889 protein-coding genes, 16 tRNA genes, 1 other RNA gene and 3 pseudogenes (2 of these 909 cut by a window edge) are annotated in these 903,040 nt (G+C 71.7%); 353 read left to right on the forward strand and 556 right to left on the reverse strand.

The window, feature by feature from the left end:
* On the reverse strand, positions 1-83 hold the 5' end (the start) of the coding sequence (locus tag P2F65_RS04305) for an Hsp20/alpha crystallin family protein (RefSeq protein WP_275804509.1). 370 nt of this gene lie to the left of the window's left edge; only the first 83 of its 453 coding nucleotides appear in the window; the start codon lies at positions 81-83; the stop codon falls past the left edge of the window.
* A 138-nt stretch (positions 84-221) separates the two neighbouring features.
* Here P2F65_RS04305 and acsA point away from each other — a divergent pair, with 138 nt between their 5' ends.
* From acsA to P2F65_RS04330, 5 genes are read left to right on the forward strand one after another with little or no spacing between them, the layout of a single operon-like run.
* On the forward strand, positions 222-2,057 hold the full coding sequence (gene acsA / locus P2F65_RS04310) for an acetate--CoA ligase (RefSeq protein ID WP_275804511.1): 1,836 nt from the start codon (positions 222-224) through the stop codon (positions 2,055-2,057).
* Positions 2,054-3,052 (forward strand): pyruvate dehydrogenase (acetyl-transferring) E1 component subunit alpha, encoded by a 999-nt coding sequence (gene pdhA, locus P2F65_RS04315; RefSeq protein ID WP_275804512.1) that lies wholly within the window; start codon positions 2,054-2,056, stop codon positions 3,050-3,052. Before acsA ends, pdhA (P2F65_RS04315) begins: the two co-directional genes overlap by 4 nt.
* Positions 3,049-4,077, forward strand: coding sequence for an alpha-ketoacid dehydrogenase subunit beta (locus P2F65_RS04320; protein WP_275804514.1), 1,029 nt, complete (start codon positions 3,049-3,051; stop codon positions 4,075-4,077). Before pdhA (P2F65_RS04315) ends, P2F65_RS04320 begins: the two co-directional genes overlap by 4 nt.
* The gene (locus P2F65_RS04325) at positions 4,070-5,443 is read left to right on the forward strand and encodes a dihydrolipoamide acetyltransferase family protein (protein WP_275804516.1); all 1,374 of its coding nucleotides are present in this window, start codon (positions 4,070-4,072) and stop codon (positions 5,441-5,443) included. The genes P2F65_RS04320 and P2F65_RS04325 overlap by 8 nt, the downstream gene beginning before the upstream one ends.
* Positions 5,440-5,688: a phosphopantetheine-binding protein gene (locus tag P2F65_RS04330; protein ID WP_275804518.1), complete on the forward strand. Its 249-nt coding sequence runs from the start codon at positions 5,440-5,442 to the stop codon at positions 5,686-5,688. The genes P2F65_RS04325 and P2F65_RS04330 overlap by 4 nt, the downstream gene beginning before the upstream one ends.
* Here the strand turns inward: P2F65_RS04330 and P2F65_RS04335 are convergent.
* Positions 5,660-6,943 (reverse strand): MFS transporter, encoded by a 1,284-nt coding sequence (locus P2F65_RS04335; RefSeq protein WP_275804520.1) that lies wholly within the window; start codon positions 6,941-6,943, stop codon positions 5,660-5,662. The two genes, P2F65_RS04330 and P2F65_RS04335, sit on opposite strands and share 29 nt — an antisense overlap.
* 89 nt (positions 6,944-7,032) lie before the next feature.
* On the opposite strand from P2F65_RS04335, the gene P2F65_RS04340 reads away from it, so the two are divergent.
* The 7 genes from P2F65_RS04340 to P2F65_RS04370 all read left to right on the forward strand — a co-directional run bounded on the left by P2F65_RS04340 (position 7,033) and on the right by P2F65_RS04370 (position 12,680).
* Positions 7,033-9,066: an alkaline phosphatase family protein gene (locus tag P2F65_RS04340; RefSeq protein WP_275804521.1), complete on the forward strand. Its 2,034-nt coding sequence runs from the start codon at positions 7,033-7,035 to the stop codon at positions 9,064-9,066.
* Positions 9,063-9,836, forward strand: coding sequence for an MBL fold metallo-hydrolase (locus P2F65_RS04345; RefSeq protein ID WP_275804522.1), 774 nt, complete (start codon positions 9,063-9,065; stop codon positions 9,834-9,836). Before P2F65_RS04340 ends, P2F65_RS04345 begins: the two co-directional genes overlap by 4 nt.
* A 250-nt stretch (positions 9,837-10,086) precedes the next feature.
* Entirely contained in the window at positions 10,087-10,371 is a 285-nt protein-coding gene (locus P2F65_RS04350; RefSeq protein WP_275804523.1) for a hypothetical protein, read from the forward strand.
* An 11-nt stretch (positions 10,372-10,382) separates the two neighbouring features.
* Positions 10,383-10,817, forward strand: coding sequence for a hypothetical protein (locus P2F65_RS04355; protein ID WP_275804525.1), 435 nt, complete (start codon positions 10,383-10,385; stop codon positions 10,815-10,817).
* 18 nt (positions 10,818-10,835) lie between these two features.
* A complete protein-coding gene (locus P2F65_RS04360) occupies positions 10,836-11,951 on the forward strand; it encodes an acyltransferase (protein ID WP_275804527.1) in 1,116 nt (371 codons plus the stop codon).
* Positions 11,952-12,018: 67 nt separating this feature from the next.
* The gene (locus tag P2F65_RS04365) at positions 12,019-12,351 is read left to right on the forward strand and encodes a spore germination protein GerW family protein (RefSeq protein WP_275804529.1); all 333 of its coding nucleotides are present in this window, start codon (positions 12,019-12,021) and stop codon (positions 12,349-12,351) included.
* 59 nt (positions 12,352-12,410) lie between these two features.
* Positions 12,411-12,680, forward strand: coding sequence for a hypothetical protein (locus P2F65_RS04370; protein WP_275804531.1), 270 nt, complete (start codon positions 12,411-12,413; stop codon positions 12,678-12,680).
* Positions 12,681-12,697: 17 nt separating this feature from the next.
* On the opposite strand, the gene P2F65_RS04375 is transcribed toward P2F65_RS04370, so the two are convergent.
* The gene (locus tag P2F65_RS04375; protein ID WP_275804533.1) at positions 12,698-14,092 is read right to left on the reverse strand and encodes a DUF2252 domain-containing protein; all 1,395 of its coding nucleotides are present in this window, start codon (positions 14,090-14,092) and stop codon (positions 12,698-12,700) included.
* 394 nt (positions 14,093-14,486) lie between these two features.
* On the reverse strand, positions 14,487-16,628 hold the full coding sequence (locus tag P2F65_RS04380; RefSeq protein ID WP_275804535.1) for a DEAD/DEAH box helicase: 2,142 nt from the start codon (positions 16,626-16,628) through the stop codon (positions 14,487-14,489).
* 469 nt (positions 16,629-17,097) lie between these two features.
* On the opposite strand from P2F65_RS04380, the gene P2F65_RS04385 reads away from it, so the two are divergent.
* From P2F65_RS04385 to P2F65_RS04400, 4 genes are all read left to right on the forward strand, one after another.
* On the forward strand, positions 17,098-18,441 hold the full coding sequence (locus P2F65_RS04385) for a cation:proton antiporter (protein WP_275804537.1): 1,344 nt from the start codon (positions 17,098-17,100) through the stop codon (positions 18,439-18,441).
* Between the two features lie 221 nt (positions 18,442-18,662).
* Positions 18,663-19,598, forward strand: coding sequence for a sulfotransferase (locus P2F65_RS04390; protein ID WP_275804539.1), 936 nt, complete (start codon positions 18,663-18,665; stop codon positions 19,596-19,598).
* Positions 19,599-19,610: 12 nt separating this feature from the next.
* A complete protein-coding gene (locus P2F65_RS04395) occupies positions 19,611-20,276 on the forward strand; it encodes a histidine phosphatase family protein (protein ID WP_275804541.1) in 666 nt (221 codons plus the stop codon).
* 22 nt (positions 20,277-20,298) lie between these two features.
* The gene (locus tag P2F65_RS04400) at positions 20,299-21,288 is read left to right on the forward strand and encodes a metallophosphoesterase (RefSeq protein WP_275804543.1); all 990 of its coding nucleotides are present in this window, start codon (positions 20,299-20,301) and stop codon (positions 21,286-21,288) included.
* 142 nt (positions 21,289-21,430) lie between these two features.
* Here the strand turns inward: P2F65_RS04400 and P2F65_RS04405 are convergent, their stop codons facing one another.
* The 3 genes from P2F65_RS04405 to P2F65_RS04415 form a co-directional block, all read right to left on the reverse strand.
* On the reverse strand, positions 21,431-21,742 hold the full coding sequence (locus P2F65_RS04405) for a hypothetical protein (protein ID WP_275804545.1): 312 nt from the start codon (positions 21,740-21,742) through the stop codon (positions 21,431-21,433).
* A gap of 270 nt (positions 21,743-22,012) precedes the next feature.
* Positions 22,013-22,086 (reverse strand) — tRNA-Met (locus tag P2F65_RS04410).
* 85 nt (positions 22,087-22,171) lie between these two features.
* Positions 22,172-25,162: a UPF0182 family protein gene (locus P2F65_RS04415; protein WP_275804547.1), complete on the reverse strand. Its 2,991-nt coding sequence runs from the start codon at positions 25,160-25,162 to the stop codon at positions 22,172-22,174.
* 201 nt (positions 25,163-25,363) lie between these two features.
* Between P2F65_RS04415 and P2F65_RS04420 the strand changes: the two genes are divergently transcribed.
* Positions 25,364-25,918, forward strand: coding sequence for a PPA1309 family protein (locus P2F65_RS04420; RefSeq protein WP_275804549.1), 555 nt, complete (start codon positions 25,364-25,366; stop codon positions 25,916-25,918).
* A 33-nt stretch (positions 25,919-25,951) separates the two neighbouring features.
* Here the strand turns inward: P2F65_RS04420 and P2F65_RS04425 are convergent, their stop codons facing one another.
* From P2F65_RS04425 to P2F65_RS04435, 3 genes are all read right to left on the reverse strand, one after another.
* A complete protein-coding gene (locus tag P2F65_RS04425; RefSeq protein ID WP_275804552.1) occupies positions 25,952-27,064 on the reverse strand; it encodes a PDZ domain-containing protein in 1,113 nt (370 codons plus the stop codon).
* Between the two features lie 5 nt (positions 27,065-27,069).
* Positions 27,070-27,483: a molybdenum cofactor biosynthesis protein MoaE gene (locus tag P2F65_RS04430; RefSeq protein ID WP_275807276.1), complete on the reverse strand. Its 414-nt coding sequence runs from the start codon at positions 27,481-27,483 to the stop codon at positions 27,070-27,072.
* 65 nt (positions 27,484-27,548) lie between these two features.
* On the reverse strand, positions 27,549-28,682 hold the full coding sequence (locus P2F65_RS04435; protein WP_275804554.1) for an NAD(P)H-binding protein: 1,134 nt from the start codon (positions 28,680-28,682) through the stop codon (positions 27,549-27,551).
* Positions 28,683-28,743: 61 nt separating this feature from the next.
* Between P2F65_RS04435 and P2F65_RS04440 the strand changes: the two genes are divergently transcribed.
* Positions 28,744-30,393 (forward strand): zinc-dependent metalloprotease, encoded by a 1,650-nt coding sequence (locus P2F65_RS04440; RefSeq protein WP_275804556.1) that lies wholly within the window; start codon positions 28,744-28,746, stop codon positions 30,391-30,393.
* Complete coding sequence (locus tag P2F65_RS04445; protein ID WP_275804557.1) at positions 30,390-30,971, forward strand: NUDIX domain-containing protein; 582 nt, start codon at positions 30,390-30,392, stop codon at positions 30,969-30,971. The genes P2F65_RS04440 and P2F65_RS04445 overlap by 4 nt, the downstream gene beginning before the upstream one ends.
* Here P2F65_RS04445 and P2F65_RS04450 read toward each other — a convergent pair.
* Both P2F65_RS04450 and P2F65_RS04455 read right to left on the reverse strand, forming a co-directional pair.
* Positions 30,960-31,559: a M48 family metallopeptidase gene (locus P2F65_RS04450; protein ID WP_275804559.1), complete on the reverse strand. Its 600-nt coding sequence runs from the start codon at positions 31,557-31,559 to the stop codon at positions 30,960-30,962. The genes P2F65_RS04445 and P2F65_RS04450 overlap by 12 nt on opposite strands.
* 117 nt (positions 31,560-31,676) lie before the next feature.
* The gene (locus P2F65_RS04455; RefSeq protein ID WP_275804561.1) at positions 31,677-32,510 is read right to left on the reverse strand and encodes an enoyl-CoA hydratase/isomerase family protein; all 834 of its coding nucleotides are present in this window, start codon (positions 32,508-32,510) and stop codon (positions 31,677-31,679) included.
* A 134-nt stretch (positions 32,511-32,644) separates the two neighbouring features.
* Between P2F65_RS04455 and P2F65_RS04460 the strand changes: the two genes are divergently transcribed.
* From P2F65_RS04460 to P2F65_RS04470, 3 genes are all read left to right on the forward strand, one after another.
* The gene (locus tag P2F65_RS04460) at positions 32,645-32,803 is read left to right on the forward strand and encodes a DUF5679 domain-containing protein (protein WP_091756008.1); all 159 of its coding nucleotides are present in this window, start codon (positions 32,645-32,647) and stop codon (positions 32,801-32,803) included.
* Between the two features lie 199 nt (positions 32,804-33,002).
* Complete coding sequence (locus P2F65_RS04465; protein WP_275804564.1) at positions 33,003-34,022, forward strand: TOMM precursor leader peptide-binding protein; 1,020 nt, start codon at positions 33,003-33,005, stop codon at positions 34,020-34,022.
* Entirely contained in the window at positions 34,015-35,352 is a 1,338-nt protein-coding gene (locus P2F65_RS04470) for an AarF/ABC1/UbiB kinase family protein (protein WP_275804566.1), read from the forward strand. Before P2F65_RS04465 ends, P2F65_RS04470 begins: the two co-directional genes overlap by 8 nt.
* Here the strand turns inward: P2F65_RS04470 and P2F65_RS04475 are convergent, their stop codons facing one another.
* From P2F65_RS04475 to P2F65_RS04505, 7 genes are all read right to left on the reverse strand, one after another.
* On the reverse strand, positions 35,353-35,571 hold the full coding sequence (locus tag P2F65_RS04475; protein WP_275804568.1) for a hypothetical protein: 219 nt from the start codon (positions 35,569-35,571) through the stop codon (positions 35,353-35,355).
* Between the two features lie 5 nt (positions 35,572-35,576).
* Complete coding sequence (locus P2F65_RS04480) at positions 35,577-36,173, reverse strand: HhH-GPD-type base excision DNA repair protein (RefSeq protein ID WP_275804569.1); 597 nt, start codon at positions 36,171-36,173, stop codon at positions 35,577-35,579.
* Positions 36,174-36,221: 48 nt separating this feature from the next.
* Positions 36,222-37,715, reverse strand: a complete 1,494-nt coding sequence (locus P2F65_RS04485) for an alkaline phosphatase family protein (protein WP_275804571.1) — start codon at positions 37,713-37,715, stop codon at positions 36,222-36,224.
* A gap of 88 nt (positions 37,716-37,803) precedes the next feature.
* On the reverse strand, positions 37,804-38,058 hold the full coding sequence (locus tag P2F65_RS04490; protein ID WP_275804573.1) for a hypothetical protein: 255 nt from the start codon (positions 38,056-38,058) through the stop codon (positions 37,804-37,806).
* On the reverse strand, positions 38,058-38,345 hold the full coding sequence (locus P2F65_RS04495; RefSeq protein WP_275804574.1) for a WhiB family transcriptional regulator: 288 nt from the start codon (positions 38,343-38,345) through the stop codon (positions 38,058-38,060). The genes P2F65_RS04490 and P2F65_RS04495 overlap by 1 nt, the downstream gene beginning before the upstream one ends.
* A gap of 262 nt (positions 38,346-38,607) precedes the next feature.
* Positions 38,608-38,877: a hypothetical protein gene (locus tag P2F65_RS04500; protein ID WP_275804576.1), complete on the reverse strand. Its 270-nt coding sequence runs from the start codon at positions 38,875-38,877 to the stop codon at positions 38,608-38,610.
* Between the two features lie 144 nt (positions 38,878-39,021).
* Positions 39,022-41,193 (reverse strand): ATP-dependent DNA helicase UvrD2, encoded by a 2,172-nt coding sequence (locus P2F65_RS04505; protein WP_275804578.1) that lies wholly within the window; start codon positions 41,191-41,193, stop codon positions 39,022-39,024.
* A gap of 106 nt (positions 41,194-41,299) precedes the next feature.
* Here P2F65_RS04505 and P2F65_RS04510 point away from each other — a divergent pair, with 106 nt between their 5' ends.
* Entirely contained in the window at positions 41,300-41,557 is a 258-nt protein-coding gene (locus tag P2F65_RS04510; protein ID WP_275804579.1) for a mycoredoxin, read from the forward strand.
* A gap of 4 nt (positions 41,558-41,561) precedes the next feature.
* Here P2F65_RS04510 and nudC read toward each other — a convergent pair whose 3' ends face one another.
* The gene (gene nudC, locus P2F65_RS04515; RefSeq protein WP_275804581.1) at positions 41,562-42,455 is read right to left on the reverse strand and encodes an NAD(+) diphosphatase; all 894 of its coding nucleotides are present in this window, start codon (positions 42,453-42,455) and stop codon (positions 41,562-41,564) included.
* A gap of 65 nt (positions 42,456-42,520) precedes the next feature.
* Between nudC and P2F65_RS04520 the strand changes: the two genes are divergently transcribed.
* Positions 42,521-43,813 carry a macrolide 2'-phosphotransferase gene (locus tag P2F65_RS04520; protein ID WP_275804583.1) on the forward strand — a complete coding sequence of 431 codons (1,293 nt, stop codon included), beginning with the start codon at positions 42,521-42,523 and terminating at the stop codon, positions 43,811-43,813.
* Positions 43,814-43,819: 6 nt separating this feature from the next.
* Here the strand turns inward: P2F65_RS04520 and P2F65_RS04525 are convergent, their stop codons facing one another.
* From P2F65_RS04525 to moeB, 4 genes are read right to left on the reverse strand one after another with little or no spacing between them, the layout of a single operon-like run.
* Complete coding sequence (locus P2F65_RS04525) at positions 43,820-47,266, reverse strand: ATP-dependent DNA helicase (RefSeq protein WP_275804585.1); 3,447 nt, start codon at positions 47,264-47,266, stop codon at positions 43,820-43,822.
* Positions 47,263-50,412: an ATP-dependent DNA helicase gene (locus P2F65_RS04530; protein ID WP_275804587.1), complete on the reverse strand. Its 3,150-nt coding sequence runs from the start codon at positions 50,410-50,412 to the stop codon at positions 47,263-47,265. The genes P2F65_RS04525 and P2F65_RS04530 overlap by 4 nt, the downstream gene beginning before the upstream one ends.
* A gap of 58 nt (positions 50,413-50,470) precedes the next feature.
* Complete coding sequence (locus P2F65_RS04535) at positions 50,471-50,815, reverse strand: MGMT family protein (RefSeq protein WP_275804589.1); 345 nt, start codon at positions 50,813-50,815, stop codon at positions 50,471-50,473.
* 13 nt (positions 50,816-50,828) lie between these two features.
* Entirely contained in the window at positions 50,829-52,046 is a 1,218-nt protein-coding gene (gene moeB / locus P2F65_RS04540; protein ID WP_275804591.1) for a molybdopterin-synthase adenylyltransferase MoeB, read from the reverse strand.
* Between the two features lie 49 nt (positions 52,047-52,095).
* On the opposite strand from moeB, the gene P2F65_RS04545 reads away from it, so the two are divergent.
* The 3 genes from P2F65_RS04545 to P2F65_RS04555 all read left to right on the forward strand — a co-directional run bounded on the left by P2F65_RS04545 (position 52,096) and on the right by P2F65_RS04555 (position 53,531).
* The gene (locus tag P2F65_RS04545) at positions 52,096-52,767 is read left to right on the forward strand and encodes a TetR/AcrR family transcriptional regulator (RefSeq protein WP_275804593.1); all 672 of its coding nucleotides are present in this window, start codon (positions 52,096-52,098) and stop codon (positions 52,765-52,767) included.
* A 65-nt stretch (positions 52,768-52,832) separates the two neighbouring features.
* The gene (locus tag P2F65_RS04550; RefSeq protein WP_275804595.1) at positions 52,833-53,057 is read left to right on the forward strand and encodes a DUF3107 domain-containing protein; all 225 of its coding nucleotides are present in this window, start codon (positions 52,833-52,835) and stop codon (positions 53,055-53,057) included.
* Positions 53,058-53,261: 204 nt separating this feature from the next.
* The gene (locus tag P2F65_RS04555) at positions 53,262-53,531 is read left to right on the forward strand and encodes a GlsB/YeaQ/YmgE family stress response membrane protein (protein ID WP_275804597.1); all 270 of its coding nucleotides are present in this window, start codon (positions 53,262-53,264) and stop codon (positions 53,529-53,531) included.
* Positions 53,532-53,605: 74 nt separating this feature from the next.
* On the opposite strand, the gene P2F65_RS04560 is transcribed toward P2F65_RS04555, so the two are convergent.
* Positions 53,606-54,334: a ferritin-like fold-containing protein gene (locus P2F65_RS04560; RefSeq protein ID WP_275804599.1), complete on the reverse strand. Its 729-nt coding sequence runs from the start codon at positions 54,332-54,334 to the stop codon at positions 53,606-53,608.
* A gap of 193 nt (positions 54,335-54,527) precedes the next feature.
* Between P2F65_RS04560 and P2F65_RS04565 the strand changes: the two genes are divergently transcribed.
* Entirely contained in the window at positions 54,528-56,018 is a 1,491-nt protein-coding gene (locus P2F65_RS04565; RefSeq protein WP_275804601.1) for a DEAD/DEAH box helicase, read from the forward strand.
* A gap of 144 nt (positions 56,019-56,162) precedes the next feature.
* On the opposite strand, the gene P2F65_RS04570 is transcribed toward P2F65_RS04565, so the two are convergent.
* The 7 genes from P2F65_RS04570 to P2F65_RS04600 all read right to left on the reverse strand — a co-directional run bounded on the left by P2F65_RS04570 (position 56,163) and on the right by P2F65_RS04600 (position 61,511).
* Positions 56,163-56,726, reverse strand: a complete 564-nt coding sequence (locus tag P2F65_RS04570) for a GNAT family N-acetyltransferase (RefSeq protein WP_275804603.1) — start codon at positions 56,724-56,726, stop codon at positions 56,163-56,165.
* Positions 56,727-56,734: 8 nt separating this feature from the next.
* A complete protein-coding gene (locus P2F65_RS04575) occupies positions 56,735-57,787 on the reverse strand; it encodes an NAD(P)-dependent alcohol dehydrogenase (protein ID WP_275804605.1) in 1,053 nt (350 codons plus the stop codon).
* A 97-nt stretch (positions 57,788-57,884) separates the two neighbouring features.
* Positions 57,885-58,667: a ParA family protein gene (locus tag P2F65_RS04580; RefSeq protein WP_275804608.1), complete on the reverse strand. Its 783-nt coding sequence runs from the start codon at positions 58,665-58,667 to the stop codon at positions 57,885-57,887.
* A gap of 101 nt (positions 58,668-58,768) precedes the next feature.
* A complete protein-coding gene (locus P2F65_RS04585) occupies positions 58,769-59,338 on the reverse strand; it encodes a GNAT family N-acetyltransferase (RefSeq protein ID WP_275807279.1) in 570 nt (189 codons plus the stop codon).
* Positions 59,339-59,343: 5 nt separating this feature from the next.
* Positions 59,344-60,204 carry a PD-(D/E)XK nuclease family protein gene (locus P2F65_RS04590; RefSeq protein WP_275804609.1) on the reverse strand — a complete coding sequence of 287 codons (861 nt, stop codon included), beginning with the start codon at positions 60,202-60,204 and terminating at the stop codon, positions 59,344-59,346.
* Between the two features lie 9 nt (positions 60,205-60,213).
* Positions 60,214-60,663: a MarC family protein gene (locus tag P2F65_RS04595; protein ID WP_275804611.1), complete on the reverse strand. Its 450-nt coding sequence runs from the start codon at positions 60,661-60,663 to the stop codon at positions 60,214-60,216.
* Positions 60,660-61,511, reverse strand: coding sequence for a PHP domain-containing protein (locus P2F65_RS04600; RefSeq protein WP_275804613.1), 852 nt, complete (start codon positions 61,509-61,511; stop codon positions 60,660-60,662). The genes P2F65_RS04595 and P2F65_RS04600 overlap by 4 nt, the downstream gene beginning before the upstream one ends.
* A gap of 43 nt (positions 61,512-61,554) precedes the next feature.
* Between P2F65_RS04600 and P2F65_RS04605 the strand changes: the two genes are divergently transcribed.
* The gene (locus P2F65_RS04605; protein ID WP_275804614.1) at positions 61,555-62,592 is read left to right on the forward strand and encodes a hypothetical protein; all 1,038 of its coding nucleotides are present in this window, start codon (positions 61,555-61,557) and stop codon (positions 62,590-62,592) included.
* Between the two features lie 105 nt (positions 62,593-62,697).
* Here P2F65_RS04605 and P2F65_RS04610 read toward each other — a convergent pair whose 3' ends face one another.
* Together P2F65_RS04610 and P2F65_RS04615 are read right to left on the reverse strand one after the other, a co-directional pair.
* Positions 62,698-63,240, reverse strand: a complete 543-nt coding sequence (locus P2F65_RS04610; RefSeq protein WP_275804616.1) for a MaoC family dehydratase — start codon at positions 63,238-63,240, stop codon at positions 62,698-62,700.
* Positions 63,241-63,384: 144 nt separating this feature from the next.
* Positions 63,385-63,861 carry a MarR family transcriptional regulator gene (locus P2F65_RS04615; RefSeq protein ID WP_275804618.1) on the reverse strand — a complete coding sequence of 159 codons (477 nt, stop codon included), beginning with the start codon at positions 63,859-63,861 and terminating at the stop codon, positions 63,385-63,387.
* Between the two features lie 207 nt (positions 63,862-64,068).
* Here P2F65_RS04615 and P2F65_RS04620 point away from each other — a divergent pair, with 207 nt between their 5' ends.
* Positions 64,069-65,571: an aminopeptidase P family protein gene (locus tag P2F65_RS04620; RefSeq protein ID WP_275804620.1), complete on the forward strand. Its 1,503-nt coding sequence runs from the start codon at positions 64,069-64,071 to the stop codon at positions 65,569-65,571.
* A gap of 3 nt (positions 65,572-65,574) precedes the next feature.
* Here P2F65_RS04620 and P2F65_RS04625 read toward each other — a convergent pair whose 3' ends face one another.
* The 4 genes from P2F65_RS04625 to P2F65_RS04640 all read right to left on the reverse strand — a co-directional run bounded on the left by P2F65_RS04625 (position 65,575) and on the right by P2F65_RS04640 (position 69,370).
* Positions 65,575-66,309 carry a PIG-L deacetylase family protein gene (locus P2F65_RS04625; protein ID WP_275804622.1) on the reverse strand — a complete coding sequence of 245 codons (735 nt, stop codon included), beginning with the start codon at positions 66,307-66,309 and terminating at the stop codon, positions 65,575-65,577.
* A gap of 46 nt (positions 66,310-66,355) precedes the next feature.
* Complete coding sequence (locus tag P2F65_RS04630; RefSeq protein ID WP_275804624.1) at positions 66,356-67,000, reverse strand: general stress protein; 645 nt, start codon at positions 66,998-67,000, stop codon at positions 66,356-66,358.
* 72 nt (positions 67,001-67,072) lie between these two features.
* A complete protein-coding gene (locus tag P2F65_RS04635) occupies positions 67,073-68,275 on the reverse strand; it encodes an acyl-CoA dehydrogenase family protein (RefSeq protein WP_275804626.1) in 1,203 nt (400 codons plus the stop codon).
* A gap of 201 nt (positions 68,276-68,476) precedes the next feature.
* Entirely contained in the window at positions 68,477-69,370 is an 894-nt protein-coding gene (locus tag P2F65_RS04640; RefSeq protein ID WP_275804628.1) for a trypsin-like serine protease, read from the reverse strand.
* Positions 69,371-69,621: 251 nt separating this feature from the next.
* Here P2F65_RS04640 and P2F65_RS04645 point away from each other — a divergent pair, with 251 nt between their 5' ends.
* Both P2F65_RS04645 and P2F65_RS04650 read left to right on the forward strand, forming a co-directional pair.
* Entirely contained in the window at positions 69,622-70,461 is an 840-nt protein-coding gene (locus P2F65_RS04645) for an RIO1 family regulatory kinase/ATPase (RefSeq protein WP_275804630.1), read from the forward strand.
* A 44-nt stretch (positions 70,462-70,505) separates the two neighbouring features.
* The gene (locus tag P2F65_RS04650) at positions 70,506-71,294 is read left to right on the forward strand and encodes an alpha/beta hydrolase-fold protein (protein ID WP_275804632.1); all 789 of its coding nucleotides are present in this window, start codon (positions 70,506-70,508) and stop codon (positions 71,292-71,294) included.
* 7 nt (positions 71,295-71,301) lie between these two features.
* Here the strand turns inward: P2F65_RS04650 and P2F65_RS04655 are convergent, their stop codons facing one another.
* The 3 genes from P2F65_RS04655 to P2F65_RS04665 all read right to left on the reverse strand — a co-directional run bounded on the left by P2F65_RS04655 (position 71,302) and on the right by P2F65_RS04665 (position 74,464).
* Positions 71,302-72,222, reverse strand: coding sequence for a L,D-transpeptidase family protein (locus tag P2F65_RS04655; RefSeq protein WP_275804634.1), 921 nt, complete (start codon positions 72,220-72,222; stop codon positions 71,302-71,304).
* A gap of 251 nt (positions 72,223-72,473) precedes the next feature.
* Entirely contained in the window at positions 72,474-73,364 is an 891-nt protein-coding gene (locus P2F65_RS04660; RefSeq protein WP_275804636.1) for a CoA ester lyase, read from the reverse strand.
* Positions 73,361-74,464 (reverse strand): CoA ester lyase, encoded by a 1,104-nt coding sequence (locus P2F65_RS04665; RefSeq protein ID WP_275804638.1) that lies wholly within the window; start codon positions 74,462-74,464, stop codon positions 73,361-73,363. The genes P2F65_RS04660 and P2F65_RS04665 overlap by 4 nt, the downstream gene beginning before the upstream one ends.
* 52 nt (positions 74,465-74,516) lie before the next feature.
* Here P2F65_RS04665 and P2F65_RS04670 point away from each other — a divergent pair, with 52 nt between their 5' ends.
* The 4 genes from P2F65_RS04670 to P2F65_RS04685 are packed head-to-tail and all read left to right on the forward strand — an operon-like array spanning position 74,517 to position 78,085.
* The gene (locus P2F65_RS04670; RefSeq protein ID WP_275804640.1) at positions 74,517-75,083 is read left to right on the forward strand and encodes a hypothetical protein; all 567 of its coding nucleotides are present in this window, start codon (positions 74,517-74,519) and stop codon (positions 75,081-75,083) included.
* A gap of 10 nt (positions 75,084-75,093) precedes the next feature.
* Entirely contained in the window at positions 75,094-76,368 is a 1,275-nt protein-coding gene (locus P2F65_RS04675; RefSeq protein ID WP_275804642.1) for a CBS domain-containing protein, read from the forward strand.
* Complete coding sequence (locus P2F65_RS04680; protein WP_275804644.1) at positions 76,361-76,930, forward strand: DUF1003 domain-containing protein; 570 nt, start codon at positions 76,361-76,363, stop codon at positions 76,928-76,930. The genes P2F65_RS04675 and P2F65_RS04680 overlap by 8 nt, the downstream gene beginning before the upstream one ends.
* Positions 76,931-76,939: 9 nt before the next feature.
* Positions 76,940-78,085, forward strand: coding sequence for an Mrp/NBP35 family ATP-binding protein (locus P2F65_RS04685; protein WP_275804645.1), 1,146 nt, complete (start codon positions 76,940-76,942; stop codon positions 78,083-78,085).
* Positions 78,086-78,170: 85 nt separating this feature from the next.
* On the opposite strand, the gene P2F65_RS04690 is transcribed toward P2F65_RS04685, so the two are convergent.
* From P2F65_RS04690 to sigE, 4 genes are read right to left on the reverse strand one after another with little or no spacing between them, the layout of a single operon-like run.
* Positions 78,171-78,539 (reverse strand): twin-arginine translocase TatA/TatE family subunit, encoded by a 369-nt coding sequence (locus tag P2F65_RS04690; protein ID WP_275804647.1) that lies wholly within the window; start codon positions 78,537-78,539, stop codon positions 78,171-78,173.
* Positions 78,540-78,558: 19 nt separating this feature from the next.
* Positions 78,559-80,157, reverse strand: coding sequence for a trypsin-like peptidase domain-containing protein (locus P2F65_RS04695; protein WP_275804649.1), 1,599 nt, complete (start codon positions 80,155-80,157; stop codon positions 78,559-78,561).
* Positions 80,154-80,828 carry a hypothetical protein gene (locus tag P2F65_RS04700; RefSeq protein WP_275804651.1) on the reverse strand — a complete coding sequence of 225 codons (675 nt, stop codon included), beginning with the start codon at positions 80,826-80,828 and terminating at the stop codon, positions 80,154-80,156. Before P2F65_RS04700 ends, P2F65_RS04695 begins: the two co-directional genes overlap by 4 nt.
* On the reverse strand, positions 80,825-81,703 hold the full coding sequence (gene sigE / locus P2F65_RS04705; RefSeq protein ID WP_345803672.1) for an RNA polymerase sigma factor SigE: 879 nt from the start codon (positions 81,701-81,703) through the stop codon (positions 80,825-80,827). Before sigE ends, P2F65_RS04700 begins: the two co-directional genes overlap by 4 nt.
* Here sigE and P2F65_RS04710 point away from each other — a divergent pair.
* Positions 81,702-82,334, forward strand: coding sequence for an O-methyltransferase (locus P2F65_RS04710; RefSeq protein WP_275804654.1), 633 nt, complete (start codon positions 81,702-81,704; stop codon positions 82,332-82,334). The two genes, sigE and P2F65_RS04710, sit on opposite strands and share 2 nt — an antisense overlap.
* Before the next feature lie 23 nt (positions 82,335-82,357).
* Here P2F65_RS04710 and P2F65_RS04715 read toward each other — a convergent pair whose 3' ends face one another.
* The 3 genes from P2F65_RS04715 to P2F65_RS04725 all read right to left on the reverse strand — a co-directional run bounded on the left by P2F65_RS04715 (position 82,358) and on the right by P2F65_RS04725 (position 84,531).
* Positions 82,358-82,714 carry a hypothetical protein gene (locus tag P2F65_RS04715; protein ID WP_275804656.1) on the reverse strand — a complete coding sequence of 119 codons (357 nt, stop codon included), beginning with the start codon at positions 82,712-82,714 and terminating at the stop codon, positions 82,358-82,360.
* Positions 82,711-84,240: a leucyl aminopeptidase family protein gene (locus P2F65_RS04720; RefSeq protein WP_275804658.1), complete on the reverse strand. Its 1,530-nt coding sequence runs from the start codon at positions 84,238-84,240 to the stop codon at positions 82,711-82,713. The genes P2F65_RS04715 and P2F65_RS04720 overlap by 4 nt, the downstream gene beginning before the upstream one ends.
* Positions 84,241-84,357: 117 nt before the next feature.
* Positions 84,358-84,531 (reverse strand): DUF3117 domain-containing protein, encoded by a 174-nt coding sequence (locus P2F65_RS04725; protein WP_275804659.1) that lies wholly within the window; start codon positions 84,529-84,531, stop codon positions 84,358-84,360.
* A 151-nt stretch (positions 84,532-84,682) separates the two neighbouring features.
* Here P2F65_RS04725 and P2F65_RS04730 point away from each other — a divergent pair, with 151 nt between their 5' ends.
* Positions 84,683-85,483 carry a PaaX family transcriptional regulator C-terminal domain-containing protein gene (locus P2F65_RS04730; protein ID WP_275804660.1) on the forward strand — a complete coding sequence of 267 codons (801 nt, stop codon included), beginning with the start codon at positions 84,683-84,685 and terminating at the stop codon, positions 85,481-85,483.
* On the opposite strand, the gene P2F65_RS04735 is transcribed toward P2F65_RS04730, so the two are convergent.
* The gene (locus tag P2F65_RS04735; protein ID WP_275804661.1) at positions 85,472-87,199 is read right to left on the reverse strand and encodes an aminotransferase class V-fold PLP-dependent enzyme; all 1,728 of its coding nucleotides are present in this window, start codon (positions 87,197-87,199) and stop codon (positions 85,472-85,474) included. The two genes, P2F65_RS04730 and P2F65_RS04735, sit on opposite strands and share 12 nt — an antisense overlap.
* 27 nt (positions 87,200-87,226) lie before the next feature.
* Between P2F65_RS04735 and P2F65_RS04740 the strand changes: the two genes are divergently transcribed.
* A complete protein-coding gene (locus P2F65_RS04740) occupies positions 87,227-88,039 on the forward strand; it encodes an enoyl-CoA hydratase-related protein (protein WP_275804662.1) in 813 nt (270 codons plus the stop codon).
* Positions 88,040-88,051: 12 nt separating this feature from the next.
* Here the strand turns inward: P2F65_RS04740 and P2F65_RS04745 are convergent, their stop codons facing one another.
* From P2F65_RS04745 to dapE, 7 genes are all read right to left on the reverse strand, one after another.
* Positions 88,052-89,311 (reverse strand): mannosyltransferase family protein, encoded by a 1,260-nt coding sequence (locus P2F65_RS04745; protein ID WP_275807282.1) that lies wholly within the window; start codon positions 89,309-89,311, stop codon positions 88,052-88,054.
* Entirely contained in the window at positions 89,311-90,504 is a 1,194-nt protein-coding gene (locus P2F65_RS04750; RefSeq protein ID WP_275804663.1) for a hypothetical protein, read from the reverse strand. Before P2F65_RS04750 ends, P2F65_RS04745 begins: the two co-directional genes overlap by 1 nt.
* Complete coding sequence (locus P2F65_RS04755) at positions 90,501-91,079, reverse strand: DNA-3-methyladenine glycosylase I (protein WP_275804664.1); 579 nt, start codon at positions 91,077-91,079, stop codon at positions 90,501-90,503. The genes P2F65_RS04750 and P2F65_RS04755 overlap by 4 nt, the downstream gene beginning before the upstream one ends.
* Entirely contained in the window at positions 91,076-91,546 is a 471-nt protein-coding gene (locus P2F65_RS04760; RefSeq protein ID WP_275804665.1) for an SRPBCC family protein, read from the reverse strand. Before P2F65_RS04760 ends, P2F65_RS04755 begins: the two co-directional genes overlap by 4 nt.
* Entirely contained in the window at positions 91,543-91,977 is a 435-nt protein-coding gene (locus tag P2F65_RS04765) for a DivIVA domain-containing protein (RefSeq protein WP_275804667.1), read from the reverse strand. Before P2F65_RS04765 ends, P2F65_RS04760 begins: the two co-directional genes overlap by 4 nt.
* A 76-nt stretch (positions 91,978-92,053) precedes the next feature.
* Positions 92,054-92,842, reverse strand: a complete 789-nt coding sequence (locus P2F65_RS04770) for a TIGR00730 family Rossman fold protein (protein WP_275804669.1) — start codon at positions 92,840-92,842, stop codon at positions 92,054-92,056.
* Between the two features lie 9 nt (positions 92,843-92,851).
* Positions 92,852-93,940, reverse strand: coding sequence for a succinyl-diaminopimelate desuccinylase (gene dapE / locus P2F65_RS04775; protein ID WP_275804671.1), 1,089 nt, complete (start codon positions 93,938-93,940; stop codon positions 92,852-92,854).
* Positions 93,941-94,003: 63 nt separating this feature from the next.
* On the opposite strand from dapE, the gene dapD reads away from it, so the two are divergent.
* The gene (gene dapD / locus P2F65_RS04780) at positions 94,004-94,936 is read left to right on the forward strand and encodes a 2,3,4,5-tetrahydropyridine-2,6-dicarboxylate N-succinyltransferase (RefSeq protein WP_275804673.1); all 933 of its coding nucleotides are present in this window, start codon (positions 94,004-94,006) and stop codon (positions 94,934-94,936) included.
* Positions 94,923-95,837, forward strand: coding sequence for a hypothetical protein (locus P2F65_RS04785; RefSeq protein ID WP_275804674.1), 915 nt, complete (start codon positions 94,923-94,925; stop codon positions 95,835-95,837). Before dapD ends, P2F65_RS04785 begins: the two co-directional genes overlap by 14 nt.
* 118 nt (positions 95,838-95,955) lie before the next feature.
* Here the strand turns inward: P2F65_RS04785 and P2F65_RS04790 are convergent, their stop codons facing one another.
* From P2F65_RS04790 to fdxA, 3 genes are all read right to left on the reverse strand, one after another.
* On the reverse strand, positions 95,956-97,251 hold the full coding sequence (locus P2F65_RS04790; protein ID WP_275804676.1) for a citrate synthase: 1,296 nt from the start codon (positions 97,249-97,251) through the stop codon (positions 95,956-95,958).
* Between the two features lie 113 nt (positions 97,252-97,364).
* On the reverse strand, positions 97,365-98,498 hold the full coding sequence (dapC, locus tag P2F65_RS04795; RefSeq protein ID WP_275804678.1) for a succinyldiaminopimelate transaminase: 1,134 nt from the start codon (positions 98,496-98,498) through the stop codon (positions 97,365-97,367).
* A gap of 3 nt (positions 98,499-98,501) precedes the next feature.
* Positions 98,502-98,828 carry a ferredoxin gene (fdxA, locus tag P2F65_RS04800; protein ID WP_275804680.1) on the reverse strand — a complete coding sequence of 109 codons (327 nt, stop codon included), beginning with the start codon at positions 98,826-98,828 and terminating at the stop codon, positions 98,502-98,504.
* A gap of 20 nt (positions 98,829-98,848) precedes the next feature.
* On the opposite strand from fdxA, the gene P2F65_RS04805 reads away from it, so the two are divergent.
* On the forward strand, positions 98,849-99,928 hold the full coding sequence (locus P2F65_RS04805; RefSeq protein ID WP_275804681.1) for a GNAT family N-acetyltransferase: 1,080 nt from the start codon (positions 98,849-98,851) through the stop codon (positions 99,926-99,928).
* Positions 99,925-100,338, forward strand: a complete 414-nt coding sequence (locus tag P2F65_RS04810; RefSeq protein ID WP_275804683.1) for a VOC family protein — start codon at positions 99,925-99,927, stop codon at positions 100,336-100,338. The genes P2F65_RS04805 and P2F65_RS04810 overlap by 4 nt, the downstream gene beginning before the upstream one ends.
* Positions 100,339-100,354: 16 nt before the next feature.
* Here P2F65_RS04810 and P2F65_RS04815 read toward each other — a convergent pair whose 3' ends face one another.
* The 8 genes from P2F65_RS04815 to P2F65_RS04850 form a co-directional block, all read right to left on the reverse strand.
* Positions 100,355-102,040 (reverse strand): VanW family protein, encoded by a 1,686-nt coding sequence (locus tag P2F65_RS04815; protein WP_275804685.1) that lies wholly within the window; start codon positions 102,038-102,040, stop codon positions 100,355-100,357.
* A gap of 17 nt (positions 102,041-102,057) precedes the next feature.
* Entirely contained in the window at positions 102,058-102,549 is a 492-nt protein-coding gene (locus P2F65_RS04820) for a flavin reductase family protein (RefSeq protein ID WP_275804687.1), read from the reverse strand.
* The gene (gene mshB, locus P2F65_RS04825) at positions 102,546-103,439 is read right to left on the reverse strand and encodes an N-acetyl-1-D-myo-inositol-2-amino-2-deoxy-alpha-D-glucopyranoside deacetylase (RefSeq protein ID WP_275804689.1); all 894 of its coding nucleotides are present in this window, start codon (positions 103,437-103,439) and stop codon (positions 102,546-102,548) included. The genes P2F65_RS04820 and mshB overlap by 4 nt, the downstream gene beginning before the upstream one ends.
* Positions 103,436-105,160, reverse strand: a complete 1,725-nt coding sequence (locus P2F65_RS04830) for an ABC transporter substrate-binding protein (protein WP_275804691.1) — start codon at positions 105,158-105,160, stop codon at positions 103,436-103,438. The genes mshB and P2F65_RS04830 overlap by 4 nt, the downstream gene beginning before the upstream one ends.
* A 3-nt stretch (positions 105,161-105,163) precedes the next feature.
* On the reverse strand, positions 105,164-107,047 hold the full coding sequence (gene typA / locus P2F65_RS04835) for a translational GTPase TypA (protein WP_275804693.1): 1,884 nt from the start codon (positions 107,045-107,047) through the stop codon (positions 105,164-105,166).
* A gap of 111 nt (positions 107,048-107,158) precedes the next feature.
* Positions 107,159-107,479, reverse strand: coding sequence for a transcriptional regulator (locus P2F65_RS04840; protein ID WP_275804695.1), 321 nt, complete (start codon positions 107,477-107,479; stop codon positions 107,159-107,161).
* Positions 107,476-108,069: a hypothetical protein gene (locus tag P2F65_RS04845; protein ID WP_275804697.1), complete on the reverse strand. Its 594-nt coding sequence runs from the start codon at positions 108,067-108,069 to the stop codon at positions 107,476-107,478. The genes P2F65_RS04840 and P2F65_RS04845 overlap by 4 nt, the downstream gene beginning before the upstream one ends.
* 55 nt (positions 108,070-108,124) lie before the next feature.
* Complete coding sequence (locus P2F65_RS04850) at positions 108,125-108,565, reverse strand: NUDIX domain-containing protein (RefSeq protein WP_275804698.1); 441 nt, start codon at positions 108,563-108,565, stop codon at positions 108,125-108,127.
* A gap of 176 nt (positions 108,566-108,741) precedes the next feature.
* Between P2F65_RS04850 and P2F65_RS04855 the strand changes: the two genes are divergently transcribed.
* The 5 genes from P2F65_RS04855 (at position 108,742) to P2F65_RS04875 (ending at position 114,723) form a co-directional block, all read left to right on the forward strand.
* Positions 108,742-110,418 (forward strand): ABC transporter substrate-binding protein, encoded by a 1,677-nt coding sequence (locus tag P2F65_RS04855; RefSeq protein ID WP_275804700.1) that lies wholly within the window; start codon positions 108,742-108,744, stop codon positions 110,416-110,418.
* Between the two features lie 109 nt (positions 110,419-110,527).
* Positions 110,528-111,538, forward strand: a complete 1,011-nt coding sequence (locus tag P2F65_RS04860; RefSeq protein WP_275804702.1) for an ABC transporter permease — start codon at positions 110,528-110,530, stop codon at positions 111,536-111,538.
* Between the two features lie 5 nt (positions 111,539-111,543).
* Entirely contained in the window at positions 111,544-112,530 is a 987-nt protein-coding gene (locus P2F65_RS04865) for an ABC transporter permease (RefSeq protein ID WP_275804704.1), read from the forward strand.
* 4 nt (positions 112,531-112,534) lie between these two features.
* A complete protein-coding gene (locus P2F65_RS04870; protein WP_275804706.1) occupies positions 112,535-113,569 on the forward strand; it encodes an ABC transporter ATP-binding protein in 1,035 nt (344 codons plus the stop codon).
* A complete protein-coding gene (locus tag P2F65_RS04875) occupies positions 113,566-114,723 on the forward strand; it encodes an oligopeptide/dipeptide ABC transporter ATP-binding protein (RefSeq protein WP_275804707.1) in 1,158 nt (385 codons plus the stop codon). The genes P2F65_RS04870 and P2F65_RS04875 overlap by 4 nt, the downstream gene beginning before the upstream one ends.
* On the opposite strand, the gene P2F65_RS04880 is transcribed toward P2F65_RS04875, so the two are convergent.
* Genes P2F65_RS04880 through P2F65_RS04905 form a run of 6 tightly spaced genes read right to left on the reverse strand, consistent with a single transcriptional unit; the run spans position 114,707 to position 122,325 of the window.
* Positions 114,707-115,795, reverse strand: a complete 1,089-nt coding sequence (locus P2F65_RS04880) for a phosphotransferase (protein ID WP_275804709.1) — start codon at positions 115,793-115,795, stop codon at positions 114,707-114,709. The two genes, P2F65_RS04875 and P2F65_RS04880, sit on opposite strands and share 17 nt — an antisense overlap.
* Positions 115,792-117,015, reverse strand: a complete 1,224-nt coding sequence (locus tag P2F65_RS04885) for a phosphotransferase (protein WP_275804711.1) — start codon at positions 117,013-117,015, stop codon at positions 115,792-115,794. The genes P2F65_RS04880 and P2F65_RS04885 overlap by 4 nt, the downstream gene beginning before the upstream one ends.
* The gene (locus P2F65_RS04890; protein ID WP_275804713.1) at positions 117,002-118,810 is read right to left on the reverse strand and encodes an ABC transporter ATP-binding protein; all 1,809 of its coding nucleotides are present in this window, start codon (positions 118,808-118,810) and stop codon (positions 117,002-117,004) included. The genes P2F65_RS04885 and P2F65_RS04890 overlap by 14 nt, the downstream gene beginning before the upstream one ends.
* Complete coding sequence (locus tag P2F65_RS04895; protein ID WP_275804715.1) at positions 118,810-119,955, reverse strand: glycosyltransferase family 4 protein; 1,146 nt, start codon at positions 119,953-119,955, stop codon at positions 118,810-118,812. Before P2F65_RS04895 ends, P2F65_RS04890 begins: the two co-directional genes overlap by 1 nt.
* Complete coding sequence (locus P2F65_RS04900; RefSeq protein WP_275804717.1) at positions 119,955-121,178, reverse strand: glycosyltransferase family 4 protein; 1,224 nt, start codon at positions 121,176-121,178, stop codon at positions 119,955-119,957. The genes P2F65_RS04895 and P2F65_RS04900 overlap by 1 nt, the downstream gene beginning before the upstream one ends.
* Positions 121,165-122,325: a glycosyltransferase gene (locus tag P2F65_RS04905; protein ID WP_275804719.1), complete on the reverse strand. Its 1,161-nt coding sequence runs from the start codon at positions 122,323-122,325 to the stop codon at positions 121,165-121,167. The genes P2F65_RS04900 and P2F65_RS04905 overlap by 14 nt, the downstream gene beginning before the upstream one ends.
* 158 nt (positions 122,326-122,483) lie before the next feature.
* On the opposite strand from P2F65_RS04905, the gene P2F65_RS04910 reads away from it, so the two are divergent.
* Entirely contained in the window at positions 122,484-123,170 is a 687-nt protein-coding gene (locus tag P2F65_RS04910; protein ID WP_275804721.1) for a response regulator transcription factor, read from the forward strand.
* Between the two features lie 154 nt (positions 123,171-123,324).
* Here P2F65_RS04910 and P2F65_RS04915 read toward each other — a convergent pair whose 3' ends face one another.
* Entirely contained in the window at positions 123,325-124,512 is a 1,188-nt protein-coding gene (locus P2F65_RS04915) for a glycosyl transferase family 28 (RefSeq protein ID WP_275804723.1), read from the reverse strand.
* Between the two features lie 88 nt (positions 124,513-124,600).
* A complete protein-coding gene (locus P2F65_RS04920) occupies positions 124,601-125,083 on the reverse strand; it encodes a hypothetical protein (RefSeq protein WP_275804725.1) in 483 nt (160 codons plus the stop codon).
* 135 nt (positions 125,084-125,218) lie between these two features.
* Here P2F65_RS04920 and P2F65_RS04925 point away from each other — a divergent pair, with 135 nt between their 5' ends.
* Genes P2F65_RS04925 through P2F65_RS04945 form a run of 5 tightly spaced genes read left to right on the forward strand, consistent with a single transcriptional unit; the run spans position 125,219 to position 129,610 of the window.
* Complete coding sequence (locus P2F65_RS04925; protein ID WP_275804727.1) at positions 125,219-125,905, forward strand: response regulator transcription factor; 687 nt, start codon at positions 125,219-125,221, stop codon at positions 125,903-125,905.
* Between the two features lie 36 nt (positions 125,906-125,941).
* Complete coding sequence (locus P2F65_RS04930; RefSeq protein WP_275804729.1) at positions 125,942-127,219, forward strand: HAMP domain-containing sensor histidine kinase; 1,278 nt, start codon at positions 125,942-125,944, stop codon at positions 127,217-127,219.
* A 31-nt stretch (positions 127,220-127,250) separates the two neighbouring features.
* The gene (locus P2F65_RS04935; RefSeq protein WP_275804731.1) at positions 127,251-127,559 is read left to right on the forward strand and encodes a 4a-hydroxytetrahydrobiopterin dehydratase; all 309 of its coding nucleotides are present in this window, start codon (positions 127,251-127,253) and stop codon (positions 127,557-127,559) included.
* Positions 127,552-128,265 carry a VIT family protein gene (locus P2F65_RS04940; RefSeq protein WP_275804733.1) on the forward strand — a complete coding sequence of 238 codons (714 nt, stop codon included), beginning with the start codon at positions 127,552-127,554 and terminating at the stop codon, positions 128,263-128,265. Before P2F65_RS04935 ends, P2F65_RS04940 begins: the two co-directional genes overlap by 8 nt.
* A gap of 10 nt (positions 128,266-128,275) precedes the next feature.
* Positions 128,276-129,610: an acyltransferase gene (locus P2F65_RS04945; protein ID WP_275804735.1), complete on the forward strand. Its 1,335-nt coding sequence runs from the start codon at positions 128,276-128,278 to the stop codon at positions 129,608-129,610.
* Positions 129,611-129,616: 6 nt separating this feature from the next.
* Here the strand turns inward: P2F65_RS04945 and P2F65_RS04950 are convergent, their stop codons facing one another.
* Positions 129,617-130,693 (reverse strand): DUF1524 domain-containing protein, encoded by a 1,077-nt coding sequence (locus tag P2F65_RS04950; RefSeq protein WP_275804736.1) that lies wholly within the window; start codon positions 130,691-130,693, stop codon positions 129,617-129,619.
* 193 nt (positions 130,694-130,886) lie between these two features.
* Here P2F65_RS04950 and P2F65_RS04955 point away from each other — a divergent pair, with 193 nt between their 5' ends.
* The gene (locus tag P2F65_RS04955) at positions 130,887-132,173 is read left to right on the forward strand and encodes a hemolysin family protein (protein WP_275804738.1); all 1,287 of its coding nucleotides are present in this window, start codon (positions 130,887-130,889) and stop codon (positions 132,171-132,173) included.
* Positions 132,174-132,198: 25 nt separating this feature from the next.
* Here the strand turns inward: P2F65_RS04955 and P2F65_RS04960 are convergent, their stop codons facing one another.
* From P2F65_RS04960 to P2F65_RS04970, 3 genes are read right to left on the reverse strand one after another with little or no spacing between them, the layout of a single operon-like run.
* Complete coding sequence (locus tag P2F65_RS04960) at positions 132,199-132,999, reverse strand: ABC transporter permease subunit (RefSeq protein WP_275804740.1); 801 nt, start codon at positions 132,997-132,999, stop codon at positions 132,199-132,201.
* Positions 132,989-133,900 (reverse strand): ABC transporter ATP-binding protein, encoded by a 912-nt coding sequence (locus P2F65_RS04965; RefSeq protein WP_275804742.1) that lies wholly within the window; start codon positions 133,898-133,900, stop codon positions 132,989-132,991. The genes P2F65_RS04960 and P2F65_RS04965 overlap by 11 nt, the downstream gene beginning before the upstream one ends.
* A gap of 58 nt (positions 133,901-133,958) precedes the next feature.
* Positions 133,959-134,192: a PLDc N-terminal domain-containing protein gene (locus tag P2F65_RS04970; RefSeq protein WP_275804744.1), complete on the reverse strand. Its 234-nt coding sequence runs from the start codon at positions 134,190-134,192 to the stop codon at positions 133,959-133,961.
* A 261-nt stretch (positions 134,193-134,453) separates the two neighbouring features.
* Here P2F65_RS04970 and P2F65_RS04975 point away from each other — a divergent pair, with 261 nt between their 5' ends.
* The 6 genes from P2F65_RS04975 to P2F65_RS05000 all read left to right on the forward strand — a co-directional run bounded on the left by P2F65_RS04975 (position 134,454) and on the right by P2F65_RS05000 (position 139,904).
* Positions 134,454-135,287 carry a trypsin-like serine protease gene (locus tag P2F65_RS04975; RefSeq protein ID WP_275804746.1) on the forward strand — a complete coding sequence of 278 codons (834 nt, stop codon included), beginning with the start codon at positions 134,454-134,456 and terminating at the stop codon, positions 135,285-135,287.
* 87 nt (positions 135,288-135,374) lie between these two features.
* On the forward strand, positions 135,375-136,700 hold the full coding sequence (locus P2F65_RS04980; protein ID WP_275804748.1) for a cyclic 2,3-diphosphoglycerate synthase: 1,326 nt from the start codon (positions 135,375-135,377) through the stop codon (positions 136,698-136,700).
* A 61-nt stretch (positions 136,701-136,761) separates the two neighbouring features.
* Entirely contained in the window at positions 136,762-136,956 is a 195-nt protein-coding gene (locus P2F65_RS04985) for a hypothetical protein (protein ID WP_275804750.1), read from the forward strand.
* A gap of 143 nt (positions 136,957-137,099) precedes the next feature.
* Positions 137,100-137,984 (forward strand): alpha/beta fold hydrolase, encoded by an 885-nt coding sequence (locus P2F65_RS04990; protein WP_275804751.1) that lies wholly within the window; start codon positions 137,100-137,102, stop codon positions 137,982-137,984.
* Between the two features lie 15 nt (positions 137,985-137,999).
* The gene (locus tag P2F65_RS04995) at positions 138,000-139,142 is read left to right on the forward strand and encodes an MFS transporter (RefSeq protein WP_275804753.1); all 1,143 of its coding nucleotides are present in this window, start codon (positions 138,000-138,002) and stop codon (positions 139,140-139,142) included.
* Positions 139,143-139,508: 366 nt separating this feature from the next.
* Positions 139,509-139,904, forward strand: coding sequence for a DUF302 domain-containing protein (locus P2F65_RS05000; protein ID WP_275804755.1), 396 nt, complete (start codon positions 139,509-139,511; stop codon positions 139,902-139,904).
* A 3-nt stretch (positions 139,905-139,907) separates the two neighbouring features.
* On the opposite strand, the gene P2F65_RS05005 is transcribed toward P2F65_RS05000, so the two are convergent.
* Positions 139,908-140,810 carry a phosphotransferase gene (locus P2F65_RS05005; protein WP_275804756.1) on the reverse strand — a complete coding sequence of 301 codons (903 nt, stop codon included), beginning with the start codon at positions 140,808-140,810 and terminating at the stop codon, positions 139,908-139,910.
* Between the two features lie 319 nt (positions 140,811-141,129).
* Between P2F65_RS05005 and P2F65_RS05010 the strand changes: the two genes are divergently transcribed.
* The 9 genes from P2F65_RS05010 (at position 141,130) to P2F65_RS05050 (ending at position 154,622) form a co-directional block, all read left to right on the forward strand.
* On the forward strand, positions 141,130-142,131 hold the full coding sequence (locus P2F65_RS05010; RefSeq protein ID WP_275804758.1) for an NAD-dependent epimerase/dehydratase family protein: 1,002 nt from the start codon (positions 141,130-141,132) through the stop codon (positions 142,129-142,131).
* 2 nt (positions 142,132-142,133) lie between these two features.
* Positions 142,134-143,378: a glycosyltransferase gene (locus P2F65_RS05015; protein WP_275804760.1), complete on the forward strand. Its 1,245-nt coding sequence runs from the start codon at positions 142,134-142,136 to the stop codon at positions 143,376-143,378.
* A complete protein-coding gene (locus tag P2F65_RS05020; protein ID WP_275804762.1) occupies positions 143,375-144,673 on the forward strand; it encodes an aminoglycoside phosphotransferase family protein in 1,299 nt (432 codons plus the stop codon). Before P2F65_RS05015 ends, P2F65_RS05020 begins: the two co-directional genes overlap by 4 nt.
* Positions 144,670-146,823: an aminoglycoside phosphotransferase family protein gene (locus P2F65_RS05025; RefSeq protein WP_275804764.1), complete on the forward strand. Its 2,154-nt coding sequence runs from the start codon at positions 144,670-144,672 to the stop codon at positions 146,821-146,823. Before P2F65_RS05020 ends, P2F65_RS05025 begins: the two co-directional genes overlap by 4 nt.
* A complete protein-coding gene (locus tag P2F65_RS05030; RefSeq protein WP_275804766.1) occupies positions 146,808-148,085 on the forward strand; it encodes a glycosyltransferase in 1,278 nt (425 codons plus the stop codon). Before P2F65_RS05025 ends, P2F65_RS05030 begins: the two co-directional genes overlap by 16 nt.
* On the forward strand, positions 148,082-149,356 hold the full coding sequence (locus P2F65_RS05035; RefSeq protein WP_275804768.1) for a hypothetical protein: 1,275 nt from the start codon (positions 148,082-148,084) through the stop codon (positions 149,354-149,356). The genes P2F65_RS05030 and P2F65_RS05035 overlap by 4 nt, the downstream gene beginning before the upstream one ends.
* Positions 149,353-152,685, forward strand: a complete 3,333-nt coding sequence (locus tag P2F65_RS05040) for an ABC transporter transmembrane domain-containing protein (RefSeq protein WP_275804770.1) — start codon at positions 149,353-149,355, stop codon at positions 152,683-152,685. Before P2F65_RS05035 ends, P2F65_RS05040 begins: the two co-directional genes overlap by 4 nt.
* The gene (locus P2F65_RS05045) at positions 152,682-154,127 is read left to right on the forward strand and encodes a phosphotransferase (protein WP_275804772.1); all 1,446 of its coding nucleotides are present in this window, start codon (positions 152,682-152,684) and stop codon (positions 154,125-154,127) included. Before P2F65_RS05040 ends, P2F65_RS05045 begins: the two co-directional genes overlap by 4 nt.
* Positions 154,128-154,202: 75 nt before the next feature.
* Complete coding sequence (locus tag P2F65_RS05050; protein WP_275804774.1) at positions 154,203-154,622, forward strand: VOC family protein; 420 nt, start codon at positions 154,203-154,205, stop codon at positions 154,620-154,622.
* A gap of 9 nt (positions 154,623-154,631) precedes the next feature.
* Here P2F65_RS05050 and P2F65_RS05055 read toward each other — a convergent pair whose 3' ends face one another.
* The 6 genes from P2F65_RS05055 to P2F65_RS05080 form a co-directional block, all read right to left on the reverse strand.
* Positions 154,632-155,189 (reverse strand): TOPRIM nucleotidyl transferase/hydrolase domain-containing protein, encoded by a 558-nt coding sequence (locus tag P2F65_RS05055; protein ID WP_275804776.1) that lies wholly within the window; start codon positions 155,187-155,189, stop codon positions 154,632-154,634.
* Positions 155,190-155,281: 92 nt separating this feature from the next.
* Positions 155,282-156,367: a redox-regulated ATPase YchF gene (gene ychF, locus P2F65_RS05060; RefSeq protein WP_275804778.1), complete on the reverse strand. Its 1,086-nt coding sequence runs from the start codon at positions 156,365-156,367 to the stop codon at positions 155,282-155,284.
* 12 nt (positions 156,368-156,379) lie between these two features.
* Positions 156,380-157,258 (reverse strand): thioesterase family protein, encoded by an 879-nt coding sequence (locus P2F65_RS05065; protein ID WP_275804779.1) that lies wholly within the window; start codon positions 157,256-157,258, stop codon positions 156,380-156,382.
* Between the two features lie 82 nt (positions 157,259-157,340).
* Positions 157,341-159,758, reverse strand: a complete 2,418-nt coding sequence (locus P2F65_RS05070) for a hypothetical protein (protein WP_275804781.1) — start codon at positions 159,756-159,758, stop codon at positions 157,341-157,343.
* A 6-nt stretch (positions 159,759-159,764) separates the two neighbouring features.
* Positions 159,765-160,439 (reverse strand): peptidoglycan-binding protein, encoded by a 675-nt coding sequence (locus P2F65_RS05075; RefSeq protein WP_275804783.1) that lies wholly within the window; start codon positions 160,437-160,439, stop codon positions 159,765-159,767.
* A 177-nt stretch (positions 160,440-160,616) separates the two neighbouring features.
* Positions 160,617-161,639, reverse strand: coding sequence for an NUDIX hydrolase (locus P2F65_RS05080; protein WP_275804785.1), 1,023 nt, complete (start codon positions 161,637-161,639; stop codon positions 160,617-160,619).
* A 49-nt stretch (positions 161,640-161,688) separates the two neighbouring features.
* Between P2F65_RS05080 and P2F65_RS05085 the strand changes: the two genes are divergently transcribed.
* Entirely contained in the window at positions 161,689-162,885 is a 1,197-nt protein-coding gene (locus P2F65_RS05085; RefSeq protein WP_275804787.1) for a DNA recombination protein RmuC, read from the forward strand.
* 44 nt (positions 162,886-162,929) lie between these two features.
* On the opposite strand, the gene P2F65_RS05090 is transcribed toward P2F65_RS05085, so the two are convergent.
* On the reverse strand, positions 162,930-163,517 hold the full coding sequence (locus P2F65_RS05090) for a TetR/AcrR family transcriptional regulator (protein WP_275804789.1): 588 nt from the start codon (positions 163,515-163,517) through the stop codon (positions 162,930-162,932).
* Positions 163,518-163,594: 77 nt separating this feature from the next.
* On the opposite strand from P2F65_RS05090, the gene P2F65_RS05095 reads away from it, so the two are divergent.
* Positions 163,595-164,131 carry a hypothetical protein gene (locus P2F65_RS05095; protein WP_275804791.1) on the forward strand — a complete coding sequence of 179 codons (537 nt, stop codon included), beginning with the start codon at positions 163,595-163,597 and terminating at the stop codon, positions 164,129-164,131.
* A 17-nt stretch (positions 164,132-164,148) separates the two neighbouring features.
* Here P2F65_RS05095 and P2F65_RS05100 read toward each other — a convergent pair whose 3' ends face one another.
* The 3 genes from P2F65_RS05100 to P2F65_RS05110 form a co-directional block, all read right to left on the reverse strand.
* Positions 164,149-164,799 carry an urea carboxylase-associated family protein gene (locus tag P2F65_RS05100; RefSeq protein ID WP_275804793.1) on the reverse strand — a complete coding sequence of 217 codons (651 nt, stop codon included), beginning with the start codon at positions 164,797-164,799 and terminating at the stop codon, positions 164,149-164,151.
* The gene (gntA, locus tag P2F65_RS05105) at positions 164,796-165,494 is read right to left on the reverse strand and encodes a guanitoxin biosynthesis heme-dependent pre-guanitoxin N-hydroxylase GntA (protein WP_275804795.1); all 699 of its coding nucleotides are present in this window, start codon (positions 165,492-165,494) and stop codon (positions 164,796-164,798) included. Before gntA ends, P2F65_RS05100 begins: the two co-directional genes overlap by 4 nt.
* A gap of 78 nt (positions 165,495-165,572) precedes the next feature.
* On the reverse strand, positions 165,573-166,586 hold the full coding sequence (locus P2F65_RS05110) for a 4-hydroxy-3-methylbut-2-enyl diphosphate reductase (RefSeq protein ID WP_275804797.1): 1,014 nt from the start codon (positions 166,584-166,586) through the stop codon (positions 165,573-165,575).
* Positions 166,587-166,815: 229 nt separating this feature from the next.
* On the opposite strand from P2F65_RS05110, the gene xseA reads away from it, so the two are divergent.
* Both xseA and P2F65_RS05120 read left to right on the forward strand, forming a co-directional pair.
* The gene (gene xseA / locus P2F65_RS05115) at positions 166,816-168,054 is read left to right on the forward strand and encodes an exodeoxyribonuclease VII large subunit (RefSeq protein WP_275804799.1); all 1,239 of its coding nucleotides are present in this window, start codon (positions 166,816-166,818) and stop codon (positions 168,052-168,054) included.
* 10 nt (positions 168,055-168,064) lie between these two features.
* A complete protein-coding gene (locus P2F65_RS05120) occupies positions 168,065-168,304 on the forward strand; it encodes an exodeoxyribonuclease VII small subunit (protein ID WP_275804801.1) in 240 nt (79 codons plus the stop codon).
* Here P2F65_RS05120 and P2F65_RS05125 read toward each other — a convergent pair whose 3' ends face one another.
* The gene (locus P2F65_RS05125; RefSeq protein ID WP_275804802.1) at positions 168,305-168,865 is read right to left on the reverse strand and encodes a DUF4245 domain-containing protein; all 561 of its coding nucleotides are present in this window, start codon (positions 168,863-168,865) and stop codon (positions 168,305-168,307) included.
* 95 nt (positions 168,866-168,960) lie between these two features.
* On the opposite strand from P2F65_RS05125, the gene glpX reads away from it, so the two are divergent.
* The 6 genes from glpX (at position 168,961) to P2F65_RS05155 (ending at position 175,464) form a co-directional block, all read left to right on the forward strand.
* Entirely contained in the window at positions 168,961-170,007 is a 1,047-nt protein-coding gene (gene glpX / locus P2F65_RS05130; RefSeq protein ID WP_275804804.1) for a class II fructose-bisphosphatase, read from the forward strand.
* Positions 170,008-170,035: 28 nt separating this feature from the next.
* Positions 170,036-170,950, forward strand: coding sequence for a carbohydrate kinase (locus tag P2F65_RS05135; protein ID WP_275804805.1), 915 nt, complete (start codon positions 170,036-170,038; stop codon positions 170,948-170,950).
* Between the two features lie 91 nt (positions 170,951-171,041).
* The gene (locus P2F65_RS05140) at positions 171,042-172,739 is read left to right on the forward strand and encodes a fumarate hydratase (RefSeq protein ID WP_275804807.1); all 1,698 of its coding nucleotides are present in this window, start codon (positions 171,042-171,044) and stop codon (positions 172,737-172,739) included.
* An 11-nt stretch (positions 172,740-172,750) separates the two neighbouring features.
* On the forward strand, positions 172,751-173,251 hold the full coding sequence (locus P2F65_RS05145) for a carbonic anhydrase (RefSeq protein WP_275804809.1): 501 nt from the start codon (positions 172,751-172,753) through the stop codon (positions 173,249-173,251).
* Between the two features lie 41 nt (positions 173,252-173,292).
* Positions 173,293-174,660, forward strand: coding sequence for a GH1 family beta-glucosidase (locus tag P2F65_RS05150; protein ID WP_275804811.1), 1,368 nt, complete (start codon positions 173,293-173,295; stop codon positions 174,658-174,660).
* A gap of 9 nt (positions 174,661-174,669) precedes the next feature.
* Complete coding sequence (locus P2F65_RS05155) at positions 174,670-175,464, forward strand: LuxR C-terminal-related transcriptional regulator (protein WP_275804813.1); 795 nt, start codon at positions 174,670-174,672, stop codon at positions 175,462-175,464.
* 59 nt (positions 175,465-175,523) lie between these two features.
* Here P2F65_RS05155 and glmM read toward each other — a convergent pair whose 3' ends face one another.
* From glmM to rplM, 3 genes are all read right to left on the reverse strand, one after another.
* The gene (glmM, locus tag P2F65_RS05160) at positions 175,524-176,873 is read right to left on the reverse strand and encodes a phosphoglucosamine mutase (protein ID WP_275804815.1); all 1,350 of its coding nucleotides are present in this window, start codon (positions 176,871-176,873) and stop codon (positions 175,524-175,526) included.
* A 139-nt stretch (positions 176,874-177,012) separates the two neighbouring features.
* Positions 177,013-177,516 carry a 30S ribosomal protein S9 gene (gene rpsI, locus P2F65_RS05165; RefSeq protein WP_275804816.1) on the reverse strand — a complete coding sequence of 168 codons (504 nt, stop codon included), beginning with the start codon at positions 177,514-177,516 and terminating at the stop codon, positions 177,013-177,015.
* Positions 177,517-177,525: 9 nt separating this feature from the next.
* Positions 177,526-177,969, reverse strand: a complete 444-nt coding sequence (gene rplM / locus P2F65_RS05170; protein ID WP_275804818.1) for a 50S ribosomal protein L13 — start codon at positions 177,967-177,969, stop codon at positions 177,526-177,528.
* A 250-nt stretch (positions 177,970-178,219) separates the two neighbouring features.
* On the opposite strand from rplM, the gene P2F65_RS05175 reads away from it, so the two are divergent.
* From P2F65_RS05175 to P2F65_RS05190, 4 genes are all read left to right on the forward strand, one after another.
* Complete coding sequence (locus P2F65_RS05175) at positions 178,220-178,837, forward strand: helix-turn-helix domain-containing protein (protein WP_275804820.1); 618 nt, start codon at positions 178,220-178,222, stop codon at positions 178,835-178,837.
* Positions 178,834-180,126, forward strand: coding sequence for an MFS transporter (locus P2F65_RS05180; protein ID WP_275804822.1), 1,293 nt, complete (start codon positions 178,834-178,836; stop codon positions 180,124-180,126). Before P2F65_RS05175 ends, P2F65_RS05180 begins: the two co-directional genes overlap by 4 nt.
* An 85-nt stretch (positions 180,127-180,211) precedes the next feature.
* Positions 180,212-180,700: a cupin domain-containing protein gene (locus P2F65_RS05185; protein WP_275804824.1), complete on the forward strand. Its 489-nt coding sequence runs from the start codon at positions 180,212-180,214 to the stop codon at positions 180,698-180,700.
* The gene (locus P2F65_RS05190) at positions 180,697-181,368 is read left to right on the forward strand and encodes an LmeA family phospholipid-binding protein (protein WP_275804826.1); all 672 of its coding nucleotides are present in this window, start codon (positions 180,697-180,699) and stop codon (positions 181,366-181,368) included. The genes P2F65_RS05185 and P2F65_RS05190 overlap by 4 nt, the downstream gene beginning before the upstream one ends.
* Before the next feature lie 60 nt (positions 181,369-181,428).
* Here the strand turns inward: P2F65_RS05190 and pulA are convergent, their stop codons facing one another.
* Entirely contained in the window at positions 181,429-187,206 is a 5,778-nt protein-coding gene (gene pulA, locus P2F65_RS05195) for a pullulanase-type alpha-1,6-glucosidase (protein WP_275804828.1), read from the reverse strand.
* Positions 187,207-187,360: 154 nt separating this feature from the next.
* Entirely contained in the window at positions 187,361-189,043 is a 1,683-nt protein-coding gene (locus tag P2F65_RS05200) for an ATP-binding cassette domain-containing protein (protein ID WP_275804830.1), read from the reverse strand.
* A gap of 110 nt (positions 189,044-189,153) precedes the next feature.
* On the opposite strand from P2F65_RS05200, the gene P2F65_RS05205 reads away from it, so the two are divergent.
* Positions 189,154-189,945: a hypothetical protein gene (locus tag P2F65_RS05205; RefSeq protein ID WP_275804832.1), complete on the forward strand. Its 792-nt coding sequence runs from the start codon at positions 189,154-189,156 to the stop codon at positions 189,943-189,945.
* 3 nt (positions 189,946-189,948) lie between these two features.
* On the opposite strand, the gene truA is transcribed toward P2F65_RS05205, so the two are convergent.
* The 8 genes from truA to infA form a co-directional block, all read right to left on the reverse strand.
* Positions 189,949-190,785, reverse strand: a complete 837-nt coding sequence (truA, locus tag P2F65_RS05210; RefSeq protein WP_275807285.1) for a tRNA pseudouridine(38-40) synthase TruA — start codon at positions 190,783-190,785, stop codon at positions 189,949-189,951.
* Positions 190,786-191,081: 296 nt separating this feature from the next.
* A complete protein-coding gene (gene rplQ, locus P2F65_RS05215; RefSeq protein ID WP_275804834.1) occupies positions 191,082-191,771 on the reverse strand; it encodes a 50S ribosomal protein L17 in 690 nt (229 codons plus the stop codon).
* Between the two features lie 38 nt (positions 191,772-191,809).
* The gene (locus tag P2F65_RS05220) at positions 191,810-192,844 is read right to left on the reverse strand and encodes a DNA-directed RNA polymerase subunit alpha (protein ID WP_275804836.1); all 1,035 of its coding nucleotides are present in this window, start codon (positions 192,842-192,844) and stop codon (positions 191,810-191,812) included.
* Positions 192,845-192,997: 153 nt separating this feature from the next.
* Entirely contained in the window at positions 192,998-193,606 is a 609-nt protein-coding gene (gene rpsD / locus P2F65_RS05225; protein ID WP_275804837.1) for a 30S ribosomal protein S4, read from the reverse strand.
* Positions 193,607-193,632: 26 nt separating this feature from the next.
* Positions 193,633-194,040: a 30S ribosomal protein S11 gene (gene rpsK / locus P2F65_RS05230; protein WP_091756329.1), complete on the reverse strand. Its 408-nt coding sequence runs from the start codon at positions 194,038-194,040 to the stop codon at positions 193,633-193,635.
* The gene (gene rpsM, locus P2F65_RS05235; RefSeq protein WP_091756331.1) at positions 194,040-194,417 is read right to left on the reverse strand and encodes a 30S ribosomal protein S13; all 378 of its coding nucleotides are present in this window, start codon (positions 194,415-194,417) and stop codon (positions 194,040-194,042) included. The genes rpsK and rpsM overlap by 1 nt, the downstream gene beginning before the upstream one ends.
* Before the next feature lie 226 nt (positions 194,418-194,643).
* Positions 194,644-194,757: a 50S ribosomal protein L36 gene (gene rpmJ, locus P2F65_RS05240; protein WP_010148647.1), complete on the reverse strand. Its 114-nt coding sequence runs from the start codon at positions 194,755-194,757 to the stop codon at positions 194,644-194,646.
* Between the two features lie 62 nt (positions 194,758-194,819).
* A complete protein-coding gene (gene infA / locus P2F65_RS05245) occupies positions 194,820-195,041 on the reverse strand; it encodes a translation initiation factor IF-1 (protein WP_006946284.1) in 222 nt (73 codons plus the stop codon).
* A gap of 211 nt (positions 195,042-195,252) precedes the next feature.
* Here infA and P2F65_RS05250 point away from each other — a divergent pair, with 211 nt between their 5' ends.
* Positions 195,253-196,644, forward strand: a complete 1,392-nt coding sequence (locus P2F65_RS05250) for an FAD-binding oxidoreductase (protein WP_275804863.1) — start codon at positions 195,253-195,255, stop codon at positions 196,642-196,644.
* 18 nt (positions 196,645-196,662) lie between these two features.
* On the opposite strand, the gene map is transcribed toward P2F65_RS05250, so the two are convergent.
* The 25 genes and pseudogenes from map to P2F65_RS05375 form a co-directional block, all read right to left on the reverse strand.
* Positions 196,663-197,505, reverse strand: coding sequence for a type I methionyl aminopeptidase (gene map, locus P2F65_RS05255; protein WP_275804865.1), 843 nt, complete (start codon positions 197,503-197,505; stop codon positions 196,663-196,665).
* The gene (locus tag P2F65_RS05260) at positions 197,505-198,080 is read right to left on the reverse strand and encodes an adenylate kinase (protein WP_275804867.1); all 576 of its coding nucleotides are present in this window, start codon (positions 198,078-198,080) and stop codon (positions 197,505-197,507) included. The genes map and P2F65_RS05260 overlap by 1 nt, the downstream gene beginning before the upstream one ends.
* Positions 198,080-199,393: a preprotein translocase subunit SecY gene (gene secY / locus P2F65_RS05265; protein ID WP_275804869.1), complete on the reverse strand. Its 1,314-nt coding sequence runs from the start codon at positions 199,391-199,393 to the stop codon at positions 198,080-198,082. Before secY ends, P2F65_RS05260 begins: the two co-directional genes overlap by 1 nt.
* Before the next feature lie 222 nt (positions 199,394-199,615).
* A complete protein-coding gene (rplO, locus tag P2F65_RS05270) occupies positions 199,616-200,101 on the reverse strand; it encodes a 50S ribosomal protein L15 (protein ID WP_275804871.1) in 486 nt (161 codons plus the stop codon).
* A 2-nt stretch (positions 200,102-200,103) separates the two neighbouring features.
* Positions 200,104-200,286 carry a 50S ribosomal protein L30 gene (gene rpmD, locus P2F65_RS05275; RefSeq protein WP_141789341.1) on the reverse strand — a complete coding sequence of 61 codons (183 nt, stop codon included), beginning with the start codon at positions 200,284-200,286 and terminating at the stop codon, positions 200,104-200,106.
* Positions 200,286-200,945 (reverse strand): 30S ribosomal protein S5, encoded by a 660-nt coding sequence (gene rpsE / locus P2F65_RS05280; protein ID WP_275804874.1) that lies wholly within the window; start codon positions 200,943-200,945, stop codon positions 200,286-200,288. Before rpsE ends, rpmD begins: the two co-directional genes overlap by 1 nt.
* A 40-nt stretch (positions 200,946-200,985) precedes the next feature.
* Complete coding sequence (gene rplR / locus P2F65_RS05285) at positions 200,986-201,360, reverse strand: 50S ribosomal protein L18 (RefSeq protein ID WP_275804876.1); 375 nt, start codon at positions 201,358-201,360, stop codon at positions 200,986-200,988.
* A 3-nt stretch (positions 201,361-201,363) separates the two neighbouring features.
* On the reverse strand, positions 201,364-201,900 hold the full coding sequence (gene rplF, locus P2F65_RS05290; RefSeq protein ID WP_275804877.1) for a 50S ribosomal protein L6: 537 nt from the start codon (positions 201,898-201,900) through the stop codon (positions 201,364-201,366).
* 12 nt (positions 201,901-201,912) lie between these two features.
* Positions 201,913-202,311 (reverse strand): 30S ribosomal protein S8, encoded by a 399-nt coding sequence (gene rpsH, locus P2F65_RS05295; RefSeq protein ID WP_091756351.1) that lies wholly within the window; start codon positions 202,309-202,311, stop codon positions 201,913-201,915.
* Between the two features lie 80 nt (positions 202,312-202,391).
* Positions 202,392-202,577, reverse strand: a complete 186-nt coding sequence (locus P2F65_RS05300; protein ID WP_091756353.1) for a type Z 30S ribosomal protein S14 — start codon at positions 202,575-202,577, stop codon at positions 202,392-202,394.
* A 1-nt stretch (position 202,578) separates the two neighbouring features.
* Positions 202,579-203,154: a 50S ribosomal protein L5 gene (rplE, locus tag P2F65_RS05305; protein WP_275804880.1), complete on the reverse strand. Its 576-nt coding sequence runs from the start codon at positions 203,152-203,154 to the stop codon at positions 202,579-202,581.
* 8 nt (positions 203,155-203,162) lie between these two features.
* Positions 203,163-203,513: a 50S ribosomal protein L24 gene (rplX, locus tag P2F65_RS05310; protein ID WP_275804881.1), complete on the reverse strand. Its 351-nt coding sequence runs from the start codon at positions 203,511-203,513 to the stop codon at positions 203,163-203,165.
* Positions 203,514-203,515: 2 nt separating this feature from the next.
* The gene (rplN, locus tag P2F65_RS05315; protein ID WP_275804883.1) at positions 203,516-203,884 is read right to left on the reverse strand and encodes a 50S ribosomal protein L14; all 369 of its coding nucleotides are present in this window, start codon (positions 203,882-203,884) and stop codon (positions 203,516-203,518) included.
* Between the two features lie 139 nt (positions 203,885-204,023).
* On the reverse strand, positions 204,024-204,317 hold the full coding sequence (gene rpsQ / locus P2F65_RS05320; protein ID WP_275804885.1) for a 30S ribosomal protein S17: 294 nt from the start codon (positions 204,315-204,317) through the stop codon (positions 204,024-204,026).
* 23 nt (positions 204,318-204,340) lie between these two features.
* Positions 204,341-204,547, reverse strand: a pseudogene (rpmC, locus tag P2F65_RS05325) (50S ribosomal protein L29); the annotation flags it as partial.
* Positions 204,547-204,966, reverse strand: coding sequence for a 50S ribosomal protein L16 (rplP, locus tag P2F65_RS05330; protein ID WP_275804889.1), 420 nt, complete (start codon positions 204,964-204,966; stop codon positions 204,547-204,549). The gene rplP and the pseudogene rpmC, both read right to left, overlap by 1 nt.
* A 1-nt stretch (position 204,967) precedes the next feature.
* A complete protein-coding gene (rpsC, locus tag P2F65_RS05335) occupies positions 204,968-205,789 on the reverse strand; it encodes a 30S ribosomal protein S3 (protein ID WP_275804891.1) in 822 nt (273 codons plus the stop codon).
* A complete protein-coding gene (gene rplV / locus P2F65_RS05340; RefSeq protein ID WP_275807287.1) occupies positions 205,789-206,160 on the reverse strand; it encodes a 50S ribosomal protein L22 in 372 nt (123 codons plus the stop codon). The genes rpsC and rplV overlap by 1 nt, the downstream gene beginning before the upstream one ends.
* Positions 206,161-206,192: 32 nt before the next feature.
* On the reverse strand, positions 206,193-206,474 hold the full coding sequence (rpsS, locus tag P2F65_RS05345) for a 30S ribosomal protein S19 (RefSeq protein WP_091756369.1): 282 nt from the start codon (positions 206,472-206,474) through the stop codon (positions 206,193-206,195).
* An 18-nt stretch (positions 206,475-206,492) separates the two neighbouring features.
* Positions 206,493-207,329 carry a 50S ribosomal protein L2 gene (gene rplB / locus P2F65_RS05350; protein ID WP_275804894.1) on the reverse strand — a complete coding sequence of 279 codons (837 nt, stop codon included), beginning with the start codon at positions 207,327-207,329 and terminating at the stop codon, positions 206,493-206,495.
* A gap of 32 nt (positions 207,330-207,361) precedes the next feature.
* Positions 207,362-207,658: a 50S ribosomal protein L23 gene (gene rplW, locus P2F65_RS05355; protein ID WP_275804896.1), complete on the reverse strand. Its 297-nt coding sequence runs from the start codon at positions 207,656-207,658 to the stop codon at positions 207,362-207,364.
* Positions 207,655-208,272: a 50S ribosomal protein L4 gene (gene rplD / locus P2F65_RS05360; protein WP_275804898.1), complete on the reverse strand. Its 618-nt coding sequence runs from the start codon at positions 208,270-208,272 to the stop codon at positions 207,655-207,657. The genes rplW and rplD overlap by 4 nt, the downstream gene beginning before the upstream one ends.
* A gap of 5 nt (positions 208,273-208,277) precedes the next feature.
* A complete protein-coding gene (gene rplC, locus P2F65_RS05365) occupies positions 208,278-208,934 on the reverse strand; it encodes a 50S ribosomal protein L3 (RefSeq protein WP_275804900.1) in 657 nt (218 codons plus the stop codon).
* Between the two features lie 10 nt (positions 208,935-208,944).
* Positions 208,945-209,253, reverse strand: coding sequence for a 30S ribosomal protein S10 (gene rpsJ, locus P2F65_RS05370; RefSeq protein WP_009775966.1), 309 nt, complete (start codon positions 209,251-209,253; stop codon positions 208,945-208,947).
* A gap of 396 nt (positions 209,254-209,649) precedes the next feature.
* Positions 209,650-210,744: a YihY/virulence factor BrkB family protein gene (locus P2F65_RS05375; RefSeq protein WP_275804909.1), complete on the reverse strand. Its 1,095-nt coding sequence runs from the start codon at positions 210,742-210,744 to the stop codon at positions 209,650-209,652.
* Positions 210,745-210,883: 139 nt separating this feature from the next.
* Between P2F65_RS05375 and P2F65_RS05380 the strand changes: the two genes are divergently transcribed.
* The gene (locus P2F65_RS05380) at positions 210,884-212,185 is read left to right on the forward strand and encodes an alpha-hydroxy-acid oxidizing protein (protein WP_275804911.1); all 1,302 of its coding nucleotides are present in this window, start codon (positions 210,884-210,886) and stop codon (positions 212,183-212,185) included.
* Between the two features lie 84 nt (positions 212,186-212,269).
* Here the strand turns inward: P2F65_RS05380 and tuf are convergent, their stop codons facing one another.
* The 17 genes from tuf to P2F65_RS05465 all read right to left on the reverse strand — a co-directional run bounded on the left by tuf (position 212,270) and on the right by P2F65_RS05465 (position 235,848).
* Positions 212,270-213,466, reverse strand: coding sequence for an elongation factor Tu (gene tuf / locus P2F65_RS05385; RefSeq protein WP_275804913.1), 1,197 nt, complete (start codon positions 213,464-213,466; stop codon positions 212,270-212,272).
* A gap of 110 nt (positions 213,467-213,576) precedes the next feature.
* A complete protein-coding gene (fusA, locus tag P2F65_RS05390; RefSeq protein ID WP_275804915.1) occupies positions 213,577-215,694 on the reverse strand; it encodes an elongation factor G in 2,118 nt (705 codons plus the stop codon).
* 134 nt (positions 215,695-215,828) lie between these two features.
* On the reverse strand, positions 215,829-216,299 hold the full coding sequence (rpsG, locus tag P2F65_RS05395) for a 30S ribosomal protein S7 (RefSeq protein WP_275804916.1): 471 nt from the start codon (positions 216,297-216,299) through the stop codon (positions 215,829-215,831).
* The gene (rpsL, locus tag P2F65_RS05400) at positions 216,299-216,673 is read right to left on the reverse strand and encodes a 30S ribosomal protein S12 (RefSeq protein ID WP_056883290.1); all 375 of its coding nucleotides are present in this window, start codon (positions 216,671-216,673) and stop codon (positions 216,299-216,301) included. The genes rpsG and rpsL overlap by 1 nt, the downstream gene beginning before the upstream one ends.
* 393 nt (positions 216,674-217,066) lie before the next feature.
* The gene (locus tag P2F65_RS05405) at positions 217,067-220,945 is read right to left on the reverse strand and encodes a DNA-directed RNA polymerase subunit beta' (RefSeq protein ID WP_275804919.1); all 3,879 of its coding nucleotides are present in this window, start codon (positions 220,943-220,945) and stop codon (positions 217,067-217,069) included.
* A 134-nt stretch (positions 220,946-221,079) separates the two neighbouring features.
* Positions 221,080-224,553 (reverse strand): DNA-directed RNA polymerase subunit beta, encoded by a 3,474-nt coding sequence (rpoB, locus tag P2F65_RS05410; protein ID WP_275804921.1) that lies wholly within the window; start codon positions 224,551-224,553, stop codon positions 221,080-221,082.
* A gap of 370 nt (positions 224,554-224,923) precedes the next feature.
* Positions 224,924-225,628, reverse strand: coding sequence for a hypothetical protein (locus tag P2F65_RS05415; protein WP_275804923.1), 705 nt, complete (start codon positions 225,626-225,628; stop codon positions 224,924-224,926).
* Positions 225,612-226,247 carry a hypothetical protein gene (locus P2F65_RS05420; protein ID WP_275804925.1) on the reverse strand — a complete coding sequence of 212 codons (636 nt, stop codon included), beginning with the start codon at positions 226,245-226,247 and terminating at the stop codon, positions 225,612-225,614. The genes P2F65_RS05415 and P2F65_RS05420 overlap by 17 nt, the downstream gene beginning before the upstream one ends.
* Positions 226,244-227,524: an MlaD family protein gene (locus P2F65_RS05425; RefSeq protein ID WP_275804927.1), complete on the reverse strand. Its 1,281-nt coding sequence runs from the start codon at positions 227,522-227,524 to the stop codon at positions 226,244-226,246. The genes P2F65_RS05420 and P2F65_RS05425 overlap by 4 nt, the downstream gene beginning before the upstream one ends.
* Positions 227,521-228,771, reverse strand: coding sequence for an MCE family protein (locus P2F65_RS05430; protein WP_275804929.1), 1,251 nt, complete (start codon positions 228,769-228,771; stop codon positions 227,521-227,523). The genes P2F65_RS05425 and P2F65_RS05430 overlap by 4 nt, the downstream gene beginning before the upstream one ends.
* Entirely contained in the window at positions 228,771-229,883 is a 1,113-nt protein-coding gene (locus tag P2F65_RS05435) for an MCE family protein (RefSeq protein WP_275804931.1), read from the reverse strand. The genes P2F65_RS05430 and P2F65_RS05435 overlap by 1 nt, the downstream gene beginning before the upstream one ends.
* 1 nt (position 229,884) lies before the next feature.
* Positions 229,885-230,859, reverse strand: coding sequence for an MCE family protein (locus tag P2F65_RS05440; RefSeq protein WP_275804933.1), 975 nt, complete (start codon positions 230,857-230,859; stop codon positions 229,885-229,887).
* Entirely contained in the window at positions 230,856-231,875 is a 1,020-nt protein-coding gene (locus tag P2F65_RS05445) for an MlaD family protein (RefSeq protein WP_275804934.1), read from the reverse strand. The genes P2F65_RS05440 and P2F65_RS05445 overlap by 4 nt, the downstream gene beginning before the upstream one ends.
* Positions 231,872-233,218, reverse strand: coding sequence for an MCE family protein (locus P2F65_RS05450; protein ID WP_275804936.1), 1,347 nt, complete (start codon positions 233,216-233,218; stop codon positions 231,872-231,874). Before P2F65_RS05450 ends, P2F65_RS05445 begins: the two co-directional genes overlap by 4 nt.
* 2 nt (positions 233,219-233,220) lie before the next feature.
* Positions 233,221-234,048 (reverse strand): ABC transporter permease, encoded by an 828-nt coding sequence (locus P2F65_RS05455; RefSeq protein WP_275804938.1) that lies wholly within the window; start codon positions 234,046-234,048, stop codon positions 233,221-233,223.
* 31 nt (positions 234,049-234,079) lie between these two features.
* Positions 234,080-234,850, reverse strand: a complete 771-nt coding sequence (locus P2F65_RS05460) for an ABC transporter permease (protein ID WP_275804940.1) — start codon at positions 234,848-234,850, stop codon at positions 234,080-234,082.
* A complete protein-coding gene (locus P2F65_RS05465) occupies positions 234,847-235,848 on the reverse strand; it encodes an ABC transporter ATP-binding protein (RefSeq protein ID WP_275804942.1) in 1,002 nt (333 codons plus the stop codon). The genes P2F65_RS05460 and P2F65_RS05465 overlap by 4 nt, the downstream gene beginning before the upstream one ends.
* 106 nt (positions 235,849-235,954) lie before the next feature.
* Between P2F65_RS05465 and P2F65_RS05470 the strand changes: the two genes are divergently transcribed.
* Positions 235,955-236,494 carry an N-acetyltransferase gene (locus tag P2F65_RS05470; protein ID WP_275804944.1) on the forward strand — a complete coding sequence of 180 codons (540 nt, stop codon included), beginning with the start codon at positions 235,955-235,957 and terminating at the stop codon, positions 236,492-236,494.
* A gap of 99 nt (positions 236,495-236,593) precedes the next feature.
* Here P2F65_RS05470 and rplL read toward each other — a convergent pair whose 3' ends face one another.
* From rplL to P2F65_RS05510, 8 genes are all read right to left on the reverse strand, one after another.
* Positions 236,594-236,983 carry a 50S ribosomal protein L7/L12 gene (rplL, locus tag P2F65_RS05475; RefSeq protein ID WP_275804946.1) on the reverse strand — a complete coding sequence of 130 codons (390 nt, stop codon included), beginning with the start codon at positions 236,981-236,983 and terminating at the stop codon, positions 236,594-236,596.
* Between the two features lie 87 nt (positions 236,984-237,070).
* Complete coding sequence (gene rplJ, locus P2F65_RS05480; protein WP_275804948.1) at positions 237,071-237,694, reverse strand: 50S ribosomal protein L10; 624 nt, start codon at positions 237,692-237,694, stop codon at positions 237,071-237,073.
* Positions 237,695-237,966: 272 nt separating this feature from the next.
* The gene (locus P2F65_RS05485; RefSeq protein WP_275804950.1) at positions 237,967-238,548 is read right to left on the reverse strand and encodes a hypothetical protein; all 582 of its coding nucleotides are present in this window, start codon (positions 238,546-238,548) and stop codon (positions 237,967-237,969) included.
* A gap of 328 nt (positions 238,549-238,876) precedes the next feature.
* Positions 238,877-239,596, reverse strand: a complete 720-nt coding sequence (gene rplA, locus P2F65_RS05490) for a 50S ribosomal protein L1 (protein ID WP_275804952.1) — start codon at positions 239,594-239,596, stop codon at positions 238,877-238,879.
* A 175-nt stretch (positions 239,597-239,771) separates the two neighbouring features.
* A complete protein-coding gene (rplK, locus tag P2F65_RS05495; protein WP_275804954.1) occupies positions 239,772-240,203 on the reverse strand; it encodes a 50S ribosomal protein L11 in 432 nt (143 codons plus the stop codon).
* Positions 240,204-240,268: 65 nt separating this feature from the next.
* Positions 240,269-241,063 carry a transcription termination/antitermination protein NusG gene (nusG, locus tag P2F65_RS05500; protein WP_275804956.1) on the reverse strand — a complete coding sequence of 265 codons (795 nt, stop codon included), beginning with the start codon at positions 241,061-241,063 and terminating at the stop codon, positions 240,269-240,271.
* Between the two features lie 74 nt (positions 241,064-241,137).
* Positions 241,138-241,407: a preprotein translocase subunit SecE gene (gene secE / locus P2F65_RS05505; protein WP_275804958.1), complete on the reverse strand. Its 270-nt coding sequence runs from the start codon at positions 241,405-241,407 to the stop codon at positions 241,138-241,140.
* A gap of 42 nt (positions 241,408-241,449) precedes the next feature.
* A tRNA-Trp gene (locus tag P2F65_RS05510) sits at positions 241,450-241,522 on the reverse strand.
* A gap of 215 nt (positions 241,523-241,737) precedes the next feature.
* Here P2F65_RS05510 and P2F65_RS05515 point away from each other — a divergent pair.
* The 4 genes from P2F65_RS05515 to P2F65_RS05530 all read left to right on the forward strand — a co-directional run bounded on the left by P2F65_RS05515 (position 241,738) and on the right by P2F65_RS05530 (position 245,410).
* Positions 241,738-243,042 (forward strand): aminotransferase class I/II-fold pyridoxal phosphate-dependent enzyme, encoded by a 1,305-nt coding sequence (locus tag P2F65_RS05515; protein WP_275804960.1) that lies wholly within the window; start codon positions 241,738-241,740, stop codon positions 243,040-243,042.
* A gap of 91 nt (positions 243,043-243,133) precedes the next feature.
* Positions 243,134-243,637: a DUF5709 domain-containing protein gene (locus tag P2F65_RS05520; protein ID WP_275804962.1), complete on the forward strand. Its 504-nt coding sequence runs from the start codon at positions 243,134-243,136 to the stop codon at positions 243,635-243,637.
* A gap of 94 nt (positions 243,638-243,731) precedes the next feature.
* A complete protein-coding gene (locus tag P2F65_RS05525) occupies positions 243,732-244,778 on the forward strand; it encodes an adenosine deaminase (RefSeq protein WP_275804964.1) in 1,047 nt (348 codons plus the stop codon).
* A 71-nt stretch (positions 244,779-244,849) separates the two neighbouring features.
* The gene (locus P2F65_RS05530; protein WP_275804966.1) at positions 244,850-245,410 is read left to right on the forward strand and encodes a dihydrofolate reductase family protein; all 561 of its coding nucleotides are present in this window, start codon (positions 244,850-244,852) and stop codon (positions 245,408-245,410) included.
* Between the two features lie 38 nt (positions 245,411-245,448).
* On the opposite strand, the gene P2F65_RS05535 is transcribed toward P2F65_RS05530, so the two are convergent.
* The 6 genes from P2F65_RS05535 to P2F65_RS05560 all read right to left on the reverse strand — a co-directional run bounded on the left by P2F65_RS05535 (position 245,449) and on the right by P2F65_RS05560 (position 247,961).
* Positions 245,449-246,522, reverse strand: a complete 1,074-nt coding sequence (locus tag P2F65_RS05535) for a UDP-N-acetylmuramate dehydrogenase (protein WP_275804968.1) — start codon at positions 246,520-246,522, stop codon at positions 245,449-245,451.
* On the reverse strand, positions 246,522-246,944 hold the full coding sequence (locus P2F65_RS05540) for a MaoC family dehydratase (protein WP_275804970.1): 423 nt from the start codon (positions 246,942-246,944) through the stop codon (positions 246,522-246,524). Before P2F65_RS05540 ends, P2F65_RS05535 begins: the two co-directional genes overlap by 1 nt.
* A gap of 2 nt (positions 246,945-246,946) precedes the next feature.
* A complete protein-coding gene (locus tag P2F65_RS05545) occupies positions 246,947-247,393 on the reverse strand; it encodes a MaoC family dehydratase N-terminal domain-containing protein (protein WP_275804972.1) in 447 nt (148 codons plus the stop codon).
* An 89-nt stretch (positions 247,394-247,482) separates the two neighbouring features.
* Positions 247,483-247,653, reverse strand: coding sequence for a 50S ribosomal protein L33 (gene rpmG, locus P2F65_RS05550; protein WP_091763211.1), 171 nt, complete (start codon positions 247,651-247,653; stop codon positions 247,483-247,485).
* A gap of 128 nt (positions 247,654-247,781) precedes the next feature.
* A tRNA-Met gene (locus P2F65_RS05555) sits at positions 247,782-247,855 on the reverse strand.
* A 33-nt stretch (positions 247,856-247,888) separates the two neighbouring features.
* Positions 247,889-247,961: transfer RNA gene (locus P2F65_RS05560), tRNA-Thr, on the reverse strand.
* A 143-nt stretch (positions 247,962-248,104) separates the two neighbouring features.
* Here P2F65_RS05560 and P2F65_RS05565 point away from each other — a divergent pair.
* Positions 248,105-250,759 carry an AMP-binding protein gene (locus P2F65_RS05565; protein WP_275804975.1) on the forward strand — a complete coding sequence of 885 codons (2,655 nt, stop codon included), beginning with the start codon at positions 248,105-248,107 and terminating at the stop codon, positions 250,757-250,759.
* On the opposite strand, the gene P2F65_RS05570 is transcribed toward P2F65_RS05565, so the two are convergent.
* From P2F65_RS05570 to P2F65_RS05610, 10 genes and pseudogenes are all read right to left on the reverse strand, one after another.
* On the reverse strand, positions 250,726-251,913 hold the full coding sequence (locus tag P2F65_RS05570) for an acyl-CoA dehydrogenase family protein (RefSeq protein WP_275804977.1): 1,188 nt from the start codon (positions 251,911-251,913) through the stop codon (positions 250,726-250,728). The two genes, P2F65_RS05565 and P2F65_RS05570, sit on opposite strands and share 34 nt — an antisense overlap.
* A complete protein-coding gene (aroQ, locus tag P2F65_RS05575) occupies positions 251,913-252,353 on the reverse strand; it encodes a type II 3-dehydroquinate dehydratase (RefSeq protein ID WP_275804979.1) in 441 nt (146 codons plus the stop codon). Before aroQ ends, P2F65_RS05570 begins: the two co-directional genes overlap by 1 nt.
* Positions 252,354-252,457: 104 nt before the next feature.
* Positions 252,458-253,150 (reverse strand): SRPBCC family protein, encoded by a 693-nt coding sequence (locus tag P2F65_RS05580; protein ID WP_275804981.1) that lies wholly within the window; start codon positions 253,148-253,150, stop codon positions 252,458-252,460.
* Between the two features lie 4 nt (positions 253,151-253,154).
* Entirely contained in the window at positions 253,155-254,009 is an 855-nt protein-coding gene (locus P2F65_RS05585) for a xanthine dehydrogenase family protein subunit M (RefSeq protein ID WP_275804983.1), read from the reverse strand.
* The gene (locus P2F65_RS05590) at positions 254,006-256,177 is read right to left on the reverse strand and encodes a molybdopterin cofactor-binding domain-containing protein (protein WP_345803673.1); all 2,172 of its coding nucleotides are present in this window, start codon (positions 256,175-256,177) and stop codon (positions 254,006-254,008) included. Before P2F65_RS05590 ends, P2F65_RS05585 begins: the two co-directional genes overlap by 4 nt.
* A gap of 118 nt (positions 256,178-256,295) precedes the next feature.
* Positions 256,296-256,499: pseudogene (locus tag P2F65_RS18450) on the reverse strand (hypothetical protein); the annotation flags it as partial.
* Positions 256,496-256,975 (reverse strand): (2Fe-2S)-binding protein, encoded by a 480-nt coding sequence (locus tag P2F65_RS05595; RefSeq protein WP_275804985.1) that lies wholly within the window; start codon positions 256,973-256,975, stop codon positions 256,496-256,498. The gene P2F65_RS05595 and the pseudogene P2F65_RS18450, both read right to left, overlap by 4 nt.
* Positions 256,972-258,219 carry an XdhC/CoxI family protein gene (locus P2F65_RS05600; protein ID WP_275804987.1) on the reverse strand — a complete coding sequence of 416 codons (1,248 nt, stop codon included), beginning with the start codon at positions 258,217-258,219 and terminating at the stop codon, positions 256,972-256,974. The genes P2F65_RS05595 and P2F65_RS05600 overlap by 4 nt, the downstream gene beginning before the upstream one ends.
* Positions 258,212-259,321 carry a VWA domain-containing protein gene (locus P2F65_RS05605; RefSeq protein ID WP_275804989.1) on the reverse strand — a complete coding sequence of 370 codons (1,110 nt, stop codon included), beginning with the start codon at positions 259,319-259,321 and terminating at the stop codon, positions 258,212-258,214. Before P2F65_RS05605 ends, P2F65_RS05600 begins: the two co-directional genes overlap by 8 nt.
* A gap of 4 nt (positions 259,322-259,325) precedes the next feature.
* Entirely contained in the window at positions 259,326-260,219 is an 894-nt protein-coding gene (locus tag P2F65_RS05610; RefSeq protein WP_275804991.1) for a MoxR family ATPase, read from the reverse strand.
* A 40-nt stretch (positions 260,220-260,259) separates the two neighbouring features.
* On the opposite strand from P2F65_RS05610, the gene P2F65_RS05615 reads away from it, so the two are divergent.
* From P2F65_RS05615 to pcaD, 4 genes are read left to right on the forward strand one after another with little or no spacing between them, the layout of a single operon-like run.
* Positions 260,260-260,469, forward strand: a complete 210-nt coding sequence (locus P2F65_RS05615; RefSeq protein WP_345803674.1) for a hypothetical protein — start codon at positions 260,260-260,262, stop codon at positions 260,467-260,469.
* A 12-nt stretch (positions 260,470-260,481) separates the two neighbouring features.
* Complete coding sequence (locus P2F65_RS05620) at positions 260,482-260,772, forward strand: muconolactone Delta-isomerase family protein (protein WP_275804993.1); 291 nt, start codon at positions 260,482-260,484, stop codon at positions 260,770-260,772.
* On the forward strand, positions 260,769-262,001 hold the full coding sequence (locus P2F65_RS05625; protein ID WP_275804995.1) for an acetyl-CoA C-acetyltransferase: 1,233 nt from the start codon (positions 260,769-260,771) through the stop codon (positions 261,999-262,001). Before P2F65_RS05620 ends, P2F65_RS05625 begins: the two co-directional genes overlap by 4 nt.
* On the forward strand, positions 261,998-262,786 hold the full coding sequence (pcaD, locus tag P2F65_RS05630) for a 3-oxoadipate enol-lactonase (RefSeq protein WP_275804997.1): 789 nt from the start codon (positions 261,998-262,000) through the stop codon (positions 262,784-262,786). The genes P2F65_RS05625 and pcaD overlap by 4 nt, the downstream gene beginning before the upstream one ends.
* A gap of 77 nt (positions 262,787-262,863) precedes the next feature.
* Here the strand turns inward: pcaD and P2F65_RS05635 are convergent, their stop codons facing one another.
* From P2F65_RS05635 to P2F65_RS05655, 6 genes are all read right to left on the reverse strand, one after another.
* Positions 262,864-263,460, reverse strand: a complete 597-nt coding sequence (locus P2F65_RS05635; RefSeq protein WP_345803675.1) for a LysR substrate-binding domain-containing protein — start codon at positions 263,458-263,460, stop codon at positions 262,864-262,866.
* On the reverse strand, positions 263,421-263,591 hold the full coding sequence (locus tag P2F65_RS18455; RefSeq protein ID WP_345803676.1) for a LysR family transcriptional regulator: 171 nt from the start codon (positions 263,589-263,591) through the stop codon (positions 263,421-263,423). Before P2F65_RS18455 ends, P2F65_RS05635 begins: the two co-directional genes overlap by 40 nt.
* A 7-nt stretch (positions 263,592-263,598) precedes the next feature.
* Positions 263,599-263,886, reverse strand: coding sequence for a hypothetical protein (locus tag P2F65_RS05640; protein ID WP_275805001.1), 288 nt, complete (start codon positions 263,884-263,886; stop codon positions 263,599-263,601).
* Between the two features lie 14 nt (positions 263,887-263,900).
* Positions 263,901-269,411 carry a carboxyl transferase domain-containing protein gene (locus P2F65_RS05645; protein ID WP_275805003.1) on the reverse strand — a complete coding sequence of 1,837 codons (5,511 nt, stop codon included), beginning with the start codon at positions 269,409-269,411 and terminating at the stop codon, positions 263,901-263,903.
* A 139-nt stretch (positions 269,412-269,550) separates the two neighbouring features.
* On the reverse strand, positions 269,551-270,684 hold the full coding sequence (locus tag P2F65_RS05650) for an AI-2E family transporter (protein WP_275805005.1): 1,134 nt from the start codon (positions 270,682-270,684) through the stop codon (positions 269,551-269,553).
* A gap of 183 nt (positions 270,685-270,867) precedes the next feature.
* Positions 270,868-270,951, reverse strand: a tRNA-Tyr gene (locus tag P2F65_RS05655).
* A gap of 79 nt (positions 270,952-271,030) precedes the next feature.
* Between P2F65_RS05655 and P2F65_RS05660 the strand changes: the two genes are divergently transcribed.
* The 3 genes from P2F65_RS05660 to P2F65_RS05670 all read left to right on the forward strand — a co-directional run bounded on the left by P2F65_RS05660 (position 271,031) and on the right by P2F65_RS05670 (position 272,085).
* Positions 271,031-271,525, forward strand: a complete 495-nt coding sequence (locus P2F65_RS05660) for a YajQ family cyclic di-GMP-binding protein (protein WP_275805007.1) — start codon at positions 271,031-271,033, stop codon at positions 271,523-271,525.
* 92 nt (positions 271,526-271,617) lie between these two features.
* Positions 271,618-271,785 (forward strand): hypothetical protein, encoded by a 168-nt coding sequence (locus P2F65_RS05665; RefSeq protein ID WP_275805009.1) that lies wholly within the window; start codon positions 271,618-271,620, stop codon positions 271,783-271,785.
* A gap of 111 nt (positions 271,786-271,896) precedes the next feature.
* A complete protein-coding gene (locus tag P2F65_RS05670) occupies positions 271,897-272,085 on the forward strand; it encodes a hypothetical protein (RefSeq protein ID WP_275805011.1) in 189 nt (62 codons plus the stop codon).
* 3 nt (positions 272,086-272,088) lie between these two features.
* On the opposite strand, the gene P2F65_RS05675 is transcribed toward P2F65_RS05670, so the two are convergent.
* Genes P2F65_RS05675 through P2F65_RS05685 form a run of 3 tightly spaced genes read right to left on the reverse strand, consistent with a single transcriptional unit; the run spans position 272,089 to position 274,660 of the window.
* A complete protein-coding gene (locus P2F65_RS05675; protein WP_275805013.1) occupies positions 272,089-273,363 on the reverse strand; it encodes a nucleotide sugar dehydrogenase in 1,275 nt (424 codons plus the stop codon).
* Positions 273,360-274,022 (reverse strand): WbqC family protein, encoded by a 663-nt coding sequence (locus tag P2F65_RS05680; protein ID WP_275805015.1) that lies wholly within the window; start codon positions 274,020-274,022, stop codon positions 273,360-273,362. Before P2F65_RS05680 ends, P2F65_RS05675 begins: the two co-directional genes overlap by 4 nt.
* On the reverse strand, positions 274,019-274,660 hold the full coding sequence (locus P2F65_RS05685) for a PIG-L deacetylase family protein (protein WP_275805017.1): 642 nt from the start codon (positions 274,658-274,660) through the stop codon (positions 274,019-274,021). Before P2F65_RS05685 ends, P2F65_RS05680 begins: the two co-directional genes overlap by 4 nt.
* A gap of 345 nt (positions 274,661-275,005) precedes the next feature.
* Here P2F65_RS05685 and P2F65_RS05690 point away from each other — a divergent pair, with 345 nt between their 5' ends.
* On the forward strand, positions 275,006-276,061 hold the full coding sequence (locus tag P2F65_RS05690) for a glycosyltransferase (RefSeq protein WP_275805019.1): 1,056 nt from the start codon (positions 275,006-275,008) through the stop codon (positions 276,059-276,061).
* Here P2F65_RS05690 and P2F65_RS05695 read toward each other — a convergent pair.
* On the reverse strand, positions 276,000-277,145 hold the full coding sequence (locus P2F65_RS05695; RefSeq protein WP_275805020.1) for an O-antigen ligase family protein: 1,146 nt from the start codon (positions 277,143-277,145) through the stop codon (positions 276,000-276,002). The two genes, P2F65_RS05690 and P2F65_RS05695, sit on opposite strands and share 62 nt — an antisense overlap.
* Positions 277,146-277,307: 162 nt before the next feature.
* Between P2F65_RS05695 and P2F65_RS05700 the strand changes: the two genes are divergently transcribed.
* The 5 genes from P2F65_RS05700 to P2F65_RS05720 all read left to right on the forward strand — a co-directional run bounded on the left by P2F65_RS05700 (position 277,308) and on the right by P2F65_RS05720 (position 283,284).
* The gene (locus P2F65_RS05700) at positions 277,308-278,237 is read left to right on the forward strand and encodes a glycosyltransferase family 2 protein (RefSeq protein ID WP_275805022.1); all 930 of its coding nucleotides are present in this window, start codon (positions 277,308-277,310) and stop codon (positions 278,235-278,237) included.
* A 69-nt stretch (positions 278,238-278,306) separates the two neighbouring features.
* Positions 278,307-279,554: an oligosaccharide flippase family protein gene (locus P2F65_RS05705; protein WP_275805023.1), complete on the forward strand. Its 1,248-nt coding sequence runs from the start codon at positions 278,307-278,309 to the stop codon at positions 279,552-279,554.
* Between the two features lie 243 nt (positions 279,555-279,797).
* Positions 279,798-281,111: a polysaccharide deacetylase family protein gene (locus tag P2F65_RS05710; RefSeq protein WP_275805025.1), complete on the forward strand. Its 1,314-nt coding sequence runs from the start codon at positions 279,798-279,800 to the stop codon at positions 281,109-281,111.
* Positions 281,108-281,764 carry a sugar transferase gene (locus P2F65_RS05715; RefSeq protein WP_275805027.1) on the forward strand — a complete coding sequence of 219 codons (657 nt, stop codon included), beginning with the start codon at positions 281,108-281,110 and terminating at the stop codon, positions 281,762-281,764. Before P2F65_RS05710 ends, P2F65_RS05715 begins: the two co-directional genes overlap by 4 nt.
* A gap of 38 nt (positions 281,765-281,802) precedes the next feature.
* A complete protein-coding gene (locus tag P2F65_RS05720) occupies positions 281,803-283,284 on the forward strand; it encodes a polysaccharide biosynthesis tyrosine autokinase (protein WP_275807290.1) in 1,482 nt (493 codons plus the stop codon).
* Positions 283,285-283,290: 6 nt separating this feature from the next.
* On the opposite strand, the gene pepN is transcribed toward P2F65_RS05720, so the two are convergent.
* The 13 genes from pepN to P2F65_RS05785 all read right to left on the reverse strand — a co-directional run bounded on the left by pepN (position 283,291) and on the right by P2F65_RS05785 (position 295,925).
* Positions 283,291-285,762, reverse strand: a complete 2,472-nt coding sequence (gene pepN / locus P2F65_RS05725) for an aminopeptidase N (RefSeq protein WP_275805028.1) — start codon at positions 285,760-285,762, stop codon at positions 283,291-283,293.
* 79 nt (positions 285,763-285,841) lie between these two features.
* Positions 285,842-286,045, reverse strand: coding sequence for a cold-shock protein (locus P2F65_RS05730; protein WP_275805030.1), 204 nt, complete (start codon positions 286,043-286,045; stop codon positions 285,842-285,844).
* A 227-nt stretch (positions 286,046-286,272) separates the two neighbouring features.
* A complete protein-coding gene (gene htpX / locus P2F65_RS05735) occupies positions 286,273-287,145 on the reverse strand; it encodes a zinc metalloprotease HtpX (RefSeq protein WP_275805032.1) in 873 nt (290 codons plus the stop codon).
* A 60-nt stretch (positions 287,146-287,205) separates the two neighbouring features.
* Positions 287,206-288,684, reverse strand: coding sequence for a proton-conducting transporter membrane subunit (locus P2F65_RS05740; RefSeq protein ID WP_275805034.1), 1,479 nt, complete (start codon positions 288,682-288,684; stop codon positions 287,206-287,208).
* Complete coding sequence (locus P2F65_RS05745; RefSeq protein WP_275805036.1) at positions 288,681-290,153, reverse strand: NADH-quinone oxidoreductase subunit M; 1,473 nt, start codon at positions 290,151-290,153, stop codon at positions 288,681-288,683. The genes P2F65_RS05740 and P2F65_RS05745 overlap by 4 nt, the downstream gene beginning before the upstream one ends.
* Positions 290,147-291,994 carry an NADH-quinone oxidoreductase subunit L gene (locus P2F65_RS05750; protein ID WP_275805038.1) on the reverse strand — a complete coding sequence of 616 codons (1,848 nt, stop codon included), beginning with the start codon at positions 291,992-291,994 and terminating at the stop codon, positions 290,147-290,149. Before P2F65_RS05750 ends, P2F65_RS05745 begins: the two co-directional genes overlap by 7 nt.
* Positions 291,991-292,290: an NADH-quinone oxidoreductase subunit NuoK gene (gene nuoK, locus P2F65_RS05755; protein ID WP_275805040.1), complete on the reverse strand. Its 300-nt coding sequence runs from the start codon at positions 292,288-292,290 to the stop codon at positions 291,991-291,993. The genes P2F65_RS05750 and nuoK (P2F65_RS05755) overlap by 4 nt, the downstream gene beginning before the upstream one ends.
* Positions 292,287-292,841 (reverse strand): NADH-quinone oxidoreductase subunit J, encoded by a 555-nt coding sequence (locus P2F65_RS05760; protein ID WP_275805042.1) that lies wholly within the window; start codon positions 292,839-292,841, stop codon positions 292,287-292,289. The genes nuoK (P2F65_RS05755) and P2F65_RS05760 overlap by 4 nt, the downstream gene beginning before the upstream one ends.
* A complete protein-coding gene (locus P2F65_RS05765; RefSeq protein ID WP_275805044.1) occupies positions 292,838-293,488 on the reverse strand; it encodes a 4Fe-4S binding protein in 651 nt (216 codons plus the stop codon). Before P2F65_RS05765 ends, P2F65_RS05760 begins: the two co-directional genes overlap by 4 nt.
* Positions 293,485-294,444, reverse strand: a complete 960-nt coding sequence (gene nuoH / locus P2F65_RS05770) for an NADH-quinone oxidoreductase subunit NuoH (RefSeq protein WP_275805046.1) — start codon at positions 294,442-294,444, stop codon at positions 293,485-293,487. Before nuoH (P2F65_RS05770) ends, P2F65_RS05765 begins: the two co-directional genes overlap by 4 nt.
* Positions 294,441-294,974, reverse strand: coding sequence for an NADH-quinone oxidoreductase subunit C (locus P2F65_RS05775; protein WP_275805048.1), 534 nt, complete (start codon positions 294,972-294,974; stop codon positions 294,441-294,443). The genes nuoH (P2F65_RS05770) and P2F65_RS05775 overlap by 4 nt, the downstream gene beginning before the upstream one ends.
* Entirely contained in the window at positions 294,967-295,566 is a 600-nt protein-coding gene (locus P2F65_RS05780; protein WP_275805050.1) for an NADH-quinone oxidoreductase subunit B, read from the reverse strand. Before P2F65_RS05780 ends, P2F65_RS05775 begins: the two co-directional genes overlap by 8 nt.
* Positions 295,566-295,925, reverse strand: a complete 360-nt coding sequence (locus tag P2F65_RS05785; RefSeq protein WP_275805052.1) for an NADH-quinone oxidoreductase subunit A — start codon at positions 295,923-295,925, stop codon at positions 295,566-295,568. The genes P2F65_RS05780 and P2F65_RS05785 overlap by 1 nt, the downstream gene beginning before the upstream one ends.
* A 173-nt stretch (positions 295,926-296,098) precedes the next feature.
* On the opposite strand from P2F65_RS05785, the gene P2F65_RS05790 reads away from it, so the two are divergent.
* From P2F65_RS05790 to rarD, 3 genes are read left to right on the forward strand one after another with little or no spacing between them, the layout of a single operon-like run.
* Positions 296,099-297,982 (forward strand): 2-oxoacid:acceptor oxidoreductase subunit alpha, encoded by a 1,884-nt coding sequence (locus P2F65_RS05790; RefSeq protein WP_275805054.1) that lies wholly within the window; start codon positions 296,099-296,101, stop codon positions 297,980-297,982.
* Positions 297,979-299,076: a 2-oxoacid:ferredoxin oxidoreductase subunit beta gene (locus tag P2F65_RS05795; RefSeq protein WP_275805056.1), complete on the forward strand. Its 1,098-nt coding sequence runs from the start codon at positions 297,979-297,981 to the stop codon at positions 299,074-299,076. The genes P2F65_RS05790 and P2F65_RS05795 overlap by 4 nt, the downstream gene beginning before the upstream one ends.
* A 30-nt stretch (positions 299,077-299,106) precedes the next feature.
* Positions 299,107-300,045: an EamA family transporter RarD gene (gene rarD / locus P2F65_RS05800; protein WP_275805058.1), complete on the forward strand. Its 939-nt coding sequence runs from the start codon at positions 299,107-299,109 to the stop codon at positions 300,043-300,045.
* 78 nt (positions 300,046-300,123) lie between these two features.
* Here the strand turns inward: rarD and P2F65_RS05805 are convergent, their stop codons facing one another.
* Entirely contained in the window at positions 300,124-301,080 is a 957-nt protein-coding gene (locus P2F65_RS05805; RefSeq protein WP_275805059.1) for an HNH endonuclease signature motif containing protein, read from the reverse strand.
* A gap of 568 nt (positions 301,081-301,648) precedes the next feature.
* Between P2F65_RS05805 and P2F65_RS05810 the strand changes: the two genes are divergently transcribed.
* Positions 301,649-302,026 carry a VOC family protein gene (locus P2F65_RS05810; RefSeq protein ID WP_275805061.1) on the forward strand — a complete coding sequence of 126 codons (378 nt, stop codon included), beginning with the start codon at positions 301,649-301,651 and terminating at the stop codon, positions 302,024-302,026.
* 46 nt (positions 302,027-302,072) lie between these two features.
* On the opposite strand, the gene P2F65_RS05815 is transcribed toward P2F65_RS05810, so the two are convergent.
* Positions 302,073-303,407, reverse strand: coding sequence for a D-arabinono-1,4-lactone oxidase (locus tag P2F65_RS05815; RefSeq protein WP_275805063.1), 1,335 nt, complete (start codon positions 303,405-303,407; stop codon positions 302,073-302,075).
* 13 nt (positions 303,408-303,420) lie between these two features.
* Entirely contained in the window at positions 303,421-304,566 is a 1,146-nt protein-coding gene (locus tag P2F65_RS05820) for an amino acid deaminase/aldolase (protein WP_275805065.1), read from the reverse strand.
* A 148-nt stretch (positions 304,567-304,714) separates the two neighbouring features.
* Between P2F65_RS05820 and P2F65_RS05825 the strand changes: the two genes are divergently transcribed.
* Complete coding sequence (locus P2F65_RS05825) at positions 304,715-306,739, forward strand: PhoX family phosphatase (RefSeq protein WP_275805067.1); 2,025 nt, start codon at positions 304,715-304,717, stop codon at positions 306,737-306,739.
* 75 nt (positions 306,740-306,814) lie between these two features.
* On the opposite strand, the gene P2F65_RS05830 is transcribed toward P2F65_RS05825, so the two are convergent.
* From P2F65_RS05830 to P2F65_RS05910, 17 genes are all read right to left on the reverse strand, one after another.
* The gene (locus P2F65_RS05830; RefSeq protein ID WP_275805068.1) at positions 306,815-307,816 is read right to left on the reverse strand and encodes a polyprenyl synthetase family protein; all 1,002 of its coding nucleotides are present in this window, start codon (positions 307,814-307,816) and stop codon (positions 306,815-306,817) included.
* 10 nt (positions 307,817-307,826) lie between these two features.
* Positions 307,827-309,401, reverse strand: coding sequence for an NADH-quinone oxidoreductase subunit NuoN (nuoN, locus tag P2F65_RS05835; RefSeq protein ID WP_275805070.1), 1,575 nt, complete (start codon positions 309,399-309,401; stop codon positions 307,827-307,829).
* Positions 309,401-310,930 (reverse strand): NADH-quinone oxidoreductase subunit M, encoded by a 1,530-nt coding sequence (locus tag P2F65_RS05840; RefSeq protein WP_275805072.1) that lies wholly within the window; start codon positions 310,928-310,930, stop codon positions 309,401-309,403. The genes nuoN and P2F65_RS05840 overlap by 1 nt, the downstream gene beginning before the upstream one ends.
* A complete protein-coding gene (nuoL, locus tag P2F65_RS05845; protein ID WP_275807294.1) occupies positions 310,930-312,855 on the reverse strand; it encodes an NADH-quinone oxidoreductase subunit L in 1,926 nt (641 codons plus the stop codon). The genes P2F65_RS05840 and nuoL overlap by 1 nt, the downstream gene beginning before the upstream one ends.
* Positions 312,856-312,877: 22 nt before the next feature.
* The gene (gene nuoK, locus P2F65_RS05850) at positions 312,878-313,177 is read right to left on the reverse strand and encodes an NADH-quinone oxidoreductase subunit NuoK (RefSeq protein ID WP_275805074.1); all 300 of its coding nucleotides are present in this window, start codon (positions 313,175-313,177) and stop codon (positions 312,878-312,880) included.
* Positions 313,174-313,944, reverse strand: a complete 771-nt coding sequence (locus P2F65_RS05855; RefSeq protein ID WP_275805076.1) for an NADH-quinone oxidoreductase subunit J — start codon at positions 313,942-313,944, stop codon at positions 313,174-313,176. Before P2F65_RS05855 ends, nuoK (P2F65_RS05850) begins: the two co-directional genes overlap by 4 nt.
* Entirely contained in the window at positions 313,941-314,621 is a 681-nt protein-coding gene (gene nuoI / locus P2F65_RS05860; RefSeq protein ID WP_275805078.1) for an NADH-quinone oxidoreductase subunit NuoI, read from the reverse strand. Before nuoI ends, P2F65_RS05855 begins: the two co-directional genes overlap by 4 nt.
* On the reverse strand, positions 314,614-315,969 hold the full coding sequence (gene nuoH / locus P2F65_RS05865) for an NADH-quinone oxidoreductase subunit NuoH (protein ID WP_275805080.1): 1,356 nt from the start codon (positions 315,967-315,969) through the stop codon (positions 314,614-314,616). Before nuoH (P2F65_RS05865) ends, nuoI begins: the two co-directional genes overlap by 8 nt.
* Entirely contained in the window at positions 315,966-318,467 is a 2,502-nt protein-coding gene (locus P2F65_RS05870) for an NADH-quinone oxidoreductase subunit G (RefSeq protein ID WP_275805081.1), read from the reverse strand. Before P2F65_RS05870 ends, nuoH (P2F65_RS05865) begins: the two co-directional genes overlap by 4 nt.
* Complete coding sequence (nuoF, locus tag P2F65_RS05875) at positions 318,464-319,777, reverse strand: NADH-quinone oxidoreductase subunit NuoF (RefSeq protein WP_275805083.1); 1,314 nt, start codon at positions 319,775-319,777, stop codon at positions 318,464-318,466. The genes P2F65_RS05870 and nuoF overlap by 4 nt, the downstream gene beginning before the upstream one ends.
* On the reverse strand, positions 319,774-320,628 hold the full coding sequence (gene nuoE / locus P2F65_RS05880) for an NADH-quinone oxidoreductase subunit NuoE (protein ID WP_275805085.1): 855 nt from the start codon (positions 320,626-320,628) through the stop codon (positions 319,774-319,776). Before nuoE ends, nuoF begins: the two co-directional genes overlap by 4 nt.
* Positions 320,628-321,995, reverse strand: a complete 1,368-nt coding sequence (locus P2F65_RS05885) for an NADH-quinone oxidoreductase subunit D (RefSeq protein WP_275805087.1) — start codon at positions 321,993-321,995, stop codon at positions 320,628-320,630. The genes nuoE and P2F65_RS05885 overlap by 1 nt, the downstream gene beginning before the upstream one ends.
* A complete protein-coding gene (locus tag P2F65_RS05890; RefSeq protein ID WP_275805089.1) occupies positions 321,995-322,795 on the reverse strand; it encodes an NADH-quinone oxidoreductase subunit C in 801 nt (266 codons plus the stop codon). Before P2F65_RS05890 ends, P2F65_RS05885 begins: the two co-directional genes overlap by 1 nt.
* A complete protein-coding gene (locus P2F65_RS05895) occupies positions 322,792-323,436 on the reverse strand; it encodes an NADH-quinone oxidoreductase subunit B (protein ID WP_275805091.1) in 645 nt (214 codons plus the stop codon). Before P2F65_RS05895 ends, P2F65_RS05890 begins: the two co-directional genes overlap by 4 nt.
* Before the next feature lie 30 nt (positions 323,437-323,466).
* Positions 323,467-323,832, reverse strand: coding sequence for an NADH-quinone oxidoreductase subunit A (locus tag P2F65_RS05900; RefSeq protein WP_091763335.1), 366 nt, complete (start codon positions 323,830-323,832; stop codon positions 323,467-323,469).
* Between the two features lie 112 nt (positions 323,833-323,944).
* A complete protein-coding gene (locus P2F65_RS05905; protein ID WP_275805095.1) occupies positions 323,945-325,267 on the reverse strand; it encodes a geranylgeranyl reductase family protein in 1,323 nt (440 codons plus the stop codon).
* A 72-nt stretch (positions 325,268-325,339) separates the two neighbouring features.
* Positions 325,340-326,077, reverse strand: a complete 738-nt coding sequence (locus tag P2F65_RS05910; protein ID WP_275805097.1) for a demethylmenaquinone methyltransferase — start codon at positions 326,075-326,077, stop codon at positions 325,340-325,342.
* A gap of 70 nt (positions 326,078-326,147) precedes the next feature.
* Between P2F65_RS05910 and P2F65_RS05915 the strand changes: the two genes are divergently transcribed.
* Positions 326,148-327,443 carry an isochorismate synthase gene (locus P2F65_RS05915; RefSeq protein WP_275805099.1) on the forward strand — a complete coding sequence of 432 codons (1,296 nt, stop codon included), beginning with the start codon at positions 326,148-326,150 and terminating at the stop codon, positions 327,441-327,443.
* Between the two features lie 42 nt (positions 327,444-327,485).
* Positions 327,486-328,760: a GNAT family N-acetyltransferase gene (locus P2F65_RS05920; RefSeq protein WP_275805101.1), complete on the forward strand. Its 1,275-nt coding sequence runs from the start codon at positions 327,486-327,488 to the stop codon at positions 328,758-328,760.
* Here P2F65_RS05920 and menD read toward each other — a convergent pair.
* From menD to P2F65_RS05935, 3 genes are read right to left on the reverse strand one after another with little or no spacing between them, the layout of a single operon-like run.
* On the reverse strand, positions 328,757-330,472 hold the full coding sequence (gene menD / locus P2F65_RS05925) for a 2-succinyl-5-enolpyruvyl-6-hydroxy-3-cyclohexene-1-carboxylic-acid synthase (protein ID WP_275805103.1): 1,716 nt from the start codon (positions 330,470-330,472) through the stop codon (positions 328,757-328,759). The two genes, P2F65_RS05920 and menD, sit on opposite strands and share 4 nt — an antisense overlap.
* Before the next feature lie 16 nt (positions 330,473-330,488).
* Complete coding sequence (locus P2F65_RS05930) at positions 330,489-331,850, reverse strand: hypothetical protein (RefSeq protein WP_275805105.1); 1,362 nt, start codon at positions 331,848-331,850, stop codon at positions 330,489-330,491.
* Positions 331,850-332,101, reverse strand: a complete 252-nt coding sequence (locus P2F65_RS05935; protein ID WP_275805107.1) for a hypothetical protein — start codon at positions 332,099-332,101, stop codon at positions 331,850-331,852. The genes P2F65_RS05930 and P2F65_RS05935 overlap by 1 nt, the downstream gene beginning before the upstream one ends.
* 255 nt (positions 332,102-332,356) lie before the next feature.
* Here P2F65_RS05935 and P2F65_RS05940 point away from each other — a divergent pair, with 255 nt between their 5' ends.
* Positions 332,357-332,560 (forward strand): hypothetical protein, encoded by a 204-nt coding sequence (locus P2F65_RS05940; protein WP_275805109.1) that lies wholly within the window; start codon positions 332,357-332,359, stop codon positions 332,558-332,560.
* A 25-nt stretch (positions 332,561-332,585) separates the two neighbouring features.
* Here P2F65_RS05940 and P2F65_RS05945 read toward each other — a convergent pair whose 3' ends face one another.
* The 11 genes from P2F65_RS05945 to P2F65_RS05995 form a co-directional block, all read right to left on the reverse strand.
* Positions 332,586-333,335 carry a VOC family protein gene (locus tag P2F65_RS05945; protein WP_275805111.1) on the reverse strand — a complete coding sequence of 250 codons (750 nt, stop codon included), beginning with the start codon at positions 333,333-333,335 and terminating at the stop codon, positions 332,586-332,588.
* Complete coding sequence (locus tag P2F65_RS05950) at positions 333,332-333,811, reverse strand: amino acid transporter (RefSeq protein ID WP_275805112.1); 480 nt, start codon at positions 333,809-333,811, stop codon at positions 333,332-333,334. Before P2F65_RS05950 ends, P2F65_RS05945 begins: the two co-directional genes overlap by 4 nt.
* 3 nt (positions 333,812-333,814) lie before the next feature.
* Positions 333,815-335,209: a M20/M25/M40 family metallo-hydrolase gene (locus P2F65_RS05955; protein ID WP_275805113.1), complete on the reverse strand. Its 1,395-nt coding sequence runs from the start codon at positions 335,207-335,209 to the stop codon at positions 333,815-333,817.
* Positions 335,206-335,931 (reverse strand): alpha/beta hydrolase-fold protein, encoded by a 726-nt coding sequence (locus tag P2F65_RS05960; RefSeq protein ID WP_275805115.1) that lies wholly within the window; start codon positions 335,929-335,931, stop codon positions 335,206-335,208. Before P2F65_RS05960 ends, P2F65_RS05955 begins: the two co-directional genes overlap by 4 nt.
* Positions 335,932-335,958: 27 nt before the next feature.
* Complete coding sequence (locus tag P2F65_RS05965; RefSeq protein WP_275805117.1) at positions 335,959-337,107, reverse strand: alpha/beta hydrolase-fold protein; 1,149 nt, start codon at positions 337,105-337,107, stop codon at positions 335,959-335,961.
* Positions 337,104-338,066: a Type 1 glutamine amidotransferase-like domain-containing protein gene (locus tag P2F65_RS05970; RefSeq protein WP_275805119.1), complete on the reverse strand. Its 963-nt coding sequence runs from the start codon at positions 338,064-338,066 to the stop codon at positions 337,104-337,106. The genes P2F65_RS05965 and P2F65_RS05970 overlap by 4 nt, the downstream gene beginning before the upstream one ends.
* 3 nt (positions 338,067-338,069) lie before the next feature.
* Positions 338,070-339,293, reverse strand: coding sequence for an ATP-grasp domain-containing protein (locus P2F65_RS05975; protein WP_275805120.1), 1,224 nt, complete (start codon positions 339,291-339,293; stop codon positions 338,070-338,072).
* Positions 339,294-339,333: 40 nt separating this feature from the next.
* Entirely contained in the window at positions 339,334-340,362 is a 1,029-nt protein-coding gene (locus P2F65_RS05980; protein ID WP_275805122.1) for an o-succinylbenzoate synthase, read from the reverse strand.
* 18 nt (positions 340,363-340,380) lie between these two features.
* The gene (locus P2F65_RS05985) at positions 340,381-341,646 is read right to left on the reverse strand and encodes an Nramp family divalent metal transporter (protein WP_275805124.1); all 1,266 of its coding nucleotides are present in this window, start codon (positions 341,644-341,646) and stop codon (positions 340,381-340,383) included.
* Between the two features lie 127 nt (positions 341,647-341,773).
* A complete protein-coding gene (locus P2F65_RS05990) occupies positions 341,774-342,178 on the reverse strand; it encodes a VOC family protein (protein ID WP_275805126.1) in 405 nt (134 codons plus the stop codon).
* Positions 342,179-342,234: 56 nt separating this feature from the next.
* Positions 342,235-343,230 (reverse strand): hypothetical protein, encoded by a 996-nt coding sequence (locus tag P2F65_RS05995; RefSeq protein ID WP_275805128.1) that lies wholly within the window; start codon positions 343,228-343,230, stop codon positions 342,235-342,237.
* Positions 343,231-343,348: 118 nt separating this feature from the next.
* On the opposite strand from P2F65_RS05995, the gene P2F65_RS06000 reads away from it, so the two are divergent.
* The 3 genes from P2F65_RS06000 to P2F65_RS06010 are packed head-to-tail and all read left to right on the forward strand — an operon-like array spanning position 343,349 to position 345,290.
* On the forward strand, positions 343,349-344,287 hold the full coding sequence (locus tag P2F65_RS06000; RefSeq protein ID WP_275805131.1) for a 1,4-dihydroxy-2-naphthoyl-CoA synthase: 939 nt from the start codon (positions 343,349-343,351) through the stop codon (positions 344,285-344,287).
* 9 nt (positions 344,288-344,296) lie between these two features.
* Positions 344,297-344,461 carry a hypothetical protein gene (locus tag P2F65_RS06005; RefSeq protein WP_275805133.1) on the forward strand — a complete coding sequence of 55 codons (165 nt, stop codon included), beginning with the start codon at positions 344,297-344,299 and terminating at the stop codon, positions 344,459-344,461.
* Positions 344,462-344,495: 34 nt separating this feature from the next.
* Complete coding sequence (locus P2F65_RS06010) at positions 344,496-345,290, forward strand: YwiC-like family protein (protein WP_275805134.1); 795 nt, start codon at positions 344,496-344,498, stop codon at positions 345,288-345,290.
* 16 nt (positions 345,291-345,306) lie between these two features.
* Here P2F65_RS06010 and P2F65_RS06015 read toward each other — a convergent pair whose 3' ends face one another.
* The gene (locus tag P2F65_RS06015; RefSeq protein ID WP_275805137.1) at positions 345,307-345,759 is read right to left on the reverse strand and encodes a hemerythrin domain-containing protein; all 453 of its coding nucleotides are present in this window, start codon (positions 345,757-345,759) and stop codon (positions 345,307-345,309) included.
* A gap of 68 nt (positions 345,760-345,827) precedes the next feature.
* Here P2F65_RS06015 and menE point away from each other — a divergent pair, with 68 nt between their 5' ends.
* The 3 genes from menE (at position 345,828) to P2F65_RS06030 (ending at position 348,227) form a co-directional block, all read left to right on the forward strand.
* Complete coding sequence (gene menE, locus P2F65_RS06020) at positions 345,828-346,991, forward strand: o-succinylbenzoate--CoA ligase (protein WP_275805139.1); 1,164 nt, start codon at positions 345,828-345,830, stop codon at positions 346,989-346,991.
* Between the two features lie 12 nt (positions 346,992-347,003).
* A complete protein-coding gene (locus tag P2F65_RS06025) occupies positions 347,004-347,267 on the forward strand; it encodes a PLD nuclease N-terminal domain-containing protein (RefSeq protein WP_275805141.1) in 264 nt (87 codons plus the stop codon).
* A gap of 87 nt (positions 347,268-347,354) precedes the next feature.
* Positions 347,355-348,227, forward strand: coding sequence for a 1,4-dihydroxy-2-naphthoate polyprenyltransferase (locus tag P2F65_RS06030; protein WP_275805143.1), 873 nt, complete (start codon positions 347,355-347,357; stop codon positions 348,225-348,227).
* Here the strand turns inward: P2F65_RS06030 and P2F65_RS06035 are convergent.
* Genes P2F65_RS06035 through P2F65_RS06070 form a run of 8 tightly spaced genes read right to left on the reverse strand, consistent with a single transcriptional unit; the run spans position 348,224 to position 355,055 of the window.
* Positions 348,224-348,532 (reverse strand): DUF4229 domain-containing protein, encoded by a 309-nt coding sequence (locus P2F65_RS06035; RefSeq protein WP_275805145.1) that lies wholly within the window; start codon positions 348,530-348,532, stop codon positions 348,224-348,226. The two genes, P2F65_RS06030 and P2F65_RS06035, sit on opposite strands and share 4 nt — an antisense overlap.
* Before the next feature lie 4 nt (positions 348,533-348,536).
* Positions 348,537-349,529, reverse strand: coding sequence for a c-type cytochrome biogenesis protein CcsB (ccsB, locus tag P2F65_RS06040; RefSeq protein WP_275805147.1), 993 nt, complete (start codon positions 349,527-349,529; stop codon positions 348,537-348,539).
* Positions 349,526-351,127 carry a cytochrome c biogenesis protein ResB gene (locus tag P2F65_RS06045; protein WP_275805149.1) on the reverse strand — a complete coding sequence of 534 codons (1,602 nt, stop codon included), beginning with the start codon at positions 351,125-351,127 and terminating at the stop codon, positions 349,526-349,528. The genes ccsB and P2F65_RS06045 overlap by 4 nt, the downstream gene beginning before the upstream one ends.
* Complete coding sequence (locus tag P2F65_RS06050) at positions 351,127-351,888, reverse strand: cytochrome c biogenesis protein CcdA (RefSeq protein WP_275805151.1); 762 nt, start codon at positions 351,886-351,888, stop codon at positions 351,127-351,129. Before P2F65_RS06050 ends, P2F65_RS06045 begins: the two co-directional genes overlap by 1 nt.
* Positions 351,889-351,903: 15 nt before the next feature.
* Positions 351,904-352,488, reverse strand: coding sequence for a TlpA disulfide reductase family protein (locus tag P2F65_RS06055; RefSeq protein WP_275805153.1), 585 nt, complete (start codon positions 352,486-352,488; stop codon positions 351,904-351,906).
* Positions 352,485-353,132, reverse strand: a complete 648-nt coding sequence (locus tag P2F65_RS06060; protein ID WP_275805154.1) for a histidine phosphatase family protein — start codon at positions 353,130-353,132, stop codon at positions 352,485-352,487. Before P2F65_RS06060 ends, P2F65_RS06055 begins: the two co-directional genes overlap by 4 nt.
* Entirely contained in the window at positions 353,129-354,463 is a 1,335-nt protein-coding gene (hemL, locus tag P2F65_RS06065) for a glutamate-1-semialdehyde 2,1-aminomutase (RefSeq protein WP_275805156.1), read from the reverse strand. The genes P2F65_RS06060 and hemL overlap by 4 nt, the downstream gene beginning before the upstream one ends.
* Before the next feature lie 55 nt (positions 354,464-354,518).
* Positions 354,519-355,055 carry a MarR family transcriptional regulator gene (locus tag P2F65_RS06070; protein ID WP_275805158.1) on the reverse strand — a complete coding sequence of 179 codons (537 nt, stop codon included), beginning with the start codon at positions 355,053-355,055 and terminating at the stop codon, positions 354,519-354,521.
* 118 nt (positions 355,056-355,173) lie between these two features.
* Here P2F65_RS06070 and P2F65_RS06075 point away from each other — a divergent pair, with 118 nt between their 5' ends.
* Positions 355,174-355,716: a YceI family protein gene (locus P2F65_RS06075; RefSeq protein ID WP_275805160.1), complete on the forward strand. Its 543-nt coding sequence runs from the start codon at positions 355,174-355,176 to the stop codon at positions 355,714-355,716.
* 79 nt (positions 355,717-355,795) lie between these two features.
* Here the strand turns inward: P2F65_RS06075 and P2F65_RS06080 are convergent, their stop codons facing one another.
* From P2F65_RS06080 to P2F65_RS06100, 5 genes are all read right to left on the reverse strand, one after another.
* A complete protein-coding gene (locus P2F65_RS06080) occupies positions 355,796-358,531 on the reverse strand; it encodes a sugar-binding protein (RefSeq protein ID WP_275805161.1) in 2,736 nt (911 codons plus the stop codon).
* 86 nt (positions 358,532-358,617) lie between these two features.
* On the reverse strand, positions 358,618-359,445 hold the full coding sequence (locus P2F65_RS06085) for a carbohydrate ABC transporter permease (protein ID WP_275805163.1): 828 nt from the start codon (positions 359,443-359,445) through the stop codon (positions 358,618-358,620).
* Positions 359,445-360,290 (reverse strand): sugar ABC transporter permease, encoded by an 846-nt coding sequence (locus P2F65_RS06090; RefSeq protein WP_275807297.1) that lies wholly within the window; start codon positions 360,288-360,290, stop codon positions 359,445-359,447. Before P2F65_RS06090 ends, P2F65_RS06085 begins: the two co-directional genes overlap by 1 nt.
* Before the next feature lie 59 nt (positions 360,291-360,349).
* Positions 360,350-361,708 (reverse strand): extracellular solute-binding protein, encoded by a 1,359-nt coding sequence (locus P2F65_RS06095; RefSeq protein ID WP_275805165.1) that lies wholly within the window; start codon positions 361,706-361,708, stop codon positions 360,350-360,352.
* A 40-nt stretch (positions 361,709-361,748) separates the two neighbouring features.
* Complete coding sequence (locus tag P2F65_RS06100) at positions 361,749-362,867, reverse strand: PfkB family carbohydrate kinase (RefSeq protein ID WP_275805168.1); 1,119 nt, start codon at positions 362,865-362,867, stop codon at positions 361,749-361,751.
* A gap of 130 nt (positions 362,868-362,997) precedes the next feature.
* On the opposite strand from P2F65_RS06100, the gene P2F65_RS06105 reads away from it, so the two are divergent.
* Together P2F65_RS06105 and P2F65_RS06110 are read left to right on the forward strand one after the other, a co-directional pair.
* Positions 362,998-363,759, forward strand: coding sequence for a DeoR/GlpR family DNA-binding transcription regulator (locus P2F65_RS06105; protein WP_275805170.1), 762 nt, complete (start codon positions 362,998-363,000; stop codon positions 363,757-363,759).
* Complete coding sequence (locus P2F65_RS06110; protein ID WP_275805172.1) at positions 363,756-365,096, forward strand: 6-phospho-beta-glucosidase; 1,341 nt, start codon at positions 363,756-363,758, stop codon at positions 365,094-365,096. Before P2F65_RS06105 ends, P2F65_RS06110 begins: the two co-directional genes overlap by 4 nt.
* Positions 365,097-365,121: 25 nt before the next feature.
* Here the strand turns inward: P2F65_RS06110 and hemB are convergent, their stop codons facing one another.
* From hemB to P2F65_RS06140, 6 genes are all read right to left on the reverse strand, one after another.
* Positions 365,122-366,114 (reverse strand): porphobilinogen synthase, encoded by a 993-nt coding sequence (gene hemB / locus P2F65_RS06115; protein WP_275805174.1) that lies wholly within the window; start codon positions 366,112-366,114, stop codon positions 365,122-365,124.
* Positions 366,114-367,757, reverse strand: a complete 1,644-nt coding sequence (locus P2F65_RS06120; protein ID WP_275805176.1) for a uroporphyrinogen-III synthase — start codon at positions 367,755-367,757, stop codon at positions 366,114-366,116. The genes hemB and P2F65_RS06120 overlap by 1 nt, the downstream gene beginning before the upstream one ends.
* A complete protein-coding gene (gene hemC / locus P2F65_RS06125) occupies positions 367,754-368,815 on the reverse strand; it encodes a hydroxymethylbilane synthase (RefSeq protein WP_275805178.1) in 1,062 nt (353 codons plus the stop codon). The genes P2F65_RS06120 and hemC overlap by 4 nt, the downstream gene beginning before the upstream one ends.
* Positions 368,812-370,122: a glutamyl-tRNA reductase gene (locus P2F65_RS06130; protein WP_275805180.1), complete on the reverse strand. Its 1,311-nt coding sequence runs from the start codon at positions 370,120-370,122 to the stop codon at positions 368,812-368,814. Before P2F65_RS06130 ends, hemC begins: the two co-directional genes overlap by 4 nt.
* A complete protein-coding gene (locus P2F65_RS06135; RefSeq protein WP_275805182.1) occupies positions 370,119-370,802 on the reverse strand; it encodes a redox-sensing transcriptional repressor Rex in 684 nt (227 codons plus the stop codon). Before P2F65_RS06135 ends, P2F65_RS06130 begins: the two co-directional genes overlap by 4 nt.
* A gap of 132 nt (positions 370,803-370,934) precedes the next feature.
* A complete protein-coding gene (locus P2F65_RS06140) occupies positions 370,935-371,204 on the reverse strand; it encodes a glutaredoxin family protein (RefSeq protein ID WP_275805184.1) in 270 nt (89 codons plus the stop codon).
* A gap of 43 nt (positions 371,205-371,247) precedes the next feature.
* On the opposite strand from P2F65_RS06140, the gene P2F65_RS06145 reads away from it, so the two are divergent.
* The 3 genes from P2F65_RS06145 (at position 371,248) to P2F65_RS06155 (ending at position 374,284) form a co-directional block, all read left to right on the forward strand.
* The gene (locus tag P2F65_RS06145; RefSeq protein ID WP_275805186.1) at positions 371,248-372,093 is read left to right on the forward strand and encodes an HAD-IB family hydrolase; all 846 of its coding nucleotides are present in this window, start codon (positions 371,248-371,250) and stop codon (positions 372,091-372,093) included.
* Between the two features lie 235 nt (positions 372,094-372,328).
* Entirely contained in the window at positions 372,329-372,988 is a 660-nt protein-coding gene (locus P2F65_RS06150; protein WP_275805188.1) for a sigma-70 family RNA polymerase sigma factor, read from the forward strand.
* A gap of 120 nt (positions 372,989-373,108) precedes the next feature.
* Positions 373,109-374,284 (forward strand): DUF5667 domain-containing protein, encoded by a 1,176-nt coding sequence (locus tag P2F65_RS06155; RefSeq protein ID WP_275805190.1) that lies wholly within the window; start codon positions 373,109-373,111, stop codon positions 374,282-374,284.
* 50 nt (positions 374,285-374,334) lie between these two features.
* On the opposite strand, the gene P2F65_RS06160 is transcribed toward P2F65_RS06155, so the two are convergent.
* The 3 genes from P2F65_RS06160 to P2F65_RS06170 all read right to left on the reverse strand — a co-directional run bounded on the left by P2F65_RS06160 (position 374,335) and on the right by P2F65_RS06170 (position 377,130).
* Positions 374,335-375,783, reverse strand: a complete 1,449-nt coding sequence (locus tag P2F65_RS06160; protein WP_275805192.1) for a 1-acyl-sn-glycerol-3-phosphate acyltransferase — start codon at positions 375,781-375,783, stop codon at positions 374,335-374,337.
* Positions 375,783-376,844, reverse strand: coding sequence for an SDR family oxidoreductase (locus P2F65_RS06165; protein WP_275805194.1), 1,062 nt, complete (start codon positions 376,842-376,844; stop codon positions 375,783-375,785). The genes P2F65_RS06160 and P2F65_RS06165 overlap by 1 nt, the downstream gene beginning before the upstream one ends.
* Positions 376,845-377,031: 187 nt before the next feature.
* Positions 377,032-377,130 carry an AURKAIP1/COX24 domain-containing protein gene (locus P2F65_RS06170; protein ID WP_003792170.1) on the reverse strand — a complete coding sequence of 33 codons (99 nt, stop codon included), beginning with the start codon at positions 377,128-377,130 and terminating at the stop codon, positions 377,032-377,034.
* A 198-nt stretch (positions 377,131-377,328) separates the two neighbouring features.
* Between P2F65_RS06170 and P2F65_RS06175 the strand changes: the two genes are divergently transcribed.
* On the forward strand, positions 377,329-380,571 hold the full coding sequence (locus P2F65_RS06175) for a M36 family metallopeptidase (RefSeq protein WP_275805196.1): 3,243 nt from the start codon (positions 377,329-377,331) through the stop codon (positions 380,569-380,571).
* Positions 380,572-380,654: 83 nt separating this feature from the next.
* On the opposite strand, the gene P2F65_RS06180 is transcribed toward P2F65_RS06175, so the two are convergent.
* Both P2F65_RS06180 and P2F65_RS06185 read right to left on the reverse strand, forming a co-directional pair.
* Positions 380,655-380,855, reverse strand: a complete 201-nt coding sequence (locus P2F65_RS06180; protein WP_056915613.1) for a helix-turn-helix domain-containing protein — start codon at positions 380,853-380,855, stop codon at positions 380,655-380,657.
* Positions 380,856-381,043: 188 nt separating this feature from the next.
* The gene (locus tag P2F65_RS06185) at positions 381,044-382,240 is read right to left on the reverse strand and encodes an acetoin utilization protein AcuC (RefSeq protein ID WP_275805198.1); all 1,197 of its coding nucleotides are present in this window, start codon (positions 382,238-382,240) and stop codon (positions 381,044-381,046) included.
* A 74-nt stretch (positions 382,241-382,314) separates the two neighbouring features.
* Here P2F65_RS06185 and P2F65_RS06190 point away from each other — a divergent pair, with 74 nt between their 5' ends.
* Positions 382,315-382,983: a TrkA family potassium uptake protein gene (locus tag P2F65_RS06190; protein WP_275805200.1), complete on the forward strand. Its 669-nt coding sequence runs from the start codon at positions 382,315-382,317 to the stop codon at positions 382,981-382,983.
* Between the two features lie 3 nt (positions 382,984-382,986).
* Here P2F65_RS06190 and P2F65_RS06195 read toward each other — a convergent pair whose 3' ends face one another.
* The 9 genes from P2F65_RS06195 to P2F65_RS06235 form a co-directional block, all read right to left on the reverse strand.
* Positions 382,987-383,508 carry a GNAT family N-acetyltransferase gene (locus P2F65_RS06195; RefSeq protein WP_275805201.1) on the reverse strand — a complete coding sequence of 174 codons (522 nt, stop codon included), beginning with the start codon at positions 383,506-383,508 and terminating at the stop codon, positions 382,987-382,989.
* A 63-nt stretch (positions 383,509-383,571) separates the two neighbouring features.
* Complete coding sequence (locus P2F65_RS06200) at positions 383,572-384,069, reverse strand: GNAT family N-acetyltransferase (RefSeq protein ID WP_275805203.1); 498 nt, start codon at positions 384,067-384,069, stop codon at positions 383,572-383,574.
* On the reverse strand, positions 384,062-384,868 hold the full coding sequence (proC, locus tag P2F65_RS06205) for a pyrroline-5-carboxylate reductase (RefSeq protein ID WP_275805205.1): 807 nt from the start codon (positions 384,866-384,868) through the stop codon (positions 384,062-384,064). Before proC ends, P2F65_RS06200 begins: the two co-directional genes overlap by 8 nt.
* A 15-nt stretch (positions 384,869-384,883) precedes the next feature.
* Positions 384,884-385,834: a proline dehydrogenase family protein gene (locus tag P2F65_RS06210; RefSeq protein ID WP_275805207.1), complete on the reverse strand. Its 951-nt coding sequence runs from the start codon at positions 385,832-385,834 to the stop codon at positions 384,884-384,886.
* A gap of 62 nt (positions 385,835-385,896) precedes the next feature.
* On the reverse strand, positions 385,897-386,631 hold the full coding sequence (locus P2F65_RS06215) for an ABC transporter permease (RefSeq protein ID WP_275805209.1): 735 nt from the start codon (positions 386,629-386,631) through the stop codon (positions 385,897-385,899).
* A complete protein-coding gene (locus P2F65_RS06220) occupies positions 386,628-387,353 on the reverse strand; it encodes an ABC transporter ATP-binding protein (RefSeq protein ID WP_275805211.1) in 726 nt (241 codons plus the stop codon). The genes P2F65_RS06215 and P2F65_RS06220 overlap by 4 nt, the downstream gene beginning before the upstream one ends.
* A gap of 42 nt (positions 387,354-387,395) precedes the next feature.
* The gene (locus tag P2F65_RS06225; RefSeq protein ID WP_275805213.1) at positions 387,396-387,995 is read right to left on the reverse strand and encodes a TetR family transcriptional regulator; all 600 of its coding nucleotides are present in this window, start codon (positions 387,993-387,995) and stop codon (positions 387,396-387,398) included.
* A complete protein-coding gene (locus P2F65_RS06230; RefSeq protein ID WP_275805215.1) occupies positions 387,992-388,810 on the reverse strand; it encodes a sugar phosphate isomerase/epimerase in 819 nt (272 codons plus the stop codon). Before P2F65_RS06230 ends, P2F65_RS06225 begins: the two co-directional genes overlap by 4 nt.
* Before the next feature lie 29 nt (positions 388,811-388,839).
* Entirely contained in the window at positions 388,840-389,766 is a 927-nt protein-coding gene (locus P2F65_RS06235; RefSeq protein ID WP_275805217.1) for a Ppx/GppA phosphatase family protein, read from the reverse strand.
* Positions 389,767-389,811: 45 nt separating this feature from the next.
* Here P2F65_RS06235 and P2F65_RS06240 point away from each other — a divergent pair, with 45 nt between their 5' ends.
* The 7 genes from P2F65_RS06240 to P2F65_RS06270 all read left to right on the forward strand — a co-directional run bounded on the left by P2F65_RS06240 (position 389,812) and on the right by P2F65_RS06270 (position 396,728).
* The gene (locus tag P2F65_RS06240) at positions 389,812-390,621 is read left to right on the forward strand and encodes a hypothetical protein (protein WP_275805219.1); all 810 of its coding nucleotides are present in this window, start codon (positions 389,812-389,814) and stop codon (positions 390,619-390,621) included.
* A complete protein-coding gene (locus P2F65_RS06245) occupies positions 390,621-391,331 on the forward strand; it encodes a class I SAM-dependent methyltransferase (RefSeq protein WP_275805221.1) in 711 nt (236 codons plus the stop codon). Before P2F65_RS06240 ends, P2F65_RS06245 begins: the two co-directional genes overlap by 1 nt.
* A 41-nt stretch (positions 391,332-391,372) precedes the next feature.
* Positions 391,373-391,876, forward strand: a complete 504-nt coding sequence (locus P2F65_RS06250) for a GyrI-like domain-containing protein (RefSeq protein ID WP_275805223.1) — start codon at positions 391,373-391,375, stop codon at positions 391,874-391,876.
* A 60-nt stretch (positions 391,877-391,936) separates the two neighbouring features.
* A complete protein-coding gene (gene radA / locus P2F65_RS06255; protein WP_275805225.1) occupies positions 391,937-393,322 on the forward strand; it encodes a DNA repair protein RadA in 1,386 nt (461 codons plus the stop codon).
* A gap of 58 nt (positions 393,323-393,380) precedes the next feature.
* A complete protein-coding gene (disA, locus tag P2F65_RS06260) occupies positions 393,381-394,457 on the forward strand; it encodes a DNA integrity scanning diadenylate cyclase DisA (protein WP_275805227.1) in 1,077 nt (358 codons plus the stop codon).
* A complete protein-coding gene (locus tag P2F65_RS06265; protein WP_275805229.1) occupies positions 394,454-395,365 on the forward strand; it encodes an A/G-specific adenine glycosylase in 912 nt (303 codons plus the stop codon). Before disA ends, P2F65_RS06265 begins: the two co-directional genes overlap by 4 nt.
* Positions 395,366-395,426: 61 nt before the next feature.
* Entirely contained in the window at positions 395,427-396,728 is a 1,302-nt protein-coding gene (locus P2F65_RS06270; RefSeq protein WP_275805231.1) for an MFS transporter, read from the forward strand.
* Here P2F65_RS06270 and P2F65_RS06275 read toward each other — a convergent pair.
* From P2F65_RS06275 to P2F65_RS06285, 3 genes are all read right to left on the reverse strand, one after another.
* The gene (locus tag P2F65_RS06275) at positions 396,719-397,204 is read right to left on the reverse strand and encodes an amino-acid N-acetyltransferase (protein ID WP_275805233.1); all 486 of its coding nucleotides are present in this window, start codon (positions 397,202-397,204) and stop codon (positions 396,719-396,721) included. The two genes, P2F65_RS06270 and P2F65_RS06275, sit on opposite strands and share 10 nt — an antisense overlap.
* 25 nt (positions 397,205-397,229) lie before the next feature.
* A complete protein-coding gene (locus P2F65_RS06280; protein WP_275805235.1) occupies positions 397,230-398,408 on the reverse strand; it encodes an LCP family protein in 1,179 nt (392 codons plus the stop codon).
* A 72-nt stretch (positions 398,409-398,480) separates the two neighbouring features.
* Positions 398,481-399,848 (reverse strand): hypothetical protein, encoded by a 1,368-nt coding sequence (locus P2F65_RS06285; protein ID WP_275805237.1) that lies wholly within the window; start codon positions 399,846-399,848, stop codon positions 398,481-398,483.
* Between the two features lie 111 nt (positions 399,849-399,959).
* Here P2F65_RS06285 and P2F65_RS06290 point away from each other — a divergent pair, with 111 nt between their 5' ends.
* Positions 399,960-400,652 carry a DUF305 domain-containing protein gene (locus tag P2F65_RS06290; protein ID WP_275805239.1) on the forward strand — a complete coding sequence of 231 codons (693 nt, stop codon included), beginning with the start codon at positions 399,960-399,962 and terminating at the stop codon, positions 400,650-400,652.
* Between the two features lie 70 nt (positions 400,653-400,722).
* On the opposite strand, the gene P2F65_RS06295 is transcribed toward P2F65_RS06290, so the two are convergent.
* Both P2F65_RS06295 and P2F65_RS06300 read right to left on the reverse strand, forming a co-directional pair.
* Positions 400,723-403,239: an ATP-dependent Clp protease ATP-binding subunit gene (locus tag P2F65_RS06295; protein WP_275805241.1), complete on the reverse strand. Its 2,517-nt coding sequence runs from the start codon at positions 403,237-403,239 to the stop codon at positions 400,723-400,725.
* 211 nt (positions 403,240-403,450) lie between these two features.
* The gene (locus P2F65_RS06300; protein WP_275805243.1) at positions 403,451-403,966 is read right to left on the reverse strand and encodes a hypothetical protein; all 516 of its coding nucleotides are present in this window, start codon (positions 403,964-403,966) and stop codon (positions 403,451-403,453) included.
* A gap of 175 nt (positions 403,967-404,141) precedes the next feature.
* Here P2F65_RS06300 and P2F65_RS06305 point away from each other — a divergent pair, with 175 nt between their 5' ends.
* Entirely contained in the window at positions 404,142-404,975 is an 834-nt protein-coding gene (locus tag P2F65_RS06305; protein ID WP_275805245.1) for a DUF4397 domain-containing protein, read from the forward strand.
* Positions 404,976-405,028: 53 nt separating this feature from the next.
* Positions 405,029-405,682, forward strand: a complete 654-nt coding sequence (locus P2F65_RS06310; protein ID WP_275805247.1) for a class F sortase — start codon at positions 405,029-405,031, stop codon at positions 405,680-405,682.
* Between the two features lie 6 nt (positions 405,683-405,688).
* Here P2F65_RS06310 and paaK read toward each other — a convergent pair whose 3' ends face one another.
* Positions 405,689-407,014, reverse strand: a complete 1,326-nt coding sequence (paaK, locus tag P2F65_RS06315) for a phenylacetate--CoA ligase PaaK (protein ID WP_275805249.1) — start codon at positions 407,012-407,014, stop codon at positions 405,689-405,691.
* 23 nt (positions 407,015-407,037) lie between these two features.
* Between paaK and P2F65_RS06320 the strand changes: the two genes are divergently transcribed.
* Genes P2F65_RS06320 through P2F65_RS06340 form a run of 5 tightly spaced genes read left to right on the forward strand, consistent with a single transcriptional unit; the run spans position 407,038 to position 411,929 of the window.
* Positions 407,038-407,901 (forward strand): trypsin-like peptidase domain-containing protein, encoded by an 864-nt coding sequence (locus P2F65_RS06320; protein WP_275805251.1) that lies wholly within the window; start codon positions 407,038-407,040, stop codon positions 407,899-407,901.
* 35 nt (positions 407,902-407,936) lie between these two features.
* Positions 407,937-408,983 carry a MoxR family ATPase gene (locus tag P2F65_RS06325; RefSeq protein WP_275805253.1) on the forward strand — a complete coding sequence of 349 codons (1,047 nt, stop codon included), beginning with the start codon at positions 407,937-407,939 and terminating at the stop codon, positions 408,981-408,983.
* Positions 408,962-409,855, forward strand: coding sequence for a DUF58 domain-containing protein (locus P2F65_RS06330; RefSeq protein ID WP_275805255.1), 894 nt, complete (start codon positions 408,962-408,964; stop codon positions 409,853-409,855). Before P2F65_RS06325 ends, P2F65_RS06330 begins: the two co-directional genes overlap by 22 nt.
* Positions 409,852-410,844: a VWA domain-containing protein gene (locus P2F65_RS06335; protein ID WP_275805256.1), complete on the forward strand. Its 993-nt coding sequence runs from the start codon at positions 409,852-409,854 to the stop codon at positions 410,842-410,844. Before P2F65_RS06330 ends, P2F65_RS06335 begins: the two co-directional genes overlap by 4 nt.
* Before the next feature lie 2 nt (positions 410,845-410,846).
* Positions 410,847-411,929, forward strand: a complete 1,083-nt coding sequence (locus P2F65_RS06340; protein WP_275805258.1) for a VWA domain-containing protein — start codon at positions 410,847-410,849, stop codon at positions 411,927-411,929.
* Between the two features lie 9 nt (positions 411,930-411,938).
* Here P2F65_RS06340 and P2F65_RS06345 read toward each other — a convergent pair whose 3' ends face one another.
* The 3 genes from P2F65_RS06345 to P2F65_RS06355 are packed head-to-tail and all read right to left on the reverse strand — an operon-like array spanning position 411,939 to position 414,111.
* Entirely contained in the window at positions 411,939-412,766 is an 828-nt protein-coding gene (locus P2F65_RS06345) for a DNA-formamidopyrimidine glycosylase family protein (protein ID WP_275805260.1), read from the reverse strand.
* Positions 412,759-413,154 carry a nuclear transport factor 2 family protein gene (locus tag P2F65_RS06350; protein ID WP_275805262.1) on the reverse strand — a complete coding sequence of 132 codons (396 nt, stop codon included), beginning with the start codon at positions 413,152-413,154 and terminating at the stop codon, positions 412,759-412,761. The genes P2F65_RS06345 and P2F65_RS06350 overlap by 8 nt, the downstream gene beginning before the upstream one ends.
* Positions 413,155-414,111, reverse strand: coding sequence for a Ku protein (locus P2F65_RS06355; RefSeq protein WP_275805264.1), 957 nt, complete (start codon positions 414,109-414,111; stop codon positions 413,155-413,157).
* A 109-nt stretch (positions 414,112-414,220) separates the two neighbouring features.
* On the opposite strand from P2F65_RS06355, the gene ligD (P2F65_RS06360) reads away from it, so the two are divergent.
* Both ligD (P2F65_RS06360) and ligD (P2F65_RS06365) read left to right on the forward strand, forming a co-directional pair.
* Entirely contained in the window at positions 414,221-415,171 is a 951-nt protein-coding gene (gene ligD / locus P2F65_RS06360) for a non-homologous end-joining DNA ligase (RefSeq protein ID WP_275805266.1), read from the forward strand.
* Complete coding sequence (gene ligD / locus P2F65_RS06365; protein WP_275805268.1) at positions 415,168-416,043, forward strand: non-homologous end-joining DNA ligase; 876 nt, start codon at positions 415,168-415,170, stop codon at positions 416,041-416,043. Before ligD (P2F65_RS06360) ends, ligD (P2F65_RS06365) begins: the two co-directional genes overlap by 4 nt.
* Here ligD (P2F65_RS06365) and P2F65_RS06370 read toward each other — a convergent pair.
* The 9 genes from P2F65_RS06370 to P2F65_RS06410 form a co-directional block, all read right to left on the reverse strand.
* A complete protein-coding gene (locus tag P2F65_RS06370; RefSeq protein ID WP_275805270.1) occupies positions 416,033-416,560 on the reverse strand; it encodes a (2Fe-2S)-binding protein in 528 nt (175 codons plus the stop codon). The genes ligD (P2F65_RS06365) and P2F65_RS06370 overlap by 11 nt on opposite strands.
* Before the next feature lie 198 nt (positions 416,561-416,758).
* Positions 416,759-417,091, reverse strand: a complete 333-nt coding sequence (locus P2F65_RS06375; protein ID WP_275805272.1) for an Lsr2 family protein — start codon at positions 417,089-417,091, stop codon at positions 416,759-416,761.
* Positions 417,092-417,162: 71 nt separating this feature from the next.
* Positions 417,163-417,345, reverse strand: coding sequence for a lysyl-tRNA synthetase (locus tag P2F65_RS06380; RefSeq protein ID WP_275805274.1), 183 nt, complete (start codon positions 417,343-417,345; stop codon positions 417,163-417,165).
* Entirely contained in the window at positions 417,342-418,802 is a 1,461-nt protein-coding gene (gene lysS, locus P2F65_RS06385) for a lysine--tRNA ligase (protein ID WP_275807303.1), read from the reverse strand. The genes P2F65_RS06380 and lysS overlap by 4 nt, the downstream gene beginning before the upstream one ends.
* Positions 418,803-418,909: 107 nt before the next feature.
* On the reverse strand, positions 418,910-419,788 hold the full coding sequence (gene nadC, locus P2F65_RS06390) for a carboxylating nicotinate-nucleotide diphosphorylase (RefSeq protein WP_275805276.1): 879 nt from the start codon (positions 419,786-419,788) through the stop codon (positions 418,910-418,912).
* Complete coding sequence (locus P2F65_RS06395; RefSeq protein ID WP_275805279.1) at positions 419,785-421,512, reverse strand: L-aspartate oxidase; 1,728 nt, start codon at positions 421,510-421,512, stop codon at positions 419,785-419,787. The genes nadC and P2F65_RS06395 overlap by 4 nt, the downstream gene beginning before the upstream one ends.
* Positions 421,505-421,957, reverse strand: coding sequence for an aspartate 1-decarboxylase (panD, locus tag P2F65_RS06400; RefSeq protein ID WP_275805280.1), 453 nt, complete (start codon positions 421,955-421,957; stop codon positions 421,505-421,507). The genes P2F65_RS06395 and panD overlap by 8 nt, the downstream gene beginning before the upstream one ends.
* Positions 421,958-421,964: 7 nt before the next feature.
* A complete protein-coding gene (panC, locus tag P2F65_RS06405) occupies positions 421,965-422,879 on the reverse strand; it encodes a pantoate--beta-alanine ligase (RefSeq protein ID WP_275807306.1) in 915 nt (304 codons plus the stop codon).
* Positions 422,880-422,888: 9 nt separating this feature from the next.
* The gene (locus tag P2F65_RS06410; protein ID WP_275805281.1) at positions 422,889-423,785 is read right to left on the reverse strand and encodes a DUF2520 domain-containing protein; all 897 of its coding nucleotides are present in this window, start codon (positions 423,783-423,785) and stop codon (positions 422,889-422,891) included.
* A gap of 87 nt (positions 423,786-423,872) precedes the next feature.
* Here P2F65_RS06410 and P2F65_RS06415 point away from each other — a divergent pair, with 87 nt between their 5' ends.
* On the forward strand, positions 423,873-424,829 hold the full coding sequence (locus P2F65_RS06415; protein WP_275805284.1) for an SAM-dependent methyltransferase: 957 nt from the start codon (positions 423,873-423,875) through the stop codon (positions 424,827-424,829).
* On the opposite strand, the gene P2F65_RS06420 is transcribed toward P2F65_RS06415, so the two are convergent.
* Positions 424,813-426,024, reverse strand: coding sequence for a cytochrome P450 (locus P2F65_RS06420; protein ID WP_275805286.1), 1,212 nt, complete (start codon positions 426,022-426,024; stop codon positions 424,813-424,815). The genes P2F65_RS06415 and P2F65_RS06420 overlap by 17 nt on opposite strands.
* A gap of 93 nt (positions 426,025-426,117) precedes the next feature.
* Between P2F65_RS06420 and P2F65_RS06425 the strand changes: the two genes are divergently transcribed.
* Positions 426,118-426,693 (forward strand): hypothetical protein, encoded by a 576-nt coding sequence (locus tag P2F65_RS06425; protein ID WP_275805288.1) that lies wholly within the window; start codon positions 426,118-426,120, stop codon positions 426,691-426,693.
* Between the two features lie 55 nt (positions 426,694-426,748).
* Positions 426,749-427,921: an NADH-quinone oxidoreductase subunit D gene (locus P2F65_RS06430; RefSeq protein WP_275805290.1), complete on the forward strand. Its 1,173-nt coding sequence runs from the start codon at positions 426,749-426,751 to the stop codon at positions 427,919-427,921.
* Between the two features lie 25 nt (positions 427,922-427,946).
* On the opposite strand, the gene P2F65_RS06435 is transcribed toward P2F65_RS06430, so the two are convergent.
* From P2F65_RS06435 to P2F65_RS06475, 9 genes are all read right to left on the reverse strand, one after another.
* A complete protein-coding gene (locus P2F65_RS06435; RefSeq protein ID WP_275805292.1) occupies positions 427,947-428,456 on the reverse strand; it encodes a DUF3180 domain-containing protein in 510 nt (169 codons plus the stop codon).
* Positions 428,450-429,334: a 2-amino-4-hydroxy-6-hydroxymethyldihydropteridine diphosphokinase gene (gene folK / locus P2F65_RS06440; protein WP_275805294.1), complete on the reverse strand. Its 885-nt coding sequence runs from the start codon at positions 429,332-429,334 to the stop codon at positions 428,450-428,452. Before folK ends, P2F65_RS06435 begins: the two co-directional genes overlap by 7 nt.
* A complete protein-coding gene (folP, locus tag P2F65_RS06445; RefSeq protein ID WP_275805296.1) occupies positions 429,331-430,164 on the reverse strand; it encodes a dihydropteroate synthase in 834 nt (277 codons plus the stop codon). The genes folK and folP (P2F65_RS06445) overlap by 4 nt, the downstream gene beginning before the upstream one ends.
* 1 nt (position 430,165) lies before the next feature.
* Positions 430,166-430,789: a GTP cyclohydrolase I FolE gene (gene folE, locus P2F65_RS06450; protein WP_275805297.1), complete on the reverse strand. Its 624-nt coding sequence runs from the start codon at positions 430,787-430,789 to the stop codon at positions 430,166-430,168.
* Positions 430,767-432,866, reverse strand: coding sequence for an ATP-dependent zinc metalloprotease FtsH (ftsH, locus tag P2F65_RS06455; protein ID WP_275805299.1), 2,100 nt, complete (start codon positions 432,864-432,866; stop codon positions 430,767-430,769). The genes folE and ftsH overlap by 23 nt, the downstream gene beginning before the upstream one ends.
* A 184-nt stretch (positions 432,867-433,050) precedes the next feature.
* Positions 433,051-433,602, reverse strand: a complete 552-nt coding sequence (gene hpt, locus P2F65_RS06460) for a hypoxanthine phosphoribosyltransferase (RefSeq protein ID WP_275805301.1) — start codon at positions 433,600-433,602, stop codon at positions 433,051-433,053.
* Between the two features lie 36 nt (positions 433,603-433,638).
* Positions 433,639-434,619 (reverse strand): tRNA lysidine(34) synthetase TilS, encoded by a 981-nt coding sequence (gene tilS, locus P2F65_RS06465; RefSeq protein WP_275805303.1) that lies wholly within the window; start codon positions 434,617-434,619, stop codon positions 433,639-433,641.
* A gap of 15 nt (positions 434,620-434,634) precedes the next feature.
* Complete coding sequence (locus P2F65_RS06470) at positions 434,635-435,714, reverse strand: zinc-dependent metalloprotease (protein WP_275805305.1); 1,080 nt, start codon at positions 435,712-435,714, stop codon at positions 434,635-434,637.
* A 20-nt stretch (positions 435,715-435,734) separates the two neighbouring features.
* A complete protein-coding gene (locus tag P2F65_RS06475; RefSeq protein ID WP_275805307.1) occupies positions 435,735-437,180 on the reverse strand; it encodes a D-alanyl-D-alanine carboxypeptidase in 1,446 nt (481 codons plus the stop codon).
* A gap of 109 nt (positions 437,181-437,289) precedes the next feature.
* Here P2F65_RS06475 and P2F65_RS06480 point away from each other — a divergent pair, with 109 nt between their 5' ends.
* Positions 437,290-437,913 (forward strand): inorganic diphosphatase, encoded by a 624-nt coding sequence (locus P2F65_RS06480; protein ID WP_275805308.1) that lies wholly within the window; start codon positions 437,290-437,292, stop codon positions 437,911-437,913.
* Between the two features lie 303 nt (positions 437,914-438,216).
* On the opposite strand, the gene P2F65_RS06485 is transcribed toward P2F65_RS06480, so the two are convergent.
* Both P2F65_RS06485 and P2F65_RS06490 read right to left on the reverse strand, forming a co-directional pair.
* Positions 438,217-439,542, reverse strand: a complete 1,326-nt coding sequence (locus P2F65_RS06485) for an MFS transporter (RefSeq protein WP_275805309.1) — start codon at positions 439,540-439,542, stop codon at positions 438,217-438,219.
* Positions 439,543-439,605: 63 nt separating this feature from the next.
* A complete protein-coding gene (locus P2F65_RS06490; protein ID WP_275805310.1) occupies positions 439,606-440,961 on the reverse strand; it encodes a phosphoribosyltransferase family protein in 1,356 nt (451 codons plus the stop codon).
* A gap of 108 nt (positions 440,962-441,069) precedes the next feature.
* Between P2F65_RS06490 and P2F65_RS06495 the strand changes: the two genes are divergently transcribed.
* Positions 441,070-441,903, forward strand: coding sequence for an alpha/beta fold hydrolase (locus tag P2F65_RS06495; RefSeq protein WP_275805311.1), 834 nt, complete (start codon positions 441,070-441,072; stop codon positions 441,901-441,903).
* A 52-nt stretch (positions 441,904-441,955) separates the two neighbouring features.
* A complete protein-coding gene (locus P2F65_RS06500; RefSeq protein ID WP_275805312.1) occupies positions 441,956-442,441 on the forward strand; it encodes a hypothetical protein in 486 nt (161 codons plus the stop codon).
* A 15-nt stretch (positions 442,442-442,456) separates the two neighbouring features.
* Here the strand turns inward: P2F65_RS06500 and P2F65_RS06505 are convergent, their stop codons facing one another.
* On the reverse strand, positions 442,457-442,726 hold the full coding sequence (locus tag P2F65_RS06505) for a GlsB/YeaQ/YmgE family stress response membrane protein (RefSeq protein WP_275805313.1): 270 nt from the start codon (positions 442,724-442,726) through the stop codon (positions 442,457-442,459).
* A gap of 120 nt (positions 442,727-442,846) precedes the next feature.
* Positions 442,847-443,341: a hypothetical protein gene (locus P2F65_RS06510; protein WP_275805314.1), complete on the reverse strand. Its 495-nt coding sequence runs from the start codon at positions 443,339-443,341 to the stop codon at positions 442,847-442,849.
* 512 nt (positions 443,342-443,853) lie between these two features.
* On the opposite strand from P2F65_RS06510, the gene P2F65_RS06515 reads away from it, so the two are divergent.
* Together P2F65_RS06515 and P2F65_RS06520 are read left to right on the forward strand one after the other, a co-directional pair.
* The gene (locus P2F65_RS06515; protein ID WP_275805315.1) at positions 443,854-444,555 is read left to right on the forward strand and encodes an ATP-binding protein; all 702 of its coding nucleotides are present in this window, start codon (positions 443,854-443,856) and stop codon (positions 444,553-444,555) included.
* 286 nt (positions 444,556-444,841) lie between these two features.
* The gene (locus P2F65_RS06520) at positions 444,842-446,791 is read left to right on the forward strand and encodes an amino acid transporter (RefSeq protein ID WP_275805316.1); all 1,950 of its coding nucleotides are present in this window, start codon (positions 444,842-444,844) and stop codon (positions 446,789-446,791) included.
* A 3,045-nt stretch (positions 446,792-449,836) separates the two neighbouring features.
* Here P2F65_RS06520 and P2F65_RS06525 read toward each other — a convergent pair.
* On the reverse strand, positions 449,837-450,886 hold the full coding sequence (locus P2F65_RS06525; protein WP_275805317.1) for a Bpu10I family restriction endonuclease: 1,050 nt from the start codon (positions 450,884-450,886) through the stop codon (positions 449,837-449,839).
* Positions 450,876-452,081 carry a DNA cytosine methyltransferase gene (locus P2F65_RS06530; RefSeq protein ID WP_275805318.1) on the reverse strand — a complete coding sequence of 402 codons (1,206 nt, stop codon included), beginning with the start codon at positions 452,079-452,081 and terminating at the stop codon, positions 450,876-450,878. Before P2F65_RS06530 ends, P2F65_RS06525 begins: the two co-directional genes overlap by 11 nt.
* Positions 452,082-452,443: 362 nt before the next feature.
* On the opposite strand from P2F65_RS06530, the gene P2F65_RS06535 reads away from it, so the two are divergent.
* From P2F65_RS06535 to P2F65_RS06550, 4 genes are read left to right on the forward strand one after another with little or no spacing between them, the layout of a single operon-like run.
* Positions 452,444-452,698: a hypothetical protein gene (locus tag P2F65_RS06535; protein WP_275805319.1), complete on the forward strand. Its 255-nt coding sequence runs from the start codon at positions 452,444-452,446 to the stop codon at positions 452,696-452,698.
* Between the two features lie 5 nt (positions 452,699-452,703).
* Entirely contained in the window at positions 452,704-453,123 is a 420-nt protein-coding gene (locus P2F65_RS06540) for a hypothetical protein (RefSeq protein WP_275805320.1), read from the forward strand.
* Positions 453,120-455,678 carry an ATP-binding protein gene (locus tag P2F65_RS06545; protein ID WP_275805321.1) on the forward strand — a complete coding sequence of 853 codons (2,559 nt, stop codon included), beginning with the start codon at positions 453,120-453,122 and terminating at the stop codon, positions 455,676-455,678. Before P2F65_RS06540 ends, P2F65_RS06545 begins: the two co-directional genes overlap by 4 nt.
* Position 455,679: 1 nt before the next feature.
* Positions 455,680-457,686, forward strand: a complete 2,007-nt coding sequence (locus P2F65_RS06550) for a hypothetical protein (RefSeq protein ID WP_275805322.1) — start codon at positions 455,680-455,682, stop codon at positions 457,684-457,686.
* 112 nt (positions 457,687-457,798) lie between these two features.
* Here the strand turns inward: P2F65_RS06550 and P2F65_RS06555 are convergent, their stop codons facing one another.
* Positions 457,799-458,035 (reverse strand): hypothetical protein, encoded by a 237-nt coding sequence (locus P2F65_RS06555; protein WP_275805323.1) that lies wholly within the window; start codon positions 458,033-458,035, stop codon positions 457,799-457,801.
* On the opposite strand from P2F65_RS06555, the gene P2F65_RS06560 reads away from it, so the two are divergent.
* The 15 genes from P2F65_RS06560 to P2F65_RS06630 all read left to right on the forward strand — a co-directional run bounded on the left by P2F65_RS06560 (position 458,034) and on the right by P2F65_RS06630 (position 472,896).
* The gene (locus tag P2F65_RS06560) at positions 458,034-458,300 is read left to right on the forward strand and encodes a hypothetical protein (RefSeq protein WP_275805324.1); all 267 of its coding nucleotides are present in this window, start codon (positions 458,034-458,036) and stop codon (positions 458,298-458,300) included. The two genes, P2F65_RS06555 and P2F65_RS06560, sit on opposite strands and share 2 nt — an antisense overlap.
* 1 nt (position 458,301) lies before the next feature.
* A complete protein-coding gene (locus P2F65_RS06565) occupies positions 458,302-459,423 on the forward strand; it encodes a C40 family peptidase (RefSeq protein WP_275805325.1) in 1,122 nt (373 codons plus the stop codon).
* Positions 459,424-459,508: 85 nt separating this feature from the next.
* Positions 459,509-460,063, forward strand: coding sequence for a hypothetical protein (locus tag P2F65_RS06570; protein ID WP_275805326.1), 555 nt, complete (start codon positions 459,509-459,511; stop codon positions 460,061-460,063).
* A gap of 482 nt (positions 460,064-460,545) precedes the next feature.
* Positions 460,546-461,376: a helix-turn-helix transcriptional regulator gene (locus tag P2F65_RS06575; protein WP_275805327.1), complete on the forward strand. Its 831-nt coding sequence runs from the start codon at positions 460,546-460,548 to the stop codon at positions 461,374-461,376.
* 20 nt (positions 461,377-461,396) lie between these two features.
* Positions 461,397-461,615 (forward strand): DUF397 domain-containing protein, encoded by a 219-nt coding sequence (locus P2F65_RS06580; RefSeq protein ID WP_275805328.1) that lies wholly within the window; start codon positions 461,397-461,399, stop codon positions 461,613-461,615.
* Positions 461,612-462,847: an MFS transporter gene (locus P2F65_RS06585; RefSeq protein ID WP_275805329.1), complete on the forward strand. Its 1,236-nt coding sequence runs from the start codon at positions 461,612-461,614 to the stop codon at positions 462,845-462,847. Before P2F65_RS06580 ends, P2F65_RS06585 begins: the two co-directional genes overlap by 4 nt.
* 1,355 nt (positions 462,848-464,202) lie before the next feature.
* Complete coding sequence (locus P2F65_RS06590; RefSeq protein ID WP_275805330.1) at positions 464,203-467,193, forward strand: LuxR family transcriptional regulator; 2,991 nt, start codon at positions 464,203-464,205, stop codon at positions 467,191-467,193.
* A gap of 92 nt (positions 467,194-467,285) precedes the next feature.
* A complete protein-coding gene (locus P2F65_RS06595; RefSeq protein WP_275805331.1) occupies positions 467,286-467,714 on the forward strand; it encodes a plasmid replication, integration and excision activator in 429 nt (142 codons plus the stop codon).
* 2 nt (positions 467,715-467,716) lie between these two features.
* The gene (locus tag P2F65_RS06600) at positions 467,717-467,965 is read left to right on the forward strand and encodes a hypothetical protein (RefSeq protein ID WP_275805332.1); all 249 of its coding nucleotides are present in this window, start codon (positions 467,717-467,719) and stop codon (positions 467,963-467,965) included.
* A gap of 1 nt (position 467,966) precedes the next feature.
* Complete coding sequence (locus tag P2F65_RS06605) at positions 467,967-468,218, forward strand: hypothetical protein (protein ID WP_275805333.1); 252 nt, start codon at positions 467,967-467,969, stop codon at positions 468,216-468,218.
* 27 nt (positions 468,219-468,245) lie between these two features.
* Positions 468,246-469,670 carry an FtsK/SpoIIIE domain-containing protein gene (locus P2F65_RS06610; protein WP_275805334.1) on the forward strand — a complete coding sequence of 475 codons (1,425 nt, stop codon included), beginning with the start codon at positions 468,246-468,248 and terminating at the stop codon, positions 469,668-469,670.
* A gap of 44 nt (positions 469,671-469,714) precedes the next feature.
* Positions 469,715-470,050, forward strand: a complete 336-nt coding sequence (locus P2F65_RS06615) for a WhiB family transcriptional regulator (protein WP_275805336.1) — start codon at positions 469,715-469,717, stop codon at positions 470,048-470,050.
* The gene (locus P2F65_RS06620) at positions 470,047-471,585 is read left to right on the forward strand and encodes a replication initiator (RefSeq protein WP_275805338.1); all 1,539 of its coding nucleotides are present in this window, start codon (positions 470,047-470,049) and stop codon (positions 471,583-471,585) included. The genes P2F65_RS06615 and P2F65_RS06620 overlap by 4 nt, the downstream gene beginning before the upstream one ends.
* A 25-nt stretch (positions 471,586-471,610) precedes the next feature.
* Entirely contained in the window at positions 471,611-471,814 is a 204-nt protein-coding gene (locus P2F65_RS06625) for a helix-turn-helix domain-containing protein (protein WP_275805340.1), read from the forward strand.
* Complete coding sequence (locus P2F65_RS06630; protein ID WP_275805342.1) at positions 471,811-472,896, forward strand: site-specific integrase; 1,086 nt, start codon at positions 471,811-471,813, stop codon at positions 472,894-472,896. The genes P2F65_RS06625 and P2F65_RS06630 overlap by 4 nt, the downstream gene beginning before the upstream one ends.
* A gap of 162 nt (positions 472,897-473,058) precedes the next feature.
* Here P2F65_RS06630 and P2F65_RS06635 read toward each other — a convergent pair.
* The 5 genes from P2F65_RS06635 to P2F65_RS06655 form a co-directional block, all read right to left on the reverse strand.
* A tRNA-Thr gene (locus tag P2F65_RS06635) sits at positions 473,059-473,132 on the reverse strand.
* Positions 473,133-473,189: 57 nt separating this feature from the next.
* Positions 473,190-474,731 (reverse strand): alpha/beta hydrolase, encoded by a 1,542-nt coding sequence (locus tag P2F65_RS06640; protein WP_275805344.1) that lies wholly within the window; start codon positions 474,729-474,731, stop codon positions 473,190-473,192.
* Positions 474,732-474,783: 52 nt separating this feature from the next.
* Positions 474,784-475,923, reverse strand: coding sequence for a DNA polymerase III subunit delta' (locus P2F65_RS06645; protein WP_275805346.1), 1,140 nt, complete (start codon positions 475,921-475,923; stop codon positions 474,784-474,786).
* Positions 475,920-476,540, reverse strand: coding sequence for a dTMP kinase (tmk, locus tag P2F65_RS06650; RefSeq protein WP_275805348.1), 621 nt, complete (start codon positions 476,538-476,540; stop codon positions 475,920-475,922). Before tmk ends, P2F65_RS06645 begins: the two co-directional genes overlap by 4 nt.
* Before the next feature lie 33 nt (positions 476,541-476,573).
* The gene (locus P2F65_RS06655) at positions 476,574-478,313 is read right to left on the reverse strand and encodes an L-lactate permease (RefSeq protein WP_275805350.1); all 1,740 of its coding nucleotides are present in this window, start codon (positions 478,311-478,313) and stop codon (positions 476,574-476,576) included.
* Between the two features lie 80 nt (positions 478,314-478,393).
* Between P2F65_RS06655 and P2F65_RS06660 the strand changes: the two genes are divergently transcribed.
* Complete coding sequence (locus P2F65_RS06660; protein WP_275805351.1) at positions 478,394-479,083, forward strand: GntR family transcriptional regulator; 690 nt, start codon at positions 478,394-478,396, stop codon at positions 479,081-479,083.
* Between the two features lie 12 nt (positions 479,084-479,095).
* Here the strand turns inward: P2F65_RS06660 and P2F65_RS06665 are convergent, their stop codons facing one another.
* Genes P2F65_RS06665 through P2F65_RS06695 form a run of 7 tightly spaced genes read right to left on the reverse strand, consistent with a single transcriptional unit; the run spans position 479,096 to position 486,509 of the window.
* Positions 479,096-480,883, reverse strand: coding sequence for a gamma-glutamyltransferase family protein (locus tag P2F65_RS06665; protein WP_275805353.1), 1,788 nt, complete (start codon positions 480,881-480,883; stop codon positions 479,096-479,098).
* On the reverse strand, positions 480,880-481,920 hold the full coding sequence (locus P2F65_RS06670) for an oligopeptide/dipeptide ABC transporter ATP-binding protein (RefSeq protein ID WP_275805355.1): 1,041 nt from the start codon (positions 481,918-481,920) through the stop codon (positions 480,880-480,882). Before P2F65_RS06670 ends, P2F65_RS06665 begins: the two co-directional genes overlap by 4 nt.
* Positions 481,917-482,975, reverse strand: coding sequence for an ABC transporter ATP-binding protein (locus P2F65_RS06675; RefSeq protein WP_275805357.1), 1,059 nt, complete (start codon positions 482,973-482,975; stop codon positions 481,917-481,919). The genes P2F65_RS06670 and P2F65_RS06675 overlap by 4 nt, the downstream gene beginning before the upstream one ends.
* Positions 482,972-483,865 (reverse strand): ABC transporter permease, encoded by an 894-nt coding sequence (locus tag P2F65_RS06680; RefSeq protein ID WP_275805359.1) that lies wholly within the window; start codon positions 483,863-483,865, stop codon positions 482,972-482,974. Before P2F65_RS06680 ends, P2F65_RS06675 begins: the two co-directional genes overlap by 4 nt.
* Positions 483,862-484,317: an ABC transporter permease gene (locus tag P2F65_RS06685; RefSeq protein ID WP_275805361.1), complete on the reverse strand. Its 456-nt coding sequence runs from the start codon at positions 484,315-484,317 to the stop codon at positions 483,862-483,864. The genes P2F65_RS06680 and P2F65_RS06685 overlap by 4 nt, the downstream gene beginning before the upstream one ends.
* Before the next feature lie 39 nt (positions 484,318-484,356).
* A complete protein-coding gene (locus P2F65_RS06690; RefSeq protein WP_275805363.1) occupies positions 484,357-484,818 on the reverse strand; it encodes an ABC transporter permease in 462 nt (153 codons plus the stop codon).
* 5 nt (positions 484,819-484,823) lie between these two features.
* The gene (locus P2F65_RS06695) at positions 484,824-486,509 is read right to left on the reverse strand and encodes an ABC transporter substrate-binding protein (RefSeq protein WP_275805365.1); all 1,686 of its coding nucleotides are present in this window, start codon (positions 486,507-486,509) and stop codon (positions 484,824-484,826) included.
* Between the two features lie 259 nt (positions 486,510-486,768).
* On the opposite strand from P2F65_RS06695, the gene P2F65_RS06700 reads away from it, so the two are divergent.
* Both P2F65_RS06700 and P2F65_RS06705 read left to right on the forward strand, forming a co-directional pair.
* The gene (locus P2F65_RS06700; protein ID WP_275805367.1) at positions 486,769-488,031 is read left to right on the forward strand and encodes a YeeE/YedE family protein; all 1,263 of its coding nucleotides are present in this window, start codon (positions 486,769-486,771) and stop codon (positions 488,029-488,031) included.
* Between the two features lie 33 nt (positions 488,032-488,064).
* A complete protein-coding gene (locus tag P2F65_RS06705) occupies positions 488,065-488,457 on the forward strand; it encodes a DUF488 family protein (RefSeq protein ID WP_275805369.1) in 393 nt (130 codons plus the stop codon).
* 78 nt (positions 488,458-488,535) lie between these two features.
* Here P2F65_RS06705 and P2F65_RS06710 read toward each other — a convergent pair whose 3' ends face one another.
* The 9 genes from P2F65_RS06710 to topA all read right to left on the reverse strand — a co-directional run bounded on the left by P2F65_RS06710 (position 488,536) and on the right by topA (position 500,039).
* On the reverse strand, positions 488,536-489,315 hold the full coding sequence (locus P2F65_RS06710; RefSeq protein WP_275805371.1) for a MerR family transcriptional regulator: 780 nt from the start codon (positions 489,313-489,315) through the stop codon (positions 488,536-488,538).
* A 61-nt stretch (positions 489,316-489,376) separates the two neighbouring features.
* Positions 489,377-490,405, reverse strand: coding sequence for a branched-chain amino acid ABC transporter permease (locus P2F65_RS06715; RefSeq protein ID WP_275805373.1), 1,029 nt, complete (start codon positions 490,403-490,405; stop codon positions 489,377-489,379).
* Entirely contained in the window at positions 490,402-491,271 is an 870-nt protein-coding gene (locus P2F65_RS06720; protein WP_275805375.1) for a branched-chain amino acid ABC transporter permease, read from the reverse strand. Before P2F65_RS06720 ends, P2F65_RS06715 begins: the two co-directional genes overlap by 4 nt.
* An 89-nt stretch (positions 491,272-491,360) precedes the next feature.
* The gene (locus tag P2F65_RS06725; protein WP_275805376.1) at positions 491,361-492,599 is read right to left on the reverse strand and encodes an ABC transporter substrate-binding protein; all 1,239 of its coding nucleotides are present in this window, start codon (positions 492,597-492,599) and stop codon (positions 491,361-491,363) included.
* A 66-nt stretch (positions 492,600-492,665) separates the two neighbouring features.
* Entirely contained in the window at positions 492,666-493,382 is a 717-nt protein-coding gene (locus P2F65_RS06730; RefSeq protein ID WP_275805378.1) for an ABC transporter ATP-binding protein, read from the reverse strand.
* Positions 493,375-494,151 carry an ABC transporter ATP-binding protein gene (locus P2F65_RS06735; RefSeq protein WP_275805380.1) on the reverse strand — a complete coding sequence of 259 codons (777 nt, stop codon included), beginning with the start codon at positions 494,149-494,151 and terminating at the stop codon, positions 493,375-493,377. The genes P2F65_RS06730 and P2F65_RS06735 overlap by 8 nt, the downstream gene beginning before the upstream one ends.
* Positions 494,152-494,343: 192 nt before the next feature.
* Positions 494,344-496,569, reverse strand: a complete 2,226-nt coding sequence (locus tag P2F65_RS06740) for an FG-GAP-like repeat-containing protein (RefSeq protein WP_275805381.1) — start codon at positions 496,567-496,569, stop codon at positions 494,344-494,346.
* A gap of 519 nt (positions 496,570-497,088) precedes the next feature.
* On the reverse strand, positions 497,089-497,262 hold the full coding sequence (locus P2F65_RS06745) for a hypothetical protein (protein WP_275805382.1): 174 nt from the start codon (positions 497,260-497,262) through the stop codon (positions 497,089-497,091).
* A 20-nt stretch (positions 497,263-497,282) separates the two neighbouring features.
* Positions 497,283-500,039, reverse strand: coding sequence for a type I DNA topoisomerase (gene topA / locus P2F65_RS06750; RefSeq protein WP_275805384.1), 2,757 nt, complete (start codon positions 500,037-500,039; stop codon positions 497,283-497,285).
* Between the two features lie 197 nt (positions 500,040-500,236).
* On the opposite strand from topA, the gene P2F65_RS06755 reads away from it, so the two are divergent.
* On the forward strand, positions 500,237-501,034 hold the full coding sequence (locus tag P2F65_RS06755; RefSeq protein WP_275805386.1) for a class III extradiol ring-cleavage dioxygenase: 798 nt from the start codon (positions 500,237-500,239) through the stop codon (positions 501,032-501,034).
* A 220-nt stretch (positions 501,035-501,254) separates the two neighbouring features.
* The gene (locus P2F65_RS06760) at positions 501,255-501,656 is read left to right on the forward strand and encodes a VOC family protein (RefSeq protein ID WP_275805388.1); all 402 of its coding nucleotides are present in this window, start codon (positions 501,255-501,257) and stop codon (positions 501,654-501,656) included.
* A 38-nt stretch (positions 501,657-501,694) separates the two neighbouring features.
* On the opposite strand, the gene P2F65_RS06765 is transcribed toward P2F65_RS06760, so the two are convergent.
* The 3 genes from P2F65_RS06765 to P2F65_RS06775 all read right to left on the reverse strand — a co-directional run bounded on the left by P2F65_RS06765 (position 501,695) and on the right by P2F65_RS06775 (position 503,177).
* A complete protein-coding gene (locus P2F65_RS06765; RefSeq protein WP_275805389.1) occupies positions 501,695-502,552 on the reverse strand; it encodes a shikimate dehydrogenase in 858 nt (285 codons plus the stop codon).
* Positions 502,553-502,638: 86 nt separating this feature from the next.
* Positions 502,639-502,881: a VOC family protein gene (locus tag P2F65_RS18460; protein ID WP_345803692.1), complete on the reverse strand. Its 243-nt coding sequence runs from the start codon at positions 502,879-502,881 to the stop codon at positions 502,639-502,641.
* Positions 502,791-503,177: a VOC family protein gene (locus P2F65_RS06775; RefSeq protein WP_275805393.1), complete on the reverse strand. Its 387-nt coding sequence runs from the start codon at positions 503,175-503,177 to the stop codon at positions 502,791-502,793. The genes P2F65_RS18460 and P2F65_RS06775 overlap by 91 nt, the downstream gene beginning before the upstream one ends.
* Positions 503,178-503,204: 27 nt before the next feature.
* Between P2F65_RS06775 and P2F65_RS06780 the strand changes: the two genes are divergently transcribed.
* From P2F65_RS06780 to P2F65_RS06795, 4 genes are all read left to right on the forward strand, one after another.
* Entirely contained in the window at positions 503,205-503,546 is a 342-nt protein-coding gene (locus P2F65_RS06780; RefSeq protein ID WP_275805395.1) for a DUF6597 domain-containing transcriptional factor, read from the forward strand.
* Between the two features lie 112 nt (positions 503,547-503,658).
* The gene (locus tag P2F65_RS06785) at positions 503,659-503,859 is read left to right on the forward strand and encodes a hypothetical protein (RefSeq protein ID WP_275805397.1); all 201 of its coding nucleotides are present in this window, start codon (positions 503,659-503,661) and stop codon (positions 503,857-503,859) included.
* Positions 503,850-504,011, forward strand: a complete 162-nt coding sequence (locus P2F65_RS06790) for a hypothetical protein (protein WP_275805399.1) — start codon at positions 503,850-503,852, stop codon at positions 504,009-504,011. Before P2F65_RS06785 ends, P2F65_RS06790 begins: the two co-directional genes overlap by 10 nt.
* Before the next feature lie 16 nt (positions 504,012-504,027).
* Complete coding sequence (locus tag P2F65_RS06795; RefSeq protein ID WP_275805402.1) at positions 504,028-505,032, forward strand: hypothetical protein; 1,005 nt, start codon at positions 504,028-504,030, stop codon at positions 505,030-505,032.
* Between the two features lie 12 nt (positions 505,033-505,044).
* Here P2F65_RS06795 and P2F65_RS06800 read toward each other — a convergent pair whose 3' ends face one another.
* The 8 genes from P2F65_RS06800 to P2F65_RS06835 form a co-directional block, all read right to left on the reverse strand.
* Positions 505,045-506,376, reverse strand: a complete 1,332-nt coding sequence (locus P2F65_RS06800) for an SWIM zinc finger family protein (protein ID WP_275805404.1) — start codon at positions 506,374-506,376, stop codon at positions 505,045-505,047.
* Positions 506,373-509,039: a hypothetical protein gene (locus tag P2F65_RS06805; protein WP_275805406.1), complete on the reverse strand. Its 2,667-nt coding sequence runs from the start codon at positions 509,037-509,039 to the stop codon at positions 506,373-506,375. The genes P2F65_RS06800 and P2F65_RS06805 overlap by 4 nt, the downstream gene beginning before the upstream one ends.
* An 88-nt stretch (positions 509,040-509,127) precedes the next feature.
* A complete protein-coding gene (locus P2F65_RS06810; RefSeq protein WP_275807309.1) occupies positions 509,128-511,098 on the reverse strand; it encodes an ABC transporter ATP-binding protein in 1,971 nt (656 codons plus the stop codon).
* Between the two features lie 83 nt (positions 511,099-511,181).
* Positions 511,182-512,921: an ABC transporter ATP-binding protein gene (locus P2F65_RS06815; RefSeq protein WP_275805408.1), complete on the reverse strand. Its 1,740-nt coding sequence runs from the start codon at positions 512,919-512,921 to the stop codon at positions 511,182-511,184.
* Between the two features lie 39 nt (positions 512,922-512,960).
* Positions 512,961-514,493, reverse strand: coding sequence for a class I SAM-dependent methyltransferase (locus tag P2F65_RS06820; RefSeq protein ID WP_275805410.1), 1,533 nt, complete (start codon positions 514,491-514,493; stop codon positions 512,961-512,963).
* Between the two features lie 8 nt (positions 514,494-514,501).
* A complete protein-coding gene (locus P2F65_RS06825; RefSeq protein WP_275805412.1) occupies positions 514,502-515,212 on the reverse strand; it encodes an AIM24 family protein in 711 nt (236 codons plus the stop codon).
* A gap of 116 nt (positions 515,213-515,328) precedes the next feature.
* Positions 515,329-517,761, reverse strand: a complete 2,433-nt coding sequence (locus tag P2F65_RS06830) for a sodium-translocating pyrophosphatase (protein ID WP_275805414.1) — start codon at positions 517,759-517,761, stop codon at positions 515,329-515,331.
* Positions 517,762-517,950: 189 nt separating this feature from the next.
* Positions 517,951-518,295: an anti-sigma factor antagonist gene (locus P2F65_RS06835; protein ID WP_275805416.1), complete on the reverse strand. Its 345-nt coding sequence runs from the start codon at positions 518,293-518,295 to the stop codon at positions 517,951-517,953.
* A gap of 81 nt (positions 518,296-518,376) precedes the next feature.
* Between P2F65_RS06835 and P2F65_RS06840 the strand changes: the two genes are divergently transcribed.
* Both P2F65_RS06840 and P2F65_RS06845 read left to right on the forward strand, forming a co-directional pair.
* Positions 518,377-520,851, forward strand: a complete 2,475-nt coding sequence (locus tag P2F65_RS06840) for a DEAD/DEAH box helicase (protein WP_275805418.1) — start codon at positions 518,377-518,379, stop codon at positions 520,849-520,851.
* Positions 520,852-520,909: 58 nt separating this feature from the next.
* Positions 520,910-521,452, forward strand: a complete 543-nt coding sequence (locus tag P2F65_RS06845) for a hypothetical protein (protein ID WP_275805420.1) — start codon at positions 520,910-520,912, stop codon at positions 521,450-521,452.
* 6 nt (positions 521,453-521,458) lie between these two features.
* Here the strand turns inward: P2F65_RS06845 and P2F65_RS06850 are convergent, their stop codons facing one another.
* From P2F65_RS06850 to P2F65_RS06885, 8 genes are all read right to left on the reverse strand, one after another.
* On the reverse strand, positions 521,459-521,902 hold the full coding sequence (locus tag P2F65_RS06850; protein WP_275805422.1) for an Rv3654c family TadE-like protein: 444 nt from the start codon (positions 521,900-521,902) through the stop codon (positions 521,459-521,461).
* Entirely contained in the window at positions 521,899-522,261 is a 363-nt protein-coding gene (locus tag P2F65_RS06855) for a TadE family type IV pilus minor pilin (protein ID WP_275805424.1), read from the reverse strand. Before P2F65_RS06855 ends, P2F65_RS06850 begins: the two co-directional genes overlap by 4 nt.
* Before the next feature lie 14 nt (positions 522,262-522,275).
* A complete protein-coding gene (locus P2F65_RS06860) occupies positions 522,276-522,479 on the reverse strand; it encodes a DUF4244 domain-containing protein (protein WP_275805425.1) in 204 nt (67 codons plus the stop codon).
* Positions 522,480-522,524: 45 nt separating this feature from the next.
* The gene (locus P2F65_RS06865) at positions 522,525-523,085 is read right to left on the reverse strand and encodes a type II secretion system F family protein (RefSeq protein WP_275805427.1); all 561 of its coding nucleotides are present in this window, start codon (positions 523,083-523,085) and stop codon (positions 522,525-522,527) included.
* Positions 523,082-523,867: a hypothetical protein gene (locus P2F65_RS06870; protein ID WP_275805429.1), complete on the reverse strand. Its 786-nt coding sequence runs from the start codon at positions 523,865-523,867 to the stop codon at positions 523,082-523,084. Before P2F65_RS06870 ends, P2F65_RS06865 begins: the two co-directional genes overlap by 4 nt.
* A complete protein-coding gene (locus P2F65_RS06875) occupies positions 523,864-525,000 on the reverse strand; it encodes a TadA family conjugal transfer-associated ATPase (protein ID WP_275805432.1) in 1,137 nt (378 codons plus the stop codon). Before P2F65_RS06875 ends, P2F65_RS06870 begins: the two co-directional genes overlap by 4 nt.
* Complete coding sequence (locus P2F65_RS06880) at positions 525,000-525,767, reverse strand: pilus assembly protein FlpE (RefSeq protein ID WP_275805434.1); 768 nt, start codon at positions 525,765-525,767, stop codon at positions 525,000-525,002. Before P2F65_RS06880 ends, P2F65_RS06875 begins: the two co-directional genes overlap by 1 nt.
* A gap of 565 nt (positions 525,768-526,332) precedes the next feature.
* Positions 526,333-527,175, reverse strand: coding sequence for a Fic family protein (locus P2F65_RS06885; RefSeq protein ID WP_275805436.1), 843 nt, complete (start codon positions 527,173-527,175; stop codon positions 526,333-526,335).
* Positions 527,176-527,199: 24 nt separating this feature from the next.
* Here P2F65_RS06885 and P2F65_RS06890 point away from each other — a divergent pair, with 24 nt between their 5' ends.
* From P2F65_RS06890 to acs, 8 genes are all read left to right on the forward strand, one after another.
* The gene (locus P2F65_RS06890; protein WP_275805438.1) at positions 527,200-528,396 is read left to right on the forward strand and encodes a histidine kinase; all 1,197 of its coding nucleotides are present in this window, start codon (positions 527,200-527,202) and stop codon (positions 528,394-528,396) included.
* A gap of 113 nt (positions 528,397-528,509) precedes the next feature.
* The gene (locus P2F65_RS06895; RefSeq protein ID WP_275807312.1) at positions 528,510-529,253 is read left to right on the forward strand and encodes a LytTR family DNA-binding domain-containing protein; all 744 of its coding nucleotides are present in this window, start codon (positions 528,510-528,512) and stop codon (positions 529,251-529,253) included.
* Positions 529,250-529,666, forward strand: a complete 417-nt coding sequence (locus P2F65_RS06900) for a hypothetical protein (protein WP_275805440.1) — start codon at positions 529,250-529,252, stop codon at positions 529,664-529,666. The genes P2F65_RS06895 and P2F65_RS06900 overlap by 4 nt, the downstream gene beginning before the upstream one ends.
* A complete protein-coding gene (locus P2F65_RS06905) occupies positions 529,663-531,207 on the forward strand; it encodes a cation acetate symporter (RefSeq protein WP_275805442.1) in 1,545 nt (514 codons plus the stop codon). The genes P2F65_RS06900 and P2F65_RS06905 overlap by 4 nt, the downstream gene beginning before the upstream one ends.
* A gap of 185 nt (positions 531,208-531,392) precedes the next feature.
* On the forward strand, positions 531,393-531,728 hold the full coding sequence (locus P2F65_RS06910; protein ID WP_275805444.1) for a DUF485 domain-containing protein: 336 nt from the start codon (positions 531,393-531,395) through the stop codon (positions 531,726-531,728).
* Positions 531,725-533,350 carry a cation acetate symporter gene (locus P2F65_RS06915; RefSeq protein ID WP_275805446.1) on the forward strand — a complete coding sequence of 542 codons (1,626 nt, stop codon included), beginning with the start codon at positions 531,725-531,727 and terminating at the stop codon, positions 533,348-533,350. Before P2F65_RS06910 ends, P2F65_RS06915 begins: the two co-directional genes overlap by 4 nt.
* Positions 533,351-533,372: 22 nt before the next feature.
* Complete coding sequence (locus P2F65_RS06920; RefSeq protein WP_275807406.1) at positions 533,373-533,546, forward strand: hypothetical protein; 174 nt, start codon at positions 533,373-533,375, stop codon at positions 533,544-533,546.
* 150 nt (positions 533,547-533,696) lie between these two features.
* The gene (gene acs, locus P2F65_RS06925) at positions 533,697-535,682 is read left to right on the forward strand and encodes an acetate--CoA ligase (protein WP_275805448.1); all 1,986 of its coding nucleotides are present in this window, start codon (positions 533,697-533,699) and stop codon (positions 535,680-535,682) included.
* 90 nt (positions 535,683-535,772) lie between these two features.
* On the opposite strand, the gene P2F65_RS06930 is transcribed toward acs, so the two are convergent.
* Positions 535,773-536,513, reverse strand: a complete 741-nt coding sequence (locus P2F65_RS06930; protein WP_275807315.1) for an IclR family transcriptional regulator — start codon at positions 536,511-536,513, stop codon at positions 535,773-535,775.
* Between the two features lie 241 nt (positions 536,514-536,754).
* On the opposite strand from P2F65_RS06930, the gene aceB reads away from it, so the two are divergent.
* The gene (gene aceB / locus P2F65_RS06935) at positions 536,755-538,365 is read left to right on the forward strand and encodes a malate synthase A (protein ID WP_275805450.1); all 1,611 of its coding nucleotides are present in this window, start codon (positions 536,755-536,757) and stop codon (positions 538,363-538,365) included.
* Positions 538,366-538,382: 17 nt separating this feature from the next.
* On the opposite strand, the gene guaD is transcribed toward aceB, so the two are convergent.
* From guaD to P2F65_RS07000, 13 genes are all read right to left on the reverse strand, one after another.
* Entirely contained in the window at positions 538,383-539,687 is a 1,305-nt protein-coding gene (gene guaD / locus P2F65_RS06940; protein WP_275805452.1) for a guanine deaminase, read from the reverse strand.
* On the reverse strand, positions 539,684-540,529 hold the full coding sequence (gene xdhC, locus P2F65_RS06945; RefSeq protein ID WP_275805454.1) for a xanthine dehydrogenase accessory protein XdhC: 846 nt from the start codon (positions 540,527-540,529) through the stop codon (positions 539,684-539,686). Before xdhC ends, guaD begins: the two co-directional genes overlap by 4 nt.
* 1 nt (position 540,530) lies before the next feature.
* Complete coding sequence (gene xdhB, locus P2F65_RS06950) at positions 540,531-542,927, reverse strand: xanthine dehydrogenase molybdopterin binding subunit (RefSeq protein ID WP_275805456.1); 2,397 nt, start codon at positions 542,925-542,927, stop codon at positions 540,531-540,533.
* Positions 542,924-544,471: an FAD binding domain-containing protein gene (locus P2F65_RS06955; protein WP_275805458.1), complete on the reverse strand. Its 1,548-nt coding sequence runs from the start codon at positions 544,469-544,471 to the stop codon at positions 542,924-542,926. The genes xdhB and P2F65_RS06955 overlap by 4 nt, the downstream gene beginning before the upstream one ends.
* 120 nt (positions 544,472-544,591) lie before the next feature.
* On the reverse strand, positions 544,592-545,422 hold the full coding sequence (locus P2F65_RS06960; protein ID WP_275805460.1) for a bifunctional allantoicase/(S)-ureidoglycine aminohydrolase: 831 nt from the start codon (positions 545,420-545,422) through the stop codon (positions 544,592-544,594).
* A complete protein-coding gene (allB, locus tag P2F65_RS06965) occupies positions 545,419-546,756 on the reverse strand; it encodes an allantoinase AllB (protein ID WP_275805462.1) in 1,338 nt (445 codons plus the stop codon). The genes P2F65_RS06960 and allB overlap by 4 nt, the downstream gene beginning before the upstream one ends.
* 4 nt (positions 546,757-546,760) lie before the next feature.
* Positions 546,761-547,087: a hydroxyisourate hydrolase gene (uraH, locus tag P2F65_RS06970; protein WP_275805464.1), complete on the reverse strand. Its 327-nt coding sequence runs from the start codon at positions 547,085-547,087 to the stop codon at positions 546,761-546,763.
* A 2-nt stretch (positions 547,088-547,089) separates the two neighbouring features.
* Positions 547,090-547,587 carry a 2-oxo-4-hydroxy-4-carboxy-5-ureidoimidazoline decarboxylase gene (uraD, locus tag P2F65_RS06975; RefSeq protein ID WP_275805466.1) on the reverse strand — a complete coding sequence of 166 codons (498 nt, stop codon included), beginning with the start codon at positions 547,585-547,587 and terminating at the stop codon, positions 547,090-547,092.
* Positions 547,584-549,518: a 2-oxo-4-hydroxy-4-carboxy-5-ureidoimidazoline decarboxylase gene (gene uraD, locus P2F65_RS06980; protein ID WP_275805468.1), complete on the reverse strand. Its 1,935-nt coding sequence runs from the start codon at positions 549,516-549,518 to the stop codon at positions 547,584-547,586. Before uraD (P2F65_RS06980) ends, uraD (P2F65_RS06975) begins: the two co-directional genes overlap by 4 nt.
* 91 nt (positions 549,519-549,609) lie before the next feature.
* On the reverse strand, positions 549,610-550,515 hold the full coding sequence (gene pucL / locus P2F65_RS06985) for a factor-independent urate hydroxylase (RefSeq protein ID WP_275807318.1): 906 nt from the start codon (positions 550,513-550,515) through the stop codon (positions 549,610-549,612).
* A 267-nt stretch (positions 550,516-550,782) separates the two neighbouring features.
* Positions 550,783-551,250: a helix-turn-helix domain-containing protein gene (locus tag P2F65_RS06990; RefSeq protein WP_275805470.1), complete on the reverse strand. Its 468-nt coding sequence runs from the start codon at positions 551,248-551,250 to the stop codon at positions 550,783-550,785.
* Entirely contained in the window at positions 551,240-551,485 is a 246-nt protein-coding gene (locus P2F65_RS06995; RefSeq protein WP_275805472.1) for a thiamine-binding protein, read from the reverse strand. Before P2F65_RS06995 ends, P2F65_RS06990 begins: the two co-directional genes overlap by 11 nt.
* 21 nt (positions 551,486-551,506) lie before the next feature.
* A complete protein-coding gene (locus P2F65_RS07000) occupies positions 551,507-552,787 on the reverse strand; it encodes an aldolase (protein ID WP_275805474.1) in 1,281 nt (426 codons plus the stop codon).
* 105 nt (positions 552,788-552,892) lie between these two features.
* Here P2F65_RS07000 and P2F65_RS07005 point away from each other — a divergent pair, with 105 nt between their 5' ends.
* Complete coding sequence (locus tag P2F65_RS07005) at positions 552,893-553,441, forward strand: NAD(P)H-dependent oxidoreductase (RefSeq protein ID WP_275805476.1); 549 nt, start codon at positions 552,893-552,895, stop codon at positions 553,439-553,441.
* 329 nt (positions 553,442-553,770) lie between these two features.
* On the opposite strand, the gene P2F65_RS07010 is transcribed toward P2F65_RS07005, so the two are convergent.
* Entirely contained in the window at positions 553,771-554,670 is a 900-nt protein-coding gene (locus tag P2F65_RS07010) for a GNAT family protein (protein WP_275805478.1), read from the reverse strand.
* A gap of 162 nt (positions 554,671-554,832) precedes the next feature.
* Here P2F65_RS07010 and nhaA point away from each other — a divergent pair, with 162 nt between their 5' ends.
* Genes nhaA through P2F65_RS07025 form a run of 3 tightly spaced genes read left to right on the forward strand, consistent with a single transcriptional unit; the run spans position 554,833 to position 557,616 of the window.
* A complete protein-coding gene (gene nhaA / locus P2F65_RS07015) occupies positions 554,833-556,170 on the forward strand; it encodes a Na+/H+ antiporter NhaA (RefSeq protein WP_275805480.1) in 1,338 nt (445 codons plus the stop codon).
* Positions 556,171-556,219: 49 nt separating this feature from the next.
* Positions 556,220-556,636: a phage holin family protein gene (locus tag P2F65_RS07020; RefSeq protein ID WP_275805482.1), complete on the forward strand. Its 417-nt coding sequence runs from the start codon at positions 556,220-556,222 to the stop codon at positions 556,634-556,636.
* Positions 556,637-556,692: 56 nt separating this feature from the next.
* Positions 556,693-557,616 (forward strand): alpha/beta hydrolase, encoded by a 924-nt coding sequence (locus P2F65_RS07025; RefSeq protein ID WP_275805484.1) that lies wholly within the window; start codon positions 556,693-556,695, stop codon positions 557,614-557,616.
* Between the two features lie 29 nt (positions 557,617-557,645).
* Here the strand turns inward: P2F65_RS07025 and P2F65_RS07030 are convergent, their stop codons facing one another.
* Genes P2F65_RS07030 through nth form a run of 3 tightly spaced genes read right to left on the reverse strand, consistent with a single transcriptional unit; the run spans position 557,646 to position 560,220 of the window.
* Entirely contained in the window at positions 557,646-558,857 is a 1,212-nt protein-coding gene (locus P2F65_RS07030) for a MarP family serine protease (protein ID WP_275805486.1), read from the reverse strand.
* Positions 558,857-559,522 (reverse strand): CoA pyrophosphatase, encoded by a 666-nt coding sequence (locus P2F65_RS07035; RefSeq protein WP_275805488.1) that lies wholly within the window; start codon positions 559,520-559,522, stop codon positions 558,857-558,859. Before P2F65_RS07035 ends, P2F65_RS07030 begins: the two co-directional genes overlap by 1 nt.
* A complete protein-coding gene (nth, locus tag P2F65_RS07040) occupies positions 559,519-560,220 on the reverse strand; it encodes an endonuclease III (protein WP_275807321.1) in 702 nt (233 codons plus the stop codon). The genes P2F65_RS07035 and nth overlap by 4 nt, the downstream gene beginning before the upstream one ends.
* A 120-nt stretch (positions 560,221-560,340) precedes the next feature.
* On the opposite strand from nth, the gene P2F65_RS07045 reads away from it, so the two are divergent.
* The gene (locus P2F65_RS07045) at positions 560,341-561,018 is read left to right on the forward strand and encodes a Crp/Fnr family transcriptional regulator (protein WP_275805489.1); all 678 of its coding nucleotides are present in this window, start codon (positions 560,341-560,343) and stop codon (positions 561,016-561,018) included.
* On the opposite strand, the gene P2F65_RS07050 is transcribed toward P2F65_RS07045, so the two are convergent.
* From P2F65_RS07050 to P2F65_RS07065, 4 genes are read right to left on the reverse strand one after another with little or no spacing between them, the layout of a single operon-like run.
* Positions 560,999-561,793 (reverse strand): MBL fold metallo-hydrolase, encoded by a 795-nt coding sequence (locus P2F65_RS07050; RefSeq protein WP_275805491.1) that lies wholly within the window; start codon positions 561,791-561,793, stop codon positions 560,999-561,001. The two genes, P2F65_RS07045 and P2F65_RS07050, sit on opposite strands and share 20 nt — an antisense overlap.
* Positions 561,794-561,804: 11 nt before the next feature.
* Positions 561,805-562,635, reverse strand: coding sequence for an NUDIX domain-containing protein (locus P2F65_RS07055; protein ID WP_275805493.1), 831 nt, complete (start codon positions 562,633-562,635; stop codon positions 561,805-561,807).
* Between the two features lie 10 nt (positions 562,636-562,645).
* The gene (locus P2F65_RS07060) at positions 562,646-563,122 is read right to left on the reverse strand and encodes a RidA family protein (RefSeq protein WP_275805495.1); all 477 of its coding nucleotides are present in this window, start codon (positions 563,120-563,122) and stop codon (positions 562,646-562,648) included.
* 2 nt (positions 563,123-563,124) lie between these two features.
* Positions 563,125-563,280 (reverse strand): DUF4177 domain-containing protein, encoded by a 156-nt coding sequence (locus tag P2F65_RS07065; protein ID WP_275805497.1) that lies wholly within the window; start codon positions 563,278-563,280, stop codon positions 563,125-563,127.
* Between the two features lie 34 nt (positions 563,281-563,314).
* On the opposite strand from P2F65_RS07065, the gene P2F65_RS07070 reads away from it, so the two are divergent.
* From P2F65_RS07070 to P2F65_RS07080, 3 genes are read left to right on the forward strand one after another with little or no spacing between them, the layout of a single operon-like run.
* On the forward strand, positions 563,315-564,109 hold the full coding sequence (locus tag P2F65_RS07070; protein ID WP_275805499.1) for an alpha/beta hydrolase: 795 nt from the start codon (positions 563,315-563,317) through the stop codon (positions 564,107-564,109).
* A gap of 9 nt (positions 564,110-564,118) precedes the next feature.
* Complete coding sequence (locus P2F65_RS07075; protein WP_275805501.1) at positions 564,119-565,126, forward strand: ArsA-related P-loop ATPase; 1,008 nt, start codon at positions 564,119-564,121, stop codon at positions 565,124-565,126.
* Positions 565,126-566,313: an ArsA family ATPase gene (locus P2F65_RS07080; protein ID WP_275805503.1), complete on the forward strand. Its 1,188-nt coding sequence runs from the start codon at positions 565,126-565,128 to the stop codon at positions 566,311-566,313. The genes P2F65_RS07075 and P2F65_RS07080 overlap by 1 nt, the downstream gene beginning before the upstream one ends.
* A gap of 9 nt (positions 566,314-566,322) precedes the next feature.
* On the opposite strand, the gene P2F65_RS07085 is transcribed toward P2F65_RS07080, so the two are convergent.
* Positions 566,323-566,667, reverse strand: coding sequence for a WhiB family transcriptional regulator (locus tag P2F65_RS07085; RefSeq protein ID WP_275805505.1), 345 nt, complete (start codon positions 566,665-566,667; stop codon positions 566,323-566,325).
* A 321-nt stretch (positions 566,668-566,988) separates the two neighbouring features.
* On the opposite strand from P2F65_RS07085, the gene P2F65_RS07090 reads away from it, so the two are divergent.
* Entirely contained in the window at positions 566,989-569,397 is a 2,409-nt protein-coding gene (locus tag P2F65_RS07090; RefSeq protein ID WP_275805507.1) for a transglycosylase domain-containing protein, read from the forward strand.
* A gap of 78 nt (positions 569,398-569,475) precedes the next feature.
* On the opposite strand, the gene P2F65_RS07095 is transcribed toward P2F65_RS07090, so the two are convergent.
* On the reverse strand, positions 569,476-569,940 hold the full coding sequence (locus P2F65_RS07095) for a GatB/YqeY domain-containing protein (protein WP_275805509.1): 465 nt from the start codon (positions 569,938-569,940) through the stop codon (positions 569,476-569,478).
* 50 nt (positions 569,941-569,990) lie between these two features.
* Here P2F65_RS07095 and P2F65_RS07100 point away from each other — a divergent pair, with 50 nt between their 5' ends.
* The 3 genes from P2F65_RS07100 (at position 569,991) to P2F65_RS07110 (ending at position 571,551) form a co-directional block, all read left to right on the forward strand.
* On the forward strand, positions 569,991-570,920 hold the full coding sequence (locus P2F65_RS07100; protein ID WP_275805511.1) for a metallophosphoesterase: 930 nt from the start codon (positions 569,991-569,993) through the stop codon (positions 570,918-570,920).
* Positions 570,921-571,168: 248 nt separating this feature from the next.
* Positions 571,169-571,245, forward strand: a tRNA-Pro gene (locus tag P2F65_RS07105).
* A gap of 183 nt (positions 571,246-571,428) precedes the next feature.
* Positions 571,429-571,551, forward strand: coding sequence for a hypothetical protein (locus tag P2F65_RS07110; protein WP_275805513.1), 123 nt, complete (start codon positions 571,429-571,431; stop codon positions 571,549-571,551).
* Positions 571,552-571,616: 65 nt separating this feature from the next.
* On the opposite strand, the gene P2F65_RS07115 is transcribed toward P2F65_RS07110, so the two are convergent.
* Together P2F65_RS07115 and P2F65_RS07120 are read right to left on the reverse strand one after the other, a co-directional pair.
* The gene (locus tag P2F65_RS07115; RefSeq protein WP_275805515.1) at positions 571,617-572,039 is read right to left on the reverse strand and encodes a hypothetical protein; all 423 of its coding nucleotides are present in this window, start codon (positions 572,037-572,039) and stop codon (positions 571,617-571,619) included.
* A gap of 205 nt (positions 572,040-572,244) precedes the next feature.
* Positions 572,245-572,457 carry a hypothetical protein gene (locus tag P2F65_RS07120; protein WP_275805517.1) on the reverse strand — a complete coding sequence of 71 codons (213 nt, stop codon included), beginning with the start codon at positions 572,455-572,457 and terminating at the stop codon, positions 572,245-572,247.
* A 104-nt stretch (positions 572,458-572,561) separates the two neighbouring features.
* On the opposite strand from P2F65_RS07120, the gene P2F65_RS07125 reads away from it, so the two are divergent.
* Positions 572,562-573,110, forward strand: coding sequence for a hypothetical protein (locus P2F65_RS07125; protein WP_275805519.1), 549 nt, complete (start codon positions 572,562-572,564; stop codon positions 573,108-573,110).
* A 10-nt stretch (positions 573,111-573,120) separates the two neighbouring features.
* Positions 573,121-573,411 (forward strand): hypothetical protein, encoded by a 291-nt coding sequence (locus P2F65_RS07130; protein WP_275805521.1) that lies wholly within the window; start codon positions 573,121-573,123, stop codon positions 573,409-573,411.
* Between the two features lie 79 nt (positions 573,412-573,490).
* Here P2F65_RS07130 and P2F65_RS07135 read toward each other — a convergent pair whose 3' ends face one another.
* The 8 genes from P2F65_RS07135 to P2F65_RS07170 all read right to left on the reverse strand — a co-directional run bounded on the left by P2F65_RS07135 (position 573,491) and on the right by P2F65_RS07170 (position 582,142).
* Entirely contained in the window at positions 573,491-575,191 is a 1,701-nt protein-coding gene (locus tag P2F65_RS07135; RefSeq protein ID WP_275805523.1) for an AMP-binding protein, read from the reverse strand.
* Positions 575,192-575,218: 27 nt separating this feature from the next.
* A complete protein-coding gene (locus P2F65_RS07140) occupies positions 575,219-576,418 on the reverse strand; it encodes a pyrophosphate--fructose-6-phosphate 1-phosphotransferase (RefSeq protein ID WP_275805526.1) in 1,200 nt (399 codons plus the stop codon).
* 42 nt (positions 576,419-576,460) lie between these two features.
* Complete coding sequence (locus tag P2F65_RS07145; RefSeq protein ID WP_275805528.1) at positions 576,461-577,333, reverse strand: hypothetical protein; 873 nt, start codon at positions 577,331-577,333, stop codon at positions 576,461-576,463.
* Positions 577,330-578,277: a M15 family metallopeptidase gene (locus P2F65_RS07150; protein WP_275805530.1), complete on the reverse strand. Its 948-nt coding sequence runs from the start codon at positions 578,275-578,277 to the stop codon at positions 577,330-577,332. Before P2F65_RS07150 ends, P2F65_RS07145 begins: the two co-directional genes overlap by 4 nt.
* Positions 578,278-578,330: 53 nt before the next feature.
* Positions 578,331-579,206, reverse strand: coding sequence for a LytR C-terminal domain-containing protein (locus P2F65_RS07155; RefSeq protein ID WP_275805532.1), 876 nt, complete (start codon positions 579,204-579,206; stop codon positions 578,331-578,333).
* A 245-nt stretch (positions 579,207-579,451) separates the two neighbouring features.
* Complete coding sequence (locus P2F65_RS07160) at positions 579,452-579,781, reverse strand: MazG nucleotide pyrophosphohydrolase domain-containing protein (RefSeq protein WP_275805534.1); 330 nt, start codon at positions 579,779-579,781, stop codon at positions 579,452-579,454.
* A 1-nt stretch (position 579,782) separates the two neighbouring features.
* Positions 579,783-580,829 (reverse strand): aspartate-semialdehyde dehydrogenase, encoded by a 1,047-nt coding sequence (locus P2F65_RS07165; protein WP_345803677.1) that lies wholly within the window; start codon positions 580,827-580,829, stop codon positions 579,783-579,785.
* Positions 580,830-580,870: 41 nt separating this feature from the next.
* Positions 580,871-582,142 carry an aspartate kinase gene (locus P2F65_RS07170; protein WP_275805538.1) on the reverse strand — a complete coding sequence of 424 codons (1,272 nt, stop codon included), beginning with the start codon at positions 582,140-582,142 and terminating at the stop codon, positions 580,871-580,873.
* A gap of 225 nt (positions 582,143-582,367) precedes the next feature.
* On the opposite strand from P2F65_RS07170, the gene P2F65_RS07175 reads away from it, so the two are divergent.
* Both P2F65_RS07175 and P2F65_RS07180 read left to right on the forward strand, forming a co-directional pair.
* The gene (locus tag P2F65_RS07175; protein WP_275805540.1) at positions 582,368-583,306 is read left to right on the forward strand and encodes an ABC transporter ATP-binding protein; all 939 of its coding nucleotides are present in this window, start codon (positions 582,368-582,370) and stop codon (positions 583,304-583,306) included.
* The gene (locus tag P2F65_RS07180) at positions 583,303-584,412 is read left to right on the forward strand and encodes an ABC transporter permease subunit (protein WP_275805542.1); all 1,110 of its coding nucleotides are present in this window, start codon (positions 583,303-583,305) and stop codon (positions 584,410-584,412) included. Before P2F65_RS07175 ends, P2F65_RS07180 begins: the two co-directional genes overlap by 4 nt.
* Before the next feature lie 27 nt (positions 584,413-584,439).
* Here the strand turns inward: P2F65_RS07180 and P2F65_RS07185 are convergent, their stop codons facing one another.
* Together P2F65_RS07185 and recR are read right to left on the reverse strand one after the other, a co-directional pair.
* Positions 584,440-585,009, reverse strand: coding sequence for a DUF5063 domain-containing protein (locus P2F65_RS07185; RefSeq protein ID WP_275805544.1), 570 nt, complete (start codon positions 585,007-585,009; stop codon positions 584,440-584,442).
* Complete coding sequence (gene recR, locus P2F65_RS07190) at positions 585,002-585,601, reverse strand: recombination mediator RecR (protein WP_275805546.1); 600 nt, start codon at positions 585,599-585,601, stop codon at positions 585,002-585,004. Before recR ends, P2F65_RS07185 begins: the two co-directional genes overlap by 8 nt.
* A gap of 64 nt (positions 585,602-585,665) precedes the next feature.
* On the opposite strand from recR, the gene P2F65_RS07195 reads away from it, so the two are divergent.
* Positions 585,666-586,034, forward strand: coding sequence for a hypothetical protein (locus P2F65_RS07195; protein WP_275805548.1), 369 nt, complete (start codon positions 585,666-585,668; stop codon positions 586,032-586,034).
* A gap of 46 nt (positions 586,035-586,080) precedes the next feature.
* Here P2F65_RS07195 and P2F65_RS07200 read toward each other — a convergent pair whose 3' ends face one another.
* The 3 genes from P2F65_RS07200 to ffs form a co-directional block, all read right to left on the reverse strand.
* A complete protein-coding gene (locus tag P2F65_RS07200; RefSeq protein WP_275805550.1) occupies positions 586,081-588,351 on the reverse strand; it encodes a DNA polymerase III subunit gamma and tau in 2,271 nt (756 codons plus the stop codon).
* 65 nt (positions 588,352-588,416) lie between these two features.
* Positions 588,417-589,202, reverse strand: a complete 786-nt coding sequence (locus P2F65_RS07205) for a hypothetical protein (RefSeq protein WP_275805552.1) — start codon at positions 589,200-589,202, stop codon at positions 588,417-588,419.
* Positions 589,203-589,276: 74 nt separating this feature from the next.
* Positions 589,277-589,375: signal recognition particle sRNA small type (gene ffs, locus P2F65_RS07210), an RNA gene on the reverse strand.
* Between the two features lie 100 nt (positions 589,376-589,475).
* Here ffs and P2F65_RS07215 point away from each other — a divergent pair.
* Positions 589,476-589,563 (forward strand) — tRNA-Ser (locus tag P2F65_RS07215).
* A 153-nt stretch (positions 589,564-589,716) separates the two neighbouring features.
* On the opposite strand, the gene P2F65_RS07220 is transcribed toward P2F65_RS07215, so the two are convergent.
* The 10 genes from P2F65_RS07220 to P2F65_RS07265 all read right to left on the reverse strand — a co-directional run bounded on the left by P2F65_RS07220 (position 589,717) and on the right by P2F65_RS07265 (position 601,201).
* A complete protein-coding gene (locus P2F65_RS07220) occupies positions 589,717-590,640 on the reverse strand; it encodes a BadF/BadG/BcrA/BcrD ATPase family protein (protein ID WP_275805554.1) in 924 nt (307 codons plus the stop codon).
* A gap of 69 nt (positions 590,641-590,709) precedes the next feature.
* Entirely contained in the window at positions 590,710-591,597 is an 888-nt protein-coding gene (locus P2F65_RS07225) for a carbohydrate ABC transporter permease (protein WP_275805556.1), read from the reverse strand.
* Positions 591,594-592,493 (reverse strand): sugar ABC transporter permease, encoded by a 900-nt coding sequence (locus tag P2F65_RS07230; RefSeq protein WP_275805558.1) that lies wholly within the window; start codon positions 592,491-592,493, stop codon positions 591,594-591,596. Before P2F65_RS07230 ends, P2F65_RS07225 begins: the two co-directional genes overlap by 4 nt.
* Before the next feature lie 40 nt (positions 592,494-592,533).
* A complete protein-coding gene (locus tag P2F65_RS07235; RefSeq protein WP_275805560.1) occupies positions 592,534-593,826 on the reverse strand; it encodes an extracellular solute-binding protein in 1,293 nt (430 codons plus the stop codon).
* The gene (locus P2F65_RS07240) at positions 593,823-594,818 is read right to left on the reverse strand and encodes an N-acetylmuramic acid 6-phosphate etherase (RefSeq protein WP_275805562.1); all 996 of its coding nucleotides are present in this window, start codon (positions 594,816-594,818) and stop codon (positions 593,823-593,825) included. The genes P2F65_RS07235 and P2F65_RS07240 overlap by 4 nt, the downstream gene beginning before the upstream one ends.
* A gap of 100 nt (positions 594,819-594,918) precedes the next feature.
* Complete coding sequence (locus P2F65_RS07245; protein ID WP_275805564.1) at positions 594,919-595,812, reverse strand: MurR/RpiR family transcriptional regulator; 894 nt, start codon at positions 595,810-595,812, stop codon at positions 594,919-594,921.
* A 4-nt stretch (positions 595,813-595,816) separates the two neighbouring features.
* Positions 595,817-597,490 (reverse strand): serine hydrolase, encoded by a 1,674-nt coding sequence (locus P2F65_RS07250; RefSeq protein WP_275805566.1) that lies wholly within the window; start codon positions 597,488-597,490, stop codon positions 595,817-595,819.
* Positions 597,491-597,568: 78 nt separating this feature from the next.
* The gene (locus P2F65_RS07255) at positions 597,569-598,885 is read right to left on the reverse strand and encodes a DUF1343 domain-containing protein (protein ID WP_275805568.1); all 1,317 of its coding nucleotides are present in this window, start codon (positions 598,883-598,885) and stop codon (positions 597,569-597,571) included.
* A 96-nt stretch (positions 598,886-598,981) separates the two neighbouring features.
* A complete protein-coding gene (locus P2F65_RS07260) occupies positions 598,982-600,787 on the reverse strand; it encodes a glycoside hydrolase family 3 protein (protein WP_275805569.1) in 1,806 nt (601 codons plus the stop codon).
* 150 nt (positions 600,788-600,937) lie between these two features.
* A complete protein-coding gene (locus tag P2F65_RS07265) occupies positions 600,938-601,201 on the reverse strand; it encodes a hypothetical protein (protein WP_275805570.1) in 264 nt (87 codons plus the stop codon).
* A gap of 106 nt (positions 601,202-601,307) precedes the next feature.
* On the opposite strand from P2F65_RS07265, the gene P2F65_RS07270 reads away from it, so the two are divergent.
* Positions 601,308-603,215, forward strand: coding sequence for a propionyl-CoA synthetase (locus tag P2F65_RS07270; RefSeq protein ID WP_275805572.1), 1,908 nt, complete (start codon positions 601,308-601,310; stop codon positions 603,213-603,215).
* Here P2F65_RS07270 and P2F65_RS07275 read toward each other — a convergent pair.
* Complete coding sequence (locus tag P2F65_RS07275) at positions 603,206-603,610, reverse strand: VOC family protein (RefSeq protein WP_275805574.1); 405 nt, start codon at positions 603,608-603,610, stop codon at positions 603,206-603,208. The genes P2F65_RS07270 and P2F65_RS07275 overlap by 10 nt on opposite strands.
* A gap of 194 nt (positions 603,611-603,804) precedes the next feature.
* Here P2F65_RS07275 and P2F65_RS07280 point away from each other — a divergent pair, with 194 nt between their 5' ends.
* The 3 genes from P2F65_RS07280 to P2F65_RS07290 are packed head-to-tail and all read left to right on the forward strand — an operon-like array spanning position 603,805 to position 606,331.
* Positions 603,805-604,812: a sigma-70 family RNA polymerase sigma factor gene (locus tag P2F65_RS07280; protein ID WP_275805576.1), complete on the forward strand. Its 1,008-nt coding sequence runs from the start codon at positions 603,805-603,807 to the stop codon at positions 604,810-604,812.
* The gene (locus tag P2F65_RS07285; RefSeq protein WP_275805578.1) at positions 604,809-605,411 is read left to right on the forward strand and encodes a TIGR03086 family metal-binding protein; all 603 of its coding nucleotides are present in this window, start codon (positions 604,809-604,811) and stop codon (positions 605,409-605,411) included. The genes P2F65_RS07280 and P2F65_RS07285 overlap by 4 nt, the downstream gene beginning before the upstream one ends.
* The gene (locus P2F65_RS07290) at positions 605,408-606,331 is read left to right on the forward strand and encodes an AEC family transporter (RefSeq protein ID WP_275805580.1); all 924 of its coding nucleotides are present in this window, start codon (positions 605,408-605,410) and stop codon (positions 606,329-606,331) included. Before P2F65_RS07285 ends, P2F65_RS07290 begins: the two co-directional genes overlap by 4 nt.
* Before the next feature lie 88 nt (positions 606,332-606,419).
* Here P2F65_RS07290 and P2F65_RS07295 read toward each other — a convergent pair whose 3' ends face one another.
* Positions 606,420-608,024 (reverse strand): helicase HerA-like domain-containing protein, encoded by a 1,605-nt coding sequence (locus P2F65_RS07295; RefSeq protein ID WP_275805582.1) that lies wholly within the window; start codon positions 608,022-608,024, stop codon positions 606,420-606,422.
* 92 nt (positions 608,025-608,116) lie between these two features.
* Between P2F65_RS07295 and P2F65_RS07300 the strand changes: the two genes are divergently transcribed.
* The 4 genes from P2F65_RS07300 (at position 608,117) to P2F65_RS07315 (ending at position 609,662) form a co-directional block, all read left to right on the forward strand.
* Positions 608,117-608,413 (forward strand): type II toxin-antitoxin system VapB family antitoxin, encoded by a 297-nt coding sequence (locus P2F65_RS07300; RefSeq protein ID WP_275805584.1) that lies wholly within the window; start codon positions 608,117-608,119, stop codon positions 608,411-608,413.
* A 42-nt stretch (positions 608,414-608,455) separates the two neighbouring features.
* Positions 608,456-608,992 (forward strand): LytR C-terminal domain-containing protein, encoded by a 537-nt coding sequence (locus P2F65_RS07305; RefSeq protein ID WP_275805586.1) that lies wholly within the window; start codon positions 608,456-608,458, stop codon positions 608,990-608,992.
* 2 nt (positions 608,993-608,994) lie between these two features.
* Positions 608,995-609,198 (forward strand): hypothetical protein, encoded by a 204-nt coding sequence (locus tag P2F65_RS07310; protein WP_275805587.1) that lies wholly within the window; start codon positions 608,995-608,997, stop codon positions 609,196-609,198.
* 62 nt (positions 609,199-609,260) lie between these two features.
* Positions 609,261-609,662 (forward strand): hypothetical protein, encoded by a 402-nt coding sequence (locus P2F65_RS07315; RefSeq protein WP_275805589.1) that lies wholly within the window; start codon positions 609,261-609,263, stop codon positions 609,660-609,662.
* Positions 609,663-609,683: 21 nt separating this feature from the next.
* On the opposite strand, the gene P2F65_RS07320 is transcribed toward P2F65_RS07315, so the two are convergent.
* On the reverse strand, positions 609,684-610,040 hold the full coding sequence (locus tag P2F65_RS07320; protein WP_275805591.1) for an SPW repeat protein: 357 nt from the start codon (positions 610,038-610,040) through the stop codon (positions 609,684-609,686).
* A 251-nt stretch (positions 610,041-610,291) separates the two neighbouring features.
* Here P2F65_RS07320 and P2F65_RS07325 point away from each other — a divergent pair, with 251 nt between their 5' ends.
* On the forward strand, positions 610,292-611,527 hold the full coding sequence (locus tag P2F65_RS07325; protein ID WP_345803678.1) for an acetyl-CoA hydrolase/transferase C-terminal domain-containing protein: 1,236 nt from the start codon (positions 610,292-610,294) through the stop codon (positions 611,525-611,527).
* Positions 611,528-611,561: 34 nt separating this feature from the next.
* On the opposite strand, the gene P2F65_RS07330 is transcribed toward P2F65_RS07325, so the two are convergent.
* Entirely contained in the window at positions 611,562-612,488 is a 927-nt protein-coding gene (locus P2F65_RS07330) for a universal stress protein (RefSeq protein ID WP_275805593.1), read from the reverse strand.
* Between the two features lie 76 nt (positions 612,489-612,564).
* Positions 612,565-613,137, reverse strand: coding sequence for a hypothetical protein (locus tag P2F65_RS07335; protein WP_275805595.1), 573 nt, complete (start codon positions 613,135-613,137; stop codon positions 612,565-612,567).
* 247 nt (positions 613,138-613,384) lie between these two features.
* On the opposite strand from P2F65_RS07335, the gene P2F65_RS07340 reads away from it, so the two are divergent.
* On the forward strand, positions 613,385-613,834 hold the full coding sequence (locus P2F65_RS07340; protein WP_275805597.1) for a pyridoxamine 5'-phosphate oxidase family protein: 450 nt from the start codon (positions 613,385-613,387) through the stop codon (positions 613,832-613,834).
* Between the two features lie 3 nt (positions 613,835-613,837).
* On the opposite strand, the gene P2F65_RS07345 is transcribed toward P2F65_RS07340, so the two are convergent.
* On the reverse strand, positions 613,838-615,169 hold the full coding sequence (locus P2F65_RS07345; protein WP_275805599.1) for a glycogen debranching protein: 1,332 nt from the start codon (positions 615,167-615,169) through the stop codon (positions 613,838-613,840).
* A gap of 74 nt (positions 615,170-615,243) precedes the next feature.
* On the opposite strand from P2F65_RS07345, the gene P2F65_RS07350 reads away from it, so the two are divergent.
* On the forward strand, positions 615,244-616,506 hold the full coding sequence (locus P2F65_RS07350; RefSeq protein ID WP_275805601.1) for an AGE family epimerase/isomerase: 1,263 nt from the start codon (positions 615,244-615,246) through the stop codon (positions 616,504-616,506).
* Between the two features lie 42 nt (positions 616,507-616,548).
* Here P2F65_RS07350 and P2F65_RS07355 read toward each other — a convergent pair whose 3' ends face one another.
* Positions 616,549-617,688, reverse strand: coding sequence for a hypothetical protein (locus P2F65_RS07355; protein WP_275805603.1), 1,140 nt, complete (start codon positions 617,686-617,688; stop codon positions 616,549-616,551).
* 191 nt (positions 617,689-617,879) lie between these two features.
* On the opposite strand from P2F65_RS07355, the gene P2F65_RS07360 reads away from it, so the two are divergent.
* Positions 617,880-618,197 carry a hypothetical protein gene (locus tag P2F65_RS07360; protein ID WP_275805605.1) on the forward strand — a complete coding sequence of 106 codons (318 nt, stop codon included), beginning with the start codon at positions 617,880-617,882 and terminating at the stop codon, positions 618,195-618,197.
* A complete protein-coding gene (locus P2F65_RS07365) occupies positions 618,194-619,084 on the forward strand; it encodes an SDR family oxidoreductase (protein WP_275805607.1) in 891 nt (296 codons plus the stop codon). The genes P2F65_RS07360 and P2F65_RS07365 overlap by 4 nt, the downstream gene beginning before the upstream one ends.
* On the opposite strand, the gene P2F65_RS07370 is transcribed toward P2F65_RS07365, so the two are convergent.
* Genes P2F65_RS07370 through P2F65_RS07380 form a run of 3 tightly spaced genes read right to left on the reverse strand, consistent with a single transcriptional unit; the run spans position 619,060 to position 621,521 of the window.
* Entirely contained in the window at positions 619,060-619,458 is a 399-nt protein-coding gene (locus P2F65_RS07370; RefSeq protein WP_275805609.1) for a hypothetical protein, read from the reverse strand. The genes P2F65_RS07365 and P2F65_RS07370 overlap by 25 nt on opposite strands.
* A gap of 1 nt (position 619,459) precedes the next feature.
* Positions 619,460-620,494, reverse strand: a complete 1,035-nt coding sequence (locus P2F65_RS07375) for a transketolase C-terminal domain-containing protein (protein ID WP_275805611.1) — start codon at positions 620,492-620,494, stop codon at positions 619,460-619,462.
* Positions 620,487-621,521 carry a thiamine pyrophosphate-dependent dehydrogenase E1 component subunit alpha gene (locus tag P2F65_RS07380; protein ID WP_275805613.1) on the reverse strand — a complete coding sequence of 345 codons (1,035 nt, stop codon included), beginning with the start codon at positions 621,519-621,521 and terminating at the stop codon, positions 620,487-620,489. The genes P2F65_RS07375 and P2F65_RS07380 overlap by 8 nt, the downstream gene beginning before the upstream one ends.
* 138 nt (positions 621,522-621,659) lie before the next feature.
* Between P2F65_RS07380 and P2F65_RS07385 the strand changes: the two genes are divergently transcribed.
* The 3 genes from P2F65_RS07385 to P2F65_RS07395 are packed head-to-tail and all read left to right on the forward strand — an operon-like array spanning position 621,660 to position 625,191.
* Positions 621,660-623,036 carry a chloride channel protein gene (locus P2F65_RS07385; RefSeq protein WP_275805615.1) on the forward strand — a complete coding sequence of 459 codons (1,377 nt, stop codon included), beginning with the start codon at positions 621,660-621,662 and terminating at the stop codon, positions 623,034-623,036.
* 58 nt (positions 623,037-623,094) lie between these two features.
* Positions 623,095-623,805: a hypothetical protein gene (locus P2F65_RS07390; protein WP_275805617.1), complete on the forward strand. Its 711-nt coding sequence runs from the start codon at positions 623,095-623,097 to the stop codon at positions 623,803-623,805.
* Between the two features lie 9 nt (positions 623,806-623,814).
* Positions 623,815-625,191 (forward strand): glutamate decarboxylase, encoded by a 1,377-nt coding sequence (locus tag P2F65_RS07395; RefSeq protein ID WP_275805619.1) that lies wholly within the window; start codon positions 623,815-623,817, stop codon positions 625,189-625,191.
* 73 nt (positions 625,192-625,264) lie between these two features.
* Here P2F65_RS07395 and P2F65_RS07400 read toward each other — a convergent pair whose 3' ends face one another.
* The 6 genes from P2F65_RS07400 to P2F65_RS07425 all read right to left on the reverse strand — a co-directional run bounded on the left by P2F65_RS07400 (position 625,265) and on the right by P2F65_RS07425 (position 629,348).
* The gene (locus P2F65_RS07400) at positions 625,265-625,429 is read right to left on the reverse strand and encodes a hypothetical protein (RefSeq protein ID WP_275805621.1); all 165 of its coding nucleotides are present in this window, start codon (positions 625,427-625,429) and stop codon (positions 625,265-625,267) included.
* 52 nt (positions 625,430-625,481) lie between these two features.
* Positions 625,482-626,402: an ATP-binding cassette domain-containing protein gene (locus tag P2F65_RS07405; protein WP_275805623.1), complete on the reverse strand. Its 921-nt coding sequence runs from the start codon at positions 626,400-626,402 to the stop codon at positions 625,482-625,484.
* Positions 626,399-627,544, reverse strand: a complete 1,146-nt coding sequence (locus P2F65_RS07410) for an ABC transporter permease (protein WP_275805625.1) — start codon at positions 627,542-627,544, stop codon at positions 626,399-626,401. The genes P2F65_RS07405 and P2F65_RS07410 overlap by 4 nt, the downstream gene beginning before the upstream one ends.
* Positions 627,544-628,644, reverse strand: a complete 1,101-nt coding sequence (locus tag P2F65_RS07415) for an ABC transporter permease (RefSeq protein WP_275805627.1) — start codon at positions 628,642-628,644, stop codon at positions 627,544-627,546. Before P2F65_RS07415 ends, P2F65_RS07410 begins: the two co-directional genes overlap by 1 nt.
* Positions 628,645-628,723: 79 nt before the next feature.
* Positions 628,724-628,978 carry a hypothetical protein gene (locus P2F65_RS07420; protein WP_275805629.1) on the reverse strand — a complete coding sequence of 85 codons (255 nt, stop codon included), beginning with the start codon at positions 628,976-628,978 and terminating at the stop codon, positions 628,724-628,726.
* 280 nt (positions 628,979-629,258) lie between these two features.
* Positions 629,259-629,348 (reverse strand) — tRNA-Ser (locus tag P2F65_RS07425).
* A 209-nt stretch (positions 629,349-629,557) separates the two neighbouring features.
* Between P2F65_RS07425 and P2F65_RS07430 the strand changes: the two genes are divergently transcribed.
* On the forward strand, positions 629,558-631,045 hold the full coding sequence (locus tag P2F65_RS07430; protein WP_275805631.1) for an MFS transporter: 1,488 nt from the start codon (positions 629,558-629,560) through the stop codon (positions 631,043-631,045).
* 80 nt (positions 631,046-631,125) lie between these two features.
* Here the strand turns inward: P2F65_RS07430 and P2F65_RS07435 are convergent, their stop codons facing one another.
* Complete coding sequence (locus tag P2F65_RS07435; RefSeq protein WP_275805633.1) at positions 631,126-631,749, reverse strand: DedA family protein; 624 nt, start codon at positions 631,747-631,749, stop codon at positions 631,126-631,128.
* Positions 631,750-631,825: 76 nt separating this feature from the next.
* Positions 631,826-632,257, reverse strand: coding sequence for a nucleoside deaminase (locus P2F65_RS07440; protein WP_275807326.1), 432 nt, complete (start codon positions 632,255-632,257; stop codon positions 631,826-631,828).
* 64 nt (positions 632,258-632,321) lie between these two features.
* On the opposite strand from P2F65_RS07440, the gene upp reads away from it, so the two are divergent.
* From upp to P2F65_RS07470, 6 genes are all read left to right on the forward strand, one after another.
* Positions 632,322-632,960: a uracil phosphoribosyltransferase gene (upp, locus tag P2F65_RS07445; RefSeq protein ID WP_275805635.1), complete on the forward strand. Its 639-nt coding sequence runs from the start codon at positions 632,322-632,324 to the stop codon at positions 632,958-632,960.
* A gap of 128 nt (positions 632,961-633,088) precedes the next feature.
* Positions 633,089-633,253 carry a hypothetical protein gene (locus P2F65_RS07450; RefSeq protein WP_275805637.1) on the forward strand — a complete coding sequence of 55 codons (165 nt, stop codon included), beginning with the start codon at positions 633,089-633,091 and terminating at the stop codon, positions 633,251-633,253.
* A 10-nt stretch (positions 633,254-633,263) separates the two neighbouring features.
* Entirely contained in the window at positions 633,264-634,043 is a 780-nt protein-coding gene (locus tag P2F65_RS07455; RefSeq protein ID WP_275805639.1) for a PH domain-containing protein, read from the forward strand.
* A gap of 98 nt (positions 634,044-634,141) precedes the next feature.
* Positions 634,142-635,629 carry an amino acid permease gene (locus P2F65_RS07460; RefSeq protein WP_275805641.1) on the forward strand — a complete coding sequence of 496 codons (1,488 nt, stop codon included), beginning with the start codon at positions 634,142-634,144 and terminating at the stop codon, positions 635,627-635,629.
* Positions 635,630-635,769: 140 nt separating this feature from the next.
* Positions 635,770-636,192 carry an SRPBCC family protein gene (locus P2F65_RS07465; RefSeq protein ID WP_275805643.1) on the forward strand — a complete coding sequence of 141 codons (423 nt, stop codon included), beginning with the start codon at positions 635,770-635,772 and terminating at the stop codon, positions 636,190-636,192.
* Positions 636,193-636,308: 116 nt separating this feature from the next.
* A complete protein-coding gene (locus P2F65_RS07470; protein WP_275805645.1) occupies positions 636,309-636,695 on the forward strand; it encodes a VOC family protein in 387 nt (128 codons plus the stop codon).
* A gap of 106 nt (positions 636,696-636,801) precedes the next feature.
* Here the strand turns inward: P2F65_RS07470 and pntB are convergent, their stop codons facing one another.
* The 8 genes from pntB to P2F65_RS07510 form a co-directional block, all read right to left on the reverse strand.
* Positions 636,802-638,190: a Re/Si-specific NAD(P)(+) transhydrogenase subunit beta gene (gene pntB, locus P2F65_RS07475; RefSeq protein ID WP_275805647.1), complete on the reverse strand. Its 1,389-nt coding sequence runs from the start codon at positions 638,188-638,190 to the stop codon at positions 636,802-636,804.
* A gap of 7 nt (positions 638,191-638,197) precedes the next feature.
* Positions 638,198-639,733: a Re/Si-specific NAD(P)(+) transhydrogenase subunit alpha gene (locus P2F65_RS07480; protein ID WP_275807329.1), complete on the reverse strand. Its 1,536-nt coding sequence runs from the start codon at positions 639,731-639,733 to the stop codon at positions 638,198-638,200.
* Between the two features lie 209 nt (positions 639,734-639,942).
* Entirely contained in the window at positions 639,943-640,128 is a 186-nt protein-coding gene (locus P2F65_RS07485) for a hypothetical protein (RefSeq protein ID WP_275805649.1), read from the reverse strand.
* Positions 640,129-640,209: 81 nt separating this feature from the next.
* A complete protein-coding gene (locus P2F65_RS07490) occupies positions 640,210-641,199 on the reverse strand; it encodes a pirin family protein (RefSeq protein WP_275805651.1) in 990 nt (329 codons plus the stop codon).
* A 180-nt stretch (positions 641,200-641,379) separates the two neighbouring features.
* Positions 641,380-641,586, reverse strand: coding sequence for a hypothetical protein (locus P2F65_RS07495; RefSeq protein WP_275805653.1), 207 nt, complete (start codon positions 641,584-641,586; stop codon positions 641,380-641,382).
* Positions 641,586-642,044 carry a hypothetical protein gene (locus P2F65_RS07500; RefSeq protein ID WP_275805655.1) on the reverse strand — a complete coding sequence of 153 codons (459 nt, stop codon included), beginning with the start codon at positions 642,042-642,044 and terminating at the stop codon, positions 641,586-641,588. The genes P2F65_RS07495 and P2F65_RS07500 overlap by 1 nt, the downstream gene beginning before the upstream one ends.
* A gap of 130 nt (positions 642,045-642,174) precedes the next feature.
* Positions 642,175-643,818 carry an AMP-binding protein gene (locus P2F65_RS07505; RefSeq protein ID WP_275805656.1) on the reverse strand — a complete coding sequence of 548 codons (1,644 nt, stop codon included), beginning with the start codon at positions 643,816-643,818 and terminating at the stop codon, positions 642,175-642,177.
* 104 nt (positions 643,819-643,922) lie between these two features.
* Complete coding sequence (locus P2F65_RS07510; protein ID WP_275805658.1) at positions 643,923-644,750, reverse strand: NAD(P)-dependent oxidoreductase; 828 nt, start codon at positions 644,748-644,750, stop codon at positions 643,923-643,925.
* 241 nt (positions 644,751-644,991) lie between these two features.
* On the opposite strand from P2F65_RS07510, the gene P2F65_RS07515 reads away from it, so the two are divergent.
* Positions 644,992-645,192, forward strand: coding sequence for a hypothetical protein (locus tag P2F65_RS07515; protein ID WP_275805660.1), 201 nt, complete (start codon positions 644,992-644,994; stop codon positions 645,190-645,192).
* Here P2F65_RS07515 and P2F65_RS07520 read toward each other — a convergent pair.
* Genes P2F65_RS07520 through P2F65_RS07530 form a run of 3 tightly spaced genes read right to left on the reverse strand, consistent with a single transcriptional unit; the run spans position 645,182 to position 648,167 of the window.
* Positions 645,182-646,054, reverse strand: coding sequence for an ABC transporter permease (locus tag P2F65_RS07520; RefSeq protein WP_275805662.1), 873 nt, complete (start codon positions 646,052-646,054; stop codon positions 645,182-645,184). The genes P2F65_RS07515 and P2F65_RS07520 overlap by 11 nt on opposite strands.
* Positions 646,041-647,018: an ATP-binding cassette domain-containing protein gene (locus P2F65_RS07525; protein ID WP_275805664.1), complete on the reverse strand. Its 978-nt coding sequence runs from the start codon at positions 647,016-647,018 to the stop codon at positions 646,041-646,043. The genes P2F65_RS07520 and P2F65_RS07525 overlap by 14 nt, the downstream gene beginning before the upstream one ends.
* Positions 647,019-647,054: 36 nt before the next feature.
* Positions 647,055-648,167 (reverse strand): hypothetical protein, encoded by a 1,113-nt coding sequence (locus tag P2F65_RS07530; protein ID WP_275805667.1) that lies wholly within the window; start codon positions 648,165-648,167, stop codon positions 647,055-647,057.
* Positions 648,168-648,239: 72 nt separating this feature from the next.
* On the opposite strand from P2F65_RS07530, the gene P2F65_RS07535 reads away from it, so the two are divergent.
* The 7 genes from P2F65_RS07535 to P2F65_RS07565 all read left to right on the forward strand — a co-directional run bounded on the left by P2F65_RS07535 (position 648,240) and on the right by P2F65_RS07565 (position 653,503).
* Complete coding sequence (locus tag P2F65_RS07535) at positions 648,240-648,896, forward strand: response regulator transcription factor (RefSeq protein WP_275805669.1); 657 nt, start codon at positions 648,240-648,242, stop codon at positions 648,894-648,896.
* On the forward strand, positions 648,893-650,290 hold the full coding sequence (locus tag P2F65_RS07540; RefSeq protein WP_275805671.1) for a HAMP domain-containing sensor histidine kinase: 1,398 nt from the start codon (positions 648,893-648,895) through the stop codon (positions 650,288-650,290). The genes P2F65_RS07535 and P2F65_RS07540 overlap by 4 nt, the downstream gene beginning before the upstream one ends.
* Before the next feature lie 9 nt (positions 650,291-650,299).
* Positions 650,300-650,920, forward strand: a complete 621-nt coding sequence (locus P2F65_RS07545) for a hypothetical protein (protein WP_275805673.1) — start codon at positions 650,300-650,302, stop codon at positions 650,918-650,920.
* Between the two features lie 101 nt (positions 650,921-651,021).
* On the forward strand, positions 651,022-652,236 hold the full coding sequence (locus tag P2F65_RS07550; protein ID WP_275805675.1) for a pyridoxal phosphate-dependent aminotransferase: 1,215 nt from the start codon (positions 651,022-651,024) through the stop codon (positions 652,234-652,236).
* The gene (crcB, locus tag P2F65_RS07555; protein ID WP_275805677.1) at positions 652,236-652,640 is read left to right on the forward strand and encodes a fluoride efflux transporter CrcB; all 405 of its coding nucleotides are present in this window, start codon (positions 652,236-652,238) and stop codon (positions 652,638-652,640) included. The genes P2F65_RS07550 and crcB overlap by 1 nt, the downstream gene beginning before the upstream one ends.
* Entirely contained in the window at positions 652,637-652,999 is a 363-nt protein-coding gene (locus tag P2F65_RS07560; RefSeq protein ID WP_275805679.1) for a CrcB family protein, read from the forward strand. The genes crcB and P2F65_RS07560 overlap by 4 nt, the downstream gene beginning before the upstream one ends.
* A gap of 45 nt (positions 653,000-653,044) precedes the next feature.
* Complete coding sequence (locus tag P2F65_RS07565; protein WP_275805681.1) at positions 653,045-653,503, forward strand: VOC family protein; 459 nt, start codon at positions 653,045-653,047, stop codon at positions 653,501-653,503.
* A 224-nt stretch (positions 653,504-653,727) separates the two neighbouring features.
* On the opposite strand, the gene P2F65_RS07570 is transcribed toward P2F65_RS07565, so the two are convergent.
* The 3 genes from P2F65_RS07570 to P2F65_RS07580 form a co-directional block, all read right to left on the reverse strand.
* Complete coding sequence (locus tag P2F65_RS07570; RefSeq protein ID WP_275805683.1) at positions 653,728-654,246, reverse strand: GNAT family N-acetyltransferase; 519 nt, start codon at positions 654,244-654,246, stop codon at positions 653,728-653,730.
* Positions 654,247-654,305: 59 nt separating this feature from the next.
* Positions 654,306-654,464 carry a hypothetical protein gene (locus P2F65_RS07575; RefSeq protein WP_275805685.1) on the reverse strand — a complete coding sequence of 53 codons (159 nt, stop codon included), beginning with the start codon at positions 654,462-654,464 and terminating at the stop codon, positions 654,306-654,308.
* Between the two features lie 272 nt (positions 654,465-654,736).
* Positions 654,737-654,809: transfer RNA gene (locus P2F65_RS07580), tRNA-Arg, on the reverse strand.
* Positions 654,810-655,281: 472 nt separating this feature from the next.
* On the opposite strand from P2F65_RS07580, the gene P2F65_RS07585 reads away from it, so the two are divergent.
* Positions 655,282-657,138, forward strand: a complete 1,857-nt coding sequence (locus P2F65_RS07585) for a phosphoenolpyruvate carboxykinase (GTP) (RefSeq protein ID WP_275805687.1) — start codon at positions 655,282-655,284, stop codon at positions 657,136-657,138.
* A gap of 147 nt (positions 657,139-657,285) precedes the next feature.
* Positions 657,286-658,752: a hypothetical protein gene (locus P2F65_RS07590; protein WP_275805689.1), complete on the forward strand. Its 1,467-nt coding sequence runs from the start codon at positions 657,286-657,288 to the stop codon at positions 658,750-658,752.
* A 20-nt stretch (positions 658,753-658,772) separates the two neighbouring features.
* Here P2F65_RS07590 and P2F65_RS07595 read toward each other — a convergent pair whose 3' ends face one another.
* The 5 genes from P2F65_RS07595 to P2F65_RS07615 all read right to left on the reverse strand — a co-directional run bounded on the left by P2F65_RS07595 (position 658,773) and on the right by P2F65_RS07615 (position 662,772).
* Positions 658,773-659,246, reverse strand: a complete 474-nt coding sequence (locus tag P2F65_RS07595) for a DUF4333 domain-containing protein (protein WP_275805691.1) — start codon at positions 659,244-659,246, stop codon at positions 658,773-658,775.
* Between the two features lie 181 nt (positions 659,247-659,427).
* Positions 659,428-659,835 (reverse strand): universal stress protein, encoded by a 408-nt coding sequence (locus P2F65_RS07600; RefSeq protein WP_275805693.1) that lies wholly within the window; start codon positions 659,833-659,835, stop codon positions 659,428-659,430.
* Positions 659,832-660,671: an ATP-binding cassette domain-containing protein gene (locus P2F65_RS07605; protein WP_275805695.1), complete on the reverse strand. Its 840-nt coding sequence runs from the start codon at positions 660,669-660,671 to the stop codon at positions 659,832-659,834. Before P2F65_RS07605 ends, P2F65_RS07600 begins: the two co-directional genes overlap by 4 nt.
* Complete coding sequence (locus P2F65_RS07610) at positions 660,668-661,693, reverse strand: ABC transporter permease (RefSeq protein WP_275805697.1); 1,026 nt, start codon at positions 661,691-661,693, stop codon at positions 660,668-660,670. Before P2F65_RS07610 ends, P2F65_RS07605 begins: the two co-directional genes overlap by 4 nt.
* A gap of 5 nt (positions 661,694-661,698) precedes the next feature.
* On the reverse strand, positions 661,699-662,772 hold the full coding sequence (locus P2F65_RS07615) for a substrate-binding domain-containing protein (RefSeq protein ID WP_275807332.1): 1,074 nt from the start codon (positions 662,770-662,772) through the stop codon (positions 661,699-661,701).
* Between the two features lie 158 nt (positions 662,773-662,930).
* On the opposite strand from P2F65_RS07615, the gene P2F65_RS07620 reads away from it, so the two are divergent.
* From P2F65_RS07620 to P2F65_RS07630, 3 genes are all read left to right on the forward strand, one after another.
* Positions 662,931-663,974: a LacI family DNA-binding transcriptional regulator gene (locus tag P2F65_RS07620; protein WP_345803679.1), complete on the forward strand. Its 1,044-nt coding sequence runs from the start codon at positions 662,931-662,933 to the stop codon at positions 663,972-663,974.
* A gap of 135 nt (positions 663,975-664,109) precedes the next feature.
* Positions 664,110-664,850, forward strand: a complete 741-nt coding sequence (locus P2F65_RS07625; RefSeq protein WP_275805699.1) for a response regulator transcription factor — start codon at positions 664,110-664,112, stop codon at positions 664,848-664,850.
* A 59-nt stretch (positions 664,851-664,909) separates the two neighbouring features.
* On the forward strand, positions 664,910-666,298 hold the full coding sequence (locus P2F65_RS07630; RefSeq protein ID WP_275805701.1) for a HAMP domain-containing sensor histidine kinase: 1,389 nt from the start codon (positions 664,910-664,912) through the stop codon (positions 666,296-666,298).
* Here the strand turns inward: P2F65_RS07630 and P2F65_RS07635 are convergent.
* Positions 666,248-666,973 (reverse strand): hypothetical protein, encoded by a 726-nt coding sequence (locus tag P2F65_RS07635; protein ID WP_275805703.1) that lies wholly within the window; start codon positions 666,971-666,973, stop codon positions 666,248-666,250. The genes P2F65_RS07630 and P2F65_RS07635 overlap by 51 nt on opposite strands.
* A 294-nt stretch (positions 666,974-667,267) precedes the next feature.
* On the opposite strand from P2F65_RS07635, the gene P2F65_RS07640 reads away from it, so the two are divergent.
* The 4 genes from P2F65_RS07640 to P2F65_RS07655 all read left to right on the forward strand — a co-directional run bounded on the left by P2F65_RS07640 (position 667,268) and on the right by P2F65_RS07655 (position 673,651).
* On the forward strand, positions 667,268-669,655 hold the full coding sequence (locus tag P2F65_RS07640) for a glycosyltransferase family 2 protein (RefSeq protein WP_275805705.1): 2,388 nt from the start codon (positions 667,268-667,270) through the stop codon (positions 669,653-669,655).
* A gap of 95 nt (positions 669,656-669,750) precedes the next feature.
* Positions 669,751-671,448 (forward strand): ABC transporter ATP-binding protein, encoded by a 1,698-nt coding sequence (locus tag P2F65_RS07645; RefSeq protein WP_275805707.1) that lies wholly within the window; start codon positions 669,751-669,753, stop codon positions 671,446-671,448.
* Positions 671,445-672,509, forward strand: a complete 1,065-nt coding sequence (locus P2F65_RS07650) for an aminoglycoside phosphotransferase family protein (protein ID WP_275805709.1) — start codon at positions 671,445-671,447, stop codon at positions 672,507-672,509. Before P2F65_RS07645 ends, P2F65_RS07650 begins: the two co-directional genes overlap by 4 nt.
* Positions 672,506-673,651 carry a hypothetical protein gene (locus tag P2F65_RS07655; protein ID WP_275805711.1) on the forward strand — a complete coding sequence of 382 codons (1,146 nt, stop codon included), beginning with the start codon at positions 672,506-672,508 and terminating at the stop codon, positions 673,649-673,651. The genes P2F65_RS07650 and P2F65_RS07655 overlap by 4 nt, the downstream gene beginning before the upstream one ends.
* Here P2F65_RS07655 and P2F65_RS07660 read toward each other — a convergent pair.
* Entirely contained in the window at positions 673,629-674,654 is a 1,026-nt protein-coding gene (locus P2F65_RS07660; RefSeq protein ID WP_275805713.1) for a UDP-glucuronic acid decarboxylase family protein, read from the reverse strand. The two genes, P2F65_RS07655 and P2F65_RS07660, sit on opposite strands and share 23 nt — an antisense overlap.
* 137 nt (positions 674,655-674,791) lie before the next feature.
* Between P2F65_RS07660 and P2F65_RS07665 the strand changes: the two genes are divergently transcribed.
* Positions 674,792-675,709 carry an LLM class flavin-dependent oxidoreductase gene (locus tag P2F65_RS07665; protein WP_275805715.1) on the forward strand — a complete coding sequence of 306 codons (918 nt, stop codon included), beginning with the start codon at positions 674,792-674,794 and terminating at the stop codon, positions 675,707-675,709.
* A 231-nt stretch (positions 675,710-675,940) separates the two neighbouring features.
* On the opposite strand, the gene P2F65_RS07670 is transcribed toward P2F65_RS07665, so the two are convergent.
* Positions 675,941-676,033, reverse strand: a tRNA-Ser gene (locus P2F65_RS07670).
* Positions 676,034-676,167: 134 nt separating this feature from the next.
* Positions 676,168-677,739: an LCP family protein gene (locus P2F65_RS07675; RefSeq protein ID WP_275805718.1), complete on the reverse strand. Its 1,572-nt coding sequence runs from the start codon at positions 677,737-677,739 to the stop codon at positions 676,168-676,170.
* Positions 677,740-677,932: 193 nt separating this feature from the next.
* On the opposite strand from P2F65_RS07675, the gene P2F65_RS07680 reads away from it, so the two are divergent.
* Positions 677,933-679,849: a penicillin-binding transpeptidase domain-containing protein gene (locus tag P2F65_RS07680; RefSeq protein WP_275805720.1), complete on the forward strand. Its 1,917-nt coding sequence runs from the start codon at positions 677,933-677,935 to the stop codon at positions 679,847-679,849.
* Positions 679,850-680,075: 226 nt separating this feature from the next.
* Here P2F65_RS07680 and P2F65_RS07685 read toward each other — a convergent pair whose 3' ends face one another.
* The 5 genes from P2F65_RS07685 to P2F65_RS07705 all read right to left on the reverse strand — a co-directional run bounded on the left by P2F65_RS07685 (position 680,076) and on the right by P2F65_RS07705 (position 685,993).
* On the reverse strand, positions 680,076-680,279 hold the full coding sequence (locus P2F65_RS07685) for a cold-shock protein (protein WP_056915917.1): 204 nt from the start codon (positions 680,277-680,279) through the stop codon (positions 680,076-680,078).
* Positions 680,280-680,751: 472 nt separating this feature from the next.
* The gene (gene folP, locus P2F65_RS07690) at positions 680,752-681,669 is read right to left on the reverse strand and encodes a dihydropteroate synthase (protein ID WP_275805727.1); all 918 of its coding nucleotides are present in this window, start codon (positions 681,667-681,669) and stop codon (positions 680,752-680,754) included.
* 34 nt (positions 681,670-681,703) lie between these two features.
* The gene (locus P2F65_RS07695; RefSeq protein WP_275805729.1) at positions 681,704-683,098 is read right to left on the reverse strand and encodes an FAD-dependent oxidoreductase; all 1,395 of its coding nucleotides are present in this window, start codon (positions 683,096-683,098) and stop codon (positions 681,704-681,706) included.
* A 1-nt stretch (position 683,099) separates the two neighbouring features.
* Positions 683,100-684,470 (reverse strand): aspartate aminotransferase family protein, encoded by a 1,371-nt coding sequence (locus tag P2F65_RS07700; protein ID WP_275805730.1) that lies wholly within the window; start codon positions 684,468-684,470, stop codon positions 683,100-683,102.
* A 23-nt stretch (positions 684,471-684,493) separates the two neighbouring features.
* Positions 684,494-685,993 carry a CoA-acylating methylmalonate-semialdehyde dehydrogenase gene (locus P2F65_RS07705; RefSeq protein WP_275805732.1) on the reverse strand — a complete coding sequence of 500 codons (1,500 nt, stop codon included), beginning with the start codon at positions 685,991-685,993 and terminating at the stop codon, positions 684,494-684,496.
* A gap of 61 nt (positions 685,994-686,054) precedes the next feature.
* On the opposite strand from P2F65_RS07705, the gene P2F65_RS07710 reads away from it, so the two are divergent.
* The 3 genes from P2F65_RS07710 to P2F65_RS07725 all read left to right on the forward strand — a co-directional run bounded on the left by P2F65_RS07710 (position 686,055) and on the right by P2F65_RS07725 (position 689,600).
* A complete protein-coding gene (locus tag P2F65_RS07710; RefSeq protein ID WP_275805734.1) occupies positions 686,055-687,404 on the forward strand; it encodes an aminotransferase class I/II-fold pyridoxal phosphate-dependent enzyme in 1,350 nt (449 codons plus the stop codon).
* A 331-nt stretch (positions 687,405-687,735) separates the two neighbouring features.
* Positions 687,736-688,236 carry a DUF1918 domain-containing protein gene (locus P2F65_RS18465; protein WP_345803680.1) on the forward strand — a complete coding sequence of 167 codons (501 nt, stop codon included), beginning with the start codon at positions 687,736-687,738 and terminating at the stop codon, positions 688,234-688,236.
* A gap of 200 nt (positions 688,237-688,436) precedes the next feature.
* A complete protein-coding gene (locus P2F65_RS07725) occupies positions 688,437-689,600 on the forward strand; it encodes an alpha/beta fold hydrolase (protein ID WP_275805736.1) in 1,164 nt (387 codons plus the stop codon).
* 33 nt (positions 689,601-689,633) lie between these two features.
* Here the strand turns inward: P2F65_RS07725 and P2F65_RS07730 are convergent, their stop codons facing one another.
* Both P2F65_RS07730 and P2F65_RS07735 read right to left on the reverse strand, forming a co-directional pair.
* Positions 689,634-689,906: a hypothetical protein gene (locus tag P2F65_RS07730; protein ID WP_275805738.1), complete on the reverse strand. Its 273-nt coding sequence runs from the start codon at positions 689,904-689,906 to the stop codon at positions 689,634-689,636.
* Between the two features lie 224 nt (positions 689,907-690,130).
* Positions 690,131-690,217: transfer RNA gene (locus P2F65_RS07735), tRNA-Ser, on the reverse strand.
* A 164-nt stretch (positions 690,218-690,381) separates the two neighbouring features.
* On the opposite strand from P2F65_RS07735, the gene P2F65_RS07740 reads away from it, so the two are divergent.
* From P2F65_RS07740 to P2F65_RS07755, 4 genes are all read left to right on the forward strand, one after another.
* Positions 690,382-691,983, forward strand: coding sequence for an MFS transporter (locus P2F65_RS07740; protein ID WP_275805740.1), 1,602 nt, complete (start codon positions 690,382-690,384; stop codon positions 691,981-691,983).
* 202 nt (positions 691,984-692,185) lie between these two features.
* A complete protein-coding gene (locus P2F65_RS07745; protein WP_275805742.1) occupies positions 692,186-692,848 on the forward strand; it encodes a hypothetical protein in 663 nt (220 codons plus the stop codon).
* Between the two features lie 59 nt (positions 692,849-692,907).
* Positions 692,908-693,393 (forward strand): DUF6328 family protein, encoded by a 486-nt coding sequence (locus P2F65_RS07750; protein WP_275805743.1) that lies wholly within the window; start codon positions 692,908-692,910, stop codon positions 693,391-693,393.
* Positions 693,394-693,495: 102 nt separating this feature from the next.
* Positions 693,496-693,819 (forward strand): YtxH domain-containing protein, encoded by a 324-nt coding sequence (locus P2F65_RS07755; RefSeq protein WP_275805745.1) that lies wholly within the window; start codon positions 693,496-693,498, stop codon positions 693,817-693,819.
* Between the two features lie 68 nt (positions 693,820-693,887).
* Here the strand turns inward: P2F65_RS07755 and cysE are convergent, their stop codons facing one another.
* Positions 693,888-694,475: a serine O-acetyltransferase gene (gene cysE / locus P2F65_RS07760; protein ID WP_275805746.1), complete on the reverse strand. Its 588-nt coding sequence runs from the start codon at positions 694,473-694,475 to the stop codon at positions 693,888-693,890.
* A gap of 23 nt (positions 694,476-694,498) precedes the next feature.
* Positions 694,499-695,425 carry a cysteine synthase A gene (gene cysK, locus P2F65_RS07765; RefSeq protein ID WP_275805747.1) on the reverse strand — a complete coding sequence of 309 codons (927 nt, stop codon included), beginning with the start codon at positions 695,423-695,425 and terminating at the stop codon, positions 694,499-694,501.
* Positions 695,426-695,658: 233 nt separating this feature from the next.
* On the opposite strand from cysK, the gene P2F65_RS07770 reads away from it, so the two are divergent.
* On the forward strand, positions 695,659-697,977 hold the full coding sequence (locus P2F65_RS07770) for a (Fe-S)-binding protein (RefSeq protein ID WP_275805749.1): 2,319 nt from the start codon (positions 695,659-695,661) through the stop codon (positions 697,975-697,977).
* Positions 697,978-698,071: 94 nt separating this feature from the next.
* On the opposite strand, the gene P2F65_RS07775 is transcribed toward P2F65_RS07770, so the two are convergent.
* The 5 genes from P2F65_RS07775 to P2F65_RS07795 all read right to left on the reverse strand — a co-directional run bounded on the left by P2F65_RS07775 (position 698,072) and on the right by P2F65_RS07795 (position 704,267).
* Positions 698,072-700,510, reverse strand: a complete 2,439-nt coding sequence (locus tag P2F65_RS07775) for a LuxR C-terminal-related transcriptional regulator (RefSeq protein ID WP_275805750.1) — start codon at positions 700,508-700,510, stop codon at positions 698,072-698,074.
* Between the two features lie 239 nt (positions 700,511-700,749).
* Positions 700,750-701,688: an ABC transporter substrate-binding protein gene (locus P2F65_RS07780; protein WP_275805752.1), complete on the reverse strand. Its 939-nt coding sequence runs from the start codon at positions 701,686-701,688 to the stop codon at positions 700,750-700,752.
* A gap of 29 nt (positions 701,689-701,717) precedes the next feature.
* Complete coding sequence (locus P2F65_RS07785; RefSeq protein WP_275805754.1) at positions 701,718-702,494, reverse strand: ABC transporter permease; 777 nt, start codon at positions 702,492-702,494, stop codon at positions 701,718-701,720.
* Positions 702,491-703,138, reverse strand: coding sequence for an ABC transporter permease subunit (locus tag P2F65_RS07790; protein ID WP_275805756.1), 648 nt, complete (start codon positions 703,136-703,138; stop codon positions 702,491-702,493). The genes P2F65_RS07785 and P2F65_RS07790 overlap by 4 nt, the downstream gene beginning before the upstream one ends.
* A gap of 10 nt (positions 703,139-703,148) precedes the next feature.
* Complete coding sequence (locus P2F65_RS07795; RefSeq protein WP_275805757.1) at positions 703,149-704,267, reverse strand: ABC transporter ATP-binding protein; 1,119 nt, start codon at positions 704,265-704,267, stop codon at positions 703,149-703,151.
* A gap of 76 nt (positions 704,268-704,343) precedes the next feature.
* Between P2F65_RS07795 and P2F65_RS07800 the strand changes: the two genes are divergently transcribed.
* Positions 704,344-705,819 carry an MFS transporter gene (locus tag P2F65_RS07800; RefSeq protein ID WP_275805759.1) on the forward strand — a complete coding sequence of 492 codons (1,476 nt, stop codon included), beginning with the start codon at positions 704,344-704,346 and terminating at the stop codon, positions 705,817-705,819.
* Here the strand turns inward: P2F65_RS07800 and P2F65_RS07805 are convergent.
* From P2F65_RS07805 to P2F65_RS07820, 4 genes are read right to left on the reverse strand one after another with little or no spacing between them, the layout of a single operon-like run.
* Positions 705,816-706,448, reverse strand: a complete 633-nt coding sequence (locus P2F65_RS07805) for an alpha/beta fold hydrolase (RefSeq protein WP_275805761.1) — start codon at positions 706,446-706,448, stop codon at positions 705,816-705,818. The two genes, P2F65_RS07800 and P2F65_RS07805, sit on opposite strands and share 4 nt — an antisense overlap.
* Positions 706,449-706,465: 17 nt before the next feature.
* Positions 706,466-706,813: a divalent-cation tolerance protein CutA gene (gene cutA, locus P2F65_RS07810; protein ID WP_275805763.1), complete on the reverse strand. Its 348-nt coding sequence runs from the start codon at positions 706,811-706,813 to the stop codon at positions 706,466-706,468.
* 24 nt (positions 706,814-706,837) lie between these two features.
* Complete coding sequence (dcd, locus tag P2F65_RS07815) at positions 706,838-707,413, reverse strand: dCTP deaminase (protein WP_275805765.1); 576 nt, start codon at positions 707,411-707,413, stop codon at positions 706,838-706,840.
* Positions 707,414-707,422: 9 nt separating this feature from the next.
* Complete coding sequence (locus tag P2F65_RS07820) at positions 707,423-708,691, reverse strand: low temperature requirement protein A (RefSeq protein ID WP_275805767.1); 1,269 nt, start codon at positions 708,689-708,691, stop codon at positions 707,423-707,425.
* A gap of 134 nt (positions 708,692-708,825) precedes the next feature.
* Here P2F65_RS07820 and P2F65_RS07825 point away from each other — a divergent pair.
* Positions 708,826-708,899 (forward strand) — tRNA-Gly (locus P2F65_RS07825).
* Positions 708,900-709,612: 713 nt separating this feature from the next.
* Here P2F65_RS07825 and P2F65_RS07830 read toward each other — a convergent pair.
* Together P2F65_RS07830 and P2F65_RS07835 are read right to left on the reverse strand one after the other, a co-directional pair.
* On the reverse strand, positions 709,613-710,635 hold the full coding sequence (locus tag P2F65_RS07830) for a DJ-1/PfpI family protein (protein WP_275805769.1): 1,023 nt from the start codon (positions 710,633-710,635) through the stop codon (positions 709,613-709,615).
* 61 nt (positions 710,636-710,696) lie between these two features.
* Positions 710,697-710,960, reverse strand: a complete 264-nt coding sequence (locus P2F65_RS07835) for a hypothetical protein (RefSeq protein ID WP_275805771.1) — start codon at positions 710,958-710,960, stop codon at positions 710,697-710,699.
* 531 nt (positions 710,961-711,491) lie between these two features.
* Between P2F65_RS07835 and P2F65_RS07840 the strand changes: the two genes are divergently transcribed.
* Positions 711,492-712,202, forward strand: a complete 711-nt coding sequence (locus tag P2F65_RS07840; RefSeq protein ID WP_275805773.1) for a VOC family protein — start codon at positions 711,492-711,494, stop codon at positions 712,200-712,202.
* A 155-nt stretch (positions 712,203-712,357) separates the two neighbouring features.
* On the forward strand, positions 712,358-713,098 hold the full coding sequence (locus tag P2F65_RS07845) for a CPBP family intramembrane glutamic endopeptidase (protein WP_275805775.1): 741 nt from the start codon (positions 712,358-712,360) through the stop codon (positions 713,096-713,098).
* Positions 713,099-713,132: 34 nt separating this feature from the next.
* Here P2F65_RS07845 and P2F65_RS07850 read toward each other — a convergent pair whose 3' ends face one another.
* From P2F65_RS07850 to P2F65_RS07865, 4 genes are all read right to left on the reverse strand, one after another.
* Positions 713,133-714,716: an alpha/beta-hydrolase family protein gene (locus tag P2F65_RS07850; RefSeq protein ID WP_275805777.1), complete on the reverse strand. Its 1,584-nt coding sequence runs from the start codon at positions 714,714-714,716 to the stop codon at positions 713,133-713,135.
* Positions 714,717-715,071: 355 nt separating this feature from the next.
* The gene (locus P2F65_RS07855; protein ID WP_275805779.1) at positions 715,072-715,623 is read right to left on the reverse strand and encodes a phosphatase PAP2 family protein; all 552 of its coding nucleotides are present in this window, start codon (positions 715,621-715,623) and stop codon (positions 715,072-715,074) included.
* A gap of 34 nt (positions 715,624-715,657) precedes the next feature.
* Entirely contained in the window at positions 715,658-715,876 is a 219-nt protein-coding gene (locus P2F65_RS07860; protein WP_275805781.1) for an amphi-Trp domain-containing protein, read from the reverse strand.
* Positions 715,867-717,180: a diacylglycerol kinase family protein gene (locus tag P2F65_RS07865; RefSeq protein ID WP_275805783.1), complete on the reverse strand. Its 1,314-nt coding sequence runs from the start codon at positions 717,178-717,180 to the stop codon at positions 715,867-715,869. Before P2F65_RS07865 ends, P2F65_RS07860 begins: the two co-directional genes overlap by 10 nt.
* Positions 717,181-717,410: 230 nt before the next feature.
* On the opposite strand from P2F65_RS07865, the gene P2F65_RS07870 reads away from it, so the two are divergent.
* The gene (locus P2F65_RS07870) at positions 717,411-718,502 is read left to right on the forward strand and encodes a crosslink repair DNA glycosylase YcaQ family protein (protein ID WP_275805785.1); all 1,092 of its coding nucleotides are present in this window, start codon (positions 717,411-717,413) and stop codon (positions 718,500-718,502) included.
* Between the two features lie 85 nt (positions 718,503-718,587).
* Entirely contained in the window at positions 718,588-719,028 is a 441-nt protein-coding gene (locus tag P2F65_RS07875; protein ID WP_275805787.1) for an SRPBCC family protein, read from the forward strand.
* 6 nt (positions 719,029-719,034) lie between these two features.
* Here P2F65_RS07875 and P2F65_RS07880 read toward each other — a convergent pair whose 3' ends face one another.
* From P2F65_RS07880 to P2F65_RS07915, 8 genes are read right to left on the reverse strand one after another with little or no spacing between them, the layout of a single operon-like run.
* Positions 719,035-719,679 carry a class I SAM-dependent methyltransferase gene (locus tag P2F65_RS07880; protein ID WP_275805788.1) on the reverse strand — a complete coding sequence of 215 codons (645 nt, stop codon included), beginning with the start codon at positions 719,677-719,679 and terminating at the stop codon, positions 719,035-719,037.
* A 26-nt stretch (positions 719,680-719,705) separates the two neighbouring features.
* Positions 719,706-720,431: a type 1 glutamine amidotransferase gene (locus P2F65_RS07885; RefSeq protein WP_275805790.1), complete on the reverse strand. Its 726-nt coding sequence runs from the start codon at positions 720,429-720,431 to the stop codon at positions 719,706-719,708.
* 50 nt (positions 720,432-720,481) lie between these two features.
* Positions 720,482-722,134: an ABC transporter ATP-binding protein gene (locus tag P2F65_RS07890; protein WP_275805792.1), complete on the reverse strand. Its 1,653-nt coding sequence runs from the start codon at positions 722,132-722,134 to the stop codon at positions 720,482-720,484.
* Complete coding sequence (locus P2F65_RS07895) at positions 722,131-723,330, reverse strand: serine hydrolase domain-containing protein (protein ID WP_275805794.1); 1,200 nt, start codon at positions 723,328-723,330, stop codon at positions 722,131-722,133. The genes P2F65_RS07890 and P2F65_RS07895 overlap by 4 nt, the downstream gene beginning before the upstream one ends.
* Entirely contained in the window at positions 723,327-724,526 is a 1,200-nt protein-coding gene (locus tag P2F65_RS07900) for an anhydro-N-acetylmuramic acid kinase (RefSeq protein WP_275805796.1), read from the reverse strand. Before P2F65_RS07900 ends, P2F65_RS07895 begins: the two co-directional genes overlap by 4 nt.
* Positions 724,526-725,410, reverse strand: coding sequence for an ABC transporter permease (locus P2F65_RS07905; RefSeq protein ID WP_275805798.1), 885 nt, complete (start codon positions 725,408-725,410; stop codon positions 724,526-724,528). The genes P2F65_RS07900 and P2F65_RS07905 overlap by 1 nt, the downstream gene beginning before the upstream one ends.
* Positions 725,407-726,384: an ABC transporter permease gene (locus tag P2F65_RS07910; RefSeq protein WP_275805800.1), complete on the reverse strand. Its 978-nt coding sequence runs from the start codon at positions 726,382-726,384 to the stop codon at positions 725,407-725,409. Before P2F65_RS07910 ends, P2F65_RS07905 begins: the two co-directional genes overlap by 4 nt.
* 19 nt (positions 726,385-726,403) lie before the next feature.
* Complete coding sequence (locus tag P2F65_RS07915) at positions 726,404-727,957, reverse strand: ABC transporter substrate-binding protein (protein WP_275805802.1); 1,554 nt, start codon at positions 727,955-727,957, stop codon at positions 726,404-726,406.
* Between the two features lie 166 nt (positions 727,958-728,123).
* Here P2F65_RS07915 and P2F65_RS07920 point away from each other — a divergent pair, with 166 nt between their 5' ends.
* The 3 genes from P2F65_RS07920 (at position 728,124) to P2F65_RS07930 (ending at position 729,997) form a co-directional block, all read left to right on the forward strand.
* The gene (locus P2F65_RS07920) at positions 728,124-728,294 is read left to right on the forward strand and encodes a hypothetical protein (protein ID WP_275805804.1); all 171 of its coding nucleotides are present in this window, start codon (positions 728,124-728,126) and stop codon (positions 728,292-728,294) included.
* A gap of 109 nt (positions 728,295-728,403) precedes the next feature.
* Positions 728,404-729,747 (forward strand): PP2C family protein-serine/threonine phosphatase, encoded by a 1,344-nt coding sequence (locus P2F65_RS07925; RefSeq protein ID WP_275805806.1) that lies wholly within the window; start codon positions 728,404-728,406, stop codon positions 729,745-729,747.
* On the forward strand, positions 729,740-729,997 hold the full coding sequence (locus P2F65_RS07930) for a hypothetical protein (protein ID WP_275805808.1): 258 nt from the start codon (positions 729,740-729,742) through the stop codon (positions 729,995-729,997). The genes P2F65_RS07925 and P2F65_RS07930 overlap by 8 nt, the downstream gene beginning before the upstream one ends.
* A gap of 28 nt (positions 729,998-730,025) precedes the next feature.
* Here the strand turns inward: P2F65_RS07930 and P2F65_RS07935 are convergent, their stop codons facing one another.
* The 6 genes from P2F65_RS07935 to P2F65_RS07960 are packed head-to-tail and all read right to left on the reverse strand — an operon-like array spanning position 730,026 to position 734,295.
* A complete protein-coding gene (locus P2F65_RS07935; RefSeq protein ID WP_275805810.1) occupies positions 730,026-730,769 on the reverse strand; it encodes a glycosyltransferase in 744 nt (247 codons plus the stop codon).
* Entirely contained in the window at positions 730,766-731,758 is a 993-nt protein-coding gene (locus tag P2F65_RS07940) for an acyl-CoA dehydrogenase family protein (RefSeq protein WP_275805812.1), read from the reverse strand. The genes P2F65_RS07935 and P2F65_RS07940 overlap by 4 nt, the downstream gene beginning before the upstream one ends.
* Positions 731,755-732,330 (reverse strand): class I SAM-dependent methyltransferase, encoded by a 576-nt coding sequence (locus tag P2F65_RS07945; RefSeq protein ID WP_275805814.1) that lies wholly within the window; start codon positions 732,328-732,330, stop codon positions 731,755-731,757. The genes P2F65_RS07940 and P2F65_RS07945 overlap by 4 nt, the downstream gene beginning before the upstream one ends.
* Positions 732,330-733,058 (reverse strand): PIG-L family deacetylase, encoded by a 729-nt coding sequence (locus P2F65_RS07950; RefSeq protein WP_275805816.1) that lies wholly within the window; start codon positions 733,056-733,058, stop codon positions 732,330-732,332. Before P2F65_RS07950 ends, P2F65_RS07945 begins: the two co-directional genes overlap by 1 nt.
* Positions 733,055-733,741, reverse strand: a complete 687-nt coding sequence (locus tag P2F65_RS07955; RefSeq protein ID WP_275805818.1) for a uridine kinase — start codon at positions 733,739-733,741, stop codon at positions 733,055-733,057. The genes P2F65_RS07950 and P2F65_RS07955 overlap by 4 nt, the downstream gene beginning before the upstream one ends.
* Positions 733,738-734,295 carry a DUF6584 family protein gene (locus P2F65_RS07960; protein WP_275805820.1) on the reverse strand — a complete coding sequence of 186 codons (558 nt, stop codon included), beginning with the start codon at positions 734,293-734,295 and terminating at the stop codon, positions 733,738-733,740. Before P2F65_RS07960 ends, P2F65_RS07955 begins: the two co-directional genes overlap by 4 nt.
* 139 nt (positions 734,296-734,434) lie before the next feature.
* Here P2F65_RS07960 and P2F65_RS07965 point away from each other — a divergent pair, with 139 nt between their 5' ends.
* Entirely contained in the window at positions 734,435-734,974 is a 540-nt protein-coding gene (locus P2F65_RS07965) for a DUF1269 domain-containing protein (RefSeq protein ID WP_275805822.1), read from the forward strand.
* On the opposite strand, the gene P2F65_RS07970 is transcribed toward P2F65_RS07965, so the two are convergent.
* Positions 734,971-735,633: a heme-binding protein gene (locus P2F65_RS07970; protein ID WP_275805824.1), complete on the reverse strand. Its 663-nt coding sequence runs from the start codon at positions 735,631-735,633 to the stop codon at positions 734,971-734,973. The genes P2F65_RS07965 and P2F65_RS07970 overlap by 4 nt on opposite strands.
* A 95-nt stretch (positions 735,634-735,728) precedes the next feature.
* On the opposite strand from P2F65_RS07970, the gene P2F65_RS07975 reads away from it, so the two are divergent.
* On the forward strand, positions 735,729-736,013 hold the full coding sequence (locus P2F65_RS07975) for a PLD nuclease N-terminal domain-containing protein (protein WP_275805826.1): 285 nt from the start codon (positions 735,729-735,731) through the stop codon (positions 736,011-736,013).
* Positions 736,014-736,184: 171 nt separating this feature from the next.
* Positions 736,185-738,059: an acyl-CoA dehydrogenase gene (locus P2F65_RS07980; protein ID WP_275805828.1), complete on the forward strand. Its 1,875-nt coding sequence runs from the start codon at positions 736,185-736,187 to the stop codon at positions 738,057-738,059.
* Positions 738,060-738,146: 87 nt separating this feature from the next.
* Here the strand turns inward: P2F65_RS07980 and P2F65_RS07985 are convergent, their stop codons facing one another.
* Positions 738,147-738,932 carry a CHAP domain-containing protein gene (locus P2F65_RS07985; RefSeq protein ID WP_275805830.1) on the reverse strand — a complete coding sequence of 262 codons (786 nt, stop codon included), beginning with the start codon at positions 738,930-738,932 and terminating at the stop codon, positions 738,147-738,149.
* Between the two features lie 178 nt (positions 738,933-739,110).
* Entirely contained in the window at positions 739,111-739,362 is a 252-nt protein-coding gene (locus P2F65_RS07990; RefSeq protein WP_275805832.1) for a DUF6458 family protein, read from the reverse strand.
* Between the two features lie 239 nt (positions 739,363-739,601).
* Between P2F65_RS07990 and P2F65_RS07995 the strand changes: the two genes are divergently transcribed.
* Both P2F65_RS07995 and P2F65_RS08000 read left to right on the forward strand, forming a co-directional pair.
* Positions 739,602-739,997, forward strand: a complete 396-nt coding sequence (locus P2F65_RS07995; protein WP_275805834.1) for a VOC family protein — start codon at positions 739,602-739,604, stop codon at positions 739,995-739,997.
* Between the two features lie 224 nt (positions 739,998-740,221).
* The gene (locus P2F65_RS08000) at positions 740,222-740,569 is read left to right on the forward strand and encodes an HNH endonuclease signature motif containing protein (protein WP_275805836.1); all 348 of its coding nucleotides are present in this window, start codon (positions 740,222-740,224) and stop codon (positions 740,567-740,569) included.
* 98 nt (positions 740,570-740,667) lie between these two features.
* Here the strand turns inward: P2F65_RS08000 and P2F65_RS08005 are convergent, their stop codons facing one another.
* From P2F65_RS08005 to P2F65_RS08030, 6 genes are all read right to left on the reverse strand, one after another.
* Positions 740,668-740,853 carry a hypothetical protein gene (locus tag P2F65_RS08005; RefSeq protein ID WP_275805838.1) on the reverse strand — a complete coding sequence of 62 codons (186 nt, stop codon included), beginning with the start codon at positions 740,851-740,853 and terminating at the stop codon, positions 740,668-740,670.
* Positions 740,854-740,948: 95 nt separating this feature from the next.
* Complete coding sequence (locus P2F65_RS08010; RefSeq protein ID WP_275805840.1) at positions 740,949-742,793, reverse strand: NHL domain-containing thioredoxin family protein; 1,845 nt, start codon at positions 742,791-742,793, stop codon at positions 740,949-740,951.
* A 68-nt stretch (positions 742,794-742,861) separates the two neighbouring features.
* Positions 742,862-743,869, reverse strand: coding sequence for a GTP pyrophosphokinase (locus P2F65_RS08015; RefSeq protein WP_275805842.1), 1,008 nt, complete (start codon positions 743,867-743,869; stop codon positions 742,862-742,864).
* 62 nt (positions 743,870-743,931) lie between these two features.
* Positions 743,932-745,275 (reverse strand): DUF4232 domain-containing protein, encoded by a 1,344-nt coding sequence (locus P2F65_RS08020; RefSeq protein ID WP_275805844.1) that lies wholly within the window; start codon positions 745,273-745,275, stop codon positions 743,932-743,934.
* Positions 745,276-745,336: 61 nt separating this feature from the next.
* On the reverse strand, positions 745,337-746,137 hold the full coding sequence (locus tag P2F65_RS08025; RefSeq protein WP_275805846.1) for a carbon-nitrogen family hydrolase: 801 nt from the start codon (positions 746,135-746,137) through the stop codon (positions 745,337-745,339).
* Entirely contained in the window at positions 746,134-748,155 is a 2,022-nt protein-coding gene (locus P2F65_RS08030) for a cytochrome c oxidase assembly protein (protein WP_275805848.1), read from the reverse strand. Before P2F65_RS08030 ends, P2F65_RS08025 begins: the two co-directional genes overlap by 4 nt.
* A gap of 27 nt (positions 748,156-748,182) precedes the next feature.
* Between P2F65_RS08030 and P2F65_RS08035 the strand changes: the two genes are divergently transcribed.
* From P2F65_RS08035 to P2F65_RS08045, 3 genes are all read left to right on the forward strand, one after another.
* Entirely contained in the window at positions 748,183-749,037 is an 855-nt protein-coding gene (locus P2F65_RS08035; protein ID WP_275805850.1) for a maleylpyruvate isomerase family mycothiol-dependent enzyme, read from the forward strand.
* A 106-nt stretch (positions 749,038-749,143) separates the two neighbouring features.
* Positions 749,144-749,644 (forward strand): MarR family transcriptional regulator, encoded by a 501-nt coding sequence (locus P2F65_RS08040; RefSeq protein WP_275805852.1) that lies wholly within the window; start codon positions 749,144-749,146, stop codon positions 749,642-749,644.
* The gene (locus P2F65_RS08045) at positions 749,644-751,326 is read left to right on the forward strand and encodes an MDR family MFS transporter (RefSeq protein ID WP_275805854.1); all 1,683 of its coding nucleotides are present in this window, start codon (positions 749,644-749,646) and stop codon (positions 751,324-751,326) included. The genes P2F65_RS08040 and P2F65_RS08045 overlap by 1 nt, the downstream gene beginning before the upstream one ends.
* Before the next feature lie 76 nt (positions 751,327-751,402).
* On the opposite strand, the gene P2F65_RS08050 is transcribed toward P2F65_RS08045, so the two are convergent.
* The 6 genes from P2F65_RS08050 to mgrA form a co-directional block, all read right to left on the reverse strand.
* A complete protein-coding gene (locus P2F65_RS08050) occupies positions 751,403-752,704 on the reverse strand; it encodes an MFS transporter (protein ID WP_275805856.1) in 1,302 nt (433 codons plus the stop codon).
* Positions 752,701-753,912 (reverse strand): acetylornithine deacetylase, encoded by a 1,212-nt coding sequence (gene argE / locus P2F65_RS08055; protein WP_275805858.1) that lies wholly within the window; start codon positions 753,910-753,912, stop codon positions 752,701-752,703. Before argE ends, P2F65_RS08050 begins: the two co-directional genes overlap by 4 nt.
* Positions 753,913-754,028: 116 nt before the next feature.
* A complete protein-coding gene (locus P2F65_RS08060) occupies positions 754,029-755,588 on the reverse strand; it encodes a dihydrolipoamide acetyltransferase family protein (protein ID WP_275805859.1) in 1,560 nt (519 codons plus the stop codon).
* Positions 755,589-755,607: 19 nt separating this feature from the next.
* Positions 755,608-756,582, reverse strand: a complete 975-nt coding sequence (locus P2F65_RS08065; protein ID WP_275805861.1) for an alpha-ketoacid dehydrogenase subunit beta — start codon at positions 756,580-756,582, stop codon at positions 755,608-755,610.
* Positions 756,582-757,676 (reverse strand): pyruvate dehydrogenase (acetyl-transferring) E1 component subunit alpha, encoded by a 1,095-nt coding sequence (gene pdhA / locus P2F65_RS08070; protein WP_275807340.1) that lies wholly within the window; start codon positions 757,674-757,676, stop codon positions 756,582-756,584. Before pdhA (P2F65_RS08070) ends, P2F65_RS08065 begins: the two co-directional genes overlap by 1 nt.
* A 408-nt stretch (positions 757,677-758,084) precedes the next feature.
* Positions 758,085-759,131, reverse strand: a complete 1,047-nt coding sequence (gene mgrA, locus P2F65_RS08075; protein WP_275805863.1) for an L-glyceraldehyde 3-phosphate reductase — start codon at positions 759,129-759,131, stop codon at positions 758,085-758,087.
* Between the two features lie 61 nt (positions 759,132-759,192).
* On the opposite strand from mgrA, the gene P2F65_RS08080 reads away from it, so the two are divergent.
* Positions 759,193-759,585, forward strand: a complete 393-nt coding sequence (locus tag P2F65_RS08080) for a hypothetical protein (RefSeq protein WP_275805865.1) — start codon at positions 759,193-759,195, stop codon at positions 759,583-759,585.
* Positions 759,586-759,675: 90 nt separating this feature from the next.
* Here P2F65_RS08080 and P2F65_RS08085 read toward each other — a convergent pair whose 3' ends face one another.
* From P2F65_RS08085 to paaN, 4 genes are all read right to left on the reverse strand, one after another.
* Positions 759,676-762,963: a S8 family serine peptidase gene (locus P2F65_RS08085; protein WP_275805867.1), complete on the reverse strand. Its 3,288-nt coding sequence runs from the start codon at positions 762,961-762,963 to the stop codon at positions 759,676-759,678.
* A gap of 160 nt (positions 762,964-763,123) precedes the next feature.
* Positions 763,124-764,215 (reverse strand): histidinol-phosphate transaminase, encoded by a 1,092-nt coding sequence (gene hisC / locus P2F65_RS08090; RefSeq protein ID WP_275805869.1) that lies wholly within the window; start codon positions 764,213-764,215, stop codon positions 763,124-763,126.
* Positions 764,216-764,558: 343 nt separating this feature from the next.
* Positions 764,559-764,939 carry a phage holin family protein gene (locus P2F65_RS08095; RefSeq protein ID WP_275805871.1) on the reverse strand — a complete coding sequence of 127 codons (381 nt, stop codon included), beginning with the start codon at positions 764,937-764,939 and terminating at the stop codon, positions 764,559-764,561.
* Between the two features lie 27 nt (positions 764,940-764,966).
* Positions 764,967-766,691 (reverse strand): phenylacetic acid degradation protein PaaN, encoded by a 1,725-nt coding sequence (gene paaN, locus P2F65_RS08100; RefSeq protein WP_275805873.1) that lies wholly within the window; start codon positions 766,689-766,691, stop codon positions 764,967-764,969.
* 118 nt (positions 766,692-766,809) lie between these two features.
* Here paaN and P2F65_RS08105 point away from each other — a divergent pair, with 118 nt between their 5' ends.
* The 11 genes from P2F65_RS08105 (at position 766,810) to P2F65_RS08155 (ending at position 779,073) form a co-directional block, all read left to right on the forward strand.
* Entirely contained in the window at positions 766,810-768,015 is a 1,206-nt protein-coding gene (locus P2F65_RS08105) for a 3-hydroxyacyl-CoA dehydrogenase NAD-binding domain-containing protein (RefSeq protein ID WP_275805876.1), read from the forward strand.
* Positions 768,012-768,413: a hydroxyphenylacetyl-CoA thioesterase PaaI gene (paaI, locus tag P2F65_RS08110; RefSeq protein ID WP_275805878.1), complete on the forward strand. Its 402-nt coding sequence runs from the start codon at positions 768,012-768,014 to the stop codon at positions 768,411-768,413. Before P2F65_RS08105 ends, paaI begins: the two co-directional genes overlap by 4 nt.
* A 104-nt stretch (positions 768,414-768,517) precedes the next feature.
* The gene (locus tag P2F65_RS08115) at positions 768,518-770,185 is read left to right on the forward strand and encodes a substrate-binding domain-containing protein (RefSeq protein ID WP_275805880.1); all 1,668 of its coding nucleotides are present in this window, start codon (positions 768,518-768,520) and stop codon (positions 770,183-770,185) included.
* 57 nt (positions 770,186-770,242) lie between these two features.
* Positions 770,243-771,259 carry a UDP-glucose 4-epimerase GalE gene (gene galE / locus P2F65_RS08120; RefSeq protein WP_275805882.1) on the forward strand — a complete coding sequence of 339 codons (1,017 nt, stop codon included), beginning with the start codon at positions 770,243-770,245 and terminating at the stop codon, positions 771,257-771,259.
* Between the two features lie 145 nt (positions 771,260-771,404).
* Entirely contained in the window at positions 771,405-772,853 is a 1,449-nt protein-coding gene (locus P2F65_RS08125; RefSeq protein WP_275805884.1) for a cytochrome ubiquinol oxidase subunit I, read from the forward strand.
* A gap of 51 nt (positions 772,854-772,904) precedes the next feature.
* On the forward strand, positions 772,905-773,945 hold the full coding sequence (gene cydB, locus P2F65_RS08130; protein ID WP_275805886.1) for a cytochrome d ubiquinol oxidase subunit II: 1,041 nt from the start codon (positions 772,905-772,907) through the stop codon (positions 773,943-773,945).
* On the forward strand, positions 773,945-775,579 hold the full coding sequence (gene cydD, locus P2F65_RS08135; RefSeq protein WP_275805889.1) for a thiol reductant ABC exporter subunit CydD: 1,635 nt from the start codon (positions 773,945-773,947) through the stop codon (positions 775,577-775,579). The genes cydB and cydD overlap by 1 nt, the downstream gene beginning before the upstream one ends.
* Complete coding sequence (gene cydC, locus P2F65_RS08140; RefSeq protein ID WP_275805891.1) at positions 775,576-777,213, forward strand: thiol reductant ABC exporter subunit CydC; 1,638 nt, start codon at positions 775,576-775,578, stop codon at positions 777,211-777,213. Before cydD ends, cydC begins: the two co-directional genes overlap by 4 nt.
* 5 nt (positions 777,214-777,218) lie before the next feature.
* On the forward strand, positions 777,219-777,641 hold the full coding sequence (locus tag P2F65_RS08145; protein WP_275805893.1) for a BlaI/MecI/CopY family transcriptional regulator: 423 nt from the start codon (positions 777,219-777,221) through the stop codon (positions 777,639-777,641).
* 41 nt (positions 777,642-777,682) lie between these two features.
* A complete protein-coding gene (locus P2F65_RS08150; protein ID WP_275805895.1) occupies positions 777,683-778,513 on the forward strand; it encodes a M56 family metallopeptidase in 831 nt (276 codons plus the stop codon).
* The gene (locus P2F65_RS08155) at positions 778,510-779,073 is read left to right on the forward strand and encodes a low molecular weight protein-tyrosine-phosphatase (RefSeq protein WP_275805897.1); all 564 of its coding nucleotides are present in this window, start codon (positions 778,510-778,512) and stop codon (positions 779,071-779,073) included. The genes P2F65_RS08150 and P2F65_RS08155 overlap by 4 nt, the downstream gene beginning before the upstream one ends.
* Positions 779,074-779,123: 50 nt before the next feature.
* Here the strand turns inward: P2F65_RS08155 and P2F65_RS08160 are convergent, their stop codons facing one another.
* Entirely contained in the window at positions 779,124-779,552 is a 429-nt protein-coding gene (locus P2F65_RS08160; protein ID WP_275805899.1) for a hypothetical protein, read from the reverse strand.
* Between the two features lie 65 nt (positions 779,553-779,617).
* Here P2F65_RS08160 and purB point away from each other — a divergent pair, with 65 nt between their 5' ends.
* Positions 779,618-781,027: an adenylosuccinate lyase gene (gene purB, locus P2F65_RS08165; protein ID WP_275805901.1), complete on the forward strand. Its 1,410-nt coding sequence runs from the start codon at positions 779,618-779,620 to the stop codon at positions 781,025-781,027.
* Positions 781,028-781,133: 106 nt separating this feature from the next.
* Here the strand turns inward: purB and P2F65_RS08170 are convergent, their stop codons facing one another.
* Both P2F65_RS08170 and P2F65_RS08175 read right to left on the reverse strand, forming a co-directional pair.
* On the reverse strand, positions 781,134-782,474 hold the full coding sequence (locus P2F65_RS08170) for an adenylate/guanylate cyclase domain-containing protein (protein WP_275805903.1): 1,341 nt from the start codon (positions 782,472-782,474) through the stop codon (positions 781,134-781,136).
* 56 nt (positions 782,475-782,530) lie between these two features.
* On the reverse strand, positions 782,531-784,246 hold the full coding sequence (locus P2F65_RS08175; RefSeq protein ID WP_275805905.1) for an FAD-dependent oxidoreductase: 1,716 nt from the start codon (positions 784,244-784,246) through the stop codon (positions 782,531-782,533).
* A gap of 107 nt (positions 784,247-784,353) precedes the next feature.
* Between P2F65_RS08175 and P2F65_RS08180 the strand changes: the two genes are divergently transcribed.
* Entirely contained in the window at positions 784,354-784,764 is a 411-nt protein-coding gene (locus P2F65_RS08180) for a hypothetical protein (RefSeq protein WP_275805908.1), read from the forward strand.
* Positions 784,765-784,785: 21 nt separating this feature from the next.
* On the opposite strand, the gene P2F65_RS08185 is transcribed toward P2F65_RS08180, so the two are convergent.
* The 4 genes and pseudogenes from P2F65_RS08185 to P2F65_RS08200 form a co-directional block, all read right to left on the reverse strand.
* Complete coding sequence (locus P2F65_RS08185; protein WP_275805910.1) at positions 784,786-785,418, reverse strand: VOC family protein; 633 nt, start codon at positions 785,416-785,418, stop codon at positions 784,786-784,788.
* 73 nt (positions 785,419-785,491) lie between these two features.
* Positions 785,492-786,301: an RNA methyltransferase gene (locus tag P2F65_RS08190; protein ID WP_275805912.1), complete on the reverse strand. Its 810-nt coding sequence runs from the start codon at positions 786,299-786,301 to the stop codon at positions 785,492-785,494.
* A 15-nt stretch (positions 786,302-786,316) separates the two neighbouring features.
* Positions 786,317-786,703 carry a DUF2332 family protein gene (locus tag P2F65_RS08195; RefSeq protein ID WP_275805914.1) on the reverse strand — a complete coding sequence of 129 codons (387 nt, stop codon included), beginning with the start codon at positions 786,701-786,703 and terminating at the stop codon, positions 786,317-786,319.
* A 100-nt stretch (positions 786,704-786,803) separates the two neighbouring features.
* A pseudogene (locus P2F65_RS08200) lies at positions 786,804-787,283 on the reverse strand (DUF2332 family protein); the annotation flags it as partial.
* A 26-nt stretch (positions 787,284-787,309) separates the two neighbouring features.
* On the opposite strand from P2F65_RS08200, the gene P2F65_RS08205 reads away from it, so the two are divergent.
* Positions 787,310-787,918, forward strand: a complete 609-nt coding sequence (locus tag P2F65_RS08205; RefSeq protein ID WP_275805916.1) for a hypothetical protein — start codon at positions 787,310-787,312, stop codon at positions 787,916-787,918.
* Positions 787,919-787,940: 22 nt separating this feature from the next.
* Here P2F65_RS08205 and P2F65_RS08210 read toward each other — a convergent pair whose 3' ends face one another.
* Positions 787,941-788,735 carry an HAD hydrolase family protein gene (locus tag P2F65_RS08210; RefSeq protein WP_275805918.1) on the reverse strand — a complete coding sequence of 265 codons (795 nt, stop codon included), beginning with the start codon at positions 788,733-788,735 and terminating at the stop codon, positions 787,941-787,943.
* A gap of 206 nt (positions 788,736-788,941) precedes the next feature.
* Here P2F65_RS08210 and P2F65_RS08215 point away from each other — a divergent pair, with 206 nt between their 5' ends.
* Positions 788,942-789,466 carry a pyridoxamine 5'-phosphate oxidase family protein gene (locus tag P2F65_RS08215; RefSeq protein WP_275805920.1) on the forward strand — a complete coding sequence of 175 codons (525 nt, stop codon included), beginning with the start codon at positions 788,942-788,944 and terminating at the stop codon, positions 789,464-789,466.
* A gap of 22 nt (positions 789,467-789,488) precedes the next feature.
* On the opposite strand, the gene serS is transcribed toward P2F65_RS08215, so the two are convergent.
* A complete protein-coding gene (gene serS / locus P2F65_RS08220; protein WP_275805922.1) occupies positions 789,489-790,745 on the reverse strand; it encodes a serine--tRNA ligase in 1,257 nt (418 codons plus the stop codon).
* A 102-nt stretch (positions 790,746-790,847) separates the two neighbouring features.
* Between serS and P2F65_RS08225 the strand changes: the two genes are divergently transcribed.
* A complete protein-coding gene (locus P2F65_RS08225; RefSeq protein ID WP_275805924.1) occupies positions 790,848-791,483 on the forward strand; it encodes a LysE family translocator in 636 nt (211 codons plus the stop codon).
* Between the two features lie 27 nt (positions 791,484-791,510).
* Entirely contained in the window at positions 791,511-792,599 is a 1,089-nt protein-coding gene (locus tag P2F65_RS08230; protein WP_275805926.1) for a hypothetical protein, read from the forward strand.
* 36 nt (positions 792,600-792,635) lie between these two features.
* Here P2F65_RS08230 and P2F65_RS08235 read toward each other — a convergent pair whose 3' ends face one another.
* Both P2F65_RS08235 and P2F65_RS08240 read right to left on the reverse strand, forming a co-directional pair.
* Entirely contained in the window at positions 792,636-793,184 is a 549-nt protein-coding gene (locus tag P2F65_RS08235; RefSeq protein ID WP_275805928.1) for a DinB family protein, read from the reverse strand.
* A 10-nt stretch (positions 793,185-793,194) separates the two neighbouring features.
* Complete coding sequence (locus P2F65_RS08240; protein WP_275805929.1) at positions 793,195-794,505, reverse strand: cation:proton antiporter; 1,311 nt, start codon at positions 794,503-794,505, stop codon at positions 793,195-793,197.
* Between the two features lie 57 nt (positions 794,506-794,562).
* Here P2F65_RS08240 and P2F65_RS08245 point away from each other — a divergent pair, with 57 nt between their 5' ends.
* From P2F65_RS08245 to P2F65_RS08260, 4 genes are all read left to right on the forward strand, one after another.
* Positions 794,563-795,069 (forward strand): GNAT family N-acetyltransferase, encoded by a 507-nt coding sequence (locus tag P2F65_RS08245; protein WP_275805931.1) that lies wholly within the window; start codon positions 794,563-794,565, stop codon positions 795,067-795,069.
* A gap of 92 nt (positions 795,070-795,161) precedes the next feature.
* Positions 795,162-796,280 (forward strand): diacylglycerol kinase family protein, encoded by a 1,119-nt coding sequence (locus P2F65_RS08250; protein ID WP_275805933.1) that lies wholly within the window; start codon positions 795,162-795,164, stop codon positions 796,278-796,280.
* Complete coding sequence (locus P2F65_RS08255) at positions 796,277-797,008, forward strand: phosphatase PAP2 family protein (protein WP_275805935.1); 732 nt, start codon at positions 796,277-796,279, stop codon at positions 797,006-797,008. The genes P2F65_RS08250 and P2F65_RS08255 overlap by 4 nt, the downstream gene beginning before the upstream one ends.
* A gap of 11 nt (positions 797,009-797,019) precedes the next feature.
* On the forward strand, positions 797,020-797,646 hold the full coding sequence (locus P2F65_RS08260; protein WP_275805937.1) for a phosphatase PAP2 family protein: 627 nt from the start codon (positions 797,020-797,022) through the stop codon (positions 797,644-797,646).
* On the opposite strand, the gene efeB is transcribed toward P2F65_RS08260, so the two are convergent.
* Genes efeB through P2F65_RS08285 form a run of 5 tightly spaced genes read right to left on the reverse strand, consistent with a single transcriptional unit; the run spans position 797,639 to position 802,415 of the window.
* Entirely contained in the window at positions 797,639-798,928 is a 1,290-nt protein-coding gene (efeB, locus tag P2F65_RS08265; protein ID WP_275805939.1) for an iron uptake transporter deferrochelatase/peroxidase subunit, read from the reverse strand. The two genes, P2F65_RS08260 and efeB, sit on opposite strands and share 8 nt — an antisense overlap.
* Positions 798,925-800,058, reverse strand: a complete 1,134-nt coding sequence (gene efeO / locus P2F65_RS08270) for an iron uptake system protein EfeO (protein ID WP_275805941.1) — start codon at positions 800,056-800,058, stop codon at positions 798,925-798,927. The genes efeB and efeO overlap by 4 nt, the downstream gene beginning before the upstream one ends.
* Positions 800,059-800,117: 59 nt before the next feature.
* Positions 800,118-800,969, reverse strand: a complete 852-nt coding sequence (gene efeU / locus P2F65_RS08275; RefSeq protein ID WP_275805943.1) for an iron uptake transporter permease EfeU — start codon at positions 800,967-800,969, stop codon at positions 800,118-800,120.
* 60 nt (positions 800,970-801,029) lie between these two features.
* A complete protein-coding gene (gene pheA, locus P2F65_RS08280; RefSeq protein ID WP_275805945.1) occupies positions 801,030-801,980 on the reverse strand; it encodes a prephenate dehydratase in 951 nt (316 codons plus the stop codon).
* 6 nt (positions 801,981-801,986) lie between these two features.
* Positions 801,987-802,415: a DUF4446 family protein gene (locus P2F65_RS08285; RefSeq protein ID WP_275805947.1), complete on the reverse strand. Its 429-nt coding sequence runs from the start codon at positions 802,413-802,415 to the stop codon at positions 801,987-801,989.
* A gap of 43 nt (positions 802,416-802,458) precedes the next feature.
* Between P2F65_RS08285 and P2F65_RS08290 the strand changes: the two genes are divergently transcribed.
* On the forward strand, positions 802,459-803,079 hold the full coding sequence (locus P2F65_RS08290; RefSeq protein ID WP_275805949.1) for a TMEM165/GDT1 family protein: 621 nt from the start codon (positions 802,459-802,461) through the stop codon (positions 803,077-803,079).
* Here the strand turns inward: P2F65_RS08290 and P2F65_RS08295 are convergent.
* Positions 803,066-804,391, reverse strand: coding sequence for a glycosyltransferase 87 family protein (locus P2F65_RS08295; protein ID WP_275805951.1), 1,326 nt, complete (start codon positions 804,389-804,391; stop codon positions 803,066-803,068). The genes P2F65_RS08290 and P2F65_RS08295 overlap by 14 nt on opposite strands.
* A 42-nt stretch (positions 804,392-804,433) precedes the next feature.
* Here P2F65_RS08295 and P2F65_RS08300 point away from each other — a divergent pair, with 42 nt between their 5' ends.
* Complete coding sequence (locus tag P2F65_RS08300; RefSeq protein WP_275805952.1) at positions 804,434-806,626, forward strand: hypothetical protein; 2,193 nt, start codon at positions 804,434-804,436, stop codon at positions 806,624-806,626.
* On the opposite strand, the gene P2F65_RS08305 is transcribed toward P2F65_RS08300, so the two are convergent.
* The 5 genes from P2F65_RS08305 to P2F65_RS08325 form a co-directional block, all read right to left on the reverse strand.
* Entirely contained in the window at positions 806,553-807,980 is a 1,428-nt protein-coding gene (locus tag P2F65_RS08305) for a glycosyltransferase 87 family protein (protein WP_275805954.1), read from the reverse strand. The genes P2F65_RS08300 and P2F65_RS08305 overlap by 74 nt on opposite strands.
* Before the next feature lie 86 nt (positions 807,981-808,066).
* Positions 808,067-808,801 carry a glycosyltransferase gene (locus tag P2F65_RS08310; protein ID WP_275805956.1) on the reverse strand — a complete coding sequence of 245 codons (735 nt, stop codon included), beginning with the start codon at positions 808,799-808,801 and terminating at the stop codon, positions 808,067-808,069.
* Between the two features lie 48 nt (positions 808,802-808,849).
* Positions 808,850-809,749, reverse strand: coding sequence for a DUF5926 family protein (locus P2F65_RS08315; protein WP_275805958.1), 900 nt, complete (start codon positions 809,747-809,749; stop codon positions 808,850-808,852).
* 36 nt (positions 809,750-809,785) lie between these two features.
* Positions 809,786-810,247 carry an ATP-binding protein gene (locus P2F65_RS08320; protein WP_345803681.1) on the reverse strand — a complete coding sequence of 154 codons (462 nt, stop codon included), beginning with the start codon at positions 810,245-810,247 and terminating at the stop codon, positions 809,786-809,788.
* Positions 810,248-810,315: 68 nt separating this feature from the next.
* Positions 810,316-811,131: a glycerophosphodiester phosphodiesterase family protein gene (locus P2F65_RS08325; protein ID WP_275805960.1), complete on the reverse strand. Its 816-nt coding sequence runs from the start codon at positions 811,129-811,131 to the stop codon at positions 810,316-810,318.
* Positions 811,132-811,384: 253 nt separating this feature from the next.
* Here P2F65_RS08325 and P2F65_RS08330 point away from each other — a divergent pair, with 253 nt between their 5' ends.
* The 3 genes from P2F65_RS08330 to P2F65_RS08340 all read left to right on the forward strand — a co-directional run bounded on the left by P2F65_RS08330 (position 811,385) and on the right by P2F65_RS08340 (position 813,145).
* On the forward strand, positions 811,385-811,876 hold the full coding sequence (locus P2F65_RS08330) for a sigma-70 family RNA polymerase sigma factor (protein ID WP_275805962.1): 492 nt from the start codon (positions 811,385-811,387) through the stop codon (positions 811,874-811,876).
* The gene (locus P2F65_RS08335; protein ID WP_275805963.1) at positions 811,873-812,502 is read left to right on the forward strand and encodes a methylated-DNA--[protein]-cysteine S-methyltransferase; all 630 of its coding nucleotides are present in this window, start codon (positions 811,873-811,875) and stop codon (positions 812,500-812,502) included. The genes P2F65_RS08330 and P2F65_RS08335 overlap by 4 nt, the downstream gene beginning before the upstream one ends.
* Positions 812,503-812,776: 274 nt before the next feature.
* Entirely contained in the window at positions 812,777-813,145 is a 369-nt protein-coding gene (locus P2F65_RS08340) for a peptidase inhibitor family I36 protein (protein ID WP_275805965.1), read from the forward strand.
* A gap of 247 nt (positions 813,146-813,392) precedes the next feature.
* Here the strand turns inward: P2F65_RS08340 and P2F65_RS08345 are convergent, their stop codons facing one another.
* Positions 813,393-814,778: a tryptophanase gene (locus P2F65_RS08345; protein ID WP_275805967.1), complete on the reverse strand. Its 1,386-nt coding sequence runs from the start codon at positions 814,776-814,778 to the stop codon at positions 813,393-813,395.
* Positions 814,779-814,896: 118 nt separating this feature from the next.
* On the opposite strand from P2F65_RS08345, the gene P2F65_RS08350 reads away from it, so the two are divergent.
* Positions 814,897-815,340 (forward strand): Lrp/AsnC family transcriptional regulator, encoded by a 444-nt coding sequence (locus tag P2F65_RS08350; protein WP_275805969.1) that lies wholly within the window; start codon positions 814,897-814,899, stop codon positions 815,338-815,340.
* Between the two features lie 38 nt (positions 815,341-815,378).
* On the opposite strand, the gene P2F65_RS08355 is transcribed toward P2F65_RS08350, so the two are convergent.
* The 3 genes from P2F65_RS08355 to P2F65_RS08365 form a co-directional block, all read right to left on the reverse strand.
* Entirely contained in the window at positions 815,379-815,825 is a 447-nt protein-coding gene (locus tag P2F65_RS08355; protein WP_275805971.1) for a GNAT family N-acetyltransferase, read from the reverse strand.
* Between the two features lie 18 nt (positions 815,826-815,843).
* Positions 815,844-816,791 carry a DUF808 domain-containing protein gene (locus P2F65_RS08360; protein ID WP_275805973.1) on the reverse strand — a complete coding sequence of 316 codons (948 nt, stop codon included), beginning with the start codon at positions 816,789-816,791 and terminating at the stop codon, positions 815,844-815,846.
* 128 nt (positions 816,792-816,919) lie between these two features.
* Complete coding sequence (locus tag P2F65_RS08365; RefSeq protein WP_275805975.1) at positions 816,920-818,134, reverse strand: ATP-binding protein; 1,215 nt, start codon at positions 818,132-818,134, stop codon at positions 816,920-816,922.
* A 209-nt stretch (positions 818,135-818,343) separates the two neighbouring features.
* Here P2F65_RS08365 and P2F65_RS08370 point away from each other — a divergent pair, with 209 nt between their 5' ends.
* A complete protein-coding gene (locus tag P2F65_RS08370) occupies positions 818,344-819,918 on the forward strand; it encodes a M20/M25/M40 family metallo-hydrolase (protein ID WP_275805977.1) in 1,575 nt (524 codons plus the stop codon).
* A gap of 39 nt (positions 819,919-819,957) precedes the next feature.
* Here the strand turns inward: P2F65_RS08370 and P2F65_RS08375 are convergent, their stop codons facing one another.
* The 7 genes from P2F65_RS08375 to P2F65_RS08405 form a co-directional block, all read right to left on the reverse strand.
* Complete coding sequence (locus P2F65_RS08375; RefSeq protein WP_275805979.1) at positions 819,958-820,473, reverse strand: hypothetical protein; 516 nt, start codon at positions 820,471-820,473, stop codon at positions 819,958-819,960.
* Positions 820,474-820,512: 39 nt separating this feature from the next.
* Complete coding sequence (locus P2F65_RS08380; RefSeq protein WP_275805981.1) at positions 820,513-820,842, reverse strand: rhodanese-like domain-containing protein; 330 nt, start codon at positions 820,840-820,842, stop codon at positions 820,513-820,515.
* A 35-nt stretch (positions 820,843-820,877) separates the two neighbouring features.
* Positions 820,878-821,435: a DUF2199 domain-containing protein gene (locus P2F65_RS08385; RefSeq protein ID WP_275805983.1), complete on the reverse strand. Its 558-nt coding sequence runs from the start codon at positions 821,433-821,435 to the stop codon at positions 820,878-820,880.
* Positions 821,432-822,292, reverse strand: coding sequence for a DNA-formamidopyrimidine glycosylase family protein (locus P2F65_RS08390; protein ID WP_275805985.1), 861 nt, complete (start codon positions 822,290-822,292; stop codon positions 821,432-821,434). Before P2F65_RS08390 ends, P2F65_RS08385 begins: the two co-directional genes overlap by 4 nt.
* Before the next feature lie 37 nt (positions 822,293-822,329).
* Complete coding sequence (locus tag P2F65_RS08395; protein ID WP_275805987.1) at positions 822,330-823,388, reverse strand: phosphatase domain-containing protein; 1,059 nt, start codon at positions 823,386-823,388, stop codon at positions 822,330-822,332.
* A gap of 10 nt (positions 823,389-823,398) precedes the next feature.
* On the reverse strand, positions 823,399-824,229 hold the full coding sequence (locus tag P2F65_RS08400; protein ID WP_275805989.1) for a DsbA family protein: 831 nt from the start codon (positions 824,227-824,229) through the stop codon (positions 823,399-823,401).
* Positions 824,230-824,351: 122 nt separating this feature from the next.
* Positions 824,352-825,104 carry a GAF and ANTAR domain-containing protein gene (locus P2F65_RS08405; RefSeq protein ID WP_275805991.1) on the reverse strand — a complete coding sequence of 251 codons (753 nt, stop codon included), beginning with the start codon at positions 825,102-825,104 and terminating at the stop codon, positions 824,352-824,354.
* Positions 825,105-825,470: 366 nt separating this feature from the next.
* Here P2F65_RS08405 and P2F65_RS08410 point away from each other — a divergent pair, with 366 nt between their 5' ends.
* Positions 825,471-826,385, forward strand: a complete 915-nt coding sequence (locus tag P2F65_RS08410) for a PfkB family carbohydrate kinase (protein ID WP_275805993.1) — start codon at positions 825,471-825,473, stop codon at positions 826,383-826,385.
* Positions 826,378-827,160 carry a fructosamine kinase family protein gene (locus P2F65_RS08415; RefSeq protein WP_275805995.1) on the forward strand — a complete coding sequence of 261 codons (783 nt, stop codon included), beginning with the start codon at positions 826,378-826,380 and terminating at the stop codon, positions 827,158-827,160. The genes P2F65_RS08410 and P2F65_RS08415 overlap by 8 nt, the downstream gene beginning before the upstream one ends.
* A gap of 14 nt (positions 827,161-827,174) precedes the next feature.
* On the opposite strand, the gene P2F65_RS08420 is transcribed toward P2F65_RS08415, so the two are convergent.
* A complete protein-coding gene (locus P2F65_RS08420) occupies positions 827,175-827,699 on the reverse strand; it encodes a DUF664 domain-containing protein (RefSeq protein WP_275805997.1) in 525 nt (174 codons plus the stop codon).
* Between the two features lie 89 nt (positions 827,700-827,788).
* Between P2F65_RS08420 and soxR the strand changes: the two genes are divergently transcribed.
* Both soxR and P2F65_RS08430 read left to right on the forward strand, forming a co-directional pair.
* Entirely contained in the window at positions 827,789-828,280 is a 492-nt protein-coding gene (gene soxR / locus P2F65_RS08425; protein WP_275805999.1) for a redox-sensitive transcriptional activator SoxR, read from the forward strand.
* A complete protein-coding gene (locus tag P2F65_RS08430) occupies positions 828,277-829,362 on the forward strand; it encodes a serine hydrolase domain-containing protein (RefSeq protein ID WP_275806001.1) in 1,086 nt (361 codons plus the stop codon). Before soxR ends, P2F65_RS08430 begins: the two co-directional genes overlap by 4 nt.
* A gap of 16 nt (positions 829,363-829,378) precedes the next feature.
* Here P2F65_RS08430 and P2F65_RS08435 read toward each other — a convergent pair whose 3' ends face one another.
* The 3 genes from P2F65_RS08435 to P2F65_RS08445 all read right to left on the reverse strand — a co-directional run bounded on the left by P2F65_RS08435 (position 829,379) and on the right by P2F65_RS08445 (position 831,228).
* Positions 829,379-830,032, reverse strand: coding sequence for a vWA domain-containing protein (locus P2F65_RS08435; RefSeq protein ID WP_275806003.1), 654 nt, complete (start codon positions 830,030-830,032; stop codon positions 829,379-829,381).
* Positions 830,033-830,076: 44 nt separating this feature from the next.
* Positions 830,077-830,484 carry a hypothetical protein gene (locus tag P2F65_RS08440; protein ID WP_275806005.1) on the reverse strand — a complete coding sequence of 136 codons (408 nt, stop codon included), beginning with the start codon at positions 830,482-830,484 and terminating at the stop codon, positions 830,077-830,079.
* A 102-nt stretch (positions 830,485-830,586) separates the two neighbouring features.
* A complete protein-coding gene (locus P2F65_RS08445; RefSeq protein WP_275806007.1) occupies positions 830,587-831,228 on the reverse strand; it encodes a hypothetical protein in 642 nt (213 codons plus the stop codon).
* Positions 831,229-831,244: 16 nt separating this feature from the next.
* On the opposite strand from P2F65_RS08445, the gene P2F65_RS08450 reads away from it, so the two are divergent.
* On the forward strand, positions 831,245-831,424 hold the full coding sequence (locus P2F65_RS08450) for a hypothetical protein (RefSeq protein WP_275806009.1): 180 nt from the start codon (positions 831,245-831,247) through the stop codon (positions 831,422-831,424).
* A 44-nt stretch (positions 831,425-831,468) separates the two neighbouring features.
* Here P2F65_RS08450 and P2F65_RS08455 read toward each other — a convergent pair whose 3' ends face one another.
* The 4 genes from P2F65_RS08455 to P2F65_RS08470 all read right to left on the reverse strand — a co-directional run bounded on the left by P2F65_RS08455 (position 831,469) and on the right by P2F65_RS08470 (position 834,794).
* A complete protein-coding gene (locus P2F65_RS08455) occupies positions 831,469-832,188 on the reverse strand; it encodes a hypothetical protein (protein ID WP_275806011.1) in 720 nt (239 codons plus the stop codon).
* A 164-nt stretch (positions 832,189-832,352) separates the two neighbouring features.
* Entirely contained in the window at positions 832,353-833,420 is a 1,068-nt protein-coding gene (locus P2F65_RS08460; protein ID WP_275806013.1) for an NAD(P)H-binding protein, read from the reverse strand.
* A gap of 68 nt (positions 833,421-833,488) precedes the next feature.
* Positions 833,489-834,142, reverse strand: a complete 654-nt coding sequence (locus tag P2F65_RS08465; RefSeq protein WP_275806015.1) for an LON peptidase substrate-binding domain-containing protein — start codon at positions 834,140-834,142, stop codon at positions 833,489-833,491.
* 85 nt (positions 834,143-834,227) lie between these two features.
* A complete protein-coding gene (locus P2F65_RS08470; protein WP_275806017.1) occupies positions 834,228-834,794 on the reverse strand; it encodes an NYN domain-containing protein in 567 nt (188 codons plus the stop codon).
* 107 nt (positions 834,795-834,901) lie between these two features.
* Here P2F65_RS08470 and malQ point away from each other — a divergent pair, with 107 nt between their 5' ends.
* The 4 genes from malQ to P2F65_RS08490 all read left to right on the forward strand — a co-directional run bounded on the left by malQ (position 834,902) and on the right by P2F65_RS08490 (position 839,979).
* A complete protein-coding gene (gene malQ, locus P2F65_RS08475) occupies positions 834,902-837,055 on the forward strand; it encodes a 4-alpha-glucanotransferase (RefSeq protein WP_275806018.1) in 2,154 nt (717 codons plus the stop codon).
* 141 nt (positions 837,056-837,196) lie between these two features.
* Positions 837,197-838,630, forward strand: coding sequence for an ATP-binding protein (locus tag P2F65_RS08480; protein WP_275806020.1), 1,434 nt, complete (start codon positions 837,197-837,199; stop codon positions 838,628-838,630).
* Between the two features lie 345 nt (positions 838,631-838,975).
* Positions 838,976-839,461: a cysteine dioxygenase family protein gene (locus P2F65_RS08485; RefSeq protein ID WP_275806022.1), complete on the forward strand. Its 486-nt coding sequence runs from the start codon at positions 838,976-838,978 to the stop codon at positions 839,459-839,461.
* Positions 839,458-839,979, forward strand: coding sequence for a rhodanese-like domain-containing protein (locus P2F65_RS08490; RefSeq protein WP_275806024.1), 522 nt, complete (start codon positions 839,458-839,460; stop codon positions 839,977-839,979). Before P2F65_RS08485 ends, P2F65_RS08490 begins: the two co-directional genes overlap by 4 nt.
* 14 nt (positions 839,980-839,993) lie before the next feature.
* Here P2F65_RS08490 and P2F65_RS08495 read toward each other — a convergent pair whose 3' ends face one another.
* The 14 genes from P2F65_RS08495 to P2F65_RS08560 all read right to left on the reverse strand — a co-directional run bounded on the left by P2F65_RS08495 (position 839,994) and on the right by P2F65_RS08560 (position 855,799).
* A complete protein-coding gene (locus P2F65_RS08495; RefSeq protein WP_275806026.1) occupies positions 839,994-840,239 on the reverse strand; it encodes a DUF6458 family protein in 246 nt (81 codons plus the stop codon).
* 154 nt (positions 840,240-840,393) lie between these two features.
* Positions 840,394-841,281: a phosphatidylinositol-specific phospholipase C/glycerophosphodiester phosphodiesterase family protein gene (locus P2F65_RS08500; RefSeq protein WP_345803682.1), complete on the reverse strand. Its 888-nt coding sequence runs from the start codon at positions 841,279-841,281 to the stop codon at positions 840,394-840,396.
* A gap of 101 nt (positions 841,282-841,382) precedes the next feature.
* Complete coding sequence (locus P2F65_RS08505; RefSeq protein WP_275806028.1) at positions 841,383-841,787, reverse strand: secondary thiamine-phosphate synthase enzyme YjbQ; 405 nt, start codon at positions 841,785-841,787, stop codon at positions 841,383-841,385.
* Between the two features lie 55 nt (positions 841,788-841,842).
* On the reverse strand, positions 841,843-843,606 hold the full coding sequence (locus tag P2F65_RS08510) for an Ig-like domain-containing protein (protein ID WP_275806031.1): 1,764 nt from the start codon (positions 843,604-843,606) through the stop codon (positions 841,843-841,845).
* Positions 843,607-843,772: 166 nt separating this feature from the next.
* Entirely contained in the window at positions 843,773-844,495 is a 723-nt protein-coding gene (locus tag P2F65_RS08515) for a TSUP family transporter (protein WP_275806033.1), read from the reverse strand.
* A gap of 19 nt (positions 844,496-844,514) precedes the next feature.
* Positions 844,515-845,942 (reverse strand): NAD-dependent succinate-semialdehyde dehydrogenase, encoded by a 1,428-nt coding sequence (locus P2F65_RS08520; protein ID WP_275806035.1) that lies wholly within the window; start codon positions 845,940-845,942, stop codon positions 844,515-844,517.
* 32 nt (positions 845,943-845,974) lie between these two features.
* On the reverse strand, positions 845,975-847,084 hold the full coding sequence (locus P2F65_RS08525) for a M24 family metallopeptidase (protein ID WP_275806036.1): 1,110 nt from the start codon (positions 847,082-847,084) through the stop codon (positions 845,975-845,977).
* Positions 847,077-849,386 carry a glycoside hydrolase family 31 protein gene (locus tag P2F65_RS08530; protein WP_275806037.1) on the reverse strand — a complete coding sequence of 770 codons (2,310 nt, stop codon included), beginning with the start codon at positions 849,384-849,386 and terminating at the stop codon, positions 847,077-847,079. Before P2F65_RS08530 ends, P2F65_RS08525 begins: the two co-directional genes overlap by 8 nt.
* Positions 849,387-849,391: 5 nt before the next feature.
* Entirely contained in the window at positions 849,392-850,207 is an 816-nt protein-coding gene (locus P2F65_RS08535) for a carbohydrate ABC transporter permease (RefSeq protein ID WP_275806038.1), read from the reverse strand.
* Between the two features lie 10 nt (positions 850,208-850,217).
* Complete coding sequence (locus tag P2F65_RS08540) at positions 850,218-851,195, reverse strand: sugar ABC transporter permease (RefSeq protein ID WP_275806039.1); 978 nt, start codon at positions 851,193-851,195, stop codon at positions 850,218-850,220.
* Entirely contained in the window at positions 851,192-852,523 is a 1,332-nt protein-coding gene (locus tag P2F65_RS08545) for an extracellular solute-binding protein (protein WP_275806040.1), read from the reverse strand. Before P2F65_RS08545 ends, P2F65_RS08540 begins: the two co-directional genes overlap by 4 nt.
* A 42-nt stretch (positions 852,524-852,565) precedes the next feature.
* The gene (locus tag P2F65_RS08550) at positions 852,566-853,981 is read right to left on the reverse strand and encodes a hypothetical protein (protein ID WP_275806041.1); all 1,416 of its coding nucleotides are present in this window, start codon (positions 853,979-853,981) and stop codon (positions 852,566-852,568) included.
* The gene (locus P2F65_RS08555; RefSeq protein WP_275806042.1) at positions 853,978-854,868 is read right to left on the reverse strand and encodes an aldolase; all 891 of its coding nucleotides are present in this window, start codon (positions 854,866-854,868) and stop codon (positions 853,978-853,980) included. The genes P2F65_RS08550 and P2F65_RS08555 overlap by 4 nt, the downstream gene beginning before the upstream one ends.
* A 28-nt stretch (positions 854,869-854,896) precedes the next feature.
* Positions 854,897-855,799, reverse strand: a complete 903-nt coding sequence (locus P2F65_RS08560) for a PfkB family carbohydrate kinase (protein WP_275806043.1) — start codon at positions 855,797-855,799, stop codon at positions 854,897-854,899.
* Between the two features lie 153 nt (positions 855,800-855,952).
* Here P2F65_RS08560 and P2F65_RS08565 point away from each other — a divergent pair, with 153 nt between their 5' ends.
* Both P2F65_RS08565 and P2F65_RS08570 read left to right on the forward strand, forming a co-directional pair.
* Entirely contained in the window at positions 855,953-856,759 is an 807-nt protein-coding gene (locus P2F65_RS08565) for a DeoR/GlpR family DNA-binding transcription regulator (RefSeq protein ID WP_275806044.1), read from the forward strand.
* Positions 856,760-856,857: 98 nt separating this feature from the next.
* Positions 856,858-858,807: an adenylyl cyclase gene (locus P2F65_RS08570; RefSeq protein ID WP_275806045.1), complete on the forward strand. Its 1,950-nt coding sequence runs from the start codon at positions 856,858-856,860 to the stop codon at positions 858,805-858,807.
* A gap of 61 nt (positions 858,808-858,868) precedes the next feature.
* Here P2F65_RS08570 and P2F65_RS08575 read toward each other — a convergent pair whose 3' ends face one another.
* Positions 858,869-859,861, reverse strand: coding sequence for a LacI family DNA-binding transcriptional regulator (locus P2F65_RS08575; RefSeq protein WP_275806046.1), 993 nt, complete (start codon positions 859,859-859,861; stop codon positions 858,869-858,871).
* A 230-nt stretch (positions 859,862-860,091) separates the two neighbouring features.
* Positions 860,092-860,174 (reverse strand) — tRNA-Leu (locus P2F65_RS08580).
* A 164-nt stretch (positions 860,175-860,338) separates the two neighbouring features.
* On the opposite strand from P2F65_RS08580, the gene P2F65_RS08585 reads away from it, so the two are divergent.
* Genes P2F65_RS08585 through pknB form a run of 7 tightly spaced genes read left to right on the forward strand, consistent with a single transcriptional unit; the run spans position 860,339 to position 868,974 of the window.
* Positions 860,339-861,151 carry a DUF3662 and FHA domain-containing protein gene (locus P2F65_RS08585; protein ID WP_275806047.1) on the forward strand — a complete coding sequence of 271 codons (813 nt, stop codon included), beginning with the start codon at positions 860,339-860,341 and terminating at the stop codon, positions 861,149-861,151.
* Between the two features lie 9 nt (positions 861,152-861,160).
* Positions 861,161-861,658, forward strand: a complete 498-nt coding sequence (locus P2F65_RS08590; protein WP_275806048.1) for an FHA domain-containing protein — start codon at positions 861,161-861,163, stop codon at positions 861,656-861,658.
* Between the two features lie 12 nt (positions 861,659-861,670).
* Complete coding sequence (locus P2F65_RS08595) at positions 861,671-863,020, forward strand: Stp1/IreP family PP2C-type Ser/Thr phosphatase (protein ID WP_275806049.1); 1,350 nt, start codon at positions 861,671-861,673, stop codon at positions 863,018-863,020.
* Positions 863,017-864,402, forward strand: a complete 1,386-nt coding sequence (locus P2F65_RS08600; RefSeq protein ID WP_275806050.1) for an FtsW/RodA/SpoVE family cell cycle protein — start codon at positions 863,017-863,019, stop codon at positions 864,400-864,402. Before P2F65_RS08595 ends, P2F65_RS08600 begins: the two co-directional genes overlap by 4 nt.
* On the forward strand, positions 864,399-865,856 hold the full coding sequence (locus tag P2F65_RS08605; protein WP_275806051.1) for a penicillin-binding transpeptidase domain-containing protein: 1,458 nt from the start codon (positions 864,399-864,401) through the stop codon (positions 865,854-865,856). Before P2F65_RS08600 ends, P2F65_RS08605 begins: the two co-directional genes overlap by 4 nt.
* On the forward strand, positions 865,853-867,064 hold the full coding sequence (locus tag P2F65_RS08610; protein WP_275806052.1) for a serine/threonine-protein kinase: 1,212 nt from the start codon (positions 865,853-865,855) through the stop codon (positions 867,062-867,064). Before P2F65_RS08605 ends, P2F65_RS08610 begins: the two co-directional genes overlap by 4 nt.
* Positions 867,061-868,974 (forward strand): Stk1 family PASTA domain-containing Ser/Thr kinase, encoded by a 1,914-nt coding sequence (pknB, locus tag P2F65_RS08615; RefSeq protein WP_275806053.1) that lies wholly within the window; start codon positions 867,061-867,063, stop codon positions 868,972-868,974. The genes P2F65_RS08610 and pknB overlap by 4 nt, the downstream gene beginning before the upstream one ends.
* An 80-nt stretch (positions 868,975-869,054) precedes the next feature.
* Here the strand turns inward: pknB and P2F65_RS08620 are convergent, their stop codons facing one another.
* The 4 genes from P2F65_RS08620 to P2F65_RS08635 are packed head-to-tail and all read right to left on the reverse strand — an operon-like array spanning position 869,055 to position 871,379.
* Complete coding sequence (locus P2F65_RS08620; protein WP_275806054.1) at positions 869,055-869,711, reverse strand: aminodeoxychorismate/anthranilate synthase component II; 657 nt, start codon at positions 869,709-869,711, stop codon at positions 869,055-869,057.
* Positions 869,708-869,929 carry a hypothetical protein gene (locus P2F65_RS08625; RefSeq protein WP_275806055.1) on the reverse strand — a complete coding sequence of 74 codons (222 nt, stop codon included), beginning with the start codon at positions 869,927-869,929 and terminating at the stop codon, positions 869,708-869,710. Before P2F65_RS08625 ends, P2F65_RS08620 begins: the two co-directional genes overlap by 4 nt.
* Positions 869,929-870,630 (reverse strand): class E sortase, encoded by a 702-nt coding sequence (locus P2F65_RS08630; protein ID WP_275806056.1) that lies wholly within the window; start codon positions 870,628-870,630, stop codon positions 869,929-869,931. The genes P2F65_RS08625 and P2F65_RS08630 overlap by 1 nt, the downstream gene beginning before the upstream one ends.
* Positions 870,627-871,379 (reverse strand): DUF881 domain-containing protein, encoded by a 753-nt coding sequence (locus P2F65_RS08635; protein ID WP_275806057.1) that lies wholly within the window; start codon positions 871,377-871,379, stop codon positions 870,627-870,629. The genes P2F65_RS08630 and P2F65_RS08635 overlap by 4 nt, the downstream gene beginning before the upstream one ends.
* Before the next feature lie 57 nt (positions 871,380-871,436).
* Between P2F65_RS08635 and P2F65_RS08640 the strand changes: the two genes are divergently transcribed.
* Positions 871,437-871,685, forward strand: a complete 249-nt coding sequence (locus tag P2F65_RS08640) for a cell division protein CrgA (protein ID WP_275806058.1) — start codon at positions 871,437-871,439, stop codon at positions 871,683-871,685.
* Positions 871,686-871,999: 314 nt separating this feature from the next.
* Here P2F65_RS08640 and P2F65_RS08645 read toward each other — a convergent pair whose 3' ends face one another.
* Entirely contained in the window at positions 872,000-872,905 is a 906-nt protein-coding gene (locus tag P2F65_RS08645) for a rhomboid family intramembrane serine protease (protein WP_275806059.1), read from the reverse strand.
* Positions 872,906-872,957: 52 nt separating this feature from the next.
* Positions 872,958-873,476 (reverse strand): peptidylprolyl isomerase, encoded by a 519-nt coding sequence (locus P2F65_RS08650; protein ID WP_275806060.1) that lies wholly within the window; start codon positions 873,474-873,476, stop codon positions 872,958-872,960.
* Positions 873,477-873,608: 132 nt separating this feature from the next.
* Here P2F65_RS08650 and P2F65_RS08655 point away from each other — a divergent pair, with 132 nt between their 5' ends.
* The 20 genes from P2F65_RS08655 to P2F65_RS08750 all read left to right on the forward strand — a co-directional run bounded on the left by P2F65_RS08655 (position 873,609) and on the right by P2F65_RS08750 (position 890,591).
* Entirely contained in the window at positions 873,609-874,490 is an 882-nt protein-coding gene (locus tag P2F65_RS08655; RefSeq protein WP_275806061.1) for a hypothetical protein, read from the forward strand.
* 93 nt (positions 874,491-874,583) lie between these two features.
* Positions 874,584-875,138: a MauE/DoxX family redox-associated membrane protein gene (locus P2F65_RS08660; protein ID WP_275806062.1), complete on the forward strand. Its 555-nt coding sequence runs from the start codon at positions 874,584-874,586 to the stop codon at positions 875,136-875,138.
* Between the two features lie 7 nt (positions 875,139-875,145).
* Positions 875,146-875,991, forward strand: coding sequence for a hypothetical protein (locus tag P2F65_RS08665; protein WP_275806063.1), 846 nt, complete (start codon positions 875,146-875,148; stop codon positions 875,989-875,991).
* A gap of 102 nt (positions 875,992-876,093) precedes the next feature.
* The gene (locus tag P2F65_RS08670; RefSeq protein ID WP_275806064.1) at positions 876,094-876,693 is read left to right on the forward strand and encodes a sulfite exporter TauE/SafE family protein; all 600 of its coding nucleotides are present in this window, start codon (positions 876,094-876,096) and stop codon (positions 876,691-876,693) included.
* Positions 876,693-877,238, forward strand: a complete 546-nt coding sequence (locus tag P2F65_RS08675; protein WP_275806065.1) for a hypothetical protein — start codon at positions 876,693-876,695, stop codon at positions 877,236-877,238. The genes P2F65_RS08670 and P2F65_RS08675 overlap by 1 nt, the downstream gene beginning before the upstream one ends.
* On the forward strand, positions 877,235-878,968 hold the full coding sequence (locus tag P2F65_RS08680; RefSeq protein ID WP_275806066.1) for a hypothetical protein: 1,734 nt from the start codon (positions 877,235-877,237) through the stop codon (positions 878,966-878,968). Before P2F65_RS08675 ends, P2F65_RS08680 begins: the two co-directional genes overlap by 4 nt.
* A gap of 12 nt (positions 878,969-878,980) precedes the next feature.
* Positions 878,981-879,349: a hypothetical protein gene (locus P2F65_RS08685; protein ID WP_275806067.1), complete on the forward strand. Its 369-nt coding sequence runs from the start codon at positions 878,981-878,983 to the stop codon at positions 879,347-879,349.
* Positions 879,350-879,490: 141 nt separating this feature from the next.
* Positions 879,491-879,910: a four-helix bundle copper-binding protein gene (locus P2F65_RS08690; protein ID WP_275806068.1), complete on the forward strand. Its 420-nt coding sequence runs from the start codon at positions 879,491-879,493 to the stop codon at positions 879,908-879,910.
* Positions 879,911-879,969: 59 nt separating this feature from the next.
* Positions 879,970-880,281: a hypothetical protein gene (locus P2F65_RS08695; protein WP_275806069.1), complete on the forward strand. Its 312-nt coding sequence runs from the start codon at positions 879,970-879,972 to the stop codon at positions 880,279-880,281.
* A gap of 93 nt (positions 880,282-880,374) precedes the next feature.
* On the forward strand, positions 880,375-880,758 hold the full coding sequence (locus tag P2F65_RS08700; protein WP_275806070.1) for a hypothetical protein: 384 nt from the start codon (positions 880,375-880,377) through the stop codon (positions 880,756-880,758).
* Positions 880,759-880,841: 83 nt separating this feature from the next.
* Positions 880,842-881,351, forward strand: a complete 510-nt coding sequence (locus P2F65_RS08705; RefSeq protein ID WP_275806071.1) for a hypothetical protein — start codon at positions 880,842-880,844, stop codon at positions 881,349-881,351.
* A 20-nt stretch (positions 881,352-881,371) separates the two neighbouring features.
* The gene (locus P2F65_RS08710) at positions 881,372-881,776 is read left to right on the forward strand and encodes a DUF1622 domain-containing protein (RefSeq protein WP_275806072.1); all 405 of its coding nucleotides are present in this window, start codon (positions 881,372-881,374) and stop codon (positions 881,774-881,776) included.
* A gap of 165 nt (positions 881,777-881,941) precedes the next feature.
* Positions 881,942-882,802, forward strand: a complete 861-nt coding sequence (locus P2F65_RS08715) for a site-specific integrase (RefSeq protein ID WP_275806073.1) — start codon at positions 881,942-881,944, stop codon at positions 882,800-882,802.
* A gap of 834 nt (positions 882,803-883,636) precedes the next feature.
* The gene (locus P2F65_RS08720; protein ID WP_275806074.1) at positions 883,637-884,044 is read left to right on the forward strand and encodes a very short patch repair endonuclease; all 408 of its coding nucleotides are present in this window, start codon (positions 883,637-883,639) and stop codon (positions 884,042-884,044) included.
* A gap of 126 nt (positions 884,045-884,170) precedes the next feature.
* Entirely contained in the window at positions 884,171-885,613 is a 1,443-nt protein-coding gene (locus P2F65_RS08725; protein WP_275806075.1) for a DNA cytosine methyltransferase, read from the forward strand.
* A gap of 74 nt (positions 885,614-885,687) precedes the next feature.
* The gene (locus P2F65_RS08730; protein ID WP_275806076.1) at positions 885,688-886,554 is read left to right on the forward strand and encodes a hypothetical protein; all 867 of its coding nucleotides are present in this window, start codon (positions 885,688-885,690) and stop codon (positions 886,552-886,554) included.
* Between the two features lie 238 nt (positions 886,555-886,792).
* The gene (locus P2F65_RS08735) at positions 886,793-887,329 is read left to right on the forward strand and encodes a hypothetical protein (RefSeq protein ID WP_275806077.1); all 537 of its coding nucleotides are present in this window, start codon (positions 886,793-886,795) and stop codon (positions 887,327-887,329) included.
* Positions 887,326-888,918: a hypothetical protein gene (locus P2F65_RS08740; protein ID WP_275806078.1), complete on the forward strand. Its 1,593-nt coding sequence runs from the start codon at positions 887,326-887,328 to the stop codon at positions 888,916-888,918. Before P2F65_RS08735 ends, P2F65_RS08740 begins: the two co-directional genes overlap by 4 nt.
* Positions 888,919-889,255: 337 nt before the next feature.
* Positions 889,256-890,125 (forward strand): nucleotide-binding protein, encoded by an 870-nt coding sequence (locus tag P2F65_RS08745; protein WP_275806079.1) that lies wholly within the window; start codon positions 889,256-889,258, stop codon positions 890,123-890,125.
* 1 nt (position 890,126) lies between these two features.
* Positions 890,127-890,591, forward strand: coding sequence for a hypothetical protein (locus tag P2F65_RS08750; protein ID WP_275806080.1), 465 nt, complete (start codon positions 890,127-890,129; stop codon positions 890,589-890,591).
* A gap of 40 nt (positions 890,592-890,631) precedes the next feature.
* Here P2F65_RS08750 and P2F65_RS08755 read toward each other — a convergent pair whose 3' ends face one another.
* Positions 890,632-890,994 (reverse strand): hypothetical protein, encoded by a 363-nt coding sequence (locus P2F65_RS08755; protein WP_275806081.1) that lies wholly within the window; start codon positions 890,992-890,994, stop codon positions 890,632-890,634.
* A gap of 60 nt (positions 890,995-891,054) precedes the next feature.
* Positions 891,055-891,360 (reverse strand): hypothetical protein, encoded by a 306-nt coding sequence (locus P2F65_RS08760; RefSeq protein WP_275806082.1) that lies wholly within the window; start codon positions 891,358-891,360, stop codon positions 891,055-891,057.
* Between the two features lie 359 nt (positions 891,361-891,719).
* On the opposite strand from P2F65_RS08760, the gene P2F65_RS08765 reads away from it, so the two are divergent.
* On the forward strand, positions 891,720-892,277 hold the full coding sequence (locus tag P2F65_RS08765; protein ID WP_275807349.1) for an HD domain-containing protein: 558 nt from the start codon (positions 891,720-891,722) through the stop codon (positions 892,275-892,277).
* Here the strand turns inward: P2F65_RS08765 and P2F65_RS08770 are convergent.
* Together P2F65_RS08770 and P2F65_RS08775 are read right to left on the reverse strand one after the other, a co-directional pair.
* Positions 892,245-892,715, reverse strand: coding sequence for an NUDIX domain-containing protein (locus P2F65_RS08770; RefSeq protein ID WP_275806083.1), 471 nt, complete (start codon positions 892,713-892,715; stop codon positions 892,245-892,247). The two genes, P2F65_RS08765 and P2F65_RS08770, sit on opposite strands and share 33 nt — an antisense overlap.
* Positions 892,716-892,724: 9 nt before the next feature.
* On the reverse strand, positions 892,725-893,480 hold the full coding sequence (locus P2F65_RS08775; RefSeq protein WP_275806084.1) for an XRE family transcriptional regulator: 756 nt from the start codon (positions 893,478-893,480) through the stop codon (positions 892,725-892,727).
* A 139-nt stretch (positions 893,481-893,619) separates the two neighbouring features.
* Between P2F65_RS08775 and P2F65_RS08780 the strand changes: the two genes are divergently transcribed.
* From P2F65_RS08780 to P2F65_RS08810, 7 genes are all read left to right on the forward strand, one after another.
* Positions 893,620-894,072, forward strand: a complete 453-nt coding sequence (locus P2F65_RS08780; RefSeq protein ID WP_275806085.1) for a plasmid replication, integration and excision activator — start codon at positions 893,620-893,622, stop codon at positions 894,070-894,072.
* Positions 894,073-894,077: 5 nt separating this feature from the next.
* Complete coding sequence (locus P2F65_RS08785; protein WP_275806086.1) at positions 894,078-894,275, forward strand: hypothetical protein; 198 nt, start codon at positions 894,078-894,080, stop codon at positions 894,273-894,275.
* A 536-nt stretch (positions 894,276-894,811) separates the two neighbouring features.
* Positions 894,812-895,732: an FtsK/SpoIIIE domain-containing protein gene (locus P2F65_RS08790; protein ID WP_275806087.1), complete on the forward strand. Its 921-nt coding sequence runs from the start codon at positions 894,812-894,814 to the stop codon at positions 895,730-895,732.
* On the forward strand, positions 895,729-895,992 hold the full coding sequence (locus P2F65_RS08795) for a WhiB family transcriptional regulator (RefSeq protein WP_275806088.1): 264 nt from the start codon (positions 895,729-895,731) through the stop codon (positions 895,990-895,992). The genes P2F65_RS08790 and P2F65_RS08795 overlap by 4 nt, the downstream gene beginning before the upstream one ends.
* Positions 895,989-897,524 (forward strand): replication initiator, encoded by a 1,536-nt coding sequence (locus P2F65_RS08800; RefSeq protein WP_275806089.1) that lies wholly within the window; start codon positions 895,989-895,991, stop codon positions 897,522-897,524. The genes P2F65_RS08795 and P2F65_RS08800 overlap by 4 nt, the downstream gene beginning before the upstream one ends.
* Before the next feature lie 14 nt (positions 897,525-897,538).
* Positions 897,539-897,748, forward strand: a complete 210-nt coding sequence (locus tag P2F65_RS08805; RefSeq protein ID WP_275806090.1) for a helix-turn-helix domain-containing protein — start codon at positions 897,539-897,541, stop codon at positions 897,746-897,748.
* A complete protein-coding gene (locus P2F65_RS08810; RefSeq protein WP_275806091.1) occupies positions 897,745-898,974 on the forward strand; it encodes a tyrosine-type recombinase/integrase in 1,230 nt (409 codons plus the stop codon). Before P2F65_RS08805 ends, P2F65_RS08810 begins: the two co-directional genes overlap by 4 nt.
* Positions 898,975-899,051: 77 nt before the next feature.
* Here the strand turns inward: P2F65_RS08810 and P2F65_RS08815 are convergent.
* The 6 genes from P2F65_RS08815 to gyrB all read right to left on the reverse strand — a co-directional run.
* Positions 899,052-899,127: transfer RNA gene (locus P2F65_RS08815), tRNA-Ala, on the reverse strand.
* 46 nt (positions 899,128-899,173) lie between these two features.
* Positions 899,174-899,299: a DLW-39 family protein gene (locus tag P2F65_RS08820; protein ID WP_275806092.1), complete on the reverse strand. Its 126-nt coding sequence runs from the start codon at positions 899,297-899,299 to the stop codon at positions 899,174-899,176.
* A gap of 45 nt (positions 899,300-899,344) precedes the next feature.
* Positions 899,345-899,421 (reverse strand) — tRNA-Ile (locus tag P2F65_RS08825).
* 149 nt (positions 899,422-899,570) lie between these two features.
* Positions 899,571-900,077 (reverse strand): DUF3566 domain-containing protein, encoded by a 507-nt coding sequence (locus tag P2F65_RS08830; protein ID WP_275806093.1) that lies wholly within the window; start codon positions 900,075-900,077, stop codon positions 899,571-899,573.
* Positions 900,074-902,716, reverse strand: a complete 2,643-nt coding sequence (gene gyrA, locus P2F65_RS08835) for a DNA gyrase subunit A (RefSeq protein ID WP_275807352.1) — start codon at positions 902,714-902,716, stop codon at positions 900,074-900,076. Before gyrA ends, P2F65_RS08830 begins: the two co-directional genes overlap by 4 nt.
* Before the next feature lie 126 nt (positions 902,717-902,842).
* Positions 902,843-903,040, reverse strand: partial view of a DNA topoisomerase (ATP-hydrolyzing) subunit B gene (gene gyrB, locus P2F65_RS08840; protein ID WP_275806094.1) — the final stretch only. The gene runs 1,971 nt beyond the window's last position; the window shows 198 of its 2,169 coding nt (coding positions 1,972-2,169); its start codon lies off the right edge, out of view — the gene reads right to left on this strand; the stop codon is at positions 902,843-902,845.

Genomic DNA, 903,040 nt, shown 5'->3' on the forward strand with positions numbered 1-903,040 from the left:
TGGCTCCACGGGGCGAGGGCGAAGTCCTCCCACGGCGAACGGCGCCGCAGCTCGGTGGACCGGCTCGTGGCGTTCGTACTCATTGGCTGCCTCCTCTGGTCGGTGGTGTCGGGCCCCGCAGCCACACGCTGGGCCAGCGTCCAGTCCACGCCGGGCGGCCCGGGGCAAACAGTGGCTTAGGTCCCTGTCCGGCCCGCACCTGCGCGGCGCATCGTGAGCACATGGGCGATGCCCTGCTCGAGCGCGGGGAAGGGACCGGTGGCCGCAGGGGCCGGCGGCCTCCGATCGACATGGCTCCGGCGCGCCCACCCCTCATCGGCGACTACGCCGTGCGGTGCCGGACCTTCACCTGGCAGCAGGCCCGCGGCTGGCTCGACGGCCTCCCCGGCGGCGGGCTGAACATCGCCCACGAGGCGGTCGACCGGCACGCCCATGGGGCGCTCGCCGACACGGTCGCGGTGCGCTTCCTCAGCCGCACCAAGCCCACCACCGAGCTCACCTACGGCGAGCTGGCCCGGCACACCGACACTGCTGCGATGGCGCTGCAGGGACTCGGCGTCGGACGCGGCGACCGGGTGTGCACCCTGCTCCCCCGCTCGCCCGAGCTCTACCTGACGGCCCTGGGCACCCTCAAGGCGGGCGCGGTGTACTGCCCGCTGTTCCCCGCCTTCGGGATGGAGCCGGTGCGCCAGCGCCTCGAGCTCGGCGGCGTGCGCGTCCTCGTCACCGACCGGGAGTCCTACGCCAAGAAGATCGTCCCCGTCCGCGACCGCCTGCCGGCGCTGGAGGCCGTGCTGCTCATCGACGCCCCTGCCGACGAGGCCCCTGAACCCGACACCCTCTCCTGGGCGGTGGTCATGGAGCAGTCCTGGGCAGCGTTGGAGCGCAACGGTTTCGAGATCGTCGCCACGGCACCGGACGATCCAGCGCTGCTGCACTTCACGAGCGGCACCACGGGCCGGCCCAAGGGTGCGGTGCACGTGCACGAGGCGGTCGTCGCCCACCACGCCACCGCACGCTTCTCGCTCGACCTGTCGCCGGGCGACATCTACTGGTGCACCGCAGACCCCGGATGGGTGACCGGCACGTCGTACGGCGTCATCGGCCCGCTCACCTGCGGGGCCACGATCGTGACCGACTCGGCGGACTTCGACGCCAGGCGCTGGTACTCGATCCTTCAGGACGAGCACGTCGAGGTGTTCTACACCGCGCCGACCGCGCTGCGGATGCTCATGCGCAAGGGCGTCGAACTCGCCCACGACCACGACCTGACGTCGCTGCGCCACGTCGTCAGCGTCGGCGAGCCGCTCAACCCCGAGGCCGTGGTGTGGGGGCTCGAGGCGTTCGGGCTGCCCGTGCACGACACGTGGTGGCAGACCGAGACCGGCGCGATCATCGTGAGCAACTACCCCGGTATGCCGGTCCGGCCGGGCTCGATGGGACGTCCGGTGCCCGGGGTGGAGGTGGGGGTGCTCGAGCGCGGCGCGGACGGGCGCGCCGCGGTCGTCGACGGCCACGTGCGGGCGCTGCACGACCCCGAGACCGTGGGCGAGCTCGCCGTCCGCCCCGGGTGGCCGTCGATGTTCCGCGCCTACCTCGGGGAGCCCGAGCGCTACGCCAAGGCGTTCGTCGACGGGTGGTACCTCACCGGCGACCTCGCGCGCATCGACGCCGACGGCTACCTGTGGTTCGTGGGGCGGGCCGACGACGTCATCAAGTCGGCCGGGCACCTCATCGGTCCGTTCGAGGTCGAGAGCGCGCTGATGGAGCACCCGGCAGTCGCCGAGGTGGGTGTGATCGGCAAGCCCGACCCGCTTGCCGGTGAGGTCGTCAAGGCCTTCGTCACGCTGAAGGCCGACGCCGTGCCGAGTGACGCCCTGAGGCGCGAGCTCATCACCTTCGGCCGAAAACGCCTGGGGTCAGTGGCCCCTCGTGAGATCGCCTTCGAGGAGCACCTACCGCACACGCGCAGTGGGAAGGTGATGCGCCGGCTGCTCAAGGCCCGTGAGCTCGGGCTGCCCGAGGGCGACCTGTCCACCGTGGAGCGCCCCACATGACCGCGCTGGCCCACGACCGCGAGGCCCTGCTGGCCGCCGGGGCGCCGGCCCTGCTCCGCCAGATGATCCGTGTCCGGCGCTTCGAGGAGAAGTGCGTCGAGCTCTACAGCGCCACCAAGATCCGCGGCTTCCTGCACCTGTGCATCGGGGAGGAGGCCGTCGCGGTCGGCGTCATCTCCTCGCTCGCGCCGGGCGACGCCGTCGTGTCCACCTACCGTGAGCACGGGCACGCGCTCGCCCGTGGGGTGCCGATGGCCTCGGTGATGGCGGAGATGTTCGGCAAGGCCACCGGCTGCAGCCACGGCCGCGGGGGCTCGATGCACCTCTTCGACGCCGAGCGCCGGTTCTACGGCGGCAACGCGATCGTCGGCGGCGGGATGCCACCCTCGGTCGGCATGGCGCTCGCCGACCAGATGAACGGCCGGAGCGACGTCACCGCCTGCATCTTCGGCGAGGGCGCCATGGCCGAGGGCGCGTGGCACGAGAGCGCGAACCTGGCCGCCCTCTGGGAGCTGCCGGTGCTCTTCGTCTGCGAGAACAACCGCTACGCCATGGGCACCGCACTGGCCCGGGAGCACGCGGAGACCGACCTGACGGCCCGCGCGGCCTCCTACGGCATGGTCGCCTGGTCCGCCGACGGCATGGACGTCCTGGCCGTGCAGGAGGCGGCGCAGCGCGCGACCGCCCTGGTCCGCGGCGGTGGCGGTCCGTGCTTCCTCGAGCTGCGCACCTACCGGTTCAGGGCCCACTCGATGTACGACCCCGACCGGTACCGCGACAAGGCCGAGGTCGAGCGGTGGCGCGCGTCCGACCCGATCCCCCGGCTCACCTCCGACCTGCTGGCCCAGGAGGCGCTGGCCGAGTCAGAGGTGGCCACGTGGGAAGCCGAGATCGAGCAGGAGATCGCCGCGGCCGTGCAGGCGGCCGAGGCCGCCCCGCTCGAGCCGGTCGAGGACCTCACCCGCTTCGTCACGAGCGAGGGTCCACCACGATGACCACCACCTGGGCCAGGCCCGCCGACTCCCCCTCGCCGGACGCAGCCGTCACGACCTACCGCGAGGCGCTGCGCGAGGCGCACCGCGAGGCCCTGCGGCGCGACCCACGCGTCTTCCTCATGGGCGAGGACGTGGCCCGCTACGGAGGCTCCTTCGCCGTCAGCCTCGGGCTGGCCGAGGAGTTCGGCGAGGAACGCGTCCGCGACACACCGCTCTCGGAGTCGGCCTTCACCGGGGCCGGCATCGGCGCCGCCCTGCGCGGGATGCGGCCGATCGTCGAGATCATGACGGTCAACTTCAGCCTGCTGGCCCTCGACCAGATCCTCAACAACGCAGCCACCCTCCTGCACATGTCCGGCGGGCAGCTGGCCGTGCCCCTGGTGATCCGCATGACCACCGGCGGCGGACGACAGCTCGCCGCCCAGCACTCGCACTCGCTCGAGGGCTGGTACGCCCACATCCCCGGGCTGCGGGTGCTCGCCCCCGCCACCCTCGAGGACGCGCGCGGGATGCTCTGGCCCGCCCTGGAGGACCCCGACCCGGTGCTCATCTTCGAGCACGGCTCGCTCTACCCGCTCAAGGGCACCCTGCCCGACCCGCCGCCGGAGGTCGACATCGCGCACGCGGCCATCCGCCGGGCCGGCGGCGACGTCACGCTCGTCGCCTACGGCGGAGGTCTGGGAAAGACGGTGGCGGCCGCGGACCTGCTTGCGGCGGAAGGCATCGAGGCCGAGGTGGTCGACCTGCGCGTGCTGCGGCCGCTCGACGAGGCCACCCTCCTCGACTCGCTCGCGAAGACCCACCGGGCCGTGGTCGTCGACGAGGCCTGGCGCTCCGGGAGCCTCGCCGCGGAGGTGTCGGCACGCCTGTCGGAGAAGGGCTTCTACGACCTCGACGCCCCTGTCGAGCGGGTCTGCGGTGCTGAGGTGCCACTGCCGTATGCCGCGCACCTCGAGCAGGCGGCCCTTCCGCAGCCGGAGGGGATTGCCGCGGCCGCCCGGCGCACGGTGCACGGCGATGGGTGACTTCGTGATGCCCTCGCTGGGCGCCGACATGGTCGAGGGCACCTTCATCGAGTGGCTCGTCCGCCTGGGCGACCGGGTCAGGCGCGGTGACGTCATCGCCGTGGTCGAGACGCCGAAGTCCGCCGTCGAGGTCGAGTGCTTCGAGGACGGCACCGTCGCCGAGCTGCTCGCCCGCGAGGGCGACGTCGTGCCGGTCGGCGGGGTGCTCGCCCGACTGGAGACCGCCGCCGTGCCCTCCGGCCCAGTGCGTGCTGCAACCGTGCCTGCCGCCCCCGAGCCTGCCGCCGTCATGCCTGCCACCCCCGCGCCCGTCGTGCGCCCCGAGCCGGCCCCGCCAGCGCCGTCGCCGCACCTGCCTCCCCTCTCGCCGGTGCTGCGCCACCGGGCCCACGAGCTCGGCATCGACCTCGCCACCGTCACGGGCACCGGTCGGCACGGCGCCGTGACGCGCAAGGACCTCGAGCGCGCCGCCGCCACGACGCCCAGCACACCCCAGCCCTCCGAAACCCCTGTGCGCCAACGTGTCTCACCCTACGCACGTCGGCTGGCACGCGAGGCGGGAACCGTGCTCGACGGCATACGGGGAACCGGTGCGGCGGGTGCCGTCACCGCGGCGGACGTGCGCCACGCGGCGGCTCCTGCGCGCCCGCAGCCAGAGGCGCCGGCGGCGAGGGCGGCTGCGGCGCCGGCCCGCCGCGCTGACGCCGACAGCATGCGCCAGAGCATCGCGGCCCTCATGACGGTGTCGAACCGGGAGATCCCCCACTACTACCTGAGCACCACGATCGACCTGACCGCGTCGCTGAAGTGGATGCGCGCGCGCAACCGCGAGCTGCCCGTCGAGCAGCGCCTCGTGCCTGCGGCCCTCATGCTCGTGGCGGCCGCCCGGTCCGCGCGGGCGGTCCCCGACCTGAACGGGCACTGGGTCGACGGTGGGTTCCGCCCGAGCGGGTCCGTCGACCTCGGCCTCATCCTCTCGCTGCGCCGGGGCGGGCTGCTGGTGCCCGCCATCGCCCGGGCCGACAGCCTGGGCGTGACGGAGATGATGGCTGCGGTGCGGGAGCTGACCAGCCGCGCCCGGGCCGGACGGCTGCGCGGCTCGGACCTGGTCCAGCCCAGCATCACCGTCTCGAACCTCGGCGACCAGGGCGTCGAGAGCGTGCTGGGTGTCATCTACCCGCCGCAGGTCGCCCTCGTCGGGCTCGGGGCCGTCTCCGAGCGACCGTGGGCGGTCGAGGGCCTGCTCGGCGTCCGGCCGCTGGTGACCGCGACGCTGGCAGGCGACCACCGCGCCAGCGACGGCGCGGTCGGCGCCCGGTACCTCAAGCACCTCGACCGACTCCTGCAGAAACCGGAGGAGCTATGACACCCGACGAGGGCCGCGACCTGCTGGAGCAGTCGCTGCGAGCCATCGTGCCCGAGGCGGACCTGACCGGCCTGCCCGGCGACACCGACCTGCGCGAGAGGTACGAGCTGGACTCGCTCGACTTCGTCGAGGTCGTGGAGCGCCTCAGCCAGGGCGCCGGCTTCCGCATCGAGGAGGACGAGGACCTGCGCACCATCGACGCCATCGTCGGCCTGCTCAGTCGCGGGACGCCGCACCCGGTCTGACCCGCCGGCTGGGCCCGACCTGCCTCCCGGCGGTGCCGCGCCCGGCACGCGCGAGCAGCACGACCGCGGGCAGGAGCAGCGCCGCGCCGGCGGCGAGGGCCGCCCGCACCGTCCAGCGGGTGCCCACCCAGCCCAGCAGGGGCCCACCTCCCCACTCGCCGGCGCTGCCCGCGACGTTGGCGATCGACAGCACCGTCGCCCGCGTCGAGGAGTCGTCGATGCCGAGGTTCAGCCACGTACGGAAGGGCGCGGAGGCCAGCGACCGAACCACGGTCGTCGCCCAGTAGGCCGCGACGGCCACCCACAACCGGTCTGCGAGCGCGAAGCCCAGCGCACAGGCGACGAGCACCGCGTGCAGCACCACCAGCAGTCGCGCCAGCCGCGCCGGGCCGAGCCCCTCGATCCGCGCGACCAACGGTGCCGCCACCGCGAAGGAGATGACCAGGGTGCCGGCGGCGAGCACGCCGAACCACGCGACGTCGTCGAGCCCGAACAGCGTCGGCAGTCCCACGTCGAGCAGCAGGTGCGCCTCCCACAGGCGGTCCCACCCCTCGCTCCAGGCCCCGAGAGCGGCGACGATGCCCAGCACGGCGAGCAGCACCGGGCGGGCGGCCACCTCGCGTCGCCCGGCGGCCACCGTCGCCAGGGCCGACCGCAGCGGCCCGACGACCCCGGATGACCGGTGCTGACGGGCGTGGCCGCGCTCGGGCATCGCCACAGCGAGGAAGAGACCCAGCCCCGCCGCAACGGCGCCCGCACAGAGCAGGGGCAGGCGGAGGTCGACCGTGGCGAGCGCGACCGCCGCGCCGATGCCCGCCAGCCCTGCCACGCGCTCCACCTGGGCGCCGCGCTGGTACGCCCCGCCGAGCCGCTCCGGTCCCACCTCGTCGGCCAGCCAGGCGTCCTCGGCACCGCTGCGGAAGGTCCAGCCGAACCCCCACAGCGCCATCGCGGCGAACACCGCCGGCGCACCCTGCGCGATCCCGACGCCGACCATGCCGAGCCGGCAGGCCAGCGCGGACACGACCAGGGACAGCCGGCGTGAGTACAGGTCGGCCAGAACGCCGGTCGGCACCTCCGCGAGGAAGTAGGCGACCTCGAGGGCCGTGCCCGCCAGCACGAGCTGCAGCGGCGACAGGCCCACCTCGCGCACCAGGAGGACCGCGGCCGTCGTCCACGAGAGGGTTCCCACGAAGGCCCACGCCCCGGCATACACCAGCCAGGACCGGTAGGCGTCGAGGCGTCGCGGTGGCACCTCAGGAGTATGGGCGCCGGCCTGCCCGGTGGCCACAGCTTTTGGCTGACGCGACCGTGGCCCCGCCTGCCGCTCGATAGGGTCGGGGCGTGCCGCACCTGGTCCGCAGGGGGCCCCTCGTCCCCACGCTGCGCGATCTCGCCGACGCCGGCTGGGGGCTGCTCACCACGAGCCTCGGCCTGGGGGCGGCGATCGCGGTCGTCGACGGCGCGACCGCTGACGGGCCGCTGCCGGTGATGCTCGTGGCGGTCGCCGTGTCGACCGGCGACCTCCTGCTGCGCCCCGGGCTGCGGCTGCTGGCCCTGGGCGTTGGCGCCGTCGGCGCCATGGTGGCCGGCCTGGTGGTCCAGATGCTCATCGCGTGGGCGGCGCTCGCCCTGGTGCCGGGCATCGGCGTCTCCGACTGGCGGGCCGTGCTCGCCGTGGTCGTCGTCGCCTCGGCCATCATGGCGCTCGGCCGCTGGCTGGTCGGCGCCAACGACAGCTCGTACGTGCTGGGCGACATCCTGCGCAGGGCCCGCTCCCACGAGCGGGCCCGGGAGCGGGAGGGCGAGGCGGCGCTGCCCACCGAGGCTGGCCTGCTGGTGGTGCAGCTCGACGGCCTGTCCCACACCGCGCTCCGCCAGGCCATCGAGGGCGGGCTCGCGCCGACCATGGCCCGCTGGCTGCGCGACGGCAACCACCTGCTGACCCCGTGGTGGTCGCGGGTGCCCTCGACGACCCCAGCCGCGCAGGCCGGCCTGCTGCACGGCAACAGCCACCCCGTCCCCGCCTTCCGCTGGTGGGACAAGGACCTCGGGCGCCTGGTGGTGGCCAACCGCCCGCAGGACTCCGCACTGGTCGAGTCGCGCGTCAGCGACGGCAACGGCCTGCTGGCCCACGGCGGCGCGGCCATCAGCACCATGTTCTCCGGCGACGCCCCGACGCGCCTGCTGGTCATGAGCGCGGCCGGCAGCGGCGGCGGCCTGGGGCCGGGGCCGAGCTTCCTGCGCTTCTTCGCCAGCCCGTTCGTCCTCTCGCGGGCGCTCAGCCGCAGCCTCGTCGAGATGCTCAAGGAGCTCTACCAGGGCAGGCGGCAACGGGTGCGCCAGGTCGTGCCCCGGGTCCGGCGCCGGGGGTGGTACGTCGTGCTGCGCGGCATCAGCAACGTGCTGCTGCGTGACCTCAACGTCTCCCTCGTCGCCGAGCACCTGGTGCGAGGTACGCCGGCCATCTACGTCAACCTCGTCGACTACGACGAGATCGCCCACCACGCGGGGCCGAGCAGGCCCGAGGCGCTGCGCGCCCTGGAGGGCCTCGACGGCGTCCTGGGCCTGCTCGAGCAGGTGGTGCGGGCCTCGGGGCGGGCCTACCGCATCGTCGTGCTCTCCGACCACGGCCAGAGCCTGGGCGCCACCTTCCGCCAGATGGAGGGCGCCGACCTCGCGACCGTGTGCCGCCGCCTGCTGCAGGTGCCGGACAGCGAGTCGGTCGAGGCCTCCGAGGGCGAGGCGTGGGGCCCGGTGAACACCCTGCTCACCACCCTGCTCAACACCCGCCCCGCCCGCCGCACCGTCGTGGTCGGCCCCGACCGCCACCTCCCCGAGACCGCGGCGACGGCGCGGCTCCCCGAGCTCGCGGTGATCGCCTCCGGCAACCTGGGCATGGTGTGGTTCCCGCGGCTGCCTGGCCGGCTCACGCTGGAGGAGATCCACGAACTCTGGCCCCGGCTGGTGCCGGGCCTGGTCAACCGCAGGTCGATCGGGGTGGTCATCGCCGAGACGGAGAGCCGCGGCCCGGTGGCCATCGGCGTGTCCGGGCTGTGCCTGCTGCGCGACGGCACGGTCGAGGGCGACGACCCCCTGCCGCAGTACGGCCCGCACGGTCGCGAGGACCTGCTGCGGCTGGCCGGGCTGGCGAACACCGGCGACCTGGTCATCGTCTCCTCCGTCGACCCCTCCGGGCAGGTGCACGCCTTCGAGGAGCAGGTCGGCTCGCACGGCGGCATCGGAGGGCAGCAGAATGAGGCCGTGCTCCTCCACCCCGCCGACCTGCCCCTGGACCGCCGGGCGCCCCTGGTGGGGGCGGAGACGGTGCACGAGCAGCTCGTGGCGTGGATGAGGCAGCTCGGGGTGCGCCCGTGAGCCTGCGTGTCACCTGGCTGGGCCACTCGACCGTCGTCATCGACATCGACGGCGCCCGGCTGGTCTCGGACCCGCTCCTCGAACGCCACGCGGGGATCCTGCGACGCCGGTTCGAGACACCGCGCGCCCACGCGTGGGAGGACGCCGACGCGGTGCTGCTCTCCCACCTGCACCACGACCACGCCCACCTCGCCTCGCTCCGGCAGCTGTCCGGCACACCGGTGCTCACCGCTCCCGCCTGTGCGGGGTGGCTGGAGGGCAAGGGCATCGACGGCGGCACCGGTCTGGAGGGCGAGGAGTGGGCCACGGTCGGGGTGCGGTCGCAGGCACGGGTGCGCCTGGTGCGCGCCGTGCACGCGCACCGGCCCATGCCGCACCGCCCCAACGACGCCCACGGCCACCTCGTGCAGTCCGCCACGGCGACCGTCTGGGTGGCCGGCGACACCGAGATCTACCCCGACATGGGCGAGCTGGCCGCGCTGGCCGGCGCCCCGATCGACCTCGCGGTGGTGCCGGTGTCGGGCTGGGCCCCCCGGCTCTCGGGCGGCCACATGAACCACGAGGAGGCAGCCCGGGCGTGCGAGCTCGTCGGCGCGCGGTATGCGATCCCCGTGCACTGGGGCACCCTGCACGTCCCTGCGGGCAAGCACCTCCCCCGCGGCTGGATGGACCGGCCGGGCCTGGCCTTCGCCCGCGACGTGCGGCGCCTGGCACCGGACTGCGAGCCCGTCGTGCTGCACCCCGGCGAGTCCTGGGCCCTGGGCGACTGAGACGCCCGGGCGCCCCCGGCCCCGGGCGATCCAGACCCGGGCGACCCCCCTCGACGGCGTTCCCGAGCCACCGGACCTATCGGGACAACCGGGGACCCATGGGACATCCCGGGATGCCCACGCCGCGAATTCCGGTGCCTGCCAGGGCCTATGGCCCCTGTTTGACGGACAGGACCCTCATCCATATTGCACAGTGCAGGGGAAGGACCCGACGCCGGAGCCGTCCGGCTTGACCTGACGTGGAGTGCCCGTGACCCCCGACCAAGCACGCGCGACCTACCTCAAGGCGGTTCGCGCCGTCGCCCCGGAGGCCGACCTCGCTGCAGTGCGTGCCGGCGCCGACGTCCGGTACGTGTGCCGCCTCGACCAGGAGCGCTTCCGGCGGTTCGTCACCACGCTGAGCGACCTGGCGGGCTTCGAGGTCCACCTCGACGACGCCGACGCGGACAGCCTGTGGACCATCCACGAGGGGGTCCGGTTCCTGGTGAACGAGTCCTCGCGCATCACCCTCCTCGGACTGCACCCCGTCGGCTGACCGGAGGCGCCGTGGCCACCGCCGTTGCCAGGAAGCGACCGACGGTCGCCGCGCGGCGGTCAGGCTACGTGGCCGCCGCCCTGATCAACGGCCTGTTCCTCTACCTCGTCAACCGGCGCCCCGGCTGGGAGGCCGTGCCGTTCCTGACCGCCGAGACCGAGCAGGTGCTCGGGCTGGTCAACGCCTCGATCGTCGCCGGCGTCGTCGCGAACCTCGTCTACCTCGTCGCCGACCCACCCCGCCTGCGCTCGCTGGGTGACCTCGTGACGACCGGCATCGGCCTGGCGGCGATGGTGCGGATCTGGCAGGTGTTCCCGTTCGCCTTCGACCCCGACGGCTTCCCGTGGGACACGCTGTGCCGCTGGGTCCTCGCGGTCGGCATCGTCGGCAGCGCCATCGGCATCGTGGTTGCGCTGGTCACGCTGGTGCGGGGCACCCACCGCTGACCGGCGGAGGGCCGGACCATGCGGTGGACCTACCTCGACAACCTCAAGGTGGTCCCCATCGCCGGGGTCATCGCGCTGCACGGGATGCTGAGCTACTCGCCGCTGGAGGTGTGGCCGTACGCGCTGGTGCGCGAGACCACCCTGGCCGAGCCCAGCCACGTCGCGGCCCTCGCGGTGGCGGGGCCGTTCGCCATCTTCCTCATGGCCCTGCTGTTCCTCGTCGCAGGTCTGCTCACGCCGGGAGCCTTGCGCCGCAAAGGTGTCCGCCGCTTCGTCCGCGACCGCCTCCTGCGCCTGGGGGTGCCGTTCCTGGTCTTCGTCGCCCTCGTGTGGCCCGTCCTCCTCTACGCCCTCTACCGGCCCCTGGGTCACGTGTCCGGCTCCTTCTGGACCGAGACACGCCTCAACGTCCCCGACACCGGGCCGGCCTGGTTCATCGGGGTCCTGCTGGTGCTCTCGCTCCTGTATGCCGCGTGGGCGGCACTGCGAGCCCACCGCGCCAGGGCGCGGCGCCGGCGCCGTCCCGTCACCGCCGGGTCGCTGGCCCTGCTCGCCACCGCTGTCGCCGCCGCCTCGTTCGTCGTCCGGCTGTGGATCCCCTACGCCAGCGAGGCGCCGCTGGACCTCAACGAGTGGCAGTGGCCCGAGTGCGCCGGGCTCTTCGGGCTCGGCGTGGTGGCCACCGGGCAGGGGTGGCTCGAGGTGGTGCCCCGCCCGCTCGCCGGCACGGCTGGGCAGGTGACGGGAGCAGCCGCCCTCGGCGCCGCGGCATACGTCGGCCTGGCCGGACCGCTCGGCATGGACTTCGAGGCCCTGACCGGCGGACTGCGTTGGGAGTCAGCGGTCTTCGTGGTGCTGGAGGGCGCGCTCACGGTCTTCGGCTCGGTCTGGCTGCTCTCCTTCGCGCAGCGCCGGCTCGCCCGCCCCCGCCCGCACGGAGCCGAGCTGGCCCGCTGGTCCTACCCCGCGTTCCTCGTCCAGGGCCTTCCCCTGCTCGCCCTGGCCGTGGCGCTGCGCCCGGTGGCGGCGCCGGCCGAGGTCAAGGCGGTGGTCGTCGCCGCGGGTGGCGTGGTGGCGTCGTTCGCGCTGGCCGCCCTGCTCGTCCGCGCGCCCGGCGTGCGCCAGGTCGTGTGAGCCCCGAGTGCCGGGCTAGGACTTTTGGGTGTGCGACGCGCCGCGACGCCCTGCCTACGGTGGCGGCATGGACATCGAGCAGCTCATGAGCCAGGCCACCGACGCCGCCAAGGTCTCCCGCGTCTTCGGCGAGCCGATCCACGAGGGCGACGTGATGCTCGTGCCCGTGGCCCGCGTACGCGGCGGCGCGGGGGGCGGCACCGGCACGGGCCCCGACAACGAGGGCTCGGGCAGCGGGGGCGGTGGCGGGTTCACCGCCGAGCCTGCCGGGGTCTACGTCGTCAAGGGAGGTGAGGTCACCTGGCGCCCCTCGGTCGACGTCAACCGGGTCGTCCTGGGCGGGCAGCTGGTGGCCATCGTCATGTTCCTCGTCCTGCGGTCCCTGATCCGGCGGCGGTGAACAAGACCTGAGTACCCGCGCCCACGACAGGGCGGCCCCGACGGGTCCACCCTCTGCCCATGACGAAGCAACGCAGCCGCATGCCCTACGTCTGGGCGCTGGGCCTCCTGTGGGCCCTGCCCGCCGTCGTCTTCGCCGCCCTGCTCCTCACGGCGCCCGACCACAACAGCAGCGGCCAGTGCGAGGGAATCGGCTTCGGCTGCACCCTCACGCCGTATGACGGGACCGTGTTCCTCGCCGCGCTGTCGGCACCGGTGCTGCTCCTCGCTGGAGCGGTGGCCTGCCTGACCCTCTGGCTGCTCCGGCACCGCGCGGACCGCCGAGGGTGACGTGACCCGGCGCGGCCTCAAGCCGTGAGCATGGGCGCCCCGCTGCGCACCGCCTCGACGAACCTCGCGTGGTCGCGGGCGTTCACCTCGGCGTAGGAGTCGGCGAAGGACGCCATGGCCTGCGCGAACTGCTCGTCGTCACCGAGGTAGGACGCGATGGCGATGCGGTCGCCGGAACGGGCGTGCGCCCGGGCCAGGGTCCACGCGCAGACCTCGGCGTAGAGGCGAAGGGCCTTGGGGGTCATGGCCTCGATCGAGGCCGAGCCCTTCCAGTCGTGCAGCTGGCGGATGTAGAAGTCGCGGATCCGCTGGTCGAGGCCCATGGCGCGCTGCCAGCCGAGGAACATGTCGCTTGCCGCCTGCATGACCCGCTGTCCGGCGACGACGCGCACCCCCTCGTGCCGCTGCTTCGGCAGGCCGAGGTGCGAGGCGATCACCGATGGCTGGGCCTCCTTCACCTGCAGCAGCAACGGGTCACCGTCATCGCGCCCGCGCATGAGCACGACCCAGCACCGGGTGCCGACGCTGCCGACGCCGACCACCTTGCGGGCCATGTCGACGAACGAGTACGAGCGCGCCAGCTCGCGGTGCCCGGGCGCCAAGGAGTCTGCGTAGTCCCACAGCAGCTTCTCCATCGACTCCTCGAGCTCGTCGCGCGTCACCCCCGGCGCCAGCTCGGCCACCGGCACCAGCAGGGGCGGGTCGCTGATGATGCGGCGGACACCGTCGACGACCTCCGTCAGGTTCGCCACCGAGCGGAGGTGGTCGCGTCCCATGGCCTTGGCGATGGCCTTGTCGAACCTCTTGCTCGCCTTGGCGTCGATGTCGTCGGCGAGCAGGCGGCGCAGCTCGGTGACCGACACCCGGGCGTACCAGACCGCGAGGTTCCCCTGGGCGGCGAAACCGCCCATCGCGGTCTGGTAGCGGCGCGCCGCCGCGACGACGACCTTGCGGTTCTGCTTCTCCGTGAAGCCGTTGGACAGACCGGCCACGACCAGGCTCGCCACCAGGCGCTTGACGTCCCACTCCCAGGGGCCGGGGCAGGTCTCGTCGAAGTCGTTGATGTCGAAGAGCAGGTTGCGCTCGGGTGAGGCGAACATGCCGAAGTTCGCCAGGTGGGCGTCACCGCACAGCTGGGCGTAGAGCCCGGTGTGGGGGCGGGGGGCGAGGTCCGCCGCCATCACCGCGGCGCCCCCACGGAAGAAGGCGAAGGGAGAGGCGGACATCCGTTCGTTGCGGAGGCCGACCAGCTCGGGCAGTCGCGAGGGCAGCTGCTGCGCCAGCACGCTCACGGGGTCGCGGTCGGCGCGCAGGTCGAGTGCCGCGTGGGCCTCGGGCGGGAGCCGCTTGCGGGCGGCGAGTCCCTTCGCCGCCCTCGCCTCAGGCGTCTCGAACACGTGCTGCTCGCGCATCGGTCTCTCCTGTCAGTCCGTGCCAAGCCTCCTGCCTCTTACGGTGGGCCTGCCTCACCCCTGGCTGGTGAGTCGTCCTTCCACGCGCCGACGTCACGCTCCACCGCGAGGAGCGGCCACTCCCCCCGGGACGCCCTTGAGTGTGCGTGTGCCACGAGGGGTGAAGCCGATGCCGGAGCCGACCCGCCACCCGCAGCTCCAGGCCCAGCGGCGCCACCGCCTTGTGCAGGGCGACGCCGCACCGGATGGCCCGTGCGGGGTCGTCGAACGCGGCCATCGCGCCGTCGCCGGCGAAATCGACCACCCGTCCACCGCCGCGCTCCACCTCGCGGCGCACCACGTCCCGGCTCTCGGACCAGGACCGCCGTCATGGCCCGAGAGCTGGGACCTCGGTCTACGAACCGGCGGCTAGCTGCGCGGTCAACGCGTCGGTGAGCAGCGCCACCAGGGCCTCGAGCTGGATGTCGGCCGAGCTCGACACCTCCTCGTCCGAGCCGTCGAGCGCGCGGGCCGCCAGCCCGGCCTTGCTGTCGATGAGCTGGGCGATCTTGGTGTCCATCGTCTGCGCGGCGATGATGCGCCACGCCGTGACGGGGTCACCCTGGCCGATGCGGTGCACGCGGTCGATCGCCTGGGTCTGCTCCGCGTCGGTCCACGACAGCTCGGCGAGCACCACGTTGGAGGCGACCTGCAGGTTGAGGCCGACGCCGGCCGCGGTCAGCGAGCACACCGCGACCGCGACGTCGGGGTCGGTCATGAAGGCGTCGACCTGCTGCTGGCGCACCTTGGAGGTCTGGTCGCCACGGATCGAGGAGTAGCGGATGCCGCGCTTGGCGAACAGCTCCTCGGCGGCGTCCATGACGTCGACGTGCTTGGCGAAGAAGACCACCTTGCCGACGCTGCGGGCCAGCTGCGCGGCGTAGTCGGCGGCGAGCTCGGCCTTCGCCCGGCCGATGCGGCGCAACATGCCGAAGACGTTGCCGTCGGCCTTGCTCGCGTTCGCCTCCTCGCGCTCCCAGGTGGCCACACGCCGCACGAGGTCGTGGTCGATGCCCTCGACGGGCGCACCGGTGCCGCGGGCGGCCAGCGCGCTCTCGTAGCGCTGGACCAGGCGACGGGCGAGCTCGCGCTCGGCGGCGCGAATCGACCGGCCTGCCTCGTCGTCGAGCTCGACCGGGAGGTCGGCGATGCGACGGGCCGGGATGTCGGAGGCCACGTCGACCTTGCGGCGCCGGACGATGCCGAGGTCGATGACGCTCGCGCGGGCCGACGCGTAGAAGCCGGCGTCGGCCGGGCTCAGCCCGACCTCCTCGAGCTTCTCCATGAGGCGGGGCCGCGGCTGCTTGTCGTCGATCCAGCCGAGGAACTGCCAGATGGCCCGGAAGTCCTCGATGTCGTTGATCAGCGGGGTGCCGGTGAGCGCCATCAGCAGCGGGTTGGCGGTGCGCTGGCGGATCCGCTCCGCGAGCTGGAGCACGTGCTGCGAGCGTTGCGAGGACTTGTTCTTGATGAAGTGCGCCTCGTCGACCACCATGCCGCGGAAGCCGAGGTCGCCCAGCCAGCCGACGTGCCGGTCGAGCACCTCGTAGTTGACGACGATGATGTCGGCAAAGCCGTCGATCGTGTGGCCGTCGCCGTGGATGACGGTGGCCTTGTGCTTCGGCGTCCACAGCTGCGCCTCACGGGCCCAGTTGGCCTTGACGACGTTCGGGACGACCGCGAGCAGCGGGTAGGCGTCAGCGGCCTGCGCCGCCAGCAGCGCCTGGGCGGTCTTGCCCAGGCCCGGCTCGTCGGCGAGGAGGAAGGTGCGGTGGCCCTCGCGGGCCGCCTCGACCACCTGCGCCTGGTGGTGCATCAGCTCGTGCCCGCCGGGCGCCTGGAGCGAGGTGGGCTCGGGCAGGTCCATGCAGGACGAGCCGCCGCCCTCCTCGAAGGAGCGGAACAGCGGGCCGAGCAGCTCCCAGCCGGAGAGCCGCCCGTGGCGGACCCGGCGCTGCGGGACGGCGGAGAAGTCGGGGGCGAGGAAGGGGTTGGCGAGCTGGCGGGCCACCACCGACTGGGGCACGACGCGCCGCTCCGCTGGGGCCGTGGTGACGGTCTGCTCCGGCTCCGGCTCGGGCTCCGGCTCGGGCTCCATCCCCGCGGCGGCGAGCATCTCCTGACGCAGCGACTTCGCGGCGCCGGTCACGACGGCGTCCTCGGCGAGCAGCGACAGCAGCGAGGTGTCACGGGCTGCGGTCTTGGCGAGGATCGTGGCGATGCCGTCGAGCCGCTTGAGCTGCTCGGCCCGCTGGCCCTCGGTCACCGTCGCGTCGTCCTTGAGGCGGGCCCGCTCCTCGCGCACGAGCAGCGCGATGACCTGGAACTTGGTGCGGGACGACGGCCGCAGACGACCGCGCTGGGCCGCCCCCTCCACCTCGCGCACCGCCTTGGCGAGCACGGGGAAGAGACCCTCGTCGTCACGCTCGCGGTGGCGCCGCTGCGCGCGGGGTGCGGTGCGGGTCGCGCCGGCCTGGCGCTGGCCTCGTTGAGCCAAGAACTCCTCCTCAGGGGTGCCGCGGCGTGCAGGTGGGAACACGGCATACCCGTGTCCCCCGGCCCTGCGGCCGGGGCGCTGTGTCAGCGAAGGGGATCGGGCCGGCTGGGCACTCCCAGCGGGTCTCCGTCGCGATGACCAGCAGAACGCGCTGCCAACGACGACCGGGTGCGACCCTCGACGGACCGTCCAGCGGTGACCCCCGGCTCCTCGTCGACGACGAGCTGCCCGCCGCCGAGGCGGCGCACTGGCGTGGGCCGGGTCCCCTTCACCACCGATAGTACCGCCCGATGCCCCTCCCGGCCGAGTCGCCGTGCGGCAAAGGTCCGGTATGCCGCGGACCACGTGCCCCCTCCCGGCTCCCGGACCGGACGGGGTTTGGCCAATCGGTCGGTGGTCCTCGCCCGGGCGTGTCACGCTTCATCAGGAGCTGTGGGGGTACCCGGCACGGGAGAGGGGCCAGCTGACCATGGGCGGAGCCGACTTCGCACACACACTGGTGGCGCTGGCCCTGCTGCTCGCGGCCGCCCACGGCGTCGGCCACCTCTTCACCCTGCTGCGCCAGCCCCGCGTCATCGGCGAGATCGCCGGAGGCCTCGTGCTTGGCCCGACCCTGCTCGGGTCCCTGTGGCCTGACCTGCAGGCCCGTGTCTTCCCCACCGAGGGGTCGGTCGCAGCGGTGCTCGGCTGGGCCTCCCAGCTCGGGCTGTTGCTGCTGATGTTCTGCTCCGGCGCCGAGATGCGCTCCCTCTTCCGCCGCGACGAGAGCCGTCTGGTCGGCCTGGTCACCGTGACCGGAGTGGTGCTGCCGTTCGCGGCGGGCGCGTTGCTGTTCAGGTTCCTGGACTCCGAGGAGCTGCTCGGGCCGGCCCAGAACGGGACGGCCCTGATGCTCGTCTTCGGGCTCGCGATCGCGGTGACGAGCATCCCCGTGATCTCCAGGATCATGCTCGACCTCGGCGTCATCGAGTCGTCCTTCGCCCGGATCGTGCTCGGCGTGGCGGTCATCGAGGACGTCGTGGTCTACGTGGTGCTCGCCCTCGCCCTCGGCATGGTCAGCGTGGAGGGCAGCGCGGACTTCGGTGTGCCCGGCCTGCTCGGACTGGAGGCCGGCAGCACCGGCAGCATGGTGTTCCACGGGCTCGCGACGCTGGCCGTCTTCGCCCTCATGCTGACCCTCGGGCCGCGCGGCTTCCGCTGGACCCGGCGGCAGCGCTGGAACCTCGTGGCCAGCAGCAACCCGCTCGCCTACCTGCTGCTGTTCATCTTCGGCGGGGCGCTGCTGTGCATCGTGCTGGGGGTGACGGCCCTGTTCGGTGCGTTCCTCGCCGGCATCGCAGCCAGTGCGGCCAAGGGGCCGAAGGTCGTCGCGGCCAGGGAGTCGATCCGGTCGATCTCCTTCGCCTTCTTCATCCCGGTCTACTTCGCCACCGTGGGCCTCCAGCTCGACCTGGTGCGTCACTTCGACATCGTGTTCTTCGCCTGGTTCCTCCTCTTCGCCTGCCTCGCGAAGTCCGGCAGCGTCTACCTGGGCGCCCGGCTGGCCGGTGAGGGGTCCCGCGCCTCGCGCAACCTGGCGATCGCCACCAACGCGCGCGGCGGCCCCGGCATCGTGCTCGCCTCGGTCACGTATGCCGCGGGCATCATCAGCCAGGAGTTCTACGCAGCCCTGGTGATGCTGGCCCTCGTCACCTCCATGCTGGCCGGCACCTGGCTCGGCCACATCGTCCGCTCCGGGCGGCCGCTGCGCCCGGGCGACCGGGCGACCTTGCCACGGGCCGGTGTCCCCGGGGGCCCCAGCACCCGCAATTGACGTACGTCGTGCACTAGCCCCCGGACTAGCCCGTACGGGCCATATTTTTCCCTTGCGGCACAACGAAATCGGCGTGTTTCCGGACACATCGGCGACCATTTGCGGCGGTGCGGCGGACCCCATGCAAACAGCGGACTAACACCGTCTACGACATGCCTATGCTGGCGAGTCACCACGGGCGGGAAGGGCCGCCGAGGGTCTGCGACAGAGGGGGTTGCGGCGTGCTGTCGTTCGTTCTGGGTTCGGGCAGGTGCGGGTCCACGCTGGTCACTGAGCTGGCCGCTCGTCATCCTGACGTCGGCTTCATCTCCAACGTCGACGACAAGTTCGGGCTGCTGAACCTCAAGGGCCGGTGGAACAACGCGCTCTTCAACCGCTCGTCCGAGCGGGACCCGTCGCTGCGGCCGTTCAAGGACCGGCGCCAGGTCATCGAGCCGGGCCGCTTCCGGGTCGCGCCGTCCGAGGGCTGGGAGGTGCTGGAGCGTCAGGTCTCCACGATGTTCCCCCAGCCGTGTCGTGACCTCGTCGCCGCGGACGCCACGCCATGGCTGCAGAAGCGCATCGCCGACTTCTTCGACAGCCGCATGGAGGCCCAGGGCAAGCCCGTGTTCGTGCACCACCTGACGGGCTGGCCCCGCTCGGGCCTGCTGAGGACGGTGTACCCGCAGGCCCGGTTCGTGCACGTCGTGAGGGACGGGCGCGCCGTCGCCAACTCGTGGCTCCAGATGGGCTGGTGGGACGGGTACCGGGGGCCGGACAGCTGGTACCTCGGCCCGCTCTCCCACGCCGACCGCCAGGAGTGGGAGGAGTCCAACCGCTCGTTCGTGGTCCTCGCCGGGCTCGGCTGGCGGATCCTGATCGACGCCATCGACCAGGCCCGTGCGCTGGTCCCCGAGGGCCAGTGGCTCGACGTGCGTCTCGAGGACCTCATGGAGGACCCGCGCGGCAAGACCGCGGAGGTGCTCGAGTTCCTCGGGCTGGAGTGGACGCCGCAGTACGAGGCCGGCTTCCGCAGGCACACGTTCCAGGCCAGCCGCGGGGTGGCCTGGCAGCGGGACCTCAGCGCCGAGCAGGTCCACCTGCTCGAGCGCACCATCGCCAAACCGCTTGCCACCTACGGCTACGAGCTCACCGACTCGGCGCCGGGGCACAACTGAGGGGAGACACCAGTGACACAGGAGATCGTGGCGCCACGCACCCCGGCGTGGGAGCTGCCACTCAACGAGAAGACCTGCCTGATGTACGTCGTCCGGCACGGGACGACGACCATGAACGTCGAGAACCGCTATCGGGGCCGGTGCGACGTCCCGCTCGACGCGCAGGGCTACCAGGACGCCGTCGACGCGGCGCGCCAGCTCTCCAAGGTGGGGCTCAAGGCCGTCTACACCGGTGGCCTGCGGCGGACCATCGCCACGGCGCAGATCATCGCCGACGAGGCGAGGATCCCGGACATCCGCGTGATGCACGGGCTCATCAACGTCGACTACGGGGCGTGGGAGGGCCTGACCGCCCACGAGGCGCAGATGTACGACCCGGAGGCCTTCGAGGCCTACCGCACCTCGCCCTCGACGGCGGTCTGCCCCAACGGCGAGCGCCTGCGTGACGCGCAGAAGCGCATGCTGGAAGCGCTGCAGATCATCGCCGCCCGCCACGAGGGAGAGCGCGTCGCGGTGATCTCGCACGCGGTCATGATCCGGCTGGCCGTGGCGGCGCTCGAGGGCACCGATGGAGAGCAGTGGCGCATCCCCGTGGGCCGGGGGTCGTTCACTGCCATGGCCGCCGAGGGCGGTCGACTCTCACTCGTACAGCTGCCGTCCGGCAGCGACGTCGACTGACAACACAGCAGAGGGGATGGGTATGCGACGAACGTGGGGGCGAACGGCCGCAGGAGTGGCCGCCGCGGTGCTCACCGTGGCAGGTCTCGGATGGGGCACCAGCGCGGTGGCCGCCACACCGGGGGGTGCCACGGCCGGTGCCACGGCCGAGTTGGCGGGCGACCCGGTGGTCATGGTCGCGGGCGACATCGCGTGCGCCCCGGGCTCGAGCCGCGGCCGCAAGTGCCGCGACGACCTGACGGCGGAGAAGCTGGCGGACGCCACGCACGTGCTGACCGTCGGCGACAACCAGTACAACTGCGGACAGCTGAGCGCGTACTACAACGCGTACGACAAGACCTGGGGGAGGTACCTCGACAAGACCTACCCCGTCGTCGGTGAGGACGAGTACTCGGGTGGCGGTTGCTCGACGCCCGGCGCCTCCGGCTACTTCACCTACTTCGCCTCCCGGGCCCAGCAGGGCGACTGCACCAAGGCGTGCAAGGGCTGGTACAGCTACGACATCGGGGACAACTGGCACGTGGTCGCCCTGAACACCGCATGTGACGAACCGGGCGTCGGCGGCTGCAGCGGCACCAGCGCCCAGGTGAAGTGGCTCAAGCAGGACCTGGCCGACACCAACGCGCGCTGCATCATGGCCGTCATGCACCGGCCCTACTGGTCCAACGGCAACACCGTGCGGAAGTTCAAGCCGATCATCCAGGCCCTCTACGACGGCGGAGCCGACGTGGTGCTGACCGGCAACTCGCATCTGTACGCGCGGTACGCGCAGCAGAACCCGGACAGCAAGGTCGACACCGCCAAGGGGATGCGGGCCTTCATCGTCGGCACTGGCGGCAAGAGCCACTCCACGCTCGCCAGCCCCAGGCTGCCGAACTTCGAGGCCGGCGACGACAAGACCTTCGGCGTCCTCAGGCTCGACCTCGGCGCCAGCAGCTACGACTGGAAGTACGTCCAGGCCTACCCGGCCTCACCGGTCTTCACCGACACCGGCACGACCACCTGCCACTGACGGAACGAACCGGCAGCGGTCCCGGACCACCGACGTGGTCCGGGACCGCTGTTCGTCCTGGTTCGAGGTCACCTCGCCCCCGCTCGGGGCTCACCGGACGCGCACCCAGGGGTTTGCCCAGTACCCGGTGCTGTTGTAGCGGTCACCGGGGAACGCCAGCGACAGCCGACGGTGCCCCGCGGTAGCCGGAGGTGCCGTCGCCGTCGCACGTCACGGCGCGCGACCCCGTGGTGGAGGCAGCCTCGAGCGCGGGGGTGGGCACGCCGGCAGCCGGCGGGATGCTCTCGACGCCGGGCGAGCAGTCCAGCGGCCCGAGGACAGTGGCCCCCCGACCAATCGCCAGCAACCCGTAGGCGTCGATCCCGGTGGCCGCCAGCGCCACCGTGCCGATGAGGGCCGTGGCGACCACCGTGGCGATCATCCGTCGACGTGAGGTGGCTGGCGGGGTGGTCATGGCCGTGGGCAGTCCTTCGTCGTGGCACGGGGGCCGTCCGGTGTCGGCCGGCGCAAGGCTAGGTGCCGGCGGCGGTCACGAGGGCGCGACGTGGCGTGGACGGGACCTGCGAGGTGCCCTTTGTGCCCGAACGGATGAGGCCCGGGCTCCGAGCGGGCGAGGCCTGCGCTCCGAGCGGGCGAGGCCCGCGACCCGACGGGTGACCGGTGGGACAGACGGAAGCGGCCCTCACAGTGTCTGTGAGGGCCGCTTCCGGGCTACTGCCTTCAGTAGCGGGGGCAGGATTTGAACCTGCGACCTCCGGGTTATGAGCCCGGCGAGCTACCGAGCTGCTCCACCCCGCGTCGGTAGACCCAACCTTACGCGAGCGTGCCTTTCAGGGGCAAATCCGCCCTCGGACCGGGGCGGGCGCACCCGGCCCCGGCCGGCTCACCTGCTCGTCGTCGGCGTCGGCGTGGCGGTGCCGGTCGGGGTCGGGGTGACCGTGGCCGTACCACCCTGCGGAGCGGCCTCCACCGCCCGCTGGATGGCGTCGTCGAGGCGCTTCTGCGCCTCCCCGTAGGCCGCGAAGTCGCCGTCCCTGAGCGCCTCCCGACCGTCGTCGTAGGCGGCCTGGATGTCCTCGAGCGCCTGGGCGAGCGCCGCTGCGTCGCTGCCGGTCGGCGGCTTCGTCGGCGTCGGGCCGGACCCGCTGCCGGTGTCGCCGGCCTCGGCGCCCGAGCTGCCCCCGAAGAGCCCGTCGAGGGCGCCGGTCAGGGTGTCGGACCACGCCAGCTTGTCGCCGAAGGCCACCACGGTCGCGCGCGACAGCGGGTAGGCGGAGTTGCCACTGGCGCGGACGTAGATCGGCTGCACGTAGAGCAGCCCGCCGCCGACCGGGAGCGTCAGCAGGTTGCCCATCGTGACGCGCGAGCCCTGCTGCCGGCTCTGGTTGAGGAACTGGTTCAGCGTCAGTGTGAACGCCTCGGACGTCACGTTCGAGGAGTTGATGTCGTTCGCCACCTGACCCGGACCCTTGACGGTGGTGTCGCGCGGCAGCTCGAGCAGCCGCAGCTTGCCGTAGCCGACCTTGCGCGTGCCGTCCTCGGAGCCTGCGTCGGCGTCCACGGCCAGGAAGCCCGAGAGCACCTCGCGGTCACCCGTGGGCTGGAAGGTCGTCGTCAGCGAGAAGCTCGGCGACTGCTGGCCGGGCATGGCGAGCGTCAGGTAGTAGGGCGGCTGGTAGACGGCGGAGGCGGTGTCCTCCCGGGTCGGGTCGTTGGGCACCCGCCAGAAGTCCTGGCCGCCGTAGAAGGAGTCCGCGTCGGTCACGTGGTAGCGCGACAGCACCATGCGCTGCACCTTGAACAGGTCCTCGGGGTAGCGCAGGTGCGACATCAGGTCGCCGCTGATCTCGCTCATCGGCCGCACCGTGCCGTCGAAGGCCTTCGACCACGCCTTCAGCACGGGGTCCTGCTCGTCCCAGGTGTAGAGCCGGACGCGGCCGTCGAACGCGTCGACTGTCGCCTTGACCGAGTTGCGGATGTAGTTGATCTGCCCCGTGCTGATGGCCCGGACCGCGCTCGAGGTCTCGGTGACCGAGTCCGACGTGGCGTTGTCGATGTCCTGCAGGCGCGAGTACGGGTAGTCGGCCGAGGTCGTGTAGCCGTCCACGATCCACTGGATCCGGCCACCGACCACGGCCGGGTAGGGGTTCCCGTCGAGGGTCAGCCAGGGCGCGACCTTCTTGACGCGCTCGAGCGGCTCGCGCGTGTAGAGCAGCCGGGAGTCCTCGTTCACCGCATCGGACAGCAGGAACTTCAGCTCCCGGTACTTGATGGCGTAGGCCGCCTGGCGCATGAACGACCCGATCTCCACACCGCCGCTGCCGTTGTAGGTGTTGTTCTTCTGGCCCGCCGCGCTGCTGTCCGGGTAGTCGAACTCGCGCGGCCGGGTGCCTTCCGAGGCGCCGACGATGGAGTAGGTCGGCGACTTCTCGCCGAAGTAGATGCGCGGCTCGAACGCGGGGAGCTTGCCGACCGGCGGGATGTTCTGCTGGTAGAAGACCGGCTGCCCGTCCTCACCGCGACGGTTGCCGTAGGCCGCCACGAGCCCGAAGCCGTGGGTGTAGACGGTGTGGTCGTTGATCCAGTTGCGCTGGTTCGCGGGCACGCCGGCCAGGTCGAGCTCGCGCACCGCGATGACGGTGTCCTGCTTCTTGCCGTCGATGGTGTAGCGGTCGACGTCCAGGGAGTCCGGGAAGCCGTAGTAGGACTTCACCGCCTGCAGCTGCTGGAACGTCGGCGACACGACGTTGGGGTCGACCAGCCGGATCCCCGGGATGGTGTCGGCGTCGTCGCGCAGCTGGTTCCGGGTCGCCGTGGTGCCCGCCTCGTAGACCTGCGTCTCCACGCCGTCGAGGCCGTAGGCCGCGCGGGTCGCGGCGATGCTGCGGGCGAGGTAGGGAGCCTCCCGGGTCTTCTCCGACGGCTTGACCCGGAAGTTCTGGATGAGCGCCGGGTAGATGCCGCCCACCACGACCGCCGTGACGGTCAGCAGGGCGACGCCGATGACGGGGAGGCGCCACGAGCGGGTCCAGAGCGAGGCGATGAACAGGCCGGCCGTCATCAGCGCGGCCACGGCCAGGATCGCCTTCGTCGGCATGACCGCGGTCGCGTCGGTGTACCGGATTCCCGTCAGGAGCGGCGACTCCTTCGTCACGAGCGAGTAGCGGTCAACCCAGTAGGTGGCGGCCCGGACGAGCACCAGTGCCGCGATGAGGACGGCCAGGTGGGTGCGGGCGGCGTGGGTGGTGCGCTCCCCGCGACCCTGCAGCTGCACCCCGCCGTAGACGTAGTGGGTGAAGGCGGCCGCGATGAGGGCCATGATCAGCATCATCGTCAGGAAGCCGAGCACGAACCTGAGCCAGGGCAGCGTGAAGACGAAGAACGCGATGTCCATGCCGAAGTGCGGGTCCTTCTTCCCGAACGGCACGCTGTTGCGCCACAGGAGGAACGCCTTCCACTGCCCCGCGGCGCCGGTGCCGGCGAGGAACCCGAGGATCACCGGGATGCCGATCGTCGCGACACGGCGCAGCGGCTCGATGGCCTCGCGGTACTGGTCGAGGTTCTGCTGCTGCGGCGTGACGGGCGCGTAGACCGGCCGGGTCCGGTAGCCGACGACCAGGCTCGAGGCGACCAGGCCCGCGGTGAGGATGAACCCCACCGTGAAGAGCAGGACCTTGGTGGTGACCTCGGTGGTGAAGACGTGGGTGTAGCCGAGGGAGTCGAACCACAGGATGTCGGTCCACAGGCCCGCCGCGAGCGACACCAGGACGGCCAGGGCACCCAGGATCGCGACCGTGGGTCCGAGCGGTCCCCGCTTCCTGCGCAGGCCCAGCGGACCACGTCCGCCCGGACGCCCACCGCCGGGGCGGCCCATGCCCGGGGGCGTGGGCCGACCGCCCTCGTGAGGAGGGCCACCGGCGCCGAACCACTCTGAAGAACTCACGACACGCCCGATCTGCCTGGGGCGGACACCCGACGCACCGCCTCATTCAGTGCCAACTTACCGAGTGCTGCCGGGGTTCCCCACAGGGTCGGCGAATACCGGGTCCGGCCCCTTTGCCGGGTGCGGCTGGGCATGGGGCACCATGGCCCCGTGACCTCCCAGCCCCAGCCCGTCGCGGACCCGCTGACCATCGCCGCCCTCGACACCGAGCGGCACGTCGCCGCCTCGGGGTGGGACCAGAACCCCCGGGTCTTCGCGCTCGTGCCCACCGCGGACCTGCTCGAGCGCGAGCCGCACCTGCGGGCCGGCCTGAGCGGCTCGGACCTCGCCCCCGGCGCCCTGTCGGCGGTCGAGCAGGAGGACCTGCCCCGCACGTCCTCGCTGGAGTCGCTGCTGGGCCGGATGTCGTGGCCCGAGACGGTGGTGGGCGTCGCCCTCGCCGTCGAGCGCGTCGTGGTGCCGCCGGAGGCCGAGCGGGACCTGCCCGCCAACCCGGAGCAGGCGATGGAGGCGCTCGCCGGCCACCCCGACCGGCGCGACGTGCGGCTGCTCGTCGCGGTGACCCGTGACGGGCAGAGCCGCTGCCTGCTGCGCCAGCGCGCCCACGACAGCAACGACCAGGTTGCCATGGGCGAGGACCTCGCCCCCGGCCTGGTGCACGCGCTCCGGGCGACGCTGCAGGACTGAGCCGCGCCCGCGGCATACCGGCCGGGCCGCGCGTCAGCGCGTGCAGGTCGGCAGGGCGTCCGCCTGCTTCGCGGCGATGTCCTGAACGGCCTTGCGCGCCTCGTCGAACGTCGAGACACGCACGACCCGGAGCCCGTCGGGCACGTGGTCGACGACCTCGTCGCAGTTGTCCGCCGGGGCGAGGAACCATTTCGCCCCGCCGTCGCGGGCACCCACCAGCTTCTGCCGGATGCCGCCGATCGGCCCGACGGCGCCGGAGGAGTCGATCGTCCCGGTGCCGGCGATGTGCTGCCCGCCGGTCAGTGCCCCGGGCGTGAGGGTGTCGTAGATGCCCAGGGCGAACATGGTGCCCGCCGACGGACCGCCGACGTCGCCGGCGTGGATCTGCACGTCGACCGGGAAGTCGAACTCGCGCCCGAGGAAGACGCCGATCGTCGCGCGCCCGTCGGAGTCGCGGGTCGTGGCCTCCACGTCGACCAGGGAGCCGTCCCGGCGCAGCTGCATCGAGACGGTGTCGCCGGGCTCGTGCTTCTGGATCACGGTGCGCACGTCCTCGGAGCTGCGGATCGGCTGGCCGTCGACGGCGACGATCTGGTCGTCCTTCCTCAGCTGGTCGGCCGACGGGGCGTCGTCCGCGACCTTGGCGATGGTCACCCGCTCGGTGACCGGCTTGCCGAGCGCCTTGAGGGCCACCGCGATGGCCTCCTGCTGGGAGCCGACCATCTCGGCGGTGTTCTCCTCCTCGACCTGCTTGCTGGTCAGGCCCTTGGGGAAGATGAGCTCCTCGTCGTAGACGTCGCTGGTCGGGTCGATCGCGGCCCAGAGCACCTCCCAGGCGTTGACCTTGTCACCGGGGCCGCCGAGCACGCGCACGGTCGTGAAGTCGAGGGTCCCGCTCGTGGGGAAGGTCTCGGCGCCCTTGACCGTGATCAGCGGCTTGTCCTCGATCGTGCCGAGGGTGTTGGAGATCGGACCCGGCTGCATCACCACGTAGGGCATGCCGACGATCGACAGCACGGCCGCGAGCGCGATGCCGAGGAAGACCCCGGCGAGGGTGTAGACCGAGCGGCGCGACAGCCGGTAGGGGTCGGGACCGTCGAGCGCCGGCGCAGGCGGCCCGGACGACGGGGGCGGAGGGCTCGGCATCCGGGTCACGGGAGGCCGACCCACTCGTCGGAGCCGTCGGCGAAGCGCTGGTGCTTCCAGATCGGCACGGTCGACTTGAGGGTGTCGATGAGGTCGCGGCACGCGGTGAACGCCTCGCCCCGGTGCGGGGCGGCCACGGCGACCACGACAGCGGTGTCGCCCACCTCGAGGTGGCCCGTGCGGTGCACGGCTGCCAGGCGCCCGATGCCGTGCCGGCCACCGACCTCCTCGCACACCCGCCGCAGGGTCTCGACGGCGCTCGGGTGCGCGGAGTAGTCCAGCGCCGCGACGTCACTGCCGTGGTCGTGGTCGCGCACCACGCCGACGAAGAGCGCGATGCCGCCGCACTCGGGGTGCCTCACCGCCGCGAGCACCTCGTCCACCGACAGCGGCTCCTCGCGCACGTCGCACAGCACCACCGTGGTGGGGGGTTCTGCCGCAGCGGCGTCCTCGCCGCTCGTGGCACCCTCGCCGGTCAGCCTGGTCACGATCCACCTCCCCTGCGGCGCCTGCGCCGCATGATCGCCGCCGTGCCCACCATGGCCACTGCGGCGCTGGCGGCGCCGAGCGCCGCGTCCTTGCGGTCGAGCCGTCGGGCGGCCACCGCGTGCGATCCCCGGATCCCGTCGAGCAGGACGCCGAGACATGTTGCATTGTCGTATGCCGGTTCCCAGCCGTGTGCGCGCAGGGTCCCGGAGGACACCACCCACGGGTGGAGCACGAAGGCCAGGTCACTGGCCGGGGTCGGCAACACCCCAACGCGGTGGAGCCGGTCCGCGGTTCCCTGGGCGACGGCGAGGCTCAGCTCGACCCGCCGCATGCCCGTGAGGCGCTCCACCTCGTCCTGGGTCAGCCAACCCTCGCTGCCCACCGTCAGGGCGGGGCCGAGACCGTGGCTGGCGACCACGGCAACCGCCGACCCGAGGTCGTCGACGTGGCAGAACTGCCACACCGGCTCGGCTCCCTTGACGGCGAGCAGCCGCGGGGCCTCGAAGTGACGCGTGATGACCGTGTCGACGCCGTCGCCGACCAGGGCGGCCGGCCGCAGCACCGTGATCCGCAGCCCCGGGTGGACCTCACGCGCCACCGCCACCAGCTGCTCGACGTCCATCAGGTCGCCGACCTGGCCCCCGTCGGTCACCGCCCTCAGCGGCGCGTCGTCGTCGAGGGGCACGGGGTTGTCCGGTCGCGCACCGAAGACCTTCGCGCTGGTGACGACGACCAGGTGGCCCACGCCGGCCGCCGCCGCAGCGGTGATGACCGTCTGCGCCCGCCGCAGGCTGCGGTCCCGGCGGACGGCCCGCCCCTCCTCGAGCTCACGGGCGAGGTCGTCGCGCGCCGCCACGTAGACCGCGGTGTCGACGTCGTGCAGGGCTGCGGCCAGGGACGGGTCGCCCGGGTCGCCCGCGCGCCACTCGGTGCCGCCCACCTCGGGAGGCTCGGGGCTGACCGCCACCACCGACGCGATCCGGGCGCCGCCGCGCTCGCCTGCACCGCCACGGGCCGCCGCCCCCACGAGCTCGCGCAGCACGGCACGGCCGACGGGCCCCGGCGCGCCGACCACGGCGACGGTGACGGCGCTACGCCGGGAGCGAACCGCGCCCCGGGGGGAACTCACTGTGGCCTCCACGTGGTTGTCTAGTGGAGACACATCCTCGCAGCAGGCCACAGGAGCCGTCGTGCCAGACCAGCCCATCCCCCCCGGACCTTCCGATCCCGATGACGAGCAGCGGGACCAGCGGGGTGACGACAGGGAGCAGCCCGACCAGCCCGACGCGGGCGACCAGGGCGGCGGCAGGCCGCGCTTCGAGCCGCTGCGCCCCAGCTCGCCCGGCCAGTCCGGCACGCCCGGCCCGTCGCGCCCCGCCGGCTTCGGAGCCGGAGCCGGAGCGGCTCCGGGCGAGGGCACCGGCGGCTCCGGCTCAGGACTCCCGCCGGAGATCGAGGCGATGATCTCCGGCCTCACCGGAGGTCAGGGCCTCGACCCGGAGATGGCCCGGATGCTGCAGGGCATGGGCATCGAGAACATCGACCCCGCCATGCTCCAGATGATGACCGCGCAGGTGCAGGCGATGTTCTCCGGCTCGAGCGACGAGCCCTTCAACCTCGCCATGGCCACCGACGCCGCTCGCAAGGCCGTGGCCGCCGCCGGTGACCCGTCGGTCTCCGCCTCGGAGGCGGCCAAGGTCGCCCAGGCGGCCTCGGTGGCCGGCCTGTGGCTCGACCAGGTGACCGACTTCGGCCCGCCCGGGATCAGCACCCACGCGTGGAGCCGGTCGGAGTGGGTCGAGGCGACCATGCCCACCTGGCGCAGCCTGGTCGAGCCCGTCGCCGAGGGCGTCGGCCGCGCGATCAGCACCGCCATGCGCGGCCAGCTCGAGCAGCTCGGCGAGGGCGCCCTGCCCGAGGGCGTGCTCCCTGCCGGCATGGACCCCAAGGCGCTGCTCGGGCAGATGGAGCCGATGCTCGCCCGGATGAGCGGCTCGATGTTCGGCCTCCAGGTCGGCCAGGCCGTGGGGGCGCTCGCCCAGGAGATCGTCAGCGGCACCGAGGTCGGGCTGCCCCTGGTCAGCGACCAGGCCGTGGCCCTGCTGCCGGACAACGTCGCGGCGTTCGCGGAGGGCCTCGAGGTCGACCTCGACCAGGTCCGGCTCTACCTCGCCGTGCGCGAGGCCGCCCGGGTGCGGCTGTTCGCCGACGTGCCCTGGCTCGGGCCCCAGCTGCTCGCCGCGGTACGCGACTACGCCCGCGACATCACCATCGACACCGAGCGGATCGAGGCCGGCCTCCAGCAGGTCGACCCCACCAACGCCGAGGCCCTGCAGGCCGCGCTGCAGGACCAGCTCTTCCGCCCCGATCCCAGCCCGGCCCAGAAGGCCGCCCTCGGCCGGCTCGAGACCTACCTCGCGCTCGTCGAGGGCTGGGTCGACGTCGTCACCGAGCGCGCCACCCGCGACCACCTGCCGCAGACCGCGGCCCTCGGGGAGGCGGTGCGCCGCCGCCGCGCCACCGGTGGGCCGGCGGAGAAGGTGTTCAGCGGCCTGGTCGGCCTCGAGCTGCGCCCGCGACGCCTGCGCGACGCGGCCAACCTCTTCGCAGCGGTGGAGGCCAAGCACGGTGCCGCCGCCCGCGACGCCGCGTGGGGCCACCCCGACGTGGCGCCGACCGCAGCCGACCTCGACGACCCGCTCGGCTACGTAGAGCGCGTCGGGTCCCCCACCGGCAGCGACCTCGACGCCGCCCTGGACGAGCTGCTGCGCGAGGACGGGACGGGCGGCGCTGGCGGGGGCGGCGCTGGCGGGGGCGGCACCGGCGGGGACGGCCGGTGACGGCAGCCTCGACGGGTGCCCCCACGGCATACCTCGCGCTGCGCGAGGACGCGCGCGCCGTGCTGCGCTCGTGGGACGCCCCGGACCCCCAGCAGGACGCGCTGCGCGTCGAGCTGCTCGAGCACCTCGACGCGCACGAGGACGCCATGTGGAAGCAGGGGCCGCCCGCCCACCTGACTGCGAGCGCCCTGGTGCTCAACCCCAGCCTCGACAAGGTGCTGCTCACCCTGCACGCCAAGGCGGGCCTGTGGCTGCAGTTCGGCGGCCACTTCGAGCCGCAGGACACCTCGGTGCTGGCAGCCGCCACGCGTGAGGCACGCGAGGAGTCCGGGATCACCGCCCTGGAGCTGGTCCCGGCGCTGGTGCACGTCGACCGGCACCGCCTCATCGCCTCGGGTTTCGGGCGCTGCCGCGAGCACCTCGACCTGCGGTACGCCGGCGTCGCCACCGACGAGGCCGGGTTCGCGGTCAGCGAGGAGTCGCTCGACGTGCGCTGGTGGGGCGTGGACGACCTGCCCGCAGACAGTGGCGAGGAGATCCTGCCCCTGGCGCGAGCGGCGCGCCGGCTACTCGGCTGAGCCCGGCGCCGGGTCGACCGCGAGCGCGGCGACGCCGTCCTGCTCCCTGGCCTCCTCGGGCTCCCCGCCGGAGCCGGCCTGGGCCAGGTCGAGCTGGGCCGCGGCAGCGACGCCCTCGAGGTAGCCCCGGGCCCGCTCGGTGCGGGGGAAGCCGCCGACGAGCGACCAGAAGTCCTTGCCGTGCCCGGGCACGATCAGGTGGGCGAGCTCGTGCAGCACGACGTAGTCGAGCACGTAGCCCGGCATGCCGCGTACCCGCGTGGAGATGCGGATGCTGCCGTCGGCCGGGGTGCACGACCCCCACCGGGACTGCTGGTTGTCGACCCACCGGATGCTGGCCGGCTTGGCGAGCCCGCCGAGGTGTCGCCGGGAGAGCTCCTCGGCGCGGGCGGTCAGCTCCGCGTCGCTGGGGCTGCGACGGCGGTCACCGGCGTCGAGCCGGTGGACCATCGTCGACACCCACTGGCGCTCCTCAGCCTTGGTGAAGCGGGCCGGGATCAGCACGACGGTGCGCCCGTCCTCGCGGTAGGCGCTCACCGTGCGACGGCGCCGGCGACTGCGCCGGACCTCGACCTCGGGCGTGTCCACTCCCCGAACATAGGCCACCGATGCCTGCTGACCCAGGTTTTTGCGGCCAACCCCACACCGGGTCGGGGTATCTGCGCGGGTCATGATGCTCGCGAATACCCCGAACGGGGAAGCAGGTCAGCGGCCGTGGAAGACCGGCGCACGCTTCTGCGCGGCGGCCGCGATGCCCTCGTGCAGGTCCTCGCTCGCCAGCGTGACGGCTTGCGCGAGGGCCTCCCACTCCAGCGCCCGCTCGAAGGTGGCGTGGCCGCCGTCGCGCACCGCCTGCAGCGTCAGCCGGGTCGCGATCGGGGCAGCGGCCGCGATCCGGTCGGCCGCCTCGAGGGCGTGGCCGAGCACCTCCTCGGCCGGCGCCGCCAGCGAGACCAGCCCCAGGCCGACGGCCTCCTGACCTGTGACGATGCGCCCGGTGAGCAGCAGGTCGCGGGCCACGGCGTGACCGGCGACGTCGGGCAGCGACCAGGTCGTCGCCATTCCGGGGTGCAGCCCCAGCGAGGTGAACGGCACCCCCAGCCGGGCGTCAGCGGCGGCATACCGGATGTCCATGGCGAGGGCGAGCGCGAAGCCGGCCCCGATGGCGTGGCCGTTGAGGGCGGCGATGGTCGGCACCTCGAGCTGCTTGACCGTCAGCCATGAGCGGTAGAAGGCCAGCATGCGCTCGCGCAGGTCGACGACGGGGGCGTCGGGCTCGGAGACGATCCACGACAGGTCGCCGCCGGCGTTGAACGCCGAGCCCTCGCCGGTCACCACCACGGCCGCCAGCTCGGGGTCCTCGCGGAGCAGCCCCATGAGCCGCACCCACGACCGGGTCATCGCCGTGCTCATCGAGTTGCGGCGCTCGGGCAGGTCGAAGGTGACGACGGCGATCCGCCGGCCGGAGGCCTCGCGCGCCTCCACCCGCAGGTCCTCGAAGGGGCTGGTCCACCACTGCGCCGGCGATTCGGGGGTCATGGGCGAGAGCCTAGGGGGGTCCCGCTGAGCACGGCCGACACGCCCCGCTGCGCGATTTTGTGCTCAGCATGGTCTACGGTTGCCGAAGTCCAGCACCGCAACCGTGCGGTGATATCGACAAGGAGACAGACGCGATGGCTGACGAGACCTACAAGGGCGAGTTCTACTGCGTGAAGTGCAAGGAGAAGCGCGAGGCCGAGGGCAAGGTCGTCGAGACCAACGGCCGCCGCATGGCCAAGGGTGTGTGCCCCGTCTGCGGCACCAACCTCAACCGCATTCTCGGCAAGGCCTGAGGCAGCGCCTCACCCAGCTAGCCAACGCGCGAGGGGCGGGACGTCCGGCTTCGGCCGGGTCCCGCCCCTCTCGCGTGCCCGGCGTGCCCGGCGGGCGCTGCGGCGCTGCGGGCCCTGTGGACGACGACGCCGCGGCTTCCCCGCGCTGTGCCAGATTGGGCGCTCCACCCCACCAGCCCGGTCCGCGAGGAGGCGGTCGATGGTCGCCCGGCCCCGCCTGAAGGCGCAGTTCCGCCCCTTGCGGCGTGGTGCCGGGCAGGTGCAGCTCGGGCTCGACCCGGCCGTCGGGGTGGTGCTCGAGGGGCTCGCTGATGACGAGATCTGCCTGCTCGAGCGGCTCGACGGCAGCCTCGACGAGCCCGGCGCCACCGCCTGGGCGGCCGAGCGCGGCATCCCGCCCGAACGGGTGGCGGCGATCCTGCACACCCTGCGCAGCCACGCCCTCACGGTGGAGTCGCCGGCGCACCGGCTCGACCTCGCCAGCCTGCCCTCGCCGCTGCGCGCCACCCTGCGCCCGGACGCCGAGGCCCTCGCCTGCGCCTACCGCAACCGCGACGACGGGTATGCCGTGCTCGGCCGCCGCACCCGCCGCAGGGTGCTGGTGGTGGGTGCTGGCAGCCTGCCGGCCCTGCTCGCGCAGGCGCTGCGGCAGGCCGGGGTGGGCCTGGTGACGAGCGGACGGTACGCGGCCGACGCGCCTACCGGGGCACCGCCCGACGTCGCGGTGCTCGTCGCCGTCGGCGCGCTGGCTGCGGACGCGGCCACCGCCTGGGTGCGCGCCCGCGTGCCGCACCTGCCGGTGGTGCTGCACGGCACCAGCGCTGAGGTCGGCCCCCTGGTCGTGCCCGGCGCCGGGCCGTGCCTGCGCTGCCTCGACCTCACCCGGGCCGACCACGACCCCGCCTGGCCCGCTGTAATGGCCCAGCTGGCCCCGGCCGCCGTGGGCCCGCCGGCGGAGGTCTCGGGCGAGACCTCGCTGGCCTTCGCCACGGCGGGCCTGGCGGCCATGACGGTGCTGGCCGCGCTCGACGGCCACGAGAGCGCCCCCGGCACCTCCGTCCGGATCGGCCTGTCGGTCCCCCGCCTGAGCGAGCGGGTCTGGGCACCGCACCCGCAGTGCGGCTGCCCCAGCGGTGGCGCCCCGGCTGGGCGGATGGGGCAAAGCCCGAGCCGGAGCGCCGATCCTCCGGTGCGTCAGCGACAATGGCGGGGTGAGTGACCTTCCGCGCAAAGCGGTCAGCCGCACCGCCCGCCTCGCCAGCCTCCCGCTGGGGTTCGCCGGGCGGACTGCCGTGGGGCTGGGCAAGCGCGTCGGCGGAAAGCCCGCAGAGGCGGTGGCCGCCGAGCTGCAGGCCCGCACCGCCGAGCAGCTGTTCAAGGTGCTCGGCGAGCTCAAGGGCGGCGCCATGAAGTTCGGCCAGGCACTGTCCGTCATGGAGGCGGCCATGCCCGAGGAGATCGCCGGACCCTACCGGGCGACCCTCACCAAGCTGCAGGAAGCCGCCCCGCCCATGCCGGCCGCCACCGTGCACCGGGTGCTGGCGGCGGAGCTGGGGCCACGCTGGCGGACCGCGAAGTTCCAGTCCTTCGACGACACCCCCGCGGCGGCCGCCTCCATCGGGCAGGTGCACCGGGCGGTCTGGCGCGACGGACGGCCGGTGGCCGTGAAGATCCAGTACCCCGGGGCGGCGGAGGCCCTGGTCAGCGACCTGAACCAGCTGGCCCGGGTGGCCCGGGTGGCCGGTGGATGGATCCCCGGCATCGACATCAAGCCGATCACCGACGAGCTCAAGTCGCGGATGCGCGAGGAGCTCGACTACAACCTCGAGGCGGCCAGCCAGCGGCGCTTCGCCAGGGTGTTCCGCGACGACCCGCACTTCGTGGTGCCCGACGTGCTGGTCAACAGCGAGCACGTCATCGTCTCGGAGTGGCTCGACGGCACCCCGCTGTCGCAGATCGTGGCCTCCGGCACCCGAGAGCAGCGCAACGAGGCCTCCCGGCTCTACCTGGAGTTCCTCATGGTCGGCCCGCACCGGGCCGGCCTGCTGCACGCCGACCCGCACCCGGGCAACTTCCGGCTCACGCCCGACGGCCGGCTCGGCGTCATCGACTTCGGGGCCGTCAACCGGCTCCCCGGCGGCCTTCCCTCGGCGATGGGCGAGCTCATCTCCGACGCGCTCGAGGGCGACGCGCTCGCGCTCGCCGACGGCCTGCGCCGCGAGGGCTTCATCAAGCCGGCGATGCAGGTCGACCCGCACGAGGTGCTGGCCTACCTCGACCCGCTCATCGAGCCGATGCGCCACGAGGAGTTCGAGTTCAGCCGGGCCTGGCTGCGCGGCATGGCCCAGCACATCAACGACGTGCGCCAGCCCGAGTTCCTCACCGGGATGAAGCTGAACCTGCCGCCGTCCTACCTGCTGATCCACCGGGTCTGGCTCGGCGGCATCGGCGTCCTGTGCCAGCTCGACGGCGTGGTCCCCGCGCGCGCGATCATCATCGAGCACATGCCGGGCATGCGACTGCGCCACCTGCCGCCCGCCACTGACTGATCACCACCACGACGAGTCGAGCTTGCCCTCGATGCTGCGCAGGTGCTGCCGGCTGCACCGGTCGCACGTCCAGACGTCGCGGCCGTTCTCCACCCCCCGGGTCCAGGTGAGCCGGGCCAGCGCCTCGTCCTCGGGGGTGGCGCCACAGGTGGTGCACACCACGGGGCCGGCCTGCCCCACCGCCGCCGGCGTCTCGGCGGGGTCCGGTCCCCCCGACATACCCCTCAGCCCTTCTTCGGGCCGGACGCCTTGGCCGCCGCCTTGGCGGCCTGCTTGAACTCCCGCACCTTCTGCAGCGACTCCGGGTCGACGACGTCGGCGACGGAACGGTAGGAGCCGTCCTGGGCGTAGGGGCCGATCGCCTCCTGCCAGCCCGCCGGCCGGACCCCGAGCTGCTTGCCGAGGAGGGCGGCGAAGATGCGCGCCTTCTGGTCGCCGAACCCGGGCAGCGCCTTGAGCCGGGCCAGCAGGTCGGCGCCGTCGGCCGCCTCCGTCCAGAGGGTCTCGGCCCGGCCGTCGTAGTCGTCGCGCACCACCGCGGCGAGCGCCTGGATGCGCCCGGCCATGGAGCGTCCGTAGCGGTGGATCGCCGGGGGCGTCGCGCACAGGTCGGCGAAGGCCTCCTGCTCGGCCTCCGCGATGCGCGCCGGGTCGAGCGTGCCGAACCGGTCGAGCACCTTGGCGGGGCCACGGAAGGCGTGCTCCATCGGGTACTGCTGGTCGAGCAGCATCCCCACCAGGAGGGCGAACGGGTCGCTGCTCAGCACCTCGTCGGCGTGCTCGTCCTGGGCGATGCGGATGGTGGGCTGGGCGGTGGCCATGGCGGCAGCGTAGCCAGCCGCGCGCCGCGGCCGGTACCCGTGCGGGGGTCAGTGCAGGTAGACGAACCCCGGCCCCTCGTCGCGGTACGGGATGCCGAGCGCGTCGAGCGCCGGGGCCCACGAGCCGGTCACCGTCTGGTCGGCGCCCTCGAACCCGTGGTCGGCGGTCAGCAGGAACGTCACCTCGTCGGTGACCCCCAGGGCGTCGAGGTGGTCGAGGAAGGCCACCAGCCGTCGGTCAGCCTGCCGGAAGGCGTCACGCGCCATGTCGGAGCGCGGCCCCGCCCCGTGGTGGCCGGCGTCGGTGACGACGTTGGCCCACCAGGTGAGCACCGGCGCGGTGGCCGGGTCGGCCCACAGCTGCAGCATCTGCTGCAGGCCGAGGTCGTCGACCTGCACCCCCCAGCGGAAATATCCGTCGTCGAGGTACGCCGGGTCACCCAGGAAAGGTGAGGTGTGCGGGTCGGGCAGCTGGTCGCCGAGCCCGCCTGCGCCGCGGCTGTTGCCGCTGGCCCGGATGAGCTGCATCGTCGCGTAGTCGGCGCCGCGGTCGATGGCCTCGTCGACGCTGGCCGTGCGCGGGCTCTGCCGCGGCGGCACGTGGTCGTTCACCATCTCGAAGACGGTGCGGGCCTCGGGGTGCAGCCACTCGGCGCTGCGGTGCCACGTCGCCTCGTCGTTGGGCACGACGCGCTCGCCGGTGGCCCGGTCGAAGTAGACGTTGCCCAGCACCCCGTGCCGTCCCGGCCCCAGTCCGGTGAGGATCGAGGTGTGGTTGGTCAGCGTGACGCTGGGGAACTCCGCCACCGCACCGCCGCGCAGGGCCACCCCACGCTCGATGAGCCGGGCCACGCCCGGCAGGTCGCCCTTCTCGGCGAGGTGCAGCAGGTCGCTGCAGTGGGCACCGTCCCACAGGATGCCGACGACCCGGCGCGGCTGCCCTTCGGGCAGTGGTTCGAGGTATGCCGTGAGCGGGCTGCCGTCGAGCGGGTCCCCTTCTCCGTCAACGAGGTCGGAGTCCGGCACGCCCGCCAGGTGGGCCAGGGTGGGCCCGACGTCGACCAGGCGCGCGTGCTCGTCGACCGGCCCACGACGGGTGACCCGCGCCCCCGAGAGGATGAGCGGCGCCCGGGACTGGATGACGTCGAGGGAGCCGTGCTCGCCGTGGTGCCCGCCCTCGTCGGGGAAGAAGTGGCGCGGGGTGTGCACAACTGCGACGTCGGGGCTTCGCTCGGGGTGGGCGAACAGCGAGAGGATGCGCTCGGCGGCATACGGGTAGGCGTTGTCGGTGGACACCCGCGGCCCCTCGCCGTCGATCTCCCGCTCGTACGGCAGGAACGCCATCGGGTCCTCGCTGGCGATCGGGTCGGTGCCCTCGAGCACCTCGTGCCGACCACCGGGGTGCAGCCGCACCCGGCCGAGGTGGTTGGCGGCGTGCGCCACGCGGCTGCCGTCGCCCGCGGTCTCCACCCACAGCACGAGGTCGACCATGGCGGCGAGGTCAGGGGCGCACAGCGCGGCGATGACGGCATCACGGGGCATGGCCCAACCCTAGGGGCGCCCCCTGCCGCACAACGGCGAACCCACCCGGACTCGGCGTCCGGGTGGGTTCGCGTGGTGGTGCGTCACCTCATCGGGCCAGCATGCGCGGCAGCTGGAGCATCAGCTCCTGCTGGGCGCGCCGCTGGAGCTGGCGCTCGAACTCGCGCTGGCGGCGCCTGCGATGGGCTCGGGCGAGGTCTGCGTGCAAGGACTGGAACATGGTGGATCTCCTGGTGAGGACAAGACTGAGGACATCTGGTGGGCGGGTGCGGCCCGCGGGCTCGGCGGCAACGGCCGAGCCCACGAGCGCACCGGAGGTGTGGAGGGCGGCGGTGGTCGTCATCAGGCAGCCACCGGGTTCTTGCGCGGGCGGCCACGGGGACGCTTGCGGGCGACGATCGCCCCCTGGATGAAGAGCTCACCGCCCCAGACGCCCCACGGCTCGGCGCGGTCGATGGCTCCCGCCAGGCACGCGGCGCGGGCCGGGCACGTCCCGCAGAGCGCCTTGGCGAACTCGACCCCCTCCGGGCTCTCGGCGAACCACATCTCGGCGTCGTTCTCCTGACACGGGATGCCGGCGCCGGCCACAGCGGCCTGCTCGTTCAGGTCGTGGAGTGCGCTCAACTGCATCGGGTGTCACCTCCCCTTTTCGTCCCCGTCACGGTGGTGACGGCCTCTCGGCTGCTGGTCAGGTCTCCGAACCCCTGGTGGAGGGCCTTCGACCGGTACTGATCGGTGCTGTCCTGCTCATTCATCGGTGGTGCTGCCATCTGGTGCTGGTCTGCCTTTGCTGGTGTGGTCCGAGGCAAACCCGTCTGCTGGGACAAACGAAAAAGGCCGCGGATCCCGGATGTCGGGTTCCGCGGCCTTTGAAGAGACCTGGGGCTTTCGCCTAGACAGGTGGCTCTCCGGTGCGGAGGTGGACGACATCCAAGTGGTCGAGAACGGTGGTCTTGGGGGCGGTGGCGCCGAAGCGGCGACCGGCGTAGGGGGCCGGGCGCACCTTGACGGCGAACACGCCACGGGCATCGGAGGCGACGCCGGACACAGTGGTCCCCTGGATCCAGACACGAGTGGCCGCGAGGCGGATCGGGTTGGCCTGCGGGCAGACGGAAAGGACGCTGGAGATCTGCGTCGTCGTCGTCATGGTGATGCTCTCCATCAGGGCCAACCCTCCTTCTGCTTCTCGCGGTCCCCAGCCGGCCGGCGGGCCGCTGGGCTTGACGTTCGAAAAGAGTAGCGGCTGGCGAGAAGGGCCAGCAACGTATTTAACGGGTTTCCTGCCAAGAATTTGCAGGACTTCTTCTCAGTCCCCGGATTCCCTTGCGGCAGAGGCACTTTCGAAGACCTCGACGGCGTCGGCCCCACCGAGGATGGCCAGGACCTGCGCGCCGTAGAGGCCGAGCTTGCGTGCACCCACACCGGCAATGCGTGACAGATCGGACTCGTCGGCCGGCTCTGCCTCGGCAATGGCGGTCAGCGTCGCGTCGGTGAAGACGACGTAGGCCGGCACGCTCGCCGCGCGCGCGGTGGCAAGCCGCCACTCGCGCAGCCGCTCAAAGGTCGCCTCGTCGTAGCTCGGCGGGCACTCGTCGCACCGGCCGGTCTTGCGCTGGGCGGCGGTGACCAGCTCCGCGCCGCAGCCCTTGCACTTCGCGGGCAGGGACGGCTTGAGGGAGGCTCCCCGCGAGCCTGCGGCACGGGCCGCCTTGCGCGGCGCCCGCGCGCCATCGCCGAGGATGCTTGCCGTGCCGTCGAGGAAGCGCGACGGCCGCCGCGTGGCCCGTGCGCCGGGGGTGCGGGCCCCGGCCCACGACAGGCGCAGCTCGCGGCGGGCGCGGGTCATGCCGACGTACATCAGGCGGCGCTCCTCCTCGATCGCCTCCGCGGTGTCGGCCATGGCGATCGGCAGGAAGCCGTCGGAGACCCCGGCGAGGAAGACGGTGTCCCACTCCAGGCCTTTGGCGGCATGCAGCGACGCCAGCGTCACCCCCTGCACGGTGGGCGCGTGCTGGGCGGCGGCCCGCTCGTCGAGCTCGCGCACGAACTGGGGCAGCCGCGCATCGGGGCTGGTGGCGACGAGCTCGTCGGCGAGCGCGGCGAGGGCGGCGAGCGACTCCCAGCGCTCACGGGTCGCGCCTCCGCTCGAGGGGGCTTCGCGCGTCCACCCGGCGCCGACGAGGATGTCGCGCACGAGGTCGGTCAGGGGCTGGCTGCCGTCGTCGGAGCGGGCTCCGCCGCGCATCAGCAGGATGGCGTCGCGGACCTCCTTGCGCGCGAAGAACCGCTCGCCTCCGCGCACCAGGTAGGGGATGTCGCGCTCGGCCAGCGCCGACTCGAAGGCCTCGGACTGCCCGTTGGTGCGGAACAGGATCGCCATGTCGGCAGGTGAGGCGCCGGCGGCCACCCGCTCGGCGATCTCCCCCGCGATGGCCGCGGCCTCGGCCGGGTCGTCGGGGTGGGAGCTGAGCACGGGCTGTGGCCCGGGCTCGGCCTGGGCCTCGAGCTGGACGCTGTGGCTGCGCGCCTGGCCGCCCGGCCCGCGGACCACGAGGTTGGCCAGCGAGACGATCTGGGGCGTCGAGCGGTAGTTGCGCACGAGCCGCACCACCTTGGCCCGCGGGTGCTTCTGGGTGAACCCCAGCAGGTGACGAGGGCTGGCGCCCGTGAAGGAGTAGATGGTCTGGGTGGGGTCGCCCACGACGCAGACGTCGTCGCGCTCCCCCACCCACAGGTCGAGCAGGCGCTGCTGGAGGGCGTTGACGTCCTGGTACTCGTCGACGACGAAGTGGCGGTACTGCTGGCGCACCGTGCGCGCGATGTCGTCGTGCTCGGCGAGGATGCCCACCGTCACCAGCAGCACGTCCTCGAAGTCGATGACGCCCCGGTCGGCCTTGACCTCCTCGTAGACCTCGAGGAGTCGAGCCATCCCGGTGGCGTCGATGCCCGGGGGCTCGCGGCGCGCGGCGGTGGCGGCCGCGGCATACGTCTCGGGGGTGAGCATGTTGACCTTGGCCCACTCCACCTCCGCGGCGAGGTCGCGGATGCCGGTGCGGTCGAACTGCAGCCGCAGCGACGCCGCGGCCTGCGCCACGGCGGGCGCCTTGTGGCTCATCACCTCGGGCGCCGCCCCGCCGACGGCCTGGGGCCAGAAGTAGTGGAGCTGGCGCAGCGCAGCGGCGTGGAAGGTGCGGGCCTGCACGCCACCGACGCCGAGGTCGCGCAGCCGGGTGCGCATCTCACCGGCCGCACGCGCCGTGAAGGTCACGGCCAGCACCCGCTGCGGCTGGTAGGCGCCGGCGAGGACGCCGTAGGCGATGCGGTGGGTGATCGCCCTGGTCTTGCCGGTGCCGGCCCCGGCCAGCACGCACATCGGCCCCAGCGGGCTCGCCGCCACCTCGCGCTGCTCGGGGTCGAGCGCGGCCAGGACGGCGTCGGCGGAGGGATGGGTGGGGAGGGCGGGGCTGGTCGTCGACATCGCAGGTGAGTCTCTCAGACCTCCCCGACGGAGCTCGATCGGGAAGTTTTGAGAGGATTGCGGCGTTGACTCCCCTGTTAATTGACCCCTCAACGAGAGTTGGCCCATGACCATCGAGGCTCCCGCTGCCGGCACCGTCACCATGTTCACGACGTCGTGGTGCGGCTACTGCGTCCGGCTCAAGTCCCAGATGAACCGGGAGGGCATCGACTTCACCGAGGTGAACATCGAGGAGCACCCGCAGAGCGCGGAGTTCGTCATGAAGGTCAACGGCGGCAACCAGACCGTCCCGACCCTGCTCTTCCCCGACGGCTCGGCGGCCACCAACCCCTCGATCAACGAGGTCAAGGCGCGCCTGTCCTGAGCCCTCAGGGGCGGCCCGGCACCTCCTGCCCCAGCCAGTGCTCGATGAGGCTGCGGGCGATCGACAGCCGCGGCGGGATGCCCGTGCTGCCCCCTGCCAGCTCGGCCAGCAGCTCCTCGCGGGTGACCCAGCGGGCCTCGGCGATCTCGCCCTCCTGCAGTGTCAGGTCGGTGTCGAGGGCCCGGGCCGTGAACCCCAGCATGAGCGAGGAGGGGAACGGCCACGGCTGGTTGCCGAGGAAGCGCACGTCGGTCACCCGCACCCCCACCTCCTCGAACACCTCCCTGGCCACCGCGGCCTCCAGGCTCTCCCCCGGCTCCACGAAGCCGGCCAGCACCGAGTAGCGCCGCTCCGCCCACTGCGGCCCGCGAGCCAGCAGCAGCCGACCGGTGTCGTCGACCACCGACATGATCACCGCCGGGTCGGTGCGCGGGTAGTGCTCGCTGCCGTCGGCCGGGCAGCGGCGCAGCCAGCCGCCCTGCTCCGGCACGGTCGGGGTGCCGCAGCGCGGGCAGTGCCCGTGGGTCCGGTGCCAGTTGAGCAGCCCGAGCGCGGTGGTCATCAGCCCGGCGTCACGGGCGTCGAGGTCGACCCCGACCTGTCGCAGGGTGCGCAGGTCGCGCGCATCGGCGTTGTCGGCCGAAGTCTCGTCCACTGCGAGGTATGCCGTGCGGTCACCGTCCTGCCCGAGGAAGACCGCGAGCGCGTTGCGGTCCGTCGGGAGCGGACCCCGCAGTGCAAGCGCCGGCCGGCCGTCCTGCTGGCAGACCTCGGCCGAGCCGTCGACCACCGCGAGCACCCGGGTCGCCGGGTCGTCCAGGAGGCCCGCCACCAGCTGCGGGTCGCCGCGGCGGTGCGCCGCGCGGTCGAGCGCGGTCCGGGCGAGGGACAGATTCACGAGAGTTTCGGGGGGTCGGCCCACAGGTCCAACCCTAGGGCCGGTCCCCGGCATACGGTGGGCGCGTGGATCGCAGCCCCCTCTACCTCGCCGCCCTGGCCAGCGCTGCCGTGCCGGGCCTCGACCCGGCGAGCGTCGAGGCCCTGCCGAGCGAGCCGGGCCAGCTCTTCGACGTGGCCTTCGTGCAGGACACCCAGCACCGGCGGTGGGTCGTGCGGGCGCCACGCACCCAGGCAGCAGGTGCGCAGATGGACGTCACGGTGGCGCTGCTGGGACTCCTGGCCCGCCGCCTGCCGTTCGCGGTCCCCACCCCGAAGGGGTTCGCCCAGCTGAAGGAGGGCGGGCGCGCCGCCGTCTACCCCTACCTGGCCGGGCAGAACATCAGCTTCGCGGCGCTGCCGCCCGGCCCCGGCCTGGCCGCTGAGCTCGGCCGCACCATCGCGGCGCTGCACAACGCCGACCACCAGCTCTTCGACGAGGCGGGCCTGCCGGCCTACGACCCCGACACCTACCGCACCCGCCGGCTCGCCGAGCTCGACCGGGCCGCGGCCACCGGCCACGTGCCCACCGCGCTGCTCGGCCGGTGGGAGCGCGCCCTCGAGGACGTCTCGCTGTGGCGGTTCGCCCCGACCCCGACCCATGGCGACCTCACGGGCGACCAGGTGCTCGCGGTGTTCGACGACGAGGGCGACGTCTCCACGGGACGCATCCGGGCGTTCACCGGCTGGGAGGACGCCAAGGTGGCCGACCCCGCCGACGACTTCGCCTCCCTCGTGTGGCAAGCCTCCCCGGAAGCCTTCGAGACGGTGCTCGAGGCCTACGCGCACGCGCGGGTCGAGCGGCCCGACAAGAACCTGGAGCAGCGGGCCCGCCTTGCCGCCGAGATGCGCGTCGTCACCGACCTCATGGGGGCGGTGGCCTCCGACGACCGCAGGCTCATCGACCGCCACGCGGCGGCCCTGCGGCGGCTCGACGACCGCGTGCACGCCGAGGAGGAGCCGGCCGACGACTACCGCCACGCAGCCGAGGTGCGCCCGGCGCGCACCGGTCCGCTGCTCGTGCCGCCGCACTTCGACCTCGGCGACGACCACGAGGACGACGTCGACGACGACGTCGCGGTGATGTTCGCCAAGACCGCCCCCGACGAGGACGCGCCACCGGAGGGAGCCGACCGCCCCACCGACCCCGCCGACGCCGAGGGGTCCGAGGCCGCCGACGAGACCCCTGCCTCCGACGGGCTCGAGGCCTCCGACGAGACGCGGAGCGCCGCGCCGGTCCCAGGCCCGGTGGTCCGGCGTGAGGTCGAGTTCGAGGAGCCCGGCCCGCAGTTCGAGGCCGGCTACGACCCCCGGCCCTGAGGCCGGTCAGCTCGGGATGCCGCCGAGCACCTCGGCCAGGCCCGCCTCGTCGGGAAGGTCGGGCCAGACGGTCTCGCCGCTGACGGCGTAGTAGAACGCGGCGTCCACCTGCTCGAGGTCCAGGCCGCGCAGTCGGGCGAATGCCACGCGGTAGGCAGCGAGCTGCAGAGCCCTCGTCCGGGCGGCCTCACCTGTCGGCTTGGCACCGGTCTTCCAGTCGACGATGGTGAACCCGCCGTCGCGCCGGCGGAACACCGCGTCGATGCGCCCTCGCACCGCCATCGCGTCGATGACGGTCTCGACGGCGATCTCGATCTCCACCGGGGCGCGGCCGGCCCACTCGCTGGCGAGGAAGTGCTCCTTCATGGCGGGGAGCTCCGCGTCGTCGCCCGGGTCCTCGTCGGCGCTGCCGGGGAGCTCGAGCAGGTCGACCATGGCCGCCCGGGCGTAGTGCTGCTCCACCCAGGCGTGGAAGGCGGTGCCGCGGCGGGCGGCGAGCGCCGGCGGCTGCGGCATCGGCCTGCGCAGGGAGGTGGCGAAGGCGTCGGCATCCTGCGCGAGCGCCACCAGCGCCGACGTCGAGAGGTGGCGCGGCACGGCGACGACCTGCTCCCGGCGCTGGGTCAGGCGCGCCCGTTCGGCCAGCAGCAGCTCGAGCTCCTCGAGGATCGGCACCTCCTCGCCGGGGATCGGCAGGGGGGCCTGGCCCTCCAGGCCGCGCGGCGCGCTGCGGGTGGGGGCGGCGGTCTCCACGGCCGACCGGACGGCCGCAGCCGCGCGAACGAGGTCCTCGGCCCGCTCGGGGCTGGCCGGCCACCGCACCGCGAGGGCCTCGGCGTCCCGGGGGTTCTGGCAGGTCTCGGGCCTCTCCGGGTCGGGCATCTCGACCCACACCTGCCGCTCGACCGGCAGGCCGGACGTCTCGACCACCTCGGTGAGGAAGCGCGAGGTCACCCTCGGCGTGCCGGGGCCGGCCCAGACCGGGGCGGTCAGCAGCATCTCGCCGCGTGCGCGGGTCAAGGCGACGTAGGCGAGCCGGCGCTCCTCGACGACTCCGTGCTCTCCCCCGGCCTGGATGAACGCGTTGGCCTTGGCCTCGACGTCGGTCCAGTCCTCGGCGCTGCGCCACTCCCACACCGGCAGGCCGTCGCGGTCGCCGCGCAGGTCGTAGGGCACGCCCGACAGCCCCCCGCACCAGCCGCGGTCCTTGGGGGCGGCCACGACCCACTCGGTGCCGTCGTGGGTCGACTTGGCGTAGTTGAGCGCCGGGAAGGACCCCTCGACCAGGCCGGGAACGGCGACAGCGTCCCACTCCAGCCCCTTGGCGGCGTGCACCGTGAGGATCTGCACCGCGTCGGGCGAGGCCTCGATGTAGCCCTTGTCGAGACCGCGCTCCTCCTTCAGGGCCGCCTCCAGCCAGCTGAGGAAGCCCGCGAGGTTGGGCCGGTCGGCGCTGGCGGTGAAGCCCGCCGCGACGTCGGCGAAGGCGTCGAGGTGCGCCCGGGCCGCCGCGGGGCTGTAACCGGGTCGGGACAGCACCTCGATGTCGAGGCCCAGCGCCCGCTCCGCCTCCCCCACGAGGTCGGCCAGCGGCAGCGCCGTGAGCGAGCGCAGCCGGCGGATGACCTGCTGGAGCCCGGCCAGGCGCTGCAGCGCCGGCTCGCTGACCCACTGCCCGGTGTGGCTTCGCCATCCCGGCCTGGGGAGCTCGTCGATGGCCTCGACGATGCTCGGCTGGTCGACGGCGTCGGGCGACTGCTCGCGCACCCCCGAGGGGTCGGTGACCGGCCTGTCCTCGTCGCTGTTGCCAGCAGGCTCGGCGGTCGGGTCGCCCGCGCCGGCAGCCTCGCCCGCGTCGGCAGTGTCGTCCGCCGGGGCCAGCCGGCTGCGGACCCGCTGCTGGTGGCGTGCCCACGCCATGAGCCCGTCGAGGTCGGCCGGTCCGAGGCGACACAGCGGACCGGTGAGCAGCCGCATGAGCTGGTCGCCGCGGGTCGGGTCCTGCACGACGTGGAGCAGGGCCACGATGTCCTCGACCTCGGGGGTCAGCAGCAGGCCGCCGAGCCCGACCACCTCGTAGGGGATGTCACGGCTCTCGAGCGCGTCGATCACCGGGGCGAACTGCGACCGCTTGCGGCACAGCACCGCCGCGGTCTGCGCCCCGGCGGCCCGTCGGTCGGCGATCCACTCGGCCACGTGGGCGGCCTCGTCCTCGACCGTGAGCAGCCGGGCGACGCCGACCCGGCCGGGTCCGGCGGTGGGCGAGGGCCGCAGCTCCTCGACGTGCACCCGGGCGGCCTCCCGCAGCGGGGCCGCGACGTGGTTGGCCACGGTGAGGATCGCCCGGTGGTTGCGCCAGCTGGTGGACAGCGGCAGCTGGAGGGCGTCCTGCTCCTCGCGGAAGGCGCGAGGGAAGCGGCTGAGGGTCGTCGCGCTCGCCCCGCGCCAGCCGTAGATCGACTGGTTGGGGTCGCCGACCGCGGTCACCGGCACCGGCTCCCCCGGTGCCACGAACAGCGCCCGCAGCAGCTCGAGCTGGGCCTCCGAGGTGTCCTGGAACTCGTCGAGCAGCACCGCCTTGAACCGCTGCCGCTCGATGGCGCCGATGTCATCGAACCGGGTCGCCAGCCGGGCGGCGAGGGCCATCTGGTCGGCGAAGTCCATCGCGTCGCGCTCGCGCTTGAGCGACAGGTAGCGCTCCACGATGGGCAGCACGGCGGCCCGCTCCCGCAGGGCGTCGCGCGCGGCCCGGGTCTCCTTGGGCAGGTCCTTGGCACGACTGGAGCCCTTCGGCAGCGCGGCGAGCGCGGCGTCGACCCGGGCGAGGTAGTCGCCGACGTCGGCCGGGGTCAGCAGGTGCTCGGCCATCTCGCCCGCGAGGTCGACGACGGCTGCGGTGATGGTGCTCTCGGCCTTGGTCACGGCGTCCATGGGCCCGTCGTAGGAGGCGACCACCTCGGCGGCGTACTGCCAGGCCGCCGCTTCGGACAGCAGCCGGGACTCCGACTCGTAGCCCAGCCGCAGCGCGTGCTCACGCACCAGCCGACCGGCATACGAGTGGTAGGTCGAGACGGTGGGCGTGCCGCCGAGGGTCTCGGCGTCCTCCTCGTCCTCGGGGGTCCACAGACCGGCGCGCTGGAGGCGGCGCAGGCGCTGGGTGATGCGCTCGGCGAGCTCGGTGGCTGCCTTGCGGGTGAAGGTCAGGCCCAGCACCTGGTCGGGGTCGACGAGCCCGTTGGCCACCAGCCAGACGACGCGCGACGCCATGGTCTCGGTCTTGCCCGACCCGGCGCCGGCCACGACGAGCAGGGGCGCGAGGGGCGCCTCGATGACGGCGCGCTGCTCGTCGGTCGGACGGTGCATCTCGAGCGCGGAGGCGATGTCGTCGGCGGTGTAGGCCAGCGTGGCGACCCCCGAGGGCGAGGTGCCGGCGAGGTCGGTCGAGGTCGTCACAGCGTCTTCCCCTCGGGCTGGGCAGGGCAGCTGGACCTCACGGCGCACTGCTCGCACCACGTGCCGACCGTGGCGGTGAACGTCGCGCCGGCCATGCCGTCGGCGGTCTCGGCGATGAGCCGCTGCGCCCAGTCGGGGTCGTCGTGCGTGTGCAGCGGCCGCTGCTCCTGCAGGGTGATGTCGCGCCTGTTGGCGCCCTTGCCGATCTGGAGGAGCGCGGCTCCACCGGAGGTGGTGCCGTGCTCGCCGAACGCGCCGGCGTCGACGGCCACCTGGTAGGCGCCGAGCTGGGGGTGGGTGGGCAGGTCGTCCTCGCGAGGCTTCGACGACCCTGTCTTGTAGTCGATGACGCGCAGCGAGCCGTCGGGCAGGCGCTCGAGCCGGTCGACCCGACCGCTCACGACCGCCCGGCCGAGGGTGACCTTCATCTCGAGCTCGGCGCCGAGCCGCTGCCAGCCCTCGCGCTCGGCCCGCTCGAAGTAGCGCGCCAGCCAGCCGACCATCGCGTGCGCCTCGGTGCGCTTGCGGTCCGAGGCCCAACCGGCCGGCATCCCGAGGCGCCCCCACCGGGCGTCGACCTCATCCCGCAGCGTGGCGGCGTCGACGTCACCGAGCTCGGCGGCGATGTCGTGGACGAGGGTGCCGATACTCGCGGCCCCGACCGACGGCCCGTCGCCCCCACAGGCGCTGAACAGCCAGCGCAGCCCGCACTGGCCGAACGACTCGACCTTCGAGGGCGAGATCCGCACGGGCTCGTCGGCACCGCGCAACGGCCGGTCGTCGCTGAGGTCGCGCAGGGCCCACCAGCCCGACGGGTCGGCGCCGGGGACGCCCTCGGCCGCCAGCCGTGCCAGTGCCCCGACCGCCACGGCCCGCTTGTCCTCCTCGTCGTCGACCAGCTCGCGCCGCAGCTGGGCCACGAGGGTCGGCAGGGTCATGGCCCGGCGCACCTCGGTGAACGGCCGCTGGCCGTCGCTCTCGTCGGGCAGGGGGTCGACGATGTCGAGGTAGACCGACGGCTGCTCGTCGTCGCTGCGCACCGCGGTCACCAGCACGCGCTCCCTGGCCCGCGTGAGGGCCACGAGGAACAGCCGGGTCTCGTCGTAGCGCACGGCCGCCTGGGCGCCGCGGAACGACCCGCTGCGCCCGGTGACCACGTCGACGAGCTGCTCCGAGCCGAGGAGGGAGCCGCGCAGCCGCAGGTCGGGCCACACGCCCTCCTGCACACCGGCGACGACGACGAAGCGCCACTCCCGCCCGGCCGCGGCCTGGGGGGTGATCAGCGTGACGCTCTCGCCCACCGGCGAACGCGCGACGAGGGTGTCGCCGGGGATGTCCTGGCTCTGGACGTGGGTGAGGAACTCCTCCGGGCCGGCCTGCGGCAGCCGGTCGGCGAACTTCGCCGCGGCGTCGAACAGCCCCAGCACGGCGTCGAGGTCGCGGTCGGCGCGCTGGGCGCCCGGGCCCCACCCGAGGGCGGTGTCCTGCCACGCGCTCGCCAGCCCGGTGGCCGACCACATGGCCCAGAGCACCGACTCGGCGCTCACGCCGGTCTCCCACCGCACGACGCCCCCGTCGTCGCGCACCCGGGCTGCCTCGACACCGGCGGCGATGGTGCGGGCCACCCGTCGGGCGGGGAACGCCTCGGCGCCGAGGGTCGCCAGCCGGTCGGGGTGCACGAGCGCCTCGGCGAGCAGCTCGTCGCTGGTGCGGCCGCCACCCCCGGCGAGCTCCTCGCGTCGCAGGGCACGGCGCAGGCGCCGCAGCGCCACCGCGTCGGCACCGCCGATCGGCGACAACAGGGTGTCGACGGCCACCTGCGGGTCCACGCCCGCCACCTGCCCCCGCGCGAGGTCGAGCACCACCCGCAGGAGCGCGAGGAGGGGCCGCACCGCCACCTCGTCGCGCACCGGCAGGTCGGTGGCCGAGCCCGCGACGGGCACGCCGGCAGCCATGAGCACCCGGCGCAGGGTCGCGGTGCGCCCCTGCCCGCGGACGATGACAGCCATGTCCGACCACGGCATACCGCCGCGCAGGTGCGCCTCGCGCAGCTCGGCCGCCACCATCGTCGCCTCCTGCGAGACCGCGCGCAGCAGGTGCACGTCGACGCGCCCGCCGGCCGACTTCGGGGCCGCCTCGCGCTGCAACCCGCCTCCGAGCGCCCCGATCTTGGGGGTGACCGCCGCTGCCGCCCGGGCCACCGCGGCAGGCAGCCGGTATGCCGTGGGCAGCACGACCGTCGGCCCCTCACCCAGGGCGGTCCACCCGGACGCCAGGTGGCGGGGGTCCGCTCCGCGGAAGGTCTGCACCGCGCTGTCGGGGTCGCCGAGCAGCACGACGTCGGTGGCCGGGCCGACCACGACCTGCAGCAGCCTGGCCGCCGCGGCGGTCATCTCCTGGGCGTCGTCGACCACCACGAGGCGCACCGAGGAGCGGATGCGGTCGAGGGCGTCGGGGTCGTCCTCGAGCAGGTCGGCCGCAGCGCCCAGGATCCACGCGGGGTCGTAGGCGCCCGGCGCCGACAGGGCAGTCACCTCGTCGTACTCGGCCAGCACCTGGGCTGCGGCCACCCACTCGTCGCGCCCGTGCGCGCGTCCCAGCGCGGCGAGGTCCGACGCCTCGAGTCCGTGCTCGACCGCGCGCATGAGCAGGTCGCGCAGCTCGGCGCGGAACCCGCGCGTGGCCAGGGCCTCGTGCACGCGCTCGGGCCAGTCGGGCGCGGGGCTGTCGCCGCGACGGTGCCCCTCGAGCAGGTCGCGGAGGATGACGTCCTGCTCCGGGCCGCTCAGCAGCCGCGGCGCCGGGTCGCCGCGCAGAGCGGCGGCCTGGCGCAGGATCCCGAACCCGAACGACTGGTGGGTGCGGGCCAGGGGCTCGGTCGAAGTCCGGGCCAGCCGGGCGGTGACGCGCTCACGCAGCCCCGCCGCGGCCAGCCGCGAGGAGGTGAGCAGCAGGCACTGGTCGGGCTCGACCCCGCCTGTCGTCACCCGGTGGACGACGACCTCCACCGCCACGGTGCTCTTGCCCGTGCCCGGCCCACCGAGCACCCTCAGCACCGGTCCCCGGTGCTCGACGGCAGCCCGCTGTTGCGCGTCGAGCCGCGGGGCGTCCACGGCCAGGCCCGGAGATCGGCGCAGGGTCAGCACGCCCCAGATTCCATCACCCGGGCCCGACAGCCCTGTGGCGGCACCCCGGCTTCGCCGGTCACCCCTTGCGCGGCGGCCCCGCCCAGCGTGCCCTGGCCAGGTCGACCCGGCGGCCGTCGACCTGCCCCCTGACCAGAGGAGTGCCCTCCTCGCGGTAGTGGGCCAGGGCCTCGTCCTCGAGGCCCTGCGGGAAGTGTCCGCCGGCCCGGATCACCCGCCACCACGGCACGTCGGACCCGTAGCGCGCCATGACCGTGCCGACCCCGCGGGCTCCGCCACGGCCGAGCAGCTCGGCGATGTCGCCGTACGTCATCACCATGCCCTCGGGGATCTGGTCGACGACGTCGAGCACGTCGTCGGCGAACTCGCTCGGCGGGCCGAAGTCACGGGCCGTGGTCACCATCCGTCGACCGCCGTCAGTACGCCGGCAGGCTCGGGTCGACGTCGCGCACCCACGCGAGCACCCCACCGGTGAGGTTGTGCACGTCGGTGCGCCCCGCGCCGGCCAGCAGGCCCGCCGCCTCGGCCGAGCGCACCCCCGACTTGCACATGACGACGACCGGTATGCCATCGGGCAGCTTCTCGAGCGCCGTTCCCGCGCGGAACTCCTCGAGGTGGATGGCGCGCGCGCCCGGCACCGACACGACCTCGAGCTCACCCTCGTCGCGGACGTCGACCAGCTCGAAGGCCCGCTCCCCCCGCTCTCGCGCGCCCAACATCTGCGCCAGCTCGCGCGCCGAGACCTCACCGAATACGCCGGCCGCCTCCTGCGGCACACCCGCGGACTCGCCACCCGGCACACCGCCTGTGACCCCGCAGAAGGCCTCGTAGTCGTCGAGCTCGGTGATGGTGGGGTGGTCGCCGCACAGGGGGCAGTCGGGGTTGCGAGCGACGCGCAGGGTGTCCCACGACTGGCGCAGCGAGTCGTGCACGAGCAGGCGTCCGACGAGCGGATCGCCCTGTCCGACAATGAGCTTGATGGTCTCGGCGACCTGCACCGACCCGATCGCGGCGCACAGCACGCCGAGCACGCCACCGGTGGCGCACGACGGCACCGAGCCGGGCGGCGGCGGGTCGGTGAACACGCACCGGTAGCAGGGGCCGTGTCCGGCGAACCAGACGCTGACCTGGCCGTCGAACCGGTAGATCGACCCCCACACGTGGGGCTTGCCGAGCAGCGCGCAGGCGTCGTTGAGCAGGTAGCGGGTCGGGAAGTTGTCGGTGCCGTCGAGCACCACGTCGTAGCCCGCGATGACGTCGAGGGCGTTGGTCGAGTCCAGCCGCAGGTCGTGGCGCACCACGCGCACGAGCGGGTTCACCCGGCCGACCGCCTCGGCCGCCGACTCGGTCTTGGGCCGGCCGACGTCGGGCGTGCCGTGGACGACCTGGCGCTGGAGGTTGGAGGCGTCGACCACGTCGTCGTCGACCACCCCGATCGTGCCGACCCCGGCGGCCGCGAGGTAGAGCAGGGCGGGCGAGCCAAGGCCACCAGCACCGACGACGAGGACCCGGGCGTTCTTCAGCCTCCGCTGGCCCTCCAGCCCGATGTCGGGCAGCAGGATGTGGCGTGCGTAGCGGGCCCGCTCCTCGCTGGTGAGGTCGGGCGCTGGGGCGACCAGCGGCGGGATGGCCATGTGACCGAGGTTACCCACCCGTACCATGGGGCACACGCCCGAGGAGAGCATGAGAGAGGACACCATGTCGATCAGCGCAGACTCGCGACCCGACGCGTCGCGGGGCCAGCGGCTGCCCCGCTCCGCCCGCCGCGCCCAGCTCCTCGAGGCCGCCCAGGCCGCGTTCGTCGAGAACGGCTACCACGCCGCCGCCATGGACGACATCGCCGAGCGCGCCGGCGTGTCCAAACCCGTTCTCTACCAGCACTTCCCGGGCAAGCTCGAGCTCTACCTCGCCCTGCTCGACAGCCACACCGACATCCTCGAGGGGCTGGTGCGCGAGGCGCTGGCGTCGACCACCGACAACAAGGAGCGGGTCTACGCGGCCATCGCGGCCTACTTCGACTTCGTCTCCCGGGACGGCGCCGCCTTCCGCCTCATCTTCGAGTCCGACCTCACCAACGAGTCGGCGGTGCGCCACCGGCTCGACGCCATCGGCCTGGTCTGCGCCGACGCGGTGGCCGAGGTCATCGCCGAGGACACCGACCTGCCCGACGCCGAGGCGTCCCTGCTCGGCATGGCCCTCACCGGACTGGCCCAGGTGAGCGCCCGGCACTGGCTCGCACAGGGCCCCGCCATCCCCCAGGACGAGGCCGCCCGTCTCGTCGGCACCCTGGCCTGGCGCGGGCTCGGCTACTTCCCGAAGGTGTCGGGGGAAGGAACACCGCACCAGGCTGGTTAGCCTGTGGGCAGACAGGCGCACGACAGGTATGCCGTGAGCCACCGCTTCGAAGAAAGGCCACTGACGTGGAGGTCAAGATCGGCGTGCAGAACGTCGCGCGCGAGATCACGTTCGAAACCGACACCAGCTCGCAGGAGGTCGCCAAGGCCGTGGCCGAGGCGATCGAGAAGGGCACCCTGCTCACCCTGACCGACGACAAGGGCCGCCAGCTCATCGTTCCCGGTGCTGCGCTGGGCTACGTCTCCCTCGGGGAGAGCGAGCGCCGCGGGGTCGGGTTCGGCACCCTCTGAGCGCATCCCGGGTGGCCGGTCCTTTCATTCGGCGCGGAACCTCCAGCCTCGAGTGGAACGGCCGGCCACTGCCGTCTTCACGCGCCCTCGGCAGCGCCCTGACCTTCGCCTTCGAAATGCGCTTTCCGGGCACCCGTGGTCCAGTTGTCGTGAGCCGGGTAACCGGCCCCGACAGCGCGGCAACACCGCGCAGAAGGAGCTGACATGGAAATCATCGGTGTCATCATCGCCGGCATCGTCATTGGCGCACTCGCTCGTGTCGTCATGCCTGGCCGACAGAACATCAGCGCACTCATCACCGTGGTCCTCGGCGTCCTCGGCGTGCTCATCGGCTGGTACCTCGCGGCGGCGCTCGGAGTCGAGTCCACCAGTGGGATCGACTGGATCCGCTGGATCATCAGCATCATCGTTGCCGCCGCGCTCATCGCCGGCTACATCGCGGTGACAGGTCGCAGGAACACCCACCACGTCTGAGCGCCACAGGCGCACCGAAGGCCCCGTCCAGCCGGACGGGGCCTTCGTCGTACCCAGGGGGCGAGGTCGTTGGTCTAGGCGGCGAGGCCGAGGCGCCCCATCCGCCGGGTGTGCTCGTCGGTCAGGCGGGCGAACATGCGCCCGAGCTCGGCGAGGTCGGCACTCGGCCGGTGCTGGGCGCCGACGCCGCCGACGAGCAGCGAGGACAGCGCGTCGCGTTCCACGGCGACCTGCTGGGCCTGCGAGAGCGCCTCACCCACGAGCCGACGTCCCCACAGCGCGAGACGGCCGGCGACGCGCTCGTCGGCCTTGATGGCCTCGCGCACGACCTTGACGACGAACTCGGCCTGGCCGACGTCCTGCATGACGTCGTGCACCAGCGCGGCCGTCGACGGGTCGACGTAGGCGGAGATCTCGCGGTAGAAGTCGGTGGCGATGCCGTCGCCGACGTAGGCCTTCACCAGGCCCTCGAGCCAGGTGCTCGGGCGGGTGCGCTCGTGGAAGGCGTCGATGGCGGCGATGAACGGGGCCATCGCGGCCTGCGGGTCGGCGCCCATCTCCTCGAGCCGCTTCACGAGGAACTCGTAGTGACGGAACTCGGCGACGGCCAGGCTCGCCACCGCCGCCCTCAGCGGCTGGCTCGGCGCGAGGTCGGAGTCGCCCGCGAGGCGGGTGAACGCGGTCAGCTCGCCATAGGCGAGGACTCCGAGCAGGTCCACCACGGCCTCGCGGTACTGCGGGTCGGCCAGCCAGTCCGTGGCCGCGACGACGGGGGGCTCAGGGGTGCTCTCCTCCGGGCTCATGGGGCACACCCTAGACGGCGGAGTCGGCCGCACCACGACTCTGCGGCTACACTCGAAGCGTTATCGGTGCCCGGTCGGCACGACTCACGCCCGCGGGAGGGTTCCTGCGGCCCCCACTTCGAAGACCTCCGATCGGCCCGCTGTGTGCGGACCTCCCCTGACGTGGGACGGTCCCCGATCGAGAGATACCCGAGTGACTGACACCAACACGCCCACCTTTGCGGACTTCGACGTCCACCCCGACATCGTCGCCTCGCTGTCCGAGGCCGGCATCGTCCACCCCTTCCCCATCCAGGCGATGACCCTGCCGGTGGCCCTCGCCGGCCACGACATCATCGGCCAGGCCAAGACCGGCACCGGCAAGACCCTCGGGTTCGGGGTGCCGATGCTCGACCGCGTCGTCTCGCCGCGCGACCCGGAGTTCGACGGCCTCCCCGACGCCGGCAAGCCGCAGGCGCTGGCCGTGGCCCCCACCCGTGAGCTCGCCGTCCAGGTGGCCAAGGACCTCGAGCGCGCCGGGAAGCTGCGCGGCGTCCGGGTGCTCACCGTGTACGGCGGCCGCGCCTACGAGCCGCAGATCGAGGCCCTCCACAAGGGCGTCGAGGTCGTCGTCGGCACGCCCGGCCGCCTGATCGACCTCGCCAAGCAGGGCCACCTCGACCTCTCCCGCGCCAAGACCGTCGTGCTCGACGAGGCCGACGAGATGCTCGACCTCGGCTTCCTGCCCGACGTGGAGAAGCTGCTGGCCATGACGCCGGCCTCGCGCCAGACGATGCTCTTCTCGGCCACCATGCCGGGTGCTGTGGTGGCCCTGGCCCGCCGCTACATGACCCAGCCCACCCACATCCGCGCCATGAGCGAGGAGGGCGACGACGGCCACACCGTCAAGGCCATCGAGCAGTTCGTCTACCGCGCCCACGCGATGGACAAGACCGAGATGCTCGCGCGCATCCTCCAGGCCAAGGACCGCGGCCTGACGATCATCTTCAGCCGCACCAAGCGCACCGCGGCGAAGGTCGCCGACGAACTCACCGACCGCGGGTTCGCCGCGGCCGCGATCCACGGCGACCTCGGCCAGGGAGCCCGCGAGCAGGCCCTGCGCGCGTTCCGCAACGGCAAGGTCGACGTCCTCGTCGCCACCGACGTCGCCGCCCGCGGCATCGACGTCGAGAACGTCACGCACGTCATCAACTTCCAGTGCCCCGAGGACGAGAAGACCTACGTCCACCGCATCGGGCGCACCGGACGCGCGGGCAACACCGGCATCGCCGTCACCTTCGTCGACTGGGACGACATCCCGCGCTGGGGCCTGATCAACAAGGCCCTCGACCTCGGCATCCCCGAGCCCGAGGAGACCTACTCCTCGTCCGACCACCTCTACTCCGAGCTCGACATCCCGCGCGAGGCGAAGGGCCGCCTGCCCAAGTCGGAGCAGAAGCGCGCCGGCCTCGAGGCCGAGGAGCTCGAGGACCTCGGTGAGACCGGCAAGGGCGCCGGCCGCAAGGGCCCCGGCCGCAGCGGCCAGGTCGGCACCGGTGGCCGTGGCGGCCGGCCGGGTGGCGCAGGACGCAGCAGCGAGCGACCCCAGCCCACCACCGGTGAGGGCGAGACCAAGCCGCGTCGCAGCCGCAACCGTCGTCGCACCCGCGGCGGCAAGCCCGCCGGCGAAGCGCAGCAGGGCTGACGCCCACCTCCCGCACGACGTATGCCGTGTGGCCCCGACAGGGGGCCACACGGCATACGTGCCTCTCACCGGGATCGGGCCCCGTCACGCCCCGCGACGGCGTGTCGCGGGGCTGAGGTCCCTCTCGGCGGAGTGAGGTGCGGGTCAGTGCGGCCGGTCGCGGCGCAGCACGTGGTGCAGGGGGTCGTCGACCGGGTTGTCCGGCGGCAGCTCGCCCGAGGCGACGATCCGGAACCCGGCCTTCTCCAGCGCCCGCCACGAGGCCCTATTGGCCGCGACGACGGCCACCAGCACGCAGGGGGCGTCGGGCAGGTCGCGCCAGGTGCGCTCGACCATCGCGGCGATCATGGACGTGCCGAGGCCGCGGCCGAGCCGCTGAGGGTCACCGAGCAGGTAGTCGAGGGTGGCGGCACCCGCCGGCACCTCCACGAGGGAGGCGAAGTCGCGCAGGTTCTCCTCGTAGTCGGCGACCCGCGAGCGCTGCACCAGCCCCACCGGTTCGCCGTCGACCAGGGCGGCCAGCCAGTCCTCGTTGGGCTCCAGGCCGTCGACGCTTGGTCCGAAGTCGCGCTCGACCGCCTCGGCCGACCATTCGTGGCACCACCAGCGGCGCACGGGCTCGGTGGCCAGCCACCGGGCGAGCAGCGGGAAGTCGGCGCGCTCGACGCGCCGGAACTCCACGGCATACCCGCCCGGTGGGCCGGCCATGACCTCCCCTAGGAGGCGGGCGAGATGGTGGCGGTGTCGATGACGAACCGGTAGCGGACGTCGGAGCCCACCACGCGGTCGTAGGCCTCGTTCACCTCGTCGGCGGAGATCTTCTCGACCTCGGCGCCGATGCCGTGCTCGGCGCAGAAGTCGAGCATCTCCTGGGTGAGCTCGATGCCGCCGATGTTGGAGCCGGCGAGGACCTTGTCGCCGCTGATCAGCGCGCCGAGGCTGACGGCCTGGGCCTCGGGCGGCAGGCCCACGGTGACGAAGGCCCCGAACGGCTTGAGCAGGCCGAGGTAGGCGTCGACGTCGAAGCTGGCGCTGATGGTGCTGACGATGAGGTCGAACCGGCCGCGCAGGTCCGTGAAGACGCTGCCGTCCGCGGTGGCCCGGTAGTCCGTCGCCCCGAACCGGCGCCCGTCCGCCTCCTTGCTCGTGCCCTGGCTGAGCACGGTCACCTCGGCGCCCATGGCGCTGGCGATCTTCACGGCCATGTGCCCGAGGCCGCCCATGCCGACGACGGCGACCTTCCTGCCCGGCCCGGCGCCCCAGCGCTTGAGCGGCGTGTAGACGGTGATGCCGGCGCACAACAGCGGGGCCGCCACGTCGAGCTCGAGGCCGTCGGGGATTCGCACGGCGAACCGCTCGGAGACGACAATCTGCTGGCTGTAGCCGCCCATCGCCGGCTCGCCGTCGAGGTTCGTGTCGTTGTAGGTCCAGACGGTGCGGTTCTCGCAGAAGTTCTCGTGGCCGTCCTTGCACTGGGCGCACCCGCCGCAGGAGTCGACCATGCAGCCGACACCCACACGGTCGCCGACCTTGTACTTCGTGACGCCGTCACCGACGGCGGAGACGACGCCGGCGATCTCGTGGCCGGGCACCATAGGGAACGAGGCGCTGCCCCACTCCTCGCGCACCTGGTGGATGTCGCTGTGGCAGATGCCGGCGAACGCGATGTCGATCCGTATGTCGTCGTCGCGCAGGGCACGTCGCTCGATCGTGGTCGCCTCGAGCGGGGCGCCGGCGGAGGGGGCGGACAGGGCTGCGGTGCGGGACACGTGCTCTCCTTCGGTCGCGAATGGTCCGTCAAGGGACAAGTCCTCGCCGGGTCGTCGTATTCCGCCGCGGGCGGGCCCCTCTCGGCGCAGGGCCCGCTCAGACCTTCGACAGCAGGCTCCTGGCCACGGCCCGGTAGGCCTGGGCGCCCTTGGACGTGCGCGACGTGGCCAGGATCGAGCGCCCCACCGCCGGCGCCTCCGCGAAGCGGACGGTCTTCGGGATCGGCGGGTCGAGCACGGGCAGGCCGTAGCGCTCACCGACGTCGGAGAGCACCTCCCGGGCGTGGTTGCTCCGGCCGTCGAAGAGCGTGGGGAGGATGCCGTAGACCGCGAGGTCCTTGTTGAGGATCTTCTTGACGTCGGCGACGGTGTCGAGCAGCTGGCCCACGCCGCGGTGGCTGAGCATCTCGCACGGCATGGGGATGATGAGCCCCTGGCTCGCGGTCAGCGCGTTGAGGGTGAGCACCCCGAGGCTCGGCGAGCAGTCCAGCAGGATGACGTCGTACTCCTCGCGCACGTCCTCGAGCGCGGTCCGCAGCACGTACTCGCGCCCCGGGCGCGGCAGCAGCTGTGCCTCGGCGCCGGCGAGGTCGATCACGCTGGGCACGAGGTCGACCCCGTCCTCGCACTCCACCCGCACGTCCGCGACGGCGGCCTGTCCGAGCAGCACCTCGTTGACCGACAGCTCGACGACGTCGGGGTCGACCCCCATGCTGAAGGTCAGGCAGGCCTGCGCGTCGAGGTCGACGAGCAGGACGCGCTTGCCGTGCTCCGCGAAGGCCGCGCCGAGGGACGCCACCGAGGTGGTCTTGGCGACGCCGCCCTTCTGGTTCGCGACGGAGATGACCGTGGCCGGCTTCTTCGTGCGGGACTTCGCCACTGGTGACCTTTCGACGAGAGCGGGTATGCCGTGCGGCACAGTCTCTCAGGTCGGCGCCGGTGCGCTGCTGGCCCGCGGGCCCGACACGCGCGCGATCTCGGTCACGTCGTCGGCAGCGAGCGCCACCGCTGCGCGCTGATGCGGTACAGCACGTGCCGCTGGAGGGGGTGGCCGGCGGACACGCCCGGGTGGTCGAAGTCGCCGGCCTCGTCGCGCACCATGCCGAGCCGCTCCATGACGCGGCGGGACGGGGTGTTGGGCACGGCGGTCATGGAGACCACCTCCTCGAGGGCGAGGGGCCCGAAAGCGTGGGCGAGGCTGGCCCGGCCCGCCTCGGTGGCGAAGCCGTGCCCCCACGCCGCGCGGGCGAGGCGCCACCCCACCTCCACGCAGGGGTTGCACGGCAGGTCGTGGCGCGGCACCTGCAGCCCGGTGAACCCGATGAACTCACCCGTGTCGCGTCGCTCGAGCGCCCACAGCCCCCAGCCGAGCCCGTCGATCCTGTCCGCGATGTAGCGGGCCCACCCGTCGGACCGCTCCCACGTCAGCGGCTCCTCGAAGAAGCGCATCACCTCGGGGTCGCGGTTCAGGGCGGCGAAGGACGCGAGGTCGTCCTCGCGCCACTGCCGCAGCAACAGCCGTGGGGTCTCGATGGTCACGGCACCGGTCATGACGCTCACGGCTCCTCCCCGTCGAGCGCCGCCCAGTCGGACTGCTCCGGCCCCGCGGCCTGGCCTGCCGGGCAGTGCGCCCGGAAGTCGCACCACCGGCACAAGGGGGTCACGTTGGCGGGGAAGCGGCCCGAGTCGACGCCGAACGCGGCGTAGTCGGCCTCGGCCCGCTGCGCGTCGCGGGCGATCGACTCCGCCTCGTCGATCTTGCGCTTCAGCGACTCCCCCGTGTGCTCGTGCGCGGCGACGGACCCCGTGGGCAGGTGGTGCAGCTCGACCCGCACGCAGCGGCGCCGGAACATCTTCCAGGCCGCCGCGGCATACAGCGCCAGAGGCAGGGAGGTGCGGGCCTCGTCGTCGGTGGGCGGCACGCGGCTGGTCTTGTAGTCGACGACCACGAGCTCGCCGTCGCGCTCGTCGAGGCGGTCGATCCGGCCCTGGAGGGCGAGCCGCTCGGTCTTCAGCGACACGGTGCGCTCGATGCCGAGCGGCTGCCGCGAGGGGTCGACGTTCTCGAGGTAGGCGTGGACCTGCTGCTGGGCCCGGGTGCGCCAGCGCTGCGACTGGTCGGTGTCGCGGAAGCCGAGCTCGATCCACGACGTGCGCACCAGCTCGGCGCCGGCGGTGGTGGTGCGCTGGGCCGTTGGCAGGTCCCACCAGTCACGCAGCGCGTTGTGCACCGCGACGCCGACCGACGTGTGCGCGCGCTGTGGGCGGGCCTGCGGTCGCGGGCGGTCGAGGTACTGCAGCCGGTAGCGCCGCGGGCAGTCGAGCCACGCGTGCAGCCGGGACGGGCTGGCCCGGAACAGGCGCGTCGGCATGCCACCGAGCTCCTGCTGCTCGAAACGCTGTGCCCCCACGGTCATGCGCGCACGCTATCCCTCGCCGCTGACAAAGGCCCGGACGCTGTTGGCGAGCATCTGCCCGGCGATCGCCGACAGCAGCAGGCCGGCGATGGCTCCCGGTCCGGCCAGCAGCGGGGTGCCGAGCGGCACCATGGCCACGTTGACACCGACGTCGGCGTGCTGCTCGGACTCCTTGCCCGTCAGCAGCTCGAGGGCCACGAGGAGCAGCAGCAGGCCACCGGCCCCCTGCAGGGCCGGGAGCGAGATGTGCAGGTACTGGAGGATCTGCTGGCCGAACACGCCGAACGCCGTGATGACGCCGAGCGCCACGAGCGCGGCCCGGCGGGCGGCGGCCACCCGCTGGCGGTGGGTCAGGCTCTTGGTCAGGCCGAGGAAGACCGGCAGGATCCCGGGCGGGTCCATGATCACCAGCAGGGTGACGAACATCGAGACGAGGATCTCGAGGTCGACCGCGCTCACGAGCGCACCACTGCGGTCCCGCTCGTGGCCTGCTCCTCGATCTGGGCCAGCACCTCCGGTTCGGTGAGGTTCTCACCGATGCGGTTCTCCTTGCCCGTGCCGTGGTAGTCGCTCGACCCCGTGACGAACAGCCCGAGCCGGTCGGCGAGCGCGACCGCGTGCGCCCGCTCGGGGCCGAGGTGGTCGCGGTGGTAGGCCTCGAGCCCGGCGAGGCCGGCCTCGGCCATCTGCTCGATCACGTGGTCGCTGACGGTGCGCCCGCGGCGGTTCGCGAAGGGGTGGGCCATCACGGGGACCCCACCGGCCTCGCGGACCAGGGCGATCGCCCGCAGGACCTCGGGCGCGTAGTGGTGCACGTAGTAGGGGCTGCGGTCGTGCAGCAGGTCGGTGAAGGCCGCGTCCCGGTCCGGCACGTAGCCGACCTCGACGAGCGCGTCGGCGAGGTGGGGACGACCGAGGGTCGCCCCCGCCTTGGCCTGCGCGCGCACCACCTCGAGGTCGACCGGTATGCCGTCGGCCGCCATCCTCGCGACCATCCGCTCCATCCTCGTGTCCCGGCTCGAGCGGGCCCGCTCCATCTCATGCCTCAGCCCGGCGTGGTCGGCGTCGACGAGGTAGCCGAGGAGGTGGACGCTGACTCCGTGGTGCTGGGTGGACAGCTCGACCCCCGGCACGAGGTCGACGCCGAGCTCGAGGGCGGCAGCGGTGGCCTCCGCCCATCCGGAGGTCGTGTCGTGGTCGGTGAGGGCGATGGTGGTCAGACCGTGGGCGGCGGCCTCGGCGACGACCCGGGCGGGGTCGTGGGTGCCGTCACTCGCGTTGGAGTGGGTGTGCAGGTCGATCGCCACGGGGCAAGGCTAGGGCAGCACTCCCGCGTGCCATGATCGGAGGGTGGCCCTGAAGACCCACCTCCCGATCCGCGATGCCGAGGGGGCAGACCGGTTCGAGGTCTTCCTCGTCAGCTCGGTGCTGTCGATCGCCGTGACGCGGATCTTCCTCGTGGCCACGGGCTTCCCGCAGCTCGGCGGCGACGGCCTCCACCTCGCCCACCTGCTCTGGGGCGGGCTCGCCATGCTCGTTGCGCAGCTGATGTTCATGCTCTTCCTCAGCAGGGCCGTGCGCAACGTCGCGACGGTGCTCTCGGGCATCGGGTTCGGCCTGTTCATCGACGAGGTCGGCAAGTTCGTCACCGGCGACAACAACTACTTCTACGAGCCCGTCGCCGCCATCATCTACGGCACCTTCGTGGGCACCTACCTGGTCGTGACCTTCGTGGTGCAGCGACACCCGCTCAGCGACCGCGAGCTGGTCGTCAACGCGGTCGAGCTGCTCAAGGAGTCCGCGGCCCACGACATGGACCACGCCGAGCGCCAGCGCGCCATCGAGCTGCTGCGCAGCGTGGGGCCCTCCGAGCCCCTCGCCGCCCCGCTGCGCGAGGCGCTCGAGGCCCTGCCCAGCGAGGAGCCCTCGCGCTCGTTCGTCTCCCAGGGCTACGCGGCCGTCCGCGGTTTCGTCATCGGCCTCCCGCGGCTGGAGGCGATCAAGCGCACCGCGGTCGTCGCCTTCCTGGTCTTCGTCGTGTTCTCGGCGCTGCGGCCCACCGTGCTCCTCTCCCAGGGACCGGACGTCGTCGACGTGGTCTACGCCGGCTTCGCGCTGGCCTCGGTGGCGGTGGCGATCGCGGCGACGCGGCGGTGGCTCCGGGACCAGCGGGCGCAGGCACTGCGGCTGTTCGAGATCGCCCTGCTCGCCCAGCTGTTCATCGTGCAGTTCTTCCGCCTGCTCGACGAGGAGTTCGCCGGCTACCTGCTGGTCTTCGTCAACCTGGCGCTGCTCGGGCTGTGCCGGGCACTGTCCTACCAGCAGCGGCACCCGTCCCACTCCTCGGAGGAGCCGGCCATACCGGTGGGCCGGGACCACGGCGGGTAGGGGTCCGCCGAGCCGGGGCACCATGGGCAGGCAGGGGCAAGGCCGAGCGCGACGCCGCGTTCGCCACGTTCGTGGGGCCAAGCAGTCCCGGGAGGTCAGCAGGGGCTAGGCGGAGGCCTCGGCCTGCTGCCCCGACCAGTTCCTGTCGGGCTGGGGCACGGGGCGACCGGGCTGCTCGCCGCCGCGGGCGTCGAGGTAGCTCTGCTTGGGCACCATGACCTTGCGCCGGAAGATGCAGACGACCTTGCCGTCCTGGTTGTAGCCGATCGTCTCGACGTGGACGATGCCGCGGTCGTCCTTGCTCGTCGACTCCCACTTGTCGAGCACGGTGGTCTCGCCGTAGATGGTGTCGCCGTGGAAGGTCGGAGCCACGTGGCGCAGCGACTCGACCTCGAGGTTCGCGATGGCCTTGCCGGAGACGTCGGGCACGCTCATGCCGAGCAGCAGCGAGTAGACGTAGTTGCCGACCACCACGTTCCTGCCGAACTGCGTGGTCTCCTTCGCGTAGTGCGCGTCGAGGTGCAGCGGGTGGTGGTTCATGGTGATGAGGCAGAAGAGGTGGTCGTCGTACTCGGTGACCGTCTTCCCGGGCCAGTGCCTGTAGACCGCGCCGACCTCGAACTCCTCGTACGTACGCCCGAACTGCATTCCGACTCCCTCGTGCGGTGTGTGCCTGTGCGGTGGTGCTGGTGCGGCTGGTTGCGGCCCATCCTGCCGACTGGCGGCGCCGTCCGGCACCCGCTGCGGCCGTGCCCTCCCTCACACTCCCCGCCCGCCGAGACAGGGCACAGGTCACCACCGCTGCCACGGGTGCGGGTCCTCCCCCACCTCCGCGACCACGGCGAGGTCGTCCACGAGCTGCCCGAGGCGCTCGCCCTCGAGGTCGTCGGAGACCACGTGGAGCGCGTCCTGCAGCGCCTCGCGCACGATGCTCGCGAGGTCTGCTCCGTCGTCGGTCAGCTCCACCATGAGCGACCTGGCGTCGTAGGGGTGCTCGTAGCGCACCACCAGCTCTCGGGCCTCCATCCGCTTCACCACCCGCCCCATGGCCTGAGGCGTCATGCCAAGCGACTCAGCGAGCAGGCTGACGGGCCGGGGGCTCCGCACCAGCAGCAGGACGTGCAGCCCGGTGGCGCCGACGTCGGCGAAGCCACGCCCCTCGAGCGTCTGCAGCAAGAGGCGATCCATGGAGGCCGTCGCGCGGCGCAGGAGGTATGGCAGCGCCTCCAGCTCGGCAGGTGTCCCCCGCTCACCCACGAAGCGCGCCACACCGCCAGTCTGCCCAGGGGCGCGGTCCCGTCCGTCGGGCTTTCCACAGCCGGCTGGGCTCGCGACGGGCAACCCGAGCGGCGAGCGGGCGGCATACCGCTGCGGGGGAAACGAACCCGAGGTTCACAGAAAGGGAACCTCAGGTTCGCTTTCCCGCGCACCACACCACGGCCCCGGCAGCCGCGCGGCTCATGCGACGATGGACCGGTGACCAGCGAAGAGCAGAAGCAGGCCGACAACCGGGCGCGTCCCACCACCGACGAGTTCCGCGCCTTCGTGGCCGAGGACTGGGCGCCGCGGCGTGCCGGCGCCACCGCGCCGTCCGAGGCCGCCCCGTATGCCGCCGCGCGCCGGGCCCGCGTCAGCGAGGCCTTCCCGGGCGAGCGGCTCGTCGTGCCCGCCGGCGGCCTGAAGGTGCGCAGCAACGACACCGACTACGTGTTCCGCCCGCACAGCGCCTTCGCGCACCTCACCGGCCTCGGCGGTGACCGCGAGCCGGACGCCGTGCTCGTCCTGGAGCCGCGGGACGCCGAGCACGGTGGCGGCCACGAGGCGATCCTCTACTTCCGCCCGCTGGCCGGCCGCGACACCGACGAGTTCTTCGCCGACCCCCGCTACGGCGAGTTCTGGGTGGGCGCGCGTCCCACCATCGAGGACATCGAGACCGAGCTGGGCCTGACCGCCCGCCACATCGACGAGTTCGCCGACGCCGCGGCGAAGGACGCCGGCGAGGTCACCGTGCGCCTGGTGCGCGACGCCGACCGCGACCTGGCCCGCCAGCTCGACGCCGCCCGCACCACCGAGGGCGCCGACCCGTCCACGCTGGAGGAGGCCGATGACGAGCTCGCGGCGTTCCTCTCCACCCTGCGCCTGGTCAAGGACGAGTGGGAGGTCGGCGAGATGCGCAAGGCCGTCGCCGCCACCCACGTCGGCTTCGAGGCCGTCATCGGCGACCTGCCCGAGGCGGTCGCCAAGGGCCGCGGCGAGCGCTGGGTCGAGGGCGTCTTCGGTCTCCACGCCCGCCACCAGGGCAACGGCATCGGCTACGACTCCATCTGCGCTGCCGGCGACCACGCGACGACGTTGCACTGGATCAAGAACACCGGTGACCTCAAGGAGGGCGACCTCATCCTGCTCGACGCCGGGGTCGAGGTCGACTCGCTCTTCACCGCCGACATCACCCGCACGCTGCCCGCCAGCGGCACCTTCACCGACGCCCAGCGCGAGATCTACGACGCCGTCTACGCCGCGCAGGAGGCCGGCCTGGCAGCGGTCAGGCCCGGCAACAAGTTCTCCGACGTGCACGCCGCCGCCATCCGGGTCATCGCCGAGCACCTCGAGAAGTGGGGCCTGCTGCCCGAGGGCGTCGACGTCGAGGGCACCCTCGACAAGGAGCACGGCCAGTACCACCGGCGCTGGATGGTGCACGGCACCTCGCACCACCTCGGCATCGACGTGCACGACTGCGCCCTCGCCACCCGCGAGCAGTACATGGACGCCGAGCTGAAGCCCGGGATGGTGCTCACCGTGGAGCCCGGGCTCTACTTCAAGGCCGACGACCTCAAGGCCCCCGAGCGTTTCCGCGGCATCGGCGTGCGCATCGAGGACGACGTGCTCGTCACCGAGGACGGGTGCGAGAACCTCTCCGCAGCCATGCCCCGCACCTCCACCGATGTCGAGGCCTGGATCGCCCGCATCTGGGAGCGCTGAGCCTCAGCGGCGCTGGACGACGTCGAGCAGCAGCGCGTGCTCGATCCCGGCCGCCTCGCCGCCTCTGCCCAGGATCATCTGGATGAGGTCGCGGGGCGGCGGGAAGTCCGGCCCCAGGGCGGCGTTGTACTCGCGGTGCGCCTCGAGCGAGGACACGGCCGCCTCGAAGTGGCCTGTGACGTCGACGTAGTGCGACGGCTGGGGTGAGCCCCCGAAACCGACCAGGGCCACCCCGCCCCACGGCTCGAAACCCTCCGCGGCGAGCTCGGGGAAGATCCACCGGTTGCCGGCATCGGCACAGGCGTCGAGCGTCGCCAGCCCGACCGCCCGGTGGTCGGCCTGGTTGGGCATGCCGCCGAAGAACCGGTCGTGGTAGTCGCCGGTGATGACGACCTCCGGCCGGCGCCGCCGGATCTCCCGGGCGATGTCGCGGCGCAGGTCCAGGCCGTACTCGATGTGCCCGTCGCGGTAGTCGCCGAAGTCGACCTCGGTCACGCCCACCACCGCGGCGCCGTCGCGTTCCTCCTGCTCCCGCAGCGGGCCGGCCTTCGCCGGCTGCATGGTGTCGATCCCGGCTTCGCCGCGCGTGAGCAGGAAGTAGGTGACGACCTTGCCGGCCTTCGTCCAGCGGTCCACCGCTGCCGCGGTGCCGTACTCGATGTCGTCCGGGTGCGCCACGACGCACAGGACGCGCGAGAAGTCGTCTCCGAACTCGGCCAGCTGCGGGCGCTCCGTCATGCGCCCAACGGTATGCCGGGGGCTCGCCTGCCGGGGTCGGTTCGGCTCAGCTGCCGGCCGGGGGCTGGGGCTGCTGGGGGGGCTGGGGCACCTCGCCGGTCGGTGACGCGGACGGAGCGGTCGTCTGGGCCCTCTGCGCGGCAGCAGCAGCCGCGGCCTCGGCCTCCCGGGCCGCCCGGACCTCGGCCTGGGCCGCGGCCATCGGGTCCATCTGGGCGAGCAGCTCGCGGGCGCGCTGCACGTGCCGGTGCTCGACGAGCACCTCGTACTGGGTCGCGACCACCTGGGTGACCGAGGTGAAGTCCCGGTGCCCACCGGTGAACTGGTAGCCGAGGACGGCCCACATCAGGCCGAAACCGGCGCCGAACAGCACCGTCAGCAGGATGCTGCCTGTTCCCGAGGCCTGGGGGTCGAACAGGGCGAAGATCAGCCCGACGAACAGGCCGAGCCACATGCCCGACAGGATGCCACCGGCGGCGACCCGACCGCGGGTGAGCCGGCCCGTGACCCGCTCGAGCTGCTTGAGGTCCGTGCCGACGATCAGCACGTTCTGCACCGGGAAGTCGTGGTCGGAGAGGTAGTCGACGGCCTTCTGCGCCTCCTCGTACTTCTCGTACCGACCGACGCTCATCGGGTACTCCAGCGTCAGGCTGGCGCGGGACCGTGACAACGCGTTCGACTGGGTGCTCATGCGCACAGTCTGTCAAAGCACGCTGGACGTTTCCTGCAGGTGGTTCACACTGCGGGCTCGGGACGCCGGCTCTCAGCCCTTGAGCCGGTAGTCCTCGAGCAGGCGCCGCCCGATGATCATGCGCTGGATGTCGGCCGTGCCCTCCCCGATCAGCAGCATCGGCGCCTCACGGTAGAGCCGCTCGATCTCGTACTCCTTGGAGTAGCCGTAGCCGCCGTGGATCCGGAAGGAGTCCTCGACGACCTGCGAGCAGTACTCGGACGCAAGGTACTTCGCCATGCCGGCCTCGAGGTCGTTGCGCTCCCCCGAGTCCTTCTTGCGGGCCGCCTTGACCATCATCTCGTGGGCCGCCTCGACCTTGACCGCCATGTCGGCGAGGCGGAACAGCACGGCCTGGTGCTCGGCGATCTTCTTGCCGAACGTCTCGCGCTGCTGGGCGTAGGACACACCGAGCTCGAAGGCTCGACGGGCGACGCCGCAGCCGCGGGCGGCGACGTTGACGCGGCCCACCTCGACGCCGTCCATCATCTGGTAGAAGCCCTTGCCCGGCTCTCCCCCGAGGATCTGGGCCGACGTGGTCCGGTGCCCCTCGAACACGAGCTCGGTGGTGTCGACGCCCTTGTAGCCCATCTTCTCGATCTTGCCCGGCACCGTGACGCCCTGGGCGGTCTCGCCGAACCCCTCGGTCTTGTCGATGAGGAAGGTCGTCATGTTCTTGTAGACCGAGTCGGCGCCGGTGTCCGTCTTCACAAGCACCGCAACGAGGTTCGCCGAGCCGCCGTTGGTCAGCCACATCTTCTGGCCGTTGATGGTCCAGTCGTCGGAGTCGCCGTCGCGCACGGCCTTGGTCTTGATCGCCGAGACGTCGGAACCGCAGCCCGGCTCGGACATCGAGAAGGCTCCGCGGATCTCGCCGGTCGCCATCTTCGGCAGGTAGTGCTGCTTCTGCTCCTCGGTGCCGTGCTGGAGGATCATGTAGGCGACGATGAAGTGGGTGTTGATGATGCCGCTGACCGACATCCAGCCGCGCGCGATCTCCTCGACGCAGAGCGCGTAGGTCAGCAGCGACTCCCCCAGGCCGCCGTACTCCTCGGGGATCATCAAGCCGAAGATCCCCATCTCCTTCATGCCCTCGACGATCTGCGTGGGGTACTCGTCCTTGTGCTCCAGCTCGGTGGCGACGGGGATGATCTGCTCGTCGACGAACTCGCGCACGAGCTTGACGAGCTCGTTCTGCTCCTCGGTCAGGCCATCGGTCTGCTGGAGTCGGGACATGCGCTTTCGCCACCTTGCGTCGCGGGATAGGACCTGCCGCGAGTATGCCGAGTGGTCACCTGAGGGGACAGTGGAACTCCGTGTGAGTCCCACCACCCCTCCGCACCTTTGTCGGGTCACCCGATAAACGGCCGCATCACCCCTGGTGGCACGTCTGGGTGAGCGCACCTTTCTCGGGTGACCCGATAAAGGGTCGGGCCGTCAGGGAAGGTCGACGAACGGCTCGAGGAAGGCTCGGGCGCTCTCGGTGTCCATGCGGTACGCCACGTTGGTGGCGTAGCAGGGGACGTCCCCGGTGATCGTCGTGGCCGCCAGCACCCACTCGCCGTCGAGCACGACGAAGTTCGGCCCGCCGGAGTCGCCGTAGCACGCCCCGCCGAGGCCGCGTGACTCGTTCATGGCCAGGCGCACCCACGTGTTGTTGAGGGCGCTGAAGTCCTCCATCGCCTTCATCCGCACGCCGCCCCCGAGGTGCTGGTGCCCGCCCGGGCCGCGCAGGGCCTCTTCGGTGCCGTACCCGACTGCCCACCACTGCGCCGCGTCGAGGGCCCGAGAGCCGAGGCTGTCGAGCTGCCCCTCGGTGGGCAGCGTGGCGGGCTCGAAGTCCCAGACGTCCTGCGGCGTCACGTCCCGCTCGTAGAAGTCGAGGACGCCGATGTCGTGGCTGTCGGCGGAGTTGCCGGGATAGGAGGGGTCCTGGTGCGGGTCGCCCTCGACGATCCAGCCCTCGTCGAGGAACAGCTCGGCCTGCTCGGCCGGAGTCAGCCCGTCCTCGACAGCCGCGTCGAGCTTGCTCTGGACGTCCTCCTCGAGGGAGACGAAGAAGCGCGTGCCTGCGGGCCAGTCGTCCGTGCAGTGCGCGGCCGTGAGGAAGGTGTCGTCGTCGACCATGGCCCCGCTGCACACCCAGTCGAAGCGGTCGTACGTGCCGTCCTCGTCGCGGTCCCACAGGGCGACGAAGGCCCCTACCTCCGTGCGCTCTGGAGCCGGCTGGGCGTTGTAGGTGTTGATCGCTGCAGCCGGCAGGGCGAGGGCCACGGTGGCCGCACCTCCGGTGACGAGCGCAGTGACGACACTGGCAACAGAACGGCGCATGGCTGATTCCCCTCACTCACTCCCCCAGACCCCTGCTGGAGAACCCGGGGTCAAGGTACGCCCGATCCCTCGCCGAGGGAACCCCTGGAAAACCGGTGGCGCATCGGTCGGGACGGCTGCCACGCTGGGAGCAAGCCGCACGGCATACCGGCTGTGCACCGACTCCACTGCGGAAGAAGGGAGGCGCGACATGTCCACGACTGTCCTGGGCCGCCTTCGTGCCCACACCCTTCTCACCTTGGAGTCTTGTCTTGCACGCATTCTCGGAGAACGCACAGTTCTCGTTTGACAGCCGCCCCGACGACCCGCCGGAGGGCGAGCGCTGGTCCACCTGGGACGGCGCCACCCACGGGCCGAAACCCCGACCCGACTGGGTGATCACCGCGCTCGGCGCCGTCGAGTCCGACCTGGGGATCCTCAAGACCGGCAAGGAGGCCGACGTCCACGTCGTGCGCCGGTGGATCCCTGACGGCACGGATCGCCCCGCGCACGACACCCTGCTCGCCGCCAAGCGCTACCGCACCAGCGAGCACCGCATGTTCCACCGCGACGCCGGCTACCAGGAGGGCCGCCGGGTCCGCCGCAGCCGGGAGATGCGGGCCATGGCCCGGCGCACCGAGTTCGGCCGCGAGCTGTTGTCGGGGCAGTGGGCCTCGGCGGAGTTCGAGGCGCTCGGCACGCTGTGGGAGCTCGGCCTGCCGGTGCCCTACCCGGTGCAGCTGAGCGACCGCGAGATGCTGATGCAGTTCGTCGGCGACGACGGGCAGGCCGCGCCACGCCTCGCCCAGACCCGGCCCGCGCCGGACCTGCTGGCCGAGCTGTTCGAGCAGCTGCGCGGGTCGCTCACCCTGCTCGCGCAACGGGGCTGGGCGCACGGCGACCTCTCGCCCTACAACGTGCTGCTCGACGGTGATCGGCTGGTGCTCATCGACTGGCCGCAGATCGTCGACGTCATCGGCAACCCGCGCGGGTTCGAGTTCCTCGAGCGCGACGTCGCGAACATGTGCCGGTGGTTCCGCAGCCGGGGTCTCGACGTCGAGGAGGGCGAGCTGCTCGGCGACCTCGTCGCCGCTGCCACGTCGCGCTGGTAGCCCGGGGCGTCCGCCGGCGAGCCCGCGCGTCCTAGGGTGCTGTCATGGCCTTCCCCACCCGCCGCAGCGTCCTTGCCGCCGCGCTGGGCACGGCGCTCGCGGGTGGGCTCGGGGCGTGCGGCGACGGCGAGGTGGCCTGGCGGTCCGGCCGCCTGCGGACGGCCCACTGGCCAGGGCACCAGCCGCGCTGGCGGCTCGCCGTTCCCAGCGAGGGCGACCGGTCGCCACCGGTCGTGGTGGTGCTGCACGGCCGGGGCGGCAACGCCGACACCGCCTTCGACGAGCTGCACCTGCACGACCACGTGGCGCGCACCGGTCTGGCCGTCGCCTCCGTCGAGGGCGGCGACCTCTACTGGCACCGGCGCCGGTCGGGGGCCGACCCCGGACGCATGGTCACCGACGAGCTCCTCCCGCTGCTACGGGCCCAGACCGGGTATGCCGGGCCGGTCGCCTTCCTGGGGTGGTCGATGGGCGGCTACGGCTCGCTGCTCCTCGCCAGCGTGCTCGGACCGCGGACCGTCGGTGCGGTGGTGGCGCAGTCAGCGGCCCTGTGGACCGATTCCGGGGCCAGTGCGGCCGGGGCGTTCGACGACCGGGCCGACTTCGAGGCCCACGACGTCTTCGACCGCTCGCGCACCGAGGTGCTCGCACAGCTCCCCGTCCGGCTCGACTGCGGCGTCGCCGACCCGTTCGTCGAGGCCAACCGCGTCTTCGCGGAGCGGCTGCCCTCGGCACGGCTCACGGTCGACGCCGGGGGCCACGACACGGGCTATTGGCGCGACCACGCCAGCGCCCAGCTCGACTGGGTCGCGGCCCGCCTCGACGGCCGCTGAGCCGGCGTCAGTAGACGACGACCCGGCTCCCGACCGGCATCAGGGCCCGGGCCCAGATCATGTCCATGGCGGCGTTGCTCACCCGGGCGCAGCCGTGCGAGGCGGGGTGGGCCGGCACCGACGCGGCGCCGTGCACCGCGATCCCGCCGTTGAAGTAGCGCGGGCGCCACAGGTCGCCGAGTGGGCCCTCGTCGTTGCCGTCGACGGTGCGGAACACCGAGTACGTGCCGGCCGGCGTCACGGCGCGCGCCTGCCGGCCGTAGTACTCGAAGGACTCGCCGTTGCCCGTGCTGGTGTTGAGGATCGTCGTGACCGCCCCGCCGCGCACGACGAGGAGCACCTGGCGCTGCAGGTCGACCTCCAGGCCCGTGCCCCCGATGCGCGACTGCGGCCGCACCCCCGCATGCAGGGCCCGGCGGGTGGCGGGGCCGAAGACCCCGTCACGCCCGAGGCCGGCGGACTTCTGCAGCGCCATCACCGCCTGCGAGGTCAGGTAGCCGTAGGTTCCGTCCGGGGTGCCCAGCCAGTAGCCGAGCGACGACAGCCGCTGCTGCACCGACAGCACGTAGGCACCGGAGTCACCGGGATGCAGGGTGTCGCCCTCCTTGGGCGTCGGCTTCACGGTGGGGGTCGGCTTGGGCGCCGGCTTGGTGGTCGAGGGCTTCGGCACCGGGGTGCTCGTGGTCGGCGAGGGCGTCTTCGTGGGCGCTGGGGTCGTCGTCGGTTCCGTCACCGGTTCCGGGCTCGACGGCGCGGCTGTGGTGGACGACGGCGACGCGACCGCACGCGAGGTCACGGGCGAGGGTGCCGCGGTCTCGGCGCCCTCGACCGCGACCATGCCGCAGCCGGTCAGGCCGAGGGCCGCCGCCGCGAGCACCGCGGCCGCCCGTGCCGCCGCCCCCGCCACGTCCCCTGGGTGTCGCCCCATCGATGTCCCCCGTTCCGACGCCGTGCGCGACGCCTGTCGTCTGACCGGGCACCCATCCTCGGGGAACCCCGCCCGTTGTGGCTCGTGCCACACGCCCGTCACCCGATTCGTGAACAGATCGAGACCTTGGCAGCTGCGTGGCTGGTGCGGCCGCCCTCCTCGTGAAGGGCGGCCGCACCCACTCAGACGCGCGGCGGCACTCCAAGGTTGCGTCGCAGGGACCGGGTCTTGCGGAGAGGCATCACAGGGGGTCAGCGGTCGGCCTCGGCCTCCAGCGCGCGGATCGCCTCGTGGGTCTCGAGCACCCGCCGCGCGGTGTCGACGTGCAGGCTCTCGACCATGCGACCGCCGAAGGTCACGACGCCCGAGCCGGCGCCGTCCTCCCACGCCTGCAGGATGCCGCGGGCCTCCTCGACCTGCTCAGCGCTCGGCGCGAAGGCGGCGTTGCACGCCTCGACCTGTCCCGGGTGGATCAGCGTCTTGCCGTCGAAGCCCATCTGCCGCCCCTGGAGGCACTCTGCCTCGAACCCTTCGGCGTCCTTGACGTTGTTGTAGACGCCATCGAGGATCACCGTCCCGGTGGCACGGGCCGCCAAGAGGCAGAGCCCCAGACCGGTCAGCAGCGGCTGCCGGCCGGGCACGTGCTCGGCGTGCAGCTCCTTGGCGAGGTCGTTGGTGCCCATGACGAGCGCGGCGAGCCGTTCGGACGCACCGGCGATCTCCTCGCAGTGCAGCATCGCCTGCGGCGTCTCGACCATGGCCCAGAGCTTCGTGTGCTCCGGCGCACCAGCCGCCTCCATCGCACCGACGAGCTGGCGCACCTCGTCGCCCGAGCCCACCTTCGGCACGACGATGCCGTCCGGGCCCGCGGCGCACGCTGCGGCGAGATCGACGTCGTGCCACCGGGTGCCGATCCCGTTGATGCGGATGGTGACCTCGCGACGGCCGTACTCCCCCGATCGCGCTGCGGCGCAAGCGTTCTCGCGAGCCTGCTCCTTCGCGTCGGGGGCGACGGCGTCCTCGAGGTCGAAGATGAGCGCGTCGACCATCAGGGTCTTGGCCTTCTCCAGCGCCCGCTCGTTCGAGCTGGGCATGTAGAGGACCGAACGACGCGGCCGGTATGCCGTGTGCTCGCCGCTCACGTCCCGCTCCCCTCCGCGCCGGTGCCGGCATCGGCACCGCCGTCGGGCACGGCGGCATACAGCTCGGCGAGCTCGGGGTCGGTGCGCGAGAGGCGCTCCGCGAGCTCCACGATCACCAGGCACTGCTTGAGGCTGGCGTCGTCCTCCATCTTGCCGTCGAGCATGACGGCGCCGGTGCCGTCGCCCATCGCGGCAACGACGCGCCGGGCGTGGGCGACGTCCTCGGCCGAGGGGCTGAAGACCCGCTTGGCGATCTCGATCTGCACCGGGTGCAGCGACCACGTGCCCACGCAGCCGAGGAGGAAGGCGTTGCGGAACTGGTCCTCGCAGGCGACGACGTCCTCGATGTCACCGAACGGGCCGTAGTACGGGAGGATCCCGTGCATCGCGCAGGCGTCGACCATCCGCGCGATGGTGTAGTGCCACAGGTCCTGCTGGTAGGTCGCGCGCTGGCCCTGGACGTCGCCACCCACCGGGTCCTGGCGCACGAGGTAGCCCGGATGGCCGCCGCCGACGCGGGTGGTCTTCATCCGCCGGTCGGCCGCGAGGTCTGCCGGGCCGAGCGACAGGCCCTGCATCCGCGGGCTGGCGCCGCAGATCTCCTCGACGTTGGCCATGCCCCGGGCCGTCTCGAGGATGGCGTGCACGAGGATCGGGCGCTGCAGCCCGACGCGCGCCTCGAGCTGGGCGAGCAGCCGGTCGACGTAGTGGATGTCCTCGGGGCCCTCGACCTTCGGCACCATGATCACGTCGAGCTTGTCGCCGATCTCGGTGACCAGGGTGACCAGGTCGTCGAGCACCCAGGGGCTGTCCAGCGCGTTGACGCGCGTCCACAGCTGCGTGTTCTCGCCGAAGTCCGTGGCCTTGGCGATCTGCACCAGGCCCTCGCGCGCGGCCACCTTCCGGTCTGCCTTGACGGCGTCCTCGAGGTTGCCGAGCAGCACGTCGACCGTGCCGACCATCGCGGGGACCTTGGCGGCCATCTTCTCGTTGCTCGGGTCGAAGAAGTGGATGACCCGCGAGGGCCGGGCGGGCACCTCTGTCACCGGTCGTGGGGCCCCCACGGCAAGGGGCTTGAAGAAGTCCTTGGCGCTGCGCATGCGCGGACGCTAGCGCAGACGCCAGCACGGCGGTTATGACACAGTTCACGGTGTGACCGAGCCCGTCGAGGTGACCACCACCGCGCAGCCGCACGTCAACGTCACCGCGTTGTTCGCCGAGGCGGCCGGCAAGTCGGGCCTGCTGTGGATCGACGTGCCGGGCGACCGGGCCTGGCCGGCGTGGCACGCCTGGGCCGACGACACCGTCTTCGTGGTCTCGGGGCCGGGCGAGCAGACGCTGCCCTGGCTGCCCGACGAGGTGGCGCTCATCCTGCGCAGCAAGGACACCGGCGGCCGGCTGCTCACCGTGCACGCGACGGCCCGCACCCTCACCCCCGACGACCCGCAGTGGCCGACCGCGACCGAGGCGCTCAAGGCCAGCCGCCTCAACGCCACCGACGACGTGGTCGCCCGCTGGGCGACCTCGTGCACCGTCCGGGCGCTGCGGCCCTACGGCACCCCGCTCGAGGCGCCCGGCCACTACGGCGACACCTCCGGCGCAGCCCCGGTGCCACCGAGCGAGGCGACCACCACCGGCTGGCGGCCCTGGCACCTCGGCGGCCGTCCGCAGCGGCGCCGCGGCACGCGCTTCCCCGACGACCGCGGCGGCGCCGGATAGCCTTGCTCGCGTGAGCACCCCGTCGCGCGTCTTCGTCGGCCGCCTGACCAGCCTGAGCGTGTTCGACCCGCTCGGCGACCAGGTGGGCCGCGTGCGCGACGTCGTCGTCACCTTCGGCGCCTCGCGGCGGCGGCCCCGGGTCATCGGCCTCGTCGTCGAGGTGCCCGGCCGGCGCCGCGTGTTCGTCCCGATGACGCGGGTGACCTCCGTCGACGGCGGCCAGGTCATCACCACGGGACTGGTCAACATGCGGCGGTTCGAGCAGCGCGCCAACGAGGTGCTCGTGATGGCCGAGCTGCTCGACCGGCAGGTGACGGTGCGCGACCCCGAGGGCGACTACACCGCGACGGTCGAGGACATCGCCATCGAGCGCGAGCGCACCCGCGACTGGGCGGTCTCGAAGGTCTTCGTCCGCCAGGGACCGGCCCGCGGCCACCTCGGACCGTTCCGGCGCCGCCGCGGCGCCACGGTGCTGGTCCCCGTCGAGGACGTCACCGGCATACACCGCTCGACCCCGGCGCAGAGCGCCGCCCGGCTGCTCGAGAACTACGACGACCTCAAGCCCGCCGACCTGGCCGAGGTGATCCACGACCTGGCGCCCAAGCGCCGTGCCGAGGTGGCCGCCGCCCTCGACGACGAGCGGCTCGCCGACGTGCTAGAGGAGCTGCCCGAGGACGACCAGGTGCAGATCCTCGCGACGCTGGAGCGCGAGCGCGCCGCCGACGTGCTCGAGGCGATGGAGCCCGACGACGCCACCGACCTGCTCAAGGAGCTCACCCCCGAGCAGCGCGAGGAGCTGCTCGGCCACATGGAGCCCGACGAGGCGGCACCGCTGCGCCGGCTGCTGACCTACGACGAGAACACCGCCGGCGGCATGATGACCACCGAGCCGGTGATCCTCGCCCCCGACGCGACGATCGCCCACGCGCTGGCGGTGGTCCGCAAGGTCGAGCTCTCCCCCGCCCTGGCCTCCACCGTCTTCGTGTGCCGGCCGCCGCTGGAGACGCCCACCGGCAAGTTCCTCGGCATCGTGCACATCCAGCGACTCCTGCGGGAGCCGCCGCACAACCCGATCGGCGGCATCCTCGACAAGGAGCTCGAGCCGCTGCGCCCCCACTCCCCGCTCGGCCAGGTGACCCGGGTGCTGGCCACCTACAACCTCACCGGCGTGCCCATCGTCGACGACGAGGGACGCCTCGTCGGCGCCGTCACGGTCGACGACGTGCTCGACCACATCCTTCCCGACGACTGGCGTGAGGAGCGGCACGAGGTGACCCGTGACTGAGCGTCCGAGCCGCACCGCCCCGACCCGCCTCGACCAGCCGCGCGAGGTGCGGCGGGCGCTCCTGCCGCGGCCCACGGTCTCGCAGGAGACCTTCGGCGTGTGGAGCGAGCGCTTCGCCCGCTTCATGGGCACGCCCCGCTTCCTGATCTACATGACGGCGTTCGTCGCCCTGTGGATCACCTGGAACGCCGTGGGCCCGCCCGACCTGCGCTGGGACCCCTACGCGTTCATCTTCCTCACGCTGATGCTGAGCCTGCAGGCCTCCTACGCCGCGCCGCTGATCCTGCTCGCGCAGAACCGGCAGGCCGACCGCGACCGGGTGGCGCTGGAGCAGGACCGCGCGCGCGACGAGCGGAACCTCGCCGACACCGAGTTCCTCACCCGCGAGGTCGCCGCGCTGCGCCTGGCCCTCAGTGAGACGGCGACCCGCGACTTCGTGCGTTCGGAGCTGCGCGGGCTGCTCGAGGACTTCGAGGAGCGCGGCCTCGAGGTGCGCCGGCGTGACGGGGGCGACAGTGGGCCGGAGGCCACCGGTTCCGCGCCTGACCAGCCCGCGACCTAGCATGGGGGCATGTCCGCCCCTGCTGCCCCCGTGACCGACGACGCCCTGTACGAGGCCCTCTCGACGGTCATCGACCCCGAGATCCGCAAGCCCGTGACCGAGCTCGGCATGGTCGAGAGCGTCTCGGTCGACGAGGCGGGGCACGTGGCGGTGACGATCCTGCTCACCGTGTCGGGGTGTCCCATGAAGGACACCCTCACCAAGGACACGACCGCGGCGCTGGCCAAGGTGCCCGGCGTGGGCGGTGTCAAGGTCACCCTGGGCGTCATGAGCGACGAGCAGCGCACCGCCCTGCGCCAGCAGCTGCGCGGCGGGGCCCCCGAACGCGAGATCCCCTTCGCCAAGCACAACAGCCTCACCCGCGTGTATGCCGTGGCGTCCGGCAAGGGTGGCGTCGGCAAGTCGTCGGTCACGGTCAACCTCGCCGCGGCCCTCGCCGAGAGCGGACTGCGCGTCGGCGTCGTCGACGCCGACGTCTACGGTTTCTCCGTGCCTCGCATGCTCGGCGTCGAGCACCGGCCCACCCAGGTCGACGACATGATCCTTCCCCCCGTCAGCCACGACGTGAAGGTCATCTCGATCGGCATGTTCGTGCCCGGCAACCAGCCGGTCGTCTGGCGCGGCCCGATGCTGCACCGGGCCCTCCAGCAGTTCCTCGGCGACGTCTTCTGGGGCGACCTCGACGTGCTCCTGCTCGACCTGCCGCCCGGCACCGGCGACATCGCGATCTCGGTGGCCCAGCTGATCCCGGGCGCCGAGATCCTCGTCGTGACCACCCCGCAGCAGGCAGCGGCCGAGGTGGCGGAGCGGGCCGGGTCGATCGCCCTCCAGACGCACCAGCGCATCGTCGGGGTCATCGAGAACATGAGCTGGCTCGAGCTGCCCGACGGCTCCCGCCAGGAGATCTTCGGCTCCGGCGGCGGCCGGGCGGTCGCGGAGTCGCTCAGCCGGTCCGTCGGCGCCGAGGTGCCGCTGCTCGGCCAGGTACCGCTCGACACCAACCTGCGCGAGGGCGCCGACCAGGGCACGCCCGTCGTGCTGCGCGACCCGGACAGCCCGGCTGCGGTCGTGCTGCGCGCGATCGCGCGCGGCCTGGGCTCCCGGGCGCGCGGCCTCGCCGGTCGCTCACTCGGCCTGACCCCTACCGGCCGCTGACGGCATACGACTCTGTATGTCGCGGGAGCGGCTCATGACCCACACGGGCCGTGGAACCGCTCCCGACGCGGACGAGGTCGGGGGCTCAGGTGGCGTCGAGGTCGTACGGGGTCGGGCGCGTCGGGTCGTAGGCCTTGCTGCCGTTGGCCCGGCCGCCGTTGGCACCGGGGCCGTCGGCGGAGGCCGCCTTGGCGTCGAACGGGGTGTCGTCGAGCAGCGCCTCGCGCACGATGCGCCGCGGGTCGTACTGGCGCGGGTCGTACTGGCGCCAGTCGATGTCGTCGAACTCCGGCCCCATCTGCTCGCGCAGCTGCCCCTTCGCCGACTCGGCCATGGACTTGGCCTGGCGCACCAGCCGGCCCAGCTTGGCGGCATACTCCGGCAGCCGCTCAGGCCCGAGGATGAGCACGGCGAGCACGATGAGGAGGATGAACTCCCATCCGGTGATGTTCACGCGCCGGTTCCTGCCCTCGTCACTGGTCGGTGTTGCCCTGCAGGGTCATCCTGACACTGATCTCGCGTGAACCGCGACGCACCTTCATGGTGACCTCGTCGCCGACGCTCTTCGCGCGGATGAGGACCACGAGGTCGTCGGGATCGGTGACCCGGCGTCCGTCGAACTCGATGATGAGGTCCCCCGGCTTGACTCCCGCCTTGCCGGCGGGGCCCTCGGGGGTCACCGGCTCGCGCTGCGCCGACGACTCCTCGAGGATCTTGACCCCGTCGGCGCCGTCGTACTGGCGGTCGAGGATCACACCGATGACGGGGTGCTCCGCCTTGCCGGTGCGGATGAGCTGGTCGGCGGTCTTGCGGACCTGGTCGACCGGGATGGAGAAGCCGACGCCGATGTTGCCCGACTGCTCCCCCGAGCTGCCGGGCACGCGGGCGATGGCGGAGTTGACGCCGATGACGCGGCCCTGCATGTCGAGCAGCGGCCCCCCGGAGTTGCCCGGGTTGATCGCGGCGTCGGTCTGGAGGGCGTTGATGAACGACTGCTCGTCACCGTCACCACCGGGGCTCACCGGACGGTTGAGGGCACTGACGATCCCTGAGGTGACGGTGTTCTCGAGGCCGAGGGGCGCACCGAGGGCGATGACGTGGTCCCCCACCACGACGTCACCGGACGAACCGAGGACCAGGGGCTGCAGGTCGCTGCGCCCGGTCTTGAGGACCGCGATGTCGTAGGAGCTGTCACGACCGGCGATCGTCGCGGCGATCTCGGTGCCGTTGGCGAGCTGGACGCGGATCGTGCCCTCGCCCGCGGCTCCGGCCACGACGTGGTTGTTGGTGATGATGTGGCCCTGCTGGTCGGCGACGAACCCCGAGCCGGTGCCGTCGCCGTCGGCGCCCTGCACCTTGATGGTCACGACGCTGGGCAGCGCCTTGGCCGCGATGTTGGCGATGGACCCGTCCGGGCGGCTGGTGGCGCCGCTGCCCACGGTCGGCAGGGGCGACGGGGAGCCGCTCAGGCCGCCGAAGCCGAGCCGGTCGTTCGCGCCGAGCCAGCCGCCGGCGAGACCGCCGAGCAGGCCCGCCAGCAGCGCGCTCAGCACCGCCACCGACACCAGCGCCGGCCAGCCCGGGCCGCGGCGCGGGGGCCGGCCCTGCGTCATGGCGTGGTGCGACTGGGTCCAGTCCTGGGTCGGGGGCGCCTGCTGCCAGCCCTGGTCCCACTGCTGGTGGTTCCACTGCTGGTCCCCCTGCGGCTGGTCCCAATGGCCGGACGCCTGCGCGCCAGAACCCGGCTGGCCCGGCCACCCGGTCTGTCCCTGCGCGGTGGGCCACCCGGCCTCGTGCTGCGCAGTGGGCCAGCCGGTCTGGCCGTGGGGGGCCGGCTGGGGGTCGTAGGTCCACGACGGCTGGGGGGCCGGCTCGCCCGCACCGACCGGCGGCGGGATGGCCTGGGTGTTGCTCAGGTCGACCGGCTGGGTCTGCTCAACCGGCAGCTGGGCCTGGTCGACCCGCTGGGCCTGGTCGACACTCTCTGGGGGCTGGTGCTCGGGTGCCGGCGGCGTCCACGCGGCATCACGCCCATCGGGCTCGTCCTGCCGGCGTTCGCGAGGCTCGGTCATGGCAGCGATTCTGCCGAACCGCGCGGGGCGCCGCTCACGACGGGTCTGCCGGCGCCACTGAAGACGACCGTCGTGGCCGACACCGGAAGCTGCGCGCGGGCCCGGAGCGAGGCACCGAAGGAGGCGCTGGTGAACGACGGGCTGACCGGCCGGGCGCGCTGCACGGCGGTTCCGGGCGCCGGGGTCGCCGGGCCTGTCGGCACCAGCGGGCTGCCGACCACGGCGAAGCTCCAGGCCGCGGCGGCCGAGGCGCCCGCGGCCAGGCCGGCGAAGACGGTCGCGCGCATCACGGAGCGGTGCATGGCAGGGGCGCAGCGGTCGACGACCGGCACCGGTGGTGGCGGGATGCGCAGCGGCCGCACCTCACGGACAGGTGCGGCCCGGCCGCCGGCGCGGGGGGCACCGACCGGGCCGTCGGCGGGGCCGCCAGTGGAGGCCATCGACAGCAGCACGGCTCGCAGGTCGCTCGGCACCGCAGGCCCTGCCGATGCCCGCAGGGCACCGAGCACCCGCTTCTCCGCCTCGACGGCCTGGCGACAGCAGGTGCACGCCACCAGGTGGCGGTCCCACGACCGCAGCTCAGCCGGGGACAGGGCCCGGTCGGCATACGCCGTCAGCTCGGGTCCCAGGCACCGCTGCAGCGGCCGGGGACCGGAAGGGATCCTGCTCACCGCGCCTCCGGCACCGCTCGCCGCAACACCGACAGGCGCCGCCGGGAGGACGCGGAGCTCGGGCTGGGCTCGACGGGCGACGTGGGCTCGACGGGGCGCGTACCGGGGGCGCGGTGGGCCAGGGCCTCGCGCAGCAGGGCGCGGCCACGGTGGATGCGCGAGCGCACCGTGCCGAGCTTGATGCCCAGCGTGGTGGCGATCTCCTCGTAGGACAGACCCTCGATGTCGCACAGGACGACGGCGGCCCGGAAGTCCGGCGGCAGCGCGTCGAGGGCGCGCTGGACGTCGTCGTTGAAGTGGTTGGCCTCGAAGGCCTGCTCGGGCCCGGCCTCACGGGTGGGCAGGCGGGCGGCGGACTCCTCCGAGAGCGCGTCGAACCGGATCCGCTGCTTGCGGCGCATCCGGTCGAGGAAGACGTTGGTGGTGATGCGGTGCAGCCAGCCCTCGAACGTGCCCGGCTGGTAGGAGTGCAGCGAGCGGAACACCCGGATGAAGACGTCGTGCGTGAGGTCCTCGGCGTCGTGGACGTTGCCGGTCAGGCGGTAGGCCAGCCGGTACACCCGCGCGGAGTGCTGCTCGACGATCTCCTCCCAGGTCGGAGGGACCCACGGCTGCTCGGGCGAGACAGCCACGGCAGCCCGGTCCGGCGCGCCGATCTGGTCGGTCGCGGTCACGTCGCTCACCTCCGTAGGGCGCGCGCTGCGCGCACTGGTTGCCGGTCTGGACGACCGCGCACGGTCGATGGTTCCCCACCAACCTGAACGTTCCCTGTGTGCGGGGCGCGCACCTCGTCCGCTCCACCCGGCATTCGTGCGGCGCGGCCGCGCGGATGGGTGCGCGAATCGGGGCATCTGCGGCGCTAGGGTTGCCCGCATGACCGCACAGAAGCCTGCCAGCTGGGCCTACGCCGAGGAGTTCGTCACCGAGACGCCGGTGGTGGAGCAGGCTCGCCGCCGTGGCGAGGAGCTCGGCGCCTCCCCGGTCGGCAACGGCGCGGGGGTGGTCCTGCGCCTGCTCGCGGCCGCCTCGAAGGCGCGTTCGGTCATCGAGATCGGCACCGGCGCCGGCACCTCGGGCCTCTGGCTGCTCCAGGGCATGCCCGCCGACGGCATCCTCACGACCATCGACGTCGAGCCCGAGCACCAGGCCGCGGCCCGGCAGGCCTACCGCGAGGCCGGCATCGCGCCGCAGCGCACACGCGTGATCAGCGGCCGCGCCCTCGACGTCCTCCCCCGCATGACCGACAGTGCCTACGACATGGTCGTCGTCGACGGTGAGAAGGCCGAGTACCCCGCGTACGTCGAGCACGCGATCCGGCTGCTGCGCTCCGGCGGGGTGCTGGTGCTCGACAACATGCTCTGGCACGACCGGGTGGCCGACCCCGCGGCCCGCGACGAGCAGACCACCGTGCTGCGCGACCTCGGCAAGACCCTGCGCGACGACGACCGTCTCCTGCCGGCGCTGCTGCCGGTGGGCGACGGGGTCCTCGCCGCCGTCAAGCGTTAGACACTCATCCGGTTGAAAAGGCCTCAGGCGGTGCCGGGGCCGGGGCCGCGGCGGAATCCCGCCGGCCCCTCGGCGATCGCCACGACCTCGAACGGCTCGACGGTCACCGGGGGGGACCCGATGATCCTGCTGCCCGCCGAGTCGGCCGCCTCCTTCTCGAACTCGCTCTGGAAGTCGTCGCGGTAGACCGCCTCGTCGAAGACGTAGGTGCCCTCGAACCAGCGGCCCTCGCTCATGCGCCAGGTCTTGAAGGCCAGCCCGTCGAGGAACATGAACTTGGCCATCGACGTGCCGATGACGTAGTCGCGCAGCTTCTGGCCCACCGCGGGGTCGCTGTCCTCGAGCGACCAGCGCACGGTCAGTCCGTATCCGGCATTCATTGCATGTCCTCCAGCAGGGTCAGCAGCAGCCGCGCTCCGAAGCCGGTGGCTCCCTTGCTCAGCAGTCCGCGGTCGACATCGGATCGGCCGGTGCCGGCGATGTCGAGGTGCGCCCACCGGCGGTCGCCGGCGAACTCGCGCAGGAACAAGGCTGCCGTGATCGAGCCCGCGCCGCTCTTCGGTCCCGCTATGTGGTTGATGTCGGCCACCTCGCTGTCGAGGTCGGGCCGGTAGTCCTCGACCAGCGGCAGCGGCCAGAGGGTCTCCCCGGTGCGCTGACCTGCGGCGACGAGCTGCTCGCGCAGCGCGTCATCGGTGGCGTAGACCGGCGCCATGCTGCGGCCGAAGGCCACGCGCGCGGCTCCGGTCAGCGTGGCGATGTCGAGCAGGACGTCGGGGTCGAGGTGCCGGTCGGCGTAGGCGAGCGCGTCGGCCATGACGATGCGGCCCTCGGCGTCGGTGTTGCCGATCTCGACGGTGCGGCCGCCGTACTGCTTGACGACGTCGCCGGGGCGGTAGGACGCCGCCCCCACGGCGTTCTCAGCCAGGGCGAGGAGGCCGGTGACGCGCACGGGCACGTCGAGGTCGCGGCAGGCGGCGAGCACGGCGAGCACGATCGCCGAGCCCGACATGTCGGTCTTCATGGCGAGCATGCCCTCGGCCGGCTTGATGTCGAGGCCGCCGGTGTCGAACGTGATGCCCTTGCCCACGAGCACGACCCGCGGGGTCTTCCGCGACGCGCCCCTCGGGGTGTGGTCGAGCTGCACCAGGCGTGGTGGCGTGGCCGAGCCACCGCCGACGGCGAGCAGGCCCCCGAAGCCCTCGCGGCGCAGGTCGGCGTCCGACCACACCCGCACCCCCAGCCCGGTGCGCTTCGCGATGGTCTCCGCCTGGGCGGCCATCCACGCCGGGTTCTTGATGTTCGACGGCGTGACGGCGAGGTTGCGGGCCAGCATGGTCGCCCGGGCCCGCACGACGGCCCGTCGCACCACCTCGGCGTCCGGGGCGCCCGTGAGGGTGACGGCGCTGACGGCGGCCGCCTTCGGGTCGGCCGGCTTGCCGCTCCACCGCGGCGGCGTATAGCCACCGAGGCAGCAGCCCTCGACGAAGGCGGCGAGCGCCGAGGCGTCCCCGCCCGCGGGGATCGGCGTCACGAGGTGCCCACGCCCCCTGGCCTCGCGCCCGAGGGCCGCGCCGGCCGTGCGCAGGTCTGCGGCCGACCCGGACCCCGTGCCGACCAGCACGAGCACGCGGGCCGGGCGCCCGGATGGCAGCGGCACGGTGGTCACCGCGCCGGGCTTGGCCTCCGGCTCGTAGGCCTCGGCCAGCCACGTGGCGTCCAGGCCCAGCAGTGCGACGGCCTCGGCGTCCGGGCCCTCGGTGGCCAGCCCGCCCTCGGCGACGGGCAGCGCGAGCACGAGGCCCGCCGGTTCCGATCCGGCGAGCACGTCGGCCAGGGCCCGGTCGGTGGACTCCCAGCGGCTCGAGGCGGGGTTCAGCAGGTCGGGGGTGTTGTCGTCAGGCACGCCTGCGAGCCTATCGACCCCGGCCGCGACGACTCGGGGGTGCCGTGGGCAGACGAGACCCCCGCCGGCTGGTGCCGTCGGGGGTCTCGTCGGTGCTTCGTCAGGTCCGCAGGACGCTCAGGCCAGGCCCTCGCAGTTGTCGATCGCGGCGCCGAGCTCCTTGGCCTCCTCGGGGGTCATCTCGACGACGAGGCGGCCGCCGCCCTCGAGCGGCATGCGCAGAACGATTCCGCGACCTTCCTTGGTGACCTCGAGCGGGCCATCTCCGGTCCTCGGCTTCATTGCCGCCATCGGGACTCCCCTTCCGTGGGCGTGGATCTGTTGACGGCACGCGGGTCCACGCCGGCATGTCTGTCCCGGTCGCGCCAGATGTCAGTTCATTATCCCGTGAACTGCGCCGATGGTGAAATCCACCACTCGTCCATCCGCCAGACTGTGCATCGTGCACGCGCGCTCAGCCCTCTTCGACCTCTACGGCGACCACCTGCTCGCACGCGACGGGTGGGCGCCCATCGCGGCGGTCGTCGGGCTGCTCGGCAGTCTCGAGATCACCGCCCCCGCGGTGCGCACGGCGGTCTCGCGCATGGTCCGCGAGGGGTGGCTCGAGCCGCAGGAGCGCGACGGCCGCGGGTATGCCGCGACGGCCCGCGCCCGCGCGCGCCTCGAGGAGGCGCACGGGCGCATCTACCGCACGGCGCAGACACCGTGGGACGGGCACTGGCACCTGGTGTCCGTGGAGCACCAGGCCGACCGCAACACCCGGGCCAGGGTGGCCCAGTCGCTGCGCTTCCTCGGCTACGGGTCGCTCGCGGCCGACACCTGGGTCGCGCCGCGCCAGAGCCCGGAGCTGGCCGAGGTGCTCGGCCGCGAGGGGGTCCACCACGACGGCTTCACGGCGAGCTTCCAGGGCGAGGGCTCGGCGCTCGTGAGCCGGGTCTGGGACCTCGAGGCGCTGGGCACGGCCTACCGACGCTTCGCCGAGGCGGCCCGCGAGGCGGGCCTGCCCGACGACCCCGAGCAGGCCTTCGCCTCGAGGTCCGGGCTGGTGCACGCGTGGCGGCTCTTCCTCTTCAGCGACCCCGGGCTGCCCGAGGAGGTGTTGCCGGCGCACTGGCCGGGCAGGGAGGCGGCCGAGCTGTTCGACCGGCAGGCCCGCGCCCTCCTGCCGCAGGCCCGCGCGTGGGTCGACACCTGGCTGGCGGGCGGCCCGGGCGCAGGCGCGCAGCGGCGGTCAGGCGCCTGACAGGCTCGCCGGCGGCAGCTCGAACCACCGCAGGTGGTCGAAGTCGTCGTTGACCGAGCCGTCCCCCTCGCACGGCGTCGCCGCGCGGAAGATGTCCTCGGCCTCGCGCAGGTAGTCCTGCAGCGCCGACTCGGGTGCGGTGTCGTGCTGGCGCGGGTAGGTCATCACGCCGTCGGCGTCGTAGCCGACCTGGTGCAGGCGCAGCGGCGGCTCCACGGGACCCCGGCGGTGGTGCCAGCGGCCGCTGGCGGGGTCGAAGCGGTAGTCGCCGAGCAGGCGCCAGCCCTCCCGGGCCACGAGCCGCACGGCCTCGACGACGTACTCGAAGACGGCGTCGGAGATGAAGTAGTTGAAGTTCACCCGCACCCAGCCGGGCTTGATGCCCTCGCAGCCGTGGCCGATCTCGCGCTCGAACTCGTGGCTGCGGTCGATGTCGATGCCGAGCAGGTAGTGGCCGTAGGGGCCGGCGCACGAGCAGCCGCCGCGCGACTGGATGCCGAAGAGGTCGTTGAGCACCGCCACGACGAAGTTGTGGTGCAGGAACCTGCCCCGCTCCCCCGGGGCACGCACCACGAAGGAGACGATCGAGAGCCGGTCGGCGCCGAGGTTGCCGAGGATCTCGATGGCCGGCTCCTGCTGCCAGGCCTGCACGGCCCGGCGGAGGAAGTGGTCCTCGCGCTCTCGGATGGTCTGGACGCCGACGGCCTGCTTGAGCTGGAAGACGAGGCCAGCGCGGATGGACTCGATGATGGCCGGCGTGCCGCCCTCCTCGCGGTGCGCCGGGTCGTCGAGGTAGCGGTGCTCGTCCTTGTTGACGAAGGCGACGGTGCCGCCGCCGGGCACGTCGGGCACCCGGTTCGCGGTCAGCTCGCGGCGCACCACGAGCACACCGGGGGTCGCGGGGCCGCCGATGAACTTGTGCGGGCTGAGGAACACCGCGTCCTTGTAGGCCGCGGGGCCGGCGCCCGGGGACCCGTACATCTCGATGTCCACGTAGGGACCGGCCGCGGCGAAGTCCCAGAAGGACAGCGCGCCGTGGTCGTGCAGCAGGGTCGCGATGGCGTCGGTGTCGCTGACGATCCCTGTGACGTTGCTGGCCGCCGAGAAGGACCCGATCTTCAGGGGCCGCGCGGCGTGGCGCGTGAGCTCCTCGGCGAGGCGGTGGAGGTCGATGTGGCCGTCGGCGTCCTGCGGGATGACCACGACATCGGCGATCGACTCACGCCAGACGAGCTCGTTGCTGTGGTGCTCGTAGGGCCCGATGAAGACCACGGGCCGCTCGTGGGGGGCGATGGACTCGGCGAAGTGGTAGCGGTCCTCGAGGTTGGACGGGACCCGCAGCCCGAGCATGCCGACCAGCTTGTCGATGGTCCCGGTGCAGCCCGACCCGGCGAACATGACGATGGTGTCGTCGTCGCCGCCCACCGCGTCGCGGATGATGCGCCGCGCGTCCTCGCGCAGCCGGGTCGTCTGCAGGCCGGTGCCCGAGCTCTCGGTGTGGGTGTTGGCGTAGCGCGGGAGGACCTCGTCGCGGATGAAGTCCTCGATGAAGGTCAGGGCGCGACCGGAGGCGGTGTAGTCGGCATACGTCACGCGGCGCGGGCCGTAGGGCCCGAGCATGACCTGGTCGTCGCCGATGACCGAGTCCCGGATCCGGCGCAGGAGCGCGGGGTCGGCGGGGGTGCTCACGACACGGTCGGCCCGGTGCTGTCCCACGCCCTCACTATAGGAATGATGGGGCCCATGACAGGCCAGACCCCGCAGACCCAGCCGCCCGTCCTGCTCGAGACCTCGCCGGAGGGCGTGGCCACGGTGCGGCTCAACCGCCCGGACGCGATGAACGCCCTTGACGTCGAGACCAAGGAGCTGCTGCTGCAGACCCTGCGGCAGGTGGCCGAGGACCCGGCGGTGCGGTGCGTGGTGCTGACCGGCACCGGCCGTGCCTTCTGCGTCGGGCAGGACCTGCGCGAGCACGTCGAGCTGCTGCAGTCGGCCGACCAGGCGCTGTTCGCGACCGTCGCCGAGCACTACAACCCGATCGTCGAGCTGCTCGTCACCATGGAGAAGCCGGTCGTCGCGGCCGTCAACGGCGTCGCGGCCGGCGCGGGCGCCTCGTTCGCGTTCGCCGCCGACTTCCGGGTTATGGTCGACACCGGCGGCATCAACCTGGCGTTCGCCGGCATCGCGCTCTCGTGCGACAGCGGGTCGTCGTGGACCCTGCCGCGGCTGGTCGGGCCCGCCCGGGCCAAGGAGCTGCTGCTCCTGCCGCGCACCATCCCCGCGCAGGAGTGCCTCGACCTCGGGCTGGTCACCACGGTCGTGCCCGCCGACGGGTTCGACGCCGCGGTCGAGGAGCTCACCTCGACGCTGGCGGCCGGGCCGACGATGGCCTACGGGTGCATCCGCAACGCGGTCGCCTACAGCGCCGGCCACCCCCTGGGCGAGTCCCTGGCCCGGGAGGGCGAGTACATGGCGCGCACCGGCGAGAGCGCCGACCACAAGGCCGCTGTGGACGCGTTCCTGGCCAAGGCGAAGCCCGTCTTCACCGGCGCCTGAGGGCACGACCAGTCACGGCGGGGCGGCGTCCCACGGGGTGAAGGTGAGCAGCGCCGCGGTGAACCAGAAGACGCCCACCCCCAGCGCGAGCACGACCACCGCGACCCGGCGCCGCCAGTGCGGCACGACGGCGGCGCCGGTGGAGGTGCGCATCGCCACGCTGGCGACCAGCGCCGCGAGCGGGAAGTCGAGCAGGAGGAAGCGCCACATGCTCGTGATGGGGCGCACCACCGCCATGAGGTAGAGCGGGTAGGCCAGCGCCCAGGCCCGCAGCTCGATGGCGAGCCAGCGGCCGTGCCTCCCGAGCACCAGCGCGACGTAGGTCGCGACCAGGGCGAGCAGGACCACCACGCCGAAGACGCCGCGCTCACCCCAGGCCCAGCTCACCCACAGCACGAAGGGCCCCCGGTCGGGCTGCTGGCCCCAGGCCGCCTGCACGTCGAAGAAGGCCCGGGGCAGGCCGCTGGCCACCCCCACCAGCACCGGCCAGGCGACGGCCGAGGCGGCGGTGGCGGCCAGCATGACCGCGGCGCTCCCCCGCTGTCCGCGCAACGGGACCATCCCTGCCGCACGGTCCTCGCGCCAACGGATCACCAGGTGGGCCAGGGCCGCGCAGGCGAGGGCGGGCGCCACCCCCCGGGTGAAGCCCAGGGCGAGCGCCACCACGCCCACCCAGACGTACTGCCGGCGCATGAGCAGCAGCAGGGCAGCGGCCACCAGCACGCAGGCGAGGGCCTCGGTGTACGGCATGAGCAGGATGCCGGTGGCCGGGTAGAGGCACCACAGCGCCGCCGCGACCAGGGCGAGCCGCTCTCGGGCAGGCTGCGGAGCGGCGTGGAGCGCGAAGCGGAAGGCCTGCCAGACCAGCAGCACGGCCACCGCGCCGAGCGCCACGTTCAGCGCGACGGCCGCGGCGGTGAAGGGGAGGCCGGTCTGCATGAGCCCGCGCACCAGCAGGGGGAAGCCGGGGTAGAAGGCCCACGCGCTGTAGGTCAGCAGCCCGGTGTCGGGGTCGGCCGGCAGCGGCAGCGGGTATCCCCCCTCGGCGATCCGCCGGTACCAGACGCCGTCCCAGAGGCCGAGGATGTCGCCGACCGAGGGGTCGAGGTGGCCCACACCCGCCGGCGTCTGGAACCACGCGGCGGCCACCTGCATCGCGACGAGGGCGAGCACCCGGGTCGCCGCGTACCAGGCCATGAGGGTGAGCACGGGGCGGCGCAGCGCCCGGCCGGCGAGCTCGCTGCGCCGCTCGGCGGTCAGGAGGGTGGCCATCACGGCGGGTAGTCCGACGGCGGCACGAACACCAGCAGCTCGGTGATCCAGACGGCCTGCCCGATGACGCCGAGCACGACGAGGGTCCCGGCCCGCCACGACAGGAACCGCGGCGACCGGGCCACCCAGCCCCCTCCGAGCATGACGACGAGCAGCGGGAAGAGCGGCAGCAGGTAGCGGAAGATGCTGGTGAAGGGGTCGAGCACGAGGGCGAGGTATGCCGGGTAGGCCAGGCACCAGGTCCGCAGCTCCGGTCCCAGCGCGCGGGCCCAGGGGCCCAGCACCATGACCACCAGCGTGGTGACGGTGAGGGCGAGGGCGACCGGGCCGTAGGTGTCGGCCAGGTCGAACTCACGAAAGACCCACTCCGACATCCACAGCCACGGCTTGAGCGGGACGATCTCGCCCCCGGCCCGCCACGCCGCCATCGTGTCGGTGTAGGCGGTGGGTGAGCCCGTCACCGCCCAGGCGATCGTCGGCCAGGTGAGCCCCGAGACGCCGCATGCCACGAGCGCCGCCGCCCCGGCGGCATACTCACCAGGGGTGATGCGGCGGGCGCGCCGGGCCCGCCAGCGCAGGGCCAGCGCCACGACCACCACCGCTCCCGCGGGCAGGGCGATCGGACGGGTGACGCCGAGCACCAGGACGAGCGCGGCGGCCGCGACCCACCGCTCGCGCATCACCGCCCACAGGAACCCGCACAGCACGAGCATCGCGAGCGACTCGGTGTAGGCCAGCTGCAGGGAGACCGAGGCCGGGTAGGCGGCCCACACCGCGACGGCGGCCAGCGCCACCCGGGGGTGCACCCGGTCTGCGAGCAGCCCGGCCATCAGCACGGCGGCACCGAGGCCGCAGAGCAGGGCGAGGCTGGAGGCGACCACCGGGAACGACATCCCGGTCACGCCCATCACCCCCCGGGCGAGGAGGGGGAACAGCGGGTAGAAGGCCCACGCGTTCTGCGAGGGCGTGCCGCTCTCTGGGTGCAGCGGCAGCTCGCGGGGGTAGCCCTGCTCGGCCACCGTGCGGTACCAGCTGCCGTCCCACAGCACGGTCAGGTCGAAGTAGTCGACCGTCGGCCCCGTCCACGACAGCACCGGCACCTGCCGGTCCACCGCGAGGAGGAGCATCACCGCGGTGACGGCACGCAGCAGCAGGTAGACGCCCGCCGCGCGCAGGGCGAGGGAACGGGTCACCGGGCACCAGCCCGGTGGCACCCCTCGAGGTGGTCGTCCACGACCCCGCAGGCCTGCATCGCGGCATACATCGTCGTGGGCCCGACGAAGACGAACCCGGCCCGCTTGAGCGCCCGCGCGAGCGCCACCGACTCCGGCGACGTGGCGGGCACCTCGTCCGGACCGGCGGGGCGCCCCCGGCCGGTCGGGGCGAACGACCAGAAGAGCGCGTCGAGGCCCCCGTGCTCGCGCAGCCCGACCACCGCTCGCGCGTTGGTGACCGCCGCGTCGATCTTCAGGCGGTTGCGCACGATCGAGGCGTCGGCCATGAGGCGCGCCCGGTCGGCGTCGTCGAAGGCGGCCACGCGCTCCGGGTCGAAGCCGGCGAAGGCGTTCCGGAAGGCCTCCCGCTTGCGCAGGATGGTCAGCCACGACAGGCCGGACTGGAACGCCTCCAGGGTGAGCCGCTCGTAGAGCGCCTGCTCGCCGCGCACGGGGACGCCCCACTCGGTGTCGTGGTAGGCCAGGTAGTCAGGGGCGGCTCCCGCCCACGCGCACCGGGCGAGGCCGTCCTCGCCCACCACCAGGCCGCTCATGCGCCGGCCCGGGCGGCGCGTCGCGCGGCCTCGCGCAGCATCGCGTCGAGGGCCGAGCCGAACATGGCCCGGGCAGCCCGGTCGACCAGCGGCTGGCTGAGCCGGCGCACCGGCCGCGGGCGCAGCGAGATGTCCTCGGCCCAGGTGACCCTGGCACCCCCACCGGGGGCAGGCTCGACGCGCACGTCGGCCCAGCCGTCGAGCACCCGGCCCACCTTGAGCATCGAGAAGCGGCCCCGGCCCTGCTCCGCCGGCGGCTCCCAACGGGTCAGCACCATGACGTCGGCGAAGCCGAGGGGGCCGATGCCGCTGATGCCGGCCCACCCCCAGCCCACGCGGGGCTCACCCGGGTCGACGCGCATGGTCGTCATCGGGATCCACCTCTGATGGCCCGCGAAGTCGGTCAGCACGTCCCAGACCTCGACGGGGCCGGCCGGGCACGTGCGGTGGAGGGTGAAGGCGGTCATCGGCCGGCGTCGCGCTCCGGCGTCGGCTCCCACTCCGGCTCCGGCTCCGGCACCGGCAGCGTCTCGGGCTCCGGCACCGTCTCGGGCTCCGGCACCGTCTCGGCCTCCGGCACCGTCTCGGCCTCCGGGTGCCGCACCGCCGGTGGGGCGGCAGTGGCGGGACGCAGGGACGCGAGCTCCCGCTCCTGCTCGGCGATCCGCTCCTGCAGGGTGTCGAGCACCCGGTCGACCTGGTCCATGCGGTAGCCGCGCAGGGCGGTGTCGAAGTGCACGTCGGAGATGCTCCGGGCCGTGAAGCCGTCCGAGAGCCCGACATCGGGCTGGGAGCGGACCGGCTCGGCGAGCGGGTCGTAGCCGATGCGGCCGGCCAGCATGCCTGCGAACACGCCGACGAGCAGCACGGCGACGACAGTGAGGAGCACCCAGATCACGGCCTGATCGTCGCATGTCGCGGCGCTCGCGACACATCCACCCGCCGGGGGCGGCCGGCCCCGCTGGGGCCGGGTCTCACTCCGGGCGCTTCGGCGCCACGTTCGGGTCGGACTCGATGATGATGCGCACGGCCTCGTCGACGTCGTCGGTGAGCTGGAGCAGCCCGAGGTCCTCGCCGTTGATCATGCCGTGGTCGGCGAGCGTCCCCTTCAGCCAGTCGAGCAGGCCGCCCCAGTAGTCGGAGCCGAGCAGCACGAGGGGGAAGGAGGTCACCTTCTGCGTCTGCACCAGGGTCAGCGCCTCGAACAGCTCGTCGAGGGTGCCGAACCCGCCGGGCAGCACGATGAAGCCCTGCGCGTACTTGACGAACATCGTCTTGCGGGCGAAGAAGTAGCGGAAGTTCACGCCGAGGTCGACATACGGGTTGAGGCCCGCCTCGAACGGCAGCTCGATGCCCAGCCCCACCGAGGCGCCCCCGGCCTCGAGGGCACCCCGGTTCGCCGCCTCCATGGCGCCGGGACCGCCGCCGGTGATCACGGCATACCCGGCCCTGGCGAGCGCTCGGCCGACCTCGCGGCCGAGGGCGTAGTGCGGGCTGTCGACCTTGGTGCGCGCCGAGCCGAAGACGCTGACCGCGGGCCCGAGCTCGGCGAGCGCGCCGAAGCCCTCGACGAACTCGCTCTGGATCCGCATGACCCGCCAGGGGTCGGTGTGGACCCAGTCGGCGCGGCCCTTGTTGTCGAGCAGCCGCTGGTCGGTCGTCGTGCCGGGCAGGCGCGACCGGCGCAGCGTCACCGGGCCGGTGTGGTACTCCCACTCCTCGCGGTGCGAACTGCCCTGCGGTCCGCTCTCCGTGTCGGTCATGCCGGCAACCTACGCCAGCCAGCGCAGCAGCGCGGCTTCGGCGGCCACGAGCTGGGCCACCGGGCAACGCTCGTCGTCGTGGTGGGCGAGGTTGGGGTCGCCCGGGCCGAAGTTGACCGCGGGGATGCCGAGGGCGGCGAAGCGGGCCACGTCGGTCCAGCCCTCCTTGGCCAGGACCGGCACCCCGAGCGCCTCGACGAACGCCTTCGCCGCAGGCAGGTCGAGCCCCGGGCGGGCCCCTCCGGCGTTGTCGACGACCTCCACCTCGAAGCCGTCGAAGAGCTCCCGGACGTGGGCGGCTGCCTCGGCCTCGGACAGGTCGGGCGCGTAGCGGTAGTTCACCGTCACGACGCACTCGTCGGGGATGACGTTGCCCGCGATGCCGCCGCTGATGCCGGTGGCGTTGAGGGCCTCGCGGTACTCCAGCCCGTCGACGGTGACCCTGCGGGGCTCGTATGCCGTGAGCCGGCCGATGATCTGCCCCGCGTCGTGGATCGCGTTGCGCCCCTTCCACGGACGGGCCGAGTGCGCGGCGACGCCGCGGGTGGTGACCAGCGCCCGCAGCGTGCCCTTGCAGCCACCCTCGACCTGGACCGCGGTGGGCTCGAGCAGGACGGCGAAGTCGGCCTCGAGGAGGTCGGGGCGGGACTGCTGGATGAGCCGCAGGCCGTTGTACTGGCTGTCGACCTCCTCGCCCTCGTAGAAGACGAACGTCAGGTCGTGCGCGGGCTCGCGCACCTCGGCGGCGACCTTGAGCTGGACGGCCACGCCGCCCTTCATGTCGACGGTGCCGCGCCCCACGAGGTCGTCGCCCTCCCGTCGCGTCGGCAGGTTCACCGGGTCCTTGGTCAGCGGCACGGTGTCAATGTGTCCGGCGAGGACGACGCGCTGGGGACGCCCGAGTGACGTGCGGGCGACCACGGAGTTGCCGATGCGGGTGACCTCGAGGTGCGCCAGCGGGCCCAGTGCCGCCTCGATCGCGTCGCAGATGGTCGCCTCGTTGTGGCTGACCGACTCGGTGTCGCACAGGGCGGCCGTCAGGGTCGTGACGTCGGCCGAGAGGTCGAGGGTGGGCACGGTGGCGGGCGCTGCGCTCATGGGCGCCAGCCTAGCCAGCGCCGGTGCACCGTCCGCCCATCCGACTCGCCTACGCTGTCCCGCATGAGCAACGAGCGCAGCGCATGGGGATTCGGACTCGCGACCATCACCGACGACGGTGTCACCCTCGACACCTGGTACCCCGAGCCCGCGCTGGGCCAGGCGCCGGCGGACGCCTCCGCCCCCGAGGAGCTCGAGGCGCTGGTCGGCAAGGACGAGGTCCGCCGGGTGCGCCGCGAGCTGGTGCAGGCCGTCATCGACCTCGACGCCGCCCCTGCCGACGCCTCCGACGCCTACCTGCGCCTGCACCTGCTGTCCCACTGCCTGGTCGAGCCGAACACCGTCAACCTCGACGAACTGTTCGGGAAGCTGGCCAACGTCGTCTGGACCAGCCAGGGCCCCTGTGCCGTCGAGGGCTTCGAGATGACGCGTGCCCGGATGCGCGCTCGCGGTCCGGTGCAGGTGTTCGGAGTCGACAAGTTCCCGCGCATGACCGACTACGTCGTGCCGGCCGGCGTGCGCATCGGCGACGCCGACCGGGTCCGTCTCGGCGCGCACCTGGCGCCGGGCACCACGGTCATGCACGAGGGCTTCGTCAACTTCAACGCCGGCACCCTCGGGACGTCCATGGTCGAGGGGCGAATCAGCCAGGGCGTGGTCGTCGGCGACGGCTCCGACATCGGCGGCGGCGCCTCTACGATGGGGACGCTCTCCGGTGGCGGCACCGAGCGGGTGCGCATCGGCGAGCGCTGCCTGCTCGGCGCGGAGTCGGGCCTGGGGATCGCGCTCGGCAACGACTGCGTCGTCGAGGCGGGGCTCTACCTGACCGCCGGGACCAAGGTGACCCTGCCCGACGGCCAGGTCGTCAAGGCCCTCGAGCTCTCCGGCCAGGACAGCCTGCTCTTCCTGCGCAACTCCGTCACCGGCACCGTCGAGGCCCGCGCCCGCGACGGCCACGGCATCGTCCTGAACTCCGCGCTGCATGCGAACGACTAGGCGAGGCGGCACCAGGCGCGGCGGCCTGGTCCTCTCCGAGGAGCAGCCCCGCTCGCGCGGCCGGCGCATCCTGACCCGCGCGGTGCTCGCCCTGTTCGCCCTCGGGCTCGTCGTGGCCGGCTACGTGGGGGTGCAGGGCTTCCTGCACAACCTCGGCGGCCCCCGCTGCCAGGCCACCGCCATGGGCAACAGCGTGGACTTCGACCCCTCGCAGACCGGGTATGCCGCCACCCTCACCGCCCTGGCGGTGAAGCGGGGCATGCCCCCGCGGGCGGCGACCGTCGCGATCGCGACGGCCATCCAGGAGTCGAAGCTGCGCAACCTGCGCTACGGCGACCGCGACTCGCTCGGCCTCTTCCAGCAGCGGCCCTCGCAGGGCTGGGGCACCGAGCAGCAGATCCTCGACCCCGTCTACTCCACGAACGCCTTCTACGACGCGCTGGAGAAGGTCAAGGGCTACGAGCAGATGGAGATCACCAAGGTCGCCCAGGAGGTGCAGAAGAGCGCCTACCCCGCGGCATACGCCGACCACGAGCAGGAGGGCCGCATCCTCGCGTCGGCCCTCAGCGGGCACTCCCCCGCCGGTCTCGGGTGCCGCCTCGACCCGGCCGAGGCCGGCGACCCCGAGGGGCTGGCCGCCGCGCTGCGCACCGAGCTCGGCGTCCAGGGAACGCCGCAGGGCCGCACCATCACCGTCAGGGCGGGCTCGGACCTGCAGGCGTGGAACGTCGGGTCGTGGGCCGTCGCCAAGGCCAGCGCCCACGGCGTCACCCGCGTGCGCGTCGGCGAGCGCCAGTGGACCCGCACCCGTGACGAGGACGGCTGGTCGTGGGAGAAGGTCTCCGGTCCGGACGCCGCCCGCACGGTGACCATCACCTTCGCGGCTCCCCCCGCCTCCTGACCCCGAGCAGACCGGCACCACTCCGAGGACCCGCGCGAAGGGCGCGCGGAGGACAGAACGAGGCCCGCACCGTGTCCCACGGTGCGGGCCTCGTGTTCGGCCTGGAGCGACCGAGCCGTCAGCGCTGGTCGAGAGCGACGTAGTCGCGCTCGGTGGCGCCGACGTAGATCTGGCGGGGGCGGCCGATCTTCGTCTGCGGGTCCTGGATCATCTCGCGCCACTGGGCGATCCAGCCGGGCAGGCGGCCGAGCGCGAAGAGCACGGTGAACATCCGGGTCGGGAAGCCCATCGACTTGTAGATCAGGCCCGTGTAGAAGTCGACGTTCGGGTAGAGCTTGCGCTCGACGAAGTAGTCGTCCTCGAGCGCGGTCTGCTCGAGCTTCATGGCGATGTCGAGCATCGGGTCGGAGACCCCGTCCTTGTTCAGGATCTTGTGGGCGGTCTCCTTCACGATGGCCGCGCGCGGGTCGTAGTTCTTGTAGACGCGGTGGCCGAAGCCCATGAGCTTCACGCCGTCTTCCTTGTTCTTCACCTTGCTCACGAAGGCGTCGACGTCGCCGCCGGCCTTCTGGATGCCGTCGAGCATCTCGAGCACCGACTGGTTGGCGCCGCCGTGCAGCGGGCCGAAGAGCGCGTTGATGCCAGCCGAGATGGAGGCGAAGAGGTTCGCGTTCGAGGAGCCGACGAGGCGCACCGTGGAGGTCGAGCAGTTCTGCTCGTGGTCGGCGTGGAGGATGAGCAGCAGGTCGAGCGCCTTGACCATGTCGGGGTCGAGGTCGTAGGGCTCGGCGGGGAAGCCGAACGTCATGCGCAGGAAGTTCTCGGTCAGCGACAGCGAGTTGTCCGGGTAGAGGAACGGCTGGCCGACGCTCTTCTTGTAGGCGTAGGCCGCGATCGTCGGCAGCTTGGCCATCAGCCGCACCGTCGAGATCTCGACCTGCTCCTCGTCGAACGGGTCGAGGCTGTCCTGGTAGAAGGTCGACAGCGCCGAGACGGCGGACGACAGCACCGGCATCGGGTGGGCGTCGCGGGGAAAGCCGCCGAAGAACGCCTTGAGGTCCTCGTGCAGCAGCGTGTGGCGACGGATGCGCTGGTCGAAGTCGCTCAGCTGCTGCGGGCTCGGGAGCTCGCCGTAGATGAGCAGGTAGGAGGTCTCGAGGAAGCTGGACTTCTCGGCCAGCTGCTCGATCGGGTACCCGCGGTAGCGCAGGATGCCCTCGTCACCGTCGATGTAGGTGATCGCGCTGGTGCACGAGGCGGTGTTGACGAACCCGATGTCGAGGGTGACGTTGCCGGTCTCCTTCAGCAGCTTGGAGACGTCGTATCCGTGGTTGCCCTCGGTGGCCTTGACCAGAGGGAGGGACAGCTCGCTGTCCCCGGTCTTCAGCGTGGCCCCGGATCCGTCGTTGCTCATCAACCCATCCTCGAAGTGTGAATGCGGGCACCCTGGCTTGGCGCGCCCAGCGCAACAGCGACGGTACCCCAGGTGCTCCCGAGGCGAAAAAACGGGCAGTCCGGACGCGCCCGTCAGGCCAGGCGCTCCGCCGCCGCCTCGATCCGCTCGTCGCTGGCAGTCAAGGCGATTCGCACGTGCTGGCCACCCGCGGCACCGTAGAAGGTCCCCGGGGCCACGAGGATGCCGCGGTCGGCCAGCCAGCCGACCGTCGCCCAGGCGTCCTCACCCCTGGTGCACCACAGGTAGAGCCCCGCCTCGGAGTCGTCGACGCGCAGGCCGGCGCCCTCGACGGCAGGCTTGAGGCGGGCGCGCCGGGCGGCGTACCGCGCCTTCTGCTCGGCCACGTGGGTGTCGTCGTCGAGGGCCGCGGCCATGGCGCTCTGCACCGGCGCCGGCATGATCATCCCCGCGTGCTTGCGCACCTCGAGCAGCCGCCCGACGAGCGAGGGGTCGCCGGCCACGAAGGCCGCGCGGTAGCCGGCGAGGTTGGACTGCTTGCTCAGCGAGTAGACGGCGAGCAGCCCTTCGTGGCTGCCGTCGGTCACCCGCGGGTCGAGGATGCTCGGCGTCGTCGGGGGCTCCTCGCTCGAGGGGTCCCGCTCCCGCCAGTCGAGCTCGGCATAGCACTCGTCGCTGGCGACGACCACGCCGTGGCGGCGGGCCCAGGCGACCACCTTCGCGAGGTGCTCGACCCCGAGCACCTTGCCGGTGGGGTTGCCAGGGCTGTTGAGCCACAACAGCTTCGGCGTGGTCGAGGGCGTGAGCGGCCCCAGCGCGGCCAAGCCGTCGACGACGGTGGGCACTGCCCCTGCCAGCCGGGCGCCGACGTCGTAGGTGGGGTAGGCGACGCTCGGGAAGCCGACGACGTCGCCCGCGCCCAGGCCGAGAAGGCTCGGCAGCCACGCGACGAGCTCCTTGCTGCCGATGGTCGGCAGCACGCCGTCCGGGTCGAGCCCCGGCACGGCCCGGCGCCGCTCGAACCACCGCGCCACGGCCTCGCGCAGCGCCGGCGTGCCCCACGTCTGCGGGTAGCCGGGCGCGTCCGCGGCGGCCCGCAGCGCGTCCTGCACCACGGTGGGGGTCGGGTCGACCGGCGTGCCGACCGAGAGGTCGACCAGGCCCCCGCCCGGCAGGTCGGCGGAGACGGCACTCGCCCGCTCCGTGTACGGAGCGAGCGAGTCCCAGGGAAAGTCAGGAAGCAGCACAGGTCACTCGTCGTGCTCCTGCGGCGGCAGCGCGGAGATGATCGGGTGGTCCTTGTTGATCAGACCCAGCTTGGCGGCACCGCCGGGGCTGCCGAGGTCGTCGAAGAACTCGACGTTGGCCTTGTAGTAGTCGGCCCACTGCTCCGGGACGTCGTCCTCGTAGTAGATCGCCTCGACCGGGCACACCGGCTCACAGGCGCCGCAGTCGACGCACTCGTCGGGGTGGATGTACAGGGACCGCTCGCCCTCGTAGATGCAGTCGACGGGGCATTCCTCGATGCACGCCTTGTCCTTCAGGTCGACGCAAGGCTGGGCGATCACGTAGGTCATAGCGCACATACTATGCACCCGTGTCCGACCTCGCCGCAGCACTCCCCGTCGGCGGCCGTGTCGTCGTCAGGTGGCGGCTCGAGACCGCCGACGCCGCGACCGGAGCCACCCTCACCGACACCGTCGGCACCCTGACGGCCAGCGACGAGCGCACCCTCACCGTGGAGACCTCGCGTGGCGTCGTGGTCGTCGAGCGGGCCCGGCTGGTCGCGGCCAAGGAGCTGCCCCCGAAACCCACCCGGCGCGGCGCCCCGCACCGGGCCATCGGCATCGAGGACCTGCAGCGCGTCTCCGTCCCCTCCTGGGGGGCCGTGGAGCGGGAGCAGCTCGGGGAGTGGCAGCTGCGAGCGTCGTCGGGCTTCACGCAGCGCGGGAACTCGGTGGTGCCCCTCGGCGACCCGGGGCTGCCGCTCGAGGACGCCGTCGCCGAGGTGGAGCGCTGGTATGCCGCGCGAGGCCTCCCGGCGAAGTTCGCCGTCGCGGGTCCGCACGGCTTCGACCCGGCCGGCGACGCACTCGGCCGGGTGCTGCTGGGCCGCGGCTACACGGCCGGCAGCCTCACGCTGAACCTCACGGCCACCACCGACGCGGTCGCGGCCGCCGACCCCGGCGGGCCGGCGGTCCTCACCCACCCCGAGCCCGCCGGCGCCTGGCTGAAGGCCTACCAGCGGACCAGGACGACGGTGCCGGGCGTGACCGAGCAGGTGCTCATGGGCAGCCCACGCCAGCTGTTCGGCCACATCGCCCCCGGAGGAGGCCTGTCCCAGCAGCTCGGGCTGCGGCCCCCGGACGCCGCCGGCACCACACCGATCGCCCTGGGGCGCCTGGGCATCGCGCACGGGTGGGCGGGGCTCGGGGCGGTCTGGACCGACCCGGCATACCGCGGTCGCGGCCTGGCCGCGCACCTCACGGCCCAGCTCGCCGCGCAGGTGCGCCGCGAGGGTGTCCACCTGATCCACCTTCAGGTCGAGCACGACAACGCCACGGCGACCAGGCTCTACCGGCGGATGGGCTTCGACACCCACTCGTCATACGCGTACCTCACCGCACCGCAAACCCGGTGGCGCTCCGCCCGTGGCACCGACAGGGTGTCGGCATGACCTCCCGCATCTCGCACACGACCGTCGACTCCCGCGACGCCCACGCCCAGTCCGTCTGGTGGGGACAGGTGCTCGGCTTCTCCGAGGACCCCCTCGACTCCAACGAGCCAGGGCACGAGGAGTGCATGGTCTTCTCCCCCGACGGCCGGCAGCGCGTGCTCTTCATCGAGGTGCCGGAGGGCAAGGCGGTCAAGAACCGGATCCACTTCGACCTCTGGCCGACGGACCGGACCATGGACGAGGAGGTGGACCGCCTGCTGGCCATGGGCGCCTCCATGGTCCACGACCTGCGCGACCACCGCGGACCCGGCACCGGGTGGGCAACCCTGGCCGACCCCGAGGGCAACGAGTTCTGCGTGCTGAGGAGCGAGTCCGAGCGACCGGACCCCTACGCGCACCTGGTTCGGTGACCGCGCAGCCCGTCGCCTACTGCGCCTTCGGGTGCGTGCAGGTGACGTCGTCCTCGGGGATGTAGTGGGTGTTGAAGGACGAGCGCTTCACCTCTGCGCCGCCCTTCTTGAAGATCCGGGTCACCGTGACGTCGAAGCCGGGGGTCGGCTCCTGCGGCACACAGGTGGGCTTGTCGTCGACGATCTTCTTGGGCTTGACGATGTTGCGCCGCGGCCCCTTGGTGGCCTGGACGTCCCACGTCTTGGTGCCGTAGAAGGTCACCGTCACGCTGTTGCCGGAGACGTAGGCCTGGATGAGGATGCCGCCCGCGGTGTCGTTGGTGAACCGGTTGTCGACGTCCGGCCAGGAGATGGTCGCCTCGCGGCCCTCGGGGTAGCGGGCGATGTAGAAGCTGTGCGGGTGGTGCTCCTCGATGCGGGCACCGGAGAAGAAGATCGCGTTGAACAGCGTCGTCGACAGCTGGGAGATGCCGCCGCCGTAGTCCTTGGTGAGCCGGCCGTTGATGATGACCGGGGCCGGGTTGTAGCCCTTGGCACCGGTGCGCTGGCCCAGACGCTCGTTGAGGCTGAACGACTTGCCCGGGGGCACGAAGGCCCCGTTGAGGGTGCGCGCCGCGATCATGATGTTCTCGGTGCGCGGCGGGTTGTTCGGGAAGTACGTCGTGAAGGTCGAGATGACCTGCTTCGGCGCGATCTTCCGGGCCTCCTCCGTCGTCAGCTCCGGCTGGACGACAGTGGTCTTGACGTTCAGGGTGCGGCTGCTCGAGGTGAGCGCCGGGCCGAAGGCGTCGACCAGCGACTTCTCGTCGATCTGCAGCCCGGTCACCGCCGGCACGAGCACCGCCTTGCCGCCCTGCAACCGGAAGGTGGCGTCCTGCGCCTTGGGCTCCAGCCCCTTCTCCGCGGCTGCCGCCCGCACGGCGGCGAGCAGCTTCTTGCTGTCGTAGGCCGGCGCGAGACGACCGTCGCCGTCGGCCTTCAGGGTGATGGCCGGTGCGAACTCGGCCTGCCGCAGGACGAGCGCGGTCCGGCCCACCGCCACGCGCAGGGGCGCGGACATGGCCTTGGACGCGAACTCGGTGCGGGCCCGCTGGATCTCCTCCGCGGAGACCTTTGGCACGACGGTGTTGACGACCCCCTTGACGGGCTTGGTCGTGGGCCAGGCCTCGGCGATGGCGTCGCCGGTCTCCTCGACCTGCAGGGACACCCCTGACACGGGTGCGACGACCTTGACCTGTCCGCCGGGGAAGGTGATGGATCCCTCCTGGGCCCCCTTGTCGACCCCCTTGGCCGTCTCCGTGAGCACGGCGCGCAGGCGGTCGCGGTCGACATCGGTCCTCAGGGGCTGGTCCTCGCCACCGTTGAGCTTGTTCCAGATGTCGCCGGGCTTGAGGGAGAAGCCGCTCAACCCCTGCAGCGTCTCCTCGAGGTCGAGCGACAGGCCGGCGGCGGAGGGGTCGATGTCGATGGTCTTGCCCGCGGCCTCGAGCCGGACGGGCGCGGACGCCTGCGAGGCCAGCTGCCGCTTGAGGGTCGCCTCCGCGTCGGCGGGCGACTTCCCGCCGATCGGGATGCCGGCCACGGAGGCGTTGGCGGGGACGTGCCGCCCCAGGAAGGCGGCCAGGCCGATGTACCCGGCCGCGAGGACGGCCAGGGCAATGGCCAGGCGCAGGGCGGCCCCGCCCCGTTCACCACGTCGCACTAGGACACTCTCTTCTCTCACGCCAGGGACCCGTACCGGCTGCGGTAGTACATCAGTGCCGCCCCGGGGTGCTCGGCAACTCCCAGCGACACTACTTCGCCCACCACGATGCTGTGGTCGCCGGCGGGGTGGATGTCGGTGGTCTGACACTCAATCGTTGCCAAGGCCCCGTCGAGCAGTGCGACCCCCGTGGTGCCGCGGTGGTGCGGCACGCGGTCGAGCTGGCCGTGCAGGGGGCGGCCCTGGGTGGCGAGCCAGTCCGCGGTGCGCCTCTGGTCGGCAGCCAGCACGCTGACCCCCCAGGTGCCCGCGTCCTTGACCGCGTCGTGGAAGCGGGCGTCGACCTCGATGCAGGCGAGGACGAGCATCGGCTCCATGGACACCGAGGCGATGGCGTTGGCGGTCATCGCGTGGTCGTGGCCACCCGACACGGTGGTGAGGATGCTGACACCGGTGGCGAAGCGGCCCATGGCCAGGCGGAAGCGGTCCTGGGTGGGCTCCTCCCTCATGCGCCCTCACCGGGAAGCAGCGAGGTCCTGCGCACGCCGTCGGCGGCGGGCACCAGGCCCCCGGTCGACGGGTCGAGCAGGGCGAACCCCTCGCGGCCGGGGAGGCGGGCGGCGACGTCGTTGGACAGGGCGAAGCAGCCCTCGCCCACGCTGACCTGCGTGCGGTGCTCGCGCAGGGCCGCGGTCTGCAGGGGCAGCACCGAGAGGTCGACGATCTCGTGGGTCACGGCTCCATCGTCGAGCACGGAGGGCGGGAACGGGTCACCCGGGCCCGGGACGCGCCAGCCGGAGCCGGCGGGCACGTGCTCCTCCAGCCAGGCGCGGTCCTCCAGAGCCCACGACCGCGGCGTCACCACGGCATACAGGGCAGGGCGCTCGCGCTCGGGGAGGCCTGCGACGGCGGCGCAGGTGACCCGGTGGGCCTGGATGTGGTCGGGGTGGCCGTAGCCGCCGTGCGCGTCGTAGGTCACAACGACCGAGGGCCGGACCTCCGCGACCACGGCGGCGACGAGGGCTGCCGCCTCGGCGGGGTCGGCGTTCACGAACGCCGCCGGGTTGGCGGCCGTCGGGGAGCCGGCCATGCCGGAGTCGCGCCAGCGGGAGAGGACCCCTCGCCCGGGGTCCTCCCCGAGCACGCGGTGGTGCACCCCCAGCGTCGCCATGGCCCTGCGCAGCTCCTCACGGCGCCACGGTCCGAGGACGTCGTCGCGGTCGGACGCCAGGTGGGCCAGGTCGGCGGGGATGACCTCGCCCTCCTCCCCCAGCGTGCAGGTGAGCACGTGCACCTCGTGGCCCTGCCGGGCGTGGTGCGCGAGCGCCACTCCCGTGGCGAGGCTCTCGTCGTCGGGGTGGGCGTGGACGAAGAGCAGCACCTCACGTCCGTTGCTCACCGCACACCCACCCGCGCGAGGTCGACCCAGCCGCCGAGCGCCTCGTTGGCGGCCAGGCCCGTCACCTCGGAACCCGCGGTGAACAGGGCCCGGTGCTGCACCAGGGGGACGTAGACGCCGGCGCGGACGAGGCTGGAGTCGAGCTCCGCCCAGGCCTGCTCGCGCCGCGTGCGGTCGCGGACGCCCTGGATCTCGGTCATCCGCGCGTTGGCCTTGTCGTCGGAGAAGCGGCCGTAGTCGCGCCCGGAGCCTGCGGCCGAGAGGTTGATCCTGCTGTCGAAGAGCGGGGGGAGGACGGTCGAGGCCGACGGCCAGTCGGCCGCCCAGTTGGCCCAGATGACCTCGCTCTCCCGGGTGCGTCCCGGCGACGAGACGGCCGCGAAGTAGTCCTTCTCGACCGGCTGGAGCGCGATGTCGAAGCCCGCGGCCTCCCAGCCGTTCTCCAGCGCTGCCATCGCCTTGTCGGCGGTCGGGGTCGACCGGTAGGCGACCCGCAGCCGCACGGGCAGCGTCAGGCCGCTGTCCCGCAGCAGCGCGCGGGCCACCGCCGTGTTGCCCCGTGGCCCCGCCTCGAGCAGGTCGCTGCCGGGGTGCTCCGGCACCGCGCCCCCCACGACCGAGTACGCCGGCGTCGCCGCGGTGGGGCCACCCAGGGCGGTGACGTAGCCCTCGCGGTTGGTGGCCACCGCCAGCGCCTGGCGGGCCTCGGCCTTGGTGAGCGGGCCGCGCGCCACGTTGACGGCCAGGTAGTCGACCAGGGCGAGACGGGGGTTCACCGACCGGCTTCGCAGGCGGTCACTGCTCGTGATGCTGTGCTGCATGGCCGGTGGGGCCGAGTCGAGCGCGACGGCGCGCCGGTTCTCGTCGTCGTCGGCCATGATGTGCTGGGTCGCGGTCTGCGCCTCCACCCCCTCCTGGTAGCGGATCAGCGCGGCGGTCGGTCGGCGCACCGGGTCGGAGGCCTGCTGCCAGTGGGGGTTGCGCTCGAAGGTGCCGCCCGTGCCCTCGTCCCAGCCGCCCTTGAGCAGGTAGGGCCCGTTGGAGAACACGGCGTGCTTGGACGCCTCCCTCTTGTCGGCGCTCTTCTTGTAGGGGGCGAAGGGCGCCAGCGAGACCATCTGGCTGAAGTCGGCGCGCGGCTCCGTGAGCCGGAACGTGATGGTGCGGCCCTTGCAGGACACCGCCTTGTCGAAGGCCCTGGCACCAGAGCCGCCCGCGCCGCTCCATGGCCCGCGGTAGGTCGCGCTGCCGTCGGCCTTCTTCGGCAGGTCGAGCGCGGCCAGCGGGTAGTTCAGGCCCTCGGTGGCGATGGGCTCGGCGAACGAGCGGGCCACGCCGTAGCGCACGTCCTCGCAGGTGACCGGCGAGCCGTCCTGCCAGGAAACGCCGTCGCGCAGCGTGAACGACCAGGTCCGCAGGTCCTTGCTCGGCCGGCCGGTGTCCGTGGCCAGGTCGCCCACGAGGCGACTCTGCTCAGCGGCGTCGGCACCCGCCGGGAAGGCCGTGAGCGTGCGCATGAAGACCCGCCCCGCGAAGGCCATGTCCTTCTGCGAGGTCATCCGCTGCGGGTCCCAGGTCGCGGCCGGGCCGAGCGAGACCGCGGTGAGGGTCCCCTCGTCGGTGCCGCCGGCCTGGTCGAAGGAGACCGCCGAGCAGCCCGCAGCGAGCGCCGGGGCCACCAGGGCCCCGACGGCGCCGAGCAGTCGTCGCGTGGAGCGCATGCCCTACCGGTTGCGGGCCCGCGCCGCCGTCCGGGCTCGCACCGTCTGGTCCAGCTCGACCTTGCGGATGCGCACGGCCTCGGGGGTGACCTCGACGCACTCGTCCTCGCGGCAGAACTCCAGCGACTGCTCGAGGCTGAGCTTGCGGGCGGGCACGATCTTCTCGAAGTTGTCGGCCGAGGAGGCGCGCACGTTGGTGAGCTTCTTCTCCTTGGTGATGTTGACGTCCATGTCGTCGGCGCGGCTGTTCTCGCCGACGATCATGCCCTCGTAGACCTCGGTGCCCGGCTCGACGAACAGCGTGCCGCGCTCCTGGAGGTTCACCATCGCGTAGGCGGTCACGGCGCCGGTGCGGTCGGCGACGAGCGAGCCGCTCGTGCGGGTCGTGATGGTGCCGAACCAGGGCTCGTAGTCCTCGAACACGTGGTGGGCGATGCCCGTGCCGCGGGTCTCGGTGAGGAACTCGGTGCGGAAGCCGATGAGCCCGCGCGACGGGACGAGGAACTCCATGCGGATCCAGCCCGTGCCGTGGTTGGTCATCTGCTCCATGCGGCCCTTGCGGGCGGCGAGGATCTGGGTGATCGCCCCGAGGAACTCCTCGGGGGTGTCGATGGTGAGCCGCTCGACGGGCTCGTGCAGCTTGCCGTCGACCTCGCGTGTGACCACCTGGGGCTTGCCGACGGTCAGCTCGTAGCCCTCGCGGCGCATCTGCTCCACGAGGATGGCCAGCGCGAGCTCGCCCCGGCCCTGGACCTCCCAGGCGTCGGGGCGCTCGGTGGGCAGCACCCGCAGCGACACGTTGCCGACGAGCTCCTTGTCGAGGCGGTCCTTGACCATGCGGGCGGTGACCTTGGCTCCGCGCACCCGGCCGACCATGGGGCTGGTGTTGGTGCCGATGGTCATCGAGATGGCGGGCTCGTCGACGGTGATGACCGCCAGCGGGACGGGGTTCTCGGCGTCGGCCAGGGTCTCGCCGATCATGATGTCGGCGATGCCCGCGATGGCGATGATGTCGCCGGGGCCGGCCTCGTCGGCGGGCTTGCGCTCGAGGGCCTCGGTCATGAGCAGCTCGGTGATCTTGACCCGCTCGATGGAGCCGTCGATCTTGCACCAGGCGACCTGCTGGCCCTTGCGGATCGTGCCGTTGTGCACCCGCAGCAGCGCCAGGCGCCCGAGGAAGTTGGAGGCGTCGAGGTTGGTGACGTGGGCCTGCAGGGGGGCCTCGTCGTCGTAGGTGGGGGCCGGGATGGTCTGGAGGATCGTGGTGAACAGCGCCTCGAGGTCGTCCGCGTCCGGCAGGCCGCCGTTCTCGGGGCGGTTCAGCGAGGCGCGCCCGGCCTTGGCGGAGGCGTAGACGATCGGGAACTCGATCTGGCTCTCGTCGGCGTCGAGGTCCATGAAGAGCTCGTAGACCTCGTCGACGACCTCCTGGATGCGCGAGTCGGGCCGGTCCACCTTGTTGATGCACAGGACGACCGGCATCTTCGCCGCGAGCGCCTTGCGCAACACGAAGCGGGTCTGCGGCAGCGGGCCCTCGGAGGCGTCGACGAGCAGCACGACACCGTCGACCATGGACAGGCCTCGCTCGACCTCGCCACCGAAGTCGGCGTGGCCGGGGGTGTCGATGATGTTGATGGTGACGCCGTCGGTGAGGCCGGCGTCCGCCGCCGCCTTTCCGGCATACCGGATGGCGGTGTTCTTCGCGAGGATGGTGATGCCCTTCTCCCGCTCGAGGTCACCGCTGTCCATCGCGCGCTCGTCGACGTGCTGGTGCTCGCCGAACGCGCCAGCCTCCCAGAGCATCTTGTCGACCAGCGTGGTCTTTCCGTGGTCGACGTGGGCAACGATGGCGACATTGCGGATGTCACCGCGGGTCTTCATGGGCATGGCGGACATTCTCTCAGGGATTTGCCCGTGCTCCGAACCACCGCCGTGCGGGCGGTGACCTCGGGCACACCGGCGGGTATGCCGTGGCACCGGGCCGCGGGGCACCGCGCCTCACCGGAACGCGTCGAAGCGGCGCACCAGGGCGCGCAGTGCCGCGATCTCCGCCGCCAGGGCCCGACGGCCCTCCGGGGTGATGCTGACCCAGCTGCGGGGCCGTCTTCCCTCGAACACCTTCTCCAGGGCCACGAGGTCCTGGCTGCCCAGCACCTCGAGGTGCCGGCCCAGGTTGCCGTCGGTCAGGCCCAGCACCTTCTTCAGGTAGGCGAAGTCGGCCCGGTCGGACTCGTCGAGGATCGTGAGGATGCCGAGCCGGGCCCGCTGGTGGACGGTGTCGTCGAGGCCTGAGGTGGGATGGGGCTCCGGCGAGCTCACCCTCGCTCCCGGCGGAGCGCCGCGAGGCCCGCGCCGGCCGCCAGTGCGGCCAGCGCCAGGTGGGTGAGCACCGGTGCGCCCTCGAAGAAGCCCCCGCGGGGGGCCTGGTAGTCGCCCAGCCACCGGTTCAGCTCGTAGAGCCGGTTGTCGAAGAAGCCGAGCTGGGTCAGGGCCCCGAGCACCCCGAGGAGAAGGGACCAGCCGGCGAGGTAGCGGTTGCGCTGGGCCAGCCCCAGGCCGAGCAGGACCGCACTCGCGGCGGCCACGGGCGCCAGGAAGAGCAGCGGGAAGACGAGCAGGAGGGCGGCGGCCACCACTACCGCACCCACGCCGTAGCCCCGCTCGGGACGACCCACCCCCGTCGCGCGCGACGCACGGCGGTGCCACCAGCGCAGGGCCAGGAAGAGCGTGGGCGTGGCGAGCAGCCAGTAGACGACCCCGCCGCTGCCCCTCGAGCCCGCGAGCGGCGCGCCGCCCGCGACGAGCACGGCCAGCCCGATCAGCGGCACGGACGAGAGGTGCTGGTCGCCGCGCGCCCGGGCGCGCAGGCGGTCCTGCTCCGACAGCAGGCCGATCTCCTCCAGTGACATGAGCCTCCGCTCTCCTCGATGTGGAGCCAACTCTGCAACGCAGAGTGGTCTGCGGTCAAGAGGGCCTGAGGCGCTCCTCGACCGCACGCACGATGGGCAGGTCCGCCGGGAGCCAGGGCACGGCATACAGGCTGTCGCGGCCCAGCCAGCGGAGCACGTCGTGGTCCTCGAGGGGCTGTGGCTCGCCGTCGACGACCACGGCCCACCACACCCAGATGACGAAGTCGTCGCCCAGCGGCCAGCCCCCGCGCTCGAGCGGGCCCTCGAGCAGCTCGCCGAGCTCGACCTCGACGCCGAGCTCCTCGCGCAGCTCGCGCCGCAGGGCCTCGGCGTGCTCCTCACCCGGGTCGACCTTGCCGCCGGGGAACTCCCAGCCGCCGGCGAGGGCCGAGGGCTCGGTGCGCCGAGCCGAGAGCAGCAGCCCCGGCCGTCGCAGGTCGTCGACGATGGCCGCCCCCACGACCTCGCGGCGCGTGCCGCCCTCCCCTGGCCCCATCGTGTTTCACTCCGGTAAATATCTGCGGCACGGCCCCGTGCCCACCGCATATCTCGCTAGTGTCAGCGACCAACCGTAGAAGACGTGCTGTCACGACCTGCGGCTCACCACTCACAACGCACATCCTGGGCGCCCGACCGGGCTCCCGGGAGTTCGCACACCAAGCGAGGTATTCGATGAAGTACACGCGGAAGGCGACTCCGGTCGTCTTGGCGACGACGCTGGCCCTGACGCTGGCGGCCTGCGCCCAGTCGGAGCGCGAATCCGGCGGCGAGAACACCGCGGGCGGCGGTGACACCAAGGACACCTTCACCTTCGGTGCGGCCGGCGCTCCCGAGGTCTTCGACCCCTTCTACGCCACTGACGGCGAGACCTTCCGGATCACCCGCCAGATGATGGAGGGGCTGGTCGGCATCAAGGCCGGCACCGCCGAGGTCGAGCCCGAGCTCGCCGAGAAGTGGGAGCCCTCCGACGACGGCAAGACCTGGACCTTCACCCTGCGCAAGGGTGTGAAGTTCACCGACGGCGAGCCCTTCAACGCCGAGGCCGTCTGCTACAACTTCGAGCGCATGTTCGACCAGAACGCGGCCGCCCAGGCGGGCCCGGCCGAGTACTGGGGCTACACGATGGGTGCCTTCAAGGACAAGGCCGCCGAGTCGCTGTTCCAGGGCTGCGAGGCCAAGGACGAGTCGACCGCCGTGCTCAAGGTCGCCCGCGCCACCTCGAAGTTCCCGACCATGCTGTCGCTGGACTCCTTCTCCATGCAGTCGCCGAAGGCGCTCGAGGCGGGCAAGGCCAACGACGTCAAGACCCAGGGTGAGGGCTTCGCCTACCCGGCCTACTCGCAGGCCCCCGTCGGCACCGGCCCCTACAAGCTCGACAAGTACGACGAGGCCAACAAGACGGTCACGCTCGTGCGCAACGACGACTACTGGGGCGAGAAGGCCAAGACCTCGAAGATCATCTTCAAGATCATCCCCGACGAGAGCACCCGTCGCCAGGAGCTCAAGGCCGGCAGCATCGACGCCTACGACCTGCCGAACCCGGTGGACTGGAAGGGTCTCGAGGCCGACGGCAACAAGGTCGAGGTGCGTCCCGCGTTCAACATCCTCTACATGGGCCTGAACCCGGAGAAGAACCCGAAGCTCAAGGACATCAAGGTCCGCCAGGCCCTCTACCACGCCCTCAACCGGGACCAGCTGGTCAAGACCCAGCTGCCCGAGGGCGCGACGGTGGCCACCCAGTTCATGCCTGAGGCGGTCAAGGGCTACAACAAGGACCTGCAGCCCTACGCCTACGACCCCGAGAAGGCCAAGAGCCTGCTCGCCGAGGCCGGCGCCACGGGCATGAGCCTGACCTTCGCGTACCCGTCCGAGGTCTCGCGCCCCTACATGCCGAACCCGCAGAAGATCCACGACGCGCTGCGCACGGACCTCGAGAAGGTCGGCATCAAGGTCAACGTCGTCACCAAGCCGTGGAACGGCGGCTACCTCGACGGTGTCGACAACGGTCAGTTCGACGCCTGGCTGCTCGGCTGGACCGGCGACTACGACTCGGCCGACAACTTCATCGGCACCTTCTTCGGCAACCTGTCGGTCAACGACTTCCACACCAAGGTCACCGACTACGGCAAGAAGCTGTCCGAGGACCTCGCCAAGGCCGACGGCATCGTCGACGAGGCGGAGCGCACCAAGGCCTACGAAGAGGTCAACAAGCAGATCATGGAGGAGTACCTCCCGGGTCTGGCGATCAGCCACTCGCCGCCGGCGCTCGTCACCGGCCCGAAGGTCGAGGGCGTCGTCCCGTCGCCGCTGACGGCGGAGGAGTTCTCCGGCGTGACCGTCGGCAAGTAAGGTGACCGCCGTTCTCTAGACGGCAAGCACCATCCAGGCAGTGCCCGGTGGCCGTCCCAGCACATACGCTGGGGCGGCCACCGTCACGAAGGAGTGAGGAGACCACCGCGTGCTGAGGTTCATTGTGCGGCGACTGATCCAGATGGTGGGGGTGGTCATCGTCCTGTCGCTGCTGCTGTTCATCTGGCTGAGATCCCTGCCGGGGGGCACGGTCTCGGCCATGCTGGGTGACCGCGCGACCCCGGAGTCGACGGCCCGGCTGACCAAGGAGCTCGGGCTCGACCAGCCCATCTGGGTGCAGTACGGCCGCTTCGTGCAGCGGGTGCTGAGCGGTGACTTCGGCGTCTCCACGGGCGTCCTGCCCGGCCGTGACGCCCTCGACATCTTCCTGACCCGCATGCCGGCCACCATCGAGCTGGCCATCGTCGCGATGGTCATCGCGATCGCCGCGGGCATCCCGCTCGGCTACGTCGCTGCCCGTCGTCGCGGATCGGCCCTCGACAACACCTCGATCGTGGGGTCGCTCGTCGGGGTCGCGGTGCCGGTCTTCTTCCTGGCGTTCGTCCTCAAGTTCATCTTCGCCGAGGAGCTCGGCGTGCTGCCCGTGTCGGGCCGCCAGAGCACCGGCATCGACGCGACCCGGGTCACCGGGTTCTTCGTGCTCGACGGCGTGCTCACCCGGGAGTGGGACGCGGCCTGGGACTCGTTCAAGCACCTGATCCTGCCCGCGCTGGCCCTGTCGAGCATCCCGTTCGCGGTGATCTTCCGCATCACGCGCGCCTCGGTGCTCGAGGTGATGGACGAGGACTACGTGCGCACCGCAGAGTCCAAGGGCCTGGCCAACAGCACCATCCGTGGCCGCCACATCCTGCGCAACGCGCTGCTGCCCGTCATCACGACCATCGGCCTGCAGACCGGTGGCCTCCTGGTCGGAGCCGTGCTCACCGAACGGGTCTTCTCGTGGGGCGGCATCGGCGACGCCCTCGCGAACGCGTTCACGCTGCGCGACTACGCCGTCCTCCAGATCCTCATCCTGGCGGCGGCCGTCACCTTCGTGGTGATCAACCTGATCGTCGACGTCGCCTACGCCGTCATCGACCCGCGCGTCCGCACGAGGTGAGCCCCATGAACCGCAACCCCCTCAAGACCCAGGCCGACCGGCGCAAGGAGCGGATCGACAGCCTCGCCGCCACCGCCGGCGGCGGCACCGTGACCGGCGCGGGCGAGATCGAGGAGGCGCCCGGCGTCTCCCTCATCGCGAGCGCCTGGCGCCGGCTGCGCCGCAACCCGGTGTTCCTGGTCGGAGCCGGCATCACCCTGGCCTTCGTGGTCCTCGCGCTGGTCGCCCCCTGGGTCGCACCGCACGACCCCACCGAGGGCCTGCTGCTCGACAAGGTGCGCCAGCAGACCAACCCGATCCCGGGGCCGGAGCCCGGCTTCCCGCTCGGGGCCGACAACCGTGGCCGCGACCTGCTGTCCCGCCTCATCGTGGGCGCCCAGCAGACCCTCGTCGTCGGCGTCGTGTCGACGGTCCTGGGCCTGATCGGCGGCCTGTTCCTCGGCACCCTGGCGGGCGCCTTCGGCGGCTGGGTCGACTCCTTCGTCATGCGTGTCGTCGACGTGATGCTCTCCATCCCGTCGCTGCTGCTGGCCATGTCGATCGCCGCGGTGGCAGCTCGCCCCAGCATGTGGACGGTCATCATCGCCATCGCCATCGTGCAGATCCCGATCTTCGCCCGCCTGCTGCGCGGCTCGATGCTGGCAGTGCGCCACAGCGACCACGTGCTGGCGGCCAGGGCCCTGGGCGTGAAGCAGTCCGCGATCGTGTTCCGGCACATCATCCCGAACTCCCTGGCGCCGGTGATCGTGCAGGCCACGATCGTGCTGGCCACCGCGATCATCGACGCCGCGGCGCTGTCCTTCCTCGGCCTCGGCAACCCGGACGACCGCAGGCCGGAGTGGGGCCAGATGCTCGGCCAGGCCCAGGAGTTCCTCGGCGACTACCCGCACCTGGCGTTCTACCCGGCCGCGTGCATCATCATCGTCGCCCTCGGCTTCACGCTCATGGGCGAGTCGCTGCGCGAGGCGCTCGACCCGAAGACCCGGAGGTAAGGGCATGACCGAGACCATCGAGAACGTCCAGACCCAGACCAACCGGAACGAGCCGCTGCTCAGCGTCCGCGACCTGCGGGTGACCTTCCAGCGCCACGGGGAGAAGCCGTTCGTCGCCGTCGACGGCGTCAGCTTCGACGTCCGGCCGGGCGAGACCGTCGGCCTCGTGGGCGAGTCTGGCTGCGGCAAGTCCGTGACCTCGCTCGCCATCATGGGCCTGCTGCCCAAGCGGGCCGTGACGGTCGAGGGCGAGGTCGACTTCCAGGGCACCGACCTGCTCCGGCAGTCCGACGAGCAGATGCGTGACCGTCGTGGCCGCGACCTGGGCATGATCTTCCAGGACCCCCTGTCGTCCCTGAACCCCGTCGTGCCCATCGGCGTGCAGGTGACCGAGGTGCTCGAGCGCCACCGCGGGATGTCCCGCAAGGCCGCGACCCCGGTGGCCCGCGAGATGCTCGACAAGGTCGGCATCCCCGACCCCGACCGACGCCTCAAGGACTACCCGCACCAGCTCTCGGGTGGCATGCGCCAGCGCGCCCTCATCGCGATGGCCCTGGCCTGCCAGCCGCGCGTGCTCATCGCCGACGAGCCGACCACGGCGCTCGACGTGACGATCCAGGCCCAGATCCTGGCCCTGCTCAAGGAGCTGGTGCAGGACACCGGCACCGCGCTGGTCATGATCACCCACGACCTCGGCGTCGTGGCCGGCCTGTGCGACCGCGTCAACGTCCTCTACGGCGGCAAGATCGTCGAGCGCGGTGACCGGCACCCGCTGTTCGCCCACCCGCGCCACCCCTACACCGTCGGGCTGCTCGGGTCGATCCCCCGGCTCGACGGCGCACGCGGCGAGAAGCTGACGCCCATCCCCGGCTCGGTGTCGGACAACCTGCCCTGGGAGCACGCCTGCGCCTTCGCGCCGCGCTGCCCCAACGCGCTCGAGAAGTGCCGCGAGGTGCGGCCCGAGCTGCTCGACGACGGCGGCGGCCGCTGGCTGCGCTGCCACAACCCCGTGGAGAACCCCCTGGAGGCGACCCGATGACGGTCAGCGAGACGACGGCCACGACCGAGAAGGCAGGAGCCGACGACGTCCTCGTCGACGTCAAGGGCGTCAAGGTGCACTTCCCCATCAAGAAGGGGGTCATCTTCGACAAGGTCGTCGGCTTCGTCTACGCCGTCGACGGGGTGGACCTGCAGATCCGCCGCGGCGAGACCTACGGCCTGGTGGGCGAGTCGGGCTGCGGCAAGTCCACCCTGGGCCGGGCCATCCTCAACCTGGAGACCCCGACCGAGGGCTCGGTCGTCTTCGACGGCGAGGACATCGCCTCCCTCAGCGGTGAGGCGCTGCGCCACAAGCGCCAGGACATCCAGATGGTGTTCCAGGACCCCATGGGCAGCCTCGACCCGAGGCAGTCGGTCGAGTCGCTGCTGATCGAGGGGATGAAGGCCCACGGTCTCGCCAAGGACGAGAAGAGCGCCGCCAAGCGGCTGCGCGAGCTCCTCGCGGCGGTCGGCCTGCCCCCGGCGGCCCTGAAGAAGTACCCGCACGAGTTCTCCGGCGGTCAGCGCCAGCGCATCGGCATCGCCCGCGCCCTGTCGGTGAACCCGAAGCTCATCGTCGCCGACGAGCCGGTCAGCGCCCTCGACGTCTCCGTGCAGGCGCAGGTCATCAACCTCCTCCAGGACCTCCAGGACGAGTTCGGCCTGACCTACCTCGTCGTCGCCCACGACCTCGCCGTCGTCCGCCACATCAGCGACCGCATCGGCGTGATGTACCTCGGTGCGCTGGTCGAGGAGGCCGCGGCCGACGACCTCTACGCGCAGCCGCTGCACCCGTACACCCGGGCCCTGATGTCGGCGGTCCCGGTGCCCGACCCGCTGGTGGAGGACCGCCGCGAGCGCATCCTGCTCAAGGGCGACCTGCCCTCCCCCGCCAACCCGCCCCGGGGCTGCCGGTTCCACACCCGCTGCCCGTGGCGGCAGGAGACCCGGTGCGACACCGAGCGCCCCCAGCTGCGGGTCGTGCAGGTCGACGGCGTCCCGTCGTCGCACCGCGTCGCGTGCCACTGGGCCGAGCAGATCGAGTCCGGCGAGATCCAGCCGCACGAGGTGGCGACCCTGCTGACCGAGCAGACCGACACCGGCGCCGGCGGCGACGAGTTCGTGGGGCCAGCCTCGGTCACCGAGGCGATGTAGCGCTGGCCCACCACCGCCGCGCCAGCGCGTTCCAGCCCGGCCGGAAGGCGTAGACGCCGGCCAGCCGCAGCCGGGCCACCTGCTGGTAGGCGGGGACGCGGCGCAGCGTGTCGGCGTCGGGGGCGGCGCCCGCCAGGAACGCCGCCCCCGCCACCTGGGCCGCCCGCTCGCCGAGCAGGCCCTGGGCAACGCGCAGCTCGAGGTGCGCCAGGACGTTCCCGAGGTCCAGGGCGCGCTCACCCACGGCCAGGGTGTCGAGGTCCAGGACACCGACGCCGTCCCGGGCCAGCACCACCTGCTTGTCGTGCAGGTCCCGGTGCAGCACCCCCACCGGCCCCGGCGGACCGGCCAGCAGGAGCCGGTATGCCGCCGGGTCGGCTGCCGCGGGCAGCAGGCCCCAGGCGACCGCCGACTCCACCCACCCCTCTGTCGTGCGCACCTCGTCGCGGGCGTCGTGGACCGGCAGGTCCGTGGCGTCGTGCCGGTGCAGGTCGGCGACGGCGCGGCCGGCGGCCGTCCAGGCCTGGACGAGGTCGGCCAGGCCGGGCGCACTGCGTCCGACCTGCAGCAGGGTGGGGCCGGGGACCTCCTCCCACGTGACCACCCCCGCGGAGAGGTCGTGCGCCAGCACGCGGGGCACGAGAAACGCGCGCCGGGCCGCCAGGCGCGTCCGCTCGCTGGTCGCCACCAGCCGCGAGCTGGTGCCCGGCCGCACCACCTTCGCGTAGGCGCCGTCCGGGCGCTGCACCACCGCCCGGCGCTCCGGCCGGTGGCTGACGACCCGGGCTCCGCGACGCACCAGTCCGGGCAGGGCTCCGAGCCGGCCGTCCGCCCCGGACCAGTGCAGGACCACGGGCTGTGCCGGGTGCAGCTCCGCGCCCCTGCCCGCCGCCGTCACCACGGTCTCGGCGCGGGCCCGGTCCGGCAGCAGCTGCGCCGCCACGGTGTGTCCGCGGGCGTCGACGTACTCGAGGTGGAGGGAGCCGTCCGGGCGCGGCCAGGCACGACGAAGCCCCAGCGGCCCAGCGGCGGCCTCCAGCCGGGCCGCGGCCGCGAGGCTCCCCGTGTTCACCGCCGGCCCGCCTGCACCGCGGCCCCCTGCACGAGGGCCGCCACGCGCTCGGACCACTCCCCGTCCCCCTGACGCAGCCGGAACGGTTCACCCGCGCGCTGCAGCAGGGCCAGGGCGACCAACGGGCGCAGGCGGTCGGTGAGCCGCCCCGCGGGCCCCGCGGCATACGCGCGGATCATCGGCTGGAGGACGTCGACGGGGTCGGCGTCCGGGGGCCACCGGCCGGCCAGGACCTCGGCAGCGAACCACGAGGCGGCATCGGCTGCCGGCAGGTCCACGCGGACCCGGTCGAGGTCGAGCAGCGCCAGGCCGGGACCGCGCACCAGGACCTGGTCGACGGACAGGTCGCCGTGCACCAGCACGCCCGGCGGCCGGGGGTCGAGCAGGGCCCCGACGCGGGCCGCGACGGCGGTCGCGGTGGCACCGAGGTGCGGGGCGACCGCGGTGACGGAACGTACCGCGGCCCGCGCACTGGCCCGGTGGTCGGAGGAGGCGGCCCCGCGGAAGGGCTGGGCCCGGTGGGCCCGGGCGAGCAGCGCGCCCGCCTCGGCCAACAGCCAGGGCTCGGTCCCGTCCACCGGGTGCGCTCCCTGGAGGAAGTCGACCAGGGTGACCCGGCCACCGCGACGCGGGCGGTGCACCGCGGCCACCTCGACGCCCAGCTCCGCCCAGCACCGGGCCGCCGCTGCGGTGGGCGGCGTCGTTCCGGTGGGCTGCACCCGGGCGACGCGCACGGGCCCCCCGGCGCCGTCCAGGCGGGCGACGAGGCGGCGCGCCGGCTTGTACGTGAGCACGGTGGCCCGCACCGCGCCGGGCACCAGGTCCGCCGGTTCGGCGACCACCCTTCGGGCCGCCCGCAACGCCGGGTCGGCGGTGAGGGGGCCGAGGAGGAGCACGTCCTCGGCCAGGCACGGAGCGAAGTCCCCGGGTGCCTGCCGGCCCCGGAGCACCGGCTTGGCCAGCTTGTCGGCCGTGGTGGCCGTCCCCGCCACGGCGTACCCGTGGCGCACCCCGGAGGGCGTGGCCGCCTCCACGGCGGCCGTGAGGCTGACACCGGGCTTGTACCTCAGGTACGTCACACGGGCAGAGGTCACCGCGCCCCAGTCCGGGGCGGCCACGGCGGCGATCCGGCGCGCGGCGCGGTCCGGGTCCAGCAGGTCGGCCATCGCGAGCACGTCCGGGTCCCGGGCCACCACTTCCGCGTCGTCAGGTGAGAGCACCGCTCCTCCCGCCGCTTCCGTCGAGCTGGTGCAGCGTCGCCAGGACGCCGTCGCGGCGCGCCAGCAGCTCTGCGGGTGGCCCCACCTCGACGACTCGCCCGCCGTCGAGGCAGGCCACGACGTCGCAGTCCAGGACCGCGTGGAGGTCATGGGAGATCACCACCGCGGTCCGGCCGGAGCACAGGTTGGACAGTGCCGTCTGCACCTCGCGCTGGTTGACCGGGTCCAGCCCCGTGGTGGCCTCGTCGAGGATGATCACCGACGGGTCGCGCAGGATGGCCCGTGCGATGGCCAGGCGCTGCCGCTGGCCGCCCGAGAGGGTGGCACCGCGTTCCCCGAGGAGGGCGTCGTAGCCGCCGAGCACCTCGGTGATGAAGGTGTGGGCGCGGGCCAGACGGGCGGCCCGTTCGACGTCGGCATCGCTGGCGTCCGGCCGCCCCAGGCGGATGTTCTCCCGCACTGAGCCGGCGAACAGCACCGACTCCTGCAGGACGATGGCCTGCTGGGCGCGCAGCGACGCCAGGACGTACCCGCGGACGTCGACCCCGTCGATCAGGACCCGGCCGCTGTCCACGTCGTGCAGGCGAAGGAGCAGGGCGGCCACGGTGGACTTCCCCGAGCCGGACGGGCCGACCAACCCGAGCCTCGTCCCGGCCGGCACGTGCAGGCTCACCCCGCGCAGCGCCGGCTCCCCACGACCGAAGTCGACGGTCACGTCCTCGAGCCGGAGCTCGCCGCGCAGGCGGGGTGCGACCACCGCATCGGGGCGGTCGGTCACGTCGGCCGGCACGGCCAGCACACCCAGGATCCGCTCGCCCGAGGCCGCCGCCTTGGCGATCCGCCCGGTGTACTTGGCCATGTCCCGCATCGGTTTGAAGGCGCCCTTGAGGTAGCTCACGAACACCACGAGCTCACCCACGGTGAGCTCGCCGTGCAGGACGCGGGTCGCGCCGACCAGCACCACTGCGGCCGTGGCCACCCCCACGAGCAGGTCGGTGTGCCGCTCGAGCCCGGCGGACAGCCGGGTCGCCCTGGCCCCCTCGGTGAGGCTGCGCTGGTTGCTGGCCGCGAACTGACCTCGAAGCACCCGCTCGAGCCCGTACGCGTGCACGACGGGCATCGCACCCAGTCCCTCGGCGGCGGTGTTGGCGAGCTGTCCCTCCCTGCGCCGTTGTTCGCGCGCAGCGCCGGTGATCCTGCGGCTGCGGCGGCCGCTCATGAGCACGAACACCGGGAGGGCGGCGACGACGATCAGCCCCATCAGCGGGTCGAGCACCATCATCACCACGACCATCCCCACCAGCGTGATCACGTTGCCCACCAGCGGCAGGGCGGCGGTGACCGCGACGTCCTGGAGGCGGCCGACGTCGGTGATCAGGCGGGTGACCAGGTCTCCGGTGCGGGCCGTTCCGTGGTAGCGCAGCGACAGGCCCAGCAAGTGGTCGAAGAGCACTGCGCGGACCTGGGTCATGGCGCGGGTCCCGGCGAGCGCCAGGCACACCGTCGACAGGTACGACGCCCCGGCCCGCAGGGCTGCGACTGCGACGATCGCCAGCGAGGCCAGCACGAGCAGCCGGGTGATACCGGGCTGACCGGCCGCCCCCGGGGCCACCACCGCGTCGATGACGACCTTCAGCGGCCACGGCTCGAGGAGCCGGAAGGCGACCTCGGCCAGCATTGCCACCAGGCCACCCGCCAGGAGCGCTCGCTGCGAGCGCACGTACGGGCCCAGCATCCGCATCGTGTGCCGGAGGCTGGGGACCGCCTCGCTCAGCGTGGGCTGGTGCCGGCCCATCACACCACCACCGGTGCGGGCGGCCGGAGGGGGAGGCCGGCCGAGGCCAGGGACGCGTCGACGACGGCCTCCCAGGTGTGCCGCTGCGCCGTCTGCCGTGCCGCCCGGCCCAGCCTCACCCTGAGACCTGGCTCGGACCGCAGCCCGGCGATCGCATCGGCCAGGGCCACCACGTCACCCGCGGGGGTGAGCAGCCCGTCCACACCGTCGGTCAGGACCTGCGACAGCTGGCCGGACCGGCTGGCCACCACGGGGAGCCCCGCCGCGAGGTACTCGAAGACCTTGAGCGGCGAGAAGTACGTGTCCGCGACGGGGTACGGCGCCGCCGCGACGTGCAGACGGGCGAGCTCGGCGGGAAGCTGCCCGGGGTGCACCGCGCCCACGAAGTCCGCGCGGTGCGCGCCGAGCAGCCGGACCGCCAGCCGCTCGAGGGCCTCGCGTTCCGGGCCGTCCCCGATGACGCGGAGCCGCACCTCGTCCAGCAGGGCGACCGCCCGGACCAGGACGTCGACGCCGTGCCACGGCTTGAGCGTCCCGACGAATCCCACGGTGAACGGCCCAGCCGGTTCGGGTCCGGGCGTGAACCGGGCCGGGTCCACGCCGTTGGGCAGGACCACGGTGCGGGCACCCGGGGCGACCTCGCGCACCCAGGAGGCCACCGGCTCGGACACGCACAGCACCGAGCGGGCCAGACGGAAGACGGCCCCGGCCCGGGTCAGCGCCCCGTCGCGGTCGACCAGCTGGCGGTGGCGCGCCTGCTCCTCGACGAGCGGGGCGTTGACCTCGAGCAGGCCCGGCACCCCGAGCAGGCTGGCGTGCCGCATGCCGGCCGTGCCCCACAGGGAGTACCGCTCGTAGACGAGGTCGACCAGGGGCCCCTCACGCAGCCGCGCGCCCAGCTCGAGGTCGGCGCTGCGTTGCTGCTCCTCGCGCTGCGCGGGTAGGCCGCCCGCCCGCGGCGGGAGGCAGCGCACCTCCACCCCCTCCAGCCCGGCAGCCGGTTTGCCACCGGTCCGGGCGCACCAGAGGGTCAGCTCCACGCCTCTGCGGGCCAGCTGGCGCAGCACCTCCTGCACGTGGATGGAACTGCCCTTCGTCCCGAAGACGGGCACGCCGGGGTCGGCGCAGACGTACGCGACGCGCATCACGCCACCTCGCCGGTTCGCGCCAACCCACGGGAGCCGACCAGCGAGCGCAGCACCCGCGCCTGCCGCCGCAGGTCGAACGTCGCCTCCACCAAGGCGCGCCCCTGCCGTGCCAACCGCTCCCGCAGCGCCTCGTCAGCGAGCAGGCGCTCCAGCGCCGCCGCCAGGGCGGACGCGTCACCCGGCGGCACCAGCAGCCCGGTCGACTCGTGGCGCACGGCCTCCGGGATGCCGGTCACGTAGGTCGAGACGCAGGGTGTGCCCAGGGCCAACGCCTCGAGCAGCACCGTCGGAAGCCCGTCCGCGTTGCCGTCGGCCCCGACCACGCAGGGTGCCGCGAGCACCGCCGCGCCGGCCACCAGTGCCCGGATCTCGTTCTCCGGCAGCGGCCCGAGAAAGCGCACCAGGTGCTGCACCCCGGCCGCACGGGTCCGAGCCGCCAGCTCTTCGGCGAGCGGCCCGTCCCCGGCGACCAGGCACGGAACCTCGTGGCCCCGTGCGGCGAGCAGGGCCACGGCATCGACCAGGACGGCGAAGCCCTTCTTCTCCACGAGCCGGCCCACCGCGACGACCTCGGTCCGGCGCGGCCCCGGCTCGAAGCCGAAGCGGTCGAGGTCCACCCCGTTGTAGACGCGGTGAACCGCTCGGCTGGCGGTGGGGAAGACGTGGCGCAGGTGCTGCAGGTTGTAGTCACTCACCGTGACGACGTGGTGCGCGTCGGCCAGCTTGCGCTCGAGGTCGCGGTGGTCGACCTCGGAATGGAAGATGTCCTTGGCGTGGGCAGTGAAGGAGTAGGGCCGCCCGGAGATGCGCGCGGCGACCCGGGCCACACTGGTCGCGGAGCTCCCGAAGTGGGCGTGCAGGTGGTCGATCCCCCGTTGCGCGACACACGTGGCGAGCTCGAGCGCCTCTGCGGCCTCGAGCGCCTCGAGGCCGAGGAGTGCCTCGAGGTGACGGCCCACGGTCGGGTGGGCTGCCTGCGCCGCACGGGCCAGGTCCCACAGCTGGCTCGCGCGCAGGCTCGAGTGGCTGAGGTAGGTCACCGGTGCCCGCACCTCGGCGAGCGTGCCGTGGAAGCGACCATCGATGGGTGGCCGGAGCGAGAAGACCTCGATCTGCTCCCCTTGTGCCTCACGCGCCCTGATCTCGTTGACCACGAACGTCTCCGAGAAACGCGGATACATCTTGGCGACGTAGCCGACCCGTGGCTCAGACCGCGACATGCGCAGCCCGCCTCTCCTCGAGCAGCGCAGCCGCGAGGCGGTTGACCTGCGACAGCCCATCCAGCCGGGGCACCGGGAGCGGACCGCGGTCGGCTCGCGACGTGGCCTCGGCGACCCACGAGGCCACCGACTGGGGCGTCAGGTCACCGGGACGCAGCAACGTGACCAGGCCGTGGTCCTCGAGCCGCGCCGCACGCACCAGCTGCTCCGCGCGCGGCGTCACCCGGGGCACCATCAGGGTGGGCAGCCGGCGGTCCAAGACCTCGCAGGCGGTGTTGTAGCCGGCCATGGCGACCACGGCCCGGGCCTGGTCCAGCAGCACCGCCATGTCGCTCACGAAGTCCAGCACCCGGAGTGTGGCAACGTCACGGGCGGTGGCGTGGAGCCAGGTGCGGTCCTCCCAGGGCATCTGCGGTCCGAGCACCAGGGTGGCGGTCCTGCCGTGCAACGGCGCCGCCTCGACGAAGGCGCGTGCCAGCTCAGCGCCGTCGCCGCCGCCACCGACGAGCCCCAGCACGGTCCGGCGCCTGCCCGTCCGGGCCGTCCGCTCGTCACGGCCATGCGCGAGGTATCCGGTGAAGTGCACCGCCTCTCGCAGACGCGGGGGCACGACGATGTCCGCGGTGACGTCGTAGACGCGCCGGTCGCCGTACACCCACACCGCGTCGTACCACGCGTCCAGCGCCGCGGCGCACCGGTGCGCGAACCACTCCCGCCCGGCAGCGGCGGGGTCGTCGAGCACGTCTCGCAGGCCCAGCACGACGGTCGAGCGCCCAGCCAGGGCCATCAGGGCGGCCTCCAGCTCCCCGCCAACCCCGCGCGGGTGCCGGTCGACCACCAGCAGGTCGGGCGCGAAGGACGTCAGCGCAGCGGCGGCGACGCCCGAGCGCAGGGCACACAGCTCTGCAGGAGCGACCCCGGGCAGGTCCCGCGCGGCATACCTGTCCCGCCCCTGCTTGACCAGGCCGGGGAGCCGCAGCACGTCGCAGCCCTGGGGTCTGGGGAGCACGAGAGCCTCCTGCGCTCCGCTGAGGACCAGGATGTCCGGGCGCGGGGACAGGTCGCTGAAGGCCCGTGCCAGGGAGAGCGTGCGCCGGATGTGGCCGAGACCCAGCGCGTCGTGGCAGTACAGCGCGATGCGGGTCACCATGTCAGGCTGCGAGTCCGGCCCTTAAGGGCACGCTAACGCGCGGTAAACGGTGGTCCGTGGCCGTGCCGGACCGTCTGCAAGGCGGAGGTCGACGGCGCGCTGACTACGCCGAACAACCGTGCTGCTGGGCGTGGCCCCCGCGTTAGCGTGCCCGCATGGCCTCCCTGCTCCTCGTGGAGGACGACGCCCGGTTCGGCAGCGCCCTGCTTCGCGCCCTGGCGGCCCGTGGCCACACCGTCGCGTGGGCGGCCACAGGCCGCTCAGGCCTCCAGCGCGCGCTGGAGGACGGGCTCGACCTCGTCGTCCTCGACCTCGGCCTGCCCGACATCGACGGGGCGCCCATGTTGCGCATGCTGCGAGCCGTCAGCAGTGTGCCGGTCATCGTCGTCACAGCGCGCGACGACGACGAGTCGGTGGTCGACCTGCTCGAGCACGGGGCCGACGACTACGTCATCAAGCCGTTCAGCGCCGCGCACCTCAGCGCGCGCATCACCGCGGTGCTGCGCCGGGCTGGTGCGGCCACCCCGGACCAGCGCCTGGTGGTGGGCGACCTCGTGGTCGACCTGCGCGCCCACACGGTGGAGCTCGGCGGCCACCTCCTCGACCTGCGGCCGCGCGAGTTCGAGCTGCTGGCCTTCCTGGCCTCCCGGCCGGGCGTGGTCGTCTCGAGACGGGAGATCATGGCGCAGGTGTGGCACCTGCCCAGTGGCGGGGCGGACAGGACGGTGGACGCCCACCTCTCCTGGCTGAGGCGCAAGCTCGGGGAGAGCGCGCACGAACCTCGCCTCATCCGCACGGTCCGCAACGCCGGCGTCAAGCTGGTCGAGCCCACGGCGGCGTGACGGGTGGGAGCGTCGGAGCGAGCGGCTGACAGCGGTGGCCGCCGCTCGAGGGCGTCACCGGGCTGGGTGAGGGGTCCGGTGACGCCGGCTCGACGCGGCGGGCGGGAGGGCAGCTCGACGCGGCGAGCGGCCGAGCGGCTCACACGGCGACGGCTCACACGGCGACATGGACCGGCCGCCTGCGCTCCAGCACGGCGACGGCGAGGTCCCGCACACGGGCCAGGCCGTCGAGGTCGACGCCGTACGACCCTGCGCGCCTGCGGCCTTCGCTGACCTCGCTCACGTCGCTCACCTCGTTGACCCAGCTGGCCACGGCCTCAGGCCCCAGGTCGTCCGGGTGCAGCAGGTCCACCAGCCGGCGCCGGGCCAGCATGGAGGCGCGCAGCAGCTGTTCGCGCCGCGGCCTGGTGCGAGGCACCACGAGGGCTGGCAGGCCGCTCGCGAGCACCTCGCAGGTGGTGCCGTAACCGCCCATGGCCACCACGGCCGACGAGCGGTCCAGCAGCGGTGCGGTGCCACGGACGAAGTCGTGCACGAGGAGGGTGGGCACGCCCAGGGCCGCCGAGCGCAGGGCGACCCGCTCCTCCCCCGGCATCTGCGGGCCCAGCACGAGGACGGCGGGGCGTCCGTGGAGGCAGGCCGCTGCGACGAAGGCGTGCGCGGTGGCCGCCCCGTCGGCCCCGCCGCCGACCAGGCCGAGCACGGGTCCCGGTGTGCCCTCCTGGTCCGCTGGCGGCGAGGGGCGACGCCGGGCCGGGGCGAGGTAGCCCGTGAACACCACGTCGTCCCTCAGCCGGTGGGGGATGCGGATGTGCTCGGTGGGGTCGTGCAGCCCGCGGTCGCCGTAGACCCAGACCGCGTCGTACCAGGCGTCGAGCGCCTCCGTGCAACGATGCGCCGTCCATTCGCCGGCCGCAGCGACCGGCTCGTCGAGCACGTCCCGCAGGCCCAGGACCACCCGGGTCGTGGACGGGAGCGCGGCCAGCGCGGTCTCGAGCTCCGCATGGGCTCCCCGGGGGTGGCGGTCGACGACGAAGAGGTCGGGAGCGAAGGCCGTGAGCGCCGCCCGCAACGCGACCGACCTGAGCAGGCGCACCTCTGGGGGCGGCACACCGAGGAGGTCGCGGGCGGCATACCGCTCCTGGCCGCGCCTGAGCAGGCCGGGCAGCGTGAGGACGTCGCAGCCCCTTGGTCGCGGGAGGAGCGCCGCCTCGGGGACGCTGCTGAGCACCAGGAGGTCGGGACGCGGGCGCAGGCCGCTGAAGGCCTGGGCAAGCGCGAGGCTGCGCCTGACGTGCCCGAGGCCCAGTGCGTCGTGCGAGTAGAGCGCGATCCGCGTCACGATGCCATCGTGGGCCGGTCAGCCCTAAACGTGCGCTAACGCCCGGTTAAGCCCCGGTGGTCCCCTCCGCTCGCCGCGCGGCCCTGCCTCAGTCGTCGTCGTCGAGCGTGTCGTCCTGGTCGGCCTCGACCACGAACCTGGGGATGCCGTCGCTGCACCAGGCCTCCACCGAGACCGCGCCGGTGCCCGGGCCGGCCTGCTCGAACTCCACGTCGCCGCCCCGCAGCCCGTCCGGGTCGTCTTCGGTGTCGGAGTTGGAGAGCTCGACGAGCTCCCAGCCGGGCTCCGGTGACGCACTGAGCCTGATGAGGCCGGCCTCGCAGACGCCGCTGACGTAACCCCCCGCGGTGGCGATGCCGCGCGTCGCCCCGGATGGCAGCGGGTCAGCAGCCGAAGCGGTCGCGGAGGGCCCCTTCGCCGTGGCGGGCGTGGTGGCGGCCGCTGCCACGGCCCGAGGTCCCGCAACGGTGGCCAACGGCCCCTCGATCAGCCCGGCAGCAGTGAACCCGACGCCCACCGACGCGACGGCGAAGACCAGCCACAGGGCCGCCAGGAGCAGCACCCGCCTCATGTCCCCATTGTCGGCACCGCGAGGTTAAGGGCGCACTAAACCGGTCGAGGGCGCACCATAAGTACGACCGATGCCACGGTCGACTACGCCAGATGGCCGTGGGTGGCGCGGGGGGTCCGCCCGTACGGTGCGCTCATGGCGTCCCTGCTGCTCGTCGAGGACGACACCCGCATCCGGTGCGCGCTGCTGCGCGCGCTGAGCGAGCGGGGTCACGCCGTCACGTGGACGGCGACGGGCAGGTCAGGCCTCGAGCAGGCCATCGAGGGCAGGCACGACCTCGTCGTGCTCGACCTCGGACTCCCCGACATCGACGGCGCCCAGCTGCTGCGCATGCTGAGGGCGGTGAGCAGCATCCCGGTGATCGTGACCACGGCGCGCGACGACGACGCCTCGATCGTCGACCTCCTCGAGCACGGTGCGGACGACTACGTGGTCAAGCCCTTCTCCTCCTCGACGCTGGGGGCCCGGATCGCCGCCGTCCTCCGTCGCAGCGATGCCGGCACGCGCGAGGAGGTCCTCCACGTCGGGGCACTCACGGTCGACCTCGCCGGGCGCACCGCCCGGCTCGGCGGAAGGCTGCTCGACCTGCGGCCCCGCGAGTTCGAGCTGCTCGCCTTCCTGGCCGGCCGGCCGGGCGTGGTCGTCTCGCGCCGCGAGATCATGGCCGAGGTCTGGCACCTGCCCTATGGCGGTGCGGACAAGACCGTCGACGTGCACGTGTCCTGGCTGCGGCGCAAGCTCGGCGAGTCCGCCAGCAACCCGCGCCTGATCCACACCGTGCGCAACGTCGGGGTCAAGCTCGTGCCGGCCACGACGCCGTGACCCGAGGCCGCTGTGCGACGGCAGGTCTGGCTCCTGGTGGGTGCGACCACGTCGCTGGTCATGCTCGCCTTCGTCCTGCCCCTGGCGCTCCTCGTGGACCGCACCGCCGACACCGCCGCGATCGCGGCGGCCACCAGGCGCGGCCAGTCGATCGCCCCGTTCGTGGCGACAGCCGACAACACGGCGGCCCTCGAGGCGGCACGGGCGGTCACCGGAGGCGGGTACAGCGTCGCCATCTTCCTTCCCGACGGCAGGACCCTGACCACCCAGACCACCGGCTGGCGTGGTGGTCGGCCGCGCGGCGAGATCAGGACGGCGGTGCAACGACGGCTGCCGGACGGGAGTGCCGTGGTGGACCAGCCGGTGTTCCGCGCGGACGGGACCGCCGTGATCAGCACGAGGGTGTCCCCCAGCAGGCTGGACCGCGGGGTCTGGCACGCCTGGGGTGTCCTGCTGACCCTCGGCACCGTGCTGGTGGCGCTCTCGCTGCTGGTGGCCGACCGGCTCGCCCGGTCGATCACGCGCCCGGCCGCCGACCTCGCAGCGGCGGCCGAGCGCCTGGGTGGCGGCGACCTGGGGACCTCGGTGCGCCCGGAGGGGCCGCCCGAGATCCGCAACGTCGCCGCGGCCCTGAACACGATGGCCCAGCGCATCACGTCACTGCTGGCGGCCGAGCGGGAGGCCGTCGCCGACCTCTCCCACCGGCTGCGCACCCCCGTGACCGCCCTGCGGCTCGACGCCGAGACGCTGCGGGACCCGGCGGAGCGCGCCCGGCTCGGGGCCGACGTCGACGAACTCGTGGCCCAGATCGACGCGGTCATCGACCACGCTCGCCGACCCGTCAGCGAGCGGCCCCCTGCCGCGACCGACGTGGTGGAGGTGGTGGCCGACCGGATGGACTTCTGGAGGGTGCTCGCCGACGAGCAGGCGCGGCACGTGACGATCGCGCTGCCGCCGAGCCCGTGCCTCGTGGCCGCCCGCCGGGACGAGGTCTGTGCCGCCCTCGACGCCCTGCTCGACAACGTCTTCGCCCACACCCCCGAGGGCACGGACTTCACCGTCGTCGTCGAACCCCAGGACGCGGGCGGCGCCACCCTCACCGTCCATGACACGGGTCCGGGCTTCCCGGACGAGCACATCCTCCGCCGCGGGGAGAGCCGAGCCGGCTCGAGCGGCCTGGGCCTCGACATCGCCCAACGCCTGGCCCAGCGGTCGGGCGGCTCCGCGGAAGTGTCCACCAACGAGAGCGGAGCCGTGGTCCGCCTCCGGCTCGGTGGCCCGCGCCACGACGCCGGGGTGCCCCTCCCTCCATGACAGCGGACTGCTCGTTTGCCAGAGTGTGCCCATGGCCCGCCTGCTGACTGACGACGAGGTCGAGCGGCAGCTCGGCGACCTGCCCGGCTGGTCCCGCGAGGGAGCCGCCATCGTGGCCACCCTCGAGGCCCCCGACTTCCCCACGGCGGTCCGGCTCGTGGATGAGGTGGCCGTGGAGGCAGAGGAGATGAACCACCACCCCGACATCGACATCCGCTGGCGCACCACCCACTGGCGCCTGTCCACCCACTCCGAGGGTGGGCTCACCCAGCTCGACATCGAGCTGGCCCACCGCATCGCCCGGGCGGCCACGCTGCTGGGGGTGCACGCCCGTGGCTGAGGACCAGCTGCACGCGGACGAGCCCCACGACCAGAACCACGCTGCCCGCCTCAACTGGTTGCGCGCCGGGGTGCTGGGGGCCAACGACGGCATCGTGTCCACCGCGGGTCTGGTCATCGGCGTCGCAGCGGCCACGAGCGACCGTGGGGCGATCCTCACCGCCGGCCTCGCCGGCCTGGCTGCCGGCGCGATGAGCATGGCCGCGGGCGAGTACGTCTCGGTGAGCACCCAGCGCGACACCGAGCGGGCGCTGCTCGCCAAGGAACGCCGCGAGCTGGCCGAGATGCCCGAGGAGGAGCTCGCCGAGCTGGCAGCGCTCTACGAGCAGCGGGGCCTCAGCCCGACCCTGGCGCAGCAGGTGGCCGTCGAGCTCACGGAGCACGACGCCCTCGCCGCCCATGCCGAGGTCGAGCTCGGCATCGACCCGAACGAGCTGACCAACCCGTGGCACGCGGCCTGGGCGTCGATGCTGGCATTCACGGTGGGTGCGCTGCTGCCGCTCATCGCGATCCTGCTCCCGTCGGCGACGGGACGGATCCCGCTGACCGCGGCGTCCGTGGTGCTCGCCCTGGCGCTCACCGGCTGGATCAGCGCCCGGATGGGTGGCGCCGCGACGCGGCCGGCGATCGTGCGCAACGTCGGTGGCGGCGCCCTGGCCATGGCGGTCACCTACGCGATCGGCTCCCTCGTCGGCATCGCCGTCTGACACCGGTCCCATGCGAGCGCGCCGCGGACCCGCCTCGCCGGGGCTGGCCGCGCTCGCCGACGCCACACCGGCCGACCGCGACCGGCTCGTCGACCTGGTGCGGGCCGCCAGCATCCTGGTGGTCGCCGTGGGGCACTGGACCATGGCCGCGCTCGAACCCCGCCCGGACGGCGGTCTGCGGGTGCGCAACATCCTCGAGGCCACGCCGTGGGCGCACGCGCTCACCTGGGTGTTCCAGGTCATGCCGCTGTTCTTCTTCGCCGCAGGTTTCACCAGCGCCCTTGCCCTGCGGCGGCACCCCCGCAGCTGGTCCACCTTCGCCGCCACCCGCCTGGTGCGCGTGCTGCCGCCGACGGTGGTCCTCGTCGCGGTCTGGCTGGCGCTCTCGTGGGTCCTCGTCCGGGTCGGGGTGCCGGCACCGGTCGTCGACGCCGCCGGTGACGCCGCGGCCATGCCGCTGTGGTTCCTCGCGGTCTTCCTGCTCCTCGCCATGATCGCCCCGGTGCAGCACCGGCTGCACCGCCGCCGTCCCCGGCTCCTTCTGGCCGTCCTGCCGGTGCTCGCCCTGGTGCTGGACCGAGCCCAGGGCACGGCGCTGGCCCCGCTGGGCTACCTCAACTACCTGGTGGTGTTCGGCTTCAGCCAGCAGCTGGGGTTCCTGTATGCCGACGGGGCGCTCGGGCGCGCCCGTCGCCGTTGGTGGCTGCTCACCACCGCGGGTGCGCTCGGCGCGCTGCTGCTGACCGGGCCGGGCCCCTACCCGGTGAGCATGCTGGGGCTGCCCGGCCAGCGGGTGTCGAACATGCTGCCGCCGAGCGTGTGCGTGGTCGCGGTCGGCGTCCTGCAGCTCGGGATCGTCATGCTCGCCAGGCCGGCGCTCCTGCGCTGGCTCGAGCGACCTCGGGTGTGGCGGGCGACGGTGGCCGCCAACGCCGTGGTGATGACCGTCTTCCTCTGGCACCTCACCGGCCTCGTGCTGGCGGCGGGGGCCGCGTACCTGTCGGGCCTTCCCCTGCCGGCGACCGGCTCGGTCCGCTGGTGGCTCGAGAAGCCGCTCTGGCTGCTGGCCGCGGCAGTGCTCACCACCGGCCTGGTGCTGCTCTTCGGCCCGGTGGAGCGCGCCGCCGCGGCCCGCGCGAGCTCCGCGACGGCCCGGTCGGGAGGGCTCGCCGCGGTCCTGTCCGTCGCAGGCCTCACCATGCTCGCCTGCGCGGGCTTCGCCGACCCGCTGGAGCGCAGCGGGATCGCCCTCGCGGGCCAGCAGTTCTCCCCTGCCGCGGGCGCAGTCCTGCTCGGCGCTGCCTGGCTGCTCAGCCGTGCCGGCGCGGAACCCGTGGGCGGGTAGGTCGAGCTACTCGCAGACGACGCCATCGCCGTCGCGGTCCCGGTACCAGTCGTACTCGGGGTCCCGACCGGACACGTACGGCCCGTAGCCGGCGGACGTCGCCGCCGAGCACGTGTCGAAGCGTGGGTCGCTCCCCGCCGGGCGTGCGGCGGGCGCATCGGCGGCGGCGCTGCTCTGGCTGGGCCGCGGCGCCGAGGGGGCCGCGGTGGCCTCCTCCGGCCCGCCGCCCAGCGGCACCTGCCCAGACCGGGGCAGGAGCTCACCGGGGCATCCGGAGAGCACCCGGCTGACCGCGTCGCGCTCGGCGGCGGTGACCCACAGGCCGTAGCGCTGCTTCACGGCGACCTGGCGCGCGACGTACGCGCACCGGTACGCCCGCCTCGACGGCAGCCAGGTGGCGGCGTCGCCGTCGCCCTTGCGCTGGTTGGCCGTGCCCTCGACGGCGAGCAGGTTCAACGGGTCGTTGGCGAAGGCGGTCCGCCTCGCGAACGACAGCTGCTGCGCACCCTTCTGCCAGGCGTCGGACAGCGCGACGACGTGGTCGACCTGTACCCGGCTGGAGGTGTCCTGCCCGCGGACGAACGCGATGGTGGCGCCGGTGTAGGGGTCGTGCAGGGTGCCGCGCAGGACGAGGCAACCTCGCGTGCCCGACTTGAGGGTGTAGGCCGTGAGGTCCCGGCGCAGGATGTCGTTGCGGGTGTCGCAGCCGTTGCGGTCGACGTCGGACCAGGCCTGCCCGAACACCTCGCGCTCGTAGCCGGTGCGGGGCGCACGTCCCTTGACCGGGAGAGCAGCCAGGGCGGCCAGGGCGGTGCCCGCCCGGGGCACCGGCCTGCTCGGCGTCGCGACCGGCTCGGTGCGCGCCGCGGGTGTCGAGGAGGGTGGCGACGAGGGTGTGGCCACGGGTGGGACGCCGGGCGACGGCGCCGCCTCCTCGCTGCTGGGCGCCACGGTGCCCGGCAGTCCGGCCACGGTGCCGGTAGGCTCGGCCTGGCCGGAGAGGCCGGGCCAGACGAGGGCGGCGGCGAGGAGGGCGCAGCCGACCAGCCAGGCGCGGCGCGGGGGTCGTGCTCGTGAGGACATCTGGGGGCGTCTCGGGGAACCTCGGGTGCGGGGGGACCGGCACAGGCTAGGCGTCGGCCCTCCCTGACACACGCACATCAGCGGCCGGTCGGCCGAACGGCCCACTGCCCCCTCGTCGTCGGGGGGAACCCCAGCTGCGCCCCGGACGTTGACCGCACTCCTCCCCTACCCGGAAGCGGTGAGCTCCTCCTCCATGTCTGGCTACTGGCTCGACATCGCCCTGGTCGGCCTCCTCGTGCTCCTCAACGCGGCGTTCGCCGGCAGCGAGATGGCCCTGGTGTCGCTGCGGGAGGGTCAGCTCAAGCAGCTCGAGAGGCAGGGCGGCACCCGGGCCCTGCGACTGGTCCGCCTCGCCCGCGATCCCAACCGGTTCCTCGCGACCATCCAGATCGGCATCACCCTCGCCGGCTTCCTCGCCTCGGCGACCGCGGCGGTCTCCCTGGCCGAGCCGCTCGTGCCGTTGCTGTCCGGCCTCGGGGCCGCGGCCCAGCCGGTGGCGGTCGCCGGCGTGACCCTGGTGCTGACCTTCCTGACACTGGTCTTCGGCGAGCTGGCGCCCAAGCGGCTGGCGATGCAGACGGCCCTGCCCTGGGCCCTCGCCGTGGCGCGCCCCCTCGACGTGCTCTCCACGGTCTCGCGACCGGCCGTGGCGCTGCTGGGCGCGTCGACCGACGCCGTCGTCCGCCTGCTCGGGGGCCGCTCGGAGTCCGAGGAGGAGCACATCTCACCCGAGGAGCTGCGGGACCTCGTCACGAGCCACCGCGACCTCAACCCCGAGCAGCGCGAGATCATCAGCGGGGCACTGGAGATCCACGAGCGCATGCTCCGCGAGGTGCTCGTCCCACGCGGCTCCGTCGTCACCGTCAACGGCTCGGCCACCCTCACCGAGGCGCGCGCGGCCATGGCCGCTGCCGGCCACTCCCGCATTCCCGTGACGCGGCGCCACCACCTCGACGACGTCGTGGGCATCGCACACTGGGCGTCGGTGCTCGAGGGCGGCGACGAACAGGTGTCCTCGGTCGCCTCGCCGGCCCTGGTGCTGCCCGACACGGTGCGGGTCTCAGACGCGCTGCGCCACTTCAAGGCCGAGCGCCAGCAGATGGCGCTGGTCGTCGACGAGCACGGCGCCGTCGACGGGATCGTCACGCTCGAGGACCTGCTCGAGGAGATCGTCGGTGAGATCTGGGACGAGACCGACCGCGACGTCATCGGCGCCGAGCGGTCGGCGGACGGCGCGGTGACCCTGCCGGGCACCTTCCCCATCCACGACCTCGACGACGTGGGTGTGCGCCTGGAGTCGGCTACCGGCGACTACACGACCGTTGCCGGGCTCGTCCTCAGGCACCTCGGCCGGGTGCCCGAGGCCCCGGGCGACGAGGTCACCGTGGACGGCTGGCGGATCGAGGTGCTCGAGGTGGGCCACCACGCCATCACGCGGGTGCGGCTCACCCCGCCGTCGGTCGACGACGCCGGCCCGTAGCGGCCGGGCTCACGCTCCCAGCGGCTCACCCGCGGACGTCGCGGCGCCGGAAGCCCCACACGCCGACGGCCACGAGGACGACCACGGTCGCGGCCGCGACGGCGGCTGCTGGTCCGGAGACGCCGGTTCGCAACGGGTCGTGGGCGATGTACTGGTAGAAGGGCGAGTATGGCTGCAGCGGCTCGAGCCACGAGACCATCGCGCCGAGCCCGTTGACGAGGTAGGCCACGACGGCGACACCGGTCGGGATGGCCCGGCTCAGGCTGACGTCGCCGGTCACCGCGCCCACCGCGAGCGCCATCGCCCCGAAGACGAGCCCGAGGAGGGCGAGGTGCAGCATGGCGGCAGCGACCCGGTCGACCGGGATCACCATGTCGAAGAGCCTGCCCTCCACGACCAGCGCGAGACCCAGGGTGGCCGACAGCACGAACGTGCCGGCCACCATGGCGCCTGCCTTCTCGAGCAGCACGCGGGTGCGGCTGACGGGCTCGGCGAGGAGCAGGTCCATGGTCCGGCGGTCCTCCTCGCCGGCCACACCCCGCGAACCCTGCGCCACGGCATACAGGATCACAAGGATGGGACCCATGAAGGACATCAGCTCGATCTGGATGTAGCCGACGGGCGTCGACATGTCGGCGCCGGAGGAGGCGAAGAGCGAGCGGAACGCCTCCGGCATCGTGTCGAGGAAGTCGTTCAGCGACGGCTGGTCGCGGATCCCCGGCCAGATGGCGGCATACATCAGCACGAGCAGCACGATCGCCGTCGCCCAGCCCAGCAGTGAGCGCCGCTGCTCGTAGGCGGTCTTGGCGAAGACGCTACGGAGCATGGACGGCCTCCTTCTCGTAGTAGGCGAGGAAGGTCTCCTCGAGCTCGGCCTCGGCACACTCGAAGTCGAGGACGGTGTGCCGGCCGACCTCCTTGATCACCGCGTCGAGCGCGCTCTCCGGCGCACTGCACGAGAACGAGTGGTCGTCGACCTTGAGGTCCCGCAGGCCGGGGAGCCCGGCGAAGTCGCCCTGTTCGACGTCGTCGGCGAAGGTCGCGCGAATGTGGTGGAGCGAGCGCTCCCGCAGGTTGGCGAGCCGGTCGACGGCGATGAGGCGGCCCTCGCGCAGCACCCCCACGCGGTCGGCGACGCGCTGCACCTCGCTGAGGACGTGCGAGCTGAGCAGCACCGAGCGACCGTCGGCGGTGTGCTCGTGCAGGATTGCGTAGAACTCCTGCTGCGCAAGGGGATCCAGGCCGCCGGTGGGCTCGTCGAGCACCAGCAGGGTGGGCTGGGACATGAGGGCGAGCACCAGGGCGAGCTTCTGCCGGTTGCCCTTCGACAGCTCGCGTGCCGGCCTGGTGAGGTCGAGGTCGAGGCGCGCGGCGTAGCGACCGGCAGCCGCCGTGCCGTCCTCCCCGCGCAGGTGGCCCAGGTAGTCGACGTGCTGCGCCCCGGTCAGCTTGCCGTAGAGCGCCGGTTCGCCGGAGAGGTAGCCGACGCGGCGGCGCACGTCGACCGACTGTCGCCAGCTGTCGAGCCCGTCGATCTCCGCCGACCCGCTGGTGGGCCGCAGCAGCCCCATGAGCAGCCGCAGCGTGGTGGTCTTCCCGGCCCCGTTGGGGCCGAGGTAGCCGAACACCTCGCCGCGCTCCACCTCGAGGTCGAGGTCCCGCAGCGCGAGGGTGCGACCGTAGTGCTTGGTCAGGCCGTGTGTGCGCACGATGGACGTGCCCGTCATGACTGCAGCGTCGCGCCGGCGTCCGCGTCCGGGGTAGGGCCTTTGTGCCCCGGGCTCCTCAGCCCCCTGCGGGGGTGCGGCGGCGGCCGAGGACGAAGTAGGCGATCGGCCCGAAGAAGTTCACCGAGGTCGCGGGCACCCACGCCCACTTCGGGCCCCGGACCAGCTCCGCCGGCCTGTGCCGCAGGTCACGCAGGGCGAGGAACTGCAGGGTGACCTGGATGACGGCGCCGACCACCACCATCCGGCGCTGCCCCTCGTCGAGGTCCTTCCACCGTCGCTTCTCCCGCACGAGACCCATCCTCCTGCGGGGGCAGGACGGGACGGACCCACGTTTGCCCTAGTCCTGCCGATGCCCGATCCGTGGCGCCATGACCCGTTCTGTCAGGGTTTGCCGGACCGAGTTCGGCACCGCGCCGCGGCAGTGGTGGACAGCGGTGCGGGCGGCGGATTGACTGCCCTCGGCGCCGGCGGGACGGCGGCGCCGTGAGGGAGACACCGACTCATTCCTGGAGGACAGATGAGACTTGCCCGCTCAGCCACCGTGGCAGCCGTGACCGGGACCCTGGTCGCCGGCACGGCCCTCGCGGCGTCCGCGATCACCGGCGGCACCGTCGACTCGAAGAACACGTACTCGAACGTCGCCCTGATCGCGTTCTACTCCGAGGGCGCCCGCTACCGGTGCAGCGCGAGCCTGATCTCGCCCACCCTCCTCCTGACCGCGGCCCACTGCACCGACGGGGTCACCGGCAAGGTCGCCGTCACCTTCGACTGGAAGGTCGCCGAGGCCCCGCCGTCGCCGCTGCCCACCGCCGCGGACGTGACCAAGGGCTACACCGGGACCGAGTCCACCACGTACGCGTTCGGCGAGCCGTACGTGCACCCCGACTACTCGGACTTCACCGACCTGAGGAACTGGAACGACGTCGGTGTCGTCGTCCTCGACAAGCCGGTCAACGACAACATCGAACCGGTCGACCTCGCGCCGGTCGGATACCTCGACCAGTTCACCCCGAAGGTGCTCAACAAGGAGCTCTTCACGATCGTCGGCTACGGCACCGAGGTCCGTCAGGACGCCGCGGACAACGGCAACATGAAGCCGACCCCCGAGAGCTACCCGATGGTCCGCCGCTACACCGACGCTCCCGGCCAGAAGCTCACCCCGCAGATCCTCCAGGTCAACGGCAACGAGCACGACCCGCGCGGCGGTGGCGGCAGCTGCTTCGGCGACTCCGGCGGCCCGACCTTCCACGACGACCTGCAGGTGACCGTGACCAGCTACGGCTACACCAGCAACTGCCGCTACCTCGACGGACTGCAGCGCGTCGACATCCCGGTGGTGCAGGACTGGCTCAAGCAGGAGTTCGGCTTCACACCTGCCGGCTGACGCCAGCCCAGGCCCCTCGTCGAAACGGGGGCTGTTCCGGGACTTCCGCCCCGGGACAGCCCCCGTTTCCGTCTCTACCCTTCGGCCATGGGCAGACAGCGCAGGGTCGTCATCCTCGGAGCCGCCGGTCGCGACTTCCACAACTTCAACACCGTGTTCCGCGACAGCGCCGACGACGTGGTCGTGGCGTTCACGGCGACGCAGATCCCCAACATCTCCGGTCGCGCCTATCCCCCGGGCCTCGCGGGTTCCCGGTACCCGCAGGGGATCCCGATCGTCCCCGAGTCCGGTCTCTCCGAGCTCATCGAGCGCGAGGAGGTCGACGTCGCCGTCTTCGCGTACTCGGACGTGCCCCACACGCAGGTGATGCACCTCGCGTCCCAGTGCCTCGCCGCAGGGGCCGACTTCCTGCTGCAGAGCGCTGCCCACACCATGCTGCGCTCGTCGGTGCCAGTCATCGCCGTCACTGCGGTCCGCACGGGCGCCGGCAAGAGCCAGACCACCCGGTACCTCTCGAAGCTGTTGCGCGACATGGGAAAGCGCGTGGTCGCCATCCGCCACCCCATGCCCTACGGCGACCTCGAGAAGCAGGCGTGCCAGCGCTTCGCCGACCACGCCGACCTCGACCGCCACGAGTGCACCATCGAGGAGCGCGAGGAGTACGAGCCGCACCTCGACAGCGGCGCGGTGGTCTACGCAGGGGTGGACTACGCCCAGATCCTCGCGGCGGCCGAGCAGGAGGCCGACGTCATCCTCTGGGACGGCGGCAACAACGACCTGCCCTTCTACGTGCCCGACCTGCACATCGTCGTCGCCGACCCGCTCCGGCCGGGCGACGAGCAGGCCTACCACCCGGGCGAGACCAACGTCCGGATGGCCGACCTCGTCATCGTGGGCAAGTGCGACTCCGCCGCGGCGGAGGACATCGAGGCCGTCGAGGCGTCGGTGCGCGCGCTCAACCCCGCGGCGACCCTCCTGCGGGCCGACAGCCCCGTCACCCTCGAGGACGGTGCGTCCGTGGCCGGCCGCAAGGTGGTCGTGGTCGAGGACGGACCGACCCTGACCCACGGCTCGATGTCGTGGGGGGCCGGGGTCGTGGGCGCCCGTGCCGCCGGCGCCGAGGCCATCGTCGACCCCAGCCCGTATGCCGTGGGGTCGCTCGCCGCCACCTACGAGCAGTACCCGAACGCCCGCGGTGTGCTCCCGGCCATGGGGTACGGAGCCCAGCAGGTGGCGGACCTCGCCGCGACCATCGAGGCCACCCCCTGCGACGTCGTCGTGTCCGGGACCCCCATCGACCTGAGGCGGGTGCTCACCGTGTCCAAGCCCGTCGTCCGCGCGCGCTACGACCTCCGGGAGCGGGAACCCGGCCGGCTCGAGGCGGCGGTGCGCGCCGCGCTGGGAGAGGACTGACGGCATACCCCTGGGCCTTTGGGCCCTGTGCCCAGGCCGGCGCCGCACCGAGCATGGGGCCATGAGGACCAGTGACCGCACCGACACCGCGCGAGCGGTGTTACGGCACGGGGCCCACCCGGGCCCGTGGTCGCCCGACCTCATCGCGCTGGCCGCAGCGGCGACGGTTACGTCCATGGTCGCCGTCGTCGCCGGCCGGCGTGCCGGGCCTGCGGGAGTGGCGCACCTCGGCGAGGACGACACCCTCCCGCTGTAGCTGCCCCAAGGGAGAACGGGTGCCAGGCGCCTGCGACCGCCGTCTGGCACTCGCCTGTCGCGGCGACGACGCTCTCCTCCCGAATCGCTGCGAAGCGGCGGCGGCGCTGGCTACCCTGAAGTAGCGGTGACCCGGGAGGCGCCATGAGCGAGATCAGCCCCCTCAGGATGACGCTGCACGGCCAGGACCTCTCCTACGTGGACAGCGGCAGTGGCCCCGCGGTGCTCTTCGTGCACGGGCTGCTGGGGTCGCACCGCAACTGGCGGCACCTCGTCGACCGCCTCGACGACGCGCACCGGGTGGTCGTGCCCGACCTCTTCGGCCACGGCGCCTCTGCCAAGCCTGCGGGCGACTACTCCCTCGGCGCCCATGCGGCCACCCTCAGGGACCTGCTCGACCGCCTCGACATCGAACGGGTCACCCTGGTCGGGCACTCCCTCGGCGGTGGCATCTCGCTGGAGTTCTGCTACCTGTTCCCCGAGCGTGTCGAGCGCCTCGTGCTGGTCGGCACCGGCGGGCTGGGACGGGAGGTCAGCCCCCTCCTGCGCTCCGCCACCCTACCGGGGGCCGAGCTGGTGCTCCAGGTGGCGGCGTCGGGATGGCTGCTCGGAGGGGTGGAGATGGTGGGCCGGGCCCTGGGCAGGGTCGGCTGGCGATCGGGGGCGGACCTCACGGCGGTGTGGCACGGGTTCACCTCGCTCTGCGACGCCGACAGCCGGCGTGCCTTCCTCGCCACGACCCGAGCCGTCATCGACCCCGGTGGCCAGAGCGTCAGCGCGCGCGACTTCCTGCCCGAGATCGCCGGCATGCCCGCCCTGGTCGTCTGGGGCACCCGTGACCGGATGATCCCGGCCTGGCACGCCGTCCTGGCCCACAGGTCGATCCCGGGATGTCGCGTGGAGCTCTTCGAGGGGGCCGGACACTTCCCGCACCTCGACGAGCCGGAGCGGTTCGCCGAGGTGGTGCGCGAGTTCATCGACCGGACCAGCGACCCCGAGCCGCCGCAGCTGCGCAGCGCCGCCGGCTGAACGAGCCTCTGCGGCATGGACGTCCAGCCCTGGCGCGTGCTGTCGCCGCTGGTGCTGGCCACCATGGCGTCCCAGTCCCTGCTCGTCGTCCTCGCCCCGACGATGGTCGCGATCAGCACCGACCTGCGGGCTCCGGTGGCCACGGTGGGGCAGGCGCGCTCCGTGACGGCGCTGGTCTCCGTGACCGCCTCGCTGGCGATCACTGCGCGGGCCGACCGCCTGGCCGTGCGCACCCTGCTCCGCACCGGGTCCACCGTGGCCGTGGTGGCCTGCGGGCTCGTGGCCGCCTCGGGCAGCACCGCCGCCTTCCTCTCCGCCCACGTGCTGGTGGGCCTGGCCTTCGCCCCGTTGCTCTCCGGCGGCTTCGCCGGGATCGCCGCCTTCGGACCCGACCGGCGGGCGTGGGCGACCGGTTACGTCGCGGGCGCCAACGCCCTGGCCTGGATCGTGGTGAACCCCTTGGCGTCCGGCATCACGGCGCGGGCGTCCTGGCGTGCCGCGATGGCGGTGCCCGCCGCGATCGCCGTGACGGCACTCGTGGCAGCGGGGCGCGCCGCCCCGGTGCCGTGGGGCAGGGTTCCCGGTCGGCTGTGGGAGCCCCTCACCGTGACGCCTGCCCGCCGGTGGGTGGTCAGCGAGGTCACCGCGTTCGCCGCGTGGACCTGCCTGCTGACCTTCTCCGGCGCCTACTTCATCGAGCAGCTGGGGGTCCCCGACGCCCTCGCCGGGTGGCTGCTCGCCGCCGGGGCTGCGGCCTACCTGGCCGCCTCGAGCGGCGCCGGCCGGATGGCGCGGCGAGTGCCACCACGCCGCCTCGTGTGGGCGTCCGCCCTGGTCATGGCCGGCCTCCTGCCGGCGATGCTGAGCGGTCCGCGCAGCGCCGTGCTGGCCGCCACGCTTTTCTGCCTCATCGGGTTCGTCGCGGGCATCCGGACCCCCGCGTCGGCCGGGCTCGCGCTCCAGCAGCTTCCCGACCACCCGGCGGCGATGATGGCTGCCCGCACGGCCGCGACGCAGTCCGGCTACCTCGTCGGTGCGGTCGTGGGCGGGGCCGTGCTCGCCGGGCCGGGCTACGGCGCCCTGGGCGTCGTGCTCGCGGTCACCATGGCGACCTCGGCGTGGCTGGTGCACCGCGTCGACGATCGCTCAAAGGGGTGATGCCGGCGCGCCGAGATCTCACCCTCCTGCCGCAGGTGCCGTCCCCGCACCTGGACCCACCATGAGCCATGAGACGGGTTCCCCTGTGGCACAGGGCATTCGGCACCTTAGCGGCTCTTGCTCTGACACTGCCTCTTGCCGCCGTAGCCCTGCGGGAGCCCCTCCACCTCAGCACTCCGACCGCTCAGGCCCTGCTCGACGGGGTCCTGGCGGTGCTGGCCGTGGTCATGGTCGCCGCCGCGTACGTCGTGCTGCGGCTCCCCCGCCGCTGACCGCGGGCTGCCCAGCGCTCCGATGGTCGCGCGATACCCGGCCCAGTATGCTGCGGACGTTGGCAGACGCCTGCGACTCGAGGAGGCAGCACCGATGGGCTACGCCCTCAGCACGACCGTCAACCGCCCGTTCGACGAGACCCTGGAGTCCGTTCGCACGGCCCTCCGGGAACAGGGCTTCGGCGTGCTCACCGAGATCGACCTCAAGGCGACCCTGAAGGCGAAGATCGACGCGGACATCGAGCCGCAGGTCATCCTCGGCGCCTGCCGGCCGCCCCTCGCGCACGCCGCCCTGCAGGCCGAGCCGTCGGTGGGCCTCCTGCTGCCCTGTAACGTCGTGGTGCGCAGCACCGGCGCGGACCAGACCGTGGTCGAGGCCCTCGACCCGGCCACGATGGTGGAACTGACCGGCAACGACGCCCTGTCGGAGGTGTCCACCGACGCGGGCACGCGCCTCCAGGCTGCGCTGGACGCCGTCTCAGGGCGCTGACACTCAGGGCGCTGGCACCGACGGGGCTCCCCACACCGGCCGCGCCTGCCGCAGGAGGTCGTCGAGCACCGCACGGGTGTGCGGCTCGTCGAAGACCTCGCTGATCCACGCCTGCGCGTCCTCGCGGCGAGGAGATCTCGGGTTCGGCGTCAACCAGTCGCGTGCAGCGATCTCGGTGATGTGCCCGAGCTGCGCGATGAGCATCGAGAAGTGCCCCCGTCGCTCCACCCTCGCCGAGGCGCCCGACCCACGGTAGGCGGACAACAGCGCACTGACCCGGCCAGGGTCGGTGCGGGCGAACTCGAAGAGCACACAGCCCAGCTCGTGGCTGGGGTCGGCGGGCCCGCTGTTCTCCCAGTCGATGACGCACAGACCACCATCGGCCGTCGGCAGGACGTTGTCGGCCCAGAGGTCTCGGTGACAGGTCTGCAGGACCTCGGGCGGCTCGATCCAGGACTCCAGCGCCACGAGCTCGTCGCGCAGGTCCGCGAGCCTCGGGGCGAAGGGCGCGCCCTCCTGCGTGAGCCGGCGCACCAGCTCGTCCCAGCGCGCGGCGCCCACCGGCTGGTGGCTCCACGCGTCGGGGGGACCAGTGGCAGGCACGACCACGCGGTGGACGGCGGCCACGACCGCTCCCACCAGCACGGGATCGACCTGCGGGTCGGGCGGCAGCAGGTCGACCCACTCGTAGAGGCGGACCTGGTGCTCACCGACATCGGCCAGGACCGATCCCTCGAGGGTGCGCACCACGCGTGGCGTGGGCACACCGCGGGCCCACGCCTGCTCGTGGAAGGCGGTGGCCGGCTCGACCTCCTCCTCGGTGCTCCGGTGCAGCGCAACCTTCACCGCCCAGCGGCCATCCGCCGTCTCCAGCCGCCAGACCAGCCCCTGCCTGCCCCTGGCCACGGGCCCCTCCGACAGTCGCCCGCCCCGGCCGAGCCCAAAGGTCCGCGCCACCGCCTTCGCGTCCACCCGGACACTGGAGCACACGATCGCCCCCGAGGGGAACCTCTTCCTCCCGCGGTGCGCGGACCGCCCGGACGCCGACCTGGTCACGCCGTAGTCCGGCTACATGAGCCGACCCTCAACCGACCGTCGCACCGGGGCACAGTGGGCTGTACGGCTTCAGCCCGATCCCCGCCCGTACGTTCCCTGATTTGCTCGACGGAGGGGACGAGTTCACCCGCTCGTCATCGGGGGGACCGACGGTGTTTGGAGGAAATCAATGAGCGACGGATGGATCCTGGTGACCGGGGCGGCAGGTTTCATCGGCAGCCACCTCTGCGAGGCGCTGCTGGAGCAGGGGTGGCGGGTCAGGGGACTGGACGCCTTCACCGAGTTCTACGACCCGACCCGCAAGCGCGACAACCTCCGCGAGGTCATGGGACATCCGGGCTTCGAGCTGGTCGAGGACGACCTGCTCCATGTCGACCTGGGTGAGACGCTCGACGGCGTCACCTCGATCGTCCACCTGGCCGGGGAGCCAGGTGTTTCCACGTCATGGGGGCTTTCGTTCGGGCGCTACGTGGAGCGCAACGTCATGGCGACCCAGCGCCTGCTGGAGGCCGCCGTCCACTCCGGCACGGTGCAGCGTCTCGTGTACGCCTCCAGCTCCTCCGTGTACGGCGGGGAGGCGGAGGCCCTCATCGCCCGCGCCGAACCGCGCCCGTACAGCCCCTACGGCGTGAGCAAGCTGGCCGCTGAGACACTGGTCGGCGCGTATGCCGCCGGCCACGGCCTGTCGACGGTGTCGCTGCGCTACTTCTCGGTCTACGGCCCCCGGCAACGTCCTGACATGGCCGCGCACCGGTTCATCGAGTCGCTGCTCGACGGGCGCCCCCTGACCGTCTTCGGGGACGGCAGCCAGGTGCGGGACTTCACGTATGTCGGGGACATCGTGGCCGCGACGGTGAGGTCGCTCACCGCGGACCTTCCTCCGGCTGCGGTCCTCGATGTGGCGAGCGGCCGGCCCACTGCGGTCAGCACCCTCATCGGCTGCCTCAACGAGCTGCTCGGCGTCGCCGGCGCTGCGGTGCAGCAGTGCGAGGAGCGCCGAGGTGACGTGCCGCGCACCGAGGGCAACATCGCCATCACCCAGCAGCGTCTCGGCTGGGCCGCCAGGACCGACCTGCGTGCAGGCCTGCAGCGCCAGGTGGAGTGGCACGCCGCGCTGCGTCGGCGGCGCGAGCCGGACGACCTGGCCCTCCTGCCCGCAGTCGGGGCCTGACCATGGCGACGGCCAGCGGCCCACGCCTGCTGATCTACTCTCAGGACGGCTTGGGACTCGGCCACCAGCGCCGCACGACGCTGCTGGCGCGGGAGTTCCTGTCCGCCCGCAGTGACGCCACCGTGCTGACGCTGTGCGACTCCCCGCTTGGTCACTTCTTCGCCACCGCAGCGGGGCACGAGCACCTGAAACTACCCTCCGTGCGCAAGGTGGGCCCGGGTGACTGGCACCCCGTGTCGCTGTCGATGCCCTTCGCCGACGTGCTCGCCATGCGCACCGAGATCATCAGGGCCACCGCCGAGAGCTTCGCCCCCGACATCCTGCTCGTCGACCACATGCCGCACGGCGCGATGGGCGAACTGGTGCCCGCCCTGGAGAGCTTGGAGCGTCGTGGCGTTCGCATGATCCTCGGCCTGCGGGACATCCTCGACGCCCCGAACACGGTGCGGCAGCGGTGGCACCTCGAGGGCGCGTTCGAGGCTGTCGAACGGCACTACGACGAGGTGCTGGTCTACGGGTCTCCCGAGGTCTTCGACATCGCCACCGAGTACGACTGGCCCGCGCCCCTGAAGAGTCGCCTGCGCTACTGCGGCTACATCTGCGCGCCGGCACCGATCAGACGGCGCCGGCGTGTGCGTGAGCGCCTGCTGCGCAAGAACCCGAACGCCGACGTGGTGGTCGTCATGGCCGGCGGAGGGGCGGACGGCTACCCGCTCTTCGAGACCGTGGCGCGGGCGGTGCCCCACCTGCTCGCCGAGCGTGAGTGCGCGGTGGTCATCGTGACGGGGCCCTTCCTGCCGGCGCACCAGCGCGACCGGTTGGCCGAGATGACGAGGGACCTACCCGTCACGCTGCGCCCGAGCGTGCCTGACACGCTGAGCTACATAGACGCCGCCGACCTCGTCGTCGCGATGGCGGGCTACAACACGACCGCCGAGATCCTCTCGCTCAAGACTCGTGCGCTGCTGGTGCCCCGCTCGGGGCCCAGCGCCGAGCAGCGGCTGCGGGCCCAGGCGTTCGCCGACCGCGGCTGGGTGCACTGGCTGAAACCGGAGGAGCTCGGAGAGCGCCGGCTCGCCGACGCCATGAACGCGGCCCTGGACGGGCCGGTCCGCGCCGCCGGGCCGGAGCCCGACCTGCACGGCCGGCAGCGGGCCGTCGAGCACCTGCTGTCCCCCGCCGCCGGGAGCTTCGCCGTGCCCGGGCAGACGGTGCTCACACAGGGTGCCCTCGCGAACGAGGCGTGACGGTGTTCGTGAGCTCGCTGCACGACGGCCCGCAGGCCCCGGGCCTGGCCGAGGTGCTCTCCGGCTCGCTCGGCGTGGGCGAGGTGCGCCGCCTCGTACTCGACCCGTGGCGGCACGGCCTGGCGACAGCGCTGTCCCACGCCGTTCCCGCCCACCGCGTCGGCAGCGTCGAGGTCCTGCGCAGCAACTTCAAGCCGGGGCGGCGGCTGCGCGCCTACTACCTCCTGCACACCGTCGGAGCGCCTGTGCACCTGGCGGTGACCTGGCACCTCGAGCCGCACGGCGCCGACGGCGAGCACATCTCGGTGCTGGCCTCCCCCCTCGACCCGGACATGCCCCAGCTGGCCCGCCTGAGCGACCCGGTGCACCTCGCCGAGGTGGTCAGGCACCTGACGTCCTCGCCGCCCCTCCTGCACGACGTGCTGCGGATCCGCACGGTCCGCTACCGACCCGGCCAGCGCCACGTGCTGCGTGCCACGGCCGGCACGCTGCGAGGCGGGGTCGTCGTGAAGACCGACCGCGAGGGCTCCGGTGAGGCGGCCGTGCGCGTGGCGGCCGAGCTGCACCGCACACTGGGCACCCGCAGCCCTCGCGTCGGACCCGTGGAGCCCCTCGGGTGGGTGGCCGGGGACCGTGCCGCGCTCTGGCGACTGGCGGAGGGGCTGCCCCTGTCGCGACGCCTGGCGGACCCCGGGCGCGACAGCACCCCGCACCTCGAGCTGGTGGGGCGGGCCCTGCGGCTGGTGCACGACGACGTCGGCGCGGCCGAGAGACTGGGCGAGGTGCTGCCGCTGACCGAGCCGGGCGGTGAGCTGGCGGCCACGCTGCGGGCCGCCGAGCACCTGCAGACCCTGCTGCCCTCCGTCAGCCACAGCGTCCACGACATCGTGCGAGCCAGCGCAGCTGCCCTCGCGTCGCTCCCGCCCGGGTCCCCGACCCTCGTCCACGGTGACCTCAAGGCCGACAACCTCCTCGCGGGCCGCCAGCTGCACCTCCTCGATCTCGACCGGGCCGCGCTGGGCGATCCTGCGGTCGACCTGGCCAAGCTGGTGGCCGACCTGCACTGGTGGTCGCCCGCCCCGACGACCGGGCCGGCGCGGTTGGTCGCCGCCCTGCGGCGCGGTTACGGGCCTGCTGCCGAGGACCGCTGGGCACGGGCTGAGGCGCTGGTGCCAGTCTTCATGCTCCGGTTCGCTGCCCGACGCTGCCCCGTGCACGAGCCGAGCTGGACGAACCGGGTGCGGGCCCAGGTCGCCGTGGCGGCACGAGCCACCCTCAGCGGGGCCGCGTCATGACGGCCTCCGTCGCTGCCCACGGCAGCCCCGCTCTCGCGCTGGCCGAGGCCGATCCCTCCCTGCGCCACCTCGAGGTTGCCCTGGCCCGGGCGGAGGCAGCCGGCTGGCAGCGCCACGACGCGCGCTGGGCCCCGGGAGAGGGGTGCCAGCTCGCCTTCCGTGCGCCCGGCCAGGCAGGAGCGGTGACCGCTTTCCACGACGTCAGGGTCGGCCCCGACGGCGTGGCGACCTCCCATTTCCTCGATGACCCGGGCCTCCCCGGCCTCGCGACCGTGCTGGACCAGGGCGCCGTCAGCGCCCGGCTCGCCCCGCTGTTCGGCGGACGGCTGCGCTGCACGGTGGAGCCCGTGCGCTACCGCGCCGGCTCGAGGTGTGTGGTCCGATACGACGTCCAGGTGCCGCAGGGTCAGCTCACCCTGTTCGCGAAAGTCCTGTCGCACGACGGTTTCCGGGCCGTTTCCTCGGTCGCGGACGCATTGGCGGCCGCTCCGGCGCTGGCGGGGGCGGTGCCCGGCGTCGTCGCCGTCTGGCCCGACCTGCGTGCCGTGGTCGTCCGGGGAGCCGTGGGCCGCTCCGGGTCGGCCGTGCTGGGCGACCCTGACCTCGCCGGCGTCGAGCGGGAGGCCGTGGCCGGCGCTGTCGGCCGGCTCCTGGCGGTGCTGCACCGGCACGAAGGCCTCGTCGTGCCGGCGTTCACGCCGGCCGACCAGCTCGACACGCTCGCCCATCAGCTTCGAGCCGTCGACGTCGCGGCACCCCGGCTGGGTGAGAAGTGTGCCGAGGTGGTGGCTGCCCTCGCCCGGACGGTGCCCTTCCCGGCGACGCCGGTGCTGGCGCACGGAGGGTTCCGCGCGGGGCAGCTCGTGGTCGGCGCCGACGGCCACCTCACCCTGCTCGACCTCGATGGCCTGTGCCGGGGCGACGGCGGTCGCGACCTCGGCGCGTTGCTGGCCCACCTGGCCTGGCAGGGGCTGAGGGTGCCGCACCTGCAGGAGTCCCTCGAGGCCGCGGGTTCCACTGTGCTCTCGGCCTACGAGGAGACGGCCGGCCCCGTCGCGCCCGAGTCGCTGCGCTGGTGGCGAACGGCCGGGCTGCTGCAGGTCGCGGCCCGCCGGTTCCGCCGGCTCGAGACCCACAGCTGGGGGCTGGCCGCGAGCCTGGTCGACGCGGCCCAGGACCTGGTGGCCGAGCAGCCCGAGCCGCTGCCGGTGCTCCTCGACGGCCCGCGCCTGACCGTCCTGCTCAGGACCGCCCTGCAGGCGAACGGGCCAGACCCGGCCGAGCTGGAGGTCGACGCGACGGAGGAGCTCACGGTGGTCGCCGGCCGGCGCAGCGTGGTGCGGTGCACGGTTCGCGGGCTGGACGGTCCCTCGCCGGTCACCCTCGTCGGCAAGTCCTTCAGCGAGCCGCTGCGCGCCCGGCTCCTCCACGAGCACCTGCGCCTGCTGTCCGAGGCCGTGTTCGTCGGCGGCGACCTCCGCGTGCCCGAGCCGCTCGCGCTGCTGGCCGACGACACCGTCGTGCTCTACCGCTGCGACGAGGGGACGCCGGTCTCCCTCCTGCCACCGGGCCCCGAGGCCCTCGCCGGGGTGGAGCAGGCGGCCCGCTGGCTGGCGCGGCTGCACACGTCGGCCGTCGTGCTCCCCCGGTCCCTGTCGCACGCCCAGGAGCGCGCCAGCACGCAGGTGTGGGCGGACCTGGTCGCCACTGCCCACCCCGAGCACGCCGAGGCGGCACACCTGCTCGCCCGCGGCTGGGCCGATGCCATGCCCGCCTCCCCCGCGCGGCAGGTGCCGCTGCACAAGGACTTCCACCCCGGGCACGTGCTCGTGGGCAGCTCCGTCTGCGTGGTGGACCTCGACGAGGCGCGGCAGGGCGACCCGGCCTTCGACGTCGCGCACTTCTGCGCCTACCTGGAGGCGTTCGGCGCCGACGACGGGACGCTCGCCAAGGCCTTCGTCGACACGTATGCCGCCGCCACGGGTTGGCGGGGCAGCGAGACGTTGCCGCGCTACGCGGCATACGCGTGGCTGAAGATCGCACGGCAGTGGGCCGGGGGAACCGGTCCGTGCCGCGGCAGCACGAGTGGCGAGCGCGCGGCCGGGGTGGCACGCGCCCTGACGAGGGGGGTCACATGGCTGAGCGGGTGATGTACGTCGTGCGGAGCTGGCCACGGCTCTCGCAGACCTTCGTGGTCAACGAGATCCTGGCGCTCGAGCGGCGGGGCGTGGAGCTCACGGTCTTCGCGCTGGCGCACTCGGGCGAGACGCTCGTGCAGCCCCAGGTGGCCCAGGTGCGCGCCGACGTCGTCCACCTCGACGGCCGGGGTGTCGGCCGCGTGAGGGCCCTGGCCCGCGACGTCGCGACGGTGTCCTCGCGCGCACCGCTGGGCCTGGCGCGCATGGTCTGGCTGGCGCTGCGCCACCCCGACCTCGCCTGGGGGTACGGCGAGGCGACCGCGCTGGAGTGCCTCGGGCACGCCGTCGCCGTGGCCGCCGCCACCATCCGGCGGCGCGCGGCCGGCGAGCGGGTGACCCACCTGCACGCCCACTTCGCACACGACCCCGCGCTGGTCGGGCTGATGGCGGCCGAGCTGACCGACCTGCCCTTCACGTTCACCGGGCATGCGCGAGACCTGTTGCAGATCCCGGCGAGCAGCCTGGCTGCCCGGGCGAGGGCCGCCTCCGCAGTCGTCACGTGCTGCGAGGCGAACGCCGACTACATCCGCGAAGCGGTGCCGGCTGAGCACCTGCCGCCCGTCCTCGTCGTGCACCACGGCGTCGAGCTCAGCCGGTTCACGCCCGTGCCGCCGAAGGCCGAGGGCGTCGACGGCACACCCGTCATCACCTCGGTCGGCCGGCTCGTCGAGAAGAAGGGCTTCGAAGACCTGATGCGCGCCCTCGCGCTCCTGCGCGACCGTGGGGTCGACTTCGGCTTCCGGCTCTACGGCGAGGGGCCGCTGCACGACCGGTTGGTGGCCCTGCGCGACGAGCTGGGCCTGCGCTCGCGCGTGGAGCTCATGGGCGCGCGAGACAGTGACGAGGTGGTCGCGGCCCTGGCGTCCACCGACGTGTTCACCCTCGCTCCCCGGGTCACCGACGACGGTGACCGCGACGGCATCCCCAACGTGCTGGTCGAGGCCATGGCGTGCGGGCTTCCGGTGGTGACGACGGCCGTCGGCGGGATCCCCGAGCTGGTGCACGACCAGCACAACGGCCTGGTCGTCGAGCCCGGAAACGTTGCGGCAGTGGCCGACTCGCTCCACCAGGTCCTGAAGGACCCCCGGCTCCGGCAACGTCTCGGCACCGCCGCCAGGGCATCGGTCGTGGCGGGCTACGACGTGGACGACGCGGCCCGCCGGCTCCACGCGCTCTTCACCCCCGGCGTGGAGAAGGTGGAGGTGCCCGCGTGACCGCCCACCTCGAGAGCTCGCTGGCCGACCGCTTCGGCGAGGCCCTGTCGGCGCGGGTCATGGGGCCTCGCCTCGGGGCCGCGCTGGGCACCGGCACGGCACGGTGTCACGTCCTCGACGCCAAGCTCGAGCCAGGGGTCCGGGCGGTCGTGCTCTACGAGACGGCCGGACGGCTGGTGCGCGGCGACGTGCTGCCGGCCGGGGGTTCGGGAGATGTGGTGGTCGATCCTGGAGTGCGCCTCTCGCCCTTCCCCCACGACCCCGACCTGCCCGGCCTGCCGCGGGTCATGGACCCGGCCGAGCTCGGCCCACTGCTGGCCGCGGCCCTGGTCGAGAGCGGGTCCGTCGAGCCCGACTCGGCGTGGGCGCGCCGGCCCGACCGGCTGCGCCTCGCCCTGCTGCGCTACCGCCCGGAGAAGCGCGCCACAGTCCTGGCCACGCACTCCGGCTCCCCGCTGGCCCTGGTCGCCAAGGCCTACCACCGCGACGACAAAGCGGCGGCCGTCGTCGCCGAGGCGCCGAGCCCGAGGCGCGGCAGAGGCGGCGTGCTCGCGTTCGCGCGCACCGCGGCATACGTGCCCGAGCTGGCGCTCGTGGTGCAGGAGGTCGTGTCGGGCACCTCCCTGGACGCGCTCACCCGGTCCCGGCGCCCCGACACCGCGGCCGCCCGCACCGGGGTCGTCCGGGCTGCCGCCGCGCTCGCCGAGCTCCACCAGCAGGCGGTGGTGACCACGCGCCAGCGACCGGTGGACCGCGAGCTCTCGCGGTTCGGCGAGCGGGCGACCCGGGTGGGCACGGTCGACCGTGGCCTCGGCGAGGCCGCGGCCGCGCTCGCGCACCGGCTGGGCGCGACCCAGCGCCTCCTGCCACCACCGCGCATCGGACCGGTCCACGGCGACTGCAAACCGAGCCAGTTCCTGCTCGGGCGCACCCGCGTGTGCGTGCTCGACCTCGACCACGTCGGCGTCTCCGACCAGGCCGGTGACGTGGGGACGTTCCTGGCGTCGCTGCGCCAGCAGGGCATCCGGCGACGGCTCGCGAACCGGGGGCCGGCCGACGACGGCCTCGACACCCTGGCCGCAGCATTCCTCGACGGCTACCTGCGCGCACGCGGAGACGTCGGCGACCTGCCGCGCATCCACTGGCACGTCGCCGTCGCCCTGGAGCGCAAGGCACTTCGCGCCTTCGCGCGGGCTCCCCGCTCCCCGGTGGCCGCGGCACTCATCCAGGAGGCACAACGGTGCCTCGACGACCTCAGGGAGGCAGCGTGACCAGGCACAGGCACCAGGGGCAGCGGCGGCCGGCCGGTGACCTCCGCAGGACCGTCCGACTGTTCCGGCGGTTCATGGGCGGCCGGAAGGTGTACGTGCTCGGCGTCCTGTTCCTGACCGTCGAGGCGGTCACCGCGGTGTTCGAACCGTGGCCGATCGCGTTCCTCATCGACTTCCTCCAGGGCACCCGCGAGAGCCTGCGCGACCTGGGCGCGCCGCAGGTGCTGGCCTCGGAGCGCTTCGAGACGATCCTGCTGCTGACCATCGCGATCATCGGGATCGCGACGGTGAACAGCGCGGCTGACTCCCTCACGGAGGTCTGCATGGCGCGCGGCGGCCGGTCGCTCGGCTACAGCATCCGCGTCGAGATGTACTCGCACCTGCAGAGGCTCCCGCTCGGCTACCACGACAAGAAGCGCACCGGTGACGTGCTCACCCGCGTCACCGGCGACGTGCTCGTGGTCGAGGACTTCGTCGTGAAGTCGGTCAGCAACATCCTCGGCAGCCTCATGGTGCTCGTCGGCAGCTTCGTCTTCCTGCTGTGGCAGTCGTGGACGGTCGCCCTCGTCGCGGTGATCGTCGTACCCGCCCTCGCACTGGTGTCGAACCACTACTCGCGCCGGATCAAGGTGGCGTCGAAGACCCAGCGGGACCGGGAGGGCGACCTCGCCTCCACGGCCCAGGAGATGCTGTCCTCGATCCGCCTCGTGCAAAGCTACGGCCGCGGCACCGTCGACCTCGCGAAGTTCTCCGACCAGACCGGAAGCAGCATGCTGGCCTCCCTTAAGGCGGCCAACATCCAGGCCAAGTTCAGCTTCGTCATCGCCCTCGTCGAGGCCCTCTCCATCTCCGCCGTGGTGTGGCTCGGCGTGTGGCTGGTCGACCGCAGCGCCATCAGCATCGGCACCCTTGTGCTCTTCGTCCTGTTGCTGCAGAACATGTTCAAGCCGGCGCGCAAGATCGTGAGCGAGTGGTACAAGATCGGCAAGGTTTTCGCCAGCGTCGAGCGGATCGAGGACCTGCTCGACCGGGAGGTGGTGGTCACCGACAGCCCGCACGCCCAGCCCGCGCCCCCTCTCGAGGGCCGGCTCACGTTCCAGCACGTCAGCTTCACCTACCCCGCCGAGCACGAGGACGGCACGGCGGCCACCTCCCGGCCCCAGGTCCTGCGGGACATCGACTTCGACGTCTCCCCCGGCGAGGTCGTCGCGCTCGTCGGGTTCAGTGGAGCGGGCAAGAGCACGATCGCCCAGCTCGTCCCGCGGCTGTACGACCCCGACTCCGGCGCGGTGCTCGTCGACGGCATGGACGTGCGCGGGCTCACCCTCGCCTCGCTGCGCAGCCAGGTCAGCCTGGTGCTCCAGGAGACGGTGCTGCTCAGCGGCACCGTGGCCGAGAACATCGGCTACGGCATCGCCGACGCCACCCCTGAGGACATCGAGGCGGCGGCCCGGATGGCCAACGCGCACGACTTCATCATGGCCATGCCGGACGGCTACGACACGGTGCTCGGCGAGCGCGGCTCGACCCTTTCCGGCGGGCAGCGGCAGCGCCTGGCCATCGCGCGGGCCTTCATCCGGCGCGCGCCCATCCTCATCCTCGACGAGCCGACCACCGGCCTCGACGCCGAGTCGGCGCAGACCGTCGTGAGCGCGCTGCGCGAGCTGATGCGCGGCACCACGACGATCGTCATCTCGCACGATCCCGGCCTCGTGCAGGGCGCTGACCGGGTGCTCGTCATCTCCCGTGGCCGCATCGTGGAGTCCGGCACGCCGGAGGCCCTGATGCGCGGCCGTGGCCACTTCGCCGAGCTGTATGCCGTGGGCGCCGGAGCCGAGCTGGCCCCGCCGCCCGAGCCGGTGGCCGAGACCTCACCGGCGGTGCCCGTCAGCCCGAGGCTGCACGAGCACCTGCCCGGCCTGGTCCACGCCCTGGACCCCGCTCGCATGGCGGAGCGGATCGGCGAGTGCCTCCTCGACACGCGTCACTGGGTGCGCGGCGTCAGCGCCGGCACGTTCTGGCTGCGCGAGGACGGGAGCTGCACGCTGCGCTACGACGTGCGGGTCGTCACCCCGGAGGGTGCCGAGAGCGAGCACGTCGTCCTCGGACGGGTGCACCAGGACGAGGACTCGGCGCGGGCCTACCTCGAGCAACGGGTGCGGCCCCTGGCCGGCGGGCGGCGCGCGGCCGGACCGCCATGGCGAGCGCTGGCAGCCGTCGTGCCCGAGGCCGCGCTGGCGCTGCACGTCTTCCCTGTCGATCCCGACCTGCCGACGCTGCGGCAGGCCATGAGTCCCCGCACGGTGGCGCGGCTGGCCCACAGCCCGTTCAGCAGCGCCGAGCCGCCCCTGGTCGAGGTGGTGCACCACCCGCGTGAAGGAGCCTGCGTCCTGCGCTACACCCTGGCCGGGCAGGACGACAGCGGGCCGCGACGCCTGTACGGCAAGGTGTATCCGGGGCTCGAGGGCGAGGCTGTGGACAGCTTCCTCCGTGCGCTCGGGCGCCAGCCGCGCGGCGCGAGGACCGGTGCCGGTCGTGGGGCAGGACGCGCGAGCGGCCGTGGGGCGGCCAGCCGTGCGAACGGCCGGCGCTTCCCGGAGCCGGTGATCTACGCACCGGGACTGCACCTGTTGGTGACCGAGGCCCTTCCCGGGGAGCCGGTCATCCCCAGGCTGCTGAGCTCGGTGCTGGCCACGCCGCTGGCCGCCGAGCTCGGGCAGGAGAGCGCCGAGCTGCACGCCGCGGTGCGGGCGGCCGGGGAGGCACTCGCGCTGATGCACGGGAGCGACCTCGCCACCGCGCCGGTCCACACGGCGGCCGACGAGAAGGACGGCCTGGTCCAGGGCCTGGAACTGGTGTCCCGGTTCTGGCCCGAGGCCGCCGACCGGGTGCGGGCGAGCAGCCCCGTGCTGCTCGAGCCACCTCCCGAGGCTCCCGACGTGGTGCTCTCGCACGGGGACTTCACCCCGTCGCAGGTGCTCCTCGACGGCAGGAACGCGGCCGTGGTGGACCTCGACACCCTGTGCTGGGCCGACCCAGCCCTCGACCTCGGCCGCTTCATCGCCCACCTCGAGCTGCTCGCGGCGAAGCGTGGTGGCCGGTCCGGCCGCGCGCTCGCCCGCGAGCTCGCCCGCTCGTTCCTGGCCGGCTACGGCGGCGTGGGCAAGCGCACGTCGGCCGCAGCCTCGGCCTTCGAGCGGATCACCTTCTACCGCAGCGCAACCCTGTCCCGCAGCGCCCTGCGTGCCGCTCGCCAGCTCAAGGCCTACCGCCTCGACCTGGCCCTGTCCCTGCTCGAATCCCGTCCCACCAGGAGGGTGGACCAATGACGCTGATCTCCGACCGCAACCAGGTGAACGACGCCCTCGACTCCTTCGGGGTGCTGCCCGAGTGGCTCGCCGACGGTATGCGGCCCGAACGGGTCGCCGGCAGCCTCCGGGACGCGGTGCCCGAGTTCCGTTCCGGCGCAGCCACTCTGGTCGAGTGCCAGCCCGAACGTCTGCGCGCGAAGGACGGTGAGTGGATCGCGCGCTACCGACTGCGCGTGGCCGGCCCGGACGGTGAGCGCGACGTCGTGCTCGTCGGCAACCTGGTCGCACCGTCGCAGCCGGCGCCACCCGGCGTGGCGCCGGGGGTGCAGGTAGTGGCGCTGGGCCAGGGGGCGTGGTCGGTCTGGCTTCCCGACCTGCGCCTGCACCTGCACCACGAGGAGACCGACGTGGCCCTCCCGGCCCTGCCCCTGCTCACCGAGCCTGACGCGGTCGCGGCGTTGCTCGAGCCCGTCGTGAGGCAGGCGGGCCACCCGGAGGCCACCATCACCTCCTGCGACCCGGTCGTGGTCCGCTACAAGCCCGGCAGCCGGTGCACCGTCGTGGTGGGCGTGGAGTATGCCGCCGCGCCGGGCCCGCGACCCCCCTCACCGGTGGTGCTGAAGACCCACCAGGGCGACAAGGGCCAGACGGCGTGGGCGGCCATGACGGCCCTGTGGGAACGACCAGCGGCCTGGCGCGGGATCGTCGAGATGGCGCAGCCCCTGGCGTTCCTGCCCGAGGAGCGCATCCTGGTCCAGGGGCCCATCGGCGAGGAGCTCACGCTGAAGGAGCTGGCTCGCCAGGCCTTCGCCGGCGGCGACCCGGAGCTGCTGGCACGGCTGCGCATCGAGCTGGCCCGGACGGGGCGCGCGCTCGCGGCACTCCACGGCTCGGGCGCGGCATACGGCCGCACGGCCACCCTCGAGGACGAGGTCGCCGAGATCCGCGAGGTGCTCGACCGGCTGGGGCTGACCATCCCGGAGATCGAGGGCGCGGCCGAGCCGCTGCTGAGCCGGCTGGAGGAGGTGGCCCAGCGGCACCCGGCCGACCCGGTCGTGCCGGCGCACCACGACTTCCGGCCCGCCCAGGTGCTGCTCAACCACGGCCGCATCGGGTTCATCGACTTCGACGGCGCCTCGATGGCCGAACCCGCCCTCGACCTGGGCCGGTTCATGGCCAAGCTGCGCGACATCGGCATCAGCTCGCTGCTCTACACCGGCCAGCCCCTCGCGGGCGCACCGCTCGGCGAGCACCTCGCCCTCATGGACAGCCTGTGCGAGGAGTTCCTCTCCGCCTACGAGCGGCACGCCACGGTCTCCCGCGAGCGCGTGCTCCTCTGGGAGACCTGTGATCTCCTGACCGGCCTGCTCCATGCCTGGACCAAGGTGCGCCTCCTGCGGGTGGAGCCACGGCTGGCTGTGCTCCAGCACCACCTGGGCAGCAGCGGGCTCGCGTCCTGACGGACGGCGAGGCATGGTGGTGACGTGCCTCGCCCTGGCACCCGACCGGCTGGACCACCGAGAGGAGCAGTGACCATGGCTTCGCGCCTGAACCCCTACATCAGCTTCAAGGACGACGCCCGGGAGGCGATGGAGTTCTACCGGGGCGTCTTCGGCGGAACGCTGTCGATGAACACGTTCGGTGAGTTCGGCGCCGTGGACAGCCCCGACGCCGACAAGATCATGCACGCCATGCTCGAGACCGACTCGGGCTTCACGCTCATGGCCGCCGACACCCCTGAGGGAATGGCGTACACGCCGGGACAGAGCATCTCGATCAGCCTGAGCGGTGACGACGAGCAGGAGCTGCGCGGCTACTGGGACAAGCTGTCCGACGGCGGCACGGTGACGACGCCGCTCGAGAGGCAGATGTGGGGCGACACGTTCGGGATGTGCACCGACCGCTTCGGCATCGCCTGGCTGGTCAACATCGCAGGTGGCGACGCCCGGGAGTGACGGGCTCCCTCAGACCCGGGCGAGCACGGCCGCCAACGGCTCGGGCACGCGGCCGGGCTCCAATGCCTCGACCAGCAGCGCTGCGTAGCGCGCCTTGCGCCCGGACCGGGCCCCGAGGAAACGCCGGAGCACCGCCTCTCGCGCCCAGTCCCGCTGCGCGGGCATGCCCGCCAGGAGCCGCAGCGAGCGCCCTTCGCCGGCCGCCTCGATGACGCCCTCGACGGCATCGGCGCCAAGTGCCCTGATGAGCTCGTCCTCCAGATCCACCGAGCACTTGTAGAAGCCCAGACCGGACGGCACCCCAGCTTCGAGGGCTGCGCCGCCCAGGCCCGCCGCGGCCAGGCCGTGGAGGAGCTTCGCCTCGTCAGCGGCGTCGTAGATCCCCGCAAGGGGGATTCCGAGCCCGTGCGGCCCGTATCGCGTCGCGAAGGCGCGGGTGTTGGTGATCCCGCCCATCGCGACGACCTCGATGCCCTCGGCGGAGAGGTCCCGGCCGCCGCGCTCGGCCAAGGTGTGCAGCGCCACCCGGTCGCTGGCTCCCTCGACCAGCACGACGGCGCGCAGCATGGACACCTCACCATTAGGTGCGTTGTCCGCGCGCCGGTCAACTGCGCACGCGTGCGGCGCGAGGGCAACGCCGAACCGAGAGGGCCGTTCTCTCAGACGTTGAAGCGGAACTCCACGACGTCGCCGTCGGCCATGACGTACTCCTTGCCCTCCATGCGGACCTTGCCGGCCGCCTTGGCGGCGTTCATGGAGCCGGCCTCGACCAGGTCGTCGAAGGAGACGATCTCGGCCTTGATGAAGCCGCGCTGGAAGTCGGTGTGGATCACACCCGCGGCCTGCGGGGCGGTCCAGCCCTTGCGGATCGTCCAGGCGCGCGACTCCTTTGGCCCTGCCGTCAGGTAGGTCTGCAGCCCGAGGGTGTGAAAACCCTTGTGCGCCAGCTGGTTCAGGCCCGGCTCGGAGACACCGACCGACTCCAGCAGCTCGCGCGCCTCCTCGTCGTCGAGCTCAGCGAGCTCGGACTCGAGCTTGGCGTTGAGGAAGATCGCGTCGGCCGGGGCGACCATGGCCGACAGCTCCTTCTGCAGCCCCTCGTCGGTCAGCTGCTCCTCGTCGACGTTGAAGACGTAGAGGAACGGCTTGGTGGTGAGCAGGCCCAGCTCCCTCGCGAGGTCCATGTCGACCCCGGAAGCCGCGCCCGCGGCATACAGGGTCGTGCCCTCCTCGAGCACCTTCTGGGCGGCGAGCGCGGTGTCGAGCACCGCCTTGTCGGTCTTCTTGCCCTTGACCTCCTTCTCGAGGCGGGGCACCGCCTTCTCGAGGGTCTGGAGGTCGGCGAGGATCAGCTCGGTGTGGATGGTCTCGATGTCGTCCTTGGGCGAGACCTTGCCCTCGACGTGGTGCACGTCGTCGTCGTGGAACGCGCGCACCACCTGGCAGATGGCGTCGGCCTCACGGATGTTGGCGAGGAACTTGTTGCCCAGGCCCTCCCCCTCGGACGCGCCGCGCACGATGCCGGCGATGTCGACGAAGGACACGGTGGCCGGCAGCACGCGCTCGGAGCCGAAGATCTCGGCGAGCTTCGCGAGCCGCGTGTCGGGAAGCGGGACAACGCCGACGTTGGGCTCGATGGTCGCGAACGGGTAGTTCGCGGCGAGCACGTTGTTCTTGGTCAGCGCGTTGAAGAGCGTCGACTTGCCGACGTTCGGGAGACCGACGATTCCGATAGTGAGAGCCACAAGGAGAGGATTCTACCGGCGCGGCGACGTCGCCCGAGCCAGCTGCCGCGACAGGGCGACCAGCCGGCCCTCGCTGTCCCACACCTCGGCGTCCTCCTCGAGGTAACCGCCGGACAGCGTCCGGCTGGTGAGGTTGACCCGCAGCCAGCCCGGCGCAGGACGGCACCGCACGTGCGCGGTGAGCTCCAGCGTCGGCGTCCAGCCGGGCAGGCCGAGCTCGAAGGCCACCGGTGGCAGTGCGTCGACGGCCAGCAGGAGCAGCAGGGGGTCGGGCTCACGCCCGTCGGCCATCCGGAACCAGCCCCGGATGACACCGTTGCCCGAGGGCTTGCCCACCGCCCAGCCGGTCGTGGCCGGGTCGAGCCGCAGGTCGAGCCGCTCGAGCAGCGAGGCGTGCTTGAGGAACTGCGGCGGCGCCTGCTCCGCCGACACGCAGGCATCCGGCTCGGGCAGCTCCGGCGGCGTCGCGGTCGTGCTGGTGTCGCCGTCCACGGACGCGAGGTCGCCATAGGTCGCCAGCACGCGCACCCGCTCGACCTCACCACCGCTGCCGTCGTCCTGCAGCAGCGACGCCTGCCCGGTGGAGACGGCACGGCCCCGCCGCACCGCCTCGGTGCGCACGGTGACCGGACCGGGCGCGCCCGGCGTGAGGAAGTAGGCGCTGATCGCCATCGGGTCGGCGTGCCCCGGTATGCCGTCGGCGGACGCCTCGCCCAGCTCGCGCCGGAGCGCGTGGCCGGCGAGGGCGAGGAGCAGCCCGCCGTTGATGCCGCCGCCGATGCGCCAGCCCTCCCCCAGGGTGCCGTGATAGGTGCCGGCCCGGCTCGCGCCGGACTCGGCCTCGGCTGCCTCCAGCGCGATCTCGCGGTCGAACTCGCTCTGAGCTGGCATCACGCCTCCTGGCTGCGCGGACATCGGGCCGGACGGGCCCTCGCACAGTCTGCACCGGCGCCCGTCGGCATCCCCGCGAGGGTCAGGGCGCCGTCGTCTCCGGCGCCGCCGTGGACGTCGCGTCCTCCGTCGGGGAGCTGGTCGCAGTCTCCGTCGGTGAGGGCGAGGCGGTGTCGGTGCCCTCCGGCTCGGCCGCCGAGCCCGTGGGCGAGGCCGTGCCGGTGGCCGTCGAGCCGGCCGCGGGGGCTCCGTCGATCGGGTCCGGGCTGACCGAGCCAGTGCTCCCGTCAGCCGGGCTCGTGGCGCTCGCCACCCCCGTCGGTGTGCCGCTCTGGGCCGAGGGCGTCGAGGGTGTCGCGCCCGACGTCGCCGACGGGTCGACGCCCACGACGGCAAGGATCTGTCGCTCGAAGTCCTCCAACCGGGCCTGGATCTGCGAGAGCGGCACATCCTCCAGGCTGGCCCCGAACGCGGCGATCTCCCGCCACAGCGCCTCGAGCTCGGCCAGGGCCTGCGCGTCCAGGGCTTCCGGCACGGTGACGACCAGCTGCTGGGCGAGCGCGAAGGTGACGCACTCGACGCAGGCGTAGTTGACCGCCGCGGAGAGGTTCTGCGGCACGACGACGTCGGCCGACCCGACGACGAGCACCACCTGGAACGCGACCGCCACGGTGCGGCACCCGTCGCAGCTCGCGAGCGCATAGGCCTCGTTGGTGTTGAGGACCGTGTCGTCGTCGGCCCACACGAGCGCGAAGGCCACGTCGTAGGTCGTGCCCCCGTCGGTCGTGTTGACCGCGAGCGCCTGGTTGTCCCCCTCACCGGGAGGCGCCGGACGGTTGAAGGGGAACACCCACGTCGGGGCGGCAGGTGCGCTCGCGTCGGTGCCGGGTGCACCCCTGGTACCGGGCTGCGTCGCTGCGTGCCTCGGCACCAGCACCACGGCCAGCCCGGGCTTGTCTGCTGTGGGCACGGCGGCATCCGCCGGCCAGAGGGTGCGGGCCGTGCCGCTGCCTCCCTCGACCAGACCTGTCGGCGTGGCGCTGCGCAGGGAGATGGGCAGCACGTCCTGCACGACGCCCCGCTCGTAGGGACGGATGGGTCGGTAGGCGCCGGGGTCGGGCCACCAGGCCCAGGCCAGTCCGGCGACCACAGCCGCCGCCACGAGGCCGACCAGGCCACGACGCACGGGGCGGCCCTCGGTGCCCCGCCAGGCACGGGTGGCCACCTGCTGCGCCGCCCGCCCGATGATCACGAGGGTGCCCAGCGTCGGCAGGGCGATGGCCAGCAGCGACAGCACGCGCACACCCACGCCCAGCACCTCGCCCTCGCCGAAGCGCTCTGCCAGCAGGGCCGCCTGCTCCTGCAGGCTGTGGGCCGCGGTGCCGAGCAGGCGCGGCAGGGCCAGCACCATGAGGACGAGCACGGCCAGCAGCACGGGCACCACGACGAGCACCCAGGCGGTGACGACGGCACGGGCCCACGGCTTGAGCGCCGCTGCCTCCGGCGCGCGCCTGCTGCCGGGCGCGAGGCTGCGCAGGGTCGGCCCGATGCGGTGGAAGAGGTCGGGCACGCCGGTGAGGTCGGCGAGCACGTGGTAGCCGTCGAACCGCACCAGCGGGGCCAGCTGGCGCAGCATCTGCAGCACCTGGGTGGCGATGATGAGCAGCACCGCGTCCCAGCGCGTTGCCCACCACACCGCGAACATCACGATCGCGACGATGGCGTTGAAGTACAGGCCGCCGAGGTCGGTGCGCACGCGACCCGCCCGGCCGAGGCGGTAGCTGTCGGTGACGTCGGTGTAGAACGCCGGCCACACCAGGTAGAGCCCCGTGCCCATCGCGCCGGGGGTGGCGCCGCCGTAGCGGGCCGCGGCCGCGTGCCCGAACTCGTGGAAGCCGGCCGAGACGACCGTCAGCGCGAAGACGATCAGCAGCAGCCCGGGCTGGTCGAACGCCTGGTGCGTCGCCGACGCCAACCCCTTCTCGAACAGCACCCAGCCGCAGACGGCAAGGAAGGCGAGGCAGACCAGCGTGACGACCACGGGGGCGAACAGCCGAGCGAAGGGCGCCGTCACCCGGTTGGTGACGTCGGGGTCGGAGACCACGTAGCGGAAACGCAAAGCCAGCAACGGGTTCGAGCGCTTCAACTCCGGGTCGGACCCGTCGGCGAGCTGCAGGGCACCGAGCGTACGCAGGCGGTCACACAGGGCCTCGACATTCTCGGCCGTGACCTGTCGCCCGACGGCGGGCCCCACCACGTCGGCGATCTCGCCGTGGCTGCGCCGCCCGTCGGCGGTGGCCAGCACGGCATACAGCAGTGGTGTCAGCGCGATGGTCTGGCCATCGGAGCGACGGACCAGGGACGGCGGCTCCTTGTAGCCCGAACCGGCGACTTCGCCGATCAGCTCGAGCCCGGTGGCCCGCACCGGCACGTCGGCGGCCGGGGGCGCCTGCGCGCCCCCGGCTGCCGCGGTGCCACTCGCCTCGTGGAGGGCACTCACGCCGCGCTACTGGTTGATGCCCGAGGTCTGGTTGATCGTGGCCTCGGCGTCGGCGTCGATGTCCTGCGTGATGATCGCGTCCTGCTGGGCCACGGCCACGGCGTCGGAGTCGACCGACGCGACGTTGGCGGCCACGGCTGCGTCGATCGGCGCAGCGACGTTGGCGTTGGCCGCCACCGCACCACCGATCGGCGCGGCGACGTCGAGGTCGGCGGCGAGGTCGACGTCCACGTCGAGCAGGTCGCCGTCGAGCACGGACCCGGTGTCGGTCGGGTCGGTGGCGTCGACGCCGGTGCCCGAGTCGGTGGTGCCGTCGGTGGTGCCACCAGTGCTGCCGTCGCCTGCTGCCGCGTCACCCGCGGTCTGGTCGATGGTGCTGTCCTGGTTGCCTTCGGCGACGGCCTCGCCCGCGAGGCCCTGGTCGATGACGACGCCCTGGTCGGCGAGCGCCTGGGCCGTGGAGCCGCTGGACAGGACGTTGGCGCCGACCGCCGCGTCGATCGGTGCGGCGACGTTGGCGTTCGCCGCGACCGCGAGGTCGATGGGCGCCGCGGCGTCGAGCCCGAGGTCGAGGTCGGCGTTGAGGTCGAGGAGGCTGATGACCTCCTTGTCGGGCAGCGCGGTGCCGCCCTCGGCAGCCAGCTCCTCGTCGGACAGCGGCTTCATCTCTGACTCGCTCATGGTCCCCTGCTCCTCCCGGCGCGGGATGTCCGCGCACACTGGTGTGCGACGCCCTGCTCATCGCGGTGCTCCCCAGCTCGCGTCGACGGTTCCGGAGCCTAGGCGCGCCCCCGGAAACCCACCACTCGAACGGTTCGCCACCTCGTCAACGAGAACGGGTGGGGCCGGGTTACGCGCTCACAGCGCCGGCAGGCCGTCCTCGAGGTATGCCGTGGGGCCGGCGTGCGTGGCGAGGAACGCCAGCAGCCGCTGGTTGTAGGGCGCGACCCGCTCCTCGAGCTCCTCCTCGTCGACCCAGTGCAGCGCGCGAATCTCCCTGGGCTGCAGTGCTGCCCGCAGCGGGAGGTCGTGGTCGGCGATGCCGAGGTCGAAGACGAAGACGGTCGCGTCGGTCCAGCCACGCCATGGCGGAAGCCAGTTCACGGCCAGCAGCCCCTGCGGGCGCACCTCCAGGCCGAGCTCTTCCCGCACCTCGCGGACCAGGCACTCCGACGGCGACTCCGTCGGGTCGATGACACCGCCCGGCAGGTCCCACTCGCCCTTGTAGGTCAGCTCGCAGAGGAGCACCCGACCCTCGGGGTTGCGCAGCACTCCCTGGGCGATCGCGCGCTTGGTGGGCAGGGTGGAGTTGAGGATGCCGATGAAGCCCTCACGCGTGTCCGGCTCGGGGTCGCTGCGCAGCCGCCCGAGGACGACGGTGTCGTGCCGCTCGCCGCCCAGCAGGGTGTTGCCCCGCATCAGCCCCTCGCGACGCAGGCCGGCCCGGTGTGCGACGCGCAGCGAAGCGCGGTTGAGCGGGTTCACGTGCGCCTCGACCCGCTCGAGCCCGAGGGCCTCGAAGGCGAACCGGACCAGCAGGCGCACCGCCCGAGTCGCCAGGCCCTTCTCGCGGTAGGGCGCGTAGATCGCCCATGACAGCACGCCGACGCCGTGCTCGGCCCGGCGCACGTCGACCGACCCGACGGGCTCGCCGTTCCACTCGCACAGGAAGGTCGCCTTCACGGCTCCGTCGGCCCACTCCCGCGCCGTGCGGTCGACCCACGCGGCGTGCTCCTGCGCGGTGGGCACGGCCTCGGAGAACCCGAACCACCGGGCGATGACCTCGTCGTGCAGGTGCCGGGTGGCCTCCGCGTCGCCGGGCTGCCAGCCCCGCAGGACGAGGTCGCCGTCGCGCAGGGTGGGCTGCTCGGACCGGGACATGCCGCCAGCCTACGGCGGGGTGTCACCGGTCGCTGGCAGGGTCTGCGGCATGGAAACCGTGCTCGCGCTCATCGCCGGCCTCGTGGTCGGCGCCACCGTCTCCGCTCTCGTCGTCCGTCAGCTGGGGGCGGTGCGGGCCGCAGCCACCTCCGCCGAACGCGACCTGCTGCGCGAGCGGGTGCTCGACCTCGAGGCCGCCCTCGCCGACGACGCCCAGACGGCCGCGGCCCTGGCGCCGCTGCGCGACACCCTGGCCCGGGTGGAGACGCAGGTCGGCACCCTGGAGCGCGACCGCATCCACCAGTTCGCGGCCCTCGAGCGCACGATCGCCCAGGTGCACGCCTCCACCGCCTCGCTCGACCGGCAGACGCAGAGCCTCGCCGGCTCCCTCAACGCGTCCACCGTGCGTGGCGCGTGGGGTGAGGTGCAGCTGCGACGGGTCCTCGAGCACGCCGGCCTGTTGGCCCGGTGCGACTTCGACGAGCAGGTGTGCCGCGTGAGCCGGCACGGCAAGCAGGTGCGCCCCGACGTCGTCGTCCAGCTCCCCGGCAGCAAGCACCTCGTCGTCGACTCCAAGGCACCCATGACGGCCTTCCTCCAGGCGCAGGCCGACGAGCTCCCCGCCGAGCAGCGGGGCGAGCTGCTGCGCCAGCACGCCACCCACCTCAAGGGCCACGTCCGCTCGCTCGCCGACAAGGACTACTGGTCGGCCTTCGAGACCGCGCCCGAGATGGTGGTCTGCTTCGTCCCGAGCGAGGCCATGCTCTCCGCCGCCCTCTCGGCCGACCCCAGCCTGCACGAGGAGGCCATGGCCCGGCGCGTCGTGCTGGTCGGGCCCGGCGCGCTCCTGGCCCTCCTGCGCACGGTGGCGTTCACCTGGCAGCAGGACGCGCTGACCGCGAACGCCCGCGAGCTCATGAAGGTGGGGCGGGAGCTCTACGACCGGCTCGGCACGCTCGGCTCGCACACCGCGAAGATGGGCACCGCCCTGCAGCGCTCCGTGGAGGCCTACAACCAGATGGTCGGCGCCCTGGAGGCGCGGGTGCTCGTCTCCGCGCGGAAGATGCGCGACCTCGAGGTGGTCGAGGCCGAGCTGCCCCAGCCGTCACCCGTCGAGGTGGGTCCTCGGGTGCTGACCGCGATGGAGCTGATCGAAGCCGCCACCGCGGACGACGAGCGCCCGCAGCTCGACTTCGTCGCCACGGACCAGCGGTCCGACCCCGGAGCGGACCGCCTCATCTCCTGAGAGCTGGGGGCGCGGACGGACCGCAACCCGAGGACGACCCGCGCTCAGCCGCCGCCGAGCTCCGTGAGGTGGGCCAGGAGCGCAGCCCGGATGCGGGTCCGCGGCATGAGGCGAGGATGCATCGTGCCGTGCAGGGCCAGACCGTCGACGAGGGCGTGCAGGCGGTCGGTCTCGAGCACGAGGTCGCGCCCCCCTCCGTCCTCGCCGACGACGAGCCGCACGCTGGAGTGGCAGAGCTGGCGCAGCCCGCGGTGCGACTCCTCGGTGATGCCCCGCAGCTCGTCGTCCGTGCGCGCGGCCGCGGAGAGCGCCAGCCACACCTCCGCCTCGGCTCGGCGCTGGGCGTCCATGGGAAGCACCTCCTCGAGGAGGTCGGCCACGCCCGCGAGGTCGCGCACCTCTGCCACCACCGCCGCGATCCGTTCCTGCACCCGCTCGGTGAGCGTCTGCATGGCGAAGGCGATCAGCTCGTTCTGGCTCGAGAAGTAGTGCCGGATCGAGCCGGTCGACCAGCCGGCCTCTGCCGCCAGCGTCCGCACCGAGGCCCCGGCGAAGCCGTCCCGGCGGAGGACGCGCCACAGGGCGTCCGCGATCTCCTGACGGCGCTGGGCGTGGTCCACGACGCGAGGCACGGATCCGTTGTATCACGACTGTGCTAGATTGTTTCTAATACAGTCGTGCCAAATACACGTTGATCCAGGAGGGGGACGTGCTGGTCGGGCTCATCGTGTTCTGCGAGGTCATGTTCTGGGTCGTGCTGCTCGCCGGCCTCGCCACGCGCTACCTGCTGCGCCGCCCGCGGCTCGGCGCCGGGCTGCTGGTGGCCGCCCCATTGGTCGACCTGGTGCTGCTCACCGCCACGGCCCTCGACCTGCGCTCCGGCGGGACGGCCTCGGTGGCGCACTCCCTCGCCGCGGTCTACATCGGCGTCTCGGTCGGTTTCGGCCACTGCATGGTGCGCTGGGCAGACGCCCGCTTCGCCCAGCGCTTCGCCGGAGGCCCCGCCCCGACCCCCAAGCCGCGGCACGGCGCCGCGCACGCGGCCTACGAGCGGGCCGGCTGGCTGCGCCACCTCACTGCTTGGACGGTGGGGGTCGGCCTCATGGGTCTGGCCGTCCTCGTGGTCGGCGACAGCGAGCGCACGAGCGCTCTCGTCGACACGATGCGTCTGTGGTCGGTGGTCCTGGTGGCCGACGCGGCGATCTCGCTGAGCTACTCGCTGTGGCCCAGGAAGGCACCCGCCTAGCGGCTACGCCTCCGAAGTCAGTCGGAGATCGCGTAGTCGATCGGCTTGCAGACGCCGCCGTTGGACTTCTCGGCCGAGCACGCCGTCAGGCCGACGTGCAGGTCCACCTCGGCCCGCACCGCGAACCGGTCGCCTGCCTTCGAGGTCGGCGGGTCGATGTGCAGCTCGCCGGTCTCGTCGGTCCACACGTTCATGAAGATGTTGAGCGTGGTGCTGATCTGGTCGGGTGCGACGCCGAACTGCTCGAGGCCGAGGCACAGGTTCTCGAAGCAGCTCGGGTGGTAGGCCCCCTCGAACTCGGGGTAGAGCAGGTCGAAGGTCTGCTGGCTGCAGGGCGTGAGCAGGAAGTCGTGCCGACCGCAGGTGTCCTCGACGATGGTCGCCATCGGCCGGCTCCGGTTGCTGTAGAGCACGTCGCCGGTGGTGAAGTACACCTTGTTGCCGTAGTCGATGGTGCGCCCGCTCGAGAGCCACTCACCGTGGTCCTCGGCGCTGAAGGCGAAGAAGTCGCTCACCTGGACACCGCTGGGGTCGACCACGGTGAGCGCCTGCCCGGCGCGCAGCAGGAGTCCGGTGCCGGTCTGGGGCGCCAGCCGCGTGAACCCCGCCTCCGGTGCCGGCGCGTCCTGGGCCGCCGGGGAGGGCGCTTCGGACCCTGACTGGCTCATGCGTGTGCTCCCTCGGTGTCGGCGATGGCGTCGGGGTCGGGCTCGAACGGCGGCTCCCAACCCTCCTCGAGCTCGCGACCCGAGTACTGGCGGGCCTCGGAGGCCGTCCCGTAGTCGCCGACCATGGGGTTCACGCTGCCCTGCAGCTCCTCGTCGCGGCGCCGGATCGTGTCGCGCATCCGCTCGAACGCGCCGCTCTCGCGCAGGGCCTCGAACTGCTCGTGCAGGTTGAACACCAGCACCGGCAGCGGGAACCGCCGCGCCTCCCGGGACGCCTCGGGGTGCAGGCCGACGATGAAGAACGGCGTGCCCGCCACGCTGAAGCCGAAGTGCGGGTCGTTGGGGTCAGCCGACACCTCGGGCGCCCACGGCTCCTCGTCGACGTCGTGCAGACGCTGCAGCAGCGCCCAGAGCATGTCCTCGAAGTGCTTCTCGTCGTGCACCTGCGGCCCGCGGAACCCGGCGACGAAGGAGGCGAAACCCTCCTCGGTGTCGACGGTCCGCGAGTAGTCGCGCAGCTGCTCGAAAAGGCGACGAGCCGTGTCCGGGCTCTCCATGTCCCCGTGCAGCACGACGGTGGCCCGGTCACGCCGGAAGACCGACTTGGCCCCCAGGCAGGGGTAGTCGGGTCCCAGCACGCGCTCGGACAACAGCTCCTCGAGCTCCTCGACGGAGCCCACGGCGGCATGCGGCATCGACGGCCTTTCCTCGGACTGGGTGGCAGGCCCTGACCTGCGCTTTCATCCTAGGTAGGCACCGTCGAGACCGCGCGTCTAGTGGAGGCTGCCCGCCTCGCTGAAGGACGCGTCGTGGCGCATCTTGTCGGAGAGGCCGCGCGCCTTGAGGTCGCGGCGGATCTCGTTGGGCAGCGCGAAGAGCAGGCTCTCCTCGGCAGCCACCACCGGGTTCACGTCCTCGTAGCCGCGCTGGGCGAGGAACTCGAGCACGTCGCGGACGAGCACCTCCGGCACCGAGGCACCCGAGGTCACGCCGACCGTCTGGACCCCCTCGAGCCACCCCTCGTCGATCTCGTCGGCGTAGTCGACCAGGTGGCCCGCCCGGGCGCCGTGCTCGAGGGCGACCTCGACGAGGCGCACCGAGTTGGAGGAGTTGCGCGAGCCGACCACGATCATGAGGTCGGTCTCGGGTGCCATCTGCTTCACGGCGAGCTGGCGGTTCTGCGTGGCGTAGCAGATGTCGTCGCTGGGCGGGTTCTGCAGGTCGGGGAACCGCTCCTTGAGGCGCCGGACGGTCTCCATCGTCTCGTCGACCGAGAGCGTCGTCTGCGAGAGCCAGACGACCTTCTCGGGGTCTCGCACGGTGACGTTCTCCACGTCGTCGGGGCCGTCGACCAGGGTGATGTGGTCGGGCGCCTCGCCCGAGGTGCCGACGACCTCCTCGTGGCCCTCGTGGCCGATGAGGAGGATGTCGTAGTCGTCGTTGGCGAAGCGGACGGCCTCGCGGTGGACCTTGGTCACCAGCGGGCAGGTCGCGTCGATCGTCTTCAGGCTGAGCGCCTTGGCCTCCTCGTGCACCACGGGGGCCACGCCGTGGGCCGAGAAGATCACGGTGGCGCCCTCGGGCACCTCGTCGGTCTCCTCGACGAAGATCGCGCCGCGCTTCTGCAGCGTGGTCACGACGTGCTTGTTGTGCACGATCTCCTTGCGCACGTAGACCGGCGGGCCGTAGAGCTCCAGCGCCTTCTCGACCGTCACCACGGCCCGGTCGACGCCGGCGCAGTACCCGCGCGGGGCAGCCAGCAGGACACGTTTGGAGGCAGAGGTCATGTGCCCATGGTAGGTGGCCGGTCCGGAACGCCCGAATCCGCGAGGCCCTGCCCACGAGCCCGTATGCCGCCACCGCCGCCACGCGGCATACTTCCCACCAACCCGTGGCGCGAGATCCCAGCTCTCGCGCCCTGGCGCCCTCGGTGGCGTGAGAGGCGGGATCCGCCGCCACCGCCAATTGGCGTGGTGCGCGAGCCCGCCGTCGGCTGCGGCTCCTAGAGTGGCGTCCGTGACCCCGCCAGACCTGCCCGAGCGGGCCGCCGACACCACGGCCGACCAGCCGTGGCCCGTGCGGCTGCTGAGCATGCGGATCGCCGAGTACGTCGAGAAGATGTCGGTGCTCTGGGTCGAGGGCCAGGTCGTCCAGCTCAACCGCCGCCCAGGCGCCCGCACCGCCTACCTCACCCTGCGCGACCCCGACGTCGACATGTCGCTCTCGGTCGCGATCCAGGTCAACGCGCTCGATGCGATGGCCGCCCCGCTCACGCAGGGCGCCCGGGTCGTCCTGCAGGCCAAGCCCGTCTTCTGGACCCAGCGCGGCTCACTGATGCTCGACGCCCGCCAGATCCGGCCGGTCGGCGTGGGCGAGCTGCTAGCCCGCATCGAGCACCTCAAGCGCACCCTCGCCTTAGAGGGCCTGTTCGCCGCCGAGCGCAAGAAGTCCCTGCCCTTCCTGCCCCGCACCGTCGGGCTGGTCTGCGGCCGCGCGAGCGCCGCCGAGAAGGACGTGGTCGAGAACGCCCGCCGCCGCTGGCCGACGGTGCGCTTCGCCATCCGCGAGGTCGCGGTGCAGGGCCCGACGGCGGTCACCGAGGTCACCGCGGCCCTCCAGGAGCTCGACGCCGACCCGGCGGTCGAGGTCATCGTCATCGCCCGGGGCGGCGGCTCCGTCGAGGACCTGCTGCCGTTCAGCAACGAGACCCTGCTGCGCGCCGTCGCCGCGGCACGCACCCCCGTGGTCAGCGCCATCGGCCACGACGTCGACACCCCGCTGCTCGACCACGTCGCCGACTGGCGGGCCTCCACCCCCACCGACGCCGCCAAGTTGGTGGTGCCCGACGCCGCCGACGAGCGCCGCGGCATACAGCAGTCACGCCTGCGGGCCCGGCGGGCCCTCGCCGGGCGCATCGACGGCGAGCGCCGGCACCTGACCGCGGTCCGCTCGCGGCCGGTCATGGCCGACCCCACAGCGATCATCAGGGCCCGGCGCGAGGAGCTCGAGGCCCTGCGGCACCGGGCCCGCCACCGGGTGACCGCGGCCGTGCACCGGGCCGCCGACCAGGTGGAGCACCTGCGCGCGCAGGTGCGCACCCTCTCGCCCCTGTCGACGCTGGAGCGCGGGTATGCCGTGGTGCAGCACGCGGACGGGCGGATCGTCATGGACCAGGCCGACCTCGACGTCAACGAGCTGCTGCGCATCCGGGTGGCCCGTGGGGACTTCGGGGCCCGTGTCGTGGGGCTGCCCTAGGGTGGTCGCCATGCCCAAGGAGACCCAGGCGCCCCCCACGCCCGCGGAGGAGTTCCCCGACATCGCCGAGCTGCCCTACGAGGCCGCCCGCGACGAGCTCGTCGCCATCGTGGCCCAGCTCGAGGGCGGGCAGGCGGGCCTGGAGGAGAGCATGCGCCTGTGGCGACGGGGCGAGGCCCTCGCGGCACACTGCAGCACCTGGCTCGACGAGGCCGAGGCCACGCTCGGCGGCTCGGACAGCGCGGAGTAGCTACCCCGCGGGCTGCACGGGCCGGAGCGTCTCGGCGAAGGCCTTGAGCTCGTCGAAGGTGCCGGTCCCGGTGATGAGGGTGGTCAGCCCGTCGGCCGTCTCCTCGGTGGAGAGCAGGCTGCGCTGCACCTTGGGGCTGCGCTCGAACGTCGTCCACGTCTGGCCGGCCGCCTGCACCTCGCCGGTGCGCCTGGCGCGGTTGGTCTGCGCCTCGATCCACCCCTGCGTGGCGTCCTGGGTCTGCTCGAGCGCCACGTAGTTGCCGGTCGGCGACTGGTAGCCCGCGTGCCAGGTCTGCAGGCCGTCGGTGCTGCGGACGTACCGGACACTGGTGGCCTTCCACCCCTCCGGCAGGCCCTCGGGCCGGGAGATCGCCCAGCCGCTCTCGCGGGCCACCTCGACGGCAGCGGCCGCCACGTTGACCGGCGGCTGGGAGACGGTGTTGACCCGGGGCACGATCGCGATGAGCGCCGCCACCAGTGCCGCCACGACCAACAGGGAACGAGCCATGTTGGCGACGGTTCCGGCGGCGTAGGAACTGCGGGGCGACGACGTGCTCACCTTCCTATCGTCCCTGACGGGCACCACGCCGCGCGAACCGCCCCACCCCGATAGAGTCGACCGCATCACCCGCTGACGCGTGAAGGAAATGCCGCATGCCCGAAGACACCCTGCCCAGTGCCCTCCGCGTGGGTGGCGAGGCCCCGGACCGCAACCTCGCCCTGGAGCTGGTCCGCGTCACCGAGGCTGCGGCCATGGCCGGTGGCCGGTGGGTGGGCCGCGGCGACAAGAACGGTGCCGACGGCGCGGCCGTGGAGGCCATGCGGGCGCTCATCTCGACGGTGTCGATGAAGGGCACCGTCGTGATCGGTGAGGGCGAGAAGGACGACGCCCCGATGCTCTACAACGGCGAGGAGGTCGGCGACGGCAACGGTCCGGAGTGCGACGTCGCGGTCGACCCGATCGACGGCACCACGCTCACGGCGAAGGGGCAGTCCAACGCCGTCTCGGTGCTCGCCGTCTCCGAGCGCGGCTCGATGTACGACCCCAGCGCCGTCTTCTACATGGACAAGCTGGTGACCGGACCCGAGGCGGCCGACGTCGTCGACATCCGCCTGCCGGTGAAGGAGAACATCCGGCGCATCGCCAAGGCCAAGCGCGAGGGCCCCGAGGACGTCACGGTCGTCATGCTCGACCGACCCCGCCACGAGGGCATCGCCAAGGAGGTCCGCGACGCCGGCGCCCGGCTGCGGTTCATCTCCGACGGCGACGTGGCGGGCGCGATCATGGCCGCCCGCGACGACACCGGCATCGACCTGCTCCTCGGTATCGGCGGCACCCCGGAGGGCATCATCGCCGCCTGCGCCATCAAGTGCCTCGGCGGCGTGATCCAGGGCCGCCTGTGGCCCCAGGACGACGACGAGCGGCAGCGGGCCGTCGACGCCGGCCACGACCTCGACGCCGTGCTGGCCACCGACGACCTCGTCACCAGCGAGAACTGCTTCTTCGTCGCCACAGGCATCACCGACGGCGAGCTCCTCAAGGGCGTCCGCTACCGCGCCGGCAGCATCACCACCCACTCGCTGGTGATGCGCTCGAAGTCGGGCACGATCCGCGTCATCGAGAGCCACCACCAGCTCGAGAAGCTGCGGGCCTACAGCGCGATCGACTTCGAGCGCGGCGCCACGGCCAGGCAGTCGTGAGCGGGCGCTGCGGTGAGCGGGTGCTGCGGTGAGTGAGCGCGTCCTCGTCATCGGCGAGGCCCTGATCGACCGGGTCAGCGACGCTGTCGGAGACGTGGTCGAGCACCCGGGCGGCAGCCCCGCCAACGTCGCCGTGGGCCTGGCCCGGCTCGACCACCACGTCGACTTCGCGACGCGGCTCGGACCCGACGAGCGCGGCACCCGCATCGCGAACCACCTGACCCGGCACGGTGTCTCGCTGCTGCGCACCACGACCGGGAAGCACCCCACCTCCGTGGCCGAGGCCCGGCTCGACGCCGCCGGCGCCGCGGAGTACACCTTCGACCTGCACTGGGACCTGCCCCACGTCGACATCCCGGCCAAGGCCGGCCACGTCCACACGGGCTCCATCGCCGCGATCCTCGAGCCGGGCGCACGGTCCGTGCTGGCGGCCCTGGGGGCAGCACGCGAGCACGCCACGGTGTCCTACGACCCCAACATCCGGCCCGACATCATGGGTGACCTCGACCTGGTCCGCGAGCGCGTCGAGGAGCTCATCGCCCTCGCCGACGTCGTCAAGGCGAGCGAGGACGACCTGCTCCTGCTCTACCCGGGCTCGCCCGTCTCGGAGGTGCTCCGCCGCTGGGGCACCCTCGGACCGACCCTCGTCGTCGTCACGCGTGGCCCGCACGGGGTCGTCTTCGGCCTGAGCACCACCGGTGAGGTCGCCTCCGCCCCGACGCGGGCCGAGACCGTGGTCGACACCGTGGGCGCCGGCGACTCGTTCATGGCAGGGCTGCTCTCCGGTCTCGCCTCGGCGGGCCTGACCGGCGTCGAGGGCCGCAAGCGCCTGGCCGAGGCGACGCTGGCCGACGTGCGCCCGGCGGTCGACCGTGCCCTGGCCTGCGCGGCGGCCACCGTCGCACGGGCCGGCGCCTACGCGCCGAGCCTCGACGAGCTCTGAGCGGTATGCCGCGTGGAGCCGGGCGCAGGCCCGCCCCACGCCGGCCGTAGAGTGGCCCCGAGTGTGTCGTGCCCCCCAAGGAGTCCTGCCCATGGCCGAGTTCGCCTACGAAGACCTGCTGCCGATCGGTCCCGACCAGACCGACTACCGCCTCCTGACGACCGAGGGTGTGCGCACGGTGGAGGGTCCCGGCGGCCGCACGTTCCTCGAGGTCTCGCCGGAGGCGCTGCACACCCTGACGGCCGAGGCCATGCACGACATCGCGCACTACCTGCGCCCGGCCCACCTCGCGCAGCTGCGCCGGATCATCGACGACCCCGAGGCCTCGAACAACGACAAGTTCGTCGCCCTCGACCTGCTGAGGAACGCCAACATCGCCGCCGGCGGCGTGCTGCCGATGTGCCAGGACACCGGCACCGCCATCGTCATGGGCAAGCGCGGCCAGCACGTGCTGACGGCGGGCACCGACGAGGCGGCCGTCGCGCAGGGCGTTTACGACGCCTACACCAAGCTCAACCTGCGCTACTCCCAGATGGCCCCGGTGACGACCTGGGAGGAGAGGAACACCGGCTCCAACCTCCCGGCCCAGATCGAGCTCTACGCCGACACCGCCCCCGGCCACGAGAACACCTACAAGTTCCTCTTCATGGCCAAGGGCGGCGGCAGCGCCAACAAGTCGTTCCTCTACCAGGAGACCAAGGCGGTCCTGAACCCTGAGCGGATGATCGCCTTCCTCGACGAGAAGCTGCGCTCCCTCGGCACCGCCGCCTGCCCTCCCTACCACCTCGCCATCGTCATCGGCGGCACCAGCGCCGAGTTCGCCCTCAAGACTGCCAAGTACGCCTCGGCGAAATACCTCGACGAGCTGCCCACCACCGGCTCCGCCGAGACCGGCCGCGGGTTCCGTGACACCGAGCTCGAGGAGCGGGTGCTCGAGCTGACCCGCAACTTCGGCATCGGGGCCCAGTTCGGCGGCAAGTACTTCTGCCACGACGTCCGCGTGGTGCGCCTCCCGCGCCACGGCGCCTCGCTCCCGGTGGCCATTGCCGTCTCCTGCTCCGCCGACCGCCAGGTGCTCGGCAAGATCACCCCGGACGGCATCTTTCTCGAGCAGCTCGAGCGCGACCCCGTCCGGTTCCTGCCCGAGACCACCGAGGAGCACCTCGAGGTCACTGAGGGCGAGGCCGTCTCCGACGACGTGGTGCGCATCGACCTGAACCGGCCGATGGACCAGATCCGGGCCGAGCTGTCGAAGTACCCCGTCAAGACGCGGCTTTCGCTGACCGGCCCCCTGGTGGTCGCGCGCGACATCGCGCACGCCAAGATCAAGGAGCGCCTCGACGCCGGCGAGGAGATGCCGCAGTACCTCAAGGACCACGCGGTCTACTACGCCGGGCCGGCCAAGACCCCCGAGGGCTACGCCAGCGGCTCCTTCGGCCCGACCACCGCCGGTCGCATGGACAGCTACGTCGACCAGTTCCAGGCCGCCGGGGGCTCGATGGTCATGCTGGCCAAGGGCAACCGCTCGAGGCAGGTCACCGACGCGTGCCAGGCGCACGGCGGCTTCTACCTCGGCTCGATCGGCGGCCCGGCAGCCCGGCTCGCGCAGGACTGCATCAAGTCCGTCGAGGTCATCGAGTACCCCGAGCTCGGCATGGAGGCCGTCTGGAAGATCGAGGTCGAGGACTTCCCCGCCTTCATCGTTGTCGACGACAAGGGCAACGACTTCTTCGCCGAGACCGCCACACCGATGGCGATGAGCATCAGCAGGCGCCCGGGCCTGCTCTGAGGGAGGACGACATGGACACGACAGCCTTCGACGACCTGCTCGAGGCCAACCGCGACTTCGCCAAGACGTTCGCGCTGAGCGGCTTCGACGGCATCGCCCATGCCGGCGTCGCCATCGTCACCTGCATGGACTCGCGGATCGACCCGCTCGGCATGGTGGGGCTCAAGCCCGGTGACGCGAAGATCTTCCGCAACCCCGGCGGCCGCGTCACCCCGCAGGCGCTGGAGGCGCTCGTGCTCGGGGCGCACCTGCTCGGCGTCAGGCGCATCCTGGTGGTCCCCCACACCCGGTGTGCCATGGCGACGCACACCGAGGACCAGCTGCACGCCGCAGTGGGCGAGTCTGCGGGACAGGACGCCTCGTGGCAGCCCTTCGGCGTGGTGGACGACCAGCGCGAGGCGCTCCGGCAGGACCTCGCGAAGGTGCGCTCCCACCCGCTGGTGCCCGACTCGGTCGCCGTCGGCGGGTTCCTCTACGACGTCGACACCGGCCTGCTCGAGCCCGTCGGCTGACCACCCGCGACATCCGGTCTCGCGGTCCTAGGCTGGCGCCCATGGGCCAGATCGACCGCAGGTTCCCCGCCGGCTTCCTGTGGGGCGCCGCCACCGCCGGCTACCAGATCGAGGGCGCCGTGGCCGAGGACGGCCGCCTGCCCTCCATCTGGGACACCTTCTCCCACACACCGGGACGCGTGCTGAACGGCGACACCGGCGACGTGGCCTGCGACCACTACCACCGGGTCGACGAGGACGTCGCCCTCATGGCCGACCTCGGGCTGCAGGCCTACCGCTTCTCCATCGCCTGGCCGCGCGTGCTTCCCACGGGCACCGGCGCGGTCAACCGGGCCGGACTCGACTTCTACTCCCGCCTGGTCGACCGCCTGCTCGAACGGGGCATCCGTCCGTTCGCCACGCTCTACCACTGGGACCTGCCCCACGCGCTCGACGACCGGGGCGGCTGGCTCAACCGCGACAGCGCCGCCTGGTTCGCCGACTACGCCGGCACCGTGGTGGCGCACCTCGGCGACCGCGTCAAGAACTGGACGACGCTCAACGAGCCCTGGTGCTCCTCCGTGCTGAGCTACAGCATCGGGGAGCACGCCCCCGGCCACCATGACGTCGCCGAGTCGCTCGTCGCCGCCCACCACCTGCTGCTCGCCCACGGAGCCGCCGTCCCGGTGATCCGGGAGAGCTGCGAGGGCGCCGCGGTCTCGATCACGCTGAACCTCACCGACATCCGCACGCCGGACGCCAGCCCGCAGAACCTGGCCGCCGCACGCCGGGCCGACAACGCCCACAACGCGATGTTCCTCGAACCGGTCCTGGAGGGCCGCCACCCGGCCGGCTTCCTCGAGGACACCGCGTCCGTCACCGACCACGGCCACATCCATGACGACGACCTCGAGGTCATCAGCGCCCCGCTCGACAACCTCGGGGTCAACTACTACACGACCACCCGCGTGCGAGCCCGGCTGGGCGATCCGGTCCCCTCGCCGCTGCCCGGCTGCGACACCGTGGAAGTCCTGCCGGCCCAGCCCCCGGTCACCGACATGGGCTGGGAGGTCGACCCCACGGGTCTGCGGAACCTGCTCGTGAGGATCGCCGAGCAGCACCGGAACATCCCCGTCCTCATCACCGAGAACGGCTCCGCGTGGCCCGACGTGGTGTCCGACGACGGCGCCGTCCACGACGGCGACCGCACGGCATACCTGCACGCGCACCTCGACGCCGTGGCCGAGGCGGTCGCCGCCGGCGCCGACGTCCGCGGCTACTTCGCCTGGTCACTGATGGACAACTTCGAGTGGGCGTTCGGCTACAGCAAGCGGTTCGGCCTCGTGCACGTCGACTACACGTCGCAGAAACGCACCATCAAGGACTCCGCTCGCGCCTACTCTGAGGTGATCTCCACCACCCACCGATGAGGGACAGGCATGGACGACGTGCAGCACTGGCTCGCGCTCGCTGCGGACGTCCTCGGCGAGCCCGAGCCGCACACCGCTGAGCTGCTGCTGGCCGAGGGCCTGCGCACGTGGGGCCGCGCCTACCTGACCGTGCGCACCGTCACCAAGCCGGGGGTGCACCCGGACGAGGTGGCGCTCTACCCGCCGACCCCCTGGCAGCGCACCGACACGTGGGAGTTTGCCGTGGAGTCCACTGCCCTGCAGCACCCCCTGTACGCCTACAACGCCAGCACCCAGACCTCACGCCCGGCCACCATGGCCGGCGTCGTGGCCCGGGGCTGGGAGCTCACCGACCCGGTCGCCGCCCTGATGGAGCAGCTCGGTTTCACCGAGCACCAGATGACGATCCCGCTGGCCCCGAACCCGCACGGCGCACGGGATGCCTATGCCCTCGTCAGCGAGGATGCCTACCTCGACGAGGACGTGGATCGGGCGGCGTCGGTCCAGTCGCTCATCGCCGGGCTGGACGCGCACGTCCAGCTGCTGCGGGCGGCCCGTGCCGCGGGCGCGGCAGCGCCCGACCCGACCGCGGTGCCGCTCACCCCCCGGGAGCGCATCGTGCTCGAGCTCATCGCACGCGGCCACACCGTGGACGGCATTGCGACCCGGCTGGCGATCTCACCCCGCACGGTCCACAAGCACCAGGAGCACCTCTACCGCAAGCTGGGCGCCGTGGACCGCCTCTCAGCCGTCCTCAGCGCCCAGCGACGAGGCCTGATCAGGTCCCCCGACCGCGGACCAGACCCTGTTCCCCTGCCTCCGTAGCAAGGCTCTCCGGTCCGGGCACGGCCCGCCATACGCAGCAGTGCGTACGACGCTCCGTCCTAGTCGAGCGAGAGCCGGTTGCGCACGACCTCCACGAGGCGCTCCGCGACGGCCTCCGCGCGCTCGGTGTCCGCGGCTTCCACCATCACGCGCACCACGGGCTCGGTGCCGGACTTGCGCAGCAGGACTCGACCGGTACCGGCCAGCGCGGCCTCCTCGGCCTTGACCGCCATCTGCAGCTCCTCGTCGGACTCGACGCGCGACTTGTCGACCCCCTTGACGTTGACCAGCACCTGCGGCAGCCGGGTCATCACGCCGGCCAGGTCGGCCAGGGTGCGCCCGGTCTGCACGACCCGAGCCGCCAACATCAGGCCGGTGAGGACCCCGTCACCGGTGGTGCCGTGGTCGAGGAAGATCACGTGCCCCGACTGCTCGCCGCCCAGGGACAGCGAGGCGCGGCGCATCTCCTCGAGCACGTAGCGGTCGCCCACCGCGGTCTGCACGACGGTGACGCCCTCGCGCTCCATGGCCTGCAGGAGGCCCAGGTTGCTCATCACGGTGGTGGCGAGGGTGTCCTTGGCGAGGCAGCCGCGGTCCTTCAGGTCCAGCGCGAGGATCGCCATGATCTGGTCGCCGTCGACCTCCGTGCCGTCGGCGTCGACCGCGAGGCAGCGGTCGGCGTCGCCGTCGTGGGCGATGCCGAGGTCGGCGCCCCGGGCCACGACTGCCTCCTTGAGGTGCTCGAGGTGGGTCGAGCCGTAACCGTCGTTGATGTTGAGGCCGTCGGGTTCGGTGCCGATCTCGTAGACCGTGGCACCGGCGAGGCGGAACACCTCCGGCGAGACCTGGCTGGCGGCGCCATGGGCGCCGTCGATGACCACGGTGAGGCCGTCGAGGCGGTTGGGCAGCACGGTCAGCAGGTGGCTGATGTAGCGGGTGTGGCCGTCGCGCATCTGATGGATGCGACCCACGTGGGCCCCGGTCGGCCGCACCCACTCCTGGTCGAGGCGTGCAGCGATCTCGTCCTCAACCTCGTCGGGCAGCTTGTGCCCACCCTCGGCGAAGAACTTGATGCCGTTGTCGGGCATCGCGTTGTGGGAGGCAGACAGCATGACGCCGAAGTCGGCGTGGGTGTCGGCGGTCAGGTAGGCGACGGCCGGCGTCGGCAGCACGCCGGCGTCGTAGACGTCGACACCCGCGGAGGCCAGACCCGCCACCACGGCGGCGGACAGGAACTCACCGGACGCACGCGGGTCCCGCCCCACGACGGCCTTGGGGCGGCGGCCCTGGGCGAGCGAGGCGTCGCCGAGGACGTGGGCTGCCGCAACCGAGAGGCTGAGGGCGAGCTCGGGGGTGATGTCGACGTTCGCGAGGCCGCGGACGCCGTCGGTCCCGAAGAGTCGTGCCATGTCAGATGTGCCTTTCGAGTTCACGCGAGGGCAGGCCGGCCGTCTGGTGCGGCGACGGGCCGAACCTACCCCGAACAACGCCGATGGCGGCACCCGAGAACCCGGGTGCCGCCATGGGCAGCGCGCAGATCCTCCGGGATCAGCGCTTGGAGTACTGCGGGGCCTTGCGGGCCTTCTTGAGACCAGCCTTCTTGCGCTCCGGGACGCGGGCGTCACGGGTCAGGAAGCCGGCCTTCTTCAGCGTCGGACGGTTCAGCTCCTCGTCCACGCCGTTCAGCGAGCGAGCCACGCCGAGGCGGACGGCACCGGCCTGGCCGGAGGGGCCACCGCCGTGCACGCGCACGAGCACGTCGTAGGCGCCGTCGAGCTCGAGCACCTTGAGCGGCTCGTTGACCAGCTGCTGGTGGACCTTGTTCGGGAAGTAGTCCTCGAGCGAGCGCCCGTTGATCTTCCACTCGCCGGTGCCGGGGACGATGCGCACGCGGGCGATGGCCTGCTTGCGGCGGCCGGTGGCGGCACCGGGCGCCGAGGCGCTCGGGCGGCGGGCCGGCTCGCCCGAGACCTGGGTCTCGGACTCGGAGGTGTACTCGGTCAGCTCGACCTCATCGCCCTCGAGGGCGTCAGTGTTCACGGAGTCAGTCACTGGGGATCCTTACTGGGAGACCTGGGAGATCTCGAACGGGACGGGCTTCTGGGCAGAGTGCGGGTGCTCGGCACCGGAGTAGACCTTGAGCTTGGTCAGCTGCTGACGGCCCAGGGTGTTCTTCGGGAGCATTCCGCGGACGGCCTTCTCGACAGCCTTGGCGGGGTTCTTGGCCAGCAGCTCCTGGTAGGACTGGGCCTTCAGGCCGCCCGGGAAGCCGGAGTGGCGGTAGGCCTTCTTCTGCTCGAGCTTCGCGCCGGTGAGGGCGACCTTGTCAGCGTTGATGATGATGACGAAGTCGCCGCCGTCGACGTGCGGGGCGAAGGTGGGCTTGTGCTTGCCGCGCAGCAGGATGGCGGTCTGGCTCGCGAGGCGGCCCAGCACGACGTCCGTCGCGTCGATCACGTGCCAGGTGCGAGTGACCTCGCCCGGCTTCGGGGTGTAGGTGCGCAAGTGTCTGACCTTACGTTTCGGTGGTTCGTTCACTGGTTCACAAGGATGTGTATGCCGCGTGCTCCCGAGGGGGCCGGTGCCGCCCTGGAGGGCGCGCGACACAACAGTGATCAAGTCTACGGGCGGCCGACTCCAGACCCAAATCACCCGCTCCGGCCCCTGAAACGGCCCCTGACCTGCGGTTTCTCGCGAGCACACTCTGTTTGCACAACTCTTGTGCAAACAGAGTGTGCATAGGTATTGTGCACGCATGAGCACGACACCTCCCCTCGACGGCCCCGGCGGCTACACCGGGATGCGCCTGGACACCACCGCACTCAAGGTGCTGGCCCACCCGCTCCGGTCCCGGCTGCTGAGCACCCTGCGCCGCGGTGGACCGGCAACCGCCACCGCACTGGCCACGGCCCTGGGCACCAACTCGGGGGCGACCTCCTACCACCTGCGCAAGCTGGAGTCGGTCGGGCTGGTCACCGACACCGGCGAGGGAGAGGGCAAGCGCCGGCTCTGGCGCGCCTCGACCGACAGCCACCAGTTCGAGCCGAGCGACTTCGCCGGTGACGAGGACGCCGAGACCGCCCTCAACTGGCTGGTCCGCGACTACACGCGGCACTTCGCCGAGCAGTTCGAGCGCTGGCTCGACGTCGAGGCGGCGTGGCCGGCGCAGTGGCGCGACGCGGCCGGCATGAGCGACAGCTACGTCATCGCCACCCCGGAGCAGGTCGAGGAGCTCAAGGCCGAGGTCGACGCGCTCATCGCCCGCTACCGCCGCGTGGGACAGGGCAACCCGAGGGCCCGGCGGCTGGCCGTCTACAGCGTCCTCTACCCCCTCGACCTCGACAGCGCGCCCCAGCCGAAGGAGCAGTCATGAGCCCGAGCCACGCTCCCCTGTCGGCACCCGCCGCACGCCGGGTCTTCCTCCTGCTCAACGCGACGCGCTGGTTCCCCGTCGGCCTGGTCATCGGCGTGCTGACGCTGGTGGCACTGCAGCGCGGCATGAGCATCGCCCAGGTGGGCGTCATCCTGTCCGCGCAGGGATTCGTGGTCCTGGCCCTCGAACTGCCGACCGGTGGCTTCGCCGACGCGCTGGGGCGCCGGCCGGTGATGCTGGCCTCCGCCGTGGTCAGCCTGGTGTCGCTGGGGCTGTTCCTCGCGGCCGACAGCTTCTGGGTGTTCGTCCTCGCCTGGGCCCTGCAGGGCGTCTTCCGCGCCCTGGACTCCGGCCCACTGGAAGCCTGGTACGTCGACACCGCCCACGCCGACGACCCCACCGTGCCCGTGGAGCGGGCGCTCTCCGCGGCCGGCATGATGATCGGGCTCGCCATCGCCGTGGGCGCCCTGATCTCCGGCGGGCTCATCGTCTGGCACCCCATCACGTCCATCACGGCCATCGAGCTGCCGGTCTACGTCGCCCTGGGGCTCGGCGTGGTGCACCTGCTGGCCATCGCGCTGTTCATGCGCGAGCCCCGCACCCACGTCGACGCCACCGGCTTCCGCCGCGCCATCAGCTCGGCGAGGCAGGCCCCGCGCACCATCGCCAGCGGCCTACGGCTGCTGGGCACCTCGCGAGTCCTGCTCGCCCTCGTGCTGGTCGAGGTCTTCTGGGCCATCGGGATGATCGCCTTCGAGACCTTCAACCCCATCCGCCTCTCCGAGCTCGTCGGCGGCGAGGACCGCGCCGGCGCCCTGATGGGGCCCGTCTCCTCGGCGGCCTGGGGCCTCTTCGCGGCAGGCTCCGCGGCAGCCGGGCTGGTGAGCCGGCGGCTCGGTGTGGGCTGGACCGCCCTCGCCGCCAGGGTCCTGCAGGGGGTCTTCATCGTCGTCATGGGCCTGGTGGGTGGGCCTGCCGGACTCATCACGGCGTTCCTCATCACCTACACGCTCCACGGCTTCGCTGGGCCGGTGCACAACACGCTGCTGCACCGGGAGGCCGCGCCGACGAACCGCACCACCGTGCTGTCGATGAACTCCATGGTCGCCGGCGGGGCCTACAGCCTCGGGCTGCTGGTCCTCGGCCCGCTGGCCGAGCACACCTCGACGGCCCACGCGATCGTCGCGTGCGGTGCGTTCAGCATCATCGGCGCGGTGCTCTACCTCCCGGCCATCCGGCACGAGCGGGCGAGCGAGCCCGCCGCCGAGCCTGAGGCGGTCGTGGCCTAGCTCACCCGATCGCCTCCACCGACCGCCCCCGGTGGCGGCGACGGACGTCCTCCCCGTCGCCGCCACCGGGGGCACACTGTGACCCATGAGCTACCCACCGCCGATCTACCCCGGGGACGCCGGCGAGGCCAGCGCCTGGCTGCGGCCGGCGTGGGAGGCGCCCGACCTGCAGAGCCGCAGCACGGAGGTGCACTACCTCGCGACCGGCGCGACGACCGGCGGTCTCTTCGGCCTCTACCGCTACGAGATGTCCGCGGCTCGCAGCGGCCCCGACCCGCACTTCCACAAGACGATGGCCGAGTCCTTCTACATCCTGCGCGGGACGCTCCGCCTCCACGACGGCACGGGCTGGCGCGACCTCGAGGTGGGCGACTTCGCGCACGTGCCGCCCGGCGGCATCCACGGCTTCCGCAACGAGTCGGGCGAGCCTGTCTCGATGCTCCTGCACTTCGCGCCCGGGGCGCCGCGCGAGTCCTACTTCGAGGCGGTGGCCGAGGTGGCCCGCGGCGAGCGCACCCTCAGCCCCGAGGAGTGGGCCGAGCTCTACCGCCGACACGACCAGTACATGGTGTGACGCCGGTGCGCGCCTTCCTCCTCGGAGTCCTCTCGGGCGTCGTGGCCGTCGTGCTCGGGCTCGCCGCCCTCGTCCTCGTCGCCGGTGACCCCGGCACCGCCGCCCCGCCACCCCCGCCCGGCGTCTCGGCCACGCCGCTGCCCTCGCCGCCCGGTGACCTGCGCCGAGGCGAGACGTGGCTGCAGACCGTCGCGCTCGACAGCTCGGTCGCCATCACTGCCGACGGCGGGTTCCGCGACGTGCGCGCCACCGGCCGCGACGTGCGCATGACCTCCGCGGGCCTGCGCGCCGGGACACTACGCATCGAGGCCACCCTGCCGTTCGACGCCGCCGCTCGACAGATCGGTTCGGGGGTGCAGCTGTATGCCGCCGGCGGAGGGAGGGCGGGCATCCGACGGAACGCGACCCTGCTGGGCCGCGATGTGCCGGTCCGCGCGACCGGCACCGTGCGGGCCGTCGGTGGCCGGCTCGTCATCGAGCCGGAGACGGTCGACCTCGGCGGCCCCGACCTGCTCGACGCCGCGCTGTCGGCCGCCGCGCGCCGGCTCGTCACGATCCACCACACCGTCCAGGGCCTGCCTGCCGGGATGCGGCTCACCCACGTCACGGTGACGGAGGCCGGCTTCCGGGCCACCCTCGACGGCAGCGACGTCGCGCTCACGGGCTGACGCCCGCCCGCACCGGTCCCCCGACGCCGAGCCCCCTGCGCCGACTGCCAGCTGGTCGAGTCAGCGCTGGACGAACACCGCCACGGTGCGCGGGGGCACGCTGGCCGAACCGGTCGCGGCATCCCAGGTCGCGGTCTTCACCACGGCGTCGGAGCCCTGCGCCTGCACCGGTGACAGCGCCAGACCCGCGCCGGCCAGGCAGGGCACCTTCTGGGTCACGGCCTCGTCGGAGGCGTTGAACACCACCACGAGGCCCTTCAGCGACGGGTCGACGTCGGCACCGCGGGTGTCGTCGATGCGCATCGCGATGACGCCCTCGCGCGCGTCGGCCGTGCCGCTCGCCGGGAAGGACACCTTGGCGTTGATCGCCTCCGCAGTACCGAGCCGGAACAGCGGGGTGGAGAACCGCAGCCGCAGCAGGTCCTGGGCCTGGGCCGTCGCCGCCTTCACGTCGGAGGCGGCCGGCTTCAGCGCCGGGTCGCCGAGCAGCGGCTTCATGTACGACCACTTGTCCCTGTTGTCGCCGGCCGGCGGCAGGCCGTGGCCGAAGCCGTTGTCCTTGCCGGTCCAGTCGAGGGTGTTGAACCAGTCGCCGCTGTCGTAGCTGTTGCGGTCCAGCGACTTCGAGCGCAGCAGGTCGGCGCCCGCGTGCCAGAACGACGGCGTCTGCGACAGCGCCGTGGTCGCGAGCGACAGGGAGTTCATCCGCACCCGGTCTGCCATCGCCGTGCCCTGGGGCAGCTTGAACGCCAGGCTGTCGAACAGCGTCTCGTTGTCGTGGGCGTCGACATAGGTGACGACCTCGTCGGGCTGGTCGGCGTACCCCGCGGGCGCGTCGCCGTACTTCAGCTGGTCACCGCGCCGGACCTCCCCGAACTCGTTGCTGCGGAAGGAGAACGAGCGCAGGTTGCCAGCTAGGCCGAGCTGCACGAGGTCAGTGTCGTGCTTCAGCGAGACCGCCGCGTTCCCGTTGACGGGAGCCCCGTTGGGGGCCGTGGCCTCGCCGCTGCCGAAGCCCTGCTTGCGCGGGTCCTCGTCGAACGGCCCGCCCCCGCGCACGGCGTCTCGCAGCCGGTCGGAGAAGGAGCCGATCCCCGTGCCACCGAGCTGGCCCTGGGTCGCCTGGGTGAAGCGGGCGTTGCCCGCCACCTCGCCGAAGTTCCAGCCCTCGCCGTAGAGGTAGACCGCCTTACCGTCGACGCCGTCCCTGGTCGGCGTCAGCGTGTCGAGGGCGGCCCGGACGGCGAGCATGTTCTCTCGGGAGTGGTGGCCCATGAGGTCGAAGCGGAAGCCGTCGACCTTGTAGTCGCGGGCCCACAGCACGACCGAGTCGACCATCAGCTTCTGCGCCATCTGGTGCTCGGTCGCGATGTTCTGGCAGCAGGTCGAGGTCTCCACGGCGCCGGTCGCGTTCAGCCGGTGGTAGTAACCGGGGACGACCTTGTCGAGCACCGACTTCGCGTCCTGGCCGGAGGCTGCGGTGTGGTTGAACACCTGGTCGAGAACGACGCGCAGGCCGTCGCGGTGCAGCCCGCCGACCATGGTGCGGAACTCGGCCACCCGCTCGCCACCGTCGGCCTTGGCGGCCGTCGACGCGTAGGAGCCCTCGGGTGCGTTGAAGTGCCACGGGTCGTACCCCCAGTTGAACGCGTCCTTGCCGCGCACTGCGTTGACACAGGCCTGCTGCTGGTCGCTGTCGGGCGCGTAGGACTCCAGATCGCACTCAGGCGTCGCCTGCTGGGCCGGGTCCTCCTCGATCGAGGCGATGTCGAAGGTCGGGAGCAGGTGCACGGTGTTGAGGCCGGCGTCGGCGAGCGCCTTGAGGTGCTTGGTGCCGTCGCCCTCCTCTGCGAACGCCAGGTAGGACCCGCGGTTCTCGGCACTCACCGTCTTGTCGCCGACGGAGAAGTCGCGCACGTGCAGCTCGTAGATCGTGGAGTCCACGTCCTGCGCCAGCTTCGGCGACGGCGTGGTGCGCCACAGCTCGGGCTGGAAGGCCCGGTCGCGCAGGTCCACTGCCACCGAGCGCGTCGAGTTCAGCGTCAGCGCAACGGAGTACGGGTCGGTGACGAGGTTGGTCTCGACCTTCCCGGTGCTCGGCGCGAACACCGTGACCTCGTAGAGGTACCGCGCGTTCCGCTCGCCCGCCTGGGCCGTCCACGAGCCGTCACCGGCGCGCTCCATCCGCGTGCGCGTGGCCTCCGCGACCGGCGCGTCCGCCGCCGCACCCGCCGGCCAGGTCAGCAGCGACACCTGCTGAGCCGTGGGGGCCCAGAGCCGGTATGCCGGCGAGCCTCCACCGAAGGTGGCGCCGTAGACCCGCGTGCTGGCCTTTCCGGCATACAGGCTGTCGAGGACGTAGGCCGTCTGCACGCCGGTGGCGTCGAGCAGCGCGCCGTTGTTGTCGTGCATCGCAACGGCGACCTGCCCGCGCAGGATGTGGTCGGCCTGGCGAGCGACCTTCTCCGACAGGCGAAGGGCGAGGTAACCCTTCAGCTCGGGGTGCGAGGTGGCGACGTCAGCAGGCAGCCCGGCCGGGTCGTAGGTGAGATCGGCCACGGAGCCGCCGGTCACCGCCTCGGCGTCCACGGCGAGACCGCCGTCGGCCGACCAGTGCAGGCGCCAGTCGAGCAGCGCGGGGTTGGCCCCGGCGGGCACGCCGTTCGCCGGCCACGCGAGCAGGCCCGGATCCACCCAGAACGCCTTGGCCTTCTTCAGGTCCGGAGCCGCACCCGGCTTCGAGACCTTGGTGCTGATCTGGTGGGTGCCGAGCTCGTAGGACAGGGTGACGACCACGCCGTCGGAGGGCACCGACAGCGAGACGTTCGAGCCGCCGGCCGCGCCGCCGTCGCCGTAGTTCTCGTTCCAGCTCAGACCGTGCGCGATCTTGAACTCGTAGGAGCCGGCAGGGATCTTGTCGCTGGACCAGGTGTAGGTGCCGTCGCCGTCCGGGTCCTGCATCCACGGGCGCATGCAGTCCGGGCTCCAGTCACCGGGGCAGCCGAGCTCGCTCTGGAACGAGCCGGGCGCGGTGATGATCGGGCCCTGGGCGTCGGAGGTCACCCAGTGCGTCGCGTGGTCGTAGTAGAACGTGACCGGGCCGGCGGGGGCGGTGTACTCGATGTTGCCGCTGCCCGGCTGCGCACCGACGCCGTAGTTCTCGTCCCAGCTCTTGTTGACCGCCGCCTTGTAGGCGTACGGACCGGCCGGGAGGGTGTGGGTGCCCTTCCAGATCTGGTCCTTGGCGTCCAAGGTCAACTGCGCCTGGGCACAGGCAGGGTCCCAGTCGCCGCCACAGCCCATCTCGGAGTTGTGGTCTCCGGGCACGCTGACGGCCGCAGGCTGGACCACCGGGCCGACGCCCCCGCCGTCACCACCGCTTCCGCCCTTGGCCGGGTCGCCGACGATGCCGTAGGAGGAGGTGGCCGAGACGTTGCCGCTGCTGTCCTTCACCAGGGCGCGGTACTCGAGCAGCGTGCCCTTGGCGAGGCCCGACACGTCGTGGAAGACGCGGTAGGGCGCGCTGTCGTCGGTGCCGACCGCCTTCCACTCCGTGGTCCCCACGGGGCGGTGGAGGAACGTGGTCTGCGCGAAGGTGTTCTCGGTGATGGCGGCGCCGATCTCCGCGCGGCCGCCCACCACCTCACCGGGCTGGGGCGAGGTGAGGTGTGCCGTCGGCGCCGCGTCGCGCTTGGCGAACCGGGCGGTGGCCTTGAACACCTGCACCGACAGGCCGGGCACGCTCACCGTGACGCGGCCGTCCTTGCCGGCCTTCACGTCCTCGCTCGCGCCGTGGACCGGCTCGAAGGGCCGCTGCGCGCTGAAGGTCGCGAACGTCGCGGACTTCTCGGTCGCTGCGTTGTTGGCGACGACGAGGTACTCGGTGCCGGCGGCACGGTCGATGCGGGAGAAGGCGTAGATGCCGGCGCCGTCGCTGGCGTAGCGGTGCACCTGCGCGCCGTCGGTCAGCGCGGGGTGGGCCGCACGCACCTTGGCCAGCTCCGAGATCTGCTGGTACAGAGGGCTGTTCGTGTCGTACCGGTCACGCGAACCGGACGACCCGCCGAGCACCGGCTCCGCGGCATACTGCTCCGTCTTCGTCGCGAACATGTCCTGGCGGGCGTCCTTGTCGCCGCCGGCGCCCATGAAGCCCTGCTCGTCGCCGTAGTAGACGACCGGCTGCCCGCGGGTGAGGAACATGAGGCTGTTGGCGAGCTGGGTGCGCTTCATCAGCTCGTCGCCGCTCGCGGACTTGCCGAGCATCATGGCGACCCGGCCCATGTCGTGGTTGCCGAGGAAGGTCGGCGTCTCGTAGACGTTGGAGTCGGCGTCGGTGTACCAGTCGTCACTGGCGAAGAAGTCCCGCAGCTTCGTGGTGGCCGAGCCCTTGGCGAAGTCGACGGCGCTGGCCTGGAAGCCGAAGTCCAGGGTGGCGGGCAGCTTCCCGGTCGTCGTGTACTGGCTCATGAACTCTGCGCGCGAGTCGTAGACCTCTCCGAACATGAAGAAGTCGTCGTTGCCGACCGCCTTGGCGTGGTTCATCACATCGGGGCTGAACTTCTTCCAGAAGTCCATGTCGACGTGCTTGACCGTGTCGATGCGGAAGCCGTCGATGCCGAGGTCGACCCACGCCTTGTAGATCTCGCCCATGCCCTTGACGACCTCGGGCCGCTCCGTGAAGAGGTCGTCGAGGCCGACGAAGTCGCCGTACTCGCTGGACTCGCCGGCGAAGGTCGAGTCACCGCGGTTGTGGTACATCGTGGGGTCGTTGAGCCAGGAGGGGGTCTTGGCGGTGCGGTCGGCCGCGTTGGGGAACACCGGCCTGTAGGGCGCGAACGTGTCGGCGTCCAACGGCGGGAAGGTGTCGGTGCCGGCGTAGTCGCGGTCGTCGAAGGCCTTCCCGCTGGCGTCCTGGTAGGCGCGCGCCTCCTTGGAGACGTAGGAGTACTTCCCTCCCTCGTAGGCGATGACGTCGGCGGTGTGGTTGGTGATGATGTCGAAGAAGACCTTCATGCCCTTGCCGTGCGCCGCGTCGATGAGGGCCTTCATGTCCTCGTTGCTGCCGAGGTGGGGGTCGATCTGCGTGAAGTCGGTGATCCAGTAGCCGTGGTAGCCGGCGCTGGCGTTCGGCCCCTCCCCCTGCACGGGACGGTTCTTGAACGACGGCGTCAGCCAGATCGCCGTGGTGCCGAGGCCCTTGATGTAGTCGAGCTTCTGCGTCACGCCCTTGAGGTCGCCGCCGTGGTAGAAGCCCTTGTCGGTCGGGTCGAACCCGGTCTCGAGCCGACCACCGACGAGGCCGCCGTTGTCGTTGCCGGTGTCGCCGTTGGCGAACCGGTCGGCCATGAGGAAGTAGAACCGCTCCTTGGTCAGCGGCGTCCGCAACGAGTCACCTGCGAGCGCGGTGTCGGTCTTGGTCGCCGGCCCCGACAGCTCGACCGGGGCGATGCCGATCCGGTGGGTCAGGTCGTCATAGGAGAGCTCGAGCTTCGCCGGCCCCTCGAGCACGAGGGGGATGTTGGCGCCGCCCTTCGCCCCGTCCTTGCCGTAGTTCTCGTCCCAGGAGCCGTTGATGGCCACCTTGAGCTCGTACTTCCCGGCGGGGACGTCGAAGACCTTCCGGTATGCCGTGGAGCCCGCGTCGCGCACGAGCTGGGTCGCCTCGCAGTCGGGCTGCCAGTCGCCGGGGCAGCCGAGCTCGTCCTGCAGGGAGCCGACGATGGTGGCGGTGCGCTCGGCGGCGCCGGCCGGGCCGGCCGTGAGCGGGACCGTGAGGCCCGAGGCGATGACGGCCAGGCCTGTGGCGAGCGCGACGAGGGCGGGGCGGCGGAGGGCCACGGACAGCTCCCTTGCTGTGTACGGGCGCAGACTGAGGCTGCGAGGACAGCAGCCCGCACAGGCTGCCGGGTCACCCTAGGCCCGCGGGACCCCCGTCAGGGATCTTGCGCCCGCAATTTCTGCAAGATTTTGCAGTCTCTTGACCATCAGACCCTCAGCGCGCCCGCTCGACGCGCCCCTCGTCCCAGACTGGCTCGTCGGACTCGTAGACCCGCCCGTCCGCGCCGAAGACGAGGAACCGGTCGAAGCCGCGGGCGAACCACCGGTCGTGGGTCACGGCGAGCACCGTGCCCTCGAACGCGGCCAGGCCGTCCTCCAACGCCTCCGCGGAGTGCAGGTCGAGGTTGTCGGTGGGCTCGTCCAGCAGCAGGCAGGTCGCCCCGCTCAGCTCCAGCAGCAGGATCTGGAAGCGCGCCTGCTGTCCACCGGAGAGCGAGTCGAACGTCTGCTCGGCCGACCTGGCCAGGCCGTAGCGGTCGAGGGCGCGGGCCGCCTCGTCGCGGGGCTTGCCCGCCCGGTGCTCGTCGCCGCGGTGCAGGACCTCCAGGAGCGTGCGGCCCATCAGCGCCGGGTGCTCATGCGTCTGCGCGAACCAGCCAGGCCGCACCCGCGAGCCCAGCCGCAGCCGGCCCGTGTGCGCGACCGGTGCCGGCTGCACGTCGCCGACCGGCTGGTGCTCCGGCTCGGGGTCGGTGCCGCCCGCGGCGACGAGCCGGAGGAAGTGCGACTTCCCCGACCCGTTGCTGCCCAGCACCGCGACCCGCTCGCCGTACCAGACCTCGAGGTCGAACGGCCGCATCAGGCCGGTCAGCTCGAGGCCCTCGGCGATCACGGCGCGCTTGGCGGTGCGACCGCCGGTGAGACGCATCCGCACGTTCTGCGTGAGCGGCAGCGCCTCGGGCGGCCCAGCCTCCTCGAACCGGCGCAGCCGGGTCCGCGCGGCCTGCAGCCGGGCGGCCATGTCGGAGTTGTAGGCCGCCTTCTGCTTGTACATCACCACGAGGGCCTTGAGCTTGGCGTGCTCCTCGTCCCAGCGGCGGCGCATCTCGTCGAGCTTCTCGAACCGGTCGGCCCGCGCCTGGTGGTAGGTCGAGAACCGGCCCGGGTGCACCCACAGCGTGGACCCGGCGGCCCCGGGCTCCAGGGTCGCGATGCGGGTGGCCACCCGGTCGAGCAGCTCGCGGTCGTGGCTGATGAACAGCACCGTCTTCGGCGACTCGACCAGCCGCTCCTCGAGCCAGCGCTTGGCCGGCACGTCGAGGTAGTTGTCCGGCTCGTCGAGCAGCAGCACCTCCTCCGGGCCGCGCAGCAGCGCCTCGAGCACCAGCCGCTTCTGCTCCCCGCCCGAGAGGGTGGTGACCTTGCGCCACTGGGCCTTCTCGAACGGCATACCGAGCGCGGCCACGGTGCACACGTCCCACAACGTCTCGTAGTCGTAGCCGCCGGCGTCGGCCCAGTCGACCAGCGCCTGTGCGTAGTCGAGCTGGTCCTGCTCGCTGTCGCGCTCCATCATGCGCAGCTCGGTGCGGTCGACCGCCGCGGCTGCACGGCGCACCGCCTCCGGCGCCACCGAGACGAGCAGGTCGCGCACGGTCGAGTCGTCGCGCACCTTGCCGACGAACTGGCGCATCACTCCGAGACCGCCCGAGCGCGTGACGGCGCCCTCGTGGGCAGCGACGTCCCCGGCCACGATGCGGCCGAGGGTGGTCTTGCCGGTGCCGTTGGGGCCGATCAGGGCGACCTTGGCGCCCTCGCCGACACGGAGGCTGACCTCGTTCAGCAGCGGCCTGCCGTCGGGAAGGGTGAAGCTGACTGCGTTGATGTCGACGTGGCCCACGAGGATCTAGTCTGCGGCACGCGCAGGTCGCGCTTCACCGGGTTTTCGGTATGCCGCGGCGTCGCCCATCGGCGCGACGGCGTGCACCCCTCGTGGCTAGGCTCGCGGTCGTGCCGGCACCGACCCCGTCCCACCGCGCGATGTGGGTCTGGGACGTCTCGACTCCCGCGCAGACCGTGCAGCTGGCGCAGGACGCCGGGGTCGGGCAGCTCTTCGTCGCGGTGCCGCCACGCCTGCCGAGCTCGCCGCTGCTGCCCCAGGTCCGCGAGATCGCCCACCGCGCTGCCGCCGCCGGCATCCGGGTCGACGCCCTCGGCGGCGACCCCGGCTGGGTCGACGACCCGGGCTCAGTGGTGAGCTCCTGGCTGAGGCCGGCGATGGGCACCGGCCTCTTCGCCGGGGTGCACGTCGACGTCGAGCCCTGGAGGACGAGCGCGTGGCAGACCGACCGCCCGGGCGTGGTCAAGCGCTACCTCGGCACGCTGGAGACGATCGTCGCGGCGGCCGCCCCGGCCCCGGTCGAGGCCGACGTGCCGTTCTGGTTCCACGAGGTGCCCGCGTCAGGCTCGACCCTCGACCGCGAGACCCTGTTCCGCGTCGCGGGGGTCTCGGTGATGGCCTACCGCGACACGGCCGCCGGTGAGGACGGCACCATCGCCCTCTCCACCCCGGCCGTCACCGCCGCGACCGAGCTGGGCAAGGGTGCCCGGGTCGGCCAGGAGACCAACGACCTCGGTGACCACCCGGCCGCCGCGAAGCAGACCTTCCACGGCCAGAGCCGCACCGAGCTCGAGCGGCAGCTCGCGCAGGTCGGCGCGGCGTTCGCCGGTCGGTCCGGCTACGCCGGCATCGCGATCCACGACTCCGCCGGCTACGCCGCACTGGCGCTTCAGCAGTCGTAGGAGCTACTCCGAGAGGACCCGCACCGCGCGTGCCTGCTCGGCCCGGGTGGCGAGCTCGTCGTCCGGCGGGTAGACGACCTCCTCCAGCGACAGCCCGTGCGCCGGCATGACCGCCACCGAGGGGTCGCGCCGGCGGGCCACCAGCACCTGCGCCGGCCACTCGACAGCGCGACGGCCCTCCCCCACCGGGACGACGGCGCCCACGAGCGCGCGCACCATGGAGTGGCAGAAGGCGTCGGCCTCGACCGTGCCGGCGACCGTGCCGTCCGGCAGCCGCGCCCACGAGTAGGTCAGCAGGGTGCGCACGGTCGTGGCGCCTTCCCGCTTCTTGCAGAAGGCGGCGAAGTCGGCGAGTCCGAGCAGGGTGCGCGCCGCGGCGTCCATCGACTCCACGTCCAGCAGGTGCTTGACCACGACCGTGTCGCGCCGCCGCAGCGGGTCGAGCGAGGTGGGGTCGTCGCACAGACGGTAGAGGTAGCGCCGCCGCACCGCGGAGAAGCGGGCGTCGAATCCCTGCGGTGCGACCCTGACCCGCCGCACCACCACGTCCGGCGGCAGGATGCCGTTGAGCCGCGTCACCGCGGCCGCCTCGGGCGTGCGGTCTGAGCGACCGGGCACCGCAGCCCAGGCGGCCGGGTCGACGTCGGCGTGGACCACCTGCCCACGGGCGTGCACCCCTGCGTCGGTGCGACCGGCCACGGTGAGCCGCACCGGCTCTGGCGCACGCAGCAGGGTCGTCACCGCCCCGGTGAGCTCCCCCTCGACCGTGCGCCGTCCGGGCTGGGCGGCCCAGCCCGAGAAGTCGGTGCCGTCGTAGGCGAGGTCGAGCCGCACCCGCAGCGACGCGCCCCCCGCACCCTCGCCCACGCCTGCCTGCTCCACGTCGCCAACCCTATGACCCCGCCCGCCGGCAACGCGGCACACACCCGGCCCCGCGGCATACCCGGTGAAAGATTCGCCCAAGCTTGCCCAGCAGGGCGAACCTTCGCCCCGGAACGAAAGGTTGGGCGAACCTTGCCGAGCGGACACCGCGGCACACCTGGGGTCACACGCGCGCCGCCCCGCCACGGCGAAGGCCGCCCGCCCCCGGAGGGGACGAGCGGCCTTCGTCATGCTGGCCTGTCAGACCGAAGTGGTCAGGAGCCGGCCTTGGTGAAGCCGGCGGCCTCAGCGGCCTCGGCGGACTGGAACCAGACCTCGGCAACCGTCTGCTCGAACCACTGGCCGTCGGGCTCGTGGTACTTCATCGAGTTCATGTTGCCCTTGACGGTGTAGGCCTCGTCGGGGGACGAGCCGTCCTCGTTCGCGGCAACCGCGCCCTCGGGGATCTCGACGGCCGCAGTCTCGGTCTGCTCGACCTCGACCTCGACGACCTCCTCGTCCTTGGCCGGCTTGTCCGCCTTCTTGGCGTCCTTGGCGGCGCGCTTGGTGGCGGCCTCGGCCTCCTTGACGGTGGCCTTCTTGGCGAGGGGCTCGCGGACGAGCTCGATCACGGCCATGGGGGCGTTGTCGCCCTTGCGCGCACCGATCTTGGTGATGCGCGTGTAGCCGCCGGGACGCTCGGCCATGTCGGGCGCGATCTCGGTGAAGAGACGGTGCACGACACCCTTGTCGCGGACAACGGTCATGACCCGACGACGGGCGTGCAGGTCACCGCGCTTGGCGAAGGTGACCAGACGCTCGGCGAGCGGGCGCAGCCGCTTGGCCTTGGCCTCGGTGGTGGTGATCGAGTCGTTCTCGAACAGCGAGGTGGCCAGGTTGGCCAGGATCAGCCGCTCGTGAGCCGGACCGCCGCCGAGACGGGGACCCTTGGTGGGGGTGGGCATGGTTCAGGTTCTCCTTGGATGGGGACCGACAGGGTCGGTCAGAGCTGCTCGTCCTCGGCGAACGACTGGTCGTCGTCGGCCGTCTCGTCGTAGTCGTCGCCGTAGGAGTCAGCGATCGCGCTCGGGTCGAACCCGGGCGGGCTGTCCTTGAGCGCCAGGCCCATGCCGACCAGCTTCGCCTTGACCTCGTCGATCGACTTCGCACCGAAGTTGCGGATGTCGAGCAGGTCGGCCTCGCTGCGGCTGACGAGCTCACCCACGGTGTGGATGCCCTCGCGCTTGAGGCAGTTGTACGAGCGGACGGTCAGGTCGAGGTCCTCGATCGGCAGCGCCAGGTCGGCGGCCAGGGCCGCGTCGGTCGGCGACGGGCCCATGTCGATGCCCTCGGCCTCGACGTTGAGCTCGCGGGCCAGGCCGAACAGCTCGACCAGGGTCTTGCCGGCGGAGGCCATCGCGTCGCGCGGGGCCATCGAGTTCTTCGTCTCGACGTCGACGATCAGCTTGTCGAAGTCGGTGCGCTGCTCGACACGGGTCGCCTCGACCTTGTAGGTCACGGCCAGGACCGGGCTGTAGATGGAGTCCACCGGGATGCGGCCGATCTCCTGGTCGCCGGACTTGTTCTGCGCGGCGGAGACGTAGCCGCGACCGCGCTCGACGGTCAGCTCCATCTCGACCTTGCCCTTGCCGTTCAGCGTGGCGATGTGCAGGTCGGGGTTGTGCACCTCGACACCCGCGGGCGGGGCGATGTCGGCGGCGGTGACGACGCCGGGGCCCTGCTTGCGCAGGTACATCACGACCGGCTCGTCGTGCTCGGAGGAGACGACCAGGCCCTTGATGTTGAGGATGATCTCGGTGACGTCCTCCTTGACCCCGGGGATCGTGGAGAACTCGTGCAGCACGCCGTCGACGCGGATGCTGGTCACCGACGCACCCGGGATGCTCGAGAGCAGGGTGCGGCGCAGGGAGTTGCCGAGCGTGTAGCCGAAGCCGGGCTCGAGGGGCTCGATGACGAAGCGGCTGCGGTTGTCCGCAACGACCTCTTCGCTGAGTGAGGGACGCTGTGCAATCAGCACGGTGATTCTTCCTTCCCACAGGCGACCGCTATTTGACGCCTTGTGAAAGTGCCGGTCCGACCGGCTGCCTGGCTGCCTCTGTCCGCAGACCAGACCAGTGGCGCTCGTATGCCGCGTGCGCACGGGGCGCACGCGGCATACGCGCGGGGTGGGTCAGCTCTTGGAGTAGAGCTCGACGATGAGCTGCTCGGTGAGGATCGTGTCGATCTGCTCACGGACGGGCAGCTGGTGGATGAGGATCTGCAGCGAGCCGGGGACGACCTGCATCCAGGCCGGGACGGGACGCTCACCGTAGGTCTGGCGGGCCAGCTCGAACGGGAAGGTCTCTACCGACTGCTTGCGGACGGTGATGATGTCGTACTGCTCGACGCGGTAGGACGGGACGTCCACGCGCACACCGTTGACCTCGAAGTGGCCGTGGGTCACGAGCTGGCGGGCCGCACGACGGGTGCGGGCCAGGCCGGCGCGGTAGACCACGTTGTCCAGGCGGGACTCGAGGATCTGGAGCAGGTTGTCACCGGTCTTGCCCGAGCGGCGCGAGGCCTCCTCGTAGTAACCGCGGAACTGCTTCTCCATGACGCCGTAGGTGAAGCGAGCCTTCTGCTTCTCCTGCAGCTGGGTGAGGTACTCCTTCTCCTGCATCCGGCGACGGCCGTGCTGGCCGGGCGGGAAGGGACGGAGCTCGAAGTTCTTGTCGCCGCCGACGAGGTCGACCTTGAGGCGACGCGACTTCTTGGTGATGGGTCCGGTGTAACGGGCCATGAGTTCTTATCTACCTTTCCCGTTAGTCAGACGCGACGGCGCTTGGGCGGACGGACACCGTTGTGCGGCGAGGGCGTGACGTCGCTGATCGCGCCGACCTCGAGGCCGGTGGCGGTCAGGGAGCGGATGGCGGTCTCACGACCGGAACCCGGGCCCTTGACGAAGACGTCGACCTTGCGCATGCCGTGCTCCATCGCGCGGCGAGCGGCAGCCTCGGCGGCCATCTGCGCGGCGAACGGGGTGGACTTGCGCGAGCCCTTGAAGCCGACCTGGCCGGCAGAGGCCCATGAGATCACGGCGCCGGTGGGGTCCGTGATCGAGATGATGGTGTTGTTGAACGTGCTCTTGATGTGAGCGTGCCCGTGGGCGACGTTCTTCTTCTCCTTGCGGCGCACCTTCTTGGCGCCAGCCGCAGTACGGCTCTTGGGGGGCATTACTTACCAACCTTCTTCTTGCCGGCCACCGTGCGCTTGGGGCCCTTGCGGGTGCGGGCGTTGGTCTTGGTGCGCTGGCCGCGCACCGGGAGACCGCGGCGGTGGCGCAGCCCCTCGTAGGAGCCGATCTCGACCTTGCGGCGGATGTCGGCCTGGATCTCGCGACGGAGGTCACCCTCCATCTTGACGTTCGCGTCGAGGTAGTCGCGGAGCTTCACGAGCTCCTCGTCCCCGAGGTCGCGCACGCGGGTGTTCGGGTCGACGCCCGTGGCCGCGAGGGCTTCCTTGGAGGTGGTGCGACCCACCCCGAAGATGTAGGTGAGAGCGACCTCGACGCGCTTCTCGCGCGGCAGGTCGACACCAACAAGACGTGCCATCTTGTTCAGATTCCTTTGATCACTCGGAGGTCTGGAGCAGTACCAGTCCGGATGTCGTCCCTCACTCTGGTGTGGAGGGATCCGGTCCCCGGCCTCCGAGCCGGGGGTGACGTCCTGGGCCGACTCGACGGTCGGGCCGACAGGGGCCGGGTACTGCGGTCATTCACTTGTGTCGCGCTTCTTCGAAGAGATGCGTCTCGTGCGGGGCTGGGAGCCCGGTGGCTGCTCAGCCCTGGCGCTGCTTGTGGCGCAGGTTCTCGCAGATCACCATGACCCGGCCGTGGCGGCGGATCACCTTGCACTTGTCGCAGATCTTCTTGACGCTCGGCTGAACCTTCATTGCCTCTGCTGTCTATGTCGATCTGGCACCACCGCCCCGGGCGGGGCGGCAGGTCTTGCTCGTCAGCGGTAGCGGAAGACGATGCGGCCGCGGGTCAGGTCATAGGGGCTGAGCTCAACGACCACCCGGTCCTCGGGGAGGATCCGGATGTAGTGCTGACGCATCTTGCCCGAGATGTGAGCGAGAACCTTGTGACCGTTGGTGAGCTCCACGCGGAACATCGCGTTCGGCAGAGCCTCGACGATCGTGCCCTCGATCTCGATGACACCGTCCTTCTTCGCCATATCCTCCACAATCCGTGACTCGGCCCACCCCAGGATGGGACAGGCTCATGTGCACGACACGCGCGCATACGCATGCCGACGCACCAGTCTAGGGGAGACAGCCGCACTACACGAAATCCGGCGGACTGCGCCAGATGCACGATGACCTCGGCGTGGCGACCCAGAAGACTGCCCGAAGGCGCGCGACCACCACGTGTGTGAGGAGTCTGCCATGGGTGCCACCGATCCTGCCGCCCCCGCCGACGTCACCAGCCTTCGCGAGGGGTTCGACGGCGCGGTGCTGCTGCCCACCGACGCGGGCTACGAGCAGGCCCGGGTGCTGTTCAACGCCATGATCGACCGGCGTCCGGCGGTCATCGCCCAGTGCGCCTCCCCCGACGACGTGGCCCGCGCCATCGGCTTCGCCCGCGGGCACGACCTCGACCTGTCGGTGCGCGGCGGCGGTCACGGCGTGGCGGGAACCGCGCTGGCCGAGGGTGGCCTCGTCGTCGACCTGCGCCGGATGTGCACGGTCGACGTCGACCCCGCGGGGCGGACGGCCCGGGTCGGCGGCGGCGCGACCATGAGCCACCTGGACCGTGCCTGCCAGCCCTTCGACCTGGCGACGACCGGTGGGCGGGTCTCCACCACGGGTGTCGGCGGGTTCACCCTCGGTGGCGGCACCGGCTGGCTGGACCGCAGGTTCGGCCTGGCCTGCGACAACCTGCTCTCGGCCGAGCTGGTCACGGCGGCCGGCGAGCAGGTGGTGGCCAGCGACGCCGAGCACCCCGACCTCTTCTGGGCGCTGCACGGCGGGGGCGGCAACTTCGGTGTGGCCACGGCCCTGACCTTCCGGCTGCACGAGGTCCCGACGTCGACGCTGGCCCTGCTGATGTGGCGGCCTGAGGAGGCCGAGCAGGTGCTTCGCGCCGTGCGCGACCTCTTCGAGGGCGGCCCCGACGAGATCGGCGGTGGTGCCCTGTGGATGACCGCCCCCGAGGAGGAGTTCGTCCCGGCGGAGCTGGCGGGCCGCCTGGTCTGCGCGGCAGTGGTGGTCTTCGTCGGCCCCGAGGAGGGCGCACGGGACGTCATCGCTCCCCTGCTTGCGCTGCGCCCCGGTGCCGAGCTGGTGGCCGAGATGCCGTACGCCGACCTGCAGTCCTCGATCGACGACCCTCCGGGCTACCGCAACTACTGGTCGGCCGAGCACCTGTCGGCCCTGCCCGACGAGGCCGTGGCCGCGTTCTGCCGGGTCTCCGAGCAGCTCATCAGCCCGGCACCGGCACAGTCGGCGCTGTTCGCGGGCGGTGGCGCAGCCGGCCGGGCCACCACGGACTACCCCATCCCCTGGCGCAGGGACCCCTGGACCGTGCACCCCTTCGGCCTGTGGGCCGACCCGGTCGACGACGAGCGGGTCATCGGCTGGACCCGCGAGCTGCGCTCAGCCGTGCGGCCGTGGGCCACCGGTGCCGTCTACCTCAACTTCATCGGCGACGAGGGCGCGGACCGCGTCAGAGCCGGGCTCGGTGAGGCGAACTTCGAGCGGCTGGCCGCCATCAAGCGGGTGTGGGACCCCGACAACCTGTTCCGGCGCAACCACAACATCGCTCCCGTGCCCGCCTGAGGGCGGCGGTCCGGGCGGTCAGGACAGGGGGGCGTATGCCGCTCCGGCGGCTTCGAGCCGGCCCTTGCCGCCGTCGAGGGCGGTGAGGACCCACAGGCCATCGTCGGTGACGGCGACCGAGTTCTCCCAGTGCGCCGCACGGGAGCCGTCGGTGGTCACCACGGTCCACTCGTCGCCCAGCACGTGGGTGTCGGCGGTGCCCAGGGTGACCATCGGCTCGATGGCGACGGTGACCCCGGAGCGCACGGTCGGGCCCTTGTCCCGCACCCGGTAGTTCGGGACCTGCGGCTCCTGGTGCATCTCGGTGCCGATGCCGTGCCCGACGTAGTCCTCGACGATCCCGTAATCGCGGGCGTCGCGCTCTCCCGCGGCGGTGATGCTGTCCTCGACAGCCGCGCCGACGGCATACAGCGGCTGGCCCACGGCCAGCGCGGCGATGCCGGCCCACATCGAGTCCTCGGTGGCGTCGATGAGGGCGAGGTCCTCGGGCCGACCGGCCTCACGGCCGCCGACGATCACCGAGATCGCGGCGTCGCCGTGCCAGCCGTCGACGACGGCTCCGCAGTCGATCGAGAGCAGGTCGCCCTCGTGGAGCACCCGGGCGCCCGGGATGCCGTGGACCACCTCGTTGTTGACCGACGTGCAGAGGGTGTGCCGGTAGCCGGGGACGCCCTTGAACGACGGGGTCGCGCCGCTGCCCAGGATGTGCTCCTCGGCGAGCTCGTCGAGCTGGAGGGTGGTCATTCCCGGCCGCACGGTCTGCGCCAGCAGCTGGAGGGTCTGTCCGACCACCAGGCCGGCGCGCCTCATGAGCGCGATCTGGTCGGGGGTCTTGGTGTCGATGCGGGACCTGCCGAACATCAGGAGTGCCGCGCTCCCTCGAGGGCGTCGTCGATGCGGCGGGTGACCTCGTCGACCTCACCCATCCCGTCGACCTGCACGAGCAGGCCGCGCCCGGCGTAGACGTCCGCCAGGGGGGCGGTCTCACGACGGTAGATGGCCTGCCGCTCGCGGATGACCTCCTCCGTGTCGTCGGCGCGGCCCTCGATCTCGGCGCGCTTGAGCAGGCGCTGGACCACCGCGTCCTCGTCGACGGTCAGCTCGAGCACGGCGTCGAGCGCGTGGCCGTCCTCGGCCAACATCGCGTCGAGGGCGTCGACCTGGGCCAGGGTGCGGGGGTAGCCGTCGAGCAGGAAACCCTGCGAGGCGTCGTCCTGGCGCAGGCGGTCGCGCACGATGGCGTTGGTGATCTCGTCGGTGACGTAGCCGCCCGAGGCCAGGATGTGCTTGACCTGCATGCCGAGCTCGGTCTCGTTCTTGATGTTGGCCCGGAAGATGTCGCCGGTGGAGATGGCGGGTATGCCGTGGCCGGCGGCGACACGGGTGGCCTGGGTGCCCTTTCCGGCACCGGGGGGACCGAGGATGATCAGACGCATCAGCGGAGGAACCCTTCGTAGTGACGCTGCTGCAGCTGGGACTCGATCTGCTTCACGGTCTCCAGACCAACCCCGACGATGATCAGGATTGACGTGCCACCGAACGGGAAGTTCTGGTTGGCGCCGACGAGCACCAGGGCAATCAGCGGGATCAGCGAGATGAGGGCCAGGTAGATGGCCCCGGGGACCGTGATGCGGGTGATCACGTAGTCCAGGTACTCCGCCGTGGGTCGCCCGGCGCGGATGCCTGGGATGAAGCCGCCGTACTTCTTCATGTTGTCGGCGACCTCGGTGGGGTTGAACGTGATCGACACGTAGAAGAACGTGAAGAACAGGATCAGCCCGATGTAGATGACCATGTAGATCGGCTTGTCACCGGTGACCAGGTTCTGGTCGATCCAGGTGACCCACCCCGGCTGGTCGCCCGTCGCGGAGCGGTTGAACTGCGCGATGAGGGTGGGCAGGGCCAGCAGCGAGCTGGCGAAGATGACCGGGATGACGCCGGCCATGTTGACCTTCAGCGGGATGTAGGTGGAGGTGCCGCCGTACATCTGGCGCCCCACCTGCCGCTTGGCGTACTGCACCGGGATGCGGCGCTGGCTCTGCTCGACGAAGACGACGAGCGCGATGATGAGGAAGCCGAGCAGGATGACGCCGAGGAAGATGTCCCAGCGGCCGTCGCGCTGCTGGATGGCCCACAGCGAGCCGGGGAAGGTCGCGGCGATCGAGGTGAAGATCAGCAGCGACATGCCGTTGCCGATGCCCTTGTCGGTGACGAGCTCGCCCAGCCACATCACCAGGCCGGTGCCGGCGGTCATGGTGAGCACCATGATGACCAGCGTCGGGACGGAGTCGTCGGGCAGGATGCTCGTGCAGGTCGGGCCGAACAGGCTCTGCGGGTTCTGCGCGAAGGTGATCAGCGTCGAGGACTGCAGGACCGCCAGGCCGATGGTCAGGTAGCGGGTGTACTGCGTCATCTTCGCCTGGCCCTGCTGGCCCTCCTTCTTGAGGGCCTCGAACCGCGGGATCACCACGGTGAGCAGCTGCACGATGATGCTCGCGGTGATGTACGGCATGATCCCGAGCGCGAAGATCGAGAGCTGCAGGAGGGCGCCGCCGCTGAAGAGGTTGGCGAGGCCCAGCACGCCGGTGGTGGTCGGCGCCTCCTTGATGCACTGCTGCACGGCGGTGTAGCTGACGCCGGGGACGGGCACCAGGCTGCCGAGCCGGAAGACCGTGAGGATCGCGAGGGTGAACAGCAGCTTCTTGCGCAGGTCCGGCGTCTTGAACGCTCGGGTGAAGGCGGTGAGCACTGGTCCTCCTGGGTGGTGCGGGCGTCCCCCGCGGGTGTGGCTGGTGTGGCTGGGCGATCTCTGTGGTGCGGTCGGGGCTGCGCGAGCTTCGGCTGCGCAGCCCACGGAACGATACCCCGCCCCCGTCGCCGGGGACTCTACCGCTCCTGCGAAGAGCCCCGGGAACCGGGCACGAGGCCCGGCGCCCGGGGCGTCAGGTGTTGCTGGGGTGCTGCTGGTCGCTCAGGCCGAGGTGACCGAGCCGCCGGCGGCCTCGATCTTGTCCTTGGCCGTGGCCGAGAACTTGTCGGCGGTGACGTTCACCTTGACGGTGATCTCGCCGGTGCCGAGCACCTTGACCGGCTGGCCTGCACGCACGGCACCCTTGGCCGCGAGGTCGGCTGCGGTCACGTCGCCACCGTCGGGGTACAGCGCCGAGATGCGGTCGAGGTTCACGACCTGGTACTGCACCTTGAACGGGTTCTTGAACCCGCGCAGCTTGGGCAGGCGCATGTGGAGCGGCATGGCGCCACCCTCGAAGCGCTCCGGAACCTGGTAGCGGGCCTTGGTGCCCTTGGTGCCACGACCGGCGGTCTTGCCCTTGGAGCCCTCACCGCGACCCACACGGGTCTTCGCGGTCTTGGCGCCCGGGGCGGGACGCAGGTGGTGCACCTTCAGGGCCGCACCCTCCGCCTTCGCGGCGGTGTCGGCTGCCTTCTTGGTAGCCATGGTCAGTCAACCTCCTCGACGGTGACGAGGTGCGTCACCGTGCGGACCATCCCGCGGATCTCGGGGCGGTCCTCCTTGACGACGACGTCGCCGATGCGCTTCAGACCGAGGCTGCGCAGGGTGTCGCGCTGGTTCTGCTTGCCACCGATCTCGGAACGGGTCTGGGTCACCTTCAGACGAGCCATCACGCACCAGCCTTCGCGGCGGCAGCGGCCTCGCGGCCGGCAGCCTGGGCGCGCAGCATCGCGGCCGGCGCGACCTCGTCCAGCGGCAGGCCGCGGCGAGCCGCGACGGCCTCGGGACGCTCGAGGCCACGGAGGGCCTCGACGGTCGCGTGGACGATGTTGATGGCGTTGCTGGAGCCGAGCGACTTGCTGAGCACGTCGTGGATGCCGGCGCACTCGAGCACGGCGCGCACCGGACCACCGGCGATGACACCGGTACCGGGAGCGGCCGGGCGCAGCATGACGACGCCGGCGGCGGCCTCACCCTGCACGGGGTGCGGGATGGTGCCCTGGATGCGCGGGACCTTGAAGAACTGCTTCTTGGCCTCCTCGACACCCTTGGCGATGGCCGCGGGCACCTCCTTCGCCTTGCCGTAGCCGACACCCACGGTGCCGTCGCCGTCGCCGACCACCACGAGGGCGGTGAAGCTGAAGCGGCGGCCACCCTTGACGACCTTGGCAACGCGGTTGATGGTCACCACGCGCTCGACGTAGGCGTTCTTCTCGGCCTGGTCGCGGCCGCCGTCACGACGGCTGTCGCGACGGTCGCGGCGGTCGCCGCGCTCGCCACGGGCGTTGTCGCCAGCGGCTCCAGTGCCTCGACGCTGGGGTCCGGGCATCAGATGTTCCTCATCTCGACGATTGCGTTCTGGTTCTGGCTCACAGCGACAGCCCACCCTCGCGGGCGCCGTCGGCGATGGCGGCGATGCGGCCGTGGTACTTGTTGCCGCCACGGTCGAAGACGACGGCCTCGACGCCGGCGCTCTTGGCGCGCTCCGCGAGGAGCTCACCGACGCGACGCGCCTTGGCGGTCTTGTCACCCTCGAACGCGCGCAGGTCCGCCTCCATGGTGGAGGCCGAGGCCACGGTCTTGCCGACCGTGTCGTCGACGATCTGCACGAAGACGTGGCGCGAGGAGCGCGACACGACCAGGCGCGGACGCAGCGCGGTGCCGGACACCTTCTTGCGGACGCGCAGGTGGCGACGTCCGCGCGCAGCGGACTTGCCCTTGGCTCGCTTGACGATCATTGCCATGGCTTACTTACCAGCCTTTCCGACCTTGCGGCGGATGTGCTCGCCCGCGTACCGCACGCCCTTGCCCTTGTACGGGTCGGGCTTGCGGAGCTTGCGGATGTTTGCGGCAACCTCGCCAACCAGCTGCTTGTCGATGCCCTGGACCGAGAAACGGGTCGGGGTCTCGACAGCAAAGGAGATGCCCTCGGGGGCCTCCACGGTGATGGGGTGCGAGTAGCCGAGGGCGAACTCGAGGTTCCCGCCCTTGTTGGCCACGCGGTAACCCGTGCCGTGGATCTCCATCTTCTTCTCGTAGCCCTCGGTGACACCGAGGACCATGTTGTTGATGAGCGAGCGGGTCAGGCCGTGCAGGGCACGGGACTGGCGCTCGTCGTTCGGGCGCTTGACCTCGAGGGTGTCATCCGCCTTCTCGACCGTGATCGGCTCGGCCACGACGTGCGTGAGCTCGCCCTTGGGGCCCTTCACCGTGACGGCCTGGCCGTCGATGGCGATGTCGACACCGCTCGGGACGGCGACAGGAAGTCGTCCAATACGCGACATGTCGAATACCCCTTACCAGACGTAGGCGAGGACTTCCCCGCCCACACCCTTGGAAGCCGCCTGACGGTCCGTGAGGAGGCCAGACGACGTGGAAATGATGGCCACACCGAGGCCGCCGAGGACCTTGGGCAGGTTCGTGGACTTGGCGTACACACGCAGACCGGGCTTGGACACCCGGCGCACGCCCGCGATGGAGCGCTCGCGGTTCGGGCCGTACTTCAGCTCTATGGTCAGCGTCTTGCCGACCTCGGCGTCCTCGACCTTCCAGCCGGCGATGTAACCCTCGGCCTGCAGGATCTCGGCGATGTGGGACTTCAGCTTGGAAAACGGCATGGAGACTGCGTCGTGGTGCGCCGAGTTGGCGTTCCGGACGCGGGTCAGCATGTCCGCAATCGGGTCAGTCATGGTCATGGGCTTCTCCGCCCTCTCTCACCGCGGTTTCACTGCTGATGCGCAGCGACCTGCGATGTAGATGGATCAAACGGTGGGGTTTACCAGGAGCTCTTGGTGATGCCGGGCAGCTCGCCGCGGTGCGCCATCTCGCGAAGGCAGACACGGCACAGGCCGAACTTGCGGTACACCGAGTGCGGCCGGCCGCAGCGCTGGCAGCGCGTGTAGGCGCGGACCTTGAACTTCGGCGTCTTGTTGGCCTTGTTGATCAGTGCGGTCTTGGCCATGTCAGTTCTCCTTGAAGGGGAAGCCGAGCGCCTTGAGCAGGGCGCGGCCCTCGTCGTCGTTGCTGGCACTGGTCACCACGGTGATGTCCATGCCACGCACGCGGTCGATCCGGTCCTGGTCGATCTCGTGGAACATCGACTGCTCGTTGAGACCGAAGGTGTAGTTGCCCCGACCGTCGAACTGCTTCGGCGACAGGCCGCGGAAGTCGCGGATGCGCGGCAGCGCGATGGAGACGAGGCGGTCGAGGAACTCCCACATCCGGTCGCCACGCAGCGTGGTGTGCGCGCCGATCGGCATGCCCTCGCGCAGCTTGAACTGCGCGATGGACTTGCGGGCCTTGGTCACGACCGGCTTCTGTCCGGTAATCGCGGTCAGGTCGCGGACCGCGCCCTCGATGAGCTTGGCGTCACGGGCGGCGTCGCCGACACCCATGTTGACGACGACCTTGACGACGCCGGGCACCTGCATGACGTTCTCGTAGCCGAACTGCTCACGCAGCTGGCCCTTGATCTCGTCCGCGTAGCGCTGCTTCAGGCGCGGCTTCGCCGCTGCGGAAATCTCAGTCTGAGTGGTCATAGCTTCTCTCACAGGTCCTTGCCCGAGCGCACGCCGACGCGGGTGCGGGAGGCCTTCTGGCGGCCGTCGCGCTCGACGGTCTCGACGCGGGTCTTGATCCGGGTCGGCTTCTTGTCCTCCGGGTCGACCACGGCCACGTTGCTCACGTGGATCGGGGCCTCCTGGACCACGAGGCCACCGGTGCGCGAGCCACGCGCGGTCTGGCCGGCCTTGGTGTGCCGGGTCACGCGGTTGACGCCCTCGACCAGCACGCGCTGGGTGTCGGGGTACACGGCGATGACCTTGCCCTGCTTGGACTTGTCCTTGCCCGAGAGGACCTGGACGAGGTCGCCCTTCTTGATCTTCATCTTCTCAGCCATGCTCAGAGCACCTCCGGCGCCAGCGAGATGATCTTCATGAACTTCTTCTCACGCAGCTCGCGGCCGACCGGGCCGAAGATGCGCGTGCCACGAGGGTCGCCGTCACCCTTGAGGATGACCGCGGCGTTCTCGTCGAACTTGATGTAGGAACCGTCCTGGCGGCGACGCTCCTTGGCGGTCCGCACGATGACGGCCTTGACGACGTCGCCCTTCTTGACGTTGCCGCCCGGGATGGCGTCCTTGACGGTGGCGACGATGACGTCACCGATGCCGGCGTAACGACGACCGGAGCCGCCGAGAACACGGATGCAAAGGATCTCCTTGGCACCGGTGTTGTCGGCGACGCGCAGTCGCGACTCCTGCTGGATCACTGTCTAACTCCTGTCGTCGAGCTGGTTCTCACCGGGTGCTCCCCCGGCTGAGCCTGGCCGAACTGTGGGTGGTCTGTTTCGGTCGCGCGCGGCATACCAGTGCGATCCGGTATGCCGCGTGCGGCCTGGTCGTGCTCGCTTACTTGGCCTTCTCGAGGATCTCCACCACGCGCCAGCGCTTGGTGGCCGAGAGCGGGCGGGTCTCCATGATCAGGACGCGGTCGCCGATGCCGGCTGCGTTCTGCTCGTCGTGGGCCTTGACCTTGCTGCTGCGCCGCATGACCTTGCCGTAGAGCGCGTGCTTGACGCGGTCCTCGACCTCGACCACGACGGTCTTGTCCATCTTGTCGCTGACGACGTAGCCCTGGCGGGTCTTGCGGTAGTTGCGGTCCGCAGCTGCCTTCACGGCCTCATCCTTCGTGTTCTCGCTCATGCCTGCTCCTCGCGGCCGATGTTGAGCTCGCGCTCACGCATCTCGGTGTAGATCCGCGCGATGTCCTTGCGGACGGCGCGCAGACGGCCGTGGTTGTCCAGCTGGCCTGTGGCCGACTGGAAACGGAGGTTGAACAGCTCCTCCTTGGCCTTGCGGAGCTCGTCGACCAGACGGTCGTCGTCGAAACCACGCAGGTTCTGCGACGTCAGGTCCTTGGAACCGACTGCCATCAGAAGTCACCACCCTCACGCCGGACGAAGCGGCACTTCATCGGCAGCTTGTGCATCGCCAGGCGCAGGGCCTCGCGAGCGATCTCCTCGGAAACACCGGAGATCTCGAACATGACGCGGCCCGGCTTGACGTTGGCGATCCACCACTCCGGCGAGCCCTTACCGGAACCCATGCGGGTCTCAGCCGGCTTCTTGGTGAGCGGGCGGTCCGGGTAGATGTTGATCCAGACCTTTCCGCCACGCTTCATGTAACGGGTCATCGCGATACGAGCGGACTCGATCTGACGGTTGGTGACGTAGGCGGGCTCGAGGGCCTGGATGCCGTAGTCGCCGAACGCGATCTTCGTGCCACCCTTCGCAGCGCCCGAGCGACCCGGGTGGTGCTGCTTGCGGTGCTTGACTCGACGAGGAATCAACATGTCAGGACTCTCCCTCAGTGCTCGCCGGGGCCTGAGCCTCGGCAGCCTCGGTCACCGGGGCCTCGGCCGCGGGGGCCTCGGCAGCGGGACGCTCGCGACGGGCGCGTGCCGGACGGTCGGCGCCGTCACGACGCGGGCCACGCGACGGGCGCGGGGCAGCGGCCTGCTGCTGCGCCAGCTCGCGGGCGGTGACGTCGCCCTTGTAGATCCACACCTTCACGCCGATGCGGCCGAAGGTGGTGCGGGCCTCGTAGAAGCCGTAGTCGATGTTCGCACGGAGGGTGTGCAGCGGCACGCGACCCTCGCGGTAGAACTCGGTGCGCGACATCTCAGCACCGCCGAGGCGGCCGGAGACCTGGACACGGATGCCCTTGGCGCCGGCGCGGGTGGCGGACTGCATGCCCTTGCGCATCGCGCGACGGAACGACACACGAGCCGAGAGCTGCTCGGCGATGCCCTGGGCGACCAGCTGGGCGTCGACCTCGGGGTTCTTCACCTCGAGGATGTTCAGCTGCACCTGCTTGCCCGTGAGCTTCTCCAGCTCGCCGCGGATGCGGTCGGCCTCAGCGCCGCGGCGGCCGATGACGATGCCCGGACGCGCGGTGTGGATGTCGACGCGGACGCGGTCGCGGGTGCGCTCGATCTCCACGCGGGAGATGCCGGCGCGCTCCATGCCCTCGGACATGAGCTTGCGGATCGCCACGTCTTCCTTGACGTAGTCGCGGTAGCGCTGGCCCTCCTTGGTGGAGTCAGCGAACCAGCGGCTCTTGTGCTCGGTGGTGATGCCCAGACGGAAGCCGTGCGGGTTGACCTTCTGGCCCATTAGCGGTTGCCTCCCTTGGACTTCTGGTTCGGCGCGACGACCACGGTGATGTGGCTCGTGCGCTTGTTGATGCGGGCGGCCCGGCCCTGGGCGCGCGGACGGAACCGCTTCATCGTCGGGCCCTCGTCCACGAAGGCCTCGCTGATGACGAGGTTGCGCTCGTCGAACGCCTCGGAGGCCGCGTCGGCCTTGACCCGCGCGTTGGCGATGGCGCTCTGCAGCACCTTCCGGACGGGGTCGGACGCGGCCTGCGGCGCGAACTGCAGCACCGCGACGGCCTCGACGGCCTGCTTGCCGCGGATCAGGTCCACGATGCGGCGGGCCTTCATCGGCGTGACGCGCACGTGGCGCGCGACAGCCTTGGCTTCCATCACGTTGTCCTTGTTCTCGGTGGAGGCGGCCATCAGCGGCGACGCCCCTTCTTGTCGTCCTTCACGTGACCCTTGAACGTGCGGGTCGGTGCGAACTCGCCGAGCTTGTGGCCGACCATCGACTCGGTCACGAAGACCGGGACGTGCTTGCGGCCGTCGTGCACGGCAAGGGTGTGACCCAGCATGTCCGGCGAGATCACCGAGCGACGCGACCAGGTCTTGATGACGTTCTTGCTGCCCGCTTCGTTCTGAGCGTCCACCTTCTTCTGAAGGTGGTCGTCGATGAAGGGGCCCTTCTTCAAGCTACGAGGCATGTTTCTTCAGGCTCCTACTCAGCGCTTCTTGCCAGTACGACGGCGGCGAACGATCAGCTTGTCGCTCGGCTTGCCGGGGCGGCGGGTCCGGCCCTCAGGCTGGCCCCAGGGGCTGACCGGGTGGCGACCACCGGAGGTCTTGCCCTCACCACCACCGTGCGGGTGGTCGACCGGGTTCATGGCGACACCACGGACGGTCGGGCGCTTGCCCTTCCAGCGCATGCGGCCGGCCTTGCCCCAGTTGATGTTGGACTGCTCGGCGTTGCCCACCTCGCCGACCGTGGCGCGGCAGCGCAGGTCGACGTTGCGGATCTCGCCGGACGGCATGCGCAGCTGGGCGTAGGGGCCGTCCTTGGCGACGAGCTGGACGCGCACACCCGCCGAACGGGCGATCTTCGCGCCGCCACCGGGCTTGAGCTCGACGGCGTGGATGACCGTACCGGTCGGGATGTTGCGCAGCGGCAGGCTGTTGCCCGGCTTGATGTCGGCGCCCGCGCCGTTCTCGATCATGTCGCCCTGGCGCAGCTTGTTCGGCGCGAGGATGTAGCGCTTCTCGCCGTCGGCGTAGTGCAGCAGCGCGATGCGGGCGGTGCGGTTGGGGTCGTACTCGATGTGAGCGACCTTGGCCGGCACGCCGTCCTTGTCGTGGCGGCGGAAGTCGATGACTCGGTAGGCACGCTTGTGGCCACCACCGATGTGACGGGTGGTGATGCGGCCGTTGCTGTTGCGCCCACCGCTCTTGGTCAGCGGACGGACCAGCGACTTCTCCGGCGTGGAGCGCGTGACCTCGACGAAGTCGGCGACGCTCGAGCCGCGCCGGCCTGGCGTCGTCGGCTTGTACTTACGGATACCCATGTCTTAGTTCCTCAGTTCCTCAAGCGTTCTCGTCAGGCGCCCGCACCGAAGATGTCGATCGAGCCCTCGCGGAGGGTGACGATCGCGCGCTTGGTGTCCTTGCGCTTGCCGAGGCCGAAACGCGTACGACGGGTCTTGCCCGGACGGTTCAGGGTGTTGACCGAGTCGACCTTGACGCCGAACACACGCTCGACCGCGATCTTGATCTCGGTCTTGTTCGCCCGCGGGTCCACGATGAAGGTGTACTTGCCCTCGTCGAGGAGGCCGTACGACTTCTCCGAGACGACCGGCGCGATCAGGATGTCGCGGGGGTCCTTGTGAGCGCTCACTTGGCCTCCTCCTTGTCAGCCTTGGCCGGCCCCGCCACGAAGGCGTCGAGGGCGGCCTGGGTGAAGACGACGTCGTCGGCGCAGAGCACGTCGTAGGTGTTCAGCTGGTCGGCCACGAGGACGTGGACGTCGGCCAGGTTGCGCACCGACTTGAACGAGACCTCGTCGTCGCGGGTCAGCACGACGAGCAGGTTCTTGCGCTCGGTCAAGCCGGACAGCAGCGCCAGCGCGTCCTTGGCGGACGGGGCGTCACCGGTCACCAGCGAGTCGACGACGTGGATGCGGCCGTGGCGCGCCCGGTCGGAGAGGGCTCCGCGCAGGGCGGCAGCCTTCATCTTCTTGGGGGTGCGCTGGGCGTAGTCGCGCGGCTGCGGGCCGTGGACCACGCCACCACCGGCGAACTGGGGCGCACGGGTCGAGCCCTGGCGGGCGCGGCCGGTGCCCTTCTGGCGGTAGGGCTTGCGGCCACCGCCGCGGACCTCGCCGCGGGTCTTGGTGGAGTGCGTGCCCTGACGCGCGGCAGCGAGCTGCGCCACGACGACCTGGTGGATCAGGGGGACGTTGACCTGGACGTCGAAGATCTCGGCGGGCAGGTTCTTCTCAGCAGTAGGCATCAGGCTCAGGCTCCCTTGGCAGCCGTGCGAACCAGGACCAGGCCGCCGCGGGGGCCGGGGACGGCACCCTTGACGAGCAGCAGACCCTTCTCCGCGTCCACGGCGTGGATGGTGAGGTTCTGGGTGGTCTGGCGCACGCCGCCCATGCGGCCGGCCATGCGCATGCCCTTGAAGACGCGACCCGGGGTGGCGCAGCCACCGATCGAGCCCGGCTTGCGGTGGTTGCGGTGCGCGCCGTGCGAGGCGGAGACACCCTTGAAGCCGTGACGCTTCATGACACCGGCGAAGCCCTTGCCCTTGGTGGTGCCGGTGACGTCGATCTCCTGGCCGGCCTCGAAGAGCTCGGCGGTGATCTCCTGGCCCAGGGTGTACTCGCCCGCATCGGCGGTGCGCAGCTCGACGAGGTGGCGGCGCGGGGTCACACCGGCCTTCTCGAAGTGGCCGCCCATCGGCTTGTTGACCTTGCGCGGGTCGATCGCGCCGTAGGCGATCTGGACCGCGGCGTAGCCGTCGGTGTCGGCGTCGCGCACCTGGGTGACGACGCAGGGGCCGGCCTTGATCACGGTCACGGGGACGAGCCGGTTGTCGGCGTCCCAGACCTGGGTCATGCCCAGCTTCTCGCCGAGCACGCCCTTCACCGTCTTGGTAGCAGTCGTGGTCATGTCGTCAGCCTCAGAGCTTGATCTCGATGTTGACGTCAGCCGGAAGGTCGAGTCGCATCAGCGAGTCGACGGCCTTCGGCGTCGGGTCGATGATGTCAATCAGGCGCTTGTGGGTTCGCATCTCGAAGTGCTCGCGGCTGTCCTTGTACTTGTGGGGCGAGCGGATGACCACGAAGACGTTCTTCTCCGTGGGCAGCGGCACGGGGCCGACCACCGTCGCGCCAGCACGGGTCACCGTGTCGACAATCTTGCGCGCCGAGTTGTCGATGACCTCGTGGTCATACGACTTCAAGCGGATGCGGATCTTCTGTCCCGCCATCTCCGTTACGTCTCTCTCTCGCCGTACAGCTTGCATGTGGCCGGCTCACGGATCTCCGACCCCCGCGGTCGGGTGTGTCGCACCCGCTTCGCGGCCCGACGACAGGCGTTCTCACGCATATCGTGCGGCTTTCTCGGATATCCGGCGGAGCCGGGGCTTGCGCTTCCCTGGAGTGTCGCCCCGGGCTGCGTCAGCAGCGCCGGTTCGAGTCGTGTCACCGGGGTGGCGGCGCTGACATGGGTCAGCAACGCGCGACAAGCAACCGGACCAGTGTGCCAGAGCATCGACGACCTACCAAATCGGGTCGGGAGCCCCCGGCATACCCGCTCGCGTGGCGCGTCGCGCGGCCCCTAGGCGGGCGGCACGGCGACGACAGCGTATGCCGGGTGGCGGACGTCAGCGCTCCTGTGCCCCGTTGTGAGCGCCGTTGTGGGCGCCGTTGCGCTGGGCCTCCTCGCGCAGCCGGCGGCCCTCCTCGACCTTCTCCTGGAGCTTCTCGGCCTTCTTGTCCGAGGCCCGGGTGTCCCGTGGCGGCAGCTGAATGGTCTCCTCGGCCTCGATGCCCGCCTGCAGCTCGCGGGAGCGCTCGAGCTCGGCGTCGACCTCGGCCCCGAAGAGCAGCGCCAGGTTCGTGATCCACAGCCACAGCAGGAAGACGATGACGCCGGCGAGCGAGCCGTAGGTCTTGTTGTAGGAGCCGAAGTTGGCGACGTAGAAGCCGAAGGCGACCGACGCCAGCAGCCACACGAGGATCGCGATGGCGGCGCCGACGCTCATCCAGCGGAACTTCGGCTGCCTGACGTTGGGGGTGGCGTAGTAGAGCACGGCGACCAGGACGATGACGATGGCCAGCATCACCGGCCACTTCGCGATGCCCCACACCGTGACGGCCGTGTCGCCGAGGCCGATGACGTCGCCGATGGACCGCGCGAGCGGGCCGCTCACGACGAGGCCGATGAGCAGCAGCGCGACCAGGAGGATGCCCGCCAGGGTCAGCAGCAGCTGCAGCGGGCGCAGCTTCCACACCGGGCGGCCCTCGTCGATCTGGTAGATGCGGTTCATCGCCCGACCGAAGGCGCCGACGTAGCCGGATGCGGACCAGATGGCGCCGACGATTCCGAAGACGAACGCGAAACCCGCCGCCTGGGTGCGGGTCATCTGCTCGATCGGGCCCTGGAGGGCGTCGGCGGCGCTCCCCTGCCCCAGCTGGCGCACGATGTCGAGCAGGGCCTCGGTCGTCGACTGCCCCTGGCCGAAGACGCCGAGCAGCGAGACCAGGGCCAGCATCGCCGGGAAGATCGCCAGCACGGCGTAGTAGGTCAGGGCCGCGGCGAGGTCGGTGCACTGGTCGCGGCCGAACTCCATCCAGGCCTTCTTGGCGGTGTAGGTCCAGGCCGGCTTGACAAGGTCGGACGGCGAGCCGGGCTTGCGGTCGTCGTCCTCGTGCGGTGCGGTCTGCGCCTTCTCGACGCTGGCGCCTTCGCGAGCCATCGCCGGCTCCTTTCGGTGCAGTGGTCCTTGTGGGGAGATGTCGCCCTCCTCGACTCTAGGTACCCCGTCCGCAGGCTGCGCGTCGGGCGATACTGGGGCCGGACACCCGACACCACGGCGGCACGCGGCGGGAGCGACGATGACGAGCACCAGCACCCCTGCGGTTGGCCCGGGGCCGGGGCGGTCCCGGCAGGGCGAGGTCTACCGGGCGGGGGTGCTGGGGCGCCGGCCCCGGGTGCCCGTGGACACGGCAGCGCTGGAGCGGCGTGCCCGCTCGGTGATGTCGGAGCGGGCCTGGGCCTACGTCAGCGGCGGCGCCGGAGCCGGGCTGACCATGGCCGCCAACCGTGCCGCCTTCGCGCGCTGGTCGATCGTGCCCCGGATGCTGCCCGGCCCCGTGCGGCGGGACCTCGGCGTCGAGCTGTTCGGCCGTGCCCTGCCCACTCCCCTGGTCCTGTCGCCGGTCGGTGCGGCCGCCGTGGCCCGAAGGGAGAGCGACACGCTGGCCGCCGCTGCGGCCTCCTCGCTCGAGATCCCCTTCGTCATCTCCAGCCAGGGCTGCAGCCCCATGGAGGACGTCGCGGCGGCCATGGGCCAGGGCCCGCGCTGGTACCAGCTCTACTGGAGCACCGACGAGCAGCTCGTCGACAGCATGGTCGCCCGGGCCGAGGCCATCGGGTCCGACGCGCTCGTCGTCACCGTGGACACCACCACGCTCGGCTGGCGACCGCTGGACCTCGGCCTGGGCAGCCTGCCCTTCACCCGGGGCATCGGCATCGCGCAGTACACCTCCGACCCCCGCTTCCGCCAGATCGTCGCCGAGCGGCTCGCCGCACCTCGCGGGCCGGCTGCACCCGTGCGACCCACGCCCGCGGCCGTGCGCTCGCTGCTCTCCATCACCCGGCACCACCCGGGCCGGTTCCGCGACAACCTGCGCTCGCCGGTCCCCCGTACCGCGGTCGAGGCCTTCCTCGACCTCTACTCGAACCCGGGCCTGAGCTGGGACGACCTCGCGACGCTGCGCCACCGCACGCGGCTGCCCGTGCTGGTCAAGGGAGTGCTGCACCCCGACGACGCCCGCCGGGCGGTGGAGGCCGGCGCCAGCGGGGTCGTCGTCTCCAACCACGGCGGACGCCAGGTCGACGGTGCGCTCGCCTCCCTCGACGCCCTGCCGGCGGTCCGCAAGGCCGTCGACCCGGACACGGTGGTCGTGCTCGACAGCGGCGTGCGCACCGGGGCCGATGTGCTCAAGGCGCTGGCCCTCGGCGCCGACGCGGTGGGCATCGGGCGGCCCTGGGTCTACGGCCTGGCGGTCGCCGGGCAGGAGGGAGTCCGGGAGGTGCTGGCCAACCTCGTCGCCGAGCTCGAGCTCACGATGGGCCTGAGCGGCGTGGCGTCGGTGCGGGACGTCGCGCCCGACCTCCTCACGCCCAGCCCGTGAGCGCCGCGGGCACGGAGAGAGGACGCTGAAGGCCCCGCAGCCGAAGCTGCGGGGCCTTCAGTGTGGTGCTCGAGGAGCGTCAGATCACTTGGTGATCTTGGTGACGCGGCCGGCGCCGACGGTGCGGCCACCCTCGCGGATCGCGAACTTGAGGCCCTCCTCCATGGCGATCGGCTGGATGAGCTCGACCTTCATCTCGGTGTTGTCACCGGGCATGACCATCTCGGTGCCCTCAGGCAGGTGGACAACGCCGGTCACGTCAGTCGTACGGAAGTAGAACTGCGGACGGTAGTTGTCGTAGAACGGCGTGTGACGGCCGCCCTCGTCCTTGGACAGGATGTAGACGTTCGCCTCGAACTCGGTGTGCGGGGTGATCGAGCCCGGCTTGCAGATGACCTGCCCGCGCTCGACGTCCTCGCGCTTGGTGCCGCGCAGGAGCAGACCGACGTTCTCGCCCGCACGACCCTCGTCGAGGAGCTTGCGGAACATCTCGATGCCGGTCGCGGTGGTCTTGGCCGGCGGGCCGGTGTGGATGCCGACGATCTCGACCTCCTCGTTGACCTTGAGGACACCGCGCTCGATGCGGCCGGTGACGACGGTGCCACGACCGGTGATCGTGAAGACGTCCTCGACGGGCATGAGGAACGGCTTGTCGATCTCGCGCTCCGGCTCCGGGATGGACTCGTCGACCGCGTCCATGAGGTCGAGCACGGACTTGCCCCACTCGGCGTCGCCCTCGAGGGCCTTGAGCGCCGAGACCTTGACGACCGGCAGGTCGTCGCCCGGGAACTCGTAGGCCGAGAGCAGCTCACGGACCTCCATCTCGACGAGCTCGAGGATCTCCTCGTCGTCGACCATGTCGGCCTTGTTGAGCGCCACGACGATGTAGGGGACGCCGACCTGGCGGGCCAGGAGGACGTGCTCCTTCGTCTGGGGCATCGGGCCGTCGGTGGCGGCGACCACGAGGATCGCGCCGTCCATCTGCGCCGCACCCGTGATCATGTTCTTCACGTAGTCGGCGTGGCCCGGGCAGTCGACGTGAGCGTAGTGACGCTTCTCCGTCTGGTACTCGATGTGCGCGATGGAGATGGTGATACCGCGCTGCTTCTCCTCGGGCGCCTTGTCGATGTCCTCGAACGCGAACTGCGGGTTCAGGTCCGGGTACTTGTCGTGCAGGACCTTGGAGATCGCTGCCGTCAGCGTCGTCTTACCGTGGTCGATGTGACCGATGGTGCCGATGTTGACGTGCGGCTTAGTCCGCTCGAACTTTGCCTTCGCCACTGGTGGTCCTCCTCAGGACTGTTTTGTGTTACGCCGTACGACCAGGCAGGACGTGGCGCCGTTTGTGGGTGGTGTAACTGAATCGCGGTGTGCGACCGGCATCCTACCGGTCACTCACCCCGGGTCTTCTTGATGATCTCCTCCGCGACGGCCTTGGGGACCTCGGCGTAGGAGTCGAACTCCATCGAGAAGCTCGCCCGGCCCTGCGTCTTGGAGCGCAGGTCGCCGACGTAGCCGAACATCTCGGACAGCGGGACCAGGCCGCGCACGACCTTGGCACCCGAGATGTCCTCCATGCCCTGGATCTGGCCACGGCGGGAGTTGATGTCGCCGATGACGTCGCCCATGTAGTCCTCGGGCGTGCGCACCTCGACGGCCATCATCGGCTCGAGCAGAACGGGGTCCGCCTTGCGGACGGCCTCCTTCAGCGCCATCGAGCCGGCGATCTTGAACGCCATCTCCGAGGAGTCGACGTCGTGGTAGGCACCGTCGACCAGGGTGGCCTTGATGCCGACCATCGGGTAACCGGCCAGCACGCCGTACTGCATGGCGTCCTGGATGCCGGCGTCCACCGACGGGATGTACTCGCGCGGGACGCGACCACCGGTGACCGCGTTGTTGAACTCGTACAGCTCGCCGGACTCCTGGGCCTCCAGGGGCTCGATGGTGACCTGCACCTTCGCGAACTGGCCGGAGCCACCGGTCTGCTTCTTGTGGGTGTAGTCGTACTTCTCGACGGCCCTGCGGATCGTCTCGCGGTACGCCACCTGCGGCTTGCCGACGTTGGCCTCGACCTTGAACTCGCGCTTCATGCGGTCGACGAGGATGTCGAGGTGGAGCTCGCCCATGCCGGCGATGATCGTCTGGCCGGTCTCCTCGTCGAGGTGCACCTGGAAGGTGGGGTCCTCGGCGGAGAGCTTCTGGATGGCCGTCGACAGCTTCTCCTGGTCGCCCTTGGTCTTGGGCTCGATGGCGACCTGGATCACCGGGTCCGGGAAGGTCATCGACTCGAGCACGATCTGCTCGTTCGGGTCGCTCAGGGTGTCACCGGTGGTGGTGTCCTTGAGGCCGATCGCGGCGTAGATGTGGCCGGCGAGGGCCTCCTCGACCGGGTTCTCCTTGTTGGCGTGCATCTGGAAGAGCTTGCCGATGCGCTCCTTCTTGCCCTTGGTCGTGTTGACGACCTGCGAGCCCGCGGCGACGCGGCCGGAGTAGACCCGGATGAAGGTGAGGGTGCCGAAGAACGGGTGCGAGGCGACCTTGAAGGCCAGCGCCGAGAACGGCGCGTCCTTGCTGGGCTCGCGGGTCATCTCGACGTCCTCGTGGCCGGGCTTGTGCCCCTTCATGGCCTCGACGTCGAGCGGCGACGGCAGGTAGTCGACGACCGCGTCGAGCATCGGCTGCACACCGCGGTTCTTGAACGCGGAGCCGCACAGCACCGGGTAGAGCTCGGAGTTGACCGTCAGCTTGCGGATGCCGGCCTTGAGCTCCTCGGGGGTCAGCTCCTCGCCGCCGAGGTACTTCTCCATGAGGGCGTCGTCGGACTCGGCCACGCGCTCGACGAGGTGGTGGCGGTACTCCTCGACCTTCTCGAGCATGTCGGCCGGGATGTCCTGGATCTCGTACTTGGCGCCCATGGTGACGTCACCCTTGGCATCGCCGGGCCACACGAGGGCGCGACGGTAGATCAGGTCGACGACACCGATGAAGTCGTTCTCGGCACCGATCGGCAGCTGCAGCACGAGCGGCTCGGCGCCGAGGCGGTCCTTGATGGTCTGCACGGTGAAGTAGAAGTCCGCGCCGAGCTTGTCCATCTTGTTGACGAACGCGATGCGGGGGACGTCGTACTTGTCGGCCTGGCGCCACACGGTCTCGGACTGGGGCTCCACGCCCTCCTTGCCGTCGAACACCGCGACGGCGCCGTCGAGCACACGCAGCGAGCGCTCGACCTCGACGGTGAAGTCGACGTGGCCGGGCGTGTCGATGATGTTGATCTGGGTGCCCTCCCAGAAGGAGGTGACCGCGGCAGACGTGATCGTGATGCCGCGCTCCTTCTCCTGCTCCATCCAGTCGGTGGTGGAGGCGCCGTCGTGGGTCTCGCCCATCTTCCGGTTGACACCGGTGTAGAAGAGGATGCGCTCAGTCGTCGTCGTCTTGCCGGCGTCGATGTGCGCCATGATGCCGATGTTGCGGACCTTGGTCAGGTCCGTCAGGACGTCGAGTGCCACTCGTTTATCTCATCTCGCTCGTTGCGGAAGTGCGTTCGTTCTGTCGCAGCGCGTATGCCGTGCCAACGGCCTCTCAGCTGCTGGTGCCGGCGGGCGGCCCGGGCCCCGGGGGGCTGGGCCGCCGCCGGTCGCTGCTACCAGCGGTAGTGCGCGAAGGCCTTGTTGGACTCGGCCATCTTGTGGGTGTCCTCGCGACGCTTCACGGACGCGCCGAGGCCGTTGGAGGCGTCGAGGATCTCGTTCATGAGCCGCTCGGTCATGGTCTTCTCACGACGCTGGCGCGAGTAGCCCACCATCCAGCGCAGGGCCAGGGTGGTCGCACGGCCGGGCTTGACCTCGATCGGCACCTGGTAGGTCGCACCGCCGACGCGGCGGGACTTGACCTCCAGGGTCGGCTTGATGTTGTCGAGCGCCCGCTTGAGGGTGACGACGGGGTCGGTGCCGGTCTTCTCGCGGCAGCCCTCGAGCGCGCCGTAGACGATGTGCTCGGCGATCGACTTCTTGCCGTCGAGGAGGATCTTGTTGACCAGCTGGGTCACCAGCGGGGACTGGTAGACCGGGTCGACGACGAGGGGGCGCTTCGGCGCGGGTCCCTTGCGAGGCATTACTTCTTCTCCATCTTCGCGCCGTAACGGGAGCGGGCCTGCTTGCGGTTCTTGACACCCTGGGTGTCGAGCGAGCCGCGCACGATCTTGTAGCGCACGCCGGGGAGGTCCTTCACACGGCCGCCACGCACGAGCACGATGGAGTGCTCCTGCAGGTTGTGGCCGACACCCGGGATGTAGGCCGTGACCTCGATGCCGCTGGTGAGGCGCACACGGGCGACCTTGCGCAGGGCAGAGTTCGGCTTCTTGGGGGTGGTGGTGTACACACGCGTGCACACGCCACGGCGCTGGGGCGAGCCCTTGAGGGCAGGAGTCTTGGTCTTGGTGACCTTGTCCTGGCGCCCCTTGCGCACAAGCTGGTTGATCGTAGGCAACCTGTTCTCCGTACGTCGTTGTGTCTGTTCGTGCCGGCGGGCGGACCCTCCGGCGCTCCTTGGTGTTGCCGTCTCCGACCCCCGCGCTCGGGTGTGTCTTCGACGGTGCTCTCCCCTGCACTCCCCACGCACGACCCGTGGTGCTTCGATCGTGGATTGCCCGGCGAGAGGTTGCGGCCGCTGCGCGCCCGGGTCTCCCCCGGCCCTGCGGCCTGCGTCGTGCCCGAGGCGCACCTCAGACACAGTGTTCAAAGATACCCGTTGCCCAGTGCCCTACCAAATCGGTTGGACGCTGCCCAGCCGCCACGGCGGCGAAGAAGCGATTCGGGGTATTGCCGGGCGCTGTGGCGCTCGGCAATACCCCGAATGAGCTAAGGCGTCAGGCGACAGCCGTCAGTCCAGGCCCAGCTCCGCGTCGTCGAGGCGGATGGCCTCGCCGCTGCCCGGGCCGAAGACCGGGTACTCGTACTCGTAGCTCGGCATCGAGTAGACGGCGGCCTTGGCCTCCTCCGTCGGCTCCACCTTGATGTTCCGGTAGCGCGGGAGCCCCGTGCCGGCCGGGATGAGCTTACCGAGGATGACGTTCTCCTTCAGACCCAGCAGCGGGTCCGACTTGGCGTGCATCGCGGCCTCGGTGAGCACCCGGGTCGTCTCCTGGAAGGACGCGGCCGACAGCCACGACTCGGTCGCCAGGGACGCCTTGGTGATGCCCATGAGCTCCGGTCGACCCGAGGCCGGCTTGCCGGACTCGGCCACCACGCGGCGGTTCTCCTCCTCGAAGCGGCCGCGCTCGGCGAGCTCGCCGGGGAGCAGGTCGGCGTCGCCGGACTCGATGATCGTGATGCGGCGCAGCATCTGCCGCACGATGACCTCGATGTGCTTGTCGTGGATCGACACGCCCTGCTGGCGGTAGACGTTCTGGACCTCGTCGACCAGGTGCATCTGCACGGCGCGCGGGCCGAGGATGCGCAGCACCTGCTTGGGGTCGATGGAGCCGACCGTCAGCTGGGTGCCGACCTGCACGTGGTCGCCGTCGCCCACCAGGAGGCGGGCCCGCTTGCTGACCGGGTAGGCGTGCTCCTCGGAGCCGTCGTCCGGGGTCAGCATGATCTTGCGGGCCTTGTCGGTGTCCTCGATGGTGACCCGGCCGGTCGCCTCGGCGATCGGGGCGACACCCTTCGGGGTGCGCGCCTCGAACAGCTCGACGACACGCGGCAGACCCTGCGTGATGTCGTCACCGGCCACACCACCGGTGTGGAAGGTGCGCATCGTCAGCTGGGTGCCGGGCTCACCGATCGACTGGGCCGCAATGATGCCGACGGCCTCGCCGATGTCGACGAGCTTGCCCGTGGCCAGCGAGCGGCCGTAGCAGGCGGCACAGGTGCCGACCCGGCTGTCACAGGTGAGGACCGAGCGGACCTTGACCTCCTCGACGCCTGCGGCGACGAGGGCGTCGATGACCACGTCACCGAGGTCGATGCCGGCCTCGGCGAGCACCTGGCCGTCCTTCTCCACGTCCTCGGCGAGGGTGCGGGCGTAGACGGAGGTCTCGACGTCGTCGTGCTCGACCAGGGCGCCGTCAGAGGTGCGCTGGGCGATCGGCATCTTCAGGCCGCGGTCGGTGCCGCAGTCGTCCTCGCGGATGATGACGTCCTGCGAGACGTCGACCAGGCGACGGGTCAGGTAACCCGAGTCCGCGGTACGAAGAGCGGTGTCGGCCAGACCCTTTCGCGAACCGTGCGTCGAGATGAAGAACTCGAGCACGGACAGGCCCTCGCGGAAGTTCGCGCGGATCGGACGCGGGATGATGTCACCCTTCGGGTTCGACACCAGACCACGCATACCGGCGATCTGCCGCAGCTGCATCCAGTTACCACGAGCACCCGAGGACACCATCCGGTAGATGGTGTTGGTCCGCGGGATGTTGGCCTCCATCTCCTTGGCGACCTCGTTCGTGGCCTGCGTCCAGATCTCGATGAGCTCCTGACGGCGCTCGTCGTCGGTGATCAGACCGCGCTCGTACTGCGTCTGCACCTTGGTCGCCTTGGCCTCGTAGCCCTCGAGGATCTCGGGCTTGCGCGGCGGGGTCACGACGTCGGAGATGGCCACGGTGGTGCCCGAGCGGGTCGCCCAGTGGAAGCCGTACTCCTTGAGCGCGTCGAGGCTCGCCGCGACCTGCACCTTGCTGTAGCGCTCGGCGAGGTCGTTGACGATCGCCGACAGGCGCTTCTTGTCCACCACCGCGTCGACGAACGGGTAGTCCACCGGCAGGGTCTGGTTGAACAGCGCCCGGCCGAGGGTGGTCTCGACGGTCAGCGCCGGCACGCGGCCCTGGTCGTCGGGCTCGAGGCCCTCGGGCAGCTCGGTGCCGGGGGCCGGCACCACGTCGGTCAGGCGCAGCTTGATCCTGCTGCCCAGCTCGAGCTCGCCGGCGTCGAAGGCCATGCGGGCCTCGGACACCGAGGAGAACGCCCGGCCGGCACCCTTGCCGTCCTCCACCTCGGTGGTGAGGTGGAACAGCCCGATGATCATGTCCTGGGTGGGCATGGTCACCGGGCGGCCGTCCGCCGGCTTGAGGATGTTGTTGCTCGAGAGCATGAGGATGCGGGCCTCGGCCTGCGCCTCTGCGGAGAGCGGCACGTGCACGGCCATCTGGTCACCGTCGAAGTCCGCGTTGAAGGCGGAGCAGACCAGCGGGTGGATCTGGATGGCCTTGCCCTCGACCAGCTGCGGCTCGAAGGCCTGGATGCCGAGGCGGTGCAGGGTGGGTGCGCGGTTCAGCAGCACGGGGTGCTCGGTGATGACCTCCTCGAGCACGTCCCACACGACCGGGCGGGCCCGCTCGACCATGCGCTTGGCCGACTTGATGTTCTGCGCGTGGTCGAGGTCGACCAGGCGCTTCATCACGAACGGCTTGAACAGCTCGAGCGCCATCTGCTTGGGCAGGCCGCACTGGTGCAGCTTCAGCTGCGGGCCGACGACGATGACCGAACGGCCGGAGTAGTCGACGCGCTTGCCGAGCAGGTTCTGGCGGAACCGGCCCTGCTTGCCCTTGAGCATGTCGGACAGCGACTTCAGCGGACGGTTGCCGGGGCCCGTGACCGGGCGGCCGCGGCGGCCGTTGTCGAAGAGGCTGTCGACGGCCTCCTGCAGCATCCGCTTCTCGTTGTTGACGATGATCTCGGGGGCGCCGAGGTCGAGCAGTCGCTTGAGGCGGTTGTTGCGGTTGATGACCCTGCGGTACAGGTCGTTCAGGTCGGAGGTGGCGAAGCGGCCACCGTCGAGCTGGACCATCGGGCGCAGGTCCGGCGGGATGACCGGGACGGCGTCGAGGACCATGCCGGTCGGCTTGTTGGACGTCTGCTGGAAGGCGGTGACGACCTTGAGCCGCTTGAGCGCACGGGTCTTCTTCTGGCCCTTGCCGGTGGCGATGATCTCGCGCAGCGACTCGGCCTCGGCGTCGAGGTCGAAGGTCTCGAGGCGCTTCTGGATCGCTGCCGCGCCCATGCCGCCCTCGAAGTAGAGGCCGAACCGGTCGCGCATCTCGCGGTAGAGGATCTCGTCGCCCTCGAGGTCCTGGACCTTGAGGTTCTTGAAGCGGTCCCAGACCTGCTCGAGGCGCTCGATCTGCTGGTCGGCGCGCTTGCGGATCTGGTTCATCTCGCGCTCGGCCGACTCGCGCACCTTGCGGCGGGCGTCGGCCTTGGCACCCTCGGCCTCGAGCTCGGCGAGGTCGGACTCGAGACGCTTGGCGCGGGCCTCGACGTCGGCGTCGCGGCGGTTCTCGAACTCCTTCTTCTCGACCTCGATCTGGGCCTCGAGCGAGGGCAGGTCCTTGTGGCGCTGCTCCTCGTCGACCGAGGTGATCATGTAGGCAGCGAAGTAGATGACCTTCTCGAGGTCCTTCGGGGCCAGGTCGAGCAGGTAGCCCAGGCGTGACGGGACGCCCTTGAAGTACCAGATGTGGGTGACGGGGGCGGCGAGCTCGATGTGGCCCATCCGCTCGCGGCGCACCTTGGCACGGGTGACCTCGACGCCACAGCGCTCACAGATGATGCCCTTGAAGCGGACCCGCTTGTACTTGCCGCAGTTGCACTCCCAGTCGCGGGTGGGGCCGAAGATGCGCTCGCAGAACAGGCCCTCCTTCTCCGGCTTGAGGGTGCGGTAGTTGATCGTCTCCGGCTTCTTCACCTCACCGTGGCTCCACTGGCGGATGTCCTCCGCCGTGGCCAGGCCGATGCGCAGCTCGTCGAAGAAGTTGACGTCGAGCACGTGGTTCCTTCTCTCGTGTCTCTTAAATCTGAAGTGGTCTGTCAGGGATGGTCCTTGGCGGGGCGCCGGTATGCCGTGGGCGCGCCTGGGGCGCGCTTCTCACCGGGGTGAGCACACGGCATACCGGCTTCCTGTCAGACCTCTTCGACGCTGCTCGGCTCGCGCCGGGACAGGTCGATACCGAGCTCCTCCGCGGCGCGGAAGACGTCGTCGTCGGAGTCGCGCAGCTCGATCTGGCTGCCGTCGGAGGACAGGACCTCGACGTTCAGGCAGAGCGACTGCATCTCCTTGATGAGGACCTTGAACGACTCCGGGATGCCCGGCTCGGGGATGTTGTCGCCCTTGACGATGGCCTCGTAGACCTTCACGCGGCCGGTGACGTCGTCGGACTTGATCGTCAGCAGCTCCTGGAGGGCGTAGGCGGCGCCGTACGCCTCGAGTGCCCAGACCTCCATCTCACCGAAGCGCTGGCCACCGAACTGCGCCTTACCACCGAGCGGCTGCTGGGTGATCATCGAGTACGGGCCGGTGCTGCGGGCGTGGATCTTGTCGTCCACGAGGTGGTGCAGCTTGAGGATGTACATGTACCCGACCGAAACCGGCTCCGGGAACGGCTCGCCGGAGCGGCCGTCGAACAGGTTCGCCTTGCCTGTGCCGTCGATCAGGCGCACGTCGTCGCGGGTCTTGAGCGTCGAGTCCAGCAGGCCGACGATCTCGTCCTCGCGCACACCGTCGAAGACCGGGGAGGCGACACGGGTGCCGGCCTCGGCCTTGCGGGCGTCCTCGGGGATGAGCTTGGCCCACTCCGGGTTGTCCGCGATCTCCCAGCCGCGGCTGGCGGCCCAGCCGAGGTGGAGCTCGAGGATCTGGCCGACGTTCATACGACCGGGCACACCGAGCGGGTTCAGGACGACGTCGACCGGGGTGCCGTCCTCCAGGAACGGCATGTCCTCGACCGGCAGGATCTTGGAGATGACGCCCTTGTTGCCGTGGCGGCCGGCGAGCTTGTCACCGTCGGTGATCTTGCGCTTGTTGGCGACGTAGACGCGCACCAGCTGGTTCACGCCCGGGGGCAGGTCGTCGCCCTCGTCCTTGTCGAAGACCTTGACGCCGATGACGGTGCCGGTCTCGCCGTGGGGCACCTTCAGGGAGGTGTCACGGACCTCGCGGGCCTTCTCGCCGAAGATGGCGCGAAGCAGACGCTCCTCGGGGGTCAGCTCGGTCTCGCCCTTGGGCGTGACCTTGCCGACCAGGAGGTCGCCGTCGCGGACCTCGGCGCCGATGCGGATGATGCCGCGCTCGTCGAGGTCGGCCAGGACGTCCTCGGAGACGTTCGGGATGTCCCGGGTGATCTCCTCCGGACCCAGCTTGGTGTCGCGGGCGTCGACCTCGTGCTCCTCGATGTGGATCGAGGAGAGGACGTCGTCCTGCACCAGGCGCTGGCTGAGGATGATCGCGTCCTCGTAGTTGTGGCCCTCCCACGGCATGAACGCCACGAGCAGGTTGCGGCCCAGGGCCATCTCGCCGCCGTCGGTCGCGGGACCGTCGGCGATGACCGAGCCGGCCTCGAGGCGGTCGCCCTCGGCGACCAGCACGCGCTGGTTGTAGGAGGTGCCCTGGTTGGAGCGCGCGAACTTGGCGATCCGGTAGGTGCGGGTCCCACCCTCGTCGTTGGCCACGGTCACCAGGTCGGCGGAGACCTCGGTGACGACACCGGCCTGCTCGGCACGGACCACGTCACCGGAGTCCAGTGCCGCGCGGTACTCCATGCCGGTGCCCACGAGCGGGGCCTCGGACTTCACCAGCGGCACGGCCTGGCGCTGCATGTTCGAGCCCATGAGCGCACGGTTGGCGTCGTCGTGCTCGAGGAACGGGATCAGCGCGGTGGCCGCCGACACCATCTGGCGCGGGGACACGTCCATGTAGTCGACGTCGACACCCGGGACGTAGTCGACCTCGCCGCCCTTGGTGCGGACGAGGACGCGCTCCTCCGCGAAGGTGCTGTCGGCGGTCAGGGCCGCGTTGGCCTGCGCGATGACGTGGCGGTCCTCCTCGTCGGCGGACAGGTAGTGCACCTCGTCGGTGACCTTGCCGTACTCGACCTTGCGGTACGGGGTCTCGATGAAGCCGAACGCGTTGATCCGGCCGTAGGAGGCCAGCGAGCCGATGAGGCCGATGTTCGGGCCCTCAGGGGTCTCGATCGGGCACATGCGGCCGTAGTGCGACGGGTGGACGTCACGGACCTCCATGCCGGCGCGGTCGCGGGAGAGACCACCCGGGCCGAGGGCCGAGAGACGACGCTTGTGCGTCAGGCCGGCCAGCGGGTTGTTCTGGTCCATGAACTGCGAGAGCTGGGAGGTGCCGAAGAACTCCTTGATCGACGCCACCACGGGGCGGATGTTGATCAGGGTCTGCGGCGTGATGGCCTCGACGTCCTGCGTGGTCATGCGTTCGCGGACGACGCGCTCCATGCGGGACAGGCCGGTGCGGACCTGGTTCTGGATCAGCTCGCCGACGTTGCGCAGGCGGCGGTTGCCGAAGTGGTCGATGTCGTCGACCTCGACCGAGACCTCGCCGGCGGCACCCTGGAGGGTGGTCTCGCCGTTGTGCAGGGCCACGAGGTACTTGATCGTCGCCACGATGTCGTCGACCGAGAGCGTCGAGTGGCCGAGCTCGTCGGCCAGCCCCAGCTTGCGGTTGATCTTGTAGCGACCGACCTTGGCCAGGTCGTAGCGCTTCTCGTTGAAGTAGAGGTTGTCCAGCAGGGTCTGGGCAGCCTCCTTGGTCGGGGGCTCACCCGGGCGCAGCTTGCGGTAGATGTCGAGCAGTGCGTCGTCCTGGCCGGCCGTGTGGTCCTTCTCCAGGGTCAGGCGCATCGACTCGTAGTCGCCGAACTCCTCGAGGATCTGCGCGTCGGTCAGGCCGAGCGCCTTGAGGAGCACCGTGACGGACTGCTTGCGCTTGCGGTCGACCCGGACGCCCACCATGTCGCGCTTGTCGATCTCGAACTCGAGCCAGGCGCCCCGGCTGGGGATCACCTTGGCGGTGTAGACGTCCTTGTCGGAGGTCTTGTCGGGGGTGCGCTCGAAGTAGACGCCCGGGCTGCGGACCAGCTGGGAGACCACGACACGCTCGGTGCCGTTGATGACGAAGGTGCCGCGCTCGGTCATGAGCGGGAAGTCGCCCATGAACACCGTCTGGCTCTTGATCTCACCGGTGGTGGTGTTCATGAACTCCGCGGTGACGAACAGCGGGGCGGAGTAGGTCTGGTCGCGCTCCTTGCACTCCTCGATGGAGTACTTCACGTCCTCGAAGCGGTGGTCGCGGAACGACAGCGACATGGAGCCGCTGAAGTCCTCGATCGGCGAGATCTCCTCGAAGATCTCCTCGAGGCCGGAACGGTCGGGGACGTCGGTGCGGCCCTCGGCCTTGGCGGCTGCCACGCGGGCCTGCCAGCGCTCGTTCCCGAGCAGCCAGTCGAAGCTTTCCGTTTGCAGCGCCAGGAGGTCGGGGACCTCGAGCGGTTCGCGAATCTTCGCGAAGGACAGACGGCCGGAAGCCGTCCGTGCAGTGGACACAGTCTGAGTCGCGTTGCGCGAGGCAGCCAAGGATGGTCCTTCCACGGGCCTTTAGAACTGAGGTCTGCACTGGCGCCAGCTCTCGGTCCAACGCGAAGGCCGGCAACAGAACGTGCGGGAAGGCACGACCGGAGTTGGCGGACTCAGCGGGGGATCGAGGACAGGGCAGCGCAAAGCGACAGCATACCCGCAGGAGGGCAGGATAGTCCAACCGCGTCCAGCGGGGCGGCGAAAGCGCACAGCCCCCCGTCGACGGGAGTCCGGACTCGCGCTGCCGATCAGGCGACGGCGACGCGGTCCTCGCGACGCAGATGAGGATGGCGGCAGCCGCGCCCCCCGTCAAGGCCGAACCCCGGCGCGGCGTGCCGCACCGGGGTCCAGAGCACCGCTCCGGGGCCGCTCAGAACGCCTGGACGTCCGAGATCAGCCACCGCTCGCCCACCCGCGTGAGGGTCGCGATGACCCGGTTCTGGTCGACCGCGGGCTGCGCGGCGTCGGCGCCGACCGTGGCCTGGTTGACGAAGGCGAGCACCTTCACGCGGCCCTCGGCCTGCTCCATGACGCCGACGTCGGACACCCGGGCCTGCACGACGGTCTTGTTCTTGACCGCCAGTGGCTTGATGTCCTTGTCCATGGCCTGCGCGAACTCCTCCTTGAAGGAGCCGGTCAGCAGGCCCTCGATCCGGGCCGCCTGCGCATCGATGCTCTTGTAGTTGTAGCTGAGCATCTGCTCGATCGACGTGCGGGCCGTGCTGGTGGCCGCCCGCGTCTGTGCCTCCTGGCCCGAGGGATCGCTCAGCGCGAGGCCCGTCGACCCCGCGAGCAGGGCCGCCGCCACGCCGAGGCCGAGGAGCGGTGCCAGCAGCCGGCGGGGTCGGCTCGCCTGAGCCTTCGGGGCCGCAGCCGCCGCGGGCTTCGCCGCGGCGGCCGGCTCACGCACGGGGACCGCGGGTGCGACACCCTCGGTGCGCTCCGGCCGGGCGTGCGGCAGTGGCGGTATGCCGTGGGCCCGCTGCCCCTGCGGACGCGTCCGCGAGCGCTGCCCGGCGACACGGGGACGCTGGCGCGTGCCGTTCCTGGCCACGTTGTCACCCGACGAACTCAAGGTTCTCCACCTTCCACGCGTCGCTCACCTTCCGCAGCTGCAGGCGCATGCGGTAGGTCTTCTTCTCGCCATCGGGGACCGACGCGTTCTGCGTCGGGGCGACCACGCCGACCAGCACCACGGCGGAGTCGAGGTCGCCGGAGACCAGGGCGGCCTCGGTGCGCTCGGCCCGTGAGACCGTCTTGTTCTGCACCAGCACCTTCTTCAGCTCCTCGATCGAGCTGCTGTAGCTCTCGAGGAACGTGCCGGTCGCCCCTGCGCGCACCCGGGCGGTGTCGCGGTCGACGTGCTGGTGGTCGACGGTCACGAAGTTGACCGCCAGCTGTCGCCCCGCGGCGACAGCCTCGGCGCGGGCCTGCTGCGTCTGGTGCGCCGTCCAGGCCTCGCGTCCCACGGTGGCCCCCACGGCGAGGGCCGCGACGAGGACCAGCGCCACGAGGCCCCAGAGTCCCCGCGGGGTGAGGCGGGCGGACCGTGGCCCGGCTGCCTGCTGCGTGGTGGTCTCGGCCGTGTCGGCCCTGTCCGTTGCGTCGGCCGCCGGTCCCGTCCTGCCCCTGAGGAGCCTCGCGGGAACCGTGGCCTTCACCGCCCTCCCGGCCTGGGTGGTGATCGTGCTCATCGAGCAGCCTCCTTCATCATCCACAGCCACGACGGCTCGGTCTGTCCACCTCCCGTCGGTGGGAGGGGCACCGAGACATCGGGTGCTGCCGTGCCCAACGAGGCCGAGGCGCCCGGGGATACGGGCTGGCCGGCGATTGCCAGTGGAACCGAGGAGTTCGATGACCTCGCCCCGGAGGGGCCGGGCGCGTTCTGCGCTCCGCGCACGTTGCTGGACGAGCCCCGAGGGAGGGAGCAGCGGGCGCCGGTGTTGACCGGGGGAAGGCCCGTCGTGCGCGCAGGGTCGGTGCGCTTGGTCCCCTCGTAGCCCTGCTTGCAGACCACGGGGTCGTGCGAGAGCACCAGCCCGAAGTGGGCGGTGCCGTCGCCCGGCACCACCGTGTAGCCACCGGCGATCACGTCCGGGTAGGTGACGAGCAGCTGCTCGATGCCGTCGACCCGGGCGGTCGTGACCTGGCCGACGGTGATGAGGTTGGCCAGCAGCGCCGCGAGGCTCGACTGGTTCTCGCGGATGAGGCCGTCGAGCTCGCGTGAGGCCACGGCCCCCCGGTCGAGCACCATCCGCAGGTCGGCGTCCGAGGCCTTGAGGGTCTCGGAGAGGTTCGCGAAGTTCGTGGCGAAGGTCTTGATCTGCCCGGAGGTGTCGCGCTGGGTGTCGAGCACGATGCGCCCGTCCTCGATGAGCTTGACCGTCTCGGGCAGGGCCTCGGTCGCGGCGCGGGTCAGGGCGTCGCCGCTGTCGAGCATCCGCTGCAGGTCGGTGCCGCCATCGGCGAAGGCCTTGCCGAGCTCGTCGACCACGGTCCTGAGGTCGTCACGGTCGACCGATCGCACCGTCCCGTCGAGGTGCAGCAGGAGGTTGTCCACGCGCACCGGGGTGCGGGTGTCCTCGCGCGCGATGGTGTCGCCGTCCTCGAGGCTCTTCCCGCCCTGCGAGCGTGGCTGGAAGTCGAGGTACTGCTCCCCGACGGCCGAGCGGTTCTCGACCACGGCGACGGTGTCCTTGGGGATCTGGACGCCCCGGCGGATCCGGGCGTCGACGATGACGCCGTCCTTGCCGAGCCGCAGTCGCTCGACCCGGCCCACCTGGACGCCGCGGTAGGAGACCTCGGAGCCCACGAAGATCCCGCCGGACTCGGCGAAGTCCGCGGAGACGAGGTACTGACCTCCGACCACGCGGTCGTAGAGACCCACGTAGCGGGCGGACAGCACCGAGACGGTGACCAGCGTGATGAGCAGGAAGGCGATGAGCTGCACCTTCACCGAGCGGCGGATCATGCCTCACCTCCGGTGTACAGCGAGCGCCACGAGCCGTCCGAGGACGAGCTGCCGGACCCGGCCGACCCCAGGCACGTGACCCCCGGCACGCACACGCCGCCTCCACCGCCCGGCGAGGTCGGGTCGGGGGTCTGCCCCGGCAGCGGCAGGTCCGGTACGTCGGGCAGCGGCACGTCGGGCAGCCCGGGCTCGCCTCCGGTCGGCGGAGCGGTCGGGATGCCGAGGTTGCCGGAGAGGTTGCGCATGTCGAGGTCGGCTGTGACGCGCAGGTTGGTGTAGTCGCCCTTCATCGCGGCCAGGGTGCCGTCCGAGAAGGGGTAGGTCAGCAGCAGCTGCATCGACGCCGGAAGGTCGTCGCCCGCCTTGTTCAGCTCGGCCAGGATGGGCGCGAGCGCCTCGAGGTTGGCCCGGGTGTCGGCCTTGGACTGCTGGACCACGTCGGTCCCGACCGCACCGAGCCGCTCGAGGGCGGTCAGCATCTCGACGAGCTGCTTGCGTTGGTCGGCGAGCACCTTCAACCCACCCGGCATGGCCTCGATGGCCCGGGCGATGTCCTGCTTCTGGGCCGCCAGGCGGGCCGAGAGCCGGTCGATCCCGTCGATGGCCCGCACGATCTCGCTCTTCTGCTCCTCCAGGCCCCCGACGAAGGTGTCGAGCTGCCCGATGAGGTCCTTGATTTCCTGGTTGTTGCCGCGCAGCGCGTTGTTGAGCTCGGCCTCGATGACCTTCAGCTGGGCGACGCCGCCACCGTTGAGCAGCAGCGACATGGCGCTGAGGACCTCCTCGACCTCGGGGTTGCGGCTCGTGCGGTCCAGCACGATGTTGTCCCCCTCCCCCAGCTCGCCGACCGCCTTCGCCGAGGCCGGGGGCGCCAGCTCGATGTACTTCTCGCCCAGCAGCGAGGTCTGCCTGATCTCGGCCGTCGCGTTGTCGGGCAGCTTCACGGTCTTCGGCAGCCGCAGGGTGACCCTGGCGGTCCAGCCGTTCAGCTCGATCTCCTCGACCGCGCCGACGGTCACCTGGTCGACCTTCACCGAGGACTGCGGCACGAGGTCGAGCACGTCGGCGAACTCGGCCGTGATCCGGTAGACGTCGCCGCGGGCGGCAGCGCCACCGGGCAGCGGCAGGTCGTAGGCGCCCTGGCAGCCCCCGAGGGCCGCTGCGGTCCCGGCCGCCACGAGGGCGGCGGCCGTCCGGCGCAGCCGCGCACCCGGCATCCGGTCTGCGGTGGTGGGCGTGGTGCTCATCAGTGCGTCCCTCCCAGCAGTCCGCCCAGCGTCGGGTCGGCGCCGCGCATCTGCAGCGACTGGCTCACCGGGGCGAGCGTGGTGTCGATGTCGCGGCACAGGTCGGTGTTGCCGGTGCCGGTCGGCCCGGTGACCAGGGAGCACAGCAGCAGGGCGGGATCGTCGAACTGCTCCATGTTGGACCTGGTGTCGAGCGTGCCGGTCTTGGGGTTGTAGGCGTTCTGCAGGTTGCTGATGGCGACGGGCGCGTTGGTGAGTGTCTCGGCGAGGGCGTCGCGCTGCTTGGCGACCGTTCCGGTGACGGCCGCGAGCTGGTCGACGTTGGTCTTGACGCCGGTGCGGTTGTCCTTCACGAAGGTGGACACCTCGTTGAGTGCGATGGCCAGGTTCTTCAGCGCGGCGGAGAGGTCGTCGCGCTCACCGTCGAGCTGGGTGGACACCGTCGCGAGGTCCTTGTTGAGCCGGCGCACCTGCTGGTCGTTGGTGGCGAGCATCGAGGTGAGGGTCTGGAGGTTCTTGACCGTGCCGAAGAAGTCGTTCCGGCCGCCGCTGAGGGTCGCGAGGGCCTGGGAGAGGTCGCGGTTCATGTCGTGGAGCTGCTGTCCCTGCCCGTCGAGGTTCCTCGCCCCGGTGTCGAGCAGCCGCGAGAACGAGCCGTCCTTGTTGGCCCCCTGCGGACCGAGGGCGACGAGCAGGTCGTCGAGGCTCTGCGAGATGCGGTCGAGCTCGACGGGGACGGCCGTGCGGTCAGCGCCGATGTGGGCGCCGTCGGCCATCTTCGGGCCGCCCTTGTAGGCAGGGAACAGCTGCACGTAGCGGTCACTCACCAGCGAGGGCGCCACCACGGCCGCCTTGGCGTCCGCCGGCACGGAGTACTTGCGGTCGAACTCGAAGCTGACCAGGACCTTGTCGCCCTTCGGCACGACCTCGGTCACCTCGCCGACCTCGACGCCGAGGACCCGCACGTCCGAGCCCGGGAAGAGCCCGACCGCCCGGGTGAACTCCCCGGTGACGCGGACCCGGTCGTTGCGCGGCCAGAAGGCGTAGGCGCCGGCCACGACCGCGACCACCACGAGGGCCGCGACGACCTTGGGGATGAGCCCGATGCGCATGTCACTTCACCCCCGGGGCGCCGACCGGCGCCGTGAGGTTGGCGATGTAGGTGTCGAACCACCGGCCGGTGCCCAGCACGTTGGAGAACAGCCGGGTGAACGGCGCCATCGCGGCGATCGTGTCGTTCAGGTCCTTCTCGTGCTTCTGCAGCACCGCGAGCACCTTCGTCAGCTGGTCGAGGGCGGGCTTGAGCTCCGCCCGGTTCTCACGCACCAGCGCCGTCACCTGCTGGGCCATCGCCGAGGTGTTGGTGAACAGCGTGTGGATGGCGTCGCGGCGGGCGTTGAGCTCTTCCATGAGCAGGTCGGCGTCCTTGATGAGGGTCTCCAGTGCCTTGTTGCGCTCGGCGACGGTGCCGGTCACCGAGTTGGCGGCCGACAGCAGCCGCTTCAGCTCGGCGTCGCGGGAGGCGATGGTGCGCGAGAGGCGGGTGAGCCCGTCGAGCGCCGCCCGCACGTGCGGTGGGCTGTCCTTGAACTCGGTGGCCATGACGTCGAGCGAGGTCGCGAGTTGGTCGGTGTCGATGCGCTCGGCGGTCTGGGCCAGGTCGGTGAAGGCGTTGACGATGTCGTAGGAGGAGACGGTGCGCTCGAGCGGGATCTCGGAGCCCGCCCTCATCTGGCCCCCGCCGGCGGGCTCCAGCGAGAGGTACTTCTGCCCGAGCAGCGTCTTCATGCGCACCGACGCGGCGGTCTGGGGGCCGAAGGCCACGTCCTCGGTGATGCGGAAGTCGACGCGGACGTGGTCACCGGCCAGGTCGACGGCCTCGACCTTGCCGACCTTGACGCCGGCGATCCGCACGTCGTCTCCCTCGATGAGGCCGCCGGCCTCGCTGAAGGCCGCGCGGTAGGTGTCGCCGCCACCGATCAGGGGCAGGCTCTGCACGTTGAACGCCAGCGCCAGCAGCACGGCGATCACCAGCAGGCCGGCCGCCCCGATCGGGACGGGGTTGCGCTCACGGAAGGGGACGCTCATGAGCACCTCGCTGCAGTCACGGCATACGACGGGGAGACCGGGCCGGTGGGCAGCTTCACGGTGCCGTCGAAGCGGCACAGATAGAAGTTGAACCACGAGCCGTAGGTCGCCGTGCGGGTGATCTGCGTGATCTTCTCGGGCGACGTCGAGAGGAACTTCTCGAAGGTCGCAGTGTTCTTCGGCTTGTTGAGCGTGGTCGAGAGCCTGCGCAGGTGGGCGATGTCGGCCTTGATCGCGGGCCGGGTGACCTTGAGCAGGTCGGCCGTCTCGGCGGTCAGGGAGTTGATGTTCTCGAGCGAGGCCCCGATCGTCTTGCGGTCCTGGGCCAGGCCGGAGACGAAGCGCTGGAGCTGGTCGATGAGCTGCTTGAGCGCCGCGTCGTGCTCGTCGACCGTGGCGAGCACGGCGTTGAGGTTGCCGATGGTCCGGCCGATGACGGCGTCGCGGTCGGCCAGGGTCGAGGTGAGCGAGGCCGTCTTGGCCAGCAGCGAGTTGATGTTGCCGCCCTCGCCCTGGAGCACCGAGATGATCTGCCCGGACAGCTCGTTGACGTCCTTGGGCGAGAGCGCGGCGAACAGCGGCTTGAAGCCGTTGAACAGCACGGTCAGGTCGAGTGCCGACTGGGTGCGGTCGAGGCCGATCGTCGCGCCGTCCTTGAGGGCGGCGGAGTCCCCCACTCCCTGCGTCAGCGCCAGGTAGCGCTCGCCGACGAGGTTCCGGTACTTGATGGTGGCGTGGGTGCCCTGCGTCAGGACGCTGGACTTGGCGACGGAGAACTCGACGAGAGCGTTGGTGCGGTCGCGGTGCACCGACACCTTCTCGATCTCGCCGACGCGCACGCCCGCGATGCGGACCTCCTGGCCGGCGGCCACACCGGTGACGTCCTCGAAGACGGCCTTGTAGGTCGCCTTGTCGCCGAGCTGCACGTTGGCGATCGTGGCCGCCAGGGTGCCGGTAGCCAGGAGGGTGGTCAGCGCGAAGAGGATCAGCTTGACCAGGCTGGACGAGGTCTTCATCGCTGGCTCACCACCGTTCCACGCAGCATCGGGCCGGCCAGCAGGGTCGTGATGGCAGACGGGTGCGCGGACCCGTCGCGCGACAGCAGGGCGGCCACGACCTTCTGTTCCTCCTCCGTACCGGCGAGACCGGAGTCGGCCTCGGCGATGCCCACCGCCTTCTCGGTGGTGAACGCCGACGGCAGGGCGCTTCCGGCGCCGTTGCTCGAGGCCCCGTTGGTGCCGTCGTCGAACGTGATGCCGGGGCGGGGGTTGGCCTGGCTGCCGTGGCGGTCGGGCAGGCCGTAGCAGTTGGGGCCGCGCTTCTCGCCCCAGGCGGGCTCCTCCCCCGGCTTGTAGCCCGGCCGCTGGGGGGTGACCTCCAAGGTGATGTGGAACTGCTCGTTCTTCCACGCCCCGTCGATGTTGGGGAGCCAGTTGGTCAGCGCCGTCGCCATGCAGGGGTACTGCGGCGAGTACTTGGCGAACAGGGCCAGGCTCGGGCGGCCGACGCGACCGGCCTGGATGACGCGGTCACCGTTGCGCTCCAGGAACCGCGCCGTGGTGTTCGCGAACCCCGCCGTCCCGGCGAAGAAGCCCTTGAGGGAGTCCTGCTTCTGCACGATCGTCGTGTTGGTCGTCACCAGCGCCCTGGCCGCGCGGACCAGCTCGGGTGCCGCCACGGCATACGTGCTCGCCAGGTCTGCCAGCCCCGAGATGTCGGCCTGCAGCGCCGGCATGTGCGGGTTGAGCTCCTTGAAGTAGCGGTCCACCAGCACCAGGTTCTGCCCCAGCCGGGTGCCCCGGCCGTCGAGCGTGGTGGCCAGCGCGTTCAGCGTCGCGGCCAGCTTCTCCGGCTGGACCGCACGCAGCAGCGGCAGCAGGTCCTCGAACACGCGCTCGAGCTCGATCGCCACGCTCGTGCGGTCCTGTCCGATCACGTCCCCGGCACGGATCGCGCGTCCCGCCGTCCCGGCCGGCGGCGCCACGAGGTCGACGTACCGCTCCCCGAACAGCGTCTTGGGCAGCAGCCGCGCCGAGACGTCCGCCGGGATCTGCGACACCATCTCCGGCTTCAGCGCCAGGGCCAGCCGGGCGCCGTCCCCGGTGGTCTCGATGCGGCGCACCTCCCCGACGATCAGGCCGCGCAGCTTGACGTCGCTGGACTCCTGCAGCTGCGACCCGATCCGGTCGGTCTCCAGGGACACCATCACCACGTCGGTGAAGACCTTCTGGAACGAGGCGACGGACAGCCCGATGAGCGAGGCGACGACCACGAGGAAGGCGACGCCGTAGGCACGGTCGCCCAGCCTGGAGATGAAGCCCCGGGCGGGTCCGACATTGGTGGCATTGGTCTGCGTCATGGCTAACCCGCGATCCTCACCGTGGTCGACGCACCCCAGACGGCCAGGGAGAAGAAGAAGTCGACGATGTTGATGGCCACGATCGACGTGCGCACCGCCTTGCCCACGGCCACGCCCACACCGGCCGGCCCGCCCGAGGCGGTGTAGCCGTAGTAGCAGTGGATCAAGATGATCACGACCGCGAAGACCATGACCTTTAGGAAGGAGTAGAGGACGTCGATCGGCGGCAGGAACAGGTGGAAGTAGTGGTCGTAGGTGCCCTTGGACTGCCCGAAGTACTCGGTGACGATGAACCGGGTCGCGCCGTAGGAGGACAGCAGGCCCAGGACGTAGAGGGGGATCACCGCGATGAAGCCGGCGATCATCCGGGTGGTCACCAGGAACGGCAGCGACGGGATGCCCATGACCTCGAGCGCGTCGACCTCCTCGGAGATCCGCATGGCCCCGAGCTGGGCGGTGAAGCCGCACCCGACGGTCGCCGCGAGGGCCAGGCCCGCCACGAGCGGGGCGATCTCGCGGGTGTTGAGGTAGGCGGAGATGAAGCCGGTGAAGGCGCCGGTGCCGAGCTGGTTGAGGGAGGAGTAGCCCTGCAGTCCGACCTGGCTCCCGGTGAAGAAGGCGAGGAAGGCGATGACGCCGACGGTGCCTCCGATGACCGACAGGGCCCCGGAGCCCAGGGAGACCTCCGCCAGCAGCCGGACGACCTCCTTCTTGTAGCGGCGGAGGGTGCGCCCGCTCCAGGCGAGCGAGCGCACGTAGAAGCGCATCTGCTCGCCGAGGCTGTCGAGGGCCTCCACCGGGCGGTGGGCGAGGTCCGTTGCTCTGCTCATCGCGGTTCTCTGTTCATCGTCGTCGCCCGCCTCAGATCTTCTGCGGGACGACTTGGAAGTAGATGGCGCTGACGACGAAGTTGACGACGAACAGGAACATGAAAGTGATGACCACGCTCTGGTTCACCGCGTCGCCGACGCCCTTGGGGCCGCCGCCGGCCGTCAGGCCCTTGTAGGAGGCGACGACCGCGGCGATGAAGCCGAAGATCACGGCCTTGATCTCGCTCGTCCACAGGTCGGCGAGCTGGGCCAGGGCCGTGAACGAGGCGATGTAGGCGCCCGGGGTGCCGCCCTGGATGATGACGTTGAAGAAGTAGCCGCCTGCGACGCCGACGACGGACACCAGCCCGTTGAGGAGCAGCGAGACGAGCATGGCGGCCAGCACCCGTGGCACCACGAGGCGCTGGATCGGACTGATGCCGAGCACTTCCATCGCGTCGATCTCCTCGCGGATCTTGCGCGAGCCGAGGTCGGCGCAGATGGCCGAGCCACCGGCGCCGGCGATGAGCAGCGCGGTGACGATCGGCGATGCCTCACGGATGACGGCCAGCACGCTGGCCGCCCCCGTGAACGACTGGGCGCCGAGCTGACGGGTGAGGGTGCCGAGCTGGAGGGCGATGACCGCGCCGAACGGGATCGAGACGAGCGCGGTCGGCACGATGGTGACCGAGGCGATGAACCAGCACTGCTGGATGAACTCCTTGGTCTGGAACGGCCGCTTCGGCAGGGCCCGGAAGACGTCGAGCACGAGCGCGAACAGCGATCCGCTCTGGCGCAGTGCCCCCACCGCGAGGTTGCTCACGACAGCACTCCCTCGCGCTCGGCGTGCGACTCCACGGACGAGGAGTGCACGCCGGGGACGCCGGCGCTGCCGGACAGGAAGGACCCGGGCGGCGGCGTGACACCGTTCTCGCGACACCACTGCCCGGCGGGGCGGGCGGTGCGCCGCACCGAACCGTCGCTGGGCTCGAGCTGGAGGGCGATGGGCGGCAGCGGGGGCAGCTCCTGGCCCGACTCCGCGGCGAGCTCGTCGGCGTCCTTCTCCTCGGACATGCCGATCGGTCCGACCCGCTGGGCGTTGAGGAACTGGCGCACCACCGGCTCCTCGGAGCTGAGCAGCATCTCGCGCGGGCCGAACATCGCCAGGTGGCGGTGGTAGAGCAGGCCGATGTTGTCGGGCACCGTGCGGGCGGTGTTGATGTCGTGGGTGACGATGAGGAAGGTCGCCTCGATCTGCGCGTTGAGGTCGACGATGAGCTGGTTCAGGTAGGCCGTGCGCACCGGGTCGAGGCCGGAGTCCGGCTCGTCGAAGAGGATGATCTCCGGGTCGAGCACGAGGGCACGGGCGAGGCCGGCGCGCTTGCGCATTCCGCCGGAGATCTCGCCGGGCAGCTTGCCCTCGGCGCCCTGCAGGCCGACGAGCTCGATCTTCTCCGAGACGATCCGCCGGACCTCGGTCTCGTTCTTGCGCGTGTGCTCGCGCAGCGGGAAGGCGATGTTGTCGTAGAGGTTCATCGAGCCGAAGAGCGCCCCGTCCTGGAAGAGCACGCCGAAGAGCTTGCGCACCTCGTAGAGGTCGTGCTCGCGCAGGCGAGTGAGGTCCTGGCCCTCGATCCAGATCGAGCCGGCGTCCGGCTTCAGCAGGCCGACCAGCGTCTTGAGGAACACCGACTTGCCCGTGCCCGACGGGCCGAGCATCACCGAGATCTCCCCTGCGGGGAGGGTGAGGGTCACGTCGTTCCAGATGGTCTGCGACCCGAACCGCTTGGTCAGGCCTTCGACCCTGATCTCAACGCCCACTGCTCACCTCGTCGTGATGGTGCCTTGTTGCCCGCGAGGGCCCCGGTCTCGCGCTGCTCAACGACCAGCGCCCACCGGGGTTACGGCCGCACGGCAGGATGGGCCGGTGATCATCCGGCGTGAGACACCCCAGGACATCCCGGCCATCCGCGCCGTGACGGCGGCGGCCTTCGCCACCGCGGAGCACTCCGCTCCCCCCGTGGAGCCCGACGGGGCGCCCGGCGAGGCCACGCTCGTGACGTGGCTCCGCGCGGACGAGGGGTGGGTCCCGCAGCTCTCCCTCGTCGCCGAGGACGCGGACGGCGCGGTCGTCGGGCACGTGGTGTGCACTCGCGGCACGGTGGGCGGCGCCCCCGCACTCAGCCTCGGCCCGCTCAGCGTCGACCCCCGCCAGCAGGGTCGGGGGGTCGGCTCGGCGCTGATGCACGCGGTGCTCGCCGCCGCCGATGCCCTTGACGAGCCGCTCGTGGCCCTGCTCGGCGACCCGGGCTACTACCGGCGCTTCGGCTTCCGCCCGGCCTCCGACATCGGGGTCCGCTCACCCGAACGCGCGTGGGGCGACCTGTTCCAGGCCCGCACGCTCACGGCACACGACCCGGGGCTCACCGGGACCTTCGCGTATGCCGCGCCCTTCAGCCGGTTCTGACCCCGGCGACCGCGCCGCCCCGGGCATGCGAAAGGCGGGCCCGACCGTGTGGTCGGACCCGCCCTCGCGGTGTTCGGCGCCCGCAGTCGCGGGCTCAGATCACTTGAGCTCGACGGTGGCCCCGGCGCCCTCGAGGGCCTCCTTGGCCTTCTCCGCGGCAGCCTTGTCGACCTTCTCGAGAACGGGCTTGGGGGCGCCGTCCACGAGGTCCTTGGCCTCCTTCAGGCCGAGGGAGGTCAGCGCGCGGACCTCCTTGATGACCTGGATCTTCTTGTCGCCGGCGGCGGTCAGGATGACATCGAACTCGTCCTGCTCCTCGGCGGCAGCGGCCTCGCCGCCCCCGGCGGGGGCGCCGGCGGCCGCGACGGCAACGGGGGCCGCAGCGGTGACGTTGAAGGTGTCCTCGAACTGCTTCACGAACTCGGAGAGCTCGATGAGGGTCATCTCCTTGAAGGCCTCAAGGAGCTCGTCGGTGGAGAGCTTCGCCATGGTGGGCGTCCTTTCTGTTCTTACTTCGTATGCCGTGAGTGGCGGTTTTCGTTGGTCGAGCGGTCGGTCTGGGGTCGCCCCCGGACGTCAGCTCTCGTCGCCACCCTCGGCGACGTCAGCGGTGGCCTCGGCCGCGGGGGCCTCGTCCGTGGTCTCCTCGGAAGCCTCGGCGGCGGGAGCGGCGGCAACCGGACCCTCTGCCTCGACCTTGGCGCGCAGCGCGTCGACCACACGGGCCGTCTGCGACAGCGGAGCCGCGAAGAGGTAGACGGCCTGGCTGAGCGACGCCTGCAGGGCACCGGCCAGCTTGGCCAGGAGGACCTCGCGGGACTCGAGGTCCGCGAGCTTCGTGATCTCCTCGGCGGTCAGGGTCTTGCCGTCGAGGACGCCACCCTTGATCACGAGGAGGGGGTTCGCCTTGGCGAAGTCACGCAGGCCCTTTGCAGCCTCGACCGGGTCGCCCTCGACGAAGGCGATGGCGGACGGGCCCTGGAGCTGGCCGTCGAAGGCCGTGACTCCGGCCTCCTTCGCCGCGAGCTCGGTCAGCGTGTTCTTCACGACGGCGAAGGTCGCGTTGCCGCGAAGCGAGTTGCGCAGGTCGGTGAGCTGCTTCACCGAAAGCCCGCGGTACTCGGTCAGCACGGCCGCGCCCGAGGTCCGGAACTTGTCCGTGAGCTCGGCGATGGCTGCAGCCTTGTCAGCCTTTGCCATGTGGCCTCCCTTCCGTAATGAACGACCACACGGCGAGGGCCCACACGAAGAAAGCCCCGGCGCAGGGCACGGGGCACACGGCATACGATCCGGCGGAGCCGGTGCATCCGGTTGAACGTGGCCTGCGCTGGCTGCCCGCTTCGAGCGGGACCTTCGGTCTCGCACCCTGGTGGGCACGCGACAACCGAGCGGTCTCTGGTCAGGGTCGATGGTACGGGCCGAGGCGCGCTTGCTCCAAATCCAGTGGCCGGCTCACCTGCCTGCGGTGCGCTTCAGCCCGACTGGGCCCCCTCGGCGGATGGGGCCTCGATGGCGTCTGTGACCACGCGGAAGGTGAACACCCTGCTGCCGTCCGGGGCCCGGTAGTGACGTGGGGCACCGTCACGCCCGAGCACCCACGAGGCCGGTACGTACTTCCGCTCGGACCCGGAGTCCTTGGCCCATTGGCTCTCCGGGTCGGTCGGGACGGTCAGGGTGAAGCCATCGCTGGTCACGGCGTCCACCCGCACGGTCGCGGCCGGATCCATGGCGGAGATGCGCTCGTTCCACCTGCTGTCAGTCCTCAGCAGCTCCAGGCTCCGGTTGAGGCCCTCGGCGGCGGCTCGTGTCTCGAGTGTCCGGGCGTCGTCCGTGAGGTCGACGACGGTCCACTCCGCGCGCCCGGCGGAGCCCTCCCGCACATAGGCGGTCTGCTCGATGATTCTGACCTCCCTCACCCCCGCGACGGGGGAAGGAAAGGACCACGCGTCATCGGAACTGGAGCTGTCGCACACCAGGGGTCGGGCGCCGGAGACGGAGATGCGGACGGTCTTGTTCTCCAGCGCGCCCAGCATCAACGCCACGACCTCACCCACCGGCACCTCGTCTCCGACGCGGAACGCCGGCGTGGCGGTCGTCGGCGAAGGGCTGGGGTGCCCGCTGACCGTGGGGGACAAAGGACGCGCGAAGGAGGACGGAGCCGTGGACGGGCCCGGCTGCTGCGTCGAACACGCGGTCAGCACAACGACGAGGACGCCCGTGGTCGCGGCCGTTCGCGGTGACGGCCAGAGCCCACAGTCCACCCAGCACGGCATACGACTCCCCCTCGATCTTGTCCCACCCGGACTGCACCGTTCCCGCCGTCCGGCAACGCGAGAGCCCGCCACCCCGGGCGGGGCGGCGGGCTCTGGCGTCAGGCGTGGGTCAGGCGGTGGCCTCGTCCTCGACCAGCAGGTTGCGGGTGCGGGAGGAGTCCAGCGGGATGCCCGGGCCCATCGTGGTGGTCATCGTGGCCTTCTCGATGTAGCGGCCCTTGGACGCCGAGGGCTTCAGGCGCAGGACCTCCTCGAGGGCGGCTGCGTAGTTCTCCACGAGCGACTTCTCGTCGAAGGAGACCTTGCCGATGATGAAGTGGAGGTTCGCGTGCTTGTCGACGCGGAACTCGATCTTGCCGCCCTTGATGTCGGAGACGGCCTTGGCGGTGTCCATGGTGACCGTGCCGGTCTTCGGGTTCGGCATGAGGCCGCGGGGACCGAGCACCTTTCCGAGGCGGCCGACCTTGCCCATCATGTCGGGGGTCGCGACGACGGCGTCGAAGTCGAGCCAGCCGCCGGAGACCTTCTCGATCATGTCGTCGGAGCCGACGTAGTCGGCGCCGGCCTCGCGGGCGGCCTCGGCCTTGTCGCCGTTGGCGAAGACCAGGACGCGGGCGGTCTTGCCGGTGCCGTGCGGCAGGTTGACGGTGCCGCGGACCATCTGGTCGGCCTTGCGCGGGTCGACGCCGAGGCGCATGGCGACCTCGACGGTCGCGTCGTACTTGGTGGAGGAGGTCTCCTTGGCCAGACGCACCGCCGCGAGGGGGGCGTAGACCTTGGCCGGGTCGATCTTCTCGGCTGCGGCGCGGTATGCCTTGCTGCGCTTCATTTGTGCTCCTGTGAGTGGTGGTGGAGTTGTGGTGAACGGACCAGCGCTGGTCCTGCCACGGTGTCGGGGACGTCCCCGACCCTGCTCAGCAGAGGTTGCTGCCCTGGGAACAGGTTGCACCCTGTCCTTGCGGCAGCAACCTCTGCTAGCAGAAGTTGCTGCGTGAGGGCGGTGCTCAGACCTCGGTCTCGATGCCCATCTGGCGGGCGGTGCCGGCGATGATCTTCATGGCGCCGTCGATGTCGTTGGCGTTCAGGTCGGGCATCTTCTGCTCGGCGATCTCGCGGACCTGGTCCCTGCTCAGCTTCGCGACCTTGGTCTTGTGCGGCTCGCCGGAGCCCTTCTGCACGCCTGCGGCCTTCTTGATCAGCTCAGCGGCCGGCGGCGTCTTGGTGATGAAGGTGAAGGAGCGGTCCTCGTAGACCGTGATCTCCACCGGGATGACGTTGCCGCGCTGGGACTCCGTCGCAGCGTTGTACGCCTTGACGAACTCCATGATGTTGACGCCGTGCTGACCGAGGGCGGGGCCGACGGGCGGGGCCGGGGTGGCCGCACCGGCCTGGATCTGCAGCTTGATGAAGCCGGAGACCTTCTTCTTGGGGGGCATTGCTGTCCTTCGCTGGTTGTGGGCCCACGCCTACGGGCGATGACCCGGTTGCAGTGCCTCGTTCGTCAGATCTTGGCGACCTGGTTGAACGAGAGCTCGACCGGGGTCTCCCGGCCGAAGATGGAGACCAGAACCTTGAGCTTCTGGGTGTCGGGGTTGATCTCGGAGATCGTCGCCGGGAGGGTCTCGAACGGCCCCTCCATGACGGTGACGGACTCGCCGACCTCGAAGTCGACGACGGCCGTCTCGCGCGGCTTGCCGGCCGCGGGACCACCCGCGGCACCCGCACCGGCGGCAGCCGGGGCGCCGAGGTCGGCGGGGGCGAGCATGGTGAAGACCTCGTCGAGGCTCAGCGGCACCGGCTGGTGAGCGTTGCCGACGAAGCCGGTCACGCCCGGGGTGTGGCGCACGGCGCCCCACGACTCGTCGGTCAGGTCCATGCGGACGAGGACGTAGCCGGGCATCCGGACGCGACGGACCAGCTTCTTCTGGCCGTTCTTGATCTCGGTGACCTCTTCCATCGGCACCTCGGCCTGGAAGATGTAGTCCTCCATGTTGAGGGAGGCGATGCGGTTCTCGAGGTTGGCCTTCACCCGGTTCTCGTAGCCCGCGTAGGAGTGGATGACGTACCAGTCGCCGAACTGGCTGGCGAGCTTGTCCTTGAACTCCTTGACCGGGTCCACGGGGGCCTCGTCGACGTCCACGGGGGCCGCGTCGGCCGCGGCAGCCGGCTCGGTGGTCTCGTCGGCCTCGGTGCCCACGGGCGCGTCGGTCTCGGTGTCGGGGGTCGCGACGTCCTCGACGGGCTGCTCAGTGCCGGTGGCGACGTCGTCGCTCTCGGTGGTCCACTGGTCGGACACGCTGATGACCTACTTCCTTGAAATGTGTCGCCGGGGTTGCTGCCCCGTGAGGGCGGCGGCGGAGCCCTCGAGGGCTAGCCGCCGAAGACCCACAGGACGAGCTTGGTGAAGGCGAAGTCCAGCGCGGACACCAGGGCCATCATGAACACCACGAACACGATCACGACGATCGTGTAGTTCACCAGCTCCGAGCGCGTCGGCCGGACGACCTTGCGCAGCTCGTCCAGGATCTGGCTGACGAACAGGCTCAGGGAGCGGAAGAACCGGGAGACCGGGTTGCCGCGCTTGTCGCTCTTGCGACTGGCGCGACCAGAGTCGCGGGTCTCCGCGCTCACGTCCGTCACGATTCCTCTTCTCGCTGGCCTGGGTACTGCTCGTCGTTGTCGCAGGGCAGGAGGGACTCGAACCCCCAACCGCCGGTTTTGGAGACCGGTGCTCTACCAATTGAGCCACTGCCCTACGGAACCCGCCAAGGGGTGACCGGTTCCGGGAGGCTGGTCCGACTTCCCTCCCCACGCCCTTCGCGGGCACGGCGGAAGCATGGTCGGAGTCAACCGATGCAGAAGCATACGTGACGGGCGCCCCCGGATGCGAACTCGCCCGACACGGCGAGCGGTGACCGCGCTGCGGACAGCACCGCACGGCATACCGGCGTCTCTGCGAGCATGGCCTGCGTGACCGAGCAGACCGCACCCGCCAGCCGCACGCCCGTCGCCGAGCTCGCCCCCGACCAGCTCGAGGCCTTCGCCCAGGAACAGCGCACGGCGTATGCCGCGCTGCAGGAGCGGGGCCTGAAGCTCGACCTCACCCGCGGCAAGCCGGCACCGGCGCAGCTCGACCTCGCCGAGGAGCTGCTCGCCCTCCCGCACGGCCACGTGGACGCGAGCGGCGCGGACGTGCGCAACTACGGCGGCCTGCAGGGGCTGGCCGAGCTGCGCGACATCTTCGGCGAGCTGCTGCGGGTCGACCCCGCCCAGCTCGTCGCCGCGGGCAACTCCAGCCTGACGCTCATGCACGACTGCCTCGTCGACCTGCTCCTGCACGGCGGCGTCGACTCCCCCCGGCCGTGGTCGCAGGAGGAGAAGGTCACCTTCGTCTGCCCCGTGCCGGGCTACGACCGCCACTTCGCGATGCTCGAGCACCACGGCATCGACATGGTCACCGTGCCGATGCGCCACGACGGGCCCGACGCCGAGGCCGTGGCACGTCTGGTGGCCGACGACCCGACCGTCAAGGGCATGTGGATCGTGCCGACCTACGCCAACCCGGCGGGCTCGGTGACCACCCAGGAGGTGGCCGCCCGCCTGGCCTCGATGGAGACGGCGGCCCCCGACTTCAAGATCTTCTGGGACAACGCCTACGCCTTCCACCACCTGACCGCCGACGAGGCCAAGAGCGCCGACGTTCTCAGCCTGGCGTCGGCCGCCGGCCACCCGCACCGCCCGGTCGTGTTCGCGTCGACGTCCAAGATCACGTATGCCGGCGCAGGCATCGCCTTCCTGGCGGCCTCACCGGAGAACGTCGCCTGGCACCTCGGCCACCTCGCGAAGCGTTCCATCGGCCCGGACAAGGTCAACCACCTGCGTCACGCCCAGTTCTTCGGCTCGGCCCAGGGCGTGCGCGACCACATGGCCCGGCACCGCGAGATCATCGCGCCGAAGTTCGCCGAGGTGGAGCGGGTGCTCAGCGAGCGGCTCGGCGGCCTCGGCATCGCGAGCTGGACCCGGCCCAAGGGCGGCTACTTCGTCAGCCTCGACGTCCTGGACGGCACCGCCTCGCGCGTCGTGGAGCTCGCGAAGGAGGCCGGCATCGCGCTGACCCCGGCCGGCGCGTCCTTCCCCCACGGCGACGACCCCGACGACCGCAACATCCGTCTGGCCCCGACCTTCCCCGTGCTCGAGGAGGTCACCACGGCGATGGAGGCCGTGGCGACCTGCGTGCTGCTCGCGGCGGCCGAGGCGCAGGGGCAGGGCGGCTGAGCGGCTGAGCGGCTGAGCGGTTGCGTGGAAGGCCCGGGGCAGAGCCCTTGGTCCCTTTGCGCCTTCCTGTGACCCGTCACAGACTGGCCCCATGAGCGATCAGCCAGGACGCGAGAGCATCGAAGACGACATCGCCAGCTACAGCGTGGACGACGAGGGGCAGCTCCAGCCCTCCGACACCCTCGAGCAGGCCGACGTGGCCGACGAGCTCGACCGCGGCTACTCCCCGCCGGAGCGGCCCCGCGGCGTCGAGGCCTTCGGCACCACTGCCGAGGAGCAGCACCAGGGCGAGAGCCTGGAGCAGCGCATCCGGCAGGAGGAGCCCGACCCCAACTCCGCCTACGGCGCGCCCGACAACGAGAGCGGGCTCGACGACGAGGACGACCGGGTCGGCGGTGACGACCCCGACTCCATCGCGGCCGAGGACGACTTCATCGGCGACGCCGAGGTGGGCGACCAGCGGGCCGGACGCCTCGTCGCCCCGGACGAGGGGTCGCACGAGGACACCGACCACGAGATGGTCGGTCGCGACGTCGGCGTGAACGGGGCGGCCGCCTCGGCCGAGGAGGCCGCCATGCACATCATCGAGGAGTAACCACCCTCCCTCACCCCGACGGGGCCCCGCCGACTCACCAGACTCTCGAGCACGGTTCGGGCCCCGTCGGCGTGCCGGGTGACAGACTGCGGGCATGCCGCGTCCGGTGACCGCGCTCCCGAAGGCGCACCTGCACCTGCACTTCACGGGCTCGATGCGGGTGCAGACCCTGCGCGAGCTCGCCGACAAGCACGGCATCCGGCTCCCCGAGTCCCTGCTCGGCTCGTGGCCACCGCAGCTCAGCGTCCGCGACGAGCGGGGGTGGTTCCGCTTCCAGCGGCTCTACGACGCCGCGCGCGCGTGCGTCCGCGACGAGGCAGACATGCGGCGCATCGTGCGCGAGGCAGCCGAGGACGACACCGCCGAGGGTTCGCGCTGGCTGGAGATCCAGGTCGACCCGACGTCCTACGCCCCCTTCGTCGGGGGCATCACCCCGGCTCTGGAGATCGTGCTCGACGAGGCCCGAGCCGCCTCCGCCCGTGGCGGAGCCGAGGTCGCCGTCGTGGTGGCGGCCAGCCGGATCCGGCACCCCCTCGACGCGCGGGTCCTGGCACGGCTGGCCGCGCAGCACGCCGGCGAGGGCCCGGGCGCGGTCGTGGGTTTCGGGCTGAGCAACGACGAGCGGCGCGGCGTCACCGAGGAGTTCGCCCACGCCTTCCGGATCGCCCGCCGAGCAGGGCTGGCCCTGGTCCCGCACGCCGGGGAGCTGCTCGGGCCGGCCGCCGTCGAGGCCACGCTCGAGTCGCTGTGGCCGGACCGGCTCGGCCACGGCGTGCGCAGCGTCGAGGACCCGCGGGTGCTCGAGCTGGTGGCCGAGAGCGGCGTCGCCCTCGAGGTGTGTCCGGGCAGCAACGTCGCCCTCGGGGTCTACTCCTCGGCCCGGGAGGTGCCGCTGCGCACGATCGTCGAGGCCGGGGTGCCGGTGGCCCTCGGTGCCGACGACCCGCTGCTCTTCGGCTCGCGTCTCGCCGCGCAGTACGAGACGGCGCGGGAGGTGCTCGGCTTCGACGACGCCGAGCTGGCCGCGCTCGCCCGGGGGTCGCTCCAGGCCAGCCGGGCGCCCGAGGCCGTCACCAAGGGCGCCCTCGCCGACGTCGACGCCTGGCTGAACGAATCCCCCGGCGCGACCGCTCCCTCGTGAACCGATGACTCCCCGCGGGTCCGCCGGTCTAGGTTGGTGACACGCGAACCACACCTGGCGAGGAGAGCAGCATGGGCCGGATCGTCTCCAACTTCTTCATCTCCCTCGACGGCGTCGTCGAGCGGCCCGACCAGTGGCACTTCCCCTACTTCGACGACGCGATGGGGAAGGTCATCGAGAAGGGGATGGAGACCACCGGCGCCTTCCTGCTCGGCCGACGCCTCTACGACGAGTGGTCGGAGTACTGGCCCCGGCAGGGAGAGGGGGTCCCGTTCTCGTCCTTCATCAACACCCTGCCGAAGTACGTCGTCTCCCATAGGACCTTCGACCCCACGTGGCAGAACACGACCCTCATCACCGGGCCTGACGACGCGAGCGTCGCCGAGCAGGTGCAGGGCCTGAAGGAGCGGGTGGACGGCGACATCACCCTCTCCGGGTCGGCGACGACCGTGCGCTGGCTGATGGCGCAGGGCCTGCTCGACGAGCTCGCCCTGCTGGTGCACCCCATCGCCGTCGCCGAGGGCCAGCGGCTCTTCGAGGGCACTGGCACGGTGCCGCTGCGGCTGCTGTCCTGCGACACGCTGCCGACCGGGGTGCTGCACCTGCGCTACGCCCCGGAGAACCGCGCCTGAGGGACTGCCCCGCTACAGGCTGTGTCCCACCCTGAGCCTCAGATTCCGTGTCCCACGAAGACCGGCTCGTTGACCAGGGTCACCCCGAAGGCCTCCCGCACGCCGTCGCGGATCTCCCGAGCGAGCGCGGCGACGTCGTCCGCCTTGGCGCCACCGCGGTTGGTGATCGCCAGCGTGTGCTTGGTCGACAGCGCGGCCGGCCCGGGCAGGCCGTAGCCCTTGCCGAACCCGGCCTTGTCGATGAGCCAGGCGGCGCTGGTCTTGACGTTCCCGTCCGGGTCGGCGAAGCGCGGCGGGGGCGGCCCCTGCGAGCCCAGCCGCTCGGTTGCCCGGGCCTCGAGGGCGTCGAACTCCTCCACGCGCAGGATCGGGTTGGTGAAGAACGACCCGCACGACCAGGTGTCGTGGTCGGCCGGGTCGAGCACCATGCCGCGGGCCCGTCGCTGCTCCAGCACCGCCTCGCGGGCGTCCGCCAGCGGGACGCGGTCACCGGTCTCGACCCCGAGCTGGCGGGCGAGGTCGGCGTACCCGACCGGCTGCGACAGCTCTCCCGGCAGGAGCTGGAAGAGGACGTCGAGGACGACGTAGCGGGTGTGCGACTTGAAGATCGAGTGGCGGTAGGTGAAGGCGCAGTCGAGGTTGCTGAAGGTCCGGACCCGCTGCTCGTGCCGGTCCCAGACCCGCACAGAGGCGATCGTCTGGGCGACCTCCTGCCCGTAGGCGCCGACGTTCTGCACCGGGGTCGCACCGGTGCAGCCCGGTATGCCGGACAGCGCCTCGATCCCCGACCAGCCCTCGGAGACGGCGCGGGCCACGAGCTCGTCCCAGCCCTCGCCGGCGGCGACACGCACCATCACCCCGCCACACAGGTCGGCGGCCTCCACCGTGACGCCGGAGGTGGCGATCCGCACCACGGTGCCGGGAAAGCCCTCGTCGGAGACCACGAGGTTGGAGCCGCCGCCGAGGACGAGCAGCGGCTCGTCGGCGTCGTCGACCTCGCGCACGGCGTCGACGAGCTCGTCGGTGGTCTCGACCGTCACCAGTCGCGCGGCCGGCCCACCCACCCGCATCGTGGTCAGCCCCGACAGCGGGACCTCGTGCTCCTCGCGCATCAGTCGAGCTGCACGACGGCGATGCAGCGGCCGAGGACCTTCTCGCCCCGGCAGGTGGTGGTCACCTCGACCGTCGCCCGTCGGGTCTGCTCGTCGAGCGACTTCACCACCGCGCTGACCTCCACCTCGGCGCCGTCGACGGGAACGACCACCGGCTTCGTGAAGCGGGTGCCGAACTCGACGACCCGGCCGCCGTCACCGGCCCACTGCTCGACGACCGCCCCCGAGGCGCCCATCGTCCACATGCCGTGGGCGATCACGTCCGGCAGGCCCACGGACTTCGCGAAGGCCTCGTCCTGGTGGATCGGGTTCTGGTCGCCGGAGGCCGCGGCGTAGGCCACCAGGGCCTCACGGGTGACCGGGATGGCCACCGGGCCGAAGGCCTCGCCCACCGTGGTCTGGCTGAACGTGCGCACGGCCATGCTCACTCCCCTCCCCTGACGACGATGGTCGAGGTCGACGTGCACAGCGCCTCGCCGTCCCCGGTCACGAGCTCGGTGCGGGTCGTGACCATGGAGTGGCCGCCCGCCCCCCGCACGCTGTCGACCGTGAGGGTGCCGACCACCTCGTCGCCGGCCGTGATCGGCCGGTGGTGGACGAACCTCTGCTCGCCGTGCACGACCCGGGAGAAGTCGATGCCGGCCTCCGGGTCCTCGATCAGCTGCCGGTCGCACCGCTGGGCCAGGGTCACCGCGAAGGTCGGCGGCGCGATGACGTCGCGGTAGCCCGCGGCCCGGGCCGCGTCGGCAGAGGTGTGCACGGGGTCGGCGGACCCGATCGCCGCGGCGAACGCCGCGATGCTCGCAGCATCCACGGCATACGGGCCACTGGGCGGGTAGGTGCGTCCCGCGAAGTCAGCGTTGACGGACATGGCGCCCACTCTATGGGGACCGGCCCGGCACACGACAAAGCCGCCCGGGACCAGGGGTCCGGGGCGGCTGTCGACGCTGGGGAGTGCGCTCAGCGGGTCTCGCGGTGCACCGTGTGACGGCCGTCGCGCGGGCAGAACTTCTTCATCTCCAGGCGGTCGGGGTTGTTCCGACGGTTCTTCTTGGTGATGTAGTTGCGCTCCTTGCACTCCGTGCACGCCAGAGTGATCTTGGGGCGGACGTCTGCGCTCTTGCTAGCCACGGGGCAACCTGCTCTCGAACTTCACTTGACGGTGGGTCTGTCGGGCCGGTCACGCCAGGACGCGGCGACGCAACAGAATACGCGACCAGAGGCCGTTTGTTGAAATCACGGCCCTGACATCACGGCAGTAGCGGGGGCGGGCATCGATCCCGCGACCTCACGATTATGAGTCGTGCGCTCTAACCATCTGAGCTACCCCGCCTCGGGGCGCGGCGCCGGTCAGCGCCAATCCCAGAGCCCCCTGTCGGAATCGAACCGACGACCTTTTCCTTACCATGGAAACGCTCTGCCGACTGAGCTAAGGGGGCCTTCTCGCAACCTGCCCGAGGGCAAGCGCGTGAGTGCGTCGGGAAGACTACACGGACAGCGGGCCACAACTGAAATCGGGCCAACGAGGGCCGCCCGTGCAGCATTTTGTTTGGTAAGGCTTACCTCACCTACACTCGCCGGCGTGACACTCTCCCCCACCCGTCCCGCCACGCTGCCCGCCGGTTTCGCCACCGGCCTGGCGCGTCACGGCGACCGGTCGGCCCTGGTCGCCGGGGACGGCTCGAGGCTCACCTACGCAGAGCTGTCGCGGCGGGTGGCCGAGGTGGCCGACCGGCTCGGCGAGGGGCGCCGCCTCGTCCTCGTGGCGGGCGGCAACACCGTCGACACGGTGACGACCTACCTCGCCGCGATCTCCGCCGGGCACGTGGTTCTGCTGGCCGGCGACCGGCCCGAGCAGCTGCCGGCACTGCTCGAGGCCTACGACCCCGACGTCGTGGCCACCGACGCCGGCGGCTCGTGGTCGCTCGCGGACCGACGGTCGGGCTCGGTCCACGACCTGCACCCCGACCTGGCGCTGCTGCTGAGCACCTCCGGCTCCACCGGCTCGCCCAAGCTCGTGCGCCTCTCGCACGACAACCTGCAGTCCAACGCCGAGTCGATCGCCGAGGTGCTCGGCATCCGCGCCGACGACCGGGCCGCGACGACCCTCCCGCTGCACTACTCCTTCGGGCTGTCGGTGCTCAACAGCCACCTGGCCCGAGGAGCCAGCCTGCTCGTGACCGACCTGTCGGTGGTCGACCCCTGCTTCTGGCGGCTGTTCCGCGACGAGGGCGCCACCACGCTCGCCGGGGTGCCCCACACCTTCGAGCTCCTCGAGCGGGTCGGCTTCTCCTCGATGGAGCTGCCGCGCCTGCGCGCCGTGCTCCAGGCCGGCGGTCGCCTCGGGCCACAGAAGGTGAGGGAGTATGCCGCGCTCGGCCGCGAGCGCGGCTGGGACCTCTTCGTCATGTACGGCCAGACCGAGGCCACCGCCCGGATGGCGGTGCTCCCGCCGGACCTCGCCCTGGAGCGGCCCGAGTCGATCGGCCGGGCCATCCCGGGCGGGTCGTTCCGGGTAGAGCCGCTCGACGACCTGGCGGACGGCGACGTCGGAGAGCTGGTCTACACCGGGCCCAACGTGATGATGGGGTACGCCCGCACCCCTGCGGACCTCTCCGCCGGGCCCGAGCTCGACGAGCTGCACACCGGCGACCTGGCCCGGCGCCTCCCGGGCGGCCTCTACGAGGTCGTGGGCCGCACGAGCCGGTTCGCCAAGATCGTCGGCCTGCGGGTCGACCTCGACCACCTCGAGCGGCTGCTCGAGCAGCGCGGCGTGCCTGCACGGTGCGCCGACGCGGGCGACGCGGTGGTGGTGGCCACGGCCGCTCGCTGCGACGAGGCCGCCCTGGGCGCCGAGCTCGCGCGCAGCTGTCGGCTGCCCGCCCGGTCGGTGCAGGTGGTCGCGGGGCACGAGCTGCCCCTCCTGCCCAGCGGCAAGCCCGACTACCGCGCCATCGCCGCGCTCGCCCGGCCCGCCACCGCTCCCGCGCCGGGCACCGCCGCTGCGGACAGCCTGCCCGGCCAGCTGGTGGCCCTCTACGCCGAGCTGCTCGGCCGACCCGACGCCACCGCGGAGAGCTCGTTCGTCGAGCTCGGGGGCGACTCGCTGTCCTACGTCGAGGTCTCCCTCCGCCTGGAGCACCTCCTCGGGTCGCTCCCCGGCGACTGGCACCTGCGGCCGGTGGCCGAGCTCGCCACGGTCGCGGCGGCGGCGCGGGTGGACCCGTCTGCGTCGGACCGCCGCCGGTGGCGGCCCTGGCGCGCTTGGCGTGAGGTCGAGACCGGCATCGTGCTGCGCGCGGTCGCAGTGCTGCTCATCCTGGCCAACCACACCCACCTCGCGGACGTGCCCGGCGGGGCCCACACCCTGCTGCTCGCCGCCGGTTGGAACTTCGCCCGCTTCCAGCTGACTCCCCGGGAGCGGTCCGCCCGGGTGCGGGGCATCCTCCGCAGCGCGACCCGGGTGCTCGTGCCGAGCGCGGTCTGGATCGGCGGGCTCGCCCTGGTCGCCGACGGCTACTCCTGGCACAACCCCCTGATGCTCAACCAGGTGCTCGGCGACCACGCGCAGTGGTCGGACCAGTGGCACTTCTGGTTCATCGAGGTACTGCTCTACTTCCTCGTCGCCCTCGCGGGCCTGCTCGCCGTACCGGCCCTCGACCGCGCCGAGCGTCGCTGGCCGTTCGGGATCGCGCTCGGCCTGGTCGGCCTCGGGCTGCTGAGCCGCTACGCCGTCGTGGTGCCGGACGCCGGCCCCTACCGCGGCGCCACGGCATACGTGCTGGTCTGGCTCTTCGCGCTCGGCTGGGCCGCGCAGAAGGCCTCGTCGACGTGGCAGCGGCTCGCCGTCTCCGCGCTGCTGGTCGCGACCGTACCCGGCTTCTGGGACGACATGCCGGGCCGTGAGGCGACCATCATCGTGGGCGGGCTGCTGCTGCTCTGGGCGAAGGGCGTCCGGCTGCCGCGCTGGGCAGGGGCGGCCGCCGGCACGGTCGCGAGCGCCTCGCTCTACATCTACCTGACGCACTTCATGATCTACCCGCCCCTGATGGCCTACAGCTCGCCGATGGCCATGGCCGCCTGCGTCGTCTTCGGCGTCGCCTACTGGAAGGCCGTCCTGCGGGCCGGCCAGGTCGCCGCCCCGCTGTGGTCAGTGGTCCGGGCGCTGGTGGCCGGGCTGCAGCCGGGCCGCTTCCCGGTGCGTCAGCGGAAGGCGGACTCGCCGGTAAGCGCCTGACCGATGACGAGGGTGTGCATCTCGACGGTGCCCTCGTAGGTGAGCACCGACTCGAGGTTGTTCATGTGGCGGATCACCGGGTACTCCAGCGAGATCCCGTTGGCGCCCAGGATCGTCCGGGCCGTCCGGCAGATCTCGAGGGCCTCGCGGATGTTGTTGAGCTTGCCCAGGCTCACCTGTTCGGGCCGCAGGGTGCCGGCGTCCTTGCGCCTGCCCAGGTGCAGGGCGAGCAGCAGGCCCTTGGTGTACTCCACCGCCATGTCGGCCAGCTTCTGCTGGGTCAGCTGGAAGGCGGCGATCGGGCGGCCGAACTGCACGCGCTCCATGGAGTAGCGGCGCGCGGTGTCCAGCGAGGACCGGGCGGCGCCGAGCGCGCCCCAGGCGATGCCGTAGCGGGCCTCGTTGAGGCAGGACAGCGGCCCCTTGAGGCCACGCACCTCGGGCAGCACGGCGTCGGCGGGAAGCCGCACCCCGTCGAGCACCAGCTCGCTGGTGACCGACGCCCGCAACGACAGCTTGTGCTTGATGAGTGGGGCGGAGAAGCCGGGGGTGTCGGTGGGGACCACGAAGCCGCGGATACCGCCGTGCTCCTCCCCCGCCTGCGCCCACACCACGGCGACGTCGGCGACGGAGCCGTTGGTGATCCACATCTTCCGACCGTCGAGCACCCAGTCGTCGCCGTCGCGGCGGGCCCGGGAGCGCATCGAGCCGGGGTCTGAGCCGTGGTCGGGCTCGGTGAGGCCGAAACAGCCGATCGCCTCGCCGGTGGCCATCCGGGGCAGCCACTCCTGCTTCTGCTCCTCACTGCCCCAGCGCCAGATGGCGTACATCGCGAGTGAGCCCTGCACGGAGACGAGCGAGCGCACACCCGAGTCGGAGGCCTCGAGCTCGAGGCACGCCAGCCCGTACTCGGTGGCGCTCATCCCCGCGCAGCCGTATCCGGTCAGGTGCATCCCGAGCAGGCCGAGGGATCCGAACTCCCTTGCCAGGCCACGGATGTCGTCGACCTCGCCGCGCTCGAACCAGTCGGCGACGTAGGGGTCGACGCGCTCGGCACACAGCCGGCGCACCGAGTCCCGGACCGCCAGCTCGTCGTCGGAGAGCAGGTCGTCGACGCCGGCGAGGTCCATGGGGTCCAGCGGCGGACGGGCCATCACCGCACCAGCTCGGCGATGCGGGCGATGGCCAGCTCGTAGCCCTGCGTGCCACACCCCACGATCACGCCGTCCACGACGGCGGAGAGGTAGGAGTGGTGCCGGAACGCCTCTCGCGCATGGACGTTGGAGATGTGGACCTCGATGACGGGCACGGCCACGGCGGCGACAGCGTCGCGCAGCGCGACCGAGGTGTGGGTCAGCGCGCCGGCGTTGACGACGATCCCCGCGGCACTCGTGCGCACCTCGTGGAGGGCGTCGACGAGGACGCCCTCGTGGTTGCTCTGCCGGAAGTCGACGGACAGCCCGGCCTCCGCCGCAGCCGCCCGGCAGCGCTTCTCGACGTCGGCGAGCGTCTCGTGGCCGTAGACCTCCGGCTCCCGCTCCCCGAGCAGGTTGAGGTTCGGGCCGTTGAGGACGACGACGGTCTGCTCCGCCACTGCTGCACCTCCAGGTCAGCCGGTATGCCGTGGGCGCGCCTGCGCCGGGCCTGCTGGGCTCACAGTAGGGCACCGGCTGCGGGCGCCCACGGCACCGGCGGGCGTCACCGCCGTCGCCGCCGCATGAGCCAGACGACCACGAGGAAGACCAGCGCGCCCACCGCCAGCTGGGGGCCGTAGGCCCTCAGCAGCGCCGGGCCGACGGTGCCGCCGAGGCTGATGGCGTCCTCGCCGGTCACGGGCCCGCCCGTCCGTGGCACCCCCGCCGGCCCCGGTGCCGGCGACACCGGCACCGGCGCCGTCGGCTGGGACGCCTGCGGCTGCTCCTCCGGCGCGGCCACAGCCTCGACCGCCGGGGCGAGCCGGCCCTCGATGCAGTCGATGAACTGCTGCAGGAGCTTGTCGGAGACGTCCTGCATGACGCCGCGGCCGAACTGTGCCGGCTTGCCGGTGACGCTCAGGTCGGTCCTCACGTCGGCCCTCGTGGCGGTCTCGCCGTAGGGGACGAGCGAGATGGTGACGGTGGCACCGGCCGTGCCGTTGCCGCGCTTGTCCTTGCCCTTGGCCTCGATCACGGCACGGCGTGCGACGTCGTCACGCTCGACGAAGGAGCCGGACCCGGCATACAGCATGGCGATCGGGCCGAGCTTGACCTTGACGGTGCCCGAGAAGCCCGCGTCGGTCACCTCGGTCACCGTCGCACCGGGGAAGCAGCTGCCGACCACCTCGAGGTCCATGAAGGTCTGCCACGCGTCGTCGACCGAGCCGGGCACCGTGAAGCTGTGGGTCAGCTCCACGGGGTCACGCCCCTGCCGCCGCGAGCACCGCCCGGCGGGTCAGCACCGTCGCGAGGTGCCGCCGGTAGTCGGCGCTGCCGTTGAGGTCCGAGGGCGGGTCGGTGCCCTCGGCGGCCGCGGCGCAGGCCTCGCGGACGGCGTCCTCGGTGGCCGGCTTCCCGACCAGGGCCTGCTCGACCGCGGTGGCGCGCAGCGGGGTGGACCCCATGTTGGTGAGCCCGACCTTGGCCTGCGCGATGGCGCCGCCCTCCACCCGCACCGTCGCGCCCACCGCCACGATGGACCACTGGTGGGCGACGCGGACGAACTTCTCGTAGTGGGCACCCCAGCCGGTGTGCTTGGGCACCCTGATCCGCGCGAGCAGCTCACCCTCGCCGACGGCCGTCTCGAAGAGGTCGCGGAAGAAGTCACCGGCCGCCACCGTGCGTTCGCCATCGGGGCCGGCGATGACGAACTCGGTGTCGAGGGCGAGCGCCGGCGCGCCGACGTCCCCCGCCGGGTCCGCGTGGACGAGCGCGCCGCCCACCGTGCCGCGGTGGCGGATCTGCGGGTCGGCGACCTCCTTGATGGCCCTCGCGAGCAGCGACGCGTGCTCGCGGACGGCGTCACTGGCGAGCACATCGGCATACGTGGTCATGGCGCCGATGACCAGGTGGTCGCCCTCGTCGGCGATCCCTCTCAGCTCGTCGATGCGGCCGAGGTCGATGACGGTCTGCGGCGCGTTGAGACGCATCCGCAGGATGGGCAGCAGGCTCTGGCCGCCGGCGAGGACCTTGCCGTCGTCGCCTGCCTCCGCGATCGCGCGCAGCGCCTCCTGCATCGTGGTGGGTGCGGTGTAGTCGAATGCGGCGGGGATCACTGGCCCGCTCCCTTCTGCTCGGTCTGGGGCAGGTCCTGGTTGGGGGCGCCCTCGTCGAAGTGCGGCTGGGGCCCGCCTGCGACGCCGGTGCCGCCCGCCGAGGCGCCCGCCGCCTGGATCGCCTTCCACACACGCTCCGGCGTGCACGGCATACGGACGTCGTTGACCCCCATCGGTCGCAGCGCGTCGACGATCGCGTTGACCACGGCCGGTGTGGAGGCGATGCAGCCCGCCTCCCCCACGCCCTTGGCCCCGAGGTCGTTCGTGCTGGACGGCGAGGTGGTGTTGTCGGTGACGAAGCTGATGGTGTCGGCCGAGGTCGGCAGGGTGTAGTCGACGAACGAGCCCGACACGAGGGTGCCCTGCTCGTCGTAGACCGCCTCCTCCCACAGCGCCTGCGCGATGCCCTGGACCAGGCCGCCGTGCACCTGCCCCTCGACGATCAGGGGGTTCATGATGTTGCCCACGTCGTCCACGCTGACGTAGCGGCGCATCGTCACCTGGCCGGTCTCGGTGTCCACCTCCGTCGCGCAGAGGTGGGTGCCGTGCGGGAACGAGAAGTCCACGGGGTCGTAGGTGGCGTCGGCGTCGATCGTGGGCTCCACGCCCTCCGGGAGGTCGTGGCAGGTGAAGGCCTCCCACACGACCTCGGCCATCGTCTTCCCCTTGTCGGTGCCCCTCACGGCGAAGGTCCCGTTCGCGAACTCGATGTCCTCGACCGCCGCCTCGAGCAGGTGGGCGGCCACGGGCTTGGCCTTCTCGATGACCTTGTCGGCCGCCAGGACCAGGGCTTGACCCCCGACGACGAGCGACCGGGAGCCGTAGGTGTCGAGCCCCCGGTTGGCGACCTGGGTGTCGCCGTGCAGCACCTCGATGTCGTCGAAGGGGACCCCGAGGCGGTCGGCGACGATCTGGCTCCAGACCGTCTCGTGGCCCTGCCCGTGCGGGGAGGTGCCTGTGACGACCTCGACCTTGCCGGTCGGCAGCATCCGGATGGAGGCGTGCTCCCAGCCTCCGGCCGCGTAGCGCAGAGCGCCGAGGACCCGCGAGGGCGCGAGGCCGCACATCTCGGTGAACGTGCTGGTGCCGATGCCGAGCTGGACCGGGTCGTTGCGGTCACGGCGCTCCTGCTGCTCACGCCGCAGGGCGTCGTAGTCGAACAGCTCCTTGGCGCGCGCGGTCGCAGCCTCGTAGTTCCCGGAGTCGTAGGTCATGCCGGCCACCGTCGTGAACGGGAACTCCTCGTGCCTGATCCAGTTCATCTCGCGGATCTCGAGGGGGTCGACGCCGACCTCGGCCGCCAGCTCGTCCATGAGCCGCTCGATGGCGAAGGTCGCCTCCGGGCGCCCGGCCCCGCGGTAGGCGTCGGTCCACGTCTTGTTGGTGAACAGGTTCGTGCACGTGAAGTGGTAGGCAGGGAACTTGTAGATCGCGTTGAACATGAACGCGCCGAGGATGGGGATCCCGGAGGTGACCAGGCCGAGGTAGGCGCCCATGTCGGCGAGCAGCTCGACCTTCAGTCCGGTGACCTTGCCCTCGCGGGTCGCCGCCAGCGTCAGCTTCTGCCACTGGTCGCGGCCGTGGTGGGCGGAAACGAGCGACTCGCTGCGCGTCTCGGTGTACTTGCAGGGCTTGCCGGTGTGCCGGGCGGCCAGGACGGTGACGACCTCCTCGGGGGTGTGCTGGAGCTTGCCCCCGAAGCCGCCCCCGACGTCGGGCGCGATGACCCGGATCTTGCTCTCGGGGATGCCGAGCACCAGGGCGGTGAAGATCCGCACGAAGTGCGGGACCTGGGTGGCCGACCAGATGGTGAGCTGCTCGCCGGTGGGGTCGCAGACGACCGAGCGCGGCTCCATGAACGCCGGGATGAGCCGCTGCTGCCGGTACTCGCGCTCGATGACGATGCCGTCCGAGCGGGCCGCGGCGATGGCGTCGTCCACGCGGCCACCCGTGCCCGCCTCAGCCGAGTCGTAGGTCCAGACGGCGCTCGTGTTGGTGCCGAGGTCCGGGTGGGCGAGCGTCTCGTCCCTGACGGCCCTCTTGAGGTCGAGCACCGCCGGCAGCTCCTCGTAGTCGACGTCGACGAGCTCGGCCGCGTCGCGCGCGAGGGCCGCCGACCTGGCGACGACGACGGCGACGATCTCGCCGGCGAACGCGACCCGGTCCACCGCGATCGCGGGGGTGGGCCGGGGCCTTCTGGTCCTCGGTGATCGGCCAGGCGCAGGCCATGCTGCCCTGCAGGTCCTTGACGTCCTCGCCGGTCAGCACCGCGAGCACACCGGGGGCAGAGCGCGCGGCGGAGGCGTCGATGCCGGTGATCCGCGCGTGGGCGAAGGGGCTGCGCACCATCGCCAGGTGCTGCATCCCCGGGAGCTGGATGTTGTCCGTCCACTTGGTGCGCCCGGTGATGAGGCGCTGGTCCTCCTTGCGCCTGCGGGCCCGGCCGATCTCGCGCTCGGGTGACTCCACGCGCTCCCCGGTCGTGGTCATGACGCCCCTCCCTCGCTGCCGGCGCCGGCCACCTGCTGCACGGCCTTGACGATGTTGTGGTAGCCGGTGCAGCGGCACAGGTTGCCCTCGAGCCCCTCGCGGATCTCCTGCTCGGAGGGGTGCGGGTTCTCGTTCAGCACGTCGATGGCCTGCATGATCATCCCGGGCGTGCAGTACCCGCACTGGAGCGCGTGGCACTCGTGGAACGCCTGCTGCATCGGGTGCAGCCGGCCGTCCTGGGCCAGGCCCTCGATCGTGGTCACCTCGTGCCCGTCCGCCTGCACGGCGAGGACGTTGCAGGACTTCACGCTGTGGCCGTCGAGGTGGACGGTGCACGCCCCACAGTTGCTCGTGTCGCAGCCGACGACGGTGCCCGTCTTGCCGAGCTGCTCGCGCAGGTAGTGGACCAGCAGCGTGCGCGGCTCCACCTCGTCGGAATAGCTGACGCCGTCCACGCGGACGTTGATGCGGGTCATCGATCACTCCTTTGTGAGGTGGTGCTGGGCGAGGTCGTGCCGGACACGGTGGTGCCGGACGTGGTGGAGCCCGCCGCCGCCGGTTCCGGTGGCGCGGGGGGCGGGGGGTGCTCGTGGTGGTGGATCGGCCCGTCGAGGGTGGCCAGCCGGTCACCGCGGCCGCCCCACTGGAGGGCGATGATCTCGGCGGCGATGCTGACGGCTGTCTCCTCCGGGGTGCGGGCGCCGAGGTCGAGTCCGATGGGGCTCGACAGCCGTGCGAGCTCCTCCTCGGCGAGCCCGGCCGCCCGCAGCCGCTCCAGCCGGTCGTGGTGGGTGCGCCGCGAGCCCATGGCGCCGATGTAGGCGACCGCCGGGAGGCGCAGGGCCACCTCGAGGAGGGGCACGTCGAACTTGGGGTCGTGGGTCAGGACGCACAGGACGGTGCGCTCGTCGACGCGGCCGGCCTCGACCTCGTCGGCGAGGTAGCGGTGCGGCCAGGTGACGACGACCTCGTCGGCGGAGGGGAAGCGGCTGGCGGTGGCGAACACGGGGCGGGCGTCGCAGACCGTGACGTGGTAGCCGAGGAACTTGCCCACGTGGGCGACCGCCGCAGCGAAGTCGATGGCCCCGAAGACCAGCATCCGCGGTGCAGGGGCAAAGGAGGAGACGAAGACCCGCATGCCCTCGCCGCGCCGCTCCCCGTCGGGTCCGTAGGTCAGCGTCTCGGTGCGCCCCGAGGCCAGCAGCCCCCTGGCGTCGTCGGCCACGGCGTCGTCGGCCCGGCTGCTGCCGAGGGTGCCGGCCCGCTCGACCGGGGACCCCTCCGGGTGCACGACCAGCCGGCGCCCGATGTGCCGGGGGTCCGGGTGGTCGACCACCGTTGCGACGGCGACGGGGCGCCCGGCCTCGATGTCGTCGGCCACCTCGCCGAGCTCGGGGAAGGTCTCCTGGCTGACCTCCTCGACGAAGACGTCGAGGATCCCCCCGCAGGTCAGCCCCACGGCATACGCGTCGTCGTCGCTGACGCCGTAGCGGCGCAGCGCCGCCGGCGACCTGCCCTGGAGGACCTCCTGGGCGGACTCGTAGACCGCCCCCTCGACGCAGCCGCCCGAGACCGACCCGACCGCCTCGCCCCCGGGTCCCACGAGCATGGCCGCGCCGGCGGGCCGGGGAGCGGACCGGAACGTCGCGACCACCGTGCCCACACCCACGCGCTCCCCTGCGCGCCACCAGTGCATCAGCTCGGTCAGCACGTCACGCACGAGCCACCACCTCCAGGAGCTCCTCGAACGTGGCCATCGAGTGGCCCGCCACGAAGTCGTCGACGTAGGGCAGGGCGGCCGCCATGCCCTGCTGGAGCGGCTGGTAGCCGGTCTTGCCCCGGTGCGGGTTCACCCACACCACGCGGTGGGCCAGCGCCTGCAGCCGCCGCATCTGCTCGGCGAGGGCTCCCGGTTCGCCGCGCTCCCAACCGTCGCTGAACACCACCACCACCGCACCGCGCGCCATGCCCCTGCGTCCCCACCGGTCGAGGAAGGCGCGCAGCCCGTCGGCCAGCCGTGTGCCGCCGGACCAGTCCGGCACCACCGCCCCCGCCGCCACGATGGCCCGCTCGGGGTCGCGGTGGCGCAGGCTGCGGGTGACGTGGGTGAGCCGGGTGCCCATGGTGAAGACCTCCACCTCCAGCCCGGCCGCGGCGTACGTGTGGGCCAGTCGCAGCAGGGCGTCGGCGTAGGGGCTCATCGAGCCGGACACGTCGATGAGCAGCACGACCCGCCGGGCGCGGTGCCCCCGGCGACGCCAGCGCACCGAGCCGGGCTCGCCCATGCGGCGCAGCTGGGTCCGCAGCGTCCGGCGGGCGTCCACCGTGCCCCGACGCCACGGTTCGTGCCGGTGCGCTCGGCGCCGTGGCGAGCGCGGGTGCAGCCGGGCGAAGAGGGCGTGCAGCTCGGCGCGCTGCCGGGGGCTGAGGGTCGCGACGTCCCGGTGCCGCAGCACCTCCGTGGCGCTGGCAAGCGCCCGGACCACGTCCTCGTCCTCCGACGGCCCGCCCCCGGACCGCGTCGACTCGCCCAGGCCGGCCACGGTGACCGTGCGGCGCGCCCGCGGCGGCGCCGTCCCGGTGGCGCCGGGGCGCCCGCCGAACCAGGCGGCATACACCTGGTCGTAGCGCTCGAGGTCGTCCGGGCTGCCGCAGAGGCAGGCGCGGCCCGCCCAGAAGGTGGCCGCGCGGTCCTGCAGGCCGACCTCGGCGACGGCCTCGAGGTAGGTGCGCTCCCGGTCCGCCGTGACGGGCACCCCGGCGGCGCGCAGCGCACGGGCGAAGCCGAGCAGCAGCTCGTCGGGCGCGTGCACCTCGGCCATCGCCCTACCGCCCGATGATCCGCTCGAGGGCGACCCGCACCCGCTCGGCGTCCTCGTGGTACTTCACGGCCACGCCCACGGTCTGGGCCGTCGTCTCGAGGTCGAGGTCCGTGGTGCCCATCTCGTGCAGCGCCCGGGCCCAGTCGAGGGTCTCGGCCACGCCCGGGGGCTTGAGCAGGTCCTCCTCCGCGCGCAGCCGCTGGACGACGCCGACCACCTGCTCGGCCAGGTGGGCGCTCACCTCGGGCGCGCGGCTGCGCACGATGGCCAGCTCGCGCTGCAGGCTGGGGTGGTCGATCCAGTGGTAGAGGCAGCGGCGTTTCAGGGCGTCGTGGAGCTCGCGGGTGCGGTTCGAGGTCAGGACGACGACGGGCGCGGTCGCCGCGGTGATGGTGCCCAGCTCCGGGATGGTGACCTGCCAGGTGGAGAGCACCTCGAGCAGGAAGGCCTCGAACTCGTCGTCGGCGCGGTCCACCTCGTCGACGAGCAGCACCGCGGGTGCCTCGCGCAGCGCCCGCAGGACCGGCCGCGACAGCAGGAACCGGTCGGCGAACAGCTCGTCCTCGACCGCAGCCACGTCCGTGTGGCTCTCGGGCGCCACCGCCTGCAGCGCGCGAAGGTGCAGGATCTGGCGCGGGAAGTCCCAGTCGTAGAGGGCCTGGGTGGCGTCGATCCCCTCGTAGCACTGGAGCCGGATCAGGGGCAGCTCGAGGGCCTGGGCGATGGCCTCGGCCAGGGCCGTCTTGCCGGTGCCGGGCTCGCCCTCGAGCAGCAGCGGGCGCCCGAGCCGCAGCGACAGCCAGGTCACCGTGGCGAGCGCGTCGTCGACGAGGTAGCCCGTCCCGCCCAGCTGCCTCGCCAGCTCGGCGGCTGACGAGAACGCTTCCCTGGGCTCCATGGGCCCAGCATTGCCCACATCAACGGGCGGGGTGAAGGCCTTGACCGAAGTCGGGTGCCGCCACCAGCTCATCACGACCCAGCTCTCCTTCAAGGGCGACGACCACGCGGCCGACGACATCGCCTCCGCCGTCAAGCCCGAGATGATCCTCGACCCCAGCCGCGCACCGACGCCACGGGCGACGCGGTCACCTGCCACCTCGTCCTCGACCCGGCCTGAGGCCCGAGTCGAAGGCCGCCGGACCCCGTAGGAGACTGACCCCATGCTGTTCGCCGTGAGGATGGATGTGACCCTGCCTGCCGACCTCGACCCCGAGGTGCGGGCCGACACGCTGGCCCGCGAGAGGGCCCACTCGCAGGACCTCCAGTTGGCCGGCGAGTGGGTGCACAACGGGCGGTGCGTGGGGCAGTACTCCCACCTCGGCATCTTCGACGTGCGCGGCAACGAGCGGCTCCACGAGATCCTCTGGAACCTGCCCCTGTTCCCGCACCTGGAGATCGACGTGACGCCACTGGCCCAGCACCCCTCCGACATCGCGACGGCGGCGGCATGACCGGCGCGGCAACAGCGACCGACGTCGTCATCTGCGAGCCGCTGCGCACCCCTGTCGGCGCGTTCAACGGGGTCTTCAAGGGCTTCAGCGCCGCCGAGCTCGGCACCCTCGCGCTGAAGGCACTGCTCGAGCGCACCGGCCTCGGCGAGGGCGACATCGATGACGTCATCCTCGGCAACTGCAACCCCAGCGGCGAGGCACCGGCGATCGGCCGTGTCGTCGCCCTGGACGCCGGGCTCGGCACGGGCGTGCCCGGCCTGCAGGTGGACCGCCGGTGCGGGTCCGGACTGCAGGCCGTGCTGTATGCCGCGATGCAGGTGGCCAGCGGAGCCTCCCGTGTCGTCGTGGCCGGCGGCACCGAGTCGATGAGCCAGGTGGAGCACTACGCCCTGCTGCGCCAGGGCGTGCGCGGCGACGGCGTGGAGCTCGCCGACCGCCTCGCCCGTGCCCGCGTCACCGCCGGCGGCGCCCTGCACCCGGTGCCCGGCGGCATGATCGAGACGGCCGAGAACCTGCGCCGCGAGTACGGCATCAGCCGGCAGGAGCAGGACGAGTACGCCCTTCGCTCGCAGCAGAACACCGCTGCCGCGGTGGACGGAGGGCTGTTCAAGGACGAGATCGTATCGGTGACGGTGCCCGGCCGTCGCGGCAAGGAGCCCGTGGTCGTCGACCGCGACGAGCACCCGCGACCCGACACCACCCTGGAGGTCCTGGCCGGGCTGCGGCCGGTCATGGGCAGGACCGACCCCGACGCCACCGTGACCGCGGGCAACTCCAGCGGCCAGAACGACGCCGCCGCGCTCTGCGTGGTGACGACCCGCGCGGAGGCGGAGCGCCGTGGGCTGCGGCCACTGCTGGTCCTGCGCTCCTGGGCGGTGGCAGGCGTCGGCCCGGCGGTGATGGGTATCGGCCCGGTGCCCGCCACGGCGGAGGCGCTGGGGCGCGCCGGGCTCACCCTCGCCGACATGGACCTCATCGAGCTCAACGAGGCCTTCGCCGCGCAGGTGCTCGCCGTCCTGCGCGAGTGGCAGCTCGGTGAGGACGACTGGAAGCGCTTGAACGTCAACGGTTCCGGCATCTCCCTCGGCCACCCCGTCGGCGCCACCGGCGCCCGGATCCTCGCCACGATGGCGCACGAGATGCAGCGCCGCGGCAGCCGCTACGGGCTGGAGACGATGTGCATCGGTGGCGGCCAGGGCCTGGCAGCCGTCTTCGAGGCGGCCCGGTGACCGGCGGTCCGGTGGAGGTCCACCACGTGGTCGAGGCTGCGCCGGGCCTGCGCGCGGACGCCCCCGTGGTGGTGCTGTCGAACTCGCTCGGCTCGACGCTGGCCATGTGGGATGCCCAGGCGCCGGCGCTGGCCGAGCACTTCCGCGTGGTCCGCTACGACACCCGCGGCCACGGAGGTTCCCCGGTCCCGCCGGGGCCCTACTCGATCGACGACCTCGCCGACGACCTGCTCGTCCTGCTCGACCGGCTCGGTGTGGGCCGGGCCCACCTCGTGGGCCTCTCGCTCGGCGGCATGACCGTGCTGCGCCTGGCCGCCCGCAGCCCCGAGCGCGTCGGCCGGCTCGCCGTGCTGTGCACCTCCGCCCTGCTCGGTCCGGCCCAGGGCTGGCTCGACCGCGCCGCGACGGTGCGGGCGCAGGGAACCGGTGCCGTGGCGGACGCGGTCGTCGCCCGCTGGTACACCGAGGGCTACGCTGCCGCCCACCCCGACGAGGTCGCCGCTGCCCGGGCCATGGTGGCCTCCGTCCCGGCCGAAGGCTACGCCGGCTGCTGCGAGGCGATCGCGTCGATGGACCTCACGGCCGACCTCGCCGACATCAGCGCCCCCACGCTGGCCGTCGCCGGCGCCGAGGACCTCGCCACGCCTCCGGAGCACCTCGAGCGCATCGCCTCCGGCGTCAAGGACGGTTCCCTGCTCGTGCTGCCGCAGGCAGCCCATGTGGCCGCGCTGGAGCAGCCCGAGGCGGTCACGCGGGCGCTGCTGGACCACCTGTCGCGCCGCTGAGCCCGTCGTCCGCAGCGGCCCCCTCACCGAGGAGCCGCTCGGCCCGGGCCAGGATGCGCGCGATGTGGGCAGAGTCGTCACGGGCCCGCTTCGCCACGGCCAGCTCGACGGTCGCCGGCTCCCTCGAGGGACCGGTGGACCGCGCCGGTGATCCTAGGTGCTGCACCGAGTCGGGCACCAGGGCGACACCGAGCCCCGCCGCCACGAACGAGACCAGCGTCGACGTCTCCGCCACCTCCTGGCGGACGTCGGGCTCGAAGCACGGCGTCGAGGCCCGCGAGGAGATGGGACTCGGGGAGCACGGCCACCAGCGGCTCGCGGCGCAGCACCTTCAGGCGCAGGTCCGGGTCCCGCACCGGCGGCCGCACGAAGGCGAGGTCCAGGGCTCCGGTGTGCAGGGCGGCCACCTGGTCCGGCGAGATCATCTCGCCGTGCAGGTCGAGCTCGACCAGGGGGAAGTCCTTCCGGAGCACCCGGGCCAGGCTCGGCATCAGCTCGTAGGTGGTCGAGCCCACGAAGCCCAGGGAGACCCTCCCCACCTCGCCGGCCGCGACCCGCGTGGCCTCCCGCCCCGCGTCGTCCCCCGCCGCGACGATGGCCCGGGCCCGCTCGAGGTAGCGCTTCCCCGCCTGCGTCAGCTCCACCCGCCGGGTGGAGCGGTGGAGCAGCTGCACCCCGAGCTCGGCCTCGAGCTGCTTGATCTGCTGCGACAGGGCGGCCGCGCGATGTGCAGCCGCTCGGCGGCACGCCCGAAGTGGCACTCCTCGGCGACGGCGATGAAGTACCTGATGTGCCGCAGCTCCATGGGGGTTCTAGCGGCTGGCGTCGTCGTGGCGGCGCAGCAGTGCCTCGGCGTCCCTGACGGCCTCGGCACTCTCGATGTAGGTGTGGCCGGCAGCGGCCTCCTGGGCCACGGCCATGACCCAGTTGTGCGGCTGCTGCGGCAGCCCGCGAGCGGCCAGCGAACGCTCGAGGTCGGACACCACCTCGGGGACCGGCCGGCCCTTGCTGCGCCCGGCCAGCTCGTTGATGACGGCCTGCATGATCGCGCGGTGGTACTCCCGCTCGTCGTGACCCGGTTCGAAGGGCTCCTGCGTCATGACTCCATCCTCCTTCACGTCATGCGTGACTCGATGGCATCAATGATGCGCGGACGCAGCTCCTCCGCGCTGATGACCGCGTCGACCGAGCCCACGGAGACGGCACGGTGGATGCTGTGCACGCTGTCGAACTCCGCCGCCACGCGGCCGAGCATCTCGGCCCGCACGGCGGTGCGCACCTCGGCGAGCTCGGTGACCACCTGCGCCCGCCGGGCACCGGTGGCCTCGGCCAGCTCGGCCTCGAGGGCGGTGACCCGGGGGTCCGCGGCGGTGCGGGCGTCGACGTCGCGGGAGAACACCACGGCGGCCGCGGGGGCGCCGCCGATCACCGACGCGAACGAGCCCTCCACCGCGAGGACGGTCATGTTCGGGTTCAGCGCCTTGGAGAAGACCACGAACGCGCCACCGTGGTAGCGCGAGACCACCACGAAGACGATCGGCCCCACGAAGTTCACGATGGCCCGGCCGATCTCGGCGCCGTACTCGAGCTGGAGGTTCCGCATCGAGTCGGGTGAACCGTCGAAGCCCGACAGGTTCGCCAGGACGACCAGCGGCCGGTTGCCGCTGGCGGCGTTGATCGCGCGCGCCGCCTTCTTGGACGAGCGGGGGAACAGCGTCCCGGAGGTGTAGGTGTCCGGCCCGTCGGTGGGAGGGAAGCCACGGCGCGGCACGGACTTGGACTCGATGCCGAGCAGGCACACGGCATACCCACCGATGTGGGCGTCCTGGACCACCGCGGTCTCGGCGTCCGCCATCCCCGCCCAGCGCTCCAGCGTCGGGTGGTCCTGGTCGGAGACCGCGCGCATGAGGGTGCGGATGTCGAAGGCCTTCTTGCGGTCGGGGTTGGTCGCCGACGAGAAGATGTCGCCGACCGTCGTGAAGCCGCTGTCGGGCATCTCGTGGGGGAAGACGGTGACGTCGCGGTCGACCGGGTCCGCCGTCTCCACCCGGCGCGGACCACCTTCCCCGGGGTGGGCGTAGGTGTGGTCGTAGTGCGCCATGAGCACGTCACGGGCGCCGGCGAGGTCGGGCGCCCAGTACTGCGCCTGCCCGTTGGGACCCATCACGCGGTCGTAGCCACCGATGCCGAAGTTGTCCTCGGCCGAGACGCCACCGGAGAAGTCGAGGGACTGCTTGCCGGTGAGCACCATCGCCGAGTCGGGCGTCATGACGAGGATGCCCTTGGTGTGCATCAGCATCGTCGCCTCGGCGTTCCAGTAGGGCTGCGCGCCGACGTTGATGCCGGCGACGACGACGTTGATCTCCCCGCCCGCCTGGGTGAACTCGATGATCCGCTTGAGCGCCCGGGCCACCCAGTCCATGTTCTCCGTGCCCGAGTCCATGGAGATGCGGGCGCCGGCGGACAGGGCGAACCACTCGATCGGCACCCCCATCTGCTCGGCGAGGTCGATGGCGGCGATGACCCGCGAGCACTCGGCCTCGGAGACGGCGCCGAGGGCCTTGAGGGGGTCGCCGCAGAGCAGCACGCGTGTGACGCCCTCGGGGTGCAGACGGGTCGGGGTGGTGACGACGCCGGCGATGATGCCGGCCTTGTTCAGGCCGTAGGGCCGCTCCACCGGGACGAGCGCGCCGCTGTCGTCGAGGTCGTACTCCGTTGCGGTGCCGCCCTGACCCGCCACCAGCGAGACGAGCTCGTAGGGGTAGACCAGGCCGCGGCGGCGGGCCCGGACGACCTTCTGCGCGTACTCGTCGAGTGGCTTCAGGCGTTCGGTCGGCGGCTCCTCGATGGAGGTGACGACGCCCGAGCCCGGCTGGTAGGAGAACCGGGCCGCGATCGGGTGCACCGCGCCGTCGGCCCCGGCCACGCGGGCGGTGACCAGCACCTCCTCGATGCCGGCACCGAGGGTGAGCGGGGCGATCTTCGACTGCAGGGCGGTGAGCTGGTCGATGTCGGCCTCGATGACCGGCCAGATCTCCACCCAGATGTGGTTCATGTCGAGCCGCGGGCCCGAGGCACCCCGCGCGCTGCGGGCGCGGCGGACCGCCTCGAGGCAGTTGGCGATGGCGCGCTCGGCATGCGGGAGCGCGGTCACCGTGCCGTCCTCGTCACGCACGACGGCGAGCTGGCGCACCTGCGACATCGCCACCAGGCGCTGGTCGGAGTCGTTGCCCGCGGCCACGCAGTGGTAGAGCAGGACGTCCTCGGGAGCCTCGAGCCGGGTGACCTCGAAGTCGCGCAGGCGCCACAGGTTGAGTCGGCGGCCGACCATCGGGTGGACGCCGCGCACGAGGGTGTCCTCGACCAGGCCGTCGGACGTGGGCCGGAACGTGAAGTAACCGACCTCCCGACCGCCACCGGGGCAGGCCGCCACGACGACGCGGCGCAGCTGCCCGGTGAAGTCGAGCTTCTCGAGCATGGCGGAGAGCTGTGCGGAGGCCTCCTCGGGGGACTCCGGCTCCTCCGGCCACGACAGGTAGAGGTCGACCACGGCCTGGTAGCCGATCGGGCGTGCGGCAACCTCGCCGGTGACGTCGCGCACGAGCGAGGTGCCCTCGGCCAGCTCGGAGACACGCCCGACCGTGGTGACGACATGGGTGTGCCGGCCGTCGAGGGTGTAATCGGCGACCGCGAAGGGGCGCCCCTCCTCCTCGCTGGCGGCGCTCAGCCCGTGCAGGTCGTGCTCGCGGTAGTGCCGCTTGATGAGCACCTCGAGCAGCGGCTCCCGCTGCGGCACACCACCTTCGAGCCGCTCGGCGAGGAAGCGCACGATCTGCTCGGGGATGGCGGCGAGGCGGTCGATGCGGGCAGCCCGGTCCGGGACGTCCGGGGCGGCAGCCAGGGCCGCCACCTCGTCGCGCACACCGGCGAGCACGCTGGCGCGCTCCTCGTCGACCAGCGGCTGGTCGAACCACCGGAAGCGCACGCTGCGGGCTAGGTCGCCGACCACGGGGAAGCGCAGCTGGGTCGCGACGACGAGGCGGTCGAGCACCTCGCGGGCGGCGTGGTCGAGCGGCGCCTGCGGTCGGGGCTCGGTGAGCCAGCGCTGCAGCAGCGCCGTGGCCAGGTGCACGTCGGGGGCGCTGCGCTGCTGCGCGAGGAAGATGCGGAAGACGGCCTCCTCGAGCTCCGGCGTGCGGTCGAAGCCGTCGACACCGTAGTGCTCCAGCACCCGGGCGAGCTTGCCGCGGAAGGCTTCCGGCAGTCCGCCGCGCTCGACGTCGAGACTCTGCAGGTAGGTGTGGAAGTGCTCCTTCGGGCTGTGCACCCGGTGCTCGGTGTGCACGTCCTCGTCGGCGGGGCGGTTGCGGCTGAGCTCGGCGAAGTCGGCGAAGACCCCCAGCGCCGCCACCTCGTCGCCGATGGGCGAGGTGCCGCTGCGGGTCAGCTCGTCACGGGCCGCGAGGTAGTCGTGGAGGGTGCGGCCCTCGTCGCGTGGGTCGATGTCGTAGCCCAGCACCATCGCGCACAGGTCGGCGCGCCCGCGGGCGGCGCGGTCGGCCGGGCCGGGCTGGGCCGCCGTCGCGTCGTCGAGGTCGAGGTCCACCGCCTCCCCGCCGGTCTGCTCGGCCACCTCCTCGGCGTCACCGACCGGCTCGAGCCGCAGCAGTGGCGCGCCGGTCTCGACCTGGCTGCCCGCGGAGACGCGCAGCTCGCGCACCCGCGCCTGGAACGGCGCGGGGATGACGGTCTCCATCTTCATCGACTCGAGGACCAGCACAGGTGAGCCGGCGGCGACCTCCTCACCGACGGCGACCGGAGTCGCGACGACCAGGGCGGGCGCGGGCGAGCGCAGCACGCCGCCCTCGTCGCGACTGACGCGGTGGGTGACGCCGTCGACCTCGACGAGGTGCACCGGGCCGTGGGTGGCCGTGATGATCCGGTGGGTGCGGCCCCGCACCGTCATCCGGCTGGCATAGGAGTCGATGCGGTCGAGGTCGGCGTCGACGACGCTCTCCTCGGCCCCGTTGCCGATGGCGACGCGGAAGCGGTGCGGGCCCGTGCGGGCCACGGTGACCTTGTATGCCGTGCCGCGCAGCTTGAGGTCGATGGCGCGCCCGACCTGGTGCTGCACCTGGGGTCGCCCGCCGTGGGCGGTCTCGAGGAGCCGGGCGCGCTCGACGGCCTCGGCCTCTTCGTAGCCCTCGATGCCCGCGGCCACGAGCGCGATCCCGGAGTGGCGGTGGGAGACCAGCCGGCCCTCGGCCCGCACCCGGTCGATCCAGCCGGTGTCGGCGGTGCCGTCGACGACCTCGGGCTGGTCGAGCAGGTCGAGGATGAAGCTCTTGTTGGTGGCGCCGCCCTCGATGACCACGGTCGTCTCGCCCATGGCGCGGCGCAGGCGGGCCAGGGCCTCCTCGCGGGTGCGGCCGTAGGCGATGATCTTGGCGATCATCGAGTCGAAGTCGGCGGGGATCGAGTCGCCCTCACCCACGCCGGTGTCGACCCGGATGCCCGGGCCGGCCGGCAGGTCGAGCAGCGTGATCCGACCGGGCGACGGGGCGAAGTCGCGGTCGGGGTCCTCGGCGTTGAGGCGGGCCTCGACCGCGTGGCCGGTCTCCAGCGGACGCTCGCCCTCGAGGCGGCCTCCGGCTGCTACGTGGATCTGTGCCTTGACGAGGTCCATGTCGGTGGTGGCCTCGGTGATGGGGTGCTCCACCTGGAGGCGGGTGTTCACCTCGAGGAAGGCGAAGAAGCGCTCGCCCGGGTGGTAGAGGAACTCGACGGTGCCGGCGCCGGCATACCCCACGGCAACGGCGAGCCGCTCGGCACTGGCCTTGAGCTCGGCGACCTGGTCCGCGTCGAGCACCGGCGAGGCGGACTCCTCGACCACCTTCTGGTTGCGCCGTTGCACCGAGCAGTCGCGGACGCCGACCGCCCAGGCCGTGCCCTGGCCGTCGGCGATGACCTGCACCTCCACGTGACGCGCGCCGGTCACGAGCTTCTCGAGGAAGACGACGCCGGAGCCGAACGCGCGCTCGGCCTCGTCGCGGGTGCGGTGGTAGGCGTCGGCGAGGTCGGCGTCGGAGGTGACCTTGCGGATGCCGCGGCCCCCACCGCCCGCGGTCGCCTTGAGCATCAGCGGGTAGCCGATCCGGGCCGCCGCCGCCGTGGCCTCCTCCAAGGTGTCGACGCCGCCCCGGCTCCACGGGGCGACGGGAACCCCGACCTCCTCGGCAATGAGCTTGGAGCCGATCTTGTCGCCGAGCCTGCGCATGGCCTCGGCGCTAGGCCCGATGAACGTCACGCCGATGCGGGCACACAGGTCGGCGAACGCCGGGTCCTCGGCCACGAAGCCCCAGCCGACCCAGGCGGCGTCGGCACCGGTCTCGACGAGGGCGCGCTCGAGCACGGCGTGGTTGATGTAGGGCCGCTCACTGGCCGGGCCGAGGCTGTAGGAGAGGTCGGCCTCACGCACGAACATCGCCTTGCGCTCACCCTCGGTGTAGAGGGCGACCGTCTCGATGCGCTCGTCGTCCGGCTGCTCGGCATTGAGGTCGCGCACCGCGTGGATGAGCCGCATCGCGGCCTCGCCCCGGTTGACGATGGCAATGCGACGGAACATCGAGGCGCCCTCCACGTGTCGATCTGTGTCTGGTGTGACCCGCGGCACAGGTCACGAGGCCGAGCCTGTCACGCCTTCCGGGTGACTCGCGAGTAATGCCGTCGCCCGGCCGCGGCACGACGCACCGGCCGGACCGGCCTCACGTCGGGTGGCCCGGCAGCTCCTCCGCCTCCTCGGCCGAGTCACGGCTCGTCACGAGCTCTCCCGCCACCAGGTCCGTCGTGTCGTGGGGCCGCTGCACGTACGCGTCGACGGCGGCCAGGAGCATCGCGGTGACCGGGATCGCGAGCAGGGCACCCCCGACGCCGAAGAGGGCCGACCCCAGCATCACCGAGCCGAAGGCCACGGCGGGATGCAGGTTGACGGCGCGGGCGCTGATCCTCGGCTCGAAGGTGAGGTTCTCGACCTGCTGGTAGAGGACGCCCCAGGCCAGTGCCGCGATGCCGGTCCAGGGCTGGGGGCTCGCCAGGCCCACCAGGACGGGGAGCACGATCGAGATGTAGGTGCCGATCGTGGGGACGAACTGGGCGACCACGCCGGTCCAGAGCCCGAGGGCGAGCCACGAGGGCAGGCCGATGAGCAGGAACACCAGCGCCGAGGTGGTGCCGTTGATGACCGCCAGCACCAGTCGGGCCGAGACGTAGCCCGCCGTCTTGGCCGTCGACAGGTCCCACACGCTGAGGAAGATCCGCTGGGGTCGCGCAGGCATCAGACCGGCCAGCCACGTCCGCAGCCGCGGCCCGTCGGCCGAGAGGTAGAAGCTCAGCAGGATGATGGCGAAGAACCCGAAGACGCCGGTCGCGAGTGAGCCCAGCACGGTCCAGAGCCCACCGAGCACGTCCTGGGCGTAGTTGGCGGCGTCCTCGGGGGTGAGCCGGATCGAGGACAGCAGGTCCGAGGAGCTGTAGTCGGTGCCCAGGCGGCGGTTCACCCAGCCCAGCACCGACTCGATCATGCTCGGCAGGCCGCGCAGCAGGGTGGCCGCCTGCTCGACGGCGAGGCTGCCGAAGGCGACCAGGAACCCCAGCGACAGCAGTCCCGCGGCGACCATCACCAGCGCGGTCGCGACGCCACGCGGCATACGGGTGGACAGGCGCCTGACCGCAGGCTCCATGGCGAGGGAGAGGAACCAGGCCATCACCACGGTGAAGAGCACCGAGCCGCCGTCGGCGAGCACGAAGCGCAGGAGCGCCAACAGGGCGACCAACGCTGCCAGCGTCAGCCCGACCCGCCACACGTTGGCCGGGACCAGCAGCACCCGGACCGTGTGCACAGGCGAACCGAGCCCCGTCCTCGGGTCAGGGCGAAGACCACCCGCCATCGGCACCTCCGGCGTCAGCACCTGTCCCGAGTGTGGCAGGCGACTGGGCACCGCGCCCGGCCTCAGCACACGTGCCCGTTCCGGGCACGACGAAGGCCCCGAACCAAGAGTCCTGGTCGGGGCCTTCATGCACGGTGGTGGCAGGTGAAGGATTCGAACCTTCGAAGCTTTCGCGACGGATTTACAGTCCGCTCCCATTGGCCGCTCGGGCAACCTGCCGTGTGCGCATGGAAGGATAGCAAGCAAGCCCGCGAATGCGAATTCGCCCCATCCGTCACGCCTCGAGAGGACTCGACCCATGGCAGACAGCTCGTTCGACATCGTCAGCAAGGTGGACAAGCAGGAGGTCGACAACGCGCTGAACCAGGCGGCCAAGGAGGTCGGCCAGCGCTACGACTTCCGAGGCGTCGGCGCCTCCATCGAGTGGAGCGGCGACAACGTGCTCATCAAGGCCAACACCGCCGAGCGTGTGCTGGCCGTGGTCGACGTCTTCGAGACCAAGCTGGTGCGCCGCGGCGTCTCGCTGAAGTCGATCGACTTCGGTGACAAGGAGCCGAAGCCGTCGGGCAAGGAGTACCGCCTCGAGGGCCCGCTCAAGGAGGGCATCTCGCAGGAGAACGCCAAGAAGATCTCCAAGATCATCCGCGACGAGGGCCCCAAGTCGGTCAAGGCCACGATCCAGGGCGACGAGCTGCGCGTGGTCAGCAAGTCCCGCGACGACCTCCAGGCCGTGCAGGCGCTGCTGAAGGGCAAGGACCTCGACGTCGCCCTGCAGTTCACCAACTACCGCTGACCCCGCACCGGGAGAGGTATGCCGTGCGGCACCGGCCCGCACGGCATACGTTGGGGAGCGCACGCGGTTCCCCAACCCCTTCAGGAGTGCCGATGTCTGACCAGCCCACCGAAGACCAGGTGCCCGGCGGCGGCCTGTCCGGCAACGAGGACGGCGCCTCCAGCGACGGCGACAGCGGTCCCGGCGGAGCCGGCGCCGGGAGCGAGGGCGGGGCACCGGCCGAGGACGAGGCCCGCGAGGACGAGGCCCAGCCCGGCTAGCAGGACGCACGGAGGCGAGATGGACCCCGCGGCACGAGCACGCTGCGGGGTTCGTTGTCTGCTTGGACGCGCACGGCTGCGGTGGCCGTCCGGAGTCCGGTGGAGGATGCCATGAGCACAGCACACGCGAAGCGGACGCCCCTGCGGGAACACGTGCCGGGCTGGAACCTGTCGGGCAACGAGCCCGGCGCATCCTGCGACGGCGACACCGGTCCACAGGGTGCGCACAACGACCCGAAGCCGGGAAACCACCCCGAGCTGGGCCTGCCCCCCGGCGGCACAGAGCGGGAGAACGTCTGACGCTCAGAGCTGGACGACGTTGTTGCGAGGTGGAACCACGTGACGACAGTCCAGCACCAGTCGCGCCTTCGCCCCGATCACGTCGTAGTCGACGGCAGCGTGGTCGGTGACGACCACGACGAGCTCGTATTCCTCGATCCGCTCTGCCAGCTCAGCTGCTGGGACCACGGGTGTGAGGCCCCAGGTGGTGACATGGGGATCCACCACACTCACCTGGGCACCCCGCGCCTGCAGCGTGCGCACGACGCCAAAGGCGGGAGACTCCCTTAGGTCCGCGACGTTGGCCTTGTAGGCCACCCCCACCACGAGTACCTGTGCTCCTCGCAGGGCCCTGCCCCCTTCGGCCAACAGCTTCTCGACCCGCTCGACGACGTAGTGCGGACGTCCCCCGTTGATCTCATCGGCGAGCTCGGCAAAGCGAAACGGACGCCCGGTCACCTCTCTGGACTGCCAAGCGAGATAGAGAGGGTCCACCGGCAGGCAATGTCCTCCCACCCCGGGGCCGGGCGTCCAGTACGCCATCGAGTGGCCCTTGGTCATGCTGGCGTCGATCATCTCCCAGACATCGACGTCGAGCTCGTGGCAGAGGGTCGCCACTTCGTTGATGAGGGCGATGTTGACGTTCGCCTGGATGTTCTCGAACAGCTTGGTCATCTCCGCCACTCGCGGGCTGGACACCGGCACCGTTTCTTTGACGAGCGTGTCGTAGAAGGCCCGGATCGTGAGCAGTCCCTCCTGCGTCGTCGCCGAGACGAGCTTCGGAGTGTTCTCGAACGTGTTCACCCGGTTGCCCGGGTCGATGCGTTCGGGTGAGAACCCGAGGTGGAAGTCGGTGCCCGGTACCAGGCCCGATGCCTCGGCCAGCACCTCTGCCAACAGTTGCTCGGTGGTTCCCGGGAAGGACGTCGACTCAAGGACGACGGAGGCCCCCGGGCTCAGGCCCCTTCCCAGCGCTCGCGCAGCGTCCTCGACGAACGAGAGATCTGGCTCCCTGCCTCGCAGCGGCGTCGGGACTGCGATCACCCCCATCTCGAATGACTGGTCCGATCGACCGCTCCCCACATCGTTCCCACCACTTGCTGGTCGGAAGGCGCCTGCGGCTGTCACTTCCCGCAACCGTTCACTCGAGACGTCCTCAACGTACGAACAGCCCCCCCGCAGCATGTCGACACGCGAAGCGTCACTGTCGAGCCCCACGACCTCGTGCCCGACCTCGGCGGCCCGCACGGCAAGCGGCAGCCCCACATACCCGAGGCCCACGACGGTCACCCTGCTCACGCGCCCACCTCCTCTGCAGCGTCGGGGTCCTCGTTGAGGACGACCTGCATCGGGTCCTCGTAGTCCATGAGCACGGACAGGATCGAGTCTCCCGTCACGGGACGATGACGAGAGAAGACCACCTCGATCCCCGCGTCACTGAAGTCCTTGCAGTCGCCCATGTAGGCACGACCTCCCGTGCCGGACAGGTAGATCGACGTCTGATAGTTGCTGAGCATGCTCACGAGCCCTGCTGAACCACGCTCGGTCAGCGGAGAGCTGACGGAGAGGGGCGTGGTGATGCCCAGCAGCTCCCTGACACCGAGGATCAGCGCGAAGTTGAACTGCCAGAGCCGGTCCGTGTGGACCGAGGCGACCATCTCGAGGATCGTCGGGCCGTGCCGGTCCCAGTACCGAGCCCCGGCATACCTGCCCACGATGATGTCGGTCAGCGTCTGACGTGCCATGTCAGGGTTGATGCGCACGTCGAGGATGCTGCTCCGCCAGTGCCTATCGACGATGGGCACCGAGGCCCAGGTGCCGCGCATCTTCACACGGCGCTGATACCCACGATCCTGGAACTGGTCGAAGATCTTCAGATCGAAGATGTCGGCGCGGGCCATCTTGTACCAGAAGCCGGTGTACGGCAGGAGGTCCGGCTGGTGACAGGTAACGATCATGGCCTCACGTCCCGCACCAAGCAGAACTGTTCCGCCCACGCGACGCGCCTGGCGCTACCGAGCGCGTGCGCAGCCTGTTTGATGTCGTTGGCCGGGTGGGGGCCCGGCATCGCCTGCGATGAGTACGCTGCGATCGCCTCGGTCTTACGGTCTATCTCGCCCTCCGTCAAAGCCTCGAACACGTTCCACTTCAGGTCTGTCGGATAGAGGTTCACGTCGTACGCGGCCACGTCATAGACGAACACGGAAGGCGTGAACCAGTGTCCTGAGGTCATGGAAAGTCGTGACGCCCGTATGCCCGCCTCGTAGGCCGCGACGTGATCCTGGTGCATGGACGGGTAGGGCAGGTAGAGCCTGCTCGGCTGGCACAGCGCGATGACCTCGTCGAGAAGCCTCACGAGCTCGTGCATGTCCTCACCGACATAACCGTCCCTCATGTCCAGGATGTAGCTGCGCTTGTAGCCGAGGACGGCCTGGGCCGCACTGAACTCCCGCTCGCGCACGTCGTCCGGTTGCGCCAGCACGGTCACCACACACTCGTCGGCATACTTCGCGATCAATCCCCCACAGCCGAGTGTCTCGTCGTCGGCGTGAGGGGCGAGGATGAGACGCCCTCCCGGATTGGGTTCGGGCAGCAAGTCAGAATTGTGCCCGCTGCGCATACGACACTCACTCCCCCGTGGGTGAACTCGGATCTTGGGTGCCAGCATCTGACACGAGGCGCAACGGTCGCGTCCCTCATCTGGACGAAATTCACCTACGCCCGCAATCACTCAAGACCCCAAAGGGGTGCGATGGATTCCGTTACCGCGCAGCCATTTTGGTTTGCGCCTTCACGTCCTGGTCTGGCGCGACGGGTTGTTGCGCACGGATCCCTCATCGCGCATGATCAGTTTGACAACGGCGGATCGCACTGGGGGTCAAGAATGACGGAGCCCTCAAGCGTCGTGTTCATCACCGACTCCTTAGTGCCCCGAGGGGGCATGGAGAACGCTCTTGTCGCCCTTGCCGGCGACCTCGCCCGCACAATGCGGGTCACGATCATTGCTCTCTCTGGTCCCGAACTGACGTCACCTGAGCTCATCGACGTGGAATGCGTCCACCTGCGCGTACCCCCGGGCATCACGCGACTACCCCGCAGCACGCTCCCCTTGCGGCGCGCACTGCAGCGCCTGCCGCAGGGGACGGTGGTGGTGGCGGTCGGGGTCTGGTGCACCACGGTGCTCTCCTGGGTCCGACACTGGGACATGACCGGCTGCATCGTCTGGGAGCACTCCTTGACCCCGCAGCGCATCCACATCTCCCGGAGAATGCGGCTGCTGTGGCTTCTCGCGCGACCAGCCTTCCGCCGTGCAGACACCGTTGTGTGCGTCAGTGATGCCGTGCGACGGCAGTGCGCACGGGCACGTCACCGAACGCCGACCACTGTGGTGATTCCGAACCTGCTGCCCGCCGGCACACGCCCGAGTCCCGCCTCACGCAACACGTCAGGGACAGCTGGGCCGTACACCCTGCTCGGTCTGGGGGTGCTGGCACCCGTCAAGAACTGGCGACTTGCCGTCGAGGCGATGGAGCATCTGCCTCGCTGCACCCTGCGCTTGGCCGGCGACGGGCCCGAGCACAAGAAGCTGCTCGCACTGGTGGCGGCCCGCCGCCTCGAGGACCGGGTCCAGCTCCTGGGTCGGCGAAGCGACGTGGCAGCCTTGCTCGAGGAGTGCGACGTCCTCGTGCACCCCTCTCACTCGGAGACCTTCGGCTACGCACTGTTCGAAGCGGCCGCTGCAGGCGTTCCCGTCGCGGTCTGTGACCGCGCCGTCATGAATGAGCTCGTGCCCTACTACGTGCCCGGTGTCATCGGCCAGAACGAGCCGCGTGACTTTGCCGATGCCGTGGAGAGCGCACTTTCTCTCGCCCGTTCACCGACGGTCTGGGAAGAGGCAGCCAAGCGGAGGGAGCGCACCTTCGGGCCACATCGCGTCAGGCAGCAGTGGCAGCACGTTCTGCACGGGGCCTGGAGTCAACGCGTGGGCGACCAGTGACCAGCAGCATCACCAGGATGGGCCAGCTCGAGCCGTCAAACGTGAACGGGTTCCACACGCTCTCGGTCAAGCCCAAGCCGGCAAACACGAACACTGGCAAAGCGGCACGTGCCAACGGACCTGGCGACATCGCAGCCGTTTGCCGCACCGCGACCGCAATCACCACAGCGAACAGGGCCAGCGCGACGTAGCCACCGGAGAAGAGAAGGATGAGGTACTCGCTGTGTGCGAAGTGATCCGGCAGGGTCCCGACTCTCTGCAGCTCGAACCAAGAGTGGAATCCCAGTCCGCGCCATGGGTGCTCCTCGACGGCCTCCACCGCCCGTGCCCACGTCTGCCCACGGTTGCTGAAGGTGCTCGTGGTGGACCGTACGATCAGCACGTACCCCACAACGACCGCAAGCATCCCCAGCAAGGACGCGGTCACGTAGGAGACGGGCCGTCTGGGTCCTGTCGTATGGCGTTCCCTTCCTGACACCACGAACAGCAACAGGGCGAGCAACGCCACGATCATGGAGGTGCGTGAACCACTCGCCAGCAAGAGCGTGGCGACGAGCAGCACTGCGGTGACGCGCAGCGAACCCCTGAGCCCCAATAGCACCCAGGCCAGCACGAGCACCGCCTGCATGGCCAGATAGTTCTCCGACGGGAAGGGACCGGTCATCAAGGCTCCTGCCGGACCACACTTGAACTCGTCGCACGCGCGCCAGGACGCCGGAAGGAGTGCGCTGGCCACCCCGACGACTGCCAGGACGGTCAGCAGGGTGCGACCCAGCACGCGTGGCGTCATCCCAAGCGGAGCGGACATGACGCCACTCAGGACGAGGACCACCAACGACGTGAGAGGCGCCACGAGCTGACCCGCCTGCAGGTCTGCGGCGAGCAGGTCCACCACCGCCAACCAGGCCCACAACAGAAGGCAGGCCAGGGCCAGGGCGCGCTTCGTTGCCGGCGGCAGGGCACGAGTTCCGAAGGGCAGCACGAAGATCGCTACGAAGCAGATGACGACCGCCGCACGGAAGTAGACATCACCGTCAAGGAAGGTAGTGTCGCCCGCCAGGCCAGCGCCAACGAGAACGAACACAGCCAACTGCGCCTGAGAGGGCCGGTTCGAGCTTCTGGTGCACCACAAAACGACTAGTACCGTGGTGCTCAGGAGGAGCAGAACGGCTTGAAACAGCGGTTGCATCCAGCCCCCTTCCACGAATTGCCCTGAGCGCCAACAGGGTACGGTTAGGGTGCCATCGTGGACCAGTACGACGTCAGCGTCATCATTCCCACCGTTCTCAGACCCGAGCTGCTCCGGGCCGTCCGGAGCACGAGAGAACCGGGAACGAACGTCGAGGTCGTGCTGGTTATCGACAGAGGACTGGAGGCGTCCTGTCCTTCCGAGGTCCGGAACCTCGTCGACGTGGTCATCCACACCGGTGGTGGACGCGGAGCCGGCCACGCGAGGAACCTTGGAGTCCGCGCTGCTCGAGCACCGTGGGTCGCCTTCTTGGACGACGATGACGAGTTCCTCCCGGGGAAGCTACGAGCCCAGCTCAACACGTGCGAATTCTTGGCTCGTGCGGGGCACCGGCCCGTCGTCAGCTGCCGTGCCGTCCACCGCTGGGAAGCCCCCGCCGCGGAGAGCGCTCCACTTCCGAGTCGGCTCTACCGGTCTGGCGAGCCTCTGGAGGAGTATCTCTTCCGCCGACGGCGGCTGGGGGTGGATCGCGCCTCGGTGTTCGCGCCCACCCTCATGGTCGAAGCGGCTCTGGCCAGGGAGGTGCCCTGGGACGAGCACTTGAGGCGACACCAGGACTGGGACTTCCTGCTGCGCGCCCTGTCCGTTCCCGGCTCCGTGCTCGAGCAGCTGCCGATCACCGGCACCGCCTGCTGGATCGGCGCCGGAGGCTCGATGTCCGGGGACGCAGACTGGCGTTCCTCACTGGGGTGGGCCACCCGGTGGCGGGGTCGGTGGAGCCCTCGCGTGTACTCGGACTTCCTCGTGGCCCAACCCCTGCGGTACGCCCTACATGCCCGCAGCCCCGAAGGGTGCCGTGCCGTCGTCAAGGAACTGCTCCACGCGCGTGCCCTGCCGAGCGCGAGCGCGATGACGCTGGGGTTGGCCGGCGTCCTTCCTCGCAACGTGCTCGAAGCCGGCGCGGCCGCGGCCACGAGGAGGAGCTGAAACGGATCAGGGCTGCCGGGTCGGCTGAGAGGCTGTGGAGTGGTGAGAGCGGACACGTCATCGACCCGCATGCAGCGCAACACGGCCGTCCTGCTGTTCGGGCAGACCGGGCGTCTGGCGATACAGGGCGGCTACTTCGTGCTGGTCGCCCGCGAGCTGGGGTCGAGCGACTTTGGTGCCGCCGCTGCTCTGCTGGCGCTCGTTGCACTGCTCCTTCCCTTCTCCGGCCTGGGCTCTCCCTTGCTCATCATCCGGAACGTGGCCCAACAACGGGGAGAGGCTGCACTGCAGTGGTCCAACAGCGTGGTCCTCGTCGTCCTGTCGGGGGCGGCTCTCTCGGGCCTCCTCCTGCTGCTCTCACCTTGGATCGTCCCGGCGGGAGTGCCACCCCAGGTCGTCGCGGCGGTCGCCCTCGCAGACCTCGTGCTCGGACAACTGGTCGACGCGGCCCGCTCGGTGTTCCACGCCAAGGAGCGGATGGTGCCGTCCGCGGCATTTCCGGTGCTCCTGCACGCGAGCAGACTGGCCGCGTTCGTGCTCCTCATGATCGGGCCTTGGTCCGTCACGTTGACGACATGGACGATGTCGTACGCCCTCGCGTCCTTGCCTGTGGCGGGGGCCCTGGCGGTCGCCACGACTGTTCATGTCAGTTGGCGCAGACCACAGCTGCGGGAGTTCGGCCGGGAGTGGAAGACCGGGATGCTGTTCACCGTCGGCATGTCGACGACGACCATGTACAACGACGCGGACAAGGCTCTGCTGGCCAAGCTCTCGACGCTGGAGGCGACAGGCATCTATTCAGCTGCCTACCGCATCGTCGACATGTCGTACGTCCCGGTACGTGCACTGCTGGGCGCCGCCCTTCCGGCGATGTGGAGGGCGGGCACGGATGGCCTGCTGCCGCTTCTCGATGTCGTCAGGTCGAGGCTCCTTCGCCCCGTCACGGCTTACTGCCTTGCAGGGACTGCTGCCATGCTCGTTGGCGCTGACTTGATGCCGCTGATCTTCGGAGCCAGCTACCAGGAGGCAGTGCCCGCGATGAGGGCCCTCTCATTTCTGCTGATCCTGAAGGGTTGTCACTACGTCGCGGCGGACACCCTTACCTGCGCAGGCCACCAGGGTTTGCGCACCGTCGTACAGATCTGCGTCGCGGTCCTCAATGTGGCGTTGTGCCTGTGGCTCATCCCGGAACACGGCTGGCAAGGTGCGGTCGTCGCCAGTCTCGCCAGCGACGGCGCCCTGGCGCTCGCACTCATCGCGATCCTTCTCGCTCGGCTGCGCACCGTGAAGGCTCAGCCTGCACGCGCGACTGACTAGCCCAGGAGGACCCCACTTCGGAACGTGACGCTGCGCGGATGTGCGCATCGCTTGCGCCACATCTGACGCGGTCGACGTAAACCCATTGGTGGTGGCGGCCCTGGGCGAACCCGCCGAGGGTGTGACCAGAGCGCGGTTGGTGGCCGCGCACCGGTGACCTTCACAAGGGGTGGCATGGGGGAGAGCACGTGGACGCGACGGTCCATCCTCAGTGGTGCCACCCTTGCAGGGGGCGGCCTGGTGGTGAGCGCAGTGCTGTCACGTGACCAGAACCACGGTCGTCGCCTGTCAGCGGTGCCGGTCACTGGCTCGCCGTCCATCCAGGACACCGACGCGTCGGCTGCCGCCGCACCTCAACTCCATTCACGCAAGCCCAAGTTCACCATCATCACTCGCTTTCAGAAGAACCACGGTTGGCAGTCCTCAAGTGGCAGATCCGCCGCTGTGCGTATGGACGACCCCACAGACTTCACCTTGGGAAAGCAGTCGCTCACTCTCACGACCGACAGGTCGGGCGCGGGCGTCCGCATCGACTCCCCGACCTATCGGTTTCCGATCGACCTGCAGGGCAAGATCATTCGCGTCCTACTCAAGGTGGATGGGCTGCCACGGCTCGAAACCCTGCGTCTATATGCGGGAGACGGCGGGTTTGAGAACCATCGCAACTTCGACCTCGACCTCCGTGAGGCACGCGTCGCCGCCTCCTATCTGAAGGAGGGCGAGTGGACCTGGGTCACACTGAACGCGAGCGCCGGTTCACTGGTTGGACGCTCGCACCACGCAGTGACCAACTGGCGTTTCACTGCCACATCGAGGCCGGGATCCACGGTGACCATTCACCTCAACGCCCTCGAGTTCGCCACCCCGCCACGAACGTTTCCACGAGGGGCGGTGTCGATCTGCTTCGACGACGGCCGGCTCTCCCCCTTCCTCAATGCCAGGCCGGCTCTGGACGACTACGGCTGGGCGGCAAGCCTCTACCCCATCGTCGACCGTGTGGCGGAGACACCGGGTGGGACGTACATGACCACCTCACAGCTGCGGCAATGCCGAGACATCTCGGGTTGGGAGGTGGGAGTCCACTCCTACACTCGCCGCGACCACGACGCCGGTTTCGACGCCCTCACCCCTGCGCAGATCCGGAGCAACATTTCCGCAGCGAGGCGCTGGGTGCAGAACAACCACCTGGGCCTGGGAGCCGGTCTTGCCTGGCCTCTCGGCGCCTTCAGCACCGCCGCCGCCGACGCGGCCGAGACCCTTTGCAGCTATGGACGGCTCAACACCACAGCGAGCTTGGAGACATGGCCCCCGCAGAACCTGATGCGGATCAGATCCGCAGCAAACAGTGAATCGTTCACCAAGGTGAGGCAGATGATTGACCAGACCACAGACTCGCGTGGCTGGCTGTGCCTGACGTTCCACGAGATCACCCCTCGTGGAACAGAGAGCCTCAGCTGTTCCGTGCGCACCTTCAGAAGGATCGTCGACTACGTCGCCGACAAGGAGCTTGCGGTCCTTCCCGTCATCGACGTCCTGCGGGAAGGTGCACAGCGATGACGGTGGATGTCACTGCAGAGGTGCTTCTGACCCCGGTGCGCAACAGCCGGCGTCATCGAGCAATCAAGAGCGCTCTCGACCGGACTGCGGCCGCCATCGGCCTCGTCGCAGCCTCGCCGCTTCTCATGGTGATCGCCGCCGCGATACGGCGTGACAGCCCGGGCCCGGTGTTGTACTGCCAGGAGCGCATCGGCTACGGCGGAGAGCCTTTCAGAATGTACAAGTTCCGTACCATGACCGCAGACGCGGAAACCCAGCTGCTGACGGTGCTGGCCTCGGAGGGCATGGTCCTCGGACCCCTGTACAAGGTGAAGCGGGATCCCCGAGTGACTCGGGTCGGCGCCGTACTGCGCCGCCTCAGCCTCGACGAGCTACCTCAGCTGTGGAACGTCGTCCGAGGAGACATGAGCCTGGTCGGTCCTCGACCGCAGGTCGCTGCGGAGGTCGACACCTACTCGACCGAGATGTGCCGCCGACTGCTCGTCAAGCCCGGCATGACGGGTCTGTGGCAGGTGAATGGTCGAAGCGACCTCCCTTGGGAGGAGGCTGTCCGACTCGACCTGCACTACGTGGACCACTGGTCGCTCAGGTTGGACTGGCAGATCCTTCGTCGGACTCCGAGTGCGGTACGCCGTTCGGCGGGGGCCTACTGAGGCAGCGTTGACATGTTGGAGGAGGGGCGGGGATGACTATGGAACTCACGGACTACCTGAGGCTCGTGCGCACCTACTGGCGCGCCATCCTCGGGATCACATTGGTGGCCATCGCTGCGGCGGCGGTCCTCAGCGCCGTCATGCCACCCGCTTACGAAGCCACCGCACGGGGTTTCGTCAGCTACGGCACTGTGAGCGACCCGTCGAAGGCAGAGGCGAGCGACACGGTGTCGAAGTCACGGGCCAAGTCATATGTTCAGCTGGCCACGAGCCGAGCCATCGCAGAAGACGTCATTCGACGCCTCCGCCTGCGCGAGTCGCCCGGGGAGCTGGTCGCCCGTATCACTGCCGAGCAGCCGGTCGACACCGTGCTCGTCGAGGTGACTGCTCGAGCGGCCACCCCTTCGGGGGCCAAGACGCTCGCCGACACCTGGATCACGGCGCTGCAGGGCAAGGTGGCCGCCGTCGAGAACCCCCAGCAGTTCGAGAATGCCGAGACGCTTCGCCTCATCCCCGTTGAGGAGGCGGACCTGCCCACGCGCCCTGTGTCGCCGCGGACGACTCTGTATCTCTCGCTCGCAGCCCTGCTCGGGCTGGGGAGCGGACTTGCCTACGCACTGGCACGCAGGCGGTCCGACCATCGCCTGCGCACGACCTCCGCCATCAGCGAATCCTCCTCCGTCCCTGTTGTCGGTGGCGTCCCCTCGAGTCCAGCACTTGGGCGGTCCGCAGTGGAGGTCATGGCCCTGATGAGGACGAGGAGCGACGCCAGGTCCTCGCAAGGCCTCGCCGCTGACTCCTTCCGTCGCCTCCGGACCCACCTGCAGTTCGCTGACGGGGGACAGCCTCCGGCCATCGTGGTGGTCACGGCACCACAGACTCTGTACGGGACCTCCACGGTGGCCACCAACCTGGCGATCGCCATGGCCGCGGCTGGTCAAGCCGTCGTACTCGTCGACGCCAACCTCCGGCACCCCACCACCATGGCGACGCTGGGCCTGGCGGACGGTGATGGCTTGGCCGAGGTGCTTACGGGGGAAGTGCCCGTCGGTGCCGTCCTGCAGAGGGTGGAGCAGTACCCGAGCCTGCAGGTGCTCGGCGCGGGCACGTCGCCCCTGCTCGCCACCGAGCTGGTCGATTCCGCCGCGATGCACAGCCTCCTGCAGCTCCTCTCCAGAGACGCCACTGTGCTCGTCGACGCCCCGCCACTGCTGCAGTTGCCGGACGCCGCTCTGCTGTCTCGCATGGCGTCAGGGGCCTTGTTGGTGGTGTCCGCTGACAGGACCACGTCGGACGAGCTGGGTGCAACGTTGGCGCGACTGGAGCATGTGGGTGCGCGCGCGCTCGGGATCGTGCTCAACCACGCGGGTGCCGACGACCTGAACGGGGACTGGGGCTCGGGGGCCGGGCGGAGTGACCGGAACAGTGGGCACCGCCGCGGCGTCTCCGAGGACGGGACCCGTGTGGGCAGGGAACCGGTGCGGCCGGCATGGCATTCACACCACCCACGACGGCCTTGACACGTCTCAGCCGAACGCGGCCCGCGAGCGCAGCGCCTCGCGCAGCTCGGAGTCGGCGTCCACCATGGACCGGCGTACCGCGGGCGTGAGGCCGTCGCCGGCCAGCGTGGCCGCGCTGGCCTCGGCCGTCGACTGCTCGACGACCCGCGCCGGGTAGGCCAGGGTCGCAACCCGGCCGAGCGCGTCGGCGCCGACCCACCCCGCCATGGCCGGCACGTCGGCGAAGTAGCGGCCGACGTAGCCGCGCACGGTGTCGAGGTCGTCGCCGGACCAGAAGCCGGAGGCGAGCGCGTTGAGCTCGTAGTTGGACCGGTCCCGGTTCGCGGTCAGCTCCCTCCAGGCCCAGGCCTTGGCGTCCTCCCCCGGCAGCGACGCGGTGGCCGCGAGGGCACCGAGCCGCCCCGAGAGGGTGTCGTCGTCGCGACGGACCTGCTCGACGAACGCGCGGTCGACCAGCCCCTGCCCGGCGAGGTTGCGCACCACGAGCCACCGGAAGTCCGAGTCACCCTCCAGCCCGGCGGGCAGCGCCTCCTGCTCCGCCCACGGCCGCAGCCGGGCCTCGTCGGCCGCGCTGCGGGCCAGCAGCCGCGCCCCCAGCAGCGCCCGGGTGGAGCCCGGCTCGCCGGCGTCGAGCAGCTCGGCGGCGGCCGCCGCGACCACAGCACGGGCGGCGGCCTGCTCCTCGGGCGGCAGGAACGTCGTGACCACCCTCCCGAGCACGACGTTTGCGACCCGGTTGAGCACCGACTCGTTGTCCTCGTGAGGCCAGGCGCGGCCGAAGGTCTCGACGACGAGGCGCGGGTCGACCGTGCCGAGGCACACGCCGTCGACCAGCGCCGCCCACAGCACGGCGCGCGCCTGAGCGTCCGGCACCTCCGCCAGGCTACGCGGCACCGCCGCCAGCGTGGCCGCGTCCAGCGCCACGGTCGCCCAGGTCAGGTCGGAGGCGTTGGGCACGACGAGCTCGGCCCGCGGTGCGTCCCGCAGCTCGGGCACCTCGGTGCGCGGCCCGGCGAGGGTGACGCCCACCCTGAACACCTCGGCCCCCCCGGTGAACCCTGCCACGTCGAGTGTGTGCGGCCGGTCGGCCGGGAAGGCCTCCGGCGCCTCACGCGTCAGGACACCCGTCTCCTGGTCTGCCGCGAGGACGTCGAGGCCCGCAGTGAGCAGCCACGCCTTGCTCCACTCGCCCAGGTCCTTGCCCGAGGCACGCTCCATGAAGCCGAGGAAGTCGCTCAGCGTCCCGTTGCCGTAGGCGTGCTCGCGCAGGTAGGCGCTGACCCCGGCAATGAACGCGTCGTCGCCGATGTGGGCGATCAGCTGGCGCAGCGTCGCCGCGCCCTTGGCGTAGGAGATGCCGTCGAAGTCCTGCAGCGCCGCCTGGGCGTCGAGCGCCGCCCCTCCGGCCACCGGGTGCGTAGAAGGGGTGCGCTCCGCGGCATACCCCCACATCTTGCGGGCGACGGTGGAGTCCACCCAGCCCTCGGTGAACTCCGTGGCGTCCACGGTGGTGCGGTGGGCCATGTACTCGGCGAACGACTCGTTGAGCCACAGGTCGTCCCACCACCGCATGGTCACCAGGTCGCCGAACCACATGTGCGCCATCTCGTGCGCGATCGTGTTCGAACGGGTCAGCACCTCGTCGCGCGCCGCAGCACCCCGGAAGACGTAGGTGTCGCGGAAGGTCACGCACCCCGGGTTCTCCATCGCCCCGGCGTTGAACTCCGGCACGAAGACCTGGTGGTACTCGCCGAAGGGGTACCGGATGCCGAAGAGCCGGTGGTAGTAGTCGAAGCTCGCCCGGGTGACCTCGAGCATCTGCTCCGCCTGCCGCTCCAGCGGCTCCCGCAGCGAGGCCCGGGCGTGGATGCCGAGCGGTATGCCGTCGTGCTCGCTGCGCACGGACGCCCAGGGGCCGGCGCAGACGGTGACGAAGTAGGTGGCCAGCGGCCGGGTGGGGGCCAGCTCCCAGCGCCCCGGCGACACCTCGGTGGCCGCCCCGTTGCCGACCACGTGCCAGCCCCGCGGGGCGGTGACCGACACGGCATACGGCGCCTTGAGGTCGGGCTGGTCGAAACAGGCGAAGACGGTGGGGGCGGCGTCGAGGAACAGGTGGCCATAGACGTAGTGCTGCCCGTCGGCGGGGTCGACGGCGCGGTGCAGGCCCTGCCCGTCGCGGCTGTAGCGCATGGTTGCGACGACGACGACCTCGTTGTCGGCCGCGAGCCCGGAGAGCGCGATGCGTCCGTCGACGAGTCCGCTGGGGTCGACCGGCGACCCGTTGAGGGTGATCGACTCCAACGACTCCGGCGCGAGGTCGAGGAAGGTCGAACGACCGGGTTCGGTGCAGGTGAACCGGATCGTGGTCGTGGAGCCGAACTGCTCCTCACCCCGGTCGAGGTCGAGGTCGACCTCCATGGACGTGACGTCGATGAGCGCCGCGCGCTCGGTGGCCTCGGACCGCGTCAGTGAGGGCATGGCGGCATTGTGTCAGGGGACGGCAGGAGCCCCCGACCGACCGGCCGGGGGCTCCTGCTGTGAGGCTGTGTGGTGCAGCTCAGAGTGCGGTGACGTTCTCCGCCTGCGGGCCCTTGGGGCCCTGCGTGACCTCGAACTCCACGCGCTGCGCCTCGTCGAGGGAGCGGTAGCCGCCGGTGTTGATCGCGCTGTAGTGCACGAACACGTCCGGACCGCCGCCGTCCTGCTCGATGAAGCCGAAGCCCTTCTCAGCGTTGAACCACTTCACTGTTCCCTGTGCCATGGGATTCTCTTTTCCTTGTGGCCGGTGGGACCCGCGGACGCGGGACCCAAGCTGCCGTTCAAAAACCCCAGACACGGAAGACCGACGGACGGTCACCGTAAAAGAAAAGGCCCGCACACTTTGGCGGGCCACTCTCACGCGAGGACTGCAACTGCAACTGCGGCAACCGTAGCACGCTGGAGGGCCGACCGCAGAACGACCGGCCCGCCAGCGCGTCGAGGGGCGACTCAGCCGGCGCGGTAGCCGTAGGCCATCGCCTCGAGCCGGGCGATGCGCTCGGCCATCGGCGGGTGGGTGGAGAAGAACCGCGACACGTCCTGGGGGCGGAACGGGTTCGCGATCATCATGTGGCTGGAGTTCTGCAGCGCCGGGGTCGGGGCCAGCGGCGCGCGGGCCGTGCCCTGCTCGAGCTTGCGCAGCGCCGACGCCAGCGCGAGCGGGTCGCCGGTGAGGCGGGCGCCGTCCTCGTCGGCGTCGTACTCCCGGGTGCGGCTGATCGCCATCTGGATGACCATCGCGGCGAACGGGGCCAGCAGGGCCATCGCCAGCAGCGCGATCGGGTTCGGGCGGTCCTCTTCGTCTCCGCCGCCGAACATCGAGGTGAACATGAGCATCTGGGCGACGCTGGTGATCACACCGGCGATGGCGGCGGCCACCGAGCCGGTGAGGATGTCGCGGTTGTAGACGTGCATCAGCTCGTGGCCGAGCACGCCCCGCAGCTCGCGCTCGTCGAGCATCCCCAGGATGCCCTCGGTCGCGCACACCGCCGCGTTCTCGGGGTTGCGGCCCGTGGCGAACGCGTTGGGCGCCTGGGTCGGCGAGACGTAGAGGCGTGGCATCGGCTTGCCGGCGGCCGTGGAGAGCTCGCGGACGATCCGGTACATCGCCGGCGCCTGTGCCTCGCTGACGGGGTAGGCATGCATGGCCCGGATGGCGATCTTGTCGCTGTTCCAGTAGCCGAACGCGGTCATTCCCACGCCGAGCAGCGCGAACAGCCAGATGTACCTGCCGCCGCCGATCACGGCGCCCATGCCGAGGAGGAGCGCGAAGATGCCGCCGAACAGCGCGGCGGTCTTCAGCCCGTTGAAGTGGTTGTGCATGTCCCCATTAACGCAGAAAGGACGGGTCCCGTTCCGCGTCGCCCCGTGCTGCAGCCGTGCTCAGGCGAGCAGGCCGAGCAGGAGCTGGGGGGCGAGGCTGGTGAGCACCAGGGCGGTGCCGGTGAGGGCCAGGGCGGCGAGCGGGCCCGGCCCCGCGCGACGCACCGCACCCGCAGGCTCGGCCCCGGCGGCAGGCTCCTGGAACAGGACGGCGAACCACCGCAGGTAGACGGCGACGCCGATGACGGCGTTGGCGACCGCGACCAGGGCCAGCACCCAGAGCTCCTCGGCGACGACCGGTCGCAGGGCCACCACCTTGGCGACCAGGCCGAGGACGCCGGGCGGCAGGCCGGCCAGCGACACCAGCGCGAGGCCGAGCGCCGCCCCCAGCACCGGCCGGGTGCGCAGCAGCCCCCGGTATGCCGTGAGCGTGCGACCCGCGGCCCCGCCGCCGACCAGCACGACCACGGTGAAGGCGACGAGGGTGGCGATGACGTAGGCGAGCAGGTAGCCGCCGCTCGCAGCCAGCCCGGCTGGGACGAGGGTGGCCAGCGGCAGCACGACCCAGCCGGCCTGGGCGACCGTCGACCAGGCCAGCAGCCGCACGGGGTCGTCCTGCACGAGGGCGAGCACGTTCCCCAGGGTCATGGACAGCGCCGCCAGCACGCCGATCGCGAGGAGGACGGGGGCACCGGCGGCAGCGAGGGGACGCAGGACCGCCACGAGGGCGGCCAGGGCCGCGACCTTCGACGTGGCGGCGAGGAACGCCGCCACGGGCTCGGCGCCGCCGGCATACGCCTGCGGTGTCCAGGCGTGGAAGGGCACGAGCGAGAGCTTGAAGCCCAGGCCGCCGACCAGGAGCAGGACGCCGAGGAGGAGCACCGCCCACGTGGCGTCGTCGGAGCGGGCCCGGTCGACGGCGCCGGCGGAGAAGACCGCCTCGCCGGTGCCGACCAGCCACAGGGCCGCTCCCAGCACGACCATGGCGAAGGACACGAGCGAGGTGGCCAGCAGCGACAACGCGCCGGCGCCGGCCCGCACCGTGCCACGCAGGGCGACCAGCGCGATGGCCGGGAGGGTGGCGAGCTCGAGGGCCACCAGCCAGGACCCGAGGTCATGGGCCGCGGCGACGGCGGCCGCGCCGGCGGTGGCACTCAGCACCAGGGCGACGAGCACGGCCGGGCCGCCGCGCAGCGGTTCCTGCTCGAGGGTGTCGCGGCTCGGCCACACGAGCAGCAGCACCACGATGGCCGAGGCCAGGGCCCCGAGCTGCAGGGCGCTCGCGAGCGGGCCCGCCTCGTAGAAGCAGGCCCCGCCGGGAGCCGGCAGGCACAGCGAGCGCAGCGGTGCGGCCTCGGTGCCCAGCGCCCCCGGCACCGCGAGCGCCAGACCCGCGGCGAGGGCCAGGAGCCCCACGACGTGGTGGGCGGTCCGCAGGTGGGGGGCCAGCACGTCCAGCAGCAGGACGAGCACCGCGCCGGCCGCGGGTGCCAGCACCGGCGCCAGCACGAGCACGTCGAAGGAGACCACCGTGCTCACGAGCCACCCACCAGCGCGGTGACGGCGTCGCTCGTGACGGAGAGCAGCACCTGCGGCAGCACGCCGAGCACCAGGGCGGCCACGACGAGACCGCCCACGACCAGCCACTCGACCCCGCGGCTGTCGGCGATGACCGGCGTGGACCGCTCACCCATCCACACCGCGCGGGCGACCCGCAGCGCGTAGGCGGCCGCCAGCACGGTGCCCAGCGCCCCGGCCACGGCGGTGGCGCGGAAGACACCCAGCGGCAGCTCCTCGGCCGGCGACCACACGGCATACAGGCTGAGGAACTCGCCCCAGAACCCGGCCAGCCCCGGCAGCCCCAGCGAGGCGGCGAGCCCGACGACGAGGGCGAACCCGAGCCGTGGGCTGACCTCGCGCAGCGCTGCACGGGCCACCGCCAGGTCGGCCGAGCCCCAGCGCTCCTTGAGCCCGCCGACGATGAAGAACAGCAGGGCCGAGACGACGCCGTGGGCGACGTTGGCGAACAGGGCAGCCTGCAGGCCGGTGCGCGTGCCCGAGGCCAGCCCCAGGGCGACGAAGCCCATGTGCGCCACGGACGAGTACGCGATGAGCCGTTTCAGGTCACGCTCCACCAGGCAGGCCAGGCCTCCCCACAGGATGCCGACCGCACCCACCACGGCCACCGCGGGAGCCAGCCGCGCGAACGCGTCGGGCACGACCGCGACGGGCAGGCGCACCAGCCCGTAGGTGCCCATCTTCAGCAGCACCGCCGCGAGCAGCACCGAGCCCGCGGTGGGCGCGATGGTGTGGGCGGGCGGGAGCCAGGTGTGCCCGGGGAAGAGGGGCACCTTGACGGCCAGCCCGGAGACCAGGGCCAGGGCGATGAGCAGCTGCGTGCTGCGCGGTATGCCGGACCCCTCGCCGCGGGCGAGCACGTCGAGGTCCGCGGTTCCCGCGGCACCGACCAGGGCGAGGATCCCGACGAGCATCAGCGTCGAGCCCAGGGCCGTGTAGAGGACGAAGCGTCCGCCGGCGTCGGCGCGGTCCTGCGGCCGGTGGGCGTCGCCGAAGCGGGTGATGAGCACCCACATCGGGACGAGCACCACCTCGAAGGCGACGAAGAACAGGATGGCGTCGCGGGCGTAGAACGTCGCCAGGGCGCCCGCCTCGACGAGCAGCAGGCAGGCGTGGAAGGCGGCCGGGGTGCCGCCCTCGGGCCGCCGCGACGAGGAGTGGGCGACGACCGCCACGCCGAGCACCGCCGTCATCACGAGCAGCGGCGCGCTGATGCCGTCGACGGCCAGCTGCCAGCGCAGGTCGAGGGCCGGCACCCAGGGCCGGTCGACGGTCGGGCGCGTGAGCACGGCGACGACGACAGCCGCCAGGGTGGCCCCGCTGGCGGCGAGGGCGAGCCGGTTGACCGCCCGGTGCGACAGGTCGCGGCCCGCGCCGAGAAGCCAGACGGCCACCGCCGCGGGCACCACGAGGCTGAGGGCGATCACCACAGCGCCACCCCCGCCGCCGCGACGGCCACCACGCCGAGCACGACCCACACGAGCGAGGTGGCCGACCGCTCGGCCCGGTGGACGCGGGCGCCGCCACGCCCGGAGAGCACGGCGGTGGCCGCGCTCCCGCGCACGTAGGCGTCGACCACCTCGCGGTCGAGGAAGACCACCAGCCGGGCCAGCGCCAGCACCGGGCGGGCGACCAGCCTGACGTAGAGGCCGTCCGCGCCGAACCCGCTGTCGAACTGCGGCACCCGCGCCCCGACCAGGCGCGTGGCCGGGTCAGCTCCCCTGGCCGTGCTGCGCACCGCGACGGCCGCCCCCACGACCAGGAGCACGGTCAGCAGGGCCATCCACCACGCGATGTGGCCCTCCAGGGCGAGCCAGGGGGTGAACACCACGAGGCCGCCGAAGACCGTGAGGACGCTGAGCACCGAGACGGCCGCCATGACCGGCGCGTTGGCCTGGTCACCCTCGTGGACCTCGGGCCGGGCCGTCGTGAGGTCGTCCAGCACCAGCCAGGCCCGCATGCAGTAGGCCGCCGTGAGCACCACGGTCACCAGGAGCGCCGCCAGCACCAGCATCGAGCGCGCGTCCCCCTCGGCGACGCCGGCCTCGGCCGCGCCGAGGACGTGCTCCTTGCTGACGAACCCCACCAGCGGTGGCACGCCGGCCAGGGCGAGCAGGCCGACGAACATGGCCGGGCGGATGACCGCGTGCCCGCGCAGGCTGCCGCGCATGGCGACCGCGGCCGTGCCGCCGACCGTGACGCTCAGCCAACCGACGAGGAGGAACAGCAGCGCCTTGAAGAAGGCGTGGGAGTACAGGTGCAGCAGACCTGCTCCCGGGCCGTCCTGTGCCGGGGCGACCGCCAGGGCCGAGAGCATCAGCGCGATCTGGCTGAGGGTCGAGTAGGCGAGCAGTCGCTTGAGGTCGCTCTGCCCGAAGGCCAGCACCGCGGCCCACACCATCGTGACGACCGTGCTGATCGCCAGCACCCACCGGGCCCCGTCGCTCGCGACGAAGATGGTGAAGAGCGACGACAGCACGTAGGTGCCGGCGGCCACCATGGTGGCCGCGTGGATGAGCGCGGACGCTGGCGTCGGGCCCTCCATGGCGTCGGGGAGCCAGTCGTGGAAGGGGAACTGGGCGGACTTGCCGAGCACGCCGACGAGCAGCAGCACCATGGCCAGCGTGCGCAGCCCCTCCCCGGCGTCGCCCCCGGGCGCCCAGTGCGCCAGCACCTTGGGGTATGCCGTGGAGCCCGGCCCCGAGGCCAGGGCCAGGACGCCGAGCAGGAACCCCACGTCGGCGAAGCGCGTGACGAGAAAGGCCTTGAGGGCGGCGCGGCGAGCGCTCTCCTTCCGGCTCCAGTGGCCGATGAGCAGGTAGGAGCACCAGCCCATGAGCTCCCAGCCGACGAAGGTCAGGACGAGGTCGGCCGAGTGCACGACGAGGAGCATCCCGGCGCAGAACAGCGACACGGTGGCCGAGAAGACGCCGTACCGGTCGTCCGCCCGCAGGTACCAGCCGGCGAACGCCTGCACCGCCCACCCGACCACGGCCACCACGACGGCGACGAGCGCCGGTGTGGCGCTCGTCCGGAGGAGGAGGGGGACCTCGAGGTCGCCGGCCTCCAGGGCCGGGAGGATCCTCCCGAGGTGGGCCTGCTGCGAGCCGCCCACCGTGGCAAGGCCGGCGAGCGCGGCGACCACCGTGGCCAGTGACGCCCCGACGGCGACGGCGCGGGCGGGGCCGGTGCCGCGACGGGCGATCAGCAGCCCGACAAGGGCTGCGGCAGCAGGGATGAGCACGACCAGGCGAGCGGCGGCGAGGCTCATCCAGCCTCCCGGCTGAGGTCGACGTCGCCGCGCAGGCGGAAGACCGCGAGCACGACCGCGAGGGCCACGCACACCTCGGCCGCCGCGATGGTGATGACGAAGAGCGTCAGCACGTTCCCCGCCTGCCACGGGTCGCCTGCGACGGCGCCCACCGAGACGAGCAGCAGGTTCGCCGCGTTGAGGATCAGCTCGACGCCGATGAGGACGAGCACGGCGTTGCGGCGGGCAAGCACGCCGTAGGCCCCGAGCCCGGCGAGGACCGCGGCGAGGGCGTAGGGGCCGGCGAGGTGGATCACTGCGAGATCCTCTCGGGGGCGGCCGGCTCGGGGAGCTCGGACTCGGCGACCTCCGCGGCCCGGGCCATCCGCGAGACCGCGAAGGCTGCGATGAGGGCGACCAGCAGGAGGAGCGAGAGCGCCTCGAAGGGCCACACCCAGGTGCCGAAGATCTGTTCCGCCACGGCACTGTTCGCCGCACCGGTGCGCGGACGTGCACCTCCTGCCACGGGCAGGAGCACGGCGAGCAGGAGCGCGGTGACACCGGCGCCGAGGACGGCGGCGAGCGCCCGGTGGGCCCGACTGGTCGTCACCTCGGGGTTCGGGCCGATCGGCGCACGGGTGAGCATGAGGGCGAAGAGCACCAGCACCACGACGGCGCCGACGTAGACCAGCAGCTGGACGAGGGCCACGAGCTCGGCCCCCAGCACGAGGTAGCAGCCGGCGACGGAGCCGAGGCACACGACGAGCCACAGGGCGGCGTGCACGACGTGCCGCGTCGTCACCGCCAGCAGTCCGCTGGCCGCCGCGAGCAGCCCCACCGCGGCGAAGGCGATGTCGAGCGAGGTCACGGCTCCTCCTCCGGCGCCGGGGCCGGGCGCTCGGGGCGCTCGGCTCGGGCCGGACGCTCCGGCCGCTCGGGGCGGGCCGGACGGGCCGTCGTCGGCCCACCCGCTGCCCTCACCGGCCGCGCCGGCTTGTTGGCCGCGGCGACCTCGGCAGGCTCGACCGATCCGGGGTCGAGCGCCGGCGGCGGTGGCACGGTCGGCATCCACTGGCCCAGCCGGTCCTTCTCGTGCAGCAGGTCGCGGATGTCGAGCTCGGAGTACTCGAACTCGGGGCTCCAGTGCAACGCGTCGAACGGGCAGACCTCGATGCAGATCCCGCAGTACATGCAGAGGGAGAAGTCGATGGCGAACCGGTCGAGGACGTTGCGCTGGCGCTCCCGACCGCCGGGCGTGCTCGCCGGGATCGTCTCCTTGTGCGAGTCGATGTAGATGCACCAGTCGGGGCACTCCCGCGCGCAGAGCATGCAGGAGGTGCAGTTCTCCTCGAGCAGCGCGATGACCCCGCGGGAGCGCGGCGGGAGGTGGGGCTTCGCGTCGGGGTACTCCGCGGTGTGCGTGGGGCGGGCGAGGGTCCTCGCCGTGGTGGCCAGGCCCTTGAGCAGGCCGGGCAGGGCGCCGCTGGAGCGACGTGGGCGCGAGGGGTCGGTCATGCGACGGCCACCACCCACACGCCGGTCAGGGCCAGCTGGGCCAGCGCCAGCGGCACGAGCACGAGCCAGGCCAGGTGCTGGAGCTGGTCCTCGCGCAGCCGCGGCCAGGCCACCCGCAGCCAGATGACCAGGACGGCGACGGCCAGGCCCTTGAGCAGCGTCCACAGCCAGCCGAGCTGGTCCGCGAAGGGCCCCTGCCAGCCGCCGAGGTAGAGCACCGCGAAGAGCAGGGACATCACGACGATGCCGGCGTACTCGGCGAGCAGGAAGAAGGCGAACCGCAGCCCGGTGTACTCGGTGTAGGCGCCGAAGACGATCTCCGCGTCGGCGATCGGCATGTCGAACGGCGGGCGCTGCAGCTCGGCGACGGCCGCGACGAGGAACACCAGGGCGCCGGGCGCCTGCCAGAGCAGCCACCAGGGCGACCACGCCTCGGCGATGCCGGCCAGCGACAGCGAACCCGCGGCGAGGCAGACCGAGGCGACCGCGAGCACGAGCGGCAGCTCGTAGGACAGCAGCTGGGCGGCGGCGCGCATCCCACCGAGGAGCGAGTACTTGTTGGCACTGGCCCACCCCGCCATGAGGGTGCCCAGGATGCCGACCGCGGTGACGGCGAGCACGAACAGCGCGCTGGCGGGCACGTCGGCGGCGACCACCTCAGGGCTCAGCGGGATCACCGCCATGGCGACGAGGTACGGCACGAGCGCCACCGCGGGCGCGAACCGGAACACGCCCCGGTCGGCGGCAGCCGGGGTGATGTCCTCCTTCTGCACGAACTTGACCCCGTCGGCGACGAGCTGGGCCCACCCGTGGAACCCCCCGGCATACATGGGGCCGAGGCGGCCCTGCATGTGCGCCATCACCTTGTGCTCGGCCTGGCCGACGAGCAGCGGCAGCACGAGGAAGGCGGCCAGCACGCCGACGGAGCGCAGCGTCACCTCGAGCACGTCGCTCACCGCGGCCCCCAGTCCGGGCCGGGGACGCCGGGCGCCTGGACACGGCGGCGGCCGCCGGTGGTCCTGGTGTGCTCGCTCTCGCCGGGCTCCTTCGCACCGGGCCACTGCTTGGAGGCCCGCGCAGCCAGCACGAAGCTCTTGCGCAGTGGTGTGCCCTCGAAGCCGTCGGGCAGCAGCAGGGGCCGCAGGCCGAGGCCGGTGCCGTCGTCGAAGCCGTCGAAGTCGACGCCGAACATCTCGTGGGTCTCGCGCTCGTGCCAGGCCGCGCCCCTGAAGACGCCGGTGATGCTCGGCACCGCGGTGCCCTCAGGCACCCGCGTGCGGATCAGGACGCGGCGCAGGGACGTGGGCGCCGAGACGTCCATGAGGTGGCAGACGACGTCGAAGCCCGGGCGCTCGGCGTCGTCGGTCTGGTCGACGGCGGTGAGCCAGTCGAAGAACGTGTATGCCGCGTCGCGGGCCTCCGCGACCGCCTGCGCCCACTCCTCGAGCGGCACCTCACGGCGCTCGACCGTCCCGGGGTCAGCCATCGCCACCCGCCTCGCCGGACGCGGCGGGCCTGCGAACCAGGCCACGAGCGAGCTCACCGGCGCTCGCGAGCCGGTGACCGGCATACTTGGCCCGAATTCCCTTGGTGGACAGCGACTCCGCGGCGATCTTCTCCTGGAGGCGGAGGATTCCCTGGAGGAGCGCCTCCGGCCGCGGCGGGCAGCCGGGCACGTAGACGTCGACGGGGATGACGGTGTCGACACCCTTGGTGACCGAGTACGAGTCCCAGTACGGGCCGCCGGAGTTCGAGCAGGCGCCGAAGGAGATGACGTACTTCGGCTCGGGCATCTGGTCGTACAGGCGGCGGATGGCCGGGGCCATCTTGTCGGTGACCGTGCCCGAGACGACCATGAGGTCGGCCTGGCGGGGCCCCGGCGCGAACGGGATGACCCCGAGGCGGATGAAGTCGTGCCGGGCCATCGACGCGGCGATGAACTCGATGGCGCAGCACGCGAGCCCGAAGTTGAAGACCCACAGTGAGTAGCGCCGGCCCCAGTTCAGGACGACCTTGATGGGTTGCGGTGCGACGTCGGTGGCCGGGCCGACGCGGGGCAGCGGGAGGTCGACGGCCATCAGAACCACCGGAGCAGACCGCGCCGGGCCGCATGGGCGAGGCCGATGACGAGGACGCCGATGAAGACCGCGATCTCGACGAGCGAGGCGACCCCGAGACCGGACGAGCGGATGACCAGCGCCCACGGGAAGAGGTAGACGGCGTCGACGGCGAAGATGACGTACAGGAAGGCGTAGACGAAGTAGCGGATCTGCGTCTGCGCCCAGCCCTCGCCCACCGGGTCGACGCCGGACTCGTAGGTCTTCAGCTTGGCGCGGGTCGGGGCCTTGGGCGCCAGCAGCGCACGGGCGCCCATCGCGGCGACGAACAGCACAAGCCCGACCAGGACCACCGCTGCGACGACGACGTAGGGCGACACGCTTGGCAGCCTAGCGACCTGTGCCGGGACGCGCCGGGAGGTGGCGGCGCGAATTCGTCCGAAATGCGGGTCCCCGGAGAAAGGTGGGTAAGGGCGGACTTACCATGGAGAAAAGAGCCGTGGGCAGCCGCCGACGAGACCGAAAATGCCGAGGAACAGGTGGCGGGGAGAACATGAGCAGCAAGTCCGTCCAGCAGCTCGACCGCGTGGTCATCCGCTTCGCTGGGGACTCCGGTGACGGCATGCAGCTGACCGGCGACCGCTTCACGTCGGAGACCGCGGCCCTCGGGAACGACCTGTCGACCCTTCCGAACTTCCCGGCCGAGATCCGGGCGCCGCAGGGCACCCTGCCCGGCGTCAGCTCCTTCCAGCTGCACTTCGCCGACCACGACGTGCTCACCCCGGGCGACGCCCCGGACGTGCTCGTGGCGATGAACCCGGCCGCGCTCAAGGCCAACCTGCGCGACCTGCCCCGCGGGGCGACGATCATCGTCAACACCGACGAGTTCTCGAAGCGCAACCTCGCCAAGGTCGGCTACGCCGAGAGCCCCCTCGACGACGGCTCCCTCGAGTCGTGGCAGGTGCACCCCGTCGCGCTGACGTCCATCACCGTCGAGGCGCTCGCCGGCTTCGACCTCTCGCGCAAGGACAAGGAGCGGGCGAAGAACATGTTCGCCCTCGGCCTGCTGTCGTGGATGTACCACCGCCCCACCACCGGCACCGAGCAGTTCCTCAAGAACAAGTTCAGCTCGCGCCCGGACATCCTCGAGGCCAACCTCGCCGCCCTGCGCGCCGGCCTCAACTACGGCGAGACGACCGAGGCGTTCTCCGTCTCCTACGAGATCGCCCCCGCGAAGATGCCTGCCGGCACCTACCGCAACGTGACCGGCAACGTCGCCCTCGCCTACGGCCTGGTGACCGCGGCCCACCGCGCCCACCTGCCCCTGGTGCTGGGCTCCTACCCGATCACCCCGGCGTCGGACATCCTCCACACGCTCTCGGGCCTGAAGCGTTACGGCGTCACGACCATGCAGTGCGAGGACGAGATCGCGGGCGTCGGCGCCGCGCTCGGCGCCAGCTTCGGCGGCGCCATCGGCGTCACCACGACGTCCGGGCCGGGTGTCGCCCTGAAGTCGGAGACCATCGGCCTCGCCGTCTCGCTCGAGCTCCCGCTCATCATCGTCGACGTCCAGCGCGGCGGGCCATCGACCGGGCTGCCCACCAAGACCGAGCAGTCCGACCTGCTCCAGGCGATGTTCGGCCGCAACGGCGAGTCCCCGGTGCCGATCGTCGCGCCGAGCTCTCCGGCGGACTGCTTCGACGCCGCCCTCGAGGCGGTGCGGATCGCCACGACCTACCGCACGCCGGTCTTCCTCCTCTCCGACGGCTACCTCGCGAACGGCTCCGAGCCGTGGCGCCTGCCCTCGGTGAAGGACCTGCCCGACCTGTCGGTCGAGTTCGCCACCGAGCCCAACGCCGTCGACGGCACGGGCCAGCCGGTCTTCCATCCGTTCCTGCGCGACGAGACCACCCTGGCCCGACCGTGGGCAGTCCCGGGCACCCCCGGCCTCGAGCACCGCATCGGCGGCATCGAGAAGGCCAACGTCACGGGCAACATCTCCTACGACCCCGACAACCACGACCTCATGACGAGGCTGCGCGCCGGCAAGGTCGAGGGCATCGCGTCGACCATCGGCGACCTCGAGGTCGACGACCCCAGCGGTGAGGCCGAGGTGCTCGTGCTGGGCTGGGGCTCGACCTACGGGCCGATCGCCGCCGCGGTGCGCAGCGTCCGCAACACCGGGGCCAAGGTCGCCCGCGCGCACCTGCGCCACCTCAACCCCTTCCCCGCCAACACCGGCGAGGTCCTGCGGCGCTACCGCACCGTCCTCGTCCCCGAGATGAACATGGGCCAGCTCGCGCTGCTCCTGCGCGGCAAGTACCTCGTGGACGTCCAGTCGTTCACGCAGGTGCGCGGCCTGCCCTTCACCACCGTCGAGCTCGCCGACGCGATCGTGGCCGCCCAGACGGTGCCCCACAACGGAGGAACCGCATGACCACCACCGACCTCGGTATGCCGGGCAGCTCGCCTCGCGCGGGCACCGACGCCGTTCCGCGCCTCCCCGAGGACGCCCCGAAGCAGACCAAGCGTGAGTTCACCTCCGACCAGGAGGTGCGCTGGTGCCCCGGTTGCGGCGACTACGCGATCCTCGCGGCGGTGCAGGGCTTCCTGCCGGAGCTGGGCCTGAGGCGGGAGAACATCGTCTTCGTCTCCGGCATCGGCTGCTCGAGCCGGTTCCCGTACTACCTCGACACCTACGGGATGCACTCCATCCACGGCCGCGCCCCGGCCATCGCGACCGGCCTGGCCACCAGCCGCGAAGACCTGGCGGTGTGGGTGGTCACCGGTGACGGCGACGCGCTCTCCATCGGCGGCAACCACCTCATCCACGCGCTGCGCCGCAACGTCAACCTCACGATCCTGCTGTTCAACAACCAGATCTACGGGCTGACCAAGGGCCAGTACTCCCCCACCTCGCACATCGGCGCCGTCACCAAGTCGACACCGCTCGGGTCGGTGGACCAGCCGTTCAACCCGGTCTCCCTCGCCCTCGGCGCCGAGGCAACCTTCGTCGCGCGCACCATGGACTCCGACCGCAAGCACCTGACCGAGGTGCTGCGCCAGGCCGCCGAGCACCGCGGCACCGCCCTGGTGGAGATCTACCAGAACTGCCCGATCTTCAACGACGGCGCCTTCGACCTCATCAAGGACCGCGAGCAGCAGGAGGCCCGCATCGTCCACCTGGTCGACGGGGAGCCGGTCCGGCTCGGCGCCGAGGGCGAGCGCCAGGTGCTCGTCCGCACCGGCGACGGCCTGGAGTTCGTGCCCGAGGCCGACGCCGACCAGGACGACGTCGTCGTCCACCGGGCCGGCGCCGACGACCCTGCCCAGGCGTTCGCGATCTCCCGGCTCGACACCCCGGAGATGACGCACGTGCCCATGGGCGTCTTTCGCAGCGTGGCCCGGCCGACCTACGACGACCTCGTGCGGGCCCAGGTCGGCTCCGCCGTCGAGAAGGCCGGCGGTCCCCCCACGGACGCCGACCTCGAGCGCCTCATCCACGGCAAAGACACCTGGACCGTCGCCTGATGGCCGCCGGCCGGTGAGCCGGGGTCGCCGGTGAGCCCGGACGCCCAGGGCGAGCTCCGGCGCGGCACGACCTACGGCTTCCTCGCGTATGCCATCTGGGGCGTCTTCCCGCTGTACTTCCATGCCCTCAAGCCGGCCGGCGCGTGGGAGATCCTCGCCCACCGCATCGTCTGGACCCTGGTCTTCTGCGCCCTCATCCTGCTCGTGCGCCGTGACCTCGCCTGGTCACGGCAGCTGGTGGCGCGACCCCGCCTGGCCGTAGGGGTCACCCTCGCAGCCCTGCTCATCGCCACGAACTGGGTCATCTACGTCTTCGCTGTGCTCACGGGTCGCACCACCGAGGCCGCCCTGGGCTACTTCCTCAACCCCATCGTGACGGTCGCCCTCGGCGTGCTCGTGCTGCGCGAGCGGCTGCGCCCGCTGCAGTGGGCCGCGGTCGCCATCGGGGCCGTCGCCGGGGTCTACCTGAGCGTCGTGGGCGGGCAGTTCCCGCTCATCGCGCTGAGCCTTGCCTTCTCCTTCGCCGCCTACGGCCTGGTCAAGAAGAAGGTCGGCGCCAGCCTCGACGCGATGCACTCGCTCGCCGCCGAGACGGCGGTGCTCTTCCCAGTGGCCGTCGTCGTGCTCGTGGTGCTGGGCGCGAGTGGTGGCACCACGTTCACCCAGGACGCACCCCTGCACCCCGCGCTGTTGCTCCTCGCCGGAGTCGTGACGGCCGTGCCGCTGCTCCTCTTCGCCGCTGCGGCACGCCGGATCCCCCTCACGACGGTCGGCCTGCTGCAGTTCATCACCCCGGTGCTGCAGCTCCTCTGCGGCGTGCTGCTCCTCGACGAGCACATGTCGACGGCCCGCTGGATCGGCTTCGGCATCGTCTGGGTGGCGCTCCTGGTCCTCAGCGTCGACATGCTGGCGAACCGGCCCGGTCGCCGCCGCTACCCGTCCATGGTGGTCGACGAGCCGGCGCCGTAGGTCCAGTCACCGAAGGACCGGGGGTCGCCGCTGGACATGCCGGCGACCCCGCCGGTGTCGGCGGGGTGGGGGGCGGGGTCACGCTGGTTCCTGGGCGGCGCGCCTCGCGAGGAGCTCGTCGTAGGAGCCACGGGTGAGGTCCCACTCGACCCGCTCCCCGTGCTCGTCCTTGACGACGCGGCCGGCGTAGCGGCGGGCGTGCACGACCGTGTGGTGCCGCTCGCAAAGGAGTGCCCCGTTGTCGAGGTTCGAGGGGCCGAGGTCTGCCCAGTGGACAAGGTGGTGGGCGTCGGTCCACTGCGGCGGCGCATCGCAACCGGGGTAGGTGCAGCCGCCGTCGCGGAGCCAGAGCCTCTTCGTCTGGGCGTCGCTGAAGTACCGCTTCTCCAGGCCCCAGTCCACGACCTCACCCTTGCGGCCGAGCACGATCGGGATGACCGACCCGTCGCAGCACAACCGGCGCACGGTCTCGGGGCCCAGGTGGGTGCCGGCGTCGAGCCCGCCCAGGGTGGTCGCCGCCCCGAGCCCGTCGCGCAGGGACTCCCAGTCCATGGTCAGCAGCAGGGTGGGCTTGTTGGTCCTGCCCACCTCGTCGCCGGCCGCGACCGCCCGCCGCACCAACGTCACCAGGGCGTCGCCCCGTCTGCGGTCGCTGGAGCGCAGGTCGCGTTCCCCGTCGACCGGCTTCGGCGCCGACAACGGCCCCAATGCCGCCTCCAGGACCGCCTTGCCCTCGACGTCGAGGGTCAGCCGGTACTCGAAGGTGTCGGCCCCGGTGTCCCGCGGCTGGGACAGCGCGACGAACGCCTTGCCCAGGTTCTGCTGGTCCTGCAGGACATCGTCCAGCCCGTAGCGGCCAGCATCGCCGGGCGCAGCTGCCGGCAGGCCCGCGGGCCCTGTTCGGCGGCCAGGCCGACCAGCCCCTCCAGCACATGCGGCTCTGCGCCCTCGGCCAGCAGCGGCCGCAGCTCCTCGAACTCGGACTGACCTGCTTCTGGAACGCCTGCGCCACCGCGACCACGCTCCCGGCCCCACCCGCCCTCGTCGAGGGGGCGTGAGTCCGCACCCACTGGGTCACCGACATCGCCGCCGGCCCACCGGAGGTCTCCCCACGCTCCATCGCCTCTCGCACCACGGCCACCCGCCCCGCGTCGCACGCCATGCCCAGCGCGTCCACCTCGCCCAACAACCCGGCCAGCCCCTCCGGCCCACCACCAGAGGGCGCCTGCCACAGCACCTCCCCCATGGCACGGACCACCTCGGCGGCAGCCGCGAGCAACTCGCGACACTGCGCGAGACACAGGCCGGCGTTCCCCTCCATGACGACAACACTAGAGGCGACCACCGACAGCGCAACGAACTCAGTGAGGACGAAAGCCGTTGTAGCGCAATGCGATCCGACGGCATACCCATCTCCTGCGTGCAACCCAACGACCACGTTCTGTGGATGGCGCGACCGACCGGAACCGCCTGTGTACAGGCTGGCCCGGAATTGGGCTCGCCCGCGCCGGCCTCGCTTGGGGTACGGTCGCGAGGTTGTTCGGGGAGCGCTGCGGTTCCGGGTGACCTCCCAGACCTTCCAACCCGGAAGTAGGTCTCATCGATGGCTTGTCGGATCAGTGAGCTCGTGCTCGGTTGCCGCGACCCCGAAGCGCTGGCGCGGTTCTGGTGCGAGGTCCTGGACTTCGTCGTGCTCGATCGCGAGGAGGGTTGCATCGAGATCGGGCCGCGCGAGGGGTTCGGCGGTCCGCAGCCGACGATCATCCTCAGCCGCAGGGATGAGCCCGAGAAGGGGAAGTCCCGGCTGCACATCGATGTCAACGCCACCGACCGCGACCAGGACGCCGAGCTCGAACGCCTCCTGGAGCTCGGTGCCCGTCCGGCGGACATCGGCCAGACAGGGCAGGAGCAGTGGCACGTGCTGGCCGACCCCGAAGGCAACGAGTTCTGCCTGCTCAAGGCGCGCCTCGCCCCGCTGTGACGCCCTGCACCAGCCGGCGTCCAGGTGCCCGGCGTGCCGCCGACGGTCACCGCGTGCCGAGCACCTGGTCGAGGTAGCTGTTGCGGAACAGCCCACCGGGGTCCAGCTCCTCCCGCACGCGCAGGAAGTCGTCGAACCGCGGGTAGAGCGGCCGCAGGCGCGCCGCGTCCAGCGTGTGCAGCTTGCCCCAGTGCGGTCGGCCCGAGTGCTCGGCGACGATCGCCTCGAACGCCGCGAAGTACCGGCGGTGGTCCATCCGCCGGTACTGGTGCACGGCGACATACGCGGTGTCCCGCTCGTATGCCGTGGACAGCCACACGTCGTCGGCTGCCAGGAAGCGGACCTCCACGGGAAAGGGCAGCGCCTCGTCATGGCGGTCCACCCAGTCCCGCAGCTCGAGCAGCACGTCGGCGACGACCGCCCGCGGCACCGCGTACTCGCTCTCGACGAACCGCACGGCACGGTTGGAGCAGAAGACCCGCCAGGAGTCGTCGGTGAACTCGCGGGCCGCCAGGGCGCGGGCCGTCAGCTGGTTGAGGCGCGGCACCACCGAGGGCCAGCGGGCACTCGCCCGGTTGGCGAGCTCGAAGACACCGTTGGCGAGCAGCTCGTCGTCGACCCACGCACGCCACGGCGCCAGCGGCCCCGGGTCGGGCTCGCTCCCCACGCGGTTGTTGCGCTTCGTGAGGGTCCGGCCGGTGTGCGGGAACCAGTAGAGCTCGAAGTGGTCGTTGCCCTCTGCCTCCTCCTGCACCCGCTCGAGCAGCGGCAGCAACGGCTCCGGCCGCTCCACCGCATGCAGGCGGAAGGAGGGCACGCACTGCAGCTCGACCTCGGTGACCACCCCGAGTGCGCCGAGTCCCACCCGGGCGGCCTCGAAGACGTCGGGGTGCTGGTGCGCGGAGCACTCCAGCACCGAGCCGTCGGCCAGCACCATCGTCAGCCCCCTGACGGCAGAGGCGATGCCGTGCAGCCGCGCACCGGTGCCGTGGGTCCCCGTCGCGATCGCACCGGACAGGCTCTGCCGGTCGATGTCGCCGAGGTTGGGCAGGGCCAGCCCGGCAGCCTCGAGCGCAGGGTTGAGGTGGCGCAGGCGGGTGCCGGCGAGCACGCGCACCCGCCCGGTGGCACGCTCGACCCCGGTGACCCCCGCGAGGTGGTCGAGGCGCAGCATCACGCCGTCGGTGACCGCAGCGGGCGTGAACGAGTGACCCGCACCCACCGGCCGCACCCTGAGCCCGCGGGCTGCGGCGGAGGCGACGACCGTCGCGACGTCGCCGACATCCTTGGCCTGGGCGACCTCGGCGGGCCAGGCCGACTGGTTGCCCGCCCAGTTGCGCCACTGGGTGCCCGAGCGGCTCGAGCCGGTGCCCGGCCTCATCCGGCAGGCCCTCTCATCCGAAGTTCGCCGCCTCTCCGCGGTAGGTCGGCACCCGGTCGACGAGCTCGTCCCCCCGCACCAGGTGCAGCTCGTCGAACCGTTCGCACAGCTCACCGGCCTTGGCGTGGCGGAACCACACGCGGTCGCCGATGCCGAGCCCGTCGGCCGCAGGCCCGCGCAGCGGTGTCTGCACCTCGCCAGCCCCCTCGGAACGCAGCAGCCGCAGGCCGCGCGGCGCCAGCACCGAGGGGCTGCGGGACCAGCCGGGCGGGCCCGACGCGGTGTAGCCGCCGCCGAACACCGTGACGACCCCCGGCGCGGGACGGCGCACCACGGGCAGCGCGAAGGCCGCAGCGGGGCGGGGCCGGAACGACCGGTAGCCGTCGAACAGCGTGGGGCCGAAGAGCCCTGAGCCGGCGGCCAGCTCGGTCAGGGACGGGTCCCGCGACGCGACGTGGAGGCTGCCCGTGCCACCGCCGTTGACGAACTCCAGCGTCGCCACGTCCCGCACGGCGGCGACCACCTCGGCGCGGCGGCCCAGCAGGTCCCGCGTGGAGCGGGCCTTCACCAGGCGAACGGCTGGCGAGGAGTCGGGCAGCCCCGCCACCTGGGCGTCGTAGAACATCAGGCCCACCACGTCCAGCCCGGCTGCCTGCGCCGCCCGGGCGACCGCCACCACCTGTCCCGCCGACCGCAGGGGCGAGCGCCGCACTCCCAGGTGGAGCGAACCGACCCGCAGGGAGGCGTCGACATCGACGGCGACCCGCAGCGGGTGCGGCCGCTGCAGCGCCGCGAGGAAGGCCACGTGCTCGACGCTGTCGACGGTCACGGTGACCTGCGCAGCCGCGTGGCCGTTGGCGGCGAGGGACTCGAGCGCCTCGCGGTCCGCGCTCGGGTAGGCCACGAACAGGTCGGTGAACCCGTCGGCCGCCAACCAGAGCGCCTCTCTCACGGAGTAGGCCATGACGCCACGGAACCCGGGCCGGTCGAGGGCCCTGCGCAGCAGCGCGCGGCAGCGCACCGACTTCGAGGCCACCCGCACCGGCTTTCCCGCCGCCCGGCGCACCAGGTCGGCAGCGTTGGCGTCGAAGGCCTCGAGGTCGACCAGGGCCAGCGGCGCAGCCCTGCCGGCCGTCGCGCGCTCCCAGCTGCCGGTCACGGGGCCGACTCTACTGAGCGGCATACCGGCGCCGGGGCGTGTCTTGAACCTCTGATCACCGGTTGTTCACCTGCGAGCCGCCCGGCGGCACGAGCCGGTCCCTAGGTTGACGCGCGGACACCACCGTCCTTTGACCGATGGAGGAACCATGACCGCACCGGCGCCGCAGCGCACCGTGCTCCCCCTGATCCCGACCGGCCGGGCCGCCCACCCCGGCGGCCGCTCGGCGATGACCTGCCACTTCCGCTGTGACGACGCCTGCAGCAAGCCGGTGCCGAACCCCAGTGACAACACCTACTTCGGCGACGTCGTCGCCGCGGGCGGGTCCCGCCGCAGTGTCCTCAAGGGCGGCGGCCTGGTCGCCGCCGTCGTCGGTCTCACCGCGGCGACCGGCACCCGGGCAGCCGCGGCCGCCCCTGCCGCGGCCCCCACCGTGAGCGGCTCGACCACCAGGTCCCCGTTCGGCTTCACGCCCATCGCGCCGCAGCCGGAGGGGCTGGACGAGGTCGTCGTCCCGGACGGCTTCACGTGGTCGACGATCATCTCGTGGGGCGACCCGATCCTCGCCGACGCGCCGGACTTCGACTTCGACCGGCAGAGCGCGGCCGCCCAGGAAGGCCAGTTCGGCTACAACAACGACTACATCGGCCTGATCCGCACCAAGGACCAGAACACCGCGGTGCTCGTCGCCAACAACGAGTACACCAACGACGAGCTCATGTTCCGCGGCTACACCGGCAGCGGGTCCCTCACCCCCGAGCAGATCCGGATCACCATGGCCGCGCACGGCATGTCGGTCGTGGAGCTGCGTCGCAAGGGGGCGTCGCGCCCGTGGGAGCACGTCAAGGGCGCCCCGCTCAACCGCCGCGTCACCGCCACCACCGCCTTCGACGTCGACGGTCCGGCTGCCGGGCACCCGCTGCTGCGGACCAGCGCGGACCCCAGCGGCCGCCGGGTGCTCGGCACCATCGGCAACTGCGCGGGCGGCACGACCCCGTGGGGCACGGTGCTCTCCGGCGAGGAGAACTTCCAGGGGTACTTCAAGGCCTCCTCGACCCCCGCGGACCAGGACGCCGCCTACCGCCGCTACGGCATCACGGGGTCGGGCCGCGGCTGGGAGCGGGTCGACGACCGCTTCGACACCGGGGCCGAGCCCAACGAGGTCAACCGCTTCGGCTACGTCGTCGAGCTCGACCCGTCCGACCCGACCAGCACCCCGGTCAAGCACACGGCGCTCGGCCGCCTCAAGCACGAGGGCGCCAACGTGACCATCGCCCCCGACGGGCGGGTGGTCGCCTACACCGGTGACGACGAGCGCTTCGACTACCTCTACAAGTTCGTCTCGCACGGCCGCTACCGGCCCGGCGACTCGGCGCAGGCCCGGGCGAACAACCTCACGCTGCTCTCCTCCGGTGACCTCTACGTCGCGAAGTTCACCGGGGACGGCTTCGAGGACGGCGTGGCCGACGGCACCGGCACGTGGTTGCCGCTCGTCGTCGACAACGAGAGCCAGGTGCCCGGCATGACCGTCGCCGAGGTGCTCATCTGGACCCGCCTCGCCGCCGACAAGGTCGGCCCCACGAAGATGGACCGCCCCGAGGACGTCGAGACCAACCCGGTCAACGGCCGCACCTACGTGGCGTGCACCAACAACACGCGGCGTGTGCCCTCGCAGATCGACGAGGCCAACCCGCGCGCCAACAACAAGCACGGCCACGTCATCGAGATCACCCCCGACCGCGGCGACGACACGACCACCGGCTTCACGTGGAAGATCGTGCTCATCGCCGGCGACCCGGCCGACCCGGCGACCTACTTCAACGGCTACGACCGTTTCGAGGTCTCGCCGATCTCGTGCCCCGACAACGTCGCCTTCGACCGTGAGGGGAACCTCTGGATCGCCACCGACGGCAACGCCCTCGGCCACTGCGACGGCATGTACCTCATGCCGCTCACGGGCACGCACAAGGGCCACCTGCAGCAGTTCCTCTCGGTCCCTGCCTGGGCCGAGTGCTGCGGCCCGCTCATCACGTGGGACGACAGGACGGTGCTCGCCGCCGTGCAGCACCCCGGCGAGGTCGACGGCGCCTCCCCGGACAACCCGCGCAGCCAGTTCCCCTACAAGGGCGACGGCCAGCCGCGGCCGAGCGTCATCCAGGTGCACCCGGCCTGAGGACAGACGCACGAAGGGGCGGCCACCGCGCGGTGGCCGCCCCTTCTTCGTGCGCTCAGACGGTATGCCGCGTGGTCACCCCACGCGGTCGACGACACCGGTCGCCAGCGCCAGCAGCGCGTCCTTGGCCTCACCCTCGGGAAGCGGCGCCAGCGCGTCCTGCGCCTGCCGCGCCACGGCATACGTGCGCGTGCGCGCCTCCTCCATGGCCGGGTGGGCGCGCAGCAGGCCCAGCGCCTCGGCCAGGAGGGCGTCGTCTCGCAGGTCGGAGCCGAGCAGCTCCTTGAGGCGGGCGTCGGCGGGGTCGCTCGAGGCACGGGCGAGAAGCACCGGCAGCGTGGCCTTGCCCTCGCGCAGGTCGGTGCCCGGCGTCTTGCCGGTCTCCTCACTCTCCGAGGCGATGTCGATGAGGTCGTCGGCGAGCTGGAAGGCCATGCCGAGCCGCTCGCCGTACTCGCGCAGGGTCTCCACGACGACGGGGTCGCAGCCGCCGAACATCGCGCCGTAGCGGGCCGCGGTGGCGATCAGCACCCCCGTCTTGTCGGCCAGCACACCGAGGTAGTAGTCGACCGGGTCGGTGCCGGGCGGGCACGGCCGGTCATCGCGGATCTGCCCGGAGCACAGGCGCACGAAGGTCTCCGCCTGGATCTTGACGGCGACCGGCCCGAGGTCGGCGATGATCGAGGAGGCAGTGCCGAACAGCAGGTCGCCGACGAGGATGGCCGTGGAGTTGTCGTACTTCGCGTTGGCGCTCGGGGCGCCGCGCCGCACGTCCGCCTCGTCCATGACGTCGTCGTGGTAGAGCGAGGCCAGGTGCGTCAGCTCGACGCCCGTGGCGGCAGCCACCACCTGCTCGTTGACACCCTCGCCCAGCTCCGAGGCGAGCAGCGTGAGCAGCGGGCGGAACCGCTTGCCGCCGGCCTCTGCCAGGTGGACGTTCGCCTCGGCGATGAAGGGGTCGTCGTGGTCGACCTCGCGGCGCAGCAGCGCGTCGACCTCGGACAGGCCCCGCTGGAGCCGCTCGGTCAACCCGGAGGAGACCGAGGGCAGTGCCAGCACCGGGGGCGTCGCGCTCATCAGGACACCGTCATCGCAGGAACTGGGACGAGCTCTCGGCCAGCGCCAGCACCTGCGAGGGGAAGACACCGAGGACGAGGGTGACGAGCGTCCCCACGGTCAGCGCCACGGTCGTCATCGGCGACGGCATCTCTGCCACGACCTCGCCGCCCGCGGGCTCGGTGAAGTACATGAGCACGATCAGCCGGACGTAGACGAACGCCGTGATGACGCTGCAGAGGACGCCGATGGCCACCAGTGCCACTCCTGCACGACCGCCGGTGGCGACCGCCGGAGCGAACGCCGCGTACTTGGCGGTGAAGCCGGACGTCAGCGGGATCCCGGCAAAGGCCAGCAGCAGGAAGGCGAAGACGGCGGCCACGACCGGGTGGTTGCGGCCGAGCCCCGCCCACTGCGACAGGTGCGAGGCCTCGGAGCCGCCCTGGCGGACCATCGAGACGACGGCGAAGGCGGCGATCGTCATGAAGCCGTAGGCCACGAGGTAGAACATCGTGCCCGCGACGCCGAGCCGGTCGAAGGCCAGCACGGCCACGAGGATGAAGCCCGCGTGGGCGATCGAGGAGTAGGCCAGCAGCCGCTTGACGTCGGTCTGGGTGACCGAGAGCACCGCGCCGACGATCATCGTCAGGGCGGCGACGGCGATGACGCCGGCCCGCCAGTCCCAGCGGTTGGCCTCGAGGCCCACGTAGACCAGGCGCAGGATGGCGCCGAAGGCGGCCACCTTGGTGCACGCGGCCATGAAGCCGGTGACCGGGGTGGGGGCACCCTGGTAGACGTCGGGGGTCCACGAGTGGAAGGGCACCGCGCCGACCTTGAAGAGCAGGCCGACGAGCAGGAAGACCACACCCGGGATGAGCAGGCCGTCGAGCGGGCCGGACGCGGCCGTGATGGCCGCGGCGATGTCGGCGAGGTAGACCGAGCCGCTGTAGCCGTAGAGCAGGGCCGCGCCGAAGAGGAAGAACGCCGAGGAGAAGGCGCCGAGCAGGAAGTACTTCAGCGACGCCTCCTGCGACAGCAGCCGGCGCCGGCGCGCCAGGCCCGAGAGCAGGTAGAGGGGCAACGACAGCACCTCGAGGGCGACGAACATCGTCAGCAGGTCGCCGGCCGCCGGGAAGAGCATCATGCCGCCGACCGCGAAGAGGGTGAGCGGGAAGACCTCGCTGCTCATCAGGCCCGCTCGCATGGCGGAAGCCTCGTGGGGCGAGCCCGGGACCGCCGCGCCCATCGGCGTGAACGCGTCGGGGCCCTCCCCACCGAAGCGCTCGGCCATGGTGAGCACGCCGAGCACCGACATCAGCAGGATGGCGCCCTGGAGGAAGAGGGCGGGGCCGTCGATGACCACGGCACGCTCGAGGGTGATGCCCTGGGCGTCGACCGAGATCATGACGAGCACGACGAGGGCCGCCACCAGGGCCACGAGCGCGACCCCAACCTGCATGGCGTAGCGCAGCCGCCGCGGGGCGAACGCCTCGACGAGCACGCCGACCAGGGCGCCGCCGAAGACGACGAGCATCGGGGCGATGGCCGCGTAGTCGACCTGGGCGACCTCGAACTGGGTCGACAGGCTGGTGGTCAGGGCGGTCATCACTTCGAACTCCCGTCAGCGGCGTTGGTCGGCGCAGGGTCCGAGACGCCCACGTAGGACAGCGTCTTCTCCACGGCCGGGTTGAGCAGGTCGAGGGCTGGCTTGGGGTAGAAGCCCAGGACGAGGAAGGCGGCGATGAGCGGCGCGATCACGAGCTTCTCGCGCAGGTTCCAGTCGTGCACGGGCTCGACCAGCTCGGGCTTGGGCCCGGTCATCATCCGCTTGTACATCAGCAGGATGTACAGCGCGGCGAGGATGATGCCCGCCGTGGCGATGACGGCGGCGGCCTGGTAGCGCTGGTAGGTGCCCACGAGGACGAGGAACTCGGAGACGAACGCGGCGAGGCCGGGCAGCGCCAGGCCGGACAGGCCCGCCACGAGGAACGCGCCCGCCAGGCCGGGGGTGACCCGCTGCCAGCCGCCGTAGTCGGGGATTCGCTTGCTGCCGCGGCGGGAGATGAGCATGGCGGCGATGAGGAACAGCGCTGCAGTGCCGAAGCCGTGGTTAAGCATGTACAGCGTGGAGCCGGCGCCGCCGACCGTGGTGAGGGCGAAGATGCCCAGCACGATGAAGCCGAAGTGGCTCACCGAGGTGTAGGCGATCAGGCGCATGACGTCGGTCTGGCCGATCGCCAGCAGTGCGCCGTACAGCACCGAGATGACCGCCAGGACGATGACCACCGGGGTCGCCCACTTGCTGGCCTCGGGGAACAGCTGGAGGCAGAAGCGGATCATGCCGAAGGTGCCGACCTTGTCGAGCACGCCGACGAGGAGCACGGCGGTGGCCGGGCGGGCCTCGGTGGCAGCGTCCGGCAGCCAGGTGTGCACCGGCCACATCGGCGCCTTCACCGCGAAGGCGAAGAAGAACGCGACGAACATCAGGCGCTCGGCCGTGACCGGGATGTCGAGGCCGGTCAGCTTCGAGACGAGGAAGCCGTCGGCGCCGCCGGGGCCGTACTGGTACAGCGCGATGACGCCGACCAGCATCACGAGGCCGCCGGCGAGCGAGTAGAGCAGGAACTTCACCGCGGCGTACTGGCGACGGGCGCCGCCGTAGGAGCCGATCAGGAAGTAGACCGGGATGAGCATCGCCTCGAAGAAGACGTAGAAGAGGAAGACGTCGGTGGCCGCGAAGACGCCGATCATGAACGTCTCGAGCACCAGCATCAGCGCGAAGTAGTTCTTCTCGCGCTTGCCCCCCTCGGGCACGTCGTCCCAGGCGGCGAGGATGCAGACCGGGGCGAGGATCGCAGCCATGAGGATCATGACCAGCGCGATGCCGTCGACTCCCATCGCGTAGGAGACGCCGAACTGCGGTATCCACTCGTGCTGCTCGGTGAGCTGGAACTGCTCGCCCGAGCCGGTGTCGAACTGCAGCGCCGCCGCCACGGTGAGCACGAGCGTCAGCCCGGACACCCCGAGGGCGATGTGCCTGGCCCGGTCGGCCACCCCGGCCGGCAGGGCGAAGACGATGGCGGCGCCGACGAGCGGCAGCAGCGCGATCGTCGTCAGCCAGGGGAAGTTGGTCATCACTGGATCACCCACACAGCAGCGAAGAGGGCGACGACACCGGCGAGCATCGTCAGGGCGTAGGACCGGGCAAAACCGTTCTGGATCCGCCGCAGGCGGCTCGAGGTGCCGCCCACGAGCGCGGCCAGGCCGCCGACCGCCCCGTCGACACCGCGGTTGTCCGCGAACACGAGCGAGCGGGTCAGGTGGATGCCGGGGCGCATGAACACGCCCTCGTTGACGTCGTCCTGGTAGAGGTCGCGGCGCGCGGCCTGCGTGGCCAGCGAGCCGGCCGGGGCGACCACCGGGACCTCGTCACGCCAGTAGCGCATCCAGGCCAGGAGGATGCCGCCCGCGACGAGCAACAGCGTCAGGCCCATGATGACCGGCACCGCGAGCACCGGGTGCTCCTCGCCGTGCTCCCCCACCACCGGCTCGAGCCAGTGGGTGAAGACGTTGGTGGGGCCGAGGACGAGGCCGAGCAGGCCGGAGCCGACGGCCAGCACCATCATCGGCACGGTCATGAGCAGGGGCGACTCGTGCGGGTGGACGTCGTCGGTCCAGCGCTTCTTGCCGTGGAAGGTCATGAAGAACAGGCGTGACATGTAGAAGGCCGTGATGCCGGCGCCGAGGAGCGCGGCACCGCCGAAGACCCAGGGGCGCCAGCCCTCGCCGATGAAGGCGGCCTCGATGACCTTGTCCTTGGACCAGAAGCCGGAGAACGGCGGGACACCGAGGATGGCCAGCCAGCCGAGCGCGAACGTGGCCCACGTGATCTTCATGGCCCCGGACAGGCCGCCGAAGCGGCGCATGTCGACCTGGTCGTTCATGCCGTGCATGACCGAGCCGGCCCCGAGGAACATGCCGGCCTTGAAGAAGCCGTGCGTGATCAGGTGGAAGATCGCGAACGCCGCGCCCACCGGGCCCAGCCCCGCGGCCAGCATCATGTAGCCGATCTGCGACATGGTCGAGGCGGCCAGCGCCTTCTTGATGTCGTCCTTGGCGCAGCCGACGATCGCACCGAAGAGCAGCGTGATCGCACCCACGATGACGACGACCAGCTGGGCGTCGGGGGCGTTGTTGAAGATGAAGCCGCTGCGCACGACGAGGTAGACGCCGGCGGTCACCATGGTTGCCGCGTGGATGAGCGCGGAGACCGGCGTCGGGCCCGCCATCGCGTCGCCCAGCCAGCTCTGCAGCGGGAACTGCGCCGACTTGCCGGTCGCGCCGAGCAGGAGCATCAGGCCGATCGCGGTAAGCGTCGCCTCACTCGCGTTCCCCGCCGCCTCGGAGACCCCGGCGAAGGTGACCGTGCCGAAGGTGACGAACATGATCATGATCGCGACCGACAGGCCGAAGTCACCGACGCGGTTGACCACGAACGCCTTGTTGGCGGCTGTGGCGTAGGCCGGGTTGTGGTTCCAGAACCCGATGAGCAGGTAGGACGCCAGGCCGACACCCTCCCAGCCCACGTAGAGCAGCAGGTAGGAGTCCGCGAGCACCAGCAGCAGCATCGCCGCGACGAAGAGGTTGAGGTAGGCGAAGAACCGGCGCTTGTCCGGGTCGTGCTCCATGTAGCCGAGCGAGTACACGTGGATCAGCGAGCCCACGAAGGTCACCAGCAGGACGAACGAGACGGACAGCTGGTCCACCAGCATCCCGGCGTCGAGCTGGAACGAGCCCGCCGGCACCCACTCGAAGAGCGTCATCTGCATGGCGCGCTCCGCCTCGGGCCGCCCGATCATGGCGATCCAGACCAGGAAGCCCACGACGAAGCTGGCCCACGACATGGCGGTCGCGAAGACCGGGCCCCACTTGTCGGTGGCCCGGCCGCCGATCAGCAGGACCGCGGCACCGAGCAGCGGCAGCGCGACCAGCAGCCACGCGGATGCCGTGATGCCGGAGGCCGCGGTGGCGGTCCCTTCGGCAGCGGCGAGGGTTGACAAATGTGTCACCTGGTGGCCCCTTCTACAGCTTCAGCAGGTTGGCGTCGTCGACCGAGGCCGACCGGCGGGCACGGAAGATCGCGATGATGATCGCGAGGCCGACGACCACCTCGGCGGCAGCCACGACCATCACGAACAGGGCGATCACCTGGCCGTCGAGGTTGCCCTGCATGCGGGCGAACGTGACGAACATCAGGTTGACGGCGTTGAGCATCAGCTCCACGCCCATGAAGACCACGATGGCGTTGCGGCGCATGAGCACGGCGGCACCGCCGATGGCGAAGAGCAGCGACGCCAGGTAGATGTAGTTGACCAGGTTCATCGGTCCCGGCCCTCCTCGATCTCGTGCTCGATGTCGTGCTCGGACTCCACGTGGCGGGTGGGCGTGACCACCTGCTCGCGGGCGTTGAGCACCCGGGAGACCGACAGCTGGCTCGGGGTCCCGTCGGGTAGCAGCGCGGGGGTGTCGACCGCGTTGTGGCGGGCGTAGACCCCAGGGGCGGGCAGGCCGGCGACGTTGCGGTTGTCGCGGATCCGGCGCTGTGACCAGGCGCGCTGGCTCGGCCGGTCGCCGATCCTCTCGCGGTGGGCGAGCACCATGGCGCCGAGGGCAGCCGTGATCAGCAGCGCGCTGGTGACCTCGAAGACCCACACGTACCGGCCGAAGATCAGGTTGGCGACGCCCGAGACGTTGCCCGTCTGGTCGTTGACCGAGGACAGCCCCTTCATGGGACCGAAGGTGACCTTGCCGATCGCGAGGAAGACCAGCGCGCCGAGACCGAAGGCCAGCAGCAGGGACGCCCACTTCTGGCCCTTGAGGGTCTCGACCAGGGAGTCGGAGGAGTCGACGCCGACCAGCATGAGCACGAACAGGAACAGCATCATGACCGCGCCGGTGTAGACGAAGATCTGGATGATGCCGAGGAAGTCGGCCTCGTTGGCGATGTAGAAGACGCCGAGGTTGATCATCACCAGGGCCATGCCGATCGCGGCGTGCACGGCCTTCTTGGCGAAGAGCAGCCCGAGTGCCGCCAGCACAGAAATGGGTCCGAGGACCCAGAAGAGAACCTGCTCGCCCGTGCCCGTCATCGGCGGACCCCCTCAGTGGTGTCGCGGGTTGCCTGACGGCCGTGCTCGAGCGTGTCGACGCCCTCGACCGGGTCGCCGGTGGGCGCCAGGCCCTCCTCCGGCGTCGCCTCGTGCTGCTCGACCCAGCGCTGCTGCTCGGGCGTGGCCTTGGCGACCTTGCCCTGGTAGTAGTCGCGCTCCTCCATGCCGTCGACCATCGGGTGCGGCGGCGGGAGCATGCCCTCCTGCAGCGGGGCGAGCAGCTGCTCCTTGGTGAAGATGAGGTCACCGCGGTTGTTGTCTGCCAGCTCGTAGAAGTTGGTCATCGTCAGGGCCCGCGTCGGGCAGGCCTCGATGCACAGGCCGCAGAAGATGCAGCGCAGGTAGTTGATCTGGTAGACGCGGCCGTAGCGCTCCCCCGGGGAGAAACGGGCGTCCTCGGTGTTGTCCGCACCCTCGACGAAGATGGCGTCGGCCGGGCAGGCCCACGCGCACAGCTCGCAGCCCACGCACTTCTCGAGGCCGTCGGGGTGGCGGTTGAGCTGGTGGCGGCCGTGGAAGCGCGGCTGGGTCGGCCGCTTCTCCTCCGGGTACTCCTCGGTCTCGACCTTGCGGAACATCGTGGCGAACGTGACGCCGAATCCGCCGACCGGTGCGAAGAGGTCGGAGAAGAAGCCGCCCTTCTTCTGCTCAGGCACGGTTGCTCTCCTTCTCGATGGCCAGGGACGGCTCGCGCAGCCGCTGGCCGGGCATGGGCGGCACCGGGTAGCCACCCGCGAACGGGTCGATCTCCTCGGGGGCCTCAGCCTCTGCGGCCGCCTGCTTCTCGGCCTGCTTGCCCTCCCACACCCAGGTGACGCCCAGCGCCAGCGCGGCGATGAACCCGACGATGACCAGCGTCGCGACGGGGAACTCGCGTCCGGCCAGGGCGACCGTGCTGTCGCCGAAGTAGCCGAGCTGCGCGCCGCGGATGAAGGCGACGGCGACCACCCAGGCGAGGGTGACGGGGATGAGGAACTTCCAGCCGAACTTCATGAACTGGTCGTAGCGGACGCGGGGCAGGGAGCCGCGCAGCCAGACGAAGAAGAACATGAACGCCCACAGCTTGATGACGAACCAGAGCAGGCCCCACCAGCCCTCGTTGAACATGCCGTCGTTGATCGCGGCGATGCCGGGAGGCGCCTGCCAGCCGCCCAGGAACATCGTGGTGGCGAGGGCCGAGACGGTGAACATGTTGACGTACTCGCCGAGGAAGAACATGGCGAACTTCAGCGAGGAGTACTCGGTGTGGAACCCGCCGGTCAGCTCGCCCTCACCTTCGGCGAGGTCGAAGGGCAGGCGGTTGGTCTCGCCGACCATGGTGACCACGTAGACGAGGAACGAGAAGAACGCCGGGAGGATGTACCAGAGGTCCTTCTGCGCGAAGACGATCTGCGAGGTCGACATCGAGCCGCTGTAGAGGAAGATCGCGACCAGCGCCAGGCCCATGGCGATCTCGTAGGAGATGACCTGGGCGGTCGAGCGCAGGCCACCGAGCAGCGGGTAGGTCGAGCCGGAGGACCAGCCGGCCAGAACGATGCCGTAGACGCCGACACCCGCAACGGCGAGCACCAGCAGCACCGCGACGGGGGTGTCGGTCAGCTGCAGGGGCGTGCGGTGGCCGAACATGCTGACCATCGGCCCCATGGGGATGATCGCGAACGACACGAACGCCATGGCGCCGGCGATCATGGGGGCCAGTGCGAAGACCACCTTGTCGGCGTTCTTCGGCGTCAGGTCCTCCTTGAGGGCCAGCTTCACGCCGTCGGCGAGGGTCTGCAGCAGGCCGAAGGGGCCGGTGCGGTTCGGGCCGGGACGCTGCTGCATCCGGCCGATGACGCGGCGCTCGAACCAGATCACGACCAGCGTGTTGACCAGCAGGAACACGAAGACGAGCAGCGCCTTGACCAGCGACAGCCACCAGGGCGTGTCGCTGAAGTCGGCGTGCGGATTGTCGGCTGCCGGTAGAGAGGCGAGGGCCTCGGCGGCGAAGGCCAGGCTGCTCATGCTGCGCCCTTCCTGACGGTGACGACGGCGCCGGCGCCCACTCCCAGCGTGGAGCGGACGTGGCTGTCGGCGGAGTTCGTGGGGAGCCAGACGACGTGGTCGACCATGCCCGGCACGACCTCGAGTGGCACGGTGACCGCACCCGAGGGCGTCGAGACCGTCACCAGGTCGCCGTCGGCGAGGCCGAACGCCTCCGCCGTGGCGGTGGACACGCGGGCCCGGGTCTTCGCCGCGGTGCCGGCCAGGAACGGCTCGCCGTCCTGCAGGCTGCCCTGGTCGAGCAGGTGGTGCCAGGTGGCGAGCACCAGCTCGCCGTCGCCGGCGCTCGGCACCTCACCAGCCGCGACGGACGGCGCGCTCGGGCGCTCGCCCGTCCACGGGCCGAGGGCGGACATCTCGGCGCGGACCTCGGCCAGCGTGCGGGTGCCGAGGAACTCGCCGAGCTCGCTGGCGAGCATGTCGAGCACGCGGTAGTCGGACATCGCGTTGGATTCCAGCGCAGCCGCGAACGGCCGGACCCGGCCCTCCCAGTTGACGAAGGTGCCGCCCTTCTCGGCGTGGGCCGCGACGGGGAGCACGACGTCGGCGACCGCGGTCACCGAGGACGGGCGCAGCTCGAGGGAGACGACGAAGGTCTTGGCCAGGGCCTCCTCGGTGCGCGGGTCCGCGAGGTCGGCAGCGTCGACGCCACCGACCACGAGGGCCCCGACCTCACCGGCGCACGCGGCCTCGAGGATGCCTGCGGTGTCGCGGCCGGGGGCGTCCGGCAGGCCGACGACGTCCCAGGCCTCGGCGACCTGCTGGCGGGCGGCCGCGTCGGCGACCGGCCGGCCACCGGGCAGCAGCGTGGGCAGCGCACCGGCCTCGAGGGCCCCGCGCTCGCCGGCGCGGCGCGGCACCCAGGCCAGGCGGGCGCCCGTGGAGGCGGCGAGCGAAGCGGCAGCGGAGAGCGCACCCGGCACCGTCGCCAGCCGCTCGCCGACGAGCAGCACGGCACCCTCGCCCTTGAGGGCCTCGGCGGCCTTGGCCGCACCGTCGTGGCCCGCGCCACCGTCGGCCAGGGCTGCCAGCACCTCGGCCTCGGTACCGGGAGCGGCGGCGATGAGGTGACCGGCCAGCTTCTCGAGCCCACGCGTCGCGAAGGGCGCCACGGCATACACGGTGGTCTTGTTCCTCCGGGTCGCCTTGCGCAGCCGCAGGAAGACGATCGGCGACTCCTCCTCGGGCTCGAAGCCCACGAGGACGACGGCCCTGGCCTTCTCGAGGTCGGCGTAGGTGACTGCCCCTCCGTCCGGGCCCGTGGCCACGACGGACGAGGCGAGGAACTCGGCCTCCTCGACGGAGTGGGGCCGGGCGCGGAAGTCGACGTCGTTGGTCGACAGCACGGTGCGCGCGAACTTCCCGTAGGCGTAGGCGTCCTCGGCGGACACGCGACCGCCGACCAGCACACCCGCGCCGCGAGCGGCCTTCAGCCCCGCAGCGGCCGCGGCGAGGGCCTCGGGCCAGGAGACCACCTGCAGGTCGCCCTGCTCGTCGCGGACCATCGGCATCGTGAGGCGGTCACCGGTGGTGGCGTACTGGAACGCCCAGCGGCCCTTGTCGCAGTTCCACTCCTCGTTGACGGCCGGGTCGTTCCAGGCCATCCGGCGCAGCACGACGCCGCGGCGGTGGTCGGTGCGCATGTCGCAGCCGGACGCGCAGTGCTCGCAGACGCTCGGGGTCGACACCAGGTCGAACGGGCGCGACCGGAAGCGGTAGGCCGCGCCGGTGAGCGCGCCGACCGGGCAGATCTGCACGGTGTTGCCGGAGAAGTAGGACTCGAACGGCTTCTCCTCGTAGATGCCGACCTGCTGGAGGGCGCCGCGCTCGACGAGGGCGATGAACGGGTCACCGGCGATCTGGTCGGAGAAGCGGGTGCAGCGGGCGCACAGCACGCAGCGCTCGCGGTCGAGCAGCACCTGCGAGGAGATGTTGATCGGCTTGGGGTAGGTGCGCTTGATGTCCTCGAAGCGCGAGACCGGGCGGCCGTTGCTCATCGCCTGGTTCTGCAGGGGGCACTCGCCGCCCTTGTCGCAGACCGGGCAGTCGAGCGGGTGGTTGATGAGCAGCAGCTCCATGACGCCCTGCTGGGCCTTGTCGGCGACCTTCGAGGTCAGCTGGGTCTTGACCTCCATGCCGTTGGCCACGGTCATGGTGCACGAGGCCTGCGGCTTCGGCATGGGGCGCAGCGACCCGTCCGGGCCGGGCATCGCCACGTCGACCAAGCACTGGCGGCAGGCGCCGACCGGCTCGAGCAGCGGGTGGTCGCAGAACCGCGGGATCTGGACGCCGATCTCCTCGGCGGCCCGGATCACCAGGGTGTTCTTGGGGACCGACACCTCGACCCCGTCGATGGTGAGGGTGACCAGCTCGACGGCCGGCGGGATCGTCGCGTCCCCGCCCGTGCTCACGGCGTTGCCGCCCGCGCTGGGGCTGGTGGTGGGGTTCGTGGTCGTCATGCGGGCACGTTGTCCTTCGCGAACAGCGACGAGGCGTCCCGGTCGAACGGGCACCCACCGCCTGTGAGGTGAGCGATGTACTCCTCGCGGAAGTACTGGATGCTGCTGGTGATCGGCGAGGTGGCGCCGTCGCCGAGGGCGCAGAACGAGCGGCCCAGGATGTTGTCGCAGATGTCGAGCAGCTTCTCGAGGTCCTCCTCGCTGCCCTGGCCGTTCTCGAGCCGGCCGGTGATCTGCTTCAGCCACCACGTGCCCTCGCGGCAGGGGGTGCACTTGCCACAGGACTCGTGCTTGTAGAACTCGGTCCAGCGGTCGACCGCACGCACCACGCAGGTGGTCTCGTCGAAGATCTGCAGGGCGCGGGTACCGAGCATCGACCCCGCGGCGCCGACGGACTCGAAGTCCAGCGGCACGTCGAGGTGGGCGTCGGTGAACAGCGGTGTCGAGGAGCCACCGGGCGTCCAGAACTTCAGCTTCTTCTGCGGGTCGCGCATGCCGCCGGCCATCTCGAGCAGCTCGCGCAGGGTGATGCCGAGCGGCGCCTCGTACTGGCCGGGGTTCTTGACGTGACCCGAGAGCGAGAAGATGCCGAAGCCCTGCGACTTCTCGGTGCCCATGTCGGAGAACCACGTCGAGCCGTGCAGCAGGATCGGCGGCACCGACGCGATGGACTCGACGTTGTTGACCACGGTCGGGCGCGCGTAGAGGCCGGCGACGGCCGGGAACGGCGGCTTCAGGCGCGGCTGGCCGCGGCGGCCCTCGAGGCTGTCGAGGAGCGCGGTCTCCTCACCGCAGATGTAGGCGCCCGCACCCGCGTGCACCGTGACGTCGAGGTCGAAGCCGCTGCCCATGATGTTCTTGCCGAGCAGCCCCGCCGCGTAGGCCTCCTCGACCGCGCGCAGCAGGCGCCGGTAGACGTGCACGACCTCGCCGCGCAGGTAGATGAAGGCGTGGTTGCAGCCGATCGCGTAGGACGTGATGGCCACGCCCTCGATGAGGAACTGCGGCGCCGCCATCATCAGCGGGATGTCCTTGCAGGTGCCCGGCTCGGACTCGTCGGCGTTGACCACGAGGTAGCGGGGGCCGCCGTCCGGCGGGGGCAGGAAGCCCCACTTCATGCCGGTCGGGAAGCCCGCACCGCCACGACCGCGCAGGCCCGAGTCCTTGGTCATCTGCACCAGCTCGGACGGCTCCATCTTCAGCGCCTTCTCGAGCGCCTTGTAGCCGTCGTTGGCGCGGTAGGTCTCCAGGGTCCACGACTGCGGGTGGTCCCAGAACTTCGTCAGGATCGGGGTGAGGGTCGTGCTCATGCCTTCTCTCCGTCCGCGTCCTTGCCGCCCGGCAGCTCGTCGGGCTCGTTGGCCGGGGTGTCCTCGGAGGTGTGTCGTCCGGCCGCCAAGCCGTCAGTGGTCGCCTCCCGGTGCCCACCGGAGGCCCGGCCGGTGTCGCCGGGGGCCCGCCAGTCGTGCTCACGGGCGACGTTCAGGCCCTGCACGGATGCCGGACCGGCGCCGACGCCCTCGTCGGCCAGGCCGTCGTGGAAGCCGGCGAGGACCCGGGAGACCTCCTTGAAGGAGCACACGCGGCTCGGGCCGCGGGTGGGGGCCACCGGCTTGCCCTCGCGCAGGTCGTCGACGAGCTGCTTGGTCGACTCCGGGGTCTGGTTGTCGAAGAACTCCCAGTTGGTCATGACCACCGGCGCGTAGTCGCACGCCGCGTTGCACTCGATGCGCTCGAGGGTGATCTTGCCGTCCGGGGTCGTCTCGTCGTGCCCGATGCCGAGGTGCTCGGAGACGGCCTCCCAGATCTGGTCGCCGCCCATGACGGCGCACAGGGTGTTGGTGCAGACACCCACGGTGTACTCGCCGTTGGGGTGGCGCTTGTACTGGGTGTAGAAGGTCGCCACGCCCGAGACCTCGGCGCGGGTCAGGTCGAGGACCTCCGCGCAGAAGTCGATGCCGCGACCGGTGATGTAGCCGTCGACGCTCTGCACGAGGTGCAGCAGCGGCAGCAGCGCCGAGCGCTTCTGCGGGTAGCGCGCCACGACCTGCTCGGCGTCAGCGTGCAGCTGCGCGAGCACGTCCGCGGCATACGGCTCCTTGCTCTCGGCCGGCACCGTGAGGTGACCGGACGCGGTCTGGTGACCGAACTCTGTGGCCATCAGCGGTCCACACCTCCCATGACGGGGTCGATCGAGGCGACGGCGACGATGACGTCAGCGACCTGGCCGCCCTCGCACATCGCGGCCGTGGCCTGCAGGTTGTTGAACGACGGGTCGCGGAAGTGGACCCGGAAGGGCCTCGTGCCGCCATCGGACACGGCGTGGCAGCCGAGCTCGCCCTTGGGGCTCTCCACCGCGGCATACGCCTGGCCCGGCGGGACCCGGAAGCCCTCGGTGACCAGCTTGAAGTGGTGGATGAGGGACTCCATCGAGGTGCCCATGATCTCGCGGATGTGGTCGAGGCTGTTGCCCATGCCGTCGCCGCCGATGGCGAGCTGGGCCGGCCAGGCGATCTTCTTGTCGGCGACCACGACCGGGCCAGGGTTGGACTGGAGCCGGTCGACGCACTGCTCGACGATCTTCAGCGACTCGTACATCTCGTCGAGGCGGATCCGCAGGCGGCCGTAGGCGTCGCAGCTGTCGCGCGTGACGACCTCGAAGTCGTAGGTCTCGTAGCCGCAGTACGGCTCGGACTTGCGCAGGTCGTGGGGCAGGCCCGTCGAGCGCAGGATCGGGCCGGTGATGCCGAGGGCCATGCAGCCGGTGAGGTCGAGGAAGCCGACGTCGACGGTGCGGCCCTTGAGGATGGGGTTCTCGTTGAGCAGCAGCTCGAGCTCGCGCAGGCCCCTGCGGATCGCCGGGACCGCGTCGCGCACCTTGTCGATCGCGCCGGGGGGCAGGTCCTGGGCGACCCCGCCGGGGCGGATGTACGCGTGGTTCATGCGCAGGCCGCTGATCATCTCGAAGATCGAGAGGACCCGCTCGCGCTCGCGGAAGCCGACCGTCATGACCGTGGTGGCACCCATCTCCATACCACCGGTCGCGAGGGCGACGAGGTGGCTGGAGACGCGGTTGAGCTCCATCATCAGGACGCGAATGACGTTGGCCCGCTCGGGGATCTGGTCGGTGATGCCCAGCAGCTTCTCGACCGCGAGGCAGAAGACCGCCTCGTTGAAGAGGGGCGCCACGTAGTCCATCCGGGTGCAGAACGTCACGCCCTGCGTCCAGGTGCGGAACTCCATGTTCTTCTCGATGCCGGTGTGGAGGTAGCCGATGCCCGCGCGGGCCTCGGTCACCGTCTCGCCGTCGAGCTCGAGGATGAGGCGGAGCACGCCGTGCGTCGACGGGTGCTGCGGGCCCATGTTGACGACGATGCGCTCCTCGTGGAGGGCGGCGGCCTCGTCGGTCAGCTGGTCCCAGTCGCCGCCGGCGGCGTTGAAGACGCGGGCGCCCTCGGTGTCGGCGGTGTCGGCGGCCGAGGTGGCGTAGACGTCGGGCGTCGAGCTGGTCTCGTGGGTGGTGGACATCAGTTGTAAGACCTCCGCTGGTCCGGCGGCGGGACGGTGGCGCCCTTGTACTCGACGGGGATGCCGCCGAGCGGGTAGTCCTTGCGCTGCGGGTGGCCCGGCCAGTCGTCGGGCATGAGGATCCGGGTCAGCGACGGGTGGCCGTCGAACTCGATCCCGAACATGTCCCAGGTCTCCCGCTCGTGCCAGTCGGCCGCCGGGTAGATCGAGACGATCGAGGGGATGTGGGCGTCGCCGTCGGGGCAGGAGACCTCGAGGCGCAGCCGGCGGCTGCCGTGGGTGATCGACAGGAGGTGGTAGACCGCGTGCAGCTCGCGGCCCTGCTCCCCCGGGTAGTGCACGCCGCTGACGCCCGTGCAGATCTCGAAGCGCAGCGCGGGGTCGTCACGCAGCACGCGAGCCACCGTGGGGAGGTGCTCTCGGCGCACGTGCAGCGTCAGCTCGCCGCGGTCGACCACCACACGCTCGACGGCCTCGCCGAAGGACGCCTCGCCACCGACGAGGCCGCGCTCGAGGGCGTCGGCCGCCTCGTCGAACCACGAGCCGTAGGGGCGCTGGGCCGCTGCCGGGAAGAGGATCGGGGAACGCAGGCCGCCGTAGCCGGAGGTGTCACCGGCGTCGATCGCACCGAACATGCCGCGGCGCTCACCGACGACGACCGGCTCCGGGGTGGTGCCGGGGGCGGCCGGAAGGTTGTCGCCCGTGGTGGCGCCGTGGTCGGCGGCCGCTGCGGTGGGGTCCTTCTCGACCTCGGCGTTCGGGCCGGGCAGGGCGGCCTCGGTCTTCTTCTCGTCGCTCACGCGACACCTCCTGCGCCGTGGCGGTGGGCCACGGAGTGCTCGTGCGGCGCCTGCAGACCGGAGGCCACGCGCAGGCTGCCGGCGCCCTCGGCGAGCAGGCCCTTCATCTGGTGGGTCGGCGTCGCACGAAGGGCAGCCTCCTCGGCGGCGCGTGCCGCGGCGACACGGTTGACGCCGAGCTTGCTGCCCTGGATCTGCTCGTGCAGCGTCAGGATCGCGTTGAGCAGCATCTCCGGCCGCGGCGGGCAGCCCGGCAGGTAGACGTCGACCGGGATGATGTGGTCGACGCCCTGGACGATCGCGTAGTTGTTGAACATGCCGCCGGAGCTGGCGCACACGCCCATCGAGATGACCCACTTGGGCTCCGGCATCTGGTCGTAGACCTGGCGCACGACCGGGGCCATCTTCTGGCTCACGCGCCCGGCCACGATCATCAGGTCGGCCTGGCGTGGCGTCGCCGAGAACCGCTCCATGCCGAAGCGGGCGATGTCGTAGTCGGGGGTGCCGACGGCCATCATCTCGATGGCGCAGCAGGCGAGGCCGAACGTCGCGGGCCAGACCGAGCTCTTGCGCATGTAGCCGGCGACCTGCTCGACCGTGGTCAGCAGGAAGCCCGCGGGGAGCTTCTCTTCGATTCCCATGAGGTGTTCCTAGCTCTCAGAACTCGCGCGTCAGTCCCACTCGAGCCCGCCGCGACGCCAGACGTAGGCGTAGGCGACGAACACGGTGATGATGAACAGCACCATCTCGACCAGCGCGAACAGGCCGAGCTGGTTGAAGGCCACTGCGAAGGGGTAGAGGAAGACCGACTCGATGTCGAAGATGATGAAGAGCATCGCGGTCAGGTAGTACTTGATCGGCACGCGCAGGCCGCCACCAGCCGCCTGGGGGGTGGGCTCGATGCCGCACTCGTAGGCGTCGAGCTTGGCGCGGTTGTAGCGCTTGGGTCCTGCGATGGACGCGGCGAACACCGAGAAGACCGCGAAGCCTCCACCGATGGCCAGCAGGAACAGCAGCGGGACGTAGGGGTTGGTCACCGCGCAACTCCCCTTTCTTGTGTCTGACCAGAATTTCTTTCGCCGACGAGGGTGCGGAAATGCCTGCAATCCGGCCCAATCCTAGGGGCACGGGTCTTGGGCGCATCCCCGCTCATGCGTCGGGAGCCATCTTCGACAGGGCGGTGATCAGGCGGTCGCTCGCGTCGCCGCCGCGCGGCTCGGCGAGGTTGGCCATGACCTTCAGCAGGAACTTCATCAACGTCGTGCGCGGCAGGCCGTACTTGGTGGCCAGGCGCATGACCTCCGGGTTGCCGATCATCTTCGCGAAGTAGCGGCCGAGGGTGTAGTAGCCGCCGAGGGCGTCCTTCATGACACCCGGGTAGGAGCGCAGCACGCGCTCACGCTGCGCGTCGTCGCCCCGGGCGAAGGCCTGGGCGATGACCTCGGCGGCGAGCCGGCCGGACTCCATGGCGTAGGCGATGCCCTCGCCGTTGAAGGGGTTGACCATGCCGCCGGCGTCACCGACCAGGAGCAGGCCCCGGTCGTAGTGCGGCTGGCGGTTGAAGCCCATGGGCAGTGCGGCCCCGCGGATCGGGCCCACCATGGTCTCGTCGTTGTAGGTCCACTCCCGCGGCATCGTCGCCACCCAGCGGCGCATGACGTCCTTGTAGTCGGTCTTGCCGAAGGCCGAGGAGGTGTTGAGGATGCCGAGGCCGACGTTGGAGGTGCCGTCACCGACGCCGAAGATCCAGCCGTAGCCCGGGAGCAGGACCCGCTTGCCGTTCTCGTCCGTGCTCCACAGCTCGAGCCAGGACTCGAGGTAGTCATCGTCGTGCCGGGGGCTCGTGTAGTAGGTGCGCACCGCGACGCCCATCGGGCGGTCGTCGCGCTTGGGCCGGTCCATGGCCAGCGAGAGGCGCGAGGAGTTGCCGTCGGCGGCGACCACGAGCGGGGCGCGGTAGACGAGCTCGGGCCCGGTGGACCGGCCCTTCTCGTCGACGGCCTTGGCGGTGACGCCCACGATGGCGCCGGTGTCGTCGACCACCGGCCCGGTGACGTTGGTCGACTCGCGCAGGCGGGCGCCGTGCTTCACGGCATGCTTGGCGAGGATGTCGTCGAAGTCCTGCCGGGTGCGCACGAGGCCGTAGGGCGGGAAGCTCGCGAGGTCGGGCCACGGGAGCGACAGGCGCATGCCGCCGCCGATGATGCGCAGGCCGTGGTTCCTGATCCAGCCGTCCTCCTCGGGGGTGGGGATCCCGAGGGTGATGAGCTCCTTGACCGCACGGGGGGTCAGGCCGTCACCGCAGACCTTCTCGCGAGGGAAGGCGGTCTTCTCCAGGACGAGGACGTCCAGGCCGGTCATCGCGAGGTACGCGGCGGTGGCCGATCCTGCCGGGCCGGCCCCCACGACGATGACGTCAGCGCTCTCCGTCGCCGACGCCACGGACCCGCTGCTGATGATGCTCTGACTCACGCCTGCCTCGAAACGCTTGTGAACCTGTTCACGAATTGAGGAGTCTATTCCCGCATCGCGTCGTTGTCGTACTTAGGCCGACCTAACCGCCCCGGCGTCCCCGACGAGCACCGGCCCACCCGGCTTGACCGCCCGGTGCAGGGCCACGATGCCGCCGCTGAGGTTGCGCCACGCGACGTCGGACCAGCCGGCCCCGAGGATGGCCTGGGCCAGCTCGCGCTGGGCCGGCCAGGCCTTGATCGACTCCGCGAGGTAGACGTAGGACTCGGGGTTGGAGCTGACCCGCCGGGCGATCGGCGGCAGCGAGCGCATGAGGTACTCGTTGTAGACCGTGCGGAAGGCCTTGTTGACCGGCTGGCTGAACTCGCACACGACGAGGCGCCCACCCGGCTTGGCCACGCGGAGGAACTCCGCGAGCGCGCGACCGGTGTCGGCCACGTTGCGCAGCCCGAACGACATCGTCACCACGTCGAAGGACTCGTCGGCGAAGGGGAGGCGCATGGCGTCCGCGGCCGTGAAGCCGAGGTCGGGCCGGCGGCGGTTGCCGACCGCGAGCATGCCGAGCGAGAAGTCGGCCGGGACGACGTCGACGCCGGCGTCGGCGAAGGGCTCGCTCGAGGTGCCGGTGCCGGCCGCGATGTCGAGCACCCGCTCGCCCGGCCTGGCGTCGACCGCCTTGACGACCGCCCGGCGCCACAGCCGGTCCTGCCCCAGCGAGAGCACGTCATTGGTGACGTCGTACTTCGAGGCGACGTCGTCGAACATGGCCGCCACGTCGCGGGGGTCCTTCTCGAGGCTGGCGCGGGTCATGGGCCCCATCCTCCCCGATGCCCGCCCCACGGCATACAGCAGGCCGCCCGCGCGTAGGCTGGCCCGCGACATGACGACGCAGCCCGACCCCGGTCTCGCGGCCCGCCCCGACGGCACGCCGCTGGTCGCACGCACCGTCGCCTTCGACTCCCCCGGCGACCTGCTGTCGCTGCTGCCCGCGGTCGACGACCCCCGCCAGGTCTCGAGCTGGGTGCGCCGCGGCGAGGGCCTGGTGGGGTGGGGCCGTGCGCTGGAGCTCACCGCCCACGGGGAGCGCCGGTTCGAGGTGGCCCAGGACTGGTGGCGGCGCGTGGTCTCCACCGCCGTGGTGCGTGACGAGGTGGGAGTGCCCGGCACGGGCCCGGTCGCCTTCGGCTCCGTGTCGTATGCCGCCGGCTCGGCTGCGGGGGCCACGCTCGTCGTGCCCAAGGTCGTCGTGGGGTGCCGGGACGGCCGTTGGTGGCTCACCACCATCGGCAGGCAGGCCAGCGTGCCGCCCCCTGCCGCACCGGGCCCGCAGCCGCCGGCCGCGGAGCCGGTGGGCGTGACCTTCGCCGACGGCGCCCTGTCGTCGGCGAAGTGGGCGGTGCGGGTCCGCGAGGCCGTCGAGCGGATCACGGCCGGTGAGATCGACAAGGTGGTGCTCGCCCGCGACCTGCGGGTGCAGGCCGCCGACCCGGTCGACCCCCGCTGGCTGCTCCAGCGGCTCGCCGAGCGCTACGACACCACCTGGGTGTTCGCGGTCGACGGGCTGGTGGGCGCGACCCCCGAGATGCTCGTGCGCCTCGAGAAGGGCCTGGTCACCTCCCGCGTCCTGGCCGGCACCATCCGCCGCACCGGCGACGACGAGCACGACCTGGCGCTGGCCGCCTCGCTGGCCCGGTCGTCGAAGGACCTCGAGGAGCACGAGTACGCCGTGCGCTCGGTCGCCGACGCGCTGCGGCCGCACTGCTCGTCGATGAACGTGCCGGAGTCCCCGTTCGTGCTGCACCTGAGCAACGTCATGCACCTCGCCACCGACGTGGCAGGGGTGCTCGACGACCACACCGGCTCGCTGGCGCTGGCGGCCTCGCTCCACCCCTCGGCCGCCGTGTGCGGGACCCCCACCACCGACGCCGACCGGGTCATCGCCGAGCTCGAGGAGATGGACCGCGGCCGCTACGCCGGGCCGGTGGGCTGGATGGACGCGGCCGGCGACGGCGAGTGGGGCATCGCGCTGCGCTGCGGGGCCTACGAGCCCGGCGACCCCACCGCCCTGCGCCTGTTCGCCGGCTGCGGCATCGTGGCGGGATCAGACCCCGAGTCGGAGGTCGCCGAGTCCGACGCCAAGCTCGTGCCGATGCGCGACGCGCTCTCCGGCGGGTAAACCCACTGGCACCGAGGGACTCCGGGCGCGAGGATCGGCGCCATGGCAGGCGAGCCCACGGCACACCGGATCGTCCCCGTCACCCCCGAGGTCGCCGAGGACTTCCTCGCGGTCGACCAGGCGGCGTTCTTCTTCGAGCACTCCCGGCCGTGGGAGGAGGCCATGGCCGCGCTCGACCTGAGCCGCTGCTTCGCCGCCACCCGCACGGGTGAGCCGCCGTTCTCAGGCGTCTACGGGTCGTTCGACCTGACGGTGACCGTCCCAGCGCCGGCGGGCGGGCTGCACGCGGTGCCGATGGCCGGGCTGACCTGGGTCAGCGTCCACCCGGACGAGCGGCGCCGCGGCGTGCTGAGGCAGATGGTCGAGCACCACTTCGCCGACCTGCACGAGCAGGGCGTCGCCCTCTCCGGCCTCCATGCCGCCGAGCCGGCGATCTACGGCCGGTTCGGGTATGCCGTCGCCTCACTCGACGCCTTCGTCACCCTCTCGCGGGGCCAGGACCTGCGCGCGACCTCCCTGGACGAGTCCGCTGCGGCGGTCACGACCCGGCTGGTCCCCCTGTCGCGGGACGGCGTCGCCGACCAGGTGCACGACCTGCACGCCCGGTTCACGGCGGCCCAGCTCGGGGGCGTCGTCCGCACCCACCAGATGACGGGCGCCGAGGCTCGCGACTTCCCTCCCGCTCGGCGCGGCCGGGAGGCACGCCAGGTGCTCTTCGCCGAGCGTGACGGCCAGCAGGTCGGCTATGCGGTGCTTCACCGGAAGGAGAGGTGGGAGCAGGGCCGCCCGCAGGGGTCGGTGACCTGTCACGAGATGGCTGCGGCCGACCCTGCGGCGCTGCTCGCGCTCGGACGGCGGCTCGTCAGCTTCGACCTCACCAGCGAGGTGAAGGTGGAGGGTCGCAGCCTCGACGACCCCCTGCTCTGGTGGGCGGGCGGCCCGCGAGCCGCGTCGGTCACGGTCTACGACGGGGTCTGGCTGCGGCTCGTCGAGGTCGGCGCCGCGCTCGAGCAGCGCGGTCTCGGGGCGCCCGTCGACGTCGTGCTCGAGGTGGCCGACCCCGTCTGCCCCTGGAACCACGGTCGCTGGCGGCTGGCGTCTGCGGGCGCAGGATCACCCGTCACGTGCGAGCGCACCGACGCCGCCGCGCACGTGCGGCTCCCCGTGCAGGCACTGGGGTCCGCGTACGCCGGGCTGCGCACGATCGCGTCGCAGGCGCACCAGGGGGTGGTCGAGGAGGTCGCGGCGGGGTCGGTCTCGGCGCTCTCCGCCGCCTTCGCGACCGATCGGCAGCCGGTGGCCGCGATCCCCTTCTAGCGCTGCCGGCCGGGCTCCCCTGCGCCGCCAGTCGCGGCGAGCGCCTCGGCCGCCACGCGGCGCAGGCGCTCGTGGGCCGCCCGGTGGCCGGTGCGGTCGACCTCGACCTCGAGCACCCGCAGCCCGTGCGGTCGCTGGGCCACTGCGGCGACCAGCGCGTCGCGACTCTCCACCTTCTGGTGGGCCACCCCGTGGGCGGCGCACAGAGCGGCCAGGTGGGTGCCGGTCGGTGTGCCGAAGACCCGCTCGAAGTCGTCGGCGCGCTCTGGCTGTCCTGGCTCGAGCAGGGTGAAGATGCCCCCACCGTCGTCGTTGGCCACCACGAGGGTCAGGTCGGGCTGCGGCTCGTGGGGGCCGACGAGCAGGCCGTTCGCGTCGTGGAGGAAGGTGAGGTCGCCGAGCAGCGCGTAGGTGGGCGCGCCGGCGGCGAGCGCCACGCCGACCGCCGTGGACACGCAGCCGTCGATGCCCGCCAGACCGCGGTTGGCGACGACGGCGGCGCGACTGGTGCGGTCGCCCGAGAGGTCGAGGTCGCGGACCGCGTTGGAGGAGCCGACGAACAGCAGCGACCCGTGCGGCACCGCGCCGAGCACGGCCTGCGCCACGGCGAGCCCGGTCGGCCACGGCAGCCCGGCCCTCGCCACCGCGGCGGCCAGGGCGTCGCCCGCCTCACGCCACGCCTTCGTCCACCGCGGGTCCTCGCAGGGCACCGGGTGGTGGAGCACCCCGAGCCCGTGAACGGCGCTGACGACGTGTCCGGGGTCAGCCCACTCGGGGGACGCAGCGACCGCCTCGACGCGCACGCCCTGCCGCCGCAGCAGCCGGGCGACCGGTCGTGCCAACGTGATCCGGCCGACGGTGACGACCCGCTCCGGCAGGTTGTCCGCCAGCCACGATTCCACGCCGAGCAGGAGCGGTCCGTGTGGCACCACGCCTTCGGCGCCGGCCCCGAACGGCTCCGCGACCACCGGCCAGCCGCTCTCGCGCGCCCAGGTGATGGCGGTCTCGGCGAGCCCGGGCTCGGGCAGGTCGCCGACGACGACCACGGTGCGAGGAAGGGGGTCGAGCGGTCTGGAGTGGCCGGGGGCGCTCGTCAGCACCTCCACCCAGGGGGCGCCGTCGGGACGGCCCTCGAGCTCGTCGGGCCACACGCCGTCGGCCGTGGGGACCAGCGGCTCCCGCAGCGGCACGTTGAGGTGCACGGGTCCGGGCACACCGCCGGGGCGCCCCCGGCTGGCCGCCACCGCCCGGCACACCGACGAGCGCCACGATGACACCTGACCGAGGCGGCGTTCCGGCGCTCCCAGCTCCTGAGCCCACCGTGTCGCCGAGCCGAACATCCCGACCTGGGTGGTCGTCTGGTTCGCACCGGTGCCCCGCAGCTCGGGGGGCCGGTCGGCGCTGAGCACCAGCAGGGGGACCTGTCCGTGGTGGGCCTCGAGCACCGCCGGGTGCAGGTTGGCGACGGCGGTGCCCGACGTCGTGACGACGGCTGCCGGGGTGCGCGTCACCTTCGCCAACCCGAGGGCGAGGAACCCGGCCGACCGCTCGTCGACCCGCACGTGCAGCCGCAGCCGGCCGCCCCGGTCGGCCTCCTGCAGCGCGTAGGCCAGGGGCGCAGAGCGCGAGCCGGGGCACAGCACCGCCTCGCGGACGCCGCACCGCACCAGCTCGTCGACGAGCACGGTCGCGAGCGCGGTGGACGGGTTCACGGCGCCGATCTTGCCACTACGGCGACGGCCCGACCCGCTGCACCCGGTAGTCCCGCACCGTCGGCGTCCCGTGCGTGCTGCCGCTGAGGAAGGCCTCGCTGCCCTCTCTCCAGACGGCGACCGACCCCGACCGCGAGGCGTCGACCATCGCAGCCGTCTCTCGGTAGCGCGTGGCCGCGTGGGAGGCACCCGCGGTGCGCACCTCGCCGCAGCGCAGGTCACGGGTCACCGTGACGTGGTGACCGCGGTCGGCATTGCGCTCACCCTCCAGGCGCGGCACGGCGTCCTGCCGGTGCTCGATGGCCAGCACCGAGACGTCGGCCGGCACCGGGACACGGCCGATCGGGGCGCCGCTGGCGACGACATGGGTGACCCGTTGTCGCTGCCGGAAGCCGGGGTCGGCTGCGAGGGCAGCGGCCACGATCCCTCCCTGGCTGTGGCCGGCGACGAGGACCGGGTCGGCCAGCCCCGCGCGTCCCGCGTCGCGTTGGGCGAGGACGAGGGCGCGCTCCACCCCTGCTGCGAGCAGCGTCTGCTGCTGGGCCATGAGGAGCACGTCGCTCGTGAGGTCGGAGGGGTTCGGCCCAGCCCGGGGCGACCACACCTGCGTCCCGGGGACGACGACGACCCACGCGCAGGAGCCGTCGGCCTGCGGCACCTGCACCACCCGCACCCGGTCGGGTTCCCCGTCCGGGCCTGCGAGGTCGTCCTGCGTGATGAGCAGGTCCGCGACACTCTCCGGCGCAGCTGCGCTGGCGCCGTCGGTCCGGACAGCGGTGACCCTGACCTGATGTCCCGCTTCGGTGAGCCAACCCCTGGTCGCCCCCGCGGCGGCCAACAGGCTGAGGCCGTCCTCGTAGTCCCCGGGTGCCGCCGGACCGGCCACCACGCCCTCGACCCCGCCCGCGAGGTCGGCCAACTCGGGGACGGCGAAGAGCAGCCGGTCCGCGGCCGCCCCGACGTCGACGCCGGATCGTTCAGCGACCGCCACACCCACCGCGAAAAGGGGCGCCTGGCGGGACAGGGCATGCACGACGGCGTCCTGTGCCGACTCGACCAGCATCGCGACCGCCTCCTCCCCGGCCTCGTAGGCCGCGACCGCCGACCTCACCGTGACGGCAAGGGCGGCCAACGCGGCGGCGTCGGCAGGCAACCCGGTCGGACCAGCCAGCTCGGCCAGCGCCGCTGCGACCCGAGCGGCATCAACCGGGCTGACGAGCGCCACTGTCACCAGGTCTGCCGCCACCCCCGCTCGCAGCAGCGCACCCACCAGATCGGTCAGGTCGCCGGCGATCTCAGCCAGCCTCGCGGCAGCAGCGGTGAGGTCCTCGAGCGCGGCGCCCACTCCTCCTGCGCCGCCGGTGACGTCGAGGCCCATCAGCCCGTTCCACGCCGCTCGACCATGGTGGCCAGGTCCTCGAAGGTGCGGGCGAGCTCATGCGTCGCCTCGGCTTCGAGCTCGAGTCGACGTGCCCGCGACTCGACCTGCGCCCGGTAGAGGTCGGCAGCCTCGGAGCGCCAGCGGACCGCACCGACCGCCCGAACCCGCAGGGCCAGCAGCCGCATCCGGTCAGCCTGGACATGCGTGGATGTCGCCATCCGCCTCAGCTTCTCGACATGCCCTCGCATGCGGCGAAGGTAGGCGGCGGGAGCGGCACCGAGCGGTCGCCCGCCGCCGCCCTGTGGACCGCGCGACGACGCCGGACCGCTTGGGGACAACGACGGTTTGCAGAGGCGCCGCCCACGAGGTCACACCATCCACAGGAGGGGGCGAACCAGCGGCGACCGGGAGGGATGTGTGCCGCGAAACCCATTGTCCTCCAATTGTTTCCGTCGCGCGCAAGCGGACCTGGGTTGTCGGTGCTCACCTCTGCTGTTGTCGTCATGGAGGGACGCCCGGACCAGGAGCTGAGCGTGGCCGAGCACCGCGAACGGGTCGCGGCTGCGCGCTCTTCCCTGTCCGCCTTGGGCTCGGTGTTGTGGCAGGCGCCCAGTGGTGGCGGGCCGAACGGGCTGGCTGGCGGGGCGACAGGCATGCCCAACGGCATGTCGGCGACGGGGCCGGCGCGCACGGCATACGGCTCCTAGGCACCGCCGGTCGTCAGCACCCCCGTCACGGCCCCCGGCGCGGGTCCCGATCGGTGACGCAGTACCGGTGTCCCGCCGGGCCCTGCATGACCGTCCAGCCGCGCCCCTCGCCCTCGACCCGGGCCCCGAGCGCGCGGTGGCGCTCGACCTCGGTCGCGCGGTCGACGGCGGCGAGGTCGACGTGCCCCCGCACGATCCCCTCGGACTCGACGAGCCGCTGGAACAGGAACCGCACGGGCATGCCGCTCGGCCAGGCCAGCCGCACGAACTCGTCGTCAGGGTCGGGGTCGTCGACGCCCCACCCGGTGAGCTGTGACCAGAAGGCGAGCTCGGCGGCATACCCACTCGACGGCACGTCGAGGCAGACCTGGTCGACCAGGCTCTCGGCGCCGGCGCCGGCGCCCGCGCGGGCCTGGCCGCGCGCGGACTCCTGCGCCGACCAGCGGGTGAGGCAGAAGACGAAGCCGCCCGGCGACCGGCAGACGATGACGTCGCCGAAGTCCCCGACGACAGCGGCGCCGAGGCCGACTGCCCGCTCGGCGGCCTCCGGCAGCGGTTCCTCGACGTCGAGGTCGAGGTGGACGCCGCCGCCACCGCCGACGCGCTGGACCTTCAGCCACGGGTCACCGTCGGCCGGGAGCAGCGTGGCGAACTCCCGGTGCTCCCCGCGCCAGGGGGACAGCCCGCTGCGGGCCACCTGTTGCCAGAAGGCGAGCGCCGTCTCGAAGCCCTGCTCGGGCAGGTCGAGGAAGAGCCAGACCCAGCGCACGCTCATGCGTTCTCCTCCAGGCCGTCGAGGACCGCGAGGTCGTGCCGGTCCTGCTCACGGTGCGTGTACCCGGCGTGCAGCTCGCGCTGCTTGGCCGCCGTCAGGCAGATGACCTCCCGGCCGGCGATGCACCCCGTGGTCCAGACGTCGGCGGGGTACTCGAAGCGCGTGTCGTCCAGGCCCGCCTGCCACCCCCTGCCGTCCGCTGCCAGGTGCAGGGGGTGCAGGTCGACATGGCGGGCACCGTGGGAGACCTCCACCCGCACCGGGAGCCAGTCGGTGGTGACCGCGTAGCCACACCCCCGGAGCGCCTCCAGAGCTGCCTCGACGCGTTGCGCCGGCACCATGACGTCGAGGTCGCGGTGCTCGCGGGTCTGCCGGCCGGCCAGTGCGTCGACGCCCCAGCCCCCGGACAGCCGCGCCGTGGCCCCGGCGGCGCCGAGAACCTCCAGGACCTCGTGGACGTCAGCCTCGGTCACCATGGCTCACTCCCGCTCCAGCAGCCCGCCGAGGTCGGCGAGGAACAGCGCCTGCGCGAGGGCGGTGCGCCGCAGCTCGTCGGGGTGGACGCTCTCGTTGGGGCCGTGGATGTGGCAGCCCGGTTCCTCCACCCCGACCAGCAGGATCTCGGTGTCGGGCACCAGCTCGGCGAGGGCCGTGGCCAGCGGGATGGACCCGCCCTGGCCCGTGGTCACCGTGTCGCGGCCGAACGCAGCCTTCATCGAGCGGGCCAGGGCGCGGTATGCCGGTCCGTCGGTGCGGGCCTCGAACGGCTGGCCGAGCGAGACCGGGCGGACGTCGACGTGCGCCCCGAACGGCGTGTGCCGCACCAGGTGGTCCATGAGGAGCTGTTGCGCGTGCGCCGCGTCGGTGCCCGGCGGCACCCGCAGGTTCACCACGGCCCGGGCCTCGCCCTGCACGGCGGCGGTCACCTGCGACACCGGCGGGCAGTCGATGGCCAGCACCGTGGCGGCGGGCCGCGCCCACAGCAGGTCGGCAGCCGTGGCGTACTGACCGGTGAGGGGGTCGACCCCGTCGAGCAGTGCGGCGTCGGCGCGCAGGCGCTCGGGGTCGAGGGGCGTCCCCTGCCACCTGCCGTCGTGGGCGAGGCCGTCGACCGTCGTCTCACCGGTCTCGTCGCGCAGGCTCGCGAGCGCCATGAGCAGCGCCTGGAGCGCGTCGGGCACGGCTCCCCCGTACATGCCCGAGTGGGCCGGCCTGGTCATGGTGCGCACCGTGACCAGGACGCTGCCGGTGCCCCGCAGCGACGTGGTCACGGTGGGCACCCCGAGCTCGACGTTGCCGGTGTCGGCCAGCAGCAGGGCGTCGCACTGCACCAGCTCGGGGCGCTCGCGCGCCAGCGCCTCCATGCCACCGCTCGACTGCTCCTCCGAGCCCTCGCACAGCACGGCCGCCCCCACCGGCCACTCGCCGCAGACCGACGCCACCGCCCGCAGCGCGAGCAGGCTCGCGACGAGGTTGCCCTTGCAGTCGGCGGCTCCCCGGGCGTACCACCGCCCGTCGCGCTCGGTGAGCTCCCACGGCGGGGTGTGCCAGGCGGCCAGATCCCCCGCGGGCACGACGTCGTAGTGCGAGTACATCAGCACGGTGGGAGCACCCTCGGGACCCCGGCTGCGGGCCACCACCGCTGTCGAGCCGTCCGGCGCGGGCCGCTGGTCGACCTCGTCGAACCCCTCCTCCACCAGCAGCGAGGCCACGAGGGCTGCCGCGTGGTGGCACTCGTCGGCGGGCTCGATGTCGGGGTTGGCGACCGAGCGGAACGCGACGAGGTCCTCGAGGTCGGCGCGCGCCCGCGGCATACCGTGGTCCACCGCGTGGGCGAGCCGCTCGCGCAGGTCGGTGGCCGGGTCATCCGTCACGGCACCAGCTCGTGGAGGTAGACCGGCAGCATCTGCCACCAGGTGTGCCAGTCGTGCGGGTACTGCGGCCCCCAGTCGTCGACGCGGTTGGGCACCTGCTTGGAGCCGAGCACGTGCGCCACCGCCCACGACTCCCCGATGTCCTCCCACTCGCCGGTGCCGGTGGCGAGCACGATGAAGCGGCGCTGCAGCTCCTCGAGCAGAGGCCCCTCCAGACCGGGCAGGAAGTGCAGCGGTGAGGCGTAGTAGAGGTCCTCGGTGACGGGACCCCCGATGAGGGCGTCGAGCCGGTAGGTGCCGCTCATGCAGACGGCGGCGCCGAACAGGTGCGGGTAGCGGCAGATCATGGCGAGCGAGTTGAAGGCGCCGATGGAGGAGCCGGCCGCGACGATCGGGTGAGGGCCGCGGGCGTCGGCGTGGATCGCCGGCACCACCTCGTGGGCCACGGCGTCGTGGAACTGGTTGAACAGCCACATCCGGTGCTCGGGCGAGCCCTCCCGGTGGACCAGCGCCATGCCGGCGACGCTGTCACACGAGTAGACCTTCACGCGGCCGGCCTCGACCAGCGGCCACACGTGGGCGACCAGCTGGTTGCGCTCGACCTCCTCGGCGTCGCCCCCGGCGGTCGGGAACAGCAGCACCGGCACGCCGTAGTGGCCCCACCGCGTCAGGGTGATGTCGCGGTGCATGCGGTGCGAGTACCAGCGCTCGGTGACCTTCACGTGCGTTCCCTCCTGCAGGGGCCATGACTACTCGTACACGTACTTCTGCGGTCCTGGGAACACCCACGACAGGCCGTCCCGCAGCCGGTCTCGCCAGTTCTCCCAGTTGTGGCCGTCGCGGGCCTCGGCGTAGTTCACGGTGACCCCCGCCGAGCGGAACACCGACACCATCGAGCGGTTCGGCGTGATGAGCGGCTCGTAGGTGCCGCAGCTCATGAACATCCGCTCCACGGGCCGGGTCGGGCGGGCCCGGTAGCGGTTGACGAACTTGACCACCGGGTCGAAGTAGGGGCCGCCGCCGTGCTCGAAGCCGATGTCGGTGAAGACGAGCGACGCCGACTGCAGCAGCAGGGAGCCGAACAGCCCCGGGTAGCGCACCGCCGTCGACAGCGACGCGATCCCGCCGAAGCTGCTGCCCATGAGGCACCGCCCCTCGGGGGCGTCGAGCAGCGGGAGCTGCTCGGTGAGCCGTGGCACGAGCTCACGGGCGATGAAGCGCGCGTGCGGCGCGTGGTTGGGGTACTCCTTGAGCCGGTCGCGCGGCGGCACGAACGCGACCACCATCGGCGCGATGTCGAGCCGGTGGATGAGGTTGTCGAGCACCGTCCTCATCGCCGCGAAGTCCAGGTAGTCGGTGCCGTCGTGCACCACCAGCAGCGGGTAGCGCATGGCCCGGTTGAACCGCGCCGGCAGGTAGAGGTGCACGGACTGGTCGCGGCGCAGCGCCTTGCTGCGCAACACCTCCTCGTGCAGGTCGCCCGGCCGGGCCTCGGGGTCGTGGTGCACCCACTCGGGCACCTCGTAGCCGACGGCGGCGCACACCGAGCTCGACCCCATGGGGCTGTGAGCCACCCGAGGGTTGAGCGGGTCGTTGAAGCGCTCGTGGTGCTCGCCGCGGCGGGTCTCGAGCTGGTACTCCACGCGCGACCCCTCCGGCAGCACCGTGCTGGCGGCCCACAGGTCGGTGCCCTCGAGCCGGCGCATCTCCAGGGGGTCCGGCAGCCCCACGACGCGGTGCCGCACGGAGACGCCGTCGACCTCGCCGCGGAAGAGGAACGTCGCCCGCTCCCCCTCGACGATGGGCGAGCCGTGCCGGCTGACGAAGCGGTCGACCGCCGCGCCGTCGACCGGCAGCCGCTCGCGCAGGCGGTTGATCGCCATCCGCCGCTCGCTCACGGCGCCAGCACCTCCTGCACCACACCGTCGGAGGTCAGCACCCGCACGCCGTGCGGGAGGGCGCCGTATGCCGCGTGCCCGCCTTCCGCCCCCGGCCTCGGCCCACCGCCGTCGAAGACCACCGAGGTGCCGTCGTCGAGCAGCACCAGCCGGTGGTGCGGGAAGCGCCTGGCCAGCACCGCACAGCGGGAACGGTCGTCGAGCCGCAGGCGACGGCGGGCGTGCGGCAGCGCGATGACCGCGGGCACCCGTCCCAGGCCCCGGTCGTAGACCTCGGCCTCGTGGGAACCCTGCGGTGCGTGGTCGTGGAAGAGCACCACCTTGTCTGTGAGGGCCATCGCGCCGGCCGACCAGGCGATGACCGGCAGGTCCTCGCCGATCGGCAGGGCGAACAGCCGCAGCGCCCGCAGCAGGGTGCCGACGTGCCCGCCGGTGATCACCAGCGCGGCGCTGTCGGCGAGCATCCCGGCCAGCTCGCCCCGGTGCCAGGAGATGACCTCGCTCTCGGCGGCGGACGTCTGGGCATCGAGCTCCCGGTAGAGGTCCTTCAGCCGTGCCGAGTACCACTCGTCGAGCCGGCGCACCGCCTCGACGGCGTCGGCGAGCGCCACCGCACCGGTGCCGTGCGCGGAGGTCCGGCGCTGCACGGCATACACGCCCTGCATCGCGATGTCGAGGCGCAGCCGGTAGAAGGACTGGAGCTCGTCGTGGCGGTCGCGGAACGCCAGCGCGGCCGCCGCGAACCCATCGTCCTTGTCGAGCACGTCGAACATGCGGTGGTAGAGGCGCAGGTTGCGGCCCCGGCCGTCGAGCACCTGGTTCAGCTCGTCGTCCTGGTCCTCGCGCTCCTCCCAGCCCGCCGTGATGGTGGCAACGGGGCCCTGCACCTCGAGTGCCCGCAGCGTCGAGCCCGCGGTCGTCATGAACCGCTGCGGGCCCAGCAGGACGGTGGTCGCCACAGGTCAGCCGGCGTAGACGTGGATCGTCCGGCCGGCGTCGTCGAGCATGCCCCTCAGCGTGTCGTAGTCGGGGTGGCGCATCCGCACCCAGGCGTTGGCCATGTAGCCGGCCTCGACGGGCTGCGTCGGGTGCCCCTCGGGCGGGAAGTGCCCGTCGATGATCCAGTCGCGGTAGCGGGCCTGGATCTCCTCGATGCCGCTGTAGCCGCGGATCTGTCCGTCGGCGTCCGGTCGCAGCGCGACGATGCCGGCCGAGTAGGGGCGCCGCATGGGCTGGTCGGTGGTGCCGTGGGTGATGACGTGCGCCCACTCGCGGTAGACGTCGACGTCGTTGCTCGCCGAGTACAGGTCCCAGCAGCCGACGCCGGGCGGGCGCGCGCCGATCTCGGAGAAGCGCAGCCCCTTGGGGCCGTGGAACCACTCCATGTGCGTGGCGGAGGTGCCGATGCCGAGCGCCTCGATGACGCGCTGGCCCAGGGCCCGCACCTCGGCGTAGAAGGGCGAGTCGTCGATGCGGTTGGTGGTGACGAACTGCGGCGAGATCCAGCGGTGGCGCATCGCCTCGAGGACGTTGGGGTAGTAGTGGGTGACCCAGTCGTGGGCGACGCGGCCGTCGATGGCAATGGTGTCGTAGAAGCCCTCGTGGCCCTCGACGAACTCCTCGATCGCGATGGAGGTGGCCCCCTCCCCGCCGAAGACGCCCAGGGCTTGGTCGAGCTCCTGCGGCGAGTCGACGCGGGTCGTGCCCTGGGCGCCGGCGCCGGCCCGGGGCTTGAGGATCAGCGGGTAGCCGACCCGCTCGGCGAAGTCGTGTGCCTGTGCGGCCGACTCGATGGCGGCCGACGCCGCGGTCGGCACGCCGGCCTGGCGCAGGGCATCCTTCATCGAGGGCTTGTCACGGCAGAGCCACGTCGTGCGCACGCTGGTGCCGGGGATGCCCGTGGCCTCGCGCACCTGTGCGGCGGGCATCGTGTGCGCCTCGACGGTGGCCTCGAGCCGGTCGACCCAGAGACGGGACTGGATGAAGCGCACGGCCTCGGTCATCTCATCGACGTTGGTGACCGAGCCGACCTTGTAGTAGCCGCCCATCGCACCGCGCAGCTCGTCGCCGAGCGCTCCCTCGTCGGACTCGCCGACGCCGATGACGTTGGCTCCCACCGAGGCGAGCGCGTGCACGAAGCGTCGCTGGTTCGCCGGGAAGCCGGGCTCGACGAAGACGATGTTCACGACCCCGACTGTATTGCCGGGAGGCGGACCCGTCCTGTCGTCACGCGCTTCCGCGGGAGCGCTGCAGCTCGGCCCAGCAGGCGCGCACCCGTTCACGCCACCAGGCCTGCCGGTCCTCCGGGACGGCCCAGCGCTCCAGCAGGTCGCGGTCGGCGTCGACGCGCCGCACCGCCAGCTCCCCGTTGCGCGGTGTCAGCGGGTCGGCGGTGACGTCGCCCTCGAGGAGCGCGACGGTGCCGAGCCCACAGGCGAACGGCAGCTCGGGAAGCGCGGCGGCGAGGGCGAGACCTGCTGCCATGCCGACCGAGGTGTCCAGCGCGGACGACACCACGGCGGGCAGGCCGCACTCCTGCACGACCTCTAGCGCCCGCCGCACGCCGCCGAGCGGCGCCACCTTCACCACGACGAGGTCGGCGGCCTCCTCGCGGGCCACCAGCAGCGGGTCCTCGGCCTTGCGGATCGACTCGTCCGCGGCGACGGGTACGTCGATCCCGCCCCGGGCCAGGGCGACCCGCAGGCGTTTGAGCTCGGGCACGGTGGCACAGGGCTGCTCTGCGTACTCGATGCCGTATGCCGCGAGCGCACCGAGCGCGTCGAGGGCCTGCTCGACGTCCCAGGCGCCGTTGGCGTCCACCCGGATGCGCGCCTCTGGCCCCATCGTGTCGCGCACGGCGGCCACGCGGCGCACGTCGTCGGCCAGGACCTGGCCGCGCTCTGCGACCTTGACCTTGGCGGTGCGGCATCCGTCGAAGCGGGCCAGCACCGTCGGCACCTGCTCGGCCGGCACCGCGGGCACCGTCGCGTTGACCGGGACGGTGTCGCGCCGCGGCGCGGGCCAGCCGTGCCAGGCGGACTCGACCGCGGAGGCGAGCCAGCGCGAGGCCTCCGGCGGCTCGTACTCGAGGAAGGGCGAGAACTCGCCCCAACCGGCCGGGCCCCGGACCAGCGCGGCCTCGCGGACCGTGACGCCGCGGAAGTGCACCCGCATCGGGATGGCGACAGCCCGCAGCCCGGCCAGGACGGCGTCGAGGTCGACGGTGTCCGGGCCGGGCTGCGGGTCAGTGCTCATGGCCGCCAGCCAACCACGTCAGGCGCCGCGCACGGCCTTCTGCAGCTCGTTGACGGCGAGGGCGATGAAGGCTGCGGCGATGACCACCATGACGGCGTTCGACGCGACCTTGTTGCGCCACTGCGCCGGCACGTGCTTCTTGTTGAGCAGCCACAGCAGCGTGATGGACAGGAACGGCATGAAGAAGGCGCCGAGCACGCCGTAGGCCAGGATCAGGTAGACCGGCTTGCCGAGGAACATCATGACCATCGGCGGGAAGGTCAGCCACAGGATGTAGGCCTTGTAGTACTTGCCGCCGAGCCGGCTGTCCGGGTGGTCGGCGCCGTGGCCGCGGATGTGGCCGACGAAGTCGGCGAACATCATCGAGACGCCGTTCCAGACGCCGACGAGCGAGGACATCGCCGCGGCCCAGAAGCCGACGAGGAAGACCTTGCCGGCCCAGACCCCATAGCGGTCGCCGAGCACGTTGCCGAGGTCGAGCAGGCCCTTGTCGCCGGTCGCGACGGCGATCTTGGCGGAGTAGAGCAGCTCGGCACCGACGATCAGGGTGGCGAGCACGAAGATGCCGGTGACGACGTAGGCGACGGTGTTGTCGATGCGCATCACCCGCATGTGGCCGGGGGTGGTCCAGCCCTTCTCACGGATCCAGTAGCCGTAGGCCGCCAGCGTGATGGTGCCGCCGACGCCGCCGGCGAGCGACAGCACGTTGACCAGACCGCCGTCCGGGATGATGGGCACCAGCCCCTTGAGGAGCTCGGGGATGTTGGGCAGCGTCAGCAGGGCGGCGCCCACCATGGTCACGAACATGACGCCCACGAGGGCGGCACAGACCTTCTCGAAGAGCGAGTAGCGACCCCACCACACCAGCGCCAGGCCGACGAGGCCGGACAGGATGCCCCAGGCCTCGACCGGGAGGAAGGGCAGCAGGGCGTGCAGCGGCAGGCCGGTGCCCGCCATCGCTGCGGCGCCGTAGACGAAGCCCCAGATGACGATGTAGGGCCCGAAGTACCAGTGGGTCCACTTCCCGAGCCGGGTCCAGCCCTCGTAGATGGTGTCGCCCGTGGCGAGCGAGTACCGCCCGGCGCCCTCGACCAGCACGATCTTCATGACGACGCCGACGACGACCGTCCAGAGCAGCGCGTAGCCGAACTTGCTGCCGGCGATGAGGGTGGCCACGAGGTCGGCCGCGCCGACACCGGTGGCCGCGACCACCAGACCGGGGCCGACGAGCTTCCAGGTGGGTCTGGTCGCCTCGTCCTGAGGCGTCGAGGTCTGCGTGGCCATTGGGTCTCCTCCAGTCGGCGCTGACATTCCGGGTCACGCTACCGACTCGGGGCATACCCCTCCATCTCGGGCACAACCACAGAGACGGCTGTGGCCGGGTGTGGCGACTGTGTCGGGCGCGGCCGGGTCAGCGGTCGCGCGAGGAGAGCACGCAGAACTCGTTGCCCTCCGGGTCGGCCAGCACCGTCCATGTGACGTCCTCGCTCTGGCCCACGTCGACCTTCGTCGCCCCCATCTCGAGCAGCCGGGCGATCTCGGCGTCACGGTCCTGGCTGGTGTGCGGTGCGAGGTCGATGTGCAGCCGGTTCTTCACCGTCTTGCCCTCGGGCACCGGCACGAAGACCAGCCCCTGGGGCTGGCGCATCCACTCCTTGCCGTCGGTGATGGGGTCGACGCTCAGGTGCTTGGGGATGACGGCGACCTCGTGCTCGTCCTCGTAGACGATCACGAAGTCGAGCACCTCCGCCCACCAGCGAGCCTGGGCGGCGATGTCGTGGGAGTCGACGACGACGGAGTACCAGCGCAGAGCCATGACCGGACGCTATGACGCCGCGGCGAGACCCGCCACCGGTCAGCCGTCCGAGTCGGTCATCCCGCTCGCAGTCGTTCCTGCTCCGCGAGGGCGAGGTCCCGAAGCCCCACGAGCTGGCGGCGGAAACGGGAGACCAGCAGGTCGGCGGACCCGAGCTCGAGCACGTCCGGGTTGGCCCCGTAGCCGTGCCGCCCGAAGCGCACACCTCGCGGGCCTGCGACCGCGTGGGCGAACGCCCTGCCGCGCTCGGTGGGCGTCGACTTCAGCCCGCACAACGCAGTGATGGCCGAGACGGGCATCACCCGGCCCGGTCCAAGCAGGTCGTTGGCCTTGCCCACCGCCCAGAGCACTGCAGCAGGGACCACCTCGTCGCGGGACGGTTCACGCAGCAGGCCCGGCTCGGCCGCAACGGCGCGCACCAGCAGTCGCCGGCAAGCCGTGCGCACCTCGTCGTCGAACAACCGTGCCGCCACGTCGTCGACCTGCTCGCTGATGACCTGCACCCGTTCGCGACAGCGGTCGGGCACCGGCGACAGCTCGAGCGGTTCGTCGCCGGGCAGTGGGTCGACTGACAGCTCGTCCAACGCCTCGTGGCTTCCGACCAGGCGCGCCAGCCAGCCCAGCTCGCGCTCGTGGCGGGGCGGCTCCGGCGGCGGTGGAGCAACCTCGACCGGCTCCGGCCTCCCCCGCCCGAGCTCGAGGGCCGCACACTCGTAACCGCTGCCCTGCACCGAGCGCTGCATGACGTCGACGACCTGGTCGTCCATCATCACGAGCACCGTCATCCGTCCGAGGGTGCTCGTGCCGACGCGCCTCCCGTACTCGTCACAGCTGTCGTCGTACTCGGCGTCATACCTGTCGTCGTAGTCGCCGCCGTGGAGCCGGCCGTAGAACACCTCGTCGTCGTGGCCCATCTCCCGTGGCGGCCTGCCCCGCCAGTCCGCCAGATGCGACACCGGACGGCCCGTCACCCCAGCACCCTGCGACTCCCTGTACTCCATCAGCTCCACCCCAATCGCCTCGGCGACGCCCTCGTCGCTCGGTCCCACCACTGTCACAGGAGGGCCCGACCTCGCCGCCGAGATATCCACAGCCGGGGCTCATCACGGAGGGCGGCTGGGACGCAGCCACGCGGCATACCCGACTCAGCGCCCGGCTAGGCTCGCGCGGGTGAGTGAGCAGAGCAGCGTGAGCGAGACGTTCGACCCGGCGGCGTGGGAGCAGGTGCCGGGCTTCGACTTCACCGACATCACCTACCACCGTGCACGGGAGGTCGGCGCCGTCCGCATCGCGTTCAACCGGCCCGAGGTGCTCAACGCGTTCCGCCCGCACACCGTCGACGAGCTCTACCGCGCGCTCGACCACGCCCGCATGACGCCCGACGTCGGCTGCGTCCTCCTCACCGGCAACGGCCCCGGTCCGGCGGGCACGGGGTCGGAGCGCAAGTGGGCCTTCTGCTCCGGTGGCGACCAGCGGATCCGGGGCCGCTCCGGCTACCAGTACGCCTCCGGCGAGACCGCCGACACGGTGGACCAGGCGCGGGTCAAGGCGATGGGCGGACGCCTCCACATCCTCGAGGTGCAGCGGCTCATCCGCACGATGCCCAAGATCGTCGTCGCCGTCGTGAACGGCTGGGCGGCCGGTGGCGGGCACAGCCTGCACGTCGTCTGCGACCTGACCATCGCCTCCCGCGAGCACGCCCGGTTCAAGCAGACCGACGCCGACGTGGGCTCCTTCGACGGCGGCTACGGCTCGGCCTACCTCGCCAAGATGGTCGGCCAGAAGTTCGCCCGAGAGATCTTCTTCCTCGGCCGCACCTACTCGGCGGAGGACATGCACCGGATGGGCGCGGTCAACATCGTCGCCGACCACGCCTCGCTCGAGGAGGAGGCGCTGCAGGTGGCGCGCGAGATCATGGGCAAGAGCCCGCAGGCGCAGCGGATGCTGAAGTTCGCCTTCAACCTCACCGACGACGGGCTCATGGGCCAGCAGGTGTTCGCCGGCGAGGCCACCCGACTGGCCTACATGACCGACGAGGCCGTCGAGGGCCGCGACCAGTTCCTCGAGAAGCGCGACCCCGACTGGTCACCCTTCCCCTGGTACTTCTGAGATACCTCGGTGTGCCGCGCGGCCCGCTCCGCGCTCGCGTCCGCCGGCGCTGTGGACCACTCCTACTCCGGCACGGCGCCACCGGTGCTTGACACCTTCGCCCCGGCGCCGGGCGTCCCGGCCCCCAGCCTGCTGGAGGCGGGGTACCAGCACCTCCTCGGCCTGGCCGTCTGATTTTCCACGGCCGATCCCGGGTTAATATTCCCCCGTGAGCCCTCGAGCAGCCACGAGGCAGCGGGACGGCAGGACCGGCGCACCCGCCCGGCCGACCGGCAAGGCCAGGAAGCGGTCGCCGGGCTGGGTGCCGAACCAGCACGGCGCCTGGGCGATGCTCACCACGCCACTGCTGGCCGGGATCATCGCCAGCGAGCCGCGCTGGGTGCACCTGCCCCTGACAGCGTTCTGGTTCGCCGGGTACTTCGCCTTCTTCGCCACCGGCCTGTGGCTGAAGTCGCGGCGCAAGCCGCGCTACCTGCCGCCGGTGCGCGTCTACGGCGTCGCGAGCGCCCTGCTCGGCGCACTGGTGCTCGTGATGGACCCCGGCCTTGCGCTCTGGGCGCCGCTGTTCGTGCCGCCGCTGGGGATCGGGCTCACCGCCTCCGCCACCCGCCACGAGCGCGCCCTCGCCAGCGGCCTGGCGACCGCCACCGGCTCGTGCCTCATGACGCTCGTCGCCTACGACGCCGGCGGGGGCACCGACTGGGCCGCGGCCTGGCTCATGACCGCCGTCCTCGCGGGCTACTTCGCCGGGACCGTCTTCTACGTCAAGACACTGCTCCGCGAGCGCGGCAGCGAGCGGCACTACTGGCTGTCGGTGGGCTTCCACTCGCTGGCCACCCTCGCCCTCATCCCGGTGGGCGGGGCCATGGTCGCGGTCTTCGCCCTGCTCACGGTGCGCGCCGCCATCGCCCCCGCGTTCGGTCTGTCCCCCAAGCAGGCGGGCATCGGTGAGATCGTGGCGACCGCCGCCGTGGCGGTCACCGCGTTGCTCGCCGTGGCCTGAGCCCTCGGCCCCCCAGCTACTCGGACCCGCCGATGTCGACCTCGTAGGCCTCGAACACCACGTCGGCCCCCGCCTGCCGGTGCCGCACCAGCTGGCCCATCAGGGCCGTGACCTCCTCGCGGAAGGCGAGCAGGTCCCCTACCGGCCCGGCCCCGTCGAGCCGCGCGAGGAGGCTGTCGAGGTGCGCGGCATACCGCATGTGCTCGTCGGTGAGCCTTCGCACCTGGCCGGAGAGGCGTGGCGACGTGCGGCGCACGTCCGCATAGAGCCCGCCCTCCCCCTCGGTGAGGTCGATGTGGACGCGGAAGTCGTGCGCGAGCTCACCGAGCGCAGTCCGCACCCGGTCGAGCCACGCGTCCTGCCGAGCCACAGGGGCGGCGAGCGCCTCATCGACGGCCGCCACCGAGTCCCGCAGCTCCGCGCGGTGTGCCCGCACCCGCTTGAGGTAGTCGGAGAACTCCAGGTCCACGAACCCCATGGTGGCCCCGGCGCCGGGCGGCGTCCAGAGGGCCGGCCCCCGCGGCATACCCTGACCCCGTGAAGCGCCTGCACCTGCTCGAGGTGCCCTCCGGGACCGCGGCGCTGCAGGTGGTGCCGTCCCTGCGCGCGGCCCTGGCGGGTGGGCCTGCCGTGGTGCCGTATGCCGCGGGCACCCGCCCGCCTGCCGTGCCCGGCGAGGCCGTGGACCTGCCCGAGGGCCTCGCCGTCGTCGTCGGCACCTCGGGCTCGACCGGCAGCCCCAAGCTCGCGATGCTCACGTCCGACGCCCTGGCCGCGAGCGCCACCGCCACCCACGAGCGGCTGGGAGGACCCGGCCAGTGGCTGCTGCCCATGCCGGCCCACCACGTGGCCGGCATCCAGGTGCTGGTGCGGTCGCTGGTGGCGGGCACGACGCCGGTGGCGGTCGACCTCGCCGACGGCTTCACCACGCGGGCGTTCGCCGACGCCTCCAAGGCCCTTGACGGCGAGCGCTGCTACACCTCGCTCGTCCCGACCCAGCTGGTCCGTCTCCTGGCCGACGAGGACGGGTCCGAGGCCCTGCGGCGGTTCGACGCCGTGCTGCTCGGTGGCGCCGCCAGCCCGCCGACCCTCCTGGCCCGGGCGGCCGAGGCCGGGGTGCGCGTCACCACGACCTACGGGATGAGCGAGACCGCCGGCGGCTGCGTCTACGACGGCCTGCCGCTGGGCTGCACCCGGGTGCGCGTCGACGCCGAGGGCAGGCTCCACCTCGGTGGCGCGACCCTCGCCGTCGGCTACCTGGGCCGCCCCGACCTGACGGCCGCCGCCTTCACCTCCCACGCCGACGGCACCCGCTGGTTCGCCACCGACGACGTCGGCCACCAGGACGGCGACGGCCGCTGGCACGTCGACGGCCGGCTCGACGACCTTGTCAACACCGGCGGGCTCAAGGTGGCCCCCCGGCTCGTGGAGGAGGCGCTGGTCGAGCACCTGCCCGCGGTGGCCGAGTGCGCCGTCGTCGGGGTGCCCGACCCCGAGTGGGGTGAGGCCGTCGCGGCCGCCCTGGTGCTCGCCGACGGCGCCGCCCCCCCGACGCTGCAGGAGGTCCGCGACGCCGTGCGCGACGTCCTGCCGGGTCATGCCCTGCCCCGTCGTGTGGGCGTCGTCGACACCCTGCCGCTGCGTGGTCCCGGCAAGCCGGACAGGTCCACCCTGCGTGCCCTGCTCGCCAGCGGTTCGTGACACGATTGGCTCATGCTGCGCGTGCTTCCCTGGCTCCTCGGCATCGCCCTGACGGTCTACGCGGTGGTCGACTGCATCCAGACCGACGAGAGCCGCGTGCGCAACCTCCCCAAGCTCATCTGGGTCTTCCTCATCCTGCTGTTCGCGATTGCCGGGCCCCTCGCGTGGTTCCTCGCCGGCCGGCCTCGCCGGCAGCGGCCGACCCGCGGGCCAGGTCAGCGCCCCTCCGCCCCGCGTGGCCCCGACGACGATCCCGACTTCCTCCGTAACCTGTAACCAGCACCTGCCACCAGCAGGGCACCCTCGTCACAGCGTCGTGGCGTTGCCCACCCTTCGCACAACCCGAGTGAGACCAGCACACCCATGGCCACCATCGCCCAGTGGATCGAGGGCGCCCGCCCGCGCACCCTTCCCGCCGCCATCGCCCCCGTCGTCGTCGGCACCGGTGCCGCAGCCGCCGTCGACCAGGCCGATCTCGCCCTCGCCCTGCTGGCCCTCGTCGTCTCGGTGTGCCTCCAGGTCGGGGTCAACTACGCCAACGACTACTCCGACGGCATCCGCGGCACCGACGCCGACCGCGTCGGCCCGGTGCGGCTCGTCGGCCAGCACAAGGCCGACCCCGACAACGTCAAGCTCATGGCATTCTCGTTCTTCGGGTTCGCCGCGCTGGTCGGACTCGCCCTGGTCGCCCTGAGCGCCGCGTGGATCATGATTCCGCTCGGCGCGCTGGCCATCCTCGCCGCGTGGAAGTACACCGGCGGCGACAACCCCTACGGCTACCGCGGCCTCGGCGAGGTCTACGTCTTCGTGTTCTTCGGGCTGATGGCCACCCTCGGCACCCTCTACACCCAGGCCGGCGAGGTCACCGGCGTCGGCCTGCTCGGCGCCGTCGGGGTGGGCGCCATCGCCTCGGCCATCCTCGTGGCCAACAACCTGCGCGACATCCCCACCGACCGCGCGACCGGCAAGAACACCCTCGCGGTCCGGTTCGGCGACCGTGGCACCCGCCTCCTGTATGCCGCCCTGCTCCTCGTCGCGCTGCTCGCCGTGGTGGGCATCGCCTTCACCCACCCGCTGGCGCTCATCGCGCTGCCGGCGTTCGGCCTTGCGTGGCGCCCGTTGCAGGTCGTGCGCTCGGGCGCCACGGGCCGCGACCTCGTGGCCGTGCTCGCGGCCACCGGCCTGTTCGAGGTCGCGTATGCCGTGCTGCTGGCCGCGGGGCTGGCTCTCGCCTAGCGGTACTCGACGGGACCGTTGTCGCGGGTCTCGTCCTCGGCGTCCTCGGCCTGCTCGTCGGAGCCGACGGGGCGGGTGCTGCCCTGCTCCTGCTTGGCCTGCGCCCGGCGCTCGAGCCGCTCGGCGAGCTGCTGGCTGTAGTCCTCGCGGAAGCGCTTGAGGACCACGACCGAGATCGCCATGGAGATGAGCGCCGAGAGCACGAGCAGCAGCAGCTGCTCGTCGCGGTCGCGCAGGCCGAGCAGCCACAGGGCCGCCATGACGCCGAAGAAGATCAGGATGCGCAGGAGCGAGTAGCGGACCATCGGTTCAGAGTCCCGAGTAGGAGTGCTGGCTGACGAAGAACACGTTGACCACCGTGTAGTTGATGATGATGCAGGCCCAACCGGCCAGCGCGATGTAGTTGGCGGCCTGGCGGCTCCAGCCGCTGGTGGCGCGCGCGTGGAGGTAGGCCGCGTAGACCACCCAGATGACGAAGGTCCACACCTCCTTGGGGTCCCAGTTCCAGTAGGCGCCCCACGCCTGGCGCGCCCAGATGGCGCCGGCGATCAGCGTGAACGTCCACAGCGGGAAGGCCACGACGTGCAGGCCGTAGGACAGCCGCTCGATGCTCCTTGCCGGCGGGAAGCGGTCGAGCACCGAGCCCCTGCCCGCGCGCTGGAAGGCGTCCTTGGCGAGGTAGAGACCCGAAGCAGAGGCCCCGATGGCGAACACCGCCACGGACAGGGTCGCCACGGTGACGTGGATGACGAGCCAGTAGCTCTTCAGCGAGGGCAGCAGCTCGGCGGCCTCGGTGTACCAGACCGTGATGGCAAGGCCCAGCGTGAGCAGCACGGGGGCGGTGACGAACAGGCCGAGCCAGCGCAGGTCACGCCGGGTCGACCAGGCGAGGTAGGCGAGGAGCGTGCACATGGCGCCGAACACCGCGAACTCGAACATGTTGCCCAGCGGCCAGCGGTGCACCGACGCCCCTCGCAGCACGACCGACACGACCAGCAGGAGGCCGGACAGCCAGGTCATGGTGCCGGCGATGCCCGCGGCCTTGCGCGCCCGCAGGGGCACGTCGTCGGCGGCGACGTCGTCGGAGCCCGACGCTGTGGTTCCGGGGACCGGACCCTGGGCCGCCCCCGTCCCGCTGCCCGAGCCCACCAGCGCCTCCTCGCGCGCGCGGGTGGCCCGGTGGTCGCGGTGCGGCACGAGCCCGGCGAGGTAGAGCGCATAACCGACCATGGCGAGGGTCAGCACGGCCATGGCGGAGTACAGGCTCAGGTTGGAGTACTGGGCCAGGGTCTGGTTGGTCATCGAGAGGTGCCCATCCGTCGTTGCACGGCGTCGAGGATCTCCTCGACCGCCTCGGTGAGTGTGTCGTCGTCGTCCTTGGCCATGCCGCCGACGGAGACCACGGTACGTCCAGCCTCACCACCGGGGGAAACCCGCACGAAGACCCGGCGCCGGCGCACGACCAGGCTGGCGATGAGCCCGCCCAACGCGAGCAGCGAGGCGGTGAGGGTGAGCCACTTGCCCGGGTCGGAGCGGATCGACAGGCCGGCGAAGCGCTGCACCCCTTCGAAGGTGATGCTGCCCCGATCGCCGGGCAGCTCGAAGGTCTGGCCGGGCTCGAGCCAGATGCGCAGCGCATCGGTGCCCTTGTCGTTCGTGATCTGGGTGAGTTTCTGCGTGTCGAGGGTGTATACCGACTGCGGCCGCCCCTCGGGGAACAGCTCACCCTCGTAGAGACCGAGCGCGAGGGCCGGCTTCTTGGCGTCGGGGAAGATCGAGCTCGGGCCGCTCTCCTCGGTGATCACGGCAGTCGGCAGGAACAGGCCGAAGAAGCCGAGCTGCTTCGGCGTCGCGCCGGTGACCTTCACGGCACCCACCGACTTGTAGTTGTTGTCCTGGGCGAGGAACGGGGTCGCGTCGCGGTAGGTGACGTTGCCGTCCTTGTCGCGCACCGTGATGACCGGGGCGTAGCCGTTGCCGAGGAGGAAGACCGAGGCGCCGTCCATCTCGAGTGGGTGGTTGACCTTGATCGTCTCCTCCCGCGGGGTGGCGCCCGGCTCGTCGGTGACGGAGACGTGGGCCGTGAAGTCGCGCGGCTGGCCGAACTGGCCGCGGCCGGTCACGTTCTCCTCGAAGGTGGCGTCGAGCCGCTCGAGGGTGAGGGCGAAGGGCGAGAGGTCCTCGGGGTCCACCCACGGGCCCGGGCTGTAGGTGTCGTAGCGGGAGAGCGTGTTGGCGAAGCCCTGCCCCACGGGCACGATCACGTCGCCCTTCCACCCGAACAGGTGCCCGATGGCGACGCCGATGATGACCAGGATCAGCGCGAGGTGGAAGACGAGGTTGCCGGTCTCCTTGAGGTAGCCGCGCTCGGAGCTCACCGAGGCGCCGTCGTAGCGGTGCACCCGGAAGCGCCGCCGGCGCAGCTCGGCCTCGGCGGCCGCGAGCGCCTCCTCGGGTGTCGCCTCGACCTCGGCGCTCGCGTGCGCCGCGAGGCGCTCGAGGCGGCTGGGCGTGCGCGGCGGGCGCGAGCGCATCGCCTTCCAGTGGACCTTCGTGCGCGGCAGGACGCAGCCGACGAGGGAGATGAACAGCAGCAGGTAGATCGCCGCGAACCACGGGGAGGCGTAGACCTCGAAGAAGCCGAGCCGGTCGAGCACCGGCCCCAGCTTCGGGTTTTGGGCGATGTAGTCGGCCGTGCGGGCGGCGTCGATGCTGCGCTGCGGCCAGATCGAGCCCGGCACCGCGCCGACGGCGAGCAGGAGCAGGAGGAACAGCGCCGTGCGCATGCTCGTCAGCTGGCGCCAGGCGAAGCGCAGCCACCCGCGCAGGCCGAGCTGCGGCTGGTTCACCGGCTCGTCGGGCGGGGCGGGCTGGGTGCTGAGGGGGGTCTCGGTGGCCATCAGATCACCGTCACGAAGCCGTTGACGAACTGGGTCTGCAGGGCGCGGGTCCAGTCCTCCCAGACCCCCGTGACGAGCAGCACCCCGACCGCGAGGAGCATCGCGCCGCCGAGCAGCTGGATCAGCCGCTGCCGCTTCCGCAGCGCGGCCGAGACCCGGCCCCACCGCTGGAAGCCGGCGGCGATGAACAGGAACGGCAGGCCGAGACCCAGGCAGTATGCCGCCGCGAGCACCACGCCGCGGGTCACCGCCTGCTCGTCCCCGGTTGTCGTCGCGAGGAGCATCACGGCGCCGAGCGTCGGGCCCGTGCACGGCGCCCACCCGATGCCGAACACCGCACCGAGCAGCGGCGCCCCGGCCAGCCCGGCCGCGGGCTTGAACCTCAGCTTCAGCTCGCGCTGGCTGCCGGCGCCCAGGAACACCAGGGCCATGAGGATGACCAGCACGCCCCCGACCCGCATGAGCAGGGTGCGGTGCTCGACCAGCGCCGCACCCACAGAGGCGAGGAAGGCGGTGGTGGCGATGAACACCGCGCTGAAGCCGGCGACGAACAGCAGCGCGCCGAGCACCATCCGGCCCCTGGCCCGCTTCGCGAGCGCCACGTCGCCCAGGCCGGTGACGTAGCCGAGGAACCCCGGCACGAGCGGCAGGACGCAGGGCGAGGCGAAGGACACCAGGCCGGCGAGGAGCGCGACCGCGACGGCCACCGGCAGGGCGCCGGCGGTGACCGTGTCCACGACATCTGAGGGGAGGAGCAGCATGCTGGGTGGGACCGCCTAGCCCTCGGCCAGCACGTCGTCGACCAGCCCGGTCAGGGTCGAGGCCGTGACCTCGCCGTTGACCCGGGCCGCGATCCGCCCGGTCTTGTCGAGCACCAGGGTCGTCGGCACGGTGGGCGCCTTGCCCTGCAGGGCGAGGATCAGCACCCCGGACTCGTCGCTCAGCGACGGGTAGGTGATGTTGTTGGCCTTGGCGAAGGCCGCGCCGCGCTCGGGCGCCTCGCGGAAGTCGATGCCCATGAACTGCACGGGCTTGCCGGCCTTGGACAGACCGTCCCAGGCCTTCTGCAGGTCCGGGGCCTCAGCCACGCAGGGCCCGCACCAGGAACCCCAGACGTTGACGACGACGACGTCTCCCTTGGCGTCGGCCACCGCCCAGTCCTTGCCGTCGAGCGTCGTGCCCTTGAGCTCGACCGGCTCCTGGCGCTGGTCAGCGGCGATCTTCTCGACGCTGCCGTCGCCGGAGACATAGCCCTTGCGGTCACCGGCCTTCGCCTGGGAGGCGAGGCTGTTGGGGTCGTCGGAGCAGCCCGCCACCGACAGGGCGAGCGCACCGGCGAGCACCAGTGCGGCAGGCCTCACGCGCCGGCCCCCTGGTGGGCCTTGGGCAGCAGCGAGCCGGCCGGCTCGCTGTAGGTCACCGACTCGAGCTCGCCGCCGGTGTAGGTCAGGGTCGTCAGCGACGCCAGCGAGCACTGCCGGTTGCGCGGGTCGTGCCACAGGCGGCGGCCCATGAGCCGGTTCCGCGCCGTCCAGATCGGCAGCTGGTGCGACACGATGACGGCCTCGTGGCCGGCCGCGGCCTCGCGGGCGGCGTCGATCGCCTCGAGCATCCGGTCGGCGATGACGGTGTAGGCCTCGCCCCACGACGGCTTGAACGGGTTGAGCAGCTTGCCCCAGTGCTTCGGGTGCGTGAAGGCCGCCGGTCCGGCGTTGACCTGCTCGCCCTCGAAGCGGTTCCCCGCCTCGAGCACCCGGTCGTCGACGGTCACCTCGAGGCCGTGGGAGGCCGCGATGGGTGCAGCCGTCTCCTGGGCCCGCGTGAGCGACGACGCGACCACCAGGGTGACGTCGTGGTCGGCGAGGTGGCTGGCGACCATCTCGGCCATCTGCCGGCCGAGGTCGGAGAGGGGGTAGCCGTCGAGGCGGCCGTAGAGCACGCCGGCAGGGTTGTGGACCTCACCGTGGCGCAGGAGGTGGACGACGGTCCGTACGGGCTCGCTCATGCGTCGATTCTCGCAAACGCGGCGGCGGCCTCCGACGCCGCCGCCGGAAGGGCGGCGAGCACCCTGTCGACGGCCTGGTCGTCGTGGGCGGCGCTGAGGAACCACGACTCGAACGCGCTCGGCGGCAGGTGGACGCCCTGGCTGAGCATCGAGTGGAAGAACGCCGAGAAGGCCGGCACGTGCTGGTCCTTGGCGTCGTCGTAGTTCGCGACCGACTCCTCGCGGAAGAAGACGCTGAACATGCTGCCGGCCCGCTGGATGACGTGCGGGACCCCGGCCCTGGCGAGCTCCTCGCCCACGGCGGCGGTGAGGGTGTCGGCCACCGTGGTGAGCCGGACGTAGACGTCGGGGGTGCAGTTCTGCAGCGTCGCGAGCCCCGCAGCCGTGGCCACGGGGTTCCCGGACAGGGTGCCGGCCTGGTAGACCGGGCCGAGCGGCGCGAGCATCGCCATGACGTCGGCGCGTCCGCCGAACGCGGCGGCCGGGAACCCGCCACCCATGACCTTGCCGAAGGTGAACAGGTCGGGCGCCCCCGCGGCATACGGGCCCTCGAGGCCGAACCACCCCGCTGAGGAGCAGCGGAACCCCGTCATGACCTCGTCGGAGATGAGCAGCGCACCGTGCGCGGCGGTGATGCGGCGCAGCCCGTCGGTGAAGCCGGGGGTGGGCGGCACCACGCCCATGTTGCCCGGGGAGGCCTCGGTGATGACGGCGGCGATCTCGGTGCCCCGCCCGGCGAAGGCCGTCTCGACCGCGGCGAGGTCGTTGTAGGGCAGCACGATCGTCTCGGCGGCCATCTCCTTGGGAACGCCCGCGGAGTCGGGCAGCGCGAAGGTGGCCAGGCCCGAACCGGCCGAGGCGAGCAGCGAGTCGACGTGCCCGTGGTAGCAGCCGGCGAACTTCACGACGACCGAGCGGCCGGTGAACCCGCGGGCGAGGCGGATGGCGCTCATGGTGGCCTCGGTGCCGCTGGAGACGAGGCGCACCTGCTCGACCGGCTCGACCCGGGCGACGATCTCCTCGGCGAGGGCGACCTCGTTCTCGCTGGGGGTGCCGAACGAGAACCCGCGCATCGCGGCGCCCGTGACGGCCTCGAGCACTGCCGGGTGGGCGTGGCCGAGGATCATCGGGCCCCAGGAGCAGACCAGGTCGACGTACTCGCGGCCGTCGGCGTCGCGCAGGTAGGGGCCCTCGCCGCTGACCATGAAGCGGGGGGTGCCGCCGACCGCGCGGAAGGCGCGCACCGGGGAGTTCACGCCTCCGGGGGTCACCGCGAGCGCCCGCTCGAGCAGTGCCTGCGAGGCAGGGGCCTCCATGGGGTATGCCGTCATGCCCGGCATTGTCTCAGCCGCACCTGTGCGGTCGGCCCGCGCCCTCAGGCGCCTCTCAGCGCAGCGTCGAGTCCACGGTGCCGCCGTCCGCCTCCTGGGCTGCCCCGCTGCTGAGGATCGCCGAGGAGATGGCGTCCATCGCGGCGCCGAGGGCGGCGAACAGCTCGGGCGACATGGTGTCGACGAGGTGTCTGCGCACGCTGTCGACGTGCACGCGGGCCATGTCCTGGACCGCGGTCCAGCCCTCGTCGGTGAGGACGAGCTCGACGCCGCGCCGGTCCTCCAGACAGGACTCGCGGCGCACCCAGCCCCGGCGCTCGAGGCGGGCCGCGGTGTGGGTCAGCCGGCTGCGCGACTGCACGACGAGGTCGGCGAGGCCCGACATCCGCAGCCGGCGCCCCGGCGCCTCGGAGAGCATCGAGATGATCTCGTACTCGGACAGCTGCACCCCGTGGGACTGCAGGTCCTTGTCGAGGGCCGCCTCGAGGAGGCGGCTCCCGCGCAGGTAGGAGCGCCAGGCGTGCTGCTCCTCGGTGGTGAGCCAGCGGGGCTCGGCCAGCTCAGCCACGGTGGTGTCGACGGTGTTGGCCATGACGCCAGTATCCCATGTCGAAGGCATAGTTGAAATATTAACGATCCTTGCTACGTTGTACCCCGTGACAGCGAAGGAGCCCCTCCTTCACCACGACCTCTCAACACAGGAGATCCCTATGACCGCCACCGCCATCACCACGCAGCTCCCCACCGGCACCTGGACCGTCGACGCCTCGCACACCGAGGTCGGCTTCACCGCCCGCCACCTCATGGTCAGCAAGGTCCGCGGCTCGTTCAGCGACGTCGAGGGCACCGTCACCGTGGCCGAGCCCTTCTCCGCCTCCTCGGTGCGCGCCTCCGTCAAGCTCGCCTCCGTCGACACCGGCTCCGCCGACCGCGACGCCCACCTCAAGAGCGCCGACTTCTTCGACGTGGAGAACAACCCGGAGATGACCTTCGTCTCCACCGAGGTCACCGAGGACACCCTCAAGGGCGACCTGACCATCAAGGGCGTCACCCGCCCGGTGGAGTTCGACCTCGAGTTCGGCGGCGTCGCCACCGACCCGTGGGGCAACACGAAGGCCGGCTTCGAGGCCGAGACGGAGATCAACCGCAAGGACTTCGGCCTCGAGTGGAACGTCGCCCTCGAGGGTGGCGGCGTGCTCGTCTCCGAGAAGATCAAGATCAAGCTCGACGTCCAGCTGCTCAAGTCGGCCTGAGTCCGGCAGCACAGCGCCAGAGGGCGGTTCCCCGACCGGGGAACCGCCCTCTGCGTGTGAGACGTGGTGCGCCGCGAGGTCAGCGCAGCGGGACCCGCGAGGCGAGCGTGCCGCCCGAGCCGTCCTCCCAGCCGACGAGCACCTCGGCGCTGCCGGACAGGGCACGCCCGAGCGGCACCGAGACGGCGCCGGTGCCACTGCTGACCGCGACCTCCCGCGCCCCCGCGGTGCCGTCCTCGTCGACGACGAAGACGTGGGCCGTGCCGGCGGCGTTAGCGTGCAGCCGCACGCTCACCGCGCCGTCGCGGTCCTTCGCCTGGCGCACCCAGCCGCTGTCACCCCGCTCGCTCGCCGGTCCGCCGGCCAACGAGACGTTGATGTCCACGGCCTGCTCGAGGCTGGGCGGCGAGTGCAGCGAGCTGAGCCCCGAGAGCGGCACCACCGGCTCCGGCGCGGTGGTGGGTCGGCCGGCCGGAGGCGTGTAGCCCTCGACCTCGGCCTGTCCCCAGCGGTAGGGGTCGCCCTGGACTCCGCCCCAGGTCGACCAGCCGATCCGTGTCTGGCCGGTCTTGTCCTGGGTGTCGGAGTCGTAGACGAACAGGTTGACCCCGAGTCGCTGCGGGTCGACCGCGCCGGGCAGCAGCGCCATGGGGATCGCCGTCTCCACGGTGTAGCCCTCGCCCTCGGCGACCTTCGAGGCGATCCGCATCCCCGGCGCCGTCTCCCCGCCCGGGCCCTGGTGGTTGTCGGCGTCACGCAGGTGGCAGGGCCCGCCCTCAGCCGTCACGGGCAGGATCGCGGCCTTGAAGGTCGTCGAGGTGTTCTCCGACGCCCCGCGGGGGTCGAACGCGAGCTCCACGGAGTCGGTCCTCCAGTGGCGCTTGCAGTCGGCGGCGTCGAGCTTCGTGCCGAGGGTGTCGTCCCTGACGCTGACGAGCACGAAGAGGGTGTCGTCGCGCCACGTCAGCTTCGCCGTGGCGGAGCAGTCGGCCGCCGAGGTGCAGTCGCTGCCCTCCCAACGGCGCGAGATGTCGAGCGCCTCACCGGGGTACTCCCCCGCGCTGTCGAAGCCGTCGACCGTCGGGGCGGCAGCAGCCTGCTCGATGGTGGTGCGCGGCACGAGCTCGAGGGCCGCCCTGCTGGTCGACGTGCCCGACGCCGAGGTCGTCCTGATCGTGTAGGCGTAGTCCCCGGCCGCCGCCCCCGGCGTGCCGCCCTGGTTCGACGTCTTCAGCGACGCGTCGGTGTTCGTCACCGTGAACGTCACCGCGCCCTTCGCCCCCGGGGCCAGTGGCCCGTATGCCGCGGACGCCGGCTGCGCGGCGAAGCCCGCCGGGAGCTCCAGCGAGACGGCACCCGACTGGGGGGCGCTGCTGTTGTTGCGCAGGTCCACCCGGACCTCTCGGCTCTGGCCGGAGGCCAGCGTGAGCACCGGCGTGACCGACCCGCCGAGCTGGGGCTGACCCGCCGTCGCCGCCCAGGCCTCGAAGTCCGCGACCTGCGGCAGCAGCTGCTGGGTGGCCGTGACGGGAGCCACGACCTCGACGGCCCGGTCGGCGTAGCCGCTGCCCTGCTCCGTGGCGAGCGCGACGGCAACCCGGACGCGCTCGCCGACGGTGGCGCCGGCCGGCGGCGTGACGGTGAACGTGCGGCGCACCCTGTCACCCTTCCCGAGCGTGCCGACCGCGCCGCTGCCCGTGACGGTCCAGCCGCTGGGCACCGAGACCTCGAGCCCCACGCCGGTGAGGGACTCGCCCTGCGGTGCGGTGGCCTCCACCACCGCTGAGAACGGCTCGCCGCCCAGCACGCCGAACCGCGACGTGCTGACCCGCAGCCCCGTCCCGAGCGGGACGGCGCCCGCAGGACGGGTGGTCGCCCCCGCGAGCGAGGCCGACGCCTCGGCCGCCGCCTGCGAGCCGGGCGCCGCGAACGGCACCCGGGCGTCGATCTGCTGGAGGAAGTCGCAGCCGATCGCATTCGGGTCGGACGGGACGTCCGGGAACCCCGCCCAGCCCTGCGAGGCGTAGACGCGCTGGGCCTCCCGCTCGACCGCCGCCCAGGTCTGCCCGGACTCGGCACGGTCACCGGCCCACACGCCATACAGGTTGGCCGTGGGGTCGCGGCGGGTGAAGTCGCTGGAGCACGACGGGCCTGTCGGCGCCGACGCGGCCGAGCCCCGCATCAGCACCTTCGCCGGCGCCCAGGGGCGCAGCCCCTCCTGAGTGATCTGCTCCGGGAAGCGGTCCGGGTCGCCGGCCGCCGCGTAGGCCTCGACCGCGAGGCGGGCCGCCTCCTGGTGGTTGCCGTGGTTGCCCGGCGACGGCGCCGGGTTCATCGTCGTGAGCACCTCGGGCCTGGTCTGGCGGATGACCCGCACAACCCTGGCGAGGGTGTCCTCGTGGTCCCAGATCTGCTGGGTGAGCGGGTTGCTCACGGTGTAGTAGAAGTCGACCTTGTCGAGGTTGAAGACGTCGGTGATGCCGGCCTTGGCGACGGCAGCACGCTCCTCCTCCTCCCGGAGCAGGCCGAGTGCGGGCCCCTCCTCCGGCCCGACGGCGTTGCCGCCGCCCTCACCACGGGTGACCGTGACCACCCCGGTGCGCAGGCCGTTCTCCTCGCCCCACTCGCCGAAGGCCGACAGCAGGCCGGCCTCGTCGTCGGGGTGGGCGCCGACGAAGAGGGCGCCGAGGTCGACCGGCGTGCCCGCCGAGGTGGTGGCGTCCGGCGGAGCGGCCCCACCGCCTGAGCCCCCTGCTGCCGGGTGGGCAGCTGCCTGCCCTGGCCCGGCGAGGCCGAGCGCCGCTGCCGCGGCCACTGCCGCGACGGCGAGGCGTCGGCCCCTCTCAGTCGTACGTGCCAGCCGGATCATCGTTGACCTCCCGTGGTGGTGTGGTGGTGCGATTACTCCCGGACTGCCCCCTCGAGCATCCCGGCGATGAAGTGCCGCTGCAGGAACAGGTAGAGCAGCACGACCGGCGTGGCGACGATGCACGCGCCGGCGGCGAGCAGGGTGAACCCCTGGGTGTACTGACCCTGGAAGAAGGCGAGCCCGAGCGGCGCGGTGCGCAGCGACTCGGAGGTGACCATGACCAGCGGGATGAGGAACTCGTTCCACGTCCACATGAAGACCAGCACCGTCAGGGTCACGATGGCGGGTCGGGCCAGCGGCACCAGGACGCTCCAGAGGATGCGCCGGGTCGAGGCGCCGTCGAGCCGTGCCGCCTCGACGAGCGAGCGGCTGCTGGTGCGGAAGTAGGCGCGCATCCAGAACGTGCCGAAGGCCACCGACTGGGCCACCTGTGGCAGCACCACGGCCCACAGGGTGTCGGTCAGGCCCAGGGTGCGCAGGTCGAAGTACAGCGGCACGACGACCGCCTCGCTCGGCATCATGATCCCGAGCAGGAAGACGTAGAACAGCACGCTCGAGCCGGGGAAGCGCATGGTGCCGAACGCGAAGCCGCTCAGGATCGACAGCGTCACGCTGACCACCACGACCACCGAGGAGACGAGCAGGCTCGTGCGCAGGTAGGAGCCGAACCGGCCGTCCTCCCAGGCCTTGGTGAAGTTCTCCGGGTGCAGCCCGAGGACCCCCGGTCCCACCTGGCCGCCCGCCGCGTCGTCCGGGCCCAGGGCCGCGGCGACGATCGTGAGGATCGGGTAGAGCGCGAACACGGCGAAGGCGATGAGGATGGCGTAGTTGGCGAGCCGCTCTCCCCTGCTGACCCTCATCAGCGCTCCCGCTCCGCGATGCGGGTGATCCCGAAGGAGATCGCGAAGATCACCAGGGTCAGCACCACCGCGACGGCAGCAGCCGACCCGACCCGGCCCTGCTGGAAGGCCCGGTTGTAGACCTCGAAGGACGGCACCGACGTGGAGGTGCCCGGCCCGCCCCGGGTGGTGATGTAGACGAGGTCGAAGGTGCGCAGCGCGGCGATGACCGTCAGCGTCAGGGCGACCGCGATCTCGCCGCGCACCGACGGCAGGGTGACGGCGAGGAACTCCCGCACCGGACCGGCGCCGTCGAGCCGCGCCGCCTCGTAGAGCTCGCCGGGGATGCGCCCCATCCCGGCAAGCAGCAGAACGGTCACCAGGCCGATCTCGAACCACGTGCCGATGAACCCGACGGCGGGCAGGGCCGCGGCGTAGTCGCCGAGCCAGCCGCGCGCCAGGGAGTCGAGGCCGACCGCCCGCAGGAGGTCGTTGACGCTGCCGTCGGGGGCGTACAGCCGCCGCCAGGCCACGCCGACCACCACCATGGCGACGACCTGGGGCAGGAAGACGACCGTGCGGAAGAACGGCAGCCCGCGCACCCGGGCCCGGTTGAGGATGGAGGCCAGTCCGAGGCCGACGACCAGGGGCAGGACGGCGTAGAAGAACACGAGCACCAGCGCGTGGCCGAAGGCCGCCCGCAGCGCCGGGTCGGTGACGACCTCGGCGTAGTTGTCCAGCCCCGCCCAGGTGGCGAGCGTGTTGCCGTTCCAGTCGTAGAACGAGATCTGGACGGCGCGGCCGAGCGGGTAGAGCAGGAACGCCGCGTACACCAGGAACGCCGGCAGCAGGTAGAGGTAGGCGATCCTGCGCGGCTCACCCGGCGGCCCGGTGCTCTTCGCCCGCGCGCCACTCACAGGTCGGCTCACTGGTTCGACGACACGAACCCGCTGTAGTCCTTCTCGAGGGTGTCGAGGAACTGTTCGGGCGTGGCCTTCTTCGCGAGGAGGTCCTGCAACGCCGCCCCGATGGTGTCGGCCATCGTCGGCGTCGCGTAGTCGAGGTAGGGCACGAGGGCGTCCTTCTCCACGGCGGTCCCGAAGGCGCCGAAGACGTCCTTGGCGAGCGCGTTCGGCGCCTCCTGCTCCGCCGTGTCGGCGATCGGCAGGTTGTCGTTCTTCGCCAGCACGCCCATGGCATCAGGGCTGGTGATGAAGTTGATGTAGGCCGCCGCGGCGTCGGGGTGCTTGCTCTTGCTCGAGACCGCCCACGGGATGCCGGTGCCGCCGGTCGCGGCGGGGCTGCCGGAGGCCGACGGGGGCAGCACGAACGTCACGTCGTCACCCATGGCCTTGCCCAGGTCGGCCTGGAGCCAGGTGCCGGCGATGAGGTAGGCACCGGTGCCCTTCGAGAACGCCTGCCAGGCCGGGTCGTACCCCTGGCCGTTGACGTCCTTGGAGAAGTAGCCCTTGTCGACCCAGTCGACCAGGGTCTGCGCGGCCTTGGTGTTCTCGGGGCTCTTCCACGAGCCGCCCTTCTGGCCGAAGCCGAGGGTGCGGATGGCGTCCGGCTGCACGTTCTGCGCCTGCACCGTGCCGAAGACGTGGATGGCCGGCCACTTGTCGAGGTTGCCCAGCACCAGCGGCAGCTCGCCCTTGCCCTTGAGGGTCGCCAGGCTCTTCGTGAACTCGTCCCAGGTCTGCGGCATGCTCACGCCGGCCTTCTCGAGCTTGGCCTTGTTGACGAAGATGCCGACGACCTCCCCGACCTGGGGCAGGCCGTAGAGGCTTCCGGTGCCGAAGGTCTTGCCGTCCGGGGAGTACGACGAGTACTTGCGCACCGACTCGGGGTAGCGGTCCTTCCAGCCGTACGCGTCGGCATACCGGTCGAGTGGGAGCAGCTGACCGGCCTGGACGAAGGAGCCCATCTGCGGGCGGCCGTTGTTGGCCTGGAACACGTCGGGGGGCTCGTTGCCCGACAGGGCGAGCTTGAGGGTCGTGTTGAGGTCGTCGGTCGAACGCGAGACGCGCTTGAGCTTGATGTTCGGGTACTTCTGCTGGAACTGCTGGTTCAGCTCCTCGATCTGTGCCTTCTGGCCGCCGCGGATCTCCTGGTCCCAGACCGTGAGGGTCACATCTCCCAGCTTCGCGGGGTCGGTGGTGACCTGGCCGGTGGGCGCGGCGGACTGGCCGCTGTCGGAGTCGGAGCCCGGCGTGCAGGCGGCGAGCGCGACGGCGCCGATCAGGCCGGCTGCGGCCAGCAGGGTGGTGGGTCGGCTCCTCATGACAGCTCCTCGGGTCGGTCCAACAGGCAGGTGTCGTTCATCAGGTCTCCCCGACGTCAGCATGGCGGGCAATCGTCGCACTCGCCCGTCGTCCCACACCCAGGGGGACGGCTGGGACGAGGTCGTCGAGGAAGGCGTAGCGACGCAGCATCGACCGGTGGTACGAGCTCGAGTCGGCCTTGGCCCGCTGCTGGGTCCACCAGTCGGCGAGGTCGCCCCACCCCGGGGCGGCGAGCGAGCCGCCGAACTGCTGGACGGCCAGCGAGGAGCAGAGGGCGGCGAAGGACAGGCGCTGCTGCAGGGGCCAGCCGGCGATGGTCCCGAGCACGATGGAGGCGCCGAAGACGTCGCCTGCGCCGGTGGGGTCGAGCGCCGAGACCCGCAGGGCGGGCACCACGGCTTCCTCGCCCGTCGAGGAGTCGATCGCCATCGCGCCGTTCTCGCCGTTGGTCACGATGGCCAGCGGCACCAGGTCGGCCAGGGCGTAGAGCGCCTCGGTGGGGGTGCCCGAGCGGGTGTAGGCCATGGCCTCCCCGGCGTTCGGGAGGAAGGCGTGGCACACCTGCAGCTGGTCGAGCACCTCGCGCGGCCACCGGCCCGTGGGGTCCCAGCCGACGTCGGCGAACACCAGGGCTCCGTCCTCGCGCGCCATCTGCACCCAGGTCGGCTCGTCGTCGCCGACCAGCCCGTCGGGCTCCCCGAGGGAGGCCATGACGGCACGCGCACGAGGGGGCCGGCCGATCAGCTCGGTTGCCCCCATCGGCGCGGGGTGCCCGTGGCTGACCATGCCCCGGTCGCGGTGCACCGCCATCGAGACGGTCACCGGCGAGTGCCAGCCGTCGAAGCGGCGGGAGCGGCTGAGGTCGATGCGCTCGGAGTCGCGCAGGGTCTCCCAGCAGAAGTCGCCGTAGGCGTCGTCGCCGAAGGCGGCCGCGAGGGACGTGCGCAGCCCGAGCCGCCGGGCGGCCACGGCGAGGTTGGCGATCCCGCCGGGGCAGGAGCCCATCCCGTCGGCCCAGATCTCCTCGCCGCCCTCGGGCAGCCGCTCGAGACCGGTGAAGATGATGTCGAGGAAGACGGTGCCCCAGACGAAGACGTCGAAGTCAGGCTCACCCGGGGCGCGCAGGGACGCCAGAGGGTCGTACACCTGCTCGGCCACCCGTCTCCCCTGTCGTCGTGCGTCTGCGGGCCCAGAATGCACCGCTGGCGCGCGCCTGACAAGCAGAAGCGCACACAAATGCGCAGGATTGTGCGTGCAGTGCGCACGGTTGCGCGTTAGGTTGCCTCCCATGCGGGTACCCCGGCAGCGATCCATCCTGGGTCGGCTCACGTCGCAGGGGGTGGCCACCACCGAGGAGCTGGCCGGTCTCTGCGGGGTCAGCGCGGCGACGGTGCGCCGCGACCTCATCGAGCTCGAGCGCGCAGGCGCCCTGCGCCGCGTGCACGGGGGCGCCGTCGCCGTCGACGGTCCCGACGCCGACACCGCCCGGGGCTTCGCGGAGGTGGCGGCGAGCGACGCGGCCGACAAGCAGGCGGTCGCCGCGCGCGCCGCCGCGCTCGTCGAGGACGGCGACTGCGTGATCCTCGACATCGGCACGACGACGATGATGCTGGCCCGTGCCCTGCGGGGCCGCCCGGTCACGGTGGTCACCGCGAGCCTGGCCGTCCTCGACGTGCTGCGCGACGACCCCGCGGTCGAGCTGGTCCTCCTCGGCGGCATGGTGCGCCGGACCTACCACTCGCTCGTCGGCGCGCTGACCGAGGACGCGCTGCGCCAGGTGCGCGGCCGCCACGTCTTCCTCGGCGCCAGCGGCGTGCGGGGTGACGGCACCGTGCTCGACACCACCATGGTCGAGGTGCCGGTGAAGCGCGCCCTGCTGCGGGCGGCCGACCGCTCGGTCCTGCTCGTCGACCGGCACAAGTTCCCGGGCACCGGCTCCCTGCGCGTGTGCGGTGCCGGAGAGGTCGACACCATCATCACCAACCGGGGCGCCGACCCCGGCACGATCACCGTCTGCCAGGAGGCAGGCACGGAGGTGCTGTACGCATGAGGCTGGCCATGCTGGGCGGCGGCGGGTTCCGCACGCCCCTCGTCTTCGGCGCCCTCCTCACCGACCGGCACGACCGCCGGGTCCGCGAGGTCTGGCTCCACGACGTCGACGCCTCCCGGCTCGACGCGATCGCCCGGGTGCTCGCCGAGATGGCGGCCGGCGCGGACGACGCTCCAGCCGTCCACACGACGACCGACCTCGACGAGGCGCTCGCCGGCAGCGACTTCGTGTTCTCCGCCATCCGGGTGGGCGGGCTCGAGGGACGAACGGCCGACGAGCGGGTGGCACTGGACCTCGGGCTGCTCGGCCAGGAGACGACCGGCCCGGGCGGGATCTCCTACGGCCTGCGCACGGTGCCGGTCGCGCTGCACGTGGCCGAGCGGGTGCGCACGCTCGCCCCCGACGCCTGGGTCATCAACTTCACCAACCCGGCCGGGATGATCACCGAGGCGATGCAGTCGGTGCTCGGCGACCGGGTGGTCGGCATCTGCGACTCCCCCATCGGGGCCGCACGACGGGTGGCCACGACCATGGGCGTCGCCCCGGCGGCGACCACGGTCGACTACGTCGGCCTCAACCACCTCGGCTGGCTGCGGGGGGTTCACCACCAGGGTCGCAACCTGGTGCCGGCCCTGCTCGAGGACGACCGGCGCCTGGCCACCACCGAGGAGGGCCAGCTCTTCGGGGCCGAGTGGTTGCGCACGCTCGGCGTCCTCCCCAACGAGTACCTCTACTACTACTACTTCACCCGCGACGCGGTCGCCTCGATCGGCGGCAGCCCGCAGACCCGTGGCGAGTACCTCGTGGAGCAGCAGCACGCGTTCTACGACACCCTTGCCACGCGGCCCGCCGACGCCCTGCGCCAGTGGGACCAGGTGCGCATGGAGCGCAACGCGACCTACATGCGCGAGACCCGCGCGGAGGACGAAGAGCGCGACGAGCAGGACGTCCAGGGCGGTGGTTACGAGGGAGTGGCCCTGGCCATCATGGCGGCCATCTCGCGCGGGGAGCCGGCCACGCTGATCCTCAACGTGCGCAACGGTTCCACGCTCCCAGGCCTGCCGGACGACGCCGTGGTGGAGGTGCCGTGCACGGTCGGCGCCGACGGCCCCCGCCCGCTGCCGACCAGCCCGCTCACGGGTCATCCCCTCGGGCTGGTGCAGCAGGTCAAGGCCGTCGACCGGCTCGTCATCGAGGCGGCCACCACGGGCTCGGAGCGCCGCGCCGTGCAGGCGTTCGCCCTCCACCCGCTCGTCGACTCGGTCAACGTCGCCCGAGACCTGCTGCGCGGCTACCGCGCGCGGATTCCCTTGGTCGACGAGGTGTTCCGGCGCTGACGCGCAGACCCGGTATGCCGCCCGCTCACCGGAGCAGCGCGGCCGCCTCGAGCGCGTAGTAGGTGAGGATGATCTGCGCGCCCGCACGCCTGATGCCGAGCAGCGACTCCAGGATGGCCCGCTCGCGGTCGATCCAGCCGTTGGCCGCCGCCGCCTCGATCTGCGCGTACTCACCCGAGATCTGGTACGCCGCAACGGGCACCGGCGACATGTCCGCGGCCGTGCGGATGATGTCGAGGTGCGGGGTCGCCGGCTTCACCATGACGATGTCCGCGCCCTCGGCGATGTCGAGCTCGATCTCGCGGACGGCCTCGGTCGCGTTGGCCGGGTCTTGCTGGTAGGTCGTGCGGTCCCCCTCGAGGGAGGACTCCACGGCCTCGCGGAAGGGGCCGTACAGGCCCGAGGTGTACTTCGCGGCATACGCCAGGACGATGGTGTCGGTGAAGCCGGCGGCGTCGAGCGCCTCGCGGACGTGGCCGACCTGGCCGTCCATCATCCCGGAGAGGCCGAGCACGTGGGCGCCGGCGCGGGCCTGCGCGAGGGCCATCGCGGCATACCGCTCCAGCGTCGCGTCGTTGTCGACACGGCCCTCACTGTCGAGCACGCCGCAGTGGCCGTGGTCGGTGAACTCGTCGAGGCACAGGTCGGCCATGACGACGGTCTGGTCACCGACCGCCTCGACCACGGACTCGATGGAGAGGTTGAGGATGCCCGCGGGGTCGTCGGCACCGGAACCCGTGGCGTCCTTCTCCTCAGGCACGCCGAAGAGCATGATGCCGCCGATGCCGGCCTCGACCACCTCGCGCGCGACGTCGACCAGCGACTCGAGGGAGTGCTGGACGACCCCGGGCATGGCGCCGATGGCCACCGGGTCGCGGGCCCCCTCCTTGACGAAGACGGGCAGCACCAGCTCGGCCGGGTGCAGCCGCGTCTCGGCGACGAGGCGCCGCACCGCCGCCGACTGGCGGAGCCTGCGCGGACGGACGACCGGCCCGGGCACGCCGGGGCGCGGCGACACTACTTGGCCCGGCGCCGCGAGGCGGCCCGCTTCGCGCTCGGGCGCACGACCGGCTCGCCCGCCTCGGCGGCCGCGGCCGCCAGGCCGAGGCCGTAGTCGGCGAGCGCGTCGACCAGCGAATCGGCCGAGGCCTCCGGTGCAAGGACGTCGACCCGCAGGCCGTGCTCCTCGGCGGTCTTGGCCGTGGCCGGGCCGATGCAGGCGATGACCGTCGACGGGTGCGGCTTGCCGGCGATGCCCACGAGGTTGCGCACGGTGGACGACGAGGTGAAGACCACCGCGTCGAACTGGCCGCCCTTGATGGCCTCGCGCACGGGCGCGGGCGGCGGGGCGGCGCGCACGGTGCGGTAGGCCGTCACGTCGTCGACCTCCCAGCCCATGTCCTGCAGGCCCGCGACGAGGGTGTCGGTCGCGATGTCGGCCCTCGGCAGGAAGACGCGGTTGATCGGGTCGAGCACCTCGTCGAAGGGCGGCCACGCCTCGAGCAGGCCCTGCGCCGACTGCTCGCCGGTGGGCACCAGGTCGGGCTCGAGGCCCCACTCGCGCAGTGCACGCGCCGTCACGCCGCCCACAGCGGCGATCTTCAGGCCGGCGAAGGCCCGGGCGTCGAGGCCGAACTCGGCGAACTTCTCGCGCACGGCCTTGACGGCGTTGACGGACGTGAAGCCGACCCACTCGTAGCGGCCCGTCACCAGGCCCTTCACTGCCCGCTCCATCTGCTGCGGCGTGCGCGGAGGCTCGACGCTGATGGTCGGCACGACCTCGGCGGTGGCGCCGTAGGACGCCAGCCGCGTGATGGTCGAGCCCGACTGCTCCTTGGTGCGGGGCACGAGGATGTTCCAGCCGAAGAGCGGCTTGGTCTCGAACCACGACAGCTGCTCGCGCAGGGCCACGGTCGGCCCCACGACGGCGAGGGCCGGGAACTCGACGCTCTTCATGACCTTGGCGACGTCGCCGAGGGTGGTGGCGTGCGTGACCTGGCGGATCGTGGTGCCGCGCTCGGTGAGCGCCACCGGCGTCTCGGCCGCGCGGCCCGCGTGGAGCAGCTTGCCCAGAGCCTCGGCCAGGTCGTCGGGGGCGCCCAGCAGGACGACGGTGACGTGGTCGGACACCGATGCCGCCCAGTCGACCTTGCGGTCGTTGGCCGCGATGACGTGCACGGCCTGCGACGTGCTCGAGGTCAGCGGCACGCCCGCGTAGGCCGGAACCGCGGACACCGCGCTCACGCCCGGCACCACGTCGAAGCCGATGCCCGCCTTGTGCAGGGCCAGGGCCTCCTCGGCCAAGCCGTTGAACGTCGCGGGGTCCCCGTCCATCAGGCGGACGACGAGGCCACCCTTGGCAGCCTTGGCGGCCTTGACGACGAGCTTGGCCCGCATCGCGTGGGTGAGCGGCTGGCCGTGGTCGCCGTGGCCGGCGTCGACGACCTCGACACCCCCGCGGCAGTGTCGGGCCACGACGTCCTCGCGGCTGAGCTGGTCGATGACGACGACGTCGGCGGCGGCGAGGTAGTCGACCGCGCGCACGGTCATCAGCCCGGCGTCGCCGGGTCCCGCGCCGACGAAGGCGACCCGGCCCGGCTGGCGGCCGGTGGGCTTGGCGGTCTGGGTGGTGGTGGCGGACTTCGAGCGCGTGGGGCTCACGTTGCACGCTCCGTGGCGGTTGGTTCTGGACGGGAGTCTTCGGGGGCGGCGAGCGGAGGTGTGGCTCCGGTCGCCTCGGCTGGGTCTGGGTCCCAGTGGCTGTGCGTGGCCGCTGGGGGCCGCTCCTCGGGACCTGTCAGGTGTTCGGCGCCGTCCTCGAGGAGGACTGCCGCGAGCCTCGTCCCGAGGCGCTCGGGCTCCTCGACCGGCCCGACGAGGGAGCGGCGCAGCTCGGTGGCGCCGTCGATCGACCCGACGAACGCCCGGAGCGACAGCTCCAGCCCGTCCTCGCCCTCCACGACCTCGGCGAGCGCACCCACCGGGGCCGAGCAGCCTGCCTCGAGCGCGGCCAGCACGGTGCGCTCGGCGGTGACGCAGGCCCGGGTGTCGGCGTCGTCGATGCCGCGGAGCAGCGCCACCAGGGCGTCGTCGTCGGCTCGGCACTCGACGGCCAGGGCACCCTGCCCGGGGGCGGGCAGCATCTGCAGCGGGTCGAGGGTCTCGGTGACGACGTCGAGGCGACCGAGCCGGGCCAGGCCAGCGCGGGCGAGCACCACGGCGTCGCAGGCACCCGAGCGGGTCAGACCGATCCGGGTGTCGACGTTGCCACGGACGTCCTTGAACACCAGTCCCAGACCGAGGGCCGCGAGCTGGGCCACGCGGCGCGGCGACCCGGTGCCGACCACCGACCCCGCGGGCAGCTCGCCCAAGGTCAGGCCGTCACGGGCGACCAGCGCGTCGCGGGGGTCCTCCCGCGGCGGGATCGCGGCCACGACGAGGCCGGGCTCCGGGGTGGTGGGCAGGTCCTTGAGCGAGTGCACGGCGAGGTCGACCTCGCCGGCCAGCAGGGCCTTGCGGATCGCTGCGGCGAAGACACCGGTGCCGCCGAGGGTCGTCAGGGGGGCCGCGTTGACGTCGCCCTCGGTGACGATCTCGACGAGCTCGACCTGGTGGCCACGCGCGCGCAGGAGGTCGGCCACCCACCCGCTCTGGGTGGTGGCGAGAGCACTGCGACGGGTGCCGAGGCGCAGCGTGGGCGTCGTCGTGGGGGCGGTCACGGCAGACCACCACGCTCGGGCGGCGGCACCGACACGGCGGCCGTCTCGTGGGGGGCGAGGTCGAACAGCTCGCGCAGGGCCTGGGCGTAGTCGTCGCCGTGGCCGCGGGTCGCACGCTCCTTCATGCGCACAGTCGGCGTGTGCAGCAGCTTCTCGACGATGCGGTGCACCGCGCGCTGCACCTCGTGGCGCGTGGCGTCGTCCATCGCGGGCAGCCGCTGGTCGAGGCGGTCGAGCTCGCGCTCGACGACCTCGGCGGCCCGCGAGCGCAGGGCCGCGACGGTCGGCGCGACCGACTCGGCAGCCCGGGTGGTGAGGTAGGCGGCGACCTCGGCGATGACGAGGTCGGCCACCTCCTGCACCTGCGGCGAGGTCTCGCCGGCGCTGAGCTGCTCGCCGAGGACGGCCAGCCCGGCGACGCTGACGTTGCTGAGCGAGTCGACCTCGGGGGCCACGTCGTGCGGCAGCGCGAGGTCGATGTAGACCTGCGGACGACCGCCGCGGGCCACCTGCGCGTCACCGGCCAGGCCGAGGTCGACCACGACACCGGTGGAGCCGGTACAGGAGATCACGACGTCGGCGGCGGCGACCGCCTCGCGCAGCTGCGAGAGCGGACGTGCCGTGCCGCCGATGCGCTCGGCCAGCCGCTGCGCCTTGCTGGCGGTGCGGTTGGTGACCACCAGGGCGGCGCAGCCGTAGCGCGCCACGGTGGTGGCTGCCAGAGAGCTCATGCCGCCGGCGCCCACCACGAGGACCTGCTGCTCAGGCAGCGGCCCGAGCTCGCGCTCGACGCGGGCGATGCCGGCCTCGACCAGCGAGACGCTCACCGAGTCGATGCCCGTCTCGGCGTGGGCGCGCTTGCCGACCCGCAACGCCTGCTGGAACAGGCCGTTGAGCGAGGTGCCGGCGTGCCCGGCCCGCTGGGCGGCCCGCAGGGCCGAGCGCATCTGCCCGAGGATCTGCGCCTCGCCGACGGCCATGGAGTCAAGGCCGCAGGCGACCGTGAAGGCGTGGGCGATGGCGCGGTCCTCGTAGTGCACGTAGAGGTGCTCGCGAAGGTCCTCGCGGTCGACGCCGCAGGCGTCGACGAGGCTGTCGGTGATGTCGGTGACGGCGCCGTGGAAGGTGTGCGCCTCGGCATACACCTCGGTGCGGTTGCACGTGGAGACGACGATGGCCTCCGAGACGTTGTCGCGCTCCACGATCCGCGAGGCGAGGTCGGCTCGGGCGGAGTCGCCGAGCGAGACCGCCTCGAGGAGGGGCAGCGGCGCGGTGTGGTGCGAGAGGCCGAGGACGACGAGGCTCACGGGACCACCGCCTTGCGCAGGGCGGCGGGCTCGGCGAGCGCCTTGCGCTGCTCGTGGAAGGCGAGGATCTGCAGCTCGGTCGACAGGTCGACCTTGCGCACGTCGACCCCGTCGGGCACCACGAGCACGCAGGGCGCGAAGTTGAGGATCGAGCGCACCCCGGCCTCGACCAGGGCGTCGCACACCACCTGGGCGGAGGCGGCCGGCGTGGCGATGACGCCGATGGCCAGGCCCTGCTCCGCCACGAGGGCGCCGAGCTCCGTCATGGGCTGCACGACGAGGCCGGCGATCTCCTGGCCGACGATGCCGGGGTCCTGGTCGAGCAGCGCGACGACCCGGAAGCCCCGGGTGGCGAAGCCGCTGTAGGCCGCGAGCGCGTGGCCGAGGTTTCCCATGCCGATGATGGCCACGGGCCAGTCCTGGGTGAGGCCGAGCTCGCGGGAGATCTGGTAGGCGAGGTGGTCGACCTCGTAACCGACGCCGCGCACACCGTAGGAGCCGAGGTAGGAGAGGTCCTTGCGGAGCTTGGCCGAGCGGACCCCGGCGGCGGCGGCGAGCTCCTCGGAGGAGACGGAGGTGATGCCCCGCTCTGCGAGACCGGTCAGCGCACGGAGGTACTCGGGCAGCCGCGCAACCGTGGCGTCAGGGATGCCGCGACGGGCGCTGGGGTCGGCAGACAAGGGGGTTCTCCGGCTCCTCTCATGCGAAAGAGCCCGCGCCTGGCTGGAGCGGACGGGAGCACCGTCAGGTTACGCGGTTGTGAACCGATGCACAAAGTCACAAGCACCCGACCACGACCGGGGTGAGCCAGGTCACTGGCGGCGGGCCAGTGCTGCCCTCAGCCGGGTCTCGTCCACCCTCCAGTAGTCGTGCTGGCGGCCGTCGACGAGCGTGACCGGGATCTGCTCCCAGTACTCCTCGGCGAGCGCCGGGTCGTCGGCGATGGACCGCTCCTCCCAGCCGACTCCGAGATCCGCGGCCACCCGGGCGATGACCGAGCGGGCGTCGTCGCAGAGGTGGCAGCCGGGTTTGCCGATGAGGGTGATGCGCGCGCGGGGCCCGGGTCCGTCGTTGGCTGCCACACCCGCACTGTAGGCCGCGCAGCAGGGGCCTAGGGTTGTGCCCATGATCGAGTACGGCCCGGACGGGGAGGTGGTGGCCGAGGCGGCCACCGTGCCCTCCGAGCCGCCCGCCTCCCTGCCGGCTCGCACCAGCACGGCCGCCTTCTTCGACCTCGACAACACCGTCCTGCAGGGGGCGAGCATCTTCCACCTCGCCCGGGGGCTCTACCGGCGCGACTTCTTCACGACCCGCGACATCGCCGCGATGCTGTGGAAGCAGGCCAGCTTCACCCTCGTCGGCGAGAACCTCGCGCACGTGGCCCAGATCCGCGAACAGGCCCTCGGCTTCATCGCCGGGCACTCGGTCGAGGAGATCGGGCGCATCGGCCGCGAGGTCTACGACGAGGTCATGGCCGACAAGATCTGGCCGGGCACCCGGGCCCTGGCCCATCGCCACGTCGAGTCCGGCCACGACGTCTGGCTGGTGACGGCCACCCCCGTCGAGGTGGCGACCGTCATCGCCGACCAGCTCGGCCTCACCGGGGCCCTCGGCACGGTGGCCGAGAGCCTCGACGGCGTCTACACCGGGCGCCTCGTGGGTGAGCCGTTGCACGGTCCCGCCAAGGCCGTGGCCGTCCGGGCCCTGGCCGCCGAGCGCGGCTACGAGCTGTCCGAGTGCTCGGCCTACTCCGACTCGGCCAACGACATCCCGCTGCTGTCGCTGGTGGGCCACCCGTGCGCGGTCAACCCGGACGCGAGGCTGCGGCACCACGCCAAGGCCCACGGCTGGCAGGTGCGCGACTTCCGCAACGGTCGCAAGGCGGCGAAGGTCGGCATTCCCGCAGCGGGGGCGACCGCGCTGGCCGGCGCCCTCGCGGCCGCAGCCTCTCGCCGCCGCGCCGGCCACTGATGTGACCGGGGTCTCCTGACATTTCCGGAGATTTCGTGGAAACTGGCCGGCGGAGGTGGGCCGTATCCGCATGCCACAGAGCCGTCATGCCGCGAGTGCTGTCGCGGCATGCCGTGCTGCCCTGGGGACGCTGGCACCCCTGCCTGCTGGGTCAACGATCCCTTCGCCCCCCGGTTACGGCCCTGCCGCCGGCCCCCGTGGCAGCCGCCACGGCCTGCCCGAGGCCACTGCCCAGATGCTGGGCTCGCTGCGACAGCTCCTCAGCGTCGCCGAGGGTGCCGGCGCCGGCCGCGGTCCCGGCGACGGCGCCTCCCGTGCGGGCTTCGCGCCGGGCACCGCCCCGCAGGACTTCGAGCGGGTCTCGGCGCTGGTCGAGCTGGCCCAGGGCGGTGACGCCGAGGCCTTCGGACTGCTCTACGAGCGGTACGTCGACGTCGTCTACCGGTACATCTACGTGCGCGTGGGCAGCGCCCACCTCGCCGAGGACCTGACCTCCGAGACGTTCCTGCGCGCGCTGCGCCGGATGGACTCCTTCTCCTGGCAGGGACGTGACATCGCGGCGTGGTTCATCACCATCGCGCGCAACCTCATCACCGACAACGCCAAGTCCGCCCGGTTCCGCCTCGAGGTCACCACCGCCGACATGCTCGACGCCGACGAGCAGGTCGACGCCCCCGAGTCCGAGGTCCTCCAGCGTCTGCGCGACACCCGGCTCATCGAGGCGGTCAAGAACCTCAAGCCGGAGCAGGCCGAGTGCGTGGTCCTGCGCTTCCTCCAGGGCCTGACGCTGGCCGAGACGGCGAAGGTCCTCGGCAAGACCGAGGGCGCCGTCAAGCAGCTCCAGCTGCGCGCCGTGCGCGCCCTGCACCGGGAGCTCGCCGATGTGGACCTCTAGGCCGGTCGTGGGCGCCGGAACCGACGCCCGGTTCCGCTACGAGCCGGAGCGTAACCTCCGTGCGGGTGCGTCGTTCTCATGGCGTCACACGTCCACAGAGCCGGGGGAGGAGACATCGGCATGCTCGTGAACCGTCGCGCGGCGGACCGGCTCCAGCGCGCCCTCGAGGGCGGGGAGGCCACCGATGCCGAGACCGCCCGCCTGACCCGCACCGCGCAGGCCCTGGCTTCTGTCCCCGTGGGCGCGGGCGCCCCCCGGCCGGAGTTCGTCGAGCAGCTGCACGAGCGCCTGATGGCCGAGGCCGCCACGCTTCCTGTCGCTGCCCGCTCCGCCGGGGCGCGGCGCACCGAGTCCACCGTCCGCCGCGGCGGACCCGTCGTCGTGGTGGTCGGGCGCGGGCTCCCCCGCGCCCTGGCCGGCGCTGCCGCGTCGGCGCTCGTGGTCGGAGCGGTCGTGGGCGTGGCCTCCCGCAGCGCGATCCCCGGCTCGGCGCTCTACCCCGTCAAGGGCTGGCTCGACTCGGTGGCCGTGCAGATGGCCGGCTCCGAGCTCGACCGGGGCCGGACCCACCTGGCCCAGGCGGAGGAGCACATCGCCGACACCCGCGAACTCACCGACCGCCGCGTCGAGGACGCCGACCCCTACATCGAGGCGCTGCAGCAGGCCGTGCTGGCCGTCCGCGCCGCGCAGAGCGAGCTCGGCCGGGCATACGACGAGACCGGCAACCCCCAGGCGCTCATCGCGCTGCGCGACTTCACCTCCCGGGCCGAACCGCAGGTGGAGGCGCTGCGGCCCGAGGTGCCCGCCGAGGCGCTTCCCGTGCTCGGGGAGCTCGAGTCCCTGCTCAACGACACCGAGCAGGCCGCGCTGCGCCGACTGGCGTCCTGCGCTCCCACCTGCGTGACGCTCCAGGAGATCGGCGTGAGCCCCTCCGACCTGCCCTCGCTGGGCGCCCCGGCGGCCGGGTCGTCGACGCTCTCGCGGGCCGTTGGCGGCATCACCGTGCCGGGCACCGCGATCACCGCCGACCCCGGCGGCGGTCAGCCGGCCCCGGGCGTCACGGCAGGGTCGGATGGCGTCACCATCGGTGACGGCGGCGGCGGCGCCACGCTCTCCACGAATGGGGCAGGCATCAACGGGCCGACGCTGTCCGCCTCCGCTACGCGCCTGCCCGGCGTGAGCGCGACCCTCCCCTCGGTCGGCGTCACCAGCGACGGCGCCGGGGCGACCGTGCCCGACACCACGCTGGGCAGCGTGACCCTGCCGGGGCTGACCGCGACGGTGCCGCTCCCCTAGGCGCGACGAGCCGCGAGGGCGCCCCCCGGCCGGACGGTCCAGAAGAAGACCTAGAAGAAGACCGACCGGCGCTGCATGAGCAGCGAGTAGAGGGTCTGCTGGATCGTCTCGCGGACCTGGTCGGTGAGGTCGAAGACCAGCATGGGGTCGTCGGCGGCGGCCGCTCCGAGGTCGGCGGTCTCCACGGGCGAGCCGAACTCGATGATCCACTTGCTCGGCAGCGGCACGAGCCCGAGGGGGCCGAGCAGCGGCCACGTCGGGGTGACCGGGGCGTAGGGGGCACCGATGAGCCGGGCGACGGTCTTCATGTTGCCGATGATCGGGTAGATCTCCTCGGCGCCGACGATCGAGCAGGGGATGATCGGCACTCCGGTGCGCAGGGCGGCCGAGACGAAGCCGCCGCGGCCGAACCGCTGGAGCTTGTAGCGCTCGCTGAACGGCTTGCCGACGCCCTTGAAACCCTCGGGCCAGACGCCGGCCAGCTCCCCCTGTGACAGCAGCCGTTCCGCGTCGGGGTTGGCGGCCAGGGTGGAGCCCGAGCGGCGCGCCATCTGCCCGATCACCGGGGTCTGGAACACCAGGTCGGCGCCCAGCATGCGCAGGTGGCGGTGGGCCGGGTGCTCGTCGTGCACGGCCACCTGGGTCATGAGCGAGTCCATGGCGACGGTGCCCGAGTGGTTGGCGACGACCAGCGCGCCGCCCTCGGCCGGGATGTTGTCGATGCCGCGCACCTCGACCCGGAACCACTTCCGGTACAGCGGACGCAGCAGGGGCAGGTAGGCGTGCTCGGTGAAGTCCTCGTCGAAGCCGAACTCGTCGACCCGGTAGTCGCCGGTCAGGCGACGCCGCAGGAACGACAGCGTCTCGGCGACACGGCGCTCCACGTCCTCGGGCGACAGGCCGGTGGCCTCGGCAGCCACCCGCATCGCGGCGACACCCGCCCGCAGGAGCTCCTCGACGCCGGGGGCGAGTGCGACATGGCTCGAGCGCGGCGTCGGCGTCTCGAGGTGCACCGTCTCGTCGGGCACGGCCGTCAGCGGTGGGCGCGTCGGCGGGACCGCTGCGACCGGACGCGTCCCCGGCCGCCGGCCGCCCGCGCTGCCTCGCTTCGAGCTCGCGGTGCGGGTCCCCGACTTGGCCACGGCCTTCTTGCTGGGCACGGCCTTGGCCACGGGATGCGGCCGGTGCGGCTTGCGCTGCCGGGCCGCCGCGGGTGAGGCCTTCGGGGCCCTCGCGGCGGGTGCTGCCGGTGCCGCCGGGTCAGGCTCCGCGGCGGGGGGCACTACGCCGAGCGCCGGACGCTCGGGCGCCGGTGGCAGCAGCGGCGTGCGGCGCCGCTTGGCCCGCTCGCCGCTGGCGCGCGCCGCCCCGGCTGCCAGGGCGCCACCCGCGGCCTTGCGGGACGTGGCCGACGCGCCCGCCGCCTTCGCGGACTTCGCGGCCTTCGCGGCCGACTTCCTGGCCGGGCGCTTGGCCCCGGCACCGCCGGTCGACGCCATCAGTCATTCCTCCCCGGGGCACGCACGTGCCCGATCGCGTGGACGGCGGTGCCCGCCACGCCCGTGACCGCGGACCCCACCAGCGAGCCGACCGCGCTGACTCCCGGCAGCACCGGCCCGACCCCGCGCGCGAAGTCCTCGAAGGCCGCCCGGGTCGTGAAGCGCGGCTCGAAGCCGAGCACCTCGCGCATGCGCGTGGTGTCGAGGCCCCGGCCGAAGGCGAGGAACTGCAGCTGGTCGGCCGAGAAGTCGGCGAGTCCCGAGCGCTTGAGGGTGTTGCCCAGCATCCCTGCGGCCAGCCGCGGCACGGGCAGGAGGGGCCGACCGGCGATGCCGGCCGCCTGGGCCACCGTCAGGACGCCGTCTCCGGCGATGTTGGTGATGCCCACGCTGGGACCGGTGGTGGCGCGCAGCAGGGCGCTGATGGCGTCCTCCTCGTGCACGAACTGGAGCCGGGCGTCGTAGCCGAAGGGAACGGGGATCACCGGCAGGCTGAAGTAGTCGGTGAGCGACGTGCGGATGCCGGGGCCGATGATGTTGGCGAAGCGCAGCATCGTGATCTCGGTGTCGGGCCGGCGCCGGGAGAACCCGCGCACGTAGCCCTCCACCTCCACCGAGTCCTTGCCGAAACCCGCCCGGGGCAAGGACTTCGGCCCCATGTCCTCGGTGAACATCGCGGGGTCCCGGGGGCTCGACCCGTAGACGGCCGCGGAGGACTTCACCACGAGCCGGCGCACGCTGGGGGCCTTCTGGCACGCAGCGAGCAGCTGCATGGTGCCGATGACGTTGATCTCCTTCTGGGAGCTGCGGCCGCCGGCGTGGGTGGGCGTCGCGATCACGTTCATGTGCACGACGGTGTCGACCTCGGCCTGCGCGATGATCTTGCCGATCATCGGGTTGCGGATGTCGGCGCGCACGAACTCCGCGCGTCCGATGTCGTGGGGAGGCGGGATGACGTCGACGCCGATGACGCGGCTGACCGAGGGGTCGGCGGTGAGGCGTCGGGCGAAGTGGCCGCCGAGGTAGCGGGAGACGCCGGTCACCAGGACGACATCGGCCACCGCTCACCCCTCTCGCCATGTTGGTCGGAACTGCCGGTCAGGTCCGTGCCAGCCTAGCGAGGCCCGCCCCGTGGCGGCACCAGAGGTAGGCAGGCTCACACCGCGACGACGGTGGCGCCAGGACAACGGGCACGACGCCAAGGCCCCCGCCATCGAGGGCGGGGGCCTTGGCCAGGACCTTCAGGTCCTACTTCTTGTTGCGACGCTGGTGGCGCGTCTTGCGAAGGAGCTTGCGGTGCTTCTTCTTCGCCATGCGCTTGCGGCGCTTCTTGATGACAGAGCCCATAGTCGTCCTCGCGTGTGTGTGGTGTCGTGTTGCCGGACGGGGCAACGAGCTACGCACCACGCCGAACAGTGCGGGTCACTCTACCGGCCTCCCGTCGCCCAGCCCAAACCGGGCCGGCACCGCAGGCATAACCAACGGCCGCCCACGTCGTTTTCCGGGCATCGGGCCGACGGTGCCCGCACCACGACAGGAGCAGCGGTGAACAGATCGCGCACGCAGCTGACCGCACTGGGGGTGTGCCTGCTCTCGGGGGCACTGCTGGCCACCCCCGTCGCCACGGCCACGGCCTCGTCGGCCACCCCGGACGCAGACCCGGCGCTCGCCGGGCTCGGCGACTCGGTGTCCGAGCTGACCCGGACGCTGGACACCAGGGCGGTCGAGGAGGCGGTCGTCCCCAGCGCCGCCACCACGAAGGCCCTCACGTCCCTCCTCGCCGACTCGGGCAAGGGAGCCCGGGCCACCTGGGACGAGCGCTTCGGCACGCTGCGCTCGCTGCGCGGGCCGGCTCCGCTGACCGCGGCGCGGGAGGGCTCGGCAGCCGACATCGCGCGCGCCTGGGTCGCCGACAACGCCGCCGCCTTCGGGCTCGGCGCCACGTCGGTCGGGGCGTTGAAGGTGGTCCGCGACCACACCCTGCCCGGCACGGGCACCCATGTCGTCAGCCTGGTGCAGACCGCCGGCGGCGTCGCCGCCGCGCGGGGCGGGCGCCTCAACGTCGCCGTCACCAAGGACGGCCGGGTGCTGTCGTATGCCGGTGACCCGACGCCCGGCGACGGCCTCACCGGCGGCTGGGTGATCGGCGAGGCCGGGGCGGTGCTCAAGGCCGCCGGAACCCTGGCGCCCGGAGTGGCCTACGCGCCCAAGGCGGACGGCACGCAGGCCGGCTACACCACCTTCGCCAAGGGACCCTTCGGTGGCCCGTCGTACGCGAAGAAGGTGACCTTCGGGACGAAGGCCGGTGCGGTCGCGGCATACCGGGTGTACTTCATCAAGAGCCCGACGGAAGCCTGGGAGGTCATCCTCGACGGGACCACCGGCAGGGTGCTCTACCGGGCATCGGTCGTGCAGCACGAGGACGACCCGCAGGGCACCGTGTACGACAACTACCCGGGGGCGGCGAAGGGCGGCACGCCCCGCCAGCAGTCCTTCGGGCAGACCGCGCAGTCGCCGAAGGGCTGGGTCGACCCGACCGGGCTCGTCGGCACGGGCGTGACGACGTTCGGCAACAACGCCGACACCCACGCCAACTGGTCGAACTTCATCGGCCCCGTCGACAGCGCCCCGCGGCCCGTCTCGCCCACCGGCAACTTCTCCTACGTCTTCAAGGACGCCTGGCAGCAGAAGGAGGGGGCCACCGTGCCGCCGTCCTACGCCGAGGACCTCGAGCCGGCGGCGACCAACCTCTTCTTCCAGCACAACCGGATCCACGACGACTACTACGCGCTCGGCTTCACCGAGTCCGGCGGCAACTTCCAGGTCGACAACGGCGGCAAGGGCGGCCTGGGCGGCGACCCGATCAAGGGCCTCGTGCAGGCCGGGGCAGCATCCGGCGGCTCGCCCACCTACACCGGGCGCGACAACGCCTACATGCTCACCCTCGACGACGGCATCCCGCCGTGGAGCGGCATGTTCCTGTGGGAGCCGATCAACGACGCCTTCGAGGGGCCCCACCGCGACGGCTCGATGGACATGAGCGTCATCCAGCACGAGTACAGCCACGGCCTGTCGAACCGCTACGTCGCGGGCGGCAGCGCGCTCGGCTCGCACCAGGCGGGCTCGATGGGTGAGGGCTGGGGCGACTGGTACGCCCTCAACCACGCCCAGAAGACCGGCCTGGAGCCCACGCGGGCGGTCGTCGGGGCGTACGCCACGGGCAACGACAACCGCGGCATCCGCAACTACGACTTCAACAAGAACCCCAACACCTTCGGCGACATGGGCTACGACCTGACCGGCCCGGAGGTGCACGCGGACGGCGAGATCTGGACCGCCATCCTGTGGGACCTGCACAAGGCCCTCGTCGCGCGCCACGGCCTGGCCGAGGGTGCCGAGGTCGCGGCGCGGCTCGTCACCGACGCCATGCCGCTCATGGCCCCGGACCCGTCCTTCCTAGACGCCCGCGACGCCATGCTGACCGCCGACCTCGACCGCTACCACGGTGACAACACCGACCTGATGTGGTCGGTGTTCGCCAAGCGTGGCGCCGGCGCCTCAGCGGTCTCCGCCACCGGCGACGACACCGATCCGACCCCGGCGTTCGACCACCCCGCAGCGGCGAAGAACGGCACCGTCGCGCTGACCCTGGTCAACGCCAGCACCGGCCAGAAGATCCCGAACGCCAAGGTCATCCTCGGCCGCTTCGAGGCCCGGGTCAGCCCGCTGGGCAGGACCGGGTCGACCGGCGGGTACTCGGTCAAGGCGGTGGCGGGCACCTACCCGCTGACGATCCAGGCGCCCGGCTTCGGCACCCAGACGATCGAGGGCTTCTCCGTGGCGGCCGGCAGGAACGCGGCCCGGACGGTCTCCCTCGCCCCGAACCTCGCCTCGACGGCAGCGGGGGCGAGCATCGTGTCGGCCTCCAGCCAGGACGACGGGTCGCCGGCGAAGTTCGCCTTCGACGACACGGCGGCCTCGGTGTGGTCGACGAATGCGGGGGACGCGGCCTACAACGCCGGCCCCGACCAGCGGGTGACGGTCAAGCTGGCCGCGCCAGCCACGGTGTCGTCGCTGCGGGTCAGCGCCTTCAAGGCCACCAACGCCTCGCGTTTCGCGGCGCTGCGGGACTTCACCTTCCAGACCTCGACCGACGGCGTCACCTGGTCGACGGTGAAGAAGGGCGGCTTCGGCTACGAGGCGCCGCGGCCCACGGCGGCGGACCTGAACTACCGCACCTTCGCGCTCGACAAGCCGGTCCAGGCCTCGTACGTGCGCTTCTTCGTCGACTCGGTGCAGGGCGACACGACGACCTACGCGCAGGTGGCCGACATCCAGGTGTTCGGCTCGGGCGCCTCGGTGGCCAACGGCTCGGTGACGCCCGACCCGGACTACACCGACGCCGGCACCATCACCGCCCCCAACCCCGCCGCGGGTGACCCGACCGGGCTGGCGAACGTCTTCGGCGTGACCGGCACGGAGATGAACACGGCGTGCACCTTCCCGCCCGCCTCCCAGGGCGCGGACGCCTGGGTGACCAAGTTCCCGCTCGGCTTCTCCGACGGGCTGCACTCGGTGACGGTGAAGGGCACGAGCGACGCGGACGACAGCCTCGGGCACGACCTCGACCTGTACTTCCTCGACAGCGAGTGCCAGCTGACCGGGGCCGCGGCCTCCTCGGCGGCGGACGAGTCGGCGGTCATCCCGCCCGGCTCGGTCTACCTGGTGACCCAGCTCTACACCGGCGCCGAGGTGGCGGTCGAGGTGCGGGCCGTCGACAACCGCTGAGGCCGGAGCCGAAAGGAGCACCGACAGAGAGGGCGGGCCGGGGAGATCCCCCGGCCCGCCCTCACCTGTTTCTCAGCGGCCAATCACGCGGTGTCGACGTAGGACGTGCGCAGGTACTTGTGCACGGCGTCCTCGGGAACACGGAACGAGCGGCCCACACGGATGGCGGGGAGCTCTCCGGCGTGCACCATGCGGTACACGGTCATCTTCGACACGCGCATGATCGAGGCGACCTCGGCAACGGTCAGGAACCGCACCTCGGCGAGCTGGCGCTCGTTGGACATAGCTACCTCGATCTTCTCCACGTGCGCATCGCCGGCTTCCCCTCCGGCGGACTCCTACGCTCGTGCTCTTCGCAACGATAGGGGCTGATGTGACCACTGGGGAAGCGGATGGGGAAAAGAAAGTGCTCCGACCACCGCCTGTCCAGACGACACGCCGCCCGGGTAGTGACGAACACCTCGAACAGGACCTAGTCGAACCAGAGGTCGAGCCCGAAGTGCTCGAAGGTGGCCTGCCGGGTCGCCATGATGGCCCGGTCGACCTCGGAGTGCGGGTTGTAGCCCATGTCCCACGGCTGGTGCCAGATCGGCCCCTCGGCCGGGTCGAGGTCGCCCATGCGGCGCGGGCCCTGGCGGCCGAGCTCCATGCGGACGTGCTCGAGCCAGCCCTCGGGCACCGGCGCGGTGAGCGGGATCGGCCGGTGCGAGGCGATCCCGGTCAGGTGGGTCCAGGCCCGCGGCACGACGTCGACGAGCTCGTAGCCGCCACCACCGAGGGCGACCCAGCGGCCCTCGCACACGTCGTGGGCCAACCGGTGCAGCGCCTCGGTCGCCGCGCGCTGGGCGTCGACCGACAGGGCCAGGTGCGCGAGCGGGTCCTGGGCATGGGTGTCGCAGCCGTGCTGGGTCACCATGACCTCGGGCTTGAACGCACGCACGATCGGCATGGCCGTGGCGTGCAGCGCCCGCAGCCAGGCGGAGTCGCCCGTGCCCGGCGGGAGCGCGACGTTGACAGCCGACCCCGGGGCGTTGGGGCCGCCGGTGTCGCCGGGCCAGCCCGTGCCGGGGAAGAGGGCCCGGCCCGACTCGTGCAGCGAGATGGTCAGCACGCGCGGGTCGTCCCAGAAGATCCGCTCGACGCCGTCGCCGTGGTGCACGTCGACGTCGACGTAGGCGACCCGCTGGGCGCCGTTGTCGAGCAGCCACTGGATGCCCACGGCGATGTCGTTGTAGATGCAGAAGCCGGAGGCGTTGCCCGGCATGGCGTGGTGGAGGCCGCCGCAGAAGTTGACGCCGTGGCTCACCGAGCCCGTCCAGACGTCCTCGCAGATCTGCCGGGTCCCTTCGGCGATGCGGGCGCTCGCCTCGTGCATGCCCGCGAAGGTGGGGTCGTCCTCGGTGCCCAGGCCGTGGCTGCCGTCGGCGCTCGAGGGGTCCAGCGAGGCGGCCTTGACGGCCTCGATGTAGGCAGGTTCGTGCACCGTCGCGAGCAGTGCGTCGTCGGCGACGGCCGGGTTGAACAGCTCCACGTCGACGTGCTCGAAGAGCCCGAAGGCCTCGCAAAGGCGCGCAGTCAGGTCCAGGCGCACGGGGGCCATCGGGTGGCCCGGACCGAAGTTGTATGCCGTGAAGCTGGGGTCCCAGATCACGCGCGCCTGAGTGGGCATGTCGTGCACGCTACCGGGCGGGTACTGTCCGTGGACAGGACGGCCCACGTTGACCACACCCATGGAGGAATCCCTTGGCCAGGAACCGGCTCTTCGAGGAGGACGTGCTGGTCATCGGCCTCGGACGCTTCGGCGGCGCCGCCGCGCTGGAGCTCCAGCGGCTCGGCCACCACGTCGTCGCCATCGAGCAGGACGCCTCCCTCGCCGAGAGCTACCTCGGCAAGATCACCAAGATCGTGCAGGCCGACGCCAGCCAGCCCCCCGCCATCGCGGCGATCAAGGCACGCGACTTCCGGCTGGCGGTGGTCGGCATCGGCTCCTCGGTGGAGGCCTCGGTGCTGGCGGCGCTCAACCTGGTCGACGCCGGCATCCCCTCGATCTGGGCCAAGGCACTCTCCCCCGAGCACGGCCGGATCCTCACCCGCATCGGCGTGCACCACGTGATCTTCCCGGAGGCCGAGACCGGCCGCCGGGTCGCGCACCTGGTCAACGGGAAGCTGATGGACTACATCGAGTTCGACGACGGCTTCGCGATCGTCAAGATGCGACCGCCGCAGGAGACCATCGGGTTCACGCTGGCGCAGAGCCAGGTCCGCAGCAAGTACGGCGTCACGGTCGTGGGAGTGAAGTCGCCCGGCGAGGACTTCACCTACGCCCAGGCCGACACCAAGGTGAGCGCGCACGACACGCTCATCGTGAGCGGCCCGACCGACCTGCTCGAGCGGCTCGCCTCCCGCCCCTAGCTCCTACAGCGTCGGGACGCCGCGGTCCTGCCCGAGCGCGAGCACCATGGCGATCTCCTCGTCGCCGGCCCCGGACGCCACGCGCATGGGGCGCCGGCTGTCGGTGGGGCGGAAGCCGAAGCCGCTCGCGAAGGCGACAGCCGGCCCGTTGTCGGTGCCCACCCAGTACGCGATGTGCGTGCGGCCCTGCCTGCGGGCGGTGTCGGCCCCGGCCTGGACGAGTTTCGTCGCCACCCCGGCGCCGCGGAAGTCGGGGGCGACCCACAGGCCGAACAGCTCGGCCACGGAAGGGTTGTCCGGTCCCGCCTCGCCGACGCTGGCCACGCCCACCGCGCGGCCGTCCACCTCGGCGAGCAGCCGGCGCGAGCGCCGCATCCGCGTGCGCCAGAAGGCCTCGTCGTAGGCCTGCTCCTCGCTGAGGGAGGCCACGAAGGCCTCGGGCGACTCCTCGAGCGCCGCCAGGCGCACCTCGCGGTAGGTCTCCCACTCGTCCTCGGTCAGCTCGCGCACGGAGATCTCGCTCATGTCCCCACTCTCGCACGAGCGGGTCCGGTGGCGACCGCCTGGCTCCCGCGGTTCACCCGGAGTTCACAGCTCCAGGGCCATCTCCAGCTCCACGATGCTCTCGTCGTGAGGGAGCACGCCGCGGCGGCCGGTAGGACGAAAACCCATGCGTTCGTAGAGGTCTCGCGCGGGGTGGTTGGCCTCGGCCACATCGAGCGTGACCCTGGCGAGCCCGCGGGAGCGCGCGTCTGCGATGACGTGCCCGACCAGGGCCTCACCCACTCCCCTGCCCCGCGCGTGCCCGGCGACCCACATCCCCACCAGGCAGGTCTCGGCCTCGCCCTGCTCGGGGAACCGGAACGACGTCGCGGTGCCCACGGGCAGGTCGCCCCACATCGCCAGCCACGTGGACGACCCGCTGTGCACGCGCGCCAGCCAGCGCTCGTCGGTGAACGCGGACTCGCCGGCATACGTGCTGCTGAAGGCCGAGGGCGTGTCGAGCAACGAGGCGAGCCGCACGTCGCGGTAGGTGCGCCAGTTGGACTCACCGACGCGGCAGAGGCTGGTCGGCTGCTCAGCCATTGCCGGAGGCGAGCTGGTGCGACCGCTCGGCCGCTGCCTCCATCGCGGTGATGAACGCGGCGCGCACCTTGTGGTCGTCGAGCTGGCGCAGCGCCGCGGCCGTGGTGCCGCCGGGCGAGGTCACCTGCTCGCGCAGGACGGTCGGGTGCTGCCCCGTCTCCTTGATCATGGTCGCCGCCCCGAAGAGCGTCTGGACCACCAGCTCGGTCGCGGTCGCGCGGGGCAGGCCGAGCACGACGCCGGCCTCGATCATGGCCTCCACGACGTAGAAGATGTAGGCCGGGCCGGAGCCGGAGATCGCGGTGACGGCGTCCTGGTGCTTCTCGGCCACCTCGAGCACCTTGCCGCACGAGCGCATCAGGTCGGCCGCCTCGGCGAGGTGCGAGGCGTCGCAATGCTTCCCGGCACTGATCGCCGCCATGCCCTGGTCGACCAGGGCGGGGGTGTTGGGCATCACCCGCACGACGGAGCTGCCGCCGGGCAGCCGGGACTCGAGGAACTCGGTGGTGATGCCGGCGGCCAGGCTGACGACGAGGTTGTGCTCGGCGACGTGGTCGCTGATCTCCTCGAGCAGGGCGTCCATGTCCTGCGGCTTGACCACGAGGACGAGGGTGTCGGCGGCGGACGCTGCCTCGGCGTTGGTCATGGTGCGCACGCCGTAGCGGTCGTGCAGCTGGGCCAGGTGCTCGGGGCGGCGGTCGGTGATGATGATGTCGTCCGCGCTGCGGCCGGCCCGGATGAGCCCCGAGAGCAGGGTCTCGCCCATCACGCCGGCGCCGAAGATCGCCACGGTGCCCATCGGTGCCTCCTTCTCTCAGCCCCGCGTGGCCAGGCCGCGCAGGAAGAACATGGTGTTGGCCGGGCGCTCGGCCATGCGGCGCATGAGGTAGCCGTACCACTCCTCGCCGTAGGGGATGTAGACGCGCATCTGGTTGCCGCGGTCGGCGATCCGCTTCTGCTCCTCGGGCCTGACGCCGTAGAGCATCTGGTACTCGTAGGTCTGCGGGTCGCGGCGGTTGTGGGCGGCGAGCGCGCCGGCGATCTCGATCAGGCGCGGGTCGTGGCTGGCGACCATGGGGTAGCCGTCGCCCGCCATGAGGATCTTCAGGCACCGCACGTAGGCCGTGTCGACCTCGTCGGAGGACTGGAAGGCCACCGACTCCGGCTCCTTGTAGGCCCCCTTGCACAGCCGCACCCGGCTGCCCTCGTGGGCGAGGTCGCGGCAGTCGGCCTCGCTGCGGCGCAGGTAGGACTGGATGACCGCGCCGACCCACGGGAAGTCGTGGCGCAGCTCGCGCAGGGCCTCCAGGGTGGCGTCGGTCGTGGTGTGGTCCTCCATGTCGAGGGTCACGGTCGTGCCGGCGGCGGCCGCGGCCTCGCAGATCTCGCGCGCGTGCTCGAGGGCGATCTTCTTCCCGTCGCCCGGCAGGGCCTGGCCGAGGGCGCTGAGCTTGAGGCTGACCTCGCCCATGCCCATCTGGCTCAGGTCGGCGCGCTCGAGCTCGCGCAGCAGGTGCAGGTAGGCGTCGCGGGTGCGGATCGCCTGGGCGAGGTCGAGGGTGTCCTCGCCGAGGTAGTCGATGGTCGCGAGCCGGTTGGTCATGCGCAGCGCGGCCGTGGCCGCGACCGCGTCCTCGGTGGTGGCCCCGGGGACGAAGCGCCGCACCACCTGCCGGCTGACGGGGGCCGTCTCGATGGTCCGTCGCACCGTGTCGCTCTTGGAGAGTTGCAGCAGTGCGCCGCGCAGCAGGTCACCTGCGTCCACGAAGGGTCCTTCCGACGTCCGGCCACGGCTGTCGCGACCGCCGCCAAGGCTATCCCCGACCGTCAGGGGGTGCGGCGGCGGAGGGTGAGCGACCCCAGGAGCAGCGAGGCGAGCACCCACGCCGCGATGACGAGCAGGTCCGGGGCCACCTCGGAGAGCGGCTCGGCGGTGGCGGCGACCGCGTTCATGGCGTCCACGGCATACGACAACGGGAGCACGTCGGAGATGGGCTGCAGCGCCTGCGGGAGCTGGTCGCGGGCGACGAGCAGGCCGCACAGGAGGAACTGCGGCAGCACGAACGCGGGCATGAACTGCACCGCCTGGAACTCCGTGCGCGCGAACCCGCTGGCGAGCAGGCCGAGGGCGGTGCCGAGCACGGCGTCGGCGACGGCCACCACGACAAGCACCCAGACCGGGCCCACGAGGTCGAGGCCTGCCACGTAGATCGCGAACGTCGAGGCCACCAGGGCCTGCAGCACCGCCATCAGCCCGAAGGCGAGCGCGTAGCCGACCATGAGGTCGGTCTTGGCCATCGGCGTCGTCATGAGCCGCTCGAGCGTCCCGGAGGTGCGCTCCCGCAGGGTGGCCACGCTGGTCACGATGAACATGACGACGAACGGGAAGACACCGAGCAGCGCCGGGCCGATCCTGTCGAACACCGGTGTGCCGTTGTAGATCCAGGCCAGCAGCCCCAGCAGGACGCAGGGCACGAGCAGCATGAGGGCGATGGTGCGGTGGTCGGTGCGCAGCTGCCGCAGCACGCGGCCGGTCATCACGAGCGTGCGGTGCGGACTCACGGCGCCACCTCCTCGGCGGCGTCGATGAGGGCGAGGAAAGCGGTCTCGGCGTCGGTCGTGCCAGTGCGCTCGAGCAGCGCCGGCAGCGGCTCGTCGGCGAGCAGCCTGCCCTCGCGCAGCAGGAGCAGCCGGTCGCACCGGGTGGCCTCGTCCATGACGTGGCTGGACACCACCATCGACGTGCCCGCGTCGGCGAGCTGGTGGAACAGCCGCCACAGGTCGCGCCGCAGCACCGGGTCGAGGCCGACGGTGGGCTCGTCCAGCACCAGCAGCTCGGGCTCGCCCACGAGGGCCGAGGCGAGCGACACCCGTGACCGCTGGCCACCGGAGAGCCGCCCGGCCAGCACGCTGGCATGGCTCTCGAGGTCGACGGCGGCGATGGCCCGCTCGGCCGAGCCCTGCCCCGCCCCCAGCATGCGGGCGAAGAAGCGCACGTTCTCGCGCACCGTGAGGTCGTCGTAGATGCTCGGCGACTGGGTGAGGTAGCCCACGCGGTCCCGCAGGACCGGCGACCCGGCCGGCTCGCCGAGCACGGTGACCGTGCCGCCGTGCACCACCTGGACACCGACGATCGCCCGCATCAGCGTCGACTTGCCGCCACCGCTGGGGCCGAGCAGGCCGACGAGGGTGCCGCTCGGGATGCGCATGCTCAGGCCGGGCAGCACCTCGCGCCCTCCGCGGACCACGCGGAGGTTGTCGACCTCCACAGCATGATTCATCATGTGATGAAATCTACGCCCGCCGGGGCCGCACGACAAGGGTGGTCAGGGTGCCAGGTAGCGCTGGATCGACGGCCCCACGAGGGCGACCAGCTCCTCGCGGCTGGCCTGCACCACCTCGGGGAAGTGGACGACGTAGCGCATCATCGCCATCCCCAGCATCTGGCCTGCGGCCAGACCCGCCCGCAGCTGCGCGGTCGCGAGCGCGTCGACGCTGGCCGCCGGAGTCAGCTCGGTCGCGATGCGGCCGAAGATCTCGCGGGTCAGGAACTCGCGCAGCATCCGGCCCGCCTCGTCGTGCGAGGACGCCGAGCGCACCACTGCCTGGAAGCGCTGGCGGCCCGCCGGCGAGTCCCAGACGTCGAGGAACGTCTCCACGAGCGCGGCGCCCACCCGCTCACGCGGCCCGGAGATCACCTTGTCGATGAGCACCGAGGGGTCGACGGGGAGGTCCATCACCTCGGCGAAGAGGGCCGGCTTGCCCTCGAAGTAGTGGTGCACCAGGGCGGGGTCCACGCCCGCCCGCCGGGCGATGCCGCGCAGGGAGGTGGCGTCGTAGCCCTGCTCGGCGAACTCCGACCGCGCCGCCTGCAGGATGGTCGCTCGGGTGTCCTCGCCCCCGGGCCGGCGCCCGCGCGGGCTCATGAGGTCGTCAGGGTGGAGGCGGTGGCGAGGTGCAGCCTGGCGAATGCCAGCGCCTCGCTGAGGTCGAGCTCGCGCTGCTCCTCGGTGAGCTTGCGCGTGCCCACCTCGACCACGACGGCTCCCGAGAAACCTTGCTCCGCAAGGACTTCCAGGAACGCGGCACACGGCTGGGTGCCCCTGCCCGGCACCAGGTGCTCGTCGAGGGCCGTACCCGTCCCGTCGGCGAGATGCACGTGGGCCAGCCGCGAGCCGAGGTCGGCGGCCATCTGCAGCGCGTCCGACCCAGCCGTCGCCGTGTGCGAGAGGTCGACCGTCACGTTGTCGTAGGGCAGCGGGACCGGGTCCCAGCCGGGCAGGTACGCCTGGTACTCACGGTTGCGCGCCCGCCAGGGGAACATGTTCTCCACCGCCAGCCGGATGCCGGTCTCGTGCTCGCGCAGCGCCACCCCGTCGAGGAACTCCCGGGCGTAGTCACGCTGCCAGCGGAAGGGCGGGTGGAGCACCACGGTCTGCGCGCCGACCTCCTGGGCGAGCTCGATCGACTTGTCGACCTTCGTCCACGGGTCGGTGCTCCACACCCTCTGCGTGAGGAGGAGCGTGGGCGCGTGCACCGACAGCACCGGTATGCCGTGCAGCTCGGACAGCGCCTTGATGGCGCCGGGCTCCTGGGAGACCGGGTCGGTCCAGACCATGACCTCGACCCCGTCGTAGCCGAGCCGCCGCGCCGTTGCGAAGGCCGCCGCACAGCTCTCCGGGTAGACCGATGCCGTCGATAGCGCGACCTGCGCACCGGGGATCGAGACAGCGGCGGACATGGCACGAGCGTATCGAGCGGGCTCGGGCCTCAGCCCATGCTGTCGAGGCGTCCGAGGATGATGCCCTCGCGCAGCGCCCAGGGACAGATGTCCAGCCGCTCGACCTGGAGCAGGTCCATCGCCGCCTCGGCGACCAGGGCCCCGGCGAGCAGCTGACGGGCCCGCGACGGCGACACCCCGGGCAGCTCGGTGCGCTGGGCCGCCGTGGTCCTCGCCAGCAGCGCCACCACGTCACCGAGGTCGGAGCGCGCAAGGCTGCGCGCGGCATACGGACCCTCGCTGCTCGGGGCGGCGCCCGCGATGCGGGCCAGCGAGCGCATGGTCTTGGAGGTGCCGACGGCACGGTCGACCCGGCCGACCTTGGTGAGCGGCCGCAGGTCGCCGGCGATCCGCGCCCGGATCGCCTTGCGGGCCCCGCGCACCGTCTCGGCGTCAGGCGGGTCACCGGGCAGCAGGTCGCGCGTGAGGCGACCGGCCCCCAGCGGCAGGCTGATCGCGGCGTCGGGCTCCTCGTCCATGCCGGCCGCCAGCTCGAGGGAGCCGCCGCCGATGTCGACGACGAGGAGGGTGCCGCTCGACCACCCGAACCAGCGCCGCGCGGCGAGGAAGGTGAGCCGCGCCTCGTCCACCCCGCTGAGCACCTGCAGGTCGACTCCCGTCCGGGCGCGCACCATGGCGAGCACGGCGTCTCCGTTGGGCGCCTCGCGAATCGCGCTCGTGGCGAAGGCGATCAGGTCCTCGACACCCTGGTCCTCGGCGACGTCGAGGCACTCGAGGACGAAGCGCGCGAGGTTGGCGGCGCCCGAGTCGTCGATGTGGCCGTCGTCGGTGACGTGCTCGGACAGCCGCAGCTCGATCTTGTGCGACGTGGCGGGCAGCGGTTGGGCGCCGTGGTGGGCGTCGACCACGAGCAGGTGCACGGTGTTCGAGCCGACGTCGATGACCCCTAGGCGCATGGCGTTCACCGTAGCGGCTGACGCCGTGGACGTAGGGTGGGCTGCGTGGCTGAGACCCCGCTCGAGACCGCCCGCCTCTGGGTCGAGTTCACCGATCCCGCCGACAGGGACCAGCGCTTCCGCTGCGACCTGACCTGGCTCACGTCGAGCTGGACGTGCATCTTCGGCAGCGGCTGCCACGGCATCTACGCCGACCGGCCCGACGACGGGTGCTGCACGCTCGGGGCGCACTTCACCGACAAGGACGACGTGAAGCGGGTCAAGGAGGCGGTGAGCGAGCTCGGCGAGGACGAGTGGCAGCACCACCCGGGCACGACGCGTCTCTCCGCCTGGACCGAGAAGGAGGACGACGCCCTGAAGACCAAGGTCGTCGACGGCGCCTGCATCTTCCTCAACCGCCCGGGCTTCCCCGCGGGGGCGGGGTGCGCGCTGCACCAGCACGCGGTCTTCACGGGCAAGGAGCCGCACACGGTCAAGCCCGACGTCTGCTGGCAGCTGCCCATCCGGCGCACCTACCGCCGCGTCGAGCTGCCCGACGGCACCTCCTGGCTCGAGACGACCATCACCGAGTACGACCGGCGCGGCTGGGGACCGGGCGGGCACGACCTCGACTGGTACTGCTCGGCCAACCCGGAGGCGCACGTGGGGCGCGAGCCGGTCTTCCGCAGCAACCGGGCCGAGCTGGTCGAGCTCATGGGCGAGGCCGCGTATGCCGAGCTCGAGGTGCGCTGCGAGGCCCACCTCGCGAGCGTGAAGGCGGTGCGGGCCAGCGGCTCGCACAAGCTGCTGCCGCTGATGGTCCACCCGGCGACGCTGGCCGCCCAGAGCGAGGCGGCCTCCCGCAGGCGAGCCTGATGTCCACCGGTCCTCGCGACCCCGCCCAGCCCACGCCCAGCCCGAACATCTGGGGCTCGCCCGACGTCTACGAGGTCGAGAACCTCGGCGTCGACCGGGCCGGGCTGATCGAGGCGGCCATCTGCCGCATCCACCCGCTCCAGGGTGCCGACCTCGTCGACATCGGCTGCGGCAGCGGCTTCCACCTGCCCCGGCTGGCCGACCTCGGCGCCCGAAGCGTCGTCGGGGTCGAACCCCACCCCCCGCTCCTGGAGCTGGCGCAGGCGCGGGTGGCCGGCCAGCACGGCATACAGGTCCTCGACGGCACGGCCCAGGCGCTGCCGCTGCCGGACGCGTCCATGGACGTGGCGCACGCCCGGTGGGCGTACTTCTTCGGCGCGGGGTGCGAGCCGGGCCTCGCCGAGCTCGCCCGGGTGCTCCGCCCGGGCGGAACGGCCTTCGTCATCGACAACGACGCCACCCGCTCGACCTTCGGCGGCTGGTTCCGGCGCGCCCACCCGGCGTACGACCCGCTGGCCGTCGAGCGGTTCTGGGCCCGCCAGGGCTGGTCACGCGAGCGGCTCGTGATCCGGTGGGACTTCGACTCGCGCGAGGACTTCGAGTCGGTCGTGCGCATCGAGTTCCCCGAGACCGTGGCCGAGGGCATCCTCGCCGAGCACGCCGGCACCGGCGTCGACTACGCGGTCAACCTCTGGTGGCGCCGCTTCTGAAGGTCCATGGTCCCTGTCATCCCGGCCTCGACGCTCCTAGCGTGGGCAGACCAGCCGAGGAGGACGACATGAGCTACGACGTCAGCACCACCACCGAGACGGGCCGGCACCTCGCGGTGAAGCGGTTCGACGCGCGGCCGGAGGTCGACGACATGGGGCAGAAGTCGTCAGCGGCCTTCGGCGGCGTGGCGGGCTACCTGGCCAGGATCGGGGTGCCCGTCGCAGGCCCCGCCATCTCCGTCTACGAGATGGAGGGTGACCTCTTCCACGTCGCCGCGGGGTTCGTCGTGGAGGCTCCCTTCGAGCCCGGTGAGGGGGTGGAGCCCCTGCAGCTGCCCGCCTGCGAGGTCGCCACCACCGTCCACATCGGCGCGTACGAGCGGCTCGGCGAGGCCTACGAGGCCCTGCAGAAGGGGGTCGTCGCGCAGGGCCGGCAGGTCGAGGAGTCCGGGGTCATGTGGGAGGAGTACTGGAGCGGCCCCGAGGCGCCGCCCGAGGAGACCCGCACCGTCGTCTTCTGGCCGCTGAGGCCACTCCAGGGCTGAGCTGCATCGCCCGGCCCTGCCGGACCCTGGCTGTCGGCGGCGCACCGTAGGTTGTGCGCCATGGCTTCGAAGGCATCGACGAAGGCGAGCGGCTACCGCTGCTCGGAGTGCGGCTGGTCCACGGTGAAGTGGGTCGGCCGCTGCGGCGAGTGCCAGGCCTGGGGCAGCGTCAGCGAGGTCGGCGCGGTGACCGTGCGCACCACGGCGGCGGGTCGCGTCGAGCGCCCGGCACTGCCGATCGGTGAGGTCGACGCCCGCCGTGCCGAGGCGCGCAGCACCGGCGTGGGCGAGTTCGACCGCGTGCTCGGCGGCGGCCTGGTGCCCGGCGCGGTGGTCCTCGTGGCCGGCGAGCCCGGCATCGGCAAGTCCACCCTGCTGCTCGACGTCGCCGCCCGTGCGGCCCGCTCCGGGGAGGGCCGCACGGTCCTCTACGTGAGCGGCGAGGAGTCCGCGGCCCAGGTGCGGCTGCGCGCCGAGCGCATCGAGGCGATGGCCAAGTCCCTCTACCTCGCCTCCGAGACCGACCTGGCCACCGTGCTGGGCCAGGTCGAGGCGATCAGCCCCGACCTGCTCGTCGTCGACTCGGTGCAGACCATCTCCAGCGGCGAGGTCGAGGGGTCGGCGGGCAACGTCTCGCAGGTGCGCGAGGTCGCGGCCTCCCTGATCCAGGCCGCGAAGTCGCGCGGCATGGCCACGCTCGTGGTCGGCCACGTGACCAAGGACGGGTCCATCGCCGGCCCCCGGGTGCTCGAGCACCTCGTCGACGTGGTGGTGCAGTTCGAGGGCGACCGGCACTCCCGCCTGCGCATGGTGCGCGCGGTGAAGAACCGCTACGGCCCCACCGACGAGGTCGGCTGCTTCGACCTCTCCGACGTCGGCATCGTCGGCCTCCCCGACCCCAGCGGGCTCTTCCTCTCGCACGGCACCGTCACGGTGCCGGGCACCTGCGTCACCGCCACCCTCGAGGGCAAGCGGCCGCTGATGACGGAGGTGCAGGCGCTCGTGGCGAAGACGGAGATCCCCACCCCACGACGGGCCACCAGCGGGCTGGACTCCTCGCGGGTCGCCATGATCCTCGCCGTGCTCGACCGGCGGGCGAAGGCGCCGCTGGGCAAGGCCGACGTCTACCTGTCCACCGTCGGTGGGGCGCGGCTGAGCGAGCCGGCCTCCGACCTCGCGGTGGCCCTGGCCGTCGCCAGCGCCATCCGCGAGCAGCCGCTGGAGCCGGGCTCGATCGCGTTCGGGGAGATCGGCCTCGCCGGGGAGCTGCGCCCGGTGACCGGAATCCCCCGGCGTCTGGCCGAGGCTGCACGCCTGGGCTTCCGGCGTGCCTTCGTGCCGCCCGGCGTGCTCGGTTCCGGACCCACCCCGGAGGGCATCGAGGTGGTGGAGTGCGCCGACATCAGTCGGGCCGTGGTGGCAGCACTGCCGGCGGCGCGCGGATAGACTTCGGCCAGACCAGCCGGCGGCAGTGCCGGGAGCAGTGAACACAGGGGTCCAGCGAGTGGAACAACGCGATGACGAGCTGCTGCTCGCCACCCTGGCCGCCGTGGCCCCCGGCACCGAGCTGCGCGACGGCCTCGAGCGCATCCTGCGCGGTCGCACCGGCGCCCTGATCGTGCTCGGCCACGACAAGCTCGTCGAGCAGATCTCGACCGGCGGCTTTCCCCTCGACGTCGAGTTCTCGGCCACCCGCCTGCGCGAGCTCGCCAAGATGGACGGCGCCATCGTCGTCGACCGCGAGGTCTCCCGCATCCTGCGGGCCGCCACCCAGCTGCTGCCGGACTCCTCCATCGAGACCAGCGAGTCCGGCACCCGCCACCGCACCGCCGAGCGCGTCGCCAAGCAGACCGGCTACCCCGTGGTCTCGGTCAGCCAGTCCATGCGCATCGTCGCCCTCTACGTCGCCGGCCGGCGGCACGTGCTCGAGGACTCCAGCGCCATCCTCTCCCGCGCCAACCAGGCCCTGCAGACGCTCGAGCGCTACAAGTCCCGGCTCGACGAGGTCACCGGCACCCTCTCCGCCCTCGAGATCGAGGACCTCGTCACCGTGCGCGACGTGGCCAGCGTGCTCCAGCGCCTCGAGATGGTGCGGCGGATCAGCGACGAGATCGCGGGCTACGTCGTCGAGCTCGGCGTCGACGGCCGGCTGCTCACCCTCCAGCTCGAGGAGCTCACCGGCGGCCTGGGCAACGACCGCGAGCTCGTCATCCGCGACTACCTCCCCGAGGCGCGCGGTGGCCTGTCGGTCGAGGAGGCGCTCACGGCGCTGGAGCAGCTGACCTCCACCGAGCTGCTCGACCTGTCGGCCGGCGCCAAGGCGCTCGGCTTCACCATCGTCGGCGACGCCCTCGACTCCGCCGTGAGCCCGTGCGGCTACCGGCTGCTGAGCAAGGTCCCCCGCCTGCCCGGCGCCATCGTCGACCGCCTCGTCGAGCACTTCGGCAGCCTGCAGAAGCTGCTCGCCGCCAACCTCGAGGAACTCATGGACGTCGAGGGCGTCGGCGAGGGCCGGGCGCGGGCGGTCCGTGAGGGCCTGTCCCGCCTCGCCGAGTCGAGCATCCTCGAACGCTACGTGTGAGCGCCTCGGTCCCGGAGCAGGAGCTGCACGCCCGGCTCCTCGACTGGTATGCCGGGGCCGCGCGTGACCTGCCGTGGCGCGGCGGGGCCTCCCCGTGGGGCGTCTTCGTCTCCGAGGTCATGCTCCAGCAGACGCCCGTCGCCCGGGTCGAGCCGGTCTGGCACGAGTGGATGCGGCGCTGGCCCTCCCCCGCCGACCTGGCGGCGGAGCCGCCGGGCGAGGCGGTGCGGGCCTGGGGGCGCCTCGGCTACCCCCGCCGTGCGCTGCGCCTGCACGCTGCGGCGACCGCCATGCGCGACGAGCACGACGGCGAGGTGCCGGCCACGGAGGCGGCGCTGCTCACCCTGCCGGGGGTGGGGGTCTACACCGCTGCCGCAGTCGCGGCGTTCGCCTTCGGCGAGCGCACGACGGTGGTCGACACCAACATCCGCCGGGTGCTCGCCCGGGTCTCGAGCGCGCAGCAGTACCCCGCGCCGGCGCTGACCCGGGCCGAGTACGAGCTGGCCGCCGCCCTCGTGCCCGAGGACCACGAGGACGCCGCCACGTGGAACGTCGCGGTGATGGAGCTCGGGGCCCTCGTCTGCACGGCCCGGACGCCCCGGTGCGGGTCGTGCCCCATCGCCGCCCTGTGCGCCTGGCGGCTGGCCGGCCACCCGGCATACGACGGACCGCCGCGACGCGGCCAGTCCTGGCACGGCACCGACCGCCAGGCGCGTGGCGCCCTCCTGGCGGTGCTGCGCGAGAGCGACGCACCGGTCGGCCGGGCCGCGCTGGCCGCCGCCGTGCCCGACCAGGCCCGCCGCGAGCGGTGCCTCGACGGCCTGGTGGCCGACGGCCTCGTGGAACCGCTGGCCCGCGGCCGGTTCCGGCTGCCGGGCAGCACGACGAGTGCGCGGTATGCCGGGTGAGCCGCAGCGCGGTCGGCGCGCCCCCGCGGTGAGACGCGGGGCCTCGCGCGCGGGTCACGCGGTGCGGCGCGCCACCACCTCAGGAGCGCGCCGGGCCCGGGCCTGGACGACGTGGGGCGGCGCCGGGGAGAGCGGCCTGTCGAAGGCCATCGAGCTGCACTTCGTCAACCTCGCCGGGGACGCGGCGGTGACGGTCTCCCTCGCCGGGACCGTCTTCGCCATGCCGACCGGACAGGCCCGTGGCGAGGTGGCCCGGTTCCTGCTCCTGACCCTGGCGCCCTTCGTGCTGCTCGCGCCGTTCGTGGGGCCGCTGCTAGACCGGTTCCGCCACGGCCGCCGGTGGGCGATCGGCACGACGCTCGCGGCGCGCGCCTTCCTCTGCTGGGTGCTCGCGGACGCCGTCGTCGACGACTCGGCGTGGCTGTTCCCCGCGGCACTCGGCTGCCTCGTCGCCTCCAAGGCCTACAGCATCACCCGCGCGTCTGCGGTGCCGCGGCTGCTGCCGCCGCACTACACCTTGGTGCAGGCCAACTCGCGCAACGCCTTCGCCGGTGTCCTGGGCATGGCGGTCGGCGGTGGCCTGGCAGGGGCCGTGGCCAGGATCGGCCCGCAGTGGTCGCTGCGGATGGCCTTCGCCATCTACGTCGTGGGCACCGTGCTGGCCATCCGGCTGCCCGCACGGGTGGACTCCTCGGCCGGCGAGCGGGACCTCGATGACACCGTGCCGATGCCCGTCGGGGGTGGGGCCGCAGGCGACCGCACGGTCTGGCAGCGGCTGCGGGCCCAGGTGGGCGCGCGGCCGGCCACCCTGCGTGCCGCGCTGGTCGCCTCGGTCGGCACGAGGATGCTGGTCGGCTTCCTCACCCTGTTCCTGACCTTCCTCATGCGCGAGCACCCGCTGCCCGGCGTCCCCGAGACCCTGGTCCTGGGCCTGGTGCTCGGCGCCGCCGGACTCGGCAACGCAGCGGCCACCCTGCTCGGTCGCTTCCTCAGCACCCGCCGGCCGGAGGCGATCGTCTCGGCAGCGCTCATCGCCGACCTGGCCCTGGCCGTGCTCACCGCCGCGTTCTACTCGCTGTGGACCCTGGTCGCCCTCGGGCTCGTGACCGGCCTGGGCGTGCAGCTCGCGCGGTTGGGCACCGACGCGATCGTGCAGCGCGACATCCCCGACGCCATGCGCACCCGTGCGTTCGCGTGGTGCGAGACGGCGCTGCAGATGGCGTGGGTCGTGGGCGGTGCCGTCGGCATCGCGCTGCCGCTCGTGCCCGAGCTCGGGTTCGGCGTCGCCGCCGGACTGCTGGCGGTGTGCCTGCTCGTCTCGGTGCGGGTGCGCGTGCGGGCGAGCCGGCCGGCTCAGAGCTGACGAAGCATCCGGGTGTTGCCCAAGGTGTTGGGCTTGACCCGCTCGAGGTCGAGGAACTCGGCGACACCCTCGTCGTAGGAGCGCAAGAGCTCGGCGTAGACCTCGGGGTCGACAGCCCGGCCCTCGATGGGCTCGAAGCCGTGCCGGGCGAAGAAGTCCACCTCGAAGGTGAGGCAGAACAGCCGCTGCACGCCGAGCTCGCGGGCATCCTCCACGAGGGAATCGAGCAGGGCCGAGCCGACGCCGGTGCCCTTGGCCTCCGGGAGCACCGCCAGGGTGCGGATCTCGGCGAGGTCCTCCCACATGACGTGCAGGGCACCGCACCCGACGACCCGGCCACCCACCTCGGCGACGCGGAACTGCTGCACCGCCTCGTAGTAGGTCACCGCCTCCTTGGCGATGAGCACCCGGGACTGCGCCATGGGGGCGACGATGGCCCGGATCGCCTTGACGTCGGCAGTGCGTGCGCGGCGCACCAGGGGCGAGCTTGCCGAGCCCGGGTCAGGCGCCAAGCCGTCCGTCCCGCAGGTCCGCGAAGATGCTCCGCGCGCGGCTGCCGAGCAGCACGACCGACTGCCCGGCCCGCATGCCCACCCCGCCGGGGACCGCTCCGGTGCGGATCGAGGACGCCTTCTTCCCGACGTACACGGCGGAGCACAGGGTCAGCACCTGCGCCGCGTTCAGGTCCGTCTGCAGGTGGGGACCCATGGCCGTGAGGTACTTGGGCAGGTGCGCGGGCCCGCGCGCCTGCGCCATGGCGATGCCGGCCTTGATGATCAGGCCTTGGTTGGTCGACCGTCCGAAGTCCCCGTTCGGGAGGTGCTTGCGCTCGCGGGCGAGGCCGAGCGCCGTCTTGGAGTTCAGGGTGTTCCGGCCCGCCTTGACGATCTGGTAGTTGTCGACCGACCGCAGGCTGGAGGCCGCCACGAAGGTGATCCCCCCGAGGGCCTTGACCATGGCGCGGAAGCCCTTGAACCCCGTCATCACGTAGCCGTCGACCGTGAGGCCGGTGGCCTGCTCGACGGTCCGCACCTGGCCCCTCACCCCCCGCAGCACCAGCGCGGCGTTGATCTTGTCGGTGCCCCCGCCGGAGATCGGCACGTAGGAGTCCCTGGGGATTCCGACGATGCCGCCGATCCCCTGGTTGTCCACGCCGATGAGCTGGAGGGCGTCGGCCCGACAGGCCTCCACCCTCTGGTGGTTGCGCGCGTCCGAGCCGATCGCCAGCACGCGCATGGGCTTCATGGGCACGCGCGCGACGCCGAGCGAGGGCCACCAACCGCCCACCACGGTCCAGCGCTTGTCCTTGACGAGGAGCGTCACGTCCTTGCCGTAGGTGACCACGGCGACCGGGGTGCCCTTCCAGGCGCCGGTCGACCCGGCCACCGCGATGCTCTTGGCGCGCACCTTCCGCTTGCCGAGGGCCTTGCCCACCGACGCGAGTGCAGGGACCTTGCCCCCGAGGTAGAGCGCCTGGGTGACGGCAAGCAGGTCGGCAGGCAGGCCCTTGCCGGTCACCTTCGGCTTCGGCGGGGCGGCGGTGGTCGTCGTGGTGGTCGTCGTCGTGGTGCTGCTCGCCCGCGGCGCGGGCTTGTCGTCCTTGGAGCACGAGGCGACGAGGAACGGAGCGGCGAGGAGGGACGCCACGAGGGAACGGCGGGGGACATGCAGATCAGCCACGCGCCCCACAGTAAGGGGACGCGTGGCTGGATCTGGTAATCGCACTGGTCAGCGCGTCGTCACCGGCTCGCCTCAGCGCAGCTGGTAGACGGGCTGGGACTGCACGTTGAGCTCGTCCATCGGCACCAGGTCGGCCTTCATCAGGCTCTTGTCGGTGATGTCGAGGACGTCGAAGCCCTGGCCGATGTCGGAGGAGTACACGTGACCGCGGTAGAAGTACGACGACCAGGTACCGCCACCGCCGCCCGAGGGGGCCGGGCCGCGCTCGAAGTAGCCGATCTCACGCGGGTTGGCCGAGTCGGTGAACTCCCAGAAGCTCGTGCCGCCCATGTACCAGGACTGCACCATGACGTCGCGGCCCTGCACCGGGATCAGCGAGCCGTTGTGGGCGACGCAGTTCTCGGTGTCGTTCTGGTGGCGCGGGATCTTGTAGTACGACCGGAAGGTCAGCTGGTTGTCCGCGCTCAGGTCGTAGATGCCGTTGGCGCCGCGGGTCGGGCCGACCTTGGCGTTGCAGGTGGCCGCACCGCCGCCACCGAGCTCGTCGGTGAAGACGACCTTGGTGCCCTTGGCGTTGAACGTCGCCGAGTGCCAGAACGCGAAGTTCACCGTGTCGGTCACGCGCTCCACGACCTTGGGCGCGACCGGGTCGGAGATGTCCATGATGATGCCGTCGCCCATGCAGGCGCCCGCGGCGATCTTCTTGGCCGGGAACGCGGTGATGTCGTGGCAGCCGCTGGTGTTGGTGTAGCCGCCGTCCGGGAACAGGTTCGGCGTGGCCACGACCTTGGCCGCGAGCGGGTCCGCGAGCGGCACGTCGATGATGGAGATCGAGTCGTGCGGCGGCTGGCAGTCCGGGAAGTCGGCGCGGGGCGAGTAGCTCGAGACGTAGAGGTAGACGCTGTCACCGCCGGGCACCACGGTGTGGGTGTGCGAGCCGCAGGCGGTCTCGACGGACGCGAGGTAGCTCGGGTTCGTCGCGTCGGAGATGTCGAAGATCTTGATGCCCTCCCACGACTCCTTGACCGCCGCCGACTGCGCGATCGACGAGCACGAGTCGTTGCTGCGCGACGCGTCGGTCGAGAGGAACAGCAGGTTGCCGTACACGCTGATGTCGTTCTGCGCGCCCGGGCAGCTCACCTGGGCGAGCATCTTCGGCTCCGACGGGGTCGTCACGTCGTAGATGACGAAGCCGTTGTAGTTGCCGACGAACGCCTTGCCGTCCTGGAAGGCCAGGTCCGAACCAGTCGCACCGGCCAGCGGCCCCGAGTGCGGGATGTTCTTGAGGTGCTCGACGTTGGCGCTGCGGCCGATCTCGTACGGCCCCAGCTCGGTGCCCGACTTGCCGACGCCATCCCCTGCACTGGCACTGGCGGCGCTGACGCCGCCCACCGCCACGGCCGCAGCGAACACGCTGGCGACCAGTCGACGAACTCTCATCCGGGTATCTCCTCGGTCTCGAAGGTTGGGCTCACCCTCCCCTGCAGGCTTTACGCAAACAAGACCGAAGACCTCTGTATTGGGTAAAAACTTGCACCTAGGCTCAGGGCCGTGAGAGTCCTCCCCCGAGTCGTCGCCGCCTCCGTCGGCCTCGCCGCGGCGTCCGCGTTCCTCTCGGGCTGCACGACCCGCTCCGAGCTGACCACGACCGCGACGGCGGTCACGTCGCCGACGGCGCCGGTCCTCCAGCCGGGGCGGCCGGGCGAGCCGAACGTGTCGCTCACCGGGACCGCCGCTGCTCCCCGTCCCGCTGCGCCGGTCGACCCCGACGACGTGCGGTTCCTCCAGGACATGGTGGTCCACCACGCGCAGGCGATCGTGATGGTCGACATCGCACTGGAGCACCTGACCGACGCCCAGGTGAAGGCGCTCGCCAGCCGCATCGCCGACGAGCAGGAACCCGAGATCGACTACATGGCCCGGCTCCTGCGCGAACGTGGGCAGGAGGTGCCGCCCCAGGCGGAGAACCCCCTGTTCGGGGCGAGCAGCCACGGCAGCCACGGCTCGATGCCGGGCATGGCGACGCCCCAGCAGCTCGACCAGCTCGCCGCCGCCCGGGGGGTCGAGGCCGACCGGATGTGGCTTCGGCTCATGACCGCCCACCACCAGGGAGCGCTCGAGATGGTGCTCGACCAGCACCGCAGTGGCCGCGACGAGGTCGTCACCCAGCTCGGCGACGAGGTCCACGTGACCCAGCTCGCCCAGATCAACCACATGCAGCGGATGCTCGACAGGCTCGCCTAGCGGGGGCGAGGGGGAACGAGGAGGCCCGGGACCAGCTGGTCCCGGGCCTCCTCTCGTGCGGCTGTGTGTGTCAGTCGCTGGTGTCGCCCACCGTCTCCACGACGGGGAGGTCGAGGGCGCCGGGGTGCGGGTTGCCGGTGAAGGTGAAGGTCTCGGCCTTGCCCTCGCCGGTGGTGCCGACCAGCACGATCTCGCCGGCCTTGAGCTCGCCGTAGAGGATCTTCTCGGACAGCACGTCCTCGATCTCGCGCTGGATGGTCCGGCGCAGCGGACGGGCGCCGAGCACGGGGTCGTAGCCCTTCTTCGCCAGCAGCGCCTTGGCCTCCATCGTGAGCTCGAGGCCCATGTCCTTGTCCTTGAGCCGCTTGTCGAGCTTGGCGATCTCGAGGTCGACGATGGCCACGATCTCTGCCTGCGTGAGCTGCGGGAAGACGATCGTGTCGTCGACCCGGTTGAGGAACTCGGGGCGGAAGTGCTGCTTCAGCTCGTCGACGACCTTGTTCTTCATCCGCTCGTAGTCGCTGCGGGAGTCCGGACCGGCCGAGAAGCCGAGCGAGACGCCCTTGGCGATGTCACGGGTGCCGAGGTTGGTCGTCATGATGATGACGGTGTTCTTGAAGTCGACCATCCGACCCTGGGAGTCGGTGAGGCGGCCGTCCTCGAGCACCTGCAGCAGGCTGTTGAAGATGTCCGGGTGGGCCTTCTCGACCTCGTCGAACAGCACGACCGAGAACGGCTTGCGGCGCACCTTCTCGGTGAGCTGGCCGCCCTCCTCGTAGCCGACGTAACCGGGGGGCGAGCCGAACAGCCGCGAGACGGTGTGCTTCTCGGAGAACTCCGACATGTCGAGCTGGATGAGGCTGTCCTCGTCGCCGAAGAGGAACTCGGCGAGCGTCTTGGCCAGCTCGGTCTTGCCGACGCCGGTGGGGCCGGCGAAGATGAACGACCCACCCGGGCGGCGCGGGTCCTTCAGACCGGCGCGGGTGCGGCGGATCGCCTGGGACAGCGCCTTGATGGCGTCGTCCATGCCGACGATGCGCTTGTGCAGCTCGTCCTCCATGTGCAGCAGCCGCGAGGACTCCTCCTCGGTCAGCTTGAACACGGGGATGCCGGTGCTCGCGGCGAGGACCTCGGCGATGAGCTCCTCGTCGACCTCGGCCACGACGTCCATGTCGCCGGACTTCCACTGCGACTCGCGCTCGGCCTTCTGGGCCAGCAGCTTCTTCTCGTCGTCGCGAAGGCGCGCGGCCTTCTCGAAGTCCTGGCCGTCGATGGCCGACTCCTTCTCGAGGCGCACCGAAGCGATGCGCTCGTCGAACTCGCGCAGGTCCGGCGGAGCGGTCATGCGGCGGATGCGCAGTCGCGCGCCGGCCTCGTCGATGAGGTCGATCGCCTTGTCGGGGAGGAACCGGTCGTTGATGTAGCGGTCGGCCAGGTTGGCGGCCGCCACCAGTGCCGCGTCGGTGATGGAGACGCGGTGGTGCGCCTCGTAGCGGTCGCGCAGGCCCTTGAGGATCTCGATGGCGTGCGACAGCGTCGGCTCGGCCACCTGGATCGGCTGGAACCGGCGCTCGAGGGCCGAGTCCTTCTCGATGTGCTTGCGGTACTCGTCGAGCGTGGTCGCGCCGATGGTCTGCAGCTCGCCGCGGGCCAGCATCGGCTTGAGGATGCTCGCCGCGTCGATGGCACCCTCGGCGGCGCCCGCACCGACGAGGGTGTGGATCTCGTCGATGAACAGGATGATGTCGCCGCGGGTGCGGATCTCCTTGAGGACCTTCTTCAGCCGCTCCTCGAAGTCACCGCGGTAGCGGCTGCCGGCGACGAGCGCGCCGAGGTCGAGGGTGTAGAGCTGCTTGTCCTTGAGGGTCTCGGGCACCTCGCCCTTGACGATGTCCTGGGCCAGGCCCTCGACCACGGCGGTCTTGCCGACGCCGGGCTCACCGATGAGGACCGGGTTGTTCTTGGTGCGGCGGGACAGCACCTGCATGACCCGCTCGATCTCCTTCTCGCGCCCGATGACCGGGTCGAGCTTGCCCTCGCGGGCGGCCTGGGTGAGGTTGCGGCCGAACTGGTCGAGCACGAGCGACCCTGCGGGAGTGCCCTCCTGCTGCACGCCGGCGCCGACACCGGCTCCGGCGCCCTCCTTGCCCTGGTAGCCGGAGATCAGCTGGATCACCTGCTGGCGCACCCGGTTGAGGTCGGCGCCGAGCTTGACGAGGACCTGCGCGGCGACGCCCTCCCCCTCACGGATCAGGCCGAGCAGGATGTGCTCGGTGCCGATGTAGTTGTGGCCGAGCTGCAGGGCCTCGCGGAGGCTGAGCTCGAGCACCTTCTTCGCACGCGGCGTGAAGGGGATGTGGCCGGAGGGAGCCTGCTGGCCCTGGCCGATGATCTCCTGGACCTGCTCGCGGACCGACTCCAGCGAGATGCCGAGGCTCTCCAGAGCCTTGGAGGCGACGCCTTCACCCTCGTGGATGAGGCCGAGCAGGATGTGCTCCGTGCCGATGTAGTTGTGGTTGAGCATGCGCGCCTCTTCCTGCGCGAGCACCACCACGCGGCGGGCACGGTCGGTGAACCGTTCAAACATCTCTCTGCTCCTGCCTAATCGAGATCACCTCGATGCTATCCGTGCGGACCGACCCCGGGTAACGGGTCGAGGGGGTCGATGCGGGATCGGGACCGTTCGGCGGACCGGTGGTGTCGCCTCGCACGGCTTCATACATGGGGGCAAACGCGGCGGTATGCCGGGGTGTTCCCCTTCTCGGCCCTCTGGCCTGCCTGTTCGCCGTGGGCGGACATCAGCTGTCCGGCCCCTTCTTCCGGACCTCCTCGACGTGTTCCATCGCGGTGCGCAGCTCGGCCAGCCAGCTGTCGGACTTCTCGCCGACCAGGCGGACGCACCAGGCGAGCGCCTCGGCCCGCGACCTGGCGACTCCGGCGTCGACGAGGGTGTCGAGCACTCTGCGCTCGGGCTGGCGCAGCCGCGTCATCACGGGGGCGGCGAGGTGGGTGAACAGGGCCTCGCGGTCGCCCACCCGGACACCCCAGGAGACCTTCCGGCCGCTGAGGTGCTCGAGCTCGCGGGCGATCTCGATGCGCCGCTCGCGGGTCTCCTCGCGGAAGGACTTGATGCGGGCGCGGGCGGCGACCTCGCGGTCGGAGTCGTCCGCATCCTCGGGCAGCTGCGGCTCGCGCAGGGTGCCGATGACGATGATCTCGTCGCGGTCGCGGCGGACCTCGACCGGGCCGGTGAACCAGTCCTCCGGGAGGCGGCCGGCCAGCCACGCCTCTGCGGTCGTTGTTCGTGTAGTCATGTAATCATGATTACAAGTGGACCACGGAGACGCCAGAGCGCGCTGTCAGCCCACAGCGAACCTGCGCAACGGGGAAACTAAATGAAGAACTTCCCCATCCGCCGCCCCCTCTGGACCGAACCGGTGGTGTCAGGGCGCCCATCCAGGGGGCGCACAGGTCGAGAAGGGCACACCCATGAAGACTCAGAGAACCCACGGACTGCGCGCCACACTCGCGGCTGCCGGCGTGCTCACCGCGGCGGGGCTGGCCGCGCTGCCGGCGCAGGCCGCCACTGGTGACGCCACGGTCACGGTGGTGCACGGCATACCCGACACCGCGGTCGACGTCTACGTCGACGGCAACCGCGCGCTGTCGAACTTCGAGTTCGAGACCGTCACCGACCCCATCAGCCTTCCGGCCGGGTCGCACGAGATCGAGGTGCGTCCCGCCGGGGCGGCCGCCAGCTCCGACCCCATCCTCGAGCTGTCGCCGGACCTGCCCGCGGGAGCCAACGCGACCGTGGTGGCCCACCTGACGGCCGAGGGTGAGCCCTCGATCAAGCCGTTCATCAACCCCACGGAGGCCGTGCCGGACGGCATGGGGCGCCTGGTGGTGCGCCACACCGCTGCTGCGCCGGCCGTCGACGTGCTCGCCGGCGGGGAGGCGGTCATCAGCGACCTGAGCAACCCCGACGAGAAGATGCTGATGGTGCCCGAAGGCACCGTCTCGGCCTCGGTGGCCGCCGCCGGGACGACCGACCCGGTGATCGGGCCGGTCGACCTGCCCGTGCAGTCGGGCCAGACCCTGGTCGTCTATGCGATCGGCAGCCTCGAGGGCGACACCCTGACCGCGGTGACCCAGGCCTACGGCAGCGGTGGCAGCGCCGCCCCGAGCACCGTCAACGCCGGCACCGGTGGCCAGGCTGACGGCGGCACCTCCGCTCCGCTGGCCGTGCTCACGGCCCTGGCCGGGGCTGCCCTCGTCGTGGCCGGGTCGCGCCGCCTTGCCGGCGCGTCCGCGAAGCGCTGACCGGGAACACCAGGGCACATCCCGTGCGAGACGGCAGGCACCGGCGACCAGGCATGACGGGCCTGGTCGCCGGTGCCCTGCTGCTCGCCGCCGCCGGGGTGGGGGCGGTGCGCGGCGTCGGACCGCAGCCCGGAACGGACGCCGGTGCCGTGCCCGCGGCCGTTGTGGCAGAACGCCCCACGACCTCTGCGAGCGGCCCGGCCGCCCCGTCGGCGTCGCCGCCCCCAACCCGCGGGTCCCTGACGGTGGCGCCCGACCGCTCGTTCAGGCCCACCGTCCTGAGAGTTCCCGCGATCGGCGTCGACGCTCCGGTCGTGTCGACCCGCGTGGACGCAACGGGCGCGCTAGTGGTGCCCGAGAGCCCGCGCGAGGTGGGCTGGTGGTCCGGCGGCGCCGCGCCGGGCGCCCCCTACGGGACCATCCTCATGGCCGGCCACGTCGACTCCGCCGAGGAGGGGCTCGGCAGCCTGGTCGACCTCAGCCGCACGCCGGTCGGCGCGAGCGTCACGGTGCGCGGCGCCGGCGGCAGCTCGGCCACCTATCGCGTCGTCGCCCGGCGCTCCTACCCCAAGGCGACCCTGCCGTGGCGCGACCTGTTCCGCCAGGACGTGCGGGCACGCCTGCTGCTGGTCACGTGTGGCGGGGAGTTCGACCGCCGCACAGGGCACTACGAGCGCAACGTCGTGGTGTTCGCCGTGCCCTCGTAGCCGCCGTCACCGCAGGTGCCGCTGGTCGTCGATCCTCCTGGCCTTGCCGAGCGAGCGCTCGAGAGCGTGGGGCTCCACCACCTCGACGGCGACGGTGACCCCGATCCGGTGCTTCACCAAGGTCTGCAGCTCGCGTGCCATGGCGCCGCGCCGCGCCTCGTCGACGTCCGCGGCGGAGGCCTCGACGCGCACGGTCAGCTCGTCCATCCGGCCGGGCCGGGTGAGCACGCAGAGGTAGTGCGGTGCGAGCCCCTCGACCCGGAGGATCAGCTCCTCCACCTGCGACGGGAACACGTTCACGCCCCGCACGATCATCATGTCGTCGGTGCGACCGGTGATCTTGGCCATCCGCCGGAACTGCGGGTATGCCGTGCCCGGCAGCAACGTGGTCAGGTCGCGGGTGCGGTAGCGCACCACGGGCATCGCCTGCTTGGTCAGCGACGTGAAGACCAGCTCTCCCTCCTCGCCGTCCGGGAGCACCTCACCGGTGACGGGGTCGACGATCTCGGGGTAGAAGTGGTCCTCCCAGATGTGCAAGCCGTCCTGGGTCTCGCCCGCCTCCTGGCTGACCCCCGGACCCATCACCTCGGAGAGGCCGTAGATGTCGACGGCGCGGATGTTGGTGCGCCGCTGGACCTCCTCGCGCATCTGCTCCGTCCACGGCTCGGCGCCGAAGATGCCGATCTCGAGAGAGGTCTCCTTGGGGTCGATCCCCTGGGCCTCCATCTCGTCGAGGATGGCGAGGAAGTACGAAGGCGTCACCATGATGATCCGGGGCCGGAAGTCCGCGATGAGCTGGACCTGGCGCTCGGTCATGCCGCCCGAGACGGGGACGACGGTGCAGCCGAGCCGCTCGGCGCCGTAGTGGGCCCCGATGCCGCCGGTGAACAACCCGTAGCCGTAGGCGACGTGCACCATGTCGCCCGGGCGACCCCCGGCCGCCGCGATGGAGCGGGCCATGACCTCGGCCCAGGTGTCGATGTCGCCCTTCGTGTACCCGACCACGGTGGGCCGCCCGGTGGTGCCGCTCGAAGCGTGGACGCGGGCGACCTGCTCGCGCGGGACGGCGAACATCTTGAAGGGGTAGTTCTCGCGCAGGTCGGCCTTGGCGGTGAAGGGGAACCGGGCCAGGTCGGCGAGCTCGCGCAGGTCGTCGGGCCGCACACCGGCCTCGTCGAACGCCTTCCGGTAGTGGGGCACGTTCTCGTAGGCGTGGCCGAGGCTCCAGCGCAGCCGGTCGAGCTGCAGGGCACGCAGCGACTCGAGGTCCGCCGGCACCGAGGGCGGGCGGAGGAGCGACGGGGTCCGAGAGGTGTCGACGACGTTGTCCATGTCTCCGAACCTATCCTCCGGCCGTGGCGCGACGTACCCTCGAAAAGGTGGCCGGGATCTTGCCGCCGAGGGCCGCGGGGGAAGCGGATGCCGGCCCCCCGGCGGAGCCGGCGCGGGCGGGACGTCGGCGGTGGGTGCTCCTGGCCCTCCTCGTGGTCGTCGTCGCGGCGGCCGTGGTGCTGCTCCAGAGCCGCCCGGGCACGCCCGCACTGACCCAGCGCGACGTCGACCGCGCCGTGGACGAGCGGGTCTCCAAGGCCCTCGAGGAGCAGCAGAACGCGCCACCGGTCGCCTCGGTCGTCTACCAGGCCGTCCTGCCCTCGTTGGTGCAGGTCGTCACGCAGGACGCCTCGGGTGCCTCGGTCGGCACCGGGGCGGGGGTCGTCGTCAACGCCTCCGGTGCCGTTCTCACGGCCTTGCACGTGGTGGACGGGGCCGAGGGCGTGCAGGTGCGCTTCTCGGACGGCACCCGCGCGGACGCCGAGGTCCGCACGCGCCGCGCCGAGGACGACATCGCCGTCCTCGCGGTGGACCAGCTGCCCGAAGTGGTCGTGCCGGCGGTGCTCGGGGGCGGCGCCCAGGTGGGGCAGGACGTCATCGCCGTGGGGCATCCCTTCGGGCTGAGCCGCACCCTCACGTCCGGCGTGGTCTCCGGGCTCGACCGCTCGGTGCGCCTCGACGACGGCGGTGAGCTGGACGGCCTCATCCAGTTCGACGCCGCGGTCAACCCCGGCAACTCCGGCGGCCCGTTGCTCAACGAGGCGGGCCAGGTCATCGGCATCGTCACCGGCCTCGCCAACCCCGCCGACCAGGCCTTCTTCGTCGGCATCGGCTTCGCGGTGCCCATCCAGACCGCGGGTGGGGCCGTGGGCGCGCCGCCCGTGTAGCCGCCGAACGCACGAGAAACCGAGGCAGGAGAGCCATGGACCCACACCGCACCGGCAGCGAGGCCGACCAGCACCCGCTGGAGCAGCTGCTCTACCAGGTCAAGAAGACGATCGTCGGGCAGGACCAGCTGCTGGAGCGGATGCTGGTGGCGCTCCTCGCCCGCGGGCACCTGCTCGTCGAGGGGGTGCCCGGTCTGGCCAAGACGATGGCGGTCAAGACGCTCGCGCAGGCCATGGGCGGCCAGTTCCAGCGGATCCAGTTCACCCCCGACCTCGTGCCCGCCGACGTCGTCGGAACCCGCATCTACAACCAGCAGGAAGGCGAGTTCCAGGTGTCCCTCGGGCCTGTCTTCGCCAACCTGCTGCTGGCCGACGAGATCAACCGGGCCCCGGCGAAGGTGCAGAGCGCGCTCCTGGAGGTGATGCAGGAGCGGCAGGTGACCATCGGCCGCGAGACCTACCCGGCACCCGACCCGTTCCTCGTCATGGCGACGCAGAACCCGATCGAGTCGGAGGGGACCTACGAGCTCCCCGAGGCGCAGGTCGACCGGTTCATGCTCAAGGTGCTGGTCGGCTACCCCAGCCCGGCCGAGGAGTTCGTCGTCGTCGAGCGCATGACGGGCCGGCTCGACCCGCCCCAGCAGGTTGTGACCACCGACGACCTCCTGGCCTTCCAGCGCCAGGCCGACGCCGTCTACGTCGACCCGGCAGTGATCGAGTACGCCGTGCGCCTCGCCGGCGCCACCCGCGCCCCGGCCGAGGCGGGGCTCCCCGACCTCGCCCGGTACCTGTCCTTCGGAGCCAGCCCCCGCGCCTCGATCAACCTCGTCCGGGCTGCGAAGGCGCTGGCCTTCCTGCGTGGCCGGGACTACGTGCTGCCCCAGGACGCCCGTGAGCTGGCGCTGGACGTGCTGCGGCACCGGGTGGTGCTCTCCTACGAGGCCCTCGCCGACGGCCTCGGCGCCGACGCGCTGCTGCAACCGATCCTCTCCGCCGTACCCCTCCCCGAGGTCCCGCTGCGCGAGCACACCGGGGGGACGCAGCCCGGACCTGACCGGACATGGACCACGCACCCCCGCTGACCGCGGAGCGGGTCCTGCGCCGCCTGGAGTGGCGCGTCGTCCGCAGGCTGGACGGCCGCCTCCAGGGCGACTACCGCACCCTCTTCCGCGGCGAGGGCGTCGACTTCCACGACCTGCGCGAGTACGAGCCCGGCGACGACCTGCGGCACGTCGACTGGAACGTGACGGCGCGCATGGACACCCCCTTCGTGCGGCAGTACACGGAGGACCGGGAGGCGACCGCCTGGCTGCTGCTCGACCGCTCGGCCTCGATGGCCTTCGGCCCCGTGGACCGGCAGAAGGACCTCGTGCTCGTCGAGGTGGCCCTCACCCTCGCGCAGGTGCTCGCCCGGGGGGGCAACCGGGTGGGCGCGCTGCTCTTCGACAACGAGATCGAGCGGACCGTCGCGCCCGGGCAGGGCCGCCGGCAGGTGCTGCGCATCGCCCACCACCTGCTCCAGCCTCCGCGCCGGGGCAACGGCGCCACCGACCTCGCCGTGCTGCTGCGGGCGGCCTCCGGGGTGGCCCGGCGCCGCTCGCTCGTGGTCGTGCTCTCCGACTTCATCAGCGTCCCGGGCTGGGCGCCCGCCCTCGCCCTGCTGGCCCGCCGGCACGACGTCGTGGCGGTGCAGGTGCTCGACCGCCGGGAGTCGGAGCTGCCCGCGGCCGGCATGGTCTACGTCGAGGACGCCGAGACCGGCGAGCAGATCTTCGTCGACACCGACGACCCCGGCTTCCAGCGTCGGCTGCGCGAGGTCGTGCAGCAGCGCCAGGAGGAGCTGGCCGCAGCGGTCCGCTCGGCGGGCACGGAGCTGCACACGGTGGGCACCGACGAGGACCTCGTGCGGGCGCTCGCACGGATCTCCGAACTGCGGCGCAGGGCCCGCCGATGAGCTTCATGTGGCCCTGGATGCTCCTGCCGGCCATGGCAGGGCTGGTGCTCCTCGTGCTGGGGTACCGGCGGCTCTCCGAGCGCCAGGCGGCCCGGCGCGAGGAGCTGGCCGCGCTCGGCCTGGTCGTGGGGGGCGGGGGCCGCCGGGCCTTTCGGGCGCGCCACCTGGCACCGGTCCTGCTCCTGGCCGCCCTCGCGTTGATGCTCGTCTCGCTCGCCCGGCCGCAGGCCACCGTCGCCGAACCGCGCCGCGAGGGGACCGTCATCCTCGCCTTCGACGTGTCGACGAGCATGGCTGCCACCGACCTGCGCCCCACCCGCATGGAGGCAGCCAAGGCAGCCGCGCGACGCTTCGTGGAGAAGCAGCCGTCCACCATCCGCATCGGCGTCGTGGCCTTCGGCGAGAGCGGCGTGGTGGCCCAGCGACCCACGACCAGCCGGACGGAGGTGCTGGCCGCCGTGGACCGGCTGGCGCCACAGGGCGGCACGGCCGTGGGCCGCGGCATCCTCGCCTCGCTGTCGGCGATCGCCGGCCGCCCCGTGCTCGCCGACGAGTCCCCGACCGAGGACGCGCTCGAGGGCGCCGACATCGGCTACTTCGGGTCGGCCGCCATCGTCCTGCTCTCCGACGGGGAGGACACCTCCGACCTGGCCCCGCTCCCCCTTGCCGAGCTCGCGTCCGTGGCGGGGGTGCGCATCCACCCGGTCGGCATCGGCAGCCCGGAGGGGACGGTGCTCGAGGTGGACGGCTTCCAGGTCGCGACGGCCCTGGACGAGGAGCTGCTGCGGGCCGTCGCCGACGCGACCGACGGCACCTACTACCCGGCTCGCGACGAGCGGTCACTGGACGAGGTCTACGCCTCGATCCGGCCCGGGTGGACCGTCCAGGCCCAGCGGCGCGAGGTCACCGCCCTGTTCGCGGCGGGTGCCGTGCTGCTGGTCCTCGGGGCCTCGCTCCTGTCGGTCAGGCGTTCGGGGCGGGTGGTGTAGCCGTGTCCCTCGCCTGGCCCTGGGCCCTTCCGGCGCTGCTCGCGGTGCCGGCGCTCGCGGCGGCATACCTCTGGCAGCTGAGGCGTCGGCGCCGGGAAGCGGTGCGCCACCCGAGCGTCGCCCTGGTGCGCGCTGCCGCGCCGCGGTCGAGGCGGTGGCGACGGCACGCGCCCTTCGCCCTCGTGCTGCTCGCGCTGTCGTTCCTCGGGCTGGCCGCGACCCGCCCGCAGGTCGAGGCCCAGGTGCCGGTGCGCGCCGGTGCGGTCATCATGGCCGTCGACGTGTCGGGCTCGATGTGCGCCACCGACGTCGACCCCAACCGGCTCGGCGCCGCCCAGGAGGCCGTGCGCGAGTTCGTCTCGAGCCAGGACGAGGACACCCGCATCGGGCTCGTGCTGTTCTCCGGCTTCGCCCAGGTGTCCGTCTCGCCGACGACCGACCGGAGGGCGGTCCTGGACGCCGTGGACACGCTCACCACCGGGCGGGGCACCGTGATCGGGGCGGCCATCCTGAAGTCGATCGACGCCATCGCCGAGATCAACCCCGACGTCCCACCCGCCTCGACCGACGGCTTCGACGCCCCCGGGCCGGGCCCCACCCCGGGCATCCCGGCGCCCGGGAGGTCGACGTTCGCCCCGGAGATCGTGGTGCTGCTCACCGACGGCGCCAACACGCGCGGGGTCACCCCGGAGGAGGCGGCCGAGGCGGCGGCCGCCCGTGGCGTGCGCATCTACCCCATCGGCTTCGGCACGACCCAGCCCGTGAGCCTGGTGTGCACCCGCGAGCAGCTCGGCGGCACCGAGCAGGGACTGCCCCGCTGGGGAGGCCCCGGCACGCGGGGACGCGACGGCCGCAACTTCCTGGTGATCGACGAGCCGGCCCTCCAGCAGGTCGCCCGGACCACCGGCGGTGCCTACTTCCGGGCCAGCAGCGCCGACCAGCTCCAGGGAGTGCTCGAGGACCTGCCCAGACCGGTCCAGCAGCAGCGCCGGCAGGTCGAGCTCAGCGCGGCGCTCACCGCCGCCGGCCTGCTCGCCGCGCTCGCCGCCGTGGGGCTCTCGGCCCGGTGGCGGGTCTTCCCCTAGGTCCCTGCCTCAGCGGCGGCGCTGGCAGCGACCGCACCAGAACAGGTTTCGTCCCGCGACGACCCGCGTTCGCACCTTCGACCCGCAGACCCGGCACGGCTCCTGCGCCCGCCGGTAGACGAGGTAGCGGCGCTCGCCCGGGATCACAGGCTCGCCCGCGGCCAGCGTCACCCGCGCGTCCTCGACCTGGTCGGGCATGGTGAGGATCTGTCCGGCGGCCAGGCCGAGAGGCATGAGCTCGCAGATGTCCTGCCACATCGCGTCCCAGGTGGCGGGCCGGATCTCGAGACCGGGGCGGAAAGGGTCGACCCTGTGCCGGAAGAGCAGCTCGCAGCGGTAGACGTTGCCGATTCCCGCGACGACCGACTGGTCCATGAGCAGCTCGGCGATGCTGCGGCTGCTGCGGCTGACCTTCCGCCAGGCCGTCTCCGAGTCGGGGTCGGGGCGCAGCGGGTCGGGGCCCAGCCTCGCCGTCACGCCCTCGACGTGCTCGGGGGTGACCACCGCGCACAGGTTCGGCCCCCGCAGGTCGCCGACGTGGTCGTCGGTGAGCAGCCGAAGGCGTACCTGGCCCTGCACCGGCGGCACCGCCCCGGTGGGCCGCGGCAGGATCGAGAACTTCCCGATCAGCCCGAGGTGCACGTGCAGCCATGCGTCGGCCTCGAACTCCACGAAGAGGTGCTTGCCCCAGGCGGAGGCCTCGAGCACCTTGCGTCCGTCGAGCAGCGCGGCCCCTTCGGCGAACTTCCCCTGCGGGCTGGACACGTGGGGGTTGGCCCCGGCGAACGCGGCGTTGAGGTCACGGGCGAGGCCGTGGAGCGTGTGGCCCTCAGGCACCGGCGCTCCCCGCCCCGTCAGGCGGCACGGGGGTGCCCTGGTGGTGGCGCAGCTGCCACCTGCCGCGCTCGCGCAGCCACACCGACGAGCGGCGCGCGTGGCCCGCCTCGCCGTGGGTCTCGTAGGTCACGAGCACGACGTCGGGCGCCAACCCCACGGCGGCCATGTCGGTGGCGTCGACGCGGAAGGGCCCGGCCGCTGCCTCCTTCTCCATCATGGTCAGGACCCTCTCGCGGTCCCAGATGCGCCCGGAGGCGCCGACCTCCCGGAAGTCCTGGTGGATGAGCAGGCCGGCACTCGTGCGGTCGCCGCGCACGGCCCCGGTCAGCAGGGCGCGTTCGCAGTCCTGCACGACGGCGAGGTCGTCGTCGGTGGGCAGCTGCGCCACTCAGCTGGCCTTCTTGGCCGCGGTCTTCCTGGCCGTCTTCTTGGCAGCCGTCTTCTTGGCCGGAGCCTTCTTGGCGGGGGCCTTCGCCGCGGCCTTCTTCGCCGTGCCCGAGCCGGTGGCCTTCTTCGCGGCCGCCTTCTCCACCGGCTTCTCGCCCTCGGCTGCAGAGGGAGCCTCGCCCCGCGCGGCCTTGGCCTTCTCCACGCTCTTGGCGAGGGCGGCGAGCAGGTCGACGACCTCGCCCTCCTCCTCCTTGCGCCCGGGGGCCTGGCGCACCTCGCCGCCCTCGAGCTTGGCCTTGACCAGGGCCTCGAGCGCGATCGCGTAGTCGTCCTCGTACTCGTCCGGGTCGTAGTCACCGGCGAGGGACTCGATGAGCATGTTGGCCATCTCGAGCTCCTTGGCCGTGGCGCGCGCGTCCTCGTCGAGCGTGGCGAAGTCGGCGGCGCGGATCTCGTCGGGCCACAGCATGGTCTGCATCACGATGACGCCGTCCTTGACGCGCAGCACGGCCATGGTCATGCGGGTGCGGATCGAGACGGTCACGACCGCCATCCGGTCGGCGTGCTCGAGGGCGTCGCGCAGCAGGATGTACGGCTTCGTGGCCGCCTTGTCGGGCTCGAGGTAGTAGGAGCGGTCGAGCAGCATGGGGTCGATCTGGTCGGCCGGCACGAACTTCTGCACGGCGATCTCCTTCGAGCTCGCCGCCGGGAGGTCCTTGAAGTCCTCGTCGGTGAGCACGACCATGTCGCCGTCCTCGGTCTCGTAGCCCTTGGCGATGTCGTCGTAGGAGACCGGCTCGCCGTCGATGCTGCAGATCCGCTGGTACCTGATGCGCCCACCGTCGTCGCGGTGCACCTGGCGGAACGAGACGTCGTGGTTCTCGGTGGCGGAGTAGAGCCGCACCGGCACGTTCACGAGACCGAAGGAGACCGCGCCCTTCCAGATCGCCCGCATGACCAGTCCTTTCGTATGCCGTGAGCCCCGCCTAGAGCCTACGGTCGCCGCCGGGCGCCGACCACAGATAAACAGCGCAGCGACCTCGCGGTCGCGACAGGATGGGTCCATGCGCCCGATGCTGGCCTCGCCGACCACCTCCGTGCCCCGGGGAACGGAGTGGCTGCACGAGGTGAAGTGGGACGGCATGCGGGTGCTGGCGGACGTGCACGACGGCCGGCTGGCGCTCACCTCGCGCAACGGCAACGACGCCACGGCGAGCTTCCCCGAGCTCGACGGGTTGAAGGAGACCTACGACGACCTGCTCCTCGACGGCGAGGTCGTCGCGTTCGACGCCGGGAAGCCCTCCTTCGCGGCGCTCGCCGAGCGGATGCACGTGTCGGACCGGCGCCGGGCGGAGCGCCTCGCGGCCACGAACCCGGTGACGTTCCTGGTGTTCGACCTGCTGCGCCTCTTCGGTCAGGACCTGACCGCCCAGCCGCTGGCGGCCCGCCGCGGGTTGCTCGAGAGCCTGGACCTCAGGGGGCCGCACTGGCAGGTGCCACCGGTCTACGACGACGGTGAGGAGCTGTTCCAGGCGACGCGGGACCAAGGGCTGGAGGGCGTCGTCAGCAAGCGCCGCACCTCTGCCTACCTCGCGGGACGCCGCTCGGCCGACTGGCTCAAGGTCCCGCACCGCCGGACCATCTCGGCCGTCGTCGGCGGCTGGCGGCCGGAGCAGACCAACGACGCCGGTCGCCTCGGTGCCGTGCTGCTCGGCGTCCCGAGCCCGCAGGGCTGGCGGTATGCCGGGAAGATGGGCAGCGGCATCGCCGGCCTGGCCCAGCGCAGGCTCACCGACCTGCTGGCACCGCTGCGCTCCGAGGGCCCGCCCTTCTGCGACGCCGTGCCCGCCCTCGACGCCCGCGGTGCCACCTGGGTGCGCCCCGAGGTGGTCGTGGAGGCGCGCGTGCTGGGGTGGACCCGCGAGGGCAGGCTGCGCCAGCCGGCATACCTGGGGGTGCGCACGGACGTGACCCCCGAGGACCTGCTTGCCGACGCGGAGGGAGGCGAGCCGTGACCGAGGCGACGGCGGTGCACGTGGCGGGGCGGAAGCTGAAGCTCACCAGCCTCGACAAGCTGCTCTACCCCGCGACCGAGACCACCAAGGGCGAGGTGCTCAGCTACTACGCCCAGGTGGCCGACGTGATGCTGCCGCACCTCGCCCACCGCCCGGTCACCCGGGTGCGCTGGCCGCACGGGGTCGGCGACCAGAGCTTCTTCGAGAAGAACCTGCCGAGCGGGGCGCCCTCGTGGCTGCCGCACGTGAGGGTCGACGACGTCACCTACCCGATGGTCGACGACCTGGCGGCGCTGACCTACCTCGTCAACCTCAACTCCATCGAGTTCCACGTGCCGCAGTGGACCGTCGACGACGCCGGCGTGCCGCAGAACCCGAACCGGCTCGTCATCGACCTCGACCCCGGCACCGGCGCGGGGCTGCACGAGTGCGCGACGGTCGCGCTGATGGTGCGCGAGCGGCTCGGCGCCCTCGGCCTCGACCTCTACCCGGTGACCAGCGGCAGCAAGGGGATGCAGGTCTACGCCGCGCTCGGCGGTGACCTCACCTCAGACCAGGTGCGCGACCTCGCCCAGCAGCTCGCGCAGGAGCTCACCAAGAAGCACCCCGACCTCATCCTGTGGAAGATGACCAGGTCGCTGCGCCCGGGAAAGGTCTTCCTCGACTGGAGCCAGAACGTCGCCGCCAAGACGACCGTGGCCCCCTACTCGCTGCGCGGGCGCGACACCCCCACGTGTGCCGCGCCGCGGACGTGGGACGAGGTGGAGGCCGGCGCGCAGGACCCCGACGCGCTGCAGCACCTGATGTTCGACGAGGTGCTCGAGCGCGTCGCCAAGGACGGCGACCTGCTCGAGGGACTGCTCAGCGACTGAGCCGGGGGCAGCCGGCGCACTCATGGGCTCCGGGCAGCGCGTAGATGAAGCAGCACGACTGCCGCTGCGGCGGCCGCGCGGGGCGCTCGGCGACTGCCTGGTGCGCCCGGTGCAGGGCCATCGCCCAGACGTCGTCGACCATCGCCTGCCGCTGGTGCGGCCCGAGCCGCACGCCCGGCTCATAGGTCGCGGCGAACGGCCGCGCCAACCCCTCGTAGGCCGTGCGGGCGGCGGCCAGCCGCGCCTCCCCTTCGCCCGATCCGGGCCGGGCGGCCCGGATCTGGAGGTGGGCGGGGAAGAGCTGCGGCGAGAGGTCGAAGCTGAGGGACGCTCCCGAGAGGTCGGGGTCCCACGGGCCGAGCACCACGGCATACGCGGCCACGGTGGCCGGCACCTCGAGGACCCACTGGAGCACGAAGGCGGCCGGCATGGCCGGGGGCGTCGGCCGGCCGTGCTGCCGGGCGGTGGACGCGGCCAGGGCCTCGCGCCAGGGACCCGTGGGGTCCTCTCCCGCCACCTGCGCCGCGGCCAGCTCGTCCCACCGCCACGTCAGGCGCGGCTCGTCACCGCCGGCAGCCGAGACCCGGAGCCAGGGAAGGTGGCGGTCGACCAGCTCTGCGAGGGAGGCGGCCTCGCCGAATGCGAAGGAGGGCGCATTTCCGGCCGTCTTCGGTGAAATGCCGGAAATACGCCCTCCTCGGGGAGAATCGTGAGGTCAGTGCGCCTTGTCGTAGGCGGCCTGGATCTCGGCCGAAATGCGGCCGCGGTCGCTCACCTCGTAGCCGTTCTTGCGCGCCCACTCACGGACCGCCGCGAGGTCGGTGCGCTTGGTCGCCGCCGCCGATCCGCGGCCCGCGCCAGAGGTCTTCCGGCCGCCTGAACGACGGGCGTGCCCGACCCAGGGGGCGAGCTCGTCGCGCAGCTTCGCGGCATTGTCCGAGCTGAGGTCGATCTCGTAGGTCACGCCGTCGAGGCCGAAGGTCACGGTCTCCTCGGCGGGGCTGCCGTCGAGGTCGTCCTCGAGAATGATCTTCACGCGCTGCGCCATGGGGTTTTCCCTTTCAGCTGAATTGGACGCGCACAAAGTACTACCGATTCAACGTCAGGAGAAAGCCGCTTTCAGGAATTGCCGTCCTGCTTCTTCTGGGCTTCGGCTTTCCTTTTCTCCTCGGCCTCCCACTGGGAGTGCGCGAGCCTTTCCTTTCGGTCGCCCTCGATCATGTTCTTGATGACGACGTAGAAAAGGATTCCGACGCCGACCGAAGGAATGATCGCCGCCAGATAGGGCCAGATGTCGCTCACGAATGCGCCTCGGGCTTCAGGTGCGGGAAGAGGATCGTCTCGCGGATGTTGGCGCCGGTGAAGAGCATGATGAGCCGGTCGATGCCGAGCCCGAGGCCGCCCATCGGCGGGGCGCCGTACTCCAGGGCTCGCAGGAAGTCCTCGTCGAGCTGCATCGCCTCGGGGTCGCCGCCGGCGGCCTTGAGGGACTGCTCCTCGAGGACTCGGCGCTGGATCACCGGGTCGACGAGCTCGGAGAAGGCCGTGCCGCGCTCGACGCCGGCGATGATGAGGTCCCAGGCCTCGATGAGGTGGTCGGGGTCCTCGCGGTGGGGTCGAGCCAGCGGCTGGGCGTGCGGCGGGTAGTCGCACAGGAAGGTCGGCTGGAGCAGGTGCGGCTCCACGAGCTCGCCGAGCAGCTCGGTGACGATCTTGGAAGCCTCCCACTTCGGGTCGACCTCGACGTCGTGGCGCTTGGCGATGCCGCGCAGGGTCTCGACGTCGGTATGGGGGGTGACCTCCTCGCCGACCGCCTCGCTGACGCCCTGGTAGACGGGCAGCCAGCGCCACTCACCGTCGAGGTCGACGACCCCCTTGGGGGTCTCGATCTGCCGGGTGCCGACGGCATCGGCGGCGGCGAGGAACATCTCGCGCATCAGCTCGGCCATGGTGTGCTGGTCGCCGTAGGCCTCATAGGCCTCGAGCATCGTGAACTCGGGGCTGTGGGTGGAGTCGACGCCCTCGTTGCGGAAGATGCGGCCGATCTCGAAGACCTTCTCGACCCCGCCGACGACGGCCTTCTTGAGGTTGAGCTCGAGCGCGATGCGCAGGGTCATCGCCTGGTCGAAGGCGTTGATGTGGGTGTGGAACGGCCGGGCCGTCGCGCCGCCGTGGATGAGCTGCAGCACGGGGGTCTCGATCTCGAGGTAGCCGCGCTCCTCGAGCGTGGTGCGCACCGCCTTCACGATGGCGGCGCGGGTGCGCACCATGTCGCGGGCCTCCTGGCGCACGATGAGGTCGGCGTAGCGCTGGCGCACCCGCGACTCCTCGGAGAGCTCCTTGTGCAGCACCGGCAGCGGCCGCAGCGCCTTCGACGCCATCTGCCACTCGGCGGCCATGACCGACAGCTCGCCGCGCTTGGACGAGATCACCCGGCCGCGCACGAACACGTGGTCGCCGAGGTCGACGTGCGCCTTCCAGTCGGCGAGCGCCTCCTCGCCGACCTCGGCCAGGCTGAGCATGACCTGCAGGCGGGTGCCGATGCCCTCCTGGAGGGTGGCGAAGCAGAGCTTGCCGGTGTTGCGGATGAAGATCACGCGACCCGCGACGCCCACGACGTCCTGGGTCTCCTCACCGGTCTCGAGGTGACCCCACTGCTCGCGCACCTGCTCCAGCGTGTGGGTGCGCTCGACCGCGACCGGGTAGGCCTGCCTGCCGGACTCGAGCAGGCGCTGGCGCTTCTCGTGGCGCACCTGCATCTGCTCGGGAAGGTCGTGGTCGTGGTGCTGGGTGGGGGTCTCGCTCACCCCCAAAGGGTACCCAGCGCGGCATACCCGCCTGTCACCGGCGAGGGTCGGCTGCCCGGTCAGGCGTCGACGAAGTCGAGGGCGATGTCGACGATCGGCGAGGAGTGGGTGAGTCCGCCGACGGAGAGGTAGTCGATGCCGGTGTCGGCATAGTCGCGGGCGACGTCGAGCGTGAGGCCGCCGGTGGCCTCGATCTCGACCTGCTCACCGGTGCCGCGCACGGCCTGCACCGTCCCGCGCAGCAGGTCGACCGGCATGTTGTCGCACATGACGAACCGCGCACCCATCTGCACGGCCTCCAGCGCCTCGGCCACCGTGGTCACCTCGACCTGCACGGGGACGTCGGGAAAGCGCTCGCGGATGGCTCGGTATGCCGCCGTGAGGCCGCCCGCGGCCAGCTTGTGGTTGTCCTTGATCATGGCCGTGTCGTAGAGGCCCATGCGCTTGTTGGTGCCGCCGCCGGCGCGGACCGCGTACTTCTGCAGGGCGCGCATGCCGGGCGTGGTCTTGCGGGTGTCGAGCACGGTGCAGCCCGTGCCCGCGAGGGCGTCGGCCCAGCGCCGGGTGTGGGTGGCCACCCCCGAGAGCCGGGACAGGATGTTCAGCATGGTCCGCTCGCCGATGAGCACGACCTGCGTGGACCCGTCGACCGTGGCCAGCACCTGCCCGCGACCGACCGCGTCGCCATCGTGCGCCGCGACCTCCACCCGCGGGATCGGGAGGCCGAGCCGGAAAGAGACCTCGGCGAACACGAGGTCGACCACGGGCAGCCCGGCGACCACGCCGTCGGCCCGGGCGACGACCTGCGCCCGGCACGTGGCCCTCGGCTCGAACGTCGCCAGGGTCGTCACGTCGAGGCTGTCGGGCCCGAGGTCCTCGTCGAGGGCGGCGCGGACGAGGTCGAGGGCGGCGGGCTCCGGGAAGCGCAGGTCGCTCATGTCAGGTCCTGGGCCGGCACGGGCTGGAAGGCGGTGGTGACACTGCCGTCGGCCTGGCGCTCGGCACAGCTGTGGCCGCGCCAGTGCTCGTCGTCGCGGTCGGGGAGGTCGGCGCGCACGTGGCCGCCGCGGGTCTCCTCCCGCAGCGCGGCCAGCAGCGTGAGCAGCTGCCCGACGTGCAGCAGGTTGGTCGTCTCCCACCCCTCGGGGCCCGGCACCGCCGCCCGTGCGGACAGGGCCAGCTCTGCCAGGGCCCGCGCCGTGGAGGCGAGCGACCCGGCGGTCCGCACGGCCCCCGCACCTGCCGTCATGGCGTGCTGCACCGCGACCCGCTGGGAGGCGTCGAGCAGCGCGGCCGGCCCGGACGGAGCGACCGGGGCGGTCTGCGGCAGCTCCCCTGCGGCGATGCGGTCGGTGATGTCGTCGGCGATGCGGCTGGCGAAGACCAGGCCCTCGAGAAGCGAGTTCGAGGCCAGCCGGTTGGCTCCGTGCACCCCGCTGCAGGCCACCTCGCCGCACGCGTAGAGGCCGGACAGCGAGGCGCGGCCAACGAGGTCGGTGCGGATCCCGCCGGAGGCGTAGTGCTGGGCGGGCGCCACGGGCAGCAGGTCGGTGGCCGGGTCGAAGCCGAGCTCGCGGCAGCGTGCCACGATCGAGGGGAACCGCTGCTCGAGGAACTCGCGGCCGAGGTGCCGGGCGTCGAGGAAGACGTGGTCCTCCCCCGTCAGCTGCATGCGGTCGACGATGGCGCGGGCCACCACGTCGCGCGGTGCGAGGTCCGCCATCGGGTGGCGGCCCTCCATGAACCGCACGCCGTCGCGGTCGACGAGGAAGGCGCCCTCGCCGCGCACCGCCTCGGAGATGAGCGGTTGCTGGCCGGTGCTGCCCTCGCCGAGCCACAGCACCGTCGGGTGGAACTGCACGAACTCGAGGTCGGCCATGAGCGCGCCGGCCCGCAAAGCCGCCGCCATGCCGTCGCCGGTCGCGACGGAGGGGTTGGTGGTCGAGGAGTAGACCTGTCCGAGGCCACCGGTCGCCAGCACCACGGCCCGGGCGTGGGCCGCACCGACCCCGTCGATCTGGCCCTCGCCGATGACGTGCAGGGTGGTCCCGCACACACGGCCGTCGCCGTCCTTGAGCAGGTCGACCACCAGGGCGTGCTCGATGACCTCGATGCCGGGGTCCTCCCGCACGGCGTCGAGCGCCGCGATGAGCGCCCTCGAGATCTCACGGCCGGTGGCGTCCCCGCCGGCGTGGGCGATGCGGTCGCGGCCGTGGCCGCCCTCGCGGGTCAGCTTGAGGGCGCCCGCGGCGTCGAGGTCGAACTCCGCGCCGATGCCGACCAGCTCGCGCACCCGGCGGGGGCCCTCGTTGACGAGCGCGGTCACCGCGTCGACATCGCAGATGCCGACCCCGGCGACGAGGGTGTCGCGCAGGTGCTCCTCGGGGGTGTCCTCCGGCGCGAGCGCCGCCGCGATCCCGCCCTGCGCCCACAGCGTCGAGCCGGCGCTGAGCACCGTCTTGGTCACCAGGAGCACCCGCTCGACCCGCTGGCGCAGCCGCAGGGCGCAGGTCAGGCCGGCGATGCCGGACCCGACGACGATGGCGTCGGCCGAGACGGTCCAGCCCGGCTCGGGCGCCACGAGACGCACGGGCAGGCGCAGGTCGTGGCGCTGGGCCCGCTCGCGGGGCAGGCCGAAGACGTGGGACGCGTCGTCAGCCACGGGCTGCTCCCACCTCGTCGTGCTCGACCGGGCCGCGGCGGACCGCGGAGGTGCGCAGGCCGAACCCGGCGGGCACGTCCCCGGCGTCGCGGCCGACCTCGACGACGCGGTTGTCGTCGTCGACGAAGACCACGTGCGGCTCGAACGTCCTCGCCTCGGCGTCGTCCATCGAGGCATACGCGATGATGATGACCTTGTCGCCCGGGGAGACCAGACGCGCGGCCGCGCCGTTGATGCAGATGGTCCCCGACCCCCGCTCCCCCTCGATGACGTACGTCGTCAGCCGGCTGCCGTTGTCGATGTCGACCACGTCGACCTGCTCCCCCGGAAGCAGCCCGGCCGCGTCGAGGAGGTCGCTGTCGACGGTGAGCGACCCGACGTAGTGCAGGTCGGCCTGGGTGACGGTGGCGCGGTGGATCTTGGCGTAGAGCATGAAGCGCTGCACGACGGCCTCAGTCCTGCGCCGGCGGCTCGGCGTGCACGTCCGAGAAGACCTCGAGCGCCCCACCTCCGGGCCCGACCCTGATGGGCAGGTTGTCGATGAGCCGGGTCGTGCCGACGCGGCCGGCCACCGCGAGCAGGGCCTCACCGCGGTACCACTCCGGGACGTCCTCGAGCGTCGTCGGGTGCACCAGCACGAGGTAGTCGATGAGGGCCAGCGGCTCGGCGACGAGCACCCCCCGGGCCGCACGCCGGATGGCAGAGGGGCCCTCGGGGGCCGCCTCGGCCCCGGCCTTCAGCGCCCGCGAGAGGCACAGCGCCACCTCGCGGTCCGACTGCGTGAGGTAGGTGTTGCGCGAGCTCATGGCCAGCCCGTCGGCCTCGCGCACGGTCGGCACGGAGACCACGTCGACCGGGAAGTCGAGGTCGCGCACCATGCGGCGGATGAGCAGCAGCTGCTGGGCGTCCTTCTGCCCGAAGTAGGCGCTGTCGGCCCGGGTCAGGTGCAGCAGCTTCGCCACGACGGTGAGCATGCCGTCGAAGTGGCCGGGCCGGGCCTGCCCCTCGAGCACGTCGCCGAGCGGCCCGGCGGAGATGCGCACGCCCGGGTCCCCGTCCTGGTACACGACGTCGGGGGTCGGCGCGAAGACGAGGTCGACCCCCGCGCTGCGGCAGATCTCCATGTCGGCGTCGAAGGTCCGGGGGTAGCGCGACAGGTCCTCGCGGGGCCCGAACTGCAGCGGGTTGAGGAAGATCGTGACGATGACGTGCCGGGCCCGCCGGCGGGCGGTGCGGATCAGCGTCGCGTGGCCCTCGTGCAGGGCGCCCATGGTCATGACGACCGCGACGTCGCCGTCGCCGAGGGCGGCCCGGGCAACCTGCAGCTCGTCGCGGGTGCGCGCCACCACAGGGGTCCTCGTGCTCAGGTCGGTCACCTATCGCTCCTGATCGCTCGCAAGGATGTCCAGCAGGGGTTCGGCCGCCATCGGCCGCAGCCGCCCACTCGCCAGCGCCCGCTCGGCCGTGGCCCGGGCGAGGGCCACGTAGGTGGGCCGGATGTCCGGGGAGAGCGCCTCGAGCTGGCGCAGGTGCTCGGCAACGGTACCGACGTCGCCGCGCGCCACGGGCCCGGTGAGAGCGGCGTCACCCGCGCGCAGGCTGTTGTCGAGGGCTGCGGAGACGAGGGGCTCGAGCATCCGGTGGGGGTCGGGGACGCCGGCCGCCGCGAGCGCCTCCATCGACTGGGCGATGAGCGTGACGAGGTGGTTGGCGCCGTGCGCCAGGGCCGCGTGGTAGAGCGCCCGGTGCTGCTCCTCGATCCACACCGGCTCGCCGCCGATCTCGAGCACGAGCGCCTCTGCCACGGGTCGCAGCGGCTCGGGCGCGGTGACCCCGAAGCAGCAGTCGGCCAGCCGGGTCAGGTCCATGGCGGTGCCCGTGAACGTCATCGCCGGGTGGATCGCCAGCCCCAGCACGTGGAACGGCAGGGCAGGCTCGAAGACGGCGAGCCCGTGCCGGCCCGAGGTGTGCGCCACCAGCTGGCCCGCCTGCCAGGCCCGGGTGGCGCTCAGCCCCGCGACGAGGCCGGCAAGCGCGTCGTCGGGCACCGCCAGCACGAGCAGCTCGGCGCGCGCGACCACGTCCTCGACCGGCAGCAGGGGTATGCCGGGCAGCAGCTCCGCGGCCCGGCGCCGGGAGGCGTCGCTGACGCCGGACACCGCGACGACGTGGTGACCGGCCTGCTGCAGCGCGGCGCCGAGGACCGCCCCGACGCGGCCCGCCCCGACGACCCCGACCTGCAGGCGTGCGGGACGCTCGTCGGCGGAAGTCACGGCGGCACCGTACCGCGCTCGCCGGGCCCGGGGACCCGGGCCGCCCAGAGCGTGCACGGCCCGGCGCCTGCCGACTACGGTGACGGCGTGGGCGCGAGGACGGCGGGGGTGCCGTGGCGAGAGGCGTGGCAGCGTGCCCTCTACGGCCCCGAGGGCTTCTACCGCTCCACAGCCGGGCCCGTCGGGCACTTCACCACCGCCACCCACGGCCCCCTCGGCCCGGTGCTGGCCGGGGCGCTGCTGCAGCTCGCCGCCGACGAGGGCTGCGGCCGCATCGTCGACGTGGGGTGCGGCCGCGGCGAGCTGCTCACCCGGCTGCGCCACCTCGACCGGGACGTGGCGCTCACCGGGGTGGACGTCGTGCCCCGGCCGACCGGCCTGGCCCGCGACGTCGGCTGGCTGGTGTCACCGGGAGGCGAGTCCCTTCCCGACGCGCTCGAGGGGCTCGAGGCCACCCTGGTCGTCGCCCACGAGTGGCTCGACGTCGTGCCCTGCACGATCGCCCAGGTCGATGACGACGGCAGGCTCCGCGAGGTGCTCGTCGACCCCTCCACGGGCGAGGAGTCGGTCGGCGGTGAGGTCACCGACGCCGAGCGGGAGTGGGCCGAGAGCCACTGGCAGCCCAGCGCCCCCGGCGACCGGGTGGAGGTCGGCACCAGCCGTGACGGCGCCTGGTCCGACCTGGTGCGCCGGCTGCGCTCGGGTGTGGCGGTGGCGGTGGACTACGGCCACCGGGGCGGCGAGCGGCCCGCTGGGGGCAGCCTCACGGCATACCGGGAGGGCACGGTCGTCGACCCCGTGCCGGACGGCACGTGCGACCTGACCGCTCACGTGGCCATGGACAGCCTCGACCACGACGAGCTCGTCGACCAGCGCACGGCGCTGCGGGGGCTCGGCGTACAGGGCGCCCCGCCGCCGCGCCAGCTCGCCGCCGACGACCCGGCGGCCTACCTGCGGGCGCTCTCGCACGCGTCGGCCGCGGCGTCGCTGACCGCTCGGGGCGGCTTCGGCGACTTCTGGTGGGCCGTCAAGCGCGTGGGCTGAGCACCAGCCGCTCGAACCCGCGCAGCACGAAGGTGGGTCGGCGCTCGGCCTCGACCACCTCCAGGCGTGGGAAGCGGCGCAGCAGGGTGCGCAGCGAGACCAGCAGCTCGAGCCGGGCCAGGGGTGCGCCGATGCAGAAGTGGATGCCGGCGCCGAAGGCCAGGTGCGGGTTGGGGTCGCGGGTGGGGTCGAACCGGTCGGGGTCGGCGAAGACGGCGGGGTCGCGGTTGGCTGCACCGAGGAGGGCCGCGACCTTCTGGCCCGGCTCGAGGTGGATGCCGGCCACGTCGGCGGGTTCCTTGGCGGTGCGCTCGAACAGCTGCAGCGGCGAGTCGTGGCGCAGGAACTCCTCCGCCAGCCGCTCGACCTCGGCGGGGTCGTCGACGTCCACCTCGGGCCGCGGGTGCGCGGTGAGGAGGGAGTGCAGGCCGTTGCCGAACCCGTTGACGCTGGCCTCGTGGCCGGCGTTGAGCAGCAGCACGGCGGTGGCCACCAGCTCGTGGGCAGAGAGCCGGTCGCTGCCGTCGCGCGCCTGCACGAGGTCGGTGAGCAGGTCGTCGCCCGGGCGCCTGGCGCGGTCGGCGGCGAGCAGCTCGACGTAGGCGGAGAACTCGGCGCTGGCCCGGCGTGCCTCGGCCTCCTGCTCGGCGGTGCGGTCGACCTCGTACATCCTCACGATCGCCTGCGACCACGGGCGCAACAGCTCACGATCGGGCCCCGGCACCCCGAGCAGCTCGGCGATCACCAGCACGGGCAGCGGCTCGGCGTAGCCGGCGAGGACGTCGAAGGACTCGCTGCTTCCCGCCGGGGCCGCCTCGTCGAGCAGCTGACCTGCCAGCTCCTCGATGCGCGGCGCCAGCCGGGCCACGTGGCCGCGCCCGAAGGCGCCGGAGACGAGCCTGCGCAGGCGGGTGTGCTTGGGCGGCTCGCTGTCGAGGATCGAGTCGGCGTGCAGCCAGTTGAACGTCTCCCACTCAGGCTCCGGCGTCCTGGGACGGAACACCCGCCCCAGCCGGCGGTCGCGCAGCACAGCCCCGCACGCCTCGTGGCTCGTCGCGAGCCAGGTGCCCAGCCCGCTGTGCCAGGCCACCGGGGCGAGCGCGCGCAGCCGCGCCAGGTGCGGGTAGGGGTCGGCGACGACCGACGGGTCGGTCAGGTCGAGGACGTCGGCGGCGTCGAGGGCTGCTGGGGCCACAGGGGCAGCCTGCCGCACCCGCGTCGGTTTTGTCGCAGCTCGCCAGCACCGGCAGACTGGACGGCCGCCGCACCTCGGAAAGGACCCGCCCGCATGAGAACGCAGAACCGGCGCCGAGCCCTGCGAGCCCTCCCCGCCGTGCCGCTGGCGCTCCTCCCCGTGGCGTGCGGCGACTCGGGCGGCAGCGCCGGCGGTCCCGTGACCGTGACCGTCACCCCGACCGTGACCGCCTCCCCCAAGGCTGCGCCGAAGAAGACGAGCACGGCCGCGCCCGCACCCCCCAAGAGCGACGTCGTGGGCCGCGGCTACGACTTCGGCACCGTGACCAGGCTGAGGACGGTGGCCGGCACGCAGGTGCTCACGCTCGACCGCTGGACCTGGAAGGGGCTCGACGACGCGAAGCTGGCCCGCGCAGGGGTGCCCCTCGCTCCGTTCAAGGGCAGGCCCTACACGAACCAGAACGACCGGCTCACCTACGACATCCCGGTGGCCGAGGACCCGCGGGTGCTCTACCACCACTGCGTGAAGGCGGGTGAGCCGCAGCAGACCAGGTCGGCCACGGTGAAGGAGATGGCCGGCCTCGCCGAGGGCGAGAACCTCGTGCTGGTGCGCCTCGACGACAAGGGTCGCGCCGTCGCGGTCGACAACCTGCCCGGATGCCCCGCCTGAGCCGACCACGCGGCATACCCCCGCCCTCCCCACCGGATGGGGCAGACTGGCCGCCATGACCTCGTCGGCCGGACAGCGGGAGCTCACCGTCGGCATGGGCGCCGGCGGCCTCGCCACCGCCGACATGGTGCTCAACATCGGGCCGCAGCACCCGGCCACCCACGGAGTGCTCCGGCTGCGGATCGTCGTCGACGGCGAGCGCATCGTCTCGGCCGAACCGATTGTCGGCTACATGCACCGCGGCGCCGAGAAGCTCTTCGAGGTGCGCGACTACCGGCAGATCATCGTGCTGGCGAACCGGCACGACTGGCTCTCGGCGTTCTCCAACGAGCTCGGGGTGGTGCTCGGCGTCGAGCGGATGCTCGGCATGGAGGTGCCCGAGCGTGCAGTCTGGGCGCGGACCCTGCTCGCCGAGCTCAACCGGGTGCTCAACCACCTGATGTTCCTCGGCTCCTACCCGCTCGAGCTCGGTGCGATCACGCCGGTGTTCTACGCGTTCCGCGAGCGCGAGGAGCTCCAGGCGGTGATGGAGGAGGCCTCCGGCGGCCGGATGCACTACATGTTCAACCGGGTCGGCGGCCTCAAGGAGGACCTCCCCGCGGGCTGGCTCGAGCGCGTCTCGTATGCCGTGCGCGCCGTCCGCGCGCGGCTGCCGGAGCTCGAGTCGCTCATCGTGGGCAACGAGATCCTCGAGGCGCGCACGCGCGGCGTGGGCGTCCTGGCACCGGAAATGATTGCGGCGTATGGGGTTTCGGGTCCGATCGCCCGGGCCTCCGGAGTCGACCTCGACCTCAGGCGTGACGAGCCCTACCTCGCCTACGCCGAGCTGTTCGCGGCGGGCGGACCCGGCCGCGTCGTCACCCGCACGGCCGGCGACTGCCTGGCCCGCCTCGAGGTGCTGCTCGAGCAGGTGCACGTCAGCCTCGACCTCGCCGACGCCTGCCTCGACCGCCTGCGCTCGCTGCCGCAGGGCCCGGTCAACGTGCGGCTGCCGAAGGTGCTCAAGGTGCCCGAGGGCGACCTCTACACCGCGACCGAGAACCCGTTGGGGCTCAACGGTTACTACCTCGTCTCGCGCGGGGAGAAGACGCCGTGGCGCCTGAAGCTGCGCTCGGCGTCGTTCAACAACATCGCGGTGCTCGGCGAGGTGCTGCCGGGCAACCTCATCGCCGACATGGTCGCCATCCTCGGCTCGATGTTCTTCGTGGTCGGCGACGTCGACAAGTAGCCCGGTCGATGGGCGACTCTTTCGCTCAGTGCCTGTGCTCGTCCTGGCGACCGTTGTCCTCGTCCCATCCCTCACGGTCCTCGTCGCTGGGTTCGATCCGGCACATCCGCTGGGTCGCCATGCCCGCGGCCGCCAGCAGCAGCGCACCGGCACACAGGGCGAGCAGCCGCCAGAACAGCGTGCGGTAGGACAGCAGGTCGATGTCGGGCACGAGCAGCACCACCTGAGCGGCGTAGAAGCCGAGGACGCCGGCGCCCGTGAGCGCGGCCGCCTGGGCGAGCACGAGGGTGCGTGCGGCACGGAGCGGGCTGAGCGGGCGGGTGGCCCGGCCCTGGAGGAATCGCCGCACCGGCAGCCCGGCCGCGAAGACGAGCGCCGCGGTGACGACCAGGATGATCGACGAGATCCACGTCGACGGCGGCAGCAGGTTGCCCCGGGAGAGGTAGACGCTCCAACCCATCCACGACAGCGCGCCCACGACGAGGGCGACCCCGACCAGGTGCGAGACCCTCAGCCCACGTCCCTCGTTCACCATGCGTCGTCCAGCAGGTCGCCCTCCGGGCCCGGCCGCACCCCGGAGGTGTCCATCGCCGCGACGAGGTCGGCCACCCGTCGCGCGGCCCCCTCGACCCGCAGGGTGGCCTCGGGGTCAGCCTGCAGCCACGGCACCAGCACGAAGGCCCGCTCGTGCGCCCGGGGGTGCGGCAGCGTCAGCGCCGGGTCGTCGAGCTGCACGTCGGTGTTGAAGGCCGGGTCGCCGTACTGGACGAGGTCGAGGTCGAGCGTGCGCGGCCCCCACCGCACGTCACGGGTGCGGCCGTGCGCGCGCTCGACGTCGTGCAGGAAGCGCAGCAGCGCTCGTGGCGAGGCCGGGGTGGTGCCCACCACCACCGCGTTGAGGTATGCCGGCTGGTCCGGTCCGCCGACGGGGTCGGTCTCCACGACGGGGGACACCGCGTCGACGTCGACCGCCCCGAGCAGCGCGACCACGGCGTGGCGCAGCGTCTCGAGCGACTCGCCGACGTTGGAGCCGAGGGCGATCACCACCGGGGTCTCGCGCTCGCGGCGCACCCGCACCTGCACGTCGGTGAACGGGTGGCCCACCGGCGCCTCCGGCTTGTGCACGACCACCTCGACGGCCTCGACCAGCGGTCGGGTCAGCACGGCGGTGGCGATGCGCTCGGCGACGGCCTCGATGAGGTCGAGCGGCTCACCCTCGATGATCCCGACCACGTCGCCCGCCACCTCGGCGTAGTTGACCGTGTCGGCGAGGTCGTCACTGGCCCCCGCCGGGGCGAGGTCGATGTCCATGACGACGTCGACGACGAAGGTCTGGCCGTCGCGCTTCTCGAAGTCCAGGACGCCGTGGAAGCCCTTGGCGGAGATGCCCTTCAGGACGATCTGGTCGGTCACGGCGCCTCCTCCAGGGCGGCGGCGACGCGCAGGGCGTCGAGGGTGGACGGGACGTCGTGCACCCGCACGCACCAGACCCCGGACCGTGCCGCGACCAGGGACGTCGCCGCGGTTGCCGCGTCGCGATCCAGCGGAGGCCTCGGCTGACCACCTTCCGGCACGCCGAGCCGTCCGAGGAAGGTCTTGCGGGAGGTGCCCACCAGCACCGGGTACCCCAGGGCGACGACCTGGTCGAGGTGGCGCAGCAGGCTCCAGTTGTGGGCAGCCAGCTTGGAGAAGCCGAAGCCTGGGTCGAGCACGAGGTTCTCCTCGGCGATGCCCTGCCCGCGCAGGTGCTCGGCGCGCACGGTCAGCTCGGCGCAGACCTCGGCGGCCACATCGGCATACACGGCCTTGTCCTGCATGTCGCGGCTGTGCCCGCGCCAGTGCATCGCGATGAACGGCACCGCTGCCGACGCAGCCACCGACGCCATGTCGGGGTCGGCGAGGCCGCCGCTGACGTCGTTGATGATCGCGGCGCCGGCCTCCACCGCGCGGGCGGCGACCTCGGCGCGCATGGTGTCGACGGAGACGGTCGCACCGAGCCCGGCGAGCTCGGCCACCACCGGGAGCACGCGGCGCAGCTCCTCCTGCAGCGATGGCCGCTCGGCCCCCGGGCGGGTGGACTCACCACCCACGTCGAGGATGTCCGCGCCCTGGTCGAGCAAGTCGCGCCCGTGCGCCACGGCCGCCTCGGGCTCGAACCACTGCCCGCCGTCGCTGAAGGAGTCGGGCGTGACGTTGACGACGCCCATCACCAGCGGCATCCCGCTGGGGCGCTGAGGGATCATGTCAGCGCTGGCCGCCCTGCAGCAGCGCCATCGCCTCGGCGCGGGTCGCCGGGTCGCGGAGCTGGCCGCGGACCGCCGACGTGATCGTGCGCGAACCAGGCTTGCGGACCCCGCGCATCGACATGCACAGGTGCTCGCACTCCACGACGACGATCACGCCCTGGGCGCCGAGGTGCTCGACGAGGGCGTCGGCGATCTGCGTGGTCATCCGCTCCTGCACCTGCGGCCGGCGGGCGAAGACCTCGACGAGCCGGGCGATCTTCGACAGCCCGGTGACCCGGCCGTCATGGGCCGGGATGTAGCCGACGTGCGCGACACCGTGGAAGGGCACGAGGTGGTGCTCGCAGGTGCTGTAGACCTCGATGTCGCGCACGATGATCATCTCCTCGTGCTCGATCGAGAAGGTCGCCGACAGCACCTCCTCCGGCGTCATCCGAAGGCCGGCGAAGGTCTCGGCGTAGGCGCGGGCCACCCGGGCGGGGGTCTCGAGCAGCCCCTCGCGGTCGGGGTCCTCCCCGACCGCGATGAGCAGCTCCCGGACGGCGGCCTCGGCCCGCTCGAAGTCGATCGCGTTACGGGCCCCGACGGCGTCGCCCTCGGCCTCAGTGCGAGTTGGGGTCGACATGGCCGCCCTCGGGGACCTCGATGACCTTCGCCGGGGGGTGCTCTTCCTTGTGCGGGTAGGCGCCCGCCTGGGCCGCCTCGTCGATGGCGTCGGCCGTGGACTGCGAGCCGTCGGCGCTCTGGGCGGTCCCGTTCTGGCCACCGTTCTGGGCGGCCCGCTCGGCCGGCGTCAGCACGGGCGGCTGGTCGGACAGCAGACGGGTCTCGCTCGAGAGCCAGGTCGGGCGCAGGGGGCGCTTCTTGACCGACGAGAAGATCTCCGCGAGCTCGGCCGCGTTGAGGGTCTCCTTCTCGAGCAGCTCGAGCACGAGGTGGTCGAGGACCGCGCGGTTGTCGTTGATGACGTGCCAGGCCTCGTCGTGGGCGGCGTCGATGAGGCGGCGGACCTCCTCGTCGACCACGCTGGCGACGTCCTCGCTGTAGTCGCGCTGGTGGCCCATGTCGCGGCCGAGGAAGACCTCGCCCTGGCTCTGGCCGAGCTTGATCGCGCCGACGCGCTCGCTCATGCCGTACTCGGTGACCATCTTGCGGGCCATCGCGGTGGCCTTCTCGATGTCGTTGGCGGCGCCGGTGGTGGGGTCGTGGAAGACGACCTCCTCCGCGACGCGGCCGCCGAGGGCGTAGGAGAGCTGGTCGAGGATCTCGTTGCGCGTGGTCGAGTACTTGTCGTCGGTCGGCATGACCATCGTGTAGCCGAGGGCCCGGCCGCGCGGCAGGATGGTCACCTTGGTGACCGGGTCGGTGTGGTTCATGGCCGCCGCCACCAGGGCGTGGCCGCCCTCGTGGTAGGCCGTGATCTTGCGCTCCTTGGCGGACATGATCCGGGTGCGCTTCTGCGGGCCGGCGATGACGCGGTCGATGGCCTCGTCCAGGGCCGCATTGTCGATGAGCTTCTGGTCGCTGCGCGCCGTGAGCAGGGCGGCCTCGTTGAGCACGTTGGCCAGGTCGGCGCCGGTGAAGCCCGGGGTGCGGCGCGCCACGGCGAGCAGGTCGACGCCGGTGGCCATCGGCTTGCCCTGGGAGTGCACCTCGAGGATGCGGTGGCGGCCGATCATGTCGGGCGCCTCGACGGCGATCTGGCGGTCGAAGCGGCCCGGGCGCAGCAGTGCCGGGTCGAGGATGTCGGGGCGGTTGGTGGCCGCGATGAGGATGACGTTGGTCTTGACGTCGAAGCCGTCCATCTCGACGAGCAGCTGGTTCAGCGTCTGCTCGCGCTCGTCGTGGCCGCCGCCGAGGCCGGCGCCGCGGTGGCGGCCGACCGCGTCGATCTCGTCGACGAAGATGATGGCCGGGGCGTTGGCCTTGGCCTGCTCGAACAGGTCACGCACGCGCGAGGCGCCGACACCGACGAACATCTCGACGAAGTCCGAGCCGGAGATCGAGTAGAACGGCACGCCCGCCTCGCCCGCGACGGAGCGCGCGAGCAGGGTCTTGCCTGTGCCGGGAGGGCCGTAGAGCAGCACGCCCTTGGGGATCTTGGCGCCGACCGCGAGGAACTTCGCCGGCTCGGCCAGGAACTCCTTGATCTCGTGGAGCTCCTCGACCGCCTCGTCGGCACCGGCGACGTCGGCGAAGGTGACCTTCGGGGTGTCCTTGGTGGCGAGCTTGGCCTTGGACTTGCCGAACTGCATGACGCGCGAGCCGCCGCCCTGCATCTGCGACATGAGGAACCAGAAGAGGCCGAGCAGGATGATGATCGGCAGCAGCGACCCGAGCAGGGCCAGCAGCGGGTTGGTGTCCTTGACCTCCATGTTGTAGCCACCGGGCGGCTCGTTGGCCTGCACCAGCTTCACGAACTCGGGCCCGGCCGCCTCGACGTACTGGGTGCGGACCTTGGTGGCGTCCTTGATGTTCTCGCCGTCGGAGTACTTCTCACCGGACTTGAGGTCGAGGTCGACGACCTCGTTGTTGGTGATCTGGATGCGCTCGACCTTCTTGTCGGCGATCAGCTGCTCGGCCGCCGAGGTGTCGATGCGCGTGTAGCCGCCGCTGTCGCTGAAGGAGAACACCATGAGGGTGGTGGCGACCACCACGATGACCCAGAACAACGGGGTCCGGAGAATGCGCTTGAAATCCATGTGTGTGCGGGGTGCTGCCACCCCGTGCCTCCTGCTCGATCAGCGAACGCGCCGACGCCCCGACGGGACACGACGTAGTGACGACGGTACACCGGCGTGACCGCCGCCTGTGGGGGTCAACGATGCAGCCCGCACGGGTGTTCCGCCACCGAAACCGACGGGTTGGATCCCTTCGGGTGGGGCCCTAGGAGTAGACGTGCGGCGCGAGGGTTCCCACGACCCGCAGGTTGCGGTAGCGCTCGGCGTAGTCGAGGCCGTAGCCGACGACGAACTCGTTGGGGATGTCGAAGCCGACCCAGCGCACGTCGATGTCGACCTTGGCCGCCTCGGGCTTGCGCAGCAGCGTGCAGATCTCGACCGACGCCGGCGAGCGCGACTCGAGGTTGGCCTTGATCCACGACAGGGTCAGGCCGGAGTCGACGATGTCCTCGACGATCAGCACGTGCTTGCCGGTGATGTCGGTGTCGAGGTCCTTGAGGATGCGCACCACGCCGGAGGACTTGGTGCCCGACCCGTAGGACGACACGGCCATCCAGTCGACGGGGGCCGTGCCGGGCAGGGCGCGGGACAGGTCGGCCATGACCATCACGGCGCCCTTGAGGACGCCGACCAGGAGCAGGTCCTTGCCCTCGTACTCGGCCCAGATCTCCTTGGCGAGCTCCTCCAGCTTGGCGAGGATCTCCTCCTCGGTGATGAGCACCTTCTCGAGATCGGCTCCCATGTGGGCAGCGTCCACGTTCAACTCCTGAAGTCTCGGGCCGGTCGGCCCTGCCTATTCAACCCGAGAGCGGGCGGCGATGGACACCCGGCCGCCCGAGCGGGTGACGGCGACCGGGCCGGGGACGCTGATCGGCCCCTGGCCGTGCCAGCGGGTCAGCAGGGCGTCGCACGCCTCGACGTGCGAGAACGCGAGCTGGCCGGCAGGGGCCCCCGCGGCGATGAGGAGCAGGCGCCAGGCACGCGTGCGCACCGCCCGCGGCACCGCCTGGAGGTCGGACACAGCGAACGGCCCCTCGCCCAGTGCTTCGGCTGCCGCCCCGGCCAGCGCGTCGAGGTGGTCGGCGTCCTCGCGCAGCCGGTCCGCCGTGCGGGCCAGGGCGGCGGCGACCCCCGGCCCGAGCGCCGCCTCGAGCGCCGGCATCACCGACCGGGCGCGGACCCGCGCGTATGCCGGGTCGGCGTTGTGCGGGTCCGCCCACGCTTCCAGCCCGCTCGCCGCGCACGCGGCGGCCGTCTGCGCGCGGGAGAGGTGGAGGAGGGGGCGGGCGTAGCGGCCGCGTCGCGCCGGCATACCGGACAGGGAGCGGGCTCCGGAGCCGCGCGCCAGGCCCAGCAGCACCTGCTCGGCCTGGTCGTCGCGGGTGTGGCCCAGCAGCACCAGCGCGGCCCCGAGCCGCTCGGCGGCCGCGTCGAGGGCGACGTAGCGCGCGGACCGGGCGGCCGCCTCCGGCCCGCCCCTGCCGGGGTCGACCGACACGGGCACCACCTCGACCGGGTCGAGGCCCAGGGCACGGCACTGCTGTGAGGCGCGCCGGGCTATGTCGGCCGAGCCGGACTGGAGCCCGTGGTCGACCACGACGGCGCCGGCCCCGACGGCCAGCTTGGGCGCCTCGAAGGCCACCGCCGAGGCCAGCGCCAGCGAGTCGGCCCCACCGCTGCAGGCCACCAGGACCATCGAGCCCGGATCGAGGTCGCAGAGCAGGGAGCGGACGGCGAGGCGCACCGCCGCCACCACCGGGTGCGGGCCGGTCACGGGGTCACCGCGACGTCACCCGTGGACGCGGGCCACCCACGCCGACGGCTCCTCGATCTCCCGGGGCAGCGGCAGCGTCTCCGGGGAGGTCCACACACGGTTGAAGCCGTCCACGCCCACCTCGTCGATGACCGAGCGCACGAAGACCGCGCCGTCGCGGTACTGACGCATCTTGGCCTCGAGGCCCAGAAGCCGGCGCAGCAGGCGGTCGAAGGCCCCCACGCCCTTGCGCCGCTCGTTGAACTTGGCCCGGATCTCGGCGACCGACGGGATGACCTGAGGGCCGACCTCGTCCATCACCACGTCGGCATGCCCCTCGAGCAGGGACATGACGGCCGTCATCTGGGCGAGGCGTTCGCGCTGCTCGGGTGTCGCGATGAGCTCGGTGATGCCGGTGCCGCCGCTCTTGAAGGCCTCCGGCAGCTGGCGGGAGAGGCGGCTGAGGACGTCCTGGAGCTTGCCCGGGTCGGGGGCCATCTCGCTGGCGAGGGAGCGGGCCCGCTCGATCATGTGCTCCCGCAGCCACGGCACCGCCGTGAACTGCACCCGGTGGGTCTCCTCGTGCATGCAGACCCACAGGCGGAAGTCGTCGGGGTCAACGCCGAGCTGGCGCTCGACGTGGACCACGTTGGGGGCCACGAGCAGCAGGCGCGGGGTGCCACCCGGTGCCAGGTCGTACTGCCCCAGCACCTTGCTCGCCATGAAGGCCAGCAGCGCCCCCGCCTCGCCGCCGGTCACCTTGCCGCCCACCGCGGCGACGGCCGCCGAGGACTGCTGCTTGCGGCGCCCGACGATCTGGGCGAACACCGGGTCGACCATCGCGGACATGGAGTCGGCGTTGAGCCCGATCCAGGTCGGACGATCGACGACCAGTGGCGCCGGAGCCTCCCCCGGGGCGTGCAGCCGGGCGGTCTCGGCCACCGGCTGCTGGGCCCGGGCGGCGGCCCGGTGGATGGACGCCACCACCCCGGCCGCCTCGTCGGCACTCACCTTGGGGCCGGCCGGCACGATGCGCGCCCCCGCCTGCTTGGCGAACTCCCAGTCGACGGGACCGGGACCCGCCCCGGCGGGGCCGGGGTCGCTCGTGTCGCTCATGCTCATCTCCCCACCGTAGGTCAGCGGCAGCCGCAGGACGCGAGGGCCGCCACGAACCGGTCCAGCGCCGCCCGGGCGGCGACGGTGCCCGGGAAGCCCCCGGGCACCCGGTCGGCGACGACGGCGAAGGTCAGCACCCGGCCGTCGCGGTCGACCACCGTGCCCGCCAGGCTGCTGGCGCCGGTCAGGGTGCCGGTCTTGGCCCGGGCGAGGCCGGCGGCGGAGCGGCTGCCCGGCTCGTCGAACCGGTCGTACAGGGTGCCGTCGAGGCCCGCCACGGGAAGCTGGGACAGCGTGTCACGCATGGACGGCACCGTGCCGCTGGCGCCGAGGGCGAGCACGTCGCCGAGCACCCGTGCCGGGATCGCCTGGCCGGACGTGAGGCCGCTGGTGTCCTTCAGGCGCACGCCGCTGAGGTCGACCCCGAGACCGGCGACGGTGCGCCGCACCAGGGCCGTCGCGGCCTCGAAGCCGGCTCCGCCGCCGGCCTGCACGCTGGCCTGCCGGGCCAGCGACTCGGTCAGGGCGTTGTCGCTGTCGTCGAGCGCCAGGGCGAGGATGTCGCCGACCGGTGCGGACTCCACTCGGCCCAGCTCGGCGGCGTCGGCTGCCGCGGCCAGGGCGCGAGTGCCGTCGGGGGCGGCCTTGGCCGTGATGCCCGCCTTGCCCAGGGCCGCGAGGAACGCCTCCAGCACGGCGTCCTCCGACACCGACGGCGATGGCTTGCCGGGGCGTGGCCGCTGCGACGCCAGCCCCAGCATGGAGACGCCCTGGGTGAAGCCCGCGTCCACGTCCGCGGTGGTCCAGCCCGGCGCGTACCGGGGCCCGGCGGCATACGTCATGTCGAGCCGCACCGTCACCGCCCCGGTACCCGCTGCCTGCAGGGCGGTGGCCACCTGGCCCGCCAGGTCGCCGAGGCCGGCGCGGCCGGCGACCGCCGTGGGGCTGCCCTTCCCCCGCGCGAGGAGCGAGTCGCCGCCCGCGACGAGCACGATCTCGGAGGGGCTGCGGCCCTGGACGACCCGGGTGGGCAGGGTGGTGGCCGGGTCCAGGGTCACCCCGACGGCGAGCGCGGTGAGGATCTTGGCGGTCGAGGCCGGCACGCGCGGCCGTTCGGCGTCGATGTCGAGGAGGTGGTCGCCGGTGAAGGCGTCGCGCACCGTCACCCCGATGGAGTCGCCGAGGGCCGGGGCGGCCAGCTCGTCGGCGAGCTCGCGGCGCAGCACGGTGGGGGCGGGCACCGGCGCCGAGAGGGCAGCCGCCTGGAGCGGGGTCGCCGTGTCGTCGGTCCGCGGGAGGGTGGGCGCCGGCCCGGCGGTCTGCGTCCCCGTCGGCTCCGGCTCCGGCAGCGGGCCGGTCGCGGCATCGCGCGTGAGGATGCCCGGGGCGAGGTCGAGGACGTCGAGGGCGCCGTATCCGACCAGCAGCAGCACGAGGGCGAGCAGGACCGCGACCAGTCGGCGCACACGACCCCCTCATGCTCATCGACCGTGGATACGGGACACTTGCCCGCGAGCCTAGGTCACGCACCACCTAGAGACACCAGTGCACCACCGAGAGTAAGGGGCAGCCGTCGTGGAGTTCGACGTCACCATCGAGATCCCCAAGGGTCACCGCAACAAGTACGAGGTCGACCACGAGACGGGACGCATCCGCCTCGACCGGCTGCTCTTCACGGCGATGAGCTACCCGTCCGACTACGGCTACGTCGAGGACAGCCTCGGCGAGGACGGCGACCCGCTCGACGCGCTCGTGCTGCTTCAGGAGCCGACCTTCCCGGGCTGCATCGTGCGCGCCCGCCCGATCGGCATGTTCCACATGCGCGACGAGGCCGGTGGCGACGACAAGATCCTGTGCATCCCGGCCGGCGACCCGCGCCAGGCGCACATCAAGGAGCTCGACGACATCAGCGAGTTCGACCGCCTCGAGATCCAGCACTTCTTCGAGACCTACAAGGACCTCGAGCCGGGCAAGTCCGTCGAGGGCGCCCACTGGGTCGGTCGCACCGAGGCCGAGCAGTGCGTCACCGAGGCGCTGCAGCGCGCCAAGGAGGCCGGCATGACCACCGCCCGCTGGACCTTGGCCAACCAGCACGAGGCCAAGCCGCCGGTCGCGCACACCGAGCAGGAGACCCAGCGCGCGAGCGCCAAGGCGTCCGAGGAGCTGGCGACCAAGGAGAGGCCGCTCCACGACGTGTGACCTGCGCGAGCGGTCAGCCCACCCGGCCGCCGTAGGGCAACAGGTCGGAGCGGTAGATGGTGGCCTCGCGGACGTGGGCGCCGGTGCAGGGGGCCTCGATCATCCGGCCTCCGCTGACGCACGAGCGTAGAGCCGGGTTTCACAGGAACCCCAGCCGTCACAGCAGTTCGGCGGTCCCCGAGTCCTGACTCGAAACGACGTCCGTGGCGTTCGTTTCAGCAGGTAGGGGGATCCGCGGCGCACCATGGCGGGAAACGTTGCGAATCGGTCACAGACTCGCAGTTGCCACGGAAGGCGGCCACCTCAGGAGGGGAGCCGCACCTCGCCGGCGCGCAGCGCGGCATACACCTCGGGCCGGTTCTCGCGCAGGTCGCGGCGCACCAGCCGGCGGTAGCGGAGGATCTGCACGACGCCGACCACCCAGACGAGGTACTGCACCGACATGGCGACCCGGAACGAGTCGACGGTGTAGGTCGCCGGCCCACCAGGGGCCACCCGGTCGAGCACGGCGCCGATCAGCATCACCGTGGACAGCGAGGCCACGAACCCGCCGACGTTGACGATGCCGGTGGCGCTGCCGACCCGGGTCGGAGGGTTGAAGGTGCGGGCCAGGTCGAAGCCGACCATCGACCCGGGTCCGCCCACCGCGGTGACGACGACCAGCACCACGAGCAGCCACAGGGGCGCCCTACCCGGCCACAGCAGCACGATCGCCCAGACGCCGGCGATGGCGCCGACGATGCCGAGCATGAGGGTGGACCGCGAGAACGGGTAGCGCGTTACGAAGGTGCCGATGGCAGGACCGCAGACCACGGCGGTGAGCGTCATGAGGATGAGCAGGAACCCGGCAGCGCCTGGCTCCAGGCCCTGCCCCGCCACGAGGAACGGGTAGCCCCACAGCAGCGCGAACACGGTGGCGCCGAACTGCACCGTGAAGTGCGACCACAGGCCCAGCCGGGTGCCGGGGGTCGACCAGGCCGCGCGCAGGGCACGGGCCAGGGCGCGCACCTTGATCTGGTCGAGCTCGTGGTCGGGATGGGGCGAGTCGCGCACGACCAGCACGAGGAGCATGCCGAGGAGCACCCCGACCGCCGCCGCGGTCGCGAACGACGGGGTCCACCCCCAGTGGTGCAGCGTAGCCACGAGGGGGGAGGCGGCCACGAGGGCGCCCATCTGGCCGAGCAACCCGGTGAGCTGGGTGACCATGGGGATGCGCACCGGCGGGAACCACAGGGCGACCAGGCGCAGCAGCGGCACGAAGACCATGGCATCGCCGACCCCCACCGCCACCCTGGCGAGGATGCCCATGCCGAAGGAGTCGGCGAACGCGAACGCGAACTGGGCGACCGTCATCGTCGCCACGCCCGTCATGAGGAGCCGCTTGGGCCCGAACCGGTCGAGCAGGGCGCCGACGGGGATCTGCATCGCCGCGTAGACGAACAACTGCACCATCGTGAAGATCGACAGCTCGGTGGCGGCGATCTCGAAGCGGTCGGCCGCCAGCAGCCCCGCGACCCCGAGGGAGCTGCGGTGGAACACCGCGAGGACGTAGACCGCCACCGCCGCTACGTACACCGACCAGGCCCGCCGCCCGCCCAGGGGGTGCGCGCGGCGGGTCGGGTCATTCACCCTTCAATTGTCGCGCACGGCAGCCGAGGGCGATGCCACGGCTCGGTCCGTGGGCAACGACGCTCACGCCGTCATGGACCCCCGCACCGCGAGGTGGCCCAGGAACCAGTCGCGGGCCAGCCGGGCCGCCTGGGCCAGCGTGCCCGGCTCCTCGAACAGGTGGGTCGCGCCGGGCACCACGGCCAGGTCGCACTCGCACGTCAGTTGCCGCTGGGCCCTGCGGTTGAGCTCCAGGACCATCTCGTCGTGGCTGCCGACGATCAGCAGCGTCGGCGCGGTGACCCGGTCAAGCACCGGGATCGCCAGGTCGGGGCGCCCTCCGCGTGAGACCACCGCCGCGATCTGCCGGGTCCGGACGGCTGCCGCGGCCAGCGCGGCGGCCGCTCCCGTGCTGGCGCCGAAGTAGCCGACCTGCAGCGGCGCTCCCCAGGGCTGGCGCACGACCCAGTCGGTGACCGTCACCAGCCGCTCGGCGAGCAGGTCGATGTCGAAGACGTTGGAGCGGTGCGCCTCCTCGGCCGGCGTGAGCAGGTCGAACAGCAGCGTTCCGAGCCCACCCTCCTGCAGCACCGTGGCGACGTAGCGGTTGCGCGGGCTGTGCCTGCTGCTGCCGCTGCCGTGGGCGAACAGGACGATGGCGCCCGCCCCCGCCGGGAGGGTGACATGGCCCGGGAGGGCCGTGCCGGCCACGGGGATGTCGACATCCTCGTCGAGGGCTGGGTGCTCGGGCGCGATGTGCCGCACCGGCTCGGGTCCGCCCGTCGCAGCCTGCTCCACGGGGGCGGCCGCAGCCGCGGCCAGCTTGAGCAGGGCCACCACCTCGTCGTCGGTGGTCTGGCCGAAGTCGTCGTAGAACTGGCCCACGGCGTAGAAGCGGTGGGGGCGTTGGAGGCAGACGAACTCGTCGACCTCGGGCCAGTGCTCCGGGTGGCTGTCGGCCGGGGCCACGGGGACGGCCAGCACGACCAGCTCGGCACCTGCGGCACGGGTGACGGCACAGGCTGCGTGGGCGGTCGACCCGGTGGCGATCCCGTCGTCGACGATGACGGCGACCTTGCCGGCGAGCGACAGCGCCGGGTGGTCGGGACGGAAGCGCCTTGCACGCTCGGCGACGACCTGCCGCTCCCGGGCCGCGACCATCGACAGCTCGGCCTCGCTCATGTGCAGGTGCCGCACGACCTCGTCGTTGACGACCATGACGTCGCCCTCGCCGACCGCGCCCATCGCCAGCTCCGGCTGGTAGGGCACGCCCAGCTTGCGGACGACGACCACGTCCAGAGGCGCACCCAGGGCGGCGGCCACCTCGGCCGCCACCGGCACTCCCCCGCGGGGCAGTCCGAGGACGAGGGTGTCTGGACCCCGGTAGCGCCTGAGGCTCTGGGCGAGCTGTCGGCCCGCGTCGCGGCGGTCGCTGAACATGGCAAGACCTCCCGTCTCCAGCCCCTCCCCGCCACGCTAGGAGCGGGCTCCCCGCGGGTGGGAGGGCCCTTGGTCCCGGCCGGGCTGTGCGCCGGTAGCGTCGCCCGCATGCAGAGGTGCGCGCGGGACGGGCTGACCTTCGACGTGTGGGACGAGGGCCCCCGGGAGGGCGATGCCGTCGTGCTCCTCCACGGCTGGCCCCAGGACCACACGGCCTGGCGACGCGTCGCACCCCTGCTCCACGCGGCGGGGCTGCGCACGCTCGCGCCGGACCAGCGCGGCTGCTCGCCGGATGCGCGCCCGCCGGCGACGACGGCATACGGGATGCGCGAGCTGGTCGGTGACGTCCGCGCGGTGATGGACCAGGCAGGCGTCGAGCAGGCCCACCTCGTGGGGCACGACTGGGGCGGCTCGGTGGCGTGGGCCTTCGCCGAGCGGCACCCTGACCGGCTGCGGAGCCTGACGGTGCTCTCGACCCCGCACCACCGCGCCATGGCCTGGGCCTTCCGCCACGGCGACCAGGGACTGCGCAGCTGGTACATGGCGGCCTTCCAGGTGCCCGTGCTGCCCGAGCTGGTGCTGCGGGCGGGCCTGCCCCTCGTGCTCCGCAGGAGCGGGCTCCCGCGCGAGGACGCGCAGCGGTATGCCGCGCGGTTCCGTGAGCCCGGCGCGGCCACCGGGGGGCTGAACTGGTACCGCGCCCTGACCCGCACGGGACGGCAGGGAGGCGGCGGGCGGTACGCGGCCGTGGACCGGCGCATCGCCGTGCCCACCACCTACGTGTGGGGCAGCTCCGACCCCGCCCTCGGGCGGGCGGCCGCGCAGCGCACCGCCCGGTACGTCGCGTCGGACTACCGGTTCGTCGAGCTCGACGCAGGGCACTGGCTGCCGGAGACGCAGCCGGAGCGAGTCGCCGAGGAGATCATCGGCCGCGCCACCTGAAATCATCCGCGGGGAGGTTGCCACGACCGCCGGCGTGCGGAGACGCTGCAGCATGGCCTCCGCTCGCCGGTCCCGCCCCACCGAGGAAAACACCGCAGCCACCATCTACGGGGTGATCGTCAGCGCCGCCGTCATGGCCTCCGCCCATGCCGAGACCGCCCTGGCGGTGGTGGTCGCCGTGCTCGTCACGATGGTCATCTACTGGGGTGCCGAGCGCTACGCGCGGCTGGTCGCCGAGCGCATCCACCAGGGGCATCGGCCGACCTGGGCGCAGGCCCGCAGCCAGCTCACCAACGGCTGGGAGATGGTCACCGCCTCCTACCTGCCGCTCGCGGTGCTCTCCGTGCTCACCCTGCTCGGGGTCGAGCTGTACGGCGCGGTGCTGTCGGCGCTGGTGTGCAGCACGGCGCTGCTCTGCATCGCCGGCTGGGCCATGGGCAGGAACGGCCATCTCACGCCGTGGGAGCGGGTGGCGTCGTCGTTGGTGGCCGGGCTGTTCGGGCTGGTGATGATCGCGCTGAAGTCACAGCTGCACTGACCGGTGGGGCACTGGTCAGTGGCGCGATTGCTGCTTGGGCGTCCCCGCTCCCAGACTGTTCAGCACCACGAGCACGAGGATGGCCCCGAGGATCGAGCCCACGAGCCCGCTCAGGCGCAGCTCGAGGCCGTCGCCGAACAGGAGGCTGCCGACCAGGCCGCCGACGAGGGAGCCTGCGATGCCCACGAGGAACAGCCGGCCGTAGTTCGGCTGGCCGCGACCCACCAGGAGGTGGGCGGCCCAGCCGGCCGAGAGCCCGATGACGAGGATGGCCACGATGAGCACCGGATGCTCCTCCCGCTGTCGGACGCCGCTGGCGGACGCCCGACCCACCTCCAGACGTCACCACCACGCTAGGAAGGACCCCGGCTGCGCGGCTCACCCGTCGTGGATGAGCTTGCAGTGCTACAGCGATCCGGTCGCCACCCAGCGGCAGGCCTGCTCGAACGACTCGCCGGCGTCGGCAGCCAGGTAGACCGAGGCGGGGACACCACCGCTTGCAGGGTCGTGCAGCCGCGCCGTCCAGACGTCGCTGCCCTCTGGGGATCGCAGCGTCGCGGTGCGCTCGAGGGTGCAGGACGCGACCACGACCTCCGGCGCACCCGTGACACCGCGGATGCGCGTGACGCTGAACGCGTGCCCGTCCACGATGTCGGTGCAGCGGGCGGCAGCCTCGGCCTTGGTCTGGGCCCGGCCCAGGGCGGCGAGGGTGGAGTTCAGGCTCGACAGGGCCACCGCCACCGCCGCGTAGGAGACCTCCCGGGCGCGCTGCACCTCGGCGACCGCCACGTCATGCGCCTGTTCGGCCCGAAGCAGCTCGGCCGCGAGGTCAGCCCGCGCGGTTTCCTCCGCGCTGGCGACGTACCAGGCGTTGTCGAACAGCCGCTCCATCAGTTTCATCCCGCCACCCCTTCGGCACAGCGCCCGGGCCCCTCGGCACCGGGCGTCTCGGCGCCCGCCGGCGCCGAGACGTCCATCGTGGTGAGGCGTGGTGGAGAACGCATCCGACCGTTGGTGGAGAGGGACCTACGTGCAACGGTGGAGCAGGCCCGCCGAAACGGCCGTTTGCCTGCGGTGGCTGTCAGTGGTCTGCGGTGGACGCGCGAGTAGTACGGCGGATTGCGTATTTCCCCGCGGCGGCCCATGGCTGAGACTGGTGACTCGGGGGTGGGCAGCGGTGGCGGGGTCCGCGTGCCCCAATGGAAGAGGCGGGGTTCTTCATGGTGTGGTCGGGTCACGAGTGTGGACCGGGGGTCGCGACAGGCAGCGACCCAGTGGTGCGGGGGGACTGCTTGGGGGCGCCCCGAGGGCGGGCGCAGGCCCCCACGACGTGGGCTGGGGCGAACTGGGCGTCCTCGGGCGGCGTCGGCCGGCACGGCAGGGTGCGGGCCTACCCCCAGCACGATGTCTGGGTGGTGGAGACCGATGGCCCGCTGGACCAGGTCGCCGACGACATCGACCACGGCATCCAGTCGGTGCTGGCCGAGTACCCCAGGGCCGTCGTGTGCGGTGTCGCCGGGCGGCTGGACCAGGTGGGCTGGTCGGCCCTGGACACGCTGGCCTCCATCGGGCGGCATCCGAAGGCCTGGCCCGAGACACCGGTCGTGATGGCCTTCGAGGACCGCAGCGCTGCTGAGCTCATCGGGCACCGCAGGGAAGGCCGCCACCTGCGCTTCGCGGCCTCGATGCTCTCGGCCTGGACCGAGGCCGCGCTCCACCGTCCGTTGCTCGGCGCCCGGATGCTCCTCGGCCCGAGCCCCACGGCGGCCCGCGCGGCCCGTCGGTTCCTGGCGCAGGCCTGCGAGGAGTGGGGGGTGCCGAGCTGCATCCCCGTTGGCGAGCTCGTCGTCAGCGAGCTGGCGACCAACGCCCTGCGGCATGCCGGGTCTGACCTCGAGGTGATGCTCGCCAGCGACGGGAAGTCGATGCTGCGGGTCGGTGTGCGCGACCGACTGGGGGCGGCACCCGCTACGCGGCCCTGCTCCGAGGGCGGTCTCGGCGGCAGGGGCCTGCACATCGTGCGAACCGTGGCGAGCGGCTGCGGCGCCCTTCCGACCGCGGACGGTGGCAAGGTCGTCTGGGCGACGATCAGGCCCGCCGGAGCCCTCTCCTGACGCGCGATCAGGTTGACCGTCTTGGGGTCCCGTGGGTGGCTCAGAGGCGTTCGGACCGTAGGTCAATGTGCTGACGTTCGCGTTCTCCGCACCGTTCTTGATCGGACTGCGTCACTTCGGGAGGCCGCATGAGTGCGGGCACCCTGGCTCACGCACATGAGCAGGCCCGCCTCGCACGGTCCGTCGCGGATGAACGCGCAAGAAGCGCGGGCGTGCCCAAGTCAGGAATCTCTCGTATGCCAGAGTCCGATGCTGCCAAGGCAAGCGCCACAACTAGGGTGGCGCCGTGATCGACCTCGAGACGCGCCGTCGGTTCAGGCAGTGGTTCCTCGATGCCAGCGAGCCGGATCCAGGCGGGTACTACGAGGGCGAGCAGGAGGCGCAGCGTGAGCACCACGTGCAGCCGTGGTGGCGAGTCATGTGCCTCACCGGTGTGGACTACTTCTCCACGCTCGGTTACCAGCCGGGCATCGCCGCCCTTGCCGCCGGGGCACTGGCGCCAGTGGCCACCTTGGTCCTTGTGCTGGTCACGCTGTTCGGCGCCCTGCCCATGTACCGCCGGGTTGCCCATGAGAGCCCCCACGGTGACGGCAGCCTGTCGATGCTGCAGCGGCTGCTGACCTACTGGCCCAGCAAACTGCTGGTGCTGTCCCTGCTGGGTTTCGTGGCGACCGGTTTCATCATCACGATCACCCTGTCCGCAGCCGACGCCAGCGCGCACCTGATGGAGAACCCGTTCCTGCACGACCCCCTCCAGGGTAAGCAGGTGCTGCTCACGTTGGGGCTGATCGCGCTGTTGGCGGCCATCTTTCTCAAGGGGTTCAAGGAGGCCATAGGCGTCGCCGTGGTGCTGGTGGCCGTCTACCTCGGGTTGTCGGCCGTCGTCATAGCCACCGGCCTGGTCGAGGTCGTGGGCAACCCCAGCCTGCTCAATGGCTGGACATCCGCCATGACCCTTGAACATTCAGCTCCCTGGGGCATCATCGGCGCGTCACTACTGGTGTTCCCTGCTCTCGCTTTGGGTCTCTCCGGGTTCGAGACCGGTGTGGTGGTGATGCCCCTGGTCAAGGGCGATCCTGACGACGACCCCGAACAGCCGACGGGCCGCATCCGCAACGCCCGCAAGTTGCTGACCACGGCCGCCCTGATCATGAGCGTCCTCCTCATCACGTCCTCGCTGGTCACCACGCTCCTGATCCCGGCACAAGAGTTCCAGCCCGGGGGCGAAGCCAACGGTCGAGCACTCGCGTACCTGGCGCACGCACGCCTCGGGGAGCTGTTCGGCACTCTCTATGACGCGGCTACCATCGGCATCCTCTGGTTCGCCGGCGCCAGCGCCATGGCCGGTCTGCTCAACATCGTCCCCCGCTACCTGCCCCGCTACGGCATGGCTCCGGACTGGGCGCGGTCCACCCGTCCACTGGTACTCGTGCTGACCCTGGTTGCTGCCGCCGTCACCATCGCCTTCGGCGCCAAGGTCGACGAGCAGGCGGGCGCGTACGCCACCGGCGTCCTGGCGCTCATGCTCTCAGCTGCCGTGGCCGTCTTCCTCACCGAGCTGCGACGAGGCCACCACCGCGCCGCGAGCTACTTCGCGGTCATCAGCCTGGTCTTCACGTACACCTTCTTGGACACCATCCTCGAACGCCCCGAAGGTCTTTACATCGCACTGCTCTTCATCGCCATGATCCTGAGCTTCAGCGTCGCCTCCCGGATCAGCCGTAGCACCGAGCTGCGGGTGGGCACCGTAGTCTTCGACGACTCCGCCAGTGCGGTCTTGGACAACGCCCACGACCGTGGGCAGCCGGTGCGCTTCATCGCCAACAAGCTCAACGCCGGCGACCCTACCGAGTACGAGGACAAGGACCTTGAAGTCCGCCTCGATAACCACCTGCGCAGCTGGCAGTCCGCAATCTTCCTCGAGGCGTACGTCACGGACGCCAGCGACTTCACCTCACCGGTGACCGTCACGGCCGTGCAGGTGGGGCGTCACCAGATCCTGCGGGCCGGCGGCACCTCGGTCCCCAACGTGCTCGCGGCCGTTCTGCTCGCCATCCGCGACCGGATGACCGCGCCCCCGCACGTCTATTTTGAGTGGAGCGAACGACCGCCCGGCGAGAACGTCCTGAGGTTCCTCCTCGCCGGGGAAGGCGACGTCCCGCCGCTCACGCATGAGATTCTTCGCCGCGCGGAACCGGACCCAGCCCGGCGGCCAATCCTCCACGTGGGCGGATAGGCAAGGGACGCCCATCCTGCTGGCCCTCACGCAGTTCTCCCTAGGCGTGCCTGGCCTCCGGGGTCACCCGAAGCGCTTAGGGCCATCATCTCGGCACCGGGACCATCGACCCGACTTGGTGGGACCAATGGCATGGCTGGCGGCCCCGCCCCGGAGGTCATGGTAGGAGAGCAAGGTCGCAGGAGATCGGGGCAGTTGTCCCCCCACCCCTGGTTCCCGATTTGCTTCGCAGGCCTTGCACCCGCCGCACCGGCTGGCACAGGCGGGCCCGTGTGGCACGGCCCCCAAGCCTCCCCCGAGCTTGGGGGCCGCCCGACACCCACGGTGGTCATAGCGCCCAACTGGCCCTGACACGATGAGATCGGATGGCCAAAGAAGCACCCGACCGCCGAGACCACAGGGGGCCGACAGGCCCTCCCTGGGCCCTCAGCCGCACGAGCGTCGTTGTTCTGAGTTCTCCGTCCCCGACGAAGAGCACACAAATGAAGCCGGGTTGACGGGGATATGGAACGACAACCTGATGCACGGGCGTGAGGGTTCGATTCCGGACCGCCATGTGCGCGTTCGGTGCGCACGAAGGCCGTCCTGAGCGGGTGACGATGGCTCCGATGAGGCTCCTAGCCGCCTTCGCGCAGGCGGTCCGCACTGCCTCTGACCAGCAGAAACGCCCTCCGGTGAACCGGAGGGCGTTGTCTGAGCCGCCTAAGGGAATCGAACCCTTGACCTATTCATTACGAGCGTCTGTGGCCCCGCGTCAGGGTCGGCACCAACGGCGTCTGCCGCACGAACGGCGTCAACTTCGACCAGTCGTACGGGTCGGACGACGTTGTCATGTGCCCATCTTGTGCCCATGGACGGCTGTAACTGAGCGTTCGCGCGGAGGCAACCACGCGGGTCTGCGCAGCGACCTGATCGGGCGGTGCTGGAAGGTGACCGGCTGCGATGCCGGTACGGGACTTCGCCACACGGGTATGCGAAGGCGAGCCCAGCTTGTGGTCACGGCTGGGGCTTACGGCAGGCACCCACGCGCCAGCCCCTGCCGTCCGCAGCGCAATAGAAGGTGATGAACCGCTGAGCTGAGAGCAGCGCCCTGGTACTGGACCCGGGGCGATGCTGTGTTGTGCCGGCGGTCGACGGGACCGGCCGCGCCCGGAACGGCCGCCAGGCCGCATGCCCGGCACGGCCGGGGCCGAAGGCCCCGGCCGCGCGGCGAAGCCGCGTTTAAGCCAGTGAAGAAAGTCCTCACCGTCAGTTTTGAACGCTTTCGGTACAGTCTGATCGTTTCCTTTAACGAGTAGGCGCCCGGTGCTGAACCGTCCGGAGACGGCGGCATCAGTCCTAGCCTGACGAGATGACGCTCGTTGTTGAGCGTTGCGTTAGTCGAGATGGTGAGCACGGGAGACGACCGGCTGTGCGTGGATACCGCCCTAGTGCCTTGGTGCTAGGCGCGCAGCTTCCGATCGAGCCATTGACCACGGGCGGTCCAGGGCATGCAATTGTTGGCATCTGCCTCTACTGCAAAGGGATTCGGATCCGCACTCACAGCTCGTCGGAGCCGGATCACGGTCCAGAGGCGCATTTGGCTTTGCCGCCTTGTCGAGACCCGGCAACTCTCTGCGGCAACGCCCGGCAATACCGGGCCAAGAGTCCGGCAACGCACTCACTACCGACATCTTGGGACACTTTCTTCAATCGCATCGCGGGTTGCGAGCCGTGGTCGTCAAGGACCGAGCGCGCGGGGTGTATTGCCATTGCTTGGGCGGCCAATTGGCCCGGGGGCCGCTCGCAACGCGTCACACTCGGCTATCTCACCAGCTTCCCGGAGTGCATTATGGCTAGCACACCAAGCTCACTTGCAAAGCGGCGACGCCCATTTCTGCGCCTACTGCTATTGACAGGGGCTGCATTTGTAGCGTTTGCCCTGACCCTTGGTTCAACATCAGCCTTTGCAGGCTCACCAACTCAACAAACCGCCAGACCATCCCCGCCCGAGAACTTCACCGGCGGTGCGGTGGATACGGGTACATTTATGTTGAGTTGGACACCCTCAGCAAGTGCTGTTCGGTACGAACTGCTGAACGTGACGACCAAGCAAACACGGTTCATCGAGGGACCTTTTGATGAATCTGTCGCGCATGAGAGATGGGGTGGCTTCCAACCAGACACACCGATCTGTTTCAGACTTCGCCTGTGGAGTAGCGCTGGCTCGTCACTGTGGGTTCCAGCAGATGCGCGTGGGCTCTGTCAGCGGACTCCTACGGATGTGCAGTCGCTTCTTTCGTTTCCGTTCCCCGCGATGAGCGAGGCGCGCGTGACAAATGTGCTTCATGGACCGACCTGGTCTTATGTCGACGACGATTCGGCCGAACCAAAGGTCAGGCTCTCCTTTACCAACGGTCGCTCCATGAAGCACGGCCTCGATCTCGGGGCGGGCCCAGGGGTTGATCAGTATGTGGGGGCTGTTAGTGCAGGCCAAGTCGTCGCGGTGGACCGGGCCTGCCACACCGTTGTCATCGACGCGGGTAGCCACTGGTGGGTGTACCTACACCTCAACCCATCTCGTGGTCTGTCAAGGGGTGACGACGTGGTGAAGCGGACTTTGTTGGGCACTCTGATCACTGACCACCCTTCTGCGACATGTCATAAGGGTGAGCTTTGGGGCGGCTCACACCTGCACCTCGCCCTTGCTGAGGAGAGCCCCTCATCGCCAAATGAGGCCACGTATGTAAGCATGCTTGAAAGCTCCTTCTGCGGCCATCGCTTGATCGAGTTGCGCGGAGAGGTCTATTTCAAGGGTCTGACCCGGGCACCCGAGGAGCGATTTACGGTACCGCTCTGCTAAAGCGAAAGCCGGCGCCTACGAGGTTTCGGTCCTGAATCGATCCATATGTCCGGACTCACTTGTCGACAGGGCACTCGCACGGCGTTGACGGGGGTTATTGGAGGACAGAGTCACCCGAATGAGGAAGCCAGCAGCGGCCCCTGCCTAAAGATGCGGGGGCCGCTGTGCGGCCATTGCGATGCCTGGCCGGCCGAGAGGCGAGGTCACTTCAAAACGCCGGAGTCCTCCCAACTCTCAGGTGAGACCCAGTCTTCTCGCAGGTGGTCCCGTACGCGCTCGAAGAGGTCCAACAAAGCCGGAGCGTGGATGGGCTTCAAACCAGACCCATCAGCCCTTCGGATCTTACGATCGACGTTTTTTGCTCGTCGCAGAACATACACCTTGTCGATCTGAGAACCCAAGACGTTTACCTTGGCTAGGTCAAGTTTCAGGAACTCTGAGACGACGATGTAAAGACATCCCGGAAAACCTCGCTTGATGTTGGAAGCCAGGATGTCGGACTCGATCCATCTTGGGCGATCTAGGTATGTCTTACACTCTAGCGCGACAGCGGGGACGTATATCGACTTTGTCTTGCTAGTGCGCTCAGTGGACAGGTTCGAGTCGATTTTCTTGCCAATGACGAAATCGAGATTGCCCGTTGGGTAGTGCGGGGTTGGCATTTCCGCAAAAGAGGCAAACGTGGGAGCCGTGAAGTAAAGTCCCTGAAAGACCTCCCGGTGCCCTAACGCGAGGTCCTGCTCGAATGGAGCGAACACCGGCCGCAACAGGAAATAACAGAACTCTTCCAGGGCGGAGGGCTGCAGCGCCCCGCGGGAGTCGAAGGCGTCGACGCTTTCATGATCGAGCGTGTCCCGGTATGCCTGGTAAAGGGACGCCTGCTCCTCTACGTACTCTGCGGGGTCATCAACGTCGTCGCAGGCAAGGCTCTCAGACTGGGACCGCCAAGTCTTGTATCTCTCAGCGATCCCCCTGATTAGCGGCGCCAGAGTCTGGTCCTCATCGCGCTGAATGTCCCGGGCCTTTTTCAAGATGTTGGAACCATGCGGGTGCGCCGACGTGAGTTGCACGCCAACGCCGAATAGCGACTCGGCAGTCACCGGGCCCTCGTTTGCTGTGCGGACGACCTCGTCCAGCTGCGCTGCCGCTTTTGACTCCTCGAGCAGGTCCTGCACCGAGTCGCCCTCCTCGTCGAAGCTGGCGAAGTCACCAAGCGTGACCTCGGCAGCAGGCTTCGGAACCTCAGGCGACATTGCTCTCCTCATCTCGAGTTCTTGTGCTGTTTGCGTCCAGAGACCGGAGTAGCGAGGCCGCCAGCAGCGGCGGCACGGCGTTCCCGATCTGGACGTACTGGCAGAGGTGCTTCTCGCCAACTCTCCCCTCACGGGCTAGCAGCTTCTGGCTCACCACGGTTGGCTTCCCCTCAAACACATATCTGTCGGGGAAACTCTGGATGCGCGCGCCTTCGCGAGGAGTGAAGTTCCGGTGCAACTCCGGGTGAATAAAGTTGGCGTAGAACGTCGCTGGCACCGTGTGGCAAGGGCGATCCCAGTGCATTCGCCTGTTGTTCTGGTCGAATCGCCCCGCGCCTTGGCTCTCAGTGCGAGTGCGGAGTCGAGGCGCATGTTCTTCAGGAGCATGACTTTGCGATTGCCCTGGCGCAATGGTCTTGAATCGTTCAACAAGCCTTTGCGAGTGACGCATAGGCATGTGGTTGCGCACTGCCTCTCCAGCCCCATCGCGCATGACCGCTTGGTAAGCGTTGGTGGGCGCTGAGGTGTACGGCACTGGGTCGAGACGGCTGCCGACGTCCACCAAGGGGAGGTCCCCGAGCGCTTCCCGTACCGTCACGAACGGTTTCAACTCACCGAATATGGTGGGGCCACTTTCGCCGTGAGTGGCCGGGATCGCGCTTGGGGGGGTGGCCATGCTGTCAGCCACAAAAAATACTCGGCGTCGGATTTGGGGAACACCGAATTCGTGCGCGTTCAAAACGAGAACGCTCACGTTGTATCCTAGGTTTTCAAATTCCTCAACGATGACATGCTGGACTGACTCTCCGGAGCTAGTCTTAGCCCTAAGAATCCCAGGAACGTTCTCCATGATGACGCGGCTCGGCTCGAGTACCCGCGCAGCCCTCGCGAAATCCCGAAATAGCGAGTTGCGCGGATCTTTCGGGTCCTGTCTGCCAACAGCGGCATGCGAGAACCCCTGGCAAGGGGGACCTCCCACCATCAGGTCGGGATTCTTCGGAAAATGATCAAGAAACCATTTGTCTTCCACTGCAGTGACATCTTGCTGGAAGACTTCTGTGCCAGAGTGATTCGTACGAATCGTGTCGCACGCCCAAGCATCAATCTCCAAGGCGTGAGTGACGGTGTACCCCGCCATTTCCACGCCGAGGGAGAAACCGCCTGCACCTGCAAATAAGTCAATCGCGACCGCCACCGAACCTCCTCCTAAGACCCCGAGATGGTACCGACGCTCCCAGACGGCACTGACAAGGCCACGCCGCAAGCACGCAACACGAGGGACGCATCCAGCGCCGTGCGGCCCGGTCCATGAGGGCTTGGCAGGTGCTCACCGCACGAGGCAGCGAGACCACCCGTCGACGACGTGAGCCGAGCTCGGTAGGTCCATGCGCTCGGCCCTGGCAGCGGAGTCGGCGTGAGTCCAGAGCACGAACATTAGGTCAACAAACGGTAAGAAATCAACTCAAACTAGGACAAAGAGTGGACTAGGGCCCCCTGACCCCGAGTAAATGGCTGATGCGTGGGCGGCCGCCTCGCACCAACCGATTGGGGACGATCATGAACGCGCTCAACTCCACTCTCGCAGCCGCTGCGGGCACCGGGGGCCTGCAGGCCTGGATCAAGGACAACGTGATCCCGCTGCTCCTCCTGCTCATCGCGGTGATGCTCTTCGTGCTCGCTCAGCGAGGTGACAATGCGAAGGCGATGAAGGTTGTCGCCGGTGTGGTCATCGCACTCGCCGTTCTCGGCATCGCCAGCAGCGGTCAGGCAGGCAGTCTCGGTGCCTGGATGGCCGGGCTCATCACGGGCTGATCGTCATGCGACTGCCGGTCGACGACGAGATCTACAACGTCAATGCGGTCTGGCTGGGCCCGCCGAACAAGACCCTGCCCTTCCGCGCGAGGTACGTCGCCTACGCGGTGGGCGCCCTTGTCTTCGTCATCCTGCAGGTCATCGAGCGGCGCCTCGGGATCGGTCTCGGCTTCTTCACCCTCGCTTACAGCCTGCTTGCCACAGTGGGGCTGACAAGGCTGATCCTCAGCGTCGTCGATGCCGACCGACCGCTCAGCTCCGTGCTGGCCGGCTTCGCCCATGAAGTCGGCGCTCCCCGTGAGAGCACCAAGCCGCGGGCGGGCACCATCCGTCCGGCTCGGGTGCGTGCCGTCCCCGCGCGCCTGAGCCGGGCTCAACGCCGAGCCCCCAAGCAGGCTCGCCAACTCGAGGGGACGACAGCATGAGCAAGTCAGGTCTCGCCCTGCGCCGGATCAGCGGCCACTGCACCGTCACCGCAGACAAGATCTACGCCTGGTACCTGCTCGACCCGCAAGGATGGTCCTTCCGGCCTGACAGCGTTCGCGAGCAGCTCATCATCGACGGCGCCGACACCTACGCCCAGCTCGTCAAGCGCAGCATCCACATCCGCGTCACCACTCGGCCCTACCCGGTCAGCCGGTGGGCGGCCGACCACGACGCCAACGCGCCGGCTCCACTGCCCGGCTGGCGTGACTACCTCATGACGGACCAGCGCCACCTCTCCGGCCGCAGCATGGCCGACAAGGAGGTCTACGTCGGCGTGGAGATTCCGGCGCGCAAGGGTCTCTACAAGGCTCTCGGCGGCCTTGCCGGGTCGCTCTCCGACCGCGAGGTGCTGGCCCTCTCGAACCAGATCCGCGCGACGGACGAGGTCATGGCCTCTCCCGGCATGGACGGCGCTCCTGCCACCCCGCGACAGCTCGAATGGCTCCTCCACCGATCCTGCTCCCTCGGCCTGCCCGCCCCGCTCACCTTGGGCGCGGTCGACGCTGGCCACTGGGAGGCTGAGGACCTGCACGAGTTCACCGATCACGTCGAGTGGTTCGCCATCCCCTACGGCCGGACCATCCGCGTCATCGGCGAGAACGAGAACCACCGGGTTGAGCGTCACGTCTGCGTGTTGTCCGTCGGTCGCATGACCGACCTCGAAATACCGGCCGGCATCCCGTGGATGCAGCGCACCGACCAGCTCGGCTTCCCCGTCGAGTGGTCTGGTCGAGTCGAGGTCCAGGACTCGGCGAAGGTCGGCATGGCCATGCGCCGCAACATTCAGAAGATCCGGGCACAGAAGGACCACTACGAGGTCGAGCACCACGAACCCGCACCCGGCGCTCTGGACCGTCAGGCCGAGAAGGCGCTCACCGTCGAGGACGAGATCTCGATGGGGCTCTCGGGCCTGTCGACTCGAACCTCTGGTTGGTACCGGCTGGCCGTTTCGGGCGAGAGCGAGGAGGAGGCCCTCGAGCGGGCGTCGCTGGTCCGCAAGCTCTACACCCCGCAGATCACCATCGCTCGCCCTGCCGACCAGTACGCAGTCGCCCGGGAGTTCATCCCCGGCGAGAAGCTCGGCTCCACGGCATACAAGCGTCGCATGCCGGTCACCACCCTCGCCGCCGCTGTGCCCGCGGCCACCGCGAAGGTGGGTGATCGCGTCGGCATCCATCTCGGGGAGACCTCCGGCACCTCCGCCCGGGTCGTCACCTGGGAACCCTGGGAGATGACGGAGCGCGGCGAGGAATCCGGACTCGCGGTGCTCTGTGCCGGCCTCGGTGGCGGCAAGTCCACGGCGGGCGGCAACATCATCTACCGCACCGTGATGCAGGGCGTGCCCTGGACTGTGCTCGATCCCTCCGGCCGTTTGACCGCCCTGTGCCGGCTGCCCGAGCTGGCTGATCGTGCTCAGGCAATCGACCTCCTCGACGCAGCCCCCGGCGCACTGTGCACCTACCGCGTCATCGCCGAACCTCGCCGCGAGCACTACGAGACCGACCTCGACTGGCGGGCCGCGCAGGACCAGGCCGCTGACACCCGGCGCCTGCTGACGAGCAGCGTCCTGCGCTCCATGCTCCCCCGGCAGCTGCAGGACCACGTCCTGACCGAGGTGGCGCTGATGAGGGCCGTCGGATCGGTGCCCGCGAAGTACACCGCCTCGACCATGGACGTCGTCGACGCCCTCGGCAGGCTCGAAGGTGACCCCGAGCTGCGCCGCCACGCTGGTTACCTGGCCGACTTCCTCCGTGAGGCAGCCAAGACGAGCCACGGCCGGCTCATCTTCCCCTCCGGCTACCAGCACGACTACGACCGGCAGGACCCGCTCCTGAGGGTCTACAGCCTCCGGGGGTTGGCCCTTCCCGACGAGTCGACCGCCTACTCCGAGGACCTCGACGAGCGCCTGAGCATGTGCGTGCTCTACCTCGCCGCCTGGCTGACCCAGCGCGGCATGTACTTCGGCGACGTCAACGCCCGCAAGGGCATCTTCATCGACGAGGCCTGGGCACTCTCCACGTTCAGCACCGGTCGGCGCTTCATCGACCGGGCAGCCCGCGACAGCCGCAAGCACAACACGCGAGTGCTCATGGCCAGCCAGAACCCGGCAGACCTGCTCAAACTCGACCTGGCCAACCTCATTTCGGCCGCCTTCATCGGCCGGCTCACCGGCGAGGATGCTCAGCGCGACGCCCTGCGGTTCCTCCCAGGCATCCGAGACGGCATGGGCTATGAGTCGATCTTCGGGACCCTCTCCCGACCCACCCGCGAGGGCCGCAGAGGTGCACGCGAGTTCATCTTCAGTGACGGGACTGGCGGGATAGAGCGGATCCGGATGGACATGAGCGCCCACCCGCAACTGCTCGAGGCGCTTAAGACCACGGCCGACCCCGACAAGGCCCGCAACCGCATCGCGCGAGGCTTGCAGGGCGAGCAGAAGCAAGCCTACGAGGGCTCGCCGACCGACGTGACCGAGTCCCGAGAGAGCGCCTGAGATGTCCGGCAACCGGCTGCGCCGCGCCCTTACCGTCGCCCTATCGGGTCTCGGACTGGCCCTGGTCCTTGCCGCGCCAGCGTCCGCCTCACCGCAGGTTCCCGGCATCCCCGACTGCAAGGACGCGCCAGTGGCGCAGATGCCGGGTGTCGGGCTCCCCGGCTTCCTCGACGAGGGGCCAACGAAGCCCCCTGCCCCGCTGGATCCGTTCGTGGCGAAGCCACAGACCAGTGTCTACGAGCAGTACGGATACGCCGGTCTGAGCTGGCACACCCACGACCTCGGCTGCGGCGGCGGCCTGCGGGACACGGACGCCACCCTCGACACCACCGTCGGCAACGCCTTCCTCTCGGGGGCCGTGTGGACGACCTCCGCGGCCAACGGCCTGCACAACAAGGTCAGCCGGCCAGCGGAGTACATGGCCCCGCTCGACGACGTCGTCGCCACGGTCACCCAGCGCCTCAACGACTCGATCTGGAACCCGTGGGGCGGGGCTGCCCTTCTTGGCGTGGCAGCGCTCCTGCTCTTCTACTCCACCTCTGGACGGCTGTCAGCGGTCACCTCCGCCGCAGCCTGGGCGATGCTCGTGCTCGCCGTCGTCGCCGGTATCGGGCAGTACCCCACCCGGGTCGCCTCCTTCTTCGACGAGTCCGTGACGTCAACCATCGCGACCGTCAACGCCAGCAGCGCCGGGCTGTCGAGTCTTCCCGAGACCGCCGACCCGGCCCGCGCACAGGGCGCCCTGCTGGTAGACCGCATCGCCTACGACGCGTGGGTGCGCGGCGAGTTCGGCTCCGGCGACACAGCGGCCGCTCGCAAGTGGGCCCCTGACCTCTTCAAGGCCAGTGCCTTCACCTGGGCCGAGGCCCAGCTGGCGCGTCAGGATCCTGAGGCCGGCAAGCGCATCGCCGAACGCAAGGCCGAGAACTGGAAGAAGACGACCGCCGAGATCCAAGAGCAGGACCCGGTCGCCTACTCCTACGTGCAGGGCAAAGCAGGAGGTCGAGCCGGCACCGGACTCATGGCCTTCCTCGGCGCTTTGTTCACCGCCACCTTCCGACTCGTTGCCGACATCTTCGTCTTCGCCGGCCTGGTGATGCTGCGGCTGCTGGTCATGTTCTTCCCTGCTGCAGCAGTCATCGGCGTGATGGCCCCGATGTCGGGCATCGTCCGGCAGATCGCGAACATAGGCGGCGCTTCGGTCATCAACGTGGTGGCGTTCTCGGTCGGCTCAACGATCCACACCACCGCCGTCTCGGCGATCCTGTCCCGGGCAACCGAAACCAGCATGGGTTTCCTCGCCCTGGTGCTCTGCCTCGTCGTCACGCTGGCTGCCTTCGTCCTGCTCCTACCCCTGCTCAGCTTCACCCAGATCCTGGGCCAGTCGAGCCACGGTCAACGACTCCTCAAACGCGGCGGCAAGCGGCTCGTCGACTACGTCGTCACCCGCAAGGCGAACACCGACGCGAACCGCATCACCCAGCAGCACCAGCCGCCGCAGGCCGAGGCAGGCGAAACCGCCACGCAGGACTGGACTCGTCGCCAGGTGCGGCGGGTCAACCTTCCAGCCGAGGCCTTCGGCCGGCCGACCCCCGTCTTCACGCCCACCCCCGAGGAAGAACGCGTGCTCGCAGGAACGGTCTTCGCTCGCGCCGAACTCGGGCCTGCCCGAAACCCGGTTGCGGCCGCAGCCGGACATCGCGACGCGCCAATGCCATCGAGCTCCGCCCCACAGCCCGACCCCGCCTTAGACCTTGCCGGCACCACAACAACCGAGCGCACGGCATACGCCGCCGGCGATCGGTCAGGCACCCGCTTGCCCGTCATCGAAGGCTTGGTCGTCGACAGCGCGCCCACCTCGGTGCGCCGCCTGGAGAACCTCGCTCCGATCCATGACTCCCACCACGAGGTCCGGCCGGACGGCATCGGTCCGCGGATCTACGACCCGGAGACCAAGCAGACCGTGCTCAGCGTCCAGCGAGCTGCGGAGGAGGAGGGCCAGCGATGAGCGGGGAACTGGGTCGCGCCCTGCGGTGGCCGCTGTGGTCGTGGCGGAACCTCACCATCACGGCCGTGCTCACGCTCGCCCTGCTCGCCGTTGTCGGTCGAGCCACAGACGGTCAGGCCTCGCCGCATCCGGCCGCAGCCCCAGCCACCACATCGCCGAGCGTCTCGACCCAAGGGACCACTCCGGCCTCCAGTTCCCCGCCAGCACGGAGGCCCACGACGACGACGGTCTCCACGTCGGCTCCGTCCGCTTCCAGTCCGGTCACGAAGCAGTCCGCCACCGCGGTGGCCTCTGCCTTCGTCCGCGCGTGGTCCAGCGACGGCAGCAGGGACGCTTGGTATGCCGCCATGGAGCGGTGGGCGAGCCCCGAGCTGCTGCGGTCACTCGCCTCGACCGACCCCGCGCAGGTGCCCGCTGACCGAGTGACGGGAGATGCACGACTCGTCTCCTCGGCCAAGACCTCCGCGACCGTGCTGGTCCCCACGGACGGCGGCGAGGTGCTGGTCACGCTGTCAGCTTCTGATGGTGGTTGGAAGGCGCGAGACATCGCCCCCGCCGACGCACCCCCAGCGGCCGAGACGCCCTCGCTGACCCGGACGACACCGGGGAACTGAGATGCCTGTAGCCCTGCTTGCCATTGCCGGGCACAGTCTCCGCAGACTGTTGCTGCGCCGGCTGGCGAAGGTCGCTCTCGTCGCCCTTCCCGTGGTGGTTGTTGCCGGCGTGGCGGTCGCATTGCTCGCCGTGCTGGTCCTTCGCGGCTCCGAAGGCGACCAAGACGGCGGCTACGCAGGGGGCCAGTGCTCCTCCGTCACCGCTGCGACTGCCGTGACGGTGGCTGACCTGACTCCCGAGCAGGTGTCGAACGCACAGACCATCGTGGCGGTCGGGCGCCAGCTCAAGGTCCCCCCCTACGGATGGGTGATTGCCGTCGCGACCGCGATGCAGGAGTCCACCCTGCGCAACATCGACTACGGCCACCTCGACAGCCTCGGGCTCTTTCAGCAACGGGATGATTGGGGCAGTCGGGCTGAACGCTTGGACCCAGCGGTGGCGGCTCGACTCTTCTACGCCGGTGGTCGCGGCGGCCAGCCAGGGCTGCTGGACGTCAAGGACTTCCAGTCAATGCCGCTCACCGCCGCGGCGCAGGAGGTCCAGGCCAGCGCGTTCCCCGGCGCTTACGCGAGGTGGGAGCCGCTTGCGCGGGAAGTTGTGGCGGACCCCACCGTGCTGTCGGCGACCTGCTACGACTCAATCTCCTACACGGGTGATGGCACTCCCGGCGCGAGGGCGGTCGCCGGCGCCCTTCGCTGGCTCGGCACTCCCTACAGCTGGGGCGGCGGCGGACCTTCCGGACCGAGCCTCGGCTTCGGGCCCGGGGCCACGACGGTCGGCTTCGACTGCTCCTCGCTGGCTCAGTTCGCCTGGAGGCAGGTTGGCGTCAGTCTCCCCCGAGTGACAGACGCCCAAGCCGCCTCGCTCCCCCACGTCCCGCCCGGCTCACCGCTGCAGGCGGGAGACCTCCTCTTCTTCGCCACACCTGGCGCAGAGGGTGGCAGCTACGGCCACATGGGTATCTACGACGGCCAAGGCAACATGGTCCACGCCCCGCGGACCGGCAAGACGGTCGAGGTGGTGCACGACGTCATGTCAGTCCCCTACTTCCGCGACCGGCTCGCGGTTATCGCTCGCCCCACTCCCCCTTCGTCTGATGAGGCGGTGGCAGCCAATGGCTGAGTTGGCTGGTGCCGCTACCCAGTCCCTTCACGCCGCTCCACCGGCCCTTTTGATTCGGCGGGCCTCGGAGGCCGAGGTTGGCCTGGTGGGACGACGTGGCCGGTTCTTGTTGAGCAGCCACGACCCCTCCGGTGACTGGCTCGCTTACGGGTGGAGAGATGGTCTACGGATGGTCTCCGATGTGGTGGAACCGGTGCAGGACCTCGACGAGCCGGCGGTCTGGGTGCAGGAGGAGCGCGACTTCTACGGGAAGACGAAATCCATCAACCGGTATGCCGTGGGCCTCTCGCGCGTGTGGGTCGAGCAGTACGTCTCCTGCGAGTCACCGACGCTGGACGTTCGCCCACAAGAGGCTTGGCTGGAGGAGCTCAACCGCGATCCCAATGAGCCAACGCTGCGTCGCCTCCACGCCGCGCAGGGCTTCCCTGACCCCGTCGGGCGGCGCATCGTGCTGATGGACGGGACCGACGCCGAGACCGATCTGAGGGCGGTCTCACCCGTCAGGATGACCGACGACGGTGAGCTCGCCATCGCTGTCATGGCCGAACGCGACTGGTACCGGTGGGGCGAGCGGAGCTACGGACCGGAGCCGCATCCCAGCCTGCGGTGGATGCCTGCGGCACAGGTGTGGGTCGAATGAGCTCGACCGGTCAGAAGGTCCGAAGGGTCAGCACATGGAGGTCAGGTCTTGCCTGCCCTCGGAGCCGGCGAGACGAGATCCGCCGACAACCACTGCTGGACCAGTGTGACCCTGTGGCCCTCCTGGACGGCATAGGCCACCAAGGCCTCCCACATGCCTTCACCGAGAGATCGCCACTCGAGGAGGAGCCCGGGGTGTGGGCCGGGTGCGCCGTCGGGACCGCGGACCCAGCAATGCCGTTGCGCCGGCTTCTGCGCTCGGGACTCTCGCGGAGGGGTCCGTACCTCGCCTGGTGCCGGGCTGACCGGGCGGTCACGGAGCGGCGCCCCCCGCCGATAGCCCATGCCGCCTGCCATGAGGCCAGCATCCCACGCCCTCGAACACTTGTACGAACCCCGCAGAATCTCGGGCCGGCCAAAGCGCGACTCGACCCGGGCACCGTCTGTATGCTCGCTCTATGCATTACTGCATTGAGCCCTCACATGCCTGAGGCGACCCAGATTCGCGTCGGCGAGCAATTGCGCCGCATCCGGGAGTCCGCAGGCCTCTCAGGGTCAGCTGTTGCCCGTGAACTGGGCTGGTCGCAGTCCAAGGTGTCCCGGGTCGAGACCGGCCGCTTCGGCGCCTCCCTGGAAGAGGTGGCACAGCTCCTCAACTACTACGGCGTGCCGGAGGAGGTCCGGGCCGAGATCCTGGCATCGGTCGCGCGCCACGAGGGCATGGAGGGTGCCTGGGTAGTGCGGGCTGGCGGCAGTCCTCGACGCCAGGCGGAGGTCGCCACGGTTGAGTCCCGCGTCGTCGGCCTGTCGCAGTACCAGGCACTCTGGTTCCCGGGCCTTCTTCAGTCCGCTGATTACGCGGCGGCGATCGCAAAGTCAGGAGGCTTCGGCCCGCAAGGCGCGTTCGTCGAACGACGCCAACAGCGGCAGGAGACGCTTCGAGCCCGCAAAGACGTCAGCTACCGGGTCGTCCTCGAGGAGCAAGCACTCACTCTTTCCCCTGGCGCCGGGTCGGTGATGGCGACGCAGCTCGACCATGTCCTCGAGGCGATGGACCAAGGCTTCGTAGACCTTCGGATCCGGCCCCAGGACGCCACGAACGCCGTGTTCGCCTCCAGCTCGTTCGTGATCTACGACTTTGCCACTGGCCCACCTGTCGTCCTGGCGGAGGCGCAGACCGCGGACCTGTACCTGTCAGCGGAAGGTGACGTCGCGGCATACCGGGAGCTCTTCACCCGGCTCCAGAAGAACGCACTCGGTCGCAAGGAGTCACGTGCGGCGGTCGAGTCGGCGCGGCGTCGAGTGGCGTCGTGAATCCAACCGAGGGGAATCGCATGGATGAGAAGTGGCTGACCGCACGGTGGCGCAAGAGCATCATCAGCGACACGGGCGGGTGTGTGGAGGTGGCTTACTCGGATGGCGCCGTCGGAGTCCGGGACACCAAAGCGCAGGGCATCGGGCCAATCCTTGAGTTCAACGAGCGGGAGTGGCGCGCCTTCATCGCGGGTGCCCAGAACGGCGAGTTCGACTACGACCTCCTGCGGTCTGAATGACTGAGCAGATGGCGGCGCAGGAGTCGACCGAGGCCCCCACGTCGCGGGGTCTTGGTCGGCTGCTTGCCTCCACAGGGGTCTCCATCGCCGGGCAGGGCATGGTCATCGCTGCCGTGCCACTCATGGCGGCATCCCTAACCCGCAACCCGGTCGGTGTGTCGATCACTGTGGCCGCCACGTATGCCGCATGGCTGATCGCTGGCCTGCCGGCAGGGGCCCTTGTGGACCGATGGTCGCGGCGGTCGACCATGGTCTTCGCCGACATCGTGCGCGCGGTACTGCTCGGTGGCTTCGCCTGGGCAATTGCGGCTGAGCTGGGCTCGGTATGGCTGCTGACCTTGGTCGTGTTCCTCGTAGGTGTTGCCGGGTGCTTCTTCGACCCTGCTGCACAGGCAGCCATTCCGGCGGTGGTCGGCCGCGACGTCAAGACCTTGGCCTCGGCCAACAGCCGACTCTGGAGTCTTGACCTCCTAGGCAGGTCGTTGCTCGGCCCACCCCTGGGAGCCGCCCTCTTCGCGGTTGCGGCTGCGCTGCCGTTCGGCCTGAACTCTGGGACTTTTCTCATTTCGGCCGCACTGCTTGCAGGCCTGAGCCTTGGACGGCCTGTGTCCGAATCGGTGAAGCAGGCCAGTATTTCCGCATCGGTCGCAGAGGGACTGCGCTTCCTGTTTCGGCATCGCGAGCTGCGGGCGTTGACCATTGGCATGGCCACCTTCAACTTCGTCTACAACCTCGCCTACGCGACCCTCGTGCTCTTTGCCCAGGACCGGCTTGGCCTCGATGACCGTGCATTCGGCCTGCTCCTGGCGATGCTTGCGGTGGGTGGCCTTGTAGCGGCCGGTATCAGCAGCAAGCTTGGGGGGCGAGCCAGTCCGCTGCATATCTACGCTGCTTGCTTGGCCGCCCAAGCTTTGGCGTGGGGCTTCATAGTCGTGGTCCAACGTCCAGTAGTAGCCGCAGCCGCCTTGGTTCTTGTCGGTATGGCGAGCATGACCGCGACGGTGATCGGAGCTGCCGCTCGCCAGTCGCTTACTCCGGACGACAAACTGGGAAGAGTCAGCGCCGGCACCCGGGCAGTCGGACTTGGCTCTGGCGCTGTTGGCGCCCTGATGGGCGGATGGGCAGCACAGGTCTTAGGCCTAGGTGCCCCGTTCTTGGGTGCGGCCGTTGCTGCAACCGCCGCCGCGCTTTGGTTCGCTCTTCACGGTGAGAGCACAGCCTCCAGCAGTTGACTCGCTCCAACCTCGCCGAAGCCCCGCGCCCCCAGGCCTTGCCAGGCCGCAACTGCGCGCGGTCCACCACAGGGCTCGCAGGACGGCCCTGCGCCTCCGCCCGCAGCTGCGCACCCGGGGGCGAGCGGCATCGCCTGCACCCTGCGTGACCGCGGCTCGTCTTCTGTCGCCAAGTCCCTCAGTCTCAGCAGATTCGGCCGACGAGGAGCGCAACCCCTGGCCGCCGACTCGAGGACAGCACGTGCAGGCATCCAACGGAGGGTCAAGATCTAAGTAGCTGAGTGAACTATCTGAGGGATAGCACCCGATGTGGCCTTAGCCATGCCGGCGCGACGGTGATCCCATCAACACCCGCACCTCGGCGAAGGACCACGACCATGACCACCACCGCAAAGCACCCGCGCCGGTTTCTGGCGCTCACGGTCAGCACGCTCCTCCTCATCGGGACCAACGCCATCTCGGCCACGGCGCGTCCCGATGCTGGCGACAGCAACACTTCGGCGGCTCCTACAGCCGCCGAGCACCGATGCTCGCTTACCCGCGTCGGTGTCCAGTACGTGAAGTGCGACAACCTCACCGGGAACGGCGTGCCAGCACCGGCTTGGTTGAGGAGCAGGTAGCCGACTCACCGACGGCGCTCAGATCCCGCCCTGTCAGGTGATGTCAGCGTCCCTGCGGCGCGCTCTGACTTGATCCGTGTTGCGTGGGACCGACACCGAACAGCGGTCTCAAGATCTCCTACCCATCGATCTCGGCGAAAGTCGCCGCCACTGTGCACACCTAGCTCGCCGTCCCGTGCAGCGCGTGCACCACCTCCCGGCCCAAAGGAGGACGAAATGAAGAGGCAACTGACCTCACTCGCCATCGTGGCAGGCGTGGCAGTGCTCGCCGCTACCGGCTGCGAGACACGCTCCCTTCCCACCCCTCTCGTGGGGAGCACCCCGACCCCCACCTTCACAACCATTCGCGGAGGCGACGGCTTGCCCCCGCGGCTCGAGGTATCGGCATCCGATTGCACCCTTCGGGGGCGCGCACGGGTTGGGCCGCGTCGCTCCCAAGTCTTGATGGGACCCGATTGCCCACCCTGGACCGCACACCCCAAGCAGGTATGCCCCCAGAAGAACAGGTAGCGCTCACGCACGGGTGGCCACCGTGCTACGGAGTCACACAGGGGCGGTGCGCAGCCGAAGCAGTGAGGCGGCTGACAGCCGCCTCGTTCCGGTCAGCGCGCGGGGCGTAGCCGATATGCAGCCACTGATCGCTTCCACCCCGATGTCAGGGCACCCAACAGCTTTGACACAAGGTCACGTCATTCGTTCGACGTATCGGATGCGTGTTGCGTGGAGAATGAGGTTATGGGCGTCGAGCCCCGGCTCATAGGACGGCTGCTGGAACGGACGCAACTGGCGTCGGGGCTGGAGTCTGCGGTGCAGGCCGAGCCTATGGCCACCCTCGTCTGCGGGGAGCCCGGGATAGGCAAGACCGCACTGACCCGCGAGCTTGTAACCTTGGCGCGCGCCCGGGACTTTCACGTCCTATCGGGCCAATGCCTGCGCTTCGGCGCGGATGTCACAGGCTTCTTGCCGCTCAGCCAAGCCCTTGCGTCGTGGCTGGCAAGGACAAACTCATCAGCGCGCGGTGCCCATTTTGCGGACGCCAGAGCGGTCGGCGATCTGGTCCCGGCGCTGTCCGGCTCCACGGCGGCCGACTCAGGAAGCGTCATCCTTCAGTTTGGATCGGTCATTTGGGCGCTTTGTCAGGATCGCCCGACCCTGCTGGTGATCGAGGACCTTCATTGGGCCGACCCTAGTTCACTCAACGTGCTCTCGTATCTCATCGCCGGGCTTACCGAGGGGCAGCGACTACACGTTCATGTCACGTACCGTGACACCGAACTCGGCGAGGGCCACCGTCTGCACGGGTGGTTGGCAGACGTCTCCCACATGCCTTCAGTCCGCCGGTTGCCGTTATCACGCCTGGATCTCTGGCAAACAGAACAGTTGGTGCTTCAGCACGCGGGATCGTATTCGGCGGCGCTGGCCGAACGCATCTACGAGCGCTCGGGCGGCAACCCATATCTGATCGAGCTCCTCGTGGCCCAGAGTGGCGCGGGAGAGGACGTGGCCGTCGGGCGGGCCAATGACCTGCGCGAAGCACTCCTCGCAACGTGGCATCGGCTCAGCCCCGCGGCTCGAACGGTGACCCAGGTTCTCGCGGTAAGCGGCCGACCAGTGTCGTACTCGCTGTTGTCCGGCCTGGTCGAGATGACCGGTGTGGGAGCAACGCAGTTCAAACCTGCTTTGGCTAACGCGACCGCGCAAGGGATCACGCTGGACACGGAGTCGGGAGATGTCTGGTTTCGCCACCCCCTCCTCGCCGAGGTGGTAGGCGGGACACTGAGTGCCCCTGAGAGAGCGAGCCTAGAACTGACGTGGATCACGGCTTGGGAGAGCGCAGTAGGCGTGAGCGAGCGAGACCGGGCCAACCACCTCGCCTTGCACTACGCCGCCGTGCAGGACGCGGATCGCTGCTTCGCATGGTCGTTGCGGGCAGCGGACGAGGCCGCCCAGATCAACGCCCCTGGCGAGGAGTATCGCCATCTGTCGACTGCCGTCGGCCTCCTGCCTGCTCTCTCCGCGGAAGCGTCGGACCAGCTAGATGCGGTCAGCCTGTTCACCCGCGCAGCTTCGGCGGCCGAACTGGCCGGCGAATACCGTGAGGCCCAGCGTCAATACCAGCATGCTCTGGATCGAATTGACCGCCATCGTGAACCCCTGGCCGCTGCCCGCATACTGCTTCCCCTGGCCTTTCTCCAGGACAACCTCGAGGCCAGCAGCCGCCTCTCGGCAAGCTTGCTGCCTCAGGCCCTCCAGCTCACCGCGGCCTTTCCGCTCTCTGAGGAGCGCGCGATATGCCTGGCGCATTTGGCCTTGGACGAAGCATGGGAGGGTGTAGACGCGGCGGCGGCCCATGCGGAGGAGGCTGTCCGGCTGGCAGAACAGCTCGGAGCCCCTAAGGCACTCGCTTGGGCCCTCGCCGTACGCTCACAAACGCGTTGGTACACCGAGGAGGGTATAGCCGACGCGGCGCGGGCCGTCGCCATGGCCGAGGAGCTCGGAGACACCGAGCTCGTGTCACGTTCCTCCGTCTTCCTCAGCAACAACTACGAGGACACCGGACAGTGGGCTGCGGCTGCAGAGGTCACTCGCAAGGCCTACCTCCTTATCCGGAATAAAGGCCAACACACGCACGCCGCAAATGTTGGGTGTATCGCCGCCGACTGGTTCCTAGAGCTCGGCCGATGGGACGAGGCACGCGCGATGATTCGCGAAATCCTCTCCTTCCAGCAGTCCAACCGATGGGCGGGCTTCAGTCGCTGCGTTGCCGCTCGGCTGGCCGGGCTGGAGGGCAATCTTGACGCCGCAGCCATGCACCTGCAACGGGCCCGGGAACTGATCCCTCGCCTTACCGCCGTTGGAGACCTGCGGCTTGTGTCGGAGGTCCACTTCGCCATCGCCTCGGGGGATCCGAGCCTGGCACTGGACCTCGTCGAGCAGCACATCGGCGATGCCGTACGGGTGCAACCGGGTGCCGCCGACGAGTATCTCCATTACGCCGCCCGCGCTGCAGGGGACCTCGCAGAGTCAGGTAATTCGGCATTGACACACGAAGCGCGCACGAAGCTCAGAAGAATCGAGAAACTGCGCGGCGACAGGCCGCCGCTCTTCCTGAACCGAGGACCGCTCGACCTGGTGCACCCAGCGCTGGCTTCCCTCTATGCCGCCGACCGGTCTCGATGCGTAGGCGACCTAGGCGAGCAGACGAGGCTTTGGCATGCCGCTGTTGCGGCGACCGAGCGGGCAGGTCTGCGCTACGAGCACGCGCGAGCCTTGTACTTCCTGGGCCATGCACTTCTCACTCAACGGCAAGGGCGGCCTGCCGCGGTGGACGCCCTCAGCCAGAGCCGCGCTCAGGCGATTGACTTGGGCGCCCGGCCCCTGGCCCGGCTTGTCGAGGACCTCGCCACGCAAGCGCACTTGCGACTTGGCGGACCGGTTCCCGACACCAACACAGGCAGTACACAGCCACTCGCCCACCTGAGCCTCACCCGTAGGGAGCGCGAGATCCTGCGCCACGTCGTCGCTGGGGAGACCTACGCGCAGATCGCCGCAGCCTTGTTTATCAGCCCGAAGACCGTGAGTGTGCACGTATCGAACCTGCTGCGCAAGAGCGGCACTTCGAGCCGGATCGAGCTGGCATCGCTCGCGCGTCAGCCAGCGAAGGAGCCCGCTGTCGTCGGGCACGCGGACGACAAACACGGTATCCCGGAGACGCATAGGCCGTAGGTTTCGTTTCCTTGACTCAGAACTATGCACTGCTGCATGATCTAACTATGCAGTAGTGCATAGTGCGCTACACGCGAACCAAAGGAGCAGCCATGGCCATCGCAAAGCGGTTCAAGATCAGCCACGACGAGGTGTTCCCCCACGGTGCCTACCTCGTCTCCGAGGTCAGCCCGGTGAACGACTTCGAGAGGTCGACCCGGGAGAACAAGGTCCAGCAGCTCGATGCCGACACCGGCCTGCCGATCTGGTCGGTCGACGTATTGGATGCCGACCCCGACGCAAGCCGGGCAGCACGGACCGTGGTCGTGAAGTTCAGCGCAAAGGTCCAGCCCGTGCCGCCCGCCAACGAGAGCGGCACACCGTTCACGCCGGTGATCTTCCACGGCCTGACGGCTCTCCCCTACGTCGAGAAGGTCAGTGAGGACTTCTCGCGAGTGGCCTGGTCCTACAAGGCCGACGCTATGGGACCGGTCAAGAGCCAGTCGTCCGGTTCCAACCCCAGCCCGGGTAAGGCGGCCTGACCGTGCGGGCGTTCGACATGGTCGCCTGGTCCGAGGCATTGGGCGTCGGCATCAAGGAGTTGCCTTGGGCTCTTGCCTCGCGAGTTCGCCACGTCGAGGAGCTCCACGCCGAGCTCACCAAGCTTCGGATCGGCATGGGCGACGTCCCGGACGAGGACATGCTCGCGTCGATCTCCTCGGCAAGCCGAGCGCTTGGAGCAGCCGGCGACCGTCTCAACGACGCGCTAGCGGAACTCCGAAGGGAGCAGTGACATGCGCGGTGGGAAGGTCATCGACTGGAGCCAGGCTCTTGGAGTCTCACCGGATGAGCTTCACGGGACCTTGAGAGCGCTTTGGCGTGAACAGGAACAAATCTACGGCCAGCAGAGCAAGCTGCGCGACCGCATCCACGCCGTGCCCGACCGGGAGATCGATGCCCACCTGCTGAAGGCGGAGCGACACATCGGTGAGGCCGCCCAGCTCTTGGGTTCTGCTGTCGCCGATGCCGCAAGGGTGGTGGGCTAGATGAGGCAGAGGACTGCACAGGACGCCATGTTTGAGAGCGATGACCTCTTACCCGTACTGGTCGAGGCCGTGGTTCGCTCAGTCTGGCTCGCCTTCGTAACGGCCTGGGCCCTGCTGCTGTTCGCCTTTCGCAACGCGGCAATGGCGGGGATCGTCGCCGGGCTGATGATCGTCGGCCTCCGTGAAGGTTGGACTACAGCCGCACTCCTCATAGCCGGCGCGGCTGCCGTATTCGTGACCTGGCGGGTCCTACACCCCGCCTCCTTCACACAAGTCGCAGCACCCCGAGTCCAGCGGGTGTGGCGAGGCGCCTACTACCGGGCGCGTTGGCAACGGGTCGCGTCGCGCAACGGACTCGTCGCCTACGACGCCAATGTCGGTCGCCAGACGCACCGCCACGGTGAGGTCCCGCGTATCCGCAAGCTTGTGGTGACCCCTCAGGGAGTCGATCGCCTGAGCCTCCGCCTTCCCGATGGGCTGACTCCGTCCGACGTCGCGGCTCGGTGTGCTGGCATCGCCCACGCCCTCGGCTGTCGAGAATCCCGGGTTGTGGCTGACCGACCCGGAAGAGTCTGGCTCGAGCTGCACCGGCGAGACGCCCTCGCAGCCGTGATTCGCCCGCTGCCGCAGGCCAGTGACGTGGACCTCGAAGCTGTACCTGTCGGGCGACACGAGGACGGTACGCACTGGGAGGTGCGCCTGCTTGGCACGCATCTGCTGATCGCCGGCGCTACGGGAGCAGGGAAGGGATCGATCCTCTGGTCGCTCCTGCATGGACTCGCCCCTGACATCTCAGCGGGACGAGTACAGGTGTGGGCCATTGATCCCAAGGGCGGCATGGAGCTGCGTCCCGGGCTCCCACTCTTCAGTCGTTTCGAGGACTCAGATCCGGAGTCGATGTGTCGGATGCTCGAGGAACTGGTGGACCTCAAGGACCGACGGGCTCAGGGCCTTGCTCGCCACGGCCTGCGCAAGCACGCCGCCTCGGTCGACTCTCCACACATCCTTGCCGTCATCGACGAGCTGGCCACACTGACCGCTTTCGCGGAGCGCTCCGTGGTCAGGCGTATCGACCAGGCGCTCGGCATCCTGCTCACTCAGGGGCGAGCCTGCGGCATCACTGTGTTGGCCGCTGTGCAGGACCCCGGGAAGGACGTCGTCGCCTGGCGTGACCTGTTCCCCACTCGCATCGCACTGCGGCTCGACAACCCGATCCAGGTCGACATGGTGCTCGGTGAGGGCGCGAGAGACCTGGGCGCCACCGCGGACCACATCAGCGAACTGACGCCGGGCGTGGCTTTCGTCCGCACCGAAGGCACTCGCGCACTGCGACGCGTGCGCTCTGCCTATCTGACGGACGAGGACATTGCGGGACTCACCAGTTCCCATCGTGGGCACCGTGCCCTGACCCTCGTCGACACCCACGACACTCAAGGAGGCGAGGCAGCGTGAGTCGCGCGCCCAAGAACGTACCTGGATTTGGCTACGGCCGACCCATGCCGTGGGTCGACATGACCGGTGGACCCAGCCTGCGAGAGCTCGAGCCCGTCAACTGGCACCCGGATGCAGCCTGCTCGGGCAGCACCAACTGGGCGTGGTTCAACGACGGCAAGGGTCTTCGTACGCAGGAGTCACTGTCGGTCTGCGGGGACTGCCCCGTACGCCGCACATGCCTCGCGTCCGCACTGGTGTTTGCCGAGGCGTTCGGCATCTGGGGTGGTTTCATCCCGCCACGACGCAAGCCCATGCTCCACGCCCTGGCACGCGGGGCACGCCTCGGCGACGTGCTCGAAGCCGCGCTCCGCCCGGGTCAGCGACGAGACGTGGCGTGACCCGACAGCCGGCTCCTTCGACCGAATCCCGGCACTTCCCGGGATTCGGCGAGGGAGCCGGCCTGCCGTTGGGGGACCTCTCCCCCTCCCAAGAGCGGGACATCCTCCGCCGCCTCACTTCGCGAACGTTCGACGAGTGGGCCTCTGCCGCGGCGGGGGTGGGGTACTGCGCCAACCCGGTCCGCCTGCGCGGTCGCAGCACCACCTTCGACAAGGGTTCCGGCGAGGCCGTCGGCGAGTTCAGCAGCGACCGTCTGCCGCTTGGCGTACTGCACCTGCGCTGCGGCAATCGCAGGGAGAGCAAGTGCCCCTCCTGCTCGAGGTTGTATGCCGCGGACACCTTCCACCTGATCCGCTGCGGGGTCGTGGGCGGCAAGGGGGTGCCCGAGCACGTCGTCGACAACCCGCTCGTGTTTGCCACCCTCACTGCACCTTCCTTCGGGGCGGTGCACGGCCTGCGCGACGGACGCCGGTGCCATCCGCGATCCGGAAAGCGGAGCCGGTGTCCGCATGGTCGGTCGCTCTCGTGCATGGCCGTCCACCGCGAGGACGACTCACTCCTGGGGCAGCCGATCTGCTGGGAGTGCTACGACTACGCCTCGCATGTGGTGTGGCAGTGGTGGGCGCCGGAGCTGTGGCGGCGCTTCACGATCACGCTCCGCCGCCGCGTCGCCCGGCACCTGGGGATCCGCCCCACGAAGCTCAACGACCTCGCGACGGTCCAGTACGCGAAGGTGGCCGAGTTCCAGCTGCGGGGTGTTGTCCACTTCCACGCCCTGGTGCGTCTGGACGGGCCTCGCACGGACGGCGGTTTCGCCCCTGCTCCCCCGGCACTTGACGCTGGAGTCGTTGCGGATCTGGTGGCCGAGGCCGCAGCAGCCGTTAGCTTCGTGGCACCGGACGTGCTGGATCAACCGACCGCCCGGACGCTGCGCTTCGGATCCCAGGTCGACACCCGGCCCGTCCGGCACCACCGTCGCACCGACGACCCCGACCGTGGCCTCGACGCTGAGCAGGTCGCCGGATACCTCGCGAAGTACTCCACCAAGTCCGCCACCGAGTCCGCTGGCGACGATGCGACCAACCGGCATCTCGAGCGGCTCAGGCAGGTGGCCGATGCCATCGCCGATTGGGCCGAAGAGGATGAGTGCGCGGTGCAGGAAAGAGGTGGTGACGGGCCAGTCGAGCACCCCTACGAGCGCATGGCCAAGTGGGTGCACATGCTCGGCTTCCGCGGTCACTTCTCGACCAAGTCGCGACGCTACTCAGTGACCCTCGGCGCTCTTCGACGTGCTCGGCGACGGGCCAGTGTGCTGATCGCCCAGGCACGAGCGGACGGCCAGCGCATCGACCTGAAGGACCTCGAAGCCGAGCTGATGGCCGACGAGGACGAGGAGACCACACTCGTGATCGGTCAGTGGGCATTCGCCGGCACCGGCTGGGAGACGCCTGGGGACGCAGCCATGGCCAAGGCCGCCGCAGCTCGAGCGCGCGAGTACGCCCAGTGGAAGGCAGCACAGAAAGCGGGCAGGTAGGCCGGGAGATGAGAGGAGCAGGGCGATGGACGTGGAGCAGACGCAGGTGTTCCCCAAGCTGCTGACGGTGCGGGACGTATCGGAGATCCTGAGCGTGCCGCTCTCGACACTCCACCACTGGGCCGTCCAAGGTGCGGGTCCACCGTCCTTCAAGGTGGGTCGACACCGGCGCTACGACGCCGCGGTGGTTGCCGCCTGGCTCGAGAAGCAGCAACGGGACGTCGCATGATCGAGAAGCGGGTGTGGCGTGATGGCAAGACCGTCTCGTGGCGCGTTCGCTACCGCGGTCCTGACGGGCGGCAGCGCAACAAGTCGTTCGATCGCCGACGTGATGCAGAGGCCTACGAGGACCAAGTGAGCATCCAGATTCGTCGCGGCGACTGGATCGACCCGCGCCGGGGACAGGTCCGTCTCGTCGACGTGTGGCGGGAGTACCACGACAGCGGGACGCAGCATCTGCGCGAGACGACGAGGCAGAACTACCGGGCCGGCTGGCGCAACATCGAGCCCCACTTCGGGGATTGGCGCGTCAACCGGATCGAGCACGCCGACGTGGCCGACTGGATCCAGAAGCTGAGCGAGATCAAGGGCCCGGAAACGGTCAGGCAGGCCCATCGAGTGCTGTGCCTGGTTCTTGACTTCGCCATTCAGACCCGCCGACTGGCGTTGAACCCAGCGCGAGGTGTGCGTCTCCCTCGACGACCTCCGGCGAGGGAGCGAATCCTGACGGTCGACCAGGTGGCTTCCCTTGCTGATGAGCTCGGGAGGGACGGCGACCTAGTCTTCGCGATGGCCTACCTGGGACTGCGATGGTCGGAACTGGCCGCGCTCAGGGTGTCGGACGTCGACTTGCAACGGCGCCGCGTGCGGATCGTGGAGCGGGCGACCGAGGTGGGTGGACGCATGGACGTGTCCGCACCGAAGAGTCGAGCGTCCAGGCGGAGTGTTGCCATCCCCGCTCTCCTTGAGCCCGTGCTCCGGCAGCGGACCGTCGATCGCGGTGCTGACGAGCTGGTGTTCCCCGCTCCCGACGGCGGCTACCTCCGCAACGGCAACTGGAGGTCGCGCAGCGGTTGGGCTCGAGCCACCACACAGTTGGGACTCGAGGGCGTCACACCCCACGACCTGCGCCGGACCTTCGGCTCCCTTGCACGAGCCGCGGGCGCCGACCTTCGGTGGATCCAGCGAGCGATGGGACATGAGTCCATCAACACGACCGCCCGCATCTACGCACACCTCTACGACGAGGAGCTGGACATCGTTGCGGCCGCCCTGGACCGTCTCAGCGCGAGTCGGGTGGAGGGTCGATGAGGGGGCAGGCAGACGTGGCCATGTGTCCTTCTGGCGTCCTCGAAGGCCTGCAGCGGCTCCTTGCGGCCATCCTGGCGATGGTCGGCTCGACGGCCTCGAAACGCGTTCCCATGGGCTCTGACCAGCAGAAACGCCCTCCGGCGAACCGGAGGGCGTTGTCTGAGCCGCCTAAGGGAATCGAACCCTTGACCTATTCATTACGAGTGAATCGCTCTGGCCGACTGAGCTAAGGCGGCAGGTGCCGTGGGCACGGGGCATGAGTATACGGATGGCCCCGTCAAATGCCGAACCGGCTAGCACTTCAACCCGTCGCGGGGCACCTGCTTCTTCACGTAGTAGTTGTCGATGGCCCCGTCGACGCAGCTGTTGCTGCGCGTGTATGCCGTGTGGCCGTCGCCGTCGTAGGTGATGAGCGCGCTGTTGGCCAGCTGGTCGTTGAGCCGCACGGACCACTCGTAGGGGGTGGCGGGGTCGCGGGTCGTGCCGACGACGACGATGGGCCCGCTGCCCTCGGCGGTGATCTTCTTGGGCTCACCGTCGCCCTCCACCGGCCAGTAGCCGCAGGGCAGCGAGCTCCACGCCAGGAACGGCCCCCACGTGGGCGCGCTGGCGGTGAACTCCTGCGCCTGCTTCTGGTAGACCGACAGGTCGTCGGTGTCGGGCTTGTCGAGGCAGTTGACGGCGTAGATGACCTCCATGATGTTGCCGGTGTACTGGCCGGTGTCGGTGCGGTCGGCGTAGGTGTTGGCGAGGGCCATCAGGTCCCGCCCGTTGCGGTTGTCGACGGCGGCGCGCAGCGCGTCGGTGAGGATGCCCCACGAGCCCTGGTCGTACATGGCCGCCGCGATGCCGAGCGAGCCCCAGCCCTCGGTCAGCTCCGGTGCCTGCGGGTCGCCCGAGGGAATCGGGTTCTCGTCGAGGCCCTTGAGGAAGTCCCGCATGCCCTCCATCACCTCGTCGACCGAGCCGCCGAGCGGGCAGTCACCCTCGGAGACGCAGTCCTCGGCCCACGCCCGGGTGGCCAGCTCGAAGCCCGCTGCCTGACCCTCGTTGACCTCCGCCGAGGTGAGGTCGGGCGCCACGACGCCGTCGAGCACGAACTGTCCGACCGACTCCGGGAACAGGTCGGCGTAGGTGGCCCCGAGGTAGGTCCCGTAGGACTTGCCGAGGTAGTTGAGCTTCGGGTCGCCGAGCGCGGCGCGCAGGATGTCCATGTCCTTGGCCGCGTCGACGGTCGACACGTGACCGAGCAGGGGGCCCGCGTTGGCCTTGCACGCCTGCGCGAACGACTCGGCGTTCTCGGCGAAGGACTGCTCCTCCGCCGCGGAGTCCGGCGTCGGGTCCGACCCGAGGAACCGGTCGAGCTGCCGGTCGTCGAGGCAGTCGATGGGAGCCGACCGGTCGACGCCGCGCGGGTCGAACCCGACGACGTCGAAACGCTGGCGCACGGGCTTGCCGACGATGAAGTCGGCGGCCTGGGCGTAGTCGACCCCCGAACCGCCCGGCCCGCCGGGGTTGACCACGAGGGAGCCGACGCGGCTCTTCTGGCGGCTGGCCGGCACCCTCAGGACCTCGACCTTGATCGTCTCCCCGTCGGGGTCGTCGTAGCTGAGCGGAACGGTCAGTTCGGCGCACTGCCCGCCGGCGCACTTGCTCCACGAGAGCTTCTGCCCGTAGTACTGCGCGAGGTCCTCGGCGCCCGTCGGCGGCGTCTGCGGCACGGTCGGCGTGGACACCGCGTTATCGGACCCCCCGTCGTCGAACAGCGTGCAGCCGGACAGGGCGAGCGCCAGCACGGTCGCGGCCGCAGCGAGGGAGCGTCCCTTCACAGTCATGCACCCGACCGTATCCCGAGGAACCGTGCGCGGCCCCGCAAGCCCGCCCCGGTCAGGCCGGGAGGCGCAGCGAGAGGGCCATGGCCTCCAGCGCCAGCAACGGGTTGACGTTGAGGCCGATCCGTTCCCGGGCCGTGCCGATCGCGTCGATGGCGTGCAGCAGCTGCTCCGAACTCATCGCCTGGGCCAGCCGCTGCACCTCGCCCATGCTGTCCTGGTTGACCAGGTCGATCGGCGCCCCGGTGTGCAGCACCAGCGCGTCGCGGTAGACGGACAGCAGGTCGAGCAGCGAGCGGTCGAGCACGTCACGTGCGTAGCGCGTGGCCCGCGCCTTCTGCTCCTTCTCCAGCGAGGCGAGCTGGGAGCGGATGTGCGGGGGCTGGGTGCGTGCGGACGGGTCCGCACCGAGCGTCTCCATGAGCCGCTGGCGCTCGGCCGCGTCCCGCTCCGACGACGCAGCCCCGGACTCGTCCTCCGCGATCTTCGCGAGGTCGGAGGCGGCGTCGATGGCATGCCCGACACCGCGGATCTTGCCCGCGAGCGCGACGACGTCGCGGCGCCGGATCCGGGCGCCCTCGTCGCGGGCGAGGCGCCGGGCCAGGCCCACGTGGCTCTGGGCCGCCCGCGCGGCATACATCGCCATCGGCGCGTCGATGCCGTCGCGGCGCTGGAGCAAATCGGCGACCGCCTCGGCCGGCGGCGTGCGCAGGCGCACGTGGCGCGAGCGCGAGCGGATGGTGATGACGACGTCCTCGACGGAGGGCGCGCAGAGGATCCAGACCGTGCGTGCCACCGGCTCCTCGAGCGCCTTGAGCAGGGCGTCGGCCGCGCGCTCGGTGAGGCGGTCGGCGTCCTCGATGATGATGACCCGCCATGGGCCGACCGAGGGCCGGTGGGCCGAGAGGGCCGCCAGGTCGCGGGCCTGCTCGACCTTGATCGAGAGCCCCTCGGTGGCGATCACGTCGACGTCGGCGTGCGAGCCGTCCATGGCCGTGCGGCACTCGATGCACTCCCCGCACCCGGTCGACGGGCACTGCAGCGCGGCGGCGAAGGCCCGGGCGGCGACGGACCTGCCGGAGCCGGGCGGGCCCGTGAGCAGCCAGGCGTGGGTCATCGCCCCGGGGTCGGTCGCCGCCCGGTGCAGCATCTCGACTGCGGACTCCTGCCCGATGACGTCGCGCCAGACCGTCACGGCTCGACCGCCCCCATGGACTCGAGCCTCTTCATCACCGCGGCGTGGATCTGCTCCGGCGCCTCGGTGCCGTCGACGATCAGGTAGCGCTCGGGGTTGCCCTGCGCCATGGAGAGGAAGTGCTGGCGGATCGCCTCGTGGAAGTCGTCCTGCTCCGACTCGAGGCGGTCGTGCACCTCGCCGCGGCGGCGCCGGCCCTCCTGCGCGCTGATGTCGACCACGACGGTCAGGTCGGGCACCAGGTCCTCGACAGCCCACATGTTGAGGTCGTGCACCTCCTGGGCGCCGAGGTCGCGCCCGGCGCCCTGGTAGGCCACCGAGGAGTCGGTGTAGCGGTCGCTGATGACCACCTCACTGCGCTGCAGCGCCGGTCGCACGAGCGTCTCGACATGGTGTGCCTTGTCGGCCGCGAAGAGCAGGGCCTCGGCGCGCGGCGCCACGTGGTCGCCGTGCAGCACGAGGTCTCGGATCTGCTGGCCCAGCGGGGTGCCCCCGGGCTGCCGCGTGACCGTGACCGTGCGGCCGGCTCGCTCGAGGGCCTCGCGCAGCAGGGCCACCTGGGTGGACTTGCCCGCGCCGTCGCCTCCCTCGAAGACGATGAAGAGTCCGCTGGTCACGCGATGAACCTTAGGCCACCGCGCCGACGGCCCTCACCGGTGCAGGGCCACCAGCACCCAGGTCGCCGTGACGGCCGACAGCAGCAGCACGGCAGCCGGCAGCAGCGTGAGTCGGAGCACCTCGCCCGTGCGCCGGGCCGCACCCACGGCGCTCAGCCCCAGCAGGATCACCACCGGCGCCAGGGAGTTGCCGATGTTGCCCCCGGCCAGCTGCCCCGCGAGCAGGTCGGCCGGCCGGTCGCCGACGAGGTGGGCCACGTCCGCCTGCAGCGAGGAGAAGAGGGCGTTGGAGCTGGTGGTCGACCCGGTGATGAACGACCCGAGGGCCCCCACCAGCGGCGCGATGGCCGGGTAGGCCTGCCCGGTCGCCACGGCGGCGCCCTGGGCGACGGTGCGCACCATCCCGCTGTCGACGAGCACGCCGGCCACAGATGCGAGGAGCACCACGGACGGTGAGGACTTCCAGGCCTGGCGGAGCGCTCCCCGCCACACCGCAGCCCAGGCGCCGCGGCCCCACGCGCCCATCCGGCGCCACACGAGCACGCTGCCGAGGCAGGCGAGGAGGAGGAACGTGCCGGGGTGACCGACCAGCGCGATGGGGTTGTAGAGGTCGACGGCCTCGTTGAGCGTGCCGCGCGACGTCGTGGTCGGGGGGAAGGACGGCCCGAGCAGCAGGTGGCCCTTCGCCCAGGTGCGCAGGGCCGGCGGCAGGAAGATGGCGAGGGCGACCACGCCGAGGAGCACATAGGGCACTGCCGCCGCCCGGGCCCTCTCACGGGTGCGTTCGACCGGCTCGCCGTCGTCCGGTCCGGTTCCCGAACCGCCCGGTGCGGAAACCTGCGCAGGCGGGGCGTCGGCCCCCGTGCGGTCCGCATATGCCGTGGCGTGGCCAGCCGCCACGCCCACCGTCGCCGCGGCCCCCTCCTCGGAAGAGCCCTCCCCGCGGCGCGTCAGCGCCCGGAGCACGAGCACGACGGCGATACCGGAGGCCCCGGCACAGAGCGCGCCGATGCCGGGCTCGAGCCGTGCCGCGCCCGCCTGCACCAGCGCCATGACGGGACCGACGGTCAGCAGCATCCGCCACCCCTGGCGCAGACCGCCCCACCCACCGTCCATGACGGCCACGAGCACGCCCGCGAGCACGCAGTTGACGCCGAGGACGACAGCCGCCGCGGCGGCATACCCGGCCTGCTCCGCGGTGTCGAGGTGGGCCGTGAGGGCGCCCATGTAGAAGGACGAGCCCATGGAGCCGAAGCCCACCGCCCAGTGGTAGCCGATGAGCGGCAGCGCCACCGCACGGGTGGTGCCGACGCCCAGGGCCACGAGCAGCGGGGCAGCCACCGCGATCGGGGTGCCGAAGCCCGACACGCCCTGGATGAACGACGGCAGCACCCAGGCGAGGAGCAGCACGTTCTCGGTGCGGCGCGGCAGCAGCGTGGACAGGGCCCGCCCGAGCGCGGCCATCCCGACGTGGGAGGCGAGGTGGTGCATCAGCAGCGCGGGCCAGATGACGTACAGGATCCACAGGCCCACCCACGCCCCCTTGCCGAGGCCCACGCCCACCGTGAGCGGCCCGGCACCGAAGGCCGCGACCGCCACCGCCACGCTGTAGGCGACCGTGGTGCCCGCGTTGACGATGGTGGAGAAGCGGCCCCACAGCACCAGCGCGAGCAGCAGCACCACCGGGCTCACCGCCAGCAACCAGGTCGTCGGCGGCACTGCGGTCAGCGCCGCCTGGGCCGGGTGTCCGAGGTTCAGGGACGGGATTGGCATAGATTGTCTTTCGTATACGAACTGCCGGGAGTGGCGGAACGGGCGGAGACCGCTCGAGGACGGACGAGGAAGAAGGGGCAATGGCGCTCACCGACGGGGACCGCACGATCGGAGGCCGGCACCAGGCCCTGCGCGACCAGGTGCTCGCGGAGCTGCGGCAGCGGATCGTCGACGGCGACTACCCGCCGGGGCAGCGGCTCACGGAGGACCGCCTCGCCGCCGACTTCGGGGTCTCCCGCAACCCGGTGCGCGAGGCCCTGCGGATCGTCGAGGCCGACGGCCTGGTCACGATGGTGCCGCGGCGCGGAGCCGTGGTCGCCACGCCGGACGCGTCAGCCATCGCGGACCTCTTCGCCGTGCGAACCGCCTTGGAGTCCGTGGCCGCCCGGCTGGCCGCGCAGCGCGCCACCCCACAGGACGTGGCCGACCTCCGAGCCCTCCTCGACGCCGCACGGGAGGCGACGGACCGCGACGACCTCTCGCGCGTGGCCGAGCTGAACACCGAGCTGCACCGGCGCGTGATCGAGATCAGCGGCAACCGCTGGCTCTCCTCGATCGCGAGCGCGCTGTACCTGCACGTGCAGTGGGTGTTCCGCATCGGAGCCGCCCACCGGGCCCCGCACTCGTGGCAGGAGCACATTCGCCTCGTCGACGCGATCGAGGCAGGCGACGCCGAGGGGGCCGAGGCGGCCGCGCGCGCCCACACCGACGCTGCTGCGCACGCGGCGCTGGAGCACGCGGGTGACGACCCTGCCGAGCAGACCCGCTGAGCCGCGCCCTGCTCAGCGACCCACGGCATAGCCCTGCATCCCCCGCGGGTTGGCGCCGGCGCGCAGCACCCCCGAACCCGGGTCGCGCGTGACGGCGCAGAGCCGGCCGAGGCTCCAGGGGTCCGAGACGCGCACCGTGTGGCCGCGGCGCTCGAGGTCGGCAAAGGTGTCGTCGCCGAGCCGGTCCTCGGCGACGATGACGCCGGGCTCGGTCTCCCGCGGGTAGAACGAACCGGGGAAGCTGGTGGTGTGCCACGCCGGGGCGTCGATGGCCTCCTGGAGCCCCTGGCCCTGAACGAGGTGGCGCAGCAGGAAGAGCAGCTGCCACTGGTCCTGCTGGTCGCCCCCGGGCGAACCGCAGGCCAGGTAGGGCTGTCCGTCACGCAGCACCAGGGTGGGGGTGAGCGTGGTGCGCGGGCGCTTGCCGGGTGCGAGCGAGGAGGCGAGCCCCTCCTCGAGCCAGAACATCTGCATCCGGCTGCCCAGACAGAAGCCGAGCTCGGGGATGGTGGGCGAGCTCTGCAGCCAGCCACCGCTCGGCGTCGCCGAGACCATGTTCCCCCAGCGGTCCACGACGTCCACGTGGCAGGTGTCCCCACGCGTGACGCCCGACCGCGACACCGTGGGTTCCCCGGTGGTCGCGTCACCGGTACCGGTCGCGCGCTCGGCTCCGCCCTGCACGTATGCCGCGACAGCCGGTTCGCGTCCGTCCGGGCTGCCGGGTCGCAGGTCCTCCGAGGCACGCTCGCCGATGAGCGAGGCGCGCTCGGCCGCGTAGGCGGTGGAGAGCAGGGCCTCGAGGGGGACCTCCCCGTCGCCGTACCAGGCCTCGCGGTCGGCGAAGGCGAGCTTGAGGGACTCGGCGACCACGTGGATGCCGTCGGGGGTGCCCGGGTCCAGCGCGGCCGGGTCAGCCACCGCATCGAGCAGGCGCAAGGTCTGGAGCAGGGCCGGCCCCTGGCCCCACGGGCCGGTCTTGGCCACGGTGTGCCCCTGCCACTCGATGGTGGCCGGGTCCTCCCACGACGCCGCGTAGGCAGCCATGTCGGCGCCGGTCACGAGACCGGAGTGCGCCTCACCGCTGGAGTCACGAAACGCCTTGCGCGAGAATGCATCGACGGCCTCGGCGACGAAGCCCTGGCTCCACGCCCGGCGGGCTGCGTCGATCTGGGCCTCGCGGCTTCCCCCCGCCGCCTGCCCCTCCCGCACGAGCCGCTCCAACGTGTCGGCGTAGGTCGGGTTGGCGAACAGGGACCCCGGCTGCGGCGCACGGCCCCGGCTGAGCCAGAGGTCGGCCGAGGTGGGCCAGTCGTTCTCGAACAGCTCACGCACCGTCTCGATCGTGGCGCTGACGCGTCCGATGAGCGGGTGGCCGGAGCGGGCATAGCCGATGGCCGGCTCAAGCACCTCGAGGAGGCTGCGCGTCCCGCTGTCACGCAACAGCAACAGCCACGCGTCCACCGCTCCGGGCACGGCTGCCGCCAAGGGGCCGGAACCGGGGATGAGGTCAAGGCCCTCTGCCCGGTAGTGCTCGATCGTGGCGGCCGCCGGCGCGGGCCCCTGCCCGGCGAGCACTCGGGGGCGGGGGTCCTCGGCCGTGGCGATGATCGCCGGCACCTCACCTCCCGGCCCGTTGAGGTGTGGCTCCACGATGTGCAGCACGAAGCCGGCGGCGACCGCTGCGTCGAAGGCGTTGCCACCGAGCTCGAGGAGGCGCATCGCCGACTGGGAGGCCGCCCAGTGCGTCGACGACACCATGCCGAAGGTGCCCTCGAGCGTCGGCCGGGTCGTGAAGGTCATGCGGGGCTCCCTGTCGTGGTGACGGGCTGGTCCTGACGAATGTCCGGGGCGCTCCCGTCCTCGTGCACGAAGTGGCACGCCACCGACGCGCCCCCCGACCTGCGCAGTGCGGGCACCTCCTCCGCGCACCGGGCGACGGCGACCGGGCAGCGGGTGTGGAACCGGCAGCCGGACGGCGGGTCCATCGCCGAGGGCAGGTCGTCCCCCAGCAGCACCCGCGTGCGCGACCTCTGGCGCCCCGGGTCCGCCACGGGCGCAGCCGCCAGCAGCGCCTGCGTGTACGGGTGGCGGGGGCGAGCGAAGATCTCCTCGCGAGAGCCCTGCTCGACGAGCTGCCCGAGGTACATCACGGCGATGTCGTCGGCGAGGTACTCCACGGCCGAGAGGTCGTGGGTGATGAACAGGCAGGCGAACCCGATGTCGCGCTGGAGGTCGGCCAAGAGGTTGAGCACCGCCGCCTGCACCGAGACGTCGAGGGCGCTGGTGGGCTCGTCGGCGACGAGCAGCGTCGGCTCCGACATCAGGGCCCGGGCGATGCTGACCCGCTGGCGCTGCCCCCCGGAGAGCTCGTGGGGGTAGCGCCTGGCGACCTCGGACCGCAGGCCCACGCGCCGCAGCCCGTGGGAGACACGTTCGGCGCGCTCCTTGCGCGAGAGCCGGACTCCCTGGAGCTGGAGCGGCTCGGCGACGATGTCACCGACGAGCATGCGCGGGTCGAGCGACCCGGCTGGGTCCTGGAAGACGATGGACACGTCGCGCCGGTGGCTGCGCATCTGCGACCGGGACAGGTGCGTGATGTCGGTGCCGGCCAGCCGGACCGTGCCACCGGTGGGTTCGACGAGCCGCACGATGCACCGGCCCACCGTCGACTTCCCCGAGCCGCTCTCCCCCACCAGCGCCGTGACCTGTCCGCGGCGGATGCGCAGCGAGACGCCGTCCACCGCGCGCACGGGCCCGAAGTGCATGGCGAGGTCGTCGAGCTCGAGCACCACCTCGGGGTCGCCTGCGGCGGCCTGGTTGTCGCGGGCCTTGCTCACGAGCGCTCCTCCACGGTCGGGCGGGGTCGGTCCCCGCGGGGATGCCAGCACGCCACCTCGTGGGGGTGGCCACCGGCCTGGGCTGCCAGCGGCGCCGGTTCCAGCGGCGGCGCCGACGAGGAGCACCGTTGCGTGGCGGCTGGGCACCGGTCCGCGAAGGTGCACGCGTCGGGCTGGGACTCGAGCACCGGCACGAGTCCCGGGATCTCCTGCAGCCGGTGTGTCCCCGCGTGACGCCCGGGGGTCGGCGAGGCGCAGAGCAGGCCGGCGGCGTAGTGGTGCTGCGGACGGTCGAACATCCGCTGGGCGCCGGCCCTCTCGACGACGCGGCCGGCATACATCACCACCACCCGGTCGGCGATGTCCGCGATCACGCCGAGGTCGTGGGTGATCACGAGGATGCTGGTGCCGAACCTGTCCCGCAGGTCGCGGAGCACGTCGAGGATGCCCGCCTGCACCGTGACGTCGAGGGCGGTCGTGGGCTCGTCCGCCACGAGCACCTTCGGGCTGCACGCCACCGCCATGGCGATCATCACCCGCTGGCGCATGCCGCCCGACAGCTGGTGCGGGTAGTGCTTCACCCGCTCCCGGGGCGACGGGATGCCCACCAGGGCCAGCAGCTCCACCGCGCGCTCCAGCGCCTGCCGCCGCGAGAGGCGCTCGTGGACCTGGAGGACCTCGGCGATCTGCCGACCCACGGTGAGCACCGGGTTCAGCGAGCTCATGGGCTCCTGGAAGATGTAGGCGATGTCGCGCCCCCGGGCGGCGCGCAGCGTGCCGGGACGGGCTCCCACCAGCTCCTCGCCCTGGAGACGTACCGAGCCCTCGACGCGTGCGCTGCGGGGAAGGAGGCCGGCGAGGCTCATGGCCGTGACGCTCTTGCCGCAGCCGGACTCGCCCACGATCCCGACGATCTCACCGGGAGCCAGACGCAGGTCGACGCCGTCGACGGCCGAGACCGACCCGGTCTCCGTGCGGAAGGTGACGCTCAGGTCGCGCACCTCGAGGACCGGTGGCGCGTCGGCGAGGTGCTCAGGGGAGGCAACAGCGTTCATCGGCGGTTCGCCTTCGGGTCGAGGGCGTCGCGCAGGCTGTCACCGAACACGTTGAACGCCAGGGCAAGGGTCATGATGGCCAGGCCTGGCAGGACCGCCGCCCACGGGGCCCGCGCCGCGAACTGCTGTGCGTTCGCCAGCATGGTGCCGAGGCTCGGGGAGGGTGGCTGGATGCCCAGCCCGAGGAAGGACAGGACGGCCTCGCCGAGGATGGCGGCCGGGATGGCGACCGTGGCCTGCACCAGCACGACCGAGGTCGCGTTGGGCAGGATGTGCCTGCGCAGCACCCACAGGTCGCTGGCGCCGTCCACCACTGCCGCGGCCACGAAGTCGAGCGACTTCAGGCGAAGCGCGTCGGAACGGACCACGCGGATGACGCCCGGTATCTGGGCGATGCCGATGGCCACGGCGGCGTTGCCCAGGCTGGCACCGCGGATCGCCGCGAAGCCGACGGCGAGGATGAGGAACGGGAAGGCGAGCAACAGGTCGGTCAGACGCGAGATCACCGAGTCGGCCGCACGGAAGTAGCCGGCGACCAGACCGAGGGGCACGCCGATGACCAGGGCGGTGAAGACCGCCAGCGCCGCGACCTGCAGCGACGCCCTGCTGCCCAGGATGATGCGCGACAGCACGTCGCGCCCGAGGTCGTCGGTGCCCAGCAGGTGCCCCGGGGTGCCCGGCGGCGCCAGGGTGTTGGCGAAGTCGGTCTGCTCGGGGGCGTACGGCGCCAACAGCGGCGCGAACATGGCCACGACGACCGCCACTGCGAGCACGACGGAGCTGATGACGGCCAACGGGTTCCGGCGCAGCCGCCGGATGACCCGGGACCCCTGGGACGCCTCGGCCGGAGCCGATGCGGGCGCCTGGGTGAGGGCGGTGTCGACACTCATGAGGCATCTCCGGTGACGCGGACCCGGGGGTCGATGATCGAGTAGAGCAGGTCGACGGCGAAGTTGATCACGATGTAGGCGGTCGCGGTGACGAGGACGACGGCCTGGATGACGGGGTAGTCGCGCTGGAAGACCGCGTCGATCGTGAGCTTGCCGAAGCCCGGCAGGCCGAAGATCTGCTCCGTCACCACGGCGCCTGAGATGAGTCCGCCGAGCTGCAGGCCCACGATGGTCACGACCACGATGAGGCTGTTGCGCAGGGCGTGCCGGCCGATGACTGCGCGCGGCCTCAGCCCCTTGGCCTCGGCGGTGCGGACGAAGTCGGTGGACAGGGCGTCGAGCATCGACGAACGCGTCTGTCGCATGATCACGGCCGACAGTCCGGTGCCGAGGATGACCGCGGGCAGGGCCAGGTGGTGCAGGTTCTGGGCCAGGCCCTCCGACACCGGCACGAAGCCCGAGGCGGGGAACAGGCCCGTTGCGACCGAGAGCTACAGGATCGCGACCAGGCCGAGCCAGAAGTGCGGCACGGACAGCCCGAGAAGGGCGAGGGCGTTGGCCACCCACTCGGCGGGACGTCCCCGGCGGACGGCGGCCACGACGCCGGCGCCGACGCCGAGGACCACGGCGATCGCGATGGCCAGGAGCGACAGCTCGAGCGTGACGGGCAGCGCCGTGCGGAGCATGTCGCTCACGGGCTGACCGGTGCGGATCGAGGTGCCGAGATCTCCCTGGAGCGCGTTGGTCAGGAAGGCCCAGAACTGCACCGGCAGCGACTGGTCGAGGCCGTACTCGCTCCGGATGGCCGCCAGCGCCTCCGGAGTCCGGTCCTCGCCCGCGAGGGCGAGGGCAGGGTCACCGGGGAGCGCACGGACGCCGAGGAACACCACGACGGTGGCCAGCACCAGGGTCAGCAGGGAGTGCCAGGCCCTGCGCAGAAGGTAGCCCCGCACGGCGCCTACTTGGCCATCCCGGCGAAGCCGAGCCGGACCACACCGTCGGGGAACACCTGGACACCCTTGACCTTGGTCGACACCCCGGTCAGGTTCCGTTGGCGGTAGAGGTAGATCAGCGGGTTGTCCTGGTGCAGCTTGTCGACGACCTGGGCATACAGGCCCTGGCGCTCGGCAAGGTCCTGGGACTCGCGCGCCTTCTCGAGCAGGCTGTCGACCTCGGCGTTGTTGTAGCCCGCGACGTTCTGGCTGCCGCCGGTGCCGACGAAGTTGGTGATGTTGGCGTCGGGGTCGATGCGGCCGGACCAGCCGAGCTGCAGCAGGGAGAAGTCACCGCGGTCCTGCTGGTCGAGCAGCGAGGCGTACTCGACGGGCTGGATCTTCAGGTCGAACCCGCCCTCCTTGACCATGGACTGGAGTGCCTGGGCGAGTCGAAGGCTGTCCGGGTTGTTGGAGGTGATCATCTGGATCGGGAACGGCGTCGTGACGCCGGCTTCCTTCAGCAGCGCCTTGGCCTTGGCCGGGTCGTGAGGCGTGCACTTCTGCACGGCCTCCGTGGAGAACTCGCTCTTGGGCGAGATGGGCGAGCAGGCCACGGTGTTGTAGTCGTTGAAGACGACCTTCACCAGCCCGGCCCGGTCGATGGCGTACTCGAACGCCTGGCGGATGCGGGGGTCTTTGGCCTCGGGCCGGTCGATCGCCTTCGCCGGGGTGCCGACGCCGTCGACGTTGCCCACGTTGAAGGTGACGCCCTGGTAGCCCAGCGACTGCGACTGCAGGATCTGCAGGCTCTTCTCCTTCTGGAGGGCGGGGACGTCCTGCGCGGAGAGCGAGTCGGCCACCATGACGTCACCGGACCGGAGGTTCGCGGCGCGGATGCTGGCATCGGTGATGATCCGGTAGGTGATCTTGTCGAAGTTGACCTTGTCGGCGTCGTAGAAGTTCGGGTCCTTCACGAGCTCGATGGAGTTCTGCGGCACGCGCTTGGAGAACTTGAACGGGCCGACGCACACGGGCGCGGTGGCGAACTTCGAGCCCAGCGCCTTGGTCGCCTTCGGGCTGAGGATCCTGCCGGCGCGGTCGGTCAGCGCGGCCGTCAGCGGAGCGAAGGGCTTCGAGAGCGTGATCACCACGGTCTTGGCGTCCTTGGCCTCGACCTTGGTGACCGGCCCGAGCTCGCTCTTGCGGCCCGACCCCTCGAGGGTCAGGTTGCGCTCGAGGGTCGACTTGACCGCCTCGGCGTTGAACGGCGTGCCGTCGGCGAAGGTCACGCCGTCGCGCACGGGGATGGTGACGGTCCTGCCGTCGCCGCTGACGGTGGGAAGCGCGGTGGCCAGCTGCGGCACGACCTTGGCGTCCTGGTCGACGTCGTAGAGCTTCTGGCACATCGCGTGGAAGACGTACCTCGAGTAGAGGCTGCCCGACAAGGTCGGGTCGAGCTGGTCGGGCTCTGCGGAGAGCGCCATCACCAGCGCGCCACCCTTGGCCACCTCGCCGGCGGAGGCGGGCTCACCGTAGGCGTCCGAGCCGGCGGCACCCGCCGCCGCCCCACCGCTGGCGGTGCCCCCGCCCTGGCCCTCGGCCGGTCCGACGGCGCTGCACCCGGCAGCCGTGAGCGAGGCTGCGGCGACCGCCAGTGCCACCAGGCGTCGTCCGTGCCCGGACGAGGGAAGGAAGAGATGCGTGGTCATGAGGCGCTCCGCTGCAAGGGGATTGGAGGGATTTCGCCCGAAAGGGGCCGATTCCTGCGACCGTATCCTGTATACAAACGACAGAGAAGGCCTCAGCGGAACTTTTTTCCTCCCGCGCACCTCCCCCCCCCGCTTCGAGGATTCACGAGAAGCGGTCGTCCACGTCTCAGCATCCAAACGTCCTGTTTGTCCGATTAAAACCTTTGGTTATCTCTCTGGGAGACCTGCCAGCCCAGACCCCGAGACCCCTGGAGAAGACGTGGCCCTGCTCACCGGCGTCGCCGACGCCCTCAGCACCGAGCGCCGCCCGGCGCCCGAGCCCCCGACGGCACCGCCGGCCAAGCGGGTGCCGCTCGCCGCGGGCCTCACCCTCGCCGTCGCCCTCGCGGGCGCCGTTGCGGCCACCGCCGGGCTGCGGCTCACCCTGCTGTTCGTGGTGGGCCTGGCGCTCGGGGTGGCGCTGTTCAACTCGCGGTTCGGCTTCACCAGCGCCTGGCGGCAGCTGGTGGCGGTCGGCCAGGGCCGGGCCCTGCAGGCGCACATGCTGATGCTCGCGGTCGCCTGCCTGCTGTTCGCTCCGCTGCTGGCGGCGGGCACCGGCTTCCGCGGCGTCGAGATCGAGGGCTCGGTCTCCCCTGTCGGGACCAGCCTGCTCGTGGGTGCCTTCCTCTTCGGCATCGGCATGCAGATCGGCGGCTCCTGCGCCTCCGGCACCCTCTTCGCCATCGGCAGCGGACAGACCGCGATCGTCCTGACCCTGGCCGGGTTCATCGCCGGCTCGGTGCTCGGCGCCTGGCACCTGCCCTTCTGGACGACCCAGATGCCCACCGGACCGGAGGTGTCCTTCGCCGACACCCCGCTCGGCTACCCCGGCGCCGTCCTCATCTCGCTGACCCTGATGGCCCTGGTCGTGGGCGCGACCGTCGTCATCGGCCGCCGGCGCCAGCCCCCTGCCCTCGACCGCCCACCGGTGGCCCGCGGGGTGGCCCGCGTCATCCGCGGCTCGTGGCCCATCTGGGTCGGCGCCCTGGTGCTCGCCGGCCTCAACGCCCTCACCCTGTGGCTCTCCGGGGGCGCCTGGGGCGTCACCTCGGCCTTCGCCCTCTGGGGCTCCAAGGCGCTCGACGCGGTCGGAGTGGACGTGGCCTCCTGGGGCTACTGGCAGAATCCCGGCAACGCCGAGAAGCTCGCAGGCCCCGTGCTCGCCGACAGGACCTCGGTGATGAACGTCGGCATCATGGTCGGCGCGCTCATCGCCTCCGCCGCGGCCGGCGCGTTCACCCTGCACCGCCGGATCCCGGGCAAGCTGGCCGCCGGAGCCGTCATCGGCGGCATCCTCATGGGCTACGGCGCGCGCCTGGCCTACGGCTGCAACATCGGTGCCTACTTCGGCGGCATCGCCTCGTTCAGCCTGCACGGCTGGGTGTGGGGTGCGGTGGCCATCCTCGGCACGGTGGTGGGGCTCAGGGCCCGGCCGCTCTTCGGGCTGGGCAACCCCAAGCCGACCGACTCCGTCTGCTGACCGGATCCACCCGCCGGCTGCCATGATGCCGCCATGGCAGTGCGGATCGTGAGGCTCGGCGAACCACGTGCGGAGGGCGAGGGCCTGCGGATCGGCACGGTCCGGCGCCCTCCACGCGGGGTGCCCAAGGAGGAGTTCGCCGCCCGCGACTTCTACGACACCTGGCTGCCCGAGCTCGCGCCCAGCCAGGAGCTGGTGGCGCAGGCGATGGCCGCCGTGACCGATCGGGAGTGGCAGGCCTTCACCCGCGCCTACCGCAAGGAGATGGCGACCCCGGCCGCGCGGCACCTGCTCGAGCTCCTCGCTGCGCTCTCGCGCCGCACCGACGTCGCGGTCGGCTGCTACTGCGAGGACGAAACCCGTTGCCACCGCTCGGTGCTGCGCGAGCTCCTCGCCGAGCACGGCGCGGACGTCGCGCCCGCCTGAGCCTCACCCGCCCGAGCTCACCCACCACGCCGGTATGCCGCGTGCGCACGGCGCGCCCGCGGCACACCTCTGCGGTGGTCAGGACTCGTGCCGGTCGGCGTTGGCGTGGATGGCGTCGCGCACGTAGTGCGCCATGCCCGGCCGGATCTCGTCGTAGGTGGCGGTGAACCGCGGGTCGCTCACGTACAGGTCGGCGAGGTTCCGGTGCATCTCGTAGCCGCAGTCGTAGAACCGCTGCATCGAGGCGCGGTGCAGCTCGGCGGCGTCCATGGCCGCCTTGCTGGTCGGCGGCTCCCCGGCGTCCATGGCGTCGGTGAAGGCCTGGTGGGTGCGGTCGGACTCCGCCTTGACCTGCTCCCAGTCGGCCTTCGTGTAGCCCTTGGTCCGCTCCTGCGACTGCCGCCAGGCGTCGCTGTCGCCCCAGCGTTCCTCGGCCTCGGCCTGGGCGTCGTGGAAGCCCTCGCCGAAGAGCTCCCTCATGTCCTCGGGGGTGGCTGGCTGGTTGCCCATCTCTCTCTCCAGTGCTCGGTCGATGGCCTCGACGAGGTCGCGCATCTCGTCGAGGCGGGTGAGGACCGCGGCCCGCTGGCGGCGCAGGTGCTGCTCCACCGACTCGGGGTGGTCGAGCAGCAGCGCGACCTCCTCGAGGGCGAAGCCCAGCCGGCGGTAGACCACCACGTGCTGAAGCCGGGCCAGGTCGGCCCCGGTGTAGAGGCGGTACCCCGCGGGTGAGCGGTCGCTCGGGCTGAGCAGGCCGATCTCGTCGTAGTGGTGCAGCGTGCGCACGGTGATGTCGAACAGCTCGGCCACCTGGCCGACGGTCCGGGTCACCTGCGACTGTGCCCTCGGTGCGGTCATGGGCACCACTGTCGCGCCTCACGCCGCGTCAGGGTCAAGCCAGCGGCCCTGGCCCCAGGGACTAGAGGCGCTGCCCGGACTTCACGCGACGCCGCTGCAGCCAGGCGCTGAGGCCGTTGCGGGCGGTGCCCCAGATGCCGTGACGGAAGGCGAGCACGATGACCACGAAGATCGTTCCGGTGATGATGCCGATGCCGTTGAAGCCCGAGGAGGCCAGCTGGTCCTCGAGAAGCACCACGACGGCCGCGCCGATCGGGCCGCCCCACAGGGTGCCGATGCCACCGAGCACCGTGATGAGCACGACCTTGCCGGACGTGGTCCACACGAGCTCCTGGAGCGAGGCAAAACCGTGGCTGATCGAGAACACCCCGCCCGCGAGGCCGGCGAGCCCCGCCGAGAGCACGAACACCATGATCTTGTAGCGCTCGACGTCGTACCCGAGGGCCCGGGCGCGAGCCGGGTTGTCACGGATCGCCACGAGCACCCGCCCGAACGGGCTGTTCACGGTGCGCCAGGCGATGAGTACGCCGAGCAGGATGATCGGGATGGCCGCGTAGTAGAAGTAGAACGGCTCGGTCTCCACGAGCTCGACCCCGAAGAAGGACTTGGGGATGCCCTGCAGGCCGTTCTCGCCGCCCGTGACGTCGCGCCACTGGTTGGCGATGAAGTAGAGCATCTGCGCGAAGGCGAGCGTCACCATCGCGAAGTAGATGCCGGTGCGGCGCACGGCGAGGTAGCCGGTGGGGACCGCGATGACCATGGCGACGACCGCCCCGCCGATGACCGCCAGCGGGAACGGCACGCCGAGCTCGATGGCGATGAGGCCGGTGGCGTAGGCCGAGGCACCCCAGAAGGCCGCGTGGCCGAACGACAGCAGGCCGGTGTAGCCGAGCAGCAGGTCGACCGAGATGGCGAACAGCGCCCAGGCTGCGATGTCCATGGCCACCGGCGGGTAGACGAACCAGGGCAGGGCGAGCACCACGACGAGCCCCACCGCGACCATCAGCCACCGCAGCCCCGGACGGGCCTTGGGCATCATGGACTCTGCTGGCAGGTCGACCTGCACCTTCTGCGTCAGCTGCTGGCTCATGCCGCCTCCTCCCTTCCGAACAGGCCTGCGGGTCGCACGAGGATCACCGCGGCCATGAGGACGAAGATCAGCACCTGCGAGAACTGGCCGGCGTAGCCCTGGCCGTAGGCCTCGACCAGGCCCACGAGGAACCCGGCCACGACGGCGCCGAGGATGGACCCCAGGCCGCCGATCACCACGACGGCGAACAGGATGATGATGAAGCTGCTGCCCATGTCGGCGTTGATGGCGCGGAACGGCGCCGCGAGCACGCCCGCCAGGCCGGCCAGCGCGATGCCGAAGCCGAAGACCGGGGTGACCCAGCGCCCGACGTTGATGCCCAGGGCGCGGGAGCGTTCGGCGTTCTCGGTGGAGGCGCGCACGATCATGCCGATCCTGGTCTTGGTCAACAGCATCCACACGGCCACGCAGACCAGCACCGAGAAGAGCGCGGCGAAGATGAGGTACTTCGACAACCCGATGCCCGCGATCTCGATGCGACCGTCGAGGCCCGCAGGGATCTGGTACGGCAGGCTCGACACGCCGTAGCGGCGCTTGACGAAGTCGACGAGGAACAGCGTGACGCCGAAGGTCAGCAGGAAGTTGTAGAGCGGGTCGAGCGCCAGCAGCCAGCGGACCAGCAGCCGCTCCATGAGCACGCCGAAACCGAACATCAGCACCGGCACGAGCGGCAGCGCCACCCAGAAGCCGAGGCCGAGGGTGTCGAGCAGGACCGCGGAGAGCACGGCGCCGAGCATGTAGCAGGCGCCGTGGGAGAAGTTGACGACGCCGAGGACGCCGAAGATCACGGCGAGGCCGAGGGCCGACAGGGCGTAGAACCCGCCGTTCGCGAGGCCCTGCAGCGTGTACTGGATGAACGCGCTCATGGTGCTCCTGGTCAGGACGTGGCCCGGTGGGGGCCGGTATGCCGCGGGGCTGGCCGCGCGGCATACCGGCCGTCCTCACTGGGGTCAGGTCACATCTTGCAGTCGGGCGAGACCGGTCCGAAGGCCTCCTGGGCCGGGATGGTGCTCACGATCTCCTCGTAGTCCCACTCCTCGGCGACCTTGTCCTTGGACTTGACCTTCACGAGGTAGGCGTCGTGCAGGACGCGGTGGTCCTCCGTGCGGACCTCGCCGTTGCGCAGGAAGACGTCGTCGATCTTCTTGCCCTCGAGCTTGGCGACGACGTCGTCTGAGGCGTCGGTGCCGGCCTCCTGGACGGCCTCGAGGTAGTTCATCGCGGCCGAGTAGTTGGCGGCGTGGGCGAAGGAGGGACGGGTCTGGGTCTTCTCCTTGAACTTGTCGGCCCAGGCCTTGTTCTTCTCATCGAAGTTCCAGTACCAGGCATCGGTGAAGGTCGTGCCCTCGAACTGCTCGACGCCCAGGCTGTGGATGTCGGTGATGAACATGAGTCCGACCGCGAGGCTGGCCTTGTCCTTCATGCCGGCCTGGTTGTACTGCTTGACGAAGTTGATGAGGTCGCCACCGGCGGCCATGGTCCCGACGACGTCGGGGTTGGACGACGCCGCCTTGGTGATGAAGGTGGCGAAGTTGTCGTTGGGGAACGGCGTCGGGATCGACTGCTGCACCGTGCCGCCCGCCTTCGTCACGGCGTTGGTGAACGACTTGTTCATGTCCTGCCCGAACGCGTAGTCGGGGTAGACGATCGACCAGTTCTTGCCGCCGTTCTCCACGGTCGTGCCACCGGTGCCCTGGGCGAGCATGAAGGTGTCGTAGGCCCAGTGGAAGGTGTACTTGTTGCACGACTTGCCGGTCAGGGCGGTGGTGCCGGCGCTGATGTTGATGTGCAGCTTCTTCTTCTGCTTGGCCTGCGTCGCCACGGCCAGTGCCGCCGAGGAGGTCGGCACGTCGAGGATGATGTCGGCCTTCTGGCGGTCGTACATCTCCTGCGCCTTGGTGTTGGCGATGTCGGGCTTGTTCTGGTGATCGGCCTGTACGACCTCGATCGTCTTGGCCACCGCCTTGTCGCCGTACTTGGCCTTGTAGTCGGCGATGGCCATCTCGATGGCCACCTTGCTGTTGGGGCCGGAGAGGTCCTTGTAGACACCGGACTGGTCGTTGAGCAGACCGAGGACGACCTTGTCGTCACTGATCTTCCCGCCGCCCGAGGCCGGTCCGCCGCCGCCACAGGCGGCGAGCACGAGGCTGCCGGTGATGGCGGTGGCGGCCACCGTGATGGACTTCGTGCGCATGTCCCCTCCTGGGGTGTGGTGGTGCGGGCTGGTTGAGACGAACTGCTGGACGAACGTGGTGGTGGGTCAGATGCCGAGGTACTCGAGGAGCTCGGTGGTGCGGCCCTGGAAGGTCGCGTTGTCGAGGGACTCGACGACCTTGCCCTGGGCGAGCAGGTAGTGGCGGTCGGCGACCGTGGACGCGAACTTCACGTTCTGCTCCACGAGGAGGACGGCCACGCCCTGGGCCTTGATCTCGCGGATGATCTCGCCGATGCGCTGCACGATGACCGGGGCGAGGCCCTCGCTCGGCTCGTCGAGCAGCAGCAGGCGCGAGCCCATCCGCAGCACCCGGGCGATCGCGAGCATCTGCTGCTCACCGCCGGAGAGCTTGGTGCCGGGGAAGTCACGGCGCTCGTGCAGCACCGGGAACTGCTCGTAGACCTGCTCGAGGGACCAGGCGTCCTTGTTGACGACCGGGGGCAGGGTGAGGTTCTCGGCGACGCTGAGGCTGGCGTAGATGCCGCGGTCGTCCGGGACCCAGCCGATGCCCGCCTTGGCACGCGAGTCCGGGGAGCGCTTGCCGAGGTCACGGCCGTCGAACGTGACCGTGCCCTCGACCTGGCGGTGCAGCCCCATGATGGAGCGCAGCAGGGTGGTCTTGCCGGCGCCATTGCGACCGACGAGGGTGACCACCTCTCCGGGGCGGACGGTCAGCGAGACGTCGGTGAGAACCCGCGCCTCGCCGTACCAGGCCGAGAGCCCGTCGACGTCGAGCATGGTGCCTCCAGCGTGGTCAGACATGTGCGTCACCGGCCTGCCCGAGGTATGCCGTGATGACCCGTTCGTCGGTGCGCACCTGCTCGTAGGTCCCCTCCGCGAGGATCTGCCCGGACTGGAGCACCGTGACGGTGTCGGCCAGCGACCCGACGACGTGCATGTTGTGGTCGACGAAGACGACCGTGCGGCCCTCGGCGACCTTCTTGACCAGGGCGATGGTGCGGTCGACGTCCTCCAGCCCCATGCCGGCGGTGGGCTCGTCGAGCAGCAGGAGCTGGGGGTCGAGGGCCAGGGCGAGGGCGAGCTCGAGCGCACGCTTCTGCCCGTAGGCCAGCGACCCGGCAGCCTGCCCCGCGCGGTCCTCCAGGCCGACCTGGTCGAGCAGCTCCATCGCGCGGTCGCGGAACCGGCGCATCTGCGAGGAGGACCGCCAGAACCGGTAGCCCAGCCCCGTCGGCGAGGCCAGCGCCAGCTCGAGGTGGTCGACCAGGCTCATCTGGTCGAACAGGCTCGTGATCTGGAACGAGCGGGCGATGCCGAGGTGGGCGATCTGCTCCGGCTGCCTGCCGGTGATGTCCGCACCCCGGACGAGGATCTGCCCGGAGCTGGGCGCCAGGAACCCGGTGAGGAGGTTGAACAAGGTGGTCTTGCCGGCGCCGTTGGGGCCCACCAGCGCGTGCACGGTGCCCTCGGCCACCCTCAGGCTCACCTCGGAGACCGCTCGGAAGCCGCGGAACTCCTTGGTCAGGGAGCGCGTCTCGAGCAGTGCTTCGGCGGGGGACTCGCTGGGCACCGGCACCTCCTTGTGCAGGCTGGGCCGGCGGGGCTGCCGGCTCAGGTTCTGCTGAACACTAGGACCGACGGCGGCACACTGACATGTCCGACTCGTCCACATACCTACGCGAGCACATGTGGAGAAAACACATACACCGGCAAGCCGCACAGGCGGGAGGATGCGGCCGAGTGGGTCGGGCACCAGAACGGCTCAGAAGAAGGTGTGCCAGCCATGGCCGATCTTCGCCCTGCTTGAGAAGCCCCCCTTGCCGTTGCCCTTGTAGAGGTAAAGGTCGCCGGTCATGGTGACCGCGCCGATGTCGACACGCCCGTCACCCGAGAAGTCCCGCATGGGGAAGACGGCGCCGAAGCCACTCCAGCCGGGGCCGATCCGCGTGCTGGTGTCACGCCAACCACCCTTGCCGTTGCCCTTGTAGAGCCTCATCGTGCCCGTGGAGTCCACCGCCACAACGTCATTGAATCGGTCACCGTCGACGTCACCGGTCGACATGACTGCCAGCATCGAGCCCCAGCCGGTCCCGATCCGGGTGCCCGGGGTCAGTCGGCCGGTGCCACTGCCCTTGTACAGGTAGAGGTCGCCGTTCTTGGCGACGCCCAGGACGTCGCTGCACCCATCGCCGCTGAAGTCGTAGCCGCCGTCGACGAACTTCATCGATCCCCAGCCCGTGCCGAGGCGGAAGCGGTAGCTCACCGCACCGCGACCGTTGCTGGCGTGCAGCTCGAGGTCATTGTTGGCGTTCACGAAGGCGTAGTCGGCGTCTCCGTCGCGGTAGAGGTCGCCGCCGGGGGCCATCCGCTGCACGTGTTCGCTCGCCATCGTCGTCCGCTTCCCCGAGAAACCGCTGCGACCGCTGCCCAAATAGGCGGACACGGTGCCGAGCGTGCCGACCGTCGGACCGAACGCGATGACATCGGCACGGCCGTCGGAGCTCACGTCGCCCACGCCGAAGATCCGGTCCGACATGCGAGGGATGGCTCGGGTCACCGCGGTGGGCCCCGCCCCGACCCCGCTCTGTGCGGTGATCGAGAAGGTGTACTGGACGCCAAAGGACAGACCGGTCACCGTGTACTTCTGGAACGGGCTCTCTCCGGACCGGTTCACCGGGAGGGTCACGATCCGCCCACCGGGGTTGGCCTCGACCCGGTACGAGGAGATCCCAGGCAGCTGGGCACTGTCCTGCTCCCAGCTCAGCTCGACCGCTCGCGGCTTTGGTCGGGCCAGCAGAATGCTGGGAGCACTGGGCTTCACGATGAGGTCGGCCGCTTTGAAATCGAAGGAGTGGGTGGACCGGTTGGCTCCCTGGACGACCGTCCCGTCCCGCAGGTACTCCACCCGGTTCCCAACGCGGTCCGCCAGGACGGCCTTGGTCAGTTCATGTGTCCCGACGGAGAAGACGCGGCCGCTCAGCCGGGCCGTCAGCGCAGGGGAGTCCGTGTCCCCCAGCCACACCAGCTGGCCGTCACTGGCCCTGAACTGGAACTCGACACCGTCCAGCGGCGGCTGGTCCTCGGTTGCCACGTAGTCGACCGACACGGTGTCGCCGGCCGTCAGCGTGGAGTCGACCACCGAGAAGTCCTTCAGCGTCGGAGGCTCGGTGTCACGCAGTGACCCCGCGACCGTGAAGGTCACCTTCGAGAAGTCCATCGCGTGGGTCGCTGGAGCCGTGCCGTTGAAGTTGCTCACGACCGTGCCATCCGTGCGGTAGGTCGCGGTGTTCTGGAAAGTGTCGGTGACGTACAGCCGGTCGAGCACGTACTCACCGTTGTAGGCGGTGGTGGGCACACCCGCTATGAAAGACGTCCCCACGAGCGGGTCGTACGGGTGGCTGGTGGTGGTCTTGTAGAACGAGATCTCATGGTGGAAGGTCGGGTTGATGAAGACGGCGGTCACCTGCTTGGTGGTGTGGACCTCGTCCTGGGTCCACGCGTTGGTCACCTTGTCGAGAGGCTTCACCGCGCTCGGGTGGACCGACACCGTGCGTACCACGGGCGCGGCGGTGTCTTCCGTCGACCCGGACACCGTGATGTCGCCGTTGCTCAGGTCGTAGGTGTGCGTTCCACCCGACTCGATGGTCCCGTCTCTGTTGTAGAGGGTGTCGTAGCCGTTCGGAGTCCTGAGGAGGACTCGGTAAAGGGTCCAGCTGCCGTTGCGCACACCGTCGGGGAGGTTAAGGACCACCGTGCCGTCCAGCGGTGGGTTGTGGGCCTGTGCGGCGTAGCCACGGCCGTCGCTGTCGCGGAAGTGGAACATGACATAGCCGAGGCCGTCGGCACTCTCCGCGGAGTAGGAGACGCTGACGGTGCCAGGCGCCGATGCCGATGCCGGGCTCACCGAGAATGCCTTCAGCACGGCATACGTCGCTGCCGTGGCAGGTGTAGCGAGCCCCACGAACAGCGCTGCGAACAGGGCCGTCACAACAGAGAACGGAAGCAGGCGACGGCGCGCCGGACGCGTGTACACGGTGACAATTCCCCCAAAACGTGCGATTACTGTGGCGAGCATAGGGGCCGCGACCGCTCCCTGGGGCCGTACAGGCAAAGTCCTGAGCTGCCCGCGGCGTCAGTGCCAGCGCGAGGGGTGCACGTCGCCCGGGACGTCGGCGACCGGGTCGGAAGGGCGTGCGGGTGAAACGGAAGGACCGAGGTCGAGGTGGCTGACGCAGCCTGTCCCGTCGCGCACGACGGTGAGCAGCTCGCCCTGGAAGTAGCCGTCGAGGCCGACCCAGCGGCCTCGACCGGCCGGAACCGCGACCCGCCCTGCCGGCCCGGAGCCCGGAGGTGTGCGAGAGCAACTGGGCCACGGTGACCTCGCCGTGCGGGGTGTGGGCAAGGCGAGCCGCGATCGGATCGTTCAGCTCGAGCCGCCACTCGTCGCGCAGGCGGCGCACCTCCACGGCCACGAAGGTCTTGGTGATCGAGCCGATCCGGTACTACTTCAGCGGGGTTGTGGGGTGCCATCGGCACGCCCGTCGACGGTGCCGACCGCGCCCGCCCACACGAACTGGCCGCAACGGACGAGGCCGGCGGCCACCGAGGGCAGCCGCTGCTCGGCCTGCTCCACCGCGAGCCGGTGCGACAGCGCCTGGGCACTGCTCGCGTCGATGCCCATTCAGACGGTCCCGGCCACGGTTACGCCTTCTTCGCGGCTCGCTTGGCCGTGGCCTTCTTGGCGGTGGACTTCTTCGCCGCGGTCTTCTTCGTGGCTGCCTTCTTGGTGGCCCGCTTGCGGGTGGTCGGGCCCTTGGCGCGCTTCTCGGCGAGCAGCTCCGCGCCGCGCTCCGGGGTGATCGACTCGGGCTCGTCGCCCTTGCGCAGCGTCGCGTTGGTCTCGCCGTCGGTGACGTACGGGCCGAAGCGGCCGTCCTTGACCACCATCGGCTTTCCGGACACCGGGTCGTTGCCGAGCTCCTTGAGCGGGGCGGTGCTCGCGCCGCGCCCCCGCGTCTTGGGCTGGGCGTAGATGGCCAGCGCCTCCTCGAGCGTGATGTCGAAGAGCTGTTGCTCGGTGGCGAGCGAGCGCGAGTCTGAGCCCTTCTTCAGGTAGGGCCCGTAGCGACCGTTCTGCGCGGTGATCTCGACCTCGGTGCCGTCGTCCTCGGTGGTCGTGCCGACGACGCGGGGCAGCGACAGCAGCTTCAGCGCGGTGTCGAGGTCGAGGCTCGCGAGGTCCATGTCCTTGAAGAGCGACGCGGTGCGCGGCTTGACCTTGGCCTTGCCCTTCAGCGCCGCCGTCTCCTCGTCGAGGACCTCGGTGACGTACGGCCCGTAGCGGCCGGCCTTGGCGACGATGTCGCGGCCGGTCTCGGGGTCCTGTCCCAGCACCCGGCCGTCCTCGGACGACTGCTCGAGCAGCTCTCGTGCCTTCTCGGGCGTCATCTCGTCGGGCGCGACGTCGTCGGTGATGGTGGCCCGGCGGGGCTGGCCGGTCGCCCCCTCGGCCACCTCGCCGGTGGTCAGGTCGACACCCTCGGGCGAGACCTCCTCGACGTAGGGCCCGTAGCGGCCGACCCGCACCACGATGCCGTCGCCGATCGGGATGGTGGAGATCTCGCGGGCGTCGATCTCGCCGAGGTCCTCGACGAGACGGCGCAGCCCCTCCTGGGTCCGGCCCTCGTCGCCGAAGTAGAAGCGGGCCAGCCAGCGCGCGCGTTCCTCCTCGCCGCCCGCGATGCGGTCGAGGTCCTCCTCCATGGAGGCGGTGAAGTCGTAGTCGACCAGCGAGCTGAAGTGCTCCTCGAGCAGGCGGATCACCGCGAACGCCAGCCAGGTCGGGATCAGCGCCGAGCCGCGGGTGTTGACGTAGCCGCGGTCCTGGATCGTGCCCATGATCGAGGCATAGGTCGAGGGGCGACCGATCCCCTTCTCCTCCATGGCCTTCACCAGGGTTGCCTCGGTGTAGCGCGGGGGCGGGCTGGTCTCGTGGCCGTCGGCCTCGGCGCGGACCACCGTGATCGCGACACCCTCGCTGAGCTTGGGCAGGCGGCGCTCCTCGTCGGCCGCCTGTCCGCCGCGGCCGCCGTCGTCGTCACGGCCCTCCTCGTAGGCCGCGAGGAAGCCCCGGAAGGTGATGACGGTGCCGCTGGCGGAGAACTCGACCGCGCGACCGTCGTCGAGGGTCGTGCCGAGCTTGACGGTGGCGGTCGACCCGCGGGCGTCGGCCATCTGGGAGGCGACCGTGCGCTTCCAGATCAGCTCGTAGAGGGCGAACTCGTCGCCCCGCAGCTCACCGGCCACCTGGGCAGGGGTGCGGAAGCGGTCACCAGCCGGGCGGATCGCCTCGTGCGCCTCCTGGGCGTTCTTGACCTTCTTCTCGTACAGCCGGGGCGACTGCGGCACGTACTCGGCGCCGTAGAGGTCGCGGGCCTGCTGGCGGGCGGCGGTCAGGGCCGCCTCGGACAGCGTGGTGCTGTCCGTACGCATGTAGGTGATGTAGCCGTTCTCGTAGAGGCGCTGCGCGACCCGCATCGCGTTCTTGCTCGACAGCCGCAGCTTGCGCGACGCCTCCTGCTGGAGGGTCGAGGTGGTGAACGGGGCCGAGGGACGGCGGGTGTAGGGCTTCTCCTGCACCGACGTGACCGCCACGCTCGCGGCCTGGACGGCCTCGGCGATGGTGCGGGCGGCCGCCTCGTCGAGGTGGGCGACGCCCTTGGTCTTCAGGGTGCCGTCGTCGGCGAAGTCACGGCCGGTGGCCACGCGGGCACCGTCGACCATGGTCAGGCGGGCGGTGAACTGGCTCTTCTCGTCACCTGGCGTGAAGTCGCCCTCGACGTCCCAGTAGGAGGACCGGACGAAGGCCATCCGCTCGCGTTCGCGCTCGACCACGAGGCGGGTGGCCACGGACTGCACACGGCCCGCGGACAGGCCGGCCTTGACCTTGCGCCACAGCACCGGGGAGACCTCGTAGCCGTAGAGCCGGTCGAGGATGCGCCGGGTCTCCTGCGCGTCGACGAGGCGGGTGTCGAGGTCGCGGGTGCTGTTGACGGCGCGCTGGATCGCCTCGCGGGTGATCTCGTGGAACACCATCCGCTTGACGGGCACCTTGGGCTTGAGCACCTCGAGCAGGTGCCAGGCGATGGCCTCGCCCTCGCGGTCCTCATCGGTGGCGAGGTAGAGCTCGTCGGCGTCCTTGAGCAGGCGCTTGAGCTCGGAGACCTTCTTCTTCTTGTCCGCGTCGACGACGTAGTAGGCCTCGAAGTCGCTGTCGACGTCGACGCCGAACCGGCCGAACGGGCCCTTCTTGACCTCGGCCGGCATCTCCGAAGGCGTCGGGATGTCGCGGATGTGGCCCACGGACGCCTCGACGTCGTAGTCCTTGCCCAGGTAGCCGCCGATGGTCTTTGCCTTGGCCGGCGACTCGACGATGACGAGCTTGCGCCCAGTGCTCACGTGTTACACCTCAGTCCTGCCGGCACGTGCAGCGGATTCGTCGCTGCGCGGACGTGCTCGACGGAACGCACGGTAGCCGGTCGGCCCGGCCCCACGTCCACCCGGTCGTCAACGGGTGGGATGCAGGCTGGTCCGGCGACCCGGGCGGCAGAGCAATTTGGTTGAAACTTAAACTTGATTGGGCGTACACTGGCCCCGTGACCGACACCGCCACCCGCCAGCCCGTGCTCTACCTCAGCCACGGAGCGCCACCCCTGGCCGACGACCCCGTGTGGACCCGCCAGCTCGCCGACTGGTCGGCCCGGTTCGGCAAGCCGAAGAACATCCTCATGGTCTCCGCGCACTGGGAGGAGGCGCCGCTGGCGCTCAGCTCCACCTCGGGCCGGACGCCGCTGGTCTACGACTTCTGGGGCTTTCCCCAGAAGTACTACGAGGTGACGTATGCCGCCCCGGGCGCGCCGGAGCTCGCCGACAGCGTCACCCGCCTCGTGCACGACCACGACACCCCGGTGCACCGCGACGAGACGCGCGGCCTCGACCACGGCGCCTACGTGCCGCTGGTCGAGATGTACCCCGAGGCCGACGTCCCGGTGCTCCAGATGTCGATGCCGACCCTCGACCCGCAGCACCTCTTCCAGCTCGGCCGCAGGCTCGCGCCGCTGCGTGACGAGGGCACCCTGATCGTCGGGTCGGGGTTCACCACCCACAACCTGCGCTGGTTCAACCCCGCCGCCGGTCCGAACGGACCCGTGCCACAGGCCTCCGCGGAGTTCGACCACTGGGCCGCCGAGGCCCTCGAGCGGCAGGACATCGACGCCGTCCTCGACTTCATGCACAAGGCGCCGGCGGCCCACGCCGCCCACCCGCGCACCGAGCACTGGGCCCCGCTCTACGTCGCGCTCGGCGCGGCCCACGAGTCGGGCTCGCTGGAGAACGAGAGCGTCATCGACGGGTTCTGGTTCGGCCTGAGCAAGCGGTCCTGGCAGTTCGCCTGACCATCGCCTGACCATCGTCTGAGCCCCGGCAGACGCCACCTCCCCGACACCTCGGCGTCGACGTCGGCGGCGCCTGACAGGATGCCGGGCGTGCGTGAGCTACAGGGGTGGGTGCGCTGGCTGCTGGTCGGCCGGTTCGTGGGCGCGCTCGGGTCGATGGCCTGGCTCGCCCGCGGCCAGCACCGGTGACGAGAGGTGCCGGCGGCCCCTACCGTGGAGCATGATCACCGCTCTGCACACCCTCGTCTACGCCGATGACCCCGAGGCGGCCCGCGCCTTCTTCCGCGACGTCCTGCAGCTCCCGGGCGTCGACACCGGCGGCGGCTGGCTGATCTTCAGGACGGGCTCCAGCGAGATGGGCGTGCACCCCGCGTCATGGGAGCACGCGGGCCGGACCGGCGGCACGGACCAGCACTTCGACCTCTCCTTCATGTGCGACGACCTCCAGGCGACCATGGAGGAGCTCGCAGCCCGCGGCGCCCGCTTCGAGGGCGAGGTCGAGGAGCAGCCTTGGGGCTCGACCATCCGGGTCCACGTCCCCGGCGCCCGGCCGGTCACGGTGTACCAGCCGAAGTACGACCCACCGGCCCTGGCCCGCGACGACCTCGAGGCCATGTGGTGACCTGACGCGCGAGACGGGTCGCCTTTCCTCGTGTCGCCCTAGGCGTCGAAGACCTCCTCCAGGGCGCGTCGCATCACCGCGCGGTCGGGCTCGGCACCGGTCCAGAGCTCGATGGCGATGGCGCCCTGCTCGACGAGCATCCCGAGGCCGTCCAGGGTCTCCGCGCCACGGTCGGCCGCCTCGCGCAGCAGCCGGGTCTCCGGCGGGTTTGGGATGACGTCAGCAACGAGCATGCCCGGCCCGATGCTGTCGAGGTCGACGTCGATGAGGTCCTCGCCGTTGGGCGCGAGGCCCACCGACGTGGAGTTGACGACGATCGATGTCCCGGCGGGCACGGCATACGTCTGGTCCCACACGGCATGCCGGGCCCGTGCCGGGGTCGCCCGGTTGACCAGGTCGGCCAGGGAGGCACCCCGCCCGGGGTCGCGGTTGACGACGGTCAGCTCCGTCACGCCGGCCAGCGCCGACTCCACAGCGATCGCCCGCGCCGCCCCGCCCGCACCGAAGAGCACCATCGACGCACCGGCCGGGTCCACCACGGTCCGCAGCGAGCTGACGAACCCCTGCCCGTCGGTGTTCTCGCCAACCAGGTCCTGGCCTTGCCTCACCACGCAGTTCACCGCGCCGATGATCCGCGCCGACCCGGCCAGCCGGTCGAGGTGCCCGACCACCGCGACCTTGTGCGGCAGCGAGCAGTTGAAGCCGGCCCACCCCATGGCCCGGGCGCCCCGCACGGCGTCCCCGAGGTCCTCGGGCTGGACGTCACAGTTGAGGTACCGGGCGTCGAGGCCCAGCGCGCGGTAGGCCGCCTCGACCATCGCCACGGTGGGGTTGTCGGCGGCGGGTGTCGAGAAGGAGCCGGTGAGCGTGCTGACGAAACTGCGGTTCTGGGCCATGGAGTCCTCGCTCGTGGGGTCACATCGACTCGACAGGCATCATGCACACCGCGCGGCCGATGTCGTCGTCATCCCCGCTGATCCGGCTAGGCCTGCGACGGGCCCTGCTCCTCGGACTGCGACGCGAGCCACTCGTCGACCCGCCGCTCGGCCTCGGCGGGGTCGACGTCGTCCACCCGGGTCATGAGGGTCCAGCGGTGGCCGAACGGGTCGAGCAACGCCGCATACCGGTCGCCCGTCACGAACGTCTCGGGCTCGCCGTACCCCTTCGCCCCGGCCGAGGTCGCCGCGGCGTAGACCCTGTCGACGTCCGCGCAGTGTGCACGCAGGAGTGGGTCACGGCGTCCGAGCCGCCCGGCGCCCGGAGGTTGTGGTCCGGCGCGGGGTCACTCAGCTGGATCCGGCCGTTGCCGAAGTCGAGCTGGGCGTGGGCAACCGTCCCTCCGGGCCCGTCGTTGCGGCTGACGAGCCGGGCCTCGAACACCGCCGTGTAGAAGTCGATGGCGGCCGCGGCGCCGTCCACGCACAGGTAGGGGGTGATCGAGGTGTAGCCGTCGGGGACGGGGCCGACGGCCGGAGCCTCGTGGGTGCGGGTGTTCTGGTCTGTCATCTCGTGGGTGCTCATGTCGGCCAGCCTGCCTAGGCTGCCCCCGTGGGGGCTTGGACGAACGCGACACCCGCGGTGCCGAGTGGGTATGCCGCGCGGCCGGCCCCGCGCCGCCTCCCGCCCGATGCACGCCGCCCCGCGACGGCCACCACCGCTGGGATCCTCCGCCCCCGCGAGCACGCCACGGTCGTCGAGCTCAACCGCCCGGCGGCCAGCCCCGAGCTGGAGTCCTGGGTCGAGCACTACTGGACCGTGCGCTGGGACCTCGGCGACTCGGCGTACCGGTCCGAGGTCGTGCCCCACCCGGCCGTGCACCTGTCGGTGGAGTCCGGCACCAGCCCCACCACGGCATCCCGATGCCCGCCGCGCTGGTGCACGGCGTGGTGACGACACGCTTCACGGTGGACCTCGCCGGCGAGGGGCGGGTGTTCGGGGTGAAGTTCCGCCCGGGGGGTTCGGGGCGTTCACCGGGGAGGACGTCGGCGCCTGGACCGGGCGGATGCTCGACCTGCGTGCGGCCTTCGGCTGCGCCGCGGACGCCTTGCGCGAGGCCGTGCTGGCGGCGGACACCGACGAGGACCGCGTTCTCGTCATGGACGCCTTCCTGATGGCGCGGCGGCCGGGAGCCGATGCTGCCTACGAGCGGCTCCTCGGAAGTGGGTGCTGCGCCGGTACCGGCTGCACGACGCGGTGGCCCTGATCGACGCCGGCGAGGGCCACGACCTCGCCGCCCTGGCGACGCGGCTCGGCTGGTACGACCAAGCCCACTTCACCCGCGACTTCACCGAGGTGGTCGGCAGACCCCCGTCCAGGTACGCCGCATCTGGTGGGGGTGGCGCTACGCGAGGGTAGGTGCACACCATGGGTAATGGCCGTTTCAACCACTCTCGGACGTCGCGCATTCCTCCGCTCGGCCTCGGCCGCTGCCACCCTGACTGCCGCCGCCGCCGCTGTGCCGCTCCCGGGTGCGCACGCGGCCACGGCGTCGAGCTCCGGCTCCCGCTCCCTCCCCCACGCCGTGCGGCTCCCCGACGGCCTCCGACCCGAGGGCATCACGTCGGGTCCGGGTGACCGCTACTACGTGGGCTCCCTCGCCGACGGCCGCATCGTGACCGGCGACCTGCGGCGCGGCACCTCGAAGGTGCTGCTGCCCGGCGCCACGGGACGCCAGCTGCGCGGTCTGTGGTTCGACAGGCGAAGCGGGCTGGTGTGGGCCGCCGGCAACCTCGAGGCGGAGGCGCACGTGTGGGCCGTCCGGGCCTGGAGCGGAACGGTCGCCCACGACATCGTCGTGCCGGACGCCGTCTTCCTCAACGACCTGGTCGTCACGCGCCGCGCAGTGTGGGTCACCGACTCCCGCAGGGACCGGCTCACGCGCATAGACCTCGACCGCGACGGCCACCCCTCCAGCGACGAGCCGGAGTTCGTCGAGCTCGGCGGCGACTGGCCGAACTTCGACGGGACCAACATCAACGCCAACGGGATCCGGCAGCTCCCGGACGGCAGCCTGGTTCTCAACAACAGCAGCGCCGGCGGGCTCTGGCAGGTGCACCCGCGGACCGGCAACGCCACCGAGATCCCCGTCTCGGGTGGCCCGGGCCTGACCGGAGGCGACGGCCTGGAGCTGCACGACGACGTGCTCTACGACGTGCGGGGCAGCGGAGACGCCGAGGTGTCGGTGCTGCGCCTGACACACGACGACGGCGAGTGGCGGGCCCGCTGGGTCACCGCGCTCCGGGACTCCACGCTCGACGTGCCGTCCACCGCAACGCTGGTCGCGGGCTCGCTCTGGGCGGTCAACGCCCGGTTCGGCACACCCAGCCCCGAGACCGCGAGGTACTGGATCACGCCCCTCCCCGCACGACACCACTGACGCGACGGGTCGTCAGCCCACCGGGTCCGCGGCGGTGATCGCGACGGCGAGCACGTGCTTGCACGGACCGCGCCCGCCACGGTGCTTCGCGTGCCACAGGCAGGTGCACGAGGCGGCCTCGCCCACCCCGCGGACCCAGTGCTGGTGGTCGTCGACGGTGACCACCCACCGGTCACCGTCGCGGCCGACCGCCCCGTCGGACACCAGCCTCCGGGCGGCGACGAGCCGCGGGTTGTCACGTTCCACCCGCTCGGCCAGCGGCAGCTCGCGGTGGAACCAGCTCTGCTCGACGACATCGAAGCCGACCTTGCCGGAGGTCGCCAGCACTGCCAGGCCGGCGTGCACGCCTTCCGGTGGCAGCCCGGTGAGCTCGGCCAGGGCGATCGGGTCGACCACCGGCTCCCAGGCGAGGAACTCGAGCAGCTGCGCGGCTGCCCCCTCCGCCGCGTCGGCGCTCAGCGCCCGCAGCAGGCCTCCCTCTCCCGAGAAGCCGCGGTGGGGCTCGGGCGAGAGCAGCAGCGTCAGCCGCGCTCCGGGCAGGTGGAGCACCCAGCCACTCGCGCCGCTGTCGCTGCTGAAGGCGTCGAGCGAGGTGGCGAAGCGCGCGATTCGCGCGGCTGCCGCCAAGCGCCCCGCACCGGCCAGGTGCACCGCCCCCGGCACCGGTCGGGCGCTCTGGCGCAGTCCTGCCGGCCCCGGCACGAGGTAGAGGCTCGGGCCGGGCTGCCGCTTGGGCAGCCCCGCCAGGAACCGCACCACCGCCGAGCCGGTGAGCGAGGCCGCGTGCGCGAGACCCGACGCGAGCACGGGCACCTCGGCGAAGCCGCGCACCCAACGGTCGGGCATCGCCACCTTCCGCTCCTCGTGGCTGGCCTCCGGGGTGGAGACCCGCAGCTCGTCGGCGCCCACGCTGAGGTGGACCAGGGCCTCACGGCCGACCGAGGCCAAGGCGGTGCGCAGGGGCTGGTTGACGTCGACGTTCGTGGTACCGAAGCCGACCTCGCCGCTGGCGATGCCGTCGCCGAGCAGGTCGAGCCGGGCGTGGACGCCGTTGCAGGCCGAGAACGACTCGAAGCGAAGCCGGTCGCCGCTGGCCGTCACCACGGGGTCGAGGTTGGCCAGGCGCCGCATGAGCCCGGCGTCGAAGTACCGGGAGGCAGCCACGTCCGCGACCGCCAGGAGGCCGGCCGCGGCCACGTCGGGCCGGGCCAGCAGGCCGGTGAAGAAGTGCGGCCGCTCGACCGGCCCGGTGGGCGTGAGGCCGAGCGCGGTCTCCAGGGCGAGCAGTGAGCCGTCCGCCGTGGGCGACATCACCGACGCCCCGCGGTAGCCGGCGGACGTCATGCGTGGCCCTCCGTGTCGCGCACCCAGGCCCGCGCCTCCACGTGCACCTTGGACGCCCCCTTGGACTGGGCGATCTCCACGACGGCAGGCGGCACCACCGCACCGGGCGCCGCCGCGGCATACCTGCGGGCCATGGAGAGCAGCTCGGCCAGGCCGGCCGGGCGTCGCTCCAAGCGGCAGGCTGCCTCGACGACGGCCGTGACCGCGGGCCAGAGCGGCTTCATCCCGCCACCGAGCACGACCTGCTCCCACGCCGAGGTGGTGCGCGCCAGGCGGAGCTTGCCGCGGCGAAGGAGCGCGAGGCAGGCCCGCTCGAAGTCCCCGCCGTCGAAGCGGCCTCGCGCCATGAGGGCCAGCGCTGCGTCGACGCCGCGCAGGCGAGCGGCCTCGTCGGCGTGGCCGAGGGTGGTCGCCAGCGCGTGGTGCACGGCCGGCCCGGCGACGCCCGGCGCCTCGACGAGCCACTCCAGCCACCGTGACGACCACCCGGACGACTGGTCGAACGAGGCCTGCGTCTTCGCCGCGACGAGCTCGGGCCAGTGGGGCACGACGTCGATCGTGGTGTCGGCCGCCACCTGGTACTCGGAGAAGTCCTTGTCCCGCCCCAGCTGATGCCCTGCCACGAGGTCGGGCGGCACGGACGGGAAGACGTCGAGCCGCACCGGGAGCTCGGCCGGCCCCACGTGCAGGCCCCTCTCGACGGCCCTGACCTCGAGGGCGGGAAGGCCCCCACCCGCCACCCACTGCCGCACCACCCCGGCGGCGTCGGCGCCCGGAGACCGCGTGCCCCGCAGGAGCCTGCGCAGCCCGGTGGCCTCGCGTCCGCGCAGCGTGACGACGACGCCGTCGAGCTCGTCGGCGCGCGCCGGGTCCACCGGCTCGAGCCGCAGCAGGGCCTGGAAGAGGTCGAGCTCGCCGCAGGGTGCATCTCGGTAGGAGCGCAGCCGGCTGAGCAGGTCGTCGAAAGAGACGCTGCCGCTCTCGTCGGACGGGGTGCTGAGGAGGCAGGGCACCGACCCCGCGGCGAGCAGCGTCTCGGAGACGTGCAGGCGCACCAGGGCCCAGGTGACCGGCATCGACGACAGGTGCCAGTCGTGCGAGACGTGGGGCCGCCAGACCCCGCCGTGGTAGAAGCGGATCCTGGCGACCTCCTTCTCGTGCTGGGCCCGGTCGAGGCCGCCGTGGGCCCAGTCGGCGGCTCGGTTGACGACCTCGGGCCGCTGCCAGTCGTGGCGCGGCCAGGCGCTGCGGAGGAAGGCGGTGAAGCCCGCGCGGTCGTCCCAGGCCCAGCGGACGAAGGCGTCGAGGAAGCGGGCGGTGACGTGGCCGAGCCCTCCCGTGCCGAAGGCCGACAGCGCAGCCGTCAGCCCCTCCGGGGTGGGCTCGACCTGCCGGAAGGGCTGGGGCGGCGGGGCCGGCGCCGGGTCGCACCACAGGTCGGCGACGGGCTGCGGCGCGGGGCGTTCTGCCTCCACCCCGAGGCCGGCCAGGGCGCGGCGGGCCCGCCCGGCCAGCGACTCGTCGTCGCTCTCGGCTGCGGCGGCCAGGCCCGCCACGACTGCCTCGCGTCCGAAGCGGTCCACCGCCTCGCGGTGCACCAGCGCCCGGAGCAGCACGGTCCGCTGGCGCTTCTCCTTGCGGGAGAACACCGTCACCGCGAGCTCGGCCATCTCCTCCGGACCCGAGACGGTGTCGAGCAGCACCGGCAGCAGCACCGCCGTGACGGGTCCCCGTGCCGTGGCCATCGCACCGAGCAGGAGCGGCGCCCGGCCCTTGGCGTCCCCTGCCGAGAACCCGAGCGCGGTGAGCACCGTGGCCAGCGCCTTCTGGGTCGCGGCCGGCTCGTCACGGGTGAGAGCCTGAAGGCAGGGCTCCAGCAGGCGCTCGCGCTCGAGGCGCCCCTCGTCCACCATGGCCGACACCGCGGGGCCGAGCTCCCAGCCCGGCACCGAGAAGCCCACGAGCGCGCCAAGCGTGCCAGGCCGTTCGACGACGGCCGGCAGGACGTCGGGCAGCAGCGGATCGACGCGCCACTGCCCGGCGAGGGTCTGCTCGGCGGCCGGCACGGGCTGCGTGTGCAGCCGGCCCTGGGCGTCGAACACGAGCCTGGTGCCCGTCGCCGCGGGCGCCTGCGCGTGCGCCCGAAAGCTGGCCTGGGCCATGAGGTGCTGGTAGTGCCCGGCCCAGCCGAGGGCGAAGGAGTCACCCATCGGCAGGGGCAGCTCGAAGTGCTCCGCGAGCGGGAGCCCGATCCCGGCCAGCCGGGTGGCGTCGGACTCGAAGTCGCCGCGGAAGACCCTCGCGCTGGCGGCCTGCAGGAAGGCGGCACACCAGTCGCGGCCCTGGTCGCCCATGCGCTGGACGACGGTCTCGAGGCGGTCTCCCCCGTCGGTGCGCCAGTAGTGGTTCCAGCCGAACCAGGCGGCCGCCTTCTCCGGGCTGGGCGCGAGGTGCACCGCGAGCAGGTCGCAGCACGACCTGACCCCGTCACGGTCGACGGAGCTGCTCCAGTCGCGTGCCAGCGCGTTCAGCGGTGCGCGGTTCGTGCGGTACCAGCGCCTGGCCTCCCGCACGCCGTCGGCGTCGAGGCGGCCGAGCAGGTCGTCGAGCGCACGCCACTGGCCCGATGCCGTGATCAGGTCGAGCTCTTCCCCCAGAGTCACGGCCGCCACGGTAGGGGGCAGGGCCCAAGGTGCGCGCCGTTTTCCGGCCCAACCCGGCCGTGCGGACGATGGTCCGTATGCCGTGCGGCTAGGGCCCGCTCCCGCCGGCGCCGGTCGCCGCCGGGACGGCCGGCTCGTCGGGCGCCGGGGCCTCGCCGGTGTCGACGTCGACCGCGGCCCCGCTGAACTGCGCGGCATACAGGCGGGCGTAGGCGCCCTCCCGGGCGAGCAGCTCTGTGTGCGAACCCTGCTCGACGATGCGCCCGTCCTCCATCACGAGGATCAGGTCGGCGTCGCGGATGGTGGACAGGCGGTGGGCGATGACGAAGCTGGTGCGGTCGCTTCGCAGGGCCGCCATCGCGTGCTGCACCAGCAGCTCGGTGCGGGTGTCGACCGAGCTCGTCGCCTCGTCGAGGATCAGCAGCGCGGGGTCGGAGAGGAAGGCCCGGGCGATGGTCACGAGCTGCTTCTCCCCCGCGCTGATGTTGCCGCCCTCGGGGTCGAGCACGGTGTCGTAGCCGTCGGGCAGCGCGTGCACGAACCGGTCGACGTAGGTCGCACGCGCCGCGGCGAGCACCTCCTCGTCGGACGCGCCGGGCCTGCCGTAGGCGATGTTCTCGCGGATGGTGCCGCCGAAGAGCCACGCGTCCTGCAGCACCATCCCGATCTGCGAGCGCAGGCTGTGTCGGGTCAGCTCGGTGATGTCGACGTCGTCGATGGTGATGTGCCCGCCGTCGAGCTCGTAGAACCGCATGACGAGGTTGACCAGGGTCGTCTTGCCGGCCCCGGTCGGGCCCACGATGGCGACGGTCTGACCCGGCTCGACCACGAGGTCGAGGTGCTCGATGAGCGGGGTGTCCGGCCGGTAGGAGAACGAGACGTCGTGGAACTCCACCCGCCCGTGGGGCGCCTCGAGCGCGCGCGCCGAGGCCGGCTCGGGCCGCTGCTCCTGCGCGTCGAGGACCTCGAAGACCCGCTCGGCGGAGGCGACTCCGGACTGCATGAGGTTGGCCATCGAGGCGACCTGGGTGAGCGGCTGGGTGAACTGCCGTGAGTACTGGATGAAGGCCTGGACGTCCCCGAGGCTCATCGAGCCGTTCGCCACCCGCAGCCCGCCCACGACGGCGATGGCGACGTAGTTGAGGTTCCCGATGAACATCATCGTCGGCATGATGATGCCGCTGACGAACTGCGCGCCGAACCCGGCGGCATACAGCTCGTCGTTCTTGGCGGCGAACGCCGCCTCGGTCTCGCGCTGGCGGCCGAACACCTTGACGAGGCCGTGGCCGGTGAAGGTCTCCTCCACGACCGAGTTCAGCTCGCCGGTGCTCTTCCACTGCTGCACGAAGTGGCGCTGCGACCGCTTGCCGATCACGGTCGTCACGACGATCGACAGCGGGATGGTCACGAGGGCGATGAGCGCCAGCAGTGGCGAGATGACGAGCATCATCGTCACCATCGCCACCACCGTGAGCAGCGAGGTGAGCAGCTGGCTCAGCGTCTGCTGCAGGCTCTGGGCGACGTTGTCGATGTCGTTGGTGACGCGGCTCAGTAGCTCGCCGCGGGGCTGGGCGTCGAAGTACGGCAGGGGCAGCCGCCCGAGCTTGTCCTCGACGTCACGGCGCAGGGCGAAGATCGTGCGGTTCACCGCACCGGTGAGGATCCAGCCCTGCGCCCACGCGAGCACGGCGGCGACGGCGTAGATGCCGAGCACGGTCAGGAGCACCTGGCTGACGGCGGTGAAGTCGATGCCCTGGCCCGGCACCACGTCGAGCGCCGAGACCATGTCGGCGAGCGTGTCGTCGCCCCGGGCGCGCAGGCCCAGCACGACCTGCTCCTTGGTGGCGTCCTCGGGCAGCTGGCTCCCGACCACACCGGTGAAGACCAGGTCGGTCGCGCGGCCGAGCACCTTCGGCCCGATCGCCGACAGCGTGACGCTCACGACCGCGAAGCCCAGGACCGCGGCCAAGGCTGCTCGCTCGGGCCGGAGCAGGCCGAGCAGCCGCTTCGCGGAGGGTCCGAAGTTCTTGGACCGCTCGACCGGCACCCCCACCGACATGTGCGGCCCGCGCCTGGCAGCACCGGCCGCCGGTCCCCGCCGTGCCTCGGCGGCCCGCTCCTCCTCCGTCTTCACGCCCTCAGTCACGCGGCCACCTCCTCGGCGCCGCGCTGCGACTCGACGATCTCGACGTAGGTGGGGCAGGTCGCGAGCAGGTCGTCGTGGCGCCCCGACCCGACCACCCTTCCGCCGTCGAGCACCACGATGTGGTCGGCGTCGACGATGGTCGACACCCGCTGGGCGACGACGATGACGGCGGCGTCACGGGTGACCGGGCGCAGGGCAGACCGCAGCCGGGCGTCGGTGGCCAGGTCGAGCGCGGAGAACGCGTCGTCGAAGAGGTAGACGTCGGGCTTGGCGACGATGGCTCGCGCGATGGCCAGCCGCTGGCGCTGCCCGCCCGAGACGTTGGTGCCACCCTGCGCGATCGGGGCATCGAGACCGCCGGGCATCGCCCGCACGAAGTCGTCGGCCTGCGCGACCCGCAGGGCCTCCCAGAGCTGGTCGTCGGTCGCCTCGGCGTCTCCGTAGCGCAGGTTGCTGGCCACGGTGCCGGTGAAGAGGTAGGGGCGCTGCGGCACCAGCCCGATGCGCGACCAGACGTCCTCCAGGCCGGCGTCGCGCACGTCGACGCCGGCGAGCCTGACCGAACCCGCGGTGGCGTCGTAGAGCCGGGGCACCAGCGAGACCAGCGTCGACTTGCCGGAGCCGGTGCTGCCGATGATCGCGGTGGTGTGGCCCGGCTCGGCCGTCAGCGAGACGCCCCGCAGGACGGGTGCGTCCGCGCCGGGGTAGGTGAACTCCACGTCGCGCAGCTCGACCGTGGTGCGGCCGCTCGGGAGGGCCACCGGGTGCTCCTTCTCGGCGACGCTGGAGGTCGTGGCGAGCACCTCGCCGATGCGTCCCGCCGAGACGGTCGCCCGCGGGAGCATCATCGACATGAAGGTCGCCATCATCACCGACATGAGGATCTGCATCAGGTAGGACATGAAGGCGGTCAGCTCGCCGATCTGCATCTCCCCCGAGGCGACCCGGCGCGAGCCGAACCACAGCACCGCGACGGTGGAGGCGTTGAAGACGAGCATCACGAGCGGGAAGGCGAGCGACATCAGCCGGCCGACCGCGAGCGCGGTACCGGTGTACTGCGTGTTGGCCGCACCGAACCGCTCCCGCTCGTGCTCCTCGCGCACGAAGGCGCGCACCACCCGGATGCCGGTGATCTGCTCGCGCAGGATGCGGTTGACCCAGTCGACCGACTCCTGCATCAGCCGGAACTGCGGCACCATCCGCCGGATGACCAGGCCCACGGAGAGGGCCAGCAGCGGCACGGCCACGGCCACCAGCCACGAGAGGCCGACGTCCTCGCGCAGGGCCATCACCACGCCGCCGACCATCATGATCGGGGCGGACACCATGAACGCCAGGCCCATGAAGACAGCCTGCTGCACCTGCGTGACGTCGTTGGTGTTGCGCGAGATCAGGGTCGGCGCACCGAAGCGCGAGACCTCCTGGGCGGAGAGCTCGGTGACGCGGGCGAACACCGAGCCACGCAGGTCGCGCCCCAGTCCCGCCGCCGACCGCGCCCCGAGGTAGGTCGCCCCGACGGTCGCGGCGATCTGCACCAGCGAGATGGCCAGCATCCACGAACCGGCCGTCACGATGTAGCCGGGGTCGCCCTTGGCCACGCCCTCGTCGATGATCTGGCCGTTGAGGCTGGGCAGGTAGAGCGAGGCCATCGTGCCCACCAGCTGCAGGACCACGAGGACCGCGACGAGGTTGCCGTAGGGGCGCAGGTGCTCGCGGACCAGGCGGACGAGGGTCACCCGGTCAGGTTAGGCGAGGCCTGACGGGGACTCGACCGGTTATGCCGTGGGCGAATCCGGAGGCCCGACGAGCATGCCGTCGGCGACCAGCTCACGGATGACGGGGATGGCGGAGGCCCGCAGCTCCTCGTCGGAGACCCCGAGGAGCGAGGCGATGGCGGTCAGCGCCTGTCCCGCCGTCAGCTCGCCGTCGCAGACGCTCGCGAAGGCGGCCATCGCCGTGTCGAGCCGCACCGTCCGCCCCAGCCCGCCGCCCTGACGGAGCAGGATGACGCTGGGGTCGTCGGCCCCCGGACGCCCGTGCCGTTCCTCGGTGACGTCGGGCGCGCACGTCCAGGCCACCGCGAGCAGGTCGTCGTCGCTGTGCTCCGCGAGCCAGGTGCGCGCCCGCAGGCCCTCCAGGACCGCCGGGCCCATGGGTGTGGCCACCCGCCCGGTCGCCTGCTCCAGGTGCACGAACGGCTCGCGCTGCGTGGCCGGGCGCTGCAGGGTGATCACCCCGAAACCGATCGCCGTGACGCCCCGGGAGGCGAAGTCGTCCAGCCACGCGGCATACATCGCCGCGAACTCCGCCGTCGCACTGTGGTGCCCGCCGTCGCGGGCCCAGGTCTCGGCATACTGCGCCGGGTCCTGCAGCTCGCGCTGCACCACCCAGGCGTCGAGCCCCGTCTCGGACACCCAGCCGCGGACCCGCTCGCGCCAGTCGGCGTCGCCGACGATCTCCCAGTTGCCGAGGAACTGCGCGATGCCACCGGGCTCGAGGTGCTCGCCGATCGAGCGGACCAGGCCCGATACGACGGCGTCGCCCGAGGCGCCACCGTCGCGGTACTCGAAGAGGGGCACGCCCGCACGGCGCGGCGTGATCACGAACGGCGGGTTGCTGACGATGAGGCCGAACCGCTCCCCTGCGAGGGGGTCCAGCATCGAACCGGCCCGCAGCTCCCACTCGACCTCGTTGAGCAGGGCGTTGAACCGGGCGTAGGCCAAGGCCCGCTCGGAGATGTCGGTCGCGGTGATGTGCCGGGCGTGGGCACCGAGGTGGAGGGCCTGCACGCCGCAGCCCGTGCCGAGGTCGAGGGCGCGCTCGATCTCGGGTCGAGGCGTCCACGAGGCCAGCGTGGTGGAGGCGCCACCGATGCCGAGGACGTGGTCCTCGCGCAGCGGCTGGCGGGTCGCGATCTCGGAGAGGTCGGACGCCACCCACCACTCGTGGTGCTCGTCGCCGTAGGGGCGCAGGTCGCAGGTGGCGACGACGCCCGGCCCCTGCAGCGTGACCAGGCCGAGGTCGAGGGCGCCGGTGACACCCAGGGTGGGCAGCGCCGCCCCGGCCTCGGCCTCGTCGACGGCGTCGCCGAGCGTGAACAGCCGCACCAGGGTGGCCACGGGCGTGTCGGCCTCGGCGGTGACCCGCTGCGCGGGCAGGGTCTGCTCCCGGTCGAGCGCCGCGCCGGCCAGCGGGCCGAGCAGGGCGGCCACGCCGTCGACGGTGTAGCCCGAGGAGCGCAGGTCGGCGCGCAGGCGGCCGACGAGGTCCGCGTCGGGGCGCGGCGGGGCGGTGGTCGAGGTGCTCACCCGTCTGCTCAACCGTCCAGGAACCCGCCGAGGTTGAACCCGCCGCCGCCCTGGGCCGAGGCGGGCGAGCCCATCCACTCGCTGGGCTGCACGACCACGAAGCCCGGTCCCTGGAAGGCGTACTGGAACGCCTCACCCGAGCCGCCGCGCAGCATCGACCGGACGTTCATGCTCGAGACCAGCTGGGGCACGAGGTTGGCCGACCAGGCGACGCATGCCTCGACGTCGACGTAGGTGGGCTGCGTGCTGCAGTCGAGGACGACCGGTTGCCCCACGGCCGTGATGGCCGCGGTGCCGGTGCCCTGCAGCGTCGTGTTGAACAGGCCGCCGCTCGCCATGCCGGCGCCCTGCACCCGCTTGATGTCCCAGTCGATGCCGGAGTCGAAGGCCAGCAGGTTCCGCGCGTTGACCGACAGCCCGTCGCCGGTGAGGTCGACGAGGAAGACGTAGCCGGCCGCCGCCGCGAAGAACACGTCGCCGGTGCCGGACACGCGCATGAGCGAGACGTCCTCGCCGGAGACGACCTTCTTCAGCAGCTTGCCCATCGAGCCGGACTTCTCGTGGTCGAAGCGGATCGCCCCCTGGTAGGCCACCATCGCACCCTTGACGGCGAGGACGTCGCCGCCGAGGTGCACGCGCAGCATCTGGGGGTTCTGCAGCGCGAACCGCTGGTCCGCCTGGACCTCGAGGTTGGCCTGCTCGAAGAGGGCACTGTGCATGCGCACAGGGTATGCCGCCGTGCCCGAGGCGGCCGGGCGGCATACCGCTGGGGACGAACGACGGCGGCCGGCGTCACCACGAGGTGACGCCGGCCGCCGGCTGGGTGCGCGGGAGGTCAGTTGCGCAGGTGCTCCTCCTCGAGCTCGCTGCCGCGTGTCTCGTCGCCCTCGGTGACGTTGCCGCGGCCGGGCACATGGGCGTGCGCGTGCGCGACGGCGGCTTCCTCCTCCCCGAGCTGCTCGGGGGACTCGCCACCGATCGCGAGGTCACGGGACTTGGAGACCGCGACCGCGCCGATCACCACGGCCAGGGCGGCACCGGCGATGCCGTAGCGCAGCACCGGGTTCTCCCCCGCGCCGATGCTCAGCGTGATGATGGCGGGGGCCACGAGCACCGACACCAGGTTCATCACCTTGATGAGCGGGTTGATGGCAGGACCGGCCGTGTCCTTGAACGGGTCGCCGACGGTGTCGCCGATGACGGTCGCGGCGTGGGCCTCGCTGCCCTTGCCGCCGTGGTGGCCGTCCTCGACGATCTTCTTGGCGTTGTCCCACGAGCCGCCCGAGTTGGCGAGGAAGACCGCCATGAGGGCACCGGCGCCGATGGCGCCGGCCAGGAAGCCGGCGAGGGCTCCGATGCCGAGGCCGAAGCCGACCGCGACCGGCATGAGCGCGGCCAGCAGGCCCGGGGTGGCGAGCTCGCGCAGCGAGTCCTTGGTGCAGATGTCGACGACCTTGCCGTACTCCGGCTTGGTCGTGCCCTCCATGATCCCGGGGATCTCGCGGAACTGGCGGCGCACCTCGAAGACGATGGCGCCGGCCGCCCGGGTGACGGCGTTGATCGCCAGGCCCGAGAAGAGGAACACCACGGCGGCACCGAGGATCAGCCCGACCAGCGTGGCGGGCGAGGTGACCAGCGCGGCGGCGTCGTTGACGAAGTCGATCGCCTCCTCCTGGGTCACGTCGCCGGGCTCGATGGCGCGGAACGCGCTCTGCCAGGCCTCGGTGTAGGAGCCGAACAGGGCGGTGGCGGCCAGCACGGCCGTCGCGATCGCGATGCCCTTGGTGATCGCCTTGGTCGTGTTGCCGACCGCGTCGAGGTCCGTGAGGATCTGGGCGCCTTCCTCGTCGACGTCGCCCGACATCTCGGCGATGCCCTGCGCGTTGTCGGAGACCGGGCCGAAGGTGTCCATGGCGACGATCACCCCGACCGTCGTCAGCAGGCCACACCCGGCCAGCGCGATGAGGAACAGCGACAGCGCCACCGATCCCCCACCGAGCAGGAACGCGAGGTAGACCGCGCCACCGATGATGGCCGCGGTGTAGACGGCGGACTCGAGGCCGACACCGATGCCTGAGAGCACCACCGTGGCGGCCCCGGTGAGCGAGGTGCGGGCGACGTCCCTGGTCGGACGCTTGTCGGTGCCGGTGAAGTGGCCGGTCAGCCAGAGGATGATCCCGGCCAGGACGATGCCGATCACCACCGCGAGCACAGCGATGACGCGCGGGTCGCCGTCGAGGCCGAGGACCTCCTGGTTCTCCGTGCCGAGGTCGGCGAACGACGACGGCAGGTAGATGAAGGCGGCGACGGCCGACAGGACCGCCGAGATGAGGGCCGAGATGTAGAAGCCGCGGTTGATGGCCGTCAGGGCGTTCTCGCCCGGCTTCACGCGGGTGATGAACACGCCGATGAGGGCCGTGACGGCACCGATCGCCGGGACGAGGAGGGGGAAGACCAGGCCGTACTCGCCGAAGGCGACGGAGCCGAGGATGAGGGCGGCCACCAGCATCACGGCATACGACTCGAACAGGTCGGCGGCCATGCCGGCGCAGTCACCGACGTTGTCGCCGACGTTGTCGGCGATCGTCGCGGCGTTGCGCGGGTCGTCCTCGGGGATGCCCGCCTCGACCTTGCCGACGAGGTCGGCGCCGACGTCTGCGGCCTTGGTGAAGATGCCGCCGCCGACCCGCATGAACATGGCGAGCAGCGCGGCGCCGAAGCCGAAGCCCTCGAGCACCTTGGGTGCGTCACCTTCGTAGAGCAGCACCACGATGGAGGCGCCGAGCAGGCCGAGGCCGACGGTCGCCATGCCGACCACACCACCGGTGCGGAAGGCGATCCGCATACCGAGGTCGCGGTCGCCATGCCGGGCGGCGGAGGCGACGCGGACGTTGGCCTTCACGGCCAGGCTCATGCCGAGGTAGCCGATGGCAGCCGAGAACAGGGCGCCCACGATGAAGAAGCCCGAGCGGCCCCACCGCACCCCCGCGGTGTCGGCCGGAAGCAGGAGCAGCAGGCCGAACACGAGGACGACGAAGATTCCGAGCGTCTTGAACTGCCGCGCCAGGTAGGCCTGCGCCCCCTCCTCGACGGCCGCACCGATGTTCTGCATCTTCTCGGTGCCGGGGTCGGCGGCGAGCACCTGCCGCCGGAAGAAGACGCCCATGGCCAGGGCGATCACCGCGATGACGGCGACCACGATGACCAGGGTGAGATTGTTGCCGGTCAGCGACAGATCAGCCGCTGCGGCGGACGCGAGGCCCGACATTCCATCCTCCTTGATGGGTGGCATGACGCCGTCCCCCTGGGCGCGCCACAACAGCGGCACTGAGACGGTTGTGGCGACAGTAATGCACATCACAACCGCGTGGAGGTGCTGTGAGGACCTTCACACCGGCGTTTTGCGGGAGTTCACGGGGCTTTCGTTGCAAGCGACCCGTGGCCGCGAGGTCGCCCGTCAGGCTTTGGCGGCCGCCTGCGCCAAGTCGACCGAGTCGTAGATGTGGAACACCTTGTCGAGGCCGGTGATCTTGAAGACCTTGAGGATGCGGTCCTGGCTGCTGACGATGCGCAGCGTGCCGTTCTGCCCGCGGACGAGCTTCAGGCGCCCGACGAGGACCCCGAGTCCGGTCGAGTCCATGAAGGTGACGTCTTCGAGGTCGACGATCAGGTCGGTGCGGCCCGCCGCGACCTGCCGGTCGAGCGCCTCGCGGAGCAGCGGGGCGGTGTAGACGTCGATCTCGCCGCCGACATGGACGACGGTCAGCGCGCCATGCTCGCTGGTGGAGACCGAAAGGTCCACGGGCGCACCCCTTCTTCTCGCGGGTTTCCTGGGCAGAACGCCATGGCGTGCTGCCTGTGTGTCCGGTTTACCGTATCGGCAATGTCCAGCACTGAAGAACAGCGGATATCCGACGCGCCGTTCGACCCCGCCGCCGCGCTGGCCCGGCTGGCCTCGGGGAGCCGCGCCGGGCGGCTGCTGCACGTCCACGAGGTGCCCGCCCGCCAGGCCCGGCGCGCGGAGTGGCCCGACTGGGTGCACCCCGCGGTGTATGCCGCGTTCGCCAGCTCCGGGATCACCTCCCCGTGGTCGCACCAGGCCGAGGCCGCCGACCTCGCGTGGCGCGGCCAGCACGTGGTGATGGCCACCGGCACCGCCTCGGGCAAGAGCCTGGGCTACCTGGCCCCCGTCCTCTCCTCGCTGGTAGCCGGCGCGAGCGCACCGAGCGGGCGGGGCGCGACCGCGCTGTACCTCTCGCCGACCAAGGCCCTCGCCGCCGACCAGGTGGCCCGGCTGCAGTCGCTGGCGATTCCCGGGCTGCGGGCGGCCACCTATGACGGCGACACCCCGCAGGAGGAGCGCCGGTGGATCCGCGAGCACGCGCACCTCGTGCTGACCAACCCCGACCTCGTCCACCACTCGCTGCTGCCGCAGCACCAGCGCTGGGCGCCGTTCCTGCGCGCGCTGCGCTACGTCGTCATCGACGAGTGCCACGTCTACCGGGGCGTGTTCGGCTCGCACCTCGCCGCCCTGCTCCGCCGGCTGCGGCGGGTGGCGGCCCGCTACGGCGCAGCGCCCACGTTCGTGCTGGCCTCGGCCACGGTGCGTGACCCCGCCGTGCACGCCGAGCGCCTGACCGGGCTGCCGGTGCAGCCGGTCGAGCAGGACGGCTCGCCCCGCGCGGCGATGACCTTCGGGCTGTGGGAGCCCGCCGAGCTGCCCGGGCGCTCCAGTGCGCCCGAGCCCGGCGAGTCGGGGGACGCAGGTGACTCCGGGCAGCGCGGTGGGGACGGCGTCGCGGATGCCTCGGGGGGCAGCGCCGTGGACGCCTCGGGCGAGACGCCTGTGCGGCGCAGCGCCACCAGTGAGGCCGCCGACCTCCTCGCGGACCTGGTGGCCGCCGGGGTGCAGACCGTCGCCTTCGCCCGGTCGCGGGCCGGTGTGGAGGCACTCTCCGCGAGTGCGCGGCGGTCGCTGGCGGAGGTGTCGCCGCTGCTGGAGGGCGCCGTGGCGGCATACCGGGGCGGTTACCTGCCCGAGGAGCGCCGCATCTTGGAGCGGGCGCTGCGCGAGGGGTCGCTGGTGGGACTGGCCGCGACCAACGCCCTCGAGCTCGGCATCGACATCAGCGGTCTCGACGCCGTGCTGCTGGCCGGCTGGCCGGGCACTCGGGCGTCGCTGTGGCAGCAGGCCGGGCGGGCCGGGCGCGCCGGCACCCGGTCTCTCGCCGTGCTCGTGGCAGCCGACGACCCCCTCGACACCTACCTGGTGCACCACCCCGAATCGCTCTTCGGGCAGTCGGTGGAGGCCACCGTGATGGACCCGGAGAACCCGCACGTGCTCGCGCCGCACCTGGCCGCGGCCGCTGCCGAGCTGCCCCTCACCGAGGCGGACCTGCCGCTGTTCGGCCGGGACGCACCGGCGCTCGTGGAGGCCCTCGTCGCGCGGGGCATCCTGCGGCGGCGCCCGACCGGCTGGTACTGGGCACGCACCGACCGGGCGAGCGACCACGTGTCGCTGCGAGGGTCGGGCGAGGTGGTCGGCATCGTCGAGCGCCGCACCGGCCGGGTGCTCGGCACCATCGACGAGGCCTCCGCCCACACGCAGGTGCACACGGGGGCCGTCCACGTCCACCAGGGCGAGACCTACGTCGTCACCGACCTCGACCTCGAGGACAGAACGGCGTGCGTGGTGCGCGGCGACCCCGGCTGGAGCACGTTCGCGCAGTCCGTCAGCGCCTTCGACATCGTGGCCACCGAGCGAACCGTGGCCTGGGGCCCGGTGACGGTGTCGTTCGGCCCGGTGAAGGTGCACACGCAGGTCACCTCCTTCCTGCGGCGCCTGCCCAGCGGCGAGGTCATCGGCACCCACCCGCTGGAGCTGCCTCGGCGCACGCTGGCCACCAAGGCGGTGTGGTGGACCATGCCGGTCGACGCGCTCGCGCAGGGGGGTGTCGACGAGACCGCCATCCCGGGAGCCGCCCACGCGGCCGAGCACGCAGCCATCGGCATGCTCCCGCTGGTGGCGACCTCCGACCGCTGGGACATCGGCGGCGTCTCCACGGCGCTGCACCCCGACACCGGGCTGCCGACCGTGCTCATCTACGACGGGCACCCGGGCGGCGCAGGGTTCGCCGAGCGCGGCTTCGAGGCGCTCCGCACCTGGCTCTCGGCGACCCGTGACGCCATCGCCGCCTGCGGCTGCGAGCGGGGCTGTCCCGCGTGCGTGCAGTCGCCGAAGTGCGGCAACGGCAACGACCCCCTCGACAAGGCCGGGGCGGTGGCCCTCCTCTCCATGGTGCTGCGATGGGGTGAGGCTGCGGACTCTCGAAAGGCGCAGGCAGCGGCCGGGGGCTAATGTCAGGAGATGGGCAAGGACGCACGGTGCGTCCCCCAGACGACGGAGGTAACCGACCGTGATCGTGCTCGGACTCATTCTCATCGTCCTGGCAGTGGCCGCTGGGGTCCTGCTGTTCATGGCGACGGCACCACTCACCGACCCGGTGGAGCTCGAGGCGCTCGGCGTGAAGGCCGAGGTGCTGCCGCTCGCGCTGCTCATCGCCGGGGCCGCCGTCCTGCTCCTGCTCTGGCTCGGCCTGGTCATGATCCGCGGGAGCGTCCGCCGCAAGGCCCGGCGTCGACGCGAGACCAAGGAGCTCGAGCGCCAGGCCCAGGCCGACGCCGAGGCCCGTCGGAACGCGGAGGCAAGAGCTGCGGAGGCCGGGACCGCCACCCCCGTGCCCGCCCGCTTCGCCGACACCCGCGAGCGCCCTGGCGACGGCTGGGCCGACGACACCCCTCCCGGCCGGCACGCCGCCGCGCCCGCCGCCGCCTCGTCCACGACCCGCGCAGACTCGCGGGACACCACCGCGGAGCTGCCGACGGCGAAGGATCCTGACGCGCCCACCACGGCGGACCGCGTCATGGGTCGCGACGACCGCGAGCCGCACCGCGCCTGACCCTGTTCACGGCCCGGGCGGGACCACCGGCCCCGCCCGGGCGTGAGCATGCGCAGGACCGAGCCGCAGCGCGGGCAGGGGCGTCCGGGTGGGAGCAGTGACCGCGAGGGAGACGGTGCCGTCGGGGTCTGCCCGGCACCACCGGAGCTCGCAGCCGTTGGCGCGGGCGATCTCGCGGGCGCGGCTGCAGGCGGAGTCGGCGGAGGCGACCCGCTGGTGGACCGACGCTGCGGCGAGCACCGCGAGGTCAGCCCCGGCACGCGCCCGGTGCGCAGCGTGCACCGCACCCACGAATGCCAGGCCCCCGACGAGGCAGGCAAGCAGCGCGCCGACCGCTGCCACCGCCAGCACCGTGGCGGCTCCCCGCTCCCGTTGACCGCGGGCCCTGTCCCTCAGGGTCGGGCTCGTGCCCTCGGCACCTCCCCTGCCCACGGCGCCTCCCCTGCTCATGGCGTCTCCCCCGGCCAGGGACCGGCGTCGGCGAGCGCGTCCTCGCGGACGGCCACCGCGTCCGCTGACGGCCGGACCTCGAGCCCCAGCAGGCGCAGGCCGGCCACGGGCGGGGCGACCACGACCACCGACACCTCCCCGCCCCGGGTGGTGACCCGGATGCCGGCCCCACGCGGAGCGAGATGACGCCCCGCGTCGACAGCCCGCTGGGGCGGTTCCCCGCGCGCCGCAAGGCGGGCGACGGCCCGTGCCGCGTCGACGCAGCGCACCTGGTCGACCCCGGCGGACAGGGCAGCCAGGCCCAGGCCGAGCACCACCAGCACGCTCGGCATGGCGACGGCCAGCTCGGCCGTCGCCATGCCCCGGTCGCGGCCTACGACCCGATCCCGAGCGCCGAGGTGATGACGCCGGCGAGGGCGGACTTCACCGGCCCCGACTTCACCACCGCGAGCAGCACCGCCGCGAACGCCACCGCCGCCAGGGTGCCGACGGCGTACTCCGCCGTGGTCATCCCCGCCGCGCCGGTCGCCCGTACCGCGCGCACCCTCCGCCGCAGGCCCTCCATCCGTCGTGTCATGGTCTTCTCCTTTCCGCCGGCACCCTGCCGGCACCAACCCGGCCCTCATGGGCCGAGAACCGTGTGGGCGAGCGCCAGCACCACCGGCACGACCGCGGTGCAGGCGAAGGCCGGGAGGAAGGCGAGCCCCAGCGGCAGCACGAGCCGCACCCCCGCGCGTCCGGCGGCGGCCTGCAGCCGCCTGTCCTCCCGCTCCCGGATCCGCCAGGCCGCCTCCTCGACGAGCTGCGCGGGCGCCGCCCCGGACCGCTCGGCGACCTCCCACGCCAGCGCCGCCGGACGCCAGGCGGCCGGGACGTAGGCCCAGGCCTCGAGTGCCGACTGCCCCCACCTGAGCGCGGCCGCCACCGAGCCGAGGTGGGCCGCGACCTCGCCCTCGCTGGCCTGCGCGACCCGCTCGAGCGCCTCGCGTTGACCCATCCCGGAGCGCAGCGCCAGGGACAGGAGCACCAGCGCGTCAGCGACGGCGTGCACCGTGGCCGGTGTGCCGGCCGGCGGTCCCTCGCGCCGTGGCTCCTGGTTGCCCCGGCGCGGTGGCGACGCCGAGCGGGACGGCCAGGCCAGGACTGCAAGGGTGGCCAGCACCACGAGCAGGCCGGTGCTCACGGGGTCACCGGCTGCGCCGTGACGGCACCTGGGCGCAGCGCTCGCCGCAGGATCGCCCGGCTCCACAACCAGCCGGTCACGCCCAGCGCCCCACCCGCCAGCAGGCAGAGGGCCGACCCGGTGGAGCGGCCGTAGAGGTCGACCGGGGTGAGACCGAAGAGCAGCCCGACCACCGGACCCGACGCCGGCAGCAGCGCGAGCAGCCCCATCGACGCCCGAGCGCCCGCAGTCGCGGCGTCAAGAGTGCGTTGCGCCGCCTGGCGGGCTCGCACGCTCCGCGCCGCTGTCGCCAGCGCCACCGAGAGCGGCACGCCGGTCTGCTCGCTGAGCGTCCACGAGCGGGCCACGAACTGCAGGTCCGGCGAGCCTGAGGCCGACGCCGCGTCGTTCCAGACCTTCCCCAGCGATCTGCCCGCGCTCGCCGCTGCTGACAGGTCACCGACCAGGCTGCCGAGGCGGCGGCCCCCAGCGGACAGTTCGCCCGCGGCCATGGCCCGACCGGCCACCTCGACGGCAGCGCCGACGCTGGTGCCGGCCCGCAGGGGCGGCACCAGCAGCTCGAGGAGGTCTGCGAGCTCGTCGAGGCCGGCCCCGGCCCGGCGCCTGCCGAAGGGCGCGTCGACCCGGAGCCGATCGAGCCAGGTCCGCAACCCGGTGGCATCCCCGTCCGCGCGAGCGCCGTCGAGCCCGAGGGATCGGCGGGCACCGGCGGTCATCATTGCTGCGGGCCGACTCGGCCAGAGCAGGACCGCGACCGAGGCCGCGAGCGCCAGCAGGGTCATGACGGCAGTCCCAACAGGGCGGCCAGACGAGGCCAGCCGGGACCTCGCACGGCACCGGAGGCCGTGCGGGCGCAGTCGAGGGCGAGAGCCACCTCGAGTCCGCTGCCGGTCCGGAGCACCGAGAGCGAGGCGACCCGCCGGACGGCACGGTCCCGGCGCAGGTGCACCACGACCTGGACGGCGCTGGAGAGCTGCGCCTGCACCGCCTCGCGGCCGAGCCCGGCCAGCGCGCCGAGCGCCTCGAACCGGGGCACCACGTCTGCAGCGCTGTTGGCGTGCACCGTGCCGCCCCCGCCGTCGTGGCCGGTGTTGAGGGCAGCGAGGAGCTCGCGCACCTCGGCGCCGCGCACCTCGCCGACGACCAGCCGGTCCGGTCGCATCCGCAGTGCCTGCCGCACCAGGTCGACCAGCGTCACCTCGCCGGCTCCCTCGACGTTGGCCGAACGCGACTGCAGCCGCACCACGTGCGGGTGCTCCACCGCCAGCTCACGGACGTCCTCGACCAGGACGAGACGCTCGTCGGCGCAGGCCTCGGCCAGCAGGGCTCCGAGCAGCGTCGTCTTGCCGCTGCCGGTGCCACCGGTCACGAGGAACGACACACGGCGCTCGACCAGCCGCCGGAGCAGCCGACCGGTCGGCTCGTCGAACATCTGCGCGGACTCCAGGTCGTCGAGACGCCGCAGCGACCGTCGCGGCACCCGCAGGCTGAGGTGGGCGCCTCCGTCGACCAGCGGCGGGAGCACGGCGTGCAGGCGGACCCCACCGGGAAGCAGCCCGTCGACCCACGGCTGGCTCTCGTCCAGTCGCCGCCCCGCCTGACCAGCCAGCCGCACCGCCAGCATCCGCGCGGCCTCCGCCCCCAGCAGGTCGCCCGGGGCACGCTCCAGGCCGGTGCCGCGGTCGAGCCACACGGCACCGTCACCGTTGACGAGCACATCGGTCACGAGCGGGTCCTCGAGGTGGGGCTCGAGCGGACCGGCGCCGAGCAGCGCGGCGCCGAGGGCGGCCCTCACCTCGCCCGCCCCCGCCCGGCCCAGGCGGAGGGCCTCCGCGGCGACCAGGTCGTCGAGCTCTGCGGGCGCCGGTGGCCGGCCCTGGAGAATGGCCTGCCGAATGCCGGTTTCCAGCCCCATCAGGCGGCCCGCCGGTGGTGTGCCATGCGCTCGAGCAGGCGCCCGCTCAGCGACGCCAGCCCGGAGCGCGGCCCCTCGCCCGGGGCCCGCCCGCGTTCGGCGTCGAGGACGACGCGGCGGTCGTCGCGCCAGCAGCCCGCCAGCGCAAGGCCGAGGTGGTCGGCCAGCGCGGTCGCCAGGCCGCGACTGCGCGAGCCTCCTCGGACGACCAGCAGGACGGCGCCGTCCGGGAGTCGGGCCGCCAGGCGGGTCCGCGCCGCCACCGCGTCAGCCAGGTGGCGCGGGGTCGACCCCACGAGCAGCAGGACCGCATCGCACGCATCGAGCAGGGGCTCCGTGGCACCGTCGCCGCCCGGCTCCGCGCCCGCGCCCGCAAGGTCGACCACCACCAGACCGGCCACGGCGCGCACCGCCTGGACGACGCTCGAGACCACCCCCTGCGGCGGGGGCGCGCCGGGAGCCGCGGCGAGCACCCGCGCCCCGCCAGCGCACCGCGGCAGCTCGGCCACCAGGTCCGCTCCGCACACCTCGCCTCGCACGCCCGCCAGGTCGGGCCATCGCAGCCCGGGCTGGTGCTCCACGCAGGCCGTCGTGTCGAGTCCCCCGCCGCCGAGTGCCCCGTCGACGGCCACAGCGGCTGGCAGACCGGAGGCCGCGAGCTCGCGGGTGGCCGCCACGGCGAGCGCCGCGGCGAGCGTCGAGGCGCCGAGGCCCCCGGACGCACCGAGGACGCCGAGGACCGGGGTGGCAGCGGCGAGGGTGGGCATGCGGCAAGCGTTGGCCCAGCCGCGAGCCCGGACCAGGCCCGCTCACCTGCCTGTGCACCGTGTGACGACGGGGGCCCCGCTGTGGACAGGCGGCCGCACGGTCCAACCCGGCCACCCGGCTCATCCACGCCACATGGCCAACCGTGCCGGAAAAGGGGACGGCCCCGGTCGGGGGGACAACCGGGGCCGTCGACGCGCCAAGCTCCGGGGGGGAGGAGCTGGTGCGCCGGCTCGCTCGACCCCGCGAGGGGGAGCGAGCACTGCAATGGTGGACCTTTACCTCTCGGATAGCAACTCTTGGGGCGAGTTTCACCCAAAAGACCGCGAAACACATGAGATGGCACCCCGCCTGAACGGGGTGCCATCGGCCGCGAGCCGGCTCGGGTTACCAAGCGTGCAGTCACGATGTCGCATCGGGACAAGCCCGCCACGACCGGTCCATCAGTGGACTTCCCGCACGTGGGTGCCCTGCAGGCTCACGGTGGTCCATGTACGTCCTGTGTACCCCACCCGCGCGCCAAACGTAAGGCTTGACATTTGCGCCCTGACGGTCGCAGCGGGCCCGTCAGCGCAGTCGGCCGGCGCGCACCGCGTCGCAGATGCGCACGCCTTCCGCGGCGCCCGCGACGATGGCCTCGCAGCAGTGCGCGAGCCACAGCGCCACCCCTTCCGGGGACCCCGTCCCGTATGCCGCGAGGGCGCCGAGGTAGGCGGGCCCGCCCTGCGCGCCGTGCCCGGCCTCGGACACCACCACGCCGGTGGGGTCGAGGCCGGTGGACTGGATGACCGCCCGTTCCATGGCACGCGCGACGGCGCCGTTGCCGCGGACGAAGGGGCGCACGTGGGCGATCTCCGCGTGCACGAGGGCGGCCACCACTACCGCCGGCGCCTTGTCTCCTGCGAGCAGCACCTCCACGAGGGTGGCCAGGCGCTCCTGCACCACGTCGGCGTCCGGGGCAGGTCCGAGGTCGACGAACTCGGCACACTCCTCGCCCGGCCGGCGGGGGCGCCCGAGCTGGTCGGGTGCGACCAGGCCGGAGGCCGCGGCCACGTGCAGGCGGGCGAGCGCCTGGAGGGGGGCGGTGCGCAGCATGGCGCCCAGCCGCTCCGTCTCAGCAGTGGCCTGGACCACCCCGCGGGCGACCTGCTCGACCGGGTCCGGGTCCGAGGGCCACTGCTGCGCGCCGCGCATGAGGTCGCGGACGATCTCCACCGAGAGGTTCGCGCCCTCGAGCGCCGCACTGGCGTGGGCGCCGCGCACCCGGGACTCGGCCGCGGCCTCGGGGATGCGCCGGCGCAGGGCCTCGTGCCAGCGCAGCTTCGTGCACGCCTCGCGCGCGGCGTCGGTCTGCTCGGGCACCCCCGGGAGGGTGGCGAGCGCGTTGAGCGAGGAGACGACGTCAGGCACGGGCAGCAGCCTAGAGTTCGCCGTGTGTCGGGCAGCTTCCACCTCCCCACGGCGATCGTGGTCGCGGGTGCCTTCCTGTTGGCGCTGGGGCTGCTGCGCCTGCTGCGGCAGGGCCGCCGCGGGTCCCGCGGCTTCGTCTCCGACGTCGACCACGCCACGCACGCGACACTGCACACGGCGTCGCTGGCCTCGCGCCACCTGCAGGACGGCCTGACGCCGGAGGGCACCGCCCGGGCCGCCAAGCACCTGCGCGCCCTGCTGGGGTCACCGGCGATCGCGGTCTGCGACCCGTTCTCCCTGCTGGCCTGGGAGGGTGCCGCCGACCACCACCGCGAGCACGCCCGTGCCGACGCCGAGGAGGTCCTGGCCACGGGGCGCACGATCGTGCTCGGGTTCGACGCCGTGGGCTGCCCCGACCCCGACTGCCCGGTCAAGACGGCCGTCATCGCACCGGTGGTGACCGAGGACCGCGTGGTGGCCTCCATCGCGGCATACGGGCCGCAGGCCTCGGCCGGCCTCGCCCGGGCGGCCGAGGAGGTGGCGCGCTGGGTGGCCACGCAGGCCGAGCTCGCCGAGCTCGGCCACGAGCGCACCCGCACCATGGAGGCCGAGCTGCGCGCCCTGCGGGCGCAGATCAGCCCCCACTTCATCTACAACTCGTTGGCAGCCATCGCCTCGTTCGTGCGCACCGACCCGGAACGCGCCCGGGAGCTGCTGCTGGAGTTCGCCGACTTCACCCGCTACGCCCTGCGCCGTGGTGGCGCGTTCACCACCCTCGCGGAGGAGCTGCGCAACGTGGAGCGCTACCTCACGCTCGAGCAGGCCCGCTTCGGTGACCGGATGCGGATCTCGTTGATGATCGCCCCCGAGGTGCTGCCGGTGACGGTGCCCTACCTGGCCATCCAGCCGATCGTGGAGAACGCGGTGCGCCACGGCATCGCGCGCAAGGAGGGCGGCGGCGAGGTCAGCATCCGGGCGACCGACCGCGGGTCGGAGGCTGAGATCTGCATCGAGGACGACGGGATCGGCGCGGACCCGGAGGAGGTCCGGCGGGCCCTCGACGGGCAGGGGGACGCCGACAGCGTCGGGCTCGGCAACGTCGATGCGAGGCTGCGCCAGGTGTACGGCGACGACTACGGGCTCGCGGTGGAGACCGCCCCGGGGGCGGGCACCAAGGTCACCTTCCGGGTGCCGAAGTACGCCCCGGGCGTGCACGCCTGACCCTCCGGGGCCTGCGCGCGTCGTAGGCTCGCCCTGTGGCGAGCGCCGGACCGGGACATCCCCGTGAGCGCCGCCCCGACCCCGCCAGCGCCGGCGGAGCGGGCGGCCCCCGCCTGCGTGCCCTGGTCGTGGATGACGAGCTCCCGGCCCTGGAGGAGCTCAGCTGGCTGCTGAGGCAGGACGAGCGCATCGGCGAGGTGCGGACCGCCAGCAGCGGCACCGAGGCGTTGAGGGCCCTCGAGGAGGGGCCGGTCGACGTCGTGTTCTCCGACATCAACATGCCCGGCCTCGACGGCATGGACCTCGCCCGCGTGATCGCGCGGTTCGCGCAGCGGCCACGCATCGTCTTCGTCACCGCCTACGACAACCACGCGGTCGACGCGTTCGCCGTCGACGCCACCGACTACGTGATGAAGCCTGTGCGGCCGCACCGCCTCGCCGAGGCGGTGCGCCGCGTCGTCGAGGGGACCGCCGAGGCGACCGACGCCCCGGAGGCGACGGCGCCGCAGCTCGAGGACGAGACCATCCCGGTCGAGCTCGGCGGCGTCACCCGCTTCATCTCGCGCAGCCAGATCCGCTACGCGCAGGCCCAGGGCGACTACGCCCGCCTGCACACCGACACCGGATCCCACCTCGTGCGCATCCCCCTCAGCACGCTCGAGGAGCGCTGGGGGGCGGCCGGTTTCGTGCGCATCCACCGCAGCACCCTGGTCGCGCTCCCCCACGTGCGGGAGGTCCGCATGGAGCACGGCCGGTGCACGGTGGTGCTCGACGAGGCCGAGCTCCAGGTGAGCCGCCGGCACACCCGCGAGCTGCGCGACCGCCTGCTGCGCGCACCCAAGCCCTCGACGCCATGAGCCCCGGCAGGGCCGCGGAGACCGGTGGCCGGCAGGACCGCCCGGACCGGCCGCCCCGGGTTCGGGTGACCAGCTCGCGACGCAGTGCGGCCACCCGCCGTGACCTGCGCCCCCTGACCCGCGACATCGACGAGCAGACCGACCTCGGCGAGGTCTACATGGCGGGCCTGATGACGGCCCAGCTGCGGCTCGCCCTGCGGGTGCTGGCCTTCGGCGCCCTCGGGCTGGGCGGGCTGCCCCTGCTCTTCCTGCTGGTGCCCGACACCCGCACCCTCGAGATCGGCTGGGTGCCCTTCCCCTGGCTGGTCCTCGGCGTGCTCGTCTACCCCGTCGCCCTGCTGGTGGCGCGCTACTACGTGCGGCAGTCCGAACGGATCGAGCGCGAGTTCAGCCAGGTGGTGGGCCGCCGGTGAACGCCGCCTACGGGCTGACCGCCATCGTGCTCGTCTGCCTGGTCACCCTCGGCGTCGGTGCGTTCGGGCTGCGCCTGTCGCGGACCACCAGCGACTTCTACGTCGCCGGCCGCACCGTCACCCCCTACCGGAACGCCAGCGCGATCGGTGGCGAGTACCTCTCCGCCGCAAGCTTTCTCGGCATCGCCGGCCTGGTCTACTCCAGCGGGCTCGACATGCTCTGGTTCCCGGTCGGCTACACGGTGGGCTACATCGTGCTGCTCGTGCTCGTCGCCGCCCCGCTGCGCCGGTCGGGCGCCTACACGCTGCCGGACTTCGCCGAGGCCCGGCTCGAGAGCACGCGGATCCGCTTCCTCTCGTCGCTGCTCGTCGTGGGCATCGGCTGGCTCTACCTGCTCCCCCAGCTGCAGGGTGCGGGTCTCGCCCTCCGTGTCGTGACGGGTGCGCCGACCTGGGTCGGCAGCCTCGTCGTCGTGGTGGTCGTGATCGCCAACGTGGCCGCCGGCGGCATGCGCTCGATCACCCTCGTGCAGGCGATGCAGTACTGGCTGAAGCTGACCGCCATCGCCATCCCGGCGTTCGTCCTGCTGGCGGTATGGCTCCAGGACGGCCGGCCGGAGCCGCAGCTCACCGGGGGCACGGCCTCGGACTGGGCGCAGCCGCTCAGTGGCTTCGGGGGCCAGGACCACCCGGTCTACGCCACCTACAGCACCCTGCTCGCGCTGGCGCTCGGCACCATGGGGCTGCCGCACGTACTCGTGCGCTTCTACACCAACCCCGATGGGAGGGCGGCCCGGCGCACGACCCTGACCGTCGTGGCCCTGCTCGGCCTCTTCTACCTCTTCCCGCCGGTCTACGGCGTGCTCGGACGCGTCTACCTGCCCGAGCTCCCCGCGGGACTGCGCGCCGACACCATCGTCCTCGCGCTGCCGGAGGCGGTCGTGCCGGGAGGCGTCGGCGAGGTGCTGTCGGCGGTGCTCGCAGGCGGTGCCTTCGCGGCGTTCCTGTCGACCGCCTCGGGGCTGACCATGTCGGTCGCCGGCGTCCTCGACCAGGACGTGCTGCGCGGCAGGCTCGGGCGCCTGACCGGGGAGGACGCCACCGTCGTGCAGGGCTTCCGCCTCGCCACCGTGCTCGCCATGGTCGTGCCGTATGCCGCGGCGTGGCTGGTCGAGCCCATCGGGCTCGCCACCACGGTGGGGCTCGCGTTCGCCGTGGCCGGCTCCACGTTCTGCCCGCTTCTCGTGCTCGGCTCGTGGTGGCGCGGCCTGAGCACCGTGGGAGCCGCCGCGGGCTTGGTGTCCGGCGGTGGCCTGGCGGCCGGGGCCGTGCTCGTGACCATGTTGGGCGGGCCGATCGACGGCTGGCCCGGCGCCCTGCTCGGCCAGCCCGCGGCGTGGACCATCCCCATCGCCTTCGCCGTGGCGGTGATCGTCTCGCTGGCGACCCCGGGCCACATCCCCCGGCACACCTCGCGCACCATGGTGCGCCTGCACACCCCGGAGGACCTGCAGCTCGAGCGCAGCCCGCGCCACCGCTGAGACCCCTCAGCCTCGACCGCTGGTCGCAGATCGTCGACCGTTCGGCGCACTGTGACCCGCCACACACCTACGGTGACCGCCCACCCGGCGCGCACCCGCGCGCACGCCCTTCTGCGCGGCATACCGAGTCGCAACAGTGGGCCTCAGCCGCGGGAGCCGCCCGCGTCCAGTCCTGGAGGTGCGCAGTGAGCAACGTCGCTCGCGAACACAGCACGGATCCCTACGTCGCCCTGCAGCGGACCGACGAGTTCGTCGACCTTCGGCGACGGTTCCGCCGCTTCGTCTTCCCCATGACCGCGCTCTTCCTGGCGTGGTACTTCCTCTACGTCCTGCTGGCCGCGTTCGCGGCGGACTTCATGTCCCAGAAGGTATGGGGCAACATCAACGTGGGCCTCCTCTTCGGCCTCGGCCAGTTCGTCTCCACCTTCGTCATCACCGTCCTCTACGTGCGCTGGGCCGACCGGGAGTTCGACCCGCGCGCCGAGGCGCTCCACGACCGTCTCGAGGGAGGCCAGAAGTGACCGAGACCAATGTCGGCAACTCGACGCTGAACATCGCGGTGTTCGGCCTGTTCGTCGTCGTCACGCTGTTCATCGTCATCAAGGCCTCACGGCGCAACGCGACCGCGGCCGACTACTACGCGGGCGGGCGCTCGTTCTCCGGGAAGCAGAACGGCATCGCGATCGCCGGCGACTACCTGTCGGCCGCCTCGTTCCTCGGCATCGCCGGCGCCATCGCCCTCACCGGCTACGACGGCTTCCTCTACTCCATCGGCTTCCTCGTGGCCTGGCTCGTGGCGCTCCTGCTCGTGGCCGAGCTGCTCCGCAACACCGGCCGCTTCACGATGGCCGACGTGCTGAGCTTCCGTCTCAAGCAGCGCCCGGTGCGCACCGCGGCCGCCATCTCCACCCTCGCGGTGAGCTTCTTCTACCTGCTCGCCCAGATGGCCGGTGCCGGTGGCCTGGTCTCGCTGCTGCTCGGCCTCGACGGCGACACGGCGCAGAACCTCGTGATCGCCCTCGTCGGCATCATCATGATCGCCTACGTGCTCATCGGCGGCATGAAGGGCACGACCTACGTGCAGATCGTCAAGGCGACGCTGCTCATCGCCGGCTCCATCGTCATGACCGTCTGGGTGCTGGCCCTCTTCGACTTCAGCCTCTCGGAGGTGCTCGGCGGCGCCGTCGAGAACTCGCCCAAGGCGGGCGAGGCCCTGCTCAACCCGGGCCTGAAGTACGGCACGTCCACCCTGACCCAGGTCGACTTCATCTCGCTGTCGCTCGCCCTGGTGCTCGGCACCGCCGGCCTGCCGCACGTGCTCATGCGGTTCTACACGGTCCCCTCGAGCAAGGAGGCCCGCAAGTCGGTCGAGTGGGCCATCTGGCTGATCGGCCTGTTCTACCTGCTGAGCCTGGTCATGGGCTACGGCGCGGCCGCCCTGGTCGGCCCGGACAAGATCCTCGCCGCCCCCGGCAAGGCCAACTCCGCGGCCCCGCTGCTCGCCTTCGAGCTCGGCGGCGAGATCCTGCTCGGCCTGATCTCGGCGATCGCCTTCGCGACCATCCTCGCGGTGGTGGCCGGGTTGACGATCACCGCGAGCGCGAGCTTCGCGCACGACATCTACGCCCAGGTCATCAAGCGCGGTGAGGTCTCGGCGGACGCCGAGGTGAAGGTCGCCCGCATGACGGCCCTGGTGATCGGCGCGATCGCGATCGTCGGCGGCATCTTCGCCAAGAACCAGAACATCGCGTTCCTCGTGGCACTGGCCTTCGCCGTCGCGGCGAGCGCCAACCTGCCGACGATCCTGTACTCGCTGTTCTGGAAGCGGTTCAACACCCGCGGGGCCCTGTGGAGCCTCTACGGCGGCCTGATCTCGGTCATCACGCTGATCGTCTTCAGCCCCGTCGTCTCCGGCAAGCCGGCCGACGCCACGGGCAAGTCGCCGTCGATGATCACCGACCCGAACGTCGACTTCAGCTGGTTCCCGCTGGACAACCCGGGCATCGTCTCGATCCCGCTGTCCTTCTTCCTCGGCTGGCTGGGCACGGTCACGAGCCGCGAGCCCTCCAGCGAGCTGAAATTCGCCGAGATGGAGGTGCGCAGCCTCACCGGCCACGGCGCCGAGAAGGCGGTCGCGCACTAGCGCGGGCCCTGCCCCAACCACGGTGCCGTGTCCCCGCGCAGGGGGCGCGGCACCGTGCTGTGGGTGGTGGGACAGCAGCTTCGAGGGCGACACCCAGCTCGGCCTCGGGGTGCGCGCCCGCCTCCCGTTCCGGGTGTCCACCCTGCAGGACGCGATGACGAGCCGGCTCGTCATCGACGTGGCGCACCGCTGGTGATTCCGGCGGCGCCGCTCGTCGCTCCCAGAGCCCGCCGGGCGAGCCCAGGAGGCGTTCCCCTTGAAGCCGGGCGGGAGAGGCGGTTGGCTGGGGGACGTCACTCTCGGCCGCAGCGACGCGGCCGTCGCGCCGTCAGCCAGGAGGGAAGCCGTGTCCGAGGAGAGCCTGTCGACCGTGCTGCAGCAGGACCACTCATTCGAGCCCAGTGAGGAGTTCGCGGCCAACGCCAACGGCAAGGCCGAGATGTATGCCGCGGCCGACGCCGACTTCGAGGCCTTCTGGGCCGACCAGGCCCGCACGTACGTCACCTGGAGCAAGGACTTCGACACCACGCTCGACTGGAGCGGGGCCCCGTTCGCCAAGTGGTTCGTCGGCGGCGAGCTGAACGTCGCCTACAACTGCGTCGACCGCCACGTCGAGGCCGGCAACGGCGAGCGTGTCGCGCTCCACTTCGAGGGCGAGCAGGGCGACACTCGCACCGTCACCTACGCCGCCCTGCAGAAGGAGGTCGCCAAGGCGGCCAACGCGCTGGCCTCGCTCGGTGTCGGCAAGGGCGACCGGGTGGCCATCTACATGCCGATGATCCCCGAGACCGTCGTGACCATGCTGGCGTGCGCCCGGCTCGGCGCACCGCACTCGGTGATCTTCGGTGGCTTCTCGGCCGAGGCGCTGCACACCCGCATCGACGACGCGCAGGCCAAGGTCGTCGTCACCACCGACGGGCAGTGGCGGCGCGGGAAGGCCGCACCCCTCAAGGCCGCGGTCGACGAGGCGCTGCAGCACGGCGAGAACCCGGTCGAGAAGGTCCTGGTGGTGCGGCGCACCGGCACCGACGTCACCTGGGTCGACGACCGCGACATCTGGTGGCACGACCTCGTCGACGCCCAGCCCGACACCCACGAGCCCCAGCCGGTGGACAGCGAGCACCCGCTGTTCATCCTCTACACCTCGGGCACGACCGGGAAGCCGAAGGGCATCTTCCACACCACCGGTGGCTACCTGACCCAGGCGGCCTACACCAACCACATCGTCCACGACGTGCACCCCGAGACCGACGTCTACTGGTGCACCGCCGACGTGGGCTGGGTGACCGGCCACTCCTACATCGTCTACGGGCCGCTGGCCAACGGCGCGACCCAGGTGCTCTACGAGGGCACCCCCGACACCCCGCACCAGGGCCGCTGGTGGGAGATCGTCGAGAAGTACAAGGTCTCGATCCTCTACACCGCCCCCACGGCGATCCGCACGTTCATGAAGTGGGGCGACGACATCCCCGCCAAGTTCGACCTGTCGTCGCTGAGGCTGCTCGGGTCGGTCGGCGAGCCGATCAACCCCGAGGCATGGCTCTGGTACCGCAAGCACATCGGCGGCGACCGCTGCCCGATCGTCGACACCTGGTGGCAGACCGAGACCGGCGCCATCATGATCAGCCCGCTCCCCGGCGTCACCGACCTCGAGCCCGGCTCGGCCCAGAAGCCGATCCCCGGCATCAGCGCCGAGATCCTCGACGACGAGGGCAAGCCGTTCACCGAGCCGGAGAAGGTCGGCTACCTCGTGCTCACCAAGCCGTGGCCGGCGATGCTGCGCGGCATCTGGGGCGACCCGGAGCGCTACAAGGAGACCTACTGGAGCCGGTTCGGGCCGAAGTACTACTTCGCCGGCGACGGCGCCAAGTACGACGCCAAGGGCAACATCTGGCTGCTCGGCCGGGTCGACGACGTCATGAACGTCTCGGGCCACCGCCTCTCCACCGCCGAGATCGAGTCGGCACTGGTCTCGCACCCCAAGGTCGCCGAGGCCGCGGTCGTCGGCGCGGCCGACGAGACCACCGGACAGGCCGTCTGCGCGTTCGTCATCCTGCGCAAGGAGGCGGTCGCGGAGGCCGACGAGCCGGGCGAGGGCCAGGACCTCGTCCAGGAGCTGCGCAACCACGTGGCCCACGAGATCGGCCCGATCGCCAAGCCGCGCTCGATCATGGTCGTGGCCGAGCTGCCCAAGACCCGCTCAGGCAAGATCATGCGCCGCCTGCTGCGCGACGTGGCCGAGAACCGCGAGGTCGGCGATGTCACCACGCTGGCCGACTCCTCGGTCATGAACCTCATCAAGGAGGGCATGGCGGCGCCGGCCGCCGACTGAGGCGGCCCATCGACCCGAGCCGCGCCGTGTGCCGCGCCCGCCCCACCCGGGGGCCGGCGCGGCACACGGCGTCCAGAGCCAGAGGTGACGCTAGGCGCTTGCCGCCCCGAGCTCGGCGGCGATGGCGGTGGCGGCCTCCTCCAGCAGCGGCGCCGCCCGCTCCACGACGTCGTCGCCCATCCGCGACAGGGGGCCCGACATCGACACCGCGATCCGCTGCGGGGCGCCGGGCACCGCCACGGCAACGCAGCGCACGCCCATCTCCTGCTCCTCGTCGTCGAGGGCGTAGCCGCGCCGGCGGGTGCGCTCGAGCTCCTCGGCGAAGCCCTCGGGGGTCGTGATGGTGTGGCCGGTGCGAGCAGTCATGCCGGTGCGTGACAGGAGGGCCCGCACCTCGGCGGGGTCCTGGGAGGCCAGGATGGCCTTGCCGACGGCCGTGGTGTGCGGGTCGACGCGCCGGCCCACCTCGGTGAACATGCGCATCGAGTGCTGTGACGCCATGACCTGGCCGACGTAGACGATCTGGTCGCCGTCGAGCACCGCCAGGTTGACCGACTCGCCCAGCGCAGCAGCGACTCTGGCCATGTGGGGCCGAGCCCAGCTGCCGAGGCTGCGTGAGGCGACGTCGCCCAGACGGATCAGCCGGGGGCCGAGGGCGTACTGGCGCGACGGCTCCTGGCGGACGTAGCCGAGGTCGACGAGGGTGCGCACGATGCGGTGGATCGTGGGCAGCGGCAGCCCGGCGTCGGCCGCCAGCTGCGACAGGCTGATCACGCCGCCCGCGTCGGCCATCGTCTCGAGGACGGCGAAGGCACGGTCGAGCGACTGCACCCCCGCCCGAGCACCCGGGCGGCTGCCCGCCGCTTCGTCGGCCTGCGCGTCGGCGCCACCGGGCTCATCCAGGGGGTCGGCTGCCGCCGGGGGCTCTGCAGGCACCGAGGCCTCCTTCCTGCCTCGCGGCCCTCGGCCGCCAAGGGGACACGTGTTTTCCTACTGGCGAGAAAACTATTCCATATGATGGAATATTGATCCACCCATCCTTCGCACGCCACTCAACGAGGAGACAGGCCTGATGGCAGACATCGCCGTGACCGGGGGCCCGGTCGAGCGCAGCGACGAGATCCTGACCCCCGAGGCGCTGGAGTTCCTCGCCGACCTGCAGACCCGCTTCGGCCCGCGCCGTGACGAGCTGCTGCAGGCTCGCGTCAAGCGCCGGGCGAGGATCGCCGAGACGGGGCGCCTCGACTTCCTCCCGGAGACGGCCGAGGTCCGGGCCGGGGGCTGGACGGTGGCGCCGGTCCCGGACGACTTCGCCGACCGCCGCGTGGAGATCACCGGCCCCACCGAGCGCAAGATGGCCATCAACGCCCTCAACTCCGGCGCCCGCGTCTGGCTGGCCGACCTCGAGGACGCCAACACCCCCCACTGGGCCAACGTCGTCGGCGGCCAGGTCAACCTGTTCGACGCCGTGCGCCGCACCATCGAGCTCACCACCCCGGAGGGCAAGCACTACGCGCTGAAGAACCCCGACGGCATACCGGTCATCGTTCCGCGGCCGCGCGGTTGGCACTTCGACGAGGCCCACATCGAGGTCGACGGGCGGCCGATGGTGGGCGCGCTCGTCGACTTCGGCCTCTACTTCTTCCACAACGCCGCCGAGCTGCTCGAGCGGGGCAGCGGTCCGTACTTCTACCTGCCCAAGATGGAGTCCCACCTCGAGGCCCGGCTCTGGAACGACGTGTTCACCCACGCGCAGCAGCAGCTCGGCATCGCCCACGGCACCATCCGGGCAACGGTGCTCATCGAGACGATCACCGCCGCCTTCGAGATGGACGAGATCCTCTACGAGCTGCGCGACCACGCCGCCGGGCTCAACGCCGGCCGGTGGGACTACCTGTTCAGCATCATCAAGAACTTCCGCGACGCCGGGCCCGACTTCACCCTGCCCGACCGCAACGCGGTGACCATGACGGCCCCGATGATGAAGGCCTACAGCGACCTGCTGGTCAAGACCTGCCACCGGCGCGGGGCCTTCGCGATGGGCGGCATGGCTGCCTTCATCCCCAGCCGTCGCGACGCCGATGTCAACGAGCGCGCCTTCGCCAAGGTCCGCGAGGACAAGAACCGCGAGGCGCAGGCCGGCTTCGACGGGTCGTGGGTGGCCCACCCCGACCTGGTGCCTGTGTGCGCGGAGATCTTCGACGGCGTGCTCGGCAGTGCCCCCAACCAGACCAGCCGTCAGCGCGACGATGTGACGGTGACCGCCGACGACCTGCTCTCGGTCTCGCAGACGCCGGGCCAGCGCACCGAGCAGGGCCTGCGCGACAACATCAGCATCGGCATCCAGTACCTCGAGGCGTGGCTCGGCGGCAACGGCGCGGCCGCGATCAACAACCTCATGGAGGACGCCGCGACGGCCGAGATCTCGCGCTCGCAGGTCTGGCAGTGGACCTTCAACGGCGTGACGCTCGAATCGGGCGACACGGTGACGCCGCAGCTCGTCGAGCGGCTGGTCGACGAGGAGTTCAGCGCGCTGCGCGAGAAGGTCGGCGAGCAGGCCTGGGGCAAGGGGCACTGGGACCTGTCGCGACGCCTGTTCGTCGAGTCGGCCCTGAGCGAGACGTTTCCGGACTTCCTGACCCTGCCTGCCTACCGGGCCGTGCTGGAGCTCGAGCGCTCCTGAGTCCGCCGGGTGGGTGGTCAGCGCGTCTTGACGCGCCGACCACCCACCCAGACCCCGGCGAGGTCGGCCGGGCCGCCGAGCGCGAACGCCTTGGCCAGCGCGTCCTCCTCGCTGTGCGCATGGCGCAGCACCACGTCGAGGGTGCTCCCGTCCTCGGGGCGGAGCCACACGGCGTCGAACTGCTTGCCGACGCTCAGGTCGCCCACTTCGGCCCCCAGGCCCAGCGCGTCGGCGCCTGCTGCGGTGGCGAGGTGGAGCAGGTGCGCCGAGGTCAGCGGCAGCCCGTCGTCGCCGAGCAGGTGCTGCACGAAGTAGGCCTGCAGCCCCTCCTTGAGCAGCGAGAAGCCGGTGCCGGCGCCGACGTCGGAGCCCAGCGACACCCGCACGCCGTGCTCGTGGTGGCGGCGCAGGGGGAACAGCCCGCTCCCCAGGGCCGAGTTGCTCGACGGGCAGTGCGCCACGGTGGCGTCCTGCCCGGCGAGCAGGGCCAGTTGCCGGTCGGTGGGGTGCACGTTGTGGGCCAGGATGCTGCGCCGACCGACCAGTCCCTGCCGGTCGTACGTGTCGAGGTAGTCGACGGCCCCGTCGAAGAGCTCGCTGACGGCCATCACCTCGGCGACGTTCTCGTTGAGGTGCGAGGTGAAGAAGGAGCCCGGCACGTCCTTGAGCAGGGCGGCACAGGAGGCGAGCAGCGCGTCGCCGCAGGACAGCGAGAACCGCGGCGTCACGGCATACCGCAGGCGCCCCGTGCCGTGCCAGCGCTCGGCCAGTGCCCTGCCCTCGTCGTAGGCCTGTTCGGCGGTGGTGAGCAGGTCGTCGCGCAGCACCCGGTCGCTGACGACCAGCCCCGTGGTGACCCGCAGCCCCGCCTCGGCCGCCTGGGTGAACATGGCGTCCACGGCACTGGCGAAGTGCGACCCGAACACCATGGCCGAGGTGGTGCCGGCCTCGACGAGCCCGGCGGTGAACTCGGCAGCGACTGCCCTGGCGTAGCCGACGTCGGACAGCCGGGCCTCCTCGGGCAGGGCGCACTGCTCGAGCCACTGGAGCAGCGGCATGCCCAGCCCGCCGATGACGCGCACCTGCGGGAAGTGCACGTGGGTGTCGACCAGCCCGGGCAGCAGCAGTCCGCCGCGGAGGTCGACGACCTCGACCTCCCGGTGCCGGCGGCGGAGCTCGTCGAACGGGCCACGGGCGACGATCGCGCCGTCCGACACCAGCAGCCCGGCGTCGGCCTCTGCCCTCAGGACCCCGCCCTCGAAGGGGCTCACCGGTGTGTCGAGCACCGTCGCGCGGTAGAGGACGGTGCGGCCGCTGGTCATCGCGTCATCTCCCGGCCGGCGTGCTGCCGGTCGAAGGCCATGAGGAGGGAGGCTGCAACCCCGACCGCGATGGCGGCAGGTTCCTTTCCCTGTATGCCAGGCAGCCCGATCGGCGTCGTGATGCGGGCCAGCTCTTCGGCGCTGTGACCCTCGGCGGCGAGCCGTTGCTGGAAGCGGCGCCACTTGGCGTCGGAGCCGATGAGGCCGATCGAGCCGAGGTGGCGGCAGCGCAGCGCGGCGTCGCACAGGGCGGCGTCCTCGGCGTGGTCGTGGGTCATCACGAGGACGTGGGTGCCCGGGGGAACCTGTCCGAGAACGAGTTCCGGGACCGGCGCGTGGTGGACGTGGATGCGCGCCCGGGCGTCGGCCAGCACCGCGAGCCTGTCGTCGGCGAGCTGGTCGGCGCGCGAGTCGACGAGGTGGAGGTCGAGGTCGTGACGGGCCAGGATGCGGGCGAGCTCCAGGCCGACGTGACCGATGCCGAAGACCGCCACCGACGGGGCGACCGCCAGGTGCTCGTAGAGCACGGTCACCTCACCACCGCAGCACTGGACGCCGTGCTCGGTCGGCGCCCGGTCGGTGAGGCGCACCGTCACCAGCTCGGGCGCGCCGGCGGGCGCGCCGAGCAGCTGCCGCGCCCGCTCGATGGCGGTGGCCTCGAGGTTTCCACCGCCCACCGTGCCCCACACGTGCCCGGCGGAGACGACCATCTTGGCGCCGGCCTCGCGCGGGGCGTGGCCGCGCACTTCGACGACGGTGACGACCACCCCTGCCCGCCGCTGTGCGCGGAGGCCCGCGACGGCGGTGAGCCAGTCCTGCCCGGACCCGAGGTCTGGTGCCATGTCAGGCCCCTCCCGCCAGCGTCGGTCGCGGCTCGCGCGCCGGGGAGTCCTGGCCTGCCACGGGATCCGCTGCCCTCCGCGCCGCCTCGATCGCCCAGAAGACCACCTCAGGCGTCGCCGGCGACGCGAGCTCCACGCTGTGACCCTCGGGCCCGAACGCCCCGGCAGCGGCCCGCAGTGCCTCGCGGACGCTGAAGGCCAGCATGAGCGGTGGCTCGCCGACGGCCTTCGAGCCGTAGACGACCCCGTCCTCGGTGGCCTGCTCGAAGAGCGTCACGTTGAAGACCTCGGGCATCTCCGAGAAGCTCGGCAGCTTGTAGGTGCTTGCCGCCTGGGTCGCGAGCCGACCGCGGTTCGGGCCGTCGCTGGTGTCCCAGCGCAGGTCCTCCAGCGTCAGCCAGCCGGCGCCTTGGACGAAGCCGCCCTCGATCTGGCCGATGTCGACCAGCGGGGAGAGGCTGTCGCCCACGTCGTGCACGATGTCGACGCGGCGCAACCGGTAGGCGCCCGTGAAACCGTCGACCTCCACCTCGGACGCCGAGACGCCGTAGGCGAAGTACTTGAACGGCTCGCCCTGCATGCGCGAGGCGTCCCAGTGCAGCCCTTCGGTGCGGTAGAACCCGGCCGCTGACAGCTGGACCCGCTGGAAATAGGCGTCGTGCACGACCTCGGCGAAGTCGAGGACGGTGTCGTGGAAACCGATGCCGGTCACCTTGCCGTCCCCGAAGCGCACGTCGGCCGGGTGGATGCCGAGCCGACGACCGGCCACCTCGGCAAGTCGGCCCCGGATCTGCTCGCAGGCGTCCTTGATAGCGCCACCGTTGAGGTCGGCACCCGAGCTCGCCGCCGTGGCAGAGGTGTTCGGCACCTTGTCGGTGCGTGTCGGGGCCAGGCGCACACTCGCCAGCGGCACCCCCAGGGCCGTGGCCGTCACCTGGAGCATCTTGGTGTGCAGACCCTGCCCCATCTCGGTGCCGCCGTGGTTCACCAGGACCGAGCCGTCCTTGTAGACGTGCACGAGCGCGCCGGCCTGGTTGAACGCGGTGAGGTTGAAGGAGATCCCGAACTTCACAGGCGTGATGGCCAGCCCCCGCTTGGTGTGCCGATGGTACGCGTTGAACTGCGCGATCTCGCGCTGGCGCCTTGCCACCTCCGCGGACTCCTCCACGATCTGCCAGATGCGCAGCAGCCGCTCGGCGTGGCGCACCGGCTGCCCGTAGGGCGTGCTCTGGCCCGGCCTGTAGAGGTTGCGCCGGCGGAGCTCCTCGGGGGTCAGGCCGAGCAGCGGGGCGCTCCGGCCGAGGATGTCCTCGATGACGAGCATTCCCTGCGGGCCGCCGAACCCGCGGAAGGCGGTCTGGGAGGTCTTGTGGGTCTTGGCGACCCGGCCCTCGACCTCGATGTCGGGGATCCAGTAGGCGTTGTCGACGTGGCACAGCGCCCGGGCCAGGACTGGCTCCGACAGGTCGAGGCTCCAGCCGCCGTCCGAGGTGAGCGTCGCGCGCAGGGCGACGATGTGGCCGTCGGCGTCGAAGCCGGCGGTCCACGACGCGTGGAACGGGTGGCGCTTGCCCGACATGGTGATGTCCTGGCTCCGGTTGAGGCGAAGCCGCACCGGACGGCCGGTGAGGGTCGCCCCCAGAGCCGCGATGGCGGCATACCCGTGCGGCTGCATCTCCTTGCCCCCGAAGCCGCCGCCCATGCGCAGGCACTGCACGGTCACCTCGTGGTTGCGCAGCCCGAGGACGTGGGCGACGATCTCCTGGGTCTCGCTGGGGTGCTGGGTGCTGCACTGCACGAAGACCTGGCCCCCCTCGTCGACGAGCGCCAGTGAGGCGTGGGTCTCGAGGTAGAAGTGCTCCTGCCCGCCGAACTCGAACTCGCCCTCGACGACTCGGGTCGCGGCGGCCAGCGCCGCGTCGGGGTCCCCGCGGTGGAGGGTCGGTCGGCCGCCCTGGAAGGACTCGGCCGCGATCGCCTCGGTGAGGGTCAGCAGCGACGGCAGCGGCTCGTACTCGACCTCGACGCGTTCGGCGCCGAGGCGGGCCGCCTCGATGGTCTCGGCCAGCACCCAGCAGACGGCGTGACCGTGGAACATCACCTCGGTGGGGAAGAGCGGCTCGTCGTGCTTGACCCCCGCGTCGTTCACGCCGGGCACGTCGTCGGCGGTGAGCACCCGCACCACCCCGGGAACCTCGAGGGCTGGCGCGGCCTCCAGCCGGGTCACCCGCGCGTGGGCATGCGGCGCCTGCACCGGCCAGGCGTGCAGCGCACCTCGGGTCCGAGTCAGGAGGTCGTCGGTGTACAGCGCCCGGCCCGTGACATGGAGGTCAGCGCTCTCGTGCGGGATCTCCAGTCCCACAACAGGATTCACCGGGCGATCGGAAAGCGCGCTCATGCGGTCACCTCCCGGCGTTCGGCGGCCCGGCTGGGTGGGTGCTCCGCGAAGAGCCGCAGCAGCGACGTCGCGAGCATGGCTGAGCGGTAGGCCGAGCTCGCACGGTGGTCGTCCATCGGGGTTCCCTCCCCGCGCATCGTCGCGGCGGCCTCGCGGACGACGTCCTCCGACCAGGGCCGGCCCTCGAGGGCAGCCTCGGTCGCGAGCGCCCGCAGCGGCGTTGCAGCCACCCCGCCGAGCCCGATCCGGGCACGCTTGACCACACCGTCCTCGATCGTCAGCGCATGGGCCACCGCCACGCTGGAGATGTCGTCGAACCGTCGCTTGGAGACCTTGTGGAAGGCGGTGACCGGCGCGAGCGGCAGGGGGATGCGGACCGCGACGATGAGCTCGTCGCCTGCCCGCACGCTCCGGCGGTAGCCGGTGAAGTAGTCGGCGAGCACGACCTCGCGCCGGCCCTCCCGTGACGCCAGCACGACGGTGGCCTCGAGGGCGAGGAGGGCGGGCGGGGTGTCGCCGATGGGGGAACCCGTCCCGAGGTTTCCGCCGATGGTGGCGCCGTTGCGGATCAGGCGCGAGGCGAACTGGGGGAACAGCTGGTCCAGCAGCGGCACGCGTCCGGCCAGCCGGCGCTCGACCTCCGAGAGGCTGAGGGCTGCGCCGATCTCCACGGCGTCTTCGGACCAGTTGAGCTCACGGAGCTCGGGCAGCCGGTCGACGGCCAGCACCAGCGCGGGTCGGGCGCCGCGCAGGTTGACCTCGACGCCCCAGTCCGTGGAGCCCGCCACGAGCTGGGCGTCCGGGCGCTCGGCGAGGAGGCCCAGTGCCTCCGTCAGGTCGGCCGGACGCACGAAGTCCCCGCCCCGCCCCGCCAGCCTCGTGTGCGCGGCAGCCGGCGCCGGTTCGGCGCGGCGGGCCGCCAGCGGGTCATCGGCGACGGGCTCGCCCAGCGCGTAGGCGGCGTCACGGATGGGCCGGTAGCCGGTGCACCGGCACAGGTTGCCGCTCAGCGCGTGCAGGTCGAAGCCGTTCGGCCCGCGCTCGTGGCCTGCGTCCGTGCGCTCGTCGCCCTCGCGGCCCGGGGGCACGGCGTGCCCGTTGCCGGTGGGGTCGACCGGTGACGTGGCCGGACCACCCGCGGCACAGCGGCCCTCGCGGTAGAACTCCGCGGCCATGCTGCAGACGAAGCCGGGGGTGCAGTAACCGCACTGCGACCCCCCGCGCACGGCCATCTCCTGCTGCACCGGGTGCAGGGCGCCCGGTGCACCCAGGCCCTCGGCGGTGACGACCTCTTGGCCGTCGAGCGCGGCGGCCGGGATGAGGCAGGCGTTGATGGCGGTCCACTCCGTGCCGGCGTCCTCGCCGTCAGCGCCCACCGCGGGGCGGGCGACGAGCACCGAGCAGGCGCCGCACTCCCCCTCGGCACAGCCCTCCTTCGCGCCGGTGAGCCCGCAGCCCCGCAGGAAGTCAAGAGCGTTCTCGTGCGGCGCGATGGCACCCAGGGCACGCGGTGTCCCGTTGATCATCACGTGCAGCGCATCCATGGTCGAGCTCCTCCACACCATTGCGGTCGTCTCATCATCCGCCCAGGACTGCCCTCGCATCACGTGCTCGGGCAGCTGGGGCAAGGTTGAAAAGGGTCTGATCGGGGGAATCGGCGTCGGCTACGGGAACTGGCGGCCGAGTTTCGCGTGTCGGTTGACGTCCTTGTAGAGCAGGTAGCGAAAACGGCCCGGCCCACCGGCGTAGCAAGCCTGGGGGCAGAACGCGCGCAGCCACATGAAGTCGCCCTCCTGCACCTCGACCCAGTCGTTGTTGAGCAGGTAGACCGCCTTGCCCTCGAGGACGTAGAGCCCGTGCTCCATGACGTGCGTCTCGGGGAAGGGGATCACCCCGCCGGGCTCGAAGTTGACGATGTTCACATGCATGTCGTGCCGGACGTCGAGCGGGTCGACGAACCGCTGTGTCGTCCAGCGGCCCTCGGTGCCGGGCATCTCCGCTGCGTCGACAGCCGTCTCCTCGGTGACGAAGGCCCGGGGCACCTCGATGCCCTCGACGCGCTCGTAGGCCTTGCGGATCCAGTGGAACCTCGCCGCCGCCTCGCCGGCGTTGTGCAGGGTCCAGTCCGCTCCCGGCGGGATGAAGGCGTAGCCGCCAGGTCGCATCTCGTGCACCTCGCCTTCGAGGACCAGCCTCACGGCGCCGTCGACGACGAAGAGAACGGCTTCTGCTGCCGGGTCGGGCTCGGGGCGGTCGCTGCCACCTCCCGGGGACACCTCGACGACATACTGCGAGAACGTCTCCGCGAACCCGGACAGTGGCCGCGCGATGATCCACAACCTCGTCTTCTCCCAGAACGGCAGCGCGCTCGTGACGATGTCCCGCATGGTCCCCCGCGGCAGGACGGCATACGCCTCGGTGAAGACCGCGCGGTCGGTCGTGAGCTCGGTCTGGCCTGGCAGGCCCCCGGTCGGCGCGTAGTAACGAGGCGTCATGTCCGTCCCCTCCTCAGGAGCCGCCCGCGCGGCTCCCCGTCGATGTCGATGGGCCTGCCGCGCAGCCACGTGTGCCGGACGGTGCCGGTGAGGGTGCGACCCGCGTAGGCGCTCACCGGGTTCCGGTGGAGCAGCCGCGCTGGGTCCACGATGAACTCGTCGTCGGGAGCGAAGACGACGAGGTCGGCCTGGCAACCCACGGCGATGCGGCCGCGGTCGGCCAGGCCGGCCTGTCGGGCGGGCCCGGCGGCCATCCACCGCACCACGTCGACGAGCGAGTGGCCGCGCCGCCGCGCCTCGGTCCAGACGACCGGGAGCCCGAGCTGGAGCGAGGCGATACCGCCCCAGGCCGCCCCGAAGTCACCGCTGTCGAGCCGCTTGAGCTCGGGCGTGCACGGCGAGTGGTCGGAGACCACCGCCTCGATGGTTCCCTCGGCCAGGCCCTGCCAGAGACGGTCGCGGTTACCGGCCTCGCGGATGGGCGGGCAGCACTTGAACTGCGTCGCGCCGTCGGGGATCTCCTCTGCCGTCAGCGTCAGGTAGTGAGGACACGTCTCCACGGAGAGGCGTACGCCCTCGGCCCGGGCGGCGGCGATCAGCGGGAGCGCATCGGCGTCCGAGAGGTGCAGGACGTGTGCCCGAGCCCCGGTCTCCCGGGCGGCCTCGACCACCTGGGCGATCGCGCGCTCCTCCGCCTCCTTAGGACGCGAGCCGAGGAAACCGGCATACCGCGGACCGGCGGGAGCCGGCGACCCGTCGATGGTCGCGGGGTCCTCCGCGTGCACGATGACCAGGCCGTCGAAGCCCGCGGCCTCGGCAAGGGCGGCCTTCAGGCCCGCCGCGTCGAGGTGCGGGAACTCGTCGACCCCCGAGTGCAGCAGGAAGCACTTGAAGCCGAAGACACCCGCCTCGTGCAGCGGGCGCAGGTCGGCGAGGTTGCCCGGGACGGCACCGCCCCAGAACCCCACGTCGACGAAGGCCTGGTCCCGGGCCACGGCCTGCTTGGCCCGCAGCGCCTCCACCGTCGTGGTCGGCGGGATGCTGTTGAGCGGCATGTCGACGATCGTCGTGACGCCGCCGGCCGCGGCGGCGCGGGTGGCGCTGGCGAAGCCCTCCCACTCGGTGCGGCCCGGCTCGTTGACGTGCACGTGGGTGTCGACCAGGCCTGGCAGCAGGACGAGCTCGCTGCCGAGGCGGACGGTTTCCCCACCGGTGAGGGTCGACCCGCCGCGTTCCACGGCGACGATCCGCCCGTCGGTGATCCCGACGGCTGCAGACCCCTCGCCCTCGGCGATGACCGCCCGCTCGGCGTGGACGACGACGTCACACCGCATGCCGTCAGCTCCCGCGGTAGGTCGAGTAGCCGAAGGGGTTGAGCAGCAGCGGCACGTGGTAGTGCTGGCCCTCGGCCACCGTGAACGCCACGACGACCTCGGGGTAGAACCCCTCCGTGCCCGCCGCTGCGAAGTAGGCGGCCGTGTCGAACCGCAACCGGTAGTCGCCCGGCTTGAGCCGCTCGGGCCCGATGGCCGCAACGCGGCCGTCGGCGTTGGTGACGCCCTCACCGAGGGGAGCCTGCGAGGCGAGTGCGAGGAGCTGGACCGGCACCCCCTCCGCCGGGCGGCCGCGGCTGGTGTCGAGCACGTGGGTGCTCAGCGTGCCCATCGTCAGACCACCTGCCTCAGCCGGAGCATCGCGATCTCCCGCAGCTGGGTGACCGTCTCGCCGCGCTCGGTGGCGTCGTCGTTCCGCATCCGTCGCTCGAGCTCACCGAGGATCTCATGCGCCGAGCGCCCCGCGGCCCTGATGAGGAAGACCCGGTCGAAACGCGCCTCGTAGGCCCGGTTGCCCTCCGCCAGTCGCAGGGTGACGTCGGGGTCGGACCCGTCGACGCCGGACTGCTCGCGCCGGGAGAAGGCCGCCTCGTGGCCAGGCTCGGTCGGCCGCTCCCCGATGCGCGGGTGCCGGCTGAGTGCGGCCTCGAGCTCGTCGTCGTCGAGCTGCGCGGCGGCCCGCTCGGCGCGGTCCCACAGCGATGCGTCATCGCTGTAGGGCCGGCCGGCGAGCACGTCGTCGACCCATCTGGGCACGGCCAGGCAGGTCTCGAGGCGAGCCCGGGCCTCGTCGTCGGGGAGGGCGTTGAACGCCTCCGCTGACGTGCTCACTCGATTCCCATGCGGCGGGCGCGGGCGCTGTGGATGGGGTTGGCGCCGGCGACGAGGTCGTCGAAGCGGTGCCCGGCGATCTTGGCGACCTCGATGAGGGCCGCCGCGTGCTCCTGTGTGGGGGAGTTCTCGAGGCGGTGCCAGCCATGACGCACGACCTGCTCGGAGGAGTCCTCGTCGCGGACACAGGCGATGAGCGGGAAGCCGAAGCGCTCGCGGTAGGCAGCGGTCAGCGTGGCGAGCTCGGCGTTCTCGTTCTCGGCGAGGTGGGTAAGGCCGAGCGAGGACTGGTCCCGCAGCGAGTCGGGGCCCTCCTCGCCCTGCGCCACCCGGGGCGAGCCCAGGTCGGGGTAGGACGCGATGAGCCGCTCCTGGTCCGCGTCGCTGCCGGAGAAGAGCGCCTCCTGGAACGCCCGTCGCAGGTCGTGGGTGTCCTCGAAGGGCCGCAGCCGGTAGGCCTGTTCGACCACCCAGTTCGGCCCCTGGAACAGACCGGAGAAGGTGCGCACGAACTCGTCGCGGTCCATGCCGTTGACCTGGTCGAGCCGCACCAGGTCGCCCGGCTGCCCGGCCACCGCCGGCCCGTAGCTCTTGCCGACGTGGTGGAACAGGGCATTGAGGCCGATGGCGGTGATGCTTCCGAGGGTGATGCCGCTGCCGAGGATGATCTGGGCCCAGTCCGGCACGGCCTTGGCCACGTCGGGCTGCGCGGTGACGAGCATGGCCAGGCCGATGCTGGTCGCCACGATGACGACGTTGCGGTGGTCGTGGAAGTCGACTCGCGACAGGGTCTGGAAGCCCACCACCGCGACCGTGGCGAACATGGCCAGGGCGGCGCCGCCGAGGACGGGGTGGGGTATGCCGGCGACGACCGCGCCCGCCTTGGGGATCAGGCCGATGAGGACCATGATCGCGCCGGCTGCTGCCACGACGTAGCGGCTCTTGACCTGGGTGAGCCGCACGAGGCCGACGTTCTCGGCGAAGCAGGTGTAGGGGAAGGAGTTGAAGACGCCACCGACGGTGGTGGCAAGGCCATCGGCGCGCAGGGCACGGGCGATGTCGTCCTTGCCGACCCGCTTCTCGACGATCTCACCGGTGGCGAACACGTCGCCGGTGGTCTCGACGGCGGTGATGAGCATGACGACGATCATCGAGATGATCGCGGCGACGGAGAACTTCGGCCAGCCGAAGTGGAACGGCGTGGTCACACCCACCCAGCCAGAGCTGGCGACGGCGTCGAAGTGCGCGTCGCCGAACGCCCAGGCGACGAGGGTGCCGATGACCAGGCCCGCGAGGACGGCGATCGTGGCCATGAAGCCCTTGAAGATGCGCTGGATCAGCACGATGAGGGCCAGGGTGCCCAGGGCGTAGGCGAGGTTCTTGCCGCTCGTCGGGTCGGACGTCGGCCCGGCGCCACCCGTGGCGTCCGCCGCGGCCACCGGCAGCAGCGCGATGCCGATGATGGTGATGACCGACCCGGTGACGACCGGCGGGAAGAAGCGGATGAGCCGGCTGAAGTACGGCGCGACGAGGAAGGTGAACAGGCCCGCCACGATCACGGCGCCGTAGATGACGAGAAGGCCGTCGGTGCCGCCGCCCGCGGCCGCGCCGATGGCGATCATCGGCGACACCGCCGTGAAGGTCACGCCCTGCAGCAGGGGCAGCTTCACACCGACCTTCCAGAACCCGACGGACTGGATGATGGAGGCGATGCCGCAGGTGAACAGGTCGGCGTTGATCAGGTGGATGAGCTCCTCGGTGCTCAGGCCGATGGAGTTCGCCAGCAGGATCGGCACGATGACCGCTCCGGCGTAGAAGGCCAGCACGTGCTGGAAGCCGTAGATGGCCAGTTTCGGCGCCGGCAGGACCTCGTCGACGGGATGCCTCACGCTGCGCTGTGGCGCGCGCCGGTCGGCGGGCTGTGCGGTCATGACTGACACCTCTTCCTGGCGGTGACCTGGCCTTCAGGTCGTTTCAGAGCGCTTGGTGGTTGAGCAGGGCGGCGCGGCAGCAGGGGGCCGCTCAGCAGAAGCCGGGGACGGCCAGCCAGGCGTCACCGGCCGGGGAGGCTCCCTCCCGGCACACGCTCGCCTCTATGAGGCCGTAAGGGCGGTCGGCGGCGTGGAAGACCTCGCCGCTGTTCTCGAGCCCGAAGGGCGAGAGGTCGACCAGGAAGTGGTGCTTGTTGGGTGCCGAGAACCTGATCTCCGCGACGTCCGGGTGTGCCTCGAGCACGGCGCGGCCCATCGCGTAGAGCGTCTCCTGCAGGGCGCGGCTGTAGGTCACCGCGAAGGTCGTGAGCAGGACCTGGCGGATGTCGTCGAAGGCCTTGTTCCAGTTGACTGCCGTGCCCTCGTAACGCCAGCGGGCCACGAGGGAGGTCGCGAGGATTCGGTCGTCGGCCTCGGCCAGGGTCGTGTAGCGGTCCTTGAGGAAGCCCTTGAACTCCGACCCGGTCGACTTCAGGACGACGAGGTCGCCCAGCCCGGAGACCACCCATGCCCTGCGCTCGTCGCCGCTGTCGTCGAGCGTGACCACGGTGGTGCGGACGTCCCCGCCGCGGCGGACGAAGGCGTGGTCGTGGCCTGCCCCGTCGACGCTGATCCGGTCCCAGGCGTACTCCTCGACCGAGATGCGCGCACCCGTGGCGGCCTCGGCAGCCTCGAGGAAGCGCTCCGCGAGCGCGAGGGCGTACTCCTCCGGGGAGGCCACCCCCTTCTCCTTGGCAAAGGCGAAGGCGGTGTTCTTCTGCGTGTCAGTGGGCAGGACCCGGCTCTGGTCGCCGTCGACGTGGGCGGCCGCGAAGTCCCCGCGCAGGGCGGTGGAGACGTTGAGATCCCTGATCTCGTGGCGCTGGCTGTCGCGGTAGACCCGGACGACCCGGCTCTCCGCCTTGCCGTACTGGTTTGGTCCGAGGACGATGCCCATGTATCCGTCGTGCTCCCTGGTCGTGGCGCCCGAGCTGGCCGGACGGGCTGCGGGAGCGGCGTGGCCGGCGGTGGTGCCCGGGTATGCCGCGGGGTCGGCGGCGACAGCGCCCGAGCCGACGGTGTCGACAGGTCGCAGAATCACCGTTGATTCCATGCACCGAGACACAGATTCCGCGGGACGGAATGGGTGCTGCAGCGCTACCGGGACACTAGGACGTGACCTGCATCACGTCAACAGTTTGTTGAAGGCCGCGGCAGCGGCCACTCAGGCGCGCGGCTCGCCTCCCCGGTTGAGGTAGTTGTAGACGGTGAAACGGGTGACCCCGAGCGCCTCCGCCACGGTCTCGGCGGACCGGCGCATCTCGAAGGCCCCGCGCTCCTCGAGCAGGCGGACGGCCCGCTGCTTGTCGGAACGCACCAGCGAGGAGAGCACGCCGCCCAGCTCAGCCTCGACCTCGGCGATGAGCCGGGCGAGGCCGTCGGACAGGTCCGCGGACGGGACCGCGGCCTGGACGGCACTCGGGACAGCCGCGGCGTCCTGACCCGGGACCGGTGAGCCCAGCCGCACCAGGACCACGGGCACGTCGTTCCACACGAGGGGCACATCGCCGGGCTCCCCGTCGGCCACGTCCACGAGCCGCCCCCCGACCCGCTCGAGCAGCGGCGCCACGGCCGACGCGAGCAGGTCCCGCACCTCCGGGGCGGCGGTGCCGGGTTCGGGGTCAGCAGCCATCGCGAGGACTCACCTGGAGGGTGAACCGCGTGGCGCCCGAGGCGAAGGCGGCCTCCATCGCCCGCTCCAGGGCCGGCAGGAGGCACTCGGCCCCGCCGGTGACCGAGGTGCCGAACGGACCGAGCTCGGGTGCCAGCCCCGCCTCGACGAGCGCACCGGCCGCGGCGCCGACGTGCTCCGGGGGCTCACCCTCGCCATGGAACGGCTCGGTCGTGAACTCGGCCGTCAGGTCCATGGCACCACGGTAGCCGTCGGCTCAGCCCGCCACGCGGCGCGCCAGCACCGCCAGACCCGCGGCATCGACCCCCGACAGCCCTTGCGCCTCGGCGACGCCGACCGCCCCGCAGTCGACCCCGCGGAGGATGAAGTCGGCGAGCGCCCGGGCGGTCGCCGGCTCGTCGAGGAAGCCCGAGTCGGCACGCTCGACGTAGCGGCGGAGCCGGTCGGCGGCCTGGGGCAGGCCGTCGCGGTAGAAGGCGAACACCGCGGCGTAGCGGGTGGGCAGCTGGGCCGGGTGCAGGTCCCAGCCCTGGTAGTAGCCGCGCTCCAGGGAGCGGCGGACGAGGCGGTGGTGCAGGGCCCAGCCGGCCCGCACGGCCTCGGGACCGCCGACCGGGAGCACGTTGGTCGAGCCGTCGGAGAGCCGCACGCCGGTGCCGGCCGCCGCCACCTGCATCACGGCCTTCGCGTAGTCGGCGACCGGGTGCTCCATGCTCTGGAACTGGGCGGCGATCCCGCAGGACGCCGAGTAGTCGTAGGTGCCGTAGTGCAGCCCGGTGCAGCGAGCGGCCGCCGCGTGCACCATGCGGGTCACCAGAGCCGTGCCGTCCGGGCCGAGGACCGCCTGGGGGGTCTCGACCTGGATCTCGAACCGCAGCGCCGCCGGACCCAGGCCGAGGCTCTCCTCGAGCCGGGACGCCGCCACCACCATCGCCTCGACCTGCTCGACGGAGGTCACCTTGGGCAGCGTGACGACGAAGCCCTCGGGCAGAGGACCTGCACCGGCCAGCTCCTCGAGGAACAGCGCCAGCGTGCGCAGCCCGCGTCGCCGGGTCGGGGCCTCGAAGCTCTTGAACCGTATGCCGTTGAACGGCGCCGCCTCGTCGCGGCCGAGGGAGGCGGCCAGGGACCGCGCGGCCGAGCGCGCGGCCTCGTCCTCCTCGCCATCGGGCCGGTCGCCGTAGCCGTCCTCGAAGTCGATCCGCAGGTCCTCGATGGGCTCGGACGCGAGCTTGGCACGCACGCGCTCCAGCAGTCCGTCCTCGCCCTGCCCCAGCACGCCCCGGAAGCCCTCCGGGTCGGCGTCGAGGGACGCCAGAGCGGCGGCCCCCCACTGGGGCACCAGGCCCTCGGAGTAGCGGTCGGCGGGCACGTAGACCGTGTGCACCGGCTGCCGGCCGGCGCGCTCCCCGGGGTAACCCTCGCGCAGGGCCCGATCGGCTCCGGCCAGGCGGTCATCGAGCTCGTCGGCGAGGGACTCCAGCCAGGCGACGGAGACGGAGCCGGGCGGCTGGGCGTTGGGGCTCGACGGCGGCATGCGTCTCCTCATGGACGGGGCATTTTTCTGGAGCGCGGACATTATCTTCTGACTGGTGGAAGTCAAGGCTCCGCCGCTGCCGCCTCCGTGTGGTTGGCTCGCCGCGTGGTCGCCCTCCGCATCCTCATCGCCAGCACCCGCCCCGGCCGCCTGGGCCCGACCGTGGCCCGGTGGGTGCTGGAGCAGGTGCCCACGACCGGGTTCGACGTCGAGGTGCTCGACCTCGCCGACTTCGCGCTGCCGTTCCTCGACGAGCCGCGCGAGCCGTCGGAGGGCGACTACGCGCACGAGCACACCCGGCGCTGGTCGGCCGCGGTCCGCGACGCCGAGGCGCTGCTCATCGTGATGCCGGAGTACAACCGCGGCTACAACGCCGCCCTGAAGAACGCCATCGACTTCCTGTACGCCGAGTGGGAGGGGCTGCCCGTGGCCTGCGTGGGCTACGGCTGGTACGGCGCCCGCCACGCGAAGGCGGCCCTGCGCCAGACGCTGGAGCGCGTGAAGATGACCGTGGTCGAGGCGCCCGGCCTGGCGTTCGGCAGCACCCTGGTCGACGGTGAGGTGGTGGCCGATGCCGAGCTCGTCGGCGAGCTCGCGAAGACCTTCGAGGGGCTCCGGGACGCCGCGGCTCGATCCACCCGCGATCGCTCGTAGGGCCGCTGGTCTCCCGATCCCGTTGCCGTTCAGGGACGTTGGCCTCTGAGTGGTGGGGTCCGACGTCACTGGCGTCGACTCCGGGTCGTCACCACCATGGTGGATCCGGGCGGGGTTCCCTGCTCCGGCTTCTACCGGGTGCGCGACGGCAAGGTCATCTCGCACGTGTTCCTGACCGTCCGCAGCTACGAGCCTGCGAGGTGATGTGGGGCGGTTCCACTGGGCACCGTGACGAACGCACCTCGGCGCCTGACGCACCGGGGTGCGTCCTTCTGCGCGCAGGCGCCGCCGGAGGCCCAGCCACCACTCAGGCGGACACGAGGCGCAGATCAGGCGTCGCGCAGCCGGTCGTAGAGCGCGCTGTCCTCGAAGGTGTCACCAGTCGGTGCGTTGCCGCGTTCGGTGCCCACATGGGTGAACCCCGCCCGCTCGGCCACCCGTCGTGACCCCGCGTTGCTGGCCGACGTCAGCAGGTAGAGGCGGTGCACGTCGAGCCCCGCCGGGTCGAAAGCCCAGTCGGTCGCCCGCCGGACGGCCTCGGCCATCACCCCGCGGCCCCGCGCCGCCGGGCGGGCCCAGTAGCCGACCTGGGCCTCATCACGCCCCGGCAGCCCGTCGAACTCGAAGACCGCCACGTTGCCCAGTGCCTCGTCGGTGTCGCGGTCGGCCACGCACCAGGCGACGCGGTGCCCGTTCGCCGCCGTAAGGGCGATGCGCGCCAGGTAGGCAGGGACGGCGTCGGGGTGCCGGGGCAGCGGGGAGTGCGGCACGAAGTGGCGCAGCACCGGGTCGTTGGACGCCTCCACCAAGGCCTCTCCGTCGGTCTCGCGCCAGGGCCGCAGCCGCATCCTCGGTGTCTCCAGCGGGTGAGGCTCGAGCCACCGGGTCGCCGGCTCACGCGGGCCGTCGGCGGTGGTCCAGCCCGTCCAGCAGTCGACGACGACACCGTCGACCACACGCGGCACCGTGGCCCCGAAGGCGAACCCCGCCTCCCATGCCGCCCGGCGCGAAGTGAGGTCCCCGCTGCGCGCGTGCCAGTGCACCACGGCACACCCACCATCGGTGAACGCCCACTGCAGTGCCCGCCGGGCAGCGGCGCCGGCCGGGGCGACCGAGCGGTCGGGGAGGTCGATGGTGAGCTCGGCCTCACCGGGGCGCAGGGGGGCCAGGGTGACGCTGCCGTGGGTACGGGCGTCGACCTCGACCTCGACGCGGCGCAGGGTGCTCATGCCGCACACGATGATGCACGCTCCACGAGGGCCTCACACTGGGCCGGACGGTCCGGCGTGAGCGTCGATAGACTGGCGCCTGGTGTGCCGGGAAGTCTGGTCGGCGGCGCCCGTCCTGCGACGGGGGTCCACGCGCACCGACGACCCCGAGGAACGGCCCCTGTGACTTCCCCCTCCGCCCGCCCCCGCATCCTCCGGCGCCCGAGCTGGACCGAGGCCCAGTTCGTGGCGGCGGCCCTGCGCACCGAGACGGTGGGTGGCGCCCTCCTGCTGGGGGCCGCCCTGGCGGCCATGATCTGGGCCAACTCCCCATGGAGGGAGGGGTATGCCGCGCTGCGGGACACCGTGGTGGGCACGCCGACGCTGCACCTCGACCTGACGCTGGGCCACTGGGCCGGTGACGGACTGCTGGCGATCTTCTTCTTCGTCGCCGGGCTGGAGCTCAAGCGCGAGTTCCTCGTCGGCGAGCTGCGCACCCCCGCCAAGGCCGCCGTCCCGGTCGGAGCCGCTTTGGCCGGTGTCGCGGTGCCGGCGGCGTTCTACACCGCCGTCGTGCTCCTCGGCGGCTCGCCGGACGCCGTGCGCGGCTGGGCCATCCCGACGGCCACCGACATCGCCTTCGCCCTGGCCGTGCTCGCGGTCATCGGCACCCACCTCCCTGCAGCGCTGCGCTCGTTCCTGCTCACGCTCGCGGTCGTGGACGACCTCGTCGCGATCACGATCATCGCCATCTTCTACACATCCTCGCTCGAGCCGCTCCTGCTGCTGCTGGCGCTCGTGCCGCTCGCCGTCTTCGCCTTCCTGGTGCAGCGCCGCATCACGCAGTGGTACTTCCTCCTCCCGCTGGCCTTCGCCACCTGGACGCTGGTGCACGCCTCCGGCATCCACGCCACGGTGGCCGGCGTCCTGCTGGGGCTGACCGTGCCGGTCCGTCCGCGCGAGAGCGTTCCCCGGCTGAGCACCCTCCCGGCCGACCTCGACGTGGCGCACCGGTTCGAGCACCGGCTGCGTCCGCTGTCGGCCGGTGTCGCGGTGCCGGTCTTCGCCTTCTTCGCGGCAGGGGTGACGGTCGTCGGTGGCGGGTTCGGCCAGGCACTGGCCGACGACGCCGCGCGTGGAGTGGTCGTGGGGCTCGTGCTCGGCAAGCTCGTCGGTGTGCTCGGCGGCACGTGGCTCCTCACCCACTTCACCCGAGCCGAGCTCGACGACGAGCTGTCGTGGTGGGACGTCCTCGGCCTCTCCCTGCTCGCGGGCATCGGCTTCACCGTCTCGCTGCTCGTCGGTGAGCTCGCCTTCGGCGCCGGCAACGAGCGCGACGACCACGTGAAGCTGGCCGTGCTCATGGGCTCCCTGGTCTCCGCCCTCCTCGCCGCGGTCGTGCTGCGCACCCGCAACCGCGTGTACCGCCGGATCGCCCTCGAGGAGACGGTGGACCACGACCAGGACGGCGTCCCGGACGTCTTCGAGCGCTCAGATGTGGAGTCCCCCGGACGCGGCTAGGGTGGAGGCGGCCCGCGCGGGCCGCCGACGAGAAGAAGGGGACCTGCAGATGGCCACCAGCACGCCCGGTCCGGAGCGCAACACCCTCGGCCAGGAGCGCACGATCGGCCAGCTGGTCGCCGACGCGACCGCCGACCTCTCCGCCATCGTCCGCAACGAGATCGCCTTGGCGAAGGCGGAGATCACGGGCGAGGCGAAGCTCGCCGGCAAGGGCGCGGGCCTGCTGGCCGGGGCTGCCTTCGTCGGACTGCTCGGCCTCATCTTCCTCTTCCACACCCTGGCCAACGTCATCGACATCTGGCTGCCCCTGTGGGCGGGCTACCTCATCACCACCGTCCTGCTCTTCGCGGTCGCCGGCATCCTCGGCCTGGTGGGCAGGAACAGCGTCACCAAGGTCCAGCCCAAGCCCGAGCGCACGATCAAGAACGCCCAGGACACCATCGACGCGCTCAAGTCCGGCGACTGAGCCCGACACCGCCGACACCCCGCAACGCCCGCCCGCTCCCACCCCCACACCGGTCCGTGCCCCCCAACGCCCCTGACGCCGCGATGGTGCTCTTCGACGGCCCCTGGGAGCACCGGTTCGTGGCCGCCAACGGCGCCCGGTTCCACGTGGCCGAGCAGGGCGACGGCCCGCTGGTGCTGCTCCTGCACGGCTTCCCGCAGTTCTGGTGGGCCTGGCGCCACCAGATGCAGGCGCTCGCCGACGCCGGCTTCCGGGCCTGCGCCATGGACCTGCGCGGCTACGGCGCGTCGGACAAGCCTCCGCGCGGCTACGACACCCGCACGTCGGCCACGGACGTGGCCAGCGTGATCCGGTCGCTGGGGGCGTCCCGCGCCTGCGTCGTCGGGCACGGCTGGGGCGGCTGGATCGCGTGGAGCATGGCCTCCCTCCAACCGGCCGTGACGTCCGCCGTCGCCTCGGTCAGCATGCCGCACCCGCTGGTGTTCCGGCACGCCTCCTTCACCAACGCGCGCCAGGCTCGGGCCAACGGCTACCTGGCGGGGCTGCAGCGACCCTTCGTCCCCGAGCGGGAGATGACCATGCACGGCGGCTACGTCCAGCGGCTGCTGCGCGAGTGGGCCTCCCCCCGGGGCATCTGGCCCAGCCTCGAGGAGGCGCGGACCTACTCGGACGCCATGGCCCTGCCCTTCGTGGCGCACTCGGCCGCCGAGTACTACCGCTGGGTGGTGCGCAGCCAGGCCCGCCCCGACGGGTGGCGGTTCGCCAAACGCGTGAGCGCTCCGGTGGAGGTTCCGGTGCTGCAGGTCCACGGCGAGGACGACCCGGTCGTGCTGCCGGAGATCATGCCTGGCTCGCGCCAGTACTGCGCCGGGCCCTACGAGGAGCACGAGGTGGCTCGCGCCGGTCACTTCCTGCCCGAGGAGGCCCCGGAGGCGGTGAGCCGGCACCTGCTGGCCTGGCTCGAGCGCCTCCGTACCTGAGCCGGTTCACGCTGGGCCGGCGCGGGGCGTCAGCCCGCGACGCAGGGGCCGGTGCTCACCGGCTGGTTGGCGGAGGGGGCCGCCTCGAGCACCGGACGCGCCTCGTCGAGGGTCAGCGCGTAACCGGTGCTGTTGTCGTCGAGCGACTTGGCGAAGATGACGCCCACCACGTCACCGGAGGTCGACAGCAGTGGGCCGCCGGAGTTGCCCGGGCGCACCCGGGCGAAGAGGGAGTACACCTCGCGGCTCGTGCCCGGCGTGCCGTAGATGTCCGAGCCGCGGGCCTGGACGACGTCGCGCACCCGGGCGGCGTCGAGCCGGTAGGGCCCGTCGAGCGGGAAGCCGGCCACGACCCCGCCCTCACCGCGGCCCAGCTCGGCCCCGAGGTCGAGGGGCTCGGCGGGCAGGTCGGGCGAGGCGACCACGGCCAGGTCGCGCTCGGGGTCGAAGAGCACCACGCGCCCCTCGAAGGAGGGCCCGGTGCCCTTGACCCGCAGGGTCACCGTGCGCATGCCGGCGACGACGTGGGCGTTGGTGACCACGCGGCCCGGGGAGACGACCCAGCCGCTGCCCTCCTGGCCGCGGTTGCAGGCCTCCGCGATCCCGGTGATCTTGATGATCGAGTCGCCGGCCGCCGCGACGCCCGGGGTGCGCGCGACGTTCGGGTCCGGGGGCTCGACCGGGGCGATGGGCTCGGCCTCCAGGCCCTCGAACACCCGGGGGAAGCCCTCACGGTCGAGCACCTCGCGGAAGCCGGCGAAGAGGCGGGAGGTCTGCGGTGGGACCACCGCGTCGATGGTCCGGAGCACCCGTGACTCACCGATCGCCTTGGCCAGCGGGGCCGGCGCCCCGCCGCGCACCGCACCGGCGATGAACCAGACGATGACCGACACGGCGGCGACGACCGCGACGGCGCCCAGCACGGAGTCGAACGCCCGGGCAGGGCGAACCCGCAGCTGCGAGCGCAGGCGACTGCCCACACCCACGGCCACGGCCTGGCCGACGGAGGCGATGATGAACACCCCGGCGACCAGCACCACGGCACGCAGCACCGGCGTGGCCTCCAGTGAGGTCCACTCGTGGATGGCGGTGGGGAGCAGCCACATGGCGAGCGCGCCGCCGGCCAGGAACCCGGCGAGCGACAGCACGCTCACGACGAGGCCCTGGCGGTAGCCGGAGACGGCGTAGCCGACGAGCAGCAGGATGAGCAGCACGTCGAGGATGCCCAGTCCGAGGACCATCAGGTGCTCCCCTCCTGTCGGGGGCGGGGGTGGAAGCGTTCGGGCAGGGGCCGGCGCACGTCGGGGTCCCAAGGACGCTCGAGCCCGGCGAGCTGCATGACGCGGCTGAAGAGCATGGCGGTGAACCCCCACACGTAGAGACCGTCGACCTCGAACGCCGGGCCCTCGTAGCCAAGGGGGTGCACCGTGGTGAAGCGGATGGAGGCGTCGAGCAGGTGGTCGACGCGGACCCGCTCGGCCCGGTGGACCTCGCCGGCATCGATGCGGTCGAAAGCCGCCGGCACCGGCCACCAGGCGAGCACCGGGGTGACGACGTGCTGGCTCGGGCTGAGGAAGAGCGGCGGCAGCTCGGCGACCACGTCGACCGACTCCGGGGCGATGCCGACCTCCTCGTGCGCCTCGCGCAAGGCAGCCTGCACCGGGTCCTCACCCGGTTCGAGCGACCCTCCCGGGAAGGAGACCTGGCCGGGGTGGGACCTGAGGTGGTGGGCGCGCTCGGTGAGCACGACGTCCTCACCGCCGTGCTCGGACGGCGCGAAGAGCATGAGCACCGCCGACTCCCGGCCGCCCTCGTCCGGCGGCTGGAACCGGTCGAAGTACTCCGGGTCGGGGTAGGCGAGGGCGCTCTGCAGGCGGGTCATCCACGCGGGGCGGGGCGCGCTCATGCCTGCGGGGCTCGCTCTGCCGGGGTCGCGGCGGCCAGCGCCGCCGGGGCGAGCTCGAACTTGAGCAGCTTCGCCGCCTTGTCCGGGTCGGTCTCGCCGATGCCGTAGGAAGGGCACCAGCGCGCGACCGGGCAGGCCCCACAGGCGGGCTTCTTGGCATGGCAGGTGCGCCGGCCGTGGAAGATCACGACGTGCGACAGCATGGTCCACTCCTTGCGGGGGATCAGCCTGCCCACGACGTCCTCGACCTTGACCGGGTCCTCCTCCTCGGTCCAGCCGAAGCGGCGCACGAGGCGGCCGAAGTGGGTGTCGACCGTGATGCCGGGGATGCCGAACGCGTTGCCCAGCACGACGTTGGCGGTCTTGCGCCCGACCCCGGGGAGGGTGACGAGGTCCTTCATGCGCGGCGGCACCTCGCCGTCGAAGCGCTCGACGAGGTCGGCAGCGAGGCGCATCACCGAGTTGGTCTTCGCGCGGTAGAAGCCGGTGGGCTTGAGGATCGCCTCCATCTCCTCGCGGTCTGCGGCGGCGAGGTCGGCGGCCGTCGGGTACTTCGCGAAGAGCGTGGGCGTGACCTTGTTGACCATGACGTCGGTGGTCTGGGCCGACAGGACGGTGGCGACGAGCAGCTGCAGCGGGTTCTCGAAGTCGAGCTCGCAGTGGGCATACGGGTAGCGCTCGGCCAGCGCGCGATACATCCGGCGGGCGCGCCGGGTCAGCGCGACCGACGACTCCTCGCGACCAACAGCAGACACCTGCACAGCCTAAGGGGCGGTGCCGACAGTTCTGTGGTCAGGCGACGTGGCACACTGTCGCCCGTGGACCAGGACGTGGTGAGAAGAGCCCCGCTGTTCGCCGCCCTCGACGACGACGCCGCGGGCCGGCTCATGCAGTCGATGACCCAGCGCCACCTCGAGCGCGGGGACGTGCTCTTCCACGAGGGCGACCAGGGTGACCGGCTCTACGTGATCGGCGAGGGGAAGATCAAGCTGGGCCGGCGCAGCAGCGACGGCCGCGAGAACCTCGTCGCGATCCTCGGCCCCGGCGAGATGTTCGGTGAGCTCAGCCTGTTCGACCCGGGTGCGCGCACCATGACCGCCACCGCGGTCGCCGAGACCCAGCTCATGGGCATCGGCCACGAGGACCTCTCCGGCCTGCTCGCGGGTCGGCCCGAGGTCGCCAAGGTGCTGCTCGCGGCGCTGGCAAAGCGGCTTCGCCGCACCAACGAGAACCTCGCGGACCTCGTCTTCACCGACGTGCCGGGCCGCGTCGCCAAGGCGCTGCTCGACCTCGCCAACCGCTTCGGGCGGCCCGTCGAGGACGGGATCCTCGTGGCGCACGACCTCACCCAGGAGGAGCTCGCCCAGCTCGTCGGCGCCTCCCGCGAGACCGTGAACAAGGCGCTGGCCGACTTCGCCTCCCGCGGCTGGCTGCGCCTCGAGGCGCGTGCGGTGCTGCTGCAGGACGTCGAGCGCCTCAAGCGCCGCGCCCGCTGACCTCCCGCAGGTACTCCAGCTGGGCGGCCACGCTGAGCCGTGCGGCCGGCCACACCGCACGCGGCACGTCGGCATACACGCGCTCGACGACGTCCTCGACCCCCTGCGCGCCCTCGGCCAGTGCCTGGCGCACCTGCTCCAGCCGCTCGCGCCGGTGCACCCGGTAGAAGGCCACCATCGCCGAGGCGTCCGGCACGACCGGGCCGTGGCCGGGGAGGATCGTGGTCACCTCGCCGCCACCGGTGAGCGCCGCGATCCGCTCGAGCGATGCCAGGTATGCCGCGAGCTCACCGTCCGGGTGTGCGACCACCGTGGTGCCTCGCCCCAGGACGGTGTCGCCCGTGAGCAGCGCATGGTCGGCCGGCAGCGCGAACGAGAGCGAGTCGGAGGTGTGGCCGGGCGTGGCCACCACCCGCAGCTCGAGACCGCCCGCCCGCAGGACGTCGCCGTCGCCGAGGTCGTCGTGGCCGCGGCCCACCGCGCGGGTGGGGGCTCCGGTCAGCTCGGCGAACCGCTGCGCGGACTCGGCGTGGTCGAGGTGCCCGTGCGTGAGGACGGTCTGCACCACGCGGGCGCCGCGACCCTCCACGTGGTCGAGGACCCGTCGCAGGTGGGCCTCGTCCAGCGGACCCGGGTCGATGACGAGCGCCTCGGTCGCGCCCGGCTCGACCAGCACCCAGGTGTTGGTGCCGTCGAGGGTCATCGGGCCGGGGTTGGGGGCCAGCACGCAGTGGGCCCGGGCGGTGACCTGGCCGCCGGACCAGTGCTCTGCCACGGGCGGCGCGGTCACCGGGGCAGCTCCGCCCGCATCACCGGGCCGTCGGGCGTCTGCGTGAGTCGGGGTGTCACGGGGGCGACCGGCGGCCGCTCGGCGATGAAGGCGGCCGCGCTGGACGCTGCGGCGATCTCCTCCACGCTGACCAGCGTGGGCGGCAGCATCATCGCCTCACCTCGGCGCTGGGCCTCCAGCAGCTCGGCGGCAGCCACCCAGTCGGCCGTGTCGGCCTCCGTGCTCTGGTCGTCGGCGCCCTGCCCGGCGGGCACGGCCGCCGCGAAGAACCGGGTGTCGTAGCGCCGCGGCTCGAACTCCGGGGTTATCCAGTGCGCCCGGTAGGACAACAGGTCCGAGCGCAGCACCAGGCCGTGCCCGATGAGCACCTCCGCCAGCGAGTGCGACCGGTCCAGCAGCCCCAGCCGCTGCTGGTGCCAGTGCGGGCTGCGCACGTCGGCCATCACGCTGTCCGGCGAGGGCCCGGCCAGCAGCACGCCGCACTCCTCGAAGACCTCGCGCACCGCCGCGGCCACGAGCTCGCGGGCGGTGGCCTCGTCGGTCTGGAGCCGCTCGGCCCACTCGGCGGGCGTCGGACCCGCCCACGGCAGGCGCGGGTCTGCGTCGCGCGGGTCGACGCCGCCGCCGGGGAAGACCATGGTGCGCGGCGCGAACGCCATCGTGGCGGCGCGGCGCAGCATGAAGACCTCGAGCCCGGCGGCGCCGTCCCGGACGAACATGACGGTGGCGGCCGGGCGGGGCGTCGCGGGCTCACCCCGGTCACCGCCGGCCTGCCAGGCGTCGGCGTGCTCGCGCAGCACCGGCGCCACCGGGAACTCCCGGATCACGCCATCAGCCTCAGTCGTCGGCGAGCGCGACGATGATCTCGACCTCGACGGGAGCGTCGAGGGGCAGGACGGCCACCCCGACGGCCGAGCGGGCGTGCACGCCCGCGTCGCCGAAGGCCTTGCCGAGCAGCTCGCTGGCGCCGTTGATGACGCCGGGCTGGCCGGTGAACGAGGGGTCGCTCGCGACGAAGCCGACGACCTTGACCACCTGGGCGACCTTGTCGAGGTCACCGACGACCGACTTCACGGCGGCGATGGCGTTGAGGGCGCACAGCTGCGCGAGCTCGGCGGCCTTCTCGGGGGCGACGAGGCCGTCACCGTGGCCGACCTTGCCGATCGCGGCGAGCTCGCCGTTCGCCATCGGCAGCTGGCCCGAGGTGTAGACGCGGCGGCCGTCGAGCAGGGCCGGGACGTAGGCGGCGACGGGCTTGGCCACCTCGGGGACGGTGAGCCCGAGCTCCTTCAGGCGGTCCTCGACTGCACTCATGCTCAGGCCTTCTCTCGCTTGAGGTAGGCGACGAGGTTGCCGCCATCGGGTCCGGTCACGACCTGGACGAGCTCCCAGCCGTCCTCGCCCCACTGGTCGAGGATCTGCTTCGTCGCGTGGACGATGAGGGGCACGGTCGCGTACTCGTACTTCTTCATGGGCGCAGCGTAGCGACGCTGACAGGATGGCGGCATGGCCGACCCCCAGCCCGCCGCGCCCAGTCCCGACCCCAGGGGCGTCCTCGACCGGACCGCTCCCGCGCCTGTCCGCACCACGGCATACGGCCCGGACCCCGCCCAGGTCTACGACGTCCGGCTCCCGGACGGCGCGACGAAGGACACCTGTGTCGTCGTGGTGCACGGCGGGTTCTGGCGCGAGCGCTTCGACCGCACCCACGCCGGGTGCCAGGCGCAGGCCTTCGCCGACGCCGGCTACCCCGTGGCCGTGGTCGAGTACCGCCGCACGGGCATGCCGGGTGGGGGCTGGCCGGGCACCGGTGCGGACGTGGCCGCGGCCGTGCGGGCCCTGCGGCACGACCCCGACCTGCCCGACCGGCTCGTGCTCGTCGGGCACTCGGCCGGGGGCCACCTCGTCGCGTGGGCGGCGAGCCAGCCGTGGGGCGCCGACCTCGGCGGCGTCGTGAGCCTGGCCGGGGTGGTCGACCTGGCCGCGGCGTCCGAGCAGGGGCTGGGCGACGGGGCGGTGGAGGCCTTCATGGGGGGCACCCCGCGGACGCTGCCCGAGGCGTATGCCGCGGCGGACCCGCGCCTGCACGTGCCCCTCGCACCCGTGGCCCTGGTGCACGGCGCCGACGACGACGTCGTGCCGGTGGCGATCTCGCGCTCCTACGCCGAGCACGCGGCGCCGCGCGCACAGGTGCCGGTCTCGCTGCGCGAGGTCGGCGGGTGCGAGCACTTCGGGCTCATCGACCCCGAGCACCCCGCCTTCGCCGAGGTCCTGGCTGCGGTCTCCCACCTCGCCTCCTAGGCTGGCGCCATGCCTCCCCCCGCCACCCCCAGCCATGCCGGTGTGCGCCTGCACATCGTGACCGGCAAGGGCGGCACCGGGAAGACGACCGTCGCGGCGGCCCTGGCCCTGGCGCTGACCCGCCAGGGCAAGCGCGTCCTGCTCGCCGAGGTCGAGGAGCGCCAGGGCATCTCGCAGACCTTCGACGTGCCCCCGATCGGGCACGAGGAGACCCGCATCGTGCACGAGCGCGGCGGCGGCGAGCTCTACGCGATGAGCGTCGACGTCCGAGAGTCGCTCATGGAGTACCTCCAGAAGTTCTACAAGCTCGGCCGCGCGGGCACGGTGCTCGAGAAGGTCGGCGCCGTCGACTTCGCCACGACGATCGCCCCCGGCCTGCGGGACGTGCTGCTCATCGGTAAGGTCTACGAGGCGGCGGGACGGCGGCGGGGCGGGCGCCACCGCGATGCCCTCGCCTACGACGCGGTGGTGCTCGACGCGCCTCCCACCGGTCGCGTGGTGCGGTTCCTCAACGTCAACGCCGAGGTCGCCGACGTCGCCAAGGTCGGCCCCATCCGCAGCCAGGCCGACTCGATCACCCGGATGATGCGCAGCCACACCACCGCGGTGCACGTCGTCTCGCTGCTCGAGGAGATGCCCGTGCAGGAGACGGTCGACGCCCTGGCCGAGCTGCGCGCCGCCTCCCTGCCGCTCGGTGCCATCGTCATCAACCAGGTGCACGAGCCACTCCTGGAGGAGAAGGAGCTGGCGTCGGTGACCACGGGACCCGAGGACGTGGCGCCCGCCGTGACCGCCGACCTGAAGTCGGTGTCGGTCCGCACGAGCGCCGCGATGGTCGCGGGCCTGCTGGAGCAGGCGCGGGAGCACTCGGAGCGGGTCGCCCTGCAGCAGGAGCAGGAGGCCGTCCTGCTGGCGCAGGGCCGCCAGGTCTACCGGCTCCCGCTGCTGCCCGAGGGCACCGAGGCCGGGGGCATCCGCGTGCTCGCCGACGCCCTCACCGAGCAGGGGATGATCTGATGGCCGCAGCCGCGAAGGGCGCGACGGGCTCCGAGGCGCAGACGCACCTCGACCTCGACGCGCTGCTCCACGACCGCAGCACGCGCATCATCGTCTGCACCGGGGCGGGCGGGGTCGGCAAGACCACCGTGGCCGCCGCCCTGGGCCTGCGGGCCGCGGAGTTCGGCCGCCGCGTCGTCGTGCTCACCATCGACCCGGCCAGGCGGCTGGCCCAGTCGCTGGGCCTCACCGAGCTCGACAACACCCCCCGCCCGGTGGCCGGCTTCGACTCGGGGGCGGGCGGGTCGCTCGACGCGATGATGCTCGACATGAAGCGGACCTTCGACGAGGTCGTCGAGGCGCACGCCACCCCGGAGAAGGCAGCCCAGATCCTGGCCAACCCCTTCTACGAGGCCGTCTCGAGCTCCTTCGCCGGCACGCAGGAGTACATGGCCATGGAGAAGCTCGGCCAGCTTCGCGCCCGGGCGAGCGAGGAGGGCACCTGGGACCTCATCGTCGTCGACACCCCGCCGTCGCGCTCGGCGCTGGACTTCCTCGACGCCCCCAAGCGGCTCGGCTCGTTCCTCGACGGCCGCTTCATCCGCCTGCTCATGGCCCCGGCGAAGGCCGGCGGCCGGGCCTACCTCAAGGTGTTCAGCTCCGGCGTCACCATGGCCACCACGGTCATGTCGAAGGTCCTCGGCGGGCAGGTGCTCCAGGACGTGCAGACCTTCGTCGCCGCCCTCGACACGATGTTCGGCGGGTTCCGTGAGCGTGCCGACAAGACCTACGCCCTGCTGGGGAACCCCGAGACCGCCTTCGTGGTGGTCGCCGCACCGGAGCGCGACGCCCTGCGCGAGGCGTCGTTCTTCGTCGACCGGCTCGACGAGGAGGGGATGCCGCTCGCCGGCGTCGTGGTCAACCGGGTGCAGCGCCTGGGCGCTCCCACGCTGAGCGGGTCACGTGCCCTGGCCGCGGCGGAGCAGCTGGCGGAGGCGGACCGGACGTCGCAGAGCGTTGCGCTCACGGAGGGCCTGCTGCGCCTGCACGCCAACCTGGCCGAGACGGCCGAGCGGCAGGAGGCTCTGGTGCGCCGGTTCGTCGCCGGCCATCCCGGCATACCGGTGGTCGAGGTGCCCGCGGCGGCCCAGGACATCCACGACCTGGAGGGCCTGCGGGAGGTGGGCCGGGCGCTGACGGCGCCCTGACCAGCGGCCTCAGGCGCTGACGGCGCCCTGCTCGCCGCCCTGGGCGGCGCGGGCCTGGGCGAAGAGCGCGGCCCAGGAGGCGATGTTCGGACGGCGCTTCAGCAGGGCCCGGCGCTCACGCTCGGTCATCCCGCCCCAGACACCGAACTCGGTGCGGTTGTCGAGCGCGTCCGCGAGGCACTCTGCGATGACGGGGCAGCCCTGGCACACGATCTTGGCCGTCTGCTGCGCCGCGCCCTGCACGAAGAGGGCGTCGGGGTCGGACTTGGCACATCGGCCGAGCGGCGCCCAGTCCTCGACCCAGTGAGCCCCGAAGGCCACCGGACGGGCGGTGCGTGACGGCGCGATGGTCATTGCGATCCTCCAGTCAAAGCGGGTCAAACCGTGCCCAATCGGTTGCTTATGTCCGACTCGGGCACGACCGACGATAGAAAAGTTCACTGGTGTGAAGACATGGCCCATTCGTGTAGTTCTCCGATGGCCGAACGGACTAGTCACACCTGACTACGCCCTGGCACAGGCCGTTCGGGCCATGGCGGCTGGTTCCCATGAGCACATCGGAGCCGTCCGGCTGCCGGAGCCGAGAGCTCCCCCAAGAGGCGCAGGCCGACCCGCTGGGCCCGGCCGGCGGTCGCGAGAACGGGTCAAAGGGGGTGCGCCGGTTACCCTTGCCCCATGCAAGGACGCGCCTCCAACCTCGCCAACGTGCTCAGCCTGCTGGGCGCCTTCGTCGCCACCGCCATGGTGATGGGCCTGCTCGCCGCCGGACTCGTGATGCCGGCCGTGGGCGCCACCGGCAGTGCGGCGAAGTCCGGCGTCGAGATGTTCGACTCGCTGCCGGGCGAGTTCACGACCTCCCCCCTGGCGCAGCAGTCGAAGATCTACGACGCCCGGGGCGGGCTGATCACCACCCCGTACGACGAGAACCGCATCATCGTGCCGCTCAAAGCGATCTCCAAGACGATGCAGAACGCCCAGATCGCCATCGAGGACGCCCGCTTCCGTGAGCACGGCGGCGTGGACCCCAAGGGCATCACCCGGGCGCTGGTCTCGAACTTCCAGGGCGGCGACACCCAGGGCGCGTCGACGCTGACCCAGCAGTACGTCAAGATCACGCTGCAGGAGAACGCCCTGCGCAACAACGACAAGGAGGCCGCGAAGGCGGCGGTCGCCAAGACGTACACCCGCAAGCTCCAGGAGCTGAAGTACGCCATCACCCTGGAGAAGCAGCTCACCAAGGACCAGATCCTCGAGGGCTACCTCAACCTCGTCTACTACGGCGACCAGGCCTACGGCGTCGAGGCCGCCGCGCAGCACTACTTCAGCACCACGGCCGCCAAGCTCAACCTGGCGCAGTCGGCCCTGCTGGCCGGGCTCGTGCAGCAGCCGAGCAAGACCGACCCGATCAACAACCCCGAGCGGGCGCAGGTCCGCCGCAACGTCGTGCTCGACCGCATGCACGACCTGGGCATGGTCACCGACAAGCAGTGGAAGGCCGCCAAGGCCGTCCCGGTGAAGAAGATGCTCAAGGTGAAGCCGGCCCAGAACACCTGCGGGCGCTCCACCCAGCCCTACTTCTGCGAGTACGTCCTCGCCTACCTCAAGCAGCTGCCCGCCCTCGGCAAGTCCGTCCCCGAGCGGATCAAGAAGATCAACCAGGGCGGCCTGACCATCCAGACCACGCTGGACCCCCGGGTCCAGAAGATGGCCCAGGAGCAGGTCGTCAAGAAGGTACCGCTCGGCAACGAGGACCGCATCGGAGCCGCCGCCAGCGTCATCGAGCCGGGCACCGGCAAGGTGCTGGCCATGGTGCAGGCCTCCCAGTTCCCGAAGAGCGGCGAGAAGGGCAGGAAGTACACCCAGGTCAACTGGAACGTCGACCAGCGGTACGGCGGCACCAGCGGCGCCCAGTTCGGCTCGACCGCGAAGATGTACGCCATCGTGGCGGCGCTCGAGAGCGGCATCCCGGTCAACGGCAAGATCCCGTCGAAGTTCGCCACCACCAAGCAGGCGGCCGTCTACACGCCCAGCGAGATGAAGGGCAAGTGCGGGGCAGGGTCGGCCTGGCCGGTGCGCAACGACGAGTCCATCGGCGGCAAGCCGCTCGACTTCGACCTGGCCACCGCCCGCTCGGTCAACACCGCCTTCGCCTCGCTGGTGCTCAAGCTGGGCACCGACAAGGTGCACCGCACCATGGCCAAGATGGGGCTGCACCAGGGCACCGGCAAGGAGATCGAGTGCTTCCCGGCCGCCGTGACGCTGGGCGCCAACGACACCACGCCCCTGACCCTCGCGGCCTCCTACGCCACGCTGGCCGCGGAGGGCAGGTACTGCGCGCCGAGCCCGATCCTGTCGATCACGACGAACGACAAGAAGCCGGTCAAGCTGCCCGCCAACAACTGCAAGCAGGTCATCAGCAAGGACGTCGCCAACGGCGCGACCGCGCTGCTCAAGGGCGTCATCGAGAAGGGCACCGGCCGCGGCGCCAAGCTCGAGGGAGGTCGCCCGGCCGCAGGCAAGACCGGCACCACCGACAACCACGTCGAGTCGTGGTTCGTGGGCTACACCCCGCAGCTCGCCACCGCGGTCTGGGTCGGCACGCCCTACAGCCAGAAGCGCATGAAGAACATCCGGCTCGGCGACGACTTCTACCAGGAGGTCTTCGGTGGCACCATCTCGGCGCCGATCTGGAAGCAGATCATGGACCGCACCTCGCAGATCCTCGACAAGCCCATGCGCGACTTCGACGAGCCGAGCGGCAAGGTGCTCAACGGTGACATCATCAGCGTCCCGAGCGTGAGTGGGATGTCGGTGGGCGAGGCGACCAAGGTCCTCGAGGAGGCCGGCTTCAAGGCCCAGGTCGCCGGTCGCACGTACAGCCCCATGTCCGAGGGCACCGTGGTCTACACCGACCCGAGCGGCAGGGCCGTGCGCGGCTCGACGATCGGCCTCTACACCTCGCTCGGCTACGTGCCGGCGCCGCCGAAGCCGAAGTCGACGCCAAAGCCCAAGCCGACGACCAAGAAACCGGACACCAAGCCGACGACCCCGCCGGCCAAGCCGTCGACGAGGAAGTCCGGCTGACCCGGCATACGGCACGCGAAAGGGCCCCTCACCGTCGGTGAGGGGCCCTTTCGCGTGCCCGCAGGGATGCCGCGTGGCTCACGACCCGGTCAGCGCCGCCTTCACGGCGGTGGCCACCCGGCCGCCGTCGGCACGGCCGGCGACCAGGCCCTGGGCGACCTTCATGACCTGCCCCATCTGCTGCGGGCCGCTGGCGCCGGTCTCGGTGACCGCCTGGGCGACCAGCGCCTGCAGCTCGTCGTCGCCGAGCTGGGCCGGCAGGTAGGCCTCGAGGACCGCGAGCTCGGCCTCCTCCGCCTCGGCGCGCTCCGGGTGGCCCGCGTCGCGGTAGGCGGTGGCGGCCTCCTTGCGCTTCTTGGCCTCCTTGGCGAGCACCTTCAGCACCTCGTCGTCGCTCAGCTCGCGCGCCTGCTTGCCGGCGACCTCCTCGGTGGTGATCGAGGTCAGGGCCATCCGCAGCGTTCCGGAGCGGACCTTGTCGCGGGCGCGCATCGCCTCGTGCAGGTCGTTCTGGACGGTGGCCTTGAGAGTCTGCTCGCTCATGCCCCCAGTCTGGCAGGCGTCCCCCACCGGCGTTTGCGAGGATGGGCGCGATGAAGCCCTTCCTGAAGGCCCTGGGCGGCCTGGCCACCGTCGGCGCAGCCGGTGTCGGCTACGCCAGCCTCATCGAGCGCAACGCCTACACCCTGCGCCGGCTCAGTGCGCCCGTGCTGCCTGCCGGCTCGGCGCCCCTGCGGGTGCTCTGCCTGTCGGACCTGCACCTGATGCCGGGCCAGCGGCGCAAGGTCGAGTGGGTCCGGGGCCTGGCCGCGCTCCAGCCCGACCTGGTGGTCGACACCGGCGACAACATCGCCCACCCCGACTCGGTGCCGGCGCTGCTCGAGGCGATGGAGCCGCTCATGGACTACCCGGGCGTCTTCGTGCTGGGCTCCAACGACTACTTCGCCCCCGTGTTCAAGAACCCGGCCCTGTACCTGACGCCGTGGTACCGCCGCGGCACCGGGCGCACCCCTCGCCTGCCGACCGACGACCTGGTCAAGGGCCTGGCCTCCGGGGGCTGGCAGGACCTGACCAACCGCCGGGCCTACCTCACCGTCGGGGGCCAGGACCTCGAGTTCGTCGGCGTCGACGACGCCCACCTCGACTACGACCGGTATGCCGTCGTGGCCGGGCCCGCGGACCCCACGGTCGCCCTGACCGTGGGGGTGACCCACGCGCCCTACCAGCGGGTGCTCGACGCCATGACCGCCGACGGAGCCGGCCTCGTGCTCGCCGGGCACACCCACGGCGGGCAGCTCGCCCTGCCGTTCCACGGTGCACTGGTCACCAACTGCGACCTCGACACCAGCCGCGCCAAGGGCGTGTCGCGCTGGTGGCCGGGGGCCGGTCACACCCCCTCGTCCTTCGCTCCCGACGACGCCGCGTGGCTGCACGTGTCGGCCGGGCTGGGCACGTCGCCCTACGCGCCGGTCCGCTTCGCGTGCCGCCCCGAGGCGACCCTGCTGACGCTCACCTCGCGCTGACCCTGCGGCCCGGTGCCGCGCCGACAACCGCCCCCGACCCCTGGACCTTTATCGGGCCACCCGATAAAGGTGCGCCTCACCCGAGGTGCCACGCGGGGTGAAGTGACCCTTTGTCGGGTGGAGCAGCGGTCTCAGCCCGTATGCCGCGGGCTCACCCCCGGGGCGATTGGGAGCCTGCGCAGGTGGTGGGCTATCCTTCCTTGTCGCTGCCTCTCGGGTGCTAGGTGCTCGATGGGCAGCGATTGCCACGGGGTGTGGCGCAGCTTGGTAGCGCGCTTCGTTCGGGACGAAGAGGTCGCAGGTTCAAATCCTGTCACCCCGACCATATCCGCAGGCCAGAGGCCCTTCACCACAACAGGTGAGGGGCCTCTCGCGTGTGACCAGCCCGTTCGTGGCCATGCCGCCGGATGGCTCAGGGCCAGGTCTTTGTGGTCACTGCGCAGACCCGCGGCTGCACCTCCAGGGCTACCACGCCCGAACTGCATCGACCACCGATACCTTCTGAGCCGTGGACGAGGGCGAGGCATTCGACACCCAATGGACGCCTGAGACGAAGCGGGCCTACGAGAAGCGCGCCGAGGACCACGAGACCCTCGACGCCAACCCTTGGGGCGTCGTCAACGGGGACTGACGACCTCCCAAGCAGCGAGCCCATGGCGAGCCCGCAAACCCGCGAGACCCCTCTTCTGACGGGAGTCAGATGTGCGGCCAGATGCTGGTCCAGCGGCCGATGATCGCCCTGCGGGTGGCGGGGGTGAGCGTCAGCGAGGCGATCTCGTCCAGCGACCACCAGAGCAACCCACCTGACGGGCCAGGTCCTCTACCGGGCTCTGCCCGGCACTCGAACAGCAGGTCGAACCGGTGGACGCCGTCCCGGTAGTCACTCTCGACGTCGACCACCCCGGTCCGTCCCGGGACGGCCCCGGCCCGACGCATGAGGTACTGCGCGAGGTAGGACGGATCCTCACCGGTGCGCAGGAGGGCCGAAGGTAGCGACCAACCCTTCCCGGGGTCCGCAGCCGCGGCGTCCCGGTCCAGAAGGACGCGCAGATCCGGGTCGATACCAAAGACGTGGACAGCCACGACCGTCTCTGCCTTCAGGCTCGCCATGCGGCTCATCAGGCACTCCTGCTCGGCTTGTCGTTCCGTGCTCCCGCCGCTCCGGAGTCTCTCTGCTCCGCCGCGGCCCCGGACAGGGTAGACCAACGCCCTGCGAGGTCCAGTGTCGCCTATGCCCGATTTGCGCCGGCAGGTCCTCACACAGCCACACGACCCGGTCGACGACCTCGGGCGACAGCGCGGTCGGGGAGGTCGACAGCGCAGGTCACAGCCCCCAGGTGGAGCCGTTCGGCTCGTCCTCCCGCGATCGGCCGGCACGTTTCTTCGCCGCTTCGGGCACGACACCCAGGCCCAGGCCGATGACCCCGAAGAGCAGGACCAGGCGATCCTCGCGGCCCTGAACGAACAGGACGACGGCGGTCACGAGGGCGGCACCGGAGCCACACCAGATGGCGAACTCCCATCGCCTCCACGTCATGCGCCCATCCAGACGGGCGCCACTGCCCGCCAGCCGGGAAAGTCGACGCCAAGCCGGGACCTTCGCCAGTGGACGGCCCCACACGCCGACGCCAGGCCCGGGCCATGGTGGACACCGGCTTCACCCCGTCGAACAGCTACACCGTGAACCGCGGTGGGCTGGACACGGCGTGGGCCTCCACCTACGGACTGCGGGGCTACGCCTTGGGCAACAGCGACTTCGGCACAGGGACCCAGCCGCGTCAGCACCTCGCGTTCGTGGTGCTCGACTACGGCCCCACGATGGACAGGGGTGTGGCGTTCTACGCGAACCTCGACTCCCAGATCCGGTATGAGGCGCGGACCACTGTCGTGCGCGTCGACGGCCCCGAGGCACGGTTCGCGTACACGATCCCGACCGGCACCGACTCGCTCGGCGGCGTGGTCGTGGCGTGGAAGGTGACCGACCGGACGGCTGACACGGCCGGGTTCTCGGTCGCCGGCTCGCTCGCCCAGGCCGCGCCCACGAACACCTACAGCGTCCCCGCCGGCAGCGTCACGGTGGTGCAGCTGCACCGCCTGACCGGCCACGCCACCGGAAGCGTGTGGTTCGGCCGGAGCGGCTCTGCCCAGAAGATGACCTTCGAGGTGTACGACTACGCGTGGACCCCCTGACCGGGGCACCGTGTGGTACCGGAACCCGAGCCAGGACATCTCCTACCGGGCCTACGTCCGCGACGTCCGGGTGGTCTCCCACGTGGCCTACTTCGACTACGTGATCCCGTCCGGGTCGCTCGAGGGCACGATCGTGGTCTGGAAGGTCCTCGACCGTGGCTCGCCGGGCGCCTGGCACGACGCGGTCGGGTTTTCGGTCGCGCCGTCGCTCGCTGCGGCCCGCTCCATGGTTGCTCGCGGCTTCACTCCGACGAACAGCTACCTCGTGACCAGCGGCAACCTGACGGTCCACCTCCCGTAGACCGCTCGGCCTGCGCTGGTCAAACCCGCTGCCCGCACCGGCTCGACCGGGCGGGCAGCTCGTGTCGGCATCCTGGGGCTCAGGCCCTGATCTCCGGGAAGTCCTCGTCGCGGAACTCCTCGGACAGGCTCTGCCCGCCGTCGAAGGCCCGGTTCTCGCGCTCGCGGAGCTCGACCCGCCGGATCTTGCCCGAGATCGTCTTGGGCAGCTCGTGGAACTCGACGCGGCGCACGCGCTGGTAGGGGGCGAGGTGCTCGCGCGCGTACCGGAGGACGTCTCGGGCCGTGTCCCTCGACGGCGCCCAGCCGGGCGCCAGCGCGACGTAGGCCTTCGGCACCGCGAGCCGGGTCGGGTCGGGGGCCGGCACGACGGCCGCCTCCGCCACTGCCGGGTGCTCGATCAGCACGCTCTCGAGCTCGAAGGGCGAGATCTTGTAGTCGCTCGCCTTGAACACGTCGTCGGTGCGCCCGATGTAGGTGATGAAGCCGTCGGCGTCCCGCTGGGCCACGTCTCCGGTGTGGTAGTACCCACCGTGCATGGCCTCCTCCTGCCGCGCCGGGTCGCCGAGGTAGCCGGTCATGAGGTTGACCGGGTGCCGTGACAGGTCGAGGACGATCTCGCCCTCATCGGCGGGCTCCCCGGACAGCGGGTCGACCAGGGCGACCGGGACCCCGGGCATTGGCCGGCCCATCGAACCGGGCTTGAGCCGCTCGCCCGCCACGTTGCCGATCTGCAGCGTGGTCTCGGTCTGGCCGTAGCCGTCGCGGATCGTCAGGCCCCAGGCCTGCTCCACCTGGGCGATGACCTCCGGGTTGAGCGGCTCCCCCGCCCCCAGCAGCTCCCTCAGCGATCCGGGGCCGCCCGTGAGGTCGGCCTGGATGAGCATCCGCCAGACGGTCGGCGGCGCGCAGAACGTCGTGACGCCCGCACGCCGGATCTGGTCGAGCAGCGCCGCCGCGTCGAACCGCGCGTAGTTGTGGACGAAGACCGTGGCCTCGGCGATCCACGGCGCGAAGAAGCACGACCAGGCGTGCTTGGCCCAGCCCGGCGAGCTGATCGCGAGGTGCACGTCACCGGGCCGCAGGCCGATCCAGTACATGGTCGTGAGGTGGCCGACGGGGTAGGAGACCTGGGTGTGCTCGACGAGCTTCGGCTTCGAGGTGGTGCCGGAGGTGAAGTAGTGCAGCAGGGGGTCCGTCGCCGCGGTGACGGACTCGAAGGGGTGCCCCGGAACGGCATACGCATCGGTGTAGTCGTGCCAGCCGTCGGCGCCACCCACCGCGATCCGCAGGTAGGCGCCGGGCACGGCCGCGAACTTCGGCGCGTCGGCGGCGTTGGCCACGACCGCCCTGGCGCTGCCGCGCTCCACCCGGTCGCGCAGGTCGGCCGGCCCGAGGGCCGCCGTGGTGGGCATGACGACCGCGCCGAGCTTGAAGACCCCGAGCATGGTCTCCCACAGCTCGACCTGGTTGCCGAGCATGAGCAGCACGTGGTCGCCGCGGCCGACACCCAGCGACGCCAGCCACACCGCGACCTGGTCGGAGCGCCGGGCCATCTCGTCGAAGCTGATGCGCTGCTCGGAGCCGTCCTCCTCGACGATCCACAGCGCGCAGGCGTCGTTGCCGCGGGCGATGGCGTCGAACCAGTCGATGGCCCAGTTGAACTGCTCGCCGACGTCGGGCCAGCGGAACTCCTCGACCGCACGGTCGTGCTGGCCCTGCAGCGCCAGGAGCGCGTCCCGCGCCTGCCGGTATGCCGTCGTGCTCGCCTGCCCTGCCATGGCCACCCCTTCGTCGCGGCGGGCTACCTACCCCTGCCCGAGGTCGGCGAGCAGCTCGGTGAACCAGGGGGTGGAGGTGTCGAAGGCCTTGCCGCCCTTGATCCGGTCGAACTCGACCGCCCGCAGCTGGTCGCCGCGCTCCTCGTCCTCGCCGACGACGCCGCTCTCGCCCCGCAGGGCCGCGTCCACGGCGTAGTCGGTGCACCGCCGGATCAGCGCGAGGTCCTGCTCGTTCGCGGCGGCCGAGCGGGAGAAGTAGCCGCTCTTCTGCACCAGCACCTTCTCGGCGCCGAGCTGGGCGGCGAACTGCTTGGCGAACCACTGGCCAGGGTTGATCTTGTCGATCTGCACGTGGCCGAAGGGGTCGCGGGTGACCTCCTCCCCCGCGGCCTCCATGGCCTCGACGACCTCGTGCACGCCAGCACCCTCGGAGAGGAAGAGGTTGACCCCGTCGTAGTCGTCCATGAGCCCGCGCAGGCGCTCGGCCTCGGCAGCGATGTCGAACGGCCGCTCGGGCACGTAGATCCCGTGGACGTCCCAGCGGCGGGGATCGTTCTCCAGCCAGCCGGCGAACTCCTGCTGCTTCACCCATTCGTGGTGCTCCCTGGCAGTGGCGGCGGCCAGCCAGCCGCAGTGCCGGCCCATCACCTCGTGGACGATGAGCATCCGCGGGTTCGAGGAGTGCTCGGCGATGATGTTGCGGGCGAAGACGGCGCCCTGCTCGGCCGCGGTCCACGCCCCGAGGGACTGGCGGATCGGCACGACGTCGTTGTCGATCGTCTTCGGCATCCCCACGACCGTGAGCTCGTAACCGTGCTCGTGCAGGTAGGCGGCGAGGTCGGCGGCAGTGCCGTTGGTGTCATCGCCGCCGATCGTGTGGAGGACGTCGACGCCGTCGCGCTCGAGCTGCTCGGCGGCCACGTGCAGCGGGTCCTGGCCCTCCGGCACCAGGCCGCGCTTGACGCAGTCCTCGACGTTGGTGAGCTTGACCCGGCTGTTGCCGATCGGGCTGCCGCCGAAGCGGTGCAGCAGGTGCGCCTTCTTGCGCACGTCGTCGGTGACCTCCACCGAGTTCCCGGTGAGCAGCCCGGCATACCCGTTGCGGTAGGCGATGATCCGCACGTCCGGCGCGACCTCGGTGTAGCGCTCGATCAGTCCCCCGACGGCCGAGGAGAGGCAGGGCGCGAGCCCGCCGGCGGTCAACATGGCGACAGTACGCACGGTCATGGGCCCTACTCTGCCGGGTCCGGCGGCGGGCTGCCAGAGCGGTCAGCGGATCGCGATCACAGCGCCCGACCGCTCCCAGCGGAGCACCGAGAGCAGGGCGCGGGTGGGCAGGGAGACGCAGCCCGCCGTGCCGGCGCCCTTGTCGAGGTGCAGGAAGATGGCCGAGCCCTTGCCGGGCACCCGTGCCTCGTTCCAGCCGATCACCTGCGCATAGTCGTATGCCGGCTGGTTCAGCAGGCTCTCGGCGCTCGCCCACCGCCCGTCGGCGGGCGTGCGCCGGTGGGTGTTGTAGAGGGCCGAGCCCGGGTCGTCGACCCACACGTCGCGGGAGTCGACACGCAGCCAGCTGCCGATGCGCAGGCCGGGGTTGGCGTAGGCGCCGAACCCGCCGCGCAGCGGGAAGACCCCGGCCGGCGTGCGCAGGTCGCCCTCGCGCTTGTCCGCGCTCACGCCATTGCGGCCGACGTGCCCGTAGTAGGGCCCGAGATCGGTGGTGTAGCCGCTGGCGGCGCGGCGGCACGCCCGGACCGTGGCGCTCGAGCCCGACGAGTCGACCAGCACCACCTGCGGGGCGCTCACCCCGGACGGGACTCGGCACCGGCTCGCCGGGGCGGCCGGCTTCGGGGCTGCGGTGACGCGGGCGGTGGTGCGGCTCGCCGCCGGCGTGGCGGTGCGCTTGGCGGCGGTGGCCTCGGGCTTGGTCGTGGTCTCGCTCGGTCGCGCCGTCGTCGTGTTGCGGGGCGTGGCGGACGGCGCGCTCGAGGTGGTCGTGGTGGTCCAGGTGCTGGGCGTGGACACGGCGGTGCTCGCCGGGGCGGCGGTGTCCGCTGCGCCGCACGCGGCGAGGAGCAGGACGGCGAGGCCCGCCACGGGAGCCAGCCGCACGGCATACCGGGGCATGGGGGCTGACGTCATCGGGCGTCGAAGTGCTGGTAGTCGGGGTTGGTCCACAGGCCTCCCCATCCGAGGCCCTGGCTGGTGAAGGCGCGCACCGGGGCGCTCGAGGCGGAGGAGAACACCCCGGGTGCCGGGCCGCGGCGGCGGGCCCAGTGGTCGTCGGGGTAGACGGACCCGTCAGGGGCGAGGTAGGGGTTCTCGAACGGGTTCACGTCGAGGGCCATGCCGTAGGCGTGCCGGGAGTACACCTCCTTCTCCTCCTCGCCGCCGACGTAGCGGCAGTTGAAGGCGGAGGTGTTGTCGGCGTCCATGGAGGCGTAGTCGTCGGCCCCCGGGCCCTTCGGGTGCTGGCCCCAGCCGGAGTCCATCGGCCGCATCTGCCGGATCCGGAAGCGCAGGTCGTAGAGCCGGGTGAAGGCGGCCGCCGTCTGCTGCGCGATGGCCCGGTTGACCACGACGGCTCCTCTCGACCGCTTGCCGTCGAAGCCCCAGAAGTTGACGCTGACCTGGCGCAGGCCGCTGTGGCCGACCGGGCAGCCGGGCGTCCAGGAGTAGCCGGTCATGCGGCTCCACAGCGCGTCGGGCACCTGGGTGACCACCGCGTTGGCGCCACGGCCCTCGGCGGGAGGGTTCCGGGGGAATCGCACGGCCGGCTCGGCTCCTGCGCGGGGCACCGGTGCCAGCGCCTGCGTCCCACCGACCGCGGCGGCCCCGGTGTGCGTCGGGGTCGCCGCCGGCGCTGCTGGCTTCGTCGGCGCCGCGGCGGTGGCGGTCGGGGTGGGGGTGACGCGGGTCGCCGACGACGGGGCGGTCGTCGTGGAGGCCGACGCCGCCGCCGAGGAGGTCGGGCTCGCCGTCGCTGAGGCTCCGGCCACCTCGGGCGTGCCGCCGCAGGAGGTCAGCAGCACCGTCACCGCCGAGGCCGAGGCGACCAGGGCTGCGCTGCTCCGGCCGGACGTCATGGGTCACCATCGTGCCCTCGACCCCCGCAGGGGCCAAACGGGCCGGTGGCGCCTCAGTCGTCGGTGCAGGGGCGGGCGACCGTGGGGGTGGCCTGCTTCGGCCGCGGCGCCGGCGCCGGCACCTGCGCCACCGGGACGAGCGATTCGTACTTGTTGCCGAGCACCACGTCGACCTTGGTGCCGGTGCGGGCGTCCTTGAGCAGGGTCGCCCCGGGCAGGTGCTGGGCCACGATCTTGGCGGCGAGGTCCCCCTCCTCGCCGTAGCGGATCAGGGCGGTGCCCATCTGCAGCGTCTTCAGGGGGTCGTTGGTGACGTCCTTGACCTTGAAACCGCGCTGCTTGAGCTCCTTCGCGACCGTGCTGGCCAGGCCCTCGCGGAACGTCGTGTTGTAGACGTTCAGCGTGATCTCGCGCGGCAGCGGGTCGAACCGCGGCGGCAGCGGGACCATCTCCTTGTAGCCCAGCCCCACGACCACGTCGACGCCCTTGCTGGCCCTGCCCTCGTCCTCGAAGAGCTCCGAGCCGGGGATCTGCTGCTGCACGAGCAGCGCCTGGTCGAGCGAGCCCGGCCCGTGGTGGATGACCGCGGGCTGCGTGACGTACCAGGTCTCGGGGGCGTTCGAGATGCCGCCGATGGAGAACTTGCGCTGCGACAGGCCCTTGGCGACGGTCGCGGCCATCCCGTCCTTGCCCGTGGCGTTGAGGACGTTGACGACGAACGAGCTGCGCTTGGGAGCCGTGACGACCTCCGGGGTGCAGGCCGGCTTCGGGGGCTCGGGCGTCAGCCAGCCCCGGCTGTAGGCGGTCGAGACCGTGGCAGTGCCGAGCAGCACGCCCGGGAGGGTGACGAAGATGAGCATCTGGCGCAGCCGGTGCTTGCGCCACCGCTCCTCCGGGGAGAGCTGCTGCGTCAGGTCCTGCTCGGTCATCGGTGCCCCCTGGCTCTGCTGAAGTCGACCCCTGAATTGTGCACTTCAGTCACACCAGTCACATGCGAAACATCATCGTCGTAACCATGTCTTCATTCAGCTGTGCCGCCGGCGTGACATCACTCCCCGCAGGACCTCATGGTAGGGACCGGTCCGGACCCGCGGCAGAGTCGTTCGCCCCATGGCCACTCCGTCAAAGGACGTAGGCGCGGGGGAGGCCGTCGATCACCGTTTCGGACCTGCCCCTACCCCGAAAGGTGCGTGGCGTTCACCGCTCGATAGGCGACCCACTTGCGCTCGAGCGCCTGGTCGACGTCGACGCCGTGGTGCCGGGCGAACAGGAGCAGCATGGCGAGGACGTCGGCCACCTCGGCATGCAGGTCGTCCTGCAGCTGGTCCGGCGTGCGGCCCTTGTCGCGCCCCTGACCCGTTGCCTGCAGGTAGGCCTGGGTCAGCTCCCCGACCTCCTCCTGCAGCTTGAGCAGGAACCATGGCGACGTGCGCTCGACACCGAACCGCTCGGCATACTGCTGCGAGATGTCCTCGACCTCGTCACTCCACCCGGCGAGGTCCACGTCAGCGGACCTGGGCGAGGTCGCGAGCCACCAGCTCGGCGACCTGCACCGTGTTGAGCGCGGCGCCCTTGCGCAGGTTGTCGCTGCAGATGAACATCTCGATGGTGTTGGGGAAGTCGAGCGCCTGCCGCATCCGCCCGACGAAGGTGGGGTCGGAGCCGACGATGTCGGCGGGGGTCGGGAACTCGCGCTGGTCGGGCTCGTCGAGCACCACCACGGAAGGCGCCTCGACGAGCGCCTGCCGCGCCGCCTCGACCTTGATCGGCCGGGCGAACGTCGCGTGCACCGCCATCGAGTGGCCGGTCACGACGGGCACCCGCACGCAGGTCGCCGACACCTTCAGCTCGGGGAGGCCGAGGATCCTGCGGGCCTCGTGGCGCACGCACATCTCCTCCGACGTCCAGTCCTCCTCCACCGGCCAGCCGACCCACGGCACCACGTTGAGGGCGAGCGGCGCCACGAACGGCGAGTCGTCGTCGAGGCGGTCGCTGAGCGCCGCCCGGAGGTCGCTCGCCTGCTGCCCGAGCGCCCGCTGCCCGGCGACCGCCTCGAGCTCGTCGTGCAGCCGCTCGATGCCCGCCTGCCCCACCGCCGAGGCGGCCTGGTAGGTGGCGACGACCAGCTCGGTGAGCTCCCAGCCGCTGTGCAGGGCACCGAGCGCGTCGATCATGGCCAAGGTGGCGCAGTTGGGGTTGGCGATGATGCCGCGGGGACGGTTGCGCACCTGCGCCGGGTTCACCTCCGGTGCGACCAGCGGCACCTCGGGGTCGGCGCAGAAGGCGCTGCTGTTGTCGACGACCACGGCGCCACGGGCGACGGCCACCGGCGCCCAGGTCGCCGCCACGTCCTCCGGCACGTCGAACAGCGCGACGTCGACGCCGTCGAAGACGTCCTCGCTGAGCTCTTGGACCACGACGTCCTCACCGCACACGGTGAGCGTGCGGCCCACGGAGCGGGGGGAGGCGACCAGCCTGATCTCGCCCCAGATGTCGGCGCGGTGGCTGAGCACGCGGAGCATGACCGAGCCGACGGCTCCGGTCGCTCCCACCACCGCCAGGGTCGGCCTGACGCGGTGTGGGACACGCGACATCACCGGCCGGTGCCCCCATAGACCACGGCCTCGCCCTCGGCCGTGTCGAGGCCGAACGCTGTGTGGACGGCGCGGACCGCGTCGTCGAGCACGTCGATGCGCGTGACCACCGAGATGCGGATCTCCGAGGTCGAGATCATCTCGATGTTGACCCCGGCGTCGGCGAGCGCCTTGAACAGGGTCGCCGAGACGCCCGGGTGCGAGCGCATCCCCGCGCCGACGAGCGAGAGCTTGCCGATCTGGTCGTCGTACTGCAGCGAGGCGAACCCGACCTGGTCCTGGACCTTCTTGAGCGCCTGCACCCCGGCCTGGCCGTCGGTCTTGGGCAGCGTGAACGAGATGTCGGTCAGACCGGTCTCGGTGGCGGAGACGTTCTGCACGATCATGTCGATGTTGATCTCGGCGTCGGAGACGGCCTGGAAGATCTCGGCGGCCTTGCCCGGGCGGTCGGGCACGCCGACGACGGTGATCTTGGCCTCGCTGCGGTCGTGGGCGACCCCGGCGATGATCGGCGCTTCCATCTCGTTCCCTTCGTAGAGGTTCGGCATCACCCAGGTGCCCTCGCGGTAGGAGAAGGAGGAGCGCACGTGGATGGGCATGTCGTAGCGGCGGGCGTACTCGACGCAGCGGTGCAGCAGGATCTTGGCGCCGGAGGCGGCGAGCTCGAGCATCTCCTCGGTGGAGATCCGGTCGACCTTGCGCGCGGTGGGCACGATCCGCGGGTCGGCCGTGAAGACGCCGTCGACGTCGCTGTAGATCTCGCAGACATCGGCCTTGAGCGCGGCGGCGAGCGCGACGGCGGTGGTGTCCGAGCCGCCCCGGCCGAGGGTGGTGATCTCCTTGGTGTCCTGGCTGACGCCCTGGAAACCGGCGACGATCACGATGTGGCCGTCCCCGAGCGCGCTCGTGATCCGCCCGGGGGTGACGTCGATGATGCGGGCCTTGCCGTGCACCTCGTCGGTGATGACGCCCGCCTGTGAGCCGGTGAAGGAGCGGGCGGTGTGGCCCAGGTTCGCGATCGCCATCGCGACCAGCGCCATCGAGATGCGCTCCCCTGCGGTGAGGAGCATGTCCATCTCGCGGGCGGGCGGCAGCGGGGTGACCTCCTGGGCGAGGTCGAGCAGCTCGTCGGTGGTGTCACCCATGGCCGACACGACGACGCACACGTCGTTGCCCGCCTTGCGGGTCTCCACGATCCGCCGGGCGACGCGCTTGATGCTCTCGGCGTCGGCCAGGGACGAACCGCCGTACTTCTGGACGACAAGGCTCAACTGACTGCTCCGGTTCGGGTGGGTGCGGAGCGGCCAGTCTAACGACCGCCCGAGCCGTGAGACGCCCCTGCCGTATGCCGGACAGCCGGCTCCCAGCCCAGCCGGGCCAGCGCTGGTCCGGCCCCACCCCCCCGCGCCGAGATGACCCCAGCCCCACGACACGCCGAGGGAGCCAGTGACGCGGATCCATCTCGGCGAGGTGGAGGGGGCCGCTAGCCTGCGCAGATGCTGCGCGAGGGGGACCCTGCGAGGGGGATCGAGGTCGACGGCGTGCGCCGCGCCTTCGGCGACGTCCTCGCCGTCGACGACATCAGCCTCACGGCCCGACCGGGTGAGGTGACCGCGCTGATCGGGCCCAACGGCGCCGGCAAGACCACGCTGCTGCTCATGCTGGCGACGCTGCTCGTGCCCGACCGGGGCAGCATCCGCATCGACGGGCACGACCCGGTCACCGCCCCGGCCGAGGTCCGGGCACGGGTCGGCTGGATGCCCGACGGCTTCGGCACCTGGGACTCGCTGACGGTGCGCGAGGTGCTCGAGACCATCGCCGCGGCATACCGGATCCCGGCGCCGCAGGCGCGGGCCCGGGTCGAGGAGCTGCTGCACACCGTGCACCTGGCCGACCTCGCCGACCGACGCGCCCGGGTGCTCTCCCGCGGGCAGAAGCAGCGCCTGGGCCTGGCCCGGGCCCTGGTCAACGACCCCACCGTGCTGCTCCTCGACGAGCCCGCCTCGGGCCTGGACCCGCGCAGCCGCATCGAGCTGCGTGACGTCCTCCGCTCGCTGGCTGCCGAGGGCCGCACCGTGCTGGTCTCCAGCCACATCCTGACCGAGCTGCAGGAGGTGGCCGACCGCGCCGTCATCGTGGCGCGAGGCCGCAGCGTCGAGACCCAGCGCCTCGACGGGGATGCCCTGAATGCCACGCTGACCGGCTGGCGCATCGACTCGCTCGACCCCGACCTGCTCTCCGGCTTCCTGAGCCAGCACCGCGTGCCGGCACAGCCCGTCCACGGCGGGATGCTCGAGGTGGAGGTCGCCGGCGAGGAGAGCGCCGCCCGCCTCCTGACCGACCTCATCGGCGCGGGGGTGCGGGTGACGGCCTTCACCCCGACCCGCGGGGCGCTCGAGTCCGCCTACCTCGCAGCGACGGAGGACCGACAGTGAGCTGGCACGGAGTCACCACGGTTGCCCGCCTGGAGCTGCGCCAGCGCACCCGGGCCTCGAAGTGGGTCGTCGTGCTCGGGATCTGGTTCGCGGTCATCGGCCTGGTCAGCACGCTGAGCCACCTCGCGCTCAACGACCCCGACGCCCAGTCGGGTGCGGCGATGTACGACGTCGTCATCTTCTTCGTCCTCGGCCTGGGCATGCTCGTGGTGCCGTCGCTGACCGCCACGTCGATCAACGGCGACCGGGAGCACGGTGTGCTGGCCACGCTGCAGACGACGCTGCTGACGTCCGCCGACCTGGTGCTGGGCAAGCTCCTGGCCTCGTGGGTCATCTGCGGCGCCTTCCTCGTGACCGCGCTCCCGTTCCTGGTGTGGGCCTGGATCGAGGGCGGGGTCCCCGTCGGGCGCATCCTGCTCTCGCTCGTGGTGCTCATGCTCGTGCTGGCCGTCGTGTGCGCCCTCGGGCTGATGTTCTCGACCCTGACGGCCCGACCGGTCGGCTCGGCCGTGCTGACCTACCTGGCCCTCGGCGCCCTCGTCTTCGGCACCGTGATCAGCTTCGGCCTCTCGGCGTTCCTCGTCAGCGACCAGGAGACGGTCCGGGTGTACGGCATTCCCGAGGAGTTCCACGAGAGCAACATCGAGGCGCCGCCGCTCGACGAGTACGGGAACCCTGTCCCCGGCACCGAGCGCGTGCCCACCCGCGCCGACTGCGTGGAGCACGACCAGACCCGGGAGGTCACCCACACCGAGCGCATCTGGTGGCTCCTGCCGCTCAACCCGTTCGTGGTGGTCGCGGATGCGGCCCCGTCGGACCCGCCGCGCAACCAGGACATGGGCATGGGCTTCACGCCGATGCGGTGGATCAGCGAGGGCTCCCGCGCGGCCCGCGTCGGCGAGACCGGCGCGGTGCGCCAGGAGTGCTGGGTCGACATGGACGCCGGTGAACCGATCGACCCCACGGAGGCGGCGGCGAAGGGTGCGGCGGTGTGGCCCTTCGGCCTGCTCTTCCTGTTGCTGGCCGGCGGAGGTGCCACCACGGTGGCGGAGCGGCGGCTGCGCACCCCGATCCGGCGCCTGCCCAACGGCACCCGGATCGCCTGACGGCGGTGGACCCCCAGCCGCAGACCCTCAGGGGTGCAGCGCGTTGAACTCCGCGTCGGCGACGGTCTCCTCGTCGGCGTCGAGGCGCACGTGGCCCAGAAGCGACAGCAGCACGCGCAGGGCCCGCGCGCCGGAGTCGCCCCAGGACTGCACGTAGCTGAACTGCCACCACCACAGCGCCTCCGTGGTGCGGCCCTCGGCGTGGTGGCGAAGGCCGTGGGAGAGCGCGGAGGCGATCTCCGCGAGGTCACCCGACAGCGACCCGCGCACGACGTGGACGTCGAGCAGCGGGTCGACCACGTGGCCGTACTCGTCGAGGCCCTCGAAGAGGTTGGCCACGCCCTGGCGCAGCGGGTCGACGTCCGCGTCGGGGCCGGGGTCCGGCTCGAAGCGCTCGGCCGGCACGACGTCCTGGATGGCGCCGAGCCGGGCCCCCATGAGCAGGACCTGCGAGAGCGCGAGCAGCGTCATGGGGAGGGCGGCGTCGGGGGCCGCGCCAGAGGCCACCTCGGTCATCGTGTCCAGGAAGGCCTGCGCCTCGTGGGCGGACTCGTCGGCCAGCAGTGACAGCTCGTCGGTGATGTGCTGCTCAGGCATCGAGCAGCCTCCTTCCCTCGAAGGCCCGCCCCAGGGTGACCTCGTCGGCATACTCCAGGTCGCCGCCCACCGGCAGGCCCGAGGCGAGCCGGGTGACCTTCAACCCCATGGGGCGAAGGAAGCGCGCCAGGTAGCTGGCCGTGGCCTCCCCCTCGAGGTTGGGGTCGGTGGCGATGATGATCTCGGTGACCTCGCCCGAGGCAAGCCGCGTCATGAGCTCCTTGATCCTCAGGTCGTCGGGGCCGACACCCTCGATGGGGCTGATCGCTCCGCCGAGCACGTGGTAGCGGCCGCGGAACTCGCGGGTGCGTTCGATGGCGACGACATCCTTGGGCTCCTCCACCACGCAGATCGCGGAGCCGTCACGGCGCGAGTCGGCACAGATGCGGCACTGCTCGGCCTCCGCGACGTTGCCGCAGGTCTCGCAGAAACGGACCTTCTCCTTGACCTCGACCAGCGCGGAGACGAGGCGGCGCACGTCGGCGGGGTCGGCCTGCAGCAGGTGGAACGCGATCCGCTGCGCGCTCTTGGGCCCGACACCGGGCAGCCGGCCGAGCTCGTCGATGAGGTCCTGGACCACGCCTTCGTACACACCACGAGCCTAAGCCCTCGCGGTGACGCTCGGCCGCACCCGGCGTGGCTGGTTCACTGGGACCGTGACCGCCGCCCCCAGCCGTCCCTCGCCGCGCGCCCTGCTCTTGCTGGTCGCGCTGGTCGCCGCCGTGGCCGCTCTCGACGGGTGTGCCGGAGACCCCGTGCCGGATCCGAGCACGGCGCCGCTGGAGGTCGTCCTCGACGGCTGTCAGCTCAACCGCGAGTCCGTGGCGGCCGGCGGCCACACCCTGGCGGTGGTCGGCAGGGGTCGAGCCACCGTCACGGACCCGCGGGGCGCCGTGGTGCTCACCGCTCCCGGTGGCGAGGAGGCGCCGGCAGGGATCGAGCTCGCCAGCGGCACCTACGCCGTGACGTGCGAGCCCGAAGGCGGGCGTGTCGGGGAGGCCGAGCTGCGGGTCACCGCGAGCTGAGCCGAGCGGGGCCGAGCCCGGCTCGGCCCCTGCTCAGACCTCCGACTCAGCCCTCCTCGATGACGCGACCGCCGAGGATGCGCTCGATGACCGGCGGTCCGACCTCGCCCAGGCCCTCGATGTCCTCGTCGTCGTCGCTGGCCGCGCTGTCGTCGGCGACCCGGGCCTCGGGCGTGGCCGCTGGGCCCTCGGCCTCGACGGCGGCCATGGCCCGCTTGAGGTGCGAGATCTGCTGCGCGGGTTCGGCGTCGGAGAAGGCGGGCGCGGCGCTCACCGGCTCGCTGGCCCAGGAGGGGGCGCTGCCCGGGGCGGAGGCCGCGCTCGCCCAGCCGTCGCTCGACTCCGGGATGTGCCTGGCAGCGGCGGCCAGCCCCGGATCACCTGCCGCCCGCGCACCGGCAGCGGTGGCGGGGACCGGCGACGGGGTCGCCGACTCGTGCGGGTTGGACGGCCCTGCGGCTCCCCCGCCAGCTGCGGGCGTCTGCCCCTCCGGGACGAGCACGCACTCGACCCGCGCGTCGACGCCCAGGACGTCGATGAGCGCCTGGCGGATCAGCTCGGTGTGCGGGCCCTGGCGGAAGCGCACGAGCAGGGCGGTCGGCGCGATGCCGAGCTCGAGCCGCTTGCCGTCGTAGCTCTGGACGTGGGCATGGTCGGAGACCAGGGTCCAGGTGACGCGCTTGTTGCGGGACAGCCAGGTGAGCACATCCGGCCACGCGCGGCGGATCGCCGCGGTGTCGATGCCCCCGGTCGCACCCGTGGGCTCCGCGGCGGGCGGGCCGGCTGCCGCTGCAGCGGGCGTGCGCGAGTCGTCAGCGACGACGCGCGCGGACGCGGCCGGCCCCTCCGGCGAGGACGGCTGGTCGTCCGGGGACTGTGCACCGGCCCGTGCCGCGGCCACGGCGGCCCGGGCGGCCGCCACACCGGATGCGGCGCCGCGAGCACCTCCGGGGGCGGCGGGCACCACCGGCTGCTCGGCGGGCGGCGGGTGAGGCGCATCAGCTGCGGGCGGCGGGTGAGGCACATCCGCTGCGGGCGCCTGGGAACGATCGGCCGACGCGGGCGCCTGGGGACGTTCGGTCGTTACGGGCGCCTGCACCGGCACGGCGTGCGAGCGCGCGGCCGCGCCGGACGGGACAGCGGCGGTCGGCACGCCCCCCACCTCGAGGCGACGCTCGATGCGGTCGAGCCGCGCGGCATACCCGCTCTCGCCGGAGGCGGCCGGGAGCAGCACGCGGGCACAGATCAGCTCGAGCTGGAGGCGCGGCGCGGTGGCACCGGTCATCTCGGTGAGGCCTGCGTTGACGATGTCGGCGGCGCGCGACAGCGTGCCCTGGCCGAACGCCGCGGCCTGCTGGCGCATCCGCTCGACCTGGTCCTCGGGCAGCCCGCGCAGCACGGAGGCGGCGCCGTCGGGCACGGCGGCGACGACGATCAGGTCGCGCAGCCGCTCGAGGAGGTCTTCGACGAAGCGCCGCGGGTCGAGGCCGGTCTCGATGACACGGTCGATCTGGGTGAAGACGCCCGCTCCGTCACCGGCGGCGAAGGCGTCGATGATGGCGTCGAGCAGCTCGGCGTCGGTGAAGCCGAGCAGGGCGGCGGCGCTCTCGTAGGTGAGCCCGTCGTCGCCGGAGCCGGCGATGAGCTGGTCGAGCACCGAGAGCGAGTCACGCACCGAGCCGCCGCCGGCGCGGACGACGAACGACAGCACGCCGGGGGCGACCTTCACACCCTCGGACGCGCAGAGCTGCTCCATGTAGTCCTGCAGCCGCTGCGGCGGCACGAGGCGGAACGGGTAGTGGTGGGTGCGGGAGCGGATCGTGCCGATGACCTTCTCGGGCTCGGTCGTCGCGAAGACGAACTTCACGTGCTCCGGCGGCTCCTCGACGATCTTGAGCAGGGCGTTGAAGCCCTGCGGCGTCACCATGTGCGCCTCGTCGATGATGTAGATCTTGTAGCGGCTCTGGGCCGGTCCGTAGGACGCGCGCTCGCGCAGGTCGCGGGCGTCGTCGACACCACCGTGGCTGGCCGCGTCGATCTCGATGACGTCGACCGTGCCCGAGCCACCGCGGGCCAGCGCCACACACGAGTCGCAGGTGCCGCACGGCTCAGGGGTGGGCCCCTGCTCGCAGTTGAGGCAGCGGGCCAGGATGCGCGCGCTGGTCGTCTTGCCACAGCCGCGCGGGCCGGAGAAGAGGTAGGCGTGGTTGACCCGGCCCGTGCGCAGCGCCTGCATGAGCGGCTCCGTCACGTGCTCCTGCCCGATGACGTCGGCGAAGGTCTCGGGGCGGTAGCGGCGGTACAGGGCGGTGCTCACGTGGGGAACCCTAACCGCCGCGGGGGACACCGCGGTATGCCGTGGGCTCGAGGAGGCGAGCCGGTTCAGGGCATCCAGAGCGCGTCGACCGACCGCGAGAGCTGACCCGCTGTGATGACGACGATCACGTTCAGGGCCCAGGCCAACAGGAACGCTTTGCCGCCGCGCAGCCGGTGCTCGTGCTCCTGCCCAGGCGCTGCTGTGGGCCGGACCAGCTCAGCGACGGCGAGCGCGACCAACCCGAGCCCCAAGGGCACCACCGCGGTGAGCCACAGCCAGCCCCATCGCGTCACTCGCGTGGGGCGGTAGGCCAGCAGGACACTGCCGAAGCCGAGCAGGATGGCGGCCCGCCCCGGCCCGAAGGGGGTGTCACCGTAGAGGGGCTGGTAGCTGAGCGGCGCCTCGAGCGGCACCCCGCCTGCCCGCATCTCGCCCACGAGGTCCTGCCAGGGGACCGGGCTGGAGCTCGCGTCGAGGTGCCGGGTCTGGGCGTACGAGCCCTCGACCCAGTACTGGATGCCGGTCGCGACGACGTTGCCCGTCCCCGAACCTGGGAGTCCCGTCGCTTCGTCGAGACCGAGGGTGTCCCAGCCGTCGGCCGTTGCACTGGGAGGCCAGGCTCGTTCGGAGCGGTCGGTGCCGGTGACGCGGTAGGTCACGATCTGGCCGGAGGCGATGTCGGCACGTAGCTGGTCGACGTCCACCGACCGCGGCTCGACGAGCCAGGCCAGTGCCGCCCACACCAGCCACAGCGTGAGCACGAGCATCCCCACCACGGGCCGCGCCCGCTCGGGCCACCCTCGGGTCCCCGTCCCCGCCCCGGCGTCGCCCGCGACCCCCACCAACGTCATCCCCGCATGGTGGCAGAACCACGTCCGGGCGACCCGGGAAACCGCGACCCGAGCACTCGCCGGCGACCCCCAGACGCAAAGGGACACCCCGCGTACCTGGAAGAGCTCGCCTACCCTTGCTGCATTCCTGCCCTGGGGGAGTTCGGTGAGGTACCACCACGCGGGGTGCCGTCGCTGAGTCTAGGGCCACGGTTCGCGATCGCCAAAGCAGGCCTGTCAGGGTCCTCCGCCCGGATTGGGTCGATCGCACCACCCTCCGGTACTCTCCTCGGCGGAGGATTCGCATAGTGGCCTAGTGCGCACGATTGGAAATCGTGTTGGGATAAAACCCTCGGGGGTTCAAATCCCCCATCCTCCGCCAGACGAAGAGACGGACCCCATGCTTTTCCGGGGTCCGTCTCTTCGTCTTTTGGGCGTGCGGGATCTGGAACGAGCGAGCGACGGTTCCCCCATCCTCCGCCGTCGCGCAGCGACGCAGGCAGGCAGGTCACTGTGCCCAGCACCGCAGGGCGCCTCAGGACGACAGCAGGTATGCCGGGTGCTCCGGCGCCGTGCCCGTCGTCGCCACGTGCTCGGCGATGGTCAGCGCCCCGTCGAGCGCGCCGCCGAGCGCCGGCTGGAGCACCTGCCCCGCCTCGGCCAGCCGCTCCCCCAGTGCCGCAGCGACCGGCTCGGCACCGAGCAGGCCGCCGGTGCCCGTCAGCACCGGGGCCGTGAGGCCCGCGGCGGCGGCGAGCAGCGAGTCGGCCAACACCCTGCCGGCCCGGGCGCACAGGTCGGCGGCCACCGGGTCTGTGGCCGCGAGCGCGGTCACGCTCGGTGCGAAGGACGCCAGCGCGTGGGGCGCGTCGGCGGTGGTCATGACCCGCCTCGGCCAGCCGTCGACCGGCCCGAAGCGCTCCTCCCCCGCCGCCAGCAGTGCGGCCGAGCCACCCGGCACACCGTCTCTCGCCCGAAGGGCGGCGCTGAGGCCCTCGAGCCCGAGCCAGGCCGCCGAACCGCGGTCCCCCAGCACGTGGCCCCAGCCGTCGACCCGGTTCCAGTGGTCGCCGAAGTCGGTGCCGAAGGCGACGGCGCCGGTGCCGGCCGCGACCACGGCGCCGGGGCGCAGGCCCCCGAGGGCCCCTGCCAGGCTCGTGACGGCGTCGCTCGTCACCACCGTCCGGCGGGCGCCGAGCACCGCGTGCACCTGGGCCAGCACCTCGCCGCGGTCGGAGAGGAAGAGCAGGCCCCGCATGCCCCAGACGACCACGTCCGGCCCGGTCGCACCGGCGCCGTCGAGCAGGGCTCGGGCGTCGGCCGCGAGGGCGGCGACATCGATCCCGGCAGTGCCCACCCGCGCGCCGGTGCCGGCGAGCACCGGACCCGGCCCGTCGGCATACCGGCACTGCACGCGCAGGCCGGAGCCGCCCACGTCGACACCCACGACCACCCTCACGGCGGTGACCCGATCATGGCTGCGCCCTCCTCGGCAACCCGACAGCCGCCGGAGTCGCTGACAACCCGACTACTTCGTCATCCCGGCCGTCAGGCCGGCCACGATCTGCTTGGTGGCGAGGAGGAAGAGCAGGATCAGCGGCACCGTCGTGATGACCAGCCCGGCGAACACCGCCGAGTAGTTGGTGGCGTTCTCGCCGAAGAAGGTCGTCAGGCCGACGGGGAGGGTGTACTTCGCCTCGTTGCGCAGCAGGACCAGCGGGAAGAGGAAGTCGTTCCAGATGGGCACGAAGCGGAAGACCGCGACCGTGGCCACGGCCGGGCGCACGAGCGGCACCATGATGCGCACGAAGGTCTGCCACGTGCTGGCCCCGTCGAGCTGGGCGGCCTCCTCGAGCTCCACCGGCAGCTGCCGGAAGAACGTCGTGAGGACGAAGATCGAGAACGGCACGCCGGAGGCGCCGTACATGAGCACCAGGCCGAGCCGGGAGTCGATCAGCCCTGCGCCGTCGAAGAGGTAGAAGATCGGCAGGATCGCAAGGTGGATCGGGAGCATCAGGCCGGAGAGGAACAGCGCCTCCAGGGCCCGGAAGATCCGCGACCTCCCCCGGGCGAGCGCGTAGGCCGCCATGGTCGCCACCGCGGTCGACAGCGCCACCGCGCCACAGGTCACCATGAGGGAGTTGGCGAAGTAGGTGGCGAAGCTGCCGACCGTCCATGCCTCGCGGTAGCTGGCCACCGACAGCGGCCACGGGGCACCGAGCGGGTCGGTGATGAGGTCGGCGTTGGTCCGGAACGAGCTGCTGACCATCACCAGGAGCGGCACGAGGGCGACGGCCGCGTAGCCCCAGAGCAGCAGGCTCGCGGTGACGCCGCCGACGGGACGCTGCGCCGTGCGGGTGCGCGTGCGCTCGCCCGCGGTCGCCCAGCGGGTGCGCAGGCCGGGAAGGACGCTCATCCGGTGATCCTCCGCTCGTGGCGCCGCAGCACCGCCGTCGCCGCGATCGCGCCGCCGAAGATGATGACGAAGAGCAGGGTGGCCAGCGCCGAGGAGGTGCCGACGGCGTTGGCGGCGCCGGAGTCGAACGCCGTCCGGTAGAACAGCAGGGAGATGAAGTCCGTCGCGCCGGCGGGGTTGCCGGTGGAGCCGCCGAAGGCGTAGGGCAGCGCGAACGCCTCCATCGCGAAGATGAAGGTCAGCACGCTGACCGTGCCGATGGCCGGGACGAGCAGGGGCAGGGTGATCCTGAAGAAGGCCTGCCGGTGCGACGCCCCGTCCACGCGGGCCGCCTCGTTCAGCTCCTCCGGGACACCGCCGAGCGCCGCACCGTAGAGCAGCACGGGGAAGCCGATCCACTGCCACACGCTCACGAGGATCACGACCCACAAGGCGGTGTCCGGGTCGCCGAGCCACGGGAGGGCCCACTCCTCGAGCCCCACCGCGGTCAGCAGCTGGTTCACCGGGCCGAAGGTCGGCGACAGCAGCAGCGTCCACAGGTAGCCGATGACGATCGGGCTGACGAGGTACGGCATGGCGTACAGCGTCTGGAGCATGCGGCGGGTCCGCGGACGGCGGTGCAGCATCAGCGCCACCGCGAGCCCGATCGTGTTCTGGAAGGCCATCGTGCCCAGGAAGAACAGCACGTTGTGCAGCAGCGCCTGGGGCATGTCCGTCTTGAACGGCGCCCGCGTGAACAGGGTGGTGAAGTGCTCCAGGCCCGCGAAGCCCCCGCGCGTCGTGCCCTGCCAGTGGAAGAAGGCGTAGGAGAACGCCGTCACCATCGGGTAGAGCACGAACACCCCGAAGAGGAGGAGCGCGGGGGCGACGAAGAGCAGGCCTGAGCGGCGACGCATGGTCGGAGAGGCTAACTGGTCCTGAGCGGCTGGCCCCGGCTCAGGCGCCGGGCTTGAACCAGGTCTTGACGCCGGTGTCGAGGTCCTTGCTGACCGTGGCGGCGTCCTTCTTGCCGAGCAGCATCTCCTGGATGCCCTTGCCGAGCAGGTCGGTGCCGGACGGAGTGCCGTAGCGGAAGTCGGTCAGCAGCACGTACGGGGAGCCGTTCTTGTCGTAGTTGGCGCCGATCTGCTGGAGGACCTCGTCCTTGTTCTGCACACCGGGGACCGCCGAGATCTGCTTGACCTCGTCGGCCACCAGCTGGCCGAACTCCTTGGTCGACATCCACTTGACCAGCTCGAGGGCCTCCTCCTGGTGCTTGGACTTCTTGGAGACCGCGAAGTTGCCGTCGGCCCAGCCGGCCGTGGTCGGCTGGGCGCCGCTGGCGGCACCCGGGGCCGGCGGCACCTCGAAGACGCCGATCTGCATCTGCGGGTTGGCCTTCTGCAGCACCGCGAGGTCGAAGGAGCCACCGGGGAACATGGCGGCCTTCTCCGCGGTGAACAGCGTCTGGGCGTCGGTGACGGCGACACCGGCGACGCTCTTGGGCATGAACGGCTCGAGGTCCTTGAGCAGCTTGACCGAGGCGACCCAGTGCGGGTCGGTGAAGTCCTTGGCACCGGACTGCACCGCCTTCTGGAACTCGGCGCCGCCGAACGTCGCACCGCCGACCACCTCGTGCACGATCGGCAGGGTCCAGTCGTCCTTGGCACCGACGGCGATGGGCGTGATGCCCGCGCCCTTGAGCTTGGCGTTGGCGGCCATGAACTCGTCCCAGGTGGTGGGAGCCTTCAGGCCGTTCTTCTCGAACAGGCCCTTGTTGTAGAACATCACGGTCGCCTGGCGGGCCAGCGGCATGGAGTAGAGCTTCCCGTCCTCCTTGCCCTTGGCGCTGGCCAGCACGTTCTCGTCCCAGCCGGACAGGTCGACCTTGCCGTCGAGCGGCACCAGGGAGCCCGAGGCGATGGTCGCCTGGACCTGGCCGTAGGAGCGGACCTGCGGCACGTCGGGGCCGTCGGAGCCGGCGAGGCCGGTGGCCAGGATCTTGTTGTACTCCGTGGCCTTGAACGGCTTGAAGTTGATGGTGACGCCCTCGTGGGCCTTCTCGTACACATCGAAGATCTTGTTGTAGGCGGCCTCGTCCTCGACCCGCCACGACCACACCGTCAGCGTGGTGGCGCCGCCGTCACCGCCACCGGAGTCCCCGCCGCTGGACGGCGCACAGGCGGTGAGGGCGACGCCGCTGCTGAGGGCTGCCAGCGCAACGTACTTCCACGGGGATCGGCGGGTCATGCGGGTTCTCCTGTCGGGACACGTGCCGGGACGGCATTCGGGGTTGCGTGGGTGGTGCTGTCGGGGATCGCGGCCGATGGGCCGGACTGGTCCTGGAGGGCCTTGAGCGCCGTGGCGACCGACCCTCCGTGGCTATCGATCGCGGCCCGCGCCTCCACGGCGCCAACGCCGGCGAGCATCGAGAGCAGCGCGGGCTTGAGCTCCCCGCCTGCCTGCTCGAGTGCGGTGCGCGACTCGTCCTCGCCCGCGCCGCTGGCCTCCTGCAGGATGCGCAGCACCCGGCCGCGCAGCTTGGCATTGGTCGCGACGACGTCGACCATCAGGTTGGACCAGGTGCGGCCGAGACGGATCATCACGGCGGTCGAGAAGGTGTTGAGAACGAGCTTCTGTGCCGTGCCCGCCTTGAGCCGGGTGGAGCCGGTGACCGCCTCGGGCCCGGTGTTGACCGCCAGCAGGTGGTCCGCGCGGGGGGCCAGCTCGGCGTGGGGGTTCGCCGTCACCAGGACCGTGACCGCGCCGCGCTCGCGGGCCGCCTCCAGGGCGCCACCGACGAAGGGCGTGCGCCCCGAGGCGGTGAGGCCGATGGCGATGTCACCGGGCCGCAGGGCCGCCGCCTCCGACCGGCCGAGGTCGACGTCGTCCTCGACGTTCTCCACCGCGCGCAGCAGCGCCTCGGGACCGCCGGCGTGGTGTGCGGTGAACAGGCCGGGAGGGGCGTTGAAGGTCGGCAGCAGCTCGGCGGCGTCGAGCACGGCGAGGCGGCCCGAGGTGCCGGCGCCGAAGTAGTGCACCGCGCCGCCGGCGCGCAGCGAGTCGACGGTGACGTCGACGAGGGCCGCGAGCGCCGGGAGGATCTCGGCCACCGCCGGGGCCACCTTGGCGTCCTCGCTGTTGAGGACCTGCAGCACCTCGAGCGTCGACAGGGTGTCGATGCCGGTCGTGCCGGGGTGCCGGTCCTCGGTGGGCGCACTCACCCTGACGTCGTGTGTCACGCGGCCGAGGTTAGTTTCCTACGGGCCCTACGTCAATGATGTGAACCAGTAACATTCCGGCCACGAAGACCGTGACTGAGGGACGCGTGAGCGAAGGACGTCAGAGGAGCCGGTGCCCGGAGACCGCGTCACGGGTCTCCTCCACGGCCTTGCGGGCGCGCTTGAGGTGGCGCTGCGCGACGGCGATGTACAGGCAGTCGACCACCGTGAGTGCCGCGATCCGGCTGGCGGTCGCCCCCGAGCGCAGGCTGGTCTCCCGCGCCGCGGTGGTGAGGACCAGGTCTGCGGTCGAGGCGAGTCGGGAGAGGGGGAAGTTGGTGATCGCGATGGTGGTGGCGCCGCGCTTCCCGGCCGCCTCCAGCGACTCGATGGTCTCCTTGGTCGTGCCGGAGTGCGAGATGCCGATCGCGACGTCCTTGCGGGCCAGCAGGGTGGCGCTGGTCAGCGCGATGTGCGGGTCGTTCCACGCGAAGGCCATGGCGCCGATGCGGTGGAGCTTCTGCTGCAGGTCGATCCCGACGATGGCGCTGGCGCCGATGCCGTAGATGTCCACCCGCTTGGCGGCTGCGATCGCGGCCGCCGCGGCGGCGAGGGCCTGCCGGTCGAGCTGCTGCGCAGTCTCCTCGACGGCGCTCGCGTCGGCGAAGGACACCTTGGCGATGATGTCGTCGATGCTGTCCTTGGCGCTGATGTCCGAGGTCTTGGCGGCGCTCACCCGAGGCTGCGCCGACTCCTCTGCCAGCGCCAGCCGCAGCTGCGGGTAGCCGGGCAACCCGAGGCGCTTGCAGAACCGCAGCACCGTCGTCTCGGAGGTCTTCGCCGCGACGGCCAGCTCACTGATGGTCAGGCCAGCGGCGGCCCGGGCATCCGCGAGCACCTGCTCCGCGACCCGGTCCTCGGCCGGGGAGAGCGACGGACGCAGGCCCCTGAGGCGGACGAGGAGCGGGGCGGGGGCGGCGGTCACCGCGGCAGCAGCACTGTCGGCTCGGGGCATGGTCCTACGCTACGGCCTGCCGCTTGACCGCCGCCCAGCCTTCCGCCGAGAACAGCTCGGAAGACCGCTCCCCGTCGAGCAGCACCCCACCGGCGCCCTGCGCGAAGACGTCGTCGACCAGGACGCCACGGCCGAGGTAGGCACCGTCGGTCGTGTGGCGCCACCGGACCAGCTGCTCCCCGGCGGCGAGGACGGCCCGCGCCTGCATCCAGTGACGGGTGCCGCTGCCCGCGACGGCGCCGTCGCTCTCCGTCACCTCGCCGCGGTCGCGGACCTCGAACGGCAGCGCCTGCCAGGTGTTCCCGCCGTCCGTCGAGGTCTCGAGGGTGAGCCGGTCGGTCTCCTCGGTGTCGAGGAAGAGGTCAAAGGAGAGCCGGCCACCGCTGCGCGGCACCGCAACAGGCACCGTCAGGGTCGAGGTGGTGGCATCAGCAGCGCCCGACCACCAGGCAGTCTCACCCCGGGTCGGTCGCACGCCCAGGGCCAGGGCGAGACCTCGGGCCCACTCGCGGCGGGCGACGTTGTTGCTGCCCCACGACCGCGAGGGGTGCACCCGGTTGGTCAACAGGATCGCGAACGAGCGGGAGGCGAAGTCGATGACCATCGAGGTGCCGGTGTAGCCGGTGTGCCCCGCGGTCCGCGGACCCGACAGGGCGTCCATGTACCAGCGCTGGTCCAGCTCGAAACCGAGGCCGTGGTCGTCGCCCGGGAAGTCCTCGGTGAAGTTGGTGATGAGCAGGGAGACGCTCTTGCGGCTGAGGATCCGGGCACCGTCGTAGGAGCCGCCGTTGAGCAGCGCCTGGCACAGCACGGCGAGGTCGTCGGCGGTCGAGAACACCCCGGCGTGCCCGGCGACCCCGCCGAGCGACCAGGCGTTCTCGTCGTGCACCTCGCCCCAGACCATGCCCCGGGCCGGTGTCGCCTGGTACTCGGTGGCCGCGGTGCGGGTGCGGTCGGCCGGGTTGTAGCCGGTGTCGTCCATGCCGAGCGGTGCCGTCACGCGCTCGCGCACCACCTCGTCGAGCCCCTTGCCGGTCAGCCGCTCGACGAGCACGCCGAGGGTGATGAGGTTGAGGTCGCTGTAGAGGTAGGTCGACCCGACCGGGTTCCGGAGCGGCGCGTCCATGACGGCCTGGATGCGCGACGCCCTGTCGGGGTAGCGGCTGTAGAGCGGCAGCCACGAGGTGAAGCCGGAGGTGTGCGTCAGGAGGTGCCGGACCGTCACCGACTCCTTGCCGCTCGCCGCGAACTCGGGCAGGTATGCCGCGACCGGCGCCTCGAGCTCGACGGTCCCGTCCTCGATGAGCTGCACGGCGGCGATCGAGGTGAACAGCTTGGAGACCGAGGCGAGGTCGAACACGGTGTCCTCGCGCATGGGCACCCACTGGTCGCGGGGCAGCTCGGTCGTCGCGTTCTCGTAGCGGAGGGCGAAACCACTGGCGTCGCGGGCCACGACGGCACCGTCGTGGCCCATCAGCGCCACGGCGCCGGCATACATGGGGTGCCCGCCCGCGGGCGCCTGCTCGTGCCCGCGGATCTGCGCGACCGCGTCCCTGATGGGGGCGGGGTCGATACCCACCGCCTCCGGGGTGGTATCGCGCAGCACGGTGTTGGCGGGGGCGAAGCCCTGGAAGGGCTTGCTGAAGTCGTCTGCCGTCGCCGCGGTCGCTGTCGTCATGGTGGTGAGGACGCTACCGACCGCGACGGCGGCAGCCAGGGCTCGCACCCGCATCTGCACTCCCCTGCTCTTCCCGGGTCAGGCGGCCGGGCCGCGGTAGATGAGGTACTGCTGGCGGCGCCGGTCGAACTCGGCGAGCTCCTCGCGCCAGGCGCCCACGACCTCGTCGGCCGAGGCACCGGCCGTGATCTGGTCGCGCAGCCTCGTCGACCCGGTGAGCTTGTCGATCCAGTACGGCCGAGCCGCGTCCCAGGTGTCCTTGCGCCAGGCGAAGTCGGTGTAGAGCGCCCGGGCCGCGACCAGCATCTCCACGCCGACGCGCATCGGGTCGAAGGTGCGCGGGTCGATGATGTGCACCTGCACGCCGCCGCAGACCTTGCCCTGGTGCTTGCTGAAGGTCGGGTTGAAGTACGCCTCGCGGAAGCCCGCACCGGGCAGGTCGAGGGCCGCGAGGCGCTCGGCCCAGCGGTAGTCGACGAATGGCGCGCCGACCAGCTCGAACGGTCGCGTGGTGCCGCGGCCCTCCGAGAGGCTGGTGCCCTCGAACATCCCGGTGCCGGGGTAGACCAGGGCGGTGTCGGGCGTGGGCATGTTGGGGCTCGGCATGACCCACGGGAGTCCGGTCGCGGCATACGGCATGTCGCGGCGCCAGCCGCTCATCTCCACGACCTGCAGCTCGGTGAGCCGGGCGCCGACCTCCGCCTCGAGGAACTCGCCGTCGAAGAACCGGGCCAGCTCGCCGACCGTCATGCCGTGCGCCTGGACGATCTCCTTGGCGCCGACGCCCGAGGTGTAGGCGGTCGTCATCATCGGCCCGCGGGCCGTGCCCCCGATGGGGTTGGGGCGGTCGAGCACCACGAACCGGGCGCCGGTCTGCACGGCCGCCTTCATCGCCGTGTACATCGTCCAGATGTAGGTGTAGAAGCGGGCGCCGGCGTCCTGGATGTCGAAGACGACGGTGTCGACCCCGGCGGTGCGGAACATCGAGGCCATCTTGTCGGTGCCCGCACCGTAGGAGTCATAGACCGTCAGGCCGGTGCGGGCGTCCGTGAAGGTGCCCTCCGAGCCACCGGCCTGTGCCGTGCCGCGGAAGCCGTGCTCGGGACCGAACACGCCTCTGATGTCGACGGATCCGGCCTCGTGCATCTCGTCGACGATGGTGCGCAGGTTCGTCAGGATGCCGGTCGGGTTCGTGATGATGCCGACCTTGCGGCCGGACAGGGCCGCCCACCCGTCCGCGGCGGCCCTGTCGGCGCCGGGGGTCACCGGGCGGGAGGGGTAGGTGACGTTGACGGGTGTCGCGACACCGGCCCGGGCCGCCGTGGCGGCGAAGGGCACGGCTGCGGCGCCGAGGGCCCCGGCGGTGAGGAGCTGGCGACGGTTGAGGTTCGTCATGTCAGTGCTCTCCGAGTCTGTCTCTGCGCGGTTCGGGGTGGTGGCGGGCGCCATGGCCCGCGGCAACACCCCGAACCGCGATGGGTGAGGTGGGCGTCAGTAGGTGAGGCCGTGCCCGAACGGGTACAGGACGGTCGTGGGGTCGCCGGCCACCGGGATGTCGACGGGGAGCTTGCCCGTCGGGCTGACGTCGCCGCTGATCACCCGCGCGACCGCCTCGATCGCGACCGGGCTGTAGGAGTAGGTGGCCAGGTAGGTCGACGCGTCGTCGACGTAGGCGATGTCGTAGGGGTCACGGGTGGCGACCACGACGACCGGCTTGCCCGTCGCCAGGAGCGACTTCACCAGCTTCTGCTGGGCCGGCGAGGTCCACGCCCTCATCGTCGTCACGACCACCGCGTCGCTTGCCTGGGCTGCAGCGACGGCATCGGCGATCTTCGCGTCGCTCGGAGCGGTGCCGCTCTCCTTCACCGTGACCGTGGCCCCCTTCGCCGTGAAGGCCCTGGAGAGCGTGGAGGTCACGGTGACGCCGTAGCCGGCGACGAGCACCTTCTTGCCGCCGACGGCCAGGGGCAGCGTCGCGTCGTCGTTCTTGACCAGCGTGGTGGTGCGGTCGGTCACCTCGTCGGCGACCGCCAGGTGCTCGGGCGTGCCGACGACCGAGGACACCGCAGCCGGGTCGGCGTAGGGGTCCGCGACGACGCCTCGCTCGTACTTCAGCTCCAGGACCCGACGCACCTTCGCGTCGAGGTCGGCGACGGAGATCCGACCCGACTCCACCGCCGACAGCACCGCGGCATACGCCTGGTCCATCGCCGGCGTCATGAGGAGCTGGTCGGCACCCGCCTCGAGAGCCCGCACGGCCACCTCGGCGTCGCCGTACTTCTCGCGAACGCCCTTCATCTCCAGCGCATCCGTGACGATGACGCCCTCGAAGCCCAGCTCCTCGCGCAACAGGCCGGTGAGGATCGGCCTGCTCAGGGTGGCCGGGTCACCAGAGTCGTCGAGCGCCGGGAAGGCCAGGTGGGCGGTCATGATCATGTCGATGCCCTCGGCGATGGCCGCCTTGAACGGTGGGGCATCCAGCTGCTCCCACTGCTCACGGGTGTGCGTGATGATCGGGAAGGCCACGTGGCTGTCGGTGGCGGTGTCGCCGTGCCCGGGGAAGTGCTTGGCCGACGCGGAGACACCACCGTCCTGCTGGTAGCCCTTGACCTGGGCGCCGACCATCGAGGCGGCGAGAGCCGGGTCGGAGGAGAACGACCGGGTGCCGATCACCGGGTTGAGCGCGTTGACGTTGGTGTCGGCGACCGGTGCGAAGTTGGTGTTGACGCCCATGGCCCGCAGCTCTTCGCCGGTGATGGCGGCGGCCGTGCGGGCGTCGTCGGTGCTGCGACCCGCGCCGAGCGCCATCGAGCCCGGGAACTGCGTCGCCGGCGGCCCGATGCGGGTGACCACGCCCTGCTCCTGGTCGATGGCGATCTGCAGCGGCACGTCGACCTTGGAGTCGCGCGACAGGGCGGCCTTCTGGAGTCCGTTGGAGAGGGCCGTGATCTGGTCGGGGTTCTTCACGCTGTCGGTCCAGGCGAAGTAGATGACACCGCCGAGGTGGTACTTCTGCACGACCTCCGCGGGCGAGGCGACCCCGTAGAGCGGGACGTTGCGCGGGTCGGGGGTGGTCGCGTCGGAGCCGTAGACCTGCTGCACGAAGAGCTGGCCGACCTTCTCCGGCAGCGTCATCCGCGCCATCGTGGAGGTGACCCAGCCGTTGTCAGCAGGCGGTGGAAGAGCGGGGTCGGCGGCCCCGGCCTGGGCAGAGGCGGTCGGCACGGCGCACGCGAGCGCCCCTGCTGCTGCCACACCGGCGACGAACGCGCGACGGGTCGGTGAGAACCGGGACATGGAACCTCCACAACGCTGTGAACAATTCACGGACTGATCAGCCCGCTTGCAACTTAGACACGCGTCGGGTCAGGGGACAATGCCCTGTTGGTTCAGGGTTTGGTCAAGAAACGCGAGGGTCCGGGCGACTCCCCGAAGCGCACAGGCGGGTCAGGCGGTCCAGCCCAGCCACGCCTCGCCGGCGGTCAGGGCGGCCCACCACCAGGCGAAGGCGACCACCGGCAGGGCCAGCACCCAGTAGGGCCTGGTCTTGCGCCAGCGCCACCCCACCCAGACGAAGAGCACCCAACAGGCGAGCAGGGCGACGACTGCCCAGCCCGGCGCGACCAGGCCGGAGGCGACGTAGAACGGCAGCACCGCGACCATGGCCGCCAGCCCCACCCACGGCAGCACGACGCGCCAGTCAGGTCCCATGCCGGGCATCGTGGCACAGCGACCGTTCACCGACCCGCAGGACGCACCCACCGCACAGGACGTCCGGCCTCTGGCGCGGAGCCCACGCGGCACCCACGATGGGCCCATGACCCAGGGTGCCTACGCCGCTGCCTACGCCGAGAGCCTCGACGACCCGAACGCCTTCTGGGGCCGGGCCGCACAGGCCATCGACTGGATCACGCCGCCGACCCGCGTGCTCGACGACGACCGGCCTCCCTTCTTCCGGTGGTTCACCGGCGGCGCGCTCAACACCTGCCACAACGCGCTCGACCGCCACGTGGCGGCGGGGCGCGGCGACCAGGCGGCGGTGATCTACGACAGCCCCGTCACCGGCGAGCGTCGCACCCTGACGTATGCCGGGCTGCTCGACGAGGTCTCGCGGTTCGCCGGCGTGCTGGACTCGCTCGGCGTCGAGAAGGGCGACCGGGTCGTCATCTACATGCCGATGGTGCCCGAGGCGGTCGTCGCGATGCTGGCCTGCGCCCGTATCGGCGCCGTGCACTCCGTGGTGTTCGGAGGGTTCGCGCCAGGCGAGCTGTCGGTGCGCATCGAGGACGCCGAGCCCACCGTCGTCGTCACGGCCTCGTGCGGCATCGAGCCCAAGCGGGTGGTGGAGTACAAGCCGATGCTCGACGCCGCTCTGGACCGCAGCAGCCACAAGCCCGAGTCCGTCATCGTCCTCCAGCGCGAGCAGGCCCGGGCAGCGGTCGGTGAACGCGACACCGACTGGGAGGAGATGGAGTGGGCCGACCTCATGCGGGACGCCGAGCCCGCCGACTGCGTCGAGGTCGCCGCCACCGACCCGCTCTACGTCCTCTACACCTCCGGCACGACCGGCCGACCCAAGGGCATCGTCCGCGACAACGGTGGCCACGCGGTGGCGCTGCGCTGGTCGATGGAGAACGTCTACGACATCGGTCCCGGCGACGTCTGGTTCACGGCCAGCGACGTCGGCTGGGTCGTCGGCCACTCCTACATCGTCTACGCCCCACTGCTCACCGGTGCAACCACCGTTCTCTACGAGGGGAAACCGGTCGGCACCCCCGACGCCGGCGCGTTCTGGAAGGTGATCGCCGACCACCGGGTGAAGGCCATGTTCACCGCGCCCACGGCATACCGGGCCATCAAGCGGGAGGACCCGGACGGTGTGTTGATGCGGGGGCACGACCTCTCGTCGCTGCGGACCGTGTTCCTGGCAGGCGAGCGGCTCGACCCCGACACCTGGGAGTGGGCGTCGAGGATGCTCGGGGTGCCCGTCATCGACAACTGGTGGCAGACCGAGACCGGGTGGCCCATCGCGGCCAACCTCAGGGGTCTCGAGCCGATGCCGGTCAAGCCGGGGTCGCCGTCGGTGCCCGTGCCCGGGTATGCCGTGGAGGTGCTCGACGAGCGCGGCGAACCGGTGCCTGCGGGCACCGAGGGCGCCATCTGCATCAGGCTGCCCCTCCCACCCGGCACCCTCCCCACGCTGTGGCACGACGACGAGCGCTACGTCGCCGGGTACCTCAGTGCGTTCGACGGCTACTACCTCACCGGCGACGGCGGGCTGGTGGACGAGGACGGCTACCTGTTCGTCATGGGCCGCACCGACGACGTGCTCAACGTCGCCGGGCACCGGCTCTCGACGGGCTCCATGGAGGCGGCGCTCGCCGGCCACGAGGCGGTGGCGGAGTGTGCGGTGATCGGCGTCCACGACGACTTCAAGGGCCAGCTGCCCAGGGCCCTCGTCGTGCTCAAGGCGGGAGTCGACGGCGACGGCGACGGCGACCGCATCCGCGCCGAGCTCGTCAAGCGGGTGCGTGACGAGGTCGGTGCGGTCGCGGCGCTGCACCAGGTCGACATCGTCCCTGCGCTGCCCAAGACCCGCTCCGGCAAGATCCTGCGCAAGACGATGCGCGAGATCGCCGACGGCAAGCCCGCCACCGTGCCGGGCACGATCGAGGACGCGTCGGTGCTCGACACCCTGAGGCCGGTGCTGCGACCTCAGCCCTGAGACCCCGGGAGGTCCATGTGCATGACCTCCCAGACGTGGCCGTCGAGGTCCTGGAAGCTGCCGCCGTACATCGGGCCGTCGGAGAACGATTCCTTCCAGGGCTTCCCGCCGGCCTCGACCGCCCGGCGGACGAGGTCGTCGACCTCCTGCCGGCTCTCGGCGCTGAGGCAGGTGAGCACCTCGGTGACCTGCCACGCGTCGGCGACCTCGCCGCCCACGAAGGTGCGGAAGAACTCCTCGCGCAGCAGCATCACGAAGATGTTGTCGTCCAGCACGACACAGGCGGCTTTGTCGTCGGAGAACTGCTCGTTGGTCGAGAACCCGAGGGCCTCGAAGAAGCCGCGCGAGGCCGACAGGTCCTTGACGGGCAGGTTGACGAAGATCAGGCGGGACACGGGGGCCTCCTGGGCGGTGGGGCGGCCCGGGGGCCGCCGCTGCGTGGTGCGTATGCCGTGTGGACCCGGCCCGCCGTTCGGACTCATCGGCATTCGGGGTACCTGCGCGCGCCATGGCGCTCGGCAACACCCCGAACCGTGAAGGCAGGGAGTTCTCGCGATGAGTTCCCCGGCCGACGTCGGTCAGTAGAGTCATGAGCGTGACCCAGACGCAGGTCGACGAGGACTTCCTGGCCCAGGCCGAGGGCTACCGGCGCGAGCTGTTCGCGCACTGCTACCGCATGATGGGCTCCGCCCACGACGCCGAGGACCTCGTCCAGGAGACCTACCTGCGGGCCTGGCGGGCCTACCACGGCTTCGAGGGCCGGTCGTCGATGCGCACCTGGCTGCACCGCATCGCCACCAACGCGTGCCTGTCGGCCCTCGAGGGCCGCAGCCGCCGGCCGATGCCGACGGGTCTCGGCTCTCCAGCCCTGCCCGGTGACGCACCGCTGGTGCAGCAGACAGAGGTGCTCTGGCTGGAGCCGGTGCCCACCAGCCTCGTGACGGACCCCCAGGACCCGGCCAGCATCGTGGACGGCCAGGCCGGCGTGCGACTCGCCCTCATCGCAGCGCTGCAGCACCTGCCCCCACGCCAGCGAGCCGTGCTCATCCTCCGGGAGGTGCTGCGCTGGTCGGCCGCGGAGGTGGCCGAGGCGCTCGAGACCACCACGGCCTCGGTCAACAGCGCCCTCCAGCGCGCCCGCGCCACCCTCGACGCCGCTGCCCTGACCGAGGCCGACGTCGTCGAGCCCACCGACCCCGCCCAGCGCGAGCTGCTCGACCGCTACGCCCGCGCGATGGAGCTCAAGGACATCGCCGCCATCGTCAGCCTGTGCGCCAGGGAGGCGGTCTGGGAGATGCCCCCGTTCGTGGGGTGGTACCAGGGCGCCGAGACCATCGGCCTGCTCATCGACGTCAACTGCCCTGCGGGACCGGGCCAGCTGCGCATGGTGCCGACGACCGCGAACGGCCAGGCAGCCTTCGGCATGTACTACCTCACCGACGACGGCACCTACCGGCCGTTCCAGCTGCACGTGCTCGAGCTGCGCGGCGGCGAGGTGGCCCACGTCTCCGCGTTCTTCGACCACTCGCTCTTCGCGCTCTTCGGGCTGCCGGACTTCCTCGACGCCGACACCCCGCTGTACTCGCCGACGCCATGAGCCTGCAGCCGGGAGCCACGCCCGTGACTGCCGGCACCGAGCTGCTCGAACGGGCGCTGGGGTTCACCCGCGGCGCCCTCGCCCTCGTCACGCCCGGTCTGCTCGGGCGGCCGACGCCGTGCTCGGCCTGGCGTCTGCGCGACCTGCTCAGCCACATGGAGGACTCCCTCGTGGCGCTGCACGACGCGGCTGCCGAAGGCAGCATCGCGCTCGCAGTGTGGCCGCCCGGCGCACCGGGCGACGAGCCGGCCGTGGTCGCATCGCTGCGGCACCACGGCTGTGCCCTGCTCGGCGCGTGGACCCGGCTCGAGCACGACCAGCCGGTCGCCATCGGGGGCAGGCCCCTCCCCGCCAGCACGGTCGCCGTCGTGGGCGCCCTCGAGGTGGCGGTGCACGGGTGGGACGTCGCCCGTTCCTGCGGCCGGGCGTGGTCGCTTCCCGAGGGCCTGGCGCTGGAGCTGCTGCGGCACGTCGACGCCCTGGTCGGGGCGGAGGACCACGGGGTCCGCTTCGCCGACCCCGTACAGCTCCCACCCGGGCGTCCACCCAGTGACCGCCTGCTCGCGTTGACCGGTCGAGCGCCAGACTGGGGTGCGTGACAGGGGTCTTCGAGGGGTTCGCGACCATCGGCGCGGTCATCGCCCTCGGCGCCCTGCTCGCCCAGCTCAAGGTGCTCGACCTCACCGCCCAGGTGCTCCTGTCGAGGCTGGCCTTCTTCGTCGCCAGTCCTGCGCTCATGGTGGTGACCCTGTCCTCCACCGACGTCTCGGCGGTGCTCTCGCGCAACCTCGTCGCCTCGATCGCGGGAGTCGCGGTGGCGGGTGGCGTGTATGCCGTGCTGGCTCGCCTCGCGTGGCGCCGGCCGCTGGGCCACACCGTGATCGGCACCCTCGCGGCCAGCTACGTCAACGCGGGCAACCTCGGCATCCCGATCGCCGCCTACGTGCTGGGCAACGCGGCCTACGTGGCCCCGACGCTGCTCCTCCAGCTGCTCGTGCTGCAGCCCCTTGCCCTGGCCGTGCTCGACGCCGACGCACGCGGCGGGAGGGTGCCGGTGAGGCTGGTGCTGACCCGCCCGTTCACCAACCCGCTGACCGTCGGCTCACTCGTCGGGCTGGTCCTCGCCGTGACCGGGTGGACCCTGCCCGGCGCGGTGCAGGACCCGCTCGAGCTCGTGGCGGGCATGGCCGTTCCGGCGATGCTCATCGCCTACGGGATCGCCCTGCGGCTGGGTCCGGGCCTTGGGGCGGGCGGGTCGGCCGGCGAGGTGGCTGTGACGTCGGCGCTGAAGCTGGTCGCCCAGCCCCTGACGGCCTACCTCGTGGCGCACTTCCTGCTCGGCGTCGACGGCCACGCCCTGCTGGCGATCGTGGTCACGTCGGCCCTTCCCACCGCACAGAACATCTTCGTGCACGCCACCCGCTACGACCGCGGCGCGGTGCTGGCCCGCGACACCATCCTGGTGACGACGGTGGGCTCGGTGCCGGTCATCCTGCTGCTCGCCGTCCTGCTCGGCTGACGCCCGAAGCAAGGTTGGGCCAACCTTTCGAACACGGCCGAACCTTCGGCCAGCAAGGGAAGGTTGGGCGAACCTTGGCGCGGCGGGGTCAGCGGCGACGACGGGCGGTGCCGAAGATCGAGCGGGTGATCTCCCTGCCGATCACCGTGCCCGCCGATCGGAGCATCGAGCGGAAGGCGCTCGACTGCACCACCTGCTCGACCATGCCCGGCTCCTCCTTGGGCTGGCGGCGGGCGGGAGCCCCGGACTCCTCGCGGCGAGGAGCCCGCGCCGGTGCCGGGGCCGGCTCCTCCTCGGGGGTGGGCGCGGCGGCCAGGCGGGCCTGCAGCTTCTCGTAGGCGGACTCGCGGTCGGCCACCGCGGCATACGTCTGCGCCAGGGGCGAGGCGGCGACGGCCTGCGCGACCACCGCCTCGTCCGAGGGAGCCATGAGCGACTGGGGCGCGACCATCCGGGTCCACGCGACAGGGGTGGGCGCGCCCTTCTCCGAGAGCACCGTCACGACGGCCTCGCCGGTCCCCAGCGTGGTGAGCAGCTCGGAGAGGTCGTAGTCGGTGTGCGGGTAGGTGGAGACGGCGGCCTTGAGCGCCTTGGCGTCGTCGGGCGTGAACGCACGCAGGGCGTGCTGGACCCGGTTGCCCAGCTGCGCGAGCACGTCGGAGGGCACGTCCTTCGGGCTCTGGGTGACGAAGAAGACGCCGACGCCCTTGGACCGGATGAGCCGGACGGTCTGCTCGATGGCGTCCTGGAAGGCCTTGCTGGCCTCGTCGAAGAGCAGGTGTGCCTCGTCGAAGAAGAAGACCAGCTTGGGCTTGTCGAGGTCACCGACCTCGGGCAGGTCGTGGAACAGGTCGGCGAGCAGCCACATGAGGAAGGTCGAGAACAGCTGCGGGCGGTCCTGCACGGCGGGCAGCTCGAGGCACGTGACCATCCCCCGGCCGTCGCCGGCGGTGCGCAGCAGGTCGGCCGTGTCGAACTCGGGTTCGCCGAAGAAGACGTCGGCGCCCTGGTCGGAGAAGGTGATGAGCTCGCGCAGGATCACCCCGGCCGTCGCGGACGACAGCCCGCCGAGCGCCTTGAGCTCGGCCTTGCCCTCGTCGGAGGTGAGGTGCGAGATGACCGCGCGCAGGTCCTTGAGGTCCAGCAGGGCCAGGCCGTTCTTGTCGGCGTAGTGGAACACCAGCCCCAGGCTCGACTCCTGGGTGTCGTTGAGCCCGAGGACCTTCGCGAGCAGGGTCGGCCCGAACGAGGTGATGGTCGCGCGCACGGGGATGCCCGTGCCGAGGCCCCCGAGCGACAGGAACTCGGTCGGGTATGCCGTGGGCGCCCACTGCTGCCCCACGTCGGCGGAGCGGGCGGCCAGCTTCTCGTTGGGGACCCCGGGACTGGCCATCCCCGAAAGGTCGCCCTTGATGTCGGCGAGGAAGACGGGGACCCCCTGCGCCGACAGCTGCTCGGCCATCAGCTGGAGGGTCTTGGTCTTGCCGGTGCCGGTCGCCCCCGCCACGAGGCCGTGCCGGTTGAGCGACGACAGCGGGAGGCGCACGGGCGCGTCGGCGTGCGCGTGTCCGTCGACGACGGCGGCGCCGAGATGAAGCGCAGCGCCCTCGGACGCGTAACCGGCTCGGATCGCGTCCAGCTGGGCGCTGCCGGCCGGGGTGGTCGCGGGGCTCTCGGTCGCCTTGTCCGTCACGCTCGGCACTCTAGTGCGGGCCCTTCCCGCCCGCCCGGTCCACGACGAGAGCCGCGAAGGCGAGCCCGCGGCATACCGCCTATCGTGTCCGCGTGATCTTCAAGGCTGTCGGTGACACCCGCCCCTACCCCGACCACGGCAAGGACGCCGTCCGGGACTGGGCAGACGTGCCCCCGCGCATGGTCCGCCTCGAGGAGCTCATCACCACGAAGCGGACCCTCGACCTCGGCCAGCTGCTGGCGGAGGACTCGACGTTCTACGGCGACCTGTTCGCCCACGTCGTCGAGTGGCAGGGCAACCTCTACCTCGAGGACGGGCTGCACCGCGCGTTGCGGGCAGCACTGCAGCAGCGTCCTACCCTGCACGCGCGCGTCCTCGTGCTTGACTAGGCGCTGACCGCGCCGAGGGGGCGCGCCACATGGAGGTGGCGGGTGAGCTACATCGTCGAGTCGGGGGCTTCGAGCTCCCGCAGGAGCCGACGCCGCCGCGCCCTCATCACCCTGGCCGTCGTGGCGCTCATGCTCTTCTTCGCCTTCTGGTACGCCTACTCGTACTACCGCACGTCGTCGGAGCCGACTGCTGCCCCGGCGCCCACGTGCGCCACGACGGCTCCGGCCAAAGCAGGCGCAGCGCCCCGGCCGGCCGAGATCACCGTGAACGTCTACAACGCCACGGACCGGGCCGGCCTGGCGGCGAAGACTGCCGCCGAGGTCCGCCAGCGCGGCTTCGACGTCGCAACCATCACGAACGACCCGCTGCGGCGCACCGTCACCGGGCCGGCCGAGGTCCGCTACGGGAAGTCGGGCACCGCGAAGGCCAAGGTGGTCCTCGGCCTCGTCAAGGGCGCCAAGCCGGTGCGTGACGGCAGGGTCGACGGCTCGGTCGACCTCGTGCTGGGCGAGAAGTTCACGGCCCTGGTGAAGCGGCCCGCGGCCCCGGCGGCCGAGCCGTCGGCCCCCGCCTGCTGACCATGCGCGCCGTGTTCTACGAGCGGGAGGACGCGTCCGCGGCGGCCGACGCGCTGCACGCCAAGGGGTATGCCGCGTGGTTGCGCAAGGAGCGCTTCCACGGCGAGGACGACGAGCTCGACCACCCGTGGGCCCTGGAGACCGACGCACCCGAGGACGTGGTGACCGCACTCGTCACCGAGGAGAGCGGCTGGCTCGAGCGGTAGCCGCCGCTCGGCCCCTGACCGACGAGGGCCTGCACGCGTTCGGCCTGACGTAGCGTGGACGCATGATCTCGGTGGACCTGGCCCGGCAGCTGTCGTCGGCCGGGGTGATGTGGCAGCCGCAGCCGGGCGACCGGTTCACGATCGACGAGCCCGACCTGCTCGGCGACCTGTTCTGGATCAGCGAGCTCACGATCGAGCTGCACCACTACCAGGACCAGTCGGTGCTGGGGTTCAACGGCACCACCGAGTGGGCGCTCGACTCGGTGCCGCTCGACATCGCGTTGTGGATGCCCCGCGAGGACCAGCTCAGGTCGCTGCTCGGCAGCCGGTTCGCGCGACTGACGCGACTGAGCCGGAACGGCGCCGGCTGGGTGGTGGGCGTGCACGACGGCGTCGGGGTGGTCGAGTTCGCCCACCCCGACGTCGAGTGTGCCTATGCCCTGGCTCTCCTCAGCCTCGCCTGACTGCTGGGGAGCCGTGCCCTGCTAGGGAGTGGCGCCCGCGTGCCGCTGGTGCGTGCGGGTGACCTGCAGGTCCAGGGCGCCGACGACGAGCGTGATCGCGCCGACGATCCATGCCGTCCAGGCCATGGCCGTGGTGTCGGCGAACCCCATGACCCACGGCGAGATGATGAACAGCACGCCCATCAGCGCGGTGAGGCCCTCGACCGACAACATGTCGGGCCGCACCAGCTCGATGACGGAGAGCACCACGGTGACTGCACCGAGGACGATCATGGTCGTCGTCGCCCGGTCCTCCGTCGTGGTCCAGATGGGGGACAACAGCGCATAGGCGCCGGCGATGAGGACGATGAAGTCCTGTGGGTGGATCTTCTGCTTCACGGGAAAACCCCTTTCGTGCACCGGGGTCCGTCGATCCGAGGCGGGCCAACAGCACAATTCTCAGCCGTGGCCAACGCCCGGTCAATGAGTCGCCGGCGACGCCCGGGACCTTCGACCCCAATCGGGCCACACGGACGCGTTGACCGCGGCCCAGCCGTCATTCACTGGCAGGATCGCGGTGTGCCGGGTGGCGGCCCAGGGTGCCCCAGCTCCCCCGCCGCGGTGTTCCGATTCGAGGGGAAGGACCTGACGTGAGGGTGGTCGAGCTGGAGGAGGCGGTTCGCCTCGCCGAGGCGGTGCAGGCCGTGGGCGCCGAGCCGCGAGTGGTCACCAGCGGCAACTTCGCTACACCACTGCCGCTGCTGGAGGCGATCGCCGCGCAGCTTCCGGCCTTCCGGCTGCACCTGCTGAACCCCCAGCGCGGCCTGCCCCTGCACGACGGCGTCGTGCCCGAGACGATGTTCGTGGGACCGGGCTTCCGCGGGCACCCGCGGCTGGCCTACGTGCCGAGCCGCCTCTCCCTGGCGCCCCGCCTGTTCTCCGCCACGCTCCCGCCGGACATCGTCCTCATCCACACGACCCTGCCGCGCGACGGGATGGTCTCGCTGGGCACGGAGGTCAACGTCCTGCCCGCGGCGATCGAGGCGGTCCGCGCCCGGGGCGGTCTGGTGCTCGCGCAGCTGAACCCGCTCATGCCCTGGACGTTCGGCGATGCCCTCGTGCCCGTCGACCAGATCGACGCCGGCGTCGAGGTGGAGCAGCCGCTGGCCGTGCACACCCCGTCCCCGCCTGACCACACCTCCGCCCACATCGGCGCCCAGGTCGCGGCGGCGATCGGCGACGGCGCGACCATCCAGGCGGGCATCGGCGCGGTGCCCGACGCCACCGTGGCCGGACTCATCGACCGGAGCGGGCTGCGGGTGTGGACCGAGATGTTCAGCGACGGGATCCTCGCGCTCGAGCAGGCGGGAGCCCTCGACCGGGAGGTGCCCATCAACACCTCGTTCGTGTTCGGGTCGGCCGAGCTCTACGAGTGGCTCGACGGCAACGAGCGCGTCATGATGCGCCGCACCGAGGTCACCAACTCCCCGGCCCGCATCGCCGAGCAGCGGATGATGACCTCGGTCAACACTGCGCTCCAGATCGACCTGTTCGGCCAGGCGAACGCGTCGCGGATCAACGCCCGGATCTACTCGGGATTCGGAGGCCAGACGGACTTCACCGTCGGCGCCCTGCAGTCCCCCGGCGGCCAGGCCTTCATGGCGCTGCGCTCGTGGCACCCCAAGGCCGACTGCTCGACGATCGTGCCGCTCGTCGACGAGCCCGTGACCTCCTTCCAGCACACGGCCGTCGTGACCGAGCAGGGCGTGGCGCGCATCGCCGGCCTCGACGAGCGCACGCAGGCTCGCAACCTCATCGAGCACGCCGCCCACCCGGCCGTGCGCGACGAGCTGCGCGAGGAGGCTCGAGCCCTGGGCCTGCTCTGAGCGGCGCCCGGTGGGGCACCGGCCGGCTCGAGGATCAGACGTCGGCCTCGTAGGCCTCGTCCGGCGCGTGCACGACCAGCACGGGGCTCTCCGCGATGTGCACCAGGCCGCGGCTGACCGAGCCGAGGATCAGGCTGCGGAAGCCTCCCCGTCCGCGTGACCCCACGACCACGACTCCGGCGGTCTTCGAGCGCTCCGCGAGGGCGTATGCCGGCCGGTCGCGCACCGCGGTGTACTCGACATCGAGAGCGGGGTGGTTGCGCCGGACCCGCTCGCGCGCCTGGGCGAGGACGGCCTTGGCCGTGCCTGCCGCAGCATCGGCGAGCTCCTCCTCCGGGTAGACGTCCAGCCACGGAGTCACGCCCACCCACCCCGTGACGGGCACCTGGTAGGCGGCAACCACGTGCAGGGCGGCACCGGCGCGTTCGGCGAGCTCGGAGGCCTCGTCGACCGCGGCGTTGGAGGCGGGCGAGCCGTCGACACCGACCACCACGGGGGCGCCGGGTCCCGGCACCCGCGTGGACGCGCCACGCACCACCGCCACGGGGCACTGCGAGTGCGCCGTGACGCCGAACGCCACGGAGCCGAGGAGGGTGCCCACGAGGTCACCGTGACCCCGGTTGCCCACGACGACGAGAACCGCGCTGCGGGAGGCGGCAACGAGGGCGGCCGCGGCGGTGTCGATGACCAGGCTCGACTCGACCACGAGGCCGGGGTCGGTCTTGCGGGCCCGCTCGACAGCGTCGGCGAGCACCTCGCGGGCCGCCCCCTCGATCTTCGCCAGGGCCCACGGGGCTCCGGAGTCCATGGGCATGGGGAGGGCGGCGCCGAGCTCCACGGCGAGGACGACCTTGAGCGGCACCCCACGCCGTGCCGCCTCCGCCGCCGCCCAGTCCAGGGCCGCGGTCGAGGTCGCCGAGCCATCGAAGCCCACCACGACGCCGGCGAAGTTGCTGCTCATCTCGTCCTCCTCCGCAGGGCGATGGGGTGGTCGGGCCCTCGCGGCCCCGGCCACCCCGGGTTGTTCACGGATGTCGCTACTTCAGCCAGCCGTTCCTCTGCACGAAGGACAGCTGCTCCCACTTGGCGCCCAGTCCCAGTGTGCGGCCTGCGCCGGCCAGGGCGAGGGCCACGAGCACCATCGCGTAGACGAGGTGGTCGTCCATGAAGGGGTTGTTGGCCAGCGGGAACTGCGCGGCCCACATGAGGACGAGGAGCAGCGAGCCGGTGGCGGCCGCGATCCGCATCCCGATGCCGAGGAGGAGGGCCAGGCCGATGCCTGCCAGGCCGGCCATGAACAGCCAGTCGGCCCACGTCTGTCCGGCCATGCCGTTGAAGAAGCCCTTGAAGGTGCCCTCGGCGCCCTTCAGGAAGCCGGTCGTGGGGCTGCCGCCGTTGATCCAGGCACGCTCGGTCGGCGTCGCGAAGCCGAGGCCGAACAGCTTGTCGATGAAGGCCCACGCGAACACCCAGCCGATGCTCAGGCGGATGGCTGCGTTCACGTAGCGCAGCGCCTTGCCGGAAGCGGTCTCGGGTGCGATGACCTCAGGGTGGACGAAGTTGGGGTCCGGTAGTCGGGTACCCGATTGGCTCCGGTGCTTGGTGCTCATGGCTTGTCCCTCCTAGGTGTTCTTGCCACTTCAGCACTCTCAGGTTCCCCCGCGACGCCGGCACGGTTCAGGGGACTAGGGCACCAGCCGGGGGGACCAAGGACCCCCGGACCACCCCGGACGACCGCGGACCGGGGCGCGCGCCGGCGCGGCGGCGGCATACGGGCCGTTGGCCCCTGCCGACTCGCGTGTGCCGTGGGCAGACTTGGTGTGTGGGCGCGGTGTCGCGCCCCGCTGGGAGGTAGCCATGGACGAGACGCTTGCCCCGATGGAGCACCTGACGGTGTCGGAGTCGTGGTCCCTGGTGCGCTCGGTGCCGGTGGGCCGGCTCGCGGTGGTGGTCGACGGCAAGCCGGAGATCTTCCCGCTGAACCACGTGGTCGACCAGGGGACGCTCGTCTTCCGCACGGCCGAGGGCACCAAGCTCTCGGGGGCGGTGGGGCACGACGTCGCCTACGAGGTCGACGGCATCGGGCAGGAGGGCGCAGTCGCGTGGAGCGTCGTCATCAAGGGCCGGGCCCGTGAGGTGGCGCGGCTGCACGAGTCCCTCGAGGCACTGGACCTGCCCCTCCAACCCTGGCACCGCGGGCCGAAGCCGAGGGTGGTGCGCATCGAGCCGGAGGAGGTCCACGGCCGGCGGTTCACGGTGACGCTGACGCCGACGCGGCCGCCGGCTCCCCACGCCGGCGAGGAGTAGCGCTCAGGTCGGGCGAGCGCCGAGCCAGTCCAGGGCGGCCGCCGCGGTCCAAGACTGGCCGTGGCTGCCGAGCGGATCACCCGTGAGGGGTTCGTAGTACTCGGCACAGGTGAGGTCGGCGAGCTGGGCCAGCCCCTCCGACCGCCACCGGTCGGCGAGCTCCTGGTCGCCGTGGCGTTCGAGGGCCCACCAGAAGAGCCAGTTCATCACCGGCCAGATCGGACCCCGCCAGTAGGTGCGGGGCCGGAAGCCCGGATCGTCAGGCGACAACGTCGGCGGCAGGGCGAAACGCAACCTGGGGTGGCCGGCCCACCGTGGGCCGGTGATGGTCTCGCGCTGCCGGGGGTAGACCTCGTCGTCACCCCCGCACAGCAGGACGGCGAACGAGGCGAGCGACTCCGCGTCGGTCCACGAGCCCGCGCGGGCGTCCCAGTCCCGGCAGAGACCACTGTCGGGCGCGACGCTGGCGAGCACCGCTGCCCGGGCTCGTGCAGCGATGTCCATCTGGTCGGCCACCTCCTGCTCCATTCCGAGGTCGCGCCCGACAGCGGTGAGCTCTTCTGCAGCGACGGCGAGGACGGCCGTCATGAAGACGTCGCCCACCCGGAAGTCGATGACCTCCGCGATGCGCCTGTCGTCGTAGTCGACGGACCGCATCTGTGCGACGAGGTGGAGGTAGCGCTGGTACTCGGCGTCCGACGGCCGCTCGGAGACGTCGGCGACGAGCGCGGTGTCGTGGCGCCGCAGCTCGTGCTCCTGCGCGACCCTGATCGCTGCGTAGGCGGAGTCCCAGCGCGGGGAGTTGTCCATGCCCGACTCCCACCCGTGGTGGATCTGCACCAGACCCTGCCCGTCGGGGTCCCGAGCGGTCGACAGCCACCGGTGCCAGGCGGCGAGCCGGGGCACGGCCTCCGCGGCGAAGGCCCGCGCCTCCTCCTGCGCCGGCCCACCCTCGTCGGTCGCGATCTGCAGGATGCGGGCGAGCGCGATGGCGTGGACCGGTGGCTGGCAGATCCCGCTGGTATGCACCCCGGAGGGCTTGGCCGCGGCGCGGTCGGTGTCCCACACGTCTGGGCCGGGGAAGTATGCCGCCCCTGGGGTGAACACGATGTGCGGAATCATCCCGGTGCTCCACTGGGCGGCCAGCAGGCTGCGCAGCTCGGTGAGGGCCCGGGCGACGGAGACGCGGGCCAGCCCGATCGAGATGAACGCGGCGTCCCACGACCACTGGTGCGGGTAGAGCCTGGGGGCGGCCATCACCAAGGAGCCCAGGTCGTTCTGCGCCAGCACGCGACGCGCAGCAGCCTCGATCTGGTCGAGCGGCAGGTCACTCATCGCAGGTCCTGGCCTCCTCGTGCACGCGCCCCATCAGCAGGTCACCTCGCCGAGGCTTCTGTACGGTCATGAACATGGTGGCGACGTTGCCTGGTGAGTCAAGGGCTGGGTCGTCCTCCGACCCCCGAAGCGCCGAGCACCAGGCGTGGCTCGCCGCCGAGCGCGACCGGCTGTGGCGCTTCGGGGCGGCGGCGGTGCTGCCGGACGGCGGCTTCGGGTGGCTCGACGACACCGGCCGCGTCGACCCGACGCGGCCCGTGGAGGCATGGATCTCCTGCCGCATGACGCACGTCGCCGCCCTCGAGACACTTGCGGGGCGGGACGCCGCGGAGCCGGTCCTCGACCACGGCGTGCGCACGCTCGAGACCACGCTGCACGACACCGAGCACGACGGCTGGTATGCCGCGGTGGGGCCGGGCAGCGCCGTCACCGACGAGAAGCGCGCCTACGAGCACGCCTTCGTGCTGCTGGGCGCGGCCGGTGCCGTGGCGGCGGGACACCCCCGCGGTGAGCGGCTGCTGGACCGTGCCCGAGAGGTGTTCGACACCCACTTCTGGTCGGACGAGGAGGGGATGGCGGTCGACGTCTGGGCCCGCGGGTGGGACCGGCTCGAGCCCTACCGAGGGGCCAACGCCAACATGCACGGTGTCGAGGCGATGCTCGCCGTGCACGACGTCACCGGCGACCGCACCTGGCTCGATCGGGCCTCCCGTGTCACCGAGCGCCTGTTGCACGAGCAGGCGCGCAGCCACGGCTGGCTGCTCCCGGAGCACTACACCCCGAGCTGGGAGCCCGTGCTGGACTTCAACCGGACCGAGCCGGCCCACCCCTTCCGGCCGTTCGGCGCCACGGTGGGCCACCTCCTGGAGTGGGCTCGGCTCACCCTCCACCTGCGCCACGCTCTGGGACCACAGGCGCCGTCGTGGATGCTCGAGGCCGCTCGAGCGCTGTTCGCCACCGCGGTGGACGTCGGCTGGGACGTCGACGGCGCCGCGGGCTTCGTCTACACGACCGACTTCGCCGGCTCACCGGTGGTGCACACCCGGCTGCACTGGGTCGTCACCGAGGCCATCGCCGCGGCATACACCCTCTGGGACGCCACCGGAGAGGAGGGCTACCGACGGTGGTACGCCACGTGGTGGGACTACGCGGACCGGCACCTCATCGACCTCGAAGACGGGTCCTGGCGCCATGAGCTCGACGAGCACAACCGTCCGGCCGCGTCGGTGTGGCAGGGGAAGCCGGACGTCTACCACGCCTACCAGGCAGCTCTCCTGCCCTCGCTGGGCTCCATCTCGTCCTTCGCCGGCGCCCTGGGACGACACGACCGGGGGTGACGCCGTCACGGCGCCACCCCCGGTCGTCGAGGCTGAGTCCGGTCAGCCCCCGTGGGAGCCGGCCCGGCGACGTGCCACCTGGAGTCCGGTGCCGGCCGCCGTGGCGCCGGCACCGAGGAGGGCCATCAGGCCCAGGCCACCGGCACCGGTGAAGGCCAGGCCGGCCGGCAGGGCACTGGCCTGCTGGGTCGGGCGCAGGGCCATCACGGAGGACGCACGGTCGGCGACCGATGCGGACACCTCGCGGTAGGCTGCCAACGCCGGGGCAGCCGGGCTCGCCTCGACGGGGCGCGCCACCGGCGAGGCGGCCGCCTCCTCGGGCCGCCCGGGCACCGCGGGCTGCGAGCCGGTGGCCGGGACGGACGGACCCACGCCACCCTGCCGGAACTCGCCGGTCTCGGGCTGGGGCTCTGACTGGCTTCCGGGCTGGGTGACGGGAGCCTGGTCCTGGCAGGGCTCGAGCCAGAGCACCTTCTGCTTGGCGCCGCCGGGCGCCTCGAGGGAGTCGACGGCGACCTTGAGGTGGTAGCCCTGCTGGGGGTGCGGGGAGACCGCGTCGAGGCCGAGGTCCTCCGCCGTGTAGACGCGGGTCGCACCGTCGAAGTCCTGCGCGGCTCCGCCTGCCGGGTCGTCGCTGGTGGGGACGGCCGTCTCGTGCAGCAGCGCGCCACCCCCGGTTGGGGCGATGCCGGTCACGGTGATGTCGGCGGTCTGCCCGTCGTCGAAGCCGAAGAAGGTCACCCGGAAGGCGCACGAGGTGTGCGGCTCGTTGTCGACGCGGGCGTCCCACGCTGCGCCGTCGACCTTGATCGTGCCGTTGTTACCGGCGGGGTCCTGGTCCCGCTGGGTCGACCCGCGCTCGGCTGCGGGCCGCGAGGAGGGGCGCTCGGTGGCCTGCTGCGACCCGGGCCGCGCGGAGGTGGACTGCTCCGCACTCCGCTCGGCGGCCGGCTGCGGGGCGCCTCGCTCGACGCCGCCGCCGCGGGCAGCAGGCTTGCCGCTGGTCGAGGTGTGGCCGGGCTTGTCGGGCTGCCCGCCGGCGACGGCCGCGGACGCCACCCCCACACCCAGGGTGCCGGCGAGGCCGCAGCTGAGCGCCATCCGCCCGAGCGGCCGGGTCGCGGCGAGGAGGGCGGCGCCGGTGCGGGTGGCGGTGCGGTGCGTGTCGGGCGTGCTGATCATGGTCTGGTCTCCCCTTGGTCAGGAACTGGTCAAGTTCGGTGACCACCTCAACGGGAGACCGTCGCGGAAGTTACGCATCTTCTGCAGAAGTTGAGCAGGTTTTGGGCAATTCGGACAAAACGGCTCTCGGGCAGCCCGATCGGGCATTGCCGCCCACCCCGAGCCCGGGCCGACGATGACAGAGCGCCATCGTGGCGCCCGGCCCCTGGCGCACCGCACCGTGCAAAGGAGGAGCCATCTGGGGCTACGTCCTGGCCGGGAAGATCACCTACAAGTGCAACGGGGCTGACGAGACGTTCGAAGCGGGCGAGGCCTACGACGTCCCGCCCGGCCACACGCCGGTCCTGTACGCCGGCACCGAGGTCGTCGGGTTGAGCACGACCGACGAGCTGCCGCGCCCCCTCGACGTGGTCAGCAAGAACCTGGCGCCGCCGGCTGAGGTGCCCGCGGGTCACCGGGACCTTGGCCCCTGCGCCCACCTGCGCAGCGCACCTAGCGTGCAGGAGTGACCCGGAATCGGCGTGGCGGCCCGTTCCCGCGCGGCAGGGCACCGCGGGTCGCGCGCTGGTGCGACGCGCACGTCCTGGTCACCGGAGGGTCGAGCGGCATCGGGCGGGCGTTCGTCCGCCAGGTCGCCCGCCTCGGGTCCACCGTCTCGGTGCTGGCCCTCGACGACGGCGACCTCGCCGCGACCGCAGACGAGCTGGCCTCACTCGGCATCGGGCACGTCGCGCTCCCCACCGACGTGGCCGACGAGGGCTCCGTGGCATCGGCAGTCGCCCGCGCCACCGGGGCTCTGGGGCCGTGCGACGTGCTGCTGACCTGCGCCGGAATCGCCCACCCCGGTTACTTCGAGCAGCTCGACGACAGCATCTTCCGGCGCACCATGGAGATCGACTACTTCGGCACCCTGTACGCCGCTCGGGCAGTGGTACCCGCGATGGTCGAGCACGGGCATGGCAGCGTCGTCGGCATCTCGTCGACGGCCGGGCTGGTCGGGGTGTTCGGCTACTCGGCCTACTCACCACCCAAGTTCGCCGTGCGCGGCCTGCTCGAGGTGCTGCGGGTCGAGCTGCACCCCAAGGGGATCCACGTCGGCTGCGTCTGCCCGCCCGACACCGACACGCCACAGCTGGCATACGAGAACCAGTTCAAGCCACCGGAGACGTTCGCCATCTCGGGCGCCATCGAACCCTTCACGCCCGAGCGCGTGGCGGCCAGCATCGTCCACGGCATGGAGCGGGGTCGCTTCCTCATCACGCCCGGCTGGCAGGGCCAGCTGGTGGCGCGCACCACCGGCCTGGCGCGGGAGGCGTGGTTCGCGTACTTCGACGCGCGGGTCCGGTCCTCTCGACGCACGGAGAGGGTCGCTCACACCACGCGGGAGCCGAAGTAGACGGCCAGGAGGCTACCGAACAACAGGCTCCAGCCGACGATGACCACCTCCACCCACATCTGTCCTGACTGCGGCAGCAGGCGGAAGAGCCCGTTCTGCAGGTTGAACGTCAGGTCCATCAGCCCGAGGAAGACCAGCGCACCCGCGGCAAGCAGCCCGAAGACGGTCGCGTAGTCGGCGCCGGTGAAGAGGCCGACCGCGGCGACCAGTGAGCAGGCTGCCATCCACCCGTCGGCAGCGGGGAAGGCTCGCTCGAAGCGCAGGTACCACTCCTCCGCCACGACCTGCACCGTGCCGCGGAGGAAGAAGTCGAGCCAGTAGGCCACCGTCACGACCGCCGTGATGACCAGCAGCACCCCGAGGACCGTGTCCACATCAGCCTCCCTGCCGCAGCCCAGACCGCGCCATGAGGGCTCGGGCCCCGTCCATGACCCGCTCGGTGTTGGGCAGCACCGCGGCCTCCAGGTCGCGCGCGTACGGGATCGTCTCCTCGGTGGTGACCCTGCCGTAGGCCGCAGGCACACCGCGCTCGGCGAGCATGGCGGCCACCTCGCCGGACAGGCCACCGCGGGTGTAGTCCTCGTCGACGACGAGGACCCGTCGCGTGCGCCGTGCAAGGTCGACCACCGCCTCCGAGTCCAGGGGCGCCACGCTGCGCAGGTCGAGCACGGCCGCCGAGAGCCCCTCGGCTGCAAGGCGATCCGCCGCCTCGACGCAGCGGTGCACCCCCACACCGAGCGACACCATCACCAGGTCGGTGCCCTGTCGCCGCAGGGCAGCCACGCCCAGCGGCACGGGCGCCGGCTCGGGGGCGACCTCGCCGTGAGCGCCGGCGGCGGGCACGTCGAAGTCGACGCCCGCCCTGCTCGCGCCACCGACGTAGTCCAGCCACTGCTCCGACAGGAGCTTGTGCTCCAGGAACACGACCGGGCCGGGGGCCGCGATCGCCGACAGGAGCAAGCCCGCGGCGTCCGCGGGTGTTGACGGCACGACCACCGACAGCCCCGGGATGCCCGCGAGCAGTCCCCACAACGCCTGCTCGTGCTGGCCCGCGTCCCCGTAGCCACCGCCGCAGGCGGCACGGACGACCAGGGGCGCCTGCCACCGCCCTCCGCTGAAGGCCTCGAGCTTGGCGGCGTGGTTGAGCAGCTGGTCGAGCGCCACGCCGATGAAGTCGACGAACATGACCTCGACGACCGGGCGCAGTCCCGCCATCGAGGCGCCGAGCGCCGTTCCCAGCAGGGCGGACTCGCTGATGGGGCTGTCGACCACCCGGTCGCCGCCGAAGCGGACGAAGGCGTTGCGCCGCAACATCCGCACATCCTCACCGATCACCACCACCCGTGGGTCGCGGGCCATCGCCAGGGCGAGTGCCCGCTCGACGGCCTCCGAGAACGACGTGTCAGCCATCGCGCACCGCCCTGGCCAGCGCCTCACGCAACGCCGTCTCCACCTCGAGACGGGCCTGGCCGGCCAGCTCGGTCGCAGCGGCAGCGGACAGCTTGCGCCCCGCCCGGCGCACCGGGTCGCTGGCGTCGCCCGGACGCCGCACCGCCACGGAAACCGCCTTCGAGCCCATCGAGGTGAGGGCGGCCAGTCGGTGCGGCAGGGGAGCTCCTGGCTGGCTCCGCAGCTCGCCGAGCAGCGGGCCGACCTCGGTCGCGAGCTCACTCACGGCGGAGGTCAGGCGCACCAGGGGGTCGCCGAGGAAGTGCCCCTCGGGCCGTGGGCAGGTCGCCAGCAGCGTCGTGGGCCCGCTGCCGCGCCGCGCCCGGAACACCGCGCTCGAGGCGGCTCGGGCCACCGCCTCGACATCGCGGCCGTCCACCCGCTCCACCGGCATACCGAAGGCCGCCAGGCGGCCCCGCAGCCCACCACCGGTGAGGGCACTGGACCTCGTGGTCACCGCCCAGCGGTTGTCCTTGCACACGAAGACCACGGGCAGGCGCCAGGCGGAGGCGAGGTTGAGCGACTCCATGAGCATTCCCTCGTTGACCGCGCCGTCGCCGAAGAAGGCCACCGCGACGCCGCCCTCGCCCCTCCCGCGGGCGGCGAGGCCGAACCCGCACGCCAGCGGGCCGGGTGCCCCGACGATGCCCGAGGCCGCAGCCAGGTGCGCGCGCGACATCAGGTGCATGTGGCCGGCGCGGCCGCCGCAGAGCCCGTGGGGGGAGCCCAGCACCTCCAGGAGCAGCGCGGTGAGGTCCACGCCGCGCGCGACGAGTGCTGGGGTGGACCGGTAGTCGAGAGCCAGGGCGTCGCGTTGGTCGAGGTTCGCCACCACGCCGGCGACCACGGCCTCCTCGCCGATGCCGAGGTGCATCTCCCCCGACACCAGGCCGTCGTGCCACAGGAGGGCGAGCGCCTGTTCGGTCCACCGGATCCGACACATCTGCAGGTAGAGCCCCTGCAGCCGCTCGCCCCGGCTGGCCGGCATGGTCCCTCCCTCCCGCTGGAGTCCACCGTGGCTGGCGGGCGCGGCGGCCGCAAGGGCCCTAGGTCACCGAGGGGACCCAGCCGTGAAGAGACGGCGCTACGTTGTCGATGAGGGCTCTGCTGCGAGGAGGCACATCCGGTGACCGACCCCAACGCCTCCCACGATGTCGCGGCACCGGGCCCGGGCAGCCCTGTGCCGTCACCGCCGGCGGGGCAGCCGGTCACGGACCCCGCTGCTGTCGTGCGCTCCAAGCCGTACCTGTCGGCGCTGTTGCTCGCCGCCGTCCTGGGCATCCCGATCTCCGTCGCGGCCTACGGCTTTCTGGCGCTGGTTACCGAGGTCCAGACGTACCTGTTCACGGACCTGCCGAACAACGTCTTCGCGGAGGGCACCCCCGCCTGGTGGCCGGTGCCCTGGCTGGGGCTGTGCGGACTGCTGACCGGCTTGACCATCCGCCACCTGCCCGGCAACGGCGGTCACTCGCCCGCGCTCGGGTTCCACGCCGGCGGAGGTCCGCCAGCAGCTCGCGAGCTGCCCGGCATCGCCCTGGCATCCTTGGCCACGCTGAGCCTGGGCGCAGTGCTCGGCCCCGAGGCGCCGCTGATCGCTCTCGGCGGAGGCCTTGCCGCGCTCACCGTCCGGCTGGCCCGCAAGGACGCACCACCGATGGCGCTGACGGTCATGGCCTCGGCCGGCAGCTTCGCGGCCATCAGCACGCTGCTCGGCTCACCCCTGCTCGGCGCCTTCCTCATCATGGAGGCTGCCGGGATCGCCGGTGCGACGCTCACCCTCGTCGCGCTGCCGGGCCTACTCGCCTCCGGTGTCGGCGCCCTGGTCTTCGTCGGCTTGGACAGCTGGACCGGGCTGGGCACGTTCTCGCTGGCCCTCACGACCGTGCCACCGGCAACGGCTCCGACGCTGGCGAGCCTCGCGTGGGCGCTGGCGGTGGGCGCAGCGGGGGCGCTGCTCGGCTGGGGAATCCGCTGGGTCGGCCTGTCGCTGCGCCCGATGGTGCACGCCAGCCGAGTCCTGGTGACCGCGGCCCTCGGCCTGCTCATCGGTCTCACGGCAATGACCTACCAGCTCCTCTCCGGGAACAGCTTCAGCCAGGTGTTGTTCTCCGGACAGGACGCACTGCCCGACCTGGTCGCGGACGCCTCCAGCTACTCGCTCGGCGCCCTCCTCCTGCTCGCCGGGTGCAAGATGCTGGCCTACGGCCTCTCCCTGAGCGCGTTCCGCGGCGGCCCGGTCTTTCCCGCCATGTTCATCGGTGCAGTGCTCGGCATCGCGGCAAGCGGCCTGCCCGGCCTCGACCTGGCGCCGGCGATCGGCATGGGCATCGGTGCGATGTGCTGCGCGATGCTGCGGTTGCCGCTGACCTCGACGCTGTTGGCCACCCTGCTGCTCGGCGTCGACGGCGTGGCAGTGACACCGCAGGTCGTGGTCGCCGTGGCAGTCGCCTTCGTCCTGACCATGGTTCTCCCCGTCCCTGACCGGTTCACCCGGGCGGGGTGAGCCGCTCGGCGGGCGCCCGCCGGAGGGTGGTGCCTGTCGAGCCGTCGAGAGGAGCAGCATGTCCGTGCGGCCCTTCCTGCTCAATGCGGCGATCGCCTGGCTGTTCATCGTGGGGTCCTCGTGCTTCGTCCTCGGGTCGGTGCCGGCCTATGCGAACGCTGTCGGCGGACCGGTGGACGGGATCACCTACGTCGTGGGCTCGCTCTTCTTCACTGCGGCTTCGTTCACCCAGCTCCTGCAGGCGCAGAGCCCGGCGATGACCGGCGTCGACGAGGTCGGGCAGCACAGGCGTGCACCGGTCAGGCTCTGGAACTGGCTGCCCCACGATCGAGGTTGGCTGGCCGCGACCACGCAGTTCCCTGGAACGGTGTTCTTCAACATCAGCACCCTGGCCGCGCTCACGCATAACGCGAGCGCGGCGGAGCAGAACCGGTACGTCTGGCGCCCGGACCTCTTCGGGTCGACCCTCTTCCTCGTCGCGAGCGCGTTCGGCGTGCTCGCCGTCACCGACCGCTTCCTCAGCCTGCGGCCACGATCGCTCCCCTGGCGCATCGCCTGGCTGAACATGGTCGGCTCGGTCCTGTTCATGGCCTCGGCACTGGCCAGCTACGTCGTCCCCAGCACGGACGAGCTGGTGAGCACGCGAGTGGCCGTGGCAGGCACCCTGCTCGGCGCCGTGTGCTTCCTCGCCGGCGCCGCGCTGATGTTCCCCGCCTGGCGACAGACACTCCTCCAGGTGCAGCCACCCCTGCGCCCCCAACACCCCTAGGACACGCCCATGACCACCGATCCGGACATCAACGCCGCTGCCGCCCTGTTCGGCAACAGCTTCGCCACCCGGGAGGTGCCGAGCCACGAGTTCCCCGAGGCGGGCATGACCGCGGTCGACGCCATGCGGCTGGTCGCCGAGGACCTCGCCCTGGAAGGCGACCCGGCGCGCAACCTCGCCACGTTCGTGACGACGTGGATGGAGCCGGAAGCGCAGCGGATCATCGCCGCCAACCAGCACCGCAACTTCATCGACCACGCCGAGTACCCGCGCACGGCCGAGATCGAGCAACGCTGCATACGGATGCTGGCCGACCTCTTCCACGCCCCCGGCGAGACCACCGGAGCACGCACCCAGGGTTCGTCCGAGGCGATCATGCTTGGGGCGCTTTCGCTGAAGTGGAGCTGGCGCAAGCGGCGCGAGGCCGCCGGCGAGTCCGCCACGAGCCCCAACCTCGTGTTCGGCGGGGACGTGCACGTCGTGTGGGAGAAGTTCTGCCGCTACTTCGACGTGGAGCCCCGCATCGTCCCGCTCCAGCCGGGCAAGTACACCATCGGCCCCGAGGACGTCAGGCCACACCTCGACGAGAACACCATCGGGGTCGCGGCCGTCCTCGGAACCACCTTCACCGGGCACAAGGACGACATCGTCGGGATCAACAACCTGCTGCTGCGGATCAAGCAGGAGCGTGGCCTCGACATCCCCCTGCACGTCGACGGGGCGAGCGGTGGCTTCGTCTGGCCGTTCCTCTACCCCGACTCCGCCTGGGACTTCCGCCTCGAGCAGGTGCGCTCCATCAACGTCTCAGGGCACAAGTTCGGCCTCGTCTACCCCGGCATCGGCTGGCTTGTCTTCCGGGAGAAGTCCGACCTCGCCCCCGACCTGGTCTTCGAGGAGAACTACCTGGGCAAGACCGACGCCACCTTCACCCTGAACTTCTCCACCGGTTCCGCGATGGTGCTCGCGCAGTACTACAACCTCGTCCGCTACGGGCGCGCCGGCTACACCTACATCATGCGCAACATGCAGGCGAACGCCCACCTGCTGGCCGACAAGCTGGCCGCCATGGGTCGGTTCGAGCTGATCGGCCGAGACGAGGAACAGCTCCCGCTCGTGGCGTTCCAGCTCTCCGGCGACCACGGCTACGACGAGTTCGACATCGCCTGGCAGCTGTCCGCCGAGCGCGGCTGGATGGTCCCGGCCTACACCCTTCCCCCCAACGCGCAGGACGTGACGATCATGCGGGCCCTGGTCAAGCAGACCCTCAGCCACGAGCACGTCGACACCCTCGCCCGCGACATCGAGGAGGCCTGCGCAACTCTCGCGCGCAAAGGCGGAGCCCACGAGTCCGAGCGCAGGAAGGTCGTCACCGGCCCAGGGCACTGACCTGCCAGAGATGGCCGCTGGCCGTGGACTCAGGAGTGGTCGGCCCGGACCCGCTGTCCCGTGCAGTCGACGGTCACGGTGCCCCATAGGGAAGGATCCACTGCGGGCGGGTGTGGCCGAAGGGGATCCCGACCACCACGAGGGCGTCGCCGGGGCGCCCTTGGGCGGAGAGGCAGGCCGCCAAGACGCCGTGGGTGAAGCTGGATGCCGTCTTGCCGTCGACCATGCGGGTGGTCATCTGGCAGCGGACCCGAGAGTGAGCCGGATCATGGTGCGGTGGGGGTCGGTCGTCATCGCTGCGCTTGCTCGGCTGCGGGGTCGTCGGGTGGTGCCGTGACGAACCGCGCGGGGTCCTCGGCGAACTCGGTCCGGCAGCCCGAGGAGCAGAACCACCAGGTGCGGTCGGCCCAGTCCAGGTGCGGACCGGTGGGTTCGACCGGCATCCGGCACACCGGGTCGAGGGGCAGGGTGGTGATGGCCTTGAACCGTCCGTCCTCCAGCCACAGGACGCGGTCGGCGACCACTCGCAGGCGGTCGTCGTGGCTGACGATGACGACGCAGCGCTGGTCGTCGTCGGCGAGCTGGCGCAGCAGCCGCGCGAGGTCGCGGCCGCGGGAGGCGTCGAGGTTGGCGGTGGGCTCGTCGGCGAGCAGCACGGGCGGGTCGTTGGCCAGGGCACGGGCGACGGCGACGCGCTGCTGCTCGCCACCGGACAGCTGAAGTGGCCGGGCCCCTGCCCGGTGGGCGAGGCCGACACGCTCGAGCAGGGCGCGGGCGCGGTCGGTGGCAGCCGCTCCGGTGGTGCCGGCCAGGTTGGTGGCGACGGCGATGTTCTCGGTGGCGGTGAGCGCGTCGAGGAGCGCGTAGTCCTGGAAGATGAACCCGAACGTGAGCGCCCGCAGGGCGGGCAGCGCCTTCTCGGGCTCGGCGGCCACGTCGACGGTCGTGCCGTCGCGCTTGGTCACCGTGATCGAGCCGGCCGTGGGCCGCAGCAGCGCCCCCAGCATGAGCAGCAATGTGGTCTTTCCCGACCCGCTGGGTCCCATGACGAGGAGGACCTCGCCGGCAGCCACGTCCAGGCCGACGTCTCGAACGGCCGCGACCTGGGTGGAACCGTGCCCGTACGTCTTGGTCAGGCCGCGCACCCGCAAGGTGTTGCGCGCGAGACCGGTGCTCGCTCCAGCTGGGCTGGGGTCGGTGGTGGCGGTCATCGGGACTCCCGGAAGGCGGTGGCGGCGTCGAGCGTGGCGATGCGGCGCAGCGGCCACAGGGCGGCGAGGAGCCCGACCACGAGGGCGCTGGCAGCGAGCTGGACGGCAGCGGCGGCGGTGATGCGGATCTGGATGGCAGGCGCTACGAGGGGAAGGGCCCAGGCGAGGAGGCGGCCGAGGACGACCGCGGCCACGGCGGCGAGAGCGACGGTCCACAGCACTTGCACGGCAACCGCGCCGGCGAGCCGCAGGGTGCTGGCCCCGAGGGCTTTGAGGACCGCGAAGTCGCGCAGTCGGCTGAGGGTGGCGGTCATCAGGCCGAGCGCGATGACCGCGAGCGCGATGAGCAGTCCGATGGTCGACATCAACCGGAGGAGGTTGGCGCTCATGTCGGTCACGATGCGCGCTTCCGAGGCGGCGAACTGCTCCCTGGTCTGGACCGTGTCGTCCGGCAGCGCGGCCCGGACCCGGGCGGCCAGCACGTCCGGCTCGAGCCCACGCTCCGCACCGAGCAAGACGTAGGAGGTCGGGGCACTGCCGCGGACGCCGGCGAAGTCTTCGGCCGTGGTGAACACCGTGGTGTTGGTGATGCTGGAGCCGCCGGTGCTGAGCCCCGCCACCCGAAGCCGCGAGCCGAGCACGGTGACCGTGTCGCCGAGGCCGACGCCGAGCGTGTCCGCGGCCTGCTCGTCCAGCACGGCCTCGCCGCTCCGGGGCGTCCGGCCGGCCGTGAGGACGGCGGGTCCACCGCGACCGCTCGTGGGGTCGTAGCCGATCAGGTACGTCAACTGTCGGCCACGAGGCCCGGCGACCGAGCCGGAGGCGAGCCCGATCGAGGACACCCACGCGACGCCGGGGACCGACCGGAGCCGGTCAGCGGTGTCGGCCGGCAGGGTGGAGGCGCTCATGTGCATCGTCTTCACCCCGGCCTGCGAGACGAACACCGAGGCCGGAGAGGTGCGGATGTAGAAGGTGACCCGCTCGATGGCGCCGGCGAAGATCCCACCCAGCAGCAGGACGAGCAGCAGAGATGCGGCAACCCCGAGCACCGTCAGCGCGGCCCGGCGCCGCTCGGCGAACAGGAACCGGCGCCCCACCGGGACGGTCCCGAGGCGGAGCGGGTCGAGGGTCGCGGCGCCCATCACCGACTCCGGAAGGCGGTGGCCGGGTCGAGGCGGGCCAGGCGGCGGGCGGGCAGCCAGGCAGCGAGCAGGGCCATCACGACAGCGGCGGCGGCGGTGGCGACCACCGTCGGGATGGTGACGGCCACCGGGAACGCGGGCCACCACCAGGAGATCACCTGCCGAGCGACGGCCATCAGCAACAGTGCCGCCAAGGCCCCGAGCCCGGTCAGGGCGGCGGTCTCGCCGACGGCGATGCGACGCAGCCGTCCCGGCGAGGCGCCCATCGCTTTGAGGATGCCGAGGTCCCGCTGTTGCTCGGTGACGCGCGTGTGCGCGACGAGCGCGACGATGAGCGTCCCGGCGACGAAGGCCACGGCGACCATGAGCCGCACGGGGGCCCCGTAGATCCGGGTGGCGAGGGTGAGCGCGGCCTCGTGCAGCTGGGCCGGGGTGCGCACGGTCAGCCCGGACCGGGTCAGCTGCCCGGTGATCGCTACCGGGTCGGCGTGCGGGCTCAGGCTCACCAAGACGCTCCCAGTGGTGCCGGAGGCGCGCAGCATGCCGGTCATCGCGTCCGTGGTCGTGAAGAGCAGTGGTGTCATGAACATGGTGGTGTCGTCGGTCAGCGCGACCACCCTCATGGTGTGGCCGAGGACGGGCAGCTGGTCCCCGATGGCGAGGCCATGCTCCGCTGCGAAGACGGCGTCGAGTGCGACCTCGTCATCCGCACCCGGGGGGTGGCCTGCGGCCAGTGCCCAGGGGCCGCCAGGACGGCCGGGGTTGCTGGCGGCAGCGGCCACCGCGGCCTTGCCATGGGGCAGCTCGAGGATCAGGTACAGCGTGCGGATGGGGTCGGCGGCGGCCACCCCGGGTATGCCGCGGACCGTGGCCAGCGCGTCGGCCGGCAGGCCACCCGGGTCGGCGAACAAGCTCTCGGTGCCGGGCGGGACCACGACGAGGTCGGCGCCCAGGTGATCCTCGTAGACGGTGACCCGTTGCTGGACCCCTTCCCAGAGCCCGCTGAGCAGGAGCATGAGCATCAGGGCCAGTCCCACACCGACGGCGCCTGCGGCTGTGCGCACCGGACGGGCGGCCAGCAGCCGCCTCGTCAGAGGCACCCTGCGGCGCCGTCCTCGTGTTGTGGCTGCCATTGGCGTCACCTCCCGCGACCGCCGTCCGGTGGGCCGAGCAAAGTGCCTAGCGCCGGTCGTGACCGCCGTGTACTCCCATCATGGCCGCCATCATCCCGACGCACAGGAGGGCCCCGAGGATGGAGCCGCCGGTGTCTCGGCCGGTCAGGACCAGCACCCCGACGAACAGCAGCATCGGGACACACATGAGAAGCATCGTGAACATGTGGCCGCGGCCGTGGCCCCGCGCGGAACCCGGCTCTGGGGCGGACAGCGGGGCTGGCACGTGCTGGCTGCCAGGGTGCGGCTGCTGTGCGCTCACGGGGGATCGTCTTTCCGGGGCGGGTGTCGGCTCTGTCCGCCCATGCCTCGAGCGTCCGACTGGCACCTGAAGACGGCCGGTCGGTCGTGTGAAGATTCGATGTTGGCCATGCGACCTGGACACCCGCTTCGGGCCCGCCCTCACCGCCGAGCTCCTGCGCGAGCTGACCATCGACCCGCGCCGGGACTACCTGCCGCAGAACCTCGAACGACCCCCGAAATGAACGACAGCCGAACCCACACGATGGGTCCGGCTGTCGCGGATCTCTTCAGAGATCACATGGCGGTGGCGGTGGGATTTGAACCCACGGAGGAGTTGCCCCCTCACACGCTTTCGAGGCGTGCTCCTTAGGCCGCTCGGACACGCCACCGCCGAGCAGGGTACTAGAGCAGCGGACCGCCGAAGAAATCGGGCCCGGGCAGCGACCGGCCGACTGTCCATCGCGGCGCCGCGAGCAGGCGGTGAGCACGCGGCATACCGCGGAGGGGCAGTGGTCCGTCGTCCGCCGGCAGGCCTCGGCGCCTCCCAACCACCGGCTGGGAGGGAATGGATCGGACAGCGGGCGCCTTGTCCCCTGACGTGACTCCAGCGACCGCAGACGCCGTCGGACTGCGGTCCGAGCGGGGGCCGATCCTGCTCGCCCTGATGGTCTCGACCGGGCTGATCGCCATCGACGCCACCATCCTGGCCACGGCCGTGCCGTCGATCGTGCGCGACCTCGGCGGCTTCTCGCAGTTCCCCTGGCTGTTCTCGGTCTACCTGCTGGCGCAGGCCGTCTCGGTGCCGCTCTACGCCAAGCTCGCCGACACCCTCGGGCGCAAGCCGATCATGCTGCTCGGCATCGGCCTGTTCCTGCTCGGCTCGGTGCTGTGTGGCCTCGCCTGGGGCATGCCGGCGCTGATCGCCTTCCGGGCGCTGCAGGGCCTGGGCGCCGGTGCGGTGCAGCCGATGGCCATCACCATCGCCGGCGACATCTACACCGTGGCCGAGCGGGCCAAGGCGCAGGGCTACATCGCGAGCGTCTGGGCCATGTCGTCGGTCATCGGCCCGACCCTCGGCGGCGTCTTCTCGCAGCTCGGCATCTGGCGCTGGATCTTCTTCGTCAACGTCCCGCTCTGCCTCTTGGCCGGCGCGCTGATCGTGCGGAACTTCAACGAGAGCGTCACCCGGCGCCGGCACCGGATCGACTACCTCGGCGCCGGGCTGCTCACGGTGGGCATGACCCTGGTCATCCTCGGCGTGCTCGAGGGTGGCCAGGCCTGGGCGTGGGGCTCGCCGACCAGCCTGGCGGTCTTCGGTGTCGGCGGCCTGCTGCTGGCGCTGTTCGTGCCCGTCGAGCGCCGGGCCACCGAGCCGGTGCTGCCGCTCTGGGTGCTGAGCCGCCGGCTCCTGGCGACGACGACGTTCCTCGCCCTGGGCATCGGCGTCATCCTCATCGGCCTGACGTCCTTCGTGCCGACCTACCTCGAGAACTCCCTCGGCGTCAGCCCCCTGGTCAGCGGCCTCGCCCTGGCTGCGCTCACGCTGGGCTGGCCACTGGCCGCGACCTTCTCCGGGCGCCTGCTCTACCTGCGTTACGGGTTCCGCCCCACCGTGCTGGTCGGGATGGCGCTGGTCCTGGCCGGCTCCGGCGCCCTCGCCCTGTTCGCCCAGACGCCATCGGTGGCGCTCGTCGCCGTGACCTGCTACGTGACCGGCATGGGCATGGGCCTCGTCGCGACCCCCTCGCTCATCGCCGCCCAGGCAAGCGTGGCCTGGCGCGAGCGGGGCGTGGCCACCGGCACCAACATGTTCGCCCGGTCCATCGGCAGCGCGGTCGGAGCGGCCGTATTCGGCGCGGTCGCCAACGCGGTCATCGCCGCGTCGGGCCGGCCCGAGACCGACCCCGGCACCGCCACCGACGCTGGCGCGGCGGTCTTCATCGCCGTCTTCGCCGCCGCCGCGCTCACCGTCGTGGCTGCAGCGCTCATGCCGTCGGTGAGCGCGCAGGAGGTGCAGCCGCGGGCTGAGGAACACCCTCAGGAGCGCCCCCGGGAGGGCGCCGAAACAGAGGCCGAGGTCGCCTGACCCTGACCTCAGGCAGTCAGCGGAGCCCACGGCAGCGGCATGTCCCCCCGAGCCGCGGAACACGCCTGGCCCGATCCACCTCAGGCGGGGCTGCCGGCGCCCCGTCCTCGACGGCGCTGGCGCACCTGCCACACCACCAGTGCCACCACTGCCACGGCCACCACGACGCCGGCCGCACCGGCGCCGAGCCACCTCTCCACCCGCTGGTAGGAGACGCCGGCGAGGTAGCCGGCGGTCACCGCGGCGGCACCCCACGCCAGCCCGCCGACGGCGTTCCACGGCAGGAACGTGCGGTACGGCATCCCCGACATCCCTGCGAGCGCTGGGGTGACAGCGCGGAAGAACGCGGTCCACCGGCCGAGGAAGATCGCCGGGCCCCCACGGCGACGGACCACCTCCTGCGCCTCCTGCAGCCGCGACGCATGCCGCCGGAGCAGCGGCAGGGTCAGCAGCCGCGGACCGGCGATCCGCCCCACCTCGTACCCGGCACTGTCCCCGACCACCGCGGCGAGCACGACGACCGCCACCACGGCGCTGACGTGGGTGTGCCCCAGGCTCGCGGTGGCCCCGCCGAGGATGGCCAGGGTTTCCCCCGGCAGTACGAAGCCCACGAAGAGGGCGTCCTCGGCGAAGACGACCAGCCCGACGACGAGGTAGACCACCCAGGCGGGTGCGCCCAGCAGGTGCTCGATGACCGCGTTCACACCTCCACCATGCGGCAGCTGCCTGTGCGCTCCCTGATCGTGCCCTGTGCGCAGGGTCCTCGGCCCCCGGTCCCCGTCACCGGTGCGCCGCGAAGAAGTCGAGCAGCACCTGCGAGCACTCGGCCTCCCGGACCCCGCCGACGACCTCGACGCGGTGGGTCGCCCGACGGTCGCGCACGATGTCCCACACCGAGCCGCAGGCCCCCATCTTGGGGTCCCAGGCGCCGAGCACCAGGGTCGAGATGCGTGAGAGGAGCAGTGCTCCGGCGCACATGGGGCAGGGCTCGAGGGTCACCACCAGCGTGCAGTCCTCCAGACGCCACTCGCCTGTATGCCGCGCGGCCACCCGCAGCGCCACCACCTCCGCGTGCGCGGTGGGGTCGCCCTCGGCCTCGCGCAGGTTGCTGCCCTCGCCGATGACCTCCCCCACCGGGGAGACCACCACGGCCCCCACCGGCACGTCACCGGAGGCGGCGGCCGCGGTGGCGAGCTCGAGCGCACGACCCATCCACGCGGCATACCGGGGGTCGGGCGATGGACGTCGGTGGTCGGGCACGCGCTAAGTTTCGCCTATGCGTGTCCACGTCGCCGACCACCCGCTCATCGCCCACAAGCTGACCTACCTGCGCGACAAGCGGACGGACTCCCCGACCTTCCGCCGCCTGGCCGAGGAGCTGGTGACCCTGCTGGCCTACGAGGCCACGCGGGAGGTGCGCGTGGAGCCGTTCGAGATCGAGACCCCCGTGGCCCCGACGACCGGCATCAAGCTCAGCACCCCGAAGCCGCTGGTCGTGCCGATCCTGAGGGCGGGCCTGGGCATGCTCGAGGGCATGGTCCGGCTGCTGCCGAGCGCCGAGGTCGGGTTCCTCGGGATGCAGCGCAACGAGGAGACCCTCGAGGCCATCACCTACGCCAACCGCCTGCCCGACGACCTCAAGGGTCGGCAGTGCTACGTGCTCGACCCGATGCTCGCCACCGGCGGCACCTTGGCGATGACGATCCGCTACCTCGTCGAGCGCGGCGCCGACGACATCACCGCGGTCACCCTGCTCGCGGCTCCCGAGGGCATCAAGCACCTCGAGGACGAGATCGCCGACCTCAACGTGCCGGTGCAGCTGGTCACCGGCGCTGTCGACGAGCGCCTCAACGAGCACGGCTACATCGTCCCGGGCCTCGGCGACGCCGGCGACCGTCTGTACGGCCTGGTCTGAGGCGGGAGGCCCCCGCTCGGCGCGCCTGACCCGTCCGATTTGCCGCATCTGTGACGATGCTGTGATGCCCCCTGCCGGCACCCCCGAGCCGGCGCCTCTCCCCCGTCCCCACCGATCAAGGAGATGACATGCAGCGCGTGAAGAAGATCCTGCTCTGGGTCCTCGTCGCGTTCGGCGTCTACGCGATCTTCACCTCGCCCGACCGCGCCGCCGACATCGTCAAGACCGCGGGCGACATCCTCGTCGACGGCGTCAGGAACATCGGCACGTTCTTCGACGCCCTGCTCAGCTAGGACCCCACCCGTGGCCCGCAGCCTGACGAGCCCGAACCGCGAGCTGGACCGCTACCTGCTCGACGGCGAGCGGCTCGTCACGGCGGTGCACCGGCACTGGGGCAAGGTGGCCGAACCGGTGGCCACCGCCCTGGCGTCCGGCGTCCTCGTGCTGTGGGTGGACGCCACCATCCCGGCCCGGTTCGGGCTGGTGAGCACGCTCCTGTGGTGGGCCTGGTTCGCGGTCGTCGGCCGCACGGCCTACCGGGTCGCCGAGTGGCGCCACGACTGGTTCGTCGCCACCGACAAGCGGCTGCTGCTCTTCTACGGCTTCATCACCCGCAAGGTCTCGATGATGCCGCTGTCCAAGGTCACCGACATGTCCTACACCCGGTCGATCCCCGGCCGGATCCTCGGCTACGGCCGGTTCGTCATGGAGAGCGCGGGGCAGGACCAGGCCCTCCGCGAGGTCAACTGGGTGCCCAGCCCCGACACCAACTACCGGGCGATCTGCACCGAGATCTTCCGCCTGGCCGACCGCCGCTACCAGGACGCACCCCGCCACGAGGCGAGGGTCGAGGCGGCGCCGGACCCCGCAGTCCCCGCCTCCTCACTGCCCTCCCCGTATGACGGGTGGGACGACGAGCGCCACTCCACCGCCATCCGCGTGGAGACCCCGCGACCCCCCACCGGCGAGTCGCTCTACCGCAGCCCCGACCGGCGCACGGGTGGGCGCGTCGACCGCGACGCCGACACCGGCCCCATCCCCCAACTCCCGCCGCGCGACCGCTGGGACGACGAACGCCGCTGAGATCGCGCTGGGCGGGTCGCCCGGATCGGCGCTAGCGTAGGTCCGTCCGGGTCGCCCCCCGGGGGGCGACTTACCTTTTCCCCGGGAGGTGGCCCGCCGTGAGCCTGATGCGCACGAAGTCCGTCGAGCAGTCCATCAGGGAGACCGACGAGCCGGAGTACCAGCTGAAGAAGCGGCTCTCCGCCACGGACCTGACGGTCTTCGGCGTCGGCGTCATCATCGGTGCCGGCATCTTCACCGTCACGGGCCGCGCCGCGCTGGAGTACGCCGGCCCGTCGATCATCATCTCGTTCGTCGTCGGAGCGATCTGCTGCGGCCTGGCGGCTCTGTGCTACGCCGAGTTCGCCTCGACCGTGCCGGTGTCGGGGTCGGCGTACACGTTCTCCTACGCCTCGCTCGGCGAGCTGGTCGCGTGGATCATCGGCTGGGACCTGCTGCTCGAGCTCATGCTGGGCGCCAGCGTCGTGGCGCAGGGCTGGTCGCAGTACGCCGAGCTGTTCCTCAGCCAGCTCGGCTTCACCTGGCCCGAGGCGGTCGGACCCGGCTCGAGGTTCGACCTGCTGGCCTTCCTCCTCGTCGCGCTGATCACGCTGCTGGTCTCGGCCGGCATCAAGGAGTCGATGCGGGTCAACCTGGTGCTCGTCGCGATCAAGGTCTTCATCGTGCTGTTCGTGATCGTCGCGGGCATCGGCTTCGTCAACCGGGCCAACTACAGCCCGTTCATCCCGCCGTCGCAGCCCACGGCCGCCGAGGAGGGCCTGACCGCACCGCTCATCCAGGTGCTCTTCGGCATCGAGCCGTCGACCTTCGGCACTCTCGGCATCATCACCGGCGCCTCGATCGTCTTCTTCGCCTACATCGGCTTCGACGTCGTCGCCACCACGGCCGAGGAGGCCAAGAACCCCCAGCGCGACCTGCCGATCGGCATCATCGCCTCGCTGGTCATCTGCACCCTGCTCTACATGGGCGTCGCCGCCGTCATCACCGGCATGGTCCCCTACGACCAGATCGACCCCAAGGCGGCGCTGGCCTCGGCCTTCGAGTCGGTGGGCAAGGACGGCTACGCCACCCTCATCGCCGCGGGGGCCGTCGCGGGCCTGACCACCGTCATCATGACGCTGCTCATCGGTGCCACCCGTGTGGTGTTCGCGATGAGCCGCGACTGGCTGCTGCCGCCGGCGCTCGGCAAGACCAACGTCAAGACCGGCACCCCGCTGCGGATCACCCTGACCCTCGGCGCGTTCATCGCACTCGTGGCGTCGCTGACCCCCATCGGCAAGCTCGAGGAGATGGTCAACATCGGCACCCTCGCGGCGTTCACGCTGGTGTCGATCGCCGTGGTCATCCTGCGGCGCCGGCGGCCCGACCTCAAGCGGGCCTTCCGTGTGCCCCTGGTGCCGGTGCTGCCGATCGTCTCGGCGCTGATCTGCTTCTACCTGATGCTCAACCTCAGCGTGGAGACCTGGCTGCGCTTCATCATCTGGATGGCCATCGGCATCGTCATCTACTTCGCCTACTCCTACCGCAGCAGCCGCCTGCACGGGCGCGCGAAGGAGGGCCGCCTGCCCAGCATGACCGGCACCTGACAGGTCGACACCGGGGTCCTTGGCCTCTGCCGTGTCCCTCCTGCCGATCTAGCGTGAAGGTGGCAAGGGGGACCGCCGGGTCGGCCTCTGCCGGCACTCGGCGACGACGAGCGAGCAAGGAGATGAGCACCATGACAGCCATGACCATGCACATCGAGGCGCCGGTCGAGACCGTCTTCGGCTACTTCAAGGACCCGATGGCCCTGGCAGACCTCACCACGCTGGACATCGAGTACGACGAGGTGAAGGAGACCGAGGAGGGCACCGGCACCTACTTCAGCTGGCACTCCAAGATCGCCGGCATCCCGTTCGAGGGCTTTGAGGTCTACACCGACGTCGTGCCGAACCAGCACATCACCGAGAAGTCCTCCCAAGCCGTGATGGGCACCTGGGACTACACCTTCGAGCCCGAGGGCACGGGCACCAAGGTGACCATGGAGCGCCACCCGCGGTCGTTCTGGCGACTTCCCCCGCTGGCCTACGTGGGGGACCTCGTGACCGCCCGCATGACCGCGTCCTTCGTACCCAGGGTGAAGGAGCGCATCGAGGCCGCCGCCCGCTAGCGACCCTTGGCCAAGGGGTCGGGGTATGCCGGGTGGTCACCCGCGGCATACCCCTCCTCCTGCCGTTGCGGCACGATCTCCTGCGCCCGGCAGCGCTCCTCTGCCACCGTGGCTCCATGAGAGTCTCCGTCGTCCTCGACTGCCTCGACCCGAAGGCGCTGGTGCCGTTCTGGTGCGCGGCCCTGGGCTACGAGCCGGCCGGTTCCCTCGAGGACTTCGAGGTGCTCGCGCCGCGCGAGGGGGAGCCGCCCGGGCCGGTGTTCATCCTCCAGCAGGTGACCGAGCCGAAGGTGGGCAAGAACCGCAGCCACCTCGACATCCACCCACCGCTCGAGCGCGGCGTGGAGTCCCTCATCGACGAGCTCGAGTCACGCGGGGGCCGGCGGGTGGGGCACCCGGTGCTCGACCTCCACGACGAGCTCGGCATCTGGTGGCAGGTGATGGCCGACCCCGAGGGCAACGAGTTCGACATCGTCGCCGACGCCGGCCACCCCCTGCCCTGACCCGCCTCAACTTTCTCGGGTCACCCAATAAAGGTCCGCTTCACCCCGAGTGGCACCTCGGGTGAGGGGCACGTTTCTCGGGTCACCCGATAAAGGTCCGCGCGGGTCAGAGGGCCTTGATGATGTCCTCGACCCGGTCCTTGGCGTCCCCGAAGAGCATGGCGGCGTTCTCCTTGAAGAACAGCGGGTTCTGCACGCCGGCGTAGCCCGTCGCCATGGAGCGCTTGAAGACCACGACGTTCCTGGCCTTCCAGACCTCGAGCACCGGCATCCCCGCGATGGGGCTGGTCGGGTCCTCCTCGGCAGCGGGGTTGACCGTGTCGTTGGCGCCGATGACGAGCACGACGTCGGTGTCGGACAGGTCGTCGTTGATCTCGTCCATCTCGAGGACGATGTCGTAGGGCACCTTCGCCTCGGCGAGCAGCACGTTCATGTGGCCCGGCAGCCGGCCTGCGACGGGGTGGATGCCGAAGCGGACGTTGACGCCCTTCTTGCGCAGCTGTGAGGTCAGCTCGGCCACGGGGTACTGCGCCTGGGCCACCGCCATGCCGTAGCCCGGGGTGATCACGACCGAGTGGGCGTCCCTCAGCATCTCGGCCACCTCGTCGGCCAGCATCTCGCGGTGCTCGCCGTAGTCCTTGGCCTCCCCGACCGAGATCTCCTGGCCGAAGCCGCCGGCGATCACCGAGATGAAAGAGCGGTTCATGGCCCGGCACATGATCCAGCTGAGGATGGCACCGGAGGAGCCGACGAGGGCGCCGGTGACGATGAGCAGGTCGTTGCCGAGCATGAAGCCGGCGGCGGCCGCCGCCCAGCCCGAGTAGCTGTTGAGCATCGACACCACCACGGGCATGTCACCGCCGCCGATGGAGGCCACCAGGTGCCACCCGAACGCCAGCGCGATCACAGTCATGAACGCCAGCGGCAGGATCGAGTGCGACGCCACGAACCACGCCAGCAGGCCGACCGAGACGACGACCGCCGCCAGGTTGAGCCAGTGCCGGGCGGGAAGCATCAGCGGTGACGACTTGATGCGCGCGCTCAGCTTCAGGAAGGCCACGACCGAGCCGGTGAAGGTGACCGCGCCGATGAAGACGCCGAGGAAGACCTCGACGTTGTGGATCGTCGCGAGCGAGCCCTCGAGGCCCTCCTCGCTGAGGTAGGAGTTGAAGCCGACGAGCACCGCCGCCGCGCCGACGAAGCTGTGCAGGATCGCGACCAGCTCGGGCATCTGCGTCATCTCGACGACCCGGGCCCGCCACAGCCCGATGGCGGCGCCGATGGCCATGGCCACCGCGATGAGCATCAGCGTGAGCGGCCCGTTCTCGGCCTGGTCGACCGCCAGCCAGATGGTCGCCGTCAGCGCGATGACCATGCCGGCGACGCCGAACGCGTTGCCCTCCTTGGCCTTCTCGTGCTTGGAGAGTCCGGCGAGGGAGAGCACGAAGAGCACGGCGGAGACGATGTATGCCGCCTGCACGAGGTTGGTGGTCATCGGCGCCTCAGTCCTTCCGGAACATCTGGAGCATGCGGTTGGTCACCGCGAACCCGCCGAAGATGTTGATGCTGGCGATGACGGTGGCGACGAACGCCAGCGTGCGCACCACCGGGTCCTCGCTGCCGATCTGCAGCAGGGCGCCGACGAGGATGATGCCGCTGATCGCGTTGGTCTCCGACATCAGCGGCGTGTGCAGCGCGTGGGCGACGTTGCTGATGACGTAGAACCCGACGATCACGGCGAGCGCGAACACCGTGAAGTGGCCGAGGAACGTCGCCGGCGACCAGGCCGCGACGAGCCCGAAGACGACCGCGGCCAGACCCATGAGCGCGTACTTCCGCCGCGGGTCCCGCACCTTCGGCGGGGGCGGTGCCGGCTTCTCGGCGAGGGGGGCTGCCGCGGGCGCGGCGCTGACCGCCACCGGAGGCGGGGGCCACGTCGACTGGCCGTCACGGCATACGGTCATGCCCCGCTGCACCACGTCGTCGAAGTCGACGACCGCCTTGCCGTCCTTCTCCGGCGTCAGCAGCTTGAGCAGGTTGACCAGGTTGGTGCCGTAGAGCTGCGAGGCCTGGGTGGGCAGGCGTCCGGGCAGGTCGGTGTAGCCGATGATGCGCACCTGGTTGTCGGTGACCACGAGCTGGTCGGCGACGGTGCCCTCGACGTTGCCCCCGTTGGCCGCCGCCATGTCGACGATGACCGAACCCGGGCGCATCGAGGCGACCATCTCCTTGCTGATGAGGCGCGGCGCGGGCTTCCCGGGGATGAGGGCGGTCGTGATGATGATGTCGACATCCCTGGCCTGCTCGGCGTAGAGCTCGGCGGCCCGGCGGTTGAAGTCCTCGCCCATCTCCTTGGCGTAACCGGTGGCGCTCGGGCCCTCCTGATCGAGACCCTCGATGCGCAGGAACTCGGCCCCCATCGACTCGACCTGCTCGGCCACCTCGGGGCGGGCGTCGAAGGCCCGCACGATGGCGCCGAGGCTGTTGGCGGTGCCGATCGCGGCGAGCCCGGCGACACCGGCGCCGATGACGAGCACCTTGGCGGGTGGCACCTTGCCGGCGGCCGTCACCTGGCCGGTGAAGAGGCTGCCGAACTCGTGGGCCGCCTCGACGACCGCGCGGTAACCGCCGATGTTGGCCATCGAGCTGAGCACGTCGAGGGCCTGGGCGCGGGAGATGCGGGGCACGGCGTCCATGGCCAGGGCCGTGACGCCCTGCGCGGCCAACCGGTCGACGAGTTCGGGGTTCAGTGCGGGGGCGAGCAGGCAGGCGAGCACCGCGCCCGGCCGCAGCCGCGCGATCTCGTTGTCGGCGGGCGCGTTGACCTTGATGACGACATCGCTGTCCCACGCCTCGTCGGTTCCACCCACGGCGGCGCCGGCCTCTTGGAAGGCCACGTCGCTGAAGCTCGAGCGCTGGCCCGCCCCGGCCTCGACGACCACCTCGTAGCCGAGGCCGATGAGCTGGCCCACGGTCTTGGGCGTGGCGGCGACCCGGGTCTCCCCGGGCCTGGACTCCTTCGGCACACCAATGCGCACGGTTGCTCCCGTCACGAGACGTCACAGCAGGAAAGCCCTTGCGGACGCCAACCTAGGGGGTAGCCGCCGTCCCGGTGCCTGAATTGTGACGACGGTCGCGCCGCGCGTCGCCGGGTTCAGGACCACGGTCCCGGATGGCGACGTCCGGCGTCAGGCGCTGGAGGGGCCGGCGACGGGGGCGCTGGCGCGAGCCTGCGTCGACCGGGTGCTCAGACCAGGCCGGTGACGATGAGGGCCATGAGCGCGATGAGCGTGATCGCGCCGAGGAAGAGGCTGCCGCCGATGTCGCCCTGGGTCTGCTCGTACGGGCGGTCGGAGTGCAGGTAGTCGTTCGGGTAACGGCCGGGCTCGAGGGCGATCGCCCTGGCACGGGTGCGGGTCAGGTTCCGGGTCACGGTCTCCACCTTTCTCGATAACGCTACGCAGCGTATCGATTCTTTCACGGGCGCCCAACTCGAGTGGGCGAGACGCTCGTCTCAGGCGTCCAGGACGCCGCCCTGGGTGCCGTGCGGGATCGTGTGGCCGGGCTGACCGAGGCGTCCCGCCTGGTAGTCCTCGAAGGCCTGGACGACCTCGGCCCTGGTGTTCATGACGAACGGGCCGGCCCAGGCCACGGGTTCCCGGATCGGGCGCCCGCCGAGGATCACGACGTCGAGGCCGTCGGAGTAGCGGGCCTGCTGCTGCTGCGCGGCCGAGAGTCGCAGCGCATCCCCGGGGCCGAGCACCGCGAGCTGACCGGTGCCGAGGGGCGACTGGGTCGGACCCACGAAGCCGTCGCCGCTCATGGCGTAGACCAGCGCGTTGAAGTCGGGCCGCCAGGGCAGCTCGAGGGAGCCGCCCGGGGCGATGGTCGCGTGGACCATGGCCATCGGCGTGTGGGTGGAGCCCGGTCCGGCGACGCCGCCCACCTCGCCGGCGATGACGCGCAGAAGGGAGCCGCCGTCGGCGGAGGTGAGCAGACCGACCTCGCTCGAGCGCAGGTCCTGGTACGCCGGGGGCTTGAGCTTGTCGGTGCGCGGGAGGTTCACCCAGAGCTGGAAGCCGTGGAACAGGCCGCCGGAGACGACCAGGTGCTCCGGCGGCGCCTCGATGTGGAGGATGCCGGCGCCGGCAGTCATCCACTGGGTGTCGCCGTTGGTGATGGTGCCGCCCCCACCGAAGGAGTCGTGGTGGTCGAAGATGCCGTCGATGATGTAGGTGACGGTCTCGAAGCCGCGGTGCGGGTGCCACGGCGTGCCCTTCGGCTCACCGGGGGCGTACTCGACCTCACCCATCTCGTCCATGTGGATGAACGGGTCGAGGTCACGCAGGTCGACGCCGGCGAAGGCGCGCTTGACCGGGAAGCCCTCACCCTCGAGGCCGCCGGGAGCAGTCGTGATCGACCGCACTGCCCGTTGGCGGGCAACAGGCGTGACGGCCGGCACGCGGGGCAGCACGGTCAGGTCGGGGACGGTCACAGCAGGCATCTCGACTCCTCGGCACATGGTAGTTCATGTTTCAACTACCTATCCCAACGCACTTCCGCCCACCTCCATTCCCGACCACCTGAGGTGGTGGGAGCACGGATGCCGAAAGCGCACCAGAAGGCCAGTATCCGGCCTCCGGTGCGCTCCCGGCATACGTCGAACCACGTGGTCGCCCAGGGATCAGGGGCGGGGGGCGGTTCCCCCCTCGTCGACGTCGTCGCCGGCGTCCGGGTGCTGCTGGGGCCAGGCGGCGCCAGCCGGTCCGCTCCGCTCAGCGGGCGCCCGCCCGGCGCTCCGGTCGCTGGTGGCCAGTCGGCTGAAGAGGAACCACAGCAGCGCCAGGACGAGGAGGCCGCCGATGATCCACCAGATCGCGTTGCCGCCCATCAGGCACCGTCTCGGTGCTGGACCCGGCCGCCGGACTCGTCGAGCCCGCTGCCCTGCTCGTCGAGGCGGTTGCCGTCCTCGTCGACCCGGTAGCCCTCCTTGTCGGTGCGCACGTCGGGGTCACGTGCGTCCGCCTTGCGCAGCTGCTCGTCGCGCTCGGTCCGGATGGCGTCGGCGTGCTCGCCACTGCGCTCCGCCTCGGCCTCGAGCCGCTTGGCCTCGGCCGCACGCTGCTCGGCCTCGGCGCGGGCCTTGCGCGCCTGGGCCTCGGCCTCCTCGGCTCGCGCCTCGCGCTCGCGCACCTCGCGGTCGTGCTCCTGCGCCTCCCGGCGGATCTGCTCGGCCTGGTCGCGGTGCACTTCGGCCCGACGCTTGCTCGACGTCTTCATGAGCAGTGCCGCGGCGACGAGGACGACCACCACCACGAGCACGATCCAGAGAATGTTGCTGCCTTCCATTGAACCCTCCTGAGGTCGTCGGCACCGGGGTCACCGGCACTGCCAACGTAGGCCCGCCCGGCGCGAAGCGCGACTCGTGGGCGGCATCCGCGCAGGTCAGCGCCCGCGCGCGCCTCAGGCTGGCCCCACCTCAGCCCTGTCCCGACAGGCCCAGCGCGGCCACCGACTTCTCGCGCATCTCGACCTTGCGCACCTTCCCCGTGACGGTCATGGGGAACTCGTCGACGATCTGGACGTAGCGCGGGATCTTGTAGTGCGCCAGCTTGCCGGTGGCGAACTCGCGCACCCTCTCGGCCGTCAGCGGCTCGGCGCCCTCCTTCATCCGGATCCAGGCGCACAGCTCCTCGCCGTACTTCGCGTCCGGCACCCCGATGACCTGCGCGTCGAGGACGTCGGGGTGGGTGTAGAGGAACTCCTCGATCTCGCGCGGGTAGATGTTCTCGCCACCGCGGATGACCATGTCCTTGATGCGGCCGGTGATCTGCACGTAGCCGTGCTCGTCCATCACGGCGAGGTCGCCGGTGTGCATCCAGCCGTCCTGCAGCACCTCGTCGGTCTTGTCGGGCTGGTTCCAGTAGCCGAGCATCACCGAGTAGCCCTTGGTGCAGAACTCGCCGGCCTGCCCCCGCGGCAGCGTCTCGCCGGTGAGCGGGTCGACGACCTTGATCTCGAGGTGGGGGCCGACCGCGCCGACCGTGCCGACCTTGCGCTCGAAGGTGTCATCGGTGCGGGTCTGGGTCGACACCGGCGAGGTCTCGGTCATGCCGTAGCAGATGGTCATCTCCTCGATGCCCGCTGCGATGAGTTTCTTCATCATCTCGGCCGGGCAGGGAGATCCGGCCATGATGCCCGTGCGCACGGTGGAGAGGTCGTAGCTGTCGAAGTCGGGGAGGGCCCACTCGGCGATGAACATCGTCGGCACCCCGTAGAGGGAGGTGCACCGCTCGTCCTGGGTGGCCTTCAGGGTCGCTGCCGGGTCGAAACCGGGGGCGGGGATGACCATGCACGCGCCGTGGGTGGTGGCCGCGAGGTTGCCCATCACCATGCCGAAGCAGTGGTAGAAGGGCACCGGGATGCAGATGCGGTCCTCCTCGGTGTAGCGGCACAGCTCGCCGACGAAAAAGCCGTTGTTGAGGATGTTGCGGTGGCTGAGGGTCGCGCCCTTGGGGAAGCCGGTGGTGCCCGACGTGTACTGGATGTTGATCGGGTCGTGCCGGTCGAGCCCGGCCTGCACGCGGGAGACCTCCTCGGCCGGGACCTCCGCCGCCCGCGCCAGCAGCGCCTCCCACGAGTCCGTGCCGATCAGCACCACCTCGCGCAGGTCCGGGCAGTCGCCGCGGACCTCCTCGACCATCTGGGCGTAGTTCGAGGACTTGAACTGCGCCGCCGACACCAGCAGCGAGATGCCCGCTTGCTTCAGCACGAACTCGAGCTCGTGGGTGCGGTAGCTGGGGTTGATGTTGACCAGGACCGCCCCGATGCGGGCGGTGGCGTACTGGGTCAGTGTCCATTCGGCACAGTTCGGCGCCCAGATGCCGACCCGGTCGCCCGTGCGCACCCCGGCGGCGAGCAGGGCGCGGGCGAGCTCGACGGTGCGGTCGGAGAACTCGCGGTAGGTCCAGCGCACACCGTCCTGGACGTCGACCAGTGCCTCCCGGTCGGCGAACCGCGCCACCGTGGCGTCGAGGTTGTCGGGGATCGTCTGCTCGAGCAGCGGGATGTCGGTCCTGCCGGCCGTGTGGGAGAGCCCGGCGGGGTGGGTGTCGGCGGTCATCGTGGCCTCCTGGGTCGCTGGTCGCTGCCGCCATCCCACCGCCGCCACCAGCGGCCCACAAGCCCGGATCGGCCAGCGGTCCGCTGCAGCGACGACCGGTCGGCTCAGCCGAGGAAGATGTCGGGAGCCAGGCCCTCGTCCCTGCCCGTCATGGAGTAGGGCGCGAAGTCGCTCACGCCGCGCTCGCGCAGCAGCTGCTCGTCGATGAGCGTCTTGCCGTTGAGCTCCTGGCCGGTAGTGGTGAGGACCTCGTAGGCCGCGTCGGCCACGATGTCGGGCTTGCGGGAGACGGCGATCATCTGCGCACCACCGGGCAGGTTGCCGATCGCGTCGGTGGCGATGAGGGTGGCCGGCCAGAGCGCGGTCGAGGCGATGCCGAGGTCGGCGAGCTCGTGGGCGAACCCGAGCGCCGCCATAGTCATGCCGTACTTGGCCATGGTGTAGGCCGGGTGGGTGCCGAACCAGCGGGGGTCGAGGTTGATCGGCGGGCTCAGGGTGAGCACCTTGGGGTCCTCGGCCTGCACCAGGTGGGGGATGGCGGCCCGGGTCAGCATGAAGGTGCCGCGCACGTTGACGTCCTGCATGAGGTCGTAGCGCTTCGGCTCGAGGGCCGAGGTGCCCGACAGGTTCAGCACGCTGGCGTTGTTGACGACGATGTCGATGCCGTGGAACCTCTCGACCGTCTCCTCCACCGCCCGCTCGATGGTGGCGTCGTCGCGGACGTCGCCCACGATGGGCAGCGCCTGGCCGCCGGCTGCCTCGATCTCCGCCGCCGCGGTGTGGATGGTGCCCTGCAGGCGCGGGTCAGGCCGGTCGGTCTTGGCGATGAGGGCGACGTTGGCCCCATCGGCCGCCGCCCTCAGCGCGATGGCCAGGCCGATGCCGCGGCTCCCGCCGGACATGAGGATCGTCTTCCCGCTCAGCGTCGTCATGCGGGCACCTTAGTTACCGAGGGGTAGCCAGGGGAACCGCCTGCTGTCGTGTCCCCGGTCACCACCTGCCCTTGCCCGGCACCGGCGCGGAGCACGGGGTCGGGGTGACCGGCACCGGGTCTGTGAGCCGGCCCGCGGGTGGCACTCGTCGGCTGACCCGTGCCCTGACCAGCGGGGCACCGGTTGGCCGGCGGGAGGGGATGACCCGGGTCGTCGCCGCCTCCATGGTTGACTCCCACCCATGGAGGCCATTCGTCGCTTCGACGGCGACACGCTGAGCACCGCCCTCGAGTCCTGGGCATGGGTCGGGCTGGAGGGAAAGACGCCGCTGTTCACCTCGCCCTTCGGGGACGTGTTCCTCCAGGGCAGCGACGGGGTCTGGTTCCTCGACCGGCTGGAGGGCGCCCTGCGACACCCCCTAGGTCGCCGCCTCAGCTGGTGATGTCCTTGGAGGAGAACCGGGCCCAGGCCGCCAGCCAGAACACCACTGCATACAGGCCATCGACGAACAGGCCGCGCAGCACGTTCTCCCAGGCGATCGGGTCGCGCAGCAGGTCACCGAACGCGAGCCACTCGTGCACGATCAGCCACGGGTGAAGCCACCCGAGCTGCGGCACGGCGTCGAGGATCCACGAGAGGATCGTGAAGATCAGCAGGGCGATCGAGGCAGCGATGGGCTGCTCGGTCAGGGTCGAGATGAACAGCCCCACGGCCGCCAGCCCGGCCAGGCCGGCGGCGAGGTAGAGCATGACGAGCACGAGCCGCCAGACCGCGGACCCGAAGGAGATCTGCGACCCGGACAGCGTGGTGAGGTCGCCGGTGCCGAACAGCGCGATGCCGATGACGGCACCGGGCACCGCCACCGCGGTCACCCCCCACAGCGCGCCGATGCAGAGCGACAGGTACTTCACGGCCAGGAGCCGGGTGCGGTTCACCGGCACGGTGAGCAGGTAGCGCAGCGTGCCGAGGTTGGCCTCACCGGCCACGGCATCGCCGGACAGCATGGCGATGGCCAGCGGCAGGAACATGCCGATCTCCACGCCGAGGGCGGCCAGCGGCACGAAGAGCCCGTTGGAGGTGATCGACGACAGGAAGTCCGGGCCGCGGCCCGGCTCGGGCTGAGAGACCTTCACGGCGATGGCCATGATGATCGGCACCGCCGCCAGCACGAGCAGTCCCATCTGGTTGCGCCGCCGACCCGCGATGAGCCGCAGCTCCGAGCGCAGGAACCGCGTCGACCAGCGCCGCCGCACCCTCTCCGTCGAGACCGCAGGGGCGCCAGCCCCCAGCTCAGCCGCTGACATCGAAGCCCTCCCCCGTCAGGGCGACGAACAGGTCCTCCAGGCTGGTGACCGCCACCGAGAACCCCTGCACGCCGACGCCGGCGTGCACCAGGGCGGCGACGATCTTCTCCGGCTCCAGGGCACCGGGCGTGCCGTGCACCTCGCCACCCGACGTGCCCACCTGCTCCACCCCGAGCTCGCGCAGCACGGCGGCCGCCGCATCAGGCTGGCGGGTCTGCACCCGCACGAGCGTCGGGCCGGAGCCGCGCACCTCGGAGACGGTGCCCTGCGCGACCAGCCGGCCCTCGCGCATCACGCCGAGGTGCGAGCAGATCTGCTCGACCTCGGCCAACAGGTGACTCGACACGAGCACCGTGGTGCCGTCGGAGGCCAGCGACCCGATCAGGGAGCGCACCTCACGGGTGCCCTGCGGGTCGAGGCCGTTGGTGGGCTCGTCGAGGACGAGCAGGTCGCGGGGCGCGAGCAGGGCGGCCGCGATGGCCAGCCGCTGCCGCATGCCGAGCGAGTACGCCCGGTAGCGCTTCCTCGCCGCGGCGAGCAGCCCCACCCGGTCGAGCGCCGCGTCGATCCGGCGGGCGGCGGTGCGCGGGTCGGCCATCGCGTCGGCGGCGTCGAGACGGGCCAGGTTCGAACGTCCCGACAGGTAGGGGTGGAAGGCCGGGCCCTCCACGAGGGAGCCGACCCTGGGCAGTGCCTCGCCCGCCCGGTGCGGCAGCGGCAGCCCGAGCAGGCTGCGGTGGCCGGCCGTGGGCTCGACCAGCCCCAGCAGCATCCGGATGGTGGTGGTCTTGCCCGACCCGTTCGGGCCGAGGAACCCGTAGACGGCGCCCCGCGGCACCGCCAGCCCGATGCCGTCCACCGCCAGCTGCTGGCCGAAGCGCTTGGTCAGCCCGTCGGTGTGGACCGCCAGCTCGTCAGGCCCGGCGTCCACCGCCGGGCGGGAGGCAACCACGTCCCCCGTCATAACACCCCCCGCACGTCGTCGTCAGCCGGACCGTGGTCACTTCGCCGCGAGCGCGGCATACAGGCTCTCGGGCTTCACCGCGCCGACCGCGTAGCGACCGTCGTCGGTGAGTACCGCCGAGAACAGCGTGCCACCGAGCAGCCGGCCGCTGCCCCAGTCGCCGGAAACGCGCGGGAGCGACTGCAGCATCGTCTGCGCCTGCTGGCCACCCTCGCCGGAGGCCAGCGCACCCGGGGGCAGCGAGCCCACCGCCACCGCACCCCACCCGGTGCCGACGACCTTCGGCGCCGCGGCGGCATCCGGCCGCCCGGACGTGTCGCGGTCGGCCTTGGTGCGGGCGTCCTTCTCGGTGACCGTCGTGCCCGGGGGCGGGTTGAAGGCGAACTGCCGCGCGTCGGGTCGGCCGAAGTCGATGCTCGTGAAGCCGACCTCGAAGGCGGGGTTGGCGAGCTTGGTCGAGTAGGCCTGCACGCGCAGCGGGATGTGCCGCTCGGCGTCGACCGAGATCCGCACCGAGGCGACGAGCGAGCCGGAGTTGCGCGGCTTGAGCACGAGCTCGTAGGCGTCCCGGCCGGCGACCACGGCCGACCCGGAGGTGGTCACCTCGGTGGTCGGGTCGAGCGCGGCGAGCGCCCGCTCGGCGGCCTCCTCGGGCGTCTTGGGCAGGTCGGTCGCGTCGGGGACGGGCGCGGCCTTGCCGCCGGTCTCATCCCCGTGCTCGGGCAGCGTGTAGTGCACGGCCGTCTTCTCGTCGCTCGACCACAGCCACAGGTCGCGGCCGTTGCGGATGATGTCGGACTCGCCGAGGCTGCCGACCAGTGCGAGTCGCTGCTGCTTCTCGCCGCCGTACCAGACCCGCCAGGTGTGAGTGCCCGTGACCACGGACTCCAAGGACGCCGAGCCCCCGCCCGACCCGCCGAGGGCCGACAGGTCCGGCAGGCCGAGGTCGGCGGACTGCACCACGGTGCCCGACACGTAGGCCAGCTGCGCCCGCTGCACGTCGGCGAGCAGCTGGGCCGCGGTGCGCGGCGGGAGGCTGGGGTCGGCGCTCGCGGTGAGGTTGGTGACGAGCGTTCCCGCTGCCACCGCCGCGACCGCGGCGACGGGAGCGGCCCAGCGGGCGCGCGGGTGGTCGGTGAACATGCTCATGGGGTCATCGTGACGGGTGGGCCCTGAGACAACCCTGAGAGCAGGCGCGCCCGCCCGTGTCATGGTGTGCACGTGCGACTGCTCGTGGTGGAGGACGAGGCCCGGATGGCCGCTGCCCTCGCCCGGGGACTGGAGGCTGAGGGCTTCGTGGTCGACGTCGCCCCGGACGGGCCAGCCGGGCTGGAGGCCGCGCGGTTCGGCTCCTACGACGCGGTGGTGCTCGACGTGATGCTCCCCGGCATGTCCGGCTACACCGTGGTGCGCACCCTGCGGGCCGAGGAGAACTGGGTGCCGGTCCTCATGCTGACCGCCAAGGACGGCGAGTACGACGAGGCCGACGGGCTCGACTACGGCGCCGACGACTACCTCACCAAGCCGTTCTCCTTCGTCGTGCTGCTCGCGCGGCTGCGGGCGCTGCTGCGCCGCGAGCCGACCCGGCGGCCGTCGCAGCTGAGCGTGGGCCCCGTGAGCCTCGACCCTGCCGCGCACCGGGTGGAGCTGGACGGCGAGGTGGTGGCGCTGTCCCGGCGCGAGTTCCTGGTGCTCGAGCACCTGATGCGCGCGCACCCGGCGGTGGCCAGCAAGGAGTCGGTGCTCGACGCCGTCTGGGGCGCGCCCGAGGAGGCCGACCCCAACATCGTCGAGGTCTACGTCGGCTACCTGCGCCGCAAGCTCGGCCGCGACCGGATCGAGACAGTCCGCGGCGTCGGCTACCGGCTGGCGCCGTGACCGGCCGCTGGTCCCGTCTGGGACTGCGCCCGCGGCTGCTCGTGGTGAGTGTTGCCGCGGTGGCCGTGGCCCTGCTCGCCGGCGGGGTGCTGCTGTATGCCGTGATGACCGCCGCCCTGAACCGTGCCGTCGAGGGCGAGGCGCGGGGCACGGCCCGCGAGGTCGCGGCGCTCGTCGATGCGCGGCGGCTGCCCGAGTCCCTGCCGGTGACGGGCTCCCAGGTGGTGCAGGTGCTGGACGACCAGTACCGCGTGGTCGCCGGCTCACCCCTGGCGGACCGCCTGACGCCCCTCGTCAGCGCCGAGGAGCTCGAACGGCTCGCGGACGGCCGGTCCCTCACCGTGCCGGGCCGTCGCACCGGCCTGTCCGGCGAGCTGCAGGTCGCAGCAGTCGAGGCGGGGCCGGCAGCCGAGCGCGTCACCGTCGTGGTCGCCCTGCCGACTGCCGACCTCGACACCAGCCAGCGTCTGCTCCGCCGGCTGCTGCTCGTCTTCTTTCCCCTGCTGCTCGCCGCGCTGGCCGCGATCGTGTGGCGGGTGTCCGGCTCCGCCCTGCGACCGGTCGAGGAGCTCCGCGAGGGCGCCGAGCGCATCGGCTCCGGTGGGGCGGGGGCGGACGGGCCCGCCGAACGGCTGACGGTGCCCCCGACCCGCGACGAGGTGGCGGCCCTCGCGACCACCCTCAACGGCATGCTCGAGCGGCTGGCCGGGGCGCAGGACCGGCAGCGGGCGTTCGTCGCCGACGCCGCGCACGAGCTGCGCAGCCCGCTGGCCTCGATGCGCACCCAGCTCGAGGTGGCCGAACGGCTGGGCGACGGCGGCGACCTGCCGGGCGAGCTGCTCCCGGAGGTGCAGCGGCTGGGCGCGCTGGTCGAGGACCTGCTCGTCCTGGCCCGGGCCGGCGACCGGGGCACGGCGAGGCCCGCGGAGGACGTCGAGGTGCGCCTGCTGCTCGACGAGGTCGCCGGTCGGTATGCCGCGGCACGGGTTCCCGTGCACGTCTCCACTGCCCACGTGCCCGGGGCGGCGGGGCCCTTGGTCGTGCGGGGGGCACGCGACGAGCTCTTCCGCGCGGTCGCCAACCTCGTCGACAACGCCGTCCGCCATGCCGCCACGGCCGTGCACCTGAGCGCCACGGCGTGTGGCCCCGCCGTCGAGCTGGTCGTCACCGACGACGGGCACGGCATACCGGAGCGGGAGCGGGAGCGGGTCTTCGACCGGTTCGCCCGCCTGGACGAGGCACGCGACCGCGACTCAGGGGGCACCGGCCTGGGGCTGGCCATCACGCGCGAGCTGGTGCGCCGCGCGGGGGGCACCGTGCGGCTGGAAGACGCCGGGCCCGGTGTGCGAGCCGTGGTGCGGCTCCCTCGAGCCGGCACCGACGGCGCGCCCTAGTCTCGGGCCATGCGCGGCGACCGGCATCGTCACAGGTTCCACGGACAGATCGCGGGGCTGGGCAGCGCCAGCGGCAACCGGGTCGTGGTGGGTCGGTGGACCGACTCCCCCCTCGGAGCCTTCGCCGACGTCATGCTGGAGCGATCCGACGGCCACCGGGTCCTCTACGCACCCTCCCGCGAGGTGGCCGAGTTCATCGCCGACACCTACGTCTTCGACGAGGTCCGCACCGTGCCCGTGACGGTCGAGCTGGCCCACGGCCGCTGGCGGGTGGCCGCCGACCACCTGCTCCTGGAGCTCACCACCGGGCCGAGGCTGCCGCTCGGCTGGGTCCTGCACGCCGTGCCCCGTCCCCTCGCCGAGAGCACCGGGTGGGCCTCGCTCGTCGACCCGGTCGCCCGCCGCGTGCTGCGCGGCGTGCGCACCCGCGGCCAGGCGAGGTCCGGCCGGCGCGAGTGGTACGGCGCCACCGACCTGCACGCCGTCAGCTCGATCCGTGGAACCCTCGGCCGCGAGCCGCTGGGGGTGCTGGCCCGCGTCGACCCTCCGACGCGGTTCGGCTTCTCCTCGACCCCGCGGCAGCCCTCGGTGACCACGGTGGTGACCACGGTGGAGGACCTCGCCCCCTAGGAAGGCCGCGCCTTCTCAGCATGCGGGAGCACGCGGCACACGGGCATGTCCCCGGCCACACCTCCCCGGCAGGGGCGCCACCCCGGTGCGAGGATGGGTGCGTGCGCCAGATCCTGCAGTCCACCAAGCTCCAAGACGTCCGCTACGACGTGCGCGGGCCGATCCTCGAGGAGGCCCACCGGCTCGAGGCCGAGGGGCACAAGGTCATGAAGCTCAACATCGGCAACCCCGCGCCGTTCGGCTTCGAGGCCCCCGAGTCGATCCTCGTCGACATGATCCACAACCTGCCGGAGTCACAGGGTTACAGCGACTCCCGCGGCATCTACTCAGCCCGCACGGCGGTCGCGAACTTCTACCAGTCCGAGGGCCTGCGCGACGTCACCGTGGACGACGTGTTCATCGGCAACGGCGTCTCCGAGATGATCTCGATGACGCTCCAGGCCCTGGTCGACAACGGCGACGAGATCCTCGTGCCAGCCCCGGACTACCCGCTGTGGACCGCCGCCGTCACCCTCTCCGGCGGCAGGGCCGTGCACTACCTGTGCGACGAGGACAACGACTGGAACCCCGACCTCGAGGACATCGAGAGCAGGATCACCGAGCGCACCAAGGGGATCGTGCTCATCAACCCCAACAACCCGACTGGCGCCGTCTACTCGGAGGCCGTCGTCAAGGGGTTCGTCGAGATCGCCCGCAAGCACGACCTGGTCCTCATGGCCGACGAGATCTACGAGAAGATCCTCTACGACGGCGCCCGGCACGTGCACGCGGCGACCTACGCCAAGGACATCCTGTGCCTGACCTACAGCGGGCTGTCGAAGGCCTACCGGGTCGCGGGCTTCCGCAGCGGCTGGGTCGTCGTCACCGGCGCGCGGGACCGGGCCGCCAACTTCCTCGAGGGCCTGACCCTGCTGGCCAACATGCGCATGTGCGCCAACGTGCCGGCCCAGCACGCGATCCAGACCGCGCTCGGCGGCTACCAGAGCATCAACGACCTGGTCCTGCCCGGCGGCCGGCTGCTCGCCCAGCGCGACGTCGCGCACAAGCTCCTGGGCGACATCCCGGGCGTCTCGTGTGTCAAGCCCAAGGGCGCGCTGTACCTCTTCCCGCGGCTCGACCCCGAGGTCTACCCGATCGAGGACGACCAGGCGTTCGTCATCGAGATGCTGCGGGCGACGCACATCCTCATCACCAACGGCACCGGCTTCAACTGGCCCACTCCCGACCACGTCCGCGTGGTCACCCTGCCCAGCGTCGAGGACCTCGAGTACGCCATCGACCGGATCGCGGGCTTCCTGGAGACCAAGCGCCGCTGATGGCCCGCGACGTGGGGCCCGGGCTCCTTGCCGCCATCGCCGTCGGCGGCGCCATCGGCAGCCTCGGCCGCTACGGCGTCGCGCGCGCCCTTCCCGACGAACCGGGTGCCTTCCCGACCGCCACCTTCCTCGTCAACGTCTCCGGCTCCCTGGCCATGGGGGTGCTGTTCGTGTGGGTCCTGACCCTGGACCGGCCGCACCCGTGGCTGCGCCCGTTCCTCGGTGTCGGGGTGCTGGGTGGCTGGACGACCTTCTCCACCTACGCCCTGGAGTCGAGGGCGCTCGTCGCCTCCGGCCACGGCCTCACCGCCCTGTTGTACGCCCTGGGGTCCCTCGCGCTGGGGCTTGCGGCGGTGGGCGCCGGGGTCAGCCTCGGCGAGCGCGGCCTCGGGCGGCGCCGGTGAGGTTCCTGCTCGTCGTGCTGGGCGCCTCGATGGGTGCTCCCGTGCGCTTCCTCGTCGACCGGTGGGCCAGGGCGCACTTCTCGGCCGGCACCGTGCTCGGGACGCTCGTCGTCAACGTGGCCGGGTCCTTCGTGCTCGGGGCCCTGTCCGGCTGGTCGACCCGGCCGGCCTGGGTGATGCCGCTGCTGGGCATGGGCTTCTGCGGCGCGCTCACCACCTTCTCGACCCTCACCCTCGAGACCTGGGTGCTCTTCGAGGAGCGGGCCTGGCGTCCGTTCGCGGCCAACCTGCTGCTCAGCCTCGGGCTCGGCGCCGTGGCGGTCGTGCTGGGCCACGCCCTCGGGTCGGCTGCCGCCTGACCTCGACCACGGGTCACCGTCGGCGCCGGGTGCCACACTCGGACCATGGCGACCACGTGGCAGCTCACCGTCGACTGTGCCGAACCCGAGCGCCTCGTCGCGTTCTGGTGCGAGGCGCTGGGCTACGTCCCGGAGCCCGCTCCGGAGGGCTGGGACAGCTGGCTGGCGTACTGGCTCTCCCTCGGCATACCCGAGGACGACCTCGAGGGGGCCGAGAACGGCAGCGGCGCCATCGTCGACCCGACCGGGCGTCATCCCCGTATCTGGTTCCAGCCGGTCCCGGAGGGCAAGGTGGGCAAGAACCGCCTCCACCTGGACCTCAAGATCACCGGTGGCCCGCGGGAGGTGCCAGAGCTCGAGCGGCGCCGGGCGGCCGTCGACGCCGAGGTCGAGCGCCTCGTTGTCCTCGGCGCCTCCGTCGCCTACCTCAACGCGCCCGAGGGGGCCAACTACTACGCCGTGACGCTGCGCGACCCCGAAGGAAACGAGTTCTGCGTGGTCTGACTTCTGCGTGGCGTGGGCGACCGTCAGTGGGTCGCGCTCCGCGACGCAGGCGGGCTCCCCTGAAGGTGTCCGCCGTGGAGGAGCAGCGGCTGGACGGCGGGTTCGAGGGGGTGCGGTCCTGGCCGGTGGCACGGTGCACCGGATGACCGGGCGCTGGACGTCGTCGGTGCAGGCGCTGCTGGCCCATCTGGCCGAGCGCTCCTGCGGGGACTGACCGGCGTTGGTCAGGAGGCAGTCACGAGCAGGCGCTTGGCCATGATCGTGGTGCCCGCCAGCCGTCCGTCGGGCAGGGCGGCGTAGTCGTCGACCACGCCCACGACCGACCACCCCTGTCTCGCGTAGAGACGCTCCGCAGGGCTGCCGCACTGGGTGTCGAGCAGAAGGAGCGAGCGGCCGCGCCGGGCGGCCTCGGCCTCAGCCGCATCCATCAGGGCGGTGGCGACGCCGGCGCCCCGGGCCCTGCGGTGCACCAGCAGCTTCGAGATCTCCGCCCGGTGCTGTCCGTTGGCCGGCGCACCGAGGTCGAGCCGGACGCAGCCGCGCACCGCCCCGGCTTCGTCCGTGGCCACCCAGGTCAGGGTGTCCGGGTCTCGCAGGGCGTGCCCCCACCACGCGCGGGCGGCCTCTGCGGTGAAGGGGGCGAGGAAGCCGACGCTCGCGCCGCCCTCGACGCAGTCGGCGAGCACCTCCGCCAGCCCGTCCAGAAGGGAGGGGGAGATATCTTCGATGAGCACAATCTGCACCCGCACACCTTGCCAGTCGGCAGTTCGGGGACCGGGGCGGGGGCGCGAGGACTGACGGTTCAGGCGCCGAGCCGGCAGGCCGAGAGGCCCAGGGCCTCGTCGATCTGCGCCTCGCTGAGGCGACCCCCGCAGGCGGAGGCAGCCACCACCAGGTCGGCGACGAGCTCGATCTCCTCGTAGAGGGCGGCGTCGGTCAGTTCGCGGGGGTATGCCTTCATCACGCGGAGGACCGTACGTCGATCGACGGACCCCTTTTGGCCACTTCACGGAGTGTCGTGGCCAATTGGCCCGCAAGATGACCCGTTGGAGCCAGGGGGACTAGTCACTCCCCCCTGTGCGGTAGTCAGAAAAGACGATTGCCCTCCGTCAGAAGCATGAGACATGACGAAGAGCCCCGGTCCGCATGGACCGGGGCTCTTCACTCTGTCTCAACACAGATCTGTGGGTCGCTGCCGCAACCACATGTCTTGGTCGCTGCCGCAGCCACGAGCGCGCCCGAAGGGATTCGAACCCCTAACCTTCTGATCCGTAGTCAGATGCTCTATCCGTTGAGCTACGGGCGCAGTCGTCGCACCGAGGATCACCCGGCGCAACGGTGGGAAAGACTACCGGGTCGGCACCGAGCCACGAAATCGGGGCTCCCGGAGATACGGGTGGGCTCCTGGCGAGCACCCGGCATACCGGCCCCGCACCGGCCGCCGGACCCCGACCGGTGAGCGGGACGAGGGCAGGCCGCACACCCCGGCGGCGCCTCGGGAGCCCGGACCGATGCGGGCCCGCACCAAGGGATCTCGTCGGTTTCTTGCAGCCATCTGAAAGAACCTGACAAGCCTCTGACCTGTACTGACGGGTTGTGAGGAGATTCACGAGCGCTGGAACCCTCTCCGGTTTCGCGGCCCCTCGGACCGGGTCTACCGTGGCTGAATCAGCGCGCCCACCATGTGGACACCCTTGGGTGCCGCTTGGGGGAGCACAACCTCACTGATCCGGTGACGAGCCGAGCAACAGGCACCGGGCGAAAGGGACGGCCGAGCAATGACGATCGAGTCGACGGAACCCGCCAAGGCGGACAGCCCCAACACCGAGAGGGCGGGTGGCACCACGCACGCCCGCCTCCAGCAGTGGGTGGACGAGGTGGCCGCCCTGACCACCCCCGACCGCATCGAGTGGGTCACCGGCTCCGACGCCGAGTGGACGCGACTGACCGACAAGCTCGTCGAGGCCGGCACGTTCGTACGCCTCAACGAGGAGAAGAAGCCGAACTCCTTCTACGCCGCCTCCGACCCGACCGACGTGGCCCGGGTCGAGGACCGCACCTACATCTGCTCCGTCGAGGAGAAGGACGCCGGGCCCACCAACAACTGGATGGACCCGAACGAGATGAAGGCCATCATGCGCGACCTCTACAAGGGGTGCATGAAGGGCCGGACCATGTACGTCATCCCGTTCGTCATGGGCCACCTCAACGCCGAGAACCCGATGTTCGGCGTCGAGATCACCGACTCCGAGTACGTCGTGGTCTCGATGCGCGTGATGGCCCGCTGCGGCGTGAACGTGCTGCGCCGGATCGAGGAGCTCGGCGAGGCTGCCAACTACGTGCCGGCGCTGCACTCCCTGGGCGCCCCGCTCGAGCCCGGCCAGCAGGACGTGAAGTGGCCGTGCAGTGACACCAAGTACATCGTGCAGTTCCCCGAAGAGCGCACCATCTGGTCCTACGGCTCGGGCTACGGCGGCAACGCGCTCCTGGGGAAGAAGTGCTACTCGCTGCGCATCGCCTCGGTCATGGCGCGCGACGAGGGCTGGCTCGCCGAGCACATGCTCATCCTCAAGCTCACGTCCCCCGAGCAGCAGGTCTACTACGTCGCGGCAGCGTTCCCGAGCGCCTGCGGCAAGACCAACCTGGCCATGCTCAAGCCGACCATCCCCGGCTGGAAGGTCGAGACCCTCGGCGACGACATCGCCTGGATGCGCTTCGGTGAGGACGGCCGGCTGTATGCCGTGAACCCCGAGTTCGGGTTCTTCGGCGTCGCCCCGGGCACCAACGAGAAGACCAACCCCTACGCGATGGAAACCATCGCCAAGGGCAACTCGGTCTTCACCAACGTCGCGCTGACCGACGACGGCGACATCTGGTGGGAGGGCATGGAGAACACCCCGGCCCACGCCACCAGCTGGAAGGGCCAGGACTGGACGCCCGACTCGGAAGAGCTGTCCAGCCACCCGAACAGCCGCTACTGCACCCCGATCGAGCAGTGCCCGATCCTGGCGCCGGAGTACAACGACCCGCAGGGTGTGCCGATCTCGGCGATCTTCTTCGGTGGCCGCCGCGCCTCGACGATCCCGCTGGTCACCGAGTCGCGCGACTGGGTGCACGGCACGTTCATGGGCGCGACGCTCTCCTCGGAGACCACTGCCGCCGCGACCGGCCAGGTCGGCGTCGTGCGCCGCGACCCGATGGCCATGCTGCCCTTCATCGGCTACAACGCCGGTGACTACTTCCAGCACTGGATCAACGTGGGCAAGGACGCCGACGCCCACAAGCTGCCGAAGATCTTCTACGTGAACTGGTTCCGCCGCGACGCCGAGGGCAACTTCGTGTGGCCGGGCTTCGGCGAGAACAGCCGCGTGCTGAAGTGGGCCATCGAGCGCATCGAGGGCAAGGCTGCCGCCGTCGAGACCCCCATCGGCCACGTGCCGACCCCGGAGGCGCTCGACACCGACGGCCTCGACATGGACCCCGACGAGCTCGCCAAGGCGCTGCACGTCGACGTCGAGGAGTGGAAGGCCGAGATCCCGCAGATCGAGGAGTGGTTCGCCAAGTTCGGTGACAACCTGCCGACCCAGCTGCGGGTCGAGCTCGACGGCCTGAAGGGCCGCCTCGGCGTGGAGTGACGGGTATGCCGCGTGGGCGGCACACCTGTGGAGCGGCCCGGAACCTGTGGTTCCGGGCCGCTTCGCGTTCCCGCCGAGGTGGGGCCCAGCCCCGGCCAACGCCGGCGTGTCGCGTCGCCCAGGTCCATCTCGGCGATACTTCCCTCCATGGCGAGCAGCGGAGTGGTCTTCCCGGAGACAGGCGGCAAGCGCAGCACCTCGGCGCTCGGCCGAGCGGTCGTGCACGACGCCCTCGAGCCCGTCGACGCCGTCGGCGCGCAGGCCGCCGCCCGAGAGACCAACTGGCGCCAGGACTACCTGCACCACTTCCGCCGCCTCGTCGAGGCCGGGCTCATCTCGGACGACGCCGCGGTCACCATCGCCCGGGCGGGGCTGGACTGCCTCCACCAGCGGATGCGCGCCACCACGGCCGATGGGGAGGTCCCCGTCGGCGAGGTCTTCGCGCAGGCCCCGGTCGACCGCCCCCTCGAGACCGTGACCGTCCAGGGGAAGGCCCCCCGCTCCCGCGAGCTCAGCGTGCCGTTCCACGGTGAGCGCCTGCGGGGTGACGCCCTCCAGCGCCAGCTCGACGTCTGGACCGTCACCGGCGTGATGGAGCCCTCTGCCGCGGAGGCGGTGCGCGCGGTGCTCGCCAACCCCGACTGGCTCGAGCTGGCCGACCAGCGGGTCGTGGTGCTCGGTGCGGGCGCCGAGATGGGGCCCCTGCGGGCGCTGCTGTCGTGGGGCGCCGGCGTGGTGGGAGTCGACCTGCCGCGCCCCGAGCTGTGGCGGACCGTGCTGCAGGTGGCCCGCGACTCCGCCGGCACCCTGCAGGTGCCGGTGCACTTCGGCACCGGGGTGGGCGACGAACGGCTCGACGAGCGGGCGGGGGCTGACCTGGTGCACGACCTGCCCGCGATCGCCGACTGGCTCTCCGGCCTGGAGGGGCCGATCGTGCTGGGCAACTACGTGTATGCCGACGGCGCCACCAACGTGCGGGTGTCCGTCGCCGTCGACGCCCTGACCCGGGAGCTGCTCCGGCGGCGCGCCGAGGTGGGACTGGCCTTCCTCGCCACCCCGACCGACGTCTTCGCGGTGCCGGCCGAGGCGGTGGAGCAGTCGGTCCGGGGCTACCGGCGGCCCTCGCCCGCGATGCGGCTCGCTCGCCCCGCCCTGCGCACCCTCAGCGGGGGTCGGCTCCTGCGGCGCAACTACGCCCCCGGCTCGGACCCCGGCCTCAACGACAGTCTGGTCCCTCAGCAGGGGCCGAACTACGCGCTGGCCAAGCGGCTCCAGCGCTGGCGCGCCACCGTGGCCCGGCAGGACGGCGTCGGGGTCTCCCTGCGCGTCGCCCCTCCGACCCGCACCCGGTCCGTGGTCAAGAACCGGGCCCTCGCCGCAGCCTACGCGGGAGCCCACCGGTTCGGCATCGAGGTGTTCGAGCCGGCCACGAGCAACACGCTCATGGCCGCCCTGCTGGTGCACGACCTCCGCTCCGGCCGCACGCCCGACCCGACCCCCTGGCGGGAGGAGGCGTATGCCGCCGTGCACGGCGGGCTCTGGCGCACGGCATACGACCCGCGCAGCGCGCTGGGCCTGGCCGTGGTGCTCGGACTCGGCGCGGCGCGCACCTGAGCGCCTGGGCTCGGCCCCCCTCAGAACTGGAGGAGCGTGAAGGCCCCCGCGTCGTCCTCGAAGTGGACGACCCCGGTCCAGTCCCAGTCGTCCACGCTGCCGTGGCAGACCGTCACCTCGCCCTGGGCGACAGCAGCCGACTCCGGGCAGGTGACCTCCTGCACGGCGCTGCCGTCGTCCTCCATCAGCGACGTGAGCTCACGTTCCAGGGCCTCGTCCGAGGTCTGGCTGTTGACCGGCAGGACCTCGCCCTGGAGCACCCAGGACGGACCCAGCTCGGGACCCAGCACCATGGCCACCACAAGGCCGAGCACGCCGAGCAGCGACAGCCCCGCCATGACGACCGCCGCCACGGCCAACCCGTTGCGCTGCGCCGGCTGGTACATCGGCTGTGCGGGCCAGGACGCAGGCCCCGACGGGTGGGCGGCGTGGCCGGCCGCGTACGGCGAGTAGGCCGGGGTGGTCCCGCCGGGCGGGGTGAAGGCTGTGGACACGGTCGTCGGCTCCCTGGGTCTGGCTCTGCCGCCCACTGTGACAGAGCACGGAGGCAGAGGTGGGGCAAACAGGCCCAAACCGCGTCCATGCCCCGGGCACCCCCGGGCTCCGGCCAGCCGGGGGTTACGTACCGCCGGCCGGCCGGGCGTCTGGGGTGGGACGCCTCAGCGCCGGTGCCGCTCAGCCGTCCTGCGCCACCTTCACGGCGAGCACCGAGCACGGCGCGTCGAGCAGGAGGTGCTGGGCGGTGCTGCCCAGGAACAGCTTCCCGACCGGCGAACGGCGTCGCAGGCCGATGACCAGCAGGTCGGCATCGCGTTCGGCGACGACGCGCAGGATCTCCTCCGCGGCGGTCCCGCCCGTCGTCGGTTGCAGCACCTCGTGCTCCAGCCCGCTCTCGGTGAGCTCCTTGCGGATCGCGTCGAGGTCCTTGGGCTTGGCGAAGCTCGGTTTGGCGAAGTTGCCGGCCTCGCCGGTGTTGACGACGACCAGGGCCTCGCCGCGCAGCACCGCCTCGTCCTTGGCGCGCTCGAAGGCGGCGATCCCCTCGGGGGAGGGGATGTAGCCGACGACGATGGCCCGGCTCATCCTGCCTCCTCCGGGGCGAGCCGCTTGGCGCCCGTCATGATCGCGACGCCCTCGCCCATGTCATGGGTCTGCGGGGTGATGACGCCCGCGCGCCCTCCGAGCCGCTGGATGTGGATGCGGTCGGCGACCTCCCAGACGTGGGGCATGTTGTGGCTGATGAGGATGATCGACAGCCCCTTGTCGCGCAGCTGCTTGATCATGTCGAGCACCATGCCCGACTCCTTCACACCGAGGGCGGCGGTGGGCTCGTCGAGGATGACGACCTTGCTGCCGAACGCCGCGGCCCGGGCGACCGCGACGGCCTGGCGCTGACCACCCGAGAGCGTCTCGACGGCCTGACCCATGTTCTGGATGGTCTGGATGCCGAGGTCCTGCACCGACTGGCCGGCACGCTTCTCCATGCCCTTCTTGTCGAGCATGCGGAACACCGAGCCGAGGACACCCCTGCGACGCTCCTCGCGGGCGAGGTAGAGGTTGCTCGCGATGTCGAGGGCCGGGATCACCGCCAGCTGCTGGTAGACGGTCTCGATGCCGGCCTCGCGGGAGTCCTGGGGCCGCTTGAAGTGGACCTGCCTCCCGTTCAGCGTGATCTCACCGGAGTCGGGCGTGTAGGCGCCGGTCAGGCACTTGATGAGGGTCGACTTGCCGGCCCCGTTGTCGCCGATGACCGCGAGCACCTCGCCCGGGTAGAGGTCGAGGTCGACGCCGTCGAGCCCGACGACACGGCCGAAGGTGATGACCAGCTTGCGCGCCGAGAGCACCGGCTCCTGGCTGTAGATGCTCTCCTTGCCTGCGGGGACACCACCGTGGGCGACCTCGAGCGTGGGGGTGCTCATGACCTCACCTTCCTGATCCACTGGTCGATGGCGACGGCCACGATGACGAGGACGCCGGTGGCCAGGACCCGCCACTGCTGGTTCACGCCGAGCTGCGACAGGCCGAACGCGAAGGTCTGCACGATCAGCGCTCCGATGAGGGTGCCGATGAGCCGGCCGCGGCCACCGAAGAGGCTGGTGCCACCGATGACCACGGCGGTGATGCTGGCCAGGTTGGCGTCGGGCGCCGCGTTGGGCGTCGCCGCGCCCGCCCGGCCGATGAGGACCCACGCGGCTAGGCCGTAGGTGAGTCCGGCGAGGGTGTAGACGGCCAGCAGCACGCGCTTGCTCGGCACGCCCGAGAGGCGGGCCGACTCGACGTCGTCGCCGACCGCGTACACGTAGCGCCCCCACGCCGTCTGCGAGAGCACGAACCCCACGACGGCATACATCACCCCCACGACGACGATGCCCCAGGTCAACCGGACCCCGCCTATCGAGAAGCCCTCACCGAGCAGGTTCAGGATGTCCGGCAGCCGGTCGGCCTGGATGCTCGAGCCGCCCGAGTAGAGCAGGGCGATCGCCGTGAAGATGCTGAGCGTGCCCAGGGTGACGATGAAGGGCGGCAGGTTGATGCGGGTGACCAGCAGGCCGTTGAGCAGGCCCGCGCCGGTGGCGAGCACCACGCCGATGAGGAGCGCGAGCACGCCCGGCATGCCGTCGTCGCGGGCGAGGGTGGCCATCACCATCATCGACAGCACCATGATCGCCCCGACCGACAGGTCGATGCCCGCGGTGAGGATGACGAGCGTCTGGCCCACCGCGAGGGCTGCGACGACCGCCGTCTGCTGGAGCAGGATGCCCATCGAGTTGGCGGTGAGGAACGTCGGGGTCGCGATGAAGAACGCCACGAAGGTGCCGAGGAGCAGGAAGAGGGGACTCAGCCACGGCTTGCCGTGCAGCTGGTGCTGCACCCGCTCCATCGGGGAGTGCTGCCGCCGAGCGAACTCGGCAGCCGCAGAGGAGGTGGTTGTGGTGGCCATCGGACTCACTTGCCCCAGCAGATCTCGGCGCCCTTGGCCGAGTCGATGCTCTCCACACCCTCGACCGGCTTGTCGGTCACCAGCGCGACACCCGTGTTCTTGAAGTCCAGGCCGGGGTCGGGCGTCGGCTTCTCGCCGCCGCGGGCGACCTTCGCGATCGCCTCCATGCCCATCGTGGCCATCTTCAGCGGGTACTGCTGCGCGGTGGCACCGATCACCCCGTTCTTCACCTGGGCGACACCGGCGCAGCCGCCGTCGACCGACACGATCGTGGCCGTCGTGCCCGCCGCCTTGAGCGCCGCGTTGGCGCCGACGGCGGTCGGCTCGTTGATCGTGTAGACGAGGTTGATGTTCGGGTTCTTGGCGAGGCACTTCTCCATCGCGGTGCGGCCCCCGTCCTCGGCGCCGTTGCCGGCCTCGTTGCAGACGATGGTGTAGTCGCCGCCCTTGCCGCCGGTGTACTTGCCGGTCTTGGCCTCGTCGCCGTTCTTCTTGGGGTCGTTCAGCGGGATGCCCATGCCCTCGAGGAAGCCCTGGTCGCGGTTGTAGTCGACCGAGACGATCTTGTCGTTGAAGAGGTCGAGCAGGGCGATGACGGCCGGCTTGCCGTCGAGGGTGGCCGCCGCCCACTGGCCGTCGAGCTTGCCCGCCTCGCGGTTGTCGGTGGCGAAGGTGATGTCGACGGTGTTGGCCGGGTCCGGCGGCGTGTCGAGGGCGATGACGTAGAGGCCGGCCTCGCGCGCCTTCTTGATGGCGGCGTTGACGCCGGTGCTCATCGGGGTGATGAGGATGCCCTTGTCACCGCGGGCGATGGCGTCCTCGATCGCCGTGATCTGGCCCTGGTCGTCGCCCTCCTGCTTGCCCGAGGCGACGGTCAGCTTGACGTTGTTCTTCGCCGCGTCGGCCTTGGCACCCTCCTGCATCGCGACGAAGAACGGGTTGGTCGAGTCCTTGGTGATGAGGACGACGCCGACGGCTGCCTCGCCCCCGCCGCCCGTGTCGGTGGACGATCCGCGGTTGCAGGCGGCCAGCGAGAACGCCGCGGCGGTCGCGGTGAACACCGCGACCCCGGACCGCAGGGAGGGATGCCCAGCTCGACGGGCACTGGGGGTGGTCACTCGGTGGAACATCGCAGGCTCCCCTTTCGCGGCTTCTCTGCCGATCGGTGACAACGTTGTCAGATCTCTTGTATAGAACCCTCTTGGCACCACGTCAAGAGTCCTGTACAAATCGAGACGTGAATCTGACATCGTTGTCATCGGGGCAGTCCCGGCGCCCCCGGGCCACCATGCGCGACGTGGCGGCCCTCGCCGGGGTCAGCCTGAAGACGGTGTCACGGGTCGTCAACGACGAGAGCGGCGTCTCGCCCGAGGTGCGCACCCGCGTCGAACGAGCGATCAGCCAGCTGGGCTACCAGCACAACTTGGCCGCCAGCAACCTGCGCCGCAGCAACGCCCGCACCGGCACCGTCGGCATCCTGCTGCAGGACGTGAGCAACAGCTTCTCGGCCAGCCTGCTGCGGGCGCTGGAGGACACCGCCCGCGAGCGGGACGTCGCAGTGCTGACGGCGAGCCTCGACGAGGAGCCCGCCCGCGAGCGCATGCTGGTGGCCAGCCTGGTGCGTCGACGCGTGGACGGCCTGGTCGTCATGCCGGCGACCGAGCGGCAGGACTACCTGGCCGACGAGCTGCGCAGCGGCCTACCGGTGGTGTTCGTCGACCGCGCGCCCCGCGGAGTCGACGCCGACTCGGTCACCGTGGACAACCGCGCCGGCGCCATGGCCGCGACGGAGCACCTCATCCGGCACGGCCACCGCCGCATCGGCTTCCTCGGCGACCTGTCCCGCATCGAGACAGCGGTCGCCCGTCGCGAGGGCTACGCGAAGGCCCTGGCCGACGCGGGGATCGCGCTCGACCCCCGGCTCACGGTCTCCGACCTGCGCTCCTCCGAAGCGGCCTACGAGGCGGCACTGAGGCTGCTCGACCTCGAGGAACCGCCCACCGCCATCTTCGCCGCCCGCAACTCCCTCGCCATCGGCGCGGTCACCGCACTGCGCTCACGCGGGCTGACCCGCTCGGTGGCGCTCGTGGGCTTCGACGACTTCCCCCTGGCCGACCTCCTCGAGCCCGGCCTGACGGTGGTCCGCCAGAACGTCCGCCGTATCGGCACCGAAGTGGCGGAGATGCTGTTCAGCCGCCTCGACGGTGACCAGCAGCCACCGCGTCACGTGGTCGTCGAACCGACGCTGGTCGTGCGCGGGTCGGGCGAGATCAGGCCCTGACCCGGTGGGTGAGGAGGCGCTGCCACGCCGGCGGCCGCAGGATGCCGGTCACCGTCGGGGCCGCCACAGACCGCTCACAGGGTGCGCACAGGGAAATCACCCTGCCCTCCCAGACGGCTGGGGTTCTCTGGTCCCATGAGCACGCAGCAGCCCGCGGCCGCCCCCGCCAGTATCCAGCGCCCTGACGGGTCACCCGTCCGCGTCCTCGTCGTCGACGACGAGCACAACCTCACAGAGCTCCTCGCCATGGCGCTGCGCTACGAGGGCTGGGAGGTCCGGACCGCGGGCAACGGCGTCGCTGCCGTGCGGGCCGCCCGCGAGTTCGAACCCGACGCCGTGGCGCTCGACATGATGCTGCCCGACTTCGACGGCCTCGAGGTGCTGCGCCGCATGCGGGCCAACAACCCCGACGTCCCCGTCCTCTTCCTGACGGCGAAGGACGCGGTCGAGGACCGGGTCGCCGGGCTGACTGCCGGGGGCGACGACTACGTCACCAAGCCGTTCAGCCTCGAGGAGGTCGTGGCCCGGCTGCGCGCGCTCATGAGGCGCACCGCCGTCATCGCCCAGGAGTCGTCGTCGGTGCTCGTGGTCGGCGACCTCACCCTCGACGAGGACAGCCACGAGGTGACCCGTGCGGGTGAGCAGGTCCAGCTGACGGCAACGGAGTTCGAGCTCCTTCGCTACCTCATGCGCAACCCCAGGCGGGTGCTCTCCAAGGCGCAGATCCTCGACCGGGTCTGGAACTACGACTTCGGCGGGCAGGCCAACGTCGTCGAGCTCTACATCTCCTACCTGCGCAAGAAGATCGACGCGGGACGAGCCCCGATGATCCACACCCTGCGTGGGGTCGGCTACGTCCTCAAGCCGGCGCCGTGAGACCCCCCGGGCTGCTTCGTCCCTCACGGTGGCGGCTGAGTACGAAGCTGGTCGCCTGCATGGTGGCCCTCTTCGTCGCGGTCTCGCTCGCCACCGCCAGCCTGACCGTCGTGCTGCTGCAGCACTTCCTGATGTCACAGCTCGACGAGGACGTCAGGGCCTCGGCCATGCGCGTCGACGGCCGGCCACACCCGGACGGCGACCTGGCGGAGCGCCGGCCCGGCGGTGGTGAGTCCTTCCTGACCCTCGTGCTCGGCGGCGGCGACGTGTACGACAACTACGTGGCCCTGCGCAGCGAGGTCACCGAGCTGACGGACGCCCAGGTGCAGCGGGTCCGGGATGCCCAGCTGGGCCCGAGCCCCCAGACGGTCGCCCTGGGTGGTGACCTCGGCGACTACCGGCTGGTGGCGTCACGCGGCCGGGACGGCCTCACCGTCGTGACCGGACAGCCCCTCTCCGAGGTCACCGACACCGTGGCCCAGCTGGTGACGGTGGTCGTCGGCGGCACCATCACCGGCCTGGTGGCCGTCGGAGCAGGCGGCGTCTGGCTGGTGCGGCGCAACCTCGCTCCGCTGCAGCGCGTCGCGCACACCGCCACACGGGTCTCCCGCCTCAAGCTCGACTCGGGCGACGTGGCCCTACCCGAACGGGTGCCCGAGGGTGACACCGACCCCCGCACCGAGGTCGGCCAGGTCGGGCTGGCGCTGAACAAGATGCTCGACAACGTCGACAGCGCCCTGCAGGCCCGCCACGAGAGCGAGACGCGCGTTCGCCAGTTCGTGGCCGACGCCTCGCACGAGCTGCGCACGCCGCTCGCGTCGATCCGAGGGTATGCCGAGCTGTCCCGTCGCGAGCCGGAGCCCGTCCCGCCCACGGTCACCCACGCCCTCGCTCGGGTCGAGTCCGAGGCTGTGCGGATGTCGGCGCTTGTGGAGGACCTGCTCCTGCTGGCGCGGCTGGACGCCGGTCGTCCCTTGGGGCGTGACCCGGTGGACCTCACCATGCTGGCCGTCGACGCCGTCTCCGACGCGAGGGCCGCTGCGCCCGACCGTCACTGGCGTCTGGACCTGCCCGAGAAACCTGTGGAGGTTACCGGTGACGCCCACCGGCTGCACCAGGTCGTCGCCAACCTGCTGGCGAACGCCCGCATCCACACCCCGGTCGGCACCACCGTCACGACCACGGTCCGCCGCCAGGACGGCCACGTGCGCATCGCCGTGCACGACGACGGCCCCGGGGTGCCGGCACCACTGCAGGCCAACGTGTTCGAGCGTTTCACCCGCGCCGACGACTCGCGCTACCGGGGCGCGAACGGCACCAGGCACGGCAACGGCAGCACCGGTCTGGGCCTGAGCATCGTCGCGGCCGTCACGCAGGCCCACGGCGGCCGGGTCGAGCTAGACAGCCACCCCGGCGACACGACCTTCGCGGTCACGCTCCCCGCCTGACGGGGCCGACTCGGGCACCCACCAGGCTGCGACGCCTGCCACCACGAGAGCTGCACCGGAGAGCAGGCCCGACCACGGTGGCGTGTCGTGCGAGGTGTAGGTCATCGACATGAGGACGTACTCCACGAGCGGGGATGTCAGGAGCAGGGCCACGACGAGCGCCACCAGACTGGTCAGCTGCCGGCGGCTGGCGGCCCTGCCGATGACGAACGGCACCGTGAAGGCAAGGGCGACCGGCAGCAGGAGCGCCCACAGCAGCACCGCCGGCACCGGCGCGGGGACGTCCTCCACCGGCCGCCCAGCGCGACCGGAGAGATAGGTCGCAACCCCCACGGGGAACAGGACGGCTGCTTGGAGCACCAGACCCACCGCCACCACGCCCCGCACAGATCGACTGGCCAGTGCGGGCACCACCAACAGCAGTCCCCACGCGGCCAGCAGGCAACCCAGCCCCGCAACGAGGGCCGCTGACTCGACGGGCACCCACGGTTCCGTGGGCAACAGGTAGTCGGCCTCGTGGTCCTGCCGGCGGAGACAGGCCATCGACTCGTACTGGCCGAGCCGACACTCCGGCCACCAGCGCTGCACAGCCGCCCACAACCAGGCCACACCGGCTGCCACCACCAGCACCGCCCCCAACCGGGCGGCATACCCGGGCCACCGTGTCCGACTCATCCCCCGCTCCTCCCCCTCTGCCCGGACGGTAGCCCGGCAGGGTCGGCCGCGGCTCCGCCACCTGCATGACCGGACGCTTTGACAGGAGGTCAGCGCACGTCGGGAGCCCCACGGGCCATGACGTAGGCCGTGCGCGGCCGAAACACCACCCGCATGTGCCATTCCCGGTGGTCACGCCCGGTGCTCCAATGATGACGACGGACAGCGGTTGGGGCGGCCGTCCATACGGTCGCGACGGCATCGAGGGGTGGTCCGCGAGTGGCGCGGCGCCGCACCGCGGTAGGGGGTGCGGCGATGGAGCGGGTGGCAACGGACGGGAAGTTCCTGCGCGTCGGCACCTCGCCCTTCCGGGTCAAGGGCACCACGTACGGGACGTTCCTGCCGCGCGGCGACGGCCTCCGCTTCCCCGAGCAGCCACAGATCGAGCGTGACCTCATCGCGATGGCGGAGTGCGGGTTCACCACGGTGCGCGTGTACGACCTGCCACCGCCAGAGCTGCTGGACGGCGCGCGGGCGCTGGGGATGCGCGTCCTGGTCGGCCTGGGCTACCCCGACTGGCGCATGCACGCCGGCGGCTCCGCGCGCGTCCACCGCCTGGTTCGTGCGGCAGGGCGAGCCTGCGTCGACGAGGCGCTGGCAGCACTGGCCGGTCGCCCGGAGGTGCTCGCCGTCTCGGTCGGGAACGAGGTGCCCTCGGACGTCACGCGCCTCTACGGCCGCGCGGCCATCGAGGACGCCCTCTCGGAGCTGGTCGCGCTCGTGCACGAGGGCGACCCGGAGATGCTTGCGACGTACACGGGGTATCCCACCGCCGAGTTCCTCCGGGTCGAGGGCCAGGACCTGGTGACCTTCAACGTGTTCCTCGAGCGGGCCGACCAGCTTGCTCCGTACCTGCGCCACCTCCAGCGCGTCACGGCCGACCGTCCCCTGGTGCTCACCGAGGTGGGGCTGGCGGCCGAGCTGCACGGGGAGGAGGAGCAGGCCCGGTCCCTGGGAATGCAGCTCGGACTTGTCGACGAGTGCGGGTGCGCCGGCGCCACGATCTTCTCGTGGACCGACGAGTGGGCCACATCTGCCGGCCCCGTTGAGGGCTGGGGTTTCGGCCTCACGCGCGCGGACCGCAGTCCGCGTCCGGCGCTTGCGGTGGCCTCCCAGTGGGCCGGCCGGACGGTCCGCGACCTGCGCCCGTCCTGGCCACCCGTCACCGCCGTCGTGTGCGCCTACAACGAGGAGCGGCGCATCGGCGGCTGCTTGGACTCGCTGTCAGGGGTGGACTACCCGGCGCTGCAGGTCGTCGTGTGCGATGACGGGTCGACCGACACGACGCTCGAGCTGGCCAGGCGAAGCCCGTTCGAGGTGCTCGCCCTGCCGCACGGCGGGCTGAGCGCAGCGAGGAACGCGGGCCTTGCCGCCGCGACCGGCGACATCGTGGCCTACCTCGATGCGGATGCCGCCTGTCATCCGGAATGGCCCTACCACCTCGCCTTGGCCTTCGAGGACCCACGTGTCGTTGTGGCGGGCGGGCCGAACCTCCCCTTCCGCGAGAGCGGACTCGTGGAGCGGGCTGTGGCGCAGTCCCCGGGCGGCCCGGTCGAGGTGCTGATCGGAGACGACCGCGCCGAGCACGTCCCCGGCTGCAACCTGGCCGTGCGGCGGTCGGCACTGCAGGAGATCGGCGGGTTCGACCCTGCCTACACCACGGCAGGAGATGACGTGGACGTGTGCTGGCGACTCCTCGACCTCGGCGGGCAGGTGGCCTTCAGCCCTGCCGCCCAGGTGCGCCACCACCGACGAGACACCGTGCGCGGCTACCTGCGGCAGCAACGAGGCTACGGGCGGGCGGAGCGAATGCTCGCCGGGCAGCACCGGCACCGCTTCAACAGGTGGGGCGCAGCCAAGTGGTCCGGGTTCGTGTACGGCGGGCCGCGGATCCTGCCGCGCATCCTCAAACCCGTCGTCTACCACGGGCCCATGGGGCTGGCGCCCTACCAGACCGAGATCCGCGACCGGGCTGCGCCCGTGGTCATGTGGGCCAGTGCGGTGATCCCGCTCCTCGTCCTCCTCGCCGTCCTCGCCCTGCCCTTCGCGGTGGTCGTGCCGGCGGCGCTTCTGGTGCCGGCCGGGGTGGGCCTGGCCCTCGCGGCATACCTCGTGGTCGTTGCCGCAGCCACGCCGGCCACACCCGGTGAGAGCGGGCCGTGGCGGTTGCGGGTGCTTGTCGGCGCCCTGCACGTCCTCCAGCCACTGGCGCGCACGTGGGGCCGGCTCACCGGACGCCCGCTGCCGTCGCGAGTGAGTCCGAGCCGCCCATGGTCGGGCAGCCGGGAGAGGTGGCTGGCCGCCCTCGACCAGGATCTGTCGGCCCACTGGTGCGGGGTCCGGCGAGGCTCGCCGCGGGCCAGCTGGGACATCGAGATCGGCGTGGGCCCCGTCCTGCGCTGCCGCCTCAACCTGGCGGTCCTGTGGGAGTGGGACCCGGTCACGCGCAGGACCTGGTCGGTCAGCCGGCTCGGGGTGGGCCTGCTCGTGGCGGCGCTGGCGCTGACCACGTCGTCGCCGCTGGCTGGAGCCGTGGTGGTCGGCGCGGTGCTGGTGTCGGCGGCGCTCGAGGCGATGGTCCTCACACGCCTGTCGAGCGGTGCGGTCGCCCGCACCACGCGATCGGTGCGGGACACCGGATGAGCGGCCACCGTGGGTCAGACGACGCCAGGGTCTCCGATCGACGGAGCCGGCTCTTCTGGCGCCTGACGTCCGAGCTCCGGCCCTACAGGGGTTCGGTGCTGGTCATCTTCGTGGTCGACCTGCTCGCCACGCCGCTGATGCTGCTCGCCCCGGTGCCCATCATGATCGCCGTCGACAGCGTGCTGGGCGGCAAGCCGCTGCCGCCCTACCTCGACGCGCTGCTGCCCGACGCGGTCGCCGAGACGAGCACCCGGCTCCTGCTGACGGCAGCGGTCATGCAGGTGGTGGTCGTGGCGCTGGCCCAGCTGCAGCAGATGGGTAGCTACGTCCTGCGGGTCAGGACTGGCGAGCGGATGACCCTGGACCTGCGGGAGCGGCTGTTCGCCCATGCGCAGCGGCTCTCCCTCCGGCGGCACGACGCCCGTGGCTCCACCGACTCGGTGTACCGGATCCAGAACGACGCGGCCGAGCTGCAGAAGGTGACGGTCGACGGAGTCCTGACCACGGCGACGTCCGCGATCGCCCTCTGCACCACGGTCGTCGTGATCGCGCGGCTGGACTGGCAGCTGGCGGTCGTGAGTCTCCTCGTCTCGCCGCTGCTCGTCCTCTTCACCCGGCGGTACCGCCTCCAGGTGCGCCCGCGGTATCGCGACGTCAAGGGGATCGAGACGGGCGCCATGCGGGTCGTCCAGGAAGCGCTCGGCGCCCTGCGGGTGGTCAAGGCGTTCGGCCAGGAGGACGGCGAGCGAGACCGCTTCAGCCAGCGCTCGAGCACCGGGGTCCACGCGCGGGTCCGGCTCGCGGTCACGGAGGGGGTCTTCGGGCTGCTGGTGAACGTCGTGACCGCGGTGGGCACCGCGACGGTGCTGTTCATCGGCGTCCGCCATGTCCAGCAGGGCGTGCTGACCCTCGGCGAGCTCCTCATGGTCATCGCCTACCTCTCCCAGCTCTACGGCCCGCTCAAGACCATCAGCAAGAAGGCAGCCACCCTGCAGTCCTCGCTGGCCAGCGCGGAACGCGTCTTCGAGTTCCTGGACGAGCCCCACGACGTCCCGCAGAGGCCGGATGCCGTCCCGCTCGTCCGCGCCCTCGGGAACGTGGAGTTCCGTAACGTGTCGATGCGCTACGGCCGTGGCCCCGAGGTGCTGCACGACCTGTCCTTCCATGTGGAGAGGGACACGACGGTCGGCATCTTCGGCGCCACCGGGGCCGGAAAGACGACGCTGGTCAGCCTCCTGGTCCGCTTCTACGACCCGACCGCCGGGGCGGTGCTGCTGGATGGCATCGACGTGCGCGAGTACCGGCTGGACGACCTGCGCCGGCAGGTGGCGTTCGTCCTCCAGGACCCGGTGCTGTTCTCGACGAGCATCGCCGAGAACATCCGTTACGCGCGGCCGGACGCCTCGCTCGAGGATGTCGTCGCCGCCGCGGAGCAGGCTGACGCGCACCTGTTCATCACGGACCTTCCTGACGGCTACGACACCCTGGTGGGCGAGCGGGGAATGAGGCTCTCGGGCGGCGAGCGCCAACGGATCTCGCTCGCGCGCGCCTTCCTCAAGGACGGCCGGGTCCTGGTCCTGGACGAGCCGACGAGCTCGGTCGACGTCGCGACAGAGGCCAAGATCCTCGCGGCGATGGAACGGCTGTCCCGCGGCCGGACGACGTTCCTGATCGCGCACCGGGCCTCGACGCTCTCGAGGTGTGACCTGTGGCTCGAGCTGCGGGGTGGCCGGCTGGTCGAGGTGGGCCGTCCCCACCAGACGGGCTACGAGCGGCTGGGGGGCATCCCATGAGCACCGACGTGGAGCCGAGCGGCGTCGAGGTCCTGCACGCGGACCAGCTGGCGTTGCTGTCGGAACCGCTGCGGACCCTCGCCGCCGACGGGGTCGGCGAAGTGGTGGTCACCTCCGCCACGTGTCTGCGGGAGGGCGTGCACCGACTCCAGCTGGTGGGGGCGACGCGCTCCAGCGTCGTCGTGAAGCGGCTTCGCGCCCGGAGAGCCCAGCTGGAACGACGCGTGACGGGCCGGTGGCTGCCGGCGGTGGGGATGGGGTCACTGGGGCCACCCAGGCTCGCGACGATCGGTGAGGCCGATGGGCGGCACGTGTGGCACGTGTACGACGACCTCGGCGTCCGTGGCCTCGACCGCGACGACGTGGACTCCTCGTGCCTGGAGGCGGCCATGGACACGCTCGCAGAGCTCCACGCCTCGTTCGCCGGGCACGGCCTGCTGCCCGAGCCGAGGTTCGCGGCCGGTGACCTCGGGGCGTACTTCTACGCCAACAGCGTGCGGGACGCCGCGCGCTGCGTGGACCTGCTGCGCCGGTCCGCGGTCCAGGCGTCCGCTGAGGACGCGTCGGTGCGGGATGCCGTCCAGGCCCACCTGTCCGACCTGCTCCGGGACGAGCCCCGACGCCTCCGTCTCCTGCAGGAACAGTCGGGTCCCGAGACGCTCGTCCACGGTGACCTCACCCGGGCCAACGTCTTCGTCCTGACCGGTCCCGAGGGCCTCCACGTCCGGCTCATCGATTGGGATCACGTGGGGGTCGGCCCGGCCGGCTTCGACATCTCCACGCACGTCGCGTACTACCCTCCTGCCCAGCGCCGCCTCGTCCTCAGTCGTTACACGCAGGCGATGGCCGACAGGGGTTTTCCGTTCGCCGATGACCTCGACTGGGACCTTCTGGTGGCGACGTTCGAGGCGGGACGCCTGGCCAACCAGATCATCTGGGTGGCCCAGGGGATCCTGGAGGGCAACGGCTGGACCTTCCACGAGCTGGCCGCGTGGAGGGACGCCCTGACTGCTGTCGTGGACGGTGACGGAACCGCGCCGGCAGGGATGGCGGGGACGTGACCCGCGTCGTCCTGGCACCCTTCAAGGTTGCGCACTACGCCCGCGCCGCCGGGCACTTCTGGGTGTACGTGCAGTACGCCGATGCCCTGCGCCGCCTCGGCTGCGACGTGTGGTGGCTCGAGGAGCTCCCCCGTTCCCCGCAACCTCGACCGAGCGATCCGCGGGTGGCCACGCTGCTCGAGCGGCTGCGGCCGTTCGGGCTGGCGGACCGAGCCATCGTCTACGAGGCGCCGGCCGGCGCAGCCGGAGCAGGTGACACACCGACGTACCTGACCATGCCCGCCGAGCGAGCCGAGCGCCTGCTGCGACACAGTGACCTGCTGCTCAGCTTCCACTACGAGATGGTGCCCGGCATGCTCACCCGGTTCCGCCGCACAGCCCTGGTCGACATCGACCCCGGACTGCTGCAGCTGTGGTGGACCAGCAACCTGCTGCGGGTCCAGCGTCACGACGTGTACTTCAGCATCGGCGAGAAGGTCGGCCCGGTCCCGGGCGACCCTGGCGCGGAGTGGGTGCACACCAGGCCGGCCGTGTCGCTCGACCTGTGGCCCTTCCGCTACGACCCTGACTGCCCTGCGGTCACCAGCATCTCGTCGTGGCAGAGCCGCAGCTACGTGCTGGTCAACGGCTCACTTGTCGACACCAACAAGCGGGTTGCCTACCTGGACTTCCTCGACCTCCCGCGCCGGGTCACCCGACCGATGGAAATCGCCACGGCTCTCGGTGCGGACGAGGAAGACGACCGTCGGCTGTTGCAGGACAACGGCTGGGTGGTGCGCGAGGCGGTCGGCGTCGCCGGGGACCCGCAGGCGTACCAGGCCTACATCCAGGGGTCGCGGGCGGAGTTCGGGTGCGCCAAGCCGGCCTACGTGATGCTGGGGAACGGCTGGTTCAGCGACCGCACGGCCTGCTACCTCGCGTCTGGCAAGCCCGCGGTCGTTCAGTACACCGGCCCCAGCGACTACCTTCCGAACGGTCTGGGCCTGATCAGGTTCACGAACCCCGAGGAGGCCGCCGCGGGGCTTGCCGAGGTCGACGCCCACTACGAACGGCACTGCCGGGCGGCCAGGGACCTGGCGGAGCACTGCTTCTCGGCACGGGAGGTCGTCAACCGGATGCTCAACCAGGCTCTTCGAGGGTGAGGTCGTCGGGGGATTCTTCCGGTGAGGGGGAGCGCTGGAGGGGCTTGCTGAACCAGTCGATCGTGCGCAGCAGCCCTTCCGCGAGGCCCACCCTGGGCTCCCAGCCCAGCAGTTGTCGAGCCACCGTGATGTCGGGCCGGCGGACCGCCGGGTCGTCAACCGGACGGGGCACGAACGTGATGACCGACCGTGAGTCGGTGAGCTCCCTGACGGTCGCGGCCAGCTCGAGCATCGTCAGCTCATGGGGGTTTCCGATGTTGACCGGACCGGAGTGGTCGGAGTGCAGCATCCGGACGATGCCGTCGATGAGGTCGTCGACGTAGCACAGTGAGCGGGTCTGGGAGCCGTCGCCGCTCACGGTCAGCGGGAGCCCGCGCAGCGCCTGGTCGATGAAGGTGGGGACGGCCCTGCCGTCATGGGGTCGCATCCGCGGCCCGTACGTGTTGAAGATCCGGACGATGCCCGTGTTCACTCCACGGCTGCCGCGGTAGGCGCCGGTCATCGCCTCGGCGAAGCGCTTGGCCTCGTCGTAGACCGCCCTCGGGCCGACCGGGTTGACGTTGCCCCAGTAGGTCTCGGGCTGGGGGTGCACCAGCGGGTCGCCGTAGGTCTCCGAGGTCGATGCCAGCACGAACCGGGCACCCTTCTCGGCCGCCAGCTCGAGGGCGTTGAGGGTCCCGGTGGAGCCAGCCTGCAGGGTCTGGACGGGGAAGCGGAGGTAGTCCACCGGAGAGGCCGGGGACGCGAGGTGGAGGACCGCGTCGATCGGCCCGGGCACGTGGAAGGGGTCGGTCACGTCCGCCTCTCGGAGGCGGAACCGCTGCTGCGCCAGCAGGTCGTGGACGTTGGCAGGCACCCCGGTGAGGAAGTTGTCGAGGCACAGCACCCACCAGCCGGCTTCGAGCAGGCGTTCGCACACGTGTGAACCCACGAAGCCCGCTCCGCCGGTGACCACGGCACGCTTTCGTCGCACGTCTCCCCCCAGCTTCCCCTGCTCACCCATTTCAGCGGAGGTGGCGACTCGGGGGCCATGGCCCGACCGTGCCGTTCACCCGGCCCACACGGGCCATGCCGTGACCATCGCCCCGCCGGTTGACCGACCGCAGACACCGACCAAGGGACCGGACTACGGTGGGACAGGTGTCACGCCCCTGCCGTGTCGGTGTCCAGCTGCCCGAGGTCGAGCGCCCGGTCGGCTGGCCGGAGCTCTTCTCGATGGCGCGAACGGCCGAGGCGGCCGGCCTGGACTCGCTGTGGCTCGGCGACCACCTGCTGTACGACCTGCCCGGCGGCATCACTCGTGGGCCCTGGGAGGTGTGGACCTCGCTGGCGGCGATCGCCGCGGTCACCGAGCGCATCGAGCTCGGCCCCCTCGTCGCCTCGGTCGGGTTCCACGAGCCGGCGATGCTGGCCAAGCAGGCCGCCACCGTCGACGGCATCTCCGGGGGCCGGCTCATCCTGGGTCTCGGCGCGGGCTGGAACGAGCGCGAGTACCGCGCCTTCGGCTTCCCCTACGACCACCGGGTGTCGCGCTTCGAGGAGGCCTTCACCATCATCCGCACGCTGCTCCGGGAAGGCCGCATCGACTACCGGGGCACCTACTACGCCGTCGAGGACTGCGTCCTCGACCCGCGTCCGGTCCGGACCGGTGGGCCACCCCTCGTGCTGGGCTCCGTCGGCGAGCGGATGATGCGGATCGGCCTCCCGCACGTCGACGCGTGGAATGTGTGGTGGAGCGACTACGGCAACTCCGCCGACGGCTTCGCCAGCCTGCGCAGCCGAGTCGAGCAGGCTGCGGCAGCAGCGGGCCGCAGAGCCGATGAGGTGGCGGCCACCGCCGCGGTGTTCGTGCAGTTCCCCGGCGGTGGCGGTCGCCTGATGGGAGAGACGTACAACGCCGCCGTGGAGCCGGTGCAGGGGACGCCTGAGGCGATCGCCGACCACGTGCGGGCGATGGCCGCAGCCGGCGCCACCCACCTCCAGCTGGTGCTCGACCCGATCACCGAGGCCTCGATCGAGGTCGTCGGCGAGGCGCTGCGGCTCCTCGGCCAGAGCTGACGCGCGGCCTGCCGCGCTCGTGCCGACGCGGCCGTCGAGGTCACCCATCGAGGGCTCCCCACGTCTCGACGAACAACGACCCCGACGAAAAGCGTGTCGGGGTCGTTGTTCGTTTGGCGGAGGCGGAGGGAGCCGTCGCGCGCTCGTACCTCGCGTGCTCCTCCCAAATCCCCCGTGCCCGATAAACGAAGAACGACCCCGACGAAAAGCGTGTCGGGGTCGTTGTTCGTTTGGCGGAGGCGGAGGGATTTGAACCCTCGATGGGCGGTTAGCCCAAACCGCATTAGCAGTGCGGCGCCATAGACCGGACTAGGCGACGCCTCCACGCCCGCCCCATCGTCGCATGGACTCAGGACCGAGCCCGCACAGGGTATCCGCACCCCGTGCGCCTGAACAAACCCGTCCCGCTGCCACGGCGACCCGGCAGCCGGACCGCGCTCCGCGGCATACCGAAGCGGTCAGCTGCAGATGTCCTGGTCGGCGGTGCGGGCCTTGATCGTGGCGGTCGAGGACGGCGGCGCGGTGGCCGTCACCGTCGGCGACGGGATGGGCGTGTTGCCGATGCGGTTCGGCACCTCGACGACGTTCTTCGAACCCTGCCCCACGCTGACCTCGATGGTCGAGCCGAGCTGGTCGTCGCTGCGGATCTTCGAGCCCGGGAAAGCCGCGGCCACCGTGCGGGCCGACTCCTCCATGCCCTTGCCGTGGCGGATCACCGTGCCCCTGCCCGGCGTGCCGGTGCCGTTGACGAACCCGTCGATCCGGAAGCCCTGCACCTCCAGGGCTCCGGCTGCCTGCCGCGCCAGCCCGGGCACACCCGAGTCGTTGGTGACGCGTACCCGGATCAGGTTGGGGGCCACCGTCAGCGGAGCGGACGTGGTCGGGCTCGGGCTGGGCGTGCTGCCGGGCGGCGGCTTCTGGCCGGGCAGCGGCTTGTCCTCGCGCAGCGACTCCCACAGCAGGTCCGCCGACTCCGCCCACTGGACCCGGTTGGGGTCCTGCGGGTAGTCCTCGATCGGGACCGTCACGAAGCGGATCTGGTCCATGCCGATGCGGGCCACGCTCTCTGCGACGTCACGCATCTTGCCGACCCCGAGGCCCTTGTCCGTCGTCATGGACTGGGTCGCCGCGTCAAGGAACCGGAAGAGGCGGTCGGGCCGCAACAGGAGCGAGGAACTGGTCGCCTCCTGCACCACCGAGGACAGGAACGCCTGCTGCCGGTTGATGCGCCCGATGTCCGACCCGTCGCCGACGGTCTTGCGGACGCGGACGTAGCCGAGGGCCTGCTTGCCGTTGACCTTGGTCTTGCCGGCGGGAAGGGTCAGGAGGCTGTCACGGTCGTTGATCGGCTCCGGGGTGCACACGGTGACGCCCCCGAGGGCGTCGACCATCCGCTCGAAGCCGCGGAAGTCGATGACGACGAAGTGGTCGAGGTAGATGCCGGTCAGCCCCTCGAACGTCTTGATGACGCAGCCCGGGCCGCCCTGGGTGAAGTTGTTGTTCCACTGACGCACCACACCGGTCTCGGGCGACCACTCCTTGTCCGCACAGTTCTGCGGCGCCCTGGTCATGGAGTCCCGGGGGATGGAGACGACGGTGGCAGACTTCCGGTCGGCCGACAGGTGGACGACGAGGTTGGTGTCGGAGCGCGCGCCCGCGACGCCGTACTCCGCGTTGTTGCTGCCGTACTTGGAGTTGCCGGTGCCGGCACGGGTGTCGGAGCCCATCACCAGGATGTTCATCGGGCCGAGCTTGGTCCGGGAGTCCGTGGTCGCCTGCTTCTCGGGCCGCGTGCCCAGGGCATCCCCGAGGTCGAGGCGGTTGATGTTGCCGGTGAGCTTCACGTAGGCGACGACGCTGAGGACGAGCGCGACGGCCAGGCCGGCGGCCACGGCGATCCCGCCTCGACGCAGCCACGGGTGCCGGCGGTCCTTGTGGCGGTCGGAGCGGCGCCTGACCTGCGGGGTCTCCTCGGCGGCGCCACCGTTCCCCGGCGTGCTGGGCTCTGAGCCGGGCGTGGCCTCGCTCACAGGGGAACCTCTCTCATCCAACAGTGCCGTACAGCGCGGGTCGCACCGCGCCCACGGGAGTGTAGACGGCCAGCCTAGGCATGGCCGATTTCACATCGTCCCATGTCGAAGACGCCCGAGAAGGGTCCCGGGTTGCCGCTGCGGCGACAGGGTGCCGGGCCGGCATCCCGACCCGATGTTGTTGTATGTCTCCATGGGGAAACGCACGATAACGACGGTCCTCGTGGGGGCTCTGGTGGTCGCTGCCGCGGCGGGCGGGCTGTGGTGGCGCCACACCGCGCAGGAACAGCAGCGCGACGAGGAGGCTCGCACCGCCGCACAGTCCTTCGCCGCTGCCTGGCAGGGCCGCGCCTTCGACACGGCCCCCCTGCGCTTCGCGGGCACCACCCCGGCGGAGGTGGACGAGGACTTCACGACGACGACCTCCGGGCTCGGCTCCGGTCCGGTCAAGGTCACCGTGGCGGGCGTCGACCGCGACGGGAAGACGGCCGACGCGATGCTCGAGGTCACCTGGACCCTCCCCGGCTCGGTCCCGTGGGCCTACCGCACCCCCGTCAGCGTCGGGGAGACGTCCGACGGCTGGGCGGTGCAGCCCGCGGCGACCGGCTCGTGGTGGCACCCGCAGCTGAAGGCCGGTGACAAGCTGACCGCGACCCGGACCCAGGGCGAGCGCGGCGACCTGCTCGACGCGGCCGGCGAGCCGCTCATGCCGCTGGGCAAGGTCTACCCGGTGCAGCTCGACCCGGCGCGGGCCACCTCAGCCACCGCCGCGGCGCTCGAGGAGCTGGTCGGCGAGCCGAAGGGGTCGCTGGTGAAGAAGCTCGAGGCCGCGAAGCAGTCCGGCAGCAAGGCACCCATCGCGGTGATCACCTACCGCCAGAGCGACTTCGACGACCGGCGGGCCGAGCTCGACGCGCTCACCGGCGTCATCTACCCGGTGCGCGAGCAGCCGCTCGCCCGCACCCGCGGCTTCGGCCAGCCGCTCCTCGGCTCCTACGGTCCGGTCAGCGCCGAGGTCGTGCAGCAGAGCAACGGCCGGTATGCCGCGGGCGACTACGCCGGGCTCAGCGGCCTGCAGGGACAGTACGACTCGGTGCTCGCGGGTACCCCCGGTGTCACCATCACCTCCAGCGCCAACCCCGGCCAACCGCTGTTCGAGAAGGCCACCACTGACGGCGAGGACGTCCAGCTGACGCTCGACCCCGAGGTGCAGGCCGCTGCCGAGGGCGCGCTCGAGGGCACCGGCTCGGTGCCGTCGGCCCTCGTCGCCGTCGACGTGCAGACGGGTGACGTCCTCGCCTCGGCGAACTCCCCCGCGGCCGGCTTCGACCGCGCCATCACCGGGCAGTACCCGCCGGGCTCGACCTTCAAGGTGGCCAGCACCTACGGCCTGCTCTCCCAGGGGGTCGTGGCGCCGACGACCCCGGTGAGCTGCCCCAAGACCTTCGTGGTCGACGGTCTCACGATCCGCAACTACGAGGGCGGTGCCCTCAGCAACCCGACCTTCGGTGAGGACTTCGCGAACTCCTGCAACACCGCGTTCGTCCAGCTCGCGGCCAAGCTGGGCAACGGTGACCTCGCCACCGCGGCAAAGGCGCTCGGCATCGGCGCCGGCTGGGAGAAGGCCCTGGGAGTGGGCGGTGCCTTCGCCGGCAAGATCCCGGAGAACACCGGCGCCACCGACAAGGCTGCCGCGACGATCGGGCAGGGCCGCAACCTCACCTCCCCGCTGTCCCTCGCGGTCATGGCCGGGTCCGTGGCCCGGGGTTCGTTCGTGCCCCCGGCCCTCGTCACCGAGCCGGCCCCTGCCGATGCCTCCCGCGATCCGAAGCCGCTCGACCCGCAGGTGACGAGCCAGCTGCAGGCGCTCATGCGCCGGGTCGTGACCGAGGGCTCGGCGGAGGTGCTCAAGGACGCACCGGGCGGGGTCGTTCGCGGCAAGACCGGCACGGCCGAGTACGGGACGAAGAACCCGCCGGAGACCCACGCCTGGTTCGTCGGCTACCAGGGCGACGTCGCGTTCGCGGTGCTCGTCGAGAAGGGCAAGAGCGGTGGCACCGCCGCTGCCCCCGTCGCCAAGGACTTCCTCACCCGCCTGGCCGCGCGCTGACCCCGACTCCGCAGAGGCTGCTGCCGCAGGGGTATGCAGCAACGTGGGCCTGCGGCAGCAACCGCTGCTAGCAGAAGTTGCTGCAGGGGTCCCGCCGGCGGGTGGGCTGGGTGGGCGGGCATGCGGGAGCTGGGCGCACGGCATACCGGCGGCACACGACGAGGCCCCCACCGGAAGGGAATCCGGTGGGGGCCTCGCTCAAAGACTGTTGGTTGGCAGTCCTGAATCAGATCGGGCGAACGGCGTCAGCCTGCGGGCCCTTCGGACCCTGGGTGACCTCGAACTCCACGCGCTGAGCCTCGTCCAGCGAGCGGTAGCCCGAGGAGTCGATGGCGGAGTAGTGGACGAACACGTCCGGGCCGCCGCCGTCCTGCGCGATGAAGCCAAAGCCCTTCTCAGCGTTGAACCACTTAACGGTTCCCTGTGCCATGGGGTAACTCTTTCCTTCTGTAGCCAATGAAGTCCCACACCTCGTGGAGCTCCCGGCTGCCGCACTGACCCCACCAGCGGGACATGCCCGCCTCAGATGAAAACAGCCCGCTCCGGTGGTGCTGGGGCGGGCACTTCTTCGACCTGCGAGGAACTGCTACTGCAACCGCGACAGACGCTAGCACGCATGCCCGCCCGATCGCCGGTTGAGTCGCGGCGAAGAGGGTAAAGGACTGTTCAGGTCCTTCGGTGCACCTCGTGCGCGGTGGCTGGTCCGAACGGGTGAGTCCGTCTCGGACCTTCATCCAGAACCCCGCTCGCCGGATCGCCGCAGGTCAGCACCCGTGACACGGTGGGCCTCGTGACGTCGCCGCCCGCCCTGGGCAGGCGCCGTGGGCTCTGCGCCTCGGGGGACGCGCAGACGAGCGGGGGCTGGGGCCCAGGAGGCCCCGGCCTCCGTGCGAGTCTCGGCGTCAGGTGCCACGCACGGCGAGCCGGGGCGCCCGGTCGCCCCGGATGACGGCCACCATGTCGAGCACCCGCCGCGTGGCCCGCACGTCGTGCGCGCGGAAGACGGTGGCGCCCAGCCATGCTGCGATGGCCGTCGCCGCAAGGGTGCCCTCGAGCCGTTCGTCGGGCGGCAGGCCGAGCGACTCCCCCACGAAGTCCTTGCGCGACAGCGCCTGCAGGATCGGGTAGCCCAGCCGGGTGAGGTCGGCGGTGTGCCGCAGCACCTCGAGCGAGTGGGCCGTGGTCTTGCCGAAGTCCAGGGTCGGGTCGACGAGGATGCGGTCGGCCGGTATGCCGGCGTGCTCAGCACGGCGCGCCCCCTCGGCAAGGGTGCGGACCACGTCCGTGACGACGCCCCGTGGCTCGGGCGGGTAGGTCACGCCCTGCGGGTCGGTGCGCGGCGGCAGGCCGCCGGTGTGCGAGCACACCACTCCCGCGCCGATCTCCCCGGCGACGGTGACGAGCTCGGGGTCGTGTCCCGCCCAGGTGTCGTTGACCAGGTCGAGACCGAGCCGCCCCGCCTCACGGGCGACCTCCGAGCGCCAGGTGTCCAGGCTGAGGACGAGCTCGGGGTACTCGGTGCGGGCGTGCTCGAGGAAGGGAAGGACGCGGTCCATCTCCTGCTCGGCGCTGACGTGCTCGCCCTCCTGTCCCGCCCGCACCCCACCGACGTCGACGATGTCGGCACCGTCCTCGACGGCCCGGGCCAGGGCAGCCTTCGCGGAGTCGAGGTCGGCGTGCCGGTTGTGCGCGAAGAACGAGTCGCTGGTGCGGTTGACGATCGCCATGACGGCCGGCCGCGAGGCGTCGAAGGCCTGGCCGCGCAGGCGCAGGGGGGGCGTGCGCGGGAGGTCGAGGTCGCGCGGCTCGGGCAGGTCCACGCGGCCATCCTCGCACCGGCGCCGCGGGTGGGCGCTAGGAGTCGAAGCCGAGCCCGACCCGGTCGAGGGTGCGCAGCCACGCGTTGCGCCGTCCCGCGTTCTCGTCGGCCCGGGCGAGCGACCAGCGGGTGAGCTGGATCCCCGCCCAGGCCAGCGGCTCCGGTGGGAAGGGCAGCGGCCGGCGCCTGACCATCTCCAGCCGGGTGCGCTCGGTCGGGGCCCCCTCCAGCAGGTCGAGCATGACGTCGGCCCCGAAGCGGGTGGCTCCCACGCCCAGGCCGGTGTAGCCGAGCGCGTAGGCGACCCGGCCACCCAGGGCCGTGCCGAAGAAGGCGCTGAACCGGGTGCACGTGTCGATCGCCCCGCCCCAGCGGTGGGTGAACGTCAGCCCTTCGAGTTGGGGAAAGGTGTCGAAGAAGTGGCCCGCCAGCGTGTCGAAGGTCTCGGCGCGCTGGTCGTGCCGCGGGTCCACGCGACGGCCGTAGTGGTAGACGGCGTCGTAGCCGCCCCAGAGGATCCGGTTGTCGGCGGTGAGCCGGTAGTAGTGGAACTGGTTGGCGCTGTCGCCGACGCCGGCCCGGCTTCGCCACCCGATGGAGTCCAGCTGCTCGTCGCTGAGCGGCTCGGTCATGAGCACGTAGTCGTAGACCGGCACCGTGTGGAGGCTGACCCGGCGAAGGAGGGAGGGGAAGGCATTGGTGCCCAGGGCGGCCGCTGCGGCCGAGACGACGGCTCCGGTGTGCGTCACGAGTCGCACACCCGCGCCGTGCCGGGACAGGTCGGTCACCCGGGTGCCCTCCGCGATGCGCACACCGAGGGACTCGGCCGCCTCCGCCAGTCCCCAGGCGAGCCGGGCCGGGTCGACGAGCGCGGTGCCGTCGGGGTCGCGCAGGCCGGCGAGGTAGGTGGGAGAGTCGAGCTCGGCCCGCACCGCGTCGCGGTCGAGGAGCTCCCCGCCGCCCTCCGCCGCGGCCTCCCGCAGCCACTCCACCTCGTGCGGGGCCGTCGCCACCGTGAGCTCTCCCGTGCGCCGGAAGTCGCAGTCGATGCGGTAATGCGCGACGGCCTGCTCGATGGCGTCGAGGTTCTCGCGGCCTAGCCGGTCGAGGGTCTCGTACTCCCGCGGCCAGCGGGCACGCCCGTTGGCCTCGCCGTGGGTCAGGCTGGCCGAGCAGAACCCGCCGTTGCGCCCGGAGGCGGCCCACCCGACGCGGCCGCCCTCGAGGAGCAGCACGTCGCGGTCGGGGTTGCGCTCCTTGGCGAGCAGCGCCGTCCACAGGCCGGAGTAGCCGCCGCCCACGACCACGAGGTCCGCCTTGGTCGAGGTCTCCAGCGCCGCTCGCGGAGCCGGGCGCCCTGGCTGCTCGAGCCAGAAGACGCCCGGCTCCGCGTCAGCGAGCGCCGGGTGGCCGGGGTGGCTGGAGACCACCTCAGCTCTCGGTGGTGTGGCGGTCTGCGACTGCGAGCGCCTCGTCGAGGATCGCGATGCCCTCGCGCACCTCGTCGGCCGTCGTGGTGCACGGCGGCACCACGTGGGTGCGGTTGAAGTGGGTGAACGGCCACAGCCCCCGCTCCTTGCAGGCGGCGGCGAACTCGTTCATCGGAGCGGCGTCCGGGCCGGCGGCGTTGAACGGAACGAGCGGCTCGCGGGTGCGCCGGTCGCGCACCAGCTCGAGGGCCCAGAACACACCGAGCCCACGCACCTCGCCCACCGAGGGATGCCGCTCGGCCAGCGCCCGCAGCTCGGGGCCGATGACCTCCTCGCCGAGGGTGCGGGCGTGCTCGATGATGCCCTCCTCGCGGAAGATGCCGATCGACGCGACGGCGGACGCGCAGGCGAGCGGGTGGCCGGAGTACGTCAGGCCCCCGGGGTAGGGCCGCTCCGAGAAGGTGGCCGCGATCGGGTCGGAGATGACGACGCCGCCGAGCGGGACGTAGCCGGAGTTCACGCCCTTGGCGAAGGTGATGAGGTCGGGCGTGACGCCCCAGCGGTCGACGGCGAACCACTCGCCGCAGCGGCCGAAGCCGGCCATGACCTCGTCGGCGATCATGACGATCCCGAACTCGTCGCAGATCTCGCGGACGCCCTGGAGGTAGCCGGGCGGCGGCACGAGGATGCCGTTGGTGCCGACGACGGTCTCCAGGATGATCGCGGCCACCGTCTGCGGTCCCTCGACCATGAGCACGTCGCGCAGGTGCTGGAGGGCGCGCTCGCCCTCCTCCGCCTCGGTCGTCGCGTGGAAGGCCGAGCGGTAGGGGTACGGGCCCCAGTAGCGCACCACACCCGGCATACCGGGCTCCGACGGCCAGCGGCGGGGGTCGCCGGTGAGGGCGATCGCGCCGGCGGTGGCGCCGTGGTAGCTGCGGTAGGCCGCGAGCACCTTGTGCCGCCCGGTGTGCAGGCGGGCCATGCGCAGCGCGTTCTCGTTGGCCTCGGCACCGCCGTTGGTGAAGAACACCATGTTCAGGTCGCCGGGGGCGATCTCGGCGATGAGACGGGCCGCCTCGGAGCGGGCGTCGTTGGCGAACGCCGGGCTGACCGTTGTCATCCGTGCCGCCTGCTCCTGGATGGCGGCGACCAGCTTGGGGTGCTGGTAGCCGATGTTGACGTTGACCAGCTGGCTCGAGAAGTCGAGGTAGCGCTTGCCGGCGTAGTCGGTGAACCAGGAGCCCTCGGCGGAGGCGATGGGCAGCGGGTCGATCAGGCCCTGGGCCGACCAGGAGTGGAAGACGTGGGCGCGGTCGTCGCGGCGGACCTGCTCCTCCGACGCTCCGGCCAGCCCGGTGAGGGTGTCGGTCATGCTCGTCATTGTGCTCCCCCGTCCTAGCGCGTGCGCGGGAAGCCGAGGTCGACCGACGAGGTGGCCGGATCGGGCCAGCGCGAGGTGACGACCTTGCCGCGGGTGTAGAAGTTGATGCCCTCCGGGCCGTACATGTGCGTGTCGCCGAAGAGGGAGTCCTTCCAGCCGCCGAAGGAGTAGTAGGCGACCGGCACGGGGATCGGCACGTTGATGCCGACCATGCCGACCTCCACGTCGAACTGGAACTGGCGGGCGGCGCCGCCGTCGCGGGTGAAGATCGCGGTGCCGTTGGCGTACCGGTTGGCGTTGATGAGCGCGACGCCCTCCTCGTAGGTGTCGACGCGCACGACGCCGAGTACGGGGCCGAAGATCTCGTCGGTGTAGACGGTCATCTCGGGGGTCACGTTGTCGAGCAGCGTGGTGCCCAGGAAGAAGCCGTCCTTCGGCACGTCGCTCTCGCGCCCGTCCACGACGACGGTGGCACCGGCCTGCTCCCCGGCGTCGATGTAGCCGGCCACCTTGTCGCGGTGCTCCCGGGTGATGAGGGGGCCCATGTCCGTGCCGGGCTGCGCGCCGTCGCCGATGGTCAGCTTCGGCAGCCGCACCGCGATCGCGTCGACGAGCGGGTCGGCGACGTCCCCGACGGCGACCGCGACGGAGAGGGCCATGCAGCGCTCGCCGGCCGCGCCGTAGGCGGCGGAGACCACGGCGTCGGCAGCCATGTCGACGTCGGCGTCGGGCAGCACCAGCGCGTGGTTCTTCGCACCACCGAGCGCCTGCACCCGCTTGCCGTGGGCGGTGCCGGTCTCGTAGATGTACTTGGCGATCGGAGTCGAGCCGACGAAGCTCACCGCGGAGATGCCCGGGTGCGTGAGGATCGCATCGACCGCCTCCTTGTCGCCCTGGAGCACGGTGAAGACGCCGTCCGGCAGGCCGGCCTCCTTCCAGAGGCGGGCGAGGAAGAGCGACGCCGAGGGGTCCTTCTCGCTGGGCTTGAGGATGAAGGCGTTGCCGCAGGCGATGGCGTTGGCGCACATCCACAGCGGCACCATCGCGGGGAAGTTGAAGGGGGTGATGCCGGCGACCACGCCGAGCGGCTGGCGGATGTTGTAGACGTCCACGCCGGTGGCAGCCTGCTCGGAGAACCCGCCCTTGAGCAGCTGGGGGACGCCGGTCGCGAACTCGACGTTCTCCAGGCCTCGGGCGATCTCCCCGGCGGCGTCGGAGAGCACCTTGCCGTGCTCGGCGGTGATGATCGCGGCCAGCTCGTCGGAGCGGGCGTGCAGCAGCTCGCGGAAGGCGAAGAGCACGGCCGAGCGCCTCGACAGCGACGAGGTGCGCCACTCGCGCGCGGCGGCGGCGGCCTTCGCGACGACCGCGTCGACCTCGGCAGCACTCGCGAGGTCGACCTCGGCGGTCTGCTGACCGGTGGCGGGGTTGAAGACGGGGGCGGTGCGGCCGGAGGTGCCGGTGCTCTCGCTGCCGTCGATCCAGTGGGAGATGCGGGTGGTCGTGCCAGTCATGCAACCGACCGTACGTCCCAACCGCTGGTGGCACAATATGTCGTTTGCTATGTTACAAAGCGTGAAGGCTGTCCTCTCCGCCATCGAGCAGCACCTCGACGAGCCCAGCGCCCGAGGTCTCGCGCAGGCGGTCGCCACCCTGATCCGCGAGGGTGCGCTCCAGCCGGGCGACCGGCTCCCCCCGATCCGCACGGTGGCGTCCGAGCTCGCGCTGTCGCCGACCACCGTCAGCTCGGCCTGGAGCCGGCTCGCCCGCGCCGGAGCCGTGCGCACCGACGGCCGGCGCGGCACCACGGTCGCCGACCACTCCACCCCGGGTGCCAGCCGCTACCAGCAGGCCCTCGAACGCCCAGCCACCTTCGCCCGTGACCTCTCCACCGGGGTGCCCGACGCCGCCCTGCTGCCCAGCCTCACGCGCGCGCTCGCCTCGCTCACGACCGCGGGCACACCGGGAAGCTACCTCGACGAACCGGTGCTGCCCGAGCTCGCCGAGGTGCTCATGGCCCATTGGCCGTATGCCGTGGAGCGCCTCGCCGTCGTCGACGGCGCCATGGACGGCCTGGAGCTGGTGGCCCGCACCGCGTTGCGGTTCGGTGACCGCGTCGTGGTCGAGCACCCATGCTTCCCGCCGCTGGTCGACATGCTGGAGTCGGTCGGCGTCCAGCTCGTGCCCGTGCCCGTCGACGACGAGGGCCTCTCGCCCGACGGGCTGCGCGAGGCCCTCGCCCCGCCGGTGGCCGCGGTCTTCCTCCAGCCCCGGGCGCAGAACCCGACCGGCGTGACGATGACCGAGCGGCGGGCCCGCCAGCTGGTCGACCTGCTCGACCGCACGAGCGCCCTGGTGGTCGAGGACGACTCTGCCGGCGCGACGGTCAGCGGAGACACGGTGAGCCTCGGTCGCTGGCGACCGGGCCACACGGCATACATCAGGTCGTTCTCCAAGTCCCACGGCCCGGACCTGCGGCTCGCGGCGCTCAGCGCGCCGCCCGACCTCCTGCGCGCGCTGGAGGCGCGCCGGCAGGTGGGCCAGGGCTGGAGCAGCCGCCTGCTGCAGCGCATCCTGCTGAGCCTGCTCACCGACGAGGTCGCCCTCGAGGAGGTGGAGCGCGCCGCCGACGAGTACGCCCGGCGACGGGCGCTGGTCGTCGCCGCACTGGCACGGCACGGCGTGGAGGTCGGGGGCACCGAGGGCATCAACATCTGGGTGCCGGTGCACGACGAGACCGCGGCGGTGGTGCGGCTGGCGAGCGCCGGGATCGGGGTGACACCCGGGTCGCCCTTCACGCTGCTGCCCGGTGACGGCGACCACGTCCGCGTGACGGTGGGGCTGGTGCGCGACGGCCACGACGAGATCGCCGAGGCCATCGCGGCCGCCGCCCGCACCTCCGGCTGGCGCCCGAACGCCCGCTAGGGACGGCGCCGGAACCACCCCGGACAGCACGAAGGCCGGAGAGCAGGGGGTGCCCCGGCCTTCGTACCGCCGCCGTGAGGCGGACGCTTCTGGTTATCCCCGCCGACGGTACGCGGTCACGGCTGGAGGGGGGATCGGGCAAAGCGCGTACTCACCTCGCCGCCTCGTGCCACGCTGTCAGGGAGCCCGGCCGGAGCGCGCAAGCCGGGACCTGAGCGTAGAGCCGTGGCAGGAGAAGGCCGGTTGTCCTAGGACCTCTGGCCCTCCCCCGCTGCGGGAGAGCGACCTTCACTGAGAGTGGCAGTTGTGGCCCCTGACGGAGGTGTTGACCATGAAGGCGCAGAAGGGTGATCGCATCGTTCTCGCGGGCGAGCAGGTGGACCGGCCAACCCGTGACGGCGAGATCCTCGAGGTACGCGGAAAGGACGGAGCGCCGCCCTACCTCGTGCGGTGGAGCGACGGGCACACCGGGCTGCTCTACCCCGGTCCCGGATCAGTGCTGCGAATCGGCGCGGGCCATGGCGAGGGCGAGGCGGCCCCGACCCCCGAGGCACCACACAAGCCCGTGAAGGAGTGGCAGGTCCGCGTGTCGATCTTCGAGTCCGCAGACGACACCACCGCCAAGGTCGTGCTGGTCGCCGACTCCCCGGAGACGCTGACCGCGAGCGGCGAGAGCCACCGCAGCGAGGACGACACGCCAGCCACCCGGATCGGCGACGAGGTGGCCGTGGCCCGGGCGCTGCGGCACCTGGCCGACGAGCTGCTGGACACGGCGACCCACGACATCGAGGCCGCGACCGGCGAGACGGACGTCTTCGTGCGGCCGCGGTAGCGCACCGCCTCATGCCGGCGGCCGGGAGCCCCGGGCTCCCTGCCGCCGCGGCGAGCAGACGAACGCGCGGCTCAGCGCACGGGCGGTTGGCACCGGGACCGGCGCGGACAGGGGGATCGATGACAACGCTGCAGGCGCCTGAGGAGCGTCGAGCCTCCTCCCACCGTGCCCACCACCCCCGCCGCCATGGGCACCGGTCCGTGAGGTGGGTGCTCTGGCTGGTGGCGCTGTGCGTCGTGCTCGTCGCGGCGGTCCACGTGGGCGGGGGCCTGTACTTCGCCACTCGCATCGAGGCCGGGGCACTGGCCTCGGACCCGGGTCGGCCGATGCCCGCGTTCGACGACGCGCGGGTGGTCACGGTGAGCGGATCGCGGGTCCAGCTGCGCAGGGGGGTCGACGCCGGTCCGAGCTTCGACGCCCCGGCCACCTACGGCCTGGCCTGGGAGGGCGGCACCGGCATGGTCGGCCCGGCGACGCGCAACCCCGACGGCACGGTGACGCGCCCGCTGAAGGTGCTGCAGGGCACCGCGCCCTTCCCCCGTCAGGGTGCCGCCCTCGACCGGGCCGTGTGGATGGGCGACCCGCCACAGGCCTTCCCCCTGGCGAAGATGGACGTCTCCGTGGCGGGCCTGCCCGCCTGGTACTTCCCGGCCGGGCCCGGCGCGGTCGGCACGGTTGCCATCTTCGTGCACGGCCAGAACGGCACCCGCAACGACGCACTGCGCTTCGCCACCGCAGCCGTTCCCGCCGGAACCCCGGTCCTCGCCATCACCTACCGGAACGACCTCGGCGCACCCAAGGACCCCTCGGGGCGCCTCCAGCACGGCCGCACGGAGTGGCGCGACCTCGAGTCCGCCGTCGACTGGGCCCTGCAGCAGGGTGCCCGGCACGTCGTGCTGGTCGGGCAGTCGATGGGCGGGGCCATCGTGGCGTCCTTCCTGGAGAGGTCCACCCGGCGCCACGTCGTCTCGGGCATCATCCTCGAGGCACCGATGCTGTCCCTGGGGTCGGTCGTGGAGCACGGGGCGCAGGACGCCCTTCCCGGCGGTCGGGCCGTCCCCACCTCGGTGCTCTGGACCGCCCAGCAGATCGCCGCGCGGAGCTACGACCTCGACTGGAAGGCCGTCGACTACCTCGACGACACCGACTGGCTGCGCATCCGCACCCTCCTCATCCAGGGCGCCGACGACCCCGTCGTGCCCCTGTCGCTCGCGCAACGGCTGCACGGGTCCAAGCCGCAGCTGGTGAGCCTCGAGGTGTTCCCGGGCGCGCAGCACCTCGAGTCGTGGAACGCGGATGCGAAACGCTACGCCTCCGTTGTCCGCGAGTACCTCACGCTGGCGACCCCGAAGCCGGGCAGCTGAGGTGAGCAGAGCCGCCCGCCTGCCTCATGTCCCTCAGGCAGGCTGGGTGGCTCGTCTGGCGGCGCGCAGTCGCGGCAACGGGACCAGGACGTAGAGCAGCGCGGCGACGGCGCCGAGCCCGAGCAGCGCGCCGAAGCCCACCACGAACACCCACACGACCTGCTGCTGGTCGGCGATGTCCCACTGCTGCCGCGGCCGGCGGAGCGCGTCGACGAAGGCCCAGACGGTGAACGCCGTCAGCGCCAGCGCCACGATGAAGCCGGCCAGGATGAACAGCCCACCGATGGCGGCAATGCCAGAGTCCACATCTCCCCCTCGTTCACGAATGCCCGCCGAGACTACCGGGGGCCACCCCGACGGGAACGCGCATTTGCGGCCGGGCCACGATGCAGTCGGCCCCAGGGGGGCCGCTTCGCGGCGAGCGGAGGGCGTGGGAGCCGTCGCTCCTTCGTCGCTCCTCCCGAATCCCGCATGCTCAATGTGCACGGACCGCACGCCCCTCGTTCCTCGGGGCGTCCGAACCGCGCACGCGGAGGGCGTGGGATTCGAACCCACGATGACGTTGCCGCCATAGCGGTTTTCAAGACCGCCGCACTAGGCCACTATGCGAGCCCTCCTGGATGGCGGCCATTGTGCCCCATGTGTCGCCGACAGCCGCGTCGGCCTCGCGCCCACCGCCGGCGAGGTGCGCCCCGATCATCCGTCAGGGGTGATCTGCGCCCGCGCGGACTCACGTAGGTTCACAGGCAGAGCGTCCCAGCGCCACCACTCCGGGGGCCCCATGAGCACCGAGCCAGCCACGGGTACCGCAGCCCAGGAGGACGCGGGCAGCCGCCGACTGAGCCTGCTGCTGGCCATGGCGATGTTCGTCCTCGTCGTCGACACGTCGCTGATGAACGTGTCGATCTCCGCGGTCATCGAGGACCTGGACACCACCGCGAGCGGGGTCCAGTCCGCCATCGCGCTCGAGGCACTGGTCTCCGCGGCCTTCATCCTCATCAGCAGCAAGCTGGGCGACCTGATGGGCCGGAAGCGGGCCTACGTGCTGGGGCTGCTCGCCTACGCCGTCGGCGCGCTCGCCATGACCCTCGCGCAAGGCCTGACCGCCATCATCGTGTTCTGGGCGGTGATCGGCGGACTCGGCGCGTCGCTGCTGCTCCCGGCCATGCAGTCCCTCATCCACGGCAACTTCAGCGGTCCGGCACAGAAGAAGGCGTATGCCCTCGTCGGTGCGTCGGCAGCGATCGCCGCCGCGTTCGGCCCGCTGCTCGGCGGCTTCGTGACGACCTACCTGTCGTGGCGGGTGGGGTTCGCGCTGGAGGTCGTCATCATCCTGCTCGTCCTGAGCCAGATCCGGTTGGTCCGCGACGTCGCCTACACCGGCCCCCGCAAGATCGACGTGGTCGGCGCCCTGCTGTCGGTCGTCGGCATGGGCGGGGTGGTGCTCGGCATCCTCGTCTGGCAGGAGGGCGGCGAGTTCGTCGGGCTGCTGATGGGCGTGGGCGCCGTGGCACTGGCCGTGCTCGCCCGCTGGCTCATCCGTCGGAAGCGCGCGCAGCAGGTGGCACTGCTCGACCCAGACCTGTTCCGGCACGCGAACTTCACCGCGGGGATCTCCGGCCAGCTGCTCCAGCAGGTCGCCCTCGGCGGCGCCATGATCGCGCTGCCGCTCTTCTTCCAGATGACGCTGGAGTACAGCGCGATGCTGGCCGGGCTCTCGCTGGCGCCCCTGTCGCTGACGATGTTCGCAGCAGCGTTGGTGGCGGGCCGGAAGGCGGGCGACAGGCGCCCGGCCGCGGTCATCCGGGCCGGCTTCCTCCTGGTGAGCGTGGGGGTGCTGCTCATCATCCCGCTGGTCCCACGGGTGGACAGCGGCTGGTGGCTGGTGATCCCGTTGATGGTCGCCGGCTGCGGCCTGGGCCTGCTGGTGTCCCAGCTCAACAACTACACGCTGGCCCCGGTGACGGAGGAGCGGGTCAGCGAGGCCGCCGGGGTGAACTCGGCCGCCGGGTCCTTCGGGCTCTCCTTCGGTCTCGCCATGGCCGGCGGGCTGATGCTCGCCGCGCTGTCGGTCAGCTTCACCGCCAGGACCGAGAGCAGCTCGGTCATCCCGCCGGCGCAGCAGGCGCAGATCGCCGCCGCGCTCGACGAGAACGCCCAGGTGATGAGCAACACCGCGCTCGACCAGCGGATCACCGGGCAGCCACCGCCGGTGGAGGAGGAGGTCCTGGCGATCAACGACGACGCGCGGAACCTCTCGCTCCAGGTCGCCCTTGCCGTGCCCCTGCTCGCCGGCCTGCTCGGGCTCGCCAACTCGTTCCGCATGATGCGCCTGCCCGACCTGAAGCCGGCGGCCCCCATCGAAGGGGTGGACCTCGGGTGAGCGCCGGCCCCGCGGGCCGCGGCACACCTCACCACCGTCCCGCGGCACCGCGCCCTGCGGCCAACGGCTGACCAGCCGACCGGCCGAGGCCGACCATCGGCAGAGTGGCCCTGTTGTCAGGCGAAAGCGGCACGCCCGCACCACCCCCGCCCCTACCCTGACGCCGCCGGCTCGACCCGGCAGGCACAACAGGGGGAAAGACGTGCAACGCCGCAGAGGGCTCCTCACCGTCGTCGTCGCGGCGGTGCTCACCGGTGCCGGTGCGCTCGGCGTGCCTGCGCCGACCCACGCCGCCTGGCAGGACAACGTCCGCACGGTCTCACCCGACCGCACCTGGCAGACCGCCCGCGGCCGGGGGGTGTGGATGTACGGCGACTCCATCACCGCCTCCGACGCCCCGGAGCTGGCGGGGCTGCTGCGCGCCCGCAGCCTGGTGCTCGCGTGGGACGCCACACCTGGCATCCCCACCGAGCCGGCCGTGGACCGGCTCGTCGAGCGGCTCCACCACTCCCGCCCGCCTGTCCGGCTCGTCCTGGCGCTGGGCACCAACGACAGCGACGCCCGGCTCGTCGGCGCCCAGGTCGCGCGGGTGATGGACGCCGTGCCCAGCAGCACCCGCGTCTACTGGGTGAACGTCTGGAAGCAGCGCTGGCTGGTGACCGGGGCCGATCGCGACCGGCGCACGGCCGCGGCGGTGAACGCCACGCTGGCGCAGGCCGACCGGCGCCACACCAACCTCGCCGTGGTCGACTGGTGGACCACCGCGGAGGCCGATCCGCGCCGCTACCTCAGCGACGGCATACACACCCTCCCGGCCGGCCGCGCGGCCCGCAACACCCTGATCGCCGCGGCGCTCTCGCGGTAGCGCGAGTCCGCTCGACGCCGCCCCCCGCGCGCGGTTGAATTCAGCCCCGACAAGTCGCCGTGGAGGCAGCAGTGGACGACTACACCCGCGAGCACGAGAGCGAGGCGGAGAAGCTCGACCGCAACTGGAACGAGCTGCTGCAGGAGCTGCGCGTGTCGCAGACGGGGGTGCAGGTGCTCACCGGCTTCCTGCTCACACTGCCGCTGCAGCCGACCTTCGCCGACATCAGCACCCTCGAGCGCAACCTCTATGTGGCGGCCATCAGCCTGAGCATCCTGGCCACCGGGCTCCTCGTCGCCCCGGTCAGCATGCACCGGGTGCTCTTCCGCAAGCGCCGCAAGGAGTCACTCGTCGAGGCGGGCAGCTGGGTCGCCAAGGCGGGTCTGGTCGCCTTGGCGCTCGCGAGCGCCACCGTCGCCGCCTTCGTCTTCAGCCTGGTCTTCACGGAGTCGGTCGGCATCTGGGTCGGCCTCGGGACCCTGACCATCTTCACCCTCGCCTGGCTCGTGCTCCCCTTGGCCATGCGGGTGCCCGACCGCGACTGACGGCGCGAGCGCCGGTCACTGGACGCGCGGTCTGCCGCGCCGTCTGTTGTGATGGAGGGAGGAGCACCAACGACAGGGAGTTGATTCGCCATGATGGGAAAGGTGTCCTTCGTCCTCGGCGCCGCCGCCGGCTACATCCTCGGCGCGAAGGCCGGGCAGAAGCGCTACGAGCAGATCAAGGGACGGGCCACCGAGCTGTGGTCCAGCGACTCGGTCCAGGCCAAGGTCGAGACAGCCAGGCAGACCGTGATGGACCAGGCCCCCGTGGTGGCCGACAAGATCGGCGGAGTGGCCAAGAGCGCCACGTCTGCGGTGAGGGAGAAGGTGAGCGGCGAGGACCTGCCCCCCACCCTGCACCGGGGCACCGACGGCCACCTGCACGCCGACACCACCGGCTTCGGCCCGGGTCCGGGCAAGCTGCCCTGACCTTCCCTGCACGACGCGAGGCACGGCATACCGCTGGGTATGCCGTGCCTCGCGTCGTGCAGGTCCGCTCAGATCCAGATGGCCGGGTCCTTGAACAGCGCCTCGTAGGGGTCTTCCTTCCCCTTCGGGAAGCGCACGACGGCCGGCACTCCGGTCGCGATGGCCCCCGCGGGGATGTCCTTGACCACCACCGAGTTCGCGCCGATCTGCACGTCGTCGCCGATGTAGACCGGGCCGAGGATGCGGGCGCCGGCTCCGATCGTCACGCGGCTGCCGACCGTGGGGTGGCGCTTCTCGCGCCGCAACGAGCGGCCGCCGAGGGTCACGCCGTGGTAGATCATCACGTCGTCGCCCACCTCGGCCGTCTCGCCGATCACGACGCCCATGCCGTGGTCGATGAAGAACCGGCGGCCGATGACCGCGCCCGGGTGGATCTCGACGCCGGTGAGCGACCGCGACAGCTGCGACATCAGCCGAGCGACGACCTTCAGGCCCGGGCGCTGCCACAGCTGGTGGGCGAGCCGGTGCGCCCAGATGGCGTGCAGGCCGGGCGAGGCCAGCGCCATCTCGAGGCGGGAGGTGGTGGCGGGGTCGCGGTCGAGGGCCGCGTCGAGGTCCTCGCGCGCGGTGGCGAGCAGGCTGCGGAGCAGCGTCACGGTGGGGTCCGTCCGGTTGTCGGTCAGTCGAGCAGGTCGGAGAAGAGGATGGTCGACAGGTAGCGCTCGCCGAACGAGGGGATCACCACGACGATCGTCTTCCCGGCGTTCTCCGGGCGCGTGGCCACCTGGTTGGCTGCGGCGAGGGCGGCGCCCGAGGAGATGCCCACGAGCAGACCCTCCTCCTTGGCCGCGCGGCGGGCCCACTCGACCGCGGTGTCGGCGTTGATGTCGATGACCTCGTCGTAGACGTCACGGTCGAGGATCTCGGGGATGAAGTTGGCGCCGATGCCCTGGATCTTGTGCGGGCCCGGCTGGCCGCCGGTGAGGATGGCCGACTCCTCGGGCTCGACGGCGACGATCTGCACGCCGGGCTTGCGCTCCTTGAGCACCTGGCCGACGCCGGTGATGGTGCCCCCGGTGCCGATGCCCGCCACGACGATGTCGACCTGGCCGTCGGTGTCCTTCCAGATCTCCTCGGCCGTCGTCTCGCGGTGGATCGCGGGGTTGGCCTCGTTGGCGAACTGGCGCGCGAGGACGCCCCCGCGCTCGGCCGCGATCTCGTTGGCCTTCTCGACGGCGCCCTTCATGCCCAGCGCACCCTCGGTGAGGACCAGCTCGGCGCCGTAGGCGCGCAGCAGCGCCCGGCGCTCCTTGGACATCGTCTCGGGCATGGTGAGCACGACCTGGTAGCCACGGGCGGCGCCGACCATGGCCAGCGCGATGCCGGTGTTGCCCGAGGTGGCCTCGACGATCGTGCCGCCCGGCTTGAGCTCGCCGGAGCGCTCCGCGGCGTCGACGATCGAGACACCGATGCGGTCCTTGACCGAGGAGGCCGGGTTGTAGAACTCCAGCTTGGCCGCCACCGTGGCGTCGCTGTCGATCAGGCGGTTGATCCGCACCAGCGGGGTGTTGCCGATGAGCTTCGTGACGTCGTCGTAGATGGGCACTGCGCAATCCGCCTTTGTCTGATGTCGGGTCCGGGCACGAACACTTTTGGGTTCAACAAACACTGTCTTATGAATGTTCCAACGAACAGTTATCTGCGCGCAACCCAGGGCTGCGGGAGATCCCACCTCTCACGCTTCCTGAGCCGTCATGCTGCGAGAGGCGGGATCTCACCCGACTTGACGCTGCTCACACGCAGGTATGCGGCCGCTTACCTGTCAGTAGACTTCCGCCCATGTCTCCCCTGCAGATCGTCGCGCTCGTCGTCTGTCTCTCCGTCACGGCGGCGGCCATCGCGCTGCTGGCGCGGACGGTGCGCCACTTCCTCGCGACCTTCCGGCTCGGCCAGCCGGACGCCACACGCCGTGACAACCCCGGCGAGCGGACCCGCACTCTGCTGCGGGAGTTCCTCGGCCACACGCGGATGTCGCGGCTGCCCGTCGTGGCGGTGGCGCACTGGATCACGATGATCAGCTTCGGGGTGCTGTTCTTCACCCTGCTGAACGCGTTCGGGCAGCTGGTGGACCCCGAGTTCGTGCTGCCGGTGATCGGGCACTTCTTCCTCTACGAGTGGGTCACCGACGTCTTCGCCTTCGGCGGGTTCTTCGCGATCCTCGCGCTGATGGCGATCCGCCAGAAGAACCACCCGCGCAGCGCCGCCGGCGTCGACGGCCGCCGGTCGCGGTTCTTCGGCTCCACGTGGTGGCAGGCCTACTACGTCGAGCTGACCATCCTCGGCGTCACGATCTGCATCGGGCTGCTCCGGGCGCTGGAGTGGACGCTGGCCCGCAAGCTCGGCACCGGCATGGACACCGCCCTGCACTTCCCGCTGACCGGGTGGATCGGGAACTTCTTCACCGGCCTGAGCGTGGGCACCATCGAGAACCTCATCGTCGTCATCGCGGCAGTCAAGATCCTCATCTCCTTCGCCTGGATGATCACCATCGCGCTGCAGCCGACCATGGGTGTGGCCTGGCACCGGTTCCTGGCGTTCCCCAACATCTGGTTCAAGCGGCACGCCGACGGCCGCACCTCGCTCGGCGAGCTGCAGCCGCTGATGGTCAAGGGCGAGCCGGTCGACTTCGAGAACATCGAGGAGCTCGACGAGGACGCTGCGCTCGGGGTCGGCAAGGTCGAGGACTTCACCTGGAAGGGCCTGCTCGACTTCACCACCTGCACCGAGTGCGGCCGCTGCCAGAGCCAGTGCCCTGCGTGGAACACCGACAAGCCGCTCTCGCCGAAGATGCTGGTCATGACGCTGCGCGACCACGCGCACGCCAAGGCCCCGTGGCTGCTGGCCACCGAGGAGGAGCGCGAGGCCCTGGGCAACGACAAGCCCGAGCTGGCCGCCCTCTCGGAGCTGTCCCTGGTCGGCGAGACGGGCTACGACCTCGACCACCCGCTGACCGCCTACAACCCGCACGGCCCCGACGCCGTCATCGACGCCGACGTGCTGTGGTCGTGCACCACCTGCGGTGCCTGCGTCGAGCAGTGCCCTGTCGACATCGAGCACGTCGACGCGATCGTCGACATGCGCCGCTACCAGAACCTCATCGAGTCGGCGTTCCCCAACGAGCTCGGCGGCCTGTTCAAGAACATGGAGAACAAGGGCAACCCGTGGGGCATGGCCGCCCGGGCCCGCCTCGACTGGGCCAAGGACCTGCCGTTCCAGGTCAAGATCCTCGGCCAGGACGTCGAGTCCGCCGACGACGTCGACTACCTGTTCTGGGTCGGCTGTGCAGGCGCCTACGAGGACCGTGCCAAGAAGACGACCCGGGCGGTCGCCGAGCTCCTCGACACCGCGGGCGTCTCCTTCGCCATCCTCGGCGACGGCGAGACCTGCACCGGCGACTCCGCCCGTCGCGCCGGCAACGAGTTCCTCTTCCAGATGCTCGCCCAGCAGAACGTCGAGGTGCTCAACGAGGTCGGCGCGACCAAGATCGTCGTCACCTGCGCGCACTGCTTCAACACGATCAAGAACGAGTACCCCCAGCTCGGCGGCAAGTACGAGGTCGTCCACCACACCCAGCTGCTCAACCGCCTGGTGCGGGACAAGAAGCTGGTGCCGGTGGCCCGTCCGGCCGAGCGGCCCGGCATGTCGAGCAACAAGGACGTCGCCTCCACCGCCGAGACGGTCACCTACCACGACCCGTGCTACCTGGGCCGCCACAACGGCGTCTACACCCCGCCACGTGAGCTCATCGGCGCCCTGCCCGGCGTCGAGCTCAAGGAGATGGAGCGCTCCGGCGAGAAGTCGTTCTGCTGCGGCGCCGGCGGCGCCCGCATGTGGATGGAGGAGAAGCTCGGCACCCGCATCAACATGAACCGCACCGAGGAGGCCCTGGCCACCGGTGCCGAGCGCATCGCCATCGGCTGCCCCTTCTGCCGCGTCATGATCTCCGACGGCCTGACCGCCAAGCAGTCCGAGGGACAGGGCGAGGACGTCGAGGTCGTCGACGTCGCCCAGATGCTGCTCGCCGCCGTCCGCCGCGGCCAGGAGGGTGGCGAGGCTGCCGTGGAGGTCCCCGAGCCGGAGCCCGCACCGACTGCCTGACCGGATCAGCCGTCAGGGCTGGGACGGAAGAGGGCCGGTGTGCCGCGTGTGCGGCATACCGGCCCTCTTGCCTTGTCGCGGGGTTGGCCACGGGTCAGGCGCGGTCGAACATGAGGGCGGCCAGCCGCGCCCGTGAGCTGATGTCGAGCTTGCGGAAGATGTGCGCGAGGTGGGCGTCGACGGTGCGCGGGGAAACGAAGAGCTGCTCGGCGATCTGGCGGTTCGTCATGCCCTGGGCGACCAGGCTGGCCACCGTGCGCTCGGTGCGGGTGAGGAGCGACAGAGGCGTGTCGGCGGCCTCCGCCCCGCCGCCCTCGGTGCCGAACAGCGCGGTCACCGCGGCGACGCCGGACTCGGTGAACCGACCGTCGACCACCCACTCGGTGGGGCAGCTGCGCTGCGGGGCACCGGTGGGCACCTGCTGCCCGGGCCGCTGCCGGGCCACGGCACGTCGCGGGGCGCGCAGCGCTCGGGCCGCGGCCGAGCACCGGCCCGCCGCCGCGGAACCGTCGGCGAGCAGCGCCCGGTCGAGGCCGTCGAGCGCGTCGGCCGCCCGCAGCGGGAAGCCACCCTCCGTGGCGCGCTGCAGCGCACCGAGGTATGCCGCGACCGCCTGCACCCCTTCGCCGCAGGCGAGGAGCGCGTCCCCGAGCAGCAGTCGGGCCTCGATGCCGTCACGGCCGAGGCGGATGCTGTCGGCGAGCACGATGATGTCGGCGGCCAGACCGGCGGCGCGCCGGCAGTCCTGGACCGCGAGGAGGTCGCGGGCGTCCTGCAGCTGCACCCCGAGCCGCACCCCCCAGGGCAGCGACTCGTGGTCGACGCTGTGGGGCCGGGGTGTCTCGGCGACGGCCCGGAACAGGGTGTCGGCCAACAGGGCGATGCGGTCCTCGGCCAGCTCGATGGCGTGGTCGCGGGCAGCCCGGGCGATGGCGGCTGCCTCGACGGTGCGCCCCTGCTCGGCGGCGACGACCCCCATGAGGATGCGCGCCGACAGGGCCATCCACTGCTCCTCGGCGGGCGCGTCGGTCATGACCACCTCCGCGAGGGCCTCCGCCTCGGCGAACTCCCCCCGGCAGACGTGGATGTCGACCAGGGTGCGGCGCAGCTGCCGGAGCACGTAGTCGTCACCGACGGCGAGGCGCAGTCCGGTCTCGACCTCCGCGTGGGCGGCGTCCAGGGCACCGGCGTCGAGGTGCATCTCCGCGCGGATGGAGGCGTTGCGGGCCCGCTGCCGCTCGGGGTGCGGGTCGGTCACGGCGTGCTGCTCGGCCCGGTCGAGCAGCGGCATCCCCTCGTAGGTGCCCCGCACCTCGGAGGCGCAGATGCCGGCGCGGCGAGCCACCTGGGCGCCGATGTCGGCCGGGCCGTCGCCGCTGGCGAGCACCGCCTCGAGGATCTCGACGGCCTCGCGCGCCCGCATCGCGGTGTAGAGCGAGGAGAAGATGTTGTTGGCCAGGCGGTAGGCGAGCGGGCGCGTGCGGGCGTCGGCCGAGGCCGCGGTGATCGCCTGGCGCATGACGCCCATCTCGCGCAGCCACGTCTCGTCGGCCGCGCCGCTCATGCCGTCGGAGGGAGTCACCCGCTCGGCCCACCGCAGGAGACCGGCCACCGCCTCCTCCCGGTCGTCGGTGCCCTCGGTGAGGACGACCCCGTGGCGACGGATCGGCACGAGCATGTCGAAGCGGCCGTCGGGGTGCACCTCCACCAGGCTGCGCCGTGCGAGCGCCGAGGCGAGCTGGGCTCCCTCGGCCCGGCTGACCCCGCTGATGTCGGCGAGGACGTCGAGGCTGACCGGGTGCTCCATGAGTGCGAGCCGGCGGAAGCAGCGCCGCTGGTCGTCGTCGAGCAGCTCGTAGGACGCGTGGACGGCCTGGTCGATCGACGCGGTGGGGGTCACGTCGGAGACCCCCACCAGGGCGATCTGCACCCCGAGGTGCTCGATGAGCAGCGGCAGGCCGCCGCTGGCCCTCAGCAGGCGGCGCACCGTCCGCTCGTCCCGGCGCAGGTCGACCGGGTGTCCCCCGGCGGCAGCGATGCGAGCGAGGAACAGCTCCACCGCGGGCCCCTCGAGCACCTCGCCGCGAGCCGGGAGCGGCAACGGCCCGAGCCGCACCACCCGCTCGTGCGGGCGTCCCGCCACGGTCGAGGCCGTGCACAGCAGCCGGAAGCTCGCGGTCGACTCGACCAGCTCGTCACAGAGGGCGCCGAGACCGTCCACGCTGTCGACGCCGTCGAGCACGAGCAGCACGTCCTGTCCGTCGAGGGCCCGCTTCAGCGCCATGAACGCCGAGTCGCCCGGTGCGACGTCGGCCCCGAGGACGTCGAGCGTGGCGGTGACGATGGCGTCGGCCTCCGGCAGGGAGCGACCCGAGACCCAGACGGCACGCGGGTTGGCTGCCGCGGCATGGCGCGCGAGCAGGGTCTTCCCGCACCCGGGGGCGCCCGTCACGGTCACCCACCGGCTGTCGACGAGGAGGCTGCGGACCCGGTCGAGGGCGTCCTCACGCCCTACACACGGAGTCAGCACCACCGCAGATTATCGGCACCTTGTCCCGGATATCCGTAGTTTCACCGATGCCCCCGGCCCCTCCCCCCGGCACCCTTGACACAGCGCGCCGGGTCCGGCAGGCGGGAGACGAGGAGGGGCGCCTCCCGCGGGCCGGACCGGGTCGCGAGGCGGTTCGGGGGATCCGCAACAGAAGCCGGATGTGGTTCGGGGGAGCCACATCCGGCTCTTCTGTGTGCTCGACCGACGTGTGTCGACCTGCGTCAGCCGCCGAGGCCGTTGGCCTTGAGCCACTCCTGCGCGACGGCGTCGGCGTCCTTCTTGTCGGTCACGACCTGGGCGAGCAGGTCGGTCAGCGTCGGGGTGTCGAGCTTGGCCGACACCGCGTTGAGGGCGCCCGAGACGGTGTCGTTGACCTTGGCCTTGGTCGCGAGCGGGACGATGTTCTGGGCGGCGAAGAGGCTCTTGGGGTCCTCGAGCACCACGAAGTCGTTGGCCGGGATGCTCGGGTCGGTGGTGAAGATGTTGGCCGCGTCGACCTGGCCGTTCTTCAGCGCCTGCACCGACAGCGGTCCGCCGGCGTCGAGCGGTCGGAAGCTCTTGAACTCGAGGTTGTAGACCTTCTTCAGGCCGGGCACGCCGGTCTCGCGGGTCTTCCACTCCGGCGGGCCACCGAGCACGAGGTCCTGCGACTTGCCCTCGAGGTCGGCGATCGACTTCAGGCCGAGCTTGTCGGCTGTCGCCTTGGTCACGACGACGGAGTCCTTGTCCTCTGCCGCCGCCTTCTCCAGGACGGTGAGGGTGTCGGGCAGCGCGGCCTGCAGCTCGGTGTAGACGCCCTCGGGGTCGGTGGCCTTGGCGTCCTTGTTGAAGTACTGCGCCAGCACCCCGGTGTACTCGGGGATCAGGTCGATCGAGCCGTCCTGGAGCGCAGGGATGTAGGCCTCGCGGCTGCCGATGTTGAGCTTCTTGGTGACGGTGACGCCCTTGGCCTCGAGCGCGCCGGCGTAGATCTCGGCGAGCAGCTGGCTCTCCGGGAAGTTGGCCGACCCGACCGTGATGCTCGAGCCGCCTCCGGCGGAGGTCGTGCCCGAGCCGGTGCCGGTGGCGAAGGGGTCGCTCTCGTCGCCGCCACCGCAGGCGGCCAGGGACATGAGGGCGATGGCGGCGCCGAGGCTGACGGCGATCCTGGGAGTTCTCACTGGCCTTCTCCTTGCGGTTCCTTGACCGGTCAACTGTTGTGCTGGAGTTCAGTCTCACCCGCCGCGCGCCGAACCGCGACCTCCATCTCCCGAGAGGGGGTGCGGTCGCGGGCGTCGCGACCGAGGCCACGGCCCGTGAGGCCGGGCGACACGGCATACCGCTGCACCGCGGCGAGGGTGAGGTCGACGAGCAGCGCGAGCACCGCGACGAGAAGGGCACCCGAGGCCATCTGGGGGAAGTCTCGGATGGCCTGGCCGTCGAAGAGGAAGCGGCCGAACCCGCCGAGCCCCGCGATCGCAGCGATGGTCGCGGTGGCCACGACCTGCAGGGCGGCCGAGCGCAGGCCCGAGAAGACCAGCGGCAGCGCGCAGGGCACCTCGACCTTGCGCAGCAGCTCCCAGCCCGTCATCCCCATGCCCTGCGCGGCGTCGCGCGCGGCGGGGTCGACCCCCTCCACCCCCGCGTAGGCGCCGGAGAGGATCGGCGGGATGGCGAGCACGATGAGCACGACGAGGCTCGGCCAGAGGAACGCGGCGTCGCCGGTCAGCTTCGGTCCGAGCAGCAGCACCATGATGAAGAGCAGCCCGAGGCTGGGGATCGCGCGGGCGGCGCCGGCGAGGTTGACCACGAAGACCCGTCCGCGGCCGGTGTGCCCGATGAGCAGGCCGGCGGGGACGGCGACAACCGAGGCGATGAGCAGCGAGAGCGCGGAGTACCAGACGTGCTGGAGGGTGCGGGCGGGCACGCCGTCGGATCCGGTCCAGTGCGCCGGGTCGAGCAGCCACGAGGCGATGTCGTCGATCACGCCGCACCTCCCGAAGCCCGCTGCCACGGGGTGAGCGCCCGGGTGACGCCGAGGATGAGCAGGTCGAACGCGAGCGCGAGCACGATGCAGGCGGCGAGGCCCACGACGATCGGGTCGTAGAAGGTGCGCGCGAAGCCGTCGGTGAAGAGCAGGCCGAGCTGCGGGATGCCGATGACCGCGGCCACGCTGACGATGCTGACATTGCTGACGGCCGCCACCCGCAGCCCGGCTGCGATGACGGGCACCGCCAGGGGCAGCTCGACGGCGAAGAACCGTCGCACCCGGGTGAAGCCCATCGCGGTCGCAGCCTGGGTGACGTCGTCGGGCACGGCTGCGAGGGCGTCGGCGACCGTGCGGACCAGCAGGGCGACGGTGTAGATCGTCATCGCCACGAGGACGTTGTTGCGGTCGAGGATCTTGGTGCCCAGGATTCCCGGCAGCAGGATGAAGAGCGCCAGGCTCGGGATCGTGTAGAGCAGGCCGAACCCGGCGGTGAACGGGGTGTAGAGCGCGCGGTAGCGCCGGGCCAGCCAGCCCAGCGGCAGCGCGATGAGCAGGCCCAGCAGCAGTGGGAGCCCGGCCAGGTAGACGTGCTCCCGGGCGAGGGCCAGCACGTCGTCGACGTGGTCGAGGAACCAGGTCATGGCGGGCCCGTCACCGCGCCGGGGCGCCGGGGTTCAGGTGGTCCTCGACCTCGGGGCGCTCGGACTCCTCGATCGCGGTGAGCACCTCGTGGGCTCGCACGGTGCCGACCAGCGAACCGGAGTCGTCGACGATGACCCCGCGCCGGCTCGGGGACGACAGGGCCGCGTCGAGGGCTCCGCGCAGCGGGCCGCTGGCCCGGGCTACCGTGCCGCCGCGGTGCAGCATCTCGGACCGGATCTCGCCGTCCACCCGTCGCGGCTCGATCCACCCCAGCGGCCGGTTCTCGTCGTCCACCACGAGCGCCCACTGCTGCTCGAGACCGTCGGCCCGCTCGCCGAGCAGCAGGGTGCGTTCGGGACGCAGCGGCAGCCGTGGCGTCGGCTGGAACGACAGGGCCCGGTAGCCGCGGTCGCGGCCGACGAAGTCGGCGACGAAGTCGTCGACCGGGTGGTTCAGCAGGTAGGCCGGGTCGGCCAGCTGGGCGAGCACCCCACCCACGCGGAGCACCGCGATCTGGTCGCCGAGCTTGATGGCCTCGTCGATGTCGTGGGTGACGAAGAGGATCGTCTTGCCGATCTCGCCCTGCAGCCGGAGGAACTCGTCCTGCAGCTGCTCGCGCACCACCGGGTCGACGGCGCTGAACGGCTCGTCCATGAGGAGCACCGGCGGGTCGGCGGCCAGCGCCCGGGCGACGCCGACCCGTTGCTGCTGGCCGCCGGAGAGCTGGGAGGGGTAGCGGTCGGCAAACCCCTCGGACAGCCCCACCCGCTCCATGAGCTCCCTGGCGCGGGCGTCGGTCCTCCTGCGGTCCCAGCCGAGCAGCCGCGGCACGGTGCCGATGTTCTCGACCACGGTGCGGTGCGGGAAGAGACCGGCGTGCTGGATGACGTAGCCCATGCCGCGGCGCAGCTCGGCCTCCTTCATGCGGGAGGTGTCGCGGCCGTCGAGGGTGATGGTGCCGGAGGTGGGGGTGATCATCCGGTTGACCATGCGCAGCGACGTCGTCTTGCCGCAGCCGGAGGGACCCACGAGCACCGTGATCCTGCCGGTCGGGGCCACCAGGCTGAGGCTGTCGACGGCCACGGTCCCGTCGGGGTACCTCTTGGTGACGCCGTCGAAGACGATCATGGGCCTGAACCTAACCGAGTCTGCTGACACCCGCATGGCTCTCGCGGACCATGGGCAGCGGGTCGACAATGGCGGGGTGAGCCTGGCCCCGGAGCAGCTCCTCAGCCGTGGCACAGCCCAGGGCAGGGGCGCCCTCGCCGCAGTGACCATTGGCTCGGGGGTCGCGATCCTCGACGGCACGGTGGTCTCGATCGCCCTGCCGACCATCGGCCGCGAGCTCGACGCGTCGCTGGCCCAGCTGCAGTGGGTCGTCAACGGCTACATGCTCAGCCTGACCGGGCTGATCCTCGTCGGCGGGGCGCTTGGCGACCGGGCCGGCCGGCGGCGGGTCTACCTCGTGGGGGTGGCCTGGTTCGCCCTGGCGTCGCTGCTGTGTGCCGCAGCGCAGTCGCCCACGCAGCTCATCTGGGCCCGCGTGCTCCAGGGCGTCGGGGCCGCCCTGCTGACGCCCGGTGGCCTCGCCCTCATCCAGGGCAGCTTCCGCGAGGAGGACCGTGCCAGCGCGATCGGCACGTGGGCCGGCCTGTCGGGCATCGCCGCCGCGGCCGGGCCGTTCGTGGGCGGCTGGCTGCTCGACCACGGCGGCTGGCGCAGCATCTTCGCCGTCAACCTGCCGCTCTGCGCCCTGGTGCTGTGGCTGTGCCGACGCTACGTGCCCGAGAGCCGCGACGAGGAGGCGGCCGGGCCGTTCGACGTCTGGGGCGCCGCCCTCGGGGCGACCGGCCTGGCCGCCCTCACCTATGCGCTGACCGCCAGCGGCGAGCAGGCCGGCGCCGCGACCTGGCTCACTGGCTTCGTGGCGGTTGCGCTGCTGGCGGCGTTCGTGGTGCGCCAGGCCCGCACCGCCTCGCCGCTCGTGCCGCTCGGCCTCTTCCGGTCGCGGGTGTTCTCCGCCGCCAACGGCATGACCTTCCTCGTCTACGGCGCCCTGGCGGCGGTGCTGTTCTTCCTCGTCATCCAGCTGCAGGTCGTCTCCGGCTTCTCGCCGCTGCTCTCCGGCCTGGCCAGCGTGCCGATCACGGTCGCGCTGCTGCTCCTGTCGTCACGGCTCGCCGACCTCTCCAGCCGCATCGGCCCGCGGCTGCCCATGACCGTCGGCCCGATCGTCTGCGCCGCCGGGGTGCTGCTGCTGGTGCCGGTCGGCGAGGGCACCGAGTTCTGGACCGGGGTCATGCCCGGGATGACGGTGTTCGCGCTCGGCCTGGCCATCCTGGTGGCTCCCCTCACCGCGACGGTGCTCGCCGCGGCACCCAACCGGTATGCCGGCGTGGCCAGTGGCGTGAACAACGCCGTCGCCCGCGCCGGCTCGCTCCTCGCGGTCGCGGCGCTGCCGCCGCTCGTCGGCCTGTCCGGCTCGGACTACACCCAGCCCGACGCGCTCACCGCGGGCTACCGGACGGCCCAGCTGGTGTGTGCCGTGCTGCTCACGGCCGGCGGCGTGGTGAGCTGGGTCGGCCTGCGTGGAACGCATGGGCGCGAGGCCGCTCCAGCCGAGGGGCCTCCGGCGGGCGTCGGCGATGGGTCCGGTGGCCAGGTGGACGGTCGGTCCTAGGGTCGCTGCAGCCCGGCCTGCAGGCTCTCGGTCAGGAACTGCGCCGACTCGCGGTGCCACGCGCTGGCCTGCCGCAGCATGCTGTGGGTCTCCCCCTCCACGGCCCGCCAGGTCACGTCGACGCCGAGCGCAGCCATCGCCTCGGCCATCGCCTTGGCGTTGCGAGGCGAGGTGATCCGGTCGCGGGTGCCGTGCATGACCAGGGCCCGCAGCCCCGGGTGGCCCCTGGCGACGTCGCTGCGCTCCACCCACGGCGCGAGCGCGACGAGGGCCGCCACCCGGCGGTCGCCGGCGAGGCGGAACGCGACACGTCCGCCCATGGAGTGGCCGAGCAGGCCGAGGGGGACCCCGGGATGACGCTCGGCGATCGTGTCGAGGGCCTCCTGGGCGTCCACCACGGGACTGGCTGCCGCCCCGTTCCAGCCGCGCACGGCATACCGGAGCATGGCCACGGACAGCTCCCCGCGGCTCTCGGCGGCCAGAGTCCACGCGAAGGGCTTCATGCGCAGCACCGGCAGGTTCCACCAGCTGGTGGGCATGTGGCTCGAGCTCTTGCCGCCGTGGAGGACCAGCACGACCCCGCGGGGCTCCCTGGCCTCGTGGGTCCACCTCAGCTCGGGTGCGCTCATGTCCCTCCCCTGCCTCCTCACGGCTCCCGGGGCGTCACCGACTCCCGCAGCCACGCGGCATACGGCGGTGCCGCCCCGGCAACCGGGACGGCCAGCACCTCAGGGTTGTCGTAGGGGTGTTCGGCGCGGACGCGGTCGCAGATGGGGTCGAACAGCTCTGCCGTCGTCTTGACCAGCAGCAGGTGCTCCTGCGCAGTCTCGACCTCGTCCTCCCACCAGTAGGTGGAGGTCATCGGGCCGAGCACCTGGGCGCACGCCGCCAGCCTGCCCTCGACGAGCGCGCGGGCCAGGGCCTGCGCCGTCTCGGCGTCGGGCGCGGCCACCCGCACCTCGATGAGCTCGCTCGGGTCGCCGCCGCCGGTCATGCCGTCTCCGCTCGCCGCGCTCGCCTAGAGCTCGGTGCGGTGAAAGCCCTGGAACGAGCGGCTGGCCGTGGGGCCCCGCTGGCCCTGGTAGTGCGAGCCGTACCTCGCGCTGCCGTAAGGGTTCTCGGCCGGCGAGGACAGCCGGAAGAAGCAGAGCTGACCGATCTTCATGCCGGGCCAGAGGATGATCGGCAGGGTCGCGACGTTGGACAGCTCGAGGGTGACGTGGCCGGAGAAGCCGGGGTCGACGAAGCCGGCGGTCGCGTGGGTCATCAGGCCGAGCCGGCCGAGCGACGACTTGCCCTCGACGCGGGCGGCGAGGTCGTCGGGCAGGGTGACCGTCTCGAGCGTGGAGCCGAGGACGAACTCGCCGGGGTGCAGCACGAAGCCGTCGTTGGGCTCGACCTCGACGAGCCGGGTGAGGTCGGGCTGGTCCTGAGAGGGGTCGATGACCGGGTACTTGTGGTTGTCGAACAGCCGGAAGAACTTGTCGAGCCGCACGTCGATCGACGACGGCTGGATCATCCCCGGGTCGTACGGCTCGAGCCGCACCCGGTCGGAGTCGATCTCGGCCTTGATGTCGCGGTCGCTCAGCAGCACGGGGGAAGGCTATCGCGCAGCCTGTGCTCCGGTCGGGGCGGCGGGCCGATGTGTGGCCCACACGTGCTGGGCCACCGAGCCTGCGGCGGCGAGGCCCATGAGGAGCACCCGCAGCCCCATGTCGACGTCGAGCAGGGCCACGACGACGGCGACGGCCGCGAGGGTCGCGGCGACGCCGACCACGGCCGGCTTGCGGTCGGCGATCGCGTGCAGGCTCGAGAGGGTCAGGGCGTAGAGCGAGAGCGCGGTGGCGAGAGCCAGGGCGACCGTTCTCGGGCTGGCCTCGGCGACACCTTGGACGACGTCAACGGCGGCGGCGAGCGCGGCACCGACTGCCGCGACCGAGGCGAAGACGACGATGTGGGCGTAGCTGAAGGCCCAGGTGAGGGCACGCCCCTGGCCGATGAGGTCGACGTGCTCGCGCTTGAAGTACAGCCACCACAGCGAGAAGACCAGGAGCAGGCCGCCCGCGATGAGCATCGCGAGCGAGCCGCTCATCCCACCGGACGCGCCGGGCTCGGCAGCAGCACCGGGCTCGACCGCGTGGCCGGCGGAGGCCGCGTCGGGCGGGGCGGCGAGCGCGCCCTGCAGGGCCTGGACGCTGGCCAGGATCACCTCGCCGAGCACGATGATGGTGAACAGGGCGAACCGCTCGGCGATGTGGTGGGGGTGGAAGGGCGTCGGGCCTCCCACCCGCTCGGCGAGGATGGGCACCGCGAGCTCGGCGAGGACGAGGAGGAAGAAGGTGCTCATCAGCACGCCCTCGCCGTCCACCAGGAGCCGGGCGATCCACAGCACCTGCACCACGGTGATGCCCACCGCGTAGGTGAGGGCCGTGCGCCGGCCCTCGGGGTGGGCCCGGGCGGCGCGCAGCCACAGCGCCACCATGCCCAGCCGCATCACGGCATACCCGGCGACGACGAGACTGGACTGGCCGTCGTCGAAGAGGTCGGGGACACCGGCGGCGAGCATCAGCGACCCGGTCATGATCGTGAACGTCAGCAGTCGGAAGACGACGTCGTCGGAGTCGTAGGCCGAGGCGAACCACGTGTAGTTCATCCACGCCCACCAGATGGCGAAGAACACCATGGTGTAGCCGACCGCCGTCTCGACGTGGCCGGCGCTCAGGCCGTGGTGCAGCTCCGCCGCGGCGCTGGCGATCGCCACCACGAACACCAGGTCGAAGAACAGCTCCAAGGGGGTGGCGACGCGGTGCGACTCGTGGGGATCGCGCGGCCCCATCCGCCGGGACCAGGGGACGACGGTCACGCTGCTCACCTCACGACTGTAAGGTCTCGGGCCGCGGTGCGGGAGGGAGTCTTCGGTATGCCGTGGGGCCCGTTCGAGGGGGTCGCCGGAGTCGCCCGTGGTTCCGTTACACTGCACGCGCACCGCCTCTCGGGGCGGTGCCTGCCGGTGTAGCTCAATGGTAGAGCGCCAGCTTCCCAAGCTGGACACGCGGGTTCGATTCCCGTCACCGGCTCCAACGCCAAAGCCGCAGGTCAGGGATTCGCTCCCCGCCTGCGGCTTTCGTCTTGCTGGGCCGACGATCCCGCCGCGTGCCTGCTACGTGCCCAATCAGGAGCAGGATTCGTGGACGCCAGGCCGTCTGCTCGCCAGCTACGACGCCGAGGACAGCAGGGAGTGGCGCATGCTTCTGCCCACCGCCCTGCCCGCGCGGCTTCTCACGTCCATGCGGTTGCCCTTCACCTCGGCATCGCAGCCGGTCAGCCACGGTGCCCGTCGGCTTCCGGTCAATGCGCAGACCCGCGTGGTCGCCCTTCAAGAGCCGGCCCGATGCTCGACATTGGGTAACCGTGGACGCAACGATGTGTGGCATGAGCGGTCGCTCGGACGGTTGTGCTCAGGCCGCCCGCCAAGGTGTTTGGAGTGCCTGCCGGTGCGCTCAGCGCGGCACCCTGCGAGGTCGACGGTCGACCAGGAAGGCAACGCCACGAGTCGCTCCGATGGCCGTCGGACTGACGCCGCTGCCGACCGGCGGCCGCCTGTCGGGGCCCGGCGAGGCACCCTGCTGGCGACGGACCGACAATGCCGCCAGAACGCGCCGTGAGCGACGTCGAGCCCGGACTGTGATTGTTGGTCTGTCCGCTCCCAGCTCCGGGAAGACCACCCCCGAACGCTTTGAGGGCAGATCACGTCGAAATTCGGGGTGTAGGGCAATCTTGTGAGTCAGGTAGTTCATGAGCTGATCTCCTCGAGGTGGACCGGCCGTGCCAGTCGTGACACCTGTGGCGCGGGGCGCGGGGGCGGGGTGACGTTCGCCGTGCGGAATCGATCTCGATACTCCGAGGGTGCGACGCCAACCAGGCGATGGAATGTCCTGCGCAGGGTCTCGGCGGTGCCGAAGCCGCAGTGTCGGGCGATGGCCTCCACCGGGTCGTCGCCTCCAGCGAGGCTCCGCTGCGCCGCCTCGACGCGGACCCGTTCGACGTACACCGCAGGCGGTAGACCGGTTTCCCGGGTGAATCGCCGCTGCAGATGTCGCGGGCTCAGCCCGGCGCGCGACGCCAGGTCGTCGATCCCGTGTGGCGCACCGGGATCGAGGTGGATGGCCTCGACGACGCGGCGCATCCGATCAGTTGCAGGCTGTGGCGACCACAGGGGGACGCTGAACTGCGACTGGCTCCCCGGCCGGCGCAAGAACAGCACCAGCTCCCTGGCGACACCGAGCGCCGTCTGCGGTCCGAGGTCTGCCTCGACCAGCGCAAGCGCCAGGTCCATGCCTGCTGCCACGCCTGCGGAGGTCCAGATCTGCCCGTCCTGGATGAAGACGGGGTCGCTGTCGACGATAACGGCGGGGTACTCGCGCGCCAGCCGGTCCGCCTCCCTCCAGTGCGTGGTCACGCGACGCCCGTCGAGCAGCCCAGCCTCGGCGAGGATGAACGCACCACAGCAGACAGACGCGATCCGGTCGGCCGTGGTGGCAGCAGCGGCCACCCAGTCGAGCAGGCTACGGTCGAAGCCTGCCGCGTCCACGCCGTCGCCGCCCACAACCATGAGCGTGCCCGGACGGCTCGGATCCAGGCTCGCCACCGAGTGTTGCGCATGAATTGTCAGCCCCATGTCCGAGCGAACGGGACCGGCCTTGGGGGCCACGAGCTTGAGCTCATACCCGGCTTCACCGAAAACCTCGAACGGACCGGCCAGATCGAGGCCGTCGAAGCCGTCGTAGATCACGAAGGTTACTGCGCGGGACTCCATGGCTCCAGCGTGAGACCCAGCCGGCTTGTCGTCTACGACAACTTGCCCACAGATCACGCCATCAGCGTTCGAGCGTGAAGCCGACGTTGAGCGTGGAGTACATGTAGGCGCGCGACTTCACGCGCTCGTCAGCCGGAAGCACGTCGATCGTAAACGCGCCGTATGCCGCGCCACCGAGCGCACCGATGACCTCCATGCCGACGGCCATCGCGATGTAGCCCTCGCAGCCGGTGATGAACGGCCACAGCGCGAACATCGCCGCCTGACCCGTCGCGCTGACGGCCCACATCTTCTTCGGCCCGAAGCGGTCGACGAGCTTGCCCATCGGCAGGGCCGCAAGAACACGGCGATGCCGGCGATGGTGAGCCCCAGGCCGACCTGGGCGGCGGACAGCCCGACGATCTGGGTGAAGAACACCGCCGAGCCAGTCATGAAGGTGCCCTCGCCCAAGGCAGGAGTGGGCCGAGCGATACGGAAATACCCTGAAGAAGCCCCCGTTGTCTGACGAGGTGTGTCAGCAGTCTCCCTTGCCCGAGTGAGCGATCTCGGAGTCGATGTCCCGTCGACCACGTTGCGGCCATGAGTCCTTGTCGGTTCGCGCGCAGCGCGCTCCGGGCGCACCGCGCCCTACGCACAACGGCCCTACGAACCGTCTTCGAACGCAGACCGGCGACCGCGGTACCTGTGCCAGGTGACGATGACCCGCAGGTCACCCGTCGACACGAGGACGGCACCAGCCAGAGCGGCCATTCGCGTGAACAGGCGGGCTTCCCGAGCGGCCTGGCGTTGCTTTCCTCGTCGGCACGGAGGATGCTCCCTGTCGCCGGCAGTGGGGCCGCCAGATGGGAGATGCTCGATGACTTCGCGCCTGGTCGCGCTCTGTTTCGACGCGAACGACCCCCATCGCCTCGCGCGCTTCTGGGCTGGTGTGCTGGATCGGGAGATCGCCGACGGCCTGACGCTGCCGCCGGGTGATGCCACCGGGTTCAGTCTCCGGTTCCAGCCGACCCAGGAACAGAAGACCGGCCCGAACCAGATGCACCTCCACCTGACGAGCACCTCCCTCGACGACCAGCGGTCGACGGTGGCTCGGGTGCTCGAGCTCGGCGGCCGTCACCTCGACATCGGCCAGGATCCGGAGGATGGACACGTGGTGCTCGCGGACCCTGAGGGCAACGAGTTCTGCGTGATCGAGCCGGGAAACGAGTTCCTCGCCGGCTGCGGGTTCCTCGGAGAGCTGGCCTGCGACGGTTCGCAGGAGGTCGGGCACTTCTGGAGCGAGGCGCTGGGCTGGCCATTGGTCTGGGACCAGGACCAGGAGACCGCGATCCAGTCTCCTGGCGGCGGTACGAAGATCGCCTGGGGCGGTCCGCCGGTGGCGCCGAAGACCGGGAAGAACCGGCTGCACTTCGACCTCGCTCCGCCGGCCCACGGAGATCAGCAGGCCGAGGTCGACCGCCTCGTCTCGTTGGGGGCGAGACGAATCGACGTCGGCCAGGGCCTTGTCGGCCGGGTGGTGATGGCCGATCCCGATGGCAACGAGTTCTGCATGCTGACCCCTCGATGACACCCACGGCCGAACGCTGCGCACCCTGGCGGCCCCGGCCGGACCTGGGCGGGAACGCCCGCCGCCGGACCGGCTCTGGGTCCTAGGAGAGCTGGCCCATACGGGGCCCTCACGGGAGGGTGGTAGTCAACCGCCGACCGCTAGGCTTCCGCGACATGGCCGCTGCTCTGGCTGACCCACGACGGCCGAGCCGGAACGCCGGTCGATGCCTGGCGCAGGCGGTGGCCTTGCTGGTGCTGTTCGCGGTCGCGCGAGGCCTCGGGCTGCTGGGCCCACCGGTGGTGTCGGCCTCCGTCCTCACGCTGGGGATGATCCTGATCGCCTGGCGTGCCGGTGCCACGCTGGACGACCTCGGTCTGGGTCGCAACCACGTGCGTGCGGGACTGCGGTACGGGGGGGCCGCTGCCCTGGTCGTCCTGGTCGTTCTGGTCCTCGCCGCCTTGATCCCGGGGACGCGCTCCTTCCTCGCTGACCAACGGGCAGACATCGACGCAGGGCGGCTCGCCTACGAGGTCGGTGTGACGATCGTGCTGCTCACGGCAGTTCCCGAGGAGCTCGCCTTTCGGGGCGTCGTTCTCGGGTCGGCGCAGAGTCTGTGGGGCTCGTGGCGCGCCACCCTGGTCAGCTCCGCGCTGTTCGGTCTCTGGCACATCGAGCCCACCTTGGAGACCATGTCCGGCAACACGGCGGTCGGGGGAGCCTCCACGAGCCTCGGCGGGCAGGTGCTGGTGGTGCTCGGCGCGATCGCCGTGACCTTCGTCTCCGGTCTTGCGTTCTGTTGGCTCAGGCTGCGATCCCGCAGCCTCGTGGCGCCCTTCATCGCGCACGTCGCCACGAACGGACTGGCACTGGTGGTCGCCTGGGTCACGCTCCAACAGACACTGCTCGACAGGTGAGCGAGCAGACCGGCTGATGCCCTCGGCCCGGCGCCTACGGCACAGCGGCGACCGTCTGCTTGACCGCCTTGAGGTTCTCTTCGGTGAGCCCTGGGGGCCGCATCGCGGCATACCACCCGTCGACGTACTCGGTCGTGTACTTGTGCCCGTGCCCACCCGGGACGTCTGTGGCGAAGGGAAGGTCCGCAGTGACCTGCCAGAAGGTCACGAACGGCATCCAGACCATGCCCTCGAGCACGTCCTTGCCGGGAGCTTCGCTGATCCAGTCGGGCTCGTTGAGGAGCAGACGGGGGCTCCACCAGACGATCGGGTCGGACGCATGCATGAGGTACAGGACGCGGGTGCCGTCCCACCCCTGGCCCTCGGGCGGGATCGAGCGGCTGGCGTCGGACGTGAAGCGCACCGTCCGACCCGCCTTGTAGACCGGTTGGATCTCCGGACTACCGGGGTCGCGGTTGTCACTGAACTCACGGAACAGCGTGTTGAAGTTGGGTGGCCCGGCGAAGACGGTCCCAGCCGTGCGGTTGCGCAGGTCATACTCGCCGCTGAAGGCGGTCTCACCACCGAAGGAGCCCAGGCTCTCACCGGCGACGAACAGCCGAGGCCGCTGGTCCAGGGGCAGCTTCGACCAGCGGTCGTAGACGGCGTCGTAGAGTGCCCGGCCCGCCTCGCGGGCCTTTTTCTGGTCGACCAGGTAGGAGAGCCACGAGGGAAGGTACGAGTACTGGATGGCCACCGAGGCTGCGTCGCCGCTGCTGAGGTACTCGAAGGTGTCGACCAGCGCCGGGTCGACCCACCCGCTTCCGGTCGTCGTGACCACAAGCAGGTTCGCCCGCTGAAAACCACCAGCCCGCTCGAGGTCGTCGACCGCCAGGGCGGCCCGGGCCTCGCTGTCATCGGCTGAGGCCAGGCCCGCGTAGGCGCGCACCGGCTCCTTGGCCGGACGAGGCACGACTGCCTGAATGTCGTTGGCGGTAGGACCCTGGCCGGTGAACGCACGTCCCTCCCGTCCGAGGGACTCCCACTCCACCAGCGAGCCCGGTGCGCCTGAGCGAAGAGCACTGGTGGGTTGGGTGGTTCCCTCTTTGGTGGCCGTGTCTCGCACCGAGAACGCCTGGTCCATGGCGGTCACCAGGCCGTCGAGCAGGACGCCGGTCACAAGCAGCCACACGGTGGTGAACGCCAGGATCCAGCCGGTCGCAGCCGCCGCCCGCTTTCCGACCCAGCGTCCCAGCAGCGAGGCCAGCCAGCGGTACAGGCGCCGGACCGCCCGGCCGATGAGGAGGAACAGGAGGAAGAAGAGCACCGCGATGACGGGCGAGGCGATGACCAGGACGAGGTTGTAGTCCGTGACTCCCATGAGCGCGCGGATCTCGTGCTGCCAGTACTGCCCCAGGCCGAAGGACACACTCAACAGGACGGCGGCGGCGATGAGGAGGATGCGCCACGCCGAGCGCTTCGGGAGCCGGGCCTCCCGATCGGCGTAAGCCCGCCAGATCCAGGCCGCGAGGACTCCGAGCCCGTAGCCGATGGCCGCGCTGATGCCACAGACGATGCCCTGGATGAGACCCCCACGCGGGAGCAGTGACGGGGTGAACGACAGGGACGCGAAGACCACCGCCCCCCAGCACCCCGGCAGGGTGAAGTGGAGCAGCCGTCGCAGCCTTCCGGGACTTGGCGGGCTCTCCTGACCGATGGCCGCCGCCGGCATGGACCTGTCGGGCGCGGCATGGGGTGCGTCGGGTTCGACGGGGAGTGCGTCGGCACTGATCTGGCGCCCCGTGGCCGCCTCGGTTCGGGGAATGTCCGATGTCGACTCAACCACCGCAGTGCCCTTCGTCCGCACCTGGGACTCGTCTCGTCCTTCGTCCATGACACCCCCGCGGCGCGGCGCTGGCATCGTCCGGCCTGAGTGAGACGGCCCGGCGCCACGGGACCGGAACGGGAGCCGGAGCGGCCGGCCGCCCCCTGCGTCAGCGGGTCGGGGGAAGGCGGCGCGCGGCCCGCGACACCGCCCGGCCCAGCAGGGCGCCGGTCGCCACCCCGACCAGGACGTCACTGGGGTAGTGCACGCCGGTGTAGACGCGGGAGAAGGTCACGACCGACGCAGCCGCCCGCAGCGGCCACCTCAGAGCCGGGAGGACATCCCCGACCGCGATGGCGAAGGCGGCAGCGGACGCGGAGTGGCCGGAGGGAAACGACGTCGACGACGGCATACTCACCCATCGGTGCGGGGGCACACCCAGACCGACCCGGTCGGGGCGGTGGCGGGCACCGGCCATCTTCATCGGCTGGTTCACCACCAGAGACGTCGTCCCGACTGCCGCGAGGCCAGTGAGCGCGGCGCGTCGGCCAGGAGGTCCGCCGAGCAGCGCGAGGACGCCGGCCACGAGGAACCACGGCTTCGAGAAGTCGGCGAAGTCGGACAGCCTTCTCAGCGGCTGGTCGAACAGCGGCGTCTGCAGCTGCGCCACGGACTGGTACAGGGCCCGGTCGCAGCGGGCGAGGCGGTGCCGCAGCGACACCGCTCCCCTGTTCGACCAGACACCCGCGCCGACGTCACCAGGTGAGCTCGATCTCGAGTTCACTCTCCTCGTCTCCGACCTCGATCTCGAGCTTGAGGTTCACCTCGTCGGGCACGTGCACCGTGATGCGCATGCCACCGCGTTCGAACTCAACCTCGTTGTTGCTGGCGAGCGCGTCGGCGAGCACCCTCAGTCGGGCTGCGGCGTCCTCCCTGCTGAGCCGTTCGCTCTCGGCAATCTCGATCAGGTCCATTCCTGCCTCCTCTGTGTTGGCCCTGCGGGTGTCTGCTCTCGGCCGAGGGCGATCCGCGCGAGCTCGGCCACGCCGGCGAGCATCCCTTCGGGGACCATCGCCGACGGTGATGCGCCGGGGTGCCGGCGTGCGACGCGCACCCTCAGGACCCCGGGTCTGATGCGAAAGTGCAGCGGAGCGTCGAGGACCACCGTCTCGCCGTCGATGCCGGCGGGGAGGGGGTTGTCAGCCTGGACCTCGAAGGTCGGCGCAGACCACTCGCGCCACGGGCGTTGCGACGAGCGGTCCTCCGCCCCGCCGCCCGTGGGTGCGGCGACCACGGTGATCCCGAGCAGGCCGTCGTCGATGCGGGGCCGCGTGCCCGAGCCGACAGCGCGGCCGAGCCGGTAGCGGTTGTTGGAGACGAGCACCGCGGCGCCGCCACGGTGCTCGTGCCCGCCGGGACCACGCCACCGCATGTCCGGTTCATCACCGTCGGGGCCGAGGACGTCGGGCGCCGTGTCGAGCAGCGTACGGAGCTTGGCATCTCGGTAGCCGGCGCGCTGGACGGCCTCGGCGTAGAGGCCGAGCGAGACGTTGTTGACGAAGACACGCCCGTTGACCTCGGCGAGGTCGACTCGTCGTTCACCCCCGTCGACGAAGGCGTCGAGCGCGCCGACGACGTCGTCGCGGTCGACACCGAGGTCCAGCGCGAAATGGTTGCGCGTACCGGCGGGCACGCACGCGTACGGCAGCCCGTGCTCGGCGGCGATGGCGGCCACGACCGCCTGCGAGCCGTCCCCGCCAGCCATCGCCAGTCCGTCCGCACCGCGCTCGACCGCCTCCAGGACCAGAGCCTCGAGGTCGTCGTCCCTCTTCAGCTCGATGGGCTCGATCCCACGGTCCGCCGCCTCCTTGGCGAGCGCGAAGCGTTCGGCCTTCCCCCCGCCGGAGCGCGGGTTGAAGAAGAGCACCGGATGCCGCGGCGGCGGTGCACTCGGCAGGTCGACGTGGACGTGGAGGGCGGCACGCGCCGCGGCGACGCTCGCCACGACCCCGGCCAGGACCAGCAGGTCGACCAGGGGCGCCCCACGGGTCACGACCAGCACCACCGCGCCCCCGAGGGCGAGAGCCGCGACGACCAGTCCGGCCACCCGCGCGGCACCGCGCCGGACCACCCCGTACCAGGCCGAGACTCCGGCGAGCAGCACGAGGAGGGCCAGGACCAGGCCGCGGGGGAACTCGATCACCGCGACGACGAGGGCGAGCACGCCGGTGGCCGCGCCCAGCAGCAGTGCGAGGGCCGCCAGCCATCGCCGCCTCATGGGATCGAGTCCTCGAGGACGACGCCCCTCCCACGACGGCGCTTCTGCCGCTGCGAGAAGCCGCACGCTCTGGCTGACATCCTCGGACCGTAGAAGGCCGGCACGCGGAGGGGCATCACGCAGTGCGGATGATTCCGGGCCGCAGACAGCTCCACATGCACGCCGTTCCCCGCCCGGGCGGCATCCTGACTCCGCCTCGCTGTCGGGGGCAGCCACTAGTGTCGGCGGACATGGCCCCACACCATCTGAGCAAGGATGAGGCCCGGCGCATCGCGGTCCAGGCGCAGCTGCTCGACGCGCCGCGCCCCACTGACCTCGTCGAGGTCGTCGACCGCCTGACGGTGCTGCAGATCGACCCGACCGCGGCCATCGCCCCGAGCGCCGACCTCGTGCTCTGGAGCCGGCTCGGCTCGGCCTACGACCCGGCCGACCTGACCAGGGCCGTCGAGGTCGAGCGCACCCTCGTCGAGACCGTCGCCTACATCCGGTCGCCGCGCGACGTGCCGGCCGTCATCGCCGAGGTGCGCGACGCCGAGCCCTGGCCGTCCCTGGCTGCCTGGCTCGAGGCCAACGAGCCGTTCCGCCGCGACATCCTCGCCCTCCTGGAGAAGGAGGGCCCGCTGCTCTCCCGCGACATCCCCGACACGAGCGTCGTGCCCTGGCCGTCGTCGGGGTGGACCAACAACCGCAACGTCACCCGGATGCTCGAGGCGCTCGCCCTGCGCGGACACATCGCCATCGCGGGCCGCAGGGGGCGGCAGCGCTACTGGGACCTGCCCGAGCGGGTCTACCCGACCGACCTGCCCACGGTGGACCTCGAGGCTGCCGTGCGACACCGCAACGAGCGCCGGCTCGCCGCCCTAGGCATCGCCCGCTCCTCCGGACCGCAGCTCCCGGGCGAGACCCCCTACGTCGGCGACGCCGGCGAGGAGGCCGTCGTCGACGGCGTGCCGGGCACCTGGCGCGTCCACGCGGCATACCTCGGTATGCCGTTCAGCGGGCGCACCGCGCTCCTCTCACCTTTCGACCGGCTCATCCACGACCGGGTGCGCGCCGAGCAGCTGTTCGACTTCGAGTACTTCCTGGAGATGTACAAGCCCAAGGACAAGCGCCGGTGGGGCTACTTCGCCCTGCCGGTCCTGCACGGCGAACGGCTCGTGGGCAAGCTCGATGCGACCGCAGACCGCAAGGCCGGTGTGTTGGTCGTCAACGCGATCCACGAGGACGTCCGCTTCACCAAGGCCACGACCGCCGCCGTCCGCGAGGAGGTCGAGGACCTGGCTGCCTGGCTCGGCCTGTCGGTCACCATCGCCCAGGCATGAGAGAAGGCGCGACCAACTGCCCTGTTGCCCCTTCCCCACACCTGTGACGGTCGAGCTGGAGGCACGGTCTGGGAGGAGGACGGCGATGGCTCGCATCACGGGCGAGGTCATGATCGACGCGCCGGTCGAGGAGGTGTTCGACCTGGTCGCCGACGAGCGCAACGAGCCGAGGTACAACCCCCGCATCGTCCGCGCCGAGAAGGTCAGCGAGGGACCGGTGGGCCGGGGCGCCCGTTTCGTCGCCGAGCCCAAGGGCATGGGCAGCCGGGGCGAGATGACCCTCGAGATCCTCGACTACGACCGGCCGCACCGCCTCCACAACGTCATACGGTCTTCCTACCTGCAGGTCGACGGGACGCTGACCTTCGACGAGGTCGGCGGACGGACGAGGCTGCGGTGGGACTGGGACATGGACCTGGTCGGGGCTTCACGGATCCTGTCGCCGGTGCTGGCGCTGGTCGGCCCCCGGTGGGAGCGCCGGAACTGGGTCGACCTCAAGCACTACCTGGAGTCGCGAGCAGGCTGAGCCGGCTCAGGGGTTGCGCCCGAGGACGAACGCCTGGTCGTGCTCACCGTCGAACGAGTCGGGAACCCTGGCCCGCGCGCACCGCGCCACGACCGCGAGGCCCGCCGCCGCGAACGCGTCGGCCATCTCGTCGGCGGTCCGCAGGTGCAGCTGGCGTGCGTGGCCCTGGTCGTAGGCGTTGCTCAGCATCCGGCTGCCCACGCCGGCCTGGAAGCCGGTGAGGACGTGGCCGCCGGGCGCCAGGACCCGAGCAAGCTCGCTGAGCATCCCGACCAGCTCGTCGGGTGGGACGTGGATGAGGGAGTACCACGCGAGCACGCCGGCGAAGCTCTCGTCCGCGAAGGGAAGGCGGCCGGGGGTGACGACGTGGAAGTCCACGTCCGGGTGGTCCGCTCGGGCGATCGCGACCATTCCGTCAGACAGGTCGGCACCCGTGACGTCGAGGTCGAGCTCCTGCAGCGTCGGGACGAGTCGGCCTGTGCCACAACCGAAGTCAAGCATCGACCGCGAGGAGCCGGACGGGACGTGCTCCCCGAACGCCGTGATCATCGCCCGGTCGACGGGCTGCTCCGCACGAAGGTCGGGGATGCGCTCGCGGTAGGCCGGTGCCATGGCGTCGTAGGCGCTCCGCACGCTGTCCCAACCCGTCACGGGACCGACCCTAGCCGGAGGGTCGCTCAGGATCTCAGCGGTGCAGTCGCACTGCTGCGGTGGATCTGCTCCGCGAAGCGCCGCGCCAGCTCACGGGCGGCCTCGGCCGACCGGGGCTCGGCCACCTCGGCCGCCCGGCGCAGCTCGTCCGGGTCGATCCCGTCGTCGGCCAGGGCCGCGTCGTCCCATGAGTCCAGCCGCGAGGCAGCGGCCTCGGGGTGGAACTGCACGCCCCACGCAGCCGCGCCGACCCGGAAGGCCTGCACGCGGCATACCTCCGAGGTCGCCAGCAGCACGGCACCCCGAGGGAGATCGACGACCTGGTCGCGGTGGTTCTGGATGGCGGGGAACTCCGCGGGCAGGCCTCCGAAGAGCGGGTCGCTCACCGCGTCGGGTGTGAGGGCGACGCGGCACGAACCGCGTTCCGGCACACCGTGGTCGCGCACCACGCGGCCACCGGCGACGTGGGCGAGCAGCTGCGCACCGAGGCAGATTCCGAGCAGCGGTGTGCCGTGTGCCAGGGCCCATGCCGCGAGGGCGCGTTCGCGAGGGAGCCAAGGTGCGGTGGCGTCGTCGTCGGGCAGGTAGCCCCCGCCGAGCAGCACCAGCCCGTGGGCGCCGTCGAGGTCGTTCGCGTGCAGGTCATCCCCGTCGACCTCCGTGACGTCGAGGCCATCCTCGCCGAACCAGTCCGCGAGCCGGGCCAGGGGACTGCCGGGGCTGTTGCGGACGGCGACGACCCGCGGACGCAAGGCTCTCGCACGGGGGGCCGGCGGACGCGAGGCCGGCGGCGGGGGAAGGCTCACCGCACGGCCTCGCGCCGGCCCGGGATGGCTGCGACCAGGCGCTGGGTGTACTCCTCCCCCGGGTTGCCGAAGATCTCCTCGGGGTCGCCCTGCTCGACAACCCGGCCGTGCTGCATGACGTAGACCTCGTGGGCGACGAGCCGTACGACCGCCAGGTCGTGGCTGATGAAGAGGTAGGCGAGGTCGAGGTCGCGCTGCAGCTGCACCATGAGGTCGAGGATCTGCTCCTGCACCAGCACGTCGAGGGCGCTGACCGCCTCGTCCATGACGACCAGCTCGGGCTCGAGCGCCAGGGCCCGCGCGATGGCGACCCGCTGGCGTTGCCCACCGGAGAGCTCGTGCGGGTAGCGGTCGGCGAGGGTACCGGGCAGCGCTACCTTGTCGAGGAGCTCGGTCACCGTCGCCTGCCGGGACCGCGCGTCTCCGATCTGGTGCACCCGCAACGGTTCTGTGACGACCTCGGCCACGGTGTAGCGCGGGTCGAGCGAGGCGTAGGGGTTCTGGAAGACGGGCTGGACACTGCGCCGGAACTCCTTGAGCGCCGACCGCCGCAGCGTCGACAGGTCGGTGCCGCGGAAGGTGGCCGTGCCGGCGTCGCAGTCCTCGAGCTTGAGGGCGAGGCGGGCGGTCGTCGACTTCCCCGAGCCGGACTCGCCGACGATCGCCACGGTCTGGCCCTTGCGGACGTCGAGGTCGAGGCCGCCGACGGCGACGAGCGGCTCGCGGCGGCCGCGCAGCCGGTAGCGCCGCTCGACCCCGCGCAGGGAGAGCAGCACCTCGCGGCCGGCCGGGTCCTCGGCTGCGGTGGAGATCTTGGGCGTGGCCATGCTCGGCGCGGCCGCGAGGAGGCGCCTCGTGTACTCGTGCTGCGGCGCGTCGATGACCTCAGCCGACGGCCCGTGCTCGACCACCTCACCCCGGTACATGACGACGACCCGGTCGGCCCGCTCTGCGGCGAGCGCGAGGTCGTGGGTGATGAGCATGACGGCGGCGCCGAGCTCGTCGGCCAGCTCCTCCATCTGGTCGAGCACCAGGCGCTGCACCGTCACGTCGAGCGCCGAGGTGGGCTCGTCGGCGATGAGCAGCTCCGGCCGGCAGGCCAGCGCCATCGCGATGAGCACCCGCTGCCGCATGCCCCCGGAGAACTCGTGCGGGTACTGGTCGAAGCGCGAGGACGCGTCGGTGATTCCAGCCTTCTCGAGCAGCGCCACCCCCTGCTCGCGAGCCTGCGTGCCCGACGCCCGGCCGTGCACCTCGAGGGCCTCCACGATCTGGGCCCCGACCTTCATCACCGGATTGAGGTTGGTCATCGGGTCCTGCGGCACCGTGCCGATCCGGTTGCCGCGGATCGCGGTCATGGCCCTCTCGCCGAGACCGGTCAGCTCGGCGCCGTCGAGGCGGATGCTGCCCTCGCTGATCCGTCCGTTCGCGGCGAGGAGCCGGTTGATCGAGGCGGCCAGCGTCGACTTGCCCGAACCGGACTCGCCCACGACGGCGACCGTCTCGCCGCGGCCGATGTCGAGGCTGACGTCGCGCACGGCGGCCACGGGCCCGTGCGGGGTCTCGAAGGTGACCGTGAGGTTGCGGACCGCCAGCAGCGGGCCGTCCTGCAGGTCCTCGGTCGGCGTGACCGCGGTGGTCGTGGTCATGGTGCTCCCGTCTCCAGGCGTGGCCGGTCGGTCGTGCGAGCGGGCAGTGCGCGGCCACCGGCCTCGAAGGCGCTGGCGACGCCGGCGAGGGCCGTGGCCGCGATCTCGTCGGTAGAGACCAGCGAGGCCAGGGGCGTGAGTGGACGCTCGGGGGTGCCGGTCGTGCCGTGCAGCCGGGTGGCGGCGACGGCCACGGCAAGCTCACGGTCGAGCGCGACGGCGAGGAACGTGCCCGTGAACCCGCCGTGCACGGCGAGCGGCACGGCCTCTCCGGCCACCGCCACGCTGGCCAACCGGAATCCCAGCGCACGGTCGGGCGCGATGGCCAAGGGACGGGTGAACGCGGCGACCACCTCGGGCGGGACCACAGCCGGGTCGGCCAGCGACCGACCGAGCCGGAGCAGCTCGGGCACCGTGGCGAAGAGGCCCGCGTGCCCGGCGACACCATCGAGGGCGTGGGCGGCGTTGCCGTCGTTGACCTCCCCCACTGGCCGCCGGGTGCGCCAGCCGTCGAAGTCGCCGACCCGGGCCTCGACGGGGTAGGGGTCGCCCTGCGCGACCATGTGGTGCTCGACCACGTCGCTGTCGCCGGACGCCGCGGCCTCCTCGGCCGGGACGGGCCCGTAGCCGGTGCGGCGCAGGCCCAGTGGCCGGGCGACCAGCTCGTCGAACGCCTCGTCCTGCCGCCGACCGGTGACGCCCTCGATCACCGCTCCGAGGGTGATCATCCCGAGGTCGGAGTAGGCCCAGTGCGTGCCGGGCTCGCAGAGCAGAGACGTGGCGGCCGCCAGGGCCAACGCCTCGTCGCGCACCGTGGTGCGGCAGTAGAGCGGCAGCCACGCGGGCAGGCCGGAGGTGTGCTCGAGCAGGTGCCGCACACGCACCTGCGCGTGGTCGCCACCGACCTCCGGCAGGTATGCCGTGACCGACGCCTCGAGGTCGAGGGTCCCGTCCGCGACGAGGCGCATCGCGAGCGCCGTCGTCGAGGCGACCTTGGTGACCGAGGCTAGGTCGAGGCGGGTGTCCGCCGTCATCGGGCGGGCCGCTTCGCCCGGACCTGCCATCACGGCATACCCACCTGCCGCCACCGACACCTCCGCGCCGGCCAGCACGCCCACCACCGCGCCGGCTGGGTGCGTGCCCGGATCACCGAGCCGCAGGAGGGCCTCGACGAGGGGGTCGAGGTCGAGGGTCACGGCGTCCCGTCCTCGAGGGTGAGGCGGGTGGGTGCGGTGCCTCCGGCCACCGGCAGTGCGCCACCGTCGGGGCCGGGAGTGACCGTGCCGAGCACGCGCGCCTCCCGCGCCCCCGTGCAGGTCGGGACGTTGCCCGGTATGCCGTGCAGGGTGGCCCAGCCGATGAGGGCGAACGCGATGGCCTCCTTGGCGTCGGGGTCGAGCCCGAGCTCCACGGTCGTGGCGAAGCGCACCTCGGGGGCGGCCTTGGCGAGCGCCCGCATCAGCGTGGGGTTGCGGGCGCCCCCGCCCGAGACGAAGACCCGGTCGACGCCCGCGGCGACCAGCGCGTCGGCGACGGTGCGGGCGGTGAGTTCTACCAGCGTCGCCACGAGGTCGGGCAGTGACGCCGTGCCGCCCCACGTGGCGAGGGCCTCGTCGACGTAGCGCGCGTGGAACAGCTCCTTGCCGGTGCTCTTGGGTGCGGGGTCGCGGTAGTAGGGATCGGCGCGCAGGACCTCGAGCAGGTCGGGCAGCACCCGCCCCGCGGCGCTCACCTCCCCGTCCCGGTCGAACGCCAGCGGAGTGGAGGGGTCGGCCGCCAGGACGGCGTCCACCAGCGCGTTCGCCGGGCCGATGTCCCAGGCCACCGGGTCGGCGCCGGGGGCGCACACCGTGACGTTGGAGATGCCGCCGAGGTTGAGCGCGGCCGCGGTGACGCCGTCAGCCCGCAGCGGCTCCAGGACGAGGGTGTCGAGCAACGGCACCAGCGGGGCGCCCTGGCCGCCCGCGACGATGTCGGCGATGCGCACGTCGCTCACGACGGGCAGCCGCGTCCGCTCGGCGACCCAGGCCGGCTGGCCGAGCTGGAGCGTCCCGAGGGCACTGCCCTCCTCGACCCAGTGGTAGACGGTCTGCCCGTGCGAGCAGACCGCGTCGACCGGGCCACCGCCGGCAGCCGCGTGGGTCGCCAGCGCCCGATGGGCTGCCTCACCGAAAGCCCTGCCGATGAGCGTGTCGAGCCGGGTCACCTCGGCCAGGCTCGTGTCGGCCGGCGGCAAAGCTGCCACGAGCAGGGCCCGCAGGTCGTCGTCGTAGGGCACGGAGTCGACCAGCTCGACGCGCCCCACCAGCTCGTCGCCGCGGCGCGAGAAGTCGCAGACGGCGACGTCGATGCCGTCGTGCGACGTCCCGGAGATCATCCCCAGCAACCGCATCAGCGCGACCCCCGCGAGCGCGGGTCGAGGGCAGACCGCAGGCTGTCGCCCAACAGGTTGAGCCCGACGACGAAGACGACCAGGGCCGCACCCGGGAACGCGAGCATCCACGGCGCGACCGTGGAGAGGGTCTGCGCGTCGTAGACCATGCCCCCGAGCGAGGCCGCCGGAGGAGGCGTGCCGAAGCCGAGGAAGCTCAGAGAGGCCTCGGTGAGGATGGCCCACGACAGCGACAGCGTGGTCTGGACCACGAGGATGCCGCGCATGTTGGGGACCACGTGGGCGAACAGCGTCGACATCCGCGACCGTCCGATGGCCGTCGAGGCGGTCACGTAGTCGACCGTGCGCAGGGTGAGCACCGGTCCGCGGGCCACTCGCGCGAAGATCGGCATGTAGACCGTGGCGATCGCCAGGCTGACCGTCACCCAGCTGCGCTCCAGGGTCGCGGCCAGGGCCAGGGCGAGCAGCAGCGACGGGAACGCGAACAGCACGTTGGTGACCACTCCGACGACGCGGTCGAGCAGACCCCCGAAGTAGCCGGCCAGCACGCCGAGGAGCACGCCGACGAGTCCGGCGACGCCGACGGAGACGACCGCGATGCGCAGCGAGTTCGCCAGCCCGGCGGCCACGCGGGAGAAGACGTCGCGGCCGAACTGGTCGGTGCCGAACCAGTGCGCGCCCGACGGGCCCTGCAGCGCCACCGTGACGTCCTGACGCGCCGGGTCGTAGGGCGTCAGCCCGAGCAGACCGGCCAGTGCGAGGAGCACCACCAGCACGGTGAGCACGACGCCCACCACCGCGGACGGCTGGCGCAGCGCGGTGAGGAGCTGTGAGCGGCGGGAGGTCCGGACCACCCGGGCCGGGACCGTCGTCGTGGCGCTCACTCCGCGCGCACCTTCGGGTCGACGACCCGGTAGAGCAGGTCGGTCGCCAGGTTGACCAGCACGAACATCACCGCGATGACGAGGACGGTGCTCTGCACCACGGCATACTCCTTCTGGTTCAGGCCGAGCAGGACCTGCCGGCCGATGCCCGGGATGGAGAAGATCTGCTCGATCACGAGCGTCCCCCCGAGCAGGAAGCCGAACTGCAGCCCGCCGATCGTGACGATCGGGATGAGCGCGTTGCGCAGCACGTGGCGCCACTGCAGCCGCCGGGACGGCACGCCCTTGGCCCGGGCGGTGCGGATGTAGTCCTCGTCGCGGATCGCCAGCACCGACGCCCGTGCCGTCTGGAACACGGGTGAGGCGATGCTCACGCCGAGGACGAGCGCCGGCAGCAGCATCTGCTGGAGGTTGAGCGCCGGGTTCTCGGCGAGGGTGGCGAACTCCTCGCCGTTGGGGTTCCAGCCGAAGGCGTTGGCCAGCCAGGTCGAGACCACCGTGGCGACGAGGAAGGTCGGCAGCGACAGGGCCAGCAGGCTGGCGAGCTGCGTGCCACTGTCGCGTGTGGCGCCCGGGCGGCTGGCCGCGAGGAGGCCGCCCGGGACGCCGAGCGCCAGGCCGATGACGATCGACAGCACGGCGAGCTCGACCGTGGTCGGCAGCGCCGAGGCCGTCATGTCGAGCACGCTCTGCCGCGACGTGGTGGACACCCCGAGGTTGCCGCTCAGCACCCCGCCCAGCCAGTTGACGTACTGCCCCACCAGGGGCTGGTCGAGCCCGTAGTAGGCGCGCAGGTCGGCCAGCTGCTCCGGGCTGAGCGCGCCGGCCTCGATGCCGTAGCTCGCCGTGATCTGGTCGCCGGGCAGAACCCTGAGCAGCACGAAGGTCAGCACGGAGACACCCACGAGCGTGAGCAGCGCCTCGAGGAGGCGCCGCAGCACGGGGTGGCGGGTCAGGGCGGAGAGCAGCGACATGGCGTGGTGAACGTCCTCGTCAGGCGGCGGACTTCGTGGCCTTCCACAGGGTGCTCAGGTCGCCGTTGGTGCGCGGCTCGAAGCCCTTCACCGCGGTGTTGGCGGCGACGTAGAGGTTGCCCGTGTAGGTCCACACCCAGGCGGCGTTGTCCTCCAGCTCCTGCGAGACCTTGGCGTAGACGGCCTTGCGCTCGTTGGTGTCGGTCGTCGCCTTGCCCTCGGCGAAGAGCTTGTCGAGCGTCGCCGACCGGTAGCCGGCCACCTTGTTGAACGAGCCGGTCGAGGTGAAGTAGCGGGCGTACATCGTGTTGGGGTCGGTGCTGCCGCCGTTGAGCGCGATCGCGGTGTCGAAGTCACCGGCGAGCCAGCGCTGCACGTAGGCGTTGGAGTCGAGCGTCTCGAGCTTGACCTCGATGCCGACCTCCTTCAGCTGCGCCTGGATGTTCTGCGCCTCGTTGACGGCGGTGGAGTACAGCCCCTGGGAGGTGATCATGTTGATCGACAGGCCCCCGGACTTGCCTGCCTTGCCGAGGTGCTCGCGGGCCTGGGCCAGGTCGCGCTGCGGGCACGGCCTGCTGTCGGGGTCGGAGCGGTATGCCGGCGACGTCACCGGGCCGGTGACCTTGCCGGCGCCGAGGGCGGCGGTGTCGAGCACCTGCTTGCGGTCGATCGCGCAGGAGATGGCCAGGCGCACGTTGACGTCCTTCAGCGCCGGCGCGTCGGCCCGCAGCTGCAGGACGTGGTAGCTGAGCTGGTCGACCGTGGAGACCTTGACGTTGTCGGCGGTGGCAGTCTTGGCGGTGACCGAGTTGTCGAAGACCGCCATGTCGACCGCCCCCGAGCGCAGGGCCGAGACCATGGCCTTCTCGTCGGCGATGACGCGGAACTGCACGCCGGCCAGACCCGGCTTGCCCTGGTAGTAGTCCGGGTTGGCCTTCAGCGTGATCGACTGGTTGGGGGTGCGGCTCTCGAACAGGTAGGGCCCGGAGCCGACCGGCTTGGTGGTGAGGCTGTCGACCGGCACGTCGGAGGGGACGATCGAGGTGTTGACGTTGGACAGGGCCGAGACGAACGAGGCGTCGGGCGCCTTGAGGGTGACGACCACCGTCTGCGGGTCTGGGGCCTCGATGCCCTTGACCGAGGCGAAGTAGGACGCCGAGGTCGCCTTCGTGGCCGGGTCCATGATCGTGTCGAAGGTGTACTTGACGTCCTCGGAGTCCAGCGCGGAGCCGTTGCCGAACTTCAGGTCCTTCTTCAGCGTGAAGGTGTAGGTCAGGCCGTCGTCGGAGATCTTCGGCAGGTCGGCCAGACCCGCCACCGGCTGGAGGCTGGCGTCGGTGTTCAGCAGGGTGCTGTAGATCTGGCCGAGCACCTGGACCGACTGCGTCGAGGTCGACAGCCATGGGACGGTCTGGGTCGGGTCGGCGCTGATGCCGAACACCAGGGGGCCGTCGGCCTTGCCGCCTGAGGCGCCGCTGCTGCCACCCGAGCAGCCGGCCAGGGCGAGGGAGGTGACGACGGCCGCTCCGAGGACGACCGTCCGCACCGGCATGGCAGGGCGGAACTTCTGCATGGGCTCTCCTTGGGCTGGGCGTCGGCTCCGGGCACGTCCCTGCCGATCGCACGGGGGTTTCGCGGCCCAATATGGCACTTTGTTCCGCAGTTGGGTACCTGTGCGTGAAGTTGTTTCACATCGTTATCCGAGCCCTGACCAGCGGCTCGCGGGTACGGTGACGGCCGTGAGCGACGCCCAGACCCAGACCGGCACATCGGCCGCCTGCCAGCCCACCATCGGAGGCCTGGCCCCCTGCGACAACTGCGGGGCGCCGATGCGCTGGGAGACCTCGCACCAGCGGTGCGACTCCTGTGGCCACATCGTCCCGTGCTGCGAAGGTGCCCCGCTGGGCTGAGGCAGGGGGTCGATCTCCCTGCGGGGGCTTCCGCCACAGGCCTGCCGCGGTGAGAGCGGAAACCGCGCGAACGGGCACCGCTCTGCAGTGGGGGAACTATTCTCCAGACATGATGGAGCCGGGTCCGGCAGAGGCCCTCAGCCGAGTCCTGGACGCGGCTGAGAACGCCTCACCCCTCGACGCAGTGGAGGCGGTCACCCGAGCCCTGGCTGCCACGCTCCATGCGGGTGCGGCCTTCTTCCTCATCGAGGACCTCTCCGGGCGTGGCCTCATCCGGCTGTCCCATGCAATGGATGGCGACGCCGAGACCGTCTTCGTCGCCCGGCAGGGCGAGGAGAGTGCCACGACGCGCTTCGATGGCGCCGAGCAGGCCGTGGTGCTGCCCTTCGACGGTGGCCCCGCAGAGGTTGCCGTCCGCTCCCAGACGGTCCCGGTGGTGCCTTGCCCCACCAGCCATGGCGATGGTGGGGGCGCCTCGGTTCGACGGTGGACGGTGCTCGCACCGGTCACCGAGCGGGGCGAGGTCCTCGGACTGCTCGAGCTGACCCTTCCCGCCGAGCCGACGGCCGCCACCCTCACCGACATCAGCCGGATCGGGCACGTGCTCGCCTTTGTGATCATCGCGAACGGCCGGCACACCGACCTGTTCGAGTGGGGCCAGCGCACCACCAACTTCACCCTCCCTGCCGAGATCCAGCGGCGGCTGTTGCCGCCCGCCTTCACGTGCGAGGCCGGCGCCTTCACCCTCTCGGCCTGGCTCGAGCCGGCGGCATCCGTAGGCGGGGACTCCTTCGACTACTCCCTCGCGCGCGATGTGCTCCACCTGTCCCTCACCGATGCCATGGGGCACGGGGTGGCCAGCGCGCTCAACGCCACCCTGTGCGTCGGCAGCCTGCGCAATGCGCGCCGCTCCGGTGCGTCGCTGCTCGAGCAGGCGACACTGGCGAACGCGCGCATCCACCAACACGCCGGTGAAACCGGCTCCGAGGGCTTTGCCACCGGCCTGCTCGGTCGGCTCGACCTGCGGACCGGCACGCTGGCCCTGGTCAATGCCGGGCACGTCTTCCCCTACCTGTGCCGGGCCGGCTCCGTCAGCAAGGTCCCGCTTCCGGCGGACCTCCCCCTGGGGATGTTCCCCGACACGGACTATCGCAGCACCGACGTGGTGCTCGAGCCGGGCGACCGTCTTGTCCTGGTGACCGACGGGATGTTGGAACGCAACGCCGCCAACCTCGACCTGCGTGCCGGGATCACCGGCACCAGGAGCCTGCACCCCCGAGAGGCAACTCGCGCCCTGGCCCGCGGAGTCCTGGACGTGGCAGGGCCGGCCCTGACCGACGACGCAACCCTGATGGTGATCGACTGGCACGGCGGTCACGGGCGGGAACGCCACACCTCCGGGGGCTCCGAGCCGCACACCGCCAGTGCTCCCGTACCGTCGAGCCATGACTGAGCCAGCGGACGAGACGAGGGTCGACCACCGGGCTGAACTGCTGCCGGAGGAGCAGGCGGCCGGCAGCGCAGACCCCGAGGCGCAGGCCGAGGCGATCCTCGCCGAGTCGGCGGAGCGCACCGAGCACCCGGACGAGACCCGGCGCGCGTCGACCCAGACGCCCGACGAGGAGGACACCGCCCCGGCGACTCCGGCCGACCCCGCGACCGGTCGGCCGACTGACGCCGGCACTGGCACCACCCCCGACTGACGAGCAGCCGGACCTCGGCACGACGTCGCTATCCGGCGCAGCAGGAGCAGTCGGACACCAGCCGGTCGAGCAGCTCACCGAGCCCGTGCCGGGCCCGGCCGGGCATGCGCGCCGAGGTCAGCACGGCAGGCTCCCGCACGGCGAGCACCCGGTGGCCCCCGGCCCGCAGGCTCCGGACCAGGCCGTGGTCCTCCCCGTGGGCCACTGCCGGGAAGCCGCCGACCGCGGCATACGCGTCCATGCGCACCGCGAGGTTCGCGCCGTAGACGTGGCGGTGCCCCACCGCCGCCATCCCGTCCCGCACGATCTGCCCGTAGGCCGCGGCCGCGGCCGGGTGCGCCCGCCAGCCCTCGAGGTCGACCAGGCCCGCGACGCAGTGCGCCTCGGCTGCCCTGGCGTGGGTGAGCAGGGCGGACACCCAGTGCGTCGGGACGACCGAGTCGGCGTCGGTGCTGAACACCCAGGCCTTCGGCGACGACGCCAGCCCGAGGACGGCGCCGGCCGCCGAGACCAGCCGCCGGCGCACCTCGCCGACCGTGCCGGAGTCGGCGTCGGTGTGCCGGTAGACCTCGAGGTCGGGCATTGCCGCGAGCGCGTGCTCGACCAGGGCTGCCGTCTGGTCGGTGCTGCGGTGCACGGCGACGGCGAGGGCAGCCCGCTGGACGCCTGCGGAGCGGCGGGCATGACGCAGCGCGTCGGCGACGCTGTCGAGGCACCGGGACACCCGGTGCTCCTCGTCCCGGGCGGGGACCGCCACCAGCACGTCGGTCATGGCTGGCTGCCGAGAAACAGCGCGTCGCCGTCGGTGCCCTGCTGGCGCACGTAGAGGTCGAGGTCGTCGACCGCGCGAGTGAGGGGCCCGTCGAACGCCAGCCCGGCCGGGCCCGCGACCGCCCTGGCATGCTCGAGCAGACGTCGCACGGCCGCCCCGACCACTGACCGGGCCTCGGTGGCCAGCACCTGCGGCGACGTCACCTCGCCTCCCGCCAGCCGGGCCGCGGCAGCCTCGACCGCGCCGGCAGCGGTGACGAGCTCGGTGCGCAGGTGCCCGAGCCGCAGCTGCACGGCGGGCGAGACGGGGCCGGCTCCCACGTGCCGGCGCACCAGGTCGACGACCCGGGCCGCCCCGCCGACCCATACGGCGGCGACTCCCACCCCGCCGGGGAAGAACCCCCGCCGGCCGAGGTAGAACCCTGCCCCACCGAGCTGGCGCGCCTCCCGGTCGGGCACGTCGTGGGCGAGCTGGACGGTGTGCGAGTGCGACAACCGCATCGCCGAGGCCTGCCAGGCGGTCTCGTCGACCGGCCAGGCGTCCACGGCGACGTCGAGCAGCACACTCGTCTCGTCGTCCAGCCAGACCGGCACGAGCGCCCGGTCGAGCACCCCTGCGCCGGAGGCGAAGCGCAGGGTCCCCTCCAGGTGCCAGCCCTCGTCGGTGCGGCTGGCCCTGATCCCCGTGCCGCGGGAGCGGGAGGCCCACACCCCGTAGAGGCAACCGTCCAGCGGGCGGGTGCCGGCCTCGTCGTGGACCCGCAGCGCGTCGACGTGTCCCTCGGTGAGCCGCGAAAGCGGGATGTCGGTGCGCCCCAGGGCCTCGAGCGCCGTCACCAGACCCGGCCACGACAGCGAGGTCCAGTCGTGCTGGGCGGCCAGGTGGCGCACTGCCGCGGCGATCGCCTCCGGCCGGTCGGCGTCGCGGTCGTGACCCGGCGGGAGCTCGAGCGGTTCGGGCAGCGGCACCAGCGCGGTCAGCCCGCTCACGGCCGCACCCAGGACGCCGCGACGAAGTCGGGGTCGTGGTGCCGGCTGTGGCGCCGCCACCCCGCCTGCTGCAGGAGCATGTCGGCCTCCTCGGTCGCGTCAGCCCCCGAGAGCTGGGCGTCCTCGGGGTGGTGCCGCCAGTGCACCACCACGACCTCCGCCTCCGCCCGGGCGGCAGCCGCCACGGCCTCGAGCGCCTGTGAGCGGGCCTGCGCCGGCAGGTAGTACAGCACCTCGGCGAGCACGACGAGGTCCGGGAGGGTGGTCAGTGGGGGAATCGCGGGGAGGGCGCTGACCAGTGAGGTCGCGTTCGGGCAGGCCTGCAGGAGCCCTGCCGTGAGGGCCACCGCCGTGGGGGAGGCGTCGCTGGCGGTGACGTGCCCGCAGCGGCGCGCCAGGGCCAGGGCCAGGGCACCGGTCCCGCAGGCGGCGTCCCAGGCGTGGTCGTACCGCTCGTGGGCCAGGAGCGCCAGCAACACCGCCTCCTTGCGCCGCTCGTACCAGCTGTCCCGGACGTGCCAGGGGTCCGGGTCGGCGCCATACAGCGCCTCGAAGTCCGGCGGTCGCACCATCAGCCGACCACCAGCTGGGCGTGGTGGTGCTCGAGCAGCAGCGGTGGCACGACCGGGCCCAGGCCCGGCCGCAGCGGCTCGCGCTGCGAGACGTAGGCCGCGAGCGCGCGCAGGCGCGCCTGCTCGGCCTCGGCGCCCGTCGGCACGACCGACCAACGGTGGCCGGAGGCGGCCACGGCCTCCGGTGTCATCCAGTAGGCCATCCAGACCGGGTACTCGAGCAGCGTCGCCCCCCGGGCGCGCGCGGCGAGGGCCGCTGCGCGGCCGGCTGCCTCGTGGTCGGGGTGGGGGTCATGGCGCCACGGCGCGAGCACGACGTCACCGGGGCCCAGCTGGTCGGCGATCGCGGCGGCCATGGCGTCGGTGTGCGAGGCGACGGCGCCGTCCGGGCAGAGCCGGTGCGCACCCGCGTGGACCCCGAGGTCGGCGAGGGCCGTGTGCCACTCCTGCAGCCTCCGGTCGGCCAGCCCCGGCTCCTCGATCCCGAGGTCGTCGAGGCACGCCTCCCCCGCCGTGAGGGTGATCGCGAGCACCGGGCCGCGAGTGCGGGCCCACTGCGCGACCAGGCGACCGGCCCCGACCGCCTCGTCATCAGGGTGGGCCCCGACGACCACGAGCCGGGTGCTGCTCGGAGGCACCAGGTCGTCGATCGGACGCCTGGGGGCGGCGGCGACGGCGCCGTGCCACACCTCGACGGGCAGCCCGGCAGGCGTCACCGTCACGGTCATGGGGCGAGCCTAGGCACGGTGACGACGGGGCGCTCGACGTCGCTGTTGTCGACCACCATGTCGGCCCGTTCCCACGGTGCCCGCTCGGCGAGGTAGCGGCGCTGCGCCTGCACGTAACGGGCCATCGAGGGGTGTTCCGGGTCGGCGTGGCTGCCGTCCCGCACGGCCATCCGTGCCGCAGTCACCTCGAAGGGCACGTCGAGGTAGACCGTGAAGTCCCACAGGCCCTCGAGCTCACGGCGGTGCAGGAAGAGCCCGTCGACGACCAGCGCCGCACCCGCGGGCGCCCGCAGCAACGGCCCGTCGAGCACCTCGTCGGTGGCGAGGTCGTGACCACGGGGCCGGTAGCACCCGGAGCCTCCCGGCCCCAGCGGCCGAAGCACCTCGTCCACGAAGCGCGGGTAGTCGAACGAGTCCAGCCAGAACCCCTCGGGGGAGGTCCGCCCGAGGCGGTGGCGCACCTCTCGGACGTGGTGGAAGTCGTCGAGAGAGACCTGCACGACGTCGCGCCCGCCTTCGCGCAGGGTCTCGGCCAGCTCGGCGGCGAAGACCGTCTTGCCGGACCCGTCGGGGCCGTCCACCCCGACCCGGGTGCACGACGTGCCCGGCCCGTCGGGCACCCGGGCGGCCACGTGCGCGAGCAGGTCGCGCCGCTGGGCGCTGCCGGGACGGCCCGGACTCACCCGGGGACGATCCAGCGCAGCAGCGTCACAGCGCCGACGACGGCACAGACCACGAAGAGGATGGCGAGCACGACCGTGATGACGACGGCGGCGTCGACACCGCCCCCGGTCTGCACGGGCGCGCTCGGCACGGCGCCTGCTGCCGCGCGGTCGGCGCCCGCGCGGCGGCGCAGCGCCTCGACCCGCGGGTTACCGGGGTTGTCGCGGACGGTGCGCGGCAGGCTGCGCCACATCTGGTCGAAGTGGTCGGCGTGCCGTTCCCGCCACGCCTCGACCGCCTCGTCGACGTCCTTGCCGCGCCGGCCGGTACCGAACCAGGCCGCCCCGGCGGCAGGCATGTCACCCATGGCGTAGTGCACCTCACCGAGCAGCTCGAGGGCCTCGGGGTCGAGGTTGTCGGCGAGGTGCCCGGCAAGGCGGTCACGCGCCTTCCAGGCGCGCCCGGCGGCAAGGTCCGCCCGGGCGCGCTCGACCGCGCCACTGTGGTGCTCGAGGTCGGAGCTGGTCGTGTCGCGCTCGGCCGGGGACGGGGTCTGCTGGCTGTCGTCGCTCACAGCCGTGAGTATGCCGCGTGCGCGCCCTCGCGGCCGCTCATCCCCCTCGGGTGATGCCCCGCCAGCGACCGCCGACCGACACTGGCCGCTCAGTGCCGGCTCGGGTTGCCCCCGGGCGGCTGACGACGGGAGACACGACATGGCCAAGCAGGAGAAGGACACCCTCTACGTGATCGCCGGGGCCTACGACGACGTCGACTCCGCGGTCGCCGACTACGAGGCGGTCAAGGCGCTCTACCGCGAGGTCAAGACCTCCCACGACTTCGACGCCGCCGTCGTGGCCAAGGACGAGGACGGCAAGGTCCGCATCGTGAAGAAGCACGAACAACCCACCCGTCACGGCGCGGCAGTCGGGCTCGGCTGGGGGCTCGCGGTGGGAGTGACGGCCGCACTGTTCCCGCCTGTCGGCATCGGGCTGGCCACCGCGGGCGCGGGAGGTGCCGCCATCGGTGCGGTGGCGGGACACGCGAGCGACGGCCTGTCCCGCGGCGACCTCAAGGAGCTCGGCGAGACCCTCGACGAGGGCGAGGCCGGCCTCATCGTGGTGTACGAGACGAACCTGGCCGACCAGGTCGCCGCCAACATCAAGGCGGCGAACCGGCTCATCTCCAAGGCCACGGACATGGCGGCGGACGAGCTCGCAGCAGAGATCAAGGCCGCCGAGAAGACGTCCGCCTAGCGCTGGGGCGGCCGACTGACCATGGCGGTCTGGAACTCCCGCAGGTCGACGACCACCTCGTTGCGCCGCAGGAACCACGGCTTGAACGGTGGGTCGTAGCGCAGCCACCGTGGCGGCCCGACCGGTTCGAGACCTGCCCGGGCCACGACCTCGAGCAGGCGGTCGCGGTGCTCCTCGTAGCCCGATCCCCTCCAGCGGCCCGAGTAGCCGATGGCCGCCGTGACGGTCGATGGCACGGTGCGCAGGGTGACCCGGGGGTCGGCCGGCTCGGGGGCGGTTTCCACGGTCAGGCCGGTCGGGAGGACGAACGCGACGGCGAACGACCACTCGCCCACCTCCGGGGTGAGCTCCTCGCGCGTGGCCTCCTCCTCCGTGGCCTCCCCCCGCGTGACTTCCTCCTGCACGACGGGGGCGGTCATGGTGACCTTCTGCCCGCGCGCCCGACCCTGCCCTTGGACGACCGGCGCAGTCATGGCGACCGTGGTGCGAGGGCGGTTGTACCCGCTGATGTAGGCGAAGAGCGTCGCGAAGGCGATGTTCCCCGCACTGGTGACGGAGCCGTGGGTAGTGACCTCGGCGACGGCGTGCTCGGGGTAGCGCCGCAGCTCCACCCCGCCGTCGAGGTACCCGACGACCTGGTAGGGCAGCTGCTCGGTCACGTCTCGAGGCTACGCGTGACGGGGTGCGCCACCCCACCAGCCGGATGACCCGAAAGAGACCACGTGGCCCATCCGGGCTGTGCCAGCATCGCGCCGTGCTGATTCGCGGGGGCGTCGGCGTGGGCATCATCCTGTTCGCCGTCTGGGTGTACTGCCTGCTGGACGTGATCATGACGGACGAGCACCGGGTCAGGAGCCTGTCGAAGATCAGCTGGATCCTGATCGTGCTGTTCACCTTCGAGGTCGGTGCGATCGCGTGGCTGGTGGCGGGACGCCCTCGGTCGGCAGCGCGCGAACGGCGTGACGCCGGCGAGCGGTCCGTCGACCCCACGGACGCCGCTGCCGGGGACGACGGCCACGGCGGCGACGTCGAGAACTGACGCCCGGAGCGGCATACCCCAGGGCTGGGCCCCGAAGGTGCGCCCCGGGCCGGGCGGTGACCCACCACGCCGAGGATGGGGTTGATTTTGTTACTCGCGGGTATCACCATGGAAGTTACCGGCCGGTACGGTCGGCCGACACTGCTGTCACACCACGTGGAGGATCCGGCCATGGGCCACTACAAGAGCAACCTGCGCGACCTCGAGTTCAACCTCTTCGAGGTCCTCGGCCGGCAGGACGTGCTGGGCCACGGGCCCTACTCGGAGGTCGACGCCGACACCGCGCGAGAGATGCTCAAGGAGGTGGCCCGCCTCTCAGAGAACGAGCTCGCCGCGTCCTTCGCCGAGGCCGACCGCAACCCGCCGGTCTACGACCCGAAGACCTCCTCGGTGACCATGCCCGAGGCGTTCACGAAGTCCTACCGGGCCTACATCGACTCAGGGTTCTGGAGCGTCGACGTCCCCGGCGAGCTCGACGGCACGGTGGCCCCTCCGTCGCTGAAGTGGGCCATGAACGAGATGGTGCTCGGCGCCAACCCGGCCATCGCGATGTTCGCCGCGAGCTACTCCTTCGGGAAGCTGCTCTACATCCTCGGCAACGACGAGCAGAAGAAGATGGCCCGCTGGATCATCGAGAAGGGCTGGCACTGCACCATGGTGCTGACCGAGCCCGACGCGGGCTCCGACGTCGGCGCCGGTCGCACCAAGGCCGCGCAGAACGACGACGGCACCTGGAACATCACCGGGGTCAAGCGGTTCATCACCTCGGCCGAGTCCGACATGACCGACAACGTGGTCCACTTCGTGCTGGCCCGCCCCGAGGGCGCCGGCCCCGGCACCAAGGGCCTCTCGCTCTTCATCGTGCCGAAGTTCCACGTCGACCTCGAGACCGGTGAGCTCGGTGAGCGCAACGGCGCCTACGTCACGAACGTCGAGCACAAGATGGGCCTGAAGGTCTCGACCACCTGCGAGGTCACCTTCGGCGACAAGGAGCCGGCGGTCGGCACCTTGCTCGGCGACACGCACGACGGCATCGCGCAGATGTTCCGGGTCATCGAGCACGCGCGGATGCTGGTGGGCACCAAGGCCATCTCGACACTGTCAACGGCCTACCTCAACGCGCTCGACTACGCCAAGCAGCGAGTCCAGGGCGCCGACCTGACCCAGATGACCGACAAGTCCGCCCCGCGGGTCACGATCACCCACCACCCCGACGTGCGCCGCTCGCTCATGACGCAGAAGGCCTACGCCGAGGGCCTGCGCGCCCTGGTGCTCTACACCGCCACGCAGCAGGACATCGTCGACCAGGCCCAGCTCGAGACCGGCTCCGAGTCCCTCGAGAAGGACAGCCCGGCCGACATGGCCAATCGCGTCAACGACCTGCTCCTGCCGATCGTCAAGGGTGTCGGGTCCGAGCGCGCGTGGGTGCTGCTGGGCACCGAGTCCCTGCAGACGCTCGGCGGCTCGGGCTTCCTGCAGGAGTACCCGGTCGAGCAGTACATCCGCGACGCGAAGATCGACACGCTCTACGAGGGCACCACCGCGATCCAGGGCCAGGACTTCTTCTTCCGCAAGATCATTCGCGACAAGGCCCAGGCCCTCTCGCACGTGGCGATGCAGATCCAGGAGTTCGCCAAGAACCTCGGGGCGACCGGGGGCACCCTCGACACCGAGCGCGAACTGCTCGGCAAGGGCCTCGAGGACGTGCAGGGCATCCTGGGCTACATGGTCGGCGAGCTGATGAAGTCCGACCCCCGCCAGGAGGGGTCCGACGTCCGCAACCTCTACAAGGTCGGCCAGAACACCTCGCGCCTGCTGATGGCTGCCGGCGACCTGGTCATCGGCTGGCTCCTGCTGCGCCAGGCCGAGGTCGCCCAGGCCGCGCTCGACGCCGGCACCTCCGAGAAGGACCGCGACTTCTACGAGGGCAAGGTCGCCGCCGCGAAGTTCTTCGCCCGCAACGTCCTCCCGAAGATCGCGGCCGAGCGGCAGATCGCCGAGGCCACCGACAATGCGCTGATGGACGTGCCCGAGTCCGCGTTCTGACAGGACCTCACCACGACGTATGCCGGGTGGGCACCGATGAGGTGCCCACCCGGCATACGTGCGTCTGGGCCTTGGACCCCAAGGCTGTCAGCGCGTGAAGCGGATGAACGAGCTGAACTGGCCGGAGCCCTCGCCTCGGGTGGCCCTGCGGTGGCTGTAGGTGTCGGGGCGGGCCCAGTTGTACTCCTCCACCATGAAGCTGCCGTCCGTGTTGACCTTGGCGACGTACGCGACGTGGCCCCAGGTGCCGGAGTCACGCACCGCGATGTCGCCGACCCGCGGGGTGCTGTGCACGGGTATGCCGACGGCCCGGGCGGCGTTGTCCCAGTTCTGGGCGTTCGACCAGCGGACTCCCCTGTAGTAGTTGTGGAAGCCGATGCCGAGGTTGTGGTTGACCCGCCACGCGGCGAACGAGGTGCACTGGCCCTTGTAGAAGCTCCACCGGTCGACGCCTGAGGTGGCGCCCCGGTAGGGGTAGTCGTCCTTGACCGCGCTGGGCGGTGCCGGGTTCGTCGAGCCGCTCCTGCACAGCGGGGCGACGCGGCCGTCGGAGCCGGTGTGGACGAAGGCGTCGGAGACGTAGCGGTTCTGGCCGATCTTGTTCCACCAGCTCGACGCGCCGTACCTGCCCTGAACCGTCGCGCCCCGGGTCTGGCAGATGATGTCGATCCTGGTGCCGGACGAGATGCGACCGACCTTGGCGTAGCTCGTGCCCGGCCCCGAGCGGACGACGAGGTTGTCTCCGCCGGTGCGCACCCGGCCGGTTGCGGCGTCTGCCGCCAGGCCGAGGCCGACGACCGACCCGAGACCGAGGACGGTGGCCATGCCCGCCCGGGTGACCCGGTTGGTGGTGAGGGCTGCGAGTCGGCCCATGACATGTCTCCCCTGCTTTCGCGGCCGTTCGCTTCTCGAGCAGCCCTGTCTGGCAGGGAAACTACGAGTGTGTTGGAGGTCCGTCGATGGGGAGCACTCCCCGTCGGGCACGCGAGGGGCGGGGCCGGGACCGTGTCCCGACCCCGCCTCCGGGTCGTCTACGAGCTGCGCTGCGCGGTCAGCGGTTCGGGTCGACGTCGACCTCGTCGACCCGCGAGCCGGTGGCCGGGTCGGTGTGGCTCACGCGCCGAGCGGAGTAACCAGCGGTGTTGCGGCGGGTCACGACGAGGGACAGCAGGATGGCCAGCGCGCCCGCGGCCATGCAGATCCAGCCGATCATGCCGAGGTTGACGGCATCGACGGAGGCGTTGAGGGCGAAGGTCAGGATGGCGCCAACGACAATGAGGAAGATTCCAAGTCCGATGTACATGCTCACTCCTGTGCTCGCGGGTCCGGTCGAACCCGTTTCGGCAAAGGTAGTGCGGGACGCCCCAAATGGCGCGGACAGCGCTTGTTCCGGCGTGGCTGTCAGTGGTGGCGTGGTGGCGCAGCGCAGTGGTCGACTTCTGACAGGGTGCGGTGGAACCGATGAGAAGCGTCCCCCTTGCGGGTCCACCCTCCAGAAGAGCGAACGCGTTCTCCGACAACCTCACACAGGACAGGACACCCATGACCCGGCTGACGCCCTACCTCTCGTTCCCCGGCACGGCCCGACAGGCACTCACCTTCTACCAGGAGGTGTTCGGTGGCGAGCTCGTGCTCAACACCCTCGGCGACTTCGGACGTGAGGACGGCCCGGCCGACGCGATCGCGCACGGGATGCTGCAGGGTCCGGTGGAGCTGTTCGCCTCCGACGCTGCCGCAGGCGCGCCGAGTGTGCGCCTCGAAGGCGTGGTGTTCTCCCTGCTGGGCACCTCCGATCCGGCCACGCTCGAGACATGGTTCGCAGGCCTGAGCGACGGCGGCGTCGACATCGATCCCCTGCAGCGCAGGCCGTGGGGCGACCACGACGGGCAGGTCACGGACCGGTTCGGCGTCCGGTGGCTCATCGGATACCAGGGCTGACCCACGCCAGCAGCTGACGCGCCGGTTCTGACAGCTCGGCCCCAGTGGCCCGTTGTGCACAGGCACCAGGCAGGCCGTCACGCCGTCCACAGGCGGCGGTGGGCGGCTTGACCTGCCGGTGCGAATGTGTCGCGGATTCCGTTGCGTGCCAATGGGTTCCATCACCCATCTCGCCCCGGAGACGGTGCGCCGGTTGTGCTGCGACGGGGTCCATCATCCCGATCGTGCTGGGCTCCAACGGGGAGGTGCTGGACCAGGGCCGCGAGGAGCGGTACTTCACGGACGCGCAGACCAAGCGGATGTGGCTGCGCGACGGGGGCTGCACCTACCCCGGTTGCTCAGCGCCGCCGCAGTGGACCGACGGACATCATCTGGTCCACTGGGCAGACTTCGGCGTCTCGAACCTGGAGAACGGGGCCCTGCTCTGCGGGCGGCACCACAACACCGTGCACGGCAGGCGCCTGGCCGGGCGGGTCGTCAAGGATGCGCCCGGGGAACGGGTCGAGTGGGACCTCACCCCGGGTTCCTACGACGAGCTGCTCGCCCGTCGGGCCGCGCAGGAGCCAGCCTGACCCCGCCCCACACCCCGCCGACGCCGGCGGGGCCATCCCCATGCTCGATGCCGAACGCAGGACGCCCGAGCGCGGGACGTCCGGCCGAGATCGTGACGTCAGCGGCGGTACTCGTCGCTCTGGGGAGGCAGCCGGTGCGCCTCGGCCGGCCGGGGGGAGTCGGTGAGCCGGTCGTAGCCCTCGCTGTCGCCCGGCGTCCGGCGCCGACGGTCGACGAAGACCGCGATCGCCACGACCACCCCGACACCGGCCAGGATCGGCAGGATCACCTCGAGAATCCCCATCACCACACCCTCTCGCCCGGCCTCCGTGCGGTGGCCTCTGGCCAGAGCGTATGCCGTCCGGTCACCCCACGGGGACTCCCGGAGCAGACGACTTCTCAGAGTCCGCGGAGGTCGAGGCTGAGCTCCGCGGGCGCGCCGTCGACGAGCACGACGGGGATGCCCCAGTCCTGCTGGTAGAGGTGGCAGGCGGCGTGCTCGGGCACCTCGCCGGTCTCGGGGTCGCCGTCGCACGCTGCTGCCTGCACCGACACGTGGAGCACACCGTCGCCGACCGACGGGTCGAGCACCAGCTCGCGGGTGAGTCCCTCGGCACTCCCGTCGCCCTCGGCGAGGAGGGCCGCGGGTGTCGCTGACACGACCAGGCGGGTCGGGTCACCCCAGCGGTGGTCGAGCTTCTGGCCGGTCGGGGGCGTGAAGTTCACGCGCAGGCTGACGGCACCGGCCGCGACCTCCTGACGCGGGCGCTGGGTCTGCCGGGCGAGGCCGTCGACGCGCTGGGCCTTCTCCGGCAACGGAACTCGCACGAGGTGGTGGGCAGCCGACTCCACGACAACCAGCCGCGTCCCACCCTCGTCGGTCTCCACGACGGCGTCGCTCGGCTCGCGCAGACCCGTGGCCAGGGTCGAGACCTCACCGGCGACCGGGTCGAACCGGCGGATGGCGCCGTTGTAGGTGTCGCTCACGGCGACCGAGCCGTCGGGCAGCACGGTCACGCCCAGGGGGTGCTGCATGAGTGCCTGCTCGGCCGCACCGTCCCGGTGGCCGAAGTCGAAGAGGCCCCGCCCGACATGGGTCTGCACGAAGAAGCCCTCGTCGGTGAGGTCGAGCGAGCGCAGGGCCGACGTCTCGGAGTCAGCCACCCACAGGCGTCGGCCGTCGGCGGAGACCGCGAGCCCGGACGGCTGGGCGAACCACGCCTCGTCGGCCGCGCCGTCGCGGATGCCCTCCGAGGAGGTGCCGCCGAGGACGGCGACGGTGTTGTCGGCGGGGTCGGCCGCCAGGTGGAGCGCCCACAGCTGGTGGGTGCCGGCCATCGCGACGACGACGCGGTCGATGAACCACGCGACGTCCCACGGCGTCGACAGCTCCTGCTTCAGCGCCGGCCCGCTGCCCGACCGCTCGCGCAGCTGGCTACCGGTGCCGGCGAGCACGGTGAAGAAGCCGTCGGCGAGCCGGAGCCCCTTGACCTGGTGGTTTACCGAGTCGGCGACCACCACGTCGTAGCCGACGCGCGCGGCGGTCTCGGCCGGGAGGGCGAGCACGCCCTGCGGCTCGTTGAGCACCCCGGGCCCGCCGTACCGAGCGCGCTCGGTGACGAGGTCGGCCTCGAGGTGGACGACCTCGTGGTGGGTCGTGTCCGAGACCAGGAACGAGCCGTCCGGCAGGGCGGCGGCCTTGCCCGGGAAGCGGAGCGCTGTCTCGGGGGGCGGCGGCGCGGCGTACGGCGAGTCGCCCTGTCGCAGGGTGCCCTTCGCGGTGTGCTCGGCGATCAGCTCCTCGATGAGCACCGAGAGCCCGTGCGCGTGGCCCTCGCCCGACATCGACGCGACGATGTAGCCCTCGGGGTCGATGACCACCAGCGTCGGCCACGCCCGGGCGCTGTATGCCTGCCACGTCGCGAGCTCGGGGTCGTCGAGCACGGGGTGGTGCACGGCATACCGCTCCACGGCAGCGGCCAGGGCGTCGGCGTCGGCCTCGTGCTCGAACTTCGGTGAGTGGACGCCGATGAGCACGAGCGAGTCGGCGTACTTCTCCTCCAGCGGCCGCAGCTCGTCGAGCACGTGGAGGCAGTTGACGCAGCAGAAGGTCCAGAAGTCGAGCACCACGATGCGGCCACGCAGCTCCTCGAGGGAGAGCGCACGGCCCCCGGTGTTGAGCCACCCCCGGCCGGTCAGCTCGGGGGCGCGCAGGCGGGAGACGGAGCGGGGCGAGGCGGTCACGAGGGTGCCAACACGGCTTGGTCCCATGCTCTTCCCGTCAAGGCGGTTCTGGTCCCCGGCGGCCGGGCTCAGCCCGACTGCGTGCCGCGCAGCTTCTCGAGCCGGGTGCGCAGCGCGGCCTCGCGGTGGGCGTTGCCGTGCAGGGCGAGGTACCGGCTGCCGAAGACTGCCAGCAGGGCGTCGTCGAGCCGGCGGACGGCGCCGGCCGGGTAGCGGTAGGCCATCCGCGCGTTGATCCCCGGGGTGTCGATCGAGGACAGCAGCCCCTCGAGCTCCTCGAGCGAGGTGATGCCGAGCTCGAGCAGCAGCCCGGAGATCCACGCGTAGTGGTCGGTGCGCGACCAGCCGGCGTCCTGGAACTCGCCGGAGAGGAACGTCGCGAGGTCGGAGGCGCTGATGCGGGGGTCGTCGGCGTCGGCCACGAGCCGCTGGTGGCCCATGGTCGCCTGCAGCCGGTCGCGGATGGCGGAGAACTCGCGGTCGGCGAGCTCGAGGAGCCCGGCGGCGAGCGTGAAACGGCGGTCGAGGTCGGGCACGTGCTCCTCGGGGATCGTGCCCTTGTAGCGCACGTCGTGCTCGAACTCGGCCCAGGCGTGCTGGAGAATCGTGCGCACCTGCACCGACGCGCTGCGCCCGCGCAGGGTCTCGTATGCCGGGGGCACCCCCTTCACGGGGTCCACCGCCACGAGCAGGTGCCGGCTCGCGTAGCCGAAGCGGCCCTGCTGGGCGGTCTCCTGGCCCATGTCGCGGTCGTCGAGCACGCTGAACTGCTCGGCGAGCAGAGCGGCGACGGCCGTGACGTCCTCGTGCAGGTAGGTGACGACCCGGACGCCGATCTGGTCGGTGATCTGGGTGAGCGGGTCGCTGTAGGCCGGCAAGCCCTCGACCATGCGTTCGGCCTTGCCGGCGAAGGACGCGACGCTCTTGGCCCGGCCCGTCACGCTGACGTAGTTGATGCCCGCGTCGTCGAGCAGGGCCGTCACCAGGGTCACGAAATGGTCGGCGGCCACCCGCAGCTCCGGCTGCATCGCGGCATACCGCTGCACGGCCTCGGCCCGCTCCTGTTCGACACCCACGGGACGACAGGCTAGGCCCCCGACGGTGGTGGAGCCGGACGCACAGCCGGAGCCGGGGCTGCTCAGCCTGCCGCCGGCGTCCCCTGCCACGGCGTGACGTCCACGCGCGCACCCTCGATGACGTCGACGAGGTGGCCCGGGTCGACGAGGTCGAGGCGGGCCTCGCCACCGTCCTGCAGCGAGAGCACCGCCGTCTGCGGTGTCCACTGGTCGGCCATCTGCCGGTAGCCCTTCCACCACCACCCCAGACTGGCCTCTCCACCAGGCGGCACGGCAACTCGTCGAGGCGACAGCGGCTGGCCCGAGGCTCCACGAGCCGGGTGGCCCACGTCGAGCCGCAGGTCGTCTCCGCCCTGGAGGAGCCGCAGGTCGGGCCACCCCTCGAGCCAGCACGCCGAGGCGGCGCGGTTGGTGGCCACGAGCGCGACGGCGGAGGTGCCCATCGCGGAGTCCCAACCCGTGGCCGACAGGGTGAGGTCGGTTGCGGCGCAGGGCCGCCTCGCGGTGACGGGCACCTCAGGCGGCGTCGTGGTGGGCGGCGGAACGGTCGTCGGCTGGGGTGAGGGCGTCGGAGGGCTCGGTCGTGCCGTCGGCGCGTCGGCGGGCAGGTCGGGGCGCAGCTCGGAACCGATGGCGCGCAGGGAGTCGCGGGCGGAGTCGGAGGAGCCGCCCAGGATCAGGCAGCCGACGGCCGCGACTCCCGCCCCGGCGACGGCGAGCGCCTGCCCGTGGGACCTCCTCGAGCGCGCCACGGTCACGGTGAGGGCCACCGCGGCCAGAGGACCGAGCACAACGAGGAACCACGCCCACAGGTGGCCGACGACACCGAGCCAGACCCAGACCGCTGCAGTTCCGCCGACCACAGCCATCAGGGCTGCAGCAACACTGGTCAGCCATGCCGTCAGCGGAGCGGTACCGGGCACGGCGCGGCGGTGCAGCCGGTCGAGCGACCAGGCCAGACCGGTGAGGGTCACGGCGACGGCGGCCAGCAGCAGCGCGGTGCCGGCGAACAGCGCCAGCACCAGGATGACCGTCAGGAAGACGAGCCACCCCGTGGCGGTCGCGGCCGCTGACGCGGTGTGCCGGCCCCGCGAGAGGGCCGGCACCCGAGCCTGCCGCGCGCCCGGCGTGACCGGGCCCGGCGTGACCCGGCCCGGCGTGAACGGGCCGGACGCCAGCGCTCGGCGCACCATCGACGCGAGCGCACCGGCCAGGAGGAGACCCCAGCAGAGGAGATACCAGGTGAAGAGGCTCCGCTGGGCCGTCGCCGTGGCGCGTGCGTCACAGAGGCCCTCGCGGCTGCACGGGCCGTCGCCGAAGACGGTGACGTACCGGCCGTACTTCCAGCCGACCACCACCAGGCCGGCCAGCCCGACCAGCACGGCCGCCCGGATCGCCCAACGCACCACAGAACCCTCGGCCCCCTGCTGACCCCCCACCCGGCCACCCCAGGCGGCCCGGGCCCCCTCAGAGGCGGCGGTCGGCCAGCACGGGGAACGTCGCGCGGTAGTCCGCCACGACGGAGGGGTCGACGTCGACGCTGAGCACCTGCTCATCCGAGCCGGCCATGGCGAGGGCCTCGCCCGTGGGGAGGATGATCTGGGAGTGGCCGCCCATCTCGGTGCCGGAGTGGGTGCCGGCCGTGTTGCACGCAATGACGACGCACTGGTCCTCGATGGCGCGAGCGTGGGCCAGCAAGGTCCAGTGCCGCACCCGCGCGGCGGGCCACGCTGCGGGGATGACGAACGCCGTGGCGCCGGCGTCGAGCTGGCGCCGGTAGAGCTCGGGGAAGCGCAGGTCGTAGCAGGTGGACAGCCCCGCCCGGCCCTGGCCGCCGGGGAGGTCGACCAGCACGATGTCCTCGCCGGCGTCCATGAGCCTGGGCTCCCCGGACCCGAACCCGAACCGGTGGATCTTGCGGTAGGTCGCCACCAGCTCACCTTGTGGTGAGAAGACCAGCGAGGTGTTCCACAGCCCGCGGCCCTCGGGGCCCTTCTCGCCCGTGGCCGGCCGCTCGACGATCGACCCCGCGTGCAGCATCACCCCGGCGTCGCGGGCCGCGGCCGCCATCGCCTGGGCGATGGGCCCGTCGACGGACTCGGCCCGCTCGTCCCACTCGCGGTAGGCGAAGCCACCCGGCGCCCAGAGCTCCGGCAGCACGACGAGGTCGTGGCCGCGCTGCTCGCGCACGAGGGCGGCCACCCGTTCGACACGCTCCGCGACCGGCTCGATGTCGCCGTAGGCGACCTGGATGACGGCGACCCTCATGGCTTCTCCCTCGTCTTCTCGCGCGCCCCCTGCGAGGTGCGGCGGTGGCGCTCGGCCAGCTGGGCCAATTGTGCGTTGTAGGCCGCCAGCTCGGCATCACCGTCACGGTCGGCCTGCCGGTCACGGCGCCTGGCCTCGGCCCGGTCGGTGCGCACCCAGGCGGCGGCCACCATGAGCGCCAGGACCAGCGTCGGGGCCTCGCCCACGCCCCAGGCGATGGCGCCGGCCTGCTGCTGGTCGGCGAGGGGGTCGGGCCCCCAGGGCAGGTCGAGCCGTGGGAAGAATTCGGCGGCCAGCAGCTCGGTACCGCCCGTCATGACCACGCCGAAGAACGCGTGGAAGGCCATGGTGGCGAAGAGGATGACGATGAGGAGCAGCGGTGACCACCGCCGGGGCCCGGGGTCGATGCCCACGAGCACCCAGACGAACAGGTAACCGGAGAGCAGGAAGTGCACCATCATCGCGACGTGCCCGGTGTGCGTGCGCAGCGCGAGCTCGAAGAGCGGTGAGTAGTAGAAGATCGCCAGGCTGAAGAAGAAGAGCGCCGCCGCCACGACCGGGTTGGCCAGCAGCCCGAGGTAGCGCGAGTGCACCAGCTGGAGGATGACCTCGCGCGGACCCCAGGTCTTGTCGGGCCGCGAGGGCAGCGCCCGCAGCGCGAGGGTGATCGGCGCCGCCGGCACGAGCAGCAGCGGCACGATCATCGCGACGACCATGTGCATGACCATGTGGGCCGAGAACAGCACCCGCCCGTAGACGCCCGGGCCGCCGGAGGTGGCGAAGACGAAGAAGGCCCAGCCGAGCACCCACAGCACGACCCGGTGGACCGGCCAGGAGTCTCCTCGGCGGCGCAGCCTCAGCCAGCCGGCCACGTAGAAACCGGACATGACCAGCGCGAGGGTCAGCCAGAGCCAGTCGACCCGCCAGGTGGAGAACCAGGCTGTTGCCGTCAGCGGACCGGGCGCCGGGTAGCCGGTCAGGACCTCGGCGGGGGTGGGGTCGGCGACCGGGGTGTCCGGCACCGGCGGGGCCGTGCGGGACAGCGCGACGGCCACCCCCACCGCGACGCCCATGACCACGAGCTCACCGAAGACCAGCCGGAGGAAGGCCGCACCATCGGTGGCCTCGGCGCGCAGGCGGCGCGCCATCGCGCGGCGCTGGCGCCACCCGGCATACCCGAGGGCGGCCAGGGCTGCCACCTTGACGGCCACCAGCAGCCCGTAGGCGGAGGCCAGTCCGTCGAGGCCCCCCAGCCGCAGCCAGGCGCTCTGGACACCCGAGAGGGCCACGGCGACGAACGCCCCCAGGGCCAGCGTCGAGTAGCGCTGGACCGTGACACCGAGGTCGGAGCCGAGCTGGGGACGCATGACCGCGAGCGCCACCAGACCTCCCACCCAGACGGCGACGCCGACCAGGTGCAGGGCGAGCGCGTTGACCGCGACGTCGTGGTTGGCGGCGCCCGCCGCGTGTCCGGCGAGGGCCAGCGGCAGCAGCCCGAGCACGGCCGCCAGCGAGAGCCAGGCCATGGCGGCCCGCGAGGTGGCGACCGCCGCCCCGGCTGCCACCGCGGCGGCCACCGTGGCACTGACGACCGCCACCCGGGTCACCTCCAGGTCGAGCACGAAGGTGGTCAGCTGCGTGGCGTAGCCCTGGCCGAGGAGGGGGATGCCGGCCAGCGAGGCGAAGGTGAGGAGCACCCCGACCAGCCCCGCCAGGGCCCACACCGCTGCGCTCACCGCGGCCGCCCGCGTGGCGGTGACCCGCCGGTTGGTCTTCGTGGTCTCAGGGGCGAGGAACGCCGCCAGCAGCAGCAGGCCCACGGTGCTCGCCGCGGCCACGTCGTGCACGACCCTGACCAGCAGCGTTCCCCAGCGCACGAACGCTCCCGGATCGCCGATGGGCGGGGCAGCGGCGGCGCCCCCGATGACGGCGGCGACGAGCACGGCCGCCAGGCCGGCGCCGGCCAGCACCGCGGCGGGGACCCTCGACGGTGCGGGCATGCTGCTGCGGGAGGACATGACCACCAGCCTAAGTAGGGTGGGGCCATGCCCCTGCACCCGGCAGCACCCCAGGACCTCCCCGGGCTCGTCCAGGCCTACGGCCAGACGGTCCAGGCGGTCATCGACCTCGGACGGTCCTGCTCCGACCGCGACTTCGACAAGCCGACCCTCTACGACGGCTGGACGGTCAAGGACCAGATCTCGCACGTCGTCGGGGTGGAGCAGTGGCTGAGCGGCTCCCCCCTGCCGCGGGTGCCCGTGCCCGACTACCGCCACCTGCGCACCGAGACCGACCGGACGAGGGAGTCCATGGTCGAGCTGCGGCGTCGGATGATCGGCGCGAAGGTCGTCGACGAGCTCGAGGGGGTGCTCGCCACCCGCATGGCCCAGCTCGCCGACCCCGACCTGACCCCGGAGTCCGTCACCAAGGGGTCGGCGGGCCCGGCACCGGTGATGGACGTGCTGCGCGAGCGGATCCTCGACATCTGGACCCACGAGCAGGACATCCGCCAGGCCCTCGGCCGCCCCGGCGACCTCGACGCCCCCGGTGCGGCCGTGTTCATGGACACCCTGTGCGAGGAGCTGCCGCGCCTGGTGGCCCGGGACGCCGGCATCGAACCCGGCAACGTCGTGATCTTCGACGTCACCGGGCCGGTGGTGGGGCGCTCGGGGGTGCGCGTCGAGGTCGCAGACGACGGCTCCCCGCTCGGGACGGCCCTGTTCACCGGCACCGTGCACGAGCACCCCGAGGACATGCAGGTCACCAGCATCACGCTCTCGACCGACGCGATCACCCGGCGGGCCGCCGGCCGCGGCTCCCTCGCCGACATCCACTACACGGTGCAGGGCGACGAGGACGTCGCACGGCGGGTGCTCCAGGCCCTGCCCATCACCCACTGAGCCGGGGGCCTGCGGCCCTGCCCCTTCCGGGACACTGTTTGCACGGGACAAGCATCGCGTGATACTTGTATGCCGCAAGCAATCGTTTCCCTCGACGGAGGACCCCGTGGCGATCACCATCGATGCCGCCTCCACGTTCAGCGTGACCATGGTGCGGGTCATCAAGCTCATCAAGGCCATGCGCCAGAACGCCCCAAGCCACCACCCGGGTCTGGACGCCAGTGCCTACCCGCTGCTGTTCACCATCGCCTCCGGCCCGCGCCGGGTCTCGGAGCTCGCCGACTGCGTGCACTCCGACGTCTCCACGGTCAGCCGGCAGGCCAGCAGCCTCGTGGTCCTCGGCGTGGCCAGGAAGGTGACCGACCCCGACGACGGCCGCGCGCAGGTCATCACGATCACCCCCGAGGGCGAGGCGCTCCTCGAGGCCATCAAGGCCGAGCGGTCCCGCTGGTTCCAGTCCCTCCTCGCGGACTGGACCTCCGAGGAGGTCGCCGAGTTCACGGCATACCTCGACCGCTTCGGTGACGCCCTCGAGGCCTCCCGCACCCGCGCGTCCGTCCGTTCCCAGGGCACCGCCCCCACCACCGACCCCTCCCAGGAGAGCTGATGGCTGCCGCCGTCGACCGTCCCGCCCAGCCGCTCACCCACAAGCAGATCGTGACCATCCTCATCGGGCTGATGACGGGGATGTTCCTCGCCGCCCTCGACCAGACCATCGTCGCCACGGCGATCCGCACCATCGCCGACGACCTCAAGGGCCTCGACGAGCAGGCCTGGGCGACGACCGCCTACCTGATCACCTCGACCATCGTCACCCCGCTCTACGGCAAGCTCTCCGACATCTACGGCCGAAAGCCGTTCTTCATCACCGCCATCACGATCTTCGTCATCGGGTCGGTTCTGTGCACCCTCGCCGACTCCATGGCCCAGCTCGCCGCCTACCGCGCGGTGCAGGGCCTCGGCGCCGGCGGCCTCTTCTCGCTGGCGCTGGCGATCATCGGCGACATCGTGCCGCCGCGGGAGCGGGCGAAGTACCAGGGCTACTTCCTGGCTGTCTTCGGCACCTCCAGCGTGCTCGGCCCGGTCATCGGCGGCTTCTTCGCCGGCACCGAGACCATCATGGGCATCGACGGCTGGCGCTGGGTCTTCCTCGTCAACGTGCCGATCGGCCTCGTCGCGCTCCTGGTGGTCTCCAAGACCCTGCACCTGCACCACACCCGGCTCGACCACCGCATCGACTGGTGGGGGGCCGCCACGCTGTCGGCCGCGCTCGTGCCGCTGCTGCTCGTGCTCGAGCAGGGCCGCGAGTGGGGGTGGACCTCGCCGGCGTCGCTGACCTGCTTCGGCATCGGCTTCGCGGCTGCCGTCGCGTTCTTCCTCATCGAGCGGGCCATGGGTGAGGAGGCCATCCTCCCGCTGGCCCTCTTCCGCAACAGGACCGTGGGCGTCTCGTCGGTGGCCTCGGTGCTGATCGGCGTCGCCATGTTCGGCGGCCTCGCGTCGCTGCCGCTCTACCTGCAGATCGTCAAGGGCGCGAGCCCCACCGAGGCGGGCCTGCTCCTGCTGCCGATGACGCTCGGCATCATGGCCGGTTCGATCGGCTCCGGTGTCGCCATCTCCAGGACCGGCCACTACCGCCACTTCCCGGTGACCGGTGCCGCGCTGCTCACGGTGGCACTGTTCGTCTTCCACTACGTCGGGGCCGACACCCCGCTGTGGCAGACGATGATCGTGATGGTCTTCTTCGGCATCGGCCTCGGCTTCAACTTCCAGCCGCTGACCCTCGCCGTGCAGAACGCCGTCAAGCCCCAGCAGATCGGCGTCGCCACGTCGACGGCCACCTTCACCCGTCAGATCGGCGGCACCATCGGCACGGCCGTCTTCCTGTCGATCCTCTTCTCGACCGTGCCGGGCAACATCACCACCGCCCTCGAGGAGACCGCCCCCACACCGCAGTTCCAGGCGGCGCTGCGCGACCCGGCCAACGCCGACTTCGCCCAGCAGTTCGCCCAGGCCCAGCAGAGCGGCGAGGCGGCCTCGGCCAGCGGGGTGCTCAAGGACAGCTCGTTCCTCAACGACCTCGACGAGCGGTTGGCCCAGCCCTTCCTCGAGGGGTTCTCCGACTCCATGGACCTCGTGTTCCTCGTCGGGTCCGGGGTCATGGTGTTCGGGTTCCTCGTGCTGCTCCTGCTGCCGCACGTCGAGCTGCGGTCGGGCTCGGCCTACTCCGAGCGCGGCAGGACCGACGCGGAGGCGGCCGCGGCCGCCCCGCCGGCGGTCGGCCACTGACCCGACCCCGCACAGCACGGACGAGGGGTATGCCGCGTGGTCACCACGCGGCATACCCCTCCTGTCTCTCTCCGGGTCAGCGCGTGACGAACCGCGAACGGGCCACGAACAGCCCGCCCAGCGACAGCAGCGCGATCGCGATGTAGTACACGCTCGGCGAGAGCAGTGACCCGGTCCTGTCGATGAGCCACGTCAGCACGAGCGGGGCGAAGCCGCCGAACAGGGTGACGCCGAGGTTGTAGGAGACGGACAGCCCCGTGGTGCGGATGGCGGTCGGGAACAGCTCCGACAGCAGCGCCGGCAGCGGGCCGAAGTAGAGCGCCATGATGACGCCGAGGACGACCTCGACCACCGTCAGGCCCCACACGGTCGGGTTGGCGACGAGAAGGGCGAACATCGGCCAGGCCAGCACGACCGCCGCGATGCTGGCCGCCCGCATGATGACGACAGGGCCGACCCGGTCGGCCAGCGCGCCCACGTAGGGGACGCCGCAGAGGGTGACGAGGCCGCTGATGATGCCGCCGAGGTAGCCCGCGTAGGCCGGCAGCTCGAGGCTCTTCACCGCGAACGTCGGCATGTAGAGGATCAGGTAGACCGAGATGGTCGCCAGCCCGACACACGCGGCGCCGGTGAGCACCCGCGAGGTGTTGTGTCCGATGGTCGACCACAGCGGCGACTTCACCGTCTCGGCCTCGGTGAACTCGGGGGTCTCGCTCATGCGCGAGCGGATGTAGAGCCCCACCGGGCCGATGAGCATGCCGAAGATGAACGGCACCCGCCAGCCCCACGACTCCAGCTGCTCGGTGGTCAGCCAGGTGTTGAGGCCGTAGCCGAACAGCGACGCGAGGAACATCGAGGCGCCCTGGGTCGCGACCTGCCACGAGGCGTAGAACGCCTTGCGGTCGGGCGCGTGCTCGATGAGGAACGCCGTGGCGGTGCCGAACTCGCCGCCGGCGGAGAAGCCCTGGAGCAGACGTGAGAGCAGGATGAGCAGGCCGGCCGCGCTGCCGATGGTCGCCGCGGTCGGGGCGAAGGCCATGATCGCGGTGCCGACCATCATGATGCCGATGGTCATGGTGAGGGCCGCCTTGCGACCGGCCCGGTCGCCGTAGGAGCCGAGCACCATCGCACCGAGCGGCCGCACGAGGTAGGACACCCCGAAGGCGCCGAAGGTGTAGAGCAGCGCGGTCACGCCCGTGGTCTCGGGGAAGAACAGCTTGCTGATGACCACCGCGAAGGACGCGTAGACGATGATGTCGAACCACTCGAGCGCGTTGCCGATCGAGGCGGCCACCACCGCCTTCGTCGCGGCCCGGCGTTGCTCGTCGGTGGTGGCGGCTGGTGCCGCCTGGGTGCGGGTGGTGTCCGGGGCGCTCATCGGTTCTCCTGGTTGGTGAGGTGCTGCGTGGTGAGGTGCTTCAGCAGGGTGGTCAGGAACTGCTCGCAGGCCTCGACCTGCGCGAGCTCGACGTACTCGTCGGGCGAGTGGGCCTGCGCGATGTCGCCCGGGCCGCAGACGACCGTGGGGATGCCGACGGCGTCGAAAAGGCCCGCCTCGGTGCCGTAGGTGACCTTGTCGGTCGAGGGCACGCCGCCCAGCTCGGCGGCCAGCTCGACGGCGGGTGAGTCGGCGGGGGTGTCGAGCCCGGGCACCAGGGCGACCGGCGTCAGGTCGACGCGGGCGGCGCGGTCCTCGGCCTGCATCTCCTCCTCGAGCTCGCGGACGTGGCGCTCGATGCCGGCCAGGATCTCGGCCGGGTCGTCGGCGCCGACGGTGCGGAACTCGAACTGCACGTGGCACCGGTCGGCCACCGTGTTGCCGGCGATCCCGCCCTGCACGACGTTGACGCTGGCCGTGGTGTGCGGCACGACGTAGGCCTCGTCGAAGGGGCCCTCCGCCCGACGCTGGTCGGCGATGCCGCGGATGAAGGAGATCGCGCGGGCGGCGTACTCGACCGCGTTGACACCCTGCGGTGTCAACGAGGAGTGGGCGGCCTTGCCGTGGAAGGCGAGGTCGATGAGGTTGATCGACTTGTGGGCCGCGATGACGCGCATGCTGGTCGGCTCACCGACGATGCACGCCCGGGGCAGCACGCCGCCCTCGGCCTCGGCGCGGGCCCGAAAGTGCTCGGCGATGTCGACCGCGCCGAGGCAGCCGACCTCCTCGTCGTAGCTGAGCGCGAGGTGCACCGGCTCGCTCAGCTCCGCCTCGGTCAGCTGCGGCAGCATCGCCAGCACCACGCCGATGAAGCTCTTCATGTCGGCCGTCCCGCGGCCGTAGAGCCGGCCGTCACGCACCTCGGGCGCGAACGGCTGTGAGCTCCAGTCCTGCCCGTCTACCGGCACCACGTCGGTGTGACCCGACAGCACGATGCCGCCGGAGGTGCTCCCGTCGCGGGCGGGGATGGTGGCGACCAGGTTGGCCTTGCTGCCGTCGGCGTTCGGCAGGCGGGTCGAGCCGATGCCGAGCCGCTTCAGCTCGGCCTCGACCACCTCGATGAGGCCGAGGTTGGAGTCGCGGCTGGTGGTGTCGAGTCCGACGAGGAGGGTGGTCCACTCGAGGGACGATCGGGGCGATTCGGACATTCCCCCACGCTCGGCGCTACCGGGAGGTACCGCAACCCGGTCTCACAACGCGGTTCGGGGTGTCGCCGCGCGCAGTTGCGCGCGGCGACACCCCGAACCAGCGGAGGGAAGAGGCCTCAGCCCCAGACGAGGCCGCGGGCCGGGTCCTCCATCACCTTCGCGACGTCGGCGAGGAACTTGCTGCCGAGCTCGCCGTCGATGAGCCGGTGGTCGAAGCTCAGCGCCAGGCGGGTCACCCAGCGGGGCTCGATCGACTCGGTGCCGTCGGCTGCGGTGACCACCCACGGCTCGCGGCGGATGGCTCCGAACGCCATGATCGCCGACTCGCCCGGGTTGATGATCGGCGTGCCCAGGTCGACGCCGAAGACGCCGACGTTGGTGATGGTGATCGTCCCGCCCGACATGTCCGCCGGCTGGGTGCGACCCTCGCGCGCGGTCGAGGTCAGCGCGCCGATGGCGTCGGCGAGCTGCCGCATCGACATCTGGTCGGCGTCCTTGACGTTGGGCACGATCAGCCCGCGCGGGGTGGCCGCGGCGATGCCGAGGTTCACGTAGTTCTTCACCACGATCTCGCCAGCGGCCTCGTCCCACGTGGCGTTGATCTCGGGGTTGCGCCGGATCGCCACGCACATCGCCTTGGCCAGCACCAGCAGCGGCGTGACCTTGACGTCCTTGAACTCGCGGTCTGATCTCAGCCGCTCGACGAGCTCCATCGTCGCCGTGGCGTCGACGGTGATCCACTCGGTGACGTGCGGCGCCGTGAACGCGGAGTCGACCATGGCCTGGGCCATCATCTTGCGCACGCCCTTGATGGGGAGGCGCTGCTCGCGCTCGCCCGAGCGGGCGAAGACCGGTGCCGTGTATGCCGCGGCCTCACCGGCCGCTGCCGGGGCGCCGGCCGCTGCGGGCGCCTGCGCTGCCTGGGCACCTGCCGCACCACCGGCCGCGTGGGCCTCGACGTCGGCGCGGGTGATGATGCCTCCCTCGCCCGAGCCGCGGACGCTGGCGAGGTCGATGCCGAGGTCCTTGGCGTACTTGCGAACCGGCGGCTTGGCCAGCGCGCGGGCGCCACCCTCATGGGCGGCCGGGGCGGCCGGCTGGGCCGGGGCGGCCGGGGCGACCGTCTGCTCAGCGGGGAACGGCGACTGCGAGCGGGCAGCGACGCCACCCGCGGGGGCGCCACCTGCCGGAGCCGCGCTCTGCTTGCGGGGGCGACGCTTGGCCTCGGTCTGCTTCACGCCGTAGCCGACGAGGACGGCCGTGCGACCGGTCGACGTCGTGCCGCCGATCTTGCCCTCCTCGATCTCCTCCTCGGCCTCGGCAGCAGCAGCCGCCGCAGCCATCTTCGGGGCCGGACTGCCCTCGATGCCGGGCTCGACCGCACCGGCGGCCGGGGCCTCCTGCACCGTGGTCGGCGCGCCCGCGCCGGCGCCGCCGGCGGTGTCGACGGCGATGATCGGCGTGCCGACCTCGACCGTCTGGCCCTCGGGCACGAGCAGCTCGGTCACGGTGCCGGCGAAGGGCACCGGCAGCTCGACGAGCGACTTGGCGGTCTCGATCTCGACGACGATGTCGTTGACCTTGACGGTGTCGCCGGCCTTGACCTTCCACGTGACGATCTCGGCCTCGGTCAGGCCCTCACCCGGGTCGGGGAGGTTGAACTCCTTGACTGCCATGGGTCTTCGCGTCCCTCTCTCAGTAGGCCAGCGAGCGGTCGACGGCGTCGAGCACCCGGTCGAGGTCGGGGAGGAACTCCTCCTCGAGCTTGCTCGGCGGGTAGGGGAGGTTGTAGCCGCCGACCCGGAGCACCGGGGCCTCGAGGTGGTAGAAGCACTGCTGCGTGATCGACGCGGCGACCTCGGCGCCGAGGCCGAGGAAGGTCGACGCCTCGTGCACGACCACCATGCGACCGGTCTTCCTGACCGACGAGGTGAGCACGTCCATGTCGAGCGGGCTCAGCGAGCGCAGGTCGATCACCTCGAGGCTCTTGCCCTCGGCCTCGGCCGCCTCGGCGGCCTGCAGGCAGGTCTTGACCATGGGGCCGTAGGCGACCAGCGTCGCATCGGTGCCCTCGCGGCATACCTGCGCCTTGAACAGCTCGCGGGGAGCGGCGGTCTCGTCGACCTCACCCTTGTCCCAGTAGCGGCGCTTGGGCTCGTAGAAGAGCACCGGGTCGTCGGTCTCGATGGCCTGCTGGATCATCCAGTAGGCGTCCTCGGCGTTGGAGCAGCAGACGACCTTCAGGCCCGCGGTGTGGGCGAAGTAGGCCTCGTTGGACTCGCTGTGGTGCTCGACCGCGCCGATGCCGCCGCCGACGGGGATGCGGATGACCATCGGCAGCTTGACCTTGCCGAGCGAGCGCGCCCGCATCTTGGCGACCTGGCTGACGATGTGGTCGAACGCCGGGTAGATGAAGCCGTCGAACTGGATCTCCACGACCGGGCGGTAGCCGCGCAGCGCCATGCCGATCGCGGTGCCGACGATGCCGGCCTCTGCGAGCGGGGTGTCGATGACGCGGTCCTCGCCGAAGTCCTTCTGCAGGCCGTCGGTGACGCGGAAGACACCGCCGAGCTTGCCGATGTCCTCACCCATGAGGACGACGCGCGAGTCCTTCTCCATGGCCACGCGCAGGCCGTTGTTGATGCCCTTGGCGATCGTCATGGTGGTCATCAGTGGCCCCCCTCCGCCGCGAAGCCGGCGTGGTAGTCGACGAACTCGCGGCGCTCCTGCTCCACGAGAGGGTGCGGCTCGACGTAGACGTGCTCGAACATCGACTCGGGGGTCGGGTCGGGCATGGTCAGGCAGCCCTCGCGGACGGTGGCGGCCAGCTCGTCGGCCTCGCGGTCGATCGCGTCGAAGAAGTCCTGGTCGGCCTTCTTCTCGTGCACGAGGTAGGCCTTGAGGCGCTCGATCGGGTCACGGTGCTTCCAGACCTCGACCTCCGCCGAGACGCGGTACTTGGTCGGGTCGTCCGAGGTGGTGTGGGCGCCCATCCGGTAGGTGTAGGCCTCGATGAACGTGGGGCCGTTGCCGCTGCGGGCGGCGTTGAGCGCCTGCTGCGTCACGGCATACACCGCGAGCACGTCGTTGCCGTCGACCCGCACGCCGGGGAAGCCGAAGCCGCGCGCGCGCTGGTAGAGCGGGATGCGGGTCTGGCGCTCGTTGGGCTCGGAGATGGCCCACTGGTTGTTCTGGCAGAAGAACACGACCGGGGCGTTGTTGACCGCGGCGTAGACGAAGGCCTCGTTGACGTCACCCTGGGCCGACGCGCCGTCGCCGAAGTAGGCGATGACCGCGGCGTCCCGGGAGTCGTCGCCGGTGCCCACGTCGCCGTCGCGCTGGATGCCCATCGCGTAGCCGGTGGCGTGCAGCGTCTGGGCGCCGATCACGATCGTGTAGAGGTGGAAGTTCTTCTCGTTGGGGTCCCAGCCACCGTGGTTGACCCCGCGGAAGAGGCCGAGCAGGTTGAGCGGGTTGACCCCGCGGCACCAGGCGACGCCGTGCTCGCGGTAGGTCGGGAAGGCGTAGTCCTGCGGACGCAGCGCGCGACCGGAGCCGACCTGGGCGGCCTCCTGGCCGAGCAGGCTGGCCCAGATGCCCAGCTCACCCTGGCGCTGGAGCGCGGTGGCCTCGGCGTCGACCCGGCGGATCAGGACCAGGTCGCGGTAGAAGCCACGCAGGTCCTCGTCGGTCAGGTCCGCGACGTAGTGGTCGTACTCAGTGCTCTCGACGCGCTGCCCCTCCGGGGTCAGCAGCTGCACCATCTCGGGCCCGCCGTCTCCCACCTCGGGGACCGGCGCGGTCAGCTCGGCCAGCGCCTGGTGCTCGTGGGCACTCGGGTCGGCGGTCTCGCTCGGGCTGGCGACGGCGTTGTCGCTCACAGGCACTCCTGTTCCCTCGGGTCACCGGGGTGTCCGGCGCCCCTCGGCTCGGGCCGCGGTGGCCCCGCGGGGTCACCGCTGCTGGTCACTGCGGCAAGGGTGGATCAGGCCACCGAGGTGTGGTGGCGCTCACAAAGGCCTTGCACCGCCGAATGTACCGGCCGCCCGGAAAATCTCAGAATCCGGGATGGGCGCACGGGGCATTGCCGCTCCACCCCGGAAAGGTGCGCTTCACCTCGGGTGCCACCCGGGGTTGAGCGCCCCTTTATCGGGTCACCCGATAAAGGGACTTCAGCTGAGGTCGGACTGGGTGCGCCAGAGGTCGATGCCCGCGTCGACGGCGTGCTGGTCGATCTGCTGAAGCTCGGCGTCGGAGAAGCGCAGGTTCGAGACCGCCGCGGCGCTGTCCTCGAGCTGCTCCACGCTGGAGGCGCCGATGAGCACCGAGGTGACCCGCTCGTCGCGCAGGGCCCAGGCCAGCGCCATCTGCGCCAGCGACTGGCCGCGCTCCTGGGCGATGTCGTTGAGGCGGCGCACGTGGGTGAGCGACTCGTCGGTCAGCAGGTCGGGCGAGAGCGACTTGCCCTGGGCGGCGCGCGACCCCTCGGGGATGCCGCCGAGGTACTTGTTGGTCAGCATCCCCTGCGCGAGCGGGCTGAACGCGATGCAGCCGATGCCCCGCTCACCGAGGGTGTCGAGCAGGCCGCCCTCGACCCAGCGGTTCAGCATCGAGTAGCTCGGCTGGTGGATCAGCAGCGGCACACCCATGTCGGCCAGCAGGTCCGCCGCGCGGACGGTGAGCTCGGGGCCGTAGCTGGAGATGCCGGCATACAGCGCCTTGCCCTGGTGGACGATGCTCGCCAGCGCACCCATCGTCTCCTCGAGCGGGGTGTCGGGGTCGGGGCGGTGGCTGTAGAAGATGTCGACGTAGTCGAGCCCCGTGCGCTGAAGGGTCTGGTCGAGGCTCGCGATGAGGTACTTGCGGGAGCCGCCGTCGCCGTAAGGGCCCGGCCACATGTCCCAGCCCGCCTTGGAGCTGATGACCAGCTCGTCGCGGTAGCGCCTGAAGTCGTCCTGGAAGTGCCGGCCGAAGTTGGTCTCGGCACTGCCGTAGGGCGGGCCGTAGTTGTTGGCGAGGTCGAAGTGCGTGATGCCGATGTCGAAGGCGCGGCGCAGGATGGCGCGCTGGACGTCGAACGGCTTGTCGTCACCGAAGTTGTGCCACAGCCCGAGGGAGATCGCCGGGAGCCGCAGGCCGCTCTGGCCCACCTTGCGGTAGGGCATCGGGCCGTAGCGGTCGGGGTTGGGCTGGTATGCCGGGAGCCAGGTGTCGACCATGCTCGCCACCCTAGGGCTGGTGGCTCTGGCGGGCGAGGCCGGGAGCGATGAGGATGGGCTGGTGACCACCCACCGACTGCTCGCCGTCGTGGTCCTGGCCGCGCTGACCGGGCTCACCGCCTGCGGCAGCGCGGACGGGCCCTCCGCCCGACCCGGCAGCCCGTCCACCACGGAGAGCCCGACCTCCACCCCCGTGGAGGACCTCACCCTTCCCTCGTCCGGTTCCAGCGCGGTCATCGAGGTGCGCGGCGCCATCACCGAGGGTGTCGAGGCCGGCTGCCTGGTCTTCACCCCGGAGAGCGCCACCACGGACGGCTCCTGGGTCCTGGTCGGCAACACGGCGGGGCTCGACGCCGGCCAGACCGTCACCCTCCGGGGCACACCTGCCCCGGAGGTCGTCACCACGTGCCAGCAGGGGACTCCCTTCCGGGTGGAGTCGGTGATCGGGCGCTGACGGGGACGAAGGACCCCGCGGGCGTCGTGCCCGCGGGGTCCCTCGCCGGTCGGCCGGACCGTGTCCGGCGACCTGCCCTTCGTGTTGCTGCTACGGCGTGACCGAGCCGACCACCACCGAGCCGGTGCCGAGCACGGCGTTCTCCGACGAGACGACACGCATCTCGCCGAAGAGCTGCCGCCCGGCTGCCGGAGCCGTGTTCGCCGTGATCTCCCCACTGACGGGCGTCGAGGCGCCCGGCGCCAGCGCGACCGAGGTCGCGGGGACCGTGAGCGAGCCGAGCGCCGAGGAGAAGAACACGTCGAGGTAGGAGTACTCCGTGGTGCCCGCCGGGACGGAGTACCCGTCCACCCGGATGGTGTAGGTGCCTGCTGCCGGGTTGACCAGGGTCACCGACTCCTCGGAGTCGCCGTCGGCCGACTGCCCGACCCGCGTGCCCGCAGCGTTCAGGACGAACAGGTCGAGGTCGGCACCCGGGTCGGAGGGCGAGCCGATCGTCGCCGTCAGGCGCTCGGCACCCGCGGGAACGGTGACGGTGAAGTCCCGCACCTCGTGGTTGGCGATCGTCCTGCGCTCGGACACCGCGCTGCCCAGCGAGCCGCCCTTCGGCGTCACGCTCACGGCGCCGAAGTCGTTGGTCACCGTCCACGACACGGGGGCCGGCTGTCCGGCGGTCGCCGAGGCCACCGTCTGGCTCGCCGGGTCCACGGTCACGCCCTGGGCCGCCGCCTGGAGGGCGAAGGAGTTGACCAGCTGCGGCGACGTCCGGCGCGCCTCGACCTGGAGCTCCCAGATGCCCGGCAGCGGGTTGGCGTATGCGCGTGAGGTGCTGTTGCAGGACGCAGCGCTGAAGTTGGTGAAGCAGGCCAGCGACGAGGTCGACTCCACCGGGACGCCGTAGGGGTTGTAGGCGATCCACCGGACCTGGCTGCCCGCGCCGACCCCGCTGAGGTTCACCTGGAGCGCCTTGGCGCCCTCGGGAACCGACACGAACATCTTCTTCGTGAGGTTGCGCTCGACCGTGCCCGACTGGGTCTGGGCGAACGACGGGGCGAGAAGGTCCTTGGCCAGCACCACCGTGAGCAGCACCCGGTGGTCGACGACAGCGGTGGCCGGGTCGTCGATCTCCAGGATCGCGGAGTGGGCACCCGGCGTGCTGGTGAGGGCCTTGACAGGGACGTCCACCGTGCCACCGCGCGGCATCGGCCGGCTCTTGGCGGGCAGCGAGAAGGTGCCGTCGTTGCCGACGAGGCGCAGGTTGTGCGCCACCCGGCCATCCGCGCCCGACGTCCTGGTCACCTTCACGACGTAGGTCTTGGACTCACCGGCGACCTGGCCACCGTTCGCCGCGTCACAGCGGTTGTAGACACCCGTGCCCTGGTCCGGAGTGGCCAGGAAGTCCGAGATGGGCGTACAGACCGGGGCCGCCACGCTGTAGTCCTGTGACGCCGGGGAGGCCTTGAGGAGCTCCCAGGCGCCGGGGACGTCGACCTGGCCAGCCCCCTGGCCGATGGCCTCGACACCGTCGACGAAGTCCGCCGAGGTGTAGAGCGAGTCGCGCAGCTGGCGCGGGGTGACCTCCAGCCCGCTGGCCTTGGCCGCCGACAGCAGGAGGGCCACGCCGCCCGCGGTCTGGGGCGAGGCCATCGAGGTGCCGTTGAACATGGCGTACCCCGGCGGGAGCGAGTAGCCGGCCTCGGGGACCGGACCACCCGGCTGCCAGGTGGGGATCGAGGAGATCGCCGACCCGGGCGCCATCACGTTGGGCTTGAAGCCGCCGTCCTCGCGCGGGCCGCGCGAGGAGTAGTTGTGCAGCGTCAGCGGGGAGGTGACCTCCGCGCCGTAGTTCGACAGCCAGGTCTCCTTCGTGATGGAGGAGGCCACGCTCACGACGTCGGTGGCGACGGACGGGTCGCCGATCGTGTTGATGCCGGGGCCGCTGTTGCCCGCCGAGATGACGAGCTGGACGCCCTCGTCGTTGATGAGGCGGTCGTAGAGGCGTGCCCGGGCGTTGTTGCCGTCGTTCAGGGCGGGCAGGCCGCCGATCGACATGTTGACCACGTCGACGCCGCGGTTGACCACGAGGTCGACCATGCCGTCGGTGAGGGCCACGGCCGTGCAGCCGCCACCCCACGAGCAGGCCCGGGTGGAGACGATCTTCGCGCCGGGCGCCTGGCCGTCCATCTCGCCGCCGAACAGGCTGTGGCCGGCCGCGATGCCCGCGACGTGCGTGCCGTGGGCGGACTCGACCAGACCGATGTTGACGAAGTCGGCCGTGCCGTTGATGCCGGCAGGCTTGAGGTCGACGTCCTCGCGGTACTCGACGACGAACGGCATCGACTCTGCGATGGCGGTGTCCGGGTTGTCGGTGCCGAGGTGCCCGACGTCGAACTTCTCCTTGTAGGGCCGCATCTTCTCGTTCTCGGAGAAGACGCGGTCCTGGTTGGCGTCGACCCAGATGTCGTGGGTCGTCTCGTCGTAGAGCACGCCCCACGTGTCGGTCTTGTCGCCGTCGCGGTTGAAGTCACCGGCCGCGTCGCTGCTGGCCGAGATGCTCTCGGAGAGGCGGTTGACCTTGTAGGAGCCGTGGGGGGCCGTCCAGGTCGCGCCCGCGTATGTGAAGGTCGGGCCGCTCACCGAGGTCAGCATGGCGCGCCACGACCCGTCACTCTCGAGCAACGGGTGGGTGCCGGTGACCCAGTCGACGATCTTGCGCTCGCCGGTGGTGGTCTTCTGCAGGGCCGGGTGGTCGAGGTCGACACCCGAGTCGATGACGCCGATGGTCACGCCGCGGCCGTCCCAGGCGCTGTGGGCGTCCTTGAACGCCACCGAACCGGTGTCACGGGTGGGCATGAAGGGGTTGTCGTCGGCCGTACCCGCTCCCGGGCCGGCGACGGCTGCGGTCGACGCGGTGCCGGCGCTGTCAGCCTCGGGCTTCGGCAGCGGGATCGACTCGTTGAGGTCGACGGCGAGGATGGCGGCGGACGTGGCGAGGCTGTCGACCTTGCCGGTCGGCACACTGGCGCTGACGTAACCGAGCCGGTCGCTGGACAGCGAGATCCATCCGCCGGCGGCCTTGATGCTCTTCACGACAGAGGCCGTGGAGCCCTTCTCCGTCGCGAGGATCACGGTGACCCGCTTGGCCCCGTCGTCGATGGCGCGGGCGAGGAGCTCGCGGTCGTGCTGGCCCAGCTTGTCCTTGGGCTGCGGTTTCTTGAGCTTGCCCTTCTCCGACTGCGCCTGGGGCGCCCTGTCGATGCCTGACTGTCCTCCGGGTTCAGCCGCCGCCGTCTGGGCGGTGGCTGCTGCGACCAGGCCGGCCGCGGCGATCCCGGCAACCGTCGTGAGGCCGCGTCGCGGGGTGCGTCGAACGGTCACGTGGTGTCCTCTCCTCCATGCCGGGCCCTGCGCCCGGCCGTGGCCCGGGGTTGCCGGGCACACAGGCGGAAGTGTCACCCGTGGCAACCGCCCTGCCGCCGAGGGAAAGGTAAATTCTTGGCAAGGTGACCCGAAGCAGGGTCAACCCGCCACGCGCAGGTCAGGTGCTGACGGCCTCGAGGAACTCGCCGGCCACACGGATGAGCCCGTCGTTGGCCTCGCGCTCGCCGATCGTGGCGCGCACCCCGTCGTCGCCGTACTGGCGCAGCGTGAGGCCGGCCTCCTGGGCCGCCTGGGTGAAGGCCGTGCTGCGCTCGCCGAGGGGGAACCAGACGAAGTTGGCCTGTGTCTCGGGGATGAACCAGCCCTGCATGCGCAGCGCCTCCACCACCCGGGTGCGCTCGGCGACGATGGCGTCGACCCGCTCCTTGAGCTCGTCGAACGCGCCCAGCGACGCGACCGCTGCGGCCTGCGCCAAGGAGTTGACCCCGAACGGCACCGCCGTCTTGCGGAGTGCACCGGCGATGGGCTCGTGCGCCACGGCATACCCCACCCGCAGGCCGGCCAGTCCGTAGGCCTTGGAGAAGGTGCGCAGCACCACGACGTTGGGCCGGTCGCGGTAGAGAGCGAGGGCATCGGGCGCCTGCGGGTCCTGGACGAACTCGAGGTAGGCCTCGTCGATGACCACGAGCACCCGGGACGGCACGGCGTCGAGGAACCGCTCGAGCTCGTCGTGGTGGACGATCGGCCCGGTCGGGTTGTTGGGCGTGCAGACGAGCACGACCTTGGTGCGCTCGGTGACCGCGGCGAGCATCGCGTCGAGCCGGTGGCGGCAGTGCTCGTCGAGGCCGACCTTGACGGCCGAGGCCCCTGCGAGCGCGGTGACGATGGGGTAGGCCTCGAACGAACGCCAGGCGAAGACGACCTCGTCGCCCGGGTCGCAGGTGGCCTGTATGATCTGGCCGAGCACGCCGACGCTGCCCGTGCCCGTGGCGATGTGCTCGACCGGCACACCGAGGTGGTCGGCGAGCGCGTTGGACAGCTCGGTGACGGCCATGTCGGGGTAGCGGTTGATCTGGGTGGCGGCCTCCTGGACCACCTTGAGCACACTCGGCAGCGGCGGGTAGGGGTTCTCGTTGGACGAGACCTTGTAGGCGGTGACGCCCTCGCGGGGTGCCGCCGGCTTGCCGGGGACGTAGGCAGGCACCTGGGTGAGGGCGCTGCGCAGGCGGACGTCGCTGTGCTCGGTCATGGCGTCACTCTAAGGGGCTACGGGCGCCCGGTCCGCGACTGCCACCGAGCCCTGGCCTGCGCGCGCCGGGTGCTGCGGCGCTCGGCCAGCTCGTGCACGGTGGGGTGCTCGGCAGGACGTTCAGCTCCTGCGGCAGTCGCGCGGTCCCGCGTCGGGCGCAGGGCATACCAGCCCTGCGCCTCCGGCCGGTCGTAACGGGGGCCCGCTCCCCGGTTGGACGGCCGCAGGTCCGACGGGAGCACGTCGAGGTGGGCGGGAAACCGCAGCCGACGGCCATGCCCTGGTGCCCGCTTGGGTGCGCGCCGGGCGCCCGCCTCGTGCCCGGCAGGTCTCGCCAAGCGGCTCAGTCGCCGTCCGGAAGGACCCAGTCGAGCACCATCGAGACGACGCTGATGATGAGCGCGCCCCAGATGGCGTCCCACCAGAACTCGTCGATGACGAAGCTCAGGCCCAGCGGGTCGGCGATCCACTCGGTGACCTGCAGCATGAAGGCGTTGACCAGCACGGTGAACAGCCCGAGCGTCAGGATGATCAGCGGGAACGAGAAGAACGTCGCGATGGGCTTGAGGACCGCGTTGATCAGCCCGAACAACAGCGCGACGAGCACGACCGTGGCGAACTTGGAGCCGAACTGTCCTTCCCCGAAGCCGATGCCATCGACGATCCAGGCAGCGACCCAGAGGGCGACACCGTTGATCCCGACCTTGATGAGGAAGGACATCATGGCGCGATCGTGCCAGACCGGCAGCCGTCAGACGTGGCGACGGGCCGTCACCACCCGGAACCGGCTCGCCACGAAGGCAGCGTCGACGTAGGCCGCGTTGGCCGCCGGGTTGGCGCCGGTGCCGTGGTAGTCGGAGAACGCGGCCGTCTGGTTGACGAAGACCTGCCCGGTGAGGTTCTCGGAGAGCGCCACGCCTGCGTCGGCGGCCGCCTCGCGAGCGTGCTCCAGGACCTCCTCGGAGGTCGAGTAGACCGCGGCCGTCATGGCGCCGTGCTCGCGGACGGTGTCGCGGAACTGCGCCAGCGACTGCTCCGTCGACGCCGTGCCGATGAGGAACGTGACCGGCCCGAAGCACTCGCGGGTGTAGACGTCCTCACGGCTGGCGTCGATGGCGACGAGCCCAGGGGCGCGGACGACCGCGTCCGGGTATGCCGGGTGGCTCACCTCGCGGGAGTCCAGCACCACCGTGCCGCCCGCCTCCTCGGCGAGGTCTGCGATGCCACTGGCGTTGGCGCGCACCCCCTCGTTGACGGTGGCACCGAGCAGCTCGACGGCCTTGGCGTCGTCGCCGGTGAGCCTGCCGATCGCGGAGCCGAGCCGCTGGCCGAACTCCTCGAAGGACAGGTGGCCCTCGTCGGTGTCGATGCCGTCGCGGGGGACGTAGACGTTCTGCGGGGTGGTGCACATCTGACCGGAGTAGAGCGTCAGCGAGAAGGCGAGGTTGCCGAGCACGCCGCGCAGGTTGTCGGTCGAGTCGACGACGACCGTGTTGACGCCGGCCTTCTCGGTGTAGACCAGCTGGCCGCGGGCGGCGCCGTTCTCCTCGAGCCAGGTGCCGAACCCGGGCCCACCCGTGTAGTCGATGACCTTGACCTCGTCGCGCTCGGCCAGGACCTTGGCCAGGCCCTCGCCGTCGGCCTCGGCGGCCAGCTGGACGAGGGCGGGGTCGAAACCGGCGTCACGCAGCACGGTGCGGGCGGCCTCGACCGAGATCGCCAGCGGCAGCACGGCGCGCGGGTGCGGCTTGACGATCACCGGGTTGCCGGTGACGAGCGAGGCGAAGAGGCCGGGGTAGCCGTTCCAGGTGGGGAACGTGTTGCAGCCGATCACCAGGGCGATGCCGCGCGGCACCACCCGGTAGTCCTTCCGCATCCGGATCGAGGCGTCGCTGCCGTCCTTGGCCCGGCCGGGCTTGACCCACTCGACGGAGGCGGGCACGCGCTCCTGCTCGACCATCCCGGCGACGATGGACTCCAGCGCCCGGTCCTGGGCGTGCGGCCCGGCCGCCTGGAAGGCCATCACGAACGGCTGGCCGGTCGTGTGCATCACGGCGTTGGCCATCTCGAACGACCGCTTGTTGATGGCGTCGACGATCTCGAGGCAGACGGCCGCGCGGACCCTCGCCCCTGCGTCGCGCCAGGCGGGGAGGGCTGCCTCGGCGGCGGCGACGGCCGCGTCGACGTCGAGGTGCGGGTAGGCGACGCCGAGGGCCGGGCCGTAGGGCGACACCTCGTCGCCGACCGTGGTGCCGTCGGTGGGCTGGTCGGCCAGCGCCGCGAACGGCTTGCCGAGGTGGGCCTCGTAGGCGGCCTTCCCCTGCTCGGCGGCCCCCTCGCCGTAGACCCGGGGCGACGGGGACTCCGGGTAGCGCGAGAAGTAGGTGCGGGCGGCCAGCGCTGCTGCCGCCTCGTCGAGCTCGGCGCTGTGCCGCTCGACGAGCGGGTGGGTGGCGGGCGTCGTTGCCGTCGTCATGACCACCACTGTAGTCGGCGCGATGTGACGCCGGGACCGCCGGAACGCAGGCTGGGTGTCACACGCCGGGCGTCGACGGGTCGCGGCGCGGCGGACCTGCGGGTGCGACCATGACGCCATGACACCGCCGTCGGAGGCAGCTCCCCCACACCCTGCCCACCAACCCGTCTCGGTCGTCGGCGCAGGGGCCATGGGCGCCGGCATCGCGCAGGTGGCCGCATCGGCAGGCCACCCCGTCACCCTCGTCGACGCCGTCAGCGGCGTGGTCGAGAAGGCCGTGGCCGGCATCATCGCCAGCCTCCAGCGCCAGGAGGCCAAGGGCCGGATCAGCTCCGCCCAGCTCGAGGAGACCGTCGAGCGCATCACCCCCGTCGACTCGGTGTCGCAGCTGCCCGCCAGCACCCTCGTGATCGAGGCCGTCCGCGAGGACCTCGAGACCAAGCGCGCCCTGTTCGCGCAGCTCGCCGAGCGCCAGCGGCCCGACACCGTGCTGGCCAGCAACACCTCCAGCCTCGACATCGGCGCCATCGCCGAGGGCCTTCCCGAGCCCGGCCGGGTGATCGGCCTGCACTTCTTCAACCCGCCGCCGGCGATGCGACTCGTCGAGGTGGTGCGCGGCCGGGAGTCGGCCGCCTCGGTCGTCGAGACGGCGGCCGACCTCATGCGGGCCTGGGGCAAGACGCCGGTGGTATGCGCCTCCACGCCGGGCTTCATCGTCAACCGGGTGGCCCGGCCGTACTACGGCGAGGCGCAGCGCATGCTCATGGACGGCGTCGCCGACGCCGCGACCCTCGACGCGGCCGTGCGCTCGGCCGGCTTCCGCATGGGTCCCCTCGAGCTGACCGACCTGATCGGCCAGGACGTCAACCTCGCGGTCGGCACCAGCGTCTGGGAGCAGACCGGACGCGACCCGCGCTACGCCCCGACCGCCCTGCAGCAGGACCTCGTCGCCGCCGGCCACCTGGGCCGCAAGACGGGTCGAGGCGTCTACACCTACGGCAGTGACGGCCGCCCGCTCGAGCCCGCTGCCGACCAGGCCCGGGTCGCCGAGCTGCTCGCCGGGCCCGTGGAGACCAACCCGGTCGCGCGCACCCTGGCGATGCTGGTCAACGAGGCGGTGGACCTCGTCCACCGCGGCGAGGCGAGCCCCGAGGACGTCGACACCGCCATGACCCTCGGCACCAACTACCCCAGGGGCCCCATCGCGTGGGGCCGTGAGATCGGGTATGCCGTGGTGGCGGACCAGCTCGCGACCCTCGACCGCGCGTTCCCGGGCGGACGGTACCGACCGAGCCCCGCCCTGGCGGGAGGCGGCGCCCGATGACCGACCTCCAGCACGTCGAACGCATGTGGCAGGACGACGAGGCTTCCCGGGCACTCGGCATGGACGCCGTCGTGATCGAGGTCGACCACGCCGAGGTGCGCATGACCATCACCGACGCCATGGTCAACGGGCACGACATCGCCCACGGCGGCTACATCTTCACCCTGGCGGACTCGGCGTTCGCGCTGGCCTGCAACAGCCGCGGCCAGACCACGGTCGCTGCGGGGGCGGACATCACCTTCATCGCCGCGGCGAGGCGCGGCGACGTCCTCGTGGCCGAGGCGCGGGTGCGCACGGCATACGGCCGCAACGGCATCACCGACGTGACCGTCACCCGGGAGGACGACGGTGCGGTGATCGCCGAGTTCCGCGGTCGGTCGCGCGCCGTGCGGGCGTAGACGACGCACAGGGCTTTTCCCGAGGCGGACATTCCACGCATACTGTCCGGCGGCCGGGGGACCACCCCGGCCTGCTGTTGTCCGCATCACCTCCAGGGAGACCCATGGGACGGCACACCGCGCCCAGGACTCGCCGCCACGCTCGGCCCCCACGACGTCTCGGCACCGGCGCCTCCGCCGCGCTCGCCGCCGCCCTGACCGCCGCAGTGGCGGTGCCCACCACCCTGCTCTGGCTCGACCCCGGCGAGGCCGCGACCGGCCCGGCAGGCGCGGCGGGCTGCCCGCAGCGGCCGGTCGTCTCCGTCGCCGTCGCGCAGCAGATCGCGCCCGTGGTGCAGGCCGCCGCCAAGCGGGCGACCGCAGCCGGGGTCTGTGCGAGCTACTCGGTGCAGGCCGCCGCCCCCGCGGCCGTCGCCGCCGCCATCGCGGCCGGTGACAGCCCCGACGCCTGGGTGTCCGACTCCTCCCTGTGGGTCGAGCAGCTCGCCGCCACCGAGCCGGCGAACCCGTGGCGGGTTGCCGCGTCCGTCGCCAGCAGCCCCATCGTGCTCGCCATGCCCACCCACCTCGCCGCCAAGGTCGGCTCCGCCCGCCCGCAGTGGCGCACCCTGCTCACCGGCGCGACCCCTGTGCGGATGGCCGACCCGGAGGCCGATGCCACCGGCCGCCTCGCACTCTTCACCGTGCGCTCCGCCCTCGGCAGCTCGGAGGCGGCCCGCAGGATCTCCGGCGCGAGCATGATCCGCCTCTCGCGCACCGCGGCGGGCTCCGAGTCCGAGCTCTTCGACGCCTACGCCCAGGAGCCGGAGAGCTCCCCTGCCTTCCCGGCGTCCGAGCAGGCCGTCGCCGGCTTCAACCGCAAGCACCCCGCGGCCACGCTGGCGGCGGTGATCCCCGCCGAGGGCACCGCGACACTCGACTACCCCTGGTCGACCGCAGACGGGCTGGCCCCGGGCAAGCGGGCCCTGACCGACCGGCTCCTCGCCGAGGTCCGCTCCGAGAAGGGCGCGGCCGACGTGGCCGCGGCCGGCTTCCGAGCGGCAGGCGGCTCCGGCTCACCGCGGGTGGCCGGCATCCCGAGCGGACCGGTGAAGCTCGTCAAGGCGGCGACGCCCGAGGAACGCGCCTCGGCCCTGGAGCTGTGGACCGCCGTCCGCACCGACATGCGCATGCTCGCGGTGATGGACGTGTCCGGGTCGATGAAGGCAAGGGCAGGCGACCGCAGCCGTATCGAGCTGGCGCGCGACGCCGCGGTCACCGCGCTCAACACCTTCCCGCAGAGCTCCCAGGTCGGGCTCTGGGAGTTCTCCACCGACCGGGGAGGGCCGGGCACGGACCACCGCGAGCTGGTGCCGATCCGCACCCTCACCGACCGGGTCGCGGGTGGCACCCACAAGGACGCCCTGAGTCGCGAGCTCGCGAGGCTGCCGCGCACCCTGGCGGGCGACACCGGCCTCTACGACTCGCTGCTGGCCGCCTACCGGTCGGTGAAGAAGGGCTACGAGCCCGGCTACGTGAACTCGGTCGTGCTGCTCACCGACGGGGTCAACGAGGACGCGCAGGGCATCTCGCTGGAGCAGCTCCTGGACGCGCTCCGCAGCGAGCGCGACCCCGAGCGGCCGGTGCGTGTGATCCTCGTGGGCCTCGGCGACCAGACCGACGCCAGGACCCTGGCGTCGATCGCTCGCACCGCCGGCGGAGCGAGCTTCGTCGCCGAGGACCCGCAGGACATCACGACGGTCTTCATCCAGGCCCTGATGACGCGCGGCTGACCCGCACCCACGGCCCGGACCTGCATCGCTGCAGGCCGAGGGCCTACGGTTGTGGCCATGCGAGTTCTCGTCACCGGCGGAGCCGGCTACATCGGTTCCCACACGGTCGTCCAGCTCGTGGCGGCCGGCCACGAGGTCGTCGTCGTCGACAGCTTCGCCAACTCCAAGCCGACCGTCGTCGGCCGGTTGGAGGCGCTGACAGGGCGGCACCTCGAGGTGCACGCCTTCGACCTGACCGACCGCGACAAGACCGAGGCGCTGTTCGCCGACCGCAAGATCGACGCGGTCATCCACTTCGCCGGCCTCAAGGCCGTGGGCGAGAGCGTCGAGGTGCCGCTGGAGTACTACCAGAACAACCTCGACTCCACCTTCGCGCTGGTGCGGGCGATGAAGCGGCACGGCGTGCACAAGCTGGTGTTCTCGTCCTCGGCCACCGTGTACGGCGAGAACGCGCCGGTGCCGATGCGCGAGGACTTCCCCACGTCGGCGACCAACCCCTACGGCTGGACCAAGGTGATGATCGAGCAGGTGCTGCGCGACGTGGCGCGCACCGACGAGCAGTGGCGCATCGCCCTGCTGCGCTACTTCAACCCCGTGGGTGCGCACGCCTCGGGCACCATCGGCGAGGACCCGCAGGGCATCCCCAACAACCTCATGCCGTTCATCGCCCAGGTCGCCGTGGGCAAGCTCGACAGGCTGCGGGTCTTCGGCGGCGACTACGACACCCCCGACGGCACGGCGCTGCGCGACTACATCCACGTGGAGGACCTCGCCGCGGGCCACCTGGCGGCCCTGAACCGGCTCGCAGCCACCGACCGGACGGTGTCGACCTGGAACCTCGGCACGGGACAGCCGAGCAGCGTGCTGGAGGTGCTCCACGCGTTCGAGCGGGCCTGCGGGCACGAGCTTGCCTACGAGGTCGTGGAGCGCCGGGCCGGCGACATCGCCGCGTCGTACGCCGACCCCTCCCTGGCCGAGGCGGAGCTCGGCTGGCGGGCGACCCGGACCATCGACGACATGTGCGCCGACCAGTGGAACTGGCAGCGCAACAACCCGCTCGGGTACCCGGACTGAGGCCTTCCGCGCCCCTGCGCGGCGCCTTGAGGTGACCCTCGCCCCTGCCGGGCGGGACCAACGGCCCATGCGGACGAACTACTACATAACGTAGTATCCACTACGACCTGTAGTAGTTCATCAGCCTGCCCAGGAGCCCCTTCGCATGGACGCGCTCGACCTCGCGCGGTGGCAGTTCGCCATCACGACCGTCTACCACTTCCTGTTCGTCCCCATCACGATCGGGCTCTCCGCCCTGGTGGCGGTCTTCCACACCGCGTGGGTCCGCAAGCGCAACCCCGAGATGCTCCGGCTGGCGAAGTTCTACGGCAAGCTCTTCACGATCAACTTCGCCCTCGGGCTGGTGACCGGCATCGTGCAGGAGTTCCAGTTCGGCATGAACTGGTCGGACTACAGCCGCTTCGTGGGCGACATCTTCGGGGCCCCGCTGGCCATCGAGGCGCTCCTCGCGTTCTTCCTCGAGTCGACCTTCCTCGGCCTGTGGATCTTCGGCTGGGGGCGGATCCCCGAGAAGCTGCACGCGGGCTGCATGTGGGCCGTGCACATCGGCACCCTGCTGTCGGCCTACTTCATCCTGGCCGCGAACTCGTTCATGCAGAACCCGGTCGGCTACCGCTACAACCCCGAGAGCGGCCGCGCCGAGCTCACCGACTTCGCCGCCGTGCTGACCAACAAGGTGCAGCTCGTCACCTTCCCCCACGTCGTCTTCGCCGCCTACATGGTCGGCGGCGCCATGGTCATGGGCGTCGGCCTGTGGCACCTGCGCAGGGTCAACGCCGCGGCCGACGAGGCGGTGCGCACCGAGGTCGGCATGTGGCGCAAGGCGACCCGCCTCGGCGCCGTCGTCACCTTGGTGGCCGGCCTGGCCGTGGCCGTCACCGGTGACGTGCAGGGCAAGATCATGACCGAGGTCCAGCCCATGAAGATGGCCGCGGCCGAGGCGCTCTACGAGTCCTCCGACAGCAACGCCCCCTTCTCGATCTTCACCGTGGGCTCGCTCGACGGCTCCGAGGAGAAGTTCTCGGTCACCGTGCCCGGCCTGCTGTCCTTCCTCGCCACCGGCAGCTTCGACGGCGAGGTGCAGGGCATCAACGACCTCAAGGCCGAGTACGCCGAGAAGTACGCCGACAACCCCCTGACCCAGAGCACGACCTACGTGCCCAACATCCCGCTGTCCTACTGGTCGTTCCGCCTCATGATGGGCGTCGGCTTCGTCGCCATGGCGGCCGCCGCGGCCGTGCTGTGGGCCATCCGTCGCGACCACGTGCCCACCGCGCGCTGGTGGACCTGGCTCATCGTCGCCACACCGCTGCTCCCCGTCTTCGGCAACAGCTTCGGCTGGATCTTCACCGAGGTCGGCCGCCAGCCGTGGATCGTCTTCGGCCTGATGGCCACCCACACCGGCGTCTCCCCGTCGGTGTCGGCCTGGGAGGTCGCCTCCTCGATGGTCGTCTACACGCTGCTCTACGGGGTGCTCGCCGTGGTCGAGGTCAAGCTCTTCCTCCACTACCTGCGCGCCGGCGCCCCGCCGTACGAGGAGCCGACGGCCCCCAGCGAGAAGGACGAGGACGCCGAGCTGGCGTTCGCGTACTGAGCCGACGAGCACGACGCGACCACACGGCATACCGAAAAGGACTGAAAGTCAATGGACTTCCCCACGATCTGGTTCATCATCATCGGCGTGCTCTGGACGGGCTACTTCGTCCTCGAGGGCTTCGACTTCGGCGTCGGCATGCTGCTGCCGGTGCTCGGCCGCGGCACCGACGCCGCCGACACCGAGAAGCGGCGCCGGGTGCTCATCAACACCATCGGCCCGGTCTGGGACGGCAACGAGGTGTGGGTGCTGACCGCCGGTGGCGCCACCTTCGCGGCCTTCCCGCACTGGTACGCCACGATGTTCAGCGCGTTCTACCTGCCGCTGCTGCTCATCCTCGTGGCGCTGATCGTGCGCAACCTCGGCTTCGACTACCGCGGCAAGCGCGACGACGACCGCTGGCGGGCCAACTGGGACAAGGCGATCATCGTCGGCTCGTTCGTGCCCGCCCTGCTCTGGGGCGTGGCGCTGACCAACCTCGTGAACGGCCTGCCGATCGACGCCGACAAGGAGTTCACCGGCAACCTCTTCACGCTGCTCAACCCGGTCTCGCTGCTCGGCGGCCTCGTCACGCTCGGCCTGTTCCTCACCCACGGCGCGATCTTCACGGCCCTGAAGACCACCGGACAGATCCGCGACGACGCCCGTGGCGTGGCGACCAAGGTCGGCGTGGTCACCGCGCTGCTCGCCGTGACGCTGCTGCTCGTGCTGGGTGTCCAGTACGGCGGTGCCTGGTCGTGGCTGACGACCGTGATCGCGGCCGGGTCTCTGCTGGCGGCGCTGGCAGCCAACCTGCGCGGGCGTGAGGGCTGGGCCTTCATCGGCACGTTCGTCACGATCGCGATGGCGGTGGCGACCTACTTCCTTCTGCTCTTCCCGAACGTCATGCCGAGCACGCTCAACGAGGCCTGGTCGCTCACGGTCGACAACGCCTCCAGCACCGACTACACCCTGAAGATCATGACCGTGGTGGCGCTGGTGTTCACGCCGATCGTGCTGCTCTACCAGTCGTGGACCTACTGGGTCTTCCGCAAGCGCATCGGCACCCAGCACATCCCGGCCGCCTCCGAGCCGGTCACGCTCTCCCACTGATGCGGCCCTTCGACCGCCAGCTCCTGCGCGCAGCCCCGGCCGCGCGCAGTCCTGTGGTCGCCCTGGCCGTGGTCGGGGTGCTGCAGGGGGTGGCCACGATCGCGACCGCCTTCGCGCTCACCGCCGTCGTGGTGGCGGTGGTGGAGGGTATGCCGGTCGCTCGCCCGGGTGCGTGGCTGGCGGGTCTCTTCGTGGTGCGGGCCGCGCTGTCGTGGACCTCCGAGCGGGTGTCCGCCTGGGCGGGAGCCCGGGTGAGTGCCGCTCTGCGGGAGCAGCTGCTCGGCGCCTGGCTGCGGGCCGACGCCGACCTGCGGCCCGACCCGGCGCACGCGGTGTCGCTCGCCGCCCAAGGCGCCGGGAGCGTCGAGCCCTACGTCGCCCGCTACCTGCCGGCCCTCGTCACCGCGGCCGTGGTGCCGCCCTTGGCGATCGCCACGCTGGCGGTCGTCGACTGGCCCAGCGCCCTCATCGTGGCGGTGACCGTGCCGCTGCTGCCGGTCTTCGCGGCGCTCATCGGCGCCAGCACCCGCGACGCGACGCAGCGCCGCTGGCGCGCCCTGTCGACCCTCTCAGGCCACTTCCTCGACGTCATGCGCGGCCTGCCGACGCTGGTGAGCTACGGCCGGGCCGGACGGCAGGTCGAGACCATCTCGTCGGTCAGCCAGCGGCACCGCCGCACCACCATGGAGACGCTTCGGCTGGCGTTCCTCAGCTCGGCCGCGCTCGAGCTGCTCGCGACCATCTCGGTGGCGATGGTGGCGGTCACCGTCGGCATCCGCCTCTCGCACGGTTCGGTCGCCCTGGGCACCGGCCTCGTCGCGATCCTCTTGGCCCCCGAGGCGTACTGGCCGATCCGCCGGGTGGGGGCCGAGTTCCACGCCGCGGCCGACGGCGCCGAGGCGCTGGCCGACATCCAGGGTCACCTGGCCGGGGACGCCGGGGCGGACGGGACGGTGACCGAGCCGACGACCGCCGGCGCGTCACCCCGGCCGCCGCGGTCCGCGACCGTGGTCGCGTCCGGTCTCTCGTACACCTACCCCGGCACGACCGCTCCTGTGCTCGAGGACGTCTCCCTCACCGCCGGACCGGGCCTGACCGTGCTCACCGGCCCATCCGGCACCGGCAAGACGACGCTGCTCGAGCTGCTCGCCGGCACCCGCACCCCGCAGGCCGGGACCCTGAGCGTGCCCCGGGCCCACCTGGTCAGCCAGCGCCCCTTCCTCGCCGCCGACACCGTGCGGGCCAACCTCTCGCTCGGCACCAACGCCGGCCAGGACGCCCTGTGGCAGGCGCTGCGCGACCTCGGGCTCGAGGGCGCCGTGGCCGCGATGCCGCACGGGCTCGACACCCGGATCGGTGACGACGGCTTCGGCCTCTCCGCCGGGCAGCGGGCCCGGCTCGTGCTCGCCCGCGCCACGCTCTCCGACGCCACGGTCGTGCTGCTCGACGAGCCGACGGCCCACCTCGACCCGGAGTCGGCCGAGGTGGCGCACGAGGCCATCCGCACGCTGGCCTCCCGGCGCTGCGTCGTCGCCGTGAGCCACCGGCCCGAGCTGGTGGCCGCCGCCGACGCGCACGTGCACCTCGAGCACGGCCGGACGGTGTCGCCCAGCGACGGGGAGACCCGGCCGTGAGCCGCGCCCACCTCCTGCGCCCCACTGCCCGCACCGCCGTCGCGGGCCTGCTCGGGGCAGCCGCCCTCTCCGCTGGGGTCGCCCTCACCGCCACCTCTGGCTGGCTCATCGTGCGGGCCAGCGAGCGGCCGATCATCCTGACCCTGCTCACCGCGATCGTGGCGGTGCGCACCTTCGGCCTGGCCCGCCCGGTCTTCCGGTACTGGGAGCGGCTGCTCTCCCACGACGCCGCCCTCGACGACCTGGCCGTGCGCCGCACCGGCGTCTACGAGCGCCTCATCCCCCTGACCCCGGCCCGCCTCGGCACGCGCGGTCGGGCCGACGTGCTGACCGGGGTGGTCGACGACCTCGAGGACGTGGTCGACGCGCAGGTGCGGGTCACCGTGCCGGTGGTCGCCACGACGGTCACCGGCGCGCTCACCGCCGCGCTGACCGCGCTGGTCGACCCCCGCGTCGGGTTGGCGGTCACCGGCCTGCTCGTGGTGGCGGCCCTGACCGCCTGGCTCGCCTGGCGTCTCGAGGCCCGTTCGCAGGCCGAGCTGCTCGCCGCGCGGGCCGAGGTGTCGCGGGTCAGCGAGCTGGTCGCCCAGCACGCCGGGGACCTGCAGGCCATCGGGGCCGAGGACACCGCGCTGGGCTGGGTGCGTGAGGCCCACGCCGCGGTCGAGGCAGCCACCCGTCGCCAGAGCCGCGGCCGTGCCCTCGCCGCGGCCCTGCTGCCCCTCGCGACCGCGGTGGCCACCGTGGTCACCGCCCTCACTGTCGACCCGGCAGCCGTCGGCGCCCCCGTCGCTGCCCTGCTCGTGCTGGCGCCCTTCGCCCTCGCCGACGTGCTGTCCCCGCTTTCCGACGCGATGCGGGCCCTGGCCCGGGCGCAGGCCAGCGACGCGCGGCTCCACGACCTGCTCGACCAGGCACCTGCCACCGGCCCCACCGGCGACCGCCTGCCTTCCACGGCCCCGGGACGGGCCCCTCACCTGCGCCTCGTCGACCTCACCGCGTCGTGGGACGGGCACCGCACGGCCCTCGCCGCACTGACGCTCGACCTGCCGCCCGGCACCACCTTGGCGGTCACCGGGGCCAACGGCTGCGGCAAGTCGACCCTGCTGGCGGTGCTGGCCCGCCACCTCGACCCGGCCTCGGGCCGCTACGAGGTGGACGGCGTCGACGTGCGCGAGCTCGACCTCGACGGGCTGCGGGGCCTGTTCGCCGTGGTCGACGACGAGCCGCACCTGTTCGCCAGCACCGTCCGCGAGAACCTCAGGCTGGCCCGGCCCGAGGCCACGGACGTCGACGTGGCGGCCGCGCTCGACGCGGCGGGTCTGCGCGCCTGGCGCCACGCGCTGCACGACGGGCTCGACACCCGCCTCGGTGCGGGTGGCACGGGCGTGAGCGGTGGGGAGCGGGCCCGGCTGGGCATCGCACGGGCCCTGCTCTCCGGCCGTCCGGTGCTGCTGCTCGACGAGCCGGTGGCGCACCTCGACCACCCCACCGCCGAGGCCGTGCTGCACGACCTCTTCTCCGCCCGCGCCGGCCGCACCGTCGTGGTGGTCAGCCACCGTCCCGACGGCCTCGACGGGGCGGCGCGCACGCTCGACCTCGGCGCTGCGACACTGGCTGCGGAAGGCAGGTGAGCGCGGTGCCCACGAAGGCGATCAACAGGCTCGGCGACCTCGAGCGCGCGGTCATGGACCAGGTCTGGGCACTCGGCGAGGCCGGCGAGCCGTCGGTGTCGGTGCGCGAGGTGCACGACGCCCTGCTGCGCAGCCGCGACCTCGCCTACACGACGGTCATGACGGTGATGACGCGGCTGGCCGACGCCGGCCTGCTCGTCAAGGAGCGGGCCGGCCGGGCCTACCTGTATGCCGCCGCGGGCACCCGCGAGGAGCTCACCGCCAGCAGCATGCTGGGGCAGCTGCAGGGCCTGCCGTCGGCCGACCGCCGAGCCGCCATGCTGCACTTCCTCGGCGACGCCACGCCTGAGGAGATCGCCGACCTCAAGGCCGCGCTGGCCGAGGTCGAGCAGCGGCACAGCCGGACCAGCGGTGGGGGTCGGCGCTGAGCCCAGCCGTCGCGGCGGTCGCGCTGGCCGCCCTCGCCGTGGTGCTGACCGCCGTGGCCCCTCGGGTGATGGCGCGGCAGGAGGTGTTCCGCCGCGCGCCGCGGGCCGCCCTGATCGGCTGGCAGTCCGTGTCGCTCGCGGCCCTCATCGCTGCGGTGAGCGCCGCGCCGCTTGCCGTGCACGTGCTCGTCCTCGAGGGGTCCGGCTGGGCTCGGTGGGCTGCGGTGCCCGCGCTGGTCCTCAGCGGGCTCGTGCTCGGCCGGCTGCTGTGGTCCGGCCACCTCGTCGGCACCCGGCTGCGGGCTGCCCGCCGTGAGCACCGGCTCCTCGTCGACGCCCTCGGCGAGGCGGTCGACGCGGAGGTGCGCGTGCTCGCGCACCCCACGCCGACGGCATACTGCCTGCCCGGCCTGCGCCGGCGGGTGGTGCTGACCGAGGGGACACTGCGCACCCTGCCCGCCGACGAGCTCGACGCGGTGCTCGCCCACGAGCGGGCCCACCTGCGCGAGCGGCACGACCTCGTGCTGGAGTTCTTCACGGTTCTGCACCAGTCGGCACCCGCTCGCCTGCAGGCGCCCGAGGCGTTGCGCGAGGTGCGGCTGCTGGTGGAGGTGCTCGCCGACCGCGCGGCGAGGCGCGCTGCCGGGCCGGTGCCGCTGGCCCGAGCCCTGGTGGCCCTCGCCGGGGCGTCGCACCCCGACACGGCCCTGGCCGCCACCGCCGACGTGGGCGCGACCCGGACCCGGATGGCACTGCTGGCCCAGGACGACGCGCCGCGGTGGCTGGCGCCGGTCGTCTACGCGTTCGCCGCCGGGGTGCTGGCCGCCCCGCTCGCGCTGGTGGGTCTCGCGCTCGGTTCAATGGGGGCATGAGCACCGGTTCGAGCCCTGCCCACCACGAGCGTCACGTGCCCTACCGGATCATCGTGGTCTGCACCGGCAACATCTGCCGTTCGCCGATGGGCGAGTTCATCCTCCGCGAGCTGCTGGCGGAGGCCGGGCTCGGCGACCGGGTGGAGGTGGACTCGGCCGGCACCTCCGCGTGGGAGGTCGGCAACCCCGCCGATCGCCGCACGCTCGAGGTGCTGCGGCGCAACGGCCACCCCGACGTCGGCGGCGCCGACCACGTGGCACGCCAGTTCGAGCACACCTGGCTCGACGACCGCGACCTGATCCTGGCCGCGGACGCCGGGCACGTCGACGACCTGCGGCGGATGGCCCGCACGCCGGAGCAGCGCTCCCGGATCCGGCTGTTCCGCGAGTTCGACCCCGAGGCTGTGGCCGCCGGCGAGCTCGACATGGACGACCCCTGGTACGGCGACGGCGCGGCCTTCGACCAGACCTACGCCGAGGTCACCGCCGCCGCGGCCGGTGTGGTCGAGCACGTGCGCGCCGCGCTGGCCGCCCGTGACGGCGAGGTGACCACCCGCTGAGGTGACGCTGCGCGGCCGACGCGGCCAGGCGGCATACCCGCTGGTGCTCCTCAGCTGAGCGAGCAGCCGAGCTCGGCCAGCAGTTGCTCGTTCTCGTCCGACCCGTTGACGACCATCCCACTGTCCGACACCACGGCGAAGTCCAGGTCGTCGTCGCCGTCGATGCGGACGCGGTAGACCGCCGTCGGCTGCCCGTCGCGCAGGCTGTTGACGTCCGCCCCGCGCGTGACGCCCCGCTCGACCGCCTCACGGTCGATGTCGTAACCGGCTGCCTCCAGGCACTCGCCCAGCCGCTGGCTTCCGCCGGCGACGGAGACACCGAGCACGAGCGCGGCCGACCTGCGCATCTCGGGTGTCGGCGCCGGACGCACGCACGCCGTCGCACCGGCCAGCGTCGCCACGGCGGCCAGCGCGGCGGCGGTGACGCGCACCGTCTCTGCGGTGAGGACACGAACGATCGGCGAAACCCCCCGCTTCATGGGCGAAGGCTAGCGACCGTGGACGGGTTCCGGAGGGTACGACGCGGTCTGGAAGGATGAACGCCATGGCCTCGCTTGCTGACGCGACTCCCCCCTTCGCCCTCGGCGCCCTGGACGGCCGCTACCGCAGCGCCGTCGCCCCGCTCGTCGACCACCTCTCCGAGCCGGCGCTCAACCGCGAGCGCGTGCGGGTCGAGGTCGAGTGGCTGATCCATCTCACGACCCGCCAGGTCGTGCCCGGCGTGCGGGCCCTCACCGGTGACGAGCAGAAGGCGCTGCGTGCGGTCGTCGACGAGTTCGGGCCCGAGCAGGTCGCCGAGATGGGCGAGATCGAGCGGGTCACGCAGCACGACGTCAAGGCCGTCGAGTACTTCCTCAAGCGCCGGCTCACCGACATCGCCCCGGCGCCCGAGGACAAGGGCCTGGCGGAGCTGATCCACTTCTGCTGCACGTCCGAGGACATCAACAACCTCTCCTACGCGCTGATGGTCAAGGGCGCGGTCGAGCAGGTCTGGCTGCCCAAGGCGCAGGCGCTGGTCGAGGCGGTCGCCACCATGGCGTCCGACCTGCGCGAGGTGCCGCTGCTGGCGCACACCCACGGCCAGCCGGCCACCCCGACGACGATGGGCAAGGAGCTGGCGGTGCTTGCCCACCGGCTCCAGCGTCAGCTGCGGCGCATCGAGGCGGCGGAGTACCTCGGCAAGCTCAACGGCGCGACCGGCACGTTCGGTGCCCACCTGGCGGCCGTGCCCGAGGCCGACTGGCCCTCGATCAGCCAGTCCTTCGTCGAGGGCCTCGGTCTGGCCTGGAACCCGCTCACCACCCAGATCGAGAGCCACGACTGGCAGGCCGAGCTCTACGCCGACGTCGCGCGCTTCAACCGGGTGCTGCACAACCTCTGCACCGACGTGTGGACCTACATCTCGATGGGCTACTTCGCGCAGGTGCGCGGCCAAGGCACCGTCGGTTCGAGCACCATGCCGCACAAGGTCAACCCGATCCGGTTCGAGAACGCCGAGGCCAACCTCGAGGTCTCCAACGCCCTGCTCGACGTGCTGGGGTCGACGCTGGTGACCTCGCGGCTGCAGCGCGACCTCACCGACTCCTCGATGCAGCGCAACATCGGCACTGCCTTCGGCCACTCGCTGCTCGCGCTCGACAACGTCACCCGCGGCCTCGCGGGGCTCGACGCCGTGCCATCGGCGATGGAGGCCGACCTCGACGCCAACTGGGAGGTGCTCGGCGAGCCGGTGCAGTCAGCCATGCGCGCGCTCGGCGCCCAGGGTGTGCCCGGGATGGACGAGCCCTACGAGCGGCTCAAGGAGCTGACCCGCGGCCGCCGCATCACCGGCGACGACCTGCGGGCGTTCATCGCCGGCCTCGGCCTGCCCGACGAGGTCGCCAAACGGCTGTCCGCGATGACGCCGGCCACCTACATCGGGGCCGCGCCGCAGCTCGTGGACTACCTGGACTGACGCGACTCAGCACAGGTCGCTGCCGCAGGGGGATGCAGCAACGTGGGTCGTCGGCAGCAACACCTGCTAGCAGAAGTTGCTGCAGGAAAGGGGTCGAGTCGGGTCCTCACAGGGAGTGCAGCACGTGGGCCTCGACCGGCTCGGCCCTGCCCTTGAGCTCGAGCGCGCCGAGCGGCTCGGTCACCGCGCCGGGCAGGCGGGCCAGGGTCTGCGCCCCGATGGCCACCCCGCCGACCGGGGCCTTGGCCTCCAGCCTCGACGCGACGTTGACGGTGTCACCGATGACGGTGTGGGTGCGCCCACCCCCTGCACCCAGCAGGCTCAGCGACACCTCGCCGCTGTTGACCCCCACCCGGAAGCGTGGCCAGTCCGGGTGCTCTGCTGCCACGCGGGCGGTGGTGCGCTGCAGGTCGAGGGCGGCGGCCGCGGCACGGCGCGCATGGTCGGGCTGGTCGCCGCGCCGGTTGAACGTGGCCATGATCGCGTCGCCGATCAACCGGTCTATGTCGCCCCCGTGTGCCTTGACCACGGGTGGGATGGCGACCTCGAAGTAGGTGTTGAGCATCGCCGTCACCTCCTGCGGGTCATGGGCCTCCGACCAGCTCGTGAAGCCCTGGAGGTCGGCGAACAGGATGCTCATGTCGCGGCTGCCCGAGACCGTCTGGTCGAGGTAGAGGCCGGCGAACCGCTCCTCGTGCCACTGCTGCTGCGCACCCCACGCGACCAGGCCGAACGCCAGCAGCATGAGCAGGTGCCACTCCCACCAGCTGAGGTGCCAGGGACGCCCGAACACCAGGACGACCATGGCCTCGGCGAGCAGGACGAACGCCCCCGCCACGGCCACCGGCATCAGCCCCCCGCGGTGACGCCACAGCGCGACGTAGCGCCAAGCGCTCCACAGGTAGAGCCCGACCGCTGCCACGGCCATGACGACCATGGGTCCGGAGGCCTGCTCGGGCGCGGTGCGCTGGTCCATCGGCGGCAGCTCCGCGACGGAGAAGACCGCCCAGAGCCCCATGAGCCCGAGCAGCGCCCGGCGCAGCCGCCTGCCACGCCGCATCGCGCGCACCCCGGCGTCGCCGTCGAAGCGGCCGGTCGAGGCCACCGCGAAGCCGGAGCCGATCGCGATGCCGATCGGCGTCGCGACCGTGAAACCGGCGTTGGGCGACTCGAGCAGCACCTTGGGCGTGGCCAGCGCGTGCAGCCCCAGGAAGCCGGCCGCCGACAGGAAGGCGAGCGAGACGAAGAGCACCCGGGCGTCGCCGCGGCGCTCCGCCGCAACCCCAGTGCCGTAGGCGACGATGGCACTGAGCACGGCGGCACCGAGCACCAGCCAGAAGTGGGCCGGCTGGTGGCTCCACAGCAGGTCGAGGTGGGGCCACCCCAGCAGCAGGGCGAGGCCGGCCACGGGCAGCAGGAGGGCCAGGGCCGCTGCGACAACGGACACGGGGCGCGGTGGGTGGCGCTCGGCTGCCGGTGCGGGCACTGCCGCACCCGAGGCCATCAGGGCCCGCCAGCAGGGGCCTTCGCCCGCTGGGCGGCGAGGTACTGGTGCAGCTGCGAGACCACCACCGAGCCCTCCCCCACCGCTGAGGCGACCCGTTTCACCGACGAGTGCCGCACGTCGCCGACCGCGAAGAACCCCGGCAGCGACGTCTCGTAGGGGAAGGGTGCCCGCTCCAGCGGCCACCGCCCGCTGGCGACGACCTCCGAGCCGGCAAGCACGAACCCGCGCTCGTCCCGGGCGACCTCCTCGGGCAGCCACCCGGTGTGCGGCTCGGCCCCGATCATGACGAACAGCGCGTCAGCGGGCACGGTGCGCTCCTCACCGGTGGAGCGGCGCCGCAGCACCAGCTCCTGCAGCCAACCCTCGCCGCCCCCGCCGACCACCTCGGTGTCGAGCTCGACGGTGATGCCGGGGTTGGCCTCGATCTCGTCGACGAGGTACTGCGACATGCCCTCGTTCAGGGCCCGGGACCACACGACGAGGCGCACGCCCGCGGCATACCGCTGCAGGTGCAGCACCGCCTGGGCGGCCGAGTTGCCGCCGCCGAGCACGACGACCTGCAGGCCCGTGAGGGCCTGCGCCTCGGAGACGCTGGCGCCGTAGTAGACCCCTGCCCCGCTGAGCCGCTCGAGCTCGGGGATGCCGAGGCGCCGGTAGGCGACTCCCGTGGCCAGCACGACCGTGGAGGCGGTCACCTCGCCGACGTCGGAGATGTGGGCCACGAACGTGCCCTCCCGGCGGTGCGCGTGCGTCACCTCGCGGGTCAGCAGGAAGTGGGCGCCGAAGACCCAGGCCTGCTGGTAGCCGCGCTGGGCGAGCTCGGCCCCGCTGAGCCCGCGCGAGAAGCCCAGGTAGTTGCGGATCAGCGAGCTCGAGCCGGCCTGGCCGCCCAAGGCCTCGCGCTCGACGGTGAGGACGCGCAGACCCTCGGAAGAGGCGTAGACCGAGGCTGCCAGCCCCGCCGGTCCCGCCCCCACGACGAGCACGTCGAAGTCCCGTTCCTCGTCGGGCAGCTCGGTGCGGATGCCCCACGCCTCGCAGATCTCGGCGTCGGTCGGGTCGAGCAGCACCTTGCCGCCCAGGGCCGGCATCCACACCACCACCGGTCCGCTCGGGCCCTCGGGGTGGCGCATGCCGATCCGCGCCAGCGCGGCGTTCGCCGCAGCCGTGCCCCGCTCGAGGAACGCGTGCGGGATGCCGTTGCGGGTCAACAGGTTTCGTATGCCGTGGGCGCGTGCCGCGCGGCGCTCCGCCACGACGATGACCTCCCGCAGGGCGCTGACGACCGTGCGCGACCACTCGTGCACGAACTCGCCCACGGTGCGGTTGAACAGCTCGTCCTGCTCGGACCACGGCTTGAGCACGTAGTAGTTGATGTCGCCCATCGCCATGGCGCGCAGGATCGCCTCGGCGGTGGGGCGGTCGGACCAGGCCCCCCACGGCACCAGCAGGGCGCGCCTGGCGTCGGGGTGCATCGTGCGCACGCGCCCGAGCAGCTCGGCACCGGGCAGGTCCGGCAGCCACTGGTCGGCGAGCACGGTGGCCACGGGATCCCCGCGCTCTCGCGCGGCCTCGAGCTGGGCGAGCGCCGCCGCGGCCGTCTGCTCACCGCGCACGCGGAAGTCCGCGCCGAAACGGCGCTGGAGGTGGGCCTCGATCCGTGACAGCGCCTCCGGGTCGGCGTCCACGGCGAGCAGGAGGGGACGGGGCATGGCGACTCCAGCCGGGGGCAGTGGCTTCCCGCTCAGGCTAGGTCGGGACCGGCGACGACAGATCCTGCCGATGGCGTAGGCCCCCGTCCTGGTCCTACCGTGGACACGTGAGCGAGCGGCCCGCCCGGCTTGGCGACATCGACGTCTTCGCGATGCGGCTGCCCGACGTCGAGCGCAGCACCTCCGAGAGCGGCCGCCACTCCTACGCGGTCGCCGGCAAGAAGTTCGTCTTCTCCCGCGAGCCCCGGCCCGACGCGGTCGACCCCGAGACCGGTGAGCGGATGGAGGACGTGCTCGTCTTCTACGTGCCCGACCTCGGCGACAAGGAGGCCATGGTGGCCGCGGACGGCCCGTTCTTCACGACCCCGCACTGGGACGGCTACCGGGCGGTGCTCCTGCGCGAACGGGACCTCGGGCAGGTCAGCGCCCAGGAGATCGAGGAGGTCGTCGCCGACGCGTGGCTTGCGCGGGCCCCCCGGCGGTCGGTGCGGGAGATGCTGCAGGCCAGGCTCCCCTGAAACGCAGTTCAGAGAGGTCGATCAGACGGTGACCTCGCCGCTGGGCGTCTCGAAGGTGACCGAGAGCAGGCCCGGCGTGCCGTGCGGCGCCACGAAGGTGAAGTCGATGGTGGTCGGCTCGTTGGCGGGCCAGTTCAGCCAGTCGCGCACGCGCTCGGGGTCGCCGGCGATCTGCAGGCCCTTGATGGTGACGTCGGTGTGCGCGTCGACCGAAGGGTGGCACTCCGGGGTCTGCCACTCGACGAAGAACGGGAGCTGCGGGTCGGAGATCAGGCCCTTGACGCCCAGCTGGCGCCACTTCAGCTCGGTGCCGTCGGGGCGGTGGCGGTAGCCGTCGGCGGACTCGCGGCCGAGGCGCTCCTCGAAGGGCTTGATGTCGTCGACGGCGACGACCCAGCCGAGCCAGCCGCCGCCGGCCTCGGAGCGGGCGCGGACCGCCTGGCCGAACGGCGCCTTGTCGGACGCGGGGTGGTCGAGCACCTCGACGACCTCGACGTAGCGGTCGTGCGCCAGCGGGAAGATCACGTTCCGGGTGCCGAACCGCGGGTGGACTCCCCCATCGACCGGCTCGACGCCGATCAGCTTTGCCAGACGCTCAGCCGTCGCCTTCAGGCCGTCGTGCTCGGCGGCGTAGGAAACGTGGTCAACTCGCATGCAGAACATCGTGACACACGATTTGGGGTGCTCTTGACACGGGGGTGGGCCACCCCTTAACCGCCCGTCCGGATCAGCGTGACCGGCGCTGCCGGACCGCCTCGTAGATCACGATGGCGGCGGAGGTGGCGACATTGAGGGAGTTGGCCCGGCCCACCATGGGGATGCGCACCCGGTATGCCGCCGCGGCCAGGACCTCGTCGGTCAGGCCGTACTTCTCCGCCCCGACCGCGATCGCCACGGGCCCGGTGTAGTCGACGTCGGTGTAGTCGAGGTCGGTGTCGGGAGTGGTGGCGACGAGGGCGATGCCACGCTCCTCGAGCCACCCGATCGTCGCGGCGGTGCTGTCGCTGCAGACCGGCACGGAGAAGACGGTGCCCTTGCTGGCCCGCACCAGGTTGGGGTTGCCCCAGTCGGTGACGGGGTCCGCGGCGATGACCGCCTGCACACCGGCCGCGTCCGCGGTGCGCAGCATGGCGCCGAGGTTGCCGGGCTTCTCGACCCCCTGGCAGAGCAGGGTCAGCGCGTCGGCGCCGACGGCGAGGTCGGCGCAGGCCCGTGCCACCGAGGCGACGGCGGCGAGGAAACCGTCGGGGCCCTCCCGGTAGGCCACCTTCTCGAACGCGGCCCGACCGAGCTGCACGGTGTCGACACCTCTGGCCGCGAGGTCGGAGACCACCGCCAGCTGGCTCGTGGGGTCGAGCATCAGCTCGGGGCAGTAGTAGACGGCCTGCGGCAGGACGCCTGCCTCGAGGCCGAGGGTCAGCTCCTCGAAGCCCTCGATGAGGGTCAGGCCCGACTCCTCGCGCACGCGGCGCCGCCGCAAGGCCGTGAGCGACTTCAGGCGCTGGTTGGACGGCGACGTGATGATCAGGTCAGACATGGCGGCCCAAGCATGTCACTGATCGATCCGGAAGAGGCTCTGCCCGTGCGGACCGGTCCAGGCCACGGGCAGCCCGTCGAGGGCCAGGAGGAACCGGCCGGCGCCGGGGGCGTCGACGGCCGGCGGCGCCACCAGGCCCTCCAGCACGGCGGGCGCCTCGTTCGCGACCCAGTGGCCCGGGAGGTCCGCCACCACGTGGGCGAACCGCCGACGGCGCTCCGGGGCCACGTAGGCCAGCACCGCGCTGTGGAACACCACGAGGGTCGCGTCCGAGGGGGCCTGCGCCGCGAGCGCGGGCAGGTCCTCCACGAGGTCGCCGGCCACCAGCAGGGGCGGGTCGGCGCGGAGCAGGTCGGCGGCCGCGCCGAGCCGGCGTCGCCGCTCCTCGTGCTCCGGCCACACCAGCGCCTCGAGCCAGGCCGGGTCCCCATCGGAAGCGAGGTCCAGCGGGGTTGAGGTCGAGACCGGCGCGCCAGACCACCCCGGGCACCTCCGTGGGCAGGGTCACCCCGTGGTCACCACCGACGGTGGTGACCACATCGTCGTGCCGACGGTAGGCGTACCGGTAGCGGTCGGCATACAGGCACAGCCCGGCCGACGCGCCCACCTCGAGCAGGGCCAGTGGGCCCGGTATGCCGCCGAGCACCGGCAGCAGGGTGGCGCACCGTGCCGCCTCGTTGGTCTGGGTGCTCCGGGCGAGCACCTCCGGGCGCTCGTGCCAGTGCTCGACCACCCACTGCGTGAAGGCGTCGGGGTCGGTGACGGGTCCGCCGAGGAGGCGGCCCACTGCGAAGAGCAGGTTCGGCTGGCGCTTGGGCTCGGGAAGGGCAGCGAGCAGGTCGAGCACGGGCCCGCTCCGGGCGACCGCCTCGGCCAGCCGCTCGTACGCGGGAGAGCTGCCGCGTGCCTGCACCTCGGCGAACCGCTGGTAGTCCTCCGCGGTGCTGAGCCTGCCGGGGTTCATGGGAACAGAGCCTGTCATGTCCGGTTTGGGACACAATGCCCCCCATGACGCTGCCCACCACCGCCGAGCACTTCCACCTGCGCCAAAAGGTCACCCTCATGGTGAACCGCTACGAGGTGACGACCTCCGACGGCTCCGGCGGTGAGGGGCCGGTGCTCGCGGTGGCCCAGCAGAAGCGCGTCGCCCTCAAGGAGGAGGTCACGTTCTACTCCGACGAGGCGCGCACCACGCCGGTCTTCTCCTTCAAGGCCCGCAAGCGCCTCGACCTCGGTGCCACCTACGACGTGCTCGACGGCACGGGTGTGCCGATCGGCTGGTTCCGCAAGGACTTCGGCACCTCGCTGCTGCGCTCCACGTGGCACCTCGGCACCCCCGACGGCCTCGAGGCCACCGGCACCGAGCGCAACCAGAACGTCGCCCTGGCCCGCCGGGCCTGGGAGATGCTGCCCATCCTCAGCGACCTGCCAAGCCCGTTCGTCTTCCACTTCGACTTCACCGCGGACGACGGCACCCTCGTGCTCAGCTCGGAGCGCCGCCGGTCCCTGCGGGACCGCTACGACGTGCACGTGCCGGTGGCGAGCAACGGGTGGCAGCTCGACTGGCGGATGGCCGTGGCGATGGCCGTCGCCCTCGACGCCCTGCAGTCCCGCTAGAGCTGGCCGGGCAGACCCAGGCCTACTGCAGCACCGACAGGAGCACCGGCACGAGGCCGTCCTCGTCGACGTGGCCGGTGACGTCGTCGGCCACCTCCTTGACCTCCTCGGGCGCGTTCGCCATCGCGACACCCCAGGCCGCCCACCTGAGCATCTCGATGTCGTTGCGCTGGTCTCCCACGGCGACCGTGTGCATGGGCTCGACCTCGAGCGTGCGGCGCAGCAGCTCGAGAGCCGAGCCCTTGGAGACCCCTTCGGGGTTGATGTCCATCCAGGCGGTGAAGCCGACGTTGTAGTTGACCTCGTGCAGGCCGATGCGCTCGGCGAGCGCCTCGAAGTCCTCGCTCGTCCCGGTGGGGCTGCGGAACGTCACACGGGTGACCGGGTCGGCGACGAGCTCCTCCCACGGCACGACGCGCAGCTCGCCCTGCAGCTCGCCGTCGGGAAAGGGCGCGCTGAGCTTGAACCCCACACCGAGCTCCTCGACGGCGATCACCGCGTCCGGCCACGAGTCGCGCAGCAGCTCGAGGGCCGGGGCGGGGTCGAAGGTGACCGTGTCGATGATCTGGTAACCCTGCGGCTCGTCGGGGTCGAGCTTGAGCGTGACCGCGCCGTTGGAGCACACGGCATACCCGCTCGTGAGCTTGAGCATGTCGAGGATGGGGGTGGTGGCCACGATGGAGCGTCCCGTCGCCACCACGATGTGGTGCCCGGCGTCGGCGACCGCGCGTACGGCCTCGAAGACGGCCGGGCGCAGCTCGCCCGCGTGCGTGATCGTGGTGCCGTCGAGGTCGAGGGCGATGAGTCGCTGCGGCATGGCCTTCCCTGCATCGGTGATGGGACCGGTGTGAAGGGTCCGGACCGCTGAATCTACGTCAGTCGCGTGGCTCGTGCGGGCACAAGCAGGTCGATCCGCGGGGACGGCCGGCGGCCGGACTAGCCCGAAACGCAGGTGCGCAGGCAGCGCGGGCAGCAGTTCACTGGAGGTGGCCCGAGGTCCCGACCGCCCCCGAGGAGGCTCTGATGACCACCACCGCGCCCACCGCGCACATCGACACCCGCTTCAGCGAGCCGGAGGCCACCGAGACCCCCTGGGCGATGACCGAGGCGGCGCTGCAGCAGGCCGAGCTCTACTGGATCACCACGGTGCGCCAGGACGGCCGGCCCCACGTCACCCCCCTGGTCGGCGTGTGGCACGAGGGCGCCTTCGCCTTCTGCACCGGCTTCGGGGAGCAGAAGGCGCACAACCTCGCCGGGAACGCCCACGTCGCCGTGACCACGGGGCGCAACACCTGGGCCCAGGGCCTCGACGTCGTGGTCGAGGGGTCCGCCGAACGAGTGCTCGGCGCCGACCGGTTGAGGGCGGTCGCCGACGCCTTCCGCGACAAGTACGGCTCGGACTGGGACTTCGACTCCGACGACGCCGTCTTCGAGCCCGGCAACAACCCCGCCGAGGTCTTCTCCGTGCGACCGGCGAAGGTGCTCTCGTTCGCCAAGGCGCCCCACGCGCAGACCTGCTACCGGTTCCGCACCGACGTCACCGGCTGATGGACCGGCCCGGCGAGACCGGCTAGACCGGCTTGAGCACCTCGAGGCCGAGGTAGGGCTGCAGCGCCTGCGGCACCACCACCGACCCGTCGGCCTGCTGGTGGTTCTCGAGGATCGCCACCAGCCACCGGGTCGTCGCCAGCGTGCCGTTGAGGGTCGCCGCCGTATGCGTGCCCTTCTCGGTGCGGTAGCGCGTGTTCAACCGGCGCGCCTGGTAGGTCGTGCAGTTCGACGTCGAGGTCAGCTCGCGGTACTTGCCCTGGGTCGGCACCCACGCCTCGCAGTCGTACTTGCGGGCGGCCGGGCCGCCGAGGTCACCCGCCGCAGTATCGATGATGCGGTAGGGCACCTCGATCTTGGCGAGCATGTCCTTCTCCATGTCCAGCAGCCGCTGGTGCTCGGCCACGGCGTCCTCCGGACGGCAGTAGACGAACATCTCGAGCTTGTTGAACTGGTGGACGCGGATGATCCCGCGGGTGTCCTTGCCGTAGGACCCGGCCTCGCGGCGGTAGCACGTGGACCACCCGGCATACCGCTTGGCGCCGCCGGAGAAGTCGAGGATCTCGTCGGTGTGGTAGCCGGCGAGCGCCACCTCGGAGGTGCCGGTGAGGTAGAGGTCATCGGCCTCGAGGCGGTAGACCTCCTCGGCGTGGGCGTCGAGGAAGCCGGCGCCGCCCATGACCTGCGGGGTGACCAGCGTCGGGGTGATCATGGGGACGAACCCGTGCTCGACGGCCTGGGCGAGCGCGAGGTTCATCATCGCGATCTCGAGCCGGGCACCGACGCCCTTGAGGAAGTAGAACCGCGAACCGCCGACCCGGGCGCCCCGCTCCATGTCGATGGCGTCGAGGGCCTCGCCGAGCGCGAGGTGGTCACGGGGTTCGAAGTCGAACGTGCGCGGCTCGCCGACGGTCTCGAGCACGACGTAGTCGTCCTCGCCGCCGACGGGCACACCGGGCTCGATGACGTTGCCGATGCGGCGCACGAGGGTGTCGAGCAGCTCCTCGGCCTCGGACGCGGCGGCCTGCAGCTCCTTGACCTTCGCCGCCATCTCCTTGGTCTGGGCCAGCAGCGCCTGCCTGGCCTCACCCTGCGCCTGCGCGACCTGCTTGCCCATCGACTTCTGCTCGGCCCGCAGCCGCTCGAACTCGGTCAGGGACGACCGGCGTCGCTCGTCCGCCGAGAGGATCTGGTCGACGACCCCCTCGTCCTCGCCACGGGCACGCTGGGAGGCGCGGACCCGGTCGGGGTCCTCGCGCAGGAGCTTGATGTCGATCACCGGCCAAGCCTATCGGCCGCTCGAGGGGCGAAACTCATGCCGGCCGGCCCGCTCGGGTGTCATCCTGCGAGGAGCACCACCGCGCCTGCCCCCGGAGCCCCCATGCCTTCCGCGACGACCCTGCTGACCTTCTCCGCGGCTGCCGCCGCCCTCGTGCTGGTGCCGGGGCCGAACCTGCTCTACATCATCAGCCGCGGCATCTCCCAGGGCCGCCGCTCAGCCCTGGCCTCGACGCTCGGCGTCGCCACGGCCACCGCCGTCTTCGTGGTGCTCACCGCCCTCGGCCTCACCGCGGTGATCGCGTCCTCAGCGGTGGCGTTCACGGTGGTGAAGTACGCCGGGGTGGCCTACCTCGTCCTCCTCGCGGTGCGCGAGCTGCGCTCGCGCGGCCGCTTCAGCCTCGAGACGCCCCCGCCGGTCAGCGGCCGCAGGGCCTTCGGCGACGCCTTCCTGGTGGGCATCACCAACCCCAAGGTGGCGCTGTTCTTCCTCGCCTTCTTCCCGCAGTTCATCCACCCGGGGGCCGGTCCGGTGGCCGGCCAGGCCCTTGTGCTGGGCGGGGTGTTCGTCGTCATCGGCGTCACCTTCGACTCCCTGTACGCGCTCACCTCCGGGGCGATCGGCGCCTGGCTCTCGCGACGGCCGAGGGTGATGCGGCGCAGCCACTACGTCAGCGGCACGGTCTACCTGGCGCTGGGCGGCGCCGCCCTGCTCACCGGCGGGCCCCAGCGGGCCTGACGGCCCGGCGAGGTCGGCGGCACGGTCATGGACACCGGGACCCAGCTCGTCTTCCTCGCCGTCGTGGGCGGCCGGTTCCTGCTGCCGCTGCTGATCCCGCGCTTCCCGCTACCCGCGCTCATCGCCTGCCTCGTGCTCGACGGCATCGACCAGTCGATCTTCCAGGCCTTCGGCTACGACCCGCCCGGCTACCAGGGCTACGACAAGGCGATGGACGTCTTCTACCTGTGCGTCGCCTACCTGTCGATGCTGCGGAACTGGACGTCCTCCCCCGCCTTCGAGGTGGGGCGGTTCCTCTACTTCTACCGGCTCGTCGGGGTGCTGCTCTTCGAGGTCACCCAGTGGCGGCCGCTGCTGCTCGTCTTCCCCAACACTTTCGAGTACTACTTCATCGCCTACGAGGTCATCCGGCTGCGCTGGGACCCCAGGCGCCTCGGGTTGCGCGCCTGGCTGTTGACGGCCGGGCTCATCTGGGTCGTGGTCAAGCTGCCGCAGGAGTGGTGGATCCACATCGCCCAGCTCGACTTCACCGACGCGGTGGCCGAGGTCCCCTGGTTCGGCCCGCTCGTCGTCCTCGGCGTGCTCGGCCTCCTGGCCGGCTTCTGGTTCGGGGTCCGCCCGCGCCTGCGCCCGGCCGACTGGCCGTGGCGGGTGCGCGCCGAGCCGCTGCCGGCGGAGATGGACGAGCCGGCCGAGCGGGCGGCCTGGGTGGCCGCCCACTACCGCCTGCTGTCGGTGCCGACCCTGGAGAAGGTGGTGCTGGTCGGGCTCATCAGCGTCATCTACGCGCTGGTGCTGCCCAGCACCGACGTGAGCGGGTTCCGGTTGTTCCTCGGCCTGACCGCCTTCGTGGTCGTCAACGCCGCCATCGCCCTGTGGGCGGCGCGGGCCGCACGCTCGGTCGAGTCGCTGGCGGGCGCCTTCGCGGCCCGGGTGGCCGTCAACATCGGGCTGGTCGTCCTCGCCGACTGGCTGGGTGAGGGCGACCGCCTCGACGCCGGCGCCGCCGTCTTCTTCGTCGTGCTGCTGAGCCTCGTCACCACGCTGCACGACCACTTCTGGCCCGTGCACGAGGTACGTGCGGCGGGCGCGCCGGCCGCGGCGAGCGCGGCCTGAGCGCAGGGCAAACGGTGGGTATGCCGCGTGCGCGCGTCAGGCGCTCACGTCGACCAGGTGGTGGGCGAGGTCGTGCAGCATGTACTGCCCGAGGCTCTCGATGGTGAACGTCGAGCCGTTGCTCCGCCGGCCGGCGCGCTGCCACTGGTCGGGCTCGACGCTCGCGAAGGCCGCACGCACGTCCTCGGCCGCCTCGCGGAGCTCACGGGCGACGGTGGCCGGGTCCTGCAGGTGGTAGCGACCCGTCACGGCCGCGCTGTCCTGGTCCCAGTCGGGGAAGGCCGGTCCGTCCTGGCGCAGCATCCAGTCGACACGCTCGGTGAAGACCCGGCACACGTCGCGGACGTGGCACGCGTACTCGAGGGGTGACCAGGTGGCCGGCTCCGGCCGCGTGGTCGCGTCGGGCCGTTCCAGGACCTCCTGCCACGGGTCGGTCAGGGCCGCGATGCGGTCGGCGACCTCCGGACCCTCGACCTCGCTGGCCGTGAAGCCGCACTCGGGGCAGGTCTCGCGCAGCGTCCAGGTCCAGTCCTTGGTGTCCGGCTCGACGGGCACCGGCTCGGGGACGTCGACGTCACGGGTCATGTCGGCCACGCTACGCCCGGCCGACCGATGAGCGGTGCCGTTCGAGGGCCCGCATGACGGGGGTCACCGCGATGCCGTGCACCACGACACTGAGGACGATGGTGAAGGTCGCCGTCGACCAGAGCCAGCGCTGCTCGGGGAAGGTCGTCTGCCCGAAGGCGTAGGCCAGGTAGTAGACGGTGCCGACCCCCCGGACACCGAAGAACGCGGTGACGAGCCGCTCGCGACGCTCGAGCCGGTCCTTGCGACGGTCGCCCACCCCACGGGTGCCCACCGACAGCGCCAGCCACCCCGACAGCGGGCGGATGACGAACACCAGGGCGATGCCCAGCAGCGCCCCGCGCCAGTCGAGGTGGGCGAGCAGGCCGTGGGTGAGCCCGATGCCGAGGAACAGCAGGACGAGCAGCGTGAACAGCCGCTCGAGCCGCTCGATGACCTGGTGCATCAGCGCGTGGTAGTCGTGGCTCCGCTCGGCCGAGCGCATCGTCATGGCGCACGCGAACACCGCGAGGAAGCCGTAGCCCCCCATCACCTCGCTGGCGCCGTAGGCCAGCAGCACGGCCGCCAGGGCCATGAGCGGCTCACCCGTCTCCGCCACCCGCAGCGAGCGGGCCCGGGAACGGAAGGCGACGTTGCCGAGGACCCAGCCGACGCCCACACCCACGAGCACGCCCAGCAGCGTCTTCCCGACCAGCTCCCAGGCCAGCCACTGCAGCCCCCACCCGCTCACCGCGCCCTCGGCCGCGAGGAACACCGCGGCATACACGAAGGGGAAGGCGAGCCCGTCGTTGAGCCCGGCCTCCGAGGTCAGGGCGAAGCGGACCTCGTCCTCCTCGTCGACCTTGTCGGGCGACTGGTCGACGTTCGGGCCCTCGACCTGCACGTCCGAGGCCAGCACCGGGTCGGTCGGGGCGAGGGCGGCTCCGAGCAGGAGGGCGGCAGCCGGGGCGATGCCGAGGCCCCACCAGCCGAGGAGGGCGACCCCACCGATGGTCAGGGGCATCGCGATGCCGAGGAGCTTCCAGGTCGAGGACCACCGGCGCCAGCCCGCGCGGTCGCGGAACGACAGGGGGCGGTCGAGCGCCAGTCCCACCCCCATGAGGGCGATGAGGATGGTGACCTCCGTGACGTGCTCGATGACGGCGCGGTGGTCGGCCGGGTCGAAGGGCTCGCCCTCGGCGATCGGCAGCAGTCCGATGAGGGCACCCACCCCGACGAGCACCAGCGGGGCGGAGAGCGCGGCCCGCTGCAGCGCGGACGGGAGCACCACAGCCAGCAGCAGGGAGACGCCGCCCACGAGGTAGACGAGGTCTGCCGACATGCGCCCACCCTCTCACCGCGCTCCCCCCGCCGCGCGGCGCCCGAGCACAATGGCGGCATGTCCGACGCCCTGGCCTTCACCGTGCGCCCAGCCACCCCCGCCGACTACGCGGCGGTCGGCGAGATCACCGTCCGCGCCTACGTCGAGGACGGGCACCTCCCGCCGGGCCTCGCCTACGCCGAGGTCCTCGCCGATGCCGAGAGCCGGGCACGCGCGGCCGAGCTCTGGGTGGCCGCGGAGGGCGGGTCCGGGAAGGTGCTCGGCTCCGTGACCTTCGCCGGCCCCACCAGCCCCTACTCGGAGCTGGCCGGACCCGACGAGGGCGAGTTCCGGATGCTCGCCGTGGCCCACGAGGCCCGCGGCCAAGGAGTCGGCGAAGCCCTCGTGCGCCGGTGCATCGACCGGGCGCGCGAGCTCGGGCTCGGCGGCCTGGCCATGTCGACCCAGCCCTCGATGGCGCAGGCCCACCGGGTCTACGAGCGGCTCGGGTTCACCCGGGATCCCGAGCGCGACTGGGAGCCGGTGCCCGGCGTCAGCCTGCTGGCCTACCACCGGAGGGTGTGAGCGAGCGCCCAAGCCGGGCCCCGGAGCACGCGCGGGAGGCAGCAGCGAGCCGCGGCGGCGCGCACCCGGCTACCGTGGGGTAGCGTCACGCTGTGCTTCAGGAGAACGCTGGGTGGATCGCGATCGGCGCCATCGCGCTGGTGCTCGCGCTGGCCTGGCTGGTCGCGGCCGCCTCGTCCTCGGGGCCGGTACCCGGCGGTGTGCACCGTGGACGCCGCAGCTGGCGTCGCAGGCCGCACCGCAACGAGTTCCGGCCGGAGGGCCACGCCGAGGGCGACACGTCGCGCCGCCAGGCCGTGATCGTCGTCAACCCGACGAAGTTCGAGGACCTGCCGGCGGTCCGTCGCCGCATCGGCGAGGTCTGCCGCGACCTCGGTTGGGACGAGCCGCGGTTCATCGAGACCACCAAGAAGGACCCGGGGACGGGGCAGGCCAAGGAGGCCCTCGAGCATGGCGCCACGGTCGTCTGCGCCCTCGGCGGTGACGGCACCGTGCGCGCGGTGGCCGAGGCGCTGGTCGGCAGCGAGACGCCGATGGGGCTGCTGCCCGGCGGCACCGGCAACCTGTTGGCCCGCAACCTCGACCTGCCCGTCGACTCGCTCGAGGACGCGGTGCGGGTCGCCCTCACCGGCCAGAACAAGCGGGTCGACGTCGGCCGGCTGACCGTCGACGTGTCCGGCGAGCACGAGCGCCCCGAGTGCCACATCTTCCTCGTCATGGCCGGGCTCGGCTTCGACGCCGCGATCATGGCCGGCGCCCCCGAGAAGCTGAAGGCCAAGGTCGGCTGGCCCGCGTACGTGGTGTCCGGCTTCCGCAACCTGCGCGGCCCGCAGTTCAAGGTGCGCGTCAAGACGGCCGAAGGCGACGAGTTCAGCCGTCGCACCCGCACCGTCGTGATCGGCAACTGTGGCAAGCTGCTCGGCGGCCTCGTGCTCATGCCCGAGGCGGAGGTCGACGACGGCCGGATCGACCTCGTGGCGCTCTCGCCGCAGGGCATCGTCGGGTGGGCGGCCGTGGCCGCCCGGCTCGCCTCCCGCCGCCGCCGTGGGCACCCCCGGGTCGACCACTACACCACCACCGAGGTGCAGGTCCGTGCCGACCGGCCCCAGGAGGTCCAGCTCGACGGCGACCCGATCGGCGAGGCCCGGGCGATCAGTGCGGAGGTGCTGCCCAGCTCGCTGATCGTGCGGGTGGGAGCGGTCGAGTCGTGAGCACCTCCGGGTCGGCGTCGACCGCGAAGTCGACGCAGCCCCCGGCCGCGGGCCGGCCCTCTCGTGGCGTCCGCGCCCTCCGGGCCGTGGCCCTGGCCCTGGCGGCCGCGGTGCCGGTCACCCTGCTCGCCCTGCTGGTCCGCGAGCAGTTCAACCCGCTGATCAGCTTCGACGAGGGCGTCATCCGCCGCACCACCGACTTCACCCGCTCCAACGACCTCGTCGGCTTCTTCGTCGTGGTGCAGGAGGTGACACAGCCCAAGTGGCTGCACCTGGTCGGCACGCTCGTCTGCCTGTGGGCCTGGCTGGCCAGGGACCTGCGCAACCGCGCGCTGTGGGCGTTCTCGACGCTGATGGTCGGGTGGTTCGTCGGCTGGGCCTCGAAGCTGCTGGTGCAGCGGGCCCGCCCCGTGGTCGACGACCCGGTCTCGCACGCGGCGGGCTACTCGTTCCCGTCCGGCCACGCGCTCAACATCACCGTGTGGTGCTCGGTGCTCGTCTTCCTGCTCTGGCCCCTGCTGTCGCACACCGCCCGCCGGGTGGCCGTCGGGTTGGCTGTGGTGACGGTCGTCGTCGTCGGCTTCGACCGCATGTTCCTCGGCGCGCACTTCCCCAGTGACGTCCTGGCAGGCATTCTGCTCGGACTTGGCATTACCTTCTCCTCATGGATCGGGTTTATCGGGAAGACGGCCGTGACCTCCTCACCCGGGCCGTCGGCCCAGGCGTAGCCCTCTGGGGCGTGGTGGTCGGCCTCGGGTTGCTCGTCACCGGTCCCCTCGCCGCGTTCGACCGGTGGGAGGACAGCCTCGCTGCCGACTTCAACCGCGCGCGCACGCCGCTGTGGGACACCATCACCGACATCTGGTCGAGGCTGGGCAACACCGAGATCATCATCGCGACCTGCGTGGTGGTCACCGCGGTGCTGCTGTGGCGCACCCGTGACTGGCGGTTCAGCGCCGTCCCGGCGATCGCCATCTCGCTGCAGGCCACCATCTTCGTGCTGGCGGCGCACACGGTGGGCCGGATCCGGCCCCCGGTGCTCCCCGAGGACCCGTCGCCGCCGACCTCGAGCTTCCCCAGCGGGCACGTCGGGGCCTCCACGGCGCTCTACACCTCGTTCGCCCTCCTCGCCGCCGAGCGGATCGAGCGGCCGTGGCTGCGCCGGCTCGTCATCGGGCTGTGCCTGCTCGTGCCGCTGCTGGTGACCTACTCGCGGCTCTACCGCGGCGCCCACCACCTCAGCGACGTGCTGGTCGGCATCCTCAACGGGGTGCTCTGCGCCCTGCTCGCCTACGGCTGGTACCGGCACCGGACCCGCGAGGCGGGCACCCGCACGCCGCGGGCCGAGGCCGCCACCGTCAGCTGAAGAGCGTCTCTCCCCACCAGCCGCCGGGCCCCACGCCGGGCGGGCAGGCGAAGACTGCCGAGCCGTTGTGCTCGATGTACTCGTTCAGCGCGTCCGCGCCGGCCAGCGCCCGCTGCATCGGCACGAACTGCCTGCCGGCGTCACGGCAGAAGGCGATGAAGAACAGGCCCGCGTCGAGGTGGCCGACGCCGTCGCTGCCGTCGGTGAAGTTGTAGCCGCGGCGCAGCAGCCGGACGCCGTCGAGGGTCTCGGGCGAGGCGAGCCGGATGTGCGCCGTCTCGGGGATGGCGGGCTGACCGTCGGCGCCCTTGACCGCCAGGTCGACGGCGGCGAACTCCTGCCTCTGGCCGAGCGGTGCGCCGACGCCCTTGGTGCGCCCGATGACCTGCTCCTGCTCCTGCAGGTTGGTGCGGTCCCAGACCTCGATGTGCATCCGGATCCGCCGGGCCACGAGGTAGGAGCCCCCGACCATCCACGAGGCAGCCCCGGGCACGTCCTCCGGCTGCACCCAGACGTGCTCGGCCAGCGCCTCGGGGTCCTCGGACTTGAGGTTGTTGGTGCCGTCCTTGAAGCCGAACAGGTTGCGGGCAGTCACCTGGCTCGTGCTGGTCGAGGAGGTCCGGCCGAAGCCGAGCTGGCTCCACCGCACCGAGACGGTGCCGAACCCCATCCGCACGAGGTTGCGGATCGCGTGCACGGCCACCTGGGGGTCGTTCGCACAGGCCTGTATGCCGATGTCCCCGCCGCAGCGGGCCGGGTCGAGGTCGTCGCCGCGGAAGGCGGGTAGGTCCGCGAAGCCCTCGGGCAGGCGGTCGGTGAGCCCGAACCGGCCGTCGAAGAGGGACGGGCCGAAGCCGATGGTGACGGTCAGGCCCGAAGCCTCGAGGTCGTAGGCCTCGCCGGTGTCCGCCGGCACGCCGTAGGGCCCGCCGCCGACCACCCCGCCCGGGGCGGCCTCCGCACCCGCGGTCATCCGCTCCGCGGCCCGGGTCCAGGCCTTGAGCGTCTCGACGAGCTGCTCGCGGTCGTCGGTGGTGACGTCGAGCCCCACGAAGTGGAGGCGGTCCTGCGCCGGCGTGGTGATGCCGGCCTGGTGGGCGCCGTGGAAGGGCACCGGGGCCGACGGGTCGTGCGCGGCGCCGCCGGCCGCGGCAGGCGAGGGCACGGCGTGGGCCCGCTGCGCGGCATACGTGCCGGCCACCCCGGTGACGGCGCCGGCGAGGGCCGCCCCGGCACCGACCCCGAGCAGGCCCCTGCGGGTGACGCCGTGCTGCTCGGTCACGCAGCCACCGCGCCGGCCACCTTGGCGACCTGCTCGCTGACCGCGTCGAGCCTGACGGTCAGGTCCTTGACCTCGTCCTTCGACAGCTCGGTGTAGAGCCGGAAGCCGCGGTCGGTGCGGTGCTCGTCGAGGGCTGCGTCGAGCTCTTTGAACCGCGCGTCGATCGTCGTCAGCAGCTCGGGGTCGCGCTCCTTCAAGGCGGGGCGCAGCGCGTCGATGGCGTCCTTGCAGCCGCGGTAGTTCTCGTCGAAGTCGTAGAGGTCGGTGTGGCTGTAGCGATCCTCCTCGCCGGTGATCTTGCCGGTGGCGACCTCGTCGAGCAGGGCCTTGGAGCCGTTGGCGAGCTGCAGCGGGTTGAGCTCGACCGCCCTGGCCCTGGCCGCGACGGCCCTGACGTCAGTGAGCAGCTTGTCGGCGACAGCCCCGCTGTCGGGCTGCAGACCGTCGACCCACAGGTCCTTCTCGAGGCGGTGGTAGCCGGTGAAGGCCAGGCCCTCCTCGACGACGTCCTCGCGGCCGTCGATCATCGGGTCGAGGTCGCCGAACGACTCGGCCACCGGCTCGATGCGCTCCCACGGGCCGCGGGCCACGGGGTAGAGCCTCTTGGCCTCCTCGACCCTGCCCGCCTTGACCGCAGTGACGAACGCGGTGGTGCGCGTGAGCAGCTCGTCGGCCTGGGCGCCCACGTAGGTCTCGTAGCGCTCCACCGCCTCGGCCAGCTTCACATCGGCGTCCTGGGCGGCGGCGGTGGCACCGGTGACGGTGAACTCGCCTCGCAGTCCCTCGCCCTTCATGCCCGGCTTGCAGGCCGTCGTGTAGGTGCCCGGCTCGGCCACCTCGACGTGAAAGGTCCGGGTGAGGCCCGGCGTGATGTTCTCGACCTCACCGAGCACCTGGTCGCCCTCGCCGAGCAGGTAGAACTCGTTGGCCTTGCTGCCCATGTTGCTGACCGCGAACTCGATGGTCCCGGCGGGCGCGGTGGTCCGGCCGACGGAGCACTCGGTGTCGGTCGCCTCGACGGCGATGGGCCCCTTGCCGCCGGCCGCCTCGCCGGTCGAGTCACTGCCGCACGCGGTCGTGCCGAGCAGGAGGGCCGCGCCGAGGGCAGCGTGGAAGGCGGTGATGCGCATCTGGGCTCCTGGGAAGGTGTCAGCCGCGAGGGCGGGATCGGGGAGAAGCGGGTCAGGCGTCAGGCAGCCTGGGCAGCGGCCGGCTCCGAAGGGCGGGGCGAGGGGCGCGGACCCTGGGGCCGCAGGAAGAGGGTCAGCACGGTGCCGACGTAGAGCAGCCACGCGACCGCCTGCAGCACCGTGGTGGCCGGGGTGAAGTTGAAGATGCCCTTGAGGAGGGTGGCGTACCAGGACCCCGGGTCGATGGTGCTGGAGAGGTCGAAGGCCAGGGTGTGCAGCCCGGGCAGGAGGGCCGCCTCCTGGAGGTCGTGGAGGCCGTAGGACAGGATCCCGCCGGCGACGAGGACCAGCAGCACGCCGGTCCAGCGGAAGAACCGCGCAAGGTCGATGCGCACGGCGCCCTGGTAGATCGCCACGCCGAGGCCGATGGCCGCGCCGATCCCGACGACCCAGCCGAGGAGCGGCAGCACCGTGCCGGCGCCCGCGGCCTGGGCGGTGGCGTAGAAGAAGATCGCGGTCTCCAGGCCCTCGCGGCCCACGCCGAGGAAGCCGACCAGCGCCACGGCCCAGGGGCCGACGTCGAGCGCCCTGTCGAGCCTGCCCTTCAGCTCGCCCGAGATGGTGCGGGCGGCCGAGCGCATCCAGAACACCATTCCCGTGACGAACGCGACGGCGATGATCGAGGCACTACCGCCGACGAGCTCCTGGGCCTCGAAGGACAGCCCCCGGGTGCCGTAGGTCAGCAACGCGCCCAGCACGACGGACAGGCCGACGGCGACGCCCACCCCCGACCAGACCCACCGCAGCGCCCAGCGGCGGTCGGTCTTGACGAGGAACGCGATGAGGATGACGACGACGAGGGCGGCCTCGAGGCCTTCACGGAGGCCGATGAGGGCGTTGCTGACCAACATGGGACTAAGGTAAGCCTTACCTAAGCCACTGCGTCAAACCGGGGTGCCCTTCCGCTCGCGTCAGCCGGGGGGTGAGCCGCGCAGGCTGCGCAGCCAGGTGCGGGCGTCGGTGAACGCCTCGTCCCGCGTCGCCTCCGAGACCTGCACCGCGGCGCCGTCGGCCCGCGGGTAGGACCCCAGGAACCGCACCTCGGCGCACACGCGCTTGAGCCCCATCAGCGCCTCGCCGACCCGCTCGTCGAGGACGTGGCCCTCGATGTCGATCGAGAAGCAGTAGCGCCCCATCGACTCCTTCGTCGGCCGCGACTCCAGGCGCGACATGTTGATGCCGCGCACGGCGAACTGCTCGAGCAGCTCGAGCAGGCCGCCCGGGTGGTCGTCGCGCTGGTAGAGCACGAGGGTCGTCTTGTCGGCCCCGGTGCGGTCGGGCAGCCGCCCCGGCCTGGCGACGAGCACGAACCGGGTGACCGCCGAGGCCGTGTCGCCGATGTCCTCGGCGAGCACCTCGAGCCCGTGGTTGGCCGCCGCGACCGGCGCACAGACGGCGGCCTCGTATGCCGGGGACTCCCCGGCGCGCAGCCCGGCGGCGGCCGCCGCCGTGGACAGGGTCGGCACGTACGCCGCGTCGGGGAGGTGGGCCGCCATCCAGCCGCGCACCTGGGCCCAGGCGTGGCTGTGGGTGCCGACGCCGCGGACGTCCGCGAGCGGCACACCGGGTCGGGTCGCGAGGACGAAGGTGATGGGGACGAGCACCTCACCGATCACCACGAGCGGCTCACCGCTGGCCAGCGCGTCGAGGGTCGCGCTGACCCCGCCCTCGACCGAGTTCTCGATGGGCACCATCGCGGCGTCGATCTCGGCGCTGCGCAGGGCGCCCAGGGCCGCGTCGACCGACCCGAAGGGCAGGTGTCGCGCGCCCCCGGCGGGTGCCCAGGCGTGCAGCGCCATCTGGGTGAAGGTGCCCTCGGGCCCGAGGTAGCCGTAGCGGGTGGGCGTCTCAGCAGGCGGCACGGACGGTCAGGCCTTTCGGGAGCCGGTGCGGGCAGCGGCCAGCGCCTGCTGCTCCTCGGGGGTCAAGGTGGCGTCGCTGCCACCGCCGACCACGCCCTTGGCATAGGTGCGCGACTCGCCCCGGGCGTGGATCGAGCTGAAGACGAGGCCGTCGCCGTGGTCGTCGACCACCGCGGCGCTGAAGGACAGCCGGCCGCCCATGTCGCCGAACGCGTCGTAGCGCACGACGGCGACGTGGCGCAGCGCCTGCTCGAGGTCCGAGCGCAGCGCCGCGAGGTCGCCGGCGCCCACGGGACGGGCGTGGCTCAGCCGGCGCACCTCCTCGCCCAGCCGGCTGGTGCGGCGCAGCGCCAGGGCGAGCCCGGCCACGAGGAACACCCCCAGCACACCTGCAGCGAGTCCCAGCAGGGTCGTGGCGGTGTCCGACAGGTGCACGCGTGCAGCCTATGCAACGAGCGCTCGATAGGGTCGCGGCGCCATGGAACTCGACCTCGCAGTGGCAGCGATCGTCTTCGGCACCATCTTCGTCGTCGAGCTGCCCGACAAGACCTTCATCGCCACCCTGGTGCTCTCCACCCGGTTCCGGCCGCTGCTGGTGTGGCTCGGCGTCACGGCGGCGTTCCTCCTCCAGACCCTGGTCGCGGTCCTCGTGGGCGGCCTGCTCGCGCAGCTGCCGCGCACACCCGTGCAGGTCGTCGCGGCGCTGATGTTCCTCGTCGGCGGCATCCTCCTGCTCCGAGGGGCGGGCAGGGCCGACGAGGAGGAGGCCGAGACCGAGGAGGAGTTCTCCCACAAGGGCGCCGCCACGGCGACCGGGCTCAAGGCCGTGGCCACCAGCTTCGTCGTGCTGTTCCTCGCCGAGTGGGGCGACCTGTCGCAGCTCTTCACCGCGTCGATGGTGCTGCGCTACGAGGACCCGCTGTCGGTCTTCGTCGGCGCCTTCGGCGCGCTGGCCGCCGTCTCGGCACTGGCCGCCCTGCTCGGCCGGGCGCTGCTGGCCAAGGTGCACCTGTCGACCATCCGGCGCATCGGCGGCGCCGTCTGCCTCGTCATCGCCGCAGTCAGCATCCTCGAGGTCCTCGGCGTCATCGGCGGCTGACCGGCACCGCGTCCGGCCGCCCGTGGCCGCGGTGGCCGCGGTCGTCGCGGTGGGGGTGGTGCGGGTGGCCGTGCGCGCGCAGCGGGATGGTGCGGCTGAGCGACCAGCCGACCAGGGCGAGGGCCAGCAGGGACCCGAAGGTGTCGGCGTTCTGCAGGACGCGGCCGGGGAGCTCCGGCCAGGTCGGCTGGTTGAGCCAGCTGATGCCCCACCACGGCATCCGACAGAGGAACCAGCCGGTCAGCACCGCCGCAGCCAGCAGCCGCCTGCGGTCGCGCAGCGGGTCGGACCCGAGCACGGCGAAGATGACGACGACCATCCAGTGGAGGTGGTGGATCCACGCCACCGGTGAGAGCAGCACAGCCATCAGCCCCACGATGGCGACCTCGCTGATCGAGTCGCCGGCGAGCCAGGCGCGGCGGGCGAGGTGGAAGCCGATGACCCCGACGACAGCCACGCAGGCCAGCCAGAGCACGGTGCCGGCGGTGCCGTCGGGGCCGACCCGCAGCAGGAACCCGCGCAGGCTCTGGTTGGACGTACCCATGTTGGGCCCGAGCCGGTTGGGGTCCTGGAGTGCGCCGCCCCAGAAGGCGAACGACGCCTCGGGCAGCACCACCCAGGTGCCCAGGGTGACGGCCACGGCGGTTCCGACGGCGGTGGCGGCTTCGCGCCAGCGGCGGTTGACCAGGTAGTGCACGACGAAGACACCCGGGGTCAGCTTGATCGACATGGCGAGCCCGACGAGCACGCCCGGTGGCACGCGGCGCAGCACGCCGGGCCGCGGGCGGCGCAGGTCCATGAGGCAGGCCAGCACCATGAAGGCGTTGACCTGGCCGAACCGGATGCCGTCGGCCACAGGGTGCAGCCACAGCATCGGCGCCGCCAGCAGGGCCAGGGCGATCGGCACCCCGGTGCCGGTGCGGTGGATCAGGCGCCAGCCGGCATACCAGACGATCGCGGCGGTGGCCGCGACCTGGGCGGCGGTCCACAGCCAGCCGACGGCGCCGAAGGGCAGGAAGGCCAGGGGGATGGCGATGACGGCGGCGAACGGCGGGTAGGTGAACGGCAGCAGCTGGGGGGCCTCGGTCATCGCCGAGTAGACCGGTCGCCCGGTGAGCACCGACACCCCGGCCTCGCGGTAGACCTCGACGTCGACCTGCCACTGGTCGATGGGCCAGAAGACGAGGTAGCGCAGGACCACCGGCAGCGCGGCGAGCAGCACGAGCGCGGCGGCGAGTCCCCAGCGACCGCCGGCGGGCCAGCGGCACACGGCACGCCAGGCGGGGGCAAGGCTGCGGGGGACGGGGGTCACGCGCCCATTGTTGCGTGTGGCCGTGGTCGTAGCCTGTACCCCGTGATCCGCCGTGCCCTCCTCCTGCTCGCCGGCCTCCTCGTCCTCCTCGGTGTGGCCGCGCCGGCGTCGGCGGCACCGGTCGGCCGGGTCGCGTCGGCGCAGGTCCCGGCCGCGGCGGCGGACGCCAGCCCGGTCGTCCTCATCGGCACCGGCGGCATCACCTGGACCGACGTCTCGCCGGAGCAGACCCCGGCGCTGTGGTCGTTCCTGCGCGACGGCTCGAGCGCGGCCCTGTCGGTGCGCTCGGTCAACACCAACACCTGCCCGGTCGACGGCTGGCTGTCGCTGTCCGCAGGACAGCGCGCCGCCGCTCCGGGTCCGGGCGGCTCGCCCGAGCGCAGCAAGACCGACCCGTGCCCGCCCATCCCGGCCGTCGAGAGCGGCTTCGTCCCCGGCTGGAACGACTACGTGCGTGCGGCCGCCGCCAAGAAGTTCGACTCGCGACCGGGCCTGCTCGGCGAGCACCTGGCCAGCAACGGCACGTGCGTCCAGGCGGTCGGCCCCGGTGGCGGCGTGGGGGCGGCGCTCACCAGTGGCGCGGTCCCCCGGTATGCCGCGTTCGCGCCGGAGGTGTTGACCGGCGCCCTCGCGAGCTGCCCGGTCACGCTTGTCGACGTGGGCTCCGTCCGTGACCCGGAGGAGGTGGCCGAGGGCGAGAAGGCGCCGGCCACCAGCCGGGCCGAGCAGGTCAGGGCCGTCGACGCCCGCATCCAGCAGGTGCTCGAGGCGGCCCCCGGCGGGGCCGACATCGTCGTGGCCAGCCTCTCGGACGCCGGCGCCCAGGAGCGGCTCCGCCTGGTGGCCGCCAAGGGGCCGCACTACGGCAGCGGGACGCTGAAGTCGGCCTCCACCCGCCAGACCGGTCTCGTGCAGGCCGCGGACCTGACGGTCTCGCTGATCTCGGCAGCCGGCGTCGAGGTTCCCCGCGAGCTCGGCGGCAAGCCGCTGCACCGGGTGCCTGCCGACAGCAACGCCGAGAGCCTCGCGCAGGAGCGGCTGCGCGCCCTCGTCGACTACGACCAGGCCTCGCACGAGGTCCACTCGCTCGTGCCGCCGTTCTTCAACGCGGTCGTCTACAGCCAGCTCGCGATCTACGCCCTGGTGCTGGTGGTCTGGAAGCGCGACTTCGGCTCGGCCGAGACCCGCACGCGGCTGCTGCGCACCGTGCGCGTGGTCGGCGTGGCGGCGGCAGCGGTGCCGGCCGCGACGTTCCTGGCCAACCTGCTCCCGTGGTGGCGCTTCCCGGTGCCGATGCTGGCCGTGGTGGCGAGCGTCGCCCTCTTCGTCACGGCGATCTCGACCATCGCCCTGCTCGGGCCGTGGGGCCGCTCGCTGCTGGGGCCGATGGCCGCGGTGTCGGCCGCCACCATGGTCGTGCTCGCCCTCGACGTCATGACGGGGTCGCGCCTGCAGCTGTCGTCGCTCATGGGCCTGCAGCCGGTCGTGGGCGGGCGCTACTACGGCATGGGCAACACGACCTTCGCCCTCTTCGGCACCGCGACGATCCTGCTGTGCAGCGCCGTCTCCGACCGCTTCGTCCGGAGGGGCCAGCCGGTGCTGGCAGCCGTCGTCGTGGCGGCCGTGGGGCTCGGTGCGGTGTTCGTCGACGGTGCGCCGTTCTGGGGGGCCGACGGCGGAGGACCGCCTGCACTGCTGCCCGGACTCACCTACCTCGTGCTGGCGATCCTCGGAGTGCGCATGACCTGGCGGCGCGGGGCGATCATCGGCGGCGTCACCGCCGGGCTGTTCCTGCTCGTCGCCTTCCTCGACAGCCTGCGCGCGCCGGACAGCCAGTCGCACCTCGGACGCTTCTTCGACTCGATCATCAGCGGCGGCGCCCTCGACATCATCGTGAGGAAGGGCCAGCAGAACCTGTCGATCCTCTTCGGCAACTACAAGCTGGCCCTGCTCGTGCCGGTCGCCCTGGTGTTCGTCATCTACGTGCTGGCGCGGCCGACCTCGTGGGGCTCGCGGGCCCTGCAGCGGTCCTTCGACAGCGCGCCCACCCTGCGGCCGGGCCTGATCGCCCTGCTCGTCACGCTGACCATCGGGTTCCTCATCAACGACTCCGGCGTCGCGATCCCCGCCAACGGGGCGCTGATCGCCGTGCCGCTGATCATCACCGTGGCGGTGGGGACGCTGCTGGACGAGGCTCGGATGACCGGCGCGACGCGCGCCGCCAGGCGACGGTGAGGGCCACCCACAGCCCCAGTGCGGCATACGGCGCCACCCGCCGACGCACGGTGAGGGTCACGTCCTCGACCGTGGGGGTCATGGCCACCACACGGCCCGGGACGTAGGCGACCGCCATGACGGCCAAGCGGGCCAGCAGCACGTAGTCGAGCACCCCCGCCGCGAGCACCGGCAGGGTCGCCCACGTCAGCTGGTCGTACCAGGGCAGCGAGTACGGCGCGCTCAGCGCGTAGGCGGTGGAGAGCACGAACGCCCAGCGGGCCCCCGCCCCGGTCACCGTCGCCGGAGCCGCGTCGAGGGTGAGCCGCCACAGCAGCAGCACGAACGCGGCGAAGAGCACCGTGGCCAGCGCGAAGACCAGGCTGCGCACGGTCGACGACGGAAGTGGACCCGTGAGGAGCTCGACGAGGAGCCGCCAGGGCGTGGCCAGCGACACCGAGCGGCGAGCCCGCCCGAGCTGGTCGAAGACGTGCGGGCCAGCCCAGACATGCAGGGGCAGGGCCACGGCGAGGGCGGCCACGGCATATGCGGCCACCCGCCGCACGAGCCCGTCGCGCTGGTGCTGCACCCAGGCGAGCACCACGGCCAGGCCGACGACGCCGTAGGTGATCTTCGTGCTCACGGCGAGGCCGCTGAGGACGCCTGCCGCCCATGGGCTGCGGGCCGCCGTCACCAGCGCGGCCAGGGCCAGGGCCGCGGCGACGACGTCCAGGTGCGCCCCGAGCACCCCCACGCCGAAGACGAGCGGGTTGGCGGTCCACAGGGTGTCGGCTCGGCGGGGGTCGACTGCCGCACGGAGCAGCAACCAGCGCACGGCGAGCCACGCGGCGACGGTGACGACCTGCCAGATCCACACGGTCTGGCGCATGCTCTCGCCACCGACGAGCGAGGTCAGGAGCTGCAGCAGGGTCGCGAAGGGACCGTAGACGCTGACCGTCTCCGTCCACGGTGGCTCGACCGCGCTGGTGACCGGGTCGGCGCCACCGGCCCACGCCTCCGGCGGCACGAGGTAGGGGTCGCCGCCCTGCGCCGCGATCCGCCCGTAGGCCGCGTAGTTGGTGTGGTCCGCCGAGCCGAACGGCCCGGTCAGCAGGGCGCCGGCGGCCAGCACGAGGGGCCAGCGCCACGACCGGGCCCGAGCGGGCGGGCGCCACAGCGAGAGCGCGACGCCCGCGGCGCCGAGCAGGTATGCCGCCCACAGCAGGGCGGTGACCACGGCCGAGGACGGCGCCCAGGCCAGCTCACCGGGCGCCCAGCCGCGCGGCCCGAGAGGTGGTTTGGCGGCGCTGGGGCCGAAGAGTCCCACCGCGAGGAGGAGGGCGAACGATGTTACGAGCGCGACCCGCCCGGTCACCGTCGCCGCGTTCGAGGTGTTACCGCCCGAGCTTCGTCGGCGTGTGTACCTCGACCCGGGTGGGGTGGGAGCCCCGGCTGTCTCCATCAGCGTCCGACGCGACGGCGGAGCCTGCGCAGGGCCAGGGCCAGGGCGACGTCGCGGTACTGCCGGGCGCGGTGCAGCTGGCCACGCCAGTCGGAGCCGCTCACGCGGTGCTGCAGCTCGCAGGGCACCTCGAGCACGCGCATCCCGGCCAGGAGCACGTCGACGGTCAGGCCGACCTCCACCCCCCAGCCCCGGGCCAGCGGGCTGGCAGCGTCGAAGGCCTCCCGCGAGAGGCACCGCATGCCCGAGAGTGGCTGCACCGCCCGGAACCCGGTGAGGTGCTCGATGCCGCCCCGGGCCAGGCGCACCACGAAGCCACGGCCACCCCCGGGCGACTTCTGTGGGGGCAGCGTGGCGATGGTCATGTCCGCCCGTCCCTCGGTGACCGGCGGCACCAGCACGCCGAGGTTGGCGGCCGAGGCCTCGAGGTCGCCGTCGACGAAGAGCAGCGGCCGACGGGCACCGGGGTCGCCCACCAGGCCCTCCCGCTCCTCGCACCGGGTGACGTGGCCCGCCCCGGTGGTCATCGCCGCCGCCTTGCCGCGGTTGCGGGCGTGGCGCACGACCTCGGCCCCTGCCTCGCGGGCGAGCGCGGCGGTGTCGTCCGAGCTGCCGTCGTCGACGACCACCACGAGGTCGACACCCTCGATGCCGCGGACGGCACGGACGGTGGCGGCGATCCGGGCGGCCTCGTCCTTGGCGGGGATGACGGCGGCGACGGGAGTGACGCTCATGTCCTCAGCCTCTCGGGACGCGGGCTCGACCGGCGGCGCGACGCGCCGTCAGCGCAGCGTCACCTGCCGGCTGAGCAGCCCCGAGCGGGCCCGGCGCTCCTCGGCGGTGAGGGAGTCCTTCGAACCCACGGCCGCGGCATACCGGCCGGCGAAGGCGGCGAGCTCGTCCTCGTAGTCGGCGGCCTCCTTCTCGGGGTCGAGGTCCCAGACCGGCACGAGCAGGCCGCAGGCGCGGAAGGCACCGAGCAGGCGGGTCCCCTCGCCGAGGCCGCTCTCACCGGCCGCGTGCAGGCGGGCCAGGGCGTCGGTGGCGACGTCCTCGTCCTCCGGCAGCACGAGCCGGATGTGGGTGCGCTCCCCGATGCGCACCCAGTAGGCCGAGGGCGCCGACGACATCCGCGTCGTCGGCACGATCGACTCGTTGGCCCGCTCCAGCGAGGCCTGGCCCTCGGCGTCGAGCTCACTGTCGCCGACCCAGAACTCGAAGCCCTCGTGCACGGTCACGTCGAAGTCGGTCTCCGCGTCGAGCAGGTCCTGCAGGCGCGGCGTCTCGGCGGTGGCCTGTGGGACGGCCGTGACCGGGGTGCCCTGCTCGGCGCCGGCCGCCGCCAGCAGCGATGCGGCGAGGTCGCGGGAGGCGTCGCCGGAGGCCGAGCCCGACTGGGTGCCGATGAACACGGTGCCGTCGGCGCGGTGCAGGCCGGGCCAGGCCAGCGGCAGCACGGTCGCGACGGTCGCCTCGGCGGGAGCACCCTCGGGTGCCTTGCCCTCGGCGAAGCGGACGGTCGCGGTGGCGGCGGGCAGGATCTCGCGCATGGCAACCCAGTCGGTCTCGTTCGGCAGGCCCGCGAACGGGCGTGCCACGAACGGCGCCGGCTCGACCCGGGTCTTGCGGCTGGACTGGTCTGCGGTGACGCCGTGCTTGCGGCGGCGAGATGCCTTACCCATGGGGCAAACCCTAGTGGGCGCGTGACGTGGCGCCGGTCAACGGCTGCGGCGGCGCGACGGGCCGCCGAGAGAGGCCCACACGGTGCTGCCGTAGCGGTCCTGCGCGACACCCCACTCGTGCGCGAGGCTGCGCACGATGCGCAGGCCGCGGCCGGAGGGCGCCCACACGGTGCGCGGTGCCGGGTGGGGCACGGTGTCTCCGCCCCCGTCCGTCACCTCGACCTCGACGACCCCGGCCTTGACCTTCCAGTGGACCCGCAGGCTGCCGTCGCCCAGCGGGCGGGCGTGGCGGATCGCGTTGGAGACCAGCTCGGAGACGACGATCTCGGACTCGTCGATCGTGACGGCGGCGATGCCGCGCTCGCGCAGGTCGTCGACGACCGTGCGTCGCACGAGGGAGACCGACGAGGCGCTCCACGGGACCCGGATGGTGCGGGAGACGTCCCCGGAGGCGCCGGGCTGCGAGGCGAGAGCCGCCGGCGCCGGAGCAGAGGTCACCGACGAAGCGGTCCTCCCCTGGTTGGTCACCTCGTACCCCCTAGCGCCGTGCGGTTCTGGGCACGAGCCTACCGAGTGGTCTGCAGGGCGTCGACCACCAGATTGGGACGATTGCTGATAATTGCGTCGACACCGAGTTCCAGGCAGAGCCGCACGTCCTCGGGCTCGTCCACGGTCCACACGTAGACCTCGTGGCCCCGGGCGTGCTGGCGCTCGACCGTCTGCGGCCACCGGCGCACGATCTTGATGTCCAGCCCCGCCGTGTGGATGCCCCGGGGGAGGGACCCGTCGCGGAAGCGCAGGGGCACCACCTCGTGCATGAGGTAGACCGTGGGGACGTGCGGGCACAGCTGGCGCATCCGCTGCACGGCGAGCTGTGAGAACGACATCATCCGCACCCAGTGGTCCCCCGGCTGACGAGGCGTGTCGAGCCCGAACTCGGCCAGCATCCTGGCGAGCTGCCGCTCGACGAGCCCGGCGTACCGGGTCGGGTGCTTGGTCTCGATCGTCAGGCCGAGGGGGCGCTCGGAGGCCGTGACCGCGCTCAGCAGCCGGCGCAGGGTGAGCAGTCGGTTGCGGTGGTGGTCGGGCATCTCGCTGTCGCCGGCGTGCTGCGCCTTCCACGAGCCCCAGTCCAGGCCCTCGAGCTCGGCGAGCTCCAGCGTCGAGACGATGCCGCGCCCGTTCGAGGTCCGGTTGACCCGGCGGTCGTGGACGCAGACCAGGTGGGAGTCGGCGGTCAGGCGAACGTCGCACTCCAGGGCGTCGGCCCCCTCCTCGATCGCCCGCAGGTAGGCCGAGAGGGTGTGCTCGGGTTCGGCGCTGCTCGAACCTCTGTGGGCGATCACCAGAGGCCGGCCGCGAGTGGCTCCGTCGTGGGGCACGGCCGACATCGTGCCACCACCGCGCGCCCGCCGCCGCATCTCCTCGCGAACTTTGTCCCGATCTCCACCGGATGGCCGATGGCGGGTCACCAGATCGTCGTGGGCAGACACCGCTGGCCTGGGACCCCTGGCGGAAGGCCCGGCTCCACGCGGTGGTGCGGTGGGGCAGAGTGGGCGCGTGCGGCATACGGCAAGCTCTCCCCGGTGCGACGACGTGCCCGGGCACTCACACCCTGGCCGGTCGGGCCGTTCCATGGGCGTGACGCTGCCCGCCTTCCAGACGCTCGTGGACGCCCACTGGCGTGACGTCGCCCGCCTCGCGCACGCGCTCGCGGGCCCGGTCGACGGCGACGACGTGGCCCAGCAGGCGTGGGCGCAGGCGCTGGCCGCCTACCCCGGACTCCGGTCGAGCCGGAACCTGCGCGGGTGGCTGCTGACCATCACCCACCGCTGCGCCATGGACGCCCACCGCTCCCGGGGCCGCCGGGCGGTGCCGAGCGACGTCGCGGACGACCTGGCCGACCGCGGCTCGCCCGAGGTGCCCGGGCCCGAGGCGAGCCTGCCCGACACCGACCTGTGGAAGCGGGTGGCCGACCTGCCGGCACGGCAGCGGGAGGCGGTGGTGCTGAAGTACGTGGCCGACCTCGACCACACCGCCATCGCGCAGGCCCTGGAGACGACGCCGACGATGAGCCGGCGGCTGGTCAGCGACGGCCTGGCCGCCCTGAGGAAGGAGCTGCTGTGAACCCCGACGCCCTCGAAGAGGCCCTGCGCGGCCTCGGCACCACCGCCACGCTGCACCCGCCGCGCCTGCCGGCCGGCGACGTCTCCTACGTCGTGGAGGACACCGCGATCGGCCGGATGCTCCTGGCCCGCAAGGCCGACGGCGCCCTGGTGGCCAGCACCTTCGTGGCCGACGACGACGCCGAGGCGCACGTCCTCGAGCGGCTCAGCCGCGCGCTCTCGCCGCGCGTGCTGCGCCAGCCCGCAGAGCTCGACGAGGCGCGCCGCGAGCTCGAGGCCTTCCTCGACGGCCGCAGCCACCGCTTCACGCTGCGCACCGACCTGGCCCTGGCCACCCCCTTCCAGCGCGTGGTGCTGCCCCGCCTGGCCGCCTCGGTCGGCTACGGGCACAGGGCCACCTACGGCGAGCTGGCCCGGGCGGTCGAACGACCGTCGGCGTCGCGCGCGGTCGGGGCGGCCCTCGGGGCGAACCCGCTCTGCGTCGTCCTCCCGTGCCACCGCGTGGTGGCCGCCTCCGGCGCCCTGACCGGGTATGCCGGTGGGCTGGCCGCCAAGCGCTACCTCCTGGACCTCGAGGCGAGGGAGAGCCACGGGGACGCCTCGATGAGCTTCGATGCAGGACGCTAGCCCTGTCTAGCGTCCTGGCGAGAACGCGCTATCGGGCGCTCGAGATGGTTCGCGCGGTCGCCGCCGTGAACGCACGCTCTCTGGCCCGGCCGAATCCCACCGGGTTATGCCATGCTGACCGGCGCCAGCAGTCGACCCCGAACGAAGGCTCTCGGGGTCAATCACTGGTTGTTTCCACCACACAGGGGTAAACGGTCACGATGCCAGGTCATGTCGACCACCGGCATGGATTTCGTCGCTCCACCCACGATCAAGACAAGGAAGTCCTATGCGAATGAGGAATGTTCTTGCTGCCACGACGCTGGCTGCAGCTCTGACCGCGGCCACGGCCGTTCCCGCTACGGCGGCCACGGGGTACGACCGGTGCCCGCAGCTCAAGATGTGTGTCTTCACCGGACCGAATGGATCCGGCACCATGGCGTACTTCTCGCTCGGGGACGCCAACCTGGGTGACAGCAACGGCCCCACCGGAATGAACAACAACATCGAGAGCTTCTTCAACAACAGCGGACACCACTGGGACTTCTTCGACTGGGCCGGTTACGACGCCGGCGGCGGCATCCGACACTCGGACCCGTACGTCGGCGGGAAGAACTTCGGCGACGCGTGGGACAACCGCGTCTCCTCCCTCCGCGACTGGTGACAGACCCTTCCAACGGCGGCGCGCTGTCCGCGGGAGCAGGGATGTCCTTGCTCCCGCGGTGCTCCTCGTAGCGTGGGCCGCGGGCTGCCACGGCTCTGGCTGGTGCGGATTCCATCTCCCGAACCGGCATCGGCGTCCAAGACGTCGTTGGTGGTGGTGGCGGCCCGGATCTCCACCGCCACCCCGACCCTGGGACACACGGCGCAGGTGGCGTGGCCAGCCGGTGGTCAGCGATGGTCAGCGGTGGTCAGCCGCTGATCGGCTCGAACCGTGAGGTGAAGTGCCGCAGGGCCTTGGGCTCCTCGACGATGCGGTATCCGGGCAGTTCCTCGGACCGGGCCGCCACCTGCTCGCAGACCTCGATGACGTAGTCGATGTGGCTCTGGGTGTACGTGCGACGCGGGATCGCCAGGCGGACCAGGTCCATGGCGGCCGGCGTCTCCGAGCCGTCGGGCTGCCGACCGAACATCACCGTGCCGATCTCGCACGATCGGATGCCGCCGACCTCGTAGAGCGCCACCGCGACGGACTGGCCCGGGTACTCGAGCGGATCGAGGTGCGAGGCGAGCGCCCTGGCGTCGAGGTAGACGGCGTGCCCGCCGAACGGGCTGAGCACCGGGATGCCGCGCTTCTGCAGCGCCTCACCGAGGTAGGCGGTCGACCTGATCCGGTAGCGGAGGTAGTCGTGCTGCACGACCTCCTTCAGCCCTTGGGCGAGGGCCTCGAGGTCACGGCCGGCCAACCCGCCGTAGGTCGGGAAGCCCTCGGTCAGGATGAGGGTGTTCCTGCACTCCTGCGCGAGGTCGTCGTCGTTCATCGCGAGCCAGCCGCCGATGTTGCCCATCGGGTCCTTCTTCGCACTCATCGTCATGCCGTCGGCGAGCGAGGCCATCTCCCGCACGATGTCAGCGACGTCACGCTCGCCCTGCCCCTCCTCGCGCTCCCGGATGAACCAGGCGTTCTCGGCGAACCGGCAGGCGTCGAGGAACAGCGGCTTCCCGTAGCGGTCGCACAGCTCACGAACACCACGCAGGTTCCCCAGCGAGACGGGTTGGCCGCCGCCGCTGTTGTTGGTGATGGTCACGAGGACACACGGCACGTCACCAGCAGACGCCGCGAGGAGCTTCTCGAGAGCCGCGAGATCCATGTTGCCCTTGAACGGGTGGTCCGAGGCGGGGTCCCTGCCCTCGGCGATGACCAGGTCGACCGCTCGTGCACCCGTGGCCTCCACGTTGGCCCGCGTGGTGTCGAAGTGGGTGTTGTTGGGCACCACCTTCCCGGGGCCGCCCAGCGCCGAGAACAGGATCTTCTCCGCCGCCCGCCCCTGGTGGACAGGGATGACGTGCCGGAAGGGGAACAGCTCGCGCACCGCGTCCACGAACAGGTAGTAGGAAGGCGAACCGGCATACGACTCGTCGCCGTGCTGCAGCGCCGCCCACTGGTCGCGGCTCATCGCCCCGGTGCCGGAGTCGGTGAGCAGGTCGACGAGCACGTGCTCGGCCCGGAGCTGGAACAGGTTCCAGGAGGCGGCGCGCAGGTGCTCGCGGCGCTCGGCCCGGGTCGTCATCCGCAGCGGCTCCACGGAGTGGATCCGGAAGGGCTCGAAGATCGTCGTGAAGCGGGGCTCATCCATGCCTTCAGGATCGCGAACGATGCGGCGCGGCGGAATGGCCGTCGGAACCCTGACGAGACACCTGGGTTCAGGTTCATACTGCGATCTGCGGACTGAGTTTTCTGACGAAAGGTGAGCGGTGGACCGGGTCGACTGGCACATCCTGGGCGAGCTCCAGGCCGACGCCCGCCTCTCCTTCAACGAGCTGTCCCGGCGGGTGCGGCTCTCGCCGCCGGCCGTCGCGGAGCGGGTACGCAGGCTGCAGGACTCGGGCGTGATGACGGGCTACCACGCTGCCGTCGACGTGGCCCTGGCTGGACGGCCGGTGCAGGCGGTCGTCGTCATGGACTGCTACGGCCCGACCTGCCTGCTGCGCGACCCCGAGGTGGCGGCCTGGCCGGAGGTCCGTCAGCTCTACCGGGTGACGGGCCAGGGGTGCTCGGTGCTCATGGTGGCCGTGCCGACGATGCCCGACTTCGAGGAGCTCATCGACCGCCTGGCGCGGTACGGCCGGCCGAGCAGCAGCATGGTGCTCTCGGACCTGCTGCCGTGGAAGCCCGTCGCGCCCCTCGATCGAGCCTGAGCTGCCGGGACACGCGCCCTGCGAGAGGGGCCGGTCGTTCAGTCCGTGGGCAGGGGTCTCAGCAGCTTGGTCATGTGCACGTCGTCCCAGCCCTCGAGCGGGAGGCCCACGGTGCGGCCGGTCTCCACGTAGCCGAGCCGCTGGTAGAACGCAGGCGCCTGGAAGGTGAACGACGACACGGCGACGCGCTGGCACCCGCGCTCGCGGGCCTCCTCCTCCGCCGTCGCGATCAGCCGGCTGCCCCAACCCTCGCCGCGCCGGTCCTCGCGCACCCACACCATCGCGATCGCGGCGCAGGTGCCCCACGTCCAGCCACTGAGGCCCGCGACCAGGCCCCCCTGCTCGTCGGTCACCTTCAGCGTCAGCTCCCGTGGCGCCTCGCTACCGGTGCGGCTGAGGTTGTAGACGTCCAGCTCCCGGCTGAGCTGGGCCTCGAGGTCGGGGTCGGCCCCACCGACGAGGATCGGCTGTTCCGCTGCACTCATGGGCCCGACCCTAGGTGCTCAGTGGCCGGCGGCCGCCTTCTGGCGGCGCGGGACGAGGTGCATCACGGCGACGACGACAGCACCGACGACGAGCCCGATGAGCGCGGACGCCAGCGTGTTGGCCAGCCACGCCAGGAAACCACCGAGGCCGGCCACCCCGTGCACGGCCTCCTCGAGGTGGTGCACCAGCTCATAGGGAGCGTGCCAGCCCAGCTCGTCCACGCCGACGAGCAGGATGTGGCCACCCACCCACAGCATGGCGACGATACCGACGGTGGACAGCACCGCCAGCAGCTTCGGCATCCCCTTGACGAGGAACCGGCCGACCGCCTGGGCGGCGCCGGAGTCGCGCTCCGCGAGGTGCAGGCCGATGTCGTCCATCTTCACGATCAGGCCGACGACGCCGTAGACGAGCAGCGTGATGCCGACGGCGACCACGGCCAGGATGATGGTGCGGGAGACGAACGGCTCGTCGGCGACCTCGTTGAGGGCGATGACCATGATCTCCGCCGAGAGGATGAAGTCGGTGCGGATGGCCCCCGAGACCATGGACTTCTCCTGCTCCGGCCCCACGGAGGCCGCCGGCTCACCCTCGTGCTCCTCGTGGTGGCCGCTGACCTTCTCCCAGATCTTCTCGGCGCCCTCGTAGCACAGGTAGGTGCCACCCACCATGAGGATGGGGGTCAGCAGCCAGGGGATGAACTGGCTGAGCAGCAGGGCCACCGGCAGGATGATGAGCAGCTTGTTCCGCAGCGAGCCGATGGCGATGCGCTTGATGATCGGCAGCTCGCGCTCGGGCTCGAAGCCGTGCACGTACCGCGGGGTCACGGCCGTGTCGTCGACGACGACACCCGCGGCCTTGGCGCTGGCTCGGCCTGCCGCGGCACCGACGTCGTCGACCGAGGCAGCCGCGAGCTTGGCCAGCGCGGCGATGTCGTCGAGCAGCGCGACGAGTCCGCCCGCCATCAGCGACCCACCCCTGTCGGGACGGTGTCGGTGGCGGGTGAGCGGCGCCCAGCGGGCACCCGGAACGGAGGCGTCAGCACACGCGGAAGGCTACCCGCGCTCCCGCGCCACTGCCCACCACGCCCGGGTCAGCCGTTCGCGCGCAGGTACCGGCCGAAGTGGGGCACCGTGAAGGCGATGCGGCCGCGCTCGCCGGAGTAGATGAGGCCCTTCTTCAGCAGGGCGTCGCGGGCGGGTGACAGCGACTGCGGCTTGCGGTCGAGCACCGCCGCCACCGACGCGGTCGGCACGGACTCGGTCTCGTCGAGCGGCTCCTCGCCCGACTCGCCGAGCTGCAGCGCGGCGTCGGCCATGGCCCGCAGGTACTCCCGCTCCGCGGGGGTGGCACGCTCGTAGCGCGAGCCGAAGAACCCGACCGCCAGCTCCGCCTCGGCCTCGGGCGCGGCCACCTTCACGTCATCTGCGGTGATCGGGCTCTGGGGGGCCACGTCCCACGCGACCTTCCCATAGGCCTGGACGAAGAACGGGTAGCCGGCGGTCGCGGCATACAGTGCCTCGAGGGCCTCCGGCGTGAACTCGGCGTCCTCCTCCTTGGCCGGCGCGGAGAGGGCCCGGTCGGCGGCCTCGCGGTCGAGGCGGTCGATGCGCTGGTACTTGAAGAGCCGCTCGCTGTAGGACTTGCTCGCCGACAGCACCGCGGGCAGGTGGGGCAGGCCGGCCCCGACGACGATCACCGGCAGGCCCGACTGGCTGATCTCGTGGCAGGCGGCGCAGATGGCCGAGACGTCCTCGGCGCCGAGGTCCTGCATCTCGTCGATGAAGATGGCGACTCCCTTGCCCACGTCCGCGGCGAGACCACCCACGTCGCTGAGCAGCTCCACGAGGTCGATCTCGATGTCGCCCGAGTCGGCGCGTCCGGTCACCGCCGGCGCGTCGATGCCGGGGTTCCACCGCTCGCGCAGCTTGGCGTTCGGCGCCGCGTCACGCTGGGCGAACGCCTTGATGACGCCGAGCACGTGGTCGACGTCGTCGCCCTGCGGGTGGCCGAGCTCGCGGACCGCGACGTGGAGCGCGGCCGACAGGGGCCGACGCAGGCGCTGCTCGGGACGCGCCTCGAGCTTGCCGGTGCCCCAGTGCGCCCGCACGGCCGACGAGCGCAGCGCGTTGAGCAGCACCGTCTTGCCGACACCGCGCAGACCGGTGAGCACGATCGAGCGCTCGGGCCGGCCGCGCGAGATGCGCTCCAGCACGACGTCGAACGCCTGCAGCTGCTCGTCGCGTCCGGCGAGCTCGGGCGGGCGCTGGCCGGCGCCGGGGGCGTAGGGGTTACGGATCGGGTCCACGATCGCAGGCTATGGGGGTCTCTAGCGGATCCCTGAGATTTCGCGATACGCCGCCATCGACGTGTCGCCCGAGGCCGCCCATCCCCTCTGGGCGACCGCCTGCACCGTTTCGTCAGCCGTTCACCGAACATGACCTGATTTGGGATGAAATGCACCATCCGCTGGGAGCAACGTCTGGAGTGTCAGCGCATTTACGGAACGGAGAACTCATGTCACCGCAGCAGCACGACCCGTCCGGGCTCCACGAGCGGCTGGTCGCCCCCCGACCCCTCAACCGACGTTCCTTCCTCACCGGCGTCGGCGGCGTCGCGGTCGTGGGTGGAGCCGCCGCCGGTGCACAGGCCGCGGCGCGACCCGACGCCGCCGTCGCCGCGCCACTGGGCGGCCGCGCGACGGCCGCGCCCGCGCCCGACCCCCTCGACCTGCTGAAGAAGATGTTGTCCTTCGACACCCAGAACTTCGGCCAGGGCGGCAAGACCCGCCCGCACGCGGAGTGGCTGAAGTCGGTGTGGGACGCCGCCGGCGTCCCGGCCGAGATCATCCCCACACCGCAGCCCGACAACGTCCACCTCATCGCCCGCGTCGAGGGCACCACCTCGGCAGCTCCCCTGCTGCTGCTCGGCCACTCCGACGTCGTCCCCGTGGAACGGGAGAACTGGACCACCGATCCCTTTGCGGGAGAGGTCAAGGGTGGCGAGGTCTACGGTCGCGGCGCCCTCGACATGAAGGGCGCCAACGCCGCGTCCATCGCCGCCCTGCTGCGCCACCTCTCGGAGGGCGCCCGCTTCGAGCGCGACATCATCGTGCTCACCGACTGCGACGAGGAGGCGGGCAGCTACGGTTCGACCTGGCTCGCCCAGAACCACTGGGACAAGCTCGACTGCGGCATGGTTCTCACCGAGGGTGGCTGGTTCCTGGCCCAGTCTGATCGGACGACGCCGATGCTCATCACGGTGACCCGGCAGGACAAGGTCTACTTCAACCTCGACCTGTATGCCGCGGGCACCGCCACCCACTCCTCCAAGCCGATGCCGGACTCAGCGATCGTCGCGCTGTCGCGCGCCGTCGCCGACCTCGGCGACGACCTTGCGCCCGTGCACCTCACCGACGTCACGCGGGAGTACTTCGAGGCGCTGGCCGAGGCCACCGAGGATCGCTGGTGGGCCAAGGCGATCCGGCTCATGCTGTCGGCGCGCAGTCAGCAGGCCCGGGAGCGCGCCGCCCAGCTCGTCGTCGCGAGGTCCGACTACCCGTACCTGCACAGTGCCCTGCTGCGGACGACGACGGCATTGGTCATCGAGGACGCCGGCTACAAGGAGAACGTCATCCCCTCAGAGGCCCACGTGCGCGTCAACTGCCGCGGCATCCCGGGAGGCCAGAAGCCGCGCGAGTTCCTGGCTGTCGTGCGGGAGAAGATGGCCCGGCGCGACGTCGAGGTGAAGCTCGCGGCACCGGCCGGGGTCTCGGAGGCTGAGTACCTCGACCAGCTCGACACTCGTTGGGCGACCGAGCCGGCCGACCTCGACACCCCCCTCTACGAGGCGATCTCGCAGGCGTCCGTGCAGACCTACCCCTCGGCTCGGTTCTCGCCGGCGCTGTTCGAGGCGGGGACCAGCCTCGGGCCCTGGCGGGCCAAGGGCATCCCGGGTTACGGCGTCTACCCCTACGTCATCAGCAACGAGCAGCTGGTCGGCATGCACGGCAACGACGAGCGCATCTACGTCGACGCCCTCGCCAAGGGCACCGACTTCATGCACCGGGTGTTTTCGAGGTTCCTCGCCTGAGTCACGTGGCCGGCTGGTGCGGCTCCGCAGTCCTGCAGTTCAGCGGGTGCGGAGCCGCACCAGGTGTCCGACGACGCCCGGCACCCAGCCCTGCTCGCGGCGGAGCCAGCGCACCGCGACGAGGTTCATCGGCACCACCACGAAGCCGCCGCGCATGCCGTCGGCCACCGCGAGGTCGGTGCCGAACGCGTCGGTCACCAGCTGCCAGCGCAGGTCGGTGTGGCGGTGCAGGTGCTCGCCGATGCCGAGGGCGAAGCGCTCGACGATGCGGTCGTGCGGCTCCCGCTCCGGCTCCGGCGCCGACTCCCAGGCGACGAAGGCCGCGTCGAGGCCCGCCCCGATCGAGCCGAGGTCGTCGACGTCGACGCCGACCGCCTCGAGCTCGACGAGTGCCGTCGCGATGCGCGCCTGCTCATGCTCGGGCACGCTCTCGACCACCGGCGTCAGGGGGACCTCGTCACCGAGACCGAGACCCGCACCCGACGACGGGCTTGCGGACCCGGCTCGTGGCTCCTCGGTCGCCGTCGAGCGTGCACCTCGTCTGAACCACGCCATCTCCTCAGCGTAGTGACGACCGGCGCGAACGGCTCGGGCTCAGATGACCTGCGGATGCCCGGAGGTGGAGACGACCGGCTTGCCCGCCGCGTGCCAGCCCTTCATGCCGCCCTCGAGGTTGGCGACGTCGAACCCCTGCTGGCTCAGCCACGCCACCGCGCGCGACGACCGGCCACCGCCGCGGCAGGTCACGGCCAGCGTGCCGTCGTCGGTGTCCGGCAGCTCGTGCAGGCGCGAGGGCAGCTCGCCGAGCGGGATGTGCACGGCGCCGGGGGCGTGGCCGGCGTCCCACTCGTCCTGCTCGCGGACGTCGAGGATGACGGCGTGGTCGGGCACCTCGGTGTGCGCAATCTGGGGGATCTCACTCATACCGGTCATCCTGACACGCACGTGACCTGCTGCGCTCAGTGCAGCTCTCCGTAGACCGCGGCGTTGAGCTCGGCCACCCGGTGCCAGCTGATTCCCTCCGCCTGCTCGCGGGCGAGCGGGTGCTCCGAGTCGTGCCCCTGCTCGACCTCGATCCGCGGCACCAGGCCGGGGGCGCGGGTGTGCACCACGGCCCGCACGTCGAGCGTCGACGGCTCGTAGGGCAGCTCGCTCGCCAGCAGCCCGTAGACGGGTGGCACCCGCTCGGCCCGGTCGGGCTCGTCCCAGTGCTCGAAGAGCACCTCGAGGCTCTCGCCGCTCACCAGCACCCACACCGACCACGAGAACGACGACCGGTCCGCGCCGTCGAGCAGGGGCAGCGCCAGCTCTGCGCGCAGGAAGTACGACGTCCCGCCCTCGGGGCCGGCCTCGGGCAGGAAGCAGAGGTCCTCGGTGAGCTCGCCGGCGGCGCGCTGGGCGGCGGTCGCGACGTCCCAGGCGTGCGGCGAACCCGACCCCATCGCCGTTGCGAGGTCGAGGTGCAACGCCCCGCAGGTCGGGCAGGGCGCGGCGGCGGGAACCGCAGCCTCGGTCACTTGAGCAGCCTCGACATCCGGCGGTCGGCCAACGGCTTGCCCCCGGTCTGGCAGGTCGCGCAGTACTGCAGCGACGAGTCGGCGAACGAGACCTCACGCACCGTGTCACCGCACTCCGGGCACGTCTCCCCGGTGCGGCCGTGCACCCTCATGCCTGCCCGCTTGGCGTCCTTGAGCTCGGCCGCCGGCTTCCCGGAGGCCGCGAGCACCGCAGCCGACAGCGTCTCCCGCAGCGCGGCATACAACCGATCCACCGACGCCTCGTCGAGCGTCGCCGCGATCGCGAACGGCGACATCTTCGCGACGTGCAGGACCTCGTCCGAGTAGGCGTTGCCGACGCCGGCGATGACCGACTGGTCGCGCAGCACGCCCTTGACCTGTGCGCGGCGGCTGTGCAGCAGCCCGCCGAAGACCTCCCGGGTGAACTCCGGCGCCAGGGGGTCGGGGCCGAGCGTGGCGATGCCGGGCACCTCGGCGGGCTCGTTCACGATGTAGGCCGCGAGCCGCTTCTTCGTGCCGGCTTCCGTCAGGTCGAACCCGGAGCCGTCGGAGAAGCGCACCCGCAGGGCGATCGGCGACTTGCCGGGCCGCAGCGTCGTGGGCGAGATCGAGTCGCTCCACCGCAGCCAGCCCGCCCGCGCGAGGTGGAAGACCAGGTGCGTGCCGGAGCAGTCGAGGTCGATGAACTTCCCGTGCCGGGCGACCGCGTCGACGGGCAGCCCCACGAGCGCCTGCGGCGGTGGGTTGAACGTCTTGAGCACCGAGATCGACCCCAGCTCGACGCCGGTCACCGCCAGGCCGTCCGTGCGCGCGGACAGGAAGTCGACCAGCGCCTGCACCTCGGGTAGCTCGGGCATGGGCCCATCATGCCCGCAGCCGCGGCGGTGTGCGGGCTCAGCGGGCCAGGGCCACCCGCAGCAGCCGCAGCAGCCCCCACCCGTCACCGGCGCGGCACACCGGGACATCCCTGTGGTGCCTGTGGCGGGGGGCCAGCTCCTCGTTGGAGACCGGTATGCCGTGGGACAGCACCTGTTCGGTGGGCGTCAGCTCGCGGATCGCGATGGCCTGCACCCGGTCGGGGCGCTCCTCGGCGAAGTCGCCGTAGATCTTGGGGTCGTGCTGGCCGTCGTCGCCGACGAGCACCCACCGGATGTGGGGCAGCTCGTTGGCGAGGCGGTGCAGGCACGAGCGCTTGTGCTCCTGACCCGAGCGGAACCAGCCGGTGTTGGTGGGACCCCAGTCGGTGAGCAGCAAGGGGCCGAGGGGGTAGCCGTGCCTCTTGAGGAACCGGTTGAGGTGCGGCGAGGTGTTCCACGCCCCGGTGGAGACGTAGACGATCGGGGCGTCGGGGTGCTCGGCCAGCAGCTCCCGGTAGAGCGACGCCATGCCGGGTACGACGTGGCGGGCGCTCTCGGTGCGCACGAAGGTGTTCCAGGCGGCGATCAACGGACGGGGCAGGGAGGTGCTGATCACGGTGTCATCGATGTCGCTGATGATCCCGAAGGTGGCCTCGGGCGAGACAACGCAGACCGCGGCCCGCACGCTCTCGGCATCGTGCGCCTCGATCTCGACCTCGTGCCAGCCGGGGTCGAGCCCGTGGTCCTTGACCGTGACGTCGATGTAGCCGCTGCGGTCGGAGCGGGCGCGGACGGTGCGCCGGCCGACGGTGATGGTCACCGGCACGTTCATCGAGGGCGCGGTGATGAAGGCGCGCCACCCCCGCTGCTCCTCCTCGGCGGCACGCAGCTCCGACACCGAGGCCTCGGCGTCGGCGCCGGGGTGCTCCTCCGGTCGACGGGTCAGCAGCACTCGGCCCAGCACGCGGACGAAGTCCTCCGAGCCGTACCCGGTGTGGCTGACGACCCGGTTCTTCCACCCCCGTCCCCGCAGCAGGGCGTTGACCTGACGGTGCCAGGCGTCCTCGACGATCGCGGCGGCGTGGGGGCGGGCCATGGCCAGAACCCTAGGGCCTGGCGAGCACGCTCCTGAACTGCTCGACGAGCTGGTCGCCGCTGGTTCCTGGGCCCTCGAGCTCGCTCAGGCGCCTCCCGTGGCTGAGCAGCAACGTGGGGCCTCGGCGGGCCTCGAGGTCGTGGGCGAGGAGGAAGTCCTCCTCGGCGAGCTCCGCGGCTCGGCTCGACCCCGCGAACAGGGCCACGGCGTCGCCGTCCAGCCCGAGGCCGTCGGCGACGTCCTTGACCGTGGCGGGGTCTGCGAGGCTCCGGCCTTCCCAGAAGAACGCCCGCTGTGCAGCCCACAGGCCCTCCAGTACCCGGGCCGGGGCGGCTGCGGTGAGACTGATCACCGCAGCCGCGGCCGCCCGGGAGTCGAGCGGCATGACGCCGTCGGCGAGCGCCAGCTCGTACCCGGGGCCGAAGCGTGCGCCGGTGGCCCGCCGCACCGCCTGCAGCGGCGAGGTCGTGGCGGCGATGGGCTCCCCGTGGAAGAGGCCGATGCTGACGACCTCGAGGTCAGCCTCGCCGTCGATCTCGTGGAGCAGCTGGCTGAGGGCGGGCAGGTAGCCGTAGGACCATGGGCAGTAGGGGTCGTGCAGGTAGACCAGCAGCGGGCGCTCGACGTCGCGGGGCGCCGGGCCGGTGGCCCGGAAGGCCGAGCCGAGGCGGACCCGCCACTGTTCGGTGGATCCCGGCCTGTGGTCGAGCGAGCGGCTCGCGTGGGCGCACCACGAGCTCAGGCCGAGGGCGGCGGAGCCCCGGTGTCGGTCGGAGACGTGTCGGGACGGGTGTAGGGGGGAAACGGTTCGGTGGGATGGGTGTCGGCAGGATGCGGGCACGCGCACCTCCTCCAGGAGACAGAAAAGCAACCGGCCAGCCCTTGCGGCTGCACCCGGTTGCTTCAGGTGGTGTCGACACTAACCCATGGCCCCCGCCGCGCGGGGGCTCCGTCCACCAGCTGTCAGGCCGGCAGCTCGTCTCCCGTGACGCGCTCCACCCGGCCGACGACCTCGCCGACGATCTCGGCGGCCAGGGCGCGAAGCTTGACGTTGCGGTTCTGGGAGTGGCGTCGGAGCGCCTCGAAGGCCTGCGTCTCGTCGATGGCGTGACGACCCATGAGCACCCCCTTGGCCTGCTCGATCACAGCCCGGCTGGCCATCGCCTGCTCCATCTGCGCGGCCAGCTCGCGGGCCCCCTCGAGCTCGAGGACGGCGCCGACCGCGTCGGCCGCGCGAGAGGCGGCCATCCGCACGAGCGCACGGTCGGTGTCGTCGAAGGCGTGCCGCGTCCTGCCGTAGAGGTTGAGGGCGCCGAAGCAGCGCCCACCCGAGAGCAGCGGCATGGCCAGCAGCGACTGCACGTCGGCGGTGTCGACCGCAGAGGTGAACATCGGCCACCTTTCGTGCGCGCCGGCCAGGTCGACGAGGTTCTCCCGGCGGTTGCGGTAGGCGTCCAGGCACGGGCCGTCGTCGACGGCGTACTGCACCGCGTCGATCTCCAGGGTGCGCGCCGTCGTGTAGGACGCCGTGCGCGGACGGTCCTCGAGGACGATCGTGACCCCGACGGCGTCGCAGTGCTCGACGTTGTCGCGCACCGCGAAGACGAGGCCGTCGAGGTAGGACCCCAGCTCTTCCATCGACCCCAGCACCCCGGACAGGGCGGCCATCAGACGCTCGGTGGGCGTCGTCGGGACCGCGCTCGACTGGTGGCTCATGGGGCACTCCTCTCGGGGGTTGGGTGGTCCAACCGTAATCCGGAACCTCCCGCGATGAGGAGCCCCAGGCCCTGCCCGCGAACGAGCGCCAGCGTGCCACCGCCGTGGAGGAATCGACGGTGGCACGCTGGGTCCATGCGGCCGGTCAGGCGGTGGCGCCTACGGCCAGATCGGGGCGACCCACTCCGGGTGCGCGACGACCGTGCCGGCCGCCACCAGGAGGACGGCAGCCGGCACGGTCGGTCTCGGGCGCGCACGCACGGTGAGCTGCATGGCAGGCAACCTCCCAGCCGCACGGCATACGGCAGGAGAAGACCCGGTCAGGGATTGACAAAGATCCGGTATGCCGTGGGGCAGGATGGCCGCATGGGTGCCCTGGGCGCGTCGCGCCGGCCGAGCGCGGCGGTGGTCGGCGGCGTGAGCTGGAACCAGGTCATCGACGTGCCCCGGCTGCCGCAGGGTCGCACGGAGACCCTCTTCGCCACCGCGGCACGGGAAGGCATCGGTGCGACCGGCTCGGGCAAGGCCCTGAACCTGGCCCGGCTGGGATTCGCCACCCGGCTGCACGCCCTGGTCGGCGACGACCCCGAGGGGGACCGTGCTGCTGCGGAGCTGGCCGACGCAGGGGTGGACCTGACCCGGGTGACCGACCCCGCCGGCACCGAGCGGCACGTCAACCTCATGGACCCCGCGGGCCGTCGGGCGAGCGTCTACGTCAACGGCGGCACGCACGACCCGGACGACTCCATGGTCTCGGCCGAGGAGCTGGCGGCCTTCACGGTCGGGGCCGACTACGTGTGGGTCAACCTGGCCAACTACGCCCGGAGGGTGCTGCCCGCCCTGGCCGCCGCCGACACCCCCGTCTGGGTGGACGTGCACGACTGGGACGGGGAGCAGGAGTTCCACCGCGACTTCGTCGCCGCGGCCCGCTACCTCTTCCTCTCCGACGAGGCGCTGGACGACGCCGTGGGCTTCGCCGGCCACCTGGCGCGCAGCCGGGAACTCGTGGTGGTGACCCACGGGAGCCGGGGTGCGACGGCGCTGCTGCCGGGCCACGAGCCGCTGTTCGTGCCACCGGTCGAGGTGGACGCGGTCGACCCGAACGGTGCCGGTGACGCGTTCTGCGCCGGGGTCGCCTACGGGCACAGCCGCGGCTGGGACTGGCCGCGGAGCCTGCGTGCCGGGGCCGCCGTCGCGGCGGGGTGCGTCGCGAGCCCGCACCTGGCCGACCCCACCCTCGACGAGCAGTGGCTCGAGCGCCAGGTGGGTGTCCGTGCCTGAGTCGAGGCCGGAGGAGGTCTTCCGCAAGGGCAGCGCCAGTGCGCCCGAGGGCTACTTCCGGTGGGAGGCGGCCGGTCTCGCGTGGCTGGGGTCCGCGTCGGCTGGGGCGGCCGTCGCCGAGGTGCTCGAGGTCGCAGACCACCACCTCGACCTGCGGCGTCTGACCTTCGTCAACCCCGACCCCGTGGCGGCGGAGGCCTTCGGCGCGGCCCTGGCCCGCACCCACGACGCCGGTGCACCGGCCTTCGGCTCGCCACCGGACGGCTGGGTCGGCGACGGTTTCCTCGGGCCGCTCTCGGAGCCGCTGCCGCTGACCCTGCGGGCGAGCGACTCCTGGGGCGAGTTCCACGCGGCCCAGCTCCTGCGCACCCTGGCGCTTGCCGTCGACAGAGGTGTCTACCGCAGATCCGATATCGCACTAGTCGAGGCAATCGCGGCTCGGGTGGCGCGGGGCGAGTTCGACGACGGGGCGCCGCCCGCCCGCATCCACGGCGACCTCTGGTCCGGCAACCTGCTGTGGACCCGAGACGGCGCCGTGCTCATCGACCCAGCGGCGCACGGAGGCCACCGCGAGAGCGACCTGGCCATGCTGGCCCTCTTCGGCTGCCCGCACCTGGAGTTCGTCCTCCCCGGGTACCTCGCCCAGCACCGGCTCGACGCCCAGTGGCCCGAGCGCGTCGCCCTGCACCAGCTGCACCCGCTGATGGTGCACGCCGTGCTGTTCGGGGGAGGGTACGTGCGGCAGAGCCTGGAGCACGCCCGCCGCTACCGCTGACGCGGCCGTGCGGCTCAGCCCACCAGCTCGGCGCGACCCGCCTCCATGAGCCCGCGCACGTAGGCGGCCTGCCCGACGTGCTGCTGGTCGTCGTTGATGACGCTGACCAGCCGCACCCCGAGGCTGACGGGCGGGTCCCAGCGCTCGTCGACGATGCGGTCGAGGTCCTCCAGGCCCAGGCCCGAGACGAAGGCGACGCTCTGCTCGTGCACCGCGTCCAGGTAGCCGGTGAGCAGCTCCGGGGCGACCCGCACGGCGTCCACCTCGGTCGGCGAGTGGCCGTAGCCGGTGTCGGCGTCGTCGAACGGCAGGCCGAACCGCCTCGCCCACCCCTGGGTGGTCCAGACCTGCTCAACCCCGGCGAGGTCGGCCACGTGGTCGTCCTGGATGCGAGCCAGGTGCCAGACCAGCCAGGCGATCGAGTTCGCCTCGGGGCCGGGCCGCTCGGCCAGCTCCTCGGCGGCGAGTCCCTCGACGGCCTCGTGCACCCCCTCCCTGATGCGGTTGAAGGAGTCGACCAGCAGCTCACCCAGCGTCATGCCCTCGATGCTAGGCAGGGAGTGCGCCCGCGGCACCCGACGATCGGGGGAGAATGCTGCCGAGCCCGTCGACCCATGCAGGGAGGCCCGTGGACGCGCACGACGTCCTGACCGTCGCCGAGGTCGCTCGCCGCAGCGGCTTCGCCCCCTCGGCGCTGCGCTACTACGAGCGGGAGGGACTCATCCAGGCCTCCCGCACGGCCGGTGGGCAGCGCCGTTACACCCGGTCGGTGCTGCGCCGGCTCGCGTTCATCCGGGCCGCGACCAACGTCGGGCTCTCGCTGGAGGAGGTGCGGGCCGAGCTCGCCCGTCTCCCCGAGAACCGGACCCCCACCAAGGCCGACTGGACCCGCATCTCGGCCCACTGGCGGCACCGGCTCGACGAGCAGGTGGCCGCCCTCGAGGCGCTGCGCGACCGGCTCGACTCGTGCATCGGCTGCGGCTGCCTGAGCCTGAAGCAGTGCGGCATCTCCAACCCCCGGGACGAGGCGGCCACCTCCCCCGAGGCACCGGGAGCCACGAAGCTCCCGCCGCTGCTGCGGCGCCCTCGCCCTGTCGACGGCCTCGAGGCTGACGCATGAGCGTTGAGGGGGAGGTCGCCGCGGGGTTCGAGGAGGTGCGCCACGCCTTCACCGAGGTCATCGACGCCCAGCCGGGCACCGGGGCGGCGGTCGCCGCCTGGCACGACGGCCGGTGGGTGGTGGACCTCTGGGGTGGCCACGCCGACGCAGACCGCACCCGACCCTGGCAGCGCGACACCATCGCCATGCCCTACTCGGTCACGAAGCCGTTCGCGGCGCTCACGGCCCTCGTGCTCGTCGACCGCGGTCGGCTCGACCTCGACGCCCCCGCCCAGCGGTACTGGCCCGAGCTGCACGCCCCGGCCACGGTGCGTCAGGTGCTCTCGCACCAGACCGGGCTCGTCGCGCTGGCCGAGCCGGCACCCGAGTCGCTGTGGCACGACTGGGACGCGATGTGCGCCCGGCTGGCGTCCGAGCAGCCGCTGTGGGAGTCGGGCACCGCGATCGGTGAGAGTGCCCTCTTCTACGGCCACCTCGTGGGCGAGCTCGTGCGTCGGGTCGACGGCAGGACCCCCGGCGCCTTCCTCCGCGACGAGGTCTGCGGTCCGCTCGGCCTCGACTTCGCCATCGGGCTGCGCGACGCCGAGCTCACCCGGGCCGCCGACCTGACCGGCCTGGATGCACCGCAGTGGTCGCGCGACGCCCCGGGACGGTTCGAGCTGTTGCGCCGAGCACTCTTCAACCCGCCGGGCGCCTTCACCACTGACGTGGTCAACAGCGAGCGCTTCCGACGGGCCGAGGTGCCGGCCATCAACGGGCACGGCACCGCCCGCGCCGTGGCCGGCCTGTATGCCGCGCTGCTGCAGGGACAGCTCCTGTCGCCGGCACTGCGGGACGAGGCGGCGCGCGCCCAGGCGTCGGGTGTGGACCGCGTGATGGGCGGGGAGCCGCGGTCATGGGGCCTCGGCTTCGCGGTCGACGACGACGGCTGGGGCATGGGCGGCACCGGTGGCAGCGTGGGCTGGGCGTGCACCCGCGGGGCCTACGCCTACGGCTTCGTGACCGGCAGCATGGGCAGCCACGACCGCTCCGACGCCGTCGAGAACGCCCTGCGCTCCGTCATCGGCGTCCCACCCCTGTGACACACCGCGGAAGGGCTCAGTCGGAGGCCGCCTCGCGCTGGTCGTCGGTGTAGTCCAGCATCAGCGACGCCTCGCGGCCTGCCATCCCCTGGGACCGGGCGGTGCGGTAGCGGCTGACGTTGGCCGAGGTCGCGCCCATCACGGCGTGCACGCTGTCGCGGCTGTAGGTCACGGCATGCGCGGCGTCGACGCCGATGCTGGCGCCCACCTCGATGGCGTCCTGGTCGGCTCCCATGTAGAGGAACTGCCAGTCGTGGTCGCGGGTCTGACGCTCGATCAGCGCCTTGACCTGAGCGTGGGTGTACTCGCTGGAGGCGTTCTCGTGGCCGTCGGTCATGATGCCGATGACGACGCTGCCGGGACGCTCGGCGCCCGGCAGCCGCGAGATGCGCTCGCCGGCGCTGGTGACCAGGCGGCCGATGGAGTCGAGCAGGGCGGTGGTGCCCCGCGGCTCGAGCCGCAGCGGCGGCACGTCCGCGATCGGGCGGTCCGCGAAGACCTGCTCGTACTCGTTGTCGAACTGCGCCAGGGTGACGCGGCACTCGCCCGGCTGGCGGCGCTGCTCCTCAATGAAGGCGTCGAACCCGCCCTGGGTGTCCTGCTTGATCGACTGCATCGATCCCGAGCGGTCGAGCAGGAAGTACAGGTGGGTGAGGTTGGTGTTGGTCATGCGTCCCCCTTCGAGGTGGTCCTGCGGCGCCCGGGTGGCGTCGGTCAGGTCGTGCGTCGCGCCCGGAAGCGCATGGGTCTGTTCGCGGGGGCACCCTCGGCGGGGTCCGCGGTCCGGTGCCGGCCCTGCTCGAGGTCGTAGCGGGCACGCTCGACGCCCGAGGCCGTCACCCGCCCGCTCTCACTGCCGTAGGCCGCGAGGAGACTCGTGCGCGCCAGGCGCGGCCCGACGGCGTTCTCGGACAGTCCGGCGAGCATTCCCGCGCTGCGGATGCTGCTGCCCGACTCGACGATGACCGCGGCCATGGCCTCGTCGACCGCCGCGGTGAGGTGCTCCTGCGCTGCCCGCAGGTGGGGCAGCGCAGCGTCGGGCTGCTCGGGGTCGACCTGGGCCAGCTCCGCCTCGGCGGCAGCGACGGCCTCGGCGACGGCGTTGGTCTCCTTGCGCTTCATGGCACCGACTGTACCGCACTAACTGCGGATACTCAACACGTGCGACTCAGAACCTTGTGCGGGGTGGTGTCCACAGGCCGTGGGCCGGGCAGGCAACCGGGGCTACCGCTGGGCCGGCGCGCCGACCTCCCTCGGGACCTGGACGCGGATCTCCTCGCCGAGGCGGGCGCCGTCGAGCAGCTGCAGGCCGTCGCCGGACCAGAACATGCCGGGGTCGTAGAAGTTCGTCGGCCGCTGGCCGTCGAGCAGCCCCATCGCCTGGTAGGTCGCCGCCACCACCTCCGCGCAGTACGTCGTCTCGAGGGCCGCGTGGCGGCGCAGTCGACCCCGCAGCCACCGGCCGGCGAGCGCCGCGGTCGCGGGGAAGGGCGTGCCGTCGAGCCGGGCGATGGTGCGCAGCACGGCGTCCTCCATCTCCCGCGTCACGGGTGTCTGGAGCTGGCGCAGCCAGGCGCGCTGCTCGTAGCGGTCGCACCACTGCACGACCGCATCGCTGAGGTCGTGCAGCTGCACGCCGCGGTGGTGGGTGCCGGTCCAGACGTCGAGCAGGCCGTGCCCGAGCTCGGCGTGCCACATCAGGGGCGGCAGGTCGTCGAGCACCACGGCCATGCCCACGTGGTTGACCGGCGCGTTCGTGACGGCCCTGATCGCGTGGTCTGCCGCCGACCTGCCGCGGAAGAGCCACACGTCGCCGGTGCGCGTCAGGTCGACGGCCGCGTCTAGGCTCAGCACTGCCTCGTCCACGGAAGGGTCTCCTGTCGTGAAGCTCTGGAAAGTCCTCGGGATCGCCGGCCTCGCCGGCGTCGCCGCCACCGGGGCCATCATGGCCCGTGACCAGCGTCGGCGCGTGCAGCTCGAGCCCGACGAGATCCGCAGCCGGCTGCAGGAGCGGCTGGAGCAGGCGGAGTCCACCAGCCCCTCCCCGCCGCGGCAGGCATGACGTCGCGCCGGCCCCTTCGGCAAGGACCGGCGCGGCGGCAGGTGTCAGCTCTCGGCCGGGGCCGGTGACGCAGGACGGTGCTCCGCGACCGCGTCGGCAGCCCAGGTGACCGGTGTACCGGTGACGGTGCGCTCCTGCACCATCTCGGCGGTCATCGCGATGCACTCGGAGAGCAGGTCGACGAGCCGGTCGTACGGGTCGTCGACACAGGCCTCCGACATGCCCTCGACCGCGAGTGCCACCAGGTGCGGTGCGGTCTGGCGCCGGAACGCCCGGGCCGTCAGCGGCAGGTCGGCCCGGAACTCGCGCGCCCACTGCTCGGCCGCGGGCACCTGGTCGAGCGCGTCGCGTGACTCCGGTGTCAGGCTGTCGCGCGGCCGGCCGTCCAGCTCGGCGAGCATCCGCTCACACGAGAGGATCCCCAGGGCGAGCACGTTCTGTCGCGTCGCGGAGGCGATCGGCAGGGCGGTGGTCGCGCTGTGCAGCGCCAGCCTCGCGTCGACGTGCAGGTCGTCGCTGGTCAGCCCGATCACGGAGGGGATCATCGGCGCGAGCCGGGAGCGCACGGAGTCGGGCACCGTGTCGTTGATCTGGCGGGCCAGTCCGGCCAGCAGCGGGTGCGTGCACTTCGGATGGTCGCTCCACCGCTCGCCCGCGAGGTAGGACGCCATCTCCATGAAGCAGGCGCCCTTGCGGGGTGAGCGGTGACGTCCGGTCGAGAGCACAGGGACGATGTCCGGCGAAAGAGCGACGCGTCGCGACATGGTGACTCCCACGGGTCGGTGAAAGGAGGTGGACCCCTGATCAGTCTGCGCCTGCCCGGGCCGCCACGCCACCGTTCTGCCGGGCCATTTCCCGTGGCACCGGTGGCGACGCGTTCGCCAGTCCCGACCGCGCCGGGTCGGCGCGCGCAGCGTGGCCGGCAGGGTCAGTGCTCGGCGTCCCAGTCGATGCGCGGGAGGCCCAGCAGCAGCGAGGCCGCCGGGCTGCGCGGGCTGCGCACCGCGGTGCCGTCCTCGACGTGGATCTCGCCTCCGGCCCACTTAGGGTCGCCCGGCACCGGGCCGAGCGGGTCGGGCGGCTCCTCGCCGGAGCCGGGTCGGGCCAGGGCGCGCCCGAGGGCCTCGCGCAGGGGCGTGAGCCTGTAGCCGGCCGGCAGCAGGTCGGCCCTGAAGTCCTCCTCACGGCAGACCATGTCGTGGTGCAGGCTCTCCACGAGCGCCTCCACCGTGGCGGACGGCACGTCGGTGAGCTGTCCGGCCAGCCACCCGACCAAGCCCGTGGGCGCCACCGGCAGGGTCACCTCCGGGCGCACCAGGCCGGCGACCTCGGCGTAGAGGTCGAGCAGCCCCCGGTAGGAGATCCGCTCGTCGCCGCCGATGTCGTAGGCACGGGTGACCGGGTCCACGTCGAGGCAGCGGACGAGCACCTCGAGGGTGTCGCCCACGGCCATCGGCTGGACGTCCGAGCTCATCCAGGCGGGGACGGTGCGCACCGGAAGCCGCTCGGAGAGCTGGCGCAGGATCTCGAAGGACGTGGAGCCGCTTCCCACGACGATCGCCGCGCGCAGGGTGAGCGTCGGCACGCCCGAGGCGGCGAGGATCTGCTCGACCTCGTGGCGCGAGCGCAGGTGCGCCGAGAGTCGCTCGGGTGGCACCGGCGGCACGAGGCCGGAGAGGTAGACGAGCCGGCCCACGTCGTGCTCGATCGCCGCGTGGGCGAGGTGGTGCGCAGCCTGCCGGTCACGGTTGACGAAGTCAAGGCCACCCATCGCGTGCACGAGGTAGTAGACCGCCTCGGCGCCCTCGACGGCCGTCATCACCTGGCTGGGCTCGTGCACGTCCATGCCGACGGCGGTCACGTCCGCGCGCCACGGGAAGCGGTCCGCGGTCTCCACCTTCGAGAACGTGGCAGTGACCTCATGGCCCCGCTCGAGGAGCAGGGGCACCAGCCGCCGGCCCACGTAGCCGCTGGCCCCGGTCACGAGCACTCTCACCGCTCGATGGAAACAGAGGCCGACCAGGTCGGCAACGCCACGGCATACCGGCCGGTGGGCAGGGCGTCTCAGTTGAGGTTGACCGGGGGCTCGGGGGGACGGCCCACCGCACCGAGCGCGGCGTGCACCGCCTGCTCGCGGCGCACCAGCTGCAGCCCGAGCCGCAGCCGGGCCTCGGTGTCACTGCTCGCGAGCAGCAGCTGGCGGTCGCCGATGTCGAGGATGAGGGCCCGGGGGACCCAGTAGGACAGCTCCCACGGGTCGACCGGCGGCTCGAGGGGATCGGCACCGACGTCGGCGCGGTAGCGCAGGAGCTCGCTGCGCAGGCGTGGGGCGAGGGCGGCCACCGCGTCGCGGTCGCCGAGGGGCTCGCTCAGCCAGCTGACGACCCCGGTGGGGTAGGCCGTGCCGGCGGCCTCGTCGACTCCCTCGAGCCGGAAGCGTGAGATGCCCGTGGAGATGACGAGGAAGCGGTTGTCGCCCAGGGCGGCGGCCTGGGTCAGCTGGGCCGCGCACCCGACGGCGTGCAGCGCCTTGACGCCGTCGGCGCCGACCTCGTGGCCCTCACGGATGGCGACCACGCCGAAGACCGGCACCTGCCGGTCCTGGTTCTCGATGAGGTCGTGCAACAGCTGCAGGTACCTCGGTTCGAAGACCTGCAGGGGGAGCTGGGCGCCCGGCATGAGCACCGTGCCGAGGGGGAACAGTGGCAGCACGGCCATGACCCAGCGTACGTCCGCCGCCCGGTGCCCGAGCCGGGCCCACCGCCTCCGAGCCGGGCCCGGCCTCCCTGGAGGCCGCCGCCGCTCACAGGAAGTCGGTCGGGTCGAACTCGTCGATCGGGATGACCCGCACGCGGGGCAGCGGGGAGCGAAAGGCCCGCACGTCGTACTCGAGGTCGAAGAACTCCAGGCCGCGCTCCTCGAGGCGCACGAACCCGGCGTTGGCGAACTCCTCGAAGGCCACGACCCCGACGCGGCGGCCGTCGATGAGGCCCTCGAGCTGGGGGAGGAAGTCTCCGTCGTGGCTGACGAGCATGAGGTCGGCCTCGCGCCGCTGGAGCTCGACCATGGTGCGCTGGATGGCGAGGTCGACGACCTTCTGGTGCGGGCCGCCCGAGAGCGGGATCGGCCGGTAGCCCATGGCCAGCAGGGCTTGGATGAACGGCATCGGGAGCTCCCCGCTGCCGGCGGCGAGGAAGAACAGTCCGCGCGCGGGCTGGCCCCACTCCTCCTCGGCGAACTGCAGGAGCCGGTCCCAGCGGGGCCGCTCGTCGGGCTGGGGGCGCCGCGACAGGATCGAGGTGCCGAGCGTGGCGTCGACGTTCTCGCCGTCGACGAGGACGTAGGTGGTGCGGGAGCTCTGCTCGGCCATGGCCCGACCATAGGGGAGCAGGCGGGTACCCGGCGCGGGGATGGCCCGCGTGGCAGACTGCGAGCGCCCGGACCGTCGCCGCCCGACCGCCTGAAGGAGTGACCGCCATGGACGCCGCCGCTCCGCGCGCGACCCTCGTCAACCTCGCGAACGCCTTCGGGGTGGCCACCGAGTACTGGGACTGGCAGGGCGGGCACGTCACCGTGCCGGACGGGACGATCCGGGCCGTGCTCGGCGCCCTCGGCGTCGAGGCCGGCACCGACGAGGATGCCGCACGGTCGCTGGCGGCCGTGGACGAGCGCCACTGGCGCCGCACCCTGCCACCCACCGTCGTGTGCCGCGAGGGCTGGACGCCATGGGTGCCGGTGCACGTGCCGCACGGCTCCAGCGTCCACCTCGAGGTGGAGCTCGAGGACGGCGGCGCCCGGCCCGTGCGCCAGGTCGACCACTGGGTCGACCCGCGCGGGGTCGACGGCGCCGAGGTCGGGGAGGCGACCTTCGAGCTGCCCGGCGACCTGCCCCTGGGCTGGCACCGGCTGCGCGCCCACGTCAGCGGACCCGCGGAGGGGGACGGCCCGGCCACCGGATGGACCGCGGAGGCCACCCTCGTCGTGACCCCGGGCTCCCTTGCCCTGCCCACCGCCCTGCGCGAAGGGCGGGTGTGGGGCCTGATGGAGCAGGTGTACCAGGTGCGCTCGAAGGACTCCTGGGGCATCGGGGACCTGTCCGACCTCGCCGAGCTCGCCGCCTGGGCGGGGGAGGACCTCGGGGCGGACTTCGTCCTCGTCAACCCGCTCCACGCCGCGGAGCCGGTGGCGCCCATGGAGCCCTCGCCCTACCTGCCGACCACCCGTCGCTTCGTCAACCCCGTCTACCTGCGGGTCGAGGAGATCCCCGAGGCGGCCGGCCTGTCCGGGGCCGCCCTGCGGAGGGCGCGCGACGCCGCCGAGTCGGCCCGTGCGCTCAACGCGCAGGACGCCATCGACCGCGACGCGGTGTGGGCGGCCAAGAGGGTGGCCCTGCACGAGGTCTACCGGCTGGGGCTGAGCGGCCGGCGGGCCCGCGACTTCGCCCGCTACTGCCGCACCGAGGGCGAGGGTCTGCTCACCTTCGCCACGTGGTGCGCCCTCGCCGAGGAGCACGGCCTGCCGTGGACGTCCTGGCCTGCGGACCTGCAGGACCCGACGTCGCAGGCGGTCGCGGACTTTCGCGAGAGCCACCGTGACGAGGTCGACTTCCACCGCTGGCTGCAGTGGGTGCTCGACGGAGCGCTGGCCACGGTGCAGCGCGACGCCCGGGCCGCCGGGATGTCGCTCGGCGTCGTGCACGACCTCGCCGTCGGGGTGAACCCGCGCGGGGCCGACGCCTGGGGTCTTGCCGACGCGCTGGCCCGCGGGGTCACCGTCGGCGCCCCACCGGACCAGTTCAACCAGCTCGGCCAGGACTGGGACCAGCCGCCGTGGCGGCCGGACCGCCTCGCCGAGCTCGGCTACGCGCCCTACCGCGACATGCTGCGCACCGTGCTGAGGGACTCCGGCGGCATCCGGGTCGACCACATCATCGGCCTCTTCCGGCTCTGGTGGGTGCCCCAGGGCCACCCCGCGAGCGAGGGCACCTACGTCCGCTACGACCACGAGGCCCTCGTCGGGATCCTGGTGCTCGAGGCGCAGCGCGCCGGCGCCGTCGTCGTGGGCGAGGACCTCGGCGTGGTCGAGCCGTGGGCGCGCGACTACATGCGCGAGCGCGGCATCCTCGGCACCTCCATCCTGTGGTTCGAGTGGGACGCCGATGGCCTCCCGCTGCCGCCGGAGCAGTACCGCGACCTGTGCCTGTCCACCGTCACCACCCACGACCTGCCCCCGACGGCCGGCTACCTCGGGCTCGAGCACGTCGCCCTGCGCGACCGGCTGGGCCTGCTGACGCGGCCGGTCGAGGAGGAGCGGGCCGTCGAGGAGGAGTCCATCGGCAACGTGCGGGCGATGCTCGCAGGGCGCGGGTTGCTGCCGGAGGGCGCCGGCGTGCCCGAGACCGTCGAGGCCCTCCACCGGCTGCTGGGCCAGTCCCCCTCGCGGATGCTCGGCGTCGCGGTCACCGACCTCGTCGGAGACATCCGCAGCATCAACCAGCCGGGCACCTCGGACGAGTACCCGAACTGGCGGCTGCCGCTGGCCGGCCCCGACGGCAAGCCGGTCGGGCTCGAGGAGGTCATGGCCTCGCCGTGGGCCGTCAGGCTGGCCGAGGCGGTCAGCCGGCGGTCGTAGCGGCCGGGGACCGGTTCACCCCGGGCGAGTGAGGCGGCTTCGCCCGGTCGCTTCCTAGCGTGGAGGGACGCACGACCGTATGCCGCGTGCAGCCCACGGCCGCGAGGGCCGCCGGCCCCGTTCGTCTCTCCTGGAGGGCCCATGGCCACCGACCTCTCCCTCAGCACCGAACCCGCGACCCGGGCGCCTTCCACCTGGTCGACCGACGGCCGGACTTTCACCTGCACCACGTCGCTGGACCGGGCACCGGCACCCGGCGACGTCGTGGTGCTCGAGACGGCTCCGGGGCAGCGGCTGCTCGGGCAGGTCCGCTCCAGCGCCCCCACGGCGCACGCCGGCGACGACCCCACGGGGGTCGGTTCGGGCGTTGTCCTAGGGGTGCTCGACGAGGCGGGTGGGCCGAGCAGCGCGCCGGTCCGCCCGTTCGCCTCCGCCGTCGTGCAGCCCGCCTCGGCCGAGGTCCTCGAGACCCTGCAGGGCGTCCGTGGTGCCGGGCTCGAGGTCGGCACGTGGCGGTCGGGCGACGTGACGGTGCCGGCTCGGCTGCGCGCCCACGGCTTCAACAGGCACACCTTCCTGTGCGGGCAGAGCGGGTCGGGCAAGACGTACGCCCTCGGTGTCGTGCTCGAGCAGCTGCTGCTCCACACCGGCCTGCGCATGGTGGTGCTCGACCCGAACGGCGACTTCACCCGGCTGGGCCAGGTGCGGCCCGAGGCCCCGGCCGACGTCGCCGAGCGCCTCGCGGCGACCGACATCCGGGTGCTCCGCCCCGACGCGGGGGGCGGCGAGCCGCTCCGGCTGCGCTTCCGGACCATGCCGCGAGCGGCCCAGGCGGCCATCCTGCGGCTCGACCCCTTGGCCGACCGGGCCGAGTACAACCTCTTCCTGCACCTCGGCCACAGCTACGCCGAGGCGGGCGTCGAGTCGCTGGTCTCCGGGCTGCGCGCCGGCGGCGGCGCCGAGCAGTCCCTGGCCGCGCGGATCGAGAACCTCGGCCTCCTCGAGTGGGAGGTCTGGGCCGGCGAGAGGACGACCGCGGCCGACGTGGTGGCCGCGGGCACCCGCGCCACGGTGATGGACCTCGGTGGCTTCCGCGACCCGATCGAGCCACAGGCGGTCGCCCTCGACGTCGTCGAGTCGCTGTGGGCGCAGCGGGAGACCCGGACACCGACCCTCATCGTCGTCGACGAGGCCCACAACCTGTGTGTCGCCGAACCTCGTGGACCGGTGCAGACGGCGGTGACCGAGCGCCTCACCCAGATCGCGGCGGAGGGACGCAAGTACGGCCTGTGGCTGCTGCTGTCGACCCAGCGGCCGTCGAAGGTCCACCCGCAGGTGCTCAGCCAGTGCGACAACCTCATGCTGATGCGGATGAACTCGCCCGGTGACCTCGCCGAGCTCGCGGCCCTCTTCGGCTTCGCCCCCGAGCAGATGCTGCGCACGTCGCCGTTCTTCGGCCAGGGCGAGGCACTGTTCGCCGGCGGCTTCGTGCCCGCACCGATGTTCGCCCGGATGGGCACCCGCCTGACCCTGGAGGGCGGCAGCGACGTGGCCGTGCCGGCCGGTGCACGCTGAGGCGGCGTCCGCACCGTGAGACCCCGGCGCCCCTCTGCTGGACCGTCACCGGTGCGCCGTGCTCCACTTCTGCCATGTCTTCGACCACCGCGGCCGGCCGCGCGCACATGACCCCCATGTGCCGCCGTGCCATGCGGTGTTGCTGCTGCGCCTGACCCAGCCCGCACAGCCTCCGGCGCCAGGCACCTCTGGCCGGCGCCCCGAACCGGAAGACATCGATGGAAGCCAGCCTCACGGCATACCGCCGCCTCCACATCGACCTGCACCTGACCGACAGCGACCTGTGTCGGCGAATGCGCACCCCGCAGCCGCCCGACCTTCCCTTCGCTGACCCCAGGAGCAGACATGTCCGTCATCACCACCGCCGGGACCCCCGGCGTCAACCGCTTCACCCGCAACCAGCTGCTGCGCACCGCACGGCTCTTCGCCACTGACCCCGACCTGCACCGCCTCGTCGACGTCGACGCACCCGAGCGCCAGTGGCGACGGCTCGACGCCACCGACCACCTCGAGATCTGGCTCATCGCGTGGCCGGGCCGCACGACCACCGGGTGGCACGACCACGACGTCTCCGAGGGCGCGTTCCTCACCGTCCGCGGGACGCTCACCGAGACCGCGTGGTCCGGCGGCACCTTCCACGACCGTGAGCTCACCGCCGGCGAGGGCCGCTCGTTCGGCGCCCGTCACGTCCACGAGGTGTCGAACCTCGGGTCGCTGCCGGCCCTGTCGGTGCACGTCTACTCACCCGCGCTGACGCGCGTGACCCGGTATGCCGTCGTGGACGACCGCCTCGAGCGCACCGGAGTGGAGTGGGCGGGGGAGGACTCGTGAGCACCACGAACTCGACCGCAGTCCGCGCCACCGTTACGCACTGGGAGACGACGCTGTTCAGCGCCGGACCCGTCGCGCCGGGCGGGTCTGCTCGCGGACGGGGCTGGGACGCGCCGGCCTACGACGGCATCGACGACCAGCCGGCCGACGCCCGCACCCGGCTCGACCGCGTGAGCGCCAGGGCTGCCTTCCAGGAGGTGCTCCACAGGCGGGCCGTCCTGGTCGACATCCGGCCGGCGGCCCAACGTGCGGTCGAGGGAGAGGTGGCCGAGTCGCTGGCGCCGCTCGTGGTCGAGCGCAACGCGCTGGAGTGGCGGTTCGACCCACGGCACGAGGCCCGGCTGCCACAGGCCGGCTTCGACGCGCGGGTGATCCTGATGTGCCAGGAGGGCTACACCTCGTCGCTGGCCGCCGAGGTCCTGCTGCGGTTGGGCGTCGCGCGGGCGACCGACGTGGTGGGTGGCTTCGCCGCCTGGCGCTCGGCTGGTCTGCCGGTGGGGGACCGCAATCGGGGCTGACGGAGCGCGGGGAGCTAGTCGTTCTCGGTGTCGCGGACGACCCGGTGCACGGTGTGCTGCGCAGCCGTGGGGTCCGTGGGCGTCTCCACCTCGGTGACGACGTGCTCTCGCTCGATGGTGCGCCGGGAGTGGGCGATCACCGCACCGCCGGCCACCATGAGGATCAGGCCCACCACCTGCAGGTCGACACCGGGCGCGTCGACCCGGACCGCGAAGGTCAGGATGGCGCCGAACACGGCCATGAGCACGCCCGCTCCCACGAGACCCGCCTCCTCGTCATCGACGACACTCGGACTCGTTCGAGTCTACGCAAAGCGGGCGAAACCGACACGGTGGCGAGTCGCGGCCACCTCCGGCTGCCCCGCCGCAGCTGAGCGCAAGCCTCCCACCACCGTTGCCCGGGCGCCCGTCGCATCATGCCGCGGCAGCGGCCTCCTCCGGGTCGTTGGCGAGCAGGAAGGACTGCAGGCCCGCAAGGTCGTCGGTGTTGAGGGCATCGACGTCGGCGGCGACGAGCTCGGACCACACCGCGTCCCGCGACGGACCAGCCAGGTCGGGGGTGGCCCAGAAGCGGACGTCGTAGCCGGCGGCGTGGGCGCGCTGCACGATCAGGTGGAGCTTGGCGCGCTCGGCCTCAGGCATCGGGCCGACACCGAGCCACGTGAAGTGCTTGGTCCAGTTGTCGCTCACGAGCGGCATGACTTCCGACGGCAGCCCGGACTCGAGGTCGGAGAGCCGACCGTCGTAGAACGAGCGACGCACCGCCGCAGCCTGGATCGCCACGAGGTCGCGGTTGCCCGAGATCACCGCCGTCACGGCCCGCTCGTGGACGCGGCCGCCCCGGGCGGCGGTGAACAGCTCCGGGTATCGGGCCAGCTCCCGTTCGATCACGGGCCAGGTCGAGGAGGCCTCGCTCTTGACGTCGATCAGGAGGCGGAGCGAGTCGCGCCAGCCCGGGTGGATCGCGCCACCGTTGTCGCGGAACCGCTGCCGCAGCGGCTCGAGGTAGGTGCTCGCCAGGGTCCTCGACGGGTCCGGCCCGTCGTGGCCGATGAAGAGCTGCCCGTCCACGAGCCAGACATCGGCCTCGACCGACGTGAAACCGTGGTCGAGGGCATCGAGCAACGGGCGGTCGTGCTCGTAGTCGTTGTGGGCATGGGCGCGTTCGAGAGGCTGGACAGCGTGCCGATCGGGCCCGCTCGCCGTCGCGGGGGCCACACCGGGCAGCGCGACGACGGCGACGAGGGCAAGCACCACGGCGAGGATCACGCCCTGGATGCGGTGGAATGTCATGGTTCGCATGCATCCCAGCCTGCTCGCGCGAGAGGGCGCCAACCACCTGCGGCTGGTAAGGACTTGGTGCTGCCCCGGTGATGAGTCGGTGAACGGGAGGTCTCGCGGCGTCACCCGGGAAGGAAGCTCATCCGGACGTCCCGCTGTGTGTTGTCGACGTTGATGTCGACCAGGCAGATGCTCTGCCACGTGCCCAGCGCGAGCCGGCCCTCCACCACGGGGATGGTGGCGTACGGCGGCACCAGCGCGGGCAGCACGTGGGAGCGGCCGTGTCCTCGGGAGCCGTGGCGGTGCCGCCACCGGTCGTCGGCCGGCAGCAGGTCCCGCAGGGCGCTCAGCAGGTCGTCGTCGCTGCCCGCCCCGGTCTCCAGGATCGCGAGCCCCGCGGTGGCGTGCGGCACGAAGACATGGAGCAGGCCGTCGCCGCGCCCGGCGACGAAGCGCCCGCAGTCGTCGGTGATGTCGAGGACGACGTCCTCGGTGCCGGTCCGGTAGCTCGTGGTCTCGGTGTGCATGAGCACATGCTCCACCGACCGCCGCGACGTCGCCCGCGCGGTCACCGATCCCGGGTCAGCTGACCCGGACGGTCACCGGCGGTGACTGCGAACCCGCGTGCTGGGAGTCGCCGGCATACCTGACGGTGAGGCTGCGCTGGCCCTTGGCGACGGGCGTCCACACGATGGTCGCGTTCCCGTTGCTGAGCGTGGCGGCGGTGCCGACGGGCTCCACGCCGTCGTAGAGCCGCACCAAACCGGTCGGCAGGCTGCTGCCGGTCGAGCTCACGGCGACGCTGACCGACAGGGGCTTGCCTGCCTTCACCACGGTCTTCGGCACCGACAGGGTGGTGGTCGTCGCATACCCCTCCACCGTCACCGAGCTGGTGGCGCGGCTCGGGAGGTAGGCGGGGCTGCCGCTGTAGTCCGCGGCCACGGGGTGGGTGCCGATCGGCAGCGTCGCGACCAGGACGGCGCGTCCGCTGCTGTCGAGGCTCACCGTGCCGAGGGACTTGGTGCCCTGCGTGAACACGACCTGCCCCGTCGGGGTCCCCGCCCCACCGGTGACGGTGGCGCTCAGTGTCACCTGCCCCCCACTGGTGGCCGTGGCGGCCAGCGAGGTGGTCGAGGCGACCGGCGAGCTCGTCGGGCCGGCGCGGAACCGGGCCCGCCCGGTGAGGGCCTCCGGGTGGCTCTCACAGTGCTGGACGAAGCTGACGTCGAGGCTGGCGATGGTGCCGTCCGGCGCCGTGCCGATCGAGTGCACCGTGAACTCCCCCAGCAGGGTGTTGCAGCCGCGGCCGCTGCCGGAGACGCTGAGCCCCGGCTGGCCGGTCCCACGGAACGGCGCCCGCACGGCGTTGTTGTACGTCCCCGGCTGCAGCGTCTCACCGGGCGCGGCCGCGAAGTCGGCCGTCCACCAGTCCCCGGTGGCGGGGTCGTCGACGCTGATGGATGCGTACTCGGCGTCGCCGCGGGCCGTGATCGAGGCAGTCGGTGGGACGTAGCTGGCCGTAGCCCCCTGCCCGATGTAGTCACCGTTCTGGCTCTTGAACCACAGTGACGTGTCCCCGCTCGACACGGTCTGCGAGAGACGAGCGGAGATGGCCGTGCCCTGCTTGGCGTAGAGCCAGTGGGCGCCGGGGGCGAGGCGGTCGGTCGTGAACCGGGCCAGGCTGGCGGCGTCGGGGCTGGCCTGGCCGATGACCTGGTCTCCGTCGAGGAACGTCACCGGTCCGGTGCCGGGGCTGACCCGCGCGGTCAGGGTGACCGGCTGGTTCGCGACGGTGCTGGGGTTCGACGAGGTGAGCACGATCGGCACGACGTAGGGAGCGGCATACTTCACCACGCCCGTCAGGGCCGCGCTGTCGCCCTCACAGTGCTGGGTGAACTCGGCGTCGAGCGACGTGATGCGACCCGCGGTGTCGGCGCTGATCGCGTGGATGGTGAAGCTGCCGGTCACCGTGTTGCACCCGCGGCCGGTCGAGCTGACCGAGAGGCCTGGCTGCAGGTCGTTGAACGGTGCGCGTGCAGCGTTCTGGTAGACGCCGGTCCTGAGCTGCTGTCCGCGCGGCGCGGCCAGGGTGACGCCCCACCACTGCGAACCGGTGTCGGCGCTGAAGCTCACCGAACCCGCCGTCCCACTGATCCCGAACGCCGTCGGCGCGGTCAGCGTGCCGCTGCCGCCCTGGCCGATGTAGTCGCCGGCCTGGCTGGCGTACGAGAAGTAGGTCTCGGTCTCCGCCAGCGCCTGGGCAGGCGCCGACAGCGCGACCCCGGTCAGCGGCGCCACCAGCACCGCACCCGCCACCACGCGACCCCACAGCGAACGTGCACGCATCACGAGCTCCCCCTGCTCCCCCTGCGCCGCGACCGGCGGGATGCCGGATGGTGCGGCAATGCGCGGCACAGGCTAGCCACAGCGGTATGCCGCGGGGGCGCTTTCGCCGAGAAGTGCGCCCGAAGGGGTTACCTCAGCAGCCTCGACGCGCCGTTGCGGACCTCGGTCAGAGCGTCGCGAGCCCCTTCACGACCGTGGCTGCCGCTCCGCCGAGCGCGAGGACCATGACGGCCCGGCTGGCGCGCTCGGCCGGGACCCGGCGGGAGAGCAGCTCACCCCCGGCGAGCCCGAGGGCCAGGGCTGCGAGCGAGACCGCCAGCGCGGGTCCCGGCAGGTCGGGCGCGCCCTTCGACAGCAACGAGGCCAGGTTGACGATCACCGAGTAGAACTGGAAGGTCGCCACGAACCGCCGGTGCTCCCAGGCGGTGCTGACCGCGTACAGCACCATCGCCGGACCCCCGACCCCGGCCGTGACGTTCATGAACCCGCTCGCCGCGCCCGCGGTGGCGGCACCTCCTCGTCCCCTCAGCACCCGGGCTCGGGGGCTCAGCTGCACCAGCGCCAGGGCGACGAGCACGAGGGAGCCGATCAGCAGGAGCAGCAAGGGTCCCGGCACTGAGCGGGCGACGAACGCTCCCACCGGGATGGCCAGCAGCGCGGGCAGGGCCAGCATCAGCCCCCGCCGCCACTCGACGTCGCGCCAGGTGCTGGCGAGGACGACCACGCTGACCACGAGTCCGAGGATGTTGGACAGGATGATGCCGTCGAAGGGCCCGGCGACGAGCACGAGCAGCGGTGCACTGACCAGGGCGAAGCCGATGCCCGTGACCCGTTGGGTGACCGCCCCCGCGGCGACGCCGAGGGGCAGCAGGAGCAGCTCGCCCGTCACGGGTACCGCCTCAGGGCCGTCACACCCCGACAGCGAGGTAGCGGACGTCCTGGAACTCCTCGAGCCCGGCCGCCGCGCCCTCGCGCCCGAGGCCGGACTGCTTGACGCCGCCCATGGGGGCGAAGGCCACCGACGGCAGCGCGTTGTTCGCGCCGACGATCCCGACCTCGAGCCGCTCCGCCACGCGCCAGAGCCGGCTCGCGTCGCGCGACCAGAAGTATCCGGCCAGTCCCATCTCGGTGGCATTGGCCCGGGCAACCGCCTCGTCCTCGGTGCGGAAGGAGAAGACTGCGGCGGCGGGGCCGAACACCTCTTGGGTCGCCAGCGCCGCGGTGTCGGGCACGTCCGTGAGGAGGGTCGGCGCGGCATACGTGCCCGCCGAAGGCAGCTCGAAGGTGCGCGTCAGGCGGGTCGCGCCACCCGCCAGGGCCTCGTCGACCATCGTCGTGACCGCGTCGACCCGGGATCGGTCGATGACCGGGCCGAGGTCGGGGCAGGCGTCGGCGAGCCCGTTGCCGACCGTCATCGCGTCCACGGCCTTGACCAGGCGCCCGGTGAACTCCTCGAAGACGGACTCGTGCACGACGAACCGGTTGGCGGCGATGCACGACTGGCCGGTGTTGCGGAACTTCGCGAGCAGTGCACCCTCCACGGCGGCGTCGAGGTCGGCGTCCTCGAAGACGATGAAGGCGGCGTCACCGCCGAGCTCGAGCAGCGGGCGGACCACCCGGCGCGATGCCGTCGCCATGATCTCCCGGCCCACCTCGGTCGACCCGGTGAAGCTGACGGCCCGCACCGACGCGTGCCCCAGCAGGGACTGGGTCACCTCACGGGCCGGTCCGTGCACCAGGTTGAGCACGCCGGCCGGCACCCCGGCGTCAACGAGGCAGCGGAACATCTCCGTGACCGCGAGCGGTGCCTTCTCCGAGACGCGCGCGACGACGGCGCAGCCAGCGGCGAGCGCAGGAGCGAGCTTGCGTGCCTGGATCGAGCACGGGAAGTTCCATGGCGTCAGCGAGGCGACGACCCCGACGGGTCGCCGGATCGTCAGGTGGCGGCGGCCGGCGGCCTCAGGCGGGATCACCTCTCCCTCGGGGCGGCGCGCCTGCTCGGCGAACCAGCGGAAGTACTCCGCGGAGAACGCCACCTCGCCCTGGGCCTCGGGCAGTCGCTTGCCGGCCTCGACGGCGAGCAGTCGGGCGATCTCGTCCGCGCGTTCGGTGAGCAGGTCGGCGGCCGCCCGCAGCAGGTCACCGCGGGTGCGGGCCGGCAGCGCGGCCCAGCCCTCCTGGGCGCGGGCAGCTGCGTCTGCTGCGCGCACTGCGTCCTCGGGCGTCCCCCACGCGCAATGGCCGGCCACCGAGCCGTCGGCGGGGTTGACGACCTCGATGGTCTCGTCAGGGCTCTCCCAGCGGCCGTCGACCAGGTGTGCGGCGAGCGTGCTCATCGTCGATCTCCTTCGTGTGCGAGTGGGGCAGGTCAGCGGACCAGGACGTCCGGGCGGCTGCGGCCGCCGACTTGCAGGGACGGCCAGTCGGGGTCGTGCACGAGCACCTCGGGGCCGTCGGCCCGCACGACAGCGGTGTCCTCGACCTTGAGTCCGTCGGCGCTCGGGTTCCAGGCCACGACCGACCCGGTGGCGAGCTCGTCGTCCGACCCGGCGTGGGCGGGGAAGTCGCGCGGCGTGAAGCCGGACAGCCCGCCCTGGTGGTGGTGGTGCCACTCGTCCGCGGCGAAGCCGTGGTCCGCGTATGCCGCGGTGCCGGCGGAGAACGCCTCGCCGAGCCGGGTGCCGGGTCGGCTGGCGTCGAGGAACGCGCGCTCGACCTCGAGGAGGCCGCGGTAGCTGTCGTGCCGCTCGGCGTCGAGGCGGCCGAAGGCGACGACGCGGGTCACGCTGGCGATGAGCCCGTGCCGACGGGCGCAGCAGACGAGCATCGCCCGCTCCCCGACCGGGGCGTCCGTCGGGAGCGGGTGGCGGTGCACGCCGGGGCGCTCACCGCCGCCGACCATGAGCACGACCGGGTCAAGGCCCGCGGCGAGCAGCTCAGCCGCGAAGGTGCCCGCGGCGGCATACTCGCTCACCCGGGGCGTGAGCCGGAGCGCGGCACGGGTGGCCGCAGCGGCAGCGTCGCGGCTGACCTCGGCGAGCAGGCCCTGCTGGCGGTCGTCGAGGACGCGCCGGAGGGCGGTGACCGCCGCGGAGACGTCCACCGACCCACCGGCCGGCCGGTCGACGCCCACACCCGGCCCAGACGGCAGCCACTCGTCGCGCGGGGTCCACCACGGGACGACGTCCCACTCGACCGGCAGGTCCGCGAGCTCGGTGTCGCGCAGGCGGGGCGCCTCGATGGCGTTGCACACCACGCGCAGGGCCGGTTCGTCACCACCGAGGTCGACCACCACGTCGAGGCAGGCGCTCTCCAGGGTCTGCGGCACGTGCACCCGGGCCTCGAGCAGCCACGCGAGGGTGGCGGGCTCGCGCAGCACGAGTCGGTCCACGCCGGCGTCGCGCGCCACGCCGGTGAGGGCGGTGAGCCGGCGAGCCAGTGCCGCCTCGCGGGTGTCGGCCACGGCTGCATCAGCCATGCCGCACCACGCCCGCCACCGGCTGGGTCCCCTCGGCAGCGACCTCGTCGCCGCTGATCCGGACCCTGGTCTCGGAGCCGTCGAAACCGGTCACGGTGACGGCGAGGTCGTCGGGACCGCCGTAGACGTGCAGGGTCCACGGCCGGCCGACCAGGTCGTCGGTGCGCCCGACCGAGTCGTCGACGTCGACGCGGGGGATGACGGCCCCGTCGCGGACGAGCACCGGCATCGTGTCCAGGCCGGCGACGGCCTCGCGATAGCCGGGTCCCTCGTACAGGGTGCCGTCGAGGAGGTCGTGCCACCGGCCCTCGGGCACGTAGAAGCGCCGGCGGACGGGGGCGGTGCCGTCGTCGAAGACGGGCACCACGAGCAGGTCGGAGCCGACGAGGAACGCGTCGTCGACCGACTGCGCCACGCGGTCGTCGGGGAACTCCAGGCCCAGCGGCCGCATCACCGGCCAGCCGGCGCCGGCGGACTGGTGCGCCACCTGCCAGAGGGTCGGCAGCAGCTCGTAGCGCAGGCGGACCCAGCGCCGGGCCGCCGCGAGCGCGTCGTCGCCGAAGGCCCACGGCTCACGGGGGCGCAGCCCGTGGGCGCGCATCAGCGGGGAGAGGGCGCCCATCTGCGTCCAGCGGACGTAGAGCCCGGGGGTGAGCTCGGGTCCGAAGAAGCCGCCGATGTCGTGGCTCCAGAAGCCCGGTGCGCTCATGGCATACGACAGGCCGCCGCGGACGGTCGCCTGCATGCCCGCCACGGTCGACTCCGCATCCCCGCCCCACTGGCCGGGGTAGCGCTGGGAGCCCGCCCAGCCGCTGCGGCCCCACACGAGCGGCGCGCGCCCGGTGTGGCGGCGGATCGCCTCGCTGACCGCGCCGTTGTAGCGCAGGGGGTAGGTGTTGTGGGCGTGGTTGGCCGGGGTGCCGTCGAAGAGGGCGACGTCATCGGGCAGCGCCTCGCCGAAGTCGGTCTTGAAGACGGCGACGCCGTCGTCGAGGAAGGCCTCGTGCATCCCCTGCCACCAGGCCACCGCGTCGGGGTTGGTGAAGTCGACCAGCGCCCGCATCCGCCCGTCCGGCGTGGGGGTCTTCTGGATGCCGACGAGGCTGCCGTCGGTGCGGCGCACCAGGAAGCCCTTCTCCTCGGCCTCGGCGAAGCGCGGGCTGGCGGGGTCGAGGTAGGGCAGCTCCCACACCGACAGCCGAACCCCCTCCGCGGCGAGGGCCTCGACGAACTCGCGGCGGTCGCCGAAACGGGACTCGTTCCAGATGAAGTCGCAGTTGAGCCGGTCCACCACGAGCCAGTCGGGGTCGCAGTGCAGCACGTCGACGGGCACGCCCTGCTGGTGCATCGTCCGCGCGACCTCGAGCATCTCCTCACGGGAGTGGTAGCGGCAGCGCCCCATCCAGTAGCCGAACGCCCACAGGGGCGGCACCTCCGGCCGCCCGGTGAGGGCGGTGTATGCCGTGAGCCGCTCCTTGGGTGCGCCACCGCCGATGAGGTAGAGGTCGACGGCCTCGTCCGCGACCGTCAGGCCGAGCACCGACGGACGCGTGTGGCCGACGTCGGCCGTGACGACCGCACCGGTGTTGAGGAACCCGGTGTACCCGGTGGTCGAGTGCCACACCGGGACCGGCTTGTAGGACAGGCCCGTGCCGGTGCCACAGGCGTCCTCGCTGCGCAGGGTGAGGCGCTGCCCGTTCTTGACCAGGCGGGAGAACTGCTCCCCGAAACCCAGCACGTCCTCGTCAGTGCCGAGCTCGAGGTTCAGCGCGAGGCCGTCAGCGTCGGCGAGTGCGGTGGGGGCCATCATCAGGCCGGCGACCTGCCGGAGTCGGTGGGCCGAGCGCAGCAGCACCGCGCCGGTCGCGTCGTCCTCGAGCGTCAGCGTGAAGGGAGCCCGCCCGACACGCAGCCGCAGCGAGCCGCTGCGCACGACGACCTCCTCGACGCCCTCCTCCACGACGGGCGCCGCAGGTGCCGGGGCGGGGTCGGTGACGATGCCCAGCCAGGTGCCGTCGTCACCGAGCACGCCGTGCCCGGCCGGTGCGAGGGTGACGCGCAGGACGGCCGGTGCGGGTGCGGTGACCCGCAGCTCGTAGGCGGTCACGTCTGTCGGGGGCAGCTCGAGGTCGGGCAGGTTCGGCATCTCGACCTCGACGCCCTGCTCGAGCAGCGGCTCGCCGGTCAGCCAGCCCGGCATGACGCCGAGCTGCACCCCGGGCAGCGCGTCGACCGTGAGGACGGCGGCATCGGTCTCGCTGCGCACACTCGTGACGCGGCGCAGCAGGAGGGTGTCGGACACGGCGGCTATCCCTTCACCGAGCCGGCCGTGATGCCGGCCACGAAGTAGCGCTGCAGGAACACGTAGGCGAGCACGATCGGCGCCGAGGCCACGACCACGCCGGTGAACAGCAGCGGGAAGTCGGTCAGGAACTCGCCCTGGAACGACAGCAGCGCCACGGGGAGGGTCTGCTTCGACGGCTCCTGGATGAACAGCAGCGGGTACAGCAGGTCGTTCCAGTGCATGACGAACAGGAAGATCGCGGTCGCCGCGAGCGAGGGCACCGACAGCGGCAGCACGATCGAGCGGTAAGTGCGCCACGGCCCCGACCCGTCGATCGCCGTGGCCTCGAACATCTCCCGCGGCAGGGTCTTGAGGAACCCGGTCATGATGAACACCGCGATCGGCAGGGTCACGACGATGTTGACGAGCACGAGCCCGACGAGGCTGTTGGTCAGGCCGAGCAGGTCGAAGAGCACGTACTGCGGGATCATGTTCGCCTGGGCCGGCACCGCCATCCCGAGGATGAGGAAGCCGTAGACCAGGCCCCCCTTCCACCCGGGGATCCGCGCGATGCCGTAGGCGGCCAGGCTGCCGACGAAGAGCGTCAGCGGCACCGAGCAGGCGGTGACGATGGCGCTGTTGCGGAACGCCACCCCGAGGCCCGCCTCACCGAGGACGGCGCGGTAGTTGGCGGTGTCGAGCGAGGACGGCGGGCCGAACGGCGAGGCGAACAGCTCCTGCGTCGTCTTGAAGCTGCCGGCCACCACGACGACCAGCGGGACGAGCACCAGCAGGGCGTAGACGAGGAGCACGGTGCGGCGTGTGAGGGAGTAGGTCATGGCGGTCCTCCTAGGCCGCGCCCTGCGACAGGCGCACTGCCCGTCGCTGGAGCCAGGTGACGAGGGCGATCACGAGCATGAAGACGATCGACTCCGCCGCTGCGTAGCCGAACTCCGAGTTGGCGAAGCCGGCGTAGATGCGGGTGGAGAGGATGTCGAGGGAGGGCTTGGGCGGGTTGCCGCCGAGCCCGAGGATGAGGTCGAAGGCCTTGAAGCTCTGCACCGTCGTGTAGGCGATGACGATCGCGGTCGCCGGAGCGACCATCGGCCAGGTGACGTGCCGGAAGAGCTGCCACCGGGACGCGCCGTCGACCTCGGCCGACTCGTAGAGCTCGGCGGGGATCTGCTGGAGGCCGGCGACGTAGATGACCATCATCTGACCGACGTGGAACCACACCTGCGTGGCTGCGACGAAGTAGATGGCCTTGCTGTCGTCGCCGAGGTAGGAGCTCTTGAGGCCATCGAGGCCGACCGCGCCCAGCACGCCGTTGGCCAGGCCGTAGTTCGGGTCGTAGACGAACTTCCAGATGAAGGCCACCGACACCGAGCTGAGGATCGTGGGGAAGAAGTAGACCGAGCGGAGGAAGACCGACGACCTGGTGTTCTTCACGAGGAAGACGGCCAGCATCAGCGACAGCAGGGTCTGGAAGACCACCACCACGAGCATGAACTTGATGTTGTTGAACAGGGCGTTGTGGAAGAGGCTGTCGGCGGTGGCGATGGTGGTGAAGTTCGAGACCCCGACGTCGTTGTAGTCCGCGCTGAAGCCGTCCCAGTCCGTGACGGCGTAGCGCACCGCCTCGATGGTGGGGATCGCGAAGAACACGACGTAGAGCGCCAGCGCCGGCAGGGGGAAGAGGAACAGCGCCGGGTGGGGACGGTCCACCCGGGACGGGCGACGAGGCCCGAACCCGATGCGGGTCCGCGGCGGCCGGGCCGACGTGGCGGACTGGTCCGGCGTACGGCTCCGCTGCGACGTGAGGGTCATGACCGCCTCCGCTGGTCGACGACCCGCTGCGCGGCCTCCGCTGCCTGCTCCGGGTCCTTGCCGCCGAGCACCTCGGTGCAGGCGTTCTCGACGGCCGCGCGCAGGTCGAGGTCGTTGAACTGGAACCGCGGCGCGAGCAGGGTGTTCCTGGTCAGCCAGGGCTCGGTGGCCTTGAGGTCCGGGCTGGTGTACTCCACTCCCGTGAGGGTGAGGTGCTGGCCGGTGCCGTTGGCGTAGTCCGACGCGACCTCGGGCCTCGAGAGGTACTCCACGAACTTCAGGGCCGCCTCCTGCTTCTTCGAGGCGGCGTTGACGCCGAGGATGAACGTCGCGTTGTGGATGCCGACGTACTTCACCTTGTCCTTCGACACGGTGATGGGTGCGATGAGGTCGATGGGGAACTTCGCCCCCAGCTTGCGCACCGGAGCCATGTGGAACGAGCCGGTGGCGAGCATGGCCGCCTTGCCGGTGGCGAACATCTGCTGCAGCGGTTCCGAGGTGGTGCCGGTGGCCTTCGGCTCGACGAAGGGCCGCAGCTGGGCGTACTGCTTCAAGGTGGTGATGAACCAGTCGTCGGTGACCTTGGCCTTGCCCGCCTCGATGTCGGCGCAGCTGGTGTCGTTCGGCTGGTTGTTCATGACCATCGAGTTGAAGAGCTGGCCGGCGTTGGCGGGCTCGCCGCCCGGCCAGGCCAGTGGGACGACACCTCGGCCCTTGAGCTGCTCGCAGAGGGCGAGGAAGCCGTCCCAGTCCTGCGGGATCTCACTGGCGCCGGCCCTCTCGAAGAGGTCGACGTTGAAGATCGGCATGTTGAACACGAGCTGGTAGGGCAGGCCGAGCTGGCGTCCGTTGGCGTCCTTGCCGCCCCGCGCCATCTTGGGCAGGTAGCCGTCGGCGAAGGTCTGGGCGCTCAGGTCGAGGAAGAGACCTGCCTTGGCCATGTCGACGAACTGCGCCCCGCGGAAGGCCGTGAAGGCGTCACCGATCGCGCCGCCCTTGATCTTCTGCAGCGCGGTGCTCTGGTAGTCGTTCGAGGGCGAGATGTCCTGGCGGACGGTCGTGCCGGGGTTGGCCTTCGAGAAGCCGGCGATGATCTTGTCGAAGACGGCCTTGTCCTCGGCCCGCCAGTGCGCGAACGACAGGTCGCCGGAGACCTTCGCGGTGCCGATGGGTGCCGGCGCCGTGGCCTGGCTGGCCGGCCCACGCGACCCGCCCCTCACCGTGCCGGGACCGGCGCAGGCGGCCGCCGCTGCTCCCGCGCTCAGGATGGCGGCCCCGCGCAGGATCTGCCGCCGACCGAAGACTGCTCTGCTCTGCTCTGGTGTCATGATGCGCTCCTTTGCGTCACGAACCTGCCGGGAGGGGGCAGGTCACCACTCGACGACGGGTATGCCGAGCTGGTCGGCGGCGGTGCGAAGTGCCGGCCGGACGTCCGTCCAGGCGAGGACGGTGTGGTGGGGGAAGCCGCCGGTGACCAGCCCCTGCACGAACGCCGCGGCGTCGGTGTCGAGGCGGACGGCGGCGGTGTTGCCCTGGAACCGGTTGGGCTCCGGGACGGACTCGCCCGAGGCGATGAGCAGCCGCAGGCCGCCCGTGCCGGGCTCCTCGGTGAGCCTGGCCATCACGACCGGTCCGGTCTTGAGGGGAAAGTTGCCCGCGACGCCGATCTTGCGGTTGCAGTGCACGGACTGGGTCGCCTCGGCGGGGTCGGCCGCGAGAGCGGTGGCCGCGGCGCCGCAGTGCCACAGGCGCACGAGGTTGGCCTCGCTGTCGAGGTCCACGGTGTCCACGAGGTAGGTCGTCCCGGCACCGAGGGCTTCGAGGAGCATCATCGTGACGGCGCCGTAGACGTCTCGTTCACACGCGGTCGGCGTGCCGGCGTCGGCCAGCCGCGAGAGCGAGGAGCAGGGGCACACTCCGAGCGAGGTGGGGAACTCGGGCCAGCAGCGGATCGCCATGCCGGACAGGTCTGCGTCGTCGCGCCAGGAGCGCATCGCGGAGGTCACGGAGGCCGAAAGCTCGACGTGCTCGTCGTCGACGTCGGCCAGGCTCGGCTGCGCGGCCAGGGCCGACGCGCGCTCGGAGTCGCGCGCGGCTTCGGGCACGGAGGCGACCTTGCCGAACATGTCGTCGACCGAGATCTGCTCGACCTCGATGCCGAGGAGCTTCTCGAGCAGGGCGCCGTCGTAGTGGCTGGGGGTGAAACCGGGGGGTGCCTCGCCGACGAGGCCGAGGCGGCGCCCCTGGAGCGTGGCCAGGGCGGCCCGCACGGGCTCGAGCTCGCCGCGGTCGCGCTGCTCGGCAGGCAGGGCTGGGACCACGGGGAGGTCGCCTGCCAGGGCCCGAGCAAGGGCCTCGCGGACCGCCGGCTCGCTGGGGTCGCCGTGGAGGAGCCTGGGCGTGCGACCCGCGTGCACCACCAGCGCGTGGCCGAAGAGGTTGGCCCCGCACATGCTGTTCAGCCAGAGCCGGTCGCCGACGGGGCCCGGCTCGCGGAAGGACCACAGCAGCACGGGCTGGTCGAGCTCGCTGTAGAGGCGCAGCGCCGGGCTCGCGTCGGAGAAGGAGGCGCACACGTTGACCACCAGGTCGGCGTCGGCCAACGGCAGCTCAGCCGCCGCCTCCAGGTCCTCCGGCGTCATGACGAGGTCGGCGGGTCCGGTCACCTCGGCGCCGAGCTCCTCGAGGAGCAGCCGCGCCTCGGCGGCCCGCTCACGGGCGACATCGACGGCGAAGGTCGGCCGGGCGGTGGGGACGAGCACCACCTTGGGGCGACGGGTGCTCATCGGGCCACCCCCGCGTCGACGAGCTCGGCCAGACGCTGGAGCCGGGGGACGGAGACCTCGCGGAGGTCCCTCTCCACGTCGTCGCTGCCGATGACCGAGGCCCACACGGCCCGGCCGGCGAGGAAGCCCGAGGCGCCCTCGGCGCAGGCGAGCTCCACGGCGCGGGGGAAGAGCTCGGCAGGCACGCCGGAGGAGAGCACGACCCACGGCGAGGACACGGCCTCGGTGATCTGGGCGCAGCGGCGGCGGATCTCCGCCTCCTCGCCCTGCCCCTTCAGCGGCACCTCCGCCTTGTACAGGTCGGCGCCGAGGTCGCCGAGCTCGCGGGCCGCCTCGATGACGCAGGCGTCCCAGTCCCAGTCCCGGCCGTCACGCGGCGCCTTGGCGACCGGCTCGATGATGCTGACCAGGCCGGCATCGTGGCAGCGCGCCACGAACCGGCGCACCATGTCCACCCGCACGGCCGGGTCGTCGTCGGGACGGTGGATGACGAGCAGCTTCATCGCGACGGCTCCCTGGCCGCGCACCTGCGCGGGGTCGACCGCCTCGTCGATGACGACGTCGGTCACGAACTCGCCGTTGCCGGCGATGAAGTGGTCGGCGGCGGCGATGAGCCCACAGGAGGGGTCGACCGCGGCGGCCTCGACCACGGCATCGAAGGCGAACTGCTTGTCCACGAGGACGGCAGACGCGTAGGGGCTGAGGATGCGGGTGGCGGCCACCTTGAAGTGGCGCAGCTGCTCGTCGGTCACCGGGGTGTCCTGGTGCTCGGCGAACATGGCCCGCATGGCCTCGCGCTGGTCGACGGCGAGCATGGCGAAGCCGCCGCTCGGTCTTGCCAGTTGCGCCAGTCCGGTGGTGGCGGGGGCAGGGGTGCTGCTGGTCACGGTGGTCTCCTTGGCTTGGCTGGAGTCGTCAGGTCAGGGGCGCCGGCGTGCCCATGAGGGCCTCGACGCGTTCGTGGCTGGGGATGGCCGACCGGCCGTCGAGCCCCTGGCAGGACAGGGCGGCGGTCGTGTTGGCGTAGTGGAGAGCGGCCTCGAGGCCGAGTCCGCGGACGTGGGCGGCGAGCAGTGCGCCGTGGAAGACGTCTCCGGCGCCCAGCGTGCTCACGACGTCGACGGCGACCGCTGGCGCGTGGGCCCGCTCACCGGAGGCGTCGGCGCCGTAGGAGCCGCGGCTGCCGTCGGTGGCCACGACCCGCTGGGCCCCCCCGTCCAGCGCCGCCGAGAGCAGCGCCGCGGGCTCCAGCGGCCCGTGGACCGTGCGGAGCGCCTCGAGGGACGGCGCGAAGAGGTCGACGCCGGCGGGGGTGAACCCCGCGACGGGGTAGCCCAGGTCGACCGAGAGACGGGGGCCGGAGCCGGCGGGCACGGCGGCACGCACCGGACCCCAGCCGACGTGGTCGGTGTGGACCCAGTCGGCGCCGTCCACAGCGGCCGCCACGACGACCGGGTCGAGCGCCGGGCCGGGACGGGCGCAGATGGCCCGGGTGCCGCGACCGTGGTCGACGACGATGACGCTGGCGCCCGAGCGGGTGCCCCGCGCCACCGTGATGCCGGAGACGTCGACCCCCTCCTCCTCGAGCCCCTCGACGATCCGCCGGCCGTCGGTGTCGTCGCCCACGGTGCCGACGAAGGCGGCCGGCACGCCGAGTCGGGCTGCGGCGACCGCGGCCGTCGCGGCGGGCCCGCCACCGGCAAACACCAGCTCGTCGGCGACGACGCGCTCGTCGGGGTGGGGGAAGGACGGCACGAGGGCGATGGAGTCGACGGTCGCCGCTCCGACGAAGAGCACCTTCGGCTGGCCGTGGCCCATTGACATCTCCTTCGACGTCCCGCTGCGTGGTTGCGACCACACTAACGACGAATGTTGGAAAGTCAACACTTGATGTGAACTATCCTTCGAGGAGGCAGGATGACAGGGGCGGCAACAGAGCAGCCCTGGCGCAGCAGGGGCAAAGGAGCAGGCGTGGGACAGGAAGCGATGCGCTACGACAGCGCACCGGCACGGCGGCGCATGATCATGGAGGCGCTGCGCGAGGCCGGGTTCATCTCGGTCACCGACCTGACCCACCGGCTCGGCGTCTCTGACATGACGATCCGACGAGACCTGCGCAAGCTCGAGCAGCACGGCGAGGTCCGGGTGGTGCACGGTGGCGTCAGCGCCCTGCACGGCCCCCTGCAGAACCCCGCCTTCGTGAGCCGGGCGAACATCGACGCCGAGGCGAAGAAGGCGATCGCCGAGACCGCCAAGGCCCTCATCGGCCCGACCGACACCATCGCGGTCGACGCCGGCACCACGGCATACGCGCTGGCCCAGGCGATCCCCGAGGACTTCCGGGGCACCGTCGTCACCCACTCCATCCCCGTCATCCAGCTCATGCTCAACCGCGGGCTCGGCCGGGTGGTCGGCCTGGGCGGGGAGCTCCTGGTGGAGAGCCAGGCGTTCGCGGGGCAGATGACCGTCGAGGCCGCGTCCGGACTGCGAGTCCGCACGCTCTTCCTCGGGGCGGCCGCGGTGGACACCCGAGGGGTCTACGTGGCCACTGACACCGAGCGCCCGACCAAGCTGGCGCTCATGGACATCGCCGACGAGGTCGTGCTCCTGGCCGACCACGGGAAGTTCGCCAGCTCGGCACCGGTGCTGCTGTGCTCGCACGAGCGGGTCGACACCCTCGTCACCGACGTCGCCCCGCCGAGCGTGATCAGCCGGCACCTGGAGAAGACGGGCACCGCGATCGTGGTGGCCGGCGACCGCCAGCGCCGCGACGCGTAGTCCCAGCGCGCCGATCCCTCTTGACACGAGTCACCAAAGCCCCAACCATGCTCCGAGGTGACACGTGTCACCAATCACCTCAACGGGGAGGGGCCTCCATGCCTCAGCACGTCCAGCGACTCCTGCGCGCCCTGGTTCCACGGCGTCCGTCCGACCGGGGCGCCGTGCGCGGACGCGGCGCCTTTCGCGCGCGGGGGCTCGCCCTGGTCGCGGTGATCGCGACGGCCACGGCCACGCTGACGACCGGCGCTGCCACCGCCGTGCCGTCGTCCGCGCCCAGCCTCGACGCTCCGGACCTCGGCAGCTCGGTGACCGTCTTCGACCCGAGCATGCCGGTGGCACAGATCCAGGCCGAGCTCGACAGGGCCTGGGCCAAGCAGGTCGACAACGAGATGGGCAGCGCCCGCTACGCGTTCCTCTTCAAGCCCGGTACCTACGGCACCGAGGCGAACCCGTTGCAGGTCAAGGTCGGCTACTACACCGAGATCGCCGGCCTGGGGGCGTCCCCGACCGACGTCACGATCAACGGAAAGGTCGAGGTCTACAACCGCTGCCTCGCCGACGGCGGCACCAGCAACTGCATCGCGCTCAACAACTTCTGGCGGACCCTGTCGAACCTGTCGCTGCGCGTCAACGGCGCCGGCCAGGACGGGTGCCGCGCCTCGGCAGAGTTCTGGGCCGTCTCCCAGGCCGTGTCCATGCGCCGGCTCGACATCAGTGGGGCGAACCTGTCGCTCATGGACTACTGCACCGCCGGCCCGCAGTACGCCAGCGGCGGCTTCATCGCCGACTCGCGGATGCCGTTCGTCATCAACGGCTCGCAGCAGCAGTGGCTGACCCGCAACAGCGAGGTCGGCGGTTGGAGCAACGCGGTCTGGAACGCCACCTTCTCCGGCGTCGTCGGCGCGCCGACGGAGGCCGCCTTCCCCGACCCGGCCTACACCACGCTGGACGAGACCCCCGTGAGCCGGGAGAAGCCGTTCCTCTTCGTGGACGACCAGGGCCGGTATGCCGTGCGCGTGCCCGCCGCGCAGCGCAACAGCCGGGGCGTCACGTGGGCCGACGGCATGACCGCAGGACGCACGATCCCCCTGAGCGAGTTCTTCGTCGCCCGGCCCGGCGCGTCGGTGCAGGAGATGAACAACCACCTCGCCCGGGGCCGGCACCTTCTGCTCACCCCCGGTGTCTACGACATCGACCGGACGATCGAGGTGAAGCGTCCCGACACCGTCGTGCTGGGCCTGGGCCACGCGACGCTCACCGCGGTCGGTGGCGCGGTGCCGCTCGAGGTCACGGACGTGCCGGGCGTCGTCGTCGCCGGCCTCACGGTCGACGCGGGCACGGTGGAGTCACCCGCCCTGCTGCGCATCGGCCCCAAGAACGGCAACGACGGGGCGTCGAAGGATGCCGCCGCGAACCCGACCACCCTCTCCGACGTGTACTTCCGCGTCGGAGGACCGCACGTCGGCAAGACGGACCTCGCCCTCGAGGTCAACAGCGACGACGTCCTCGTCGACCACACCTGGGTGTGGCGGGCCGACCACGGCACGGAGGGCTTCACCGAGGGGGTCAACGGTGACACCGACCGCTGGCGGACCAACATCGGGCGCACCGGCGTGGTCGTCAACGGTGACGACGTGACGGCAACGGGTCTCTTCGTCGAGCACTTCCAGCAGCACAACGTCATCTGGAACGGGGAGCGGGGCACCACCGTCTTCTTCCAGAACGAGCTGCCCTACGACCCGCCGACCCAGGCGGACTGGGACCACGACGGCATCCGGGGCTGGGCGGCATACAAGGTCGCGGACGACGTCAAGGACCACCGCCTGTATGCCGGCGGCGTCTACGTCTTCAACCAGAACAACCCGTCGATCCACACCGAGAACGGTTTCGAGGTGCCGCAGACCCCCGGTGTCGCCCTGCACCACATCCTCACGGTCAACCTGGGCGCGGGCACCATCGACCACGTCGTGAACGGTCTGGGCGGTCCGGCGGACACGACCCGGGTGGGTCTGCCGGTCTACGTCGTGGACTACCCGGCCCCGTAACTGCCGACGAGGTGGGTCGGGCGCCTGGCGCGACCCGGCCCACCTCTCGCTTTCGCCCTGCCTAGGCCGACTCGCGGACGACCACGTCGAGCAGGTCGCCCGACGGGGGCGGTGGCGCGGCGCTGCCGCCCTCGAGCCCGGCGACGACCACCGCGGCGAGGTGGCGCGCCTGCTCGCCCAGGGACTGCGAGACGGTGGTGAGCGGCGGGACGGTGAACTGGGCGGCCGGGACGTCGTCGACGCCGATCACCGCCAGGTCGTCCGGGACGCGCAGGCCCTCTGCCCGCAGACCGGCGAGGACCGCGATGGCCACGTCGTCATTGTAGGCGGCGACGGCGCTGACCTGTGGGCTGTGCCCTCGCCAGCCGCGGACGGCAGCGACGGCCGAGTCCATGGTCAGGTCCACCGGCTCCACGACCGGCGCGGGAAGCCCAGCCTCCTCGCACGCCTCCCGCACACCCTCCAGGCGCAGCTCGACGAACTCCCCGACCCGCGGGTCGGTTGCGGCGGCATAGCCGATCACTCGGTGACCCGAGAGGTGGAGGTGCCCGGCCTGGAGACGCCCGATGGCCCGCTGCGACGCCGAGAAGGCCCCGGTCGCGCCGGGTTCGTCGTCGAGCAGCGTGCCCAGCACCTGTATGCCGGCGCGTTGCATGGCTTCGCGGTCCTCCCGCGTGAACGCTGTGAAGCCGACCACGGCACGCGGGGTCACCGCGCGCCACAGCTCGCTGAGGGGTCGGCCGCCTCGCACGTGGTGCACGAGCAGGGAGAGCCCACGCTCGGCCAGCTCGCCGGCGAGGTGGTCGAGCAGGGTGTCGACCGCCGGTCCGAGGGGCCAGTCGGGCAGGACGTAGAGCACGAGGTCGCTGCGCCCGGTGCGCAGGGCGCGCGCCGCTGCCGACGGCGTGTAGCCCAGGCGCTCGGCCGAGGCGCGCACGCGGGCTCGGGTCTCCTGCGAGATGGCCGCGCCGGGGGTGTCGTTGAGGACGTAGCTGACCGTGGTCCGTGAGACACCGCTGTCACGCGCGACGTCCGCGCTGGTGACGTTGCGCAACCGATCTCCTCGAGACGCTGAAGGACTACTTCTCCGGGCAGCGTACTGAGGCGATCGGGGCCCGGCGCTGTTTCCCGGGTATGCCGCGTGGAGGCGCGCGTACGTCTTCCCTTCGCGTGCGCAAGGAGGGACTCCGCCGTCCTCGCTCCGCTGCGGCGGCTCCCAAATCCACATGCCTGATGAACGAGAAAGACCCCGACGAAAAGCGTGTCGGGGTCTTTCTCGTTCAGTGCGCAAGGGGGGATTTGAACCCCCACGCCCGTAAGGACACTGCCACCTGAAGACAGCGCGTCTGCCGTTCCGCCACTTGCGCGTGGACGCCCCATTATGGCCACAGGGCCCCGGATCACCAAACCGGGACCAAGCGCCCGGACCGGCCCGACGACCAGCACGGATCCGGCCCGGGCTCGCCGATAGCACAATCCCCAGTTCTGGCCGTTACCATCGGTCAGTCCATCAGCGAAGGGAGGCCGGGCAGTGGGTCTGTTCGACCGGGTCGAGCAACGCCTCGAGCGTGCCGTCAATGGTGCCTTCGCGCGTGCGTTCAAGTCCGAGGTGCAGCCGGTCGAGATCGCGAGCGCGATCCGCCGGGCCATGGACGACCGCGCCGCCGTGGTGGGCCACGGCCGGACCTTCGTGCCCAACCTGTTCACCGTCGAGCTGAGCGAGACCGACTACGAGCGGCTCTCCGCCTACGACGAGGAGCTCGAGCGCGAGCTCATCGCGGCGGCCCAGGAGCACGCCGAGTCACAGCGCTACCAGCCGGGCGGGCCACTGCAGGTGATGTTCTCCCCGGCCGACGACCTCGAGACGGGTGTCTTCCGCCTGCGCACCTCGACCGCCCGCCACACCGGCACCACGGGCACCCACCAGCCGGCGCCACCGGCGCCGCAGCCGGCACCCCGGCAGACCCCCGTCGACGACGACGGGCTCGAGGCCACGCAGCGCCAGGCCCCCGTGGCGCCGCCGCAGGCCCCACGGCGGGTCAACCCTGCCGACCGTCCGTGGCTCGACGTCGATGGCGAGCGCTACCCGCTGATGGGCGCCATGACCGTGCTCGGCCGTGACGACAGCGCCGACATCGTGCTCGACGACCCGGGCATCTCGCGCCGCCACAGCGAGATCCGGGTCACCACGGACGGACCGCACCTGGTCGCCAGCATCCGCGACCTCAACTCGACGAACGGCACGTTCGTCAACAGCGAGCGCATCAGCAGCCAACGCCTGGCGGACGGGGACCGGATCACCGTCGGGCGGACCACTGTCACCTACCGCGCCGGTCGGCGGTGATCGCACCGTATGAGTGAACTCACCCTCACGATCATCCGCCTGGGTCTGCTCATCCTCCTGTGGGTCTTCGTCTTCAGCGTCGTCGGCGTGCTCCGGGGCGACCTCTACGGCACCCGCGTCGTCAGCCGCCTGCCCGGCCGCCGCTCCGGTGACCGCGCCGCCAAGCCCGCGAAGCCGAAGCCCTCGCCCCAGAAGAAGCCGCGCCGCGGCAGCCGGGTGCCGCACTCGCTGACCGTCACCGAAGGTCCGTTGGCGGGCACCAGCCTGCGCCTGCGCGAGTCGGGCACGCTGATCGGCCGCAACCCCGAGTGCGCCCTCGTGCTCGACGACGACTTCGCCTCCGGCCGGCACGCCCGCATCTTCGAGCGTGACGGCCAGTGGTTCGTCGAGGACCTCGGCTCCACCAACGGAACCTTCCTGGGCACCGAGCGACTCAGCGAGCCGGCTCCGGTCGCGGTCGGCAGCGTGCTGCGCGTCGGCAGGACCGTCGTCGAGCTGCGGAACTGACGGGTTGGCGCCATGAAGATCGCGCTCGACTACGCGGCCCGCTCCGACGTGGGGCTGGTGCGCTCGGAGAACCAGGACTCCGGGTATGCCGGCCCGCACCTCCTCGTGGTCGCCGACGGCATGGGCGGCCACGCCGGCGGCGACATCGCCAGCTCGATAGCCATCGGCCGGATGGTCTCCCTCGACGGCGAGAGCCACGGCGGCGACGACGTCACCGACCACCTGGTGCACACGCTGGCGTCGGCCAACGCCGAGATCCAGTCCCAGATCGAGCACACGCCCGAGCTCCAGGGCATGGGCACCACGGTCACCGCGCTGCTGCGTGCCGGCAACAAGGTCGCCCTTGCCCACATCGGTGACTCCCGCGCCTACCTGCTGCGCGGCGGTACCTTCTCGCAGATCACCCACGACCACTCCTTCGTGCAGTCCCTCGTCGACGACGGCCGCATCACCGAGGAGGAGGCCGACAGCCACCCGCAGCGCTCCCTCGTCACCCGCGTGCTCACCGGCGCGCACGACGACGAGCCCGACCTCATGGTCCGCGAGGTCCGTCCCGGCGACCGCTTCCTGCTGTGCTCCGACGGCCTCTCCGGCTTCGTCGCGCGCGACACCATCGAGGAGGTGCTGTCGGCCGGCCAGCCCGTGGGCCCGACTGCCGACCGCCTCGTCGAGCTGGCCATGAAGGCCGGCGCCCCCGACAACGTCACCGTCGTGGTGGCCGACGTCGTCGACCTCGACAGCGGCTCGGCCCCCTCGACCGTGCCACAGGTCGTCGGTGCTGCGGCCCAGCGCACCAAGGGCGGCACGCGCCCGGTGCCCCTCACCCCGGCCGCCAAGGCCGCCGCCCTCTCCCGGGAGGCCACCGGCGCCGCCGACGACGACGGGGTCACCCTCGCCGAGGAAGCCCCCAGCGCCGGTCCCGCCCGGTGGCTGCGTCGTGGGCTGGCCCTCCTGCTCGTGCTGGTCGTGCTCGGCGGCGGCGCGTATGCCGGGTGGTACTGGGTGCAGCGCCAGTTCTACGTGGGCGTCGAGGACGGCCAGGTGGCCATCTTCCGCGGCGTCTCGCAGGACCTCGGGCCCATCCGGCTGAGCAAGGTCGAGCAGCTCTCGTCCATCTCGACCGCGGACCTGCCGGACTTCTACCGCACCCAGGTGCAGAACACGATCACCACGAGCACCCTCGCCGACGCCGAGGAGCGGGTGAACCGGTTGCGCGAGGAGGCCGTCCGCTGCGTCTCGCGCAAGGCGGCCGGCGGGACCTGCGGTGGCACCTCCGCGGCGTCCTCGACCCCTACGACCACCACGACCACCACGCCGGGCCCGACCAGCCCCACGAGCACCACCGCCACGGCGACGCCATGACCACCGTCTCCTCGCTGCCTCCGCGCAAGGGCCGCAACGTCGAGCTGGCCCTGCTGCTGCTCGCCGTCGGCATCGTCGTGCTGGCCTACCTCAACGTCGGCCTGGCCACCTCGGGCAGCTTCCCACCCGGTCTGCTCGCCCACGGCACCGGTCTGCTCGTCATCACCTTGGGCTTCCACCTGCTGCTGCGGTGGCGCGCCTCCTACGCCGACCCTCTGCTGCTGCCCATCGTGACCCTGCTCAACGGCCTCGGGCTGGTGATGATCCACCGGCTCGACATCGCCGCCGGCAAGGACATCGCCGAGGGCCTGGCCCTCAAGCAGCTGACGTGGAGCGCCCTCGCCGTGGCCATCGCCGCCGCCGTGCTGTTCTTCCTCAAGGACCACCGCACGCTGCGGCGCTACACGTTCACCGCGGCAGCGGTCGGCTTCGGCCTGCTCATCCTCCCGCTGGTGCCGGGCCTGGGCCGCCAGGTCTACGGGTCACGCATCTGGATCGGCCTCGGTCCGTTCTCCTTCCAGCCGGGGGAGATCGCCAAGATCGTGCTGGCCGTGTTCTTCGCGGGCTACCTCGTGCAGACCCGCGACGTCCTCTCCCTCGCCGGTCGCAAGATCCTCGGCTTCACCCTGCCCCGCGCCCGCGACCTCGGCCCCATCCTCGTCGCCTGGGCCGCCAGCCTGGCGGTGCTGATCTTCGAGAAGGACCTCGGCTCCTCGCTGCTGTTCTTCGGCCTCTTCGTGGCCATGCTCTACGTCGCGACCGAGCGCACCTCGTGGATCGCCATCGGCCTGCTCCTCTTCAGCGGCGGCGCCTACATCGCCTACCTGCTCTTCGGGCACGTGCAGCAGCGCGTGCTGCTCTGGCTCGACACCTTCTCGCCGCAGGCCCTCGCCGTCTCCGACCAGCTCGCCCGCGGCCTGATGGGCATGGCCAACGGCGGCCTGTTCGGCTCCGGGCTCGGCCGCGGCCGGCCCGACCTGACCTACTTCGCCGAGTCCGACTTCATCGTCCCGAGCTTCGGCGAGGAGATCGGCCTCTTCGGCGTCTTCGCGCTCTTCATGCTCTACCTGCTCCTGGTCGAGCGCGGCATGCGCACCGCGCTCGGCGTGCGTGACGGATTCGGCAAGCTGCTCGCCGCCGGCCTGTCGTTCTCGGTCGCCCTGCAGTGCTTCGTCGTGGTCGGCGGGGTCACCCGGGTCATCCCACTGACGGGCCTGACCATGCCGTTCCTCTCCTACGGCGGTTCCTCGCTGCTGGCCAACTGGTCGCTGGTCGCCCTCCTGCTGCGCATCAGCGACCACGCGCGTCGCCCGCTGCCCGAGACGGAGATGGCCGGCCCGGCCCGCGAGGCCGAGGCCACCGAGGTGGTGAAGCTGCGGTGAACGCCCCCATCCGCCGCCTGTCGGTCGTCGTCGCGGCGCTGTTCATGGTCCTGCTGGTCTCCTCGACCTGGATCCAGTTCGTCGAGGCCAAGGAGCTCCAGGAGCGCCCGGACAACCGTCGGACCCTGCTCGCGACCTACGCGCGCGAGCGCGGGCAGATCTTGGTGGACGGCAGCCCGGCCGCCCTGTCGAAGCCCAGCAACGACGAGCTGAAGTGGCTGCGCACCTATCCTCAAGCCCGCCGCTACGCCCACGTGACCGGCTACTACTCGTTCGTCTATGGCCCCGGCGGTGGGCTCGAGGCGACCGAGAACGCCCTGCTCTCCGGCCAGTCCGACAAGCTCTTCTACCGCCGCGTCTCGGACATGCTGACGGGCCGCAAGGCCGCCGGCGCGAGCCTCGAGCTGACCATCAACCCGAAGGCGCAGGAGGCCGCCGACAAGGCCCTCGGCGACCAGAGAGGCGCCGTGGTCGCACTCGACCCACGGACCGGCGCGATCCTGGCCATGGTCAGCAACCCCGACTACGACCCCGGCTCACTCACGGTCCACGACACCAAGGAGGTCGTGGCCTCGTGGAAGAAGCTCAACGCCGACCCTGCACGTCCCCTGGTCAACCGCGCCATCGGCGGCAACCTCTACCCGCCGGGCTCCACCTTCAAGATCGTCACCGCGGCCGCAGCCCTCTCCTCGGGCAAGTGGACGGAGGAGAGCAAGGTCCCCGGCCCGGCCGTCCTCGACCTCCCCCAGACGAGCGCGGACCTGCCCAACAGCAACAAGCAGGCGTGTGGCCCGAACGACGAGACCACCCTCAAGCGCGCGCTGGAGATCTCCTGCAACACCGCCTTCGGGTGGCTCGGCATGGAGCTCGGCGCCGACGACTTCCGTTCGCAGGCCGCCAAGTTCGGTGTGGGTGACAGCCTGGCGATCCCCATGCGGGTGACCCCGAGCAGCATTCCCGGTGAGCTCAACCAGCCCCAGCTGGCACAGGCGGCGATCGGCCAGTACGACGTGCGCGTGACGCCGCTGCAGGTCGCCATGATCTCGTCCGGCGTCGCCAACCGCGGCATCGTGATGAAGCCCTACCTGGTCAAGAGCGTCCTCAGCTCTGACCTCGACACGATCGAAGAGGCGTCGCCCTCGCAACTGTCCCAGGCCGTGTCGGCCGACGACGCCAGTGCGCTCACCCGGATGATGGAGGCAGTTGTGAAGAGCGGATCGGGCCAGGCGGCCCAGATCGGCGGCGTGAGCGTGGCCGGCAAGACCGGCACCGCGCAGCACGCGACCGGGAAGGCGCCCCATGCGTGGTTCACCGGATTCGCCCCGGCAGACGACCCGCAGGTCGCGGTCGCCGTGGTGGTGGAAGACGGCGGCAACGCCGGAAACGAGGCCGCCGGCGGCCGGGTCGCAGCACCCATCGCCAAGGCCGTCATGGAAGCGGTGATCCAGAAGTGAACTACGAGCCCGGACTGTTGGTGGCCGAGCGCTACCGGCTCGAGGAGATCATCGCGACCGGCGGGATGGGGCAGGTCTGGCGGGCCGTCGACGAGACGCTCGAGCGCCCGGTGGCCGTCAAGGTGCTGCGCCCGGACACCGCCAGCGAGGAGGGCTTCCTCGAGCGTTTCCGCGCGGAGGCCAAGCACAGCGCCGCCCTGCAGCACCCCAACATCGCCACGGTGCACGACTTCGGCGAAGGCGCACACTCGGCATACCTCGTCATGGAGCTGATCGAGGGCAAGCCGCTGTCGGAGATCATCAAGGAGCGGGCTCCGCTGCCGGCGGGGGAGGTCACCGACATCCTGTACCAGGCGGCGCTGGCCCTCAACGCCGCCCACCAGGCGGGGGTGGTCCACCGTGACGTCAAGCCGGCCAACATCGTCGTCGATGACGAGGGCTACGCCAGGCTGACCGACTTCGGCATCTCGCGCGCGATCGCTGGCGCCCAGCTCACCCAGACCGGGGAGGTGCTCGGCACGCCGCACTACCTTGCGCCGGAGCAGGCGCAGGGCCAGCCCGCCGGCCCTGCCAGCGACCTCTACGCCCTCGCGGTCGTCGGATACGAGCTGATCACCGGCATCCGACCGTTCGCCGGTGACTCGATGATCACCACGGCCCTGGCACACGTCAGCCAGCCCGCCCCGCAGCTGCCCGCAGACGTGCCCGACCCGCTGCGCACCACGGTCATGGCCGGGCTGGCCAAGGACCCGGCCCGCAGGCCGGCCAGCGGGGAGGCCATGGCCGAGGCCCTCCACCTGCCGGTAGGCACCGTGCCGCAGGAGCTCGTCGAGGGCGCAGAGTCGGCCGTCGCGCCGGTGGTCTCCGGTGCCGGACTGCTCACGCCGGACCCGTCCGTGCCCACGGGCGCCATGACGCTGTCGCCCCAGACGCCTCCGGCCCCGGCGAGCGTGCTGACCCCTCCCCAAGCGGGAGCGGTGCGCCGCTGGCTCCTGCCCGGTGCTGCGGTGCTGGCCGCGCTGGTCGCGATCGTGGTCATGGCGATCTCGTCGTCGGGGCAGGAGGGCGCCCTCACCCCTCTGGTGCAGCTGCGCACCACGGTGGCGGCCGACCAGGACGTTCCGGCGACCCCCAGCACCACGACCAGCACGACCCCCGCCGCCGCGACCGGCGCGGGCGGAGGCGATGACGGAGGCAACAGGCAGTGACCGCGACCCCGCAGGTTCTGGGTGGCCGCTACGAGGTGGGCGAGCTGCTCGGGCGTGGCGGCATGGCCGAGGTGCACCTCGGCCACGACACGCGGCTCTCTCGCCCCGTGGCCATCAAGATGCTGCGGAGCGACCTCGCCCGCGACACCTCGTTCCTGGTGCGCTTCCGCCGGGAGGCGCAGTCCGCGGCGGGCCTGAACCACGCCTCCATCGTGGCGGTCTACGACTCGGGCGAGGACCACGCCATCGAGTCGGGTGGATCGCGTCTGTCCATCCCCTACATCGTCATGGAGTACGTCGAGGGCCAGACCCTGCGCGAGCTGCTCAACGACCGCTCTCCGCTGGAGCCGGCCGAGGCGGCGCGGATCACCGAGGGCGTCCTCGACGCCCTCTCCTACAGCCACCGCATGGGCATCGTGCACCGCGACATCAAGCCGGCCAACGTGATGATCGGCAAGCACGGCGAGATCAAGGTGATGGACTTCGGCATCGCCCGGGCGGTCGCCGACACCAGCGCCACGATGACCCAGACCCAAGCCGTCATCGGCACCGCCCAGTACCTCTCCCCGGAGCAGGCGCAGGGACTGCAGGTCGACGCCCGGTCAGACCTGTACTCCACGGGCTGCCTGCTCTTCGAGCTGCTCACCGGTCGCCCACCGTTCAAGGGTGACTCGCCGGTGGCGATCGCCTACCAGCACGTCGGCGAAGCGCCGCCTCGCCCCTCGACGTTCAACGCCGACGTCGACCGCTCACTCGACGCCGTCGTCCTGCACGCCCTGGTGAAGGACCGCGAGGCCCGCTACCAGGACGCGGTCTCGTTCCGTTCCGACCTGCAGGCGGCCCGTCTCGGTCGCCCGATCAGCGCTGCTGCGCTCGGCACCGCTGCCGGGGCCGCCGGTGCGGCGGGTCTCGCCGCGGCCGACCAGACCGTCGCCCTCGACACCCTCGCCGGCGAGGGCACCACGGTGCTGGGAGCGGGCGCGGCAGCCGCCGCGGCCGGCGCCGACGCACCGGGCGGCCCCACGGGCGCCCACGGCAACACCGCGACCCTGCCGGCCATCGGCCACGACCCCGACGAGGAGGAACCGCGCAGGCGGCGCGGGCTGGGCTACGTGCTGCTGGTCGTGGCCGTGCTCGGTGCCGTTGCCCTGATGGCCATCGCCGGCCGGTCGCTGTTCGACAACCCCCCGAGCGGCGGGGGCACCGTCACCGTGCCATCGGTGGTCAACCTGCCCGTTGCGACCGCCGAGGCGAGGATCCGCGCCGCCGAGCTGGTGCCCGAGGTGCAGTCGGTGCCCTCCACCAAGGAGGAGGGCACGGTCGTCGAGCAGAACCCGCAGGGCGGCGAGCAGGTGCAGCGCAACTCCAAGGTCACCCTCAGCGTCTCGGCCGGACCGACCACGACCGAGGTGCCCGACCTCACCGGCTTCACGGTGGCGGAGGCCGAGCAGGCCCTGAAGAACGTGGGGCTCACCCTCGGCGGCACCGAGGCGGTCAACAACACCCGCGTGGAGCGCGGCAACGTCATCGAGACCGAGCCGTCTGCGGGCGCGAGCGTCGAGGTCGGCTCGGCGGTCACGCTCAAGGTCTCGAGCGGGAAGGTCGAGGTGCCCGACGTGGTCGGCATGACCCGTGACGAGGCGGCCAGCGTCCTCAGCGACCTCGGGTTCAAGAACAAGACGACCTACGTCGAGAGCGACAAGCCGGAGGACACGGTGCTCAAGCAGAGCGTCCCCGACGGCAAGCTGGCCGACTACGGCAGCCAGATCACCCTGACCGTGGCCCGGCCGGCACCTCCGACCCCCACGGAGACGCCGACGACGCAGACGCCGACGACGGAGCCGGAGCCGACGACCACGACGTTGCCGCTGCCCGAGACCCCCAGCGCGCCGGCGACGACGACCCCCTGACGGTGTGCCGTCGACACGCTGGGAAACGGCCCTCGCGTCGGTGAGGAAGGGCTGTTCCCCAGCGTGTCGACGCGAGACCGTCAGCCGGCGGCGACCATCCGGGCCACTCCCTCGGCGTCGCGCACCAGCGGGCTGAGGCCATCGGCCCGCTGCAGCGCGTCGGCCATGCCGCAGGCCGCGAGCCAGTTGGCCAGCATGCGGTGGCCACCCTCGGTGAGCACGCTCTCGGGGTGGAACTGCACGCCGTGCAGCGGCAGGGTCGCGTGGCGCACCGCCATGATCACGCCCGACTCGGTGTGGCCGGTGGCCACGAGCTCGTCAGGCAGGGTCGGCGGGTCGATGGTCAGCGAGTGGTAGCGGGTGGCGGTGAACGGTGAGGGGAGGCCCTCGAGCACGCCCGTGCCGTCGTGGAACACCTGCGAGGTCTTGCCGTGCAGCAGCTCGGGGGCGCGCACCACGTCGGCGCCGAAGACCGCACCGAGGGCCTGGTGGCCCAGGCAGACCCCGAGCATCGGCTGCGAGCGCTCGGCGCAGGCCTCGATCATGCCCATCGACACCCCCGCCTCCACCGGGGTTCCTGGGCCGGGCGATACCAGCACGCCGTCGAAGGAGTCGGCCTCGTCGGGGGTGACGGCGTCGTTGCGCACGACGGTGCAGTCGGCGCCCATCTGCTCCAGGTAGCCGACGATGGTGAAGACGAAGCTGTCGTAGTTGTCGACGACGAGCACCCGGGTCATGCGCCACCCCGTCCGGTCTCGCCGCCGTGGGCGCCGAAGGGGGAGCCGGCCGGCAGCGCGGTTCCGACCGTGTTCTCGTTGAAGGGCATCGACGGCGCGATGCGGGGGAAGACCCACAGGAAGAGGACCGCCACCGCCAGGGCGACGAGCACGAGGGCCTGCACGGCCTTGAGCACCGTCGGCCCGGGCAGGGCCCGCCAGAGGGCGCTGTAGATCATCAGGAGCTCTTTCCGGGGACGGCGAGGGTGCCGGGCGGCAGTCCCTGCTCGCGGGGGTAGGTCCGCACCAGCTTGGCGAAGAGGATGTAGCGCTCGGCCGCGCTGTACTTCGGGTGGCAGGCGGTCATGGTCAGCCACGCGCCGTTCGGCGCGGCGCCGGGCTTCTTCGGCACCGGCGCGAGCACCTCCACCGCGGTGGGCGGCACGATCTCGTGGCTGTCCACGGCATACACGGAGTAACCGGTCCTGGTCTCGACGATGACCTTGTCGCCCTTGCGCAGGCGGTCGATGTCGTGCAGCGGCCGGCCGTAGGTCGTGCGGTGCCCCGCGATGGCCAGGTTGCCCATGGCCCCCGGTTCCGCAGCGCCCTCGTAGCGCCCGAGGCCCTCCTTGAGGGTCTCGTAGTCCGTGCCCTCGAGCAGCGGCCGGGCGTAGTCCGCGCCGAGCCGCGGGATCCGCACGATCGCGAAGGCCTCCCCGAACTTCACCGGCGCGGGCTTCTCGTTGGGCGCGGCCGTCGGCGCGGTGCCTCCCTTGCCACCGAAGTCGCGGGCCAGCGCCTGGACCGTGCCGTCCTGCGCGCGGTTCGCCTCGACGTCGGTCCACCACAGCTGCCACGCGACGAAGAGCAGGAGCACGAGACCGGCCGTCACCAAGATGTCGCCGAGGCCCCCGACCACCGAGCGGACAGCGCGGTTCAACGGGGCACCGAGGCGTACTCGAGGTTCACGGAGCCAGCGTAGGCGGGGAATGTCCGCTCTGGGCTGGTTCTGACCTCATACCCCAGCCCGATGGCGTCCACGTACTGCCGGTAGATGTCGACCGCGGGGCTGTCGTCGAGCGCCTTGAGCATGGCCTGCGGGTTGCCCATGCCGGTGATGACGAAGGGTGGGGAGTAGACCCTGCCCTGCAGGATGAGGGTGTTGCCGACACACCGGACCGCACTGGTGTTGATGATCCGCTGGTCCATGATCATCATCGCCTCGGCGCCCCCGGCCCACAGGGCGTTGACCACGCCCTGGACGTCCTGCTGGTGCACCACGATGTCGTCGACGGTGAACCCCTCCGGCAGCTGGTCGGAGGGGATCTGGGCGTCCCTCAGCTCGACCGAGACGGTGGGGCCGCGCACCTCTCGGGTGCCGGCGGACGCGGTGAGCGCCTCGGCCTGCTCGGTCAGCTGGGTCACCCGCACGTCGCCCGGCGCCTCGTCGGAGGAGAGCCGGTCGACCTCCGCCTGCAGGCTGCGCACCTGGGCCGCGGTCTCGGCGTTCCGGCGCGCCTGCTCGCGGATGACGTCCGGCAGCCCCGACGCGCTCGAGCGCAGGTCGGTGCCGGCAGCGGTCGACGCACTGGTCGCGAACAGCACGCCGGCGCCCAGGGCAACAAGGGGCACCGCGGCGGACCAGAAGGTCGGGCGCCGCGTCAACCACGTCAGGCGCTGGCTGGACATGGCACTACGCTATGCCAAACGCATCCCCCCGCTGTTCACGAGTACGAGGAGTGTCCGGTGCCGGAGTCCAAGGGCCGCGAGAAGCGCGCCTACACCCCGCCCGCCAAGCCCGCCAAGGCCAAGGTCGGCAACCCACCATGGTTCGTGCCGGTCATGCTCGGCCTGATGGTCCTGGGCCTGATCTGGGTCGTGACGTTCTACATCTCGAGCCAGCAGTACCCGGTCGAGGCGTGGGGCCGCTGGAACCTCGCCGCCGGGTTCGGCCTCATGATGGCCGGCTTCGCCATGACGACCCGCTGGCGCTGACCGCTCGCTCCTCCTCCAAGGGGCCCTGCGCGGCCGCGGCTCTTTCCCGAGCGGCGGCCGCGCAGGGCCCCTTCGGCTGTCTCCCCCCTGCCACACGGGTTGTCCCCTGGTTATCCACAGATGGGTATGCCGTGTGCACAGATCTGGGGCTTGTCCACAGGCTTGTCCCCAGCTGGGGACAAATGACAGGCGTGTAATACAGCAAAAGGACGAGGCCCCGTCCACATGGGCACGGAGAAAGACGTAGGCCCCGGCGCGGGGCCGGGGCCTGTGGTCGAGAGGGGGTGCGAGCCCGGGCTGGCGCTCGGTGTGGATCAGCCGAGCGCGAAGGTGACGCCGAGGTCGGGGGCCAGGGCGTACTTGGCGAGCGCCGCCACCACGACCACCACGCCGACGAGGGCGACGCCCGGCCACTGCCAGCGGCGCTTGGTGCGCTCCTGCGTGGCGGCGAACACGGCCGCCACCGCGATGCCGGTGAGGAAGCCGCCGAGGTGCGCCTGCCAGGCGACGCTGGGGATGACGAAGCCGAGGACCGCGTTGATCACGAGGGTGGCGTACATGCCCGAGGACGACCGGCCCAGCTTGCGGTTCAGCACGAGCAGGGCGCCGAACAGGCCGAAGACCGCGCCCGAGGCGCCCACCGCCGGGGTTCCCCACGAGCCGAGGTCCTCCCACCGCACCACCGGGCCGGACGGCGGCTGCGCGAGCAGCAGCAGCATGACCGACCCGCCGATCGCGCTGAGGAAGTACAGCACGGCGTAGCGCAGGCGGCCGAGGAGCGGCTCGAGGTACTGCCCACCCACCAGCCACAGCGCCAGCATGTTGAACACGATGTGCATGATCTGGCGCGGTGCGTGCGCGAACGCGGAGGAGAGGAAGCGGTAGGGCTCCTCCTCCCCGAGGGCGGGGATGAACCAGATCTGCGCGGTCACCCTGGCGTCGGCCTGCTGGGCGATCCAGACGAGCACGCACAGGACGACGATGGTGATGGTGACCACGGGGCGGTCGGTGACACGGCCGCCGAAGACGGTGGTCGCCGAGCGCATGGTGGCCGCCTGGGCCTTCACGCAGTCGACGCACTGCACCCCGACGGCGGCCGTCCGCTGGCACTCGGGACAGGTCGGGCGGCCGCAGCGTTGGCAGCGGACGTAGGAGACACGGTCGGGGTGCCGGGGGCAGACAGGCGGGGCCTGCTGTTGGTATGCCGTGGGCTCACTCATCGATGCATCTCACCTGTGGTCTCGCTCGGTGCCGGGTCGGTGCTGCCGGCTCCTACTCGCCGACGGTCACGCTCTCGATGACAACGTCCTGCACCGGCTTGTCGTTCGCACCGGTCTGGACGCCGGCGATCGCGTCGACGACCTCGCGGCTCGGGCCGTCGGCGACCTCGCCGAAGATGGTGTGCTTGCCCTGCAGCCAGGTGGTCTGGCCGACGGTGATGAAGAACTGCGACCCGTTGGTGCCCTTGCCCATGCGCTTGCCGGCGTTGGCCATCGCCAGCATGTAGGGCTTGGTGAAGTCCTTGTCGGGGTTGATCTCGTCGTCGAAGGCGTAGCCCGGCCCGCCCATGCCCTGGCCGAGCGGGCAGCCGCCCTGGATCATGAAGCCGGGGATGACGCGGTGGAACTTCAGGCCGTCGTAGAAGGGCGTGGGGCTGGTCCGCCCGGCGTCGTCCTTGTACTCCTTCTGTCCGGTGGCCAGGCCGACGAAGTTCTCGACCGTCTTGGGCGCGTGGTCCGGGAAGAGGGTCAGGTTGATGTCGCCGTGGTTCGTGTGGAGGGTGACGTTCATGGTGGGCATCCTTCCACGTGGGGACCACCGTGGCCCTGCTCACCCTGTGGCACCGATGCGGGCTTCGGGGTTGCCCAGCGGGTGAAACACGGCAGGATGGGCGTCAGACGCAACGAGCTCACCCAAGGAGGCATGGTGTTCCGCACCAAGAGCAAGTCCGAGCAGGTACAAGAGCAGGCGCAGGCACAGGCCCAGCAGGCAGCCGCCCAGATGACTCAGCTCAAGGAGCGCGTTGTTCCGGCCGCGGAGGCCGCGGCGGAGGTCGCCCGCGAGCGCGCCGTGCAGGCCAAGGACTGGGCGATGCCCCGCGTCGAGCACGGCATCGAGGTGGCTGCCCCGAAGCTGGAGCGGGCCGTCGAGGGGCTCGCCCCCAAGGTCGACACCGCCCGCGACAAGATCGTCGACGACCTGCTGCCGAAAGTGGCCGAGGCCATCGCAGCGGTCGCCGCAGCCTCGGCGGCCGCGCGCGCCAACGCCGTCGACCTGACCGACCGCAGCGGCGACGCGCTCTCGGTGCTCAAGGGCGAGGCGGTCGCCAAGCCCCGGCACCGCAAGGGAAGGGTCCTGCTGACGCTGGGCATCCTTGCTGCGGTGGCGGCCGCGGCGGCGGCGTTCTTCAAGAAGTCCGCGCCCCGCGAGGACCCGTGGGCGACGCCGCTGGGCGACACCTACACGGCCCCCGGGACGGCGGGCACCGGCGTGGGTGGCGCGAGCGGGTCGACCACGGCCGCGGCGAAGGACAAGGTGACCTCCCTGGCCGAGACCGCCAAGGAGAAGGCCACCGCTGCTGCGGAGACGGCCAAGGAGAAGGCCTCCGAGGTCGCCGACGCGGCCAAGGAGAAGGCTGGCAAGAAGGACGCGGACACCACTGCGGTCACGCCGGTCGACGACGTGACGGGCATGCCGACGGCGGCGACGACCGACACGCCGTTCGAGTCCACGCCCGAGGGCACCACGGGCACCGACGCCGGCGGCACGGCGAAGGGCAACGGCGGGAAGGGCTCCTCGAGCTGACTCCCCCCACGGCCACACGGGGCCGGGCGCCGAACGGCGCCCGGCCCTGTCGCGTCTCCCCTCCCGCCGTCACTGGGGGTAGGGTCATGGCCCATGTCGGGTGAGCTCGCCGCGCCGTTCCTGGCCGCCTCCGCGCTCCTCGTCGGAGCGGGGGTGCCCAAGATCGGCGACCCCATGCCCCTCGTGCGGGCCCTGCGCTCCGCGGGTCTGCCCGCCGGGCGTTCGCTGGTCCGCGGCATCGCCGCTGCGGAGGTCGCCCTGGGCCTGTGGGCCATCGCCCGCCCGGGTGCGCTGAACGCCGCCCTGGTCTGCGCGGCATACCTGCTCTTCACCGGTTTCGTGTCGCTGGCGCTGCGGCGCGGTGGGGTGCTGGGCTCGTGCGGCTGCTTCGGCAGGGCCGACACCCCGCCCACCCGCAGCCACCTCGCGGTCACGTCCGGGCTCGCCGTCCTCGCCGGCGTCGTGGCGGTCGCCCCCGATCGCGCCGGGTGGTCGGCCGACCCCGCCACCCTTGTGGGCACGCTGGCCCTCGCGGCGCTGATCACCTTCCTCGCGTGGCAGGCCCTGGCCGTCCTGCCCACCGTGACCCCGGCCGCCGTCCGCAGCACGGGCGCCGCCCTCGAGACCGCGTCCACCAACAGAAGGTGATGACCCCATGCTTGCCATCGTGATCGCCGAGGGGGTGGCGATCGCCCTTCTCGGGGTGCTCGTCCTGGGGCTGCTGCGCAGCCACGCGCTCATCCTGAAGGCCCTGCACGAGCTCGGCGCCGGGCTCGAGCTCGAGAAGGAGGCCGGCCCCGGCGCGTCGGGCGGCCCCGGCCCGGTGAGCGTCGACCTCGAGAGCGGCGTGGTGGCCAACGCCCGCCCCGAGTCGAGCCGAGCCGCCGACGTCGTCGGCACCACGCTCGACCGGCAGGAGCGCACCGTCACCGTGACGGGGCAGGGCCAGCGAACCCTCCTGGCCTTCCTCTCCAGTGGCTGCAGCGTCTGCCAGACCTTCTGGGAGGAGTTCCGCCACGGCCCGGTCGACGTGCCCGGCGACGCCCGGCTCGTCGTGGTGGCCAAGGGTCCCGCGGAGGAGAGCGTCACCACGCTGCGCCAGCTCGCCGGTGACCGCCTCGAGGTGGTGCAGTCCTCCGCGGGTTGGACCGACTACGGCATCCCCGGCTCGCCCTACTTCGTCTTCGTCGAGGACGGGGTCATCACCGGTGAGGGCTCCTCGACCACGTGGCCGCAGGTGCGCGACCTCATGAGCCAGGCCGTGGCCGACTCCGCCGACGCCCGCGCCGCCGCCGGGCGCACCGGCCCCGGCACCCTCGGCGCGGGCGAGGTCTCCGAGCGGGGTGAGCACGACAACCTCCCGCGGATGGACCGCGAGCTGCTCGACACGGGCATCCACCCCGGGCACCCCAGCCTCTACGAGCCGCCGGACGCGGAACCCGGCGAGGTGCACGACCACCCGAACGACCAGCACACCCACGCCCACCAGCACGGGCGCTGAGCCCCGCCTGACATGGACCCCACCCGCCTCGCCCTCGTCATCGGCCTGCCGATGGCCGCCGTGGCCGCGCTCCGCGCCACGTGGTCGCCTTGAGGTGAGTCGATGCTCTCGAGCATCAGCCCGCTCGGTGAGCGGGCCCGCGCCTCCCGTTGGTGGGTGACCACCACGGCATACGTCATCGGGTCCCTGGTCGGGGGCCTCACCCTCGGGGGCCTCTTCGGCCTGCTCGGCTCGGTGCTGCCCGCGGCCCGGCGGTCCTCACCCTGGGTGCTGGGCCTGGCCGCCCTGCTGCTGCTGGCCGGCCTCGCGCTCGACCTGCGCATCGGCGGGCGCGAGCTGCCGTCGTGGCGCCGCCAGGTCGACGAGCAGTGGCTGACCCGCTACCGCGGCTGGGTCTACGGGGTCGGCTTCGGCGCCCAGCTGGGGTTCGGGCTGGTCACCATCATCACGAGCTCCACGACGTATGCCGTGGTGGTGCTGGCGCTGCTGTCCGGCTCGCCGACGGCGGGCCTGCTCATCGGAGGCGTCTTCGGGCTGGTGCGGGCCCTGCCCTCGGTGGCGATGGCCGGGGTGCGGGACCGGGCCTCCTTGCACAGAATCTTCAGCACGGTCGAAAAGTGGACAAAACCGGCGGATGCCATCGCTAGGGTGGCACTGGCGGCAGGAGCGGTGGCACTGGGCGCCGCCGCATTGGGGAGTTGATGGCAGTGGAGAAGTACGGACTGAGGTGCGCACCTCCGCAGGGCTGGCGCCTCGCGATCGAGCGCCGGGCGACGCCGGCCCAGAGCGTGCCCAACGGGGTGTCGCCGGGCCTGCGCGGCATGGCGACCGAGGCCGTCGAGCCCAACGGTGAGGTGATGCGGCCGATCCTGCACGCCAGCACCATCGACCTGCCCACCGGGCGCGGCGACTTCGGCAGCGGGGTCGTCGACCTGCTCAGCTCCGAGGACGTCTTCATCTCCCTCGTCGAGTACGGCTCCGACATCGCCGACCAGGGGCTCTTCGCCGACCAGGGCATGCCCCGGCTGGCCCCCTCGCAGTTCGGGCCGAACCGCCTCCAGCGGCCGCTGCCCGGACGCAGCGCCTCGCAGCACTTCTTCAGCGTCGGTGGCCGGGCGTTCTGCCTCTTCACCGTCATCGGGAGCCACTCGCGGCGGATGGCCACCGTGCCCCGAGCGGCCGAGGTGGTACGCGGCCTGCACGTCACCGACCGGGCCACCATGGTCCGACGAGGGGAGATGTCATGACCAGCACCCTGGAGCAGATCACCGGCGGGGAGCGGCGCGGCCTGGTCGGGCTGGTGAGCCGGGTCTCCGAGCGGTTCGGCAACGTCGGTCGCCGCGGCTTCTTCGTCGGCGCGGCAGTCGCCGGGTCGGCGCTGGCCACCAACCCCAGGGCGTACGCGCTGCGGCCGATCACGGCATACAGCACCATCTGCGGGCCGGGGAACACCGCCTCGAGCGGGTGGACGGTCTTCTGCAGCACCATCAACAAGGGCGTGAACTCGTGCCCGCCCGGCAGCTTCGCCGCGGGGTGGTGGAAGGCGGCCGACTCGTCCTGGTGCGGCGGCGGCTACCGCTACATCGTCGACTGCAACGCCTCGTGCTCGAGGTGCTCGACGGGCTGCAGCGGCGACCACATCTGCGACAAGGGCTGCTGGAACTGCAGCTGCGGCACGGGGTCGACGGCCAGCTGCGACCAGCGTCGCATCTGCTGCAACGCCTTCCGCTACGGCCAGTGCAACACTCACGTGAAGTGCAGCGGCGGCGTGCACTGCCGGGTGGTCAGCTGCGTGCCGCCGTACCAGTGGGCCAACTGCACGACGACCTCGCTGCGCGACGACCGCACCGCCGAGCACAGCGCACCCAGCCTGCCCCAGTGGGGCTACATCTCGGCCAAGTACAAGGCGATGGGCGAGCAGGGCTCCTTCCTCAAGGCGTCCACCGGTCCGATCGCCTCCGTCGGGGACGGCCGGGGGACCTACGTCGTCTACCAGGGCGGCTCGATCTACCGGACGACCCAGACCGGCACCCGCGCGGTGCCCAACACGGTGAAGAACCTGTGGGCCCAGGTGGGTGGACCCAAGGGCGTCCTGGGCTACCCCACGAGCGACCTGCTGACCGGGCTGCGCTCCGGCGGCTGGGTGCAGCTCTTCGAGCACGGCGCCATCGCCGACAGCCCGCAGACCTCCGCCAAGGTGGTCTACGGGGCTGCCTGGACCCAGTGGAACGGCACCGGGCGCGAGGGCGGGGTGCTGGGCTACCCGCGCGGCAACCGCGTCTCCGGGCTGCGCGACAGCGGCTGGCGCCAGGACTTCCAGTACGGCGTCATCCTCGACAGCGCCTCCACCGGCACCAAGTGCGTCTACGGCGAGGCCTACGCCCAGTGGGACGGCACCGGGCGCGAGGGTGGGCTGCTCGGGTACCCGCGCAGCAACCGCGTCTCCGGGCTGCGCGACAGCGGCTGGCGCCAGGACTTCCAACGCGGCGTCATCCTCGACAGCGCCTCCACCGCCACCAAGTCCATCTACGGCGAGGCCTACTCGGTCTGGGCGGCCACCGGCCGCGAGGGCGGCACCCTGGGCTACCCGCGCAGCAACCGCATCTCGGGGCTGGCGCGTCAGGGGTGGCTCCAGGACTTCCAGACCGGGCGGGTCTGCGGCAGTGCCGACACCCCGACCGTCGCCGTCGCCGGGGTCATGAACACCGGCTGGCAGGCCAACGGACGCGAGGGCGGTGTCCTGGGCTACCCCACCGGCAACGCGGCCTCGGACTCGCGCGGGTCGCACCAGGTCTTCCAGGGCGGGGAGCTCTGGGCGCTGGGCAGCGGCGCCGCGCGGCTCGTGCACGGCGACGTGCTGCGGGAGTGGAAGGCTGCCGGAGGGGAGAGCGGCCGGTACGGCTACCCGGTCAGCGACACGGTCTCCGACGGGGGCCGGCTCACCTGCCAGTTCGAGGGCGGCACCATCACGGCCTGAGGAGGAGTAACCATGACCGTCACGAAGTTCCAGGACCTGCCGCTCGCCGACCGCGACCGCGAGTGGGACGGCGACGCCGCCGAGCGCCGGGTGCGCGAGTGGGCCGGCGCGCAGGACGGCCCCAACGCGAAGTACCGCGACGCGCACGTCTGGTACGACGGCGACAAGGACGACAACTTCACGGCCTACAAGCTGCTCATCGCCGACGTCATCGACGGCAGGCTGAAGGCGGTGCCGCGAGGGGTGATGGCCGCCGGCAACGTGATGCAGGGCTCCCGGGGCGGGGTCGACCTGCCCGCGGGTGACATCGAGCGGGTCAAGAACCACCTGGCGAAGTACTACGCAAAGATGGGCGAGACCGCCCCGTGGGAGCGTGACTAGGCCGCAGGAGCAGGTGGGGAGCGCCGGCCGCAGCGGCCGGCGCTGACGAGTTCCCGACATCGGCGCGATACGCCAATCTCCAGTGGCGAACGACCCGGATCTGTGCCCGAATGGGACCACCCCGATCCGGACGGAGGAACCATGACCGTTGTGAGCGAGATGCTCAGGACCCACCCCAAGGGCGTCGGCGAGCTCGACGAGGCCGTGCTGAAGAACTGCATCCTCGCGTGCCTGGAGTGCGTGTACTCGTGCACGGCCTGCGCCGACGCCTGCCTGTCCGAGGAGATGGTCGCCGACCTGCGCGACTGCATCCAGAAGAACCTCGACTGCGCCGACGTGTGCGACGCGACGGCCAAAGTGCTCTCGCGGCACCCGGGCGCCACGTCCAACGAGCTCCTCATCTCGCTCCTGCAGGCGTGCCGCGCCATGTGCCACGCCTGCGCCGTCGAGTGCGAGAAGCACGGCGACATGCACCTGCACTGCGAGGTGTGCGCCAAGACCTGCCGCCGCTGCGTCGAGGCCTGCGACGAGCTGCTCTCGGCCCTCGAGCCGGTCACCTGACCTGATCCGTCCCACGCAGGGACTGTCGCTCGCGCCTGCTCCGGGCCATGCTGGTGGGCATGGCCATCTACGACGTGGTGGAGCACGGGCGGGGTCCCCAGCAGCAGCCCGGTCGGGCGCTCGAGATCAGTGCGGCCAGTCCGGGGGAGGCAGTCATGCGCGCCCGTCGGGCCTTCGCGGTGAGCGGGCCGCCGGGCCGCGATGGCCACGAGCACCTGTATTCCGTGTACCGCCACCGCCGGGTCCGTGGTCGTCGCCTGATCGGGGTCTTCGGCGAGGCCGACCCGGGAGGCTCGGCAGGGGTGCGCGAGCCCCGGCGGCCGTTGCCGGACCTGCCCTCGCTGCGCGCGAGCCGCGACCTGCTCGGCTGAGCGTCCTGGCCGGGTTCCCGTTCGGGGACCTTGTCCTCTGCCGCGCCCTGCGCGAGAGCACCACGATGGTGCCGCCCAGAGGAGGCGAGCACCATGACCGTGCAGACGAGGGGTCATCACCAGAACCACCACAGGACGCCGGAACAACACCGCGCAGAGCGCTTCGGCCGATGGTCGTTCGGGATGCTCGTGGCCTTCGCCCTGTGGACGGCTGCCTTCATCGGGCTCTCCGGCGTCGTCGGCGAGTGGCTCGGCGCCGAGGTCGAGGGCGGCGAGGTCGCCTACATCGAGGCGTGGCTGCCGTGGCTCGCGGTCAGCCTGCTGTGGGTGCTGCCGCTCGTCATCGGGGTGGTGCTCGGCGTCAAGGCCGTGCGCGCCGGTGCCGGCCGGGCGGGCAAGGCCGCCCTCGTGCTCAACACCCTGGTCCTCGTGCTCATGGTCGGGCCGTCGCTCATCGACCGACTTCTCCACCTCTGACGCACGATCTCACCCCTGTGACGTAGGCGGGGGTCCTGCACGCTGCGCTGGGCGCGGCGGGCTTGGCGTCGCACCATGACCCCATGGCGGAGCAGCGCTGGCGGCACTGGGTCGCCGTGGCCTCGGTCCTCGGCGGCCTGGCGCTGGTGTCCGTCACCCTGCTCGGCCTGTGGCGCTACGCCACCCACGACCGCGTCGAGGTCGTCGACCAGCCCCTCATCGTGCGCACCAGCAACGCCGCCTGCCTCCTGATGCGGCAGAGCGTGCACCGACTCGCGCCGCCATCGGAGGCATCGATTCCCCAACGGGTCAAGGCGATCCGCGCCCAGAACGAGGCCGTCGGGCTCATGGTCGGGCAGATCCGCGGGCTAGGCCTCGACCTGGTCAACAGCGACCGACCCATGCCCGGCTGGTTGGACGACTGGGAGACCCTGGTCCGAGCACGTGAGACGTATGCCGCCGCGCTGGCCAAGGCGAGGTCGGGCGCGCTGTCGCTGAAGGTCCCCGTGGACGAGGAGGGGCAGTCGATCGTCACGCGCATGAACGACGTCGGCCTCGACTGCGCCGTTCCCGCCGAGCTGTTGAGCAACTGAGCCCGGCAGGGGGAGGAGCAATGACCTTCGTCGAGCTGATGGAGTACGCCGGCAAGGCCTTCGAGGCGATCGGCGTGGGAGTGCTGGTCTTCGGCCTGCTCTGGTCGGTGGTGCTCGCCGCGGGTGTGTGGCGTCGCACGGAGGGCCGACAGGCCTACGCCGTGCTGCGCGAGTCCTTCGGCGGGGTGCTCCTCCTCGGCCTGGAGATCCTCGTCGCAGCCGACCTCATCCGCACCGTGGCCGTGGAGCCGTCGTTGGAGAACGTGCTCGTCCTCGGGCTGATCGTGCTGATCCGCACCTTCCTGAGCTTCTCGCTCCAGATCGAGATCGAGGGCGTGCCGCCCTGGCGCCGGGCGACGGCCAGCGGGGCGGGCCTCCTCAGCCGTGCGGCGACGCACGCCAAGGAGGCGGATGACACCCGGTGAGGTGGCGGCGCCGGCCGCTTGGGTGCCTACGAGGACATCAGCTCCGCCGGCAGCTCGATTCCGTGTTCCTTGGCGTACTTCACCATGTTGGGCATGACCACGGCGGCCTGCTCCTTCGCCTGCGAGGTGGGCGTGAAGGCCACGTACTCACTGAGCGTTCGTGATGTGCGCGTCTGGCTCAACGACCTCCGCGAGCGGTGCCAGTGCTGCGCCCAGGGCAAGGATGAGGCCCGCCAACAGCCCAAGTGCTGCGCCGCCGGCAACTGCTGCCGCCAGGTCGCCTCCGAGTGGACGGTCCACCAAGCCTGGACGGTGCTTCGGAGTCTCCTCAGCGAGGCCATGCGCGAGGAGCTGGTGACTCGCAACGTCGCCGGGTTGGTCCGAGTGCCCGTGCCCCGCGCCCGCAAGAGGAAGCACTGGTCGGTCGACGAGGCTCGACGCTTCCTCGAGTCGGCCCGAAGCAATGACGACCCGATGTATGCCGGATACGTCCTCATGCTGGTTCTCGGCCTTCGCCGCGGGGAGCTGCTGGGCCTCGCATGGGACGACCTGGATCTGCGCGCGGGAGAGGCCCGGATCGCCTGGCAGGTACAGAGGATCGGGGGGCAACTCGTGCGCCGTCAGACGAAGACCCACTCCTCGGACGCCCCGCTCCCACTGCCCGAGATCTGCGTCCAGGCCCTCGAGCACCGGCGACGCACGGAGAAGCGGCTCAGGCTGGCGGCGGGAGAGGCTTGGGCAGGCACCGGGCTCGTGCTCACGACGCGGCTGGGTGACGCCATCGACCCGCGCAACTTCCAGCGGGCATTCCGGTCGAGCGTCCGGCGTGCTGACGTTCCAGTCATCCCCGTGCACTCCACTCGGCGCACCTGCGCGAGCCTGCTCGTGGCGCTCGACGTGCACCCCCGGGTGGCCATGGCGATCCTTCGGCACAGCAAGATCGCGGTGACGATGGACATCTACTCCCAGGTGTCTGCCGCATCCACCCGGGAGGCCCTCAAGCGCCTCGGGGAGGCCTTCCTGTGAGCACCGTTGCCGTACTTTGCTGGAATCAGGGCACGAAAGAGCCCCTCCCCGGAGACCGGAAAGGGGCTCTGACCTGTGGTGGAGCCAAGGGGACTCGAACCCCTAACCCCCTGCTTGCAAAGTGTCGGATCGAGCATCGTTCAGCCGCGTCTGTGCTGGTCGGACGATGGCGACTGTCTTGTTTGGCCGATCAAGCGCGAGACCGTTGCTGCAAGTTGCTGCTGCAAGCCCGACGATCGTCTGGTCGGGATCCATCCGCCGGCCTGGATGCCTATCGACGAGAGAGCAGTCCTGCAACGGCCCTGTTGATGACATCGAGGCCCTCCCGCGTCACGGTGGATCCACCGCCACTCAGCGTGCCTCGACTGTCACAGTCCGCCGACCAAGCGAGGCCCGCCTTCCTGGCGAGGGCTTCTCCGATTTCAGGCATAGATCCCAAGGGGACACCGCACTTGCGTGCCGCCGTCTCGAAGACGTGGGATGGCAAGCTGCTCCCAACCCCGACAGACACCGTGGGAATCCCGAGCTGGCGGCAGAGGCGATCCAGCTGGTCCTGCTTCGCCTCACCGCCGTGCAATCCAGTGCCGCGCACACCGCCGAACGCGCTGTCATCGTCTCCCCGACAAGAAGAACACCAGTCGGGATTCATACCGTGCCGACACTCGTCACTCATGTCTGTGAACCTATGTCCAGCCAGGGGACGGCACAGAACAAGTCGGGCAGCTGTAATCCGTTCGGGCCAGTGTCTCGTCCACCAAAGGAACGTCACCTTGGACCGCCCGTCCTGCCACCCGGTGCGAGGTCCAGTGGTCGATCCGGAGCTAGGTTGGCGTCGTGGGCGAGAACTGGGTCAGCACCTCGGAGGGGCGACACCTCTCCAAACGGCGGAAGACCAACACGTCGCCCGAGGTGGAGCTCCGCAAGGCGGTCCACGCAGCAGGAGGGCGATTCCGGCTACATCCGCAGATCGCCAAAGGGTGCACTCCCGACTTCGTCCTGCCTGGGCGCAGGGTCGCCGTCTTCGTCGACGGCTGCTTCTGGCACGGGTGCCCTGACCATGGCCGCAAGAAGCCGTGGACGGGACCTAATGCTGAGCTGTGGGCCGAGAAGATGCGACGCAATGCGGAGCGTGACGAACGGTCGACGCGGATTGCCGCGGAACAGGGCTGGCGCGTGGTCCGCGTCTGGGAATGCCAAGTTCGCACCGATCCCGACGGCGTGGCCGCACACGTGCTCGCCTGATGCGGTCCGTCTCACACGCTCGCCGCGGACCTCGGCCTCACCCCTTTCTGATGCGAATAGCGACGCGCCAAAGGCGGTTTCCCCCGGTGCTAGCTATCGTCGGTCCAAGCTGTTAAGCTTTCGCACATGAGTTCGAGCTCGCGTCGTAACGCAAAGACGCGCCCCGCCTTCACCTATGTCGACCTGTTCGCCGGCATCGGTGGCTTTCACGCAATGCTCGACCACGCTGGCGGTCGCTGTGTCTACGTCTCGGAGATCGACCGCGAGGCCCGTCAGACCTACATTCGAAACTGGGTCGACCCTCTGCCCGAGGACGAGCAGCCCATCGTCAACACCGATATCACGATCGCCACGCCGGACGATGGCCCCGTCGAGGTCCCTGACCACGATGTTCTGGCTGCCGGCTTCCCTTGCCAGCCCTTCTCCAAGTCCGGCTTCCAGCGGGGCATGGACGAGGCTCGCGGAACCCTCTTCTGGAACATCGCGCGCATCCTCGAGGAGCGCACCCCAGCCGTTGTGCTGCTGGAGAACGTGCGTAACCTGGCCGGCCCGCGTCACCGCCACGAGTGGGACGTCATCATCCAGACCCTCCGAGAGATCGGCTATCGCGTCTCGTCTACACCGTCGGTGTTTTCACCCCACTTCCTGCCGCCTTCGCTCGGTGGAACGCCGCAGGTGCGTGATCGGGTCTTCATCCTCGGCACATACGTGGGTCCCGAGCGGGCGATGGCGGAGGTCAACGTGCCGCCGACCGTTGTCCGTGCGCCAGTCGAAGGCTGGAACGTGCACGACTGGGACGTCGAGTGGATCCTCGACGAGGACGCGTCGATCCCTGACCTGTTTCAGTACCAGCTGACCGCAGACGAGACCGAGTGGATCAACGTCTGGGACGACCTTGTCCAGCGCATGTGGTCCGCCCGCGGTGTACGACTGCCAGGCTTCCCGCTCTGGGCAGATGCCTGGATCCCGGAACGGGCCCTGGACCCGATTGAGCTAGAGGCGCTGCCGCGGTGGAAGGCCGACTTCCTGATCAAGAACGCCCGGTTCTACGACGACCACCGCGACATCATCAAGGCTTGGAAGAGGGCAAACCCGTCCTTCGCGAACTTCCCTGAGTCGCGCCGCAAGTTGGAGTGGCAGGCCCAGGACACGGGGTCCCTGTGGGACACGGTCATGCACTTCAGGCCCTCCGGCATCCGCGCGAAGGCGCCCACCTACCTACCGGCGCTCGTGGCAATCACACAGACGTCCATCGTCGGCAGCCGGCGACGACGTCTGACTCCGCACGAGGCAGCGAGGCTTCAAGGCTTTCAGCGGTCGTTCACCTTCGGCGGACAGCGGAACCAAGCCTCGTACAAACAGGTTGGAAACGGTGTCGCTGTGGGAGCAGCTTGGCACGTGTTTCGCACACATGTTGAGCAGAACGAGTTCGACCTCCCGAAACGACTGGTCCGGGCAGTGGCGGCTGCGCCACTCAACCCGGGAGGGAACGCACTGTCGATCGCCGCGCACCAGTACGAAGCAACCCGATTCAGCGGGGATGAGATCGCGGATGAGCAAGCTGGCTGACGGCCGCCCAGTTCTTCGTCACCGGAAGTGGCTGTTTCGTGAACATAGAGGACATTGCTGACTAGGGTGCCTAGGTGCCCGACGATCACTTGCCGATCGACATCAGTGTTCCCGCCCACCCCGTCGAACTTGCGCTCAGCGCCGTTCGCAAGGACACCGTCCGCCCAGGGGTTGGAGTCGAGGCCTCGGACTTCGAGCAGTTGCGGGAGGCCTTCGCGAAGGACCCTCAGCTCGCTCAGGAACTCCAGTGGTTGCTTCATGTTGCCGTTGAGAACTTCAACCCGTCCAGCCGAGCTAACCGATTCATCATCGGGGCCCTGGTGGAGTGGGGCATCGCGCTCGCTGCGTTCTCAGCCGGCATCCTGACGTTGCCGCAAGGACATGACGCCGACGGTGATGACGTCGCAGGCCTACGGGACGCAGCCAAGTACCGATGGTCGGTCAAGTCGTCGTTCTCCAAGCAGCGCAGCTACCAATTCATCATCCAGAACGTGCGTGGCCGGAGGGGCGAGAACGCTGGCGACCCGAAGATGGAAGAGACTCTTTTTCTGCATCCTCTGCTTCCGGGCATCGTGCACGTCGATCCCCGCAAGCACCTGCACGTCCTGAGAGCTCTTCGATTTGACGGCGACGCTTGGGTGCTCCCGCTGCCGGCTTTGATGGAGCATGCCCAAGCCCACCCTGAGCACGTCATCCCCTTGGCAGTGCCGGTCAATCCTCAAGCACGACAGGTAGATCCAGCGCTTGACATCATCCGTGCTTTCGTCCTGCAGCCCCACTTTCAGCGACTGGGGTCCGCATTCCGTCAGCAGGCAGCCAAGTCGCGATCCGATGTCGTGGACCGGCTGCAGGAGATCAAGCGGATGGAAGGTCAGGGGCTCCTCACAGCGGAACAGTCACAAGCCGCGATTAATGCTGTCTTGGGTGTGCAGACTGCCTAGGGAAACAGCAGACACACCAAGGAATCGAGATGCAATGACACCGTCAAGGCCACCCCTTCTCGAACATCTGGCAGCGCTGCACGAGGAAGCTGCGTCTGTGCAAGCCGAGTCTGTCCAGACCCACGGACAGGGTCTGGGCCGACTGCTCCAACTTGACCTTGACATCAAGGTCTGGGAGGGCGCATTGGCCGGCCGCCCTGAGGTGGAGCAGTTGACGTCCGCCCGGCACGAACTTGGAATGGCTATCTACGCGGCCAGTTCGGGCCTCTATGTACACGCGTACGCCGGACTTCGCCTCTTTCTGGAGTTGAGTTTCGCCTCGGTGTACTTCTCCGCCAATGAACTGCACCGACGAAAATGGGTGGCCGATCGCAAAAACTTCTCGTGGAACAGGGCTCTAGACGAACAGGAGGGAATCTTGGCCAGCGACTTCGTGTCGGAGTTCAGTACAACTGCCGCCACAGATGCTCCTAAGTATGCGGCTGACGCCTCCGCGAGCTACCGTCACTGTTCACAGTTCCTGCACGGGAAACTTGCGGTCACTCAGGACCTGCCGGAGCGCCTTGCTTTCTCGTCGGCGGTACTTGCCGATTGGCTCTCACATGCAACAGGCGCCGCAAGGGCGGTTCTCTACCTGCTTTACGCTCGCTATGGAGACGAATTGCCCCTCAACGCAGAGTCTCATCTAGCCACCACGCTGGAGTCGAATTTCGCGCACCTCGGTCATGTGAGAGCGCGACTAGAACTAGCGGCCGACGGAAGGTCCGAACTGTGACAAGCGAACTGTTTTTCCGGACCGAGGACATCACCACCGAAGAGATCCTTGATTACTTCGTTGAAACGGAGGAAGATCGGAAGATCGTTGATGCGCTCAAAGGCAGGTCACCTGTAATCCTGAGGGGTAGCCGCGGCGTCGGTAAGTCCTTCCTGTTAAAGGTGGCGGAAGCCGAGTTGCTAAGGGATCTCGAACGTAATCGCGTTCTGCCCGTCTATCTCACGTTCGCCCGAGCCACCCTGATCGCCAGCCCATCGTCGGACCGCTTCCTGGCATGGATGACAGCCAAGATCTGTAACCGCATCATCCGCGCAGCTACAACAGCTGGATTGGGTCTGCCGGGTGGTACATCCGTGGCGGCGCTCCGCGGCGGAGAGGCGACAACCCCCACCGCAATGGAGACCCTCGAGGCCTCCTTGGAGAACTCTTGGCGCGACAACCACGACGCCGGGGAGGTTGGCCACACGCCCGGCCCCGAGGCGCTCAAGGACGCTGTCGAGGATTTGTGCAGACACGCCGGCATCCGACGAATCGCCTTGTTGGTCGATGAGGCTGCTCACGTCTTCATACCGCAGCAGCAACGCCAGTTCTTCACCTTGATGCGGGACCTGCGGAGCCCTTACCTCAGCATCAAAGCCGCTGTATACCCGGGAGCTACCTCGTTCGGTGACTCTTTCCAGCCAACTCATGATGCAACAGTCATCAGTGTCGATCGCTCTGTGACGCACGACTCGTACGCGCCATCAATGCGCGAACTGGTCCTACGGCAGGATCCGACGCTGGAGCGCGCTGTGACCGTCAACGGCGAGGTTTTTGACACTCTTGCCTACGCCTCAACCGGAAATCCTCGAGTGCTTCTCAAGACTGTTGCGAGGAGTTCGCCCTTCAACCGCAGAAACGTACAGGAGACTCTTAAAGAGTACTTTCGCGAGGAGATCTGGGCAGAGCACTCAAGTCTTTCTGATCGTTACCCCGGGCACCGGGCCTTGATCGACTGGGGTCGCCAGTTCATCGAGAGGAATGTCCTTCCGGACCTCTATCGAAGAAACCAAGGTAGGACAAGCGAAACGTCGTCTTACCTATGGATCCACCGGGATGCCCCCCAGACGGTCCGGGAAGCGTTGCGCTTACTGTGTTACAGCGGAATCCTCCAAGAGGGCGTCTCCGGGATTCGCGCCACCCGGAGTGAAGTCGGCACGCGTTACATGGTCAACCTTGGCTGCCAGATTGCACTCGACGCCGAGCCGGTCGCCTACGGGACTCAGGTCAGGCAATCCCTTTCGGTCCGGCGAATGGCTGAGTACGGCGCCAACCATCCGGCATACCACCCTATCGACGCGCTCTCTGAAGAGGACTTCGACCGAGAAGAGAACCAAGCCCTGGATGCTCGCTTGGGCGCTTCGACCGATGCCCTAGACGTCACTGAGTTCCAGAGGTCCAAGTTGAACGAGCTGGGGCTGGACACCATCGGGAGCGTGTTGCTCGCCGATGAAGCCACGTTCAAGCAGGCGCACTACGTGGGCAACGTGCGGGCGCGCCAAATCAGGAATGCGGCGGTTACGGCGGTCCTGGAGTACCTCTCCGGCTGAGCCCGTGGCGCCCGGCCACCGAGGACGGCGCGCCAGCGCCGCCCGCAGGTGGCCTAGTCGCGCAGCGACGTCTTGATTCCTTAGAGCCCGTTTCGGCAGGACGAGTAGGTGGTCCGCCGGCTATACGGCCAAGCTTGTCGGCCGACTCTTCCTCCATCGTCGGCCACAGCGACGCAGCGAGGTCGACCGCTATCGAGGACGCATCTGGCGTGTGTCGTTAGCCGCGGCATGTCAGACCCGCGCAATAGCCTGACCTGCGAAAAGGAACGATTCACTCAGGGAGAAACGGTTGACTAGTGCTGGCGGGCCCCCGGCCGCCCACCCTCGCAAGGTCTTCGTGATTCACGGACGAAACGAGCGGGCTCGGGCGGGCGTGTTCACGTTTCTCCGCGCAATTGGCCTCGACCCAATCGAGTGGTCGGAGGCGATTCGTATGACCGGAAAGGGCTCGCCGTATATCGGCGAGGTGCTGGACGTGGCGTTTGGGGCTGCCCAGGCCGTCGTTGTCCTCCAAACACCTGACGACGTGGCGCACCTGCACGAGTCACTCTCCTACCCTGGCGATCCGGAATGCGAGCCGGAGATGCAGCCGCGCCCCAATGTGCTGTTCGAAGCCGGGATGGCGATGGGTCGAGACGAGGACCGGACCATCATTGTCGAGCTCGGCAGGGTGAGGGTCTTCAGCGATATTCACGGTCGGCACGCCGTGCGACTCGACAACTCGATTGCCAAGCGGCAGGAATTGGCAACCCGTCTCAAGACTGCTGGTTGTGAGGTCAGGCTCGATGGAACCGACTGGCACACCGCCGGAGATTTGACGCCGCCCGCTCCGCCAGGCGGGGGCCTCCCTCTGGGTCGCAAGCTGCCCCGATCCAAAGCGTCTGGTCTGCCGCAACTATCAGCCAGGTTCATCGACAAGGGCGGAAACAAGCTGGGCGACGTCGTCGTAACGAACCACGGCCCGGGTGACGTGTACGAATTGGACGCGGAGGTGCCGGGCGGCGGCAACGGGGACGGCACGGTGGTACGTGATGCCACGGAGTTGCCTATCCCGATGCTGCCGTCCGGCAAGTCCGTGGTTGTCCTCAAGTACGCCGCGCTCGCCGCCTTGGGGAGCCGGAACCGCGGCTATTTCAATGTCCACCTGACGGCCAAGACCGCCGACGGTACCCCTTTGAACAAGACCGAGTTTGTGAGTGGAGTTTGACATGGATATCCCCATCAGCCTTCCCATAGATAACGACGGCTTCCTGCGGCGCGAGTGCCCGACATGCCTGCGGGAGTTCAAGTGGCATCACGGACCGGCTAACGAGGAGGCCGAGCAGCAACCACCTGCCGAGACCTACTACTGCCCACTGTGTGGTCAGCCTGCAGGCATGGATTCCTGGTGGACACGGGAACAGTTGGAGTACGCGCAAGGCGTCGCTCTGCCTGCAGCGATGCGGGAGCTAGACGACGAGCTCGGGCGCATGTTCAAGGGCATGAGCAGCAAGCAGGTGAAGGTCACTAAGACGGGTCGCTTGGACGCGCCGGACGAGCCTATGCCGCTGACTGAGCCTGATGACATGGCGATCGTGACCTCTCCCTGCCATGCCTTTGAGCCTGTGAAGGTTCCCGATAGCGAGTCTGGACCGTATTTCTGTCTTGTGTGCGGCAATGCCTTCGCTGTCTGATCGTGTGCCATCCACCGCACCACACCGCACTGGCCGCTTGTTAGACGGGTGGGGGTTCGAGGTCTGATGCGGATACAAGCATCCAGACGCCGTCACCGAATCTGATCTCGAAGAACGATTCACCGCGCACATCGGTGCCCTTGGCGTTGATCTCGTAGAACGGCATGTTGCTTCGCTCTTGAGCCTCACCGCCCCGTGTCGACACAGCGCGAAAGATGCCCCTGGGCCCGCCTGTTGGAACGGATCGCAGCATGGTCCCATCGTGCCAGCCGGCGGCGGCAAGGTTAGAGCGGCCGTGTCTTTCGACGAGGTCAGCAAGACCTCGAAGCGCACGGTTGTCGATCCAACCGACGTAATGCTCTCGCTCGCCACCGGCTTCCGGGTTGTAATCGATCCGTTCCATGCGACCAGTCACGCAGGAGCAGCTGGCCTATATCAAGGCCAGCCGCTCCCCTGTGGACCGTTACGCCAAGTAACGGTTCCTGCGGTGCATCGCCCTCCATGCGCCCGCCCGTCGAGCATCCGCGGCTCGGTCCTCGCCGAACACGCGATCGCCAGCCTGCGACGCCGTCACCACCGCCTCGACAAGGGTTGTGAGCGCCTTGGTGTCCTCCACGTAGACGAGGAGCGTGCCGATGCGGATGGCGATGCTCTTGTCGCCCTCGAATCCATCAGTCACTCGGACCGCGGTGTCCTGCTCTCCCGCGATGGTGACGCTCGCCGCGACGCGGCACACTCGCCGACGAACCGTGCTGGTCTTCTTGACCATCTGAACCACTCTCCCTACTTGCCATGTGCGTGGAAGGGGATCTGGTGCCTTGCCGACCGTTCCCCACCCCCTCCGGGGCAATGGAATGAAGCGCGGCCAGTAGCGACCGGAGGCCAGTCCGGGCAGCGGTCCAGCGGGCAAGTTCTTGGAGGAAACAAGCGAAGCGCCGAGAAGAAGTTGCCCGCTGGACCGCCGGAGCGAAGCGGAGCCGGACTTGCCGCAGGGAGTGGGGCCGCGACCATGGAATGCCCCGGAGGGAGTGGGACTCAGGAACAACCGCCTCGGCGTAGCCGAGTCAGCCGTGTCATGCGCACCGCGGGCGGGGTGGATCCGCTGGCTAGTGTTGAGGGGTGGGAGACATGCAGCTCGGGCCGGCAGTCGCGCTGGCTGAAGAGCACCTCGCGGGCTTAGAGCCGCGATGGACTCACGTGCGTGCTGTCGGTCGCACTGCTGAACGGCTTTGCCGAGAGCATGGCCTCAGTCAGGACTTGGCGGCGGCCGCTTGGCTTCACGACATCGGGTACGGCCCTCAACTCGCGGACACCGGTTTCCACCCGGTGGATGGCGCGCGCTTCCTACGCCGCATCGGCGCCAGCATCCTGGTGACATCACTTGTGGCGTACCACTCGGGGGCCACCTTCGAGGCGGAGGAGCGCGGACTCGTGAAGGAACTTGGCGAGTTCGAGCCCCCGCCCGCGCAGCTCCTGGACGCTCTCGTCTTGGTCGACATGACCACAAGCCCGACCGGGGAACGCCTGACTGTAGAAGACCGACTCACTGAGATCCTTAGCCGCTACGCACCGTCGGACCCGGTGTTCCGGGCCGTCACTCGCTCAGCTCCGGTTCTGCGGGAGTCGGCTGCCAGAGCTGCTGCCCGTCTCGGTCTATCCGATGTAGGGAGTGTCCCGATGCTCTAGGGCGTGCTGGACTCGCAGCCGCATCGATGGGTGCAGATCCAGGTCTTGGAGTTGCCCCGGTTCAACCCACTCCACGGCTCTGCTCTCGCTGCTGGTTCTGGCCTCGCCGCCGAGGAGACGAGCACGGAACGCGATGGAGAACTGCTGGCGGACCTCGCCATCGTCGTAGGCCATCACGTGCCCCGGATTGGTGTAGAGGCCAGTGACCCGCTCGACTGCGACGTCGTAGCCAGTTTCCTCCTTGACCTCGCGCACCACCGTATCGGCGATGAACTCTCCGACCTCGTGACCTCCACCAGGTAGCGCCCACAGGTCGTTGTCGGTCTTGTGGATCAGCAGAACCCGGCCCTGCTCATCGGTAACTATCGCGACGACCGAGGGGACGACGCTGTTGGCAGTGGGGGCGTTTGGGTCGTCGATGTAGTCAGTTCGAGCCACACCGCGAGCCTAGGCGACACGCGCTTTCTCTACGACGTGGGCTGTTTCCCAAACGCGCTCGAAAGCATCCATGAAGTGCGGGAAGAGCCGGCCGCCGGATACACGGTGCAAGTGGAGCACGGGCGAGTGATTAGCGGGCGCCCCGTAAGCGTGGGTGTTGGCGAACAGGTCCTCGTCGAAGCGAAAGATGGACGAATACAGCGTCGTGTCATGGGCGCGCGCCTCGATGCCTTGAACCCCTAGACAGGGCCGCAAGTACTTCCACGTCAGGGAACATCGGCCAGCAAGGGACTCGCCTATGTCCTCCTCTTCGCCTCGGATGCGAACCGCCTGACCCGCGGGGTCCCCGAACACAAGCCTGACTCGGACGCCTTCCCTCGCCTTCCTGACGAGCAGATCGTCGAAGTCCGGGATGGTGTCGTGCAGGAAGCTAGCGGCGAAGGCCAGGAGGTCGATCGACTCCTCGGCGCCCTCGAGGAGTGACTGCCAGGTACCCGCCGGAACTGAACCTCGATTGGCATGGATGGCGACGAACTCCGCCTGGCTCGCCGACTCTGCCCGAGCCTCCGATACCGCTGCGGGCCAAAGGAACTCCTCATCTCGGCCGAGCGCAACGCACAGCGCCTGACGGTTGGTCCGGTGGGGCAACCGGTCCGTTGAGATCCAGCGCTCGATCGTCTTGGGATCCACACCGATCCGCTCGCTCAGGGCCGCAAAGGTCAACCCTGATCCGGCAATAGCGGCGCGCAATCTCTCGTTGGCCATGTGGACAACTGTTGCATATCGGGACGTTCTGTCAAGCAGAGGACGTCCCGAAACGTCCTTCGGCGCGGTGATGCCGTCCGGCCGTTCGGCGGTCCCATAGCGGTGAGCCACTCGGGCTCGCTACGAGAAAGGGATCGAAATGGCACTTGCACGCAGGTTCAAGGTCGGGCACGACGAGGTCTTCCCGTTCGGGGCGTACCTCGTCTCCGATGTCACCCCGGTCTACGACTTCGAGAAGTCGACTCGGGAGACGAAGGTCCAGGATGTCGACAAGGAGAGCGGGCTGCCGGTCTGGTCGATCGACGTCCTTGACGCGGACCCGGAGGCCCCGAAGAAGTCCAAGACCGTGACGGTCAAGATCTCCGCAAAGGTGCAGCCGGTCCCGCCGTCCAACGACGGTTCCTCACCGTTCACCGGCGTCCGGTTCGAGGGTCTCACCGCGACCCCGTGGGTCGACTCCTCCCGCTGCGGCGCTCCCGAACCGGGTAAGTCGCACCGCTGCCGCGCGCAGTCGGCGTGGTCGTTCCGCGCCGAGAGCATGTCGCCCGCCAAGAGCACCGGTGGCAGCTCCTCGGCCACGAAGGCGGCCTGACGATCATGAGCGTCGTCGCCCTCTGCGTCGTCGTCGGCCTCGTCCTCGTGGCCCTGATGCGGTTCAAGCAGCTGAACCCCTTCGCCGGCATCATCGCTGTGCTGTTCGGCATCCTGCTGGGCGCCAGCCCGATCGGTCCAGGCATGACCGGGCAGATCCGGGTGATCGCCGACTCGTTCAACTCGTGGCTGGGGTCGCTGTGAACCGGCTCGGGGGAGTGCAGCAGGACCACGGTCCGTTCAGGGTCCACATGGCCAAGGTTCGCGTGCCGCTCAGCATGGTGTTGGCCGGTTGGGCATGGCGCCGCGCAGTTGGGGTCTTCTCTTGGTTCTGTCGGCGTCCCATCGCCGTTGCCGCGTTCGTGGTGCTGCTGACCATGTGGCGGGTAACCGCGGACCACGGTCCCTTGCCGCTCTTGGGCGGCATCTCATGCGTGCTCGCTGGTCTGGTCGCGCTCCGGCTCTGGGCTCCGGAACGCTTCACCCGGTGGGTCGCGTGGCGTGCCAAGGGGTGGTGGCGCTCGGCGCGTGTGTATCGATACGTGTGGCAGCCGGCCATGGTGACCACCGGTCTGGCTGTCCGGGTCGATGGCGAGGAGTACCTACCCAAGATCGTCTCGATCCGAAGCTCAGGCACCGTCGACCTGGTCCGCGTCCGCATGCTGCCTGGGCAGGTTCTGGAGGACTGGGCCGACAACGCGCCCCGGCTGGCTCAGACGTTTGGCACACAGGAATGCCGTGTGCGGACCGTTGCCGGGCGACGCCGGGACCTCGAGCTCTGGTTCCTTGTCGAGGACCCACTGACCGCCGAGGTTCCGCCGTTCGCCGTGGAGACCACCGATCCGAAGGCCCTCCCCGTCGCGATGCGCGAGGACGGGCTGATCTACCGGCTTCGCCTCCTGGGCACCCACCTGTTGGTCGTCGGTGCGACGGGCTCCGGGAAGGGCTCGGTGCTGTGGTCGATCATCGCCGCCCTGGCCCCGGCCATTCAGGACCGGACCGCGCAGGTCTGGGCGCTCGACCCCAAAGGCGGGATGGAGCTGGCCGCAGGTGCTCCGCTGTTCGAACGGTTCGTCTACGGCGACCCCAAGGACGACACGGCCTACGAGGTCGACTTCGCCCGGGCGCTCGAGGACGCCGTCGCGATCATGCGCCACCGGCAGGCCCGATTGCGAGGGGTGTCTCGGCTGCACACCCCGACCCGCGAGGAACCGCTGATCGTCGTTGTGGTCGACGAGCTCGCCAACCTGACCGCCTACGTCACCGACCGTGACGCCAAACGACGGATCGCCGCGGCCCTCGCACTGCTCCTCTCCCAGGGCCGCGCCGTTGGGGTCAGCGTCGTGGGTGCCGTGCAAGATCCCCGCAAGGAGGTCGTCACCCTGCGTGACATCTTCCCGACCCGGATCGCGCTGCGCCTCTCCGAGGCCGACCACGTCGGGCTGGTCCTCGGCTCCGGTGCCCGCGACCGAGGAGCCCGCTGCGACCAGATCCCCGAGTCACTGCCCGGCCTCGGGTACGTCGGGATCGACGGGATCGCCGAACCGGTCCGCGTGCGCTTCTCGCACATCACCGACGCGCACATCGCCCAGCTGGTCGCTCGCTACGGCACCGAGCCGGCCTTCATGCCCGTGGTCGAGACCCGGAGGGCCGCCGCATGAGCCACACCGGACCGGTTCCCGACACCCGATGGATGACCAACGGGGCCTGCGCCCGGCGTCGTGACCTGCCCTGGCTCCACGACACAGACAAGGTCACCGCCTGGGAGGAGCTGACCATGCGGAGCATCTGCCAGGACTGCCCCGTGCGCCGTCGCTGCGAGGACTTCGCCCGAAGGGCCGAGATCTCGGGCGGCTTCTGGTCGGGCCTGAACCGCGACCCGGAGGCCACACCCCTCCCCGGTCTGGGGGACGTGGCATGACCAGCGCCAGTATCGGGAATGACGTCATCCGCGAGCTGGCCGTCGAGCAGGTCGTCTGCGTTCGACCGGTCATGCGGCGCGTCATCGACCGAGCCACCGGTCAAAGCACCGCGGTGCCCATCCCGTGCGGTGCCACGCGCGAGTCCAAGTGCCCGAGCTGTGCGACCAAGGCTCGCCGCCTGCGGATGACCCAGTGCGCCGAGGGCTGGCACGCCGACAGTGAGCCCGTGCCACTCGACGATCCCGAGGTCGTCGAGCCCGTCGACCAGGACGAGGAGGAGCTCGACCAGCCGGAGAACGAAGACACCTCGCGACAGACACGCTCCACCCGTCGCCGGTCGGACGCACCGGACCTGCCCACCCGCCCCGTCGAGAAGCGCACGGTCGGCCAGGTCTTCACCGCTCCCGACGGCAAGACCTACCGCCCCTCCATGTTCATCACGCTGACGCTTCCGTCCTACGGCAAGGTCATCCCGGGGACCGGTATCCCGGTCGACCCGTCCCGGTACAACTACCGGCGCGCCGCCCTGGACGCCCTGCACTTCCCCAAGCTGCTGGACCGCTGGATACAGAACCTGCGCCGCTGCGCCGGATACAAGGTCCAGTACTTCGGCGCCGTAGAGGCCCAGCGCCGCCTGGCCCCGCACTTCCACAACGCCATCCGTGGTGCCATCCCTCGCGCCACTGTCAAGGCGGTGACGAAAGCGACCTACCTCCAGCTCTGGTGGCCGCAGATGGAACGTCCCCTCTTTGTCCAGCGGCTTCCGCTCTGGGACGGCGAGAACTACCGCGACCCCGACACCGGGTTCGCGCTCCCCACCTGGGACCAGGCACTCGAAACCCTCGACGAGGACCCGGACGCCAAGCCGGCCCACGTGATGCGGCTGGGCCAGCAGGTCGACATCAAGGGCATCGTCGCCGGCACACCGGACGCCGACCGAGCCGTGCGCTACCTGACGAAGTACCTCACCAAGGCCGTCGCCGAGACCTACGCCGACGACGACGGCGCGGATGCGGCCTACGAGGACCACATCGACCGACTCCACGACGAGGTCCGCTGGCTGCCGTGCTCCAGGGAGTGCGCCAACTGGCTTCGCTTCGGCGTCCAGCCCCGAGAGGCTGGACCGGGCCTCGTCCCCGGTCACTGTGCCTCCAAGGCCCACGACCGCGAACACCTCGGAGTGGGCGGTCGCCGAGTCCTGGTCTCGCGCGGCTGGTCAGGAAAGACTCTTACCGAGCACAAGGCCGACCGCGCCGCCGTGGTCCGCGCCGCTCTGGAGGCCGCCGGGATCGACACGCCAGCAGCCGACCGGATGGCGGCCGAGACGCTGCACGACGACGGCCAACCCCGGTTCGTGTGGGAGGACGTGCCCGTCTCCGAGCACGACTACGCCCGCGTCGTCATGGCCTCAGTTCTCGAGGCGCGCCGCTGGCGTGCGCAGTACGACCGCGCAAAGACGCTGCTGGCCGGCACGGATCCACCTGTGGACAACCGTTCGGCAACTGACCCGACCCTGCCGCCTGCGGCCTAGTAAAGGAGGAAGCCATGACGGAAGTGACGTTCAAGAGGCGCTGGCACACCGTGGCAGAGGTTGCCGAGATGCTGGGCTACGGCGAAAGCAAGGTGCGGATGCTCATCCTTCAGGGCGACTTGAAGTCGCTGAAAGATGGTCGTTCCCGGCGCATCCTCCCGGAGTGGGTGGACGAGTACGTCCAGGCGAGGGCCGAGCGTGCTGCAGAGGAGTGGCCAGCGTGAGCCCACGAAGCCGCACCCGGCACAACGGCGAAGGGTCGATCTTCCCTTACGCCTATGGGTACCGGGCCTATGTCTGGATCACCACTCCCGAGGGCCGTCGTCAGCGCAAGTACGTGCAGGCCAAGACCCGCGAGGAGACGCTGGAGAAGTGGAAGGGCCTGCAGCGAGCCGCCGAGCGGGGACCTGTGGCGCCCAAGACTCCGACTCTCGCCGTCTTCATGGCGGACTGGCTTCAGACCGTTGTACGACCGAACCTGGCTCCCACCACGGTCAAGAACTACGAGATGTTCACGCGCCTCTACGTCGAGCCGGACCTCGGGCGTCGACGCCTCGACAAGCTGACGGTGAGGGACGTGCAGACGTGGGTCAACGCCCTGCGCACACGGTGTCAGTGCTGCGCACAGGGCAAGGACGCCGCTCGGCCAGCGCCTCGATGCTGTGCCAAGGGTCGGTGCTGTCAGCAGGTGGCCAAGGAGTGGACGGTCCGCCAGGCGTGGACGATCCTCCGCAGCGCCCTCAGTGCGGCACAGCGTGAAGAGCTGATCACCCGGAACGTCGCTGGGCTGGTCCGGATGCCTGTCCCACGGACGGACAAACCGACCATCTGGTCTGTCGAGCAGGTCCGCCAGTTCCTCGAGTCCGCCCACCGCGATGAGGATCCGCTCCTAGCCGGCTACGTCCTGATGCTCGTGCTGGGATTGCGACGCGGGGAGCTGCTCGGGATGGCTTGGGACGACATCGACTTCGAGCGCGGTGAGGCCCGTATCGCCTGGCAGCTCCAGCGCGTCGGGGGCCAACTGATGCGCAGACGCACGAAGACAACCAGCTCAGAGGCGGTGCTCCCACTTCCTGACATCTGCATCGGTGCCCTCCGAGACCGTCAGGAGCTTGAGGGGAAGTGGAGAGCCGACGCCGCCGAGGCATGGCAGAGATCCGGTCTCGTGCTGACGACCCGGTATGGGATGCCCGTCGACCCCCGCAACTTCCATCGCATGTTCAAGGAGCGCGCAGCCAAGGCCGGCGTCCCTGTCATCGCGGTCCACTCGGCGCGACGCACTTGTGCCAGCCTCCTGGTCGCCATGAACGTCCACCCTCGGGTCGCCATGGCGATCCTTCGACACAGCCAGATCGCGGTGACGATGGACATCTACTCACAGGTCTCCACGGAGAGCGCGCGCCAGGCACTGCTGCAACTGGGGAGCGCGTTGGGAGAGGGGCAGAAGTGACCCCCTACTGCTGCAAAACGCTGCTCAAGTGGCACGAAAGAGGCCCTCTCCGACGAGCGGAAAGGGCCTCTGACCTGTGGTGGAGCCAAGGGGACTCGAACCCCTAACCCCCTGCTTGCAAAGCAGGTGCGCTACCAATTGCGCCATGGCCCCCGGAGGGTGACTTCCAGGCGCCGGCGGCTGTCCTGGGGGAGTCGATTCAGTTGGTCGGCTTGTCCGTCGCCTCGTGCCAGAGGTCCCGCTCGGCCTGCTGGTCCTTGAGCTTCTTCTGGAGGGCGGCGGCCCCGATGGCCGTCGCGATCAGCAGCAGGAGCTTCGTCCCCATGAGGCTCTCCGTCCGGTCGCGGGCGAGGAACTGCGATTTCGGGATTGGTGGGCCTAACAGGACTTGAACCTGTGGCCTCTTCCTTATCAGGGAAGCGCTCTAACCGTCTGAGCTATAGGCCCGTGACCAATCTCCGCCGCAGGACCGTGAGGGGGCCTGCGACGCATGAGGTTACCTCACCGGCATACCGGACTCCAAAACGGCGGCCGCCCCCTCGCCCGGGCGGGCGAGGGGGCGGTCACAGACGCGCGGTATGCCGCGTGGCCGGCTCTCAGTCGTCGGTCAGCGTGAGCTGCAGACCGCCCACGAGCGAGGAGCAGATGTTGTAGAGGAACGCCCCGAGGGTGGACAGCGCGGTCAGCAGGATGACGTCGATGACCCCGATGACGATCGAGAGGGACAGCACCCGGCCGAAGCCGAGGAAGTCCATCAGGTTGAACGGGTTCTCGCTGTCCTGGAGCACGGTGCCGACCAGGCGGTTGACCTCCGAGAAGACGCCCATCCCCGAGAGAATCATCCACAGCACCGCCACCATGACGACCCCGGCGATGCCGAGCGCCACGGAGATGAGGAACGACATCTTCATGGCCGACCACGGGTCGATCCGCGAGACGGTGAGCTTGACGCGCCGGCTGCGGGCCGAGGATGCCGGAGCGCCGCCGGGCCGAGGCTGGGTGGGGTTGGGTCGGGTCGGTGCCGCCTGCTGGGCGCCCTGCCCCGGGCGGGGACCCGGGCCCTGCGGGCGCGCCGACGTGCTCGTCGGGCCTGCCGTGCTCACTCGTTACCTCCAGCGGCGTCGTGCTCGCCGGCCTCGGCCGGCTGGTCGGTCGTCTCCGACGGTACGGCATCAGCGGCCTGGCTCGCCTCATCGGCACCGCCGTTCTGGACACCGCCGTCCTGCTCCACCGTGGAGGTGGGCTCGTCGGGCGTGGCCTCTGCCACCTGGCCCATGGCCTCCTCGTCCGCCTCGCGCTCGACGCTGCGGGCGACCGCCACGACGACGTCGCCCCTGGGCGGGGTCACGAAGCGCATGCCCTGGGTGTTGCGTCCTCGACGGGTGACCGGACGTACGCCGGAGCGCACGATGTTGCCCTTGCCCATGATGGCCAGGACCTCGTCCTCCTCGTCGACCGTCAGGGCGCCGACCACCTGGCCGTTCTTCTCGGTGATCTTGGCGACGGCGACGCCGTAGATGCCGCGCCCCTTGACGCTCCACTCCGAGACGGCCGTGCGCTTGGCCAGGCCGTTCTCGAAGACCACGAAGACGTCGGGGTCGGTGCCGTCCTCGATGACGCTGAGCGACAGCAGGGCGTCGGAGTCGCGGAACCGCATGCCCGTGACGCCGCTGGTGGCCCGGCCCATCGGGCGCAGCGTCTCGTCGTCGGCGTGGAAGCGCGCCGACTGGCCGTTGCGCGAGACGAGCAGCAGGTCGTCGTTGGCGGAGGCCAGGTCGGCCGCGACCAGCTCGTCACCGTCGCGGAGGTTGACCGCGATGAGCCCGCCGCTGCGCGGGGAGTCGTAGTCGGCCAGGCGGGTCTTCTTCACCAGGCCGTTGCGGGTGGCCAGCACCAGGTAGGGCGCCTGGTCGTAGTCGCGGATGTCGAGCACCTGGGCGATGTGCTCGTCCGGCTGGAAGGCCAGCAGGTTGGCGACGTGCTGGCCCTTGGCGTCACGGCCGGCGTCGGGCAGCTCGTAGGTCTTGGCCCGGTAGACCCGGCCGAGGTTGGTGAAGAACAACAGCCAATGGTGCGAGGTGGTCGTGAAGAAGTGCTCGACCATGTCGTCGCCGCGCAGCTGGGTGCCGCGCACGCCCTTCCCGCCGCGCCCCTGGCTGCGGTAGGCGTCGACCCGGGTGCGCTTGGCGTAGCCACCGCGGGTGATGGTGACGACCACGTCCTCCTCGGGGATCAGGTCCTCCATCGACATGTCGCCGTCGTGGAACTCGATCTTCGAGCGGCGGTCGTCGCCGTACTTCTCGGTGATCTCGGCGAGCTCGTCGGAGACGATCGTCCGCTGCCGCTCGGGCTTGGCCAGGATGTCCTGGAAGTCCTTGATCAGCGCCTCGAGCCGGTCGTGCTCGTCGATGATCTTCTGGCGTTCCAGCGCGGCCAGGCGACGCAGCTGCATGTTGAGGATCGCGCCGGCCTGGATCTCGTCGATCTCGAGCAGCTGGATCAGGCCGTCGCGGGCCTCCTCGACCGTCGGGGAGCGGCGGATGAGGGCGATGACCTCGTCGAGGGCGTCGAGCGCCTTGAGCAGACCACGCAGGATGTGGATGTCGGCCTCGGCCTTGCGCAGGCGGAAGGTCGTGCGCCGGACGATGACCTCGATCTGGTGCTCCACCCAGTGGCGGATGAAGGCGTCGATCGGCAGCGTGCGCGGCACCCCGTCGACCAGGGCCAGCATGTTGGCGCCGAAGTTGGTCTGCAGCTGGGTGTGCTTGTAGAGGTTGTTGAGCACGACCTTGGCCACCGCGTCGCGCTTGAGCACGATGACCAGGCGCTGGCCGGTGCGGCCGGAGGTCTCGTCACGGATGTCGGCGATTCCCTGCAGGCGACCCTCCTTGACCAGCTCGGCGATCTTCTGCGCGAGGGTGTCGGGGTTGACCTGGTAGGGCAGCTCGGTGACGACGAGGCACTGCCGGTTGTGGATCTCCTCGACCTCGACGACCGCGCGCATGATGATCGAGCCGCGCCCGGTGCGGTAGGCGTCCTCGATGCCCTTGCGGCCGAGGATGAGCGCGCCAGTCGGGAAGTCCGGCCCCTGGATGCGCTTCATCAGGGCCTCGAGCAGCTCCTCACGAGGAGCCTCGGGGTTCTGCAGGTACCACTGCGCGCCGGAGGCCACCTCGCGCAGGTTGTGCGGGGGGATGTTGGTGGCCATGCCGACGGCGATGCCCGAGGAGCCGTTGACGAGCAGGTTCGGGAACCGGCTCGGCAGGACCGTGGGCTCCTGGGTCTTGCCGTCGTAGTTGTCGCGGAAGTCGACGGTCTCCTCGTGGATGTCGCGGACCATCTCCATGGCCAGCGGGGCCATCCGGCACTCGGTGTACCGCGGCGCGGCGGCCGGGTCGTCACCGGGCGAGCCGAAGTTGCCCTGCCCGTCGACGAGCGGGTAGCGCATCGACCAGTCCTGCACCAGGCGCACGAGGGCGTCGTAGATCGAGGCGTCACCGTGGGGGTGGTACTGACCCATGACCTCGCCGACGACGCGCGAGCACTTGTTGTACCCGCGGTCGGGGCGGTAGCCCCCGTCGTACATGGCGTAGACGACGCGGCGGTGCACCGGCTTAAGACCGTCGCGCACGTCCGGCAGCGCCCGACTGACGATGACCGTCATCGCGTAGTCGATGTAGCTGCGCTGCATCTCGGTGTTGAGGTCGACCGCCTCGGTGCGGTCGGTCTCGATCGGGGGCATTCCGTCAGTCACGATTTCCCTTGTCTTTCAACGGATTCAAAGAGCTGGGGTATGCCGTGCGCGCACTCTGCGCGCTGGCGCGGTTTCACGTGGAACCCGGCTGCCCGGCATACGGGGTGGCCTCTGCTAGATGTCGAGGAACCGCACGTCGCGGGCGTTGCGCTGGATGAAGCCGCGCCGCGACTCGACGTCCTCGCCCATGAGGATGGCGAAGATCTCGTCGGCCGCCGCCGCGTCGTCGAGCGTGACCTGGAGCAGCACCCGGTGGTCGGGGTCCATGGTGGTCTCCCACAGCTCCTGGTAGTCCATCTCGCCCAGACCCTT

It is taken from the genome of Knoellia sp. p5-6-4 (genome assembly GCF_029222705.1).
Classification (GTDB): domain Bacteria; phylum Actinomycetota; class Actinomycetes; order Actinomycetales; family Dermatophilaceae; genus Pedococcus_A.

Excerpts from the sequence above, each read along its gene's own strand:
- acsA (WP_275804511.1), top strand. The coding sequence starts at position 222 with ATGGGCGATGCCCTGCTCGAGCGCGGGGAAGGGACCGGTGGCCGCAGG.
- pdhA (WP_275804512.1), top strand. The coding sequence starts at position 2,054 with ATGACCGCGCTGGCCCACGACCGCGAGGCCCTGCTGGCCGCCGGGGCG.
- P2F65_RS04320 (WP_275804514.1), top strand. The coding sequence starts at position 3,049 with ATGACCACCACCTGGGCCAGGCCCGCCGACTCCCCCTCGCCGGACGCA.
- P2F65_RS04325 (WP_275804516.1), top strand. The coding sequence starts at position 4,070 with ATGGGTGACTTCGTGATGCCCTCGCTGGGCGCCGACATGGTCGAGGGC.
- P2F65_RS04330 (WP_275804518.1), top strand. The coding sequence starts at position 5,440 with ATGACACCCGACGAGGGCCGCGACCTGCTGGAGCAGTCGCTGCGAGCC.
- P2F65_RS04360 (WP_275804527.1), top strand. The coding sequence starts at position 10,836 with ATGCGGTGGACCTACCTCGACAACCTCAAGGTGGTCCCCATCGCCGGG.
- P2F65_RS04365 (WP_275804529.1), top strand. The coding sequence starts at position 12,019 with ATGGACATCGAGCAGCTCATGAGCCAGGCCACCGACGCCGCCAAGGTC.
- P2F65_RS04370 (WP_275804531.1), top strand. The coding sequence starts at position 12,411 with ATGACGAAGCAACGCAGCCGCATGCCCTACGTCTGGGCGCTGGGCCTC.
- P2F65_RS04375 (WP_275804533.1), bottom strand. The coding sequence starts at position 14,092 with ATGCGCGAGCAGCACGTGTTCGAGACGCCTGAGGCGAGGGCGGCGAAG.
- P2F65_RS04385 (WP_275804537.1), top strand. The coding sequence starts at position 17,098 with ATGGGCGGAGCCGACTTCGCACACACACTGGTGGCGCTGGCCCTGCTG.
- P2F65_RS04400 (WP_275804543.1), top strand. The coding sequence starts at position 20,299 with ATGCGACGAACGTGGGGGCGAACGGCCGCAGGAGTGGCCGCCGCGGTG.
- P2F65_RS04405 (WP_275804545.1), bottom strand. The coding sequence starts at position 21,742 with ATGACCACCCCGCCAGCCACCTCACGTCGACGGATGATCGCCACGGTG.
- P2F65_RS04415 (WP_275804547.1), bottom strand. The coding sequence starts at position 25,162 with ATGGGCCGCCCCGGCGGTGGGCGTCCGGGCGGACGTGGTCCGCTGGGC.
- P2F65_RS04420 (WP_275804549.1), top strand. The coding sequence starts at position 25,364 with ATGGGGCACCATGGCCCCGTGACCTCCCAGCCCCAGCCCGTCGCGGAC.
- P2F65_RS04425 (WP_275804552.1), bottom strand. The coding sequence starts at position 27,064 with ATGCCGAGCCCTCCGCCCCCGTCGTCCGGGCCGCCTGCGCCGGCGCTC.
- P2F65_RS04455 (WP_275804561.1), bottom strand. The coding sequence starts at position 32,510 with ATGACCCCCGAATCGCCGGCGCAGTGGTGGACCAGCCCCTTCGAGGAC.
- P2F65_RS04460 (WP_091756008.1), top strand. The coding sequence starts at position 32,645 with ATGGCTGACGAGACCTACAAGGGCGAGTTCTACTGCGTGAAGTGCAAG.
- P2F65_RS04465 (WP_275804564.1), top strand. The coding sequence starts at position 33,003 with ATGGTCGCCCGGCCCCGCCTGAAGGCGCAGTTCCGCCCCTTGCGGCGT.
- P2F65_RS04475 (WP_275804568.1), bottom strand. The coding sequence starts at position 35,571 with ATGTCGGGGGGACCGGACCCCGCCGAGACGCCGGCGGCGGTGGGGCAG.
- P2F65_RS04480 (WP_275804569.1), bottom strand. The coding sequence starts at position 36,173 with ATGGCCACCGCCCAGCCCACCATCCGCATCGCCCAGGACGAGCACGCC.
- P2F65_RS04485 (WP_275804571.1), bottom strand. The coding sequence starts at position 37,715 with ATGCCCCGTGATGCCGTCATCGCCGCGCTGTGCGCCCCTGACCTCGCC.
- P2F65_RS04490 (WP_275804573.1), bottom strand. The coding sequence starts at position 38,058 with ATGACGACCACCGCCGCCCTCCACACCTCCGGTGCGCTCGTGGGCTCG.
- P2F65_RS04495 (WP_275804574.1), bottom strand. The coding sequence starts at position 38,345 with ATGCAGTTGAGCGCACTCCACGACCTGAACGAGCAGGCCGCTGTGGCC.
- P2F65_RS04500 (WP_275804576.1), bottom strand. The coding sequence starts at position 38,877 with ATGGAGAGCATCACCATGACGACGACGACGCAGATCTCCAGCGTCCTT.
- P2F65_RS04505 (WP_275804578.1), bottom strand. The coding sequence starts at position 41,193 with ATGTCGACGACCAGCCCCGCCCTCCCCACCCATCCCTCCGCCGACGCC.
- P2F65_RS04510 (WP_275804579.1), top strand. The coding sequence starts at position 41,300 with ATGACCATCGAGGCTCCCGCTGCCGGCACCGTCACCATGTTCACGACG.
- P2F65_RS04535 (WP_275804589.1), bottom strand. The coding sequence starts at position 50,815 with ATGGTGACCACGGCCCGTGACTTCGGCCCGCCGAGCGAGTTCGCCGAC.
- moeB (WP_275804591.1), bottom strand. The coding sequence starts at position 52,046 with ATGGCCATCCCGCCGCTGGTCGCCCCAGCGCCCGACCTCACCAGCGAG.
- P2F65_RS04545 (WP_275804593.1), top strand. The coding sequence starts at position 52,096 with ATGAGAGAGGACACCATGTCGATCAGCGCAGACTCGCGACCCGACGCG.
- P2F65_RS04555 (WP_275804597.1), top strand. The coding sequence starts at position 53,262 with ATGGAAATCATCGGTGTCATCATCGCCGGCATCGTCATTGGCGCACTC.
- P2F65_RS04560 (WP_275804599.1), bottom strand. The coding sequence starts at position 54,334 with ATGAGCCCGGAGGAGAGCACCCCTGAGCCCCCCGTCGTCGCGGCCACG.
- P2F65_RS04570 (WP_275804603.1), bottom strand. The coding sequence starts at position 56,726 with ATGGCCGGCCCACCGGGCGGGTATGCCGTGGAGTTCCGGCGCGTCGAG.
- P2F65_RS04585 (WP_275807279.1), bottom strand. The coding sequence starts at position 59,338 with ATGACCGGTGCCGTGACCATCGAGACCCCACGGCTGTTGCTGCGGCAG.
- P2F65_RS04590 (WP_275804609.1), bottom strand. The coding sequence starts at position 60,204 with ATGACCGTGGGGGCACAGCGTTTCGAGCAGCAGGAGCTCGGTGGCATG.
- P2F65_RS04610 (WP_275804616.1), bottom strand. The coding sequence starts at position 63,240 with ATGCAGTTCGGGCGTACGTACGAGGAGTTCGAGGTCGGCGCGGTCTAC.
- P2F65_RS04625 (WP_275804622.1), bottom strand. The coding sequence starts at position 66,309 with ATGACGGAGCGCCCGCAGCTGGCCGAGTTCGGAGACGACTTCTCGCGC.
- P2F65_RS04630 (WP_275804624.1), bottom strand. The coding sequence starts at position 67,000 with ATGAGCACCCAGTCGAACGCGTTGTCACGGTCCCGCGCCAGCCTGACG.
- P2F65_RS04635 (WP_275804626.1), bottom strand. The coding sequence starts at position 68,275 with ATGTCCCGACTCCAGCAGACCGATGGCCTGACCGAGGAGCAGAACGAG.
- P2F65_RS04640 (WP_275804628.1), bottom strand. The coding sequence starts at position 69,370 with ATGCGCCGTTCTGTTGCCAGTGTCGTCACTGCGCTCGTCACCGGAGGT.
- P2F65_RS04650 (WP_275804632.1), top strand. The coding sequence starts at position 70,506 with ATGGCCTTCCCCACCCGCCGCAGCGTCCTTGCCGCCGCGCTGGGCACG.
- P2F65_RS04655 (WP_275804634.1), bottom strand. The coding sequence starts at position 72,222 with ATGGGGCGACACCCAGGGGACGTGGCGGGGGCGGCGGCACGGGCGGCC.
- P2F65_RS04665 (WP_275804638.1), bottom strand. The coding sequence starts at position 74,464 with ATGCGCAGCGCCAAGGACTTCTTCAAGCCCCTTGCCGTGGGGGCCCCA.
- P2F65_RS04685 (WP_275804645.1), top strand. The coding sequence starts at position 76,940 with ATGTCCGCCCCTGCTGCCCCCGTGACCGACGACGCCCTGTACGAGGCC.
- P2F65_RS04695 (WP_275804649.1), bottom strand. The coding sequence starts at position 80,157 with ATGACCGAGCCTCGCGAACGCCGGCAGGACGAGCCCGATGGGCGTGAT.
- P2F65_RS04710 (WP_275804654.1), top strand. The coding sequence starts at position 81,702 with ATGACCGCACAGAAGCCTGCCAGCTGGGCCTACGCCGAGGAGTTCGTC.
- sigE (WP_345803672.1), bottom strand. The coding sequence starts at position 81,703 with ATGCGGGCAACCCTAGCGCCGCAGATGCCCCGATTCGCGCACCCATCC.
- P2F65_RS04715 (WP_275804656.1), bottom strand. The coding sequence starts at position 82,714 with ATGAATGCCGGATACGGACTGACCGTGCGCTGGTCGCTCGAGGACAGC.
- P2F65_RS04725 (WP_275804659.1), bottom strand. The coding sequence starts at position 84,531 with ATGGCGGCAATGAAGCCGAGGACCGGAGATGGCCCGCTCGAGGTCACC.
- P2F65_RS04740 (WP_275804662.1), top strand. The coding sequence starts at position 87,227 with ATGACAGGCCAGACCCCGCAGACCCAGCCGCCCGTCCTGCTCGAGACC.
- P2F65_RS04745 (WP_275807282.1), bottom strand. The coding sequence starts at position 89,311 with ATGGCCACCCTCCTGACCGCCGAGCGGCGCAGCGAGCTCGCCGGCCGG.
- P2F65_RS04755 (WP_275804664.1), bottom strand. The coding sequence starts at position 91,079 with ATGAGCGGCCTGGTGGTGGGCGAGGACGGCCTCGCCCGGTGCGCGTGG.
- P2F65_RS04760 (WP_275804665.1), bottom strand. The coding sequence starts at position 91,546 with ATGACCGCCTTCACCCTCCACCGCACGTGCCCGGCCGGCCCCGTCGAG.
- P2F65_RS04770 (WP_275804669.1), bottom strand. The coding sequence starts at position 92,842 with ATGACCGACACGGAGAGCGGACCGCAGGGCAGTTCGCACCGCGAGGAG.
- dapE (WP_275804671.1), bottom strand. The coding sequence starts at position 93,940 with ATGAGCGCAGCGCCCGCCACCGTGCCCACCCTCGACCTCTCGGCCGAC.
- dapD (WP_275804673.1), top strand. The coding sequence starts at position 94,004 with ATGAGCAACGAGCGCAGCGCATGGGGATTCGGACTCGCGACCATCACC.
- P2F65_RS04785 (WP_275804674.1), top strand. The coding sequence starts at position 94,923 with ATGCGAACGACTAGGCGAGGCGGCACCAGGCGCGGCGGCCTGGTCCTC.
- P2F65_RS04790 (WP_275804676.1), bottom strand. The coding sequence starts at position 97,251 with ATGAGCAACGACGGATCCGGGGCCACGCTGAAGACCGGGGACAGCGAG.
- fdxA (WP_275804680.1), bottom strand. The coding sequence starts at position 98,828 with ATGACCTACGTGATCGCCCAGCCTTGCGTCGACCTGAAGGACAAGGCG.
- P2F65_RS04810 (WP_275804683.1), top strand. The coding sequence starts at position 99,925 with ATGACCTCCCGCATCTCGCACACGACCGTCGACTCCCGCGACGCCCAC.
- P2F65_RS04820 (WP_275804687.1), bottom strand. The coding sequence starts at position 102,549 with ATGAGGGAGGAGCCCACCCAGGACCGCTTCCGCCTGGCCATGGGCCGC.
- P2F65_RS04830 (WP_275804691.1), bottom strand. The coding sequence starts at position 105,160 with ATGCGCTCCACGCGACGACTGCTCGGCGCCGTCGGGGCCCTGGTGGCC.
- typA (WP_275804693.1), bottom strand. The coding sequence starts at position 107,047 with ATGCCCATGAAGACCCGCGGTGACATCCGCAATGTCGCCATCGTTGCC.
- P2F65_RS04845 (WP_275804697.1), bottom strand. The coding sequence starts at position 108,069 with ATGTCACTGGAGGAGATCGGCCTGCTGTCGGAGCAGGACCGCCTGCGC.
- P2F65_RS04850 (WP_275804698.1), bottom strand. The coding sequence starts at position 108,565 with ATGGGGCCAGGGGAGGGCGGCACGCGCCGCGAGGTCGTGGGGGCGGCC.
- P2F65_RS04855 (WP_275804700.1), top strand. The coding sequence starts at position 108,742 with ATGAAGTACACGCGGAAGGCGACTCCGGTCGTCTTGGCGACGACGCTG.
- P2F65_RS04865 (WP_275804704.1), top strand. The coding sequence starts at position 111,544 with ATGAACCGCAACCCCCTCAAGACCCAGGCCGACCGGCGCAAGGAGCGG.
- P2F65_RS04870 (WP_275804706.1), top strand. The coding sequence starts at position 112,535 with ATGACCGAGACCATCGAGAACGTCCAGACCCAGACCAACCGGAACGAG.
- P2F65_RS04875 (WP_275804707.1), top strand. The coding sequence starts at position 113,566 with ATGACGGTCAGCGAGACGACGGCCACGACCGAGAAGGCAGGAGCCGAC.
- P2F65_RS04890 (WP_275804713.1), bottom strand. The coding sequence starts at position 118,810 with ATGGGCCGGCACCAGCCCACGCTGAGCGAGGCGGTCCCCAGCCTCCGG.
- P2F65_RS04895 (WP_275804715.1), bottom strand. The coding sequence starts at position 119,955 with ATGCGCGTCGCGTACGTCTGCGCCGACCCCGGCGTGCCCGTCTTCGGG.
- P2F65_RS04900 (WP_275804717.1), bottom strand. The coding sequence starts at position 121,178 with ATGTCGCGGTCTGAGCCACGGGTCGGCTACGTCGCCAAGATGTATCCG.
- P2F65_RS04910 (WP_275804721.1), top strand. The coding sequence starts at position 122,484 with ATGGCCTCCCTGCTCCTCGTGGAGGACGACGCCCGGTTCGGCAGCGCC.
- P2F65_RS04920 (WP_275804725.1), bottom strand. The coding sequence starts at position 125,083 with ATGAGGCGGGTGCTGCTCCTGGCGGCCCTGTGGCTGGTCTTCGCCGTC.
- P2F65_RS04925 (WP_275804727.1), top strand. The coding sequence starts at position 125,219 with ATGGCGTCCCTGCTGCTCGTCGAGGACGACACCCGCATCCGGTGCGCG.
- P2F65_RS04935 (WP_275804731.1), top strand. The coding sequence starts at position 127,251 with ATGGCCCGCCTGCTGACTGACGACGAGGTCGAGCGGCAGCTCGGCGAC.
- P2F65_RS04945 (WP_275804735.1), top strand. The coding sequence starts at position 128,276 with ATGCGAGCGCGCCGCGGACCCGCCTCGCCGGGGCTGGCCGCGCTCGCC.
- P2F65_RS04950 (WP_275804736.1), bottom strand. The coding sequence starts at position 130,693 with ATGTCCTCACGAGCACGACCCCCGCGCCGCGCCTGGCTGGTCGGCTGC.
- P2F65_RS04955 (WP_275804738.1), top strand. The coding sequence starts at position 130,887 with ATGTCTGGCTACTGGCTCGACATCGCCCTGGTCGGCCTCCTCGTGCTC.
- P2F65_RS04960 (WP_275804740.1), bottom strand. The coding sequence starts at position 132,999 with ATGCTCCGTAGCGTCTTCGCCAAGACCGCCTACGAGCAGCGGCGCTCA.
- P2F65_RS04965 (WP_275804742.1), bottom strand. The coding sequence starts at position 133,900 with ATGACGGGCACGTCCATCGTGCGCACACACGGCCTGACCAAGCACTAC.
- P2F65_RS04980 (WP_275804748.1), top strand. The coding sequence starts at position 135,375 with ATGGGCAGACAGCGCAGGGTCGTCATCCTCGGAGCCGCCGGTCGCGAC.
- P2F65_RS04985 (WP_275804750.1), top strand. The coding sequence starts at position 136,762 with ATGAGGACCAGTGACCGCACCGACACCGCGCGAGCGGTGTTACGGCAC.
- P2F65_RS04990 (WP_275804751.1), top strand. The coding sequence starts at position 137,100 with ATGAGCGAGATCAGCCCCCTCAGGATGACGCTGCACGGCCAGGACCTC.
- P2F65_RS04995 (WP_275804753.1), top strand. The coding sequence starts at position 138,000 with ATGGACGTCCAGCCCTGGCGCGTGCTGTCGCCGCTGGTGCTGGCCACC.
- P2F65_RS05000 (WP_275804755.1), top strand. The coding sequence starts at position 139,509 with ATGGGCTACGCCCTCAGCACGACCGTCAACCGCCCGTTCGACGAGACC.
- P2F65_RS05010 (WP_275804758.1), top strand. The coding sequence starts at position 141,130 with ATGAGCGACGGATGGATCCTGGTGACCGGGGCGGCAGGTTTCATCGGC.
- P2F65_RS05015 (WP_275804760.1), top strand. The coding sequence starts at position 142,134 with ATGGCGACGGCCAGCGGCCCACGCCTGCTGATCTACTCTCAGGACGGC.
- P2F65_RS05025 (WP_275804764.1), top strand. The coding sequence starts at position 144,670 with ATGACGGCCTCCGTCGCTGCCCACGGCAGCCCCGCTCTCGCGCTGGCC.
- P2F65_RS05030 (WP_275804766.1), top strand. The coding sequence starts at position 146,808 with ATGGCTGAGCGGGTGATGTACGTCGTGCGGAGCTGGCCACGGCTCTCG.
- P2F65_RS05045 (WP_275804772.1), top strand. The coding sequence starts at position 152,682 with ATGACGCTGATCTCCGACCGCAACCAGGTGAACGACGCCCTCGACTCC.
- P2F65_RS05050 (WP_275804774.1), top strand. The coding sequence starts at position 154,203 with ATGGCTTCGCGCCTGAACCCCTACATCAGCTTCAAGGACGACGCCCGG.
- P2F65_RS05055 (WP_275804776.1), bottom strand. The coding sequence starts at position 155,189 with ATGCTGCGCGCCGTCGTGCTGGTCGAGGGAGCCAGCGACCGGGTGGCG.
- P2F65_RS05065 (WP_275804779.1), bottom strand. The coding sequence starts at position 157,258 with ATGCCAGCTCAGAGCGAGTTCGACCGCGAGATCGCGCTGGAGGCAGCC.
- P2F65_RS05075 (WP_275804783.1), bottom strand. The coding sequence starts at position 160,439 with ATGAGCGAGTCAGAGATGAAGCCGCTGTCCGACGAGGAGCTGGCTGCC.
- P2F65_RS05080 (WP_275804785.1), bottom strand. The coding sequence starts at position 161,639 with ATGTCCCGGTCCGAGCAGCCCACCCTGCGCGACGGCGACCTCGTCCTG.
- P2F65_RS05085 (WP_275804787.1), top strand. The coding sequence starts at position 161,689 with ATGGAAACCGTGCTCGCGCTCATCGCCGGCCTCGTGGTCGGCGCCACC.
- P2F65_RS05100 (WP_275804793.1), bottom strand. The coding sequence starts at position 164,799 with ATGAGCCAGTCAGGGTCCGAAGCGCCCTCCCCGGCGGCCCAGGACGCG.
- gntA (WP_275804795.1), bottom strand. The coding sequence starts at position 165,494 with ATGCCGCATGCCGCCGTGGGCTCCGTCGAGGAGCTCGAGGAGCTGTTG.
- P2F65_RS05110 (WP_275804797.1), bottom strand. The coding sequence starts at position 166,586 with ATGACCTCTGCCTCCAAACGTGTCCTGCTGGCTGCCCCGCGCGGGTAC.
- P2F65_RS05120 (WP_275804801.1), top strand. The coding sequence starts at position 168,065 with ATGCCCAAGGAGACCCAGGCGCCCCCCACGCCCGCGGAGGAGTTCCCC.
- glpX (WP_275804804.1), top strand. The coding sequence starts at position 168,961 with ATGCCCGAAGACACCCTGCCCAGTGCCCTCCGCGTGGGTGGCGAGGCC.
- P2F65_RS05140 (WP_275804807.1), top strand. The coding sequence starts at position 171,042 with ATGGCCGAGTTCGCCTACGAAGACCTGCTGCCGATCGGTCCCGACCAG.
- P2F65_RS05145 (WP_275804809.1), top strand. The coding sequence starts at position 172,751 with ATGGACACGACAGCCTTCGACGACCTGCTCGAGGCCAACCGCGACTTC.
- P2F65_RS05150 (WP_275804811.1), top strand. The coding sequence starts at position 173,293 with ATGGGCCAGATCGACCGCAGGTTCCCCGCCGGCTTCCTGTGGGGCGCC.
- P2F65_RS05155 (WP_275804813.1), top strand. The coding sequence starts at position 174,670 with ATGGACGACGTGCAGCACTGGCTCGCGCTCGCTGCGGACGTCCTCGGC.
- glmM (WP_275804815.1), bottom strand. The coding sequence starts at position 176,873 with ATGGCACGACTCTTCGGGACCGACGGCGTCCGCGGCCTCGCGAACGTC.
- P2F65_RS05175 (WP_275804820.1), top strand. The coding sequence starts at position 178,220 with ATGAGCACGACACCTCCCCTCGACGGCCCCGGCGGCTACACCGGGATG.
- P2F65_RS05180 (WP_275804822.1), top strand. The coding sequence starts at position 178,834 with ATGAGCCCGAGCCACGCTCCCCTGTCGGCACCCGCCGCACGCCGGGTC.
- P2F65_RS05185 (WP_275804824.1), top strand. The coding sequence starts at position 180,212 with ATGAGCTACCCACCGCCGATCTACCCCGGGGACGCCGGCGAGGCCAGC.
- rplQ (WP_275804834.1), bottom strand. The coding sequence starts at position 191,771 with ATGCCCACCCCCACCAAGGGTCCCCGTCTCGGCGGCGGTCCGGCTCAC.
- rpsD (WP_275804837.1), bottom strand. The coding sequence starts at position 193,606 with ATGGCCCGTTACACCGGACCCATCACCAAGAAGTCGCGTCGCCTCAAG.
- rpsK (WP_091756329.1), bottom strand. The coding sequence starts at position 194,040 with ATGCCCCCCAAGAGCCGTACTGCGGCTGGCGCCAAGAAGGTGCGCCGC.
- rpsM (WP_091756331.1), bottom strand. The coding sequence starts at position 194,417 with ATGGCACGTCTTGTTGGTGTCGACCTGCCGCGCGAGAAGCGCGTCGAG.
- rpmJ (WP_010148647.1), bottom strand. The coding sequence starts at position 194,757 with ATGAAGGTTCAGCCGAGCGTCAAGAAGATCTGCGACAAGTGCAAGGTG.
- infA (WP_006946284.1), bottom strand. The coding sequence starts at position 195,041 with ATGGCGAAGAAGGACGGTGTCATCGAGATCGAGGGCACGATCGTCGAG.
- P2F65_RS05250 (WP_275804863.1), top strand. The coding sequence starts at position 195,253 with ATGGGTGCCACCGATCCTGCCGCCCCCGCCGACGTCACCAGCCTTCGC.
- map (WP_275804865.1), bottom strand. The coding sequence starts at position 197,505 with ATGTTCGGCAGGTCCCGCATCGACACCAAGACCCCCGACCAGATCGCG.
- P2F65_RS05260 (WP_275804867.1), bottom strand. The coding sequence starts at position 198,080 with ATGCGTCTGATCATCCTCGGTCCCCCCGGTGCCGGAAAGGGCACCCAG.
- rplO (WP_275804871.1), bottom strand. The coding sequence starts at position 200,101 with ATGGCTACCAAGAAGGCAGCCGACACCGCCGCGAAGGCGGAGGGTGCG.
- rpmD (WP_141789341.1), bottom strand. The coding sequence starts at position 200,286 with ATGGCTCGTCTGAAGGTGACCCAGACCCGTTCCGAGATCGGTGGCAAG.
- rpsE (WP_275804874.1), bottom strand. The coding sequence starts at position 200,945 with ATGCCCGGACCCCAGCGTCGAGGCACTGGAGCCGCTGGCGACAACGCC.
- rplR (WP_275804876.1), bottom strand. The coding sequence starts at position 201,360 with ATGGCAATGATCGTCAAGCGAGCCAAGGGCAAGTCCGCTGCGCGCGGA.
- rplF (WP_275804877.1), bottom strand. The coding sequence starts at position 201,900 with ATGTCGCGTATTGGACGACTTCCTGTCGCCGTCCCGAGCGGTGTCGAC.
- rpsH (WP_091756351.1), bottom strand. The coding sequence starts at position 202,311 with ATGACCATGACTGACCCGATTGCGGACATGCTGACCCGCGTCCGGAAC.
- P2F65_RS05300 (WP_091756353.1), bottom strand. The coding sequence starts at position 202,577 with ATGGCCAAGACCGCACTGATCAACAAGGCCAACAAGACGCCGAAGTTC.
- rplE (WP_275804880.1), bottom strand. The coding sequence starts at position 203,154 with ATGACCACTCAGACTGAGATTTCCGCAGCGGCGAAGCCGCGCCTGAAG.
- rplX (WP_275804881.1), bottom strand. The coding sequence starts at position 203,513 with ATGGCTGAGAAGATGAAGATCAAGAAGGGCGACCTCGTCCAGGTCCTC.
- rpsQ (WP_275804885.1), bottom strand. The coding sequence starts at position 204,317 with ATGAGCGAGAACACGAAGGATGAGGCCGTGAAGGCAGCTGCGGACCGC.
- rplP (WP_275804889.1), bottom strand. The coding sequence starts at position 204,966 with ATGTTGATTCCTCGTCGAGTCAAGCACCGCAAGCAGCACCACCCGGGT.
- rpsC (WP_275804891.1), bottom strand. The coding sequence starts at position 205,789 with ATGGGCCAGAAGGTCAACCCGCACGGCTTCCGTCTGGGCATCACCACC.
- rplV (WP_275807287.1), bottom strand. The coding sequence starts at position 206,160 with ATGGAAGCCAAGGCTGTCGCGCGCCACGTGCGCGTCACGCCGATGAAG.
- rpsS (WP_091756369.1), bottom strand. The coding sequence starts at position 206,474 with ATGCCTCGTAGCTTGAAGAAGGGCCCCTTCATCGACGACCACCTTCAG.
- rplB (WP_275804894.1), bottom strand. The coding sequence starts at position 207,329 with ATGGGTATCCGTAAGTACAAGCCGACGACGCCAGGCCGGCGCGGCTCG.
- rplD (WP_275804898.1), bottom strand. The coding sequence starts at position 208,272 with ATGCCTACTGCTGAGAAGAACCTGCCCGCCGAGATCTTCGACGTCCAG.
- rplC (WP_275804900.1), bottom strand. The coding sequence starts at position 208,934 with ATGACCACGACTGCTACCAAGACGGTGAAGGGCGTGCTCGGCGAGAAG.
- rpsJ (WP_009775966.1), bottom strand. The coding sequence starts at position 209,253 with ATGGCGGGACAGAAGATCCGCATCCGCTTGAAGTCGTATGACCACGAG.
- P2F65_RS05375 (WP_275804909.1), bottom strand. The coding sequence starts at position 210,744 with ATGGCTCGCGAAGGCGCCAGCGTCGAGAAGGCGCAGACCGCACCGCAC.
- P2F65_RS05380 (WP_275804911.1), top strand. The coding sequence starts at position 210,884 with ATGACGAGCACCAGCACCCCTGCGGTTGGCCCGGGGCCGGGGCGGTCC.
- rpsG (WP_275804916.1), bottom strand. The coding sequence starts at position 216,299 with ATGCCTCGCAAGGGACCCGCGCCGAAGCGCCCCCTCGTCGTCGACCCG.
- P2F65_RS05420 (WP_275804925.1), bottom strand. The coding sequence starts at position 226,247 with ATGAGCACGATCACCACCCAGGCCGGGAGGGCGGTGAAGGCCACGGTT.
- P2F65_RS05425 (WP_275804927.1), bottom strand. The coding sequence starts at position 227,524 with ATGATCCGCCGCTCGGTGAAGGTGCAGCTCATCGCCTTCCTGCTCATC.
- P2F65_RS05430 (WP_275804929.1), bottom strand. The coding sequence starts at position 228,771 with ATGAGCACCACGCCCACCACCGCAGACCGGATGCCGGGTGCGCGGCTG.
- P2F65_RS05435 (WP_275804931.1), bottom strand. The coding sequence starts at position 229,883 with ATGCGCATCGGGCTCATCCCCAAGGTCGTCGCGGCCCTCGTGGTGGTC.
- P2F65_RS05440 (WP_275804933.1), bottom strand. The coding sequence starts at position 230,859 with ATGAGCGTCCCCTTCCGTGAGCGCAACCCCGTCCCGATCGGGGCGGCC.
- P2F65_RS05445 (WP_275804934.1), bottom strand. The coding sequence starts at position 231,875 with ATGAAGACCTCGTCCAGCCTGGTCAAGCTGATCCTCTTCGCGCTGACC.
- P2F65_RS05450 (WP_275804936.1), bottom strand. The coding sequence starts at position 233,218 with ATGACGCAGACCAATGCCACCAATGTCGGACCCGCCCGGGGCTTCATC.
- P2F65_RS05455 (WP_275804938.1), bottom strand. The coding sequence starts at position 234,048 with ATGAGCAGAGCAACGGACCTCGCCCACCGCCCGGTGGAGGCCCTCGAC.
- rplL (WP_275804946.1), bottom strand. The coding sequence starts at position 236,983 with ATGGCGAAGCTCTCCACCGACGAGCTCCTTGAGGCCTTCAAGGAGATG.
- rplJ (WP_275804948.1), bottom strand. The coding sequence starts at position 237,694 with ATGGCAAAGGCTGACAAGGCTGCAGCCATCGCCGAGCTCACGGACAAG.
- rplA (WP_275804952.1), bottom strand. The coding sequence starts at position 239,596 with ATGAAGCGCAGCAAGGCATACCGCGCCGCAGCCGAGAAGATCGACCCG.
- rplK (WP_275804954.1), bottom strand. The coding sequence starts at position 240,203 with ATGCCCCCCAAGAAGAAGGTCTCCGGCTTCATCAAGCTGCAGATCCAG.
- P2F65_RS05520 (WP_275804962.1), top strand. The coding sequence starts at position 243,134 with ATGAGCGATCAGCCAGGACGCGAGAGCATCGAAGACGACATCGCCAGC.
- P2F65_RS05525 (WP_275804964.1), top strand. The coding sequence starts at position 243,732 with ATGCCGCGTCCGGTGACCGCGCTCCCGAAGGCGCACCTGCACCTGCAC.
- P2F65_RS05530 (WP_275804966.1), top strand. The coding sequence starts at position 244,850 with ATGGGCCGGATCGTCTCCAACTTCTTCATCTCCCTCGACGGCGTCGTC.
- P2F65_RS05535 (WP_275804968.1), bottom strand. The coding sequence starts at position 246,522 with ATGCGCGAGGAGCACGAGGTCCCGCTGTCGGGGCTGACCACGATGCGG.
- P2F65_RS05540 (WP_275804970.1), bottom strand. The coding sequence starts at position 246,944 with ATGGCCGTGCGCACGTTCAGCCAGACCACGGTGGGCGAGGCCTTCGGC.
- P2F65_RS05545 (WP_275804972.1), bottom strand. The coding sequence starts at position 247,393 with ATGTCCGTCAACGCTGACTTCGCGGGACGCACCTACCCGCCCAGTGGC.
- P2F65_RS05570 (WP_275804977.1), bottom strand. The coding sequence starts at position 251,913 with ATGGCCCGTCCGCCGCTGGACCCCATGGACCTCGCCGGCGTCGACGAC.
- P2F65_RS05595 (WP_275804985.1), bottom strand. The coding sequence starts at position 256,975 with ATGACCCGCATCAACGTCCGCGTGGACGGCGTCAGCTATTCCGACGAG.
- P2F65_RS05605 (WP_275804989.1), bottom strand. The coding sequence starts at position 259,321 with ATGGCCGAGGTGCACGCGCCCGACGAGCTGCTGCTCGGCTTCGCCCGT.
- P2F65_RS05610 (WP_275804991.1), bottom strand. The coding sequence starts at position 260,219 with ATGGAGCCCAGGGAAGCGTTCTCGTCAGCCGCCGAGCTGGCGAGGCAG.
- P2F65_RS05620 (WP_275804993.1), top strand. The coding sequence starts at position 260,482 with ATGCTGTTCGCCGTGAGGATGGATGTGACCCTGCCTGCCGACCTCGAC.
- P2F65_RS05625 (WP_275804995.1), top strand. The coding sequence starts at position 260,769 with ATGACCGGCGCGGCAACAGCGACCGACGTCGTCATCTGCGAGCCGCTG.
- P2F65_RS18455 (WP_345803676.1), bottom strand. The coding sequence starts at position 263,591 with ATGGAGCTGCGGCACATCAGGTACTTCATCGCCGTCGCCGAGGAGTGC.
- P2F65_RS05640 (WP_275805001.1), bottom strand. The coding sequence starts at position 263,886 with ATGACGCAGGAGCCCTTCGAACCGGGTCACGACGAGCGGGAGTACCAC.
- P2F65_RS05645 (WP_275805003.1), bottom strand. The coding sequence starts at position 269,411 with ATGTTCCGTCGCATTGCCATCGTCAACCGGGGCGAGGCCGCGATGCGG.
- P2F65_RS05660 (WP_275805007.1), top strand. The coding sequence starts at position 271,031 with ATGGCAGACAGCTCGTTCGACATCGTCAGCAAGGTGGACAAGCAGGAG.
- P2F65_RS05665 (WP_275805009.1), top strand. The coding sequence starts at position 271,618 with ATGTCTGACCAGCCCACCGAAGACCAGGTGCCCGGCGGCGGCCTGTCC.
- P2F65_RS05670 (WP_275805011.1), top strand. The coding sequence starts at position 271,897 with ATGAGCACAGCACACGCGAAGCGGACGCCCCTGCGGGAACACGTGCCG.
- P2F65_RS05680 (WP_275805015.1), bottom strand. The coding sequence starts at position 274,022 with ATGATCGTTACCTGTCACCAGCCGGACCTCCTGCCGTACACCGGCTTC.
- P2F65_RS05690 (WP_275805019.1), top strand. The coding sequence starts at position 275,006 with ATGGAGAACGCTCTTGTCGCCCTTGCCGGCGACCTCGCCCGCACAATG.
- P2F65_RS05705 (WP_275805023.1), top strand. The coding sequence starts at position 278,307 with ATGCAGCGCAACACGGCCGTCCTGCTGTTCGGGCAGACCGGGCGTCTG.
- P2F65_RS05715 (WP_275805027.1), top strand. The coding sequence starts at position 281,108 with ATGACGGTGGATGTCACTGCAGAGGTGCTTCTGACCCCGGTGCGCAAC.
- P2F65_RS05720 (WP_275807290.1), top strand. The coding sequence starts at position 281,803 with ATGGAACTCACGGACTACCTGAGGCTCGTGCGCACCTACTGGCGCGCC.
- pepN (WP_275805028.1), bottom strand. The coding sequence starts at position 285,762 with ATGCCCTCACTGACGCGGTCCGAGGCCACCGAGCGCGCGGCGCTCATC.
- P2F65_RS05730 (WP_275805030.1), bottom strand. The coding sequence starts at position 286,045 with ATGGCACAGGGAACAGTGAAGTGGTTCAACGCTGAGAAGGGCTTCGGC.
- htpX (WP_275805032.1), bottom strand. The coding sequence starts at position 287,145 with ATGCACAACCACTTCAACGGGCTGAAGACCGCCGCGCTGTTCGGCGGC.
- P2F65_RS05750 (WP_275805038.1), bottom strand. The coding sequence starts at position 291,994 with ATGAGCCTCGCCGCCGCTCGCCTGGTCGTGCTCATCCCTGCTGCCGCA.
- P2F65_RS05765 (WP_275805044.1), bottom strand. The coding sequence starts at position 293,488 with ATGACCGACCCCTCGCGCCCACGTCGCTCCAGCGGCGCCCTGCCCGGC.
- P2F65_RS05775 (WP_275805048.1), bottom strand. The coding sequence starts at position 294,974 with ATGGCTGACCCCGGGACGGTCGAGCGCCGTGAGGTGCCGCTCGAGGAG.
- P2F65_RS05780 (WP_275805050.1), bottom strand. The coding sequence starts at position 295,566 with ATGGCCGTCGACCTCCCGCTGCCCCGCGTCGGCCCGGCCACCGACGTC.
- P2F65_RS05790 (WP_275805054.1), top strand. The coding sequence starts at position 296,099 with ATGAGCAGCAAGTCCGTCCAGCAGCTCGACCGCGTGGTCATCCGCTTC.
- P2F65_RS05795 (WP_275805056.1), top strand. The coding sequence starts at position 297,979 with ATGACCACCACCGACCTCGGTATGCCGGGCAGCTCGCCTCGCGCGGGC.
- P2F65_RS05810 (WP_275805061.1), top strand. The coding sequence starts at position 301,649 with ATGGCTTGTCGGATCAGTGAGCTCGTGCTCGGTTGCCGCGACCCCGAA.
- P2F65_RS05815 (WP_275805063.1), bottom strand. The coding sequence starts at position 303,407 with ATGAGGCCGGGCACCGGCTCGAGCCGCTCGGGCACCCAGTGGCGCAAC.
- P2F65_RS05825 (WP_275805067.1), top strand. The coding sequence starts at position 304,715 with ATGACCGCACCGGCGCCGCAGCGCACCGTGCTCCCCCTGATCCCGACC.
- P2F65_RS05830 (WP_275805068.1), bottom strand. The coding sequence starts at position 307,816 with ATGAGCGCGACGCCCCCGGTGCTGGCACTGCCCTCGGTCTCCTCCGGG.
- nuoN (WP_275805070.1), bottom strand. The coding sequence starts at position 309,401 with ATGACCGCCCTGACCACCAGCCTGTCGACCCAGTTCGAGGTCGCCCAG.
- P2F65_RS05840 (WP_275805072.1), bottom strand. The coding sequence starts at position 310,930 with ATGACCAACTTCCCCTGGCTGACGACGATCGCGCTGCTGCCGCTCGTC.
- nuoK (WP_275805074.1), bottom strand. The coding sequence starts at position 313,177 with ATGAACCTGGTCAACTACATCTACCTGGCGTCGCTGCTCTTCGCCATC.
- P2F65_RS05855 (WP_275805076.1), bottom strand. The coding sequence starts at position 313,944 with ATGACGGGCACGGGCGAGCAGGTTCTCTTCTGGGTCCTCGGACCCATT.
- nuoH (WP_275805080.1), bottom strand. The coding sequence starts at position 315,969 with ATGAGCAGCCTGGCCTTCGCCGCCGAGGCCCTCGCCTCTCTACCGGCA.
- P2F65_RS05870 (WP_275805081.1), bottom strand. The coding sequence starts at position 318,467 with ATGACGACCACGAACCCCACCACCAGCCCCAGCGCGGGCGGCAACGCC.
- nuoF (WP_275805083.1), bottom strand. The coding sequence starts at position 319,777 with ATGAGCACGACCCTCACCCCGATCCTGACGAAGTTCTGGGACCACCCG.
- nuoE (WP_275805085.1), bottom strand. The coding sequence starts at position 320,628 with ATGGCCACAGAGTTCGGTCACCAGACCGCGTCCGGTCACCTCACGGTG.
- P2F65_RS05885 (WP_275805087.1), bottom strand. The coding sequence starts at position 321,995 with ATGTCCACCACCCACGAGACCAGCTCGACGCCCGACGTCTACGCCACC.
- P2F65_RS05895 (WP_275805091.1), bottom strand. The coding sequence starts at position 323,436 with ATGGGAATCGAAGAGAAGCTCCCCGCGGGCTTCCTGCTGACCACGGTC.
- P2F65_RS05910 (WP_275805097.1), bottom strand. The coding sequence starts at position 326,077 with ATGACCCGCGCCAGCCTCGAGAAGGACCCCCGCGACGTGGCGGCCATG.
- P2F65_RS05915 (WP_275805099.1), top strand. The coding sequence starts at position 326,148 with ATGACGACGCAGCCCGACCCCGGTCTCGCGGCCCGCCCCGACGGCACG.
- P2F65_RS05920 (WP_275805101.1), top strand. The coding sequence starts at position 327,486 with ATGGCAGGCGAGCCCACGGCACACCGGATCGTCCCCGTCACCCCCGAG.
- P2F65_RS05930 (WP_275805105.1), bottom strand. The coding sequence starts at position 331,850 with ATGGGCCTCGACGTCACCGGCGGCGCAGGAGGAGTGGGCGCCGCGCTC.
- P2F65_RS05935 (WP_275805107.1), bottom strand. The coding sequence starts at position 332,101 with ATGCGAGGGCATGTCGAGAAGCTGAGGCGGATGGCGACATCCACGCAT.
- P2F65_RS05940 (WP_275805109.1), top strand. The coding sequence starts at position 332,357 with ATGGAGGGACGCCCGGACCAGGAGCTGAGCGTGGCCGAGCACCGCGAA.
- P2F65_RS05945 (WP_275805111.1), bottom strand. The coding sequence starts at position 333,335 with ATGAGCGTGCGCTGGGTCTGGCTCTTCCTCGACCTGCCCGAGCAGGGC.
- P2F65_RS05950 (WP_275805112.1), bottom strand. The coding sequence starts at position 333,811 with ATGGTGACCGAGGCTGACGTCCACGAGGTCCTGGAGGTTCTCGGCGCC.
- P2F65_RS05980 (WP_275805122.1), bottom strand. The coding sequence starts at position 340,362 with ATGAGCACTGACCCGCAGCCCGGCCCGGACACCGTCGACCTCGACGCC.
- P2F65_RS05985 (WP_275805124.1), bottom strand. The coding sequence starts at position 341,646 with ATGGCCACGCAGACCTCGACGCCTCAGGACGAGGCGACCAGACCCACC.
- P2F65_RS05990 (WP_275805126.1), bottom strand. The coding sequence starts at position 342,178 with ATGGCTCTGCGCTGGTACTCCGTCGTCGTCGACTCCCACGACATCGCC.
- P2F65_RS06025 (WP_275805141.1), top strand. The coding sequence starts at position 347,004 with ATGCTGCGCGTGCTTCCCTGGCTCCTCGGCATCGCCCTGACGGTCTAC.
- P2F65_RS06030 (WP_275805143.1), top strand. The coding sequence starts at position 347,355 with ATGGCCACCATCGCCCAGTGGATCGAGGGCGCCCGCCCGCGCACCCTT.
- P2F65_RS06035 (WP_275805145.1), bottom strand. The coding sequence starts at position 348,532 with ATGGTCCGCTACTCGCTCCTGCGCATCCTGATCTTCTTCGGCGTCATG.
- ccsB (WP_275805147.1), bottom strand. The coding sequence starts at position 349,529 with ATGACCAACCAGACCCTGGCCCAGTACTCCAACCTGAGCCTGTACTCC.
- P2F65_RS06045 (WP_275805149.1), bottom strand. The coding sequence starts at position 351,127 with ATGGCCACCGAGACCCCCCTCAGCACCCAGCCCGCCCCGCCCGACGAG.
- P2F65_RS06050 (WP_275805151.1), bottom strand. The coding sequence starts at position 351,888 with ATGCTGCTCCTCCCCTCAGATGTCGTGGACACGGTCACCGCCGGCGCC.
- P2F65_RS06060 (WP_275805154.1), bottom strand. The coding sequence starts at position 353,132 with ATGAGCGAGCCCGTACGGACCGTCGTCCACCTCCTGCGCCACGGTGAG.
- hemL (WP_275805156.1), bottom strand. The coding sequence starts at position 354,463 with ATGACGGCATACCCCATGGAGGCCCCTGCCTCGCAGGCACTGCTCGAG.
- P2F65_RS06070 (WP_275805158.1), bottom strand. The coding sequence starts at position 355,055 with ATGGCCAACACCGTCGACACCACCGTGGCTGAGCTGGCCGAGCCCCGC.
- P2F65_RS06075 (WP_275805160.1), top strand. The coding sequence starts at position 355,174 with ATGACCGCCACCGCCATCACCACGCAGCTCCCCACCGGCACCTGGACC.
- P2F65_RS06085 (WP_275805163.1), bottom strand. The coding sequence starts at position 359,445 with ATGAGGGTCAGCAGGGGAGAGCGGCTCGCCAACTACGCCATCCTCATC.
- P2F65_RS06095 (WP_275805165.1), bottom strand. The coding sequence starts at position 361,708 with ATGAGGAGCCGACCCACCACCCTGCTGGCCGCAGCCGGCCTGATCGGC.
- P2F65_RS06105 (WP_275805170.1), top strand. The coding sequence starts at position 362,998 with ATGCGGGTACCCCGGCAGCGATCCATCCTGGGTCGGCTCACGTCGCAG.
- P2F65_RS06110 (WP_275805172.1), top strand. The coding sequence starts at position 363,756 with ATGAGGCTGGCCATGCTGGGCGGCGGCGGGTTCCGCACGCCCCTCGTC.
- P2F65_RS06145 (WP_275805186.1), top strand. The coding sequence starts at position 371,248 with ATGATCGAGTACGGCCCGGACGGGGAGGTGGTGGCCGAGGCGGCCACC.
- P2F65_RS06150 (WP_275805188.1), top strand. The coding sequence starts at position 372,329 with ATGCTGGGCTCGCTGCGACAGCTCCTCAGCGTCGCCGAGGGTGCCGGC.
- P2F65_RS06155 (WP_275805190.1), top strand. The coding sequence starts at position 373,109 with ATGCTCGTGAACCGTCGCGCGGCGGACCGGCTCCAGCGCGCCCTCGAG.
- P2F65_RS06160 (WP_275805192.1), bottom strand. The coding sequence starts at position 375,783 with ATGGCGTCGACCGGCGGTGCCGGGGCCAAGCGCCCGGCCAGGAAGTCG.
- P2F65_RS06170 (WP_003792170.1), bottom strand. The coding sequence starts at position 377,130 with ATGGGCTCTGTCATCAAGAAGCGCCGCAAGCGCATGGCGAAGAAGAAG.
- P2F65_RS06180 (WP_056915613.1), bottom strand. The coding sequence starts at position 380,855 with ATGTCCAACGAGCGCCAGCTCGCCGAGGTGCGGTTCCTGACCGTTGCC.
- P2F65_RS06185 (WP_275805198.1), bottom strand. The coding sequence starts at position 382,240 with ATGCCCACTCAGGCGCGCGTGATCTGGGACCCCAGCTTCACGGCATAC.
- P2F65_RS06195 (WP_275805201.1), bottom strand. The coding sequence starts at position 383,508 with ATGAGCGAGATCTCCGTGCGCGAGCTGACCGAGGACGAGTGGGAGACC.
- P2F65_RS06200 (WP_275805203.1), bottom strand. The coding sequence starts at position 384,069 with ATGGCTGAGCAGCCGACCAGCCTCTGCCGCGTCGGTGAGTCCAACTGG.
- proC (WP_275805205.1), bottom strand. The coding sequence starts at position 384,868 with ATGGGCACCGTGGCGATCTTCGGCGCCGGCGTGATGGGCGAGACCCTG.
- P2F65_RS06220 (WP_275805211.1), bottom strand. The coding sequence starts at position 387,353 with ATGATGAATCATGCTGTGGAGGTCGACAACCTCCGCGTGGTCCGCGGA.
- P2F65_RS06225 (WP_275805213.1), bottom strand. The coding sequence starts at position 387,995 with ATGAGCCCGCGCGGGCGCCGGCCCGGGGGCGAGGACACCCGAGCGACC.
- P2F65_RS06230 (WP_275805215.1), bottom strand. The coding sequence starts at position 388,810 with ATGTCCGCCGCTGTCTCGATCCCCGGTGCGCAGGTCGCGCTATCGACG.
- P2F65_RS06235 (WP_275805217.1), bottom strand. The coding sequence starts at position 389,766 with ATGCGCCTAGGGGTCATCGACGTCGGCTCGAACACCGTGCACCTGCTC.
- P2F65_RS06245 (WP_275805221.1), top strand. The coding sequence starts at position 390,621 with ATGTCCACCGGTCCTCGCGACCCCGCCCAGCCCACGCCCAGCCCGAAC.
- radA (WP_275805225.1), top strand. The coding sequence starts at position 391,937 with ATGGCTTCGAAGGCATCGACGAAGGCGAGCGGCTACCGCTGCTCGGAG.
- P2F65_RS06285 (WP_275805237.1), bottom strand. The coding sequence starts at position 399,848 with ATGAGAGTTCGTCGACTGGTCGCCAGCGTGTTCGCTGCGGCCGTGGCG.
- P2F65_RS06295 (WP_275805241.1), bottom strand. The coding sequence starts at position 403,239 with ATGTTTGAACGGTTCACCGACCGTGCCCGCCGCGTGGTGGTGCTCGCG.
- P2F65_RS06300 (WP_275805243.1), bottom strand. The coding sequence starts at position 403,966 with ATGACTACACGAACAACGACCGCAGAGGCGTGGCTGGCCGGCCGCCTC.
- P2F65_RS06305 (WP_275805245.1), top strand. The coding sequence starts at position 404,142 with ATGAAGACTCAGAGAACCCACGGACTGCGCGCCACACTCGCGGCTGCC.
- P2F65_RS06310 (WP_275805247.1), top strand. The coding sequence starts at position 405,029 with ATGACGGGCCTGGTCGCCGGTGCCCTGCTGCTCGCCGCCGCCGGGGTG.
- paaK (WP_275805249.1), bottom strand. The coding sequence starts at position 407,014 with ATGGACAACGTCGTCGACACCTCTCGGACCCCGTCGCTCCTCCGCCCG.
- P2F65_RS06325 (WP_275805253.1), top strand. The coding sequence starts at position 407,937 with ATGGACCCACACCGCACCGGCAGCGAGGCCGACCAGCACCCGCTGGAG.
- P2F65_RS06330 (WP_275805255.1), top strand. The coding sequence starts at position 408,962 with ATGGACCACGCACCCCCGCTGACCGCGGAGCGGGTCCTGCGCCGCCTG.
- P2F65_RS06335 (WP_275805256.1), top strand. The coding sequence starts at position 409,852 with ATGAGCTTCATGTGGCCCTGGATGCTCCTGCCGGCCATGGCAGGGCTG.
- P2F65_RS06355 (WP_275805264.1), bottom strand. The coding sequence starts at position 414,111 with ATGCGGGCGATCTGGAAGGGCGCGGTCTCCTTCGGTCTCGTGAACGTG.
- ligD (WP_275805266.1), top strand. The coding sequence starts at position 414,221 with ATGCGCCCGATGCTGGCCTCGCCGACCACCTCCGTGCCCCGGGGAACG.
- P2F65_RS06375 (WP_275805272.1), bottom strand. The coding sequence starts at position 417,091 with ATGGCGCAGCGCGTGAAGATCATTCTCGAGGACGACCTCGACGGCAGC.
- lysS (WP_275807303.1), bottom strand. The coding sequence starts at position 418,802 with ATGCAGGTGCGCCACGAGAAGCGCCAGCGCCTGCTCGAGTCCGGCAGG.
- nadC (WP_275805276.1), bottom strand. The coding sequence starts at position 419,788 with ATGAGCGACCTGCGCTTCCCGGAGCCCGCCGCCCTCGACCTCGTCCGC.
- P2F65_RS06425 (WP_275805288.1), top strand. The coding sequence starts at position 426,118 with ATGAGAACGCAGAACCGGCGCCGAGCCCTGCGAGCCCTCCCCGCCGTG.
- P2F65_RS06430 (WP_275805290.1), top strand. The coding sequence starts at position 426,749 with ATGACCTCGTCGGCCGGACAGCGGGAGCTCACCGTCGGCATGGGCGCC.
- P2F65_RS06435 (WP_275805292.1), bottom strand. The coding sequence starts at position 428,456 with ATGGTGAACGAGGGACGTGGGCTGAGGGTCTCGCACCTGGTCGGGGTC.
- folP (WP_275805296.1), bottom strand. The coding sequence starts at position 430,164 with ATGATCCCTCAGCGCCCCAGCGGGATGCCGCTGGTGATGGGCGTCGTC.
- folE (WP_275805297.1), bottom strand. The coding sequence starts at position 430,789 with ATGTCGACCCCAACTCGCACTGAGGCCGAGGGCGACGCCGTCGGGGCC.
- ftsH (WP_275805299.1), bottom strand. The coding sequence starts at position 432,866 with ATGGATTTCAAGCGCATTCTCCGGACCCCGTTGTTCTGGGTCATCGTG.
- P2F65_RS06470 (WP_275805305.1), bottom strand. The coding sequence starts at position 435,714 with ATGAGCGACACGAGCGACCCCGGCCCCGCCGGGGCGGGTCCCGGTCCC.
- P2F65_RS06490 (WP_275805310.1), bottom strand. The coding sequence starts at position 440,961 with ATGTTCAGCGACCGCCGCGACGCGGGCCGACAGCTCGCCCAGAGCCTC.
- P2F65_RS06495 (WP_275805311.1), top strand. The coding sequence starts at position 441,070 with ATGCAGAGGTGCGCGCGGGACGGGCTGACCTTCGACGTGTGGGACGAG.
- P2F65_RS06500 (WP_275805312.1), top strand. The coding sequence starts at position 441,956 with ATGGCCTCCGCTCGCCGGTCCCGCCCCACCGAGGAAAACACCGCAGCC.
- P2F65_RS06510 (WP_275805314.1), bottom strand. The coding sequence starts at position 443,341 with ATGAAACTGATGGAGCGGCTGTTCGACAACGCCTGGTACGTCGCCAGC.
- P2F65_RS06525 (WP_275805317.1), bottom strand. The coding sequence starts at position 450,886 with ATGTCGCCTGAGGTTCCGAAGCCTGCTGCCGAGGTCACGCTTGGTGAC.
- P2F65_RS06535 (WP_275805319.1), top strand. The coding sequence starts at position 452,444 with ATGAACGCGCTCAACTCCACTCTCGCAGCCGCTGCGGGCACCGGGGGC.
- P2F65_RS06540 (WP_275805320.1), top strand. The coding sequence starts at position 452,704 with ATGCGACTGCCGGTCGACGACGAGATCTACAACGTCAATGCGGTCTGG.
- P2F65_RS06545 (WP_275805321.1), top strand. The coding sequence starts at position 453,120 with ATGAGCAAGTCAGGTCTCGCCCTGCGCCGGATCAGCGGCCACTGCACC.
- P2F65_RS06550 (WP_275805322.1), top strand. The coding sequence starts at position 455,680 with ATGTCCGGCAACCGGCTGCGCCGCGCCCTTACCGTCGCCCTATCGGGT.
- P2F65_RS06560 (WP_275805324.1), top strand. The coding sequence starts at position 458,034 with ATGGAGCGGTGGGCGAGCCCCGAGCTGCTGCGGTCACTCGCCTCGACC.
- P2F65_RS06555 (WP_275805323.1), bottom strand. The coding sequence starts at position 458,035 with ATGGCGGCATACCAAGCGTCCCTGCTGCCGTCGCTGGACCACGCGCGG.
- P2F65_RS06565 (WP_275805325.1), top strand. The coding sequence starts at position 458,302 with ATGCCTGTAGCCCTGCTTGCCATTGCCGGGCACAGTCTCCGCAGACTG.
- P2F65_RS06575 (WP_275805327.1), top strand. The coding sequence starts at position 460,546 with ATGCCTGAGGCGACCCAGATTCGCGTCGGCGAGCAATTGCGCCGCATC.
- P2F65_RS06580 (WP_275805328.1), top strand. The coding sequence starts at position 461,397 with ATGGATGAGAAGTGGCTGACCGCACGGTGGCGCAAGAGCATCATCAGC.
- P2F65_RS06585 (WP_275805329.1), top strand. The coding sequence starts at position 461,612 with ATGACTGAGCAGATGGCGGCGCAGGAGTCGACCGAGGCCCCCACGTCG.
- P2F65_RS06590 (WP_275805330.1), top strand. The coding sequence starts at position 464,203 with ATGGGCGTCGAGCCCCGGCTCATAGGACGGCTGCTGGAACGGACGCAA.
- P2F65_RS06595 (WP_275805331.1), top strand. The coding sequence starts at position 467,286 with ATGGCCATCGCAAAGCGGTTCAAGATCAGCCACGACGAGGTGTTCCCC.
- P2F65_RS06605 (WP_275805333.1), top strand. The coding sequence starts at position 467,967 with ATGCGCGGTGGGAAGGTCATCGACTGGAGCCAGGCTCTTGGAGTCTCA.
- P2F65_RS06610 (WP_275805334.1), top strand. The coding sequence starts at position 468,246 with ATGTTTGAGAGCGATGACCTCTTACCCGTACTGGTCGAGGCCGTGGTT.
- P2F65_RS06615 (WP_275805336.1), top strand. The coding sequence starts at position 469,715 with ATGCCGTGGGTCGACATGACCGGTGGACCCAGCCTGCGAGAGCTCGAG.
- P2F65_RS06625 (WP_275805340.1), top strand. The coding sequence starts at position 471,611 with ATGGACGTGGAGCAGACGCAGGTGTTCCCCAAGCTGCTGACGGTGCGG.
- P2F65_RS06630 (WP_275805342.1), top strand. The coding sequence starts at position 471,811 with ATGATCGAGAAGCGGGTGTGGCGTGATGGCAAGACCGTCTCGTGGCGC.
- P2F65_RS06640 (WP_275805344.1), bottom strand. The coding sequence starts at position 474,731 with ATGACTGTGAAGGGACGCTCCCTCGCTGCGGCCGCGACCGTGCTGGCG.
- P2F65_RS06655 (WP_275805350.1), bottom strand. The coding sequence starts at position 478,313 with ATGCCAATCCCGTCCCTGAACCTCGGACACCCGGCCCAGGCGGCGCTG.
- P2F65_RS06660 (WP_275805351.1), top strand. The coding sequence starts at position 478,394 with ATGGCGCTCACCGACGGGGACCGCACGATCGGAGGCCGGCACCAGGCC.
- P2F65_RS06665 (WP_275805353.1), bottom strand. The coding sequence starts at position 480,883 with ATGACCTTCACGACCCGGCCGACGCTCGAGGGCACCTTCGGCATGGTG.
- P2F65_RS06675 (WP_275805357.1), bottom strand. The coding sequence starts at position 482,975 with ATGAACGCTGTTGCCTCCCCTGAGCACCTCGCCGACGCGCCACCGGTC.
- P2F65_RS06680 (WP_275805359.1), bottom strand. The coding sequence starts at position 483,865 with ATGAGTGTCGACACCGCCCTCACCCAGGCGCCCGCATCGGCTCCGGCC.
- P2F65_RS06695 (WP_275805365.1), bottom strand. The coding sequence starts at position 486,509 with ATGACCACGCATCTCTTCCTTCCCTCGTCCGGGCACGGACGACGCCTG.
- P2F65_RS06705 (WP_275805369.1), top strand. The coding sequence starts at position 488,065 with ATGGCAGTGCGGATCGTGAGGCTCGGCGAACCACGTGCGGAGGGCGAG.
- P2F65_RS06710 (WP_275805371.1), bottom strand. The coding sequence starts at position 489,315 with ATGACCGCACCGAGGGCACAGTCGCAGGTGACCCGGACCGTCGGCCAG.
- P2F65_RS06715 (WP_275805373.1), bottom strand. The coding sequence starts at position 490,405 with ATGAGCCAGCAGCTGACGCAGAAGGTGCAGGTCGACCTGCCAGCAGAG.
- P2F65_RS06720 (WP_275805375.1), bottom strand. The coding sequence starts at position 491,271 with ATGAGCGCGTTCATCCAGTACACGCTGCAGGGCCTCGCGAACGGCGGG.
- P2F65_RS06725 (WP_275805376.1), bottom strand. The coding sequence starts at position 492,599 with ATGCGCACGAAGTCCATCACGGTGGCCGCCACCGCCATCACCGGCAGC.
- P2F65_RS06730 (WP_275805378.1), bottom strand. The coding sequence starts at position 493,382 with ATGTCTGACCACGCTGGAGGCACCATGCTCGACGTCGACGGGCTCTCG.
- P2F65_RS06745 (WP_275805382.1), bottom strand. The coding sequence starts at position 497,262 with ATGGGCATCGACGCGAGCAGTGCCCAGGCGCTGTCGCACCGGCTCGCG.
- P2F65_RS06760 (WP_275805388.1), top strand. The coding sequence starts at position 501,255 with ATGATCACCGCTCTGCACACCCTCGTCTACGCCGATGACCCCGAGGCG.
- P2F65_RS06765 (WP_275805389.1), bottom strand. The coding sequence starts at position 502,552 with ATGGCCCAGAACCGCAGTTTCGTCAGCACGCTCACCGGCTCCTTCTCG.
- P2F65_RS06775 (WP_275805393.1), bottom strand. The coding sequence starts at position 503,177 with ATGAGCACCCACGAGATGACAGACCAGAACACCCGCACCCACGAGGCT.
- P2F65_RS06785 (WP_275805397.1), top strand. The coding sequence starts at position 503,659 with ATGCTCGACCTGCGTGCGGCCTTCGGCTGCGCCGCGGACGCCTTGCGC.
- P2F65_RS06795 (WP_275805402.1), top strand. The coding sequence starts at position 504,028 with ATGGCCGTTTCAACCACTCTCGGACGTCGCGCATTCCTCCGCTCGGCC.
- P2F65_RS06800 (WP_275805404.1), bottom strand. The coding sequence starts at position 506,376 with ATGACGTCCGCCGGCTACCGCGGGGCGTCGGTGATGTCGCCCACGGCG.
- P2F65_RS06810 (WP_275807309.1), bottom strand. The coding sequence starts at position 511,098 with ATGTCGGTGGGGGTGCCGGTCGAGCGGTCCAAGAACTTCGGACCCTCC.
- P2F65_RS06825 (WP_275805412.1), bottom strand. The coding sequence starts at position 515,212 with ATGCACAGTGCCCTCTTCGAGCAGGCCAACCTCGAGGTCCAGGCGGAC.
- P2F65_RS06830 (WP_275805414.1), bottom strand. The coding sequence starts at position 517,761 with ATGTCGGGCCTCGCGTCCGCCGCAGCGGCTGATCTGTCGCTGACCGGC.
- P2F65_RS06840 (WP_275805418.1), top strand. The coding sequence starts at position 518,377 with ATGTCCAGCACTGAAGAACAGCGGATATCCGACGCGCCGTTCGACCCC.
- P2F65_RS06850 (WP_275805422.1), bottom strand. The coding sequence starts at position 521,902 with ATGAGCAGGGGAGGCGCCGTGGGCAGGGGAGGTGCCGAGGGCACGAGC.
- P2F65_RS06855 (WP_275805424.1), bottom strand. The coding sequence starts at position 522,261 with ATGGCGACGGCCGAGCTGGCCGTCGCCATGCCGAGCGTGCTGGTGGTG.
- P2F65_RS06860 (WP_275805425.1), bottom strand. The coding sequence starts at position 522,479 with ATGACACGACGGATGGAGGGCCTGCGGCGGAGGGTGCGCGCGGTACGG.
- P2F65_RS06870 (WP_275805429.1), bottom strand. The coding sequence starts at position 523,867 with ATGACCCTGCTGGCGCTCGCGGCCTCGGTCGCGGTCCTGCTCTGGCCG.
- P2F65_RS06875 (WP_275805432.1), bottom strand. The coding sequence starts at position 525,000 with ATGGGGCTGGAAACCGGCATTCGGCAGGCCATTCTCCAGGGCCGGCCA.
- P2F65_RS06880 (WP_275805434.1), bottom strand. The coding sequence starts at position 525,767 with ATGCCCACCCTCGCCGCTGCCACCCCGGTCCTCGGCGTCCTCGGTGCG.
- P2F65_RS06900 (WP_275805440.1), top strand. The coding sequence starts at position 529,250 with ATGAGCCCCGGCAGGGCCGCGGAGACCGGTGGCCGGCAGGACCGCCCG.
- aceB (WP_275805450.1), top strand. The coding sequence starts at position 536,755 with ATGGCAGACATCGCCGTGACCGGGGGCCCGGTCGAGCGCAGCGACGAG.
- guaD (WP_275805452.1), bottom strand. The coding sequence starts at position 539,687 with ATGACCAGCGGCCGCACCGTCCTCTACCGCGCGACGGTGCTCGACACA.
- xdhC (WP_275805454.1), bottom strand. The coding sequence starts at position 540,529 with ATGGCACCAGACCTCGGGTCCGGGCAGGACTGGCTCACCGCCGTCGCG.
- xdhB (WP_275805456.1), bottom strand. The coding sequence starts at position 542,927 with ATGAGCGCGCTTTCCGATCGCCCGGTGAATCCTGTTGTGGGACTGGAG.
- P2F65_RS06955 (WP_275805458.1), bottom strand. The coding sequence starts at position 544,471 with ATGGATGCGCTGCACGTGATGATCAACGGGACACCGCGTGCCCTGGGT.
- P2F65_RS06960 (WP_275805460.1), bottom strand. The coding sequence starts at position 545,422 with ATGACGCCTCGTTACTACGCGCCGACCGGGGGCCTGCCAGGCCAGACC.
- allB (WP_275805462.1), bottom strand. The coding sequence starts at position 546,756 with ATGCGGTGTGACGTCGTCGTCCACGCCGAGCGGGCGGTCATCGCCGAG.
- uraH (WP_275805464.1), bottom strand. The coding sequence starts at position 547,087 with ATGGGCACGCTGAGCACCCACGTGCTCGACACCAGCCGCGGCCGCCCG.
- uraD (WP_275805468.1), bottom strand. The coding sequence starts at position 549,518 with ATGACCGCACAGCCCGCCGACCGGCGCGCGCCACAGCGCAGCGTGAGG.
- pucL (WP_275807318.1), bottom strand. The coding sequence starts at position 550,515 with ATGGGCATCGTCCTCGGACCAAACCAGTACGGCAAGGCGGAGAGCCGG.
- P2F65_RS06990 (WP_275805470.1), bottom strand. The coding sequence starts at position 551,250 with ATGGCTGCTGACCCCGAACCCGGCACCGCCGCCCCGGAGGTGCGGGAC.
- P2F65_RS06995 (WP_275805472.1), bottom strand. The coding sequence starts at position 551,485 with ATGGACCTGACGGCCGAGTTCACGACCGAGCCGTTCCATGGCGAGGGT.
- P2F65_RS07000 (WP_275805474.1), bottom strand. The coding sequence starts at position 552,787 with ATGCCGCCGTCGAGCCCCAACGCCCAGCCGCCCGGCTCCGTCTCCGTC.
- P2F65_RS07010 (WP_275805478.1), bottom strand. The coding sequence starts at position 554,670 with ATGAGCACCCTGCGCCGCGTCGAGGTCGAGGTCGACGCCCGTACCCAC.
- P2F65_RS07020 (WP_275805482.1), top strand. The coding sequence starts at position 556,220 with ATGGCCACCAGCACGCCCGGTCCGGAGCGCAACACCCTCGGCCAGGAG.
- P2F65_RS07030 (WP_275805486.1), bottom strand. The coding sequence starts at position 558,857 with ATGGTCCTCGGACTGGGCATCCTCGACGTGCTGCTCATCCTGCTGCTC.
- P2F65_RS07035 (WP_275805488.1), bottom strand. The coding sequence starts at position 559,522 with ATGAGCGCGCCCCGCCCCGCGTGGATGACCCGCCTGCAGAGCGCCCTC.
- nth (WP_275807321.1), bottom strand. The coding sequence starts at position 560,220 with ATGTATCGCGCGCTGGCCGAGCGCTACCCGTATGCCCACTGCGAGCTC.
- P2F65_RS07060 (WP_275805495.1), bottom strand. The coding sequence starts at position 563,122 with ATGAGTGCAGTCGAGGACCGCCTGAAGGAGCTCGGGCTCACCGTCCCC.
- P2F65_RS07065 (WP_275805497.1), bottom strand. The coding sequence starts at position 563,280 with ATGAAGAAGTACGAGTACGCGACCGTGCCCCTCATCGTCCACGCGACG.
- P2F65_RS07070 (WP_275805499.1), top strand. The coding sequence starts at position 563,315 with ATGGCCGACCCCCAGCCCGCCGCGCCCAGTCCCGACCCCAGGGGCGTC.
- P2F65_RS07075 (WP_275805501.1), top strand. The coding sequence starts at position 564,119 with ATGCCTCCCCCCGCCACCCCCAGCCATGCCGGTGTGCGCCTGCACATC.
- P2F65_RS07080 (WP_275805503.1), top strand. The coding sequence starts at position 565,126 with ATGGCCGCAGCCGCGAAGGGCGCGACGGGCTCCGAGGCGCAGACGCAC.
- P2F65_RS07085 (WP_275805505.1), bottom strand. The coding sequence starts at position 566,667 with ATGACCATCGCGCCGTCACGCACCGCCCGTCCGGTGGCCTTCGGGGCT.
- P2F65_RS07090 (WP_275805507.1), top strand. The coding sequence starts at position 566,989 with ATGCAAGGACGCGCCTCCAACCTCGCCAACGTGCTCAGCCTGCTGGGC.
- P2F65_RS07095 (WP_275805509.1), bottom strand. The coding sequence starts at position 569,940 with ATGAGCGAGCAGACTCTCAAGGCCACCGTCCAGAACGACCTGCACGAG.
- P2F65_RS07100 (WP_275805511.1), top strand. The coding sequence starts at position 569,991 with ATGAAGCCCTTCCTGAAGGCCCTGGGCGGCCTGGCCACCGTCGGCGCA.
- P2F65_RS07115 (WP_275805515.1), bottom strand. The coding sequence starts at position 572,039 with ATGAGCCGCATGGCGAGCCTGAAGGCAGAGACGGTCGTGGCTGTCCAC.
- P2F65_RS07120 (WP_275805517.1), bottom strand. The coding sequence starts at position 572,457 with ATGACGTGGAGGCGATGGGAGTTCGCCATCTGGTGTGGCTCCGGTGCC.
- P2F65_RS07125 (WP_275805519.1), top strand. The coding sequence starts at position 572,562 with ATGGTGGACACCGGCTTCACCCCGTCGAACAGCTACACCGTGAACCGC.
- P2F65_RS07135 (WP_275805523.1), bottom strand. The coding sequence starts at position 575,191 with ATGGCAGGGCAGGCGAGCACGACGGCATACCGGCAGGCGCGGGACGCG.
- P2F65_RS07140 (WP_275805526.1), bottom strand. The coding sequence starts at position 576,418 with ATGACCGTGCGTACTGTCGCCATGTTGACCGCCGGCGGGCTCGCGCCC.
- P2F65_RS07145 (WP_275805528.1), bottom strand. The coding sequence starts at position 577,333 with ATGACGTCAGCCCCCATGCCCCGGTATGCCGTGCGGCTGGCTCCCGTG.
- P2F65_RS07150 (WP_275805530.1), bottom strand. The coding sequence starts at position 578,277 with ATGACGTCCGGCCGGAGCAGCGCAGCCCTGGTCGCCTCGGCCTCGGCG.
- P2F65_RS07155 (WP_275805532.1), bottom strand. The coding sequence starts at position 579,206 with ATGACCGAGCAGGACCTGACGCAGCAGCTCTCCCCGGAGGAGCGGTGG.
- P2F65_RS07175 (WP_275805540.1), top strand. The coding sequence starts at position 582,368 with ATGCTGCGCGAGGGGGACCCTGCGAGGGGGATCGAGGTCGACGGCGTG.
- P2F65_RS07185 (WP_275805544.1), bottom strand. The coding sequence starts at position 585,009 with ATGCCTGAGCAGCACATCACCGACGAGCTGTCACTGCTGGCCGACGAG.
- P2F65_RS07205 (WP_275805552.1), bottom strand. The coding sequence starts at position 589,202 with ATGACGTTGGTGGGGGTCGCGGGCGACGCCGGGGCGGGGACGGGGACC.
- P2F65_RS07225 (WP_275805556.1), bottom strand. The coding sequence starts at position 591,597 with ATGAGCGTCCTTCCCGGCCTGCGCACCCGCTGGGCGACCGCGGGCGAG.
- P2F65_RS07230 (WP_275805558.1), bottom strand. The coding sequence starts at position 592,493 with ATGCGTCGCCGCTCAGGCCTGCTCTTCGTCGCCCCCGCGCTCCTCCTC.
- P2F65_RS07235 (WP_275805560.1), bottom strand. The coding sequence starts at position 593,826 with ATGACCCGCCGATCCCCGTGGAAGTACGTTGCGCTGGCAGCCCTCAGC.
- P2F65_RS07245 (WP_275805564.1), bottom strand. The coding sequence starts at position 595,812 with ATGCCCCGAGCCGACAGTGCTGCTGCCGCGGTGACCGCCGCCCCCGCC.
- P2F65_RS07250 (WP_275805566.1), bottom strand. The coding sequence starts at position 597,490 with ATGACGACAGCGACCGCGGCGACGGCAGACGACTTCAGCAAGCCCTTC.
- P2F65_RS07255 (WP_275805568.1), bottom strand. The coding sequence starts at position 598,885 with ATGACGAACCTCAACCGTCGCCAGCTCCTCACCGCCGGGGCCCTCGGC.
- P2F65_RS07260 (WP_275805569.1), bottom strand. The coding sequence starts at position 600,787 with ATGTCCCGGTTCTCACCGACCCGTCGCGCGTTCGTCGCCGGTGTGGCA.
- P2F65_RS07265 (WP_275805570.1), bottom strand. The coding sequence starts at position 601,201 with ATGGGACCTGACTGGCGCGTCGTGCTGCCGTGGGTGGGGCTGGCGGCC.
- P2F65_RS07270 (WP_275805572.1), top strand. The coding sequence starts at position 601,308 with ATGACCCAGGGTGCCTACGCCGCTGCCTACGCCGAGAGCCTCGACGAC.
- P2F65_RS07280 (WP_275805576.1), top strand. The coding sequence starts at position 603,805 with ATGAGCGTGACCCAGACGCAGGTCGACGAGGACTTCCTGGCCCAGGCC.
- P2F65_RS07285 (WP_275805578.1), top strand. The coding sequence starts at position 604,809 with ATGAGCCTGCAGCCGGGAGCCACGCCCGTGACTGCCGGCACCGAGCTG.
- P2F65_RS07310 (WP_275805587.1), top strand. The coding sequence starts at position 608,995 with ATGCGCGCCGTGTTCTACGAGCGGGAGGACGCGTCCGCGGCGGCCGAC.
- P2F65_RS07315 (WP_275805589.1), top strand. The coding sequence starts at position 609,261 with ATGATCTCGGTGGACCTGGCCCGGCAGCTGTCGTCGGCCGGGGTGATG.
- P2F65_RS07330 (WP_275805593.1), bottom strand. The coding sequence starts at position 612,488 with ATGAGCAGCAACTTCGCCGGCGTCGTGGTGGGCTTCGATGGCTCGGCG.
- P2F65_RS07335 (WP_275805595.1), bottom strand. The coding sequence starts at position 613,137 with ATGAGCACCAAGCACCGGAGCCAATCGGGTACCCGACTACCGGACCCC.
- P2F65_RS07340 (WP_275805597.1), top strand. The coding sequence starts at position 613,385 with ATGGACGAGACGCTTGCCCCGATGGAGCACCTGACGGTGTCGGAGTCG.
- P2F65_RS07345 (WP_275805599.1), bottom strand. The coding sequence starts at position 615,169 with ATGAGTGACCTGCCGCTCGACCAGATCGAGGCTGCTGCGCGTCGCGTG.
- P2F65_RS07350 (WP_275805601.1), top strand. The coding sequence starts at position 615,244 with ATGGTGGCGACGTTGCCTGGTGAGTCAAGGGCTGGGTCGTCCTCCGAC.
- P2F65_RS07355 (WP_275805603.1), bottom strand. The coding sequence starts at position 617,688 with ATGATCAGCACGCCCGACACGCACCGCACCGCCACCCGCACCGGCGCC.
- P2F65_RS07375 (WP_275805611.1), bottom strand. The coding sequence starts at position 620,494 with ATGGCTGACACGTCGTTCTCGGAGGCCGTCGAGCGGGCACTCGCCCTG.
- P2F65_RS07380 (WP_275805613.1), bottom strand. The coding sequence starts at position 621,521 with ATGCCGGCCAGCCGGGGCGAGCGGCTGCAGGGGCTCTACCTGCAGATG.
- P2F65_RS07390 (WP_275805617.1), top strand. The coding sequence starts at position 623,095 with ATGTCCGTGCGGCCCTTCCTGCTCAATGCGGCGATCGCCTGGCTGTTC.
- P2F65_RS07395 (WP_275805619.1), top strand. The coding sequence starts at position 623,815 with ATGACCACCGATCCGGACATCAACGCCGCTGCCGCCCTGTTCGGCAAC.
- P2F65_RS07400 (WP_275805621.1), bottom strand. The coding sequence starts at position 625,429 with ATGACCACCCGCATGGTCGACGGCAAGACGGCATCCAGCTTCACCCAC.
- P2F65_RS07405 (WP_275805623.1), bottom strand. The coding sequence starts at position 626,402 with ATGACCGCCACCACCGACCCCAGCCCAGCTGGAGCGAGCACCGGTCTC.
- P2F65_RS07410 (WP_275805625.1), bottom strand. The coding sequence starts at position 627,544 with ATGGGCGCCGCGACCCTCGACCCGCTCCGCCTCGGGACCGTCCCGGTG.
- P2F65_RS07440 (WP_275807326.1), bottom strand. The coding sequence starts at position 632,257 with ATGGGTCGTGCGCTCGAGCTCGCCACCGCGGCCGCCGCCTCCGGTGAC.
- upp (WP_275805635.1), top strand. The coding sequence starts at position 632,322 with ATGCGTGTCCACGTCGCCGACCACCCGCTCATCGCCCACAAGCTGACC.
- P2F65_RS07450 (WP_275805637.1), top strand. The coding sequence starts at position 633,089 with ATGCAGCGCGTGAAGAAGATCCTGCTCTGGGTCCTCGTCGCGTTCGGC.
- P2F65_RS07465 (WP_275805643.1), top strand. The coding sequence starts at position 635,770 with ATGACCATGCACATCGAGGCGCCGGTCGAGACCGTCTTCGGCTACTTC.
- P2F65_RS07470 (WP_275805645.1), top strand. The coding sequence starts at position 636,309 with ATGAGAGTCTCCGTCGTCCTCGACTGCCTCGACCCGAAGGCGCTGGTG.
- pntB (WP_275805647.1), bottom strand. The coding sequence starts at position 638,190 with ATGACCACCAACCTCGTGCAGGCGGCATACATCGTCTCCGCCGTGCTC.
- P2F65_RS07490 (WP_275805651.1), bottom strand. The coding sequence starts at position 641,199 with ATGCCTGCTGTGACCGTCCCCGACCTGACCGTGCTGCCCCGCGTGCCG.
- P2F65_RS07495 (WP_275805653.1), bottom strand. The coding sequence starts at position 641,586 with ATGGGCGGCAACGCGATCTGGTGGATCATCGGCGGCCTCCTCGTCCTG.
- P2F65_RS07500 (WP_275805655.1), bottom strand. The coding sequence starts at position 642,044 with ATGGAAGGCAGCAACATTCTCTGGATCGTGCTCGTGGTGGTGGTCGTC.
- P2F65_RS07505 (WP_275805656.1), bottom strand. The coding sequence starts at position 643,818 with ATGACCGCCGACACCCACCCCGCCGGGCTCTCCCACACGGCCGGCAGG.
- P2F65_RS07510 (WP_275805658.1), bottom strand. The coding sequence starts at position 644,750 with ATGACGACGCTGAGCGGGAAGACGATCCTCATGTCCGGCGGGAGCCGC.
- P2F65_RS07515 (WP_275805660.1), top strand. The coding sequence starts at position 644,992 with ATGGAGGCCATTCGTCGCTTCGACGGCGACACGCTGAGCACCGCCCTC.
- P2F65_RS07520 (WP_275805662.1), bottom strand. The coding sequence starts at position 646,054 with ATGTCAGCGGCTGAGCTGGGGGCTGGCGCCCCTGCGGTCTCGACGGAG.
- P2F65_RS07525 (WP_275805664.1), bottom strand. The coding sequence starts at position 647,018 with ATGACGGGGGACGTGGTTGCCTCCCGCCCGGCGGTGGACGCCGGGCCT.
- P2F65_RS07530 (WP_275805667.1), bottom strand. The coding sequence starts at position 648,167 with ATGAGCATGTTCACCGACCACCCGCGCGCCCGCTGGGCCGCTCCCGTC.
- P2F65_RS07545 (WP_275805673.1), top strand. The coding sequence starts at position 650,300 with ATGCGCGGCGACCGGCATCGTCACAGGTTCCACGGACAGATCGCGGGG.
- crcB (WP_275805677.1), top strand. The coding sequence starts at position 652,236 with ATGGCCCGCGACGTGGGGCCCGGGCTCCTTGCCGCCATCGCCGTCGGC.
- P2F65_RS07565 (WP_275805681.1), top strand. The coding sequence starts at position 653,045 with ATGGCGACCACGTGGCAGCTCACCGTCGACTGTGCCGAACCCGAGCGC.
- P2F65_RS07575 (WP_275805685.1), bottom strand. The coding sequence starts at position 654,464 with ATGAAGGCATACCCCCGCGAACTGACCGACGCCGCCCTCTACGAGGAG.
- P2F65_RS07585 (WP_275805687.1), top strand. The coding sequence starts at position 655,282 with ATGACGATCGAGTCGACGGAACCCGCCAAGGCGGACAGCCCCAACACC.
- P2F65_RS07590 (WP_275805689.1), top strand. The coding sequence starts at position 657,286 with ATGGCGAGCAGCGGAGTGGTCTTCCCGGAGACAGGCGGCAAGCGCAGC.
- P2F65_RS07600 (WP_275805693.1), bottom strand. The coding sequence starts at position 659,835 with ATGAGCCGGGCCATCGTCGTCGGCTACATCCCCTCCCCCGAGGGGATC.
- P2F65_RS07605 (WP_275805695.1), bottom strand. The coding sequence starts at position 660,671 with ATGAGCACCCCCACGCTCGAGGTCGCCCACGGTGGTGTCCCCGCAGGC.
- P2F65_RS07610 (WP_275805697.1), bottom strand. The coding sequence starts at position 661,693 with ATGGCCACCACAACCACCTCCTCTGCGGCTGCCGAGTTCGCTCGGCGG.
- P2F65_RS07625 (WP_275805699.1), top strand. The coding sequence starts at position 664,110 with ATGAGCACGCAGCAGCCCGCGGCCGCCCCCGCCAGTATCCAGCGCCCT.
- P2F65_RS07630 (WP_275805701.1), top strand. The coding sequence starts at position 664,910 with ATGGTGGCCCTCTTCGTCGCGGTCTCGCTCGCCACCGCCAGCCTGACC.
- P2F65_RS07635 (WP_275805703.1), bottom strand. The coding sequence starts at position 666,973 with ATGAGTCGGACACGGTGGCCCGGGTATGCCGCCCGGTTGGGGGCGGTG.
- P2F65_RS07640 (WP_275805705.1), top strand. The coding sequence starts at position 667,268 with ATGGAGCGGGTGGCAACGGACGGGAAGTTCCTGCGCGTCGGCACCTCG.
- P2F65_RS07650 (WP_275805709.1), top strand. The coding sequence starts at position 671,445 with ATGAGCACCGACGTGGAGCCGAGCGGCGTCGAGGTCCTGCACGCGGAC.
- P2F65_RS07660 (WP_275805713.1), bottom strand. The coding sequence starts at position 674,654 with ATGGGTGAGCAGGGGAAGCTGGGGGGAGACGTGCGACGAAAGCGTGCC.
- P2F65_RS07680 (WP_275805720.1), top strand. The coding sequence starts at position 677,933 with ATGGGGAAACGCACGATAACGACGGTCCTCGTGGGGGCTCTGGTGGTC.
- P2F65_RS07685 (WP_056915917.1), bottom strand. The coding sequence starts at position 680,279 with ATGGCACAGGGAACCGTTAAGTGGTTCAACGCTGAGAAGGGCTTTGGC.
- P2F65_RS07700 (WP_275805730.1), bottom strand. The coding sequence starts at position 684,470 with ATGACCGACACCCTCACCGGGCTGGCCGGAGCGTCGGAGGAGCAGGTC.
- P2F65_RS07705 (WP_275805732.1), bottom strand. The coding sequence starts at position 685,993 with ATGACTGGCACGACCACCCGCATCTCCCACTGGATCGACGGCAGCGAG.
- P2F65_RS18465 (WP_345803680.1), top strand. The coding sequence starts at position 687,736 with ATGAAGGCGCAGAAGGGTGATCGCATCGTTCTCGCGGGCGAGCAGGTG.
- P2F65_RS07740 (WP_275805740.1), top strand. The coding sequence starts at position 690,382 with ATGAGCACCGAGCCAGCCACGGGTACCGCAGCCCAGGAGGACGCGGGC.
- P2F65_RS07770 (WP_275805749.1), top strand. The coding sequence starts at position 695,659 with ATGTCTCCCCTGCAGATCGTCGCGCTCGTCGTCTGTCTCTCCGTCACG.
- P2F65_RS07790 (WP_275805756.1), bottom strand. The coding sequence starts at position 703,138 with ATGACCTGGTTCCTCGACCACGTCGACGACGTGCTGGCCCTCGCCCGG.
- P2F65_RS07795 (WP_275805757.1), bottom strand. The coding sequence starts at position 704,267 with ATGATCGTCTTCGACGGCGTCACCAAGAGGTACCCCGACGGGACCGTG.
- P2F65_RS07805 (WP_275805761.1), bottom strand. The coding sequence starts at position 706,448 with ATGAGCGCACCCGAGCTGAGGTGGACCCACGAGGCCAGGGAGCCCCGC.
- cutA (WP_275805763.1), bottom strand. The coding sequence starts at position 706,813 with ATGACCGGCGGCGGCGACCCGAGCGAGCTCATCGAGGTGCGGGTGGCC.
- P2F65_RS07830 (WP_275805769.1), bottom strand. The coding sequence starts at position 710,635 with ATGGAGTCCCGCGCAGTAACCTTCGTGATCTACGACGGCTTCGACGGC.
- P2F65_RS07835 (WP_275805771.1), bottom strand. The coding sequence starts at position 710,960 with ATGGGCAAGCTCGTCGACCGCTTCGGGCCGAAGAAGATGTGGGCCGTC.
- P2F65_RS07840 (WP_275805773.1), top strand. The coding sequence starts at position 711,492 with ATGACTTCGCGCCTGGTCGCGCTCTGTTTCGACGCGAACGACCCCCAT.
- P2F65_RS07845 (WP_275805775.1), top strand. The coding sequence starts at position 712,358 with ATGGCCGCTGCTCTGGCTGACCCACGACGGCCGAGCCGGAACGCCGGT.
- P2F65_RS07860 (WP_275805781.1), bottom strand. The coding sequence starts at position 715,876 with ATGGACCTGATCGAGATTGCCGAGAGCGAACGGCTCAGCAGGGAGGAC.
- P2F65_RS07865 (WP_275805783.1), bottom strand. The coding sequence starts at position 717,180 with ATGAGGCGGCGATGGCTGGCGGCCCTCGCACTGCTGCTGGGCGCGGCC.
- P2F65_RS07870 (WP_275805785.1), top strand. The coding sequence starts at position 717,411 with ATGGCCCCACACCATCTGAGCAAGGATGAGGCCCGGCGCATCGCGGTC.
- P2F65_RS07875 (WP_275805787.1), top strand. The coding sequence starts at position 718,588 with ATGGCTCGCATCACGGGCGAGGTCATGATCGACGCGCCGGTCGAGGAG.
- P2F65_RS07890 (WP_275805792.1), bottom strand. The coding sequence starts at position 722,134 with ATGACCACGACCACCGCGGTCACGCCGACCGAGGACCTGCAGGACGGC.
- P2F65_RS07900 (WP_275805796.1), bottom strand. The coding sequence starts at position 724,526 with ATGCGGTTGCTGGGGATGATCTCCGGGACGTCGCACGACGGCATCGAC.
- P2F65_RS07910 (WP_275805800.1), bottom strand. The coding sequence starts at position 726,384 with ATGTCGCTGCTCTCCGCCCTGACCCGCCACCCCGTGCTGCGGCGCCTC.
- P2F65_RS07915 (WP_275805802.1), bottom strand. The coding sequence starts at position 727,957 with ATGCAGAAGTTCCGCCCTGCCATGCCGGTGCGGACGGTCGTCCTCGGA.
- P2F65_RS07925 (WP_275805806.1), top strand. The coding sequence starts at position 728,404 with ATGATGGAGCCGGGTCCGGCAGAGGCCCTCAGCCGAGTCCTGGACGCG.
- P2F65_RS07930 (WP_275805808.1), top strand. The coding sequence starts at position 729,740 with ATGACTGAGCCAGCGGACGAGACGAGGGTCGACCACCGGGCTGAACTG.
- P2F65_RS07935 (WP_275805810.1), bottom strand. The coding sequence starts at position 730,769 with ATGACCGACGTGCTGGTGGCGGTCCCCGCCCGGGACGAGGAGCACCGG.
- P2F65_RS07945 (WP_275805814.1), bottom strand. The coding sequence starts at position 732,330 with ATGGTGCGACCGCCGGACTTCGAGGCGCTGTATGGCGCCGACCCGGAC.
- P2F65_RS07950 (WP_275805816.1), bottom strand. The coding sequence starts at position 733,058 with ATGACCGTGACGGTGACGCCTGCCGGGCTGCCCGTCGAGGTGTGGCAC.
- P2F65_RS07965 (WP_275805822.1), top strand. The coding sequence starts at position 734,435 with ATGGCCAAGCAGGAGAAGGACACCCTCTACGTGATCGCCGGGGCCTAC.
- P2F65_RS07980 (WP_275805828.1), top strand. The coding sequence starts at position 736,185 with ATGGGCCACTACAAGAGCAACCTGCGCGACCTCGAGTTCAACCTCTTC.
- P2F65_RS07985 (WP_275805830.1), bottom strand. The coding sequence starts at position 738,932 with ATGGGCCGACTCGCAGCCCTCACCACCAACCGGGTCACCCGGGCGGGC.
- P2F65_RS07990 (WP_275805832.1), bottom strand. The coding sequence starts at position 739,362 with ATGTACATCGGACTTGGAATCTTCCTCATTGTCGTTGGCGCCATCCTG.
- P2F65_RS07995 (WP_275805834.1), top strand. The coding sequence starts at position 739,602 with ATGACCCGGCTGACGCCCTACCTCTCGTTCCCCGGCACGGCCCGACAG.
- P2F65_RS08005 (WP_275805838.1), bottom strand. The coding sequence starts at position 740,853 with ATGGGGATTCTCGAGGTGATCCTGCCGATCCTGGCCGGTGTCGGGGTG.
- P2F65_RS08025 (WP_275805846.1), bottom strand. The coding sequence starts at position 746,137 with ATGAGGGTCGCCGTCATCCAGGTCGCCTACGGCGACATCGAGCCGGTC.
- P2F65_RS08030 (WP_275805848.1), bottom strand. The coding sequence starts at position 748,155 with ATGTCCTCCCGCAGCAGCATGCCCGCACCGTCGAGGGTCCCCGCCGCG.
- P2F65_RS08035 (WP_275805850.1), top strand. The coding sequence starts at position 748,183 with ATGCCCCTGCACCCGGCAGCACCCCAGGACCTCCCCGGGCTCGTCCAG.
- P2F65_RS08045 (WP_275805854.1), top strand. The coding sequence starts at position 749,644 with ATGGCTGCCGCCGTCGACCGTCCCGCCCAGCCGCTCACCCACAAGCAG.
- P2F65_RS08050 (WP_275805856.1), bottom strand. The coding sequence starts at position 752,704 with ATGAGCGCCCCGGACACCACCCGCACCCAGGCGGCACCAGCCGCCACC.
- argE (WP_275805858.1), bottom strand. The coding sequence starts at position 753,912 with ATGTCCGAATCGCCCCGATCGTCCCTCGAGTGGACCACCCTCCTCGTC.
- P2F65_RS08060 (WP_275805859.1), bottom strand. The coding sequence starts at position 755,588 with ATGGCAGTCAAGGAGTTCAACCTCCCCGACCCGGGTGAGGGCCTGACC.
- P2F65_RS08065 (WP_275805861.1), bottom strand. The coding sequence starts at position 756,582 with ATGACCACCATGACGATCGCCAAGGGCATCAACAACGGCCTGCGCGTG.
- pdhA (WP_275807340.1), bottom strand. The coding sequence starts at position 757,676 with ATGGTGCAGCTGCTGACCCCGGAGGGGCAGCGCGTCGAGAGCACTGAG.
- mgrA (WP_275805863.1), bottom strand. The coding sequence starts at position 759,131 with ATGGTCGACACCTGGCTCCCGGCATACCAGCCCAACCCCGACCGCTAC.
- hisC (WP_275805869.1), bottom strand. The coding sequence starts at position 764,215 with ATGACCGAGCACAGCGACGTCCGCCTGCGCAGCGCCCTCACCCAGGTG.
- P2F65_RS08095 (WP_275805871.1), bottom strand. The coding sequence starts at position 764,939 with ATGATGTCCTTCCTCATCAAGGTCGGGATCAACGGTGTCGCCCTCTGG.
- paaN (WP_275805873.1), bottom strand. The coding sequence starts at position 766,691 with ATGACGACGGCAACGACGCCCGCCACCCACCCGCTCGTCGAGCGGCAC.
- P2F65_RS08105 (WP_275805876.1), top strand. The coding sequence starts at position 766,810 with ATGACACCGCCGTCGGAGGCAGCTCCCCCACACCCTGCCCACCAACCC.
- paaI (WP_275805878.1), top strand. The coding sequence starts at position 768,012 with ATGACCGACCTCCAGCACGTCGAACGCATGTGGCAGGACGACGAGGCT.
- P2F65_RS08115 (WP_275805880.1), top strand. The coding sequence starts at position 768,518 with ATGGGACGGCACACCGCGCCCAGGACTCGCCGCCACGCTCGGCCCCCA.
- galE (WP_275805882.1), top strand. The coding sequence starts at position 770,243 with ATGCGAGTTCTCGTCACCGGCGGAGCCGGCTACATCGGTTCCCACACG.
- P2F65_RS08125 (WP_275805884.1), top strand. The coding sequence starts at position 771,405 with ATGGACGCGCTCGACCTCGCGCGGTGGCAGTTCGCCATCACGACCGTC.
- cydB (WP_275805886.1), top strand. The coding sequence starts at position 772,905 with ATGGACTTCCCCACGATCTGGTTCATCATCATCGGCGTGCTCTGGACG.
- cydD (WP_275805889.1), top strand. The coding sequence starts at position 773,945 with ATGCGGCCCTTCGACCGCCAGCTCCTGCGCGCAGCCCCGGCCGCGCGC.
- P2F65_RS08155 (WP_275805897.1), top strand. The coding sequence starts at position 778,510 with ATGAGCACCGGTTCGAGCCCTGCCCACCACGAGCGTCACGTGCCCTAC.
- P2F65_RS08160 (WP_275805899.1), bottom strand. The coding sequence starts at position 779,552 with ATGAAGCGGGGGGTTTCGCCGATCGTTCGTGTCCTCACCGCAGAGACG.
- purB (WP_275805901.1), top strand. The coding sequence starts at position 779,618 with ATGGCCTCGCTTGCTGACGCGACTCCCCCCTTCGCCCTCGGCGCCCTG.
- P2F65_RS08175 (WP_275805905.1), bottom strand. The coding sequence starts at position 784,246 with ATGCCCCGTCCCCTCCTGCTCGCCGTGGACGCCGACCCGGAGGCGCTG.
- P2F65_RS08185 (WP_275805910.1), bottom strand. The coding sequence starts at position 785,418 with ATGCGAGTTGACCACGTTTCCTACGCCGCCGAGCACGACGGCCTGAAG.
- P2F65_RS08190 (WP_275805912.1), bottom strand. The coding sequence starts at position 786,301 with ATGTCTGACCTGATCATCACGTCGCCGTCCAACCAGCGCCTGAAGTCG.
- P2F65_RS08205 (WP_275805916.1), top strand. The coding sequence starts at position 787,310 with ATGACGCTGCCCACCACCGCCGAGCACTTCCACCTGCGCCAAAAGGTC.
- P2F65_RS08210 (WP_275805918.1), bottom strand. The coding sequence starts at position 788,735 with ATGCCGCAGCGACTCATCGCCCTCGACCTCGACGGCACCACGATCACG.
- P2F65_RS08215 (WP_275805920.1), top strand. The coding sequence starts at position 788,942 with ATGACCACCACCGCGCCCACCGCGCACATCGACACCCGCTTCAGCGAG.
- P2F65_RS08225 (WP_275805924.1), top strand. The coding sequence starts at position 790,848 with ATGCCTTCCGCGACGACCCTGCTGACCTTCTCCGCGGCTGCCGCCGCC.
- P2F65_RS08230 (WP_275805926.1), top strand. The coding sequence starts at position 791,511 with ATGGACACCGGGACCCAGCTCGTCTTCCTCGCCGTCGTGGGCGGCCGG.
- P2F65_RS08235 (WP_275805928.1), bottom strand. The coding sequence starts at position 793,184 with ATGACCCGTGACGTCGACGTCCCCGAGCCGGTGCCCGTCGAGCCGGAC.
- P2F65_RS08240 (WP_275805929.1), bottom strand. The coding sequence starts at position 794,505 with ATGTCGGCAGACCTCGTCTACCTCGTGGGCGGCGTCTCCCTGCTGCTG.
- P2F65_RS08245 (WP_275805931.1), top strand. The coding sequence starts at position 794,563 with ATGTCCGACGCCCTGGCCTTCACCGTGCGCCCAGCCACCCCCGCCGAC.
- efeO (WP_275805941.1), bottom strand. The coding sequence starts at position 800,058 with ATGCGCATCACCGCCTTCCACGCTGCCCTCGGCGCGGCCCTCCTGCTC.
- efeU (WP_275805943.1), bottom strand. The coding sequence starts at position 800,969 with ATGTTGGTCAGCAACGCCCTCATCGGCCTCCGTGAAGGCCTCGAGGCC.
- P2F65_RS08290 (WP_275805949.1), top strand. The coding sequence starts at position 802,459 with ATGGAACTCGACCTCGCAGTGGCAGCGATCGTCTTCGGCACCATCTTC.
- P2F65_RS08310 (WP_275805956.1), bottom strand. The coding sequence starts at position 808,801 with ATGAGCGTCACTCCCGTCGCCGCCGTCATCCCCGCCAAGGACGAGGCC.
- P2F65_RS08315 (WP_275805958.1), bottom strand. The coding sequence starts at position 809,749 with ATGGGTAAGGCATCTCGCCGCCGCAAGCACGGCGTCACCGCAGACCAG.
- P2F65_RS08330 (WP_275805962.1), top strand. The coding sequence starts at position 811,385 with ATGGGCGTGACGCTGCCCGCCTTCCAGACGCTCGTGGACGCCCACTGG.
- P2F65_RS08340 (WP_275805965.1), top strand. The coding sequence starts at position 812,777 with ATGAGGAATGTTCTTGCTGCCACGACGCTGGCTGCAGCTCTGACCGCG.
- P2F65_RS08345 (WP_275805967.1), bottom strand. The coding sequence starts at position 814,778 with ATGGATGAGCCCCGCTTCACGACGATCTTCGAGCCCTTCCGGATCCAC.
- P2F65_RS08355 (WP_275805971.1), bottom strand. The coding sequence starts at position 815,825 with ATGAGTGCAGCGGAACAGCCGATCCTCGTCGGTGGGGCCGACCCCGAC.
- P2F65_RS08360 (WP_275805973.1), bottom strand. The coding sequence starts at position 816,791 with ATGGCGGGCGGACTCGTCGCGCTGCTCGACGACATCGCCGCGCTGGCC.
- P2F65_RS08370 (WP_275805977.1), top strand. The coding sequence starts at position 818,344 with ATGTCACCGCAGCAGCACGACCCGTCCGGGCTCCACGAGCGGCTGGTC.
- P2F65_RS08375 (WP_275805979.1), bottom strand. The coding sequence starts at position 820,473 with ATGGCGTGGTTCAGACGAGGTGCACGCTCGACGGCGACCGAGGAGCCA.
- P2F65_RS08380 (WP_275805981.1), bottom strand. The coding sequence starts at position 820,842 with ATGAGTGAGATCCCCCAGATTGCGCACACCGAGGTGCCCGACCACGCC.
- P2F65_RS08390 (WP_275805985.1), bottom strand. The coding sequence starts at position 822,292 with ATGCCCGAGCTACCCGAGGTGCAGGCGCTGGTCGACTTCCTGTCCGCG.
- P2F65_RS08395 (WP_275805987.1), bottom strand. The coding sequence starts at position 823,388 with ATGGCCCGCCCCCACGCCGCCGCGATCGTCGAGGACGCCTGGCACCGT.
- P2F65_RS08405 (WP_275805991.1), bottom strand. The coding sequence starts at position 825,104 with ATGAGCCACCAGTCGAGCGCGGTCCCGACGACGCCCACCGAGCGTCTG.
- P2F65_RS08410 (WP_275805993.1), top strand. The coding sequence starts at position 825,471 with ATGGGTGCCCTGGGCGCGTCGCGCCGGCCGAGCGCGGCGGTGGTCGGC.
- P2F65_RS08420 (WP_275805997.1), bottom strand. The coding sequence starts at position 827,699 with ATGACGCTGGGTGAGCTGCTGGTCGACTCCTTCAACCGCATCAGGGAG.
- P2F65_RS08430 (WP_275806001.1), top strand. The coding sequence starts at position 828,277 with ATGAGCGTTGAGGGGGAGGTCGCCGCGGGGTTCGAGGAGGTGCGCCAC.
- P2F65_RS08435 (WP_275806003.1), bottom strand. The coding sequence starts at position 830,032 with ATGACCAACACCAACCTCACCCACCTGTACTTCCTGCTCGACCGCTCG.
- P2F65_RS08440 (WP_275806005.1), bottom strand. The coding sequence starts at position 830,484 with ATGAAGCGCAAGGAGACCAACGCCGTCGCCGAGGCCGTCGCTGCCGCC.
- P2F65_RS08455 (WP_275806011.1), bottom strand. The coding sequence starts at position 832,188 with ATGTCGCGACGCGTCGCTCTTTCGCCGGACATCGTCCCTGTGCTCTCG.
- P2F65_RS08465 (WP_275806015.1), bottom strand. The coding sequence starts at position 834,142 with ATGGCCGTGCTGCCACTGTTCCCCCTCGGCACGGTGCTCATGCCGGGC.
- P2F65_RS08470 (WP_275806017.1), bottom strand. The coding sequence starts at position 834,794 with ATGGCCGAGCAGAGCTCCCGCACCACCTACGTCCTCGTCGACGGCGAG.
- malQ (WP_275806018.1), top strand. The coding sequence starts at position 834,902 with ATGGACGCCGCCGCTCCGCGCGCGACCCTCGTCAACCTCGCGAACGCC.
- P2F65_RS08480 (WP_275806020.1), top strand. The coding sequence starts at position 837,197 with ATGGCCACCGACCTCTCCCTCAGCACCGAACCCGCGACCCGGGCGCCT.
- P2F65_RS08485 (WP_275806022.1), top strand. The coding sequence starts at position 838,976 with ATGTCCGTCATCACCACCGCCGGGACCCCCGGCGTCAACCGCTTCACC.
- P2F65_RS08500 (WP_345803682.1), bottom strand. The coding sequence starts at position 841,281 with ATGCGAACCATGACATTCCACCGCATCCAGGGCGTGATCCTCGCCGTG.
- P2F65_RS08505 (WP_275806028.1), bottom strand. The coding sequence starts at position 841,787 with ATGCACACCGAGACCACGAGCTACCGGACCGGCACCGAGGACGTCGTC.
- P2F65_RS08510 (WP_275806031.1), bottom strand. The coding sequence starts at position 843,606 with ATGCGTGCACGTTCGCTGTGGGGTCGCGTGGTGGCGGGTGCGGTGCTG.
- P2F65_RS08520 (WP_275806035.1), bottom strand. The coding sequence starts at position 845,942 with ATGAGCACGCTCGCCGCACACCTGGTCGACGGCCGCTGGGAGAGCCCT.
- P2F65_RS08525 (WP_275806036.1), bottom strand. The coding sequence starts at position 847,084 with ATGGCTGATGCAGCCGTGGCCGACACCCGCGAGGCGGCACTGGCTCGC.
- P2F65_RS08535 (WP_275806038.1), bottom strand. The coding sequence starts at position 850,207 with ATGACCTACTCCCTCACACGCCGCACCGTGCTCCTCGTCTACGCCCTG.
- P2F65_RS08540 (WP_275806039.1), bottom strand. The coding sequence starts at position 851,195 with ATGACCCTCACGTCGCAGCGGAGCCGTACGCCGGACCAGTCCGCCACG.
- P2F65_RS08545 (WP_275806040.1), bottom strand. The coding sequence starts at position 852,523 with ATGACACCAGAGCAGAGCAGAGCAGTCTTCGGTCGGCGGCAGATCCTG.
- P2F65_RS08550 (WP_275806041.1), bottom strand. The coding sequence starts at position 853,981 with ATGAGCACCCGTCGCCCCAAGGTGGTGCTCGTCCCCACCGCCCGGCCG.
- P2F65_RS08560 (WP_275806043.1), bottom strand. The coding sequence starts at position 855,799 with ATGGGCCACGGCCAGCCGAAGGTGCTCTTCGTCGGAGCGGCGACCGTC.
- P2F65_RS08570 (WP_275806045.1), top strand. The coding sequence starts at position 856,858 with ATGCCTCAGCACGTCCAGCGACTCCTGCGCGCCCTGGTTCCACGGCGT.
- P2F65_RS08590 (WP_275806048.1), top strand. The coding sequence starts at position 861,161 with ATGAGTGAACTCACCCTCACGATCATCCGCCTGGGTCTGCTCATCCTC.
- P2F65_RS08595 (WP_275806049.1), top strand. The coding sequence starts at position 861,671 with ATGAAGATCGCGCTCGACTACGCGGCCCGCTCCGACGTGGGGCTGGTG.
- P2F65_RS08600 (WP_275806050.1), top strand. The coding sequence starts at position 863,017 with ATGACCACCGTCTCCTCGCTGCCTCCGCGCAAGGGCCGCAACGTCGAG.
- P2F65_RS08620 (WP_275806054.1), bottom strand. The coding sequence starts at position 869,711 with ATGACCCGGGTGCTCGTCGTCGACAACTACGACAGCTTCGTCTTCACC.
- P2F65_RS08625 (WP_275806055.1), bottom strand. The coding sequence starts at position 869,929 with ATGATCTACAGCGCCCTCTGGCGGGCCCTGCCCGGGCCGACGGTGCTC.
- P2F65_RS08635 (WP_275806057.1), bottom strand. The coding sequence starts at position 871,379 with ATGTCCAGCCAGCGCCTGACGTGGTTGACGCGGCGCCCGACCTTCTGG.
- P2F65_RS08645 (WP_275806059.1), bottom strand. The coding sequence starts at position 872,905 with ATGAGTGAGCCCACGGCATACCAACAGCAGGCCCCGCCTGTCTGCCCC.
- P2F65_RS08650 (WP_275806060.1), bottom strand. The coding sequence starts at position 873,476 with ATGAACGTCACCCTCCACACGAACCACGGCGACATCAACCTGACCCTC.
- P2F65_RS08655 (WP_275806061.1), top strand. The coding sequence starts at position 873,609 with ATGGTGTTCCGCACCAAGAGCAAGTCCGAGCAGGTACAAGAGCAGGCG.
- P2F65_RS08660 (WP_275806062.1), top strand. The coding sequence starts at position 874,584 with ATGTCGGGTGAGCTCGCCGCGCCGTTCCTGGCCGCCTCCGCGCTCCTC.
- P2F65_RS08665 (WP_275806063.1), top strand. The coding sequence starts at position 875,146 with ATGCTTGCCATCGTGATCGCCGAGGGGGTGGCGATCGCCCTTCTCGGG.
- P2F65_RS08670 (WP_275806064.1), top strand. The coding sequence starts at position 876,094 with ATGCTCTCGAGCATCAGCCCGCTCGGTGAGCGGGCCCGCGCCTCCCGT.
- P2F65_RS08675 (WP_275806065.1), top strand. The coding sequence starts at position 876,693 with ATGGCAGTGGAGAAGTACGGACTGAGGTGCGCACCTCCGCAGGGCTGG.
- P2F65_RS08680 (WP_275806066.1), top strand. The coding sequence starts at position 877,235 with ATGACCAGCACCCTGGAGCAGATCACCGGCGGGGAGCGGCGCGGCCTG.
- P2F65_RS08685 (WP_275806067.1), top strand. The coding sequence starts at position 878,981 with ATGACCGTCACGAAGTTCCAGGACCTGCCGCTCGCCGACCGCGACCGC.
- P2F65_RS08690 (WP_275806068.1), top strand. The coding sequence starts at position 879,491 with ATGACCGTTGTGAGCGAGATGCTCAGGACCCACCCCAAGGGCGTCGGC.
- P2F65_RS08695 (WP_275806069.1), top strand. The coding sequence starts at position 879,970 with ATGGCCATCTACGACGTGGTGGAGCACGGGCGGGGTCCCCAGCAGCAG.
- P2F65_RS08700 (WP_275806070.1), top strand. The coding sequence starts at position 880,375 with ATGACCGTGCAGACGAGGGGTCATCACCAGAACCACCACAGGACGCCG.
- P2F65_RS08705 (WP_275806071.1), top strand. The coding sequence starts at position 880,842 with ATGGCGGAGCAGCGCTGGCGGCACTGGGTCGCCGTGGCCTCGGTCCTC.
- P2F65_RS08710 (WP_275806072.1), top strand. The coding sequence starts at position 881,372 with ATGACCTTCGTCGAGCTGATGGAGTACGCCGGCAAGGCCTTCGAGGCG.
- P2F65_RS08725 (WP_275806075.1), top strand. The coding sequence starts at position 884,171 with ATGAGTTCGAGCTCGCGTCGTAACGCAAAGACGCGCCCCGCCTTCACC.
- P2F65_RS08735 (WP_275806077.1), top strand. The coding sequence starts at position 886,793 with ATGGCTATCTACGCGGCCAGTTCGGGCCTCTATGTACACGCGTACGCC.
- P2F65_RS08750 (WP_275806080.1), top strand. The coding sequence starts at position 890,127 with ATGGATATCCCCATCAGCCTTCCCATAGATAACGACGGCTTCCTGCGG.
- P2F65_RS08755 (WP_275806081.1), bottom strand. The coding sequence starts at position 890,994 with ATGGAACGGATCGATTACAACCCGGAAGCCGGTGGCGAGCGAGAGCAT.
- P2F65_RS08760 (WP_275806082.1), bottom strand. The coding sequence starts at position 891,360 with ATGGTCAAGAAGACCAGCACGGTTCGTCGGCGAGTGTGCCGCGTCGCG.
- P2F65_RS08765 (WP_275807349.1), top strand. The coding sequence starts at position 891,720 with ATGCAGCTCGGGCCGGCAGTCGCGCTGGCTGAAGAGCACCTCGCGGGC.
- P2F65_RS08775 (WP_275806084.1), bottom strand. The coding sequence starts at position 893,480 with ATGGCCAACGAGAGATTGCGCGCCGCTATTGCCGGATCAGGGTTGACC.
- P2F65_RS08780 (WP_275806085.1), top strand. The coding sequence starts at position 893,620 with ATGGCACTTGCACGCAGGTTCAAGGTCGGGCACGACGAGGTCTTCCCG.
- P2F65_RS08785 (WP_275806086.1), top strand. The coding sequence starts at position 894,078 with ATGAGCGTCGTCGCCCTCTGCGTCGTCGTCGGCCTCGTCCTCGTGGCC.
- P2F65_RS08795 (WP_275806088.1), top strand. The coding sequence starts at position 895,729 with ATGAGCCACACCGGACCGGTTCCCGACACCCGATGGATGACCAACGGG.
- P2F65_RS08800 (WP_275806089.1), top strand. The coding sequence starts at position 895,989 with ATGACCAGCGCCAGTATCGGGAATGACGTCATCCGCGAGCTGGCCGTC.
- P2F65_RS08805 (WP_275806090.1), top strand. The coding sequence starts at position 897,539 with ATGACGGAAGTGACGTTCAAGAGGCGCTGGCACACCGTGGCAGAGGTT.
- P2F65_RS08820 (WP_275806092.1), bottom strand. The coding sequence starts at position 899,299 with ATGGGGACGAAGCTCCTGCTGCTGATCGCGACGGCCATCGGGGCCGCC.
- gyrA (WP_275807352.1), bottom strand. The coding sequence starts at position 902,716 with ATGCCCCCGATCGAGACCGACCGCACCGAGGCGGTCGACCTCAACACC.